We start from the raw sequence: 905,849 nt of genomic DNA on the forward strand, positions 1-905,849 counted from the left end.
GGAATGACGCTCGGCTGCCTGAATCGCCACCCCGCCTGGGCGGGTGCTGTGGTCATGTCGTCCTGAATATCGACTGCTTACTGGGGCTTGTAGATCTGGTCGAATATACCACCATCGCCGAAATGATAAGGCTGTGCTTTTTTCCAGCCACCAAACTGTGGATCGTCGATGGTTACAAGTTTGATCGGCGGCAGCTTGGCGAGGTCCTCGGCCGGCACCAGATCGGGCTTGGCAGGACGATAATGGTTCTTGGCGATGATCGTCTGCGCTTCCTTGGAGTAGAGCCAGCTCAGATAGGCTTCGGCGATCTTGCGCGTGCCCTTGGCATCGACATTGGCGTCGACCACTGCCACCGGCGGTTCTGCCAGGATGGAGGTCGGCGGGTAGACGATGTCGAAATTGTCGGCACCGAACTCGTCGAGCGCCAGATAGGCCTCGTTTTCCCAGGCGATAAGCACATCGCCGAGACCCTTTTGCGCGAAGGTCACGGTCGAGCCGCGCGCGCCGGTGTCGAGCACCGGGGCATTGGCGTAGAGCTTGCCGACGAACTCCTTGGTCTTGGTCTCGTCGCCGCCGTCATTGGCGTTGGCGTAGGCCCATGCGGCGAGATAGTTCCAGCGCGCGCCGCCGGACGTCTTGGGATTGGGCGTGATCACCTGGACACCGTCCTTGACGAGGTCGCTCCAGTCGTGAATGCCCTTGGGATTGCCCTTGCGCACGAGGAAGATGATGGTCGAGGTGTAGGGCGCCGAATTGTTTTCGAATTTGGTGCGCCAGTCCGGATTGATCTTCTTCGACTTCGAGACGATGGCATTGATGTCGCCTTCGAGTGCCAGCGTCACCACATCGGCGTCGAGGCCGTCGATCACGGCGCGGGCCTGGGCGCCCGATCCGCCATGCGACTGCTGGACGGTGACCGTCTCTCCGGTCTCGGCCTTCCAATGGGCGACGAAAGCTTCGTCATAGGCCTTGTAGAGCTCGCGTGTCGGATCGTAGGAGACGTTGAGAATGGTGGTATCGGCAAACGCGAAACCGAGCGTGCCGAACTGGACAGATGTGGCGACCAGTGCGCCGAGCAGTTTCCTGAAATGAGGTTTGGTCATTTCTGCCTCCGTTGAACCCGCGCCAAATCTACCGAATTGGTAGAAATTAGATGCATTCAATGTTGCCTTTTTTGCCCCTCTTGAGAAAATGTTCGGCGCCATTTCGTCCTTTGGAGAAATATTTTCCTCTTGCGGCCAAAGGAAGAATCCATGGCCCTGCCACTCAGCCTATCTAGCAATGGGTAGTGCCGAGGCAAGGTGTGGAATTTGATCCGGTGCCTCAATCGGCGGTGATGGGAAAGTCGAAACGCTGTTTGGCGAACGGTTCGCTTTTCAGCGTGAAGTGCCACCATTCCCTTGCATAGTTCTTGAAGCCGCCCGCGCGCATGGCTTCGACAAGCATCTTGCGATTTGCCGCCGCTTCACTGGCAGGGCCGCGATATGCGGTTTCGCTCATTGAATCAAAGCAGTCGAAACCGGTACCGAAATCGAGCGTGTCGGCATCCCCGGTGCCGCAGGCCGGGTTCGGGCTGGACCTGCGGTCCATCCGGGCGACGGCGACGTCGACGGTCGAGCCACGTGAATGAGTCGACAACTCTCCGACATAGCCCTTGGCGATCAGGTCGCTGCGCCTGACCTCCGGATACCATTGCGGATCGGGCGGCCCGCCCTGTTTTGTCCATTCGCCCATGTCGGCGACGGCGCGGGCAGGGCGGTAGCAATCGAACACCACCAGGGTCAGGCGTTTGGCCGCGATCGCTTTCTGGACAGCGGAGAGTGCCTTCGCCGCATCCTCGGTGAGGATGCAGACCGGGGCGCCATAGCCGTTCACCTTGCGGTGCAGAAAATTATCCGATCCGGCGTAGCGGATGTCCTGGCGGATCGAGGGGTCGACATCGGCGAGCCGGACAAAGCCGGCGGGGAGTGGGTCAGCGAGAGCAGGGAGGGTGATTGCCGTGACAAGGATTGTTGCTGCCAGTGCTGAGGCTGCCGACAGGAAAGGATCGCGCGAGGCACCCCCCTCTGCCTTGCCAGGTATCTCCCCCGCAAGGGGGGAGATTGGCAGCTTTGGCGTCCTGCTCCACCATTGATAACTGGCGAAAGCGGCAAGGACATCCGATCGCCCTCCTTGCGGGGGAGATCGCCGGCCGGCCAGAGGGGGGTGCCTCGGAACAGGCATGGGTGAAGTATCCCGCTATCCGCTGAGCCTGTGGAAAGCCAATTCCACGAATCGCTTGCAGCCGTCTATTCGACAAACACCTTCACGCTCGCCGCGCGTCCCGCGGCGTCGATGACGGTCAGCGTCGAATAGCCGGCGCCGTCGGGCTGCCAGGTCGCGGTGCGGCGACGGTCGATGCCCACCAGCGGCTTGCCGTTGGCCAGCCAGCGGAATGGCGCACGGCCGCCTTGCAGTTTCAGCACCAGCGGCGAGGCGTCGACCGAATTGGTGCCGAGATCGACGCGGGCGCCGTCGGGCGGGAAGATGATGGTCGGTGCGGGTTCGGTCACTGTCGCCTGCACCAGGCCGTCCGCTCCGGCGCCGAAGCGGGCGAGCGTCACCGGCAGGTCCTCGCGCCTGGGGCTGAACAGTCCGGGCGGCTTGCCCGGCAAGGGGACGGCGACCAGGCCCGAGCGGACAAAACCGTCGAACAGGATGGGAGCGGCCGAGACATAACCGGACAGTCCGGGCACCGCGCCGGCGTCGGGACGGCCGACCCAGACACCGAGCACATAGCGGCCGTCGAAGCCGACCGACCACGCGTCGCGGTACCCGTAGGACGTGCCGGTCTTGTAGGCAATGCCGCGCTGCAGGGCACCCTCGGGCGGCTTGACGCCCGACAGTATGTCGATGATCTGCCAGTTGGCCTGACCGTCGAGGATGGTGGCGCTGGTGCGCTCGGCATTGGCCGGCTCGGTGCCGTCATGCAGCGTGTGCGTCTTGCCGCCATTGGCGAGCCCTGTGTAGAGCTGGACGAGGTCGCGCAGCGTGACGCCTACGCCGCCAAGGCCGATGGCCAGGCCCGGCGCCTCGTTGACCGGCAGTATGGGGCTGACGCCGGCCTGGCGGAAGCGCGCCATCAGCCGCGTTGGCCCGACCGCGTCGAGCACGCGGATCGCCGGCACGTTGAGCGACAGTTGCAGGGCTTGCCGGATGCTGACATCGCCCTGGTAGCCCATGTCGAAATTCTTCGGCCGGTAGCCGGAGAAATCGACAGGGCTGTCATCGATCAGCGTCTCCTGCGCCACCAGGCCCTGTTCGAAGGCAAGACCGTAGATGAACGGCTTCAGCGTCGAGCCGGGCGAGCGGACGATCTTTGTCATGTCGATCCAGCCGGAGCGGCTGGCGTCGAAGAAATTGGCCGAGCCGACTTCGCCGAGAATGTCGCCGGTGCGGGAATCGGCCAGCATCATGGCGACCGATAGGCGAGGGCCGAGCTTGGTGGCGGCGTCCCTCGCCACCTGTTCCAACCCTTCCTGGACGCTCTTGCGGATCGTCAGTTGCAAGGGCTGGCCGGGGACGGCCTTGGGCAGCATCGCATAGGCTGCATGCGCAGCGAGGGCCGGCAGGGTACGGCGCAGGCCCGAGACATCGTCGAGGGCGGCACGCGCGGCCTCGCGCTCGCCGAGCAGTCCGGAGGAGACCATGCGGGTCAGCACCCGGTCGCGGGCGGCGTGGGCGATCTTCAAATTGCGGTCGGGCCGCCGCTTTTCCGGCAGCTGCGGCAGGGCGACGAGCAGGGCGGATTCGGAAACGGTGAGCCGTTTCGGCTCCTTGCCGAAATAGGCCAGCGAGGCGGCGCGCACGCCTTCCAGATTGCCGCCATAGGGCGCCAGCGTCAGGTAGCGTTCGAGGATTTCGCGTTTCGACAGCCGCCGTTCGATCTGGATGGCGCGCAGCATCTGCTTGATCTTGGAGCCGAGGCTGCGGCTTTCGCGCGGCTCGATCAGCCGGGCAAGCTGCATCGAAAGCGTCGAGCCGCCGGAAACGATGTGGCCGCTGGTGGCGAACTGGCCGGCGGCGCGCGCCAGCGCCAGCACGTCGACGCCCTCATGGTCCCAGAAACGTTTGTCTTCATAGGTGACCAGCATGTCGACGAATTGCTTGTCGACCTGGTCGAGCCGGGTTTCGAGCCGCCAGTAGCCGTCCGGCGTGGCGAAGGCGCGCAACAACTGGCCGTCGCGGTCCTGGACTTCGGTGGAGACCGTGAGTTCGGCTGGAAGCGGGGGCGGGAAGGCGCGGTCGAGTTCCCAGAGGGACGCGGCGGAAAGGGCGAGGATGCCGGCGCACCCTGCCGCTCCAACAGCGAATTTGCGAAGCATCTTCATGGCAGTAAAGATGCCCCCTCATCCGGCCGCTTCGCGGCCGCCTTCTCTCCGGTGGGGAGAAGAGACTGGCGCCAGCGCTGGCCGTCTCCTCTCCCCTCGGGGAGAGGTCGACCAAGCGAAGCGGAGGGCGGGTGAGGGGGCACTTTGCTCATCGCGTCCATCGCCATCAGCGCCTTACGGCGCCTTGATCTCCATCATGCCGGTGGCGGTGCGGGCCGAGTATTGCGGCCGATACATGTCTTCCACCGTTGCCGCGGGGTGCGCATAGGTACCCGGCGTCACGGCGCGCACGACATAGGCGAGGGTCAGATTGTGGTCGTGGTCGCCGTCGGCCGGGTTGAATGCCGCGACGAAACGGTCGTCGCGGAATTCGAGATGGGCCGCATCGGTCTGCGCCAGCCACGAGAAGTTCGTCAACTGGGCGCTGGAGACCAGGCCGGGATTGTCGATCTCGAAGCCGGCCGGCAACAGGTCGGTGACCAGCAGGCGCGACGGCCATGTGTTCTGCTCGTTGACCTTGAGCACGACGACATAGCGTTCGTTCTGCGTCGCCTCGGTGACATTGGCTTCGGTGCCGTCGAGCTTGTAGTAAGTGCGGCTGATTGTGAAGCCGTCGCCGCCGGCCGGCAGCGGCTGGACCGGCGACGCCACCGTGGTGACGACGGCCTGCAGCGGGGTCTTGCCGGTGTTGGCGATGGTCAGCGGGCTGTCGACAAGGTCAGAGCCTTCGACCTGGTTGGAGTAGCCGCCGGAATGCGCCGCGCCATTGACGGTCAGCGTGATCGTATCATTGCCTTCTTTCAGCGCGCGGGCCGCCAGCAGCATCCAGGATTCGTCCTGGGTGCTGGTCCAGCGGGCTTCGGCGCGTTCCCTGGTCACCAGCTTGATCAGCTCCGGCACGATTGTCGGTACCGGCTTGGATTCCGCCGCCAACGCCAGCATCGCCGCGCCATCACGCAGCCGCGAACCGTAGTCGGAGCGGTAGTAGTCGTAGTCGGTGGTCGATTTGGCCAACTGCAGGGCAGTCTTGAACGTCGATTCCGCACGCGGTGTATCGCCGTAGAGCGCCAGGCTTGCCGCCAGCTGGGCAACGGCCATCGGGCTGGAAAAAGCTTCGAGTTGCGTGTCCGCATAGTAGCGCAGGTCGCCGATCGAGGCCTTCTTGTTGCGGGCCAGAACGTAGAGGGCGTAGGCGATCTCGCTGCCCCGGTCCTGGACGCTCTGGTCGTAGCCGAGTGAGTTCTGCAGGTTGCTGAGCGCCTGGTTCATGGCCAGGCTCGGCACGTCGTATTTCTGCTCGCGTGCCCTGGTCAGGAAGTCGGTGACATAGGCATCGAGCCACAGATCGCCGGAGCCCGGGCCCCACAGGCCGAAGCTGCCGCCCGAGGCCTGGTAGCTCAGAACCTTGTAGATGGCGTCCTGGATGCGGCCATGGATATCGGGATCGCTGGCCATGCCGATGCCGGACGCCAATTCATTGACGTAGAGAAGCGGCATGGCGCGGCTGGTGGTCTGCTCGGCGCACCCATAGGGGTAGCGGTCGAGCGTCATCAGCAGCGAAGGCACGTCGAATGCGGCAGCCTGCGAAACGCCGACGCTGACAGAGGCGCCGTCGAGCAGGCTTGCCGCGAGCAGCTCCTTGTCGACGCGAAGCGCGCCGCCATCGCCCTTGAGGTCGACCACCAGGCGGGTGGTGACCGGTAATTGCGCCGGGCGCACCGGCACATAGAGCGTCTGCTCGACCTTGGTGCCGTCGGCATGGGCAAGCTTGATGGTGAGCGAGGCATTGCCGGCCGTCTGAGCGATCAGCGGCACGGTCAGCGTCTGGCGCTTGCCCTGGGCGAGCGTCAGCTTCTGGGGCAGGGGCTTGTCGCCCGTCGACAGGTCGCCCGTCGTTTCGATCGAGAACGCATAGTCGCCGGCCGGACCATCGGTGTCGGCGACGTCGAGGCGCATAACGGCGGCGTCACCAGGCGCCAGGAAGCGCGGCAGGCCGGCGGTGATGACCACGGGATCGCGCACGATCACGTCGGACTGGGCGTGGCCGACCGCGTCCTTGGTCCAGGCGACGGCCATGACGCGCACGGTGCCGTTGAACTGCGGGATGTCGAAGTCGACCCGCGCCTTGCCGTCGGCGTCAAGCTCGACGACGCCGGAGAAGAAGGCGACCAGCTTTTCGGTCGGCGGGCTGCCTTGCGCCTGCATGTTGGCGCCGTCGCCGCCGGTCCTGAGCTTGCCGGCGTTGCCCAGAGAACCGTCGATCAGGCGACCGTAGATGTCGCGGATTTCCATACCCAGCATGCGCTGGCCGAAGAACCAGTTCTCCGGATCCGGCGCCTTGTAGCTGGTCAGGTTGAGGATGCCGACATCGACGGCGGCAACCATGACATAGGCATTGCTGCCCGGCTGCACGCCGGCGACCGAAACCGGGATCGACAGCTGCTGGCGCGGCATGGTCTTGTCCGGTGGCGTCAAGGTGATGGCGAGCTTCTTCGAACCCGGATCGACCTTCAGCCATTTCACGCCGATGGCGCGGGCCGGCATGCGCGTCTCCTGCGCATCGCCCGGCCGGAACAGGGTTGCAGTGACATAGGCGCCGGCGCCCCAGTCGTCGCCGACCGGAATGTCGACGGTGCTGCCGCCGGCCGGCACTGACGCCGTGATGGTCTTCAACAGCTTGTCGGAGCCGATGTTGATCAAGAGTTCGCCGGCAAAATGCGGCGAGATTTTCAGCTTGGCCACTTCGCCGGCGGCATAATTGTCCTTGTCGAGGGCGATTTCGAGGCCGTCAGGCGTTTCGGTGGTGGTCGAGGAGACATACCAGCCGGCGTCGAACTCGTAGCTGGTCGCCGGTCCTTCGGGATCGGCGGTTTCAACCTCGAGCCTGTACTGACCCCAATCGACCGGCACGGAGACCGTTGCGTCGCCGTCGGCGTTGAGGTCGACCTGGCCGTTGGCGATCGACTTGGTGAAGGTCACCGGCTCGTAATTCCACGAATTGTTGGAGCGGTACCACTGGTAATTGCGTTCGACCTTGACCAGCGTCCATTGCGCGCCTTTCAGCGCCTCACGCTTGCCGTCGGGATCGACGGCGATCAGGCTGAACTTGGCCGTGCCGCCCTGCGGCACTTCATTGTCGGCGAAATCCGGACGAATGCCGATCATATGGCCCTGCGGGCGGATGCCGATGTTGAGCGAGCGCTCGATGGCGCGGCCGCCGGTTTCACGCATCCTGACCGTCACCTTGGCGTCGACCAGCTTGGTGGTCGAGGGCAGTTGGTCGACAGAGACCGGGAAGGTCACCTTGCCGTCATCGCCGACCACCGGCAGATCGGCGAGGGGGGTGACCGTGGGTTCGGCCGACTGCTCGTCGGCGAGACCGAAGGAAAAGCCCTGGAAGCGGTCCCAGTCGCGCGACGTTGACAGCGTCAGCTCGCCTTCCAGCGCCAAGCCTGCTGCCGGCGCGCCATAGAGGAAGCGGCCGTCAATGTCGATGTTGGCGGTTTCGCCCTGGGCGATTTCCTGCTTGTCGGCCTTCATGTCGAATTCGATGCGATCCGGCACGAAATCCTCGACCAGGAACATCTGGCTGGCCACCGCGGGCTGCTTGGGATCGGTGTAGATCGACACCGACCAGGTGCCGCGCATGGCGTTGGGGGCGAGCGGCAGGTCGACGGCATGGCCGCCGGCCGATGCGCCGTCGCTGACGATACGGCGGTCCTCGACGCCGTCGGGGCGCGAGAAGATGAAGGTCAACGGCAGGTTTTCGACCGCCTTGGCGGCACCGTCGCGAGCAAGTGCGGCGACATGAACATCCTCGCCGGCGCGGTAGATACCGCGTTCGGTCCAGGCATAGACGTCGAGCGCACCTGGCGCCGCGCGCCCGGTGACGCCGCGGTCGGACAGGTCGAAGCCGGCCCGGCCCATGTCGAGGAAGACGAAGTCATTGTCGCCCTGCTTGGCCATCAGCACGGCCGGCACCATGCCGCCGTCGCCGCGCGTCAGGCCGGGGTTGAAGACGGCATGGCCGTCGGCATCCGACGTCGCCGTGCCCAGAACCTCATTGTTCCTGGCGACCAGCGTCAGTTCGGCGCCGGCGATCGGCTTGGCGCTGCCAAGCGAACGGGCAAAGACATTGAGCCCGTCCTGACCGGTATAGGTCGACAGGCCGATGTCGGAGACGACGAACCATTGCGTGGCCATCGAGTTGTAGTCGTCGCTCTTGTTGTTGACGGCCTGGGCGGTCAGCACGTAGACGCCGGGCTTGCGCTGCGGCACCGCCTCGTCGACCGGGAAGGAGGTGGTGACCTCCTTGTTGAGGTCATTGGCGATGTCGAGCTGGCCTTGCCAGACCGGCGCGCCCATCTGCTCGGAAATGTTGGAGATGTCATAGCCGTCCAGCTGGTGCAGGAACTGGTAGCCCGACAGAAGCTGTGCCAGCGAACGATCGCCGATGCGATAGAGCTTCATCTCGGCGGCGTTCATGTTGACGGTAACGATCGGAATACCGCGGCGCGCGCCGGCCGGCAGCACGAAGCTATCACCGGTGAAGCGGGCGGACGGTGCGCGGTCCTGGACATAGATCGACAGCACCACGGGTGCCGCGGTCACTTCGCCGATTGCCGCCGGCAGGCCGGCGCGGAAGGTGACGTCGTAGTGCTGGCCATGCTCCAGCCCTTCGACGCAGATCTGCTTGTCCTTGGCCTCGACGCCCTTGGGCGGTGCATTGTCGACGGTGACGAATTGCGCGTAATCGACGCCGGTCTTGACCAGATCCTCGGAGAATTGCGCGCAGATGCGCGGCGCGCTGGTGTCGGCGTCGATGGTGTGGTCGATAACGCGGAAACCCTTGCGCGCCTTCAGATCGGCATAGTCGGCCTGGACCGCCGGCGACGGGTTCAGGGCAAGGCTCGCCTCATAGGCCTGTAGCGCCGGCCGGTAGAGATCGCGCTTGTCGAGGCCGTTGCCGAGCAGCGCCAGCACTTCGGCGCGCGTCTTGGTGGTGCGCAGTAGTTTATAGGCGTTGAATGCGGCCGAAGTGCCGTTCGTCGGCAAAGTGGAAGCTTCGGATGTGCTGGCGGCGGGCTGCACGGCCAGCGTTTCACGCGCCAGGTTGAGCCAGAGCTGGCCATCATCGGGCAGTACCGAGACAGCGGCCTCGTATTTCAGCATGGCGGAGCGGTGGTCGCCGGTCAGCACGGCCTGTTCGGCGGCACTCAGCAAGGCAGCCATGCCTTCTGTCGGCTTGTCATAGGCCGGGCCGAGCAGCTTGTTGCGGTATTGCTGGGCCTGGTCGGCCATCCAGTTGGGGAAGAAGGCGAGTTCCGGCGGCGCGCCGATATCAGGATCGCCATCGATGTTGACGACCTTGCCGGCGACCGCGCCATTGAAGGTTTTCAACTGGTTGTAGTCGGATTTGAGGAAGCACCATTTGGCTTTTTTATTGTAGGTGAAGGCACGGCAGGCCGGGTCTCCCAGGCATGTCGTCTTGCACTGGTCGATTGTCACATTCTGGTCGGACCTGAGATCAAAACCGAAATAATCGGAATTGTCCGTTGTCGCGATACGCCGGGCCTCGGCCGCTTGCGCGACGCTGCTCCAGGCCAGGACATTGGCCCAGGCAAAAAACAGGAGAATCAGAATCGAAAGACCACGAGCCGCGCGCATTGCCATAACACCCCTCCAGACACAGCTGACGTCCGGGCATGATCAAGCTTCAGTCAGGCTTGTCAACACAAGGACGCGGCAGGGGTCCGCCTGCCAACGGTTTCCTTTCCGGTCGATGACCGGTAGTACCTCCATAGGACAGGGGATCACGCTTTCTTGCGGCGACGCAAAAGGTGTGAATTCCAAGCCCGTCCTATTTCAGACAATTGGATTGTGGCCCCTTTACGAGCGCTTCAGAACTTCATTCCAATTTTAGTTTTGTAACCTAGGTTGTCTTAATGCCGGCGCATGAAGAGCAGATGTCAGGAGGTCGCGCGCCAGGGCGTGCGCTTCTGCGCGCCCTGCTGCTGGCCATGATGTGCTCGACCGTGCTCGTCGCCGAATCGCCCCCGGCGGCCGCTTTCGAGCTTTTCGGCTTCAAGCTGTGGGGATCGTCCAGCGACGAGGATGCCGACATCGTCGATCCGCTGCGCTACGCCGTGACCATCAATGCCCCCGACGCCGACAAGGACCTGGTCAAGAAGCTCGAAAATGCCTCGGCGCTGAAGAGCGACGAGGAGCGTCCGGTTTCAGGCTCGCTCGGGCTGATGGCCAAGGCGCGCAGCGACCGCGAACAGCTTGTCGCCGCGCTCTATGCCGATGCCCGCTACGAAGGCGTCGTCACCGTCACCATCGACGGCAAGCCGCTCGACGATTTGCCGCCGGATGCCGAATTCAAGGGTCCGCAGCCGGTTCCCGTGGCGATCGACATTGCTACCGGGCCGAAATTCACCTTGGGCAATATCAGGCTGCAAGGCGACGCGGCAGGACTGATGAGCGCCGATTATGGCCTGATATCAGGCGGCGACGCCGGATCCGGCGCAGTGCTCAAGGCCGAGGCGCTGATCGTGCGGACGCTGAAGGAGCAAGGCAGGCCGCTGGCAGAGGTGACGGACCGCCAGATCGTCGCCGACCATGCCACCTCGACGCTCGACGTGACGCTGACGGTCGCCGCCGGACCGGTCGCCGGCTATGGCCCGACCACCGTGGAAGGCACCGAGAAGGTCGACCGCGACTTCACCGAATACATGACCGGCCTCAAGCGCGGCCGGCAATACTCGCCGCAAGAGATCGACGATGCGCGCGACCGGTTGCTGGCGCTCGAGGTCTTCAACAGCGTGACGTTCAAGGAAGCCGACACGCTCGATGCCGACGGCAACATTCCGATCGGCGTCCAGGTCAGCGAGCGCAAGCCACGCTATTTCGGCGTTGGCGGCACTTTTTCCAACACCGAGGGGCTGGGCCTTGAGGGCTATTGGGGCCACCGCAATTTGTTCGGCCGGGCCGAGAAGCTGCGCATCGATGGCAAGATCAGCGGCATTGGCAGCAACGATCTCGGCGAACTCAACTACAATGCCGGCATCATGTTCGAGAAACCCGGTGTGATCGGACCGGCATCGAAGTTCTTCGCCGGCGTCAAGACGGTGCTCGAACATCCTGATGCCTATGACCATTTCTCGGTCAAGGGCAGCGCCGGCCTGTCCTACGAACTGACCAAGAAGCAGACGGTTTCCGCCGAGGTGGCGCTCGACTATTCCCGCATCCACGACGCTTTCGGCAAGCACAAATACCTGATCGCCAGCATTCCGCTGCAATATGTCTACGACAACAGGGACAACCGCCTGAACCCGACCAGCGGCTTCCGGGTGCTGGCCTATGCCGAGCCGAGCTACGACATTTTGAATGGTGCGGCCTTCCTGAAGCTCAAGGGCGAGGGATCGGCCTATCAGTCGCTGGATTCGGCTTCCAAGTTCGTGCTGGCCGAACGTGTCGCCATCGGGTCGATCGTCGGCACCGGGCTTCAGAATGTGCCGGCCGACCGGCGCTTCTATTCCGGCGGCGGCGGTTCGGTGCGCGGCTACGCCTATCAGGGCATCGGTCCGAAGGATTTCACCGGCCAGCCGATCGGCGGCCTGTCTTTCTTCGAAACCGCGGTCGAGATGCGCATCGCCATCACCGACACGATCGGCATCGTGCCGTTCGTCGATGCCGGCACCGTGTCGACCAAATCGGTTCCCGATTTCTCCGATGTCAAGGTCGGCGCCGGCGTCGGCCTGCGCTATGTCACGCCGTTCGGGCCGCTGCGCATCGACGCGGCCGTGCCGCTCAACCGCGATCCGGGCGATCCGCATTTCGGCATCTATGCCGGCATCGGACAGGCATTCTGAGCGATGAAAACAGTCTGGCGCATCCTCCGCATTGTTCTCTACACCCTGCTGATCGTGATTGCGGGAGCGATCGGCGCGCTGGTGGTGCTAACCAAGACCGAGCGCGGCCGCGACAATCTCGCCGGCATCATTTCGCGGCTGGCATCGACCGACGACCGCAAGATCACGGTCAGCGGCATAGATGGCATCTGGTCCGGGGCGCTCAGCGTCGACCATGTCGTGCTGGAGGACCGCGAGGGCGCCTGGCTGGTGGCGCGCAAGGTGGCCGTCGACTGGTCGCCGCTGGCGCTGCTGTCGAAAAACTTCAGCGCCGACCGCATCGCTGCCGAGCGTATTGAACTGGCGCGATTGCCGGTGGCCAGCACCCAGCCGGCGCCGAGCGGCGGCACGACGACGCTGCCGGTTTCCATCGACATCAAGCAGATCGACCTGCCCGAGATCGCGCTTGGCCAGCAACTGGCCGGCAGCGGCATCGCCGAACTTGCCGCCAGGGGCATGCTCAAGGCCGACGCCGCGCCGCTGGCGGTCGAGACGGTGCTCAACGTCACCCGCCATGACGGCAAGCAAGGCAATGTCGATGCCAAGATCCACTTTGCGCCGGCGGACAACAGGCTCGATCTTGACCTCAAGGCCTCGGAGCCGGCAGGCGGCATCATCGCCAATCTGCTCAAGCTGCCCGATACGCCGCCGGTCGACATAATTGTCTCGGGCACCGGGCCGCTCGCCAATTGGAACGGCATCGGCACGTTCTCGGTCGACGGCAAGATCGTCACCCAGCTGACAGGCCGGCACCAACTGACCGACAAGGGTAATCATGTTGAGGCCAAGGGCGACGGCGATTTCGCTCGCTTCCTGCCTGAGAATCTCAAGCCGCTGTTTGCCGGCAAGACCAGCTTCGATGTCGCCGGCACCGCCACATCGGCCGGTGGCGTCAGTGTCGACCGCGCCAACATCGACAGCGATGCGGTGCACGGCACCGCGACCGGCATTGTCGATCCTGCCGGCGCCAGCGACCTCTCGATCGAACTCGCCGCCAAGGGTCCGCCCGTGGTGATCAGCGTCGGCAGCAAGGCGCAACCGATCACGCTGGCGATCAGCAATGCCACCGCCCGCGCCTTCGGCGACGGCAAGGCGCCGATCATCGACATCGGCGCCTCCTTCGTCTCCATCGTCGCCGGCGGCACGCGGCTGGATGATCTGGCGGCGCAGATCCATTCCGACGGCTTTGACATCCAGAACCGCGGCGGGCCGGTCACCGTCAAGCTGCAGGCGGGTGGCCTCAACACCGACGTGGCGACGCTGGCGCCGCTGATCACCGGCAAGATCGATGTCGATCTGGCCGGGTCGGTCAGCAAGGATGCCATTGCCATCGACCAGGGCACGCTGCGCTCCGATGCGCTCAACGCCTCTCTGACGGCGACGGTGGCGCTTGCCGACCTGTCGATGCAGCTGAAGATGAACGCGGATGCCGTGGCGACGGCCTTTCCGCCGCAGATCGCCTCGGTGCTCGGCGCCCGGGTGAAATTCTCGGCCACCGCGGCCCGCGATCCGCAGGGATCCTTCGCCGCCAACTCGATCGAATTCACGTCCGGCACGCTCAGCGCCGCCGGCACGGCCAGCATGCAGGGCACCGACATCCAGGCCGACATCAAGGGCAAATTGGGCGACGTTTCCGTGCTGTCGCCGACAGTCGGCGTGCCGGTTGCCGGTGGCGTCGATTTCGCGCTGTCGGCAAGCGGCGCGATGACGGCGCCGGATTTCACCGTTACCGCCGATAGCGACAGCCTGACGGCATCGGGCCGCACGGTGAAGAGCATCAAGCTGACGGCGAGCGGCAAGGCCGATATCACCAGTCCCGCCGCCAACGTATCGCTGACCGGCTCCGTCAACGACCAGCCGCTCGATATCAAGGCAGCACTGGTGACAAGCGAGGGCAAGCGTTCGATCAACGGATTCCTGGTCTCGCTGGGCGACAACAAGGTCTCGGGCGATCTCGCGCTGGACGACAAGTACATGCCGCTCGGTACGCTGACGCTCGACGCGCCCGCTATCGACCAGTTGGCCGCACTGGCCGGCCAGGCGGTGACGGGCGACATCGACGGCACCATCGGCTTTGCCAAGGAGGGCGACGCGCCCTCCGTCACGATCGATGCGAAGAGCACTTCGATCGCGCGTGGCGACGTGACGGCCAAGGCCATCACCGTCAATGCGCTGATCGCCAATTATCTCAAGGCGCCGGCGATCGCCGGTTCGATAAAGGCTGACAGCGTCACTTCCGGAACCACCGAAATCAGCGGCATCGGCGTCGACCTGAAGCGCGACGGCGATTGGACCAATTTCACCGGCGGCGCCACCATAGCGGGCATTCCGGCGACCGCTGCCGGCCGGGTGAAGATCGCCGACGGCAAGACGAGCGTCGAGATTACCTCGGGCGAGGCGACGGTTCGCGGCATCAAGGCCGCAATCGCTCAGGCGTCGACACTGAGCATCGCCAACGGCACGGCCAGCATCGAGAAACTGGCGCTCGATGTCGGCGGCGGTTCGGTGACGCTGTCGGGCACTGCCGGTCAGACGCTCGACCTCGCGGCGCAATTTTCGGCACTGCCCGCGGCGCTCGCCAATGAATTTTCGCCCGGCCTCGACGCTGTCGGCACGCTCAGCGGCACGGTTGGAGTGACCGGACCGCCGGCCGCTCCCGATGTCCGCTTCAATGCGCAACTGGCCGGTGTCGAAACCAGCCAGACCCGGCAGGCCGGGCTCGGGCCGCTCGCCGTCGATGCGGCCGGCAGCTACACCTTGGCCGGCGGCGTGATGCTCGATCAGGCGACGCTGACCGGCGACAAGATTTCCGGCAAGGCGACCGGCACCCTCAATCCGAACGGCGCCAGCGATTTTGCGCTCGATCTCATCTCATCCGGCCCCAGTCTGCCCCTGATTCTCGGCAGCGCCGAGAGCCCGGCCAAGATCGAGATCCGGTCCTTGTCGGCAAAGGTGGCGGGCGAGAGCACGCGGGCCCGCCTGGATGTCTCCGCGATCCTGCCCTCGATCGTCACCAGTCCAGCGAAGGTGGACGGGCTTGCCCTGGCGTTGCACTCGGATGCGTTCGATCTCAAGAACCGTGCAGGGTCGGTTTCCGGCACAGTGTCGGTGGACAAGGTCGGTCTCGACAATCCGGTGATTGCGCCGCTGATCGCCGGCAAGGTCACGGCGGCGCTCAGCGGTCGCCTGACAGCCGATGCGGTTGCCATAGACAGCGGCTCGCTCAAGAGCGATGCGCTGAACAGCCAGGTTGCCGGCCAGGTATCGCTGCGTGACGGTGCCATCGACCTCAATCTGAAGGCGGATGCCCCATCGTCGGCCTTGCCGGCGGCGGCACGCGGCATGCTTGGCGAACGCGCTGAGATCAGCGCCACGCTGAAGCGCGACCCCAACGGCAGTATCGCTATAGGCGGATTGAAGCTGACCTCGGGCGCGCTGACCGCAGACGGGCAAGCCAGCCTTGCCGACAACAAGGTGGCCGCCGACATCAAGGGTGCGCTGAGCGACATCTCGCTGCTGTCGAAAGACGCCAAGGGCGCCATCGCTTTTGCGTTGAACGCGCAGGGCCCGGCCGCGGCGCCGGACCTGTCGTTGACCATCGACAGCGACCGCCTTCTCGTGGCGGCGCGAGAGATCACCGGGCTGAAGCTGACCGCCACCGGCAAGGCCGATGCCGCCAATCCGGCGGCGAATGTGCAACTGACCGGCAATGTCGCCGGCCAGGCGCTGCAAGGCAGTGCGGTGCTGGCGACAGCGGACGGCAAGAGCGCCATCAATGGCCTGCTGCTGTCGCTCGGCAAGAACAGGATTTCCGGCGATCTGGCGCTGGACGAGAAGTTCGTGCCAGTCGGCACCATCGCGCTCGACCTGCCCGATATCGGCCCGCTGGCGGCACTTGCCCTGGAGAAGGCCGAAGGCGATGTGCGCGGCACGATCGCCTTTTCGAAGAACGGCAATGCGCCACAGGTCGCAATCAAGGCGGCGACAGCATCGATTACGCGCGGCGACCTGCAGGCGAAAGCCGTCTCGATCGATGCGCTGGTCGCCAACTATCTGGCGGCGCCCGTGATCTCCGGAAATATCCGCGCCGACACCGTCACGTCGGGCGGCACCGTGATCAGCGGCATCGATGTCGACTTGAAGCGCGACGGCGACTGGACGGGCTTCTCCGGCGGCGCAACCGTCAAGGGCATTCCGGCACAGGCCGCCGGCCGGGTGAAAGTGGCCAACGGCACGACGACCATCGAGCTTGCCTCCGGCCAGGCGACCGTACAAGGCATCAAGGCGGCCATTGCCCAGGCCTCGACCGTCAGCATCGTCAACGGCATGACGACGCTGGACCGGCTCGTGCTCAACCTTGGCGGTGGTACGGCGACGGTGACCGGCAAGGTCGGCACGGCGCTCGACATCAATGCGACGCTGGCGCGGGTGCCGATGTCGCTCGCCAACAGTTTCTCGCCGGGGCTCGACGCCGCCGGTTCGATCTCAGGCACGGTCAAGGTGACGGGTGCGCCGGCGAACCCCGCCATTGCCTTCAACCTCGACGCGGCCGGCGTGCAGACCTCGCAGACGCGCGGTGCCGGTGTCGGTGCGGTGAGTGTCTCCTCGTCGGGCACCTTCGGCGGCAACAAGCTGACCTTCAATGCCAATGTCGGCGATGGCGCCGGCCTTGGCCTCAAGGGCGGCGGCACCGTGACGACGGCCGGCACGCCGTCACTGGTGCTCGACTTCAATGGCGTCGTGCCGTTCGGCCTGCTCAGCCAGAAGCTGGCCGCGCAGGGCCTGTCTTTGTCTGGAACCGCCAATGTCAACGTGCAGGTGCGCGGTCCCGCGACATCGCCCGTCATCGGCGGCAGCATCAGCACCTCGGGTGCGCGCCTTGTCGATGCGCGCTCCGGCCTCGCCGTCAACGATCTCGCCGCCGATGTCTCGATTGCCGGCGGCGTCGCCAGGATCAACCGGCTGACCGGAACGCTGTCGACGCGCGGCAGCCTGTCGGCCAGCGGCACGGTCGGCATCAACCCGGCGCAGGGTTTCCCGGCCGACCTGTCGATCAAGCTGGTCGACGGCCGCTATACGGACGGCAGGGTGGTGACCGCCAATCTCGGCGGCGACCTGACGATCAAGGGACCGCTGACCTCCGCACCGGTCATCGCCGGCACCGTCAATCTCGCCAAGACGGTGATCACCGTTCCCGACAAATTGCCGGGCTCGCTGGCGGCGCTCGACGTCAAGCACAAGAACGCGCCGGGCGCGGTCAAGGCGCAGGACAAGGCGCTGCGGCCGCCGACGACCAGCGGCAAGGGCGGCGGTAGCGGCCTTGCGCTCGATGTCACGGTCAACGCGCCGAATCAGATCTTCATCCAGGGCAGGGGCGTTGATGCCGAACTTGGCGGCTCGCTGAAGCTGACCGGCCCGGCCTCGTCGCCGCAAGCGGTCGGCACCTTCACCTTGCAGCGCGGACGACTGTCGATCCTCGGCAAGCGGCTGACCTTCACCGAAGGCACGGTCGGGTTTTCCGGCTCGCTGGTGCCCTATCTCAATTTGACGGCGACCACGACGACGACCAGCGCCACCGTCACCATCGTGGTGTCGGGCGAAGCGACCAATCCGAAGTTCACCTTCTCCTCGGTGCCGGCGCTGCCCGAGGATGAGGTGCTGGCGCAATTGATCTTCGGCCGCTCGATGTCGAACCTGTCGCCGTTGCAGATCGCCCAGCTCGCCGAAGCGGCGGGGCAGCTGGCCGGCGTCGGCGGCTCGACGTCGCTGCTGGAAAACCTGCGCAGCGCCATTGGCGTCGACGATCTCGACGTCACCACCGACGATCAGGGCGGCACGGCGGTTTCGGCCGGCAAATACCTCAACGACCGCACCTATGTCACCATCCAGAAGGGCGACAAGCCGGGCTCGGGCAAGGCGACGATCGACCTCAATGTCGGGCGCGGCGTCAAGCTGCGCGGCGAGGCCAACGATGCCGGCGAAGCCAAGGGCGGCATCTTCTACGAGAAGGAATACTGACAGTCCGGCGGGGCTTTTGGCCTCATGGTGGATCGATTCTGGTGCTGTGCGGGCCAGAGTAAATGTCTCAGTTTAATCGACTATCGCGATTCCAGAAGAATCCGTCGGGCAGTAGCAAATTTGCGCCAAGACTGTCGTTATCACGCGAACCGCTCCCCTTTCAAAGTTGCACATTCCCTAACATGTTCTCAATCCACGCCGTCTTTGACATCATGGCCTGGATGCGGAATGTTAAAAGGCGGAAAGCCAACAATGGGAGTTAAGTCATGACAATTTATAAGAGTAATGGCGATCGCGTTCCGGATCACATCCTGGCCATGGCCGAAGAAGCCAAGGCAGGCAAGGTGGACCGCCGCGAATTCCTGGCCATGGCCAGCGTCTTCGGCGCATCGACGGCAATGGCTTACGGCTTGCTCGGCCTCGCCGATCCGACGCCGGCGAAGGCCGAAGAGGTAAAGGGCAAGAAGGGCGGCACGCTGAAGATCGCCCAGTGGATCAAAGATCCCAAGGACCCGCGCAAGGCCGACTGGTCGGAAATCGCCAATGCCGAGCGCCAGGCGCTCGAGCCGCTGGTCAAGTACACCTCCGAATACACGTTTCGCCCCTATCTGCTGGAAAGCTGGGACGTCAACGACGACGCCACGCAGTACACGCTGCATGTGCGCAAGGGCGTCACCTGGTCGAATGGCGATGCCTTCACCGCCGATGACGTCATCTTCAACCTGAAGCGCTGGGCTGACAAGAAAGCCGAAGGCAATTCCATGCCCGGCCGTCTCGGCTCGCTGGTCAAGGACGACAAGCTCGACGAAAGCGCCGTAACCAAGCCGGACGACCACACGGTCGTGCTTAAGCTCAGCAAGCCGGACATCGCGCTGATTCCGAACATGTGCGACTATCCCGGGCTGATCGTCCACAAGACCTTCGATGAGAAGGGCGGCGACTTCAAGGCCTGCCCGATCGGCACCGGTCCGTTCGAACTCGTCTCCTACGATGTCGGTCAGAAGGTGGTCTACAAGCGCCGCACCGATGACAAGTGGTGGGACGGCGAAGTGTTCCTCGATGGCCTGGAATTCATCGACTACGGCACCGATCCGGCAGCCATGGTCAGCGCTTTCGAGGCCGGCGAAGTGCACACCAACTTCGAGACTTCGGCCGACTATGTGTCGATCCTCGACGGCATGGACCTGGTGAAGTCGGAAATCGTCACCGCGTCGACCATCGTCTGCCGCACCAACGTCAACAACAAGCCCTATGGCGACCAGAAGGTGCGCAACGCGCTGCAGCTTGCGGTCGACAACAATGTCGTCTTGCAGCTCGGCTACGGCAATGCCGGCTCGGTCGCCGAAAACCACCATGTCTGCTCGATCCATCCGGAATATTACGAGCTGCCCAAGGTTGCCCGTGATCCGGCCAAGGCGAAGGCGCTGATGGCGGAAGCCGGCCAAGCCGACTTCGAACACGAGCTGATCACCGTCGACGAAGACTGGCACAAGAACACCGGCGATGCGATCGCCGCCCAGCTGCGCGACGCCGGCATCAAGGTGAAGCGCACCGTTCTGCCTGGTTCGACGTTCTGGAACGACTGGACGAAGTATCCGCTGTCGATGACCAACTGGAACATGCGTCCGCTCGGCGTCCAGGTTCTGGCCATCGCCTATCGCACCGGCGAGGCCTGGAACGAGGCCGGCTGGTCGAATCCGGACTGGGATGCCAAGCTCAATGCGGCGCTCGCCGTTGCCGACGCCGCCAAGCGCAAGGACATGATGAAGGACATCGAGCAGATCCTGCAGGATTCCGGCATCATGATCCAGCCGTACTGGCGCAAGCTCTACAGCCACTCGGTGAAGGCGGTGCAGAACTACAAGATGCACCCGACCTTCGAGCGTGACTACGGCAAGGTCTGGCTCGACCAGGCTTGATATCGCATCGACATGGAGGGAAGGGGCTCGCTCCCTTCCCTCGCTCTTTGCATTGTCCGTCCCTGCTGGTCCGCACATTCTCAAAAAAGTTGCGGACTCGCGGGCAAGGCCATGCAACAAAAACAGGGTTGATCGCATCCGAAGGCCTGTTTGACAGCCAGCCCCGCCGGTCACGGCAGGGTTGGCTTTCATAGCCGGCTCAAACCCCAACCCATCGGCAGGGGGCCGCCATGCTTTCCTTCGTTATCAGGCGTCTTGGCACCATGGCATTGACGATGCTGTGCCTGACCATGGTCGTCTTCTTCCTGATCAACCTCGAACCCAATCTGAAGAAGCTGGCGATCAGCCAGACCGAAATGCATACGTCGGCCGAGCAGCTCGAGAGCTGGCTGGTCAACCATGGCTACCGGCAGAACTTCTTCGTCCGCTACGGCCAGTGGCTTGGTGTCTTGCCCAAGCAGCCGGTAACCGACCCGGCGACCGGTAAGCCGGCGCAGCGTTTCTCCTTCTGCAACGATCCGCTCGTGCCGACCTTTGCCGGCGTTTTCCAGGGCGATTTCGGCTGCTCGACCAAGTTCAAGGCGACCGTCGCCTCAAAACTGTTTCCGGCACTCGGCGCTACGGGCATCCTGATGTTCTGGGTGCTGGCGGTGATGGTGCCGATCTCGCTGCTGATTGGCATTCTGGCCGGCATGCGTGAGGGGTCGCGAACCGACCGGGTGCTGTCCGTGGCGTCGATCGCCTCGACGGCGACGCCTGAATATGTGTCGGGCGTCATCTTCACCGTCATCTTCGCCTCATGGCTAGGCTGGCTGAACGGCTCGGCGGCTTCGGCCAGCCAGGGCATCACCTTCTACAATTTCACACTGCCGGTGATGACGCTGGCGATCTACGGCATCGGCTATATCGCCCGCATGACGCGAGCTTCGATGGTCGAAGTGATGACGCAGCAATATATCCGTACTGCGCGGTTGAAGGGTCTCTCCTTCGGCAGCGTGGTGGTCAAACATGCCTTGCGCAACGCGCTGATCGCACCGTTCACCGTCATCATGCTGCAATTCCCTTGGCTGCTCACCGGCGTCGTCATCGTCGAGGTGATGTTCCGCTACCAGGGCTTCGGCTACACGCTGGTCGAGGCGGCCGGCAACAACGATATCGACCTTTTGCTCGGCTGCTCGCTGGTCTCGGTGTTCATCGTCTTGATCACGCAGCTCATTTCCGATGTCGGCTACGCATTTCTCAATCCGCGTATCAGAGTTCAGTAGGGAGCGAAGCCGATGCCGGTTCAATACATCAGTGGCTTCACCGTCGTTTTCGAAGTGCTGTCGCGCTTCTGGCCGGTCTGGATCGCGCTTGTCATCGTCATGGGCGCGAGCTTCGCCTACAAGAAGAAGCTGGCGCTCTACGGCCAGCTGTTCGACAGCGGTGTCGGCATCGTCGGCGTCGGCATCTGCCTGTTCTGGCTGTTCACGGCGATCTTCGCCGCGACCATATCGCCCTTCGATCCGCTGGCCCAGATTCCGATCATGAAGGACGTGCTGCCGGGCGCCGTCGAACCGCAGTCGGGACTGACCTATCTGTTCGGCGGCGACAAGCTGGCGCGCGACGTGTTTTCGCGCATGGTCTATGGCAGCCAGATCGTGCTGATCATCGCGCCTGCCGCGACCGGCTTCGCGCTGATGGTCGGCATCACGCTCGGCCTGCCCGCCGGCTATTACGGCGGCAAGATCGACACCGTGCTTTCGTTCCTGGCCAACCTTGTGCTCGCCTTCCCGGTGATCCTGCTGTTCTACCTCTTGGTGACGCCGGGCATCATGGACACGCCGATCCCCTATGGCATGGCCGGCGTCTTCTTCCTGTTTCCGATCATCTTCTTCAGCGTGCTGTTCTGGACCCGCTACAAGAACCGGCCCGACCGGCTCTACATCCTGCTCGGCATCACCCTGATCCTCGGTGGCTGGATCTATCTCGGCCTTGTGTTCGATAAGGACCCGCTGCACATCGTCCATATCGATCCAAACCAGCTCAACATCTTCGTGGCGGTGGTGTTCGCCTCCAGCCCCGGCGTGTTCCGCATCGTGCGTGGCCTGGTGATGGACATCAAGACGCGCGACTATGTGGCGGCGGCGCAGACGCGCGGTGAATCGCCCTGGTACATCATGCTGTGGGAGATCCTGCCCAATGCGCGCGGGCCATTGATCGTCGATGCCTGCCTGCGCATCGGCTACACCACGATCCTGCTCGGCACACTCGGTTATTTCGGCCTTGGCCTGGCGCCGGAAAGTCCGGACTGGGGCACCGCGATCAAGGACGCCAGCCGCCTGCTGCGCTCCTTCATCCATCCGGCGCTGCCGCCGACCATCGCACTGATGTCGTTCGTGCTGGGCTTGAACCTGCTCGCCGACTCGCTGCGCGAACAATCGATGAAAGACTGATGTCGCGGGTTTCGACCCGATGGGCCTGAGAGAAACAGGCCTGGAAGAACCAGGATTGGAGCGACCCATGAACGAGGCAGTTCGAAATCCCGCCAAGCCGACCCCCGGGCCAACCAAAGGGCCGATCATCGAGATCGAGAACCTGTCGATCTCCTTCTTCACCCGCAAGGGCGAGATACCGGCGGTCATGGATTTTTCCTGCACCGTCATGCCGGGCGAGGCGATGGGCATCGTCGGCGAATCCGGCTGCGGCAAGTCGACCGTGTCGCTCGGCATCATGCGCGACCTCTCCAACATCGGGAAGATCGTCGGCGGCAAGATCAAGTTCCAGGGCAAGGACATGGGCGAACTCTCCGACGAGGAGTTGCGTTCCATCCGCGGCAACAAGATCGCCATGATCTACCAGGAGCCGATGGCGAGCCTGAACCCGGCGATGAAGGTCGGCCAGCAGCTGATGGAAGTGCCGCTGATCCACGACAAGGTGTCGAAGGAAGAGGCCTATAAACGCGCCCTCGATATGGTGCGCTCGGTCAAATTGCCCGATCCCGAGCGTATGATGCGCTCCTATCCGCACCAGCTCTCCGGCGGCCAGCAGCAGCGCATCGTCATTGCCATGGCGCTGCTGTCGAAGCCGGCGCTGCTTTTGCTCGACGAGCCGACGACGGCGCTCGACGTGACGGTGGAGGCGGGCATCGTCGATCTGGTCAAGGGGCTGGGCGAAAAGTTCGGCACGTCGATGATCTTCGTGTCGCATAATCTCGGCCTGATCCTGGAAACCTGCGATCGCATCACCGTGATGTATTCGGGCGAAGCGGTGGAGACCGGCAAGATCAAGGACGTGTTCGACCGGATGCGCCACCCCTATACGCAAGGGCTGTTCCGCTCGATCCCGCTGCCGGGCGCCGACAAGAACTCACGGCCGCTGATCTCCATCCCCGGACAGCTGCCGCTGCCGCACGAGCGGCCCAAGGGCTGCAATTTCGGCCCGCGCTGCCACCATTTCGTCGAGGGTGTCTGCAACGCCGCCGAAATCCCGATGATCGAGGTCGCTGGTCACGAAGGCCATTTCTCGCGCTGCGTGCGCTTCAACGAGATCGACTGGGAGGCGCTGCCACCCGGTGCCAAGAAGGTCAATGAGCGCGTCGTGCCCGGCGCGCCGGTGCTCAAGATCGAGGACCTCAGAAAATATTACAGGGTCGGCGGCAGCGAGGTGTTCGGCTCGAGCGAGGGCCGCGTCGTCAAGGCCAACGAGACGATCTCGTTCATGGCGCGCGAATCCGAGACGGTCGCCATCGTCGGCGAATCCGGCTGCGGAAAGTCGACGCTGGCCAAGGTGCTGCTCGGGCTGGAGACGGCAAGTGCCGGCACTGTGACGCTGGGCAACACGGAAATCCAGTCGACGGGGATCGACAAACGGAGCGTCGACACGGTGTCGTCGATCCAGATGGTGTTCCAGAATCCGTTCGACACGCTCAATCCCAGCCATTCGGTCGGTTCGCAGATCATCCGCACGCTGGAGAAGTTCAATGTCGGCAAGACGGTTGCCGATCGCCGCAAGCGGATGCTGGAGCTGCTCGACCTGGTGAAGCTGCCGCGGGCATTCGAAACCCGCAAGCCGCGTCAGCTTTCGGGCGGCCAGAAGCAGCGCATCGGCGTGGCGCGAGCCTTTGCCGGTGACGCCAAGGTGGTGGTGGCCGACGAGCCGGTCTCGGCATTGGACGTGTCGGTGCAGGCGGCGGTGACCGAACTGCTGATGGACATCCAGCGCAAGAACAAGACGACGATGCTGTTTATCAGCCACGATCTGTCCGTCGTTCGCTACATCGCCGACCGCGTCGTCGTCATGTATCTCGGCTACATCGTCGAGCAAGGCACGACCGACCAGATCTTCGCACCGCCCTATCATCCCTACACCGAGGCGCTGCTGTCGGCGATCCCGATCGCCGACACGAGTGTCGTGAAGAAGCACATCGTGCTGGAAGGCGACATCCCGTCGGCGATGAACCCGCCATCCGGCTGTCCGTTCCAGACCCGTTGCGGCTACAAGAAGCTGGTGCCGGACAATCTCTGCGAGACCAAGGTGCCGCCGGTCAAGCATCTCGGCGACGGTCATATGAGCCTGTGCTGGCTCTCCGACGACGTGCTGGCCAAGATGGAGCCCGTGATCAAGTTCGACAAGGAACACGCCGCGCACGAAGGTATGCCGGACGACGCGCCGCATGGCGATGGCCCCGGTTTTGCTGGCACGCCACCAAAGCGTCCGCGCGGCAAAAGGCCGAGCTGACAGTCCGAAGATCGAGATCAACGATGCGGCAAGCTCAGTTCCCGCACTCGCTCAACTGCTGGGCATAGTCCCGCGCCATCTTGTCGGTGGCCCGGGCATAGCCCTGCACACCGGCATCGCCCCTGTTGCCGCGGCCATAGGCGGTCCAGCCGAGATAGTAGGCAAGGTAGAGATTGTAGGTGTCGTTGCGGGCGACGCCGTAGGTGTCAGATGTCTTGGAATGATACCAGCCGACGAAATCGACCGCATCGGCGAATTTCGTCCGCCGCGCCGCCCAGTTGCCGGTCTCGCGCTGATATTGCGACCAGGTGCCGTCCAGCGCCTGCGAGAAGCCGGTGGCCGTGGAGACGTGCTTCCACGGAATGAAGCCGAGCAGCTTGGTACGCGGCGGCCTTGCATTGCTCTTGAAGCCCGATTCCTTGCGCACCGTCGCCATCAGTACGGGAACGGGAATGCCATATTTCTGTTGGGTGCGCTCGGCGGCAGACTGCCAGTTGTCGAACCAGCCGTCATTCTGGTCGAAGACGGCGCAAACATTGTTGATGTGGCTGGGCGGCGTGGCGCAGGCCGAAAGCGCCAGCAGCACGCAAACCGCACCAATTTTACTAAAACTCGAACTACGCATCGGCAGAGCAATAGGCCGAAATCATAAAGGGAATCTTGCCGCGTCCATTAACGCTTCGCCCGAGCGGTCGTTCGAGGAAATCCAATATCAACAATCCGACATATTTCGTCGTATTCTTTGAATGAATACTGCAGAAATGCCGCCGTGTCTAAAATCACGCCCGCAAACGGCGTATTTATGACAGCTTGCCTGGTTTGCCGGGGCTTTGATGCCAGGCATGAACGAACCAAGACGCAAACGCGGCGCCGAGCGCACCAGCAATCGGGGGCCATCGGCCATTCCGCAACTGCCGCTCAGGCGGGTGACCAATCCCTATCCGCCAATGGCCATGCTGTCGCCCGATCAGATCGAGCAGATCCATCAGGCGTCGATGCACATATTGGAGAATTTCGGCATCGAGGTGATGAGTCCGCGCGCGCTGTCGCTGTTCGAGAAGGCCGGCGCCAGGGTCGATCATGCCTCAGCGAATGTCCGCATCGATCGCGGCCTGATCGAAGACGTGCTGAAGACCACGCAGCCCGGCTATGTGTTGACGCCGCGCAACCCGGCCAACGCGGTTCATCTGGGCGGCAACACCATCAATTTCACCCTCGTTGCCGGGCCGCCCAATGTCCATGACATGGAGCGCGGCCGCCGCGCCGGCAATTTGCGCGACTATTCGGATCTCACACGGCTGGCGCAGCATTTCAACTGCATCCACATGCTGGGCAACCAGGTCTGCGCGCCGGTGGAGCTGCCGGCAAACTCCCGCCATCTCGACACTTATTTCACCAATCTGACGCTGACCGACAAGAGTTTCCATGTCTCGGCGATCGGCCGGGGCAGGGCATTGGACGGCATCGAGATGATGGCGATTTCGCGTGGGCTGACGCTCGACCAGATGCGCGACGATCCCGGCATCACCACGATCATCTCGGTCAACTCCCCGCGCCGCTTCGACGAGATGATGGCCGAAGGCCTGATGACCATGGCCGAGTTCGGCCAGTCGGTGGCGGTGACGCCGTTCACGCTGATGGGGGCGATGAGCCCGGTGACGCTGGCCGGGGCGCTGGCGCAGCAGAATGCCGAGGCGCTGTTCGGCGTAGTGCTGACGCAGCTTGTCCGTCCGGGCGCGCCGGTCATGTATGGCGCCTTCACCTCCAATGTCGACATGAAGTCGGGCGCACCGGCCTTCGGCACGCCTGAGAACACCAAGGCCAACATTGCGTCAGGGCAACTGGCGCGGCGCTACGGGCTGCCCTACCGCACGACGCCGGGCTCGGCTTCCAATGCCGCCGACGCGCAGGGCGCCTATGAGACGCTGATGGCACTGTGGGGCGCGGTGCTCGGCCACGGCAACCTCGTTTACCACGCCGCCGGCTGGCAGGAGGGCGGGCTGACGGCGTCGTTCGAAAAACTCATCATCGATGTCGAGATGATCCAGCATATGATGGAGTTCTTGCGCCCGATCGAAGTCAATGAGGCGGAACTCGCCGTCGAGGCTTTGGGTGCGGTGCCAACCGGTGGGCATTTCTTCGGCGAGCCGCACACGCTGGAGCGCTACGCCACTGCCTTCTACCAGCCGATGCTGTCCAACTGGCAGAATTACGAAGCCTGGCAGGAAGCCGGCGGCCTCGACGCCACGGCACGCGCGACGCGGCTGTGGAAGAAAGCGCTGGAGGACTATGTCGAGCCGGTGATGGATATCGCCGTGCGCGAGGCGCTAGAGGCTTACATGGCCAGGCGCAAGGAAGCGATCGGGCAGGGCGAGCCGTGATCGTTCCCAGCTTGAATCCATTCACCCATTCAACTCACTGATATCAGAGAAAAAATCCATGAAATCGCATGCAAAGGTCGTGGTCATTGGCGGTGGCGTCGTCGGATGCTCCGTGTTGTTCCATCTCGCCCGCCACGGCTGGACCGACGTTGTCCTGCTCGAGCGCGACGAGCTGACCTCAGGCTCGACCTGGCACGCGGCCGGGGGCATGCACACCATCAATGGCGACCCCAACGTCGCCAAGCTGCAGAAATACACGATCAATCTCTACAAGGAGATCGAGGAGCTTTCCGGCCAGGCGACCGGCGTGCATCTGACCGGTGGCGTGCTTCTGGCAGCGACCGAGGCGCGGCTCGACTGGCTGCGCGGCGTCGTCGCCAAGGGCCGCTATCTCGGCATCGAGCTCGAGGAGATCTCGCCCAACGAAGCGGCCGAACTGATGCCGCTGCTCGATCCCAAGCAGTTCGTCGGCGCGGTCAGGAACAAAGAGGACGGCCATCTCGATCCCTCCGGCGTCACCCACGCCTATGCCAAGGCCGCGCGGAAACTTGGGGCGGAAGTGGAGCGTTTCACCAAGGTCGAGGACATCGTGCGGCGCCCTGACGGGCTGTGGCGGGTCATCACCAACAAGGGCGAGGTGGTGGCCGAGCATGTCGTCAACGCCGGCGGCCTGTGGGCGCGCGAGGTCGGCCGCATGGTCGGCCTCGAACTGCCGGTGCTGGCCATGGAGCACATGTACCTGATCACCGAGGACATGCCGGAGGTCGCCGCCTGGAACGCCAAGACCGGCACCGAGATCATCCACGCGGTCGACTTCGATGGCGAGCTTTACCTGCGCCAGGAGCGCGGCGGCATGCTGATGGGCACTTACGAAAAGGCCAACAAGCCATGGTCCGAATACCAGACGCCATGGAATTTCGGCCATGAATTGCTGGAGCCCGACATCGACCGCATCGCGCCGTCGCTTGAGGTCGGCTTCCGCCATTTCCCGGCCTTCCAGAACACGGGCATCAAGCAGATCATCAACGGGCCTTTCACCTTCGCGCCCGACGGCAACCCATTGGTCGGGCCGGTGCGCGGGCTGCCGGGCTTCTGGGTCGCCTGCGGTGTCATGGCCGGGTTTTCGCAAGGCGGCGGCGTCGGCCTCGCTTTGTCGAACTGGATGATCGAGGGCGATCCCGGCGCCGACATCTGGGCGATGGATGTCGCGCGCTACGGCGACTGGGCGACGATGGCCTATACCAACGCCAAGGTGCGCGAGAATTATTCCAGGCGCTTTTCGATCCGCTTCCCCAATGAGGAGCTGCCCGCCGGGCGGCCGCTGAAGACGACGCCGGTCTACGACCTGCTGTCGGCCAAGGGTGCGCAATGGGGCGTTGCCTATGGGCTGGAAGTGCCGCTGTGGTACGCGCCGGAAGGCGTCAAGGACGAATTCTCCTGGCGCCGCTCGAGCGATTTCACGCAGGTCGCCAAGGAGGTCGCCACAGTTCGCGACGGTGTCGGCCTGTCGGAGATTTCGAGCTTCGCCAAATACAAGGTGACGGGTGAGGGAGCGGCCGCCTGGCTCGACCGGATGCTTGCCTGCAAACTGCCCAAGCCCGGCCGCATGACGCTGGCGCCGATGCTGAAGGAAGACGGCAGACTGATCGGCGATTTCACCCTCGCCAATCTCGGAAGCGAGGGCTGGTTTCTCGCCGGCTCCGGCATCGCCGAGCAATACCACATGCGCTGGTTCGAAAAGCACCTGCCTGACGATGGATCGGTCCGCATCGAGGCGCTGGGCGCGAAGCTCACCGGTCTGTCGATCGCCGGCCCGAAGGCGCGGGATGTGCTGGCAAAGGCGACGCGCTCGGATGTCTCCAATGCGGCCTTTTCCTTCATGGCCATTGGCCGGATGGATATCGGCATGGCGCCGTGCCTGGTCGGCCGTGTGAGCTATACCGGCGATCTCGGCTACGAGATCTGGGTGGCGCCGGAATACCAGCGCGCCGCCTATCAAGCGCTGATGGCGGCGGGCGGGGAATTCGGCATCGGCCTGTTCGGCTCGCGCGCCCTCAATGCGCTGCGGCTGGACAAGAATTACGGCTCATGGGGGCGCGAGTACCGGCCGATCTACGGGCCGCTGGAAGCGGGGCTCGACCGCTTCGTTGCTTACGGCAAGGACGCCGATTTCATAGGCAAGGCCGCGGCGCTGGCCGAGCGCAGGCAGGGCGGCAAATTGCGCCTGCGCGCTTTTATCGTCGATGCCGATGATGCCGATGTCATTGGCGATGAGCCGATCTGGTTCGATGGTGCGGTGCGCGGCTGGGTGACGTCGGGTGGCTATGCGCATCATTCGAAGAAATCCGTCGCCGTCGGCTATGTGCCGAAGGAGATCGCTGATGAGAGCGACGGCTTCGAGATCGAGCTGCTGGGCAAGCGCCATGCGGCGCGCATTCAGGCGGTGCCGCTGTTCGACGCCAATTTCGAACGGATGCGTGCTTGAAGCGCTTCGGCTTCGCCGATGCGCTTCAGATTCCTGTTTTGTGGATGTCGTTGTCCCAAGACCGCCGGGCACTTTTGGGCGACATGCACCAGGCCCGCATCCTCTTTCTGGCGTCAGGCGCTGCGGCGGCTGTCCAGCGCGAAAGCGCCGGCGCCGGCAAACACCAGATAGAGGAAGATGAAGCAGAACGAGATCGCCGAATCGCCGCCATTGTTGACCGGGAAGAAGTCGCGCGGCATGTGCGCCATGAAATAGGCGATCGCCATTTCGCCGGCCAGAAGGAATGCCACCGGTCGCGTGAACAGGCCCAGCGCGAGCAGGATGCCGCCGGCGAATTCGAGGATGGCGGCAGTCGTGGTCAGCCCGGAAAGGGCGTGGGGATCGACGCTGACGGGGAAGTTGAACAGTTTCTGGCTGCCATGCTCGATGAACTGCAGCGCGGTCATGATGCGCAACACGCCGAGCGCCTGCGGCTGGTATCTGGAGAGGCTTTCGAAAAGCTTCATGATGACTCCATTTTCAATCCGTCCGGCCATAGATTATCGCCCAGGAATGGACCATTCACTTCCCATGGCCTGGCGTCAACAATCGGTGATTGAAAATGTCCCCAGCTTGACCCTTCATATTTTTCCCGCAAAGGTTGCATTTCTATCGTTGCGGTTGTATTAGTGCGGCCACTCTAGAAATGTGGGTTCCCTTTGCCATGAAAAAAGTCGCCATCAGCCTCTTCGCAATTCTTGCAGGCACCAGCTTTGTCATGGCCGAGGACGCCGGCTGTGAGGCCTTCAAGTGGCCCGTGACGCGGGAGCAGACCCTGTTTGCCGCGGCACCGGCAACGCCGTCCGGAGCGGCACTGGCGGTTGGTGCGGCTGCGGACCTGGCGCTGGTGCCGGTAGAGAAAGCCGGTTTTGCGGTAGCGCCCGAACGTGCGCCGGCATCAGACAGTTTCGGGGCCGTCGCCAGCGTGGAGGTGCCATCCGAGGGAGCCATCCAGATAAGTCTCTCGGGGGAGGCTTGGATCGATGTCATCCAGGATGGCCAGGCCATCAAGTCGGCGGGCTACAGTGGCGTGAAAACATGCCCTGGCATCCGCAAGAGCGTGCGCTTCAAGCTTGCGCCCGGCCCGGCCACCGTCCAGTTCAGCGGCGCGAAAAAAGCTGAGTTGAAGGTTGCGGTGCTGGCGCCGGAATGAGGCGGCGCCAGGCAGGGGGAGAGGCCTTCATCGGTGGTCCGATGAAAGCCCGCACTTTGTGTCAGCGGTGTTCGATCGCCGTCAGCGGACTGGCGCCATCAAGGCGAAGTGCGCGCCTTGCGGGTCCTGGCACTGCACGATCCAACTGCCGCCGGGGACCTCCATCGGCCCCATCAGGATCTTGCCGCCATTGTCGGTGACCCGTTTGGCCGCCGCGTCGATGGCCGCAACGTTGAAGTAGAATTGCCAGACCGGGACCGGGATCTGCGCGGGCTTGTTCATGATGCCGCCGCCGGATTCGGGGCCGGCCGTAAAAGTCTGGTACGTGCCCATCGGGCCCATGTCGAAATCGCCGGCGTCGATCCAGCCGAACTGGTCGGAATAGAAATCGAACGCGGCTTTCCAGTCCGACGTGTAAAGCTCGTGCCAGCCGATGTGGCCCGGCGTGCTGGCCGGCACGACAGGCTGGTCGGGACCGTTCGGCTGCAGGAACATGAAGGTCGCGCCTTGCGGATCGGCGACGACGGCAAAGCGGCCGACGCCCGGAATGTCGTCGGGCTGGCGGTGAACGGTGCCGCCGGCTTTCTCCAGCGATGCAGTTGCGGCATCGACATCCCTGGTGTGGATATAGCCGAGCCAGGCAGGCGGCATGCCCATCTTGGCGGCATCCTCGGGCAAGGTCATCAGGCCGCCGACGCCACGTTCGCCGACATTCATGACGATGTAGCGCGGCATGCCGGGTGCCTTATCGAAGGGCTGCGCCGTCCAGCCGACCACTTGGGTGTAGAACGCCTCGGCGGCGTCGAGATCTGATGTCATCAATTCGTACCAGAAGAAGGGCATCGGGGTTTTTGGCATTTTCGGTCTCCTCACCTTTCATGGATCGATCGTCGTCCATCATAGGACGATCCTCACGACGGAAATCCGACACCGCCCGGACAACAATGGGTGTGTGTGCCAAGCGTTCCCTGATTGCGCATCCAGCGGTTTTCGATTTCTCATGCGGTGATGAGGGGTTGTCGTCCATGCGCTTGATGTCGCTCACGCCCGAGCTTGTCGCACTGTGCCATCGGGAAGAGGCCGATCCCGGTCCGGACCCGAGCTGGACAGACATGAACGACGAGGACTTTCGAACCCTCGCCTTGCGACTGTCCAATGAAGCCGATGAGGGACCGTTATGGGTGTTCGCCTATGGGTCGCTGATCTGGAAGCCGGAATTCGAGTCGGTCGAGCAACAGCTCGCCACGGCCTTCGGCTGGCACCGCTCCTTCTGCCTCGACATGGTGCGCTGGCGCGGCAGCGCCGAGCAGCCTGGGTTGATGATGGCGCTCGAGCGGGGCGGGCGCTGCAACGGCGTGATCTATCGCTTGCCGGAGGGTGAGAAGCCGGCGCAGATCGAAAGGCTGTTGCGGCGCGAGATCAGCGACCATGAAAGCATCGAGACGGTTCGCTGGCTGCCGGTGCATACGCCGCAGGGTAAGCTGCGCGCGCTCGGCTTCTGGGTCGGCGTGAAGGGCAGGGGAACGTCGCTGAACCAGCCGCTGGACAGAGTGGCGAGCGTGCTGGCCAGAGCCTGCGGGCATATCGGATCCGGCGCCGAATATCTCTACAACACGGTCAGCCATCTCGAAGCATTCGGCATCCGCGACCGCAATCTGTGGCGATTGCAGGAATTGGTGGCGCAGGAGGTCAGGGCCATCCATGGCCGCAAGCTTGAGCCTGGCCTTTCGCTCGCACTGCAAGCCCGACCGCAGTCGCAATAATATGAGTAAAAAAATCATGTTATTGCCGAGCCTTTTCAGTGGCTTGCGTCGAAAATTGACCAATTGATAAAAAAATAAAACGTGCTAGCCTTCTCCAAAAGAAAACATGGGGAACTGACGATGCCAGAAGGCCAATTCAGGGAAGGCATTGCGGGCGGCAGGCTCTCGGCCGACCAGTATGCGGATAATTTTTCCGACCTGCATCCGCCGCTCGATCACCACGAGGCGCTGGTCGAATCCGACCGCTGCTATTTCTGCTACGACGCACCGTGCATGAATGCATGCCCGACTTCGATCGACATTCCGCTGTTCATCCGCCAGATCTCGACCGGCAATCCGATCGGTTCGGCCAAGACCATCTTCGATCAGAACATATTGGGCGGCATGTGCGCCCGCGTCTGCCCGACCGAGACGCTGTGCGAGGAAGTCTGCGTGCGCGAGGTGGCGGAAGGCAAGCCGGTGCAGATCGGCCGCCTGCAGCGCTACGCCACCGACGTCGCCATGGGCGAGAACAAGCAGTTTTATCCGCGCGCCGAGCCGACCGGCAAGACGGTCGCCGTGGTCGGCGCCGGGCCGGCCGGCCTTGCCGCCGCGCACCGGCTCGCCCGCCACGGCCATGACGTGACCATCCTGGAGGCGCGCGCGAAGGCCGGCGGCCTCAACGAATACGGCATCGCCGCCTACAAGAGCGTCGACGATTTCGCCCAGGCCGAAGTCGACTACGTGACCGCGATCGGCGGTATCGACATCCAGAACGGCAAGGCGCTCGGCCGCGACTATCAGCTGTCGGATCTGATCCGCAATTACGACGCGGTGTTTCTCGGCATGGGCCTTGGCGGTGTCAATGCGCTGCGTGCCGATGGCGAGGACGCTGACGGCGTCATCAACGCGGTCGAGTTCATTGCCGAGCTGCGCCAGGCCAGCGACCTTTCCGGCCTGCCGGTTGGTCGCCGCGTCGTCGTCATCGGTGGCGGCATGACGGCCATCGACGCCGCGGTACAGTCGAAGCTGCTCGGCGCCGAAGAGGTGACGATCTGCTACCGGCGCGGCCAGGAGCACATGAATGCGTCTGAGTTCGAGCAGGATCTGGCCGCTGCCAATGGCGTCAGCATCCGTCACTGGCTGCAGCCGAAGCGGGTGATCGCCGAGAGCGGCAAGGTCACTGCCGTCGAACTCGAATACACCGCCCTCAACGGCGACAGGCTTGCCGGCACCGGCGAGACGCTGACGCTCGTTGCCGACCAGGTGTTCAAGGCGATTGGACAGAGCTTTGTCCCGGCCGCCCTCAATGGCAGCGGTGCATCGATCGAGCTCGAAGCCGGCCGCATCAAGGTGGATTCGGAAGGTCGCACGTCGCTTGCCAAGGTCTGGGCCGGTGGCGACTGCATCTTCGGTGGCGACGACCTCACCGTCTCGGCGGTCGCGCAGGGACGCGACGCTGCGGAGAGCATCAATCGGGCACTGACCTCGAACGGGAGGGCATGAGCATGGCGGATATCAGAAACAATTTCGTCGGCATCAAGTCGCCCAATCCGTTCTGGCTGGCCTCGGCGCCGCCGACCGACAAGGCCTACAACGTCATCCGCGCCTTCAAGGCCGGCTGGGGCGGCGTGGTGTGGAAGACGCTGGGCGAGGAGGGCCCACCGGTGGTCAACGTCAACGGTCCGCGCTACGGCGCGATCTGGGGCGCCGACCGCCGCCTGCTCGGCCTCAACAACATCGAACTGATCACCGACCGCGACCTGCAGGTCAATTTGCGCGAGATCAAGCAGGTCAAGAAGGACTGGCCCGACCGCGCCATCGTCGTCTCGCTGATGGTGCCTTGCGTCGAGGAGGCCTGGAAGGCGATCCTGCCGGTGGTCGAGGAGACGGAGGCCGACGGCATCGAGCTCAATTTCGGCTGCCCGCACGGCATGTCGGAACGCGGCATGGGCGCCGCCGTCGGCCAGGTGCCGGAATATATCGAAATGGTGGTGCGCTGGTGCAAGCAGAACACCCGTATGCCCGTCATCACCAAGCTGACGCCCAACATCACCGATGTGCGCAAGCCCGCGCGCGCAGCACATGCCGGCGGCACCGACGCGGTGTCGCTGATCAACACCATCAATTCGATCACTGGTGTCGATCTCGACAGCTTCGCGCCGCAGCCGACCATCGACGGCAAGGGCTCGCATGGCGGCTATTGCGGGCCGGCGGTGAAGCCGATCGCCATGAACATGGTGGCCGAGATCGCGCGCGATCCGGAAACGCAGGGCCTGCCGATCTCCGGCATCGGCGGCATCACCACCTGGCGTGACGCGGCCGAATTCATGGCGCTCGGCGCCGGCAATGTGCAGGTCTGCACGGCGGCGATGACCTACGGCTTCAAGATCGTGCAGGAGATGATCGCGGGCCTGGAAAACTGGATGGACGAGAAGGGGCACGCCTCGCTCGACGACATCGTCGGCCGCGCCACGCCCAATGTCACCGATTGGCAGTATCTCAACCTGAACTACGTCGCCAAGGCGCATATCGACCAGGATGCCTGCATCAAATGCGGCCGCTGCCACATCGCCTGCGAGGACACTTCGCACCAGGCGATCACCAGCATGGTCGACGGCGTCAGGCACTTCGAGGTCATCGAGGCCGAGTGTGTCGGCTGCAATCTCTGCGTCAATGTCTGCCCGGTGGAGAACTGCATTACCATGGAGCCGCTGGCAGCCGGTGTGATGGACCAGCGCACCGGCAGGCCGGTATCGCCGGTCTACGCCAACTGGACCACGCACCCGAACAACCCGATGGCCAAGGTGGCTGCGGAGTAGGAACTACCCCAAGAGAAAAGCGGCGCTTTCGAGCGCCGTTTTTCATTTTCCTATTGCGGATAGGAATTATCCACGATAGTATGTATCCATGAATAAGGAACCTGTTCGATGAAGCTGGGCGAGGGTGTTGAAGCAGCCATCCATTGCGCCGCCACGCTGGCCAGTGTGGAAGGCAATAGCACCATGCCGGGCGCCGCTCTCGCCGAGGCCTTTGGCCTTTCGCCGAGCTATCTGCTCAAGCATCTCAACATGCTGAGCGCGGCGCGCATCCTGGAATCGGTGCCCGGGCCTGCCGGTGGCTATCGGCTGGCGCGGTCAGCCGAGCGCATCACGCTGCTCGACATCGTGCTGGCCGTCGAGGGCCGCGAGCCGGCCTTCCGCTGCGGCGAGATCCGCCAGCGCGGTCCGGTGAAGCTCGATGCGTCGGCCTATGTGAAACCCTGCGGCATCAACGCCGCGATGCTGAAGGCCGAACGCGCCTATCGCGCCGCGCTCGCCGAGACCAAGCTGTCCGATATCGTGGCCACCTACGCGGCAGAAGGCGATCCCAGGTCGCTTGCTGCGAGCTGCGCCTTTGTCGAGCGCCACCAGCGGCCGCAGAAATCCAGTTAACCCCAAAACCTCAAAACCCAAGCAGACGTGAAAGGACAAGACGATGAAACAGAGGCTGCAATTTTTCGCCAAAGCGCCAGAGATCATGAAGGCGGTGTCGGCGCTCAACAAGGCGGTGGACGAATGCGGGCTCGAGGTGAGCCTGCTGCACCTGATCAAACTCAGGGCTTCGCAGATCAATGGCTGCTCGTTCTGCGTCGAGATGCACAGCCGCGAGGCCAGGCGCGACGGCGAGACCGAGCAGCGGCTCTATCTGGTTTCAGCCTGGAAGGAATCGCCGCTGTTCTCGGAGCGTGAACGCGCGGCTTTGGCCTGGACCGAAGCCGTCACCCTGATCGCCAGCAATGGCGTGCCGGACGAACTTTATGCACGTACGCTGGAGCATTTCTCAGAAGAGGAGCTGGTCAAGCTGTCCGTTGCGCTCGGCATGATCAACACCTGGAACCGGCTGTGCATCCCGTTCCAGGCCATACATCCGATGCCGGCGGCCAAGGCTGCCTGATTGTCCAATCATGTTGGGAGCGCCGTAGAGAGCGCGCTCCCACTGCCTTGAACCTTTAAAGGGGAGAGTTTGATGCCTGCGGATTTGCCTTCGACCTTGTTGTTTCTCGCTCGCCTGCTGCTCGGCGGCGCCTTCGTTTTCGCCGGCCTGCGCAACATCCAGAACGCGGCCTTCCTGACCCAGCTGATGGCCGCGCGCGGTGTGCCGCAGGCGCGGTTGGCACTGTGGACTGGTATCGTGCTTCAGGTCGCCGCCGGTGTGCTGGTCATCGCAGGATTGTGGACGGCACTCGCGGCCACGGTGCTGCTGCTGTTCCTCATCGTCGCCACGCCGATGTTCCACAATTTCTGGGACCATCAGGGTCCGGACCGTGCGTCCCGCATCAATGGCTTCGTCGGGAATGTTGCCCTGAGCGGTGGCTTTCTGACCCTGATCGCGCAATCCGTTTGACGCACAGTTCCATGCCGGCTGCGGCCTCTGGTGCCGACGGCTCAACCATAAAATCGGAACCAATCGAGCCGTTGACGCATTTCACACCTGCATGCCCAGCATCCAGGATGAAATATGAAAATCGCCCATGTCGCGCCGCTTTATGAATCGGTGCCGCCAAGGCTCTATGGCGGCACCGAGCGCATCGTCTCGTATCTGACCGAAGCGCTGGTCGATCTGGGTCATGAGGTGACGCTGTTTGCCAGTGGCGACAGCCAGACCTCCGCGAAGCTGGTACCCAGCCGGGAACGCGCGTTGCGCCTCGATCCGCGTCCGCTCAAATCCGAGATCGCGGCGCATCTTTCGATGCTTGCGCAGGTGAGGGAACGGGCGTCGGAGTTCGACGTCATCCACTTCCACCTCAGCCACTTCCTGCACTTTTCCTTCTTTGAGGATATTGCGGAGCGGACGGTGACGACGCCGCATGGCAGGCTGGATTATGTCGACCTGGCGCCGGCCTATGAAAGGTTCCCGCGCTTTCCCCTGATTTCCATTTCGCACAGCCAGAAGGCGGGCCTTGCCAACGCCAACTGGTTGGCGACGATCCATCACGGATTGCCGACTGCTCTCTACGAGCCGACGTTCGAGACGGCCGCCGAAGAACCCTACCTTGCCTTCCTCGGCCGGTTCTCACGCGACAAGCGCCCGGATCGCGCCATCGAGATCGCCTTGCGTTCGGGGCTCAAGCTCAAGCTCGCGGCAAAGATCGGCGACGACGATCGCGCCTATTTCCGTGAGGTGGTCGAGCCTTTGATCGATGGCGATCGCGTTGTCTATGTCGGTGAGATCGAGGAAAACCAGAAGGCGGAATTTCTCGGCAAGGCGGCCGGCCTGCTGTTCCCGATCGACTGGCCGGAGCCGTTCGGCCTTGCCGCCATCGAGGCAATGGCCTGCGGCACACCGGTCATCGGCTGGAGTTGCGGTGCGCTGCCGGAGATCATCGATCAAGGCGTCACCGGTTTTATCGCTGACACAATGGATAGCGCGGTCGCTGCGGTGCCGGACTTGCTGCAACTCGACAGGCGAAAGGTGAGGGCCGTTTTCGAAAAGCGGTTCTCCGCCAGGAGAATGGCCGGCGACTATCTGGCCGCCTATGCGGGCCTGATCGGCGTCCCGAGCACGGCGAAGGCGTCTTGAGCGGCGACGTGCTCGAGCCACGGCAACGAAACAACAGGGATCTGTGACGAATGGCCCAACTCGATGAGCGCCAGCTCGATCCTGCGGTTGCGCTTGCATCGCTCGACGCCACCGCCCCTCGCGAGCCGCATCGGTTGTTTGCGCTCAAGCAGGGCGATTGCTTCGCCGTTGCCGACGCCTATGGCGACATACGTGGCGCCGGCGACGGTTTCTTTCGCGACGACACGCGGGTCCTTTCCGAGTTCCGGCTGACCGTCGGCGGCAGGCAGACATCTCTGCTCGGCGCCTCGCTCAGCCAGGACAATGTGCTGTTCACCACCAATTTGACCAATCTGCCGATACAGAGCGCCGGTGGACGCGACATCCCGCAGGGAGCCATTCACATCGAACGCGTCAGACTGCTTTGGCAGGACAGGCTGTTTGAACGCATCACCCTTTCCAATTACAGCCGGGAACACTCGACGATCAGCGTTTCCCTGCACTACTCCGCCGATTTCCGCGACATGTTTGAAGTGCGTGGCTCGACACGGCTGAAGCGCGGGCTGGCCCATGCCGCCGAAACAAACGCGACGTCGGTCCTGCTGCGCTATGATGGGCTCGATGGCCTGGCCCGCCTCTCGGCGATATCGTTCTCGCAGGCGCCGGACCAACTGAGTGCCAACCGTGCCGATTTCCTGATCGCCGTGACCAAGCGTAGCAGGAAGGTGCTTTATGTCGAGGTCGGTCCCGAGGTAGCCGACAAGCCCGACCGCGACCGGTTCCGCGCCGCTGCCGCCCGCGCCCGCTTTGGCATGCGGGCCAAACGTCGCCATGGCGCGACGGTGCGCAGCTCGGGCCGTGTCTTCAACGACTGGGTCGAGCGCGCCCGCGCCGATGTCGCGCTGCTGACCACCGAGCTGGCGACCGGCCCCTATCCCTATGCCGGCATCCCCTGGTTCTCGACGGCGTTCGGCCGCGACGGTGTCATCTCGGCACTGCAGATGCTGTGGCTCAATCCGGGATTGGCGCGGGGCGTGTTGGCCTTTCTGGCCCAGCATCAGGCGACCGAGACATCGCCGTTCAGCGATTCGCAGCCGGGCAAGATCATGCACGAGACCCGCAAGGGCGAAATGGTGGCGCTGCGGGAGCTTCCCTTTGGCCGCTACTACGGTGGCGTCGATACGACACCGCTCTACATCTATCTTGCCTGTGCCTACGCCGATCGTACCGGTGACATGGCGTTCATCGACGGCCTGTGGCCGTCGCTGTGCGCCGCGGCCGAATGGACGGAGGAGGCGGGCCGGGAGACCGGATTCGTGACTTACCAGCGAGCGGCGGAGTCCGGCCTCGCCAACCAGGGATGGAAGGACAGTTTCGATTCGGTCTTCCATGCCGATGGCCGCATTCCCAAGGGCCCGATCGCCCTTGTCGAAGTGCAGGGCTACGTCTTTGCCGCCTTCCGGGGGCTGGCGGCACTTGCCCGTCGCCGGGGCGAGAACGACAGGGCCGACCACTGGGATGATCGCGCCGAAGCGATGCGGGTTGCCGTGGAACGGGATTTCTGGCTTGACGATCTCGGCTTCTATGCGCTGGCAATCGACGGTGCCGGCGAGCCCTGCAAGGTGCGGACCTCGAATGCGGGGCATCTGCTCTTTGTCGGATTGCCTGAGCCTGCGCGGGCCCAGATGGTGGCTGACCAGCTGCTTTCCGCCTCCTTCCATTCGGGCTGGGGACTGCGGACGCTCGCCGACGATGCCGTGTTCTTCAATCCGATGTCGTACCACAATGGCTCGATCTGGCCGCACGATACCGCCCTTTGCGGTGCCGGGCTGGCGCGCTATGGCGAGCGCGAAAGCGTGGTTCGCCTGATGAGCGGCACGTTCGAATCCGCGGTCCATTTCAACATGCGGCTGCCCGAACTGTTCTGCGGTTTTACACGTGCGCCGGGCGAAGCACCCATCGCCTATCCCGTCGCCTGCCTGCCGCAAGCGTGGTCGGCGGGCTCCGCTTTCATGTTGATGCAGGCCTGTCTTGGCCTGGAGATCGACGGCTGGGAGGGTGAGATTCGCGTTGGCCGCCCCAGGCTGCCGATCGGCATCGACACGCTGACACTGCGGCACCTGGGCGTCGGCGACCGGGTCGTCGATCTCACCTTCCAGCGCGTCGGCGACCGGGTCGTCGCTTTCCTGGCCGACCGCCATGAAGGGCTGGTGCCGCTCATAGTAAGAACATGATCCGAACAAAATTGGCGGAACCGATCCAGGCCTTGTGCGTTGCAAAAACACTGGTCCGAACGCCGACCACGTGGCCGGCGGACCGTTTCAAACGGGAAACACGAACAAACGGTCGCCGACGGCCGGGGTGAGTTGACGTTCAATGACAAACTACGGTGCGGACCTGCTCTGGGTTCTGATTTTCGCGAGCCTCGGTTTTTCCGCTCTTGCCGTATTCCTCTCCATATCGCGGCACCGTCGCCGTCATCCTCCTGCCGTCCCACATACGGCAGGCGAAGATGTGGCGGCGGAGGCCGCGCGCAAGGTGATACGGGAGTTCGAAAAGAACGGCCAATCGGCCGATGCCGCGCTGGTGACCTGGTCGCCCGAAACATTGCGCAAGATCCTGGCCGACGATCTGCCCGATGCGCAGGTTATCGTGGTGTCCAATCGCGAGCCGTACATCCACAATGTGAAGGACGACGGCGTCGAGTTGCTCGTCCCGGCCAGCGGGCTGGTGTCGGCGCTCGAGCCCATTACCCGCGCCTGTGCGGGCACCTGGATCGCCTATGGCGGCGGAACGGCGGACCGCCTCACCGTCGACGACCACGATCGCGTGCAGGTGCCGCCTGGCAATCCGTCCTACACGTTGCGCCGGGTCTGGCTGACGGAGGAAGAGCATCAGGGTTATTATCTCGGTTTCGCCAATGAGGGCCTTTGGCCGCTTTGCCATATCGCCTTCACCCGGCCGATTTTTCGCGCCTCCGACTGGGCTGCCTATGAAGCCGTCAACCGGAAGTTTGCCGATACGGTGGTTGCCGAGGCGCGCAACGAGCGGCCGATCGTGCTGGTTCAGGATTACCATTTCGCGCTGCTGCCGCGCATGATCCGCGAGCGCCTGCCGGAGGCGATCGTCATCACTTTCTGGCACATCCCGTGGCCAAATTCGGAAGTGTACAGCATCTGCCCATGGCGTGAACGCATCCTCGAAGGCCTGCTCGGCAGCTCGATCATCGGCTTCCACACCCAGTTCCATGCCAACAATTTCACCGAAAGCGTCGATCGCTTCCTAGAAAGCCGCATCGAGCGGGCCGATGCGGCCATCTCCTACGGCGGACGGACCACATTGGTGCACGCCTATCCCATCTCGATAGAATGGCCGGCGGACCTGCTGGCGAAACTTCCCGCTGTCGACGATTGCCGCGCTCGCATGCGCGAGAGGTTCGGCCTTAAAGCGGATGTGAAGCTGGCCGTCGGGGTCGAGCGCCTCGATTATACCAAGGGCATTCTCGATCGGTTTCACGCTTTGAACGAATTGTTCAAGCGACAGCCTGAGTGGATCGGAAAACTGGTCTTCCTGCAGATCGCGGCACCCAGCCGCGGCACGCTGCCTGCCTACAAGCTGCTCCATGACGAGTGCCACCGTTATGCCGAAGAGCTCAACCGGCGTTATGGCAGCGAGGGCTACAGGCCGGTGATCATGGTGGCCGAACATCACTCGCAAGAACAGGTCTACGAAATCTATCGGGCCGCCGACATATGCATGGTCACCAGCCTGCATGACGGCATGAACCTCGTCGCAAAGGAATTCGTCGCCGCGCGCGACGACGAGCAGGGCGTTTTGATGCTCAGCACATTCGCCGGCGCCTCGCGTGAATTGCTGGAGGCGCTGATCGTCAACCCTTACGATGCCGCCATGATGAGCGGAGCGCTGTTGCAGGCACTGACCATGTCGCCCGAAGAACAGCGCGAGCGCATGCGCCCCATGCGCGAGACAATCCGCAACAACAATGTCTATCGCTGGGCCGGCAGCATGCTTCTGGATGCGGCGCGTTTGCGCAAGCGCGGGGACCTCGATCGGGTGACCGGTGCCGTCAGCGACCCGCCGCCCAGCGTCGACAATGTCGTCTCCATTTTTGAGCGCAGACGGGTGGCGATGTCATGAGCGATGCGCTGCAAAATATTGTTGGCGAGACCCCGCACAAGCCGCAGGCCGTCATGGAGAAACCGCACACTGTGCTGACCGGCGAATGGGCGTTGTTCCTCGACATCGACGGCACCCTGCTGGAACATGCCGAACACCCGGACGCCGTCTCGGTCAGCGACGAGCTCCGCTCCTTGCTGCAAGGCCTGGATCGCAAGCTGAACGGGGCATTGGCCTTCGTAACAGGCCGTTCCGTCGCGGCTGTCGATCATCTGTTCCAGCCTTTGAAGCTGCGCGCCGCCGGGCTCTATGGCCTGGAACATCGGCTCCTGCCGAACGTCGACGTCGAAGTCGCGGATGAGCCGGCGGATATTTCTGCGCTTGCCGACGAGATCGAGGCCGAGCTCGGTCGTGGCGCCTATATCGAGCGCAAAGGACGGGTGCTGGCCATCCACACGCGCGCCGCCCCGCATCTGCTTCCGCGCGCGACGCAGCTTGTCGAGCAGGCGCTGGCCACGCTGCCAAAGGGCTACCGGGTGGTTCCCGGCAATGCCGGTGTGGAACTGCTGCCGCTCGAGGCCGCCAAGGGCGCCGCGATCCGGCGTTTCATGGAAATTGCGCCATTCACGGGCCGTCGCCCGGTCTTCCTGGGCGACGACACGTCGGATGAAAACGGTTTTGAGGCCGTCAATGATGCCGGCGGCATATCGATCCGCGTCAAACCACCAGCGCACACCGCAGCGCGGTACGGGCTTGCCGACGTTGTAGAGACGCTGGGCTGGCTGAGAGGTCAACTTTAGATCCAGCCGACGCAATCGCGATCGCGCCTCCTGGAAAGGGCAAGGAAAGGAACGGTTTCGATGGGACGCTTTGCACAATTGGTCCGAGAGATCACCCCGAACTGGCTGCACTCTCGCTCCTCCCGCCATGACATTGCCGACGTTTCACCGTCCGACGCGGATTTCAGCTGGCAAGAGGCGATCGATAACAAGATGTATGGGGCTGATACGCCTGATTATTCCTATGTTCCGGAAAAGACCGCTTCAGATGCGGTGAGACCGGGCGGTGACAGCCCCGGCGAAAAGAGCGTGCGGGGCGGTCCAAAAAGAGCCAATTGAGGGTGAAAAGCCTGTCGGCGCCCGAGGAACGCTACGCCGCAAATCGCAGTCCGCCGTCGCAGGTCAGCACCTGACCGGTCATGAAGCCGTTGGAAACGAGGAAAGCTATTGCCGCGGCAACGTCTTCGGCGCGACCGATGCGGCCGACCGGGGTCCTGCCGGCATAGTCGGCAAACAGCGCCTGCCTCTGCTCCTCGGCCAGAAAGTCCCACCAGGGCGTGTCGATGACGCCTGGCGCCACGACATTGACGCGCAGCGGTTTCAACTCCATCGCCAGGATCGGCACCACGGTCAACAGCATGCCGTTGATGGCGGCGATACCGGCGACGCCCGGCGCTGCGAGCTGCGCCGACACCGCCGAGATGAAGGTGACCGATCCGGCCTTGTTGAGTGTCGGCAAGGCGGCCTGCAGGCAGGACAGCTGCGGGCGGACCTTTTCCTCCACGCCACTGCCGATGTCACTCAGGTCAAGCGTCGGGAAGGGGCCGAGGCCCTTGCCGCCGCTGGCCGCCAGCACCAGATGGTCGAATGGACCAAGGCGCTCGAAGAACCGGGTGACTTCATCCGGCTTCGAGGCGTCGAATGCAGCCTTCCCGGCAGCGCCGCCAAGGCTCTTCCAAGCGCTCTTCAGTTTCTCCTCGTTGCGCCCGGTGATGGTCACCTTCATGTCCGGGCCAAACAGTTTGCGCGCCGTCGCCAGCCCGATGCCGGACGAGCCGCCGATGATGACGGTGTGTTGGATTGCCTTGGTCATCAAAGCTGTTCCTTCGATGTGGGGGAGGCCGGGCCGATGAGGTCGAGGCTCAAGCTTCTCAGCTGTTGCCTTGCCTTGGCGTCGTAGGCCTGAGCATCGGCGCGGGATTCCCGCAGGCCGTCGAAATAGAGGCCGCTTTTCCCGTTGAGCGTGGGTGAGGTGGCGAGATTGAGGATGGCATCGGCGCCGGTCTCGACCGAGCTCCACGGCGTCACCCCGGCCTGCCGGACCATGGTTGTGTTCATGTAGCTCGCCGGATGCAATGCGTTGACGGTGACGCCGGTGCCTTTCAACTGTTCGGCCAAATCGACGGTGAACAGGATCTGCGCCAGCTTGCTCTGGCAATAAGCGCGCACCCCGTCATAGGAGCGGGTCAGCATGACATCGCTGAAGTCGATCGCCTGCTGCCCCGCAGAGGCGACATTGACGATGCGCGCCGGCGCACTGGCCTTCAGCAATGGCAGGAGCTCCGATGTCAGCAGGAAACCGGCGAGATAGTTGACCGCGAAGCGCAGTTCATAGCCGTCGGCACTCACCTGCCTTTTGGCACCTTGGCCCGCTGTGCCGATGCCGGCATTGTTGATGAGGATGTCCAGCCGGTTCGTCCGGGCGCGCACCGCCTGGGCGAGGTGGCGCACCTCGGCCAGCGAAGAGAGGTCGGCGACCAGAAGCTCGGCCTTGCCGCCGGCGGCTTCGATCTCGGTGACAACAGCCTTGCCGCGCGTTGCATCGCGGCCGTGCACCAGCACACGGGCGCCCGCGGCGCCGAGCCGTTGCGCGACAACGCGGCCGACGCCGTCTGTCGAGCCGGTGATGAGGATCGTCTTGTCTTTGAGTTCCATGTTCAGAGCCTCCGTTCTGTTGCTCTGAACGGAAGATGGGGCAGTTGGCGCTGGCCAAACAGTTCAAACTTTATCCTGGTATCAATACTGCTATAATACGCGCATGGAGTCCCAACCTCACGCGGCCCCCACACGTTCGGCTGAAGACAGCCGCCGGCGCGAACTCGGCGCCTTCCTGCGCTCGCGCCGCGAAAGGCTGACGCCCTCCGCCACAGGCATCGCCATCGGTCTCAGGCGACGTACGCCGGGCTTGCGCCGCGAGGAGGTGGCGATGATCGCCGGCGTCGGCACGACCTGGTACACATGGCTGGAGCAGGGGCGGGAGGTCAGGCCCTCGGTCGAGGTGCTGACGGCACTTGCCGAAGCACTGTGCCTCGACGCCGCCGAAAAACAGCATCTTTTCATCCTCGCCGACCGCCAGCAGCCGGAGCGCCGTGCCGTAGCGCCGGAAAAGGTCGATGGCCCGTTGCTGCACATGCTGCAGAGCCTGGTGCTGCAGCCGGCCTATGTCGTCGGGCGGCGCTGGGACGTGCTGGCCTGGAACCCGGCGGCGGTGGCGGTGTTCGGCGATTATGGTCTGCTGGAGGGTGACGCCCGCAACATCGTCCACATGGTGTTCACGAGCCCGCATCACCGGCACCTGCTGGTTGACTGGGAGCAACTGGCGCGCACCGTGCTGGCCTCGTTCCGGGCCGCGAGCGCCCGCTATGTCGGCGATCCGGATTTCGAGCGGCTGATCGAGTTGATGACCCGTTCGAGCCCCGAATTTCGTGCCTGGTGGCCGCAGCGCGATGTCGCGCATCGGTTGTCGGGGGTGAAACATGTCCGGCACCCGAGCGCGGGCGCCATGACCTTCGAGCATATGAGCCTGTCGATCGGCGACGGCTCGGACATGAAGCTGATCGTCTACACGCCGTTAGCCGAGCAGAATTCGATCGCCAAGCTGCAGGCATTGCTGGACGCGCTGCCGGCCGAGCGGCGCAGCGCCTGAGGTTGGCTGGCGTCCCCCTCGGCTTCGTCATCCACGGGCGAAGCGGACGCGGAGACCCGAGGATCCATGCCGGGACGTTTGCCGAAGAGTACTACGGAGCAGAATTTGGACCTTGCGGCGCGTTGAAGTCGCGGCATGGATTGTAGGGTCTGCGCCGCGTCGCTTCGCTCCTTGCTTCGCCCTAGAATGACGAAACCATTTAGCCCTTCGGCTTCAGCCCATCGAGGAACAACTGCTCGAGAAATCTTGCCGCATCCTCGAAGCGGCCGTCGCCGCCGCGGTTCGGTCCGAGCACGGCGCGGACTTGGACGTCGAAATCGGCATAATGCTGCGTCGTCGCCCAGATCGAGAAGATCAGGTGCCACGGGTCGGTCTTGGCGATCTTGCCGGCGCGCATCCAGCCCTTGATGACGGCGGCCTTCTCGTCGACCAGCGTTTTCAGTTCGCCCGCCAGCAGCGGCATGATGCGTGGCGCGCCTTGCAGGATCTCGTTGGCGAACAGCCGGCTCTCGCGCGGAAAATCGCGCGCCATCTCCAGCTTGCGCCTGATGTAGCTGCGCAGTTCGGTTAGGGGATCGCCAATGTCGTCGAGTTCGCGCAGTGGCGCCAGCCAGGTGTCGAGCAGGCGCTGCATCAGCGTTTCGTGGATGTCTTCCTTGCGCCGGAAATAATAGAGCAGGTTCGGCTTCGACATGCCGGCAGCTTCGGCGATCTGGTCGATGGTCGAGCCGCGAAAGCCGTTGGTGGAGAAGACCTCAAGCGCCGCCTCCAGGATGAGTTCGCGCTTTTCCTGCTGGATGCGGGTGCGGCGAGGGGCATCCGTGCCGATGGTCACCGTTGCAAGCCCTCGTGTTGAGGCTCATCTGGACCAATTCTCTGGACCAGTTTTTCCCTAGCCTGTGGAACGCACTTCAGGTGCCGCATTTCCGCTAGTAATCCTTGACCGCCTACAGGGCGGTGCTAACGTTTGTCCAATCGGTCAAAAATTTGCGTAGCATGAAAACGCGGCAAAGACCAAGCGTTGGGCGCAGCGAAACAGTTTACAAGGGGAAGTCCTGGTCATGTCCAACCGGCTGAAAGTCACGCCGAACGATCTCAGTGCATTCTGGATGCCGTTCACGGCAAACCGGCAGTTCAAGCAGGCGCCGCGCATGATGGTGTCGGCCAAGGACATGCATTACACAACCAGCGACGGCCGCAAGGTGCTCGACGGCACCGCCGGCCTGTGGTGCGTCAATGCCGGCCACTGCCGTCCGAAGATCACCGAGGCGATCCAGCACCAGGCTGCCGAACTCGATTATGCGCCAGCCTTCCAGATGGGCCATCCGATCGTGTTCGAACTGGCCAACCGCCTGGTCGACCTGGCGCCCAAGGGCATGGACCATGTCTTCTTCACCAATTCCGGCTCGGAATCGGTCGAGACTGCGCTCAAAATGGCGATCGCCTATCACCGTGTGAAGGGCGAGGGCTCGCGCACCCGGTTGATCGGCCGCGAGCGCGGCTATCACGGCGTCAATTTCGGCGGCATTTCGGTCGGCGGCATCGTCACCAACCGCAAGATGTTCGGCACGCTGCTCGGCGGCGTCGACCATATGCCGCACACGCATCTGCCGGAAAAGAACGCCTTCACCAAGGGTGTGCCGGAGTATGGCGCGGAACTCGCCAACGAGCTGGAGCGTATCGTCGCCCTGCACGACGCTTCGACCATCGCCGCCGTCATCGTCGAGCCGGTCGCCGGCTCCACCGGCGTCATCCTGCCGCCGAAGGGTTATCTGGAGAAGCTGCGCGAGATCTGCACCAAGCACGGCATCCTGTTGATCTTCGATGAGGTCATCACCGGTTTCGGCCGTCTCGGCACACCGTTCGCCGCCGACTATTTCGGTGTCACGCCCGACATCATGACCACCGCCAAGGGCGTCTCCAACGGCGTCATCCCGATGGGCGCGGTGTTTGTGAAGAAGGAGATCCACGACGCCTTCATGACCGGCCCCGAGCACATGATCGAGTTCTTCCACGGCTACACCTATTCGGGCAACCCGATCGCCTGCGCGGCCGCACTCGGCACGCTTGACACCTACAAGGAAGAGGGCTTGCTGACCCGTGGCGAGGAGCTGGCGCCGTACTGGGAAGACGCGCTGCATTCGCTGAAGGGCGAGCCGAACGTCATCGATATCAGGAACATCGGCCTGATCGGTGCGATCGAGTTGGCGCCGATCGCCGGCCAGCCGACCAAGCGGGCCTTCTCGGCCTTCGTCAAGGCGTTCGAGCGCGGCGCGCTGATCCGCACCACCGGCGACATCATCGCGCTGTCGCCGCCGCTGATCATCACCAAGGGCCAGATCAACGAATTGATCGACCATGTTCGCGATGTGCTGAGGTCAATCGATTGACGGACTGACGCGGTCGGTTCAGGTCGGCGCGGCAGCGCGCCGACCTGACCTTTTGCTTGCAACGAACCATTACAGTCAGGCGGGCAACGCACCGATCCCGGTCAGGATCACCCGCTTGATATTTTCCTTGGCTTCCCGCCATTGCCGGTCGGACAGAGGTTTTCCGCCATTGAGTGTCTCGATCTGATGGCCGAAATCGGCGTAGTGCTGGGTCGTAGCCCAAAGCATATAGAGCAGATGGCGCGGATCCACCGGGTCCATCTTGGCTTCCTCGATCCAGCGCCTGATGATCTCGACGCGGCCGTCGGTCCATTCGCGCAGCGTCGATTCCATATAGTCCTGAAGCACCGGCGCCCCGTGCATCACTTCGGAGGCCCAGACCTTCGAGCCGTCCGGATGGCGGCGTGATATTTCCATCTTGGCGTCGATATAGGCACTGATGCCGTCTATGGGCCCGCGCGCCGCGTCGAAGCAATTGGCCGCCTGTAGCCAGATTTCAAAGATGTTTTGAACGACCGACCGGTAAAGCTCTTCCTTGGTGGCGAAATAGTAGTGGAGATTTGCCTTTGGCAGTCCGGCCAGATCCGCAATCAACTGCATCGTGGCGCCGCCAAACCCTGCCTCCGCAAACACCTTCTCTGCAGCGACGAGAATGGTTTTTTCATTCTCTCGGCGGATCTCCTGTCGCCGCATGGGGCGGGTGGGTTCTGCCATGTCTACCCCAAGATTCTAGTTGACCGCTTGGTCAGGTTGTGTAGTTTAAAAGCTGACCATACGGTCAAGCTGTAAATCACTCAAGGGGCGACAAGACCCCTGGTGTAGATGGGAACTCGAGATGGCCGCACCCGGCGAGAATCTGCGAATCAATTCAGACCGTTTGTGGGATTCCATCATGGAGATGGCGAAGATTGGCCCCGGCATTGCCGGCGGCAACAATCGCCAGACCGTGACCGACGAAGACGGCGAAGGGCGGCATCTGTTCAAGCGCTGGTGCGATGCGGCCGGGCTCGAAATGGGCGTCGATGAAATGGGCACGATGTTTGCCCGCCGCGAAGGCACCGATCCCAGCCTGCCGCCGGTCTATGTCGGCAGCCATCTCGATACGCAGCCGACCGGCGGCAAGTATGACGGCGTGCTCGGTGTACTGGGCGGGCTTGAAGTGGTGCGCTCGCTCAACGATCTCGGCATCAAGACCAAACATCCGATCGTCGTCACCAACTGGACGAACGAGGAGGGCTCGCGCTTCGCGCCGGCTATGATGGCGTCCGGCGTGTTCGCCGGCGTGCTCGACCAGGCCGATGTGTACGGGCATGTCGACAAGCAGGGCAAGAAATTCGGCGAGGAACTGGAGCGCATCGGCTGGAAAGGCCCCGAGAAGGTCGGCGACCGCAAGATCCATGCCTTCTTCGAACTGCATATCGAACAGGGTCCGATCCTCGAGGACGAAGATATCGACATCGGTGTCGTCACCCATGGCCAGGGCCTTAAATGGCTGCAGGTGACGCTGACCGGCAAGGAAGCCCATACCGGCTCGACGCCGATGCCCAAGCGCCGCAATGCCGGGCTCGGCATGGCGCGGGTGATCGAACTGGTGCACGAGATCGCCATGGACTACCAGCCCGATGCCGTCGGCGCGGTCGGCCACATGGAGGTCTATCCCAATTCGCGCAACATCATCGCCGGGCGCACCGTCTTCACCGTCGATATCCGCTCGCCGGAAAAGGAAGTGCTGGACGCGATGGATGGCCGCATCCGCGAAGGCATCGACACGATCTGCGATGCACTCGACATCCGCTGCGAGATCGAACAGGTCGGCGCTTTCGATCCGGTGACTTTCGATGCCGGCTGCGTCAAGGCGATCCGCGATGCCGCCGACCGCCTTGGCTATTCCCATCGCAACATCGTTTCCGGTGCCGGCCACGACGCCTGCTGGATCAACCGCGTCGCGCCCACCGCCATGGTGATGTGCCCTTGCGTCGATGGCCTCAGCCACAACGAGGCCGAAGAGATCACCAAGGAATGGGCTTCGGCGGGTGCCGATGTCTTGTTCCACGCGGTGGTGGAGACGGCTGTCATCGTGGAGTGAGCTTAGAATCCACCTTCCAAACGACGCTCGTAAAGAAGCGCGAAGAGAACAAGGGAACAGTCAATGACCAAAGTCATCCGAAACGGCACCATCGTCACCGCCGACCGCACCTGGAAGGCCGATGTGCTGATGCAGCACGGCAAGATCGTCGCCATCGGTTCGGGCCTGCATGGCGACCATGAGTTCGACGCCACCGGCTGCTACGTCATGCCGGGCGGCATCGACCCGCACACCCATCTCGAAATGCCGTTCATGGGCACCTATTCGGCCGATGATTTCGAATCCGGCACGCGCGCGGCGCTCTCCGGCGGCACGACGATGGTGGTCGATTTCTGCCTGCCGGCGCCTCAGCAGTCGCTGCTCGAAGCCTTGCAGATGTGGGACAACAAGACCTCGAAGGCGTCGTGCGATTACTCCTTCCACATGGCGATCACCTGGTGGGGCAAGCAGGTGTTCGACGAGATGGCCACGGTCGTCGACAAGGGCATCACCTCGTTCAAGCATTTCATGGCCTACAAGGGCGCGCTGATGGTCGACGACGACGAGATGTATGCGTCGTTCCAGCGCTGCGCCGATCTCGGCGCGCTTCCGCTCGTTCATGCCGAGAATGGCGACGTGGTGGCGGCACTGTCGCAGAAACTGCTGGCTGCCGGCAACAACGGCCCCGAGGGCCACGCCTATTCGCGGCCGCCCGAAGTGGAAGGCGAGGCGACCAACCGCGCCATCATGATCGCCGACATGGCCGGCGTGCCGCTCTATGTCGTGCATGTCTCCTGCGAGCAGAGCCATGAAGCGATCCGCCGGGCGCGCCAGAAGGGCATGCGGGTGTTCGGCGAGCCGCTGATCCAGCATTTGACGCTGGACGAGAGCGAGTATTTCGACAAGGACTGGGACCATGCGGCGCGCCGCGTGATGAGCCCGCCCTTCCGCAACAAATCGCACCAGGACTCGCTGTGGGCCGGCCTGCAGGCGGGTTCGCTGCAGGTGGTGGCGACCGATCATTGCGCTTTCACCACCAAACAGAAGCGCAACGGCGTCGGCGATTTCACCAAGATCCCGAACGGCACCGGCGGGCTTGAAGACCGCATGCCGGTGCTGTGGACCACAGGCGTCAACACCGGCCGGCTGACGATGAACGAGTTCGTCGCGGTGACCTCGACCAACATCGCCAAGATCCTCAACATGTATCCGAAGAAGGGCGCCATCGTAGAGGGTGCCGACGCCGACATCGTCGTCTGGGATCCCAAGCGCAAGAAGACAATTTCGTCCAAGAAGCAGCAATCGGTGATCGACTACAATGTCTTCGAGGGTTTCGAGGTGACCGGCCTGCCGCGGTTCGTGTTCTCGCGTGGCGAACTGTCGATCCAGGAGTCCGAGGTCAAGACCAAGCCCGGCCATGGTGAATTCGTCGGCCGCGAGCCGAATGCGGCCGTTAACCGGGCGCTGTCGACGTGGAAGGAAATCTCCGCGCCGCGCAAGGTGGAACGCACCGGCATCCCGGCGACCGGGGTTTGAGGTGCGGCGCGGGGGACTTCTTTTCGCGGCAGTTTTGGTTCTGGTGGCCAGCCAAGTGTCGGCGGCCAGCATCGACCTGGCCAAACCTTATGGCAACAAGTCCGGCTGCATCAACAAGAACGGCCAGGAAGTCTACGCCGAGGACATGCTGCTTCTAACCAATACCGACTTCATCACGGCGACGAGCGCTTGCACCTTCACCGGCAAGAGGGTCCAGGCCGACGGCTCGCTTGTGGTGAAGGCGGAGTGCGAGGCCGAAGGCGAAGAGGGCAAGTCGCCCGCCACCTTCATCATCAAGCACAGCACCAAGAACGCCAAGAAACTGGTGATCGCGGATACGGACGGCACCGTCTATGGGGAAGTGTCTCGGTGCCGATGATTGCCGAAGCTGGCGGGCGCAAACCTCTAGCAATTGGCCGACGGGCGCCTAGCCCGGCGAAGTCAGCTTCCGGCGACCAGCGCATCCAGTTCCGGCAGCAGGACGACGCTCTCCTGTTCGTTGGGATCGGTGCGCGCAATGACGGCAGAGGACGGGGCGCCGCTCAGGTTGGCCGGCAGATGCGGCACGCCGGCGGGGATGTAGAAGAGATCACCGGCCTTGACGACGATATGATGCTCGAGCCGGTCGCCATACCAGGTGTGAACTTCGCCGGAGAGCACATAGATCGCCGTCTCGTGGCTCTCGTGCATATGCGCCTTGGCGCGGGCGCCGGGCGGCATGGTGAGCATGTGCATGCAGATGCCGGAGGCACCGACGGTCTCGGCGGCAATGCCGGCGAAATAGGTCAGCCCCTGCTTGCCTTCATAAGTGCTTTCAGGGCGGATAAGATGACAAGTGGGTTTGGGCGACATCGGGGAAACTCCGGGCGTCGATCGCGTGGGACAAGGTCAGAGGGACAGGGCCAAATGGGACAGGGCAAGTGGAAAACAACATCGCGATAAAAGCAATCGGATTCCAGCCGCCGCGGGAACGGAAACAGGCAGGCGGCAACCGATGACGGGGAATTCGCCAGCCGTCGTCGCGGCAAGCAAACTCGGGCTGACTTTCCAGACCAATGACGGGCCGGTGCAGGCGCTGTCCAATGTCGATCTCACCATCGGCAAGGGCGAGTTCGTCTCCTTCATCGGGCCTTCGGGCTGCGGCAAGACCACGCTGCTGCGCGTCATCGCCGATCTGGAGAAGCCGACCTCGGGGGCGATTTCCGTCAATGGCATGACAGCAGAGCAGGCGCGCGAGAAACGCGCCTATGGCTATGTCTTTCAGGCGGCGGCGCTGTTTCCGTGGCGGACCATCGAGCGCAATGTGGGGCTGCCGCTGGAGATCATGGGCCTATCCAGGGCGGAGCAAGGCGAGCGGATCAAGCGCACGCTCGGCCTCGTCAACCTCTCTGGATTCGAGAAGAAATATCCCTGGCAGCTCTCGGGCGGCATGCAGCAGCGCGCCTCGATTGCCCGTGCGCTGGCCTTCGACGCCGACCTGCTGCTGATGGACGAGCCGTTCGGCGCGCTGGACGAGATCGTGCGCGACCATCTCAACGAGCAGCTGCTGGAATTGTGGGGACGCACCAACAAGACCATCTGCTTCGTCACCCACTCCATTCCGGAGGCCGTCTATCTGTCGACGCGCATCGTCGTCATGTCGCCGCGCCCGGGCCGTGTCAGCGACATCATCGAATCGACGCTGCCGAGAGAGCGGCCGCTCGACATCCGCGAGACGCCGGAGTTTCTGGCGATCGCAGCGCGGGTGCGGGACGGGCTGCGCGCGGGGCACAGCTATGACGATTGAGGGAGCAAACGACGGGCTCCCTCCTCTCCCCAACGGGGAGAGGGTGGCCGGAGCGAAGCGGAGGTCGGGTGAGGGGGCGGCGCCGACGGATCCGACCAAGAGAAAGGTCGGGGCAACCGCTCGCGCCCGAAAGCTGCGGGTTGACGAGACCGAGGCTGAATACAGGCTTTGGGGGGAACTGAGAGGCCGTCATCTCAATGGCTACAAATTTGTGAGGCAAGTGCCGCTTGGACCGTTCATCGCGGATTTTGTTTGTCGCGAGGTAAGCCTGATTGTCGAACTTGATGGTAGTCAGCACGCAGATTCTCCAACCGACCCTTCCAGGACAGCTTGGCTGAACGGACAAGGTTATTCGGTTCCCCGGTTCTGGAATCATGAGGTTTTGGCCGAACGTCGAGCGGTCCTGGATACGATCTTGGCTTGCCTTGACGGAAAGATTTCCACCCCCTCACCCGACCTCCGCTTCGCTCCGGCCATCCTCTCCCCGTTGGGGAGAGGAGGGCGCCAGTCGGCTGAGGCCCGCTAGATGGACACCTTCCGCGACAAGCTCGTTCCCGTCACCTCCATCCTCGTTGGCGTGATCGCGCTCTGGTATGTCTTCGCCGTCATCCTCAACACGCCGTTCCAGCGCGATCTCGATCGTCGCGCCGGTGAAACATCCACGTTCAGCGAACTCATCGGCAAGACGCTGTCGCAGCCGAAGCCGACATTGCCGGCGCCGCACCAGGTGGCGGTGAATTTCTTCGAGAACACCTTCCTGCGGCCCATCACCTCCAACCGCAGCCTGGTCTACAATGCCTGGGTGACGCTTTCGTCGACGCTGCTCGGCTTCGCTTTCGGCACGGCGCTCGGCATCATCATCGCCGTCGGCATTGTCCATGTGGCGACGCTCGACCGCAGCCTGATGCCGTGGATCATCGCCTCGCAGACCATTCCCATCCTGGCTGTGGCGCCGATGATCATCGTCGTGCTGGGGGCGATCGGCATCAGCGGGCTCGTCCCGAAGGCGATGATTTCGACCTATCTGTCGTTCTTCCCGGTGACTGTCGGCATGGTGAAGGGGCTGCGCTCGCCCGAGATCATGCATCTCGACCTGATGCACACCTACAATGCCAGTCGCGCGCAGACCTTCTGGAAGTTGCGCGTGCCTGCTTCGGTGCCGTTCCTGTTCACCTCGATGAAAGTGGCGGTGGCGGCAAGCCTGGTCGGCGCCATCGTCGGCGAACTGCCGACTGGCGCTGTCGCCGGCATCGGCGCCAAGCTGCTCGCCGGCGCCTATTACAGCCAGTCCATCGACATCTGGTCGGCGCTGGTTGCTGGCTCAGTGGTGGCCGCCCTTCTGGTCATGGTGGTCGGCATTGCCGGGCGCCTCGTCGACCGCGCCATGGGCGGGAGGCCGGCATGAACTGGCTGAAACCCTCCTGGCAGGCAGTGCTGGCGATCGTGCTGTGCCTGATCGAAGTGGCGCTCGGCCCGATCGCCGCGCCGAAAGTCGATCCACTGGCGCAGCCTGCAGGGACGTTGATATATCCCTATGTGGCGACGACCTGGCTGATCTTCGGCGTTCTGCTTGTCGCTGCTTTGATCTCGATGGCCAGAATACCGTCCATCGTCGAAGCCGTTGTGCTTTTCATCGGCGCGCATTTGCTCGCGTGGCTGCTGATTGGAGGCATCACCGGTTTCGAAGGCCTGGCGCGGACGCCGTTCTTCCTGTTGCTCACCGCCGCATGGCTGCTTGGCTGGCGCTGCGTGGCGGTGCTGTCATCATTGCGTCCCTTCGCCAAATGGGCTCGCACCGCGCTGCGCCTGATCATCCCGGCCATCTTCGGCGCCTGGATCCTGATCATCTGGGAAGCGGTGACGCGTGGGGCCGGCATACCCTTCATCCTGCTGCCGCCGCCAAGTGCCATCGGCGCGCGCATCGCCGGTTCGCTGCCGGTGCTCGGCGCCGATGTCCGCCAGACCATCTTCAAGGCGGTCATCTTCGGCTATGTCGTGGGCAGCGGCGCCGGCTTCATCACCGCGGTGCTCGCAGACCGTGTGCCGTTCCTGCGACGCGGCCTGTTGCCGATCGGCAACATGGTCTCGGCGCTGCCGATCATCGGCGTCGCGCCGATCATGGTGATGTGGTTCGGCTTCGACTGGCAGTCCAAGGCGGCGGTGGTCATCATCATGACCTTCTTCCCGATGCTGGTGAACACGGTCGCCGGTCTGGCCGCCTCCGGCCATATGGAGCGCGACCTGATGCGCACCTACGCGTCGGGCTACTGGCCGACGCTCTTGAAGCTTCGGCTGCCGGCAGCAGCTCCCTTCATCTTCAACGCGCTGAAGATCAACTCGACGCTGGCGCTGATCGGCGCCATCGTTGCCGAGTTCTTCGGCACGCCTGTCGTCGGCATGGGCTTCCGCATCTCGACCGAGGTCGGGCGGATGAACATCGACATGGTCTGGGCCGAAATCGCAGTTGCAGCACTTGCGGGTTCGGTCTTTTATGGCGTGGTCGCTCTTGTCGAAAGAGCCGTCACGTTTTGGCATCCCTCTGTCCGTGGTGGATAGGGGCGGTGGGTTTAGGGCACTAACTTCAGAGGGTAACAAAATGAAAAGACTGATTATTCCCGTTCTGGCTGGCGCGATGTCGCTTGCCGCTTTCCAGGCAATGGCCGCCGACAAGGTGACGTTGCAGCTGAAATGGGTCACGCAGGCCCAGTTTGCCGGCTACTATGTCGCCAAGGCCAAGGGTTTCTATGAGGCCGAGGGTCTCGACGTCGACATCAAGCCGGGCGGTCCCGATATCGCGCCCGAGCAGGTGATCGCCGGCGGTGGTGCCGACGTTATCGTCGACTGGATGGGCGGTGCGCTGGCTGCCCGCGAAAAGGGCGTGCCGCTGGTCAACATCGCCCAGCCGTTCAAGAAGGCCGGCATGGAACTGGTCTGCCCGAAGGACGGCCCGATCAAGACCGAAGCCGACTTCAAAGGTCACACGCTCGGCGTCTGGTTCTTCGGCAACGAGTATCCGTTCTACGCCTGGATGAACAAGCTCGGCCTGAAGACCGAGGGCGGCCCGGACGGCGTCACGGTGCTCAAGCAGAGTTTTGACGTGCAGCCGCTGATCCAGAAGCAGGCGGACTGCATCTCGGTCATGACCTACAACGAGTACTGGCAACTGATCGACGCCGGCTACAAGCCGGAACAGCTGACCGTGTTCAACTACTCGGCCATGGGCAACGACCTGCTCGAGGACGGGCTCTATGCGTCCGAAGACAAGCTCAAGGATCCGGCCTTCGAAGACAAGATGGTGCGTTTCGTGCGCGCCTCGATGAAGGGCTGGAAATACGCCATCGACAACAATGACGAAGCCGCAGGCATCGTCATGGACGGCGGCGGCCAGGACGAAAACCACCAGAAGCGCATGATGAGCGAAGTCGCCAAGCTGATCGACAATGCCGACGGCAAGCTTGACCCGGCGACCTACGAGCGCACCGCCAAGGCGCTGCTCGACCAGAAGATCATCACCAAGGAGCCGACCGGCGCCTACACCACCGCCATCACCGACAAAGCGGTCAAGTAAGCCTAGCCGGCAACATATCTATCCAGAAAGCGGCGCCTCCGGCAGAAATGTCAGAGGCGCCGTTCCTTTATGGTGTTCATGACGAAGCTGGTCTCGATCGAGGCGACGCATTGCAGCCGCGCGATCTTTTCCTTGATGAAGCGCTCGTATTGTTCGAGGCTTCCCGTCACCACTTTTAGCACATAGTCGCGCGAACCGGTGACGAGGTGGCATTCCAGCACCTCTTCCCAGCCGCGGATCGCGTCCTCGAACATCACGATCTCGTCTTCGTTCTGGCGGCTGAGCCGGATGGTGGCGATGGCGACCATGCTCCAGCCGAAGGCTGAGGGATCGACCAGCGTGGTGTAGCCTCTGATGACCCCGGTCTCCTCCAGCCGCCGCACACGCCTCAGGCAGGGCGACGGCGACAGGCCGATGCGCTCGGCAAGCTCGTTGTTGGTGATGCGGGCGTCGGCCCGCAGCTCACGCAGGATTTTCAGGTCGAAATCGTCGGCTATCTTCTGCTGCACTTTCGGTCTCTCCAGGCAATTTGTTGCGGGGATGCAGCCATGTGAGCCCAAAAATAGCAAGGACTGGCGGAACGAGATCGCATAAATTGCCGTTCACTATTTCACTCGAACAGGCAGGAAAAGCCATGACCGCGCCACGCCCGTCGAAAACCCATATCGGCAACCACAAGCTCCATCCGGAGACGCTGATGCTGAGCTATGGCTTCGATCCGCAGCTGTCGGAGGGCGCCGTCAAGCCGCCGGTGTTCCTGACCTCGACCTTCGTGTTCAAGTCGGCGGAGGAGGGACGCGACTTCTTCGACTACACATCCGGCAGGAAGGAGCCGCCGAGCGGCACCGCCTCCGGCCTGGTCTATTCGCGCTTCAATCATCCCAACAGCGAGATCGTCGAGGACCGGCTGGCGATTTATGAGGGGACGGATGCCTGTATCCTGTTTTCATCGGGCATGTCGGCGATCGCCACGACACTGCTCGCCTATGCCCGTCCGGGCGACGTCATCCTGCATTCGCAGCCACTCTACGGCGGCACGGAGACGCTTTTGACGCGCACGCTCTCCGGTTTTGGCATCGGTGCTGTCGGTTTCGCGGATGGCGTGGATGAGTCGGCGGTGCGCACGGCCGCCGACGCGGCCGTCGCGAAAGGCCGCGTGTCGGTCATCCTGATCGAGACGCCGTCAAACCCGACCAACAGCCTGGTCGACCTCGCGCTGATGCGCAAGATCGCCGACGAGATCGGCGCGAGCCAAGGGTCAACGCCGATCATCGTGTGCGACAACACATTGCTGGGTCCGGTGTTCCAGCGGCCGATCGAACATGGTGCCGACGTGTCGGTTTATTCGCTGACCAAATATGTCGGCGGCCATTCCGACCTGATCGCAGGTGCCGCCATGGGCAGCAAGGCTATCACCAAGCCGATCAAGGCGCTGCGCGGCGCGATCGGCACGCAGCTCGACCCGCATTCCTGCTGGATGCTCGGCCGCTCGCTGGAGACGCTGTCGATCCGCATGGAGCGGGCCAACGACAATGCTCGTCTGGTCGCCGAATTCCTGCGCGACCACGCCAAGGTCGACAAGGTGCACTACCTGCCGTTTCTGGGCGAGAATACGCCGGCCGGCCGCGCCTACAGGGCGCAATGCAGCGGCGCCGGATCAACTTTCTCCTTCGACATCAAGGGCGGGGAGAAGGCGGCTTTCGCCTTCCTCAACGGATTGCAGATCTTCAAGCTGGCGGTGAGCCTCGGCGGAACGGAATCGCTGGCCAGTCACCCCGCGGCCATGACCCATTCGGGCATTCCCTTCGAGGTGCGCCAGCGCATCGGCGTGCTGGAGACCACGGTCAGGCTGTCGATCGGCGTCGAGCATCCGGACGATCTGATCGCCGACCTGACGCAGGCGCTGGCGGCGGTCTGACCGCTATCGCTAAAGCCGGACAGGACGGCCCCTAGGATCTCTATACGTCATCACAAAAACGTGTGGTTGGATACATTGTGCCGCCAGGCCGTTCCGTTGGCGCATGCGCGCGCCGGGGAGCCGCGACGCGTGCACAGTCAATCGGAGGTTCTTCATGCGCACCCAATCCTTCTTACCGGCGCTGTCGGCGCTGGCCATTTCGACCGCTTTCCTGTTCGCATCGCCGGCCCTGGCAGCCATGGAAAAGTTCAAGGCGACACTAGACGGCAGCCAGCAGAGCCCGCCCGTCACCACGAAGGGTAAGGGCACGGCCACTTTCACCTTCGACACGACCAAGAAGAAGCTCAACTGGAACGTCAAATATTCCGGCCTCAGCGGACCGGCGACGGCCGCGCATATCCATGGCCCTGCGGCGATGGGTGAAAACGCCGACCCTGTCATCCCGTTCAAAAAACTCAAGAGCCCGATCAAGGGGTCGGAGACGCTCACTGATGCCCAGGCGGCTGACCTTGAGGCCGGCAAGTATTACGTCAACGTCCACACCAAAGCGAACCCGAATGGGGAGGTCCGCGGCCAGATCGAGAAGGCGAAGTAGCTGACCGTTGAAGGTTGGCGGGACAGCGCCCCCTCTGTCCTGCCGGACATCTCCCCCTCCAGGGGGAGATCGAATGTACTTCGGGTTTCGCCAATCGCCAGTGTTGGAAGAAGGGCGAGACGACGAAACTGCCAATCTCCCCCCTTGAGGGGGAGATGCCCGGCAGGGCAGAGGGGACGTGAAGAAACTCGACTTGCCCCGGTCGGCTCTCAAACCTTGTCGCGGATCTGGGTCATCGTCCGGGTCGGGGTGATCGCTTCGGGGTCGAGCCGGATCTCGACGATCGCCGGCTTGCCGCTGGCGCGGGCGCGTTCGAAGGCCGGGGCGAAGTCCGCCGTCTTCTCGACCGTTTCGCCATGGCCGCCATAGGCGCGGGCGAGAGCCGCGAAATCGGGGTTCTTGAGGTCGGTGGCCACCACGCGGCCGGGATATTCGCGCTCCTGATGCATGCGGATGGTGCCGTAGATGCCGTTGTTGACGACGACGACGACGATCGGCAGGTCGTATTGCACGGCAGTGGCGAATTCCTGCCCGTTCATCAGGAAGCAGCCGTCGCCGGCGAAAGCGACCACGGTGCGCTCTGGAAACAGCTCTTTGGCGGCGACTGCCGCAGGCGTGCCATAGCCCATCGAGCCTGACGTCGGCGCACCTTGAGTGGCGAAGCGGCGGAAGCGATGGAAGCGATGCACCCAGGTGGCGTAATTGCCTGCGCCGTTGGTGAGAATGGCGTCGTCGGGCAACATCTTTTCGAGATAGTTCATGATCGGGCCCATCTGGACCGGGCCGGGGCCGCTTTCGGGTGGTGTCGACCAGTCGAGATAGGCGGCATGCAGCTTTGGCGTCTCGGCTGCCCAGACGAGTGCGGAGGCCGGCTTGCGTTTGGCGAAAGCGTCGACGAAGGCGGACGGCGAGGCGTTGATCGCCAATGCCGGCCTGTAAACGCGGCCGAGCTCGCCGGAATCGGCATGGACATGGACCAGTGTCTGGGCCGGGTAGGGGCTTTTCAGCAGCGTGTAGTCCGAGGAGGGCATTTCGCCCATGCGGCCGCCGATCAGCAGCACGAGGTCGGCCTGCTTGATCGCTGTGGCCAGCTTCGGGTTGATGCCTATGCCGACATCGCCGGCATAGTTCGGATGCAGATGATCGAACAGCATCTGGCGGCGGAAGGAACAGCCGACCGGCAGCGACCAGGCCTCGGCGATCGCGCGCATTTGTGCAACCGCCTCGGCGTCCCAGCGCGTGCCGCCAAGGATGACGAAAGGCCGCTTGGACTTGGCCAGCAATTTCTCAAGCGCATCGAGTTCGGCTTCCCCGGGCCGCGTTTCGACCGGTGTGTGCGGCAAGGCGACGGGCGCTTCAACGACACTGGTCAGCATGTCTTCGGGCAGCGAGATCACCACTGGGCCGGGACGGCCCGATGTCGCCACGGCGAAGGCGCGGGTGACGAATTCTGGGATGCGCGAGGCGTCGTCGATCTCGACTACCCATTTGGCGATGTCGCCGAAGAACCTCTTGTAATCCACCTCCTGGAAAGCCTCGCGCTCTTTGGCGTGGCCGGCGACCTGGCCGATGAACAGGATGACGGGTATCGAATCCTGCATGGCGATGTGGATGCCGGCCGAGGCATTGGTGGCGCCGGGGCCGCGGGTGACGAAGCAGATGCCGGGCTTGCCGGTCAGGCGGCCGTGGCAATCGGCCATCATGGCGGCACCGCCTTCCTGGCGGCAGACGATGGTGCGGATCGCTGAATCGTGCAGCGCGTCGAGCACCGCCAGATAGGATTCACCGGGCACGCAGTAGATGCGGTCGGTGCCGTTGGCTTCGAGAGCGTCGACGATGAGTTGTCCGCCGGTCTTCATTGTCCAGACTTCTCCAGTTCGGCAAGGATTTCTTGCGTGTGCTCGCCCAGGCGCGGCGAGGGGCGCTCATAGACCAGCGGCGTGCCCGACATCACCATCGGCGCGCGCACCGAAGGCAGAAGATTGCCATGGCCGTCGTCCAGGTCGAGCCGCATGCCGCGCGCGATCGTCTGCGGGTCGGCGAACATCTGGCCGATCGTGTTGATCGGGCTCGCCGGCACGCTGGCCGCTTCGAGCTTTGCCAGCAGCGGATCGCGATCAAAAACCTTCAGCGCCTCGACCATGCGTTCGCGCAACTTGGCCCGGTTGGCGACCCGGGCGGGATTGGTGGCGAAGTCGGGATTGGTCGGCAGATCGTCCAGCCCGACGGCAGCGCAGAATTTGGCGAACTGGCCGTCATTGCCCACCGCAAGGATGATGTGCCCATCCCGGACCGGCACCACCTCGTAGGGGGCGATGTTCATATGCGCATTGCCCATCTGCACCGGCGATTTGCCGGAGACGAGATAGTTCAAATTCTGGTTGCCGAGCGCCGAGATCTGGGTGTCGAAAAGCGCCATGTCGACATGCTGGCCGTCGCCGGTCTGCTCGGCATGGCGCAGTGCTGCCTGGATGGCGATGACCGAATAAAGGCCGGTGAAGATGTCGGAGATGGCGACGCCGGCTTTTTGCGGCTCGCGGCCGACCTCGCCGGTGATCGACATCATGCCGGCCATGGCCTGGATGATAAAGTCGTAGCCGGCGCGCGGTGCGTACGGACCGTCCTGGCCGAAGCCGGTGATCGAGCAGTAGACGAGGCGCGGGTTGATCTTGCGCAGGCTGTCATAGTCGAGGCCGTATTTCTTCAGGCCGCCGAGCTTGAAGTTCTCGATCAGCACGTCCGAAGTGGCGACCAGCCGGCGCACCGTCTCGGCGCCTTCCGGGGTCGAGAAATCGATGGCGATGGAGCGCTTGCCGCGATTGCAGGAATGGTAATAGGCGGCCGACAGGTTCTCGCCGTCCTTGCCCATGACGAAGGGCGGGCCCCATTTGCGGGTGTCGTCGCCGCCATCGGGGCTCTCGACCTTGATGACATCGGCGCCGAGATCGGCAAGCAACTGCCCGGCCCATGGCCCGGCAAGGATGCGGGCGAGTTCGACGACGCGGACGCCTTTCAGCGGGGGCTCAGCCATGGATCACCGTGGTTGCCGCAATCACTGCGATTGCTGCGAAAGCAGAGCCTCTATCAAGCCCTGCAACGGCTGTCACGGCTCTTGCAATGGGCCAATCCGTCACGCTTTGAGGACTTCGTCGGCCCAGGCGGCGAAATCATCCATGATAATGTCGCGATTCACCTCCTTCAGGCTTTCGTGGCGGGTGTCGGCGTAAACCTTTGAAACCAGATTCGAAAAGCCCATCTTGCGCATGCGATTGGCAAGATGGGTGATCCCTTTGCCATAGTCGGAAGCCGGATCCTTCTCGCCGCCGACGATGCTGACGGGCAGGTCGCGCCGGATACCGGCAAAGCCGGCATCCTTGCCACCGTTCAGCGCCATACCGACGACGTCGCGCCACATCGACACCGAAGCGTCCCAACCGCACAAGGGATCGGCAATGTATTTCGCCACTTCCGCTTCGTCGCGCGACAGCCAGTCGAACACTGTGCGGTGATTGGGCACCGCCTTGCCCCAGGCCTGGAAGGTGAGTTTCGGCAGCAGGCGCGATGGCACGTCGGAGCCGAGCCGCATCCGTTCCCAGGCAAGGATGCCGAGCGCAAGCTGCCCAAGCGGGCCTTGGGAGAAATTGCCGTTCCAGATTGCTGCCGCGTGAACGCGTGGCGAGTGGCGCAACAGGTAGTTCAGCGCCACCGACGCACCCATCGAATGGCCAAACAGGATGACCGGTCTGTTCGGCCGTTCGCGGGCGATGAGATCATGGATGACGTCGACGTCGGCGATCACCTTGGCGGCACCGTCCCTGTCGGCGAACCTGCCGAGCGGAGCGTCGGACGCCTTGGTCGCGCCGTGGCCGCGATGATCGTGGACATAGACGTCGAAACCGCGCGAGCCAAGAAAATCGGCAAAGCGGGCATAGCGCGCTGCGTGCTCGGCTAGCCCGTGATTGATCTGGACGACGGCGCGTGCCCGGCCATCGGCCTGCCTGACGAAAAGATTGAGCTCGGCACCGGTCGGCGAGGCAACCACGCGCTGCTGGCTGAATGACATGCCGCCTGGTCCCGCCCTTGCTTTTGTCGTCGTTGGCTTTGTTTGCGCCGGCCCACATTATGCGTCAATCCGGCAAACCCGCTTTTCGCGACGATGTTTCTTGCGTTCGGTCAGCAAAATATCGCAATTCTGACATGGAGACAGCTTCAGTCTGTCGCCCACTTCTTCAGCCGGGGATTCTCCATGCGCATCGGTGTCGTTTTCGGATTGGCCATGTTGGCGGCGTCGCTGGCCGGGGCCGCGCATGCCGATGTGAAGATGAGCGGCAGCTTCGTCGCCGACGCCGCCTGTCCGGCGACGCAAGCGATCAAGAACGGCAAGAACCCCGGCAATGTCTCGACCGATGCCGGGCAGAGCTATCAATTGCTTGCCGGCAACAAGGATACGCCGACGCATTATCTCATCCTGGTGCCGGGCGCCGATCCGGAGCGCCGCTGGGTGAAGGTCAGCTGCGGCCATGTTTCCGGCAGCAGCGCGGCGACCGTGCCGGCCGCGCCTGACGGGCAAGGCAAGCCGGCGGCATCGGGGAAGCCCGAATACGTCTTCGCGCTGAGCTGGCAGCCGGCGTTTTGCGAGACAAAGTCGAACAAGACCGAATGCAGGGCACAAAGTGCCGGCGATTTCGACGCCACGCATTTCACCTTGCACGGCCTGTGGCCGCAGCCGAATGGCAATTTCTATTGCCAGGCGACGGCGAGCGACAAGGCCAACGACAATCCGGCCCACTGGAAAGACCTGCCGCCGGTCAATCTTGACGCCAACACCCGCACGGAACTCGATCAGGTGATGCCTGGAACGGCCTCCCATCTCGAACGGCATGAATGGATCAAGCACGGCACCTGCTACGGCAAGAGCCAGCAGGACTATTTCTCCGACGCGCTGAATTTGATGCGCGCGGTGAACAGTTCGCCGGTGCGCGATCTCTTTGCCAAGAACATCGGCGGCAAGCTGACGGCCGACCAGATCCGCGGCGCTTTCGATACTGCCTTCGGGGCGGGAGCAGGGGACCGCGTGCGCGTTTCCTGCGTCATCGATCCGTCGAGCGGCAGGCGGCTGATCGGCGAACTGACCCTCGGCCTCGCCGGCCCGATCGGCCCGAACAGCGCGCTCAAGGACCTGCTGCTGGCTTCGGTGCCGACCAACAAGGCAGGCTGCCCGACCGGCACCGTCGACGCTATCGGGTTCCAGTAAGGGCTGCTGAACAGCCCCCAGACTGCACGAGCAGCGGTCCACACTTGTCCGTGTGATTGGCCTGATCTGGCAAAAGCGATTGCCGTTCGCCGCCGCATCGCCTACATAGCGGCCAACCTCCATTCAATTCGACAAATCCAGTCGGTTTTTCAGGGAAGCGCGCGTGGCACGCCAGTTCATCTATCACATGGCCGGCCTCAACAAGGCCTATGGCACCAAGAAGGTGCTCGAGAATGTCCATCTCTCCTTCTATCCGGACGCCAAGATCGGCATCCTCGGCCCCAACGGTTCGGGCAAGTCGACGATCCTCAAGATCATGGCCGGGCTCGACAAGGAGTGGAACGGCGAAGCGTGGCTCGCCGAAGGCGCCACTGTCGGCTACCTGGCGCAGGAGCCGGCGCTCGATCCGGACAAGACCGTGTTCGAAAACATCATGGAAGGCGTCGCCGCCAAGACCGCCATCATCGAGCGCTACAACGAATTGATGATGAACTATTCCGACGAGACGGCCGACGAGTCGGCCAAGCTCCAGGACGAGATGGATCGGCTGAACCTGTGGGACCTCGAACAGCAGGTCGAGATGGCGATGGAAGCGCTGGGCTGCCCGCCCAAGGATTCGGAAGTCACCAAGCTTTCGGGCGGCGAGCGCCGCCGCGTCGCGCTCTGCCAGTTGCTGCTGCGCCAGCCCGACCTTCTGCTGCTCGACGAACCGACCAACCATCTCGACGCCGAAACCACGGCGTGGCTGGAAAAGCATCTGCGCGCCTATCCGGGCGCCGTGATGATCATCACCCACGATCGCTACTTCCTCGACAATGTCACCGGCTGGATCCTCGAACTCGATCGCGGCCGCGGCATTCCCTATGAGGGCAACTACACCAAGTACCTCGAAGCCAAGGCCAAGCGCCTCAAGCAGGAAGGCCGCGAGGACGATGCACGCCAGCGCGCCATCGGCCGCGAGCGCGAGTGGATCCAGTCGAGCCCGAAGGCCCGCCAGACCAAATCCAAGGCGCGTATCCAGGCCTTCCAGGATCTTTTGGATGCAGCCGACAAGCGGCGTCCGAGCGACACGCAGATCGTCATTCCGCATGGCGAGCGGCTCGGCAATGTGGTCATCGAGGCGGAAGGCCTGTCGAAGGGCTTTGGCGATACGCTGCTCATCGACGGCTTGGAATTCAAGCTGCCGCCGGGCGGCATCGTCGGCGTCATCGGCCCGAACGGCGCCGGCAAGACGACGCTGTTTCGCATGATCACCGGCCAGGAAAAGCCGGATGCGGGTTCTGTGCGCGTCGGCGAAACGGTGAAGCTCGGCTATGTCGACCAGAGCCGCGATGCTCTCGATCCGTCGAAGACGGTGTGGGAAGAGATTTCCGGCGGCGCAGAAGTGGTCAAGCTCGGCAAGTTCGAGGCCAACACGCGCGCCTATTGCGCGTCGTTCAACTTCCGTGGCGGCGACCAGCAGCAGAAGGTCGGCAACCTCTCCGGCGGCCAGCGCAACCGCGTGCATTTGGCCAAGATGTTGAAGACCGGCGGCAATGTGCTGCTGCTCGACGAACCGACCAACGATCTCGACACCGAAACGCTGGCCGCGCTCGAAGACGCGCTGGAAAATTTCGGTGGCTGCGCGGTCATCATCTCCCACGATCGCATGTTCCTCGACCGCCTGGCGACGCACATCCTCGCCTTCGAGGGCGACAGCCATGTCGAATGGTTCGAGGGCAATTTCGAGGATTACGAGCAGGACAAGATCCGCCGCCTCGGGCCGGATGCCGTCAACCCGCACCGCATGACCTACAAGAGGCTGACGCGGTAGGGGGGGTTCCGGGCGGCGATCTCAACCGGCATGAGGAGCTCAAATGGCTGATTGGTCCGCCGCCCAATATCTGAAATTTGAAGACGAGCGCACGCGGCCCGCGCGGGATCTTGTGGCGCAGGTGCCCGTCGACTTTCCACGCCGGGTCGTCGACATCGGCTGCGGGCCTGGCAACTCGACCGAACTGCTTGTCGGGCGCTGGCCGGATGCCGGGGTGAGCGGCTTCGACACTTCGCCCGACATGATCGAGAAGGCGCGGGCTCGCTTGCCCGAGGTCACCTTTGATCTGGCCGATGCCTCCAAATGGCAGCCGGCGGAGTCGGTCGACGTGATTTTTGCCAATGCGGTGTTCCAGTGGCTGCCCGAGCATCCCGCAGTCTTCCAGCGGCTGATGGGTTTCCTCGCGCCAGGCGGCGCGCTGGCCGTCCAGATGCCCGACAATATGGGCGAAGACTCGCACCGCCTGATGCGCGAGACCGCCGCCGAAATGCCGTTTGCCGAAAAGTTCAAGGGCGCGGCACGCGGGCCGTTGCCGCCGGTGTCGTCCTACTATGACCTCCTGTCGCCGCACAGTGATCGGCTGGATATCTGGCATACCATCTACAACCACCCGCTTGCCGATGCGCAGGCGATCGTCGAATGGGTGAAGTCGACGGGCCTGAAGCCGTTCCTCGATCCGCTGGATTCCGACGAACGGGCGATGTTCCTCGAAAGCTACACGGCCAAGATCGCCAAGGCCTATCCGAAAACGGCTAGCGGTAAGGTGCTTTTGCGCTTTCCACGCATCTTCATCGTTGCCAAGCGGGCCTGATTATCCATGTTGCACGAGGACCAGTCCGGCCTAAACCTTTGGTTTAAGCCGGCGTAAACCGACGCGGTGAGAAAACTGTTGCGCCGGAGCGTTCCGGCGCCCACATGAAGCCCGCAACGCCTGCGGATGGGACGGACTGGATATATGCATCGCGTCATCATCAGCGGCATCGGCGTTGAAATTCCCGAACCCACAATCACCAATGAAGAGCTGGTGGCCAGCTTCAATGCCTGGGTCGACGCGGAGAATGCGCGCCGCCTGGGCACCGACGAGCCGCCGCTGGCGAAATCGGATAGCGACTTCATCGTCCACGCTTCGGGTGTGCGCACCCGTCATGTGATCGAGCGCGAAGGCATTCTCGATCCGACCCGCATGTCGCCGCGCATTCCGGCTCGGCCCGACGATGCGCTGTCGCTCGAAGCCGAGTTCGGCATCGCCTCGGCGAAGAAGGCTCTCGAGCATGCGGGGCTACAGCCGTCGGATATAGACCTGGTGATCTGCTCGGCCTCGCATCACCAGCGGCCCTATCCGGCGATCGCCATCGAAATGCAGGAGGCGCTGGGCACCAAGGGCGCAGGCTTCGACATGGGGCTCGGCTGTTCTTCGGCGGCGGCGGCCTTGCACATCGCCGTCAATTTGGTGCGGTCCGGCGCGCACAAGCGCATTCTGGTGACGACGCCCGAGATCATCACCGGCCATCTCAATTTCCGCGACCGGCAGACGCATTTCATTTTCGGCGACGCTTCGGTGTCGATGGTGGTCGAAGGCCTGGCCAAGGGCGACAAGCGGCCGGGGCGCTTCGAGGTGCTCGACACGCGCATCTGGACGCAGATGTCGAACAACATCCGCACCAATCTGGGCTACCATACCCGCACCGCCCAGGATGATCCTTACATGATCAATCTGGAAGGCAATCTGATCAAGCAGGTCGGCAACAAGGTGTTCAAGGAAGTCACCGTCGCCGGGCAGAAATTCATCGTCGAATTCCTCGCCGAGCACGGGCTGACGCCGCAGGCGATCAGGCGCTTCTGGCTGCATCAGGCCAATGCGCGGATGAATGCGATGATCCTGAAGCTGTCGTTCGGCCACGAGGTCGATCACGACCGCGCGCCAATGGTGCTGGAGCGGCTGGGCAACACGGCGGGCGCCGGGGCCATCGTCGCGCTGTCGGAGAACCACGCCGATATGAAGCCGGGCGATTTCGGTCTGATCTGCGCCTTCGGCGCGGGCTATTCGATCGGCGGCGCGCTGCTGAGAATGCTTTGAGGCTGCCGCGTCATGCTGGTGCGAACGGCACCAGCATCGGAACGCGCGCGGCATAGTCGTCATAGGCGCTGCCCAGTTCCCCGCGCAGGAAATTTTCTTCCAGCCTGGCTTTCGTCACGATGCCGATGATGAGCAGCGCGGTTCCGGCTATGCCCCAGACGGTGCCCTTGGCCGCCATGGTGGCGAGGATCGCCAGCAGCAATCCGGTGTAGATCGGATGCCGGACAAGGCCATACGGGCCGGTGTTGACGACACGGTGCCCGGCCTTGGCGGTGATGGTGCCCGACCACAGCCTGCCGAGATGCAGGCGCGCCCACCAGGCAAAGGCGATGCCGATGGCGATCAGGGCGACACAGATCCAGGCTTCGGGGAGATCAGGCATCCACAGCCTGAGCCGGCCTTCATAGCCGTGCGCCGGAATGAACAGCAGCACCGCGCCGGCTACCCAGAGACCCCGATAGCGGGCCTCCGCCTTGAACCCGGCGCGCTTCTGGGCAGGGTCGGACCACAAAGCGGCGACGGCCCAGCTTCCTGCCCAGATCAACCAAAGCAACGTGATTGCCGTCACAGGTCGCATTGATCAGCCTCCGCAAACCGTCTGGACGTCACTATGAAACCGGCACCGCGCGCCGGCAATGCGGTGCGAGATCGATGACAGGTAAGAAAAGCGTGATCGCGATCCTATCGGTGCTGTTGATCGGACGATCAGCACTTTCGACTGGACGCCGCGAAGCGCGCCCGGCTAATTCGCTGGATGACGAATAGAAAGAACGCCATGCCGGATCTCTTCCCCGAGGCTGAAAAGCCGGTTGAAATCATCGCCGCGCGAAAGCTTGCCGCCAGGGCGGCAGCGCTTTACGTGGCGTCGGCGGATCATTTTCAGACGCGCCCGGTGGACGAATTGCGGCTGGGTTTCGACGGCATATCAGGCGATTTCCATGCTGGACCGACGCGGCGCTCGGGCGGGCGCGAGCCCTGGTATCCGCGCGGCACTGAAATGCGCAACGAGCGGCAATTGTCCATCGTGGCAGCGGACGAGCTGGCGGTTGTCGCCGAGCGCATGGGCCTGGCCGAGATCAAGCCGGAATGGATCGGCGCCAATCTGGTGATGGAAGGGGTGCCGAACCTCTCCATGCTGCCGTCCGGCACGCTGCTGTTCTTCAAGGGCGGCGTGACAGTCAAGGTCGACGCGCAGAATGGCCCGTGCCGCATCGCCGGCCGGTCGATCGCCGAAAACGCCGGAATGGCCGACGTCGAAGCCGGCGCGCTGCTGTTCCCGAAAGCGGCGAAGCGGCTGCGCGGCATTGTCGCCTGGGTAGAGAAGCCAGGCACGGTTAGGGCAGGCGAAGAGATATCGCTGCGCGTGCCGGAGCAGTGGATTTATCAAGCCTGAGGGCCGGCTACGCCGCCCATGGAGCGGCGCAGCAAAAGCGCTGGACTTCAGCCCTTGCGGTTCTTCTTCACGCCTTGCGCCATGATGGAAACGTCGTCCCACTTCTCCCAGGTGGCAATGCGGTTGGCGTATTCCTGCTTGATCATCGGCAGGCCGCCATCGCCGAAGAATACCCGCAGCGGCGGCTCGGCGGCGTCGACAATGGCCAGCATGGCCGGCCCGGTGGCGTCTGGATCGCCGGCGACCGAATTGGCGCGGCGCTCGGCCATCTTGGCACGGGCGGGCGCATAGGCCTCGATCGGCTGGGACACCTTGGCCGACGGCCCGGCCCAGTCGGTGGAGAAACCGCCCGGCTCGACCAGCGTCACATGGATGCCGAATTCCGCGACCTCGATGCTGAGCGACTGGCTGAAGGCCTCCAGCGCCCATTTCGAGGCGTGGTAGAGGCCGAGCGAGGCAAAGGCATTGACGCCGCCGATCGACGAGATCTGGATGATGTGGCCGGAACGCTGTGCCCGCATGATCGGCAGTGCGGCCTGAGTGACCCACAGAGCGCCGAAGACATTGGTTTCGATCTGGTCGCGAGCTTCCTGTTCGCTGACCTCCTCGATGGCGCCGAAATGGCCGTAGCCGGCATTGTTGATGACGACGTCGAGCCGGCCAAAACGCTTGTGCGCCTCGGCGACAGCGGCATCGACGGCTTTCTTGTCGGTGACGTCGAGCTTTATCGCGGCAACCCTGTCGCCGTATTTCTCGACGAGATCGGCGAGCGTGCCGGCATCGCGGGCGGTGGCCGCGACGCTGTCGCCACGCGCGAGTGCGGCCTCGGCCCAGACGCGGCCAAAGCCTTTCGACGATCCGGTGATGAACCAAACCTTGTTTGTCATGATCTTGGAGTCCTTGCCCCTGCGGGCGTGATTTTGGATGAAAGCGGAGGCTTCTCCGCTTTCGGGCATATACGGTCGATCCTCTGATTTTCCAGAGGCGACGGGAATCTTTTGACGCCTGAATTATCGGGGATAATTCACCTGAGACGACCAGGCCGGGTCATCGTGCTTTTGCCAGTAGCGCGCCATCAGCCGGCTGGTGATCGGTCCGACCTTGCCATTGGCGATCGCCGCGCCGTCGATCTCCGTCACCGGCATGATGCCGCCCGCAGTGGAGGTGATGAACACCTCGTCGGCCTCGCGCAATGCGGTGACGCTGACATCGGTCGCCGTGGCGGCAAGGCCTTCTTCTGCACAGAGATCGAAGACGGTGCGGCGGGTGACGCCGGGCAGCACGCCGGTGGCCGGCGTCGACAGTTTGCCGTCCTTGACGCAGAAGACGTTGAAGCCCGGGCCTTCGGCGACATTGCCGTTGAAGTCGAGGAGCAACGCGGTCTCTGCACCGCGGTCATAGGCATCGTAGAGGCCGCGCACCAGATCGAGCCAGTGGTAATTCTTGATCGCCGGGTCGATCGAGGCCGGCGGAATACGCATCTTGTCGCTGATGGCGACGCGCAGGCCGCGCTGCAGCTGCTCGGCGTTGGCGACCGAGCCGAACGGCACGGCGAAGGCCATGAAGCGGTTGACCGCCTGGCGCGGGTCGCGGCTGAAGGTCGGAGAGGCGCCGCGCGTGCACAGCATTTCGACATAGGCGGCGCGATGACCGGACAGCGCCACGCAATTGTGCAGGATTTCGGTCACGCCGTCGCGGTCGAAGGGAATGGTCATGCGCAGCTTTTCCAGCCCGCCGAGGAAGCGGTCGAGATGCAGATCGAGGCGGAAGAAGCGGCCGTTCCAGACATGCACGGTGTCGTAGGTGGCGTCGGAATGCAGAAAACCCCAGTCCAGCACCGAGATCTTGGCCTGCGACATCGGCAGGTATTGGCCGTCGAGAAAGGCGATGCCGTCGGGGTGGAAATGCGGGTCGACATGGTGGTCGCCAACCACGGGCAGTTGCTTCTCGTCCTGTGTCGTCGCCGTGTGGCTCATTGGGGTCTCCTGTCACGCAAGGCGAGATCAGTAGGCTATCGGCGCTGGGCAGAAGGCATAGAGCCACCCGCCCGGTGCTGTTCGGCCTCGATGACGATCTCGCCGATACATTGGATCGGAATTGCCTTAGATTGCGCGCTCTGAACGGGAGGGGGAAGATGGGCAGGCTTGGGGCCGTCATAGCAGCCATGACGATGTTCGCCGCCACGGGCGAAGCCAGCGCCCAGTGCGCGCGCGAAGGCGAGGAATTGTGCCAGGGCGGGCAGACCTATCGCTGCGAGAAAACCGGCAGCGAATTGACACCGATCTTCCAGAACCTGCCTTGTGCGGTGAACGTGCCGTCGCTGAGCGGCACCTGGGTCGGCAGCGGCCATCAAAGCCCGGCGGGTGACGCCGGGGCCGACTGGCCGATCGCCATGACCATCAACGATGGCAGCGCGTCGATCGACTATCCGTCACTCGGTTGCGGCGGATCGCTGTCACAGACGTCCAGTGACGGCATTTCGGCGGAATACCACGAGAGCATCACCTACGGTCAGGACAAATGCGTCGACGGCGGCAACATCACCGTCAGGTTTTTCAAGGGAAATCTGTCCTGGACCTGGATCGGCCAGGCCGATGGTCAGCCCTATAATGCGGTCGCAGTGCTTAAGCGGAAGTAGCCGTGGTCATTCCTCCTCGTCATCCGCGTCGAGCAGGCGCGTCGCGCGCCAGCGAGTGAGCACGACGTTGGTCTGCTCGATGACGAAGAAACGCGCCGAGTCGCGGTCGTAACCTTCGCTCAGCAGTTTCTCGTAATCTGTGTGCATGTGGCGGATATGGGCAATCGTCGCCAGCCATACGGCGATGCCTGGTGGCAAGGTCTTCATGTGGACCGCGCCGGCGTCGCCGCGGATCTTCTCCATGTCGGCATAGGGTGCCAGCGGCAGAAGTGCTGTCAGCGCCTTGGCGATGGCGCGGCGGCGACCGGTGGGCGCCGTCATCGCCGAACCCCGTTGGGCTCGTCGCGCCCTTCGATGGTCGCCTCGGCAATGGCGTCGGTCGAGGCGAAATAAGGTTTGATGTCGATGACCGGAGTGCCGTCGAGCACGTCGATGGCGTCGAGATCGATGCGGCCGGTGTTTTGGTCGAGCCCGACGAGCCTGGCCACATGCAGCCCGATTGGGTTGGGGCGGGCAGGGGAGCGCAGCGAAAATACGCCTTTTGCTTCGGCCGCATGGCGTGGTTTCTGCACAATCAGGTCCCGCGGCGCGTGATGCAGCCAGGACAGGATGATGACGTGGCTGGCGCGCTCCAGCCCCCGTAAGCCATTTCGGTAGGGCGCGTCGATGGTCAGCACTGCCTTCTGTCCGGTCTCGCGCGCGGCGCGCATGTTCTTCGGGCAGGTTTCGCGCGTCGTCCACGGCGAGGCGATGCGGCCGATGAAGACGATGCCGTCATCCGGCGGCATCAGGGCGGGATCATTTTCCAGCCTCTGCTCGCCTTCGCGCGCCTCGAACATCTCACGCGGTCCAGTCATGGCCCATGTCTCTTAAAACGCCACACAAGCGGCATTTTCTTGTCCGGAAGCGACATAGCGCTTGCAAGGTTTCGAAAACTGACATAAACATATGTTTATATCTTTTCAAAGAGAATACGCTGATGCATGTCTCGCTCGACACTATGGTGGATACGTTGAAGGCGGCGGCCGAATCCAGCCGATTGCGCATACTGGCACTTCTGTCGCGCGGTGACCTCACCGTTTCCGATCTTACCGAAATTCTCGGCCAGTCGCAGCCGCGCGTTTCGCGGCACCTGAAGCTGCTTCTGGAGGCAGGGCTGATCGGCCGCTACCAGGAAGGGTCCTGGGCCTTCTTCCGCCTGTCGGATGCGGATTCCGCGCGTGACTTCGTCATGGGCCTGGTTTCCGGCATTCGCGGCGCCGATCCGCAGGTCGAGCGCGATCTTGAGCGCCTGGCCTCGGTCAAGCGCAAGCGGCAGGACCGGGCGGTCGAGTATTTTTCCGTGAATGCGGCAAGCTGGGACCATATCCGCTCGCTTCATGTGCCGGACCGCGCCGTCGAAGCCGCAATGCTGAAACTGGTCGGCAAGCGGCCGTTCCAGTCGATGCTCGATCTCGGCACCGGCACCGGGCGGCTGCTCGAAATCTTCTCGCCGCTCTATCGGCGCGGTGTCGGCATCGACATGTCGCGCGAGATGCTGACCGTGGCGCGCGCCAATCTCGACAAGGCCGGCGTTTCGAACGCGCAGGTTCGGCAGGGCGACATCTTCGCGCCGCCGGTCGAGCGCGATGCCTTCGATCTCGTCACCATCCATCAGGTGCTGCACTATCTCGACGATCCCGCCCGCGCCATCCACGAGGCGGCTCGGCTTTTGCGTCCGGCAGGACGCCTGGTCATCGTCGATTTCGCGCCGCATGCGCTGGAATTCCTGCGCGAGGAGCATGCGCATATGCGGCTCGGCTTTTCCGACCGGCAGATCGCCGACTGGTTTTCGGAAGCCGGCCTCGATCTCGAAGATGCCCAGGAGTTCGAGCCGCGCGGTGGCAATGAGGCGAGGCTCACCGTGAAACTCTGGCTCGGCCGCGATCGGCGCCTGCTGATTGCCGATCCTTCCAACGACACAAGGCAGGCCAAAGCGAACTCGATGGGGGAAATCGCATGAACCAGTTCCGCTTTTCCCGCCGCCCCGACATCGGCGACAAGGTCAGGGTTTCCTTCGAATTCTTCCCGCCGAAGACGGACGAGATGGAAGCGAGGCTGTGGGAGACGGTCACAAGGCTGGAGCCGCTGAAGCCGAAATTCGTCTCGGTGACTTACGGCGCCGGCGGCTCGACACGGGAGCGCACCGCGCGCACTGTAAAGCGCATCTTGACGGAAACCGGTATTCCTGCAGCGGCGCATCTGACCTGCGTCGGGGCAACGCGCGACGAGGTCGATGCGGTCATCCGGGATTACAAATCGATCGGCATCAACCGGTTCGTGGCGCTGCGCGGCGACCCGGCCTCCGGAGTCGGCGAGCCCTACCGGCCGCATCCCGGTGGCTACGAGAATGGCGCGGAACTGGTCGCCGGGCTCAAGACGATCGCGGATTTCGACATCTCCGTCGCGGCTTACCCGGAAAAGCATCCGCAAAGCCCCGATTTCGCCACCGACATCGAGATGCTGAAGCGCAAGGTCGACAATGGCGCGACGCGGGCGATCACCCAGTTCTTCTTCGACAACGATCTCTACGAGCGCTATGTCGAGCGCGTCCGCCGCGCCGGCATCTACATCCCGATCGTGCCGGGCATCCAGCCGGTTCACAGTTTCAAGCAGGTCGCGAACTTTTCCGCGAGGGCGGGCGCGCATGTGCCCGGCTGGCTGGCGGAGCGTTTCGAAGGCCTCGACAAGGACCCGCAGACGCATGCGCTGGTGGCATCGGCGGTGGCAGCCGAACAGGTCATGGACTTGGTCGAGCGCGGTGTCGGCGATTTCCACTTCTACACCATGAACCGCGCCGATCTGGTCTTTGCCATCTGCCATATGATCGGTATTCGCTCGCACGAGGCGGCGGCCGCCGGATCAGCCGCGGCATGAGGTCGGGCTCAACAACAAAAGGCCGGGAAAAACCCGGCCTTTTGAATTGGTTGGACTATTTGGGTGCTGGTCTTCCCCGCTTTGGCGGTCAGGGAAGGAAGCCCATAATGAGGGCTCCGATAAAGGCGAACGCAGCACAGATCATCAATGCGTTGATAGGCCTCGTAAGTCCCATGACATAGCCTCCTCTTAAAGAGCTATGTCATGGAGTCTAGGTTCATTTGTGCCACAGGCAAGCGGAAAATGTGCTGCATTGCGACGTGATTGTGAAATCCGCGACATGTCTTTTGCCGTTAGGCTTTGAAACTCCTAGGCAAATACCGACTTCAGACCTGTGAATAAAATGTGGCCGGCTCGTGTCGCTGCCGTGTCATGGCAGCGCTACCGCCGCGAAAGGCGAATTCGACTTTCGCGGCGATGTGGGGGTTCAAAGGACGCGCTAACGTCTTCCAAGGACGCGCCCGTCGATGGTGATGAGGCCGAGCGCGATCAGCACCACCCCGCCGATTTCGAACAGCTCCAGCCGCTCGCCTAGGAACAGGAAGCCGAGCAGCATGGCGCTGGCCGGCACGACAAGCGTGACCAGCGAGGCGTTGGTAGCGCCCGCCGAGGCGACGAGGTTGAAATAGAGGATGTAGGCGACGGCTGTGGACAGAAGTGCCAACGCCAGCACCGCCGCCCAGACCGGCGGCGAGGCCGAGAACAGGCCGGATGGGCCGTAGGTGAAGAGCACGATCGGGATCATGATGATGGTCGAAGCGGTCAACTGCCCGGTGGCGACGACCGGCGAGGGCACGCCCTTGAAGCGGCGGGCGACCATCAGCGCAATGCCATAGGACAGCGAAGCGCCGATCAGCGCGAATTTGGCCCAGACGGGGCCGCCGAGCCCGGCAAGCAGGCCGGGGCCGATCATGACGGCCGTACCGGCGATGCCGAGCGCAATGCCGGCGAGCTTGTTCCAGGAGAGCTTTTCGTCCGATGTCAGCGCATTGGCGAGGATCAGCGTCCAGAACGGCGTCGTGGCGTTGAGCACCGAGGCGACGCCGGCGCCAAGCTCCGTCTGGCCGGCGAAGATCAGCGAAAAGGGCACGACGTTGTTGGTGAGCGCCAGCAGGAAGAACAGGCCGGCATGGGGAAGGGCGAGGCGGAAGGACGGGCCACGCAGACCGAGATAGATCTGCAGCGCGATCGCCGCGATGGCGACGCGAAACAGCACCAGCACCAGCGGATGAAGTTCCGCCACCGCGATGCGGGCAAAAAAGAACGAGCCGCCCCAGATCGCGCCGAGCAGCAGGAGCTGCCCCCAGTCCTTGAGCACCATCGGCCCGCGCGGTGCTGATGTCGCGGCTATTGCCATGTGAGTCGCCCTCCCAGACGGCCTGAATGCCAGTCAGTCAGGCAGAAGCCTATCGGGTTCTGCCACAAGGGCCACCCGAAACCTGATCGGTGGCAAACGTTCCTGCCAAGACCCAGCGCCCCAGCGTCAGCCGCACGAGACACAGAATTGTTTTCATTAGCCGCTAGCTTGGATTAATTGTGCGCAGCCGAAGTGAGGATTCGTCCATGCAGCGATTCGAGAATGCCCGCGAGGCGGCACTGGCGCTTCGTCCGGACGATCCGGTCTATTGCTTCCGCCCGCAAGTGCTGATGGCGGATGCCAGGCAGTTCATGGGCATGTTCCCCGGCAAGACCGCCTATGCGGTCAAAACCAATGGCGAGCAGATCGTGCTGAAGACGCTGGTCGAAGCCGGCGTCAAGGCTTTCGACGTCGCTTCGCCGGGCGAGTTCGCCGCCGTGCGTGCCGTTTCCCCCGATGCCGAGATGCTCTACATGCACCCGGTCAAGGCGCAGTCGGACATCAAGCTGGCGCTGGAGAAATACGCCATCCGCGTCATTTCGCTCGATCATGAGGACGAGATCACCAAGCTGACGCGCGTGGTGCGGGCTCTCGATATCGATCCGGGCTCGATCAGCGTGTTCGTGCGGGTGCAGACCAAGGGGCATGCCGCCTACGAACTGTCGAAGAAGTTCGGCGCCGGGCCGGCCTATGCCGTCGAGCTCGCGGAGCGGCTGAACCGTACCGGCTACAAGGTCGGCCTGTGCTTCCATGTCGGCAGCCAGATCGAGGATCCCGACACCTATGAGCGGGCGCTGGCTTCCGCCGACTGGGTGCGCAACCGGCTGACCTTCGATATTGCCGGGCTCGATGTCGGCGGCGGTTTCCCCGCCGAATACGGCCACGATCCTAACCGCAAGCAGATCGAGATGCCGTCGCTTGGCCAGATCATGTCGCGGCTGTCGGGCGATCTGAAGGAGTATCAGTTCGACCAGATGCCGCTGGTGGCTGAGCCCGGCCGGGTGATCGTGGCGCGCTGCCTGTCGTTGATCGTGCGGGTGTTGCTGCGCAAGGGCAAGCGGCTCTACATCAATGACGGCATCTGGGCATCGCTGTCGGATTCATGGACCGGCAAGATCACGCTGCCGGCGCGCTTCATTCCCGACCCGGCGATCCGCTCGCGCAATGGCGAGGAGAAGAACATCGTGCCGTTCAAGGTCTGCGGCGCGACCTGCGATTCCGTCGACATCCTGTCGCGGCCGTTCTGGCTGCCGGAAACGGTCGATACCGGCGACTGGATCGAGATCGGCCATATCGGCGCCTACTCGCTGTCGCTTAGGACCCGCTTCAACGGCTTCTATCCCGACACCTTCGTCGAGGTGACGACGCCGTTCGACGAGGGCGACGCGCCACAGGGGTTTGCCAGTTTGGAGACGATGGCGGATTGAGGGGAATAAGGCAGTAGGGGAATAGGGGAATAGGGGAATAGGGGAATAGGGGTGGCGGCAGTCACGGCTTCGGGCTAATTTGCCCTACTGCCCTATAATTTTCCCAGAAGCTCCGGCGTCGGCCAGCCATCCACCGGCAAACCTAGCCGCGTCTGCTCCTTGCGGATCGCCTCGCGGGTGTTGGTACCCAAAATGCCGTCGACGGTGCCGACATCGTAGCCCTTGGCTTCCAGCTTGGTCTGCAACGCCTTCATCTGCTCATTGTTGAGACCGGTCTCGGGATTGCGCGGGTCCAGCGGCGGCGCGCCTGCCAGCCGTGCGGCAAGGTTGGCTGCCGTCAGCGCATAGGTGAAGGACTGGTTCCATTCGAGATAAACGTCGAAATTGTCGTAGGTGAGGAAGGCTGGCCCCTTGCGGCCCATCGGCAGCGCGAGGCCTGCTTTCAGGCCGTTATCGACCAGCGGCGCGCCGCTGGGGTAGGTGACGCCCCATTGCGCCCACTGCGACAGCGGCAGCTTGTTGGTGCGACCGGTCTGATCCCACGGCATGTCTTCGGGCACGCGGACTTCCTGGATCCAGGGCTGGTCGCGTTTCCAGCCGCGCGACAGCACCTTGTTGGCAGTGGTCATGATCACATCAGGCACGCTGCCGCGCAGGTCGATCTTGCCGTCGCCGTCGCCGTCGACGCCGCGTGCCAGATAGTCGGAGGGCAGGATCTGCGTCTGGCCGATCTCGCCGGCCCAGGCGCCCCTGACATCGACCGGCAGCACGCCGCGATCGATCAGTTCCAGAAGCGGCACTAGCTGTTGCCGGAAGAGCTGCGGCCGGCGGCAATCATGGGAAAGCGTCACCAGGGCGCTCAGCGTGTGGAAGTCGCCCTGCACGGCGCCGAAATCGGTCTCCAGTGCCCAGAAGGCGGCGATGATCGGCGCCTGGACGCCGAACTGCTGGTCGGCTCGGGCGAAGACATCCGCGTATTTCTTTATGTTCGCCGCACCTTGCTTCAGGCGATAGGCCGAGATCATCCGGTTGGAAAACTCGACAAAGGTTTGGGTGAAGACGCCCTGGGCGCGGTCGCGCGCCAACACCTTGTCATCTAAGGTTGCCGCTTCAAGGGCGTCGAGACCCACTGTACCTACGCCGGCCGCCTTGGCTTCCGCGGCGACGCCCTGCTTCCAGGATTCGAAGTCGCCGCCGCATTCCTGCGCCATCGCCGGCAAGGCCGTGGCGCACAGGGTCAGCGCAGCCGCGAGGACTTTGGAACGCAGTCGCATCAGCTTCCTTTCGAAACGAACAGGGGGTCATTTGTTGCGCTCCCCCCCGGGAAGCCCAACGCCCTGAATTACCGGCGGTTGCACTCTTTACCGCTGGCTGTGTCGAAAAGCAGGCGGCAGGCCCGGTGTCAACGGTGTTCTGCGGCAGCTTCTCTGCTGGAGTGATTTGATCCAGGGCGGTGCTGCCGTTGAACCTGACGTCAACGGGTGTTCTGCCGCAGCCATTTGTTCCAGGCGGCTTCGCTGCCGTTGAAGACGTTGATGTCGGACTTGCCGGTCATGCCGGGAACGATGCCGGTTCCGGTGTACTGCCAGAAGGTGAAGGGGTGGCTGCCGTATTTCTCACGCGGATGGCCGGCGACGGAACGCAGCCAGTAGGGATAGCCGCGGAACCCCGACAGCCCGTTGTCGTCGAAGAAGTCGACGGAAGTGTAGATGATCGGCTTCTTGCCGTAATGGCGTTCGACGATTTCGAGGAAGGTGGTCATCTCCGCGCGCACCGTGGCGGCGTCGGGACGCAGCCTGCAGGTCGGCGATTGCGGGTTCCATTCCATGTCGAGGACCGGCGGCATCGCCGAGCGATCGACGGGGACGTTGCGGATGAACCAGCGCGCCTGAACGGCAGCCGGGGTGCAGAAATAATAGAAATGATAGGCGGCTCGCGGAATCCCGTTGGCCTTCGTGCGCGCCCAATGCTCGCTGAAATACTCGTCGAAACGGTCGCCGCCCTCGGTCGCCTTGATGAAGGCGAAGGAGATGCCGCTGGCCCTGGCAGCCGGCCAGTCGACCGAGGTCTGGTATTTGGAAACATCGGTGCCGTGGACGGCATAGTTCCACGGCGCGCCGCTCTCCCATTCATGCGGCTTGGAGTCGGCAAAGCGCGGCGCGCGCACGGCAACCGTCGGGCTGCTCGAAGCGGATGGCGACAGCGGCGAGAGATCGTCGACGGTCGAGCAAGCACCAAGCAGCGCTAGCATGATCAGGCCCGCAAGACGGCGCATCGCAATTCCCGAGCCGGATTCAGCCGGTCGCTGATGGGTCTCTACACTGATGGCCTGCTTTGTGATCGGGCCCCCTCCGAACGATCGCCCCACAGCATCGCTCAGCATATCCTGTGATCGCCGATCATGGTTGATAATCCGTTGATGGCGCTCGACAAGCATTGTGATTTGCGGAAGCAATGGCGGCAAATCGATGACATAAGGGTCGCGCAGGGCCCGGAGGAAATAAATGCGGATCGTGGTCAAGATCGTCAAATGGCTGCTTGGCCTGATCGTCCTGGCGGTCGCAGCACTTTTTGCCTGGCTTTATATCGCGCCACCGGAGTTGATCAGGGTCGGCTCGGGCTACTCGGCCAAGATCGTCTGTTCGAACGTTTTTATCGCCGGCCGCGATCCCAATGAGGTGCTGGCCGTCGACGTGCAGGCACCCGGGCATCCCCTGCTGCGGTTAATGCGGGTTTCGGTGGACAAGAACAGGGGAACGGTGTCTGCCGGCCTGTTCGGTTTCCTCGGCAAGAGCGTCGCCGTAGCCCGCGACGGGCTTGGCTGCGCTTCGGTTCCGGACGGCGACGTAGGAAAGGTGCGGCGGACCGCGATCCAAGCGGAGCCGTCCGCAGTCACCATGGGCGACCTGTGGCCGGAAGGCGAACGGGTCGAGGCATCACAGGATCCGGTTGTTGCCAAGCTGCTGGACGATGCGGCGCTGATCGGCACCGGCATGCGCGCGGTGGTGGTGGTCAAGAATGGCCGTGTCGTCGCCGAGCGCTACGGCGATGGCTTTTCCGCCAGGACGCCGCTGCTCGGCTGGTCGATGACCAAAACGGTGAATGCCGCCATCGTCGGTACGTTGGTCAAGGACGGCAAGATGGCTTTCGACAACAAAAACCTGTTCGCGCCGTGGAAGGCGGACGGCCGCGCCGCGATCAGCCTTGCCGACATGATGGCGATGTCGAGCGGGCTGGAGTTCAACGAGGATTATGGCGACGTCGCCGACGTCACGCGCATGCTCTATCTCGAACCTGACATGGCGGGCTTTGCCGAATCCAAGCCGCTGGCTGCAGAGGTCGGCAAACAGTTTTCCTATTCGAGCGGCACGGCGGTGATGCTGTCGCGCCTCTGGCAGGACGCGGTCGGCGACAAGGCCAGGGCGCTGACGTGGCCGCGCACGGCGCTATTCGAGCCGCTCGGCATGCACAGCGCGGTGCTTGAAACGGACGAGCAGGGCACCTTCGTCGGCTCGTCCTATCTTTACGCGACCGCGCATGACTGGGCGCGCTTCAGCCAGTTCCTGCTGCAAGGCGGGGTGTGGAACGGCAACCAGATCCTGCCGGCCGGTTTCGTCGACTGGATGCGAGAGCCGGCATCCGCCTCGAAGGTCTACGGCAAGGGCCAATTGTGGATCGAGGCCCCGGGCGATGAGGAAAACCCCGGCGCCGGCGTCGCGGCAGGCCTGCCCAAGGACACGTACTGGATGGAAGGCCATGACGGGCAGACGGTTGCCATCATTCCCCCGGAGCAGTTGGTGGTGGTGCGGCTGGGGCTGACGCCTGCCAAGCTTGGCTATCGGCCGCAGACGATGGTGGGGGCGTTGGTGAAGGCACTCCATTAAGGTGCATTGACATTCAGGTGAGGTCGGCCTGCAAATGGCGGTTTCACCTTGGCTAGCCGCGCGGCCCGATAACCGCCAGCCAGGCATAGCCGCGATAAAGCGTGCGGAAACGGAAGCTTGCGCCGGTTCGCCGAGATTCCGATTCCAGCACCTCGCGCAGCGATTCACGCGGCGCGACGTGGAATTTTTTCAGCCAGCCGCGCAGCAGTGTGCGAAACCAGCGCGGCAGGCCTTCCTGCTGGCCGAAATCGACGATGTGCAGCGAACCGTTCGGCGACAGGGCGGCAAGTGCCGCCGATACTGTTTTTTCCCAGCCGGGGATCATCGACAGCGAATACGACACGAAGACACGGTCGAAGCGTTCGACATCGAAGAGTGCACGGGCATCGAAATCGGTGGCATCGCCCCTAGCCAATATGACGCGACCGGACAGGCCCTCGCGGTCGATCGCCTTTCCGGCCGTCTCCAGCATTTCGGCCGAAATATCGAGGCCGAAAAAGCGCGCGTCGGGATAGTGACGGGCGGCGAGGATGACGTTGCGGCCGGTGCCGCAGCCGAGTTCCAGCACGGTGCCACCGACAGGCACGTCGAGCCCCGAGATCATTGGGTCGCGGCCGAGCAGGTAGTATTTGCGGGTCAGGTCGTAGATGTGGCGCTGCCAGCGGTAGACGCCGTCCATCAGTTCGGCATGGCTGGCCTTGAATTCGGGGCTGGCCGGCAGCTCGCTGGTGCTCATGCCGCGCGCTTCACGTAGAGGTGGAAGCCGCCATAGATGGCCGAGCGGTCGCGGGCCGAAAATTCGCGCGAAGCCTGGTCCTGATAGTCCCATTGGTCGAGCAGCGAGCTGGAGACGCGACCCGGCAGCAGGCTGGGCTCGGCGGCGGTGCGGAAGATGACGCGGGCGCCGGCCGAAGCCGTGCGGGTGATTTCCGCCCACAGCGCGTTGAGCTGGTCGTCGGTCATCCAGTCCTGTGCGTCGAGCAGGACGAAGCGGTCGACCGCGCCTGCATCCTTGCCGGCGAGAAACTCGATCAGATTGGCATGGTGGATGGCGACGCGGTCGACATTGCCGCGGATGGTCTCGTAATTCTGCTTTTCGAGATAGGCGGGCAGGGCGGCCTCGCCGGGGTTCGGATAGCGGCGGGCAAAGGCCTGCCAGGCGAAGTAGTTATTCTCCAGCGGAAAATCGCAAGCGAGTTTTTCCAGCCGGGCTTTCAGCACGCTGGCCATGGTGCCGTCGCCAGAAGTGATCAGCGAATCGTACTGCGCCGGTGGAATGCCGAGGCCGAACAGCGAAGCCTTGCGCGACGTCGCCCATCTCAAAAGCTTGTTGTCGAAGACCGGCGCCAACTCCTCGTTGAAGAAGCGGCGCTGCTCGCCGATGTTCCTGGCCTGCATGATGCCGGCTGGGTCGACGCCGAAGAATTTTCCCGTGCGATGGCCCATGGCGATGAACAGGCCGAGCAGGCCGGTCTGGTAGAAATTGCGGTCGAACACAGTGATCCTACGGCGGCCGCGCCAGTTGCGGCGCTCCCAGTAGTGACGGCTGACAGGATCGAGATGCGGCGCGATGAAACGGTCATACGCTCTCGAATTGTGGCTGGTGTCGGCGGCGCCGAAGAAGCGGAACAGGTCGCCCTGCGATGGCAAATGGCGCACCGCCTCCAGCTTCATGCGGTTCAGCGCGATGTGCGCGGTGTTGAGGTCGACGGCGTCGACCCGGGCCGGCGAGCGCGTGAGGTAGGCCAGGATGTTGCAGCCGCCGGAGGCGATGGTGACGACACGGTGGCCCTGGCCAAGCTGCATCGCCTCCATGTCGACATCGGGGTCTTCCCAGATCTGCGGATAGACGAGGCCGGAGAACAGGAAGGCGAACAGCCGCTCCGAAATGCCGGCCTTCGACAGCGGGCGGTTCTGATAGACGGCCTTTCCAACTTCCTTGCCGCGGCGAAAAACCAGATCTGCGGAAACGTCCGTCATGGCAAAGTGATTCCCCATTTGCTTTGCCGCAAGCGGGTAGCGCTCGGCGATGACAGATGGATGACAGCAGCCGGCTAGCAGCCCGGGGGCGAGGTCATCGCCGGCCAAATCCCCCCGGCGTCGGCGTCGTCAGGATGACGGCGTCTCCTGCCTGCAGCACGGTCTGGTCGCAGGCTTTCAGCAGGTCGATCGTGCCGTCCTTGCGGCGGATCTTGGTCGAGCCGACCTCGCCGTCGCCGCCTCCGTCCAGCCCTTGCGGCGGCCGGTTGCGGTGCGAGGACAGGATCGCGCATTCCATCTTTTCGAGGAAGCGGATGGTGCGTTTGGTGCCGTCGCCGGCGCTCCATCTGCCCTTGCCGCCGGAATCTTTCCGGATGTGGAAATCCTCGAGCAGAACGGGAAAGCGCAGCTCCAGCACTTCGGGATCGGTGAGGCGCGAATTGGTCATGTGGGTGTGGACGCCGGAGGTGCCGGCAAAGCCGCGGCCCGAGTTCATCTGGCCGGCCGGCGAGCCGGAGCAGATCGTCTCGTAATATTGATACGTCTTGTTGCCGAAGGTCAGGTTGTTCATCGTGCCTTGGGCGTTGGCCATGGCGCCCATGGCGCCGAACAGCGCGTTGGTGACATGCTGCGAGGTCTCGACATTGCCGGCGACCACGGCGGCGGGGTAGGCGGGTTTCAGCATGCAGCCATCGGGAATGATGATGTTGATGGGCCGCAGGCACCCGGCATTCATCGGGATCATATCCTCGACCATGACGCGGAAGGCGTAGAGCACGGCGGCGCGGGCCACCGGCTCGGGCGCGTTGAAATTGTTCTTCATCACCGGCGAGGTGCCGGTGAAGTCTACCGTCGCCTCGCGCTTTTGCCGGTCGACCGTGATCTTCACCTTGATGATCTGGCCGGTGTCGGTCGGGTATTCGTACTCAGAACTATCCGGCAGCCGCTCCAGCACGCGGCGCACGCTTTCGGCGGCATTGTCCTGGACATGGCCCATATAGGCCTCGACGACATCGAGGCCGAAATGGGTGACCATCTTGCGCAGTTCGGCTACGCCCTTCTCGTTGGCGGCGATCTGCGCCTTGAGGTCGGCGATGTTCTGGTGCGGATTGCGGGCCGGGTAGCGGTGATCGGTGAGCAGCGTTTCCAGCTCCTTCTCGCGGAAGCGGCCACGGTCGACGATGCGGAAATTGTCGAACAGCACGCCTTCCTCGTCGACCGTGGTGGCGAGCGGCGTCATCGAGCCGGGTGCCGTGCCACCGATATCGGCATGATGGCCGCGCGAGGCGGCCCAGAACAGGATTCTTTCCTTGGCATCATCGAAGACCGGCGTCACGACAGTGATGTCCGGCAGATGCGTGCCGCCATTGTAGGGTGCGTTGAGGGCAAAGACGTCGCCGGGGTGGATGTCGCCGGAATTCAGCCGGATGATGGTTTCGACCGAGCGGTCCATCGAGCCGAGATGTACCGGCATGTGCGGCGCATTGGCGACCAGCGCGCCGGTCCGGTCGAAGACGGCGCAGGAAAAATCCAGCCGTTCCTTGATGTTGACGGAATAGGCGGTGTTCTGCAGCGTGACGCCCATCTGCTCGGCGATCGACATGAAGAGGTTGTTGAAGACCTCCAGCATGACCGGATCGGCCTCGGTGCCGAGCGCTGCCTGCCGGCGCTTTTTCTCGACGCGGCGCAGGAGCACATGGTTCCTGGCGGTGATTTCGGCCAGCCAGCCCGGCTCGATGACGATTGTCTGGTTCGGCTCGATAATCAAGGCAGGTCCCGCAACCCTGTTTCCCGGCTTCAGCGCCTCGCGGCGGAAGATGGGTGAAGTGCGCCACTCTCCCTCGGTGAAGATTTCGCGGGTCTGTGAAGGGCTTACGGCAAGGTCTTCGGTTCGCGATTCAGTTTCGTCGCGCCCAGTGCCGCCGGTGTCGGTGCCTTCGACGCCGACGGTCTCGACGATCATCGGCTTGTCGTCATAGACGAAACCGAACTGCGCCTTGTGGGCGATTTCAAAATCGCGCCTGGCCTGGAAAATCGAATCCGCCTCGAAATTCACCGGCAGTGTCGTGTCGGTGCCATCGTAGCGAATGTGCAGCACCGGCTTCGTGGCGACCGTATCCTCGCCGATGCCTTGCGCCGCGAGTTCTGCGACAACGGCTTTTCTCAAGATGGCAATGAGGTTGCCGATCTCCGTTCTGGACTCTTCGGCAAGCGGCTTCAGCAGCGCCTGCTGGCGCGAGGCAAAGACCGAGGACAGGCCGATGCCATAGGCCGACAGAAGACCTGAGAAGGGATGGATCAGCACCGCTTCCATGCCGAGCGCATCGGCGACCAGGCAAGCGTGCTGGCCGCCGGCGCCGCCAAAACAGTTCAAGAGATATTCGGTGACGTCGTAGCCGCGCTGCACGGAGATCTTCTTGATGGCATTGGCCATGTTTTCGACGGCGATAGTGACGAAGCCCTCGGCGACAGTCTCGGGCGACCGGCCGTCGCCGATTTCGGCGGCGAGTGCGGCGAATTTTGCCCGTACCGTCTCGACGTCGAGCGTCTGGTCCTGGCCGGGTCCTAAAATGGCCGGGAAGAAATCGGGCTGCAGCTTGCCCAGCATCACATTGGCGTCGGTGACGGCGAGCGGGCCGCCGCGCCGGTAGGCTGCCGGGCCGGGATTGGCGCCTGCGGAATCCGGCCCGGCCCGGAAGCGGCCGGCCTCGTAGTGCAGGATCGAGCCGCCGCCGGCGGCGACGGTATGGATGCGCATCATCGGCGCGCGGATGCGCACGCCGGCGACCTCGGTGTCGAAGGCGCGCTCATATTCGCCGTCATAGTGAGCGACGTCGGTCGAGGTGCCGCCCATGTCGAAACCGATGACCTTGTCGAAGCCGGCGAGCCTGGCCGTCTCGACCATGCCGACGACGCCGCCGGCTGGTCCTGACAGCAGTGCATCCTTGCCCTGGAACATGTCGGCGGCGGTGAGACCGCCCGACGACATCATGAACATCAGGCGGGGGAATCGATCGCTCTCCCCCACAAGAGGGGAGCTTGGCGCCGCACCCAACTCTCCCGCCACCCTTTGCACATAGCGCGACAGGATCGGCGACAAATAGGCGTCGACCACCGCGGTGTCGCCGCGGCCGACCAGCTTGATCAGCGGCGAGACCTCATGGCTGACCGAGACCTGGCTGAAACCGAGTTTGCGGCAGACTTTCGCCACGGCCTTCTCGTGGTCGGGGTATTTCCAGGCGTGCATGAAGACGATGGCGACCGCATCGATGCCATCGGCCCTGGCCTGTTCGATCGCCGGCCGGCAGGCGGCGATATCGAGCAATTGTTCAACGCAGCCATCGGCGCGCACACGCTCGTTGATTTCGATGACGCGCTCGTAGAGCTGTTCGGGAAGGATGATCTCCTTGGCGAAGATGTCCGGGCGCGCCTGGTAGGCGATCTTCAGCGCATCGCGGAAGCCCTTGGTGATGAGCAAAAGCACGCGGTCGCCCTTGCGCTCCAGCAGCGCATTTGTGGCGACCGTGGTGCCCATCTTGATGTCGCCGATCAGGCCGCTCGGGATCGTGTCGCCGGCCGACAAGCCAAGAAGGTCGCGAATGCCCTGGATGGCGGCATCGTTATAGGCTTCGGGATTTTCGGAGAGAAGCTTGCGCGGGTGCAGCCCGTCTTCCGGATCTCGGCCGATGATATCGGTGAATGTGCCGCCGCGGTCGATCCAGAAATCCCATTTTTCGGTCATGACAGCCCCTGGCGCTCTTCTGTTCGATCGGTGTTTCGGCACATGCTGTTAGTTCGCTACGGCCTGAGCGGCAATCGCAAATGAACCAGACGATGTTACATGCGGAAACGCAACGTTACGAAACTCATGGCCGGCTGACGCATTTGTCCTTCGACCGCTCACGGCAACGTGAGCGTGTGTTGAAGGAGAGACAAATGAAAAAGCTCATTCTCGCGTCCGTTTCCGGTTTGGCCTTGCTTGGCGTCGCCGCCTGCAGTGACAGCGGTACGGACAACACCACCACCCAGAGCACCAACCCGCCGGCCGCCGAGGAACCGATGAAGCCGGCCACCCCGGAAGCCACGCCGCCGGCCGCGACGCCTCCGGCAACGGATAATTCGACCACGAAGAGCATCACACCCGAGAAGCCCGCCGAGCCGGCTCCGGCAACACCAGCTCCTGCGCCCGCGCAGTAGTGAGCAAGCAGTACTTCTTGTGATGAATGAGGAAGGCCGGCTCGCGCCGGCCTTTCTCATGTCGTCCGGGCGCCGTGGGCCAATCCCTCTCGCGCGCCGGATCGATTTGTCGCGCAAAGCCTGCGGCACTGTCCCGGCTTGATAGGAGGGAGCGGTGGCTCTAAGAAGCAGGCCATGTCGATTTGGGATCGCCTCGGCGAGTTCATCACCCGCGTTTCATCCTCAACCTCGTCGGGTGTCGCCGACGTTGTCGAGGCTGTGCGCACGGTTTTCTCCGGCGATGCGGATTTACGCCGGCGTGTCGCCTTTTCGGTGGCGATGATCGCGCTGTCGGCCAAGATGGCCAAGGCCGATGGCATCGTCACCCAGGACGAGGTGCGCGCCTTCCAGGAGATATTCGAAGTGCCGCCGAAGGAGACGCGCAATGTGGCGCGGCTGTTCGATCTCGCCCAGCGCGACGTGGCCGGTTTCGAAACCTATGCCGAGCGGATGGCCCAGATGTGCGGTTCGGGGCATTCCAACTGCGTGATGCTTGAAGACATACTCGACGGTCTGTTCCACATTGCCAAGGCCGACGGGCTGGTGCACGAGCGCGAAGGCCATTTCCTGCACCGCATCGCCGAGATTTTCCGCATCGACGAAGCGCATTACGAAGCCATCATGGCCCGGCACGTCAATCTCGGCGCCGGGGATCCCTATGTCGTGCTGGGCATCGAGCGCGGCAAGCCATTCGAAGAGGTCAGGAAACGCTATCGCAAGCTGGTTTCCGACAATCATCCGGATCGGCTGATCGCGCGCGGCCTGCCTCAGGAATTCATCAAGATCGCGACCACCAGGGTGGCGGCGATCAATGCCGCCTACGAGATGATCGAGCGGGGCCTGCGCCACGCATGAGCGGCTTTCTGCCCGACGAGCCACGTGCCGAAGTCAGGGTATCGCCGAATTTCGGCCCGCGGCGCGAGACACCCAGGCCCGACATGATCGTGCTGCACTACACAGGCATGGCGACCGGCGCCGGGGCCGAGGCCTGGCTTTGCGATCCGGCCAGCGAGGTCTCGTCGCATTATCTGGTCCACGAGAATGGCCATATCGTGCAGATGGTCAGGGAAAGCGACCGCGCCTGGCACGCCGGCAAGAGTTCGTGGTTCGGATGCGCCGACATCAATTCCTGTTCCGTCGGCATCGAGATCGTCAATCCGGGGCATTCGCTGGGCTATCCCGGTTTTCCCCGGCGGCAGATCGATGCCGTGATCGGGCTGTGCCGGGGGATCGCCGGTCGGCATTCGATCGCCGCCGAGCGGGTACTGGCGCATTCCGATGTTGCGCCGGGGCGCAAAATCGATCCCGGCGAGAAGTTTCCGTGGCGGACGCTATTCGAGGCCGGTGTAGGCCATCTCGTTACGGCCGCCCCCGTCAGGCGAGGCGCTACTCTGACAACCGGCGACACCGGCGGCGATATCGAAGCGTTGCAGTCGATGCTGGCGCTCTACGGCTATGGCGTTGAAATATCCGGCGTTTTCGACCGGCAGACGGAGGCGGTGGTCGAAGCCTTCCAACGGCATTTCCGGCCGCGCAAGGTGGACGGCGTTGCCGACGGCTCGACGCTGCGGACGCTGCAAAGGCTGCTTGCTTCCGTGAAGCGCTAATCCCCGGGAGACCTCTCCCAAGCAATTCTTTCCAATCCTTAAGTTACAGGCTGTCACTCAAAGTGACTTGCCTGGCCTTGTTTGACACCAATTCGGGCGTCAAACGGCTGACGTGTAGATGTCGGACCCCAAGCCCCCCGGGTTGTTCCGACGTTGGTTAGGCGTTGCTGCGTGAACATCTTCGCGCGGTTCAGACAGAACAGGATCACATGCAGAAATTTACCGTTTTAACGGCAGCTCTTGCTGCCGGCGTAATGACTTTTGCCTTCAGTGCGGCGCATGCAGCGTCATTCAGCCCGCGGGCCGATCAAGGGTTTCCCGTGGTATCCGCAAAAAGCGGCAAGGCAGGCCACGACGCCAAGGCAACAAAGCAGGCATCCGCCAAAGCGGAGACGAAGCGGGCTTCCGCCAAAGCGGAAAAGGCAAGCTGGTCCAAACCGAAGAAGTCCATTGCCAAAAGGCAGACGAAGCGCGGCCGCAAGACCGTCGACATGACGAGAACGGCATCGATCGGCCTCAGGAACGCGGCGGAGTCGACGGCCGCGGTGGCGAGCAGCGGCCAGTATTCCGCAATCGTTGCCCGCTATGCGGCGATCGAAGGCGTGCCCGTGTCGCTCGCCTCGGCGGTCATCAAGATCGAGAGCAACTACCGGCCCAACATCGTCGGCAGCGCCGGCGAGATCGGCCTGATGCAGATCAAGCCGGCCACGGCTCGGATGATGGGCTATAGCGGCTCCGCCAAGGGCCTGTTCGATCCCGACACCAACATCAAATACGGCATGAAATACCTTGCCATGGCACGGAGCCTCGGTGGCGGCACGACCTGCGGCACCATTCTGAAATACAATGCCGGGCACGCCGCAACGCGGATGAACCCCGTGTCGGCAGCCTATTGCGGCAAGGTCAAGGTGCAGATGGCTGCGCTTGGATCGCCCGCATAAGTCAGCTTTTTCGTTTGCGTTTTCGGGCGTGAACCCCTTTATACGCTCTGCCAGCTGGCTGGGCGGCCGCACCCGCAAACGCCGAAAGGTCGTGGGTGAGGAAAGTCCGGGCTCCATGGAAACACGGTGCCGGTTAATGGCCGGCGGGGGCGACCCCAGGGAAAGTGCCACAGAAAGCAAACCGCCACGATCCGGCTTGCCGGATTCGGGGCAAGGGTGAAAGGGTGGGGTAAGAGCCCACCGCGCGACTGGCAACAGGAGCGGCACGGTAAACCCCACCGGGAGCAAGACCGAATAGGGACGGTGCGAGGGGAAACCCTCGAGGGCTGTTTCCGGCTCACCGTCCGGGTAGGTTGCGTGAGGCGCATGGCAACATGCGCCCAAGATGAATGGCCGCCACGTTCTCGCCTCGCAAGGGACGAGGGCCATACAGAACCCGGCTTACAGGCCAGCTGGCAATTTCTCTCCCCCGATATCAAGAGAAATCTCTTGAAATCAGCAGGTTGCGCCCTCGGGCGCGCCTGTTGATTCAAGCCTGTCCGGCCGTTCATCCGAGCCGGGAGCCGCTGATCCCGTCCAGCGACGTCTCGATCGCTTTCCAGAGCTCTTCCACCGGCTCGCAGCCGACCGAGAGGCGGACGAAACCGGCGGAGACCGCATCGCCTCGCTTCAGGCGCCGCTCGGCGGAGGTGTGGACGCCGCCGAAGGATGTCGCGGCCTGCATCAGGGCACAATTGTTGATGAAGTCCTCGGCTTTGTCTTCCGAGGCGAGTTCGAAAGAGATGAGAAAGCCGAAGCGCTCCATCTGGGCGCGGGCTAGGTTGTGCGACGGGTCGCCTTCCAGCCCGGGATAACGCAGGCCGCTGATTGCCTTGTGGCCCTGCAGTCGCCGCGCGATGACTTCCGCCGAGGAACACATGCGATCGAAGCGCACATCCAGTGTCTCCAGGCCGCGGTGCACCAGCCAGGCTTCGAACGGACCGGGAATGCTGCCGGAAACTTCGCGCCAGCCGGTCACGGCGGCGATGATATCGGCATTGCGACTGGCGACATGGCCGAACAGCACGTCGGAATGGCCATTGGGTGCCTTGGTGTCGGCGGCAACGACGATATCGGCGCCGTGGTCGAGCGGTCGTTGGCCGAAAGGGGTCATGGTCGTGTTGTCGACCACAAGAATCGCGCCGGTTTTGTGGACAGCACCGGCAACGGCGGCGATATCGCAGATATCCAGCCCCGGATTGGCAGGGGTTTCGACAAATGCCAGCCGATAGCCATCGAAGCCGCCATCGAGGAAGGTCGAAGTCGGCCTGACATCATAGGTGATGCCGAGCGGCTTGAGGAAGCGCTCGGCCAGCGCTCGTGTCGTGTGATAGCCGTCCGATGGCAGCAGGATACGGTCGCCGGCCTTGAGCACGGCAAAAAACGCCGCCGAGATTGCCGCCATTCCGGAAGGGAACGCGACGCAGGGCGCGTCCTCCAGATGGGCCAGCATATGCTCGACCGCGTCCCAGGTCGGGTTGCTGAATCGCCCGTACTGGTTGAAGCCGGTGGCGTCGCCGGGCGCATGAAAGATGGCGGCCATGGTCAGCGGCAGGGGAATGGAATCGCCCATGGCAAGCCCGCTGCGACGCAGGTGAGGAAGCGCTGCAGCGCGTGACTTTGCTGTTTCAGACATCAAATTTCAGACCCTGTTGGTGACCGGCTGGATGTGGCGAGACGCTATGCCCGGCAGCGGCTCGCGGCAAGGCGCGTCCGGTTGGGCCAGGCGGCTCTAAACGCTTCGTTAGGCTTAATAGACCATAAAGACGAGACGTGTCGTCACGGCTGCTCTCTTTGGTCGGGCGCGCGTGTTTGTGAAGCCTATTCCCGTTGACGCCCATAGTGCCCCATGATATCCCATCCAGACATCAAAGCCTTCGTTCCGTGTCAGGGTAAAGCGTACGCCAATCGGGCAGCCGCGGCGGCTGCGCGTTTGCTGGTTTTTGGCTGTGCGGACGAGGTTGATACGGGGCAGGGAACGCGCTGCGGCGGCGCGTGCGACAAGATGCAGAGGGGTGCGGCGGCGCAAGCGGCTGTAGCGTTTAATGGACCGGTTTCTGTCAAACACGGTGAGCAGGATCGATGCGAAGGGGCGGGTGTCCGTTCCCGCGCATTTCCGTGCCGTCGTGCAGAAGCGCGGCTATTCGGAACTCTATGCGCTGCGCTGCCTGGACCTGCCGGCGATGGACGTCGGCGGGCTCGACCTGCTCGACCGCTACGAGCAGCGCATAGCGCTCGAGGATCCCTTCCTGCAGACGGCGGACGATATGTCGTTCTTCTGCCATGGCGACGGAACCTTCTTGAAACTCGACCAGGACGGCCGCATCACGATGAGCGATTTCCTTCGCGAACACACCGGCATCTCGGCGGAAGTGGCCTTTGTCGGGCGCGGCAATTTCTTTCAGATCTGGGAGCCGGGACGGCTTGCCGCCTATGGGGCGCAGGCGCGGGCACGGCTTTTGCAGCTTCGGCAGGGGACGAAGCCTGGGGAGCGACCGGAATGACGGCAGGCCACGGCGATGACCTTCCTCGCGCCGTAGATGGGCACGCCGTTGGCGGATCGGCCCGCCACATTCCGGTCCTCCTTGCCGAAGTGCTCGAAGCACTGGCGCCGGCGCAGGGCGACCTCATCATCGACGGCACGTTCGGCGCCGGCGGCTACACCAGGGCCATTCTGGCGACAGGCGCCTCCGTGGTGGCGATCGACCGCGATCCGGATGCCATTGCGGCCGGGCGCGATCTTGAAGTGCAGTCGGGTGGTCGGCTGCGGCTGGTGCAGGCGCCGTTCTCGACGCTGGACGAACATGTCGAGAGCGCCGACGGGATCGTGCTCGACATCGGCGTGTCCTCGATGCAGCTCGACCAGGCGGAGCGAGGGTTTTCGTTCCGCGCCGACGGGCCGCTCGACATGCGCATGGCGCAATCGGGCCTCAGCGCCGCCGACGTCGTCAATTCCTTCAAGCCGGGCGATCTTGCCCGCATCTTCGGCTTCCTCGGCGAGGAGCGCCATGCCGGACGCATTGCCCGCATGATCGAGGCGCGCCGCGAAAAGCGCCCGTTCGAGCGCACGTTGGAACTCGCCGACGCCATCGAGACGCATATCGGCCGGGCGCCGAAGGACAAGATCCATCCGGCGACGCGCGTCTTCCAGGCGCTGCGCATTTTTGTCAATGACGAGCTTGGCGAACTGGCCAAGGCCCTGTTTGCGGCCGAACGCGCTCTGAAGCCGGGCGGACGGCTCGCCGTGGTCACCTTCCATTCTCTGGAAGACCGCATCGTCAAGCGTTTCATCGCCGACCGGGCCGATGTCGCGACCGGCTCGCGTCACCTGCCCGAGGCGCATGCGCGCACCGCGACGTTCCGCAAGGCGGGCGGCGGCGTGACGGCCGGCGACGCCGAGGTGGCGGCCAATCCGCGCGCCCGTTCGGCCAGGCTGCGCGCGGCGGTCCGCACCCAGGCGCCGGCGCGCGGCAGCGACTTTTCGATTTTCGGCCTTCCAAAGCTTCCCGGTATCGACCGGCCGGGGGAGAGGTAGCTAAGTGTTTCGTACCAGCGACATTGTCCTGATCGCCGTCATGGTTGCGGTCGCGGCCCTTACCTACAAGGCCAAGCGCGAGGCCGAGGAACAATTGGCCGCCGTGCAGAAGATCCATGCGCAGATACGCTATGAGGAGGACACGATCGACCTGCTCAAGGCCGACTGGAGCCTGCTTACCCAGCCGTCGCGGCTGCAGAAGCTCGCCGAACTCTACAAGTCGCAGCTCGAACTCGAGCCGGTCAGCGCCCGCCAGATCGGCGGTGTCGGCGACCTGCCGGCCAAATCCCTTGACATCCAGGACATCTTGTCGGGACGCCAGGGCGGCATGGCTGATAGTTCGGGCGGCAAGGCGCCGTCGGACGGCAGGGATCCCGTGGTGACCGGAGGCATCGCCCAATGATCGGTAAACTGCTGAAACGTCGCGCCAGGACGAGTGAAGATGGATCGATCGTGGTCGAGGGCGCCCGCAAGGCGACCGGCGGCAAGGGCAGGACGCGCATCGTCATGACGATGGCGGTGTTCTTCGGCATCTTCTCGACCATATCAGGGCGGCTGGTCTATCTCGGCTTCCAGACCCCCGATATGTCGGGCGGTCCGCAGAGCCGGGTGACGGCATCGCGGCCCGACATCGTCGACCGCAACGGCGAAGTGTTGGCCACGGACATCAAGACGGCGTCGCTGTTTGCAGAACCACGCCGGATTGTCGACGCCGACGAGGCGATCGAGAAGCTGTCGACGGTGCTTCCCGACATCGACTATGAGCAGACCTACCATAAGCTGAAGAGCGGCGCCGGTTTCGTCTGGCTGCAGCGGCAGCTGACGCCCAAGCAACAGTCCGACATCATGCAGCTCGGCATTCCCGGTTTCGGCTTCCGCACCGAAAAGCGCCGCTTCTATCCGAGCGGCGAGACCTCGTCCTACATTGTCGGGCTCACCAACATCGACAACCAGGGCATCTCCGGCATGGAGAAATATGTCGACGAGCAGGGGCTGAGCGACCTGCAGGCGTCGGGCCTTGCCATTGCCAAGGATCTCAAGCCGGTAAAGCTTTCGATCGATCTGCGCGTGCAGCATGTCGTGCGCGACGAGATCGCCGCCGGCCTGGAGCGCTATCGTGCCATGGGCACCGGCGCCGTTGTGCTCAACGTCAAGACCGGCGAAGTGGTGGCCATGGCCTCGGTGCCGGATTTTGATCCGAACAATCCCTACAACGCACAAGACAAGGACCGGCTGAATCGCATGTCGGCGGGCCTCTACGAGATGGGTTCGACCTTCAAGAGCTTCACCTCAGCCATGGCGCTCGATTCCGGCAAAGCGACGATGGCGAGCCGCTTCGATGCTTCGCATCCAATCCGGGTCGGCCATCAGGCCATTCACGATTTCCACGGCAAGAACCGTGTGCTGTCGTTGCCGGAGGTGTTCCTCTACTCGTCCAACATCGGGTCGGCCAGGGAAGCCGAGATGGTCGGCATCGAGGGGCATCGCGAATTCCTGCATCGCCTTGGCATTCTGGACAGGATGCAGACCGAATTGCCGGAGACTGCCCGTCCGACTGAACCGAAGGTCTGGAAACAGGTCAATTCATTCACCATCGCCTTCGGCCATGGCGTGTCGACGACGCCGCTGCAAGCGGCTGTGGGCTGCGCGGCGTTGATGAATGGCGGCTTCCTGATGAACCCCACCTTTCTGGTGCGGACGCAGGCGGAAGCGATGGCCACCGCCAAGAGAGTGGTGAGCGAAAAGACCGTCGAAGGCATGCGCTACCTCTATTCGCTCAATGCCGAAAAGGGCTCTGCCAGAAACGCCAGAGTCCCCGGCTACCGCGTTGGCGGCAAGACCGGAACCGCCGAGAAGGTCATCAATGGCCGCTACTCGAAGGACTTGAATTTCAACACCTTCGTCGCCGCCTTCCCGATGGACGATCCGCAGTATCTGGTGTTTACCATTGCCGATGCCCCGCACCCGGAAAAGCCCGGCATGACGGATGTCGCGGCTGCGAATGCTGGGGTTATGGCCGGCAATATCATCAGGCGTTCAGCTGCCATGCTTGGCGTGAAGCCAGATTTCAGCCATGAAAATGGTGCAACGCTGGTTTCCTATCAGTGATTCTTAGGGCGCGCCGGCAACAGCGCGCTATTTTGTTGCGGTGAACGGGACTCGATGAAGCTCAGAGATCTAGCCGGTATCCTGCCCGTCGAGGGAATAGCTTCCGTCGATCTGGAGGTTACAGGGATTTCTTCGGATTCCCGCCAGGTAAAAGCGGGCGTTGTCTTTTTTGCGCTCGCCGGAACCAAGGCCGACGGTGCCGTTTATGCCGCAGATGCCGCCGCGCGCGGTGCGGCCGCGATCGTGGCGGGCAAGGGCAGCACCATTGCCGGGCTCCCGGTTCCGGTGCTGGCGGTCGACGATCCGCGCCTGGCGCTGGCGCAGAGTGCGGCACGCTATTTCGGCAAGCAGCCTGAGATCATGGTCGCGGTGACCGGCACCAGCGGCAAGACCTCGGTCGCAGCCTTCACCAGGCAGATCTGGGAGCAAGCCGGTTATGCCGCCGCTTCGATCGGCACCACCGGCGTGGTGGCGCCTGGGCGCAACGACTATGGTTCGCTGACGACACCCGATCCGGTCGCCCTGCATCAATTGCTGCAGGAATTGGCCGATGCCGGCGTCACCCACGCCTCGATGGAAGCCTCCAGCCATGGGCTCGACCAGCGCCGCCTCGACGGCGTGAAGCTGGCCGCCGGCGGCTTCACCAATCTCGGCCGCGACCATATGGATTATCATCCGACCATCGAGGATTATCACCGCGCCAAATTGCGCCTGTTCGACACGTTGCTGCCGAAGGGCGCGCCGGCCGTGATCTTCGCCGACGATCCATGGTCGGCGCCGACGACCGTGGCCGCAAAGGCTGCCGGGCTCAATGTGCTGACGGTCGGCCGCCATGGCGACTTCCTCAGGCTGAAACGGGTCGAGCACGAACGCCACCGCCAGCGGGCCGAAGTCGAGGCCGACGGCGTGCTCTACGAGATCGACCTGCCGCTGGCCGGTGATTTCCAGATTTCGAATGCGCTGGTTTCGGCGGGTCTTGCCATTTCCACGGGAACACCTGTCGCCAAGGCCTTAATGGCGTTGGAGAAACTGAAGGGCGCGCCGGGCCGGCTCGACCTCGTCGGCACCACCGGCAATGGCGCGCCGGTCTATGTCGACTATGCCCACAAGCCGGACGCGCTGGAAAACGTGCTGGCTTCGGTGCGGCCGTTCACCACCGGCCGCGTCATCGTCGTGTTCGGCTGCGGCGGCGACCGCGACCGGGGAAAAAGGCCGATCATGGGCGAAATCGCGACGCGGCTTGCCGATGTCGTCATCGTCACCGACGACAATCCGCGCTCCGAAGTGCCGGAAACGATCCGTGCCGCTATTTTGGCCGCTGCTCCAGGTGCCATCGAGATCGGCGACCGGCGCCAGGCGATCCACGAAGCGGTCGCCATGCTGCATGCCGGCGACACGCTGATCGTGGCCGGTAAGGGCCACGAGGAAGGCCAGACGATCGGCTCCGAGACCTTGCATTTCTCCGATCATGAGGAAGTCCGCGCGGCACTCACGGAGCGCGCAGCATGAGCTTGCTGTGGACCTCCGAAGCGCTGGTTGCCGCCATGGACGGGCGGCCGCTCGGGCCGATGCCGGATGGCATTTCAGGCATTTCGATCGACAGCCGCAGCCTGCAGCCGGGCGACGCCTTCTTCGCCATCAAGGGCGAGGCGATGGACGGCCATGACTTCGCAACCGCCGCCATCAAGGCTGGCGCTGGCGTGCTGGTGGTGGCCGAAGGCAAGCTGCCGTCGCTCGGCCGGCTGACAGCGCCGATCATCGTCGTCGAGGACGTGCTGGTCGCGCTGGAAAAGCTTGGAGTTGCATCGCGCGCCCGCTCGAGCGCGAAAATCATCGCTGTGACCGGTTCGGCCGGCAAGACCACCACCAAGGAAGCGCTGCGCCATGTGCTGCAAGCCGTAGGCAAGGTGCATGCCTCGGCGCAGTCCTTCAACAATCACTGGGGCGTGCCGCTGACCTTGGCGCGGATGCCTGATGATTGCGACTATGCCGTGTTTGAAATCGGCATGAACCATCCCGACGAGATCCGTCCGCTGGTCAAGATGGTGAGGCCGCATGTCGCCATCGTCACCATGATCGCGGCGGCGCATCTCGGCTTTTTCCGCAATCTGGACGAGATCGCCAAGGCCAAGGCCGAGATTTTCGAGGGGCTGGAGCCCGAGGGGGCCGCCGTCCTCAACCGCGACGATGCCCGCTTCAAGCTGCTCGACAAGATGGCCCATGCCGCCGGTGTCGAGCACGTCTACGGCTTCGGCGAGAATGCGCGCTCGACCTTCAAGCTCACCAAATGCGAACTGCATGCCGATCATTCCGACATCACCGCCAGGATCGGCGGCCACGAAGTGACGGCGCGGATCGGCGCGCCCGGCCGCCATATGGTGCAGAACGTGCTGGCGGTGCTGGGTGCGGCGCATCTGGTCGGCGCCGATCTCGACAAGGTTGCTTCAGCACTGGCCGATCTCTCCGCCGAGCGCGGGCGCGGCAAGCGCCATGTGCTGCGCCATCCCGGTGGCTCGACTTCGAGCCACCCCGGTGGACTGATCACGCTGATCGACGAAAGCTACAACGCCAATCCGGCATCGATGGCTGCAGCCATGGCGTTGCTCAACGCGACGCCGGTGACGGGCGAGGGCCGCCGCATCGCCGTGCTCGGCGACATGCTCGAACTCGGCGACCATTCGACCAAGCTGCATGCGGCCCTTGCCGATCTCATCGTCGGCACGGGCACGCAGACCGTTTTTCTTGGCGGCCCGGAAATGCGGGCGCTGGCCGAAGCGCTGCCGGCTGACATCAAGACGGAATACCGCGCCGGTGTCGAGGAGCTGAAGCCGGTGCTGCTTGCCGCGCTCAAGCCGGGTGACGTGGTGATGATCAAATCGTCGAAGGGCATCGGTTTTGCAAAACTGGTCGATGCGCTGCTGGGCAAATTCCCGGCTGAATCGACAACCAGAAAACAGACCTAGGTCGGGGGACGAAAGCGCATGTTCACACTGCTCGTCGATTTTGCGGACAAGGTCTCGGTCTTCAATGTCTTCCGCTACATCACCTTCCGCACCGGTGGCGCGCTGATCACGTCGGCGCTGATCGTCTTCATCTTTGGACCGACCATCATCAATTCGCTGCGGCTGCGGCAAGGCAAGGGCCAGCCGATCCGCGCCGACGGGCCGCAGACACATTTCAAGAAGGCCGGCACGCCGACCATGGGCGGGCTGATGATCCTGTCGGGCATCATCGGCTCGTCGCTTTTGTGGGCGAACCTGTCGAGCATCTATGTCTGGGTGGTGCTGCTGGTGACGCTGGGCTTCGGCTCGATCGGCTTTTACGACGACTATCTGAAGGTCACCAAGCAGTCGCATCTCGGCTTTTCCGGCAAGGCACGGCTGGCGCTGGAATTCGTCATCGCCGGCATCGCCGCCTGGGTGATCATGCACAATGGCCAGGCGCCGTTCTCGTCGTCGCTGACTTTTCCCTTCGCCAAGGAATTCATCGTCAATCTCGGCTGGTTTTTCATTCCGTTCTCCTGCTTCGTCATCGTCGGCGCCGGAAATGCGGTGAACCTGACCGACGGCCTTGACGGCCTGGCGATCGTGCCGATCATGATCGCGGCTGCCTCCTTCGGCGTCATCGCCTATCTCTCCGGCAACGCCGTGTTCGCCGAATATCTGCAGATCCATTTCGTGCCCGGCACCGGTGAACTCGCGGTCGTGCTCGGTGCGGTCATCGGCGCTGGCCTCGGTTTCCTCTGGTTCAACGCGCCGCCGGCGGCTATCTTCATGGGCGACACCGGATCGCTGGCCATGGGCGGCCTGATCGGCACGGTCGCCGTCGCCACCAAGCACGAGATCGTGCTGGTCATCGTGGGCGGATTGTTCGTCGTCGAAATCCTGTCGGTCATCATTCAGGTCGGCTATTTCAAGATGACCGGCAAGCGGGTGTTCCTGATGGCGCCGATCCACCATCATTTCGAAAAGCTCGGCTGGACCGAAAGCCAGGTGGTGATCCGCTTCTGGATCATCGCCGTCATCCTGGCGCTGGTCGGCCTGTCGACCCTCAAGCTGAGATAGGAAGCCCTTTGATCCCCGCCGCATCCTTTTCAGGCAAGCGCGTTTCGCTCTTCGGGCTCGGTGGCTCGGGGATCGCGACGGCGCGCGCGCTGATCGAGGGCGGCGCGGACGTGCTGGCCTGGGACGACAATCCCGACAGTGTGGCCAAGGCCGCCATTGCCGGTATCGCGACCGCTGATTTGCGCGGCGCCGACTGGGCGAAATTCTCCGCCTTCGTGCTGTCGCCTGGTGTGCCGCTGACGCATCCCAAGCCGCATTGGACGGTGGAACTGGCGCGCGGCTCAGGCGTCGAGATCATCGGCGACATCGAGCTTTTCTGCCGCGAGCGGGTGCTGAGCGCGCCGACAGCGCCTTTCATCGCCATCACCGGCACCAACGGCAAGTCGACGACGACCGCGCTGACCGCGCACATCCTGAAAGCCGCGGGACGCGACACCCAGATGGGCGGCAATATCGGCCGCGCGGTGATGACGCTCGATCCGCCCGAGCCCGATCGGCACTATGTCGTCGAGTGTTCGTCCTACCAGATCGACCTCGCGCCCTCGATCAATCCGACGGCCGGCATCCTGCTCAACCTGACGCCCGATCATCTCGACCGCCACGGCACCATGCAGCACTACGCCGCGATCAAGGAGCGGCTGGTGGCCGGCAGCGAGACGGCGATCGTCGGCATCGACGATTCCTGGTGCGCGCAGATTGCCGAGCGGCTGGAGCGGGCGGGGCGGTATGTCATCCGCATTTCCAAGCGCCTGCCGCTGACCGACGGCTATTTCGCCGATGGCAGCAATTTGATGGAAGCTGTGCACGGCCGTTACAGCCGTGTCGCCTTCCTCGAAGGCATCGGCTCCTTGCGTGGCCAGCACAATGCCCAGAACGCTCTGGCTGCGGTCGCCGCTTGCCTCAAGGTCGGGCTGGAGCTTGGCGAGATCCAGTCGGGGCTGGAAAGCTTTCCCGGCCTCGCGCACCGCATGGAGCAGGTGGGCCGCAAGGACCATGTGCTGTTCATCAACGATTCCAAGGCGACCAATGCCGATGCTGCGGCGCCGGCGCTGTCGAGCTTTCCACGCATCTACTGGATCGCCGGCGGCCTGCCCAAGGAAGGCGGCATCGAACCCTTGCGCGGTTTCTTCCCGCGCATCGCCAAGGCCTATCTGATCGGCGAGGCGGCGCCGGCGTTTTCGGCGACGCTGGGCGAGGCCGTGCCCTACGAGATTTCAGGCACGCTGGCCGCGGCGGTCGAGCACGCCGCGCATGATGCGGCTAAGGACGACAGCGGCGAGGCGGTGGTGCTGCTGTCGCCGGCCTGCGCCAGCTTCGACCAGTTCAAGAATTTCGAAGTTCGCGGCGAAGCCTTCAGGCAAGCTGCGAATGCTATCGAGGGTGTGAAACCCATCGGAGGGGCACGATAATGCAGAGCCGTCTCGACAAAAGTCCGGTTGCGACCTGGTGGTGGACGATCGATCGCTGGTTCCTGGCGGCGTTCCTGTCGCTGATGGGCCTCGGTATCGTGCTGTCCTTCGCGGCGAGCCCGGCGGTCGCCGAACGCATCGGCCTCGACAGTTTCCACTTCGCCACCAGGCAGATCATCTTCACCGTACCGGCGCTCGGCGTGATGCTGGCTGTATCGTTCCTCGATTCCAGGCAGATCCGGCGCATGGCGCTGATCATGCTGTGCCTGATGCTGGTGCTGATGGTGGCGGTGCTCTACATCGGCGTCGAGGTGAAGGGCGCACGCCGCTGGGTGTCGCTTGCCGGCCTGTCGATCCAGCCGTCGGAATTTTTGAAACCAGCCTTCGTCATCATGTGCGCCTGGCTTTTCGCTGAGCACAAGCGCCAGCCCGACATTCCCGGCAATCTGTTCGCCATGTTGCTGCTAGTACTGGTCGTGTCGCTGCTGGTGGCGCAACCGGATCTCGGCCAGACCATGCTGACGACCGGCACCTGGGGCATCATGTTTTTCATGGCCGGACTGCCCTGGCTGTGGATCGTTGCGCTGGGTGCCGCCGGCGTCGGCGGCGTTTTCGCCGCCTATACGGTGTTCCCGCACGTTGCCTTGCGCATCGACAAGTTTCTTACCGGCGAAGGCGACACATTCCAGGTCGATATGGGACGCGACGCGCTGATCAATGGCGGCTGGTTTGGCGTCGGACCAGGTGAGGGCACAGTCAAGCGCGTTATTCCCGACAGCCATGCCGACTTCGTCTTCTCGGTCGCAGGCGAAGAGTTCGGACTGATCATGTGCTTCTTCATCATGTCGATATTCGCCTTCATCGTGCTGCGCGGCCTCAACACGGCGCTGAAGGAGCATGACGATTTCACCCGCTACGCGGTCGGCGGCCTCGTCACCGTCTTCGGCTTGCAGGCGGTCATCAACATGTGCGTCAACCTCCAGCTTGTGCCGGCCAAGGGCATGACGCTGCCGTTCATCTCCTATGGCGGCTCCTCGCAGATCGCCATCGCCATCTCGATGGGGATGGTGCTGGCGCTGACACGCAAGCGGCCGGAAAAGCGCAAGCAGATGGGCTTTGGCCTGTCGCAACGCGCCGTGCCGGCGGAGTGATATGGCCAGAGGCGTCATCCTTCTCGCGGCAGGCGGCACCGGCGGGCATCTTTTCCCGGCCGAGGCGCTGGCGCATGAGCTGAACGAGCGCGGCTGGTCGGTGCACCTGGCAACCGACGACCGTGCCGAGCGTTTCGCCGGCCATTTTCCGGCCGCTGCCGTCCACCCGATCCAGTCGGCGACGATGGGCTCGAAAAACCCTTTTGCCCTGCTTGGTGCCTTCTGGAAAATCTGGCGCGGCGTGCGCCAGGTTTCTGCCGTCATCGCCAGGATCAAGCCGGATGCCGTCGTCGGCTTCGGCGGCTATCCGACCTTGCCGCCGCTCTACGCGGCGACACGGCGCAAGGTACCGACCCTGATCCATGAGCAGAACGCGGTGATGGGGCGCGCCAACCGGGCGCTGGCCGGCCGTGTCGACGCGATCGCCGGCGGCTTCCTGCCGCAGGACAGCAGTGCAGCCGGGGTCAAGACGGTGACGACAGGCAATCCGGTCCGGCCTGCGGTGCTGGAAGCGGCCAAGACTGCCTATGCGGCATCTGCCGGGGATCAACCGTTCCGCCTGCTGGTTTTTGGCGGCAGCCAGGGCGCCCAATTCTTTTCCGATGCCGTGCCGGGAGCCATTGCGCTGCTTTCCGACGCCCAGCGCAAACGGCTGGTCATTACCCAACAAGCGCGCGCCGATGACGTGGCGCGGGTCAAGGCGGCCTATGCCACCCTTGGCGTCGCCGTCGAGGTCTCGCCCTTCTTCACCGATATGGCGGCACGCATGGCGGCCGCTCATCTGGTGATCTCGCGTTCCGGCGCCTCGACCGTCTCGGAGATCGCCGTCATCGGCCGGCCAGCGCTGCTGGTGCCTTACCCCCATGCGCTCGATCACGATCAGGCGGCGAACGCGGCGGCCCTTGCCGCTGCCGGCGGCGGCGAAGTGCATCCGCAATCCTCGCTCTCGTCCGAACGCATCGCAGCGCTTGTCGGCGGGCTGATGGACGACCCCGATCGGCTGACGGCAATGGCGGCGGGTGCGAAATCGGCCGGCAGGCCGGACGCGGCACGGTTGCTCGCCGATCTTACAGAGGCTATTGCGTCCAAAAAAACCGTTTCGGATTTCAGGAAGGGGACGCAAGCATGAAGATGCCGCAGACCATCGGCCTTGTGCATTTCATCGGCATTGGCGGCATCGGCATGAGCGGCATTGCCGAAGTGCTGCACAATCTCGGCTACAAGGTGCAAGGGTCCGACCAGGCCGAAAGCGCCAATGTGCAGCGGCTGCGCGACAAGGGCATTGAATGCTTCGTCGGCCATAGGGCCGAGAATCTCGGCGATGCCGAGGTGGTGGTCGTCTCGACGGCGATCAAGAAATCCAACCCTGAGCTGAAGGCCGCGCGCGAAAAGCTGCTGCCGATCGTGCGCCGGGCCGAGATGCTGGCCGAACTGATGCGCTTTCGCCAGGCGGTGGCGATCGGCGGCACGCATGGCAAGACGACGACGACCTCGATGGTGGCGACCTTGCTCGATGCGGGCGGGCTCGATCCGACCGTGATCAATGGCGGCATCATCAATGCCTACGGCACCAACGCCCGCATGGGCGACGGCGAATGGATGGTGGTCGAGGCCGACGAGAGCGACGGCACCTTCCTGAAACTGCCGGCCGAGATCGCGGTCGTCACCAACATCGACCCCGAGCATCTTGACCACTATGGCAGCTTCGACAAGGTGCGCGAGGCGTTCCGCCAGTTTGTCGAGAACGTTCCGTTCTACGGTTTTGGCGTGATGTGCACCGATCACCCCGAAGTGCAGGCGCTGGTCAGCCGCATCGAGGACCGCCGGGTCATCACCTATGGCGAGAATGCGCAGGCCGACGTGCGCTTTACCAATCACCGCATGTCAGGTGCCATTTCGGAATTCGACGTGGTGATCCGCGACCGCAAGACCGGCGGCCAGACTGTCATAGCAGGCCTGCGCCTGCCGATGCCCGGCCGTCACAACGTCTCCAACGCGACGGCAGCAATCGCGGTCGCGCACGAACTCGGCCTGTCGGCCGAGGCGATCAAGAAGGGCCTGTCGTCCTTCGCCGGCGTCAAGCGCCGCTTCACCCATACCGGTTCGTGGGACGGCGTCGAAATATTCGACGATTACGGCCACCATCCGGTCGAGATCTCGGCGGTGTTGAAGGCGGCGCGCAGCGCCACCCAGGGTCGTGTCATCGCCATTGCCCAGCCGCATCGCTTCACCCGGCTGCATGATCTGTTCAACGAGTTTTCCACCTGCTTCAACGACGCCGACACAGTAATGGTGGCGCCGGTCTACGCGGCCGGCGAAGAGCCGATCGACGGCGTCAGCTCGGACGCGCTGGTGTCGCGCATCCGCGCCGGCGGTCATCGCGACGCGCGCTACATCGAGGGCCCGGCGGCGATTGCGCCCATCGTCCGTGATCTGGCCAAGCCGGGCGATTTCGTCGTCTTCCTTGGAGCCGGCAACATCACCCAATGGGCCTATGCGTTGCCCAAGGAGCTTGGCGGGACCGTCTCATGATGCACGGCCAGGCCCTGATCGACAGACTTGGCGACCGGCTTGCCGGCCTGCGTGGCCGCCTGACGCCGAACGCCGAGATGGACAAGATCACCTGGTTCCGTGCCGGGGGGCTGGCTGAAGCGTTGTTCCAGCCGGCCGACGAGGAGGACCTTGCCGCGTTCCTGAAAGCCGTTCCCGAAGAGATACCGCTGACGGTCGTCGGCGTCGGCTCCAACCTTCTGGTCCGCGATGGCGGCATCGAGGGCTTTGTCATTCGGCTTTCGGCCAAGGGCTTCGGCGATGCCGAGGTGATTTCGCCAATCAGGATCAAGGCGGGAGCTGCGACCCCCGACAAGCGCGTCGCAGCGGTGGCGCTCGAGGCCGGCATTGGCGGCTTTCATTTCTACCACGGCATTCCGGGTGCAATCGGCGGTGCGCTGCGAATGAATGCCGGCGCCAATGGCGTCGAGACGCGCGAGCGCGTCACCGAAGTGCGAGCACTCGATCGCAAGGGCAATGTGCAGACGCTGAGCAATGCCGATATGGGATACGCCTATCGCCATTCGGCGGCTCCTTCCGGGCTGATCTTCACCTCCGCCGTGTTCGAAGGCTTTGCCGAGGACAGGGCGACCATCAAGGCTGCGATGGAGGCCGTGCAGAACCATCGTGAGACCGTGCAGCCGATCCGCGAGAAGACCGGCGGCTCGACCTTCAAGAATCCCGACGGCACATCGGCCTGGAAGGAGATCGACAAAGCGGGCTGCCGCGGCCTGATGATCGGCGGCGCGCAGATGTCGCCGATGCATTGCAACTTCATGATCAACACCGGAACCGCGACCGGCTACGACCTTGAATATCTCGGCGAGACGGTGCGCACGCGGGTGCTGGAGAATTCCGGTATCCGGCTGCAATGGGAAATCAAGCGCATCGGCAATTTCCGGCCAGGGCATGCCGTTCAGGAGTTTCTCGGGCAGCTCCTTTAAGGTGCGCTGATATTCAGGTGATGCCGGCCTGCAAATGACGGCTTTCTGCGCTTCCCCCCTGCGTCGCAGTAGAACTGAGCTCACGGACCCGAATGTCCGCTCCGCTCCGGTTCTCGAAAGCCATCGTTTTCGACTCGGCCTGACCTGAATCTCGACACACCTAGCGCGTGTTGAAGTTCATGTGATGCATGAACTTCAACGAGGCGAAAAACGGTCCGCGACCGTTGCCGCAAAGACTCAACGACACGCTTTTCGCATCCATTTTCTCAGAAAGTGAATCTCTCGGAATCGTAAGCACTTGCCAGTGAATCAACTCTCTGATTCTCTGCTCGAAAGCGTTTCCTGATTTGAGTCGTTCGACGCGTTTTCAGCGTTTTCCGTCTGGGGGGCAACCTGCCGGGAGACTCTGACTCAATGTTGCGGAAAATCTGGTTTTGGTCCGCCGTGAGAGAGGGGATGCCGGGGAATGAAAAACAAGCATGTGGCCGTCCTGCTGGGTGGTTTTTCGTCCGAGCGGCCCGTGTCCCTGTCCTCCGGAAAGGCTTGCGCCGATGAGCTTGAGAAGGAAGGTTACCAGGTCACCCGCGTCGATGTCGGGCGCGATGTCGGCTCCGTGCTTGCCGAGCTCAAGCCCGATGTCGCCTTCAATGCGCTGCACGGCCCTTTTGGTGAGGATGGCACCATCCAGGGCATCCTCGAATATCTCGGCATTCCCTACACCCATTCCGGCGTGCTCGCCTCGGCTCTGGCCATGAACAAGGAGCAGGCCAAACGGGTTGCCAAGTCGGTCGGCATTGTGGTCGCCGAATCGAAGGTCGCCAGCCGCTTCGCCATCCAGAACAAGCATCCGATGAAGCCGCCCTATGTGGTCAAGCCGGTCAATGAGGGTTCGAGCTTTGGTGTCGTCATCGTGCATGAAGGCCAGTCGCATCCGCCGCAGGTTCTTGGCTCGTCGGAATGGAAATATGGCGATACCGTCATGGTCGAGCGCTACATTCACGGCAGGGAGCTGACCTGCGCGGTGATGGGCGATGTGGCGCTGGGGGTCTGCGAGATCATCCCGACCGGCCATTCCTTCTACGACTATGATTCAAAATATGTCGCCGGGGGATCAAAGCACGAATGCCCCGCAAAAGTTTCACCGAATATTTACCAAAAAATACAAACACTGGCGCTCAAGGCTCACCAAGCGATCGGCTGTCGGGGCGTTTCCCGGTCGGACTTCCGTTATGACGATCGGCATTCCGAAAACGGCGAGATTGTCTGGCTCGAGGTCAACACCCAGCCGGGTATGACGCCGACGTCCTTGGTGCCTGAAATCGCCGCCCATGCCGGGCACTCGTTTGGCGATTTGTTGAGTTGGATGGTGGAGGACGCTTCGTGTCTGCGTTGAAATGGGGACAGGGTAGGGAGAGGGGCGCGGCCGGTCCGGCGCTGTTCGGCCTGTCGTTGTCGTTGGACCATTTCGTGCTGCCGCGGATGCTGCGCCGCCCGGTGCGCATTATGGCGCGCCTCGGTGTCGGGGAATTCCAGGCGCCGCGCTTTTCCGCGGCCATGATGTCGGCCGTGCTGATTTTCTCGAGCAGTGCCTATGGCGCCTATCTCGGCGGTCATGTCGACGGTATCGTGCAGAGCATCACCGCCCGTACCGGATTTGCCGTCGATCAGGTCAAGGTGGTGGGCAATCGCCAGACCTCGGAAATCGATATACTCGACAGGCTTGAACTCGACGGCTGGACGTCGCTGATCGGCTTTAATGCCGAGGCCGCGCGGGAACGAATTGCGACCTTGCCGTGGATCGAGGTCGCGGCGGTGCGCAAGGTCTATCCGCATACGCTGGAAGTGCGTGTCGAGGAGCGTGAGGCTTTCGCGCTCTGGCAGCAGGGTGACGAGCTTTCGGTCATCGAGAGGAATGGCGCCATGATCGCGCCGTTCTCGGGCGGCAAGCAGGTGCTTCTGCCGCTGCTGATCGGCACCGGCGCGCCGGCGAGCGCGCCCGATTTCCTGGCCAAGGTCGAAAAATATCCCGAGCTCGCGAACCGGATCAAAGGTTATATCCGTGTCGGCGAACGGCGCTGGGACCTGAAGCTGGACAATGGCATCACCATCAAGCTTCCCGAGGACGACGAGGATCAGGCGCTCGCCGAACTCGTGAAGATGGATCATGACAACGGTTTGCTGTCGCGCGACATCGCCGCCGTCGACATGCGCCTGACGGACCGGCTGGTCGTCCAGTTGACGGCGGAAGCGGCGACGCAGCGCGAAGCCGCCCTCAACGAAAAACCCAAGAGCCTGAAGCGCAAGCCGGAGACGAAGATATGAGCTGGCTTGGCAGTCCTGGCGATGCCGCGTCGCGCCGGTCTGGCACCCTGACGGTGCTGGATGTCGGTTCGAGCAAGGTCTGCTGCATGGTGGCCAAGCTCAAGCCGTGCGATGACGGCAAGCTGCTGCGCGGCCGTTCGCACCGGATCCAGGTGATCGGCATCGGCCATCAGAAGTCGCAAGGCGTGAAGTCGGGTGTCGTGGTCGATCTCGACAGGGCGGAGCATGCCATCCGCCTTTCCGTCGACGCAGCCGAGCGCATGGCCGGGCTGACGGTCGATTCGTTGATCGTCAACATGACGGCCGGCCGGCTGAAGAGCGAAGCCTTCTCCGCCACCATCAATCTTGGCGGCCACGAGGCCGACGAGGCCGACATCAAGCGCGTTCTCGGTGCTGGCGCCAAGCAGGCGCTGAAGGCCGAGCGCGAAGTGATCCATTCGCTTCCCGTCGGCTTCTCGCTGGATGCCGAACGCGGCGTGCGCGATCCGCGCGGCATGGTCGGCGACGCACTCGGCGTCGACATGCATGTGCTGACCGGCGACGCCGCGCCGATGCGCAATCTGGAGCTGTCCATCAACCGTTCGCATCTGTCGGTCGAGCGCATGGTGGCGACGCCCTATGCCAGCGGGCTGGCGGCGCTGGTCGACGACGAGCTGGAAATGGGTGCGGCCTGCATCGACATGGGCGGCGGCACGACGACGATCTCGGTGTTTTCGGAAGGCAAGTTCGTCCATGGCGACGCCATCGCCATCGGCGGCAACCATGTCACGCTGGACATGGCCAAGGGGCTGTCGACCTCGCTTGATGCCGCCGAACGGCTGAAGGTGATGCATGGTTCGGCGCTGCCCGGCAGCGCCGACGATCGCGACCTGGTCTCGATCCAGCCGATCGGTGACGATGGCGACGTGCCCTTGCAGATCCCGCGCTCGGTGATGACGCGCATCGTGCGCGCCCGCATCGACGAGACGCTCGAACTGCTGCGCGACCGGCTGAACAAGTCCGGCTATGGCAATGCAGTGGGCAAGCGTGTGGTTCTTACCGGCGGCGCCAGCCAGCTTGCCGGCCTGCCGGAGGCGGCGCGCCGCATCCTGGGACGAAATGTGCGCATCGGCCGCCCGCTCGGCGTGGCCGGCCTGCCGGAAGCGGCGAAGGGGCCGGCCTTCTCGGCCGCGGTGGGGCTTCTGATCTACCCGCAGATGGCGAGCTTCGAGAGCCATCCGGCGAAAGGAATTTCCGGTCTCAAAATGACCGGAACGGGCGGAAAACTGCATCGCATGAGTCAGTGGTTGAGAGACAGTTTCTAAAATTGACGGGGACAGCCCCATAGGCGGCCGCGGCGGCGAAGCGGCGTGAAAGGCAAAGGACGGAGACAATGACCATCAATCTGCAAAAGCCGGACATCACCGAGCTTAAGCCGCGCATCACCGTGTTCGGTGTCGGCGGCGGCGGCGGCAATGCCGTCAACAACATGATCACCGCCGGTTTGCGCGGCGTCGAGTTCGTGGTGGCCAACACCGACGCGCAGGCGCTGACCATGTCGAAGGCAGGCCGCCTGATCCAGCTCGGCGCTCACGTCACCGAGGGGCTCGGTGCGGGATCGCAGCCGGAAGTCGGCCGTGCGGCGGCGGAAGAGTGCATCGATGAAATCCTCGATCACCTGACCAACACCCATATGTGCTTCGTGACAGCCGGCATGGGCGGCGGCACCGGCACCGGTGCTGCTCCCGTCGTTGCCCGCGCAGCGCGCGAAAAGGGCATCCTCACCGTCGGCGTCGTCACCAAGCCGTTCCACTTCGAAGGCCAGCGCCGCATGAAGACCGCGGACTTCGGCATCGAGGAATTGCAGAAATGCGTCGATACGCTGATCGTCATCCCCAACCAGAACCTGTTCCGGCTGGCCAATGACAAGACCACCTTCGCCGATGCCTTCGCCATGGCCGACCAGGTGCTCTATTCCGGTGTCGCCTGCATCACCGACCTGATGGTCAAGGAAGGCCTGATCAATCTCGACTTCGCCGACGTCCGTTCCGTCATGCGCGAGATGGGCAAGGCGATGATGGGCACCGGCGAAGCTTCGGGCGAGGGCCGCGCGATGGCCGCCGCCGAAGCGGCGATCGCCAACCCGCTGCTCGACGAGACCTCGATGAAGGGCGCCAAGGGCCTGCTGATCTCGATCACCGGCGGCCGCGACCTGACGCTGTTCGAAGTCGACGAAGCGGCGACCCGTATCCGCGAGGAAGTCGACCAGGACGCCAACATCATCCTGGGCGCCACTTTCGACGAGGAACTCGAAGGCGTCATCCGCGTCTCGGTGGTTGCCACCGGCATCGACAAATCGGCGGCTGAAATCGCCGCTGCGCCGATCTCGATCCGCACGGCGCCTCCGAAGCCGGTCAGCCGCCCGGTGGCTCAGATCGCGGAGGCTCGCCCGGCGCCTGTTCAGCAGGCGGCCTACGAGCCACGCGCTGTCGACCCTGTCGCCGAAGCCATCCAACTGGCCGAAGCCAATGCCGCGGCGATGGCGCAGGCGCGCCCGGCTCCTGTCGCTCACGCAGAAGATTTCCGCCCGCAGAGCAAGATCTTCCAGGCGCCGCCAGCACAGCCGATGCCGCAGCCGGTGGTCCAGCAGATGCAGCCGGCCCCGCAGCCGCGCGAGATGCTGCGCGAAGCCCCGCAGCCTGTTGCCATGGCACCTCAGCGTATGCCTCGCGTCGAGGACTTCCCGCCCGTCGTCAAGGCCGAGGTGGATGCCAAGAGCCGCCCGGTGGACCACGAGAACAACAGCGGACCGATGGGCCTGCTGAAGCGCCTGACCAACGGACTGACCCGCCGCGAGGAAGAACCCGCAAGGCTGCAGCCGGCGCAGCCGCGCGAGCCCAAGCTGCGCCAGGCCGCGCCCGAAGTGCGCCGCCTCGCCAGCCAGGATGCGCAGCTCTATGCGCCGCGCCGTGGCCAACTCGACGATCAGGGCCGCCTGACGCCGCAGGTGAGGACGACTCAGGAAGACGATCAGCTGGAGATTCCGGCGTTCCTGCGCCGCCAGGCCAACTGATTGGTAAACGGACTGTAACATTTGTTAACAGGCAAGCGAGGAATCGCTTGCCTGTTAACGTTTTAAATGATGTGATTTCAACAACTTACAAAGTCGCACCCATTCCAGTTCGCGGTTACACAGAGTAAGAAACCGTGATTTGGAGTCTCCCTGACGGGACATTATCTTCGCTGCCTACCATCATCGGTTTGCCGGGATTTCGGGGGAAGTCGCCCTGCCAGCCGATTCACACAAGAGCCGCGCCCTCGGGCTGGAGAAGCGGACCTAGGCATTACGGGCTTATGGGGATTGTCTTGCACGACTATCAGACGACATTGAAGACGCGCGCGTCGCTTACCGGCACCGGCGTCCACAGCGGCAAGGAAGTGTCCATCAGCTTCATGCCGGCGGATGCCGACACCGGCATCGTTTTCCAGCTTTTCAACGGTGCCGAGCAGGGCCGCGAGTTTCGTGCCCTGGTCTCGGAAGTCGGCGCCACCGACCTGTGCACCATGCTTGGTGATCCCGCCGGCGAGCATATCGCCACGGTCGAGCACATCATGGCGGCGCTGTTTGGGCTCGGCATCGACAATGTCGCTGTCGAGATCGACGGTTCCGAGGTTCCGATCTTCGATGGCAGCGCCATGGCGTTCGTCGAAGCCATCGACCAGGCGGGCATCGAGACGCTTTCGGTCAAGCGCCGCTATATCAGGGTCATCAAGCCGGTCCGCATCGAGAACGGCGCCTCGTGGGCGGAGTTTCGGCCCTATGACGGAACCCGTTTCGAGATCGAGATCGACTTCGAAAGCCCGGCGATCGGCCGTCAGCTGTTTGCCTCCGACCTCAATGCCGATATTTTCCGTCGCGACATCGCGCGTGCCCGCACCTTCGGCTTCATGAAGGATGTCGAGCGGCTGTGGGCTGCAGGCTATGCGCTCGGCTCCTCGCTGGAGAATTCGCTGGTGATCGGCGACGACAACCGCGTCATCAATATGGGCGGCCTGCGCTATCCCAACGAATTCGTGCGCCATAAAACGCTGGACGCCATGGGCGACCTGGCGCTGGCCGGTGCCCGCTTCATCGGCTGCTTCCGCTCCTATCGCGGCGGCCACAGGATGAATGCCGCGGCCCTGCGCCGCCTGCTGTCGGATCGCACGGCGTTCGAGATCGTCGAGACGACGCGCCGGGAGCGTGGCCGCAGCGCCGAGATGAACGCCGTCAACGCGCCGCTCTACGCGCCCTGGATGATCTGATTTTCCCAGGTTTTTCGGGTTCCATGGGGGATTGCGTGTGTTGCAGGAATGCACCACCCGCCAGTGAAATTGCCTTGATGTCCAAGCTGTGTCCGGCCGCCACAAAAATGTGCGATTGGCCGGAGATAGCGTTGCCGGGCAAGGCGGTTATGGTTTATGGCTGCTGCCGTCGATTAGTGCATGTCGTTCAAAAGTGGGGACCAGTTTTGAAACAATGGCATGCAACTGGCATTGAAATAGCGCCGAAAGGGCGAGATCCAATCATGTTCTTCAAGCGAGTTGGTCAATTGAAAGCACCGCAGAGGGCCGTTTTCCTGGCGCTTTCAGTAGTTGTTCCATCGCTCTTCCTGTCGGCCTGCATGTCGTCGGAGAAAGATATCGACCTGTCGACCTATGTCGACCAGACCGAGCCGGCCGATGTTCTCTACAACCAGGGCCTTGCCAATCTCAATGCCGGGCGCCTGCAGGAGGCGAGCCGCAAGTTCGACGCCGTCGACCGCCAGCATCCCTATTCGGAATGGGCCCGCAAATCGATGGTGATGGGCGCTTTCGCCGACTATCGCCAGGGCAATTACGACGAGGCGATCGGCTCGGCCAAGCGTTATCTCACGCTTTACCCGTCGACCGATGACGCTGCTTATGCGCAGTACATCATCGGCTTGAGCTACTACCGCCAGATCAAGGACGTGACGCAGGACCAGAAGGAAGCGCGTCAGACCGTCCAGACGATGCAGGATCTGGTGACGCGCTGGCCGACATCGGAATATGTCGACGACGCCAAGGAAAAGATCCGCTTCGCCAACGATCAGTTGGCCGGCAAGGAGATGCAGATCGGCCGCTACTATCTCGAGCGGCGTGAATACATCGCCGCCGTCAAGCGCTTCCGCACCGTGGTCGAGAACTATTCCAACACGCGCCATGTCGAGGAGGCGCTCGCGCGTCTGACCGAAAGCTATTACGCGATGGGTCTGACTTCGGAGGCGCAGACGGCCGCCGCCGTGCTCGGCACCAACTACCCTGACAGCCCGTGGTACAAGGATTCCTACAAGCTCTTGCAGAGCAATGGGCTTGCACCGCGCGAAAATGCAGGGTCGTGGATATCCAAGGCCGGAAAGATGATCACCGGCGCCTGACGTATGAGCATCGACTGAAGCGTTCACAGCGCTTTTCGGATTGATCCGGTGCTCAAACAAAAAGATAGTGCGGCGCTGCGACTGCAAATGGTCGCGTGCCGTTCTAGATTCGGGTTCTGATGCTTTCCAGACTGTCGATCCGCGATATCGTCCTGATCGAGAAGCTGGATATCGACTTCCAGCCGGGTCTTTCGGTGCTGACCGGCGAAACCGGTGCCGGCAAATCCATCCTGCTCGATGCCCTGTCGCTGGCGCTCGGTGCGCGTGGCGACGCGTCGCTGGTGCGTCATGGCGCGGCGCAAGGCCAGGTCATCGCCGTCTTCGACGTGCCGCGCAATCATCCGGCGCGTGCGCTGCTTGCCGACAATGCGATCGAGGATGACGGCGACATCATCCTGCGCCGCCTGCAGACGGCGGATGGCCGCACCCGCGTCTTCGTCAACGATCAGCCTTCGAGCGTCACGCTGATGCGCGATGTCGGGCGCGCGCTGGTCGAGATCCACGGCCAGCACGATGAACGCGCGCTGGTCGATCCCGGCGCGCATCGCGAGGTGCTCGATGCTTTCGGTGGCCATCTCGGCGCCGTCCGCTCGACCGGCGAGGCATGGCGGCACTGGCGCGCCTGCGAGCAGGAGTTGTCGCGCCACCGCGCCAAGGTGGCGGCGGCCGCGCGCGAGGCCGACTATCTGCGCGCGGCGGTGGCGGAATTGAGCAAGCTCGATCCGCAGCCGGGTGAGGAGACGGATCTCGCCGAACTGCGGGCGTCGATGATGCGGGCCGAGAAGATCGCTTCCGAAATCCATGATGCGCAGGATGTGCTGTCCGGCCCGTCCTCGCCCTTGCCGCAACTGGCCAGCCTGCTGCGACGACTGCAGCGCAAGGTGACGGAGGCGCCCGGCCTGCTCGACGACGTGGTCAAGTCGCTCGACGAGGCGATGCTGTCGCTCGATGCGGCGCAATCGGGCGTCGAGGCCGCACTGCGCGCCACCGAATATGATCCGCAGCGGCTGGAGAAGGCCGAGGAGCGGCTGTTCTCGTTGCGCGCGGCCTCACGCAAGCACAGCGTCGCCGTCGACGATCTGGCGCAGCTTCGCGACACGATGTCGGCCGATCTTGCCGATCTCGATGCCGGCGAGGAGCGCCTGCACGGGCTGGAAAAGCAGGCCGCCGCGGCACGCGAGACCTACGACATTGCCGCCGCGCAGCTGTCTTCGCTTCGCCACGCGGCGGCGGTCGGCCTGACCAAGGCGGTGATGGCGGAATTGCCGGCGCTGAAGCTCGAACGCGCCGCCTTTATCGTGGAAATGAAGAGCGAGGCCGAGAGCCGCATGGAAGAGGGCATCGACCAGATCGAATTCTGGGTGCGCACCAATCCAGGCACGCGGCCCGGGCCGATGATGAAAGTAGCGTCCGGCGGCGAGCTTTCGCGCTTCCTTCTGGCGCTGAAGGTGGCGCTGGCCGACCGTGGCTCGGCGCCGACGCTGGTTTTCGATGAAATCGACACCGGCGTGGGCGGCGCTGTCGCCGACGCCATCGGCCAAAGGCTGGCGCGGCTGTCGAAGCGCGTGCAGGTGCTGTCGGTGACGCACGCGCCACAGGTGGCGGCGCGCGCGGCGACGCATTTCCTGATCTCCAAATCCGGCACCACCGACCGTGTCGCGACCGGCATTGCCGAGATGGACCGGCCGGCGCGGCAAGAGGAGATCGCGCGCATGCTGGCCGGCGCCACCATCACCGACGAGGCCCGCGCCGCCGCCGAGCGACTGCTGCGCGAGAACATCGCGGCGTCCTGATGGCGCATGGTTCGGCAGTGGATCGAAGCAAAGGAAGCCGAGAAGCCAACGGTTCGCGGGCCGTATAAGAAACACTCAGCGGCTTAGGAGAATCCGATGGATTTGGAAGAGGAAACTGTCGAATTGACAAAACTTCTCTCAGGAAAAACGGTGATCCACGTTTGGCGGTTTCGTGCGGCAGAAGTACTGATTGAATTCACAGATGGAACCCGACTGTTCGTCGATGCACGGTCCGACGCGATTGAGTGCTCAGTGACCGATGGGATTTCAGACTGACCCACCACCTACGGTTCGCCGACCAGTGAAAATCCGGGCTTTGCAACAGAGTCAGCATATGGCTCCATCCCGCTGTTTCGGCGTGGTTTTGTCAGAATTCAGCTCCCTTCCATCCGAATCCTGATCTATTGTCCCGGGCCAACAGCAGCCAGGTGCAAAACCATGTCCGAAAAACCAGTCGATGCCCTGACCGAAAGCGAGGCCGAAGCTGAGCTGAAGCGCCTTGCGGAAGAGATCGCCGAGCATGATCGGCGCTATCATACCGAAGACGCGCCTGTTATCAGCGACGCGGAATATGATGCGCTGGCGCGGCGCAACCTTGCCATCGAGGAGCGCTTTCCAGCGCTGGTGCGCGAGGATTCGCCATCGCTCAGGGTCGGAGCAGCGCCCGCGGAAGGCTTTACCAAGGTGCGCCATGCCGTGCCGATGCTCAGCCTTGCCAAGGCCTATACAGACGATGACGTCACGGATTTCATCGAACGCGGGCGGCGGTTCTTCGATCGCGACAAGGAACTCGACATTGCGTTCACGGCCGAACCGAAGATCGACGGGCTATCGGCTTCGCTGCGTTACGAAAACGGTGTGTTCGTGCAGGGCGCAACGCGTGGCAACGGCGCCGTCGGCGAAGACATCACCGCCAATTTGAAGACCATCGCCGACATCCCTGCAAAGCTGAAAGGCTCGGGCTGGCCCGAAACCATCGAGATCCGCGGCGAGGTCTACATGACCTATGCGGAATTCGAGGCGCTGAAGCAGCGCTCGGCCGCCGTCGGCGGCCAGGACTACGTCAATCCGCGCAACACGGCGGCCGGGTCGCTGCGCCAGAAGGATCCATCCGTCACCGCCAGCCGCAACCTCAAATTCTTCGCCTATGCCTGGGGTTACACGACAGCGGATCCGGCTCCGACCCAGTATGATTCGGTGCAGAAATTCGCCGAGTGGGGATTCAAGATCAGTCCGCTGATGGTGCGGGCGAAATCGGCCGAGGAGTTGATCGCGCATTATCATCGGATCGAGGAGCAGCGCTCGGCGCTCGGCTACGATATCGACGGCGTCGTCTACAAGGTCGACCAGCTGGAGTTGCAGCGCCGCTGGGGCTTCGTCACCGGCGAACCGCGCTGGGCGATCGCGCATAAATTTCCGGCCGAACAGGCGATGACGACCGTGCAGAAGATCGACATCCAGGTCGGCCGTACCGGTACGCTGGCGCCGGTCGCGCGGCTGGCGCCGGTCACGGTCGGCGGCGTCGTGGTCGAGAACGTCACGCTGCACAATGAGGATTACATCAAGGGCCTGGACTCGACCGGCCAGCCGATCCGCGACGGCATCGACGTGCGCATCGGCGATACGGTCGTGATCCAGCGGGCAGGCGATGTCATTCCGCAGATCGTCAGCGTCGTCATCGACAAGCGGCCGGCCGATGCCGTGCCGTACGAATTCCCGCACACCTGTCCGATCTGCGGCTCGCCGGCGACGCGCGAGATCAACGAGAAGACCGGCAAGGAAGATTCCCGCCGCCGCTGCACCGGCGAGCTGATCTGCCCGGCGCAGGCGGTGGAAGGATTGCGCCACTTCGTGTCGCGCGGTGCCCTGGACATCGAAGGCCTTGGTGCCGAGAACATAGATACCTTCTTCAATGCGGGATTGATCAGGACCGCCGCCGATATTTTCACGCTCAGAGATCGCCGTCCGGCTGTCACCAGGGCGCTGGCGGAACGGCGCGAGGAACAGGCGAGGCAGCGCGAGGCCGCATCGGGCAAGACGCGCAAGAACGTGCGCAGCGTCGAGGACCGCAATTATGAGGGCCTCGACAAGCTGTTCGCGGCCATCGACTCACGCCGCGAGCCGGAACTCGACCGTTTCATCTTCGCGCTCGGCATCCGCCATATCGGCGAAACGACAGCCGCCGTGCTTGCCCGCACCTTCTCGACCATCGAGGAACTGATCCGCGTCGGCAAGGAGACAGCGGCAGCGGAGGATCCGCATAGTGTCTTCCCGTCGGTCAACGGCATTGGCGACACGGTGATCGATGCGCTTCGCGACTTCTTCGGCAATGAGCGCAATGACGACGTGCTTGATGCGTTGCTCCGCCAAGTCAAGCCGAAGCCGTATATCGTCAACGTCTCGGCCGATAGCGAGGTCGCGGGCAAGACTGTCGTCTTCACCGGCTCGCTGGAAAAGATGACACGCTCCGAGGCCAAGGCGATGGCGGAGCGCCTCGGCGCCAAGGTCGCGGGCTCGGTTTCGGCGAAGACGGATCTGGTGGTCGCCGGGCCGGGTGCCGGCTCCAAGCTCAAGCTCGCCAGCGAACTCGGCATCGAGGTCATCGACGAAGATGCCTGGCTGGCGCGGATCGGCAAGGCCTGATGGACGGCGCATTCAAAGGGTTCGGCCCAAAAGCCATTCCGTTCCTCAAGGCGCTGGATTTCCACCAGAGCCGAGAGTGGTTTTTGGAGAACCGTGACCTGTTCGAACAGGAATTGCGCGATCCGCTCAGTGATCTCGTCGACGCGCTGACCGAGCGCTTCGCAAAGGCGGGTCTCGGCCTGCGCGGCGACCGCAAGAAGTCGCTGTTCCGAATCAACCGCGACGTGCGCTTCGCCAAGGACAAGCGGCCTTACAACAGGCATTTGTCTGCCATCCTGTCGCCCGACGGCACCAAGATGGAGCAGGGCGTGTTCTACGTCCATGTCGGGCTTGAGCGCTGCTTTGCCGACATTGCCTGGTGGCAGCCGGAGCCGGCGCTGCTGCTGGCGATGCGCAAAGCCATCGCGACGAAGCCGGACAGGTTTCGCGCCCTGGTGGCGGCGTTGAAGAAGAACCGGCTTGAACTCGAGACCGAAGGCCGTATGAAGCGTACGCCACGCGGCTTCGAGGAAATCAGCGATGCCGACCTTGTCGCCGGCATCCGCAACCGGCATTTTGTCGTCCAGCATGTTATCGATCCCGCGGGAATCCATACGGCTGATCTGGTCGACGAGCTCGTCGATTTCACCTTGCGCGCCAAGCCGCTGCTCGACTGGGGCAGGGCGATCGAGGGCAAGATCCTGAAGGAATAAGCGTCTAACTCAGCCGATCTAGCGATCATTTCCGCTGATCGTTTGGCTCAAGCGAATTCGTGTGACACGGCAAGCCGCGCCACCTACATACCGCGCTTCCCTTGTTGTTGTGCATGTCGTTATCCCCCTTTTGGGCGACATGCATCAGGAGTGGTTGATGGCGACGGACGTAATTTCCGAGAGCGGCGACAGAAGCGATTTCTGGCAAGGCGTGCGGCTGTCGATGCCTGTGGTGGTGGCCTCGGCGCCCTTTGCGGTGCTGTTCGGCGCGCTCGCCGTGGACAATGGCTTCTCGGTCCTGGAAGCCTTTCTGATGAGTGCGCTGGTCTATGGCGGCGCCAGCCAGATGGTCGGCATCCAGCTGTTCGGCCAGCATGTGGCGCCGTGGCTGATCGTGCTGTCGATCTTCGCCGTCAATTTCCGCCACGTGCTCTATTCCGCCGGCATCGGCCGGCGCATCGCGCACTGGCCCCTCATCCAGCAGGCGCTTGGTTATTTCATCCTGACCGATCCGCAATTCGCCGTGGCCGAAGCGCGGGCGCAATCGGGCCGGACGGTCGGCTTTGCCTGGTATCTGGGACTTGGCTTGCCTGTCTATCTGTTCTGGATCCTCGAAAGCGCGCTTGGCGCGCTGTTCGGCAAGCTGATCCCCGACACGCACGCGCTGGGCATCGATTTCCTGCTGCCGATCTATTTCCTCGGTCTCGTGCTGGGCTTCCGCAAGCGGCCTCTGTGGCTGCCGGTGGTCATTGCCAGCGCTGCCGCCTCCATCATCGCCTACAAGACCGTGGGCTCGCCCTGGCATGTCTCGATTGGCGCTGTTGCCGGTGTGCTGCTGGCGGTCATCCTGCCTCCCCACCATAGCGGCGTAAAGGCACGGCCATGAGCACGACCTTCTGGATCATTATCGCCGGCGCAATCGCGACCTATCTGACGCGCATCGGCGGGCACCTGGTGATATCGCGCTTCGATACCATCCATCCCCGCGTCGAGGCCGGCCTCAATGCCGTGCCGGCGGCGGTGCTGACGACGCTGGTGGCGCCCGAGCTGTTGAACGCCGGCCCGGCGGAATGGGCCGCACTGGTGGTCACCGCCGTGGTTTCGCTGCGCGGTGGGTTGATGGCGATGTTTTTGGCGGGCGCGGCGGTATTGATCGTGGCGCGGCAGTTCGTCGGGTAGGGCGTATCGATATTCAGGTGATGACGGCCTGCAAACGGCGGCTTCCTGCGCTTCCCCGTTCTACCGCGTCGCGGTAGAACTGAGCTCACGTACCCAAAAGTACGCTCCGCTCCGGTTCACGGAACCCATCGTTTTCGGCTCGTCCTGACCTGAATTCCGCCACGCCCTCGGCGCCTCAGAAAATCAGATCTTCGCGTCGTGCGGCAGCGGCGCGGTGGCCTTCTCCAGCCAGGCCAGCGTTTCGCCGTCGAGCATCGGGCCGATTTCGGCCAGCACGCGCGCGTGGTACGAGTCCAGCCAATGCAGCTCGTCACGCGTCAGAAGGTCCGACTGCACCAGCCTGGTATCGATCGGCGCCAGCGTCAGCGTCTCGAAGCCGTGCATGGCGATGTCGCCGCCCTCGATCTCTTGCGCCGGCGTCACCAGGATCAGGTTCTCGATGCGGATGCCGTAGGAGCCTTCCTTGTAGTAGCCGGGCTCGTTGGACAGCATCATGCCTTCGAGCAGCTTTTCGGTGCCGGTGCGGGCGATACGCTGCGGGCCTTCATGCACGGCCAGATACGAGCCGACGCCATGGCCGGTGCCGTGGGCGAAGTCGCAGCCGTGCTTCCACAGCGCCATGCGCGCGACGGCATCGATCTCGGAGCCGCGCGTGCCGGCGGGAAAGCGCAAGGTGGAAATGCCGATCATGCCTTTCAGCACCAGGGTGAAGCGTTCGCGCATCTCCTGCGTCGGCTGGCCGATCGGCACGGTGCGGGTGATGTCGGTGGTGCCGTCCTGATACTGCGCGCCGGAATCGAGCAGGAACAGCTCGCCGGCCTGCAGCTTGCGGCTGGTGGCGCGCGACACGCGGTAATGCATGATGGCGCCGTTCGGGCCGGCGCCCGAAATGGTGTCGAAGGAGACGTCGCGCAGCGGCATCTGGGTTTCCTCGCCGGTCCGCCGGCGCTGTTCCTCCAGCCTGGTGACGACAGCGATCTCGTCGAGCGAGCCGGGTTTTTGCCGCTCCAGCCAGCACAGCAATTTCGCCACGGCCGCACCGTCACGGCGATGCGCGGCGCGCGAGCCGTTGATCTCGGCCTGGTTCTTGGTGGCGCGCGGGATTCGGGCAGGATCTGCTGCTGCAATGACGGCGCCGCCATTGTCCTCGACCAGCATGCGCAGCCGGTCAGCCGCCAGCACCGGGTCGAGCGCGATTTTCGCGCCACTCTTGGCAAGCGCTGTGATCGCGGCTTCGAATTCGCCGGGCTCATGCGGCTCGGCGAGCTGGGTGAGGTAGGCGGCGACCTGGCGCGAGAATTTGCGCTTATCCATGAAAAGCTGGTGCGACCCATCGGCGGCGAGGATGGCGAAGCCGAGCGCCAGCGGCGTGTGCGGCACGTCGCCGCCACGGATGTTGAAGGCCCAGGCGATGGAGGAGGGGTCGGTCAGCACCGCATGGGTGGCGTCGTCCTTGGCGATCGCCGCCGCCAGCCGCGCCAGCTTGTCCTTGGCGAGCTCGCCGGCAAAGCCGATCGGGTGGAGCTCGACCGGGGCCACCGGCGCGTCGGGCTGATCCTTCCAGATGATGTCGATCGGGTTTTTGTCGAGCGGCACCAGTACGGCGCCGTTCTTGTCGACTGAGGCCTGCAGCGCCTTGACCTCGCTGATCGTGTGCAGCCATGGATCGAAGCCGAGCCGTGCGCCCTTGCCAAGATTGTCTTTCAGCCAGACAGCCGGGGGATTGTCGACCAGGCTTTCGATTGAAAAGACGTCGAGATCGACCTCGCTGCGCACCTGCAGCGTGTAGCGCCCGTCGACAAAGACGAAGGCGCGGTCGCGCAGGACGATGGCGACGCCGGCCGAGCCGCTGAAGCCGGTCAGCCATTTCAGCCGCGCCGAACGATCGGCGACATATTCGCCCTGATGCTCGTCGGCACGCGGGACGATGAAGCCGTCCAGCCCGTTGGCTTCAAGCCATTGGCGCAGCAGCGCCACGCGCGGTTCGCCGACGGCCGGGTCGCCCGCGGAATCGAAGGTCTGGAACATGGTGGGCCTCCTGCATGTCCGCGCAACCGTAGCGTACGGTCGCGGAAATCGGAATCGATTTCCGGCTGCGCGCAACCTGCTACAGCATCGCCGGACTGACAACTGGGGGAATTTGGTCCAGGCTCGGTCGGTGCCGGTCTAATGCTTCAGGTGGATCGTCACCCAGCCCTCGCGGTGCAAGGTTCTGACATGGCGGAAATTCTGGCCGACATAGGCCGAGATGACCGCGTCCCGCTGGCGCTCGAGGATGCCCGACAGCACGATCGAGCCGCCAAGTGCGATATGATGGGCCATTTGCGGCGCCAGCCGCATCAGCGGCCGCGCCAATATGTTGGCGACGATCAGATCGAAGGGTGCGCGCTTGCCGAAGATCGGATGGTGAAAGCCGGGCGCGGTTGCTGTTTCCACCAGTGCCTTGACGTGGTTGAGCCGCGCATTGGCGGCAGCCACCCGCACCGCCACCGGATCGATGTCGGTGGCCAGCACCGGAATGTGCGCCAGCTTGGCGACGGCGATCGCCAGTACCGCGCTGCCGGTGCCGAGGTCGAGCGCATTGCGCGGGTGTTCGCGCCGGACCACTCTTTCCAGCATTTCCAGGCAGCCGGCGGTGGTGCCGTGATGGCCGGTGCCGAAGGCAAGGCCGGCTTCGATTTCGATGGCGAGTTCGCCGCTGTGGCGTTTCCTGCGGTCATGTGCGCCGTGGACGAAGAAACGTCCGGCACGCACCGGCTTCAGCTCTTCCAGCGAATGCGCCACCCAGTCGATGTCGGGCAGGGGCTCGCGCTCGATCGGCTTCGACAGGGAAAGGCCGGCAAGGATGTCCTTCAAGCGGGTCTCGACCGCATCGATGTCGCCATCGGCATAGAGCGATACTTCGTGGATGTCCTTGTCCTCGTCGACCTCCAGCACGGCGATCGGCAGCCCCTCTTCCTCGAAGGCCGCCTCAAGCGCCGCGAAAATGCTGACGGACTCGATCTTTCCGGTGGTGAAGTAAAGGCGCGTCTGGGTCATGAAATGGTAATCAGCCTTTCGCCGCCAGCCGCTTCAGCTTGGCGATGGCCGTATCGGCGCTTTCGCCGTAGGCGATTGTGCCGGCAAAATCGCCCTTGGCGTTGAGCAGCAGCACCGATGCGGTATGATCCATCGTGTAGTCGCCGTCGCCGGTGTCGACCTTCTTCCAATAGATGCCGAACGACTTGGCCATGGCATGGACCTTGTCCGGAGCGCCCGTGATGCCGACGATACGGTCGGAGAAATTGCTGACATAGGCGTTCATCACCTCAGGCGTGTCGCGCTCCGGATCGACCGATACGAAATAGGCGTGCAGGTTCTTGCCGTCGTCGCCGAGCGTCTTCAGCCAGCCGGCCAGTTCGAACAGTGTGGTCGGGCAGACCTCGGGGCAATGGGTGAAGCCGAAGAAGACGACGCTGGGCTGGCCCCGGAAGGCGGCTTCGGTGATCGGCGCGCCTTTCTGGTCGACCAGAGTAAAGGCGGCCCCGAATGGCTCGCCGCCATAGTGGCCGCGATACCAGTCGAAGGTCAGCCAGCCGATGCCGGCCGCCATCAGGACGAGAATACCGACCAGGATAGAACGCATCATCAGAAAAGTCCGTCTGCAGAAATCGTCGCGCCGGCTCAATGCCGCGCCTGTGTGACAGTCTTAGCGGTTTGGCCCCGCACAGGCAAAGTGCCGCGTTGCCGCAACCGCTGCGGTGTCGACCTATCTGCTTGCAAAGCCGGGCCGCTCGCCCCACCTGTGACCGGCAACTCGAACCGCAGGAGGGTCCCTTGCAACGACTGATTGGGCACGGACTGATTGGGCGAAGACTGATCGGCGGTGCCTTGGCCGCGTGCGTTGTCCTAGGTGCCGGGGCCGCCGTGGCCGATGAAGTCGGCAAGGTCGGCGTCGACTGGCTCGGCAACGACATCATCGTCGAGGCGATCAAGGACCCCAAGGTGGAGGGCGTGACATGTCACGTCTCCTATTTCGATCGCGGCATCATCGATCGCCTGCACAAGGGCAACTGGTTCGAGGATCCGTCCGATTCCTCGATCTCCTGCCGCCAGACCGGCCCGATCACCATCGGCGACATCGACATGAGCGAGGGCGGCGAGGAAGTGTTCAAGCAAGGCATCAGCCTGATCTGGAAGAAGCAGGTGGTGAACCGCATCTACGACAAGGCCAACGAGACGCTGATCTATCTCTCGCATTCGCGCCAGGTGCAGAACGGCTCGGCCAAAATGTCGGTCACCACCGTGCCGCTCTACGGCCAGAACGTGGTGTGGAGCAAAGGCAAGCCGCAATAGGCGATTCAGTTCCTTGCCGGGCGCAGGATTGGCCCCGCTTGCGGGACCAATCGCCTAGGGGTAAAGCCGCCGGCATGGACCGTTCCGAAGATCTCGTCCCGAAAGACCCCGAGCCACGCATCCATCCGACCGCGGAGTTGAAGGCGTGCAAGCTTGGGCGTTATGCCTCGATCGGCGAGCGGGTGGTGCTTCGCGAGGTCACCGTCGGCGACTTCTCCTATTTCGAACGCCATTCGGAAGCGATCTACACGACGATCGGCAAATTCTGCTCGATCGCCGCCAACAGCCGCATCAATGCGCTGGAGCATCCCATAGAGCGGCTGACCCAGCACAAGCTCAGCTACCGGCCGAACGAGTATTTTCGCTGGCTGGGCGTCGATGCCGCCTTCCGCGAACGGCGGCAGGCGAAAGCCGTGACCATCGGCCATGATGTCTGGATCGGCCACGGCGCGGTGATCATGCCCGGGGTCACCATCGGCAATGGCGCGGTGGTTGGCGCCAACGCAGTGGTGACGCGTGATGTGCCGCCCTACGCGATCGTCGCGGGCGTGCCGGCGAAGGCTCTCCGGCCACGCTTCGCTCCGGATATCGCGGCGCGGATCGAAGCTCTCGCCTGGTGGAACTGGCCGGTCGAAAAGCTCGCCAGAGCGGTTCCCGACATGCAGGCAATGCCGATCGAAGCATTCCTCGATCGTTGGGAAAACGACGCCGTCTGACCAGCTCAAGACGTCGACGGTAACCAATTTTCTTAACGTAAAATATTAAAGTTAAGAAATGGAAAACGGATTGTATCCGTGAAATTAAACACTCCAAGGTTGCAAGACTTTCGGCAAAATGCACTACTCGTTTCGGGGGTAAGTCGTAAGAAGTCGAAGAAAACACTACTAGCAACAATGGAGAGAAGTCATGAAGAAGTTCGCATTTGTACTCACTGCTGCTATGGTTTCGTTCTCGACTGTCGGCGCCTATGCCGGCGGCTGGGGAGGTAGCTCGGGTAGCCTGATCAATGTGTCGCCGTCCATCGGTGTCGGCCAGGTGACCGCGCTCAATGGCATCCTGAGTGGCAACAACATCCTGAGCGGCAATGTCGTCCAGGGCATTCTGAACGGCAACAAGACCAACGTCCTTACCGGCGTTCTCAGCGGTATCGGCGTCAATGTCCTTGGCGGCAACAGCTACAAGCTGGGCGGCCGTCACTGAGCAGGAAAGTCACGGGCATCCTTATGTCACGTGTCGTGGGCAGGAGGGTCTTCAACACCCTCCTGCCTCCGCTTGTGGGCCTACCCAGTCAAGCGCGGGAATGAGCTAGATCTTCGCCCGCAGGCCCACAAATGCATCGACCGTGTGTTCGCGCTCGTCGATCACGGTCTTGAAGGTCTCGGAAACGTCGACGCGAACGACAATGGCCATCGATTTGGTCGCGTTGTACGTCGCTTCGGCATAGACGCCCTTGCGGCGCTCCTGGTTCTCGTAGAGCAAATTGTCCTTGAGCTCATAGAAGATGCCGGAAGCGATGCCGAGGTTTTCGCGCACCTTCATGCCCAGTTCCAATTCCGCGCGCTGCAGCCACGAAGCCAGGGGGTCGTCGGTTTCGGACGTTTCGTAGCGACCGAAATAGGTGCCGCGCAGCTCGAAGCCGTGCGGCAGAGGCTTGCCGAACGTGACTTGCCAGGTCGGACGCCAGCGCTGGTAGATGTTATCGGCGCCACGCAGGAACTGCGCACCCAGCGCCACGCCGAGCGTCGAACCATCGGTGGCCTTGTAGGCCGCCTCGGCGCGCAGCGTATAGGCGTTGAACGACAGGAACAGCGGCGGGTAACCGATTTCCTCGACGCTGGCGAAGAGCGCAGACGCGGACGCGCCGAAGGCAAGCTGGCCAACTGTCCGGGTGACCCGAGCCGCCAACTGGAAGAGATTGCGGTCGGCATGCAGCTTCGCCGGCAAGATGAGATCTTCCTGGAAATGCGTCGCGCCGAGCTTTTCGTAGCTGTCGGCGGCCTCGAGGATCAGCGATGTGGCGTTGCCGAGGTCGATGCCGAGTTGTGTCTGGGCGCCGAAGACCTGCTTGAACTCGCGCGTACCCAGCGTCAGCGGGCCGATATCCAGATTGTCGCCGGTGCTGGAGACGCGATAGCTCAGCGATCCCCTCAGTTCGAGACCCGGGCCGAGCCGGCGGAAGGCCTCGGCCGACAGCGACAATCCGCGGTCGTCCTCGATCGACGTTTTGTCGTAATGCGTTACCTGGAAGTCCGCGCTGAATTTCGCGTTGGCGTCGTTGTCGCCCCATTGCTGCTGCAGCGAACCGCGCAACAGTGTGTACCAGTCCTTGACCGCATGGTCGCTGTCCAGCGCGTTGTTGGTCCAATGCCTTTCCAGACTGCCGGTGATTGTCGGATCGGTCGCTATTTCGGCAGCCGGTGCTGTTGATGGTTCTGCCCTGGCGGTCACGGCCGCGCAGGCCATCAGCAGGCCTAGGCCGGCGCTGCCAAGCAATCTGCGGGAAAGTGGAGCGACCGTCTGTCCTTCTGCCGGTCGGCGCTTTCGGGAAACCATGCTCCGCGCTCTCCGGACTGAAACCCCTTCCGCCATGCGGGGGTGGCGCAGCGGAAGGGGCTGGAGGTAAACCGCTGTGAAGCGGAAGGAACAGGCACTCTTGCCTGCAGGAGTACTGTGGCATTGAACCCATAAGGTGTGTTTTCCAGACTATTCTCCCTATGCGTGTAGGCAATTGTACCTGAGGTATTTGTTCGCATCGGGAACCTGAAGCGGTCGCTGATTGTTTCTCATCGCGCCGCAGCGTCGAGGATTTCGATAGATGGAAAAGCATTTCACCAAGGTTGCCAACTGGGTCGCCCGCATAGCCGGCCTGCCGCCGACATTCGCCGTCTGTTGCCTCATCATCATCGCCTGGGGGGTGAGCGGTCCGTTCTTCGGCTTTTCGGACACTTGGCAACTTGTCATCAACACGGGCACGACCATCATCACCTTCCTGATGGTCTTCCTGATCCAGAACACTCAGAACCGCGACGGCGCGGCGATCCAGGCCAAGCTCGACGAACTGATCCGGGTCGGCAAGGGCCACAACCACTTCATCGGCATCGAGCATCTGACCGAATCCGAAGTCGAGGAAATCCGCGCCAAATGCGAGCGTGCGGCAAAGCGGCATGACGAACAGATCGCCGACATCGCGGCGAAGAAGGCCGTGGCACAGAAGCGCGGGTCGAAAAAGCAAGCGGCCTGAAAATCAGCCTTTCATGAAGGCTGCGAAACTGCCTTTGTGGTCCGGATGCCAGCGCGACAAAGCGGGGCGGTTCTCGATGATGTCGCCGATCGCCCAGGCCATGCGCTTTTCATCCAGCGGCCGGGCCGCCTCATTGTCCGGGCACAGGATGTAGAAATCTCCCCTGGTCAGGGATTCCAGCATGAAATCCACAACCTGTTCGCCGGTCCAGGCGCCGGCCGGTTTTTCCGTTGCACCCTCGGTCAGACCGGTAAAGGTGAAGCCGGGGATCAGCAGATGGGCAGCGACATGGGCGCCGGGTTCGTTGCGCAACGCGTGCGCCAGGCCTTCCGTGAAGGCTTTCACTCCTGCCTTGGAGACATTGTAGGCAAGATTGCCGGGCGGCGTGGTGATGCCTTGCTTGGAGCCGGTGTTGACGATCAGACCCGGCCTGGCCGAGGCCAGCATGCGCGGCGCGAAGGCCTCCACGCCATGCACAACGCCCCAGAAATTGATGTCCAGCAGCCGTTTCCAGGCATCGCGGTTTTCCCACGGCTTTCCGGGGTTGTCGCCCACGCCGGCATTGTTCATCAGCAGCGACACGCCGCCGAAGGCGCCGAACGCCCTCTCGGCGAGACGGTCCACCTCATCCGCCTTCGAAACGTCGGCGGCGACGGCAAGCACGGCACCGTCGCCGGCAATCGCGGAAACGGCGCGCGAGGCGTCGTCAAGCCGCGCGCCGCCAATGTCGGCCAGCACGATCTTCATGCCTAGCAATGCAAGCCGCTTGGCGGCCGCCAGACCGATGCCGCTGGCAGCGCCGGTGATCACGGCGGCATTGCCTGGAGCAAGCGCGGGCAGGGCGGTCTGGATCTCGGCGTCGGTGATCATGGGCAATGGATTCCTTGTTCGATGGCGCCGAACTTAGCGCCGGAATGGGCCGGTGCAAGCCTCTGCTCGTCTTGTCGGTTGACCAGTCCGGCCGAGGCTGCGCATGTTGCCCCTTGTCCCCGCAAAAGAGATTTAGGCCTGGGGACAAACGGAGGTTCCTGATTGACGGACTGGGTTGCAATTCTGAAGGAGCAGACCGCCATTGGCGACCAGATGGGCCGCGAGGTGCCGCAGATGCTGGCCAATCCCGACATCAGCGAAGCGCAGGTGAAGACACTCTTTTCCGCGCTGGAGAAACAAGCCGAGTTCGTCGAGAAACTGCGCATGGCGCTGGAAAAATTCGGCCATGATTTCTCGATCATCAAGGCCGCGGAACGGCTGGAGGAGCTCTATGCCGACCTCGCTGCATCGGTGGCGGAAAAACTGAAAGCGATGCGCAAGTAGGGCAATTTGGGAAAGCCGTGCAGCGCTCTACCTTGAAAATGTGTGAAGACAGCTACTTTTCGATCACCCGCGCAAAGCGCCTATCCGGTACGAGCCATATCATCGCGACCAGCACATAGAGCGCGACGCCGATCCACTGGCTGACGAAGGTCAGCACGACGGCCACGATATAGACAGCCAGCGAGAGCTTCCCCTTGCGGTCATTACCCAGCGCCTTGGCAAAGGCGGTATCATTGCCGTGCAGGCGATGCAGCGCGGCGGCGAGTATGGTGTAGGCGATGGCGCATAGCGCGAGGTCGGTGCCATAGACTGCTACCGGCACCGGCGCAAAGTGGTTCTCGCCCATGAAGGCTGTGGTCACCGGCATCAGCGACAGCCAGAACAGCAGATTGAGGTTCGCCCACAGCACGCGCCCGTCGACCCGCTGAACGGTGTGGAACATGTTGTGCAGATTGTTCCAGTAGATGCCGACATTGATGAAGGACAGCACGTAGCAGAAGAAGATCGGCCACAACGGCACCAAGGCGGAGAAATCCTCGCCATGCGGCACTTTCAACTCAAGCACCATGATGGTGATGATGATAGCCACGACGCCATCGGTGAATGCCTCGACCCTGCCTTTGCCCATGGATCCCACCTTTGCCCGCGATGAATTGTCGAAAGAGAGTAACGCTAGCGGATGTTGAGGAGCCAATAAATGGCAACCGCGAAATTCCTCAACCATGTCCAAGGAAAATCCGGCATCAGTCCCGCTGGCCAGGACGGTTACGGCCGCCCACCTGTTGACTTTTCTTGGCTTGGCCGCTCCTCTTGCAGGGCAGTCTTGGCCGAAGCAGGTGAACGGCCGGGATTCGAATGGAGGGGACTGATGAGATTTCGTTTTTTGCTTGTGGCCGCGACCATCCTGGCCGCGGTGTTCGGGACGTCCGCCGCGGCCTTCGCCTACAGCGCTCACACCTCGACCAACCTCAACGTCCGCAGCGGGCCGGGAGCGGGATACGCCAAAGTGGGAACGCTGCCCGCCGGCTTCAGAGTCAATGTCACCGGCTGCCAGCCGGGCTGGTGTAGAATCCATGGCGGCGGCGTGAGCGGCTGGGCCAGCGCCGGTTATCTTGAACGCACCCAGATCGTTCGCCCGCCAATCATCATCGTGCGTCCGCCGCATCGGCCGCCACACTGGCACAAGCCGCACCGTCCTCCGCACCATCGGCCGCCGCACAGGCCGCGTCCCGGCAAGTGCAAGATCGCGCCCGGCTTTGCTTGCAGGTAACGCCGACCGATTGAACGATAGATGACGGATCGGAGCCGCTGGCCCCGATCCGAGCCTGTTCAGCCGGCGGACATCCCGCTCAAGCAATGTCCACCGTGCTGTCAGGAGCCTGCCTGCCGGCTGGAACGTCGTGGATGAAACCGCGTTAGACCCTCGATCCCCGAAAGTGGTGACGAGGTTGGCCATGGCCATTCGCGATTTTGCGCATACGCACGAAGGGGCAGGTGGCGATGCTCTCGCAATCCCCACCGTCGCCGCGATGATTGCGGTGCTGTTTGCCGGCAGCACGGTGCTGACGCCGCTCTACATCGTCTACAAGCAGCAATTCGGCTTTTCACAAATCACCCTGACGCTGATCTACGCCGTGTATGTCGTCGGCAATCTGGCGGCACTTCTGATGTTGGGCAGCGTCTCCGATATTGTCGGACGCCGGCCCGCGAGCCTGGCGGCCATGCTCGTCGCCATCGTCAGTGCGCTTGTCTTCCTGTTTGCCGTAAACGTCGTCTCGCTCGACGTCGCCCGCATCCTGAGCGGGCTTGGCATCGGCGTCGGCGCGGGGACCGGAACCGCGTGGATTGCCGAGCTTCTTCCCGGCGCGGACAAGTCGCGCGCCAGTGTGATTGCCACCAGCACCAATTTCCTCGGCCTCGGCCTCGGCGCACTGATTTCGGGATTTCTGGCTGAATACGAGCCATGGCCGTTGCGGCTGATCTTCATCGTCTATCTGGCAGCACTTGTGGTGGTGACGATCCTGGTCTGGCGCATTCGCGAAACGGTGGCGAAGCCGGACGGCCTCGGGCGGATCTCCTTGCGGCCGCGACTTTCCGTCCCGGAGGAAATCCGTGCGCGCTTCGTCGCGCCGGCGGTGACCGGCTTCGGCGCGATGGCGCTGGTCGGGTTCTACGCCGCGTTGGCGCCGAGCATCCTGGCGCAGCAGCTGCATGAGACCAACCATGCCGTCGCCGGCGCGCTGTTCTTCGAGCTGGCGATCGTCACCGCGATCAGCATTGTCGTTCTGATGCACATGAAGAGCAACAAGGCGATGCTGGCTGCGCTGGCATTGATGATCCCAAGCGTCTCGTTGGTGATGGCGGCGCAGATATTGGCCTCGATGGCACTGATGGTTGCTGCGACGGCCTGTTGCGGCGTTGCGGCGGCGCTTGGTTACCGTGGCGGCCTGCAAGTGGTGAACGAGATCGCGCCCAAGGATCGTCGCGCCGAAGTGGTGTCCAGCTTCTTCATCTGCTGCTTTGTCGGCAACGCCTTGCCCGTCATCGGCATCGGCATCGTTTCGACCTATGCCAGTCCCGTCGCTGCCAGCCTGGCGTTCGCCGGCATGATCGTGGTGTTTGCGTTGGTGGCGCTGGCTTTTGGGCTGAAACAACAACGGCGTTGAGGGCCTGGAGCGGTCCAGCGGAACCGGGTTGGCTTCAGCCGTTCTGTGTTTCAGGCGAAAGATGCGCGCGTCCGCGCGGCACGCCAAGACCGGTGTCCGGCGGCTCGCCGGCGGCCGGCCTGTCCTCGATCATGTGCGTGGTGCGCCAGCGGCCGAAACGATAGTAGGCCGCCGCCAGTACAAGCGAGCTGATCGAACCCGCCGGGAAGCTCCACCACAGCGCTTCCTCGCCGATCACGCCACGCATGAAATAGGCAAAGCCGGTGCGCACGACCAGCACCGAAATGACCAGGATGATCAGCGGCGGCATCACGGCACCCGTGGCTCGTACGGTGGCAAACAGCACGATGGTTATGCCAAACAGGATGAACGACCACGAGGCGACATTGTTGATGTGGACGGCGATGTCGATCGCCGCGCTGTCGCTGCTCAGGAACAGGCTCAGCACCGAACGATCGAAAACCGACAGCACGGCAACCAGTGCGCCGGTCAGGACGAGGTTGAAGCCGACGCCTGAGGCGGCGATGCGGCCGATCCGGTCCCAGCGCCCGGCGCCGACATTCTGTGCCGCCATCGAGGACACCGCGGCGCCGATGGCGAGCGCCGGCATCTGGATGTAGGTCCACAGCTGGGCGGCGATGCCGTAGGCGGCGGCGACCTGTGAGCCGTAGGAATTGACGATGCCCATCACCGTCAGTGCCGCCGCCGAAATGACGATCATCTGCAGGCCCATCGGCACGCCCTTGAAGACGACGATGCGCAGCAAGGTGGGATCGGGCCGCAGCAGAGCGAGGTTGGCGCCGGCCAGCCGCAGCGGATGCTTGCGCACATAGAGCACGATCAGGATGGCGATCACGCTAACCGTCTGGCCGATCAGCGTGGACGTGGCGGAGCCCGCGATGCCGAGTTCGGGAAACGGTCCGATGCCGGCGATGAGCAATGGGTTGAGCACGATGTCGAGGACGACGGCCAGCGCCATGAAGAAGAAGGGGGTGCGTGAATCGCCGGCACCGCGCAGCACGGTCATGACGAAGGACAGAAGGTTCATCATCGGCACGGCGACGAAGATGATGCGCAGATAGGAGCGCGCCAGCGGCAAGGCGTCGGCCGGTGTGCCGAGCGTGTTGAGAATGGCGTCAACCCAGATCCAGCCGCAGACCGCGAAGACAACCGAGACGAGGAAGAAGAACGTCGCGCTGGTGCCGACAATGCGGCGCGCCTCGGGCAGGTCGCGGGCACCGACCGACTGGGCCACCAGGATGGTGGCCGCCATGCCGATGCCGAACACAGTGCCGAGGATCAGGAACAGGACGAGGTTGGCGTTAGAGGTGGCGGTCAGCGCCGATTCGCCGAGAAAACGGCCGACCCAGACGGCGTTGATCGAGCCGTTGAGCGACTGCAGCACGTTGGAGCCGAGCACCGGCAGGGCGAACAGCAGAAGCGTGCGCGGGATCGGGCCGCTGGTCAGGTCGCCGGTGCGCCGGCGCGCGGGCATTTTTTCGTCCATGGCGGGCAACTCGGCGGATGGTGATTTGGATCCAACCCACGATGATATCGCAGGCGGGACCGAGATGCACCCTTGCGAACGCGCGGCTGAAAGGCCGCTGCCCCGTTCATGCCTGCCGCGAGCCCAGCGGACGCGCCAAGCGCGCCCGCCCGTGCAGTGGCCGTTACTTCCCGGCGAGACCCGGCAGCGTGACCTGATAGACCAGGAACATGGTGTCGACATCGGCGCCGTCTTCCGCCTTGTAGGGTGCGCCGACCTGAAAACCGTCCTGGGCGAGGAAGTCGTTGTCGTTGGCGACGAACAGGAAGTAGTCGTCGGGCAGCTTCGGATCGAGAACGCTGACCACCGACATCGCCTCCCACTTCTCCGACAGGTTGTTCTTGTCGTTCGGCGCGCCATTGTGCAGGCCGAAGCGGCCGAGTTCGCCCTTGTCGTTGATGTCGATGAACGGCGTCAGCTTGGCCGGCATCACCGACGGGTCGAGCACGCCCTTGGGCGCCAGCGGCTTGTCGGCGGCATCGAAGGCGCCGCCGGCGATGTCGGTCGCGGCCGAGACGTCGACGACGAAGATCTGGCGCACCAGCGAGGTGTCGCCCTTCAGCCCCTGGCCGTTGCCGCTGTCGCGCGCCAGCATCAGGAAGGTCTTGTCGGAGAGCGCCACGATCTCGCTCTGCGCGGCGATCTTGGTCTTGCCCTTGGCATCCTTGAACACCGGCAACGGCACGACATACTCATGCGCCAGTTTGAGGTGGGCGAGGTCGGACGCGTCATAGACCAGCGCACGCGTGTTCTGGCGCGTCGCGGGCGAATCGCCGCCATCCTGCCGGGGCGCCGATTGCAGCACCGCGATCAGGAACTTGCCGTCCGGCGTCATCGCCATTCCCTCCAGGCCCTGGTTGTTCTGGCGGCCGGTCTCGGGGTCCTTCGGATCGGGCTCGGCGGCACCGGGTCCCGGATTGTCCGAGGCGAAGTTCGGCGTGCCGTGGCGCATCGGCACGAAGGCGGCCGGTGGCTGGGTTGCCGACAGCAGATGCCCGTCGGCGGAAAACCGATAGATGTTCGGGCCGTATTCGTCGGAGATGAACATCGAACCATCGGGCAGCCGCACGATCGCCTCGTTGTCGAGCGCCAGCTTGCCATTGTCGGCTTGCGGCAGGATCGGCATGTCGCCGCTTGCCGCGCGCACGCCGTTGAGTGGGTCGAGGCCTGTGGCATCAGCCCCCTTGTCGTCGGTGAGAAGCATGGTGTCGGCGAGCGTTGCCTTGACGCCCGTCTGCTCCTGGCCGGCAGCAGGTGCCGCGCCCGGTGCGACCGGAGCAAATTCGATGGCGATCGTGTTGAGGCGCGGCCGGTAGTCGGTGGTGCCGACGACATTGTAGCCACGGTCCGGCAACAGCCAGAGCGAACCCCTGTAGCCGGCGGTGTCATGCGTCCAGCCTGATGCGTCGATCGCCATGCCGGAACCCGAGCCGAAGGTCTCGCCGAACTTGTCGCGCTGAGCGGCCGGGATGCGGCCGACGCCGACCAGCCCCTTGTTGACGAGGCCGCCGACGGTCGCGGTGCTGTCGGCGAGCGCCGGCGCCAAGGCGGTGAACAAGGCCAGCGCGACGCCAAGCGACGCGGGTCGATACAGGTGCTTCATGGATAATCCTCTTTGTGACGGATGTGCCGGAGCGGCCGCGGGACGAAAAACTGAAAGAGGTGCGACATCGATGATGCTGCGCAAGCCTCCCCGAAATGCGGTCTACGGCGCGAACATGATGCTTGCGTGACAGCGCGCAGTGCATGCCGGCGGTCGACGAAAAACGATGCGCGCGCCGGCACTGGACACTTATGTCCAGTGGATATATGCTCCAGTCTTCGGACCAACCGTGGAGGGGAAGCCTTGAAGTCGCACTACCGCGCAGTCGTCATCGGAGGTGGCGTGGTCGGAGCCTCGGTGCTCTATCACCTGACGCGGTTCGGCTGGAGCGATGTGGCGCTGATCGAGCGCGCAGAACTGACGGCCGGTTCGACCTGGCACGCGGCGGCAGGCTTCCATGCGCTCAACGCCGATCCCAACGTGGCGGCGCTGCAGGACTACACCATCAATCTCTACCGGGAGATCGAGGCCGAATCCGGCTGGGATATCGGCCTGCACATGACGGGCGGCGTCAACATCGCCAGCGATCCCGCGCGCTGGGAGTGGTTGAAATCAGCCTGGGCCGTGTTCCAGTCGGTCGGCATCGAGACCGCGCGCCTGGTCACGCCCGACGAGATCAAGGCGATCTGCCCGATCGTTGACGTCAACGGTGTTCTTGGCGGCCTGCATGATTCCAACGAAGGCCATCTCGACCCGTACGGTACCACGCATGCCTATGCGGGTGCTGCGAAGAAGCGCGGCGCCGACATCATCTTGCGCAACCGGGTCGTCGAGCTGAAAGCACGTGCCGACGGGCGCTGGGACGTCATCACCGAGCAGGGTACCATCATCGCCGAGCATGTCGTCAATGCCGGCGGGCTGTGGGCGAAGCAGCTCGGCCGCATGGCCGGCGTCGACCTGCCGGTGACGCCGATGGAGCACCACTATTTCATCACCGATGACATTCCGGAGATCGCAGCACTTGACAGGGAAATCGGCATCGCCGTCGATCTCGACGGCTTTTCATACCTGCGGCAGGAGCGCAAGGGTGTGCTGCTTGGCGTCTATGAGCAGAACCCAAAGCATTGGAACATGGACGGAGCGCCGTGGGACTACGGCATAGAGCTGATCCCGGAAGACATCGACCGCATCAGCCCGGAACTCGCCAAGGCGCATGAGCGCTTCCCTTGCCTGGCGACGGCCGGTATCCGCAAATGGGTCAACGGCGCCTTCACCTTCACGCCGGACGGCAATCCGATTGTCGGGCCGGTGCGCGGCCTGAAGAACTACTGGGTCGCCTGCGGCGTCATGGCCGGTTTCAGCCAGGGCGGCGGCGTCGGCAAGTCGCTGGCCGAATGGATGATTTTCGGCGAGCCGCAGGCCGACATCTTCGGCATGGATATCGCTCGCTACGGCGCCTTCGCCGCCAACCGCGAATATCTCAGGCAGACGACGCGCCAGTTCTATTCGCGCCGGTTCGTCATGACCTTTCCCAATGAACGGCTGCCCGCCGGCCGGCCGCTGAAACGCCCCGGCGCCTATGACGGCATGAGCGCGGCGGGATGCGAATGGACGGCTTCCTGGGGGCTGGAAATCCCGGCCTATTTCGCGCCGATGGGATTTGCCGAGAGCACGACGCTGCGGCGCTCCAACGCCTTCGACATCGTCGGCGAGGAGGCGCTGCAGGTGCGGCGCGCCGCCGGCCTCGTCGATATCTCGGCCTATGCGCGCTATGCGGTGTCGGGGCTGGGTGCGGAGGCGTGGCTCGACCGGCTGCTCGCCTGCCGATTGCCGAAGCCGGGGCGGGCCGGCCTGGCGCCGATGCTCGGCCATGACGGACGGCTGAAGGGCGACCTCACCGTCTTCAACTGGGGCGGCGGCTCTTATTGGCTGATGGGCTCCTACTATCTCCGGGAATTCCATATGCGCTGGTTCGAGAGCCATGCGGCGGAGGGCGTCACCATCGCCGACCTCTCCGACACGATGAGCGGCTTCCTGCTCACGGGGCCGAATGCGCGGGAGATTCTGGAGCGCACGACGCATCAGGATGTTTCCGGCGCAGCATTGCCGTTCATGGCCTGTGGCGCATTCGACATCGGTATGGTGCAGGCACGTGTGGCGCGGCTGTCGATCGCGGGCGAACTCGGCTTCGAAATCAGTTGCCCCGTGACCATGCACGCCACTCTGCGCGACACGCTGCTGGCTGCGGGCGAGGATCTGGGCCTTGCTGAAATCGGCTACTATGCGCTCAATGCGCTGCGGCTGGAGAAGAGCTTTGGCATCTGGTCGCGTGAATTCACGCAAGGCTATACGCCGGGCCAGACCGGCCTCGACCGCTTCATCGCTTTCGGCAAGAGCGACTTCATCGGCCGCGAAGCAGCGTTGAAACAGCGGGAGGCCGGCAGCGGCCAATGCCTGGTGACGCTGGAAATCGATGCGCTCGACGCCGATGCCAGCGGTTTTGAGCCTGTCTGGCATCAGGGCCGACGCGTCGGCTTCGTCACCTCGGGCGGCTATGGCTATACGGTCGGCAAGAGCCTGGCGCTGGCTCTGATCGACCGCGATTTCGCAGGCGAGGGCACCGCGCTCTCCGTGCATGTCGTAGGTGAGGAACGGCCGGCGCATGTCGTCGCGGCCTCGCCCCACGATCCCCTGGGCAAGGCAATGCGGCAATGAGGAGGATTTCCGATGGTCGATGACGCGGCACGGGACGGCAGGCGCGAGCGCCGGCGTGGACGCACGGGCGAGGCCGGCAGCGAAAGCAGCCGCCGTCCCAATTACCATTCGCTGAAGAACCCGTTCCTGCCGCAGCCGATCTTTTCGGACGACCAGGTGGCTTCGATCCACGACACGGCGCTGCGGGTGCTGGAAGAGCTCGGCATCAAGGTGCTGCTGCCGCAAGCGCGTGAGCATTTTGCCAATGCCGGCGCCCTGGTCGATCCAGACACCGACATGGTGCGCATCGGCCGTGACATGGTGACGGCGGCACTCGCCTCGGCGCCGAAGTCGATCCACGCTTACGCCGGTTCGCGCGCCCGCGATCTGACGCTGGAGCTCGGCTCGATGACCTTCCTGGCCGGGTGCGGGGCGCCGAACGTCACCGATCTCGAGCGCGGCCGGCGGCCGGGAACACTGGCGGATTTCGAGGATCTGATGCGGCTGGTGCAGCATTTCGATGTGCTGCATATGCTGGGGCCCTGCATCGAACCGCAGGATGTCGACAACCGCTTTCGGCACTATGCCGTCAACCGCGCGCAGTTGACGCTGTCGGACAAGCTCCCGTTCGTCTTCGCGCGCGGCACGCCGCAAGTCGAGGACGGGTTCGAGATGCTGCGGCTGGCGCGCGGCTTGTCGGAAGAGGAGTTTTTGGCAAGCGCGCATTGCTACACCGTCATCAACACCAACTCGCCGCGTCAGCTCGACATTCCGATGGCGCAAGGCATCATCGATTTCGCTCGCGCGGGGCAGGTCTCCGTCATCACGCCGTTCTGCCTGGCGGGCGCCATGGCGCCGATAACGGTCGCCGGCGCGCTGACGCTGCAGCATGCCGAAGCGCTGGCCGGGCTGACGCTGGCGCAGATCGTGAGGCCGGGTGCGCCGGTCGTCTACGGCTCGTTCTCCTCCAATGTCGACATGAAATCCGGCGCGCCCGCCTTCGGCACGCCCGAGCACGTCAAGGCGACGCTGGGCGCCGGCCAACTGGCGCGCTTCACCGGGCTGCCTTGGCGGTCCGGCGGCGGCAGTGCGGCCAACATCTCCGACGCGCAGGCCGCGCACGAGACGCAGTTCGCGCTGTGGGGCTCGGTGCTGGCCGGGGCGACGATGTGCATCCATGCTGCCGGCTGGCTGGAGGGCGGCCTCAGTGTCTCCTTCGAGAAACTGATCACCGACATCGAGGCGCTGCAGACGGTGGCTGAACTTTGTGCTGCGACGCCCGGCGACACCGACACGATTGGTTTCGAAGCTATCGCCGAGGTGCAGCCGGGCGGGCATTTCTTCTCGGCCAGCCACACCATGGCCCGCTACCGCACCGCTTTCTACGAGCCGCTGGTGGCGGACTGGTCGAATTTCGGCAACTGGACGCAAAGCGGCTCGAAGACGGCGAGCGAGCGCGCCACCGGTGTCTGGAGGCGGGTGCTTGCCGATTTCGCGCCGCCGACCTCGGCCGTCGCCACATCAGGCGTGCTGGACGAGTTCATCGCGCGGCGCACGGCAGAGGGCGGAGCGGCGCCGGTGTCTTGAGGCTGGCTCCCGCTGATCGCCCTGGTTGTGGCGTGATCCGGAACCTATAGCGCCTCCCGCGCATTCAAGGCTGCGGCCGGTGCACTGCGCACCGGTGTGCTGTTTGAGGGGAGGACGACATGGGTTTCGACCAGTATCACGAACCGCCTGAAGAACTGTCGCAGGAGGTGCGGACCTTTGCCCGCATGATCACCTCGCTGATCGAGGAGGCGGAAGCGATCAGCTGGTACGAACAGCGCATGTCGGTGGAGAAGGACCCGCAGGCGCGCGCCATCATGAAGAACGCGCAGGGCGAGGAGTTCAAGCATTTCGGCATGGATCTCGAATTCCTGCTGCGCCAGAAGAAGGACTGGCGCGCGGAACTGAAGGAAATCCTGTTCACCACGGGCGACATCGTCAAGGCCGGGGAGCGAGGCGAGAAGAAGGTGGACTAGGGTATGTCGATATTCAGGTGAGGCCGGCCTGCAAACGACGGCTTTCTGCGCTTCCGGTGCTCACGGACCCGAATGTCCGCTCCGCTCCGGTTCTCAAAAGCCATCATTTTCGGCTCGGCCTGACCTGAATCTCAACACACCCTGGCTCAGCGTTTGACAAATTCGCCAGGTCCTGCTGCTGCGATTAATCGCTGTCGCGCGCGACCAGTACCAGCGGCCAGACCTCGCGGATGATCCGCGGACCCTCCGGGCCGGCGAAGGCGGGAAGCGACGCCAGCAGCATTTCCGCGAGCCGTTGTCCCATCGGCTCGAGCGCCGGGCGGAAGGCGGTCAGGGCTGGCGAGAAATAGCGGCAGAGCGGCGTGTCGACGATGACGGTCACCGCCATGTTGTGGCCCGGCCTGATACCCATCTCTGCCAGCGCCTTGCAGCCGCCCAGCGCCATCGCGTCATTGTTGAAGATGATGGCGGTCGGCGGGGCGTTGGAGCGCATCACCTGCGGCGTCACCTCGTAGCCGCCGGCCTCGTTGATGAAGCCGGACGCGATCAGCTCGGGGTCGACCTCGATGCTGTGCCGCCGCAAGGCCTTGCGATAGCCGGCCAAAAACAGATAGCCGAAATTAAGGTCGAGCGACGGGCGGACGGCGGCGATGCGGCGGTGGCCGCGCGCCACGAGGCGGTCGACCGCGTCGGCGCCGGCCTTCTCGAAATCGAGGTCGAGGGAAGGGTAGGACTTGGTTCCGGAGCGGCTGCGGCCGAGCGTGGCGAAGGGAAAGCCGGCCTGGGTGAGATAGTCGATGCGTTCATCCTCGCGCCGCGTCCAGGCCAGCAGCACCGCATCGGCGCGGCGCGTCTCGACGACGCGGCGCAGGCGCTCCTGCTGGTAGTCGCCCGGCGCGCCCATGACCACGGTCAGGTCGAGCCCGCTTTCCGCAAGCCTGGCCTGCAGCCCGATCAGGAACGGAATGAAGAACGGCTCGCCATATTGCTGGTCGCCCGGATGCGGCTGCAGCATGAAGGCGATCGAATGGGTGGCGCCTTGCCGCAGACTGCGGCCGGACTGGTTCGGCGAATAGTTGAGCGTCCTGGCCGCCTCGAGCACGCGCTGGCGCGTGTCGGCATTGACGTCGGCGCGGCCGTTCAGCGCCCGCGACACCGTGCCGATCGAAATGTTCAGGTGACGGGCAAGGTCATGAATGCTGGATGCCAAGTGACTGTACTCCCCTTGCTTGGCTAGCACCGGTAGCCGCTCAGGCCAAGGCGACAGGACGATTTTCACGAGCGGCCAATTGACATTCTACGCCTTCGGGTGTGTTCTCGTAAACGTTTACGGAAAAACGTTTACGGTCATGCCGTGGATGCCGTGACGATCGGTCTGGAGGGACCGAGCGGAGGAGGAGCGCCGGATGATCAATGCCGTCCTGGTCGGCTGCGGAGCGATGAGCAAGGCGTGGCTCGATGCCGCGCAGCAAGTCGACGGGCTCGCCATTGTCGGCCTTGTGGATCTCGATGCCGACAGGGCACGGGCGCGGGCGCACGAATACGGCCTCACCAATGCCGTCATCGGCAGCAGCCTCGATACCGTCCTCGATCAGATCAAACCGCAAGCGGTGTTCGATGTCGTGGTTCCCGCCGCCCGGCGCGCGGTCGCGCTGTCCGCCTTTGCGCACAATTGCCATCTGCTGACGGAAAAGCCGCTCGCCGACAGTCCGGAAAATGCGCGCGCCATCGTCGAGGCCGCGCGTCGCGCCGGGCGCATCCATGCGGTCGTGCAGAACCGCCGCTATGTCGCCAATGTCAGGCGCATCCGGAGGTTCCTGGACTCCGGCGCCATCGGTGCGCCGACCAGCATCCACGCCGACTTCTTCGTCGCGCCGCATTTCGGCGGTTTTCGCGAGGAGATGGCCCATGTGCTGCTGCTCGACATGGCGATCCACACCTTCGACGCCGCTCGCTACATGGTGAATGGCGAGCCGGCCGGCGTCTATTGCCAGGAATGGGAGCCGGCCAGTTCCTGGTACAGGCAGGGATCTTCGGCCAGCGCCGTCTTCGATCTCGGCGACGGCAAGGTCTTCACCTACGCCGGCAGCTGGTGCGCGGCCGGCTTCCGCACCAGTTGGGAAAGTGCATGGCGCATCGTTGCCGAGCGCGGCAGCCTCATCTGGGACGGTCATGACGATTTGAGGGCAGAAGCAGTGATGCCGGGCCGCGAGGGAATGTTCGACAAAACCCAGCCGATCGAGGTGCCGCCGCTCGATGCGTCCGATCGCGTCGGCGGCCATCTCGGCATTCTCCAGGATTTCATGCACGCCATCGAGACCGGCACCGAGCCGGAAACGCGCGGCGGCGACAACATCAAGAGCCTGGCCATGGTTTTTGGCGCCATCGAAAGCGCCGAGACCGGCCGCCGCGTGACAATCGCAGAGGAAGCACAATGACGCCGAACCCGCTTCTCGACATCCGGATCGGCACCATGGTGCGGGCCAATCTCGATGACCCGGCGGCTTACATCAAGCAGATCCTGCCGCTCGGCTTCGAGAGCATCCAGCCCTTCTTCTGGCAGACGCTGGGCGGCAAGGATTTGCCGCGGCTGGCCGGCCAGATCCGCGAGGCGATCGGCGATGCCGACGTCACCGTGTCCTCGCTCGGCGTGTTCGGCAATCCGCTGGAAGACGGCGAGGTCGATCGCGGCGTGCTCAAGGCCTGGGAGACGGTCATCGACAATGCGCATCTGTTCGGCACCTCGATGGTCAGCGGCTTCACCGGCCGCCTGCGCGGCAAGAAGCTGACCGACAGCCTGCCGCGCTTCAAGGAGGTCTGGGGACCACTGGCCAGACGCGCCGCCGACAAGGGCGTGCGCATCGCCTTCGAGAACTGCGCGATGGACGGCAACTGGGCCGCCGGCGACTGGAACATCGCCCACAATCCGGACGCCTGGGAGCTGATGTTCAACGAAGTGCCGGACGACAATCTCGGGCTGGAATGGGAGCCCTGCCACCAGCTCGTCTATCTGATCGATCCGATGCCGCAGATCCGCAAATGGGCGCCGCGCATCTTCCACGTCCACGGCAAGGACGCGACGGTGCGCTGGGATGTCATCCGCGAGCATGGCGTGTTCGGCCGGCTGCCCTTCGTGCAGATGCGAACGCCGGGCTTCGGCGACAGCGACTGGACGCGGGTGATCAGCGAATTGCGGCTGGCCGGATACAAGGGCGCCATCGATATCGAAGGTTGGCACGACCCGGTCTATCGCGGCGACCTCGAGATCACCGGCCAGGTGCGGGCGCTGGAATATCTCAAACAATGCCGGGGAGGGGCCAGCTACCTGCCGAACCCGATGTGAGGATCGGCCGGCGGGAGGAGCCGGCCGGGATGTCTGCAACGCACATTGCCGAAGCGAATGTCGAAACCCCTCGCTTGCGAGGACAAAAAGGGAGGATAAGTGCATGAGCATGACGATGAGAAGGACAGTTCTGCGCTCGACCGTCGTGGCCGCCGCCACGGTGCTTGCCGCTGCGATCTCCACCTTGCCCGCGCAGGCGCTCGACGCCAAATGGTGCAAGGACGTCCACATCCGTTTCTTCGTCGGCGGCGCCGAGGGCGATGCTTTCGGCACCATCGTCTACAATGGCGCCAAGCAGGCAGAGGCCGATCTGGGGCCGAAGGTCGACTACATCTTCTCCCAGTGGGACATCGAAAAGATGGTTCAGCAACTGCGCGAGGCCGTCGCGGTCAAGCCCAACGGCATCGCCATGATGGGCCATCCGGGCGACGCATCGATCATGCCGCTCGCCGAACAGGCGCACAAGGATGGCATCAAGATGATGTACCAGAACGTGCCTGTGCCGAAGGTGGTGGAAGCGTTCGGCGGCGGCTATGTCGGCGCCCAGCAGGAACAGCAGGGCCGCGCGCTCGGCGCCGAGGCGTTCAAACTGGGCAAGCTGAAGGCCGGCGACAAGGCGATCATGATCGGTCCGTTCGAAAACGAAAGTCGCGGCGCGCGCGAACGTGGCACGGTGGCGGCGCTCAAGGAAGCCGGCGTCGAGGTCATCCAGTTGTCCTCACCGCCGAGCGGCGAATGGGCGTCCGATCCCAATCTGGCCATTCCGGTGATCACCGCGGCGCTGCTCAACAATCCCGACGTCAAGGCGGTCGGCTATCCCGGCGGGCAGATGCTCGGCAATGTCTCGACCTATATGCAGGCGGCCGGACGCAAGGCGGGCGAGATCTTCAATTTCGGCTTCGACACCAGCCCGCAGATCGTCGAGGGCTTCAAGGGTGGCTGGGTGCAATTGACCGCCGACCAGCAGCCGTTCCTGCAGGGCTATCTGCCGATCCTCAGCCTCTGCCAGCAGGTTGTGCTGGGGCTGGCGCCGATGAATGTCGACACCGGCGCCGGCTTCGTCACGCCCGAAAATTACGAGATCGTCGCCGAGCTCGCCAAGCAGGCGCTGCGCTGACCTCCCAAGCCGCCGGCCGGGATCTCAGGCCCCGGCCGGCGGGACCGCTGGCGACGACGCCGGCACGAGACAATGAAAGCGAGCATCCGATGGCCGAACGCCTCATCGAACTGCGCGACATCAGCAAGTCCTATGGCCAGGTCTATGCGCTGGGCGGGGTCAATCTCAGCGTCGACCGCGGCGAGGTCGTCGGCCTGCTCGGTGACAATGGCGCCGGCAAGTCGACGCTGATCAAGATTCTCTCGGGCGTGGTCAAGCCGACCAGCGGCGAAATCCTCGTGCGTGGTAAGCCGGTGACCGGGTGGAGCGCGGCGCGTTCGCGCGAGGCCGGCATCGAGACGGTGTTCCAGGACCGGGCGCTGGCCGTGCAGCAGACCATCGTTCGCAACATCTTCATGGGCCGCGAGCTGACCGGCTTCATGGGCTTTCTCAGGGTCAACAAGGAGATCGAGGAGGCAAGCCGGCTGATGCGCGAGATCGGCTTCACCTCGAAAGTGTTCACGCCGCAGTCGATCGTCGGCCAGCTTTCGGGCGGCGAACGCCAGGGCGTGGCGATCGCCCGCGCCATCTACAAGCAGGCCGAGCTGATCGTCCTCGACGAACCGACGACGGCGCTGTCGCTGACCGAGACCGCCAAGGTATTCCATTTCGTGCGCCAGGTGCGGGCGAGCGGCCGCTCGATCCTGTTCATCGGCCACAACATCCATCATGTCTTCGACATCGCCGACCGCTTCGTGGTGCTGGACCGCGGCAAGGTTGCACTGACGACCGACCGCAGCGAGGTCAAGTCGGCCGAAGATCTCATCAACTTCATGGAAGAGGTCGCGCATCCCGGCGGATTGGCCGGGCTGCACGATGCCGGCGACGCGGAGCAGAGAGCACGATGAGCAAGACCATGGAGCCCGACCTGCACGAGCCGTCCTCCGGCATTCCCCGTCCCAGTTCTCAGAAAGAATGGAGGCACCCATCCGATCACTGGATGCGCGGCTTCATCCTCGACAACCGTGCCGCGCTCGGCACGCTCGCCGTGTTCATCGTCATGATGACGGTGTTCCTGATCGCCAACCCGACCGTTTTCACCACCTGGTATCTCTACCGTTCGGTGCTGACGACGCTCCCCGTTGCGCTGTTCGTGGTGGTGCCGCTGGTCTTCGTCGTCACCTGCGGCGAGATCGACCTGTCGTTTCCGGCAACGATGGGCTTCGCCTCATGGGTCTTCGCGCTGGTCGTGCAGGCCGGCTACGATCCGTTTCTCGGCATCGCCGCGGCACTCGTCACCGGCATGCTGCTCGGCTTCCTCGTAGGCTCGCTGGTCGTCTATGGCGGGCTGTCGTCGTTGATCGCCACGCTGGGCATGAATTTCCTGCTGCGCGGCCTGATCCAGATCATCAACGAGGGCAAGTCGATGGCGCTGACCAGCCTCAGCGACAGCTGGGCCTACACGATCTTCTCCAGCCAGCTCCTGGGCATTCCGGTGCAGATCTTCTGGGCCATCGGCTTCGTCGTGCTGTCGGCGATGCTCTATAACCGCCATCGTTTTGGCGCGCAGGTGAGGGTGGTGGGTGACAATCCCGACAGCGCCCAGCAGATGGGCATCGACGTCAAGCGCGTGCGGGTGAAAGTGTTCGTCTTCGTCGGCATCGGTGCGGCGATCGCCGGCACCTTCTCGGTGATGATCAACTTCACCTGGTGGCCGACCGCCGGTGACGGCTATCTCCTGCCGGTGCTGGCCTCGGTGTTCGTCGGCGGCACGCCGACCTGGGGCGGCATCGGCACCGTCGTCGGCGGCGCCATCGGCGCGGTTACCGTGTCCTTCATCCAGACCGGCGTCGTGGCGGCGGGATTGAGCGGTTTCTATGTGCAGTTCTTCAACGGGCTGATCATCATCCTGTCGCTGCTGGGGCACAAATGGAATCAGGCGCGGTATCGGTGAGGGGCTGTTTCGTTGGCGGACCGCATGCCTTGACGATTGGCGTAGACATCAATCACTTCGTCATCCTCGGGTCTGCGCCGCGACGCTACGCTCCTTGCTTCGCCCGTGGATGACGAAGGTGAGGCTTCCGCGGGGAAAACGCCATCTTCACACCGCAGCCACAAACCCATCCAGCACGCGTTTCTGGCCGGCTTTGTCGAAGTCGATGGTCAGCTTGTTGCCTTCGATGGCCGAGATGTTGCCGTTGCCGAATTTCTGGTGGAAGACACGGTCGCCGACGTTGAAGGCGGACGGCTTGTCGGAGACGGATTTGGCGACCAGCTCGCCGTCGATGGTGCGGCCCTTGACCGAGGTGCGGCCGGCGCCGTAGCCGCTGTCCGTCTCGCCGTAGCCGATGCGCTCGACCTGGTGGCCCGAGCGCGAGCCCCAGTTGCGGTCGGTCGCCTCGGTGCGGTTGGCCTGCGCGCGCTGCCAGCCCGGCGTCGCATAGGTGTTGGAGAAGGCGCCGGATTTTTCGCTGTCGGCGCCGACATTGTCGAAGCGCGAGGCGCCATAGGGGTTCTGCCGTCCTGCGCCCTGGCCGCCGCGGCCGGAGGCAAAGGAACCGCCGCCATAGGAATTGCCGTAGCCGCCGTAGGAGTTGCCGCTTTCAGCGACCTCGACATGGGCGTTCGGCAATTCCTCGAGGAAACGCGACGGGATCGTCGACTGCCATAGGCCATGGATCTGGCGGTTGGAGACAAACCAGATATGCAGGTTCTTCTTGGCCCGCGTCAGGCCGACATAGGCGAGGCGGCGCTCTTCCTCCAGCCCGGAGCGGCCGCCTTCGTCGAGCGCGCGCTGATGCGGGAACAGGCCTTCCTCCCAGCCGGGCAAGAAGACGGTCTCGAATTCGAGGCCCTTGGCCGAATGCAGCGTCATGATCGAGACGGCGTCGAGCCCGGCATTCTGTTCGGCGTCCATGACCAGCGCGACGTGCTCGAGGAAGGAGCGCAGCGATTCGTACTCCTCCATCGAGCGGATCAGCTCTTTCAGGTTCTCCAGCCGGCCGGGGGCTTCGACCGAGCGGTCGTTCTTCCACATGTCCGTGTAGCCGCTCTCTTCGAGAATGGTCTCGGCGAGTTCGGTGTGCGGCGTGGTTTCCAGCGCCTTCTGCCAGCGCTCGAAATTGGCCGCCACTTCGCGCAAGGCAGCGCGCGGCTTCGGCTTCAACTCGTCGCTTTCGGCGAGCTTGGCGGCGGCCTCCAGCATAGGGATGCGCAGCGCACGGGCGGTGTCGTGGATCTGGCGGATGGTGGCTTCGCCCAAGCCGCGCTTGGGCACATTGACGATGCGTTCGAAAGCGAGGTCGTCGGCGCCTTGCGCGACGACACGGAAGAAAGCCATGGCGTCGCGGATTTCCAGGCGCTCGTAGAAGCGCGGGCCACCGATGACGCGGTAGTTGAGGCCGAGTGTGATGAAGCGATCCTCGAAGGCCCGCATCTGGAAGGATGCACGGACAAGAATAGCCATGTCGTTGAGATTGTGCTTCTGGCGCTGATAGGCCTCGATGGTCTCACCGATGGCGCGGGCTTCTTCTTCGGAATCCCAGGCGGCGTGGACATTGACCTTGCCATCCTCGGGATCGTTGCGATCCGTGAACAGCGTCTTGCCGAAGCGGCCCTCATTGTGAGCGATGAGGTGGGAGGCGGCACCAAGGATGTGCGCGGTCGAGCGGTAGTTGCGCTCCAGCCGGATGATGGTGGCGCCGGGGAAATCCTTGTCGAAACGCAGGATGTTGTCGACCTCGGCGCCGCGCCAGCCATAGATGGATTGGTCGTCATCGCCGACGCAGCAGATGTTTACGGTGGCGCGGGTTTCGGCCGAAGAGCGCCCAATCTCCCCCTCAAGGGGGGAGATCGGCTTGCCTTGAGGCCTTTGCGCCAACAGCCGCAGCCACATGTACTGGGCGGTGTTGGTGTCCTGGTACTCGTCGACGAGGATGTACTTGAAGCGCTTATGGTATTCCTTCAGCACGTCCGGATTGGCGCGGAAGATGCGGATCGGGTGGCACAGAAGGTCGCCGAAATCGCAGGCGTTCAGCGTCTTCAGTCGCTCCTGATAGGCCTTGTAGAGTTCGCGGCCCTTGCCGTTGGCGAAGGCGCGCGCGTCGCCCTCGGCAATGTCGGCGGGGCCTTGCCCCTTGTTCTTCCAGCCGTCGATCATCTGGGCGAACTGCTTGGCCGGCCAGCGCTTGTCGTCCAGCCCCTCGGCCTGGATCAACTGCTTGATCAGCCGCACGACGTCGTCGGTGTCGAGGATGGTGAAGTCGGAGCGCAAACCGGCGAGTTCGGCATGTCTGCGAAGCAGCTTCACTCCAATCGAGTGGAAGGTGCCGAGCCATGGCATGCCCTCTACATTGCCTTCGCCGATCAGCACGCCGATGCGGATTTTCATCTCGCGCGCGGCCTTGTTGGTGAAGGTCACCGCGAGGATCTGCGACGGAAACGCCTTGCCGGTGGCGAGGATGTGGGCGATGCGGGTGGTGAGCACGCGGGTCTTGCCGGTGCCGGCGCCGGCCAGCACCAGAACCGGACCCTCCGTTGTTTCAACAGCTAGCCGCTGCTCCGGGTTGAGGCCCTTCAGATAGTCGGGTGCGTTGTTGTGTCCGCTGCGGGCAGCCATGGCGCGCGCGGCGATACCCGACGGGGCCGAGGGCCGCGCATTGGGTTCGTCGAAAAAGGGCATGTCTTCGGAAAAGCCGGACATCGCCCCCGAATGTAGTGATTCGGTGGGGAAAGACCAGAACTGTCTACGTTTTGTTCCGCTAAAGTGCTGGCGGCAAGGATGTACGGGCTGTTCAGGCCTTGCGGTAGCCGAGAGCGACGAAAAATCGCTGCCCTAACGAACGCGCCTCATCGGTCATCACGGCGCCGAGTGCCGTCTGCATCCGGTCGTAGTAATGGCTGCCCGCAGGGGACGCGAGAAATGCCGCGTAAAGCCTGAGATCGTCGAGCGACAAGTCACGATAGGCGAAAGCATTTCCTTCCATGATCCCCTTTTCGGCTTTTTCACGAAGGTTGCCGGCCTGCTTGTGCACCAGCACCATTATCTGCTGATCCGATAAAGGCTGCCCGGCTGCCGCGAGCATTCCCGAAACCATCGCATAGCCCATGTTCAATGCGATCGCTTCAGCCATGTCCACGGCGCTGGTATCGTCGACGATTTTCCGGTACAACGCGAGCCGTGTCGGATCTCCCGCCTGAAGTCCTCCAAGGATTTTTGGACCTTCGATCTTCTTGCGCCCCACGGCTTGCGGATCGGACGCTTGGATCTCCAGGGCTGTGACCCGCCTGCCCAATGGTGAATCGAAGAAAGCAGCCAGATCGGTGAGATCGACGGGCTGCAACCGGCCCGTCATCCGCGCCTCTACGGCTTTCTCCATCCTGTCAGCGTCAAAAGCGCCTTCAGCGGCGGCGGACAAGGCTTCCTTGACTTTTTCCGGCCCCGGCACGGATTTGATGCCGGCGACTATGCTTGGGCCGAGGCCGGCCAGCATCTCGTGGAAGCCGCTTGCCTTGTTGATCTCCTCGAGCGTTTGTGCCGACGCCGGTTGACTGCCAGCCATAAGCACGACGAAGCCGAACAGCGCGCCGGCAATGCGCATCCATGGCGGAAAGACGAAGGGCATGACTCGGTCTACTCCACGGTGATGCTGCGACGGAGACTGCTCGATAACCCGACCGCAGGCAAGATGAATTGCCACCTTGGCGTGTGGGCCAGCTTGACAGGCGGGGCGGGCAGGAGAAAGCTGTGCGCAGGGCAGGAACGGGACATCGGGCTGTCCTTGGCGTGGCAAAGCGCAACAGTCGAAGGAGTATCATCTTGGCTGTCACCATCACCTCCCTCATTCTTTTCCTCATCGGCCTGGCACTCGGCGGCGGCGGCATCCGCCTGGCGATGCTGGGCGGCAGCTGGTACTATGTCGTTGCTGGCCTTGCCTTCCTGATCGCCGCCTGGCTGCTCTACCGGCGCCGGTCCACCGCACTGTGGCTCTACGCGGCGATCGTGCTCGGCACGCTGGCCTGGGCGGTCTGGGAAACCGGCTTCGACTGGTGGGAACTCGGGCCTCGCGGCGGCGTCATCGTGCTTCTCGCTTTGTGGCTGCTGACGCCGTGGGCGAGACGGGGTCTTGTCGGCCCTGACGCACGCGCGCCGCTGATCCTTGCCGTGCTGGCATCACTGGCCGTCGCCGGTTATTCGATGACTTCGGATCCGAAGGACATTGCCGGCGAACTCGGCACCGACAAGGTGGTCGCCAACGCCAATCTCGGCAATGACGTGCCGGCCGGCGAGTGGCACTATTACGGCCGCACGCAGTTCGGCCAGCGCTATTCGCCGCTCGACCAGATCACACCGGACAATGTCGCCAAGCTGCAGCCTGCCTGGACCTACCAGACCGGCGACGTGAAGGGACCGGACGATGTCGGCGAGACCACCTATCAGGTGACGCCGCTGAAGATCGGCGACACGCTCTACATCTGCACGCCGCATAATTTCGCCATCGCCATCGATGCCGCGAGCGGCAAGGAGAAATGGCGCTTCGATCCCAAGGTCAAGCTCGACAAGGACCGCCAGCACCAGACCTGCCGCGGCGTGGCCTATTACGCCGATGCCGCCGGCGCCGCCGGGCAGCCCTGTGCGACCCGCGTCTACCTGCCGACCTCGGACGCGCGGCTGATCGCGCTCGACGCCGCCAACGGGCAGATCTGCCCGGCTTTCGCCGAGGGCGGCACGCTGAACCTTCTGACCAACATGCCCTATCCGAAGTCGGGCTATTATTACTCGACCTCGGCACCGCTGATCTCAGGCGGCAAGATCATTGTCGGCGGCGCGGTCAACGACAATTATTCGACGCAGGAGCCGTCCGGCGTCATCCGCGCCTACGACGCTGCCACCGGCGCGCTGGTGTGGAACTGGGATTCCGGCAATCCGGACCAGACGACGCCGCTGCCGGCCGGCCAGACATATACCGCCAACTCGCCCAACATGTGGTCGACGCCGAGCGCCGACGAGAAGCTCGGCCTGCTCTACGTGCCGCTCGGCAACCAGACGCCGGATCAGCTCGGCGCCGGGCGCAGTGCCAATGTCGAGAAGTTCTCGTCGTCGATCACCGCGCTCGACCTCAACACCGGACAGGTGCGATGGGTGCGGCAGACCGTGCACCACGATCTCTGGGACATGGACGTACCGGCGCAGCCGAGCCTGATCGACATCACCAAACCCGACGGCACGGTGGTGCCGGCGCTGGTCGGACCGACCAAGCAGGGCGATCTGTATGTGCTCGACCGCCGCACCGGTGAGCCGGTCATCGCGGTCAACGAAGTGCCGGCGCCCGGCGGCGCGATCGAAGGCGACCACACATCGCCGACGCAGCCGGTCTCCGATCTCACCTTCATGCCGAAGCCGCTGACCGGCGCCGACATGTGGGGCCTCACCATGTTCGACCAGTTGGCCTGCCGGATCGAATTCCAGGGCCTGCGCTATGAGGGTCGCTATACGCCGCCTTCCGTCCAGGGCTCGCTGATCTACCCCGGCAATTTCGGCACCTTCAACTGGGGTGGCGTCGCCGTCGACCCGGTCCGGCAGGTGCTGTTCGGCATGCCGACCTATCTGGCGTTCAAGTCGCAGTTGATCCCGCGCGATCAGGTGCCGCCGCCGGACGAAGGGCGGGGCAGCGAACAGGGGCTGAACCGCAACGAGGGCGCGCCCTATGCGGTGGTGATGGGACCGTTCCTGTCGCCGCTCGGCATTCCTTGCCAGGCGCCGCCCTGGGGCTATGTCGCCGGTGCCGATCTCAGGACCGGCAAGATCGCCTACAAGCACCGCAACGGCACCGTCTACGATATGACGCCGCTGCCGCTGCCGCTGAAGGTCGGCGTGCCCGGCATCGGCGGGCCGATGATCACCGCCGGCGGCGTCGCCTTCCTGGGGGCCGCAGTCGACGACTACCTGCGCGCCTACGACCTGACATCGGGCAAGCAGCTGTGGCAGGCGCGGCTGCCGGCCGGCGGGCAATCGACGCCGATGACCTATACGGTCGCCGACGGCCGCCAGTTCGTGGTCATCGTCGCCGGCGGCCACGGTTCGGTCGGCACCAAGCCGGGTGACTATGTGATGGCCTACGCGCTGCCGAAGTAGGGGCGACAGGGTGACGCGATCTTTCAGAGGTCGCGCCGCCCCTCATCTGTGCCGGTGTCCTTTCCCCGCATAGTGACGGGGAAAAGTGCCCGACTGGGCGATGAGGGGCGGGAATCTTCCGATCGGCCCGTTGTCGATCAGCCAATCCCCAAATGACCCTTCAGGCTGGGCACCGAGCCGAGCACCTTGTTGGTCAGGTCGGGGCCGGCGGCGGCTTCGGCCTGCTGGATCAGCGTCGCGCCGGCCTTCTGGATCTGCGCCATGTCGAGCCCGGATGCCTTGAGCGCGGCGATGCCGTTGATCAGCGCGCCGGCCTTCTCGCCGAGAACGCCGCCAAGCGCGCCCTGCAACGACGACAGAAAACCGCCACCGCCGGCCGGAGCGGCGGCCATGACGTCATATTGATGGGCGAGGTCGTCGGCGCCGGGGATTTTGGCGAAGAACGCCGAGGCGCTGGTGCCTTCCGCCTCGTGTTCGAGCACCGAGAAAATGGTGCCGACGACTTTCTCCGTCGTCGCCTGGTCGAGGCCCGCCTTCTGCGAAACGGTGTTGACGATGTCCTGGACGTTCATGGCGTCACCTCAACCCTGGGTTTTCGTGTTGCGGTTCCGCTCAGTGCGGACCCTGATCAACGATAGTCTGCCTGCATTCACAACCATCGAGCGTAGGGCCAAAGCGGCGGCCCCCGCAAGGACGACCGCGCTGGCGAGGATCGGGGAAGGCATGGTCATGGTCTCGCTTCCTTCTGGGTCTGAGGCACGCGGTCAAGATACCGTCGATAGCCACCTTCCTTCACGATTGTGGCAGCGCCAGCAGGATTTATCGCCAATGACTAAAAAGTGATGACACGGCCGCGCATGGGCACCGGCTTTGCTGCCCGGACGCGGCCGGCGGCATACGCCTGAGGCAATCGACGGCAGCGATGAGTGCTCGACTGGATGATGCCGGCTTGGTCCCTATGTAGCTGGGAATTGAAGCCCGAAGCAGAGGAGCCCATCCATGACGAGACCCGACGCCAAGCCCACCATCACCCAGGCGATGATCGACGCCTATGACGAGTACACGCATCTGACGCTCGATCGCCGCCGGTTCATGGAGCAGTTGACCCGGCTTGCCGGATCAGGTGCGGCGGCGGCGGCGATCGCGCCTCTTCTGGCGGCAAATTCGGCGCAAGCAGGAATCGTCGCCGACAACGATCCGCGCGTGAAGGGCGAGGACATCAGCTACCGCGGCGGCAGCGGCGAGATGAAGGGCTATCTGGTCAAGCCGGCGAACCAGACGGGCAAGCTCGGTACCGTCATCGTCGTGCATGAGAACAGGGGGCTCAACCCGCATATCCGCGATGTGGCGCGGCGCGTGGCGCTGGAAGGCTTCGTGGCGCTGGCGCCGGATTTTCTGTCGCCGCTCGGCGGCACGCCGACCGACGAAGACAGGGCGCGCGACATGTTCGGCAAGCTCGATCCGGCGCAGACCATCGCTGACGGTGTTGCGACCGTCGCTTTCCTCAAGAGCGACAAAGACGGCAACGGCAAGGTCGGCGCTATCGGCTTCTGCTGGGGCGGTGGCACGGTCAACATGCTGGCCGTCAACGCGCCCGATCTCAGTGCCGGCGTTGCCTATTACGGCATGCAGCCGAAGGCCGCCGATGTATCCAAGATCAAGGCGGCCTTGCTGCTGCACTATGGCGGACTCGACGAGCGCATCAATGCCGGCATCGACGCCTTCAAGAAGGAACTCGACGCGGCGCATGTCGACTACACGGTCTATGTTTATGAAGGCGCCAACCACGCCTTCAACAACGATACGTCGGCGGCGCGCTACGACAAGAAGGCGGCTGACCTCGCCTGGGGCAGAACGATCGCCTTCCTTCGGGAAAAACTGAAATGACTTCAGCTGTCATGCCGCCGGCGCCCAGGCGGTTTCGAAGGCCGGCGACAGGGTGAAGCCGGCCGGCCGCGCCGAAACGGGGGGCGGGCGGCGCACGCCTTCCTGCAGGTACCGCAACGCCGACGTCAGCCCGTTCATCGTGTAAGGCTTGGCTATGACGCCGATCGCGCCGGCGAAATGATCGGGGATGCGCTTCGGATTGGCGGTCATGAACACCACCGTCGAACTCTTCCTTTCGCCTATGTACTTGGCCACGTCGATGCCGGACGGCCCGTCACTCAGATGGATGTCGACGAAGGCGATATCGGCTTCGGTCGCATCCGCCATGGCCATGGCTTCCGCCGAGAGGTCGCCCAGCCGACGACGCTGTGGCCGGCGTCCTCGACAAGGCTCTCCAGCTCCATTGCCAGCAGCGCTTCGTCCTCGATGATCAGGACCTTGAGCGGCTCAATCATGACACATTCCCTTTTTCCTGAGGTTCGTTCGGGATCGAGATAACGACCTTCGTGCCGGGGCCGGTGTCGCGCCATTCGATCTCGGCATGCAACTGGCGGGCGAGCGATTTGATCAGCCGCATGCCGAACGAGGCATCGCCGTTGGCGTCGGCCATGCCGACGCCGTCGTCCGACACCTCGATATTCAAGTGGCCGTCGGGCTGGCTCATTTTGATGCCCAGGCGGCCGGCCGACATTCCGTCGGGCTTGGACTTGAAGGCATGCTTGAGAGCATTGGTGACGAGTTCGTTGACCATCAGAGCGACGGGCGTTGCCTTTTCCGCGGAAATGACGATCGGTTCCAGGTCGAGAGCCGGACTGATCTCAGAGCGCCCCGACGCCGTCAGCAGGTCTGTCACCAGATCCTTGGCGAAATCCGCCACATCGAACTTGCTGACGTCCTTCGACTGATAAAGCCGCCGATGCACGGTGCTCAGGGCTTCGATGCGCTCCAGCATGGTGGTCAACGAACGCCTGATCGCTTCGTCCCGTATGGTCCGCCGCTGCATAATGATGAGGGAAGAGATCATCTGCAGGTTGTTTTTCACCCGGTGATCCACCTCATGCAGCAAGGTGGTCTGCGCCTCGAGGGCGGCTTCCAGTTCCGCGGTGCGTTCCTTCACCGCCTTTTCGAAGCGGTCCTTGTCCGCGTTGATGCGACTCTCCGATTGTTTGCGATCCGAGACGTCGAGCTGCGATGCGAAAAAGAACTGCAAATCGCCTTTGTCGTTCGAAACGGGGCTGATGTAGAGCGCGTTCCAGAAGGTCGAGCCGTCCCTGCGGTAGTTCAGGATATCGACGCTGACATCGGTTTCATCCTCGATCGCCGCGCGTATCTGTTCGACAGCGGCCTTGTCGGTCTTCGGTCCCTGCAGGAAGCGGCAGTTCCTGCCCAGAACCTCATGACGCTCATATCCGGTCAGTCGCAGGAAAGCGTCATTGGCGAACACGATAGGATTGTCCTGCTGTCGGGGATCGGTAATGATCATCGACATGCGGGTGGCGCGGATAGCCGCCGCGAACGGATCGCCCTTGCCGTGCTCGACATGCAGATCGTCCGTCATGTGCCATGCGTCGGCAGGCTCCCTGGTCCGTTTCCATTCCATTCTGTCACTCCAAGCCATTTTCGCGGGTGACAACGGATCAGACGCCGATTTGGTTCAATCTTGAGCCTTCCTGTCGCAGTTCGTACCGAGAATCAGGCCTCCGGAGTTAGCCGGCCGATGCCGGCTTGTGGAAGGCGACGCCGGCGACCACCAGCGCAATGCCGAGGCAATCGATAAAACTCGGAATCTGGCGCAGCACGACGACGCCGATCAGCGTCGCGGTGACCGGCAGCAGCGACAGCATCAGCGCGAAGCTCGCGCGTGGCAGCCGCGACATGGCGAGCTGGTCGCAGATGTAAGGAATGACCGACGAGCAGATGCCGACGCCGATGGCGGCGAGCAGCAGCGGCAGTGAGAAAAAGGCCGGCAGCGCATCGGTGAAGCCGATCGGCAGCACGACGATGAAGGCGATCGCCATGGCAGCACCCAGGCCGGCGATGCCGCTGCCGGCGCCTGAAGCGGCGACGCGATGGCCGAGTACGATGTAACCGACAAACAGCGCCCCGTTGAGGATGGCCCAGAACAGCCCGATGGGATCGTCGGACCATCTGACATCGATGAGCAGCAAGGTGCCGGCGACGGCGATGGCAAGGGCGGCGAGATTGCGCGTGCTCCTGAGGCCGATCGCCGCGACGCCGATGATGCCGACGAATTCGATCGCCGCCACCAGCGAGATCGGCAGTCGGTCGAGCGCCAGGTAGAACGAACAGTTCATCACCGCCAGACAGGCGCCGAAGGCCAGCAACAGCAGCCGCGTCGTGCGATCGGCGCGTGCGAAGCTTCGCCATGGACGGGTCAGGGGTGCGAAGATGAGTGCTGCCGTGGCGATGCGCAGCCACGCCATGCCGAGCACGCCGACATGCGGGAAAAGCAGCACGGCGAAGGCCGGCCCGAGATAGTGGAAGACGGCGCTGACGCCGAACCAGACATGCGGCGGCAGTTTTTCCGTCAGCTTGCCCAGGGTGAAGTTGCCCGGGGCAGGGGTCGCCGCGAGAGCTTGCGTTTGATCATCCACCGGATCAGTATCGCAGGCAGATTTGCCTATTTATATAGATGATGATTAGCTCTTTCGGCTATCTTTCTCCCGGAATAAAGGAGTTTTCCATGAAGCGCCTTCGAACTGAAAGCGCCGATCTCGATGCCGCCGACATGAAGATCCTGCGCCTGCTGGAAAAGGACGCGCGCACCAGCACGGCGGAGCTGGCACGCTCGGTGGGCCTGTCGGCACCGAGTGTGGCCGAGCGCATCAAGCGGCTGCAGGAAAGCGGCGTCATCGAGGCCTATTCGGTTAGGATCAACCCGACGGCACTCGGCCTGCCGCTGTCGGCATGGCTGCGCATCCGGCCAGTGCCGGGGCAGTTGGCCGTCGTGGCCGAGATCATCCGCGAACTGCCGGAGATCGTGCAATGCGACCGCGTAACCGGAGAGGATTGTTTCATCGCGCTGGCGCATGTCGGGTCGGTGGTCGACCTCGAGCGGGTGATCGACCGCATCATTCCCTACGCGATGACCAACACGGCGATCATCCAGTCCTCGCCGGTGGTGGCGCGTTCGGCCCTGGCGGCGTTGAGGCGCCAGGCTTGACCTGCGGGGATTGTTCCGTTCGAGGACCTTATGCGTGGCCGCGCTTCATGCGCGCCTGTTTCAGGATGGCGCGCCAGCGGATCATGTCGAACGGGATCGGCTCGTTGTTGTTGGCGATGTGGAAGATCTCATTGTTGACGTTCTTGAGCGAGCGCCAGAAATCGTAGTCGGTGATGCGCGGATCGGCAGCCAACCTGTCCACCTCGACCTTGATGTCGGTTTTCATGCACTTTCCTCGAACCGGCGCCGCGCCGCCCGTGTCGCTACCTCGATGCAGATCGTTTTCGACCGGCCCGCTGAGTCGCGCAATGGCTCAAATGGCTTGTTCCCGTTAAAACCTTGGTAAGGTTAACGAGGGCGCCGCGCCGCTTCAAGCGCCGCCGCCGGTCGATGGCAAGGTTCTGCGATTTTAGATCGCCGGTGTGGCTTTGAAGCCGGAAACGAGACGTGTCGGCATCGCCCTATTTGCGTTTGATGCCGATCGAGCGGCCGGCCCGTTCCGGCATCGGCAGGGCCGAATGGGCGGCGCGCATGTCTTCGACCCTGGCCAGCACATCGGCGGGGAAGGGCGCCACCTTCGGCCCGGACATGTCGACATGCAGCGACAGCGATTCGGAAGTCGCGGCCAGCCAGCCGTCGACATGGCGGATTTCCTGATAGGCCCGCAGCCGCTTGTCGTCATGGTCGATGAGCTGGAAGGAGACCGTGACCTTGTGCTCGAGATGCAGCTCCTGCACGTAGCAGACATGGACTTCGGCGGTGTAGATGGTGAGGCGGCGATCCCTGGCATAGTTCGGTCCCATGCCCATTGCCTCGAAGGCGTCGTCCGAGCAGCGGTCGAACAGCACGTTGTAATAGGCCATGTTGAGATGGCCGTTGTAGTCGATCCAGTCCTTCTCGATGTCCATGGGTTTCGAGACGAAGGGAGTGGGGATGGGCATCGAAACTTCCTTGTTCTGGTGCTGGACAGAGCGTGGCTCCGGAGACTCTATTTGTTCTGACGCAATTTCGGACGGAAAACCGCTTCACACTTTTCCTGGAATTGCTTTACGCATCCATAGACGCATAACAAGCATGGACGCTGGTCCATTCGCGGAGGAATTCATGGCTCTGAGCGACCTCAACCCGGTCGAACGCAACGAGGAAGGCATCGCTGCGGTGCTCGGGATCCTCAAGCAGCAGCTCGGCGAGCGATTCCAGACCGGCCAGGCGATCCGCTCGCAGCATGCACATACCACCACCTACATTCCGACGCAGGCACCGGATGGCGTTGCGTTCCCCGAGACGACGGCCGAGGTGCAGGAGATCGTGCGCGCCTGTGCGGCGCACCGCGTGCCGGTGATCGCCTTCGGCGTCGGCTCCTCGCTGGAGGGTCACACCAACGCACCGGGCGGCGGCATATCGGTCGACACATCGCGCATGAACCGTATCCTGGCGGTCAATCCGCAGGATCTCGACTGCACGGTCGAACCCGGCGTCACCCGTGAGGATTTGAACCGGCATCTGCGCGACACCGGCCTGTTCTTTCCGATCGATCCCGGCGCCAATGCCTCGCTGGGCGGCATGGCCGCAACGCGGGCCTCCGGCACCAACGCGGTGCGCTACGGAACGATGCGCGAGAACGTGCTGTCGCTGACCGCCGTCATGGCCGACGGCGAAACGGTGACAACCGGCAAGCGGGCGAAAAAGAGCTCGGCCGGCTATGATCTGACGCGGCTGCTGGTCGGCTCGGAAGGCACGCTCGGCATCATCACGTCGCTGACCTTGAAGCTGCAAGGCATCCCGCAGGCGATCTCCGGCGGCGTCTGCCCGTTTCCGAGCGTCGAGGCGGCCTGCAACGCGGTCATCGCGACGATCCAGATGGGCATCCCGGTGGCGCGCATCGAACTGGTCAACGCCTTGCAGATGCGGGCGATGAAGAATTATTCCAAGCTCGACTATCCCGAGAGCCCGTGCCTGTTCGTCGAGTTTCATGGTAGCGATGCCGGCGTTGCCGAACAGGCCGAAACCTTCGGCATGATCGCGGAGGAAAATGGCGGCGGGCCGTTCCTGTGGACCAGCGTCGCCGAGGAGCGCACCAAATTGTGGAAGGCGAGGCACGACGCCTACTGGTCGTCGCTGACCCTGCGGCCGGGAGCCAAGGGGCTGTCGACCGATGTCTGCGTGCCGATCTCGCGCTTTGCCGAATGCGTCATGGAAACCGAGGCCGATATCGCCGAGATGGGCCTGATCGCGCCGATCGTCGGCCATGCCGGCGACGGCAATTTCCACGTGCTTGTGCTGATGGATGTGAACGATCCCAAGGAGATCGCGCTGTCGGAAAAATTCGTCGCGCGGCTCAACATGCGGGCCATCGCCATGGACGGCACCTGCACCGGCGAGCACGGCATCGGCCAGGGCAAGATCGGCTTCCTGCGCCACGAGCTCGGCCACGGCGTCGACATCATGCGCACCATCAAGCAGGCGCTCGATCCGCTTGATATCATGAACCCGGGCAAGATCTTGCCGGGAAACTAACCGATTTTCCGACGCAAGGTTCGTAGGCGGCCAGTCTTGACCGCGCCACCATTCGGGCCGAGGCTTGGCCGGTAGCAGGGCCTGAAGCCAACAGGCGTGCCAGCGGAGGAGGATGCCATGGCGATTTCACGCAAGGAAGAAGCGCGCGCGCTGAGTGCCGACGAACACGATCTGGTGGAGAAGTCTCACCATCCGGCGGTGCAGGAGCTCTCCGACGCCGATCTTGCCGGCCTGGTCAAGCTGTTGCGGGAGCGGCGCGACAAGGCGCAGACCGAAGCACACCGCCGCCGGCGTGAGATCCGGGGCAAGGGCGCGGCGAAGGGCGCTACGCCTTCGAAGGCTGATGGCGGGTCGCAGCTCAAGCTTGCGGTGCTGGCCATGGCCATGCGGCGCCTGAATGGCGAGGCCGAGCGGCGCCGGCAACTGGCCGCCAGCGTTTCGCTGATCGAGAATGCGCGCAAGGCATTGGTGATGAAGCAAGGGGCGGCATCGGACGGCCCCGCCTTCAACTCGCGCACCGCGCGCAGGGGTATGCGGCCGGTGGCGAACCAGAGGGCGCCGGATCTGGTCCGGCCAATGGAACTCGGCCGGCAGCGCAGGGCGGCCAAGGTGGCACAGGCAAAGCGCGACGCACGCTGAATTCGCGGTGATCGCGGGCTGAAATCGTTGAGGACGCCTGCCTACCGTGCGGCAGGCTTCGCCTGTCCGCCCTCGACAAGCGTCTGCAGCATGGGGCGGGTTGGCGCGAAGAATGTCGTGCCGGTGTGCGGTGTGGAGAAATCGAGCAGGCGGTCGTAGGCGCCCGGCGGCTCGCCGATATACATGCGCTGCAGCATTTTTTCGGTGACCCAAAGATATCTGGAATAGCCGATGAAGTAGGTGCCGAACTCGTTCTGCCCCGGCCTGCCAAACGGCATGTTGTCGCGCAAAATATCGTACTCGTTGCCGGCGGCATCCTCGATGGTGGCCAGCGACTTGTGCGATTTGCGCGGCGCATCGTCATCGTCGATTTCGATGTTGTCGATCTTGGTGCGGCCGATGATCGCTTCCTGCTCGGGCGTCGGAATGCGCGCCCAGGCCTGCATGTCGTGGAGATATTTCTGGACGACGACATAGCTGCCGCCGGCGAAGTCGGCGTCTTCATCGCCGATGAGCGCAGAGGCGGGCAAGTCGAGGCCGGTCGGGTTGGCGGTCCCGTCGACGAAGCCGAGCAGGTCGCGCGCATCGAAATAGCGAAAGCCGGAAACCTCATCGATGACGCTTACGCCGTCACCGAGATTGTCGAGCAGGATGCGCTCGAACTCGAAGCACATATCGGGTCGCTCGGAGCGGATGTGGAAGAGGAGATCGCCGGCGGTCGAAGGCGCCGAATGAACGGCACCCTTGATCGGTGCGAACGGTTTCAGTTCCAGCGGCCGCCGGTCTGGAGAAAGACGATCCCAGAGATCGCGGCCGATGCCGGCGATGCACGACAGCCGCCCGGAAAGGTCGCGGAATCCGACATTTTTGACCAGGTCGTCGAGTTTGCCGAGCACCGACGCAACCCTAGCGAGCGCGCTCTGCCCACTGGCGACGGTGACGACAAGAAAGACCGCCGAAAGCGACAGCGGAGCGTCGACACTTTGCGCATCGATCGGCACGCGATCCCAGTTCTTGCCCGACATCCGATTTCTCCGCTTCGCCGGGATTTGTTTCAGATCACCGGAGATCGCGCAACTGGATGAATTGCCTCTTTATCGACACGCGGATGCGGGTAGAGTGCGGCAGAATTTCATTCAACCCATTCGGAGCTGATGCTCGCACGCCTGTTCGTGATCTTTGGTGGCCTGTTCGTGCTGGTGCTGTGTGCGGCGCTGGTGGTGCCGTATTTTATCGACTGGACCGGCTACCGCACCGACTTCGAGCGCGAGGCGAGCGCCATTCTCGGCCGTAAGGTGACCGTGCAGGGCGACGCCACCGCAAGGCTGTTGCCGTTTCCCTCGGTGACCTTCTCGAATGTCGCCGTCGCCGGCGGCCCCAACGGCCAGCCGGCCATGACGGTCGAGACGTTTTCAATGGACGCGGAACTGGCGCCCTTCCTGCGCGGTGAAGTGCTGATCTTCGACATGCGGCTGGTGCGGCCGAAAGCGACCATCGATATCGCCAATGACGGCACTGTCGACTGGGCGATACGGCCGTCCTCGCCCTTCGACCCCAGCCAGATCTCGATCGAGAAGCTGACGGTGACGGAGGGTCAGATCGAAGTTCGCCATGCCGCCGGCGGGCGCAGCCATCTGTTTTCCGAGATCAATTCGACCGTCTCGGCCAAGTCGCTGGCCGGCCCATGGCGCATGGACGGCACGCTGCGGCTGGACGGGTTGCGCACCGCGGTCACCGCGTCCACCGGCAAGGCCGAAGGCTCAGGACAGATGCGGTTTCGGCTGAAGGCCGATCCGGACGCCTATCCGCTGGTCATCGAGACCGACGGCAATGCCGGCATCGTCAATGGGGCTGCCGTCTACTCCGGCCAGTTCAAGATCTCCGGTGCCGACAAGAACAGCGCCGAGCTGCGCGGCACCGATGGCGAGACGGTGAAAGTCTCGGCCGGTAAGCCCGATCCGGGCTTTCGGCTGAACGGCAAATTTTCGCTCGACCACCAGAAACTCGGGGTCGACGAATTCCGCTTCGAGACCGGGCCGCTCGACAACCCCTACACCGCCGATGGCAAGGCTTCTGTCGATCTCGGGCTGAAACCGAGTTTCGCCATCGAGGCCAATGGCGCGCAGGTGCAGTTCGACGAGGCGGTGGGCGCCGAAGCCGGCGCCGGCCTGACGCTGGACCAGCGCATCGCGGCGTTCGAGCAAGCGCTGCTCGATATGCCGAAGCCGACCATCCCCGGCACGGTCGAGGTCAAGCTGCCGGCGGTGGTGGTCGGCGACACCACGGTGCGCGACGTGCATCTTTCCGCCGAGCCGGTCGATGGCGGCTGGTCGGTGAAATCGCTTGCCGCGACCTTGCCCGGCCGCACCACGCTGGAAGCGGATGGCATGCTGGTGCTCAATTTGGAGGGTCATTTCGGCTTCAACGGCTCGCTGCTGCTGGCCGTGGCCCAACCTTCCGGCTTTGCCGCCTGGCTGTCGAAGGATGTCGACGAGGCGATCCGCCGCCTGCCGGCCGCCGGCTTCAAGGCCAAGGTCGACCTCTCGCAGAAGCGCCAGGCCTTCAGCGATCTCGAACTGATCCTGGGCAAGGCGAAGTTTTCCGGCCGCATCGATTCCAGCCAGCCCGACGATGCCAAGCCCTCGGTGCTGATGCGGCTTGAAGGCGGTGATCTCGATGTCGACGGGCTGGCGGCCTTCGCCTCGATCTTCGTCAGCGACAAGGGCGCCAATCGCTTTGCCGACCGCGACCTCGATTTCCAGATCAAGGCCGGGCCGGTCAACGCCGGTGGGTTGACCGCCGACACGGTCGACACGGCGCTCAGGCTGCGCGACGGGCTGCTCGAAATCGACCGGCTTTCGGTGGGCGGGCTGGCCGGCGCCTCGATCAGCGCCACCGGCCGGATCAAGGATTTCCCCGCGAGCCCGACCGGCAAGCTCGATGCGTCGGTGGTTGCCGTCGATCTGAAGCCGCTGATCGATGTCGCCGCCCAGCACTATCCCGACAGCGCCGTGCTCAGGGGACTGTCGGGCCGTGCTGCTGCCTATCCCGAGCTGTTCCAGGATGCGCGCATCGACCTGGTGGCGAGTGCAGCCGACAATGGCGACGGCACCACGGGCCTGGCGGTAAGCGGGCAAGGCAAGGCGGGCGGCTCGGCCTTTTCGGCGTCGCTGTCGGGGAAGGGGGCGGTGGACAAGCTTCTCGAAGCGCCGGTGGCGCTGACCTTCAACGCCAAGAATCCTGATGCCACCGCGCTGCTGGCGCTCTATGGCCTGCCGGCGCTGCCGCTCGGCATGCTGGGCGAGGCAAACACCGATATTCAGGCCAAGGGCACGTTTGGCGGCGGCCTGGCGACGAATTTCAGCCTTGCCGGCAATGACTTCAAGGCCGGTTTCGAGGGAACGATCGCCGACACGCCGCAAGGCCTCGCCGCCAAGGGCAAGCTCAACCTCGATGCCGCCGACATCGAGCCATGGCTGATGACGTCGGGCATCGGCCTGCCAGGCATGGGGGCGGGCATGTCGACGTCGCTCGCCGCGCAGGGCGACTACGGCAACGGCCTCCTGGTGCTGGACGAACTCAGCGGCGCCATCAACGAAGCGGCGGTGTCCGGCGACGTCAATATCGATGTAAAGGACGGCGTGCCACATCTGGCCGGGGCGCTGGCGCTCGACGAACTCGACCTCGATCCCCTGGCGGTGGCGCTGTTCGGCGACTCCGCCTTTCTTGCCGACAAGGAGGGCGCAGCCAAAGACGGGGCAGGCAAGGGTGGCGTGTGGCCGGCGACGCCGTTCAGCCAGAAATCCAGCCTGCCATTCACCGCCGACCTCGACCTGACGACGGCAGCACTGGCCGCCGGCCGGTTCGCCACCGCCTATGACGCCGCCTTTTCGCTCAAGCTCGACCAGGAAGGCATCCGCGTTTCGGATCTCAAGGCGAAGTTGCTGGGCGGGGCGCTGACCGGCCTGTTCGAGTTGAAGAACAACAACGGCACCGGGCTGTTCTCTGGCCAGATGAAACTGGCGGGCGCCGATCTGGCGACCGTGCTGCCGGATGCCGGCATCAGCGGCATCGGCGATTTCTCGACGGCGCTGTCAAGCAGCGGCAAATCGGTCGAAGGGATGGTGGCTGCCTTGTCAGGCTCCGGAACTGCGGCGTTGAAGGGCGTGAAAGTTGCTGGCCTCAATCCAGATGCGTTCAGTGCGTTCCTCGCCAAGGCGGATGCGATCGGGCGCGACATCGATGCGGCCAAGACCGCCGGCTTCGCGCCCGAGATCGCCGCTGATGGCAGCTTTGCCGCTGGCGATACCGACATAGCCTTCACGGTTGCCGGCGGCACGCTGCGGGCGCCGCCGGTCAGCCTGGAAAATCCAGCGGCGACCTTGTCCGCCGACATCACGGCGGATCTCAACGCGGCCACGGTGTCGGCCAAGGGTGCGATCACTTATCAGCCTGGCGACGAGGCGCTGGTCGGCTCCGAGCCGGTTGTGAATTTCACCGCCGAAGGGCCGTTCGGCGCGGTCAAACGAGCATTCGACAGTGAGCCGCTGGCGCAGTTCCTGACCCAGCGCGCGCTGGAGAAGGAGCAGCAGCGCGTCGAGGCGATGCAGGCCGCGCTGCTCGAGAAGCAGCGGCTGCGGCGCGAAGTGCGCTATTACGCTGCGCTGCAGGATGCTCGCGACAAGGCGGCCGAGGAATTGCGCCGGCAGGAGGAAGCAGCGCGGCTCAAAGCCGAAGCTGACGCCAAGGCCAAGGCCGAAGCGGATGCACAGGCTCAGGCTGAGGCGGACGCAAAGGCTCAGGCCGATGCGGAGGCGAAAGCCAAGGCGGACGCAGATGCCAAAGCCAAGGCCGATGCGAAGGCGGCTGCCGAAAAGCAGGCCGCCGACGAGGCCGCCAAGGCGCAGACCGAGCAGGAGCGGCAGAAGGCGGAAGAGGCGATGCGTATTGCCTCGCAGGAAAAGGCAAGGCTCGAAGCCGAACGCAAGGCCGCGCAGCCTCCGAAGGTGGAGCGTGCCCCGCTGCCGCAGGCCAACGACAATCCGCCGCCGGCCAAGCCGAAGGCCAATCCGTTCACGATCGACAATCTGCTGAAGTCGCTGCAGTAGTAGTCGACTACCCACGGTCTCGATCGAGCAGCCGCCGCAGCATCGGTTCGATGCGTGACAGTTCGTCGAGATGCGCCGCCGACAGCTCGGCCAGGCAATCGTCGGCGCGCTCGGTCAGTTGCAGCAGCACGCGGCGATGGTCGTCCTTGTCCTGATCCCTTGTGACCAGCCCTGCCTCGCCGAGACGGTTGACCAGTTCGACGGCGCTGTGGTGGCGAATGCGCAGGCGTTCCGCGAGATCGCCAACCGTCACCGGGCCGCCGCCGGGGAATCCCTTGATCGCCAGCAGCGCCTGATGCTGGCGCGGGGTCAGGCCGGCGTCTTCCGCCTGGACCTGGCTGAATTCGAGGAACCGGCGGATCAGGTAGCGAAACTCCGACAGCCGCTGGTAATCGGCCTGGCTGATGGCGGGGCGTGGTTCTCGTGGCTGCGACATATCAGACATGTGTTCGTTTTCCGGCGAAAGCTCAAACGGATTTCGGGCGAAACCGGCTTGAATATTTATATCGTGTTACGATACATAGCCACCGACAAACCCGGCTGGCCGCTTCGACCGTGCCGCATCCCAGACATACGGCCGCCGCCAGGAAGCAACTGCCATGAAGACCCATCATTCGAACCCGGAGCACCTGCGCGATTTCACCACGGATCCCAGGGTGCTGCTCGTCGCCGCCATTGCCGTGGTGGTGGCGACAGCCGGGCTGTTTGCCGGCATCGCGCTTTTGAAGCTGATCCGGCTTGCCACCAACATTGCCTATTTCGGCCAGTTCTCGCTTGCCGACCTGAAGCTCGAGAACACGCCGCTTGGGCTTGCCGCCGTCCTCGTTCCGGTGATCGGTGCGCTGATCATCGGCCTGATGGCGCGCTATGGCAGCGAGAAGATCCGCGGCCACGGCATTCCCGAAGCCATCGAGGCGATCCTGCTCGGGCGCTCGAAACTCGACGCCAAGGTGGCGATCCTGAAGCCGCTGTCGTCGGCGATCTCGATCGGTTCCGGCGGACCGTTCGGCGCGGAAGGACCGATCATCATGACAGGCGGCGCGATCGGCTCGCTGATCGCGCAGATGCTGCCGGTCAGCGACAACGAGCGCAAGACCCTGCTGGTGGCTGGTGCGGCAGCGGGCATGACCACGGTGTTCGGAACACCGATCGCCGCCATCATGCTGGCGGTCGAACTGCTGCTATTCGAATGGACCCCGCGCAGCTTCATTCCGGTGGCGGTCGCGGCTGTTATCGCCGAGGTCGAGCGCACCATGCTGCATCTGCCCGGGCCGATCTTTCCGTTTCAGGGCGGCATGGAGGTGTCTTTTGTCGGCCTTGCCGGCTGGGTGGCGATCGGCGTTTGTGCAGGACTTCTGTCGGGACTGCTGACGCAGATGGTCTATGCCTGCGAGGACGGTTTTCAGAAGCTGCCGATCCACTGGATGTGGTGGCCGATGCTTGGCGGCCTGGTGGTCGGCATAGGCGGGCTGATCGAACCGCACGCGCTCGGTGTCGGCTATGACAACATCACCGACATGCTGGATGGCCGCACCGTCGCGACGGCGGCACTCCTGCTGCTGGTGGTCAAGGCGATCATCTGGTCGGTAGCGCTCGGCTCGGGAACGTCGGGAGGTGTGCTGGCGCCGCTGTTGATCATGGGCGGGGCTATGGGCGCTGTGCTCGCCGGCGTTCTGCCTGCCGCGGATCCGGGTTTCTGGGCGCTGCTGGCAATGGCCGCCACCATGGGCGGCACGATGCGCGCGCCGCTGACCGCCACGTTCTTCGCCGTCGAACTGACCGGCAACACACATATGCTGGTGCCGCTGATTGCCGCCTGCGCCGCGGCGCATGCCGTGACCGTGCTTCTGATGAAGCGTTCGATCCTGACCGAAAAGATCGCCAGAAGGGGACACCATCTGGTTCGCGAATACCGTGTCGACCCTTTCGCCCTGACCAGGGTGCGCGAGGTGATGACGTCGCAGGTCGAAAGCGTGCCGGCGACGATGACGCTGCATGGCGCAGCAGCCTTCCTGACGGCGCCGGAAACACGGCATCCGAGTTTCCCGGTGGTCGACGAGAACGGTCAGGTGCTGGGCCTCATCGATCCGCCGGCGATCTTGCGCTGGAGACGCGCCGGCACGCACCGCACCACCACGCTTGGCGCGTTGCTGGCCGGCAGCAAGGTGACGCTGGCCTATCCGGACGAATATCTCGAAGGCCTTTCCGACAAGCTGCTGATGGCCAACGTCTCCCATCTGCCCGTCGTCACTCGCGAAGGCTCGTTGCTGGTCGGCTATGTCGGCTGGAAGGATCTGATGCGCGTGCGGTCCAGGAAACAGGCCGAGGAGCGCGAGCGTTCGACCTTGCTTGGCTTTGGCACCAGACGCAGGAAAAAGGACGACGCGGTCGAAAGCCTTTAGATACTCTCTCCTCGCTTCGCCCACTCCAGCACATGGAGCCTCAACGCCGAGGACAGGTTGGTGTCGCGGGGCCGCGTCTCGTCGACTTCGGCGACAAGAGCAGCGAGCGTCAGCTCCCTGGTCGCCGCGATCGCGACGAGGTCGTCATAGAAGGGCTTTTCAAGCGAGTAGCTGGTGCGGTGGCCGCGAATGGTCACCGAACGCTTTTCGACCGGGCTCATTGACGGCCGGGGTCGCCGGGCTTTTCACGACGATGCCCGGCAACGAATTTTTCGCTCTTGTCGGCGGCGACGCGATCGCGTTCCTTTTCGACCTTGGAGCGGCCGTGCAGCGCGCGGTTCTGTTCGGCGGCGCGCAGCTTTTCGTCCCGCGCCTTTTGCTTGCGGGCCTGGCGGAGATTGACGATTTCGGCCACGGCGTAAGTCGCCGGCCTATTTCTTGCGGAAGGCGTCGAGCGAGACCACTTCGGCGCCCTTGGTGGCGGCGTCCGCGGCCGCGGGCTTCTTCTCCGCCTCCGCGGCGGCCTTCTTCTCGGCCTTCGGCTTTTTCTCGGAGACGATGGTCAACGGCTCCGGAGTTGGCGCAGCCGGTTCATCGGCTGCCGCACCATCCGTCTTGACGTCGAATTCGAGTTCGAAATTGACCGAGGGATCATAGAAGCCGCGCACGGACGAGAACGGGATTTCGAGTTTTTCCGGCACATCGGAGAAGGACAGGCCAACCTCGAAGCCGGTATCGGTCACCTTCAGGTCCCAATACTGGAACTGAATGACGATGGTCATCTGCTCGGGATAGCGCTCGCGCAGCCGCGAAGACACGCGTACGCCCGGCGCGCCGGTCAGGAAGGTGATGAAGAAGTGGTGGTTGCCGGGGAGGCCGGTGCGCGCGACCTCGGCCAGGACCTTGCGCATGACGCCGCGCAACGCCTCCTGGGCCAGAATGTCGTAGCGGATGTGGTCGTCGGCCATGTGGCGGTCGGGTTCCGTTGAATCGTCCGCATAGCTGTAATCAAGCTTGAGCGCGGCGTAAACCGCATATAGATCACCCTCGCGCGGAAGCGAAGACTATTGCCAGCGATTTGATCGCTCAGGCGCTGGCGAGCGCGCTTTGCTTTTCGGACGATGCCGCGGAGCGGCGCTTGCCGAAGGCGCGCAGGAAGGTGCGCACGCCATTGGTCGCGGATCGCAGCACCTCGTCCTCGCGCGGCGAGCCGCCAAGCATGAAGGTGGTCTGCAGTTCGGCATTGACGAGGCCAAGGAACTGGCGTGCCGCCACGTCCGGGTCCTCGATCGTGAGATAGCCGCCATAGGCGAGGCGGGCGAAGCGGGCGGCGATTGCCGGCCATGTCCTGCCCGGTCCCTGTTCGCGCCATTCGGCAAACAGTTCGGGATAGCGCTCGCCTTCGGTCTGGATCAGCTTGCGCAGGAATTTTCCATCGCGGTTGCAGATGCAATTCTGATTCAAGCGCACCGCAAAGCCGATCAGGTCGGCTTCGAGATCCCCCGGCTGATCGGGGAAGGTGGCAATGGTGGCGAAGATGCCGGCATTGCAACGTTCGGTCAGATCACGGACCACAGCGACGAACAGTTTTTCCTTGTCGCCGTGATGGTTGTAGATGGTCTGGCGCGAGACGCCGGCTTCGGCGGCGATCAGGTCGATGTTGGCGCCGGCGAAACCTTCGCGGCAAAACACGGTGGCGGCGGAGTCGACGATCGACAGGCGCTTGGCCTCATGACCGCGTGGCGGGAAAATGTCAGGAGAAACGTGCAGCTTCATAAAAAACTATATAGAGGTGATTGACGATTTAGACAAGAGTGTCTAAATTTGTGGACACAAGATAAAGAGATTTCGCGTGAGAGAGACGAATGGAATTCGCTCTCGAGGTGTCGGAATCTGACGGGATGGAACGTCCTAGGTTAGACGCCGCCTGGCGGCGGCAACCAGATTTGAAAGAAGCCTCTATCATGAGTCCCAAATTCCTCCGCATCGCGGTCGTGCTCGGCTTGTTGTCCGCCATCGGCCCGTTCGCCATCGACATGTATCTGCCCGCGCTGCCGTCGATCGGCGCCGATCTGCATGCCGGCACCGCTGCCGTGCAGATGAGCCTGTTGATCTTCTTCCTGTCGATGGGCTTTGGCCAGATCGTCGTCGGGCCGATCTCCGACATGGTCGGCCGCAAGCTGCCGCTCTACGGCGGCCTTGCGCTGTTCATGGTCGGCGGCATCGGTTCGGCAATGGCGCCGACCATCGAATGGCTGATCGCTTTCCGCTTCCTGCAGGGGCTTGGCGCCAGCGCCGGCATGGCCGTTCCGCGCGCCATCGTGCGCGACCTGCATACCGGCAATGAGGCTGCCAAGCTGATGTCCTTGCTGATGCTGGTATTTTCGGTGTCGCCGATCCTGGCGCCGCTGACCGGCAGCGTGATCATCGAGAATTTCGGCTGGCGTGCCGTGTTCTGGACGGTGACGGGCGCGGCTTTGCTGGCCACCATCCTTCTGGCGACCTCGCTCAAGGAGACGCGGCCGGTGGAAGATCGCGCCGGGTCCTCCTTCGGTACCGCGCTGTCGGCCTACCGCTTCCTGATGGGCGACCGTAACTTCCTCGGCCTGACGGCGATTGCCGGCTTCGGCATTGCCAGCTTCTTCGTCTATCTGTCGAGCTCGTCGTTCATCCTGATCGACCATTACGGCCTGTCGCCTTCGGTCTACAGCGTGTTCTTCTCGATCAACGCGGTCGCCTTCATCGGCATGTCGCAGATGACGGGGCTGCTGGCCGAGCGCTTCGGCCTGCGACGCGTGGTGCGCGTCGCGGTGACCGGCTATGCCACGACGATGGTGGTGCTGTTCGCGGTGATGGCGACGGGCATCGACCGGCTCGACGTGATGGCGGCGCTGCTGTTCGTCGGCTACGGCTTCCTTGGTCTGGTCATTCCGACCACGTCGGTGCTGGCCATGGAAGAGCATGGCGAGATTGCCGGCACGGCGTCAGCGCTGATGGGCACGCTGCATTTCGCCATCGGCGCACTGGCCATGGGTGTTGCCGGCGTGTTCTTCGACGGTACGCCGCTGCCGATGGTGGCCGGCATCACGCTCTGCGCGGTGATTTCCTTCACGCTGGCCAAGGTCACGCTCGGCCGCTCTCGCGAGGCCGTCGAGGCGCCGGCCGAGTAGTAGACTTTCGATGAGAACGAAGGGGCCGGCTCATGCCGGCCTCTTTGCCATTGGGCGCGGACAGTTCCGTCCGAAAGGCGTTGACGACGCCCGGTTTCGGCTGTAGCAGCGATGGTCATGATGATCGCAACGGCTCTCGTGGTGGTAGGAAAGCGCATGGGCAGGATGGTGTAACCATCCGGCGATAGCCACCCATGCGCGGTAAACAGGCTCCTGACGGGGCCTTTTTTTATGCCCGAAATCCGGGCGATGCCCCGTCAATCATCCTCATCACGCAATACACCACGGATCAGAACCATGACGGGCGAGAACCCTATTCAAACCGCGAGCAAGCGCATGACAGGCGCGGAGATCGTTCTCCATGCACTCAGAGACAATGGCGTAGAGCATGTCTTCGGCTATCCTGGCGCCGCCTTGCTGCCGATCTACGACGAGATATTCCAACAGGATGACATCAAGCATATCCTCGTGCGCCATGAGCAAGGTGCGGGCCATGCCGCCGAAGGCTATGCACGGTCTACGGGCAAGGTCGGCGTCATGCTCGTCACATCCGGTCCAGGCACGACAAATGCGGTAACGCCACTGCAGGATGCGCTTATGGATTCGGTGCCGATCGTCTGCCTGACAGGACAGGTGCCGACAACGCTGATCGGCTCCGATGCCTTTCAGGAATGCGACACGGTCGGCATTACGCGGCCCTGCACCAAGCACAATTCGTTGGTCAAGGACGTCAACGAACTGGCGTCAACGATCCACAGGGCTTTTCACATCGCCAAGTCCGGACGACCGGGACCTGTCCTCGTCGACATGCCAAAGGACGTCCTGTTTGCCACCGGCGTGTACACGCCGCCCTCGGATGCTGCTGCACTGAAGAGCTGTCGGCCGACGGTGGAGAGCGACATCAACGAGATCGGCAAGGCGATAGAGTTGATGGCCAATGCCCGTCGTCCAGTCATTTATACCGGCGGTGGCATCGTCAATTCCGGCATGGAGGCATCGAGACTGCTGCGGGAGCTTGTCGAACTGACTGATTTGCCCCGATCACTTCGACCCTCATGGGGCTTGGCGCATATCCGGCATCCGGCAAGAACTGGCTGAAAATGGTCGGCCTGCACGGATCGTACGAGGCGAACATGGCCATGCATGAGTGCGACGTTATGCTCTGCATCGGCGCCCGCTTTGACGATCGCGTGACTTCGCGCGTGGAGGCTTTTTCACCGAGCTCAAGGAAGATCCATGTCGATATCGATCCCTCCTCGATCAACAAGACCGTCCGTGCCGACGTCGGCATCCAGGGCGATGCCGGCAAGGTGGTGGACAGCCTGGTTCGCTCATGGCGTGCGCTGCCGCAAAACCCTGACAGAAGACGCCTCGACGAATGGTGGAAACAGATCGCGCGCTGGCGCGGGCGCAACTCCTTCTCTTACGAAATGAGCAACGAGGTGATCATGCCGCAATACGCGGTCGAGCGTCTCTACGCGCTGACGAAGGATCGCGACACCTACATTACGACCGAAGTTGGCCAGCATCAGATGTGGGCGGCCCAGTTCTACGGTCTCGAAAAGCCGCGTCGCTGGATGACGTCGGGCGGCCTTGGTACGATGGGCTATGGCTTGCCGGCGGCATTGGGCGTGCAGATCGCGCACCCGGAAAGCCTTGTCATCGATATTGCCGGCGACGCATCTGTCCAGATGACAATGAAAGAGATGTCGGCGGCGGTTCAGTACAATGCGCCTATCAAGATATTCATCTTGAACAACTCTTACATGGGCATGGTTCGCCAGTGGCAGCAAATGCTTCACGGAAACCGCCTGGCGCATTCCTATTCCGAAACTTTGCCCGATTTCGTCAAACTGGCTGAAGCGTTCGGTGCGGTCGGCATACGTTGTGAGAAGCCGGCCGACCTCGATGATGCGATTCAGGAAATGATCGATGTAAACCGGCCGGTGCTCTTCGACTGCCGTGTTGCCGAACTCGCCAATTGCCTTCCGATGATCCGGACGGGCAGAGCCCATAATGAGATGCTCTTGCCCGGCGAGACCTTCGCCAGTGCAACCGATGAGATCGGCCAGGGACTGGTATAGACCCCAGAGCGGGATGCATTCGAATTGAATCGTGCATCCCGCTCGATTGCGTCCGACTTCAAGGCTACAGCCCGGTTTGCGCCAGCACGAAGCGCAGCCGCGCCTCGACGGGGGCCAGCGGCAACGGAACCATCTCGTAGCCCAGTTCCGTATAGACGCCGACCAGCGCATGGTGGGTGCGCTCGGCCTCGTCGAGCGTCTGCCTGCGCTCTTTGTCCTGGGCGAAGATCTCCGGCCAAAGCGGGGCGACGAAGACGCGCCGATGATAGCGGAAGCGCTCTGCGGCAGCGTGGGCGTGTTCGGGTATCGGCAGGCCGCTCAGGCTGAGATAGCCGAGCGTGTCCGGAACGCCTCGATCGAAAAAAACAGGACGCCCGGTCTGTTCTAGCGCAATTTGATACGAGCGCATCTCCCATGACAGCATCAACTCGGCAAACAGGGCGCGATCGTGCCAGGGCAAAGCGGGTCCGCCAATGGCGGACTGGTCGCGGATGATGCCGCGGCCGGCTTCCACCGAGGCGGCAAAGCCTGCGTGGCGCAGGGCTTCGATCAAGGTGGTCTTGCCGGAGCCGGGACCGCCGGTCAGCACAAAAAAGCGATCGGAATCGTTTTGCATGTTTTGTCCATGGAGAGGGAGCACGCGGCAGGGCGCGTTCGCGGCGGAACTGCCGTCGCGCATGCTGGATATCGGAGGAGGGGAGAAGTGGAGGTTTCTGTTGCCAGGTACCTCCGAACCCCGCCTAGAAGTGCGAACCTCTAGGGCTTGATTTGAAGCTATCGCACCGCTTACGCGGCGAGACGTGCTTCCGCATAGTTGTCATTTGCAACTACAGGTTTAGCCCGATGACGGTGGTACCATGCCGGGCAAAAGTACGATCTTTACACCTTCGTCGATCCTATTTCGCCCCCAGCAAAAACCGCTCTGTCGTCAACAGCGGCTTTTGGTGGAGGCGCCGGGTACCGCCCCCGGGTCCGAACGGCTTATTTCATCGCCCATTTATCGCCATAGTCGGTCAAGCCGACAAACCGAATATAGGGGGCGATCGCAGGAAATGAAAGGCCGCAATGGCACTTTGTCCCCGTGTCAAAACCGCAAGTCCGAAGGGTTGACTTGAGCGCGGTCTCAACCGAAGCTTTGCCCCGGTGAGGAGTTACCGACATAGCGCACAAGTTGCAGCAGCGCGCCACAGCCCTCATCGATCGGATCCGTGGCGCCGACGAGGGGAATTTTGATGGCCGACTATCTTGCAGACGTGAAGAAATACGATGCCTCGGCGAGTGCCGACGTGGTCGACAAAATCGTGAAGCATCTTGGCATTGCGCTTCGGAACCGCGATTCCTCGCTGGTGTCTTGCACCGATCCGAAGGAACTGGAGCGCGTCAAGGCTGGCTGGGTTGCCAAGAAGCTCGGCATATCGGACGACAGCAAGGCCGACGCTTCGATCGAGAAGGTCTGCAAGGCGATGGCCGCCGACAACACCAAGAACCGGGTTACCTTCTACTACCTGGTTGCCAAGGACCTGGGTAAACTCGGCTCCCTCTGACGGCCGCGCTTCAATTCGCCGGGCTGGCGCGGTCCATGCGCCAGCCGGTGATGTTGTTGGGGACTGACTGGCTTCGGGCATGGCTTGCGCGCTGCTTTGTGGTGTTCGATCGCCCGTCTGTCAGTTATGATGGCTGGACAACCGAATCGAGCCGGAACCGATGCGCCAGTATCTCGACCTCCTGCAGCACGTGCTGGACAACGGCGCCGACCGCGGCGACCGCACCGGCACCGGAACGCGCTCCGTCTTCGGCTACCAGATGCGTTTCGACCTGGCGCGCGGCTTTCCCGTCACCACAACCAAGAAGCTGCATCTCAAGTCGATAATCCATGAGCTTCTGTGGTTCCTGGCCGGCGACACCAACATCAAATATCTCACCGACCATGGCGTCTCGATCTGGGACGAATGGGCCGACGAGAATGGCGATCTCGGCCCGGTCTACGGCAAGCAGTGGCGTTCCTGGCCGGACGGCCATGGCGGCTCGATCGACCAGATCGCGAATCTTCTCAAGGAGATACGCAGAAATCCTCAATCGCGGCGGCTGATTGTTTCGGCATGGAACCCAGCCGAGGTGGAAGCGATGGCGCTGCCGCCCTGCCACTGCCTGTTCCAGTTCTATGTTTCGCAAGGGCGGCTTTCCTGCCAACTCTACCAGCGTTCCGCCGATATCTTCCTTGGCGTGCCGTTCAACATCGCGTCCTATGCCCTGCTGACCTTGATGGTGGCGCAGGTGACAGGGCTGAAACCCGGCGATTTCGTCCACACACTTGGCGATGCGCACCTCTACTCGAACCATTTCGAGCAAGCACGCGAACAGCTGCGGCGCACGCCGAGGACGCTGCCGACGATGTGGATCAATCCGGAGGTGAAGGACCTCTTCGCCTTCCGCTTCGAGGATTTCCGGCTGGAAAACTACGTCGCCGACGCGTCGATCAAGGCGCCGATCGCGGTCTAAGGCCGCAAATTTCAGTCCATGCCGACCATCACGTCCGAGGCTTTGATCACGGCATAGGCCTGCTTGCCCTTTTCGAGCTTGAGATCGGCGACGGCCTCGTTGGTGATCGAGGCGGTGACGATGGCGCCGCCGCCAATGTCGATCCTGACATGCGAGGTGGTGGCTCCCTTGACGATCTCGGCGATCGTTCCCTTGAGGACGTTGCGGGCGCTGATCTTCATCGGAGTTTCCTTTCCAAGGTTTCTTTTCCCGGTCTTACCCAGAACAATTGGTGTCGTACAGACGCTTTCATGAGGCGCCGGGTCTTCCCTTGTTATATTCATACGGATATATCGGTCAGCAGGCTTCGAGCCGGCCGGATTTCAAACCAGGGAGAGTTTTCCATGACGCGCAAAGGTTTTGGATCTAGGGCGATCGCCATTGGCGGTTTGGCTGCGGCGCTGATGGCAGTCGTGCCGGCAGCGCATGCGGAAGACAAGGTGGTGGTGTTTGCCGCAGCCAGCCTCAAGGACGCGCTCGACGCGGTGAACAAGGCCTGCGAGGCCGATGTCGGCGAGGCGGCGACTGTCTCCTATGCCGCGAGCTCGGCGCTGGCCAAGCAGATCGAGGGCGGGGCGCCTGCCGACGTCTTCATCTCGGCCGATCTCGACTGGATGAAATATCTCTCCGACAAGAAGCTGACCAAGCCGGACACCGAAGTGAAGCTGCTCGGCAATCAGATCGTGCTGGTGGCGCCGAAGGACTCGGCGGTCGACACCAGGATCGAGAAGGGTTTCGACCTCGCCAAGCTGATCGGCGACGGCAAGCTCGCCATGGGAGATTTCAAGGCGGTGCCGGCCGGCAAATACGGCAAGGCCGCGCTTGAATCGCTCGGCGTCTGGTCCTCGGTCGAGGGCAAGGTGGCGCAGGCCGAAAACGTGCGCGCGGCGCTGAAACTGGTTTCGACGGGCGAAGCCGCCCTTGGCATGGTCTATGCCACCGACGCGCATGCCGAAAAGGGCGTCAAGGTGATCGGCACCTTCCCGGAGGATTCGCATCCGCCGATCATCTATCCGGTTGCCCAGACCGCCGATTCGAAGGACAAGGATACGCCGGCTTTCCTGAAATGCCTGCAGTCGGCCAAGGCGGCCGCGCTGTTCAAGGATCAGGGATTTACCGTGCTCGCGCCGAGCAACTGAGTTCCAAGGGGCACTATGAACTGGCTGCTGGACCTCACTCCCGACGAATGGAATGCGGTCCGGCTGTCCATCAAGGTGGCAACGGTGGCGATGCTCGCCAGCCTGCCGCCGGGCATCTTGATCGCGCTTCTGCTTGCCCGGGGACAGTTCTGGGGCAAGACGGTTCTCAACGGGCTGGTGCATCTGCCGCTGATCCTGCCGCCGGTGGTGACCGGCTATCTGCTGCTGCTCACCTTCGGCCGGCGCGGTCCGGCCGGTGCCTTCCTGGCCGAGCATTTCGGCATCGTCTTCTCCTTCCGCTGGACAGGTGCGGCGCTGGCTTGCGGCGTCATGGGCTTTCCCCTGATGGTGCGGGCGATCCGGCTGTCGATCGAGGCGGTGGACCGTAGGATGGAAGCGGCGGCGGGAACGCTCGGCGCCAATCCGCTCTGGGTGTTTGCCACCATCACGCTGCCGTTGATCCTGCCCGGGCTGATCGCCGGCGCCATCCTGGCCTTCGCCAAGGCGATGGGCGAGTTCGGCGCCACCATCACCTTCGTTTCCAACATTCCCAATGAGACGCAGACATTGCCGTCGGCGATCTACACCTTCACGCAGGTGCCGGGTGGCGATGAAGGGGCGCTCCGCCTGACGCTGATTTCCATTGTCATCTCCATGGCCGCCCTGGTGGCTTCGGAGGTGCTGGCGCGGCGCGTCGGCCGGCGACTGGACATCGAATGAGCGTTCTCGTCGACATCAGTCATCGGCTGGGCGGTTTCGCCATCGACGCCCGCTTCGAAAGCGCCGGGCGGCTGACGGCGCTGTTCGGAGCGTCTGGGTCGGGCAAGACGACGCTGATCGACATGATTGCCGGGCTGATCCGGCCCGACAAGGGACGCATCGAAGTCGATGGCCGTGTGCTGGTCGATACCGGTGCCGGCATTTTCGTGCCGAAGCACAAGCGCCGCATCGGCATGGTGTTCCAGGACGCAAGGCTGTTTCCGCATATGAGCGTTGCCGGCAATCTGCGCTACGGCCGCTGGTTCACGCCGCCGGCGGAGCGCTACGCCGATATCGATGCCGTCGTCGACCTGCTCGGCATCGGGCCGCTCATGAACAGGCGGCCGGCAAAGCTCTCGGGCGGCGAGAAACAGCGCGTGGCGATCGGCCGGGCATTGCTTGCCAGCCCCAGACTGCTGCTCATGGACGAACCGCTGGCCTCGCTCGACGAAGCACGCAAGGCCGAAATCCTGCCCTATGTCGAAAGGCTGCGCGACGAGACGAAAATCCCGATCGTCTATGTCAGTCATTCGGTCGCCGAAGTGGCGAGGCTGGCCAGCGACGTGGTGATGCTGGCGCAGGGCAATGTCATTGCCAGCGGGCCGACCGGGGCGGTGATGCAAAGGCTCGACCTGTTGCCGGCGGAGGAGCGCGGCGAAGGCGGCGCCGTGCTGGACACAAGGGTGCTGCATCACGACGAGAGTTTCGGCATGACCGTGCTCGGCTCGGCTGCGGGCGAGCTCCGGGTGCCACAGCTGGCGATGAAGACAGGTACGCCGGTGCGCATCCGTATCCGCGCCCGCGATGTGATGATCGCCACCGAAAAGCCGAGGGGTCTCAGCGCGCTCAACATCCTGCCGGGAACCATTACCGCGATGAGCCCCGGCGAGGGACCGGCGGTCGAGGTCGGTATCGACTGCAATGGCGCAACCGTGCTTGCCCGCATCACCGAACAGTCGCGGCAGGCGCTGAAGCTTCATCTTGGCGGCAAGGTTTTCGCGGTGATCAAGACGGTGAGCTTCGATCGGGCGAACACCGGCGCCGGCCTGCCCGCCGAGACGGATGGATGATCCCGCTATGTCTTTTTGGAATAGCGGTTTCGCCAGGGAGCTTCTAGTATGATGTTGGGATGTGACCGCGGAGAGCAAAGATGCCGTCGCTGAGCTTGCGGATAAATCTCGATCCCGACGGGCGCGTCGGGCCGGGCAAGATCGAACTCCTGGAACAGATCGCCGCCTTCGGCTCCATCTCGGCCGCCGCGCGCGGCATGGAGATGTCCTATAAGCACGCCTGGGACCTGGTCGAGGACATGAACCGGGTATTCGGCAAGCCGCTGGTGGCGGCACAGACCGGCGGCCGCAAGGGCGGCGGCGCACAGTTGACGGCGGTCGGCCTGGCAGTGGTCAGCCGCTTCCGCGCCATCGAGCGCGCGGCGGCGGCCGCGGCAGCGACGCATATGGAGGCGTTGCAGGCGGAGATTGAGGCTGGGTGAGGGAGTAGGGCAGTAGGGCAGTAGGGCAGTAGGGCAGTAGGGCAGTAGGGCGGCATTCGCGTGCTGTCTTCCAACACAAAACGTCATTCACCTACTGCCCTATTGCCTTACTCCCCTATTGCCTTCCTATTCGGGCTTGCGCAGCAAATAGCTGTCCATGATCCAGCCCTTCCGCCGACGGGCTTCCTCTCGAACTTTTTCGATCGTTGCGCCGATGTCACCGATTCTGCCGGAGAGAGTGATCTCGTCTTCCGTTCCGAGATAGGCGCCCCAATGGATGACGACATCCTTGTCGGCCAGCGTGTTGAAGGCGCATTTGCCGTCCAGCAGGACGACCGCGCTGCCGGCATTGTCCGGCATGCCTTCTTCGGTCAGGCGGCGGCCGGTGGTAATGAGGACGGAATCGCCGATGCGGTTCAGCGCCATCTTGTGGCTGGCGGCAAGTGCCTGGACGGCGGTGATGCCGGGGATGACCTCAAGCTCGAACGCCACATCGCCTCGCAGGCGCACGCGCTCAAGGATGCGCAACGCGCTGTCATAGAGCGAAGGGTCGCCCCAGATCAGGAAGGCGCCGCAGCCGTCGCCTGCAATCTCGTCGCGGATCAGGCCTTCGTAAATGGCGGCGATGGCTTCATGCCAGTCATCGACGGTCGAGCGGTAGGAGGGCGCCGGACCATCTTCTACCGGGAGGTCTCGCACCGGCACGTCGAATTCGACGCGCCGCGACTTCGGATTGGTGACGAAGCGGTCGCAGATCTGACGGCGCAGTTCGGCCAATTCATTTTTTTTCGCGCCCTTGTCGGGAATGAACAGCACATCCGCCTGGTTCAGGCCTGATATGGCCTGAACGGTCATGTGGTCGGGATTGCCGGCGCCGATGCCGATGACGAGAAGCTTGCGCATGGGCGAACTCCTGCCCGATCGGAACCCGTTAGTCCAGACCGCACAGGCGCGTGTCCAGACCGCGCAGGCGCGTGTCCAGACCGCGCAGGCGCGTGTCCAGACCGCAGTCCAGCTCCCTTTGGTGCGTCCGCGGATACGGAAGGGCTTTGAACGCCACATTGAAACGGCTAGGGTCCTGCAAGCATTCCAGCCGAGGGGGCTTCCATGTTGCGATATGTTCTGACCGCCGTGCTGGCCTTGTCGTCCGCACCCGCTTTCGCCAATGATTCGGTTGCCGAACTTGGCACCGGCGGCCTGATCCTGTCGCGCAGCGATGCCGTGGCGATGCAAAGCGAGGACCTTTTCATCTCGCCGGAAAAGGTCACGGTCGACTATGTCTTCCACAACAACACCGATCAGGATGTCCAGGCCATCGTCGCCTTCCCGATGCCCGACATATCGGGCAATCCCGAAGAAATCCCGGCGATTCCTGAAAATCAGAGCGATAATTTCCTCGGTTTCGAGGTGACGATCGACGGTGTCGCCGCAAAGCCGCAGCTCGAGCAGAAGGTGTTGGCGCTCGGCATCGACATCAGCGCTGAGCTGAAGGCGCAAAACGTGCCGTTCTATCCTTTCGGCGATGCGGCGAAGGCGGGGCTGGCGAAGCTGCCGCAAGCGGTTGTCGATGACTGGGTCAACCGCGGCATCATCATCGAGGACACCGGCAGCGACGGCACCGAGACGAGCAAGGTCTACACCCCGTTCTGGCAATTGCGTTCGACCTACTGGTGGCGCTCGACCTTTCCGGCCAACAAGGACGTCCATGTTTCCCACCACTACAGGCCGAGCGTCGGCGGCACGTCTTCGGTCAGCTTCTTCTACGACGGCAAATTCCAGGGTCAGTATGCGGCCTACAAGACCCGGTATTGCATGGACGGCACATTCGAAAATGCGGTGCGCAAGGCGGCCAAGGACGACCCTGACGGCTACCCCAAATATTTCGAGAGCCGCATCGCCTATATCCTGACCACCGGCGGCAACTGGGCTACGGGCACGATCGGCAAGTTCAAGCTGACGATCGACAAGGGCAATCCGAAAGCCCTGGTCTCGTTCTGCGGCGACAATGTCAAAAAGACCGGACCGACGACATTCGAGATGACGGCGGATGATTTCTACCCCGAGCGCGACATCGACATCCTGATCCTCGAGCCGACGGGCGAAAATTGATGCATGTCGCAATCTACGTTGCCATCGCCGAGAACGGCGTGATCGGGCGTGACGGCGGGCTCCCGTGGCGGCTCTCCACCGATCTCAAGCGCTTCAAGGCCGATACGATGGGCAAGCCAATCATCATGGGCCGCAAGACCTATGAGGGCATCGGTCGGCCGCTGCCGGGCAGGTTGAACATCGTCGTGACCCGCGACGAGACCTGGCGCGCCGAGGGCGTCGAGGTGGCACATTCGCTCGAAGCCGCGATCCAGCTGGCGACGGTGCGCGGGCGCGGCATGGCCGATGTCGACGAGGTGTGCGTCATCGGCGGCGGCGAAATCTATGCCCAGGCCATGCTGCTGGCCGACCGGCTGCACGTCACCCATGTGCTGGCAGCGGTCGACGGCGACGCGCATTTCCCGCCGATCGATCCCGATTCCTGGCGCATTGTCAGCTCGCAGGACGTCCCAGCCGGGGAAAAGGACAGCCACCCGACGCGCTATTCGGTTTACGAGCGGCGTCGCGAGAGACATTGAACGAAAAAAGAGCCATTGAAGGAAGACAAAGGGTCGCGACTGGACCAAATCGGACGAAGTCGGAAGCGCATCGCGTTGAAAGCGCCCCGTGGCGTGCCTATAGAAGAACAATACTGGATTTTGCGCCGTAATGCCGGCGCTTGAGGGAATTCCAAGCGAAAGGACATTCATGCCCTGGAACGACAAAAGCGGCGGTGGCGGCGGCCCATGGGGTGGCGGCGGCAACAATCAGGGACCCTGGGGGCAGGGTCCAAAAGGACCGAGCGGGCCGCAGGGCTCGCCTCCCGATCTAGAAGACATCATCCGCCGCGGCCAGGACCGGCTGCGGCGCGCTCTTCCGGGCGGCGGCGGCGCGAGCCCGGCTATCTTCGCGCTGATCGCGGCTGCACTTGTGGTGCTGTGGGCGTTCAAGGCGGTTTACACCGTGCAGCCCGATGAGGTCGCGGTCGAACTGCGCTTCGGCAAGCCGAAGACCGAACTGTCGCAGCCTGGCCTGCATTTCCATTGGTGGCCGCTCGAAACCGTCGAGACGGCCAAGATTTCCGAGCAGCTCGTCGATATCGGCGGTGGCGGCGCGACAAGTGGCAATACGTCCGGGCTGATGCTTACCGGCGACCAGAACATCGTCAACGTCCAGTTCTCCGTGGCCTATCAGGTCTCCGACCCGCGCGCGTATCTGTTCGATGTGTCCGATCCCGACGGCATGCTGCGGCAGGTTGCCGAAAGCGCCATGCGTGAAGCCGTCGGCCGCCGGCCGGCGCAGGACATCTTCCGCGACGACCGCCAGGGCATTGCCGCCTCGGTGCGTGAGATCATCCAGACGACGCTGGACGGCTACAAGGCCGGTCTCAACGTCAACGCCGTCTCGATCGAGGATGCGGCACCGCCACGCGAAGTGGCCGATGCGTTCGACGAGGTGCAGCGCGCCGAGCAGGACGAGGACAAGTTCGTCGAGCAGGCCAACCAGTACTCCAATCAGAAGCTCGGGCAGGCGCGCGGCGAGGCCGCACAGATCCGCGAAGACGCGGCCGCCTACAAGAACCGGGTCGTGCAGGAAGCCGAGGGTGAGGCGCAGCGCTTCATCTCGGTCTATGACGAATATGCCAAGGCGCCCGATGTAACGCGCAAGCGCCTCTACCTGGAAACCATGGAGAAGGTTCTGAAGGATTCGAGCAAGGTCATCGTCGAGCAGGGCAACGGGCAAGGGGTCGTTCCCTATCTGCCGCTGCCGGCATTGCAGCCGAAAGCGCCGGCACCGGCCGCCCCCGTTACGGGAGGTAACCAGTGATGGCCAACCGTCTTCCCATCATCGTCGTCGCAGCAGCGGTTATCCTGTTCCTGCTCTATTCGTCGGTCTTCGTGGTCAATGCGCGCCAGCAGGCGCTGGTGCTCAGGTTCGGTGAGATCGTCGACGTCAAGAGCGAACCCGGCATCTACTTCAAGGCGCCGTTCTCGTTCTTCGACGCCGACACCGTGCAGCTGATCGAGAACCGGGTGCTGCGCTTCGATCTCGACAACATTCGCGTCCAGGTCTCGGGCGGCAAGTTCTATGAGGTCGATGCCTTCATCGCCTATCGCATCTCGGATCCGCGGGTCTTCCGCGCCGCGGTGTCCGGTCAGATCGAATTGGCCGAGGCCCGGCTCAGGACGCGTCTCGACGCTGCCTTGCGCCGTGTCTATGGTCTGCGTGATTTCGAGGCAGCACTCTCCGAAGAGCGCGGCGTGATGATGCGCGAAGTCCGCGACCAGCTCAGGCCCGATGCCACATCGCTCGGCCTGCAGATCGAGGATGTCCGCATTCGCCGCACCGATCTCACGGCCGAAGTCTCGCAGCAGACCTTCGACCGCATGAAGGCGGAACGCCTGGCGGAAGCTGCCCGGCTGAGGGCGCGCGGCAATGAGGCGGCACAGCGCATCACCGCCCGCGCCGATCGCGAAGTGGTCGAGATCGTCGCCGAAGCCCAAAAAGAGTCGGAAATCCTGCGCGGCGAGGGCGAGGCCCAGCGCAGCGCCACCTTCGCGGGAGCCTATCAGCGCGATCCGGCTTTCTTCGACTTCTACCGGTCGATGAATGCCTATGGCACGGCGCTGGACAACACCGGAACGACGATGGTGCTGTCGCCGAACTCGGAGTTCTTCCGCTTCTTCCGCAATCCCGACGGCAGCGAGGGACCGGCAAAGCCGGCTTCGCCTGCGCCAAACGCTCCGGCGACGGCACCCGCCGCGCCGGCGGCACAGCCCAGCACCGGCCAGTAGCGGCCGGTGCAGGATTTTCTTGCCGCCATGGGCCTCGTCCTCGTCATAGAGGGTCTGGTCTATGGCGGCTTTCCCGGCCTGGCCAGGAAGCTTGCCACCGAAGTGCTGTCGCTGCCCGAGAACGCGCTGCGGATTGCCGGGCTGGCGGCGATCGCGATCGGCGTCGGCATCGTCTGGCTGGTACGAGGCGCATGAGGGCGGCGATGATTTATCCTCTGCCGATAGTCATAGCCGCAAACGTGCCGTATTTTTTGCCAACATGGCGTGACGCGGCGTTTTCGTCGAAGCGCTTTTCTTTTCAAGAATACCGGGAGGCTTCTCGATGACATCCAATACAATTTTGCGCGCGGCGCGGCGGACATTCATCGCCGGCGCGGCGGCCCTTCTTGTCAGCGCCGTCGCTGTCCCGTCCTTCACGGCGCCGACATTTGCCGCCGATGGGCCCGCTTCGGTCGCCGATCTGGCGCAAGGCCTGCTCGGCGCGGTGGTCAACATATCGACCTCGCAGACGGTCAAGGGTACCGAAGGCCCGGGCGCGGTGCCGATGCCGCAATTGCCCGAGGGTTCGCCCTTCCAGGATTTCTTCGACGATTTCTTCAAGAACCGTGGCGGTGACAAGGACAACGGCTCGCAGAAGGTGCAGTCGCTGGGCTCCGGCTTCGTCATCGATGCCGAGCAAGGCATCGTCGTCACCAACAACCATGTCATTGCCGATGCCGACGACATCGAGGTCAATTTCTCCGATGGCGTCACCTTGAAGGCGACGCTGGTCGGCACCGACACCAAGACCGATGTCGCCGTGCTCAAGGTCGATCCGAAAGGCCACAAGCTGACGGCGGTGAAGTTCGGCGATTCCACCAAGATGCGCGTCGGCGACTGGGTGATGGCGATCGGCAATCCGTTCGGCCTCGGCGGCACGGTGACGGTCGGCATCGTCTCGGCCCGCAACCGCGACATCAATTCCGGCCCCTATGACGACTTCATCCAGACCGATGCCGCGATCAACCGCGGCAATTCCGGCGGACCGCTGTTCAACAGCGCGGGGGAAGTCATCGGCATCAACACGGCGATCATCTCGCCATCCGGCGGCTCGATCGGCATCGGCTTCTCCATCCCGTCGCAGCTCGCGTCCGGTGTCGTCGACCAGTTGCGCCAGTTCGGCGAGACGCGGCGCGGCTGGCTCGGCGTGCGCATCCAGCCGGTGACCGACGACATCGCCGAAAGCCTCGGCATGGCGACCGCAAAGGGTGCGCTGGTTGCCGGCGTGATCAAGGGCGGCCCGGTCGACAATGGCACGATCCAGGCCGGCGACGTCATCATCAAGTTCGACGGCAAGGATATCCATGAGATGCGCGACCTGCCACGTGTCGTCGCCGAAAGCCCTGTCGGCAAGGCGGTCGACGTGCTGATCGTGCGCAAGGGTGTTGAACAGACGGTGAAAGTGACCCTCGGCCGGCTCGAGGATGGCGAGAAGGCCGCCAACGCCGAGGAGGGCAACACCGACCAGGACAAGGGCGACAAGGCTCCGGCCGTTTCCACTGCCTCGGTGCTCGGCATGACGGTCGGCGAACTGAACGACGAGACACGCAAGAAGTTCAGCATTGCGGCCGATGTTTCGGGCGTCGTCATCACCGACGTCACCAAGGACTCGGCCGCCGCCGAACGCGGCATCCAGCCCGGCGAGGTGATCACCGAGATCGCACAGGAATCGGTTGCTACCCCCAAGGACGTCATGGACCGCATCGGCGCCTTGAAGGAACAGGGGCGCAAGAATGCGTTGCTGATGCTGGCCTCGAAGACCGGCGAGCTCAGGTTCGTGACGATCAGGATGGACTGAGGTCCGGAAGATCGACAACACGACAACACTGAAAAAAGGGCGGCTAGCGAGCTGCCCTTTTTCTTGCCTGCCAGTCCTGGCGCGACAGTCTGTAGAGGACATGCCGTTTGAGATGCGGATGGCTGTCGGGAATGCTGGGGTGGTCGAAATCGCCGGACGGATCCGCGCTCATGCCGAGGCGTTGCATGACGGCGGTGGAGCGGCGGTTGGCCGCGACGGCGAATGACACGATTTCATCGAGGCCAAGTGTCTCGAAGCCGTAGGCCAGCCACGCTTCGGCTGCCTCGGTGACATAGCCTTTGCCCCAGAACTCAGGTGCCAGCCGCCAGCCGATCTCGATGGTGCCGGCTGGCAGGGATGGCACATGATCGGTGTCGAGGAGACCGATGAAGCCGATGCATTCACCGGTGGCGGTGATCTCGGCGGCAGCAAAACCGTATCCGTCCTTCGTGGTCCAGGCCCGGAGCTCGTCCATCTTGGCATCCGCCTGGGCGCGGTCGCGGCGGAATGGAAAGAACTCCATCACCCGGTCGTCGGAGTTGATGCGGTGGAACAGGTCGCGGTCGCGATCCTCCCAGTTGCGCAGGATCAGGCGCTCGGTACGCATTGGTTTCATTGCACAAAGTCCTCCTGCCTGTAGCCCTGCATATAGAGCAGCGCGGTCAGGTCGCCATGATCGATGCGGACCTTGGCCTGTGCCGCCACCGTCGGCTTGGCGTGAAGCGCGACACCGGTACCGGCAAGGCGGATCATGTCGAGATCATTGGCGCCGTCACCGACGGCAATGGCGTCGGCGGGCGTCAGGCCGAGGCGCGCTGAAATTTCGATCAGCGCGTCGGCCTTGGCGGCGCGGCCGAGGATCGGTTCGCCGACCAGGCCGGTGAAGCGGCCGTCCTGTTCGAGCAGGCGATTGGCGCGGTTCTCCTGGAAGCCGAGCATTGCGGCGATGCGCGTCGTGAACACCTCGAACCCGCCAGACACGAGTGCCGTCCAGGCACCGTTGGCGCGCATGGTCCGGACCAGAACACGGCCGCCCGAGGCCAGCGTCAGGCGATTGGCGACGATGCGATCGACCACGGTGGCGTCGAGGCCCTTCAGCAACGCCACCCGCTCGCGCAAAGCCGGTTCGAAGGCGATCTCGCCATTCATGGATCGCGCGGTAATCGTGGCAACATGATCCTTTACGCCGATCTCGTCGGCCAGCTCGTCGATGCATTCCTGGTCGATCATGGTCGAATCCATGTCGGCGATCAGGATTTTCTTGCGGCGGGTTTCTGCTTCTTGGACGATCACGTCGACCGACTCGCTGGCGAGTGCCGTGCGCAAGACGGCACTCGCAGCGGCGGCGTCGGCTGCCTCAGGCAGGACGAGATCGCAGGCGATACCTTCAGCCAGCCAGACAACAGCGCTTGCGCCGACCGACCGTGAGGCCATATTCGCAAGCGACAGCGACAAAGCGCGCTCAGTGGGACGGGAAACAAGCGTGGCGATGAGCGGCATGGAACATTCCGGCGGGCAGGCGGGCAAGGGCCGCGTGAAGAACGCGATCCTGATAGCCGGGCCGACCGCCAGCGGCAAGTCGGCGCTTGCGCTCGATCTGGCCGAGCGCAGGGGTGGCGTGATCGTCAATACGGATTCCATGCAGGGCTATTCGGTGCTCGACGTGCTGACCGCCCGGCCGGAGGCGGCCGACCTCGCCCGCGCACCGCATTTCCTCTACGGCCATGTCCATCCGGCGACACCCTATTCCACCGGCGCCTGGCTGCGCGACGTGATGAAACTGATCGACGACGGCACATTCTCCGAACGGACAGCGATTTTTGTCGGCGGCACCGGGCTCTATTTTCGCGCATTAGCCGAGGGCATTTCGGAAATGCCCGACATTCCGCAACGGGTCCGCGACCGTTGGCGCTACGAATTGAAGGAGCAGGGCGCCGTCAAGCTGCACAGCCTGCTGCTGCGCGAGGATTCGGCGGCCGCCATGATGCTCAAGCCAACCGACAGCCAGCGCATCGTGCGGGCATTGGAGGTTCTCGATGCGTCTGGCCGTTCGATCCTGGAATGGCAGGCAGAGCGCGGCCAGCCGCTCATCGACAGGCAAAGCGCGCATTTCCTGGTGATCGAGCCGGATCGGGCGGCGTTGGTCGGACGCATCGACAAACGCTTCGACCAAATGCTGGACAAGGGCGCGCTGGACGAGGTCAAGCGGCTTGCGGCACTTGGCCTCGATCCCGAATTGCCGGCGATGAAAGCGATCGGCGTTCGCGAACTGCAGGCGGCGATGGCCGGAGGGATTGGCTTTCCCGAGGCAATCGAACGCGCCAAGATCGCGACCAGGCAATATTCCAAGCGGCAAACCACCTGGTTCAGGCATCAATTGGGGCCGGAATGGCTGAGGTTGCACCCCGGTGATGATCCGGAAACCACGATCTCAGCGCTTGCTTCCGATGCAACCTGAAAAGTTTACCTGCAAGGAAAGGTTCCCGTTGTGGTTGTCCAAATTAACCCTCCGTAAGTCCGCCCATGCCATAAGGTCGATGGGCACTTTTCCAACGGGGAGCAGATGCGTTTTCACAAGGCGGAATCAGCATTTTTCGTCTTTATATTCGTGATCCTGGCCGCCGGCCTGGTGACGCTGCATGCTTATGGACTTCTGCAGTCCTTCGCCGACGAGTTGCATACGGCTTCGGGTCTGGACAAGGTCATCTATCTCAACAAGCTCTTGTTCGCGACCGGCGTGCTCCTGGCCACCGCGCTGTTCTTCGGCATTTTCTTCATCTATCCGCTGATTCGAAAACAGGCGACGGAGGAGGGCAAGCTGCGCGCCATGACGGTCTCGCTCAGCGCGCGGTCGGAAACACTCGAGCATGCGGCGCTGACCGACGGCCTGACCGGCATGCAGAACCGGCGCTATTTCGATGATGCGCTGAAGGAGTATCTCGAGGAGTTCCGGCGCATCGAAAAGCCCGTCGGGCTGATGATCCTCGATCTCGACCATTTCAAGCAGGTCAACGACACCCATGGCCATGACGTCGGCGACGAGGTGCTCAAGGCGGTCGCGAGCTGTCTGAAGGATATGACGCGCTACCACGATGTGGTGGCGCGATTGGGCGGCGAGGAGTTCGCCGTGGTCACGCCCAACATGGACGCCGAGCTTCTGGGCAAGTTTGCCGAGCGCATCCGCAAGGCGATCGCCAACATGTCGGTGCTGTCGGGCAATGTCCGCCTCAAGATCACCACCAGCGTCGGGCTAGCCGTCTGGGACCGCAAGGAAACAGCGGAAGAGTTCTATCGCCGCGCCGACCGCCAGCTTTACGAGGCGAAGAGGCAAGGCCGCAACCGCGTCTGCGCCTAAAATCCCGTCCCTGAATTCGTGAGGCTGGCCGTCTGGCGCCGTTTTCTGTGCTTCCGATCCTCACGGACTCAAATGTCCGCTCCGCTTCGGTTCTCGAAAACAGCACCACCCGACTCAGCCTGACGAATTCCCTGACGGGATTTACCCAAGCGGTCCAGGCAGGGCGCGAGCTTAGCGCGGCTTCTCAATCGGCCGGCAGAACAGCCGGGTCGCAAGCTCAATCGTTTTGCGGGCGCAGGCCGAAGGTTGCGGGCTTGAGGCCGTAGCGCATGTCGAAATCGTCGTCCGATGGCGGGCGTGCGGCGGGTGGCTTGCGGTAGTCGGGGTCGCCGGCCTGGCGGCCTGAATCCACGACCTCGGCGAAGGCCATCGCCTGCTGCGTCGATTTCGGCACGTTGCGCAATCGTTCCACGATCGCCACCAGATCGACATCGTCGCCCGGCTTCGACGTGGCCTCTTCGCGTTTGGCGGTGCCGGGAAGCAGGTGGCTCGGCAGTTTTTCGAACTTCAGCCGCATGGTCGTCGCCACGCCTTCGCCGAAGGCGATGGCTTCGCGCTGGCCCATCGAGGACAGAAAGGCAAGCGTCGAGGCGGAAGAGTCGGCAATCGCCGAGCGGATGATCGCCTGGTCCTGCTCATTGGCAAGCCGCATGGCGAAGAAGGTCGAGCATTGCGACAGGATGGTCGGGTCGAGTTCGCCGGGGCGCTGGGTGACGACGCCGAGATAGCAGCCATATTTGCGGCCTTCCTTGGCAATGCGCGACAGCGCATGCCTGGTCGGCGCGAATCCGAGACGCGGGTCGGCCGGCATATAGCGGTGCGCCTCTTCGCACAAAAACAGAAGCTGCAGCTTGCCTTCGCTCCACAGAGCGAGATCGAAGGCCAGGCGCGCCAGCACCGAACAGACGGAATTGACCACTTCGGACGGCATGCCGGCCATCTCGAAGCAGGTCACGGGGCGGCCATGATGCGGCACGCGGAAGATGTTGCCGATCGTCTCGTGGATGGTGTCCTCGATCAGGCGCGAGTTGAACATGAAGCGATAACGTGGATCGGCCGCCGCCGATTCGATGCGCGTCTTCAGCGATTTGAGCGTCGGGCGATCGGTCTTGCTTTCGAGCATGCCCATGCGCTCATCGATCTGCTTGAGCAGGTCGGCGATGCGGTAAGGCACTGGCGTATCGGCGGTCAGCGCATCGCTGCCGCGCCTGATATAGGAGCCCGAATTCGGGTTGCGGTAGAGATTCTTGGCGGCCGGGATCAGGTCGCGCAAGGCATCGATTTCTTCCGGCTCGGTCTCGCGGCCCCGGAACAGCACCTCGGCGAATTCCTCCAGCGTGAACATCCAGAACGGAAGATCCAAGGTTTTGGAATCGACCCTGACGCAGTATTCGGGCAGCGATGCCGCGAACTCGTTGTGCGGGTCGAGGATCAGGATGCGCAGATCCGGCCGTGCCGCGATCGACTTGCGCAGCAGCAGCGAAACGGCGGTGGATTTGCCGACGCCGGTCGTGCCGACAATGGCGAAGTGACGCGCCAGCGTATCGTCGATAGCGATGTTGGCGGCGATCGTCTCGTCCTGCGCGAGCGTGCCGATCGTGATCGAATGACGCCCGGCAAGGTCATAGACCGCCTGCAGGTCGCGGGTGCGGATGCGATGCGCAACGGCGCCGATATGCGGATAGGTGGTGATGCCGCGGTCGAAGACCGGTCTGGCGCCGGGCTCCGCACCGTCACGGACTTCGCCGATCAGTTCGATGCTGACCTCGATGGCGTTCTGGCCCTCATTGCTCCAGGCGCGGTCCGACTTGCCGATCGCGTAGACAAGGCCGACGGTTCGCGTCGATCCGAGATTGATGGAAATCATCTTCCCGACTGTCCACAGGCCGGTCACCGCGCCGTCGGCATCGTCCGCATAGGCGCTGATGGTGGCGCGAGCGCCGTCGCATTGCACGACATTGCCGAGGATGCGCTTGTCGTTCTGCTCGGTCTGGCGGCGCTCCTGCGAGGTCGGTTCCCCCACGGAGGCTTCGCGTTCGACATACATGGACAGGCCAATCCCCATTTCCCTGGAGAGTCGATCCTACCCGAATGGGGTTAAGGCCCGATGAGGTCGGATGGTGTAGAGAGCATTAAGGGGCCTGTGAAAATTGTCGCAAGGCGGCTCTTCTCCGGCGTCAATATTTCGCTATAATAGACATATGGATGATATAGCGAACGAAATTTCCTCGACGATAGGCCGCAGGATACACGCCGAAAGGGTCATGCGTGACTGGTCCCTGGCTGAACTGGCGGAGCGTTCCGGCGTCTCGAAGGCGATGCTCAGCACGATCGAACGAGGCAAGACCAGCCCGACGGCGGCGCTTCTGGTGCGCATCGCGTCGGCCTTCGGCATGACGCTGTCGACCTTGATCGCGCGCGCCGAGCTGCAGGGCGGCGGGCTGCTGCGCGAGGCCGACCAGCCGGTATGGCGCGATCCCGATACCGGCTATGTCAGGCGGCATCTTTCGCCGGCTGGCGATATGCCGCTGGAACTGATCAAGGTGCATCTGCCGGCGGGCGCCAGGGTCAGTTTTCCGGCTGCTTCATACGCCTTCATCAAGCAGCAGATATGGCTGATTTCCGGGCGGCTCGAATTCATCGAAGGCGATATGGCGCACAAGCTCGAGCCCGGCGACTGCCTGGCGCTTGGGGCGCCGTCGGACTGCACCTTCCATGCCCTGGAGCCCGGCGCCGACTATCTGGTCGCCCTGGTCAGAGGCTGACACAATGGCAAAGAGACCAAAGCGCTCCCACAATGGGGGGCCGCCTCTCGATGAGTACAAGGGCCCGCCATGGGGCACGGGCGATCCCTATATCTTCCTGGCCTGGCAGGCAGCGCACGCCAAGGCGTGGAAGGCGCCGAGCCACGAGGTCATGCTGTTGCGCATGGACAGAGCCGAGCGGCTTGGCCTGACCTACGAGGAGTACACGCTCGAGATTCTCGAGCGCGGGCGGCACCTCGGGCACGAAGATGCCGACCGCATCAGCGCCATCAAGGCGGCGCGAAAGCGTCGCCGCGCGCGCCATCTGGAGTGACGGCAATGCGCCCGCTTCTATCGCAATCACAGGATATCCCGCACATGAACTCGATCGAGATCGCAACCCTGACCCCGGCTGCCGAGACGCAGGACGGGCTGGCCGAATTGCTGGTCGCAACGGTGGCGGCAGGCGGTTCGGTCAGCTTCATGCATCCGTTGGCGCCGCAGGCGGCGAGGGGTTTCTGGGAGAAATCGCTGGCCGCGGCGGCAAGGGGCGAAAGAGCGGTGCTTGGCGCCTGGGACGGCAAAAACCTGGTCGGCACCGTGACCTTGCTGCTCGACTGTCCGCCCAACCAGCCGCACCGGGCCGAGATCGCCAAGCTGATGACACGCACCGACTACCGGGGCAGGGGCGTGGGAACGCGCCTGATGCGGGCCGCCGAGAGGCTTGCGGTGGAGAAGGGCCGCACGCTGCTGGTTCTGGACACGGCAACCGAGGAGGGCGCCTCAGGCCTCTATGAGCGGTTGGGCTTCACGCTGGCCGGTGAGATACCGGACTATGCCCTGAAGCCGCATGGCGGGCTGACCGGCACGCTGATCTACTGGAAGCGAATCGGGCAAATCTCGTAACCGGTCAAGCCGGCGCGGAGAGGCGCGACAGCAACCACTGGCGGAAATCCTGCTCGGCGCCGGTCAGGCGCGCTGTCGACGCCTTGGTCAGAAAATGGCCCGATGTGCTGGAGAGTTCGAAGTCGGAAAGCCTGACCAGCGTCTTGCTGTCGAGCGCCGCATCGACCAGCGGCCGCGAGCCCAAAAGCACGCCGGCGCCGGCCTTGGCCGCTTCCATGGCGGCAACGAAGCTGTCGAAGCGGTGCGATCGCCTGGGATGGCCGGCCAGCCTGGCGGCAGCGAACCATTCCGCCCACATCTCGCGCGCGCCGGCAACCAGAAGCAGCGGCAAGGAGGTCCAGTCTGCGTCGCCGACCAGACCCGGAGCCGCCACCGGCACAAGCCGCTCGGCGGTCAGCCTGTCGGCTTCGCGGCCGGGGAAGGATCCGTTGCCGAAACGGATATCGAGCACCGAGCCCGGCAGGTCGTAATCGGTAGGGCGATGGATCGTCACCAGGTCGAGCTGGATGCGCGGCAGTGCCTTCGCGAGATCGGGCAGCGCCGGAACCAGCATCAGCAAGGCAAAGGAAATCGGCGCCCGGATGGTCACGGTCTGGACGGCGCGCGGCTCGAACAGTTCCGCGGTGCTGTTGCCGATGGTGGCGAAGGCCGACTGGATGTGGGGGAGGTAGGCTGCCCCCTCCGGCGACAGGGCGACGCCGCGCGCCAGCCGCGAAAACAAACGTGTCTTTAGCCGCTCCTCGAGAAAGCGGATGTGTTGGCTGACGGCCGCCTGGGTGAGGCCAAGCTCGGCTGCCGCCGCGGTGAAATTCGACAGCCGCGCCGCAGCCTCGAAACTGCGCAGCCAGTCGAGCGGCGGCAGGGGTGTGGTTCGAGACATTAGTATATCGTGGTCATTGGCCAAAAAAGGATAATTTGAATTATGCCTCTCGCGCGATCAACATGCAATCGAAACCCTGCGGATCAGCTGCGGGGGACGCAATGGACAGGAACGGATCTCCATGCTCACCCACGCGCTGATCGGCGACGAAGGCAGAACAATCGAACTTGGCTGGAAGGACGGGTCGCGCAGCCGCTTTCACGCCATGTGGCTGCGCGACAATGCGCTGGACGACAAGACGCGCAGCGCCGGCAATGGCCAACGGCTGATCACCATCCTCGACATTCCCGCCGACATCAGGATCGGCGCGGCATCGGTCAAGGGCGGTGCCTTGGAAGTCAGCTTCGTGCCGGAGCAGAAAACAGTGAGTTTCCCGGCGGCATGGCTGAGCGCCAATGCCTATGATCGTGACGCGGCCCGCCAGCCCGGCTGGACGGACGAGGCCACCGTGCGATGGACCAAGGCCTCGATGCAGAATTCGGTGCCGCGCGCCGGTTATTCTGCTGCCAGTGGCGACCAAGCCGTCTTGCGGCAATGGCTGTCGGCGGTGAAAGCCTATGGCTTCGCGGTGATGGACGATCTGCCGACCGAATCCGGAGCGCTGTGCAAGGTGTCCGATCTGTTCGGCTATATCAGGGAGACCAATTACGGGCGCTGGTTCGAAGTGCGCGCCGAGGTCAATCCGAGCAATCTCGCCTACACCAATCTCGGGCTCCAGGCGCATACCGACAATCCCTATCGCGACCCCGTGCCGACGCTGCAGATCCTGTCCTGCATCGAGAATACGGTTGAGGGCGGCGAATCCAGCGTCGTCGACGGGTTTGCCGTCGCGGCTGCGCTGCAGGCTGAGAACCCGGAAGGCTTCCGGCTGCTGAGCTCATGCCCGGCGCGCTTCGAATATGCCGGCTCTTCCGGTGTGCGGCTGCAGGCGAAGCGGCCGATGATCGAGCTCGGGCCCGATGGCGAGCTGATCTGCATCCGCTTCAACAACCGCTCGCTGGCGCCGACGGTCGACGTGCCCTTCGCCGACATGGAAGCGTACTACGCGGCCTACCGCCGGTTCGCCGAACTGATCGAGGATCCATCCTTCGAAGTGACGTTCAAGCTCGAAGCGGGGCAGGCTTTCATCGTCGACAACACGCGCGTCATGCACGCCCGCAAGGCGTTTTCCGGAACCGGCAAGCGCTGGCTGCAGGGCTGTTACGCCGACAAGGATGGCCTGCTGTCGACGCTCGCGTCGATAGAACACGGGTTCAAGGAGGCGGCGGAATGAGCGGCCAGGATTTGAACGCGGACAATATCGTCGAATTCATCGCCGACATCTTCGAGCGCCGGGGTGCGGAATCCTATCTCGGCGAACCCGTCACCATGTCGGAGCACATGCTGCAGGGCGCCTGGTTCGCCGAAAAGGACGGCGCGCCGGACGAGCTGGTGGCGGCGGCGCTGCTGCACGACATTGGCCACTACACCAGCGAGTTCGGCACCTATTCGCCCGAGGATGTCGAGGACAAGCATCATGACGAAGCCGGCGGCGAAGTGCTGGCGCCGTTCTTTCCACCTGTCATCGTCGAATGCGTCAGGCTGCATGTCGCCGCCAAGCGCTATCTCTGCGCCACCGACCCGACCTATTTCGGCAGGCTTTCTCAGGCCTCGGTGCACACGCTGTCGCTGCAGGGCGGGCCGATGAATGCCGAGGAGGTGGCCGAGTTCCGCAAGAACCCGTTCCATGAGGAAGCGGTCCGGGTCCGCATCTGGGACGAGAGCGGCAAGATTGCCAACATGAAGACGCGGACGTTTCGCGATTACGTGCCGCTGTTGCAGCGGGTGGTGACGCAGTTCGCGGCGGGTAAGCCGGCGTAATTCCCTCAAAGGAAGGAGGCAGGGTGCAAGCCCTGCCTCCTTTCTTCCGGCTTCGCCGGAATCGCGCTCGCCTACCCCTTGTGATGCACCTGCTGCAGCCCGTAGACCGGCGTCGCCAAGCCGGCCTGCCTGGCCTTCAGCTGCAGCGCCAGGAATTGTGAATAGTGGCGTGACTGGTGCAGGTTGCCGCCGTGAAACCACAGCGCTTCCTGCTGTGTAGGCTTCCACATGTTGCGCAACTCGCCTTCCCAGGGGCCGGGATCCTTGGTGGTGTTCGAGCCGAGGCCCCAGCATTTGCCGACTTGTCGGCGGTTTCGCGCGATATCAGATCGGCGGCCCAGCCGTTCATCGAGCCGTAGCCGGTGGCGTAGACGATGAGGTCCGCAGGCAGTTCCGACCCGTCGCTGAGCAGGACCGAGTGCTGCTTGATCTCTTCGACGTCGACGCCGCTCTTCAGCTTGATCGAACCATCGATGACCAACTGCGATGCGCCAACATCGATGTAATAGCCAGAGCCGCGCCTGAGGTACTTCATGAACAGGCCGGACTCGTCGTCGCCCCAGTCGAGCATGAAACCGGCCTTTTCCAGTCCCTTGTAGAATGCCGCATCGCGTTTCTTCATCTCGGCATAGGCCGGGATCTGGAACTCGTGCAGGATCTTGTAGGGCAGCGAAGCGAAGATGAGATCGGCCTTGGCGGTGGTGATGCCATTCTGCAGCGCCTGCTCCGAATAGAGCGAACCCAGTCCGATTTCCATCAACGTGTCGGACCTGGAGATATGGGTACTCGAGCGCTGCACCATGGTCACGTCGGCGCCGGCTTCCCAAAGTGCGGCAGCGATGTCATGGGCGGAATTGTTGGATCCGATGACAACGGCCTTTTTGTCGGCATAGGCGTCGGGACCCGGATGCTTCGACGAGTGGTGCTGATCGCCCTCGAAGGTCTCCATGCCCTTGAATTTCGGCAGATTGGCTTTGCCGGACTGTCCGGTCGCCAGCACCAGCTGCTTCGGCTTCAGCGTGATGTCCTTGCCGTCACGGTGGACGACAACGGTCCATTCCTTCGTCTTGTCGTCATAGGAAGCGCTTTTGGCCTCGGTCGAGGACCAGTAATTCAGCTCCATTACCTTGGTGTACATTTCCAGCCAGTCGCCGATCTTGTCCTTGGGCGAGAAGACCGGCCAGTTCTTGGGGAAATCGATATAGGGCAGATGGTCGTACCAGACCGGGTCATGCAGGCAGAGCGACTTGTAGCGCTTGCGCCAGCTGTCGCCGGCACGCTCGTTCTTCTCGATGATGATGGTCGGCACGCCAAGCTGCCGCAGCCGCGCGCCGAGCGCGATACCGCCCTGGCCGCCACCGATGATCACCGTATAGGGCTGCGTCTTGAAGCCGAGCTCGGCGGCTTCCCTCTCGCGCTCTTCCTTCCATGTCGGACGGTTCTTGCCCGAGCCGTGCCTGGCGCCCATCGGCCGCGCGAAGCCTGCCGGCTCCTCGTGGCCTTTCAGTTCGGCCATGGTGGTCAGCAGCGTCCAGATCTTGCCGTTCTTCAGCCTGATATGGCCGAAGCCGCGTGCCGCCTCCGTCTCGAAGCTGATCCAGCCCTCGATCAGTTCGCCGCTCTCGGTCGCGTCCTCGCCCTTGGCGATGGCGAAGTGCGATGGCCTGGTGTTCGACAACTGGCTTTTCAGCATGTCGCGGACCTGGTCGCGGCCTTCCATGGTCTTGATGTTCCAGGTGAAGGTAACGAGGTCGCGCCAGTAGCAATCTTCTTGAAAGCAATCGACCGCCTTCTCGATGTCATTGGCAGCAAGCGCGGCGCCGAACTGGTCGAGTACGTCAGACAGTTTCTTGCTAGAGGGCTTGTCGAGCATCAGGTTTCCTCCCGTGAAATCCAGATCGTCATGGTGATGGCTCCGACGGGCTTGCCGCCGGACGATCAAGTATCGTCAGAGATGGCGGCCCTCGTCACGCCCCACCATAGTTTCCAGCGGTTTCAATGGTTTATTCGCAAAATGGGATCACCCGGCGGTTTCGCAATCGCCCGGGCGCCGGAAACGAACGTCCCATTTGTGAATGCCGCGCCGGTCGCGCAAAGTTGATGGTCAAATGCCGCAATGCGGTCACCGGGGCCGATAACAACCGATCGGTGAGAAGCCGGGAAGCGGTGGCGGGCAGCAGGGCGGTTCCCGGGATTTTCTGGATGCGGAACTCTGGAGCCCGTTATGATTATCATATCCTTTTTCCAAGCGTCTTCACGCCACTCTCTCGGCCGGCGTGGACGTGCTGCAGCAATGGCCGCGGTCATGGCCTTGAGTGCGACGGTGACCGGCCCGCTGGTGCTGCCCGGAACACAGGCGCATGCGGCGGAAATTTCCGTCACCGTCCGCGAAAGGCTTTCGAACTATGGCGGATGGCGAACCTCCAGCCGCTTCGGCGATGTCTGGGTTCCCTCGGTGCGTACCCAATGGCGGCCCTACACCGAAGGCAGGTGGGTCTGGACCGACGATGGCTGGTACTGGCAGTCCACCGAGCCATTCGGCGATGTCGTCTATCACTATGGCCGCTGGGCGTATGATCCCGATTTCGGCTGGGTGTGGATCGCCGGCGATCAATGGGCGCCAGCCTGGGTGGTCTGGCGTCAGGGCGGCAATGATGTCGGCTGGGCTCCGGCGCCGCCCGACGTCGGTGCCGCCTTCGACGACGCCTGGTGGTGTTTCGTGCCGGTGGCGGCGATCGGCGCGGTGGATCTGGTCAGGGTGGTGCGGCCGGTTCAGGAGAACGTCGTCATCGTGCGCAACACGACATTCATCAACCAGACGGTCGTGGTCAACAATGCGCCACGCGTGCGGCTTGGCAACCAGGTGGTTGCAATCAATGCCGGACCCCGGCTGCAGCAACTCCCGAAGCCAGTCATCGACTCGATCAAGGCGGCAAGACTGGTTCCTCCGCCCAAAGGCGTGTTTGCCAGTGCACGTCTCGATGCTTCCAGGGGCGCCGAAATCAAGAAGCTTGCCGGCAATGCAATGGGGAACGGGCAAATCGTGGCGGGCCCCAAGACTGCGATCGGCGGCAAGGCCATTTCCCCGGGCGCGGTGGCTGCCAGCAATCCAGCCGTCGTGAGGCCTGGCAACACTGTGCGCAAGCGGATGGTCGCCGGCAACGGCGCGAAGGCCGATGCGCTCAAGCTGCATGCCGACAGGACCGCGGGCGATGGACGTATCGTTGTCAAATCGTCGGCCAAACCGGGGTCGGCCAAGCCGGTCTCGGGGCAGCGTCCTGCACGCGGTGCCGGGCAACAGAAGCCGCATCAGCAGGCGATGGCAATGCACATGCCCCAGCACCATGGCCCGGCAAAGGTGGGACCTCACCATTCGCCAGCGAAGATGCAGGCGACGAAGGTGTCCAGATGCGATCCGCGCGTTTCCCGCTGCAAGGCGCCGGGCTGATCGCCTCAATCGCGCCGGCACGCTGTGCGCGCCGGCGCGATTTTTCCCGTTGACAGGTCGCCTTGCCCGCCCTTAGTGTCCGCCACCATGAAAACAGCACTCATTCTCGTAGGAAAGCGCGTGGGCAAGGCGGTGTAACCGCCGGGCGAAAACCCCCCATGCGCAAGACACAGGCTCCCTCGGGGGCCTTTTTTATTGCCTGAAACACGACTAAACGACCAGCAAACGCCCAATGGCGACAGTACGGGACCAGACCGATGAGCAACGGACAGAACGAGCGGCGCGAGATGACGGGCGCCGAAATGGTGGTGCAGGCGCTGAAGGACAATGGCGTCAAGCATGTCTTCGGCTATCCCGGCGGCGCTGTCCTTCCGATCTATGACGAGATTTTTCAGCAAGACGAGGTCGAGCACATACTGGTGCGCCATGAGCAGGGCGCCGGCCATGCGGCGGAAGGCTATGCGCGCTCGACCGGTAAGGCCGGCGTGATGCTGGTGACCTCCGGCCCGGGCGCCACCAATGCGGTGACGCCGCTGCAGGACGCGTTGATGGATTCGATCCCGCTGGTCTGCCTGACCGGGCAGGTGCCGACCTCGCTGATCGGCTCGGACGCTTTTCAGGAATGCGATACGGTCGGCATCACGCGCCCCTGCACCAAGCACAACTGGCTGGTGAAGGACGTCAACGAGCTCGCCGCCACCATCCACGAGGCCTTTCATGTCGCGACCACCGGCCGTCCCGGTCCGGTCGTCGTCGACATCCCGAAGGATGTGCAGTTCGCCAAGGGATTCTATGTCCCGCCGCAGATCGCGCCACGCACCAGCTACCAGCCAAAGGTCCAGGGCGACCTGGAGAAGATCAAGGCGGCGGTCGAGTTGATGGCGGGCGCCAAGAAGCCGATCATCTACAGCGGCGGCGGCGTCATCAACTCCGGCCCGGAAGCGAGCCATCTGTTGCGCGAACTGGTCGATCTCACCGGTTTCCCGATCACCTCGACGCTGATGGGCCTCGGCGCCTATCCGGCATCGGGCAAGAACTGGATGGGCATGCTCGGCATGCACGGCACCTATGAAGCCAACATGGCCATGCATGATTGCGATGTGATGATCTGCATCGGCGCGCGCTTCGACGACCGCATCACCGGCCGGCTGACCGCCTTCTCGCCGAACTCGAAGAAGATCCACATCGACATCGATCCGTCGTCGATCAACAAGAACGTCCACACCGAGGTGCCGATCATCGGCGATGTCGGCCGGGTGCTGGAGGATATGGTGCGGCTGTGGCGGGCGAGCGCCAAGGCCGACAAGAAGGCGCTCTACCCCTGGTGGGAGCAGATCGCCAAATGGCGTGCGCGCGACTCGCTCGCCTACAAGATGAACAACGACGTGATCATGCCGCAATACGCCATCGAGCGGCTCTACGAACTGACCAAGGGCATGGACACCTACATCACCACCGAGGTCGGCCAGCACCAGATGTGGGCGGCGCAGCACTATCGTTTCGAGAAGCCGAACCGCTGGATGACGTCGGGCGGGCTGGGCACGATGGGTTATGGCCTGCCGGCAGCACTCGGCGTGCAGATCGCGCATCCCGACGCTTTGGTCATCGACATTGCCGGCGACGCTTCGGTGCAGATGACGATGCAGGAGATGAGCGCGGCGGTGCAGCACAATGCGCCGATCAAGATCTTCATCCTCAACAACCAGTATATGGGCATGGTGCGGCAGTGGCAGCAGTTGCTGCACGGCAACCGGCTGTCGCATTCCTATACCGAGGCGATGCCGGACTTCGTCAAGCTGGCCGAGGCCTATGGCGGCCACGGCATTCGCTGCGAAAAGCCGGACGAGCTGGACGACGCGATCAAGGAGATGATCTCGGTCAGGAAGCCGGTGCTGTTCGATTGCCGCGTGGCGACGCTCGCCAACTGCTTCCCGATGATCCCGTCGGGCAAGGCGCATAACGAGATGCTGTTGCCCGACGAGGCGACCGACGAGGCGGTGGCCAATGCCATCGACGCCAAGGGCAGGGAACTGGTGTAGCCGGCAGAACCAAGGCAGGGCTGTCGCGAGAAAGCCCTGCGCAAACAACGAATTAGCTCAAGAGCTTGAAATCGAGATTCATGTCATGAACGCACAGCTACAACCGACCGGTTCGGCCTATTTTATCGCCAAGGAAACGGAAAAGCCGGAAAACCACACGCTTTCCGTGCTGGTCGACAATGAGCCGGGCGTGCTTGCCCGGGTCATCGGCCTATTTTCCGGGCGCGGCTACAACATCGAGAGCCTGACCGTCTCCGAGACCGAGCATGAAAAACACCTGTCGCGCATCACCATCGTGACGCGCGGCACGCCGCATGTGCTGGAGCAGATCAAGCACCAGCTGGAGCGCATCGTGCCGGTGCACCGCGTCGTCGACCTGACCGTGCGCTCGCATGAATCCGGCCAGGAGCGGCCGCTGGAGCGCGAACTGGCGCTGGTCAAGGTCGCCGGCATCGGCGAGGCCCGGGTCGAGGCGCTGCGGCTGGCCGATGCGTTCCGCGCCAGCGTCATCGACGCCAACACCGAGCATTTCATCTTCGAGATCACCGGCAAGGGCTCCAAGATCGATCAGTTCATCGCCATCATGAAGCCGCTCGGCCTGGTCGAAATCTGCCGCACCGGCGTGGCGGCGTTGAACCGCGGCCCGCAGGCGATGTAGGCCTTCGGTGCTGGCGCCGGGCGCGCCAGCCAGCTTCCACAGTGAGGCTTCTGGCCCCGCTGTGGGCCGTCCGTGGGCCTTTGCGGGTTGCCTAGAAAAGACAACGATCCTGACTTGTCGGGGAGGATATCCATGTCGCTTGACGCTTTCCTTGCCCTGCTTGTCTACGCCTTGGTGACTTCGATCACGCCGGGGCCGAACAATCTCATGCTTCTGGCATCGGGCGTGAATTTCGGCATCGTCAGAACCGTTCCGCACATGCTTGGCATCAGCATGGGTTTCCTCGTGCTGCTGCTTGCCGTCGGTCTTGGCCTTGGCGCTGTGTTGACGGCGTTTCCGGCGCTGCATACCGCGCTCAAGATCGCCGGCGGCGCCTATCTTCTGTACCTCGCCTGGAAGATCGCCATGTCGCGCACGCTGACCGGCAAGGGCGAGACGAAGGCGCGGCCGATGCGCTTCATCGAGGCGGCTGCATTCCAGTGGGTCAATCCCAAGGCGTGGGTGATGGCGATCACCGCCATGGCCGTCTATGCCAATGCCGAGCACCCGTTCCTGTCGGTGGTGTTGATCGCTGTGGCCTTCACCATCGTCAATTTGCCGAGCGTCTCGGTGTGGGCTGGGTTCGGCACCGCGCTGCGCGGTTTCCTGTCGGACCCGGTACGGCTGAAATGGTTCAACATCGCCATGGGCGTGCTGCTGGCGGCGACGCTTTGGCCGATGCTCAAATAGGTCGAGACGCGCACATTCTGGTCGTCTCAGGCCGGAAGGCGATGGCTCGCAAGCCGTCGGATGGGGATTCAGCCCGTGTTGCACATCCATTGTGCAGTGCACATTAAATCTTCGTAATGCCGTGTTTTGGCCCTTTTCCGACAAAGGCGCGTCCTATCTATTCGGCGAAATCGCGGCAACGGGCCGTGATTTGCGCTAGAGTAGAACCATCGGACCACGACGTGTCGGGTGGGGAGGGCCTTTGACCATGCGTGGAAAAGTCGTTCTTTCGTTGCTTGCCGTCGCCTGTGCGGGCGCGGCCTGGCTCTATGTGTCTCCGGACGCGCTGAGCAAGGCTCAGCAGCTCATCGGCGCAAAGCAGGTCGCTGCCGCGGACAAATCGGCAACCGGCAAGCCGGCAGCGGGCGACAAGGCGGCAGGTGGCGGCGGTGCCGCCCGCTCGGCTTCCATCCTCTCGGCCGTCGCCTCGACAGCCGATTTCCCGATCCGGCGTTATGCGATCGGCTTCGTCTCGTCTCCCGCCGTCGTCAACATCAACGCGCGGGTGTCCAGCCAGATCGTCTCGATCGACGTCAAGGATGGGCAGATGGTCAGGGTCGGCGACGTTCTGTTCTCGCTCGATGACCGGGCGCTGAAGGCGCAGTTGGCAAAGGATCAAGCGGCGCTCGCCAAGGACCAGGCGCTGCTTGCCAGTTCGAATTCCGATCTCCAGCGCGCCAAGGATCTGGTTGCCAAGCAGGCCGGCACGCAGCAGACCTACGACCAGGCCGTCGCCGCGCAGAAGGCTGCCGCTGCGACCGTTGACGCCGACAAGGCGACAATCGACGCCGACAATGTCCAGCTTGGCTTCGCCACGATCACGGCGCCGATTTCCGGCAGGCTGGGTGCGGTCAGCGTCGCCGTCGGCGATCTCGTCACCGTCAGCAATGGCAACAGCAGCACGGCGACCCCGCTGGTGACCATCACCCAGATGGACCCGCTGCAGGTCAACTTCAATCTGCCGGAAAGCAATCTCGCCCTGCTGCACAAGGCGCTTGCCAATCCGCAGCAGGGCGCGGTGACACTGACCAAGGATGGTGACCCGACGCCGATCGGCAAGGGCACGCTCGATTTCGTCGACTCCAGCGTCGACACCGCGTCGGGCACTATCGCGACGCGGGCAAGTATTCCCAATGCCGACCTTTCGCTATGGCCCGGCCAGTATGTGAATGTCGTGCTCGACGCCGGCATCATGCCGCAGATGACATCGGTTCCTACCGTCGCCGTGCAGCCAAGCCAGAAGGGCCCGTTCGTCTATGTGGTCAAGCCGGACAACACGGTCGAGATGCGGCCGGTGCAGGTGGCGCTGACCGAAGGCGACAACAGCGCCATCAGCCAGGGGCTGAAAAGCGGTGAGAAGGTTGTCACCGAGGGCCAGACACGGCTGAAGGACGGCGCCGCGGTGCATGAAGGCAAGACCACGGCGGGTGCCGCCGCGCCCAAGGTGGCCGAGGCGACCAGCGCCGGCGAGGCCGCCCAATGATTTCCGAATTCTGCATACGCCGGCCCGTCGCCACCCTTCTGATGTCGTTCGCCCTCGTGCTGGGCGGGCTGTTCGCCTACAAGTTCCTGCCGGTGGCCGCACTGCCCAGCGCCGAATTCCCGGTGGTCAACGTCTCGGCCTCGCTGCCCGGCGCCTCGCCGGAAACCATGGCGACATCGGTGGCGACGCCGCTGATCAAGCAGTTCGCCACCATCGCCGGCATCGATTCGATCTCGACCACCAACTCGCTTGGCCAGACCTCGATCGCCATCCAGTTCGTGCTCAACCGCGACATCGACGCGGCGGCGGCCGACGTGCAGGCGGCGATCGCGCGCACGCAGAAATCATTGCCGCCGCAGATGACGGCGCCGCCGAGCTATCGCAAGGTCAATCCGGCCGACGCGCCGATCCTTTTGATGTCGCTGGTCAGCGACACGGTTCCGCTGACCGACCTCGATGCGTTCGCGGAAAACGTCATCTCGCCGTCGCTGTCGACCATCGACGGCGTGGCGCAGGTCTCGATCTTCGGCCAGCAGAAATACGCGGTGCGCATCCAGATCGACCCGACCGCGCTTGCCGCACGCGGCATCTCGATCGATCAGCTGCAGGCGGCGGTTGCCTCGGCCAACAGCAACACGCCGCTCGGCGTGCTCCAGAACGACAAGCAGCAGCTCACCATCACCGCCAACACGCAGCTGACCGACGCCGCCGGTTTCTCCAACATCATCATCGCCACCAAAAACGGTCACCCGGTACGGCTGGGCGAGGTGACCCGCGTGGTCGATTCGGTGCAGACGACCACGACGGCGAGTTGGTACGATGGCACCCGCGCGATCATCATGGCCGTGCAGCGCCAGCCCGACGCCAACACTGTCGACGTCGTCGACAAGGTCAAGGCGATGCTGCCGTCCTTCAAGGACCAGATGCCGGCCGCCGCCGACATCAAGCTGCTTAACGACCGCTCCAGTTCGATCCGGCAGGCGGTCAGCGACGTGCAGTTCACGCTGCTGCTCACCATTGCCCTGGTCATCATGGTGATCTTCGTGTTCCTGCGCCGGGTGACGGCGACAATCATCCCGGCCGTGGCGGTGCCGATCTCGCTGATCGCCACGCTCGGCGCGATGTTCCTGTTCGGCTTTTCCATCGACAACATCTCGCTGATGGGCCTGACGCTGGCGGTCGGCCTCGTCGTAGACGACGCCATCGTGATGCTTGAAAACATCTTCCGCCACATGGAGGAGGACGGGCTGTCGGCCTTCGACGCCTCGCTGAAGGGCGCGCGCGAAATCGGCTTCACCATCATCTCGATCTCGATCTCGCTGGTGGCGGTTTTCATCCCCGTGCTGCTGATGGGCGGCGTCATCGGGCGCATCTTCAACGAGTTCGCCGTGGTGGTGACGGTCGCCATCCTGGCGTCGATGTTCGTGTCGCTGACGCTGACGCCGATGCTGTGCTCGCGGCTGCTGTCGGTGACCAAAGCCGACCGCGACAAGCATGGCCCCGGTCACAAGCAGGACCTCGTCACGCGCGGCTACGACAGGGTCTTGAGCTTCTGCCTGCGGCACACCTTCCTGGTGTTCCTCGTCTTCGTCGGCACCGCGGCAGCGTCGGTGTGGCTGATCCAGACTTCGCCGAAGGGTTTCTTCCCGCAGGAGGACATCGGCCAGATATCGGTGACCACCATCGCACGTCAGGACATCTCTTTCGACGCCATGTCCAGGCTGCAAGGACAGGTCGCCAGCGTCTTCTCGCATTCGCCCTATGTCGACCATGTGGCGTGGTCGGCGGGCAGCGGCAACAATGCGCTCAACCAGGGGCAGCTCTTCGTCCAGCTCAAGGGCAAGGACCAGCGCCCCGATATCGAGAAGGTGCTTTCGGATCTGCGCAAGCAACTGGCCGGCGTTGCTGGCATCGAGACCTATATGCAGCCGGTGCAGAATTTGAGGCTGGGCTCGCGGTCGTCCGCAAGCGCCTACCAGCTCGTGGTTCAGGGCCTTGATACCGGCCTCACCGATATTTGGGCGCAGAAACTGAACGACGCGATGGCGGCCGACCATGCGAACTTCACCGACGTCACCAGCGACCTGCAGAACAATGCGCTGCAGGCGACGCTGGTGGTGGATCGCGACAAGGCCGCCCAGCTCGGTATCGATACCGACACGTTGCGCTCCGCCCTCTATGGCGGGTTCGGCACCGACCAGGTTTCGACCATCTTCGGTTCGGCCGACAGCTATGAGGTCATCACCGAGCTCGATCCCAAGATCGAGTGGTCGCCCGAGCGGATGCTGGCCATCCAGATGAGGACGGCGAGCGGCAGTCTTGTTCCGCTCGGCGCCTTCGCCCGCGTCGATCGCACGGCCGGCGCCCTGACCGTCAACCAGCTCGGCCAGCTTCCAGCCGTGACCATCTCCTACAATCTGCCGCAGGGCGTGGCGCTGGGCGACAGCGTGACGCGCATCAATGCGCTGAAAGAGCAGATCGGCATGCCGACGGTGATCTCGACGACCTTTGCCGGCACGGCCAAGACCTTCCAGGATTCGCTGGCCAACCAGGGTTTTCTGGTCGGCGGCGCAATCCTGACCATCTACATCGTGCTCGGCATCCTCTACGAAAGCTTCATCCACCCGCTGACCATCCTCACCGGCCTGCCGTCGGCCGTGCTGGGAGCGGTCGTTGCGCTGCGCTTCGCCGGCATGGATCTGTCGGTCATCGCGGTGATCGGCATCCTGATGCTGATCGGCATCGTCAAGAAGAACGGCATCATGATGGTCGATGTCGCGCTTGAGTTGCGACGAGAAGGCATGTCGGCGACCGAGTCGATCCACAAGGCCTGCCTGATGCGCTTCAGGCCGATCATGATGACGACGCTGGCGGCACTCATGGGCACGTTCCCGATTGCACTCGGCACCGGCGCCAGCGCCGAACTGCGCCAACCGCTGGGCGTTGCCGTTGTCGGCGGCCTGCTTGCCTCGCAGGCACTGACCCTGTTCGTGACGCCGGTCATCTATGTCTACATGGAGAATTTCTCGGGCTGGCTGGTCGGGCTTTGGTCGAAGCGCAAGGGCGAGCCGGGCTCGGTCGAAGCGGGGGATCAGCCCTCGCTGTTCAAGCCCAGGGAAGACATGCTGCCCGAGCCGCAGCGGGCGGCCGCCGAATAGGGGGTAGAGCTGGCGCCATGGTTCCGTTGGCCCAAGCCGTCGCGCTTGCGGCGGCATCACTGCAAACGTAGTTTGTAGCCATGTCACACGATCATGACCACGACAACGAACTCGATCCGTTTGCCGCCCGCGTGCGCGCGCTGGAGACGATCCTCGCCCAGAAGGGGCTGATCGATCCGGCGGCGATCGACGTCATCGTCGATACTTACGAGACGAAGATCGGTCCGCGCAACGGGGCCAGGGTGGTGGCGAAAGCCTGGAGCGATCCAGCCTATGCCGACTGGCTGAAGCGCGATGCGACGGCGGCGATCGGTTCGCTTGGCTACACAGGCCGCCAGGGCGAGCACATGCAGGCGGTGTTCAACACGCAGGACACCCATAATCTCGTCGTCTGCACGCTGTGCTCCTGCTATCCATGGTCGGTGCTTGGCCTGCCGCCGGTCTGGTACAAGGCGCCGCCCTATCGTTCGCGCGCGGTGATCGATCCGCGCGGCGTGCTGGAAGAGTTCGGGCTGACGCTGCCGGCGGACAAGAAAATCCGCGTCTGGGATTCCACTGCCGAGCTGCGCTATCTCGTCGTGCCGATGCGGCCCGAGGGTACCGAGGGCTGGAGCGAGGAGCGGCTGGCGGAGCTGGTCAGCCGTGACGCGATGATCGGCACCGGCCTGGCCCAAAGACCTGGAATAGAGGGGCAGCCGGCATGAACGGGCCGCAAGATCTCGGCGGACAGATGGGGTTCGGCCCGGTCGCGCCGGAAAAGGACGAACCTTACTTCCATGCCGCCTGGGAAAGGCGGGCGCTCGGCGTGACGCTGACTGCCGGCGCCATGGGCGCCTGGAACATCGACGAGAGCCGGCATGCACGGGAATCGCTGCATCCGGCTGTCTACTATTCATCGAGCTACTACGAGATATGGATCAAGGCGCTGGAGGTGCTGTTGAAGCGCCATGGCTTCGTCAGCCAGCGCGATCTCGAAGCGGGCAAGGCAGTCGATCCAGCAGCGACTCCCAAGAGGGTGCTGAAGGCGGAAAACGTGCCCGCAGTGCTGGCCAAGGGCAGCCCTTGCGACCGGCCGGTGGCGCAAGCGGCGCGGTTCAAGGCCGGAGACCCCGTGCGGACCAAAAACTTCAACCCGACCGGCCACACGCGGCTGCCGCGCTACGCACGCGGCAAGCACGGCGTGATCGAGGCGGTGCACGACGGTTTTGTTTTTCCCGACAGCAACGCGCATGGACACGGCGAAAACCCGCAATGGGTCTACACCGTGGTTTTCGAAGGATCGGAGATCTGGGGCGAGGGCGCCGACCCGACGCTTGTTGTGTCGATCGACGCCTGGGAGAGCTATCTTGAGCCGGCGTGATGGCCCCGCCGATTTGCCGCCGGGCGCCGATGCGCCTGTTTTCGCCGAGCCATGGCAAGCCGAAGCCTTCGCCATGACGGTTGCGCTGCACGACAAGGGCCTGTTTTCGTGGAGCGAGTGGGCGCAGGCACTGTCGGCAGAAGTGAAGAGACCGGGCGCCGCAGCGGACGGCCATGATTATTACGAACATTGGCTGGCTGCGTTGGAAAAGCTGCTTGCCTCAAAAGGTCTGGCCGCCAAGTCCGATGTCGATGCGATGGCAGAGGCATGGGAACGCGCCGCGCATGCCACCCCGCACGGCAAGCCGATCCTGCTGGAGAACGATCCTGGACCCTGACAGCAGGCTGCGAGCAGCCAGGCCAAAAAGATCAGTTTAGTCTTCCGTTATCTCAGTCCGGATTTCGCTCCTGCACTCAGTTGCAAATATTGGGGCCACCAGCGACCATATCCCCATGATGGAAAAGCCTGCCGCGCCCTGGCCTTTGCTGCAAATCGCGATCGAGCCGAAATCGAAGGCCGATCAGGAGCGGCTGCGTATCGCCTTGGCGAAGCTGGCGGACGAGGATGCTTTCTTCCGCGCCATGCAAGACGAGGAATCGGGCCAGACCATTATCGCCTTCATGGACGAACTCCACCTCGACATCATCATTGACCACCTGCGTCGCGAGTCCCAGGTCGATGTGAATATTGGTTCTCCACAAGTGGCCTATCGCGAGACGATCACCCGTACGCACAAGCAGGACTTCACGCACAAGAGGCAGTCCGGCGGCACCGGTCAGTTCGCCCGCGTCAAGATCATGTTCGAGCCGAACGCGGACAGCGCGGACTCCGTGTTCGAGTCCAGGATCGTCGGTGGTGCGCTTCATGGCGAATACATTGCGGGCGTCGAAAAGGGGCTGCGCAGCATATTGTCCTCAGGTCCATTTGCGGGCTTCCCGATGATCGGCGTCAAGGCGGTGCTGATGGATGGCGCTTTTCACGATACCGATTCCTCGGCTCTGGCTTTCGAGATCGCCGGCCGCGCCTGCTTTCGCGAAGCCGCGCCACGCCTCGGCGTGCAGTTGCTCGAGCCGATCATGAAGGTCGAAGTAATGACTTCAGCAACCCATGTCGGCAACGTCATCGCCGAACTGCAAAGCCGCCGTGGCCAGATCCTGAGTCGGGAAATCCGCGGCGTGGTCGTCGTCGTCAACGCGACAGTGCCGCTTAGAAATATGTCCAAGCTGGAGGATGCACTCCGGTCCTGTTCGAACGGGCAGGCACGGTTGAGCGTCAGCTATGCCGGATACGCTCCCGTTCCGCTACCACCCGACGACCGCGACCCGCGGGCCGCCATGGCCATTGCCTGAATTTCGCTTCCAGCCGACGTGGTCGGTTGTTCCCTTTACGTTCTTGTCCGCGCCTGATAGCCTGACCCGTCGGCGGCACTGAAGCGTCCCCGATGCTTCGATGATGATGGCGGCTGTCTTGTCTTTCCCTTGCGAATCCGGTCTCTCGCGCTGATGGAATTCTCTCCCCAACAGGATGAGGCGCTGCAAGCGGTCGCCCGCTGGCTCAAGACCGGCCAGCCGCAGCTGTTCCGTCTGTTCGGCTATGCCGGCACCGGCAAGACCACGCTGGCGCGCTATTTCGCCGAACATGTCGACGGCCAGGTGCAGTTCGCCGCCTTCACCGGCAAGGCGGCGCAGGTGCTGCGCTCCAAGGGCGCGGTCAACGCCCGCACCATCCATTCGCTGATCTATAGGCCGAAAGGCGAGGAATCGGTGTCGGACGAAATCACCGGCAAGACGTCGATGTCGCCGACTTTTTCGCTCAACCGGCAGAGCCCGATCTCGCGCGCCAAACTGGTCGTCATCGACGAATGTTCGATGGTCGACGAACAACTTGGCCGCGACCTGATGAGTTTCGGCACGCCGATCCTGGTGCTCGGCGACCCCGGCCAGCTGCCGCCGATCTCGGGCGGCGGCTTCTTCACCGACCATGAGCCGGATTTCCTGCTCACCGAAATCCACCGGCAGGCGCGCGACAATCCGATCCTGCGGCTGGCGCTCGATGTGCGCGAGGGCCGCGAGTTCATGCGTGGCGACTATGGCACGGCGCAGGTGATCGGCAAGGAAGACGTTACCCAGGAACTGGTGCTGAAGGCGGACCAGGTGCTGGTCGGCACCAATCGCACGCGGCGCCGCTACAATCAGCGGCTGCGCGAGCTCAAGGGTTTCAACGCCGACTATCCGCAGGCCGGCGACAAGCTCGTCTGCCTGCGCAACGATCCGGCAAAGGGCCTGCTCAACGGCTCGCTGTGGAAGGTGATGACATCGTCGCGCGAGACGGTGAAGCCCGGCATCAACCTTCTGGTGTCGCCGGAAGAGGACGATCCGGATCGCGGCGTCGCCAAGATCAAGCTGCTCAAGGCGGCGTTCGAGGATCCGGACGCCGATATCCCCTGGCAGCAGAAGAAGCGCTTCGACGATTTCGACTATGGCTACGCGCTGACCGTGCACAAGGCGCAGGGCTCGCAGTGGAACGAGATCGTGCTGTTCGATGAAAGCTGGGCCTTCAAGGAAACCCGCCAGCGCTGGCTCTACACCGCCATCACGCGGGCGGCCGAGCGGTTGACGATCGTCAGGTAGGGGCGTCGGATGCTGTTGCCCCGATAGGCTGTGCGGCAAGCCATTGCCAGGCGGCAGCCTCGTCCTCCGCCCTGAAATGCCTGATTTCGATGGGCGGTGAGGACGGCAGAAAGCGTTGTGCGTCCGCTATCCAGTCCGGTTCGCCGATCGTCGCGCAACGGTCGACATGTTCCAATGCATGGATGGCGCCCTGCTTCAGTGTCTCGTCCGCGATGTCGGCCCAGTCGACGCCGTCGTGGTCGACGAGGCGCACCAGCACATCGACGCGCGGATGCAGGGCGTAGGCTGCCTCCAGCAATCCGAAAAGATTTTCACCATCGGCCGCGGAAACGTGCCCGACGACATCGATGGCGAAAAGGTCGTCACGGCTGGTCTCGATACGGCGGATTGCCGGCACCTCATCAAGAAAATTCATCGGCGCTACCTTTCCCGGCTGGTTCATCAGGCTTGGAACACCCGAAACCCCCAGTCTGTTCCCACCAAAGGCATTACTGTTCCCGCCAAAGCCATTATAGGTGGCGCATCGAATGATTTTTGAGGCCACCCGCATGCCTGCAAAGCTCTCCGTCAATCTCAATGCCATCGCCATGCTGCGCAACCGGCGCGACCTGCCGTGGCCAAGCGTCACCGGCCTCGGCCGCATTGCGCTGGCGGCCGGAGCGCACGGGCTGACAGTGCATCCACGCCCCGACGAGCGGCACACAAGACTCTCCGATGTGCCTGAGATCCGGTCGCTGATCGACGACGAGTTTCCGGGCGCGGAATTCAACATCGAGGGCTATCCGACCGAGGATTTCCTGCTGCTTGTGGAAAAGCATCAGCCTGAACAGGTGACCTTGGTGCCGGACGATCCGGCCCAGGCGACATCGGACCATGGCTGGAACTTCGCAACCCAGGCCGCGTTCCTCACACCAATCGTCAAGCGCCTGAAGAAGGGGGGCTTTCGCGTGTCGCTGTTTTCCGATCCGGATCCCGATTGGGTGGCGGCCGCGCGCGACACCGGCGCCGACCGCATCGAGCTCTATACAGGTCCATATGGCAGCTATCACACAGATTCCGCCAAAGCCGCCAAAGAGCTGGAAAGGCTGGGAAAAACCGCTGACGCCGCGCTTGCCGCCGGGCTGCAGGTCAATGCCGGGCACGATCTGGTGGTCGGCAACCTACCGGCGCTGGTCAAGCGCATTCCGGCATTGGCCGAAGTGTCGATCGGACATGGGTTGACAGCCGACGCGTTGGAGTATGGCATGGCCGGTACGGTGGGTCGGTTCCTCAAGGCCTGCGGATGGTAGCGATGGGCAGCCTCGCATGGCAGGCATGGCAGCCATTACGCGACGGCACTTGATATTGCATCGCAGCAAGCGTAGAGCACCGCGCGCTTATCGGAGTGTCGTCCATGGCCCTTACCAATACTGGTAGTGAGGCAGAACCCGTCGAACAATCGAGCCATTCGGAAGTCGAACAGCACAGCACCAAGGTTCTGATGCTGGGCGCGCTCGGTGTCGTCTATGGGGATATCGGCACCAGTCCGATCTACGCCTTTCGCGAGGCGCTGGTGGCATCTTCCGGCGGAGAAGTGGCCGACCGCGGTGACATCCTGGGCGTTTTGTCGCTGATCATCTGGTCGCTGACCATCATCGTCACCATCAAATACATCATGTTCGTGCTGCGGGCGAACAACCGCGGCGAGGGCGGCGTGCTGTCGCTGATGGCGCTGGCGCGCGGCAGTTTCCCCAAGCGCTCGGCGCTGATGCTCGGCATCGGCATCGTCGGGGCGTCGCTTTTCTTCGGCGACGCCGTCATCACGCCGGCGATTTCGGTGCTGTCGGCGGTCGAAGGCATGAACGTCGTCACGCCGACCTTCCAGCCTTATGTCGTGCCGCTGACACTGGTCATTCTCGCCATGGTGTTCGCGGTGCAACGTTTCGGCACGGGCGGCGTGGGATTGGTGTTCGGTCCCGTGACGGCGGTGTGGTTCCTGGCGATCGGCCTTTCCGGCCTCAACCACATCATCGCCGATCCGGAAATCCTGTGGGCGATCAGCCCGCACTACATCGTCGCCTTCCTGATCAATTCGCCCGATGTCGCTTTCGTCACCATCGGCGCCATCTTCCTCGCCGTGACCGGCGCGGAAGCGCTCTATGCCGATCTCGGCCATTTCGGCCGCAAGCCGATCGTGCTCGCCTGGCTGTGGGTCGTGTTTCCGTGCCTGCTGCTCAATTATGCCGGGCAGGGCGCTTTCGTGCTGGCCAAGAACGGCGTCGTCGGCCATCCGTTCTTCGAAATGAATGAAGGCTGGACGCTGATCCCGATGGTCGTGCTGGCGACCGCCGCCACGGTCATCGCCAGCCAGGCGGTGATCTCGGGCGCCTTCTCGTTGACCAGGCAGGCGGTGCAGCTCAACATGCTGCCGCGCCTGGAAATTCTACATACGTCGGAGAAACAGTCCGGCCAGATCTACATGCCGCGCGTCAACCTGCTGCTGGCGCTGGTGGTGATGATGCTGGTGGTGGGCTTCGGCGAGTCCAGCAGGCTGGCATCGGCCTACGGCATCTCGGTGACCGGCAACATGCTGGTGACCACGGTGCTGTTGTTTGTGGTCATGACGCGGATCTGGAAATGGAAGCTGTGGCTGGCGGTCTCGCTGACGGCGCTGTTCGGCTTCATCGACGTCGGTTTCTTTGCCTCCAACATCGTCAAGGTGTTTGAGGGCGGCTGGGCATCGCTGGCCGTTGCCTTCACCATCGTGCTGGCCATGTGGACCTGGGTGCGCGGCAGCCGCTATCTGTTCGACAAGACCCGCCGCAACGAGATCCCGCTCGATTTCCTGGCCGGCAATCTGTTGAAGAAGAAGCCGCAGCTGGTGTCAGGCACCGCCGTGTTCCTGACCAGCGATCCGCTCAGCGCGCCAACCGCACTGATGCACAGCCTGAAGCACTACAAGGTGCTGCATGAGCAGAACGTCATCCTTTCGGTGGTGACCGCGCCGCAGCCGGTGGTGCCCGACAGCGACCGGGTCAAAATGGAGACGGTCAACGAGCTGTTCATGCGGGTAACGCTGACCTTCGGCTACATGGAGCAGCCCAACATCCCGCGCGCGCTGGCGATCTGCCGCAAGCAGGGCTGGAAATTCGACATCATGACGACTTCGTTCTTCCTGTCGCGGCGTTCGCTCAAGGCCTCGCCCAATTCCGGCATGCCGGTGTGGCAGGACCGGCTGTTCATCGGCCTGGCGCGCACGGCGGCCGACGCGACGGAGTATTTCCAAATCCCGACCGGGCGCGTGGTGGAGATCGGCACTCAGGTGGCCATCTAGGACATGCCGATATTCAGGTGAGGCCGGCCTGCGAACGGCAGGTTCCTGCGCTTCCGGTAGTCACGGACCAAGTGTCCGCTCCGTTCCGGTTCTCGGAACCCACATTCTCGGTCCAGCCTGACCTGAATCTCGACATGTCCTGGCGAATGGGCTGTGTCTTGCGGCACAGCCCATGTCACTCCGCTTCAACCGGCCAGGCCGGCCTTGTTCGCCTCGAGGAACTGCTTCAGGGTCTTCGACTTGCGGCCGGAAAGCATCTCGACCGAGTCCGTCACCATGGCGATGCGGCCGGAGCGCGTGTTGGCGTCGAAGGACACGATGACTTCAGCAAAATCCTCGGGAACGCCTGATGCCTTTACCCCTTCGGTGAGCGCTTCATCCGGAACCTGCACGACCTCGAGCGACTTGCCGGTGACCTCGCTTACCAGGGCGGCAATCTCTGCCGTGGTGTAGGCGTGCGGACCGGTCAAGGTGTAGGTCTTGCTTTCGTTTGAAGCGCCAGCGAGGCTGGCGGCGATCGCCGCTGCCATGTCGTCGCGCGCACCGTGGGCAATGCGCCCGTCGCCGGCCGACGTGTACCATTTTCCCGAGGCGATCGCGTGCGGCAGGGCCATGAACAGGTTCTCCTGGTACCAGCCGTTGCGGAAGATCGTGTAGGGGATGCCGCTCGCCTTGATCGCCTGCTCGGTGCTGTAGTGGTCATCGGCAAACAGGACCGGCGATACCGGCTCCGGATTGGGCATCGAGGTGTAGAGCAGATGCGAAATGCCGGCATTTTTGGCCGCGGCGACGGCATTTTCGTGCTGCTTCAGGCGCCTGCCGCTTTTGAGATCGAGATCGCCGGTCGAAATAATCAGCACCTTGTCGGCGCCTTTGAATGCGGTTTCCAGCGACGCCGCGTCGTTGAAGTCGGCGGCCCTGACAACGACGCCGCGCAGCGCCAGATCGGCCACGCTTTCCGGATTGCGTGTGGCGGCGATGATGTTTGCCGGTGGAACTTTGTGCTTGTCCAGGAGATATTGGATGACGCCGTGGCCGAGCTGGCCGGAAGCGCCGGTGACGAGAAGGGTTTCGCTCATGGAAGGTCCTGACATTGCGCCGCTAAGGCGGTTCGAGTGGCAGTCTCAAAAAGAGACCAGCACTAAAATAGGAATTGACCTGGTGCCGTAAAGAAGGCAGTTTTTCGGGAGGTAGGCACACGCAGGGAACCAGCCATGGACGGCAAGGTCATCAATCTGAAATCGAAGTTGGAGGTCTATAAGGCCATCTCAGGCGGCGGCAATATTGCCAATTGTCCGGTTCGCGAGGTCATTCAAGGGGTGAGCGGCAAATGGAGATCGCTGCTGATGATGGCGCTGGCTGAAAAACCCTATCGCTTCGGTGAGTTGCGGCGCCTTGTGCCCGACATTTCGCAACGCATGCTGACCCAGACGCTGTACGATCTTCAGCGCGATGGCTATGTGCATCGTGAGGTGTTCCCGACCAAACCACCAAGCGTCGAATACAGCCTGACCGATCTCGGGCGCTCTATGTTCGGCGCCTTTCATCAATTGATTCTGTGGGCCGAACTCAACCATGATGCGGTGCGCGCAGCGCGCGCCGATTTTGATGCGTCCCAGGCTTGAACGGCCGCCAAGGCCCAGGCTTGAACGACCGCTAAAGCCCCACGGTGCGGCTTGATTTCGCCGGGCTGCTGAAGGATTGTCCCGGCCAGTTCGGCTTTGGGGGCATTGGCATTTCCTACGACATCGCAATAGCAGGCGCCGGGCCGGCGGGACTGGCCATGGCGCTCTATCTCAAGCGCGCCGGGCATCGGGTCACGGTCTTTGAACCCTTCGATGAGCCGAAGCCGGTCGGCTCCGGGCTGATCCTGCAGCCGACAGGGCTGACGGTGCTGGCCGATCTTGGCCTGCTCGACGACATGCTGGCGCTGGGCAGCCGCATCGACCGCCTGCATGGCGCCGATGCCACCACAGGCCGTACCGTGCTCGATGTCCGCTACGATGCGCAGCGCGGTGGCCGCTTCGGGCTGGCGGTGCACCGGGCGGCCTTGTTCGGCGTGCTCTTCCGCGCCGCCCAACGCGAAGCGATCGCCATCGAAACCGGCGTCGAGATCGAGGCCTTGGAGACGGGCGAACGGACGACGCTGATCTGCGGCAACGGACGAAGGGCGGGGCCGTTCGACCTCGTCATCGACGCCAGCGGTTCGCGCTCGAAACTGCGCGGCGCAAGCGCTGCAGGCGAGCCACGACCGCTCACCTATGGCGCGTTCTGGGCCTCGCTTGGCTGGCGCGGCGACGGTTTCGATGAGCGCGCGCTGCTGCAACGCTACGACAGAGCGAGCGTGATGATCGGCGTGCTGCCGATCGGCCGGCCGCAGCCGGGCGCTGAAAAGATGGCGGCCTTCTTCTGGAGCCTGAAGCCGTCGGACGCCGATGAGGTGCGCGTCCGGGGCCTGGATGCCTGGAAGGAGAGGGTGATCCGGCTGTGGCCGCAGAGCGAGGCGTATGTCAGCCAGATCGACAGTTTCGACCAGCTCTCGCTGGCGCGCTATGGCCACCACACGATGAAGCGGCCGGTTGGGCGGCGGCTGGCCATCATCGGCGACGCGGCGCACTCGACCAGCCCGCAGCTCGGGCAAGGGGCCAATATGGCGCTGCTCGACGCCGCGGCGCTCAGCCATGCGCTGGCGCGGACGGACAGTGTCGAAGCGGCACTTGAAGCCTATGCGAGGGCGCGGCGCTGGCATGTCCGCATCTTCCAGGCGCTGTCGCTGGCGTTCACGCCGTTCTACCAGTCGGATTCGGTGGCGCTGCCCTTCATCCGCGACAGGCTGGTGGCGACGGTGGCAAAAATCCCGCCGGCGCCGCAGTTTCTCGCCTCGATGGTGGCCGGCACCGTAATCGACCCGTTCAAGCGGATAGGACTGGTCGAAGCGCGGTGGCCGGATCGTTTTGGCCAATGAGGCTCGAAAGGTACGATCCCTTTGCCCGCAGGAAGGCATGCAGGCGCTGCGGGTAGTCCGGCGCCACGGCTTGCCTGATCGACGGGCGTTCACTCAACGCCCGGCGCCATGCGCGGACGAGGGGCTTTCGGTCAAGAATGCCGAAATCACCGATCCGGTCGAAGACATCGAGATAGCGGAAGACCGGACCGTAAACGGCGTCGACCAGCGAGAAGTGCTTGCTGGCGAACCAGGGGCCGCCAGGCTCGTCCGCCAGCTCGGCTTCGAGACGGTCGAACATGGCGGACAGCGCGCTGGATTCGTCAAGGAAGCCGGCCTCGGTCGATGTTGAATAGAACCGGCCGATGGCATTGAGGGTTGCCGAACCGAACTCGATCCAGGCGCGATGCCGGGCGCGGGCATAGGGATCGGCAGGGTGGAGGGGATTGGCCTGCGTCTCTTCGAGGAATTCGAGGATGACGGCCGATTCGAAGATCACCGTTTCCTCGCCATTTCGCTGCACGCGCAGCAGCGGCACCTTGCCGAGCGGCGAGATCGCCTTGAACCAGTCCGGCTTGTTGGCGAGGTCGATATCGACGCGTTCGAACGGCACGCCCTTTTCGGTGAGCGAAATCGCGGCGCGCTGCACATAGGGGCAGAGGTGATGGCTGACGAGAATGAGCTTGTCGGCGCGTTTGCAGATTTCGTGTTTCATCGGATTGGCTTTCCCTGATTAATGCAATTGCATCTATGTAGATGCATATGCATTGATCGTCAAGCTTGATGCAATTGCATCTATCGTCTAAGGTGCGCCATGACCGAGAAAGCCGCGCCTTCGCCCGAAGCCATCAAGGCCTGGGCTCGCCTGATGCGCGTATCGCGCCAGTTGATGGAGAGCGCCGAAGAGGCGTTGAAGGCCGCCGGTCTGCCCCCACTTGCCTGGTACGACGTGCTGCATGAACTCGCCGAGGCGGGCGAGGGCGGGCTGCGGCCGTTCCAGCTCATCGAGCACACGCTGTTCGCGCAATACAACATTTCGCGCCTGCTGACCCGGCTCGAGGCCGATGGGCTCGTCGAGAAACTGCCGGTGGCCGATGACGGCCGTGGCCAGACCATCCGCATCGCGGCCAAGGGGCGAGAGACACGCCGCCAGATGTGGGCTGTCTACGGACGCTCGATCGCCGAACTGGTTGGCGCCAAACTGTCGGCGGATGAGCTGACCATGGTCTCGGCACTGCTTGGACGGTTGCGCCATCCGCCAGCCAGCGATTAAGCGAGCCTGTCGCGCCAGCGCCTGTCCATTTTGCAGATATTTTGCTCTCGTCCTCTTGCGCACGGCCTCGGATCGCGCAATATGCAGAACCGTAACGTACGGTACGGCTTATCGGGAATGCCGACCTTTCGAGAGAAGAGCGTGTTGCACATCGTGCCTGACATCGACACCAGCGAAGCGCTGACAGAGCGGCAGAAGGCCGTGCTCGACGCGGCGTTGCGGCTGCTGGTCGAAGAGGGCGACCAGCTGACCATGACCGCCGTGGCGCGCCGCGCCAGCTGTTCCAAGGAAACGCTCTACAAATGGTTCGGCGACCGCGACGGGCTGCTGACGGCGACGGTGCAATGGCAGGCCTCTAAAGTGCGGGTGGCACCGGTCGACCGCAAGGGGCTCGATCTTGCCTCGCTGACCGCGAGCCTCGAGCGCTTCGCCTCGGATTGGCTCAAGGTGATTTCCAGCGACACGTCGATCGCGCTCAATCGGGTGGCGGTCAGCCATGCGGGCTCCGGCAAGGACAATCTCGGCGCCGTGGTGCTGGAGAACGGCCGCTTCGCGCTGGCCAAACGGCTGAAGCCGGTGCTCGAGGCCGGCCGACGGACCGGGCTTTTGGATTTCGCGGATGCCGAGACGGCGTTCCGCACCTTTTTCGGGCTGGTCGCCCGCGATGTGCAGATCCGTCTGCTGCTCGGCGACCGGCTGGAATTGACTGAGGCGGCGATCGGCGGCGATGCCGCGCGGGCGACGCAGCAGTTTCTCGCTCTTCATGGAGCAACAACCGGCCGCAAGGCCCTAGAGCCGGATGATTTCAGGTCAAGTCGACCTGAAATCTGAATTCGTCTCTAAATCAAGAAGATAGAGCATGATGTCGTCCGAAAACCGCTTCACACTTTTCGGCATCATGCTCTGATTTATAAACGGGAAGGAAGACAAAATGCGCGTCTATTACGATCGTGATGCCGATCTCAATCTGATCAAGGGCAAGAAGGTCGCCATCATCGGCTATGGCAGCCAGGGCAGGGCGCATGCGCTCAACCTCAAGGATTCCGGCGCCAAGGAGATCGCAATCGGCCTCAAGGCCGGCTCGGCAACCGCCAAGAAGGTCGAGGCCGACGGTCTCAAGGTGATGAGCGTGGCGGACGCGGCCAAATGGGCCGACCTGATGATGATGGCAACGCCGGACGAACTGCAGGCCGACATCTACAAGAACGAGATCGCCCCGAACATCCGCGATGGTGCCGCGATCGCCTTCGCGCACGGCCTCAACGTGCATTTCGGCCTGATCGAGCCGAAGTCGACGGTCGACGTCGTCATGATCGCGCCGAAGGGTCCCGGCCACACGGTGCGCGGCGAATACCAGAAGGGCGGCGGCGTGCCGTGCCTGGTCGCCGTCAACCAGGACGCCTCGGGCAATGCGCTCGACCTGGCACTGTCCTACGCCTGCGGCGTCGGCGGCGGCCGTTCGGGCATCATCGAGACCAATTTCCGCGAGGAATGCGAGACCGATCTGTTCGGCGAGCAGGTCGTGCTGTGCGGCGGCCTGGTCGAGCTGATCCGGGCCGGTTTCGAGACGCTGGTGGAAGCCGGCTACGCGCCTGAGATGGCCTATTTCGAGTGCCTGCACGAGGTCAAGCTGATCGTCGACCTGATCTATGAAGGCGGCATCGCCAACATGAACTACTCGATTTCGAACACCGCCGAATGGGGCGAATATGTCTCGGGTCCGCGCATCATCACCGCCGAGACCAAGGCCGAGATGAAGCGCGTGCTGAAGGACATCCAGACCGGCAAATTCACCTCGGAGTGGATGCAGGAATACCGCGCCGGCATGTCCCGCTTCAAGGGCATCCGCCGCAACAATGACAGCCACCAGATCGAGGAAGTCGGCGCCAAGCTGCGCGCGATGATGCCGTGGATTTCCAAGAACAAGCTGGTCGACAAGGCGAAGAACTGAGCGAAATCCACAAGCGCTCGAAAATAGCAGCTTCCATGAACAAGAAACGGCGCCACGTGGCGCCGTTTTTTCATTCTGTCGGTCAGCTCAGCTACAGGGCCAGCCCATCAATAGGGTGAGTAGCACTGCTGGCGCGGGCCGTTGTAGGGCTGGAACGTGTTGTCGTAGGCCCGGTACGACCGGTAGCGGTTGTAGCACCATTGGACATGGGCGCTCGAAAGCCGTCCCGCGCGGTAGTAGCGGCGCGGCGCCGGCCGGTCATAGTAGTCGTAGTTGTTGTACATGCTGCCGAGGCCAAGCCCCAGGCCAAGGCCCAGGATCGCGGCACTCGCGCCATCATCGTAGTAACGGCCGCCGCGATAGTGATGGCGACCATGGCGCCAACGCCAGTTGTCTCCACCATTCCAGTGACCGCCGCCGCCGTGCCAGTGCCGACGGCCGCCGTCCCAATTGCCCGACCGGCGCCATCTCCAATTGTCGTTGTTGAACTGACGGTTGTTGTTGCCGCCCGCCCAGCTGTCGCGGACCGGCGTGACATTCGGCGCCGCGGTGCTGGTGGGAATCGACAGGTCCGGTTGCATGATCGGGCCGGCGGCGGACGGTGCCGTGACGCCGGAGAGGATACCCAGGGCTAGCAGCCCCGATTTGACCGTGGAAGAAAAGAGCGAATTCATTGCACTCTCCAAGAGTTACAGGCCCCACGCCCACCCGAGGAATGGGGCAACAATGGATGTTTGCATCTGAACGGCGGATGAACGGAAAGGTTCCGTCAACCATGACGCGAACGCACCCAGGACCAATCGATCTCAGATGGTGGTCCTGCGCGCTTGTTTTCCGAAGCACTTGCGGGCAAAGGTCATGGCATGTCGCTGCGCCTTGCCACCTTCAATGTCGAGAACCTGATGAACAGGTTCGATTATTCCGGCTATCGCAACCAGCTCAACGAGGATCGAACGCTGGCGCTGTTCGATATCCAGAGCGAGGCGGAATACAGGATGCTGGAGCAGGCCCGCGCCATCGCCCAATCCGACGACACGCGCCAGCTGACGGCGCTGGCAATCGCTGCCACCCGGGCCGACATCATCTGCATGCAGGAGGTCGACAACATCGAGGCGCTGAAGGCCTTCGAATATGGCTATCTGTTCAAGATGGTGGGGCAGGGCTACCGGCAGAAATACACCACATCGGGCAATGATTCACGCGGCATCGACGTTGCCGTGATGATGCGCAATGAGACCGCCCAGGGCCAGCCGATCGAATTCGTGCGCATGACCAGCCACGCCTATGTCACCTACGAGCAGTTCGGGCTGCACACGCCGGAACTCGAGGCACTGGGCAATCAGGCCAATGAGCGCATTTTCCGGCGCGACTGCCTGGAGATCGACGTCACCGTGGGCGGCGTGCCGCTGACGCTCTATCTCGTGCATTTCAAGTCGATGGGTTCGCCGCGCAACGGGCTCGACGGGCGCGAGGCGACGATGCCGGTGCGCATCGCGGAGGCGCAGGCCGTGCGGCGCATCATCGAGGAGCGCTTCGGCAAGGACTATGCCGCCGACAAACGCTGGGCAATCTGCGGCGATATGAACGATTACCGCCAGCGTGTGAAGGTGGCCGGCGATGCGATCGACGGCTATCGCTTCGAGGTCGTCGACGAAGCCCTGTCCTGCATCAACGTGCTGACGGCCGGCGGCTTCTGCGAAAACGTCGTCGAGCGGCGGCCGGAGATGAACCGCTGGAGTTTCTACCACACGCGCGGACCGGAAGAACGGCATCTGTGCCAGCTCGACTACATCCTGCTGTCGAAGGGGCTCGCCGCCAGCAACGCGACGGCTGTTCCCGACATCATCCGCAACGGCCAGCCCTGGCGCACCATTTTTCCGCCGGGGCAGGAGGTCGACCGCTTTCCGCGTGCCGGCTGGGACCGGCCGAAGGCGTCGGACCATTGCCCGGTGGCGATCACGCTGGACATGACCTGACGCATGAGTTTCGACCTGCCACGCAACGTCATCCTGCCGGTCGACGCCATCGACGTCCGGCTCGATCCCGGTCCGCACCCGTTCGCAAGGGACAATGCAGAGGCGATCGCCGAGAACTGGCAGCACGAAATCGCTGCCAATCCGGCGCTGTTCGACGGCATGGTGGTGCTGCTGTCGCAGCTTGCCTACCGCGACAACCGTCTCGCCGGCCGCTGCCATGCGGTCAACTATTCGACTTTCATGCTGTGGCGGAAGCGGCGCGAGAATTCGGGCGCCGAGCATGCCTATGCCCATGCCATGCTGGTGGCAGCCGACAATGCGCTGGTGGCGATCCGCATGGGTCCGCACACGGTCAACGCCGGCCGCGTCTATTTTGCCGCCGGCTCATTCGAGCCGGTCGATTTTCGCGATGGCCTGGTCGATGTCGATTTCAACATGATCCGCGAAGTGCGCGAGGAAACCGGCCTCGACCTGTCAGGGGCTCATCGCGGCAAGCGCTACCACGCCATGTCGACCAACAGCGGCACGGTGATCTTCCGCCGCTACCACGCGGCGGCGCCCGCAGACGAGATCGCCCAGCGCATCTCAGCCTTCGTCGCCACCGAAACCGAGCCGGAGATCGACGGGCCAGTGATCATCCGCCATGCCGCCGACCTGCCGGTCGGCCTGTCACCGCACATGAAGCCGCTGATCGAGTGGCATTTCGCAAACGGGAGTTAAGGGCGCGTCTTGTTCTGTGCCGCGTTGCGATCGTTGCGGGCGGCGACGAGGAACAGGATGAAGCCGATGCCCAGCAAACCGCCCATCGCCATTCCCATGGTCTGGCCGACGACTGCCTGAAAATCGGCTGTGACGCGATCGGGATTGGCCATGCCGAAGCGGGCGAGATACCACCAGATGCCTGCAAGGAAGGCCTCGATGACGACCATCGTCAGGATCAGTCGTGCCTTCTTGCTCATTGGCTATTCCTCCACCCAAGCGTGAATTGCCCTAGCATCATGAACGGCGCGGCGACAGTGGCGGGTAGGGTGGAAACGTCTAAGGCTGTGCAAAACCGGTCTGAGCGCTGGCCGCGTTTCGGCCGGTTGCCCTACTCGTGCCTTAGCGCGTCGATCGGATCGAGCCTGGCGCCGCGCAGCGCAGGGAAGAAGCCGAACACCATGCCGATCAGGGCGGAAAAGCCGACGGCGAGCAGGATCACCGCCGGGCTCGGCGCAAACGGGATGGTCAGCGTCACCGCGGCGAGGCCGGCCAGCGCCAGCCCGATCAGGATGCCGATAATGCCGCCGAGCAGCGACAGCACCGTCGCCTCGACCAGGAACTGGATGAGGATGTGCTTTTCATGCGCGCCGATGGCGAGCCTGATGCCGATCTCGCGGGTGCGTTCGGTGACCGACACCAGCATGATGTTCATGATGCCGATGCCGCCGACCAGCAGGCTGACGCCGGCGACGGCGCCCAGCATGCCGGTCATGGTGGTGGTGGCGCTGGCCATGGCGTCGGCGATCTGGGTCATGTCGCGGATGGCGAAATCGCTTTCACGATCGGGCGTGATGCGTCTGGCGTCGCGCAGAATGTCCTCGACGCGCGGCTGCAGCTCGCTGGTCGGCGTGCGGCCATCGGCGGCGATGTAGATGTTGTCGATGTCGCGGTTGCCGGCGATGCGGCGCTGGTAAGCGTGCAGCGGCATCAGCACGACATTGTCCTGATCCTGACCGAAGCCGGTATAGCCCTTGGGCTCGAGCAGGCCGATGATCTTGCAGGAGGTGCGGTTGACGCGGATGATCTCGCCCTCGGGATCGCCAGCGCCGAAGAATTGTTGGCGCACCGTCTCGCCGATCAGGCAGACGCCGGTGCCCGAGCGGGTTTCGGAATCGCTGAACGGGCGGCCCGACACCAGTTTCCAGTCGCGCGCATCGAGATAGGCGCTGTCGGTGCCGGTGACGCCCGAGGTCAGGCTCTCGGTGCCGAAGATGACCCGGACCTGCTTTTGCGAAGCCGGCGAAATGGCGCGGGCGCCAGTCAGATGCGCAACCAGCGCCGCCAGCTCCTTTTCGGCCAGCGGACGCACCACCTGGTCGAGCCCGCCCGGGCCACCGGGACCGGCCGGGCGACCGGAGCGGACGACCAGCAGATTGCTGCCGAGCTTGGAGATGTCGGCCTTGACCTTCTGCGTGGTGCCCGAGCCGATGGTGAGCATGGCAATGACGGCGGCAACGCCGATGACGATGCCGAGCAAGGTCAGGAACGAGCGCAGCACGTTGCGGCGGATCGAGCGCAGCGACAGGCGGACGGTTTCCCAGATCATGGTTGTGCGATCTCCAGCTTCCTGGAATCGGAGGCGACGTGGCCGTCGAGGAAGCGGATGGTGCGTTCGGCATAGTCGGCGACGTCGGCCTCGTGGGTGACCATGGCGATGGTCAGGCCAAGCTCCTTGTTGAGCCGCGTCAGCAACTCCATGATCTCGTGCGTGCGGGCGGTGTCGAGGTTGCCGGTCGGCTCGTCGGCGACGAGCAGCGTCGGGCGCGTGACGATGGCGCGCGCGATCGCCACGCGCTGCTGCTGGCCGCCGGACAGTTCGGCCGGCGTGTGGTGCTCGCGGCCGACAAGGCCGACCTCCGCCAGGGCCTGCATGGCAAGGTCGCGGCGCTCGCGGGCGGCCACGCCGCGATAGATCAGCGGCAGTTCGACATTTTCGGCCGCCGTGGTGCGGGCCAGCAGATTGTAACCCTGGAAGACGAAGCCGACATAGAGGTTGCGCAGCATGGCGCGGCGGTTGCGGTCGAGGCGGCCGGCGTCGATGCCCATGAAGGAATAGGTTCCGGCCGTCGGCGTGTCGAGGCAGCCGATGATGTTCATCGCCGTCGACTTGCCGGAACCGGACGGCCCCATGATGGCGACGAATTCGCCACGCCGGATGGCAAGATCGACGCCGGCCAGCGCATGCACCTTGGCCTCGCCCTGGCCATAGCTCTTCCAGACCTTGTCGAAGGTGATGAGGGCAGCACCGGCAGCCACGGTATCAGCTCCGCTGCTGCGACGCGGTGATGACCTGTGCGCCTTCGTCGAGGCCAGAAATGATCTCGGTCAGTTCGCCGTCGGTCGAGCCGATCTTGACGTTGACCGGGTGCGGACGCCCGTTCTCCAGCACATAGAGCGTGCGCGAGCCGTCGGTGGGCACTGTGGCGGCCTGGCGCTGGCGGTTGCCGCCGGGGCGGCCCATGCGGCCGGTGAACAGGTCGCTGAGGCTCCAGCCGCGTGCGGCCTGCTGGACCGGGCGAAAGCGGAAGGCGGTGGCCGGCACGGTGAGCACGTCCTTGGCCTGCTTGGTGACGACCGAAACGGTGGCGGTCATGCCGGGCCGCAGCAGCAGCTCGTTGTTGTCGACCTCGAGCCGCGCATTGTAGGTGACGACGCCGTCGGTGGTGACCGAGGCATAGGAGATGTCGCGGATCTCGGCATCGAACGGCCGCTCGGGGAAGGCATCGACGGTGAAGCGGGCATGCTGGCCGGATTTGACCGCACCGATGTCGGCCTCGTCGACCGCCGCCACCAGTTCCATGTTCCTGAGATCGGCGGCGATGATGAACAGCACCGGCGCCTGCAGCGAGGAGGCGACCGTCTGGCCGGGATCGACCGAGCGCGTCAAAACGATGCCGTCGATCGGCGCATAGATGGTGCTCTTGGCAAGGTCGGTCTGCTGCGCCTTGAGGTCGGCCTGGGCGATGGCGAGGTTGGCCTGCGCACTGTCGAGAGCTGCCTTGGAACGGTCGCGCGTGGCGGTTGCCGCTTCAAGCGACTGGTCGGTCGCCATGCCGCGCCTGGTCAGTTCGGCGGCGCGCACCAGCGCCTTCTCGTTTTCCGCCAGCGTAACCGTGGCGTCCTCGACATTGGCGGCGGCGGCCTTGGCCGAAGCTTCGGCACGCTCGATCTGGACTTCGAGTTTCACCGTGTCGAGTGTCGCCAGCACGTCACCCTTCTTGACCTGCTGGTTCTCCTCGGCCGAGACCGAGCGGATGATGCCGGACAGTTCGCTTGAAATATCGACCTGGGTGAGTGGCTGCAGCGTGCCGGTCGCCGACACCGCGACGGTGAGGTCGGCCTTGGCGGCAGGCACTGTGGTGTAGTCAATCCTGGCCGGCGAGCCCGCATACCATTGATAGAGGCCAAGCGCGGCGGCGAGCACGATCAGCGCCAGCAACGCATAGAGCCACCCACGACGGCGCGATCTGCGCCGGCCTGTCTGGTCGAGCCCAAGCGCCGTCTCGATGGCGGAATCCGATTCCGTCTTTGGCAGATTGACAATCTGGTCCACGCTGGACCCCTATAATGCGCAATGTCCCTATCTGTGCACAGATCAGGCTTACTGGTTCAAATATCAAATTAAATTTCGCCCATGTTGGGATTGAGGCAGGAATGAAAACCCGGAATTACTTGCTTTACGATGTGTTTACGACCGAGCGACTGGCCGGCAATCCTTTGGCCGTCGTGCTCGATAGCAAGGGATTGGACACGGCCGCGATGCAGGCCATCGCGCGCGAATTCAACCTGTCCGAATCGGTGTTCGTCCTGCCGCCGGACAATCCCAAGCACAAAAACCGCATCCGCATCTTCACGCCCGACTATGAAATGCCGTTCGCCGGCCATCCGACGGTCGGCGCCGCGATCGCGCTGGCCGAACTGGCGGAAGAGGGCGGCGCCGGCATCTTCGTGCTGGAGGAAAACATCGGTCCGGTGCGGTGCGCCGTCAGCAAGCATGACGGCAACACTTTTGCCGAGTTCGACCTGGCCAAGCTGCCGGAGCCGCTGAAGCTCGATGCCGATCCGGAGGCGATCGGTGCCGCGCTTGGGTTGACGCCGCATGAGATCGGCTTCGAGAATCACCGCGTCGCATTCTGGTCGGCGGGCGTGCCCTATGTCACCATCCCGGTTGCCAATCTCGAGGCGGCGGGTCGCATCCGGCTGGACAACCAGGCCTGGTCGGAACTGGCGCCGCGCAAGAGCGAATGGGCCTTCGCCAGCCCCTATGTCTACTGCCGCGAGACGGTGAACCACGAAAGCGCCTTCCATGTGCGCATGATCGTGCCTGGCACGCCTTCCTATGAGGATCCGGCGACCGGCTCGGCGGCAGCCGCCTTTGCCGGCGCCATCATGCATTTCGACGCGCCGACCGATGGCATTTCACAGCTGTGGATCGAGCAGGGGCTGGAGATGGGCCGGCCATCGCGCATCCGCCTCGAACTGACCGTGCAAGGCGGAAAACTGGCCTCGGCGCGCATCGGCGGCAACGCAATCAAGGTGGCGGAGGGCAAGCTGTTCGTCTGATCGAACGCATGCTCGGTCGATTTGTCGGGAAATGATTCCGGCAGGGCTGGACAGGACCGATGGTGGCGGCTATATGCCCGCCAACGCCGGTTTTTGCCGGCCGAGTGGGTGCGTAGCTCAGTTGGTAGAGCAGCTGACTCTTAATCAGCGGGTCCACAGTTCAATCCTGTGCGCACCCACCAAATTCCTAGAAGAGTTGGTGGAAAGACCCTGAAAGCGAGACGCGTTTGGCGCGTCTCGGGCAGGCTGTCTGACTGTGATTCTTTAACCGCGCTATCCGGATATTGTGGCGATTCAGCCGCGTTGGAAAATGCGGCTCAGAACCGGCCGAATCGAAAAGCAAGGCTCTTTTCCCCGGCTGCAGCATCGCTGGCGCCAATTCCGTCTTTTCCCCCGGAGAAATCGCTGATGGGCCACCAGAAGAAGACCAGGAAGACAACGAAAATCCCGGTGTCGATCGGGCCATGACTTGAATAGCTGCTGTGACGGAACACAACAGCGACCGCCCCGGCGATAACACCGCAGCTGCGGCAGGATGAAATTTCTTCATCCCACAAAAATCTATTTGAGAATCGCCGTTACCGTAAGATGCCTCCTTTGTCGTGACAACGGCATCTTTGTCGGCCGATACGGGGAATGAATAACTACTTCTCCGAAACGCCAGCCTCTGCAAAACTCGCCATGCGGGCATGGCACTCCAGCGCCGAGCGGACGATGTTGACGGCGAGGCAGGCGCCGGAGCCTTCGCCGAGCCGCATGCCGAGATCGAGCAGCGGCGGCAGGCCGAGCGCTTCGAGCAGGCCGCGATGGCCTGACTCAGCGGAGACATGGGCTGCGATGGTGTGGGCGAGGCCGGTCGGATGCAGCTTCGCCAGCGGGGCTGCGGCGGCGGTGCAGACGAAACCGTCGAGCAGCACGGGTATGCCGAGATGGCGGGCAGCCAGCGTGGCGCCGAAGATGGCGGCCAGTTCGCGTCCGCCGAGCACGGCAGCGATAGCAAGCGGATCGGCGAGGGCTGCGGCATGGCGCTTCAGGCCGGCTTCGATGGCGACCACCTTGCGCTTCAAGCCGGCGTCATCGACGCCGGTGCCGCGCCCTGTCCACTTTTCCGCGCCGCCGCCGAACAGGGCTGCTGAAACGGCCGCTGCCGGCGTCGTGTTGCCGATACCCATTTCGCCGAAGCAGATAAGGTCCAGATCCTTCGTCACCGCATCATAGCCGGCCGAGACCGCCGCCAGAAAGGGCGCTTCGTCCATTGCCGGACCTTGGGTGAAGTCGCCGGTCGGATGGTCGAGATCGAGCGGGATGACGTCGAGTTCGGCGCCGGCTATGCGGGCAAGCTGGTTGATGGCGGCACCGCCGCCAGCGAAATTCGCCACCATCTGCACGGTGACTTCCGAGGGATAGGCCGACACACCTTGCGCGGTGACGCCGTGGTTGCCGGCGAAGACGAAAACCTTGACGCGGTCGAGTTTCGGCATGTCGCGGCCCTGCCAGCGGGCCAGCCACGCGGCGATGGTCTCGAGCCGGCCGAGGCTGCCTTGCGGCTTGGTCAGCGTGTCCTGGCGGCGTGCGACCGCATTGGCCGCGGCATCGCTGCCAGCCGGCAGGTCGAGGCAGGCGGCGCGCAATTCACTAAGGGATTTGAAGGGCATGGGGGCAAAGTCTCCGAAAAGGAATCAGGCCGCGAGAATCAGGCCAAAGGGATCAGGAAAGCGCTACGGAAGCGACGAGCAGCACCGCGATCTCGCTTGCCTGCTGCAAGGCGCCGATCGTGTCGCCGGTCTGGCCATCGATCTGGTTGAGGCAAAGGGCGCGGAATGCGGCAAACAGCAGGCCAAGCAGGATCAGCGCGAAGACGGCGCCGCCCAGCCCGAGCAAGAGAAGCGGGATCGCGCCGAGCAAGGCGCCGGCTATGGCGGTTTCCTGCGAGACGGTGCCGGCGTCGACCGAGAGGCCGTCGACGCGCGCTGGAGGCAAGAGATGCATGAAGGCGCCAAGCAGGCCGCGCGAGGCCGCGTGTGCGGCCAGGAGGGCAAACAGGGCCTGTGTGGGATCGACGAACTCCGACAGCGCGCTCCAGCGGACCAGCAGCGACAGAGCCAGCGCCGCCGCACCATAGGCGCCGATGCGGCTGTCGCGCATGATCTCAAGTTTGCGGCCGCGCGATTTGCCGCCGCCAAAACCGTCGGCGACGTCGGACAGGCCGTCCTCATGCAGGCAGCCGGTGGTGAGCAGGGTTGCCACAAGGGCAAGTGCGGCCGCCGGCCCCATGGCAAGGCCGAACCGTTCCGCCGTGGCAAAAACGATGGCGCCGATCAGGCCGACGACGAGACCGGCGATGGGGGCGGCCCAGATCGCCGCGGCAAGGCTGCGGCCGCGAAAATCGAAGACGGGCAGCGGCAGCCTGGTGAAGAAGACCAGGCAGAGCGCGATGTCGTCGACGACCTGTCGTGGTGAGAGGGCCAGATTCCCGAATTTCATGCTCTAGCCCCTCGCAATCGCATGGAAGAAGGTGCCGCTGACATGACCGCGCCGGTAGCCCGAGGCGCCGATCGGATTGCCCTGGCCGTCCGCAAGGTCGGCCAGCGGCTCGTCATTGCCGGTGGCCGTCATCTGCGCATAGTGGAATTCGTGGCCCCGGATCAGCGCGCCCTGTGCACCCAGCGGACAATCGGCACGCAGCCGCGCCTCGCGGTAGCCGAGGTTCATCTTGCGCCTGGCGAAGCTGGTGGCATGGCCGAGCAGGCCGAGCATCGCATGCGTTTCGCCCGACGCGTCCTCCAGAGCTTCGCCGAGCACCATGAAGCCACCGCACTCGCCATGGATGGGCTTCGTCGCGGCGAAACGCGCCATGCCGGCGCGGAAAGTCGCGGCGGCGGCGAGCTTGCCGGCGTGAAGCTCGGGATAGCCGCCCGGCAACCAGCAAACGTCGCAGGTCCCGTCGGGCGCTTCGTCGACGAGCGGCGAGAACGGGACGATTTCCGCACCCGCCTTGCGCCAGTAGGCGGCGACATGCGGATAGAGGAAGGTGAAGGCGGCATCCTCGGCCAGCGCGATGCGTTGGCCGGGCGGCGCCAGCGCGTCGTCGAAACCGCCGGGCGCCGGGGTGAGGGGCGTCGCCAGGGCCATGATCGCATCGAGATCGAGCGACTTTTCCGCCATGTCGGCCAGCCGGTCGAGATGCGCCATCAGGTCGTCATATTCGCCAGCCTGGACAAGGCCGAGATGCCGCTCGGGCAGGTTCAGCGTGGGATCGCGCAGGATGGCGCCGACGACCGGCAGGCCGATCGCCTCGATGGCCTCGCTGCACAGCTTGCGGTGCCGCTCGCTGCCCAGCCGATTGAGCGCGACACCGGCCATGCGCACGTCAGGATCATAGGTGGCAAAACCCTTGGCGACAGCCGCCGCCGTGGTCGACTGGCCGGAGACGTCGAGCACCAGCAGCACCGGCAGGCCATAGAGCCGCGCCAGGTCGGCCGCCGAGCCGGTTCGGCCGGGAGCCGCGGGTATCCCGTCGAACAGGCCCATGGCGCTTTCCAGGATGACGAAATCGGTGTCATCGGCGGCTTGCGCGGCAAGCCCGTTGAGCAGCGATGGCGGCATCGCCCAGCTGTCCAGGTTGACGCCGGACAGCCCCGTGGCGGCGGTGTGGAAGCCGGGGTCGATATAGTCGGGGCCGGATTTGGCGCCGCGCACTTTCAAGCCGCGCCGGGTCAGCGCGCGCAGGATGCCGATGGTGACGCTGGTCTTGCCGGAGCCGGAGCGCGGCGCGCCGATGATGATGGCGCGGGCCGTCATGCTTGCCCCGCCAGGGCCGCGCGCATGGCAACGATGCCGCCAACAACGATCAGCGCCGGCGAGGCGAGACCGGCGGCCGCAGCTTCCTCGGCAATGGTGGCGAGCGTGGCGACGACGGTCCGCTCCTGCGGCGTCGTCGCGGCGACGATCACAGCCGCCGGTGTCGACGGCGCCAGCCCGCCATCGAGAAGGGCGGCTGATATCAAGGGCAGATTGGCCATGCCCATATAGACGACGACAGGCTGGCCGGTGCGGGCGATCGCCGCCCAGTCGAGATCGTCATCGGTGCCGGCGGCGTGGCCGGTCGCCAGGATCACCGCCTTGTTGATGCCGCGCATGGTGGCGGGGATGCCGGTCGCGGCCAGCGCACTGAGGCCCGAGGTCAGGCCGGGCAGTACGCGGAACGGGATACTTTCCCGCGCCAGCGCCAGAGCTTCTTCGCCGCCACGGCCGAAAATATAGGGATCGCCGCCCTTCAGCCTGACGACGCGGCGGCCTTCGCGTGCGAGCCGGACCAGCAGGGCGGTGATGTCGTCCTGTTTCATCGACGGTTTGCCGCCGCGCTTGCCGGCAAAGAAAAGCTCGGCTTTTTCGGCAACTGCGACAATGTCAGGGGACACCAGTGCGTCGTAGACCAGCGCATCCGCCTCGGCCAAAGCCGCCAGCACTTCCAGGGTCAGGCAGCCGGGGTCGCCGGGGCCGGCGCCGGCAAGCCAGACATGGCCCGGCTCCAGTTGGCGCGGCTTGAAGTTCAGCCGGGACAAGGCTTTTTCGAGCGTGGCGTTTTCGCCGGTGTTTTTGGTGCTGCCGCTCACAATCCGTCCCGTCCGCGAAAACGCCGCTGATAATGGGCGTCGTATAATGAACTCTCGCCAAAACCTCGCGCCGCCAGCGAGCGGCCGACGAAGATGATCGCCGTGCGCTCCATCGGATCGGCGGCGAGCTGTGCCTCGATGGTCGCCAGCGTGCCGGTCAGCACGCGCTCGTCCGGCCAGGAAGCGCGGAAGACGACCGCCACCGGGCAATCGCCGCCATAATGCGGCGTCAGTTCGGCGACGACGCGATCGATGGCGTGGATGGCAAGATGAATAGCGAGCGTGGCGCCGGTGCGGCCGAAGCCTGCCAGCGTCTCGCCGGGCGGCATTTTTGACGCGCGGCCGGAAATGCGGGTCAGCACAAGGCTTTGCGCCACTTCGGGAATGGTCAGCTCGCGGCGCAATGCTGCGGCGGCAGCGGCGAAGGAGGGGACGCCCGGCGTCAGCGTATAAGGGATGCCGTGCTTTTCCAGCCGGCGGATCTGCTCGGCGACCGCGCTCCATACCGACAGGTCACCGGAATGCAGCCGGGCGACATCCTGGCCTGATTTGTGCGCCTCGAGATAGGCGGCCTCGATCTCGTCGAGCGACATCGGCGCGGTGTCGACCAGCTTTGTCCCCGGCGCGCAGTGCTGCAGCAATTCGGGCGCGACGATCGAGCCGGCATGCAGGCAAACCGGGCAGTTTGCCAAAAGCCTTGCGCCGCGCAGCGTGATGAGGTCGGCCGCACCTGGACCGGCGCCGATGAAATGAACGGTCATGACGCATCTCCGCTGATGGCGATGGCGCAGGTGACCGGGCCGAGCACGGTGCGGGGGCCAAGCAGTTTTGCGCCTGTGCCGGCCACGGCGAGGGCGGACGCCTCGGAGACCGATGGTGTGCCGGCAACATCCTGCGAGAGATCGGAATGGCTGAGCGTATCCGACGAGGCAGCTTGAAGTGCTGAGTCGTCGACGACGATGACGGGAAGACTCAGCGTGCGGCCAGCGGCGGCGATCGCTTCTTCATCCTTCTTGAACGCGGCAGTCGCCAGTGCCGACAGCGCCGTCATCGCCAACCCATGCGCCTCCAGCGCCGTTTCGATCGCCGCAAGCACCTCTTCGACGCCCGCGCCCTTTCGGCAGCCTATGCCTGCGACCATCATGGCTTCATCCAGCTCCATTGCGTCACTGGCATAGCCGGCCGCCAGGCCTGCATCGAGCCGACCGGCGAGGCCCGGGAGATGTTTATACGCGTGAGATCGCCGCCGAGCTTCGTATGCTGGGCAAGAAGCAGGGCTTCCATCTCCAGCGTCACCGCGTTGGCGACGAGACGGCCGCCAGTGTGCAGGGCCTTGATGGCAGCGTTCAAGACACCGGCATCGCTGCCGCCACCGCCGATGAAGATCGCGTCTGGCGTGTCCAGTCTGGCAAGCGCCTTCGGCGCGCTGCCTTCGACCACGACAAGGCCGGGAACGCCACAGGCAGCGGCGTTGCGACCAATACGGGCAGCGCGCACCGGATCGGCCTCGATGGCAAAAGTGCGCATGGAAGGGTGGGCCAGCATCCATTCTATGCCGATGGAACCGGAGCCGGCGCCGATGTCCCACAGCAACTCGCCGCGCCGCGGCGCCAGCGCCGACAGGGTGATCGCGCGGATTTCGCGCTTGGTGATCTGGCCGTCATGGTCGAACAGGTGATCGGCAAGGCCTGATGTGAGCGGCAGCACGCGCGCGTCCGGACCGGATTCAACTTCGACCGCCAGCACGTTGAGCGGATTGAGGTTTTCGAGGTCGAAGGCATCGGCGCGGACCGAGCGCTGGGTCTCGCTTGGCCCACCCAACGCCTCCAGGATCGTCAGCCGCGATGCGCCGAAGTCGAGTTCCGCGAGCAGGCGGGCAATCGCCGCGGGGGCTTCTGCATCCGAGGTCAGCGCCAGGATGCGCGCGCCTGGCTGCAGCAGCGGCCGGATCAGGTCGAGCGGCCGGCCGTGCAGCGAGACGGTTTCGATATCCTGCAGCGCCCAGCCGAGCCGGGCGGCCGCCAGTGAAACGGCTGAAGGCGCGGGGATAACGTGCATCTCCTGCGCCTTGACCTTGCGGGCGAGCGTGGCGCCGACGCCGTGGAAGAAGGGATCGCCGGACGCGAGCACACAGACGTTCCTGCCGGCAAGCGCCAGGACGTCAGCCATCTCGGCATCGAAGGGAACCGGCCATGGGCGCGGCTCGCCCTTGGCGAAGGAAGCGACAAGGGCGAGGTGCCGCTTGCCGCCGAAGATGATCTCAGCCTGGGCAATCCGCTGCTTGGCCTCGTCGCCGAGACCCGCTAAACCGTCCTCGCCGATGCCGACGACTGTCAGCCAGGCGGCTCGCGATTGACGCTCAGCAGGCATGATGACCCACCGTATCCTGATCCTCGGCGGCACCACCGAAGCGCGGCAACTGGCCGGAAAACTGGCGGCGCGTGCCTCGGTCACGCTGTCGCTGGCCGGCCGCACCGAAAGCCCGGTCGCGCAAGGCGTGCCGGTGCGAAGCGGAGGCTTTGGCGGCGCCGACGGGCTGGCCGCTTACCTCACGGAAACGGCCACCGATCTGCTGATCGACGCCACGCATCCCTATGCGGCGCAAATCTCCGCCAATGCCGCACAAGCCGCGCGCATGGCCGGCGTGCCGATCCTTGCCCTGCGGCGTCCCGGCTGGGAGCCTGTCGAAGGCGACCGCTGGACGTTGGTCGGTACGGTCGGCGATGCCGCGCAAGCGCTTGGACCGGCGCCGCGCCGCGTTTTTCTGGCACTGGGCCGGCAAGAGGTTGCGGCTTTCGAAGCAGCGCCCCAGCACCACTATCTCATTCGCAGTGTCGATCCGGTCGAGCCGAAGCTGGCCGTGCCCGACGCCGAATATCTGTTGGCCCGTGGCCCGTTTCGCGACGCGGAGGAACGCGCGCTGCTCGAAAGGCACCGCATCGATGTCGTGGTGTCCAAGAACAGCGGCGGCGAGGCGACCTTTGGCAAGATCGCCTCGGCGCGGGCGCTTGGCATCGAGGTGGTCATGATCCGCAGGCCTGATCTGCCGGACGTGCCCTCGGCTGAAACCGTCGAAGCGCTGGCCGCCATTGTCGATCGATTCGGGATCGATCATTTTGTCCGTCCCGTGGACGAGCGCGGCGTGTAGACCAGCGCCGGCTTCTCCGTGCGCTTGATAATCCTGGTTTCCGGCGAGCCGATGATGATGCAGGTCGCCATGTCCGCCTTTTCAGCCTCGACATCGGCCAGCAGGTAGACCTCGATACGCTCGTCCGGGCGACCGGCGGCGCGGCCGAAGATTACCGGCGTGGTGCCCGGCAGGATGGCGGTCAGGCACTCGAAGGCGCGGCCGAGTTGCCAGGGGCGGGCCTTGCTGATCGGGTTGTAAAGCGCGATGACGAAGCCGGCACCGGCCGCCGCCAGCAGGCGCAGTTCGATCAACTCCCATGGCTTTAGATTGTCGGAGAGCGAGATGGCGCAGAAATCATGGCCGAGCGGCGCCCCGATGCGGGCGGCAACCGCAAGCATGGCGGTGATGCCGGGCACCACGGCGACATCGACCGCGCGCCATTCGACCGGACCGGCCTCGATCGCCTCGCAGACGGCCGCCGCCATGGCGAACACGCCGGGATCGCCGCCGGAGACCACGGCGACGTCATGGCCCTCTGCAGCCTTGCTCAATGCGTCCTTGGAGCGGGCGAGTTCCTCGCGGTTGTCGGAAGCGACGCGGGTCTGGTCCGGGCGCAGGTCCAGCCGGTCGAGATAGGGTTTGTAGCCGTAAAAGAATTTCGCCTCGGCGACAGCGCGGCTGGCCTCCGGGGTGACCTGATCGGCATTGCCGGGGCCAAGGCCGATGACGATGAGACGGCCACTCATACCTGCGCTCCCACGGCGCCGGGGCGGCCGGACCAGCCGGCGACCAGCACGATGGCGAAGTAGGGCGCCTCGTCGTCCTTTTTGTCGGCAAGCTTCATCGAGACGCTGCCGGCCATGGTGCCGCGCTCGACATAGACGGCGCGCGACAGCTTGGCCGTAGCCTCCAGCGCCCGCCTGATCTTGGGCAGGTTGCGGCCGACCTTCATTATGACGGCGGCATCGGTGTCGGCCAGCCGGCGGGTCAGTTCGAACTCGCTCATCGTGCCCGGCAGCACGGTGAGCACGTCGTCGCCCTGGACGATCGGAATACCGGTCTGCGACCAGCAGCCGGACATGGCGGTGACGCCGGGGATGACTTCGGTCGGAAAACGATGGGCGAGGCGCACATGCAGATGCATGTAAGAGCCGTAGAACAGCGGGTCGCCCTCCGACAGCACCGCAACCATTCTGCCGGCTTCGAGGTGCTCGGCGACCTTCTCGGCCGACTCCTCGTAGAAAGCCGTGATCTGCGAGCGGTAGTCGTCGTGATCCCTGGCGATTTCGGTTGTGACGGGATAGAGCAGCGGCAATTCCGTCATTTCGGGCCGGAACTGCGCTTCGACGATGGCACGGGCGTTGCTGTTGTTGCCGCGCTTGGCGAAATAGGCCACGACATCGGCCTCGGCCAGGATGCGGGCGGCTTTTAGGGTCAGCAGTTCGGGGTCGCCAGGACCGGTGCCGACGCCAACGAGGCGGCCTTTGAGAAAGGCGTTCACAGGCCAGGCCTCGCCAATGAATTGAGCGCGGCGGCGGTCATGGCACTGCCGCCAAGCCGGCCACGCACGATGGCGTAGGGAACGCCGTAGGAATTCTCGGCCAGCGCATCCTTGGATTCGGCCGCACCGACGAAGCCGACCGGCATGCCGATGATGGCCGCCGGCTTCGGTGCGCCATCGCGCAGTTTTTCCAGGAGATAGAATAGCGCGGTCGGCGCATTGCCGATGGCAACCACAGAGCCGGCCATGCGCTCGCCCCAGAGGTCGATGGCGGCCGCCGAACGGGTGTTGCCGATTTGCCTGGCAATTTCGTGCGTACGCGGGTCGCGCAAGGTGCAGATCACCTCGTTGCCCGCCGGCAGCCTGGCGCGGGTGACGCCATGCGAGACCATTTCCGCGTCGCAGAAGATCGGCGCGCCGGCCGCCAAAGCGGTGCGGGCGGCGGCAACGAAATCGGTGGAGAACACAAAATGACTTGAAGCTTCGACCTGGCCGCAGGCATGGATCATGCGAATGGCGACATCGGCCTCGGCTTCGGAGAAGCGCGACAGATCGGCCTCGGCGCGGATGATGGCGAAGGAGCGCTCGTAGATCGCCGTGCCGTCATGGATGTAGTCGTAGGCGGCCATGCTCATTTCCGTTTTTCAGTTTGGGCCTGTCGGTAGGCCTCGGCGATACCGGCCGGCCCGAGCCTTGTCAGGCAAGCGGCGGCGGTTTCACCTTGATATCGTGTGCTGCGGATCATCGCCGCGACGCGGCCGATGCCGCGCGCGGCGTCATAGCCCGGCCTGTAGCCGGCAGGAAGGGCCTTTGCCGTCGCGTTCACGACAAGTCCGGCTCCATTTTCGCCGCCGACGATCGTCAGCGCTGCCGGACCGGGGTGGGCGCAGCCTTTGGCACAGCCGGAAATGTGAAGGGTGAAGTCGAGGATGTCGGCTGTTTCAGCGGCTATCGTCTCGGCGATGTCGCGTGTGGCGATGCGGCCGGAGGCGCAGGCCGGCATGCCCGGGCAAGCGGCAATGCGCGTGCGCGGGTCGGTGGGGGCGATGACGAAGCCGAGGGTGGCGGCGGTGTGCTGGAGGGGGTGGTTGGCGGCGATTGGTTGACCGAGGAAGAGCAGGGCGCGACCGGGGGCGAGGCGGATTTCTGACGTGCCGAGGGTGAGGGCGTGTTGGGCGAGGGCGATGATGTTGTCCGCCGGCATGCTGCCGTAGGGCAGGGCGATGCCGAGGGCGGTGGCGTGGCCGGCTAAGGGGAAAAGGCCGATAGGTTTGCGCGAGGCGCCCCCCTCTGTCCTGCCGGACATCTCCCCCTCTAGGGGGGAGATTACGCCGTCACCGATGGTTTCGCCAATCTCCGGTGTTGTTAAGGAAAAGCCGGCGTCGAAGCTGCCAATCTCCCCCCCTGAGGGGGAGATATCCGGCAGGACAGAGGGGGGCGCCTCGCGCAAACTCGTCAAGCATAGCCAACCCGCCAGAGACACTAATTGCCTCTCCGATAAATCCCTTGCGTGAGCCTCGCGGCCTTTCTCTGCAACCATCCTTAGAGCTGCAACGGCAATATCGCGCGCCGCACCTTGATCGGCAAACGCCAGCGGCCTCGCATTCTGCCCGTCACCCGCGACAGACACCCGCCACCGAACTCCCGCATCGGTGCGCGTCGCAGCAAGCCGCACGTCGGCCGTGACCGCATCCATGGTGAGTTGCCCGCAGCCGTCCACAACGACCGACACCTTCGGCCCTAGGCGTTGTACGAGCCCAGCTTCTTCGATCGCAGCCCTGATACGTTCAGCCAGCGGCCGGGGATCGGCAATCTCTTGCGGATCAATGCCGGTCAGCGGCCCGGTCTCGACCGGCACGCCGGTGCGAACCGCGATATCAAGCGCATCGACCTCCGCCGCCAGCAGCGCAGCACTTTGCGCCGTCAGGCCGCGTATCTGCAGGCTGCCGCGCGCGGTGACTTCCATGATGCCATTGCCGTGCCGCAAAGCGGATTCGGCTAGTCCGATCAACGACTCTGGCGACATCCCCCCAGCGACCGGGTTGAGCCGCACCAGCAGGCCGTCGCCGGTTTGCATCGGCGCCGACAAAGCCGGACAGGCGCCGCGGCGCGAGAAGGCGTTCATGCCGCCACCCCAAGCGCTTCTGCCTCGGCGATCAGGGCTGCGAGATCGTCGTCGATGGAATTGCGCAGGGGATGCCACAGGCCGCGCCGGCGCGCCGACAGGAAGCGCTCGGCGATGATTTTTGCGGCGGCTGGGTTTTCGCGCAGGATGAAGGCGCGGACCATGGGATCGCCTAGATAGGCATCATGAACCGCCTCGATCAGCGTTCCCGAAATGGCGTGCGTGGTTTCGGCGAAGCCGACCAGCCGGTCGACGGTTTCGGCGAATTCGGAGGCACCGCGCGGGCCGTGCCGCATCTGGCCAGCGATGAAACGGGCATTAACGGCGCGAGCACGCACGACACGCGCTACGGCCTCACTGATCGAGCGTGGCTTCGGCTTTTGCGGGTCCGTGGTGTCGAGCACGATGACGTCGGCATTCCTGCCGAGCGCCGCAACTGCTGCGGAAAAGCCGCCGATGAAGGCGACATCGGCGGAGCCCTCGAGGATGTCGCGGCCGGGGTCGTCGCCGGTGTGGACGAGAAGATCGGCTTCGGCGATGCGGCCCTCGAAGGCGCCGGGCGCGGAGATGCCTTCGCCCCCGGCGCCGCCATAGGCGTGCGATGTAGCGTCGAGATAGGCGCGGCCGATTTCGTCGCGCGCGCTCCAGTCGCCGGAGGACATGAGATCCTCGACGCCGGTGCCATAGGTGCCCGGCGAGGTGCCGAAGATGCGCGGGCTGATCTTGCCGTCGGCGCGGGTTTTGGCCGCGAGCGGGTTTTCCGAATCGTCCTCGTCGCGCGCGGCAACCGCGTTGGCTGCGGCATCGATCAGCGCGATTTGGGTCGGGAACATGTCGCGGAACAGGCCTGATATGCGCCATGTGACATCGACGCGTGACCTTCCGAGCGTGGCCGGCGGCAGCACTTCGATGCCGGTGATGCGGCCGGTGGCCAAATCCCATTGCGGCCGGCAGCCCATCAGCGCCAGGCCTTGAGCGATCTCCTCGCCGCCGGTGCGCAGCGATGCCGAGCCCCAGAGATCGATGACCAGCGAGCGTGGCCAGTCGCCATGCGACTGCATGTAGCCGCGCACGACTTCCTCCGCCGCTGCCCTGCCCAGATCATAGGCGGTCGGCGTCGGCATGGTGCGCGGGTCCGAGGTGAACAGATTGCGGCCGGTGGGCAAGACGTCCGAGCGGCCGCGCGTAGGCGCGCCGGCCGGACCGGCCTTGACGTGGCCGCCATCGAGCGCGGCAAGCAGCGCCGCCTTCTCGGCTTCAGCGCTCTGGCGGCGCATGGCGTCGGGCTCATCCTCCGGAGCGCGGCCATAGATATGCAGCCCGTCCTTGATGGCGAAATCCTTGAGATCGCAAAGCCAGGCGTCGATGCGGCGCAGCGCCTCGTCCGGCGCGTCGGTCGTGGCGACGCCGGCTTCGGAGGCGAGACCGGTTTTTTGCGCGGTGTCGACGATCAGTTTCGCCAGTCGGTCACGGCGGCGACGGTCGAGCCCGTCGGCCTGCGCATATTCGTCGACCAGCCGCTCGAGCTTGTGCTGGTTTTCGTCCAGCCCGGCGCCGGTCAGCGGTGGCGGCAAATGGCCAAGGGTGACGGCGGCAATGCGCCGCTTGGCCTGCGCCGCTTCGCCCGGGTTGGAGACGATGAAGGGATAGATGACGGGCAGGGGACCGGTGACGATCTCCGGAAAGCAGTTTTCCGACAGAGCAACGGTTTTGCCCGGCAGCCATTCAAGCGTGCCATGGGCGCCGACATGGACCAGCGCGTGGACGCCGAGCGACTTGCGCAGCCAGAGGCCGAAGGCGATCAGCGCATGGCGCGGGGGCAGCGTCGGGTCGTGGTAGTCGGCGCGGCGGTCGACGGAGCGGCCGCGGTCGGGGGCGAGGGCGATGGTGACGTTGCCGAAGGTGGCGGCGCGGAAGGGGAAGCTTCCGCGCAAACCTGTTTCGCCTTCCGCTTTGCCCCAAGCGGCTTCGACCGCAGTAATTGCCGCAGTCGGCAACTCCGTCGAGAAGGCAATGTAGTTATCTAAGGCCAATCCAGTATCGCTGGCTTCCAGCAAATCCAGCAACCCACGCGGCGTCTGCGGAATCCCCTCAATCACATAGCCCTGCTCCTTCAGGTCATGCAGCATGGCGAGCACGCTGGACGGCACGTCGAGGCCGACGGCATAGCCGGTTCGACCAGGAGCGCTAGGGTAATCCGGGATCAGGATCGCCAGCTTGCGCCCGGCGCGGGGTGTCTCCTGCAACTTGATGAAGGCCGCGACGCGGTCAGCGACCTGCGCCACGCGATCCGGTTCCGGCCGGTTGGCGAAGGCGCGGTGGCCGAGTGCGGGATCGGTCTCGGTCTCGCCCTTGAAGGAAATGGCGCCGGCGAGGACGCGGCCGTCGAGTTCGGGCAGCACGACATGCATGGCGAGGTCGGCGGGTGCCAGGCCACGCTGGTTGTTTTGCCAGATGTCGCGGCGGGTGGTGGCGACGATGACCTGGAAGACAGGCACGCCGGCGCGGTCGAATAGCGTTTCGATGCCGGGTTCGGCGCCTGAGGCGAAAGCGGTCGCGGTGATGATGGCGGCGGGCTTCAGCGCCGTCAGTGCTGTTTCCACGAAGGCGAGGGAGGTTGGGTCCTTGAGGCTGGAGACGAAGATCGGGACTGGGTCGATGCCGCGCTGCCGCAGCGCTTCAACAAGCGCATCGATGGGCGCGACATCGGCGGCCAGCAGCATCGAGCGATAGAACAGGATGGGGATGATAGGAGCGTTGACGTTGTAAGCGCCAGCATTCGATAAGTCCCGCTTCTCCACAACTCCACATCCGGGCACGTAAGAACCAGCTTTCGGCACCACCACCGGGCCGATAACTTCCGCATCCTGTCCCGCCAACCCCGCCAATTTCCGCACCAGTGCGCTCATATTCGCCGGGCCGCCCTCGCGGAAATAGTCGAGCAGGCCGTCCAACTCCTCGCGCGGCAGCGTCGAGGCTTCGATCAGGCGCAGATCCTCGTCGCGGCATTCGCCGGGCAGCAGCGCCAGTTTTATGCCGCGTTCGCGGGCGGTCGAGGCAAGCTGGTCGCAGCCGTAGCGCCACCAGTCGTAGCCGCCGAGGATGCGCACGAGGATGATCTTGGCATGGCGGGCGACGCTGTCGACCCAGAGGTCGACGGACATGGGATGGCGCAGGTCGCGCAGTGCGGCCAGCCGCATCGAGGGCAGGCGGTCGGCATCGGTCCTCCACGCCGCCGCCAGTCCGGCGAGGTCGCTGTCGGTGAAGGACAGGGCCACGATATCCGCCGGCGTCTGCCGCAGATCGACCGGCTCGGCGAGGTCGTCGAGCGAGGCGGATGTCGTGGTTAGGATGTGCATCGCAATCCGTGTCCGAAATCAGCCGGCGAGTATACGCTCGATCGCCGGGCGGTTCAGCCCCTTCAGGCCGATGACGACGAGGCGCGAACGGCGGTCGTCCTGCGCGGTCCAGGCGCGGTCATAGTAATGATTGACGCGCGGCCCGACGGCCTGCAGCAAGAGCCGCATCGGCTTGCCGCCGACCTCGACGAAGCCTTTTACGCGCAGCACGTTCTCTTCTTCGGCGACCGTGGCGACACGCTTTGCCAGCTCGTCCGGATTGGCGATCGAGGCAATGTCGACGATGAACGTGTCGAAGTCGTCATGCTCGTGGTCGAATGCGCCGTCATGATGGGACTTGCGGTTTTCGATGTCGTCCTCGACGGCGAGACCGAGCCCGAGCAGCACCGAGGGATCGACCTTGCCATGCGAGGTCGGCACAATCTTCACCGCGCGGGCGGAGTGTTCGCCAATGATGGCATTGGCGCGGGCGGTGCCGGCGGCGTCCATCAGGTCGCTCTTCGACAGGATGATCAGGTCGGCGCAGGCGATCTGGTCCTCGAACAGTTCTTCCACCGGATCGTCGTGGTCGAGCGTCTCGTCCCCGGCGCGCTGCGCCTGGAGGGCCTCCATGTCGTTGGCGACGCGGCCTTCGGCCAATGCCGGTCCGTCGACCACGGCGATGACGCCATCGACGGTCACCCGGCTTTTCACGCTCGGCCACTGAAAGGCCTGGACCAGCGGCTTGGGCAGTGCCAGGCCCGAGGTTTCGATCAGGATATGGTCGACCTTCGGCGTCAGCGACAGGATTTGGTCGAGCGCCGGGACGAAATCATCGGCGACAGTGCAGCAGATACAGCCATTGGCCAGTTCTACGATGTTTTCCTCGGGGCAGGTGTCGATACCGCATCCCTTGAGGATCTCGCCATCGATGCCGATGTCGCCGAATTCGTTGACGATGATGGCGATGCGCTTGCCGCCGGCGTTTTCCAGGAGATGGCGGACCAGCGTCGTCTTGCCGGCGCCGAGGAAGCCGGTGACGACGGTGCAGGGAACGCGGGATACGGAAGTGGTCATGGTCAATCCTTCAGCATGTCGATGGGTGGAATGCGGGCCACGAGGCCGCGCTTGAGGCTATCGGGGCGGCCACGCCACGGGATCAGGCCATCTTTCGAGGTGGCGAAGAGCTTTGCGCCTGTCACGAGGTCGGCGCCGCTGGTCGCGGTCAGGTCGCCGAAGACATAGCTCCAGCAGCCGTCGCGCAGGATCGCGGCGCTGAGGCGCCGCTTGCAATTGCCAAGGCATTCGACGCTGCGGATGCGGATATCGTCGCCAGCGGCGGCGCGGCGCGTGTCGTCCGTCAGCAACTCGCCGGCGCGGGGATGAGCGTCGGAGCCGGTCTCATTGCGGCAGGAGCCGCAGACGATGATGGTGACGCCGGCCAAGGCATCATCATGGCCGGAAATATCCGCTGTGCCAGCCGAAAAACTGCTGTCGTGGTCCAAAGATCGGGCTCCTTGCCCGGAAACCCGCCGGGCGATCGGATTCTACAGTCGCAGACGGCAGGTCTCCTGGCTCGCGAGTCATCGCCTTGGGTAGCCGCCTTCCCGGGAATTCCCAGTGGTTTTCGGCCTTGGCTCTTCGCTTACAGTTGCGGGGACAGCCGCGGATTTGGGATTTTGCCCCGCACCGCATTCCCTCTTAGCCCTTGCCGTTGCGGGCAAGGGACCATCTGGAACCGGATTTAGGCTTTTGCGGGCGGCGGTGTCAACGCGAGCTTACGACACGGCTATGTCGGCCAGCGCCGGACCCAAATCCCCGGCAGGCGTCACTTCGATGCGTTCGAGCCCGAGCCAGCCCTGCATCTGCTTCAGTTCCTCGAACAGCTCCGCAGCGGTTTCAGGCGGCGCACCGGGCTCGGCATAGGCCGCATGGACCCGCAGTATGCTGGCCGGACGGTCGGCCTTGAGGTCGACGCGTGCCACGATCCTGTCGCCGAGCAGGAACGGCAGGACATAATAGCCGTATTGCCGCTTGTCGGCCGGCGTGTAGATCTCGATGCGGTAGTGGAAGTCGAACAGCCGCTCTGTGCGCGAGCGTTCGAAGACGACAGGATCGAACGGCGCCAGCAGGGCGCGGGCCTCGATCTTGCGCGGCAGACGCGCGTCTTTATGAAGATAGGCGGGCTTGTCCCAGCCTTCGACGCGCACCGGCAGCAACTCGCCCGTTTCAACCAGTTCCTCCAGCCGGCCTTTCATATCGGCCGGCGACAGGCGGAAATAATCGCGCAAATCGCCTGAAGTCGCCACGCCGTGGGCGCGGGCGGAAATGCGCAGCAATTCGCGGTGCGCGTCCTCAGGCGTCGGCACCGGCAGATCGAGGATCGCCTGCGGCAGCACGCGCTCGGGCAGGTCATAGAAGCGCTCGAAACCGCGGCGGTGCGCCGTGGTGATGCGGCCGGCCCAGAACAGCCATTCGAAGGCGTGTTTGGCATGGCTCCAGCCCCACCAGCCGCCCGAACCTTTCTGGCCCTCCAGCGCGGAAGCGGCGATCGGGCCGCGCTCGGCGACCTCGCGGTAGATCTCTTCGATGTAGGCGGCGTGCTCGCGGCCCCATTTGGCGAGACCTAGATACATTTCCTCGCCCCGCTCGGCGCGCTGCATGCGCCAGCGCATCAGCGGGTATGTCTCGACCGGCAGGAAGGAGGCCTCGTGCGCCCAATATTCGAAAACCATGCGCTTGCGCGTCACGGCCGCGTTGTCGAGCAGAGCGAGCGGGTAAGGGCCAAGGCGCGAATAGAGCGGCATATAATGAGCGCGCACCACCGCGCTGACGGAATCGATCTGCAACAGGCCGGTGCGGGAGAGCGTGCGGGCAAAATGCCGGCGGTCGGGCGTGCCGGTCGGGCGAGGATCGAGGAACCCCTGGGCGGCAAGGGCGATGCGCCGGGCCATCGGGAGCGAGATCTTTTCCTTCATGCAGGTATCACTTTGACGTGTTTTGACCGAGGGTCGAATGGCTGATTCCAACCCATGCTAGCAGGGTTTTGGCGGCATCCATGTCAGGAGAGAAAAGTGGAGTAAAAAGCGAAGGAAATCAAACAGGAGCGGATCGGACCAGTTTGCCGCGATATGCCGTCCAGGTCGATGTTTTGAACAAGGTTTGACTTGCTTCGCTGGAAGTGCTGCGCTAACCCTCGCCGCGTTGCAGCATAGGCCCTTAAAACGGTTCAGCGGTTAAACTGTCACGCTTCCGCATTAGGGTCCGGTGCTGTAATCAACGTGGATTGGCGCCAACGGAAAGCCGAGCATGAACGCACTCTTGAGCTCATACCTGCCCATCGTCCTGTTCATAGGCGTGGCGCTGGTTGTCGGCCTGGCGCTGCTGGCCGCGCCCTTCCTGGTGGCCTACCGCAATCCCGATCCCGAAAAGCTTTCCGCCTACGAGTGCGGTTTCAACTCGTTCGACGACGCCCGCATGAAGTTCGACATCCGTTTCTACCTGGTGTCGATCCTGTTCATCATCTTCGACCTGGAAGTAGCCTTCCTGTTTCCGTGGGCGGTGTCGTTTTCGAAGATCGGCATGCTCGGTTTCTGGTCGATGATGGTTTTTTTGGCGGTGCTGACCATCGGCTTTGCCTATGAATGGAAAAAAGGAGCGCTGGAATGGGATTGAACGACAGTTCAGGCACCCTCGTCGCGCCGAAGCCCAAGGGCATCATCGATCCCAACACCGGCAGGCCGGTGGGGGAGGACGATCCCTTCTTCCTCGAGATCAACAACGAGTTGGCCGACAAGGGCTTTCTAGTCACTTCGACCGAGGCGCTCATCACCTGGGCGCGCAGCGGGTCGCTGATGTTCATGACGTTCGGCCTCGCCTGCTGCGCGGTCGAGATGATCCACACCTCGATGCCGCGCTATGATTCGGAGCGGTTCGGCGTCGCGCCGCGTGCGTCTCCGCGCCAGTCCGACATCATGATCGTCGCCGGCACGCTGACCAACAAGATGGCGCCGGCGCTGCGCAAGGTCTACGACCAGATGCCGGAGCCGCGCTACGTCATCTCGATGGGCTCCTGCGCCAATGGCGGCGGCTATTACCACTATTCCTATTCGGTGGTGCGCGGCTGCGACCGCATCGTGCCGGTCGACATCTATGTGCCCGGCTGCCCGCCGAGCGCCGAAGCGCTGCTCTATGGCATTCTTCTCTTGCAGAAGAAGATCCGCCGCACCGGCACGATCGAACGGTAGTCGTCATGGGTAAAGAGCAGATTATTTATGGCAACCCTGAGCCTTGGCTGGGGTTAACGTTCAAAACCTTGGATCAACGATTTGACGTATACGAATCGGGGAAGCGGTTTTATTCTTCCGAGTTCTTAACTGATACAAAATTTGGGGATGCTGGTCTCGGTATCGACATCTTATTGAATGACTGGGAGGCCAAGCTCACAGGCGACCCTCGATCTGTTTTTTATTATGGTGACGTGAGACTGCGGTCGCTCGGTGATCGAACTAAAAATCTGGTTGCAGAAATGTCGGCCAAGGTTTCCTGCGAGGGCTCGTCCGCCAACGGCGCGGCAAGCGAAAAATTGTTTGTGGAGTGCGTTGCGCTGAATGGCGACCCGGCAAATCTTGAAGCCCGGCCGCTTGTCGGAAAGTTGTTTTTTGGGGAGCCAGGCGACGACAATGAATGTCAGGTTTTTTTGGCCCTTGACACTGCCAGAGAGTGCGCTTGGTTCGGTGAGAAAGATCCAGTGTACTCGCGCAATGTTATAGGCTGGTTGGCGAGGTTGTCATGACCGCATCCCTGAGCGAACTGTCGACCTATCTCGGCGAGAAGCTGCCTGGCCGCTTCAGTGAAGCGGTGCTTGCCTATGGCGAACTCACCATCCATGTCGAGCCGCGCGATCTGGTCGAGGTGATGACCTTCCTGCGCGACGATGCGCGCTGCCAGTTCATCTCGATCATCGATGTCTGCGGCGCCGACTATCCGTCGCGGGCCAAGCGTTTCGACGTCGTCTATCACCTGTTGTCGCCGAAGCAGAATGTGCGCGTCCGCGTCAAGGTGCAGGCCGACGAGGAAACCATGGTGCCGTCGATCACCGGCGTCTATCCCGGCGCCGACTGGTTCGAACGCGAGACTTACGATCTCTACGGCGTTTTGTTCTCGGGCCACCCCGACCTGCGCCGCCTGCTGACCGACTATGGCTTCGAAGGCCATCCCTTGCGCAAGGATTTCCCGCTGACCGGCTTCGTCGAGGTGCGCTACGACGACGAGGCCAAGCGCGTTATCTATGAGCCGGTCGAGCTCAAGCAGGAATTTCGCAATTTCGATTTTCTGTCCCCGTGGGAAGGTACGGATTACGTGCTGCCGGGTGACGAGAAGGCAAAGCAGTAAATGGCTGAAACCTCCGTCCGCAACTTCAACATCAATTTCGGCCCGCAACACCCCGCGGCGCACGGCGTTTTGCGCCTTGTGCTGGAGCTGGACGGCGAAGTCGTCGATCGCGTCGATCCGCATATCGGACTGCTGCATCGCGGTACCGAAAAGCTGATCGAAGCCAAAACCTATCTGCAGGCGGTGCCCTATCTCGACCGGCTCGACTATTGCGCGCCGATGAACCAGGAACATGCCTTTGCGCTGGCCGCCGAGCGTCTGCTCGGCATCGAGGTGCCGAAGCGTGGCCAGGTGATCCGCGTTCTCTACAGCGAGATCGGTCGCATCATGTCGCACATCCTCAATGTGACGACGCAGGCGATGGACGTCGGTGCGCTGACGCCGCCGCTGTGGGGCTTCGTCGAACGCGAAAAGCTGATGGTGTTCTATGAGCGCGCCTCCGGTTCGCGCATGCATGCCGCTTATTTTCGGCCCGGCGGCGTCCATCAGGACCTGCCGCGTCAACTGGTCGAGGACATCGGCAAGTGGATCGACCCGTTCCTGAAGTCGATCGACGACCTCGACCGGCTGCTGACCGGCAACCGCATCTTCAAGCAGCGCAATGTCGATATCGGCATTGTCTCGCTGGCGGATGCCTGGGCCTGGGGTTTTTCGGGCGTGATGGTGCGTGGCTCGGGTGCAGCCTGGGATCTGCGCAAGTCGCAACCCTATGAATGCTATTCGGAGATGGATTTCGACATTCCGATCGGCAAGAACGGCGACTGCTTCGACCGCTACCTCGTACGCATGGAAGAAATGCGCCAGTCGGCGAAGATCATGCGCCAGTGCGTCGACCTTTTGCTCGGCAAGGAGAGCACCGGCCCGGTGTCGAACCTCGATGGCAAGGTGGTGCCGCCCAAGCGCCAGGCGATGAAGCGCTCGATGGAAGCGCTGATCCATCACTTCAAGCTCTACACCGAGGGTTATCGCGTGCCGGCCGGCGAGGTTTACGCCGCGGTCGAGGCGCCGAAGGGCGAATTCGGCGTCTATCTGGTCTCCGACGGCTCCAACAAGCCCTACCGCTGCAAGCTGCGCGCGCCGGGTTTCGCGCATCTGCAGGCGATGGATTTCCTCTGCCGCGGCCACATGCTGGCCGACGTCACCGCCGTTCTCGGCTCCCTCGACATCGTGTTTGGTGAGGTCGATCGCTAAATGTCAGTCCGCCGTCTCGCAGAAGCCAGCGTCCAGCCAGCATCCTTCGCCTTCAACCGGGCGAATGCCGCGGCTGCGAAGCAATGGATCAAGAAGTACCCGAAGGGCCGTGAACAGTCGGCCATCATCCCGCTTCTGATGATAGCACAGGAGCAGGAAGGTTGGGTGACGAAGGCGGCGATCGAGACGATCTCCGACATGCTCGGCATGCCGCGCATCCGCGGGCTGGAAGTCGCGACCTTCTACACGCAGTACCAGTTGAATCCGGTCGGCACGCGTGCGCACATCCAGGTCTGCGGCACCACGCCCTGCATGCTGCGCGGTTCGGAAGCGCTGATGGATGTCTGCCGCTCCAAAATCCATCACGACCAGTTCCACACCAACGACAAGGGAACCTTGTCCTGGGAAGAGGTGGAATGCCTCGGTGCCTGCGTCAACGCGCCGATGGTGATGATCTTCAAGGACACGTTCGAGGATCTGACGCCGGAACGCCTGGCTGAAATCATCGATCTCTATGACGCCGGCAAGGGTGCTGCGGTGGAACCGGGGCCGCAGAATGGCCGCACCGGCTCGGAGCCGGCCTCCGGCCTCACCACGCTGAAAAGCGAAAAGGCGATCCTCAAGTCGACCCGCGACAGGGAAGCCAGGGAGGCGGCCAAGGCCGCCAGGGCGGCACCCGACGCGATCGTCGCAGCGCCGGTGCCGGCGCCGGCCCCTGTCGCACCGTCCAACACCAGCAAGCCGAAGACCGACGCCCCTGAAACCAGCCCGGCGTTGAAGACGCCTTCAAAAACCAAGGTCGCGCCGGCGGTTGAAAAGGCGGCGAGTGTTGCCGCTCCACTGCATTCGGCCGCCAATGCCAACAAGGCAGACTCCAAAGTCGAGCAGGTTTCCAAGCAGCGCAGTGGCCCCATCACCAAGGCCGAGCCGGCCTCCGCCTTCAAGGCGCCAGAGGTCAAGGTACCGGCCGCCAAGCCGGCCAAACCGTCGCTCGGGGACAAGAACCGCCCGGCCGGCATCGACAGGCCGGCACAGGTCGATGACCTCAAACTGATCTCCGGCGTCGGCCCCAAGATCGAGGGCATCCTGCATACGCTGGGCATCTTTACCTTCGCGCAGGTCGCGTCGTGGAAGAAGGCCGAACGCGAGTGGGTGGATGGCTATCTCTCTTTCCAGGGCCGCATCGATCGCGACGACTGGGTCAAGCAGGCCAAGGCGCTCGCCAAGGGTGGCGTCGCCGAATACATCCGCGTCTTCGGCAAGAAGCCGGTCTGAGGGACGAAAAATGCTCGGGGATAAAGACCGCATCTTCACCAATATCTACGGCCTGTTCGACAAGTCCTTGGCCGGCGCGATGGCGCGCGGCGCCTGGGATAACACGCCCGGCATCGTCGCCAAGGGCCGCGAGTGGATCGTCAACGAGATGAAGGCGTCGGGCCTGCGCGGCCGTGGCGGCGCCGGCTTCCCGACCGGCCTCAAATGGTCGTTCATGCCCAAGCAGAGCGATGGCCGGCCGAGCTATCTCGTGATCAACGCCGACGAATCCGAGCCCGGCACCTGCAAGGACCGCGACATCCTGCGCAACGACCCGCACACGCTGGTCGAGGGCGCGCTGCTTGCCGGTTTCGCCATGGGTGCGGTTGCCGCCTACATCTATGTGCGCGGCGAGTTCATCCGCGAGCGCGAGGCGCTGCAGCGCGCGATCGAGGAGGCCTATGAGGCCAAGCTGATCGGCAAGAACAACACCTCCGGCTACGATTTCGACATCTACATGCACCACGGCGCCGGCGCCTATATCTGCGGCGAGGAGACAGCACTTCTCGAAAGCCTCGAAGGCAAGAAGGGCCAGCCGCGGCTGAAGCCGCCATTCCCGGCCAATGTCGGCCTCTATGGCTGCCCGACCACGGTCAACAATGTCGAATCGATCGCGGTTGCGCCGACCATCCTGCGCCGCGGTGCGGCCTGGTTCTCGTCCTTCGGCCGGCCGAACAATGTCGGCACCAAGCTGTTTTGCATCTCCGGCCACGTCAACAATCCGTGCACGGTCGAAGAGGCGATGTCGATCCCGTTCCGCGAACTCATCGAGACGCATTGCGGCGGCATTCGCGGCGGCTGGGACAATCTTTTGGCGGTCATACCGGGGGGCGCTTCGGTGCCGCTGGTGCCGGCCGAACAGATCATCGACGCGCCGATGGATTTCGACGCGCTGCGCGATCTCAAATCCGGCCTCGGAACCGCGGCTGTCATCGTCATGGACAAGTCGACCGATGTCGTGAAGGCGATCGCGCGGCTTTCCTACTTCTACAAGCACGAGAGCTGCGGCCAGTGCACGCCATGCCGCGAAGGCACCGGCTGGATGTGGCGGGTGATGGAACGGCTGGTGCGCGGCGAGGCGCAGAAGCGCGAGATCGATATGCTGCTCGACGTCACCAAGCAGATCGAAGGCCATACGATCTGCGCGCTGGGCGACGCGGCGGCATGGCCGATCCAGGGCCTGATGCGGCATTTCCGCGGCGAAGTGGAGCGGCGCATCGACGAGTTTTCGCGCAATGCGCACCGGGCCGAGCCTGTGATGGTGGCGGCGGAATAGAAGAACGTTTACGCGGACGAAAGTCCGCAGCGAAGGGCGGGGCGAACGACGAAACGACCAGGAGAACTCTATGGCGCCGTATTCGAACCCGCTGATGCCCAATTTGGACCAGATCGAGCAGATGAACCAGGACTTGACCAGGATGATGCCGAAGGAGATGGCCAGTGCCGTCAACCTTTTCGTGCATCCTGTGGCGGGTGCGGCGGCGATGTCGGCGCTTGGCCTTGGGCTTGCCAATCATGCTTTCGGCGTCTGGCTGGGCGCGTTTTCAGGTGCGGCACAAGCCTCGCAACGGCTGCTGCAGCCGATCGTCGATGATTTCGAGGCGCGCGTCGCGCAGTTCGATGAACCGAGTCCTTCCTCCACCAAGGCGCGGGCGACGGCGAAAACCATGATCGCCGAGGCGCAGTCCTTCGCCAGGGAGGTCACCGATATTGCTCGCCAAGGAAGCCGCAACTGCCGTGCCGGCCGCAAACGCCGCTCCAGCAACAAGCGGCGTCGGCGATGCGCTGTTGCCCGAGGATTTCAGGCAGCCCAAGGCCGTGGAGAAGCCGGCGAAACCGGCGGATCTCAAGGCGATATCGGGCATCGGGCCCAAGCTGGAAAAGGTTCTCAACGGCCTCGGCATCTGGACGTATGCCCAGATCGCGGCATGGACGCCGCAAGAGGTTGCCTGGGTCGAGGACTATCTGTCGCTCGGCGGCCGCATCGGCCGCGACGATTGGACAGCTCAAGCGGCGGCGCTCGCCGTCAAGAAGTGAATGAAGTGCTCGACGTGGTCTCGACCGCGTCCGGAAAAAGAGATTGCGGGAACTCCGCAGGGGTTTGAGGCGAATGGCAAAGCTCAAGGTCGACGGGAAAGAGATCACTGTACCCGACCACTACACGCTGCTGCAGGCGGCGGAAGACGCTGGCGCGGAAGTGCCGCGCTTCTGCTTCCATGAGCGGCTGTCGATCGCCGGCAATTGCCGCATGTGCCTGATCGAGGTGAAGGGCGGGCCGCCCAAGCCGCAGGCCTCCTGCGCCATGAACGTGCGCGACCTGCGTCCCGGCCCGAATGGCGAGGCGCCGGAAATCTTCACCAACACGCCGATGGTCAAGAAGGCCAGGGAAGGCGTGATGGAGTTCCTGCTGATCAACCATCCCCTGGATTGCCCGATCTGCGACCAGGGCGGCGAATGCGACCTGCAGGACCAGGCAATGGCCTTCGGCGTCGATTCCTCGCGCTATCATGAGAACAAGCGCGCGGTCGAAGACAAATACATCGGACCGCTGGTGAAGACGGTGATGAACCGCTGCATCCACTGCACGCGCTGCGTCCGCTTCACCACCGAAGTCGCCGGCATTTCCGAACTGGGCCTGATCGGCCGTGGCGAGGATGCCGAGATCACCACCTATCTCGAACAGGCGATGACCTCGGAGCTGCAGGGCAATGTTATCGACCTTTGCCCGGTCGGCGCGCTGACCTCGAAGCCATTCGCCTTCCAGGCGCGGCCGTGGGAGCTGACCAAGACCGAATCCATCGACGTGATGGATGCCGTCGGCTCGGCGATCCGCGTCGATAGCCGGGGCCGCGAAGTGATGCGCATCCTGCCGCGCGTCAACGAGGCGGTGAACGAGGAGTGGATCTCCGACAAGACCCGCTTCATCTGGGACGGCCTGCGCACGCAGCGCCTTGACCGCCCCTATGTGCGCAAGGACGGCAGGCTGGTTGCTGCCAGCTGGGCCGAGGCCTTCGCCGCGATCAAGGACGCGGTGTCGAAGACGGCGCCCGAAAAGATCGGCGCTATCGCGGGCGATCTCGCCGCCGTCGAAGAAACCTATGCGCTCAAGCTGCTGATGGCTTCGCTCGGCTCGAAGAATACCGATTGCCGCCAGGATGGCGCCGCACTCGATCCGGCGCTCGGCCGCGCGAGCTACATCTTCAACCCGACCATCGAAGGCATCGAGCAGGCCGATGCGGTGCTGATCATCGGCGCCAACCCACGCTATGAAGCCTCGGTGCTCAATGCCCGTATCCGCAAGCGCTGGCGGACCGGCAATCTGCCGGTCGGCGTCATCGGCGATGTCGGCGATACCCGCTACGACTACGAACAGCTGGGCGCCGGGCCGGATTCGCTGAAGGATTTGGCTGACGGAAACGGCAAGTTCTTCCAGACGCTGAAGAAGGCGACACACCCGCTGATCATCGTGGGACAGGGCGCGCTGGCGCGTGCCGACGGCACAGCCGTGCTCGGCCAGGCGGCCAAGCTCGCGGCCGCCGTCAACGCTGCCCGCGCAGACTGGAACGGCTTTGCCGTGCTGCACAATGCGGCCGGGCGCGTCGGCGGTCTCGATCTCGGCTTCGTGCCGGGCGAGGGCGGCAGAAACGTTGCCGGCATGCTGGGCGAAATGGAGCTCTTGTTCCTGCTCGGCGCCGACGAGATCGACATGGCCAAGACCGGCGGCGCCTTCGTCGTCTATATCGGCACGCATGGCGACCAGGGCGCGCACCGCGCCAATGTCATCCTGCCGGCGGCCGCCTACACGGAAAAATCGGCCACCTATGTCAACACCGAAGGGCGTGTGCAGCAGACCAACCGCGCCGGCTTCGCGCCGGGCGAGGCGCGCGAGGACTGGGCGATCCTAAGGGCGCTGTCGGATGTGCTGGGCAAGAAACTGCCGTTCGATTCGCTGCCGCAGCTGCGCGCCAAGCTTTATGGCGAATACCCGCATCTGGCCCGTATCGACCAGGTCGCGGCCGGCAATGCCGAGGATATCGCCGAGGTGGCGAAGCTCGGCGGACGGCTGAATAAGGGCACCTTCACCTCGCCGGTGAAGGATTTCTATCTGACCAACCCGATCGCGCGGGCATCGGCCGTGATGGCGGAATGCTCGGCACTGGCCAAGAGCGGCTTCAAGCAGGCGGCGGAATAAGCATGGACACTTTCTTCTCCTTCTACGTGCTGCCGGCGCTGCTGATCCTGTTGAAGTCAGTCGTGCTGATCGTCGTTCTTTTGATCTTCGTCGCCTACATCCTCTACGCCGACCGCAAGATCTGGGCGGCGGTGCAATTGCGCCGTGGCCCGAACGTCGTCGGCCCCTGGGGCACGCTGCAGGCTTTCGCCGATCTGTTGAAGTTCGTCTTCAAGGAGCCGGTCATCCCGTCCGGCGCCAACAAGGGCGTGTTTCTTTTGGCGCCGCTGGTGTCGGCCGTGCTGGCGATCTCGGCCTGGGCGGTCATCCCGGTCAGCCACGGCTGGGCAATCGCCAACGTCAATGTCGGCATCCTCTATGTCTTCGCCATCTCCTCGCTCGAGGTCTACGGCGTGATCATGGGCGGCTGGGCGTCGAACTCGAAATATCCGTTCCTCGGCGCGCTGCGCTCGGCCGCGCAGATGGTGTCCTACGAAGTTTCGATCGGCTTCGTCATCGTCACCGTTCTGCTCACCGCCGGCTCGCTCAACCTCACCGATATCGTGCTGTCCCAGCATGATGGAATTGGTACGCGGCTTGGCCTGCCCAACACCTTCCTCGACTGGAACTGGCTGGCGCTGTTCCCGATGTTCATCATCTTCTTCATCTCGGCGCTGGCCGAGACGAACCGCCCGCCTTTCGATCTGGTGGAAGCCGAATCGGAACTGGTCGCCGGCCACATGGTCGAATATTCGTCGACGCCGTTCCTTTTGTTCTTCCTCGGCGAGTATGTCGCCATCGTGCTGATGTGCGCGCTGGCCACCATCCTGTTCCTCGGCGGCTGGCTGCCTCCGTTCGACTTCGCGCCGTTCACCTGGGTGCCGGGCGTCATCTGGTTCGTGCTGAAAGTCTGCTTCGTGTTCTTCGGCATCTCCATGGTGAAGGCCTTCGTGCCGCGCTACCGCTACGACCAATTGATGCGGCTTGGCTGGAAAGTGTTCCTGCCGATCTCGCTGTTCATGGTGGTCGCCACCGCGGCCTTCCTCAAGATCACGGGGTTTGCGTGATGTCCGCTCTTTCCCAAGCCGCCAAATCGCTGCTGCTGCAGGATTTCGTCAGCGCCTTCTTCCTGTCGATGCGCCAGTTCTTCGCGCCGAAGGAGACGATCAACTATCCGCACGAGAAGGGGCCAACCAGCCCGCGCTTCCGCGGCGAGCATGCGTTGCGCCGTTACCCGAACGGCGAGGAACGCTGCATCGCCTGCAAATTGTGCGAGGCGATCTGCCCGGCGCAGGCCATCACCATCGAGGCCGGCCCGCGCCGCAATGACGGCACCCGCCGCACGGTGCGTTACGACATCGACATGGTGAAGTGCATCTATTGCGGCTTCTGCCAGGAAGCCTGCCCGGTCGACGCCATTGTCGAGGGGCCGAATTTCGAGTTCGCGACGGAGACGCGCGAGGAACTCTACTACGACAAGGACAGGCTGTTGGCGAATGGCGACCGGTGGGAGCGCGAGCTGGCGCGCAACATCTCGCTGGACTCGCCCTACCGCTGATATTTGACGCATGGACGGGGCGAGGGGCCTCGTCTAAGGACACAACGAAACTTGCAGCCTGAGGCGGCAAACATCGAAACAGGACGGTTGTCCTGTTTGTACAGGAACCCGGGGGATCCCCAATGTTGAGTGGACTAGAGGCGGCCTTTTTCTACCTCTTCGCCTTTGTCGCGGTGGCATCGGCGTTCATGGTCATTTCGTCGCGCAACCCCGTGCATTCGGTGCTGTTCCTGATCCTGACCTTCTTCAACGCCGCCGGCCTGTTCATGCTGACCGGCGCCGAGTTCCTGGCGATGATCCTGCTCGTCGTCTATGTCGGCGCGGTGATGGTTCTGTTCCTGTTCGTCGTCATGATGCTCGACGTCGATTTCGCCGAACTGAAGAGCGGCGCCCTGCAATATGCGCCGATCGGCGCGCTGGTCGGGCTGATCCTGGCGGCGGAGCTGATCGTGGTTCTCGGCGGCTACACCTTCGCGCCGCAGCTCGCTTCGACGGTCTCCAAGCCCATTCCGGATCTTGCCACGCGGACCAATACCGCCGCGCTCGGCGACATCCTCTATACGGACTACCTCTACTACTTCCAGATTTCGGGCCTCGTGCTGCTGGTCGCCATGATCGGCGCCATCGTGCTGACGCTGCGCCACAAGCCAGGCGTCAAGCGGCAGTCGATCGCAGCCCAGGTCGGCCGCACACCGGCGACCGGCATGGAAATCCGCAAGGTCAAGACAGGCGAGGGACTCTGAAATGGTTGTCGGCATCGCACATTATCTGACCGTATCGGCTGTTCTGTTCACGCTCGGCGTGTTCGGCATCTTCCTGAACCGCAAGAACGTCATCGTCATCCTGATGTCGGTCGAGCTGATCCTGCTGGCGGTCAACATCAACTTCGTCGCCTTTTCGGCAGCACTCGGCGATCTGGTCGGCCAGGTGTTCGCGCTGTTCGTGCTGACGGTCGCGGCGGCCGAAGCCGCCATCGGACTTGCCATTCTCGTCGTCTTCTTCCGCAACCGCGGCTCGATCGCGGTCGAAGACGTGAACATGATGAAGGGTTGACGGAACCACCATGTATCAGGCCATCGTCTTCCTTCCCCTGCTCGGCTTCCTGATCGTCGGCCTGTTCGGCACGTCGCTCGGCGCCAAGGCGTCCGAATACATCACCTCGGGTTTCCTGGTGATCGCGGCCGTGCTGTCGTGGGTCGCGTTCTTCACCGTCGGTTTCGGCCATGGCGAGGTGTTCACCGTGCCCGTGCTGCGCTGGATACAGTCGGGTGGGCTGGAAGCGTCCTGGGCGCTGCGGATCGACACGCTGACGGTGGTCATGCTGGTGGTGGTCAACACCGTGTCGGCGCTGGTCCACATCTATTCGATCGGCTACATGCACCACGATCCGAACCGGCCGCGCTTCTTCGCCTATCTGTCGCTGTTCACCTTCGCCATGCTGATGCTGGTGACGGCGGACAACCTCGTGCAGATGTTTTTCGGCTGGGAAGGGGTGGGGCTGGCGTCCTATCTGCTGATCGGCTTCTGGTACAAGAAGCCGTCGGCCAATGCCGCGGCAATCAAGGCCTTTGTCGTCAACCGCGTCGGCGATTTCGGCTTCGCACTCGGCATCTTCGGCGTGTTCGTGCTGTTCGGCTCGGTCAATCTCGGCACTATTTTCGCCAATGCGGCGACGTTCATCCCGGCCGAAGGTGCACCGCAGGGTGCCGCGGTGCTGACTTTCCTTGGCCATGCGCTGGACAAGCAGGCGGCCATGACGATCGTCTGCCTGCTCCTGTTCATGGGCGCCATGGGCAAGTCGGCGCAAGTGCCGCTGCACACCTGGCTGCCGGACGCCATGGAAGGCCCGACGCCGGTTTCGGCCCTGATCCATGCCGCCACCATGGTGACGGCGGGCGTGTTCATGCTGGCGCGGTTGTCGCCGCTGTTCGAACTGTCGCATTCGGCGCTGACGGTCGTGACCTTCATCGGTGCCTTCACGGCCTTCTTCGCGGCCACCGTCGGTCTCGTCCAGAACGACATCAAGCGCGTCATCGCCTATTCGACCTGCTCGCAGCTCGGCTACATGTTCGTGGCGCTCGGCGTCGGCGCCTATGGCGCGGCGATCTTCCACCTGTTCACGCATGCCTTCTTCAAGGCGCTGCTGTTCCTCGGCTCGGGCTCGGTCATCCACGCCGTGTCCGACGAGCAGGACATGCGCAATATGGGCGGCCTCAGGAAACTGATCCCGACCACCTACTGGATGATGGTGATCGGCACGCTGGCGCTGACCGGCGTCGGCATTCCGGTGACGGTCATCGGCACCGCCGGCTTCTTTTCCAAGGACGCCATCATCGAGAGCGCCTTTGCCGGCCACAATTTGGTTGCCGGCATGGCCTTCGTGCTTTTGGTCATCGCCGCCTGCTTCACCTCCTTCTACTCCTGGCGGCTGATCTTCATGACCTTCCACGGCAAGCCGCGGGCGAGCCATGAGGTGATGCACCATGTCCATGAATCGCCGCCGGTGATGCTGGTGCCGCTGTTCATCCTGGCCGCGGGCGCGCTGTTTGCCGGCGTCATCTTCCACAACGTCTTCATCGGCGAGGGCTATGCCGAGTTCTGGAAGGCATCGCTGTTCACATTGCCTGACAATCACATCCTGCACGACATCCACGAATTGCCGCTGTGGGTCGAACTGTCGCCCTTTATCGCCATGCTGATCGGCTTCGCGCTGGCCTGGAAATTCTACATCCGCTCGCCGGAAATGCCGGTCAACCTGGCCGCGCAGCATCGCGGGCTCTACGCCTTCCTGCTCAACAAGTGGTATTTCGACGAGCTCTACGACTTCCTGTTCGTGCGGCCCGCCAAGCGCCTCGGCCACTTCCTGTGGAAGACCGGCGACGGCACCGTCATCGACGGCCTCGGCCCCGACGGTATTTCGGCGCGCGTCGTCGATGTCACCAACCGCGTCGTCAAGCTGCAGACCGGCTATCTCTACCACTACGCCTTCGCCATGCTGATCGGCGTTGCCGCACTCGTCACCTGGATGATGCTCTGATGACCGCCTGGCCAATCCTCTCGCTGGTCACCTTCCTGCCGCTGGTTGGTGTGCTGCTTATCCTGTTCATCAATGACGACAGCGAAAATGCACGCCGCAACATCCGCGCCATCGCGCTGTTGACGACGACTTTCACGTTCATCATCTCGCTGTTCATCTGGACCGGATTCGACAATTCGCAGTCCGGCTTCCAGTTCGTCGAGAAGGTCGCCTGGCTCGATTCCGGCATTTCCTACCATATGGGCGTCGACGGCATCTCGATGCTGTTCGTCATCCTGACGACCTTCCTGATGCCGCTCTGCATCCTGGCCTCGTGGGAATCGATCGAGAAGCGCGTCAAGGCCTACATGATTGCCTTCCTGCTGCTCGAAACGCTGATGATCGGCGTGTTCTGCGCGCTGGACATCGTGCTGTTCTACGTCTTCTTCGAAGCCGGCCTGATCCCGATGTTCATCATCATCGGCGTCTGGGGCGGCAAGCGGCGCGTCTACGCCTCGTTCAAGTTCTTCCTCTACACGCTCGCCGGTTCGGTGCTGATGCTGCTCGCCATCATGGCGATGTTCTTCCAGTCCGGCACAACCGACATCCCGACGCTGCTGACCCACAATTTCCCGGCCAACATGCAGACCTGGCTATGGCTTGCCTTCTTCGCCTCCTTCGCGGTGAAGATGCCGATGTGGCCGGTGCACACCTGGCTGCCCGACGCGCACGTCGAGGCGCCGACGGCGGGCTCCGTCATCCTGGCCGGCATCCTGTTGAAAATGGGCGGGTACGGCTTCCTGCGCTTCTCCTTGCCGATGTTCCCGCTGGCGTCGGAAATGTTCGCGCCGCTGGTCTTCGCGCTGTCCGTCGTCGCCATCATCTACACCTCGCTGGTGGCGCTGATGCAGGAGGACATGAAGAAGCTGATCGCCTATTCGTCGGTTGCCCATATGGGCTTCGTCACCATGGGCATCTTTGCCATGAACCAGGAAGGCGTGCAGGGCGCGATCTTCCAGATGCTCAGCCACGGCCTCGTCTCCGGCGCGCTGTTCCTGTGTGTCGGCGTCATCTACGACCGCATGCACACACGTGAGATCGCGGCCTATGGCGGGCTGGTCAACAACATGCCGAAATACGCCACGGTGTTCCTGATCTTCACCATGGCCAATGTCGGCCTGCCCGGTACCAGCGGCTTCGTCGGCGAGTTCCTGACCATGCTCGGCGTTTTCCGGGTCAACACATGGGTGGCGTTCTTCGCCGCCACCGGCGTCATCCTGTCGGCCGCCTACGCGCTCTGGCTCTACCGCCGGGTGATCTTCGGCGCACTGACCAAGGAGAGCCTTAAGGGCCTGCTCGACCTGTCGCCGCGCGAGAAGGTGATCATCTACCCGCTGGTCGTGCTGGTCATCTTCTTCGGCGTCTATCCCGCCCCGGTCTTCGACGCGACGGCCCAATCGGTCAAGTCGCTCGTCACCAATGTCACTGCATCCATCGGCGCCGCGCAGACCGCGGCGGCGAACTGACCAGAGGTTTTGCGAACCATGACGCCGGACCTTCTCTCCAGCCTGTCGCTCTCGACGCCAGAGCTGATCCTTGCCGTCGGAGCGCTGGCGCTGCTGATGGTCGGAGCCTATTCGCGCGCCAACACGGCCAACACGGTAACCGGCCTCGCGGTTGCCGTGCTGGCGATCGCGGGCGCCTGGCTGATCTTCCGAACCGGGCAGGGCAGCGCTTATGGCAATGCCTTCATCCAGGATTCCTTCGGCCGCTTCATGAAGGTGCTGGCACTGGTCGGCTCGGCGGTGACGCTGGTGATGTCGATGCGCTTCGCCAAGGCTGAACGCTTCGACAAGTTCGAATATCCGGTGCTGATCCTGCTGTGCACGCTCGGCATGATGCTGATGATCTCGGCCAACAGCATGATCGGCCTCTATCTCGGCCTCGAGCTGCAGTCGCTGGCGATCTATGTGCTGTGCGCGATCAACCGCGACAATCTGCGCTCGACCGAAGCGGGCCTCAAATATTTCGTTCTCGGTGCGCTGTCATCGGGCATGCTGCTCTATGGCATCAGCCTGGTCTACGGCTACACCGGCAACACCGGCTTCCAGGAAATCGCCACGGCACTCGGCAGCGGCGAGCGCCAGCTTGGCCTCGTTTTCGGCCTCGTCTTCGTGCTGGCCGGCCTTGCCTTCAAGATTTCCGCGGTGCCGTTCCACATGTGGACGCCTGACGTCTATGAGGGCGCGCCGACTCCGGTGACGGCCTTCCTGGCGGCGGCGCCGAAAATGGCGGCGATGGCACTGATCGTGCGCGTCACCATGGGCGCGTTCAAGCCGATCGCCGCCGACTGGCAGCAGATCATCGTCTTCATCTCGATCGCCTCGATGGCACTCGGCTCCTTCGCCGCAATCGGGCAGACCAACATCAAGCGCCTGATGGCCTATTCCTCGATTGGCCATATGGGTTACGCGCTGGTCGGCCTTGCCGCCAACAGCCAGGCCGGCGTGCGCGGCGTTGCCATCTACATGCTGATCTATCTGGTGATGACGCTCGGCACCTTCGCCTTCATCCTCGCCATGCGGCGCAAGGAAGGCAATGTCGAGCAGATCAGCGACCTGGCCGGCCTGTCGTCGACCAATCCGGTCATGGCGACGATCCTGACCATCCTGATGTTCTCACTCGCCGGCATTCCACCGCTCGCCGGCTTCTGGGGGAAATGGTACGTCTTCCTCGCCGCCATCAACGCCAATCTCTACGCGCTGGCGATCATCGGCGTGCTGGCCTCGGTGGTGGGCGCCTATTACTATTTGCGCATCATCAAGATCATGTGGTTCGACGAACCGGTCGGCGGCTTCGTGCCGATGGCGACGGAATTGCGTGTCGTGCTCGGCGTCTCCGGCGCCTTCGTGCTGTTCTACGTGTTGATCGGTGGGCCGATCGGCACCTATGCCGAAGCCGCCGCCAAGACGTTTTTCTAGACGGCATGGCATTTCGGCTGGCTCCAACCTCGGCGTCGGAAGGGTTCCGGCTCGAGGCGCATGAGAGCGTCGGCTCCACCAATGCGCTGGCACTGGACCACGCAAGGGCAGGCGACTCCGGCAAATTGTGGGTCGTTTCCAAGAAGCAGGAAAGCGGGCGTGGCCGGCGCGGCCGCGTCTGGGCGACCCCGGAAGGCAATCTGGCGGCGACGCTGCTCGTCATCACCAAGGCAGAGCTTCGCCTTGCCGCGACATTGGGCTTCGTCGCAGGACTGGCACTGGCCGATGCACTCGATGCCGTGGTGCCGAAGGGCCGGATCGCCATTGGCCTCGACGGTGGCAGCGAAGGAAAAAACCGTTTCGAGCTGAAATGGCCGAACGACGTGCTTGCCTCCGGCGCCAAGCTGGCCGGCATCCTGCTGGAATCGGCAATCCTCGAGGGCGGCCGTTTCGGAGTGGCGGTCGGCATCGGCGTCAATGTGGTGGCATACCCTGAGGATTTGCCGTATCCCGCAACTTCCTTGCGCGCGCTGGGCGCGGCATGCGATGCGGAAACACTGTTCCTGGCGCTGTCGGATGCCTGGAGCGAGAATGCCCGATTGTGGGATGAGGGGCGCGGACTTGCCGCCGTCAGGCGACGGTGGCTTGATCGTGCCGCGGGGCTCGGCGGCGAGGTTGCCGTCAGAATTGACGGTAATGTGGTGCGCGGGGTGTTTGAGACCATTGACGAGGACTGCCGTTTCGTGATCCGCGACGATGAAGGTTCGGTTCGGACGATCGCCGCCGGCGATGTGCATTTCGGCGCGGTCGCTTCGGCCAGGGCATAGGGCCGTTCATGAACGGTTCTAACTGTTTGTTTTTGCGCAACTCCGGTGGGAAAACCGTTACACACTTTTCCCGGAATTGCTTTTGAGCTTGGCCTGAGGGCCAGGAAGGGAAAAATCATGGCGAAAGCGGAAAACGCCGAACTCGTCTTCGTGCCGCTCGGCGGCGTCGGCGAGATCGGCATGAACTTCGCTCTTTACGGCTACGGGCCGCCCAGCGCGCGCGAATGGATCGTCATCGATGTCGGAGTGACCTTCCCCGATGCCAGCCTGCCGGGCGTCGACCTGGTGCTGCCCGACACACGCTTCATCGAGGAGAACCTCGCCAATCTGCGCGGCATCATCATCACGCATGCGCATGAAGACCATTACGGCGCGCTGCTCGACACATGGCCGAAGCTGAAGGCGCCGGTCTGGATGACGCCGTTCAGCGCCGGCCTGCTGGAAGCCAAGCGGCAAGGCGAGCAGGGCGCACCGAAAATACCGGTCACGATCTACCGGGCGGGCGAGAAATTCACCGTCGGCCCCTTCGAGATCGAAGCCATTCCGGTCGCGCACTCGATTCCCGAGCCGATGTCGCTGGCGATCACCTCGCCGGCAGGCACCGTCATCCATACCGGTGACTGGAAGATCGATCCGGAGCCGACGATCGGGCCGAAGACCGACGAGGCGCGTTTCCGCGCCTATGGCGACAAGGGCGTTCTGGCGCTGATCTGCGATTCGACCAATGCGCTGCGCGAAGGCGAGTCGCCTTCGGAAGTGGCTGTGGGCGAGGGCCTCAAGGGCGTCATCCAGGCTGCCAAGGGCCGTGTCGCCGTCACCACGTTCTCCTCCAATGTCGGACGCATCGTCTCGATCGCCAAAGCGGCGCGCGATGCCGGACGCCAGTGCCTGGTGCTTGGCCGTTCGCTGAAGCGGGTCATCGATGTGGCCGGCGAACTCGGCTACATGGACGGTCTGCCGGAGTTCATCGCCGAGGAGGATTTTGGTTTCATCCCGCGCGAAAACCTGGTCATCATCTGCACGGGTAGCCAGGGCGAGCCGCTGGCCGCACTGGCCAAGCTGTCGCGCGAAGAGATGAAGTCGGTGTCGCTGACGGCAGGCGACACGGTGGTGTTTTCCTCGCGTACGATTCCCGGCAACGAGAAGGCGATCCTCGAGATCAAGAACCGTCTCATCGACCTCGGCGTCAAGATCATCGAGGATGGCGATGCGCTGGTGCATGTCTCCGGCCATCCGCGGCGCAGCGAATTGCGCAAGATGTATGAATGGGTGCGCCCGCAGATCGGCGTTCCCGTGCATGGCGAGGCGGCACATCTGGTGGCGCAGGGCTCGCTGATGTCGACATCGGGCATCGGCCAGGTGGCGCAGGTGCGCGACGGCGACATGCTCAGGCTTGCTCCCGGTCCAGCCACCATCATGGATCAGGTGCCGTTCGGCCGTATCTACAAGGATGGCAGACTGATCGGCACCGATCAGGCAATGGGCATCCGCGACCGGCGCAAATTGTCCTTTGCCGGCCACGTGGCGGTCAATGTCGTGTTGGACGACAAATATGAGCTTGCCGGCGACCCCGATTTGGTCGCCATCGGCGTCGCCGAGGCCGATGGCCGTGGCGAGTCGCTGGAAGATCTGATGATCGATGCGGCAATCGGCGCGGTGGACTCGATCCCCCGTCAGCGCCGAAAAGACCTCGACCTGGTGCAGGAAGCAGTGCGGCGCGCCGTGCGCGGCGCCGCCAACGAAGCCTGGGGCAAGAAGCCGCTGGTGACGGTGTTCGTTACTCGCTGAGGGGAGTGGGGCAGTAAGGGAGTAGGGCAGTAGGGATTTCGATACGAGGCAGGTCAGCTTTTCCCCTATTGCCATACTGCCCTATTGCCTTACTGCCCTGGGGAAAACCTATGCTCGGACGTCTGAACCATGTCGCGCTTGCCGTGCCGGATTTGGCTGCTGCCGTAGCGGCCTACCGCAACACGCTCGGCGCGGAGGTGACGGCGCCGCAGGCGCTGCCGGAGCACGGGGTGACGGTGGTGTTCGTCAATGTCGGCAACACCAAGGTCGAACTTCTGGAGCCTTTGGGCGAGGGATCGCCGATCGCCGCCTTCCTGGAGAAGAATCCCTCCGGCGGCATGCATCACCTTTGCTATGAGGTCGACGACATCCTGGTCGCGCGCGATCAGCTCAAGGCCGCCGGCGCCCGCGTGCTGGGCGACGGCAATCCGAAGATCGGCGCGCACGGCAAGCCGGTGCTGTTCCTGCATCCGAAGGATTTCTTCGGCACGCTGATCGAACTGGAGCAATCATGAGCTGGGTTTCGTTCACCGCCCTGTTTTTCGCGACCTGGTGGGTGGTGCTGTTCGCCGTGCTGCCGTTCAGCGTGAGGACGCAGGACGACGATCACGACGTGACGCTCGGCACGGTTCCGAGCGCGCCGCGTGGGCCTCACATGCTGCGCGCCGTGATCCGCACCACCATCGCCACCGCGATCCTGATGGGCATTTTCTATGGCCTGACGCATGGGCTGGGATACAGCCTCAACGACATCCCGCACATCGTGCCGGAATTCAGCCAGACGCCGGCTAAATAGACTGTCCAGCGACGGCGTTTTCATATGTCGGAACCGGGCGGGTTTCGGCGGGGAATGTCGTGCCGTTTTGCGGCCTGACGAGCGCTGACGCTGGGTAAGGTGGTTTGGCAATGCGTTGCGCTAAGCAGATGATTGCACAAAAAAAATGCAAGGCACGAGGCCTTGCAATTTAAACGCGTCCGATCTGTTTCCGGTTTCCGGCGGCAGCGAGTAACCGCGCCTAGATCGCATCCTCCCAAGACTTTGACCGCGTAGGAGAGCAGATTTTTTTCTGCCCTCTCGGTTATCGAGGTACATTAGCCTAAGGCGAATGAAAATGTCACGAAGAATTTTGCCTTGAAACGGGCATTCTCGTGCTGCACTGCACAATAGTGTGGCAGGCGTTGCTTGGCGAACGATCACCAAGACGCGCACAATGACCGGGAGGCCTTGCAGCGCCATGGGTCTTCTGGACGGGCGAACGGCGGTGCGACGCTTCTGATCCCGGCTACCCATGTTTTTTGGAAATCGATTCCGCTTTTCGGGCCGAAGCGTCCGGGTTCCCATTCCGCCTTGAAATGGCTATGAAGCCGGGTCAAGCAAGCCAAAGTCGCGCCGATTCTGACGCGGCCCTCCTCACTCACGGACCTGCCCATGCGTTTGTCGCGCTATTTCCTGCCGATCCTCAAAGAAAATCCGCGCGAGGCCGAGATCGTCTCGCACCGGCTGATGCTGCGCGCCGGCATGATCCGCCAGCAGGGGCAGGGCAGTTTCTCGTGGCTGCCGCTCGGCAAGCGGGTGCTGGACAAGGTATGCCGCATCATCCGCGAGGAGCAGGATCGCGCCGGTGCGCTGGAAATTCTGATGCCGACCATCCAGTCGGCCGATCTGTGGCGCGAAAGCGGCCGCTATGACGACTACGGCAAGGAGATGCTGCGCATCAAGGACCGGCAGGACCGCGACATGCTCTACGGCCCGACCAATGAGGAAGTGGTCACCGAGATCGTCCGCGCCTATGTGAAGTCCTACAAGGACCTGCCGCTCAATCTCTACCACATCCAGTGGAAGTTCCGCGACGAAGTGCGGCCGCGCTTCGGCGTCATGCGGTCGCGCGAGTTCCTGATGAAGGACGCCTATTCCTTCGATCTCGACTTCGAAGGCGCCAGGGCGGCCTACAACAGGATGTTCGTGTCCTATCTCCGGACTTTTACGCGCATGGGGCTGCAGGCAATACCGATGCGGGCCGACACCGGGCCGATCGGCGGCGATCTCAGCCATGAATTCATCATCCTGGCCGACACCGGCGAGAGCCAGGTCTACTGCCACCGCGACTATCTTGCGCTCGATGTGCCCGGTGCCAACACCGATTTTGCCAACGACGCCGAGATCGCCGACATCGTCAAAACATGGACGACGCCCTACGCCGCCACCGACGAGATGCATGACGAGGCGGCGTGGGAGAAGATCGGCGAGAGCGACAAGGTTTCGGCGCGCGGCATCGAGGTCGGCCACATCTTCCATTTCGGCGACAAATATTCCAAGCCCATGGGCGCCAAGGTGACCGGACCCGACGGCAAGGATCATTTCGTCTCCGGCGGCTCCTACGGCATCGGTCCGTCGCGGCTGGTCGCGGCGATCATCGAAGCCAGCCATGACGACAACGGCATCATCTGGCCGGAGGCGGTGGCGCCGTTCGACATCGGGCTGATCAACATGAAGGCGGGCGACGCCGAGTGCGACGGCGTCTGCGACGAACTGCATGCCGCTTTCGTCGCCGCCGGCAAGGACGTGCTCTACGACGACACCGACCAGCGGCCCGGCGGCAAGTTCGCCACCGCCGACCTGATAGGCCTTCCCTGGCAAGTGATCGTCGGACCGCGCGGTGTCGCCGCCGGCGAGATCGAGATCAAGAACCGCAAGACCGGCGAGCGCGAGACGCTGCCGATCGCGGATGCGAAGAAGCGCTTCGGTGTCGCCGCATGAGCGAGGCGGTGGCGGCAAGATCGGTCGGCGCCGGACCCTTTTCCATCTTCGAGCGCATGGTCGCCTGGCGCTATCTGCGCTCGCGGCGCAAGGAGACGGTGATCTCGGTGATCGCCTCGATCTCGTTCCTCGGCATCATGCTGGGCGTCGCCACGCTGATCGTGGTCATGGCGGTGATGAACGGTTTCAGGGCGGAGCTTTTGACGCGCATCCTCGGCGTCAACGGTCACCTGATCGTGCAGCCGCTCGATTCGCCGCTGGAGGACTATGCGCAGGTCGCCAGCCGCATCAACGGTGTAGCAGGCGTTAAATACGCCATCCCGCTGATCGATGGCCAGGTGCTTGCGCAAGGCAATGTCGGCGGCGGAACCGGAGCGCTGGTTCGCGGCATACGCGGCGAGGATCTGAGCAAGATCGCCATCGTTGCCAGCAACATCAAGCAGGGCTCGATCGCCGATTTCGACTCTGGCGAGGGCGTTGCCATCGGCAAGCGCATGGCTGAGAATCTCGGCCTGACGCTTGGCGATACCATCACCTTGATTTCGCCCGACGGCGACGTGACGCCGATCGGCACCACGCCGCGCATGAAGGGCTACAAGATCGCGGCGATCTTCGAAGTCGGCATGTCCGAATATGACACGTCCATCGTCTACATGCCGTTTTCCGAAGCGCAGCTTTATTTCAACATGGACGGGCGGGCGCAAACGATCGAGATCTATGTCGACAATCCAGACGATGTCGATGCGCTGAAACCGAAAGTGGAGGCGGCGGCGCAGCGGCCGATCGACATGGTCGATTGGCGCCAGCGCAACGAGACCTTCTTCTCCGCGCTGCAGGTCGAACGCAACGTCATGTTCATGATCCTGACGCTGATCGTGCTGGTGGCGGCGCTGAACATCATCTCCGGCCTGATCATGCTGGTGAAGGACAAGGGCCACGACATCGCCATCCTGCGCACTATGGGGGCGTCGCGCGGCGCCATCCTGCGCATCTTCCTGATGACGGGTGCGGCGATCGGCGTGACCGGCACGCTTGCCGGTGTGCTGCTCGGCGTACTGATCTGCACCAACATCGAATCGATCCGCCAGTTCTTCTCGTGGATGACCGGTAAGGTGCTGTTCAATCCTGAACTCTATTTCCTCAGCCAGTTGCCGGCGAAGATGGATCCGCGCGAGACGACCTATGTCGTCCTGATGGCGCTCGGCCTGTCCTTCCTGGCAACGGTGTTTCCGGCATGGCGCGCCGCGCGTCTCGATCCGGTCGAAGCCTTGAGGTACGAATAGTGGCCGAGGTCATTATCGAGCTGAAGAGCGTCGAGCGGCACTACGTCCAGGGACCGCGAAAGCTCACCATTCTCAATGGTGCGGACTTCTCGCTGAAGCGCGGCGAGATGGTGGCGCTGGTGGCGCCGTCTGGCACCGGCAAGTCGACGCTGCTGCACACCGCCGGCCTGCTGGAGCGTCCCGACGCCGGCGACGTCATCCTGGCCGGCCGCGCCTGCGGGCGGCTGTCCGACGACGAGCGCACGGCGATCCGCCGCAACGATGTCGGCTTCGTCTACCAGTTCCATCATCTGCTGCCGGAATTCTCGGCGCTGGAAAACATAATGATGCCGCAGCTCATCAAGGGGCTCAGCCGCAAGGACGCGGCCGAGCGCGCGGCGCAGCTGCTCGATTACATGCAGATCGGCAAACGCGCGGCGCACCGGCCGTCCGAGCTCTCCGGCGGCGAACAGCAGCGCGTCGCCATTGCGCGTGCGGTCGCCAATGCGCCGCTGGTACTGCTGGCGGACGAGCCGACCGGCAATCTCGACCCGGTCACCGCGTCCTATGTGTTCGAGGCGCTGGCGGCGCTGGTCAAACAATCGGGCCTCGCGGCGCTGATCGCCACCCACAATCACGAGCTGGCATCGCGCATGGACCGGCGCGTCACGTTGGCCGACGGTAAAGTGGTGCCGCTCTAGGGCACCGCGATACTGGGGGGAGGCCGGCCTGCGAAAGGCGGCTTCCTGCGCTTCCCGTTCTACCCCGTCGCGGTAGAACGGTGCTCACGTACCCAAAAGTACGCTCCGCTCCGGTTCTCGAAATCCACCATTCTCGGCTCGACCTGACCCCAGTCTCGTCGTGCCCTGGTCGGCGCCGGGCAACCGTCGTTCGCCCGTCAACCTTTTCTTAACCCTGCCGATTTGATCGCCCGGAAATTCGGACACGGCCGGATTGTGTCCGTTGACTTTGAAACAAAATTAGAACAAAATACGAACATATCAACAACAGGAGAGAGTTATGACCGATCTGGTTCAGGATGTCATCTCACTGGTTTGCATGAGCACCTTTCTCGTCTCCATGGCGATCTGGATTGGAGCCATGTGATTCGGCGGCGTTCGCCGCCGCTGTTCCTACGCCGTCGAAGACGGTTCCGCCGTTAAGCCTTTCTTGCCCGTCGCAACGTTAGGGTGACCTGACAAGACAGGGAGCAACGTCCAGGTGTCGCCCATCGTCACGGCCATTCTGGTGGCCAGCAATCTCGGGCTGATCTTTCTGTTGATGACGGTGCCGCTTGGTTTGCGCACGGTCCGGCTGACCCGTCTGGTGGCGATGGATCGGCAGCGCCTCTGGCAGGCGCTGTGGCCGCTCGGCAGCGATGCCGGCTGGTCCGGTGAGATCCTGTCCGCCGAGGCCCCGGACGGCGAGGGCGTGGCCCGCATCACGCTGTCCTGGGAAGGTCGCGACGGCAAGCCGATCGAACGCAAGTCGCGGTTTGAAGACGTCGTCGAAGGCAGCCGCTTCTCGATGCGTGTCATCGAGGATACGGCACTCGACGCTTCGTTCTGGAAGGATTTTCGCGAAACCGCCGAACTCGTTTCGGAAGGCAACAGCACGCGGGTGACGCTCAGCCAGACCGATCGCTATCGTGGCGTTGCCTTCCTGGTGTTCCGCTATTTCGCCCTGCGCCGCGAACTCTCCAAGCTGCAGCGCTGGGCGCGGACCGGAAAGTATCGCAAGGGCGGCTGGTTCGAGCATCCGCTCAGTCAGGTCGGCTTTGCCGGGCTTTCGGCGCTGATCCTGTGGCCATTCTTCGGCCTTCACTTCGGCGGTTTGGCACTGGCCGCGATCCTCACATCGGTGGTCGCCCTGCATGAGCTTGGCCATATGGCGGCGTTCCGGCTGATGGGCCACAACCGGGCGCGGATGATCTTCATTCCGCTGCTCGGCGGCATCGCCATTGGCGGGCGGCCCTATGACAGCCGTTTCGAAGTGGCTTTCGTGGCGTTGATGGGCGCCGGCTTCTCGGCCTTCCTGGTGCCGATCGCCATCGCCGCAAGCACCTTTGCCGGCGCGGAAGGTCACCGGCTGGCGGCGGCCCTGCTGGCGACGCTGGCGGGCTTCGCCGCACTGTTCAACATCGCCAATCTGGTGCCGGTGTGGAAGTTCGACGGCGGCCAGGTGCTGCGCCAGATCTGTCCGGGACCGGTCGCGCTGGCGCTGGCTTCCTTCTTCCTGCTCTCGGCTTTCCTGGCCGTGGGTTGGCAGGCCGGCTTTTCCGCCACCTTCCTGCTCGCGACGGGAGCGGTGTTTTCGCTCCTCAGCCTGCTGACGATGAGCAGCGGGGTGAAGCCGCGTCACGAGCTGAAGCCGATCCGCACCATCGACCGGCTGGCCATGGCGGCGGCGTTGCTGGCGGTGTTCGCCATCCATGGCTATGGCGTGTTGTGGGCCTCTGCCCAACTGATTTGAGCCGTACCGGATCCGGAAGATCAGCCGGCTTTGCGCTCGGCTTCGACAGGCAATGCCGTGGCGGGACCGAACACATCCTCGAAGGCGGATTTCAACGCCAGATCAAGATCGGCCATGGTCAGGGGAAGGCCTAGGTCGACGAGGCTGGTGACGCCGTGGTCCTGCACGCCGCAAGGCACGATGCCGCTGAAATGGTCGAGATCGGGCTCGACATTGATGGCGATGCCGTGAAAACTCACCCAGCGCCGCAGCCGGATGCCTATGGCCGCGATCTTGTCCTCCGCCGGCGAGCCGTCCGGCAGAGCAGGGCGATCCGGCCGCACGACCCAGACGCCGACCCGGTCCTCGCGGCGCTCGCCCCGCACATTGAAAGCGGCAAGCGTGCCGATGATCCACTGTTCGAGCGCCGCGACGAAGGCGCGGACATCCTCGCGCCGCCGCTTCAGGTCGAGCATGACGTAAGCGACCCGCTGGCCCGGCCCATGATAGGTGTATTCGCCGCCGCGTCCGGCCGCGAAGACCGGGAAGCGGCTGGCGTCGATCAGATCCTCGCCACGGGCGCTGGTGCCGGCCGTGTAGAGCGGCGGGTGTTCGACCAACCAGACCATTTCGCCGGCAGCGCCGCTGCGGATCGCCTCGGCGCGCGCCTCCATGAAGGCAAGTGCCTCGGGATAGGCGGTAAGGCCGGGCTCGATCAGCCATTCGACCGGTGCCGAGCCGGGAAGCGGCAGGAACGACGTGGCGATCTGGCTGCGTTCGGTCATGGCGTATCGTCTTTTCGTTTGTCCATGGCGCGCCCAAAAACGCCTCGCACCTTTGGGCGACATCAACTTGCCTTCCATATGGCGATGTCAGGCGCAAACGTCCAGTTCCGGCGCTGCGTTCGGGCCCTGTGGAGCATTATGCCAATCGCCTGACATTATTGCTTGCCGTGCACTTGTTTCACCGGAAACGATTTGCTACACGCCGCGAGCCGGTCGGTTCCGGCTCTACCACGTGCGGTCGTGGCGGAATTGGTAGACGCGCAGCGTTGAGGTCGCTGTGGGGCAACCCGTGGAAGTTCGAGTCTTCTCGACCGCACCATTTGGCTTTATAGCCTTCATAACGTATTGATTAACCTAGCATTTTTTCAGGGTGCGGGCCGGCGGAAACAAGGTGCGGGCGCTGAGCGTTCTCGATCTTTTCCGAAGCCTGCCGTGCTAAACGCTTTCTCTCGGCCTTCTGGGTGTAGAGCTTCGACATCATTCCGCCCTCCCAACCGAACAGCGCATCAAGCTCTTTATCGGTGGCGCCGGCCTCTGCAGCCCTGGTTGCGCCAATTTTCCGCACGCCATGCGCCGACCGATTCTTGAGCCCGGCCTCGTTGCATGCGACGCGGAAATAGTTCCCAAAGCTTTCCTTCGTCAGCGGCTTGCGATTGCCCCCGACTATCAGGGCCAGATCCCCGGTCGGACCTTCGGCGAGGGTAGCCCCCAGAACCGGCAGAATCGGAATGCTGACTTCCATTTTGAATTTTGACTTCTCCGTCTTGATGGTGGCGACACCATCGCGGATGTGCTGCTTGCCGAGCCGCACGGCATCACCTCGGCGAAGGCCGGTGTAGAGCAGGACGTGAAGCCAGACGCGTTCCTTAGTGCCTGCAGGCCAACGCGCCTCAAATGCGGTCACATCGTCCTCTGACCACGCAATGAAGCCGTCGCTCGGCTGGCGCTTCGGATTTTTTACGCTTTCGGTCGGATCGGCCTTGACCAATTCGGCATCGAGTGCCCAGCGGAATAGACCGCGCATTGCGTCGAGATAGTTCCTCGCCTGCGCTGGCGTCGAAGCGCGCGCTTCACGACCATTGATGATCGACTTGCGAGAGATCGACTTGAAGGGATGATGACCGGCCTTGGCGGAAACGCCCTTAAGGATGTTGTCCCGCTGCCGCTTGGTGGCCGCAGAGAGGGCGGCGAAGGCGCCGCTGTCCTTGTAACGGATGATCAGCCAAGCGAGGCTCCCGGCGCCAGCCTTGGCCTGTTTCTGTGGCTCTGTGGCGGCAAGTGCAGTCAGATACCGCTCATCGAAATTCGGAGCGTTCAAATCGGGCAGCCGCGTTCGCTTGCCTTTGTCCTTACGGAAATAGAAAACAATCCTGCCGTGGCGCGAGCGCTCAACGGTTACGAACGGCGGCAGCTTCTTGGGCATAACCTCCATCAAAGCTCTATATCCGCCCCCGGGTCAATTGGCCGTGTTGGCTGTTCATCGTCGCTCTTGGGGATAAGGCGGACAATGACGTCGCCTATTTTGACTTCGGCAAAATGGCCTGCTTTCGCCGCGCCACGGCAAAGGACGGTGATTTGTCGCTCGGTCAGTGCGAGGCGGCTGGTCATGCGGCGCTCCCTCCCGGCCTTGAGCTCGGTCGCTGCTTTGCGATCTCAGCGCGGACGGCATTCCAAAATTCCTCCGACAGGCGTTTCCTCTCGTCGGGAAGAATCCCCAGTAGGCTGAAGCGGTCCTGTATCTCATCGTCGACTTGGATGGCGTATGCATCGGCCTGTTGCGAACTACGATGGCCCAGCCATTTTGCAGCCACTTGGCGAATTATTCCGACCTGCTTTCCAGGCGGAAATGTGATCAGCCGGCAAGCGGGGGTCCACTCGAAGAGAGGCAGGTTTTTGTACCGGTCTATCATCCAACAACCCTCCTTTTTTCGATCGCAAAATCATCGGTCTCAAGATTGCTACTGTCCAAGGGCGGCTTTCGACCGGAGGGAGAAAGTTCTTTGGCCTCGCAGAGGCCTCCGCCCGTAGCGCCGACGGTAGCGACAAGCGAAGCGACGTCGCTCCTCTCTTCCTCCTCTACTCCTCTAGACTCTGAACTCTGGTATGCATTTGCATCAAACGATGGTTGATTTTGCTCGCTTTTTCCCCAACGTTGTTCTGCATTTTTGCGACGCTCACCGCTCACATTTTTGCGGTGATCGATTTCGGATTGAACGAGGTCTGACCAAAGGCCGCCGTCATCGCTCCGGATGATCCGACCGTCATTTAGGAAGATGCCAATCGTGCGCGCGAAGGTGCCCGCGCTGCATCCGCAAAGGCGCGCCAGGCGCGAATGATCTTCTGCGATTGGCTCGCCGCGTTGGTGCATGTGAGCAATGAGATTGATCAGGATGCCCGATTCCGTAGCCTTCAGATCGCGCGTCCATGCGATCCAATCGGCCACGAAAAAACGCAACCAAGGTGCAGACCGTCGCGCGCTCATACAGTGCGCACCATCCGCGCATGCGCGTTGAGCAGCCGTTCGGCCGTCTCTGCCATCTCGCGGGCCCGGTCGATCTCTTCAGGCTTGGGCGAGAGCCCCCGTCCTTCCTGTGCGGCTTCGCGCTGGCTCAGAAGAGCGTCAAGTCGGCTTCTGGCTCCCTCGGCTTGGACAAGCAACCGTATGAGCTCGTAGTCGGTGTTGGTCATGCGACGGTCGTCGGATCTGTGACGCCCTTTTCAATGAATTCGGCCAAATCGCTTTCGCGATAGAAGATCCGGCCGCCCCTATTGATGTATCGAGGTCCTCGGCCTTTGGTTCGCCAAAACTGTAAGGTTGTAGGCGCGACTGGATGACCCTCAGGACCTAGATAAATCCCTGCATCCACCGGCAACAGTAGTTTGTTCAATGTAAGCTCCATCGTTGGCATTGCGCACGATGGATTTGGGTCTCTGTCTACTAGAAAACAACGGCTATTCGCGAAGGTTCTTGTTAACACTATTTTTAGTACAGATCGAGACCTCAATGTTTTCCAAGCATTCTCGGCATTCTCGCCAGATATGAAAAAAGCCGCCCCGGTGAAGGGACGGCTTGGCCATCGCCACCATTGGCGGCCGAAAAGAATCAGGCCGGCTCGAGGCGGGCCACAAACCCGAAATTGAACTCAGCGTCATCGGTGAGGCTGTACCAGATCGGCTTGAGCCCCTTGGCGCCAACGTACTCCTCCAAGGCGGCCTGATAAGCTTGGGCGGACGCCGCCATGCGCTCCATCAAAGCGAGGCGATGCTTTTTCATCTGATTTGTGGTATTGAACTGGTTGGACATCTGAAGCTTCCTTTCAGCTTTGAGTGTCAAGCGCATCGATCGGGGCTGCAACTCCCGGTCGATGTGCGATCATCATTCAAGTTACGAACAAAAACAATATGTGAGACTCGAGAAATACAGTTATTTTTTTGTGTCTTACTTCGACAAATATGGATTTCACATTTTTAATTGTTCGTAGAGCGCCGGTATTGTCGCTGAAGGCATGGATTACAGAGACTTATATTTAATTTGCGATATGCATTTCGCATCCGCCGGCTCGGGAAAAAAGACCTGTAGGAACGCTGAGCGCACCCTCCCGCGAATCGCTGGCGGATGCGATAGTTCCCGATTGATCGAGATTCGGGAGGTTGCGACGTGACCGACTACAAAAACGTTTGGGAAAAGGCAAAGGCTGATAGGGCCGCTGAGGACGCCAGAATTCTGGCCAAACGCGAAGAACTGCAGGCCCGGCGTGTGCAAAGTCAAAATGATGCCACCGCCTGGCTTACAGACAGCATCTTGCCGGAACTCAAAGCAGCAAAAGAGGCACTGGCAGGCCAATTGGTCGTAGAGTTCGGCGAAATCATAAGGCATGAGGTGCACAACAGCGTCTACACGTCGGTCACCTTTTCCCTAAACGCGCAACGCCCGGCCTACAGCAGTCCTAACTTCATGATCGAGGTAGGCGGACCTCTGGGTGACGGTCGTCTAGTGACCGTCCAAGAGAAACGCAAGGGAGGTCCTGATATAGATACGGGCATCAGGGGAACGATCGGCGAGCAAACTGGACGCCATTTCGTCGAGTTTTTGAAGCAACAGATCACCAAGGCCGCTAGTCGCAAAAGCTCGGAGCCGACTATTGATGTTTAGCGCTTGCGTTGGTGGTCTGGCGCAAGCCTGAGAATATCATTAGGTCGGACATAAGTCTTCGAAAGAGTTTCTTTCACAGCAACGGGACCCCTTTCCCATGATCCTCGACCGCGATCTTCAATTAAAGATGCTGAATCACATGGCTGCTTCCTATCCTCAGCGGGTTAAAGCCACGCCATTCGAAGGCGGCGATAGCTACACCTACTTCGCGAACCTCCAATACCTTTGCGAACATGGTTTGGCCGAAGCGTTGTGGTCGAACGAACTCTCTGGCCGGCTTTACGCTGCCAACGCGCGCATCACTGCGGCTGGGATGGATTTCCTCGCCGACGACGGAGGCCTTTCCGCAATTCTTGGAGTAGTCACGATCCGGTTTCACGAAGATACCGTGAAAGCGCTCCTGATCGATCGGGTCGAGAAATCGGATGTGCCGGCCACCGTGCGCTCGAAACTCGTCGACCAAATCAAAGCGCTGCCAGCGGAGGCAACGAAGGCTTTAACGCTGGAGGCCATCAAGGCTGGCCTCGCCAATGTTCCTGAGTTCCTGACCTGGCTCCAAACGACTTTGCGCTTGTAGAACTCTCATCGCCCGTCTTTGGCCCTGCCGTAGGCGTTCGGACTGGTGTCGGGCGTGTAGATCACGCCGACGCTCCTGCCGCCGCACTTGGCGCATTTCAGCTTTGGAATGAGATCGTCCGCCATGGCCGGCGTGTCCGCGCCAAATCGATCGCGAAGCTTAGCCAGGTCAAGCGCTTGGCGGTGGTGACATGGCGCCGTCTGGCAATGCGCCGTGACCGCCATCTTCGCGTCGATCAGTGATTGGAACGTCCAGCCCTTTGCCATCAGAGCGCTTTTATCACGTCAGAACGAACAGGGAACAAAAACCTTGTGGGTAAAGGCACCCACAGCAGGCGGGCGATTGGGATTGCTTGTAGATTAGGCGGCACTGGCTAGGGTTTGCGGTGTCCCCTGACAAGAGACGTGTACCGCAAACCCTTGCGTTCCAGTAGGCGCACCCGCCGGCGGGAGATGGCTAGCACCGTCTCCCGTTGGGGCTGCACAGCAACATTGGCGTGAATTTCACTTTCGCGCAACGTGATCCGACCGCAAATGTTGTGGGCAACAAAGGAGTTTTCACCATGCGAGACTGGGAAGACGACTACATTGAGGCATGGAACGTTGGCGGGGCAGATGCCGTCAACAAGCTGATCAAAGACAGGTTTCCCAACGCGGAAGATCAAGTTCGCGAGGCACTTCGATTGGACGACACCGGCCGCTGGGATGTGTTGCCTCACGAGTCCACCAGGGGGCCTCAGAAAAAAATCGATCGAGCAGTAATCATGCAGTACCTCGGCTAGAAGCTAGATTTCCCAACAGGCGCGCCAGTCGTAGCGTTGCCCCGGCGTCTTCGGATGGCTGGTGAAGGTCGTGAGCCATGAGAACGAAATAAGAACATATTCCTGTCTCCGGTCAAGGCACCAGTTCGCCGTAAAGGTAGCTGACCTGTTGCCAATTCATCCATGCGTCAGAAAGCTTATAATCCTCGTCCCATCGTTCATTGGGGTAAAGTTCGTGTGTCTTACCGTTGACCAGACACATGAGCATAGTGGGGCCGTAGTCGTTTTCATCCGATGGGTCCTGTGGGTCGTCCATCGACTCGTAAAGGGCATAGTCAGGCCACCGTGGATCGCTATTGAGTATTAGCCTGACCTCATGCACCCTGAAACGCATCTTGCTCCAAACGCTGAAAACGTAGCCGATTGGGTCGTCAAGCTGGCTGACTCGCGTTGCCAAAGTTGAGTTGGGTGGCAACAGCCGATTTTTCTTTTTACTGCCCATAACTACAGTTCATAGCAGCGAGCCAGCAAGTCGTCACTGGCGCATGGGAATCCTGATCACTACCTACAATCATGGATGAATTTCCAGCGAGGGACCGAATGAGCAATCTGATCCACAACGAGCAGGTTAAATTGAGTGCCACGTTTTTTAATAGCTTGGGTGTCGTCTGCTTCGCGACTGGCGTTATCATCCCGACGATCACGGTGATTTTCTCTCCGACAAAACCCGTCTTTTTGACCTATCTCTATGCCATGAGCTTTGCCTTCTTATTAGCGGCTATTTCTCACGGAGCCGCCCGGTGGATTATGGGTCTGCTCAAGGAGTAGGGTCGCCCTCACTGAAATCTGAAATCAGCTCAGCCTCAGCCTTAACAGGCCTTGGAGACATCATTCCGTGAGCCAGCTTACGAGCCTTTGGCACTACGTTAATTCCAGCCCCAATTTTGTCCCGTCCGTGGTCGGCATTGCTGCGGCGTTTGCTGGTTCGTGGGGCGCGCAGATCGCAATTTTACGGCGAGAGCGGCGACGGGAAATCACAGCAAACTTGAACAGCTTGAACGAGAGCATAGCCCTATGTTTCACCATCGCTAACAGCTTCATGGCTCTAAAAAAGCAGCATCTGATTGGGATGGTGGAGAGATTTCGGGCGACTGAAGCCAGGTTCGAATTCTTTAGCAATGAGCAGCAGGCCCGTAATGAGTACAATGAGGTGGTCAATGTCTTCGAGTTTCAGGCAGAATTGCACACATTGCCGCTCATGAAAGTTCAGATCGACCGGTTGGAGAAAAACGTTTTTGAAAAGCTAGGGCTCGGCATGAAAAGTCTGGCACTAACGGTAGAACTCGCCAAGGCGATCGAATTGCTCAATGCGTCGATAGGGGAACGGAACAATCTCATTGCGAAATGGTACGAAGGACCGAGGGTGTCCAACGACGCAATGTTATTCCGCTACTTGGGGGTTAAGGTGCGAGACGGTGCGGATGAGAAATACAAGCAGACGCTGTTCGCCATCGAAACCTATTGCAATGATTGTATTTTTTTCTCGATGCATCTGGCGCAATATCTAAATGAGCAAGCCAACAGAGTTAGAAGGAAACATCGACATCACGTTTTTTGGAGATTGCCCAAAGTTGCCGAAGCTGACTTTTCAGGCGCTGAGGCGCAGTCACTCATCCCTGATGTCCAAGACTACCAATCGTGGCTCAGCGCATTTCGGCGCCATCCTACCGTAGGACAGAAAATCCGCGAGTTTTTCAGCCGCAGAAAGAAACCCGTCATTCCTCTCGGAAGTCCTGAAGCGTAGCGTGACCCAGTTTGTCTTCGCCGCGAAGGTGTTTGACCTGCGCTCTGTGATACCTGGCTTCACCGTGGGTAACTCACTGGGGCACGGCCTGCGCCAAACTCTGGACTCCCTACTGCAACGGACGCATTCTCTCTTCGGGGAGATAGGGGCGTGGGCAAAGTCCAGCGTGATCAAGGTGCCAATCAGGCCGAACACTCGCGCAAGCGCGCGAGGCGGGGGAGTTTTTTGCGACCCCAATATTTGGCTCCGCTCGTGATGGTGCCGCTTGCCGCTTTTCTCACCGTGAGCCCAAGCAGTCTCGATACCGTCGCGAAGTTCATACCCACCGAATGGCTTGGCAGCATAAGCGTTCCGGACCCGTCGTCCCTGCTTGCCGGCGGCGACTGCAATATCAAGGGCAATATCTCGATCAACACCGGAGAGCACATTTACCACGTGCCCGGTCAAGAGCATTATTGGGAGACTAAGATCAGCCCCCAATATGGCGAGCGCTGGTTCTGCTCGGAGGACGAGGCTCGCGCCGCCGGATGGCGAAAAGCGAGGCGATAAAGCACCCGCTTGCGGGGGCGATCGCCGGCTAAGCACGATCCTCTTGACTGCAGAAATAGGTCAGATACCTTTGCAGCGTGCCTTGAGAGAAGCGGCCCTTGGCGCCTTTGAATAAGCCGCGTGACAACCGACGAACCTACGTCGAAGAGAAGAGAAGCAGCACGACTGCCCGACATACTCCTAACAACAACAATCGGCTTACCGCGCCTCTAGGGGCGTTACGGCCACTAAAAAGCAATGGAGAAAAGTCATGCCAAAATTGGTTGAGTATCAAGACGGTGATGTGGAGGTGACCTCACGCAAGCCGCTGAGAGGCACGCTTGAGTTAGTCACCGACGATGATGACACCGTCGACATGTTGCTCGATCGAGAAAATGCCGAATGGCTGATGAGCGCGCTTGTCGAATTCCTCATGCATGGCGAAGGCAACGACATGCCCAAGATATCAATTGGCCAGCAGTCGAGGGATGGGAACGCAGCGGCAAAGAAGGACCGCGCCGCGACGCTCACTGCCTTGTTTGAAGGCATTCTGTCGGCCTTCCATGCCACGGCACACGAAGGCAACGAACCCTTCGAAAACTGTCAGATATTCGCCGAAGTCGCTTTGGCTTCACTAGAATCTTCAGGCTTCAAAGTGGTTCGCGACAAAGGGCCTACGGCCCGAAGCTGATCGCTCCGCCAACGAAGGTCTTGGAAGCCGGCCTCTCTGCGAAATGGTGCTGGCGCGAGAAAACTCCAATTGAAATATTTTTCGACGCAAGGAGGTACCACCGGTCTAGATCCGTGCAGTAAAAGTGCAGACCACCCCCCCCCTTGATGCATCGGAATAACTTCGATGCGCCAACCAATAGGGCGGGGATAGACTGTGAGAACGGATAGAGACGCCTTGCGTTGCTTTGTTTTGCTGTTGACTGACGCTTGTATTCGGGATTAGTGTCTGGAAACTCAGAGCGATTAGGGTTACTCAAATGATCGAGTGGGGCCTTCTGATCTTCATAGCCATCATCGCCGGAGCTTTAGCGCTCAGCATGATTCCGGATGGACAGGACGACGCGTTGACCAGGTTCCGGCTGGAATGCCGTCAGCGAGGGATGAGCTTCGAAGAGACCCAAGCCGCTGTCAGCCTTCGAGTTGGCCTTGTCCAGCTTAGGCGCATCGCATCCGATCAGTGCGTTGCGAAGAGCGGCAACATGGATCGGAAGGCGATCAACCAGCTTGCCGGCAACATTGCGATAGGCATTGCCGCCGCTCATGGAACGCAAGCCGCCAAGAGCTTCGTCGCTTGGGTCGACTCCTGCGCCGATGAGGAAATCCTCTACGATGACGCCCGCGCCGCGCGCCACAGGATGCACGTCACCTACTTGCGGTCCAACGGCCTGTATCCGCCTAAGCGGGCGCCGATGTCCCGTGACCTGAGAGACGCTTTCAAAACAGTCTAGGGGCCGGCTGCCCCTGCACCCGGAAAAGTCGGCCCGTTGCAGGAAGGGTGCGCCCGCTTCGAAACGCTGAATCACATCTGGCTTCGATCGAATAGCGTAATTGGACACGCAGGCACTTGTTCGGTATCTGCGATGACGCCAGTGCATCAGTTATTGGAAAGCCTAATCATGCCAATAGTGTCTGAGGACGATATCCGGTCCCAATTGGCCGAAGGGCGCATTACTGCTCTCAGCATCGACACCAACATCTTTGACGAAAAAGGGCTTCGCCTGAGTTCTCCGCCTCTGCTGGCGGTTTCCGGTCTGAAAGACCGGCATTTCTCATTCATTCTTCCAGGTACCGTCGCTAAAGAAGTAATCGACCATCTTGAAAGAGAAGCCGACGCAGCGCTGCGCTCTGCCAAAAAAGGCATCGGCGAGGCCCTCTATGCCTTTGAGACGACGAACCCTACCCGCGACGAGCTATTGGCGTCGATATCGGGTAATCGAACACCGTCCGAAGCTGCCGATCAGCGATTCACGAAATATGTTCACGATACGGGTTGCACGATATTGGACGACGTGAAGCTTGTTGACACAGCGACGATCTTTGACAGTTACTTTTCTGGAACCCCTCCTTTCGGGTCCGGGAAAAAGAAAGATGAGTTTCCCGATGCTCTGGCGCTGAATGCGCTGGAAGCTACAGCCCTCGAGCAAGACACTCGAATTCTCGTTGTGTCCAAGGATGGGGACTGGCATGCTTTCTGCGAAAGCTCCGAACGCCTTTTCCTACTGCCAGACATTGAACGTGCGCTCGCGATCTTGAATGACGCCCCGCTCGGCCTGCGCAAGACTTTCCTCGCTTGGCTCGGTGCCGAGGACGATGGTCGGGCCGAGGTGGTGTCCAGGTTAGAGAACATCGTCGAACACCTTGACGTTGACGTGACTGCTCAGGCAACACATGGAGAGCTCGAAGCCTATCCGAGTGCAGGAATTCTCCGTGAGGTAGGTTGGCCAAACGACTCTGATGTCGACATCATCGAATCGGAAACGTCTGCGGACGGCAACACAATCACTGCTTTCGTTAGTTTGCCGCTTTTGCTCGCTGTGCGATTTCCGGTCGAACTCAGCTTCTCAATTTGGGATAGCGTGGATCGCGAATCTGTCGGCATGGGAGGGCGAATAATTGAAGTTGACGAGTCGCTTGACGTTCGCGCGACGATTGTCGTCAACGTTGTCGATCTCGGCAGCGCTGACGAGCAAATCGAATTCGTCTCCTGCGAAATAGACATCCAAAGCTTTGAAATCGATCTGGGCGAAGTGGATGTGTTCGAGCCTGAAGATTACTGGGATGGTGAAGATTGAGGTACCCCAACGCTTCGTCCTCGGCGCATCGCGACCCGGCGCCGCGCTCTGGCCGCGCGATCAGGCGCCCCCGAGAAACATGAGCTTGCCGTCACCACGGCCGGTGATTTGCTCCAGCGTCAACGGTCCGGTCGATTCACCGACTGAGGCGCGGCCAACAGCCATTGCGGCGGCAACCGCTCCGTCAATGCGGTCCCGGCTCTTGCCCTTGTGCATCGACTTGTTGCCGGCTTTATCGACCTCGACAGAGACATTCTCAAAGCACCAGCGAAGGACGGGATTGCCGCCGTGGCGAAAGCGGCGGGCGATGACAGCGCGCTCAAGCTCTTTGATAGCCGGCGCCATCGTGACCCAGCCCTGACGCATGGTGACGACGGGAAAGCCGTCCTCCAGCAATGGCGACATCACGGCTTGCGCGTAGGCCGGATCGAATGCGATCTCCTGCACGTTGAACATTTCGCGCAGCACGCGAAGGTGAGCTTCTATCGCTCGGTAGTCGGTCACGTTCCCCGGCGTCGGCACGATGTGCCCTTGCTCAGCCCACAGCTGATAGGGAACCTTATCTTTCTCGGATTTGTCGCGAAGGCCGTCTTCTGCGCAAAAGAACAGTGCGGCGACGTCGTATCCTTCGTCATCATCGGGCCAGGCCACAACAACGGCGGCAAGATCGTGGATCAGGCCAAGGTCGACCGCGACCCAACAAGGCTTCTCTTTCAGAGCCTCCAGATTGACGGGCGCCGCGCCTTCGTCATACACGCCCATGTCGACAAACGGCGACAGTGAGCGGTCAAGCCAGAAGTTCATGTTGTATTGCTTGAAGTCGTCTTGCTCTGTTGGCTTCTCCTGCGCCTCGAGCGCGGCCTGGCGAAGCTCCTCGAGCACGGGGAAGCCTTCGGACAGTCCCGGGTTGACGCGATGCCACAGCGCCTCATCTTGCCAGTCTGCGCCGTCTTCCGGCTCGAATATGATCGGGAGGTAACCGGGGTTGACGATCTCTCCCAAGGCGATCCGGCGGGCGTAGGAGTATTCCTCCCAAGCGAGACCGGATTGCCCGCGCCCGGCCGTGGTTGTTATGCAGAGAAGCGCGCCCGGTGATTTCACCATGCCGGTTTTCAGCGCCCGCCAAAGCTTCCTGTTTTTCAGGATATGCAATTCATCGAGGAACACAGCCGCCGGCGTAGTGCCGTGGGCAAGATCGCCCTCACCAGACAGCACGCGAAGGTGAGACTTTGCGACCGGATGTTCCAGGTAGTCGCCGCGCACTTTCACAAGGTCATTAAGCGCCGGCGTGGCCCGAACCATTCCGGTTGCCTCTGCAAATGCGAGATCCGCTTGGTCCTGTGATCCGGCACCAAGGAACACTTGGCCCGACGGCACTTTCTCGTGACCCACCGAATGAAGCAGCCCGAGCCCGCCGCCAATTGTTGTAGTCTTGCGAGCGCCGCGCGGGATCATGCAAAAGACGGTACGCACGATGCGCCGACCGTCCGGATGCCGAGGGCCATAGATGCGCCTGATTATGCGTTCCCAGAACTTCGGAAGCACAAACCGGCGATCGGGCGCGGTCGATTGCGGATGACGCAAGGCGCCGAAGAAACGCACGGCCCTGTCACCATAGCCAAGCGGATCATCGATCGGGGAGTCATCAAAGACCCAAGTCGGCAGCGTCGTTACCACGACTCTCCTCCTTGCCTGAAAGGCCTTTGCGGGAGCGTGACGACGGGGTTATGCCGAGCTCGATTGCGTACCGGCGTGCGATCTCCAGATATTGAGTCTGCATTCGGACGGCGGGATTGGACTTCGGTCCGGCCGGCGTGTCGATCAACAACCCGTGCTTTGCGATCGACTTGTCAGCTTCGCGCGCCTGAGCGCTTGCCATGCAGTAATGCGCCAATGTCGTAAGGGCTGTATCATTGAGGATCTGGCGCTTCACCAGGTCCGGCGCCACTCGGTTCCATTCTTCGGCCGCCGGTTCCGACAGATGGTCAGGTGCGCGGGGCACGCCGGACAAGCCGCCTTCGATCGGTCTCAGTTCTGGTTTTCTGCCCTTCACAGCGTGCAAGCCCTCGCAAGGGATGCCGACGCAACGGCCATCGGACCGGAGGCATTCTCAGGCCGAACAAATGACGTGTGGGCATGTCGGATCGGGTCGGACGAGGCATGACTGCAGCACGCCGCCACGGCCCGCCGTCCCATCTCGGAAGCTTCGTCCAGTGTCCGACCCCAACACAGGACATTGACCAGCGTTTCGCGGCGCCCTTCGATAAATCGGAGTTGCGGGCGTCCGATAGTGAGGAAGGGCCAGCGTGCGGGATCGGGAATGTTTTCCTCAAACCAGATCCGAACGCCCGCCATCTCGCGAAGCGCTGGATTGTCTTCTAGGAGGGTGAGCATCAAATTCCGGGTGCTGTCGCCAAGGGAGCTCACGAGCCAAACCCCCAAAGCCGATAGGGCGCGATCAGATCGTCAAACCCGTATGGCGTCACCTCAACAGACAATGCGGTCCGCTCATCAACGATCGTGGTCTCTCTGTTTTCGAACAGGTGACCGACATGGAGCAGGATCGCCGCGCGCAACGGCTCAGGAACGCTGTCTTCGTCATCCCCATATCCGGCGGTGAAAGACACAGTGACAGACTCGGGAAAATCCCTCGTGGCCGGCCACGTCTTCCCATAGGCCGGAACGATACGGGCCCGCTTCGATCCTGCGATGCCAAGAACAGCGTAGTTGTTGGTTGCCAGGGTTTGCTCTTCGCCGGCGGCATCGAGGTACGTGATCTCCTCAACCGACTGCAAAGGAGGCAGCGGAACGACGATTTCAGCGGGGAAGTAATCCAGCGTCATCGTCCATTCTTGGGTGACCAGGGCTCGGCCAAGCATCCCGCTTTCGCCGTCCAGTTTCGCCGTCACGGCCGCTATAAGGCGGTTGATCATCGCGTCGTGCACGGTGGTGACTTTGATGCCGAGTTGCGCCTTTGCCTCAGCGAGTGAGACCGGGAGTCCCTCCGGTGGGGTGACAAGCGTCAGCATTGGTCCGCCCTCATTTGCCGGCGCTCTTCGGATTGAATGGTTGAATTGTGGTGATGATCACAGGCCGACTCCCAGTTGGACCGGGACCAAAACAGGCGCATGTCGCCCCTGTGCGGAGTGCGGTGGTTGACGACCGTCGCCTTGACCCGTCGACCGGCCGCCAGACAGCGCTCACACATCGGATGCCTACCAAGATGCTCCAGCCGTGCAGCCTGCCATTTGCCGCCGTACCCGCGCTCGGCTGCGCTTGGCCGTTTTGCGTCATACTTGGCCTTGCGCTCTGCGTCGGACTTGGCTCTGCAAGCGCAGCGGACTCCGGACGGGACCGGGCGGCCGCATTGGCATATCGACGGAGCACGCGTCGGCATCAGTCTTCCAACGTGTACACGGTCGACGTCGTGCCAGTGGCCATGACGCGCCGAACCTGGAACGGCACGAGGAAACCCGCGTGGACAGCAACGAATGGAACAGGCGCATTATTGGCGTTCTGGACTGGAACAACGCTGATGTTGCCTGCGGTGGTGCACACCACAGTCTTTGCAACGACGGGAAGGTCTTCGCTATCCGATGGACTGACAAGACGTGAGGTACGGCCAAACGACAGTGGGCCTGGAATGTTGTCTTCATACGGGTCTTGCATGATCTAGCCTTTCTGGAATTGGCGGACAGCCACGCGCCGTGACCGTCCGCCTAAAGTTTGCGACCTTGCGGACCTTGACCCCTACAATGCACGCACAAGGACTAGGCCCCGGGGAGGTCTGCTGCCGTTTGCGGCCCGATCGCGGGGCCTCTGAGGAGTGAGGCCTCGTCCTATTCGGTTGGCCGCTTGCTTGCGTGGCCAAGAATGACGTCAATGCCGATGAAGGCGCCCGTCCCAGGTGAACCTGTCACGGTGGACTTCGGGCGGACGTACTGGCGATCGCCGATGTAGCCGATCAGAACGTTTTCGTTCACGAAGGTCGGGCCGCTTGGCGAGTCGCCGTTGTCTTGGATGACGGGCGCCGTGCCAACGAGGTCACCAGCGGCAACCGCGTCGAAGTTCGAGTTGTCGTCGCTGTCCTCGAAAGAGACCGTGTGAACGCCATCGGTCCAAGCGCCAACATGAATGGCGAAGGTCAGCGACTCGAAGCCAGCGCGGTCGATCGCCGCCCCGGTTGCCGTTACGGTTCGCAATGCCGGTGCCAGCGATTGCCGGGAGGCGAGAGAGTTTTTCAGTTCACGCATTTTCGTTGTTCCTTGTTCCTTGGCGCCGCTTACGACGTGGCCATCTTGAGCTTGCGGAAGCGAGCGGCCTGGGTCACAGCACCGCCGACGCGGCGACGGGCATGGAAGCGGACGAGGCCGCTCTTTGCCTGTGTGAACGGGTCGCGAAGCACGCTGAGACCGACGCGGTCATAGATCCGATACCCGCCGGCAAAGTCGCCGTAGAGGATCGGGAACGCGTTGGCGGCGATGTCGGGCATGTCGACCGCTTCGACCACAGGGCGGCCAAGAATGGTCTCCGGTTCACCCGCCTGAAACGAAGGTTGCCAAAGGTAGTTGTTTTGGCCGTCCTTCAGCTTGCGGATCGTCGCCAGCGTTGTGCCGTTCATCATCCAGGCGCCGCGCGATCGGTACGCTTTCGGCAAAGCGTAAAGCAGGGTGATCAGGGGATCGGCGGCGAGGATCGTTGCATGCCCGTTCGCCGTATAGGCGATATCCGCATTCTGCATGACGCCTTCAGGCTGCTTCACTCCGGTGCCATTGACGAAAGAGATGCCTTCCTTTTGGCCAAAGTCTTCGGAGAAGGCCATGTTTAGTTCGGACTCGATATTGACCGCCGAATCCTCGAGCAACTTGTTGCTGACATCGGTGAAGGTTCTCATTTCGTGAACGAAGATCTCCTGTTGACCGAACGCCGGCTCAGACTCTTCCGAGTCCTCCGTTTCGCCTTCCCACAAGGCGGTTGTGATCGCTGTGCGCTTCGGGAAAATGACTGAGCCGCGGGCAGTTGTGCCGACGCGTGCCGCCTCACGAATTGGCGAGTATTGAACAAGCTCGCGTTGCATTTCGGTCTGGAATTCCGGGGGGGCTAGGAAGCCGCCGGCCGTGTCGTCGCCGACGCGAAGTGCGCGGATCTCGTCGGCGCTCAGCGCCTCGCGGCCGCTGCGAACGTAGCCCACGAACGCGCGCCGTTCGACCGTCGGCTCTTCGGTCCGTTCCTGAGTGCCAGGCCGCGCCGCTCGTGTCTCGATCTCGTCCAGACGTGCCGTCAGTTCGTCAATGCCGGTCATGCGGTCATCGAACGCCGTGCGCATTTCCGCGACTGCCTGTGTCGCCGCTTCGATCGGATCCGGATCGGCGCGCGTTTCCAGCGGCACGGCGGACCGGATTTCAATTCGGGAATGTTTCATGTTTATTTTCCTTCTGCGAAAGCGCGGGTGGCCGCATGCACTGCGGTGATAAATGCGGCCGCCGCGCTGTCTCGGCCGTGTCGGATTGAAGTCACTCGCGCGCCCGGAATACTCGGCAGCGCAACCAGACTGATTTCATGCAAAATGGCTTGGGTTATGTGGCGGACTCCGCCGGCCTTCCTCTCGTCTTTGATCGTCTCAAAGCCGATGGAGATTCCTGAAACGTCGCCTGCGATAAGCATGCTGCGGATTTCGCGGGCGCGCCCGACTTCCATATTCAGGCGGCCGATCGTTCGCAGCCCGGTGTCATCGGTGGCGAAGTCAGTCCATTGCCCGATTACTTCGTCCTGTCGGTGTGACCACAGCATTGGGATCTTGCGACCGGCCAGGCCAGTGAAGGCGCGGCGATCGAAGCTCGTGCCGTAGCTGTCCAATTGATTGAAAGGGACGGCTATGCCCTCAAGCGTTCCGTCATCGGCCGGCTTGCTGAGTCTCAGTTCGAGGACGTCGAGATTCTCACGCATTTGTTGCGGGCTCCTCAGTTATGGTTGCCGGAGCGGGCGCACCTTGGGGGAGATTGAGTTTGTCGCCGCCGTCTGTAGCCGCCAGGTTTTCAGCGGCGCGGGCTTCGTTCGGGAGCAAGAAGGGGCCGCCGACGGCGCGGGCATACGCTTCGAAGCGAGCCTTTAGATCGGCCTTAACCAGCGCCTTTGTTTCGAATTCAACGTAGTGGTCACGGCGCTCTTGTTCGGTGAGCATCGATCGGCTGATTGCACCCTTCCAAGCCGTGATCCACGGATTGAGGACGAAGGCGAGAAACTGACTGCCGAGCGTTTCCGAGTTGGTGAATGTGGCACCCTCAAGCATGCCAAGCAGCGTCGGCGGAACGCCGAAGAACCGGCCAATCTCGGTCGCCTGATACTTTCTGTTTTCAAGGTATTGCGAGTCGGTCGACTTAAAATCGATCGGCGTATAGGTGACGTCGTGACCGAGAGGGACGACGCCGCCTCGCTTGCCGCCGTCGGTCTCTTCATTCCAGGCGTCGGCGATTTCTTTCGCGACACCGGGACCGAGTGAGGTCTTGAAGCTCAAGATGCCCGACGGCCGTCCGCCATTTTTGAAGAACCGGGCGCCATGGCTTTCCAGAATGAGGGAAAGAGCGATTGCCTCTCGTGCCAGTTTCGCCGGCGCTTCGCCGCCAAGTGCAGCTACGTCGAGGACGTCGCGCCAAGATAGAATGTCGGTGCCGCCGCCCTTTCTTGGAGTTTGGTAATGCGGCTCCCCGGTTGCCTCATCGGGCTTGATGGTTGCGCCGCAAAGCGGCTGCAGTTCGCGAATTTCCTTGCGGACGCGAATGATCTTGGCCAGGCCGCGACCCTCTAGGAGGGCGGCCAACGTCACTTCGCGGCGGAACTGAGGGCCCGGAGTCCAAGGGTTTGCAAAACTGCCCAAAAGAGTTTCGATCGGATGATCGCGGACACGATCACGGGAATCATCTTTGCCCCGACGGTAAACGTGAATGGGCAGTTCACCCGCGAGTTCACAAATCAACCGGATGGAAGCGAAGGAGGGAGAGCACTTCAGCGGCGTTCGCGTTCCGACTTGGATACCCGCTGCCGTTGGCTGGGCTCCGAAGAGCGCAAGCAGTTCATCGGATGGATGGGAGAGTGACCGGGCGCCTTCCGGGCCGATAATAAAAACGTGCGTCTCGGGCTCGATCGCCCGAACGTCTTCCGCCTTTGATTTTCCAAACCATCGCATGCCCGAGATTTGGGAAAACGCGCCTGATTTGGATAGCAGGCTGGAGGGGGCTCAAAAGGGCTGAAAGGTGCTATCGAGGGGTGGCGTCGGAAAGCCAGGCCACAAGATCAGACTTCAGAGCGCAGATACGACCGGCCTTCCGGCGCACTGGCGCCGATCGATCTTCGCAAAGCGTTTCGACAAAATCGGGAGAGCAATCCAGAAATCGAGCAATGCTCTTCGCTCCCCAAAGGACATCGCCCTTCAGGGTCTCGGGGATTGCATTGACGGCCGCCACGGCTGCGCCCCTCATTGGTGGAACGCCCGCGCAAAGGCGCGGACCGTCGCGAGGTCAATCGACCTCTCGCTGACAATCGCCGTCATCCTCAGAGACTTCGGCTGTATCGCCTCGATAGCGGCTAGGTCGCTGAGGTAGTCGCCGTCGTCTTCGTACTCTGGCGAGCGAGCAAACCGCCCCTCAAATGCGGCCCAAGGTTTTCGGTCTTTGTCAGCTTGCCACCAGTTTGCCGCAAGGCCGATGCGAACCGTTGGAAGCGGAACGCTAAGGCGGATCTCGCAATTCCCTAGACCTTGATCCTTGTCGGCCCGGCCGGCCATGAAGTCCGCTACCAGCGCGGCGAACCAGTCCAGCAAGGTACCGGAGGCAAGCGCACGGCATTCGGTCCAATGGGAGGGAACGCCATCCATTCTGCCCGGCATGTCGTGAATCGCGCTCGTCACAGCCACCGCTTCGTCAAGGTAGTCAGCCGACAGTCTGGCGAGGAGAAACGCCGCGATCTCCCGGGGCTCGAGTTGGTCGTAGGACCGGCCAGGCCGCTTCCGAGAAACCAGTCCGATAGCGGCCAAGCGTGTGTAGAGCTTTTGGTCGAACTGAGCGACATTCGGGAACAGCCGAGCGGCTTCCTCTTTTAGAATTTTGATGCTCATTCGCGTCGACCCATTTAAATCCGTCGAAGATTTATATAGGTCTCGCGGATTCGACCGTCAAGCGCAGACACAAGGAGTTGCGATCGACGGCCCTTCGCGGCACAAGATCAGGTGCGGGCGCGGCTACGGGTTTCTGCAATAGAATCAACGGACGATGTGCGGGCTATTTCTCTGCTAAGTCCTTTGCCCGCCTCAAAGTGCGACAATTCTCGACCGCACCATTCTCTTCCCATAATCCGATTTGTGCCGGTCTCGCCCGCTGCGGGCCGGACGCATTTCGTTGATATTCCCGCACTTTACGCCACTTTCTTTTTGAGCGTCGGATTCTCCAAAACCGGTTTCCCCTTTTGGGTCCGATGCTCTAGACCTGATTTGCACCTTTTCCGGGATTCTTGTGGCGGGAGGCGCTGGTGGAAGGCGAGCACGAACGGACGACCGGCGCCGGGGCCGCCGAGGACAACCACGCCGACATCTATGGCGAGGACGGCGCCGTGCTTTCGTCCTTCCTGGCGCGGATCGGCGCGGCGATCGCCGACCGCGACACGCTGACCCTCAAGCATGAAGTCGACGACCTGCACCAGTCGGAGCTCGGCGATCTGCTCGAGGCGCTGCATCCCGAACAGCGCCGCGCGCTGGTCGAACTCCTGGGCGCCGATTTCGACTTTTCCTCGCTGACGGAGGTCGACGAGGCGATCCGTATGGAGATCGTCGACAATCTGCCCAATGCGCAGATCGCGCAGGCGGTGCAGGAGCTCGATTCCGACGACGCCGTCTACATTCTCGAGGATCTCGACCAGGAAGACCAGGACGAGATCCTGTCGCAACTGCCGTTCACCGAGCGGATCAGGCTGCGCCGCTCGCTCGATTATCCCGAAGAGACGGCCGGCCGCCGCATGCAGACCGAGTTCGTCGCGGTTCCGCCGTTCTGGACGATCGGCCAGACCATCGACTACATGCGCGAGGACAACAATCTTCCCGAGCGCTTCAGCCAGATCTTCGTCATCGATCCGAGCTTCAAGCTGCTCGGCGCCATCGACCTCGACCAGATCCTGCGCACCAAGCGTTCGGTCAAGGTCGAGGAGGTGATGCACGAGACGCGGCACGCCATTCCGGCCACCATGGACCAGGAAGAGGCGGCGCGGGAATTCGAGCAGTACGATCTTTTGTCGGCCGCGGTCGTCGACGAGAACGAACGTCTGGTTGGCGTTCTGACCATCGACGATGTCGTCGACGTCATCCAGCAGGAGGCCGAGGAAGATCTGATGCGCATGGGCGGCGTCGGCGACGAAGAGCTTTCCGACAGCATCTTTTCGACCTCGCGCTCACGCGTTCCGTGGCTGCTGATCAACCTTCTGACCGCGTTCCTGGCGGCGTCGGTGATCAGCCTGTTCGACCGCACGATCGAACACATCGTGGCACTGGCGGTGCTGATGCCGATCGTCGCGGGCATGGGCGGCAATGCCGGCTCGCAAACCATGACCGTCACCGTGCGGGCGTTGGCGACCAGGGATCTCGACATCTACAATGCCGGCCGCATCATTCGCCGCGAGATGGGTGTCGGCTTCATCAACGGCATCGTCTTCGCCATCCTGATCGGCATCGTCGCGGCAGCCTGGTTCCGTGATCCCAATCTGGGCGGGATCATCGCGGCGGCGATGATCATCAACATGTTCGTGGCCGCCCTGGCCGGCATCCTGATCCCGCTGCTGCTCGATCGTTTCAAGGTCGATCCGGCGGTCGCTTCGGCGGTCTTCGTCACCACGGTTACCGACGTCGTCGGTTTCTTTGCATTTCTCGGCATTGCCACGTGGTGGTTCGGCGTGCCCTGAAGGCATGCCTTTTGGCTCAATTGACTTTTACGTAAATGCCGTGCGAGGCTCGCGCGGGGCGCCATGTCGATTCCGGCATGGCATGGGTTTTGGTTCGGGACAGAAGGGTGACGCCGCCATGGCGATCGCCCCGGTGTTTCGGCGTGTGGGAGTGGCAATGCGAGAATATTATTCGATCACCGAGTTGACCCGCGAGTTCGACGTGTCGACGCGGACGCTGCGCTTTTACGAGGACGAAGGGCTGGTGCAGCCGGTGCGGCGCGGCCGCACGCGGCTGTTTCGCCCCTCCGACCGGCAGCTCATTCGCCAGATCATGCGCGGCAAAAGGCTTGGCTTCTCGATCAACGAGATTCGCGAAATCATCCAGATGTACAAGGAGCCGCCCGGCGAAGTCGGCCAGCTCAACCTGATGATCAAGCGCATCGAGGAAAAGCGCGAGGATCTCCGGCAGAAACGCCGCGACCTCGAGGAGACGCTGGCTGAACTCGACCAGGCCGAGGAGTCTTGTGTGGAGCGGCTGGTGGAGCTTGGCGTGAATACGTAGGCAGAGAGTTTGAGGGACAGCGCCCCCCTCTCTCCTGCCGGACATCTCCCCCACGAGGGGGGGAGATTGGCCGCTTGAAAGCCAGCTCAAATCCAGCGGCGCACGCGTTTGGCGTAGTCGCGGTATTTCTTGCCGAATTTTGCTGCCAGCACCTTTTCCTCGCCTTCGATCGCCACCTTCTGCGTGGCATAGGCGGCGATGAACGCCAGTGGCAGGAACCACACGATGCCCGAGACAAAGGCGACGCCGATCAACAGCAGCGTGTTGGCCAGATACATCGGATTGCGGGTGACGCCGAAGGGACCCGTGGTGACCAGGTGATCGGGTACAGCGTTGGGGTTGAGCGTGGTCTTGGCCCGGATCATGGTGCGGATCGCGGTGAACCAGAGTGCGGCGACGGCAAACAGCGCCACCCAGCCGGCCGCGAACAGGATATCGCCCAGCAGGTCGCCGATCCAGGGCAGGGGATAGAGCAGGCCCAGTGCGATGCTGACGGCGATGGCGGCGATGTAGATCAGCGGCGGCCACGGTATGAGCCCCGGCTTCGGTTGGTTCTCGGTCATTCGGCCCCTCCCTCCATCAACTTGCTGTCGGTCTTGGCGGTGCACATGCCGGCGAGATCGGACAAATGCGCTTTCCACTCCGCAGTCTGATCGTTGTTGTAGAGCCTATCAAGCGTGGACTCGCCCTCGAGCGTATCGAGCATGCAGACACAGTAGCTCGTACAGAACTCGGTGTCGCGCGACTGCTCGCAGGACAGCTGGCAGGTTTTGAGGAAATTCACCTGCGGGGTTTCGACCTGCGCCGGCATGATCTGCGAGAACAGCCAGACGCAGCCGATCAGCAGCGGCTGGTGGATCAAATAGAAAGCCAGGCTGTGCCGGCCGATGAAGACCAGCGGGTTGGCCAAGCGACCGGGCGCCAGATTGGCAAGCCTGGCAAGCAGGCCGGCACCTGCCGCGAGTTTCGTCACCGCGATGCCCGCAAGTACGGCGCCGAACCACGGAAACAGCGGAACGTAGTCGTTGGAGCGCGGATTGGTCGCCGACAGGCCGACCCACCACAGCCATGGGTGATCGAAGGCCTCGAAGCGCAGATAGACGGGGGCGGCGATAACGAGCGCGGCGACGACAAGCGTCAGCAGCGCCGGCAGGCGCAGGAAGGCGAGACCGAGCAGGCTGGCCAGCGCGATCTCGTGCAAGATGCCGAAGAAGATGAAGCCGTCCGGAGTGGCTATGCGGGTGACGACCGAAATCGCGATCGCGGCTCCGGCGACCATGGCGAACCGCTTCCAGAAGCCGTTCCAGCGGATTTGTCGGCCGTGGGCGAGATACAGGCTGACGCCGACCAGGAACAGGAAGGTCGAGGCGATGCAGCGCGCGTAAATCTTCCACCAGCCGAAGGCGGTCAGGCCGGGATCGGTGTAGCCGAAGAACTCCAGATCCCAGGTGAAATGGTAGCTTGCCATGGCGATCAGCGCGATGCCGCGCACGATGTCGATGGCGACGATGCGCTTTGGTCGATCCTGAACGGGCGCGGTCGGCGTTTGGATGCTCATGGTCTCGCATTCTGATTCAGCCCCGCTGGAGGACTATCACGGTTGCCCAGGACAAAAGAAGACCGGCAACCCTGCCGATAACGCCGGATCAGCCGCGGCATTGGGCCAGTGCCGGAAAGCCTTTGGCCGGCTTCGCTTTTGCCGGATGCACGTCGGTTTTCTCTTATTGGCGCTGAGGTCGCCACGGCAGATTTGACCCGGTGAATCTGCTTCGGGGAAGCAATGTCCACCCATGTGCGCCATCCGATCTGGCTACCGGCCCTCAAGGCCGCGGACGCGCGCACCTTCGCTTCGCTCTATGCGGTCGAATCCTTCGCCCGCGCCACGGTGTCGAGCGTCATCCCGATCCAGGCTTACGAGATCCTGCACAACGAGCAGATCGTCTCGATCCTCTACACCGTCGTGGCGATGCTCGGCCTGTCGGTGACATTGTTCATGCCGATGCTGATCCGCCGTTTCGCCCGGCGCTGGGTCTACACGGCGGGCGCCTGCCTGCTGGCCATCGGCTCGCTGTTCTTCGTCACCGACACGCTTGCCGGGCAACTGGCCGGCATGCTGTGCCGGGTGATGGGAGCCAGCGCGCTGTCGATCACGCTCAACCTCTACATCATGGACCACATCCGCAAGACCGACTTCATGCAGGCCGAATCGCTGCGCATGGCGTGGTCGATGCTGGCCTGGACCGGTGGGCCGACGCTCGGCATCTTCCTCTACACGCGCTTCGGCGTCTATGCCGCGCATGGCGCGGTGGCCGTGTTCGCGTTAGCGCTGCTGGCATTGTTCTGGACCTACCGGCTCGGCGACAACCCGTCGATCCGTCCCGGCAAGACGCGACCAGCCAATCCGCTCGCCAATATCGGCCGCTTCATCGCCCAGCCCAGGCTCAGGCTGGCCTGGCTGATCGCGTTTGGGCGCTCCTGTTTCTGGACGACGTTCTTCGTCTATGGGCCGCTGTTCATGGTCATTACGGGTGAGGGCAAGCTGGCCGGCGGCCTGCTGGTTTCGGCCGGCAACGCGCTTTTGTTCATGGCGATTTTCTGGGGCAAGGCGGGAAAGCGCTTTGGCGGCCGCAGGACCATGACATTTGCCTATTTCGCCATGTCGGTCGCGCTTCTGGAGGCGGGCTTCGTCGGCGAAACCGTGCCGCTGCTCACCGGCGCCTTCTTGCTCTGCGGCGCCTTCTTCACCATTGCGCTCGATGCGCTCGGCTCGACCGCCTTCATGCGCTCGGTGCGCTCCTATGAAAGATCGCAGATGGCGGCGGTCTATCGCACCTATCTCGACTTTTCCGAGCTGACGCCGCCGCTGGTCTATTCGGTGGTGCTGGCCTTCTTCGGCCTGGGCTCGGTGTTCGTCACGCTTGGCCTGCTGGCGGCGGTCTGCGGCTTCGTGACGTGGCGCTATCTGCCGAAATCGCTTTGACCTTCATGGCGCATTCGCAACGGTCGCCGGCGGAATTTGGTTTGCCGGACGCGAGGATTCTGCCTATAGTCGCCGGTGTCGCCGGTTCCATTTTGGAGCCAAGAGGGAATGCGGTAAGGGCGGATTTCGCCCAATGCCGTGGCTGCCCCCGCAACTGTGTGCGGTAGTCCTCTCCATATGCCACTGAAGATTTTTCTTCGGGAAGGTGGGGAAGGACGCTGATCCGTGAGCCAGGAGACCTGCCGGCGACAGGAAACTGACTTCGATGCCCTCGGGTGGAGGGCGAAAGGACAAGACATGACTACCGCTTCCGTCTCCCTCGGCGCTTCCGTCTCCTCGCAGTCGCGCTTCATGCAGCTCGCGCTTGCCGCGCTGCTCGGCATTTTCGTGATGGGCTTTGTCGGCTTCTCGCATATCGATGCGGTCCACAATGCGGCTCACGACTATCGCCATTCGATGGCATTTCCCTGCCACTGACGAGGGGCTGACATCATGAACCTGTTTCGCAACGTCGTGTTCATCGCGGCGATCGCAGGGCTCGTGGCCGGCGTCGTTCTTGCCTGCATGCAGGCCTATGCGACCGTGCCGCTGATCCTGAAGGCGGAAGTCTACGAACAGGCGGGCGGCGGGCATCACCATGACCATGCCGCTCCGGCAGCAGCGAATAGCAATGCCATGAGCGCAGCCGCTCCGGCCCCTGCCGAAGCGACTGCTGCGGCGGAAGACGAGGGCTGGGCGCCGGCAGACGGTTTCGAGCGTTTCGCCTTCAGCGTGCTTGCCAACATCGTCACCGGCATCGGCTTCGGGTTGATCCTGGTCGCGGTTTCCGAATTCGCCGGCGGCATCGGTGGTTGGCGCCAGGGCGTGTTCTGGGGCCTGGCCGGCTTTGCCGTGTTCACGCTGGCACCGGGCCTCGGCCTGCCGCCGGAACTGCCGGCCATGCCGGCCGCCGATCTCACCCAGCGCCAGATCTGGTGGTGGGCAACGGTGGCGGCAACCGCTGCCGGTCTCGGCCTGATCGCGTTCCGCAAGTCGCTGCCGCTGGCGATCCTTGCCGTCCTTTTGATCGTCGCACCGCATGTTGTCGGGGCACCGCAGCCCGACAGTTACGAGACGGCGATTCCGGAAGGGCTGCATCACCAGTTCGTGGTGGCGGTGACCGTGACCAATCTGGTGTTCTGGCTGGTGCTCGGCGCGGTTGTCGGCGTGGTGCGCGGCCGCTTCACCGGCACCGCGACCAGCCTGCGCGACAGCTTTGCCTGATCGCAAGACACTGACCTTCCTCATCGGCGGTGCGCGCTCCGGCAAGAGCGCGCACGCCGAAATTTTGGCGACCGCCTTGCCGCCGCCCTGGACCTATATCGCCACGGCGCAAGCCTATGATGACGAGATGCGTGAGCGCATCGCGTTGCACCGGTCGCGGCGCGGCGAAGGCTGGACGACCATCGACGCACCGCTCGATCTCGCGGGCGCGCTTGCCGCCTTGCCGGACGATCGGCCGGTGCTTGTCGACTGCCTGACGCTGTGGCTGACCAACCATATGCTGGCCGAACACGATCTGGACCTTGAATGCCGGCGATTGGCGGAGGTGTTGTCGCGGCCGCGCGGCCCCTGGTTCGTGGTGTCCAATGAAGTCGGACAAGGCATCGTGCCGGACAATGCACTGGCGCGCCGGTTTCGCGATGCCGCCGGCCGGCTCAACCAGCAGGTCGCGGCGATTGCCGATACGGTGCTGCTGATGGTGGCGGGGCTGCCGCTCAAGGTGAAATGATATGACCGATATCGACAATAAGGATGAAGAGCGCCACCGCGCCAAGATGGCCAAGCGCAAGGCGGTGCAGGATGCCGAGGTGGCGAGCAAGACGGTCGAGAAGGGATTGCTGATCGTCAACACCGGCCCGGGCAAAGGCAAGACCACGGCCGCCTTCGGGCTGGCGCTGCGGATGCTCGGCTACGGCAAGCGCGTCGGTGTCGTCCAGTTCATCAAGGGCAAGTGGCACACCGGCGAGAAGGACGCCTTCGCCGCCTTCGGCGACCGTGTCGTGTGGCACGCGATGGGCGAGGGGTTCACCTGGGAAACCCAGGATCTGAAGCGCGACATCGCTGCCGCCGAAGCCGCCTGGGCCAAGGTGCTCGAACTGATGGCCGATCCGTCGATCAGCCTGCTGGTGCTCGACGAATTGAACATTGCGCTGCGCTACGACTATCTCGATCTCGACAGAGTGGTTGGCGCGCTAAAAGCGCGGCGCGAGGGCCTGCATGTCGTTGTCACCGGCCGCAACGCCAAGCCGGCGCTGGTCGAGGCCGCAGACCTCGTCACCGAAATGGGCGTGACCAAGCATCATTTTTCCGCCGGCGTGAAAGCGCAGCAGGGGATCGAGTTCTGAGTGTTCCTCAACCTCCCCAGACGGGGGAGGGTGAGGTTAGGTCACAACGATGACAACGACCGAAACCAACCCGAACAGAGCGATCAGCAGATAGTCGGCGACGCGATAGAGTTTCAGCGCCTGCCTGATGTCGAGGCTGTCGGCTTCACGCCGCCCACCTTCGCCCATGAAGACGTCGTCGACCAGCACGCCGCCATAGAAGCGCGGGCCGGCGAGCGCCAGGCCGAGCGCACCGGCCATCGCCGCTTCCGGCCAGCCGGCATTGGGCGAGCGGTGTTTTTTCGCGTCGCGCCGCACCGCATGCCAGGCTTTTTTCGCATCAGCGCCTTTGACGAAGAACGCCGCCAGCACGATCAGAAGCGCCGTCAGCCGCGACGCCGGCAGGTTGATCCAGTCGTCGAACCGCGCCGCCGCCCAGCCGAACGCCTCGTGGCGCGGGGTGCGGTGGCCGATCATCGAATCGGCGGTGTTGGCGGCCTTGTAGGCGGCGCCGCCGGCCAGGCCGCCGACGCCGGTCCAGAAGGCAGGGGCGACGATGCCGTCGGAAAAATTCTCGGCCAGGCTCTCGATCGCCGCGCGGCAGACACCGGCCCGGTCGAGCGTTTCAGGGTCGCGACCGACGATCCGCGAAACGGCAAGGCGGGCCAAGGCGAGGCCGCCGGTGTCGAGGGCGTCAGCCACCGCCTCGACATGCTCATAGAGGCTCTTCTGCGACAGCAGCGACGTTGCCAGAAGGGCCGTGATGACCAAGCCCATGGGAACGAACCAGAACAGGATCTGTACGCCCAGGCCGACTATCGCCGGCACCAGCACGATGACCAGCAGCGCCTGGACACCGCGCTTGCGACGCAGCGCGTCGGGATCAGTGGCGCGGTTGAGCCTGCGGTCGAGAAAGGATATCAGCCTGCCGAACCACGTCACCGGATGGCCGATGGCGCGAAACAGCCAGTCGGGGTAACCGAGGGCGAATTCGACGACCAATGACAGGAAAGCGATCAGGACTGACATGAAGCTTCTTAATGGGGCGGTTGTGGACCATGGTGGAAGTCTTGGCCGCGCGAGGGTGCTTTTCCCCAACGCCCTGCTGCCTTTCGTCGACCTCTCGACCGGTATCAATCCGCACTCCTACCCGCTTTTCGACCTGCCCGCCACCTCGCTGTCGCGGTTGCCGGAAGCCGCGCGCACACGCGACCTGACAGAGATCGCGGCCAGCACCTACGGCGCGCCGTCGCCAGCCAACGTCGTGGGGGCGCCGGGCACGCAGATCCTGTTGCCGCGCGTTGCGTCGCTCATTTCGCCCGGCAAGGCGCTGGTGCTGGGTCCGACCTACGCCGAACATGCCCGCGCTGCCGCGATCGCCGGGCATCAGGTGACCGAGGTCGATAATTTCGAAGCGTTGGCGGACGCCGACCTCGTCATCATCGTCAATCCGAACAATCCGGATGGACGTGTCATAGAGCGCGACCGGTTGCTGGCTCTGGCCGCCGGATTGCGCGCCAAGGGCGGACTGCTGGTCGTCGACGAGGCGTTCATGGATGTCGGCCCGCGTCAGCACAGCCTCGCGGGCGATGTCGGTCAGGGCGGCCTCGTCGTGCTGCGCTCGTTCGGCAAGTTCTTTGGCCTGGCCGGGCTGCGGCTCGGCTTTGCACTTTCCGATACTGCGACGGTCGACCGGCTGGATACGCAGTTCGGACCATGGGCCGTCGCCGGCCCGGCGCTGGAATATGGCGTCCGCGCGCTTGCCGACATCGGGTGGCAGGACGTGATGCGGGCGTCGTTGGCCGGTGAATCGGCGCGTCTCGATGCGCTTTTCGGCCGCTTCGGCGTTCCTGTTGCGGGCGGAACCACACTGTATCGTTTCCTCAGTCTGACCAATGCCGCCGATTTGTTTGCAGCGCTCGGCGAGCGCGGCATCCTGCTTCGCCATTTTGCCGACCGGCCTGACGTTCTGCGCACCGGCCTGCCGGGCAGTGAGGAGGAATGGCAGCGGCTCGAATCCGCACTTGCCGAATGGGCGTCGCGGCGCAAGCATCAATCGAAGGGTTCCAAACAATGATCCATGTCTGCTCGCTGGCAAAGATCGAGGAAACGGTGGCCAGGACCGGCGCCGACCGCATGCTTTCGCTGCTCGCCGCCGGAACGGAGGTGGTGCGGCCGGCCTCGATCTCGAGGGAAAACCACCTGCATCTGGTCATGCACGACATCGCGGTGGCGCAGGACGGCATGACCATGCCGGGCGAAGATCATGTCCGCAATCTGCTCGATTTCGCGCGCCGGTGGGACCGGGCAAGGCCGATGCTCGTGCATTGCTATGCCGGCATCAGCCGCTCGACGGCTTCGGCCTATATCATCGCGGCAGCACTGGCGCCGAAGCGTGACGAGGCCGAATTGGCGCGGACGCTGCGGGCGCTGTCGCCTTCGGCAACGCCCAATCCGCGACTGATCGCCGTGGCCGATGCGTTGCTTGAGCGCAACGGCCGCATGGTCGAGGCGATCGAATCGATCGGGCGCGGCACGGACGCCTTTGAAGGCACGCCCTTTGCGCTGAGGATCGACAGCTAGCTTTGCCCCCATATCGTTGTTCGTCTGATCCGCCTCCTCCATCGCCTCGTTTGTTCAAGAGGATCTGGAATAGCGATGACAGCGCTTGCCACTGGTTTGGAGGCTACGTCAACCACTCCGCGAGCTTCGCCTTGCGCACATCTTGCAGCAGGCTGATGAAGCCGTCGGCCTGATATTCTGCCGTCAGCCGGCCCTTCTCCGCCGTCGCGATGCTGGCGTCGCCGACGACGCCGTTCGGGTTGAGATCGCTGGCGATCCAGGCGAAGGCGTGGGTGCCGGTGTGGCGCAGCAGCGAAAATTCCTTTTCGGCCTTGGCGACATTGGAAACGAAATTGTCTGATTTGCCCATGTCCACGAGGTCCGGCCGGAAATGCAGCATCAGCGAGGTCTCGACATCGCCGCCATGGATGCCGTGACGGTCCTCCAGTTCGGTATACATGCCGGCCGGACGGCCAAAACGCTGCCAGCTGGTCTTCACCGCCAGCATCTTTTCGCGCACGCGCAATTCGCGCGTGACGATGCCCATGATCTCCTCGTTGCCGCCATGCGAATTGACCACGATCAGCTTGCGCACACCGGCGCGCGCGATCGACAGGCCAAGCTCGGTCCAGGCTTCGATCAGCGTGGTTGCCGGCAGAGTGAGGGTGCCGGGCGCATGCAGGTGTTCGTTGGACTTGCCCACGGCCTGCACCGGCAGGATGCGGATGTCGAGATCGTCGGGCAGGCGCGAAATGACCGTGTCGAGCATGCCGTTCATGATCGACATGTCGGTCGAAACAGGCAGATGCGGCCCATGCTGCTCGATCGCCGCCACTGGCAGCACGGCGATGGTCGCCTCGGGATCGATCGAGGCGTATTCGGTGGTCCGGTAGTCGCCCCACCACACGCGTCTTTTGGGTACGGTCATGTCATGCCTCTTCAATGGTCAGGCAGACCTAGCGCGGGACGGGCGGCCTGTCGATCACCCCGCCGCGATGGCCTCGATTTCGACCTTGAATTCGGGCCGGGCAAAGCCGGAAACGATCATCAATGTCGACGCTGGCGCGGGGCTCGAAAACAGCCGGTCGCGGACGTCCATATAGGGCCGCAGATGCGCGCGGTCGGTGACATAGGCGTTGATGCGCACGATATCCCTGAGACCCAGGCCGGCTTCGCTGAGAATCGCCGCGATGTTTTGAAAGCAGAGTTCGGCCTGCGCTCCGGCGTCTTCGGGAATCAGGTCGTCGGCGGTGATGGCGACCTGGCCCGAGCACAGCACAAGCCGCTTGCCGGCCGGCACCTCGACGCCGTGACTATAGCGGGCAAAGGGCGGCTTGATGGACTTCGGGGTGAGGAATTTGAACATGGCAATCTCCTGGATGCCGCCACCTAAAGCCGGACTCATTACACCTTCAAGATGGCGGTGCATGTTGCCCGGGCGATTGTGGACAGCCGTTCAAAAAATAGGCACGATGCCTTCCGTACAGCATGACCCGTTCGCGCTTGGCATGGCAACGTCTTTCAAGCGGGCGGTCCCGGCGCCAGACGCCGGTGGCATGTGTCTTGCTTCTTGAATCTTTGGTGTCGAGCCTGGCGCGTGGCGCGCCGGAGCAAACAGAGGGTGGTGTCGATGTACGGAAAACAGAAGATCTCGGTGGCGGTTGTGGCCCTGCTTACAGCCAGCACGCTGGGTGCGGCTGCGAATGAGAAAGTCACCTTCGGCACCAACTGGTTGGCCGAGCCGGAACATGGCGGATATTACCAGTCCGTGGCGGACGGCACCTACGCCGCCTGCGGCCTCGACGTCACCATCATGCAGGGCGGTCCGCAAGTCAGCGGCCGGCCGATGCTGCTGGCCGGCAAGATCGATTTCTACATGGGCGGCAATCTGCTGTCGGCCTTCGATGCGGTCCAGCAAGGCATACCGATGCGCGTGGTGGCGGCGGATTTCCAGAAGGACCCGCAGGTCATCATGTCCCACCCCGGCGAGGGGCTCGACAAATGGGAGGACCTGAAGAACGCCGACCAGTACATATTGGGCGACGAGGGCGTGCAGACCTTCTTCCAGTGGATGGTCATCGAACTCGGCTTCGACGCCTCCAAACGCGCGCCCTACACCTACAACACCGCTCCCTTCCTCGCCAACAAGAAGTCGATCCAGCAGGGCTATGTCACCTCAGAGCCGTTCGCGGTCCAGAAGGAAGGCGGCTTCGTGCCGAACCAGTTCCTGCTCGCCGACTATGGCTGGGACACTTATTCGACGACGATCGAGGTGATGCAGGACACGATCGACAAGAAGCCGGAGGTGGTCCAGTGCTTCGTCGATGGCTCGGCCAAGGGCTGGTACAAATATCTCTACGGCGACAACAAAGCCGCCAACGACATGATCAAGAAAGACAATCCCGACATGAGCGACGAGCAGATCGCGTTCTCGATCGAGCAGATGAAGAAGTTCGGCCTGGCCGATTCCGGCGACACCGAAAAGCTCGGCATCGGCGCCATGACCGACGCGCGGATCAAGAGTTTCTACGACAAGATGGTCAAGGCCAAGGTCACGCCAGCCGGCATCGACATCAAGAAGGCCTACACGCTGACCTTCATCAACAAAGGCGTCGGGCTCGAGCTGAAGAAATAGGCCGCCCCGGAATGATAAGGGAAAAAGTGGCGCAAGCGCCGGCTGCGTCGGGTGCGGCCCCGACGCTCCTGGCGCTGAAGGGCGTCGGCAAGGTGTTCTCCAACGGCGTGACGGCGCTCAGCGACGTCGACCTGACCATCCGGGAAGGCGATTTCGTCAGCCTGCTCGGGCCGTCGGGTTGCGGCAAGTCGACGGCGCTGCGGCTGATCGCCGGCCTGTCGACGCCAACTTCCGGCGTGCTCGATTGGCGCGGTGGCGGCTCGCTCGACCGCTCGAACATCGGCTTCGTCTTCCAGGAGCCGACGCTGCTGCCCTGGGCCAATGTTTTCGACAATGTCTGGCTACCGCTTCGGCTGAAAGGCATTTCGCGCGCCAAGGCGACAGCGGCGATAACGGAGATGTTGGCGCGGGTTCACCTGACCGGCTTCGAAAACGCGGTGCCGCGCGAACTGTCAGGCGGCATGAAGATGCGCGTATCCATAGCGCGCGCCATGGTGACAAAACCGCGCGTACTGCTGATGGACGAACCGTTCGCGGCACTCGACGAGATCACCCGCTTCAAGCTCAACAACGATCTCCTGGAACTGTGGCAGGACGAACGGTTCACCGTCGTCTTCGTCACCCACAGTGTCTTCGAAAGCGTGTTCCTGTCCAACCGCGTCGTCGTCATGGCGGCGCGGCCGGGCAGGGTGTTCGACGAACTCGCCATCGAGGCCTCCTATCCGCGCGACGAGGCGTTTCGCACCTCGCCAGACTATGCGGCACTGTGCCGTCAGGCCTCCGACGTGCTGGTCAAGGCCATCAACTCAACAGCAGGCGCGCATTATGACGGCCATTGACGAGCGGATGCTCCAACTCGATCCCGAGGAAGCACGCCGCGTGCGCCAGGCGCGGTTCGAACGGATCGGCCGCTGGGTGCTGCCGCTGGCGATCATGATCCTGGCGATCTGGCTGTGGGATCGCATCTGCGTGTGGAACGAGATCCCGCAATACATCCTGCCGCGTCCCGGCGTGGTGCTGTGGACGCTCTACAACGATGCCGGCCTGCTGTTTTCCTCGCTGCTGGTCACCTTGCGCATCACCTTTCTCAGCTTGGCTCTGGCGGTCATAGGCGGGGTCGGGCTGGCGGTGCTGTTCGCGCAGTCGAAATGGGTCGAGATGTCGTTCTTCCCCTTCGCCATCGTGCTGCAGGTGACGCCGATCGTGGCGATCTTTCCGCTGATCAACATCTATGTGAACGACCAGACGACCAAGCTTCTGCTGTGCGCCTGGATCGTCGCCTTCTTTCCGATCCTGTCCAACACCACGCTCGGCCTCAACTCCGTCGACCGCAATCTGCGCGACATGTTCAAGCTCAACGGCGCGACGCGATGGCAGCAATTGCGCTATCTCAGGCTGCCGGCGGCGATGCCCTATTTCCTCGGCGGGTTGAAGATCGCCGGCGGCCTGTCGCTGATCGGCGCCGTGGTGGCCGAGTTCGTTGCCGGTACCACCGGCCAGTCGTCCGGCCTTGCCTCGCGCATCATCGAGGCCGGCTACCGGCTCAACGCGCCGCGGCTGTTCGCGGCGCTGTTCCTGATCTCGCTGACCGGCATTTTGATCTTCCTCGTGCTGTCGCTGATATCGCATCTCATCTTGCGGCGCTGGCATGAAAGCGCGCTGAAGCAGGAGCGCTAGGGTGTGTGACGTGATTGATATGTTGGTGCGAGGCGCCCCCCTCTGTCCTGCCGGACATCTCCCCCTCAAGTGGGGAGATTGGCCGCTGTCACGATCTTCGCCGATCTCCAACATTGAAAAAAATGAGCCGGCACCAACGCTGCCAATCTCCCCCCTTGAGCGGGAGATGCCCGGCAGGGCAGAGGGGGGCAACGCTTGATACCAACCTCCGGCTCTTACCATCTCGCCAATGTTCGCCTTCATCGCTCACTGACGCCACGCCTTTCCGCGCCCTTCGATGCTGACGGCTTCGGGCTTGCCGACATCGCTGTGGCCGACGGGAAGATTTCCAGCATCACCGCGCATGGCCGATCCGCTGATGCGGTCGACCTGGGCGGCCGTATAATCCTGCCGTGCTTCGTCGACTGCCACACGCATATCGACAAGGGCCATATCTGGCCGCGAAAGCCCAATCCCGACGGCACGTTCATGGGCGCGCTGAATGCCGCCGGTGCCGATCGTGTGGCACGCTGGAGCGCCGAGGATTTGGCGCGGCGGATGGATTTCTCGCTGCGCTGCGCCTACGCCCATGGCACAAGGGCGCTGCGCACCCACATCGACAGCGTCGCGCCGCAGGAGGAAATCTCCTGGCCGGTGTTCGAGGCGATGCGCGAGGAATGGCGCGGCCGCATCGAGTTGCAGGGCGCCTGCCTGCTCGGCATCGAAGGCGTGCGCGACAAAAAGTGGTTCGACAGGCTGGCAAAGAGGGTTGCCGCGGCAAAGGGCGTGCTCGGTGTCGTCACCTATATGGCGCCGGACCTCGAAGAGCTGCTCGACCACGTCTTCGCGCAGGCCATCAAGCATGGCCTCGATCTCGATTTCCATGCCGACGAGACCAACGACATTTCCGCCATATCGCTGAAGAAGATCGCCGAGGCCGTTCTGTGGAACGGTTTCGAAGGAAAGATCCTCGTCGGCCATTGCTGCTCGCTGGCGCGCCAGCCGGATCTCGACGTGCTCGACACGCTGGACAAGGTGGCGAAAGCGGGGCTCGCCGTCGTCTCGCTGCCGATGTGCAATCTCTATCTGCAGGACCGGCGCGCCGACGGCACCACGCCACGCTGGCGTGGCGTGACGCTGCTGCACGAGATGAAGGCGAGGGGCATTCCGGTGGCGGTTGCTTCCGACAACACGCGTGATCCCTTCTATGCCTATGGCGATCTCGACATGCTGGAGGTCTACCGCATGGCGACGCGCATCCTGCATTTCGATCATCCGGTCGCCGACTGGCCGCAAGCGGTCACCGCGACGCCGGCCAAGGTGATGCGGCTCGACGGCTTCGGCACGCTGGCTGCCGGCGGTGATGCTGATTTCATCGTGTTCAAAGGCCGAAGCTGGACGGAATTGCTGTCGCGGTCCGAATCGGATCGCATCGTGGTGCGCGGCGGCAAGGCGATCGACCGCCAATTGCCAGATTATGCCGAACTCGACGAACTGATGGTGGAATGATGGATGTTTCGGCGCTCAAACGCGATCTCGAAGGCCTGAAGGTCGACGACAATCCGGCCATCGTCCAGCAGAAGAGCCGTGACTTCTACTGGTACAGCCCGGTGCTGAAGCAGCAGCTCGACCATGTCACCGGCGACCTGATCGTGACGCCGAAGAACGAGGCCGAACTGATCCGCGTGCTTGCCGCCTGTCATCGTCATGGCGTGCCGGTGACACCGCGCGGCAGCGGCACCGGTAATTACGGCCAGGCGATGCCGCTCTCCGGCGGCGTCGTGCTCAACCTTGCCGAGATGAACGAGATCAAGTCGATCGCTCCGGGTCGCGTCGTGACCGGGCCGGGGGCGATCCTGGCCGATATCGACAAGGCAACGCGGGCGCATTCCGGGCAGGAACTGCGGCTATCGCCCTCCACCTACAACACAGCCTCGATTGGCGGCTTCATCGCCGGCGGTTCGGGCGGCGTCGGCTCGATCAATTTCGGCGGGTTGCGCGATTTCGGCAACGTGCTTCGGCTGCGCGTGGTGACCATGGAGGCCGAGCCGAAAGCGCTCGAGCTCACCGGCGCGGATCTGCACAAGGTGACCCATGCCTACGGCACCAACGGCATCATATCGGAAGTCGAGATGCCGCTGACCGCGGCTTATGACTGGATCGACGTCATTGTCGGCTTCGACGCTTTCATGGATGCGGCCCGCTATGGCAATGCGCTGGCGTGTCAGGACGGCATCCTGACCAAGCTGATCACACCGATCGCCGCACCCGTGCCGCAGCTCTATTTCAAGCGGCACCAGAAATTCCTGAGCGACGGGCAGAGCATTTGCCTCGTCATGGTGGCGCAGCATGGGCTGGACGCTTTTCTTGCCTTCACCCGGCGTGCCGGCGGCGAGGTGATCTACAATGCGGCCACGGCGACGCCGGATGAGAAAAAAGGCCTGCCGCCGGCCTATGAATTGGCTTGGAACCACACCACGCTGAGGGCGCTGCGCGTCGACCCTTCGATCACCTATCTGCAGTCGCTCTATCCCTTTCCCAACCAGCTGGCGCTTGTCGAGAAGATGGATGCGATGTTTCCGGGCGAGGTTTTCTCGCATCTGGAATTCGTGCGGCTGGACGGCAACATTACCTGCTTCGGCCTGCCGCTGGTCAAGTTCACGACCGAGGCGCGGCTCGACGAGATCGTGCGCCTGCATGAAGCGAACGGTTGCCCGATCTTCAACCCGCATCGCTACACGCTGGAAGAGGGCGGCATGAAGCAGACCGACGCGGTGCAACTCGCCTTCAAGCGCGAGACCGATCCGCAAGGGCTCCTCAACCCCGGCAAGATGATCGCCTGGGAAAACCCGGACTACGACTACCGTTCCGGGCGGACTTTTTTGTTCAAGGGGCTGCAGAAGGTAGGATGATGAACATCCTCGTCCTCTACGCCCATCCGGTCGAGACCAGCTTCAATGCCGGCCTGCACCGGATGATCGTCGAGCGCCTGACGGCGGCGGGCCATACGGTCGACGACTGCGATCTCTATGCCGAGGGTTTCGATCCGCGACTGACGCGCCAGGAGCGGCTGGACTACCACAACCCACGTGGCCCCGCCGACGCTGTCGCGCCTTATGTCGAGCGCCTGCTGCGCGCCGATGCGCTGGTGCTTTCCTATCCCGTCTGGAACTATGGCTTTCCAGCGATCCTGAAAGGCTTTTTCGATCGCGTGTTCTTGCCCGGCGTGTCGTTCAAATTGGTCGACGGCAAGGCGCAGCCGTCGCTGCACAACATTCGCAAGGTTGCGGCGGTGACCACCTATGGCGGCAGCCGGTTCCGCGCCCTGCTGATGGGCGATCCGCCGCGCAGGCTGATCAAGCGGATGCTGCGCGCCACCGTCAAACCGGGCGCGCCGGTGACCTACCTCGCGCACTACGCGATGAACCTGTCTACCGACGGCTCGCGCAAGGCTTTCACGACCAAGGTCGCGGCCAGCATGGATGCCTTCTGATGCGCGCGCTGGTGGTCTACTGCCATCCGGTACCCGAGAGCTTTTGCGCCGCCATCCGCGACACTGCCATCGACGTGCTGATGCGACGAGGCTGGGAGGTGCGGCTGCTCGACCTCTATGCGGAGAAATTCGACCCGGTGATGGGCTGCGACGAGCGGCGCTCCTACAATGACCAGGCGCCGCAGGACCCGGCACTGAAGCCGCATTTCGAACTGCTCAACTGGGCCGAAGCGATCCTGTTCGTCTATCCGACCTGGTGGTACGGACTGCCGGCGATGCTGAAGGGCTGGCTCGACCGGGTGTGGGCGACGGACGTCGCCTTCAAGCTGCCGGCCGGCAAGGGACGGATCAAGTCGCTGATGACGCATGTAACCAAGGTCGGCGTCATCACCACCTGCGGCGCGCCGACCTGGTGGAGCGTCGTCGTCGGCCAGCCGGGACGCAAGACCCTGCTGCGCGGCATGCGGGCGCTGTGCGCGACGCGCTGCCGGACGTTTTTCCTGGCGCACTATTTGATGGATGCCTCGACGCCGGCGACAAGGGCGGCGTTTCTGGCGAAGGTGCGAGGGAAGCTGGAAAGGTTTTGAGAGGGCGACTTTCCCTTCCTTCCCCCACAAAGGGGGAGGCGAGAAGGCACTACATCCTCGTCCGCTCCGATTTCGGATCGTACATCGGCTTCAGCGAGGCTTCCGCCGCAAAACGCTCGCCGGCGATTTCGATCTCATAGGACGACGCCAGCACATCCGCCTCGCTCTCGCCCTCGCAAGGCACATAGCCCAGCCCGACGGCGCCGCCGAGGTGATGGCCGTAATTGCCAGACGTTATCGGACCAACGATCTTACCGTCGCGCAGGATCGCCTCGTTGTGGAAGAGCAGGGGTTCCGGATCCTTCAGCCGGAACTGTACGAGCCGGCGTGACAGGCCGGCTTCCTTCTTGCGCAGCACCGCGTCACGGCCGATGAAGTCGCCCTTGGCGGTCTTCACCGCGAAGCCGAGGCCGGCTTCCAGCACATTGTCCTCGTCCGTGATGTCATGGCCGAAATGCCGGAACGCTTTTTCGATGCGGCAGGAATCCAGCGTGTGCAGGCCGCAGAGTTTCAGGCCGACATCCACACCTGCCTCCTCGACCACCTCGAAGACATGGGCCGCCTGGTCGGTCGAGACATAGAGCTCCCAGCCGAGTTCGCCGACATAGGTGACGCGGTGGGCGCGGGCCAGGCCCATGCCGATTTCGATTTCCTGGAACGTGCCGAACGGATTTTTCTCATTGGAGAAATCGTTCGGGCTGACCTTCTGGATCAGCTTTCTCGCGTCCGGGCCCATCAGGCAGAGCACGCTTTCGGCCGCCGTTACGTCGGTGACGACGACGAACTCGTCGGCGACGTGCTTGCGCAGCCAAGCCAGATCGCGCTGCAGCGTGGCGCCTGGGACGACGAGAAAGAACGCCGTCTCGGACAACCGCGAGACCGTCAGGTCACTCTCGATGCCGCCGCGCTGGTTGAGCATCTGGGTGTAGACGATCTTGCCCGGCGCGACATCCATGTCGTTGGCGCATAGTCTTTGCAGGAAAGCACAGGCGTCGCGGCCCTCGACACGGATCTTGCCGAACGAGGTCATGTCGAACAGGCCGACGCCATTCCTGACCGCAAGGTGTTCCTCGCGCTGGTTGTCGAACCAGTTCTGGCGCTTCCAGGAATAGCGGTATTCGCGCTCCTGGCCCTCGCGGGCGAACCAGTTGGCGCGCTCCCAGCCGGCGACTTCGCCGAAGACAGCGCCGCGCGCCTTCAGATGCTCGTGCAGCGGCGAGCGCCTGACATTGCGCGACGTCGCCATCTGACGATAGGGGAAATGGTCGGCATAGAGCAGGCCAAGCGTTTCGGAGACGCGCTCCTTGAGGTAGCGGCGGTTCTTCTGGAACGGCTGGGCGCGGCGGATGTCTACTTCCCACAGGTCGAAGGGGGCTTCGCCGTCATTGATCCACTGCGCCAGCGCCATGCCGGCGCCACCGGAGGAGACGATGCCGATCGAATTGTAGCCGGTCGCCATCCAGTAGCCGGACAGTTCCGGCGCCTCGCCGAGATAGTAGCGGTCGTCAGGCGTAAAACTCTCGGGACCATTGAAGAAGGTGTGGATGCCGGCGGTCGCCAGCATCGGCATGCGGTTGACGCCCATTTCGAGGATCGGCTCGAAATGCTCCATATCCTCCGGCAGTTGGTCGAAGCAGAAATCTTCACGGATGCCGTCCATGCCCCAGGGCTTTGCCACCGGCTCGAAGGCGCCCAGCATCATCTTGCCGGCGTCCTCCTTGTAGTAGGCACACTCGTCGGGCACACGCAGCACCGGCAGGCGGGTGAGGCCGGGGATCGGCTCGGTGACGAGGTAAAAATGCTCGCAGGCGTGCAGCGGGATGGCGACGCCGTTCTGCGCTCCCAGTTCGCGCGCCCACATGCCGGCGCAGTTGACGACGATGTCGGCCTCGATCGTGCCTTGCTCTTCGCCTTGTGTCCAGGACACGCCCGTGACGCGGCCGGCCTTGCTGTGGACCTTGGTGACCTTGACGTTCTCGACGATGGTCGCACCGCGCTGGCGCGCGCCCTTGGCCAGTGCCATGGCGATGTTGGCGGGGTCGCACTGGCCGTCGAGCGGCAGATGCACGGCGCCGACGACATCGGAAACATTGAGATGCGGGTACATCTCGCTGACTTCCCTTGGCGAAATCTCGCGCACGTCGACATCGAAGGCACGCGCCAGCGACGCTTGCCTGTAGATCTCGTGCTTGCGCTCCTCGGTCAGCGCCACGGTGATCGAACCGACCTGGCGCATGCCGGTGCCGACCTCGGTCTCTGCTTCCAGCTTGACGTAGAGGTCGGCGGAATATTTCGCCAGCCGCGTCATGTTCTGCGAACCGCGCAGCTGGCCGATCAGGCCGGCAGCATGCCATGTCGTGCCCGACGTCAGCTGCTTGCGTTCGAGAAGCACGATGTCGGTCCAGCCAAGCTTGGCCAGGTGATAGGCGACCGAACAGCCGGAAACGCCGCCGCCGATGATGACCGCTCTTGCTTTGGCGGGAACTGCCTTGACGGTCATGCTGCCTCGCGACGGTAGCTGGAAGCAAAGCGGCGCAGACGAAGTGCAGCTTCCTGCAGCACCGGTTCGGGTTGGCAGAGGCTGATGCGAATGTGGCCGGCGGCCGCCTCGCCGAAGCTGGAGCCGGGCATCACGCCAACCTTTTCCTTGTCGAGCAGGGCCCAGGCGAATTTCTCGTCGTCCGGCTCGACGGCCGAGATGTCGAGCATGACATACATGCCGCCCTCCGAACCGCGCACGGTGACATCGTTCATGCCCCGCACGGCGTCGAGCAAGACGGTGCGGCGTGCCGCGTAGCGTTCGGCGATCTCCTTGACGCCGTAACGGTTCTCCAGCGCCTCGGAACAAGCGATCGAGATGAAGGCCGGCAGGCCGTAGGTCGTCACCAGATTGAGATTGATCATGAGCGTGATCATCTGCTCCGGTCCCGTCAGCCAGCCCATGCGCCAGCCGGTCATGCCGTGGCTCTTGGACATCGAATTGATGACCAGCGTGCGCTCGGCCATTCCTGGCAGCGAGCGCGGCGAGACGTGCTCGCCGCCGCCGAGCGTCCAGTAGACTTCGTCCGACAGCAGCCAGAGGTCGTGCTCCCGGCAGACTTCTGCCAATTGTTCCAGCCGCTCGCGCGAATAGACCGCACCGGTCGGATTGTTCGGCGTGTTGATCAGGATGGCGCGCGTGTTCGGCCGGATTGCCGCGCGGATCATGTCGGCTCGCGGCTGGAAGCCATCCTCGGCCGGTGTCTCGACGACGGTGAAATCAGCGCCAGCGGCGCTGAACGTGTTGGGATAGGTGGCATAATAGGGCGCCACGACGATGGCGTGATCGCCTTGGTCGAGCACGCCCTGCACGGCCGCGTAGAGTGCGGCCTGGCCGCCCGGCGTGGCGATCACCTGATCCGGCGATGTCTCGACGCCGGTGCAGGCGCTCGAGGCCGCGGCCATCGCCTTGCGCAGGCGCGGCAAGCCGGGAAGCGGGGTGTAATGATGATTGCTGCCGCGAACCGCGGTCACACAGGCTTCGATGGTCTGCGAAGGCGTGTCGAAATCATGGTCGCCAACCGACAGCATGATGATGTCTTCGCCGGCCTCCTTGCGCGTCCAGGCGGCGAAATGGACTTCCCAGCCGTCCTTGCCCGAAGGCACGATGCCGGAAATGCGCGATGATGGTCTAGGCATGCAAAACTCCCGAAATTTCGTAGCCGGCCTGTTCGAGCCGGTCGCGCAGGGCGGCGATGTGCGGTGGTCCGACTTCGCAGCAGCCGCCAACGATGCTTGCGCCAGCCTCCACCCAGCCGATCGCCTGGTCGGCATAGGCATCCGGGCCAAGGTCGTGACGAGCGTGCAGTACATCGACGGTGCCGCCGTGCTTAAGTGCTTCGGTTGACGTGAAGCCATTGGCATATGCGCCGACCGGGCCGCCGAGGTCGATCAGTTCAGGCAAAGCCGCGGCGATTGCTTCCGGCCGGCAGCAATTGACCAGCCGCGCTGCGACTGCCAGGCCGTCGAGCGCGCTTGCCGCGGTGGCAATGGCTTCGCCGCTGCGCAGGCGCGGCTTGCCGTGGTCAGCCAGCGTCCACGATACCCATACCGGCTTGCCGCTTTCCGATGCAGCGGTGACCGCTGCGCGGGCTTCGTCCGCCGACGCCATGGTTTCACACAGGAACAGGTCGACGCCATCGGCCTGCTCGGCAACGATGCGGCGGTAAATATCGAGCGTCTCCTCGAAGGAAATGGTCAGTGCCGGTGCATAGCTGCCGAAAAGCGGCGACAGGCAACCGGCGATGGATGCATCGCCGGCCTCGTCGCGGGCCTGCCTGGCCAATTCGATGCCGCGCTTCTGCAATGGCTTGAAGAGGTCTTCCGCACCTTCGCGCGCCAGGCGTTCGGGTGTCGCAGAATAGGTGTTGATGGTGATGACACGTGCGCCGGCACGGATGAATTCCGTGTGCAGGTCGCGCACCAGATCCGGTTCGTCGATCAGCACCCTGGCCGACCATAGCGGCGTCGGCTCGGATTGGCTGCGGCGGACCAGTTCCTGGCCCATGCCGCCATCGGTGAGGATGATTTTCTTCATGCGCGCAGCCTTTCGTTCTTCGGATCCCACAGCGGTTCATCCTTCTGCACGATTGCCTGAAAGCGGTCACCGAAGATTTCGACCTCGACTGATGTACCTGGTTCGGCCAGGTCGGCGCGCAGCATGCCGAGCGCGATCGACTTGTCGATGCGATGGCCCCAGCCGCCGGACGTCGTCTCGCCGACGATCTTGCCGTCATGCCAGAGTGTAGAAACTGACGGAGCGTCGCAATCGCCGGGGTTTTCCACCACCAGCGTAACGAAGCGCTTCTTCACGCCTTGCTGCTTTTCGTTCAGCAGTGCCGCCTTGCCACGGAAGTCGGGCTTGTCCCATTTGACGAAGCGTTCGAGCCCGCCCTGCAGGATCGAATAGTCGGTCGACAGATCGCCTTTCCAGGTGCGGTAGCCTTTCTCAAGCCGGAGCGAATCCAGCGCGTACATGCCGAAAGGCTTCAGCCCGTGCTGCTGGCCTGCGGCGCAGACGGCATCGAAGATGGCGGCGGTGTCGTCGATCCTGGTGTGGATTTCCCAGCCGAGTTCGCCGGCGAAGGAGACGCGCACGAGTTTGGCCCAGCGGCCGGCGATCTTCGTCTCCTGATGCGTCAGCCATGGCAGAGTGAGGTCGGCTTCGCAGACATCGGCGAGGATTTTTCGCGAGTTCGGGCCTGCCAGGATCTGGGTCGAGAATTCCTCGGTCCGGTCGATCAGCTTGAACGGTGCGTCCTTGGGCATGCGCGACTTCAGCCATTCGAAATCATGCCACTGCGCGACCGCCGCGGTGATCAGCGTCATCAGGTTCTCGTCGTGACGCACGACGGACATTTCAGTGACGATGCGGCCCTTGTCGTCGGCGAAATAGACGAGACCGATGCGGCCTGGCTTCGGCACCAGTCCGGTGACCTGCAGGCTCAGCCATTCGGCGGCACCTGGACCATCGAGATTGAAGCGCGAGAACCCAGGCAGGTCCAAAATGCCGGCAGCGTCACGCACGGCCAGGCATTCTTCGCGCACACGATGCTGCCATGGCCCGTCGCGGCGGAAGGTCAGCGTGGCTTCCTCGGAAATGTCATCGCCGTCCTGCGCGTACCAGGTGGCGCGCTCCCAGCCATTATAGGCATCGAAGCGGCCACCGAGCGCCTTGATGCGATCGTGGATCGGCGACAGCTTGCGGTCGCGGCCTTCCGGCCAGGCATGGCGCGGGAACTGGATGGCGTATTCGTTGCCGTAGATCTCCATGCCCTTGGCGACGCAATAGTCCGGCGCCGCGGCATAGGAAGTGAAGCGGCGCGGGTCGCACGACCACATGTCCCATTCGGTCCGGCCCTCGGTCACCCATTCGGCCAGCACCTTGCCGGCGCCGCCACCCTGGGCGATGCCGAAGGTGAAGACGCAGGCCTCGAAGGCATTGGGAACGCCAGGCATCGGGCCGATCAGCGGATTGCCGTCCGGCGTGTAGGGGATCGGCCCGTTGATCACCTTGGACAGGCCGGCCGTGCCAAGGATCGGCACGCGGGCGACGGCGTCGGCCAGATAATGTTCCAGCCGGTCGAGATCGTCGGGGAACAGCTGGAAGGAAAAGTCCTCCGGCATCGGGTCATTGTGGCTGGCCCAATGCGCGCGGCAATTGCGCTCATAGGGGCCGAGATTCATGCCGTTCTTCTCCTGGCGCAGGTAGTAGGAGGTGTCGACGTCGCGCAGCAGCGGCAGCTTCTTGCCTTGTTCCTTCGACCATGCCGCGAGTTCGGGGATCTCCTCGAACAGGATGTACTGATGGCTCATCACCATCATCGGCACGTCGCGGCCGAACATCCGGCCGACTTCGGCGGCGCGGTAGCCGGCGGCATTGACGACGATCTCGCAGCGGATCTCGCCCTGTGCCGTCTCGACCACCCACTCGTCGTTCTCGCGGCGCACGCCTGTGACCGGGCAGAAGCGGATGATCTTCGCGCCCATGTCGCGCGCACCCTTGGCCAGCGCCTGGGTGAGTTGCGCCGGATCGATGTCGCCGTCGCTCGGGTCGTAGAGCGCGCCTTTCAGCTCATGCGTCTCGATGAAGGGATAGCGACGCTGGATCTCGTCGACACCGACAATGTCTATGTCCATACCCTGGTAGAGGCCCATGCCCTTGGCGCGCTGGAATTCCTGCATGCGCTCGAGCGAGTGGGCAAGGCGAAGCGAGCCGGTGACGTGATAGTTCATGGGGTAGTCGACCGCGTCGGCCAGCCCGCGATAAAGCTCGGTCGAATAGCGCTGCATGTTCATCAGCGACCAGGACGAGGAGAAGGTCGGCACGTTGCCGGCGGCATGCCAGGTCGAGCCGGAGGTCAGCTCGTTCTTCTCGAGCAGCACGCAGTCGGTCCAGCCCGCCTTGGCGAGATGATAGAGCGCGGAGGTGCCGACGGCGCCGCCTCCGATGATCACCACGCGCGCCGTGCTCGGCAAACCCGCCATGTTCTTCTCCAAACTTGAACTCAATAGACGGGTGGTGAAACCACCCAGATGACAATTGCCGGCTCGGCACCCGGATTGCGCCAGCGGTAGGGCTTGCCTTCGAAGCGAAAGGAGTCGCCCTCGCCAAGCCGATGCCAGACACCTCCGATCTCGATGTCGAACAGTCCGGACGCGACGTATCCGGCTTCCTCGGTCGGCCGCTGCGCCTCGGCCTTCAGTTCCGCGCCCGGCGCGAAGACCGAACGCACCATCTCGAAGCTACCGCCGAGATCGGGCGACAGAAGCTCCTCCACCAGGCCGGATTCGCTTGTGCCAAGCGTGCGGCGCCTGCCGGCGCGCACGACCACGCCGCGCTCGCTTTCGACAGGTACGTCATGGCTGAAGAACAGGCTGATCGGCACGCCGAACAGTTCGGCGAAGGCTCTGAGGTCACCGAGCGACGGCGTCGACAGGCCACGCTCGACCTGGCTGACCCAGCCGACCGAACGGCCTAGCTTCAGGCCGATCTCGGCGAGCGTCAGCCCGCGCGCCTTGCGCAGGGCCCTGATGTCGCCGGCCAGCACGCGTTCGTCAGGTCCCTGCAATGTTCTTGCGGTAGTCGAAGGCAAAACGCTCTCTTTATGAAAAATCACCGGCAAATTTCATGAGAAATCAAACTCATGAAAAAATCAAGCAGATTTTCACGGATGCACAAGATTTGCTTGCGCGATTTTGACGGTTCATGCAAAGGCTCCGCCGAGAGCGGCGAGTGGGGACGTCCGATCGAGACAAAGGGTAAGGGACGGCCCATGCTGGAAAATAACCCCCGAATCGAGGGCGATGCCGAGATTGTCGACGAGGCGATCCTGTCGCGCCGTTCGGTGCGCGCATTCCTGCCCGACATGGTCGAAGACGACACCATCCGCGCCATTCTGGCGGTTGCGGCGCGCGCCCCATCCGGCACCAACATGCAGCCATGGAAGGTCTATGTCACCAAGGGCGAGAGCAAGCAGCGGATATCGGACGCCATTCTCAATTCCGGCATTCGCGCCGAAAAAGCCGATTGGGACGAGTACCGGTATTATCCCACGCAGTTCTTCGAGCCGTACCTGACGCGACGTCGCGCCAACGGTTTCGGCCTCTATGGCGCGCTCGGCATCGGTCGCCGCGAGGTCGACAAGATGCGCGCCCAGCACGACCGCAACTTCGTCTTCTTCGACGCGCCGGTCGGCATGATCTTCACCATCGATCGCCGCCTCAACCAGGGCTCATGGATCGACTACGGCATGTTCCTGCAGAACATCATGGTGGCGGCGCGGGGCAGGGGTTTGCATACCTGCCCGCAAGCGGCGTTCGCGCCCTATCACCGGCAGATCAGGCCGGTGCTCGACATTCCCGACGAAGAGATCGTCGTCTGCGGCATGGCGCTTGGTTATGAAGATACGTCAAAACCTGAAAACGCCTTCCGCACCGACCGCGTGCCGCTGCAAGAGTGGGTGACGTTCAGCGAATAAGCCAGCCAGCCTCATTCCGTGTTCATCTGGGCACCGTGGCCGCTGACATGGGCGCCGTCTTGCGGCGTCAGCTTGAGATAGGCGAGCAGCGCGCAGAGCGTGATGACGCCCTCGATCACGAACAGGATGCGGAAATCGTCGGCGACGGCGGGGCCGCCGCCCGCCAGAAACGACAATGCCGCGGCGGCGAGGCCGACGCTGATCGCCACCGCCAGCTGCCATAATATGTAATAGAGCGCGCTGAAACGGGCGAGCTGCTCGGGCGCGATGTCGGAATAGGCGAGGTTGCCGGTCGAGGCCCATTGCGCGGAGCGGAAGACGCCGAAGACGAAGATGTAAGTGAGCACGATCCACACCGGCGTCGTCGCCTGCATCAGCGCGAAGCCGGCAACCAGGGCGGCGACGATGGGCGTGTTGTAGACCAGCACGCGGCGAAAGCCGAAACGGTTGAGGACACGCGGCATGAAGAACCGCATGGCCACCGAGCCGACCGCGGCGACGAAGGTCAGCGATCCCGCCTGCACCGCGCTCATGCCGAAGCCGAGCTGGAACATCAGCGGCAGCAGGAAGACGACCGAGCTAAGGCCGATCGTGTCCAGCCCGCCGCCGGTGAGGAACGAAATGCGGAAGGTACGGATGCGCAACAGCTTGAGATCGAGCAGCGGATTGCGCACGCGCAGGCAGTAGAACGAGGCGATGGTCAGGATGACGAGCGCCAGCGCCAGTTCGCCGGCGATGATGCCGCCCGCGGCGTCCTTGGCGGCAAGCGAATCCATGCCGAAGACCAGCAGGACCATGCCGCTGCCGACCAGCAGGAAGCCCGGAAAATCGAACGGCGTGCGCACGGGCTTGGTCATCGTCGGAAACAGCGAGGCGGCAAGAATTGCCGCCGCCAGCGCGAACGGCACGTTGATGAAGAAGATCCAGCGCCAGGAAATGTAGGTGGTCAGCGCACCGCCGACGAGCGGACCGACCAGCGGGCCGGACTGGCCGGCCAGCGAGATGTACATGTTGATCTTGAGCGTTCGGCTGCGCGGAAAAGTCGACAGGATGACGACCTGGCCGAGTGTGCCCATCAAGGCGCCGCCGAAGCCTTGCAACGCACGCGCACCAACCAGCGTCCAGATGTTGTCGGACAGCCCGCAAAGCGCCGACGAGGCGGCGAACACCAGCAAGGCAAAGCAGTAGACGTTGCGCAGGCCGAAGCGGTCGGCAGCCCAGCCGCCAAGCGGCATCGAGATGATCAGGCTGGCGACATAGACGGTGATCAGCAGGCCGAGCTGGCTGGGCGGACGGCCGAGGCTTTCGCTGATGCCCGGCAGCGCGGTCACCACGACATTCTGGTCGAGGCTGGTCATGAACACGCCGCAGGCGACCGTCAGCGGCAGCAGGAGCAAGGCTCTGGCCGGCACATCGGCGCGGTCCGTGGCGCCGGCGGATAGTTCTGCGGTCATGGAGATGTTCGAACCAAACGAATGTGCCGACTCTTGAAGAAGGGATTTCATATCCCTGGGCGGGTTGGGCGGCCGCGTTTTCGCACCATGGGCGCCTGCGGCCTGATTCTCTAGCGGCAGAAACGGCTGGCGTTGATGCCAGAAGCAGGAGCGATGCGACCGTTCGGCGCCGCCTATTGCACCTCGTAGCCGACTTCCTCGCTGGCGTGGCAGAGCGCCTTCCAGAACGAGCGTGCAAACGAGCGGAAGACATAGATGTCGAACTGGTCGGCGCCGGTGCGCTGGATCTGGGCGAAGACGTCGTGATGAGCGGTCGAGCGGCCGGCACCATTGGGAAAGGCCGGCAGCGAAAAGTCGATGGCGAAGAATTTCGCCAGCACCCATTCGGCCTTCGGCCCGGCAATGCGGATGGCGGTGCGGCCGTGCGAGAGATCGGTCGCCGTGCCGATGGCCGAGGTCACCACCTTGGCAAAGGCAGCGGCCAGCCCTTCGGCCTCGTCGGCAACGGTGAACTTCCCCGGCGCGAAGCCGAACACTGACTTGACCCCGTCGCTCACTCCGCCGCCGGCGCCATCGGGAAGCGCCAGCCCGGTGACGGTGCGGATGGCTGCGATCAGCCTCTTCTCCTCGCCGGGCCAGGCGGCGAGTTGCACGATCGAGCCCGGCCTCGTCTCGGTCAGGATGATCTCGACGCCATGCTCGAAATTGCCGTGCGAGCCGACGTGAAATTCCGGCTCAAGCGGGGATTGGTGCTCAACCATGCATGCGGCTCCCGTCCGGATCGAAGAAGTGGTTGGAGACGATCTCGACCGGTCCGAACCGGTTGCGCAAGGGATCGGAGACGTGGGCGCGCGTGCCGTGCCGTGCCTTGCCGCCCTCGATCAGCGCCAGCGCGATATGTCTGCCGAGCGCCGGCGAATAGCAGCAGGCGGTGATATGGCCGATGGAGTCGTGCGGATTGGCTTCGTCAACCTCCTCGACGATGTGGGCGCCACCGTTGAGCGGCCGGTTATCGAGGGCGATCAGGCCGACCAGTTCGAGGCGGTCCGATGCGATCAAGCCTTCGCGGTCCATCATCGCCGAGCCGATGAACGGCTTCTTCTTCGACAGCATCCAGTCGAGATGCAGGTCGCGCGCCGTGGTGCGGCCGTCGATCTCGGCGCCGGTGACATGGCCCTTTTCGATGCGCATGGTGCCCAATGCCTCAAGACCGTAGGTGACCAGCCCGAACGGCTTGCCGGCTTCGATAAGCGCTTCCCAGACATGGGTGCCATGGCCGGCGCCGGAATAGACCTCGAAGGCCATTTCACCGGAGAAGGACAGCCGGCAGATCATCACCGGCACGCCTGATATTTCGCCGCGCACGATGCCCATGAAGGGCAAGGTGGCGTTGTCGACCGACGTGCCGGTGACACAGGCGGCGAGGATCTGCCTGGCCTTCGGGCCGCCGATCGCGGCACCTGCCCATTCGTCTGTCACCGAGGTGACGTGGACTTTCAGCTCCGGCCAGATCACGTCGAGGAAATATTCCAGATGCTGCATCACCTTGCCGGCGTTGGCCGTGGTGGTGGTCATCAGAAAATCCTGCTCGCCGAGCCGCCAGGTGGTGCCATCATCGAAGGCGAGGCCGTCCTCGCGCAGCATCAGCCCGTAGCGGGCCTTGCCGACGGCCAGCGTCGAAAACATGTTGGTGTAGACGCGGTCGAGGAATGCGGCGGCATCAGGGCCTTGCACCGCGATCTTACCCAGTGTCGAGACATCGACGATGCCGGCGCTTTCGCGCGTCGCCTTGGCTTCGCGCACATAGGCCTGCTCGACCGTTTCGCCTGAAAGCCCATAGATCATCGGCCGGTACCAGAGGCCGGCGGAATACATCGTCGCGCCATTGGCCAGATGCCAGTCATGCATCGGCGTCAATCGTTCTGGCTTCAGGTCGCCAAAACGCTCGGCAGCCAGCGAGCCGATCGACACCGGAGCAAAGGGCGGCCGGAAGCGTGTCGTGCCGACCTCGGGGATCGGCTTGCCCAGCGCCTCGGCCATGATGGCAAGGCCAGGCACGTTGGAGCTCTTGCCCTGGTCGGTCGCCATGCCGAGCGTGGTGTAGCGCTTGAGATGCTCGACCGAGACAAAGCCTTCCCGGTGAGCCAGCCGCACGTCCTCGGCCGTGACGTCGTGCTGGAAATCGACAAAGCTCTTGCCCTTGGCCCTGATCTCGAACACCGGGGCGGGGTCGGGATCGCCAGGCACTGCTTCGACGGTCGGCAGCATGGACGGTGTGCTCTGCCCGCCTGCGGCGGCGAGGCCGGCGGCGCGGCCTTCGGCGATGGCTTCGGCCGTCGAGAAGCTTCCGGTGAAGGCGCCTGCGCCGATCCAGCTCTGTGTCGGCTTTGGCGGCAGGAAAGCCTGCCGCGCGGCGTTCCATTCTGCCTTGGCGCCGGCCTGGCTGGCCAGATGGATGGTCGGCGACCAGCCGCCGGACATCAGCAGGCAATCGGCATGGATACTGCGTGCATCACCGATGAGTGCCCCATTGGCCATGTCGAAGCGCTGCAGCTTGAGGCCGGACAGCGCCTTGCCGCCTTCGGTGGCGACGACGGCATGGCCGGCAAAGATCTCTGCCTCGGCTTCCGCGGCCAGCTTGCGCATCTCCGGCGAAAGTTCCGGCCTGACATCGGCGATGGCGACGACCGCGGCGCCGGCCTTCTTCAAGGCGACAGCCGCCCGATAGGCGCTGTCATTGTTGGTGAACAACGCGATCCGCTCGCCCGGCAGCACGCCGAATTCGTTGGCATAGCGCTCGGCGGCATGCGCCAGCATCACGCCTGGCCGGTCATTGCCGGGGAAGATGAGCGGCCGCTCGAACGCACCAGTGGCCAGGACCACGGATTTGGCGCGGATCGCCCAATAGCGATGGCGCGGCTCGCCCTTGCTGGGGTGCTCCTTGTGGTCGCTGACCCGTTCGAGCGCCGCAAGCGTGTTGTTGTCGTAGTAACCCCACACCGTGGTGCGCGGCAGAAGCCGGACATTGTCGCGGCCTGCGAGCTGGGCGACGGTGCGCCGCGCCCAATCGGCGGCAGGCGCGCCATCGATCGTTTCCTCGGACCAGTTGGCCGAACCGCCGAAATGCGGCTCGAGATCGGCCAGCATGACGCGCGCACCCTGATCGGCGGCGGCCTTGGTGGCCATCAGGCCGGCAGGGCCGGAGCCGACGACCAGCACGTCGCAAAAGGCGTTCATGCGTTCGTAGCGGGCCGGGTCTTTCGCCGATCCGGCACTGCCGAGACCGGCTGCGCGGCGGATGAAGTGTTCGCAGAACATCCAGAAACGCGTGCCCTTGAGCGGGCCGAACACCGGTCCCATGAAGGTCTTGTAGTAGAACCCGGCCGACAGGATCTTGCCGCCGAGCTGGTTGACGGCGTTGATGTCCCAGGCAAGCGAGGGAAAGCGGTTCTGGCTGATGGCAACCAGCCCGTCATGGATCTCAACCATGGTCGCTGGAATGTTGGGCTCGCGAACCTCGCCCTTCAGCACCGTCACCAGCGCGTTGGGTTCCTCGACGCCTGCGGTGAGCAGGCCGCGTGGGCGATGGTATTTGAACGAACGCCCGTACAACGTGACGCCCTTGGCCAGCAGGGCTGACGCCAGCGTGTCGCCGGCATGGCCGGTGTAGGCCGTGCCATCGAAGGTGAAGCGGATGGTTTTCAGCCGGTCGATGCGGCCGCCGGTGTCGGCACGGCGCGGGCTCATGCCTTGTCCTCCGCCTTGCGGCGCGCGGCCGGCCCATGATCGCCCCGCGCAAAGGCAACGCTGGAAATCTCATGCGTCAGCGTGTTGCGCACGACCTTGAGATGCGCGCGGCAGCCGCCGGAATGTTGCCAGATCTCATTGTGGTCGCCGGCCGGATTCAGCCGGTCATAGACATAGGCGTTCCACGCCTCGAAATTCTGCGAGGCGGGGTCGGGACGCTCACGATTGCCGTCACCCTGATAGGTGAACTCGATGACGTCGCGCGGGCCGCAATAGGGGCAAGTGATCAACATTGGACTCTACCTATTGCCTAATGCAGCCGCGGGTTTGCACCCTGGCCCTTGTCGTCGATCACCAGCCCGCGGTGGAAGCGGTCGAGCGTGAAGGGCGCGTTGAGGTCGTGCGGCTGGTCCTTGGCGATGGTCCAGGCGAAGCACCAGCCGGAAGCCGGCGTCGCCTTGAAGCCGCCATAGCACCAGCCGCAGTTGAGATACATGCCGGGCAGGGGGCCGGCGGTGATGATCGGCGAGCCGTCCATCGACATATCGCAAACACCGCCCCAGGAGCGCAGCATGCGCACGCGCGCGAGTCCCGGAAACAACGCCAGCATTTCACTCATCACCTCGTCGACGACAGGCAGATTGCCGCGCTGGGCGTAGCTGTTGTAGCCGTCGATGTCGCCGCCATAGATGAGGCCGCCCTTGTCCGACTGCGACATGTAGAAATGGCCCATGCCGAAGGTGACGACCGTGTCGATGAAGGGCTTCAGCGATTCCGTGACGAAGGCCTGCAGCACATGGCTCTCGATCGGCATCGTCTCGATGCCGGCCATCTGCATGACGCGTCCTGTGCGGCCGGCGACCGCCACGGCCACCTTCCTAGCGCGGATGTCGCCGCGCGAAGTGGTGACGCCTGATATGCGGTCGCCGTCGCGCAGGAAACCGGTGACCTCGCAATTTTCGATGATGTCGACGCCGCGCCTGTCGGCGCCGCGCGCATAGCCCCAGGCCACCGCATCGTGGCGGGCGGTGCCGGCGCGGCGTTGCATCAGGCCGCCGACCACCGGGAAACGCGCGTTGTCGGAGATATCGAGCGCCGGAATCAGGCGTTTGATCTCAGTCTTCGTCATCAGTTCGGCATCGACGCCGAGATGGCGCATGGCGTTGCCGCGCCTTGCATAGTCGTCGAATTGGGCCGGCGTGTGCGCCAGGTTCAGGCAGCCGCGCTGCGAGAACATGACATTGTAGTTGAGCTCGTGCGACAGGTTCTCCCACAGCTTCATCGAGTGTTCGTAGAAGCGGGTGTTGGCAGGCAGCAGATAATTCGAGCGCACGGCCGTGGTGTTGCGGCCGACATTGCCGGAACCGAGCCAGCCCTTTTCCACAACGGCGACATTGGTGATGCCGTGTTCCTTGGCAAGATAATAGGCGGTCGCCAGCCCATGACCGCCGCCACCGATGATGATGACGTCATAGGACGCCTTCGGGTCAGGCTTGCGCCATGCCGGCTTCCAATCCTTGTTTCCCTTGAGCGCGTTCGCGAGCAGCGAAAAGGCCGAGTACTCTGCCATTGATGTCATCCGGTTCGGGCGATGCGGCAGACTATAGAGCAGGCCGCATCCGCAAAGCCAATATTGCGCCATCGCCTTTCGACTGGCCGACGCCCGGGATGGGATCACTCGGCGTGAGTGATCGGTTGGGGCCAATGATCGGATGGGCTCGCGATACGACGGCTTGCCCCATGATAGGGCCGTCTTTATCAAGGACAGGCTTTCAAATTGCCTTTGCCGCCGATGAGTCGCCAACAAATCATGCTTTTCCGATTGCTTCGTCTCATCCTGGTACTCACGCTGGTCGTTTCGGCGCCGCTTTCGTTTGAGGCGATGGCGCAAGCGCTCGGCCAGGGCTCGGCCGGTTTGGTCACCGATCAGCAAAAGGTCATCCAGGATCTAACGGCCAAGACGGACGATCTCGAGAAGAAGATACAGCAGGACGGTGAGGACGATGCCTCACTCGTGGAGATCCGTCTGCAGCTGGAGGACCTGTCGCGGGCGGCACTCACCAGTGCGCTGGTATTCCGCTCGCGGCTCACCGAGATCAACAATCGCATCGAGGTGCTGGGTCCTCCACCGGCGGCGGGCCAGCCGCAGGAGCCCGACATCGTGACGGGCGAGCGTCAGGCGCTTGCATCGGAAAAGGCCGAGATCAACGCGGTCGTTGCCAGCGCACAGAACCTGTCGATCCGCATCAGCGGGCTGATCGACAAGATCGGCAATATGCGCAGCGAGCTGTTCCGCAATCTTTTGACCAAGCGCTACGTGCTGTCGGATGCGCTGAGCCCGCAGGTGTTTTCCGACGCCCGCGACGAGTTCGGCAATCTCTACAAGGCGGTGTCGTCCTGGTTGAGCTTTGCCTTCAAGTTCAAGTTCCAGGCGATCCTGGCGGCAACCTTCGTGGCGCTCGGGCTGGCGCTGGTGCTGCTGGTCGGCGGCAGGCGCCTGTTCGGGCGGGTGTTCGAAGCCGACCCCACCAATGAGGACCCATCCTATCTCAGCCGCCTTTCGGTGGCCTTCTGGTCGACCTTGCTGCCGACGCTGGCGGTTGCCGCCTTTCTTGGATCGACGATTTTCTTTTTCAATTATTACAATGTGTTGCGCGGCGACATTGGGCTCTTCCTCAACGCGCTGGCGACCGTCATCGGCGTGGTGTTCTGCGTCAACCGGCTGACCAATGCGGCGCTGGAACCGCGGCTGCCGAACTGGCGCCTGATCCCGGTCGAAACCGGGCCGGCGCGCTGGCTGGTGCGCCTGGCCACCGCCATGGCCGTGGTCATCAGCGTCAACACCTTCCTATCGGTGATCAACGACAAGATGGGTTCGCCGCTGTCGCTGACCATCGCCCGCAGTTTTGTCGCCACCATCATCGTCGGCATCATCCTGATCCTGATGGCGATGCTGAGGCCGTTCAAGGCGCGCGACGGAAGCTGGCGGCCCTGGCCGGCATGGCTGCGCTACCTGTCGCTGGGCCTTGGCCTATTCACCATCATCGCCGCCTTGCTCGGCTATATCGGCCTTGCGCTGTTCGTTTCGCTGCAGGTCGTCGTCACTGGCACAGCCTTGATCACCGCCTATATCGGCTTCCTGTCAGCGCAGGCGATCGGCGAGGAGGGTGCTTTCGCCAACACCTCCGTCGGGCGCTGGCTGTCGGCCAATTCCAGCTACGAGGATACGGCCCTCGACCAGCTCGGGCTTGTCGTCAGCGTTGCCATCAATGTGATGATCGTGCTGGTGTTCCTGCCGCTGATCCTGCTGATGTGGGGTTTCCAGCCCGGCGATATCCAGGCTTGGGCCTACAAGCTCGCAACCGGGATCAACATCGGCTCGGTGACGATCTCGGTCACCGGCATCCTCTCCGGCATCGTCGTCTTCGTCATAGGCTATTTCCTGACGCGGTGGTTCCAGGGCTGGCTCGACGGCTCGGTCATGGCGCGTGGCAAGGTCGATACCGGCGTGCGCAACTCGATCAGGCTGGCGGTCGGCTATGCCGGCGTCGCGCTGGCGGCACTGGTCGGCATCTCGGCGGCGGGCATCGACCTGTCCAGCCTGGCACTGGTCGCCGGCGCTCTTTCCCTCGGTATCGGCTTTGGCCTGCAGAACGTGGTGTCCAATTTCGTTTCCGGCCTGATCCTTCTGGCCGAGCGGCCGTTCAAGGTGGGCGACTGGATCGTTGCCGGCGACGTCAGCGGCACGGTCAAGAAGATCAGCGTGCGCGCCACCGAGATCGAAACCTTCCAGCGGCAATCGGTGATCCTGCCCAATTCGAACCTGATCAACAACGCCGTCGGCAACTGGACGCACCGCAACAAGCTCGGCCGCGTCGACATCAAGGTCGGCGTCGCCTATGGCAGCGACGTCAAGCAGGTTCATGCCGTCCTGCTGGAGATCGCCCGCAGCCACCCGATGGTGCTGAAGAACCCCGAACCCTTCGTGCTGTTTTCCAATTTCGGCCCTGCCGCCCTGGAATTCGAAATCCGCGTGTTCCTGGCCGACGTGATGAACGGCAACATCGCGCAGAACGATATCCGTTTTGCCGTCCTCGAAAAATTCAGCAGCGAACACATCGAGATCCCCTCGACGCCGCGCGCCGTGGTCGAGGCCCACAAGCCCAAGGCCTGGCCGACGGACGACGACAAGATCGAGGCCGACTTCGCCGAACAGGAGCAGATAAGGGCCGAAGCCGAGGCGGAGAAGAAGCGACTGGTCAAGTCTCGCAAAACCAAGAAGCCGGATCCGGACTAGGCTCGGACTCCGTCGACCTCAATCCTGCCCGGAATCGATTGCGGCATGAATGGGGCATTCAGTTGCGGTTCAGCTTCCATCTCATATAAGCTCCATGCAAAGGCGAAAATGCCTTGCCAAATGCAACAGAGGCGGTGGGAACACCGATATTGCACCATGTGGAAGTCTCTCGTCGCTGCAGTCGCCCTGGTCGCCGCCATCGGCTCGGTCCATGCCGCGAGCGCGGTCAACAAGGACGCCGAGACCCGCACGCTGGTCGTAACGGAGGGCGGCAGCAAGACCGACCTTGCGCTGGCCGGTGGCGAAACGGTTGAGTTCTGCCCGAACGGCTGCTTCGTCACCTTGCCCAATGGCGATCTCGAAGCCCTGACCGGTTCGGAAACCGTCGAGATCTCGGGCGGTGTCGCCCGCATCAAGTAATCTTGGCGTCACGATTGTAGAGGCCGGGCATTTGCCCGGCCTTTTATCGTTTCCGGTAGCGGTTGTTTAACAATGACACCGGAAATACCGCCATGGCAGCCGTCTGCAACCGTGCGTTTTAACGTTCGCTACGCCATCGCCCGCTATACCAGCCTCAAGACGCCGAAAAGCGGCGCGCAACTCTACGCGGGCAGGGCAGGACGGACATGGATGCGCGATCGGACAGGAACGCAATACCGCTTGCGGTCGATCTCGACGGCACGCTGATCGCAACCGACCTGTTGTGGGAAGGGATGTTCATCCTTCTCAAGAAGAACCCGCTCTATATCTTCCTCGTACCGTTCTGGATCGCCGGCGGGCCGGCGCGGCTGAAGCAGGCGATCGCGCAGCGCATCGACATCGATCCGGCATCGCTGCCCTATCGCGAGGTGCTGCTTTGCCGCCTCCGGACCGAGCACGCCGAGGGCCGCAAGATCGTGCTGGCGACCGGTACGCCGCGCAAGTTCGCCGACGCTATCGCGGCCCATCTCGGCATTTTCGACCAGGTGCTGGCCACCGATGGTCTCGCCAATCTCACCTCGGGCAGGAAGCGCGCCTCGCTGATCGCAGCCTATGGCGATGGCGGTTTCGACTACGCCGGCAACAGCCGCCATGACCTCCAGGTCTTCGATGCCGCACGCAACGCGATCGTCGTCGCGCCCGACCGCCATGCCGCGCGCTGGCAGGCGGCACATGGCGCCGAGACGGTGCCGGCGCCGAAGCCGACTTTGCGGACCATCGTCAAGATGCTGCGCGTGCATCAGTGGCTGAAGAATTCGCTGATCGCCGTGCCGATGGTGCTCTCGCATGAATATTTCAACACCGACATGATCTGGGAATGCCTGCTGGCATTCGTCTCGTTCAGCGCGGTGGCATCGGCCATCTACATCCTCAATGATTTCTTCGACCTCGCGCTCGACCGCAAACACCTCACCAAGCGCAACAGGCCGTTCGCCAGCGGTGCGCTGTCGATCCCGTTCGGACTTGGCGCGATCGCAGTGCTTCTGGCGATCGGCATCGGCACCGGGCTGTTCCTGTCGCCCGAATTCATGGCTGTGCTCGGCGGCTACATGGTCGTCACCACCGCCTATTCGCTGTCGTTCAAACGCATGCTGCTGGTCGATGTGCTGACGCTCGCCGGCCTCTACACGATCCGCGTCCTGGCCGGTGCGGCGGCGACCGGCGTCGACGTCTCGTTCTGGCTGCTGGCCTTCTCCATCTTCTTCTTCCTGTCGCTGGCGCTGGTGAAGCGCTTCGTCGAACTGCGCACCACCGCCATTCCGCCCGGCGAGCGCATTGCCGGTCGCGGCTATCGCACCGAAGACCAGGAGATCGTCGCCCAGGCCGGCATGGCCTCGGCCTTCTCCTCGGCGCTGGTGCTGGCGCTCTACATGGACAGTGTCGCGGTGCGGGAACTCTATCCGCATCCATGGCTGATCTGGCCGCTGGCGCCGATCGTGCTCTATCTTACCATGCGCGTCTGGATCCTGGCGCGCCGCAACGAGATGCATGACGATCCGGTCGTCTTCATCATCCGCGACTGGCGCAGCCAGATCGTGGTGCTGATCGGTGCGGTGATGCTGGTCATCGGGGGCTGGTAGGCATGGCCGCCGGACGTTTCCCAAGCTTTGGCCTTGCCACGCCGCCGGCGCCGCGCGCCATCGGTGCCGACGAGGCGATCGCGCTGCTGAAGGGCGGTCAGGCCAAGCCGGCGTCGCTGCTTGCCTATGGCAATGGCCGCTCCTACGGCGATTCCTGCCAGAACGGGGCCGGAGCGGTCGTCGATATGCGATCGCTGAACCGGATCCACGCCTTCAACGCCGAAACCGGTGTTCTCAAGGCGGATGCCGGCGTGCTGTTGTCCGACATCATCGCCCACGCTGCCCCCTACGGCTTCTTCCCCGCCGTTGTGCCAGGCACGCAATTCGTCACGCTCGGCGGGGCCATCGCCAATGACGTGCATGGCAAGAACCATCACCGGCGCGGCACCTTCGGCTGCCATGTCGAGAGCTTCACGCTGCTCAGGTCCGATGGAAGGACCCATCGCTGCTCGGCGACAGACAATGCGCGGCTGTTTGCGGCGACGATCGGCGGCATGGGGCTGACCGGCCTCATTCTGTCGGCCTCGATCCGGCTGATGCGGGTGCATTCCCTCGACATCGTCGAAAGGGCGACGCCGTTTCGTGACCTCTGCGAATTCTTCGACCTTGCCGCGGCGGCCGATCAGGCCAACGAATATGCGGTCGCCTGGATCGACCAGCTTGCCGGCGGTCGCAACAGCGGTCGCGGCCTGCTGCTCACTGGCACTCACGCCGAGCACGGCTCGCATGCCGCTTCGCGCGCCGGCGGCAATTTCTCGGTGCCGGTCCAGCCGCCGTTCAACGTGCTCAACCGGCCGTTCCTGACCGCCTTCAACGCTGCCTACAGGTGGAGGAAGAGCCGGGCAACGGTGCCGCGCCAGGCCGGCTACCAGGGCTTCTTCTTCCCGCTCGACGGCGTGCGCGATTGGAACCGGCTTTATGGGCCGAAAGGGCTGTTCCAGCACCAGAGCGTGGTGCCGGAACAGCCGGCGCGCGAGGCCGTGCCGGCATTGCTGGCGGCTGCAAGGCAAGCCGGGCAGGGCTCGTTCCTCACGGTGCTGAAACGCTTCGGCTCCATCCGCTCGCCGGCGCTGCTGTCGTTTCCGCGTCCCGGCTACACGCTGACACTGGATTTCCCCAACAGGGGCGCCGCGACGCTGACACTGCTGCGGGAGCTCGACCGCATCACGGTCGAGGCCGGCGGCGCGGTCAATCCGTACAAGGACGCCCGCATGGGGGCCGAAATCTTCGCTTCGTCCTTTCCCGAATGGCAGCGGCTGGAAGCGCTCCGCGACCACGCCTTCATGTCCGACTTCTGGGCGCGCACCGCGAAGAGATTGGATACGCGGCGAGGCTCGGTCGAGGCTGCCGAATAGATAAAATCCGAATAATTATTGGTTAACAGATGGTTGATAGCGCGATTCACTCAAAACAAGGTTGGGACTTCACCAAATGTTTGCGGGTTTGTAGTAGGAAGTGTGAAGGGGTGGCTTGGAACTCATGAAATACATCGTCTTCATTCTCTTTACAGTCATGACCAATGCCGCCGCGCAGCTGATGCTGAAGCAAGGCATGATGTCGCTCGGACCAATCTCGTTCGAGGGCGTCAATCCGCTCGTCAAGCTGCTGCAGATCGTCTTCAGCCCCTGGGTGTTCCTTGGCCTGTGTACCTTCGTCATCTCGATGGCCTCGCACCTCTATGTGCTGTCCAAGGTCGAGCTCTCCTTCGCTTATCCGTTCCTCAGCCTCGCCTATGTTGCCGTCGCCATCTTCGCTTATTTCGTCTTCCGCGAGGACCTCAATGGCTGGCGGATCGCCGGCATCGCCTTCATCTGCGTCGGCACGGTGCTGATCGCGCAAAGTGGCCGGGATTTGGGTGGGCAAGGGCATGAGGACCAGGCCGCTTCCATCACGCCCGACAAGATCCAAGCAAACGAGATCCTTCGATGAGACATATGATTTTCGGCGGTGACGGTTTCGTCGGCCGCCATCTTGCCCCGAAGCTTGTGGCCGATGGTGAAGAGGTTGTCGTCGCCGACATCGTCAAGAGCGACCTGCCGCATTACCGCAGCGTCCGCTTTATCCAATGCGACGTCACCGATCCGGCCTCGGTCGCCGCGATTGGGCTGAAGGCCGACGACATGGTCTACAATTTGTCGGCCAAGATGCTGTCGCCGATCCAGGTGCGCGCCAAGCGGCATGACTTCTTCTTCCCTGTAAATTTCCATGGCACCGAGCACATCATGCAGGCCATGGACGGAGCCGGTGCGTCAAAACTCGTCCACTACACGACCGACATGATCTACGGCCACACGGTCACGCAGCCTATGACCGAGGAGCACCCGGTGGCGCCGCTGGGCGAATATGGCTGGTCGAAGCAGAAGACCGAGGAGCTGGCGGCCGAGTGGCGCAAGCGCGGCATGTCGATCTCGCTGTTTCGCCCGCGTCTGATCATCGGTCCCGGCCGGCTCGGCATTCTCGAAAAACTGTTCAAGCTGATCGACTGGAATTTTCCGGTGCCGATGATCGGTTCGGGCAGGAACCCTTATCAGTTCATCTCGGTGTTCGACTGCGCCGAGGCCGCCCGCGCGGCCTGGAAGGCCGGCGTGCCAAACGAGGCCTATAATCTGGGTTCGCTCAATCCACCGCCCGTCAAGAAGCTGCTCGGCGATCTGATCAGGCATGCCGGCTCGAAATCGATCCTGATCCCGACACCGGGTTGGGCGGTCAAGCGCACGCTGGACCTGCTCGACCTGATGAACATGCCGATCATGGACCCGGAACAGTATCTGATCGCCGACGAGGAATGCGTGCTCGACGTGTCCAAGGCCGGGCGTCAGCTCGGCTGGGCGCCGCAATATCGCGACGAGGACATGCTGATCGCCGCCTATAGCGAGTACCGCGCCAAGAAAGCCGGGCACGCGGTCGCCACCACACATGTGCCCGCCGAATAGCGGCTCGCAAAACAGCTTTCGTTGCGCACGATTGCGGTCGTGCGTGCAGACAGGAGATTGAAATGACCGTCATGGCCAAGCCCGAACAGACGAATGCGCGCACCATGGTCAGTGCGCCGGCGCTGTCGCCCGCCACCATCGCCAAGCCCAACCTGATCAGCGTCGAGCAGGCCAAGGCGATGGACGTCGCGGCAATGACCGACCTGTTCAAGGCGCATCTCAACCCCGGCCAGCTGCATTTCATGAAGCTGCTCGGCTTCCACAAGATCAAGATCGAGCGCGCCGAAGGCATGTTCTACATCGACCAGAACGGCCGCAAGATCCTCGACTTCTTCGGCGGCTTCGGTTCGCTGGCCTTTGGCCACAACCATCCGCGCATCCTGGAAGCACGCAAGAAATTCCAGGAGGAGAAGCGCCAGGAAATCGCTATCGCCTTCATGTCGCAATATGCGGCGGCACTTGCGCACAACATCGCCAAATGCTCGCCCGGCGATCTCGACATGGTGTTTCTGGGTTCGTCCGGCTCGGAAGCGATGGAAGCGGCGGTTAAGCTCGCCGAGCGCGCCGCCGGTCCGAAGCGGCCGAAGGTCGTCTATGCCGAGAATTCCTTCCATGGCAAGACCAAGGGCGTGCTCGGCATCACCGACGGCCAGCTCTACCGCGCCGACTTCAAGGTGGCCGAAAACACGGTCCGCATCCCGTTTGCCGACATCGAGGCGGTCGAGCGCCTGTTCCGTTCCGACCCGGAGGTCGGCGTCATCGTGCTGGAAACCATCCAGGGCGGCGGCGGCATCATCCAGGCGCCCGCCGAGTACTGGCAGAAGCTGCGCGCGTTGTGCGACCAGTATGGCGTGCTGTGGGTCGCCGACGAAGTTCAGTGCGGCTACGGCCGTTCGGGCCGCTTCTACGCCTTCGAACATTACGGCGTCGTTCCCGATGTGACGGCGCTGGCCAAGTCGCTCGGCGCCGGCAAGGCGGCGGTCGGCGCGATGATTGCGCGGCGCGAGGTCTACATGAAGGCCTATGGCACGCCGAAAACGGCGATGATCCATGCCATGGCGACCTTCGGCGGAATGGGCGAGGCCTGCGTCACCTCGATCGAAGGGCTCAACGTGCTCTACGACGAGGGGCTGATCGACAATGCCGCCGTCACCGGCGACTATTTGCTGCAGCGCCTGCAGGCGCTCAGGGAAAAGTACCCGAAGATCATCAAGGATGTGCGCGGCAAGGGGTTTATGGTCGGCCTGGAGTTCCACGACTTCTCGCAGACCTTGCCGATGGTGCTGCGGCCGATCGTCAGCGTGCTCGACGACAAGCTGAAGGGCTCGCTGTCGGGCTTCGTCGGCGCGCTGCTGCTGCGCGACTACGATGTGCTGGTCGCCTTCACCGAGTACAACCGCAACGTCATCCGGCTGGAGCCGCCGTTGATCTGCCAGCGCGAGCATGTCGATCGCTTCGTCGATGCCTTCGACAGCCTGCTGTCGCGCGGCATCGCGTCGATCGTGAAGGATTTCGTCAAAAGCCAGGTTCGTTAAGCGAGTTCGCTGGGTACAACGATGCTGACCAAGTCGCCCGCTCCACAAAACCCACTCGACCGGCTCACCGGAGCCGGCCTGGCGTGGGGCGAGGGGACTTATGCGCGGCTGGCGGCACCGATCGGCGCTGCGGCCTTCGCGCTCTACATCCTTTTTACAGCGTTCACGGCATGGGTGATGCCCGACGCCAATTGGGACATGCTGCCCTATCTCGCTATATCGGAGGAGGGCACCTATCCCGATGCACAAGCCCTGCACGACTATGCCTACAACACTGTCAAATCGGGCGTGTCCGCAGGCGACTACAAGGCGCTAACCGACGATGGTGGCGGCTTCCGCAGCCACATGGCGGAGAATGCCGCCGATTTCCATTCGCTGCTCGGCATGTACAGGATCAAGTTCCTCTACGCCGAGGTCCTGTCGACGATGAGCGCGGTGATGTCGCCGGTCGAGGCGATGCGCCTGGTCTCAGTGGTCTCGGTTCTGCTGTTCGGCGCGATCGCCCTGATGTGGCTGCGCTCCGAGGGGGCACTGGCCTTGGCGCCTGTGGTCGGCGCGGTGCTGATCATGGCCGATTTCGGCGATGCGGCGCGCGCTTCGACGCCGGATCTGCTCACGTCAGCGCTGCTGCTCGGCGGGCTCTATGCCTATGTCCGCGGGCGCGAGATGGCGACCGCGATCCTGCTCTTCCTCGCCTTCATGGTGCGCCCGGACAACATCGTTTTCCTTGCTGTTTTTACCGTGCTGCTGGTCGCCTTCCGGCAGAAATCGTGGGGCGCGCTGGCCGGCTTTGCCGCTTCCTTCGTTGCCTATTTTGCCATCTCGCACTGGGCGCATCATCCCGGCTGGTGGCCGCATCTGTGGTTCTCCAGCATAGAGCAGCATTACAATATGGACGGGTTCGAGCCGCCATTCTCCATCGTTGCCTATCTCAGGGCATTTGCCACCTCGCTGCTGCGTGCCGTCAGCCTGAACAGCTGGGTCGGGGTGTCGGTGCTGGCACTGGCCGGCTGGTTTGCCGCCGCCCGCGCCGGCTTCCGCCTCGACCGCCGCGCCGGCATCCTGTTTGCGGCACTGGTGCTCGGCGCGCTGGCGAAGTTCACCGTCTTCCCGATCCACGACACGCGCATCTATTTCCCGCATCTGATCCCGCCATTCCTGCTGCTGGCGACGCCGCTCATGGCGTTGTGGGCGGCCGCGGCTCGCGGTCAGAATCGAGCTGCCATGCAAATCATTCCTGGAGACAAGTCATGAGTTCGCTATCCAGCCTGGCGCGCGTTGCCCTGTCGCTCGGTCTTCCCAGTGGCGTTCTCGACCGCGGACCATCGCTGCGCGGCACGAAGTTCCTGGCCAAGGCGGCGCTGAAGGCGCGGTTCGGTGGGGCAGGGCGGCCGTTCCAGATGGTCAATGTCGGCGCCTGCGACGGCGCGCTGTTCGACGATGTGACGCCGTGGCTGCACCGCATAGCTGGCGCACGCGCGATGCTGGTCGAGCCGATCCCGTACAATCAGAAACGGCTGCGCGCCAATTATCCCGACACCGGCCGGTTCATCATCGAGCCGGTGGCGGTGACAAAGGCCAAGGGGACGATCACCGTCCACACCTTCGATGCAGCCGCGCTCGAGTCCGGCACGCTGCCCATCGAATTCATCGGCTGTTCGTCGGTCACCGACACCAATCTGATGTCGGGCAAGAATGCCTGGGGCGAGGCCGACGCCAACTTCAACAAGTTCGCGCCGCATCTCAGGGACATCGAGGTGCCATCCGAGACTTTGCAGACGCTGCTCGACCGCAACGGCATCATCCATATCGATGCCTTCCTCATCGATTGCGAGGGCGCCGACTGGATCGTCTTCGAACAGCTCGACCTCAAGCGCTACCGCCCCGGCATGATCAAGGTCGAGGTTGGCGCGCTGCCGGCCGCCGAGATCGGCCAGGTCGTGGTCAAGCTGAAGACATCAGGCTATCAGGTCGGCTTCCAGGCCGAAGACATCTGGGCCTTCGCCTGAGTTAGCCACCGAAAAGCGAACCGCCCCAGGCGCCCGATGTGAAGCATTCTGCCGTCTGGTCGCTCGGCTTTTTGCCAATGTCGCAAACAGGCTTCAATCGCCCTGCCGCTCCGCCCTATAGTCCGCCCGCTTTATCACTTTGGAGTCGCGGGCAATGGCAGAGTTTCCGAAAAAGGCGAGGGTCGTCATCGTCGGCCTGGGCGGTATTGTCGGCGCATCGATCGCCCATCACCTGATCGAACGCGGCTGGGATGACATTGTCGGCATCGACAAATCAGGCATCCCGACCGATATCGGCTCGACGGCGCACGCCTCCGACTTCTGCTACACCACCAGCCACGATTTCCTGTCGTGCTGGACGACGCTCTACTCCATCGATTTCTACGAGAAGATGGGTCATTATGCGCGTATCGGCGGCCTCGAGGTCGCGCGTGTCGGCGACGACAGCCGAATGGAAGAAATCAAGCGCAAGATCGCCTCCGCCAAGGCGTTTGGCACGCGCGCCCGCCTGATCGAGCCGGCCGAGATCAAGGAAAAATTTCCGCTCATCGAAGAAGCGATTGTCCAAGGTGGTCTTTGGGATCCCGATGCCGGTCTGGTCATCCCGCGTTCGCAGACGGTCGCCGGCAAGCTGGTCGACCAGGCGGAAGCGTCGGGCAAGCTCAAATCCTTCGCCAACACATCGGCCCGGTCGCTGGTCGTCAAGGACGGCCGCATATCAGGCGTGGTGACGGACCGCGGCACCATCGAGGCCGACTATGTCGTCGTCTGCGCCGGGATTTGGGGCCGGCTGATAGCGGAAATGGTCGGCGAAGACCTGCCGGTCATGCCGATCGACCATCCGCTGACCTTCTTCGGCCCCTACAACGAGTTCGCCGGCACCGGCAAGGAGATCGGCTGGCCGCTGCTGCGCGACCAGGGCAACTCGGCCTATATGCGCGACACCGGTGATCCCAAGACCGCCGAGGGCGGGCAGATCGAATGGGGTTATTACGAAGAGACCAATCCGCGCCTTTGCCACCCGCGCGACCTGCTGGAGAAGGACCAGGCGCGGCTTTCGCCGTCGCAACGCGATCTCGACATGGAACAGATCCTGGCGCCGCTCGAACGCGCCATGGAACTGACGCCGATCCTCGGCGAACTCGGCTATAATGAGAGCCATTCGTTCAATGGACTTCTCCAGGTAACCGCGGACGGCGGCCCGTCGATGGGCGAAAGCCAGAAGGTGCGGGGTCTGTGGTATGCCGTTGCCATCTGGGTCAAGGATGGTCCAGGCATGGGCAAGCTGATCGCCGACTGGATGACCGACGGCCGCACCGCAATCGATCACCATGCGATCGACTATGCACGGTTCTATCCGCACCAGACCAAGGAGCAGTTCATCTGGGACCGCTGCACCGAGACGGCGATGAAGGTCTACAATCCGGCGGTGCATCCGCGCGAGCCGTTCTCCAAGGCCCGCAATATCCGGCGCTCGCCGTTCTGGGAGCGCGAGAAGGAACTCGGCGGTTATTTCATGGAACTCGGCGGCTGGGAGCGCGCCCACGGCTATGCCGCCAACGAGCATCTCCTGGAGAAATACGGCAACCGGGTGCCGGTGCGTGAGAACGAATGGGACAACCGCCATTTCTGGCGCGTCTCCAATGCCGAACATCTCGCCATGAGCGAGGATTGCGGCATCGTCAACCTGTCGCATTTCGCCATGTACGACATCGAAGGTCCAGACCATGTCGCGCTGCTGGAATGGTTGTGCGCAGCCAAGATTGGCGGCGACAACAACATCGGCAAGGGCATCTACACCCACTTCCTCGACGAGGAAGGCATGGTGCGGGCCGACTTTACCGTCATTCGCATGGCCGACCGCTGTCGTTTGATCGACGGCGCGGACGCTGGCCCGCGCGACTTCCAGTACATGCGCCGCACGGCACAGGACAAAGGTTTCGACGTCACCATCACCGACGTGACCGAGAACTATGTGACCATCGGCATCTGGGGGCCGAACGCCCGGGCGACCTTGCAGAAGGTGGTCGAAAACCCGGACGGGCTCTCTGTTGAGAACTTCCCATTCGCGGCGATCAAGCCGGTCCGGATCGGCGGCAAGGACGTCACCGCTTTCCGCATCTCCTATGTCGGCGAGCAGGGCTGGGAACTGCATATGCGCTACGAGGACGGTCTCGCTGTGTGGGACGCGCTGCGCTCGACCGGCGTGATGCCTTTCGGCGTCGAGACCTATGCCAACACGCGCCGCATGGAAAAGAGCCTGCGCCTGCAGAACGCCGACCTTCTGACCGAGTACAATCTGCTCGAAGCGGATCTCGCTCGTCCAAAGGTCAAGGAGAACGATTTCTGCGGCAAGGCGAAGCACGTCGAATACCGCGCCCGCGAGCACCAACCGGCCATGCTGTGCACGCTGGTGATGACCGAGAATGTCGATTCCAAAGGCGTTGCCCGCTATCCCGTCGGCACCATGCCGGTGATGGATCCGAAGACCGGCGAGACGCTGGTCGACGAACTCGGCCGGCGGTCCTTCACCACCTCGATGGCCTATGGCCCGACCATCGGCAAGAATATCGGTCTTGCCTATCTGCCGTGGGCGTACGCCCAGGAAGGCCGCAAGCTCACGATCGAGTATTTCGGTGAGACATATCCGGTCGAAGTGGCGGCTGTCGGCTACAAGCCGCTCTACGATCCGGAGAATTTGAAGCCGCGCAGCTGATTGCTAGCCGGCGCAAAGGGCATGAAGGCAAAAGCCTGGCCATCGGCCGGGCTTTTCTCTTTTTAAGCCGACGGTTTTCGCTTACCTTCGCGGCATGTCTGCTTTTGCCTGCGCAAGACATTTCCTTTCAGGCTGCGCCGCGTTCGCACTGACGCTCTGGTTGACGCCCGCGGCCCAAGCTGACGAGCCCGTCGATGTCGAGCTGGTGCTGGCCGTCGATGTCTCGCTGTCGATGTCTCCGGACGAACTCGAGATCCAGCGTCACGGCTACGCCGCGGCACTGACGCACGACAATGTGCTGCAGGCCATTGCCGATGGCGCTTATGGCAAGATCGCCGTCACCTATGTCGAATGGGCCGGCACCAACTGGCAGCGCGTCATCGTGCCGTGGACGGTGATCGCCAGCCGCACCGACGCCGAGCGGGTGGTTGCGCAACTATCCGCTCAGCCGCCCAACAGCGCGCGGCGCACCTCGATCTCCGGAGCGCTGGAGTTCGGCAATGACCTGTTCGCCGAAAGCGGCTACCAGGGCACGAAGCGGGTCATCGACATTTCGGGCGATGGCCCCAACAATCAAGGCGCGCCGGTCAACCTGACCCGCGACGATCTGATCAAGCAAGGCATCGTCATCAACGGCCTGCCGCTGATGACGCGAGGCGGTTTTTCCGGCGCCTACGACGTCAGCAATCTCGATCGCTACTACAGCGACTGCGTCATCGGCGGACCCGGAGCCTTCATGATTCCGGTCAACGACTGGACGCAGTTTCCCGAAGCCATCCGTCGCAAGCTGGTGCTGGAACTCGCCGGCCCGGCCTCGCCGCAATGGGCGGCAGAAGAAGCCACGCATCCGCCGATGGTATTGGCGCAGGACAAGCCCGCCACCGACTGCCTGGTCGGCGAGAAAATGTGGCGCAACCGCAGCTGGATGTTTGACAGCCGCTAGGCGACCGAAGCATTGGCAAATTGGCCGGACCGCGCTATCCAGTCGGAGGGGCCGCGGCAAAAACCGAGGAAACATCAGATGAAACGTCTAGCCATCCTGACTGCTGTCGCGTCCGTGCTTTTTGCCGACGCCGCCAGCGCCCAATACAATGATGAGCCCGCCTGCATGATGTTCGAGCACGCGAATTTTCGCGGTCGGTCCATCGGTATGGGCCCCGACGATTCCGTGAACTTTCGCGGCGGCCAGTTCTGGAACGACCGTGTGTCGTCGGTGATCGTGCGCCGGGGTTGCACACTCATTGCCTATGAGGACTCCCGGATGGGTGGCCGCTCGATCGAGACCCGGCGCCGGATCCGCGATTTCGGCGGCAGCGACTGGAATGACCGTATATCGTCGGCGGAGTGCACCTGCGACGATTATTGAGGCCATTTTGGATTAGCCACGATGGATTTCTGGCGGTGGTAGCCATTGGCCGACAGCAGAGCCGGGGCCTGCCGGTTGCCTCACCAAGCTGTTCATTGACAAGCCGATTGGCGTCTGTGAGACAATTCCCCAGCAAAACAAAAGGGGAACCGACATGAACAGGATCGCCGTTCTTACCGCAACTCTGACACTTGCCGCCGGCCTGTCCGCACCGGCGATGGCTGCCACCTCGGTCACTATCGGCATCAGCGGCTGGACAGGCTTCGCGCCGCTGACGCTTGCGAAGCAGGCGGGCATCTTCGAGAAACACGGACTCGACGTGACCCTGAAAAAGGTGCCGCAAGCGAGCCGGCCGCTCGCCATCGCCAGCGGCGACCTGCAATGCGCGGCCACCACGGTGGAGACCTGGCTGGTGTGGAACGCCAGCGGCGTCACCACCAAGCAGATCTTCCAGCTCGACAAATCCTACGGCGCCGACGGCATCGTCGCCCGCAACAACATCAAGACCGTCGCCGATCTCAAGGGCAAGAACGTCGCGTCATCGGCGCCGGGCACGTCGCCCTATTTCATGCTCGCCTGGGTGCTGAACAAGAACGGCATGTCGACGAAGGACGTCACCGTCGTCAATCTGGAGCCTGATGCGGCGGCGCAAGCTTTCCTCGCCGGGCAGAACGACGCCGCCGTCACCTACGAGCCGTTCATCTCGGCGGTGCGCGACAAGTCGGACCAGGGCCATATCCTGGCGACGACGCTCGACTACCCGATGGTGCTCGACACGGTGGGCTGCACACCCGAATTCCTGAAAACCAATCCGGATGCCGCCAAGGCGCTGGCCGACAGCTATTTTGATGCACTCGACCTGATCAAGAGCGATCCGCAGAAATCCTACGAGACCATGGGTGCCGACGTGAAACAGTCGGCCAAGGAATTCGAGGATTCGGCGAAATACCTGAAATGGGCCGACCGGGCGGAGAACAAACAGTTCTTCACCAAGGAATTCCAGGACTTTTCCAAGACCGCCGGCGAACTGCTGCTGCAGATGGGACTGATCAAGGAAGCGCCCGACGTCACCACATTGGCTGACACCAGCGCGGTTTCGAACTGATCGTTCGGCCTTTGACCATCAAGCGGCGGCGCCTGGCGCTGCCGCCTTCTCTTGGACAAAGCGCGATTTGAGCATGGGGACCATTTCAAAATGGCGACGATTTGACGATGCGCCCCTTGCATCCAGTCTCGCCGGGCATCCGAACCGTGCTCGGCATTTCCTTCTTCGTGCTTTTCGTGGCCTTCTGGGCTTGGATCACGCTAGGCGGCCACGTCAACCGCATCTTCCTCGCCGATCCGCTGTCGATGCTGCGGGATGGCTGGCGGCTTTTGGTCGAAGACCGTTTCTGGCTCGACGTTCTGATCACCATCTGGCGCGTCTTCGGCGGCTTCCTGCTTGCCTCGGTCGTCGCGGTGCCGCTTGGCATCGCGATGGGCGCCTGGAAGCCGGTGGAGGCGTTTCTGGAGCCTTTTGTCTCCTTCGCCCGCTACTTGCCTGCGTCGGCATTCATCCCACTGCTCATCTTGTGGGCCGGCATCGGCGAGCTGGAAAAACTGCTGGTCATCTTCGTCGGCTCGGTGTTCCAGATCGTCCTCATCATCGCGGTCAAAGTTGGCGGCACACGACGCGATCTGGTCGAGGCCGCCTACACGCTGGGTTCCACCAACAGCGGCATCGTCAACCGGGTGATCATGCCGGCCAATGCGCCGGAGATCGCCGAGACGCTGCGGCTGGTGCTCGGCTGGGCCTGGACCTATGTCATCGTCGCGGAACTGATCGGCTCGTCATCCGGCATCGGCTACATGATCATCAACAGTCAGTCGCGGCTGGCGACGGGTCAGATCATCTTCGGCATCATCGTCATCGGGCTGATCGGGCTGTTGTCCGACTTCGCCTTCAAAGCCTTCAACCGCTGGCTCTTTCCGTGGAGCCTGGCGTGAACAAGCTTCTCATCGAGGGCGTTTCGCGCACCTTTGCCGGCGTGCGCGGCGGTCAGCCGGTCAAGGCGCTGATGCCGATCGACCTGGCGGTCGCCGCCAACGACTTCATCACTATTCTGGGGCCGTCCGGCTGCGGGAAGTCGACACTGCTCAGGATTGTCGCGGGCCTGGAAGCACCGAGCGAGGGCCGTGTGCTGCTCGACGGCAAGGCGGTGACCCGGCCGGGGCCGGATCGCGGCATGGTCTTTCAGTCCTACACGCTGTTTCCCTGGCTGACTGTGGCGCAGAACATCGCTTTCGGCTTGCGCGAACGCGGAATGCCCGAAAAGGAGCGGGACGGGGTCGTCGCTTCCTACGTCAATCTCGTCGGCCTGAAAGGGTTCGAGAACCATTGGCCGAAGCAGCTCTCCGGCGGCATGCAACAGCGCACGGCGATCGCCCGGGCGCTGGCTAACGATCCGGAGATCCTGTTGCTGGATGAGCCGTTCGGCGCGCTCGACAACCAGACGCGCGGTCTGATGCAGGAACTGCTGCTCGGCATCTGGGAACGGCGCCAAAAGACGGTGCTGTTCGTCACCCATGACATCGAGGAGGCGATCTTCATGGCCTCGCGCGTCATCGTGATGACGGCGCGGCCCGGCCGCATCAAGTCGGATGTCGCCATCGACCTGCCGCATCCGCGCCATTACACGCTGAAGACCAGCCCGGAATTCTCGGCGCTGAAAGCGCGGCTGACCGAGGATATTCGGGTCGAGGCGATGCGCACGGCGCAGGCGTAGTCAGACCGACACAGCCTGATCATCTGGAAAGATACTTGGCTCGCTCAACAGACGCTTGAGGCGAGGAAGATCACGTTTCGGGGCGTCCAGAGCCGCCTTGAACGCTACCCATTTTTCGACATCGAGAGGAAAGATGCGCCGGTCGGCCAGCCTTTCGGGTCGAGTCGTTCTCGTACTCACGTGACACCTCTGCTCAGGCGGCCAGCAGCTGCTTGCGGTCGACGCGCTCCTGCTGCGGCGAGCGGGCGTAGAGTTCGCGGTAGCATTTGGAGAAATGCGAGGCCGAGACGAAGCCGCAGGCGACCGCCACCTCGACCACTGGCATCGACGACTGGATCAGCAGGTGCCGAGCGCGGTCGAGCCGGATTTCGAGATAATAGCGGGCGGGGGAGCGCCCCATCTCGGTGCGGAACAGCCGCTCGATCTGGCGGCGCGACAGGTCGACGTGATCGGCGATCTCGATCAGTGACAGCGGCTCCGACAGATTGCCTTCCATCAACTCGATGATGGTCAGCACTTTCGAGTTCTGGACGCCGAGGCGGGCGCGCAGCGGCAGGCGCTGGCGGTCGGTGGGGCTGCGCACGCGGTCGGTCAGCACCTGCTCGCAGACGCGGTTGACGAGGTTCTCGTCAAAGTCGTCGCCGATCAGCTTCAGCATCATGTCGAGTGCGGCAGTGCCACCGGCGCAGGTGTAGATGTTCTGGTCGATCTCGAAGAGGTCGGCAAAGACATTGGCCTTCGGGAACGCCTCGGAAAAGCCCGGCAGGTTCTCCCAGTGGATGGCACAGCGCTTGTTGGACAACAGGCCGGCGGCGGCGAGGATATGCGCGCCGGTGCACAGGCCACCAACGGCGACGCCGCGATTGTATTCCTCGCGCAGCCAGGCGAAGGCGGACTTGTTTTGGTAGCGCTCGACATTGATGCCGCTGCAGACGATGGCCATGTTCGGCCGATCGGGGCCTGCCATCTTCTTGCGTTCATCCTCGAGCGACGTGTTGACCGCGCATTCGACTCCGTTCGAGGCGCGCACCGGCTTGCCGTCGATGCTGGCGAGGCGCCAGCGATAGGCCTCGTAGCCGAGCATGCGATTGGCCGAGCGCAGCGGGTCGAGCGCGGTCGCAAAGGCGATCATGGTGAAATCGGGAATAAGGAAGAATACAAACGACCGCTTGATCGGATGCTTTACGGCGTTCAAGGGAACCTCACACAGCCATGGCGCGAACAGGATGTCGCGAATAGCATAGCGACATCAGGAAAAACCATGTCTGTCAATCGGCTACGCCGCTACGACAAGATTAAATTTGCGACATGGGTCGCAAATGGGCAATCGGCGTGCAGCGGGGCCCGGAAGTGGCACGAACTGTTCAAGGGACAGGCAGCGTACAGCCTGTGCGCAGAACAAAAACGCCGCTCTGGCTGGAGCCAGGCGGCGTTGCAGTTTTAAAGCAGCGGCAGGGATGCGCTGCCTGGAAAATCTTCAGGCGACGAAGCCGAGGCGCGCCGCATTCATGGCGCCAGTCTGGCCGGGCATGGTGTTGGCGAGACGCTGACGCTCGAGAGCGGTGGTCAGGTTCATTTCGCGGCGGGCAAAGAGGCGGGCAAAAAGCTTCATAATCATCTCCATTCGGTTGCTCAGACGGGTCGCCTTCGCTTGATGGAGTGGGGCAGCTCGTTTGCTGGCGCTGATATAGGCTTGTGTAAGCAGAAACTAAATCGCAAAAGCGAACCGCTTGATATGAAATGCGACATCGATTGCGACAGATTTGGGCAAGGTGCCCAAAATTTACGATCATTTACAAGGCATTAAGTGAAAACAGGAGCTGCTATGCGGCTTTCTCATATGCGTCATGCGTTGGCGACATGGCTCCAAAACTCATTTGTATACAATTAAAATAAAGAAGGCCTGCCGGGCGGTTCGCGCGGCAGGCCTTCAGCACATAGTACACACGATCTACTTTGCTCCAGCCCAGGATCCGATGCCATTGCGAGTACCGGTCTTGGTGTCGGAAGCCTCAGGCCAGCCGATATCCTTCTGCAGTTCGATCGGCAAGGAACGGATGGCGCGCTCGGTCTGGTAGCGGGCGCGTGCCGCGCTGAATTCGGTCGCGATGCGACCAAGAGACGACAGAATAGACATTTCTTTCTCCTTTGGTGGCTGGCGGGTGCCAGACAGCGCGTTGGTTACGTCGGGTTTGTTTCAACTTCATTTCGTGTCGAATGCAGGTCTGTGTCGGGGTCGTTTCATGGCTGCTTGTGGCAGCTGCCTCATTCGATGGAGTTGACTATCCTCCCAATCTGATGTTCAATCAAACGAAATGGAATGATGTTTTGTATCAGAAAAATTGAAGGTCGGTTGCCATGAACGCCCCGCTCAATCATCCGCTGCCACTGCTCGATCTCGACGTTTTGCGCACTTTCGTGGCGATTGCCGAGACCGGCAGCTTCACCACCGCCGCCAATGCCGTCTTTCGCACGCCGTCGGCCGTCTCCATGCAGATCAAGAAGCTGGAGGACATTCTCGGCCGCTCCGTGTTCGCGCGCGACGCCCGCTCGGTGTCGCTGACCACGGACGGCGAGATGCTGCTCGGCTATGCCCGCCGGCTGCTGTCGATCAACCGGGAGGTGGTGTCGAAGTTCATCATTCCCGAGATTGTCGGTGTCGTGCGGCTTGGTTCGCCGGACGATTACGGCGAGCGCGTGCTGCCGCATGTGCTGAAGCGTTTCGCGCAGTCGCATCCGTCGATCGCCGTCGACGTCACCATCGACCAGAGTAGCAATCTGCGCCGGCGCATGGACGACCGGGCGCTCGACATCACGCTGCTGACCAATTCCTACAAGACCAGCGCGCTCGGCGCCGAGGTGCTGCTGACCGAGCCGATTGTCTGGGCCGGCGCCAAGGGTGGCTGCGCGCATCTGCGCGAGCCCTTGCCGGTGTCGCTTTGGGAAGAGGGCTGCGCCTGGCGCGCCGGAGCGCTCGATGCGCTTGGCCGCGAGGGCCGCAACTACCGCATCGCCTATATGAGCGCGCACACGGCCGGCCAACGCGCCGCGATCATGTCCGATCTCGCCGTGGCGCCGCTGCCGAAGTCGTTTCTCGGCAACGACATGGTCGAACTCTGCCCGAAGGACGGCATGCCCGACATCGGCACCTACAATCTGGCGATGGTGGTGGCGCCGGACGCCAGCGCGCCGGTCAAGGCCGTCGCCGACCACATCCGCGCGACCTTCGAAGTGTTCCGGGAAACCGGCAAGTTCTGACCGGCTGGTAAGGACGACAATATAGAGCTACTCCGCCGCTTCGGCGGGGCGCTGTTCAGGCCTTACTCTCGTGTCTTGCACGATCCGGCTCTCCCCGAGAAATTCGACGATGCGCTCGCGGGCGCGCCGGGCCTCCGGCATGTCGATCAGCGGCCAGACGTGGAACATGCCTTCCTCATAGACAAGATCGATTTCAACGCCGGCGGCGCGGGCTTTTTCCGCGAAGATCAGATTGTCGGGCGTCAAAAGATCGCGCGAGCCAGTCAAAAGCAGTGTTCTTGGCAGCACTGACAGATCTCCATAGACCGGGCTGATATGCCAGTCGCTGGGATCGATGCCGGCACTGTACAGACGAATCGCCTCTCGTCCGCCAGCTATGCCCAGCCAAGGGTCGTTGCGTTCCGCCTCGAACACTGCGGGATTGGTGAGCGACACGTCGAGACCCGGCGAAATGAGCACATGTCGTGACGGCAGGGACAGTCCTTCTTCGGCGGCCATCATGGTCAGCACCACAGCCATGTTGCCGCCGGCGGAATCGCCCATGAAGACGATGTCCTCGGCCTCCGTCTCGGCGAGCATCTGCCGGTAAACATCGCCAACCATTCCGAACATGGCGTGGAAATCATGTTCGGGGGCGATTGGATAGATTGGCACCGTGATTGCGTAGCCCAACCGATCCGCCATGTCGGCAATCAGGTGCCAATGATAGGGCGTGATTTCAAAGACATAGGCGCCGCCGTGCAAGTAGAGAATCCGCTTCTGTTCGCCGGACTTGGGTGGGATTTCGTATACGGGGAAGCCATCGACCGTATGCATCTCGATGTCGAGACGCTGGTGTAGCGAGGCGGGCGGCCGGTGGTTCTCGGTCTTGCGCGCGGCCGCGATCCAGCGCTGCAGATTTTCCGGACTGGCAAATGCCTGCTTACGGCTGTGCCGCAAGACAAAAGACACGACATGGCTTTTCAAACTTGGCATGCGAATACACGAACTTCGGCCAAAGCCGACTAGGAGAACCCCCTAAATCGAAAGATTGTGCCGTGGCTGAAAATGTCAAGATTTGCGCCCGCGTCTACACGGCGGTTTGATCCGCGCCGCAGTGGTCAGCGACGCGGTAAAAGTGCGGCTCGCAGCCGGTTGCTGGTGGTCGCCGGGGACATGCGAGGTCCCCGGCGCATGCCGAGCAATTTGCATTTGTCGGCGAAGGTCATCAGCGCGCGGCGCTCCAGATAGCGTTGCTGAGGGATGCCCTTTCACTGGATCGCGGCGACACCGGCCAGCCGATGTCCTTCTGGATTTCGGGCGGCAGGCTGTTCAGCAGGCGCCGCGCCTTGCTGCGGTCATGGGCTTGTCTGATGGCGGTGCCATAGCGGCTCAGGCTTTCGAGCATTGACATCGTTGTCTCCCCTGGAGCGTTGCAGCGGCTGAAAGATATTTCCTGCCTGCCGTTCGATGCCGGTTGAATGCGCCTGCCATGTATCTGGCGAATTTCACGAAAACAGCGTTTTGGTTTCCGGATCAGACGATCCGGAAACATTTGCATGCAAATGAGTTTCGAAAGGTGTTGGCGGGGGCGGGCCGCTTATTCCCTTCCACGCCTCCGCCCCTCGTGGCCTTCGCGCGAACGCCGGCGCGGAGCGGCGTCGCCGGCAACGCCATCCTCGCTGACCGTCTTGCGCGGCGGCAGTTTCACCGCTGCCGACAGTTTCGGGAACGGATCGACCTTGTTGGGCAGCGCCATGGCGTAGACGAAATGCTCCTGGAATTTCGGTTCCAGCGCCGTCTCGATCTTCTCGATCTTGCTGACCGTGTCCTCGATCTCGCGGCGGTAGCCGCGATTGAGCAGCGCCATGCGCGCGCCGGCACCGGCGGCGTTGCCGACCGCCGAGACCTTGTCGAGGTCGCAATCCGGGATCAGGCCCAGCACCATGGCGTATTTCGGATCGATGAAGGAGCCGAAGGCGCCGGCGAAATGAATGCGGTCGACATGCTCGGTGTTCTGCTTTTCCATCAACAGCTTGGTGCCGGCATAAAGCGCTGCCTTGGCAAGCTGGATGGCGCGCACATCGGTCTGGGTGATGGTGATCTTCGGCCCATCTTCCGTCAATGCGGCGGAGCCGTCCTTCAGCACATAGGAGAAGGTGCGGCCGTTGGCCGTAACGCGTGGCGAGCGCGCCGAAAGCCCGCCGTCGATGACGCCGTCCTCGGAAATGATGCCGGCGAGATACATCTCCGCCACCACTTCGATGATGCCGGAGCCGCAGATGCCGGTGACGCCGGTCGCCTGGACGCTTTCCAGGAAGCCCGGCTCGTCGGACCACAGTTCAGAGCCGATGACGCGGTATTTTGGTTCAAGCGTATCGGGATCGATGCGCACGCGCTCGATGGCGCCGGGCGCTGCTCGCTGGCCGCCGGAGATTTCGGCGCCCTCGAAGGCAGGGCCGGTGGGCGAGGAGGCCGCAACCACCCGCTGGCGATTGCCGAGCACGATCTCGGCATTGGTGCCGACATCGACGATCAGCATCATCTCGTCCTGGCGATGCGGGCCTTCCGACAGCGTCACCGCCGCCGCATCCGCACCGACATGGCCGGCGATGCAAGGCAGCATATAGAGCCTGGCGCCCTGGTTGAGCTTGAGGCCGATGTCTGATGCCTTGATGTGCACCGCGCCCGAAACGGCGAGCGCGAAGGGGGCACCGCCAAGCTCGGTCGGATCGATGCCGAGGAACAGATGGTGCATGATCGGATTGCCGACGAAGACGCTGTCCAGGATGTCGTTGCGCTGGACATTGCCTTCGGCGCAGACCTTGTCGACGAGACCCGAGATGGCCTCACGCACGGCGACCGTCATGCCCTCGCGGCCGTCCGGGTTCATCATCACATAGGAGACGCGGCTCATCAGATCCTCGCCGAAGCGGATCTGCGGGTTCGAGGTGCCCGACGAGGCGGCGACGCGGCCCGACAGCAGCGACACGAGATGCATGGCGATGGTGGTCGAGCCGATATCGCAGGCCAGCCCATAGGCTTCGTTCTTGAGGCCGGGCCAAAGTGCTACGACGCGCGCTGTCTCAGAGTCGGCATCCTTGTAGATGGCGGCGGTCGCGGTCCAGTTGCCCTTGCGCAGGATGCCTTGCACCTGCGGCAGCAGATAAAAATCGAAATCGAGGCTTTTCAAACCCCAATCGTGCATCAGCGCGATCTTCAGCCGGTCGAGATCACCAAGCGGCTTGTGCATGTCGGGTTCTTCGATCTCGACATAGCACATGCGGATCGCCGCATCGCGGGCGATGACCCTGGTGTCGGCATCCTTGCGGATGGTCTGCGCGTTGATGACCGTATCCTGCGGCACGTCGATGACGAGGTCGCCGAGGATTTGTGCCGAGCAGGAGAGGCGACGCCGTTCGGGTAGGCCGCGGACGCGCTCATAGCGCTCTTCCTTGGCGCCCTTGGGCGTGATGTGGTCGTTGGAGGAGGTGATCTTGTGCTTGGCGAAATTGCCTTCCTGCACTTCGATCTGGCAACGCCCGCAAGTGGCGCGTCCGCCGCACACACTTTCGACATAGACGCCGAGCTGGCGCGCGGCATCGAGCACCGGGGTGCCGACAGGAAACCGCCCGCGCTTGCCCGACGGCATGAACAGCACGAGCGGGTCGGTGATGTTTGCAGGTGAATTCACGATTGCGCGCTTATCCTCGGCCCATCCGGGCCTCACGACCGCCACGGCGGCGGCCGCCATTGCCGGCGCCGTCGCCCGGCGCATTGACCTGAGTCGGGGCGGCGACCGCCTGGCCGCCTTCGGCCGGCTTGTAATCCTTGTAGGTGCGGATCCAGTTGGTGCAGTTCTCGTCGGTGCCGTTCAGCACATTGGCGCCGCGCACGGCTTCCATTTCCTGCGGCCGCACCGGGTTCATGATGGCCGAGGTCATGCCGGCGCCGATCACCATCGGGATGAAGGCGGCGTTGATGCCGTGGCGATGCGGCAGGCCGAAAGAGATGTTGGACAGGCCGCAGGTGGTGTTGACCTTGAGTTCTTCACGCAGACGACGCAGCAGCGCGAAGACCTGGCGGCCGGCATCGCCCAGCGCGCCGATCGGCATCACCAGCGGGTCGACGACGACGTCATGCGCCGGAATGCCGAAATCGGCGCAGCGCTCGACGATCTTCTTGGCGACGGCGAAACGCACGTCCGGGTCCATCGAAATGCCGGTTTCGTCGTTGGAGATGGCGACGACCGGCACGTTGTACTTCTTGACCAGCGGCAGGATGGCTTCGAGCTTTTCTTCCTCGCCGGTGACGGAGTTGACCAGCGGGCGGCCCTTGGCAACCTTGAGTGCGGCTTCGATCGCGGCGGTGACGGAACTGTCGATCGACAGCGGCAGGTCGACCAGCCCTTGCACGATCTCCAGCGTCTGCACCAAGAGGCCGGGTTCGGTCTCGTTCGGATTGACCGAGGTGACGCCGGCGTTGACGTCGAGCATGGTGGCGCCACAGGCTGCCTGCTCCAATGCGTCCCTGATGACGGTCTCGAAATTGCCCGCGATCATCTCGGCGGCCAGCTTCTTGCGGCCGGTCGGGTTGATGCGTTCGCCGATCACGCAGAACGGCTGGTCGAAGCCGATGATGATTTCTCGTGTCGCCGAAGCGACGATGGTACGGGTCATAAATTCTCTCCGCCGTGATATAAAGATTTCTTTATATCGTTGTCTGGTTTCGTTCAAGCGAATGGGTGACCGTCCGCGCCGTCAGTGCGCGGTCTTCACCATGTCCACCTGCGTTTCGGTAATGTCGTCGTGCAAGATGCTGTCGAGCCGGTCGGCGACAAGCTGATCGTCGCGGCGGATCTCACGTTTCCATGGCTGGCGGCCCTTCAGCACGCCCGATTCATCGACGATCTCGGCAACATATTCTTCCTGTCGGTAGGCCATCACGTGAACGCCGGAAACACCTGATATTTCCTTCACCTCGTTGATGATGTCGATGCAGAGCTGCTTGCCCTCCTTCTTCTGGTCCTGGGCGCCTTCCAGTCGCTTGATGACAGAATCGGGAATATGGATGCCCGGCACGTTCGAGCGGATCCACTTGGCCGTCTTGGCCGAGGCGAGCGGCCCGACGCCAACCAGGATGAAGCATTTTTCGGTATAGCCGAGGTCGCGCACCTTTTGCATGTAGGTGCGGAACATGGGCACGTCGAAGCAATACTGGCTCTGTACGAATTGCGCGCCGGCGGCGATCTTCTTGCCCAGCCGGTGCGGGCGGAAGTCGATCGGCGGCGCGAACGGATTGATCGCAGCACCCAGGAAAAGCTGCGGCGGCGTCGTCAGCTTGCGGCCGGACAGGAACTTGCCGTTGTCGCGCATGATGCGGCAGGTTTCCAGGAGCGACATGCAGTCGAGATCGAACACCGGCTTGGCGCCGGGCTGGTCTCCGGCCTGCACGCCGTCACCTGTCAGGCACAGCATGTTGGCGACGCCCATCGCAGCCCCGCCCAGTACGTCGCCCTGGATGGCGATGCGGTTCTTGTCGCGGCAGGCGATCTGCATGATCGGCGCATAGCCCATGCGGGTCAAAAGTGCGCAGATGCCGACCGAGGACATGTGGCAGTTGGCGCCCGATGCATCGACGGCGTTGATGGCGTCGACCCAGCCGTCGAAGATTTTCGCCCTGTTGTAGACGTCTTCCGGATCGGCGCTGTCGGGCGGGTTGAGCTCCGTCGTCACAGCGAACTCGCCGCGCCGCAGTACGCGCTCCAGCCGACCGCGCGAAGTGTGGCCGGGCAGGGGTTCGAGCGGCAGGTGGATGCCGGCCGGGTTTTCGTCGCGCTGGCGGCCGATCATGCCGACGCCCCGGTGCTGGCCGCCTCATTCTTGGCGGCAGCGGCGGCTTCGCGCGCGGTGGCCGCCTGAGCGGTCACCCGCAGCCAGGCCGAGGTTTCACGCAGCGACTGGTCGACCGGCTTCTGCACGGTCAGGATCCTGTCGCTGTGCACCATGTTCTGCGAGCCTTCCCAGGCCTTGACCCAGACGCAGGGCATATCGGGCTCGACCTCGCAATTGCCGTTGGCGCGGACACCGCCGCAAGGGCCGTTGCGCAATTGCTTGGGGCAGTTCATCGGGCAAGACATGCCTGTCGAGGACAAGATGCACTGGCCGCACATGCGGCAGTCGAACATGAAGCCCTTGACGCGCTTCTCGACAAATTTGATCGGCCCTTCGACACGGCCATAGCCTATGCCTTTCCATAAGGGATGGAGGAGCAGGAACATGTCGGCGAATTTGGCGTAGAACCATTCGAGTAATCGCGAGTGCCGCACCGACCATAATCTGACCGCGAAGGAACGCTGCACGCGCCGCTGCGGCGATACGTCGGCCGGCTTGTAGTCGGATTTCGGCGCTGCCTTCTTGACCAGAGTGGCCTGGGTAACAGCCGGCCTCTCCTTGGCAGGAATGGTTTCAGACATTTTCTTTGCCGCCCGCCTTGACCAGAGCGACCAGCCGCTCGCGGTCATATCTCGTGTCGATGTCGTTGAATGCCTTCTCGACTTCGGCTTCGAGGTCGTCGCCGACCGGAATGGGATCGGCTTTGCGCCATTCGGCCAGATAGTCGTCTGTACCGCCGGCGCCGGTGCGCATGGCGCACATGTCGATCGCCTCGGTAAAGCGCAGCGGCAGTTCGCGCTTGGCGTTCTGCCGGCCCTTCTTGACGATCACCTGGGCAGGGATGTCGCGCCAGTAGACGACGATCAGATCGGCCATGAATTCTCACTCCTCGAACTATCGAGCATTGCCGCAAGCGCAGTGGTGCCGCTTGTTATGGGACGACGCGCGCGCATTCAAAAGCGACGCATATCGATGTCGTAAAATGAAAGGTGGGTTTATTCGTTTGCGGCGTGTGCCGGCGCCCGGTCCAGCGCGTCGGAAACGCTGGCGCGCAGTATGCCGTCCAGGACGAAAAACGTGCTACCAGATGCCAGTTCTGAGGCCCGTCCAGACGTAGAACCAGATCGTCGGATGATACCAGAGTTTCGAAGGCAGGCCGGGATCGATCGTCGTGAGTTTTCCAGCCAGTGCATCGCTGACAGCCTCGACGCAGATGTCGCGCGAGAACGCCGTCTGGCGTAGCGCGTGACTTGAGATGGTGTCGCCTTTTTTCGATCTGCCGCGCGCCTGCTTCAGCACGCCACCAGTGTCGACGCCAGCGTCGACGAGGTGGACAGTCGTGCCGAAATTCTCCGCATCGCCTGATACCAGAGCCCAATAGCCGCCATTCATGCCGCGATATTTCGGCGTGATGCCCGCATGGTAGTTGAGCACCGGGCAGGGCATTTTGCTCAGCATCTCAGCCGAGATTAGTCGGCAACCGTTGAGCAGCACAACGCCTGGCCGGATCTTCTGGATCGCCTGCAGGCACTCAAGCCCATTGGCCGAGGCTACCTGGATGATCTCCTGGCCTGGTCGCGGCTCAACCTCCAGCTTCTCCTCGGCAATCAGTCGCGCGCTATGGCCGGCCAGGAATCGCTTGCCCAACCTACTCAGTATCATCGTACCAAGCTGGCCGATGGCGGAAATCCAGCCTTGGCGGCGAGCCCGGCCACGCAGCAATTGCTTTTTGGATTCAGGCGTTTCGAGGACGACGCTGACAGGACCTACGCGGTCGGCGATCGCATTGATCATAGCCCAGACATGCTGGCCGCCTCCGGTGACGACCACGATCGGACGCGTATTGGATTCTGATGCTGCCAAGGATCTTGCCCCCTCCAAGCAACCGTTCTCGACAATAGACGGGATGCTAGGGTGTCCGGGTTAATCCTTGGTGATCAGCTGTTCGATACACGGTCAGCGCTTGAATTCGATGATATCGAGCTTCGATTCATAGTAGGGCGCCGGAAATTCGATGCGCCATTCCTTGGCGCTGTTGCGGAAGGCGTAGCCGACCTGGTCGGTTTGCGGACCGCTGCCATAGGGCTTTGCCGGATCGCTGTTGACATAGAAGGAGCCGAGATAGATCGCGCGTTTCTCGCCATCGTCGAAGAAACGGCCCCTGGTGCGCTGCGAGCCGCTGATCTTCTCCAGCCGCCAGCCGGAACCGTCATCGGTCACCTTGCACTTGAACCAGCCATAGATGACGAGCGGCAAAGGTCCGCCGGCCTTGATGGTGCGGCACTGCCAGTTGCCGGTCAGGTCCTTGTCGGAAAAGGCCACCAGCGGCTTTGCCAACAGGGCATCGAGTTGCTTGACCTCGGCCGGGTTGCCTGTCTTCGCCTCGGCAAGGGCTGCCTTGCGGGTCTCGCCATATTTGTCGAGCCGCGTCTTGTCGGCCGGGGTGATGAGTTTCTGTATCTCGCCGTCGGCATGGGCGGGCAGGGCCAAACAGAGGAGGCCGAGTGCAGCTATCAAGAGGCGAGGGGTCATCAGTGCGTTTCCATGGCTGGCAGTCTGTTTGCTTGTGGCGCACACCTTACCCGTCCACGGCGGCCTGTCATCTAGCCTTGAGTCATCGCGGGGCAAGAATTGCTTCAGGCGCCTGCAGCCGCCTGCGCCATCCCGGCCGTCAGGTCGCCATAACCGGTGGCGCGGCGTTCATAGACGAGACCGAGCATTCTGGCGGCTTTTTCGGCGACCTTGTCGAGTTCCGGATCGTTGGTCTGGGCGAGGTAGATCAGCTTCTCGTAATTGCCGAAATAGTCCTTGATCAACTCCGGGTGCTTGTCGAGGCCGAGCGGTTTCATGAAGAAAGCGTCGAACTGCCGGCAGAGGAAGTCGGTCATGTAGAACGACATCATGTCGTCGTCTGCGACTTTCGCATAGGCCTCCATGCCCTGGTAGAAGGCGAAGCAATGCGGGCCGGCCATGCGCTCGACGCCATGCTTCTCGCAGATGCGGTCGAGCAGGCCGCCGGTGCCGCAATCGGCATAGCCGACGAAGATGTTGCTGTAGCCTTCCGTCTTGGCTTTTTCGATCGCCTTGTCCATGGCCGGTGCGATGCGGTCCGGGTAGAAATGGAATTCCGCCGGCAGGCAGGTCAGGTCGAGGTGATCCAGCCCGAGCTGTTCCTTGACGGCCAGAACTTCGCGCGCAATCATCCCGCAGGCGATGACGAGCAGCCTGTCGTCTTGATTCGGTTTCGTTTTTTGCGTCTTGGCCATGGAACCAGTCGAGCGGCCTTCGTTGTTGTGGCGCTAATTTATCTGTTGAGGGAGACACCGTCCATGAAACTGCTGCGCATCACGCCGATTGCCATCCTGGCCTGCGCCTTGGCCCTTGCGGCCTGCGCGAACACCGTCCGTGGCGTCGGCAGGGATGTGAAATCGACGGCCAAGGCGGTCGAGGACACCGTCACCAAGCCCTGATCCGCACGCGGCCACCTCATCATCTGGTAACAAAAAAGCCGCGCTGCAAGGGCGCGGCTTCTCCTGTCGTCCAGGCCGAATTGGCCAATCAGGCCGAAGCGCGCACATTGTGCTTGCGCTTCATGAAGTCCTTGGCGGTCTCGACCGCCACCGCCGCGTCGCGGCAATAGGCATCGGCGCCGACGGCCTTGCCGAATTCCTCGTTCAGCGGTGCGCCGCCGACCAGCACGACATAATCGTCGCGGATGCCTTTTTCCTTCATCGTATCGATGACGACCTTCATGTAGGGCATGGTCGTGGTCAGCAGGGCCGACATGCCGATGATGTCGGGCTGGTGCTGTTCGATCGCATCGAGATATTTCTCGACCGCATTGTTGATGCCGAGATCGATGACGTCGAAGCCAGCGCCCTCCATCATCATGCCGACAAGGTTCTTGCCGATATCGTGGATGTCGCCCTTGACGGTGCCGATGACCATCTTGCCTTGCTTGGGCGCGCCGGTGGCGGCGAGCAGCGGGCGCAGGATGAACATGCCCGCCTTCATCGCATTGGCGGAAAGCAGCACTTCCGGCACGAACAGGATGCCGTCGCGAAAATCCTCGCCGACGATGCGCATGCCTTCGACCAGCGCCTCGGTCAGCACCTTGTAAGGCGCCCAGCCGCGCTCGAGCAGGATGTTGGTGCCTTCTTCGATCTCTTCCTTCAGCCCGTCATAGAGATCGTCGTGCATCTGCTGCACCAACTCGTCGTCGGAAAGTTCGGAAAGGATGATCTCGTCGTCGGACATTTGTATCGAGCTCCTGCCGGCATCGCGACCATGTCGCAAGGCACATATCTTCGCGTTCATACCTAACCCGCTGAGGGCATGTATCCATAGCTGATTTGCGACTTCCCGCAAAAGGAAAGCGACCGTAACTCTCTTGGAATTCTTGTCGATTTTGCGACAGGCGTTGGCGCTGGCGGGCCGTTTCGAATAGGGTGCATGGCTACGATCTGGCAAGAAGCGGCGAGAGGCAGCCGCTATGGATTCCAGACAAGAACAGATTCAGGGAAGAACACCATGAGCGAACACGCGGCAGTCGATCAGGAAGCGTCAAACGCGCGACGTGGGCGCGGCGCCAGCGGCGGGGCTGCTGCCCGGCGGGCCGCGCGTTCGGGCGGAGGCCCGGGCACGCAGCTCACCTACATCAAGCGCAAGATCAACGTTTACGAGGTGCTGGACGAGGAAGGCCTGGCGCTGATCGAGAAGAACACCGACACGGTTCTCGAGGAGATCGGCATCATCTTTCGCGACGATGCAGAAGCGCTGCAACTGTGGAAAGAGGCCGGCGCCGACGTCAAGGGCGAGCGCGTGCATTTCCCGAAGGGGCTGTGCCGTTCGCTGCTCAAGACCGCACCGTCCGTCTACACCCAGCACGCCCGCAATTCCGAGCGTTCGGTGCAGATCGGTGGCAATGCCACCGTGTTCGCGCCGGTCTATGGCCCGCCCTTCGTGCGTGACCTCGACGGTGTCAGGCGCTACGCGACGATCGAGGATTTCCAGAATTTCGTTAAGCTCGCCTATATGGCGCCGTCGATCCACCATTCGGGCGGCACGGTATGCGAGCCGGTCGATGTGCCGGTCAACAAGCGCCACCTCGACATGATCTACAGCCACATCAAATATTCCGATAAGCCGTTTATGGGCTCGGTGACCGCGCCGGAACGCGCCGAGGACACCGTCGCCATGGCCAAGATCGTGTTCGGCGACGATTTCGTCGAGAACAACACGGTGCTGACCAGCCTGATCAACGCCAACTCGCCGATGGTGTTCGACGAGACCATGCTCGGTGCGCTGAAGGTCTATGCGCGCCACAACCAGGCCTGCATCGTCACGCCGTTCATCCTCGCCGGCGCGATGAGCCCGGTGACGGTTGCCGGCACGCTGACGCAGGTTCTGGCCGAAGTGCTGGCCGGCGCGTCGTTCACGCAGCTCATCCGTCCCGGCGCGCCGGTGCTGTTCGGTACCTTCGCCTCGTCGATTTCGATGCAGTCGGGGGCGCCGACCTTCGGCACGCCGGAGCCGTCGCTGGTGTCTTATGGCGCCGCACAACTGGCGCGCCGTCTCGGCCTGCCGTTCCGCACCGGCGGCTCGCTCTGCGCGTCCAAGGTTCCGGATGCACAAGCGGCTTATGAAAGCGCCAACACGCTGAACTCGACCATCCTGGCCGGCACCAATTTCGTGCTGCACTCGGCCGGCTGGCTCGAGGGCGGGCTGGCCTCCTGCTACGAAAAGTTCATGATGGACATCGACCAGCTCGGCATGACGCAGAAATTCTCCGAAGGCGTCGACCTGTCGGAAAACGGCCAGGCGATGGACGCCATCCGCCAGGTCGGGCCGGGCAGCCATTATCTCGGCTGCGACCACACCCAGGCCAATTTCCAGACCGCCTTCTACCGCTCCAACATCGCCGACAACAATTCCTACGAGCAGTGGCTGGCCGAAGGCGAGAAGACAGCGCCGCAGCGCGCCAACGAACTCGCCCGCCGCTGGCTGGAAAGCTATGAGGCGCCGCATCTCGATCCGAGCATCGACGAAGCGTTGAAGGACTTCATCGCCAAGAAGAAGGGGTCGATGCCCGACGCCTTCACTTGAAAGGAGCCCGAGTCAGGCGGGGCTAAAGTCGCCAACATCATCCACAAGGAAGTCTGGCGGAGCGCGTTCTCCGATCCGGACAAGAAGGGATGATTACGCCCGCCGGCAGCGTTGACCGCATTGCTGCGGCGCTTCTCGCCAACGGTCTTGTTCTTCGCGGCGGCTTCAATTTTACGCTAAGCGATGCGCCGCCAACGGGATCATCGGGTGCGCCGGCAGCGGCCGTCCTGCTGGTGGGGCAGGCGGGCGCGGCACCCTGGCCGCATTTCCTGCGTTGGTGGGAGCAACAGCCACAGGCAATCGCCAATCCGCTCGACACATGGTCGCGCGAAGTGATCGGCGCCGTGGCGCAGGATTTTGGCGCACGGGCGATTTCTCCGTCGGACAAGCCCTATCTGCCGTTCCAGCAATGGGCGATGCGGGCGGAGGGGCTGAAACCGTCGCCGCTCGGCATCCTCATGCATCCGCGCTACGGGCTATGGCATGCCTACCGCGGTGCGCTGCTGTTCGAGGACGAAATTCCAGTTCAAGTTGCCGAGGCAGCGCCCCACCTTTGCGATAGCTGCGTCGAGAAACCCTGCCTGAAATCCTGCCCGGTCGACGCCTATTCCGCGCAAGGATTCGCTTATCAATCCTGCCTGGCGCATGTGGGGGGAGCGCATGGCGAACCCTGCCGCAGCGGCGGTTGCCTCGATCGCAATGCGTGCCCCTATGGCGCGGGGTACCGCTATCCGCCGGAGGTCCAGGCCTTTCACATGGCGAGCTTCGCACGGGCCACCAGCTGATCCGTTCCCATTGCATGGTGCTCGTTGGCTTCGATGAGCATCTTGACGGCAGCTAGAAGCAGGCCTATTCATCAAGTCATCTGATGACTTATGAATAGGCCTATGCAACCCGCCACCAGAACCAATCTCACCGACAGCGCCACCAGCAGCCTGCGTGCGGAGATCGTCAGCGGCCGCTGGGGCGTCGGCGAGCGCATTCCCAATGAGGCAGCCCTGACCGACCTTCTGTCGGTCAGCCGCGGCACGGTGCGCGAGGCGGTGCGGGTGCTGGTCTCGCAAGGATTGCTGGATACGCGCCAGGGCTCGGGCACATATGTGCGCTCTACCGTCGATGCCTCTGCCGCGCTCGACCGGGTCAAGCGCACCGGCCTGCGCGATCAGTGGGAGGCGCGGGCGGCGCTCGACCTGGAGGCGGCACGGCTCGCCGCCATGCGCCACACGCCAGCCGATCTTGAGACGATGCGGCAACTGCTTGCCGAACGCGGCACCGTCGCGGGCGGCGGAAGCGATGCCTTCATCCGGCGCGATCTCGCTTTCCACAAATCGGTTGTCGCGGCGTCCGGCAACAAAGCGATGATGGAGCTCTACGACTTCTTCACCGCCGCCATCACCGAGACCATCCATGCCACCATCGACGGCGATCTGCCCGAACCGGACCACCAGGCGCATGCGGCTATCGTCGACGCCATTGCCGCGAGCAATCCCGAGCGCGCCGTTGCCGCCGTTCGCGCCTTCATGGCGCCGGTGCTTGCCCAACTTGAAAGACTGCTTTCGCAATGAACCAGAGTTTTCGTCAGCCTGACCCGACGGCGCAATCCGCCGCCATCGAGGGTCTGGAACTCATCGATGCCGAGGCCGACAGCCTGCCCGTGCCGCAGCCGCCTGAACTGCGCAGCCGTGCGGCGCGCATCGTGCTTGGCGCGAGCCTTGTGCTGATCGCCTTCAGCTTGAGGCCGCTGTTTTCGAGCCTGTCGGTGCTGTTGCCCGAGGTGATGCAGGCAACCGGGCTGTCGACGACGGGCGCCAGCCTGCTGACGACGCTGCCCGTCCTGTGCCTCGGCCTGTTCGCGCCCTTCGCGCCAAGGCTTGCGCAGCGCTATGGAGCCGAGCGCACCTTGCTCGGGGCGCTCGCCTTGCTGGTGCTGGGAACCGGCCTGCGCTGGTTCGGTACGGTTCCCCTGCTGTTTGTCGCCACCTTCCTGGCCGGCGGCGCCATTGCCATCGGCAATGTGCTGCTGCCAGGCCTGGTGAAGCGCGATTTCGCCGACAGGGCCGCCGTCATGACCGGGCTCTACACCATGGCGCTCTGTGCCGGCTCGGCGGCCGCCGCCGGCTTCACACTGCCGATCGAGCATTTTGTCACCGGTTCATGGTCCGGGGCACTTGCTGCCTGGGCGGTGCCTACACTGGTCGTGCTTTTGATCTGGATTCCGCAGGCGCTGGGCAGCCGTCGGCAGGTCAGTCATCGGGGCTTTCGCGTCGTTGGTCTCTGGCGCGATCGCCTGGCTTGGCAGGTGACGCTGTTCATGGGCCTGCAGTCGGCACTTGCCTATTGCATCTTCGGTTGGCTGGCGCCGATCTTGCGCGAGCGTGGCTTCGATGCGGCCACCGCCGGCGCCATGGTTTCGGTCTCTGTCATGGCGCAGGTCATCACCTGCCTCGCCGTGCCGTCCTTCGCGATGCGGCTGAAAGACCAGCGCGGCATCAATGTGGCGCTCGTTGCCACGGCGGTGATCGCGCTGCTCGGCATTCTGTTCGCACCGACCTCGACCGTGCTGTTCTGGGCGATCCTGCAAGGCATCGGGCAGGGCGGCCTGATCGCGGCTGCCATGAGCCTGATCGTGCTGCGTTCGCCGGATTCGCATGTCGCCGCGCATCTTTCAGGCATGGCGCAAGGCGTCGGCTATGTGCTGGCGGCATTCGGCCCGCTGCTGGTGGGCCTGATCCGCGACTGGACCGGCAGTTTTTCGGGAACGGCGTTCCTGTTCGTCGCGCTCGGGCTTGGCGTAGCCATTATGGGGCTCGGTGCCGGCCGCGCGCTGCATGTCGGTGCGCGGACGGTGCGAGAAGGCTAGCAATAGCGTCACGCAATCCCGCACGAAATTTTGACTGCCATGCTCAGGGAGCGCCTTGCCGTATAGGCTTGCGCGGATATGTATCGCGCATCTGTCGAACGGAGCGAGCGATGACGAAACACGACCTTCAGATCAAGACCAGGGATGGTGTTGCCAATGCCGGGCTTTTCCGCTCGGCAAACGCATCTCCTGCCAAGGCCGGCGTCATTCTCTATCAGGACGCCTTTGGTCCGCGGCCGGCGCTCGACAGTATGGCCGAGCGACTGGCGAATGAAGGCTATGCGGTGCTGGTGCCCGACCTGTTCTACCGCAATGCACCCTACGGGCCGTTCGACGCCAAGACCGCCTTCGCCGAGGAAAAGACCAAAATCCCGCTGATGGCGCTGGTCACCGGCACGACGCAGGACATGACCATCAGCGACAGCGGTGCGTTCCTCGATGCGCTTGCTGCCGAGGGCATTACCGGGCCGATCGGCACCATCGGCTATTGCATGGGCGGCGGTCGATCATTGAATGCGGCTGCAACCTATCCCAAACGGATAAAAGCGGCCGCAAGCTTCCATGGCGGCAATCTGGCCGGCGACGCCGCCGACAGCCCGCATCGCAAGGCAGCCTCGATCAAGGCGCGTGTCTATGTCGGCACATCCGGCGTCGACAGGAGTTTCCCGCCGGAACAGTCGGCGCGGCTGGCCGAGGCGCTCAGGGTTGCGGAAGTAGATCATGTCATCGAGAACTATGCCGGCATGGCGCATGGCTGGTGCGTGCCCGATCACAGCGTTTTCAATGCCGCGGGCGCCGAACGCCACTGGAAGCGCTTGACGACGTTGTTCGCAGAGACGCTGATCTGAGCCTTTGCCTGGCTGTTCTTGCCTGTTGGCTGTCCGCCCCGTTCGCGGTATCAGGCAGCACAAATGCGCTGCGCCGGATGAGTGGGCCGAGCGGGAACGAACAGCCTGATGCAATCCTATGATGTCGTGATCATCGGCGCGGGTGCCGCCGGAATGATGTGCGCCGTGGAGGCGGCCAAGCGCGGCCGTTCTGTGCTGATCCTCGATCATGCGGCGGCGCCTGGCGAGAAGATCCGCATCTCCGGCGGGGGCCGGTGCAATTTCACCAACATCCATGCCAGCCCGAAGAATTTTCTGTCGGGCAATCCGCATTTCTGCATTTCGGCGCTCAGCCGCTATACGCAACGCGATTTCATCGCCCTCGTCGAACGCCACCGCATCGCCTATCACGAAAAGACGCTTGGGCAGTTGTTCTGCGACGGCTCCGCACGCCAGATCATCGACATGCTGGTCTCGGAAATGCAGGACAAGGGCGCCGAACTGGTGCTGTCGACCAGCGTTGAGGATGTCCGCAAAATCGTGGAGGGGTTTGTGCTCACTCTCTCCACGGGCACGATTAGCTGCCAGTCTCTGGTCGTGGCCTGCGGCGGCAAGTCGATCCCCAAGATGGGGGCGACCGGTTTCGGCTACGAGCTTGCCGAACGGTTTGGGCTTGCCATCGTCGAAACGCGGCCGGCGCTGGTGCCGCTGACCTTTGACGCAAACACGCTCGAAGGGCTCGCGCCGCTGGCCGGCAACGCCGTCGACGCGGAAGTCGCCTGCGGCAAGACGCAGTTCTCCGAAGCGATGCTGTTCACGCATCGCGGCGTCAGCGGACCATCCATCCTGCAAATCTCGTCCTATTGGCGCGAGGGCGACGAAATCCGCATCGCCATGCTGCCGGGAGTTGATGTGGCGGACCTCATTCGTAGTGCCAAGCGCGGTAATGGGCGGCAGGCGGTGCAGACCGTGCTGGCAAATCACCTGCCGAAGCGGCTGGCGCAGTCGATCGCCGAACGAACCGGCATCGACGGCAACCTCGCCGATCTTGCGGACGCCCAGATCAAAACCATAGCTGCCGCAGTCAATGACTGGCGCATCAAGCCTGCCGGTTCTGAGGGCTACCGCACCGCCGAAGTGACACTGGGCGGGGTCGACACCAACGGGCTGGACCAGAAGACGATGCAGGCGAAATCCGTGCCGGGCCTGTTTTTCATCGGCGAAGTCGTCGATGTCACGGGTTGGCTGGGCGGTTATAATTTCCAGTGGGCATGGTCGTCGGGCTGGGTGGCAGGCCAGGCAGCATAGACTTACTTCCGTGGCTTCGCCCCAGTAGCTGCCGGCGCCTTTTTCTTCTTTTTGGCCTTGTTGTAATCGATGGCGGCACGGACGAGCTCTTTCAAAGCGCTCTCATTGAGCGTGTCGCCCTTGAACACATCGATAGCCCGCCACACCTTGCCGCCAAAACCATTGTTGAACAGCCTGTCGGGATCCGGCAGGCTGGCGCCATGGGAAAAGGTCAGCTTCACCTTGTCCTTGTGGGCGTTGCCGACCACGATGTTGCCGTCGAGGCACCATACCGGGCTGCCCATCCACTTCCACTCCTCGATGATGTCCGGGTCGGCTGCAAGGATGGTCTTGCGGATGTCGGCGAGCGTCTCGCCGCGCCAGTCCGAGAGACCGGCGATCAGCTGGTCGATCTGTTGCGAGGGGGTCATTTGGTGTCTCCTGTGCGTCCACGCGTTCAACCGCTGCCTGTCACCAGCGCGCCAGTTGGGTAATCTGAACGAGGTTGCCGCAGCTGTCGTTCAGCTGGGCGATGGTTGAACCGGTCACCTCGGTCGGCGGCATGGTGAACGCGCCACCCTTCGCCTTGATGCGCTCGTAGTCGCCCTTGACGTCGTCGGTGAAAAACATGACCGCAGGCTGACCCTGCTGGAAGATGGCTTCCTGATAGGCTTTGGCGGCCGGGTTGTCGTTGAGCGCGAGCTGCAGTTCGGTTCCATCAGGCTCTTCAGCCGAGGTCACTGTCAGCCAGCGATAGGGCCCGTTGCTGAAATCGGCCTTCTTGGTGAAGCCCAGCACGTCGGTGTAGAAGCGCAATGCGTTTTCCTGGTTGTCCACATACACGCTGGTCAGCTTGATCTTCATCGCTCTTTCTCCTCTGTCGTATTCTTGCGTCTGTGGCCGCTACGGGGTCCAGCCGGGCAGGGCGGCGGCCTGCTTGATCCATTCCGCCATTTGCGCCTCGTCGAACCGGTCTTCGCGGATGTCGATCCAGCGCACATCCTTGCTCTTGGCCGTGCCGCCTGGTGGGATCGGTTGCAATGAGATGCCACTGAAAAAGGTCATCTTCACATAGTGGGTGAATACATGGAAACTCGCGAACCAGCCCTGGCCTTCGATGCCGTAGAAGGGTGAGTTCCATCGCACGGCCTTGCGGACGTCAGGCACGTTGCCCACGATGAGCGCGTCGAGGCGCTCGCCCAGGCCGCGCTTCCAGTCCGGCATCGCAGCGATATAGGCCTGCACCGGGGCGTCGCCGTCGCCCTTGGCGATTTGCGGGTTGCCGCCGGAGAGCAGCACTGGCGCAGCCTTGGCTTCGGTCGATTGTCCCTGCGTCCTGGCCACTCTGCCCCACTCCTACCCGCCGGCACGCTGCACGCCGCGTCCCTTGGCGGCATAGGGCAGCACGAACATGTACAGGCCGCTGAGCAACAGCAGGAGGAGCGGCAGGAGCGGCGAGTAGACCACCCAGGCGGGAGGCTGCCTGAATGCCATGGTGGCGAAGTTGGCGATGACGGTCAGCGCAAAGATGATCGACAGCCAGCGATGCATTTGCCGAACCCACTTGTTCCAGTCCAATAGTTCCTCCTGTCAAAATAGCCGGTGCGGACCACCGATCCGCACCTGCGAGTTTCAATCTATCCTCGCCAGGACCTGACTCAGATTTGCAAAGTACTGCCGCCACCCGCTCGTCGCGCCCCGATACGCCTGCTCCTGATCCGGCCGGAAGCCGGACTGTTCCATACGCAACCGGGTGCCTGTGCTGGTCGGCACGAGGGTCCAGGTGACGACACTCTCAAGGCCATAGGCCTGCCAGGTGTAGGACAGTGTCTTGTTCAACTCGACGGCTGTTACCTGACAGTCCACAACGATGCTTACGTCAGGTTGCGGTTCCTTCCGCAGCTTGAAACGGTGGTCCACGACTGGCTTGAAGTCGTTCTTCATCAGCCATTCCTCGATCAGATGCGGTTGGGTCAGCGCGCGCCAGATTTTTTCCGGCGGATAGGGGATCTCACGTTCGACGATGACAGAGCGCGTTTCGGTCGCAATGTTGGTCATTGGTCCATTCTTTTGAGCAAATTTTCGAGATCGTCGAACCGGCTCTGCCAGAACGCGTTCATCTGGTTCGTCCAGTCGGTCAGTGGGGAAAGTGCTGCCAGTTGGGCGCTGTAATGGGTCTGCCGTCCTTGATGGCGATCGCGCACCAGCCCGGCCTGCTTGAGCACGCCGAGATGCTTCGACACTGCAGGTTGAGAGACCCCCGACTGAGCCGTCAGGGCGCCGACCGTCTGCTCGCCTTGCCGGCACAGGCGCTCGAAGATCGCGCGACGCGTCGGATCGGAGAGCGTTCTGAAGAGGACATCGTGAGCGTTCGTCATCCGGGATCGATAACCTTGTGGCTATTGATTTACGTATAACTGTCGAGATATGGATATGTCAAGCGGGGGTGTTGGCGGTCCCGATCCGGCGGTTTCCAAAAAAATCTTTCCATTGCCCCAAGGATTAGCCATTAGCCTTCGTCCAACAGGCAAATGATGGCGATGATGCTGGATGAGAGCGAAGCCTCCGACGCCGAACTGATCGGGCGGGCGAAGGGCGGAGACAGGAGGGCCTTCAGCACATTGCTGGAAAGGCACTATGACTTCGTCTATCGCGCCGCCTATCGCTGGTGCGGCAGGAAGGCCGATGCCGAAGACATCGCCCAGGAAGTCTGCGTCAGGCTGGGCAAAGCGATCCGCGACTATCGCGGCGGCGGCGCCTTCACCACATGGCTCTATTCCGTGACGATGAACGCCGCGCGCGACGTGATGCGAAAGTCCGCCCGCGAGACCGTCAAGACCGAGGCCTATGGCGTCCATGCACTGATCTCGAGCGAGGCGTCGGTCGAACCGGAAGACCCTGCCGAAGCGTTATGGGCGGCCGTCCGGCGATTGCCGGACAAGCAGCGCGACGCAGTTTTGCTGGTCTATGGCGAAGGGTTGAGCCATGCGGCCGCGGCCGAGGCGATGACAATCTCGGAGACGACGGTTTCCTGGCACATCCATGAAGCGAAGAAACGGCTGAAGACGCTGATGCGCGCGGCCGGGGAAGTGTGACCATGGTTGACGACAACGAACTCAACAGACTGCGCGATATAGCAGCGCCGGCGCCCGCCAAGGATGCCAAGGCACGTGCTTTCGAAGCCGCCCTGCGCGCATACGATCAGGAAAATATTTCTGCCGTTACCCAAGGATCGGTTGGCGGGCTTCGTCTCACAGAGCGAGCACAAAAGCTCTGGAGCGAGATCATGCAAAAGAAACTCATTGCCACGCCGGTTCTTGCCGGGCTCGTCGCCCTGCCGATCGCCGGATACGCCACCTTCCATATGCTGAGGGAACAGCCGCCGAAATTCGGCGGCGACGAGAAAATCACCGAGACGCTGGCCGACAAGCCGGCGACCGTGAAGCCGACGACCGCCGAGCCGAAGCCGGCTCCGACCGGGCTGGAGACGGACAAGAAAGCCGACGCCGATGTGGAAAGCCGCGACGCGACCGATGCGCTTGTGGCGCCGGCCTCGCCGCAGAAATCCGAATCGACCGTTGCTTCCGGCGCGGCACAACAGAATGCACTGGAGCGCGGTGTGCTGGCCGAGCCTGCGCCACCGGCACCGACAGGCGAATTCGCATTGGATGGCGCCGTAAGTGCGCCCAGTACGTCGCGGGCCCGCATGCCGGCCGAGTCCAAGCTGATGGCGCCGCAGCAGCCGTCGACCTTGCCGGCCGACCAGATGCAGCCGCAACCGGAAAACCGCGACCGCATCGAGGATTTCAAGACCAATCCGGTGCATGCGGCACTCGAGGATCCGGTCTCGACCTTCTCGATCGACGTCGACACAGCCTCCTATTCCTTCGTGCGCAGCTCGCTGAAGCAGGGCACCCTGCCGCAGGTCGATACTGTTCGCGTCGAGGAGATGATCAACTACTTCCCCTATGACTGGAAGGGTCCGGAGTCGGCCTCGACACCATTCAACTCGACCGTCAGCGTCATGCCGACGCCGTGGAACACGCATACCAGGCTGATGCATGTCGCCATCAAGGGTTTTGACGTCAAGCCGACCGAGCAGCCGAAGGCCAATCTGGTCTTCCTGATCGATGTCTCGGGCTCGATGGACGAGCCGGACAAGCTGCCGCTGCTCAAATCGGCTTTTCGGCTGCTGGTCAGCAAGCTGAAGGCCGACGACACGATCTCGATCGTAACCTATGCGGGTGACGCCGGCACGGTCCTGGAGCCGACCAAGGCGTCCCAAAAGGACAAGATCCTCAGTGCCATCGACAATCTGACGCCCGGCGGCAGCACGGCCGGCGAGGCGGGCATCAAGGAAGCCTACAGGCTGGCGCAGAAATCCTTCGTCAAGGACGGCGTCAACCGGGTGATGCTCGCCACCGACGGCGACTTCAATGTCGGCCAGAGCGACGACGACGATCTGAAGCGGCTGATCGAAAAAGAGCGCAAGACCGGTGTCTTCCTGTCGGTGTTCGGCTTCGGCCGCGGCAATCTGAACGACCAGATGATGCAGACCATCGCCCAGAACGGCAACGGCACCGCCGCCTATATCGACACGCTGGCCGAAGCCGAGAAGGTGCTGGTCGAAGATGCATCGTCGACGCTGTTCACCATCGCCAAGGACGTCAAGATCCAGGTCGAGTTCAATCCGAACAAGGTCTCGGAATATCGCCTGATCGGCTACGAGACCCGCGCCTTGAACCGCGAGGATTTCAACAATGACCGCGTCGATGCCGGCGATGTCGGCTCGGGCCATTCCGTCACCGCGATCTATGAAATCACGCCAAAGGGCAGCGGCGGCGAACAGATCGACGCGCTGCGTTATGGCCAGGCGTCGGTGGACAATGGCGGCGTTGCCAATGCGGACGAATATGCCTTCGTCAAGATCCGCTACAAGCTGCCGAATGAAGACGTCTCGAAGCTGATCGCCACGCCTGTGACCTCGGCCAACGAGATCTCGTCTTTCGACCAGGCCAGCACCGACCAGCGCTTCTCCGTCGCGGTCGCCGCCTTCGGCCAGAAGCTGCGCGACGAGGATGCGACCGCGAAGTTCGGTTACGACAAGATCATGGAGATCGCCACTGCCGCTCGAGGAGCCGACCCGTTTGGGTACAGGTCCGAGTTCCTCTCGCTTGTGCGCCTTGCCTCGGCGCTGGGCGGTAATCGGTAGTGGTGATGACGGCCGGTTTCTTTCAGATGGGATCGTTCTGACAGGGGAAACCGACCGCGGGCGGTGAGGCATGCCGGCGAGGGGGTTCATTCCCTTGCCGGCCTTTTTTCGGAGAATCTCCAGGTCGTTAAATTGCGCGGCATTTCCGGTAGCGGATCGCAACCCCTGCTTGTTACGCAGGACAGGTGTACCGGGCTTGAGGGAGCCGAAATTGCAGATCAGGACTATCGCCAACTCGACACCGCCGGCACGAGATGCTTCGGCGGTTTCATCGGCCCCATCATCGGAATCCAGGCGTATCAGTGACGATGTCGCGCAGGCGCGCCACACCGCCATGTCGGCGCTGACCAATGACCGCTTCCGCATCATGCTGGAGCAGATAACCGATCCGGTTTCATCCGGCGCGCTGATGACGATGCACAGCGACAATGTGGTCGACTTCAAGTCGGCGCAGTCGAGCTACGCCGACAACAGCGAATAATCGAAACCGATAAGCTCAGGCCCGGCTGCGGCGGCGCTCGCGGCGGGCTTCGCTGGTCTCGGCGGTATTTTCCGTCGCCACCTTGTTGCGCATCGGGCCGATGCGCTCGACGATCGCGGCAACCGTCGGACGATCCGCCTTGGTGTGCGCGTCGAGCGCCTTGCGCATGGCGGCAAGGTGCTGGAACGAGGTGCCGCAGCAGCCGCCGATTATTTTGGCGCCGCCATCGACGGCGAGCCTGACATAGTCGGCCATCAGTTCGGGTGTGCCGGAATAATGGATTTCGGTGCCGCGGAATTCGGGAATGCCGCAATTGCCCTTGACGATCACCGTTGCCTCCGGCTTCGCCTCGGTCATGTCGAGCAGCGAGGCCAGGATGTCAGACGCGCCGACGCCGCAATTGGCGCCAACGCCAAGCGGCGCCTGCGACAGCCCGTCGGTGACGCCGTGGATATCCCTGGGTAGCAGGCCCATCATGGTGCGGCCGGCGGTGTCGAAGGAACCGGTATAGGTGTAGGGCAGGCCGACGCGGATGGCAGCCTCGGCGGCGGCGCGGATCTCGTCGGGAGCAGACATCGTCTCGATCCAGGCGACTTCGGCGCCGCCTTCCTTGAGACCCTCGATCTGCTCGGCGAAGGCGTCGACCGCCTCGTCATAGGTCATGGCGCCGAGCGGCACCAGCAATTCGCCGGTCGGGCCGACCGAACCGGCGACGATGACCTTGCGGCCGGCCTTGTCGGCGACGGCGCGCGCGAGCTCGGCGGCGCGCTTGTTCAGCGCATGCACACGGTCCTGCGCATGATGCAGCTTCAAGCGGTGACGGGTGCCGCCGAACGAGTTGGTGAGGATGATGTCGGCCCCGGCATCGACGAAATTCTGATGCAGGCTGGTGATGGTGTCGGGCGCCGTCTCGTTGAGCAGCTCTGGCGCCTCGCCGGCTTCCAGCCCCATGGCGAACAGGTTTGTGCCGGTGGCGCCATCGGCCAGCAGCACGCCCTTTTCGGCCAGCAGAGCATCGATCGGGTTGGTGGTCGTCATCGGATTGGCTTTCATGTTTCGAAGTCGAATAAGGATATAAAGAAGTCTTTATGTGTAGTCAATGGAATGGCGGCAACGCGGCCACCAATGCGGAGGCCGGTTTCCGTCCAAAGGATCATTGTTGCCGAAGATCAGGCAGTGCCTGTTGAGAATGACATACCGGCCAGTCTGTGCGCGAAGCCGGACGCCTCGTGCGCATTGATGTCGGCGGCCCGGATCAGATTGTCGAAGTGCTGGATCAGCGTCTGGATCGGCTGGGTGGCGTTGAGCACCAGATACATGTCGCCGACATAGATGGCGGCGCGATAGGGTCCGAAGATGGTGTAGGGGATCGAATAGCGCATCCGCCCGTCATAGAGAAATAGCCGGAAGGTCGGGTAGAGGTCGTCGAGCAGCGTCGCCATGTGCAGCAGCTGGGCGCGCCGGTCGGCTTCGGGGAAACGGTCCCAGACACCCAGCCCGCGGGCAAATATCTCCAGCGTGTGGCGCGGCATGCAGACTTCCATGTCGGTCTCAGGCCGCCTGTTGTAGTCGATGCGGTATTGCGTTTCGCCGGCCTGCGCCAGGCGGCTCTTGTTGGCGATGCCGGCTTCGTAGTCGACCAGCGCTTCGGTGCGCAGAAGATCGGGAATGCCGGCAGGCACGTAGCGGATCTTGGTGCCTGCCGCCTCGGCATGCCATTTGGCCAACAGCGTGCGGTCGAAACCATCCGGTGCCTCTTCGATCTCCAGGCTTTCGCGGATTTCGCCGGTGAGACCTTCGTCCTGGCTGAGGCCGAGGAGCCAATCGAGCGACACCTTGAACTCGGCGGCGATGTTGAGCAGTGTTTCGGCGCGGGGCAGGCGCGTCGAGGCGCCCGACAGCAGTTGCGACAGCGCCGAGCGGTCGATGCCGACCGCGGTTGCGAAGGCCGACTGGTTCAGGTCGGAGCGTGTCAAGAGCATTTTCAGTCGCTCGCGGAAGATCGTCGACAGGTCGCGCTTGTCCATGTCCGTGCTCCACCTGGATTGAGGAAAAATTTGCGCCGGAACCGCTCCGAGGGTGGCGTTAGGCGTAAATGAATCCCTAAGTCTGTTTACAATGTATAACATGTGCGGTCAAAAATGCGCAATCGCAACAGTTTGTGCACTTTGTCTCGTTGAGTGGAATCATTTCTCCTGACACAATGCTGTCAGGAATCAATTGGGATTCCGGCGACTGAGGGGCAGTGGTCGATAGCATGACGAGCAAGAGCATCAGGCGACACAGCGTACGGGCCATTGAGTGGCCAACCGTGGTACTCGCCTTCTTCTGCTACGCGACATGGCTCGCCACCGGTTTCCTGCTCTGGCCTTCCTATCCCGTCCTGGCGCTCGCCGTCCTCGCCTTCACCGCCGCATTGCAGTCGTCGATCATGCACGAAGTGCTGCACGGGCATCCGACGCGCAACGCGCGGGTCAACGAAGCCTTCGTGTTTCTGCCGATCGGTCTGGTCTGGCCGTTCCGCCGCTTCAAGACCATTCATCTGCGTCACCACGCCGACGAGCGGCTGACCGACCCGCTCGATGACCCGGAAAGCTATTATCAGGCGCTCTGGCAGCATGACGAGCTGCCGCCGACGATGAAATTCCTGCTCAAGATCAACAACACCATGGCAGGCCGCTTCGTGCTCGGCCCGTGGCTGTCCTGCGTCGGCTTCTTCATCGACGATGCCAAGCAGGTGATCGCTGGCGACAAGCCGATCCGCAAGGCCTGGCTGCTGCATGCGATCGGCCTGGCCGTCGTGCTGCCGATCGTTCAGTTCGGCTTCGGCATCCCGCTGTGGCTTTACATTCTGGTGCCGGTCTGGCTCGGCCAGTCGCTGATCTCGATCCGTACGTTCGCCGAGCATCAATGGTCGGAACATCCGGAAGGCCGTACGGTGATCGTCGAGCGCTCGCCGCTGTCGTTCCTGTTCCTCAACAACAATCTGCATTTCGTCCATCACAAGACCCCGACCGTGGCCTGGTACAAGCTGCCCAAGCTGTTTCGCGACCGCCGTGAGGAATGGCTGCGGATGAACAATGGCTATGCCTATCCGAATTATTTCGCGCTGGTCAAAGCCTATGCGTTCAAGGCGAAAGAGCCGATCGTGCACCCGGTGCTGCGGCGTGCGCCTGAGCCGGGCAGGGCCTTCAAGCCGCGCATCAGGGCGCGCAGCATCAGCGGGCTCGGCAGTGCGCCGGTTCCCGCCGAGCCGCCCAAGGAATAATTCCGGCCTACCCGGAATCCGTGTCGGCCAACTCTGATTGGACGCCGCGTTTTCGCGATCCTTTTTCCAGACATGATGATTTGATATCGGCATGAGTGAATTGGTTGCGGCGTTGCCGATGTATGATTGGCCCGAAGTGCGCGATGAGGTCGACGCGCAATGGGTGCTGCTGCGCGATGCGTTTCGGCAAAAGGGGATCGACGCGCCGGAAGCCATCGTGCGGCGCAATGGGGACCTGCCGCCGGTGCCGGGCGGAATTCGCGATGCTGCCGGTGCATTGATCGCACCCGATCCCGCGACATTGCCGCCGGATGAACTCGATTTCCATAGATTGTGGCTGCATCCGTTGCTGCTGTTCGCGCAGACCTGCTGGGGGCCGATGGAACTTGGCCTGTCCAGGCATGTGCAGGTGGTCGGCCAGCCGAGCTATGACGCCTATGAAGGCGGGCAGGGCGAGCTCTATTCGAGCGCTCTGGTGATGCGGATAGGCGAGGGACCGGAAGTTCGATCGCCTGCGGATGGCAGCGCTCTCATCCCGCTCGATCTGATCCGCGGCAAGCGCTTCACCTTCAACAGCCTCGATTCCATGTCGGGCATCATTGCGCTGACGCGCGACCTGCGAGCGGCCGACGAGGGCTTGGACATCTTTTCGTCGCGTAGCGAGAGCGGCGGTCACCGCGCTTCAATCGTCGCCATTGCCGAGGGCTGGGCCGATGTTGCAGCGATCGACTGCGAAAGCTGGGCGCTGGCGCAGCGCTTCGAGCCAGCAGCGCGGAAAGTCGCGATCGTCGGCTGGACCGGACGGCGCAAAGGCCTGCCGTTCATCACGGCGAGGGCAACGCCGGAAAAGACAGTCAGGGCAATGCGAGAAGCGCTTGCCGGACTATCCGAGCAGCCTCGTATCCAGCGGGTAGGTTGAGAGCTGTTCGTTGCCGGCCTCGGTGATCAGGATCTGCTCTTCGAGCTTGACGCCTTCGCGCCCGCCAAGCCGGCCGATATAGCTTTCCACGCACAGCACCATGCCAGGTTCCAGCACGCCGTCCGGCGTGTCCGATGTCCAGTCGCTGGCATGCGGCAAGGTCGGGTATTCATCGGCCAGACCGACGCCGTGATAGAGCACGCCGTAGCGCGTCGGGAAGCAGTCACCCGGCGGCACCGCCGAGGCTTCGACGAGGTCGCGAAACGAGATGCCTGGCTGCATCAGAGCCGTGTTGTGTTCGATCTGGTCGGCGGCGATGCGGAACAGGGCGCGCTGTTCATTCGACGGGTTTGCATCGCCGCACAGCCAGGTGCGCGACAGGTCGGCGCAGAAGCCGTAGGGGCCGATCAGGTCGGTGTCGAAGGCGACGAGATCGCCAGCCTCGATCTTTCGCGAAGAGCATTCCTGGAACCACGGATTGGTGCGCGGGCCTGACGTCAGCAGTCGCGTCTCGATCCACTCGCCGCCGCGCGCGATGTTGCCACGATGCAATTCCGCCCATAGCTCGTTCTCGGAAATGCCCGGCTTCAGCGCCTGTTCCATCTCGCCCATCGCCGCTTCGCAAGCGACAATCGCCCGGCGCATGGCGAGGATTTCGTCCGGCGATTTGATCAGCCGCGCGTTCTCCATCACGGCTTCGCCATTGCCGATGGAAATGCCGAGGCGAGCCAGCTCCTCGACGCCTTCGGGATTGATGTGGTCGACGGCGATGCGGCTGTTGCCGCTACCATATTCCCTGACCAAATCGGCTATTCCGGCGGCCCAACGGCGGACCTTTTGCTCGGTCAGCTCACCGCCATAGAGATACATCCACGACACCGCCGGCCGCACCTCGTTGACGACGCCGGAATGGTCGGACAGGTGCTCGCAGGAAAAATAATCGAACAGCACCACCGGGCCTTCAGTGGCGACAAAGCAATGCCGCGTCGGATTGTGCGCCACCCAAAGCTGCATGTTGGTGCTGTCGGTGGCGTAGCGGATGTTGACGGGGTCGTAGAGCAGGGCGCCGGCATAGCCGCGCCGCTTCAGCTCGGCGCGGATACGCTCCAGCCGGTATTTTCGCATCGCCGCCAGGTCGGGCGCGGCAATGCCTGCCGCCGCCCACTCAGCCTCGGCCTGCGGGCCATAGCCCAGCACATGCTGGTTGAGCGAACCCGCCTTCTGACGGGAGGCGTCGCGCAAAGCTTCGATCGAGCCCGGCTCGAACGGCATGATCTTGCGGTGGCGGCCAAAGCTGCCCTTCGGCCCCGCGCTGTCCATCGTCGAACCTCAGGTCCGCATCTTCTCGCCGCTCGGATCGAAGGGCGCTTCGACATTGATGCGGGCCGGGCGCCGTTGACCGAGGATCTCGATCTCGAACAGCCCGGCACTTTCGTCCTCGGCAAGCGCTGCGGGGATATAGCCCTGCGCCATCGACTTCTGCACATAATGCGCATAGCCGCCCGACGTGACCCAGCCGACCACGCGCCAGTCGCCGTCGACGATGCCGCGCACGGCGGATGCGCCTTCGGCAGCCTTGGAGCCACGTATTTCCTTGCCGCCCTTGTCGAAGCGCGGCGCGCCATAGCCATGCGGCTTTTCCACCGTGCCGTAGTCCTTGCTGACCTTGGCCCAGATCGGCTCGTCACCCATGACATCGGCGTCGGTGGCATCGACGATGAAGGAGACGCGGCGCAGCTTTGGCCCCTCGGCCTGTTCCTTGGCGGCGGCCTCGCGGCCGATGAAGTCATTCTTCTCGAGCTTGATGAAGCGGTCCATCGCGCCTTCGAACGGTCCATAGATCGGCCGCAACTCGCGGAACCAGGTCGGAAAGTTCTTTTCGAGGCGCATGGAGAGCAGAGCGCGCATGCCGAAATCGACAAGGCCGAATTCCTCGCCGGCGTCCTTGATCGCTTTGTAAACCAGGCGTTCGTAGGCCGGCGCCATCCAGATTTCATAGCCGAGGTCACCGGTGTAGGTGATGCGGTTGACCATGCAAGGCGCCCCGCCAACAGCCATCTCGCGGAAATCCATGAAACGGAAGGCTTTTGTCGAGACGTCGACATCGACCAGTTTCTGCAGCAGGTCCCGTGATTTCGGCCCGGCGATCGACAGGCCGACCAGCGTCTGGTCGAAGCGGTGGATGCGCACCGTTCCGTCCTTCGGCAGGTGCTTCTCGAACCAGCGCATGTGGTATTTCTGCGCCGCCGAAGAGCCCCAGATCATGAAGCGGTCTTCTGCCGCCTTGGCGATGGTGAAGTCGCCGATCAGCTTGCCGAACTCGTTGAGCATCGGCGTCAGCACGATGCGGCGGGTCTTCGGCATGCGGTTGGTCATCAGCCGGTTGAGGAAATCCTCGGCCGCGGGTCCCGAGACTTCGTATTTGGCAAAATTGGCGATCTCGGTGACGCCGACGCGCTCACGCGTGGCGCGCACTTCCTCGCCGATCGGCCCAAAATCGTTGGAGCGATGGAAGGAGACGATATCCCTGGGTTCCTTGCCTTCAGGTGCGAACCAGAGCGGGGTTTCGAGGCCCCAGCTGTCGCCCATGACCGCGTTGTTGGCCAGCATCGTGTCGTAGAGCGGCGTCGTCTGCGCCGGACGTGCCGCCGGCAGTTCCTCATTGGGGAAGCGGATGGAGAAGCGGCGCGAATAGTTTTCCCGCACCTTGGCGTTGGTGTAGCGCAGGCCGGCCCATTCACCGAAGCGTGTAACATCCATGCCCCAGACATCGAAGCCAGGATCGCCATGCACCATCCAGTTCGACAGTGCCAGACCGACGCCGCCGCCTTGGCTGAAGCCGGCCATCACGGCGCAGGCGCACCAGAAATTGGTCAGGCCCTGCACCGGGCCGACCAGCGGGTTGCCGTCCAGCGCGAAGGTGAAGGGGCCGTTGATGATCTGCTTGATGCCGGCCTTTTCGATGCCGGGGAAATGCTTGAAGCCGATTTCCAGCGACGGCGCGATGCGGTCGAGGTCCGGCGGCAGCAATTCGTGGCCGAAATCCCATGGCGTGTTGACCGGCGACCACGGCTTGCAGGCCTTCTCGTAGGTGCCGAGCAGGATGCCGTTGCGCTCCTGGCGGGTGTAGATCTCGCCCTTGAAGTCGAGCACGCCGATCATTTCGCGGCCGGTCGATTTGTTGAATTCCTCGACCTCCGGCATCGGCTCGGTGAGCAGATACATATGTTCCATGGCCAGAACCGGCAGTTCGACGCCGACCATGCGGCCGATCTCGCGCGCCCACAGGCCGCCGCAATTGACGACATGCTCGGCCTTCACCGTGCCCTGTTCGGTGACGACATTCCAGGTGCCGTCGACCTCCTGCGTCAATTCCACGACGCGGTTGCGCAGCACGATCTCGGCGCCGAGTTTTTTCGCCGCCTTTGAATAGGCGATGGTGGTGCCGGACGGGTCGAGATGGCCTTCGACCGGATCCCACATGGCGCCGACGAAATTGGTCTCGTCCATCAGCGGGAACATCGCCTTGGCTTCGGAAGGGGTGATCAGCTCTGTGTCCATGCCGAGATAGCGGCCCTTGGCGTGGGCAAGGCGCAGGAAGTCCATGCGCTCGGGCGTATCGGCCATCATCACGCCGCCGGTCAAATGCAGCGAGCAGGACTGGCCGGATATCTCCTCGATCTCCTTGTAGAGCTGCACCGTATAGGCCTGCAGCTTGGCGACGTTGGGGTCGCCGTTCAGCGTGTGGAAGCCGCCCGCCGCGTGCCAGGACGAGCCGGATGTGAGTTCAGAGCGCTCGATCAGCATGATGTCGGTCCAGCCGGCTTTGGCCAGGTGGTAGAGAACCGAGCAGCCGACGACGCCGCCGCCGATGACAACCGCTTTTACGTGTGATTTCATCTGGATAGGTCCGTGTTTGAAGAGATTGAATCGGGTGAGCGGGGTGTGAAAACAAAGCGGAGATCGGATGCGGCCGTGTTCTCGGCCAGGCTGCCATCAAGCGCGGCGAGGATGGTTTCACAGGCCGGAGTACGATGTTTCAGGACGTCATGGTTCCAAACACGCAGGATCGAATAGCCCTGGGCACGCATGAAATCGTCGCGGCGGCGGTCATATGAGCTGCCGGCGTGTTGGTGTCCGTCGACTTCCACGACAAGCCAATTTTTGCGGCAAGCGAAGTCCGCGTAGTATGGTCCGATAGAGAACTGTCGCGTGAACTTGTAGCCGCCAAGCTTGCGGGCCTTTAACTCAAGCCAAAGCAGCGCTTCGGCCTGGTTGTCACCTTGCCTGAGTTTTCTGGCTCGCTGGGTAGTGCCCGTTTTGCGACGGCTACGGGTTTCATGAGCGCCTTCCCCCACTCCGTCGCCGCTTCGCGACGCCACCTCTCCCCCCTCCGGAGGGAGAGGAAGGGTGCCAGCGTGCATAAGCTCGCGCCTTTCCTCTCCCCCGTCGATCGGGGGAGAGGTGTCGAGCGCAGCTCGACGGAGTGGGGGTCGACCGTTCATCAACAATACTGCCGATCAAAAATCGGTCGGCGCGCCGCCTTCGGACCGGCGCTTGGCGACGAAGGCGTTGAGTTCCTCGCGGATGGCCGGGTCCATGTAGGGCTCCTCATAGGACGCCAGCCGCTCCTTCCAGACCTTGTTGGCCTTTTCGAGCGCCGTCGGCGAGCCGGCTTCCGCCCAGGTCTCGTAATTGCGCCAGTCGGAGAGGATCGGCGAGTAGAAGGCGGTCTTGTAGCGGTCCTGCGTGTGCTGGGTGCCGAAGAAATGGCCCCCGGGGCCGACCGACTGGATGGCGTCGAAGCCGAGTGCCTCTTCGGAAAGGTCGAGCGGGGTCAGGAATTCGGCCACCATTTGCAGCAGGTCGATGTCCAGGATGGTCTTCTCGTAGGAGCAGCGCAGGCCGCCTTCGAGCCAGCCGGCGGCATGCATCATCAGGTTGCCGCCGCCCTGGATGGCGCCCCACAGCGAGAACACGCTTTCATAAGCCGCCTGCGCGTCGACCGTGTTGGCGGCGCAGGTGTTGGAGGTGCGGTAGGGGATGTTGTAGCGGCGGGCAAGCTGGCCGCCGACGAGCTGCGCCTTCATGTATTCCGGCGTGCCGAACGCCGGTGAACCGGACTTCATGTCGACATTGGAGGTGAAGCCGCCATATCCGACGGGGGCGCCCTTGCGCACCATCTGGGCGAAGGCAATGCCGGCAAGCGCCTCCGCGTTCTGCTGCACCAGTGCGCCGGCGATGGTGACAGGCGCCATCGCACCCGACAGGGTGAACGGCGTCACGACGACGACCTGGCCCTTGCTCGACATCTGGATGATGCCTTCCATCATCGGCACATCGAGTTTCAGCGGCGAATTCGTGTTGATGATGGTGAAGACGGACGGCTCTTCGAGCATCTGCTCGTGGCTGATGCCGCGCGCGATCCTGGCGATCTCGATGCCGTCGACATTGCGTTCCTTGCCGAGCGAATAGATGTGGAACACCTTGTCGGTGAGCACACTGAGATCGCGGATGCATTCGAGATGGCGGACGGATGGATGGATATCGGTCGGCTCGACCGGGTAGCCGCCCGTGCAGTTCAGAATGTTGTGCATCTGCGCGAGCTTGAGGAAGTTGCGGTAGTCCTGCTGGTTGCCGGGCCGGCGGCCGCGATCGATGTCGGAGCAATTGGGCGCCGACGCCATCATCGAGACGATCACATTGTTGCCGCCGAAGCGCACATTGTGCGCAGGATTGCGGGCATGGATGGTGAATTCCGACGGGCAGTGCGACACCAGGTCGAGGATCATGTCGCTGTCGAAGCGCACCCGCTCTGAGCCGTCACGCACGTCGGCGCCATGCGCCTTCATGATGCTGCGGGCCTGGTCATGCAGCACGTCGACGCCGATTTCCCGCAGCACGCGCAGGGAAGCGAGGTGAATCGATTCCAGCTCGTCGTCGGAGACCAGCCTGGTTGGCGCCAGAGGGTTCTTCAACTGGCCAAAAGCCGGCTGCTCGAACGCGGCCGAGCCGCCGGCGCGCTTTCCAGCGCGGCCGCCGCGACGGGCGCGGTCGGTGGCCAATGCCGGTTCTGAGGGTTGTAGGGCGGCGGTCATGATGGTCCTCGTAGGATGCGATAGCGGGCGGCATAATGGACCGGCGGCTGTCCGGCCATTGCGGAGGCGACGACCACTAGGGCGAGGGAAGCGACATGCCGGAACGGCAGGTGCCCGGCCGCGACATCGGCTTGATCAGGTTGCCGCGTTGGAGCAAGCGGATTTCGGTGGCCGGCCCTTTCCTTCCGGGGATCGAACCGATAGCTACTTGGCTTGCCGGCCTGATGGCCAGCAGTTCATCTGGATGGCAGCATGGTCGCGACCGGCTCGAGCGAAGGCGAAGCAGGAACGCAATGGGCAGCGCTTGCCGGCGTCACCGCGGCACTTGCCATGTTTGGCGCCGCGCAAGGGCTGAGCTCGCCGCTGTTCACATTGCTGATGCAGAAGCAAGGCATGTCGCCGGCGCTGATCGGCCTGTCGGCGGCGATGATGCCGCTCGGGCTGATCCTGTCGGCTTCCTTCGTGCCGGCGGCGGTGCGGCTGGTCGGCGGGCGCAACCTGGCGGTCGGCTGCTCGCTGATCGGCGCGCTCTGCTTCCTGGGCATCGGCTATCTGCAGGACTGGGTGGCGTGGTTCGTCATCCGCTTCATCATCGGCGTGGTCATCAATCCGCTTTATATCCTTGGCGAGGTGTGGGCGCTGTCGCTGGCACCGCCGTCGCGGCGCGGCCGGGTGATGGGCGTGTTCAACACGCTGATGGGCGCCGGTTATGCCGCCGGACCATTCGCGCTGACCCTGCTCGGTACGTCGGGCTGGGCGCCTTTCATGGTCGGCGTCGCCGGCTTCGCGCTCTGCGCGGTGATCCTGCACGCCGTCTCGTCAAAGCTCACCGGCTTCGAGGATGACGGCCAGCCTGCCAGCGGCCTTGTCGGGTTTGCCAAAATGGCGCCGGCGCTGCTGCTTGCCGTGCTTGTCTCGGCGGCGGTCCAGCAGAGCACCTATGCGCTGGTCCCGGTCTTCGGCGCCAGCTATGGCCTGGCGGAAGCCGTTCTGGCCTCGCTGGTGATGGCGCTTTCCCTCGGCAACATCCTGCTGCAGATACCACTCGGCCTTCTGGCGGAGCGTTTTGGCGGCCGCGCCATGATCATCGTCTGCGCACTGGCAACAACCGTTTGCGCGCTTTTGCTGCCTCTGCTGATCACAACGCCGTTGATCTGGGTGGTGCTGCTGGTGATGGGCGCGGTCGGTTACGGCGTCTACACCATGGCATTGGTCGAACTCGGCAGCCGGTTCAAGGGCTCTGTGCTGGTCGCCGGCAACGCTGCCTTTGCGCTGATGTGGGGCGTTGGTGGCATCGTCGGCCCACCCGGTGCGGGCCTGCTCATGCAAGGCATCGGCCCACTTGGGCTGCCGGTGGTTATTGCCGCTCTCGACGCGGTGCTGGTGATGTTCGCGCTGTACCGCTCATCCATGCGCCGAGCTTCCTGATAAGCCCAACCTCCTGACAGGCCCAACCTCCTGACAGGCCCAGCCTCCTGACAGGCACTGTCTGGAGCAAGCAGTTTTCGCCCGCCAGGGGCTTACCTCTGCGCAACTCAATCGCTAATCCTGCAGCCCGACAGCGGTGCGTACATGAATTTGGTTGAATCGAACAAGGACGAGACGATGCAATGGGCGGCGATCACCGGTGTGATCGCGACCGTCTCGGTGTTCGCCATCGCGCAAGGGTTGTCCTATCCGCTGCTGAGTTTCATCCTGCAGCGCCAGGGCGTTTCGCCAGCGATGATCGGCTTGTCGGCGGCCATGACGCCGATTGGCTTCATTCTGTTATCGCCGTTGATCCCGGCGCTGGCCCGCCGATTCGGGGCAGGGCGCACCGCGCTCACCTGTGCGGCCCTTTCGGCTGTCGTGCTGGCGCTGATCGGCTGGACGCAAAATGTCTATTTGTGGTTTCCCCTGCGCTTCCTGATCGGCGTCGTGACCAATCCGCTCTATGTGCTGAGCGAGATCTGGGTGATCGCGCTGGCACCGCCGGCCCGACGCGGCCGCGTCATGGGTGTCTATTCGACGATCATCTCGGCCGGTTTCGCGACCGGGCCACTGTGCCTGCTTGCAGTCGGCACTGAGGGCTGGCCGCCCTTCCTCGTCGGCATTTTCGCCTTCGTGCTGTGTGGCATTTGCCTGGCCTCGGTGCTGCCGCGTTTGCCCAAGGTCGACGAGGCCGGGCACCAGGTTTCCGTCCTGGGTTTCGTGCCGCTGGCGTGGCTGCTTTTGTTCGCCGTCATAGTCGCCGCCGGCTTCGAACAGGGTGCGCTGGCGTTGCTGCCGGTCTATGGCACCCATCACGGCATCACCGAAACCCGCATGTCGGCGCTGCTGTCGGTGATGATCGCCGGCAACATCGCCATGCAGGTGCCGCTCGGCCTTTTGGCGGAAAGGCTTTCCGCGCGCCTGGTGCGGCTTGCCTGCGTCGCGATCACGGTGCTCGGCTGCGTCCTGCTTCCGCTTCTCATCGAGTCGCCGCTGATCTGGCCAATGATCTTTGTCTGGGGCGCGGTTTCCTACGGCATCTACACAATGTCGATCATCGAGCTCGGCGAACGCTTCACCGGCTCCGCACTGGTCGCCGGCAATGCGGCCTTTTCCTTGATGTGGGGGGTCGGCGGCATCGCCGTGCCGCCGCTGGCGGGGGGCGCCATGGATGTTATGGGCGCCGGCGGACTGCCGATCACGCTTGGGCTGCTGTGCCTGGCGCTGGCCATTGCGAGCCTCGCTGGTCGGCGGAAAGCCTCAATTGTGCGCTGAACATGGTGAATATCGACGGCCTGTCGGCGTTGGCTTTTTCAAAGCAACGCGTTTATCGGAGACCTCATGACCAAGCCTGCTACCCAGACGCCGAATTCTGCCCCCACGACCGACGATCCCTTTCTCTGGCTGGAGGACAGGACGGCCAAGCAGTCATTGGACTGGGTACATCGCCAGAACGAGATCACGGTTGGTGAATTGCAGGGCGATCCGTCCTATCAGGCGTCGTTCCAGACCGCGCTCGACCTGATGACGGCCGAGGACAACATCGCTGTCGGCGCGGCAAAAGCCGGCCATGTCTACAATTTCTGGCAGGACAAGACCAATGTGCTCGGCCTCTGGCGCCGCACGTCGATCGCTTCCTACAAGACCGAGAAGCCCGACTGGGAAACGATCATCGACTTCGACCAGCTTGCGGCGAAGGAGGGGATAAAATGGGTTTTTGGCGGCGCAAGCCGACTCTATCCGGACTTCAACCGTTGCCTGGTGAGTATGTCGCCGGATGGCGGAGACGCCAGCGAGATGCGCGAATTCGACATCGCGACCAAGTCGTTTGTCGAGGGTGGGTTTCGTGCACCCGCTTCCAAGTCGGGTTTCAGCTGGCTGGATAAGAACACCGTGATTGTTTCCGCCGCTTTCGACGAGGCCGACAAGACCGAGTCCGGCTATCCGCGAATCATAAAGCTGTGGAAGCGCGATACCAAGCTGGAAGACGCGACGCCGATCTTCGAGGCGCAGAAAGAGGATCTCGCCGTTGGTGCCGCTGTCGAGTACGACGGTGACAGACGCTATCTGGTCCTGGCTCGAACGCTGAATTTCTTCGCTTCGCACATCTTCCTTCGGCTGCCTTCCGGCGAAAACAAACAGCTGCCGCTACCGGACGACATGACCGATACGGCAATATTCAGGGATCAGCTCGTGTTCGGCGTGCGCAGTGCATGGACGGCGCCCGGCGGCACGGTTTGCAAGCCCGACGGCCTCTATTCGCTGGACCTGGCTCGCTGGGTCGAGACCGGCGCGATCGGGCCTGTCGAAACCTTGTTCGAGCCGGCCTATCGCGTTTCCATAGCCGGCATTGCCCGCACGCGGGACCGGCTGTTCATCAGCCTGATGGACAATGTGCGCGGCAAAGTCGTCGTCTGCGAGCGCATGGATGGCAACTGGTCGCTGAAACCGGTGGCGCTGCCCGAAAATGGCAATGTCGGCATCAGTCATGCCGAGCAGTTCGGCTCGAGTGTCTCCTTCTCCTTCACCGATTTCCTGACCCCGAGTTCGATCATCTGGTCCGACGACAATGGCGAGACGCTCGCCACCGTGAAGTCGCAGCCGGCGCGTTTCGATGCCTCGCCGCTGATCTCGGAACAGTTCGAGGCGCGCTCCAAGGACGGCACGATGATCCCCTATTTCGTCGTCAGGCGGCGCGACCAGAAAGGTCCGGTGCCGACGCTGCTTTACGGCTATGGCGGCTTCGAAGTGCCGCTGCTGCCCGGCTATGCCGGCGTGCGTGGTAAGCTGTGGCTGGAGAAAGGCAATGCCTATGTGCAGGCATGCATCCGTGGCGGCGGCGAGTTCGGCCCAGCTTGGCATCAGGCGGCGCTCAAGGGCAATCGCCAGAACGGATTCGACGATTTCGCAGCGGTCGCGCAGGACGTCGTCAAGCGCGGCATCGCGACAGCAAGCTCGCTCGGCATCCAGGGTGGTTCGAATGGCGGCTTGCTGACCGGCGTTTCCTTGACGCAGCATCCCGAGCTTTTCGGCGCCGTCATCATCGAGGTGCCGCTGCTCGACATGCTGCGTTACGCCGAATTGCCGCCTGGCGCCTCGTGGATGGCCGAATATGGCGATCCGTCGAAACCCGAAGACGCGAAGTGGCTTTCAGCCTACTCGCCCTACCAGCATGTCGACGCCGCTGCCGCCTATCCGCCTGTGCTGCTGACCACATCGACCGCTGACGATCGGGTCCATCCCGGCCATGCGCGCAAGATGGCCGCCCGCCTGCAGGAAGCCGGCCATGCCAGGACGCTGTTCTTCGAGGAGACCGAGGGCGGCCATGGCGGGCGTGGCGACCGCCGGCCGCAGGCGGCGCAGACGGCGATGAAATATGTCTTCTTGCAGAGGGCGCTGACAGCCAAGGCCTAGAGTCATTCAGTTATGGGCCAAGCAAAGGGTGGTTCTCCTCGAGCAGCCTTTGCTCTAAGGTGGCTTCCATGGCTCTCGTCAGGATGTTGATTGACGCATTCGAGGCTCGCGCATTGCGGGTCGCGGTGACGCCGTCACCGCGCACGCTGCGCGCCGAGCTTTTGCGGCTGTGCGCCCGCATCGGCTATTCGCCACCTCTCTTCCTCTGAAGCATTCGCCCCGGCTTGGCCGGATAGAATCCAGAGGGAAGATCAGACATGACCTATCAGAATTATTCGCTGAAGCAGCTTCAGCAGATCGACGCCGCGCATCATCTGCATCCGTTCACCGACCACAAGGAAATGCGCGGGGCCGGGTCGCGCATCATCACCCATGCCAACGGCCCTTTCATCTACGATTCCGAGGGGGCTGAAATCCTCGACGGCATGGCCGGGCTGTGGTGCGTCAACATCGGCTATGGCCGTGACGAGCTGGCCGAGGCCGCCTATGCCCAGATGAAGGAACTGCCTTACTACAACTCCTTCTTCAAATGCTCGACGCCGACGCCAGTGCTGCTGTCCAAGAAGCTGGCGGAGATCGCGCCGAAACACGTCAACCAGGTATTCTACGGCTCTTCCGGGTCGGAAGCCAACGACACCGCGCTGCGCCTCGTGCGCCACTATTGGGTGCTGGAGGGCAAGCCGGAGAAGAACCGCATCATCTCGCGCAAGATGGCCTATCACGGCTCGACCGTTGCCGGCACCTCGCTCGGCGGCATGGATGGTATGCACAAGCAGCTCAACGGTGCGGTGCCCAACATCGTCCATGTGATGATGCCCTATGCCTATGAGCTAGCGCTGCCTGGCGAGAGCGATCATGATTTCGGTCTGCGCGCGGCCGGGGCTGTCGAGGAGGCGATCCTCGAAGCCGGCGCCGACAAGGTTGCCGCGTTTATCGGCGAGCCGATCATGGGAGCCGGCGGCGTGAAGATACCGCCGGCGAGCTATTGGCCGGAAGTGCAGCGCATCTGCCGTGAATACGATGTCCTGCTGATGCTGGACGAAGTCATCACCGGTTATGGACGCACCGGCGAATGGTTTGCCGCACAGACACTCGGCATCGAGCCAGACACGATCACCACGGCCAAGGCGCTGACCTCGGGCTATCAGCCGCTGTCGGCATTGCTGGTTGGCGACCGCATCGCCTCGACGCTGGTCGAGAAGGGCGGCGAGTTCAACCATGGCTACACCTATTCCGGGCACCCGGTGGCCTGCGCCGTGGCGCTGAAGAACCTCGAGATCATCGAGCGCGAAGGGCTGGTCGACCGCGTCCGGAACGACACCGGCCCTTACTTCGCCAAGGCGTTGCAGGAGCGCATTGCCGGACATGATCTGGTCGGCGAGGTCCGTTCGATCGGACTGATGGGCGCGATCGAGATCGTCAAGGACAAGGCGACCAAGGAGCGGTTCCTGCCGGCTGGAAGTGCGGCGGTAACCGTGCGGGATCACGCCATCACGAATGGCATGATGCTGCGCGCCACCGGCGACACGATGATCCTGTCGCCGCCGCTGATCTGGACCCGCGATACGATCGATATGGCCTGCGACCGCATCTCGAAGGCGCTGGATCTGGCGCAAGCCGATCTTCGCAAGCGGTAGAACTCGACCCCTCGGCTGGGCGCTCTTCGGCGGGCGCGCCCAGCCTTGAGACCATGCCGAAGCGGCGAGGGAACGAATTCCATCACAAGCGCGTAGTGTGTGGGGCAGCGGCTGATTCGGCCGCCACAAGGGGTTTGTTTCCATGAGAAAAACCGGCAAGAGCCGACGGACGCGAGAAGCGGCCAGCATCAGCGGCGACCTGATGCTGGCGCCGCTGGTGGCGATGATGCGGCTACCGTTGATGGCCATGGATGGCGGGAGCCGCCAGCCATGGAGTACGGAGACGGCGCGTGCGGTCAACGAGAAGACCGCCGCTATGGCCGAAGGCGCGTTTGCGGCACAAATGTCTTTCCTGCAATCGGCATCGCGGTTCTGGCCGGAAGTCTTTTCCGGCCGCACGCCGTCGCTGTTCAACGGGGTTGCGGCGGAGCGCTCGATCAGCGCCGCGCTGAAGCCGGCAAGCCGTGCCGTGAAAGCGAATTTTCGCCGGCTGTCCAACAAGACCTGACCGGGGTTGCAAAACTTTGATTTTGCGCATCGAGGAGCGCATGCGCTAGAATCAGTCCGTACGTTACCGATTGGGGACATGATGGCCGGACAACCGCTCAACCAGCCCGCTGAAATTCCAGCCGAACTCGACCGCTGGAACTGGGGCGCCTTCTTCCTCAACTGGATCTGGGGCATCGGCAACAGCACCTTCATTGCGTTGCTGGCGCTGATCCCTGTCGTCAACATCATCATGATCATCGTGCTGGGCGCACGCGGCAGCCGCTGGGCCTGGCAGAACCGCGCCTGGCGCGACCCGGAGCAGTTTCGCAAGACGCAGCGCAACTGGGCAATCGCCGGCCTTGCCGTCTGGGTGGTCGGGATTGGCGGCTGCGCGACGATGGTCGGCAGCATTCCCTACGTCCTGAAAGGCAGCGATGCCTATCTCATGACGATGGACAGGCTTCGCGCCGACGACCGCGTCAAGGCGGCGTTGGGTGATGATTTGACCGACAGTTTCTGGGTCGGCGGCCATCTCAACGTCGATGCGAATGGGGCTGGTGACGCCCAGTTCGGCATTCCGGTCCACGGCGCCAGGGGCAAGGGCACGGCCTATTCGACGGCTGTCCGGACAGCCGGCACGTGGAGCCTGCGCCTGCTGGTCGTCAGGGTCGAGGGAGCCGATGCGCCGATCGTGCTGATCAACGAAGATCATGTCCCGATCCCGAATGCTGCAATCGGAATATAGCTAGGCAAAACGCAAAAAAGCGGCCTGAATACGGGCGCGACAGCTGACAGTTCGGCCGGCTTCGTGGCCCAACAGTCGGGTGACCGCTGCTGTGTTCCAGACAAGGAAATATGCTGAAAAGCCGGATGCTGTCTGACAGTATGCGCATGCGTTCATGTGGACCGGTGGCAATTTCTGACAAGGGCACGAGCATATGGTGAGTTCCTTTCGTGCGGTCGTGGTCGGTGGCGGCTGTGTGGGTGCCGGCATTCTCTACGGCCTGGCAAAGCGCGGCTGGACCGATGTGGCATTGCTGGAGCGAACACAGCTTACGGCCGGCTCGACATGGCATGCCGCGGGGCTCATCCCCTCTTACGCGCGCAGCCGCAATGTCGGCCGCATGATCGCCAGATCGATCGCGATCTATGAAGGCCTGGAGGCGGAGACGGGCCAGAACGTCGGCTGGCACAAATGCGGCCAACTGCGCATTGCCAACACGCGCGACAGGCTGGACGAGTACAGAAGCTACATGGACGTTGCCGAGGTCCAGGGAGTGCGGGCCCGGATCGTATCGCCCGTGGAGGCGCGAGAGATCTGGCCGCTGCTCGACAACAACACCATGCTGGGTGCCCTCTACCATCCCGATGACGGCCACATTGCACCCGCCGATGTCACCCAGGCCATGGCCAAGGGTGCACGCGACCTCGGCGCGAAGATCCATCTTGATACCGAGGTCGTGGGTTTCGAGCGGATGCCGAGCGGCGAGTGGAGGGTCAAAACCTCACGCGGCGAGATCGTCTGTGAACATGTCATCCTTGCAACAGGCAATTACGCACGCCAGACAGGCGCCATGCTGGGCCTGGACATTCCCGCGATCCCGATCCTGCACCAGTACTGGATCACCGAGGCGGTTCCCGAAATCGTGGAACGCAAACGGCTTGGTCTTCCGGAGATGCCGATCCTCAGGGACGAGGGTTACGAGGGCTATGTGCGCGAAGAGGGAGACGGGCTGATGTTCGGTCCCTATGAGCGTACCGAGCAGCTCAAGCTGTTCGCCGAAAACGGTGTCCCGGAATGGTTCGGCGCCGATCTGCTCGATGAAGATTTCGATGCCGTTTCCTGGAACTGGGAGCGCGCCACCGAACTGGTTCCCGCGCTCGGGCGCGCCGGCATCAAGCGCAATGTGCGAGGACCTTTCCAGATGACGGCCGATGAGCTGCCGCTGATGGGGCAGGCGTGGGGTTTGGAGAATGTCTGGCTCGCCGAAGGGGTGCCGGGGGGCATCCTTTGGGGTGGTGCGATTGGCTACTACCTCTCCGAACGGATCGTGGAGGGTGGCAACAGCATCGACACGGCGGAGCTGGATCCCCGCAGATTCGGCCGATATGCCAACAAGAACTGGACCCGGGCCAAGGTCCGGGAAGCCTGGGGCACCCACGCCGTACAGCACTATCCGGGCCAGGACATGCCGGCGGCGCGACCGCAGAAAACGGCCCCGTCCTATGACCGCCTAAGTCAGCTTGGCGCGGTATGGGACGTGTTGAACGGCTGGGAGATGCCGAGCTGGTTTGCGCCCGCGGGTGTCGAGGCGCGCAATGTCTACAGCTGGCGCTGGACCCCCAAGGGGAACCACGTCGCCGCAGAGGTCCAGGCTGTCCGCCAGGCCGCCGGTCTGGTCGAGATGACACCAATGACCAAGTTCGAGGTCGGCGGGCCGGGCGCCGAGGGCTGGCTCGACGGAATCCTGGCCAACAGACTGCCGCGTCCCGGTCGTGTCGCTCTTGCCCATCACCTGACGCCGACCGGCGGCGTGCAGGCCGAGTATGTGGTGGCGCGGCTGCAGAGCGACCTGTTCTATCTCATATCGACGCCGCGCGCCGAACGCTGGAACCTTGACGATCTCGGCCGGCTGTTGCCGAAGGACGGCAGCGTGCATCTGCGCAACGTCACGGAGGATCGCGGCAGCTTCACGGTGGTTGGGCCGAAGGCGCGCGACATACTGCAGCCGCTGACGGAGATCGACCTCTCCAACGAGGCCTTCCCATGGTTCAGCGTACAGTCCGGCACCGTCGGCATGGCCAGCGACGTACGGCTGCTGCGTGTCAACTATTCGGGTGAGCTGGGATGGGAACTCTATCATCCACTCTGCTACCAGCGGCATTTGCTGGATGCGCTTCTGGCATCGGGAGAGGCACACGGGCTGAGGCTGGTCGGACTTCAAGCGCTGGAATCGCTTCGTCTCGATAAATCGTACCGGGCCATGTACCGCGATATGAACCCCGAATTGTCCGCCTGGGAAAGCGGCCTCGAGCGCTTCATCAGCCTCGACAAGAGGGACTTCATCAGCCGGGCGGCACTGGTCGCGAAACAGCAGCAGGTTACACGCCGGATCGCCACACTGTCGATCGACACGGACGGTGCGAGCGCATTCGCCTTCGAGGGCGTTTACCGCGAAGGCGAGCTCGTCGGCCACATCACCTCGGCGGGCTACTCCTACACTTTTGGTCACGACATCGCACTTGCGCTGCTGCCCCTGGAACTTGTGTCGCCCGGTACCGAGCTCGAGGTTTCGATCCTCGGCGAGCGCCGCGCGGCAAAGGTGATCGCCGACTCGCCCTATGATCCGGAAGGCGACCGCGGGCGCATGTGAGGTATCCCGGAGTACAGTTTCCGGTTCATCGATGTCTCAACCGTGCTGCAGGGTAAAACGCAAAAACCGCGCTCCATCGGGAACGCGGTTTTGCCAGATACGCATGGCGCTTCGCTACGCAAACACTTTGCGAAACTTATGGCACTTGTCGAAATTTACGGGCTCCGGTACGCGAGACCTGATCCGGAGCGCCGGACGGATGAGATGTCCGCCTCGCAATCCGTTTTATAGGGACATCGTTACCGCGGAGTTATCGAGAGCTTAAGCAAATCTAAATTTTCATTTTTTCCACCGAAGGAAACCGGAAAAATCCGCCAAATCCGTGGGTTACGCCGGGTTACCCCTGAGAAAATTAATTATGCCGGAGAAATCGACGCCGCCATGTCCCTGGGCGTTGAACAAGGCATAAAGCTGAGCCGCTTCGGCACCAAGCGGCGTTACAGCACCCGCACCTTGGGCGGCTTCCTGGGACAATTTCAGGTCTTTCAGCATCAAGGCGGCTGCAAATCCTGGGTTGTAGTCCTTGTTTGCGGGCGAAGTCGGCACCGGGCCGGGCACCGGGCAGTAGGTAGTCAAGGACCAGCACTGGCCGGAGGAGGTCGAGGCGACGTCGAACAGCGCCTGATGCGACAGGCCGAGTTTTTCGGCCAGAACGAAGGCTTCGGCGACACCGATCATCGAAATGCCGAGGATCATGTTGTTGCAGATCTTTGCTGCCTGGCCGGCGCCGTCGCCGCCGCAATGGACGATGCGGCCGGCCATCGGCTTCAGGATCGGCTCGGCGGCAGCGACGGCATCATCGGAGCCTCCCGCCATGAAGGTCAGCGTGCCGGCCGCAGCCCCGCCGGTGCCGCCCGAGACCGGTGCATCGATCGACGACAGCGCGTGCTTCCTGGCGACGGCGTGGGCTTTGCGGGCTGACTCGACGTCGATGGTCGAGGAATCGATAAAGAGTGCGCCTTGCCTGGCCTTGGGCGCGATGTCTTCGTAGACGGAGAGGACATGCTTGCCTGCAGGCAGCATGGTGATCACCACGTCGGCATCCTTCACCGCGGCCAAGGCATTCGCCATAATCGTCACGCCATGTTCCTTGGCGACGGTGAGGTTTTCCGGAACGAGGTCGAAACCGTTCACCGCATGCCCGGCCTTGACCAGATTGGCGGCCATTGGATTGCCCATATTGCCGAGGCCGATGAAGCCGATCGTCGTCATTGTCTGTCTCCCAGAGTTGCTGGCTTCAACGGCCAATCAGCGCGCGAGCGATGATGACGCGCATGATCTCGTTGGTGCCTTCGAGGATCTGGTGCACGCGCAGGTCCCGCACCAGTTTCTCGATGCCGTAGTCGTGCAGGTAGCCGTAGCCGCCGAGCAGCTGCAGTGCGTCATTGGCGACATTGAAGCCGGTGTCGGTGACGAAGCGCTTGGCCATCGCCGACCATTTGCCAGCATCCGGCGCCTTGCGGTCGAGCTTCGAGGCGGCGGCATAAAGGAAGATACGCGCCGCCTGCAGCTCGGTCTCCATGTCGGCCAGCCTGAATTGCAGCGCCTGGAATTGATTGATCTTCGAGCCGAAAGCCTTGCGCTCGGCGGTGTAGGACAGCGCCTTGTCGAGCGCCGACTGCGCGCCGCCCAGCGAACAGGCGGCGATGTTCAGCCGGCCGCCGTCGAGCCCGGCCATGGCGATGCCGAAGCCAGCGCCTTCGTCGGACAGAAGGTTCTCCGCCGGCACCTTGCAATCCTCGAAGATGACCTGGCGGGTCGACTGCATGTGCCAGCCCATCTTGTGCTCGTTTGCCCCAAAGGAGAGGCCCGGCGCATCTCTGGGCACGACGATGGTGGAAATGCCTTTCGGCCCGTCCGCGCCGGTGCGCACCATGACGGCATAGACATCGCTGTCGCCGGCGCCGGAGATGAACTGTTTGGTGCCGTTGAGCACATAGTCGCCGCCGCTCTTCACCGCACGGGTCTTGAGCGCCGCGGCATCGGAGCCGGAGCCTGGCTCGGTCAGGCAGTAGCTGGCCAGCCATTCCATCGAAGTGAGCTTGGGCAGGAAGCGCTGGCGCTGTTCGTCATTGCCGAAACGGTCGATCATCGAGGCCACCATGTTGTGGATCGAGATGAAGGACGAAAAGGCCGGATCGGCGTGCGACAGCGCCTCGAAGATCAGCACGGCGTCGAGCCGGCCAAGTGCCGAGCCACCGACATCGTCCCTGATATAGATGCCGCCGAGCCCGAGCGGGCCGGTCTCGCGGATCACGTCGGCCGGGAAATGCTTGTTGCGGTCCCAATCGAGCGCATTCGGTGCGACACGGTCGGCGGCGAAGGCCTGCGCCATCTCCTGGATGGCGCGCTGCTCCTCGTTGAGTTCGAATTGGCTGGTGCTCGCATCGACCGCGGCGTCCATGGCGTGCTCCCTGTGTGCTGGCCAGCTAGCTCGCTGGCCTGTTGTTTTTGGCTTTGCGCGCGCACCAATCTAGACCAATGATGCCGCCGCGCAACCCGATCCCCTGCGGAGCGGCTGTGCATCAATGCATGTCCGGAGCAAGATGTGACGACAAAATTCGATGAACTGCTGGGCCGGTTCCACGCATACCTTGCGACCGTGGATCACGTCCTGATGCGCGATGCCGTGGCCCGGATCGGCTGGGACATGCCGGCTCGCACGCTGGAGCCGCGTCCGCTTGCCTGCCTGCGCCATCTCGATCGCGCCGCCGAACTGGCGCCTCCGGATGCCAAGCCGCTGGTGCAACTGCTTGCCGAACGTCGGAATGATTTCCGCTGGGGGCAGACTTATGGCGAGGCGGACTTCGGGAAAGAGTTCATCGACAATTACGGCTGGCTGGAAGTGTTCGGCACACGTGGCCACTTTGCCAATGACGCGGCCGCCGCCGGCCTGCTGATCCTTGGACCAGATATCGTCTATCCCGACCACCATCACGTCGCCGAGGAAATCTACATTCCGCTGACCGGCGGCACCGAATGGCGCATGGGCGAGAGCGGCTTTTGCATGCGTACGGCCGGCGAGGTCGTCCATCACGCGTCCAACGTCAATCACGCCATGCGCACCGGCAAGGAGCCATTGCTGGCACTGTACATCTGGCGCGGCGGGCCGCTGGCGCAGAAATCCGACATCACCGGAACCGTGGCGCAGGGCAGGGACTGATGGCCAAAGCGATCATGCTGCAAGGCACGGGTTCCGACGTGGGCAAGACCGTGCTGGTCGCCGGCCTCTGCCGCGCGGCAAAAAAGCGTGGGTTGAAGGTGCGGCCGTTCAAGCCGCAGAACATGTCGAACAATGCCGCCGTCGCCGACATCCCCGGGGAAAAAGCCGGCGGCGGCGAGATCGGCCGCGCGCAATGGCTCCAAGCGATCGCTTGCGGTGTCGCACCATCGGTCCACATGAACCCGGTGCTGCTGAAGCCGCAGACCGATGTCGGCGCGCAGGTCATCGTGCAGGGCAAAGTGTTCGGGGAAGCGCGGGCGCGCGACTACCAGGCGATGAAGGGCCGGCTGATGGACGCCGTTCTGGACTCCTGGGGCAAGGTCGGCGAGGGCGCCGATCTTGTCATCGTCGAGGGCGCCGGCTCGCCGGCCGAGATCAACCTGCGCAGCCGCGACATCGCCAATATGGGCTTTGCCACGCGCGCCGATGTGCCCGTGGTGCTGGTCGGCGACATCGACCGCGGCGGCGTCATCGCTTCGGTGGCCGGCACGCATCTGATCCTGCCGGAGGAGGACCGGCGCATGATCGCCGGCTATCTCATCAACAAGTTCCGCGGCGACGTTTCGCTGTTTGACGACGGCCTGAAGTCGATCGAGACATTCACGGGCTGGCGCTGTTTCGGTGTCGTTCCGTGGCTGAAGGCGGCGGCACGCTTGCCTTCGGAAGATTCGGTGGTGCTGGAGCGGCTGGCGTCCGGCGAAGCGCGCGCGCTGAAGGTGGCGGTGCCGATGCTTGGCCGCATCGCTAATTTCGACGATCTCGACCCGCTCAAGGCTGAGCCGCAGGTCGAGGTGGTGTTCGTGCCGCCGGGAAAGCCGCTGCCCGCCGATGCCGGTCTGGTGGTCATTCCAGGCTCGAAGTCGACAATCGGCGATCTCTTGAAATTCCGCGAGAACGGTTGGGATCGCGACCTTCTTGCGCATCGCAAGCGCGGCGGCCATGTCGTCGGTATCTGCGGCGGCTTCCAGATGCTCGGCCGTATGGTGCGCGATCCCGACGGCATCGAAGGCAGCGTCACCGAAGCCGAAGGGCTCGGCCTGCTCGACATCGAAACGGTGATGGAGCCGGAAAAGACGGTGCGCAACGTCAGGGCCCGTTCGGTGCCGTTCGACCTGCCGCTCGAAGGCTATGAAATCCATCTCGGCCGCACCACCGGGCCGGATACGCTGAGGCCGTCTGCAGTCATCAATGGCATCGATGACGGGGCAGTGTCGGCCGATGGCAAGGTGATCGGCACCTATATGCACGGTCTGTTTGGCGCCGACGGCTTTCGCGGAAGATTCCTCGAAAGCCTCGGCATCAAGGGCGGCGGCATCGACTACCGAGCCGAGGTCGAGCGGGCGCTGGACGAGGTCGCAGCCGAGCTGGAGACCCATCTCGACTGCGACGCGATCTTTGCACTGGCGCGGTAATTCGCGGTTGGCTCAGCCCTTGTCGCCTGCCTTCGGCCAGTAGGTACCGAAGGACCAGACGTTGCCTTCTGGGTCGCGGCAGATGAACTCGCGGCTGCCATAGTCGCGGTTGGTCAATTCCTGGATGATCGTGGCGCCAGCCTTCCTGGCCTTGGCATAGGCGGCATCGGCATCATCGACGGCGATGTAGATCGACTTGCCGCCGCCTGAGCCGGGTTCGCCGACCATCTTGCCGTAGTCGTCGTCGCGCACGGTGCCCAGCATGATCATCGAAGAGCCGAAAACCAGTTCGGCATGGTGCACGACGTCGCCTTCGCCATAGCGGGCCCGGACGCTGAAGCCGAAGGCTTCGCCCAGCCAGTCGATCATCTTTGCCGCGTTCCTGTAGCGCAAGGCGGGGTAGAGGCGGGGCGCTTCGGTGGTGGTGGTCATGTCGATCTCCTTCAGCGGGGTTGGTCGATGCCCCACTGTGGGTAAAGGCCACTCCAGCGTCTTGAAGAAATGTTACCTGGCCGAGATTCCGGTTGGTGTCTCGCCGGCGAGGTCGCGGAATTCGCGTACCAGATGCGCCTGGTCGGCCTAGCCGCAATCGGCTGCGATATCGGCCCAGTCGACGGCCTGCTGCCTCGACAGGCCGAGCGCGCGGTTGAAGCGGACGATGCGCGACAGTGTCTTGGGGCCCATGCCGATGGCGTTGGAAAAACTGCCGGCGAGATGTTTGCGGCTCCAGCCCAGCCTTTCGGCGACCGATGCAATGCGGGTCCGGCCGCCGGATGTGATGATGCGGTCATAGGCCCAGGCGATTTCAAGTGGCGTCTCGGCGGCATTCTCGAGACGGGCGGTGACGAAGGCTTCGGCCATGTCGAAACGCGTCGTCCAATCCGGCGCATTGCCCAGCCGTTCACGCAGCGCCAAGCCCTGAGCGCCAAGCACGTCGTCGAGGACGACCATGCTGTCTGTCAGTTCGCTCATCGGCAGGCGGAAGAAACGGCGTGCGCCAAGCGGCGTGAAGTTGACCTGGACGCAGCAGGCGCCGCCGAAGGATTCGATCACCACCGGTCCGGCAAAGAGGCCGGCGGCGAAACTGGCGAAGCGGTCATTGTCGCCGGGCGCCTTGCCGAGGCCGATGGCGAAGGGTTCGGCGAAGCTGATGACCAGCGGTACGGTGAGCGACGCATATTCGACGTTGCGCATATGGCCGGGCGCCATTTCGCGATAGCCGCAAATGTCCGACACAATGCCCTGAAGTCGAGGATCGGGCAGGCGCCGGCGCATCTCAAACCGCCCGGCGACGGACCGGTTCTGCTCTTGCTGGGGTTGCATCTTGACTGGCATCGGCCATCCTCGCGCCAGTCAAATCTAACAGACCAAGGGCCGGAATCAAAAGCGCCCGGCTTTTGGCCGGGCGCTCCTCGTCCCCACTTCAAGGGAAATGGTCAGGCGCCGCGCATCAAGCAGCCGCCGGCAAGCACGATGAAAGCAATAAGCACGATCCACACCGATGCGAGTGGAATGAATGAGAGAACGCCAAGCGCGGCGAGAACGCCGATGATGGCGATAACAACGGAGATGATAAAAACGATCTGGGTAGGTGCGCTAAGATTCATGTCTGCCTCTCCAACATGATTCGAACAGCGGCATTCTATCAGGCGCGGGATCACACACCAATCAAGGCCCGCAGCGGGTTCGCCGGGTCAGCCAGCAGCTTCACAGCAAGCGCCAGGCATACGATCACCAGCAGCGGCTTGATCAGTCTTGCGCCGATGCGCATGGCCAGGCTGGCGCCGACGCGAGCGCCGAGGAACTGGGCGACGCCCATCATCAGGCCGATCTTCCAGTAGACGACGCCGAAGGCCGCGAAGACGATGAAGCCGCCGATGTTGGAGGCGAAGTTGAGCAATTTGGTATGCGCCGTCGCCTTGAGCACGCCGTAGCCGGCAAGTGCCACGAAGGCCAGCATGTAAAAGGAGCCGGCGCCCGGTCCGAACAGGCCATCGTAGAAGCCGATGGCGGGCACCAGGGTCAATCCAAACAGGAACGGCGACAGGCGCTCGGCGCGGTCGACATCGTTCATGTTGGGCTTGAACGCGAAGTAGAGCGCGATGGCGATCAGCACGATGGGCAGGGCAGCCCGCAGTATGTCGCCCGGCACGATCGTCGCCAGCAAGGCGCCGATGGTGCTTCCGACAAGGGCCAGAAGCGCCGACGGCAATTGCCGGCGCAGGTCGACATGACCCTTCGATGCGTAGTGGATGGTCGCCGAGCCCGAGCCGAACATGCCTTGCAGTTTGTTGGTGGCGAGCGCCTGGACCGGCGTGAAGCCGGCAAGCAGCAGCGCCGGCACTGTGATCAGCCCGCCGCCGCCAGCGATCGAATCGACAAAGCCCGCGGCAAAAGCGGCGAAAGCGAGCATGGCGACGGTCTGGATGCTAAGGTCGATCATCTGATGTATGGGGGTGTCCGGCTGGCTGAAATATCGGGCGTTCGACCACGGCCGCCCTGTTTGCGCAAGATCGATTCCGCGCTACCTCTATCCTAGCGCATCGCGCCTGGATTGTGTTTGTGTAGTTAACCCGGAAAGAGGCTCCTGATGGCATTCGCATTGCTGGACCAGATACGTCAGATATTCGACGGCGACCCCGGCGTGCGCAAGGTGGCGGACGATCCGGTCCTATCGGCGGAACTGCTGATGCTGTTTCGCATGATCCTGGCCGACGGGTCGGTCAGCGAGAGCGAAATGGTTGCCTTCCGGCGCATCTGCAAGGATGCCTTCGGCATTCCGGAAAGCAGCATCGACAGCGTCATCGAATATCTCAACGAGTTCGGCTACGAGACCAATGGCTCGCAGGCGATTGCACTGTTTCGCGATCTCGACGTCGAGCGGCGCCGGCAATTGGCCAAACATATGGCGGAGATCGCCAAGGCGGATTCGCAACTGGCCGAGAGCGAGATCCGCCTGCTGCGCCGCACGCTCGACCTGCTCGATATCAATCCGGTCGATGTGGTCAAGACGCAGGAGTGATCGGGCCGCCTTCTCTCCTGATCAGCCTTGCTCCCGCAGCCGCTCCGCGATCGCCCGGTGCAAGTCAGGGGCGGCGGTGACAAGCGCCTTGGCAGCCTCGGACTGCGGGTGGTCGAGCACTTCGCTCGTCTTGCCGCGCTCGACGATCTTGCCGTCATGCATGACCAGCACCTCGTCCGTGATGGCGCGGGCCACGGTCAGGTCGTGGGTGATGAAGAGGTAGGCGATGCCGAGCTTCTGGTTGAGCTCTGCGAACAGATCGAGGATCTGGGCGCGGATCGAGACATCGAGCGCCGAGACCGGCTCGTCGGCAACGACCAGCTTGGGGCGGGTGATGATGGCGCGGGCGATCGACAGGCGCTGGCGCTGGCCGCCGGAAAATTCATGGGGGTATTTGTCCATGTCGCTGATGCCGAGGCCGACTTCGTGCAGGGCATGCGCCACCATCTCGCGGCACTCGGCGCGCGTCGGCTTTTTCTCCAGCACATGCAGGGGTTCGGCAACCAGCTTTTCCACCTTCTGGCGCGGGTCGAAGGAGCCATAGGGATCTTGAAAAACGACCTGCATATCGCGTCGCGCCGGCTTTAACTCGGCTTCGCTCTTGCCGGTTATGGTCCCGCCGCGGAACGAGATTGAGCCCGATGTCGGCCGATCCAGCGCCAGGATCATGCGGGCGAGCGTCGACTTGCCGCAGCCGGAGCGACCAACCAGTGCCACTGACTGACTCGGCGCCATCGACAGCGAGACGTCGTCGACGGCGCGGATACCAGGCGCGCGCTTAAACAGCCAGGTGCGCCGGCCGGGATAGTCGCGGGTCACGCCCTCGACCTGAAGCAAAGGGCGGCCCGTCTCGATGCCATGCGGCCTGACGCGCGCCGGCACATGCATCGAGGCCTGCGCCAACTGGCGCGTGTAGGGGTGGAGCTGTTCGGATAGCGTGCGTGCGGTGTCGCCGGCTTCCATCACCTCGCCGCGGCGCAGGATGGTGATGCGGTCAGCCATCTCGGTCACCACGGCGAGGTCATGCGAGATCAGGAGCAGGCCCATGCGGCTCTCCGCGACGAGGTCGCGCAAAAGGTCGAGGATTTGTGCCTGCAGCACCACGTCGAGCGCCGTCGTCGGTTCGTCGGCGATCAGCAGCTTCGGCTTCAGCGCGCAGGCGATGGCGATGACGACGCGCTGGCGCTGGCCGCCCGACAGTTCGTGCGGATAGCGCGACAGCGGGAATTTCGCTTCGGGCAAGCCGACACGGTCGAGCATTTTTCGCGCCCGGTCTTCGGCCTCGGCGCGGCTGGCCCTGGTGTGCCAGCGTATGCCTTCGGCAACCTGTTCGCCGATGGTCTTGACCGGATTGAGCGCCGTCATCGGCTCCTGGAACACCATGCCGATGTCGTCGCCGCGCAGCGCACACATCTGGTCCTCGGTTGCTGCCAGGATGTCGATGCCGTCGAATGTGACACATCCGCTGGCGCGCGCGGCATGGGGCAGAAGCTGCATCACCGTCAGCGCGGTCATCGATTTGCCGGAACCGGATTCGCCGACCAGCCCCATCACCTCACCGGGCGCGACGGAAAGCGCCACACCCTTGAGGATCTGCGTGTCGCCGATGGTCAGCGACAGGTTCTCGATGTCGAGCAGGCTCATCGCTGCCGCCGCGATTTCGGATCGAGGATGTCGGCGATGCCGTCGCCCAGGAGGTTCAGCCCCAGCACGGCGACAAGGATCGCCATGCCCGGAAAGATCGCCATCCATGGCGCCACCACCATGCGGGTCTGCGCGTCGAACAGCATGCGGCCCCAGCTCGGCATTGGCGGTTGCGCACCCAGGCCCAGATAGGAAAGCCCGGCCTCGGCCAGGATGCCCAGCGCGAACTGGATGGTGCCTTGCACCAGAAGCAGCGTGGCGATGTTGGGCAGCACATGTTCGATTGTGATCTGCGTGCTGCTCTTGCCGGCGGCGCGTGCGGCGAGAATGAACTCGCGCGGCCAGATCGCCAGCGCGCCGGCCCGGGCGACGCGCGCAAAGACCGGGATGTTGAAGATGCCGATGGCGATGATGGCGTTGACGGCGCCCGGTCCGAAGATGGCGGTGATCATGATCGCCGACAGCAAAGCCGGGAAGGCGAAGACGAGGTCGTTCAGCCGCATCAGCGCCTCGTCGACGAGGCCGCCGCGTGCCGCGGCAAAGGCGCCGAGCGGCACGCCGACCCCCATGCCGATGCCGACCGCGACCAGCGCCACGGCAATCGAATTGCGGGCGCCGACCATGACCATAGACAGGATGTCGCGGCCGAAATGGTCGGTGCCGAACCAGTGCGCCAGCGAGGGCGCTTGCGTCTTATCCGATATCACCAGTTTCGTGACGTCATAGGGCGTCCAGGCATAGGAGACGACAGCCATTGCCAGGATCAGCAGGGTGATGACGAAACCGGCAACGAAGGCGGTATTCCCGAACGCCTTGCCCAGGATGCTGCCGAACGTCTCTTCTGATATGTCGATGTGCAATGTCATTGCCGGCTTCTCAGGCGCGGATCGACGACCGCATAGGAAAGGTCGACCAGCAGATTGACGGCGATGACGGCGGCGACCAGCAGCATGACGACGCTTTCGACGACGATCAGGTCGCGCTGGGTGATCGCCTGGAACACCAGCCTGCCGAGGCCGGGCAGATAGAAAACATTCTCGATGATGATGGTGCCGGCAAGCAGGAAGGCGAACTGCAGGCCCAGAATGGTCAGCACCGGAATCATGGCGTTGCGCAGCGCGTGCCGCCACAGCACAGCTCGGTAGGGCAGACCCTTGGCGCGGGCGGTACGAATATAGTCCTCGTTCAGCACCTCGATCAGCGCCGAGCGGGTGACGCGCGCCAGAATCGCGGCTTGCGGCAAGGCAAGCGCCAACGCCGGCAGCAGCAGCGACTTCAAGGCTGGCCAGACGCCGGCACTCCAGCCGGGAAAGCCGCCAGCAGGAACCAGCCGCAGCCAGACGGCGAAGACATAGATCAGCATCAGCGCGAACCAGAAATTGGGCACGGCGACGCCAAGCTGTGCGGCGCCCATGGAAATCGTATCACCGGCCCGTCCACGCCGGCTGGCGGAAAACAGGCCGACGGGAATCGCGATGAGGGTGGAGAGCGCAAGCGCAATCAGCGCCAGCGGCAGCGAGACGGCCAGCCGCTCGCGAACCAGACCGATGACCGGCACCGAATAGGTGTAGGAGCGGCCGAAATCGAGGCTGAGCAGGCCGCCCGCCCAGTGCAGATAGCGCCAAGCTAGCGGCGCGTTGAGGCCCATCTGGTTGCGCAGCAACTCGACCTGGTCGGCGCTGGCATTCATGCCCAGCATTAGCCGCGCCGGATCGCCGGGCAGGATCTCCAGGACGGCGAACACCACCATGGAAGCCAGCACCAGCGTGGCGATGGCGATGGCGAGGCGTTTTAGGAGGTAGGCGGTCATGGAAGGTGGGGGATCACTCGCTCCACTTCACCTTGGTCAAATCATTGGCCTGGATCGGGGCGTTTTCCCACAGCCCTTGCAGCTTGGCGTCCCAGACGCCGATCTTCGGCAATTCATAGAGGAAGCCGACCACCGCATCGTCGGCCAGGATCTTCTGCGCTTGCCCCAGCAATTCCTTGCGCTTGGCTTCGTCGGAGGTGACGCCGAGATCGGCAATCACGTTGTCGAAGGCCGGGTTGTCGTAGTTGAAGTAATAATCCTTGCGCGAATAGATATCGATGTCGTTGGGCTCGGTGTGGGAGACGATCGTCAGGTCGTAATCCTTCTTGGTGAACACCTGGTCCAGCCACTGTGCCCATTCGACCGGAATGATTTCCAGATCGATGCCAACGTCGCGAAGCTGCGAGGCGATGATTTCGCCACCGAGACGGGCATAGGTGGGCGGCGGCAGTTTCAGCGTCGCCTTGAAGCCGTTCTCGAGGCCTGCCTCTTTCAGCAATTCCTTGGCCTTGGCGACATCATGCGGGTAGCGGCCGGTGAGGTCGACATAGTCCTTGTTGGCCGGCGACATATGCGAGCCGATCGGCTGGCCGAGGCCGGCCGAGGCGCCGTCGATGATGGCCTTGCGGTCGAGCGCGTAAGAGATCGCCTGCCTCACCTGCAGCTTGTCGAAAGGCGGCTTCTTGTTGTTGATCGACAGGATGGTCTCACCCTCGGTCGCGCCGATCACCACCTTGAAGCGTGGGTCGTCCTTGACCTGGGCGACGCTGTCGGCATCGAAGAACGGGAAAGCCTGGATGTCGCCCGAGAGCAGCGCCGGCACATAGGCCGCGGCATCCGGCACGATGCGAAACTCGGCCTTGTCGAGCGACGCCGGCGTGCCCCAGTAATTGTCCGATTTGACCAGCGTGATCGACGATCCCTTGGCCCAGCTCTGGAACTTGAACGGGCCGGTGCCGATCGGTTTTTCCTTGTTGGTGTCGGCAGATTCCGGCGCCACGATCACCGCGTCGCCCCAGCCCATATTGTAGAGGAACGAGCCCTGCGGGTTCTTCAGCGTGACCTTGACGGTTGCCGGATCGACGACGTCGACCTTGTCGATGGCGGCGAACAGGCCCTTTTGTGCGTTGACGGAGTTGTCGGCTCGCGCCCGGTCGAGCGAGAATTTCACGTCGGCGGCATCGAAGTCGGTGCCGTCATGGAATTTCACGCCGGTGTGCAGCTTGAAGGTGTAGACCTTGCCGTCATCGGAAATGGTCCAGCTTTCGGCCAGATCCGGCAGCACCTCGCCATTCGGCCCGATGCGCGTCAGGCCTTCGAACACATTGGCATAGAGAACCTCGTCGATCGCTGCGGCGGCACCGGCGGTCGGATCGAGATGCGGGGGTTCGAGCGGAATGCCGATGACCAGGTCGGTTCGCGCGGCGAACGCAGAGCTGCCGGCGGCCAGCGACAGCACCGCGGCCGCCAGAATGGTTTTCCACAATTTCATCGTGCAACTCCCCATGCGTTCAGACACGTGCTCGAACCCGAGTGATAGAAGCGTGATTTCGCCACGGAGTAAATTGCGTTTCGTTCTGCCCCTTGGCGTGGCCGGGAATGTTTTTGTCCTGGCGACCGCATCGGCAGTCGAAGCTTGTCGCGGTGCACACCTTATCCCGTGGCTGTGCCGCGCAGCAGCACGTTGAGCCCTATCGCCATCACCTTGGCCGATTCCACCATGTCCGATATCCCGACCCATTCGTCCGGCCGATGGGCGAGGTCGAGAATGCCAGGCCCATAAGCGATGCAATCATAGATATGGCCGATGCGAGCTATATGCTTCTGGTCATAGGTGCCGGGCGAAATGACATAATCGGGTTCGCGGTCGAAGATCGCCATGATGCCTTGCGCAACCGCCTTGACCACCGGCGCGTCGCGCTCGGTCATCAGCGGCAGCACTTCCATCAGGTCGCGGATTTCATAGTCGAATTTTGTCCGCTCGCGTTTCAACCGGTCGAGAATGCCGGTCACTTCACCTTTGACGGTGTCGAGATCCTCCTCGAGCAGGAAACGGCGGTCGATGGTCATCCGGCAGGAGTCGGGCACGTTGGGCGACGGCAGGCCGGGCCGGAAATCCTCGGTCTGGCCGCCATGGATCGAATTGATGTTCATGGTCGAGCGTTTTGCTCCTTCGGGCACGACCGGCATGCGCGTCATCTTGCGGTCGAGCGCGGGAAACAGTTCGTCCTCGAAAGCCCGCAGCACGGCGCCCATGTGGCGCACCGCATTGTCGCCGAGAAACGGCATCGAGCCGTGCGCGATCTCGCCCTTGGTCTCGATCTCCGCCCACCAGACGCCACGATGGCCGAGGCAGATGCGGTCCTTGTTCAGCGGCTCGGGAATGATGACATGGTCGACCCTGGGTTTTGAGAAATAGCCGAGCCTGGCCAGATGCGCGACGCCGCCGAAGCCGCCGGATTCCTCGTCGACGGTGCCGGATATTTCGATGGCGCCGGGAAAATCAGGGAAGACTTCCAGGAAGGCCTCGGCTGCGATGATAGAGGCGGCAAGGCCGCCCTTCATGTCGCAGGCGCCGCGGCCATAGACCCTGCCGTCCCTGACGATGCCGGCGAAGGGATCGACGGTCCAGCCATCACCGGCTTCGACCACGTCGATATGCGAGTTGAAGTGGACGCAGGCGCCCGGCGACCTGCCTTCGGAACGGGCAACGACATTGACGCGCGGGTAGCGGTCGGTGTCGCCGGGCGTGCCTTCGGCGCGGATGAACTCGGTCTCGAAACCGCTCTTCTTCAGCCGCGCGCCGAGATATTCGGCGCATGGCCGGTAGGCCTCGCCGGGTGGATTGATGGTCGGAAAACGGATCAGCTCGGCGGTCAGCGCGACGACGTCGTCGCGCCTGTCATCGATTGCCTGGAGGAGTCGCTGGTTCATGCGCAGAGTTGAGCAGCGATCCCAGCGATTTTGCAAGCCCGCCGGCGATCAAGCCGGTGCGGCGTGTCGTTGCGGCAACTATTGCGGGAAATCGTTCAAATTCGCTGCTTTGGATTGGCGAATTGGTCAAGGTGTGTGTGTTAGCCCGTGCATCTGCCATTAAAAAGATGAAAAACAATCAGGCAGGCAGGTTAGGGGCAATCAAAGGGGTTTGATCGCATGAAAAAGACAGTTCTCATGGCAACCATGTTTGTTGCAATGCTGTTCGGTGCTTCGGGGCAGGGCTGGGCAGCCAGCCTCGTTGCAAATATAGACGTGTCGTCGCAGACGATGACCGTCAGATATGGCGCGTCGGTTTACCGGTGGAGTGTCTCCACCGCCCGCACCGGCTATTTCACGCCGCGCGGCACCTATCGGCCGCAGCGCACGGCCAGGATGTGGTATTCGCGCAAATACCATATGTCGCCGATGCCCTATTCGGTGTTCTTCCATGGCGGCTATGCCATCCATGGAACCGGCGCCGTCAGGCAGCTCGGCCGCCCGGCGTCGCATGGCTGCGTGAGGCTGCACACGGCCAATGCCGCCACGTTCTATTCGATGGTGCGGGAAGTGGGTTTCGGCAACACGCGCATTGTCGTCACCAACTAAGGCGGTTCAGGTTCGCTGTTGTCTGCTGGCGCTGGGCTAACCCCACGCCAGCAGCTCTGCCTAAGCGTTTGGGACCGCCTTTGCCTGCGGTCGCTTTCGACGCCCGCCGCTGATCTCCCACCTTTTGTGGAACCACATCCACTGGCCGGGATCTTCTCGCACCCAGCGCTCGACGACGTCGTTGAGACGCTGGGTGGTGGCACGGACATCGACGCTGCCGTCAGCGGTGCGCGGCAAGGTCAACTTGTCCTCGATTTCGAGCCGGAAGCGGTTGCCTGGCAGCCTGACGCAGCGCGCCGGATAGACGTCGCAATCGTAGTGGCGGGCAAGGGTGGCCAGCACGCGATTGCTCTGGCAGGGACGGCCGAAGAATGTCGTCTCCAGTCCATTGGAGAATTTCTGGTCGACAAGGATGCCGATGTTGCCGCCGTTCTCCAGAACCCCGGCCAGGGCGAATGACGCGCCCGCCATGGATGGCAGCAACGAGCCCATGGTCGAGCGGCGCGTCGAGAGGATGTAGTCGGCGAGATAGGGATTGTTAGGCGGGCGAAACAGCGCAGTGATGTTCATGCCGAAAGTCGCGGCCGCCACCGGCAGCAATTCGAAATTGCCGAGATGACCGGTGAAGACGATGTGCGGCTTCTCTTCGCTGGCTATTTCGACGAAGTGGTCAGCTCCCTTGACCTCGACGCGGCCGGGCTCGCTGGCCGCGGGGTCGTAGTCGAAGAGGGCGTCGAGAAAGATGTATTCGGCGGCCAAGCGGGCCATGTTGCCCCACATGTCGGAGGCGATCGCTTGGATCTCGGCTTCGCTCTTTTCCGGATAGGCCTTGCGCAGATTGTCGACGGCGACCTGATGGCGTCCCACCCGGGGGCCGACCAGGCGTGCGACACGGTCGGCGAAATTCAGCGCACTGTCGGCCGGCAGCAGGCGCAGGACCGAGATGATCATCATCGCTGCCCGCGCCACCAGCCAGTAATTGAGCTGGCGCAGTTGCCTGCCGCAACGAAATTTGAGGTCCCGGCGGAACTTCTTGAATACAGAGGTCAAGGCTCTAGCCGACGCGCAGGATGATCTTGCCGAAAACGTCGCGGCCTTCCATGCGCTTCAGCGCGGCGTCGATACCGTCGAAGCCGACTTCGGTGTCGATGACGGGTGCGACCTGTCCCGCCGCCATTTTCTGCATGGCGTTGGCCATGTTTTCCATGCGGCAGCCAAAGGAGCCAAGCAGTTTCAATTGCTGCTGGAACAGCTGCATCAAATTGATCTGCGTCGACACGCCGGAGGTCGAACCGCAGGTTACCAGGCGGCCGCCACGCTTCAGGCACAGCATCGAGGCGGCGAATGTGTCGGCGCCGACATGTTCAAAGACGACGTCGACGCCCTTCTTCTTGGTCAGCTTGCGCACGACGCCCTCGAAACGGTCGTCGCGGTAGTTGATGACATGGTCGGCGCCGAGCGCCTTGGCCTTGTCGATCTTGTCGTTGGAGCCGACCGTAGTGATGATCGTGCAGCCCATCCGCTTGGCCAGCTGGATGGCCGCCGAGCCGATGCCGGATCCGCCGGCATGGATAAGGATGGTTTCGCCGGGTTGAAGCCTGGCGTTGTCGAACAGCATGTGCTCGACGGTGCCGAAGGTGACGGGCGCCACCGCCGCGCCGATGTCGGTCACGCCGGGCGGGGCAGGGACCAGCAGGCGGGCCGGCAGGTTGATCTTCTCCTGCGCGAAGCCGTCGAGATGGAAGCCGTGAACGCCCGAAACATGTTCGCAAAGGTTGTCGCGGCCTTCGCGGCAGGCTCGGCAGAGGCCGCAGGTGCGCGCGCCATAGATCGACACCAATTGTCCGGGCAGCAGGCTGGAAACGCCGGGGCCAACCGCCTCGACCTCGCCGGATGCCTCCGCGCCGACGACCAGCGGCAGCTTGCGCTTGGCGAAGGCCATGCCGCGCCAGCCCCAGACGTCGATATGGTTCAGCGCTACTGCCTTGATGCGCAGCGTGACTTCGCCGAGTGCCGGCGGTGGAGGAGGCGGCAGGTCCACCGTCTCAAGACGGCGGTCCTCTATAAGTTGCAATGCGCGCATGGGGCCTGTCGGTTCAGTCTGGCTGAAAAAGGTCGCTTAGACCGGTTCCCGCGCCATGACAAGGCAAGTGTTCTGGCCGCCGAAGCCGAAGGAGCTCGACAGAACGGTGCGGACCTCGGCGTTGCGCTTCTTGTTCGGCACCACGTCGAGCACGATCGCGGGGTCGGGATTGTCATAGTTGATGGTCGGCGGAATGACGCTTTCGCGCATCGTCATCAGCGAGAAAGCCGCCTCGACAGCGCCCGCCGCCGACAGCGTGTGACCGATCATCGATTTGTTCGACGAGACCGGCATAGAGCCGATCCGCTCGCCGAACACCGTCGACAGCGCCAGATGCTCCATCTTGTCGTTTTCGGGCGTCGAGGTGCCGTGGGCATTGACGTAGTCGATCTCGTCTTCACCCAGTCCGGCATCGACGAGGGCGGCGCGGACCGCGGCGATGGCCGGTGAAGCGTCCGGTTTGGAGCGGGTGCGGTGGAAGTCGTCGGCCTTCTCGCCGCAACCGCCCAGGACGCCGAGAATAGTCGCGCCGCGAGCCAATGCCGTCTCAAGCGATTCCAACACCAGCGCCCCCGATCCCTCGGCCAACACGAAGCCGTCGCGATCCCTGGAGAAGGGTTTCGACGCCTTTTCGGGGATGTCGTTGTGCGTGGAGAGCGCCGAAAGCAATGAGAAACGGATCAATGCCTCGGCGGTCGCGGAACCGTCCGCGCCGATCGACAGCGCACGGTCGCATTCGCCGCGTCGGATCGCCTCGACACCGAGCTGAATCGCGGTGGCGCCTGAAGCGCAAGCCGTCGACAGCGTGATCGGCAGACCACGCGTGCCAAGGCGATCGGCAAGGCGGCCGGCGATCGAACCGAACTGGGTGGTCTCGAAAATATCCAGCTCTTTCAAGCTACGCGCGACCCGAAGCAGTCTTTCGGCGGCAGTGTCATCCTTGTCCTTGTCAGAATTGTAGAGCGAGAAGCGCTCGGCCCAGTCGAGTTCGACTGGCGGCGATGCGAGGAAGAGCGGTCCGCCGAAATCGCTGGAATCAAGACCGGCTTCGCTCACCGCTTCTAAGCCCGCAAGCTCGGCTAGCTCATAGGTGAGTGGGCTGGCGCCTTTCGAACTCGACGGCAGGAAATCGACCATGCCGGAGATGCGGGTGTTCAATTGATCGATGGGAAAGCGGGTGATCGGGTGAATGCCCGACTTGCCGGAGGTCAGTGCCGCCCAATTGTCTGATTTGCCGACGCCAAGCGAGGTCACCACGCCGATGCCGGTGACGGCGACGATCGGCCTGCCCATGTGATCTCTGAGATTGGCCATCCGGGAGCCCTCTTATCGTTGCAGCATGGATCGTGGAGCCGCGTTACGCGGCATTGACCAGCGCCATGCCCTCGAATTGGTGATAGCCGATCGCCGTTGCAAGGACGGATTGGGGAACGCCTTCGAACGGCGTCTCGGCTGCGGCATCAAAAACAGGATAGGCGGCCTTGCGGTCGACAGCGAGTGCCGCCAGTGCCACAGCGAAAGGAAACTGTGCTTCCTTCATGTGCCCGGTCAGCGTCGAGAAGCCACGCGCGGCGATCGCCGGATTGGCATCGAGCGCTGCCTTCTCGGCTGTTGTCGCCGCATGCGCCCCCGATGCGCCCGACAGGGTCAGCAATTTGCCGTTCGGCAATGCAGCCTGCTTGAGCAGTGCGGCGATCTCGGCGTCGAGTTCTCCCCGTGGCCGCCGGGCGCGGCCGGAGACGACCGGTCCAAGTTCTGCATAGATCTTGCGGCCGCGGCTCATCGCGTGTTCGCGCTGCTCCAGCACCAGGAAGGCGCCGCCGGAGCCGGTCACGACGCCACCGCCCTCAGTGCCCTGTCTTTGCCAAACCGGCTTCCATGGGCCGCGATGCAGATAGCTGGCGAGTTCATAGCCGAGCAGCATATCGGAATGTTCGGTCTGGAAGGCACCGCCGACCAGGATATGCGTCGACTGACCCGAGCGGATGCGTGCGGCGGCCGTTTCAACCGCGGCGACACCGGCACCTTCCTCGCCCATGAAGGTTCTGGACGAACCGGTGACCTTGTGGACGATGGAGATGTTGCCGGCGAGCAGGTTGGACAATTGGGCCAGAAACAGTGTCGGGCGCAATTCGGTGGTCAATTTCTCGTTGAGCAGTACATCGCGGTCATTGCGGCTTTCCGAAGCGGCGAGAATGGCGGCATCGACCGCCTCGTCGCGCTCGCCACCGCCCGCCGCCACAACCATGTCCATGGTCGCGCAGAGTTCGTCATTGCCCTTGATGCCGGCGTCGTCCAGTGCAAGGCCGGCAGCATAGGTGCCGAGCCTCTGCCAGGTTTCCATCTGGCGCTGATCGCCACGCTTGGCGATCTGCAGGTTCCAGTCGATCTCAGGCAGCGGATGGACAGTATAGGGTGCAAAGCGCGTCGCTTCGAGCACCGGCTGCGGGCCCGGTTGCGCGAGCTTCTGCCAGTGGGCGTCAGGACCTTCCCCCAGCGAGGAGACAAGGCCGATACCTGATATGACGACGTCGCGGGGGCTGCTCATGTGCGGCTTTGTGGGTCAGGCGGCAGAGCGCGTCAAGATCGTGGGATCAACTGACGTCAGGCGGTCTTGGCGGCGACCAGCGCGTCGATCTTGGCGCACAGGTTCTTCATGACGAAGTAATCGTCGGTCGAAGCCTTGCCGTCATTGACCTCCTGGGTCCACTTTTCCAGCGGCACCTTGATGCCGAATTCCTTGTCGATGGCAAAGACGATGTCGAGAAAATCGAGGCTGTCTATGCCGAGATCGTCAATCGTGTGGCTCTCGGGCGTGATGGTGTCGATATCGATCTCGCTGGTGTCGGCAATGATCTTGGCGACTTTGTCGAACGTGGTGGACAAGGGCTTTTCCTTCGGTTGCGGGCGGAATCTGTCCGCATCTTGTTTGGGCGCTGTCTAATCGGTTTTTTCCGGCAGGAAAAGGCCTGATACGCCGGGCGCAGATGGGTAGGTTTCCTTCGAAACGCAAGAAGGGCCGCCGGTTTACCCGGCGGCCCTTCTGTTGACGCAACGTCAGCCTTATTTCGATGCGTGTCGTTTTTCCAAAAGCGGAACACTTTTGGCGACATGCATCAGCTGTCGCGAAGCTTGACCAGATCGTTCAGCAGCCCGCCCGTTCCGTTGTGGACGGTCAGCCGCTCGACCTTGCCGGCGATGGTTTCCAGCGCCTCGAGCTCCTTCAGCCGCAGCATCACCGGGTTTTCCGCCATCACCCTGGCCGTGTTGAGGAGGGAACGGGTCGCGTTCGTCTCCTCGCGGCGACGGATGATGTTGGCCTCGGCCTGCTTTTCGGCCGACACCACCTGGTTGAGGATCTCGCGCATCTCGCCCGGCAGGATGACATCCTTGAGCGCGATATCGCTGACCTCCACGCCGATTTCGGCCATGTCGGCGCGGACCTTGGCTGCCGCTTCCTCATCGATCGTCACCTTCTTTTCGAGGATCTGATCGAGTGTCAGCGCGCCAAGCGTCTTGCGGAAGGCATATTGCAGGGCGCGGTAGAGGGCTTCGGAGAAGTCCTTCACCATGCTGACCGCCTTGACCGGATCGACGACCCGGTATTCGGCTGCGATGTTGACGCGGATCGTCACGCGATCCTTGGTCAGCACTTCCTGCCCGGCAACGTCGAGCGACTGGCGCTTGAGGTCGACGACCTTGATCTGCACCATGCGTCCGACGTTCCAGAAGCCATGCACGCCCGCCGTCAGCGTCCTGACCAGGACACCGTCGATGAACAGCAGTCCGGCCTGACCATCGACGACCGGATGGACGGACATCAATTCCGCCTTCCGGGCCTGGCCGAGCCGGCGCATGATCGCCGCATCGATGGCGAGATCGACTGACGTGTCGATCAGCGTCACCTTCCACGGGCCGGCATCCGTCCACAGCACGAGCTTGCGGTCCGGTGCCAGCACGGCGTGCAGATTGCCGTCACGCTCGATGACGGCGACATCCGTGCGCCCGGTGCGAACGACGGTGAAATGACGCGCGGCCACATCCGGAAGCTTGTCGAACAACGCCTTCTCGTATGCCGAAACGAATTCCGGGTTCTTCAGATCGTGCCGAGACACTTCGAGGCTGCCGCGCCGGTTGGCGAGCCAGTGCTCGCCCGGCAGCAGGACAGCCTTGATCTCCCCCTTGTGGAGGGCGAGGGCGCGTTCGTTTTCCCTTACGAGGACGCGCTCGCGCCCAAGAACCTTGTCGAGAATGGTCATTGTCTTACTCCTGTCGGGCATGGCCCCATGCGAGGCGTCACGTCATGCGTCGATCTTCCCTTCGTTTCTCGTTTCACGTCGTCTCTTGCGTCGTAGCCCGGGCACGAATGATCCGGGGACTGGTGGCATCGAGCCGTGGCGGGCCTTCGGGAGCGGATCGCGGGGCAGCGAAGCGGGCGCAGGAGGCCTTAGCCTCCCTTGCCGGCGACACCGCGCCTTGATCGTCACCGCGGGCCTGGCCGCGAGCCGATGGCGAAAGACGCTTGGGATGATCCGCGCCCGAAGGCTTGGGTCACCCGTCCAGTCTTTCGCATTCCAGTCCCCGGACCGTTTTTCGGATGGCTTTTCAAGGCCAATGGAGAAGGAATCGAACCTTCGACAGTCAGATTAACAATCTGATGCTCTAACCAAACTGAGCTATCCGTGGTGCAGATGAAGGGACTCGAACCCACAACCTCCGGATTATGTCCGGCGCTCTCCCAGTTGAGCTACATCCGCGATCCCAATCCCCAAAGCGGCGCCGTATACAGGGCGGCAATGCCGCCTGCACGGGCGGAGACGAAAGCTCCAACCGTTGTGCTCGCTTCGGTTCTCGTGACCGGGAGCGCGCCTATAGCCCCTGCGACGGGTTGTCGCAAGCGGCATTGTCACGGCGAATTTGCGGCTTCTTTCAACGGTGGCATTTCAGCAACACCGCTTTCGGCGTCAGCGATCGCGCAGCACGCTCAGAAGGTGACGCGGCCGAGCACGCGCAGGCCATCGCCTTGCGGCTCGACGACGACGGCCTCACCTTCGCGCGGTGAGATGCCGGTCAGTGCCACGATGTCTTCCAGATGGGTGACCATGACCAGATTGTCGGAGCCGGAATAGGCGCGGATTTCCTTCAGGATCGCAGCGATCTGCGCGGCCTTCTGCGTCTCGTCGCCTTTCAGGAGATCGAGCGGTGCAAAGAGTTCCGGGTCGGCCTCGAAGGCGATGCGGGCGGTGTCGAGGCAGCGGCAATAGCGGCTGGACAGCACGCGCTCGATCGGTGCCGCCCGAGCGGCAAACAGAGCGCCGATCTTGCTCGCCTGCTGCTTGCCGCGCGCCGACAGGTTCATCTGGGTGGCGCAGCTGTCGATGTCGAAATTGGCCGGATCGGTGGTGCCGGTGACCATGGCATGGCGCAGCAGCACGACGTGTCCGCCATCGCGCAGCAGCGCCCAGCCTGCATCCGTGGCGTGCGCCACGCCGGGAACAACAAGCAGGAACAACGCCAAGGCAAATCGAATCATCCGCTATCCTTCTGCGGTTCCCGGCAAGGGGTTCCGGTGGCAGGACATATAGGGACGGTAAAGCCGGCCGAAAGACAAGGCGCGGTGGGCGAGAAGCGTAGACGGTGAGAGGGATGGCATGGTGTAGCCGGCTTCGGTAAAACCCTGCTTGGCGTTCTCGAAGAATCCGATCGCCTTTTGATATTCGGCCTTGCCGCCGCCATAGCTGGCCCGATTCCAACTGACATCCCCGAGATTGTTCTGCGCGAAGGCCATTGCATCGGAAGGCTTCCCTGGTGAATACCTTCAGCGTCGCCGTGAATGCGGCCTCGATCGGTGACGCTGCGCGCGTCGCTTTTCGTCTCGGCAACTGCAAGCGCGGTCGCGGCAAGACAAAGCAGTGCGGCGACGAAAGCCGTCAGCCATGCCCGCTGCAAAAGACTGAGGTTCGAGAGTCGGACAAAGGCCATTTGTCGTTCGTGTCCGCCCTGATGATCCAAGCCCTCTATAACGCTGCCAGCCGACGATGATCAAATTCAGGCGCGATTGCGTCGCGGTCCTGGCTCGCCTATCACGGGGAACCCGCCCCTCACGGTAAAAATGTCTCCGCTCACCGAAACCGTTCTTTTCGTCTTCAGCCTTGTCGCGCTCGGCTACCTCGCCGGGCTCACCGGCTATCTGAAGCCGGCGAGCGGCGAGGGGATTTCGGAATTTGCCATCAACGTGGCGATGCCGCTGCTGCTGTTCCAGACGATGGTGAAGTCCGACTTCCATGGCGTGGCGCCTTGGCCGCTGTGGGGCGCTTACTTCACGGCGGTTGCAATGACATGGGCTGCCGGCCATCTGGTGACGACGCGGATCTTCGGGCGGGACGCACGCGCAGGCATCGTCGGTGGAGTGTCGTCGTCCTTCTCGAATGTGGTGCTGCTGGGCATTCCCTTCGTTCTCGGCGTATTCGGGTCCAGGGGATTCGAAGTGCTGTCGCTGCTCGTTTCCGTGCATCTGCCGACCATGATGATGGCTTCGATCATCATGTTCGAGATATTTGGCCGCGGTGGCAGTGAGCCCGTACACCCGCTGCGCATCGTCCAGAGCTTTCTGAGAAGACTGTTCACCAATCCCCTGATCATCGGTATCCTGGCCGGGCTGGCCTGGCGCCTAACCGGCGCGCCGCTGCCGAACCTTGCCACGCGGCTGGTCGATACGCTGGCTGACACTGCCGGGCCAGTGGCGCTGTTCGCCATGGGGCTCAGCCTGCGCCGTTTCGGCATATCGGGCAATGTCCGGCCGGCGTTGGCGCTTTCGGTGCTGAAGCTGTTCCTGATGCCGGCGCTGGTGCTGGTCTTCGTCTGGTTGCTCGGCATGCCGCCCTTGACGGCCAAGGTGGCGGTGATGGTGGCCGCGATGCCATCCGGCGTCAATTCCTATCTGATCGCGGTGCAGTTCAACACCGGCCAGGCGTTGGCGTCGAACCAGATGACCCTCGCCACGGCCTGCGCCGCCGTCACCACCGCGTTCTGGCTGACTGTTGTCTTGTACGTTTTCGGGTAAGGCATCGGTGTAAGCACGTCAGCCTGCTCTCGTCTCGCTCTGGCCCAAGCCCTATATGCCATCTTGCGATTGCTTGCGTGCCTTGCCCTCGGTAAAGAGCAGTGGCTCCGGCGTGCCGGCCTCAGTCCATGGCGCACGCGCACCGAAGATTTCACAGACCCGCCCGTCAGGGCGCCGAACGGAGGATAGCATGCTTCAGAAAACCAGCCATTTCATGCGGCAGGCCAATCTCATCAATGGCGAATGGGTGCAGGCCGACAGCGGCCAGACGGTCGACGTCAACAACCCGGCCACCGGTCTCAAGATCGGCACCGTGCCGAAGTCGGGCAAGGCCGAGACCCGCCGCGCCATCGAAGCCGCCGCGGAAGCTTTCAAGACCTGGCGCAAGACGACCGCGCTCGAGCGCTCGAAGCTGCTGCGCAAGCTGCACGACGCGATGATGGACAATCAGGACGTACTGGCCGAACTGCTGACTATCGAGCAGGGCAAGTCGCTGTTCGAATCGAAGGGCGAGATCGGCTCGGCCGCGTCCTACATATTGTGGTTCGCCGAGGAAGGTCGCCGCACCTATGGCGACGTCGTGCCCTCGCCATGGGCGGACCGCCGCATCCTGGTGACCAAGGAGCCGGTTGGCGTCATCGCCGCCATCACGCCGTGGAATTTTCCGTCCTCGATGCTGGCCCGCAAGCTCGGCCCGGCGCTCGCCGCCGGCTGCACCGCCGTGGTCAAGCCTGCGTCGCAGACGCCGTATTCGGGTCTCGCCTGGGGCGCGCTTGCAGAGGAAGTCGGGTTCCCCAAGGGCGTCGTCAACATCCTGACCGGTTCGGCCAGCGAGATCGGCGACGAGATCTGCGCCAATCCGCTGGTGTCGAAGATCACTTTCACCGGCTCGACCGAGGTCGGCAAGCTTCTCATCCAGAAGTCGTCGGTCACCGTCAAGAAGGTGTCGATGGAACTCGGCGGCAACGCGCCGTTCATCGTTTTCGACGACGCCGACCTCGAGCGTGCCGTCGCCGGCGCCATCACCGCCAAGTACCGCAATTCCGGCCAGACCTGCGTTTGCACCAACCGCTTCCTTGTCCAGGCAGGTGTCTATGACAAGTTCGTCGAGAAGCTCGCTGCCGCCAGCAACGCGCTGAAGGTCGGCTCCGGCCTCGAGGACGGCGTGCAGCAGGGGCCGCTGATCGACGAGAAGGCGGTCGAGAAGGTCGAGGAACTGATCGCCGACGCCACATCAAAGGGCGGCAAGATCGTTGCCGGCGGCAAGCGCCATGCGCTCGGCGGTTCGTTCTTCCAGCCGACGGTCATCGCCAACGCGACACCCAAGATGCGCTTCATGAAGGAAGAGATCTTTGGCCCGGTCGCACCGGTGTTCAAGTTCGAGACCGAAGAGGAAGCCGTCGCCCTCGCCAACGACACCGAATTCGGCCTTGCCTGCTACTTCTACACCGGTGACCTCGGCCGCGCCTTCCGAGTGATGGAAGGGCTGAAATACGGCATGGTCGGGGTCAATGAAGGCCTCATCACCACGCCGGAAGCGCCGTTCGGCGGCGTCAAGGAATCCGGCCTCGGCAAGGAAGGCGGGCATCAGGGCATCGAGGATTATCTCGACACCAAATATGTCTGCATCGGCGGCCTCGGCCTCTGATAGGCTATCCCTGAGATGGGGAGGCCGATGGCCTGCCCATCTCTCATGGAAAAACCAGCCGAAGTCTTCTGGATCAACTGGCATTTACGGGCATGGCGATGAAGGACGGCGAGGTTTTCGGCACGACGCAGGCTGGCGAGCAGGTGCGTCGCTTCACGATCAGGGGCGGCGGCATCACAGCCAATATCATCGGTCTGGGCGCGATCATCCAGGATTTGCGCCTGACCGGGCACGATGCTCCGCTGGTGCTCGGCTATGACAGTCTGGAAGGCTACGAGACGGATACGGCCTTCTTCGGTGCGGTCGTCGGCCGCTATGCCAACCGCATCCGCGACGGCCGCTTCACCATTGGCGGCAGCCGCTACCAGACCGAGCAAAACTTCCTCGACAAGCATACGCTGCATGGCGGCTCGCAAGGTTACTCCCACCGGCCGTGGACGGTTTCCTTGCATGGCAGAGATTTCGTCACGCTGACGCTGCACGATCCCGACGGCACGATGGGTTTTCCCGGCGCGCTCGACGTCACCTGCACCTACCGGCTGAAGATCCCCGGCACGCTCAGCGTCGAGCTGACCGCCACCTGCGAGGAGCCGACGCTGTGCAATCTCACCCAGCATTCCTATTTCAACCTGGATGATGGCGGCGCAGGCGACATTCTCGACCACAGGATGATGCTGAATGCCGGCGCCTACCTGCCGGTCGATGGCGACATGATCCCCACAGGCGTGGTCAAGCCGGTTGACGGCACGCCATTCGATTTCCGCCAGGCGCGGCCGCTGCGCATGGAAACCGAGGGTGATCAACTGCCCTACGACCAGAATTTCTGCCTTGCTTCGGCACGCGGGCCGCTCAAGCAGGCGGCATGGACGCAAGGCGCCAGTTCCGGTGTCGAGATGGAGGTCTGGACCACCGAGCCCGGCGTCCAGCTCTATACCGGCCAGTATGTGACGCCGCGCACCGGGCTGGAAGCGCGGAACTACAAGGCCTTTTGCGGCTTCTGCCTGGAGCCGCAGATTTGGCCGGACGCGCCGAACCGGCCTTATTTCCCGCAAGCAACGCTGTGGCCGGGCGCGATCTACCACCACGTCACGGAATACAGGTTCCGCCTGCCCTAGTTTTCCGACCTTAGCCTTCGAAAGCCGCCCGCAGCGTCTCGAACGGCGCCAGCGCGCCGCGCACTTGCACCACGGCGGCGGCGACACGATGCGCACGGCGCGCGGCTTCCTGCGGGTCGTGGCCGGCAAGACGAGCCGCAAGATAGCCGCCGTTGAACGAATCGCCGGCGCCGGTCGTATCGGCGGGGGCAACGACATGGATCGCCGGGACTTCGCGTAGTGTTTCTCCTTGGGCAATCAGGGCGGGCTGCTCGCCGTTCTTGACGACGACCTCGCTAACCAGTTGCCCGAGTCGCTTTGCGGTCGCTTGCGGTGTTGCATCGCCAAACAGCATCTGCTCGTCGGGGAAAGTCGGCAATGCGATGTCGGTGGCGGCAAGGGCTTCGACGATCGCTGCCTGTGCATTCTCGCGATTGCGCCAAAGCCGCGGCCGGTAGTTGGGATCGAAGGCGACAAGTGAACCGGCCGAGCGCGCCTTGGCGACGGCCGCCAGCAATACGGCGCGCGCGGCCTCATCCAGAATTGCCAAAGTGATTCCGGAAAAATAGACAAGCGCCTGATTTACCAGGTTTTTCGACAATGCAACCGGGTCTGAGGCGAGCTGCCGCGCGGCGGCGTCGCCGCGCCAGTAGGTGAAGGAACGCTCGGCCCCGGTCAGCGTGATGGCATAGAGGCCAGGCCGTGCGCCCGCTATGATCGGGCTGGAGCCGATGCCGATGCCGTTCTGGCCTAAGAAATCGATCTGGGCTTGCGAGAACGGATCGTCGCCGAAGGCCGAGACATAGGTTGCCGGCCGCTCAGTGCTCAGCGCGTGCAGCGCCCACAGCGTGTTGAACGTGTCGCCGGCAAAGCCCATGCGCCAGTTCGGTCCGGTCTGGCCCGACAGTTCGAGCATGCATTCGCCGATCGAGGCGACGCCGGTTCCCGCCATCTACAATCCTCCAGTGCTTCCCGGTGCTGTAGCTTTTTGCCATCGGCAGCGCCATGCTTGGCAAGCAGGGTTTTTTCCGCCACAGCGTTTTCCCACAGGCTGGCGGGATGCGATCCGTTCGGCAGAGCGTTGTCTGCAGAAGAGGAACCGGTTTGGCATCGATATGGCGTTATCTTCTGGCGGGTCTTGGTCTGGCTGCCTTGCTGGTCGGCATTCTCGCGGTCGTCTTCCTGACGGCGCCGCGTTCGTCGCTGCCAGCCGGCCCGGATGTCGCGCGGACGAAGAAAACCGACAACGGGCTGTACGTGGCGAGTTTCGTGCCGGAACGGGGCGTGGTGCGGCAGGGCGAACTGGAATCCTGGCTGCTGACCCTGAAGACAAAGACAGGGGCTTCGGTGGAGCGCGCCGCGATCGCCATCTCCGGCGGCATGCCGCAACACAATCACGGCCTGCCGACCAGCCCGCAGGTCACCGATTACCTGGGCGAAGGCCGTTACCGCATCGAAGGGCTGAAATTCACCATGAGCGGCTGGTGGCAACTTCGTTTCGCCATCTCATCCGGCGCCGGCTCCGATACCGTACTGTTCAACGTGGTGCTGTGAGCGATCGATGAAGCGCCTTTTCCGCTTTCTGGCGCTGATGGTCGCCGTCGTCCTCGTGGGCTGCGGCAAGCCTGATTTTTCCGACGCAGAAAAGAAGACTATCGCTTCGCTGGCGCTGTCGTCGCTGCCGGCGCTCAAGGCCGACACCACCAATCGTTTTGCCGACGTGCCGGCGGCCGCCGCACTCGGCTCGACGCTGTTCTTCGATCAGGGCATGAGCGGTGACGGGTCGGTATCCTGTTCGACCTGCCACAAGATCGACCGCCAGTTCCAGGACGACCTGCCGCAGGCGGTCGGCGTCGGCCACACCAACCGGCGCACCATGCCGCTGGCCGGCGTGGCGCACGATCCCTGGTTCTTCTGGGATGGCCGTCGCGACAGCCTGTGGGCGCAAGCGTTGACGCCGCTCGAAAATCCGCTGGAGCAGGCGGGAAACCGCGCTGCCTACGCGCATTACATCAAGGCGCGCTTCGGCGAGCGCTATGAGCGCATTTTTGGGCCGCTGCCCGATTTTTCCGGCATGCCGTTGAATGCCAGCCCACTTGGAAACGATGCCGAGAAAGCAGCCTGGAATGCCATGAGCAGCGCGCAGCGCGACGCCATCAACGGTGTCTTCGTCAATATCGGCAAGGCGATTGCCGCCTTCGAACGCTCGATAGCGCCCACGCCCGCGCGCTTCGACCGCTTTGCGCTGGACCTCGCCACCGGTGCCGAGCCGAAGGGCGACGCAGTCTTTTCCAAACAAGAAGTCCTTGGGCTTAAACTGTTCATCGGCAAGGCCAATTGCGTGACCTGTCACAACGGCCCGCGCTTCACCGACAACAGCTTTCACAACACCGGCGTGCCGCCTGTTGCGGGCCTGCCGCCGGATCGCGGCCGCATCGATGCCGTGCACCAAGTCGAGGCCGACCCGTTCAACTGCCTTGGCGCCTATCGGGACGGCGACGTTGCCGCCTGCGGCGAACTGCGCTTCATGGTCAAGAATGCGCCACAACTCATCCGCGCCTACAAGACGCCGTCTCTGCGCGGAGCGGCAACGCGACCGCCCTATATGCATGCCGGGCAGTTTTCGTCGCTCGACGAGGTCGTGGCGCATTATGCGAAGGCCGCGCCCAGCGTCGAAGGGGTATCAGAGGTTCACCCGTTGGAGCTTTCAGACCGAGAACGCGCTGCTCTGGTGGCGTTCTTGAAGACGCTTTCGGAGTGATCTACCGATCCTTCACGGTCTCCATCGCCACAAAGGTCGAGGTCTGGGCGACATGGGGCAGGGCCGAGATGCGCTCGCCGAGGACGCGGCGGTAGGCGGCGATGTCCCTGGTGCGGACTTTCAGCAGATAATCGAAGCTCGATGCCATCATGTGGCACTGTTCGATCTCCGGCACAGCCTGTACGGACCGGTTGAAGGCGTCGAGCGCGGCGGATCTGGTGTCGGACAATTTCACCTGGACGAATGCGACATGGCCTTCGCCCATGCGCTCGCGGTCGACGATCGCCTGGTAGCCTCTGATATAGCCGTCCTTCTCAAGCCGCTTCACCCGCGCCTGCACCGGCGTCTTCGACAGGCCGACCTTTGCGGCCAGTTCTGACATGGAAAGCCGGCCATCGCTTGCAAGTGCGGCCAGGATATTCCGATCTATGCGGTCCAATTGGTCTTCTGTCATCGAAATCGCAGTCCAAATGTCAATTATATGCCGCTATAATAGATCGAGTGACCTGCAATGTCGATTTCTTTGGACCGGCCGAAATTTTGCACTTGTGCTAGCTTGCGCCATTCGGTCCGGTGACCGCCGGCACGATCCCCTTTGCTCGATCCACGGGACCGCCATGCCAGCGCTCGATGCCATCCGCCAGCAGATCCGCGCCAACTACCTGCCCGACGAAGACGAGGCCGTGAAGCGGCTTGCCGAGGCGACGGGGCTCTCCGGGAAAGACCGCAAGGCGATCTCGGCTCGCGCCGCCGATCTGGTGCGCGCGGTGCGCGGCTCGTCGGATCCAAGGCTGATGGAAGTCTTCCTCTCCGCGTACGGTCTCTCCACCAAGGAAGGCGTGGCGCTGATGTGCCTGGCCGAGGCACTGCTGCGCGTGCCCGATACCGAGACGATGGACGACCTCATCGCCGACAAGATCGCGCCGCACGACTGGTCGGCGCATTCGGGCGGTTCGAGTTCCATCTTCGTCAACGCCTCGACCTGGGCGCTGATGCTGACCGGCCGCGTCCTCGACGAAGGCGAGGGCGGCATCGAGGGCACGCTGCGTTCTATGGTGCGGCGGCTGGGCGAGCCGGTCATCCGCAAGGCGGTGGCCGCCGCCATGCGCGAGATGGGCGAGCAGTTCGTGCTCGGCCGCACCATCACTGAAGCCGTCAAGCGCGGCCGGCCGATGACCCAGAAGGGTTATCTCTATTCCTTCGACATGCTGGGCGAGGCGGCCCGCACCGAGGCCGACGCCTTGCGCTATCACAAGGCCTATGCCGACGCGATTTCGTCGCTCGATTCCGGCTCCAACGGTCCTGATATCAGGCAGAACCACGGCATCTCGGTCAAGCTTTCGGCACTGCATCCGCGCTACGAGGTGGCGCAGAAGGAAGAGATGCTGCCTGTGATGGCCGAGCGGCTTTTGTCGCTGGCGCTGGCCGCGCGCCACTCGCGCATGGGTCTCAACATCGATGCCGAGGAGGCCGACCGCCTCGATCTATCGCTCGATGTCATCGAGCGGGTGCTGGCCGAGCCGGAACTTGCCGGCTGGAACGGGTTTGGCGTGGTGGTGCAGGCGTATGGGCCACGCGCGGCCTTCGCCATCGACTGGCTCTATGCGCTGGCCAAAAAATACGACCGCAACATCATGGTTCGGCTGGTCAAGGGCGCCTATTGGGACACCGAGATCAAGCGGGGGCAGACGTTGGGACTCACCGGCTATCCCGTCTTCACCCGCAAGGCCAACACCGACGTCTCCTACATGGCTTGCGCCAAGAAGCTGCTTGGCATGACCGACCGCATCTATCCGCAGTTCGCCACCCACAACGCCCATACCGTCGCCGCCATTCTGTCGATTGCTGACAATCGCGACGCCTTCGAGTTCCAGCGCCTGCACGGCATGGGCGAGGCGCTGCACGAGACGGTGCGACGGTCCGAAGGCACGCGCTGCCGTATCTATGCACCGGTCGGTGCGCATTCCGATCTGCTGGCCTATCTGGTGCGCCGGCTGCTGGAGAACGGCGCCAACTCCTCCTTCGTGCACCAGCTGACCGATGAGGATGTCGAGCCGGAGGACATTGCGCGCGATCCGCTCGAGACGGTCGAAAGCCAGGGTCCGGCAGCCAATCCGGCGATTGCCCGGCCTTCCCAGATTTTTGGAGCCGGGCGTCGCAATTCGAAAGGATTCGACATCACCGACACGGTGACGCTGGCGGCGATCGACAAGGCCAGGGCGGCCTTCGCCGGGCCGGATCGCTGGCATGCCAAGCCGATTACGCGGGCCGCCGGCTATGGCAAGCAGCGTCCGATCGTCAACCCGGCAAAGCCTTCCGAAGTGGTCGGCACGGTCAGCGAAGCAGCTGCCAAGCAAGTCGCGACCGCCGTGCGCTTCGCGGTGGAAGCGCAACCGGCCTGGGCGAAGCGTCCCGTCGCCGAGCGCGCCGCCATCCTCAACCGTGCCGCCGATCTCTATGAGGCGAATGCCGTCGAGTTCTTTGCACTCGCCACGCGCGAGGCCGGCAAATCGCTGGCCGACGGCGTCGCCGAGGTGCGCGAGGCGGTCGACTTCCTGCGCTACTACGCCACCGAGGCGGCCAATGCCGAGGTGGGCACGCAGGCGCGCGGCGCCATCGTCTGCATTTCGCCGTGGAATTTCCCGCTCGCCATCTTCACCGGCCAGATCGCGGCAGCGCTTGTTACCGGCAATTCGGTGATCGCCAAGCCGGCCGAGCAGACGCCGCTGATCGCCTTCCGCGCCGTCGAACTGCTGCGCGAGGCCGGCGTGCCGGAAGACGTCATCCAGTTGCTCCCTGGCGACGGCCCATCGGTCGGCGGGCCGCTCACCGCCGATCCGCGCATCGCTGGCGTCTGCTTCACAGGTTCGACCGAGGTTGCCAAGCTGATCGAGAAGCAGCTGGCCGAGACGGCCGCGCCCGACGCCATGCTGATCGCCGAGACCGGCGGCCTCAACGCCATGATCGTCGATTCCACCGCGCTGCCCGAACAGGCGGTGCGCGATATCCTCGCCTCCGCCTTCCAGAGTGCCGGCCAGCGCTGCTCGGCGCTGCGCGTACTCTACGTGCAGAAGGACGTCGAGAAGAAGATGCTGGAGATGTTGGAGGGCGCCATGGAGGCGCTCAACGTCGGCGATCCCTGGCGGATTTCGACCGATGTCGGCCCGGTTATCGACGACGAGGCGCAAAGCTCGATCCGCGAGTATTGCACGAAGATGGGCCTGCAGGGCAGGCTGATCGCCAAGCTCGAGGCGCCCAGGGAAGGTCGCTTCGTCGCGCCGCATGTCTTCCGGGTCAAGGGTATCGAGGACATGGAGCGCGAGGTGTTCGGGCCGGTGCTGCATGTCGCCAGTTTCGACGCCGACCAGATCGACGCCGTCATCGCCGCCATCAACCGCAAGGGTTATGGCCTGACCTTCGGCCTGCACACCCGCATCGAGGGCCGCGTGCAGCATTTCGTCGATGGCATCCATGCCGGCAACATCTATGTCAACCGCAACCAGATCGGCGCCGTCGTCGGTTCGCAGCCGTTTGGCGGCGAGGGGCTTTCCGGCACCGGGCCGAAGGCCGGCGGTCCGCACTATCTCCGCCGCTTCCGCAAGGGGCCGGAGGCCGGCACCCATGTGCAGGATGGCCACAAGGTCACGGCGACCGAGCTTGCCGACAATCTGCCTGATCCCACACTTGGCGGCTGGTCGACGCGTCCGGACCGGATCGCCATTCTGAGGAAGCATCTGCGCGGCAAGGGTGCTGCGGCCATTGGTGCGGCCGCCGGCATCGATTTCGGCCAGGTCGACCTGCCCGGGCCGACCGGCGAAGCCAACACGCTCTCGCTGTCGCCACGTGGACGGGTGCTGTGCCTTGGTCCCGATGGTGATACGCTGCTGGCGCAGACGATCCAGGCGCTCGCCGCCGGCAACGCCGTGCTGGCCGTTGCACCGGGTGCACCGGCGGCCCTTTCCGCTCTGACCGGCAAGGGCCTCCCACTGGCCGTCATCGACGGGCGGCCTGATCCGGTCGAGGCACGCTCGCTGCGCGTCGATATCGTTGCTTTTTCCGGCACACCAGAGGCCGCGCGCATCGTGCGCAGGGTTATCGCTGATCGTTCAGGCCCGATCGTGCCGCTGGTCAGCGAAGTGTTGAACCCGGCGGCTTATGCACATGAGCGGGCCGTCTGCGTCGACACCACCGCCGCGGGCGGCAATGCGAGCTTGCTGGCCGGAGCCTGACTCCGGCCGGTCGTTAGAGCCATTCACCGTTTCGTGGAACGGTGAATGTCTCTATCTCTTTTGTTTTATGCATGTCGTTGTCCCAAAACCGGGACCACTTTTGGGCGACATGCATTACGCGCCTTCGACGACCGAAAAGCCCTCGAACTGGGGGTGGCCGAGATAGTGGACCTTCGTCGTGCCGACATTTCTGTGGGCGACGCGGAAATTCTCGGACTTGGTCCAGGCGATGAAATCATCGTGGCTCGCCCACACGGTGTGCGATGCAAACAGCGTGTAGCCTTCGGTCTCGTTGACCGGGCCTCGCAGCAGGTGGAATTCGCGGAACCCCTTCATCTCCGCAAGGCTGGAATCGCGGTTCTTCCACACGGCTTCGAAATCGTTCTCCGAGCCGGTCTGCACCTTGAAGCGGTTCATGGCGATGTACATTGGGTTCCTTTCAATGTTGGCGAACTACGATGATTGCGGATGGTTTGAACGGCGCGACAGAGGCCCTCAGAACGGACCGATTGCGCCGGTGAAGACAAGACTGTCGCCGACCTTTGGTGGAATGGGTGGGAAGGGTGCCGCCTTGCGCACGATGCCGAGCACGACCTGATCGAAGTTTGGCGATCCGGAGCTTTGCAGAATGCGCAGCTCGTCAATGCCGCCACGCCTGCCGATAACGAACGTCACAACGGCATTGTTGCGAGCGGTCAATTGCACCGAAGGCGGGACGCCGCGATTGACGCGGCTGAGCTTTCTGATGACGTCGCTGCGGTAGCTGTCTTCCGCTGCACTGCCAGCCTCTTTTTGTTTTTTACCCTTGCTGGCTGCCTGCGCCAGCAGGTCCTGGCCATCCGCCGTGCCGCGCTTTTCATCCGCCGTCTTTGAAGGGGCAGCTGGCGGACTGGGCCTCGCGCTGGGGATCGGCAGCTGTTCTGGAATGGCGACAGGCGTCTCGGTGCTCCTGGGCTGAACGGTCGGCTGCGCCGGCGCTTCGGTCTTGGGAGCCACGCTCTGATCATCGGGGCGAGGGGCGCCGGCCACCAGTATGTCCGGGGTGACCGCCTGCGGTTTGACAGGTTCCGGCAAAGACTTGAGCGGCGGCTTTGCCGCTTCCTCGGCAGGTTGGGAGGCCTCCGTTGGCTGCGACGGCTTGGGCGGTGTTGCCGGCTGTGGTTTGGCCGGTTGCGGGCTGGGCACCAGTGCAACGTTTATTGCCGTCGGGTCCTTGTCCAGCGCGCTGCCGACCACGTTGGTGCCCGACTGATCACTGCCTTCCGGCTGCTCGGCATTCTGGGAACTTGAAATCCCCGAAGGCGAGATCAGAAAAGCCGCCGCCACGGCGGCGTGGAGCGCGCAGGAGACGACGATCGCCGCCGTCCATTTGCGGTTCCAGGCCGACGGCCGCGGCAGCGCGAGCGGCTCGGTTGGCTCTATCGCCAGCTCGGCGCCGGCTTCGGGGAGGGGGCTGATATCCTGCATGTCTCGCCGCGAGACCTGCAGCGACAAGAGCAGAATTGTCAAATCAAGATCGTTCGCTCGCAGCGGCAGTCGGCAGTGGCCGGCATCTGGCCACGCCGCTTTGTTTTGCAGGAATGCGGGATGCAGTCCCACCTCAGACGCCGAAGGCGATACCGGTCTTGGTGTCTGTCTTCAGCTTTCGCATGCAGGCGTTCGGTTCGACGCCGGTACCGGTGCATTCGGTCGCGCTGTTGATCAGCACGCGGCTGACTTTCGAGCACTCGGTGCCGGCCAGATCGAAACGCGTCACCTTGGTCTTGCCGGCCGGCAATTCCTTGAAATCGAGCACGGTCAGCCGGTCGACGACGCCTGCCTCGTTGAACAAGGCGATCTCGAAGGCAGCCTTGGACAGGTCGGCGCCGAGATTGTTGTTGACCACGAACGTCAGGCGGCAACCCTTGTCGGAAGGTTGCGCACCATTGAGTTCCAGGGTGAGCGCGGGGACCGGCGCGGACTCTTGCGCCCACGCCGGAACCATCATCGCAAGCGACATCGCCAGCATCGAGGTCAGCAGACGAAGGGGTGTCGTCAAGCTCGTCATGGCAATCAGCCTCCAAACCGCATCGTTGCCGCCAGCTTCAGCGTTATGCCGGGCTCGTAGGCCGCGAAAACCGGCTGCGGCGGCTGGCCGGCCGTGGTCAGGTTGAGCGGGTTGGCGTATTTGACATCGAACAGATTGTCGGCGCGGAAATCAATCTTCAAATTGTCCGTCGCCTGGTAGCTGGCAAAGGCATTGACCAGCGTGTAGTCCTCGGCGATCGGATTGCCCTTGGGCTTGCCATTGTATTGCACTTCGCCGCCGACGGTCAGCTTGTCCTCGAGGAAGCGCAAGCCGAGCTGCGCGGTGACCTGGGATGATGGGATCGTGGCGAGATCCGCTTCCACACCCTTGTAGGAAATGGTGTGACCATTGGTGATTGAAGCCGAGAGCCCGGCATAGCCCCATCCGGCATCATAGACGCCCTCCAGTTCGAAGCCGTCGATCTTGGCCTTGGCAAAATTCTGGTACTGGAAGCATATCGGGATACCGGGTCCGCTCGGGCAACCGGCTGTCGGGTCAAACCGCGACAGGGTAACGCCATCGATGTAATCTTCGACATCATTGTTGAAATACGCTGCCTTGATGCGCAGCGCATCGCCGGCTTCGAGGATGTCGTTCTGCTTGTAGTTGACGCCGAATTCGGTCGTCTTGCCGGTTTCCGGCCGCAGATTGGGATTGGGCAGGAACGGAAAGCTGACGCCTGCCGGATGGCGACCGCTGATCAGTGTTTCCGACAGGGAGGGTGACCGGTATCCTTCAGCATAGGTGCCGTAGAATTGCAGGCCGGCAAGGCTGGCGCTGTCGAAAGGCGAGACGCCGACGGTGATGCGCGGCGACAACCGGTCCCCCGACGTTTCGTGTGTGTCATCCTTGAGGCTGTAATTGTCGTAACGCACCCCGGCAATGACTTCGAGCCACTGCCAGGTGAGCTTGTCCTGGACATAGGCGCCGGAGACGTTGCGCTTTCCGGAAGGCGTGTAGAAGCTGTCGCCGCCTGCGGTGCCGCCTGTCTTGACATTGTCGCCGGCCCAGTCGCCGCCATATGTCAGCTCGTGCGCGATTCCCGCGGTTTCGAATCTGGATGTGTTCCAGAGGTCGATGCTGGTCGTGCCGATGTCGAATGTCGACGTCGAGCCAGCCGGCAAGACAACGGGAAGGCCGGTGACCGGATCAAAGCGGTTTTGCGGGACAAGGCTGGTCAGATCGAGGTTGGTCTTGTTGTAGGAGGTGTTGATGTGGAGATCGAGCCAGCTCTTGTCCTCATCCGTGATGTTGTAGCGCGCCGTGAAGGTGTTCGACTTCAGGTCGGCGTCATTGACCGGCGCACCGCCGCTGATCTCGTTCCAGCCATCGCTTGAGCCGACCCAGCCGAGCTTCAGTTCGCTGTTGTCGGTCGGGCGTATGCTGGTCTTGAGCAGTCCGCTCAGCACGTCGAAGCCGGTGCCCTTGACGGTGTCGCCGCCGCCATCCTTGTAGTCGTCATAGTCGCGGTAGACGATGTTGCCCAGCACGTCCCAATTCTCGTTAATGCGGTAGGCACCGGATGCACTTGTGGTCCAGCCCTTGCCGTTGCTCTCATAGCGTCCCGTGACGGAACCGGCCCATGTCTCGTCAGGCTTGAGGAAATCCTCGGCATCCTTGGTGTCGAAGAAGACGACGCCGCCGATGGCACCCGAGCCGTAGGTGTTGGCTACAGGACCACGGATAACATCCACGGATTTGACGAGTTCGGGGTCGATGTAGAAGGTCGACTGCGTGCCGTGGTCGGAGCGCTGGAAATTCTGTCGTGCGCCGTCGACGATGACTGCGACGCGACCGAAATCCTGCAGGCCGCGGATGTTGATGCTGGTGCTGACGCGCCTGGCGTCGGCCTGCGCCGCGACACCGGGCACGCCGAGCAGCATCTCATTGGGCGTCGTCGCCATGCGGCGGTCGAGCTGTTCCTGGCCGACATGGCTGGCCGATGCCAGCGATTCGATCGCCGTCTCGCCGGTGCGGCTGATGACGAGGATCTTGTCGAGCAGCGTTGCTCCCGCTGGTGCTGCCTTTTCCTCTTCAGCCTTCTTCGTTTGATCTGTCGGCTGCGCCGCCTGCTGGGCGTTGGCCAGTTGCGCCGATAAGGCAATCGCCGCCACACTTGCCAGCAATGCCGCCGCGCCGTTCGCCGCCGACCGGCCGCGCCATTCCCAAGTCACAAACCCCATGCCCCAACTCCAAAGTCCAGGTTTGATGCTGGCTGGCCCGGGGCTGGCTGGCATTTTTGATCGTCGCCGGCGTCTTAAATGTTGACTCATTTAATCCGGTATTGCACTGACTAGTAAACATGATTATTCAAGTCAAGAAATGAATCGGATTACGCAACGCCTAGCCAGACGCCCGGCACAGGAAAGGGATCCATCCAGATGAACACCCACAATCCCAACGATTTTCGCTATCGCGTCCGCCGTTCCGACGATGCCGCCCCCCGTTTCGACCGGGTTCCGCTGGCGGTACGAACCCTTTCCAGCAACACCCTGTTCCAGGGCGAGCACGAGATAGGCATCGAGCATCACGGTGCACTCTACCGGCTGAAGATCACCCGCCAGGGCAAGCTCATTCTCAACAAGTAAGACAAGGCAACAGGGACCGAGACATGGATCAGCGCGTAAAATCCGCCCCGCATGAAATCCGGCGGGCACGGACAGACAATCCGAAGACGCGCGAGCGTGATCTGGCTGCCCATCTCGGCATTTCGGAAGCCGAACTGGTCGCGGCGCATTGCGGCGACGGCGTCGTCCGCATCGAGCCGCGCGTCAACGATCTTCTGACCGGCCTCGAGGCCGTCGGCGAGGTCATGGCGCTGACCCGCAATGAAAGCGCGGTGCACGAGAAGATCGGCGTCTATGACAAGGTCGTCACCGGCACCCACAATGCCATGGTGCTTGGCGAAAACATCGACTTGCGCATCTTCCCGAAGGTCTGGGCACACGGCTTTGCCGTCGAGAAGCGCGACGGCGACGAAATCCGCCGCAGCCTCCAGTTCTTCGATGCGGCAGGCGAGGCCGTGCACAAGGTGCATCTGCGGCCGGCCTCCAGCCTCTATGCCTATCAGAAGCTGGTCGCCGCGCTCGAATCGTCCAACCAGGAACCGACGGTCGACATCTCGGGGCCACTCCCCGATGACGAGATCCATGGCGACGGAGCGGCCGCCAATCTCGACGATCTGCGTGACCGCTGGAGCCGGCTGACCGACGTGCACCAGTTCTTTGGTATGCTGAAGACGCTGAAACTAAGCCGCCGGCAGGCGGTGCGCCTGGTTGGGCAGGACTATGCCTGGCAGCTCGACAATGAGGCGGTCCGGGCCATGTTTCATCATGCCGCGGAGGGCGAGATGCCGATCATGTGCTTTGTGGGAAACCGCGGCTGCATCCAGATCCATTCCGGTCCGATCAAGTCGATCAAGCCGATGGGACCATGGATCAACGTGCTGGACGAAACCTTCCACCTGCATCTGCGCACCGACCACATCCACGAGGTCTGGGCCGTGCGCAAGCCGACCAAGGACGGTCATGTCACCTCGCTCGAGGTCTATGACGCCGACGGCAAGATGATCATCCAGTTCTTCGGCAAGCGTCATGAAGGCGAAAGCGAGCGAGACGACTGGCGCTTCCTGGCGGAAAACCTGCCGCGCATCCCAAGCCCGACTGCAGCCTGAGAAAAAATGCTATGAGTGTTTTCCCAAGATTGTCGGCTGTGCGCGGATCTATTTTGGGGCCGGTGATCGGTCTCTCCATGGCTGTTATCGCACTGCAACCCGCCAGCGCCGCGGAAGGCACGGCCGTGTTTGCCGATCCTTCAAAGATCGTGGCCATTGGCGGCTCGATCACCGAGATCGTCTATGCTCTCGGCCAGGAAAAGCATCTGGTGGCACGCGATTCCACCAGCCGGTTCCCAAAGGCGGCGCTTGAGCTGCCCGATGTCGGCTATATGCGCGCGCTGTCGCCGGAGGGTGTGCTGTCGGTCGACCCGACCGGCATCCTGGCGCTGCATGGCAGCGGCCCCAAGGAAGCAGTCGATGTCTTGAAGAAGACGAGCGTGCCGTTCATCGAGGTGCCCGAGCACTACAGCCACGAAGGCATTCTCGAGAAGGTCCGCATCGTCGGCAAGGCGCTCGGCGTCGACGTCAAGGCCGAGGTGCTGGCCAAGGAGCTCGATGCCAAGCTCACGGCCGCCGAGAAGCAGACGGCTTCGATCAAGGAGCGCAAGCGCATCCTGTTCGTGCTGTCGATACAGGGTGGCAAGATTCTGGCGGCCGGCAGCGAGACCGCCGCCGACGGCATGGTCAAGCTGGCCGGCGGCGTCAACGCGGTCGAGGGCTTTTCCGGCTACAAGCAGATGTCCGACGAGGCGATCATAACCGCCAGGCCTGACGTGATCCTGATGATGAGCAATGCCGGGCCTCCGGTTTCGGACGACGAACTGTTCGTCAATCCGTCGATCGCCTCCACGCCGGCCGGAACGGCGCACAAGCTGATCCGCATCGACGGCGCCTATCTGCTCGGCTTCGGGCCGCGCACGGCTGATGCCATCCACGACCTCGCTGTCTCGCTTTATGGCGGGCAGGTCACGGACTGAGCAGGCAGATCATGGTCGATCAATCGATCGCCGGCCCGGTGATGGCAAGCGTATCCGAAGGCGACCGGTCGGGCCGCGCCCGCATCGTCATCCTTCTGCTGTGCCTGGGGCTCGCGGCTGCCGTTTTTCTGTCGCTGACATCGGGGGCTTCGGACGCATCGGCCGCCAACGTCATCGGGGGCTGGCTGTTCGGCGCAGTGCCTGACGACGCCGCGTTGAGCGCCCGCGACAGCCTGATCGTCTATGACATCCGCCTGCCGCGCGTCATCCTCGGCATGCTGGTCGGCGCGGCGCTCGCCGTCTCCGGCGCGGTCATGCAGGGGCTGTTCCGCAATCCGCTGGCGGACCCCGGCCTGATCGGCGTCTCGGCCGGCTCCAGCCTCGGCGCGGTTGCCGTCATCGTGCTCGGCGCGACGATATTGGCTCCGGTGACAGTCTTGCTCGGCACGCTTGCCCTGCCGCTGGCGGCCTTCTGTGGCGGGCTCGCCACCACGCTGATGCTCTATCAGGTCGCGACGCGGCGGGGGCAAACCTCGGTTGCCACAATGCTGCTCGCGGGCATCGCGCTGGCGGCGCTCGCCATGGCGCTGACCGGCATCCTTATCTTCATGGCCGACGATCGCCAGTTGCGCGACCTGACCTTCTGGCAACTCGGATCGCTCGGTGGTGCGACCTGGGCGAAGATCGCGTCGGTAGGGCCGATCATCGTCCTGGCGCTGGCGGCGATGCCGTTCCTGGCACGCGGCCTCAACGCGCTGGCGCTTGGCGAGGCGACCGCCGGCCATCTCGGCATTCCGGTGCAGCGGCTGAAATACACGGCCATCGTCGGCGTCTCCGCCGCGGTCGGCGCATCCGTCGCCGTCAGCGGCGGCATCGGCTTCGTCGGCATCGTGGTGCCGCATCTGCTGCGCCTGCTGATTGGTCCGGACAATCGCTATCTGCTGCCGGCGTCGGCGCTGCTCGGCGCCTCGCTGCTGCTTCTGGCCGATGCGGTCGCACGCACCATCGTTGCGCCGGCCGAACTGCCGATAGGCATCGTCACCGCGGTAGCGGGCGCGCCGTTCTTCCTTTGGATCCTGCTGCGCAAGCGCGGTGTGGTTGATTTGTGAGGCTTGATGATCTCGGCAAAGGATGTTTCGGTTGATATCGCCGGCAAGCCTATCGTCAGTGGTGTCGATTTCCACGCGCGGCCCGGCGAGATCGCCGCCATCGTCGGCCCCAATGGTTCGGGCAAGACGACCTTCCTCAAAGCGCTCTCCGGCGAGCTCGCCTATACCGGCCGCGTTGCCCTCAACGGCCGAGATCTCTCGACGATGAAGCCGGCCGAGGCAGCCGTCCATCGCGCGGTGCTGCCGCAGGCGACGACGCTGTCGTTCCCGTTCACCGTGCGGGAAGTGGTCAAGCTTGGTCTTGTCGGCGGCCGTTCGGGCGCCTTGCCGGGCGAGGATGCGCGGCTGCCGGAACGGGCGCTGGCGCGTGTCGATCTCGACGGCTTTGCCGGCCGTTTCTACCAGGAGCTTTCCGGCGGGGAGCAACAGCGCGTTCAGTTGGCGCGCGTGCTGTGCCAGGTCTGGGCGCCGGTGCTCGACGGCAAGCCGCGCTTTCTGTTCCTCGACGAGCCAGTGTCCAGCCTCGACATCAAGCACCAGCTGATCATCATGAACATTGCCCGCGACTTCGCCAGAAGGGGCGGTGGCGTGGTCGCCATCCTGCATGACCTCAATCTGACGGCCATGTATGCGGAGCGGATCTCCGTCATGCATCGCGGCCGGCTGGCCGCCGCCGGATCGCCGCGGGACGTGCTGAGCGATGATCTGATCGAGAAAGTGTTCGACTGCCGGCTCAGGGTCGGCGTGCTGCCGGCGGGCAATATGCCGTTCGTGCTGCCGCAGTCGGCGGTCTATTGATATTCAGGTGAGGCCGGGCCTACGAATGGCGGTTTCCCGCCAATTGTCGAAGTCGGCGCCGCCCCTCATTGCCCTGCCGGGCATTTCTCTCCGTAGAACGGGGAGAAATACGCTAGGCAGCCGGGGCGCGGCGCTCCATCAGCATGTCGATGCCGAGCAGGTTGCGTACATTCGGCCGCGCCGCTACCAGATCGGCGATCGTATAGCGGGCGAGCACTGCGAAAAACGCATTCAGGGCCTCGCGCAGCGCCGAGTTCAGCGCGCAGCTGTCGACGAGCGGGCATTCGGCGGCATCGTTCTCGAAGCATTCGGCCATGGCGAAGCTCTCTTCCGTCACGCGCACGACATCGAACAGGCTGATGGCTTCAGCCGCCCGGCCAAGTTTGACGCCGCCATTCCTGCCACGCACAGTCTGGACGAGGCCGTGCTCGACCAGCGGCTGCAGGATCTTGAACAGGAAAAGCTCCGACACCGAATAGGCGGCCGCGATCTCGGGAATACGGCTCAATCGGTCGTCATTTGCCGCGCAATACATCAAGATGCGCATGGCATAGTTGGTCTGGCGCGTAAGCCGCATATTGTCCTCACAAGGCACTGGGGCGGTGCAACCCACGCCAGATCTGGAAATTTTGCTGATGCGGCTTTGACCCGAAATTCCGGATTCGCCACATTGGCCCAGGCGGAATATGGCCTATACCTTGGAATAATTCCAGACTAGCTTGGCGCGATAGATGAATTTTCTCCTCAACTTTGTGTGCGCAGCCGGGCAAGATGCCGGGCGAACCGGCTGTCGCGGGTATTTCGGCCGTCGGAACACTAGATAGGCTGAGATCGACGAGGAGCGGCTCACCCATGTCACAATCGGCTTCGCCCTTGACGCCGGTCCGTTTCGATGCCGAAGCGGATGCCAAGCTTTCCGCGTTGCGGCGGACGAAATTCCTCGCGGCGGCCGCGCTGGCGCTTTGCGTACTGGTGTTTGCGCTCGCCAAATCGTTCGAGCACATCCATGCGTGGCTCGGCTTCGTCGCTGCCTTTGCCGAGGCGGCGACCATCGGCGGCCTCGCCGACTGGTACGCGGTGGTGGCGCTGTTTCGAAGGCCGCTGGGGCTGCCGATCCCGCACACCGCCATTATCCCCGAGAACCAGAACCGCATCGCCGACAATCTCGGCCGCTTCATCGAGGTCAACTTTCTGGCGCCCGAACCGGTGCGTGAAAAGCTTGCCGAGGTCGATTTTTCGGCGCTGGTCGCCGATTGGCTGGCCGATACGGAGCGCGCCGCCGGCCTGTCGCGCTTCATCGTGCGGCTGGTGCCGCAGACGCTTGCGGCGATAGAGCAATCCGGCCTGCGCGGCTTCGTCACCAGCCGCATGCTCGAACAGATCGAAAAGGTGCCGCTGGCGCCGCTGGCCGCCGAACTGCTCTCGGCGCTTACCGATGATCGCCGCCATCAGAAATTGTTCGACGAATTCACCAAGGTGATCGGGCGGTTCCTCAATGACGAAAAAGCGCTGGCAACGATGCGCGAAAAAATCCGCGAGGAACTGCCGTCGCTGTTCAACCTGTTCCGCGCCGACGCCTATCTCCTGAAGAAGATCGTCGCCTCGGCGGGCTCGCTGCTCGACGAAGTGAGGGCCGATCCCGACCACCCGATGCGCGCCGAATTCGACAGCTTCGCCCAAGGCTTCATCGATAAGCTGAGGACATCGAAACAATACGCCAAACGGGCCGAAAAGCTGAAGCGCGACTTCCTGGCCCGGCCGGAGGTCAAGGGATTGGCCGGCGACATGTGGGCAAGCCTCAGCCAGTTCATCGAGCAGGATGCCTCGGTCATCCGTGCGCACCTCGCCAACATGTTCGTCGAGGTCGGCCGGCATCTTGCCGGCGATGCGCAGATCCGGGCCGACATGAACCAGGGGTTCGTGGTGGCGCTGGCGTCGTTCGTGGAGAGCCAGAAGGCCGGCGTGTCGACATTCATCGCCGACCAGGTCAAACGCTGGGACCTCGCGCAACTGACGCGGCTGATCGAGATGAACATCGGCCGGGACCTGCAGTACATCCGCTTCAACGGCATGATCATCGGCGGCCTCGCCGGTGTCGTGCTCTATGTGGCCGAGCGGCTGTTCCTCGTGAATTGATGCGCGGCCAGACTGGCGCTCATTCCTCCGCGTCCGAATGGACTCACGGCACGCGAGTGTTATTCTCCATCCGAGGGTGCCCGCATCCGCGGCAAAGGGGAGCAAACAAGCATGGCAAAACAACCGGAATCCGATTCCTTCATGGACATGTTCGGCAGGTTCGGCCGCGACCTGAAGGTGCCGAATGTCGATGTCGAGGCGATCCTCGCCCATCATCGCAAGAACCTCGAAGCGCTGGAGAAATCGGCACGAGCCGGTGCCGCCGGCGCCACCTCGCTGTTGTCCCGGCAGCGCGAGATGCTGCAGGATACGCTGCGCGAGGTCACCGATATGGCGCAAAGCTACAGGGCGCCGGGCAATCCGCAGGAACTGATGGCCAAACAGACGGAGTTTGCCAGAAAGTCCTTCGAGGCCGCGTTGAAAAATGCCGGCGAAGTGGCTGAACTGGTCAAGAAATCCGGTGCCGAATCGGTCGACATCCTGCGCACCCGCATCAAGGAGGCGATGGAGGAAATCCGCGCCGGCTACGAGAAGAAGTAGCGGATGTGGCCGGGACCGTTTCATGGCTGCCGGCCGCCCTGAAGCCCGGAAAGCCCGAGTTGGCCTGCGACTGCGCCGGCGGCGTGGCACGATTGCGGCCGAGATCGACGGAACGGATTCGCGTAGAGCGAATTGACAGAGGCCGTCAGTTCGTGGTCCGGAGGCTCTGGAAGCGATCGGGAAACCAGGAATGAACGAAATACGGCCTAAAACGCCGCCTACCTACGAGCAGTTGAGGACGATGGCCGGGCTGGAACTCGGCGTGTCGGAGTGGACGACGGTCGACCAGAACCGCATCGATCAGTTCGCTGAATGCACCGGCGACCATCAATGGATTCATGTCGACCCTGAAAGGGCGCGGCGGCAAAGCCCGTTCCGCACGACGATCGCGCATGGCTATCTGACGCTGTCGATCATCGGCGCGCTGGCGCTCGGCATGGGCATCGTGCCCGAGAATACGCAGGCCGCCTTCAATTATGGCTTCGACAAAGTACGCTTCCTGGCGCCGGTCAGGGTCGGCGCCCGCATCAGACTGCGCATCACGCTGCTGTCCATGGAGGACAGGGGCCCGGGCCAGTATCTGATGAAGGCGGCCAACACGGTCGAGATCGAAGGCGAGGAAAAGCCTGCCTTGACGGCGGAAACGCTGGTCATGCTCTATGAACGCCGCAAGCGGGCAGGTGCCTGAGCCTGTTTGGAAATTCTACTCTCTGAGCGGTGTGCGCGTCACGAAGCCCTGGATTCTGCGCGGCCTGTGGCGCGGGCCGAGAGCAGTGCGAGGAACAGCGCAGCCAGCGCCAGCACCGTCGCCGTCTGAAAGGTGACCTGCATTCCCCGGGCGGCGGCCTCGGAACTCAGAAGACCAATGCCTTCGTGCCCTTCGGCCGATGCGACGGCGAATATGGCGCCCATCAACGAGGCGCCGGTGATGAGCCCGAGATTGCGCGAAAGGTTGAGCAGACCGGAGACGACGCCGCGCTGACCCGCGTCAACGCCGGTCATGACGGCTGCATTGTTCGACGTCTGGAACAGCGCGTAGCCGATGCAGGTGACGGTGATCGCAACGACATAGCCGGCAATGCCGAATCTGGTCACGGCGAGCGACAGCAGGAACGTGCCTGTCGTGAGGCTGAGCAGGCCTGCGACCATCATCCTATGAGCGCCGAAGCGGTCGGTCAGGCGTCCGGCCACCAACGCCGACAAGGTCGAGACGAGCGGGCCGGTCGACAGCACCACACCCACCATTGCAGCATCCAGCCCGAGCCCGCGCGACAGGTAGAACGGAGCCACCACCAGCGTCGCCATCATCACCGTGGCGACGACGAGGCTCATGGCGAGACTGGCACTCAGCTGAAGATCGCGGAAGCTGGCAAGCCGGATCAAGGGGTTTTTCACTCTCGCCTGCGCGGCGAAAAGAAAAACGCCGGTGCCGGCGGCGATCAGCAGGCCGATGTTGAGCGTGCCGAAATTGCCTCTGCCCAGCGTCATCGCCAGCGCATAGGCGGCCAACGTCAGGGCCAGCAGGGCGGTGCCCACGACATCGAACGTGCCTCGGTCGAGCCGCGCGGTTTTATTGCGTGCCGGCAGGGCACGCCAGGCAAGAACGAAGGTGAGCACTCCCAGCGGGACATTGACGAGGAAGATTGCCCGCCAGCCGAAGCCGGTGATCAAAAGGCCGCCGAGCGAGGGGCCAAGTGTCGTGCCGATCGCGGACATGGCGCCGAGCAGGCCCATGGCGCCGCCGATTCTGTCTTTGGTCACGGTTTCGGCGACGAAGGCCAGCGTCAGCGCCATCATCAGCGCTGCGCCAAGTCCCTGCACGGCGCGTGCGGCAATCAGCAGCCAGAGTGTCGGCGCCAGGCCGCAGAGCACCGATGCAGACGTGAACAGCGCGATGCCCCCAAGCAGCAACGGTCGGCGCCCGAACATGTCGGCCAGCCGGCCGGCGCTGACGATCAGTGTGGTGATGGCGAGGAGATAGGCCAGAACAACCCATTGCACGGCCTGGAACGTCGCGCCGAAATTCTGCATCAGCGATGGCAGCCCGACGCTGGCAATGCTGGTTCCCAGCGACGACAGCAGTGTGGCGAGCGACAGGCTTGCCAACGCCCAGCCGGCGGATTGCATCCGTGGTGGCGCCGATGTCAGCGTGTCCGGATTTTGCTCAGCGATTGCCACGGCGATCTCCTTCCATCAGTCCCACAACCGGAACTGCTGGAGATCTAGTTCCTTGGCCAATGTGGCGGAAGGCGCAGCATTTGCATCTTATTCGTGCGTTTGGCGCCATATCATGTCATGATCTGCCGATGACATCACCCGATCTCAACTTACTGTTCGCTCTCGACGTCCTGCTGACCGAAGGCAGCGTGGCGCGCGCCGCCAGCCGCCTACGCCTCAGCCCTTCGGCGATGAGCCGCACGCTGGCGCGACTGCGCCAGGCGACGGGCGATCCGCTGCTGGTTCGCGCCGGTCGAGGCCTTGTGGCGACGCCGCGTGCGGAAGAACTGCGACAGCAGGTAGGCCGTGTCGTCCAGGATGCGGAGGCGATCCTGCGCCCTGCCACCTTGCTCGATCTCCCGAACCTGGACAAGGTCTTCACGCTGCGCACCAATGAGAGCTTCGTCGAAGAGTTCGCACCTCGTCTCGTTGCCCGTATCCAGGCCGATGCGCCCGGCGTGCGGCTGCGCTTTGCACCGAAGTCCGACCGGGACGTCATGTCGCTGCGCGACGCGGCGATCGATCTGGACATAGGCGTCGCTGGCGAGACCGGCCCGGAGGTGCGCATCCAGGCGCTGCTTCGCGACCGCTTCATCGGCGCTGTGCGAACGGGCCATCCCTTGACCGAGGGCGCGGTGACGCCTGAGCGCTATGCCGCAGGCCGACACATCAGCGTTTCACGGCGTGGCCGCGAGAAAGGGCCGATCGACGAGGCTTTGAACCGGCTCGGGCTGCGGCGGACCGTCGTGTGCATGGTTTCCGGTTTCTCGGCAGCCCTTGCCATGGCCCGCACATCAGACCTGATCGCCAGCGTTCCGGAGCGGCATACCGAGGGCGCACGCGCCGGCATGCGCAGTTTTCCCCTGCCGGTTGCCACCGCGGAAGTCACTATCTCCATGCTCTGGCATCCGCGCCTCGATGCCGATCCGGCGCAACGCTGGTTGCGCGACTGTGTGCGGGAGGTGTGTGCGGCGTCGCGCTGACAACGATGAGAAGCCTGAGCCAACCGCCCAGGCTTCTCATCTGTCCAGTCTATTCGGTTTGGCGTTTCTGCAAATGCCTCAGTGCGCTTAGTGTGAGCGTCGCCATGACCGAACAGTAGGCGACCAGCGGCCACGCCGTGTCTCCGCCGAGCAGGACGACGAACAACGTGCCGAGGATGCCGACGACAAGGCTCTGGATGCAGAAGTAGAGTGCGACTGCGGTTCCCGCGACATCGCCAAACGCCTCGAGTGCACCGTTTGCGGTGACTGAGACAGTGAAGACGATACCCACGGCAACGACCCACATCGGCAAGATAAATGTCGCGAAGGACGGCTGTGCGAACAGTTGCCCCACTGCCAATAGCGCCGCGCCGAACAGCAGCATCGCCATGCCCCTGATGGCACTGCCGGCGATGCCCCAGCTTGCAATGAACCTTCTGGCGAAGCGGGTGGTGACGATCATCACCAGCGCCGCGGTGGCGAAGGCTAGACTGAAGCCGAACTGTGAAAAGCCGGCCCGATCCATGAGCACCCGTGGCGCAGTCGAAAAGAACACGAAGAAGGCGCCCATGGCGGCACTGAATGCAAGCGTGTAGGTCCAAAAGGCAAGACTGGAGAGAATGGGTCGAAGCGCCATTCGCCTGGTATCGCCATTCGAGGGGCGGGTTTCGTGCCATTTCGGCCATGCATTGAGGGTAGCTGCCGTGGCCAGGACTCCGAGCGTCAGGAAGATCGCCCGCCAGCCGAAATTGTCGGCAATCAACGCACCGGCAACCGGCCCCAACGCCGGCACGAAAGCCAACATCGAGCTGAACAGGCCGTAAATGACGGCACTTTCGGGTCTTTGCGCATAGACGTCGCGAACCGTTGCGAAGGTTGCAACGAGAATGGCGGACGCACCAATGGCCTGCACGACGCGCAGGACGACGAAGACAGCGGCCAGCGAGGTGCTGGCGAGCAGAAAGGAAGCGCCTGAAAACAAAAGCGCGCCACCGATCAGCACCGGGCGCCTGCCGATCCTGTCGGAAACCGGGCCGAAGACGACTTGGCCGAGCCCAAGACAGATCATGTAGAGGCTCAGCGTCAGCTGGATGACATCAGGCGATGTCTCGAGGATCCCTGGCATCGCCGGGACAATCGGGAGGTAGATGTCCATGGCCAGCGAGGCCAGGATGTCGAAGGGCGCCATCAGCACCATGGCTGCTGGCAGGGAAGTGGTCCATGTCGGGTTTTTTGGAAAAGGCATGATTGAACATCCGCTCAAATGGCTACATTTGGCGGCGATCTGCCGTTCTCAATGAAGATGGGAAATGACGGGCCGCCGCAACAACGAAGTGCTGTTGCGGCCTACTTGTCTGCTGACTTGCTGGTTCCCATAAACGCTATCCCGGAAAATGACGGCGCAGACATTCTCTCGAGTGCGCTCGCGTTTCCCTAGCAGCCGAAGGTTGCCCAGGCAACAGGATCAGCTTGATGCGCGTCAACGCGCCATCGCCGCCTCGAGCACCCTGAAATTCCGCTCGTCCGCGCATTGGGCAACGTTGAAGCGCAGGAAACGGCCAGCCGTTCCGGACAGGCTGAATGCGTTGCCGGGCGCCAGCACGATGTTGTCGGCCAGAGAGCGGCGGGCGACTTCGGCCGCATCGACGCCGTCCGGCAGACTGCACCACAGGAAGAGGCCAGCCGGCTGGTCGATCCACGGCGTGATGCCGATCGCTTTCAGGTGGGCGGCCGTCTCGCCCATGGCGCGCGCAAGCTTCGCGCGCAGCAAATCCATGTGCTTGCGGTAGCTGCCGTCCTTCAGCAACGTCAGCACCAGTTCGGCCGCGAGCCGCCCGCCGCCGAAGGTCGTGGCGATCTTGAGGTCGGTCAGGGGCTCGATCCAGTCGCGCGGTGCGGCGATGAAGCCGCAGCGAACCGATGCCGACAGCGTCTTGGAGAAGCTGCCTATATGGACAACGCGGTTGAGACCATCGAACGCCGCCAGCCTGGGGGCGGGCGCATGTTCGAAATCGGCGAAGATGTCGTCCTCGACGATGGTCAATTGCGATTGATCGGCGAGTTTCAGCAGCCGGTGCGCGGTGACTGGCGACAGCACCGCGCCGGTCGGATTGTGGATGGCGGAATTGGTGATGTAGAGGCGTGGCCGATGCTCGGCCAACGCCTGCGCGAACAGATCGATATCCGGCCCCGACGGCGTGTAGGGAACGCTGACGACCTTGGCCCGGTGAGCGCGCAACAGGGCGTGGAAGTTGAAGTAGCAGGGGTCGTCGACCAGCACGGTGTCGCCGGGCTCGATCAGGAACCGGCACAGGAGGTCGATGGCCTGCGTGCCTGATTCCGTCAGCATGATCTGCTCGGGCGAGGCCTCGATGCCATGCCCGGCCATGCGCCGCGCCAGCAATTGCCGCAGCGGTGGCAGGCCGAGCGGCGTGCCGTAATCGGCCAGTGCGACATCGTCGGCACGCGCCACCGTGCGCAGCGCCCGGCGCAGCCCTGCCTGTGGCATCCATGAAGCGGGCAGCCAGCCACAGCCGGGCTTCAGCATGTCATCGCCGGCCTCCAGGGACTGTCGCGAGATCCAGAGCGGATCGACGGCGCGGTCGAGGCGGGGGCCGATTTCGGCCAGCGACAGCGGCGCCAGCGATCCGGCGGCATAGAAGCCGGAGCCCGGCCGCGAGCGGATCGCGCCTTCGGCGGCGAGCCGCTCATAGGCTTCGACCACGGTGGATTTGGACACTCGCATGGATTTGGCAAAGGCGCGGATCGAAGGCAATTGCGCTCCCGGCGTCAGGCTGCGCGCCGCGATCCGCTGGCGGATCGTCGCCATGACGCCTTCGACCAGCGTACCGCCGCTCTCGCTTCCTGTAGTCTGCTTGTCCATCCGTACTGCTCTGCTGACCATGACAGTTTTGCATAATTGTACCGCATTGTCTCTGGCGATACTACCGGCTCCGCCTGATACGGAGCCGACAAACGGAGCATACGATGGACAAGACCGCGAGTGGCTGGATGAATGGATTCATCGGTGTGTTGATCTTCAGCGGCTCGCTGCCGGCGACGCGGGTGGCGGTCAGGGAATTCGATCCGACATTCCTGACCTCGGCCCGAGCGGCGATTGCCGGACTGCTTGGCCTTGCGCTGCTGCTCCTGTTTCGGCAGAAACGCCCGGAGCGCGGCGATCTGCTGTCGCTGGTGATCGTGGCACTTGGCGTGGTTGTCGGCTTTCCCTTGCTGACCGCGCTGGCGCTCAAGCACGTCACCACGGCCCATTCCATTATCTTCGTCGGCCTGCTGCCGCTGGCCACTGCGATATTCGGGGTGCTGCGCGGCGGCGATCGGCCGCGCCCGGCGTTCTGGTTGTTTTCATGCATCGGCAGCGCGCTGGTCGCGGGCTTTGCGCTGACGCAGGGCGTGACGGCCTCGCCGGTCGGCGACGGTCTGATGCTGGCTGCCATCATCGCCTGCGGCCTCGGCTATGCCGAGGGCGCCGCGCTGTCGCGCAGGCTCGGCGGCTGGCAAGTGATCTGCTGGGCGCTGGTGCTGTCGCTGCCGGTCATGCTGGTGCTGACGCTGATGACCATGCCGCCGTCGTTCGACGGCGTCGGCGTCAGTGCGTGGATGGGGCTTGCCTATGTCTCGCTGTTCAGCATGCTGATCGGCTTCGTGTTCTGGTATCGCGGCCTGGCGCAAGGCGGCATCGCCGCGGTCGGACAGTTGCAGCTGCTGCAGCCATTTTTCGGGCTGGCACTGGCAGCGACGCTGCTGCACGAGCAGGTCAGCCCGCTGATGGTGGTCGTTACGCTTGGCGTCGTGCTTTGCGTCGTAGGCGCCAAGCGATTCGCGAAGCAGGAATTGCCACGACGCGCGATTGCCTGACGACGGTGCCGTCCTCGCCTAAAACTTCGTCACCACCCCAATGCCGATGCCCTCGAAGCCGCCCATCGCCATCAAGGCTGCGGGCGCCTCGTCGAGGCTGATCCTCTTGCCGACGAGCAGTTCCGGCTTGAGCTTGCCGTGGCGGATCATCTCCATCATCGCGGGGTAGCGATAGGCCTGCATGCCGTGGCTGCCGAGGATTTCGAGCTCGAAGGCGATCACCTTGTCCATCGGCACCTGCGGCCGGGCATGCTCGCCCAGCATCAGACCGACCTGCACATGGCGGCCGCGCCGGCGCAGATTGGATATCGAATTGAACGAGGTGGTGGGGTGGCCGAGCGCGTCCATCGACATATGCGCGCCGCCATTGGTGATCTGCTTGACCGCCTTGACCACGTTCGGCGTCGTAGATGCATTGATGGTGGCGACGGCGCCGATCTTTTTGGCGAAATCCAGTTTCTCGTCGGTGAGATCGATGGCGATGACATTGGCGCCCATGGCGCTGGCAATCATAATCGCCGACAGGCCGACGCCGCCGCAGCCATGCACCGCGACCCATTCGCCCGGCTTCACCCGGCCCTGGTCGACAATGGCTCGAAACGAAGTGACGAAGCGGCAGCCGAGGCTGGCGGCGGTGGCGAATTCCATCTCGTCGGGCAGGCGCACAAGATTGGTGTCGGCATGTTCGATGGCGACATATTCGGCAAACGAGCCCCAGCCGGTGAAGCCAGGCTGTGTCTGGTGCTCGCAGACCTGGTGATTGCCCGAATTACACTCGAAGCAGCGGCCGCAGCCGACGGCGAACGGCACTGTGACGCGCTCGCCGGCCTTCCAGCGCGTGACCTGCTTGCCCGCGGCGACGACGATGCCGGCAAGTTCGTGGCCCGGCACGTGCGGCAGCGTGATGCCATCGTCATGACCCATCCAGCCATGCCAGTCGCTGCGGCACAGACCGGTCGCCTCGACCTTGATGACGACGCCATCGGCTGCCGGCTTCGGATCAGGAACGGTCTGGATCCTCGGCGCTTCGCCGAATTTCTCGAAGACGACGGCTCTCATCGATAACTCCAAATAATTTCACGGACCACGCGCATCGAAGCGCGAAGATAGCCGATTCCTTGGCGCGGCGAGTCCGAAATTGATGCCGTCGATCAGGCCTGGGACGCGGGAGCCGTGTCGAGCAGCGGCTGCCAGGCTCGGAACCAGTCGTCGGCCTCGGCGTCCCATGGCCAGATGCCTTCAGTCGTCGGAAAAATCAGCTGCAAGACACGGAAATCCGGGCCGTCGTAGAACCAGAGATCCAGCCGAAATGCTCGGGGTAGTGCTCGATATGAACAGCGCCGAACTGGCAGTCGAAGTCTTTGACGAAGCCCGACGTTCGCTGTCCTGGTTCGAAAACCTCGCCTGAGTGGACCCGTCTCCAATACTCGTTGATGATGGACTGCGAGATTTCAGGCTTCAGACCTATCACGACCAATTCTGGAGCCCCGAAATTGTGCTCGATACCGACTGAATAGGCGAAGGGCGCCAGGTCGCCTTCCTCCAGCACGTACAGGATATGGCAGCCATAGGCCTCGATGTCGGCAAGCGCCTTTACTTCCTCTGGATCGGTGGCTTCTCTATTCGGCATCGATCTGGTTCTGGGGCGCCGCTTTCTGGAAGGCCGGCAGCGCCATGCAGGCGGCGTTGATGCGCGCGATCGTCGGGTAGGGCGTCAGATCGACGCCAAAGCGGGCATTGCTGGCAAGCTGTGCGGCGAGGCAGATGTCAGCCAGACCCGGCGCGTCGCCATGGCAGAATGTTCCGGTCTCCGCCGACAAGGCCAGGATTTTTTCAAGCGGCTGAAAGCCCTCGTTCACCCAGTGGCGGAACCAGTTGGTGATGTCTTCGTCACCCGCGCCGAACAGCGTGCGCAGCGAGGTCAGCACGCGCAGATTGTTCACCGGGTGGATGTCGCAGGCGATCATCTGCGCCAGCATTCTGACCCGTGCCCGACCGGCCGCATCCCTCGGCAGCAGCGGTGGTTCCGGTTTGGTCTCGTCGAGGAACTCGATGATCGCCAGCGATTGCGTCAGCAGCGTGCCGTCGCCGAGGATCAGCGCCGGCACCAGCCCTTGCGGATTGACCGCGAGATAGGCTGGTTCCAGATGCTCGCCATGGCGCAAATGATGCGGGACGTAGTCGTAGCTCAGCCCCTTCATCTCCAGCGCGATCCGCACCCGATACGAGGTGGAGGAGCGGTAGTAGTTGTGCAGGACGAGTTCGCTCATGGCCTCACTTCGGCTGGCCGATGGTCACTTCGATGGTCCCGATGCCGTCGACGCCGCCGGTCATCGTGTCGCCGGGGCCAACCGCGCCGACGCCTGCTGGCGTACCGGTGAAGATCAGGTCGCCGGGCTCGAGCTCCATCGCCTCGCTGCAGATCGACACGATATCCGGTATCGGCCAGATCAGTTCGGCGAGGTCGGCATCCTGCCTGACCTTGCCGTTGACGGCGAGCCAGATGCGGCCCTTCTGTGGGTGGCCGGATTCGTGCGCTTGCACCAACGGGCTGCAAGGGGCGGAGCGGTCGAAGGCCTTCGACCAGTCCCAGGGCCGGGCGGCCTTCTTGGCCTCGTCCTGCAGGTCGCGGCGGGTGAGGTCGATGCCGACACCATAGCCCCAGACATGGTCCAGCGCCTTGTCGCGGGGAATGCGGAAGCCGGCTTTGCCGATCGCGGCCACCAGTTCGATCTCGTGGTGCAGATTGGCCGTCAGCGGCGGGTAGGGGATAGCGGTGCCGGAATCGACCACCGCGTCGGCCGGCTTGGTGAAGAAGAAGGGCGGATCACGCTCGTCATTGCCGAATTCGCGGGCATGCGCCGCGTAGTTGCGGCCGACGCAGTAGATACGGCGCACCGCAAAACGATCGGACGAGCCGGCAACGGCCACCGATGCGGTTGCGGGCAGGGGAAGGACGAATTCTGTCATCAAGGGTCTCTGCTTGGTTGCCGGAACATTCGACCGATTTGGGGGCCTGGACAAGGCGATTTGGTCGAGAAAGTGCCGGCGGCACTTTCCGCCGGAGATGGCGATATACTATTTGGCAATAATCTGGCCATGGTGGAGAGGTTATTCTAATCGCTCACGAACTGAAATGAACCCCATGACCGCAACCCACGATCGCGCCCGGTTCCTGATCATCGACGACCATCCGCTGTTTCGTGAGGCGCTGCACAGCGCCGTGCAGATGGCCTATCCGGAAGTCGACACGGTGGAGGCGCGCTCGATCACCGAGGCGCTCGATCTTCTGGCCGATGCCAAGCCGTTCGACCTCGCGCTTCTCGACCTCTCGATGCCCGACGTGCACGGTTTTGACGGCCTGCTGCAACTCCGGACCCGCTATCCGCGCCTGCCCGTGGTGATCGTCTCTGGTTACGAGGAGCCGAAGATCATTTCCGAAGCGCTGTCCTATGGCGCTGCCGGCTTCATCCCGAAATCGGCGCGCAAGAGCGACCTCGCCGTAGCCATCCGCTCGGTGATGGAAGGCGCGATCTATGTGCCGGAGACCTATGAAGGCCGGCCGCCGGATGCCGACAGCGCCGACCGCGCCGACATGGTGCAACGCCTGTCGACGCTGACGCCGCAGCAACTGCGCGTGCTGCAGATGCTGCGCCAGGGCCTGCTCAACAAGCAGATCGCCTACGAGCTGCAGGTGGGAGAGACCACGGTGAAAGCGCATGTGTCGGAAATCCTGCGCAAGCTCAATGTGTACAGCCGCACGCAAGCGGTGATCGAGGTGTCGAAGCTGGACAATGCGGAGTTGTTTCGCGATCAGGCTGGGTTTTGAGCTTTTACCCTGCCGTTCAAGGGGAGGGTATGAAGCTAAGCCAGCAAATGCGCCAGCAGCGCCCTTAGTTGGGCCGGCTTCAGCGGCTTGCGCATCAGTTCGATGCCGCCGGAGCGGGCGGCTTTGGCGACCGCTTCCGAACTATCGGCGGTGACGATCAGCGCCGGCACGGCGCGGCCGAGATAGTCGCGGACTTCGGCGATGGTCGTGGTGCCGAGATCGCCGCCGTCGAGATGCTGGTCGGCAATGACGATGTCGGGCACCCAGTCGGTGTCGCCAAGCATGTCGAGCGCATCGTCGGTCGAGGTCGCGGCCCGCACCAGGCATTGCCAGCGTTCGAGCAGGAAGGTCATGGCTTGCAGCACTTCGATATCGTTCTCGACCAGCAGCACCTTGGTGCCGAACAGGCCATAGCCGCGCGGCCGTTCCATGTCGGCAACGCTGGCGATGGCATCGGCTGGCGCACCGATGCCGACGGGTACATCGATGTGGAAGATCGTGCCGCGTCCGACCTTCGACGAGAATGTCACGGGATGGCCGAGCGCGCTGGCCATGCGGCGCACGATGGCGAGCCCGAGCCCGAGACCGCCACCGTCCAGTTCGGCATTGGCCGGCGAGGTGCCGCGGTGGAACTCCTCGAACACCGCCTCGCGCTGGTCGTCGGGAATGCCGCAGCCCGTGTCGGCGACGTCGATGCGGATGGTGTCGCCGCGATGCCTGGTGCCGACAAGCACGCCGCCCGAGCGTGTATAGCCCAGCGCGTTGGAGAGAATGTTCTGCAGGATACGGCGCAGCAGCGTGCGGTCGGAGCGGACCACGGCATGGACCGGCCGGAATTTCAGCGACAGGCCTTTCATCTCCGCCACCGGCAGGAAATCCGAGCGGAGCGACGAGAACAGCGCCTCCAGGCTGACGTCGCTTATGTCGGGCTGCACCACGCCGGCATCGAGCTTGGAGATGTCGAGCAGGGTTCGCAGCAGGTCCTCCATCGTCTCCAGCGAGCGCTCGACCTGCCGCACCAGTTTCTTGCCCTCGTCGCTGGTCTGAACTTCGGCGAGCGCCGAAACCGAAAGGTGGGCGGCATTCAGCGGCTGCAGCACGTCGTGACTGGCAGCGGCGAGGAAACGGGTTTTTGACAGGTTCGCCAGTTCGGCGTTTTCCTTGGCGGCACTGAGGTCAATGTTCGACTGCTCCAGCCGCCGCAAGGTCGAGTGAAGTTCCTCGGTACGTGTACGCACCCGGTTTTCCAGCGAGATCGTGGTCTGGAACAGCGAAAAGGCGTTGCCTTGCTGGTCCATCGAGCGCTCGACGCGGCTGACCAGTGCCGCGTTGATCTTCTTCAGCTTTTCAAGATCGTTTATGTCCCTCAGCGGCATCTCGTTGCGCCGTCCTATTCCGCCGCCTGGCGCTCGCCGAAGGCGATGCCGGTGAAAGTCTGGTTCAGATGCATCGACCGGTACTGTTCGCCATAGGTGCCGAAGCCGATGACATTGTTGACCCGGTAGAGTTCCGAGATTTCGCGAAACACCTGCCGATTGCGTGCGTCCAGCCGGCGCAGCACGCAGTCGAAGCCGAGGATCATGTCGATACCGCCAAGCCTCTCCTCGACGTCGCGCAGGGCGGCGCGCGTCGATTCGACCATGTCCTTGGGCTGAGCGATCGACAGCACGACGCCATCGTCTATGGCGCAGAAGAACGACAGCGAGCCGTCGGCATGCATCTTCTGGATCGACCGGCAATAATATTGTCCGCCCACCTTCACCACCACGGGATGCGAGGCGAAGCTCAGTGGCGTCAGCATCTGCGCGACGATACCGACGGACGCGGCATATTCCTGCGCCGCATTGGTGGCGTTGAACTCGCGCACGATGCGGTGATCTGGATCGGAAGCCGTCACCACCAGTTTCTCATCGGTGGGAACGAAATTGTCGGTCTTGAAGACATGGAAGGGAATTTCGGTCGATATCAGCACGATGATGGCGCTGTCGGAGGTGACCTTGCCGTTCGAGATCAGGCGCGTCGTCTCGAATTTCAGATCGTCGCCGGCGGAGCCGCCAAGCAGCGGAATGTCATCGAGACCCCAGTGGATGGCTGAACTCACCGCTTCTTCGGCATAGGAGAGCCCGTCGATGAAGCAGAGCGCGAAAGTGCCTTTGGTCCGATCGCAACCGAGGCGTGCGCGCAGCGATCGCCGCAGGGTCTCGACCTCGCCGGTGATCCTGTCCATACCCGACGAGGACAGATTTTCGACCATCACGCTGACGGCGGTAAACGCGGGGGACGGAAGCAGCATGGCCAGCACATGACCATCCTCGAGACCTTGCGGCGTGATCTCGCCGGCAGTCGAGCAGCCGGCGTGGTGGAGCGCCGGCGCGTGGGTCATGAGCGCCTGGGAAAGGGCGCTGGCTTCGACCAGGCTCTGGGAAAAGAACAGCAGGGCAAAGCCCGCGTCGATGGCGGCTGCTTCCAGTGCGATCGCCTTGGCGAACGCCTCCATGTCGGGCTCGTCCGTGGTGAGCGCCGACAGGCCGCATGCATAGCGCGTCTGTGAATTGGCCAGCGATGTTCTCCGCATTTCCTCCGACGCTTTTTTGTGCGCGGCTGTTTTAAATGCTTCTGGCGCGCGGGCGTCGACCGACATTGTTGCCTTCAATCGGCGGTTTGGCAATGGGGCCACCGGCACCGCATGTTTGGGCGCGGCCATGACCGAAAGTACAATGTGCCGCGTTTGCGACGTGCTGTTTTTTGTCCGATGTGCGGTGTACCAATAACGCATGGCCGATGCGCCAACGCCGCGTTGGCAACGTGATGACCAAGGTTGATACCCAGGGAGGGACCATGTCGGACGTTTCGTTGATGGTGAACGGAAAGCGGGTCAGCGGTGCTGCCGAGGACCGAACACTTCTGGTTCACTTCCTGCGGGAAAATCTCGGCCTTACCGGCACGCATGTCGGTTGCGACACCTCGCAATGCGGTGCCTGCGTCGTCCACGTCGACGGCAAGGCGGTCAAATCCTGTACGATGCTCGCGGTGCAGGCCTCCGGCTCGACCGTGTTGACGATCGAGGGCCTGGCAAATGGCGCCGACCTGCATCCGGTGCAGGCCGCCTTCAAGGAACATCACGGGCTGCAGTGCGGCTTCTGCACGCCGGGCATGATCATGACGGCGACCGACATGATCGGCCGCCACCCCGAAGGGCTCGACGAGGCGACGGTGCGTGCCGAGCTCGACGGCAACATCTGCCGCTGCACCGGCTACCACAACATCGTCAAGGCGATCCTCGCCGCATCGACGACGATGAAGGGGTCGAAGGGTAAGGCGAAACAAGCGGCTTGAACGAGGCAGTAGGGCAATAAGGCAGTAGGGCAGTAGGGAATCGGAGCCAATTTTTCCCTACTGCCGTACTGCCCTACTCACCTACTCCCCTACAATCTCGGGAGGAATTTCTGATGGGCATTGAAGGTGTTGGCGCTCGGGTCGCGCGCAAGGAAGACAAACGATTCATCACGGGCGCCGGCCGCTATGTCGACGACATGGTGGTTCCCGGCATGAAGCACGCCGCCTTCGTGCGCAGTCCGCACGCGCATGCGCAGATCAAGAAGATCGATGTGAAGAAGGCCCAAGGCATGCCCGGCGTCATCGGCGTGCTGACCGGCAAGGAACTCAAGGCCGATGGCATCGGCAATCTCATCTGCGGCTGGATGATCCACTCCAAGGACGGCTCGCCGATGAAGATGGGGGCATGGTCGCCACTCGCCTTCGACCGGGTCCGTTATGTCGGTGACGCCGTCGTCATTGTCGTCGCCGAGACCAAGGGGCAAGCGCGTGACGCCGCCGAGGCGGTCGAGATCACCTACAAGGAGTTGAAGGCCGTCGTCGACGCCTCCAAGGCGATGGACAAGGGTGCGCCGCAGATCCACCCCGAAGCGGACAACAATCTGATCTTCGACTGGGACATCGGCAATGCCGACGACACGGAAGCGGCCTTCGGGAAGGCAGCCCATGTGGTCAAGATGGACATCATCAACAACCGGCTGGTGCCTAACGCCATGGAGCCGCGCGCCGCACTTGGCCATTACGACAAGGCCGAGGATCACTACACCTGCTGGACGACCTCGCAGAACCCGCATGTGGCGCGGCTGGTGATGAGCGCCTTCTACAATGTCGCGCCGGAAAACAAGCTGCGCGTGATTGCGCCCGATGTCGGCGGCGGTTTCGGCTCGAAGATCTACATCTATCCCGAAGAGATCGTCTGCCTGTGGGCGTCGAAGAAGACCGGGGTGCCGGTCAAATGGGTGGCTGACCGGACCGAGAGTTTTCTGACCGACGCGCATGGCCGCGACCATCACACCCATGCTGAAATGGCCTTCGACAAGGACCACAGGATCCTCGGCCTGAAGGTCGAAACCCAGGCCAATCTCGGCGCCTATATGTCGCTGTTTTCGTCGGCGACGCCTACCTACCTCTATGCGACGCTGCTGTCGGGCCAGTACAATATCCCGGCCATCCACGCCAATGTGAAGGCGATCTATACCAACACCGCGCCCGTCGATGCGTATCGCGGGGCAGGGCGGCCGGAAGCGACCTTCGTCATGGAGCGCATGATGGAGACGGCGGCCCGCCAGTTCGGCGTCTCGCCGGCCGAGCTGCGGCGCAAGAACTTCGTCACAGCGTTTCCGCATCAGACGCCGGTCATCATGTGCTATGATGCCGGCGACTATGCCGCTTCGCTCGATGCGGCAATGAAGGCGTCGGATTATGCCGGCTTTGCCAAGCGCAAGGCCGCCGCCGCCAAGAAGGGGCTGCTGCGCGGCATTGGCATGAGTTGCTACATCGAAGCCTGCGGCATCGCGCCGTCTGCTGCCGTCGGCTCGCTCGGCGCCGGTGTCGGCCTTTGGGAATCGGCGGAAGTGCGCGTCAACGCGGTCGGCACGATCGAGGTGCTGACTGGCTCGCACAGCCACGGCCAGGGCCATGAGACGACCTTCGCGCAACTGGTCAACGAGCGCTTCGGCGTACCGCTCGATTCGGTCTCGATCGTGCATGGCGATACCGACAAGGTGCAGATGGGCATGGGCACCTATGGCTCGCGCTCGGGTGCAGTCGGCATGTCGGCCATCGTCAAGGCGCTCGACAAGGTCGAGGCCAAGGCCAAGAAGATCGCGGCACACCTGCTCGAGGCCGACGAAGGCGATATCGTCATCGAGAATGGCGCGCTGAAGGTCGCCGGCACCGACAAGAACGTGCCGTGGTTCCAGATGGCGCTGGCCGCCTACACTGCCCACAATCTGCCGGGCGGCATGGAGCCCGGGCTGAAGGAGACGGCGTTCTACGATCCGTCGAATTTCACCTTCCCGGCGGGCTGCTATATCTGCGAGGTCGAGGTCGACCCGGAAACCGGCGTCACCGAGATCGTCCAGTTCGTCGCTGCCGACGATTTCGGCAACATCATCAACCCGATGATCGTCGAGGGTCAGGTGCATGGGGGGCTGGCGCAAGGCATCGGCCAGGCGCTGCTCGAAGGCGCCCATTATGACAATAGCGGCCAGCTTTTGACCGCGAGCTACATGGACTACACCATGCCGCGCGCCGGCGATCTGCCGTCGTTCAAGGTCTCGACCTCGAACACGCCATGCCCGGGCAATCCGTTGGGGATCAAGGGCTGCGGCGAGGCCGGCGCCATCGGCTCGCCGCCGGCGGTGATCAACGCCCTCACCGACGCCATCGGCAGCAACGATCTTGCCATGCCGGCTTCGCCGTCCACCGTCTGGGCCGCGATCCGCGCGACGAAACACTGAAAGCGAATAGCGAATAGGGAGTAGCGAATAGGGAAGAGAAGGCGGTGCGACTGGATAGATCCTATTCGCTATTCGCTACTCCCTATTCGCCCATTCACCCAAGGGAGAATTCCATGTACGCAGTCAACTATCACCGCGCCGCCTCGGTCGCCGATGCTGCCAAGCTGGTCAAGACAGGCGACGCCAAGCTGCTTTCGGGCGGTATGACGCTGATCCCGGCGATGAAGACGCGGCTTGCCGCGCCGTCCGACCTTGTCGACCTGTCGCGGATCGCGGAGCTGCAGGGCGTCAAGGTGTCGGGCAAGACCGTCACCATCGGCGCCGCCACCACGCATCACGCCGTTGCCAATGACGAGAAGCTGAAGAAGGCCTGTCCGGCGATTGCCCATCTGGCGTCACTGATCGGCGATCCGGCGGTGCGCCACAAGGGGACGATCGGCGGCTCGATCGCCAACAACGACCCGGCGGCCGATTATCCGGCGGCGCTGCTGGCGCTGGGCGCCACCATTATCACCAACAAGCGCGAGATCGCTGCCGACAAATTCTTCAAGGGTCTGTTCGAGACCTCGTTGAAGGAAGGCGAGATCGTCACCGCGGTCACCTTCACCGCGCCGGCCAAGGCGGCCTATGAAAAGTTCCGCAATCCGGCATCGCGCTACGCCATCGTCGGCGTGTTCGTTGCCAAGGGCAAGGATGGCGTCAGCGTCGCCGTCACTGGAGCCGGCGATGACGGCGTCTTCCGCTCGAAGGAGATCGAGGCAGCATTGGCCAAGAATTTCGCGGCCTCGGCACTGGAAGGTGTGAAAGTGCCGGCGAAGAATCTGATGACCGACATCCATGCCTCGGCCGATTATCGCGCCAATCTGATCGCGGTGATGGCCAAGCGCGCGGTTGCGGCAGCCAACGCCTGAGAAACTGTTTGGAAACTCTACTCCGGCGGCCATCTGATGGCGTTTTCTGTGCTTCCGGTGCTCACGTACCAAAAGTACGCTCCGCTCCGGTTCTCGAAACCACCACCATATGACTCGCCAGGGCGAGTTTCGATCAGTCGCAGACAAGGAAAGGGGGCCTCCGTGGCCCCTTTTTTGTCGTGCGGCGGCCTGCATCCGTTCAGTTGCTGCTGGCATGGCCGCCGCACTGCTTGAAGCAATTCCGGCCGATACATCGCCCGGACCTGATCCGGCAGCAATCTCGCACTTGCACAAATTCATATTGCACTGCAATATGGACTGGGCGGGAATGCGAGCTGGGTTCGAAATGTACCGTCGTACCCTTCGCATACCTATTGCGAGAGGATCGGCATGACCGACATTTCCGCGACGCATGTCGTTCCGTCCCGATCCGCCGCCGACAGATCAACCAGAACAAGACTGGCCTATCTCGACGGCTGGCGCGGGCTTCGATCGCGCTGGTTCTGATCGGCCATTTCTTTCCGGTTCCGGGAATCAATCTTGGCGTGCTGGGCGTCGAATTCTTCTTCGTGCTCAGCGGCCGGTTGATGGGCGAGATCCTGTTCATCGAACGCTACCCGCTGAAAAAATTCTTCAAACGCCGCTTCTCCCGCATCTATCCGGCTCTTCTGGTCTTCGTAGTCGTCGCGATGATCGCGCTCTCCGGCACGTTCCTCGCCTTCAAATGGAAGGCCGCGCTGACGGCGCTGACATTCACCTACAATTATGCCGGCATTCTCGTGGCTCGGGCAGGGGCGCTCGACCATATCTGGTCGCTCTGCATCGAGGAGCACGCCTACATCATCCTGGCGCTGATCAGCGTCATCGTCTCAAGTCGCTCTCGCGTGGTCGTGCTGCTCCTGGCGCTGGCCTTGCTGGCCATGGCCAATGGCGCGGTTTCGTACTGGGTCTTGGGGATGGACTACGAAACCACTTATTGGCGCACGGATGTGCACATCGCGTCGATCCTGCTGTCGGCTTCGATCTGCCTGCTCAAGGCCGACGGCAGGCTGCCGGCGTTTTTGAGAGGCAAGCATGTGGCCCTGGTGGCGACGGTCTGTGCCGTTGTCCTGTTCCTGGATCGGGTGCCGACGCCGATGCACTATCTCTTCGCGGTGCCGCTGCTGGCTCTGGCCGTCAACGCACTCGATTTCAGCCCACGGTATTTTTCCGGATTGCTGTCGTCCTGGCCGATGGCGACGCTGGGGCTGTGGTCGTACTCGCTCTATTTATGGCAGCAGCCGTTCTACAAATTCGTCTATGAGCAAGGCAGCGCGCCGATACCGATGCTGGCCGCGGTCTTCGCTTGCGCGGCCTGCAGCTACTACCTCATAGAGCGCCCGGCGCGCGAATGGCTCAACCGCAACTGGTGAATGCCGTCGTGCCCGGCCAGATGATCGTGAGTGCAGGTGGAGGGATCGCGCTTCGTAAGCAGACAGTCAATTAATTGTTTCTAATCTAACTTTCGGGAAAGCAATGACCTGCTTTCCGATATGGACCAGTCTCATTAGACATTGGTCGTATGGCAGGCATTCCTTATTGCCTCGCCGGCTTACCCGCCTAGTTTGTTCGCAGGACACATCTGAGAAGATGGTTCGAAGACGCATCTGGGAGGATGGAATGGATACGACCGGGGAAAGGGCGGGCGGCTGGCTCGACCGCTCACGCACCGTCGCCGAGCCTGGCTTCAGCAGGTGGATGGTGCCGCCGGCGGCGCTCTGCATCCACCTTTGCATCGGCCAGGCCTATGCGTTCAGCGTTTTCAACTTGCCGATGTCTAAGCTGATCGGCATCACCGACTCGGCGCCCGACGACTGGAAATTGACCGGCCTCGGCTGGATTTTCTCGATCGCGATCCTGTTCCTGGGCATTGCGGCGGCGTTCGGCGGTGGCTGGCTGGATCGCGTCGGTCCGCGCAAAGCCATGGTCGCTTCTGCCTGCTGTTTCGGCGGCGGCTTCATTGTCTCGGCGCTCGGCGTCTATCTGCACCAGTTGTGGATCATCTATCTCGGCTACGGCGTGCTGGGCGGCATCGGTCTCGGCCTCGGCTATATCTCGCCGGTCAAGACGCTGATCACCTGGTTTCCGGACCGGCCGGGCATGGCAACCGGCATGGCGATCATGGGCTTCGGCGGCGGCGCCTTCATCGCCTCGCCGCTGTCGGTTTATCTGATGAAGCTGTTTTCGACGCCTGAGCACATCGGCGTCGCCGAAACCTTCCTGGTGCTGGGCATCGTCTATTTCGTCTTCATGCTGATCGGCGCCGTTATCGTCAGGGTGCAGCCGGAGGGCTGGAGGCCTGCCGGATGGACGCCGCCGGCGGCACAGAATGCGATGGTGACGACGTCCAATGTCCATCTCGACGATGCGTTGAAGACGCCGCAGTTCTGGCTGCTGTGGGGCGTGCTGTGCCTTAATGTGACGGCAGGGATCGGCGTGCTCGGCCAGGCCTCGGCGATGAGCCAGGAGATGTTTCCGGGACGCATCACGCCTGCCGCTGCCGCCGGCTTCGTCGGCCTGCTGTCGATCTTCAACATGCTCGGCCGCTTCTTCTGGGCCTCGACCAGCGATTATATCGGCCGCAAGACAACTTATGCCATCTTCTTCGCGCTGGGCGTCGTCCTCTATGCGGCGGTGCCGTGGACCGGCCAGACCGGCAGCGTTTTCCTGTTCGTGCTGTTCTACGGGATCATCCTCAGCATGTATGGCGGCGGCTTCGCCACCATTCCCGCTTACCTGCGCGACGTCTTCGGCGTGCGTTACGTCGGCGCCATCCACGGCCGATTGCTGACCGCGTGGTCGGTGGCGGGCGTGCTTGGCCCGGTGCTGGTGAATTATATCCGGCAGTACCAGATCGACAGCGGCGTTGCGAAGGCCGACGCCTACACGGTCACCATGTACATCATGGCCGGCCTGCTGGTTGTCGGCCTCCTGCTCAACCTGATGATGCGGCCCGTCAATGCGCGCTTCCACATGAAGACCGAACCAGCGGTGGCTTAGAGTCAGTTCCATCCCGATAGAATCGGGATGGGCTCTATCTTATTGTTTGAGCATGATCTTTTCCGAAAACCGGAGTCCACTTTTCGGGATCAGCTCTGAGGAGACCGACCATGGCGCAAGACAACGAGAATTCGATCAAACTCACGCTGGCCTGGCTGCTGGTCGGCATCCCGTTGGTCTGGGGGTTCTGGATGACGCTGGTGAGTGCGACAGCCCTGTTCCAGTAGTCCTCGTCTTCGTGCGCGGATCTGCCTGGTCTGTCAGGCGCTGATCTGCCTGACGTAATAGCGCACCGCTTTCTTGCCGCCATGGATGACGGCGTCGCCGGCCTCGACGAAGCCGAGCGCGGCGTGAAAGGCATCCGAGGCGGGGTTCGGCGGGGCGGTGTTGACTTCGCAGGTGACCAGCGTGTGGCCGGCGCGCTCAACATGGCCGAACAGGTCCTGATAGAGCCGGCGGGCGTGGCCGCGGCCGCGTGCGTGCGCCGCCACGACGACCCGGTCGACATAGACGAAGCGCTCATAGCGTTCGCGGAACCACAGGAAATTCGGGCTGTCGTAGCGGGCGTCCTGGTCGAAGGTCATGATGAAGGCTTCGAGATCGCCGATGCGCCTGGTGTAAAATGCTTCGCCAAGCAGGAAGGACAGCCGCTCAGCCTCCAGCCACGACAGTTCGGCGGCATGCTCGTTGTTGAGCGCCAGGATCGCCGCTTCGTCTTGGGCCGATACACGGGCTATCGGGGCAGGGCTCGAGGTCATGCCTTGGCTGCCGCGATCGTTGCCGCTACCAGCGCTGTGTCGGTCAGCGTGTTGCGGTACTCGCGATCGAAATCGGAACCACCCATGCCGACATGGGGATTGCGGTAGTCCATGGCACTCGGCACATCCTTTAGGGCGGCAAAATGCATTTCGGACAGGCCGGTTCTGCTGCGCACTTCGGCAATGTTGTGCACATCCAGTCCGCCGCAGCCGAGGATGACGATGCGGTCGCCGGCCTGCCGCACCAGATCCGCCAACAGCGGCAAGCCTTCGATGGCAGTGTCACGCTGGCCGCTGGTCAGCACGCGTCCGACCTTGCTGCGGATCAGCGATTCGAGCGCCTCGGCCGGCTCGCGCGTCATGTCGAAGGCGCGATGGCAGGTGACGTTCAAGGGGCCGGCGGCCTGCGTCAGTTCGCTCATGCGCGCCTCGTCCATGGTGCCATCGGCGTTCAGGCAGCCAAACACCACGCCGGGCACGCCGAGTTCGCGCAGTGCCGAGACATCTGCCAGCATCGAGGCATATTCGGTCTCACTGTAGAGAAAATCGCCGCCGCGCGGCCGCACCATGACATGAAACGGCACGTTTGCCTGCTCGATGGCGGCGCGGATCGTGCCGAGGCTTGGCGTAATCCCGCCTTCGACGAGGCTGGCGCACAGTTCGACCCGGTCGGCGCCGGCGGCTTGCGCCGCGAGAAGGCCGTCAATGCCTTCGACACAGATTTCGATCAGCGGCAGGCGGAGAGCTTTGGTCAAGGGGCGATCCATTCCATGATTTCCCGGCCAGCCCTACCACCGCGCCGGTTGCTGCGAAAGCGCGAACAGACTTTCGCGCCGGGCACGGACTTCGCGGTTATTGGCGCAATTCCGTGTTCTTGGCGCCTTGCTCGACCTGATCGATCACCAGAAGCTTCACCTCGATATCACCGATATTGGTGGCCTGATGCCACTGGCCGATCATTTCGATGATGAAATCGCCGGCCTTGTAGGTGTTGCTGTCGCCGGTCTCGACATTGGTGACCTTCAGCGTGCCGGCCTGGACATAGGCATAGCGCGGGAAAGGGTGCCTGTGGACCGGCAAGGTCGCGCCCGGCGCGATGTCGTAGGTCGAGACCAGCACCTGCACGTTCTTCTGCGGCAGCGTGATCGGTTGGCCGGACGCGGTCGTCGTGCGCGACGCAAGAGGGGTCACGACGACAGGCGTGCCGCTGCTGTCCAGCGCGTGGGCCGGGTTCGCGGAAAAGGCTGCCGCGAGCAGCAGTCCTGACATCAAAATTTTTCGCATGATTCGCATCCACCCCTGGCGTCAACATCGCGCAGTGGCCACCAGCACGCAAGGCAGCGCCTTGGGCACCTGCCTGCCGGCCAAAAATATTTTTGTCGCCCCTCTTGAAGGAAAAAAACACGATTACCAGATCGTTTTCCGTCGAGGCTTCGGCTCGACATACTGGCGTCGCAGCGACGCTGCGACAGCCTCGTAATCCATGTTGCTTCACGGAGGATATGGCTATGAGAAGCTCTGATTATACCCCTCTTTACCGCACAACGGTCGGCTTCGACCGTCTCTTCGATATGCTCGAAAAAAGCGTACGCTCCGACTGGCCTCCCTACAATATCGAGAAGACCGGCGAGAACGACTATCGCATTACGATGGCTATCGCCGGTTTCGCTCTCGATGAGGTCGAACTCATGCAGAACGGCCCCGAATTGTCTGTCGTCGGCCAAAGGAAACCCGACCAGGAAAATCGGGAGGTCCTTCATCGCGGCTTGGCGACGGGCAACTTCAAGCAGGTGTTCAAACTTGCCGACCACGTAAAGGTCAAGGCGGCCAACCTCGAGAATGGCTTGCTGTCAGTGGACCTGGTCCGCGAAGTGCCCGAGGAACTCAAGCCTCGGCGCATTGAGATAGGGTCCGAAGCCAAAGCGGTTTCGCTCGAGCAACCCGGCAAGAAGCAGTTGATCGACTCGGATGCGGAGCCTCAACGCGAGGTCGCCTGATTCCCTGGACCTAAATCTACGGTCCGCCTCCCGGTTCGGCCGGGAGGCACAGATCGCGGAGAATGGAGATGAGAACCGACACTTACAGTTTTCACCAACCTGAACCGAAAAATCTTGCCGCGGAATCCGCCGGATTGCGGACGCCAGATGATGTGCTGAACGAGGAGACGATGACGATCGGTGCAAAGCGGTCTTTGCTCGCTTTCTGGGCTTCCGACGTTCATGCGGTTCCTGACAATCCCGCGTTGCGGCAATTGGACAACGGCGCCATCGTGGAAGTCAGCGACATACTTCGCGCACTCCGCCTTCTGGACGAAACCGGGCGGGAACCGCGTGTTTCAAAGGAGTCGGGAACCGTCAGCCTGTCTTTCGACCGACGCCGCAAGAAGAGCCGGCTCGGTTGGATGCGGCGCCCCTGGCGAGATGACGATGATGATCCGCCGCCAATCCCGGCCTTTGCGACGGTGCCGCCCGGGCGTGGAGGCGGCGGCATGTTGGCCGAGCCGGAGCATGCAATCGCATGATGACCCAAGCCAGCAACAACCCACGTGCGGAATGGAGGATCACATGAGTTACAGGACGTTCGACCGACCGGTCCTGGTCAAGAATGGCGAGTTCATTCAAGAAATAGGGTGCCTCGACGATGCGTTCGACTTCTTTGAGGAGTGGCCAAGGGAACGGCGAGGTCCGATTTTCGAAACGGCCTTTCGAGCTTGCCAGCGTGCTCACGACGGCCAGGTTCCGCTGACGGTGGCGCGCGATGCCGTCGCCGGCTTCGCAAGATCCGTCAAAATCTTGCAGGACCCGCTTGCCCAATTCCCTTGGATGGACGGCACAAGGTCAGGTCGTGGTGGGGTAACCGCTTAGCCTTGATAAGGGGCGGCGCCATCAGGATGGTCCGGCTGCATGGTCGTCGTTTCCGCATCGCTACAAGGTGAGCTGCCCTGCCAGCTCACCTTTGGCGGGCGGTTGTTGTTCGAGCCGTTAGTACGGTTTTTTGGCGGGCGCGTCCGCGTCGCCATCAGCGGCATGCGACACTCTCGCAGATTATGCCACGGCCCTCAGCGGAGGCTCCGCCATTGTGCCCAGGCCGTCGCATTCCGTGCAGGCACCCGTCTTTCCGGGGCAGCCACCCCGATGGGTTCCCTGCGGGCAGCAGTGCCCGTTTGACGCATACCACTTGGAGCAGTCGAAAATCCTGCCGCTGCCATGACAGCGCAGGCATTCCATATTCGATGAAATCATACCAATTCTTGCCCAACCCAAACGCACTCGCCCCATGCCGCAAGTAACAGGAATCATTGCGCTTTCAAGCACATTGCCCTGACTTAAATTGGGGGGATCGACGGATGGCCGGCATCGATGGCGAACTATCGTTGCGCCGTAATTGCGTTGCTCGTGAAAACCTTGCTCGTCGCAAGCCGGGTTGGGCATTGGTCGGCACCAGCAGGCTGCGCTCCCTTGTCCGGTTCCTTGTCGGCAGTGACAGCGACTGCGTCGCCGGGCTGCGCGTTGGCGGCCTGTGTGGCCGTGGACGCGAAGAGGACCGTCTGAGTGATGAGAGCCGAAACCGCGGCAACCTGGACCAGCACGGCGGCAAGGGCGATCTTCTTGAGCATGCGAGAAAACGCTTTTTGGCGCTCCCGGTTCCCCCATTCAGGTTTTCGGCTTGTTGCGGGAACAAGGGACCGGCAGTGCGGTTAACTCGATTATGCCGAGCAAGATCAAAGAACCACCATCGAAGCCCGAACCGGAGAAGCTACCTGTCCGACGTCGGGACAAAGAAGCCCCGCCAGAGCTTGAACATGTCGACCCGCCACCACGAGATGTGCGAGAGGCACCGGCACCCAACCCGAACGGCGACAAGAGATGAAATCCCGATGAGATCGCCGTGATCGAAACGCACTGCATAGCGGCGCTGGGTCAAATTGAGAATCAACCTGCTGACTGCGGTTAGCCCGCTCCTCACGGTGGCGAGTCAACAGATCCTAGAACGTTGTACAATTGACGGTGTTGCCGAACCGATTGCATGTCGTGCTCCTTGGCCGATTTGCAGCCGCCTGAGCTGCCATCTCGGCGTTAGACTGGGCAATCTCAGCATTGACGGATGCGGATCGTATAGCTGCGGCCTGTCGTGTAGAGCCAGATTCATTCTGGATGCACTGCGCTATTTCGGGCGTGCCTGGCTTGAAACCGTAAGCTTGGCATCGTTTGGAAAAATATTGGACTTGGGTGTTCACCGAGGCAGTCGCGAACCACGCGGGAGAACCGGGCCTGCCGAGATATCTCTCCCCATCTGCGCCGGTACAACCAATGAGAAGTATCAAAGGGAGCAAGATTGCTTTTTTGGACATCATCAGTGTTCTCCTAGAAAGTTGCAACGGGTCGCGTGCGGGGCTGCCCAAAGGCTAAGCGCCAATAGCGCACTCGTCGAGATAATAGCCCGCGACATTGATCTCCCCCAAGATCTCTGAATTATTTTAGCACATTGCCAAGCAGCTAGCGTGTCGCCCGGACTTGGCCGATAGTCGCAGGAACTGGACCGAAAGCAAGGCGCAGGCAGAACCCGCTGCCTCACGATGACGGGCTTTTCCATGCCATTTCTACGATAGGGGTTCCGGCTCCGACCTCAGCCTCCGTTCGCCATATGCGCCATTCGGGAAGAAAGCTCCGTTAGCAAGCGCTTCCGAAGTAGCAGCCTGACCGGTGAGACTTATCGCCCAATCGAATGATTCCCGGGAGGGACTTTCATTATGATCTGGATGTCATCGTTATATACCGCCAGTGTGCCTGGGATTCGGCGTCCCGCGCCGGGTGGCAGTTCGGTCCCCAAAACTGGCTCAAGTACCCAATTGACGCCAAATGACAGGCATCGACGAACCGCGCTAGGGCTAAGCAAATAGGATCCTTGAAAACCAGATTCCTCTGACTTCAGGACCACGATAGCCGGCATATTCCCAAAAATGGTTCGCACCCCATACAATCGCCCGCGTCCTAAATCGTGAACGATCAAGGCGAAGAACGGCAGGGCTACCGCATAATAGATGACAATAACTACCGCGTAGGAGAGTAGGGCCTCAGTGTGAGACTGGGTGCGGCCGCTCAGAAACTGCGTGCGGACATACAGGATGAGAAGCCCCGGGACGAGCAGGGCGAGGCCATTGGCGACCTTGGACAGGTCTTCCATTACCTCGAACCCCATTTTGTCGAATCACTCCAGTTTGCTGGGCGCAGGATTTTCGCGCGCAAAACTTCAGGAGTTCAATGAGCCCATCGTAATTAGTCACAGGGTAGATGTTGCCCCTGGCGTTGCCCCAAGTCAGGAGGGAGTCAGATTAAAGCGATCGGAACTTCGCTAAGCCTTTGAAGAATTTGGCTCCCCGGGCCGGATTCGAACCAGCGACCAACCGGTTAACAGCCGGTTGCTCTACCACTGAGCTACCGGGGAACGGAGGCTCTTATGTGAGTGGCGCAGCCTATAGCTGCCCTTTTCGGCTTTGCAAAGAAGCTTTTCACATTTTTCCGAGGCTTTTTCGCATAGGCCTTTCTCGCAATCGTCGAAGGATGCCCTCATATTAGCCGTCCTGGCAGGGATATGGAACCGAAAGCGCGGCGGCGGCTTTGGTTTGAGCATGCTTGCGAACGATCGAAACGGGTCAATCTTTCGAGACGATGACAGCACAAGACAACCAGATGCCGGCGCGCAAAATCTCCGTTTTCGGGCGCGAGTTCAAAATGCCGCGCTCGCGCGGGCTCAGAATCACGATCGGCATCCTGCTGACCATCGGTGGCATCCTCGGTTTCCTGCCGATCCTCGGCTTCTGGATGGTTCCGCTCGGATTGCTGGTGCTGTCCTATGAATTCGCCATGGTTCGCCGTCACCGGCGTCGCTTTGTCGTCTGGTGGGAACGGCGTCGCCGGCCCGATTGACCGCCGATAGCGCAAGGTGGTGTTTCAGTGGGCGGCCTGCTCTTCCAGTGCCTCACGGATCTGCTTGAGAACAGCCGCGGCCGAGGCAAGCCTTGCCCTGTCACGCGGCGACAGGATGCGTTTCTTCTCCCATCAGGCTATGCTTAACTGTCCGCTAATAAAGCGGTCCGATGATTTGCCGGACGCCGTCCGGACTGACGCGAGGAAACCGTTCGGAATGCAAGGTGGCCGCTTGACGGCATTTTCGCCGCAACCTATTGGAACCGGGTGGAACGCCGGGAGCAATGAGGCCTCGTGGCGGAGTGGTTACGCAGAGGACTGCAAATCCTTGCACCCCGGTTCGATTCCGGGCGAGGCCTCCAATGCCCGGGCCCCCGCGCGGCAGCGCAGGGGCCTGAAGTTCCTGACACAATGGACCGCGGTTCTGGCGCGGCAAGCGGACTGGTTGGGACATGAGCGCTGATTTCTCCGAACTACGCGTCAAGATGGTCGACGGCCAGGTCCGCACCACAGATGTGACCAGCGCGCCGCTACTCGATGCAATGCTTGTCGTCCCAAGAGAGATGTTTGTCGGCGCCGCCCAGCGCGATCTCGCCTATATCGACGAGGACATCCGCATTGCAGCCGGCGCGGACGGTTCGCGCTACCTGATGGAAGCGTCGCCGTTGGCCAAGCTTATCCAGCTGGCCGAGATCAACCCGACCGATTCGGTGCTCGATGTCGGTTGCGGAACGGGCTACGCCTCGGCCATCCTGTCGCGGCTGGCCGGGTCCGTAGTGGCGCTCGAAAACGATTCGGCGCTGGCGGAAACCGCCAGATCGACGCTTTCGTCGCTTGGCTGCGGCAATGTGACCGTCGTCCAGGGCGCGTTGCCGCAGGGGCATGCCGCCAAGGCGCCTTATGATGTTATCTTTATCGGTGGCAGTGTCGCGGAAGTGCCGGCCCCGTTGCTCGACCAGCTTGCCGAAGGCGGCCGACTCGTCGCCGTCGAAGGGCAGGGCAATTCCGGCGTGGCCCGTCTCTTTTTCAAGGCCGGGGGGGTTGTAACCGGAAGACGTGCATTTAATGCGGCAATTAAGCCACTACCGGGGTTTGAACGCATTCGTGCTTTCGAATTCTGAATGATTTGGCCTTGCAGCAGAGGCTTTGTCATGGTCGCTTGCATTTGAACGATCGCTGCTGATGCCAAACTGGGGGCACTTTGGGGGTGAGCAGCAGGGAACACGAACACGCGGCGCCGGCTGATCTATGAGAGAAGCAGGCGCGGCGCGGTTCCCATGGAAAACGAATGAGGGTTTAACCGTGCCGTCTTTACGCAAGTCACTTTTCACCGCCGTCCTCGTTTCGGCGACCATGCTGTCCCCACTGGCCGCTTCAGCCGAAACCATCTCCGGCGCGCTTGCAAAGGCCTACCAGTACAATTCTTCACTGAATTCGGCCCGTGCCGGCGTTCGCGTCACCGATGAGGGTGTCGCCATCGCCAAGTCGGGCTACCGCCCGGTTGTCACCGGCTCGGCGGATATCGATTATTCGAGCAGCCATCTCAACGGCACCAATTCAAGCGTGCGGCTGACCACCGGCAATTTTGGCGTCCAGATCGACCAGACGCTGTTCGACGGCTTTCAGACCAGGAACAATGTTGCTGCCGCCGAAGCACAGGTCCGGGCCTCGGTCGAAAGCCTGCGCAACACCGAAGAGGGCATCCTGTTCAGCGCGGCGCAAGCGTATATGAACGTGATTCGCGACCGGCAGGTCGCTGTGCTGACCGAGCAGAACCTGCAGTTCCTGACCGAGACGGCGCGCGCGGCGCGTTCGCGTTTCGAAGTTGGTGAAGGCACACGCACCGATGTCGCCCAGGCCGACGCCTCACGCGCCGCCGCCGTGGCATCGCTGAGTGCTGCCCGGGCGCAGGCGCTGGCAAGTGCGGCGCTCTATCGCCAGATCGTCGGCGACGAGCCGGGCAAGCTCAAGGGCGCTTCGCCGGTGGCAAAGCTGTTGCCGTCGAGCCTCGCCGCCGCCGTCGGGGTGGCCTCGAACGAGCATCCGGCCATCCTTGCCACGCAGCATCTGGTCGACGCCGCCGCGTTTTCGGTGAAGTCGGCCGAAGGCGCGCTGTTGCCGCAGCTGTCGGCTTCCGCCGGCGTTTCGAGCGCCTATCGCAATACCTCGCCTTTGCCAGGCGTCGGTTCGCAGGATGGCACGACCAATTCGGCCAGTGTCGGGGCAACGCTGACCATCCCGATCTATTCAGGTGGCCGCACCTCGGCGATCGTGCGCCAGAACAAGGAATCACTCAGCCAGGCCCGCATCCAGGTCGACGTCAGCCGCGACCAGGTGCGCCAGGCCGTCACCGCCGCCTGGACCGAGTACACCGCCGCGCAGCAGCAGCTGACGGCCAACAGGCAAGTGATCGAAGCCGCGAAGCTGGCACTGAACGGTGTCATCGAAGAGCGCAATGTCGGCCAGCGCACCACGCTCGACGTCCTCAATGCGCAGGCGACGGTCATCACCGCCCAGATCAACCAGGCCGGTTACGAACACGATGTGGTGGTGGCGAGCTACGCCATCCTGCAGGCGACCGGCCGTCTGTCCGTCGACCGCCTTGGCTTGCAGGTAGCGAAATACAAGCCTGAAGAGCACTACAACGCGGTCAAGGACAAGTGGTACGGACTGCGCACGCCGGACGGCCGCTGAGGCGTTCGGCCTGAACTGGCCGTGTTCCCTGCTTGAGCAGGATCTTTCGCGCTGCGGCTCTCGGGTTCAGATGGCGCTAATCTGTTGAAATCCCACAAGTCCCCAGATTGGGGATTCTCGTGCGGCGATCCGTCGGTTACGCTGTGGCCATGATTCGATCCGGCTCTGCCGGAGCGGAAAACCCAACAGGGGTCACAAGGGCGGCGGATGTGACGATGGCAACGGCAAGCAGCGCACAGCGCGAACCTTCCATGGAAGAGATACTGGCTTCCATCAGGCGGATCATCGAGGACAGCGACGGCGGCCGCAAGCAGCCGGGCGACGCCGATGAGCTGAGCCAGGATCTGGAGCGCGCGTCGAGCGCCTATGCAGCCCCCGACGTGGAAGCATTTCGTGCCGACCTGCATGCCGCCCCCGAGGGCAGGAAGCCTGTCACGCTGGCGGAAGTCCAGTCACAGCTGCCGCCGGCCGAGCCGGTGGTGGCGCGCATGGAAACGCCGGTGCGCCCCGATCCCAGCCCGGCAAGGCCATCGATGACACTCGCCGAGGTCAGCGCCCGCGTTGCAGCGGAGCCAATCACGGCTGAAGCGCCAATATCGCGTCCTGTCGCCGACGCTTCCATCGCCGATTGGCGTCGCGAGATCGCCGCGGTTGGCGAGCAGGCGAGGGCGGCGGTGCCAGACCGGAGCGAAGCCCGCAAGACGGCTGCCCAGCCGTCGATGGAGGCTCCAGGGGATGAACCGACCGCGAAACCGGCTACCGAGCCGTCTCGCCCGGATGCAAGCGTGGTGCGGCCGGTGGCGGCCAGCGACGCGCCGCGTCCGGCGATCGTTTCCGAGCACACCGGCCGTCAGGTCGCGGCTGCCTTTGGCGAGCTTTCCGACGCGTTTGCCAGCCGCAGCAAGAAGACATTCGACGAGATGGCCGAAGAGATGCTGCGGCCGATGCTGCAGGATTGGCTCGATAACAATCTGCCGACACTGGTCGAAAGGCTGGTGCGCGAGGAGATCGAGCGCGTGGCGCGCGGGGCGCAGTAGTTCCCCATACCGATTGCCCAGAGGAAACGGCGCCTTCGTGGCGCCGTTTCTTTTGGCGAAGTCGTTGTCGGCAGGACGACGGATCGCTTTCCGTTGAAATGACCAAGGCCGCGCCTATCTGGTTGTGAGGGTCCGAGACAGCCCTTGCGGTTGACTTGGCCAAAACCTTCCGATTTACACCGGACCAGCAAAACTCCCGACAGCGCGGACCATTTTCCCATGCTTGAAAAGACCTACGACGCCAAAACCGTCGAGCCGAAGATCGCCAAAGTCTGGGAAGAGGCCGACGCGTTTCGCGCCGGTGCCGGGGCCGAGGAGGGGGCGGAGGCCTTCACCATCGTCATCCCGCCGCCGAACGTCACCGGCTCGCTGCATATGGGACACGCGCTCAACAACACGCTGCAGGATATATTGGTGCGCTTCGAGCGCATGCGCGGCAAGAACGTCCTGTGGCAGCCGGGCATGGACCATGCCGGCATTGCCACGCAGATGGTGGTCGAGCGGCAGCTGATGGAAAAGCAGATCCATCGCCGCGACCTGACCCGCGAACAGTTCATCGAGAAAGTGTGGGAGTGGAAGGCCGAATCCGGCGGTGCCATCTTCAACCAGTTGAAGCGGCTCGGCGCCTCGGCCGACTGGTCACGCGAACGCTTCACCATGGACGAAGGCCTGTCCAAGGCGGTGCTCGAAGTGTTCGTCACGCTCTACAAGGAAGGGCTGATCTACAAGGACAAGCGTCTTGTGAACTGGGACCCCAAGCTGCTCACCGCGATCTCCGATCTCGAGGTCGAGCAGCAGGAGGTCAATGGCAATCTCTGGCACTTCCGCTACCCCGTCGAAGGCAAGGTCTTCGACCCGGAAAACCCGAAAACCTTCATCACCGTGGCGACGACGCGCCCGGAGACGATGCTGGGCGATACGGCCGTCGCGGTGCATCCCGACGACGAGCGCTTCCGGCATCTGGTCGGCAAGAACATCGTCCTGCCGATCGTTGGCCGCAGGATTCCCGTGGTGGCGGATGAGTATTCCGATCCGGAAAAAGGTTCGGGCGCGGTCAAGATCACGCCGGCGCACGACTTCAACGATTTCGAGGTCGGCAGGCGCCACAAGCTGCCGGCGATCAATATCCTGACCACGGAGGCGGCGGTAAGCCTCAGGGACAATGAAGATTTTCTCGCCGGCCTCGAGGTGACGCCGGAGCGCCAGGCGGTCTGGGACGAACTCGACGGCCTCGATCGCTTCGTCGCGCGTAAGAAGATCGTCGAGCTGATGGAAGAGGGCGGCTTCCTCGAAAAGGTCGAGCCGCATCGCCACGCGGTGCCGCATGGCGATCGCGGCGGGGTGCCGATCGAGCCATTCCTGACCGAGCAATGGTATGCCAATGCGGCGGAACTGGCCAAACCGGCGATCGCTTCAGTGCGCGAAGGTCGCACGAACTTCGTGCCGAAGAACTGGGAAAAGACCTATTTCGACTGGATGGAGAACATCCAGCCCTGGTGCATCTCGCGCCAGCTCTGGTGGGGTCATCAGATTCCGGCCTGGTACGGGCCCGACGGGCGCGTCTTCGTCGAGAAGACCGAGGAAGAGGCGCTGAGCGCCGCGATCGAATTCTATCTGGCGCTGGAAGGACCGTGGAAGGCCTGGGTCGAGGACAAGCTGGAGAACTTCAAGCCGGGCGAGATCCTGACCCGCGACGAGGACGTGCTGGACACCTGGTTCTCGTCGGCGCTGTGGCCGTTCTCGACGCTGGGTTGGCCCGATGAGACTCCCGAGCTGAAGACCTACTACCAGACCGACGTGCTGGTGACAGGCTTCGACATCATCTTCTTCTGGGTCGCCCGCATGATGATGATGGGCCTGCACTTCATGGACGAGGAGCCGTTCCACACCGTCTATGTCCATGCGCTGGTGCGCGACAAGAACGGCGCCAAGATGTCGAAGTCGAAAGGCAACGTCATCGATCCGCTCGACCTGATCGACGAATACGGCGCCGATGCGCTGCGCTTCACGCTGACGGTGATGGCGGCGCAGGGCCGCGACGTGAAGCTCGATCCGGCGCGCATCGCCGGCTATCGCAATTTCGGCACCAAGCTGTGGAACGCGACGCGTTTTGCCGAGATGAACGAGGTCGCGCGCAATGACGATTTCTGGCTCAACGACGCCAAGCTGGCGGTCAACCGCTGGATCCTCACCGAGCTGACGCGGGCGGCGCGCGAGATCACCGACGGCATCACCTCATACCGCTTCAACGAGGCGGCGGGCGCCGCCTACCGCTTCGTCTGGAACCTGTTCTGCGACTGGTACCTGGAACTGCTGAAGCCGGTGTTCATGGGCACCGACGAGGCGGCCAAAGCCGAAAGCCGAGCCTGCGTCGCCTTCGTGCTCGACGAGATCTACAAGCTGCTGCATCCGATGATGCCGTTCATGACCGAGGAACTGTGGGCGCAGACCGCTGGCGAAGGCAAGCAACGCCCCTCGCTGCTGTGCCATGCCACGTGGCCGTCACCGGACTTCGAAGACGCCGAGGCTGCAGCCGACATCAATTGGCTGGTCGACCTCGTCTCCGGCATCCGCTCCGTGCGTTCGGAGATGAACGTGCCGCCGGCAGCCATCGCACCGCTCGTCGTGGTCGGCGCCAACGATGTGACACGCGAGCGCCTCGTTCGCGAGGAGTCGGCGATCAAGCGGCTGGCGCGGGTCGGCGACATCTCGCTTGCCGATATCGCGCCCAAGGGTTCGGCGCAGATCGTGCTCAACGAGGCGACGATCTGCCTGCCGCTTGGCAGCCTGATCGACCTCGCCGCCGAGGCTGCACGGTTGCAGAAGGAACTGGCCAAGGTGACCGAGGAGATCGCGCGCCTGCACAAGAAACTGTCGAACGAGAGGTTCGTGGCCAGCGCGCCGGCCGAGATCGTCGATGCCGAGCGTGAAAAGCTCGCCGAATACCGCGATGCACAGGACAAGCTGTCGGTCGCGTTGGCCAGGGTTCGCGACGCCGGTTGAGGATAGATTCGCGAGACTTTAGACCCCTCTAAAATGCTGGTTTTCCGCCTCGAAAATCAGCATTCCGTTGCGTTAATATTGACGTAAACGGAAGTTTTAGCCCCATTGTTGCCATAATGTAACAATGGGGCTCCCGGACCCCAAAAAAGGCCTGTTTTCGAGCCTTTTTGGATGGTTCTCCCTGTTTTTTGAGAGCCGCTCAGCTTTCACAGACCATTTTCGGCCTTGCCGCACCCGGTTGCATTTCCTCGAAAATGCGGCTGGCCAGTGTGTACATGTACGCCCGCGAATTCGTTGTTGCACCGTTAACCTGAATTGGTTCTAGCTTGGTGCACTCGAATTCGGGGGAGGACATTTCATGACTATTCTGCGACTGAAGGCGCTGCTGGGGGCGGGCTGCTTTTCGCTGGCTTTGATCGGGACGGCGATGAATCCGGCACATGCCGGCGGCCTGGAGCGTGGCGGCTACGATATCGATCTGCTGTTCGATCCGGCTCCGTTCGCGACCGAAGCGGAAGCGACCTATGTGATGCCGGACCGCAAGTACGAGAATGCGCGCGGTCCAGGCGGAGCCGATCTCGGCTTGGGCACCTCGGCCGACGGAGCCGAGGGCTATTGGGTTCCGCGCGTGGGAATGAAGGTCCAGGTCGTGCAAGGCGTGGATTGTATGGTCGATTATTCGCAGCCCTGGGGCGCGCATACCGCACCTGGCATGTGGAATGGTGCGCTTTCCAATACGGAAACCGATATCAAGAGCAACAACTACGCTGGTACATGCTCTTATAAATTTGATGCGGGCAAGGGCCAACTTCGTTTTATCGGCGGGCTGTTTTACCAAGACATCTCGGGATTCAAAGAAAGCTTGGTAAACGTCCTCCCAGCATTGACAGGCCGTGTCGATCTCGAGGCCAGTGGCTGGGGTTGGCGCGCAGGCGTCGCTTATGAAATCCCCGACATCGCGTTGCGCGCGAGCCTTGTCTACAATTCGAAAGTCAAGCTCGACAATATCTCGGGTGCGCTCGACCTCACCAGTATTGGCAGAGGCGTTACCGATATTTACGGATCAACACAGTACATGCCTGATTCCGTGGAGCTGAAGTTGCAGTCGGGTATCGCTCCCGGCTGGCTTGCCTTCGGTTCGATCAAGTGGGTGAACTGGAGTTTGCTGCAGAGCGTTCCCATCTGCCCGGTGGGGGCTCCGTCCTCACTTTGTTTCACCAACGGCCCGGCAGAGGCAACCTCCCTTGACCTGATGTATCGTGATGGCTGGACCGTATCAGGTGGTATCGGCCACAAGTTCAACGATCAGTGGAGTGGAGCCGGTCAGTTGACTTGGGATCGCGGCACCTCGCATGGCTTCGGCGCGCAGACCGACACCTGGACGCTGGGTGGCGGCGTCGCTTATACGCCGAAGCCCAACATTGAGGTTCGCCTGGCCGGTGCAGTCGGTGTGCTCACCAGTGGTCATTCCGGCATAGTGATTGGCGAGAACGGAAAAATTATTGGTGACGATGCCACCTACGATTTTGGCAACGATCTGGTCACGGCATTTTCCGGCGGTATCAAGATCAAGTTCTAACCTGTTGAGAATTTTACAAAAAGGCCGGGCAATACCCGGCCTTTTTCATTTGGGCGGCTCTTGCCCGTGCGCCATTCATATAGGCCGCGTGCACATAAGCCGCGCTGTTGCCGCCCTCCTGCTATTGTGGCGTTTTGGCAACACTTTCTGAACAACCCCTGCGCTGGAAGCCGGGCTGAGGAAATTGCCCATTTCCCGCCATAAACCCGGCGCACCTCGATCTTGTCTCGGGACACGCGCCAAAAGGCTCGGCGAGGGGGCAGGCCGCTCCGCCCCATTTGCAGGGAAGATGGGGCAAGGAAGAGTATGGACGCCAAAGTCATCTCCAAGGCTAAGCTCCCTAGCCGCTATGTGACCGTCGGTCCGGCGCGTGCGCCGCATCGTTCCTATCTCTATGCCATGGGTTTGTCGGCGGCCGAGATTGCGCAGCCGCTGGTCGGGGTCGCCTCCTGCTGGAACGAGGCGGCGCCCTGCAACATTTCGCTGATGCGCCAGGCGCAGGTGGTCAAGAAGGGCGTCGCGGCCGCCAGCGGCACGCCGCGCGAATTCTGCACCATCACCGTCACCGATGGCATCGCCATGGGTCACCAGGGCATGAAGTCGTCGCTGGTGTCGCGCGAGGTCATCGCCGATTCGGTCGAGCTCACCATGCGCGGCCATTGCTACGACGCGCTGGTTGGGCTCGCCGGCTGCGACAAGTCGCTGCCCGGCATGATGATGGCCATGGTGCGGCTCAACGTGCCGTCGATCTTCATCTATGGCGGTTCGATCCTGCCCGGCAGCTATCGCGGCCGCCAGATCACCGTGCAGGATGTTTTCGAGGCGGTCGGCCAGCACTCAGTCGGCACGATCAGCGATGACGAACTGCTTGAGATCGAGCAGGTCGCGTGTCCCTCGGCCGGTTCCTGCGGCGCCCAGTTCACTGCCAACACCATGGCGACCGTCGCCGAGGCGATCGGCCTGGCACTGCCCTATTCCTGCGGCGCGCCGGCGCCCTATGAAATGCGCGACCGGTTCAATTTCGCCTCGGGCGAAAAGATCATGGAGCTGATCGCCAGAAATATCCGGCCGCGCGACATCGTCACGCTGAAGGCGCTGGAGAATGCGGCGACCGTGGTCTCGGCCACCGGCGGTTCGACCAACGCGGCACTGCATCTGCCGGCGATCGCGCACGAGGCCGGCATCAAGTTCGACCTGTTCGACGTGGCCAAGATCTTCGAGAAGACGCCTTACATCGCCGACCTCAAGCCGGGCGGCAAATATGTCGCCAAGGACATGTTCGAGGCCGGCGGCATTCCGCTGCTGATGAAGACCCTGCTCGACCACGGCTATCTGCATGGCGATTGCATGACGGTGACTGGCCGCACTTTGGCCGAAAACATGCAGCACGTTGTCTGGAATGAGCATCAGGATGTGGTCCGCCCGGCCAACAGACCCATTACCCAAACCGGCGGTGTCGTGGGCTTGAAGGGAAACCTGGCCCCCGAAGGCGCGATCGTGAAGGTCGCCGGCATGGCGGAGTTGAAATTCTCCGGTCCGGCCCGCTGCTTCGATTCGGAAGAGGAATGTTTCGAGGCGGTGACGCATCGTAACTACAGGGAAGGCGAGGTTCTCGTCATTCGCTACGAAGGACCGCGCGGCGGCCCCGGCATGCGCGAAATGTTGTCGACGACGGCAGCACTTTACGGCCAGGGCATGGGCGGCAAGGTGGCGCTGATCACCGACGGGCGCTTCTCGGGCGCGACGCGCGGTTTCTGCATCGGCCATGTCGGCCCCGAAGCAGCCGTGGGTGGCCCGATCGGACTGCTCAGGGATGGTGACGTGATCTCGATCGACGCGGTGAACGGCACGATCGATGTGGCGTTGTCCGATAGCGAACTGGCGGCGAGGGCAAAGACATGGAAGGCGCGCGCGACCGATTATCAGTCGGGCGCGATATGGAAATATGCACAGACGGTAGGGCCGGCGCGCGATGGCGCGGTGACCCATCCGGGCGGTGCGAAAGAAACACACTGTTATGCGGACATCTGAGTTGTTGAGGTCATCTGTCTTTTCGGCACTGGTCGTGGCCGCCACGTTTGGCGCGACCTTTGGCGCCGTCGGCCAGGCCATGGCCTTCGACGACAAGGTGTTCGACGACAAGACCGGGGTGAAGCCGCAATCGAGCCCCTGGGCGGTCTTCCAGTTCGGCTTCTCCGCCTACAAGAATGGCCACAAGGAGCAGGCTGCCGAGGCCTACAAATACGCCGCCGAAAACGGCCAGATCGGCGCCACCTGGAAGCTTGCCCGCATGTATGCCGAGGGCGACGGCGTGGCGCGCGACGACTATGAGGCGTTCAAGTTCTTCTCCGAGATCGTCGACCAGGATGTCGAGCCCGGCTCGCCTGAGGAAAGCTATGTCTCCGATGCGCTGGTGGCGCTTGGCGACTATTTGCGCACGGGCATTCCCGGCAGCCCGGTCACCGAGAACGAGGTGGCGGCCCAGGAATACTACATGCGCGCGGCTGCCAACTACCGTAACCCGAACGCACAGTTCGAGATGGGGCAGATGTTCCTGAAGGGCGAGGGCGGGGTGAAGGCCAGTGTCAAGCAGGCCGGGCGCTGGTTCCAACTCGCCGCCGAGAAAGGCCATGCCGGCGCCCAGGCGACGCTGGGCCATCTGTTGTTCCAGAGCGGCAAGATCGTTCGCGGCCTGGCGATGATGACGGCAGCGCTCGAACGCGCTTCGCCGGCTGACCAGCCCTGGATCCGCGGCATGCAGGAAGAGGCATTTGCCACCGCCGGCGAGGCCGACCGTCGCACCGCCATCTCGCTGGCCGATGATATCCTCACCAAGGGCAACAACGCGGACCAGTAGTTTTGCTGGCGGCTGAACTGCCGATCTCCCCCACGAAGCGGGAGATTGGCTCAGTTCGCGATCGGCTCCGTCGGCACCATGCTGGGCGCCGGCGTCGAGATCGGCGTGACATGGGGGTGTGGCGCCAGCGTGTTTTCCGGGCAGCTATCCCCGATCTTCGTCCACGAGGTGTTGTTGAGCACCATATCGCAGCGGGCCAGATGGCTCTGCTCGGCCACCGTCAGGCAGGCGACCTGACCGATCTGGTAGGATTTTCCATTGGCCAGGCATTCCTGGTCGGCAAATGCCGTACCAGGAACGGCCATGGCAAATGCCAGGCCAATGGGACAAAGATGAAATCGTGTGCTCATGGAACCCCAGCCGCCATGCTGGTCTGCAATGAACGGCGCGAAATGTGGCGATATGAGGGTTCAGCGCAGACGGGCCCGGCGAGGGTTCTCTCAAGCCGGCTGAAGCGCGAGATCGATCGCCACCGGGACATGGTCGGACGGTTTTTCCCAAGCGCGCACATGCTTTTCGATAGAGGCCGATGAGAATCGGTTGGCGGCTTCCGGCGACAAAAGCAGGTGGTCGATACGGATGCCGTTGTTCTTCTGCCAAGCGCCGGCCTGATAGTCCCAGAACGTATAGGTGTCGCGCGCGTCGGTGACCGCGCGCACCGCCTCGGTGAAACCAAGATTGAGCAGCCGACGGAAGGCCTGTCGCGTCTGCGGCTGGAACAGGGCGTCGCCCAGCCAGTTCTCCGGAAACCGCGCGTCGATCGGCTCGGGAATGACGTTGTAGTCGCCGGCGAGCACCAGAGCCTCCTCAAGTCTCAGCCGTTCTTCGGCCCAGCGCTCAAGCCGCGCCATCCAGGACAGCTTGTAAGGAAACTTCTTCTCGTCATCGATCGGATTGCCGTTCGGCAGATAGAGCGAGGCGACACGCAAGGCGCCCTTGTCGGTTGAGAACACGCCTTCGATGAAACGCGCCTGTTCATCGGCATCGTCGCCGGGCAGGCCCCTGATTACCTCGTCGAAGCGCAGCTTCGACAACAGCGCGACGCCGTTGAAACCCTTTTGGCCATGGGTTTCGACATTGTAGCCAAGCGCCTCGATCTCGGCGCGCGGGAACTGCTCGTCGACCGTCTTGATCTCCTGCAGGCAGACGATGTCGGGTGCGCTCTCGGTCAGCCAATGGGTCAGGTTGCCGATGCGGGCGCGGACACCGTTGATGTTCCAGGTGACGATTTTCATGGCGGTCTCGATGCTGTTCAGTTGGGCTCTTGCGGCGGATGGCGTTCGACGAGGCCGATCGTATTGCCAGCCGGGTCCTTTAGGAAGGCCATCCATTCGCTTTCCCCCGCTGGACCGAACTGGCCGTCCGTATCGCGATGGACAAGCGTTGGCGGCGCGGTGAAGGGCACGCCGGCGGCAGCAGCCGAGGCATGGAACTGATCAAGGCCCGATATGTCGAGATAGACGGTTCCGGCCGGTACGCCGTCGGTGAACAGCAGCCTGATTTCTCCGGCCATGATGAAGGCGATGCCCGGCGGATCGAAGCGTGCATGGACGGCCATGCCGAGCACGTCGCGCCAGAAAGCCAGCGTCACGTCGAGGTCACGGCCAGCCGACAGCGCGATCTGACGGACCGCACCGATGGCAGGCATTCTATATGGAGAAACTCGTGCCGCAGCCGCAGGAGGCGACGGCGTTCGGATTGCGGATCTGGAACGACTGGCCCATCAGATCGTCGACGAAATCGATCACAGAGCCGCCCATATAGACCAGCGACAAATCGTCGATCAGCACGGTGGCGCCGTCCTTCTCGATGGCTACGTCGTCGTCGTTGCGCGTATCGACCAGATCGAACTTGTAGGAAAAGCCCGAGCAGCCGCCGCCTTCGACCGAAACGCGCAGCGCCGTCTTGCCGGCTTCGTTCGAGACAATCCTGGCGATCCGCTTGGCGGCGGCCTCGGTCATATCGACTTTCATGGCAGTCTTGGCATCAGCGCCCATGGGCGTCACCTTGCTTTCGGTTTCACATGATAGGTATGAAGCGCGAGGGGCCAAGTCAACCTGGCTAAGTCAAACGCGGCAGCATCAGCCATGACCAGTGAGTTGGGCGACATCGGATTCGGCTATCGGCCACGCGCCGCCTATGCCTGCGATCCGGCAAACTCGCGCGGACGGCTGTTCGACGAGGTGGAGAGCCCGACCCGCACGCCATTCCAGCGGGACCGTGACCGTATCATCCATTCGACGGCCTTCCGGCGGCTGAAGCACAAGACGCAGGTCTTCATCGCCCATGAAGGCGACCACTATCGCACCCGGCTGACCCATTCGATCGAAGTGGCGCAGATAGCGCGCGCCCTGGCACGGGCGCTGCGCGGCGACGAGGATCTGGCCGAGGCGGTGGCGCTGGTGCATGATTTCGGCCACACGCCCTTCGGCCACACCGGCGAGGATGCGCTCAACGAGAAGATGGCCGCCTGGGGCGGCTTCGACCACAACGCGCAATCGCTGCGCATCGTGACAAGGCTGGAGGCGCGCTACGCCGAGTTCGACGGGCTCAACCTGACCTGGGAAACGCTGGAAGGCCTGGTCAAGCACAATGGGCCGCTGACGGATGCCAACGGCAAGGGTCTGAAAGGGCCGGTGCCACAGGCGATCCGTGATTATTCGCAACTGCACGATCTCGAACTCGACCGGTTCGCCGGCATCGAGGCGCAATGCGCGGCGATCGCCGACGATATCGCCTACAACACGCATGACATCGACGACGGGTTGAGGGCAGGGCTCTTGACGCTGGACATGCTGGAGACGGTTTCGCTGCCGGGAACGATCCTGAAAGGCGTGCGCGAACGCTATCCCTCCCTCGATGCCGTGCGCACCGGCCACGAACTGATGCGGCGGCAGATAACGGCCATGGTCGAAGACGTGATCAGGTCGACGACCGCCAATCTCGATCGCATCAGGCCGCCGAGCGCCGATGCAGTGAGGGCAGCTGGCGAGACGATGGTGGTTTTCTCGGCCGAAATGGCTGCCCTGGAGAAGGAACTGAAGGCCTTTCTGTACAAGCACCTCTACCGGCACGCGGAGGTTATGCGGGTGCGCGCGGATGCCGAGCAGATCGTCAAGGATCTGTTCGACGCCTATTTCGCCGATCCGCGCGCCATGCCGGATGGCTGGCGCGAGGGGCTGGATCGGGCCGATGATCGCATCAAGGCGCGCAGCGTCGCCGACTTCCTGGCGGGTATGACCGACACCTACGCGCTCAAGGAACACCGGCGTTTGTTTGACCATACGCCTGAATTGGGCTAGGGCGGGCTCGATTTTGCCGGCCAACGAGCCGGATTCGCTGCAAAGCCGCCAGAGCCAGACCCCAGAGTCACACAAATGAACATCTTCGCCGATTTCACCGCGCGAATCATAAAAGCCGTCGAAGCGCTTGATCTGAAAGACAAAGACGGCATTTCGCCTGACCTGTCGCGCATTGCCGTTGAGCCGCCGCGCGACGCCAGCCATGGCGACCTGGCGACCAATGCGGCAATGGTGCTGGCCAAGCCGACCGGCCAGAACCCGCGCGCGCTGGCCGAAAGACTGGCGCAGGCGCTGCGCGACGACAAGGATGTCGCGGCAACAGAGGTGGCCGGCCCCGGTTTCGTCAATCTCAGGCTGAAGGACGGCTTCTGGCAGACACATCTGACCGCACTGCTCGGCGAGGGCCGCAACTATGGCCGCTCGACGGTTGGCGGCGGCAGGAAGACCAATGTCGAATATGTCTCGGCCAATCCGACCGGACCGATGCATGTCGGCCATTGCCGGGGTGCTGTCGTCGGCGACGCACTTGCCAATCTGATGGCCTTCGCCGGTTACGACGTGACCAAGGAATACGTCATCAACGACGCCGGCTCGCAGATCGACGTGCTCGGCCGTTCCGCATTCCTGCGTTACCGCGAAGCGCTGGGTGACGACATCGGCGAGATTCCGGCCGGGCTTTATCCGGGCGACTACCTGGTGCCTGTCGGCCAGGCGCTGGTCGCGGAATTCGGCCGCTCGCTGCTGCAGATGCCCGATGACGAGGCGCTCGCCATCGTCAAGGATCGCACCATCGATGCGATGATGGCGATGATCCGCGAGGACCTGGCGATGCTCAACGTGCATCACGACGTGTTCTTCTCCGAGCGCACGCTGCACGCCGACAATGCCAGGAAGATCCGCTCCGCGATCAACGATCTGACGCTGAAGGGCCATATCTACAAGGGCAAGCTGCCGCCGCCCAAGGGCGAGAAACCCGACGATTGGGAGGACCGCGAGCAGACGCTGTTCCGCTCGACCGCGGTCGGCGACGACATGGACCGGGCGCTGGTCAAGTCGGACGGCTCATTCACCTATTTCGCCGCCGACGTTGCCTATCTCAAGGACAAGGTCGATCGCGGCTTCGTCGACCTGATCTATGTGCTCGGCGCCGACCATGGCGGCTACGTCAAGCGGCTGGAAGCCCTGGCGCGGGCGATTGCCGGCGAAGAGGTCAAGCTCACCGTGCTGCTGTGCAATCTGGTCAAGCTGTTTCGCGAGGGCGAACCGGTGCGCATGTCGAAGCGGTCGGGCGATTTCGTGACGCTGCGCGAAGTGGTGGAGGAGGTGGGCCGCGACGCGATCCGCTTCATGATGCTCTATCGCAAGAACGATGCGCCGCTGGATTTCGATTTCGCCAAGGTGACCGAGCAGTCCAAGGACAATCCGGTGTTCTATGTCCAGTACGCCTCGGCGCGCTGTCATTCGGTGTTCCGGCAGGCGAGCGAGCAACTGGGCGAAGCCAATTTCGACCGCAACAGCCTGGCGTCGGCCGCGGCATTGCTGACCGACGAGGGCGAGATCGGCCTGATCCGCAAGCTTGCCGAATACCCGCGGCTGATCGAGTCCGCCGCCCTTGCGCTCGAGCCGCATCGGCTGGCATTTTACCTCTATGATCTGGCTTCCAGCTTCCACGGGCACTGGAACCGTGGCACGGATAATCCGGACTTACGTTTTGTTAAGGTTAACGACCGACAATTGACGCATGCCAGACTAGGGCTGGTGCAGGCTGTTTCGGACGTTTTGACGTCCGGCCTGACGTTGATCGGGGCCGCCGCGCCCACTGAAATGCGTTAGGTTTGACTAAATAACCTGTCACCTTTTGCCCACATTGCGCTGGTAAGGGCCAACCCTACGCGACGTCCATGGCGTCCGAATGAGTGCGAGTTCGGGAACAATAATGGCAGACAGAACCCAGCTGAGAGTAGCCGACAACAACGACATCGCTGAGGATGATCCGTTCGCGGAACTGACCAGGATCATGGGATTCGACCCGCGCCAGCCGGTCAGGCCGCAATCGCCCGCCCAGCCGCAGGCCCCAGCCGCCGATCACGGGCTCGAAGAGGGCGATTTCGATATCGATCTCGAGAAAGAAATGATGGGCGAGTTCGGCGCTGACGACAGCGACGCCGCTCCGGTTGTTCAGGCTCATGAGCCGACTTTCGTGCATGAGCCGGCATTCGAAGCGGCTGACGCCAGCGCGATGGACGACGAGCTTTCGGTGTCGCTCGACGACGATTTCGAACTGGACATGGCTGAGATCGACGACCACGTCGCCGGCGCCAGCCATGCGGTCGCCGCTGAAGCCGTGCCGTCCGTCGAGCCCGCTTTCGCGTCCGACATTGGCGATGCCGTCGCCGGTTCGCTCGAGGACGTGTCCCCATTCGAGGACGATCAGTCGATGGCGGACGAGCTTGCCGCCTCGCTCGACCAGGACCTTCGGATCGATGAGGAAGCCGAAGAGGCCCTGTACAGCGTTGCCGATACGCCCGCTTCTGTCGAGCCGGTTGCCTCCGATGACGAATTCGACGATGCGGTGGCAATGTCGCTTGAAGACGAGCTGATGCTCGACGACCATTCGGCGGCGGAACAGTCATTCATGGCCGCAGATCCCCTCGAGCATGCCATGCCGGAGCAGGCGGCGGCGCTTGACGGCCAGGCAATCTCCGACGAGAGCTTTGCTGGCCTCGACGATGCCATGGCCGATGTCGACATGGATTTCGACGTTCGCGCGGATGAGCCGATCGCCTTCGACGAGCCGGAAGCGCATGAAGTGCTTGCCGATGCTGCGGACTCAACAAGCGAGATTTCCAACCCTGAAGGCCTGTCGGACGATGCCTTCGACCTGAACTTTGACGATTCGTTCGCCGAAACGGTCGAAGAGCCGGTCGCCGAAGTTGCTGCCGCTACGGTCCAGCCGGCGGCGCCAGAAGCCAATGTCGCGCCGGCGGTGCACGCCCCGATTGCGGACGAACGGAGCCTGGAAGACGAGTTGAATGCGCTGCTGGGCGCCATGACTTCCCGCACGGCGCCGGTGGCCAGCGAGTCGGTCACGGCTCAGCCCGCTGTCGCTGCCCCGCCGCCTGTTGCCCAGCCTGCCGAGGAACCGGCCGACCTTGTCGGCGACCTCGACTGGGATCTTGACGAAACCACGCCTGAGCAGAATCGACATGTTGGCACGGCCCAAGCGGCCGACGCGGATATTGACGATCTTATGCTTGATGAACTCCAGGATCCGAACTCGGACACCATTGGCGATGTCGATTTCGACGATGATGCGTTGGACGCGGCTTTGGCCCAGGGCCTTGATCCGCGTGACGAAGCCGCTCCCCGGGACAATTCGGCGGATTCTTTCGATTGGCTTGCGGAGCGTTCCCAACCGACAGAGCCGACGCGTTCGTGGAGCCGCGTGACGCCGGTTCCGCAGCAGCCGTCATTCATCACGCAGCCTACGTTTAGCGCTCAGCCGGCCGCTTCGGTGGCATCATCCATGGCCGCAGCGCCGGCAGTCGCCGCCACGACGTCCTATGGTTCGTCCGAGCCGGTCGAAACCTTGGCTCCCGCTGCCCCAGTATCGGCGCCGCAATCGCGCCAGCCGGCGCGTTACGAAGACATGCCCGATGTCGAGACGGTCGATGTGCCCGAGCGTGTCGTGGCGCTGGCGGACGATCTCGATATCCCCGAACTGCACTTCGAGGAAGACCAGCCGGCGTCGCCTGGCTATGACGATCTCGATGCCGAGTTCTCCAGCCTTCTCTCCGAGATGAACGCGGTGGAGGTCGCTGCCGCTCCCACAGGCAACGCGGCCGGCGCATCTTACGATGATGGCTCCTATGCCGCGGGCTTCAAGCCGGGCTATGACAGCCTCAAGCCGGGCTATGACGGGGTCAAGCCGGGCTATGACGGGGTCAAGTCGGGCTATGAGCCGGAAGCGCGAACCTATGCGGCGCGGCCGATGGAAATGTCTGCCCGCGCGGCGCCGCCCACGGGTTATGCCGACGCCTCGGGCTACGACCTCGACAACCTGCCGGGGAGCCAGCCGGCTTCCCAAGCCGATGATTTCACCGTCGATGAACTCGACTACGATCCCGAACTCGACGAGGAGATGGCTGTTCCGGGTCTCGGCGAGCGTGAGGCCGCAAGGCCGTCGCGCGGACGCGGCCTGTTCATCGCCGCGATTGTCGGCGCGGTCGCGGTCGCGGGCGGTCTCGGTGCCTTTGCGCTGTCCTTTGGCGGCAAGGGCGGCAGCGAAGCGCCCGTCATCGTCAAGGCCGACAACGCGCCGATCAAGGTCAAGCCGGAGAATCCGGGCGGCGCCGTGGTGCCCAACCAGGACAACAAGGTCTACGACGCGGTCAGGGGCGCCAAGCCCGCCGAGCCGGTCCAGGAAAAGCTGGTCACCAACACCGAAGAGCCGGTGGACGTGCAGGCGAAGGACCCGGCCCGCGCTATCGATCTTTCGCCGGACCAGAATGCAGCCGGCGCTGGAACCGATGTCGGCAATGCCGCGCCGATGGCCGGCGCTGCTTTGGCCGACAATACGGCGCCAGCTCCCAAGTCCGAGGACCGCATCGCGCAGGTGCTGCAGGATGCAGACAAGGGTACAAATGCCGATGTCGTCGCCATTGCACCGCGCAAGGTGAGGACTATGGTGGTCAAGTCGGACGGTTCGCTGGTGCCGCGTGAAGATCCGGCGGCGCCCGCCGCTCCGCAAGTGGCCGCTACCGAGCCGGTCGATCCGGCGCCGCAGCATGTCGCCCCGGCGGCGCAAGCCGATGCCGACCAGACCGGTACCGTGGCGCCTGCCGCCGCCCAGGCGGACGACGAGCCGGCCCTCAAGCCGGTGGCCAAGCCGAAGGCCGAGGCCAAGGCCCAATCGGCCAACACGCCGGCAAAGGTTCCGCTCGCGCCGCAGCGTCCGTCCGACCAGCCGGTCGATGTCGTCGGCGAGGTCAAGCCCGATCAGGTTGCGTCCATCGATCCGGCATCGACCGCGGCCGGCGGTGGCTCGTGGTCGATGCAGATCGCCTCGCAGCCGACCGTCGAAAGCGCCCAGTCCAGCTATCAGGATCTGCAGCGCCGCTATGGCAGCGTGCTTGCCGGGCGTACCGCCAACATCGTCAAGGCCGAGATCGCCGGCAAAGGCACGTTCTACCGCGTGCGCGTTCCGGCCCAGTCACGCAATGACGCGATCAATTTGTGCACCAGCTACAAGGCAGCCGGCGGCAACTGCTTCGTCTCGCGCTAAAGCCGGAGTCAACCGATTGAAAGCCGGCGCGGTCCACCGCGCCGGCTTTTTTCATGGGGAAAGCAGATCCGGCGTTGCCCTGGATGAATCCCTGGCGATTCCCTTTGATCGCACAAAGCCCTAAACTGCCGACATGACCGAATCAAAATCCATGATCCTCGGCTGCGCCGGGAAATCGCTCACCCGCGAAGAAATCAATTTCTATCGCAATGAATGCCCGTGGGCCTTCATCCTGTTTGCACGCAACATCGGCGAGACTGAACAGATCCGCGATCTGGTCGCCGAGATGCGAGACTGCATAGGGCGTCCGGACGCGCTGGTGTTCATCGATCAGGAAGGCGGCCGTGTGCAGCGCTTGCGGCCGCCGCTGGCGCCGAATTATCCCGCCGGCGGCGCGCTGGGCGCGCTGTGGCGCGACGATCATGATGCCGGCGCCCGCGCGGCCTGGCTGATGGCGCGGCTGCATGCTTTCGACCTGTTACGCTACGGCATCACAGCCGATTGCCTGCCGGTGCTCGACGTGCCGATCGAAGGCGCCAGCGATGTCATCGGCGCGCGTGCCTACGGCAAGGACCCGCGACCCGTGATCGAGCTCGGCCGCGCAGCCGCGGAAGGGCTGATATCGGGCGGCGTGCTGCCGGTCATGAAGCATATTCCGGGCCATGGACGTGCCTTTGCCGACACGCATTTTGAACTGCCAGTGGTCAATGCCTCGCTCAGTGATCTGCAGCGGCATGATTTCGCCCCGTTCAAGGAGCTTAGCCATCTGCCGATGGCGATGACTGCGCATGTCGTCTACAGCGCGATCGACCCTAACAATCCGGCGACCACCTCCGGCAAGGTCATCGACGAGATCATCCGGCGCGAAATCGGCTTCGACGGACTGCTGATGAGCGACGACACATCGATGAAGGCACTTTCTGGGGATTTCCCGACAAAGGCGGCCTCGATCCTTGCGGCGGGCTGCGATCTGGTCCTTCACTGCAACGGCGTTTTCGAGGAGATGGCCGGCATCGCATCGCGCACCACTGGGCTTGAGGGCACGTCGCTGGAGCGCGCCAAGCGGGCGCTGACCTATATAAAGGACCGTGACACGGTCGAAGAAACCGAAATACGCGCCGAATTCGCCACCTACTTCGATGCGGTGGCATAGCAAGGGAAAGTGACAGGCAGTGGCGGAGACATTGGAAAGCAAGGCCGCGAAGGCCGCACCGATGGACCGTCTGTGGGCCGAAAATGACGATTCACGCGTCACCGGCGACCCGTCGCTGGTCGTCGACGTGGCCGGCTTCGAAGGTCCGCTCGATCTTCTGCTGCATCTTGCCCGCACCCAGAAAGTCGATCTGGCGCGTATTTCGATCCTGGCGCTGGTCGAGCAATATCTGACCTTTGTCGAGACGGCGAGGGCGCTCAGGCTGGAGCTTGCCGCCGACTATCTGGTGATGGCGGCATGGCTGGCCTTCCTCAAGTCCAAGCTCCTGATCCCCAAGCAGCCAGGCGACGAGGGCGAAAGCGGCGAGGAACTGGCGGCGGTGCTGCAGTTCCGACTGAAGCGGCTGGAAGCCATGCGCGACGCCTCGGCGCGTCTGGTCAACCGCAACCGGCTCGGCCGCGACGTGTTCGCGCGCGGCATGCCGGAAATGGTCATCATCGAAAAGCGCAACGCCTATTCTGCCTCGCTCTACGATCTCTTGACCGCCTATGCCCAGCAGCGCCAGAAGCAGGCGATCAACAATGTGACCATCGCCAGGCGCGGTGTCTGGTCGCTCAAGGACGCGCGCGACATCCTGACCCGCCTTGTGGGAGCCGTGAGCGACTGGACGACGATGGAAAGTTTTCTGATCGCGTACATGACCAGTCCCGAGGAGCGGCGCACGGCGATCGCGAGCTCGTTCGCTGCCACGCTGGAACTGGTGCGCGAAGGCAAGATGGATGTGCGGCAGGATCAGACGTTCGCGCCGATCTACCTGCGCGGCCGAACGCAGACAATCAAGGCAGTCGAGGTGGCATCATGAGCGAACGCGCCAACGCTTCGGTTGTCCCGTTCAAGATCGGCGATGAACCCGACGAGGGCCCGCTTTCCCAGGATCCGGCCGAGCAGCAGCTACAAAACCCGGCCGAGCGACTGCATCTGGCCGAGGCTGTGCGCATGGCCGAGGCGATCGTGTTCGCCAGCGCCGAACCCGTCAGCGAAAAGCAGCTTGCGGCACGCCTGCCGGACGGCATCAACATCGCCCTGGCCATGGCCGAACTGCAGCAGATCTATGCGCGGCGCGGCGTCAATCTGGTGCGTGTCGGCGATGCCTGGGCGTTCCGCACCGCCGGCGACCTGGCTTTCCTGATGAGCAGGGATACCGTCCAGCAAAGGAAGCTCTCCCGCGCGGCTCTCGAAGTGCTGGCGATCATTGCCTATCACCAGCCGGTGACGCGTGCCGAGATCGAGGACATCCGCGGCGTCGAAACCTCGAAGGGCACGCTCGACACGCTGCTGGAAACGGAATGGGTGCGCATGCGCGGCCGGCGAAAGACACCCGGACGCCCGGTTACCTACGGCACCACGGAGACCTTCCTCGATCATTTCGCGCTGGAAGAGATCCGCGATCTTCCCGGCATGGAGGAACTGAAGGGGGCCGGCCTGCTTTCGGGCCGCATGCCGTCGAATTTCTCCATTCCGCAGCCGCCGGCCGATCCCGATGCATTGACCGACGACGAGGATGCGCTCACCGATATCGATCTCGAGGAACTCGGCCTGCTGACGCCGCGCGTCACGGAAGATTGACTGGCATTGGCGGCCGATCTGTCGAGGATGCGCGGATTCGTAGCGGGGCCGCCGCGTCGAAAATGCGTGACATCCGCCACCCTTTCATAAACTCTGTCGCAGTTGTGTTTGAATCCCAACGCGAAAACGCATAGATCATCGCCAGGGAAAACATTCGAGAGAGATTTGCTATGGGTTCATTTTCGATTTGGCACTGGATGATCGTGCTGGTGATCGTGCTTTTGGTGTTCGGCCGCGGCAAGATTCCCGAGCTGATGGGCGACATGGCCAAGGGCATCAAGAGCTTCAAGAAGGGCATGGCCGACGACGACGTTGCCGAAGACAAGCGCACCGTCGAACATCGTGCCGACGAGACCGTTGCGGCCGCGAAGGAAAAGGCCAGCAAGAGCTGAGCCCAAAGGTTCTAGTCGGAACAGAGTGTCATGTTTGAAGTCGGCTGGACCGAAATGCTGGTCATCGCGATCGTCATGATCGTGGTCGTCGGGCCCAAGGATTTGCCCAATATGCTGCGCACCTTCGGCCGCACGACGGCGAAGCTGCGCGCCATGGCATCCGATTTCCAGAAACAGTTCAACGAGGCGCTGAAGGAAGCCGAGCTCGACGACGTCAAGAAGTCCGTCGACGAGCTCAGGGGCATGAGCCCGATGGCCGAGATCAGGAAGCAGCTCAATCCGTTCGAACAGGCCGCGGCCGACGTTCGCTCCGGCGTCGACGCGGCGATGAAGCCGAAGCCGGCAGCCGATCCGGCAACGCCAGCCGCTTCGACCCCGCAGGCGGCCGAGCCGCTGAAGAACGGTGCAACGACCATGCCCGGCGTCAACGGACCGGAAGCAGCGCCGGCAGCGCCGATTTTCCCGGCGATGACCGACGAATCGGTGGTGACGTCATCAGTGCCGACGACACCCGTCGTGGCGCCGAAGGCGTCCACGGCGAAGAAGGCAGCCAAGCCTGCACCGTCAAGGGCGACGCCGGCTATAAAGGCTTCGGCAAATGGCGCTAAAGCTCCTGCAAAAACGGTCACCGCTAAGGCCACGCCTGCGCCCAAGGTGCCAGCGAAGCCGGTGACGGCGGCAATGCCTGAAACGCCCAGGGCCAAGACGCCCGCTGCGGCCAAGGTGACCGCGTCCAAGACCGTAGCGACCAAGACGGGGGCGAAAATCGAACCGAAACCTGCTGCGGCCAAGAAGCCGGCGGCCAAGAAGACGGCTGGAGCCGCCAAGTGAGCGTTTCGGACACCGAAAAGGACGAGATCGAGAAATCGTCGGCGCCGCTGATGGAGCATCTGATCGAGCTGCGCCGGCGGCTGATCTGGTCGCTGGGCGGTTTCTTCGTTGCCTTCCTGGTCTGTTTCTTCTTCGCCAAGAAGCTGTTCAACCTTCTGGTCGTCCCGTTCAAATGGGCGACGCAGTGGGCGGGCCTCGATCCGCACAAGGTCGAGCTGATCTACACGGCGCCGCAGGAATTCTTCTTCACGCAGGTCAAGCTCGCCATGTTCGGCGGCATGGTGATCGCCTTTCCGCTGATCGCCACGCAGATCTACAAATTCATCGCGCCCGGCCTCTACAAGAACGAGCGCAACGCCTTCCTGCCGTTCCTGATCGCGTCGCCAATCCTGTTCCTGATGGGTGCGTCGCTGGTCTATTTCTTCTTCACGCCGATGGTGATGTGGTTCTTCCTCGCCATGCAGCAGGCCGGCACCGACGATCAGGTGCAGATTTCGCTGCTGCCAAAGGTGTCGGAATATCTCAGCCTGATCATGACGCTGATCTTCTCCTTCGGCCTGGTGTTCCAACTGCCGGTGGTGACCAGCCTGATGACACGCGTCGGCATGCTGTCGTCCAAGGGGCTGGCCGAGAAGCGCAAATGGGCGATCGTCATCGCCTTCGTCGTCGCGGCGGTGCTGACGCCGCCCGATCCGATGAGCCAGATCGGCCTCGCCATTCCGACCATCCTTCTGTACGAGGTCTCCATCTGGGCTGCCCGGCTGATCGAGCGCGATCAGGAAAAGCAGCGCGTGGCACGCGAGAAGCAGGACGCGGCGGAAGAGGTCGCCGAGAAGAAGCCGGCGGACGCGTCCTCCACCTGAACGGCGCCGCCGCGTCTGGCCAGCCTCGATAGGAATTTTTTCTTGACCTGGTGAGGGCAGCTATGCTATCATTCTCGGTATGGTGCCGACTTGCGCCAGCGACCCGCCGTAGAGGCGGGTTTTTCATTTCAGGCTCTCCTCCGCCCTCAGCCGAAAGCGCGTCAAAGCGTGATCGCATGCTTGCGTTCCCCATGCCCCATCTTGCATCGATCGAGGATGCGGTTTACGCCCTCTGGCTGAAAACGCATCGCACTGAAAGCGATGCGTTTCAGTTTTGTTTGAAGGATGTCGTTGTCCCAAACCGCTGCGCACTTTGGGCGACATGCTACCCCGGAGCGTTCAAACCATGCTTGACATCAAATGGATTCGCGACAACCCGAAGGCCCTTGTCGAGGCGCTGGTGAAGCGCTCGTGGTCGGCTGACGAGGCGCAGTCCACGGTCGGCGGGCTGATCGCCTCGGACGAGGCGCGGCGCGAACACGTTACCGAGCTACAGACCAAGCAGGAGCGCCGCAATGCCGCGTCGAAAGAGATCGGCAACGCCATGCGTTCGGGCGATGCTGCCCTGGCCGAGACGCTGAAAGCCGAAGTCGGCGAGATCAAGGTCTTCATCCAGAACGGCGAGGCGCGCGAACGCGAGCTCGACAAGGCGCTGAACGATGCGCTGGCGGTGCTGCCCAACGTACCGTTCGACGACGTGCCTGTCGGCAAGGACGAGCACGACAATGTCGTCAAGCACATCGTCGGCAAGGTACCGACGCGGCCGAACTGGGTGAAGGAGCACTTCGAGATCGGCGAAGCGCTCGGCATGATGGATTTCGAGCGCGCGGCAAAGCTGTCGGGCTCGCGCTTTACGGTGCTGAAAAACGGACTGGCGCGGATGGAACGCGCTCTCGGCCAGTTCATGCTGGACCTGCATACGACCGAACACGGCTACGAAGAAGTGATCCCGCCGTTGATGGTCAAGGACGATGTTTTGTTCGGCACCAACCAATTGCCGAAGTTCGAGGAAGATCTGTTCTTCACGCCGCACGGGGAGGGCAGGCTTGGCCTGATTCCCACCGCCGAGGTCCCACTCACCAACCTTGTGCGTGAGGAAATCACCGCGCATGAAAAACTGCCGCTGCGCTACACCGCGCTGACACCGTGCTTCCGTTCGGAAGCGGGCTCGGCCGGGCGCGACACGCGCGGCATGCTGCGCCAGCATCAGTTCTACAAGGTCGAGCTGGTGTCGATCACCGATCAGGAATCGTCACTTGCCGAGCATGAGCGGATGACGCAATGCGCCGAGGAAGTGCTGAAGCGGCTCGGCCTGCCGTTCCGCACCATGACGCTGTGCACCGGCGACATGGGTTTTGGCGCACGCAAGACCTATGACATCGAGGTCTGGCTGCCCGGCCAGAACGCCTATCGCGAGATCTCGTCCTGCTCGGTGTGCGGCGATTTCCAGGCACGCCGCATGGACGCCCGCTACAAGGACAGGGACGGCAAGGGCAACCGCTTCGTCCACACGCTCAACGGCTCGGGCACAGCCGTTGGCCGCGCGCTCATCGCCGTCATCGAAAACTACCAGAATGAGGATGGCAGCGTAACCATTCCTGAAGTGCTGCGGCCTTACATGGGCGGTCTGGAAAAGATCGAAGCGAAATAATGCGTATCCTCCTGACCAATGACGACGGCATTCATGCCGAGGGCCTGGCGTCGCTCGAACGCGTCGCACGTACGCTGTCCGACGATGTCTGGGTGGTGGCGCCCGAGCAGGACCAGTCCGGCTATGCGCATTCGCTGTCGATCTCGGAGCCGCTGCGGCTGCGCAAGATTGGCGAGAAGCATTTTGCCGTGCGCGGCACGCCGACCGATTGCGTCATCATGGGCGTCAAGAAGATCCTGCCTGGCGCACCCGACCTGATCCTGTCCGGCATCAATTCGGGCGCCAACATCGCCGACGATGTCACCTATTCCGGCACCGTCGCCGGCGCCATGGAGGGCGCGCTGCTCGGCATTCGCTCGATCGCGCTCAGCCAGGGGTACAGCTATGTCGGCGAAGATCGCGTCGTGCCCTACGAGACGACGGAGGCGCTGGCGCCGGCGCTGCTGAAGAAACTTATCGCGACGCCATTGCCGGACGGCGTGCTGCTCAACGTCAATTTTCCCAACTGCACGCCCGAGGAAGTCGCAGGCACGGTGGTCACCTCGCAGGGCAAGCTCGTGCACTCCCTGTGGGTCGACGAGCGCCGTGACGGGCGCGGCCTGCCTTACTACTGGCTGCGTTTCGGCCGCGAGCCGGTCGAAGGCAAGCAAGGCACCGACCTCTACGCCTTGCGCAACCGGCTGGTGTCGGTGACGCCGCTGCAGCTCGACCTTACCGCCCATGAAATCCGTGACCAACTGAGCAAGGCGCTCGCATGAACCAGGGCCTCCCGATCGACGACCGCGAAGGTTTTGCCGCCTTTCTGCTGCGTCTGCGCGGCCGGGGGACTGTGCCGAAGGCGCTGATCGCGGCCTTCGAGGCGACGCCGCGGCGCGGCTTCCTGGCGGCCCAGTTCCATCAGATCGCCTGGTCGGACCGCATGCTGCCGATCGAATGCGGCGAGGCGATCGAAGGCGCCGACATGCAGGCGGCGGTGATCGCCGCACTCACCATCGAGCAGGGCAACCGCGTGCTCGAGATCGGCACCGGCTCGGGCTACACCTCGGCGGTGATGTCGCGGCTGGCCGCTCGGGTCATCACCACCGATCGCTACAAGACGCTCGCCGAGCAGGCGCGGCAGCGCTTCGAGGCGCTCGGCATCGGCAATGTGATCGTGCGCCACGCCGATGGTTCCGGCGGGCTGCCGAATGAAGGGCCATTTGACCGCATCGTCGCCTGGGCCGCCTTCGACAGCCTGCCGCGTTTCCTGCTCGACCAGTTGTCGAGCGGCGGTATCGTCATCGCTCCGATCGGCCCCGAAGAGGGCGAACAGGTGCTGGCCAAGCTGACCAAGGTCGGCAGCCGCTTCGAGCGCGAAGACATCGGGCTCGTTCGCCTGCAGCCGATCCTGCGCGGTGTCGCCGCTGTTATCTAGCGCGGATGTCGATGTTCGGCCGCGTCGTGCGCCCGTCTTCGACCCCGGCTGGCCTGACCCGAAATCTCCGCACGGCTCGCTGTCTAATATTTTAAGAAAAATTGCGTCGGATTCCATGAGGTTAACCGTCGAGTAACATTAACGCGCTTTAATCATGCCTAGTTTGTACCGGGTATGTGCGGGTTAGTGCGATGCAACTCAGTGTTTTGAAGACAAACGGTCGCAATCTGGCGCGAGGCTGCGCCATTCTGATGGTCGCGGGTGCTGCTGCGGGGTGCAGTTCCCAGGTTTCGCGGTTCAATGGCGTCGACGACGTCTTTACATCCTCGACCAACAATCAGCGCGCCATCATCAACAAGCAGGATGCCGTACAGCAGCCCTATCCGGGCGATGTCGCCGCCGCTCCGATCGATGGCAGCCATACACAATCGGTCAGCCGCTCCAGCCTCGAGCCGGTCTCGACGCGGCCGCTGCCGCCGCCCGTTGCCCAAGCGCAGCAGGCGCCGGCATCGAAGCCGGTGCGCACCGCATTGGCCCCGGCACCGCATGTCGACAGGACCACGACCGGCACCGTCGCTCCGGCGGCGTCGCCTTTCAAGGTTTCGCAACCTGACGAACCCCGCGTGGCTGCTTCCGGCACTCCGCATGCAACCGAGATCGTCGTCAGGGACGGCGAAACGATCGGCGGCCTGGCGCAGCGCTACAAGGTGCCGTCCGACGTGATCATGAAGGTCAACGGGCTGAGCGCGACCAAGGGGCTGAAGACCGGCCAGAAGCTGGTCATCCCGGCCTATGCCTATTCCAGCAAGAGCGAGGCGAAGGTCGCGGATGCCAAGCCGGCGAAAGACGGCAAGCACAACCTGCCGGCCACTGCGCCGGACAAGGTCGCCGTTCTGCCGCAGCAGCCGAAGCCTAAGGAAGGCAAGTCCGCCGCTCAGGTCGACGCGTCGGCCGCAGCAAACCAGCCCAAGGAGCCCAAGCCGCAGGTTGCCAAGACGACCGGCGCTGCTGGGACCTACACGGTCCAGTCGGGCGACACGATGTCTTCGATTGCCAGGAAGACCGGCGTCGGCGTCGTTGCTCTAAAGCAGGCCAACGGGATGAAGGACGGACTGCTCAAGATCGGCCAGACCCTGAAGGTGCCGGCCGGCGGAACCGCGACCGTCGCCGCTGCCAAGCCGGCCAAGGTCGATCCGGTGACGACGGCCACCACGCAGCCCGCGGCAAAGACCACGCCGTCTGAAACGCTGGCGTCCTACACGCCGCCGAAAAAGGATTCGAAGGTCATCCAGCAGGCCGAGGCCGACGATGCCGTCGCGCCAGACGCCACCGGCATCGGCAAGATGCGCTGGCCGGTGCGCGGCCGCGTGATTTCCGGTTTCGGCTCGGGCAAGGACGGCGTAGATATCGCCGTGCCGACGGGCACACCGGTCAAGGCGGCCGAGAACGGTGTCGTCATCTATGCCGGCGATGGCCTCAAGGAATTCGGCAACACGGTGCTGGTGCGTCACGAGAACGGCCTGGTCACCGTCTACGGCCACGCCAGCTCGATCGAGGTGCAGCGCGGCCAGAAGGTCAAGCGCGGCCAGGAGATCGCGCTGTCGGGCATGAGCGGCACGACGGACTCGCCGAAGCTGCACTTCGAAGTGCGCAAGAACTCGGCGCCTGTCGATCCCTCCGGCTATCTCGAATAGTCGGGGCTGTTTCGAATAGAAGAAAAAAAGCAATTTGCGGGCCGTCTGACCTCCAGTCCGGCCCGCCGGCTCAGCCCGTTCCGAAAGGAGCGGGCTTTTTCAGTTCCGGTGCGCCGCGCCAGTCTTCAAGCAAGATGGTCGCGCAGAGTGTCGGCGATCATGACGCCAAGGCTGCTGGCCTTGACGCCGAGAAGCGTCTCCGCGTCGGAGGAATCGACCAGCAAGGGTTTGTCGAAGAGGTAGCTCATCTCGATAAGCTCATGCATGCCCAATGCTTCCATTTCGGAGATGGAATAGGAGCGTGTTCCTGGAATTTCACGGTGAAGCATTGCCGCGGTCGCCCGGATGAGTTCCCGGGATGGGGCGTGTTGCGATGGAACATGGAACGCCCGTCCCCATTCGCCCGTGTAGCGCGAGGCAGCGACCAGTGTCCTGGCCACGTCCTTCGTGAAGGACCAGGCGTGAGTTGCGTCGAGGTCGCCAATGAAAGCCGTCGGTTTCCCCTCGAGTATGGAGGGCAGCGCGACCAGTGAGAAAGAGCTGATCGCGCCATGTCCAAGATAATCGCTGGACCGCACTTCGACGGCCGGCACGTCCGCACGGACGGCCCGCTGCCACATGATCGTCCGCGCGGTTCCTTTCTTCGAAGTCGGATCCAGAGACAGGTCGGAGTGAAGCGGGCTTTCGGCATCTTTGCCATAGCCATAGAGGTTTCCGAGCACCACAAGCTTCGCGCCGACCGCTTCGGCAGCCCGCACGGTGCCGTCGATGATTGGGAAAAAGTCGGTCGGCCAGAGGTGATAGGCGGCCATGGCGCACATGAAGATCGCGTCGGCGTTTCGGCTGATACGCGCCAGTTCCGCGGCATTGGTGGCGTTGGACTGCACGGTCCGGACGTTTTGCAGCGCGTTCGAACCGACACTCCGGCTCGTCAAGACAACATCATGGCCTTCTTCGCCCAGAAGCCGCGCGGTCTCGCGACCAACCGGGCCTGCTCCGACAACAACATAGAAACTCATGGCATAACCTCTCATCCAAGTTTTATGGAGAGGCGTAGGTACATAGCCACGGCATTGAAAATCGCGCGGGAATTGCCAAGTCTTGAACAGGTTTTGCCATGAATCGAGAAAGCATGCTCTCGCAAGTCGCCCCGGCCCGATCCCCGTCCGACGTAACATTGGCCTCCCGGCATGTCGAAGCCGGGGTCCATCGTCTGCTCCGGGCGCCACACCATCGCATCATGGTGCATGCAAGTGCCGCGACGCGCTCCTACTGCCATGAGGTTCGACGATATTTCGTCAGGCGCGCCGGCGATATCGACCTGGTGCCCGCCGGTCAGGAGGGTGGGTTCGAGGCTGAGACCCCGTTCGACACGATCGAGATCGCGTTACAACCGGCCTTGATGGAAAGGGTGGCAGCCGAACTTGGCGGCAAGGCGCGCGCATTGCCGCTCGGCACACGTCACCTGCTTCGTGACCAGCGCATCGAACACCTCGCGCGAGCACTGGAGAGCGATCTCAATGCGAGTTCGCCGAGTGGGTCGTTGTTTGTCGACAGCATCGGCGCCGCGCTCGCTGTGAGGCTGCTTGGCCTCGGTGAACCTGATATCGATCGCGCGAGCCGATTGTCGGATACTCAGCTCAAGCGCGTGCTGGAGCATATCGAGGTTGCGCTGCACGAACCCCTGTCGATCCATCGACTGAGCCGGGTTGCCGGCGCCAGCAGTTCGCACTTGCGGACATGGTTCAAGGCCGCGACGGGCTTCACCCTGCACCGCTACGTGCTACGGCGTCGCGTCGAACGCGCACGCGTCCTGCTGCAGCAAGGCGATCTCAGCACAAGCGAAGTGGCGGAATTGACGGGCTTCGCGCACCAGTCACATCTGGCGCATTGGATGCGGCGTGAGATCGGCCAAACGCCGCGTGATTTGCGGCGGTCGCAGCCGCCCAAATGATCTTGTCATCGGATGGCGTTGGCGACGCTATCCAACGCATCAGTCCTTCAGCGGTTTGCCGAGCCGGCCAGCCAGATCCTGGGTGAACTGCCAGGCGACGCGGCCCGAGCGGCTGCCGCGCGTCGTCGCCCATTCCAATGCTTCGGCGCGCAGCGTGTCGGGATCGATTGTCAGCCCGTGATGGCGGACATAGCCGTCGATCATGTCGAGATACTCGTCCTGCGAACATTTGTGGAAGCCGAGCCACAGCCCGAAGCGGTCGGACAGCGACACCTTTTCCTCGACCGCTTCGGACGGGTTGATCGCGGTCGAGCGTTCATTGTCGATCATGTCGCGGGGCAACAGATGGCGGCGGTTCGAGGTGGCGTAGAAGATGACATTGGCTGGGCGGCCCTCGACGCCGCCTTCGAGCGCTGCCTTGAGCGACTTGTAGGAGGTGTCATCGTGATCGAAGGAGAGGTCGTCGCAAAACAGGATGAAGCGGAAGGGCGCCGCCTTCAGCAGACCCATCAGCTTCGGCAGCGTGTCGATGTCCTCGCGGTGGATCTCGATCAGCTTCAACGGCAGGTCGGACCTGGCCTTGGCGTTGATTTCCGCATGCACGGCCTTGACCAGCGACGATTTGCCCATGCCGCGCGCGCCCCACAACAACACATTGTTGGCCGGGTAGCCGGCAGCGAAGCGTTCGGTGTTGTCGACAAGGATGTCGCGGACACGGTCGACGCCACGGATCAGTCCGATGTCGACGCGGTTAACCCTGTGCACCGGTTCCAGATAGCCCGGATCGGCCTGCCAAACGAAGCAATCGGCCTCGCGGAGGTCGGTTTGGGGCACCGGCGGCGGGGCAAGGCGGCTCACCGCTTCGATCAGCCGGTCGAGTTTCTGGTTCAGGGCCTCAATGCTGCTGTCGGTCATGTCTGTCTTTTGTTTTCGCGTTTTTGATGTCTTGGGGCGTGAAGCTGCCCGATTTCGCCTGATACAAAACCGGTTGCAACCTTTTGTTCGAGCATAATTTTTTGCGGAAACCGGCTCGCGCTTTTTGCGATCCTGCTCTAACACGGCTCAACAGGCCGGAAAAGCAGCCGATTTGGCCGGCCGCGCAGTTGCATTGACAACTTTACCGACTATATTCCGGCCAAATTTCAAGGGGCCGCCAGATTGGCGGCTGTTTTCAAAATTCAGGAGTACCTCGATGTTCGTGACACCGGCATACGCCCAAGGCGTCGGCGCTTCTCCCGACATGTTCATCAGCATTTTGCCGTTTGTCCTGATTTTCGTGATCATGTATTTTCTGATCATCCGGCCGCAGCGCACGCAGCTGAAGAAGCGCGGCGAGATGCTGGCCGCGGTCCGTCGCGGCGACACGGTCGTCACCGGCGGCGGCTTCGTCGGCAAGGTGACCAAGGTGATCGACGACAACGAGCTCGAGGTCGACCTCGGCAATGGCTTGAAGGTGACGGCGCTGCGCTCGACGATCGCCGATGTGCGCGTCAAGGGCGAGCCGGTGGCCAACCAGAACGCCAAGAAATAATCCAATTTTAGGCGGAGCGATCCGCGGACACGCTCTGACGGACGACGCCATATGTTGTATTTCTCGCGCTTCAAGATGATCCTGATCTGGGTGGCCGTGGCCATCACGGTGATCCTCGCCGCGCCCAACCTGTTCTCCGCCAGCACGCTGGCGCAGCTGCCCAACTGGGTGCCGAAGCGGCAGATGACGCTCGGCCTCGACCTGCAGGGTGGTTCGCACATCTTGCTGGAAATGAACCAGAACGATCTGATCAAGGACCGGCTGGAGACGACGCGCGACGAAATCCGCACGCTGCTGCGCGACGCCAAGATTGGCTATACCGGCCTTGCCGGCACCGGGCGGACCCTGCAGGTTCGCATTACCGATCCCGCCCAGATCGATGCCGCCAAGACGGCGCTGAAGACGCTGACCGATCCGGTCGCCGCCGGCCTGTTCACCGGCGGTTCCGTGCAGGAAATGACGCTCGACGATTCCGAGCCCGGCCTGCTCAAGTTCAACGTCACCGATGCCGGCATCAAATACCGCACGTCGACCGCGCTGACGCAGTCGATCGAGGTGGTCGAACGCCGCGTCAACGAACTCGGCACGACCGAACCCATCGTGCAGCGGCAGGGCGACGACCGTATCCTCGTCCAGGTGCCGGGTCTTCAGGACCCGCAAAGGCTGAAGGAAATCCTCGGCCAGACCGCCAAGCTGACCTTCCAGATGGTCGACCAGTCGATGCCGGTGCAGGACGCGCTCAACGGCCGTCCGCCTGCCGGCTCGTCGGTGCTGTATTCGCAGGACGATCCGCCGGTTCCGTATCTGATCGAGAACCGTGTCATCGTCTCGGGCGAAAACCTCGTTGACGCACAGGCGACATACAATTCGCAGAACAACGAGCCGGTGGTGTCGTTCCGCTTCGATTCGAAAGGGGCGGCGCGCTTCGGCCAGGCCACGGCGCAAAATGTCGGCAAGCTGTTCGCCATCATCCTCGACAACCAGGTGATTTCGGCGCCGCAGATCCGCGAGCCGATCCTCGGCGGCACCGGCCAGATCTCCGGCAATTTCACCGCCCAGAGCGCCAACGATCTCGCCGTGCTGCTGCGCGCCGGCGCGCTGCCGGCGACGCTAACCGTCATCGAGGAGCGTACCGTTGGTCCGGGCCTTGGCCAGGATTCGATCCATGCCGGCAAGGTTGCTGGCATCATCGGTTCTATCCTCGTCGTTGCCTTCATGTTCGTCGCCTACGGCTTCCTCGGCTTCCTCGCCAACATCGCGCTGGCGGTGCACGTGGCGATGATCGTCGGCGTGCTTTCGCTGCTTGGCGCGACGCTGACCTTGCCTGGCATCGCCGGTATCGTGCTGACCATCGGCATGGCGGTCGATTCCAACGTGCTGATCTACGAGCGCATCCGCGAGGAGCGGCGCGCCGGCCGCTCGGTCATCCAGGCGATCGATACCGGTTTCACCAAGGCGCTGGCGACCATCGTCGATTCCAACATCACCTCGCTGATCGCCACCGTGGTCCTGTTCTATCTCGGTACCGGTCCGGTGAAGGGCTTTGCCATCACCTATGCCATCGGCATCCTGACGACCGTCTTCACCGCCTTCACCTTCACCCGTCTGCTGGTCTCGATCTGGCTGCGCCGGGCCCGCCCGAAGGAATTGCCTAAGGCGCCGGTGACCTTCGTTCCGCCCGGCACCAAGATCCCCTTCATGGGCATCCGTCGCTGGACGTTCACGCTGTCCAGCGCACTTTCGATCCTGTCGGTGGTGCTGTTCATGACCGTCGGCATCAACTACGGCATCGATTTCAAGGGCGGTTCGCTGATCGAAGTGCAGGCCAAGAGCGGCAATGCCGATCTCGCCGACCTCCGCGCGCGGCTGACCGAACTCAACATCGGCGAAGTCCAGGTGCAGCAGTTCGGTACGCCGAACGACGTGCTGATCCGCGTCGGCACGCAGGATGGTGGCGAAAATGCCGAGCAGACCGTCATCGACAAGGTGCGCGGCGAGCTGCAGGATAATTACGATTTCCGCCGCGTCGAAGTGGTGGGACCGACCGTCTCTGGAGAACTCGCCAAGCAAGGCACGATCGCCATGCTGATCGCGTTGCTCGGCATCCTGATTTATGTCTGGTTCCGCTTCGAATGGCAGTTCGCGGTCGGCGCCATCGTGGCGACGGTGCACGATGTGGTCATGACGCTCGGCTTCTTCGTCATCTCCGGGCTGGAGTTCAACCAGTCGTCACTGGCGGCGATCCTGACGATCATCGGCTATTCGCTGAACGATACGATCGTGGTCTATGACCGTGTCCGAGAGGATCTGCGAAAATACAAGCGCATGCCGCTGCCGCAACTCCTGAACAACGCCATCAACGAGACGCTGTCGAGAACGACGCTGACCTCGGTGACGACGATCCTGGCGCTGCTGGCGCTGGTTCTGTTCGGTGGCGAGGTGATCCGCTCGTTCACCATGGCCATGCTGTTCGGCGTGATCTTCGGCACCTATTCGTCGATCTTCATCGCCGCACCGCTGCTGATCCTGTTCAAGCTGCGGCCGCAGGCTTCAGCCGACGAGGAGAAGCCGGTCAATGGCGGCAAGGCGGTCGCGACCTGACGCGCCCCCCCGAAGAGGTTTAACGGTGACCAGCAAAGGCATCGTCATCCGCGAGGCGCATTTCCCGGGCCGCGCGCCGATCGAAGCCTACGGCAATGGCGGATTCCGCTTTGCCGACATGTCGCATCGCGGTTCGCTGCTCTGTCTGCCATCCGGCATCCATGGCTGGGAGCCGGTGGATTCCTTGGCGCTGACGGTGGCGGATTTTGACAGGCTGCTGTCCGAGGCCGACAAGATCGAGATCCTGCTGGTCGGCATGGGCAGGGATCTTCGGCCGTTGCCCGCTGCATTGCGGGCCGCGCTGAAGGCCGCCGGCATTGCATCCGACCCGATGTCGACGGGTGCCGCGGTGCGGACCTACAATGTCCTTCTGGCGGAAGAGCGCGCCGTGGCTGCCGCGCTCATTGCCGTCGATTGATATGCCTCGAAGCGCTGAAATCGTCATGGACGCGGTGCGTGCCGCCGACCATGATCGCTATCTGACCGCGCTCTACGCGCCGGACGGCAAGCGCTACGCGCTGTTTTCGCTCTACGCCTTCAACGCGGAGATATCAGGTATTCGCGATCGCATCCATGAGGCGCTACCGGGCGAGGTGCGGCTGCAATGGTGGCGCGATGTCATTGCCGCCGGCGGCGAGGCCGGCGCCGGCCATCCCACTGCCGAAGCCGTGAACGCTACGATAGCGACATTCGGCCTGCCGAAGCCGGCCTTCGAGAACATGCTCGATGCGCGCATCTTCGACCTCTACGACGACCCGATGCCGTCGCGCACCGATCTGGAAGGCTATTGCGGCGAGACGGCCGCAGCACTCATCCAGCTTGCGGCGATGGTGCTCGACCCCGGCGAGGCGCCGCGCTTTGCCGAACTGGCGGGCAGGGCAGGCTGCGCACAGGCGATGACCGGCCTGCTGCTGCTGTTGCCGCTGCACCGCCAGCGCGGACAATGTTTTGTCCCGGCCGACATTCTGGCGGCAGCGGGATCGTCGCCGGAAGAATTCGTCACCGGCGACGGCGGACCCGGCGCCAAACGCGCGGTGGCGGCGATGATGGCGCTGGCACGGGAACATCTTTCCGCCTTCGAGCAAGGCGCACCGGCTCTCCCGGTCTCGCTGCGCCCGGCATTCCTGCCACTTGCCCTGTCACGCGCCTATCTCGGCAAGATGGAGAATGGCTCGCCGCTCGAAGGCGTGGCGCGGCTGTCGGCCTTGCGCCGGCATTGGCTGCTGCTGCGTCGTGCGAGCAGGGGCTGGCCTGCTCTTTGACGTAAACGTCAATCATGTTAAGACGTCCCCGCGCCAAACTGTTGCCGAAGACAACAGACCGGCTCGGAGGAGATGAATGAGCTTACCCATATTGGTGGCGATCGTTACCTTCGGCATCGCACTGTCGGTTGCGGCGGTGCATTTCACCGGCGGCAGCAAGACGGCGACGCTCAGTGGCACCGATCAGGCAGTGAGCCGATTCGCCGAGGATTTTCCCGACGAGATCGTGGCGGCGGTCCGCCTGACAGCAGATGCCGGGACCGCGTTCCTGGATATCGGGCGAGGGCGCTTCGGGATCGTTCACAGCGTAGGCGACTGCTTCTTGACCCGCATCGTCACGCCTCAAGATGTCACGATTTTGGACGCTGGAGACGGGAATACGGTCTCGCTGCGGCTCGCCGATTTCACCTGGAAGGGCGGCCGCTTCCGCTTTGCCAGCGCAACGGATGCGCAAGGCTTGCTGAAGGCGCTTGAGCCGCAGAGTTTCGGCGGAGAGGCGGCATGATGGACGACTACAATTTTCCGCAGGTCACTCAACTGGCCATCCCGTTCTTCGTTGTCGCGATCCTGATCGAGCTTTGGTTGGTGCGCACCGGCCGTGCCAAGGGTTCGTTCGAAACGCGCGACACATTGACCAGCCTGATGATGGGTACCGGCAATGTCGTTGCCGGGCTGCTGCTTGGCGTCGTGTCCTACTGGGCGTTGCTGTGGCTCTGGCAGTTCCGCGTCTTCAATCTCGGCCTGTCGATCTGGATCTTTCTGGTGGCCTTCCTGCTCGATGATCTGCGCTACTATTTCTATCACCGCATCGCGCACCGGGTGCGCTGGGTTTGGGCCGAACACGTCAACCACCATTCCAGCCAGCACTACAATCTGTCGACAGCGCTGCGGCAGAGCTGGACGGGCCTGTTCACCTTCATGTTCATGCTGCAGGCGCCGCTGGTGCTGCTCGGCTTCCACCCGGCGGTGATTGCCTTCACCTTCGGCTTCAATTTGGTCTGGCAATTCTGGATCCACACCGAGACCATCGGCAAGATGTGGGGCTGGTTCGAGTTCGTCTTCAACACGCCCTCACACCACCGCGTCCACCACGCCACCAATCCGCGCTATCTCGACGCCAACTATGCCGGCACGCTGATCATCTGGGACCGGATGTTCGGCACGTTCGTCGGGGAACTGGAGGAGGACAGGCCGCGCTACGGCATCGTCAGGAATCTCGGCACCTTCAATCCGCTGAAGGTGGCTTTTCACGAGTGGATCGGCATGTTCCGGGATGCCTTTGCGCCGGGTCTTTCGCTCAGCGATCGCCTGAACTATCTGATCAAGCCGCCCGGCTGGAGCCATGACGGCTCGCGCGAAACCTCGGAGAGTTTGAAGGCGGCCTATGTCAGGCGAAATCCGGGTGAGGCGGGAAAGCCGGGATTGCCGATGGCTGGTGTCGAGCCGGCTGAATAATATCGCCTCAGGATGGTTCGTTCGACCCGCCGTCGCGCATCAGCGTCTCATAGTCGCGACCGCCATAGAAGATGTTGACGATGCGGATGACATCGTTCTCGGTCAGGTGGTGATGACGGCGGAATGCTCGGAATGGGACGGGTCGTAATCCCCGAACGATATCGTCGCGCGAGCGACCGCCACGAGGCGCATTGCCGATACTCTGACAGCGCTCTTCTATCCGATCCACGAAACCGTTGGCGATGTTTTCGCTGCCGCTGCTCTCAAGGATGTAGGCGCCAATTGCTTCAAGATCGGAGATCGCGCTTTCGCTAAGAACGACGGCGGGACGCTGGATCATCGCTCTCCCTCGTCAGTTGCGAAATCCGGCTCTTTACCCGGTCGATCGCCTCATCGAGCGGAACAGCGGGTCTTTTGTCTTCGATCGACGCCTTCACCCGCGCCCTGATGGACGCCATGCGTTCAGCGTGCTCTTCCTCCTCGCGCTGGAAGGCAGGGCGGCGCGGATGACTTCACTGGCCGAACCGAAGGAGCCGTCTTCGACTTTGTCCCGGATCATGGGGTCCAATCAGAACGCGAAGCTGTTTATTCCGCCGCTTCGGCCGTTTCCGGTTGCGCCGGAAGTCCCAGCCAGTGCCGGCAATCGGCGCGTGCGCGCGATGTGATGGCGTGCCGCTTGGCAACGGTCTTGTCCTTGCCGCGCATGCGTTTGCCCTCGGCCTTCGGAGCTTCGACGGGTGGGAACAGGCCGAAATTGACATTCATCGGCTGGAATGAGCGCTTTCCCGGCTCGTCATCGGAGACAATATGACCGCCGGTGATGTGGTTGAGCAGAGCGCCGAAGGCCGTGGTCAGCGGCGGCAGGGACGGAGCAAGGCCGAGCCGCTCCGCTGCGGCGAAGCGGCCGGCGAGCAGGCCGATGGCCGCACTTTCGACATAGCCTTCGCAGCCGGTGATCTGGCCGGCGAAACGCAGGCCGGGCCGCGACTTCAGTTGCAGCGAAGCGTCGAGCAAGGTCGGCGAGTTGATATAGGTGTTGCGGTGCAGGCCGCCGAGACGGGCGAAATCGGCGTTTTCGAGACCCGGTATGGTGCGGAAGATGCGCACCTGCTCGGCATGCTTCAACTTGGTCTGGAAACCGACCATGTTGTAGAGCGTGCCCAGCGCATTGTCCTGCCGCAACTGGACGACGGCATAGGCCTTTACCGTCGGATTGTGGGCATTGGTCAGCCCCATCGGCTTCATAGGCCCGTAGCGTAGCGTCTCGACACCGCGCTCGGCCATGACTTCGATCGGCAGGCAGCCGTCGAAATAGGGCGTGCCTTCCCATTGCTTGAATTCGGTTTTCTGGCCGTCGACCAGCGCTTGCACGAAGGCAAGGTACTGGTCCTTGTCCATCGGACAATTGATGTAGTCCTTGCCGGTGCCGCCTGGCCCGACCTTGTCGTAGCGCGACTGGAACCAGCAGGTATTCATGTCGATCGTGTCGAAATGGATGATCGGCGCAATGGCGTCGAAGAAGGCGAGCGCATCGGCGCCGGTCGCTTCCGCGATCGACTGGGCAAGCCCGGGGGCGGTCAACGGACCCGTGGCAACGATCGCCTGGTCCCAATCCGTCGGCGGCAGACCTGGCACTTCCTCGCGCCGGATGGTGATCAGCGGGTGTGCTTCGAGTTTTTTCGTCACGGCATCGGCGAATCCGTCGCGATCGACGGCCAGCGCGCCGCCGGCCGGAACCTGGTTGGCGTCGCCGGCGCTCATGATCAACGAGCCGGCCAGCCGCATTTCGGCGTGCAACAGGCCGACCGCGTTGTTGTCGGCGTCGTCGGAGCGGAAGGAATTGGAACAGACGAGCTCGGCCAGGCTATCGGTCTTGTGCGCATCGGTGCCACGAACGGGCCGCATTTCATGCAGGATGACGGGCACGCCGGCTTGCGCTGCCTGCCAGGCGGCTTCGGAACCGGCGAGGCCGCCGCCGATGATGTGGATTGGGTTTTTGCTCATGAGCGCCGGAATAATCGCTTGGTGCGGCGATTGCAATTGCCGTGCGCGGTGCGGGGCAAACAGCTGCTGATGGGTGCGCCTCGTGAAAACAACAACACCCGCCGGGGGAGGAGGTCCGGCGGGTGTCGTTTTTCGGGTCGACCTTCGGGAGGAGGTGAAGGCCGGCCATATTCGTCATCGCCGGGGAGGAGGTCGGCTTTGACGAAATTCCTTTCGCCATTTTTAGAAGGGGCGAAACCTCTGGAGCAAAATTCGTCTTGCCCCTGGGAAACAGCGCCCGCCGCGGGAGGAGGTGCGGCGGGCGCCGTTTTTGTGGCCAACCCTCGGGAGGAGGTGAAGGTCGGGCCGATTCGTCATCGCCGGGGAGGAGGTCGGCTTTGACGAAAACTCTTTCGCTGTTTGAAAAGGAGCGAAACCTTTGGGGCAAAATTCGATTTGCCGGGAAACAACGCCCGCCGCGGGAGGAGGTGCGGCGGGCGCCGTTTTGGTGGTCAACCCTTGGGAGGAGGTAAGGGGTGACCGTATTCGTCAAGGTCGGGGAGGAGGTCGACCCTGGCGAAATTCTGTCTAGATCGCCTGGCGGGCGATGATCTTGATTTCGTCGCGGACGATACCGAGATCATGCAGCTGGCGGTTCGAAAGGCGACCCAGCTCGGTAACCGTCTCGCGATAAACGCGCCAGTTACGATAGTTGCGGATCAGGTTCATTGTCGTTCTCTTTTTCAAAACTGGTTCGGACCATTCGCGGTCCGAAGAATTAGACCGCCTTGCGAGCGACGTAAGGAATGTCGCTGCGGCTGATGCCGAGGTCGGTCAGTTCACGGTTGCTCAGGCGGCTCAGCTCGGACACGGTGTCCCTGTAGCGGCGCCAGTTGCGGTAGTTGCGGATCAGGTTCATGGTAGTTCTCGTTTCGTCTTTCTTGCGGATCATTCCGTTTGTGTACGAACTATAAATAGGCGGACCCATATCGATTTAAAAGCGCTATGGCTGCATGGCAGCAATGCAAATTGTGCAATGCAGCATTAACGCGCGTTCACGGACCTGACACAAAGAAACCCGAATCGGAAAATGCCTTAGCGCCAACGGCTTGACCGGATCGGCTGCAAAAAAGACCAAACTTGGGGGGAGAAGCAGCATGGCGAGCTATTCGTCGCGGGTCAGGGCGGATATCGCGCGCTGGCAGCAGGCCGGCATGATCGACGCCGCGACGGCCGATTCGCTGGCGCGCGATGTCGAGGCCAACGAGCGCAAGTCGCTGAGCTTCGGCTCGATCCTGGCTATGATGGCCGCCTTGCTGTTCGGCGCCGCCATCCTGATTTTCGTCGCCGCCAATTGGGACGCGATCCCGAGGCTGGCGCGCGTGGCGGCGCTGTTTGCCGTCATCCTTGGCGGCTATGTCGGCGGCGCGGTGCTGAAGGCCCGCGACCATGCGGCAATCGGGGAAGCGCTGTGGATCGTGGCGGCCGCGGCTTTCGGCGGCTCGATCGCGCTGATCGGCCAGATGTATCATCTCTCGGGCGACGAGGCCTCGGCTCTGGTGACCTGGGGCGCCGGCACGGCGCTGGCGGCGGTTGCGCTGCGATCGAACCCGCTGACGGTGGCTTCGGTCGGCATCGCCGATGCCTGGCTGTTCCTCAAAGGCTTCGACTATTACAGCCGCAGCGATTTTCCGCACGGCTTCGTCATGATGGCGATCGTGCTGTTTGCCGTCTCGTTCTGGACCCGCAGCCAGGCGGCGCGCCACCTGATTATCCTGTCGGTGCTGTTCTATCTCATGCTGCTGGTCACCAACCACGACACGCTGCAGGTGGCGATCCCGCTGGTCGTCGCCTCGGCGCTGCTGTTCGCGGCCTCGGTCTTCGCGCCTGGCCCGGTCGACCGGGTCGTGCAACTCGGCGGCCGCTTGCCCTTGCACGCGCTGCTCGGCTTCCTCACCGGCCTCGCAATGATCCAGTTCGAACTCGCCGACGAGAGCACCTACAACAGCGGTTTTGCCCTCGCTTCGGCGATCGCGCTGGCCGGTGTTGTCGCCGCGATCGTGCTGGCAGGACGGGGGAGCCGTGGGCTACGCTGGCTTGCCTATCTCGGCTTCGCCTTCGAACTCGCCATCATCTATGTCGTGACCCTGCAATCGATGCTCGATACGGCCGGTTTCTTCCTGGCCGCCGCGGTGCTGCTCGGCATCCTCGCGGTCGTCATCATCCGCGTGGAAAAACGCATGAAGGGCCCAGACGCCAAGGGAGCCACGGCATGATCACCGGGAAAAGGCTTGTCATCTCGGCGCTGGTGCTGGCGCTCGTCCAGATAGGCTTCCTGAGCTGGATCATCGCCGGCCGGGCGGCGATCCTGCGCAACGGCAAGGAAGTGCTGCTGAAGATCGAACCCGTCGATCCGCGCGACCTCCTGCGCGGCGACTATATTATCCTGGGCTACGAGATTTCGCGCATACCGGTGAAAATGATCGCCAACATTCCGCCCGACAAATTTTCAAGCGACGATACGTCGATTGTGGTGCGCCTGAAGAAGGGCGCCGACGGCTATTGGCAGCCGACGGCCGCCTGGTTCGGCCAGGCGCCAACGATGGCAACCGCCGACGAGGCCGATATTCTAGGCCACATCGCCGAAGGCTGGGACCTTCGCGGCGAAGAGGCGACCATCGCGCCGGACTATGGCATCGAGCGCTTCTATCTGCCGGAAGGCGAGGGGATGGCGATCCAGAACGACATGCGGGTGCGGCCATTCGGCATCCGTCTTGCGCTTGCCGGCGACGGCACCGCGCAGATCAAGGCGCTGGTCGACGGCGACAAGACGCTGTTCGAGGAACCACTCTACTAGGTCCCTTATTTCCGATGGTGTGAAGCATGCCAGTTAGCCTGTCGACGCGTGACGACATCAACCTCGACACTGTCTTCCGCGTCGCCTGGAAGAAGGACACGGTGGAGATCAGCGAGAAGGCCTTGCAGCGCATCGCCGAATGCCGCGCCTCGTTTCTGAAGCTGATTGAATCCGATCCGCCACCGGTCATCTATGGCGTCACAACCGCCATGGGGGAATTGGCAAGCCGAAAGCTCGAACCTGACGAGCGTGATCGCCATGCGCGCATCAAGGCGTTTGCCGCCGCCACCTCGTTCGGCGATCCCTTGCCGGATCGCGTGGTCAGGGCGATCGTGCTTGCCCGTCTGACAAACTTCATCGAGGGCAACGCCGCCACCACGCCGCGCATCGCGCTTGCCGTGGCCGCGATGCTCGACGGTGGGCCGATGCCTGTCGTGCCGGCCTCCGGCCAGGGCGGCGCCGGTGAGATCCTGGCGCTCTATCCCTTGTTTGCAGAACTTTCGACGCGCTTCGACCTCGAGGTCAAGGAACGCGGCTCGCTCATCAACGGCTCGCCCTGCGCCGCCGCTTTGGTGGCCGACGCAGCGCTCGCGGGGCGCCGCCGCATCCGCATGGCGCAAAAAGTTTTCGCGCTGTCGATCGAAGCGTTTCGCGCGCCGCTCGAGCACTATGACGCGGCGCTCGACACGCTCTGGGGCGATGAGCATGAAACGGCTGCCCTGCAGGGATTGCGGGAGTTTCTGGTTGGCGCCCGCGATGGGCGACGCAACTATCAGGCGCCGGTCAGCTACCGCATCGTGCCGCGCGTCCTCGGCCAGGCGCATCGTGCGCTGGCGACGGCCGAGCGGGCGGCCAATGTGTCGCTGGCCTCGGTATCGGACAATCCCGTCTACATCCCGCCCGACGATGCACATCGGCTCGGCCGCTGCATCTCGACTGGCGGCTATCACAATGCGATGGCAACGCCGGCGCTGGACGATCTGGCGGCGATATGGGCCGACATCTGCCTGCTCTGCGACCGCCACGCCTCGAAGCTTCTGAACGGCAAGGTGTCGCTGCTGCCGGATCTGCTGATGACCGGACGTAACTCAGCCGACAGCGATGGCCATGGCAATGTCGGCTATGTGCCGATGGCGATCACCGGCTATCTCGAGCAGGCCAAGCTGGCCGCACAGCGCACCTTCATTCCGGGCACGGAATCGGCTGGCGCGGGGCAGGATGACGTCGCCACGACGGCGTTCTTCGCATGGACCAAGGAAGCGACCGCCGGCCGCTGCGTCGATGCCGCCATGGCGATGCTGGCAATGATCGCCTCGCAGGCGCTGCACGTCACCGAACGGACGCCGCCGCCGGCACTGCGTTCCTTCGTCGATCAAATCAGAGCTATCGTGCCGCCTGTCGGCGCCGATCGCGTGCTGGGACCGGAGCTTGCCAGGTTGGCGGAATGGTTCACTGAGAAAGTGTTCGAGGCGTAGAGATGCCAACAAAGCGGTAGCCGGTGAATTGGTGCGCCTGAACGGATGAAATTCGAACCTGCCGAGCTTCAGGTGGCCTGCCACCCGAAGCTCGAAGGGTGGTGCGGACGACGGGAATCGAACCCGTACGATCAGAGATCGAGGGATTTTAAGTCCCTTGCGCGATTGCTTGGTTTGTTGCTGGCCAAGGGTTCTGAGCGTCTAGCCCTCCCACATCGTCCCTCGAAGTGTGGGAGTTTCCCACTCAATTCCCACTGGGTTACCGTATGTGGGAAATGCCTTTTTCGCTTTCCAAATAAGTCGGCGCCGCCTAAGTCTGCGGCGTACGCGGGCGTGGTGAAATTGGTATACACACCGGACTTAAAATCCGGAGGCTTCGGCCATGCGGGTTCAAGTCCCGCCGCCCGCACCATGCTTCCCAAAGGATCGAACGCATCACGGAACAGAGGCAATTTAAGCATGGCTAGGCGACCAACGAAAAAACCAGCGAAAAAGATGTCGGCCGGACCGCACAGCTTGGCGCTGCGATTGGATGTCATGGGGGTAACCGCATACATGACCAAAGCTGCAATTGACGAGCTCATCAAAGAGCTAGTCAGGATTAGCAGGTCTGATCCGGAGGAACTCCATGATGTGCATGTTGCGATGCACTTCGGCGGCTGGACGCCCTCAGGCGAATACATCGCGCCGAGTTTCGGCCATCACCATGGGCTTGGATCAATCTTGACTAAACTGCGCAACGAGCAACTGAAGGACGGCATGACGAAGGCGGAAATCGAAAGCGGCATCACGCCAGATGAGGCGTATCGGACTTTCGATATTACCATCATGCATGTGTCTCCCGAGGTAGTTCTGCGCGCGGCCATCGAAAACGAAGCGGCCGAAGAACAGCAGAACTGACGAGCCGCAGGTATGCGCGAGAGAAGTGTTTTAAGTCCCTTGCGTCTACCAATTCCGCCACGTCCGCAGGCCAGCCCTTTTCAGACGCCAGACACAGGCCGTCAAGTCGTGTTGTTGAGCGTTCGCCGAACGTGCAAACAGACCGGGCGGCTTGATGATACTGGCGCGATCACGGAATTATCGGCGCGGCGGGTAGTGGTAGGATGCCTTGTGGTGGATTTGATCCGCCAAGGCCGGCGCCTCTCAGGCCCAACCCATTCCCCCCGCCCACTGGGAGCGTCGGCCACCCTTCCATGAAGAGAGCCCCTCAAGTGGTCGCCTGGGCCGGCAGCGTCGCGATTGTGGGCCTGGTCAGAACTTGTAGCTCAAATTGATCCCGACCGTATTCAGCTTCACGTTCTGATCGCGATCGTTAAAGGGTTCTGCCACCTCGTAGTGCTCGGAGCCGAAATCATAGTAGCGATACTGCGCGCCGACGACGAACTTGTCGGTCAGCGCGTAGTCGACGCCGGCACCCACGGTCCAGCCGACATTCGTGCGCGTGCTGTCGAACGCCGGACCCGCGACTTGCGATGTTTCGATGCCGGCAAAGGCGACGCCGCCAATGCCGTAGACCAGCAGGCGGTCCATGGCGTAACCCGCCTTGGCGTTGACCGACCCGAACCACTTGATGTCGGTGCCGAATGTGCTTCCCAGCGCCGATACCGTCGTGCCGCCGACCGAGGAATAGTTGAGGTCCGCCTCGGCGCCGAGCACCGCCTGGTCGAATTGCCACAGGCCGGCGACGTGGCCGCCGACAAAACCGCCGTCAATGTCGGGCGCGATGGAAAACGGCGCACCTTCTGTCACCGATACATCGGATTGGCCCCAGCCATAGCCGGCCTGCAGACCAGCGTAATAGCCCGTCCAGTCGAATCCGGGCGCGGTCATCGGCACGTCGACCGCCGGGTCGGCTGCAAAAGCCGGCACGGCCAGAACGGCAAGGAAACCGGCACTAGCGACCATCAATCGACGCATCGAACTCCCCGAAATGACGGTTCAGAAAGATCCTCGTCAGAAGGATAACCGCATTCGCCGCAATCGCAATCCCCCTGTCGCCGTACAGAATCCTCTATTTGGCATCGATGAAGTCCAGCACAGCCCGGCTATATTCATCCGGCGCTTGCAGCATGGCGAAATGACTGGCGTTGGGCAGGATGATCAGCTTCGCACCTGGGATGGCGGAGGCGATATATTCGGTGTGTTCGCGCTTGATCGCCTCATCGTGGTCGCCGGCAACGATCGCCGTCGGCGTGGTTATCTCGGCAAGCTGTTCCTTGCTCCACGCCGGCTCGCTCTCCCACATGTGGCTCATCTGCGCCACGAAGGCGTCATACTGGTCCGGTGTTTTCGACATCTTCTTGTAGTCGCGGCCGGAGCGGTCGATGTAGGCGGCAAAGGTCTTGTTGGTCATCACGCCCGGATCAAGGCCGTCGGTGGTTACGTTGGCGGCTTGCGCGAACAGCCTTGTCAGCCGCTCCGGATGATGCAGTGCGATGTCGATACCGATGATGCCGCCATCGCTCCAGCCGACAAGCGCGGTCTTGTCGATCTTCAGGTGGTCGAGCAGCGCCAGATAGTCCGACGCCATCAAGTCGTAGCCATAGGGCTGCTCGGTGCGGGTGGAGCGGCCGTGGCCACGGCTGTCGGCGACGATCACCTTGTGCGTCTTGGAAAGCGTGGCCACCTGGCTGGCCCAGATGTCGCCGTGGCCGAGGCCGCCATGGATGAGCAGCACCGGATCGCCCGCGCCGAAAACGGCGTAGTACATCTGGATGCCGTTCACCGGCGCGTATCCGCTCTGATCGGGTTTGGGCATGGCCGCTGGTTCCGGCAAGGTCTGCCAACGCTCCTCGGCCACGGCAGAAGTGGTCGACGCTGCGAACAGGATAACGATGGCGAACGCTTTCCAAAAACGGGTCATGTCTTCCCTCATATGGTTCGGTTCGCGGTCAGCATCGCCTTCCAGCCGGATTAGTCAACAAGCTCGCCCTGACGCGGTATGTCGGACCGACGGCTCTGGCGGCGCCCGCCGACATTTGCGAGACTGGCGGCAACCGAGGAATCGCCAATGACGAAAGCAACGCCCGCAAAACCCAGACCGTGGACCGAGATGGCGACACATCTGGTCGATGTCGCCGTGGGGCGCAAACCCGCTGACCTGGTCGTGCGCAACGGCCGCTGGGTGAATGTCCATTCGGGCGAGATCATCGCCGGCACCGACATCGCCATTGCCGGCGGGCGCTTTGCCTATTGCGGGCCCAATGCCAGCCATGCAATCGGCCAGGGCACCAAGGTGGTCGATGCCGGCGGGCGTTATCTGGTGCCCGGCCTCTGCGACGCGCATATGCATGTCGAGAGCGGCATGGTGACGGTGACCGAGTTCTGCCGGGCCGTCATTCCGCACGGCACCACCTCGATGTTCATCGACCCGCACGAGATCGCCAATGTTCTGGGTCTGCCCGGCGTGCGGCTGATGCATGACGAAGCGGTCGCCATGCCCATCAACGTGCATGTCCAGATGCCGTCCTGCGTGCCTTCGGCGCCGGGGCTGGAACATGCCGGCGCCGAGCTGACGGTCGCCGATGTCGCGGAAGCGATGACCTGGGAGAACATTATCGGCCTGGGCGAAGTGATGAATTTCCCCGGCGTCGTCGCCAATGATCCGGTCATGTCGGGCGAGATCGCGGCGACGGTCAAGGCGGGCAAGACGGTCGGCGGCCACTATGCCTCGCGCGATCTCGGCCTGCCGTTCCACGGCTACGTCGCCGGCGGCCCCGAGGACGACCATGAGGGCACGCGCGCCGAGGACGCTATCGCCCGCGTGCGCCAGGGCATGAAGGCGATGCTGCGGCTGGGCTCGGCCTGGTACGACGTCGCCTCGCAGATCAAGGCGGTGACGGAGGGCGGAATCGACCCGCGCAACTTCATCCTGTGCACCGACGACAGCCATTCCGGCACGCTGGTCCAAGAGGGCCATATGGACCGCGTGGTGCGCCACGCCATCCAACAGGGATTGAAGCCGGTGACGGCGATCCAGATGGCGACGCTCAACACCGCCCAGCATTTCAAACTGGAGCGCGAGATCGGCTCGATCGCGCCGGGCCGGCTGGCCGACCTGCTGATCGTCTCGGATCTCGCCGCAATGACCATCGACGAGGTCTATGCACGCGGCGTCAGGGTGGCCAAGGGCGGCAAGCTCGAAATCGACATTCCGGCCTATGATTACCCCCGGACGGCGAAGAACACCGTCAAGCTCGGCAAGAAGTTGAAGGGCGACGACTTCGATATCGCCGCCCCCAAGGGCGCCACGAGGTTCGGGTGCGTGTCATCGGCGTCATCGAGAACCAGGCGCCGACGCGCGCGCTGGAGGCCGATCTGCCGGTCGAGGACGGGCTGGTCGCAATGGACCGCCGCAACGACATCTGCCAGATCGCGCTGGTCGAGCGTCACAGGGGCACGGGCGGCGTCACCAACGCCTTCGTTTCGGGCTTCGGCTATATGGGCGACTGCGCCATGGCGTCCAGCGTGGCGCATGACGCCCACCACATCATCTGCGTCGGCACCAACAAGCAGGACATGGCGCTGGCGGTAAACCGTCTGGGCGCGGTCGGTGGCGGCGTCGTGCTGTTCTCCAAGGGCAAGGAACTGGCGCTGGTCGAAATGCCGATCGCAGGCCTGATGTCGGACGAACGGGCGGAAATCGTCGCGGCCAAGGCCGAGAAGCTCACCGAGGCGATGCGCAAGATGGGCTGTTCGCTGAACAACGCCTACATGCAGCACTCGCTGCTGGCGCTGGTCGTCATTCCGGAGCTCAGGATCTCCGACGTCGGCCTGATCGATGTGACGACATTCCAGAAGGTCGATCTGTTCGTCTAGGATTGTTGATATTCAGGCCATGCCGGCCTGCAAGTAGCGATTTTCTGCGCTTCCGGTGCTCACGTACTTAAGTACGCTCCGCTCCGGTTCTCGAAAACCACCACTTTCGGCTCGGCCTGACCCGAATCTCAACAATCCTAGGGCCAATGCCGCCCGCTGGCTCACCCGCCGGTGGCGATGGTCAGCACCTTGAACGGCGTGGTGATGACGATCTCTGCGACCGAGCCGACGGCCTTGCCGAGGCCCTGGCCGAGATTGTTGAGCTGTGTCGGGTCGGGTTCGTCCGAGGCGAGGCCCGCCGGCGCCCGCAGCCGGTCGCCGAGCAGTTGCACCAGCATCGGGTTGTCGGCGAATTTGGCGTGGTTGAGGCGGTCGCCGCCCTTGGCCTGGGAAAGATCGACCACCGACACGCCATAGCTGGCGAGGTCTGCAGCGTTGCCGTAGTCGCCGACGCGCGGCTTGTCGCCCGAGATCAGGGACGAGAGCTTGAGAGCCCGGTCATCCGCAGAGAGCAGGATGGCGAACGGCTTGTCGGGTTTGCCGTAGCGGATCATCTGCTTCTTGAAGACGTCGACATCGATGTCGGGCGAGGCCAGGATGACATAGCCGAGCTTGCCGCCGAGATCCCGGTCGCCGGTGATGGCAAGCTGGCGCAGCGCCTCCATGGTCACCCAGGTTCCCATCGAATGGGCGATGATGTCGATGCTCTTGACCTTGGTCTTGGCCAGCATCCTGAGCGTCGCCTCGAGGTCGTCGCGCGCTGCGTTGGCGCTTTCCTTGTCGTAGATGTAACCCGTGGTCTTGCCGCTCGAAGCCCATGAGAACAGCACCGGAGTGCCGGGATATTTGGTGTCGTGGGCGATCTGCGTCAGCCGGTAGATGCCGTCGTCAAAACCGTTGTTGAAGCCGTGCACGAAAACCAGCGCACGGTCGCCGCGCATGGAAATGTCGGCGCCGACCGCTTTGGCGAACTGGGGCGCGCCCTCATAGAAAGTGACGTCCTTGGCGGTAAAATCCTTGGCAGGATTGCTGTTTGCCGATCCCTTGGCCCGCTCGATGGCGCCGACCTGATGGCTTTTGGGAACGGTGACGTCGACACGGGCAAAGCTGGTGGTCAGCGAGCGATCGCCGTCGTAAACCTGTCGCGGCTCTTTTGTTGCCCTCTGGCGGGTGGTGGCGACGAAGATTTCATGCGTGGCCGCGATGTCGGATGCGGGCACCGAGACCGTCGTCCTGTTGAGCAGGTCGTGCGTTTTCCCGCCAGCGCAGCCGGTGACAGCGAGCGCCAATGCAACGACGAGGTAGCTCTTCGAACGCACGGTCACACGCAGGCTCCCGCAAAAGGGGACGTCAAACGCGTGACGTCGCTGGCTATTCCGATAAGGCCAGAGACCGGCGCGGTCCAGTTCAAAGTGAATCCATACGCCCGCGATGCCGGGCAGGCACGGCGAAAGCCGCTGGACCGCACCTATTGACCAAGCAGGCTGATGCGGTCGGTGACATCACGGTCGCTGGCAAAGCCGTCATCCTCGCGCAGCCGCTGGCCGATCATCTTCACCAGCGTCGGATTGTCGGCGAATTTCGTATGATTGAAGCTGTCCGATCCCTTGACCTTGGACAGGTCGACGACCGTCACGCCATAGGAGGCAAGATCGGCGGCATCCTTGTAGTCGCCGACACGCGGCCGTGAACCGGCGATCAGGCCGGAGAGCCGCAGCGCACGGTCGTCGTCCGATAACAGCAGGATGAACGGCTTGTCGGGCTTGCCATAGCGCCGCATCTGGCTCTTGAACACGTCGACATCGATGTCGGGCGAGGCCAGCACCACGTCGCCGAGCTTGCCGCCGAGATCGCGATCGCCGGTGATGGCCATCTGGCGCAGCGTTTCCATGGTGACCCAGGTTCCGAGCGAATGTGCAACGATGTCGATGCGCCGCGCGCCGGACTGCTCCAGCATCCTGAGCGTCACTTCCAGTTGGTCGCGGGCAGCGCTGGCGCTTTCCTTGTCATAGACATAGTCGGTGGTCCTGGCGCCGGATGCCCAGGAAAACAGCACTGGCGTGCCGGGATAGCCGGAATCATGGACGATCTGGGTCAGGCGATAGACGGCGGCATCGAAGCCGGTGTTGTAGCCATGCACGAAGACCATGACGCGGCCGCCGCGCGCTGCGATGTCGGCGTTGAGCGCGCTGGAGAATTTCGGCTGCGTGTCGTAGCCGACGACCTCGGAGGCCATGAAATATTTGGCCGGGTCGTCCGACTTGCCGCGCGAGCGGCGCTCGATCTGGCCGGTCTTGTGAAGCCCCGGAACGGTGACGTTGACGCGGGCGTAGTTCAGGGTCGCCGACCGTTCGCCGTCGAAAACCTTGTTGGGATCGTCGGATTTCTTGCGCGTCGTGGCGATGAAGATCGAGTGGTTGCCGGCGATCTCCGTCACCGGCGCGGACACCATGGCGCTGCCAAGCAATTCCTGTGTTTGCTGGCCGGCGCAGCCGGCGACGAACAAGGCCAGGACAATGGTAAAAATCTTCTTCAAAGGCACGCCTGAATTTCCAACTCCGGCCGAAAGGCCTGTCTATCCTCACGATACCTCCCGGACAGGCAGAGTGCGGCAGAACTAAGTCCTGTCGAGTCGAAATGTGATCGGCGCCCCGCTGCGGCCATCGCAGTGTTGCGCGAAAGCCAAAATGGCGGGAAACGGCTGCGTGATGTGCGCAATGAGCGGCGTCGCCGCCGGCCCTCCAATCCCCGCAGAGATAGCGATTTCATACCGCCCGATGCGAGGGGGCATGAGAATGCACCCGCAAGTAGCTGAAAATATTTCGCAAAATCCGCCCGGAAGGACGTAAATGATGGACGATGGCGCTGCGGAGCCGGATATGTGATAGGCGGGCTCGCGCCGCACCTGGTCATGGCGCTCAACAACCGAACGTTCGCGACCCGATTAATGATAGAGATCCGCGGACAGCATGCAACGCAAGGTGATTTTCCCCAGGGGTGGTTTCCGATGAACAGTTTCTCTTCCCGCGTTGCTGCCGCTGCCGCCGCGATCCGCCAGATCTTCCCTGAAACGCCGCTACAGGAAAACGACTATCTGTCGAAAAAGACCGGTGCGCGGGTGCTGTTGAAGCGCGAGGATCTGTCGCCGGTCCGCTCCTACAAGATCCGCGGCGCCTTCAATTTCTTCCGCAAGACGCTCGCTGCGGGCAACGAGGCCGAACTGTTCGTCTGCGCGTCCGCCGGCAACCACGCGCAGGGCTTTGCTTTCGTCTGCCGCCATTTCGGCAGGCGAGGCGTCGTGTTCATGCCGGTGACGACGCCGCAGCAGAAGATCGACAAGACCAGGCTGTTCGGCGGCGATTTCATCGAGATCAGACTGGTCGGCGATTTCTTCGACGATTGCTATCGCGCTGCCCTGGAATTCACCGACAGTTCCGGCGCCCATATGGTGCCGCCTTTCGATCACAAGGACATCATCGAGGGCCAGGCAACCGTCGCCTACGAGATCGCGGACCAGATGCCGGGCGCCCGCATGCCCGATATCGTCATGCTGCCGGTCGGCGGTGGCGGACTTGCCGCGGGCGTCACCCACTATTTCGCCGATCAGGGCAGGGAAGCACGCTTCGTCTTCTGCGAACCGGCAGGCGCGCCGAGCCTGCGCGAGAGCCTCGCGGCGGGGAAACGGCTCAAGCTCGCCAAGGTCGACAATTTCGTCGATGGCGCCGCGGTGGCCGAGATCGGCCGCGAGCCGTTGCGTCATCTCAAGGATTTTCCGGCCGACACGGTGCGGCTGATCCCGGAAAACCGGCTCTGCGCCACCATGATCGAGATGCTCAATGTCGAAGGCGTCGTGCTGGAGCCGGCTGGCGCGCTGGCGATCGATGCGCTCAAGGATTTTTCCAAGAAGGAGATCAGGGGCAAGACGATCGTTGCCGTGGTTTCGGGCGGCAATTTCGATTTCGAGCGGCTGCCGGACGTCAAGGAACGGGCGTTGCGCTTCGAGGGTCTGAAGAAATACTTCATCATCCGTTTTCCGCAGCGGCCGGGCGCGCTGCGCGATTTCCTCGAACTGCTCGGACCCGACGACGACATCGCCCGTTTCGAATATCTGAAGAAATCGGCGCGCAATTTTGGTTCGGTGCTGATCGGCATCGAAACCAGGGACAGTCGCAATTTCGATCTGCTCAAGGCGAAGTTCGAGGCCGAGGGCGTTCAGTATCAGGACATCACCGACAACGAGACACTGGCCGGGTTCATCATATGAGCGATCGAATGGTTGATCCGGGAAAAATCTTCGTCGCGCTGTTTTCCGGCATCAATGTCGGCGGCAACCGCATCGTCAAGATGGCGGAGCTGCGGTCGTTCTTCGAGGGCCTCGGCTTTTCCGACGTCGCCACCTACGTGCAGAGCGGCAATGCCGTGTTCCGGGCGAAGAAAGGCGACGCGGCGGCACTGGCGAACCTGCTCGAAGCAGCCTTCGAGAAGAAATGGGGGTTCCGTTCGCGCATCATGGTGCGCGATCTCTCCTGGTTCGAGAAGCTGGTGCGCGAAAATCCCTATCCGGAAATTGCCGCGGACCACACGAAGCTGCACGCCTATGTGCTGGAACGCGAGCCGACCGCCGATGAGGTGGCGCGGCTGACCGAAAAGTGCACCGGCCCCGAACGCTTCGAGATCAAGGGCGATGTGCTCTACCTCAGCGCACCGAATGGGCTGGGCAAATCGGTGTTTGCCGGGCTGATCCCGCGCACGCTGAAAGTGCCGGGCACCGCGCGCAATTGGCGCTCGGTGCAGGCGCTGCTGGAGATGGCCGCACACGCCGGTGAGAAGTAGTTCGCCGGCTAGGCGGAAGTTGGTTTCCAGTCGAAGGTCAGTTCTTCGCGGAAAGCAAAGCGCTTGATGTGATCGGCGACAACGCTTTCCAGGCGCTCGATCGATCCTGCTTCGTCAGTCGACACCGTGACATGCAGCGCTGCGGCATCGGCAGCCATGACGGTACGGCCCATTGAGAGATCGATGGTGCCATGGGTGGGATCGAACTCGACCGGGAATTTGTGTGCCCAGTGCTTGCACAACTGCTGCAGGTAGCGGCTGGCATGTTCGGTGGCGACGTCGGCATGGCTGGTCGGCATGAATTCTCCTGGGCAAGCGCCCTTTTGCATGGCCGGGCGCCGGCCCAAGCCTGGCGCCTCAGCCAGACAGATAGGCGCCGCCCCTGAAAAACCAAACGGTAGCGGGGCCGTCAGCCTGGCATTGTCCGCTCAAGACAGCGTGATCGGCTACCAGCTTCCGGTGTTCGCCATCGAAGCCCAAGGCTCAGCCTTGGCCTTGGCCGGGCCTTTCTGCAAAAGCTCGATCGAGATGCCGTCCGGCGACTTGACGAAAGCCATGTTGCCGTCGCGCGGCGGCCGGTTGATGGTGACGCCATTGTCCATCAGATGCTGGCAGGTGGCGTAGATGTCGTCGACCTCATAAGCGAGGTGGCCGAAATTGCGCCCGCCCTTGTAGTCTTCGGGATCCCAATTGTAGGTCAGTTCGACCAGCGGTGCCTTTTCATTGATGCCGCTCTCCTCGTCTTCCGGTGCGGCGAGGAAGATCAGCGTGAAGCGGCCCTGCTCGTTTTCGTAGCGGCGCACTTCCTTGAGGCCGAGCTTATTGCAGTAGAAGTCGAGCGAGGCATCGACGTCGGCGACGCGGATCATGGTGTGCAGATAGCGCATGTGATTTCCTCGATAAATTGCGTTGCGGCGCAACATAGGGTCGGCCCTGTCAAAGGGCAATCGTGCGGCGGTGCGCAATGCCGGCAAAGAACAAATCCGGTATTGCCCCAATGAACCGTGAAAAAAGGCACGGCAGGTCTTGCACACACCGGAAGCCGCAGTGTTAATCTGTTGGCAAGAATCAGTTGCGGTGTTCTTGAAAAGAGGGGGCATTCTTATGGGGGAAAAGGCCTCTTTCATGGGGCGGGACGGAACCCTTGGCGACGCCTTGCAGCGTGACGAAGGCGGCGACGCTTCTGATCTGCTCGAAGTAGCCGGCGCTATCAAGTGGTTCGATGTGGCCAAGGGTTATGGTTTCATCCTCCCGGATGACGGCATTTCGGGCGACATCCTCCTTCATGTGACATGTCTTCGAAGAGACGGCTTTCAGACGGCGCTGGAAGGCGCACGCGTGGTCTGCCTCGTCAAGCATGGCGAGCGCGGATTGCAGGCCTTCCGTGTGCTCTCCATGGATGTCACCACCGCGGTCCACCCGGCCGAGATGCAGGAGCAGCGCACCCATGTCGCTGTGACGCCGGAGAGCGGTCTCGAACGCGCCTTGGTGAAATGGTTCAACCGCACCAAGGGGTTTGGTTTTCTCACCCGCGGCGAGGGTACCGAGGACATCTTCGTCCATATGGAGACCTTGCGCCGTTACGGTGTCACCGAGCTTCGGCCCGGACAGGTCGTGCTGGTTCGTTTCGGGCGCGGCGACAAAGGCCTTATGGCCGCCGAAATTCACCCCGATATGGGGACCTTGCCGGTCTCGCACTAGGGCGTTTCCGGCCGAGGATCTCGAATGGCTTACAGGAACTGGCTGACCGCGGGCGCGATGTGCGCGATTGCCTTCATCGCCGCCGCCGGTGGTTACTTCTATTCCGAAAAGCCGACCTCGGCGGACAGCCGGGCGATGATCCTTCCGGCCGATCCGGCGCCATTGGTCGTGGTGACGAAAGGCGGTGACCGCTCTTTCTCCATCGAAGTCGCCGACACCGCCGCGGAGCGCGAGGCTGGCTTGATGTATCGCCAGGACATGGCGGACAACCACGGCATGCTGTTCGTCTTCGAGGTCCAGCAGCAGGTTGGCTTCTGGATGCACAACACCCCGATGCCGCTTGATCTGATTTTTGTCGGCCAGGATGGCAAGATCCGGGCGGTCAAGCACGGCGAGCCGCAATCAGACGCCGTCATTTCGCCTGGTGTACCGGTGCGTTTCGTGCTTGAGCTCAAGGCAGGCACTGCCGCCAGGAGCGGCATCGAGTATGGCGACCTTTTGCGCCATCCGGCTGTGGGCACGGTGTCCGGCCCCGGCATGCCACCAGCCGACAATGGCGATGCGCCAAATGGCGGTGGCGGTTGAGCACACAGGCGGGATCGCAGATGCAGTCTTTCACCCATGACGGCTTCGACCTTGCCTTCCTCGACCGCCAGCCAGCATCGGGGGAGGGCGATCCGGTGCTGATGATCCATGGCTTCGCTTCGAGCCACTATGTCAACTGGGTGTCGCCCGGCTGGTTCAAGACGCTGAACGATGCCGGTTACCGCGCCATCGCCTTTGACAATCGCGGCCACGGCGCGTCGTCCAAGAGCTATGATGAGGCCGACTATACGCCGGTCAAGATGGCCTCCGATGCCACTGCCTTGCTCGACCATCTCGGCATCGAGCGCGCCCACGTCATGGGTTATTCCATGGGCGCGCGCATCGCGGCGTTCATGGCGCTGTCCGATCCGGACAAGGTGGCGACGCTGGTCTTCGGCGGCCTCGGCATCGGCATGATCGACGGTGTCGGCGATTGGGACCCGATTGCCGACGCGCTGCTTGCCGAAGATCCGGCCGCGACCAGCCATCCGCGCGGCCGGTCGTTTCGCGCCTTCGCCGACCAGACCCGCAGCGATCGCCGTGCCTTGGCGGCTTGCATCGCCAAATCGCGCGAATTGCTGAGCGAGCAGGATGTTGCCCGCATCGCCCAGCCGACGCTGGTCGCAGTCGGCACGACCGACGACATAGGCGGCTCGCCCGATGAGCTTGCAGCGTTGATGCCGAACGCCAGGGCCTTCCACATCGAGGGCCGCGATCATATGCTTGCCGTCGGGGACAAGACCTTCAAGCAGCGCGTGCTGGAGTTCTATGCCGAAAATCCGCTCTGAGCGGAGGGCCAGGGCAGCGAGAAGCAGTGCCGTAGTCGGGGACGAGGCTGCTTGGCATCGTGATAGGCGCCTATCCTGATTGTCCTTAGCCGTTTGCAAGGGCCGCGAGCGATCGCGCAATGTTTTCCCGGGCCTGCGGTTCGAAGCGCTGGCGAAACTCTTGCGTGTGGAAGATATGCGGGCGGGCGAGGAAACTCTTCAAGACCGCACTGCGTCCGGCTCGCCACATCGGCTCCTCCACCCAGTGGTACTCGCGCCGCACGGCGCGCTCATAGGCGTCGAAGGCGTCCGGTGCGGCACCCAGGATCGACAGGTCCATATCCAGGAAAAGACTTGCGTCCCGTGTGGCCGTCGCGGCGTCGAACGGCGGCACCTGGTGCGTGGCGGTGGCGACGATCATTGCCGAGATGCGGTTGATACGTGAAGGATCTGCGCGGCCCGCCAGCTTTTTCTCGGCAAGGGCGGCACTTTGCGCCTCATTGTCCTTGGCCTTGCTGTCATAGACGGCATCGTGGAACCAGATCGCCGCTTCGATCGCCTCGGGATCGGCCAGCAACCTTCGATAGTCGCCAGCCAGCGCCAGCATCGCCTCGATATGGGCAAGGTTGTGGTAGTGGCGGCCCTGTGCCCGGTAGAGCCCTGAGAGCTCGCTTTTCAGCGCGTCGTCGATCAAGGGTTCGTTTTCCATGGCTGCTTGAATTCCCGCGAACCAAATCCATTTGACAAAGCACTAAGGAAAATTGAGTTCAATCGTGCTATGATCTGGCTTATATGTGCGGCCGGGCAGCAGGCAAGCACAACAGGCAAGCCAGGCAGGACGCAGGACGAGACGGCGATGAACAGCATCAGCATTTCCCGACACAGCGCATTGAAGCCGGTCGATCCGATCTGGCGTTCGATCCGCGACGAGGCCATGGAGGCTGTCAACCGCGACCCGCTGCTCGCTGCATTTCTCTATTCGACCATCCTCAACCAGGACAGCCTGGAAGAAGCAGTCATTCATCGGCTGGCCGAGCGGCTGGCGCACCAGGACATCGGCTCCGATCTCATCCGCCAGACCTTCAAGTCCATGCTGGCCGACGACAAGGAGTGGCCGACGACGGTGCGTGTCGACATCCAGGCCTATTACGATCGCGATCCGGCTTGCGACCGCTTCATCATGCCGGTGCTCTATTTCAAGGGGTTCCACGCCATCCAGACGCATCGGCTGGCGCATTGGCTGTGGAACCAGGGGCGCAAGGATTTCGCGCTCTATCTGCAGAGCCGCTCGTCCTCGGTCTTCCAGACCGACATCAACCCGGCCGCCCGCATTGGCAAGGGCATCTTCATCGACCACGCAACCGGCCTCGTGGTCGGCGAGACGGCGGTGATCGAGGATGACGTGTCGATCCTGCATGGCGTGACGCTGGGCGGCACCGGCAAGGCCGGCGGCGACCGCCACCCCAAGATCCGCTACGGCGTGCTGATCGGCGCCGGCGCCAAGATACTCGGCAACATCGAAATCGGCCATTGCTCGAAGATAGCGGCCGGCTCGGTGGTGCTGTCGCCTGTGCCGCACAACAAGACGGTTGCCGGCGTGCCGGCCCGCGTCGTCGGCGAGACCGGCTGCGATCAGCCGTCGCGCCAGATGGACCAGCTTTTGCCGTCGCAGACGATGGATCAGGTCGTCAGTTTCGACATCTGATTGTCATATGTCCGCTGCCTGAGGCCGTGGGCAGACATGGGCGATTGTTCTCGCCCAAGGTCTTTTGAGATTCAGGTCAGGCCGAGCCGAAAATGGTGGGTTCCGAGAACCGGAGCGGAGCGTACGTTTGGGTACGTGAGCACAGTTCTACCGCGACGCGGTAGAACGGGGAAGCGCAGGAAACCGCCATTTGCAGGCCGGCCTCACGTGAATATCAACAGACCTTAATCAGGCCGCTTGCCTTTACATCGCCATTGTCGACGTGCCAGAAGCGCGTTCGAACGAGCAAGCCCGATGATCGGAGAAGACTGTTGAAGCCGGACGAAATCAGAAAGCTGGACGCCTATTTCAAGCGCGTCTTCCAAAACCCCAAGCTTGAGGTCAAGGCGCGGCCGCGCAAGGACGATTCGGCCGAGGTCTATGTCGGCGACGAATTCCTCGGCATCGTCTTCAAGGACGAGGACGACGGCGACTACAATTTTTCGATGGCGATTCTCGACATCGATCTGGCCTGAGCCAGCAAATCTTGCGGTCGGCCGGCTCATGCGGCCGGCCAGCCGGTTCCCTTGAAGCGTTCTTAACGTCCCGCCTTCAGAACGCGCCCGGCTTCGGTTGCGATTGCCGCATCGAGCGCCTGCCAATCGCCCAGAAACTCCCTTGGGAAGCGATAGGTGAGGCTGAGTTCGTCGCCGACCTGGATGTCGCGCTCGCAAGGCGCCAGCGATTGGTCGGCACTCGGCCCGCTCAGGCAACGGGCCACGAACGGCTCCTTGCCGGGGCGATTGCCGACAACCAGCACCTCGTTCAGATAGCCTGATTTCTCGTTGAAACCATAAATCATCGTGCCGCCAGGCCCGGCAGTGCCGGGTCGGGTGATCAGCGCGCTGTAGATCGGCGCGAAGCGGCCGCTCATGTCACGCGACATCATCTGCTGTTCGAAGGACAGGAAGACGATGCTTTTGGCTGTCCCCGTATGGTTGAAATCATCTCGCGCGGCCTCGCTGTAGCCGTCCATCTGGGGATAGCGCAGATAGAGGTCGAGCCGCGAGGCGATGCCGTCGCGCCGGGCCTGGGCGAAACGGATGGCATTGGCCGGGACCGTGATGACATTGTTGCCGATCACCACCTGGTGGGCCGTTGCGTCGTCGGTGTATCCGGCCATGGCGATCGAATGGCCGAACCATTTGCCGGCAAGGCTGATCGCCACCGACAACAGGGCGAGCGCCGCGAACCCGTAGAGCACCCGCTTCATCAGCGTGGAATCGACCACGGTGAGTTCGTTGGCGAGCGCTGCCTGCTTCATCTCAGTCCTCGGATCTCGGGCCGCCCGTCCGCCTCCAGTGTCCCCGGGCGGCACACATCGCACGGCATGGCTCTTGCAGCCTGCATGGAACGACTGTGCAATTTCATGGTAAACGGAAAGTTAAGATGGGACCGCTGGAACTCACACTCTTTGCTTTTGCCGTCGGGTTGACGGCCTGCGGGCTGGCCGGATCGGCCATGGAACTGGTGTCGGGCCGCAAGGTCGCCTTCACCGAACCCTATGTGTCGCCGTCACATGTCTTGCGCTCGCTGCTCGCCACGGCCTGTGCGGGACCGTTCATGCTGGTCAACGACGCCATCGATGCCCGGCGTCAGCGCCGCATTTCAACGTTGGCGCTGATGTCCTGCGGCTGCACGGCAATTGCGTGGACCTGGGCGCTGGGCGTCGTCGTGCTTGCCATTGCCTCATGGTCGGTCCGTCTCCTAGGGTCCGAGCTGCCAGCTTGAGACGATTCGGAGACCAGAAATGCCGCTTTATGCGATCGATGGAACAGAGCCCAGCTTCGCCGATGCGGACTCGAACTGGATCGCGCCCGATGCGACGCTGATCGGCGACGTCAGGGTCGGACGCAATGCCGGCTTCTGGTTCGGCGCCGTCATCCGCGGCGACAATGAGCCCATCGTCATCGGTGCCGACACCAACGTGCAGGAACATACGGTCATGCACACCGATCCCGGTTTTCCGCTGACGATCGGCGAAGGCTGCACGATCGGCCACCGCGCCTTGCTGCATGGCTGCACGATCGGCGACAACAGCCTGATCGGCATGGGCGCCATCGTGCTGAACGGCGCGAAAATCGGGAGGAATTGCCTGGTCGGCGCCGGTGCGCTGGTTACCGAGGGCAAGGAATTCCCGGACAATTCGCTGATCGTCGGCTCGCCCGCCAAGGCGATCAGGGTGCTGGACGACGCGGCCGTGGCAAGGTTGCGCGGCTCGGCGGCGCATTATGTCGCCAACGGCAAGCGCTTCAAGGCGGGGTTGAAGAAGGTTTTCGAACGGCCATAGCCAGAAATGGCGGAGCCGGCCCGGGGACGGGGCCGGCTCCTTTCACCCGGTCGTTGGGGACGGGGAGGGTGGGGACTCGACCGGGTTTCTCCTGAAGCGCCTCGCATTCACGCGGCGCGCTTGATCTCTGTTAAATCAGCGGACGCTGGCGACCGCGTCGGAGCGGCCGTCATTGATCGTCACCCAAACGCCGGAATTCTGGTCCGACTGGCGCTTGAGATAGGTGTAGTCGGTGTCCGTCCAGGACAGGACCTTGGTCTCAAGATTGTCGAGGATGAATTCTCCGAGGCTGGTGCGCACGGTCAGCACCGCGTGGCCGTCGCCATTCGGCTGGCGCGCCACCGTCATCAGCAGATTGCCGGCGGGGACGCCCGCATCCATCAACTCGCGGCGCTTTTCCAGCGCGTAATCCTCGCAATCGCCATAGCCATTGGCCGGATAGGCCCAATATTCCTCGACACCGTAGTTTTCCATGTCGGTGCGCGGCTTGATGCGGGTGTTGACCGAATTGTTGATGTTGACGATCGTCGCCCACAGCTTGCGGGTCAGTTCGACCGGCGCACCCCTGCGGGTCCGTTCGCTGCATTCGCCGGGAATGCGCTGGCAGAACTCATAGTGACCAACAGGCTGGGTGGTGCGTCCGCCGGTGTGCATATAGGCCGGTCCCGCGGCATATGCTGATCCCCAAGCGGAAAGCTGCATCGCCATTGCCGCCAGCAACAGCTTGCCCCTCGTTTTCTTCATTGTTGTGGTCTCCCCGTTCGAAGGAGACATTGCCACATGTGGATTTATTTGACGCAAAAGCGCGAAGTAGATATTGAGTAAAAGTCCAATAGAATAAACGTAAAATTTGAATCATTTGAGTATTAATTCGTTTGGATCTGAAGGCTCCCACCTCGGGCGCGGAGCGCTCCCAGAAACAAGCTCCCAGAAACAAAAAACCGGCCGCAAGGGCCGGTTCCTGGAATGTTGCTGTCGGGCCTGCTCAGGCGCGTGGCGTGTTGAATTCGGAATCAAGCGTTTCGGGACGCTGGATCACAGCGAATTCGATGGCGACGCCATCCTCGAAATGACGCACGACCTGCCCGCGCATGGTGCCAAGCATGACCTGGATGCCGATCGCCGGTTTGACGTCGATTTCGACAGCGGCGCCGGAGAGCGAAAGGTCGATGATGCGGCACTGGTACTGGCGGCCGTCGGTGAGCTGCAGCACGCTTGTCGGATTGCGCGGTGCGACGCGCTCGTGGCGGCGATCTTCCGGCAGGTCGAGTTCATGCTTGTTGGCCAGCCAGGTCAATTGCGCGGCCAGCTTGTCCTTCTTGCGATCCGACGCAATGACGGTCATCGCGAAACCGTCCTGCAGGGTGCGTGTGACGACGCCTTCGATGCGGCCGATATGATCGATGTAGGCGATGATTTTTTCGCCGGGCATGCCGATGCGGTCGGTGCGAAACGCGACATTGCCCGGTGACATGTCGACGACCTGGCAGGGATGTTCGGTGCGGTCTTCCAGCATGAAGCGTCCGTAAATTTTAACCCGGACGCGCTGAAAGTTTCGCCTTTCAGCTTGGGACGGCGCATAGTCGACCGCCGCTGACCTCATGACTGCCTACACCCCGTTTGGCATCCCGCGCGCCGATGCGAGGAACTTCATCACAGAAGTACAACAAAGCGGGTTAACAAAGGGGAAAAGCGGGCGCTCCAGCGTTTTCCTTTTTGCTGGCCGTGGTGCCAAAACCGCCGCGCAGTTTTGGGCGACGTGCATCAGGTCTCAAAAAACAGCGGACTATTCCTCGCGCCCGCCATCGAAGACGACGAGATGACGGATGCGACGCACCCGGCCGAGCGCCGAGATCGTCTCGGGTGCCCCAAGTTCATAGGGAACAAGCGAGGGAACATCGATCGCCGGGCGATTGTTCAGAAGCTCCTTCTCCGGATCTATGACGCGGATTGAATCGATCAACGCATCGGTGATCGGATCGGCACCCAGCCAGAAGGGTTTCTCCACGGCGCTGATGACGCCCAGGCAGCGCGGATTTTCGACGCCGCCGTCCAGCGGCAGGGCAAGCAGTTCGAACTTATTGGAGCGCCCGTTGCGGCTGAAGCCCTCATAGCTGATGAGCACGACCGATTTCTGCTCGAACACGCCATGGATCAGGCGCGAGACGAGCCGCTGGTCCTTCTCGCGCCACAGCGATGGAAAGGAAAACCCCTTGAGCTCGCGGCCGTAGCAGGCGCAAAGCCTTGTGCCGGCCAGCCGGAATACGGCCTGTCCGCGCGTGTCACGTTCCAGGATAAAGGTGTCGGCCAGCAGCGACTTGATGTCGGCCGGTTCGACCTCCGAACGCTTCGGGGCGGGGCGTCCATCACGCAGGCGGTTCCAATATTGGAACAGCGTGATCGATCCATTCTGGTTCATGCTATGCTGCTCCGCGCAATCTGTCGTCTGATGTCCCATCGGTGAACAGAAGGGCGCCCTCCGAGGACCTACATGCGTTGCGGAGCAGGAAGCGTGCCAGCGTCGTTAACACTTGTTCACGGGTCGGGGCCGTTAAGGTTAACAAGTGGTTTACGTTGCGTCTGAGCGAGCCCCGTGGCACACAAAAACCACTCCAGAAGCGGTCGTTTCGCGACGATCGGCAGCACTTCAGTCAGAGTTTTAGGGGAGCAGGGGGCTCGACCGGCCGTTCAAGGGAAACCTTGAACGGCTTCTTTTTTGATTCGCGCCAGATGATTCGCGGTTTGCTGTTCGGTCCGCGTTAATCTAGATGCTCGAACCTGGAATCCCGCAGTGAGTGCAATTTCAAATGAGTGAACCGGTAATTCCCTCGGAAGCCGACCCGGTCGAGGGCGCGCCCGAGCCGCGGCGCGAGCCGGTGTTCAACCTGCCGCCCGTCGTGCTGGCGGTGATCGGCATCTGCGTCGTCGTCTATCTGTTGCAGCAATATGTGTTGAGCGAATCCCAGCAGATGACATTGCTGTATGACGGGGCCTTCATCCCCGTTCTCTACACCGGGCAATACGGCTTCGACTGGTTCCTGTTTTCGCGGCCCTTCACCTACGCGTTCATGCATGGCGGCTTTGCCCATATCGCCATCAACATGGTGTGGCTCGCCGCGTTTGGTTCACCATTGGCAAACCGTCTGGGAACGCTGTGGTTCGCGCTGTTCTTTGCCGCAACCGGGCTGGCTTCGGTCGCGCTTTTCTGGGCACTGCATCCTTACGGTGAGGCGCCGCTGGTCGGGGCTTCCGGTGCGATATCAGGCATGATGGGGGCTGCGGCGCGTTTTGGCTTCCGCACCGATCGTTCGGCCGGCAAGGCCGCCTTCGCCGGCCCGGTGCTGCCGATCGCATTCGTGTTGCGCTTGCGCGGTGTCGTGATTTTCCTTGCCATGTGGATGGTCATCAATCTCGCCACCGGCCTGCTCGGTTTTGCCCCGGGGGTAGACGGCCAGATCGCCTGGGAGGCCCATATTGGCGGCTTTGTCGCCGGCTTCTTCGGCCTGCGCTGGTTCGACAGGAGATGGCAGGCGCCCGAATGGGAGACGGCCGACCACCACACTTGAAATGCAACCGATCACGGCGCACGATGTTCACTCTTACGTGAAGGCCGGTCAGGGCAGGAACCGGCAGGCAAAGCAGAGGAGGACGCCATGACGGTTAAGGCAATTCTCGAGAGAAAAGGCCATGACGTGTTGACGCTCGGGCCGAACGAAAAGCTTAGCGAAGCCATCCGTATCCTGGCAGAGCACAAGATCGGGGCGCTGGTCATCACCAATGGCGATCGCAAGATCGTCGGCATCCTATCAGAGCGCGACATCGTCCGGGTTGTCGCCCGCGAAGGTGGAGCCGCGCTCGATATCCCCGTGCGTTCGGCGATGACGCCGAAAGTGAAGATCTGCAACGAAAACCACACCGTCAACGAGGTGATGGAGATCATGACCCGAGGCCGCTTCCGCCATCTACCGGTGGAAAAGGACGGCATGCTCGATGGCATCGTGTCCATTGGCGACGTGGTCAAGCGCCGCATCGAGGATGTCGAGCGCGAGGCCGACGAGATCAGAGCCTACATCGCCACCGCCTGAGCGGTGAGGCGAACCGCCGGCCGGAGAACCGACCGGCGGAGCCGTGGTTACCTGTTGTCGAGTTCGGAGCGGACGAGTGCGAGCCCGCGCCGGGTGATGCGGTAGGGTCCACCGTCAGACGAAGAAACAGCCTTCTTCCGCTTCAGTTTTCGAAACAGCTCGAGATCGACGCCCGGATAATGCCAGCCGTCGCGGGTCAGGCATTTGACGGAGGCGATCCGTTTCTTCTCGTTCTTTTCGATTTCAATGCGTCCGCCCTGCGCGAGCAGGTGCAGGATGCGCTGTTTCCACAGCGCCGCGCGTCCTCTTGGACGCGCAAAGGACGCTGTGGCACTTATGATTTGGCGCATGATCCTTTCCGAAAATCGATACCGATTTCCGGGGTCATGCGCTGCGCGAAATATCCATGTGAGAGTTTTCCGGGAAAACAAAAAATGCCGCCGCCGCGAAGCTTCGCGGCACGGGGTTTCAGGTTTTCTGCCCTGCCTCGCCAAGAGGTCAGGGCCTTACCGGGACTGAGCGTAAGTGGACATCCACTCTCCATTGGAATGGACCTCCTATAGGCGAACGCGGCTGAAAAGGCCAGTCCGCGGCTTTGCGCTTGTGTTTTTTGGGCGCTTGTCTCTTTTGGCGGTTTGCACTAGCGAAGTTGCACACCAAAGTGTGCGAAACGCATTATCCGCAGTTCCAATACGCAGGCCACCATGTCCCTCATCGACACCCGCACGCCCGACGCCAAGCGCCTTGTTTCCGGTGCCACCGGCGACTGGGAGATCATCATCGGCCTCGAGGTCCATGCCCAGATTACATCGGAAGCAAAGCTGTTTTCCGGCGCCTCGACCGCTTTCGGCGCGGCGCCCAACGCCAATGTCAGCCTGGTCGATGCGGCGATGCCCGGCATGCTGCCGGTCATCAACGAGGAATGCGTCAAGCAGGCGATCCGCACCGGCCTTGGGCTGAAAGCGCAGATCAACCACAAGTCGGTCTTCGATCGGAAGAACTACTTCTATCCAGACCTGCCGCAGGGCTACCAGATCTCGCAGTTCAAGCAGCCGATCGTCGGCGAGGGCACGGTGATCGTTTCCGTTGGCCCCGATCGTCAGGGCGAATTCGAGGACATCGAGGTCGGCATCGAGCGGCTGCATCTGGAGCAGGATGCCGGAAAGTCGATGCACGACCAGCATGTGACCATGTCCTATGTCGATCTCAACCGCTCCGGCGTGGCGCTGATGGAGATCGTCTCCAAGCCCGACATGCGCTCGGCCGACGAAGCCAAGGCTTATGTCACCAAGCTGCGTACCATCGTGCGCTATCTCGGCACCTGCGACGGCAACATGGACGAAGGTTCGATGCGCGCCGACGTCAACGTTTCGGTGCGCAAGCCGGGCGGCGAGTTCGGCACGCGCTGCGAGATCAAGAACGTCAACTCGATCCGCTTCATCGGCCAGGCCATCGACTACGAGGCGCGCCGGCAGATCGCCATTCTCGAGGATGGCGGCAAGATCGAGCAGGAGACGCGGCTGTTCGACGCCGCCAAGGGCGAGACGCGTTCGATGCGCTCCAAGGAAGAGGCGCATGATTACCGCTACTTCCCCGATCCGGACCTCTTGCCGCTGGAATTCGACCAGGCCTATGTCGATGCGCTGGCCAAGGAATTGCCGGAACTGCCAGACGACAAGAAGGCGCGCCTGATCGCGTCGCTCGGCCTGTCGGCCTATGACGCCTCGATCCTGGTTTCGGAAAAGCCGATCGCCGACTATTTCGAGAAGGTGGCCGCCGGCCGCGACGGCAAGCTCGCCGCCAACTGGGTCATCAACGATCTGCTCGGGCAATTGAACAAGGCCGGAAAAGACATTGAAAACGCTCCGGTTTCTCCCGAGCAGCTTGGCGCGGTCATCGATCTGATCAAGGACGGCACCATTTCCGGCAAGATCGCCAAGGACCTGTTCGAGATCGTCTGGAATGAGGGCGGCGATCCGCGCCAGCTGGTGGAGAGCCGTGGCATGAAGCAGGTCACCGACACCGGCGCCATCGAGAAGGCCGTAGACGAGGTGATCGCAGCCAACCCCGACAAGGTCGAACAGGCGCGCGCCAAGCCGAGCATGGCCGGTTGGTTCGTTGGCCAGGTGATGAAGGTGACCGGCGGCAAGGCCAATCCACAAGCGGTCAACGACCTCGTCAAGACCAAGCTGGGCATCGAGTAGCGCGGTGTTTGTCCGCACCGCAGGTGAACGTGATCTGACGGCCATCCGGGCGCTGCTGGTCGAAACCTGGCACACGACCTATGACGCGGTCTATGGCCCTGATCGGATCGACCGGGTCATCGAGGATTGGTGTTCGCCGGCGAAATTGAGAGCTAGCCTTGAGCGGCCGAATGCCGAATTCCTGGTCGCCGACGACGGCAAGCGCATCGGCGGCGTCGCCTATGCCGAAAGCGTCGAAGGCGGCACCGTGGTCGACCTGCAACAGCTCCATGTCGCACCCGACCTGCAAGGCCGGGGCATCGGCGGGATGTTGCTCGATGAGGTGATCGAGAATTTTCCGGAAGCCCGCTCTCTACGCATCGAGGTCGTGGAGCAGAACAAGCGTGCGGTCGCCTTCTATCTGGCCAACGGCTTTGCCGAGATTGGCCGGGCCGACAATTATGGGCCGGCGCAGTCCGGTATTGCTGCGTTGATTCTTGAGCGGATGCTGACCGCCTGAGCGCTCGATGATCGCGCGATTGCATCACGTTGTTGCGAGTGGACCCTCGAGCGCACGGCTTTCATTTGACGGCGCAAATATCGAGCGCAAAGCTGTGGCCGCTGACCCCAGCCATGATCGGTGTTTGACCGGTGGCATGCGAGGCAGCTTGGGGAATCGTCATGCCAAGCTTGCCGGAACTGATGCCGACACAGGTGTCGGACGAGACCTTTGGCAGCGTCACCTATCATATAGCGGGCGAGCTGGTGCCGGTGCTTTCGGTCGATGTCACGCGCATGCCGGTCTATTTCGAGCACCACATCCTTTTGTGGAAGAATTCCACCATCACCATCGGCCTGAAATCGCTGAAGGGCGCCCTGAAGCGCATGATGGCCGGCATCCAGATCTTCGTCACCGAGGCGTCGGGGGCGGGCATCATTGCCTTCAGCCGCGATGGGCCGGGCCACATCGTGCCGATCCATCTCAGGCACGGCGAAGAGATCCAGGTGCGCGAGCACCAGTTTCGCGCCGCCACCGGCAATGTCGACTACACCTTCGAACGGGTGCGCGGCCTGGCGACGATGCTGTTCGGCCAGAGCGGCTTTTTCATCGACCGCTTTCGCGGTGATTCCGGCGATGGCATCGTCTGGCTGCACGGCTATGGCAACGTCTTCGAAAAGACGCTCGCCGCCGGCGAAACCATCGACATCGAACCGGGCGGCTGGCTGTTCAAGGATGCCTCGGTCAGGATGGAGACCAAGATCGATCGCCTGTCGAGCGGCTTCTTTGGCGCCAACATGAATTTCATCGTGAACCGATTCACCGGACCGGGCCGTGTCGGCATCCAGTCGATGTATCTGCATATGCCGACCGAGGAATAGTTCGGCGAAGGCCACTGGCGGGCAGCAATGGCGGCCACGATCCGGCCATGCGTCATCGCGGCGTTTGCCGTGCCGGCTCACCACGGATATGCAAGGGCCATGACCAAATTGTTCCGCACTGCGGCGCTGGCGCTGCTCGCCATCATCATTTTCGCGACCTTGTCGCCGATCCAGATGCGGCCGCACCTCGCTGAAGCAAATGTCGAGCGTGCCTTGGCTTATGTCCTGCTGGGCTTCGCCCTGGCGGTCGGCTTCCCCAACCGACTGTATCAAGTGGTGATTTTCGTGGCTGTGATCGCCGGCATGCTGGAACTGCTTCAGCTCATTGATCCCGGTCGCCATGCACGCCTCATCGATGCATTGGTGAAAGCCTTTGCCGGGGTGGTTGGGATCGTCGCGGGACACCTGATCGTCAGGGCCGGCCGGCAAAAGAGCGAGAGCTAGGCGCGGCAGCAATCCGCCGCGGAGGATCGAGCCTTCGCTAGGCAGCGGGAACCCCCACATTGTCGATTAGCCTGGTCTTGCCGAGCCATGCTGCTGCGAGAAGACGCCCTTCGCGGTTTCGACGCCATGGCGCAAGCGTCAGGCTTTCGCGTGCCTCGACATAGTCGACCTTCTGGAAGCCGACGGCGATGAGGGCGCGGCTGGCCTCTTCGGTTGCGTCGCTCTGGTCGGCGCCGCCCGCCAGAGCCACTGCCGTTTTGCGCAATATCACGTTGAGTTGGCGGGCGACCTTCAGTTCGGCCTCATCGAGATAGGCGTTGCGTGACGACATGGCGAGACCATGCGCGTCGCGTATCGTCGGGGCGCCGACGATCTCGACGGGCAGGTCGAGATCGCCGCAGAGCTGTCTCACCACGCAAAGCTGCTGGTAGTCCTTCTCGCCGAAGACCGCAAAGTCGGGCGTTGCCTGCAGGAGGAGCTTTGCCACCACGGTGGCGACGCCGTCGAAAAAGGTCGGCCGAAAGTCCGATTCGAGCCCGGCGGAGGGGCCGCCGACCGAGATTTTCGTGGCGAAGCCGGCGGGATACATCTCGCCAACCGTCGGTGTGAAAGCAAGGTCGGCCTTTGCCGCGCCGAGCCGGTCGAGATCGCGGGCGAGTTGGCGCGGGTACTTGTCGAGGTCTTCGCTCGGCGCGAACTGTGTCGGGTTGACGAAGATCGACACGACGCAGCGCTCGGCTCTTTCGAGCGCGATCCTGACCAGCGAGATGTGCCCGTCGTGCAAAGCGCCCATAGTCGGCACCATGGCGACACGAAGGCCGTCACGGCGCCAGTCATGGATTTGCGTGCGAAGTGCGGCAACGCTGTCGACGACGACGGGTTGGCTCATGCGTCATCCCTGCTGTTTGTCGCCGAAAAGACATGGCCGGGGCCCGGGAAGGTCCGGTTTCGCACTTCTGCTGCATAGCTCTTTGCGGCATGCGAGATCGCGCTGCGCAGGTCGGCGTATTCCTTGACGAATTTCGGCACGCGATCGACGGTCAGCCCGACCATGTCGTCGATGACCAGGATCTGGCCGTCGCAGTCGCCGCTGGCGCCGATGCCGATGGTTGGAATGGCGAGGCGGCGGCTGATATCGGCGGCGACCCTCTCGACCGTGCCTTCGATGACCACCGAGAAAGCCCCGGCGTTCTCGACGGCGAGCGCATCGCGAAGCAATGCCGCAACAGCCTCCTCGGTGCGGCCTTTGATCTTGTAGCCGCCGTCCTTCTCGACCGATTGCGGCTGCAGGCCGATATGCCCCATGACCGGAATGCCGGCGGCGACGATGGCCGCGATCTGGCTAACCATTTCGACGCCGCCTTCGAGCTTCACCGCCTGGCAGCCGGTTTCGTCGACGACCCGCCGCGCCGAGGCGACGGCAAGTTCTGCCGTGACCTCATAGCTGCCAGCCGGCAGGTCGACGACGACGCAGGCACTGGCCGAGCCGCGCATCACGGCTTGCCCATGTGCGATCATCATCTCCAGCGAGGCACCCAGTGTCGTCTTGTGGCCATGGAGGACCATGGCGACACTGTCACCGACCAGAAGCAGATCGACATGGTGATCAAGCAGACGGGCTATGGGATAGGTATAGGCGGTCAGGCAAACGATCGGCGCGCCGCCCTTGCGGTGGCGAATCGCCTCGGCGCTGATGCGCATGTCGGTGGTCGGCAATTCCGTGGCCAATCGTCACCTCCTTTGGCCTCAAGCCGGGCTGGATACAAGCATGGGCGCGCAGAGCTTTAGAAACACCGCAAAGGCTTGGCAAGCGTGCATGCAGCCACCGGCAGGATCACAGGCTTGTGTCGGGTTTCGGGAAAGCCATTTGCGCACACGCCGTGGCAAAACCCTTGCCTTCGGCAAGGCCTGACGCCATAAGCAGGAAACGGGCGCTGCCGGCGCGAGGGTTTTGAAATGAAGACTTTCCTTACGCAGTTTTTCACCTGGTGGAACAGCCAGACGATAGGAACCCGCCTGCACACGTGGCGGTATGGCAAGAAGGTTGGCCAGGACGAGACCGGCAATTTTTACTACGAAGGCGGCATCGATTCGGAAGGCCGCACGCGCCGCTGGGTCATCTACCGCAATTATTCGGAAGCTTCGGCGATACCGCCCGGCTGGCACGGCTGGATGCACCACCGTGTCGACGTCGCGCCGTCCAGCGAGGACTACAAGCCACGCGACTGGCAGAAGCCGCATCAGCCCAATCTGACCGGCAGCCCGGCGGCCTATCGCCCGAAGGGCTCGGTGCTCACCAATCAGCATCGCCCGCAGGTCACCGGCGACTACGATGCCTGGACACCCGGGTCGTAGCGACAGGGTGCAAGCCGGTCCTTTATCGCCACAATTGGTGTTTAGCTGCTTGCTGATCAGAAAACGGCGACTAGCCTTGGCGATCGACAGAATCACCCGGGCGCGAACCACCGGTATCTTTGCATGAGCTTTTCTTACTCAATATCGGCCAGTCTGGCGCTAGCCGCCGGTCTTGCCGTCAGCACCGTGGCCTTCGCCGCTTCGCCTGAGCCCGCGGCACCCGCGCCGGCGCCGCCCGCGGGAGCGGACCGGGTTACCAATGCCGTTGCCGAGTTTGCCGGTATCGACAAGATCACCGGCCGGATCATCACCTTCGATGTCTATATCGACGAGACGGTGCAGTTCGGCGCTTTGCAGGTGACGCCGCGCGTCTGCTATTCGCGGCCGCAGGCGGAGGCGCCGAAGACCGATTCCTTCGTCGAGGTCGACGAGATCACGCTCGACCGCAAGATCCGCCGCATCTTCACCGGCTGGATGTTTGCCGAAAGCCCCGGCCTCAACGCCGTCGAGCATGCCGTCTACGACGTCTGGCTGAAGGCCTGCAAGCAGAAGTCGGATGTGCCGGCGCCCGACGGAGCCAAGGCTGACGCAACCAAAGCGGAGGCTCCCAAGCCCGCCGCAGCCAAACCGGAAGCCGCGACCACTCCGGACGTCACAACGCCTGATGTGACGGAGCCGGACGCTTCGGAACCCGATACTACCGACACCAACTGATCCCCCGGAACCGTCCTGGCCACAATGCGTTGGGCCACGGACGAGCGCACATTCATGCGTAAGGAGGATCTTCCGATGTCAGACAGCAAACGGATCACGGCTAGCAAGGCCGAATTGCTGGAACTCGAAAAGGGGTTCTGGACGGGCGACTCCGCCTACTACGCGGCCAACGCCGACACCGAATGCCTGGTGGCATTTCCGCAGATGGCACAGGCGATGGACAATGCGGATCTGGCCAAGACCGCGGCCAAGCCCAACCGCTGGCGCAACCTGCGAATGGATCTCAAGGGCATTATCGAGCCGGGCAGCGACATCATCATGCTGACTTACGAGGCGCGTGCGACACGGGAAAATGGCGAGGCTTATGCCGCGCTGGTCAGCACCGGCTACGTCCATCGCGCCAACGGCTGGAAGATGATGTTCCATTCGCAGACGCCATTGGAAGCCGCTACCGGGAAGTAGGCTCAATCCTCAGGGATAGAATATTGCCTCGCCCTTCAACGCATCGGCGAGCATCTTCTCATACTTGCCGCGCGGCACGTCGACCGCGCCGAACCGCTTGAGGTGCTCGGTGGTGAACTGCGTATCAAGCAGAGCAAAGCCCCGCGCCTTCAAGCGCTCGACGAGGTAGAAGAGGCAGGTCTTGGAAGCGTCCGTCTCTCTGGCGAACATGCTCTCGCCAAAAAACACCCGGCCGAGCGACACGCCATAGAGGCCGCCGACCAGCCGGTCCTCACGCCACGCTTCGACCGAATGACAATGGCCTATCCGATGCAACTCGATATAGGCTTCGCGGATCGGCGCATTGATCCAGGTCGAGCGCCGCTCCGCGCGCTTTTCGGCGCAGCCGTCGATGGTCGCCTCGAAATCGAAATCGAAACGGATGTCGAAGGGATGTTTCTTGATCGTTTTCCAGAGACTTTTCGGCGTGTGAAAGCCGTCAAGCGGGATGATGCCACGTGTCTCCGGCCGCACCCAGAACACCTCCGGGTCGCCGGCACTTTCTGCCATTGGGAAGACGCCCGAGGCGTAGGCCTTGAGCAGCAGGTCGGTGGGGATGCGATAGCCGGGCGCGTAGGGGCGGGTCATCGCGTCTCCGCGCTACTCTTCCTTGGCCAGGTATTTTTCCAGCCAGTGGATGTCATAATCGCCATTGGCGATGTCGGCATTGCCGACGAGATCGCGAAACAGCGGCAGCGTCGTCTTGATACCGTCGACGACGAACTCGTCCAGGGCGCGGCGCAGGCGCATCATGCACTCGACGCGGTTACGCCCATGTACAATCAGCTTGCCGATCAGGCTATCGTAATAGGGCGGGATCTTGTAGCCGGAATAGACGCCGGAATCGACGCGGATGCCCAGACCACCCGGTGTGTGGAAATGGGTGATCGTACCGGGCGAGGGGGTGAAGGTGCGTGGGTCCTCGGCGTTGATGCGGCATTCGATGGCGTGGCCGTTGAACTTGATGTCCTCCTGCTTCACCGAGAGGCCGCCGCCGGAAGCGACGCGGATCTGCTCATGCACGAGATCGATGCCGGTGATCGCTTCCGTCACCGGATGCTCGACCTGCAGGCGCGTGTTCATCTCGATGAAATAGAACTCGCCATTTTCGTAGAGGAACTCGATCGTGCCGGCGCCGGAATAGCCGAGGTCGGCAATCGCCTTGGCGCAGATGCCGCCGATACGGGCGCGCTCTTCGGCATTGAGGGCCGGCGAGGGCGCCTCTTCCCAGACTTTCTGGTGGCGGCGCTGCAAGGAACAGTCGCGCTCGCCGAAATGCACGCCGCGGCCAAAGCCGTCGCCGAACACCTGCACCTCGATATGGCGCGGCTTTTCCAGGTATTTCTCGATGTAGACCGCATCGTCGCCGAAGGCCGCACCGGCTTCCGTGCTCGCCGTCTGCAAGGCGACCTCAAGGTCGGCCTCTGTAAGCGCTACCTTCATACCGCGCCCGCCACCACCGGCCGATGCCTTGATGATCACGGGATAGCCGATCTCGGCGGCAATGCGCCTGGCTTCCTTTTGGTCGGTGACGGCGCCGTCCGAACCGGGCACGACCGGAATGCCGAGGCGCTTGGCGGTTCGCTTGGCCTCGATCTTGTCGCCCATGATGCGGATATGGTCGCCGGACGGACCGATGAAGGTGATGTTGTGCGCGGCCAGTATGTCGGCGAACTTGGCGTTCTCCGACAGGAAGCCGTAGCCCGGATGCACGGCGTCGGCGCCGGTGATTTCGCAGGCCGCAACGATCTGATGGATGTTGAGATAGCTGTCGCGCGATGGCGGCGGACCGATGCAGACGCTCTCGTCCGCGAGCCGCACATGCATGGCGTCGGCATCGGCGGTCGAATGTACCACCACCGTCTGGATGCCGAGTTCCTTGCAGGCGCGCAGCACCCGGAGGGCGATTTCGCCGCGATTGGCGATGAGGATCTTCTGAAACATCAGGCCCGCTCTACTCGATCACGACGAGCGGCATGCCATATTCGACCGGCTGCGAATCCTCGAAAAGGATCGCGGTCACCGTGCCGGTGCGTGGCGAGGGGATCTGGTTCATCGTCTTCATTGCTTCGATGATCAGCAGCGTCTGGCCTTCCTTGACCTTCTGGCCGACTTCGATGAATGCCTTGGCGTCCGGCGACGGCGCCAAATAGGCCGTGCCGACCATCGGTGAGGTGACCGCATTCTTGGAAAGGTCCGCCACCACAGGCACGGCAACGGCGGCAGCCTGCGCTGCTGCCGGCGCATAGGCCGGTTGCGGCGCCGCGATTGCATGAACGGCCGGCGCCTGCCGCGAGACGCGCACCTTCAGGTCGCCCAGTTCAACCTCGATCTCGGTGAGGTTGGTGTCGTTCAGTATGCCCGCCAGATCGCGGATCAGTTGCTGGTCAACACCGGTCTTCTTTATCGACATTTTCGAGCCTTCTGTTTGTTGGCCGGTCATAGGCGTGCGGCCAGCGCCTGTAGCGCCAGCGTATAGCCGAGCGGCCCAAAGCCACAGATCATGCCGACGGCGACCGGCGCGACCATGGAGACGTGGCGGAATGGTTCCCGCGCATGGATGTTGGAAAGATGAACTTCGGCCACCGGCAATGGTGCGACGGCGCGGATGGCGTCGTGGATGGCAATCGAGGTGTGGCTGTAGGCGCCCGGATTGATGACGATGCCGACGGCCTTGTCGCCGGCTTCCTGAATCCAGTCGACAAGGTCGCCCTCATGGTTCGACTGGCGGAAATCGATCTCGAACCCCAGCGCCGTGCCTGCCTGCTTGCAGTCGTCGGCGATCGCGGCAAGCGTCTTGCCGCCATAGATGCCCGGCTCGCGCTTGCCGAGCGCGTTGAGATTGGGACCGTTCAGGACGAAAACCGTTTTCAAAAAAGCCGACCTTTCCCGGCGCCGTCATCAAGCCGGCGCGCTGGGCCCTCTATAATGGGCATAGCCGCCCGCGGAAAGAGCGCAAGTGCGTTCTTTCACTGTCCACAACAGGCGGAAATGTGCCAGTGAGAGATAGCTGGCGAGCAAGATCAGAGCGCGGCTTTCGCCGCCTCGATCTTTTCAGCCAGCACTTCCTGCCCGAGCGCCCCGAACACCACCTCGTTGCCGACGACATAGGACGGCGTTCCGGTGATCGCCAGCTTGTTGGCAAGATCGTAGGTCTTGGCGAGGGCCTCGTTGATTGTCGGGTCCTTCATCTTCTCGCGCAGCGCCGCTTCGTCGGCGCCGAGCGACAGCGCGACCTTCATGGCCGCCGCCTCGGTGGCGCGTCCCTGACCGCCGAGCAACGCATTGTGGAACTCGCCGTACTTTTCCGGGTGCATCAGGTGGAAGGCCATCGAGACCACGCTCGCCTTCTGCGAATCCGGTCCGAGGATGGGGAATTCCTTGAGCACGAAACGCAGGTCCGGATCGGTCTTGGTCAGCGCCTTCATGTCGTCGATGGCACGTTTGCAGAAGCCGCAATTATAGTCGTAGAACTCGACGATGGTGACCTTGCCGGTCGGATTGCCGACGACGCCGTCGAAGGCGGAGTTGAAGATCTGGTCCTTGGCATCCTTGATCACGCCGAGATGAGCGATGCGCTGCTCCTCCTTCTGCTTGGCCTCAAGCGCATCCTGGACTTCCAGGAGGACTTCCGGGTTTTTCAACAAATAGTCGCGGATGATGCCTTCGACCTCGGTGCGGTCGATCTTGGTATCGGCCGCCGCCGTCTCGACCGGCTGTGCGGTCCCGGCCTTGGCGATCTGCGGGTTTCCGGCAACGAATCCGAAAGCCAGCATGGCCAGAGCGACCGCAACCCCCGTGGTGCCCAGCAGCAGTGCCTTTTTCATCGTTCCTGTTCCTTCTGCCTGTTTTCCGGTCTGGCTATGTCGTGGCGCGGGGCCGGAAGGTTCACTTGATTTTGGTTGATGGCTTGTAGTTTATGATATCCTGGGCGCGAAGCCAGCGCGGCTCGCCGCGTTTCATCTGCTGCTGCGCCCGCATGGCGAAAATCTTCGCATCCTTGTAGTTGCCGGAATAGAAATGGCTTTCAGCGGTGGCAAGTTCAGCGCCAGGTATGTCGCCCAACTCGCCATAGGCCTGCGCCAGATAGCGATATCCGGCTGAATTTTCCTTGTCGCGACCGAGGCCATTGTTGATCTGCACGACGGCTTTTTTGAGGGAGTCGGGCGTGCCGACGGCCATCAGCGCCTGGCCCACGGACACTGGCAGCAGACCGGACCGAGCCGAATCGAGGCTGACCGCCTTGGCATAGGCGTCCGCGGCTTCCTTGGGTTTGTTGGCTTTCATCAGGATGTCGCCGCGCAGTTCCTGGAAGTAGGCATTCTTCGGTTGCGCTTTGATCAGTGCATTGGTCTTGGCGAGGGCGGCGGCGATGTTGCCGAACAGGTAGGTCGACTGGGCGTCGCCGTACTGGGCGGCGAGGGTTCCTTGCATCTTTCGCATCAGCCGGGACGCGGCCGCCTGGCCTTCCATGTAAACGGCGATCTTCACCCGCATCATGTCATGGCGCTGCTGCAGCGCGGGCGGGTCCGGCCTGTCGACATTGGGGTCCTGTTTCACCAGCACTTCGAGATTGGCGATGCGGTCCTGCGGCATCGGATGGCTGATCCGATACGGATCGACCTGGGCGCCCGAAAGCGAAAGTGCGGTCTGGAAGCGGCGGAATGTCTTCAGCATGCCCATGCCGGACTGGCCGGTGGCGTTGAGATAGGTGATCGCCGAGCGGTCGGCCGTCATCTCCTCGGTGCGCTGATAGGCGAGGATGCTGCGCTGTGCCATTTCGCCGCCGCCGGCAGCCACGCCCATGCCGGCGCCGGCGAGACCGCGGCTGCTGGTTGTGGCACCGGCGACAATGGCGCCGGCGCCAAGCAATGTCGCGATGACGGCCATCGTCTTGGCTCGTTCGAGCTGGTCGCGCAGCTTCTGCTGGTGGCCGCCGGCAATATGACCGGCTTCGTGCGCGATGACGCCGATGATCTCGTTGGGCGTTTCAGCCGTCATCAGCGCGCCGGTGTTGATGAACAGCCGACGCCCGGTGACGAAGGCGTTGAAACTCTGGTCGTTGACCAGGACGATGTCGATGCCGTCATTCGCCAGGCCGGCCGCCCTGAAGATCGGCCGCGCGTAATCGCGCACCAGCGCCTCGATCTCGGCGTCGCGCACCACCGGCACGTTCTGGGCGAAGGCGCTGACCGAGCTCGACATTGCAACGGCAAGGCCAAGCGAAAGCGTCGCGAAGACGCGCGCTGCCTGGGCAATCGTCGATCTGGGTCGGCTCAACATGATGTGTCCACTGGTAGACGAGCGGGCGAAAGATGAAAAGTCGGCGCCGGAAACTTCCTCAACTTGTGATCCTCACATCAATCGGGCATTTGTGCGGCACATGCGCCAGTGCCTGGCGCCGTCAGTCATCGGGAATACTGGTTAAATGGTCGTTTCGCTCTCACGCCGTGGCAATGTCGAGCCCTTCCATGCGATGGACATTCTGGCAGAGGCAAACCGGCTGAAGTCCCAGGGCGTGCCGGTTGTTTCGATGGCCGTCGGCCAACCCTCCGATCCCGCACCGGTTCTGGTTCGCGCCGCAGCAGCCAAGGCGCTGCAGGATGGGCGCATCGGCTACACCGACGCGCTCGGACTGGCAGGTTTGCGCAAGGCGATAGCCGGACACTACGCCGATCACTCTGGGCTTGATATCGAGCCCGGCCGGATCGCGGTGACCACCGGATCGTCGGCCGCCTTCAATCTTGCCTTCCTGGCGATGTTCGATCGGGGTGACCGCGTCGCTATCGCGGCACCCGGTTACCCTGCCTACCGCAACATCATGGCCGCACTCGGCATCGAGGTGGTCGAGATCGAGCTCGGCGACGCCGCCTACCTGCATGCCGGCCATTTGGAAGCCGCGCATCGTGAAAAGCCGCTGAAAGGCGTTCTCTTCGCCAGTCCCGCCAATCCAACCGGCGCGGTCATACCAGCCGATGAACTGGCGGCCCTGGTAAGGACGGCACAGGACCTCGGCATCGCCGTCATCTCCGACGAAATCTATCACCGGCTGGCCTATGCCGCCCCCGACACCACGGCACTTGCCTATGGCGGCGATGTGACGGTGATCAATTCCTTCTCCAAATATTACTGCATGACCGGCTGGCGAATCGGCTGGATGGTGCTGCCGCAGGAACTGGTGCGGCCGGTCGAGCGCGTCGCCCAGAGCCTCTACATCTCGCCGCCGGAGCTATCGCAGATTGCCGCGATCGAAGCGTTCAGGGCGACCGAGGAACTGGAGGCGGTAAAAGGCCGCTACGCCTGGAATCGCGAGCTCTTGATGAAACGCCTGCCGGAACTCGGCTTTCCGCTGGCGGCGCCCATGGACGGCGCCTTTTATGCGTTCTGTGACGTCACCAGGCATACCAATGACAGCATGGCCTTCGCGCGAAAGATGCTGGCCGAGGCGCATGTTGCAGCAACGCCCGGCCGCGACTTCGACACTCAGGCTGGGCACCGGACCATGCGTTTCTCCTATGCCGGCAGTCACGACGACATGGTCGAGGCAATGGTGCGCATCGAACGCTGGTTGAGGTAGCACCATGCCGGAACTTGAACAGGCCCCCAAACTTGATCGGGCATTGGCCGAAGTCGCCGCCGAAATGGCCGAGCGCACCGATCGCGGCGACGTCGCTTCCTACATTCCGCAGCTGGGCAAGGTCGATCCGAAGAAGTTCGGCATCGCGGCGGTCACCAATGACGGCCGCGTGCTGATGGCCGGCGATGCCGACCAGGCATTTTCCATCCAGAGCATCTCGAAAGTGTTCACGCTGACACTGGCGCTCGGCAATGTCGGTGACGCGCTTTGGCAGCGGGTAGGCCGCGAACCGTCAGGCAATCCATTCAACTCGATCGTGCAGCTCGAGCATGAGAACGGCATTCCGCGCAACCCGTTCATCAATGCCGGCGCCATTGTCATTTCCGACATCCTGCTTGCCGGCCACCAGCCGCGCGAGGCGATCGGCGAAATCCTGCGCTTCATCCAGTTCCTCGCCGACGACGAAACGATCATCATCGATCGTGAGGTCGCGGCGTCCGAACGGGCCACCGGCTATCGCAACTTCGCGCTTGCCAACTACATGAAATCCTTTGGCAATCTCCACCATGCGCCGGAGCTTGCGCTGGGCGTCTACTTCCACCATTGCGCCATCGCAATGAGTTGCCGGCAACTGGCGCTCGCCGGCCGCTTTCTCGCCAATGGCGGCAAGAACCCGGCGACCGGGCATTCCGTGGTGTCGGCCGAACGGGCACGCCGCATCGGCGCGATGATGCTGACCTGCGGTCACTATGATGGCTCCGGCGATTTCGCCTTCCGCGTCGGCATCCCCGGCAAGAGCGGCGTCGGCGGCGGCATATTGGGCATCGTGCCGGGCGTGGCGTCGCTTGCCGTCTGGTCGCCCGGCCTCAATGCCAACGGCAACTCCAAGCTGGGGTCGATCGCGCTGGAAAAGCTGGCCAGGATGATGAACTGGTCGATCTTCGCGCCGTGATGCATGTCGCCCAAAAGTGCGCAGCGGTTTTGGGACAACGACATGCATAAAAATCAAAGAAGCGTTTTAGCCTTTCGCGATCCGGAATAGCGCCAGATAAGAAAATCCCGCACCGTCTTCGAGACGGCGCGGGATTTTTGTCAACAAACTAGCTCAGGTGGCTGAAAGGCTTAGAAAAAGCCCTTCCGCTGCCACCATCCGCCGCGTTTCGGCTTGTCGTCGGTCTTGTCGTCGGTCTTGTCCTCGGCCTTGGCCGCGGGTTCTTCCGCTACGGTCGAAGACACCACCGGCTCGACCGGCGCATTCACCGCCGCCGGCTTGCGCCGCGACGGGCGGGCCTTCGGTGCCTTCTCGACAGCCGCTGCTTCGTCGGACGCCGTGGCCGGCGTCTCGACCGGTGCTTCCGCCTCGGCAGCCGGCTCTTCGGCGACGATTTCGGCTGCGGCCTTCTTCGGCTTGGCGGCACGGCGTGGCTTCTTCGGCTTCTCCGTGCTCGGCGCGTCGTCATTGGCCGGAGCAAGCACCACCGGCTCTTCGGCCGCTGCGGTAACCACCGGCTCGCTAGCGATCACCTCGGTTGCCGAGACTTCGCCTTCGGACGCGTCGGCTGCTTCGCCAGCACTTGCCTCAGCCTCGCCTTCACCGTCTTCGCGGCGGTTGCGCTTGCCGCCGCGCTTGCCGCGCCGGCGCTTCTTGCCCTGGCCTTCGTCCGAAGCTTCAGCTGTGGCAGGAGTTTCGGAAACACCAACAGGGGCATTGTCGTCCGCTTCCGCGTCGCCATCTCCGGCTGCCGAGTCCGAGTCCGAAAACTCGCCGGCCGGAGCCGAGACGGAAGCACCGTCCGCAGGGGCGCCATGTTCGCGATCGCGATCCTTGCCGCCACGCCGACGCCGACGCTTGCGGCGCTTGCGGTCGCGGCCTTCGCCTTCCTCACCACCGGCAGCGGGCCGCGGCTGCTGTTGCTGCGGCTGCTGGCGTGGCTGTTCTGCCTGGATCGGCGCCTCGTCGTCTTCCTCGATGACGGCAATCTCATCCTCGGGCTCGTCCGGCTCGACATAGGCCGGGAAGCTGCGCGCCTCGACAAAGCCTTCCGGCTTCTCAGCCAACGCGCCGCGGAAGATCGCATAGTGCTGCGAACCCACCGAATCGTCGGCCTCGACGGTGATCGTCAGCCCGAAGCGGCTTTCGAGTTCCACCAGCGTGCCGCGCTTGTGGTTGAGCACGTAGAGTGCTGTCGCCGCCGGCGTCCGCACCGTGATGTGGCTGCGCGAATCCTTGAGCAGGAATTCCTCGATCGCCCGCACCACCATCAGCGCGACCGACGAATCGGAGCGCACATGGCCGGTGCCGCCGCAATGCGGGCAAGGCTTCATGGTCGATTCCAGCACGCTGGCGCGGATGCGCTGGCGTGACATCTCCATCAGGCCGAAATGCGAGATACGGCCGACCTGGATGCGCGCACGATCGTTCTTGAGGTGATCCTTCAGCCGCTTCTCGACGGAGCGGTTGTTGCGGTTCTCCTCCATGTCGATGAAGTCGATGACGATCAGGCCGGCAAGATCGCGCAGCCTGAGCTGACGCGCGACTTCCTCGGCCGCTTCCAGATTGGTGTGGAGCGCGGTGTCCTCGATCGAGTGCTCCTTGGTGGAACGGCCCGAATTCACGTCGATGGCAACCAGCGCTTCGGTCTGGTTGATGATGATGTAGCCGCCGCTCTTCAGCGTCACTTGCGGCTGCAGCATGCGGTCGAGCTGTGCCTCGATGCCGTTGCGCACGAAGATCGGCGTCGTGTCGCGGAACGGCTGAACCACCTTGGCGTGGCTCGGCATCAGCATGCGCATGAAGTCCTTGGCCTCGCGGTAGCCTTCCTCGCCGGAGACAAGAATCTCGTCGATATCCTTGTTGTAGAGGTCGCGCACCGAGCGCTTGATCAGGCTGCCTTCCTCGTAGACCAGGGCAGGGGCCGTGGACTGCAAGGTGAGATTGCGGACATTTTCCCAAAGCCGCATCAGATATTCGTAGTCGCGCTTGATCTCTGCCTTGGTGCGGCTCTCGCCGGCGGTGCGCAGGATGACGCCCATGCCCTGCGGCACTTCGAGATCGGCGACGACCTCCTTGAGCCGCTTGCGGTCGACCGCGCTGGTGATCTTGCGCGAAATGCCGCCGCCACGCGCCGTGTTCGGCATCAGCACCGAATAGCGGCCGGCCAGCGACAGATAGGTGGTCAGCGCCGCGCCCTTGTTGCCGCGCTCTTCCTTGACGACCTGCACCAGGAGGATCTGCCGGCGCTTGATCACTTCCTGGATCTTGTACTGGCGGCGCACCGGCTTGCGGCGGTTGCGCACTTCTTCCAGCGCATCCTCGGCGCCGACCGATTCGACCTCGTGATCGTCCGGATGCGAGGACTGCACTTCTTCCAGCATGCCGCGATCATTGTCGCCGGAGGTCGCTTCGCTGCCTTGTTCGGCCAGCGGGACGGCTTCGGAAATCACATCGGCCTCGACCGAGGCGGCGATCGACGTCGGGCCGCCTTCGCGGATTTCGCCTTCGTCCTGCTCGGCCGAATCCTCACCATGCTCGGACGCATCAGCATGTTCGGACGAATCAGCCGCATGTTCGATGATCTCGGACGTGTGCGAGATGTCCTCGACACCAGCGTCGGCACCTTCTTCTGCCTCGTCGGCAGCGTCGCTCGCCTCGCCGGAATCGGCTGCATCGCGCTTGTGCTCGCCCCGGTCGCGGGGCTTGCCGCCGCGCCTGCGGCCGCGCCGTCCGCGATCGCGGCTCTGGCGATCATCGCCGTCGCCGTCCTCGTTCTCCTCGTCCTCAGCCTCCTGCGCTTCCGCGCGCAGCAGTGCCTGACGATCGGCGACCGGAATCTGGTAGTAATCGGGGTGGATTTCACTGAAGGCGAGAAAACCGTGACGGTTGCCGCCATATTCGACAAAGGCTGCCTGAAGGGAGGGCTCTACGCGCGTTACGCGGGCTAGGTAGATGTTTCCTTTGAGCTGCTTCTTGTCCTGGGATTCAAAGTCGAATTCTTCAATACGGTTACCGCGTATGACGACAACGCGTGTTTCCTCCGGGTGGGAGGCGTCTATCAGCATTTTGTTGGGCATTATTTCGTTTCCCCCCGGCAGCCGTCAGCCGCAGCTTGCGAGGCAAAGCCTGCTGCTGCGTGTCTGGAATGTGGGTGCCGGATATTTGAACGTCCGTCGGCCGCCGCTTGAGCGCCATGGCGGTGCCGCCCGCAGCCATAATGGCGCGGTTTGATGCGGACCTTTCCATGATTGCGCTTGAAGCCATCGTCACCAACAGAACCTTTTGAACCAAAGCCCGGACGAACCGGACCAGCTTGTTTGCTCATACAGAGCCGGCACGGGAACAAACCCGGCCGTTTTCCTCACGCAGGCGATTCCCCCGCCACGGGAGCACGCCTGCGAAATTCGTCGCGATCACCTGAACCCTTTTCGCCTGAAGCGAAAGGAGCCGCCTTTACGTCTGACCCTGTAGCAAGAAGCTGCGGAGGAGGGCGGTTCCAGGATTGCAGTGATCCACCATCGCTTTTATGATTTGGCGGGGTGGAAGGCAACCCCGATTTCCGATGCCGGCAAAAAGCCGTTCCGTAGCGTAAAGCCAGGCTTGCGGCCCTGCATGAAAAGGCTTGGTTAACCTTCTCTGGATACCAATCGTTAATCGAGTTCGCGGCCTAACCGGCATTTCGACGAAACGACCGGGCGCCGGGCGCCAAACCGGGAGCGACTGCAAGAGAGATGGGATTGGCGGACTTCACAGACAAGGGATGTCGTGTCGGCGGCCGGATCCTGGCCGCTTTCTGCCTCTTGCTGCTGCTGGCGGCCTCATCCGTCTTGTCTGCAAATGCCAGTGCCGCCGACGCTCCGCTCGTGGCAAAAGGCTACAAGATGGCCGGCGATGCCACCAAGATGCGCATCGTCATGGATTTCGACCGCGAACCCGATATCAAATGGTTCCTGCTGCGTGGTCCCAACCGTCTTGTCATCGATCTCGCGAATACGAGGTTCGCCGTGGATGCCAAGGATTTGAAGGCGCGGGGCCTGGTCAAGGGCGTGCGCCTGGGCGAACTCGGCGAGGGCGTTTCGCGTCTGATCCTCACCGGCAAGGGACCCTTTGCCGTCGACAAGCTCGACGTGCTCAAAAACGAGGACGGAACCGGCTACCGCATTGCCATCGATATGTCGGCGGCATCCGAACGCGAGTTCGATGCCGCACTTGCCAATCAGGCGCTGACCACCGGATCGACCGTTTCGACCGACAAGGGAGGGCGGGTCGGCACCGGGCCGGTCTCCAATCCGGGTCATCGGTTCACCGTGGTTATCGACCCCGGCCATGGCGGCATCGACGGCGGTGCCGAGGGCCTGAACGGCACCATCGAAAAAAACGTCACGCTGGCCTTCGCCACGGAGCTGCGCGACAAACTCGCGGCCGTCGGCAATTATGATGTGTTCATGACGCGCGACACAGACGAATTCCTGCGTCTGGACGACCGCGTGCGCATTGCCCGTCAGCATGAGGCCGACCTGCTTATTTCGATCCATGCCGACACGATCAGCGTCAAGGGCATTCGCGGCGCCACCGTCTATACCGTCTCCGACAAGGCTTCGGACCCCGAGGCGCAGGCGCTTGCCGACCGTGAGAACCTCTCCGACCAGTTCGCCGGCATGGAAATCAAGAACGACAACAAGGAAGTCACCGACATCCTGATCGACCTGATCCGCCGCGAAACACACAATTTCTCGATGAGTTTCGCCCACACGCTGGTTGGCCAGTTGTCGACCAGCGTCGGTCTTATCAACAATCCGCAGCGCTCCGCGGGTTTCAAGGTGCTCAAGGCACCCGATGTGCCGTCGGTGCTGGTCGAACTCGGTTATCTCTCGAACGCCAAGGACGAGGCGCAGTTGCTCAACGCCGACTGGCGCGGCAAGGCGGCCCAGAGCATAACCAACGCCGTCGCGCTGTTCGCGTCGGCCAAGGCCGGATCGGGAACCGGAGGTTGACATGACCGGCGACGCCTGCAACCAGAGGCGGCGTTGCGCGACGACAACACCCAGTGCTTTTATTTCCGGCCAGCAGCCGTGAAATCAGGCATTGCCGTATTTTGTCCACATGGCGGCGACAAGGGTTTTCGATTACGGATTGGGACCGGCTCGAAAGCTTGCGTGAAAGGCGGCTTCGTTTAGGAAATTCCCGAACCAAGGACTGGAGCGGGTATGATTCGTCTCATTGGCTATTTTTTCGGCATCGGCACGACGCTGGCCCTTCTGGTCGCGGCGGGCGTTGCGATCTACATCGGCCATTTGTCGAAGGATCTGCCCGACTACGAGGTGCTGGCCAAATACGAGCCGCCGGTGACCACCCGCATCCATGCGTCCGACGGCGCGCTGATGGCCGAATATGCGCGCGAACGGCGCCTGTATCTGCCGATCCAGGCCATTCCGGACCGCGTCAAGGCGGCCTTCCTGTCGGCGGAAGACAAGAATTTCTACAATCACCCGGGCATCGATGTGACCGGCCTCGGCCGCGCCATCATCGTCAACCTGCAGAATTTCGGCTCGGGCCGGCGCCAGGTCGGCGCTTCGACGATCACCCAGCAGGTGGCGAAGAACTTCCTGTTGTCCTCGGACCAGACCTACGAGCGCAAGATCAAGGAGATGATCCTCGCCTTCCGCATCGAGCAGGCCTATCCCAAGGATCGCATTCTCGAGCTCTACCTCAACGAAATCTTCTTCGGCTTCGGCGCCTATGGCGTCGCCGGTGCGGCGCTGACCTATTTCGACAAGTCGGTCAACGAACTGTCCGTGGCCGAGGCCGCCTACCTGGCCTCCCTGCCCAAAGGGCCGAACAACTATCACCCTTTCAAGCATGCCGATCGCGCGATCGAGCGCCGCAACTGGGTCATCGATCAGATGGTCGAGAACGGCTATGTCACGCGTGAGGAAGGCAACAAGGCCAAGGCCGAGCCGCTGGGCGTGACGCCGCGGCGCAGCGGCACCTATCTGTTCGCCGGCGAGTACTTCACCGAAGAGGTGCGCCGCCAGATCATCGCCCGCTACGGCGAGAATGCGCTCTACGAAGGCGGCCTCTCCGTCCGCACCACGCTCGATCCGAAGATCCAGCTCATTGCCCGCAAATCGATGCAGAACGGGTTGATGAAATACGACACGCTGCGCGGCTATCGCGGGCCGGTGACATCGATCGATGTCTCGGGCGACTGGGGCGTGCCGCTTGGCGCCGTCAAGGGACTGGAGGATGTTCCCGAATGGTCGCTCGCCGTCGTGCTCGACAGTTCGGCGACCGGCCTGTCGATCGGCCTGCAGCCCGCACGGCAGGCGTCGGGCGAGATCGTCAAGGAGCGCGTCGAAGGCACCATCAGCAAGGAGGACATGGGTTTTGCCATGCGCCATGTGGTCGCCGGCAAGACCGTCAAGGCCAAGTCGCCGGCGGAGGTGCTGAAGCCGGGCGACGTCATCTTCGTGCAGAAAAACGATGGTGCCGAGGGCACCTACAGCCTGCGCCAGGTGCCCGAAGTGGAAGGCGGCCTGATCGCCATGGACCCGCACACCGGCCGCGTGCTGGCCATGGTCGGCGGCTTCTCCTATGCGCAGTCCGAATTCAACCGCGCCACGCAAGCCATGCGCCAGCCGGGCTCCTCGTTCAAGCCGATCGTCTATTCGGCAGCGCTCGACAATGGCTATACGCCGGCCTCGGTCATCATGGACGGGCCGATCACGATCCAGAGCGGCAACACGAGCTGGACGCCGAAGAACTATGACGGCACCGTCGCCGGTCCGGCGACCCTGCGCTCCGGCATCGAGAAGTCGCGCAACCTGATGACGGTGCGGCTTGCCAATGACATGGGTATGAAGCTGGTGGTCGAATATGCCGAGCGCTTCGGTGTCTACGACCATCTGGCACCGTATCTGCCAATGGCGCTGGGTTCCGGCGAAACTACCGTGATGCGCATGGTGTCGGCCTATTCGATCATGGCCAATGGCGGCAAGTCGATCAAACCGTCGCTCATCGACCGCATCCAGGACCGCTACGGCAAGACGGTGTTCAAGCAGGACGAACGTGGCTGCCAGGGTTGCAATGCGCAGGAATGGCAGAACCAGCCGGAGCCGGAGCTGGTCGACAATTCCGAGCAGGTGCTCGACCCGATGACCGCCTACCAGATCACCTCGATGATGGAAGGGGTCGTGCAGCGCGGCACCGGCGCCACCATCGGCGAACTCGGCCGTCACATCGCCGGCAAGACCGGAACGACCAACGATGAAAAGGACGCCTGGTTCATCGGTTACACGCCCAACCTCGTCGTCGGCCTCTACATGGGCTATGACACGCCGCGCGGCCTCGGCCATGGCGCCACCGGTGGCGGCCTCGCAGCCCCGATCTTCAAGGACTTCATGCGAGTGGCGCTGGACGGCACGCCCAATGTCGACTTCAAGGTGCCCGAAGGCATGAACCTGGTCGCCATCAATCGCAAGACCGGCATGCGTGCCGCATCGGGCGATCCCGGCACCATCATCGAAGCCTTCAAGCCGGGCACCGGTCCCGCCGACAGCTATTGGGTGATCGGCATGGGCGCCGATGGTTCCAATGCCACCGGTGGCGCACTGTCGCCGCAAGCCAATCAAGCTATCCAGTCCGGCGGCGGCGGCCTCTACTGACGATTTTCAGGGGCGGATGGGCTGGCCTTGGGCCGGCCCATTTTGCTTTACAGCCGGCGGCGGCGTGCCTATGTATCGCGCCGACCGATTTCAGCAAACAGGACAGAACAGCCAGCCATGCGCGCGGAAACGCAGAATATTGTCGACGAGATCAGGCAGGCGATAACCCTGCTGAGGAGGCATCTTTGACTGGGATCAAGCCATAAAGCGGCTTGAATACCTCAATGTGCGCGCCGAGGACGCCAGCCTCTGGAACGAGCCGCTGGAAGCGCAGAAGCTGATGCGCGAACGCCAGAGCCTCGAAGAAGGCATCGCCTCGGTGAAAGGTCTGACGCAGGCGCTGGAAGACAATATCGGCCTGATCGAACTCGGCGAGGAAGAGCGCGATGAGGGCGTGATCGCCGAGGCGGAAGCCGCGATCCGCTCGATGCAAGGCGAAGCGAAGGCCCGCCAGGTCGAGACGCTGCTGTCGGGTGAAGCAGACTCCAACGACACCTATCTCGAAATCCATGCCGGTGCCGGCGGCACCGAAAGCCAGGACTGGGCCTCGATGCTGCTGCGCATGTACACGCGCTGGGCCGAGCGGCGCCGTTTCAAAGTCGAAGTGCTGGAAATGCATGACGGCGAAGAGGCCGGCATCAAGTCCGCCACGTTGATGATCAAAGGCCACAACGCCTATGGCTGGATGAAGACGGAATCGGGCGTTCATCGCCTGGTGCGTATTTCGCCCTATGACAGCAATGCGCGCCGGCATACGTCCTTCGCCAGCGTCTGGGTCTATCCGGTCATCGACGACACGATCGAGATCGACGTCTCCGAATCCGACGTCCGCATCGATACTTATCGCTCGTCCGGCTCGGGCGGCCAGCACGTCAACACCACCGATTCGGCGGTGCGCATCACGCATCTGGCCACCGGCATCGCCGTCGCCTGCCAGGCCGAACGTTCGCAGCACAAGAACAAGGCCAAGGCCTGGGAGATGCTGCGCTCGCGCCTTTACGAGGAAGAGCTGAAGAAGCGCGAGGCGGTTGCAAACGCCACCGAAGCATCGAAGAGCGATATCGGCTGGGGCCACCAGATCCGCTCCTATGTGCTGCAGCCCTATCAGTTGGTGAAGGATCTCCGCACCGGCGTCGAGAGCACCAGCCCGTCGAGCGTGCTCGATGGCGACCTCGACGATTTCATGGAAGCCTCGTTGTCGCAGCGCATCGAAGGCGGTGCCGGCGAAGCCGTGGCGGACCTGGACTAGGATATGCCCATATTCAGGTGAGGCTGGCCTGGCCTCATCTGAACATACCCCTGCGCACCACAGCAATGGAGGAGAGAGTGCCGAGCAAGCTCACCGGAAAATGCTTTTGCGGCGCGGTTCACTACGAGGTGGCCGACGAATTCCTCTATGCCGCGAATTGCCATTGTTCGGACTGCCGGCGCACCACCGGTTCGGCATTCAAGCCTTTCGCCGGTATCGAGCGTGAAAAGTTTGTCCTCACCGAAGGCGAGGACAAACTCCTGATCTTCGGCGACCAAAGCGGCCACAACGCGCATTGCTGCCGGTGCGGCTCCTTGCTTTATTCGCTCGTGCGCGACGGCGCCTACGTCCATGTCGCCATGGGAACGCTCGTCGACGACCCATCCATTCGTCCAACCGAGCACATCTTCGTCGGTTCGAAGGCGGGCTGGTTCACCATCACCGATGACCTGCCGCAGTATCAAGAGCACGTGATTGCCGGCTCCGACCAGCAATAGGCTGGAACCACAGCGGGCCAATCCCGTTTATTCGACGCCCGTTTGCCGGGAATTGACCTTGGCCTCATCTCGTCGGCGGTAGCGGATGCCTGACGTCTGTAGAACGATGTCGGGAATGCATGTTCTTGCGCCGACCAAGGAATCAGCCCAGCATCCAAGGGCTGGGAGAGAAAAAGCATTTATGGCCGGACGCGGCATATCTGCGACCCGACGATCCGGCCACTGGGAAGATACGTTCCGGGAACGGGCAAGCGAAACGCTTGATGCTCGTTTGAAAGGAACGTTTCCATGTCTGCTGCCACACTCAGATCGGCCAATGCCGTTCAACCGGCTGGCCGACTTTTGTTTTCCCTGTTCGCGATCGGCGCGATGGCAATGCTGACGGCACCTGCCTTCGCGCATGACGCCACGCCCACGGCGGCAAAGCCACAAGGCTGGAGTTATCCGTTCGCATGCTGCGCCAATTATGATTGTCGCACGACCCATACGGGCGAAGTGCTGGAGAAACCCGAGGGCTATGTCATCGCCGGAACGGGTGAGGTCGTTCCAATGACCGACAAGCGTGTCAAGGACAGCCCGGACGGCGAGTTCCATTGGTGCGCGCACCAGGGGGGCCTCGACGCCGGCAGGACAATCTGCCTGTTCGTGCCGCCGCGCTCGTATTGACGATAGGAACGCATTCCGAAGTCCGCCTGAGCGCGTGTGACGGGACGGGCTTGCTGAGACGCGCCTGTCGCGGTAGCGCCGGGTGATGCTTGCTGACAGACAGTTGTCAGGAGCACCTCTTTATGCTGCCTTTGCCGCACAGGGTGGCGGCGACAGGAGGAGTTCGTTGATGACCATCAAGGCAAGCTGTCATTGCAAGGCGACGACGTTCGAGGTTTCGCAAGCACCGCAGACGGTGACGCAATGCACCTGTTCTTTCTGCTCGAAACGCGGCTCGCTCTGGGCCTATTACGTGCCTTCGCAATTCAAGCTCACCAGCCCGATGGAGAACGTCTCTTTCTATCGTTGGGGGTTGAAGACCGTAAAGCACGGTTTTTGCGCCACCTGCGGCTGCGGCACCTTTACCGAAACGCCGGACTGGTCGACAGGCGAGCCGGATTTCGACAATCCCAAGATCAGCGTCAACTCGCGGCTGTTCGATAATTTCGATCTCGACAAGGTCGAAGTGGTTGTCATAGACGGCAAGAACCTCTGGTAGCTTATCCAAACCATTCCGGCACGGCGATGCGGCGCCACCACCGGGTATTGGTCCCTCGGGAAAAGCCGTGAACGGCGCTTTTGCCGTTCCGCTTTTCGCCGCAATTCATGGTACAAGTCGCGGGAAGGGCTGATTTGGCGCCACCGCAAGGCGTGACTTGGAGAGGGACCATCCTATGAAAAAGACTGTGCTCGTCGTCGTGGCGACGGCTGTGCTCGTGAGCGCCTGCACCACCACCGATCCGTATACAGGCGACCAGAAGATTTCCAACACGGCAGCCGGTGCCGGCCTTGGCGCCCTGGCGGGTGCCAGCCTTGGCCTGCTTGCCGGTGGCAACGACCGCCGCAACGCACTGATCGGCGCCGGCATCGGCGCGCTGGCCGGCGGCGCCATCGGCGCCACGATGGACCAGAACGAGGCCGAACTGCGCCGGCAGCTCGAGGGCACCGGTGTCAGCGTCACCCGCAGCGGCGACCAGATCATCCTCAACATGCCGTCCGACATCACTTTCAACTCGGATCAGGATGCGGTGAAGCCCGGCTTCTATCAGGTCCTGAACTCCGTCGCGCTGGTGCTGAAGAAGTTCAAGCAGACCACGGTCGACGTGTTCGGCCACACCGATTCGACCGGTGGCGACCAGCACAATTTCGATTTGTCGCAGCGTCGTGCTTTGGCGGTGGCGAACTATCTGTCCGGTCAGGGCGTGGATCAGCGGCGCTTCGCCGTCACAGGCTTCGGCAAGACACGTCCGGTCGCATCCAATGCCACAGCCGAAGGTCGGGCCCAGAACCGCCGCGTCGAGATCCAGCTGTCGCCGCTCACCTGATCCGTCCGGCAAGCGGATGCGAAACGGCCCTCATGCGGGGCCGTTTTTGTTTGAGCTGACATCGGCGCTCTGGATGGGTACGGTATAGATTTAGTTATTGCTAAAATATAGCTTTCCGGCGGCCATGGAAAGGAATAGCATCATGGCAGTCCAGCGGGGATGAGGCGGTGTAACCGGCCGCGCAATCAGCATTTTTCCGCCTCGGTCTTGCACGGCCAGATCAGAAATCTGGGAGGAATGCATGACAAGAACAGCCAGCCTTGGGCGCTGTGGCGTCCTCGTTTTAACAGGTTTGGTGGGCGCGTGGCTGAACGTTGCTTCGGCTCGGGCCGAGGACGCCAACAAGGCCGACATTGAAGCCTTGAAAAAGTCGCTCGCCAAATATGAGGATTACACCGCTGCCGTCCGCGACCTCTATCTGTCGACGGTCGGCTGCGTCTACTACAGCGGAGAAAAGATAGCGGGCGCGATGGATTACCCGAAGGGCGCCATGGGTATTCACTTCGTCAATGTCCCGAGTGTCGGCCAGAAGCTCGACCCGATGCACCCCAACGTGCTGATCTATGAACCGACCAAGAAGGGTTTGCGGCTGGTGGGCGCGGAATGGCTGGTGCCTCTGACGCCGGACATAAAGGAGCCTCCGAAGCTGTTTGGCCAAACCTTCATGGGGCCGATGGAGGGGCACTACCCTCTCATCCCGAAGGAGTTCGTCCACTATGACCTTCATGCCTGGCTCGGGGACAATCCGAACGGCATGTTCAGTCCGACGAACCCGAACGTGAAATGCTCGAAGGCCGAGTTTCCGATGCTGGAAAAACCGACCAAGATGATGCCTGGGCCGATGTAACGGGCGAACCAGGCTGGAGCTCTACCGAGAAGGCAAGCCGGATGGCTGGCTTGCCTTCGAAGCGGTCGGGATCAGACCTTGGCGACGATCCGCATGAAGGCCGGCATGTCATCGCCGAAGCCAACGGTGGAATCGTTGTCTTCCTGGTGACGTTGGCGGGCAGGGCGGCTGTTGTCTCGCTGCGGCCGGGTATCGCCGCGTTCCGGTGCGCGCTGTTCGTTGCGATCGGACGATTTGCGCTCGGTGTTTTCCGAACGGATCGCTTCCTTGCGCGAGCGCCGTTCGCCGACGTCGGCGGCTGCCGCTGCGACCTCGGCCACCGGCTGGTCCTCGCGGATTGTTTCCGGTGCCGTGTCTTCGCTGCGCTTGGCGTGGCGTTCGCGCGGTTTGCGCTCGCCGCCCTTTTCCCTGCTGCGGTCGTCGTCCTTGCGGCCGGCGCGGCGCGGTGCGCCCTTGCCACGGCGCGGAGCATCGTCCTCGCCGCCTTCGCTGGCAACCACCGTCGACAAGTCGCCATCATGCCATTCGATCTTATTGCCGATCAGCCGCTCGATGGCGTCGATGTATTTGGTGTCCGACTTGGTCGCGATGGTGAAGGATTTTCCGGAGCGTCCGGCGCGGCCGGTACGGCCGATACGGTGGACATAATCCTCGGCATGGATCGGCACGTCATAGTTGAAGACATGGCTGACGTCGGGGATGTCCAAGCCGCGCGCGGCGACGTCGGAAGCGACGAGGTAGCGCAGCTTGCCGTCGCGGAAATTGGCCAGCATCTGCATGCGCGCGCGCTGGTCCATGTCGCCATGCAGCGCACCGGCGTCGAAATCATACTTCAGCAGCGAGCGGAACAGTTCCGACACTTCGATCTTGCGGTTGCAGAAGATGATGGCGTTCTTCAGTTCGGCATCTTCGGCCTTGATCAGGTTGCGCAGCGTCTCGCGCTTGTCCCACGGCTTGGAGCCTGATTTGACCAGCCGTTGGGTGATGTTGGTGGCGGCGGACGCGGCCTTCGAGACCTCGACGCGCACCGGCGCATGCAGGAATTTCTCGGTCAGCTTGGTGATTTCCGGCGGCATCGTCGCCGAGAAGAACAGCGTCTGCCTGGTGAACGGGATCATCTCGCAGATGCGCTCGATGTCGGGAATGAAGCCCATGTCGAGCATGCGGTCGGCTTCGTCGATGACGAGGATCTCGACGCCATTGAGCAACAGCTTGCCGCGCTCGCGGTGATCGAGCAGGCGGCCGGGCGTCGCGATCAGCACGTCGACGCCGCGCTCCAGCTTCTTGTTCTGTTCGTCGAATGAGACACCGCCGATCAGGAGCGCGATGTTGAGCTTGTGGTTCTTGCCATATCGGATGAAATTCTCTTCGACCTGCGCGGCGAGTTCGCGCGTCGGTTCCAGGATCAGCGTGCGCGGCATACGGGCGCGGGCCCGGCCGTTTTCGAGGCGGGTCAGCATCGGCAGCACGAAGGAAGCCGTCTTGCCAGTGCCGGTCTGGGCGATGCCCAAAATATCCTTGCCGAGCAAGGCGTGCGGGATCGCACCAGCCTGGATCGGCGTCGGCTGGGTGTAGCCGGCGTCGGTGACTGCGGAAAGGACCTTCGGCGACAGGCCGAGGTCTGCGAAGGTCAACGCTTCTTGAGCGGTCGTGGTGTCTGAGGACAAGTGTTGTTGTCTTTGGCTGGTTCGGGGAAGCGCAACGGCGTCTAATGGCGTCGCGGCAAGCGCCACGCGCCTGCAAGATCGGTATTGCAATTAGGAGCAAGCCCTCGATTTGTCAACAGAAACGGGCAGCAATGGCACGATTGTGAAGTTGTAACCTTAATCGGGATGCTTAATCGACCTGTCGGTCGCAGCGCCGGCTCAATAGCGGAACTGTTCGGCGAGAATACGCTCGTTCCAGGAATGATTGGGATCGAACAGCAACGTTGCTGTCGCCGTTGGTGATTCTCGCACCGTCACCGAGGTCACCGCCTTGACCTCGGTATGGTCGGCGGCGGCGTTCACCGGCCGCTTTTCCGGCTCGCGGATGTCGAAGCGCACCGTCGCTTTGTTGGAGAGCAGCGCGCCGCGCCAGCGGCGCGGGCGAAACGGGCTGACCGGGGTCAGCGCCAGCAGCGGCGCGTCGAGCGGCAGGATCGGCCCGTGCGCCGAAAGATTGTAGGCGGTGGACCCGGCCGGGGTTGCGATCATGACGCCGTCGCAGTTCAGTTCCTCAAGCCGGACCTGTTCGTCGACGGTGATGCGGATCTTGGCCGTCTGGTACGATTGACGCCACAGCGCCACCTCGTTGATAGCCAGTGCCGAAATCGTTTCGCCTTCCGAGGTCACGGCCAGCATCTCCAGCGGGCGGATGGTTTCGGCGACGGCGGCTTCGAGACGCTCGGTCAGGCCACCGGAACGATACTCGTTCATCAGGAAGCCGATGGTGCCACGGTTCATGCCGTAGACCTTCTTGCCGGTCCCCATCGTGTCGCGCAGGGTCTGCAGCAGGAAGCCGTCACCCCCAAGGGCAACGACGATCTCGGCCTCCTCGACGGAAGACTGGCCATAGCGCGCCGACAGGCTTTCCAGCGCCGTCTTGGCGTCAGCGGTGTCGGACGAGACGAAGGCGATGTGGCTGGCGGCTTTGCTCATGGCTCCCCGATGACGACCGGATGGCAGCGGCAGGGCCGCCGATTTCGGGGTAGCATGGGCGGGGTAGGTCTGCAAAGGGAGCCGCCATCCCGGATGGCAACGCCATTCCGGGATGGCGAGGCGACCGCGGGACGGCGGATGCGGACATGCGTTCGCGTATCATGTCAAAGGCTACGCGAATGTGATGGTTAAGACCGGCCTTAAAGTCTCGTAAAGCCGGATCGGTCATGTTAGCCGGCAGTGGATGGGTGGCGTGGGGGCTAGCCAGTCGAGGCCGACATATTGCCGGTAACACGCCTGATCATTGTCTTTCTGATGCTGGGAAGCTTCGCGCTGCTCTTTGCCGAACTGGTGCGCCAGTCCGAAGAGACGAGCTTCCGACCGCAGCCCACGGCGTCGCGCTGTGGTGACGCAGCCGGAGCGCCATGCCCGCAAAGGGCGCTGTAGCGCTGTAACCTGATCATCCTTTCGGATGACCGGCGGCATTGGCGGCCGCTTCGGTGCGTGACATCGCGCGGCAGTTTCTCTCCTTAAAAGCAGAGGCCGGTCGGCTGCCGCACGTTCCACTCGTGAAAGCTTGCTGTTTGCACTCGCGGCGCTTGGCGGTGTAGATGGGTGCACCGATTGGCGGAAAGGTTTTTGGGTAGCCTCGTATCCGCCGTTGTTGGGAAACAAGCCCTGCGGCTCGTTGACTGGCCGGGTGTCTGGAGCAGGGGGGCCATGTCGCGCAGCGTGTTGATTTCTGGTGGCTGCGGCTTCCTCGGCTCACATCTGGTCGACCGTCTGTTGCGGCGAAGCGATCTGGAAAAGCTGATCGTCGTCGACAATCTTTGGACCGGGACGCGAGACAACGTCGCACATATCGCCGATCCGCGTTTCGATCTGCAGATTGCCGATGCCGAAAGCTTTTCATCCCTTCAACGCTTCGATGAGATCATTCATCTCGCGTCGCCGGCTTCGCCGCTTTGGTACATGCGCGAGCCGGTACGCACGATCAAGGCCAACATCGGCGGCGCGCTCAATCTTCTGACGCTGCTCAAGCCCGGCGGCCGTTTCTGCTTCGCCTCGACCTCGGAAGTCTATGGCGACCCCCTGGTTTCACCCCAACCCGAGAGTTACAGGGGATCGGTGGACTGCACCGGTCCCAGGGCCTCTTATGATGAAAGCAAACGCTGCACCGAGGCATTGCTGTTCGAACAGCAGCGGGTTGTCGGGCTCGACATTCGCGTCGTCAGGATTTTCAACACATATGGGCCGCGAACCCGCATCGACGACGGACGCGCCGTTTCGAACTTTGCCATCCAGGCTCTGACAACCGGGGTGCTGACGGTCTATGGCGACGGGTCCCAATCGCGCAGTTGGGGTTATGTCGACGACATCGTCGAGGGGCTGGAACGTTACTTCTGGCGCGACGGCATCTCGCATCGCGGCCCTCTGAACATCGGCAACGATCACGAGGTTTCCGTCCTGCGCATCGCGGAATTCGTCAGGTCGCTTGTCCCCGGCAGCCGCATCGAGCACCACCCTCCGGCTCCCCAGGATCCGACAAATCGGCGTCCGGACCTGACGTCGGCGAGGCATGTCCTTCCTGGCTGGGAAGCCAGGACGGGCTATCAGGAAGGCATCGGGCGCACCTTCGATTGGTTCCGTCAGCGAATTGCGGCCGGAACCGTTGCGGCCCCAACGGCCTGACGCGCCCGACGTCGCGGCCAAAGCTCTTTCCTGGCTGCCCACTTGGTCACCACCGCATCGGGCGCATCGATCGGCGAGCCATGGCCGTATCCGCATAAAGATATTGACTGCATGTTTAGTCATAGTTACTCCTGAGGTCGCGAATTGAGTTGGACAGCCGGCGCCAGCCGGTGAATGGCCACCGTGAAGAGGGGAATATCTCGACTGCGATGCGGCTTGCCGTTGCCGGTGCGCCGCATGCCGCAAATGCGATGCCGACGGCCGTTCTCGTGCCGTCGATCGGCATTGTCGCGGCCATCTTTTCGTCAGCAGGAAACGGACCTGAGGCCGTAACGCCGCCGGTCCCAACAATGGGAGCATACAGCATGAACTGGAAACTGACCGCGACGGCCATCGGCCTGTCGCTGCTGACTGTCACGGGCGTTGCCCATGCCGAGGGCGAACTCAACATCTACAATTGGGGCAACTACACCAGTCCCGAGCTGATCAAGAAGTTCGAGGAGACCTACAAGGTCAAGGTCACCGTCACCGACTATGATTCCAACGATACCGCCCTGGCCAAGGTCCGGCAGGGCGCCTCCGGCTATGACATCGTCGTGCCCTCGGCGAGCGTCGTGCCGGTCTGGATCAGCGAAGGTCTGCTCTTGGAGACCGATCCCAACAAGATGGAGAACTTCAAGAACGTCGATCCCAGGTGGGTCGATGTTCCATTCGATCCAGGCCGCAAATATACCGTTCCATGGCAGTGGGGCACGACCGGCATTTCGTTGAACAAGTCGGTTTATGCCGGCGACCCCAACACATCGGCGATCTTCCTCGACCCACCCCCCCAACTCGTCGGCAAGATCAATGTCGTACCCGAAATGGGTGACATCATGTTCCTCGCCATCGCTTACGAGGGTGGCAAATATTGCAGCAGCGACATGCAAATGCTGAAGAAAGTGCATGACAAGCTGGTGGAGGCCAAGGCGAAATGGCTTTCGCTCGACTATGCGGCCGTCGATGGCCTGGGCAGGGGCGACATCGCCGCGGGCGTCAACTGGAACGGCATATCGCTGCGCGAGCGGCTTGAGAACGACAAGATCGTCTATGGCTATCCCAAGGAAGGCTATCCGATCTGGATGGACAATGTCGCTGTCCTCAAGGACGCCAAAAACGTCGACAACGCCAAGCTGTTCCAGAATTTCATCATGGATCCGCAGAATGCGGCGCTGATCTCAGCCTTTGCGCGTTATTCGAACGGCATCAAGGGCTCGGAAGCCTTCATGCCCGACGACATGAAGACCGCGCCGGAAGTCAACATTCCCGCCGATTTCGCCGCCAAGGGCCAGTTCATGCAGGCATGCCCGCCCGACGTGCAGGCGCTCTACACGAAGATCTGGACCGATCTGCAGAAATGACCTGACCAGGCTTTCCCGCGCCGCAGCACGCGGCGCGGTCATCTCCGTCCATGCAACGCGATGCGCAGATCGCAGGAGACTTCCCATGACCGATCTCGACCTTTGCTACATGCCGGCCAGCGAGGCGCTGCGGCTGTTCAAGGCAAAGAAGCTTTCGCCCGTCGAACTGATGCAGGCCACCATCCGCCGCGCCGAAGCCACCAAGCCGACGATCAACTGCCTCACCTTCACGCATTTCGACGAGGCGATGGATCTGGCCAGGAAAGCCGAGGCGAAATACGCCAGGGGGGCCCGTACCGGGGCGCTCGAGGGGCTGCCGATCGGCATCAAGGACGAGAGCTACATCAAGGACAAGCGGACCTCGCACGGCTCGCTGCTGTCCCGGGATGCCATCGGTGGCCATACGTCGACGATGAACGAGCGCATCATCAAGGCCGGAGGCATTGTCCATGCCCGCACGGCGACGCCTGAATTCAGCTGCGCCGGCTACACCTGGTCGAAACGCTGGGGCGTGACGCGCAATCCGTGGAACCCGGATTTCACGCCCGGCGGTTCGTCCGGCGGTGCCGCGGCGACGCTGGCGTCCGGCACGTCGTCGATCGCCACCGGCTCGGACATTGCCGGGTCGATCCGAATTCCCGCGTCGGCCTGCGGTCTTGTCGGCTTCAAGCCGCCTTACGGGCGCAATCCGGACGAGCCGCCGTTCAACCTCGATTTCTACTGCCACACCGGACCTTTGGCGCGAAACGTCGGGGATGCGATCCTGCTGCAGAACGTGATGGCCGGACCGAGCCCGCTCGACATCGCCACGCTCCGCCCCAAACTGCGCCTGCCCAGCGACTACAAGCCGATCAAGGGCTGGAAGATTGCTTTCTCGATGGACCTCGGTTCTTTCGAAGTGGACCCCGATGTGCGCAAGAACACGCTTGCCGCCTGCGATGTGTTTCGCTCGCTTGGCGCCACGGTCGAGGAAGTCGATCTGGGCTGGGGCGACGACGTGCTCAAGGCGGGCATGGCCTATCTCGAACATCTGTTCGGCGCCTCGCTGTCGCAACTGCTCAAGGAGCACGGCAAGGACATGACGAGCTATGCCAGGCAGTTCGCCGAGGACGGGCAAAGGTCGAAGGCGACGGACTTTGTCGGAACACTGGAAGTGGCGGCCAGGATGTACCAGACTCTGGGGCCGCTGCTGGAGACCTACGATGTGCTGATATGCCCGACCAACGCGCTTCCCGCCGTGCCGGCGGAGTTCGATCAGACAACGGGCACGGTCGAGATCAACGGCAAGCAGGTGAACCCGTCGCTTGGCTGGGTGATGACGACGCCGTTCAACATGATGAGCCGCTGTCCGGTTCTATCCGTGCCGTCGGGCCGGGCGGCAAGCGGCGTGCCGACAGGCATCCAGATCGTCGGCCGCACCTATTGCGATGCCGATGTCTTCCGGGCGGCCATGGCCTATGAGACGGCCAAGGGGCAGTGGTACACAAACGCCGAAACGCGCCCGTCGCTATAACAGGGCGATGCGGCCCTTGCCGCGATCGTGGTTGATCTGCGGTTTCGGTTGTGGTGAGCCGACGCCGGACACCTCGAATAGACGGATCCGTGGCGGCGGCGTCGGTGATCGCCGGCAGAAGGTCCGAAAGGAGCTGGACGAAGATGGCGCAACAAAAAGCTGCGGCGGCAAAACGCAAAGGCGCAACGGCGAAGAATGGACGTGCCGCAAACGATGCCGCGCCGCCCAAGGACCGTCGGCGCGAACGCGGCGAAGCCAGCGTGCAGCGGATCATCGACGCCACCATCGAGCTCATCGCGGAGGAGGGGCTGGCAAGCGTCACCATGCAGCGCATCGCCGAACATGTCGGCTCGTCCAATGCCCTGGTCGTCTTCCATTTCCGCAGCAAGGAGAACCTGTTTCGCGCCGTCCTGCAGTATCTCAGCGATCGATATGATGAGCTGTGGGTGACGCTGGTGCGAGCGCCCGGCCTGTCGCCGGTTGAGCGGGCCCTGGGCGCGGTCGATTGCGCGCAACGTTTCGCCCGCCAGCACCCGAAATGGGTTTCGGTCTTTGTCGTGTTCTCCAGCGACCGCAAGAGCATGCAGATCTACAATGAGATCGGCCTGCCGAGCGATCTTGCCTACACCGCCGAAGCGCGCGAGCTGCTGATCGAGATTTCGCGCAGCGGCGGTTATACCGGCGTCGACATAGACACCCTATCGGAGAGCCTGAATTATCTGGTCCACGGCGCCTGGTATTGGGATCATCTCAATCCGTCCAGCCGCGACACCAACGTGCTGCGCAAGACCATGCTGCTCCTGCTGCATCAAGCGTTTCCGCGGCATTTCGAATTGATGCGCTAGAGCAATTCCAGGAAAAGTGTGAAACGGTTTTCCGTCCGGAATTGCGCCAAGCAAGGAGTTGGAGTGGTTCGCCGTTTTCGTGAAACGGTGAACCGCTCTGACCGCTTTCAGGGCTGCCGCAGATGGCAGCCGGCTCGCCGCTTTTGTTCCAGATACTCGTCGACGAGCTGGCGGTAGCGCACCTTGCCGAAACTCGGGAAATGGCCGCCATGCACGACCGAGACATCGAGGTCGCGCAGGCGCAGCAGTGTCGCCATGTAGTCTGATATGTCCGAGTGGTAGACGTCGTCGATCAGCGGGCCGTCATAGATGATGTCGCCTGATAACAGGATGCCCGTCCTGTTTTCATAGAGCGCGATGCCGCCGGGCGAATGGCCGGGCGTGTGGATCACCTCGAAGGCACGATCGCCGAGATCGACGACGTCCCCATGCTTGAGCAAACGGCCTGCCGGTGCGGGCGGAATACGGTAGCGCGCCGTGTTCCAGCCTTGCGGCTGGCAATCGAACATTTCGTCGGTCGCATAGGTGCCGGCTGCCGTCCACTCGTTACGCGGATCGGCGAGGATCCCGGCCTCGGCGGCGTGCACGCAGCGCTCGGGAAATTCGTGGTGGCAGCCTATATGATCGAAATGCGTGTGGCTGGCGACGCAAATCAGCTTGCGCTCGCTGACCAACGGCACGTGACGCCTGAGGCTGAAATGGCCAAGCCCGGTGTCGAACAGAAGGTCACGATCGCGGCCGCGCACATGCCACATATTGCAGCGGAAGAACGGTTTTATCCAAGGCTCGTGGATCAAGGTCACGCCATCGCTCATGCGGATGGTCTCGTACCAGTCTGGTGCCTCGATGACCGCAAGCGTTGCCATGTTTCAATCCGTCAGAAAGTTCAGTCCGTCAGCAGGATGATCTGGTCGGTATCGCAGGAAATCGCGACCCTGTCGCCCGGCTGGACGGTCGCCGTCGCGGGCAATTTGGCGATGAAGTGGAGCGAAGGGTCCTCGACGGAAACGGCGAGCACCCGCTTGAAGCTGCCCTGGAAGACCACGTCGCTCACCTCGGCCGTGCCAAGCCTGACACCGCCGCGCGCCTCGCCGAGGACAAGATGCTCCGGGCGTATGGCCAGCGCAACGGCAAAGCCGACCGGCAAGGCGCCGGGCAGCGAGACCGGCCCGACCGGCGTCGCGACGGTGCTTGTCCTATCCTTCGCCTCCGTGACCGTGCCGGCGAGGATCGTGCTTTCGCCCATGAAGGTCGCCGAAAAACGCGTCGCCGGCCGTGCGTAGACGCGCTCTGGCGGACCTTCGTCCTCGATGCGCCCGTCATTCATCACCACGCAATGGTCGGCCAGCGCCATCGCCTCTTCCTGGTCGTGCGTGACATGGATAAAGGCGGTGCCGACGCGCTTCTGGATCGCCTTCAATTCATCCTGCATCTGCCGGCGAAGTTTGAGGTCGAGGGCGCCGAGCGGCTCGTCGAGCAAAAGCACCGCCGGCTCGATCACCAGCGCGCGCGCCAGCGCCACGCGCTGCCGTTGGCCGCCGGAGAGCTGATGCGGCTTCTTGTCGAAGGCAGAGGCGAGACCGACCAGCGCCAGCGCCTCGCGCGCCTTTGCGGCGCGTGTCGCGCCGTCGACGCCCTGCATGCGCAGGCCGAAGCCGACATTGCTGCCGACGCTCATATGCGGAAACAGCGCATAGTCCTGGAACACCGTCGTCGTTGGGCGCTTGGCCGGCGGCACCGACGTGCAGTCCTGGCCACGGATGAACACCTTGCCTTCGCTGGGCGTGACGAAGCCGCCCAGAATGGACAAGAGCGTCGTCTTGCCGGAGCCGGACGGCCCGAGCAGGATCGTGTAGCTGCCGGGCTCGATCTGCAGCGAGACATCCTTCAGCACGGTGTGCTGGCCGAAGCGATGCGAGACACTGCTGATGTCGACGAGGGGCGCGCTCATGCCGGCTTTCTCCGAAGCAATGTCAGTTCAAAAAACACCACCAGCACGATGGAGACGGCGAAGACCAGCGAGCCGACCGCATTGGTCTTGGGATTGAGGCCGGAACGCAGCAGGTTCCAGATCTCGACCGGCAGCGTGGTGTCGAAGCGGGTGAGCAGGAAGGAGATCACGAATTCGTCCCAGGAGAAGGTCATCGACAGGAAGAAGCCGGCGAAGATGGCCGGCGCCATGACCGGCACGGTGATCAACAGCAGCACCTTCCATTCCGGCGCGCCGAGGTCGCGCGCGGCGCGCTCGATGTTGATCTGGTGGTCGCCCATCTGGCTGTAGATGATGGCAAAGCACAGCGGCAGATTGATCACGACATGGCCGATGCCGGCGGCAAGCAAGGATTTCGGTACGCCGGCCCAGTTGAACAGCACCAGCAGCCCCATGCCGATGATGAGATAGCTGACCGTCAGCGGCAGGGTGATCAGCCCGCGCAGCAGGCCGGAGCCGGGCAGGACGAAGCGGGCAAAGCCCCAGGCGGAAAGGAAGCCGAGCGTCACGGCGGCGAGCGACGAGATGGACGCGACCAGCAGCGAATTGACCAACGCCGAAGTCAGCCGTGGGTCCGAGAGCACTGCGTCGTACCAGCGCAGCGACGGGCCGGTGAAGGGCGGGATCGGGAACGACGTCGCCTGCAGCGAAAACAGCACCAGCACGATCACGGGCAGGAAGATGAAGCCGTAGACGGCAAGCGCGTAGAGCCAGGAGGCGATGCGGACAATCCTGCGCATCTCAGGCCCGCTCGATCTTCAGCCAGCGGGCGCAGGCGAGATAGGCGATGGTGACCACCGCCATCAGGATGATCGACAGCGCCGAGGCCAGCGGAAAGTCGCCGCGCCGGCCGATCTGCATCATCACCAGCTGCGGCATCAGCAGCTCGTTGTTGCCGCCCAGGATCTGCGGCGTGATGTAGTCGCCGATGCACAGCACGAAAGTGAGGAAGGCGCCGACCATGATGCCGGGCAAGGTCAGCGGCAGCACGACATGCAGGAAGGTTCGCACCGGCCCGGCGCCGAGATCGGCGGCCGCCTTGCGGTAGCTCGGGCTGAGCTGCTTGAGATTGGCGAAGATCGTCAGCGTCAACAACATGACGAAGAAGTGCACGAAGCCGGTGATGGTGGCGAAACGCGTGTTGGCGAGATGCACAGGCTCGCTGATGAGGCCGGAGCCGGTCAGCGCCCGGTTTACGACGCCGTTCTGCGCCAGCACCAGCAGCCAGGAATAGGAGCGCACGACATAGGAGGTCCAGAACGGCAGCACCGCCAGCATCAGCGCCAGCCGCTGCCAGCGCTCCGGCACCTGTTCGGCGAGGATCCAGGCGAAGGGATAGGCGAGCAGCACCGAGACCACGGTGACGATCGCGGTCACCTCAAGCGAGTTCACCATCGCCTGCCAGTAGGAAGGGTTGGTGAAGAACTGGCTGTAGTTGGACAGCGTGAAGCCGCCGCCCTCATGCGCCGTCAGGCTGGAAAACCCCATGGCAATGAACGGCAGCACGAAGAACAGCAGCGTCCAGCCGAGCGCCGGCGTGACCAGCGCCCAGGGCAGAGCAGAGCTCGCCCGGGGCAGAGCAGAGCTCGCCCGGGGCAGGGTACGGCCCGCCCGGGGCAAGGGGTTGTTTCCAGCCGAGCTCATGAGCGCTATTGGCTCATTTCGCCTGCAGCATTTCGGTCCACATGTCCTGCATCTTCTTGTCGAGATCGGCGTTCGGCGCCGGATAGGCCTGGGCACGCGTCAGGAAGCCCGGCTGTTCGTCGAAGCGCAGCACCTTCTTCTGGTCGTCGGTCAGTGCTGCCTTGGTGTTGGCCGGCATGCCCCAGTAGCAGGAGGAGGTGGCAAGCCGCGCCTGGCCCTCCGGGCTCATAATGTACTGGATGAACTTCAGCGCCATGTCCTTGTTCTTGGAATCCTTGAACATGGCCAGCGACTGCGACCACAGAACCGCACCTTCTTTCGGGATGGAGAAGTCCAGCGCCGGGTTTTCCTTGGCCAGGCCCGCCGTCACCCATTCGCCGCCGCCGACCAGTATGTCGACCTCGCCCGTCGCCAGCGCCGTCTGGCTGGCGGTCACTTCGCCGACCAGCTTGGCATTGGCTTTCATCTTCAAGAGCTCGTCCTTGAGGGCGGGCAGGTCGGCTTCGGTGAGATCGGCCGTCTTCTTGCCGATCGCCAGTGCGGCCATGCCGATGACCGGCAGGTAGTAGTCGTAGATGGCGACCTTGCCCTTGTACTTGTCGCCGGTCAGGGCCGCCATCGACTGCATGTCGGCCGGATCGACCTTGGTCTTGTTGTAGCCGATCGTGTTGTAGCCGAACTTTTCGGGGATGCCGTAGCGCTTGCCGCCGACCATGGTGGAGCCGTCCATCTTCACCTGCGCAAACAGGTCGGCCAGCGGCAGCTTGTCTTCCGGCAGCGGCTCGAACAGGCCTTTTTCGACGCCGCGCGGCACGTCGATCGAATCGATCACCATCACGTCCCAGTCGCCCGGCTGCGACTGTTCGACGATGGCAAGGCCAGCGCCGGTGCCCTCGAATTCCTTGACGTTGACCTTGACGCCATTGGCCTCCTCGAAGGGCTGCAGCAGTGCTGGATCGGCATGATCGCACCAGATCAGCGCGTTGAGGTCGGCGGCCTGGACAGCGCTGCCGGCTGCGAGCAACAGCGCCGCGGCCGCGCACGCAGCATGCAGATGGCTCTTCAACATGGAAAGCGAATTCATGGTCTTGGAATGTGCGGACATCGAGTGTTCTCCCTTGCCTTTGTGGCTTCTTGCAAAAAATTGAACCAATTCTAAAATTGAGTCAATTCTGTTTTTGTGGCAAGAGGCTGGAATGAGCGGATTGCGGGCAAGGCAAAAGGCGGACCGGCACAGGCGCATCATCGAAGCGGCGGCGGAACTGTTTCGAGAGGCCGGCTATGAGGGCGCCAAGATAGAGGCGATCGCCACGCAGGCCGAGGTCTCGGTCGGCACCATCTACAACTACTATGAGAACAAGGGCGACATCCTCGGCGCCATCGTCTCGCTGGAGGTCAATGAGGTGCTGAATGCCGGGCAGGGCGTCGTCGCCAGGCCGCCGGCCAATGTCGGCGATGCGCTGGATACGCTGATCGGCATCTACATCGAGCACTCGCTGCACTATCTCAGCAAGGAGATGTGGCGGCAGGCAATGGCGATCTCGACGCAACTGCCCGACAGCCCGTTCGGCCAGGCCTACACCGCGCTCGACCGCGCGCTGACCGAACAGATCCGCGCCCTGATCGCCCGCCTGCAGGCGCTCGGCCTGGTGCGGCAGGACATCGACGGAGCAGCGCTCGGCGAACTGATCTTCAACAACATGAACATGATGTTCATCGAATTCGTGAAGCGCGACGCGGCGAAAATACCGGAGCTGCGCGCGGCGATCCGAAGGCAGAACCGGATTTTGGTGGCGGCGATCGGGGTGTGAAGGAGTCAGGAGCAGACAGGAGAAATCGTCGGTTCGACATAACTTCATTCACACGAGGGCTCGCCTCTTGAGTTGAATCTAAAACCTTGTACAACTTAAAGGGGCATAAAAAGGAGAGGGGTAAATGGGGGCGTTTTCCATCTGGCATTGGGCGATCATGCTGCTGTTGATCGGCGTGCCTGTTTTCTTTGCTGTTCGATCGGCCGCGAAGCCGTCGCAGAATCCTGAGACTCTTGTGGGCTTCGGCGGCTGGCTGATGCTGCTGGCTATCGGTCAGGCATTGTCACCGCTGCGCACACTCGCCGAATTGGGGGCCTCCAGCGATGGCTACAACCAGCTCATGCTGGTGCCGAATGGACCCATGGTGGTCTATGGCGAGGTTGCCCTGCTGCTGGCATTTATGGTGTTTCAGCTTGTGGTGCTCGTTGCCATGCTGAGGCGGAGCCTTCGGTTCAAGCAGTTGTTTCTCATCCAATGGCTCGCAATCCCGGTGGCGGTCATACTGGACGCGATCTGGGTCTCCACCGCGATCGGGGTTTCGGTTCGGAAAGTGGTCACTGGCGAGGCGCTTGCGACGTACATAGTCTCGTTTGTGCTGATAGGGCTCTGGGTCGCCTACGTCTACAAGTCCGTCAGGGTGCGGAACACCTTCACCAGGGTTGGGGCATCCACCCAGGTTGCTGGCGCGTCGTAGAAGAAGGCACAACTTGGAATGTTGGAACTGCGCGCGGCGATCCGCGGGCAGAACCGAATTCTTGTGGCGGCGATTGGGGTGTGACCTCGTGCACCACTATGTCGCCATCGAACCTGGAACGGCCAGATCCTGAGCCGACCGACCTCGACCATCATCCGTGACGGCTGCGACCTTTTGGAAGGTCTTTATTTCGGCCTCATTTATACGTGCTGCCCGCGCTCTCGCCTGGAGATCAACCAGGCGCGCCACGAGCGCTTGCGACGTCTCGACTTCAGGGTTCATCATTTTCATTTGTCCGATTGAGTGGCGATCTGACGAGCGCAACCCGCCGGCATCCCTGCCGGCGGGCCTGGCCGGTTCGAAGTTTCAGTCGTAGACTTTCACAATCTTGCGTGTGCTCGGGTCCACCAAAACCGTTCGGTTGTCGACCACCGTATAGCGGTATTTGACGTTGGGAACCTCGTGGAGTTCGACCGTGTCTGGCAGAGCCGTGCCGACATTCAACTCCACCCCCGGAAGCTTCACAGAAGCCAAGGGTTGCTTCTTCACGTATTCGCGGACGACGGTGTCCTGTTCCGGTGTGATAACCACATCCTGTGCCGCAACCGCGCCGACGCTGGCCAACAGCAAGAGCGCCGCAGCGGCGCTGCTTAGGTGCATCCTCATTTGTTTTTCTCCTCTTGTAACCTGGCGGCAGCACGATCGGCTGGGCGCCAGCCACCCGAACACGTCGCCAGGCCAAACGTTCCTCATACGGGCCTCTGTCTGAATCCGCGCAGGACCAAAGTCTGGTTGGAAAACGCAATGGTCTTACCCGTTGGGAGTAGGCGGAACGGCTTAGGCCTAAAGGTTGTTGTCTCTCCAATTCGGAGAGAAACAGTGGAAAAAAGTGTCGGCCAGGCGCGATGGTTGCTCGCACCGATTTTCGCAACAGCCATCACCTTCTTGGTGATGGGGGTCGTTCTTGGCTGACATGGCGTGGATCGGCGCAGCTACGTCCCTTCCTGCGCTGATAGGACCCGTGAGCTGCTTCGACGGCGGGCGGGTCCTGTATTTCACCGTGCGCCCATGCATGCTCATTCGGCAGGCGTGGGCGCATTTCTAGCACATGTACCTTGGGAGGTTTATTATGGATCGGCGATCCTTCTTGACTGCAATGTTTGGCGTTGCCGGGGCAGCGGCCCTTGCAAGCGCTGTCCGCCCAACTGACGCAATGGCGGGTGTTCCAGGGGCCGGACACGGCATCCTCGATGAACTTGAGACGCCACAAACAGAGACCTTTGAAGAAGACGCACAGGCAGAAGTGCAGCAAGTCTACCATCGGGACTGGCACTACCGTCCCCACCGCCGCCGGCGGGGCTGGAGACGGGTTTGCCGCAGTTATTGGCGGCATGGTCGCCGTCGCGTCCGGTGCTACCGCCGACGTGGTCCTTCGGTCGTCCTTCGATTTTAACTGATTTCCCGCCTCGGCCCGTTCCGGCTCACGCGCCGAGAACGGGCCGGTTTAGATTCTTTTCGGTGAACGATCACAATGACATTGGTCCAGAGATCGAATGAGAGTGGCAGCGCGAACCAACCGGGAAATGGCAACGATGATCGTGCGCCCGGGTTTGTGGCCTCCGTCGCTTTGCCGGACAAAGAAAACATTGCCGACCTTGTCAGGCGAACAGAGCGCATGGCCATCTTGGTGGTTCTTGGACTGAGCGGCTGGTTGATGCTCGTCCCCGCTATTTATCTTGTGCTGACGCACGGGATATGAAGCTTGCGGGACATCCGTGCGCGCCCAGGGTTGGATTGCAATCGCATCGGATCGCGGCTTCCGCAGCCGTTTCGTGTCACCGGCAATGTGGGCGGGACGGGCTGTATTGCTGGCGCGAGGCGCAGGTGCTTGGATCACCGCGGCCTACGTCCGGCATGCTTGGAGCGCTATAATCCAACTAGCCGAACGTAATCGGCTTCTGGCTTGCCGTAGGTGCCGTTTGCGCAGGCCGCAAGTCCGCTGCGGTCCCTGATGTGCACTTCGCCACGTCGAGAATAGATGAAACCACGTCCTTCCAGAACTTGCAGCCCAACGGTAACGCCTGGGCGTCTTGCTCCAAGCATGACGGCGAGAAACTCATGGGTGATCGCAAGGCGCTCGCCGTGGACCCGATCGTCACACATTAGAAGCCAGCGCGCCAACCGCTCTTCAAGGTTTGATTTTGCGTTGATCAGGGCCGTATAGCTGGTCTGGATGTGGAAGTAGTGGACATAGCGCAACAGGAAAAGGCGCAACGTTGGGCTGTTCGCAAGAGCCTCCTTGAAGGGCTCGGTTCCCATCCTGAAAGCGCTGCCGGCCGACTGAACGTAGCATTGATGCGCTGCATAGTCAGCGCCCATCACGAGCGCGGCACCGGTCATTCCCTCAAAGCCGACAAGGCCCACCTCGGCTTCCTTACCTGAAGCCGTCGCGACCACAGAAGCGATGCCGTCCTCCAGGAAGTACACCGTCTCGATCTCCGAATCGGCTTTCTCTAAGGTCATTTTCGGCTCGAGGTCACACGGTTCAAGGTGTGGCTGCAAAAGCCCCAGGTCACCAGGGTCAAGCCTGCGCAACAATTGGTTTCTGTAGGAATCGTTCTCTGGATTGGTCATAGCTCAATCCCGCTTGGGGCAAGAGCTTTCCAATCTCCCTGCCGTCTGCGCCCGTAGACACGTGCAGACGATTTAAAAAATATACGCCCTCTGGCGCGCGATTGACAGTGAAATGCAACCTGATGCACGGCGTCCCCTCAGCCGCCGAATTACAAAACAGGGGTGTACAAAGTTACAGGGTTGGAATCGTACAGAACTCTGCTTCGTACGAATCCGACAATTTGTGATCGCAGCCAACGAGCCGGCATGATGTACATGGTTATCAATGTCGAGGCAGAGCGACGAGAGGGCGACCGACCGACTGGCAAGGCGACGGCTGTGCCCCATAACGGGTCAAAAGTTTGGCATCTAAATTGCTTTCACAGGTATGGGGTGGGCGAGAGCCCGTCGCTTCGCAAATGGAGCGGCGGGTCTACCCTACCAGTGACTGTCGAATGGCCACGGCAGCAGAATGTACCGCCTTTCAGCAGAAACTAACGGAACATCCGTACTCGCCCAAAGTTGGATTGCAGGAAGCATCGCATGCGGGCTTCCGCAGCCCGTTTCGTGTCACCGGCAATGTGGGCGGGGCGGGCTGTTTTGCGTTGGTACGCAATTTATACCGCTGACTACTTGTGGGTAATCCAGTCCAACAAGCCAACGTTAACCTGCTCGCACCCGACATATTCGCGGACCAGGCTTTCAGCCAGGTGGCGCCATTCACACTCGGGAACGCCTGTTTCCCTGACCAGGTTTCGAAACGCCGAGCGGAGAATGTCGGCATCGAAGGCCGAGACGGCAACAGGACCTGGCTCCGGATCTCCCTCCCGGGCCATGTCATCGCGATGACGTTGGCGAAGGCGCTTGAGCAGTTCGCGCGAGGCCTCGATTGCGCGTCGGGAGTGGTCCATATCACGGCGAAATGAGGCAGTTCCGGCCAGGGAATGGTGCCGCGACCGAAAGCTGGTTTCTATAACCGCGCGTGCGACTTCTATATGCGTTTCTGCCATCGCGGCCTCCCTTCCTGCGAAAGGATTTATTTACTCTCTTGTCACGCGTGACCCAAGAAGGATTCAACGTACGGTTTGGTACGAAGGGATGGCGCGCAGATGGGCATGGTCCCGAACGAACGAAGGGCCTGAACGGCAAACTATTTGCGATCCAGGCCCCTAGCCGTCGGGTTCGCGGCGACATTGCGCCCGCGGAATGCCATTCACAAGCTGGACCTTGGTCTTGCCATTCCCGCGGAGGGCGTCAAGGTCGGAGACGCGCTGAACAGTTAGAACTTCATCGCGATGCCGACGCGGAAATCGTGCGTCTGAAGCGTGTGTTCCAGCGTGCATCCGCCGCCACAATATTCAAGCGACTTCTTGCCGAAGAAGGAGAAGTCGTATTCGCCGCGCAAGAACACGTTGTGTGTGAGCGCGACGTCGATGCCTGCTCCAACAATACCACCGACCAAGGTGGCATCCCGCTCAGCGTTTCCACCTGGGTAGAATGTCTTCAGCTTTGCAGCGGTTACACCAGCCGTGACGAACGGCATGTAGGCTCCCATGTCCATGCCAACGCGACCCTTTACGGATCCGAACAAACCTGTGGAGGCGTCAAGGACGCCTGGGCCTGGAATATCGTCGAAGGTGTTCTTCTTGAAGCGGTAGCCAAGCTCGCCTTCGACGCCATAGACAATCTTGCCGGATTGGAGGTTATAGCCTGCAAAGCCGCCGACCGTTGCCGAGCCGACATTATGCGTTGCGCCAGCCTGGGCGCCCGGTCCATAGATCTTGTAGTGTTCCAACGTTCCGGCACCGAACACGCCGGCGTATGGCCCTTGCCAGGTCCATTCAGGGGTATCGACAGGAGCGATCGTCATATCGGCAGCCATGGCCGGAGCCGCGGAAAGCGCAACGAATGAAGCGAGCAAAAAAGCTTTCATGAAATCCCCATCAAAATCGCCAATCGCCTTATATCGATGAGCCTGCAACTTTGTATATAGCTAGGAAGTCACACCCGTAGGCTAAGTTGCTGCGCCTGAATTCGGCGAAATAGGTATCGGGATGGCCGGTGCAAGCAGGCATCCCTCGAAGAGCTCAATACTTCCGCGTCAGGCTTCGATGCGGGCATTATCGAGAAATTCAAGTGCGGAGCGTGGAAGGGTGCCGTTCTGATCTTCAATGAAGCCGCTGCCGCACGGATCAGGCTTGCAGCTGTGTTCGTGAAGAATGCCGATGGGTATACCGGACGGCTCAATCCGCAGCAATCAGGAAGGATGCCGTCGACGCCATAGTTAGGCGGCGGCGCGCAGGGCGGTGACTCGCCCAATGTCCGGGTCCCTTCTCAGCCATCTATCGGTAAAGTCCCGGGTATTTGGCCTTCTCAGCCTGGCAATTTCCCGCTCTCTGGACCGCCATGGCGTAAGCTCTTTCATAGGTGCGAATGGCCTTCCGGAACTTAGGCGGATTAGGCGTCAGGTGTTTTTCTATCCCCTCGTACAAAAGCACAGGGACAGCAATGATAGCTTTTCCATCTTCTGTAGGCATCAGCCGGCACCTTTGCATAACGCCGTTGAGGTTACCTGCCATTTTAGCGGCCAAATTTAACTTGGCATCGGGCATCCCGACCAGGAAGTGGATATTGTCCTGTCCTGCCGAAGCCGCCGAAGACGCGAAGCAAATTGCGGCGGCGAGTGCGACCAAAATGCGGATCAAAGTGACGTCCCCCCAATATTCCCAAATCTGAGCCAGGCTGAATATTTGGCAACCTAGCACCAAGCACACTATCCACAAATATGACACCTTCAAAACGCTCTCGCTCGATGCGCCAATGGGGGGACTGACCTTAGGCGAATCGATTTGCTGGTGGCGCCGGAACCTTACGAGCCGGAGGAGGACGAAGAGGATGATCCGGATACGGTGATGCTCTGGGGCGGATACTCGCGTTGGCAAATGAAAAATTCCAGGTGGATAAGCGGTGGATCGAACCCGAACCTTGTTTTCTAAGCTTTTGAAAATGTTATGGTTTTTGCATTGTGCTGGTGCCCCCGGACGGAATCGAACCGCCGACCTTCGGTTTACAAAACCGCTGCTCTACCAGCTGAGCTACAAGGGCACGGCGCTCCGGTTAGCATATTTGTTGCGCCAGTAAAGACAAAACTCCGTTTTTCCCGGCATGCCGCATGGGCCGTCGGCGAGGGCATCCTGAAAACCGCCGGATTGCTTCCTACATCTAGGGAAGGGTGCAATCGCTTCGAGCAGGGGTGTCGCATGATCAGATTTGTCATCATTCTCCCGATCATCTTCGTGGCCTGGATGCTGCTGGTGAAGATCATCAGCGACGTGAAGAAGGCCAACGTCGACTGGACCGGCGTCACCACCATCATCGGCTTCATCGCGCTGGCGTTCTGGCTGCGCCATGTCACGGGGATGGGGTGAGTGAGGGAATAGGGGAATAGGGGAATAGGGGAATAGGGGAATAGGGGAATAGGGGAATAGGGGAATAGGGGAATAGGGGAATAGGGGAATAGGGGGCGACGGGTCATTGGTGTCCTTGCCGTCGCCGCGCTGGCTTCAGCGGCACCCCACAAAAAATCTCCTCCACCTATCGAACCTTTTGCTGCGCCGCGCCGACTGATGGTCAGAGGCGAATGGGTCGCCTCGATCAAAAGATCCAGGAGATCATCATGTTCAAGCGCACTCTTACCTCGGGCCTCGTCGCCATCTTCGTCGCCACCGGCGCGCTCGCCGGCACTGTCGGCACGTCGTCAGCCCACGGCATGCATGGCCATCATCATCACCACCACAACCACAACCACAACCATCACAAGAAGCACTTCAAGAAGTTCTGGTGGAAGCACTACAACCACCACCACAACCATCACCACAGGCACGGCAGGGTGATCATTTTCCTTTGATGGAGGGACCCAATTCCCCAAGAGGGCGGCTTCGGCCGCCCTTTTTGCGTTCGGCGATCACCTTGTGAAGTCGGGCGGCAAAGCTGCTGATCCCCGCAAGCTACGGCATGCACACATTTCCAAGCAACTGGTCTTTGGCGATAGAGTGCATGGCAGCTTGGCGCATGCATTGCCTATGCGGCGCTGGTCCCGCTCCGTCTCGGCTTCGCCGAGCCAACGCTCGCCCACCAACGCTCCTTTCCTTTCCCTCCGGAGGGGGGAAGGTGGCGCTGCGAAGCAGCGACGGATTGGGGGACCCACCCGGCAATCGGGCCTCGGGCCGATCAGTCACCCCAGTCATAGCAGATATGTGCATGGCATAGCCCCCAGCAAGTGGGGGAGATTGGCCGCATCAACGTCCTCGCCAACCCTTTCCAGTCGCCGTCAGCGTGGACCTCGGTCCATCCGATTTCCCAGCTCCAGAAAAATCAAAAAAGTTCGAACCTTTTTCCTGGCTGTGACGACAGATGATCAAGAGGCGGATGGATCGCCTCGGTCAACGAAGCAAGGAGATCGTCATGTTCAAGAACACACTCGTTTCCGGCCTTATCGCCACCGCCGTCGCCGCCGCCACGCTGGCCGGCACCGTGCAGCCTTCGGCCGCCCACAGCCATCACCACAACCGCGAAATCGGCATCGGCATTGCTGCCGGCGTCGGCGGCTTCGTCCTCGGCAGCCTGCTCGCCCAGCCGCGCACCGTCTATGTCGACGAAGGCGGTGGCTCGTGGCATGTCCGCCGCTGCTACGATCGCTATGCCAGCTACGACGCGGACTCCGATACCTATCTCGGCCACGACGGATACCGCCACTATTGCCGTCTCTGAGGGGAGGACCCGTTCAGCAACAGAGGGGCCCATGCGAGCCCCTCTTCTGTTGTCTGGATGGTAGCGGTGCGTGCTCCATCGGCCGCTTCAGCGCAGAACTGAAGGGATTGGTCCGGCGACAGATCGGACAGTGTACAGAGATTTTCCGAGCGTCTATCCTGGACCGCGAAACGCGGGGAGAGACCCTTGGACGAGCAGGACCCCAGGGAAGACCTGGTCGAAACGGTTTTCCGCAACGGCACCGTCACCACCGTCGGCATCCTGCTGGCGTTTTCGCTGGGCTTCATCACCCATTGGGCCGCCAACCCGATCCCGTGGCAGACCTACCATCTTGTCGCCGTCCTGCCGATCTTGGCCGGCATTGCCTTGCAGATGCGGGCGCTCTCGCTGCTGCTCGACACGAAATGCCTGCAGCGGCGCATCTATGAACGCGCCAACCGCATCTTCATGGCCGGCCTGATATTCACCGCCTGCGGCGTCGGCATGGCCATCCTTCTCGATTTCTTCGATATCGCGACCAGGAGCGCGCTGCCCGGGGCGGGCTGATCAGCCGGCTCGCACGCCGCCGATCATCCTGGTCACCTCGGCTGCCGCATCGCGCACCAGCGGGCCGATCTCGGCCAGCCGCTCCGGCGTCACCCGCACCGTCGGTCCCGACACGGAAACGCCGCCGATCGGCTCGCCGAATTCGTTGAAGATGGCGGCTGCCACGCAACGCATGCCGGGGTGCCGCTCCTCGTCGTCGACCGACCAGCCGCGCTGCTTGATCCGCGCCAGATCGTGGGCAAGCGCCGAAATGTCGGACAGCGTCCTGTCGGTGAAGCGCTGCAGGCCTGCCTTGCGCAGCATGGTTCCGACGCGCTCCGGCTCGAGATGCGCCAGCACCGCCTTGCCGATGCCGGACGCATGGAAGGGGCTGCGCGTGCCCGGCCGGAAGAAGGCGCGGATCGCCTGATGCGTCTCGACCTGGCTGACGAAGACCACGCAATCGTCCTCGGCGACGCCGAGATTGGCGGTCTCGCCGGTTCTCTCCATCAGCTCCTGCATGACGACACGCGCGCGGTCGACCAGCTTGCGGCGGCGCAGGAAGGCCGCGCCCATACGGTAGGTCTCGACGCCGATCGACCACAGCTGGTTTGATGTGTCGAATTCGACCATTCCGTGGTTTTGCAGCGTCGTCAGCATGCGGTAGGCGGTGGAGGCGGCAAGCCCGCTCTGCGCCGATATCTCGCTCAGCGACAGGCCGCTGCCTTCCGCGACAATGGCCAGGATTCTCAGCGCCCGATCGAGCGACTGCACCGAACTGGCCTCCGAGGGCCCATTGAAAGCGCGCGGCCGGCCGCGCTGGCGTTTTTCCGTGGTTTCCATGGCGCCATTCTCGACCGATCTCGCCAAATGCACAATGAAAAAGTTTTTCACTAAAATCGCAGGCCGGATTCCTAGAAAACGGAAAATCCAATAAAATCAGCATATAGCCGTTGTTTTCTCTAAATGAAAAAATATTCTGAAAAAATTGAAAAATAGCCGGCGTGCTGGCATCCTCAGCCAATCCAACAATGACAAACCCGTGGAGGGCTGGAAAATGGCCAGGATGCGCGCTGTCGATGCCGCGGTTCTCGTTCTCGAAAAGGAAGGCATTTCCTGCGCTTTCGGCGTGCCGGGCGCGGCGATCAATCCGTTCTATTCGGCGCTGAAGGCGAGGGGAACGATCCGCCACGTGCTTGCCCGTCACGTCGAGGGCGCCTCGCACATGGCGGAAGGCTTTACCCGGGCCAAGGCAGGCAATATCGGCCTGTGCATCGGCACTTCGGGTCCGGCCGGCACCGACATGATCACCGGGCTCTATTCGGCCGCTGCGGATTCCATTCCGATCCTGTGCATCACCGGCCAGGCGCCGCGGGCGCGGCTGAACAAGGAGGATTTCCAGGCCGTCGACATATCAGCCATTGCCGCGCCGGTCGCCAAATGGGCGGTCACGGTCATGGAGCCCTATCTCGTCCCCATGGCGCTGCAGAAGGCCTTTCACCTGATGCGCTCGTCGCGGCCGGGTCCGGTGCTGATCGACCTGCCGGTCGACGTCCAGCTGGCCGAGATCGAATTCGACATCGATGCCTATGAGCCGTTGACGCCGTTCAAGCCGGCCATGACGCGCGCCCAGGCCGAAAAGGCGTTGACGATGCTCAACGCCGCCGAAAAGCCGCTGATCGTCGCCGGCGGCGGCATCATAAACGCCGATGCGTCGGACCTGCTGATCGAATTCGCGGAAATTTCAGGCGTGCCGGTCATCCCGACCTTGATGGGCTGGGGCGCGATCCCCGACGACCACCGGCTGATGGCCGGCATGTGCGGGCTGCAGACCTCGCACCGCTATGGCAATGCGACGATGCTGGAAGCCGATTTCGTCTTCGGCATCGGCAACCGCTGGGCCAACCGTCACACCGGCTCCGTCGATGTCTATACCAAGGGCAAAAAATTCATCCATGTCGACATCGAGCCGACGCAGATCGGCCGTGTCTTCGCGCCGGATCTCGGCGTCGTTTCGGATGCTGGTGCTGCGCTGAAGATGCTGCTCGACGTCGCCACCGAGTGGAAGACGGCAGGCAGACTGCGCGACTGGTCCGGCTGGGCGAAGGAATGCCAAGCTCGCAAGAAGACGATGAAGCGCAAGACGCATTTCGACCAGGTGCCGCTGAAGCCGCAGCGTGTCTATGAGGAGATGAACAAGGCGTTCGGCCGCGACGTCACCTACGTCACCACGATCGGCCTGTCGCAGATCGCCGGCGCGCAGTTCCTGCATGTCTACAAGCCGCGCAACTGGATCAATTGCGGCCAGGCCGGCCCGCTCGGCTGGACCTTGCCGGCTGCCCTTGGCGTGCGCGCCGCCGATCCCGACCGGACCATCGTGGCGCTGTCGGGCGACTATGATTTCCAGTTCATGATCGAGGAACTGGCGGTCGGCGCCCAGCACAAGCTGCCCTATCTCCATGTCGTGGTGAACAACGCCTATCTCGGCCTGATCCGCCAGGCGCAGCGGGGTTTCTCGATGGACTTTGAGGTCGACCTTGCCTTCGAGAACATCAACCGGGCAGGCGATCCCGAGGCCGGCTACGGCGTCGACCATGTTGCCGTCGCCGAGGCCATGGGCTGCAAGGCGGTCAGGGTGCGCAAGCCGGAAGAGTTCGCCGGTGCCTTCAAGGAGGCGCAGCGGTTGATGAAAGAACACCGGGTTCCGGTTGTCCTCGAATTCATCCTCGAACGCGTCACCAACATCTCGATGGGCACCGAGATCGACAAGATCACCGAATTCGAGGACCTTGCCGAGAGCCACGAAGATGCGCCGACGTCGATCGTCATGCTGGATTAGGCTTGGCGGAGAAAAGGAGAAAAAGAATGCCGCGTTTTTCAGCCAATCTTTCGATGCTCTTTGGCGAGCATGAGTTCCTCGACCGTTTCGATGCCGCCGCCCGCGCGGGGTTCAAGGGTGTCGAATATATCGGCCCCTATGACCATGCGCCCGATGCCGTCGCCGCCCGGCTGAAGAAGAACGGCCTGACCCAGGTGCTGTTCAACCTGCCGGCCGGCGACTGGGGCAAGGGCGAACGCGGCATTGCCGTGCTGCCGGACCGCGTGCCGGAATTCCGCCAGGGCATCGCCAAGGCGATCACCTACGCGCAGGCGCTCGGCTGCCAGCAGGTCAATTGCCTGGCCGGCATCGCGCCCGCCGGCGCCGACCGCAAGGTGCTGGAGGACGTCTTTGCCGAAAACCTCGCCTTCGCGGCGGAAAAGCTGGAGCAGGCCGGCATCAGGCTGCTGATCGAGCCGATCAACACGCGCGATATCCCGGGCTTCTTTCTCAACTATTCCGATCAGGCGCTGGCGCTTATCGACCGTGTCGGGTCGAAGAACCTGTTCCTGCAATACGACATCTATCACATGCAGATCATGGAGGGGGATCTCGCCCGTACCATCGAGGTAAACCTCGACCGCATCGCGCATATCCAGCTTGCGGACAATCCAGGCCGTCACGAGCCGGGGACGGGCGAGATCAATTTTCCCTTCCTGTACGAGCACATCGACCGCATCGGCTATTCGGGGTGGATCGGGGCGGAATACAAGCCGAAGGCCGGGACGGAGGCTGGGCTGGGGTGGTTTCAAGCATTAGCCGGGCAGGGAAGTGCTGCGGCCTAGCCAACGCCGCGCCCCCTCATCCGGCCCTTCGGGCCACCTTCTCCCGAGGGGAGAAGAGACAGGCACCAACGTCGGCTTCTCTTCTCCCCTCGGGGGAAGATGGCCGCGCTAGCGGCCGGATGAGGGGGCGTTTCACACAAGCAACTGGAGAACCAAAATGGAAACCATCGGCTTCATCGGCCTCGGCATCATGGGCGCACCGATGGCGGGGCACCTGTTGGACGCGGGCTACAGGGTCATAGCCAGCGACCATCGATCGAAATTCTCAGCCGATCTCGTCGCCAAGGGCCTAACGTCAGTCACCGGCCATGCTGCCGTGGCGAAGGCCGCCGACATCATCATTCTGATGGTGCCCGACACACCGCAGGTCGCCGATGTGCTGTTTAACGAGAACGGCGTCGCGTCCGGTCTGACCAAAGGCAAGCTGGTCATCGACATGAGCTCGATCTCACCGATCGAGACCAAGATTTTTGCCAGGAAAATCAACGATCTAGGCTGCGACTATCTCGACGCGCCGGTCTCGGGCGGCGAGGTTGGCGCCAAGGCGGCGTCGCTCACCATCATGGTCGGCGGCGAGGAGAAACCCTTCGAGCGCGCCAAGCCCGTGTTCGAGAAGATGGGCAAGAACATCACCCTGGTCGGGCCCAACGGCGTTGGCCAGACCACCAAGGTGGCCAACCAGATCGTCGTTGCGCTGACCATTGAAGCCGTCGCCGAAGCGCTTGTTTTTGCTTCGAAAGCCGGCGCGGATCCGGCCAAGGTCAGGCAGGCGCTGATGGGCGGGCTGGCGGCTTCGCGCATTCTGGAAGTGCATGGCGAGCGTATGGTCAAGCGCACCTTCGCCCCGGGTTTTCGGATCGAACTGCACCAGAAGGATCTGAACCTCGCGCTGGAGGGCGCGAAAGCGCTCGGCGTGTCGCTGCCCAACACGTCGACCACGCAGCAACTGTTCAACGCCTGCGCGGCCAATGGCGGCGCCAAGGAGGATCATTCGGCACTGGTCAGGGCGCTCGAGAGGATGGCCGATTTCGAGGTCGGCAGCGAGGCAGCCGGCACCCGGGGCAAAGCGGCATAGGTCAGGAGAGGGCGGCGCAACGTTCCCAAGCCGCCAACTCCTGGCCCATCGAAGAACGGGTTCCGACGTCTGTCGGGACCCGTTTCTCGTCGAGATGTTTTTTGGCTTAGCCGCGCTTCAAAAATGCCCGTGCCACGTAAAGGCTGATCGCCGCGGCATTCGATACGTTGAGCGAATGGATGGCGCCGGGCATGTCGAGCCGCGCCAGCGTGGTCACCGTCTCGCGGGTCTTCTGGCGCAGGCCTTTGCCTTCGGCGCCCAGCACCAGGGCGATCTTTTCTCCGGCAAAGCTCTTTTCGAGTTCGGCCGGCGCGTCCGAATCAAGTCCGATGGTGCGAAAGCCGGCCTCGTGCAGCTGGCCGAGCGCTTCGGCGAGGTTCTTCACCTCGATCTGGTCGATGTGCTCCAGCGCGCCGGAGGCGGATTTCGCCAGCACGCCCGATTCCTGCGGGCTGTGGCGGGCGGTGGTGATCAGCGCGCCGGCGCCGAAGGCGACCGCCGAGCGCAGGATGGCGCCGACATTGTGCGGGTCGGTGATCTGGTCGAGCACCAGCACCAGCTTCGCGTCACCAAGCGCATCGAGCCGCTTGGCTTTAAGCGGCTCGGCCTCGATCAGCACACCCTGATGCACGGCATCCGACCCTGTGATCTTGTCGATATCCCTGGGTTCGACCAGTTCCGTCTTGAAGGGCAGGGCGGCGAGATCGGCGATTTCGAGGCGCTCGGCCGCATTGCGCGTCACCAGCATCTTCCTGATCTTGCGGCGCGGATTGTCGAGTGCGGCGCGAACCGTGTGCAGGCCGTAGAGCCGCACCAGTCCGTCCGCGGCATTTTCGCCCGGCGGAACCGGCTGTCGAGGCCGGAACGCCGGCGCGCCGCCGCTTTTCTCGTCGCGATAGGCGCGGCGCAGCTTGGCGTAATGGGTGTCTTTGGGGGTGTTGGTTTTATCGCTCATGGCTGGCTTCTATAGCGGTGTCCTCCGGCCAAGGATATGGCCCGCCGTCACAGCCGGCGAACAACATCGAAAAACGCTGGCTGCGCGGTTGACACCCAATGGCCTTGCCGCCATAAGGCGCTGCGCTGGTTTCGGAGAACACATAACTCGGGTCCGGATCGGCGCGAATGCCTCGTTGCATGGCTCCGGCGGCAGACTGGAGAGGTGCCCGAGTGGTTAAAGGGGACGGACTGTAAATCCGTTAGCTTAGCTTACGTTGGTTCGAATCCAACCCTCTCCACCACTGCCGGCCCGGAAGCCCTGAAACGCGACAAGAATCGGACCGAAAAGTGCATGGCGCTTTTCGGATGAATCCGGTACTTCAGGTAAGGCGCGGGTATAGCTCAGTGGTAGAGCAGCAGCCTTCCAAGCTGAATATGCGGGTTCGATTCCCGCTACCCGCTCCAGACACTCATCCCATCACCGGCAAGCCGAAGCACTGCGCACGAAGCGCAGCGCTCCAATTGTCGTGGCTGCGCCGCGTCAGCTGTTGAACGCGGATGCGACCTGGTGCTGCTGCGGCACCTGGCCGTTCGGCGTCAGCTTGTCGACGATGCCGGGCAGGGCGGTGGACAGTTGCTTGAGCAGTTCCTGCTCGTCCAGTCCGGTCCGTTGCGCGATCTCGCGGATGATCTGCGGTCCGATCGCGGCGCCAAGATCGTTGGCGTTGATCGACTGGTTCTGGCCGGTTCCGACCCAGGAGTCCGCGGTGTTGCCGTGACCGGCGTCCCGGAGCTTTTCGAGCAGTCCGCCCAGGCCGCCCAGCAGGCCACCGTCGGCGGATGTGGTTTCCGTCGGGACGGGGGCGGTCGGAGCGGGCGCGGGAGACTGTTCCGGTTCTTCGGCACTTCTGCCGCTCAGCATCTTGCCGACCAGCAATGCGCCGAGTGCGATCATCAGAGGTTTGGTGATGTTGCCGCCGGGAACGGCGTTGTCAAAAAGTCCCATCGTGGATCCTCCATAGCGACCAAGGCCCGACCCCTCCTCAACAATGAAGCATTCGGGCGGAATTTCAAGCTGGCTTGAGGTTTTGACAATCATATGAAAATGTTCGGCTGGCGAGGGGATGGAGAGGAAAAAATGGGTATCATCAGCTGGATCATTCTCGGCGTGGTCGCCGGCTTCATAGGCAGCAAGATCGTCAACAAGACCGGCCAGGGTGTTATAATGGATATCGTGCTGGGCATCGTCGGCGCCATTGTCGGCGGGCTGATCTTCAGTGCCTTCGGCGCATCTGGCGTCACCGGTCTCAACATCTACAGCCTGATCGTTGCCGTCATCGGGGCGGTGGTTGTTCTGTGGGCCTACCATCAGTTCAGCGCAAGGCGGACGCTTTAGGCGCCTGCGGATCGTCTGAGGTTTCGAGTTTCTGAAGGCAAGGCCGGCTTCAGGCCGGTGTGCCCGGCTGTGGCTTGCCTATGGCATCGGGGCGGCGAAAACAAAGATCGGCGTTCCCGCAATGAAACGAGGCTAGGCGACGACGGCCAACCGGCGCTGGCGCTGATCCAGCGACACGATGGTCAGCCCGCTGCCGACGACCAGCAGGATGCCACAGATCGCCAGTGTGTTGGGGAATTGCCCGAACACCAGCAGGCCCGAAATGACCGCCCAGACGGTGAAGCAATAGTAGAACGGCGCCACGGCGCTGGTCGGTCCGACGCGATAGGCCATGAAGATGAAGAAGTGGCCGAAGATCAGGAAAAATCCAGCACCTGCCATCAGCAGCAGGTGATGCGCCCCGGGCATGACCCAGCGTTCGGAAACAAGATGCGCGGCGCCGGCGCCGATCAGCACCACCACGACGGCGGAAATCGCCACGATCATTCCCGGCACCTCGGCCGAGACCCGCCGGCCGGCTAGGTCGCGCGCCGCTGCAAGGGCTGCGTTGCCGAGCGCCAGCAGGGCATAGACCGAAATGCCTTGCATGGTCGGCTGCGCCACCATCAGCGCGCCGACGAAGCCGAGCCCGATCAGCGCCATGCGCCGGCCGCCGATCCGCTCGCCAAACAGGATCGAGGAGCCAACCAGCATCAAGAGCGGCGTGATCTGGCCGAGCGCGGTGGAATCGGCGATCTGCATGTTGGCGAGCGCGACCACATAGCAAAGGATCGCCGCCAGCTCGAGCACGTTCCGGCTCAGGACGCGCTTGTCGAAGATCAGCGGGATCTGCTTGCCGTAGCCCAGCGCGAACAGCAGCGGGAAGCCCCAGAGGGCCGCCGCGGCACCCCGCAGAAACAGCACCTCATAAGACGGCAGGCCCGCCGTCGCGAGCTTCATCATTGTATCGTTGACGAGATACGACCCCGTCGAGACGATCATAAACAGCGGGCCGCGGATAGAGGCAGGGATGAAATGCATCCGGCCACAAGATCAGAGGCGGATGGCGGCGGCAATGGTCCATGGCCTGGCCATGATTCAGACAGGGCCGGGCAAGCAAGCCGGCGCTTTCGCGGCCTCGATCGATCGGCCCGCTACCCCTTCATTTTGCCCGGAGCCTTCCTATATCAGCGCCACATCCCCGCAATCGGATCGATGGTTCGGACTGAGTGAGACGGCACCCGGCCAAAAGACGCTTGTGTTTTTTGGCCTTTGTCGCTAATCGCCCCGCATTCGACTGAACTGAAGGTCTTCGACCGAACTGAAGATCCGGGCCGTCCAAGGAAAGAGACAATGGCAAAAGGTAAATTCGAGCGTAACAAGCCTCACGTGAACATCGGCACGATTGGCCACGTCGACCATGGCAAGACGTCGCTGACGGCGGCGATCACCAAGTATTTTGGCGAATACAAGCGCTACGACCAGATCGACGCTGCCCCTGAAGAAAAGGCGCGCGGCATCACGATCTCGACAGCTCACGTCGAATACGAGACGGCCAACCGCCACTACGCTCACGTCGACTGCCCCGGCCACGCCGACTATGTGAAGAACATGATCACCGGCGCCGCGCAGATGGACGGCGCGATCCTGGTTGTGTCGGCTGCCGACGGCCCGATGCCGCAGACCCGCGAGCACATCCTGCTGGCCCGTCAGGTCGGCGTGCCGTCGATCGTGGTGTTCCTGAACAAGGTCGACCAGGTCGACGACGCCGAGCTGCTCGAACTGGTCGAGCTCGAGGTTCGCGAGCTTCTGACCAAGAACGAATTCCCCGGCGACGACATTCCGATCGTCAAGGGTTCGGCTCTGGCTGCTCTCGAAGACTCGGACAAGAAGATCGGTGAAGACGCGATCCGCGAGCTGATGGCTGCGGTCGATGCCTACATCCCGACGCCGGTCCGTCCGCTCGACAAGCCGTTCCTGATGCCGATCGAGGACGTGTTCTCGATCTCGGGCCGCGGCACGGTCGTGACCGGCCGCGTCGAGCGCGGCGTGGTCAAGGTCGGCGAGGAACTCGAGATCATCGGCATCCGTCCGACGACCAAGACGACCTGCACGGGCGTGGAAATGTTCCGCAAGCTGCTCGATCAGGGCCAGGCTGGCGACAACATCGGCGCGCTGCTGCGCGGCGTTGATCGTGAAGGTGTCGAGCGCGGCCAGGTTCTGGCCAAGCCGGGCACGGTGAAGCCGCACAAGAAGTTCGTGGCCGAAGCCTACATCCTGACCAAGGACGAAGGTGGCCGTCACACGCCGTTCTTCACCAACTACCGTCCGCAGTTCTACTTCCGCACGACCGACGTGACCGGCATCGTGTCGCTGCCGGAAGGCACCGAGATGGTGATGCCGGGCGACAACATCACGGTCGATGTCGAGCTGATCGTGCCGATCGCCATGGAAGAGAAGCTGCGCTTCGCTATCCGTGAAGGCGGCCGCACCGTCGGTGCCGGCATCGTCGTCACCATCAAGGAATAACCGAGCCCGGCATTCGCCGGATCGACAAGAAAGGGCGGTCTTCGGGCCGCCCTTTTTGTTTGCCGGGCTATCGGCTGCCGCCCCGTCGGCCGAAGCCTGTTGCAAGGCTCTGGACCTCGTCTAGTATAGGTTGCATCAAGGGGCTTTTTCCAAATGGTTCCAAGGCGGTATTTTCATCGTCGGGCATTGTGGCCGCTGGCTCTGACCTGGCTGATTGCGTTGCTTGCCACAGGCCCGGCAGCCTTCGCGGCGGATGCGGCGCCGGATCTTGGGCCGACGATGCGGTTCGGCATTGTCCGCAGCAACGCAGCGGGGTGCGAGCCGATCTGTCCGGAATGGATATCGGCCGAGGGCTCCATAGAAGCCGGAACTCCGGCGCTCTTCAAACGCATGCTGAAGACGCTTGGCGGGCGGAAACTGCCTGTTGTCGTGGATTCTCCCGGCGGCAATGTCGAGGCGGCGCTGACGCTTGGCCGGCTGATCCGCAAGAACAAGCTCGATATCGCCATCGGCAAGACGGTGTTTTCCAGCTGCCATCCCGACGCGAAGGGGTGCCAGGACCGTGACGCCCGCTACTTCGGCGATGTCATCGACTATGGCGCCATGTGCAATTCCGCCTGTCCTCTGATGTTTGCCGGCGGCATCAGGCGAGTGGCCGGCGAATGGGCCTATCTCGGGGTCCATCAGATCACCACGACCTACATCCGCACGAAATTGCAATACCGGACCACCTACCGGATCGTCGGGGGCAAGAAGAAGATCCTCAACACGAAGATCGTCAGCCGCAAGAACGCCGGCAGCTACAAGACCTACGAAATGAGCAAGTCGGTGGAGAAAAAGCTGGCGGCCTACCTGGATCAGATGGGCATCGAACAAAGCATGCTCGAAACGATGAAGGGCACCCCGGCCAGCGAAATCCACCAGATCGCCCTCGATGACATGCTGGCGATGAAGCTGGTCACCAGCACGGACGCCGTGGGCCTGTTGACCGCGGCGAGCCTGTGCGAACCCGGCCGCCTGGCCACGAATTGCCGGGAGGTGCCGGGGAACAAGCCTGATGGCCTGATGGCGACCGCGGCCAGGCCTACTCCGCCAGCGATCGAACCCGAGGCGGCGCGGCGCGATGAAGACATGCGCTTCGTTGTCGTTCGCGGCACCAATCCGCTCTGCAATCCAGACTGCCCGGAATGGATCTCGGCGGAAGGCGCGATCACCCCCCAGACCCCGCAGAAGCTGCGCCAGCTGCTCGCCACGCTCGGCAAACGGCAACTGCCTGTCGTGATCAGCTCGAAGGGAGGCGACCTGTTCAGTGCCCTGGCGGCGGGACGGCTTATCCATGAAAAGAAGCTCGACGTCGCCGTTGGCCGCACCGATTTTGTCGGCTGTGACCCAGGAGCGTGGAATTGCCTGGCCAAGGAGGGCGCCTATGCCGGGCTGAGCATCGATGCGGGCGTGAAGTGCGATTCGGCCTGCGCGTTCATGCTTGCCGGCGGCATCAGGCGGCTTGTCGGTCCCCAGGCGCGACTTAGCCTCTACCCGATGGGGCAAAAGCTGATGGTCAAGGCCTACCTGGAGGAGATGGCGATCAGTTCCGCCCTGTTCGCGGCGATCGAGCGGCGCTCGGTCGAGCGCCGGCTGGAACCCGACATGATGCTGAAGGTTGGCCTGACGACGAGCCTGCAATCGGTCGACGCGCTGACCGGCGCCACCATTTGCGAGGCGGTGCCAAGACCCGAGAATTGCCGGATCCGGCCTTCCGCCAATGCCGAGGCTGACGCGCCGGCCAAATTGTAGTGGGCGACGGAGCCCGAAACTGGCCATCGAGGCAGGTTGAGCCGCTTTCGATTTTTCCGCTATCGTCGCTGCTGGCGGCTTCAGGCAAGCGGAGGATCGAGAATGGGCCAGGATATCCCGACACTCTACGAATGGGCCGGCGGCAGCGAGGCCTTGAACCGGCTCACCCAGACCTTCTATGACAAGGTGGCGCAGGACCCGATCGTCGGGCCGGTGTTCAAGACCATGTCGCCGGATCACCCCGCCCATGTCGCGGCCTTCATCGGCGAGGTTTTCGGCGGACCGAAGACCTACAGCGAGCAGTTCGGCGGCCACCGCAAGATGGTCATGCACCATCTGGGCAAGCATCTGAGCGAAGAGCAGCGCCGCCGCTGGATCAGCCTCCTGGCCGATGCCGCCGACGCGGTCGGCCTGCCTGACGATCCGGAATTCCGTTCGGCCTTCATGGGCTATGTCGAATGGGGATCGCGCCTGGCCAAGATGAACTCCAATCTCGGCGAAACCTGCGATCCGCAGACGGAACCGATGCCGGCCTGGGGCTGGGGTGTGCCGGGCGGCCCCTATCAGCCACCGGGTACAAACTAGCGTCCAGTCGCCATGGAGGTGTTGGGCTGATGCCGGAAGATGTGAAGATCATACGTTGGCGCGAGTGGGACGGACCGGGTCTCGAACATTTGGTGCTGCAGGAGCGGGCAGGGGAGGTCTCGGCCGACTCTGTCGCAGTCTGCTCCGGGCAAACGCCTTTTGCCGTCCGTTACCGCATCGTTTGCGATGTCGGCTGGCACGCCAGGCGTGTCGTTGTCGATATGATCGGTAGCGGCCGCATGCTTGTTCTTTCCGCCGATGGCGATGGTCGCTGGACCAGGGACGGCCTGCCGATGCCGGAGCTCGACGGCATTTTCGATCCCGACCTGACCATCACGCCGTTCACCAACACGCTGCCGATCCGGCGATTGCAACTTTCCGCCGGGCAGAGTGCCGAGATAACCACTGCCTTCATCGACTTCCCCGCCCTCACGGTCGTCGCCAACCCGCAGCGCTACACATGCCTCGAAGAGGGCAGGCGATATCTCTATGAATCGCGCGCCAGCGACTTCAGGCGGGAACTTGAAATCGACCGCAACGCGCTGGTTGTCGACTATCCCGATTTCTGGCGCAGAGGTTAAGGCGTGTTTGCTTGCAAACCGCTCTTTACAGAGCGTGCGGAAGCTTTTAGGAAGCGCCTGCTGCGCCGACATGCGCACGTACGGGCATAGCTCAGTTGGTAGAGCGGCGGTCTCCAAAACCGCAGGTCGTAGGTTCGAGCCCTGCTGCCCGTGCCATTCCCTGAATGGCATTCAACCCAAAGTCTCGCCGTTTCGGAATGGCGTTCAAAACGATATTTCCATGGTCCGGCCTTTGAAAATCGGCGACCCGCTTGCCATATAGGGTCGATTGGGGCATAAGAGCGCCATAGCCGGGACGGAACGACTGGATGGTTCCGAGGCGGTGTTTGGTCATAAAGCGGAGACTTGCCACTTGCGTGGATCAAGAATCGGTTTTATGTAGACGAAACAGACACGCGACGCGTGGAGCTGGGAAACCGGCTTTACGCGTCTGATTTGCATGGGCGAAATGATTGCGCTGATTCGGCGCGAAATTCGCTCAGGCGGCACGTCCCGGCCAGCGGGATCATCCAGGAGACCCGGCCAACGGGTCTTGAAGACAGAGCGGCATATGGCTTCGAAAACCACAAATCCTTTCGTCTTTCTCCAGCAGGTTCGTGCGGAGACCGCCAAGGTGACTTGGCCGTCGCGGCGCGAAACGATGATCTCGACGGTGATGGTTCTGGCCTTCGCAGTGATCGCGATGATCTTTTTCTTCACCGCTGATCAGCTCATGGGCCTCGCGGTCGAACAGATTCTGGGCATCGGACGCTAAGTCCGGCGATTACGGAGAAGTCTTGAAATGACCGCGCGCTGGTACATCGTCCACGCCTATTCGAACTTTGAAAAGAAGGTCGCCGAGGATATCGAGAACAAGGCCAAGCAGAAGGGCCTGTCTGCCGACATCCACCAGATCGTGGTTCCGACCGAGAAGGTCGTCGAAGTTCGCCGCGGCCGCAAGGTCGATGCCGAGCGCAAGTTCTTCCCGGGCTATGTGCTGCTGAAGGCCAATCTGACCGACGCCGTGTTCTCGCTGGTCAAGAACACGCCGAAGGTCACCGGTTTCCTGGGTGACTCCAAGCCGGTGCCGATCACCGAGGCGGAAGCGCAGCGCATCCTGAACCAGGTGCAGGAAGGCGTCGAGCGGCCCAAGCCCTCGGTCACGTTCGAGATCGGCGAAGCGATCCGCGTTTCGGATGGTCCCTTCGCGTCGTTCAACGGTTTCGTCCAGGAAGTGGACGAGGAGCGGGCGCGGCTCAAGGTGGAAGTTTCGATCTTCGGGCGCGCCGTGCCTGTCGATCTGGAATTCGGGCAGGTCGAAAAGGGCTGATCCGAAATCCCTGAAGCCGGTTTGGCGATCAGGGGAGGCGGCGCGGAAGCGCGGCCTGAGAACGGTGGGAGACGAATGCGGCTTTAGCCGGCCGCATGGATCGCACCACCAGACTGCAACCGCCGGCATGACCGGCATAGACAAAGGCAGGAAAAGAGATGGCTAAGAAAATTGCAGGCCAGCTCAAGCTCCAGGTGAAAGCGGGATCGGCTACGCCGTCTCCCCCGATCGGCCCGGCGCTTGGTCAGCGTGGCATCAACATCATGGAGTTCTGCAAGGCGTTCAACGCGCAGACCCAGGAAATGGAAAAGGGATCGCCGGTTCCGGTTGTCATCACCTACTATCAGGACAAGTCCTTCACCTTCGTCATGAAGACGGCGCCGGTGAGCTACTTCCTGAAGAAGGCGGCGAACCTGACCTCTGGTTCCAAGGAGCCGGGCAAGGTCAAGGCCGGTACGGTTTCGCGTGACAAGGTCCGCGAGATTGCCACCGCGAAGATGAAAGACCTGAACGCAAACGACGTCGAAGCGGCCATGCGCATGGTCGAGGGCTCCGCCCGCTCGATGGGTCTGGAAGTGGTGGGCTAAGATCATGGCAAAGATTGCAAAGCGTGTATCGAAGACCCGCGAAGGCATCGATCCCAACAAGGCTTATGCCCTGGGTGATGCGCTGAAGCTGCTCAAGGACCGTTCCTCGGTGAAGTTCGATGAGACCATCGAAGTCGCCATGAACCTCGGCGTCGACCCGCGCCATGCCGACCAGATGGTCCGCGGCGTGGTCAACCTGCCGAACGGCACCGGCCGCTCGGTACGTGTCGCCGTGTTCGCCCGTGGCGACAAGGCCGACGAAGCGCGCGCCGCCGGCGCCGACATCGTTGGTGCCGAGGATCTGGTCGACATCGTCCAGAAGGGCACGATCGATTTCGATCGCTGCATCGCCACGCCGGACATGATGCCGCTGGTCGGCCGTCTGGGCAAGGTGCTCGGCCCGCGCGGCATGATGCCGAACCCGAAGGTCGGAACCGTCACCACCGACGTTGCCGCCGCCGTCAAGGCGTCCAAGGGCGGCGCCGTCGAGTTCCGTGTCGAGAAGGCTGGCATCGTCCATGCCGGTGTCGGCAAGGTCTCGTTCGACGTCAAGGCCCTGGAAGAGAACATCCGCGCCTTCGCCGATGCGGTGACCAAGGCAAAGCCGACTGGCGCCAAGGGCAACTACGTCAAGAAGGTGTCGGTCACCTCGACGATGGGCCCGGGCCTCAAGCTCGACGTCGCGACGCTTAACGCGTCCTGATACGAACATTTGGATCGGCCGCCAAGCGGCTGATCCGCAAGTGAATTCCGGACCTCCGACTTGTCGGCGGCCCGGTACCGGAAGCCGAAAGGTTTCCGGACATCCTGTCCGAGATTGCAGGCGGCCCAGAAGCCTTAATTCGATTTGGGCCTGCATGAGACGGGTGAAGACCGGACAACGGAGCGATTGCTCCAATGAAAGGTTCGAACCGTGTTTGCCTTTTGTCTGCGCATCGCCGGCTTGACTGTCGATGTGGCGAAAGGGGGCAGGATCCTCGAGCGTCGTTCGGGAGATCCGTTACTGGATGGCCCGGCCGACAAAAGGCAACCCGACGCCTGTCCTCGTCAATGGGATGTTCCCGTTAACAGGATTGGGGTCAACTGGAGATAGGCAGTGGACAGAGCGGAAAAACGCGAACTCGTCACGGGCCTGAACGGTGCGTTCTCGAACGCAGGTTCAGTGGTCGTGGCCCACTACGCCGGTATCACCGTCGCGCAAATGAACGACCTTCGGTCGAAAATGCGCGCTGCCGGTGGCACCGTCAAAGTCGCGAAGAACCGTCTCGCCAAAATCGCTCTTCAGGGCACGGACTCCGCATCGATCATCGAGCTGTTCAAGGGACAGACGCTGATTGCTTATTCGGAGGATCCGATTGCGGCGCCGAAGGTCGCGTCCGATTTCGCCAAGGGAAATGACAAGCTCGTCATTCTCGGCGGCGCAATGGGCACCACCTCGCTCAATGCCGACGGTGTGAAGGCACTCGCCACACTTCCGTCGCTCGATGAGCTGCGCGCCAGGCTGGTTGGTATGATCGCCACGCCGGCAACCCGGATCGCCCAGATCGTCAATGCGCCAGCGGCCTCGGTCGCGCGCGTCATTGGCGCTTACGCCCGGAAGGACGAGGCGGCATGAGGCCGTTCCTCGCTATCACAAACACACGTTCGAACCTTATGAAGGAACACAACAATGGCTGATCTCGCAAAGATCGTAGACGACCTTTCGAAGCTGACCGTCCTCGAGGCGGCCGAGCTGTCGAAGCTTCTGGAAGAAAAGTGGGGCGTTTCCGCCGCTGCTCCGGTGGCGGTTGCCGCTGCTGGCGGCGCTGCGGCCGCTGCTGCTCCGGCCGAGGAAAAGACGGAATTCGACGTCGTCCTCACCGACGCAGGCGCTCAGAAGATCAACGTCATCAAGGAAGTCCGCGCCATCACCGGTCTTGGCCTCAAGGAAGCCAAGGATCTGGTTGAAGCGGCTCCGAAGCCGGTCAAGGAAGCCGTTTCCAAGGCCGACGCTGACAAGTTCAAGGCCCAGCTGGAAGCAGCCGGCGCCAAGGTCGAACTGAAGTAAGCGTAAAAGCGGCGGGCGGCCTCGCGCCGTCCGCCACTCCCTTCGCCCGAAGGGAGAGCGCGTAACGCGAGATCTGCGAGAACCTCTTTCCTGAGGGCCGAAAACCGGCCTTCAGGAAACGGGTTTTCTCCCGTTCTAGCCGGCCGCCGACAGGCGCCGGGAAAACAGACAGAGGGTTGCCGCCAAGGTGGCCCAGTATGCAAGGCGAGCCGCGGCGAGGCTCGTCCCGAGTTTAGAGCTAAGGAGCGACGATGGCCCAGACCCAGACTTTCAATGGCCGCAGACGCGTACGCAAGTTCTTCGGAAAGATTCCGGAAGTTGCGGAGATGCCGAACCTGATCGAGGTTCAGAAGGCATCCTATGACCAGTTCCTGATGGTGGCGGAGCCCAAGGGTGGGCGTCCGGACGAGGGGCTGCAGGCCGTTTTCAAGTCGGTCTTCCCGATCTCCGATTTTTCCGGCTCCTCCATGCTGGAGTTCGTGAAGTACGAGTTCGAAGGACCGAAATTCGACGTTGACGAATGCCGTCAGCGCGACCTCACCTATGCCGCGCCGCTCAAGGTGACGCTGCGCCTCATCGTGTTCGATATCGACGAGGACACCGGCGCCAAGTCCATCAAGGACATCAAGGAGCAGGACGTCTACATGGGCGACATGCCGCTCATGACCTTGAACGGCACCTTTATCGTCAACGGCACCGAGCGCGTCATCGTTTCGCAGATGCACCGTTCGCCGGGCGTCTTCTTCGACCATGACAAGGGCAAGTCGCACTCGTCGGGCAAGCTTCTGTTTGCCGCGCGCGTCATCCCGTATCGCGGTTCGTGGCTCGACATCGAGTTCGATTCCAAGGACGTCGTGCACGCCCGCATCGATCGCCGCCGCAAGATTCCGGTGACGTCGCTGCTGATGGCGCTCGGCATGGACGGCGAAGAGATCCTGTCGACCTTCTACAACAAGATCACCTACAAGCGTGCCGGCGACCATTGGCGCATTCCGTTCAACGTCGAGCGTTTCCGCGGCCTCAAGGCTGTCGGCGACCTGGTCGATGCCGATACCGGCGAAGTCGTCGTCGAGGCTGGCAAGAAGATCACCGCACGCCAGGCACGGGCGCTTGGCGAAAAGGGTCTGAAGGCGATCAAGGCGACCGACGAGGACCTGCTCGGCAACTATCTGGCCGAGGACATCGTCAACTACGCCACCGGCGAGATCTTCCTCGAGGCCGGTGACGAGATCGACGAGAAGACGCTGAAGGTGCTGCTCGGCACCGGCGAAGAGGAGATCAAGGTTCTCGACATCGACCACGTCAATGTCGGCGCCTATATCCGCAACACGCTCAACGTCGACAAGAACGAGAGCCGCCAGGACGCGCTGTTCGACATCTATCGTGTCATGCGCCCCGGCGAGCCGCCGACGCTCGAAACCGCCGAAGCCATGTTCAACTCGCTGTTCTTCGATAGCGAGCGTTACGATCTGTCGGCCGTCGGCCGCGTCAAGATGAACATGCGCCTCGAGCTCAAGGCCGAGGACACCGTGCGCGTGCTGCGCAAGGACGACATCCTGGCCGTGGTCAGGACGCTGGTTGAACTGCGCGACGGCAAGGGCGAGATCGACGACATCGACAATCTCGGCAACCGCCGCGTGCGTTCGGTCGGCGAGCTGATGGAAAACCAGTACCGCGTCGGCCTGCTGCGCATGGAGCGCGCGATCAAGGAGCGTATGTCCTCGATCGAGATCGACACGGTGATGCCGCAGGACCTGATCAACGCCAAGCCGGCGGCTGCCGCCGTGCGCGAGTTCTTCGGTTCCTCGCAGCTGTCGCAGTTCATGGACCAGACCAACCCGCTGTCGGAGATCACCCACAAGCGCCGCCTCTCGGCGCTTGGACCGGGCGGTCTGACCCGCGAGCGCGCCGGCTTCGAAGTGCGCGACGTGCACCCGACGCATTACGGCCGCATCTGCCCGATCGAGACGCCGGAAGGCCCGAATATCGGTCTGATCAACTCGCTGGCCACCTTCGCACGCGTCAACAAGTACGGCTTCATCGAGAGCCCGTACCGCAAGATCGTCGACGGCAAGCTGACCAATGACGTCGTCTATCTCTCGGCGATGGAAGAGGCCAAGCACCACGTCGCGCAGGCCAACGCCGAACTCGACAAGAACGGTGGTTTCGTCGACGAATTCGTCATTTGCCGCAGCGCCGGCGAAGTGATGATGGCGCCGCGCGAAAACGTCGATCTGATGGACGTGTCGCCCAAGCAAATGGTGTCGGTGGCCGCGGCCCTGATCCCGTTCCTGGAAAACGACGACGCCAACCGCGCTCTGATGGGTTCGAACATGCAGCGTCAGGCCGTGCCGCTGGTGCGCGCCGAGGCGCCGTTCGTCGGCACCGGCATGGAGCCGATCGTCGCCCGTGACTCGGGCGCCGCCATCGGCGCCCGCCGCGGCGGCATCGTCGACCAGGTGGACGCGACGCGTATCGTTATCCGCGCCACCGAAGATCTCGATCCGGGCAAGTCCGGCGTCGACATCTACCGGTTGATGAAGTTCCAGCGTTCGAACCAGAACACCTGCATCAACCAGCGCCCGCTGGTTCGCATGGGCGACCGGGTCAACAAGGGCGACATCATCGCCGACGGTCCGTCGACCGAGCTCGGTGATCTGGCGCTCGGCCGCAACGTGCTGGTCGCGTTCATGCCGTGGAACGGCTACAACTACGAGGACTCGATCCTCCTGTCCGAACGCATCGTCGCCGACGACGTCTTCACCTCGATCCATATCGAGGAGTTCGAGGTCATGGCGCGCGATACCAAGCTTGGACCGGAGGAAATCACGCGCGATATCCCGAACGTCTCGGAAGAAGCGCTGAAGAACCTCGACGAAGCCGGCATCGTCTACATCGGTGCGGAAGTTCAGCCGGGCGACATCCTGGTCGGCAAGATCACGCCGAAGGGCGAAAGCCCGATGACGCCGGAAGAGAAGCTTTTGCGCGCCATCTTCGGCGAAAAGGCATCCGATGTGCGCGACACCTCGATGCGCATGCCTCCTGGCACTTTCGGCACCGTCGTCGAGGTGCGCGTCTTCAATCGCCACGGTGTGGAGAAGGACGAGCGCGCCATGGCGATCGAGCGCGAGGAGATCGAACGCCTCGCCAAGGACCGCGACGACGAGCAGGCCATTCTGGACCGTAATGTCTACGCGCGTCTTTCCGACGTGCTCGTCGGCAAGGAAGCGATCGCTGGACCGAAGGGCTTCAAGAAGGGCTCGACGCTGTCCAAGGATACGCTCGACGAGTATCCGCGTTCGCAGTGGTGGCAGTTTGCCGTGGAGAACGAAAAGCTCCAGAGCGAGCTGGAAGCGCTGCGTGGCCAGTATGACGATTCCAAGAAGGCGCTTGAACAGCGTTTCATGGACAAGGTCGAGAAGGTCCAGCGCGGCGACGAAATGCCTCCGGGCGTCATGAAGATGGTCAAGGTCTTCGTGGCCGTGAAGCGCAAGATGCAGCCCGGCGACAAGATGGCCGGCCGTCACGGCAACAAGGGTGTCGTGTCGCGGATCGTTCCGGTCGAGGACATGCCTTTCCTCGAGGACGGCACGCATGCCGATATCGTGCTCAACCCGCTGGGTGTGCCGAGCCGCATGAATGTCGGCCAGATCCTGGAAACGCATCTGGGCTGGGCTTGCGCTGGCATGGGCAGGAAGATCGGCGAGCTGATCGACACGTATAAGGCAGCCGGCGACATCAAGCCGCTGCGCAAGACGCTCGAGAGCTTCATCCCGGCCAACGACCGCAACGAGCCGGTTCGCGAATATGACGACGAGAGCATTGTTCGCCTCAGCGAGCAGATGCGCCGCGGCGTCTCGATCGCGACCCCGGTGTTCGACGGCGCGCATGAGGCTGATATCAACATCATGCTGGAGCAGGCGGGCCTGCACACCAGCGGTCAGTCGCAGCTCTATGACGGACGCACGGGCGAGCCGTTCGATCGCAAGGTGACGATGGGCTACATCTACATGCTCAAGCTTCACCATCTCGTGGACGACAAGATCCACGCGCGTTCGATCGGTCCGTACTCGCTCGTCACCCAGCAGCCGCTGGGCGGCAAGGCGCAGTTCGGTGGCCAGCGCTTCGGCGAGATGGAGGTCTGGGCGCTGGAAGCGTACGGCGCCGCCTACACGCTGCAGGAAATGCTGACGGTGAAGTCCGACGACGTCGCCGGCCGTACCAAGGTCTACGAGGCGATCGTGCGTGGCGACGACACCTTCGAGGCCGGCATCCCGGAGAGCTTCAACGTTCTCGTCAAGGAAATGCGGTCTCTCGGCCTCAACGTCGAGCTGGAGAACACCAAGCTCGACGACAACCCTGTCCGGCTGCCCGACGCGGCCGAGTAAGGCAATGGCGCGCCACGGCTGTCCGCGGCGCGCCTCGAGCATGATCCCGAAAAGTGGCTACCGGTTTTCGGACAGGATCATGCTCAACCAGGAAGAATTCGACGGCCAGTGGCCGACAAAGACGGCGGGCGTTTGGCTCGCGACTAGATGCAAGGGATCTTCGAGGATCCCGAAAAGGAGAACGGCATGAACCAAGAGGTCATGAATCTCTTCAATCCGCAGGCGCCTGCGCAGGTGTTCGATTCCATCCGGATATCGCTTGCCAGCCCTGAGAAGATTCTGTCCTGGTCTTTCGGCGAGATCAAGAAGCCGGAGACCATCAACTACCGCACCTTCAAGCCGGAGCGTGACGGTCTGTTCTGCGCGCGCATTTTTGGCCCGATCAAGGACTATGAGTGCCTGTGCGGCAAGTACAAGCGCATGAAGTACAAGGGCGTCATCTGCGAGAAGTGCGGCGTCGAAGTCACGCTGTCGCGCGTTCGCCGCGAGCGCATGGGCCATATCGAGCTGGCGGCACCGGTCGCCCATATCTGGTTCCTGAAGTCGCTGCCGTCGCGCATCGGCACGCTGCTCGACATGACCCTGAAGGACATCGAGCGCGTCCTCTACTTCGAGAACTACATCGTCACCGAACCTGGCCTCACCGCGCTGAAGGAGCACCAGCTGCTCAGCGAGGAAGAGTACATGATCGCCGTCGACGAGTATGGCGAGGATTCGTTCACCGCCATGATCGGCGCCGAGGCCATTCATGACCTCCTGGCCGGCATGGACCTGGAGAAGATCGCCGGCGACCTGCGTTCGGAACTGGCGTCGACCACCTCCGAGCTGAAGCAGAAGAAGTATCTGAAGCGGCTCAAGGTCGTCGAGAACTTCATGGAATCCGGCAATCGTCCGGAATGGATGATCATGAAGGTGGTTCCGGTGATCCCGCCGGACCTGCGTCCGCTCGTCCCGCTGGACGGCGGCCGTTTCGCCACGTCGGATCTGAACGATCTCTATCGCCGCGTCATCAACCGCAACAACCGCCTGAAGCGGCTGATCGAGCTGCGCGCCCCCGGCATCATCGTGCGCAATGAAAAGCGCATGCTGCAGGAAGCCGTCGATGCGCTGTTCGACAACGGCCGCCGCGGCCGCGTCATCACCGGCGCCAACAAGCGCCCGCTGAAGTCGCTGTCCGACATGCTCAAGGGCAAGCAGGGCCGGTTCCGTCAGAACCTGCTCGGCAAGCGCGTCGACTATTCCGGCCGCTCGGTCATCGTGACCGGTCCGGAGCTCAAGCTGCACCAGTGCGGCCTGCCCAAGAAGATGGCGCTCGAACTGTTCAAGCCCTTCATCTACGCCCGTCTCGACGCCAAGGGTTACTCCTCGACCGTCAAGCAGGCGAAGAAGCTGGTCGAAAAGGAGCGTCCGGAAGTCTGGGATATCCTCGACGAGGTCATCCGCGAGCATCCGGTGCTGCTGAACCGTGCGCCGACGCTGCACCGTCTCGGCATCCAGGCGTTCGAGCCGATCCTGATCGAAGGCAAGGCGATCCAGCTGCACCCGCTGGTCTGCACGGCCTTCAACGCCGACTTCGACGGCGACCAGATGGCCGTTCACGTGCCGCTGTCGCTGGAAGCGCAGCTTGAAGCCCGCGTGCTGATGATGTCGACCAACAACATCCTGCACCCGGCTTCCGGCGCGCCGATCATCGTGCCGTCGCAGGACATGGTTCTGGGTCTCTACTATCTCTCGATCGTCAACCAGAACGAGCCGGGCGAGGGCATGGTGTTTGCCGACATGGGCGAACTCCAGCACGCGCTCGAGACCAAGGCGGTGACGCTGCACTCCAAGATCAAGGGTCGTTTCCGCACGGTCGACGCCGAAGGCAAGGTCGTGTCGAAGATCCATGACACCACGCCTGGCCGCATGATCATCGGCGAGCTTCTGCCGAAGAACGTCAACGTGCCTTACGAGACCGCCAACCAGGAGATGACCAAGAAGAACATCTCCAAGATGATCGACACCGTCTACCGCCATTGCGGTCAGAAGGAGACGGTCATTTTCTGCGATCGCATCATGGCGCTCGGCTTCAGCCATGCCTGCCGTGCCGGCATTTCGTTCGGCAAGGACGACATGCTGATCCCGGATGCCAAGATCAAGCTGGTCTCCGACACCGAGGCTTTGGCCAAGGAATACGAGCAGCAGTACAATGACGGTCTGATCACGCAGGGCGAGAAGTACAACAAGGTCGTCGACGCCTGGGCCAAGTGCTCGGAAAAGGTCGCCGACGAGATGATGGCCCGCATCAAGGCGGTCGAGTTCGAGGACAATGGCCGTCAGAAGCCGATGAATTCGATCTACATGATGTCGCACTCCGGTGCGCGTGGCTCGCCCACCCAGATGCGTCAGCTTGCCGGCATGCGCGGCCTTATGGCCAAGCCGTCGGGTGAAATCATCGAGACGCCGATCATCTCGAACTTCAAGGAAGGCCTCACCGTGCTCGAGTACTTCAACTCGACCCACGGCGCCCGCAAGGGTCTGGCCGACACCGCCTTGAAGACGGCGAACTCGGGTTACCTCACCCGTCGTCTAGTCGACGTGGCGCAGGACTGCATCGTCAACTCCGTCGACTGCGGCACCGACAAGGGCCTCACCATGCAGCCGATCGTCGATGCCGGTCAGGTCGTTGCTTCGGTCGGCCAGCGCGTGCTGGGCCGTACGTCGCTCGACGACATCACCCATCCGGTGTCGGGCGAGATCCTGGTCAAGGCCGGAACGCTGATGGACGAGCGTGACGTGGAACAGATCGAAAAGGCCGGCGTCCAGTCGGTCCGCATCCGCTCGGCACTGACTTGCGAAGTCAGGGTTGGCGTCTGCGCGGTCTGCTACGGTCGCGATCTGGCCCGCGGCACCCCGGTCAACCAGGGCGAAGCCGTCGGCGTCATCGCGGCGCAGTCGATCGGCGAGCCGGGCACCCAGCTCACCATGCGTACCTTCCACATGGGCGGTACCGCGCAGGTGGTGGACAGCTCGTTCCTTGAAGCCTCGTATGAGGGCAAGGTCGAGATCCGCAACCGCAACGTGGTGCGCAACTCCGACGGCCAGCAGATGGTCATGGGCCGCAACATGGCGGTGCTGATCCTCGACGAAGCCGGCAAGGAGCGCGCCTCGCACCGTCTCACCTATGGTTCGCGCATCTTCGTGGACGATGGTGACAAGGTGAAGCGCGGCCAGCGTATCGCCGAGTGGGATCCCTACACGCGTCCGGTCCTCACCGAAATCGAGGGCAGGGTGTCGTACGAGGATCTGGTCGACGGCATTTCCGTTCAGGAAACGGCCGACGAGTCGACCGGCATCACCAAGCGTGAGGTCATCGACTGGCGCTCGACGCCACGTGGCAACGACCTGAAGCCGGCGATTGCGATCCAGGACGCCAAGGGCAAGGTCGGCAAGCTGTCCAAGGGCGGCGACGCCCGCTTCCTGCTCTCGGTCGAGGCCATTCTTTCGGTCGAGCCGGGTTCGCAGGTTCGCCCCGGCGACGTTTTGGCGCGTATTCCGATGGAAAGCGCCAAGACCAAGGACATCACCGGCGGTCTGCCGCGTGTTGCCGAGCTGTTCGAGGCACGTCGTCCGAAGGATCACGCCATCATCGCCGAGATCGACGGCACGATCCGCTTCGGCCGCGACTACAAGAACAAGCGTCGCATCATCATCGAGCCGCATGACTCGACGCTTGAGCCGGTCGAATACCTGATCCCGAAGGGCAAGCCGTTCCATCTCCAGGACGGCGATGTCATCGAGAAGGGCGACTACATCCTCGACGGCAACCCGGCGCCGCACGACATCCTGGCGATCAAGGGCGTGGAGGCACTTGCTTCCTACCTCGTCAACGAGATCCAGGAAGTCTACCGTCTGCAGGGCGTGTCGATCAACGACAAGCACATCGAGGTGATCGTTCGCCAGATGCTGCAGAAGGTCGAGATCACGGTGCAGGGCGACTCGACCTACATCCCGGGCGATCATGTCGACGTGATCGAACTGGAAGAGGTCAACGAGCGTCTGGTCGAGGACGGCAAGAAGCCAGCCGAAGGCCTGCCGGTGCTGCTCGGCATCACCAAGGCATCGCTGCAGACGCCGTCCTTCATCTCGGCCGCCTCCTTCCAGGAGACGACGCGAGTGCTGACGGAAGCTGCCGTTGCCGGCAAGACCGACATGCTGCAGGGCTTGAAGGAAAACGTCATCGTCGGCCGGTTGATCCCGGCCGGTACCGGCGGCACGATGAGCCAGATCCGGCGCATCGCCACCTCGCGCGACGAACTGATCATCGACGAGCGCCGCAAGGCCTCGGGTGCGGAAGTCGCCGAGCCGATGCTGGCCGACATGACCACCGCCGCGCAGTAAGCGCGGACGGCAACGATCTCAGGCAATAAGGCCGTCGGGGCAACCCGGCGGCCTATTTCTTTGTGCTATTCGGACACCCTCTCGAAGCGAAGCAGATCGCCCGGCTGACAGTCGAGATAGTCGCAGATGCGCTCCAGCGTGTCGAACCGGATACCCTTGACCTTTCCCTGCTTCAAAAGAGAAAGATTGGCCTCGGTGATGCCGACATATTCGGCCAGGTCCTTTGACTTCACGTTTCGTACGGCGAGGACGACATTGAGCCTGACCCTTATGGGCATGAGCTGATCCTCATCAGATGAATTGCGCGTTTTCTTCGGCGAGTGCCGATGCCTCGGCCATGACCCAGGTGATGACAGCGACGATGCAAGCTGCCAGCAAGGTCAGCATCGTGTCGCTGTCGAGACCGAGCGTCAGCCGGTGCTGGCCGGCAGGCGCGTCCCAGCTGAGCAGAACGGACAATGCCGCCGCCGAAACCGGTTTCAGCAAGGCGGATGCCAGCAGGCCGAGGCCAAAGTATCGCAAATTGCTGATGGCGCCCTGTCCGAAGAAGTTGCCGGACGCGAAAGCGCCGAAGCAGCGCCTTGCGGCCATGAGCGCGAAGACGAGGCAGGCAAGCGGCACGAACGAGATCGCGAACCCGACCAGTCTTCGACCGAGGCCAAGCTCGCTCAGCCATTCCTGTGGGATTTGCGCATCGGCCGCGATCGAACTGGCGGAGACGCTGAGCCAGTAGAACAGCAGACCGATGGTCAGCAATATGGCGAGGACGACAAAACACCTCGCCAGCACTAGGCTGAAAAGTCGGATGCGTCTCAATCTAAGCTGGCGGGCAGGATCGGCGGGGACAGCCGTGATGACAGGTTCAATCATCGCCGTTATCATTCCATAATAATGAATTATTGTTTTACAATAATTTATTTATGCGCAATGATGATTCTTGTCAATTCCTCATCACAGGAGAAACCTATGCCTTCGTTCAAACGCCGGATTGCCGTGGCAGCCATCGCGATTGTCGCCGCGTCCATAACGCCTTTTGCTGCCATCGCCCTCCCGTCGACAGCGACAGGCCGGATATCGGTGGGGCAGGTGATGGAAATGCTCGACAAGGCCGACACGAGCCCGGTCGCCAGGCAAACGCTGGTCGCCTATGTCGCCGGGGTTGGCGAAGCCGCCGGCGTGATCGCCGACACGATCGGCAATGGCGGCCTCGTTTCCTGCAAGAGATCTTTCAGCCTGGATACACGAGCGGTGCGCGCCGCCCTTGAAGCGGGCGCCCCTCGTCAGGGTAACTGGTCTCAGACACCGGCGACGCCACTGATCATTGCCGACATGGTCAAGCGTGCCGGTTGCAGGACCAGGAATTGAGCCTGGCGATCCGCTGGTTCTCAGTCGCGCGACAATCCTGTCGCGCGACTATTCCCAACCTGCGACCCCCGCGCGCGATCAGCGAGTGCGGTTCCAGAGCTCAATCGAAAAACGCCTCGACTACGTTGCGCTTGCCGAGCATGAAGGCGTCAGCGACATGCTGGAGCGGGGCCAGATCGACATCGGAAACGCCGGCGCGCACGATCTCGGCGAAGCGCTTGTAGAGCATCGGATATTCCGCTTCCGGCTCTTCGTGAATGACCTTGCCGTCGATGGCGAGCTTCGAGCCGCCGCCCGACAGCACCATGGCGCCCTTGTCGGTGTCGGCCAGGATGTCCCAGCTTTGCGGGCCTGTCTGCAGCCAGTCGAGGTCCATCGTCACCGGCAGGCCATTCGAGGTGCGGAAGGTGACGCGCGCGGCAACCGGGGAGGCGCGGTTTTCGGGAAAGTCGAGCACCGCCGAGGTGATGAACATGGCCGGCAGGATATAGGTGGCAATCGACAGCGCGTTGATGCCGGGATCGAAGACGCCGAAACCGCCGGGAGCCCAGATCCATTCCTGGTTCGGGTGCCAGCGGCGCACATCCTCTTTCCAGTTGATGGCGGCCGAGCGGATGCGGGCTGAACTTAGAAAAGCACGTGCGGCCTCGACGGCCGGCGCATAGCGCGAGTGCCAGCTGGCAAACAGCGAGACGCCGTTGTGCGCAGCCAATGTCTTGAGGTCTTCGACCTCGCTGACAGTAGCGCCCGGCGGCTTCTCCAGGAAGACATGCTTCTTTGCCGTCAGCGCCGTCCGCGCCGCGTCGTAGCGGAATTGCGGCGGCATGCAGAGCGAGACGGCCTCGAGCTCGGCTACGGCGTCGAGCATGGCTTCGATGGTGGGGAAATTCGGGATGTCATCCACCTTGCCGTGACGGCTGGCGGCCGCGACGAGGCGATAGTCCTGGTCTTTCGCCAGGGCCGGCAGGTGCTGGTCGCGGACGATCTTGCCGACGCCGACGATGCCTATCTTGATGGGCTGGGACACGGCCGCTCCGTCTGTTTGATGATGGTGATGGCTTCTTATCAGAACACTTGCCTCGGGCAAGCCGAAGCCGAGCAGCCAAGCTCAGCCTTCCCTTAGCGGCAGCACATTTGTCGGCTGGGAAGGCCTCGTCGCCGATTCGGTTCGGCAGTCGATTCGAAAGCTGGACCGGGGTCAGATCGGCACGTCGAAGGTAACGATCGACACTTCGCCTTCGAGCGCGCCCTGGAAGGCGGAAATATGCGGCTCTTCGTCGGGGATGCCGTCCATGTCGCCGATCTGGTCGAGCTCGGCCTCGGCGTAACCTTCGGCGGCAAGCGATTCGAGCGCCCGGCGCACCGCCGAATCGTCGTCGGGCGCAACCAGCATGACGTGGACGCCTTCCGGTTTGCCGCCTTTTTTCTTCCACACCCGGCCGGTGATGATGGTGACCGGGCGTTCTTCGTTGTCGTTCACGGGCCGATTCCTCTTGGCAGCGGGTGGGCGGGCGAGGGGGTTTTGACTGCTCATGCGGCCTTTTCGCATGAAGCAAGGCCGCGCAACAGCGCAAACCCATTCACTTTGCCTGAAGGCTTGTCACTTTCTTCCTCGCTCTTGCAAAAATGCGAAAGAAAATTACATGCGGTTTTCGTATGGCTGCCAAGCCTTGGTCGGCGCGCAATATTTGGTGCTCCGGGCTTGACGGTCCGCGGTCTTACGGGTAGAAGCCGCCCAGTCAGAACCGATGTGAGGCTCTCCCTTCCGAAGCGACACGCTTTGGAGTTTGCCTCAAACAGGGTTCGTTTTACGAGCGAAAAGACATTTCCGGCGTGCACGAAGCGGCTTCCGCTTCCTCTGCCTTTTGTTCGGGCAAGACCGCGAGGCGCGGTTTATGGCCCGAATTTGCGTATGGAAATGACGCTTTGAGCGGCCCTGACCGGGCGAGACACGGAATTGAGAGACAAGAGGGTTTAATGCCTACCGTCAACCAGCTGATCCGCAAGCCGCGCATTGCGCCGGTGAAGCGCAACAAGGTCCCGGCCATGCAGCAGAACCCGCAGAAGCGGGGCGTCTGCACGCGCGTCTATACAACGACGCCGAAGAAGCCGAACTCGGCGCTGCGCAAGGTGGCCAAGATCCGCCTGACCAATGGTTTTGAAGTGATCGGGTACATCCCCGGCGAAGGCCACAACCTTCAGGAGCACTCCGTGGTGATGATCCGCGGCGGCCGCGTCAAGGATCTTCCGGGCGTTCGCTACCACATCATCCGCGGCGTGCTCGACACGCAGGGTGTGAAGAACCGCAAGCAGCGCCGTTCGAAGTACGGCGCCAAGCGCCCGAAGTAAGGGGCGTCCGAAATAAGATTTTCCGGCCTTGGCGCTCCTTGAGTGCGTCGGGCTATGAGATTGAGAGACAAAAGCCATGTCGCGTCGTCACAGTGCAGAAAAGCGTGAGATCAATCCGGACCCGAAGTTCGGCGATCTGATCGTCACCAAGTTCATGAACGCCGTCATGTATGACGGTAAGAAGTCGGTCGCCGAGACCATCGTCTACGGCGCGCTCGACCAGGTTCAGTCGAAGACCAAGCAGGAGCCGGTCACCGTCTTCCATCAGGCGCTCGACAATGTCGCGCCGCATGTGGAAGTGCGTTCGCGCCGTGTCGGCGGCGCCACCTACCAGGTTCCGGTCGACGTGCGCCCCGAGCGCCGCCAGGCATTGGCCATTCGCTGGCTGATTGCTGCGGCCCGCAACCGCAACGAGACCACGATGGTCGACCGCCTCTCCGGCGAGCTGATGGACGCGGCCAACAACCGCGGCACCGCTGTCAAGAAGCGTGAAGACACCCACAAGATGGCTGAAGCCAACCGCGCTTTCGCGCACTACCGCTGGTAAAGCGCGAACGAGACTGAGAGGCAGCTACGATGGCCCGCGAATACAAAATCGAAGACTACCGCAATTTCGGTATCATGGCGCATATTGACGCCGGTAAGACGACGACCACCGAGCGCGTCCTCTACTACACGGGCAAGTCGCACAAGATCGGCGAAGTCCACGACGGCGCTGCCACCATGGATTGGATGGAGCAGGAGCAGGAGCGCGGCATCACCATCACGTCCGCCGCGACCACGACCTTCTGGAAGGCTCGTGACGGCAAGATGCACCGCTTCAACATCATCGACACCCCCGGCCACGTCGACTTCACCATCGAAGTCGAGCGTTCGCTGCGCGTGCTCGACGGCGCCATCGCACTGCTCGATGCCAATGCCGGTGTTGAGCCGCAGACCGAGACCGTCTGGCGCCAGGCCGACAAGTATCGCGTTCCGCGCATGATCTTCTGCAACAAGATGGACAAGATCGGCGCCGACTTCTATCGCTCGGTCGAGATGATCGGCTCGCGCCTCGGTGCGCATGCTGTTGTCATGCAGCTGCCGATTGGTGCCGAGACCGAGTTCAAGGGCGTTGTCGACCTCGTCGAGATGAACGCGCTGGTCTGGCGCGACGAGACGCTGGGCGCTGCCTGGGATATCGTCGAGATCCCGGACGACCTCAAGGCTCGTGCCGAAGAATACCGCGAGAAGATGATCGAGGCTGCCGTCGAAATGGACGAGACGGCGCTTGAGAATTACCTCGAAGGCAAGATGCCGTCGAATGACGAGATTCGCGCGCTGATCCGCAAGGGCACCATCGCGGTCAAGTTCTACCCGATGTTCTGTGGCTCGGCCTTCAAGAACAAGGGCGTGCAGCCGCTGCTCGACGCCGTCGTCGAATATCTGCCGTCGCCGGCCGATGTTCCCGCCATCAAGGGCGTCGATGCCAAGACCGACGCCGAGATCGAGCGTCATGCCGACGACAACGAGCCGCTGTCGATGCTCGCCTTCAAGATCATGAACGACCCGTTCGTCGGTTCGCTGACCTTTGCGCGCATCTATTCGGGCAGGCTCACCAAGGGCATCTCGGTCGACAACACCGTGAAGGGCAAGAAAGAGCGCATCGGCCGCATGCTGCAGATGCATGCGAACTCGCGCGCCGACGTCGAAGAGGCATTTGCCGGCGACATCGTTGCTCTTGCCGGTCTCAAGGATACGACCACCGGCGACACGCTGAGCGATCCGCTGCATCCGGTCATTCTCGAGCGCATGGAATTCCCCGATCCGGTCATCCAGATCGCCATCGAGCCGAAGACCAAGAACGACCAGGAAAAGATGGGCCTCGCCCTTCACCGCCTGGCCGCCGAGGATCCGTCCTTCCGCGTCAAGACCGACGAGGAAAGTGGCCAGACCATCATTTCCGGCATGGGCGAACTCCACCTCGACATCATCGTCGACCGCATGCGTCGCGAGTTCAAGGTTGAGGCCAATGTCGGCGCACCGCAGGTGGCCTATCGCGAGACGATCACCCGCAAGCACGAGCAGGACTACACGCACAAGAAGCAGACTGGCGGTACCGGTCAGTTCGCTCGCGTCAAGATCCTCTTCGAGCCGAACCCGGACAGCAGCGAGTTCGAGTTCGATACCAAGATCGTCGGCGGCGCCGTGCCGAAGGAATACATCCCTGGTGTCGAAAAGGGCATCAACAGCGTCATGACCTCGGGTCCGTTCGCGGGCTTCCCGATGATCGGCGTCAAGGCGACCCTCATCGACGGCGCTTACCACGATGTCGACTCCAGCGTTCTGGCCTTCGAAATCGCCGGCCGCGCCTGCTTCCGTGAAGCAGCACCCAAGCTTGGCGTGCAGCTGCTCGAGCCGATCATGAAGGTCGAAGTCGTGACGCCGGAAGACTACGTCGGCAGCGTCATCGGCGATCTGAACGGTCGTCGTGGCCAGATCCAGGGTCAGGAAGCACGTGGTGTCGCCGTGGTCATCAACGCGATGGTGCCGCTCGCCAACATGTTCAAGTATGTCGACAACCTGCGCTCGATGAGCCAGGGCCGTGCGGCCTACACGATGCAGTTCGATCACTACGAGCCGGTTCCGACCGCAGTGGCCCAGGAAGTCCAGAAGAAATACGCGTAAGGGTTCCTTAGCCACCGACGTCGCGTCCCTTGCGCGGTGCCGGATCTGAAGAGCGAATAACAATTTCCCCCAAGCGGGTAGAATAGACGGAGAACGATTATGGCCAAAGGTAAATTCGAGCGTAACAAGCCTCACGTGAACATCGGCACGATTGGCCACGTCGACCATGGCAAGACGTCGCTGACGGCGGCGATCACCAAGTATTTTGGCGAATACAAGCGCTACGACCAGATCGACGCTGCCCCTGAAGAAAAGGCGCGCGGCATCACGATCTCGACGGCTCACGTCGAATACGAGACGGCCAACCGCCACTACGCTCACGTCGACTGCCCCGGCCACGCCGATTATGTGAAGAACATGATCACCGGCGCCGCGCAGATGGACGGCGCGATCCTGGTCGTGTCGGCTGCCGACGGCCCGATGCCGCAGACCCGCGAGCACATCCTGCTGGCCCGTCAGGTCGGCGTGCCGTCGATCGTGGTGTTCCTGAACAAGGTCGACCAGGTCGACGACGCCGAGCTGCTCGAACTGGTCGAGCTCGAGGTTCGCGAGCTTCTGACCAAGAACGAATTCCCCGGCGACGACATTCCGATCGTCAAGGGTTCGGCTCTGGCTGCTCTCGAAGACTCGGACAAGAAGATCGGTGAAGACGCGATCCGCGAGCTGATGGCTGCGGTCGATGCCTACATCCCGACGCCGGTCCGTCCGCTCGACAAGCCGTTCCTGATGCCGATCGAAGACGTGTTCTCGATCTCGGGCCGCGGCACGGTGGTGACCGGCCGCGTCGAGCGCGGCGTGGTCAAGGTCGGCGAGGAACTCGAGATCATCGGCATCCGTCCGACGACCAAGACGACCTGCACGGGCGTGGAAATGTTCCGCAAGCTGCTCGATCAGGGCCAGGCTGGCGACAACATCGGCGCGCTGCTGCGCGGCGTTGATCGTGAAGGTGTCGAGCGCGGCCAGGTTCTGGCCAAGCCGGGCACGGTGAAGCCGCACAAGAAGTTCGTGGCCGAAGCCTACATCCTGACCAAGGACGAAGGTGGCCGTCACACGCCGTTCTTCACCAACTACCGTCCGCAGTTCTACTTCCGCACGACCGACGTGACCGGCATCGTGTCGCTGCCGGAAGGCACCGAGATGGTGATGCCGGGCGACAACATCACGGTCGATGTCGAGCTGATCGTGCCGATCGCCATGGAAGAGAAGCTGCGCTTCGCTATCCGTGAAGGCGGCCGCACCGTCGGTGCCGGCATCGTCGTCACCATCAAAGAGTAATTTGGACTTAAACCGATCTGTCGCGGGCGCGGGAGTTGCCCGCGCCGCGCCAGAACAAGGAAGTGACGCATGAACGGACAGAATATCCGCATCCGCCTTAAGGCGTTTGACCACCGCGTGCTCGACGCCTCGACGAAGGAAATCGTGTCGACGGCCAAGCGTACCGGTGCAAACGTCCGCGGCCCCATTCCGCTGCCGACGCGGATCGAAAAGTTCACGGTCAACCGGTCGCCTCACGTCGACAAGAAGAGCCGCGAGCAGTTCGAGATGCGCACGCACAAGCGTCTGCTCGACATCGTCGATCCGACCCCGCAAACGGTCGATGCTTTGATGAAGCTCGATCTGGCCGCCGGCGTCGACGTCGAGATCAAGCTCTAAGGGAATGAGAGCGCGGTAAGGGGCGGTGCCCCTGGCCCGGAACTCTAAAGGAATTGAACCGATGCGTTCAGGTGTGATTGCAAAGAAGGTGGGAATGACCCGCATCTATAACGATGCCGGGGAACATGTTCCCGTCACCGTTCTCCTGATGGAGAACTGCCAGGTCGTGGCCCAGCGCACGCAAGAGAAGAATGGCTACACCGCCGTTCAGCTCGGCGTTGGCCTTGCCAAGGTGAAGAACACGTCGAAGGCGATGCGCGGCCATTTCGCGACCGCTTCCGTCGAGCCGAAGGCGAAGGTCGCCGAGTTCCGCGTCTCCGCCGACAACATGATCGATGTCGGCGCCGAGATCACCGTCGAGCACTTCGTCGCCGGCCAGAAGGTCGATGTGACGGGCACGACGATCGGCAAGGGCTTTCAGGGCGTCATCAAGCGCCACCACATGGGCGGTGGCCGTGCAACGCACGGTAACTCGGTTTCGCACCGTACGCACGGTTCGACCGGCCAGCGCCAGGACCCGGGCAAGGTGTTCAAGGGCAAGCATATGGCTGGCCACATGGGCGACACCCGCGTCACCACGCAGAATGTCGAGATCGTATCGACCGACGCCGACCGCGGCCTGATCCTGATCCGCGGTGCGGTTCCCGGATCGAAGGGCGCCTGGATCCTGGTCCGCGATGCGGCCAAGGTGGCACTGCCGGCCAATGCGCCGAAGCCTGCCGCGATCCGCGCCGTTGCTGCCGAAAGTGGCGCCAAGAACGAGGCTCCGGCCACAGAGGGAGCGGAATAATGGATCTCAAGATCACAACGCTGGGCGGCAAGGACGCCGGCAAGGTGGAACTCTCCGACGAGATTTTCGGCCTTGATCCGCGCGAAGACATCCTGCAGCGCGTCGTGCGCTGGCAGCTTGCCAAGAAGCAGCAGGGCACGCACAAGACCAAGGGTCGCGCCGAGATCGCGCGCACCGGCGCCAAGATGTACAAGCAGAAGGGTACGGGCCGCGCCCGTCACCATTCGGCACGCGCTCCGCAGTTCCGCGGCGGCGGCAAGGCCCACGGCCCGGTCGTTCGCAGCCACGAGCACGAACTGCCGAAGAAGGTTCGCGCTCTCGGCCTCAAGCATGCTCTCTCGGCCAAGGCCAAGAGCGCGTCGATCATCATCATCGACGAGCTGAAGCTGACCGAGGCCAAGACGAAGGCGCTGATCGCGAATTTCGCGACGCTGGGCCTGACCAATGCTTTGCTGATCGGCGGCGCCGAGCTTGACAAGAACTTCAAGCTGGCGGCGACGAACATCCCCAACATCGACGTGCTGCCCATCCAGGGCATCAACGTCTACGACATTCTGCGCCGCGGCACGCTGGTCCTTTCGAAGGCCGCCGTCGAGGCTCTCGAGGAGCGTTTTAAATGACCGACCTTCGTCATTACGACGTGATCGTCTCGCCGGCGATCACCGAAAAGTCGACCATGGCCTCCGAGCAGAACAAGGTCGTCTTCAACGTCGCCAAGAAGGCGTCGAAGCCGGAAATCAAGGCCGCCGTCGAAGCGCTGTTCGGCGTCAAGGTGATGGCCGTGAACACGCTTGTCCGCAAGGGCAAGATCAAGCGCTTCCGTGGCACGGTTGGCCGCCAGAGCGACGTCAAGAAGGCGGTTGTGACGCTGGCCGATGGCCAGTCGATCGACGTCGCGACGGGTCTCTGAGCAAGGCCGCGAGGACAGAACAATGGCACTGAAAAAATTCAACCCGGTAACGCCCAGCACCCGTCAGCTGGTCATCGTCGACCGCTCGGGCCTCTACAAGGGCAAGCCCGTCAAGGGTCTGACCGAAGGCCTGACCAAGTCGGGCGGCCGCAACAATCACGGTCGCATCACCGCCCGCTTCATCGGCGGTGGTCACAAGCGTTCGTACCGCATCATCGACTTCAAGCGCCGCAAGTTCGACGTCGTCGGCACGGTCGAGCGCATTGAGTACGATCCGAACCGCACCGCCTTCATCGCGCTGATCAAGTATGACGATGGCGAGCTGTCCTACATCATCGCTCCGCAGCGTCTGGCTCCCGGCGACAAGATCGTGTCCGGTGAATCGGTCGACGTGAAGCCGGGCAATGCGATGCCGCTGGCTTCGATGCCGGTCGGCACCATCGTCCACAACATCGAGCTGAAGCCGGGCAAGGGCGCTCAGGTCGCCCGTTCGGCAGGTGGTTACGGTCAGTTGGTCGGTCGTGACCAGGGCATGGCGATCCTGCGCCTCAATTCGGGCGAGCAGCGTGTCGTTCACGGCTCCTGCATGGCCACTGTTGGCGCCGTGTCCAATCCGGACCACGGCAACATCAATGACGGCAAGGCCGGTCGCACGGTCTGGCGTGGCAAGCGCCCGCACAATCGCGGCGTGACCATGAACCCGGTCGACCATCCGCACGGCGGCGGCGAAGGCCGCACATCGGGTGGCCGCCATCCGGTTTCGCCCTGGGGCAAGCCGACCAAGGGCAAGAAGACGCGGTCCAACAAGGCGACCGACAAGTTCATCCTGCGCTCGCGCCATCAGCGCAAGAGCTAAGAAGAGGTAACGCCAAGTGACTCGTTCGATTTGGAAAGGCCCCTTCATTGACGGCTACCTTCTCAAGAAGGTGGACAAGGTTCGTGAAGGTGGTCGCAATGAGGTGATCAAGATGTGGAGCCGTCGCTCCACCATCCTGCCGCAGTTCGTCGGCTTCACCTTCGGTGTCTACAACGGCCAGAAGCATGTTCCCGTCTCGGTGAACGAGGACATGGTCGGTCACAAGTTCGGTGAATTCGCTCCGACCCGGACCTATTACGGTCACGGCGCGGATAAGAAGGCGAAGAGGAAATAATCATGGGCAAGGCCAAAGCTCCGCGCAGGCTTGCTGATAACGAAGCGCGCGCCGTATTGCGCACGATCCGTATCAGCCCGCAGAAGCTGAACCTCGTTGCCGCGCTGATCCGCGGCAAGAAGGTCGCGACAGCGCTTTCCGATCTCGAATTCTCGGCCAAGCGGATTTCCGGCACGGTCAAGAAGACGCTGGAATCGGCAATCGCCAACGCGGAAAACAACCACGACCTGGATGTCGATGCACTGATCGTGGCGGAAGCCTATGTCGGCAAGTCGATCGTCATGAAGCGGTTCCATGCCCGTGGCCGCGGTCGCGCCAGCCGTATCGAGAAGCCGTTCTCGCACCTCACGATCGTCGTTCGTGAAGTCGAAGAAAAAGGGGAGGCCGCATAATGGGCCAGAAAGTCAATCCGATCGGTCTTCGCCTCGGCATCAACCGCACCTGGGATTCGCGCTGGTTCGCGAACACCGGCGAGTACGGCAAGCTGCTGCATGAGGACATCAAGATCCGCAAGTATCTCGAGAAGGAGCTCAAGCAGGCTGCCATCTCGAAGGTCGTGATCGAGCGTCCGCACAAGAAGTGCCGCGTCACCATCCATGCCGCGCGCCCGGGTCTGATCATCGGCAAGAAGGGCGCCGACATCGAGAAGCTTCGCAAGAAGCTGATGGAGATGACGAAGTCCGAGACGCACCTCAACATCGTTGAAGTGCGCAAGCCGGAGATCGACGCGACCCTGGTCGCCCAGTCGATCGCCCAGCAGCTCGAGCGTCGTATCGCGTTCCGCCGCGCCATGAAGCGTGCCGTTCAGTCGGCGATGCGCCTCGGTGCCGAGGGCATCCGCATCAACTGCGCCGGCCGCCTCGGCGGCGCCGAGATCGCGCGCATGGAATGGTATCGCGAAGGCCGCGTGCCGCTGCATACGCTGCGTGCGGACGTCGACTACGGTACGGCCGAAGCGCACACGGCTTATGGCATCTGCGGCGTCAAGGTCTGGGTGTTCAAGGGCGAGATCCTTGAGCATGACCCGATGGCTTCGGAGCGTCGGGCCAGCGAAAGCGATGCAGCGCATGGCGGTGGTGGTGATCGCGAACGCGGTCGTCGTCGCGAAAACGCCTGAGACATTTAGGAATTTGGAGTTAGAACGATGCTGCAGCCAAAGCGCACAAAGTTCCGCAAGCAGTTCAAGGGCCGTATCCATGGTACCGCAAAGGGCGGCACCAACCTGGATTTCGGTGGTTTCGGGCTGAAGGCGCTTGAGCCGAACCGCGTCACCGCACGTGAGATCGAGGCGGCCCGCCGCGCGATCACCCGTGAAATGAAGCGCGCTGGTCGCGTCTGGATCCGTATTTTCCCGGACGTGCCGGTCACTTCGAAGCCGACCGAAGTCCGCATGGGTAAGGGCAAGGGCGCGGTCGATTATTGGGCGGCGCGCGTCAAGCCAGGCCGCATCATGTTCGAGATCGACGGCGTCAATGAAGAAACCGCCCGTGAGGCACTGCGTCTCGGCGCGGCCAAGCTCTCGGTCAAGACGCGCTTCGTGCAGCGCATCGCAGAATAAGGACGGGCTGATCATGAAAGCCGAAGACATCCGGACCAAGACCCAGGACCAGCTGACCGACGACCTGGCCAGCCTGAAGAAGGAGCAGTTCAACCTGCGCTTCCAGAAGGCCACCGGCCAGCTCGAGAAGACCGCGCGCGTGAGACAGGTTCGTAAGGACATTGCGCGTATCAAGACCATCGCTGCGGAAAAGTCCGCGGCTAAGAAGGCTTAAGGACGAAAACCATGCCAAAGCGCATTCTGCAGGGCACCGTCGTCAGCGACAAGAACGAGAAGACGGTTGTCGTCAAGGTCGAACGGCGCTTCACGCATCCCGTGATGAAGAAGACCGTGCGCATGACCAAGAAGTACAAGGCGCACGACGAGAACAACGCCCACAAGGTTGGCGATCAGGTGTTCATCCAGGAATCGAAGCCGATTTCCAAGGACAAGCGCTGGATCGTCGTGTCTTCGGACCAAGCCTGACCTCGGGCGTAAACAACGAATTTTGGACAGACCGGGGAGGGGCTTTGAGCCCATCCCGTTAGAAGAGAAGAAGGCGGCCAGTCATGATTCAGATGCAAACAAACCTCGACGTCGCGGATAATTCCGGCGCCCGTCGTGTCATGTGCATCAAGGTGCTGGGCGGCTCGAAGCGGAAATACGCTTCCGTGGGCGACATCATCGTGGTGTCGATCAAGGAAGCCATTCCGCGCGGCCGCGTGAAGAAGGGCGATGTGATGAAGGCGGTCGTGGTTCGCACGGCCAAGGACATCCGCCGCCCGGACGGCAGCGTGATCCGTTTCGACAAGAACGCGGCCGTTCTCGTCGACAACAAGAAAGAGCCGATCGGCACGCGTATCTTCGGACCGGTTCCGCGCGAACTCCGCGCCAAGAACCACATGAAGATCATCTCGCTCGCGCCTGAAGTGCTGTAAGGAGCCGGACCAATGCAAAAGATTAGAAAAGGCGACAAGGTCGTCGTGCTGGCCGGCAAGGACAAGGGCCGTTCGGGCGAAGTCCTCTCGGTACAGCCGAAGGAAGACACCGCGCTGGTGCGCGGCGTCAACATGATCCGCCGTCACCAGAAGCAGTCCCAGTCCCAAGAGGGCGGGATCATCACCAAGGAAGCGCCGATCCAGCTGTCGAACATCGCGCTGGCCGACCCCAAGGATGGCAAGCCGACCCGCGTCGGCTTCATCTTCCAGAAGGACGGCAAGAAGGTGCGCGTCGCCAAGCGCTCGGGAGAAGTCATCAATGGCTAAGGCTCAAACCACGAAGCCCAAGGCTGAAAGCAAACAGTCCAAGGCTCAGAACACGCCGCGCCTCAAGCAGGTCTACAACGAGACCATCCGCAAGGCGCTGCAGGAACAGTTCGGCTACGACAACGAGATGCAGGTTCCGCGCATCGACAAGATCGTGCTGAACATGGGCGTCGGCGAAGCGACCGCCGATTCGAAGAAGCCTTCGATCGCGGCCGAAGACCTGGCGATGATTGCCGGCCAGAAGGCCGTCGTCACCCGCGCCCGCAACTCGATCGCCGGCTTCAAGGTCCGCGAGAAGATGCCGATCGGCGCCAAGGTCACGTTGCGCAAGGAACGCATGTATGAGTTCCTTGACCGTCTCGTGAACATCGCACTGCCGCGCGTCCGCGACTTTCGCGGACTGAATCCGAAGAGCTTCGATGGCCGTGGCAACTACGCCATGGGCATCAAGGAACACATCGTGTTCCCGGAGATCAACTACGACAAGGTTGATCAGATCTGGGGCATGGACGTCATCGTTTGTACGACTGCGAAGACGGACGACGAAGCCAGGGCATTGCTCAAGGCCTTCAACTTCCCCTTCCGCCAGTAACGGCAGCGAGAAAAGGAAAAATCTGAAATGGCAAAGACCAGCTCAGTCGAGAAGAACAACAGGCGCCGCAAGCTTGCCGACCAGTACGGTCCCAAGCGGGCTGCGCTCAAGGCGATCATCATGGATCAGTCCAAGCCGATGGAAGAGCGTTTCCGCGCTCAGCTCAAGCTTGCCGCCATGCCGCGCAACTCGGCCAAGATCCGCATCCGCAACCGCTGCGAAGTCACCGGCCGTCCGCGCGCCTACTATCGCAAGCTCAAAGTATCGCGCATCGCGCTTCGTGATCTCGGCAATAACGGCCAGATCCCGGGCCTGGTCAAGTCGAGCTGGTAAGGAGGACATAACATGTCATTGAGCGATCCTCTCGGCGATATGCTGACCCGCATCCGCAACGCGTATGGCCGCAAGAAGTCGAGCGTTTCGACGCCGGCTTCGCGTCTGCGCACCCGCGTCCTCGACGTGCTGAAGGCTGAAGGCTATATCCGCGATTACAGCCAGACCGACTTCGACAACGGCAAGTCCGAAATCGAGATCGAGCTGAAGTATTTCGACGGCGCGCCGGTCGTGCGCGAAATCGCCCGCGTTTCGAAGCCAGGCCGCCGCGTCTATGTTTCGGCCAAGTCGATTCCGCAGGTCGCAAACGGCCTCGGCATCGCCATCCTTTCGACACCGAAGGGCGTGATGGCCGACCATGAAGCACGTGAACAGAACGTCGGCGGTGAGATCCTCTGCCAGATCTTCTGATCTGGCAGTTGACCGCAAAGTGGAATCCGGTCTTCGGATCGTTCCCGAAGACAGAGACCTGAAACAAGAGAAGTGACGAGGACAACAAAATGTCTCGTATTGGAAAGAAACCCGTTTCGCTGCCGCAGGGCGTGACCGCGACCGTCAACGGCCAGACCGTGACGGCGAAGGGCCCCAAGGGTGAGCTGAAGTTCGTGGTGAACGACGAAGTGCTGGTCAAGATGGAAGGCAGCGAGATCGCTGTCCAGCCGCGCGACCAGACCAAGACCGCCCGCTCCAAGTGGGGCATGTCGCGCACGCAGATCGTCAACATCCTGCAGGGCGTCAAGGACGGTTTCGAGAAGAAGCTCGAGATCACCGGCGTCGGCTATCGCGCGGCACTTCAGGGCAAGAACCTGCAGCTGGCGCTTGGCTTCAGCCATGACGTCGTCTATGAGACGCCGCAGGGCATCACCATCACCGTGCCGAAGCCGACTGAAATCACTGTGGCCGGCATCGACAAGCAGCAGGTCGGCCAGGTTGCGGCCGAGATCCGCGAGTATCGTGGTCCCGAGCCTTACAAGGGCAAGGGCGTCCGCTACGCCGGCGAGAAGATCGTCCGCAAGGAAGGCAAGAAGAAGTAGTAGGCCTGGCCTCGAGAAGTTGAAGACTTTTCGGAAAGGGCCAAGCCAAGAGTGTAACGCCGCGGGGAGCGGTCGCGGGAGGCGCTTTCGCCTACCGCATATGGCGGCCCCCGTTTTTTGAAGGCAAGGAAGACCATCATGGGTACCAAGGAATCCACGCAGCGCCGCGCGCAGCGCGTCCGTCGTCAGATCAAGAAGGTCGCCGGCGAGCGTCCGCGTCTGTCGGTCCACCGCACGTCGAAGAACATCTATGTGCAGGTCATCGACGACGCCAAGGGCCACACCATCGCCGCCGCTTCGACGCTCGAGAAGGACTTCAAGGGTTCGCTCAAGACCGGCGCCGACACCGCTGCCGCCACCGCGATCGGCAAGCTGATCGCCGAGCGCGCCACCAAGGCCGGCGTCAAGGAAGTCGTCTTCGACCGCGGCGCCTACATCTATCACGGCCGCGTCAAGGCGCTCGCCGAGGCTGCCCGCGAAGGTGGCTTGAGCTTCTAAGCATAGTCCCGAAAAGTTGCAGACTTTTCGGATAAAGATTATGCGAAGGAAATGATTTCGCCCCCGGTGACCGTTTCCCGATTTATTCGGGGCGAGGCACCGGATCTTATCAGCAACCGTGCTTCCGGAAAAAAACAAGGAACAGGATATGGCACAGGAACGTAGGGATGGCGGCCGCGGCCGCGATCGTGAAGAACGCGATGACGGCATGGTGGACAAGCTCGTCCACATCAACCGCGTCGCCAAGGTCGTCAAGGGCGGCCGTCGCTTCGGTTTTGCCGCACTCGTCGTCGTCGGCGACCAGAAGGGCCGCGTCGGCTTTGGTCACGGCAAGGCGCGCGAAGTGCCGGAAGCTATCCGCAAGGCAACTGAATCGGCTAAGCGCGACATGATTTTCGTGCCGCTGCGCTCGGGCCGTACGCTGCATCACGACGTCGAAGGACGCTGGGGTGCTGGACGCGTGCTGCTGCGCGCCGCCAAGCAAGGTACCGGCATCATCGCCGGTGGCCCGATGCGCGCTGTCTTCGAGACGCTCGGCATGCATGACGTGGTCGCCAAGTCGATGGGTTCGTCGAACCCCTACAACATGGTTCGCGCCACCTTCGACGCGCTGAAGAGCCAGATGCATCCCAAGGATGTGGCTGCTGCTCGCGGCATCAAGTATTCGACCCTTCAGGCCCGCCGCGGCACCGCCGTTGCGGCTGAAGAATAGTCGATCTGACCAGGGATTTTGACCATGGCCAAGAAAGCAACCAAGACCATCACCGTTGAGCAGATCGGTTCGCCGATCCGCCGTCCGAAGGAACAGCGCGCGACGCTGGTCGGCCTCGGCCTCAACAAGATGCACAAGCAGCGCACGCTGGAAGATACGCCCTCCGTGCGCGGCATGATCGCTGCCGTCCAGCATCTCGTCCGCGTCGTGGACGAGGGCTGAGCCAGAGCGCAGGAGAAGTCAGATGAAACTCAACGATCTGCGTGACAAGGACGGCGCGACGCACTCCAAGAAGCGTCTCGGCCGTGGTATCGGCTCCGGCTCCGGCAAGACCGGCGGTCGCGGCGTCAAGGGCCAGAAGGCGCGCTCCGGCGTCGCCATCAACGGCTTCGAGGGTGGCCAGATGCCGCTCTACCGGCGCCTGCCGAAGCGTGGCTTCAACAACATCTTCGCCAAGAGCTTCACCGTCGTGTCGCTGGCCCGCATCCAGGTGGCCATCGACGCCAAGAAGCTCGACGCCAAGGCAACCGTGACGGCTGAATCGCTGGTTGCCGCCGGCGTCATCCGCCGCGTCAAGGACGGTGTGCGCATCCTCTCGGATGGCGAGATCAAGGCGAAGCTCGCCTTTGACGTCGCCGGCGCCTCCAAGGCCGCGATCGAGAAGATCGAAAAGGCCGGCGGTTCGGTCAAGCTGCCGCAGGAAAAGGCAGCTGCCGAGTAACGGCAATTTGAAGCGCGATCGGCAGGAGTGGGATCCGTTTTTGCTCACGATTTCGCTTTGATCTGCTCAACGAGGCGGCCGCGTCAACGCGGCCGCTTGCATGTTTAGAGCCCGGAGCTTATCTCGTGAGCTTCGGTGAAACGCGCCGCCTGACCTCAGGGCCATCAAGCGTTACCAAGCGGAGAATCAGGCATGGCTTCGGCTGCTGAACAATTAGCCTCGAATCTGAATTTCTCGGCCTTCGCCAAGGCGGAGGATTTGAAGAAGCGCATCTGGTTCACGATCGGCGCGCTGCTGGTTTATCGCCTCGGCACCTACATCCCGCTTCCCGGTATCAATCCCGACGCCTTCGCCCAGGCCTTCTCTTCGCAGAGCAAGGGCGTGCTCGGCATGTTCAACATGTTCGCCGGCGGCGCCGTGCAGCGCATGGCGATCTTTGCGCTCGGCATCATGCCTTACATCTCCGCCTCCATCATCATGCAGCTGATGACCTCGGTCATCCCGTCATTGGAAGCGCTGAAGAAGGAAGGCGAACAGGGCCGCAAGGTCATCAACCAGTACACGCGCTACGGCACCGTGCTGCTTGCGCTGGTCCAGGCCTATGGCATTTCTGTCGGGCTGGAAGGCGGCAACGGCATCGTCAGTGACCCCGGCATGTTCTTCCGCATCTCGACCGTCGTCACGCTGGTCGGCGGCACCATGTTCCTGATGTGGCTGGGCGAGCAGATCACCGCCCGCGGCATCGGCAACGGTATTTCGCTGATCATCTTCTCCGGCATCGTCGCCGGCCTGCCGCACGCCATCTCCGGCACGCTGGAGCTTGGCCGCACCGGCGCGCTGTCGACCGGCCTGATCCTGGCGATCATCGTGCTGGCTATCGTCGTCATTGCGCTCATCGTGTTCTTCGAGCGCGCCCAGCGCCGTTTGCTGATCCAGTATCCGAAGCGCCAGGTCGGCAACCGGATGTTCCAGGGCGATACCTCGCACCTGCCGCTGAAGCTCAACACGTCGGGCGTCATTCCGCCGATCTTTGCCTCGTCGCTGCTTTTGCTGCCGGCCACCGTCGCCGGCTTCTCGCAGACGACGAACCTGCCGGCGTGGGCAAGCACCGTGCTCGCCTCGCTCGGCCACGGCCAGCCGCTCTACATGCTGTTTTATGCGGCGATGATCGTGTTCTTCGCCTTCTTCTACACCGCGATTGTCTTCAACCCGAAGGACACCGCCGACCAGCTCAAGAAGCATTCGGGCTTCATCCCGGGCTATCGTCCGGGCGAGCGCACCGCCGATTATATCGATTACGTTCTCACCCGCATCACCGTCGTCGGCGCCATCTATCTGGTGCTGGTGTGCCTGCTGCCGGAGTTCCTGATCTCGGCGACTGGCGTACCATTCTACCTTGGTGGCACATCGCTTCTGATCGTGGTCAGTGTCACGCTCGATACGGTTGCGCAGATTCAGGGTCACCTGATCGCGCACCAGTATGAAGGCCTGATCAAGAAGTCGAAGCTGCGCGGGGGGAAGAAAGCCAGATGAGGTTGATATTGCTTGGGCCGCCAGGAGCGGGCAAGGGGACGCAAGCACAAAGACTGGTAGAAAAACACGGCATACCCCAGCTCTCGACGGGCGACATGCTGCGTGCTGCCGTCCAGGCAGGCACCGAGGTTGGCAAGCGCGCCAAGGCGGTGATGGATGCCGGTGAACTGGTGTCCGACGCGATCGTCAACGCGATCGTCGCTGAGCGTATCGATCAGCCCGACTGCGCCAAGGGGTTCATCCTCGACGGCTATCCGCGGACCCTGGTGCAGGCGGATGCGGTCGAGCAGATGCTGTCGGATCGCTCCCAGGGGCTCGACGCCGTCATTGAACTCGTGGTCGACGACAAGGCCCTGGTTGGCCGGATCGTCAAACGCGCCGACGAGGCGCAGGCCGCCGGCCTTCCCGTTCGCAAGGACGACAATCCGACCGTGTTCGAAGAGCGCTTGAGGGAATACTACAAGAAGACGTCGCCGCTGATTGGCTACTACTATGCCAAGGGCAAGCTCCGCAGTGTCGACGGCATGGCCGATATCGACGCCGTGACGGAACAGATCGAAGCGGTGCTCAAGGACGCGGTGCGGGGAAATTAACGATTGCACTTGACGGAGGCGGTTCGCTGCGGTATGGCGGCCCGTCTTCCTATCAGGCATGAGCTTTGCTTGTCCGCAAGGGCAAGGCAGCCGCATTGAACTGGAAACTCCCGCATGGGCCGGCCTCCACCGGACGCGGGGCAACTTAAGACAGCGCCGAGCCTACCTTGTTTTTGAGGATTGGCCGGCCCACATGGAGAAGGGAAGAACATGGCTCGTATAGCCGGCGTCAACATTCCGACCAACAAGCGCGTTGTCATTGCGCTTCAGTACATTCACGGCATTGGCAAGCGGTTCGCCCAGGAGATCGTCGACAAGGTCGGCATCCCGGCCGAGCGCCGCGTCAACCAGCTGACCGACGCGGAAGTGCTGCAGATCCGCGAGACCATCGACCGCGATTACCAGGTTGAAGGCGACCTGCGCCGCGAAGTCTCGATGAACATCAAGCGGCTCATGGACCTCGGCTGCTACCGCGGCCTGCGTCACCGCCGCTCGCTGCCGGTCCGCGGCCAGCGCACGCATACCAATGCGCGCACCCGCAAGGGCCCGGCCAAGTCGATCGCCGGCAAGAAGAAGTAATTTTTTTAGGGGAATAAGGGAGTAGGGGAGTAAGGCAGTAGGGAATGCCCGCCAGTCGGGTCGCATTTTTCCCTACTCCCTTACTGCCCTATTCCCCTACTCCCTTACGAAGGTGGAGCCGCTGGCATTACGGCGGTGTAGAGATCAACTGAAAGGACTATCATGGCCAAGGAAGCCGCTCGTGTTCGCCGTCGCGAACGCAAGAATATCTCGTCGGGCGTTGCCCACGTCAATTCGACCTTCAACAACACGATGATCACCATCACCGATGCACAGGGCAATTCGATTGCCTGGTCGTCGGCCGGTGCCCAGGGCTTCAAGGGTTCGCGCAAGTCGACCCCGTTCGCTGCCCAGATGGCTGCCGAGGATGTTGCCAAGAAGGCCCAGGAACACGGCATGCGCATGCTCGAAGTCGAGGTCTGCGGACCCGGCTCCGGTCGTGAATCGGCACTGCGCGCCCTGCAGGCGGCCGGCTTCACCATCACCTCGATCCGTGATGTGACGCCGATCCCGCACAATGGCTGCCGCCCGCGCAAGAAGCGTCGCGTCTAAGCATTTACCGAACGCCGCGCGAGCGCCCTTGGGCGCTCCTCCGTGGCATTCCAGGTCGCCCGCCACGATTGGATGGTGGCGGGTCAACGGAAGGAAAGCATCATGATCCAGAAAAATTGGCAGGAACTGATCAAGCCGAACAAGATCGAGTTCTCGTCGAAGAAGAAGACGCTGACCACGCTGGTCGCCGAGCCTCTCGAGCGTGGCTTTGGCCTGACGCTGGGCAACGCGCTGCGCCGCGTGCTTCTGTCTTCGCTGCGCGGTGCGGCTGTTACCGCCGTGCAGATCGACGGCGTTCTACATGAATTCTCGTCCATCGCCGGTGTGCGCGAGGACGTGACCGACATCGTCTTGAATATCAAGGAAATCGCCATCCGCATGGAAGGCGATGGTCCCAAGCGCATGGTCGTTCGCAAGCAGGGACCGGGTGCGGTTCTTGCCGGCGACATCCAGACGGTTGGCGACGTCGAGATCCTCAACCCCGACCACGTCATCTGCACGCTGGACGAAGGCGCTGAAATCCGCATGGAATTCACCGTCGACACCGGCAAGGGTTACGTGCCGGCCGACCGCAACCGCGCCGAAGACGCGCCGATCGGCCTCATCCCGGTCGACAGCCTTTATTCGCCGGTCAAGAAGGTCTCCTACAAGGTCGAGAACACCCGCGAGGGCCAGGTTCTCGACTATGACAAGCTGACCATGACGATCGAGACCGACGGTTCGATCACCGGCGAGGACGCAGTGGCTTTCGCCGCCCGCATCCTGCAGGACCAGCTCGGCCTGTTCGTCAACTTCGACGAGCCGCAGAAGGAAGTCGCCGCCGAGGCCGTCACCGAGCTCGCCTTCAACCCGGCGCTGCTCAAGAAGGTCGACGAACTCGAGCTTTCGGTGCGTTCGGCCAACTGCCTGAAGAACGACAACATCGTCTATATCGGCGACCTGATCCAGAAGACCGAGGCCGAGATGCTGCGCACCCCGAACTTCGGCCGCAAGTCGCTGAACGAGATCAAGGAAGTCCTGGCGGCGATGGGCCTGCACCTCGGCATGGAAGTGCCGGACTGGCCGCCGGAAAACATCGAAGACCTCGCTAAGCGTTACGAAGACCAATATTGAGCATGAATTCCAAGGATCGGCGGCGTGGGCCGCTCGATCCGACGGTCATGCGGAAAACCATCAGAGGCCGCGGCCTCTTGAACAACTGAAGAAGGAAAAGAGCCATGCGCCACGGTTTCAAAGGCCGCCGCTTCGCCCGAAGCATTAGCCATCGCAAGTCGATGTTCGCCAACCTCGCCGTGTCGCTGCTCGAGCACGAGCAGATCGTCACAACCTTGCCGAAGGCGAAGGACCTGCGTCCGATCGTCGAGAAGCTGGTGACGCTCGGCAAGCGTGGCGACCTGCACGCCCGCCGCCAGGTCATTGCCCAGATCGGCAATGAAGGCGTCGTCAAGCGTCTGTTCGACACCATCGCGCCGCGCTACGCCAACCGCAATGGCGGCTATCTGCGCATCATGAAGGCGGGCTTCCGTCACGGTGACAACGCCGCCATGGCTGTCATCGAGTTCGTCGATCGCGACGTCTCGGCCAAGGGCGCCGGCGACCGCGCTCGCATCGAGGCCGAAAGCGCTGACGCGGACGCCGCAGCCGCATAAGGCTCGGTTTTCCCAAATGAGTTCAAAGGGGCCTGCGGGCCCCTTTTTGTTTTCTGAAAGCAGCAAACCGCGCCGGAATCCGATTTCCGGGCATGCCCCTGGGGTTTTGGCCCAAAATAGTCGGATTTCAGCGGCTTAGCCTTTCATTTTGCACAATCGTCGGGACAATGCCCCCGAACTTGCCTTGGAGGATTCGCGAATGCGCGCCAGAAGACTGCCCTTTGTTCTGCTTTTCGCCATCATGGCGTTTGCGGCCGCACCGGTGGTCAGGCAGGCATTGGCCGAGGAGACCAAGACCGATCCCGGCCTGTCAGATGTGCTGACCGACCTGCTGCATGGCGTCGAGGGCGAGAACGCGACGTCCGGTCCCGACAAGCGCGTGCCGTTCGGTCGCGAGGAGGTGCAGCTGTCGTTTGCGCCGCTGGTCAAGCAGACGGCGCCGGCGGTGGTCAATGTCTATGCCTCGCAGACCGCCAAGGTGACATCGCCTTTCGACGGCGATCCGTTCTTCGAGGAATTCTTCGGCCGCTCGCAGCCGCGTGCGCAGTCTTCGCTGGGCTCCGGCGTGCTGGTCGATCCGACTGGCGTCGTGGTCACCAATTACCACGTCATCAAGGATGCCGACCGGGTCAAGGTGGCGACCGCTGATGGGCGTGAGTTCGACAGCAAGGTGCTGCTCAAGGACGAGACTCTCGACCTTGCCGTGCTCAAGATCACCTCGGACAAGCCGTTTCCGGTCATTGCCATCGGCGATTCCGACGCGCTCGAGGTCGGCGACCTGCTGCTGGCCATAGGCAACCCCTTCGGCGTCGGCCAGACCACCACCAGCGGTATCGTCTCGGCACTGGCCCGCAGCCATATCGGCGTCTCCGATTCCAGCTTCTTCATCCAGACCGACGCCGCCATCAATCCCGGCAATTCCGGCGGCGCGCTGATCAACATGGGCGGCCAGCTGGTCGGCATCAACACGGCCATCTACAGCCGCAGCGGTGGTTCGATCGGCATCGGCTTCGCCATTCCCTCGAACATGGTTCGCGCCTTTGCCGACGCGGCCAAGGCCGGGCTCGACTTCTTCGAACGGCCCTATATCGGCGCCGAGTTCGAAGCGGTGACGCCGCAGATCGCAGAATCGCTCGGCATGGAGAAGCCGACCGGTGCGCTGGTCTCGTCGGTCGAGGCGACCGGACCGGCCGCCAAGGCAGGGCTCAAGCCTGGCGACGTGGTGCTGCAGCTCAACGGCAAGCCGGTCGAGAGCATCGAAGCGCTGGACTACCGGATGGCGACGCTGTCGATCGGCACCACCGCCAATTTCGCGGTTCTGACCAAGGGCCAGCAGGCGGCGATGGATATCGCGCTGGAGCGTGCTCCGGAAGGCATGAAGGCTGCCGAGGTGACGCTGCATGGCCGCAGCCCCTTTTCGGGCGCCAAGGTCGCGGAGCTGTCGCCCCGGCTCGCGCAGCGGCTTGGCCTGCGCACGGACATCAAGGGCGTCACCGTGGTCGACATCAACCGCGATTCACCGGCCGCCGATTTCGGCTTCCAGCCGGGCGACATCGTGCGCGAGGTGAACGGCACCACCATCGATACCGCAGCGACCCTGGAGCTGGCGGCCAAGACGGATACGCGCTGGTGGCGCTTTACGGTCGAGCGCGGCGGGCAGATACTGCGTCAGGTGTTGCGTTATTAGGGCTGGGTTCCGTGCATTCGGGCTCATGCTCCAACGAAAAAGAAGTGCATGGCCGATCTGTTCAGCGTCGATGAACCGGAAAAGAAGCCGCCTGGGCGGCCGCTGGCCGACAGGTTGCGGCCGAGGAACCTTGGCGAGGTCGTCGGCCAGGAGCATCTGACCGGGCCTGACGGCGCGCTGACCCGGTTGATCGGTTCCGGCTCGCTCGGCTCGATGATTTTCTGGGGGCCGCCCGGCACCGGCAAGACCACCGTGGCGCGGTTGCTCGCCGGTGAAACGAGTCTCGCCTTCGAGCAGATATCGGCTGTCTTTTCCGGCGTCGCCGACCTGAAAAAGGTGTTCGAATCAGCCAAATTGCGCCGTGCCAATGGCCGCCAGACCTTGTTGTTCGTCGACGAGATCCATCGCTTCAACCGTGCGCAGCAGGACAGTTTCCTCCCGGTCATGGAGGACGGGACAGTCGTGCTGGTTGGCGCTACGACCGAAAACCCGTCCTTCGAACTGAATGCCGCTTTGTTGTCACGCGCGCGCGTTCTGGTCTTCCATTCGCTTGGCGAGGAGAGCATCTCCAAGCTGATGGCGCGGGCGGAGGAGACCGAGGGCAGGGCGCTGCCGCTCGACGACGAGGCGCGGGCCATGCTCATCCGCATGAGCGATGGCGACGGCCGCGCCTCTCTTACCCTGGCGGAGGAAGTCTGGCGAGCAGCCAAGCCCGGCGAGGTCTTCGATCCCGAGGGTCTGCAGCGCATCGTCCAGCGCCGCGCGCCGATCTACGACAAGGGCCAGGACGGCCATTACAATCTGATCTCGGCGCTGCACAAATCGGTACGCGGTTCAGATCCTGACGCGGCTCTCTACTATCTCGCACGCATGTTCGATGCCGGCGAGGATCCGCTCTATCTAGGCCGCCGGCTGGTGCGCATGGCCATGGAAGACATCGGCCTTGCCGACCCGCAGGCGCTTGTCGTCGCCAATGCCGCCAAGGATGCCTACGACTATCTCGGCTCGCCCGAAGGCGAACTCGCCTTTGCCGAGGCCACCGTCTATCTCGCCACCGCGCCCAAATCCAACGCCGTCTACAACGCTTTCAAGGCCGCCACGCGGGCCGCCAAGGAACACGGCTCGCTGCTGCCGCCCAAGCACATCCTCAACGCGCCGACCAAGCTGATGAAAGAGGAGGATTACGGCGCGGGCTACCGCTACGACCATGACGAGCCGGATGCCTTTTCGGGGCAGGATTATTTTCCGGAGAAGATGGGTCGCCAGACCTTCTATGATCCGCCCGAGCGCGGCTTCGAGCGCGATATCAGGAAGCGGCTCGATTATTGGGCAAAGCTGCGCAAAGAGCGGGAATAGCCGGGTTGCGTGAGGCTATTGACCAGATCCAGCAGGCAGCCAGCCGGCCGCGGTAGCAGGGCCGTTGTGTGGTAACCCAAAAAACCTTATCAAGGCGCACGACCGGGCGGTGGCCATTGCCTTGATTTGGGCACCTCATTCGCAACAGGATCGCGCTTGGCGCGTGGAAAAATGACAAAAAATCTTCGCAAATCCCTTCGCAAATTCGCCATTGCCATCCCGCTTCTCGCCCTTGGCTTCTATTTCATCCCCATCCTGACGACGATCTTCATCGTCTGCGGCCTGATCGACGTGCTGCGCAACGACCGCAAGGATCTGTCGCTGTTCTCAGGCTATTTTCTCGGCAACGGCCTGTTCACCTGGCTGCTTTCGCCGTTCAACCTGCTGGTCGACCTCCTGTGCTACAGAAATCCTGGCGTGTGGAAGCTGGATCAGTTTCCCGCCGACTATCAGCGCGAGGTCAACGAGGTCCTGGATATCTTCAAGGCGCGCAAGGATGAGATTATCGCCGATATCGATGCCAATTTCGGCGCCGGCCGGCGCGGCATGTATGTCTACCAGTGGTACGGCAAGCACAGGATCGACAACGTCGCCGAGTTCAACAAGGATTTCAAATACATCAAGACCATCGCCGTTTCCGTCTTCAGCAAGCGCGAATCGACGTCCTGGCATTTCGGCCCGCTGCGGCTCAGCTTGCGCATTCTCTACAATCTGATCCCGGTGAAGTCGGAGATTTTCGTCGAGTGCGGCAACGTCAAGAATTACTGGTACGACAATCCGCTGTTCATCTTCGACGACACGCTACTGCATCGCTCGGTCAACGAGTATGACGGCCGCCGCTACTGCGTGTTCATGGACATTATCAGGCCATCCCCGGTTCCCCGCCTCATCGCGGGTATGCTGGCCATCGTCTCGGTGAGCGTCGAGCGCATCAATTCCATGTTCTACAAGAACTGGAAAATGATCGGTTCGACCAAGCCGAAGAATGCCGGGACGACCTGAGCTTTGGAAAATCGGCGCTGCCGGCCCTGCCGGCAGCGTTTGGGTGCTCTGCATGTGAGACTTGGCCAATCCTTGTCGGCCGCTCATGCGCCGGATCCTGGCTGCATTAAACGGTAGTCCGGGCTGGCTTTGATAGTTCTGCCTCTTCTCCTTCTGGCGGCCGCAAGTGACGATGAACAAATCTCTCGGATTTTGGGCAACGACATATGTGTGTACCGCTCTGCTGGGAGTTGCTCTTGCTCTCATCTATGTAGGGCTTGAACAGCCTGTCTATTACTGGGACTTCGCTGCCTATTTCGACACGTTTAGCCGGCAGGGCACGCTCTTGGTTCAGAGCCCTCTCGAGTGGCTCAGCCATTTGAGGACCTCGATCGCCACCGATGACTACAGTGCGGCGATCCTGGTGCCGCTGATGCCGTTTCACATCATTTTTGGCGATTCGAGGTTTTCCTACATCGCCGGAATAGTCGCTGTTTACCTGGTTCCGACCGCTCTTCTCATCGGCAGAACAAGCTATCTGGAGGCGGCGACCGGGACGCCTTCATGCCGAAGCTGGCTCACCGTATGGATTGCGGCCTTTCTCTACACGCCCTTCTGGGCGGCGACGCTTCGTGGGTTGCCGGACATTGCCGGCTGCCTCGCGCTTTGCGCGGCAACCTATTTTCTCTGGAAATCGAGGTTCCTGACCCATGAACCGGTGATCAGCGGAATGCGTGTCGGCGTATGCCTGTGGTTGGCATTCGTGCTGCGCCGCTGGTATGCCTATCCCGTCATCGGGGTCGGAACTTCCGCGGCCTTCTTCTGTTTTCTGCAGGTCGCGAAAGACCGCGACGTCCCGGCACTCCGCAATGCCGCCGTCGGGGGCCTGTGTGTGATCCTCGTGGTTGTCGGAGCCGCGCTGACCTTCCAGCAACCTCTGATCCTCAAGATACTGGGAACCAGCTATGGCGACCTTTACAGCGGATACAAGACAAGCTTCGTTTCACAGGTTGACCAGGCAGGATCGCGGCTCAGCTATGTGAACTGGCTGTTGATCGTATTCGGCCTTTGCATCTCCATCATACGCCAAAATAGATTTTCCCTGTTCTGTGCCGTTGCTTCGGTACTTACCTTCTTCCTCTTCACCCGCATGCAAGACCCGGATCGCCACCATTCGGTGCCAATGTTTCTTTGGCTTTTTCCTGCCTACGCCCAAGCAATCGTCGCGATCGTTTCGATGCCGGCGCTGAGATCGCGATGGTCGACCGCCGCGATAGCCGTTGCCGCCGTGCTGGCGTTTTTCGGTACTTTTTTCCCGATTGGCCGCCAGGTGCTGTCACCGATCAGCTACGTCTTTGCCAGGGAAGCCACGCTCCCGCTGCAACTCGACAATCTTCCAGAATACAGGCGCCTTATCGATGACCTTCTTGGAAAGATGGGACCTGGGGACCGGTTGTCGGCATTTGCATCCAGCGGGATCATGAGCGACTCACTGCTCTATGAAATGGACAAGGACCTTTACCCTCGCATCGAGTGGGCTTGTCAGGTCGATAGTCGCGATCGGTTCAGACCGGCGGCGTTGAAGTCCAAATACGTTGTCGTGACCGATCCGCCCGTTACCCATCTGCAGCCGGGTGCGCAGCTCTGTGTCTCGATACCGGACCAATACATTGTCGAGGGCAAAGGCATCGGCGCTGCATACAGGCGCATCGCGGCGTACCAGCTGTCCGGCGACGTCAAGGGCTACCTCTACGAACAGGTGCGCCCTATCGGAAAAACGGAGATCGATGACCTCTATAACGAGTTCAGGAAAAAATATCCGGGATGGGCAACGCCTGAGTGGTGACGAGCTCGGCTGGTCCGTGCGGTTGCGCCCACAACGAGGGATTGACCGGGCAGCCCTGCGGGGGCAGTAAACGGTCATGTTCAATCTGTTTCTCGTCTTCCTCGGTGGCGGCATCGGTGCCGGGATTCGTCACCTTACCAACATCGGCGCGCTGCGTTTTGTCGGCCCCAACTATCCCTGGGGCACGATGGCCATCAACGTCATCGGCTCCTTCGCCATGGGGCTGTTCATCGCCTCCATGATGCGCCGTGGCGGATCGAACGAGGTCAGGCTGTTCGTTGCCACCGGCATTCTTGGCGGCTTCACCACCTTCTCAGCCTTTTCGCTCGATTTCGCGACGCTGTGGGAGCGGGGAGCCACGCTGCCTGCGCTGGGTTATGCCCTTGCCAGCGTCATTGGCGCCATTATCGCCCTGTTTCTGGGACTTTGGCTCGCAAGAAGCCTGCCTTAGTGCTATTGCCGCGCCAAGAACAGGCCGAGCTTCGCTCGGGAAACGGATAAGCGACAAAAAACATGGCAGGCGTTGAACAGATCACGGTGGAAGCCGGCGAGGCGGGCATGCGGCTCGACCGCTGGTTCAAGACCCATTTCCCGGGCCTTGGTTTCGGCCATTTGCAGAAGCTTCTGCGCTCCGGCCAGATCCGTGTCGACGGCGGCCGGGTCAAGGCCGACACCCGTGTCGAGCCCGGCCAGATGGTTCGCGTCCCACCGCTCGAGGTTGACAAGAAGGGCGAGAGTGCGCTGACCGGCCACTCGATCCGCAACCAGGGCGATGCCGATGTCCTGTCGAAAATGCTGATCCATGAAGACCCTAAGGTTTTCGTCTTCAACAAGCCGGCGGGCCTTGCGGTGCAGGGCGGCTCGGGCGTCACCCGCAATGTCGACGACATGCTGGAGGCCTGGCGCAACCAGAAGGGCGAGAAGCCCAGACTGGTTCACAGGCTCGACCGCGACACTTCGGGCGTGCTGGTCGTCGCCCGCACCCGACTGGCCGCCATGAAGCTCTCGGAAGCGTTTCGCGCCCGCGAGACCAAGAAGACCTATTGGGCGCTGGTCAAGGGCGTGCCGCCCAAACGCGAGGACAAGATCTCGACCTGGCTGATCAAGGAGCCGACGCCGGACGGTGACCGCGTGCGGGTCGCCGCGCATGGCGAAAAGGGCGCCGACCACGCTGTGTCCTACTACCGCGTCATCGAGCAGGCGGCGCAGACGATGACCTGGCTTGAAATGGAGCCCTATACGGGCCGCACCCACCAGCTTCGCGTCCATGCCGCCTACATCGGCTGCCCGATCCTGGGCGATCCGAAATATTTCGAGGCCGACACCAACTGGGACTTTCCCGGGGGCATTCAAAACCGCCTGCATCTGCACGCCCGCCGCATCATCATTCCGCATCCCGACAAGGGCGTCATCGATGTCACGGCGCCAATGCCACCGCATATGCGCCAGAGCTGGAACCTGATCGGCTTCGACGACGCCAGCGCGGAGGACTGATCGTGAGCGGCGCCACCGACGCGCTCGACCGGCGCGACACGGTCGACCTGGCCGCCGCCGCGATCATGGTCGGGCTGACCTTTTCCTGGGGGCTGAATTACGTCGCCGCCAAGATCTCCTACGCTGGCTATGATCCGGTTTTCCTGTCGATCGCGCGCTCGATCATCGGCGGCATGTGTGTCTTTGCCTGGTGCCGGTGGCGCGGCATCGCGCTTTTCACGCGCGACGGGACCTTGCTCGCCGGCATCGTGGTTGGCGCGCTTTTCGGCATCGAGTTCCTTTGCCTCTATGTCGGCCTGGAGCATACGACCGTTGCCCGCAACACGCTGCTGGTCAACACCATGCCGTTCTGGATGCTGCTCGGCGGCCATTTCCTGCTCGGCGAGCAGATCACGTTGAGAAAATTCCTTGGCCTGCTGCTGGCCTTTGCCGGTCTTGCCGCGGTGTTTTCCGACAAGCTTGGCGGCGGCGGAGACATGCTGTTCGGCGATCTGCTGAGCCTTGGCTCCGGATTCTTCTGGGCTTTGACCAACATCCTCATCAAGCGGTCGAAGCTGGTCGAGGCGAGCGCCGAGAAGCTTCTGCTTTACCAACTCGCCGGGGCAGCGATCGTAGGCGTATTGGTGCTGCCTCTCGCCGGCCCGCCCGTTCGCGACCCGACCGTGCTGCCGACCTTGGCGCTGCTTTTCCAGGCGGTCTACATCGTCGCCTTCACCTATGTGCTGTGGTTCTGGCTGCTGCGGCGCTATCCGGCGTCAGGCTTGTCCAGTTTCACCTTCCTGTCGCCGGTTTTCGGCGTCCTGTGCGGAGCCATGTTCTTGAATGAGCCGCTGACCATGCGCATTTTCCTGGCACTTGGCCTGATTGCCGCCGGCCTGATCATCGTCAACCGGCCGGCGCGCAAGCTGACGCCGGTGTAAGAGAGACCTTCATGCGTGACATCCTCAACGACCTCGAAGCGGGCAAGTATCTCTCCGACCCGGATCCTGTGCGCCGCGCCCAGATCCAGATGAAGACGCCTCTGCCCAAACGCTTCTACAAGGCCGCCTCTGTGGCACCTGTCGACAATGGCTTTGCCGTGCATCTCGACGGCAAGCCGGTGCGGACGCCGGGCAAGGCGCTGCTGGTGCTGCCGACCGAGGCAGCAGCCGCGCTCGTCGCCGACGAGTTCGCCGCCCAAAGCGAGACCATCGATCCGGTGAAGATGCCGGTGATGCGCCTCGTCAACACGGCCATCGATGGCGTCGCCAGCGACCCGCAGGCGGTGCTGGAGGATATCCTGCGCTTTGCCTCATCCGATCTCACCTGCTATCGCGCCGACGCGCCGCAAGGGCTGGTGGAGCGGCAGAACCAGCATTGGGATCCGGTGATCGACTGGGCGAGGACGCTCGGAGCCCGCTTCAATCTGGCCGAGGGCATCATCCATGTCGAACAGCCGCGCGAGACCATCGCCGTGCTGGGCAGCCATCTTGCCCAGCGCGCCGAGCCGCTGCGGCTCGCCGCCATCCATGTGATGACGTCGCTGACCGGTTCGGCGCTGCTGGCGCTGGCTGTCGATTTCGGCGAGATCGACGCTGAGGCTGCCTGGGCCGCTGCTCATGTCGACGAGGACTGGCAGATCGAGCATTGGGGGCAGGATGCGGAGGCCGTTGCCCGCCGCGCGGCTCGCAAGCGCGACATGATGGCTGCCGCCGGCCTGCTGCAAGCGCTCAAGGGCTAGGGGTTTCCCAACTCGCCCGGTTTCATCCCGCAGCGCACCTAATACCAAAGTCATAATCCCAAAGACGCGCTGCCTTTGGCGGGCGCTTTCTGTCATTTTTCCCCGATGGCTGTCGTTGAGTCCGTGCTCGGAGGAGAACGCGGACAGTGTCACGCAGCATTGAGAACGGGTCTCACGGGAGGATAACGCAATGGCAATAGCATCGACCGCCGGCGGAACAAGCCGCGGCATGACGCGGGAAGAGAAGAAAGTCATCTTCGCTTCCTCGCTCGGCACCGTTTTCGAATGGTATGATTTCTATCTCTATGGCTCGCTGGCAGTGTTCATCGGTTCGACCTTTTTCAGCCCAGCCATTCCGGAAGCGACCCGCAACATTTTCGCGCTGTTGGCTTTCGCCGCGGGCTTCCTTGTGCGCCCGTTCGGCGCACTGCTGTTCGGCCGCATCGGTGACCTTGTCGGCCGTAAATATACTTTTCTTGTCACCATGACGATCATGGGCCTGTCGACCTTCCTGGTCGGCTTGCTGCCCGGCTATGCCACTTTGGGCATCGCCGCTCCCGTGATCCTGATCATCCTGCGCATGCTGCAGGGCCTGGCTCTGGGTGGCGAATATGGCGGCGCGGCCACTTACGTCGCCGAACATGCGCCGGACAACCGGCGCGGCTACTACACCTCGTGGATCCAGACCACCGCGACGCTCGGCCTGTTCCTATCGCTGGTTGTGATCCTGATCGTACAGGCTTCATTGAGCAAGGAAAACTATGCTGCCTGGGGCTGGCGTATTCCGTTCATCGTGTCTTTCCTGCTGCTCGGCATCTCGATCTGGATCCGGCTTTCGCTTTCCGAATCCCCGACCTTCCAGCGCATGAAGGATGAGGGCAAGGGCTCCAAGGCGCCGCTGACGGAAGCCTTCGGCCAATGGAAGAACGCCAAGATTGCACTGCTGGCGCTGCTCGGCCTCACAGCCGGTCAGGCCGTGGTCTGGTACAATGGCCAGTTCTACGCGCTGTTCTTCTTGACCAACGTGCTCAAGGTCGACGCGCAGTCGGTCAACATCATGATCGCGGTCGCCCTGGCGGTCGGTTCGATCTTCTTCGTCGTCTTCGGCTGGCTCTCCGACAAGATCGGCCGCAAGCCGATCATCATGGCGGGCCTTGCGCTGGCGATTGTCTGCACCTTCCCGCTGTTCAAGGCACTGACATGGGCTGCCAATCCGGCACTCGCCACGGCGCAGCAGAACACCAGGGCGACGGTGACCGCGGCGCCGGGCGACTGCAAGTTCCAGTTCAATCCGGTTGGCACGGCGAAGTTCACGACATCCTGCGATATCGCGACTTCTTTCCTGACCAAGAACTCGGTTCCCTATGACGTGGTGTCGACGGCTGCCGCCGGCACACCCGCATCTGTCAAAATCGGCAACGAGACGGTCGAGTCCTATGACGCCATCGCCGCCGGTGATCAGGCCAAGACCAAGGAAGCGGCCTTCATCAAGGCCGTCAATATGTCGCTGCAGGACGGCGGCTATCCGCTGAAGCGCGCGGCAGCCAAGGTTGCGGACCAGAAGCTCGATGCGTTTGTTGCCGCCAACCCGGAACTGAAGCTGGACGCCGCTGCCATCCGTGCCGGTGAAAAGGCGACGGTGCCGATCGACCAGGCGGTCAAGGACAAGCTGCTGACCACCGATGAGGCAGCGGGCGCACCCGAAGTCACCGTCTACAACATTCCAGGCGGCGGCGCGTTCGCCATGTTCGCCGATCCTGCAGCAGTGAACTGGCCCATGACGATCGGCATCCTGTTCATCCTGGTGCTGTTCGTGACCATGGTCTACGGGCCGATCGCGGCGATCCTGGTCGAGATGTTCCCGACCCGCATTCGCTACACCGGCATGTCGCTGCCCTATCACATCGGCAATGGCTGGTTCGGTGGACTGCTGCCGGCAACCGTGTTCGCGCTCAGCGCCTACAAAGGCGACATCTACTATGGCCTTTGGTACCCGGTGGTGATCGCGGCTATAACGCTGGTCATCGGCATGATCTTCGTCAAGGATACGCTCGGCACCGACCTGCACGCCAAGGAGTAGGCAGCCCCAGCGTTCAAAAGAAAGCCCGGCGCGAACGATCGCGCCGGGCTTTTTCTTTTCAGGCCAATTCGTTGGCGAGGGCTGCTGCCCTTTGTGTCAGCTCTTGCGGCCCCGGGCCTCTTCCTCGATGGCTGCCTCATGGTACCAGCCGTCGCCGAAATCCGCGCGGGCACCACGCAGCGAGGCAAGCTCTGCCGCAAACTTAGCCTTTCCGCTCAAATTTGAGGCAGAGAGGCGTGCTGCCGCCGGGAACATCAAAATTTTGGCCGACGGTCGTGTGGAAATGACTTCCATTGCCGGGTTCCTTTCTTCCGCCGAACCTTTTCGATTCAACTTGGCCCGAAGATAGGGTCTGCAATCAAGTTAGGCAATATGCCTATGAAAAGATCAGCATTTGCACACTATTTGTGCAAATAAGGACCGTGATGGATCCGGGCGCATTGCTTAGGCGGCTCACCGACTTCCGGTGGATGCCGCGTCAATTTTGTCGCACCCTCCGGACCAAGAATGGCACACGAATTGCATTTTAAGTGTGCGGCAGGCCAGCTGCTGACGGCAGACGCATGTCGACGCCGTTCAGTGTTCGGTGATCAAGCAACGAGAGGCTAGAATGACGAAATACAAGCTCGAGTATATCTGGCTCGATGGATATACCCCGGTCCCCAACCTTCGCGGCAAGACGCAGATCAAGGAATTCGCCGAATTCCCTGAACTCGAGCAGCTGCCGCTGTGGGGCTTCGATGGTTCCTCGACCCAGCAGGCCGAAGGGCACAGCTCCGATTGCGTGCTGAAGCCGGTTGCGGTCTATCCGGATCCCGCCCGCACCAACGGCGTGCTGGTCATGTGCGAAGTCATGATGCCCGATGGTGTCACGCCGCATGCCTCAAACAAGCGCGCCACCATCCTCGATGACGAGGGCGCCTGGTTCGGCTTCGAGCAGGAATATTTCTTCTACAAGGACGGTCGCCCGCTCGGCTTCCCCGAGAGCGGCTATCCCGCACCCCAGGGCCCGTACTACACCGGCGTCGGCTATTCCAATGTCGGCTCCGTCGCGCGTCAGATCGTCGAGGAGCATCTCGACCTCTGCCTCGCCGCCGGCATCAACCACGAAGGCATCAACGCCGAAGTGGCCAAAGGCCAATGGGAATTCCAGATTTTCGGCAAGGGCTCCAAGAAGGCCGCCGACCAGATGTGGATGGCCCGCTACCTCCTGCAGCGCCTGACCGAGAAATACGGCATCGACATCGAATACCACTGCAAGCCGCTCGGAGACACCGACTGGAACGGCTCTGGCATGCACGCCAACTTCTCGACCGCCTATATGCGCGAAGTCGGCGGCAAAGCCTATTTCGAAGCGCTGATGGCGGCTTTCGACAAGAACCTGATGGATCACATCGCCGTCTACGGCCCGGACAACGACAAGCGTTTGACCGGCAAGCACGAGACCGCGCCGTGGAACCGGTTCAGCTATGGCATTGCCGACCGTGGCGCCTCGATCCGCGTGCCGCATTCCTTCATCAAGAGCGACTATAAGGGTTATCTGGAAGACCGCCGTCCGAACTCGCAGGGCGACCCCTACCAGATCGCCTCGCAAATCCTGAAGACGATCGCCTCGGTTCCGGCAAGCGCTCAGGTTTCAGCCGCCGCGTAAGTGTTTCGGACTGTATGACAAGAGGACCCCGGCGTCTCGCGCCGGGGTTCTTTTTTGGCCGTTACCCGGCGGACTGCATTCCCGGTAAAACATACCCAGAAAAAGTCAGGCAGTTCCGGCGGTCGCTAATCGCCCGTGAGTTCCGGCCGCAGCCGTGCGAGTCTGCGGCGATCACTCGCCAGAAAGCCCGGAAAACCGCCTTTTCCAGCCCTTGTCCGGGGCGATGGATCTTCCATAAGCATCTGTTCATACAACGGAATCGGTCATTCGCCACCCGGCTGGTGGCGTTGACAGATCACGCTACGGCATGCGTATTCGCGGGCCTTGGGGTTACGTCACGCAATGCTGTTCGGACGGGCGGGGTTTTCTTGAACGGCGGCATTGGCGTGGGCGCCGGACGAGCGGTCACTGTAGCCTGAGACAGTGCTCCGCTCGCTCCTGGCTCCGACGTTGGCGGCCGAACCGCCTCCCTTGATCATTTACTGAACACCGCCGAGTTGTGATTGAAGCGACGCGCTCAAAAGCCGGCCGCTCCGATGGACCGTAGGTCCAAGAATCCGGGCATCCTATGATCGTCGAAGACGAAAGGCGGATACGGCTGTCCATGCGCGGCTGCCGTGCAGGCGAGGCATGCCGGTCGGCTGGCAATCCTATTGGAGCGCAGCAAAAAGCCCTTGAAAGAGGGACGTCTTTCAAGGGCTTGAGCATTATACCTAATCTTGGACCGAGATTGAATCTCAGACGGAGTAGTACATGTCGTACTCGACCGGATGCGGGGTCATTTCGAAGCGCATCACTTCGGCCATCTTCAGCTCGATGTAGCTGTCGATCTGGTCGTCGTCGAAGACGCCGCCGGCTTTCAGGAAGCCGCGGTCCTTGTCGAGGCTCTGCAGGGCTTCACGCAGCGAGCCGCAGACGGTCGGGATCTTCTTCAGCTCCTTCGGCGGCAGGTCGTAGAGATCCTTGTCCATCGGCTGGCCGGGATGGATCTTGTTCTTGATGCCGTCGAGGCCGGCCATCAGCAGCGCGGAGAAGGCGAGGTAGGGGTTCGCGCCCGGATCGGGGAAGCGGACCTCGACGCGCTTGGCCTTCGGCGACGAGCCGAACGGGATACGGCAGGACGCCGAGCGGTTGCGCGCCGAATAGGCGAGCAGAACCGGCGCTTCGTAACCCGGCACCAGGCGCTTGTAGGAATTGGTCAGCGGGTTGGTGAAGGCGTTGATCGCCTTGGCATGCTTGATGACGCCGCCGATGAAGAACAGGCAGCTTTCCGACAGACCGGCGTATTCATTGCCGGCGAAGGTCGGCTTGCCGTTCTTCCAGATCGACATGTGGACGTGCATGCCCGAGCCGTTGTCGCCGAAGATCGGCTTCGGCATGAAGGTTGCCGTCTTGCCGTAGGCGTTGGCGACCTGGTGGACGACATACTTGTAGATCAGCATCTTGTCGGCGTTGCGCACCAGCGCGTCGAACTTGATGCCGAGTTCGTGCTGAGCCGCCGCCACCTCATGGTGATGCTTTTCGACGCGCACGCCCATCTCGGCGAGCACGGTCAGCATTTCCGAGCGCATGTCCTGCGCGCTGTCGATCGGCGGCACCGGGAAGTAGCCGCCCTTGATGCGCGGACGGTGGCCGAGATTGCCGGTCTCATAATCGGTGTCGTCGTTCGACGGCAATTCCGTGGAGTCGAGCTTGAATCCGGTGTTGTAGGGATCCGCCTTGTACTTCACATCGTCGAACACGAAGAATTCGGCTTCCGGGCCGACAAAGATGGTGTCGCCGATGCCTTCGGCCTTCATGTAGGCCTCGGCCTTCTTGGCCGTACCGCGCGGATCGCGGTTGTAGGATTCACCCGAAACCGGATCGAGGATGTCGCACAGGATGACCATGGTCGACTGCGCGAAAAACGGGTCCATGTGGACCGTTTCCGGATCGGGCATCAGCACCATGTCGGACTCGTTGATGGCCTTCCAGCCGGCAATCGACGAGCCGTCGAACATCACGCCATCGGCGAACATGTCTTCCTCGACCTCGATGACATCCATCGTCACGTGCTGCAGCTTGCCCTTCGGGTCCGTGAAGCGCAGGTCGACGAATTTCACGTCGTTGTCCTTGATCTGCTTCATGATGTCTTTGGCTGTCGTCATGTCATGTATCCCTGTGTGATGACTTTTTTTGATGATGACGTTTTTCGGGAGGATGGCGCGGTCGGTCAGACCGCGTCCATGCCCGTTTCGCCGGTGCGTATACGCACGACTTCCTCGATATTGGAAACGAAGATCTTGCCGTCGCCGATACGACCGGTCTGGGCCGCCTTGCGGATGGCCTCGATCGCACCTTCGACCGCGTCGTCGCCAAGCACGACCTCGATCTTCACCTTGGGCAGGAAATCGACGACATATTCGGCGCCGCGGTAGAGTTCGGTGTGACCCTTCTGACGACCGAAGCCTTTTGCTTCGGTGACGGTGATGCCTTGCAGTCCGGCCTCCTGAAGCGCTTCCTTCACTTCGTCGAGCTTGAATGGCTTGATGATCGCTTCGATCTTTTTCATGTAAAAAGTGGCCTCCACTGCCAAAAAAACGGGTTGTGACCCCCCGCTTGCGCCTCCATCAAGCACGAACTGTGCCAATTCAGCGGATTCTAAGCGGTCTCATAAGATTTCAAAGCCGCGCCGCACCGGGATGCAAATTCGCGTCATTCGCTGCACCGGAAGCGGCATGGACTGCCAGAGCCTACACAGCGCCAGCACCCACGTCCGCACAAAAATCGGGCATATTGCCTATCCCCCAGGCAATTTTCTGCCCGCGATGCTTTCGTGCCAACGTTATGGCTGCAGATCTCGGCAACTCCCCCTTGTTTGCTTAGGATCGAAATCGGACAATGCTTGATCGCATGCGGATCGGCAATCCATGAGCAACGAACTTCTTTCCCCGGCCGAAATGAGCGAGGCCGATCGGCTGACGATTGCCGCCGGCCCAGCCGACGGCATCGGCCTGATGCGGCGCGCTGGTGGAGCGGTCGCGGCCGAGGTTCTCAAGCGCTACCCCTCGGCAAAGCACATCCATGTGCTGTGCGGGCCCGGCAACAATGGCGGCGATGGCTATGTCGTTGCCCGCATCCTGGCCGGCAGCGGCGTCGGCACATCGGTCTGGGCATCCGGCGCGCCGAGGCCGAAAAGCGATGCGGCGCTCGCCGCCGCGGAATGCCCGATCAAGCCCCGGCCGCTGTCTGACTTTGAGGCCAAGCCTGGCTCGATCGTGATCGACGCGCTCTATGGGGCGGGGCTGTCGAAGCCGCTGTCCGGCGACGCCGTGAAAGCCGTCGATACAGTGACAGCCCTGAGCCTGCCCGTGGTCGCGGTCGACCTGCCGTCCGGCGTCTCTGGAAGGAGCGGTGACATATTGGGCAGGGCGTTTCGTGCCGAGGTCACCATCACCTTCGCGCGGAAAAAGCCTGGCCACCTGCTGCTGCCGGGGCGCGGGCAATGCGGTGAGATCGTGCTCGCCGATATCGGCATCGGCGACGGCATCATCGCCCACCTCGCCGTCTCGACCTTCGAGAATGTGCCGGACCTGTGGTTGCAGGAATTTCCCGTGCCGGCGGTGGATGCGCACAAATACAAGCGCGGCCATGTCGGCGTCTTTTCCGGCGGCCCAAGTGCTACGGGCGCGGCGCGGCTGTCGGCGCTGGCCGCCGCCAGAAGCGGGGCAGGGGCGGTCACCGTGCTGTCGCCTGGCAATGCCATGCAGGTGAACGCGATGCACCTGACCTCGATCATGCTGCGCGAGGCGGGCTCGCTCGAGGAGGTGCAGGAATTTCTAATGGCGCGCCATCCCGGAGCGCTGGTGTTCGGACCGGGGCTTGGGCCAAAGCCCAAGGTCGGCGATTTCGCCCTGCAGCTGATCAAAGCTTTGGAGGAGGAAGCACGCGACGAGGCGACCGCGAACCACGCCAGTGCGATGGTTCTTGATGCCGACGCCATCACGTCGCTGGCCCATCAGCCTCAGGCGCTGTTCGAAGCTGCCCGTCAGCCGAATGCGCCTGCCTTGATAGTCACGCCGCATGAGGGCGAATTCGGCCGCCTGTTCCCTGATATCGCCGGGGACAAAACCATGTCGAAATTGGACAAGGCGCGAACGGCCGCCGCGCGGGCCAACGCCGTCATCGTCTACAAGGGCGCCGACACGGTCATAGCAGCGCCCGATGGCAAAGCGGCGATCAACTCCAACGGTGCACCGTGGCTGGCCACAGCCGGGTCAGGCGACGTGCTGTCGGGCATCATTGCCGGTTTGCTGGCGCAAGGCATGCCGCCCTTCGAGGGCACCTGCGCGGCGGTGTGGTTGCATGCTGAGGCCGGCAGCCGGTTCGGACCCGGTCTGATCGCCGAGGATCTGCCGCTGGCGCTGGTGCCGGTGTTGCGCGAACTCTTCGACGCGCGCACGGCTGCTCGATGAGCCGCGCCCTGATTCTTTTGCTCGCCACTCTTTTTGGCGCCTTCATGGCGTCGACGGCGCGTGCCGAAGGCCCTTTGACCGTCGTCGACGATCCGTCGGTGCTCGCCGCACTCGATGCCAAGGGTTTCGGTTTCGCCGATGTTTTGGGAGTCGACGGCGAGGACGGTCTGAAGACGCTCTACGACGAGGCGCCGGCCTATCACGCCATCGTCGACATCGTTGCCTCCGATGTTGCGGCGCTGCGGACCGAGATGAAGGCCGGCGGGCGGCCGCTCTACGAGGTCACCGACGGCAATGTCGGCCGCATCATGGACATGCGCTGGCTGAAGACCGACGCCGCGCGCTTCCGGCTGGTCGGCGTCATCAACCGGCTCGATCGTCGCGACTTCGCGGTGCTGCAAGGCGACAGGAGCTGCGGCGAGGTGCGCTTCATCTACCGCCTGGCCTACAGCTTTCGCAAAAACGGCAAGCTGCTGGCGTCGCGCCTGCCATTCAATTTCAATGCCGTCTACAGCGCCGCCCCCGACGCCGATGGCGGCTGCGTCGGTGTTGCCGGGCGCTGGACGCCCCAGCTTGACGAGAGCGTCGATGCCGGCTGGCTGACCGGCGGGCCGCTGGAGAGAGCTGGGCTCACCTTCAAGCAGCTGGAGCTCAACGCACAGGTGGTGCGCTTCCCCTCCGGCCAGGAAACCGAGTTCGGTGGCCAAGCGGCCTATCTCATGCGGATATTCGGCATCGATGGCGCCGATATCAGCGAAAAACCGCTGGACAACACGCCCGACACCGCACGGCTTTCGCAGGATGCGGCGCTGAAGGCACGGCTCGCCGTCTATGTCGGCGCCAATTTGCCGGCGGTTGACGAAGGCGTCTATGAGATTCCCGACGAGTTCCTGGCCAGAAAGATCATCTCATGGTCGACCTTCGGCAGCGCGCGGCAGGCCAATCATCCGTTTACGCAATTGTTCCAGCCCAAGGAATTCGCACCGCTCGATTATTCCACGCTGAAACTGGTGCGCACGCCGGAAGCGCTGGTCGAGCGGCTGGACAATGGCGCCTGCCAAGGTTGCCATCAGGCCGGCTCTACTGCCGGCTTCCATTTCATCGGCCTTGACGACGAGACGACATCGCCGTTGAACCGCATCGAGGTCGGGATTTCGCCGCATCTTCATGCCGAGATCCCGCGCCGCCAGGCCTGGCTGCGCGCTACAGCTGAGGGCAGGGAGCCGAACCGCTTCCGTCCGCTCTCCTTTGCGCCGCCGGCAGCCTGGACGGACGCCGCGGTCGACTACGCGCCGGCCGAGATGGCCATGCCGTGCCTGATGCCGGAAGATGCCGCGCGGTTCGGCGCGACCTGGCAATGCGGCGGCGGCACCGTCTGCACGCCGCTGGCCACCGCTTCGGGCGTGCACACGAAACTGGCCCAATGCCTGCTGCCCAAAGACAGCGAAAAACTGTTTTCCGGTCATCCCTGCCTGACCGGCTCGATCGCCAGCAATGCGGCGCAGCCTTTCAACGACCGCTACAGCAAATCGGGCCAGTTCGCGGCCTTCGCCTCGGACATTTCCCGTACCGCCTACACCTGCCGACCGCCGAAGATCGGCGTGCCTGGCGGCATCGCCTATCGCGGCTGCGACGACAAGGACCGCTCCTTCGCGGCCTTCAAAGCCGGCAAGCCGATGCCGAACGAGATTTGCGGGCTGGTCGGCGGCAAGAAATTCGACATCTGCGTGGCCACCAACAATTTCGACCAATGCCTTGGCGGCGCCGTCAATCGCGGCAACCGGCCGGCCTGTTCGGCCGATCATTTCTGCCGCGAGGACTATATGTGCCAATCGCTGCCGCCGGACACGCCGGGCATCGGCAAGGTCAGAGGCATCGGCTTCTGCTCGCCGACCTATTTCATCTTCCAGATGCGCATCGACAATCACGCAACGCCATGGGTCAGTCCCGTCCGCGCCACCATGGGGGCGGGGTTCGGCGCGGCGGAAGAGGAGTGAGTTGCCCGACGGTTACCTCGGATAGATGTCCAGCCACGCCTCACAGCGGGATGTTGTCGTGCTTCTTCCAGGGGTTCTGCATGTCCTTGTTGCGCAGCATGCGCAGCGCCCGGGCGATGCGGCGGCGGGTCGAATGCGGCATGATCACCTCATCGACATAGCCGCGCTCCGCGGCGACGAAGGGTGACAGGAAGCGATCCTCGTAAGCCTTTGTATGATCTGCGATCTTTTCGGCGTCACCGATGTCCTTGCGGTAGATGATCTCGACCGCGCCTCTGGCGCCCATCACCGCGATCTGCGCCGTTGGCCAGGCATAATTCATGTCGCCGCGCAGATGTTTTGAGGCCATCACGTCATAGGCGCCGCCATAGGCTTTGCGGGTGATGACGGTGATCTTCGGCACGGTCGCCTCGGCATAGGCGAACAGCAGCTTCGCGCCATGCTTGATCAGGCCGCCATATTCCTGCGCCGTGCCGGGCAGGAAGCCGGGGACATCGACGAAGGTGACGATCGGGATCGAAAAACAGTCGCAGAAGCGCACGAAGCGCGCCGCCTTGCGGCTGGCATCGGAATCGAGCACGCCGGCCAGCACCATCGGCTGGTTGGCGACGAAGCCCACCGTGCGGCCCTCGACGCGTCCAAAGCCGGTGACGATGTTCTTGGCAAAACTCTGCTGGATCTCGAAGAAATCGCCTTCGTCGGCGACCTTCAGGATCAGCTCCTTGATGTCGTAGGGCTTGTTGGCGTTATCGGGAATCAGCCGGTCGAGCGACAAATCATGGTCGGTGACCGACTGGTAGCATTCGATCTCGGGAAGCTCCGATGTGTTGGAAGCCGGCAGCAGGTCGACCAGCCGGCGCATCTGCAGCAGCGCCTCGACGTCATTGTCATAGGCTCCGTCGGCGATCGACGATTTCGTTGTGTGGACGGAGGCGCCGCCGAGACTCTCGGCGGTCACCGTCTCGTTGGTCACGGTCTTCACCACATCCGGCCCGGTGACGAACATGTAGGAGGTGTCGCGCACCATGAAGATGAAATCGGTCATGGCAGGCGAATAGACGTCGCCGCCGGCGCACGGTCCCATGATGACGGAAATCTGCGGGATGACGCCTGAGGCCAGCACGTTGCGCTGAAAGATCTCGGCATAGCCGCCGAGTGCTGCCACGCCTTCCTGGATGCGCGCGCCGCCGGCATCGTAGAGGCCGATGATCGGCGCCCGGTTGCGCAGCGCCATCTCCTGCACCTTGATGACCTTCTCGGCATGCGCTTCCGACAGCGAGCCGCCGAACACGGTGAAATCCTTGGCGAAGAGGTAGACCGGGCGGCCGTTGACGGTGCCCCAGCCGGTGACGACGCCGTCGCCCGCGATCTTGGTCTTTTCCATGCCGAAATCGGTCGAGCGGTGCTCGACATACATGTCGAACTCCTCGAACGAGCCCTCGTCGAGAAACACCTCGATGCGTTCGCGCGCGGTGAGCTTGCCCTTCTTGTGCTGGGCGTCGATGCGCGCTTGGCCGCCGCCCATGCGGGCGATCTCGCGGCGGCGCTCGAGTTCCTTCAGCACGTCCTTCATCGATTACCTCCCAAGCCAGCGGCATTTCGTGGTAATCGTGCCGGCAAGCGAGCGCAAGCGCCGCTTGCTCCGTGGATTTTGCTGCGCTGCAGCATGACGCCCCTTGCATTTGGTGGCGAACTGGGCCATATGCGGCGGCATAGGCGCTTGGGCCGGGACTTATCCGGCCTTCTCGACGAATGAGACTGGTTGCGTCTGTTTTCCCTCTTCCGGTATATCGGCCCTTTTTCCGGTAAATCACAAAGCGGCGAAAAAGCCCCGTGGCATGATGCCTGCGGGCACGACAGCGCAGCCGAGTGGACGAACCCGTCCGCCCGCCTTGTCGTTTCATGAAAATTTGTTCGACGGCAGGTTGCGCCCTGCCGCCATCGATGTTTGCGGCCAGAAGCCGCGTGAAAGAAGATTATTTTGACCAACGAAAACACTTTGCCCGGTAGCAACACTGCGGAACTCACCGGTTTCGCGGCACTGGGTATTACGGGCGCGCTGCTCAAGGCCACCCACAACGCCGGCTTCACCGAGCCGAAGCCTATCCAGGCGCAGGCTATCCCGCCGCAGATGGAAGGCCGTGACATTTTCGGCATCGCCCAGACCGGCTCCGGCAAGACCGCGGCCTTCGCTCTGCCGATCCTGTCGAAGATCATCGCACTCGGCACCAAGCGCCGGCCGAAGACGGCGCGTGCGCTTATCCTGGCGCCGACGCGCGAACTCGCCGTGCAGATCGAGGACACGATCAAGATCCTCGCCAAGGGCGCGCATGTCTCGACCGCGCTCGTGCTTGGCGGCGTCTCGCGCTTCAGCCAGGTGAAGAAGGTTGCGCCCGGCGTCGATATCCTGATCGCAACGCCCGGCCGGTTGACCGACCTGGTGCGTGAGGGCGACCTCATGCTTGCCGACACCAAATGGCTGGTGCTCGACGAGGGCGACCGCATGCTCGACATGGGCTTCATCAACGACGTCAAGCGCATCGCCAAGGCGACCGCGCCCGATCGTCAGACGGTGCTGTTCTCGGCGACCATGCCCAATGAAATCGCCGAACTGGCCAAGGGCCTGCTGAAGAACCCGATCCGCGTCGAAGTCGCGCCGCAAAGCACGGCAGCGGCCGAGATCGTGCAAGGCGTCGTCTTTGCCCGCACCAAGCAGAAGCGCCAGGTGCTGTCGACGATGCTCGCCGATGAGGCGATGAAGTCCGTCATCATCTTCTCGCGCACCAAGCATGGTGCCGACAGGGTGACCAAGGACCTCGAGCGCGATGGCTTCAAGGCCGCCGTCATTCACGGCAACAAGTCGCAGAACGCCCGCCAGAAAGCGCTGAACGATTTCCGCGACGGCTCGGTGCGCATTCTGGTGGCGACCGACATCGCGGCGCGTGGCATCGACGTGCCCGGCATCAGCCATGTCGTGAATTTCGACCTGCCGGATGAAGCCGAGAGCTACGTCCACCGCATCGGCCGTACCGGCCGCAACGGCATGGACGGCATCGCGATCACGCTTTGCGATCCTTCCGAGAACAGCAAGCTGCGCCAGGTCGAGCGCATCATCCGCACCAAGCTGCCGATCGTTGCCGACCATCTCGGCAGCCCCGATCCGCTGCGCAATCCGGCTGAAAAGAACGAGCGTTTCGAGCCGGCCAATGACCGCAACGACCGCAATGGCCGTCGCGACGGCAGGCGGCCCGGTGGCGAGAACAAGGGCAACGGCTTTGGCAAGAAGCGCTTCGGCGACAAGCCGGCCTTCGCCGGCGAGCGCAAGCCGGACGGCGCCAAGCCGGCCTTCAAGGGCAACAACAAGCGCCGCTTCGGCGGTAAGCGTCCGGCTGCGCGGGCCGCGTAAGCCAGACCGCGCTGCAGTCAGTCAAGCTTCGGCTGGCTGATTGCCGAGACGAAACAAGAAAAGGGCGGCCGAAGCGATGCTTCGGTCGCCCTTTTTCGTCGCCTACTTCACCACCGCTTCGATCCAGACGGCGATCCTTTGCGCCAGAAACGCCGTGGTCGATGGCGACAGCGCGTCGCCGGCAATGACGTGATTGTCCGGGTCGCCAGTGTCGTCGACCGGAACCAGTTCATGCGGCGCGCCCCAGCGCCCGGCAATCTCGCGGCTGCGGTCGGCCCGCACCACTTTGTCCGAATCAGAAAAGATGAACAAAGCAGGGACGGTCGCCTTCTCCACCGGCGCGCCATAGGCAAGCTCGGTCAGCGCCTGCATCGGCAAGGTTGCTTCGATCGGATAGCGGGTGGTCCAGAATTTTTCATTCAGCGCGTTGCGCGGCACGAAGCTATGTTCCTTGCCGGCGACCAGCCTGGCGATTTGTTTGCCCCACGGCATGGTCAGGATCCCGGCGCCCGAAGCCTTGACGCCGAAGTTCGGGGAGATGAACGCAATCGCCGCCACCCCGTCCGACGCACCGGGCTGCGTTGCCGCCCAGACCGCCAGCGAGCCGCCGGTCGAAGTCGAGATGACGATCACCTTGTCGCCGATCGCCCGGCCGATGGCGAGCGCCTCCTCATAGTCGTTGATCCAGGCATTGATGCTGCCTTGCGTCATCGCCGCGCCATCCTGCCCATGACCGGTAAGCCGTGTGTAGAAGAGATTGGCGTCAAGCTGTTCCGCCACTTCGTCAGGCAGCGGGCGGACCTCGCCCTTCGATGCGGAAAAGCCGTGGATGTAGACGATCGATAGCGGGGTCCTGGCATGCACCAACGGATCGGCCCAGACGATCTCCTTCTCCAGCCCGTCTCGGATTCCGGGGATGGCGGCTTCCGCCTTTGCCACATAGGCCTGCGGATCGTCGCCGATGAGCGAGGGATCGAAACGGATCGTGGTGTCGACGCGAACGCGCGGGCCGAACACGAAGGCCAGTGCGAGAACGGCAATAAGGCCCAGCACAGCAAGCACGATCCGTCGCCCCATCGCAGACTCCACGCAGCACTTGTCTCAACCATGGCGACGGCGGCCCGAAACGAGGAGCCCGCCAATTTCTCAGGCGTCCTATTCGATCGGCGGCTTGCGGTCGTAATGCAGAGGCCGCGCCTTCCAACTGGTCATCAGGCTGATAAACCCTCTGCACAGCGGCCTCGGCAGCAGGGCGAGCAGTTTCAGCGGCCAGCTTGTCCGGCGCGGGAAATGGACTTCGAAACCGCCCGACTTGATGCCTCGCGCCATGCGGCGCGATGCGCGGCTGACCGGCATCAGTCCCGGCATCGGCAGCATGTTCTTCTCGGTCAGCGGGGTGTCGATGAAGCCTGGGTTGAACACCTGGATACGCACGTTCATCTTGTCGAAATCATACTTCAGCGACTCGGCCAGGATGTTGATGGCCGCCTTGGTGCCGCCATAGGCGGCCGTTGTCGGCCAGCCGAAATAGGACGTCACGGAGCCGACCAGCACGACATGGCCGCGCGCCCGCACACGCATGCGTTCGACCGCAGGCACGAGGCCGTTGATGATGCCGAAATAATTGACCTCGAAGGACCGGCGAAAGTCGTTGACGACAAGATTCTCCCCCGGCGTCGAAATGTAATTCCCAGCATTGAAGATGGCGAGCACGATGGGACCGAGCTCCTTCTCGATGGCAGCGACGGTCCTTGCCATGCGCGGCTCGTCGGTGACGTCGCAGGGAAAGGCCATGACGCTGCCCGGCATCTGCGCGGTCTCGACGACAAGCGTGTCGATCGGATCGTCGTCGAGCGCCGTCACCGCGACGGCATAGCCCTGGGAAGCAAGATCCCTGGCCAGCGCACGGCCGATGCCGCTCGATCCGCCCGTGATCCAGGCGACGCCGTGCTTCGGGTTGGCCCGGTAGAGTGTCATGCTGCGCCCTGTCGACTTGTTGGTGCTTTGCTCTAGCGATGAAGAAATCGAATGAAAAGCTGCTTTTCGACGTCAGCCGGAAAATGAGCTGTGGCGCAAGAGGTCGGTTTCGGGAAGCGCTGACGCAACTACAGTACCGCAAATGCGACTGGACCAGACAAATTCTTGCCTTGAAACTGCAGCTTCGGGTTTCTAGGGTTTCGGCGCACCTACACAAGGAATCCTGAATGCCCCGTTCTGTGATCGACGCAATCGGCAACACGCCTTTGATCCGCCTCAACAAAGCTTCGGAACAAACCGGTTGCGAGATCCTGGGCAAGGCCGAATTCATGAATCCGGGCCAGTCGGTCAAGGATCGCGCCGGCCTGTTCATCATCCGCGACGCCGAGCAGCGTGGGCTGCTGAGGCCCGGCGGCGTCGTCGTCGAGGGAACGGCGGGCAACACTGGCATCGGGCTGACGCTGGTCGCCAAGGCGCTCGGCTATCGCACCGTCATCGTCATTCCCGACACACAGAGCCAGGAGAAGAAGGACACGATCAAGCTGCTCGGTGCCGAACTGATCGAAGTGCCTGCCGTGCCCTATAAGAACCCCAACAATTATGTGAAACTGTCGGGGCGGCTGGCCGAGCAACTGGCGCGGACCGAGCCGAACGGCGCCATCTGGGCCAACCAGTTCGACAATGTTGCCAACCGTGACGGCCATATCCGCACCACAGCGGAGGAAATCTGGAGCCAGACCGGGAGCAAGGTCGATGGCTTTGTCTCGGCGGTCGGTTCCGGCGGCACGCTGGCCGGCGTCGCCTTTGGGCTGAAGGCGAAAAGCAAGGATGTGAAGATCGCGCTGGCCGACCCTCTGGGGGCCGCGCTCTACTCCTTCTACACCAGCGGCGAGCTGAAGTCCGAAGGCAGCTCGATCACCGAAGGCATCGGGCAGGGGCGCATCACCGCCAATCTCGAAGGGTTCACGCCGGACTTTTCCTTCCAGATCCCCGATGAGGATGCGCTGCCGATCGTCTTCGACCTGATCCAGGAAGAGGGGCTTTGCGTCGGTGGCTCGACCGGCATCAACATTGCCGGCGCGATCCGCCTGGCCAGGGAATTGGGTCCCGGCCACACCATCGTGACCATTCTTTGTGACTACGGCACGCGCTATCAGTCAAAACTGTTCAACCCGGAATTCCTGCGCGAGAAGCAACTGCCGGTGCCAGGCTGGATGGAGCTGAAGAGCACAATTTCGGTGCCGTTCGAAAAGGTCGCGTGATGGCAAACAGGACGGATGCCCTGTTTCGCGACGACGCCTATCTGCGGACGGCAGATGCGACAGTCGTTGCCGTCAACGACCGCGGCGGCATCATCCTCGACCGGACGATCTTCTACGCCACTTCGGGCGGCCAACCGGGCGATACCGGTTATCTCGAACGCGCGGACGGCAGCCGCATCGCCATTGCCGCTACCCTCACCGGCGAGACCAAGGACGAGATCATCCATGTGCCGGCGCCTGAGCAAGCAGTGCCACAGGTCGGCGAGACGGTGAGGCTGGCCATCGACTGGGAACGCCGGCATCTCCTGATGCGCATGCATGCGGCTTGCCATTTGCTCACCGTCGTCTGTCCGTTTCCAATCACCGGTGCCGCCGTTTCCGAGGACGACAGCCGTGTCGACTTCGACGCTCCGGATGCCGGCTTCACCAAGGAGGACATCACCGCCGGGCTGATGGAGCTGGTGCGGGCCGATCATCCGATCTTTGTCAGGCTGATCAGTGACGAGGAACTGGCCGCCAATCCCGGCCTGGTGAAATCCAAGAACGTTCGGCCGCCGGCCGGCACCGGCAAGATCCGCCTGGTCTGTATCGGCGACAACGCCTCGGTGGACAGCCAGCCCTGCGGCGGCACCCATGTGAAGAGCACTGGCGAAGTCGGCGAAATCCACATCGGCAAGATCGAGAAGAAGGGCCGTGAAAACCGGCGCTTCCGCATCCGCTTTGGGCCGATGCCGGCAAACTGAACAGACAGTGATCGCCAAAAGGCGAGCAGGAGCACAAAATGGCCGAGGACAGCCCCTTCACCGTCGACGCAGACTGGCTGCAGCAACGTCTCGGCGAGCCGGGCCTGACGATCATCGACGCATCCTGGTATCTCCCGGCGCAGAAGCGCGATGCGCGCGGCGAGTATGATTTGGCCCACATCCCGGGCGCACGATTTCTGGATCAGGATGCGGTTTCGGATCCGGATTCGCCCTTGCCGCATACGCTGCCGTCACCGCAGCATTTTGCCCAGTATGTCGGCGCCATGGGCGTTTCGGCCGATGACACCATCGTCGTCTACGATGGTCCGGGTTTCTTCTCGGCGCCCCGGGCGTGGTGGATGTTCAGGGTGATGGGCGTCTTCCAGACCTATATTCTGGATGGCGGCTTCGATGGCTGGAAAGCCGCCGGCAGACCGGTGACGGCTGAGCCGACGAAGATCGCGCCAAGCGTGTTTCATGCCGATTTCGACTCCGGGCGCGTCGCCAGCCTCGCCGACATGCGCCGGATCGTCGACACCAGGGCAAGCCAGATCGCCGACGCCCGGGGACCGGGCCGCTTTACCGGCGCCGAGCCTGAGCCGCGCGCGGGTATCCGCTCCGGCCATATGCCTGGCGCGCGCAATCTGCCCTATTCGGCGCTGTCGGAAAATGGCGAGCTGCTGTCGAAGGACCGCCTGCGCAAGGCGATCGAGGAGGCCGGCATCGATCTGTCGAAACCTGTCGTCACCTCATGCGGCTCCGGCATTACCGCAGCGGTGGTGACGCTGGCGCTGGAAACACTTGGCCATACCAACAACAGGCTTTACGACGGCTCCTGGACGGAGTGGGGCGGGCTTTCCGACACGCCTGTCGTGACCGGCCCCGTTGTGATCGGCAAGGAATGAAGACGATGGAAAACGGCGCGCTGGAAGATATTGACGTCACGGTGACGTTTCTCGAGATGCATGTGCCGCCGGCCTATTCGCCGCCGGTGCCCTACAACCGTCAGATCGCGCTGCTGAAGACCAAGGACATTCCGCTGCATTTCTACCGCTATCTGATGGACCGGGTGGGGCGCAAATGGCACTGGGTCAATGTGCTGAGGCTGGATGACGACGAGCTTGCCGCCGGCATTCATCGCGAGGATCGCGACATCAGGGTCCTTTATCTCGACGGCGCACCCGCCGGCTTCTTCGATCTCAAGCCGCATCTGCCGGAAGAAGTCGAGCTCGCCTATTTCGGCATGATGGAACATGCGACGGGACAAGGCATCGGCCGCTGGTTCCTGGGTTCCGCGATCGCAGCCGCCTGGTCGCATGGTCCGAAGCGCGTGACGGTGCAGACCTGCACGCTCGATCATCCGGCGGCTCTGCCGCTTTACCAGAAGCTCGGCTTTGCACCGGTGGCGCAAAAGAAGGAAATCGTGCATCCGCTGCCTTTCGCCGAGCGCGCGGCCAGCGTCATGCGGCCCTAGCCGGAAGCTGACACCAGCTCGAATCTGAACCTGTCGTTCATCGGCCCTTCAGGCTGCTTTTGGCATGTTGCCCGCACCATCAATGCGGCCAAGGCCGAAGGAGACGAAGACATGCTGACCCGCCGTACACTTGCCGCCGCGCTGATCGCGGCGATTGCCATGCCAAGCCTGGCCGCAGCCCAGGCGACAACGCCTTCGGCCGCGACGATCGAGCGGAAGCTCGAGGCGGCACCGCGTGTGAAATTGCGGCCGAACGAGCGCGTCACCATCCGGGAATTCAAGCGGCGCCCGGATTTGCGCCGCATGGCCCGCTCGATCGATATCCAGTCGATCAACTTCGCCTTCGGTTCGGCGGCTATTGCCAACTCGCAATACGACAAGATCGAGACTATTGCCGACGCGCTGCGGCGAATCCTGCGCCGCGATCCCGGCGCCCGCGTGCTGATCGAGGGCCATACCGACGCCGTCGGCTCCTTCCAGTCGAACCAGGCCCTGTCCGAACAACGCGCCGCTTCGCTCAAGCGCACATTGGTGCGCGAATTTAGGGTGCCCGGCCATGCACTGGAAACCGTTGGTTACGGTGAGGAGTTTTTGCTGGTGCAGACGCAGAACGAAAACTGGCAGAATCGCCGGGTGACGCTGCGCCGCTTCGACGATTTCATCCGTTGAGTCGCAGCTCCGAATTTTAATTAGCCGGCGCCTTTGACAGGAATCTGATGAGAGCCGATCGCCGAGGGGCGATCGGCTTTTCGACATTTGGCAGGAATCGGGTGGGCGGCGAGGGTTCAAGGACATAATTTCCAATCACGACACCGGAGATTTTTCCATGACCATCCAGTTCAAAGCTTTGCCGACCGAAGCTGTCAGGACGCTGCAGCGTGGTGGCGTCGATGCTTATGGCCAAACGCCCGAGCGAAAGGTCTCAGATGGTGACGGCATGCCTTGCCGGCATTGTTTGAAGAACATAGGAGCCGGCGATGCCTATCTTGTTCTGGCATACAGGCCATTCCCGCAGCTTCAGCCCTATGCCGAAACCGGGCCGATCTTCCTGCATGCCGAGGAATGCGACGGCGCTGCCGAGGGCGAGGCGCTGCCCGAGATTCTCGACAGCCCCGACTACATCGTGCGCGGCTATGGCAGGGATGACCGTATCGTCTATGGCAGCGGCGGCGTGGTCCCGACCGGAGACATCACCGGGCGGGCCAAGACCTTGTTGGAACGCGACGAGATCGCCTACGTCCATGTCCGCTCGGCGCGCAACAATTGCTACCAGTGCCGCATCGAGCGCGCTTGAGGCTGAGATTAGCCGCTGGAAACAGCTGTCGTACTCCCGTCGCATAGTCGCGATAGAAAGCCATTGTCGATCGATTTGCCGACCGCGGATGAACCGGCGGCAAATCTCGTCATCGAGGAAGCGGGGCTTTGGCTCCGCTTTTTTGTTGCCTGCGTTTGGAGCAGACGTATTCCACGCAAGAAAAAAGCCCGCCGGCATGGCCGACGGGCTGCAACTGTTTGGCTGGAGGGCCTTTTAGTTGAACTTGTACTTCGCGCCGAGGCGCACGGTCTGGAAAGACGGGGTGTCCTCGAGAATGCCGCCCGAGCCGAAGTCTTCCTTCTGATACTGCGAATAACGGTATTCCAAACCGACGGTCATATTGCTGGAAACGGCAGTTTCCAGGCCGCCACCGATCGAGAAGCCGCTTGAGCCCCAATCATAGATGTCAGCGCTACCACCACCGGGCGCTTCCGCATGCAGATCGAAGTGCTGCCAGCTGTAACCGCCGAGCACATAGGCCAGCGTTGATTCGTTGACCTTGGCACCGATTCGAGCGAGAGCATCGAAGCCGTAGTCGGCATCGCCCTTGATGGAAACGGGGGCGAGATCGAGCTTGGTCTGGATGCCGGAATAACGGGCATCCAACTGAACGCCAGCGACCCAGCTGCCGAAATCATGATCATAGCCGACGCTCGCCTCGCCGAACACGCCTTCGCCGCCAATGCCGTTGAGCTCGCCGCTAGCACCCAACCCAAGATTGAGGTTTAGATCATGCACCATCGTGCCGGCACCGAGCGCACCACCGGCATAGAAGCCGGTCCAATCGTAAGCCGGGGCGGCAAAGGACGTGCCGCCACCATTTTGCGCGCCGAAGCGATAGTTTGCCGCGATATGGAAGGTGTGGGTGGAAGGCTCGATATCGAGAGAGGCATCGCCAAAATCGAGTACCGACTTGTCACCGTAGTCCGCGTAGCGATATTCGGTCTTCAATGTCCAGTTGCCACGCAGCACGGTTTCCATGCCAACGCCGAGCACATAGCCGCTGCGGTTCTGCGAAAATTCCAAGCCGTCCGCGGCGCCCGATCCGTCAAGTTTGAAATGCTGCCAGGTGTACCCGCCGAGTACATAGCCCAACGTATTCGGATTGAGCAGGTAACCGGCACGCAGGCCAACATCGAAGCCATAAGAGTTTGTCAGATCGACATCGCCGCCTGCAATGCTCAATGAGGGACCAATGTTGCTCAGATTTGCGTCAATGAAACCACCGAGCAGGAAACGCTCCGAAACCATGTAATCGTAGCCTGCCGTCAATTCACCAAAGACGCCATTTCCACCAAGGCCATTGAAGTCTAGGCCAGGTACGCTGAATTTGTGTACGCTGGCGCCAAAGCCGCCGCCGATGCCGACATAAGCACCGCTCCAGTTAAAGCCGGCAGCTTCTTCTACCGGCTGCACGACGTCTGCTGCGTGAGCAGCAGATATCAAAGCCACAGCAGAAACAGCACCAAGAAGAAAAGATTTCGCGGATGTGCGAATGAACATATGCCCGTACCCCATGAGTAAACCCAGAATGTCTCTAGCAGGGAACCGGCCGGCACGGGAATGACAAATATGCAACAATGATGAGCAAAGTGCCGTTGCGTCACATCTTTCGACGCCATGCTTTGCCTGAAAAACAGGCTCGCAAGAAAAAACCCGCCGGCATAGAACCGGCGGGCTGGATTGAAAGGAGCTGTTTTCGCGAAAATCAGGCGGCGAGTACCGCTTTCGGCTCGACCAGTTCGTAGCCGAGCGCCTCGGCAACTGCGCGGTTGGTGATCTTGCCCTTGTGGACATTGAGGCCGTTGCGCAGGTGGTGATCGTCGACCAGCGCCTTCAGGCCCTTGTCGGCGAGCTGCAGGCCGTAGTGAAGCGTCGCGTTGTTGAGCGCGTGGGCCGACGTGACGGGCACGGCACCCGGCATGTTGGCGACGCAATAGTGGATGACGCCGTCGACCTCATAGGTCGGGTCGGCATGGGTGGTCGCGTGCGAGGTCTCGAAGCAGCCGCCCTGGTCGATGGCGACATCGACCAGCACCGAGCCTTTCTTCATGCCCGACAGCATTTCGCGCGAAACCAGTTTTGGCGCCGCGGCACCCGGGATCAGCACTGCGCCGACGACGATGTCGGCTGAAAAACACTCTTCTTCCAGCGCCTCGACAGTCGAGTAACGAGTGTGGACGCGGCCGGCGAAGAGATCGTCGAGCTGGCGCAGGCGCGGGATCGAGCGGTCGATGATGGTGACGTCGGCGCCAAGGCCCGCCGCCATCCTGGCCGCGTGCAGGCCGACGACGCCACCGCCGAGAACGGTGACCTTGCCGGGCAGCACGCCGGGCACGCCGCCGAGCAGCACGCCGCGGCCGCCATTGGCCTTCTGCAGCGCCGTGGCGCCGGCCTGGATCGACAGGCGTCCAGCAACTTCCGACATCGGCGCCAGCAGCGGCAGGCCGCCACGGTCGTCGGTCACGGTCTCGTAGGCGATTGCCGTCACGCCGGACGCAAGCAGGCCCTTGGTCTGCTCCGGATCCGGAGCAAGGTGGAGGTAGGTATACAGGATCTGGCCTTCGCGAAGCTGCGCCCATTCGCTGGGCTGCGGCTCCTTGACCTTGACGATCATGTCCGACCTGGCGAACACCTCGGCGGCCGTCTTGGCAATCGTGGCGCCGGCGGCGCGATAGGCGTTGTCATCGGCGCCGATGCCCGCACCGGCCCCGGTCTCGACCAGCACTTCGTGGCCATGGGCGACATATTCGCGGACCGAGCCGGGGGTGAGGCCGACGCGGTATTCGTGGTTCTTGATTTCCTTGGGGCAGCCGACGCGCATTTTCTTCTCCTGATCCGGCCCTTTTGGGCTCGTTCCCTGTATGGCTGGAGTGAACCACGAATCGTTGCGCAGGTGTTTGCGAATGCGCTTGCGCCCACCGGCCGGTTTCGATAATCGTTGCGCGAAACAGCAAGATATTCGCAGGATTCACGAATAATGCCGCTCGACAGGATCGATATCGCCATTCTCGAAGCTTTGCAGAAGGATGGCAGGATACCCAATGCGGCGCTGGCCGAGAAGGTCGGCCTGTCGCAGTCGGCCTGTTCGCGCCGGCTCGACAATCTGGAGAAATCCGGAACCATTCGCGGCTACCACGCCCGGCTTTCCAATGCGGCACTTGGCCACCAGATGACGGCGATCGTGCACATATCGCTGTCGGGGCAGTTCGAGAAGACGCTGTCGGATTTCGAGGCGGCGATCAAGCGCTGCCCGAACGTGCTGTCCTGTCACCTGATGTCGGGCGAATACGACTACATCCTGCGGATCGCGGCGAAGGATCTCGTCGACTATGAGCGCATCCACAAGGAATGGCTGTCGGCGATGCCGCATGTGACCAAGATCAATTCGTCCTTTGCGCTGCGCGAAATCGTCGACAGGACCGCCATGGGCATGAAGCCGGAAATGGCCTAGGCCTCCGTTACCACCCGATCCATCGGAATGTCGTGCGGCTGCGGGTAGATGGTCGCGATGCGCTGCAGCTCGTAGCCGACGCCGATGACCAGTGGCTTGAACGGCATCGCTGCCAGCGTACGGTCGAAGAAACCGCCGCCATAACCCAGGCGGTAGTTCAGGGGATCGATGCCGACGATCGGCGAGATGACGATGTCCGGCAGCACCGGATCGCCCTCGGCCGGGATCGGGATATTCCAGACACCTTTCTCCAGCCGGTCGCCTGCTTTGTAGGCGCGGAAGATCAGCGGCTGCCCCTTCTCGATGACGATGGGCAGGGCGGTGCGGCCGCCGCGTTCGTTTATGGACGCCATCCAAGGCCGCAAATCCGGCTCGCCGCGAAACGGCCAGTAGAGACTGACCATGCGGCCGGCGATCTCGCCGATTACCGCGTCGAGGCCATCGGCGATGCGTTGCGACATTACCGTTCGCGCGTCGGCCGAAACAGCAAGACGCGCGGCGATCAGGCGTTCGCGCTCAGCCTTGCGCCAGCGTCTCACATCGGTCCAGTCGCTCGAAGGCGCACGGAATTCCGGATCGAGTTCGTGCATGAAACAGGGCGGCGAAGAATACTGCGCCGGAGCATCGTCGTCACGATCGTTGGCCATGCCTCACCTCATCGCGTGTTCGATGACGCTATACCTCGCGATACGATACAACATGTGCATTCACGACATGCAACGACGAGTCTCGGGCACTGGCCATCTGTTGTTGCATTGCACAAAAATACCTACATGCAGGACAGGCAATCTTGCTATCAAGGTGAACGGAATGAACGAAGCCAGGCATCATGTCGTCGTTGTCGGCGCGGGTTTCGGCGGCCTTGAGTTCACCCGTGCGCTTGCCGGCGCTCCCGTGCGCATCACCATGATCGACAAGCGCAACCATCACCTCTTCCAGCCGCTGCTCTACCAGGTGGCGACGACGGCGCTGGCCACCTCCGAGGTTGCCTGGCCGATCCGCCACCTCCTGCGCAAGCGCAAGGATGTGACGACGCTGCTCGCCAATGTCACCGGTGTCGACCGCGCCGGCAAGCGCGTGCTGCTCGACGACGGCAGCGCGGTCGCCTACGACACGCTGCTGCTCGCCACCGGTGCCCGCCACGCCTATTTCGGCCATGACGAATGGGAGCCGTTCGCGCCTGGCCTGAAGACGCTGGAGGACGCCACCACCATTCGGCGGCGAATTCTCCTGGCCTTCGAACAGGCCGAGCGGGAGGCTGATCCCGCCAAGCGCCAGGCGCTGCTGACAATTGCGATCGTCGGTGGCGGGCCGACCGGCGTCGAGCTTGCCGGCACCATCGTCGAGTTGGCGCATGACACGCTGCGCGGCGAGTTCCGCAACATCGACACGCGGCAGACGCGCGTGGTGCTGATCGAGGCCGGCGACCGCATTCTGGCCAATTTCGCACCGAAACTTTCCGACTACGCCAACAAAGCGCTCGAGCGGCTCGGCGTGACGGTCGAGCTCGGGCGGGCCGTCACGCGCTGCGACGCCGAAGGTGTCGTGTTTGGCGATAAGCAACTGGCCGCCCGAACGATCCTGTGGGCAGCCGGCGTTGCCGCTTCGCCAGCCGCTGAATGGCTGGGAGCGAAGGCGGACCGCGCGGGCAGGGTGCTGGTCGAGCCCGATCTAAGTGTGCCTGGCAGCCCGGAGATCTTCGTCATCGGCGACGCCGCTCATGTGCTGCGGCCAGACGGGCGGCCGGTTCCCGGCGTGGCGCCTTCCGCCAAGCAGGAGGGCCGACATGTTGCGGCTACCATCAAGGCCAGGCTCGGCGGCGACACGACCGCGCGTCCTTTCCACTACAGGCATGCCGGCGATCTGGCGACGATCGGCAAACGCGCCGCCGCCATCGATTTCGGCTGGATCAAGCTCACCGGCTGGCTCGCCTGGTGGCTGTGGGGAGTGGCCCACATCTATTTCCTGATCGGCTTTCGCAACCGGCTTGCTGTTTCGCTGAGCTGGCTATGGATCTACGCGACGGGGCAACGCAGCGCGCGGCTGATCACCCAGGGCGACGACGACAAGGGCTGATTTCTTCACCGGCATCGTTCATCCGCACGTCATCTGTTGCTGGTCGACTGACCTTCCGATGCACGCAACTTCTTGAATGGACTTGAGCCGATTTCGGCGCGAAGTTCGCTTCGGGGCAGGGCGTGTCACGTTGTCGATGAGGAGAAAACATGTCGCAACTGCTCCATCCCGTCTCCCGCCGCGATTTCCTCGCTGGCACCGCAGCTACAGGGGCGCTGATCGTGCTTCATCCCTTCTCCGCTCGCGCACAGGCCAACCAGGCGCATCTCCGGATCATGGAGACCACCGACATCCATGTGAACGTGCTGCCTTACGATTATTACGCCGACAAAGCGAACGACACGCTGGGCTTGTCGCGCACGGCCTCCCTGATCGACGCCGTGCGCAAGGAAGCCGTGAATTCGATGCTGATCGACAATGGCGACCTGCTGCAGGGCAACCCGATGGGCGACTACATCGCCTATGAGAAGGGCCTGAAGGACGGCGACCTGCATCCGATCATGAAGGGTATGAACCTGCTCGGCTACGAGTGCTCGACGCTGGGCAACCACGAGTTCAACTATGGCCTGTCGTTCCTGGACAAGGTGCTGGCCGGCGCCAATTTTCCCTTCGTCTGCGCCAATCTGATCCGCGGCACCGAGCTTGCCGCGAACCCGCGCGACGACAAGCTCTATCTCAAGCCCTATGTCATCCTCGACAAGAAGATCAAGGACGGTTCGGGCGCCGAGCAGCCGATCAGGATCGGCATCATCGGCTTCGTGCCGCCGCAGATCATGGTCTGGGATCTCAAGAACCTCGAAGGCAACGTCAAGACGCGCGACATCGTCGAGGCGGCCAAGGCCTGGGTGCCGCAGATGAAGGAGGCGGGCGCCGACATCGTCATTGCGCTGTCGCATTCCGGCATCGACGTGAAGCACGGCGACATGATGGAGAACGCTTCGTTCTTCGTCGCCGGCGTCGACGGCATCGACGCGGTGTTCACCGGGCACCAGCATCTGGTGTTCCCCGGCAAGAAGGATTTCCAATCGCTCGATGGTGTCGACACGCAAAAGGGCACGCTGCAGGGCAAACCCGCCGTCATGGGCGGTTTCTGGGGCTCGCATATGGGGCTGATCGACCTGATGCTGGAACGCGATGGGTCAAAATGGAAGGTCGTTTCCGCCACCTCCGAGGCGCGGCCGATCTTCGAACGCGTCGACAATAAGAACAAACCGACTGTCCCGGACGACAAGCGCATCATCGCGGCCCTTGAGCAGGACCACCAGGCAACGCTGGCCTATGTGCGCCGCCCCGTTGGCAAGACCTCCGCGCCGCTCTATTCCTATTTCGCGCTGGTCGCCGACGATCCGTCGGTGCAGGTCGTCAGTCAGGCGCAGACCTGGTACCTCAGGGATATTCTGAAGAACACGCAATGGAAGGATGTGCCGCTGCTGTCGGCGGCCGCTCCGTTCAAGGCCGGCGGACGCAACGGCGCCGACTACTATACCGACGTGCCCGCCGGCGATATCGCCGTCAAGAACGTCGCCGACCTCTATCTCTATCCCAACACCGTGCGTGCGGTCGAAATCACCGGTGGGCAGGTCAAGGAATGGCTGGAAATGTCGGCCGGGATCTTCAACCGGATCGAGCCAGGGAAGGCCGACCAGGCCCTCATCAACACCGATTTTCCGTCCTACAATTTCGACGTCATCGACGGCGTCACCTATAAAGTAGACCTGTCGCAGCCGCCGAAATACGATGCCAAGGGCGGGCTGGCGAACGCCGGCGCCAATCGCATCGTCGACCTGAGTTTCGATGGAAAACCGATTGATCCCAAACAGAAATTCGTCGTCGCGACCAACAACTACCGGGCCGGTGGCGGCGGCAATTTCCCTGATATCAATGCCTCGAAGATCATTTACGAAGCGCCGGACACCAATCGCGACGTCATCGTCCGCTACATCGTCAGCGAAGGTACAATCAACCCGTCCGCGGACGACAACTGGTCGTTCGCGCCGCTGCCTGGAACCAGCGCCGTGTTCGAAACCGGCGCCAAGGCGAAGGATTTCATTGCGCAGCTGAAATCGCTGAAGATCGAGCCGGCAGGCGAGGGCGAGGCAGGTTTCGCGAAATACCGCATCCTGCTTTGAAGGTGGTTCGGGTCGGCTCGAGTCCCGGCCTTATGGCGTGGATTGAGCCGGCTGGGTGAAACGTTCCTTGATGTCAGGCATGACGAGATCCAGCGCATCGGTGGAAATGCCGCCGGAATAACCGTTCGGCAGCTGCTTGATCAGTTCGGGATCGTCCAGCCCTTGCGAAAAGTCGCCGCCGGTGTACGGGCCGAGCAGATAGACGCGGCTGTCGACGCCTTGCATGCGATCGAGAAACCGGTTCGGCCAACCCCACATCCATTTCGCGATGTTGACGGGAATGAGCAAGGTACCTTTTCGGCAGGCATCTGAAACATAGCCGCTCCAGCCAAGCGCGGCATAGCGCAGAATGCATTGCGTCAGCGACGCGCGGCTCAGCGTATGCATGTCCGGCAGTGCTGCCTTGACTGCGGCAATCGGCTTGTCGCCGCCATAGACCGAGAGATAGAAGCGCTCGTTCGGCGATAGCATGGCAAGCCGTGCGGCCAGCTTTTCGCCTTCGCCCGGATCGTTGCTCTTGACGTTGATGTTGAAGCGGCGGGCCGGGAAGTGCGCCAGAACCTCATCCAGCGACGGCATCATGCCGAGACCCTTGCCGCGAAACGGAAAGGTCTTGCCGCCATCCGCCGTATAGCCATAGCCGACATCGAGGGTCTTCAACTCGGCCATGGAATGGTTGCGTGTTTCTCCCTTGCCTTCCGTGCGGCAATCCAGCGTCCAGTCGTGGAAGACGGCGAAATTGCCGTCTGTCGTCGGGTGAACATCCAGTTCGAGCGCGTCAGCGTCCAGCGCGAAGGCTGCTTCCATCGAGGGGATCGTGTTTTCGAGGTAGGCATGGCGCGGCGGCAACATGCGACTGGCCGTGCACGTCTCACCCGTCATGCCTTCCCGTGCGTAGTCCTGGGGCAAGGCCGCGATGGGCAAGCACTTCCGGCTTGCCGGCGGGGCGGCTCGACAACAGCGAGGTGTTGTTGAGCCAGATGCCCGCCGCGGCGACAACGATGATGCCGAAGAAGATCGTCCGTTTGCGCATCAAGTGATTTCCGATTCGTCCGTCCTGCGCGGCATCCTGCTTTGCGATCGGACTTTTTGACGGCGACCGGGCGGCGATATCGAGATCATCCTCGATATCGCCTGGTCGGCGGCAATGAAATCGAAGAACGTGTCGACTTACGCCTTGTAGACCACCTGGCGCACGTCGATGTAGCTGGCGCGGAATCCGGCCTCGCAATAGTGCAGGTAGAACTCCCAGAGCTTCTTGAAGCGGTCGTCGAAGCCGAGCGGGACGATCTTTTCCCATGACGCCCAGAACCGGTGGCGCCATTCGGCAAGCGTGCGCGCATAGTCATCCGGAAACACGCGCTCGCGCAGATGGGCAAGGCCATGATCCTTGCCCAGTGTCTTCAGGATCGACGGTGTCGGCAGCATGCCACCCGGGAAAACATAGCGCTGGATGAAATCCGGCCTTGCGCGATATGTGTCGTAGGCGGCTTCGTTGATGGTGATGATCTGCAGGCCGGCGGTGCCGCCGGGTCTCAGGCAAGCCTTCATCTTGCCGAAAAACACCGGCCAGTATTTCTCGCCGACCGCCTCGAACATCTCGATCGAGGCGATGCGGTCATAGGTGCCGGTTTCGTCGCGATAGTCCTGCAGCTTGATGTCGACCTTGTCGGCAAGGCCGGCCTTGGCGATGCGAGCCGTTGCAAAATCGTGCTGCTCGCGGCTGATCGTCAGCCCGGTGACGCGGCAGCCGATCTCGCGTGCGGCGAATTCGGCGAAGCCACCCCAGCCACAGCCGATTTCCAGCACATGGTCCTTCGGGCCGATCCCTGTGTCTTTCGCCAGCGCGCGATATTTGGCGGCCTGGGCGCTTTCCAGGTCGTTGGCTCCGGTCGTGTAGAGCGCCGAGGAATAGGTCATGCTCGGATCGAGCCATTGCTTGTAAAAGGCGTTGCCGAGGTCGTAATGCGCCGAGATATTGCGCTTCGAACCGGTGCGGGTGTTCTGGTTGAACCAGTGGCGGATGCGCTGGACGGTGTTGATCAGCCAACTGGTGCCGCCCGCGATACGCTCGCCAATGACCGAATTGACCACGAACAGCTCCAGGAAGCTGGTCACATCAGGGCTTTCCCAATCGCCGTCCATGTAGGATTCGGCTACGCCGATCGTGCCGCCGGAAAAGGCGCGGCCGGGCAAGCGCCAATTCTTCAGCACCAGTTCGGCATCTGGGCCAGGTCCCTTGCCGCCGACGAGGACGGCGCGGCCGTCCGGCAGCCTCACCTTGAGTGAACCGCGCGGCAGGTTCATCGCCGCCGACAGCACCATGCGCGCTTTCGCCGGCAGACCTTTGACGATCTCGGCGAAATTGAACTCATCGAGCCTGACCGCGTCGCTCAATGCTGCGCCAAATAGTTCCTTTTGTGCCATCTCGTGCCCCCTGGATTTCCGCGGTGTCGGGGCAGATTGCCGAGCCACGGTTCTCTTGGATCATTCGCCAGCTTCGAACGCCGTTGCCGGTCCCGGGCGCTGACCGGCTCAGTGACGGGCGGGCTCGAATGAAACACGCGCTCTTTTACCAGAGCTTTAGCGCTTCCCAGTGAATCCCTGCGGCGATCTTCCACGTCATGCGGCGAAACTTCAAGAGGCAGGCCGCAAGCGGGGCTGTGCCACGCGGAATGCTTGCGCCAGCGAGAATCCGCTTTTTTGCACAGCAAAGGCCGAGCGCGCAAAAAAACGCCTATGGTCGCAGAATTGCTCGTGCGATAGATCTAGCCATGCGTTATGTAATCGCCATTGCCGCCATCGCGTTTTTCCTGATCTGGGATGGCATGTACAATCAGGGCCGCTATCTCGACACAACAGTGAGAGAGCTTAGCCATGTTGTGCGATATGTTACCGGCAGAGCTTAACTCCAGTGGCGGCAGCCGCGACATCCTAGTCGATTGACGCCAACGTCCTGCCGTCACAAAAGACCCCAGCATTTTGATCGAGGAGGCGGGGTTGATCCGGCATATCGTTTTCTTCAGCGCACGGCGAAAAGAGGATGTCGAGGCTGTGCGCACCGGCTTGCTGGCGCTCGGCAACATTCCTCATTCCAGCCTGTTCGAGGTCACGCTCAACACCAAGGTGGATCCGCTGTCGGACGAGGTCGACGTGGTCGTCTATGCGGAATTCGCCGATGACGCCGCGCTGGCCGCCTACAAGGCGCACCCGCTCTATGCGCAGACCACCAGCAAGGTCAAACCGATGCGCGAACTGCGCTATTCCGCCGATGTCGTTGCCGGAAGCTGATCGAGGCTTTGTCCCAACTGGTGCCTTTTTCGACGTCCGGTGAACTGGCGGGGGCGAAATGGCCGGGATTGCGATCAAGTCTTGAACCGATTTGCGGAATGATGCACATCGCGGCTGCATGACCCGAACCACCACTGGCACTCATCCGCTCGATCACCTGGTGCTGCCAACGCAGAGCCTTGAGGTGGCGCGAGCCCGGCTCGCCGCGCTTGGCTTCGTCGTGGCCCCGACCGGCACCCATCCCTTCGGAACGGAAAATTGCTGTGTTTTCCTGGCCGACGGCACGTATCTCGAACCGCTGGCGGTCGGCGACGAGCAGGTGGCGGCAAAGGCTATCGCGGACGGCAATGTCTTCGTCACGCGTGATCGCGCCTATCGCGACAGCAACGGCGACGAGGGGTTTTCCGCCTTTGTCCTAGGTACGGGCAATGCCGATGCCGACCATGCACGCTATGTCGATGCCGGCATCTCGGCGGGAGACACGCTGGGTTTTTCGCGCGCTTTCACCGACCCGGCCGGCAAGAGCGACATCGCATCGTTCAAGCTCGCTTTCGCGGCCGGAGCCAAAGCCACGGACGCCTTCCTGTTTGCCTGCGAGCGGGTCAACGCGCCTGATGTCGACCGCGCGGCTTTGCAGGCCCACGCCAACGGCGCGACCGGAATTGTCGAGATCTTGGCGGTCAGCGATGCGCCTGGAAAGCAGCATGAGTTGATTTCTATCACGGTGGATAATCCGGCCGCCGAAAGGCAGGGCGGCATGTTTTCCCTGCCGAATGCAGATTTGAGCATGCTTGACCGCGCGGCTTTCACCGCGCGCTTTGGCCTGCCGGCCGGCGCGCCGACAGATCTACGCTTCGCAGCGGTGGTCTTTTCGGTTCGGAACGCCGATGTGACATCGAGGCTGCTTGCGGCCAATTCCATCCAACACGATATAGCGGGCAATGATATTGTCGTGCAGCCTGCACCCGGACAGGGCGCGGCTTTCATCTTCCGGGAGACCAAATGAACAAGCCCGTCGCGCCCAATTCAGCGGTAATTGTCGGCAATGTCGTCTTCGACAACAAGGCGGCTCTGTCGCTGATCGCCGGCCCGTGCCAGTTCGAGTCGCGTCAGCACGCTTTCGACATGGCCGGCGCGCTGAAGGAACTGACCGGCAGGCTCGGAATAGGCCTCGTCTACAAGACCAGCTACGACAAGGCCAACCGCACCTCGCTGTCGGCGACGCGCGGCGCCGGCATGGACGCGGCACTTCCCGTCTTCGACGAACTGCGCAAGGAATTTTCGCTCCCGGTGCTGACCGATGTCCACACCGAGGAGCAGTGCGCCATCGTGGCGCCGCATGTCGATGTCCTGCAGATTCCGGCTTTCCTGTCGCGCCAGACCGACATGCTGGTCGCCGCGGCGAAAACCGGCAAGGTCATCAACGTGAAGAAGGGACAGTTCCTTGCCCCCTGGGACATGAAGAACGTCGTCGCCAAGATCACCGGATCCGGCAATGCCAATGTGCTGACCACCGAGCGCGGTGCTTCTTTCGGCTACAACACGCTGGTCTCCGACATGCGCGCTTTGCCTGTCATGGCAGAGATCGGCGCGCCGGTGATCTTCGATGCGACCCATTCGGTGCAGCAGCCGGGCGGGCAGGGCGGTTCCTCGGGCGGTGAACGTCGTTTTGTCGAGACGCTGGCGCGCGCGGCCGTCGCTGTCGGCGTTGCCGGCGTCTTCATCGAGACCCATCAGGATCCTGACAACTCGACCTCTTCCGACGGCCCCAACATGCTGCCGTTGAAGGACATGCCCGCTCTACTCGAGCGGCTGATGGCATTCGACCGCATCGCCAAGGGTCTCTAGGCCGGACATATCCTCTGTCGACCGCCGATGCTTGTGGACGGCGCAAGCCGCCTGTACGCTCTACCGGCAAATGAGCGTTTTGGCAGGAGGAAGCCATGTCTGTCGCCCGCGTCACCGAAATCACATCGTCGTCGAAGAAGAGCTTTCAGGACGCCATCGAACAGGGAATTGCGCGCGCATCCAAAACGCTGAAGAACGTCGAGGGCGCCTGGATCCAGGACCAGAAGATCGTCGTCCAGGACGGCAAGATCGTTGCTTATCGCGTCAACATGAAGGTTACCTTCATCCTCGCGGAGTGATCGGTCGACGCCGAAAAAGTCGGGAACCTTCGCCCGCGCCCCTCATTGTCCAATTATGGTTCGAAACCACAATGAGGAGCACAATCATGGCAACCCAGACTGGCCACACCCAAGCCATCGCCGCTTCGCGGGTCATCGGCACATCGATCTACAACACCGAAGGCACAAGCATCGGCAGTATAGAGGATGTGATGCTCGACAAGATGACGAACGGGATCATGTTCGCGGTCATCGGTTTTGGCGGCTTCCTTGGCATCGGCGAGAAATATCACGCCATTCCGTGGGCAAGCCTCGACTATGATGAGGACAAGGGCGGTTATGTCGTACCGTTTTCCAAGGAACAACTCATGGCGGCACCGGCCTATTCGATCAACGAACTGACCGGTGCCGATGGCGAGGCGGCGCGCGACGAATCCTACAATTATTACAAGGTCACGCCTTACTGGCATTAACAACAACGACAAAGCGGCCCCGTCGGGAGAGACGGGGCCGCTTTGGATTCCGGCTTATTCACTGACGTGTAAGGGGGTCATCGCCTTCGGCGGCGACTGCTGATTGTCGCATGACGTCAGGAATGCCGCCGCGATTAGAAACAGACTCACGATACCGCTCAACTGAGACATGGCGAAACTCCTCCTGTTTCGCCCCGCGCGCTGCACCTTAACCGGAAGTCAGCCGACCGTACATGACTTATGATGACGGCGATTTGCGCTTCGTGAATCGTTCGGAGGCCGATGCCGCGGCAATAATTGCCAGCGGGCCGATTGCCTTTTGCAGCACTTTGGCTAAGACGTGCGGCATTCTTCAGATCAATCGAGGACATCGCAAATGACCGCCATCGTCGACATTGTCGGGCGTGAAATCCTGGACAGCCGTGGAAATCCGACCGTCGAGGTCGATGTCATTCTCGAAGACGGCTCGATGGGCCGCGCGGCGGTGCCGTCGGGTGCTTCGACCGGTGCCCACGAGGCCGTCGAACTGCGCGACGGCGGCGCCCGCTATCTCGGCAAAGGCGTGCTCAAAGCCGTCGAGGCGGTGAACGGCGAGCTGTTCGAGGCCATCGGCGGCATGGAAGCCGAAAACCAGATTCATATCGACCAGACCATGATCGAGCTCGACGGCACGCCCAACAAGAGCCGGCTTGGCGCCAACGCCATTCTCGGCGTTTCGCTGGCGGTGGCCAAGGCGGCCGCTGATGCCGCCGGCCTACCGCTCTACCGTTATGTCGGAGGCACCAAGGCGCATCTCCTGCCGGTGCCGATGATGAACATCATCAATGGCGGCGCGCATGCCGACAACCCGATCGATTTCCAGGAATTCATGATCCTGCCGATCGGCGCGCCGACGCTGCGCGAAGGTGTCCGCTGGGGTTCGGAAATCTTCCATACGCTGCGCAAGAAACTGAAGGATGCCGGCCACAACACCAATGTCGGCGACGAGGGCGGCTTTGCCCCGAACCTGAAAAGCGCTCCGGTGGCGCTCGATTTCATCATGGAATCGATCGAGCAGGCCGGCTTCAAGCCGGGCGACGAGATCGCGCTCGGCCTCGATTGCGCCGCGACCGAGTTCTTCAAGGACGGCAACTACGTCTATGAAGGCGAGAAAAAGACGCGCGATCCCAAGGCCCAGGCCAAATACCTGGCCAAGCTTGCCACCGACTATCCGATCATCTCGATCGAGGACGGTCTTGCCGAGGACGATTGGGAAGGCTGGAAGTACCTGACCGACCTGATCGGCAAGAAGACGCAGCTGGTTGGCGACGATTTGTTCGTCACCAACACGGCGCGGCTGCGCGACGGCATCCGCATGGGGGTTGCCAACTCGATCCTGGTTAAGGTCAACCAGATCGGCTCGCTTACGGAAACGCTCGACGCCGTCGAGACCGCGCACAAGGCCGGCTACACCGCCGTGATGTCGCACCGCTCGGGCGAAACCGAGGATTCGACCATTGCCGATCTCGCCGTCGCCACCAATTGCGGACAGATCAAGACCGGCTCGCTGTCGCGCTCGGACCGCATGGCCAAGTACAATCAGCTGATCCGCATCGAGGAAGAGCTCGGCAAGCAGGCAAGCTACGCCGGCAAGTCGGTGGTCAAGGGCTGATCCGGAAACACCGGCTCATCGATACCGGACAAAAGGGCGGGAGCATTCCCGCCCTTTTTCGTTTCGGCGCCCCCAAACAGGTCACCCGTAACCGTCCGTTAAGCACAATCGGGCGAGAAAGATCGTGAGCCGCCTGAGTTCGCGGGCTAGAGCCGGATGATCTCAGGTCTGTTCGACCTGAAATCTGAATCCGACTCTAAATCAAAGAGATAGAGCATGATGTCGTCCGAAAACCGCTTCACACTTTTCGGCATCATGCTCTAGAGGAATCGGGCGATGTGGACGCGTCAGCACAAGCAGAGAAACACCGGCCGGCTGATCATTCCCTCGCTTTGCGTGGCGTTCCTGGCCTATTTCGGCTTTCATGCCTATCACGGCGAATTCGGTATCTACTCGAAATATCAGCTGGAAGCCCAGACGGTTGCGCTGCAGGGCCAGCTCGATGCGATCAAGGCGCGCCGCATGGAGCTCGAGCGCCGCGTTCGGCTGATGCATGAAGGCACGCTCGAGAAGGACATGCTCGATGAGCAGGCGCGCAAGGCGCTCAATCTGTCCCAAGCTGACGAAATCACCATTATGTTGCCGGCCTCGGCGAAATAACTGATTTCAAGTTAATCACCAATATTTTCAATGATTTTAATCGCTTAGGCGCATGCCAGCTATGCAAATTCGGCATGGCGCAACGCTTTGACGCGTGTTAGCCTCCCTAAAATCGGTGGGGAGGAGCTGATCTCCCCAGAGCAGATTTCATCCTGCTCTAATGTCCACGAAGAGACGCCAACAGGGAGTGATGCATGGCCACCGCCGCCAGAAAAGCGCCTGCCAAATCCAAATCCGACGGCAAATCGGGGCTTTCGGCCCCTAAACCTGTCGAATTCACCAAGGACGAAGAGCTTGCCGCTTACCGGCACATGCTGCTCATCCGTCGTTTCGAGGAAAAGGCCGGCCAGCTCTACGGCATGGGTTTCATCGGCGGCTTCTGCCACCTCTATATCGGCCAGGAAGCGGTCGTCACCGGCATGAAGATGGCGCTGATCGACGGCGATCAGATGATCACCGCCTATCGCGACCACGGCCACATGCTGGCGATGGAGCTGTCGCCGCGCGGCGTCATGGCCGAGCTGACCGGGCGTCGCGGCGGCCTGTCACGGGGCAAGGGTGGCTCCATGCACATGTTCTCCAAGGAAAAGCACTTTTATGGCGGCCACGGCATCGTCGGCGCGCAGGTGTCGCTCGGCACGGGCTTGGCCTTCGCCAACCGCTACCGCGACAACAACAATGTCTCGCTGACCTATTTCGGCGACGGTGCGGCCAACCAGGGCCAGGTCTATGAAAGCTTCAACATGGCCTCGCTGTGGAAGCTGCCGGTGATCTACATCATCGAGAACAACCGGTATGCCATGGGCACCTCGGTGTCGCGCTCTTCGGCGGAAACCAATTTTTCGCACCGTGGCGCTTCGTTCAAGATTCCCGGCATCCAGGTCGACGGCATGGACGTGCGCGCTGTCAAGGCCGCCGGCGACCAGGCGACCGAATGGTGCCGCGCCGGCAACGGGCCGATCATTCTCGAAATGCAGACCTACCGCTACCGGGGGCACTCGATGTCCGATCCGGCGAAATACCGCTCGAAGGAAGAAGTGCAGAAGATGCGCTCCGACCATGACCCGATCGAACAGGTCAAGGCGCGGCTCATCGAGAAGAAGTGGGCAACCGAGGACGAGCTTAAGACCATCGACAAGGAGGTCCGCGACATCGTCGCTGACGCCGCCGAATTTGCCCAGAACGATGCAGAGCCGGATCCGTCCGAGCTCTGGACCGATATCGTATTGTAACGGGAGGGCAAGGACATGCCGATCGAAATTCTCATGCCCGCTCTCTCGCCGACCATGGAAGAGGGCAATCTTTCCAAGTGGTTGAAGAATGAGGGCGACAAGGTCGTCGCCGGCGACGTCATCGCCGAGATCGAAACCGACAAGGCGACGATGGAAGTCGAGGCCGTCGACGAAGGCACGCTTGGCAAGATCCTGATCGCCGCCGGCACCGAAGGCGTCAAGGTCAACACACCGATTGCCGTTTTGCTGCAGGACGGCGAAAGTGCCGGCGATATCGGCAAGTCCTCGGCTCCCGCCAAGGCGGAAGCACCGGCAAAGGCAGAGGCTCCAGCCGCGGCGGAGGACAAGGCGGAGGCCGCAAAACCGGCTGCCGCACCGGTGGCTGCTGCGCCGAAGACGGAAATCGCCGCCGATCCGGACATTCCGGCCGGCACGGAGATGGTCTCGACCACGGTGCGCGAAGCGCTGCGCGATGCGATGGCCGAGGAAATGCGCCGCGACGGCGATGTCTTCGTCATGGGCGAGGAGGTCGCCGAATACCAGGGCGCCTACAAGATCACGCAAGGGCTGCTGCAGGAATTCGGGCCGCGGCGCGTCGTCGACACGCCGATCACCGAGCATGGCTTTGCCGGCGTCGGCGTCGGCGCGGCGATGGCCGGCCTGAAGCCGATCGTCGAGTTCATGACCTTCAACTTCGCCATGCAGGCGATCGACCAGATCATCAACTCCGCCGCCAAGACGCTCTACATGTCGGGCGGCCAGATGGGTGCGCCGATCGTTTTCCGTGGACCGAACGGCGCTGCCGCACGCGTCGCCGCGCAGCACTCGCAGTGCTACGCCGCCTGGTATAGCCACATTCCGGGCCTGAAAGTGGTGATGCCCTACACCGCCGCCGACGCCAAGGGCTTGCTGAAGGCGGCGATCCGCGATCCCAATCCGATCATCTTCCTCGAGAATGAGATCCTCTATGGCCAGTCCTTCGACGTGCCGAAGCTGGATGATTTCGTGCTGCCGATCGGCAAGGCGCGCATCCACAAGACCGGCAAGGACGTCACCATCGTCTCTTTCGGCATCGGCATGACCTATGCGGTCAAGGCGGAAGCCGAGCTGCGCGGCTTGGGCATCGATGCCGAGATCATCGACTTGCGCACGATCCGGCCGCTCGATCTCGACACCATCATCGCCTCGGTCAAGAAGACCAACCGGCTGATCGTTGTCGAAGAGGGATATCCGCAGAACTCGGTCGGCGACCATATCGCCAACCAGGTGTCGCAGCGCGCCTTCGATTTCCTCGACGCGCCGGTCATCACCATCGCCGGCAAGGATGTGCCGATGCCCTATGCCGCCAACCTCGAGAAACTGGCTTTGCCGAACGTCGGCGAAGTCATCGAGGCGGTCAAAGCCGTCACATATCGCTGAACCGGGCGGGAGGACAAAATGCCAATCAACATCACCATGCCGGCCCTGTCGCCCACGATGGAAGAGGGCAATCTGTCCAAGTGGCTCGTCAAGGAAGGCGACAAGGTTTCGCCGGGCGATGTCATTGCCGAGATCGAGACCGACAAGGCGACGATGGAAGTCGAGGCTGTCGATGAGGGCACGGTCGCAAAGCTCGTCGTTCCCGCCGGCACCGAAGGCGTCAAGGTCAACGCTCTGATCGCCGTGCTCGCTGCCGAAGGTGAGGATGCAGGCGCTGCCGCGAAAAGCGGGGGCGATGCTGCTCCAGCGAAAGCCGAGGCCAAGCAGGACAAGGCGCCAATCTCCCCACCCGTGGGGGAGATGTCGACGAAGTCGACAGAGGGGGGCGCTGTCCCGCCGTCCTCTCAGCGCGAGACGCCCCCCTCTGGCCTGCCGGCCATCTCTCCCACAAAGGGGGAGATCAGCCAGTCGCCGGAAGGACGCACCTTCGCGTCGCCGCTCGCACGTCGCATAGCCAAGGAAGCCGGTGTCGATGTGTCTGCCGTGACCGGCACCGGTCCGCATGGCCGGGTGGTGAGGGCCGATGTCGACGCGGCCATTGCCGGTGGCGGTGCCCAGGCGGCGCCTGCCGCCAAGGCTCCGGCTGGCGTGCCGGCTGCTGCTCCTGCCGCGCCGGTAAAGGCGATGTCGGACGATCAGGTGCTGAAACTGTTCGAACAGGGCTCCTACGACCTCGTCCCGCATGACAATATGCGCAAGACCATTGCGCGCCGCCTGGTCGAGGCCAAGACCACCATTCCGCATTTCTACCTGACGCTCGACTGCGAGCTCGATGCGCTGCTGGCGCTGCGCACGCAGATCAATGCGGCAGCCCCGGTGAAGAAGACCGACAAGGGCGAGGCTCCGGCCTACAAGCTGTCGGTCAACGATATGGTCATCAAGGCGATGGCGATGGCGCTGAAGGCGGTGCCCGATGCCAATGCCTCGTGGACCGAAAGCGCCATGGTCAAGCACAGGCACGCCGATGTCGGCGTTGCCGTGTCGATCCCCGGCGGGCTGATCACACCGATCATCCGCAAAGCCGACGAAAAGACGCTGTCCACCATCTCCAACGAGATGAAGGACCTCGCCAGTCGCGCCCGCAGCCGCAAGCTGAAGCCGGAAGAGTATCAGGGCGGCACCACGGCGGTGTCCAATCTCGGCATGTTCGGCATCAAGGATTTTGCCGCGGTCATCAACCCGCCGCACGCGACCATCCTGGCTGTCGGCGCCGGCGAGGAGCGGGCGGTGGTCAAGAATGGCGAGATCAGAATAGCCACCGTGATGTCGGTGACGCTGTCGACCGACCATCGCGCCGTGGACGGTGCGCTGGGTGCCGAACTGCTGGTCGCCTTCAAGCGGCTGATCGAAAACCCGATGGGCATGCTGGTCTAGGGAAGCGAGGGGGCGGTGCGGATAGTCTTCCCCAGCCCCTTCATTTTCGTCATTTCCGGATTCGCCACCGGACTGGTTGCTCGGAAACGGGCGGTCACAAGCCATGGATGGCGGGTGAAGCGTGGGTTGATCGACGCACAGGTGGGCGCATGAGGACGGTTCTTTGTTACGGCGACTCGCTGACCCGGGGCTACAATGCCGAAGGTGGCCGCCATGCACTGGAAGACCGCTGGCCAAGCGTGCTGCAGACCGGGCTTGGCAGTGGCGTCGAAGTTATCGCCGAAGGCCTCAATGGCCGTACCACCGCCTTCGACGACCACCTGGCCGGTGCTGATCGCAACGGCGCCAGGCTGCTGCCAACGGTGCTGACGACGCATGCGCCGATCGACCTGATTGTCATCATGCTCGGCGCCAACGACATGAAGCCGTGGATCCACGGCAATCCCGTCGCGGCCAAGCAGGGCATCCAGCGGTTGATCGACATCGTGCGCGGTCACGATTATCCGTTCGACTGGCCGGCGCCGCAGATCCTCATCGTTTCGCCGCCTGTCGTCAGTCGCACCGAAAATGCCGAATTCAAGGAAATGTTTGCCGGCGGCGACGACGCCTCGAAGTTTTTGGCACCGCAATATGCCGCGCTCGCCGATGAGGCCGGCTGCGGCTTCTTCGACGCCGGCAGCGTGGCGCAAACCACACCTCTCGACGGTGTTCATCTTGACGCCGAAAATACGCGAAACATCGGCGAGGCGCTAACACCAGTCGTGCGCGTCATGCTGGAATTGTGAAGGAGAAAACCCGTGGCTGAGAACTACGACGTCATCATCATCGGCTCCGGTCCCGGCGGCTATGTCACCGCGGTGCGTTCCGCGCAGCTCGGCTTCAAGACGGCGATCGTCGAGCGCGAGCATCTCGGCGGCATTTGCCTTAACTGGGGCTGCATCCCGACCAAGGCGCTGCTGCGCTCGGCCGAGATCATGCACTATTCGGATCACCTGAAGGATTACGGGCTGAAGCTCGACGGCAAGGTCAGCGTGGACACATCGGCCGTCGTTGACCGCTCGCGCAAGGTGTCGCTGCGGCTCAATGGCGGCGTTGCCTTCCTGATGAAGAAGAACAAGGTCGACGTCATCTGGGGCGAGGCCAAGCTTTCGAAGGCGGGCGAGATCGTCGTGTCCAAGACGGCCAAGAAGCCGATGGAGCCACAGCCGCCGGTGCCGAAAGGCGTCAAGGGCGAGGGCACCTATGCCGCCAAGCACATCATCCTGGCGACCGGCGCCCGGCCACGCGCGCTGCCCGGCATCGAGCCGGACGGAAAGCTGATCTGGACCTATTTCGAGGCCATGGTGCCGAAGGAGATGCCGAAGTCGTTGCTCGTCATGGGATCGGGCGCCATCGGCATCGAATTCGCCTCCTTCTACCGCACAATGGGCGCCGAGGTGACGGTGGTCGAATTGCTGCCGGCGGTGATGCCGGTCGAGGACGCCGAAGTCTCGAAGTTCGCGCAGAAGCAGTTCGAGAAGCAAGGCATGAAGATCATCCTCGAAGCCAAGGTGACCAAGGTCGAGAAGGGCACGAACTCGGTCACGGCGCATGTCGAGATGAAGGACGGCAAGGTCGAGAAGATCACCGCCGACCGGATGATCTCGGCCGTCGGCGTGCAAGGCAACATCGAGGGCCTCGGGCTTGAGGCGCTCGGCGTGAAGACCGAACGCGGCTGCGTCGTCATCGATGGTTACGGCAAGACCAATGTGCCGGGCATCTATGCCATCGGCGATGTCGCCGGCCCGCCGATGCTCGCCCACAAGGCCGAACATGAGGGTGTCGTGTGCATCGAGAAGATCGCTGATTTTCCTGGCGTACATGCCACCGACAAGCTGAAGATTCCGGGCTGCACCTACTGCAATCCGCAGGTCGCCTCGGTTGGCCTGACCGAAGCCAAGGCCAAGGCAGAGGGCTGGGATATCCGGGTCGGGCGCTTCCAGTTCGCCGCCAATGGCAAGGCGATCGCGCTCGGTGAGGATCAGGGCTTCATCAAGACCATCTTCGACAAGAAGACCGGTCAATTGCTCGGCGCCCACATGGTCGGCGCCGAAGTGACCGAACTGATCCAGGGCTTCGTCGTGGCGATGAACCTGGAGACGACCGAGGAAGAGCTGATGCACACCATCTTCCCGCACCCGACGCTGTCGGAGATGATGAAGGAAAGCGTGCTCGACGCCTATGGCCGCGCGCTCAACGCGTGATAGATTGAAAGCGCTGCTACAGATGGAACCCGGCGGCAAGGTACATCGTTTGCTGATGCACTTTCATCCATCACACAAGGAGAAGGCATATGCACCTGAATGGCGTCGGCTGGATAGCAGCCATCATCATCGGCGGCCTGGCAGGCTGGTTCGCCGAAATGTTCATGAAGAGCAACACCGGCATCTTCATGAACATCGTTATGGGCATCGTCGGCGCGATCGTACTGAACGCCATTCTGCAGGCTCTCAATTTTGGCCCGTTCGGCGTCGGCTGGATTGCCTATCTGATCACCGGCTTTATCGGTGCCTGCCTGCTGATCTGGGCGGGACGCCTGGTGCGCCGCTGACATCCCTGAAGAGCTGCCATGCGAAAAAGGCTGTTGCGGCATGCGCCGCAGCGGCCTTTTTCTTTGCGCCGAAAAGTCCTAGATGACGTTATGACAACGAACGCCTGACTGGCGCTCGCCAATGAACCAGGTTTCCCGATGGTCACTGTCCTCGATACGATCGCCAACGCACCGCGCCTGCGGCATCCGGAAAAGGCGCACAAGCCTGATCAGGATGTCCTGCGCAAGCCCGACTGGATACGCGTCAAGGCGCCGATGTCGAAGGGCTATGCCGAAACGCGCGAAATCGTGAAGTCGCACAAGCTGGTGACGGTCTGCGAAGAGGCCGGCTGCCCCAACATCGGCGAGTGCTGGGAAAAGAAGCACGCCACCTTCATGATCATGGGCGAGATCTGCACCCGCGCCTGCGCTTTCTGCAACGTCGCCACGGGCATTCCAACTGCTCTTGACCCGGATGAACCGGCCCGCGTCGCGCATGCGGTCAAGCAGATGGGCCTTACCCATGTCGTCATCACCTCGGTCGACCGCGACGACCTCGCCGATGGCGGTGCGCAGCATTTCGCCGAGGTCATCCGCGCCATCCGGGCGGCGACGCCGCTGACGACGATCGAAATCCTGACGCCCGACTTCCTGCGCAAGGACGGCGCGCTGGAGATCGTCGTGGCGGCCAAACCCGACGTCTTCAACCACAATCTCGAAACCGTTCCGTCGAACTATCTGACGGTTCGTCCGGGCGCCCGCTATTTCCATTCGATCCGGCTGTTGCAGCGGGTCAAGGAGCTTGATCCGTCGATCTTCACCAAGTCCGGCATCATGGTGGGGCTGGGCGAAGAACGGAATGAAATCCTGCAGTTGATGGACGATCTGCGTTCGGCCAATGTCGACTTCATGACCATAGGCCAGTATCTGCAGCCGTCGAAGAAGCACCACCCGGTGATCCGCTTTGTTACGCCGGAGGAGTTCAGATCCTTTGAGACGATCGGCCGGACCAAGGGTTTCCTGCTGGTGGCGTCCAGCCCGCTGACGCGTTCATCGCATCACGCCGGCGACGATTTCGCCAAGCTGCGTGCGGCACGGGAAGCGATTCTCAAGAAATCAGCTTAATCAGCCGGTTTCATGCCAAAATTCGAAGCTACCCGACGCGTATCCCATACACCCGAGCAGATGTTCGCTTTGGTCGCCGATGTTGAATCCTATCCGCAATTCCTGCCGCTTTGCGAAGCGCTGACGGTTCGCTCGCGCAAGGAGCGTGACGGGCGTACCGTTCTCCTTGCCGACATGAGCATCGGCTACAAGGCGATCCGCGAAACCTTCACGACGCAGGTACTGCTGAAGCCCGACGAGAACACCATCGACGTGAAGTACATCGACGGGCCGTTTAAATATTTGAGCAATGTCTGGCGTTTCGAACCCGACGGCGCCGGTTGCGCCGTCCGCTTCTTCATCGACTACGAGTTCAAGAGCCGCATTCTGGGCGCGGTCATGGGAACCATGTTCGATCGTGCCTTCCGCATGTTCGCCGAAGCCTTTGAGAAGCGCGCCGACGTCATCTACGGTACAAAACCGTCTTGAGGCTTGCGCATGCTTTTCTGGATAGCAAGCACCGTTGGACTGGCGATCGCCTATCTCTTCGGTTCAATGCCCACGGGTTATCTGGCGGGGAAGCTGCTCAAGGGCATCGATATCCGGGAGCATGGCTCCAAATCCACCGGGGCAACGAACGTCTTGCGGGTCTTGGGAAAATGGCCGGCGTTGGTGGTGTTGCTGGTGGATGTGCTGAAAGGTGCTGGGGCGATCGTCTTTGCCCGCTGGTTCTATCCCTGGTTCATCACGTTGCCGTTGGTTACGCTATCGACCCCGCTTGACCTGCAAGCCTGGGTGCCTTGGGCTGTTTGCCTGGCCGGAATTGCCGTGTTGTTGGGACATGGCCGTTCGATCTGGTTGAATTTCACAGGTGGCAAATCCGCTGCGACGGGGCTTGGCGTGTTGCTGGCTCTGTCTTGGCCGGTAGGTGTGGGGGCTGCGGCGGCTTTTGGTGCTGTGCTGGCTACGTCTCGGATAGTTTCCCTGAGTTCGATGGTAGCGGCGTTGACCGCGATCGCCCTCATCTGTGGCCTGGAGCAACCGTTGGCCTATCGGTTGTTGGTGATTGCGGGCAGCATCTACGTGGTTATGCGCCATCGTGCCAACATTCAGCGGCTGCTGGCTGGGACAGAGCCACACTTGGGGCAAAGCAGCCCGGAATCGAAAACGTAGCCGCAAATCCGGCTTTCGGGTCCGCCCGCCCAACGTTTTATAATCCTATCCGAGTGCTTGCAGGCCCAGTTCCAGCGCTTGCCGGACCGTTTCGCGACGGATGAAATCGCGGCCTTTGTCTGCAAAGTGTTGGTGCTCGGCGACAATCGGTCGGCCGTCCAGCGCAACCCCGAACCAGACCAGGCCGACCGGTTTTTCCGCCGAACCGCCGCCTGGCCCGGCGATCCCGGTAACCGCCAGGGTGAGCCCGGCGCGCGAACGGGTAAGCGCGCCTGTCGCCATCTCGATCGCAGTCTCGCGCGAAACCGCGCCATGCGCATCGAGCGTGGCGGCGGAAACGCCGAGCATGTCCATCTTGGCTTCGTTGGAATAGGTGATGAAGCCGCGATCGACCACGGCGGACGAGCCGGCGATGTCGGTGAGTGCCGCGATGATCATGCCGCCGGTGCAGCTTTCCGCCGTTGCCAGCATGATGCCGCGTTTCTGGCAGGCTTGCAGCAAGGCATTTGCCAGGTCGCTGTTGGTCATTCCGGCACCTCGCCGGGAAACACCACGCTGGCAGTGGCGATCGCCGCAATGCCTTCCTCGCGCCCGACGAAGCCGAGCTTCTCGTTGGTTGTCGCCTTGATCGAGATGCGATCCGCGGAAATTGCCAGCATCTGCGACAGGGCTGCCGTCATCGCCTCGCGGTGCGGGCCGACGCGCGGCGCTTCGCAGATCAACGTGATATCGGCATTGGCGATGCGGCCGCCGCGCTCGCGCACCAGCCCTGCCGCATGCTCGACGAAGATCCGCGACGCAGCGCCTTTCCACTGCGGGTCGGACGGCGGAAAATGCGTACCGATGTCGCCGGCGCCGCAGGTCGCCAGCAACGCATCGGTCAGAGCATGCAGACCGACATCGGCGTCGGAATGGCCGGACAGTTTCTTGTCGTGTGCAATGGCGACTCCACACAGTGTAACATGGTCGCCGGGCTCGAAAGCATGGACGTCGTAGCCATTGCCGGTCCGGATGTCGGGAAAGCGCACACGTTCGCCGGAAAGCCGCTGGTCCGCCATGGCAATATCCCGTGCCCAGGTGAGTTTGACATTATCCGGCGAGCCCGGAACGATCTTGACCGGAATATGCGCCCATTCGGCGATCGCGGCATCGTCGGTAAAATCCATTTTTCCCAGATGATGGGCTTTCTCGTGCGCGGCAAGGATGGGCCAGAACGGAAAGCCCTGCGGCGTTTGCGCCGCGTGAAGACCGCTGCGCGAAACGGTTTCGCCAACCACGCCGGAGGCCGACTCGCGCTTCAGCGTGTCGGCGACGGGCAAAGCGGGCAATGCGCCCTCGCGCTCGCCGATGGCGGCGATGGTGCGATCTATCAGGTCCGCATCGACAAACGGACGCACGGCATCGTGGATCAGAACCTGCCCCGGCGCGTGGTCTCTAAGGGCAAGCAGGCCGAGCCGGACGGATTCCTGCCTGGTCGCCCCGCCGATAACGGCGCTAACGCGCTCGGCGTTGGTGCCCGCCGCCTGCCGGAACAGTTCATGGTCGTCGGCATGAATGGCGACGACGATCTCGCTGGTCCGCGGGTGGGCCAGAAAAATGTCCAGCGTGCGTGCGATGACGGCAAAGCCGCCAATGTGTTGATATTGCTTCGGTCCGTTGGCCTGTCCGGCGCGCGCACCACGGCCGGCCGCGACGATTACCACCGCGACCTTGCCATCCGCACTCGAAACGTGATTTTCACTTGCGTCAGTCATTGCAGATTGGCTTAGCGCACGATCCCGAAAAGTGTAATCGGTTTTCGGCAAAGATCGTGCGTCAAATATGAATCCCAAAGCGTCCTTTGCGCGTCCCACGGGGCGCGCGGCGCTTTGGCCACACCCAATCCCGAAGGCCAGCATTTTCCCAATTGCGCCTTAATGTGGCGTCATTCCGCGTTGCACATTGCGGCCGATATGGCTAGAGAATGTGCAACGAATGAAGATGCTTGGTTTTTGTGCATGGTTAATTTGACCAAATTGGCCGCGCCGCTTAACGTCGGCGGCGTGAGACTCCGCAATCGCGTGTTCCTCGCGCCGATGTCGGGCATTACGGACGAGCCGTTCCGGCAGCGTGCCCACGCGCATGGAGCGGGCCTGGTCGTGTCCGAAATGGTTGCCAGCGGCGAGCTCGCCAAGGGCAGGGCCGGTTTCAACCTGCGCATACGCCACTCCGGCCTGCCCGTCCATATGGTTCAGCTGGCCGGCCGTGAGGCGATGCACATGGCCGAAGGTGCCAGAATCGCCGCCGGCGAGGGCGCCGACATTATCGACATCAACATGGGATGCCCGGCCAAGAAGGTCACCGGCGGTTATGCCGGCTCGGCATTGATGCTGGATCTCGACCACGCACTGTCGCTGATCGACGCCGTTGTCGGCGCGGTCGAGGTGCCAGTGACGGTCAAGATGCGGCTTGGCTGGAACGAAGGCGCGCTCAACGCGCCGATGCTGGCGCGCCGCGCCGAGCAGGCCGGTGTCAGCATGGTGACCGTGCACGGCCGAACGCGCTGCCAGTTCTATCAGGGCAAGGCCGACTGGCGCGCCATCGCCCGCGTCAAGGAAGCCGTGTCCATCCCGGTCGTCGCCAATGGTGACGTCTCTTCGCCGGCGGAAGCGGCCGACATTCTCGATCAATCGGGTGCCGACGCCGTGATGATCGGCCGTGCCCATTATGGCGCGCCCTGGATCGCAGGTGGCATTGCGGCCGCAGCGACAGGCGAAGCGACGCCAAATATTCCACAGAACCCGACGGCGCTCGCCGATTACATCGTGGCCCATTATGAGGACATGCTGGCGCTCTACGGCGCCGAAAGCGGCCTGCGCCAGGCGCGCAAGCATCTCGGCTGGTATCTTGATCGGCATGCAGGCGGCGTCGCCGACGACAGCCGAAAGGCCGTACTGACCGCATTCGAGCCCGCGCGCGTCATTGCCTTGCTGCGCGATGTGTTTTCGCGCGATCCGCAACCTTTGACCCTGCGGAGTGCCGCATGAACGCCCCCGCCGGCCAAGGCGCTGAAATGGCGGATGCCGCCCAGATCGTGCTCAACACCATCCGCCGCCCGGTGATCATGATCAGCGAGGAAGGCTTCATTACCTTCGCCAACGCCGACGCGGAGGACTTCTTTCGTTCAAGCGCGACCATGCTCGCCCGCAACACGCTGTCAAAACTCATTCCCTTCGGCAGCCCGCTGCTGACGCTGGTCGACCAGGTGCGCGAGCGCCTGGCACCGGTCAACGAGTATCGCGTCGACGTGTCGTCGCCGCGTCTCGGCATCGAGAAGGTCGTCGATCTCTATGTGGCGCCGGTACCGGAATTTCCGGGCTCGGTGGTGGTTATGTTCCAGGAACGGTCGATGGCCGACAAGATCGACCGGCAGATGACGCATCGGGGCGCAGCGCGCTCGGTCACCGGCCTGGCGGCGATGCTTGCCCATGAGATCAAGAACCCCCTCTCCGGCATCCGCGGCGCTGCCCAGTTGCTGGAACTGTCGGCTTCCGACGAAGACCGTGCGCTGACGCGGCTGATCACCGACGAGACCGACCGCATCGTGTCGCTGGTCGATCGCATGGAGGTGTTTTCCGATGAGCGGCCGATCGACCGCTACCCCGTCAACATCCATGTCGTGCTCGACCATGTGAAGGCCATTGCCAAGAACGGTTTTGCCAAGAGAATCAAGATATTGGAGGACTATGATCCTTCGTTGCCTCCGGTGTTTGCCAACCGCGACCAGTTGATCCAGGTGTTCCTCAACCTGGTCAAGAACGCCGCCGAGGCGATCGGCAGTGACCCGCAGGGCGAGATCGTGCTGTCGACCGCCTTCCGGCCAGGCATCCGTGTTTCCGTTCCGGGCACGCAGGACCGCGTGTCGCTGCCGCTGGAGTTTTGCGTGCGTGACAATGGTTCCGGCGTCTCGGAAGATATCCTGCCGATCCTGTTCGACCCGTTCATCACCACCAAGCCGAACGGCTCGGGGCTGGGGCTGGCGCTGGTCGCCAAAATCGTCGGCGAACATGGCGGCATCATCGAATGCGAATCGACGCCGCGCGGGACCACATTCCGCATCCTGATGCCGGCCTGGAAAGAAGCGCCATACGGCGCCGATGAAGACGGTGAAGGAGACCGCAAATGACCGTTCGCGGCAATATTCTCGTCGCCGACGACGATGCGGCGATCCGCACTGTCCTCAACCAGGCGCTTTCGCGCGTCGGCCACGAGGTGCGCGTCACCTCCAATGCTTCGACTTTGTGGCGCTGGGTGGCGGCGGGCGAGGGCGATCTGGTCATCACCGATGTGGTGATGCCGGACGAGAACGCCTTCGACATGCTGCCGCGCATCAAGAAGGCGAGGCCGGAACTGCCGGTCATCGTCATGAGCGCCCAGAACACCTTCATGACGGCGATCCGCGCGTCTGAAACCGGCGCCTATGAGTATCTGCCCAAGCCGTTCGACCTGACCGAACTGCTCAACATCGTCAACCGGGCGCTTTCCGAGCCGCGACGGCCGAAGATCGATGCGCGGCCGGAAGAGCAGCCTGATGCAATGCCGCTGGTCGGCCGTTCGGCCGCCATGCAGGACATCTACCGCATGCTGGCGCGCATGATGCAGACCGACCTGACGGTGATGATCTCGGGCGAATCCGGCACCGGCAAGGAACTGGTGGCGCGCGCACTGCATGAATATGGCCGCCGCCGTGGCGGCCCGTTCGTCGCCATCAACATGGCGGCGATCCCGCGCGACCTGATCGAATCGGAACTGTTCGGTCACGAGAAGGGCGCCTTCACCGGCGCGCAGAACCGCTCGACCGGGCGCTTCGAGCAAGCTGAAGGTGGCACGCTGTTCCTCGATGAAATCGGCGACATGCCGATGGAAGCGCAGACGCGGCTGCTGCGCGTGCTCCAACAGGGCGAATACACGACGGTTGGCGGACGCACGCCGATCAAGACCGACGTGCGCATCGTCGCCGCCACCAACAAGGATCTGCGCACCCTGATCAACCAGGGGCTTTTTCGCGAGGATCTGTTCTATCGCCTCAACGTGGTGCCGCTCCGGCTGCCCGCGCTGCGTGAGCGCTCCGAGGATGTGCCCGACCTTGTCCGCCACTTCTTCAAGCTCGGCGAAATGGAAGGCCTGCAGACCAAGCGCATCTCTTCCGGCGGCATCGAGTTGATGAAGCGCTATCCCTGGCCGGGCAATGTGCGCGAACTGGAAAACCTGGTTCGCAGGCTCGCCGCGCTCTATTCGCAGGACGAGATTTCCGCCGAGATCATCGAGGCCGAGCTCAAGACCGGCGAACGTCCCGTGGTGCCGGGTGGCGGCAATCTCATTCCCGACGATTTGTCGATCGGCCAGGCGGTCGAGCACTTCCTGCAACGCTATTTCGCCTCGTTTGCCGGCGATTTGCCACCTGCCGGGCTTTATCAACGCATCCTGTCCGAGGTCGAGTTTCCACTCGTCCTGGCCTCGATGACGGCAACCCGCGGCAACCAGATCAAGGCCGCGGAACTGCTTGGCTTGAACCGCAACACGCTGCGCAAGAAGATTCGCGAACTCGGCGTCAACGTCTACAAATCGTCGCGGCAGGGCTGAGCCCTGATCTGAGCCCGCGCTCTTTTCAGGGGATCGGCTCGCGAAAGATTTCCGTCTCGGTCACACTTGTTGCATAATCGCCACAATGCGTTGCATACATCCGACGCAATCATGGCACTAGACGGCGACATGGCCCCGCAGGCACCGACAACAAACCAACCGCTTTTCAGCGAACCCGGCGCTCGTGACGGGCGCCGGCTGCTTGCGCTGCCAGGCGTGATCGCGGTCGTCGGCGCGCTGATGACGGCGGCGATCTCGTTCACCATCCTCGTTGGCGCCACGCCGATCACACCGAACGAGTCGACGACGCTGGCGTTGATTGCCCTCAACGCGGCTTTCGTCCTGATTCTTATCGCGCTGGTCGGGCGTGAGGTGCACCGCATCCTGATGGCGCGCCGGCATGGCAAGGCCGCTTCGCGGCTGCATGTGCGCATTGTCGCCATGTTCGCCCTGGTTGCCGCCATTCCGGCCATCATGGTGGCCATCATCGCGTCGATCACGCTCGACATCGGCCTCGACCGCTGGTTCGAGATCCGCACCAAGACGATCGTCAATTCGTCGCTGTCGATCGCCGACGCCTATGTTCAGGAAAATGCCCGCAACCTGCAGGGTACGACACTGTCCATGGCCTATGATCTCGATGCGTCGCGCACACTCTACGGCCTTGATCGTACCGGCTTTCTCGACCTGATGAACAAGGAAGCCGTGGGCCGTTCGCTGGCCCATGCGGCGCTGATCAAACCTGACGGCTCTTTCGTCATGAGCGCCAAGACCGACACGGATTTTGCCATGCCTGAGCCGCCGGAAGGCGCCGTGGCCAGCGCTGCCGACGGCAAACCGGTGCTGATCGAACCGAAAACGCGCAACATCATGGGCGCCATCGTCAAGCTGCGCGAGATCGAAGGGCTCTATCTCTATACCATTCGCCTCGTCGACCCCGAGGTCATCAAGGCGCGGCAGATCGTCAGGTCCAACACCGACGAATATCGGGGGCTGGAAGACAACCGCCGTACCTCGCAGGTGGCGTTCGCGCTGCCCTATCTTTCGCTGACGCTCATCATCATCCTGTCCGCGATCTGGACCGGCATTGCGGTCGCCGACCGTCTGGTGCGGCCCATTCGCCAGCTCATCGGCGCCGCCGACGAAGTGGCGACCGGCAATCTCGACGTCGCGGTTCCGGTCAGGCCTTCGGATGGCGATGTCGCCTCGCTCGGCGATACGTTCAACAAGATGCTTCTCGAACTGAAATCGCAGCGCAACGAGATCCTGTCGGCCAAGGACCTGATCGACGAGAGGCGACGCTTCTCCGAGGCCGTGCTTGCCGGCGTTACTGCCGGCGTCATCGGCGTCGATCCCTACGGCATCGTCACCATCGTCAACCGCTCGGCCGAAGCGATGCTGGCCATATCCGCCAGCGCAGCCCTTGGGCAGAACCTTTCCGCCGTGCTGCCGCATGTCGGCCGCGTCTTCGAAATCGGCCGCAAGTCCGGCAAACCCGTCTATCGCGAGCAGGTGACCTTCTACCGCGCCGGCGCCGAGCGGACCTTCAACGTTCAGATCACCATCGAGGCCGGCGATGACGGCTCGGAGGAAAAGTCCTATGTCGTGACGGTTGACGACATCACCGACCTGGTCCAGGCGCAGCGCTCGTCGGCTTGGGCGGATGTGGCGCGGCGTATCGCCCACGAGATCAAGAACCCGCTGACGCCGATCCAGCTCTCGGCCGAACGCATCAAGCGCCGCTATGGCAAGGTGATTACCGAGGACCGCGAGGTTTTCGACCAGTGCACCGACACCATCATTCGTCAGGTTGAGGATATCGGCCGTATGGTCGACGAATTCTCGGCGTTCGCGCGCATGCCGAAGCCCGAGATGAAGGCCATAGATCTGCGCGAATCGCTGCGCGAGGCCTCGTTCCTGGTCGAGGTCAGCCGCGCCGACATCACTTTCGAGCGGATCTTCGGCAGCGAGCCGCTGAAGGGCACGTTCGACAGCCGGCTGATGGCGCAGGCTTTCGGCAATGTGATCAAGAACGCCGCCGAGGCAATCGACGGATTGGAACAGAAGGATGGTTCGCACGGCATAATCCGGATTCAGGCCGGGCGCCAGAATGGTGTGATTCGAATCGACGTCATCGACAATGGCAAAGGCCTGCCGCGCGAGAATCGCCAACGGCTGCTCGAGCCCTACATGACCACACGCGAGAAGGGCACCGGACTTGGCCTCGCTATCGTCAAGAAGATCGTGGAGGACCATGGTGGCAGGCTGGAACTACACGATGCTCCTGCGGACTTCCACGATGGGCGCGGCGCGATGATCAGCATCATCCTGCCGCCTGCGGCCGCAACGGCTCCGCGCGGCGAAAGCAGGGCGGAAAACGAAAGAGAAACTGAAAAGGTCGGTAATGGCGTCTGATATTCTCATCGTCGATGACGAGGAAGACATCCGTGAACTCGTCGCGGGCATACTGAGCGACGAAGGTCACGAAACCCGCACGGCATTCGATGCCGACAGCGCGCTCGCTGCTATAGCTGATCGCGCGCCGCGGCTGATTTTCCTCGACATCTGGCTGCAGGGCTCGCGTCTCGACGGGCTGGCGCTGCTCGACGAGATCAAGACGATGCATCCGACCTTGCCGGTGGTGATGATTTCCGGCCACGGCAACATCGAAACGGCGGTCTCCGCCATCCGTCGCGGCGCCTATGACTTCATCGAAAAACCGTTCAAGGCCGACAGGCTGATCCTTATTGCCGAACGTGCGCTCGAGACCTCGAAATTGCGGCGCGAGGTTTCCGACCTCAAGCTGCGCAGCGGTGAAACCTTCGATCTGATCGGCATGTCGTCGGCGATGAGCCAGTTGCGTCAGACCATCGAACGCGTCGCGCCGACCAACAGCCGCGTGATGATCATCGGCCCGTCTGGCTCGGGCAAGGAACTGGCCGCGCGCGCCATCCACACGCTGTCGGCGCGCAAGGGCGCGCCTTTCGTGACGCTGAGCGCCGCCAACATCACGCCCGAGCGTATGGAGATCGAACTGTTCGGCACCGAATCGAATGGCGTCGAGCGCAAGGTCGGCGCGCTCGAGGAGGCCCATCGCGGCATCCTCTACATCGACGAGGTGGCCGACATGCCGCGCGAGACGCAGAACAAGATCCTGCGCGTGCTGGTCGAGCAGCAGTTCGAGCGGGTAGGGGGAACCAAGCGGGTCAAGGTCGATGTCCGCATCATCTCCTCCACGTCGCAGAACCTCGAAGCGATGATCGCCGACGGGCGTTTCCGCGAGGATCTTTACCATCGCCTCGCGGTGGTTCCGGTCATCGTGCCGGGATTGGCCGAGCGGCGCGAGGATATTCCCTACCTCGTCGACAATTTCATGAAGCAGATCGCCCGCCAGGCCGGCATCAAGCCGCGCCGCATCGGCGACGACGCGCTGGCCGTGCTGCAGGCGCACAACTGGCCGGGCAACGTTCGCCAGCTGCGCAATAATGTCGAGCGCCTGATGATCCTGGCGCGCGGCGACGACGTCGATGCGCCGATCACCGCTGATCTGTTGCCGGCCGAGATCGGCGATGTCATGCCGCGCACCCCGAATCAATCCGACCAACACATCATGGCGCTGCCGCTCCGCGAAGCGCGTGAGCAGTTCGAGAAGGATTACCTGATCGCCCAGATCAACCGGTTCGGCGGCAACATCTCGAAAACCGCCGAGTTCATCGGCATGGAGCGCTCCGCTCTGCATCGCAAGCTGAAGTCCCTGGGCGTCTAAGCGCGACGTCCGACCAGCCGCGCGTGGTCCAACCATTTGCCGGTTACGCCCGCGGTGGAATCGCATAAGAAAGCCCGAGAATTTCTGAGGGGTCGCCAATGCCGCGCATTGCCTATGTCAACGGGCGCTATGTCACGCACGCCGACGCTGCCGTGCATATCGAGGATCGCGGCTATCAGTTTGCCGACGGTGTCTATGAGGTCTGCGAAGTGGCGCGTGGCTTCATCGTCGACATGCCGCGCCACCTGGCCCGGCTGAACCGTTCGCTGACCGAATTGTCGATCGCCTGGCCGGTCACCTCTCACGTGCTGCCGCTCATTCTGCGTGAGGTGGTCAATCGCAACCACGTCGCCAATGGCCTGGTCTACGTGCAGGTGACGCGCGGCGTGGCCAGCCGCGACTTCGTCTTCCCTTCCGCCGACACCAAGCCTTCGCTGGTGGTAACCGCCAGGAAGGCCGATCCTGCCGCTGGTGCAAAGCGAGCCGAGACAGGCATCGCGGTCATTACCGTGCCGGAGAACCGCTGGGACAGGGTCGACATCAAGACTGTCGGGCTGCTGCCCAATGTCTTGGCCAAGCAGAAGGCAAAGGAAGCCGGTGCGCAGGAAGCCTGGTTCGTCGACACCGAAGGTAACGTCAAGGAAGGCGGCTCGTCCAACGCCTGGATCGTCACCAGGGACGGCGTTCTGGTCACCAGGCCGGCCGAGCATGGCATCCTGCGCGGCATCACCCGCACGACCATGTTCGAAGTGGCGGCCAAGCTTGGCCTGAAGATCGAGGAGCGCGGCTTTTCCGTCGCCGAGGCCAAGGCGGCACGCGAGGCGTTCATCAGCTCCGCAACGACACTCGCCATGCCGGTGGTGGCTATCGACGGCGATACGGTCGCCAATGGGCACCCCGGCTCAATAACACTTTCCTTGCGGCAGGCCTTTTTTGACATTGCGGAAAAAAGTCCAGCCTGATAACCGCACAGGTGGAATGAACATCAATATATCTCGTTCTGCTTGTCGTTACTGACGACAAGACGGTGTTTGCGAGCTTGACATGCGCCCGTTAATTTGGCGCATTGGCTTGCAAACCGAAGGGGATCGGCGAAAGACAAGAACAATGGCGGAACGATCGCAAAACCTTCAGGACCTGTTCCTGAATTCAGTTCGCAAGAGCAAGAACCCGCTCACCATCTTCCTTATCAACGGCGTCAAGCTGACCGGCGTGGTCACTTCGTTCGACAATTTCTGTGTCCTGCTGCGCCGTGACGGTCACTCCCAGCTCGTCTACAAGCACGCCATTTCCACGATCATGCCGAGCCAGCCGGTTCAGATGTTCGATGGCGAGGAAAGCCAGGGCGCCTGATTGGCACGTGAGAAAGACGCGGACGCCACCGTTCGCGGAAAACCAACGCATCATCCCGGGACGGAAGCCAAGGGCCCGACCCGGGCCGTGGTCATTGTGCCCGTCCTTACCCGCCACCAGCGCAACGACGACGAGACCAACCGCCCGCGGCTGATGCGTTCGGCTGATGCGCGTCACGACGAGGCCGTTGGCCTTGCCCGCGCCATCAACCTTGATCTGATTCACACCGCGGTGGTGACCGTCAACGATCCGCGCCCGGCGACGCTGCTCGGCAGCGGCAAGGTCGCCGAGTTCGCGGAAATCGTCAAAGAGGGACATGCGGAAGTGGTCGTCGTCGACCATCCGCTGACCCCTGTGCAGCAACGCAATCTCGAGAAAGAGCTGAACGCCAAGGTGCTGGACCGCACCGGGCTGATCCTCGAGATATTCGGCGAGCGTGCACGCACCAAGGAAGGCACGCTGCAGGTCGAGCTCGCCCATCTCAACTACCAGAAGGGCCGCCTCGTGCGTAGCTGGACCCATTTGGAGCGCCAGCGCGGCGGCGCCGGATTCCTTGGGGGCCCCGGCGAAACACAGATCGAATCCGACCGGCGGCAGTTGCAGGAAAAGATCATCAAGCTGAAGCAGGAGCTGGAAACGGTGCGGCGCACGCGCGACCTGCACCGCGCCAAGCGCAGGAAGGTGCCGTTCCCGGTGGTGGCGATCGTCGGCTACACCAATGCCGGGAAGTCGACGCTGTTCAACCGGCTGACCGGGGCGGATGTGCTGGCACAGGACATGCTGTTCGCCACGCTCGACCCGACGCTGCGCCGCGTGCGCCTGCCACATGGCACGCCGATCATCCTCTCCGACACGGTCGGCTTCATTTCGGACCTGCCGACACATCTGATCGCGGCTTTCCGCGCCACCCTGGAAGAGGTGGTCGAGGCCGACCTCGTGCTTCATCTGCGCGACATTTCCGATCCGGACACGACCGCCCAGGCCGAGGATGTCGAGCGTATCCTTGCAGATCTTGGCGTTGACGCTGGTGATGCCAAGCGGGTGATCGAAGTGTGGAACAAGATCGACCGGCTCGACGAAGGCAACCGGACCCGGCTGCTTGCAGACGGCGCCGATGCCAACAAGGCGCCGCCGATTGCGGTGTCGGCGGTGACCGGCGAGGGCATCGATGCGCTGAAGGCGATCATCGAAACGCGGATGGCGGGCGAACTCGAAGACCTCACCGTGACGATCGAGCCGGCACAGTTCGGCCTTGTCGACTGGCTTTACCGCAATGGCGATGTGGTTTCGCGAAGCGACAATGACGACGGCAGCGCCACCATCTCGCTGAAGGCCACGCAAAGCGCGCGCGAAGAGATCGAAAACAGATTGCGTCGTAAAAACAACGGATAATCCGGAGCAGTTCCAGGAAAAGTGTATAGCGGTTTCCGTCGGGAGTTGCCCGAAAAGAGAGACTACTTCGCGGTCTTTGCTTCCTGCCAGAGCGCTTCCATCTCGGCCAGATCAGCCTTGTCCAGCGTGTTGCCGGCTTTCTCCAAAGCCTGCTCGACATAATGGAAACGTGAGCGGAATTTCTCGTTGGTGCCGCTCAGCGCTGCTTCCGAATCGAGCTTAAGATGGCGACCGAGATTGACGACGGCAAACAGCATGTCGCCGAACTCGTCCTTGATCGAGGCGGTGTCGCCCTTGGCCAGCGCCTCGCGCAATTCGCCGATCTCTTCCTCGATCTTGTCGAGGATGGGTGCTGCCTCGCTCCAGTCGAAGCCGACGCGGGCGGCCTTCTCCTGAAGTTTCAGCGCCCGGGTCAGCGCGGGCAGGGCGACCGGCACGCTGTCCAGAAACCCCTTGCCATTGTCTTCGGGATCGAGACCGCGCGCGAGGCGGGCGCTTCGTTTCTCTGCCTTCTCTTCTGCCTTGATCTTTTCCCACATGCCCTTGGCCATGCCGGCGCTGCGGGCCTTTTCGTCGCCGAAGACATGCGGATGGCGTCGGATCATTTTCGTCGTGATGGCTTGCACCACATCGGGGAAGGCAAACTCGCCGGCCTCCTCGGCCATTTGCGCGTGGTAGACGACCTGCAGCAGCAGATCGCCGAGTTCGTCGCGCAGATCGTCGAGGTCGCCGCGCGCGATGGCATCCGCGACCTCATAGGCCTCTTCGATCGTGTAGGGCGCGATGGTCGAGAAATCCTGTTCGATATCCCAGGGACAGCCGGTCTTCGGCGCCCGCAGCGCCGCCATGATCTCGATCAGGCGCGAAATGTCTTTCGATGGCGTCATAGGGCTGATGCTATCGCGCGGCCGGCCGCGCGGCCAACGCTGTCAGCCGGCGAGAGTGCCTTGTCCACAGGCGAGCCACGTCAGTCGAGCACAGAAACGATCGCCTTGGCGAGCTCGTCCATGCCGTCCTCGGGCAGGCCGGCGACATTGATGCGGCTGTCGCCGACCATGTAGACGCCGTGCTCGGCGCGCAGCCGTTCGACTTGCGCTTCGGTGAGGCCAAGGCGGGAGAACATGCCGCGATGGCTGGCGACGAAATCGAAGCGGTCGGAATTGGATTGCCGGCGCAGGGCTTCGGCGAACTGGACACGGAGTCTCAGCATGCGCAGCCGCATCTCTTCAAGCTCGGCTTCCCAGTCTGCACGCAAGGCGGCGTCCTCCAGCACGATGCGTACGGCTGCTGCCCCGTGGTCCGGCGGCATCGAATACATGGCGCGCGCCGCCGACAGCATCTGGCTCATCGCCACATCTGCCTGTGCGCCGTCCTTGGCCAGGATCATTGCTGCGCCGACGCGGTCGCGGTAGACGGCGAAATTCTTCGAACAGCTCGACGCGACGACCATTTCCGGAACTTTCGCCGCCAGCAGGCGCAAGCCGAGGGCGTCGGCCTCAAGGCCATCGCCAAAGCCCTGATAAGCGATGTCGACGAACGGCAGCAGCGCGCGCTCGACGACCAGATCGGTAACGGCTGCCCACTGTGCCGCATCCAGATTGGCGCCGGTTGGGTTGTGGCAGCAGCCATGCAGCAGCACGACGTCGCCGCTCTTTGCGGTCCGCAGGGCCGCCAGCATGTCGTCGAAGCGAACAGCACCCGACGCGGCGTCGAAATACGGGTATTCACGGATCTGCAGGCCGGCGGCGCGCATCACCGGCATGTGGTTCGGCCAGGTCGGGTCCGACAGCCAGATGGTTGCGTCCGAACGCGTCCGCTTCAGCAATTCCGCCACCAGCCGCAGCGCGCCGGAGCCGCCAGGCGCCTGTGCGGCGCGGATGCGCGTCATGTCGGCGCCCGGACCGAAGGCGAGCTTGGCCATCACCGTGTTGAAGCCGGTATCGCCGGCAAGGCCGAGATAGGTCTTGGTGTCCTGGGCCTGCAGCAGGCGCTTTTCCGCCTCGCGCACGGCGCGCATAACCGGCGTCTTGCCGTCGCGATCCTTGTAGACGCCGACGCCGAGGTCGACTTTGTCGGGACGCGGGTCGGCGCGATAAAGGCCGATCAGGGCGAGGATCTTGTCGGCGGGGGCGGGCTGCAGGGTCTCAAACATCGATAGGGCTCCAATGGCGGCGGAGTGATACGCAAATCGGTCGCGTTTCGCCAGCGGTTTTAGCTAGGTGCTCCAGCCCGAGACGGCTGGGAAGCCTGCCCTGCGCGCTCATGGATAAGGGTTGAGGGGAAACCCATTGATGCGCGTCGGAAATGACCAGCCGGCACGAGCAGAGCGATCACGCCATCCTCTGCGCCGGCATGAGCGCTTCCGTGTGTAATTTCGGCTTTGCCTCGGCCAGCGGTCAGCCCCCGCCGGGCCTGTCTTTCACAGCCTGCCGCAACAGACAGGCGACCGCGCCCAGCACCATCAAGGCCAGCCCGAACCATGTCAGGGCATAGACCAGATGGTTGTTGTGGAACGAAACGACCGTCAGGCCGCCGACCGGCCACCCTCCCGGATTGGGCGTGGCATCGGCATCGATGAAATAAGGAGCGACCTGCCCGACGCCTTGCTTGGCGGCGATCGCCTGTACATCGCGCGAATACCAGCGGTTGGCAGCCGGATCGTTGGTGCGCAGGAAGCCGCCTTTCGGTTCGCTGATGCGCAACAGGCCGTGAATTCCGGTGTGATCGCCCGAGGGCTTGCCTGCGAAGCGGGTTGCCGGATCGCGCTTGTCCGTCGGCACGAAGCCCCTGTTCACCAGAATCGTGAAGCCATCATCCGCTCGGAACGGCGCCATTACCCAGAAGCCACCGCCGAGATCGGTGACCGCCTGGACCAGGGTCTCGCGATCACCGAGAAACCGGCCCGTGACGACGAGGCGGCGATACTCGTCATCCCTGGCGTTGATCGCTGGCCAGGCCGAAGGCGCCGGGGCGGCCACCGGTACTGCCTTGAGACGCTGATCGACACGCTCGATCAGGTCGAGCTTCCAGACGCGGCGCTCCAGCTGCCAGATACCGAGCGCCGAGAACCCTGCGATGCCGATGGCTCCGCAAAGGCAAAGCATCAATAGCGTCCATCTCGAACGCGTAACCCTTTGGCCGTCGCCTGTAGTCGGATGCGGTGTCGTCCGCGCCTGTTCGTCCAAAGCCAGGTCCCGCTCTCAGGGTATCTGACTCATGTCATGGCCGGGCATCATGTTGACGTTCAGATGGTACATGACCCAGAGCGAGCCCGTCAGCGCGATCATCACCAGGATGAGGGTGAAGATCAGCGCCATCATGGTCCAGCCGCTCTCCGACCTGGTGTTCATATGCAGGAAGAACACTATGTGGACGATGATTTGCACGACGGCGAAGGCCATGATGGCAATCGCCGACGCCATCTGATTGCCGAGCGCGTTGGTCATGACCAGCCAGAAGGGAACGGCGGTCAGCACGACGCACAGGCCGAAGCCTGTCAGATAGCCGGCCAGCGAGCCGTGATTGACGCCGTGATGCGCGTGGCTGTGGTTGCTGGTGTCTGTTTGGTGCCCGGCGCTCATCGCAACATTCCCATCAGATAAACGAAGGTGAAGACGCCGATCCAGATGACGTCGAGGAAGTGCCAGAACATGCTCAGGCACATCAGGCGCCGCTGGTTCGCGGCGATCAGCCCATGCCTGGAGACCTGCACCATCAGCACCACCAGCCAGACCAGGCCGAAGGTGACGTGCAGGCCATGTGTTCCGACCAGCGTGAAGAACGACGAAAGAAAGCCGCTGCGCTGCGGCGTCGCCCCCTCGTGGATGAAATGGGCGAATTCGTAGAGTTCGATGCCGAGAAAGGCGAGGCCGAACAGGCCGGTGATCACCAGCCACACCTGCATCGGCCTCACTCGCCCTTTCGCCATCTCCAGCATCGCGAAGCCGTAGGTGATGGAGGACAGGAGCAGCATGGTGGTGTTGAGCGCGACCAGCGGAAGATCGAACAGGTCCTTCGGCGCGGGCCCGGCGGCGTAGTTGCCACCGAGCACGCCGTAAACTGCAAACAGCATCGCAAAGATGAGGCAGTCGCTCATCAGGTAGATCCAGAAGCCGAGCATGGTGCTGCTGCCGCTCTCGGCATGGCCGTGGTCGTCTTCCAGGTGGAAGATCGTGTCGTCGATCACCGTGTCGGCGTGTGCCATGGTGCTCATCCCGCCTGGCTGGTGGCTGCGAGCAGGCGTGTCCGCTCGTCCTCGACGCGGGTGACGTCGCTGGACGGAATGTGGAAGTCCCGGTCGTAATTGAAGGTATGCGCGATGGCGTAGCCGATCAGAGCAACGAAGCTGACGATCGCCAGCCACCAGATGTACCAGATGAGCGCCACGGCAAGCACCACGCTCAACCCAGCCAGAATGACGCCGGCTCCGGTGTTGCGCGGCATGTGGATGTCGTGGAAGCCCGTCAACGGACGCTGGTAACCGCGATTCTTCATGTCCGCCCAGGTGTCGAGATCGTGGACGACCGGCGTAAAGGCGAAATTGTAGGCCGGGGGCGGCGACGAGGTTGCCCATTCGAGTGTACGCCCGTCCCACGGATCACCGGTGTCGTCGCGAAGCTGCTCGCGCCGGCGCACGCTGACGAAGATCTGGATGAGGAAGGACAGGATACCAAGCAGGATCAGGAAGGCGCCAAAAGCGGCGATGATGAACCAGATCTGCAGCGAGGGATCCTCGAAGGTGCGTAGCCGGCGCGTTACGCCCATCAGGCCGAGGATGTACAGCGGCATGAAGGCGAACCAGAAGCCGACCACCCAGAACCAGAAGGACATCTTTCCCCAGAACGGATCGAGCCGGAAGCCGAATGCCTTGGGGAACCAGTAGCTGATGCCGGCAAACAGGCCGAACAGCACGCCGCCGATGATGACGTTGTGGAAATGCGCGACCAGGAACAGGCTGTTGTGGAGCACGAAGTCGGCCGGCGGAACCGCGAGCAGCACGCCGGTCATGCCGCCGACAGTGAAGGTCAGCATGAAGGCGACTGTCCACATCATCGGCAGTTCGAAGCGGATGCGGCCGCGGTACATGGTGAACAGCCAGTTGAATATCTTGGCGCCTGTCGGGATCGAAATGATCATCGTGGTGATGCCGAAGAACGAGTTGACGCTCGCTCCCGACCCCATGGTGAAAAAGTGATGCAGCCAGACGAGATAGGACAGGATGGTGATGACGATGGTTGCGTAGACCATCGAGGTATAGCCAAAGAGCCGCTTGCCGCAGAAGGCCGAGGTCACTTCGGAAAATATGCCGAAGGCCGGCAGGATCAGGATGTAGACCTCGGGGTGGCCCCAGATCCAGATCAGGTTCACGTACATCATCGGATTGCCGCCGAAGTCGTTCGTGAAGAAGTTGGTGCCGACATAGCGGTCGAGAGCCAGCAGGGCCAGCACCGCCGTCAGCACCGGGAAGGCGGCGACGATGAGCACATTTGTGCAGAGCGCGGTCCAGGTGAAGATCGGCATTCTCATCATGGTCATGCCAGGCGCGCGCATCTTGACGATGGTGCAGACCAGGTTCACGCCCGACAGCAGCGTGCCGACGCCCGCCACTTGCAGCGCCCAGATATAATAATCGACACCGACATCGGGACTGTAGCCGATACCCGACAGCGGCGGGTAGGCGAGCCAGCCGGTGCGCGCGAATTCGCCGACGAACAGCGACATCATGACGATGACCGCGCCGCCGACCGTCATCCAGAAGCTGAAATTGTTGAGGAACGGAAACGACACGTCGCGCGCGCCGATCTGCAGCGGGACGACGAAATTCATCAGGCCCGTCACCAGCGGCATCGCCACGAAGAAGATCATGATGACGCCGTGCGCGGTGAAGATCTGGTCATAATGATGCGAATTGAGATAGCCTTCCGAACCGCCGAAGGCCATCGCCTGCTGGAGCCGCATCATGATGGCGTCGCTGAAGCCGCGCAGCAGCATGACGATGCCGAGCACCATGTACATCACACCGATGCGCTTGTGGTCGACGCTGGTGAACCATTCGCGCCACAGATAGCCCCAGAGCTTGAAATAGGTCAGCGCGCCGACGAGGGCGATGCCGCCCAGCGCGACGACTATGAAGGTCGCGACCACGATGGGCTCGTGCAGCGGCAGCGACTCGAGCGTAAGCCGGCCGAAGATCGCCTTGAGAAGAGCAGGATTGTCGAACATGTCTTGCGTGGCGCCTCAGGAGTTGAAGGGCGACCGAAGCGTGCCGGTTGCGGAAGGTGACGGCAGTCGGATCGACAGGGGCAGTGGCCGTTGCAGACCAGCGCCGACTATCGGCGTCGAGGTCATCGGCGTGGCGGATTGATCAGCCTTCGAAGCGGCCAGTGCTTCTTCGGTCGTGCATATGCTGGCGACATAGGATGGGGCAGGGCCGAATATCGTGCCGCGCCGGGCGAACTTGTCATACAGCAGCGGAAGCGTGTTGCGGATGCCGGCCATTCCCAGACCGCCCTTGGCATCGATCTGCGACATCTCGCTCATGCACATCTTGCCGGGCTCGACGCACATATTGAGGATCGCCTTGTAGAGATCGCTATCCACCGCCGCATAGTGGCGCACGGGTTGGTTCTCGCTGGGCTGTTCGAGCTCCAGATAGCCGTTTCGGTCGAGCTTGCCGCCGCTGTCCTTTGCCTTCGCGATCCATGCCTGGAAACCGGCATCGTCGAGGCCGTGGAACGCGAAGCGCATTCCCGAGAAGCCGGCGCCGCTGTAATTGGCAGAGAACCCTTCATAGTCGCCGGACTTGTTGATGACGGCATGCAGCCTGGTTTCCATACCCGGCATCGCATAGATCTGGCCGGCCAGTGCTGGAATGTAGAAGGAGTTCATCACCGATGCGGAGGTGATGCGAAAGCTGATCGGCCGGTCGACCGGCGCAGCCAGTTCGTTGACCACGGCGACGCCGTATTCCGGATAGATGAACAGCCATTTCCAGTCGAGCGCGACGACTTCGACCTCAAGCGGGCGCACGTCCGGCGGCAGCGGCTTGCCGGCCGCTACACGTCCGATCGGACGATAGGGGTCGAGCAGATGGGTGCCCATCCAGGTCACCGCGCCCAGGCAGATGATGATCAGAAGCGGCACAGCCCAAATGACGAGTTCGAGATGGGTCGAGTGGTCCCAATCCGGCTCGTAGCGCGCCTCGCGGTTGGACTGGCGGTATCGCCAGGCAAAGAATATGGTGAGAGCCATCACCGGTATGATGACGATCAGCATCAGTGCCGTGGACACCATCAGCAGGTCGCGCTGCTGCTCGGCGACGTCGCCGGCAGGGTTCAGGACGACCATGCTGCAGGAGCCGAGCGATGCCAGCAGGGGCAGCAGGAAAAGGGTACGAAGACGGCTCAATGTATGACCTGTCGGTTGTTCCCCCCAGTGCTAACCGTACCGCGGCGATGAAGGCATTGGACAATTTGTCCAATGCCGCAATGACGCGGCAGGCGTCATCAAAGCATCTGGCCCGCGCACATGGCAAGCGATCGTATGAGACCGCGGCGGGGCGACGGAGAATGCTGTGAGCCCAACTTCGAAGATCGAAGCCGACGCAAGACGGATCAATGCGCGGCATCATGAGGTGAAGCCCGGCGAAATCGCCGTTGGCGTCATCATCGGCAGGACGTCGGAATTCTTCGACTTCTTCGTCTACGCGATCGCTTCCGTCATCGTTTTCCCCAAGCTCGTATTTCCTTATGCCGACCCGTTGACCGGCACGCTCTACTCCTTCGCCATCTTCGCGCTTGCCTTCATCGCGCGGCCGATCGGGACGGCGATCTTCACCGCGCTCGACCGCGCCTACGGACGCAGCGCCAAGCTCACCATCGCGCTGTTCCTGCTGGGGACCTCGACCGTGTCGATCGCCTTCGTGCCCGGTTACGACCAGATCGGCCCGGCTTCGGCCTGGCTGCTGGCCATGTTCCGGATCGGTCAGGGACTGGCGCTGGGCGGGACATGGGACGGACTTGCCTCGCTGCTGGCGTTGAATGCCCCCGAAAAGCGTCGCGGCTGGTATGCGATGATCCCGCAGCTGGGCGCGCCACTCGGGCTCATCGTCGCCAGTGCCCTGTTTGCATATTTCGTCGGCAACCTGTCGGCTGAAGACTTCTTCAGCTGGGGTTGGCGCTACCCGTTCTTCGTCGCCTTCGCCATCAACGTCGTCGCCCTGTTCGCGCGGCTGCGCATCGTGGTGACGCCGGAATACACCAAACTGTTCGAAGGCCAGGAACTGGAGCCGACTTCCGTCCGCGAGACGTTGCGCGCCGAAGGGCGCACTGTCGTGCTCGGCGCTTTCGCGCCGCTGGCGAGCTTCGCCCTGTTCCACATGGTGACGGTGTTTCCTCTGTCCTGGATATTCCTGTTCACGCGCGAGGGACCGGCACGGTTCCTGGTCATCGAGACGATCGGAGCCTTCTTCGGCCTGGCGGCAATCGCGATCTCGGGCGTCGTTGCCGACCGGGTCGGGCGCTGGCCCTTGCTTGGAGGCTCGGCGGTGGCCATTGCCGTGTTCAGCGGTTTCGCGCCACAGCTGCTCGATGGCGGCTTCGTCGGAGAGTCCGTCTTCATGGTGTTGGGCTTCGTCCTGCTCGGCCTGTCGTTCGGCCAGTCTTCGGGAGCACTCGCCTCGAACTTTTCAAAGAACTACCGCTATACAGGTGCTGCGCTGACCTCGGATCTCGCCTGGCTGTTCGGCGCCGGCTTCGCCCCCATTGTCGCCCTGTTCCTGTCCGCCCATTTCGGGCTGATCTCGTCAGGCGCCTATCTGCTGTCGGGAGCGCTATGCACGCTGCTGGCGCTGCGGCTCAACCAGCGCCTGGATCGGACTCCCGCTTGAGTGACCTGCTTGGCCAGGGCTGGGGACCTCCCGGCCCAATGACGCTGCACGACAAGACCAACAAGCAGAATTTCCTGCTTCTGATCCAACTGCGCTGGATCGCCGTCGGCGGTCAGATCGTGACGATCCTGTTCGTCCGCTACGCGCTTGGCATCGGACTGCCGCTGGTGCCGATGGCAGTGGTGATCCTGCTGCTGATCGCTCTCAACGTCGCCAGCCTGCGCCGGCACAGCAGCCAGGACGCGATCACCAACACCGAGCTGTTTCTTGGACTGCTGCTCGACGTCACCGCGTTGACGGTCCAGCTTTACCTGAGCGGCGGCGCGTCCAATCCCTTCATTTCGCTTTACCTGCTCCAGGTCATCCTGGGCGCGGTACTGCTGGAGACATGGTCGGTCTGGGCGCTTGTCCTCATTGCAAGCACGTGCTTCATCGCGCTGACCACCTTCTACCGTGAGATCAGCCTGCCCGCCGCACACGGTGCCGGGCTGTTCAGCCTGCACATTCAGGGCATGTTCATCTGTTTCGTCCTGGCGGCAACGCTTCTGGTGCTGTTCATCACCAGGGTCCAGAACAACATTCGCACCCGCGACGCTCATCTTGCGGATTTGCGCCAGCAATCGGCGGAGGAGGCTCACATCGTCAGGATGGGCCTGCTCGCCTCTGGCGCCGCGCATGAGCTCGGCACGCCGCTGGCTACGCTTTCCGTCATCCTCAACGACTGGCAGCGCATGCCGGTTCTCGAGGCCGATCCGGATCTGGCGCAGGAAATCCGGGAGATGCAGGGCCAGTTGGACCGTTGTAAGAAGATCGTTTCGGGAATCCTGATGTCGTCGGGCGAATTGCGCGGCGAAGGCACGGTTCGCACCTCCGTCGATGCCTTTCTGGCGGAGCTGGTGGCCGAATGGAAGTCGACACGGCTGCCGCAAGGTTTCGAATACACCAGGCGTTTCGGCGCCAACCAGGAGATCGTCTCCGATCCCGCGCTCAAACAGGTGATGTTCAATGTACTGGACAACGCACTTGAAGCGTCGCCTCTATGGGTCGGTTTGATCGTCAGCCGCCACGCGGACGATCTCATCATCGAAGTTGTCGACGCGGGACCGGGATTTGAAGAAACCATGCTTGCTGAATTCGGCAAGCCCTACACGTCGACCAAGAACCGGCCAGGTAGCGGGCTCGGCCTGTTTCTGGTCGTCAATGTCATCCGCAAGCTGGGGGGTAGCGTCACCGTAAGAAACAGAACCGAAGGGGGAGCTTCGGTTACGTTGCATCTGCCGCTGGCTGCTCTGTCTCCGCGAGGGCACAATGCCGACTAAACGCACGCTGCTGATCGTCGAGGACGACATCGCCTTTGCCAACGCACTGCGCCGGTCTTTCGAACGGCGTGATTACGAAACGCATAGCTGCCGGAGCGTCGACGGCGTGCAGGCGCTGATCGGCACCGTTGCCTTCCAATATGCCGTCGTCGATCTCAAGCTTGCCAGCGGCTCGGGCCTTGAGTGCGTCAGGGCGCTGCACGAACACGATCCTGAAATGCGGATCGTCGTGTTGACCGGCTTTGCCAGCATCGCCACCGCTGTCGAGGCGATCAAGCTCGGCGCCTGCCAGTATCTCGCCAAGCCCGCCAATACAGACGACATTGAAGCGGCTTTCGGCCAGGTCGAGGGCAATGCTTCGGTACCGCTCGCCGAGCGGCCAACCTCGATAAAGAACCTCGAATGGGAGCGCATCCACGAGACGCTGGTGGAAGCCGACTTCAACATTTCCGAGACGGCACGACGGCTCGGCATGCACCGCCGGACACTGGCGCGGAAGCTGGAGAAGAGGCGTGTGAAGTAGGCACGATCCACCGGGCATGGCACATTGTGGCGATGCCGATGATAAGATTGATGCCGGCAACAATCGTTGCATTCGAACGATGTCCTCCAAAGGAAAAAATTGGCAGGGCAGGGATTAAAATCCCCACATGCTCCGTAAACAGGACATGAAGCCGCCAATGCCACGCTTTGACATCATAGGACAGCTCGGTTCGCTGCGCCGCTATGCGCGCTCGCTGACGCGCGACAGCACCGACGCCGAGGACCTTGTCCATGACGCGCTGGTGCGCGCTTATGAGCGGCGCAGCACCTTCCGCTCCGGCGGAAACCTGCGCGCGTGGCTGCTGTCGATCGTCCACAACACCTTCATCGACAGGATGCGGTCCCGCAAGTCCGAGGCGTCGCGCGTCGAACAGGCTGGATACCTGGCCGACGGCAGCACGCCGGCACCACAGGAACATTCGGTGCGCCTGGCGCAGGTGCGCCAGGCTTTTTTCAGCCTGCCGGAAGAACAGCGTTCAGCGCTGCACCTCGTCGCTATCGAAGGCCTCTCCTACCAGCAGGCCGCCGATGCCAGCGGCGTGCCGCTCGGCACGCTGATGTCGCGCATCGGCAGGGCGCGCGCCGCACTGCGCGAGATGGAGGAGCCGGCGAAGGCAAAAAACCACCTTAGGATCGTTGGAGGCCCTTCATGACCGCAACTGTCGATCCCGTGACGGATATCGACCTCGACGCCTATGTCGACGACCAGATCGACGTCACCCGCCGCATCGAGGTGGAGGCATTCTTGTCCGCTCGCCCGGAGGCGGCGGCGCGCGTGATGTCGGATCTCAGAACCCGCGATGAACTGCGCGTGGCGCTTGCCGGCTCCAAAGGCATGGCACGGCCCGCGACCGCCGATGCCGCGCGGCGGCTGGAGAGGGGGCTTGCCCGCGGCCGCATCTTCGGTGTGCTGCAGCGCGCCGCGGTGGTTGCTGTCTTCGTCGCCGCCGGGTGGCTGGCGAACGGTATCATCGGGCCGATGTCGGTGACCAAGGTCGTCGCCTCGCCGCAGCCGCCCGCCTATGTTGACGACGCAGTGCGGGCCCACAGGACCACGCTGGTGCGCGAGAGCATGCCGTCGCAGCCCGAGGCGCCCAATTACAACGCCGGCGAGATTCGCGCCGCGACCGCCATCGTCATGCCGTCGCTGCCCAAGGACTGGAAGGTCCGCGACGTGCAGATCTATCCGTCCCGCTTTGGTCCGAGCGTCGAGATGGCGGTCGAGACGAAAGACATGGGGCTGGTGTCGCTGTTTGCGATCCGGCCTGGAACCTTCGACGTCGTCAAGCCGACGATCGCGCCCTCGGGCGACATCTCATCGGCCTATTTCCAGATCGGCGATGTGGCTTATGCGGTGGTCGGACGAAGCGAGGTCCACGACCTCGACCGCGCCGCAGAGACGCTCGCCAAGACGCTCTACTGATCGATCCACAAAGGAGAACGCAAATGAACACCCCCAATCTGGGATATCGCGTCGGAGCCGGCGCCCAAACCGGAGCCATCTTCGACGAGGGCCTGCGCCAGCATATGCTGCGCGTCTACAACTACATGGGTGTCGGCCTGGTGGTCACCGGCCTCGTCGCCTTCATGATCTCATCGACGCCGGCGCTCTACGTGCCGATCTTCTCCAGCCCGCTGAAATGGGTGGTGATGCTGGCACCGCTCGCCTTCGTCATGCTGTTCTCGTTCAAGATGCAGACCATGTCCGCGGCGAGTGCCCAGGCGATGTTCTGGGCCTTCTGCGCGGTCATGGGCCTCTCGCTCGCCTCCGTGTTCCTGGTGTTCACCGGAACCAGCATCGCGCGCACCTTCTTCATCGCAGCCACCATGTTCGGCGCCACCAGCCTGTACGGCTACACGACAAAGCGCGACCTGACGCAGTTCTCGTCGTTCCTGATCATGGGCCTGATCGGCGTGGTGATCGCCAGCATCGTCAACATCTTCCTCGGCTCGACCGCGCTGCAGTTCGCCATCTCGGTGATCGGCATCGCCGTGTTCATCGGCCTGACCGCCTGGGACACGCAGACGATCAAGGAACAGTATGCCGAGAATTTCGACGCGGAATCGCGCCAGAAACTTGCCGTCTTCGGCGCCTTCTCGCTCTATCTGAACTTCATCAACATCTTCCAGCTGCTGCTGAATTTCACCGGCGAACGCGAATAACGACTATCCGCTGTGGGCAAGAGCGAGGGTTATTGCTCTTGATGCGGAGAGGTGGCCGGAGGGAGATCCTCCGGCCACAATTCGTTCCTGCAGAACCAGGCTGCACCTTGAGTCCCGAAGCGCTTTTGCTAGTCTGCCCACCGCGCCGGCCTTCAACAACGACCCGCGAGGAAATGTGGCACAGGACAGCCAAACGCTTCATGGCGACGGTATCTCGGCGACCATCGTCGCGCAGGGCGCCGAACTGATTTCGCTGCAAGATGCGCACGGATTCGAATTCCTGTGGCAGGCGGGGCCGGAATGGCGGCGTCACTCGCCGGTGCTGTTCCCGATCGTAGGGCGGCTGGCGGGCGATCATCTGCGCCATCGCGGCCGGACCTATCCAATGACGCAGCACGGGTTCGCGCGCGACAAGCCGTTTGCCTGGGCGCGGAAGGGGCCGCGATCCTGCACGCTGGTGCTCACCGACGATGTCGACACCCGGGCGCGCTATCCGTTCGCCTTTCGGCTTGAAGTGACCTACACGCTGGTCCGCCAGCAGCTTGATGTGACTTTCGACATCACCAACACTGGTGATGAGCTCCTGCCGGCATCGATCGGGGCGCACCCGGCATTCAATTGGCCCTTGCAGCCGGATCAGGCCAAGACGGACTACCGGCTGATCTTTGCCGATGATGAGCCGGCGCCGATCCGCCGCCTTAAGGACGGACTGCTGCTGAAAACGCCACAGCCGACGCCTGTCGAAGGCAACATACTCCCGCTCTCCGAGCGGTTGTTCGACGAGGACGCGGTGATCATGGACCAGCCCGCAAGCTCCAGCGTGCGTTATGCCGCCGAGCGTGGCCCGGCTCTGGAAATATCCTGGCAAGGGGTTCGGGAGTTGGGCGTCTGGTCAAAGCCGGGCGGCGCGCCGTTCCTTTGCATCGAACCCTGGCACGGCCTTGCAAGCCCGGTGGATTTCGATGGTGATTTTGTCGACAAACCAGGCCTGATGCTGATCGCGCCGGGTGCAAGTCGCGTGATGAGCTATCAGGTACGGCTGCTGCCAATAGCCAATTGGAGTGCGCTCAGTGAATTCTGAAACGATCGAGATCTACCATCCACGTGGTGTTTCAAATTTGGGCCAATGGGACATTGGTGGTCTCAAGCTCAAAGTCTATGGTCTCGTCGCAGACAACAAAAAGATCGACGAACCCATGGCGACTCTGGCGCAGTCATTCGTGCGACAGGAGGTTCTGCCGCGTGTGGCGGACGAGGGTGACGAGAATGGCATGGGCTTTGTGATCATTCATCCTGGTGAGCTCGGTGTGTCCATCTTAGCTCACTGGTGGATACAGGGTTCGGTGCTTTGTCAGCACATCTATCGGAAGCTGTATTCCGCAACCGAACCGATGGACACGGTTAAGAGACCTGTTATTGCCTGTGTTTGGGAATTGGTTCTGATGAATGCCGAGCAGGAAGCTTGGCGAAAAACGATGATGAAAGGCGAGCCCAATCCATTGGGATACATGGGCGCTTGGGCTGACTTCGAAGCTGCATAGAGGCTGCTCATGATCGACTATTGCGTGGTCGCCCAGATCGTCGGTGCCCAATGAAGCTGTACTTCAGCCGCAATCCCAATCCTCGATTGGCGGTCGCGGTCGCACGCTATCTCGAAACGAAACTGGACTTCGAATTCGCCTCGCCATTCGCTGCCGGGCAAATGGAGAAATTTCGCCGGTTAAATCCCAACCTCTCACTGCCCATCCTTGTGGATGATGAGGGAAAGAGCCTCTGGGAGGCAGACGCCATAGCCTGCAGGCTGTCGCGCCACGCGCATTCGGATTTCTGGCGCACCGGCGATGACGAACCCGAGATGATCCGGTGGCTCAGCTGGGGCAAGGAGCACTTCGCACTCGCTTGCGACACGGTGCATTTCGAACGTGGGACGAAACAGCGGTACGGCATCGGCCCGATCGATCAGAAGCGGGTGGAGGAGGGCCTGAACCAATTCCATACGGCTGCGGCAATACTCGACGCCGTGCTTGCCGAGCGGCAGTGGCTGGTCGGCAATTCGGTTTCCTATGCCGATTTTCGAATGGCGACCTTCCTACCGTTCAACGACGCCGCCAGACTGCCGCTCGACGATTATCCCTCTGTCAGCCGCTGGTACCGTCGACTTGAAGACATCGACGCCTGGCGTGACCCTTTCAAAGGGATGAATGCACCCGAATTGCCGCCGGTGCCGCAAATGGCCGTCGCGGACCAGCGGTGAGAACGCGCGCGAAGAGCAGCGCAGCAGGCCGAACCTACCAAGGCGATGATGTGCGGGGGACCGGATGAACATCTATGTCCTGAGCGTGATCGAAGGACAGGAATGGGTCCTTCCTCGGCAGGCGGACGACTACCAGCTGTTTTCGACGCTCTGCGGCCGGAAGCAGACACAATGGCATCCGCCCAGGATGGAGATCCTGCGCGAACACGACGACGGTACGCTCCGGCAATATTCAGATTTTCCATGGCTTGGCGAGCATGTGCTCATCCTGCGGGCGAGGGCGTCGAAATTGCTTCGGCCAACCCTCGAACCGTACGGTGAATTCCTGCCGCTTCCTGCTGACGAGCCAATATCGCTCTTCAATGTCACCACCGTGATCGATGCGCTGGACGAGGAACGTTCAAAGATCGTTCGCTTTGACGATGGCGGCGTCATGGTGATCGAAAGCCTCGTCCTTCGAGCGGACGCAATCGGCGGTACCGAGATATTCAAGCTGCCCGAGCGTGCCGACGGGGTGCGAATATCCGATATTTATCTGCAGGAGACGATCGTACGCCGGATCGGGGAGCTTGGGCTCAAGGGCATTGCTTTCAACCTGGTCTGGAGCGACGAGCCGGTCGGACGAGGCAGGATCGAATACCCAGGTATCAAAAAGGGCATTTCAGCCGCAAGCTCGCTCACGCGCTTTTGGGCCGCTCTGCGGCGAAGAGCGGGATTTTGACATCAAACCTGCCGGACGACGGTGCCGACCACATTGACGAGAAGGCGCGCGGCGGTCAGCGCTGACAGGCCGTCAATATCGGCCGGAGGATAGAACTCGACAAGGTCGAACCCTGCGATCCTGGCCCGCCTGCCGAGGCCGGCGATCAGGTCGATTACCTGCGTGTAGGTGAGACCGCCGGGTGTACGCGCCGCCACGCCCGGCATGATGCTTGGATCAAGGCTGTCGCAGTCGAGGGTGACGACGACCCGCGCGCCTTCCGGAATATGCCGGAGCGCGGCTTCGACGCCCTGGGCATGAACCTCGCGGGCGGTCACGAAGCGGCTGCCATAGCGCCGGGCTGCTTCGATTTCGGCGATGCGCGCGCTGCCGACGCTGCGCAGACCGACCTGCACCATGCCGGCGACATGCGGCATCTCGCTTGCCCTGCGCATCGGGCTCGAATAGCCGTGGCGTTCGCCATGAACCTCGTCGCGCCAGTCTATATGGGCGTCGACCTGCAGGACCCAGACCGGCCCGTGCTCTGCAAAGCCGGCGAGGAAGGGAATGGTCATGGAACAGTCGCCGCCGATCAGGATCGGCACAGCCGGCAACGTCAGGATCTCGCGCGTTTTTGCCTCGATCCTCGCCCGGTTGCCGGCATTGTCATGCATGGTGGTCAAGATATCGCCGGCGTCGATGCAAGAGGCCGGCTTGCCGTCGAACAGCGGGCCGCCAAGATCGAAATCCCAGTGCTCGACGAATGCGGCATCGTCCTGGCTGGCAGCACGGATGGCGTTGGCGGCCAAGGCATAGCCGCTGCTGTCCTTGCCGGGATAGGTGCTGCCGTGACCGGCCCCGAAGAACACCGCACGAGGCACGCGGCTATCTGCCAGACGGTCGGGAAAGCCGAGAAAGGGAGGCGAGGGGGTCATGCCTTGATGGTCCTGATAGTGGCTTGGCGCACGCCGATCGGCTGCGGTTAGATCAAGCGCCTCGGCTTCAGCTTTGTGTGCCCGATTGGGTAAGCCCAATAAACTCTAAAACGATCGAGATCGAGCACCCACGGGGTGTTTCAAATTTGGGCCAATGGGACATTGGCGGCGGCATGGGCCGATTCCGAGGCGACATAGAGACTTGCGCGCCGGCGATGACGTTGGGCCGGGCTTGGATCGGCAGGCGCGATCCCGAAATTCCAGTACGTGACGAGAATGAACCTTTGGCTGGCCGCCCGGTAGCGGAACCAGGCGGGGTTCACGTTGTTACCACAGCGGGCGACTGCCGGTTGCCGGATTCGGAGTCATCGTTTCATGACCAATGGCCCATTGCCTGAAAACGTTCTGGTCTCGCTTCCCATGATTGACGCAAAGGCGGCGCCGACGCTCAAAAATGCCGAGGCGGAGGTATTTTATACCGAAGCAATCCGCGAGCTTGCCGCCACCGACATTCCCTTTCTGGTCGCCGGGACCTACGCGGTAAGCGCCTATACGGGTGTCACCCGCCAGACCAAGGACCTCGATATCTTCTGCAAGGCAGGCGACTACGCGCGGATCCTCGCCCATTTCAAGCAGCTTGGATATGCCGTCGAAATCGAGGACGACCGGTGGCTCGGCAAGGTGTTCAAGGGCACGCATTTCTTCGACGTCATCTTCGGCTCGGCCAACGGCACGGTGCCTGTTGGCGACCTGTGGCTGGAACACGCCCGCCAAACCGAGCTGTTGGGCAGCAGGGTGCGGATCATCGGCCCGACCGAACTCATCTGGTCCAAATGCTTTATCCAGGACAGAGGGCGACACGACGGCGCCGATATCGCTCATACGATTCTCAAGGCGGGCGATCAGATCGATTGGCACCGGCTGCTTTCTTATCTGGAGGTTCATTGGGAGGTTCTGTTGATGCAGCTTATCAATTTCAGATGGATCTATCCGAGCGAGCGGGATCATATCCCGGCGTGGTTGCTCGATGAATTGCTCGACCGCCTCGCCAAGCAACGGCAATTGCCGTCTCCAAGGATGAAGATCTGCCGTGGGCGGCTGCTTTCGCAAACCGACTACGAGATCGACGTCAAGGAATGGGGCTTCGCCGGCGTCGGTGGTGTGGGAGAATTCCGTGATGGCTGATCCCGTCAAGAGCAGCGCGCCCAAGGACGGCGCACGCGCGCTCAAAGTTGCCGCGGTCGGGGATCTCCATGTGCGGGAAGATGCGCAAAACTCGTATCGAGACCTCTTCGGCGAGATATCGAGCGAAGCGGACATTCTCGTTCTCACGGGAGATCTGACCAATCTCGGGAAGCCTCGTGAAGCGGAGATGCTGGCCGAGGATCTGCGCAACTGCTCGATCCCGGTTGTGGCGGTGCTCGGCAACCATGACTACGAGTCTGGTGCGGTGGAAGACGTCACGAAGATCCTGCGGCAGGCGCATGTTCACCTCCTCGACGGGCAGGCAGTCGAAATCGAGGAGGTCGGTTTTGTCGGCGTGAAGGGATTCATAGGCGGCTTCGGGTCACGCATGCTCGGCTCATTCGGGGAACCGGCGATCAAGACGATGGTCGCGGAAAGCGTGAACGAGGCAATGCGACTTGAAAATGCGATGCGCCAGGTGCGGGCCAAGCGCACGCTCGTGATCCTCCACTACGCGCCGATTGCCGACACCGTCGCGGGAGAACCGCTGGAAATATTTCCGTTTCTGGGCTCTTCACGTCTGGCCGAAACGATCGATCGATTCCAGGTCAGTGCTGTCGTGCATGGTCATGCACATCGCGGTTCTTACGAAGGCCAAACGCCTGGCGGAGCCAAGGTCTACAACGTCGCCATGCATGTGGCCAAGCCTGGCGGCCGCCCCTACGCCTTGCTGGAAATCTGATGCCAACGGCTTGCGCCGTCGATGCCCATTGGCCTGGACTCAGTTGGTGGCGTTGATCGACCTCGCCAACTCTTCCAGCTTGCGGGGATCATTGCCGTGACGGCGCACCAGTTCGCGTGCCTGCCTGGACGGCAAATCGGTCGTGGCGGCCAGCTGTCGCACCTGCTGATCGTCGATGGCGACCTGCGGCAGTGTATGGTCGATATCTCCTGACTTGTCCTTCATCACACTTCTCCTTGGTCGATTTCGACGACAACGGCTCGAAAATCCGACCGGTTCCGAACGATCTGCAACTTTTGCGCCGGCATCCGTGGGCGGACCAACGTGCGCCTGCCTTGAGGGCGCAACGATCTCGATGGCTGGATTCTGCCAGGAACCATGCCACGGCGGACGAGTTGTTCCGACTGAACGGAGATAGCTAGATGCCACAGCCAAGACAGCCAGACCCAAATCGCGATATGCCCGTGCCGCCTCCAACATGGAAGCCGGAGCCGATCGAGGAACCCGAACCGGAAACGCTTCCGGACGAGACTCCGCTGCCCAACCCCGACGAGAATGAAGAGCCTCCCGTCCACGCATGAGACGGGAGTTTCTGCATCGCGGGGCAAGCGCGCAACCTCCCGAGGACTAACGATCTATCTCGCCAAACACGATGTCGAGCGACCCGATGATCGCGGCAACGTCGGCGATCATGTGCCCTCGAGACAGGAAATCCATCGCCTGCAGATGGGCGAAAGATGGCGCACGTATTTTGCACCGGTAAGGGACGTTGCCCCCGTCAGAAACCAGATAAACGCCGAATTCTCCCTTTGGCGCTTCAACCGCGGCGTAGACTTCTCCCGCCGGCACGCGATGCCCCTCGGTATAAAGTTTGAAATGCTGGATGGTCGCTTCCATAGAGCGTTTCATCGTGGCGCGCCGCGGCGGCGTGATCTTCTGGTTCGGAATCGCGACCGGCCCCTGGCCTTCGGGTGACCGCAGTTTTTCCAGGCATTGCTTCATGATCCGCACCGACTGGCGCATCTCCTCCATACGGACGAGATAACGGTCATAGCAGTCTCCGTTCTTGCCGACGGGGATGTCGAAATCCATGTCAGGGTAACATTCGTATGGCTGTGCCTTGCGCAAATCCCATGCCGCGCCCGATCCGCGTACCATCACGCCGGAAAACCCCCAGCGCCAGGCATCATCCAGCCCGATCACACCAACATCGACATTGCGCTGCTTGAAGATGCGGCTGCCGGTGAGCAGATCGTCGAGGTTGTCACAGACTTTGAGGAACGGATCGCAGAAAGCCCAGATGTCGTCGAGAAGCTTCGCAGGCAAATCCTGGTGCACGCCGCCGATTCTGAAGTAATTCGCATGCATGCGAGCGCCGGAGGCGCGCTCGTAAAAGACCATCAGCTTCTCGCGCTCCGCAAATCCCCAAAGCGGCGGCGTCAGGGCGCCGATATCCATGGCCTGGGTCGTGACATTGAGGAGATGCGACAGAAGCCGGCCAATTTCGCAAAAAAGAACACGGACAAGCTGCCCACGCTTTGGAACTGTTATGTCGAGCAGTTTTTCGGCGGCGAGGCAGAACGCATGCTCCTGGTTCATCGGCGCGACGTAGTCGAGCCGATCGAAATAGGGCAGCGCTTGCAAATAGTTCTTGTGCTCTATGAGTTTTTCGGTGCCTCGATGGAGCAAGCCAATATGCGGATCGGCACGCTCGACGATCTCGCCGTCCAGTTCGAGCACCAACCGAAGAACACCATGGGCGGAGGGATGCTGTGGCCCGAAATTGATGGTGAAGTTGCGAACGGCGGCTTCGACCATTGCTGCTCTCCGCGACTGCATTTCGTCGATTCAGTGATGCGTATGGTTCGATGCCTCAAGTCGTCGTCTGAATGATCAGCGTCAGCGTGCCATCGCCATCTATGTTTGCAGCGACAACCTGCGAGGAATTGAGCCCATTCGCTCTCAAAGCCGACGTCGCCTGAGGTGAGGCATCGACGGAGCTTTGCAGGCGAAGCAAATCTTCGGCGCTGGTCTGGTTAATCACGGCATCGGCCTGCGCCTTGATTTCGTCCGGCAAATCCTCGACGGCGACAATGGCGACGCCGGTGAAATTCAAACCGGCAGAGCCTGGATCGGGCGGCGCCAGCTCCGGCTGCGCTTCGCCCTGCGGTGGCGTCACCTGGGGAAGCTGCGGTCCGATAGTTTGGGCGTAGACGGGCTGAATGGTGACCGCCCCGGAAAGCGCGACAGCTATCGTCAACATGCGCATGGTCGCTCCTTGCATTCTTCGAGGGAGATTTTGAAGAAACCCCCATGCTGAGCGATGGTTCCGCAAGGCCGGTCCCACCGGGCGATTTCGCCCCAACTCACCCCAGAGAGACGCCGAAAACCCTGGCCAAGGCGTTCGTCACACGGCTGTCTCCAACCGGTCGGGCAGCTCCGTACGGAATCGTACCATCGATTGATCTGCACCTTGGACAGGATCAAAATGAAGCTGAGGTGACCATGGGAGGGAGCCGCATGAGCATCGCCAGATGGGCAATAAGACCTGTCGGTACCGCCAAGGCGTTTCTGGCAGAAGAGCTTCGAAGTGCGCGATACGGCGACATCGTTTCGGTCAAAGCGGCGATAGAGGCCGCTCGCAGGGACGCGCCTTATTTGCAGGATACAGATGATGAATTGATGGAGACGATCATCGAGCTGGCACGGGAACTGGGTCTGGCCGTCCTTTTTGACTCTCGCGATTGACCGATGAGCCATGGTCGATGCGATTTGGTACGAAATCGACAATTGGCTCATGGTCGAAAATGCGCAATCATTGGGAAATGGGACGACGGCTGGACGACAAACTCGATTGCAAGGCTTGTGGGACCATCCAAATGGACATTCCCGACGACGCCAACGAGTCGACGCCAATTCATTGCAGCAATTGCGGCGCCTTTCTCGGCGAATGGGGTGAATTGCAGGATGATTTCTACCGCCAGGCTCGCGGTACCGAAGCTTTCGACTTGCGCAACGGAACCATTATCAAGAAGTAGCGCGCAACAACGCGCCCCCCGATGACACAGGTAAATCCACAGGGGGGTGGCAGATCTAACCGACGTCGATCACGACCATCAGCCCGCCGCCGCCCTTTTCCTCGACATTGTTGTTCGTCGTGTGATGCGGGATGTGGCAATGGATGAGCCACTTGCCGGGACGCCGTGCCTTCCAGACGACGTCATAGCGCTGTCCTGGCCCGACATTGATCGTATCGGCCAGAAAGCGCGCCGAGGGAGGAAGCGTCTCACCGTCACGAGCGACGACCTCGAAGGGTCCGCCATGGATATGCATGGGATGGACGAAGCCATTATTGGTGCCGATGAAACGCACCTTCAGCGTCTCGCCCACCTTCATGGGGATGGCGTCGGTTGCGGGATAGGCCTTGCCGTTGATGGTGAAGAAGTTCGGCATACCGCCTTCCATCGGCATCGAAGGATAGGTCAGTCCATCGCGCACCAGCCATTCCTGAAGTTCGATCACATAGTCGTGGTCAGCCTGAATCTCGTCGGCGGGATTGGCAGGGTCGATGATCAGCGCCCCATAGAGCCCCAGCGCCTGGGTACGGTCCGGCTTGGCATGCGGATGATAGAAATAGGTCCCGTGCTGGGTCGCGGTGAATTCGTAGGAATAGGATTGCCCAGGCTCGATCGGCGGCTGGGTGATCTCGGCGGGCCCATCCATCCGGTTCGGCAGGATCATGCCGTGCCAATGCACCGTGGTCTCCTCAGGCAGGTCGTTGGTGACGTCGATGCGAACCTTATCGCCCTGGCGAATGTGGATGCGCGGACCGGGGATCTGGCCGTTGTAGGCATAGGCGTCGACCGCGACATTGGGCAGGATCTGCCAGCGGACCACTGAGGGCCTGAGGTCGAACACCTTGACGCCGTTCTCCAGGCGGAATGGCAGTTCCTGGTCGCCTTTGGCGGCAAGGCCATAGGATGCCGTGACGCGATGCGGATCGGTTGCAGCCATGTCACGCATGGCTTCCGCCGGCGTGTCGCGGCCCATGATCATGCCTTCCGGCATGATCGCCCCGCCGACGTCACGTGCCGAAAGCGTCAGGTTCAGCCAGTTCGCCGGTGCGGCCATGCCAATCGCCAGCGCCAGCACCGAGACCATGCCGAGGGCTGCTATCTGCGGCGTCGTGGCGTCCGTCTCCATCTGATGGCCGTTGCGTTTGGATTTGTGGGATGTGTTGGCGTGGCCTTGTCGTCGATCATCGCCGGCGCGGGCATGATGCGTAGCGTGCTGTTGCTGGGCGGTCGGCTCTCGACTGCTCATTTCGGCCGCCTGCGGGCGCTGCGTCATCAACCCGTGCTTCAGTCCGCGGGCGACCAGCCAGACATTGGAGGGATAGGCAAGTGTGAAGCCGGCAATGACGCCGATCGACATCACGCCCCAGAACAAGAGCTCGGTCGGCTCCATCGCGCGCATGTCGCGCCCCATCATCAGGAAGCTCATGACGGGCGCCATGCCGGCCATCATGAAATTCATCGAGATGAACTCGGGCAGGAAGCTCTTGCGCACATTCTCCCAGTAGGTGCCGCCCATCATCGATTTCATGAACAGCGACTGGAAGATGAACAGGCCGAAGGCGAAACCCGCCAGATATTCGACGATGAGGTCGAGCCACATCGGCAGGCCAAGCGTTGCCGTGATGACCGCCGCGAGAATGATGCCGGTTGCATCGCCGGCAACGCAGTGGATGGTCGAACCGACGCCCTGCTTCCATAGCGGCCTGGTGAAGTCTTCATGCTCGCCCGGTCGTGGCTCCTTGTCTGCAAGCACATAAAGCAGCAGCCCCAATGGACCCATATAGAGGGTCACCAGGATGAAACCCCATTTCATCACCAGCGGTTCGGGATTGTTGCGGTATTGATCGAAGCCGACATAGAGCGTCGAGGCGGCGGCAAGAGCGAACCAGACAGCAAGGAAATAGTCGATTGGCTGGATGAACATGGATGCATCCCGTCGCGGATCAGCGGTTTGTCACAAGCAGCCCCCGCCGATGAACGCAGCACGTGTGTTTATGATCCCGCCGGCCCAATCCGGTTGTGTCGAATTCTCCAGCCTGGCGCTCTTGTCGAAGCATTACGGCGCGGTAATTCCCTTGAAGGCGTGGGCGCTTCGCTGCCTCAACAGGAGCTGGCCATGAAACATCAAACACTCGACCAACTGCATGCCGTCGCCAAGATTGAATCGTCGGCTGCATATTCCGCAATGACACGAAATCAGCGCATAGAGCGCTGGGCTGAACTGCTGGAGCGTAATCCCGAGCGATGCCTTGGCGCGTTTGCAGGCACCGAACATCTGCACCCCGAAGCACGTGCAATGATGCGGGGCGAGGGAACCGCAATTTCGGTTGCTTTCGAAGATCCAGTGCTGCGCGCATCGGGTTTGAAAGACGATACCTACGGCGAGGCAAAGCGCTTTTTCGAGCTGAACGACTGGCAGTTGCACGACATCGTCTGCGATTGCCACGTCGGCTCAACCATGAAAGCGCGCTGGGCTGCGACGCGAGTCCGCTCAGCCGTCAGCGGCAGGTTCTTTGCGTGGTTGCGGCAAAGGATAATGCGCTGACCCAGTTGGGGATCGTCGTCGCCCGCTGCGGCTTACGATCCCCTGTCTTGCCGATTGGATGTCTTGCCGATTGGATGTCTTCCGATCGGATATCTTGCGATGCGGATCAACGCTTGTCCTGGTATAGCCGGTCGGTCGCCCGGTCGCTTTCCCTTCGTTCAGCGGGCCCACGCCGGCGGCGTGCGATAACTGCATAGGCCAACAGCACGATCAGCAACAATGGGCCGCCGGCAACGACGACCAACCACATGATATCTCCAAACATGGCGGCATCTCCTTTCCCAGACAACCGGCAAGGAGGAGAACCGTTCCGCGCAGCAGCAGGGTAATGCCACCTCGGTCATCAACTTACGGATTGCGTTCGTAGGTTCCGATGAGTTCTGCCTGCTCGAGCGAGTGTTTCTGCGCCTCCCGCCAGATGCGCTCGACGCCTGCGCTGGCCGGAATGGCAAGGCTCGGCGTGTCGAGCGCGGCCAGCCGGAAATGGTAATGGTGGACGCCATGTCCGACCGGGGGTTCAGGGCCGTCGTAATAGGCGTTGCCAAAATCATTTGTTGCTTGCCTAAGGGCACCGGGACCTGGCTTGCCGCTTTCCGCCTCGGGAAGTTCCCTTGTCTCCGCGGAGATGTTGAATACCGCCCAATGACCAAACGTTCCGCTCGGCGCATCAGGATCCTGAACGACGAGAACGAGGCTTTTGGCGTCGTCCGGTACTCCAGACCATTTCAGCGGCGGCGATACGTTTTTGCCGTCTCGTGTATATCTTTCGGGAATTGGTCCGCCTTCGGCAAAGGCGGCGCTGCTGAGGGCAAGTGGCATGGTTCACTCCTTCCGGGGAAGTTGATCGCAGCGATGCCAACGGCATGCTATTTGTTGGTCCGCATCTTTTGTCTTGGATCGATCCCGCCAGCAGCGGTCGTGTCGTTCTCGACATCGCCTTCGACCGTGTTCTCGCCTTCAAGCTCGAACTCTTCGCCTTCCTTGATCGTTCCCTTGGAAGTCCCGATACCAGGATTGTTCGCCAAGTCGGCATCGCTGGGTTTTTTCCATTTCGGATGTTTGGTTTCGGTCATGAGAAAACTCCTTCGACGGGATTTCAGTTTAAAAATGCAAGCCAGATAACCGTTCCGGTTCCAGGGCTCTGCTTCATCGGCTCGCCGCGCGCGCCGGTTAGAGCCCGAATGGATAGGTGTCGGGAACGCCGGTTCTTGCATGCTCCGGGCCAAGCGGCGTCACTGCCGCGGTTTTGTCGAACCATAGGAACGCGTCGAACTGCTGGGGCAGGGAAGCGTCCGCATAGTGGCTGCCCAGCTCGGTTTCCGGCCGGTAGATTACCCCGATGAATCGCTCCAGCCTGCGTTCCAGCAGCCGCTCACGCAGCGTCTTGTCGCGCCCGAGGTCGAGCAGGAACCGCGACACAAGAGAATCGTGGCAAAGCCGTTCGTAGCTGTCGGCGTGCGACGCGCGAACCTGCTTCACCTCCATTTCGCCATCCCAGTCGCTTGCGGCCGCTACAGTGCCGGAATGCGTGCCCATGCCGATTAGCGCTGCCTCATCGCCGAAACGCTGCCGGCAGAGCTGACCGATGTTCAGTTCGTCCCTGACGACACCCATCTCGGTGAAGCGGGCATCGCCGATATGGGAATTGTGCGCCCACACCACCGCCTTGGAGTTGGGGCCGCCGGCGTCCAACAAATGTTCCAAGGTCTCGAACATGTGGGTGTCGCGCAGGTTCCAGGACTCCGCACCGCCATAGTACATGATCCGGTAGTAGTGTTCGGCGGACGCGATCAGCCGGGCATTCTGACTGGCGTCGAGAAAGTCGGTTCCGTCCTGTTTTGCATAATCGAGTTGTCTGGCGAGCAAGTCCCGGCATTGTTCCAGCACGGCTTTCTCGCATTTTTTATAGCCGGCGGTGAGCACCGCACGGCCGTAGGTAGACGGTTCGTGTTGCCAGGGCGTCAGGCAACCATACCGTTCGCGTGCAATCTTGGCTGCCTGGGGATCGACCCGGTCGAGATAGTCGAGGACCGCGCCTATGGACCCGCTCATATTGTAGATGTCCAGGCCGTAGAACCCTGCTTGCTCCGAAGGTTCTAGCTTCTCGTTGCGACGGCGCATCCAGTCGGAGAAGGCCGCGACATCGGTGTTGCGCCACATCCACGTCGGAAACCGCTGGAATGGCGCACCGGCGCCTGTTCGCGGCCGACGATGGCGAACGTAGCGATCGATCGCCGCCGCATCGGGCCAGTCCGCCTCGACCGCGACGATGGTGAAGCCGTGCCGTTCGATAAGCCTGCGGGTGATCGCCGCGCGCGCCCTGTAGAACTCGGACGTGCCATGGCTTGCCTCGCCAAGCAGAACGACGCGCCGGTCGGCGAACCGATCGAACAATGCGCCGAAGGCCGGATCGTCGAAATCGGGCAGCGGTTCAGCCGCGGCCGCGATCATATCGGGCAGGCTGATCGGATGCGGATGTCGAAGTGGACGACCGACCTTGGTGACGGTGCCGTTTTCCGACCAACCCTGCTCGCCGATGAGAGGGACGAAGCGCACGCCGCCGAAATCCTCCTCGCTGTAGGTTGCGGCACCTGTCCGGGTGACTTTGAGCAGGCGTTGCAAATCGGGGTCGTCGCCGACCGGAATGACGAGCCTGCCGCCGACATCGAGTTGCTCCTGAAGGGCGAGCGGTGCGCCGGGACCGCTGGCTGTCACCACGATGGCATCGAACGGCGCCGCCTGCGGCCAGCCCTTGGTGCCATCGCCTGTCCGGACCTCGATGTTTCGATAGCCGAGTTTTTCAAACCGCCGTTTCGCCGTTTCTGCCAAACCGGGATGACGCTCTATGGTGTAGACCTGTTCGACGATCCGGCTCATCACCGCGGCGGCGTAACCCGAGCCGGTGCCGATTTCGAGCACGTGGTCACCCGGTTTGACGTCCGCCATTTCGATCATGAATGCGACGATGTAGGGTTGCGATATGGTCTGGCCGTCGGCGATCGGCAGCGGCGTGTCTTCATAAGCAAATTCCTCGAAACCGGGTTCTACGAAGGCCTCGCGTGGAACTTCGCGCATCGCCTGCAGAATTTCACGGTCATGGATGCCACGCCGGCCGACGTGGATATTGACCATTCGATCACGGGCACGAGGAAGATCGAGCATTTTTTAGCTCCCTTTGGTGCAACGCTTCGAGGTTGTCCTTCGCGGTAGCTGCCTTGAACCTGGCCTTCGCGATTCCAGTTTCTAACCGCTGGAGGACTTCAAGGTTCCCGCCTATTTGCGGACAGAGCCGCTCGCTCCAGCGGGATAGCGACCGGTCTCTTGGCCGCTCGGGTCGCGACACTGTCCCGGACGGCGGCAGTCGGGGGTTGCTCAAGCGCAAAGATGCCCCAGTTATCACCAGCGAACCGAAAGCTGGAGATGTCGATGAACGACAAGGCTGCCGCGACGCCGCAGGCTATCGGCCACGAACGGATCGACCTCATGGACCGTTACTGGCGCGCCGCGAATTACATCTCGGTCGGCCAGATCTATCTGCTCGACAATCCGCTGTTGCGCGAACCGTTGAAGGCCGAGCACGTCAAGCCTCGGTTGCTTGGCCATTGGGGCACGACGCCGGGCCTGAATTTTCTCTACCTGCATCTGAACCGCGTTATCCGCGAACGCGACCTCGATGTTCTGTTTATCTGCGGCCCGGGCCATGGCGGTCCCGCAATGGTCGCCAACACATGGCTCGAGGGCACCTATAGCGAGATCTATCCCGATATCGGGCAGGGCGAAGACGGCCTCAGGAAACTGTTCCGGCAGTTTTCCTTTCCCGGTGGCGTGCCAAGCCATGCCGCGCCCGAGACGCCAGGCTCCATCCATGAGGGCGGCGAATTGGGATATGCATTGGTTCATGCCTTCGGTGCGGCCTTCGACAATCCGGGTCTGGTGGTTGCCTGCGTCGTTGGTGACGGCGAAGCCGAGACCGGTCCGCTGGCGGCGGCATGGCATTCCAACAAGTTCCTGAACCCAGCGTCGGACGGCGCCGTCCTGCCGATCCTGCATCTAAACGGCTACAAGATCGCCAATCCGACGATCCTCGGCCGCATGGACGATCAGGAATTGCGAGACCTTTTCGCCGGCTATGGCTACGAACCGTTCTTCGTCGAAGGCCACGAGCCGCTTGCCATGCACCGGTCCATGGCCGCGACGCTCGACACGGTGCTCGATCGCATCCGTTCCATTCAGGAGCAGGCACGGGCTCCGGGATGGCATGGTCAACGCCCGAAATGGCCGATGATCGTGCTGCGCAGCCCCAAGGGATGGACCGGGCCGAAGGAGGTCGATGGCGAAAAAGTCGAGGGTTTCTGGCGCTCGCATCAAGTGCCGGTATCGAACGCTCGAGGGAATGAGGAGCACCGCAAGATCCTCGAAAACTGGATGCGAAGCTACGAACCGGGAGAGCTGTTCGACGAAAGCGGGCACCTGTTGCCGGAGCTTGCGGCACTTGCCCCGACAGGGACAAGGCGCATGGGCGCAAGCCCGTACGCAAATGGCGGCCTGCTGAAGCGCGATCTGATGCTTCCAGATTGGAAAAGCCTGGCGCTGGAAGTGCCGCGTCCAGGTGGCGTCATTGCCGAGGCGACGCGGATTTGCGGAAGCTATCTTCGCGAGGTGTTCCGCCTCAATGCCGAGGCGCGAAACTTCCGCCTGATGGGGCCGGACGAGACATCCTCCAACCGCCTCGACGACGTGTTCGAGGTCACCGATCGGATCTGGATGGAGCGCATCGAGCCCTATGACGTCCATCTTTCCCGTGATGGTCGCGTCATGGAAGTGCTGAGCGAGCATCTCTGCCAGGGCTGGCTTGAAGGCTATCTGCTCACCGGCCGCCATGGCCTGTTTTCATGCTATGAGGCCTTCATTCATATCGTCGATTCGATGGTCAACCAGCATGCCAAATGGCTGAAGACCTCCGGCGAGCTCGCTTGGCGCAAGCCGATCGCCTCGCTCAATTACCTTTTGACCTCGCATGTCTGGCGGCAGGATCACAATGGTTTCAGCCATCAGGATCCGGGCTTTGCCGATCTGGTCGCCAACAAGAAGGCCGACACGGTAAGGCTCTATTTCCCGCCGGACGCCAACACCCTGTTGTGGATCACCGATCATTGCCTGAGAACCTATAACCGCATCAATGTCATCACCGCCGGCAAGCAGCCGGGACCGCAATGGCTGTCCATTGAAGAAGCCGGAGCGCATTGCAAAGCTGGAGCGGGCATCTGGGAATGGGCCGGCACGGTTGCTCAGCACGAGGAGCCCGATGTGGTCATGGCCTGCGCCGGCGATGTGCCGACCCTGGAAACACTGGCCGCGACAGACATTCTGCGCTCCGCGATCCCCGACCTGAAAATCCGCGTCGTCAATGTTGTCGACCTGATGACATTGCAGTCGAACACGGAGCATCCGCACGGCCTGCCCGACGGGGACTTCGACGCGTTGTTCACGAAAACACGGCCCGTCATCTTCGCCTATCACGGCTATCCCTATCTCATTCATCGCCTGACATACCGCCGCGCCAACCATGACAACATGCATGTGCATGGCTTCCGCGAGGAGGGCACCACGACGACGCCATTCGACATGGTGGTGCTCAATGAACTCGACCGCTACCATCTCGCGCTCGCCGCCATCGAACGCGTGCCGGGACTGGCCGAAAGGGCCGAAGGGCTTGCCGGCGAACTCCACGGCAGGTTGGCGAAGCACAAGGCCTATGTGCGCGAGCACGGCGAAGACATGCCCGAAATCCAGAAATGGAGCTGGCCCGACAAAGCCGCGACAAAGGGGCGCCAATGATGCGTCGGTCGATCCTGGCGCTGAATGCCGGCTCGTCCAGCATCAAGTTCGCGCTTTACGATCTTGTCTCATCACGGGATATGCAACTCGTTTCACGCGGCACGCTGGACCTGGGCGACAAACCCACACTGCGCGCAAAAGCGGCCGACGGAACGGTGCAGTGCGATCGGCCGCTCACCGCCGACAAGCGGCGTGACGCGGCCATAGGCGAGATGCTGAATTGGGTGCAGGGCGAAATTGGGGAAAGAAACCTGATCTGCGCCGGCCATCGCATCGTGCATGGCGGAAGCGAGTTCATCGAACCTGTCCGTCTGACCCCAGACATCATCGACGCCATCGACAAACTTACGCCGCTTGCTCCGCTGCATCAGCCTCGCAGTCTCGCGCCCGTCCGTGCAATAGCCGCCTTGCAACCGGACCTGCCACAGGTTGGCTGTTTCGACACCGCTTTCCACCAGACGATCGATCCGCTCGTGCGGCGCTTTGCCCTTCCGCGCCAGTATGAAGAGCAAGGCTTGCGCCGCTACGGGTTCCACGGTCTCTCCTATGAATACATCGCCGGGCGGCTCAGCGAGATATCGCCAATTTTCGCGGCGAAACACACGATCGTCGCCCATCTCGGCAATGGGGCAAGTCTTTGCGCCCTGCACGGGGGCAAAAGCATCGATACCACGATGGGTTTTTCGGCCCTGGATGGCCTCGTCATGGGCACGCGGTGCGGCGCCATCGATCCCGGCGTGCTGTTGTATTTCCTGCTGGAAAGAGGCATCGCGGCGGAAGAACTGCAGGCGATGCTCTACGAGAAGTCGGGCCTGCTCGGCGTATCCGGTATTTCCGGCGACATGAGGACGCTCGAAGCGAGCAATGATCCTCGCGCGCAAGAGGCGATGGCGCTTTTCGCCTTTCGCGCCGCGAGAGAGGCCGCGGCGCTTGCAAACACGATGGGTGGCCTTGAATGCCTGGTGTTCACCGCCGGCATCGGCGAACGGTCCGCGACCATCCGCAAGGCCATATGCGAAAAATTGACCTGGCTTGGCGTGGTGCTTGAAGATCGCGCCAACAACACCCACGCCGAGATCCTCAGTCGTCCCGAGAGCAAGGTGGAAGTACGCGTGATTGCGACCGATGAGGAAAGTGTCGTTGCACGTCACAGCCGCATGGTGATGCAAGCCTGAACGCTCGCCTCGGCATCGGAAAATCGGCTGTCGGTTCGGCCCGATGAAAGCCCGGGTATTCCCTGTACGAAAATTACCAAGCAAGCGGTCGGGGGAACCAACTGCCCATAGAAATATTGTGCGAGCAATCCCGGCTAACCCCGAGATCGTCGGCCGATGATCAGGCCGACAGCCTTACTTCAGGCATTGGCTGAGGAATCCATGTTTGCGGACGACGTTGCGGTGAGGCGCCTGAAAATCCTGGTCGAGCAATATGTCGAGACACGCAAGAAACGCCACGATGTGATCTCTACCGCCAAGGCCGGGACCGCAATTCGAGAGGTGATGCCAAGTTGCCCGCTTTCCGGAAAGGCCTTCGATGATCTGATAGCGGCCTGCGCCATCGAGCATGGCCTCGCTGTGCTCTTCGACAATCCGGGGACATCAGGCACTGAAGTCTGAGGCTGGCGCTTCCGATGCCACCATCGCGATGAGCAGGAGTTCAGTCGACATGTCCAGGTACTTTTTCGACCTTCGAGATGAGAGCGGAAGCTTGCAGGAGGATCCCGAGGGCCAGGAATTTTCTGATCTCGCGAGCGCTGAGGAAAACGCGATGGCGTCGGCGAAGGAAATCCTTGCCGAAGAGCTGCTGCATGGCAGGCCGCTGCGTACCGGATTGACCTTCGAGATTTTTGACGAGAACCGCAACCTGGTGCTGCGCTTTCCTTTTGCGCTCGCGGCCGAAAAGGCCGGGGCACCCCCTTAATCCCGAATTGCCTGGCCGATCACCTGCAGGGGCCATACAGGTCGCCTCATGCGGATCCTATCCTTCCGCCTTGAAGTTTCTGGCTTCCTTCTCGACCTTGGGGTTGTCCTTGCCATGCTTTTGCATGAGCTCCTTGGCCTGCTTGGGTGAGACGTCGGTGGTCTCTGCCAAGCGCAATGCCTTCTTGTCCTTGCTTTCGGTCTTCTGCTTCTTGGCCGTCATGGCTCTTGAACTCCCTTGAAGCCTTTTCCGATCGATCTTTGCCGGTGCGAACACCTGAGCATGTCCAGATGAACACTGTCGTTGCCTGGCTTGCTTCGACGACGAGACGTCAACGAGACGATGCCGGTCAGGTTCCGTGCATCGCCTGCTCATGTCCAAACTTGTCACGCCACGCGGCGGTACCGATGGCGGTCGCGGATGAACTCATTGAAGAAGCGGCCTTTTGAGGAAGCTTTGGTGAAAGCGGCATAAGTTGCCGGTGCAACATCCTCATATTCGTAGCGTCTGCCGCTCGGCACAAACCAGACCGACAGGATCCTGGTGGCGGGATCGTATTGCGCATTTCGGATCACGGTCGATGGCATGGTCGCACCCGACAGGTCTGCCCGAATAACCCGTTAGCGATCGTCAGGTTCCGCCGATATCCTGGCGTCACGCACCGCGACTACCGGTCGCGCGGGTTGCCGAACTTCGGGTCGCGCTTCCTTGAATATCGGTCGATGCGTGGCAGGCTGTCATCAAACTCGATCCACGGCAGCCTCAGGTCCCAATAGGCATGGGCTTGCGGCCGAAACCCTTCAGGGTTGTCAAAGAAGCCGATCGTCACATAGAACTCGTCCGGCAGGCCTTCGTCGCTATAGCCTATCGAGCTTCCACAGTCTGGGCAGAACGTGCGGGTGACGCCTGGCGTTTGGGAAAAGGCCTTCGGCGTCCCTCTAAGGAGCTGAAATTGCTTCGGCCGGTAACCAACCCAGATCGTCAGCGGACTTCCGATGGCCCGGCGGCAATCGTCGTCGTGATCGTAGCATATCCAGAAAGGCTCTCCGTCCAGGGCTGCGGCGATCCCTCCGCAGAAGCAGGCTCCGGTTTCGCGCCGCATCGTCTGTCCACCCTGTTGCGCCTAAGAGAGAGCGGCCGAGTGGCCGCTCCCGTTCAAGGTGAAGTCCTTGAAATCATGCATCGTGATGCTCGGGCATGCTCTTGAGCTGATCCTTGGTCCAGTTCGTCACCGCGTGAACGTCGCCGTCTTCATCGCGCATGAATTCCAACTGGCTTGCGGGAACGGCCACCGGCTTGGCGCCAATGCCGAGAAAGCCGCCGACATCGATGACGACCTGACTGGCGGCTCCTGAGCCGTGCACATGGGAAACGCTGCCGACTTTGTTGTCGTCTGCGTCGTAAATCGTGGCGTCTTCGAGAATGTCTGGTGTCAGTTCGGTGCTTGTGAGGCGTACGTGGTTGGTGTGATCCATCTTTCGAGACTCCTGTTGGGTGGAATATTTGAACCTCTCAGCCGAGCAATCGTTCCGAACAATTCCGGGGGCGACGGACGGACGACGCAAGGACGCTAGAAGCCTCAACTCAGCCTCCGTCCGAATTGACTCGCAAAGCTCCGTACGGAAGCGTACAAAAGGAAATCGTCAGCAGCACAGTTGGGGCGCTGACGCTTGGGAGTGACCATCGCTCTTGCCCATCACGAGGCATGGTGTTGCACGGCGAAGGAGCCCGAGCACCCCGGTCTGCCAGTGGGCGCGATGACCGCGCTGGCGCGGGATACAGGCGCCACTGAACAACAGATACGCGAAATCATATCGCTCCTCGGGTTCGATCGCGCCTCTATCCTGCGGGAGGCTCGTTTGCTGGCGAAAGATAGTCAGCCAACAAGGCCTTCGAGTCTTCAGCAGTAACTGTCGGTTTCATACCAACGCGCCCGCCCGTCTAGTGCTGCGCGAGACGAAGTCTATGGTTCGTTACCGTCCGCTCGTTCGACGGGCGCGGCCGGCTAAGAGATCCCAGTGCTCTTGCCCAAGGGAAAAGAGTCTCGTGGATTACCAGACACTGCAAGCCAAGAGCGAATTGCTTCGCCGGATGAGCGCGGACGATTTCGCGCGGCTACGTCCGCATCTGGCGAGTGTTTTTCTTGAGTTGCGCGCGCCGCTGGAGACCGCGGGGCAGAAGATCGAAGCCGTCTATTTTCTGGAAAGCGGGCTGGCCTCGGTAGTGGCGAGGACTTCGCCTGCGACCGAAGCCGAAGTCGGAATCATCGGGTTCGAAGGAATGACCGGTTCGGCCCTGGTCATGGGGGACGACCAGGCCAACTTTGATTGTTACGTCCAGTCGACATGCGAGGCTCTCCGGATAGAGGCTGCCCCCTTCGTCGAAGCCCTGGAGGACAGCCCTACATTGCGGTCGTTCCTGTTGCGCTATGTCCAATATTTCCATGTTCAGACAAGCTATACGGCATCGATCAACGCGCGGCAGAGCCTGGAAGTTCGACTGGCAAGATGGCTTTTGATGTGCAGCGACCGCACTGTCGGCGACAGGCTTATGATAACCCATGAATTTCTGTCCATCATGCTTGGTGTGAGGCGTCCGGGGGTTACCGTCGGCCTCCAGATGATCGAAAGTTATGGTTATATCCGAGCGCGCCGCGGAGAGATTACGATCCGCGATCGAGACGGTCTCATGACGTTGGCGCGAGATTCTTACGGTCCACCCGAAACCCAGTACCGCCGGCTGGTCGGAGATTTGGGCTCGAAGCATCCCGCGAGGCAGGAGCGGCCTCTCGTTTGAGCGCCGGGCCAACGGAGGCTTCTCCGCCACTGAGCCGACAACAGGACATTTCGAGTGGCCGGCGCGATGATGCCGGTGAGACACCGTTGCCTAAACCCGCGCCGGCCACTGCGGCATGTTTTGGGGATGCCGCGTTGCCAATCTAGTTGCCGACAAGCAACTGGCAACGAAGGCTCACGGTTTGGTAAGAACCGTACGTACATGCACGCAACTCCCTCGGTCGCGTTCAACGCATGCTCGCGAAATCCTGAGTTGAATACAGTCCCTCGATAAAGTCCGGATTGGCAGGCCCTGTCCGTCGTTGGGGTGACGTCCGCAGGGTGGGTGCAGATTGGCTGGCCAGGTTCCGATATTGCCAGGCGGGCTGGCCTTCACCATCTTAGCTGGGATGGCGACACCCAAATCGACACTCGACTCCGGCTCATCCGGGCTTCAGCACGATCTCTTTGGTGCTGCCGACGACCTACCGGAAGGTTTCTTCTATCAGCCCGAGTTGATCACGGCGCAAGAAGAAACGGAACTCGCCCGGCATCTGGAAGGCCTGCCGTTCGAGGCGTTCGATTTCCATGGCCATCTGGCAAACCGGCGCGTCGTCGGTTTTGGCCTGCGTTACGACTACGACAGACGCCAGGTCGTCGAGGCGCCGCCGATCCCTGACTTCCTGCTGTCCCTGCGCGACAAGATCGCAGCGTTGGCAGGCCGGCCCGCCAACGCCTTCGCGCAAGTGTTGATCAACGAATACCGACCCGGCGCCGGCATCGGCTGGCATCGAGACAAGCCTCATTTCGAAGACGTTGCGGGTGTTTCGTTGCTGGCGCCTTGCAGCTTCCGGCTCCGGCGGAAGAATGGCACCAAATGGGACCGCCGGACCATCGTCGTCGAACCAAGGTCGGCGTATCTCATGACCGGACCATCGCGCATGGAATGGGAGCACAGCATTCCGGCGGTTGACCTGCACCGCTACTCGATCACCTTGAGGACTCCGCATGAGCATCGCGCGCCGAGCCGTTCTGTGCCATTGCCAGCGCCATCACGAGTTCTTGAACGCAAAACGGTTCCGGGAACCTCCCAACCACAAGTTGGTTTGGAGGACAGGTACAGCTTCAAAGGTGGAGAATGTCCATGGCCCGTGCCCGATCCGTGTTGGTGGCAGCCAGGCGTCCGTTCCATAAAACGCCGATGGCGGTCGCAAACGCATGTTTCGTCGGCACATTGCTGACCGACGTTGCCTATTGGCGAAGCGCTGAAATGATGTGGGCAGATTTTTCCGCCTGGCTGCTCCTTGCCGGCCTGGTTGTAGGCGTGCTCGCGGTCCTTGCAGCACTTGTCGATTTGTCTACCGGCCGACTTGCCCGTCAAGCCGGGCCTGCATGGCCATATCTCCTTGGCAGCCTCGTCGTGCTCGTCATATCGCTCTTCAACGCACTGGTGCACAGCCGTGATGCCTGGACCTCGGTCGTGCCGACGGGGCTCATCCTGTCCGCCGTCGCCGTGATCGTTATCCTCTTGCTGGGACTGCTGGGATGGAGTTCCGGCCACACTCAAGTGGAGGTGGTCGAATGAATGTCTCCGCCAGACATATCCGGCGTATCGCGAGCCTCGGTCTGCTGTTCGGATCGATTTTGGCGCTGCCCGCATGCAGCGATAACGAACCGGATCCCACCGATCAGGTCGGAGCAAACCCGACGCTGCCTGAACCTATTCAGTATCTGGTGCCGCCCATGCATGTCGCGTCGGTCGTCGGTTGGAAACAAGACGAGAAGCCGACCGTCGCCAAGGGTTTGCAAATCCAGGCCTTTGCCAAGGGCTTGAGGCATCCGCGCTCGCTTTACACATTGCCGAATGGTGACGTTCTGGTGGTCGAATCCGTGGCGCCGCCCGGTGCCGCGATCAAGCGGCCGAAAGACCTGATCATGGGCTGGATCGAGTCGATGGCGACCTCGGGCGGCGGCACCGAAGGAAGCAACCGTATCACCCTGCTGCGGGATACGAACGGCGATGGTCTGCCCGATGTCCAGGAGGTCTTCCTCGATCATCTCAATTCGCCCTTTGGCGTGGCCCTGGTCGGCAACGATCTCTACGTCGCCAACACCGACGCCATCGTGCGTTATCCCTACACGTCGGGCGACACCAAGATCACCGCGCCGGGCGCCGTGCTGACGCCATTGCCCGGCGGACCTATCGATCACCACTGGACAAAGTCTCTCGTGGCCAGCCCCGACGGGTCTCGGCTGTATGTCGGCATCGGATCCAACAGCAACATCACCGAGAACGGCATCCAGGCGGAAAAGGACCGGGCCGCCATCTGGGAAGTCGACAGGGCCACTGGCCGCTATCGTATTTTCGCGAGCGGCCTGCGCAATCCCAACGGGCTGAGTTGGGAGCCGCAGAGCGGCGCGCTGTGGGCTGTGATCAACGAGCGCGACGAGCTCGGTCCTAACCTGGTTCCCGACTACATGACCTCGGTCAAGGACGGCGCGTTCTATGGTTGGCCGTACAGCTACTATGGTCAGCATGTCGACCCGCGCGTGATGCCGCAGCGGCCGGACCTCGTCGCCAAGGCGATCCCTCCCGACTATGCCTTGAGTTCCCACGTCGCACCTCTGGGCTTGACGTTCTACACTGGAACCAACCTGCCGGAGCTCTATCGCAACGGCGCCTTTGTTGGCGAGCATGGTAGCTGGAACCGCAAGAGCTTCAACGGCTACAAGGTCGTTTTCGTGCCGTTCAAAGACGGTCATCCAGATGGCAAGCCGCAGGACGTCGTCACCGGTTTCCTCGGCAAGGATAACAAGGCGCACGGGCGGCCCGTCGGCGTTGCCGTCGACAAATCCGGCGCGCTGCTGATCGCCGACGATGTCGGGAACACGGTCTGGCGCGTAACTTCCACGAGCCAGTAGGCACCTGCATAACGCGGATCGCTTCACTATCTCGGTGCGAATTCCACTAGCGCCTTGACGAATTCTGCCGGTGCCTCGATCGGCAGGAATTCGCCGCAGTTGGCGATCATGTGACCTTGCAGGTTCTTTGCGCCAGACATCCTCAGACCTTCGAGGTAATCGTCGATCGATCCAAAATCCGCGTCGCCGCGGATATAAAGGATCGGAACTTCGATGCGCGCCGGGGCATTGGCCTCGGCATCCTGCTTGAACGCGCGATACCAATCAAAGCCGGCCTTAAGTGCCTCCGGCCTCGCATAGGCCTGCGTCAACGTCTCCCGCATTTCATTGGTCAATGCTTCGGGACGGCCGGCGAGCAGATCGAAGAAAAAATCGAAGTAGGCGCGTTGATGGCCCGTCACCAGCAACTCCGGCAACTCAGGCACCGCATGAAACGCAAAGTGCCAGATGCCCGGGTTTGCGACTACCTTCGTCCATGGATGAAGGCCGGGGATAACCGTATTCATCGGCACCGCGCCGACGATGCGACCGCCATGATGGCGAGCAGCAGCGAAGGCAATCATGCCGCCCACATCGAAGCCTGCAACGACGATGGATTTGGCCCCAAGCGCCTCGGCGGCTGAAATCACAATATCGGCAAGAACCTTCTTTTCCGCCGACGGCGGAGTGCCACGCGATTCACCGATCTCCGGAAGATCGAAAGCCAGCGTAAAGTATCGCGTGCCGAGTTCATCGAGCACACCATCATAGATTTTCCGGGAATGGGGCCAGCCGTGCAGAAGGATCAAGGCCGGTCGGCGCGGATCGCCGGCCGTGGATACCGCCAGCTGCATATCGCCTGCTTCGAGGGTCTGGACGAGCATCGTCTATCCATTTTCGGGAACTCAGAAGAAAACGAAGAGCGAACGAATAGGTTGCCCCACCAGTTCAGTCTGCGTCGCTCGCCGCTGTCCGTTCTCCAACGTCTGTGCTCAAGGACCCAGCCCGCTTTCTGAGCCGGCTCGACCGTCACCAAGTGGGAGGAGGGGGCCATCCACCGGCCCTGTTGGTCCGCCTGCGGAACAAGCATTTAACCCTGGCGTTAGAATGCCGGGCGATCCCGCAACGGGCGAATGGGCAGTCGCGAAGTCGTCGCGGCGGTTTGCAATTAGGACAATGCAGGGAGATTCACATGCCGCTTACGGCCTTCGCACTCAATTGCTCGCTCAAAGCTTCGAACGACAGGGAAAAATCCTCCACCGATCGGTTGCTCGCCGATGTCCTGGCGGCGTTGATGCAATACGATGTGAAGGGCGAGATCGTGCGTGCGCTCAGCCACGATATCAAGCCCGGCGTGCTCTCCGATATGGGCGAGGGCGACGATTGGCCGAAACTCAGAAAGAAGATACTGGCGGCCGACATCTTCGTGCTCGGGCTTCCGATCTGGCTTGGCCAGCCCTCGAGTGTGGCCAAGCGCGTCCTGGAGCGGATGGATGCCTTTCTCGAGGAGACGGATGACAGAGGGCGAATGCCGGCAGCAGGAAAGGTGGCCCTGGTGGCCATCGTCGGTAATGAGGACGGTGCGCATCACTGCCACGCGGAATGCTTTCAGGCATTGAACGATGTCGGCTTCACCATCCCGGCCAATGGCGGGGTCTACTGGGTTGGCGAGGCGATGGAGGACGTCAACTATGTCGACCTGCCGGCAACTCCGGAAAAAGTCTCGGGTGCGATCGAAATGGCAGCCTCAAACGCCGCCCATCTCGCTGGATTGCTGAAAGACCGGGGCTATTCGGGCGTCTCGGGATGACCTTTGTTCGCCTAAACAACTTTGAGCGGCCAGACCTTGCAGCGTCGATGAGGTCTCAATCGGGAACAGGAAGGCTTGTAGCGAGTTCATATTCTCATCAGCCGGCGACCGCCGCTCCGTCTACACGGCGCGAAGCCGCAAACAGGAGAGCAAGTCATGGGTCTCGGCACAATTCTTATCATCATTCTGATTATCGCATTGCTTGGCGGCTTTAGTGGACTTGGCGGCGGGCCATTCTACGGCACCGGCTATTACGGGGGCGGCGGCCTCGGTCTTCTGCTGCTTATAGTCATAATCCTGGTCGTGCTCGGGCGTCTCTAGCCGAGTCCGCCATGCGGTGGCAGATTGTATCACCTGCCGCTTGCGGTTCTCTTCGGAGTTGCTTTGAATCCATAGCAGTCCGGCAATGACGGTCCGCCCTCTGGAGGGCGGACCACCCGTCGGACATATCAGGTCAAAATCAGCACGATCTTGAACGTATCCGGATCAACGATGACGATCCGACCGTCCGCAAGCACGAAATACTCGTAGCTTTCGTAAGCGGGAACGATCTTGACGATACGAGCCGGCAGCCGATGCAGCCTGACCTTGTGCCGCGGAACTTCGACGCCGACGCTGATGTCAAAATTGACATTGGACACAGGCTCGACCTTCGTCTCCCGGATGATCTGAGTGACTTGGGTTTTCTGCTCCACCGTCACGTTGTTGATGGAACCGGTCGACGTCGTATCCTGTGTCGAGGCCTTGCCCTGGGCCTGCTGGTCGGTGGTGGTGCCGGCCTTGCCCTGAGCCTGCTCGTCGGTCTGCATCTTGGTCTTGCCCTGGGCCTGCTGGTCGGTGGTGGTGCCGGTCTTGCCCTGAGCCTGCTCGTCGGTCTGCATCTTGGTCTTGCCCTGGGCCTGCTGGTCGGTGGTGGTGCCGGCCTTGCCCTGAGCCTGCTCGTCAGTCTTCAGCTTGGCTTTGCCCTGGGCCTGCTGGTCGGTGGTGCTGGCCTTGCCCTGAGCCTGCTCATCGGTCTTCAGCTTGGCCTTGCCCTGGGCCTGCTGGTCGGTGGTGGTGCCGGCCTTGCCCTGAGCCTGCTCGTCGGTCTTCAGCTTGGCTTTGCCCTGGGCCTGCTCGCCCATCTTGGAGCCGTTCTGGCAGTCAGCCTGCCCGGAAGCGCAGTTGGCGTCTGCGCCAGATTGGCTTTCGGTCTGTTGTGTCTGAGCCACCGCCGTTCCACAGCCGAGCCCGATGGCCAGCATGCTGGTAATGAGAACACGTTTCATGGGAAATCTCCCTGGGTAAAGGTTCGTCCCTTCACTGGGTAGAACCAGCACCCAAAAAAAATGTTCCGAGATAGATGCGTGAGTGCTAAAAAACGACCCCGCTTGAGATCATACGATCGCGGGCGGAAGCCGCCGTTAAAGCGACCTTTTCAACCTTGGCGATTGCCCTAGCTGTCTCCGGAGAGGAGACCGACATGGCAATCTATAGTCTGAGAGTGGTCAGCTTCATTTTCGTTGCCCTGGCTTTCGCTCCGGCCGCCGCGCATTTCTTCGCTATGTTCAACAAGATGAAGCTCGACGGGCCAAACTATCTGGCTGCGCAGCGCGCCTATGATGGATGGAGCCTGTTCGGCATCGTGGTGCTGGGAGCATTGCTCTCCACGGCCGCCCTGGCGATCCTGCTCTATCGAGCGAGCGCATCTTTCGGCTTGGTTGTTGTCGCCTTTCTAAGCATCGGCGCCACGCAGTTTGCCTTCTGGACGCTGACCTATCCAATCAATCAGGCGACCCGGAACTGGACTGTCCTCCCTGAAAACTGGGAGCTGCTGCGGCGCCAATGGGAGTATTCGCATGCCATCGCCGCAGGCCTCAACGCCTTGGCGTTGCTGGTGCTTTTCATATCGGCGCTTCGCCCTGCGGTGCGTTGAACGACCACGTCGTCACCAGCACGGCCAGCGGGCAGGAACCACCATGAAGCGGAATCATTGAAACGCCAGATGTTCCAGCGCGGCAGGAAAAATGAAACGGTACTATTTTGATCTTCAAAACGGTGACGGCGCGGTACCCGACGATGACGGGCAGCTGTTCGAATCCCGGGAACAAGCCAGAGCGGAAGCAATTCGTATTTTGCAGGATGTCGCCCAAGACGAAATGCCCGACTGCGATTTCGTCAAGATAACCGTCAAGGTACGCGATGAGATCGGTGCGCAGATGTTTGAGGCGTCGCTTGTTCTGACCTCCGGATGGAGCGTTTGATGTCGCAGTGCTAGCGGCGATACCGCACCGGGATTTGCACGACATTCTCCGATCCAGGCAGATCAAAGGCCATGGCCAGCTGACGTACGGAGGCCATCTCCACGATCAGTTCTTCAATCGAAAGGTCTGGCAGGCCGGTCTTCACCCTCTGCCTCACCCTGGCCGCAAGTTCATGAACCCGCACCGGGACGAAAAGCGGGCTGTCGTCCAGCAGCTTGCTGATTTCGATGACCACATCGGCGTCGATGTCCTTCGGCAATTCCCGCATGAGCGTCACCTCCAATCGAAGCAACAGCCCGCCATGTCGATGCGACGGGCGATCCGGCTTTGAGCGCCGGGCAGTGGGATCGGAGAGGGACGTGCTCGGCGCTGGCCGATAGCCTGATTCATAAAACTGCGAGCATAGGTGTGTCACGAAAAAATATCGGTACGAAATTTACCAAGCCGGTCATCCCATGCAATCCACAAGGGCCTTCCCGAAATCCGGCAGCGGCTGTTGCCGACAGAGGAGGAACAAAAAATATGGCCCGGAATTGAGACTGACGAATTGGAGGATCTACCATGGACAGCAGGGAAGAAAAGATCAAACGACGGGCCCATGAAATCTGGGAACAAGAGGGCCGGCCGGTAGGCCGCGAGCAGGAGCACTGGGATCGGGCCGTGCAGGAGATCGAAGCTGAGGGTTCGGAGACTGAACGTGGCCCGGTTCTGCCTGACCCGACAATTGCGGCCGATTCCAATAGCTCGAAGCGTTGATCGGCAATCCCATGGCGTCTTGAGGACCCCGGTCGGGCAACCAAATTGGCGGAACCTCGTTTGCCGGACATCAACCAGAGGAGGTTTCGATGAAGAGGTTCTTTTCATTCCTGGTCTTGGCCGCTGCCCTTGCGCTCGGCGCCTGCGACAACAACACCGAGCCGATGAAAGCCACCAGCAACAAGAACCCACAGGTTGATCAGGCCGCCAGACCAGGCCCCACGACTGGCGGCGACCAGCCAGCTACGGTGCCTCAGAGCAAATGAACTCCGTCTCACATTGCGACACACCTCTGCTGCGCGTCGCCTATCTCGATGGTGGACCGCAGGACGGCGCCCCGGTTGTCCTGCTGCATGGCTGGCCCGACGACGCGACGACATACGCTCGTATTTCGCCGGTCCTTCATGAAGCTGGCTTCCGGACGTTTTCCCCTTGGTTGCGAGGCTTTGGGCCGACATCGTTCCTGTCGAAAGAAACCATGCGCTCGGGCGAGATTGCCGCGATGGCGCAGGATGTGCTGGATTTTGCAGATGCGCTTGGCATCAGCCGCTTTGCAGTTGTCGGACATGATTGGGGCGCTCGGATATCCTATCTGCTCGCGTCGGTTTTTCCGGACCGCATCAAGTGCTGCGCTGCGCTGTCCCTCGGCTGGCAACCAGGCAAACCAGCAACGCCGACGCCCGAACAGGCGAAAGCATTTTGGTATCAATGGTTCATGGCGACCGCACGGGGCGCCGAGTTCGTACGAAAGAACGGCAAGGAATTCGCCAGGTATCAGTGGGACAGCTGGGGTCCATTAGGCTGGTTCGACGACGCCATTTTCGATGGCGTTGCGAGCTCGTTCGAAAATCCTGACTGGGCGGATGTGACGTTGCATTCCTATCGGGTCCGGTGGGAAGAGGCCGAGCCCGATCCGCGTTATGCCGAACTCGCCCGCCGGCAAGCAACGGTCAAGATCATCACGGTGCCGATCCTGACGCTTCACGGTGGTGACGACCGCGTTGTGTTTGCCCAGTCTTCAGAGGGGCTCGAAGAGCATTTCACCGCGTTCTACAGGCGGGTGGTGCTGGATGGCATCGGACACTTCCCGACGCGTGAGGCTTCTGATCAGGTTTCGCGAATGTTGGCTGCGTTTCTCGATAGCCATGGCAAGCGCTGAAGGAGGGGCGCCATCGACCCCATAGTAAAGACCGGAACCTGACGCATCGCCGCGCATTTCGTCTCCATGCATGACGAACCGAAATGCGGTCTCGCAATCAATCGGCAGCCAGGGAGAATTTGGATGCAAGCTTCAGGCGCAATCTCAAGACACCATGCTGGCCAGTTGGCCATAGAACCGTTTGCGGGCACGGTGACGGTACGATTTTCCGACGCCATAGTCGCTGCCACGGAACGGGCGAAAGTGCTTCAGGAAGAAGGACATGAGCCCGTGTTCTATATTCCTTTCGAAGACATCTATTTTGACCTTTTCGAAAAAACGAACACCACCAGCCGCTCCCCTTTGAAAGGTACCGCGAGCTACTGGCGCGTCCATGCCGTGGGCAGCTCGGCTGACGATTTCATGTGGGCATACGAGACGCCTGAAACCGCGGCGCGGGCCATTGCACGTCATGGTGCATTCGATCCGGAAAAGGCGCGCATCGATGTCGAGCCCGCGGAGGACAGAAGGCATACTCCCCACGTCACGGAGTAGATTGCCCGTTCTCATCGGCGCGAGCTGAAATTCAAGGCTGGTGCTAACCGCGTGGAAACTCTTCATCAAGGATGCGTAGTGCCTCCTCGTATCTGACGGTTGATGCCCCGGCCTGTCGTGCCTGCCAGATATTGTCCGCCAGATCCGCGCGCTTCACCGGCAGCGCCAATGGATTCGATGCCGCTCGTCGCACGAACGCGAAGTAATCCTCGCCGTCCCTGCGCGACATGGCGTCGACGGCCGACGCGATCGTCGGGCCAAAACCGGCCTCTTCCAACCTGGTCCGGTCCCAGCCTTCGCCCTTTTCCAGGACGTCATGGAGATAGGCGACGACCTTCTGATCCTTGGTTTCGACCGCGTCAACGACACGGCGACAGTGCTCGATATAAGGTCGCCCGGTCTTGTCGCGCTGTGCCTGGTGGACCTCTTCGGCAATCTTGGCCGCCCGGTAAAACATGCTCATCAGGCTTCCCCTTCAGACATGGTTTCACCATCGCTCCTCGGTGTCGTGGTGCGGCAGGTCCATTCCGCAGCAAACCCAGCCAAGTCGCTGCCTCGATCCATAATTGTAGCGCGGCTCCAGGCGAGCCGGATCGTCGAACGTTCCGACATGAAGCGCGATCTCTCCCGGCGATGCGTCATAGGCGAGGCTGAGCGGCGATCCGCAGGCGGAGCAAAACCCCCTGCAGGCAATCGGCGAAGACCTGCGATAGGTCGGCGTCGCATCGGTCCAGGTCACGCTTTGGGAAGGCACCCAGGCCAGAACCGCGAACGCACTGCCGGTCGCTCGCCGGCACATATCACAATGGCAGTAATGCACTCTCGGTTCGCTTCCAACGCGGAAGCGGATCGTGCCGCAGAGACATCCTCCGCTCAGTTCCATTTTGGCGCCCCGGTTGACTTGCGGCTCCAACGCCTCTCGCGCGGTCTCATGCGAGCACCTCCATTCATCACAGCGAAAACGCCGGTCATTTGCGTCGGTTCCTGTTGGCTATCTCAGGAACCAGTGCTTGCGCGCGGCGTTGCGTGTCTTTGCTGGCAAAATGAGGAGTCAGGGAATGCTTGGCCGGTCGGAGACGCACTGATGTCGATGCCGGGGCTGGCATACGGTCCCCTGGGCGATCGATGCATGCATGTCTGCGTGGATATGCAGCGGCTGTTTGCCGAGCCGTCTCAATGGGCAACACCCTGGATCACCCGGGTTCTCCCGCAGATCGAGACGCTGGTCGAAAGACGCGCGCCGCAGACGGTCTTTACACGCTTCATGCCAGCCAAGAAGCCGGGGCAGGGCGTCGGCACATGGAAGCGCTATTATGAGCGCTGGGCTTCACAGACGATCGAGACGATCGGGCCTGAAATGACCGAACTGTTGCCGTCTTTAGCCGGCTACTGCCCGCCAGCGGCGATCATCGACAAGCACATCTACTCGCCCTGGTTCGAAGGGCGCCTCAGAGCCTTCCTGGTGGAGCGCGGCATCGATACGCTCGTCATCACCGGTGGCGAAACGGATGTTTGCGTTCTGGCCACGGTGCTCGGAGCCATCGATTTCGGCTATCGCGTGGTTCTCGTCACGGACGCGCTATGCAGTTCTTCCGATGCAACCCACGACGCACTGCTGACCGTTTACCACCAACGTTTCGCGCAGCAGGTCGAGACGGTTGAGATGGAAACGGTTCTCTCGAACTGGACTTGACGTTCGCTAACTCGGCTCGGCGGAAAGTGTCCATGCTTCCTTGCGCGGTTTGGCTGCCTATCTGTTAAGAGAATAACGGACACCAGAACGGGTAGCAGACGTGACGCAACGATCGGGAAGTGCTGATCTTCCACTCCATGGCGGGCGCGTGCCAAAATGGCTCGGCGACCGCATGACGCGTCTTGGCGCCGTGATGTGCGAAGCGATCATTCATCACTATGGTCGAGACGAACTGCTGCGGCGGCTGGCACATCCGTTCTGGTTTCAGTCCTTTGGTGCTGTCATGGGCATGGATTGGCACTCGTCGGGGATCACGACCAGCGTCGTGGGCGCTTTGAAGCGTGGCCTCACGCCGCTTTCCGGCGAGCTCGGCATTCATGTCTGCGGTGGTCGCGGCGCGCATTCGCGAAAAACCCCGCATGAACTCGAAGCCATCGGCCAACGCGTCGGCTTTGACGGAGCGGGCCTGGCCACCGTCAGCCGTCTTGTCGCCAAGGTCGACAGCGCCGCAGTCCAGGACGGTTTCGATCTTTACCTGCATGGTTTCATCGTCGCCGATGACGGTCGCTGGGTCGTGGTGCAGCAAGGCATGAACGGTGACAGCAAGGTGGCGCGCCGCTACCATTGGCTCTCCGAGGGGCTCAAGAGTTTTGTCGACCAGCCGCATGCCGCCATCGAGGGCATCAATCAAGGCGAGATCGTCAACCTGACCGACAGGCGCGCCGACGCGTCGCGCCAAGGGCAACTGAACCTTTTGCAGGAGCTCGGACCCGATCGCATCTTGGGCGAGCTTGCGGCATTGGAGCGTTGCGCGGAGCCGAGGCGCCGGCAGGAACCGGAGCAGCCGCTGCTGCCGCATTTGGTCATGCCGGCCCATCATGACGTTCGCGAAAGCGATGTCGTCATGCATCGTCTTCACGGCAATATCGCCGCCGCCGCGGACCGCGGTCCCACCGATTTCGCCGAGCTCCTTCTGGTCCCCGGCGTCGGCGCGCGCACGGTGCGCGCGCTGGCCCTCGTTGCCGAGGTGGTGCATGGCGCGCCTTGCCGCTTTTCCGATCCCGGCCGCTTCTCGCTAGCGCATGGCGGCAAGGACAGGCACCCGTTCCCTGTGCCGCTTAAGGTCTATGACGAGACGATCGGCGTGCTGAAGTCGGCCGTGCAAAAGGCAAAGCTCGGTCGCGATGAAGAAATCGGCGCCTTGAGGCGGCTCGACGATCAGTCGCGGCAAGTCGAACGATACGCAACCGGCCCCAGCCTGAAGGAAATTGTCGCGGGAGAATTCGACCAGTCGCATCTGCTTGGCGGGCGCAGCGTGTTCGGGTGGGAAGCGGCGCCGGACACAGCACCTGCTGAGCGGAGCAAGAAGGCCTGAGAACGAGCCAGAGCGGCTGGAGATCAATCGTCCAGATCGATGAGCGCGACACCGAGATCCGGGCGCTTGCTGCGGCGCAGATGGCCGGGCGCTTCCACCAGGGTGATTTCGAGCGTTGGCCGAACGATGCCGTCAAGCAGATGTCCACCCCGGGTGGTGCCATCGCTCAATCCCAGCACCGCATGGACGTGCAGGCTGGGCTTATCGTTATCGCCCAGTGCGACATCGCCGATCGCGCTCAGAACCTCGCACTGTTCGTCGATAGGGATTTTGCGGTAGGTCTTCGCGTCCGGATCAAACCAGCCCACGGTGGCTTTTTCGAAAGCCCCTATGGCGGTCAGGGACGCGCTGCCGATCTTCTGGTCGACCGCGAAGGCGGTCAGTGCCGCGAACGCTTCTTCGCCTGGGTCGAGCACCAGGACAAACGTCCTTTGTCCGCCGATCTCATTGACGAGCTGCGATTTCATCCCTGTCCTTCCATCGTTCGGCCCCATTGAGCGCCGCCGTCAGATCAATGGGCGCGGTGTTCCGCATTGCGCTTGCGGGTCGCTGCAGCTTTCTTTGCCGATTCCGATCGGCTTGCGGCAGACCGTGATGCCGATGCCTTGCCGCCGCTTTTGCCGCCTTTGTGCGCCGCCGGATGGCCCATGTGTTTGCCGCGGCCCGAACCGCCTTCCTTCTTGCCACCGCCATCGTCCTTGTTGACGGTTGCCCATGCGCGCCGCTCTGCCTCCTTGTCGGAAACCCCGCGCTTCTCATAACCTTCGGCAATGTGGTCGGCTTTACGCTCCTGCTTGTCAGTGTACTTCGATTTGTCGCCTCGTGGCATGGCCAGCTCCTCCTGTTGAACAAGGGCTGAACGTCGACTCGACGCGGTGGTTCCAACAGAAGTTCGCGAAGCCGAGGCCGCATGGCAGGGCAGCGCCATACACCGCCGCGGCGCGAGCTAACGCTTTTCGGGCCGGGGAGAGCGCAGCAGCAAGGCGAGGGGAACGAGCAGTGCGGTCGCTACCGCGCAATACCGAAAGACATCGATATAGGCGAGCAATGAGGCCTGCCGCGCTATCAACTGTCCTATCCAGCCGAGCGCCTGCTGTTTTGCGTCGATCATCGGCGAGCCTTGAGCCACGAAGTGCTCGGTCGCCTGACGCAGAACCTGCTGGTAGGCCGGTGACGACTGTGCCGTGTGGCCGACGAGGTTTGCCTGATGGATTTGCGCGTTCTGGGCTATCACCGTGTTGGACAGCGACACACCGATGCTTCCGCCGATGTTACGGGCAACGTTGATGAGTGCCGACGCCTGGTTCGTCTGCTGCGGAGCAAGACCGACGTAAGCCGCCGTCGAGATGGGGATGAACAGGAACGGCAAACCGATCATCAGGAAGATGCGCGCGAAGGCAAAGAAGCCGAAACTGACGTCCGGGGTGAGCGATGTCATATGCCAGAGCGCGACAGCGACGACGGACATGCCTGCCATGATCAGGTATTTGGGCTGGACGATGGCGCCGGCAAATCCGGAAACCGGCATAAGCATCAACATTGCGATGCCACCCGGCATCATCGACAGGCCCGACAGGGTCGCCGTATAGTTGAAGGCGGTCTGCTGCAGTTGCGGCATCAACTGGGTGGTGCTGAACAGCACGGCGCCCACTGCCATCATCACCAGGAACGATGTGCCGAACTGGCGGCTGAACAGCAGGCGGACGTCGACGATCGGATCGCGGTGACTGAACTCCCACGGGATCAGCAGCAGGAATGAGACCGCCGAAATCGCCGCGAAGGTCACGATGAAACCTGATGCGAACCAGTCGTTGCGCTGGCCTTCATCGAGAAATATCTCCAGGCAGCCGAGTGCCGTGGCGACCAGGATGAAACCGACCCAGTCTATTCTGAGGCCGCCCTTCAACCGTTCCTGCCGTTCGCGCTCGAGCACATCAGGCTCGACCACCAGCCACTGCACCAAGGCAAGCGACATGATGCCGAACGGGACATTGATGAAGAATATCCAGTGCCAGGAGAAATGGTCGGTCAGCCAACCGCCGATGGTCGGCCCGACTGTCGGTGCGACGATGACGGCAATGCCGTAAAGAGCAAATGCCTGGGAGCGTTTTTCGGGTGGAAAGGTGTCGGCGAGAATGGATTGTTCGCTGGGTGCCATGCCGCCGCCCCCGAGGCCTTGCAGGATCCTGAAGACGATGAGCATTTCCAGATTGGGCGCCAGGCCGCACAGCAGCGACGCTATGGTGAAGATCGCCACGCAAAGCATGTAGTAACGCTTGCGGCCGATGACGCTGGCCAACCAGCCGCTAACCGGGATGATCACGGAATTGGCGACCAGATAGGTGGTGATCACCCAGGTGCTTTCGTCCATCCCGGCCGCGAGGCTGCCGGCGATGTTGCGCAGCGCCACGTTGGCGATCGAGGTGTCGAGCACCAGCATGAAGGTGGCGATCGAGACGACGACGGCGATCAGCCACGGATTGCGCCCGCCGGCGGCGGACCGGCTTTCGCTCCGTTCACCAGCCATTTCGACGGCGCTCATCTCACCTTGACTGTCGGCACCACCGACAGGCCTGGACCCAGCAGCACGCCCGGCGGTCGGTCGAAGACGATCTTCACGGGCACGCGCTGCACCACCTTGACGAAGTTGCCGGTGGCATTCTCGGCCGGCAGCAGGCTGAAGGCGGTGCCACTGCCCGCCTGGATGCTGTCGACGCGGCCGTGGAAGTTCTTTTCGGGATAGGCGTCGTTATCGATGTCGACGGGCTGTCCCGGCCGCATCAGATCAAGCTGGGTCTCCTTGAAATTAGCCTTCACCCAGACCTCGTCGGGAACGAACATCATCAGCACCTGACCAGGCTGGGCGTAGGTGCCCTTGGCGGCCGTGATACTGGTGGCGAGACCGGCGACAGGCGCGGTTATGATGGTGCGCGACAGCATGGTGCGGGCCTGCTCCTGGCTGGCCTCGGCTTGATTGAGCTTTGCTTGCGCGCTCTTGGTCTGTGCCTGCAGAACAGTGACCTGGCTTTTCGCGGCTGCCACGTTTGCTCCGGCGCTGTCGAGGGCGGCCTGGTCCTGGCGCAGGGTAGAAGCGGCCTGTTCCGCCTGCTGTTGAGTGGAGGTTCCCTTGGCCAGCAGCTCACGGTTGCGCTTGTCCTCCGCTTTGGCAAACTCGAGCGAGGCCTGGGCCTGCGCCACCTGCTTCTGTGCCGCATCGATCTTGGCGTTTTGTGCTTCGATCTGTGCACCGACATCGACGATCTCGGCCTGCGCCGAGGCCACACCGGCGTCGGCTTCCGCCAGGCTTGCCTGATAGTCGCTGTCGTCGATGCGCAAGAGCACGTCGCCGGCTTTCACAGACTGGTTGTCGGTGACCGCGACATCGGTGATACGACCCGATATCTCGGCACCGATCGTCACCGTGCGGGCGTCGATGAAAGCATCGTCGGTCGATTCATACTGACGCGCGTCCAGCCACCACAAGACCAGCCCTACGGCAATCAACAGCACTGCGAGCAGGATGGCGATGGATATGTAAGGGTGCCGCCGAGGGAAGCTCAGCAGGCTGGGCTTTGGTTCTCCGGCCTGCTTGTCCTGCTTGTGCTCCTGACCGTCGGCCTGACCGGCGTCTTTCCGGTGTTTTGGCGACGCGTCCGAGGTGGCCCTGCGTGGCGCGGCGTGCGTGTCGCCGGTTTCAGGTTCTTCGGTTTGGGTTTTCGCGTCCACGGGAGAACTCCCAGGAGTTTTGACCGTGGCCAGTCAACGACAACTGGTCGTAAAAGGTTCCTGGCGACCGGGCACGGTTTCGCGCCTGGCGGAATTGGTTCAGCCGATTGCCAATCTGACCGCGATGGCCAGGATCACGATACCGACCAAGCCTGCTATGAAGATAACCCGACGCGTGCGCGTTCGCAGGATGATCTCGCCCTGTCTCGCCTGCTGCGCAGAGAACACAGGTCCATTGTCACCGTCCTTGTCATGCCGACCATCGCTCATGATCGCCTCCTTCCGGCCCTTGGCACACACCGGCTCTTGGCACACAACCATCGCTCGACAGGTGAGGTTCCGGTTACATCGATCCCGCCCGCAGAAAAAAGGATCACAGGCTCGTGAGGAGGGAACTTTGTCCTCCGCGACTGGTTTGGGCCGCTTGAGACCCAGCCAGCCCGGAGCCAGCCATGTCCGATGCCAAGATGTCCAGTGGCCTGAGCAGACGCATGTTCATGACGGCCTCTGTTTCGGCGGCGGCGGCGATGCCGCTTGTGAATTCCCCGACGAGAGCTGCCCAGCCAGCGTCCGAAAAGCCAGCCGAACCGCGCGACTTGTCGGCGGTTTCAATGCGTATCAACAAACAGACCTACAATCTCGCGCTCGACAATCGAACCAGCCTGCTTGACGCTCTGCGCGACCACGTCGGCCTGACCGGCACCAAGAAAGGTTGCGATCACGGTCAGTGCGGCGCCTGCACGGTTCTCATCGATGGAAAGCGGGTACTGTCCTGCTTGAGCTTTGCCGTCATGAACCAGGGGCGGGAGATCACAACGGTGGAAGGCCTGGCCTCGACGGACGGGGAACTGCATCCGGTCCAGCAGGCCTTCGTCGACCACGATGCCTTTCAATGCGGCTATTGCACACCGGGTCAGATCATGTCCGCCATCGGTTGCATCAACGAAGGCCATGCGGGGTCGGAAGATGACATTCGCGAATATATGAGCGGCAATCTGTGTCGCTGTGCGGCCTATCCCAACATCGTTGCGGCGATCGTCCAGGCGCGCGACGAGATCAGGAGGGCCTAGGATGCGCCCCTTCGTTTATGAAAGACCAACCAGCGTCTCCGCTGCAATCGCCATGGCATCCCGTGTCGATGCCGTGCGCGTTCCGCCAACCGGCGCCGACACGCAATTCATCGCCGGCGGCACCAATCTGGCCGACTACATGAAGCTCGGTGTCGCGCGGCCGGACCGACTGCTTGACCTCAACACTCTTGCCGAGCCGGCCTTGCGGCAGATCAGGATAAACGATGACACGATCCGGTTTGGTGCACTGGTCCGCATGGGTGAAGCAGCCGACAACGTTGACGTCCGGCGGCGTTGCCCGGCCCTTGCCGACAGCCTGAAATTCGCCGCCAGCGGTCAGCTTCGCAACATGGCGAGCCTGGGCGGCAATGTGCTGCAACGTACGCGCTGCGAGTATTTTCGAGAGATTTCCTGGCCGTGCAACAAGCGCGAACCCGGCTCCGGCTGCGCTGCGATGGAAGGGTCCAATCGCCAGCACGCCGTGCTGGGTACGAGCAATGCCTGCATCGCCACTTATCACGGCGATTTCGCGCAGGCACTGGTTGCGCTCGATGCCACCGTCGAGATAGAAGGTCCGCGGGGAAGGCGCACGCTTGCATTTGCCAAGCTGCACAAACGGCCGGGCGACACGCCCGACATCGAGACGGATCTCGCCGCCGACGAGCTCATAACCGCCATCGAAGTGCGGCTCGAACGGTGGAGCAGCCGGTCGCGCTATCTGAAGATTCGCGATCGCGAATCCTACGCGTTTGCGTTGGCGTCCGCGGCTGTTGCGCTCGACATGGATGGCGAGACGGTAAGGAGTGCGCGCATTGCGCTTGGCGGTGTGGCGACGGTGCCGTGGCGGGCGCGCGAAGCAGAGGACGCGCTACAGGGCAAAGTGCTTGACGAAGCCGCGGCGCAAGAGGCTGCCGAGGCTGCCTTCGCCGATGCCAGACCGCGCGAGCATAACGCATTCAAGATACCGCTCGGCAAGCGCACGCTGGTGCGGGCGCTGCTCGAAACCCGGGATATGAAGGGCTGAGCCATGAACCAAGCTGCACCCGCCCCCAGGGAAAACCAGGGCGATCCGGTTGTCCGCATTGACGCCCGGCTAAAAGTTACCGGACAGGCCGGCTATCCCGCCGACATCGTCACGGCCAACGTCGCCTACGGTGCCCTTGCCACCAGCAGCATTGCCCGGGGCAAGGTTTCGGGACTTCACACGAAAGACGCCCGGGCCGTACCCGGTGTGCTGGACATCGTCACCTATGACGATATGGACAAGACCGACACGCCGAAATTCGGCAACACCGGCGCAAGTTCGATCGGGCCTTTGCACGACAAGACGGTTTTTCACGACGGTCAGATCATCGCTCTGGTGGTTGCCGAGACCTTCGAGGCGGCGGAGGAAGCCGCAATGTTGATCCGCGCCGACTATGAGGACGAACGGCCCGCCGCCAGCTTTGATTCCAAGGGCGTGAAGATGGAGCCGGCTGCCGGCAAAAACCCTATGTTCAAGGAGGATGCGAAGGCCGGTGATTTCGATGCCGCCTGGGCGGATGCGACGGTAAAGATCGACGAAAAATATTCGACGCCGACCCAGCATCACAATCCGATCGAACTGTTTTCGACCACCGCAATATGGCAAGGCGACCAGTTGACCATACACGAGCCCAGCCAGAACGTTACCGGCTGGAAGGTGGAACTGGCACGCCAGCTGAAGCTCGATCCGGCCAATGTGCGGATCGTCAGTCCCTATATCGGCGGCGCCTTCGGCTCCAAGGGGCCGATGACGGCACGCACCGCTATCGTTGCCGTCGCGGCGCGACGCATTGGCCGCCCGGTTCGCTGCGTCGTCAATCGCATGCAAGCCTTCGGTACGCAGACCTATCGCGCCGAAACGCGGCATCGGATCCGCATGGGCGCCGGCAAGGACGGCCGCATCACGGCGTTCGGACATGAGGCCTGGGAGGTGACGTCACGCCCTGACCCTTATGTCGTCGGCGGCACGTCCGCCACCGCGCGCATGTACAATTACGGCGCCGTTCTGACGCATGTTTCGCTGGTTCATGCCGACCGCAACACGCCTGGCTACATGCGATCGCCGCCGGAGACGCCTTATGTCTACGCGCTGGAAAACGCCATGGACGAAATGGCCGTGGCCCTCGGCATGGATCCTGTCGAGTTTCGTCGCATCAATGAACCGGAGAAGGAGCCCATCGGAGGCAAGCCATTTTCCAGCCGCTCACTCATCAAGTGCTACGACCAGGCGTCGGAGGCCTTTGGCTGGTCGAAGCGCGATCCCAAGGTCGGCTCGATGCGCGACGGCGACTGGCTGGTCGGGATGGGCTGTGCGACGGCGATCTATCCGACTGCCGCCGCGCCCTGCGCGGCCCGGGTTCGTCTCACCGCCGACGGCGAGGTTCGGGTCCAGTGCGGCTCGCATGAAATCGGCACCGGCGTTCGCACCATCGCCGGCCAGATGGCGGCCGAAAGACTGGGCATCGGCATGGACAAGATCAGCGTCGAGATGGGCGACAGTGCCTTGCCGCCGGCTCCCGTGTCGGGCGGATCGATCTCGACCGCCAGTGTCTGCTCGGCGGTCATGAAAGCCTGCGACGCGATACGCGGAAAGCTGTTCGCCGCCGCTGCGGGCAGGGGGGCTCCGCTGGCCGGTTCGGGCAATGCGAAGCTGGACTTGAAGGACGAAGAGGTCGTCACCGAGACCGGCAAATCCGCAAAGCTGGCTGATGTCTTCAAGGCTATGCAAGTCGGCGCCATCGAGGAATATGCCGAGTTTGCGCCGAAGGGTTCTTCGCCTGAAGCCCTCAGCAAACTCTATGCCGGACAGTCGGAATTTCATGGTGGAGAGAACGACGAAGATTCGGTCAAATATGCCTTTGGCGCCGAGTTCGTCGAAGTGCGCATCAACAGCTATACACGCGAAATCCGGGTCCCGCGCATCGTCGGGGCCTTCGCCGCCGGGCGCATCATGAACACGCGCACCGCGCGCAGCCAGCTGATGGGTGGCATGATCTGGGGTATCGGCCAGGCGTTGCACGAGGCGACGGAAATCGATCAGCGACACGCGCGCTACGTCAACCGCGACCTGCAGGACTATCTCGTGCCGGTCAACGCCGACATCAAACAGGTCGACGTTATCCTGGTCCCCGAAATCGACCATCAGGTCAACCCTGCCGGCGTCAAGGGTTTGGGCGAACTCGGCAATGTCGGAACGGCTGCTGCCGTGGCGAGCGCCGTCTATCATGCCACCGGCAAGCGCATTCGCGATCTGCCGATCAGAATAGACGATTTGATAGGCTGACGATCAAGAGTTCTGGACGAAGCATGGAACTCGTAACCCATAAGAAATTCAAAAACGGAAGGTTGATGCCGTGGGGAAAAGGCACGGTCGTCTCCGGAGCAAGGGGATTTGTCTACCTTTGCGGAAATACGGCAACCGCCGAAAATTATGATCCGACCGGAAAGAGAGGAGGGGGATTCACTGGCGATGCGGCGGCACAGTGGCGTGCAATTCTGGCGAACATCAAATCAGATCTGGAAGAACTCGGCAGCGCGCTCGACTATCTCATCCGGCTGACCTTCTTCATCAAGGGGCCATTTCCCGATGGCGGCGTTCTGAGTTCACCCAATTTTCGTCTCGACGTACTGGACGAGTTCTTTGCCGAGCATTGCCCGAAGCACTGCAGCTATAACAACCCGCCGCCTTCGGAGGTGATCGGAGTTGCAGCGCTTGCGCAAGCCGACATCGTCGTTGAAATTGTTGCGGTGGCGGCGTTGCCTGACTGAAGAATTTCGCATGCAGCGCTGGCTTGATTGACTTGGCTCTCGCGTGTCACTCCGGGGCTGTGGCGGGAGCCGTGTAACGGCGGCGCACGGCATCAAGCACCCGCTTGCGGCTCTCCTCCGCCGACAGGGTCTTGTCCTCTTCCGCCTGGGCGGTTTCGCGCGCCAGGTCCTTGTCCCTGATCTGATGTCGAAACCATTTGGAATAGTCGCCGGTGCGCAAATGAAACTCCCAGGTCTTGTCATCTATGCCCTCGGCGATCTGAGCGAAGATCATCAGATTGTGAGCCCTGAGATTCATCGCATTCTCAGGGCCATGGAAATAGAAGCTGCCGGCTTCGTCGAGCTGGCCTTCGGCATATTTCCGGCTGTGCCGCTTGAGTGACTGACGTGGTTCGACCACTTTGACCGTCTTGACTTTTTTGCCTGCCTGCGGCCGCCAGAACAGCACGCGCGCACCTTTCGGGCTGGGGATGACTTTCGGCGGCTCAATGCCGGTTTCACGGCAGAAGACCTTCACGACGTCCTTTGCCTTGGGGCCAAGCGCAATGATGGCTGTCACCAGGCGCAAGGCGTCTGTCGAGATCGCCTCGGGGTGAACGGTGATCAGGATTGTGCCAGGCAATTCCAATGACAGAACCGCCCGCGTATCGTCGCGCCGCTTGGGCAGAAGATGATGCGCTTCATCGATCACGAGCCAGTGCGGTCTCGCGGTGCGCCGGCGGAAACTGCTGAGGCCAGGCAGCAGGTCGGCAAAGAAATCCGGCCTCTCGTCGACCCGCAGGGCCAGTCCATTGACGACTATATTGCTGTCGGCCTTGGCGATCAGATCCAGCACTTGCGCCTTTGTCGGCGCGCTTGAGCCGTCTCCCAGGCGAACGGCGCCTTCGAGGCCATCATAGTCGCCTTCGGGATCGAAGACACAAAACTGAAAGCCGCTTTCGACGAAGCGCTCGGTCAGCGCGGTGGCCAAGGTGGATTTACCGATACCGGAACTCCCGGCAATGAGGATCGTGTCGCTCGGCGACAGGTAGGTATCGTCGCCGCCAGATGATCCAAGAACGATGCCGTCATGGCGCTTCGGCACTATCGCGTGATCACGCTTTATCAGCTTTGCGATCAGTTGCTCCACGCCTTTGCCTCGGGCGCCACGCATGACCAGGTTGGCTGTATCCTTGACCGCCGGAATTGCATTGTCGACGGCGACGCTGCAGCCACAGGCTTGCAGGAACGCATGATCGTTCTCGGCGTCGCCGACGCCGACGACGTTGTGCGGCGAAAGTCGAAGGTCCTGAAGGGCCGCGGCGAGCCCGGTGGCTTTGTTGATGCCGCTCGGCAGGATCATCACCGCGCCCTTGTTGAAGATGATTTCCAGTTCGAGCCCCATCTTCTTGATGACCTCAAGCACGGTCGCTTGATGCGGTTCCCAGGTCGCGACGATCGATCGTCCGACCGAAAGCGGCTTGACGCCCTGCCTCTTCAACCTGGCGACGAATTTGGGCTCGGGCGGCGGGGCGATCACCCGCTCTTCCTCGCTGGCCGGCGTGTAGATCATCGCGCCATTCTCAGCGACGACCTTGTCGAAGAGGCTAAGCTCGGGAAAGACGCCCTTGAGATCGGGCAGTTCACGCCCGGTGACGAGAACCAGCTTGCGGCCGCTTTTCTTGAACCGCTCAAGCGCAGTGAGCGTTTTCTTGGCGACGACCCCATCATGAGCCAGCGTGCCGTCATAGTCAGTCGCCAATGCAATGAAATACATTCCGCCAACCCTTCTCGGTTCCGATTGCTCTGCGACTAGAACGTGTGATCGAGACAAAGGCTCCCCACCGACCGGATCGCAGGTCTTGGAGAAGGGGGAACGGGTCCGCCCTCGGAAATCAGGAACTCCTTCGGTGCCGGCACGTTGACCAGACAAGCCGGGAACCGTCCCGGTCTTTGTTGGCGGCGCAAACCCCGTCGCCGAAATCCACACCAAGCGCAATGAAAGGTAAGGCCATGGGCTTCTTTTCGAAGGACATCAAGACACTCGACGATCTCTTCGTGCACACGCTGCGCGACATCTATTACGCCGAAAAGCAGATCGAGAAAGCGCTGCCGAAGATGATCGACAAGGCAACCGACCCGCAATTGAAAGCCGGATTTGAAAAACACCTCGATCAGACGAGAGGCCATGTCGAGCGCGTCGAACAGGTGTTTGAGTTGCATGGCGTCAAGGCCAAGGAGGTCAACTGTCCGGCAATCGACGGCATTCTCGAGGAGGCCGACGACGTGAGCGGTGACGTCGATGACAAGGAGGTTCTCGACGCGGCGCTGATTGCTTCGGCGCAGGCCGTCGAACACTACGAGATGACGCGCTACGGCACGCTCATCGCCTGGGCCAAGCAGCTTGGCCGCACCGACTGCGCCAATGTGCTGGCCAAGAATCTCAAGGAAGAACAGGCGACAGATCGCAAGCTAACCGAAATGGCGGAAAGCAAGATCAACCTGCAGGCAGCCGAATAAGGCTGCAATCCGGCCGGCTGGTAACTCGGCCGGCCGGATTGCCGGTAGGTTCCATCCCGTCAGCGAGACGGGTCGACGCCCAGTGCCGCTGATTGCTTGCGCAGCGCCTCACCGTCATCCTGCGGCACATGCCGAGCAGACCCTGCGGTTTCCGTGTAGATGCGATACGCTACACAAGCGAACGCCACCATGAAAAGCAGACGGCCCATCCATCCTACTCCTTCGTTGCGGACTTCGTTTCGGCCATCCTCAGTACCCTCCGACGACGGGCAAGATCTCGCCGGTGATGTAGCTCGAGCAATGCGGCGAAGCGAGGAACACATAGGCCGGCGCGAGCTCTTCCGGTTGCGCTGGTCGTTTCATTGGCGTGTCCGCGCCGAATTTCGAGACGTCGTCAGCTTCCTTGTCCGACGGATTGAGCGGCGTCCACACCGGACCCGGTGCTACCGCATTCACCCTTATGCCCCTGCCGATGAGATTGCCCGACAGGGCCCGCGTGAAAGCATGGATGCCGCCCTTGGTCATCGAATAGTCGACCAGCTGTTTTGAACCGTCGATACCGGTTACCGAACCGGTGTTGATGATCGCCGAACCGGGTTTCATGTGCGGCACCGCTTCCTGCGCCATATGAAAATAGCCGTAAAGATTGGTCTTCAACGTCGTGTCGAAATGTTCTTCGGTGAGCTCGCCGAAGTCGCTGGAATGGATCTGGAACGCAGCATTGTTGACCAGCACGTCGATGCGGCCGAATTTTTCAACGGTCTCCATGACCGCCTTGTGGCAGTGGCTGCGTTCGCTGACATCGGCCTTGACCAGGAGGCAGCGTCGTCCCTCCTTTTCCACCGCGGATTTGGTCTCTTCAGCGTCCTTGTCCTCGGCCAGATAGACGATCGCGACGTCGGCGCCCTCGCGGGCGAACAACACCGCCACCGAGCGGCCGATGCCCGAATCGCCGCCCGTGATGAGCGCTACCTTTTGGTTGAGTTTTTTCGATCCGAGATAGTAAGGCGCATCGTACAGAGGCGCCGGTTCTATGGCCCATTCATGTCCCGGTTTGGGCTGATGTTGCTCAGGGAAGGGGGGCTCGGGATATTCGCGGGCGCCAGCCTGCATGGCGCCTTGCAGCTTCCCATCGCCTTTCGATTTGTCCTTGGCATCGATGCCACGTTGGATATGGCGCTGCTTGGCCGCTTCACCGGCTATTTCCGACTTCATCTGCATGATCGTCTCCTTGGCTTGGAGAGAAAACAACGCATGTCGGCCAAAAAGGTTTGCGCAAAAGATCGACTGCAGAGAGGATTCCGACCAGCGGTTGGCAATGCGTGGCGACGACATCGCCAACTGCAACAATTCAGCTGCAATGCAGCCGCACCAGCCACCGCCGCGACGGGATCGAGCACCCGGGGCTTGCCCGCTGCCTACGCCGCCTTGGCGGCGAGCCAAACGTGATGATGTGGACTGGGAAGCTCTTGCGTCAAACTGGCGTGCGCAAAGCAGCGCCATCCGGTCTGCTCCGGGCGGAGCGCCGGAATTCTATCTTGGCGAGAGGCCGTCGAGCAGGAAGTCGAGGCCTCTTCGGAAGGCGCCATCCCAATCGTTGTCCAACAGCAGACGAGAGCGTTCGATTGTCGGGTAGTGTTCGCTGAGATGTGTAAGACGCTGCTGTGCGGCTGCCCTGTCTTCTTCCGAGAAGTCGAAGCTTGCCCGGGTGAGGGTGGCGCCCATCACATAGTTCCAGAGCGACCATATCGCGGCGTTCAGATCCGCGTCCGCAACACCGGCTCTGGACAAGGTCTTGCTCAGCATTTCCAGGCGACCGAGAATGTTCCGGCCGAGCGCCCGGCGCGGCAACAGCGATGCCGACCAAGGATGACGCAACATTCTGGCGCGCCAGTCTTCGAGCATATGAACGACGTCTCCGCGCCAGTCCGGAGACTCACCTGTTTCAGGCGATCCGCGATGTTCGAGCACCGAATCGACTGCTAGATCAAAGACATCCTCCTTGTTGTCGACGTGCCAATATAGACTCATCACACCCGAGCCGAGGCGATCGGCCAGCCGACGCATTGTCAATCCGTCTATGCCCTGGGCGTCCAGCAGTTCCACCGCGGTCGCCACGATACGCTCTCGAGACAGCGGCGGCTCGCTGCTCGCTTGCTGCACGGGCTGGAGCGACACGCTTATCCGTTGATCCCCTTTGCTCCGGGCGCCGCTGCGTTTGGCTATCATCCGTCGTCCTCGCTTTTTCAGAACATCGATTTTGACCGGCAACGCGACAAATGTCGATCTTGAACGATTGACTCGTACGACGTACCATACGATGACTCGTACATCGCACGATTCACGTAGCGATTAGGTTAAAGTTCAATCTGCAGGCGCCAGGGTAGGTTGCTCGCAGGCTGCGGAGCCAAGCGAAAAACCATGTCACGCGCAATCAAGCATCTGCTTATCGGAGGGCTAATCATCATGACCATTGCAGTCCCCACTGCGTCGCCGGCGAACGAGTTCAAGCTGACTATTGTCAATCCACAAGCGCTCTATGACCCGTCGCCGAATGGCTACAGCACCGCCGTAATCGCACCGCTCGGAGCTCGGATCGCCTACATCTCCGGGCAGGGCGGCCAAGACAGCACAGGAACCTTGTCACCGGATTTCGCCGTCCAGGTGAAGCAGGCCTACGCAAATTTGCATGCTGCGCTTGAGGGCATCGGCGCCAGGCCGGATCAGGTGGCGAAGCTCACGGTCTTCGTGGTCGACCACGACATGTCCAAGCTCGAGGTGTTGACCAGGAACGTCAAGGACATGTTCGGCGAGGCGCCGCCGGCGCAGACTCTGGTTCCCGTTCCCAAGCTTGCAATCGATCCCATGCTTTTCGAGGTGGAGGCCACCGTTATTCTGGAATAGTCGCTCCGATTGACCCGATCGTTCGAACAAAGAGTCGAGCGCGCTGCCGACGGCTGCGCGCTCACAATATCGAGCGGATGTTTCCAAGCCTCACGTGTTTCCAGGCTGAAGCCTCCAAGGGAACTGGAAAGTGAAGTCGGGGACCGCCGCATCCATGCCGCTCGCCGTATCCAAAAGTCGCATAAGATAGATTATGGAACTAATGCATGGGCCAAGAACTGTAAATTGCCGCTGATTCTCATAGGCTTGAGCCGATTGTGGCGTATTGCCTTGAGCGGATCGCCAACGCTAGGCTGTCGAAATGAAGATGGCAAACAGCGAGATCGAAGCGGCAATCGAAGTGTTCGTGCATGGCTTCAGCGCTGATAGGAGCCGCACCTTTCCTTACGAGGCCAGCCGGGTTGGACCATTGTGGTTGATGCGCGATGCCGAACGCAAGAATCCTCGCGATTACCGCGGCGAAGAATGGGTCGTCCATGACGTCGCCGCTCAAGAGACCGATGCCGTCGTGCGGCAGCATGCACGGCCGGGCTTTGCCATTTCCGTTGTGATCGCGAACGACGATCCGGACGGGCCGACACGAACCGCCTACAAAGCTCTCGGCTACCGGCTGCTGCGGACCGAAGGCTTTTTCGTCCACCGATTGCACCGGATTCCGAACCCGCCATCGATTGCTTCGGTCGAACGCGTGCAGACGGCCGAACGGGCGGCACAGTTGGGAAAGATCATCCGCAGGCAGCCGATCCCAGACGATTTGCTCGGCGACACCGCGCCGTTCCGCCAGTATGTGGCAATCGACGGCGCCGACATCGTTGGGCGCGTTCGCAGCCTGGATGCCGTGGGAGCCACCTGGTGTTCGAGCATGTATGTCGAGCCGTCGCACCGGCGTCGCGGCATTGGTCAGGCTTTGATATCGAAAATGTTGCACGACGATCGCGCGCGCGGGTCAAGGTACTCGGTGCTGGCAGCAACCCATGCCGGGGCGCTGCTTTATCCTCGGATGGGCTACGAGCGGATCGGAACGCTGCTGATATTTGCACCAAGGAGCCGAAAGCCCTCATGAAGCTCTATTCGCATCGTACTGATTCATAAGGGATTTCTATAACCATGCCGTCATAGGCGGGTTCGACATTGGCTGGTGTCTCGGCCATCACCGAGACGTAGTCGAGCGGCACGTGCATATGTGTCAGCACCGCATGTATCGGCGCCAGCCGCTGGATCCATTCAAGCGCTTCGCCAAGTGACAGATGACTTGGATGCGTCCGGTACTGCAGCGCGTCGATGATCAGCACGTCGAGGTCGCCCAGCCGTTCGGCGGTGGGTTCCGGAAAGTCGCTGATGTCGGGGCAATAGGCGAGACCGCCAATGCGGAAACCGAGCGATACGATGTCGCCGTGGATCTGCGGCAGCGGCTCGAGGGTGAGGGTACCCCCCTCTCCTTCAACGACCACCGGCCTGGTGTGGTCGATGAGATGCGGCCTGACGATCGGCGGATAGGAGCTGCCTTGCGGCGTCTCGAAACAGTATCCGAACGCTTCCCGCAGCCGAAGCATCGTCGCCTTGTCGGCATGGACGTCGATGAGCTGGCGCTGATCGAGGACGAAACCGCGCAGATCGTCGATGCCATGGATATGGTCGGCATGCGGGTGGGTATAGACGACCGCATCGACACGTTTAACGCCGGCCAGCAGCATCTGCTGCCGAAAATCCGGCCCCGTGTCGATGACGACAGTCGTTCGGCTGCCGTTCGCCGCGATCCGCTCGACGAGCGCGGCGGCACGGGTGCGCCGGTTCCTGGGGTTGTCGGGGTCGCAATTGCCCCAATCGCCGGTGATGCGCGGCGTACCTGGGGACGAGCCGCAGCCGAGAATGGTGAGGCGCAGCCGGTCAGTCATCGTTCAGGCACTTTGCTCTGCAGGCCGCGGCATCTTGCCGAACAGCCGGAAGAAATTATCCGTGGTCAGATCGGCGATTTCAGCTTCGCTTACCCCGATCGTTTCGGCCAGCACCTTGGCGGTATGGGCGACATAGGCGGGCTCGTTGCGTTTGCCCCTAAACGGCACGGGCGCCAGATAGGGCGCATCGGTTTCGACCAGCAATCGGGCATGCGGGACATCGGCGGCAATGGCACGCAACTCAGCTGAATTCTTGAAGGTCAGGATGCCCGAGAACGACACGTAGCCACCGAGAGCGACGCCCACCTCGGCAAGCCGGCGCCCGGAAGAAAAGCAATGCAGGATGAAGGGGAAGGCGCCCTTCCCTGTTTCGTCCTCGAGAATATCAGCCATGTCGGCATCGGCATCGCGCGAATGGATGACCAGCGGCAGCCCCGTTTCACGGGCGGCGGCGATGTGATTGCGAAAGCCTTGCGCCTGTGCATCGCGTGGCGCCTTGTCGTAAAAATAGTCGAGACCGGCCTCGCCGATGGCCACTACTTTCGGGTGCGCGGATAGCCGCACAAGCTCCTCGACCGTGATATCCAGTTCTTCGGCCGCATTGTGCGGATGAGTGCCGACAGAGCAATAGACTTCGTCGAAAGTTTCAGCGATCTCAAGTACTTGCGGAAAACGCTTCACGCGTGTCGAGATCGTCACCATACGGCCAATTCCGGCGGCTGAAGCGCGGGCGACGATGGCCGCCCGCTCCTCGGCGAAATCTGGAAAATCCAGATGGCAGTGGCTGTCGACGAGCATCAGATGTTCGCGTCCGGCTGTTCGACATAACGCGGAAACACGCCTTCCGGTACGGGCAACGCAGTACCCGGCACCAGCGCATGGTCCGCGTGGACATGCGCGAAATCGCGGCTCTCCGCCGGCACCGCCAGCAGGTCGAGCAGTTTCGCGGCCGAGCCCGGAGTGAAGGGCTGACACAGCACCGCCACGCGGCGCACGACTTCGGCGGTCGTCCACAGCACCGTTTCCATGCGCGCCGGGTTGGTCTTCTTCAGCGCCCATGGTGCCTCGCCGGCGAAGTAGCGATCGGCTTCCGCCACCACGCCGAAGATCGCTGCCAGCGCCAGATGGATGCCCTGCTCGGCGACCGCCTTGCGCGCGGTGTCGAGCGCGGCGGCGGCCTGATCCAGGATCGCTCTGTCTGCATCCGTCAGCTCGCCGCGCTGCGGCACCACGCCGCCGCAGTTCTTGGCGATCATCGACAGCGAGCGCTGCGCCAGGTTGCCGAGGCCGTTGGCAAGATCGGCATTGGTGCGGTTGACGATCGCGTCATGGCTGTAGCTGCCATCGTTACCGAACGGCACCTCGCGCAGGAAGAAGTAGCGCACCTGGTCGAGACCGTAGTGCTCGACCATCGCGAATGGATCGACGACGTTGCCAACAGATTTCGACATCTTCTCGCCGCGGTTGAACAGGAAGCCATGCGCGAAGACGCGCTTTGGCAACTCGATGCCCGCCGACATCAGAAATGCCGGCCAATAGACCGCATGGAAGCGGACAATGTCCTTGCCGATGATGTGCGTGGCCGGCCAATAGTGCCATTGCTCGGCCTTTGTGTCGGGATAGCCGGCGGCGGTGATGTAGTTGGTCAAGGCGTCGACCCAGACATACATCACATGCCTGTCGTCGCCTGGCACCGGCACGCCCCATTTGAAGGTCGTGCGCGAGATCGACAGATCCTTCAGCCCCGACTTGACGAAGCTGAGCACCTCGTTGCGGCGCTCGGTCGGACCGACAAAGTCGGGCTGGCTCTCATAAAGCGCCAGCAATTTGTCCTGATAGGCGGAAAGCCGGAAGAAATAGCTTTCTTCCTCGTTCCATTCGACCGGCGACCCAAGCGGTTCGCGGCGCACGCCGTCGTCGCCGAGCGTCGTCTCGCTCTCGTCGAAATAGGCTTCCTGGCGCACCGAATACCAGCCGCTATAGCGGTCGAGATAGATGTCGCCATTGGCGGCCATCGCTTTCCAGATCGCCTGACAGGATTCGTAGTGGCGCGGTTCGGTCGTGCGAATGTATTGGTCATTCGAGCCGCCCATCGCCTCGGTCATTGCGCGGAAAATCGCCGAATTGCGGTCGGCCAGCGCCAGTGGCGTTATGCCTTCCTTCTCGGCCGTTTGCTGCATCTTCAGGCCATGCTCGTCGGTGCCGGTCAGGAAGAAGACGTCCTTGCCGTCCAGGCGCTGGAAGCGTGCCAGGGCGTCGGTTGCAATGACCGTATAGGCGTGGCCGATATGCGGCTTGCCGTTCGGATAAAAGATCGGGGTGGTGATGTAGAATTTGTCGCGTGACATGAATGAACCGTCATGAATGTCTGAATGGAAAGGCGTGGCGGTGGATATCGTATCGAGGCAGCATTTGCCATCCCGATCCAGGAAACCCAGTCACATTCGCATTGCAGAATTCAGGCGGTCGATCATGATCAAGGCGTGCTGCTTCTTATCGAGATTGTAAGTATCGGTCTCAGATATAGCGTCCAGCGCCTCATGCCAAGTGTCCGACAGCGTTTTGGCTCGTGCGAGATCGCCAGCCAGTGCTGCCTGACTTGCCGCGTCCGACAACAGGTCTAGCGCCCGGCGGTTGAAGATATCGAACTGGATCGCCTGATCGCGGCCGGCCACGGCTTCGGCGAGGCGGAACGCGCCGCCGACATCGCTCTTTCTCCCGGTGACCAGAGCGTCGAGCGTCGAAGCGATCTCCAGCCCGCCATACTGCGTCAAGAGGATCGCGTTGCGGGCGCTGCCCCCTGCCCGCTCGGCCAGTGCCGCGCGCGCCGCCGGATCCTCAGGCGGCGCCGGCTCGGTCGTTTCCAGCACCGTCATCAGGTCGTCGGCGTCGAGCGGGGTCAATCGCACCACCTGACAGCGCGACCGGATCGTCGGCAGCAGGCTGCCCGGCGCGTGGACAATCAGGATGAACAGCGTCCGTGCCGGCGGCTCTTCAAGATTTTTCAGCAAGGCATTGGCGGCATTGGCGTTCATGTCGTCGGCGGGGTCGACGATGACGACCCGGTAGCTGCCGTCATGCGAGGTCAGCGACAGGAAGCGGCTGACCTTGCGGATCTCATCGACGGTGACGACCGTCTTGAAACTCTTGGTCTTGTCGTTCAGCGGCCGGGTCAGGTGCAGCACGGAAGGATGCGCCCCGGTGGCGATCTGGCGAAACAGCGACGACGCCGGATCGGGAGCGGCAAGGCTTTCCGGCGCCTGCGCGAAATCCGGGTGCTTCAGCAGATGATGCGCAAGGTGGAAGGCGAGCGTCGCCTTGCCGATGCCGACTGGCCCGGAAAAGATCAGCGCATGCGGCAGCTTGCCGGCGCGATAGGCGGCGGTGAGCACGCCTGCAGCCTGGCCGTGCCCGACCAGAAGGGGCGTTTCGGAGGGCTCCGGCACGCCGTCGAGCGTGTCATGCTGCTCGGGTGCGATGCGCTCGAAGATCATGCCGGCGTCGCCTGCCTGTCGCGTGCCGGCGTTCTCGCCGCCAGTGCCGCGAACACTGCCGCGGTGACGACGTTCTCAACCGCGTCGGGCTCGGCGGCTGCGTCGACGACGATGCAGCGCTCCGGCTCGGCCTTGGCGATCGCCAGAAACGCCTCGCGGCGGGCCTGGTGGATCGCCAGCGTCTCCTTTTCGAAACGGTCGGCGACTGCCTCGGCGCCGCGCCGCAGCGTTGCGCGCCTCAGGCCTTCCGCTGGGTCGATGTCGAAGATCAGCGTCATGTCCGGCATCATGCCGTTGATGGCGACCTGTTCCAGCGCATCCATGAACGCCGGATCGATGCCGCCGGTGACGCCCTGATAGACGCGTGAGGAATCGAGGAAGCGGTCGCAAAGCACGATGGAGCCACGCTCGACCGCCGGCCGGATCACCTGCTCGACATGATCGGACCGCGCGGCGGCGAAAAGCAGCGCTTCCATCTTCGGTCCGAACGGTTCGGCCGCGCCTGAAAGCAGCACATGCCTGACGGCTTCGGCGCCCGGCGAGCCGCCCGGTTCACGGGTAAGCAGGACATCGTATTTCTTGGCGCGCATCTTCCTGGCCAGCCGCTCGATCTGCGTCGACTTGCCTGCCCCCTCGCCGCCTTCGAAGGTGATGAAAAAACCGCGTGCCAACCGAGAGGCCTTCTTGTCCATGGCTGAATGGGATTGTAGCGCTCTAGATAGTCCGCGTTGGGTCAAACGTCCATGCCGTCAATTTTTTGCCCTTATGCATGCCGTTCCCCAAAACCATGGCTGGTTTTGAGCGACATGCGTTAGCGCAGCCAGCCGATCGCCAGTTCCTTGACGGCATCGAGCGCGCGCTGCGGCAGCGTGCCGACGCCGATCGATTCGGCAGCGAAAAGCGGCGTCTCCTGGCTCAGCGTATCGCCGATCCAGACGCGCAGCGCACCCACCGGCTGCCCCTCCTCCACCGGTGCTGCAACCGGGCCGTCATAGACGATCCTGGCCGTCAGCTTGTCGCGGTTGGTGATCGGCAGGAAGATGTCGATCGGTCCCTTTGCCTTCAGCGTCACCCCGGATTTGGCGCCGCCGAAAACCTGGGCTTCTCCAACCACCTCGTCCCTGGCGAAAATTTCAGTCTTCTCGAAGGAGCGGACACCCCAGTCGAGCAGCTTTCGCGCTTCCTCGGCGCGCTCCTTGTCCGAGGCCAGCCCGCTCATCGCCGCGATCACGCGGGTGCCATTGTGGCTGAGCGAACCGACGATGCCGAAACCGGCTGCCTCGCTCGCCCCGACTGCCAGGCCGTCGGCGCCGATGTCCATCGCCAGCAGCGGATTGCGGTTCCTCTGTGAGATCTTGTTCCAGGTGAAATCCTTTTGGGCATAATAGCGATAGAAATCCGGATAATCGCGCCACAGGTGCAGGGCGAGCTGCGCCAGCTCGCGCACGGTCGTCTGCTGGCCATCCGCCGGCAGGCCGGTCGAATTGACGAAAGTCGACGTCTTGAGGCCGATCTGGCGGGCGCGTTCGGTCATCTGCGCGGCAAAATTGTCTTCGGATCCCGACATGCCTTCGGCGATGACGATGCAGCCGTCATTGGCCGCCTGCACGGTCACGCCCTGAATCAGGTCTTCGAGCCGGATCGACGACTTGAGCTTGGCGAACATCGTCGATGTTCCCGAAGGCGCGCCACCCTTGCGCCAGGCGTTCTCGCTGACCACGAACGTATCGTCGAGCTTTAGGCGGCCGGATTTGATGGCGTTGAAAACCACTTCCATGGTCATCAGCTTGGCCATCGAGGCCGGCGGTATCGGCTTGTCGGCCTCCTTGGAAAACAGCACCGTCCCGGTCTCGGCATCGATCATGAAGGCCTGCGCGGCCTTGGTCTCGAACAGCTGTGCACCGGCCGGAGCCTGGAAAAACAGCAGCAAGCCAAAAACCAGAAGCCCGGCGAGAGGCGGGAGCAAGCGAAATTGCATGATGTTCGACCCGTTGGCCGGCACCGCCGGCAAGCCCGCGAAAAGTATCAGGCTTTTTGCGCGGCGGATCAACCGCGCAGCGGAAATCCCACCAGGCTTGCGCTCAGTTGCGCACAGCCAGTGCATCGGGCGCGCCATGCGACCAGGCAGCCTGCAGCAAATCATCGAGATTGCGGTGGCCATCGGGATAGAGATTGACCGAATACCAATCCTCGCCATCGAGTTCCGAACGCTGGATCTCGATCTTTCCGTATGCGGCAAGCTGAGCGGCAACACGCTTGGCCTCCGCTGCATCCTCGAACGAACCAGCCGCGACGTAGTCAGTGGACGGACCGGCCGTTGGCGGCTGCCGTTTCCATGATTGGAGCACATCGGCCGGCGACATGCCGTCGCCACCCATCGCGGCGAAGGCATTTGAGGCGCGTTCGACCCGCTCGTCGGCATAGGACAGCGAGGCCACGGCAAACGGCGATTGCGGCGGCAGATTGATCTGCGGACGCTCCGGCACGATCGGGCCGAAATCCGGAAGCGCCAGATCGCCATAGGCCGACGACTGCGTCGACATGATCGGCTGGACAGAACCGGAATCGGTCAACTGGCCCGGAAACGGCACGGCAGCAGTGCCGGCAGGCAGGCTTGGCGACGGCCCGTTCATGGCGACCATGACGCCGGTCGGCAGTCCATCCGACGGGTCTGGCGCCCTGTTGCCGGGATGATAGGAGGCCATCAGATACTGGTCGTCATCGCCGTCGAGCGGCGCGCGGCCGACATATTCGACCTTTACCTGAGCGGTGCCGGTGTTGGCATAGTCAAGCATCTGGGCAGCGCGCTCCGATACGTCGATGATGCGGCCTTCGTGATATGGGCCGCGATCGTTGACGCGAACGATGACCGAACTGCCGGTCTTGAGATTGGTGACGCGGGCATAGCTTGGCAGCGGCATGGTCGGGTGCGCCGCCGTCAGATGGGTCATGTCATAGACTTCGCCATTGGCGGTAAGCCGGCCATGGAAGGCGTCGCCATACCAGGAGGCGAGGCCGACCTTGGCGTAACGCTTGTCTTCCTTCGGGTAATACCACTTGCCGCGGACCTGATAGGGTTTGCCAAGCTGATCCCTGCCGCCGCCACGTTGGATGCGCCCGTTCCGGGAGATCACACGCGGGCTTGCCTTCACGCCATATTCGGATTCGGCGAAATATTCCTTGGAGCGGGTCTTCTTGTTGACCATCGCTTTCGGCTCAGGCTGCGACGCGCAGGCAGCCAGCAAGGCGGCCGACACGGCGAACAACGCGACGGTAGCAGCGCGACGAAGACGCGGTGGCGTCACAGCCTGCATTTTCCTGATGTCCCCTTCAGTCTCAACTCAAGGCGTCACGTTCAACCACCAGAGGAGCCAAAACACTCACCCGACAATACCAACGACGCTTAAAACCCCGATCCTTTGTGCGCAGGAATTGCTTATCACGGTATTAACCGATTGTGGCCGCAACCGGGCAAGATTGTGGCGTCTCCACCGTAAGAGCTCTCTGAAAAGTAACGGTTTTCGTGCTTCCACGCGAGAGATGTGATGCCCTCTGCCACAGAAAGCCTGGCTTCGCTCCTGCCCGCCGTGTCTGCCGGTTGACCGGGCTTTGTCGGGCAGCGGACCGACCGCCGGAACAAAGAAATGCGCCGCTAGTTTCATCCGCAGGGCACTCGAACAGAAGGACGAGCATGATGAAAATGACTTCATTGATGGTCGCGATCGCGATGTCGCTTTCTGCCGGGTCTGCGATCGCCGCATGTCCGGACAAGTCAGCTTCGAACACCGGGACCGATGCCGGACAGACCGCCGGTATTTCGAAAGATGGAACCCACGCGCCTTTAGAGACTCCGAAGGCCATGGGCAACGCGAACAAGCCAGCCGCCAAGGATGGCACCACGATGCCATTGGCGGGCGCTGAAGGCGGCGGCGACAAAAACCTTGCAACCTCGCAGCAGGACATCGAGGCGCAGCAGCACGGTGATAAGGCCGCGGCGGCAAAGGCGGACGAAAATTGCAAAGACTGAGGACCGTACAGGCCGGAGCCGATTTGCAGCTTCGGCCTTCCTCACCAGTAGCTGTTCCCTTGGCGAAAGTTAAATTCTGCGGGATACCGCAGCTGTCCCAAGAGGCTGACCCGTAGGGATTCCCTCCGCCCAATTCCGAGGATGGCTTGGTCGGTAGGTCGCGCCCTCGGTTGGGCCTGCACGAAAGCCCTCCAGCGTCAGGCTTTTTGTGTTCGCGCGCAAACCTGTACATCGCCAGTCGGCGGGCTCCTTCTTCATCATGCACCAATGGGATAGCGAGTTCCGGTGCTCGATTCCGACAAACTCAGAGCCTGCCAGGACGGCAGGAACCGACACAGTGGTGGTTGACGCAGCCCTCAATGCCGCTTTACAGGAATGAGGCGTGAACCAGCCGGGAGCGCCTTCGGTGCCAATCCGGTGCCACAGGCCAAACGAGTTGGCCCCGCGCTGCCCAAATGGTTGAAAAACCACGATGGAGGAATGGCCGAGCGGTTTAAGGCACCGGTCTTGAAAACCGGCGTGGGTGCAAGCTCACCGTGGGTTCGAATCCCACTTCCTCCGCCATTCGATCGAGAAGGGCATACAGAGCATACAGAACTGAGTACGCCGATTTCCGCCTCCGTGGACGTAAGGGCGAAGCGTCAAACATCATGTCTGTTTTCTCCTGACCTTGGGCGTCAGCACTGGTAACCCCCCTGCTCATTCGACGTTCTATCCCTTGCATCGACCGCAATCAGAGGTATGCTAACACTTCATTCTGGTTGTATATTTCGCAAGGCTTATGGGATATTCGATCTCTCACGAGCGCCTGTCGGTAGTGATCGGTCGCATATATGAGGCCGCCTACGATCAATCGATTTGGCTTGACGTGGTCCTTCAGTTGCAAGCCATGTTTCATGGCTCCAGAGCCTGTTTCTCGGGCATCGACTGGGCCAATGTCGAGGATAGCTTTTGCGTCTCACCGAGCCGCGACCCCTATTGGGACAGGATTTTCCTTGACCATTTCGCGACCAACGAACTCTTTGCGCCGCGTGTGGCCGCGCCGCTTGGCCGGGTTTTTAGCGACACCCAGTTGATTGGGCGGCACCGTATTGAACGCACCTCCGTGTGGAACGAATGGATGATGCCGCAGGACATGTATGACGGCATGTTCTGCAATCTGCGCGCGTCGGAAAAGAACTACTGGTTTTTCGACGTGCAGCGAGGCCGAGGGCAGCCGGCGTTCGACGCCGATGATCGCGCGATGCTCGCCCTGATCACGCCTCATCTGCAGCGCGCTGCGGGTTTGGGCCGACATTTCGAGGCGCGACCTGTGCTCCAATCGCTGCTCGGCCACCTGCCCTTCGCCGGCTTTGTCGTCGATCCGCGCCTGCGCATCCTTGACATGAATGACGCCGCGCAAAGACTTTTGGTACAGCCGATCACTCTGCTGACGGCGAACGGTGGCCATCTGGCCACCTCCGATTCCACGCAAACCCAAATACTGCAACGTGCGGTCGCACGAGTCTGCCGGGTGGACGAGAGCGAGTTTCCCATTTCGGCTGCCGATTTGATCTTGCGGTCGGAGCGCGGCGACCAACTGGTATTGTCGATTGGATTGTTGCCCGACGGCGAGACGTTCGGCCTGTCGGCTGGACCTTGCGCGGTGGTGCTGGCGCGCGAATCACGTTTGGCCCTGTCGACGAGCTTAGCCGATCAACTGCGAAAAACCTTTGGGCTGACAGGGAAAGAAGCTTCCGTCGCGCTCGCGCTCGCAAGCGGATTGTCCTTGAAGGAAATAGCGATCAGGGAAAACATGGCCTACGGCACCGCACGCGTTCATCTGGACAAGATTTTTCGCAAGACAGATACGCAGAGGCAGAGTCAGCTCATTGCGCTGCTGAATGCATTTCGTCTTCTGCCCTAACAAGCTGCAATAGCACATTAAGGTTCTTCGAGTGCAGGGCGTTGCGACTGTGGCGAGCCAGCGACAGTGCGCCACTCTTTGGCCGGTCTATGGCATTTGATATATATATCGCCCACCCATCATCCGTTATTGCGAATCTGAAGCACTGATTTGCTCGAAGCATTGCTTTGCTTGGGCTGTTCTGATGACGGCAGATTGCATTTATTGGACGATGGGGCAGGCCTATCATGAGACTCTACGGTTTTTCGGCAGACAAAGCCTACCCACTCGTTTCCTTGCGCGCGCAACTCCTCTCGCAGGCCAGCCGGTCAGCACTGAGTTTCGCAATCGGCATGGCCGGTTTCGCCGGCTCGGCTGTTTTCTTTTCCCCGCAGGCGCAGGCGGCATGTACGGTCACTCTGGGAACTGATGTGCAGTGCGGCACCACCTCCACGACCAATACGACCCATCCGACCTCTCCGCCCAGCGACCGGAGCTATTCATTTGCTTCACCGTTTACGGCCCACCTCGCGATCGATGCCGGGGCGACGGTCAGCGGATTTGGCCTCGCGATCGAGAATACCGGCAATGGCGCCGTCATGGTCGTCAACAACGGCACGATCAGTGTCGATGCGGGCAACACGCCAACAGCCGGCGGGACCGCGGCACTCAATATCGATGCCGCCTCCAACCTGATCACGTACACAGGCAGCGGCGCGATCACCAATAACGGCAGTGGCGATGCCTTCGCAATAAAGCAGAATGGCCTGGGCTCGATCGATGTCGATGCCACCGGCGATATCACGGCGGCTGCCGGCTCAGGCATTGTGGTGCGTAACACGGCGGCGAGTGGCTCCATCGATGTCACCACGGGCGCGGTGACGGCGCTGGCTGCTGGCATGTTCGGTATCGACGTCCAGTCGTCTTCGACGGCAGGCAATCTCACGATCGTGGCGAATGGCGACATGAAGGCGGGCAATACCGGTATCTTGGGTCGAGTTTCCTCCACAGGAACTGGCAACATCGATATCACGGCGAACGGCGCCATCGACGCAGGCAACGGCATTATCGCGCAGAACTTGGGCAACGGCTCGACGACGGTGAAGGCGATGGGACCGGTCGCCGCGACAATGGCGTCGGGCCTTGGCGTCTTCGCTCAGGGCCGGGGCGATGTCTCGATAACAACGGGTGCGGTGACCTCGACGGGCGGTCAGGCGGTCTATGCAATAGGGACCGGCACAGGCACAGGCACAATCGATGTGACGACCAACGGCAATGTCTCGGGCACTGGAGGCATCCTCGCAGGTAACTCCGGCACGGGCATGATCAGCGTGATCGCCAATGGTGAGGTGACCGGCACATCCTTTGACGGCATCGTCGCGAACGGTGGTGGCGCGGTGGACGTGCAGGTCGCCGGCACGGTGATGGGCGCGCGTTCCGGCCTAACCTTGATTGGTGGTGGCGGCGGCACGGGCAACATCTCGGTGACCGGCACCGGCGGCTTCGTCGGCGGCAGCGGCGATGCGGCGAACATTCAGAACAATGGTTCGGGCACGGTCACGGTCGATATCTCGGGCGCCAGCAACTCGACGGCGGGCTCAGGCATCGTGGTGGGCGACACAGCAACAGGCGGCAACATCGCCGTCACGACGGGCGCGGTGACGGCGCTGGCTGCCGGCAGGATCGGCATCGACGTTGAGACGCTGTCGGCGACGGCCAATGTGACGATCGTGGCGAATGGCGACGTGAAGGCGGGCAATACCGGTATCTTGGGTCGAGTTTCCTCCACAGGAACTGGCAACATCGGTATCACGGCGAACGGCGCCATCGACGCAGGCAACGGCATTATCGCGCAGAACTTGGGCAACGGCTCGACGACGGTGAAGGCGATGGGACCGGTCACCGCGACAATGGCGTCGGGCCTTGGCGTCTTCGCTCAGGGCCGGGGCGATGTCTCGATAACAACGGGTGCGGTGACCTCGACGGGCGGTCAGGCGGTCTATGCAATAGGGACCGGCACAGGCACAGGCACAATCGATGTGACGACCAACGGCAATGTCTCGGGCACTGGAGGCATCCTCGCAGGTAACTCCGGCACGGGCATGATCAGCGTGATCGCCAATGGTGAGGTGACCGGCACATCCTTTGACGGCATCGTCGCGAACGGTGGTGGCGCGGTGGACGTGCAGGTCGCCGGCACGGTGATGGGCGCGCGTTCCGGCCTGACCTTGATTGGTGGCGGCGGCGGCACGGGTAATCTCTCGGTGACGGGCGCGGGCGGCTTCGTCGGCGGCAGCGACGATGCGGTGAACATTCAGAACAATGGTTCGGGCACGGTCACGGTCGATATATCCGGCGCCAGCAGCTCGACGAGTGGCGGCGGCATCGTGGTGCGCGACACGGCGACGGGCGGCAACATCGGCGTCACGACGGGCGCGGTGACGGCGCTGGCTGCCGGCAGGATCGGCATCGACGTTGAGACGCTGTCGGCGACGGCCAATGTGACGATCGTGGCGAACGGCGACGTGAAGGCGGGCGGCGCCGGTATCTTCGCTGGCCTTTCCTCGGGAAACGGCAACGTCGATGTCACGGCGAACGGCGCGATCGACGCGAGCAGCGGGATTGTCGCAGGGACTGTCGGTACAGGTTCGGTGACCGTGAAGGCGGTTGGTCCGATCACCGCGACGACTGGTCGAGGTATCGACGCTGAAAGCTCGGCCGGCAATGTCGCGGTGATAACGGGTGCTGTGAACGCAACTGCGGCTACGGCGATCTTCGCGCTCCAGGACAATCCGGTGGGCGCTGGCACGATCAATGTGACGACGAATGGCAATGTCTCGGGTACGACAGGTATCCAGGCAACCAATCTTGGCACGGGCGCGATCACGGTGATCGCCAATGGCGCGGTGACCGGAACGTCGGCCGAGGGCATCGTCGCGACGGGCAACGGCGTAGTGGATGTGCAAGTCGCCGGCACGGTGACGGGCGCGACGCGTGGCCTGACTTTGACTGGTGGGACGGGCGCCATCAACGTCGCCTCGTCGGGCGCGATCCGTAGTCTTTCCGGATTGTCCAGCGATGCGGCGATCGAGACCAATGCCGCGACGATGGCGCTCACAAACGCCGGTTCGATCGTCGGTACAGCGCAGTTTGCCGGCGGCGCGACACTGTTCGCCAACGACGGGAACTGGAACGGCGCCGGTGGAACCAGTGATTTCGGCGGTGGCGCCAGCAGGCTGGTCAACGACGGGACCGCCGTCGGTGGAAACTCCGCCGGCGTCGCGGAGACGACGCAATGGACCAATCTGTTTCAGTTCACCAATCAAGGCACCTTGACAATGGCCGACGCTGGCGCCGGCGATGTGATCCGGCAAACCGGCGGCAATGCCGCTTTCGCGACTGGCAGCATCATGGCGATCGATATCAACACGGCCGGCCAGGCCGACAGGTTCAGCACCTCCGGCACCGCGACGATCACTGGCGCGACGCTGACCGTGAACGCCGCGGGCGGCATTGCGGTGCCGGGCACCCGCTATACGGTGTTGACCGCCGATGCCGGGCTGACCGGGCAGTTCGCTGCCTTGACTGGAGTTGTCAACACCGCCTTCCTCAGGCTTGTCGATACCTATGACACCAACAACGCCTATCTCGACATCCTGAAATACCGCAACTTCACCGACGCAGCCTTGACCCGCAATCAGATCGCAACCGCTGGGGGGCTCGAGAGCCTGCCGACATCCGGATCCCTGTACAACGTCATCCTCAACCTCGCGACCGACGTGCAGGCACGTGATGCCTTCGACCAGCTCTCGGGCGAGGTGTATCCCTCGGCGCAGACTTCCCTCATCGAAGATAGCCGTCTTCTGCGCGACGCGGCGACGAACCGCATCCGGGCCGCTTTCGGTATCGTCGGTGCATCGGCCGCTCCGGTCATGGCCTACGCCGATCAGACCTATGGCGGTGCTGCGGGCGCCTATGTCTCGCTCGATCCCAATACGACCGCTGCAGTGGCGTCGGACACCGATCGCTTCGCCCTCTGGAGTCAGGGCTTTGGTTCATGGGGCCATACTGGCAGCGACGGCAATGCTGCCCGCGTTGACCGCTCGACTGGCGGTTTCCTGGCTGGCGGTGACGCCGCCATTTTCGACACCTGGCGATTGGGTATCATGGCGGGATACAGCCGCACCAACCTCGATGTGAAAGACCGCGCCTCGTCGGGCTCGAGCGACAACTATCATCTCGGCCTCTATGGCGGCACCACTTGGGATGTTGGGGGCGGCACGCTCGGCTTGCGCACCGGTACATCCTATACTTGGCACGACATCGCGACGAGCCGCTCCGTCACTTTCCCCGGTTTCAATGACAGCCTCAAGGCAGATTATCGCGCCGGAACGGCGCAGGTGTTCGGCGAACTGGGCTATGGTATCCATGCTGGAAATTTAGGCTTTGAGCCCTTCGCCAATCTCGCCTATGTGAACCTCCGGACTGACGGCTTCACCGAGACAGGCGGCGCGGCGACGCTGACAAGCGCTTCGGCAATCACCGATGCGACCTTCACCACGCTCGGCCTACATGCCTCAGGCGAGTTCACCGTCGGCGAGATGGCGGCGACGGTTCGCGGCACGCTCGGCTGGCGCCATGCCTTCGGCGAGACCGTACCGCTGTCGCGCTTCGCATTCGCCGGCGGCGCATCATTCACCGTCGCGGGCGTGCCGATCGCCAAGGACGGGCTGATACTCGATGTCGGGTTCGACATCGCCATCGCACACAATGCCACGCTCGGCCTCACCTATGGGGGACAATTCGGCAGTCGCGCCGCAGACCAGAGCGTGAAAGCCAATCTCGCGGTCAGGTTCTAGTTGGGGGATGGGCCACACGCCGCAGGACGAGCCCGCATTCGCGTCTCCTCGTCCGCCCGCGTTCCATTCACAATCCGCGTTTGCCGCCGCCACTTGCGCAAAAGGTAGAGCCTTTAGCCTTTGGAAAGGGAGATGTGGTTCCTCTCAGAGGCGCGGACTGCGCGCTGAGGCGAATCGATGGATATCTTTGGCATCAAGGCACTTCTGATCTGCGCCCTGATCTTCATTCCGTTTGAACATCTGTTTGCCGAGCGGCCGCAGAAGATCTTTCGCAAGGGCTTCGCTGTCGATCTGATTTATCTGCTGTTCAACGGCTTCATCATAAAGCTGGCCATCGTCATGATGGCGGCAGGCGCGCTCGGTGCCGCTGCACTCCTGGTCCCGCAAGCGATAACGCATGCCGTCAGCGGCCAGCCCGTCTGGCTGCAGGTTGCCGAAATCATCGTGATCACCGATGTCGGCGTCTACTGGACACATCGGGCCTTTCACAAAATCCCGGCGCTTTGGAAGTTCCATGCCGTTCACCACGGCATTGAAGAACTCGACTGGCTCGGGGCCTTCCACAATCATCCCGTCGACGCCATCGTCACAAAGGCAATATCGCTGACGCCGATCTTTTTCCTCGGCTTCTCGGAAGCGTCGATCGCCGTCTTTTCGACTCTCTACCTTGGACATACGCTGCTTGTGCATTCAAACGTGCGGACTCCGTTCGGCCCCTTGAAGTGGCTGATCGCCAGCCCGCAGTTCCATCGCTGGCACCATGCCAACCAGCGCGAAGCCTATGACAAGAACTTCGCCGGGCAGTTGCCTTTCCTCGACGTGCTGTTCGGCACCTACAATCCCACCGGTGACAAGGTGCCGGAGAAGTACGGCGTCGACGATCCGATCCCTTCCACCTATTTCGGCCAGATCGGCTATCCGCTCCTGCGCCGCAGGAAGCTGCCGAACCGGGCGGTGCCGAACGCCGAAGCCTGACGGCTGGCCCGGCGTTGCGGTATCCACACCGGTCCCCTTTCGAGCCGCAGGACGCCGAACCACCGGAAGGCTTTTCGCCTCGAATCGGCTAAACCTTGCGCCATGAACGAGACCTCACTCTATGCGCCGGTGAAGCGGTTCCTCGAAAGCCTCGACTTTGTCGTCAAAGGCGAGATCGACGGCTGCGATGTTGTTGCGTTGCGCGAGGGGGAGCCGCCGGTTGTCGTCATCTGCGAGTTGAAGCTGCAGTTCAATCTCGAACTGGTGCTGCAAGGTGTCGATCGTGCGGCGGCCTGCGACGAGGTGTGGCTGGCCGCGCGCATGTCGGCTCGCGGCAAGGGACGCGAAAGCGATGCCAGGTTCCGCAATCTCTGCCGCCGGCTTGGCTTCGGCTTGCTTGGCGTGACCGCGACGGACCGGGTCGAGGTGCTTCTCAGCCCGATCGCGCTGGCGCCGCGCAAAAATGCCCGCCGGCGCTCCCGCCTGGTCGATGAGCACCAGCGCCGTCGCGGCGATCCCGTTGCCGGAGGAGGATCGCGCAATCCGATCATGACCGCCTATCGCCAAAGCGCCCTCGCCTGCGCTGCCGCCATGGTGGATGGCCCCAGGCGGCCGCGAGATCTGAAGGCGGTGACGCCGATCGCGCCCAAGATCCTGCAGCACAATGTCTATGGCTGGTTCGCGCGCGTCGACCGCGGCCTGTACGATCTTACCGATGCCGGCCGTGCCTCTTTGGTCCGTTGGCCGCAGGCATCGCACGACGAATCCCGACACGCAATTTTGAACGCAGCAGCCATATGATTGAAGATTCCCGCAGCGTCCGAGGCGGTCCGCTCGGTTGATTTCTCCGACAAAATATGTTGCTTGTCCCGCCCATGAAGAAGCTCTGCATGACCGCCTTGGCGTCAGTGACACTGAGTTTTCCAGCCAGCGCAATGGACAATGCATTGCGCGCCGGACTGATGAAACTCGATCCCCAAACTCGCCTTGAACAGCGTTGCGACGCCGAAGTGCTCGACCGCATCACCCATGACGATCGCAAGTTCAAAGCCGATCGCGTCGTCGCCTACGCCTTTGCCACGCCCGAGATGGGCGCGGATGCCATCAAGAGCCCGGGTGCTGCGTTTCGCAGCAAGGGGCAGTGGTATAGGCTGAAATTCAAGTGCCAGACCGGGCCGGACCATATGGAAGTCTTGCAACTCCGCTACCGGATCGGCGACGAGATTCCGGAAGCCGACTGGGCAAAGTATAATCTCTACGATTGATTTGCGATCGGCCATGGTTTTGCCTGGCTGTCGGCGAGTGCCGCGAGCATTGGATCTGGCTTGACGTAACGATGCTTCGGTGATGGCGCCACGCGTGATCCCTTGACGCCAAGGGACCACCAAGTTAGGGCCTCTGGGTAATCGACGAACACTCGGCAAAATCAGCAAGGGCTTCCGGTCGATGGACATTTTTTTCAGCGCTGCCAGCCTGACCGCCCTGCTCCAGGTCATCGCCATCGACCTCGTGCTGGCCGGCGACAATGCGATCGTCATCGGCCTTGCCGCTGCCGGCCTGCCGGCTGACCAACGCAAGAAGGCGATCCTCATCGGCGTGATTGCGGCAACGGTGCTGCGCATCGGTTTTGCCGCAATTACCGTCAAGCTGCTGGCGATCGTCGGCCTGCTGCTGGCCGGCGGCATCCTGCTGCTGTGGGTCTGCTGGAAAATGTACCGCGAGCTGCGCACGTCACATGCCGATGAGCTGGAAGCGACCGAGGCGCTGTCGAATTCGGACCTCAACAGTGACCAGGCAGTCGCCGGCAAGTCGAAGCGCAAGACCCTTGGCCAGGCTGCCTTGCAGATTGTCGTCGCCGATGTGTCGATGTCGCTCGACAACGTGCTGGCGGTGGCTGGAGCGGCGCGTGATCATTTTCCGGTGCTGGTCATCGGCCTTGTGCTGTCGATCGCGCTCATGGGGCTGGCTGCGACCTTCATTGCCAAGCTGCTGCATCGCCACCGCTGGATCGCCTATGTCGGCCTGCTGATCATACTCTATGTCGCGCTGGATATGGTCTATCGTGGCGCGGTGGAGGTCTGGCCACATGTGAACAACGTGGTCGGCTGAAGCTGGCGGACATCCGCGTCTTCACTCCGTCGAAGCAAGACCGCCGTGCGTTTTGCCGCATCGCGGGCCTGCCCATACCAATGCCGCAATAAGTGTGGTACTGCGCCGGCAATCCTGAAAAGCCCGGAAACCCTCTATGTCCGCTCCCCGCGTGAGTTTTGTCAGTCTTGGATGCCCGAAGGCCCTCGTGGATTCGGAGCGCATCATCACGCGCCTGCGCGCCGAAGGTTACGAAATCGCACGCAAGCATGACGGCGCCGACCTCGTCGTCGTCAACACCTGCGGTTTTCTCGATTCCGCCCGCGACGAGTCGCTCAACGCCATCGGTTCCGCGCTTTCGGAAAACGGCCGAGTGATCGTCACCGGTTGTCTGGGCGCCGAGCCGGACGTCATTCGCGAAAAGCACCCCAATGTGCTGGCGATCACCGGGCCGCAGGCCTATGAGAGCGTGATGGCCGCGGTGCATGAGGCCGCACCGCCGTCGCACGATCCCTATATCGATCTCCTGCCGCCGCAGGGTGTCAAGCTGACGCCGCGTCACTACGCCTATCTCAAGATTTCCGAAGGCTGCAACAACCGCTGCACCTTCTGCATCATTCCCGCACTGCGTGGCGACCTCGTCTCGCGGCCGGCGGCAGATGTGCTGCGTGAGGCTGAGAAACTGGCCAAGGCTGGCGTCAAGGAACTTCTGGTCATCTCGCAGGACACCAGCGCCTACGGCATCGACATCAAGTACCAGACGTCGACGTTCGGCGACCGTGAAGTGCGCGCAAAATTCCTCGATCTTTCGGAGGAACTGGGCAAGCTCGGCATCTGGGTGCGCATGCACTATGTCTACCCCTACCCGCATGTCGCCGACGTCATCCCGCTGATGGCGGAGGGCAAGATCCTCCCCTACCTGGATATCCCGTTCCAGCATGCCTCGCCGCGGGTGCTGAAAAACATGCGCCGGCCCGCGCATGGCGAAAAGACGCTCGAGCGCATTCGCGGCTGGCGCGAGGTCTGTCCGGATCTGGCCATCCGCTCGACCTTCATCGTCGGCTTCCCCGGCGAGACGGATGACGATTTCGAGATGCTGCTCGACTGGCTCGATGAAGCCAAGATCGACCGCGCCGGCTGCTTCAAATACGAGCCGGTCCGCGGCGCCCGCTCCAACGATCTCGGTCTCGAACAGGTCCCGCAGGAAATCAAGGAGGCGCGCTGGCACCGCTTCATGCAGCGTCAGCAGAAGATTTCGGCGACACAGCTGGCCAGAAAAGTCGGCAAGCGCCTCCCGGTGCTGATCGACGAGGCGCATGGCACATCGGCAAAGGGCCGCACCAAATACGACGCGCCCGAGATCGATGGCTCGGTGCACATCCAGTCGCGTCGTCCGCTGCGCCAAGGCGATATCGTCACCGTCAAGATCGACCGTGCCGACGCCTATGACCTCTATGGTTCGGCGGTCTGACGCCTCGTTCCGCGTAAATTTACTACATCTGGCGATAATCTAGGCCTCTTAACCCGCTCAGCTGCGATCCGCTCTATGGTTTGCCGACCGTAGATGCGGGAAATGCGGATGAACACCAGACCTGCGGAACAAAATTACATTGCGACGCTGGACCTGCTCAGGCTGGTCGCGGCGATGGCTGTCGTGTTCTTCCACTATTTCTTTCGCGGCGCGGCTGCCGAGGGCATTCTGGCTGAGGGTTATCCGCTTGCGGCACCGTTCGCCCTCTACGGCTATCTCGGCGTCAATCTGTTCTTCCTGATCAGCGGTTTCGTCATTGCCTGGTCGGCGGAAAACCGCAGTTGGGACCAGTTTGCGGTCGCGCGGTTCGTTCGCCTCTATCCGGGCTTCCTGCTCTGCATGACGATCACCTTCGCGATTGTCTTCCTTGCCGGGTCGCCGCTGCTTTCGGCCTCTTTCGTTCAGTATGCCGCCAATCTGTCGATGTTCGCGCCGGCGTTCGGCCAGCCCTTCATGGACGGCGTCTACTGGTCGATCGTTCTTGAGCTGGTGTTCTACGGCTGGGTGACGCTGGCGCTGCTCACCGGGCTGTTTCAGAGACGCAAGCTGGAGCTGATCTTGATCTGGCTGGCGATCTCGGCCTTGAACGAGTTCTTCATCGGCAGCGGCGCCGCCAGGCTGCTGTTCATCACCGAGTTTGGACCGTTCTTCGCCGCCGGCGTGCTGGTCCACCACCTGCATGCGCATGGCCGTTCACTGCCTGCAATGCTGCTGCTTGCCGCCGCGTTCCTGATCTCCTGCGGCACGCTGTCGGTGACGCAGCACTGGATGCTTGGCCACTACGGCATTGCCGTTTCGTCGGCCAATCTCGTCATCGCCAACGTCGTCATGCACGCGGCCTTGATCGGTGCGGTGCTGCTGCGCGGCCGTATCAGGGCATCGGGGCTCACCCTGGCGCTGGGCGGGCTGACCTATCCGCTCTATTTGCTGCACCAGGACATCGGCTATCTCGTCATCAATGCGGCAACGCCCCTTATCGGCAAATGGTTTGCCGCCTTTGGCTGCGGCGCACTTATGCTTTTCGTTTCGTGGGCAATCTGGCGCGCCTGCGAACGACCCGCACAGCGGTTGCTGAGGATTTGGCTCGGCCGCGCGGTCGATGCTGGCCTGGCACGGTTTCGTCGCGTCTCAGCCGGAGCGCAGCCCGCCGAATGAAAAAGGGCGCCTCGCGGCGCCCTCCTCATTTCGATCTCTTGTGCTGCCTACTGCGGCAGCTTGTCGTCGACACCCTTCACATAAAAATTCATGCCGAGCAGCGTGCCGTCATCGGCGACTTCGCCATCCTTCAGCCACGGCGTGCCGTCCTGCTTGGCGATCGGCCCGGTGAAGGGGTTCCAGCCGCCGGCGATCTTCTTCTCGGTGGCCTCCGCCATCGCCTTCACGTCGTCGGGCATGTTGGTGTAGGGGGCGAGCTTGACCGCGCCGTCCTTGATGCCAAGCCAGACATTGTCCGGCTTCCAGGTGCCGTCGAGGGCTGCCTGGACCCGGCTGATGTAATAGGGACCCCATTCGTCGGTAAGCGAGGTCAGCTGCGCGTTCGGCGCGAACTTGATCATGTCGGAGGACTGGCCGAAGCCGTGCAGCTTGCGCTCCTCGGCCACCTGCAGGGCAGCGGTCGAATCGGTGTGCTGGACGATAATGTCGGCACCCTGGTCGAACAGCGCCTTGGCGGCGTCGGCTTCCTTGCCCGGATCGAACCAGGAATTCACCCAGACGATCTTGGCCTTGAAGTTCGGGTTGATCGACTGCGCGCCGAGCATGAAGGAGTTGATGCCCATCACCACTTCCGGGATCGGGAAGGAAACGATGTAGCCGGCAACGCCTGCCTTCGATTCCTTGGCGGCGATCTGGCCGAGCACATAACGGCCTTCATAGAAACGCGCATTGTAGATGCCGAGATTGTCAGATGTCTTGTAGCCGGTGGCGTGCTCGAACATCACCTTCGGGAATTTCTTGGCGACCTTCACTTCCGGGTCCATGAAGCCGAAGGAGGTGCCGAAAATGATCTTGCAGCCTTCGCGTGCCAGGCGCTCGAAAGCGCGGTCGGCGTCGGGGCCTTCCGAGACGTTTTCAAGATAGGCGGTTTCGACCTTGTCGCCGAGCGCCTTCTCCACTTCGAGACGGCCCTGGTCGTGCTGGTAGGAATAGCCAAAATCGCCGATCGGGCCGGTGTAGACCCAGCAGGCCTTCAGCTTGTCCGCGGCCTCGGCCGTCGCTGCCAGCGACATGGCGGCGGTCGTGGTCATCAGGGCAATAAGCAGTTTTTTCATCGTGTTACCTCTCTGAGTTAGCCTTGGAGCTTCCCGTTTGTTTTTGTTGTCAACGATCCGGAACGAATGGCTGCCCCAAGGAAGCCGGCGTGTTCATCATCGTCAGACGCTTGTTGCGCGAGATTAGAACGAGAACCACGACGGTTGCCAGATAGGGCAGCGAAGAAAGGAACTGTGAGGGCACTGGAATGCCAAAAGCCTGTGCATGAAGCTGGCCGATCCACACCGCGCCGAAGATGTAGGCGCCGGCCAGCACCCGCCATGGCCGCCAGGAGGCGAACACCACCAGCGCCAGCGCGATCCAGCCGCGGCCGGCGCTCATGTTCTCCACCCATTGCGGCGTGTAGACCAGCGAGAGATGGCCGCCGGCGAGACCGGCACAGGCGCCGCCGAAGATGACCGCGAGGTATCGGTAGCGGATGACCTTGATGCCAAGCGCATGCGCCGAGGTGTGGCTGTCGCCGATCGAACGCAGCGTCAGCCCGGTGCGGGTCTTGAACAGGAACCACATGACGGCGGCGGTCAGCGCGATCGAAATGTAGAAGATCGGATCCTGGCCAAACAGCAGCCTGCCGACCACAGGGATTTCCGTCAAGCCGGGAATGTCGAGGTTGGGCAGCCTTTCGCCGGGCTGGCCGACGAAGCTGGTGCCCATCATGCCGGACAGGCCAAGGCCGAGCAGCGTCAGCGACAGGCCGGTCGCCACCTGATTGGTGGCCAGCGACAGCGTCATGACGGCAAACAGCAGCGAGAACACCGCGCCCATGGCAATGGCCGCCAAAAGGCCGATCCAGGGCGATCCGGTGAGATAGGTTGCGCCGAAGCCGCCGACCGCGCCCATGATCATCATGCCTTCGACGCCGAGATTGAGTACGCCGGAGCGCTCGACCACCAGCTCACCGATTGCCGCGATCAGCAGCGGCGTTGCCGCGGTGGCGATGGTCAGAAGGATGTTTACGGTGATGTCCATCAACGGGCTTCCTTCAGCTTCGGTGCGGCTTCGAGTTTGGCCACGCCTTCCGGTTTGGTCAGCGCCAGGCCGACCAGGCGTATGCGGTAGTGGATGAGCGTGTCGCAGCCGAGCACGAAGAACAAAAGCATACCCTGGAACACCCGCGCCACCTTGTCGGAGATGCCGAGCGCGCTCTGCACTGCTTCGCCGCCGAGATAGGTCAGTGCCAGCACCAGTCCGGCGGCAACGATGCCAAGCGGGTTGAGACGGCCGAGGAACGCCACGATGATGGCGGTGAAGCCGTAGCCGGGCGAAATGACGGGCTGCAGCTGGCCGATGGCGCCCGAGACCTCCGAGATCCCGGCAAGTCCCGCCAGCGCGCCCGACAGCAGGAAGGCAAAGAACACCATCCGGTTGAGGCCGAAGCCGGCGAAGCGTCCTGCCCGCGGGCTCGAGCCCAGCACGCGCACCTCGAAACCTTTCAGCATGCGGCTCATCAGGATCCAGACCAGCACCGCGGCGACCAGCGCGAAGACAAAACCCCAGTTTGCCCGTCCGGCATCCGGCATCAGTTCCGGCAACACGGCCGAATCGTTGAACTGGATGGTCTGCGGGAAGCCATGGCCCTGCGGATCGCGCCACGGTCCGCGCACAAGCCAGTCAAGGAAAAGTTGCGCGACATAGACCAGCATCAGGCTGGTCAGGATCTCGTTGGTGCCGAAGCGCGTCTTGAGCAGAGCCGGGATCGCCGCATAGGCCGCACCTCCGACCATGCCGAGCAACAGCATCAACGGCAGCACCAGCGGGCCTTCGAACTGCGGAAACAGTACTGGAAGCATCGAGCCAACGATGCCGCCGAGGATGAACTGGCCTTCGGCGCCGATGTTCCAGATGTTGGCCTTGTAGCAAACCGACAGGCCGACGGCGATCAGGATGAGCGGCGCGGCCTTGATCGCCAGCTCATGCAACTGCCAGATTTGGCTGATCGGCTCGATGAAATAGATGTTGAACGCAGTCAGCGGATTGACGCCGAGCAGCGCGAACATGACGGCCCCGGCAATGATGGTCAGCGCGAAGGCGATGAACGGCGACAGGGCCGAAAACAGCATGGAACGCTGCGGACGTTTGACGAGTTCGAGGCGCATCATGCCGTCTCCAACGTGTGTTCGGCGTGACCGGGTTCGGCGCCACCCATCAGCAAGCCGACCTTCTCGAAGGTCGCCTCGGCGATCGGCATCGGCTTCGACAACTCGCCATTGTGCATGACGGCGATCGCATCCGAGATCTCGAACAGCTCGTCGAGATCCTGGCTGATCACCAGCACCGCCGATCCGCTGCGCGACAACTCGATCAAGGCCTGGCGGATGTGGGCGGCAGCGCCCGCATCGACGCCCCAGGTCGGCTGGTTCACCACCATGACGCTTGGCCGACGGTCGAGTTCGCGGCCGACGATGAATTTCTGCAGATTGCCGCCCGAAAGAGCCGCGGCCTCCGGATCCGGCGCGCTCTTGCGCACGTCCATCGCCTCGATGATGCGTTGGGACGCGGCCTGGATGGCGGCGCTCTTGACCATTCCGCCGGAACCGACGAACGCCTTGCCGTCGGTGGCATGGCGCGACAGCAGCAGGTTTTCGGAAAGCTTCATGCGCGGTGCGGCACCGTGGCCGAGGCGCTCCTCCGGCACGAAGGCAGCGCCCAGCAGGCGCCGTCCGGTGATGGTGAGGCTTCCCGAATCCTTGCCGCGAATGCGCACCGAGGCGGCATCCTGCTGCAGCACTTCGCCCGAAACGGATTCGAAGAACTCGCCCTGACCATTGCCGGCGACGCCGGCGATGCCGATCACCTCCCCGGCGCGGACGTTCAGGTTGATGCCCTTGAGCGGGATCGAGAACGGCGTTGCCGGTTTGCGGCTGAGGTTGCGGATTTCGAGCAGCGGCTGCGCCTTGTCGATGCCCTCGACCGGCGCGCGCACCACGGCCTGCACCTCGTTGCCGACCATCATTCGCGCCAGCGAAGAGGCTGTTTCCTCACGCGGATTGCAATGGCCGACCACCTTGCCGTGGCGCAGCACGGTGGCGCGGTCGCAGATGCGTTTGACCTCTTCGAGCCGGTGCGAGATGTAGAGGATGGATTTGCCTTCCGAGCGCAGGCGCTCCAGCGTCTCGAACAGCTTGTCGGCTTCCTGCGGCGTCAACACCGAGGTCGGTTCGTCCAGGATGATGAGCTGCGGCGTCTGCAGCAGGCAGCGGATGATTTCGATGCGCTGGCGCTCGCCCACCGACAGGTCGCCGACCAGCGATTCAGGGTCGAGCGGCAGGCCATAGCTGAAGGAAAGCGCCCTCGCCTTCGCAGCGATGCTGCTGATCGGTGAGCCGTCGTCCAGCGACAGCGCGATGTTTTCGGCCGCGGTCAGCGCCTCGAACAGCGAAAAATGCTGGAACACCATGCCGATGCCGAGCTTTTTCGCGACGCCCGGGCTGGAAATCCTGACGGCCTGACCGTTCCAGAAGATCTCGCCGGCATTGGGCTCCAGCGAGCCGAAAAGCATCTTGACCAGCGTCGACTTGCCGGCGCCGTTTTCGCCGAGTAAGGCGTGGATCTCACCCCTGGCGATGTCGAGATCGATATGATCGCACGCCGTCAGCGTGCCGAATATCTTGGTGAGGCCACGCACCTCAAGCAGGTTCGTGCCGTCCTGATTTGCACTCACAGTGCCTCCCATCTGGTTAGCCAGACATGTTCTGTGTTCCCGCAGGCATGGTAGGCGCGGCCGGCTCTCATCGGAAAGCGGCACACGTCTTGAAAGAGCTTCAAGAATTTCAGCGGAAATTCAAGGGATAGCAAGGCAGAACGAACTAAGGGATGAGAATGGTCGTCCCTGTGGTCCTGCGGCCCTCGAGGTCGGAATGCGCCTTGCCGGCGTCCTTCAGCGCGTAGCGCTGGTTGATCTTGATCTCGACCGCGCCACTGAGCACGACCTCGAACAGGGCGGCAGCAGAAGCGTCGAGGTCCTCGCGTTTTGCGTTGTAGACGAACAGTGTCGGCCTTGTTGCGAACAACGAGCCCTTCTGTGCCAGCAACGACATGCTGAACGGCGGTATAGGTCCCGAGGACTGGCCAAAGCTGACGAACATGCCAAGCGGCCGCAGGCAGTCGAGCGAAGCCGGAAACGTGTCGTTGCCGACCGAATCGTAGACGACATCGCATTTCTTGCCGCCGGTGATGGCGGCGACGCCGGCGACGAAATCCTGTTCCTTGTAGTTGATGACGTGATCGAAACCATGCGCCCTGGCGAGCTCGATCTTGTCGGACGAGCTGGCGGTGCCGATGACGGTGGCGCCGAGATGTTTTGCCCATTGGCCGAGGATCAGGCCGACGCCGCCTGCCGCGGCATGGAACAGGATCGTGTCGCCGGCTTTCACCTTGAACGTCCGCCGCAGCAGATATTCCGCGGTCATGCCCTTCAGCATCATCGCTGCGGCCTGTTCGTCGCTGATGCCATCCGGAACCTTGACCACGCGGCTGGCATCGATGACGCGTTCTTGCGCGTAAGCCCCCGTCGTCACGGCATAGGCGATGCGATCGCCCGGATTCAGCCAGTCGACGCCATGGCCGACCTCCAGCACCACGCCGGCGGCTTCGCTGCCTGGCACGAGCGGGAAGCCGCCGGGTGGCGGATAGAGACCGGAGCGATGGTAGACATCGATGAAATTAAGGCCGATCGCGGTGTGCCGGACCAGGATCTGCCCGGATCCAGGCTGGCCGGGATCAGCGTCCTCATAGGTCAGAACTTCCGGGCCGCCATTGGCATGAATGCGGATCGCTTTGGACATTGCTAGGCTTCCTGTGGGCTAGGCTTGTGGGGCCAGGCTCCCTGTGGGAGTGGCCGATCAGGCCTTTTTGGCACCGAGATTGGGAAAGAACTGCATGATGCCACCGATGCAGGCAAGATAAAGCCCGGTGATGGTGATGCCGATCTTGGTGAAGGTGCTGACCTGCTCGCCCAGCACGCCGATCTGATCGTAGAAGGCGGCGAGTGCCGCTTGGGCCAGGGCAAGCGCGCCGAAAGCGCACCACAACAGGGTCATCCCAAGGTTGATGCGCCGCAGCCGCACCACCCGCACCGGGTGGATGAAGTTGATCGGCACGAAAGTCAGGACGCCGGCCACCACCACCACCGCGAACGAAACCCATTGTCCGGGCTCGATGACGAACAGGGTGAACACCACCATGTTCCAGACCACCGGGAATCCCTTGAAGAAATTCTCCTTCGTCTTCATGCCGGTGTCGGCATAGTAGATGGCGCTGGAAACGACGATGATCGCCGCCGACAGGAATGACAGGCCCTCGCCCATGAAGCCGCGCTGATAGAGCGCGAAGGCCGGGATCAGCACGTAGGTCACGTAGTCGATGATGTTGTCGAGCAGTTCGCCCGACCATGTCGGCAGGATCTCCTTGACCTCGAGTTTTCTGGCGATCGGCCCATCGATGCCGTCGACGAACAGGGCCAGCCCGAGCCACCAGAACATTGCGGTCCAGCGCTCTTCACTTGCCGCCACGAGCGACAGGAAGGCCAGGAACGACCCCGAGGCGGTCAAAAGGTGGACGGAGAACGCCCTCGCCTGCGGCCAGGTGACCTTCTTCTTCGGGCGCGGAATCCGGTCCGTGATCTTTTTGGCGGCTTTTCGTGCTGCCAAATTCCTGGCCGTTGTGTTCTTGCTCACGGGCCCCGCCAATCCAGCTTGCAGATTTCGGCCGAACGGCCGGCGAAATTCCAATTGCGGCCAAAAGCCCGCATCTTGCTCTTGTCGGACCTGGCCACGATGATCTCGGGCGCGATCCAGTATTCCGAATTGCTGATCACCGTATCCTTGTCACGGTCCTTGCCTTGGATGGGTGTGACCGCTCCGTCGATAATCCTGGGTATCTGGAAGATACGCGTTTTGTCACGCGTCTCATAGGTGATCGGCACCTGCTCGACACCGAGGAATTTGCCGACGAGGATTGAGAGCAGCGATGTGGTTCCACCTGCCTTGCCCGTGAAGATCTTTGTCAGCGCCTTGACCGCATAGACAGAGGCGCGGCTGTCGATGAACAGGCCCGCGGTCCAGTTGCCGCGGCTCATATAGCCTGGGATTTCCATGATCAGCCCAAGATTGAGCCCGGACAGATCGACCTCACCGAAATGGCCGGCATCGATGCGAAACCCGGCCCATGTCTGGCAATAGCCTTCGGTCGGCGGATGATTGCCAAGCGAGAGCACGCAAGGGCAAAAAACCGTGCAATTGCAGGAGAGTACGAGCTCTCCCTTCATCGCCCAGCTCTGGTCTGCCATCGATTTTCCCCCACTCACAGCGAGACTACTAGCAGCGCGGCTGCCCAGACAAGCAGTATCGCACCGGCCAGCCGGGTTGGAACCCTGCTGGCCGTTTGTTTTTCGATCAGGGTGAACAGGCTGATCAACGCCATCCAGAAAACGTTCATGACGCCAACGGCGAACATCACCAGCATCAAGGCCCAGCAGCAGCCCAGACACCACAGACCTTGCGCGACACCGAGCCGAAAGATGTTAAGGGGCCTTGCGCTCCAGCTCGCGAAAAGGATCGAGAACGGGTTCTTGCATTTCTTAAGGCAAGCTTCCTTCAGGCCGCTGAACTGGTAGAGGCCGGCAATCAGCAGAGCGAGCGCACCGGCAATGCCGATGACCGGATCGAGCATCCCGGCTGACGAAGCGAATGCATGGACGGCCAAGGTCAGCGCCGCGAACGCAATTGAAGCGGCGAGCCAGACGCTGAGATAGCCGGCGACCAGCAGCAGCGGGTGAACGACCGGTTCGCCCTTGATGCGTGCCGTGTCAGCGATCTCGCAATAGGTGCGTATCATCGGCGCCGCCGAAGGCAGCATCGTCGCGATCGCCATCAGGAACCACATCGAAACGAGCGCGCCGGCCCGCAAGCCGAGACCTGCGTCCAAAGGCACCGGTGAGAGGCACAGCACAAAGAACCGTTCCAGGAAATAGGGCAGCGGCAGTTGCGGCAGGCTGCGAAGGATCGTGTCGCCAGGGGCGCCGACGCCCGCAATCCCTGTTTCAGCCCCGCGGATTGCCATCGCCGCAAGAGACAGCCATGCAAGCAGGATGCAAGCGCCGACAACGACGTTTACCGTGACCCGGGGATTGCGCGCGATGCCGGCCATGGCGCGGCCGGCGCGGTCGAGATGGCTGAAGTCGTCCTGCTGGCCGGTCATGACATCCGAATGGGCCGAATCGCCGCGTTGATCAAGCGGCATGATCTGACCTATATGCTGATCGAACGGCAGGTCGGGTGGACCGCCTCGCATTGCAAGCCGGAAGCCGATCTTGGAGCATCAGCAAACTGCGCGGATACTGGTTGCCGGCACGGGGCCGGCAGGGCTGATCGCGGCACTGGGTTTTGCCGCCGAAGGTTTCCTGGTGACACTGGTCGGGCCGGAGGCCACCGCCCCCGATGGTCGCACAACGGCCCTGATGAACCCTGCCTTGAAAGTGCTCGACCGGCTCGGCGTGCTCGAAGCCGTCATATCCAAGGCGGCGCCTTTGAAGGTGATGCGCATCGTCGACGCCACCAGCCGGCTGATCCGCAGCCCGGTCGTCACCTTCCGCGCCAGCGAGATCGACGAGGATGAATTCGGGCTGAACCTTCCCAACAGCGTCCTCACCCCGGCACTCGCCAGCGCCGTTGCCGCGCACGCCGGCATCGACTGGCTGAGGTCGATGGTGGCGAACTGGCATCTCGATGCCGAGCATGTTCGTGCCGGCCTCGCCGACGGCAGCTCGGTTGACGCATCGCTGGCGGTCGCCGCTGACGGACGCTTGTCACCGGCGCGCCAGGCGGCCGGCATCTCGACCTCGGCCCGGTCCTACCCGCAGGCAGCTCTCGTCCTCAATTTCGGCCATAGCGGCGACCACGCCTTCACCTCGACGGAATTCCACACCGAGACCGGTCCGTTCACGCAGGTCCCGCTGCCCGGCAATCGCTCCAGCCTGGTCTGGGTGGTCAAGCCCGAGACCGCGACCGAGCTCGCCGCGCTGGACGATGCGACACTTTCTCAGCGGGTCGAACAGCAGATGCAGTCGATGCTGGGCCGGGTGGCTGTCGAGCCGGGCCGGCAGATCTACCCGCTATCGGCGGTGACGCCGCTGCGTTTCGCAAGGGATCGGGTGGCGCTGGTCGGCGAAGCCGCCCATGTGTTTCCGCCGATCGGTGCGCAAGGCCTCAACCTCGGCATCAGAGACGTCGACGATCTAATTGGAATCGCTTGTGAAAATCGATCCGATCCGGGCGCAGCCAAGGCGCTTGCAGCCTACGATTTCAAGCGCCGCCCCGACATTCTGGCGCGCAGCAGCGCGGTCAACCTGCTCAACATGTCGCTGCTTTCCGACATGCTGCCGGCGCAGATGGCCCGCGTTGCCGGGCTCGGCGTGCTCGGAGGCTTCGCGCCGCTTCGGGCTTTTTTCATGCGCGAGGGGCTTCGTCCCGGCAGCGGTTTTGCCGCGCTTGCCGGCGGGTTAGGGAAACAGGTCCGGCGCTAGGATATTGTGCCGGATCAGGTAGAGCAGCCCGGTAACGGTCACGACCGACAGGCAGGTTGTGATCAGCACACTGGCCGACGCTCGCTGTACCCAGACGCCATACTGCTGGGCGATGACGAAGACGTTCGTGGCGGTCGGCAATGCGGCCAGAAGCACCGCCGAGAAGACCCATGTCTCAGAGAAATTGCCGATCCAGCTCAGCACGACATAACAGAGCAACGGGTGCAGGATCAACTTCAGCGCCGCGATCGGAACCATCTCATGCGGGACGCGATTGAGTGGCCTGAGCGCCAGCGTGACGCCCATGGCAAACAGCGCGCAAGGTGCGGCCGCACGGGAAAGATATTCTAGAAATCGCTCCACCGGCACGGGCGGTCGAAAGCCGATATAGGCGGCGCCGACACCCAGGGCGGTTGCGATGATGAACGGGTGCAGCACGATCTTGCGCACCACACCCAGCGCAAGCCGGAGAGGAGTGGTCTTCTCGTCGCCCGACAGCGCCATCATCATGGGCGCGATGGCGAAATGCATGATGTTCTCGAAACAGAAGATCAAGGCGACCGGCACAGCCGCCTCCTCGCCGAAGGCCAGCAATGCCAGGCCCGGTCCCATATAGCCGATATTGCCATAGGCGGCCGCGAGCGCCTTGATTGTCGATTGCGCTATCTCGCCGCGCGAGGTCAGGACCGACCCCATGAACATCAAGGAAAATATCATGAAGGTCGAGACGACCGAGCCGAAGATGAAGCGCCATTCCGTCAGGTCTTCGAACGGCGTCTTGGCAAGCAGTTGGAAGAAAAGTGCCGGCAGCGCGACATAGACGATGAACGTGTTCATCCAGCCGAGCGCCTCCAGCGGCTGCCTGGTGATGCGCGCCACCAGAAACCCGACAAAAATCAAGCCGAAGAACGGAAGAACAAGACCGATGACGTCAGACATTTTTATGCTGGTCCGAAACCCTGGCGCCGGGCTAGCCCGTTGCTTAATAGGGCGTCAAGCGCCTCGGGATTGAATTGATGCGCGGTCTGCGCCAAATAAGCTCAAGGAATTCAGTGGTGAGTACGATGAAAACAGCCAAATTCGCAATCGGACAGGTGGTTCGCCACCGGCTGTTTCCATTCAGGGGCATCATTTTCGATGTCGATCCGCAATTCGCCAACACCGACGAATGGTACGAAGCCATCCCCGCCGACGTGCGGCCGCGCAAGGATCAGCCTTTCTATCATCTGCTCGCCGAGAATTCGGAGACCGAATACATCGCCTACGTCTCCGAGCAGAATCTGCTTGAGGATCAGTCGGGTGAGCCGGTCCGGCATCCGCAGATCAAAGAGATGTTCGACAAGAGGCCGGACGGCGGCTACCAGCCGAAACGGCAGTCCACGCATTAGCCTACTGGAAGACAATCACAAAAAAAGCGGGGCATGAACCCCGCTTTTTTGTTGGCTCGGCGATATCGGCCGATCAGTTGGCGGTCTTCGCCTTGTCCTGCTCTTCCTTGAGCTTCTTGGCGAAATCCTGGTTGTTCTTGGCGACGAAGTCCTGAAGCTTCTTCTGCCTGTCCTCGATGTCCGACTGCTGCAGCGCCGGGCCGTCATAGGCGCCGCTGAAGCCCTGCAGGGCGATCTTGATCGGATTGGGCTGGTTCTGGAAATTGACGGAAGTCAGCGTGATCGCCTGGCCTTTCTTGAATGCCGCGACGAGCTGATCGGTCAGCGGCACTTCGGCCACGCAACGATCCGGGAAGCAGATCACATAGTCGAGCTTCTGCGCCTTGCCGGTGTCGATCTGCAGGCCGATGCCGGGAGGCACCAGACGGCCGGTCGGAACCGTCACCTGGAACACCTTGCGGTTCACCTTGCCCTTGAGCTCGATCAGGCTGACGCCGGTGACCAGCTGGCCATTGCCGGCAGTGGTGATGTTCTGGACGTTGCAGATGTCGACGTCTTCCTGCTTGGTGCAGGCCTTGAACCAGCCTTGCGGAATCTGCTGCTGCTGCTGTGCGGAAGCGGCGGGAAGCCCTGCGCCGAGAAAGCCGACCACGCCAGCGGCCATGACCGACAGGCGGTACGCGTTGCTGTTCAGGCTCGTCATGTCGTGCACTTCCTCTCAAATGATCCCGGGACCGGCTTCTTCGTGCCGTGTGGTCCAGCTACCTGTTGCCGAAATGAGGCAACAGAATGACTTCGGAGGGCGTGTTACACTGCAAGCGAGGCCGAATCCAGCCCGGCGCCTGCGATTCTTGGCCGTGCGATTTGGGCCGTGCGATTTGGGCTGATGTATCTGGCCGGAGCGCGGTGGCGCCATGCTAGGGTGCAGTCCGAATCATCAAGCCGCCCAGTAAGGAGACGGTCATGGGCCGCGTTCTTGTTTGGCTGATCACCGCGATATCGTTTCTCGCCCTTTCGCATCAGCCGGCCGCCTCGGAGCCGAAGCACGCCATCGCCATGCAGGGCGAGCCGGCGCTGCCGCCCGACTATACGCATTTCAACTACGTCAATCCCGACGCGCCGAAGGGTGGCTCGATCACCTATTGCGTCGTCGGCAGCTTCGACAATCTCAACCCTTTCATCCTCAAGAGCCTGCGCACCACGGCGCGCGGCATGATGGATACGATCTTCGGCAATCTGGTCTTCGAGCCGTTGATGCAGCGCAATGCCGACGAGGCTTTCACGCTCTACGGTTTGTTGGCCGACAGCGCCGACATGGATCCGGAGCGCAAGAGCATCGAGTTCCATCTCAATCCGAGGGCCAAATGGTCGGACGGTCAGCCGGTGATGCCGGAGGACGTGCTGTTCAGTTATGATGTCTACACCGACAAAGGCCGCCCGCCTTACAGCGACCGCATGGCCAGGGTCGCCAAGCTCGAAAAGACCGGCGACCACAGCGTGCGCTTCACCTTCAACGACAAGGCCGATCGCGAATTCCCGCTGATCATCGCGCTGACCCCGATCATCCCGAAGCACGCCTTCGACAAGGAGACTTTCGACAGGACGACGCTCAAGCCGGTGATCGGCAGCGGTCCGTATACGATCGCGCAGGTGCAGCCAGGCCAGCGCATCGTCTTCAAGCGCAACCCGGACTATTGGGGCAAGGATGTCCCCGCCAAGCGCGGTTTCGACAATTACGACCAGATCACCATCGAGTATTTCCTCAACGCCAACGCCAAGCTCGAAGCGTTCAAGAAAGGCCTCTGCGCCATCGATGACGACAGCGATCCGGTGAAGCGCGAGCGCGATCTCGATTTTCCGGCCTTCCACAAGGGCGACGTGATCGCCGAAACCTTCGACACCGGCATTCCGCCGGTGGTGACCGGTTTCCTGTTCAACACGCGGTTGCCGAAATTCGCCAACCCGGTCGTGCGGCGCGCGCTCGGCATGCTCTACGACTTCGAATGGGCCAACAAGAACCTGTTCGGCGGCAAATACACGCGCACGATGAGTTACTGGCAGAATTCCGAGCTTTCCGCGCTCGGCCATCCGGCCGACGACAGGGAGAAAGCGCTTCTGGCGCCCTACCCCGGCCGCGTGCCGGCCGATGTCATGGACGGCACATGGCGGCCGCCGGTGACCGACGGATCGGGCCAGGATCGGCGCGTCTTGAAGGCAGCTTTCGATCTTTTGAAAAGTGTCGGCTACCACGTGCAGAATGGAACGATGCTCGATCCCGAAGGCAAACCCTTCGGCTTTGAGATCCTGACCGCTTCGCAGGACGAGGAGCGCCTTGCCGGCATCTATCAGCGCACGCTGGAGAAGATCGGCATCAATCTCACCATTCGCAGCCTCGACGGCGATCAGATCCAGTCGCGCAAGCAGCGCTTCGATTTCGAGGTCTTGGTCGGATCGAGCGGCTTCAACAATTCGTTGTCACCCGGCATCGAGCAGAGCGGGCGCTGGAGTTCGACTGCCGCCCGGACGGAAGGCTCGTTCAATCTCGCCGGCGTCGCCGACCCGGCTGTGGACGCGGCAATCGAGGCGATGCTGCGCGCCCGTTCCAAGGAGGATTATGTTGCCGCCGTTCGCGTTCTCGACCGGCTGCTGATCTCCGGCAACTACATGGTGCCGATGCAGTACAACACGCAGCAATGGATCGCCTACTGGAACTACCTGGAACATCCGCAAAAGACGCCCATATTCGGGTATCAACTGCCAACATGGTGGCGCAAACCCAACTGAGGGATCAGGAGATCGAGATGAGCGAATTGAACGCCATCACCGTCGATGTGGTGTCCGATGTCGTCTGCCCCTGGTGCTTCATCGGCCAGAAGCGGCTCGACAGGGCAATCGCCGCCGTCGGCGATGTCGACGTGCATGTCCGCTGGCGGCCGTTCCAGCTCGATCCGACCATTCCGCCTGAAGGCAAGGACCGGCGCGAATACATGCTGGCAAAATTCGGCAGCGACGAGCGTATCCGCGAGATTCACGACCGCATCGAGCCGCTGGGCGAAGCGGAAGACATTTCCTTTGCCTTCGACGCCATCAAAGTGGCGCCGAATACGCTGGATGCGCACCGGCTGATCCGCTGGGCAGGGGCCGCCGGCGAAGCCATTCAGAACAGGCTTGTACGGCGGCTGTTCCAGCTGAATTTCGAGGAAGGCGCCAACATTGGCGATCATGCCGTGCTGGTCGAGGCGGCGCGCGAGGCCGGCATGGATGCGTCCGTGGTCGCCTCGCTTTTGCCGACCGAGGCCGATGTCGAGGCGGTGCGCACCGAGATCGCCACCGCGTCGCGCATGGGCATTTCTGGCGTGCCGTGCTTCCTGCTCGAGGACAAATACGCCGTCATGGGCGCGCAGGATGCCGATACGCTGGCCGATGCCATTCGCCAGGTGGCGGCCGCCAAGGCGCGCGGCGAACTGGACAAGGCCGGCTGAGGCCGGCCGGCCTCTCCTCTCCGCGACAGCGGCAGACGTTACTTCGCCGTCGCCTTGGCCTTGCTGATGAAAAATCCATGGCCGTTCGTGGCCGTGCAGGTCAGTCCCTTGGTTGACGACTGGCACGAGAACGGCCCGGCGCTCCAGCTGTTGCCGTAGCCAAGCTTATCGACATCGCTGCAGCAGCCCTGCTCGCCTGGGTTCTTGATCAGCGTTGCTGGCCCCTTCGGACCCAGGATAATCGTAAGGTAGCTCGGCTCGACGCGCGAGCAGCTCAGTTCCGGGCCGCCATCCCTCGGCTCATAGGTGCCGGTGCCGCCTTTGGGCGTGTAGATGCAGCCGATGTTGCCGGACGGCGTGTTGAACTCGATCTGGCCCTCGGCGCTGGCCGGAATGCTTTGCTCGCCGGCATGCGCCAAAGGTACAAAGGCAAAGAGGGACAGGATTGCGGCCGCGCGTGCAAGCATTGGGAGCTTCCTTGTTGAAGAACCGGACATGCATGAGTGTCGCCGATGCCGGGCAAGGTTCAATTCCAAGCGGATGAATTGTCAAACGCAGTCGCTTGTCTGACCCGACAAGACGGAACGCGCCGCTCGATCGATTCTCCCGTCAATTCCTGCCCCCGGCAGGGACGACCACGGCAATCCTGGCGTGTCACGAGCCGCAGATTTTCGAGCTCTTTGAGCCGTCCACAGTAAGAAAACCGGTCGCTCGATACGGTTTCGAGTTCACGAAACCGTGTGAAAGCCTTCCCTAGGGGAAGCCGCGCCAACGCCACGCCTCGATATATCAAGCACATGAAATTAAAAGCAATATCCGGATTTTTGTCGACCGTTGTCGCTATATTTCAGCATGTAATCTGTTGCCTCACGGCAACGGCTGTCGGGGCAATCCGGTCGGCCCGGTTTTAAATTAATGGAAAATGATCAATTGGTGTTACCATCCGTAACAAAAGAAAAAAGGTTTGGGCGGGATAGTGATTCGGGTCGGTAGACCATCGCAAGAGTCAGTACCGGAAAAAACACCTCGCGATGCCGCAGGGCGATCGCTTCTGACGCCGGTGTCGTCGATGCGCAGCTTCTGGGGCCTGATGCGGGCCTACTGGGTTTCCGACCGCTGGAAGGAAGCCTGGACGCTGACGCTGGTGATCGCGCTGCTCACGGCGTTGTCCAGCAAGGCCGGTGTCTGGTTCGCTGAAGCCTCGGGCGAACTGGTCAATTCCATCGCCTTCTTCCATGACGCCGCCAACACCACGCCGCTTCGCTCGCTTTTGGTCAATGCCGGCGTCCTCGTGCTGCTGGTCGTACTCAAGGACGCTGGCTTCACCGGCATCCGCAACCTTGTCTCGGCGACGTTGCACCGCAAATGGCGCGGTTGGCTGGACAGCCGCTTCAATGAAGCGCTGCTGGACGGCAATCATACGCATTTCCATGCCCAGCACGCGTCGACCGGCAGCGGCGCACCGGCCCCCGACAACATCGACCAGCGCGTCCAGGAATCCATCAAGGACATGACCGGTGGCGCCATCGGGCTCGCCATGGGCGTGCTTGGCGTTGCCACATCGCTCTATTTCGTCGGGCAGAAGCTGCTCGAAAACTCCGTCGAGGTGAAGGGGCTGGAATTCCTCGGCAGCTATGGCAGCGCCATCCTCGCCTTCCTGGCCGTCGCCACCTACGTGCCGCTGAACACTTGGATCGCGGTCAAGCTCGGCGGCCTGCTCGAGCGCCTCAACGTCAGGATGCAGCAGGCCGAGGGCAGCTATCGCGGCGAGCTGACGACATTCCTGCGCCGCTCCTTCCATGTCGCGGCGTCTCAGGGCGAAGGCGTGCAAAGGACCATGCATGGCCGGCTTTATGTCGACATCGACGGCACCTGGACGCGGCTGAACATCGTTAACACCGTCTACATGTCGTTCGAGCTGATCTACAATTTCATCGGTGCCCGCATTGTCGCCTACGGACCGGGCCTGGTGCCGTTCATCCACAACGGTCTCGACCTCAAGGGCTACATAACCGGCTCCGAACTGGTCAATTCGCTGATCGGCCAGTGTTCGTGGTTCATCCACGTCATGCCCGCCATCGCCACGTTGCGCGCCAACAGCCAGCGTGTCACCGAGCTGGCCAATGCGATCGAGAATGTCCAGCATCCGCAGGAATTCTACAGCCAGACCGGCCGCTCCGACTTCCACTATGCCAGCCAGAACCCGGTTTTCGGCCTGACCATCCAGAAGCTCGAACTGGCGCATCAGGGCGAGGACGCGACGCCCTTTCTCAGCGCCGCCAATCTGCGCTTCCGGCGCGGCGAATGGACTTTCCTGAAAGGCGAGTCCGGTTGCGGCAAGACCTCGCTGATCAAGGCGATCAACGGCCTGTGGCCCTATGGCCGCGGCACCATCGTCTTCCCAGAGGGCGTCAAGAGTTTCTATGCCGCCCAGGAGGTCAAGCTGCAGCCTGTGTCGCTGAAGCAACTGGTCTGCCTGCCCGGCTCCGAGCACGACCATGGCGATGCGCAGGTGGCGTCGGCGCTGCACAAGGCGGGGCTCGGCGACTTCATCGAGCACATGGCCGACGAAAGCCGCGAAGGCAAAAGCTGGGACCAGGTTCTGTCGGGCGGCCAGAAACAGAAGCTGGTGGTGGCTCGCATCGTGCTGCAGCAGCCGGGATTGCTGTTCCTCGACGAGGCGACCGGCGCGCTCGACCCCGATGGCAAGGTCGCCTTCCACCAGGCCATCAAGGACAACTGCCCCGATGTCACGGTGATCTCCGTCATGCACGAGGCGGTGGCGCCGAGATCGATGACGGGCAGCGAATTCTATCACAGCATCGTCGCGATCGCCGACGGCGTCGCCACCAAGAAGCCGCTGGTTCCGACCCTGCCCGCCGAACTCACCACCATTCTCGTGCAGCAAAGGCCGGTCCCAAGGCCGGTCGAAGACAAGTGGCTGCGCTTCTCGCGCCGGCTGAAGCAGAAATAACGGTTATTCCACCCCGGTCTGCCTGGTCGAACGGCGGCCGGTGATCACAGTCTCGCGATCTCGGCCGCTCGTCGGCATTTTCCCTCCTCACCGCGATTGACACGGCAAGGCGCGCTCCTATGTTGCGCCCGCTTGCAGATAGTAAAAATGCGAACCCGCAAGCGGAAAGGTCACCGCGCCATGCCTGGCGACAGTCACAGTCGAACGCAACAGCCGTCCGCCCTGACGTGACCTCACATGGTTCATGTCCTGCCGGACGGCAAGGAGTGAGCCATGAACGAATTTATCACGGTGGCAAGCGACGAGGCCGTCGCGATTGCCCGTATCCTAGCCAACGATCACGTCGCCGACATTGTCGAGGCCCTGAACAGGGAGCCTCGAGAGACCGCGACGGAACTGCTCTGTGAAGTGACGTTCGAACGTCTGGTCGAGATCTTCGATCAGCCGGAACTCGACGGCGCGTCGGAACTCATGGAGGCGCTGCCGCGCGCCAAGGCGGGCAAGCTGCTCACCGCCATGTCGGTCGACCGTGCCGCCGACATTTTGCGCGAGCTCGACGAGCCGGCGCGTTCCGAGCTGCTCGGCGGACTTGCGCCGCCGCTGCGCGCAACGCTGCTCTCCATCCTCGGCTATCCCGAAGGCAGTGCCGCATCGATCATGACGACGGAGTTCGTCAGCGTGCCCTCGGACTGGAGCGTCGGGCAAACGCTCGACTACATCCGCAAGGTGGAGCGGACGCGCGAGACCGTCTATGCGATCTATATCGTCGATCCGCAAACGCACCTGCTTGTGCGCTCGACGGGCCTGCGCCGGCTGATCACCGGTGAGCCGGACGATTCGATCATGACGGTGGCGCCGGATCATCTTCCGGTGACGGTCGGCCCGCTGACCGATCGCGAAACGCTGGCGCAGACGATCTCCAAATACGATCTGCTCGCCGTTCCGGTCGTCGACCATGGCAAGATCCTCGGCATCGTCACCATCGACGACATCATCGACACGATGATCGCGGAGACGACCGAGGACGTGCACCGTTTCGGCGGCATGGAGGCGCTGGACGAGCCGTACATGAAGATGAGCTTCCTCGCCATGATCAGGAAACGCGGCGGCTGGCTGTGCGCGCTGTTCATCTCGGAGATGCTGACGGCTAACGCCATGCAGAGCTATGAGGGCGAGCTGGAGAAGGCGATCGTGCTGACGCTGTTCATCCCGCTGATCATGAGCTCCGGCGGCAATTCCGGCTCGCAGGCGACCTCGCTGGTCATCCGCGCGCTGGCGCTGCGCGAGATCGGCCTTGGCGATTGGTGGCGGGTGGCGCTGCGCGAGCTGCCCACCGGCCTGGTGCTGGGCGCCATGCTCGGTGTGGTCGGCGTCTGCCGCATCGCGCTCTGGCAGTATATGGGCTTCTACGACTATGGCCCGCACTGGCCGCTGATCGCCACCACGGTGGGTGCTGCACTGGTCGGCATCGTCACCTTCGGTTCGCTGTCGGGGTCGATGCTGCCGTTCGCCTTGAAGCGCATCGGCTTCGACCCGGCCAGCGCATCGGCGCCGTTCGTTGCCACGCTGGTCGATGTCACCGGGCTGGTGATCTATTTCTCGGTGGCGCTGGTGATCCTGCGCGGCACGCTTCTGTAGCAACCATCTCCGCCGTGGCATGACCTTGCCGCGGCGGAGTTCCTCAACCAGGATTTGCCGTCAATCGACCCGCTCGCCGTCCTTCACGCGATAGGTCGGCTTGTACATGGTGACCAGTTCTTCCGCCGCTGTCGGATGCACGGCCATCGTACGGTCGAAATCGTCCTTGGTCAGGCCGGCCTTCAGCGGGATGCCGAGAAGCTGCGCCATCTCGCCGGCGGCCGGCCCCAATATGTGGGCGCCAAGCACTTTCTTCGACGCGCCATCGACCACCAGCTTTATCAGCATCTTCTCGTCGCGCCCGGACAGGGTGTGCCGCATCGGCCGGAATGTGGCGCGGTAGATCTCGATGTCGGAAAAGCGTTTGACGGCGTCGTCCTCCGACAGGCCGACAGTGCCGATCTCGGGCTGTGAAAAGACGGCGGTCGCGATCGTCTCGTGATCGGGAGCGGTCGGATTTCCCTTGAAGGCGGTTTCGATGAAGCACATCGCCTCATGGATTGCCACCGGCGTCAACTGCACGCGGTTGGTGACGTCGCCGATTGCCCAGATGTTGTCGACATTGGTGCGGGAATATTGGTCGACGGCGATGGCGCCGGTCTTGGTCATCTCCAGTCCGATGCCTTCCAGGCCCATATTCTCGGTGTTGGGAATGCGGCCGATGGCCAGCATCACCTGGTCGACGGTCAGCACCTCGCCACCGCTGACCAGCGCATCGAGCCGGCCGTCCGGCCGCTTGCGGATCCATTCGGACACGGAATGGCAGAGGATCCTTATCCCCTTCTTTTCCATCGTTTCGTGCAGCATGCGCCGCAGGTCCATGTCGAACCGGCTGAGGATCTCCTTGCCGCGATAGACCAGCGTGGTGTCGACGCCGAGACCGTGAAAAATGTTGGCGAACTCGACGGCGATGTAACCGCCGCCCTCGATCATGATCGCCCTGGGCAATTCCTTGAGGTCGAAAGCCTCGTTGGAAAAGATGCAATGTTCGTGGCCGGGCAGCGCCGGATGCGCCGCCGGGCGGCCGCCGGTGGCAATCAGAATCTGGTCTGCTGTGACGGTGCGATCCTCACCCAGGAGATGCACGACATGCGGATCGACGATCATGGCGCGCGAGTGGAAGGTCTCGCCGCCGGCGCCCTCGACGTTCCTGACGTAGATCGCCTCCAGCCGGCTGATCTCGCGATCCTTGTTGGCGACCAGCGTCTGCCAGTCGAAACTGGCTTCCGGCACCGTCCAGCCATAGCCGGCGGCGTCGGCGAAGTGCTCGGGAAATTGCGAGGCATAGACGTAGAGCTTTTTCGGTACGCAGCCGCGGATGACGCAGGTGCCGCCATAGCGGTATTCCTCGGCGATGCCGACACGCTTGCCGAGTGCCGCGGCGACGCGCGCCGCCCTCACCCCGCCCGAGCCGCCGCCGATGACGAAAAGATCGTAGTCGTAACCGGCCATGACGCGGCTCCCGGGCTTCAGAAATGTGTCAGACAGGTAGGCCGCAAAACGGCAAAAGAAAAGCCCGGACAGGCCGGGCTTTCGCAGTAGGCCGCAAGGCCATTTGAAAATGCGGGTCAGTTGTTGTCCGCGGGGGCCGCGCCGTCGGCGGGCGCTGCGCCATCGGCCGGAGCTGCGGCTCCGTCGGCGGGCGCGGCAGGTGCTGCCTGCGCCTTTGCCTTGGCGGCTGCGGCCAACGTTTCGCCGACCTGCTGGGCGAGATCGCGGCCGAGGCCGTTCTGCCAGATGTCGGCTGCCTTGACCAATTCGCGGGTCACCGTCGGGCCGCTATCGAGCAGCTTCTTGCCCGAATCGGAATTGTAGAAGGCGGCGATGTCGGTCAGTTCCTTTTCGGAGAACACTTTCGCGTAGGCGAGTGCTGCTTCCTTCTCGAGGTCGGCGCGGCGCGAGGCCAGCGCCAGAGCCTTCTCGTTGATCGTCTTGCCGATCAGTTCCTGCATGTCCGGGTTCTTCTGGATCAGCTGCGATTCGAGCGCCGCGGCTGCCTGCGGCAGGATGTTGTCGAACGGGTCGGTCGCGTGGATCGCAGCGACCGCCGCGCGGGCGGCCTTCAGGTGCGCTTCCGTGACATCCTGCGAAAACGCCGGCGACGAGAAGGCGAAAACGGCCGAGGCCGCCAGAAGGACGGAAAGGCTGCGAACCCGGTTATGCAACGTCATGATCGGTAGAACTCCCTGGTTTTCGGGCGGCATGGACGGTTTGGATACCGTCGCCGCCGGCGATGATGGCCGCTGAAGCCAGCCCGATGAAAAGACCATGCTCGACCACGCCCGGAATGGCGTGGAGAGCATTCGAAAGCGCTCTTGTATCCGGAATGCGGCCAAAAGATGCATCGAGGATAAAATGGCCGCCGTCTGTAACAAAAGCCTGCCCGCCCGTCATCCTCAATGTGACCGGTCCGGAAAGACCGAGCTTTTCAGCCGCTGCGGCAACCGCGATTTCAGTGGCGCGCAGGCCGAACGGATTGACTTCGATCGGCAGGGGAAAACGGCCGAGCGTCTCGACCATCTTGGAGCGGTCGGCGATGACGATCATGCGCTGGGACGCCGCGGCGACGATCTTCTCGCGCAGCAGCGCGCCGCCGCCGCCCTTGACCAGGGTCAGTTCCGGGTCGACTTCGTCGGCGCCGTCGACGGTGAGATCCAGCTCTGGCGTTTCCTCCAGCGTCGACAGCGGCACGCCAAGCTCGCGGCAGAGCAACGCGGTGCGCTCCGAAGTCGGTACGCCGATGACGGTCATGCCGGTTGCAACCTTTTCGGCAAGCAGCCGCACGAACTCCTCGGCCGTGGTGCCGGTGCCGATGCCAAGCCGCATGCCGTCGCTTACATGGGCGAGTGCTGCCCGCGCGGCTTCGACCTTCAACTGCCTTGCATCCATGTCGGTTATTGCCCCGGAAATTCGCTGCCGGGCTCGTAGCATTTTTGCCGGTCCGGTCAAAGCCCTGGACGGCGCTTCTCCAGGTGATGCTCAGTATAGGAATTATTTCCTTGACGGGTGAGTGCAGCTATGCTACATTTTTGCCTATGGTGCTGATTTGCGCCAACAACCCGCCGTCGAAGCGGGTTTTTTCATATCGGACGGGCCCGCTGCGAATGCCCGGCCTGATAAGCAGGCCCCGCCTGAACGAGCCGGCCCAGCGCTTGCCTCGACGCGCCGCAGCCGCTATCGCCTGCCCATTGCACACCTGCCCAGGACAGACCATGACCCAACCGATCATCGTGTTCGACCTCGACGGTACGCTGATCGACACAGCGCCGGACCTGCTCGACAGCCTGAACCACAGCCTGGCCGCCAGCGAGATCGCGGCGGTCGACGAAGCCGGCTTCAGGCGTTTTGTCGGTCACGGCGGCCGGGTGATGATCGAGCGGGCGCACGCCGCCCATCAGCGATCGCTTGCCGTCGAGGAGCACGACCGGCTGCTGAAACTTTTCCTCGACCACTACACGCTCAACATCCCCGGCAAGTCGCGCCCCTACCCCGGTGTCGTCGAGGCGATCGCGCGCTTCGAGGAGGCCGGCTATATCCTCGCCATCTGCACCAACAAATACGAAGCCAACTCGCTGGCGCTGATCGAGGCGCTCGGCCTGACCAAACATTTCGCGGCGATCGCCGGCCAGGACACGTTCGCCTTCCGCAAACCCGACCCGCGCCATTTGATCGAGACCATAAAGCTGGCCGGCGGCGACCCTCACCGCGCCCTGATGGTCGGCGATTCGCAAACCGACATCGACACGGCGAAAGCCGCCGGCATTCCGGTGGTGGCGGTCGATTTCGGCTACACCGACCGCCATGTGCGGGAGTTCGAGCCTTCTGCGGTGATTTCGCATTTCGACGCCCTGACGCTCGATCTGGCGCAAAAGCTGATTGCTGCCGCCGGAAACTGACTGGAAGGCGGCCGGAGACAGGGCGCAAAGCACAGCAAAACCGATCCGTGTCAGAACGCCGGACAGCGCCTTGACTTCCCGCACCCGCCTCCCTTATATCGCGGCTCGCTTGGCCTTCGGGCAACGAGCGGGCGATTAGCTCAGCGGGAGAGCACACCCTTCACACGGGTGGGGTCGCAGGTTCAATCCCTGCATCGCCCACCATCGGCCTTCCTGAACGCCGCACCCCAAAATGCCTAGCAACTACACCCCGCCCCTTGCCCGCCAAAATTCTTCTGGGCGAATTCCACGCGCTGCTGTAGCTCGCATATCTCTGGAACGGGCAGACGTCGGAGCCGTTTCGGACCTTCATCTGTTCGCGATCCCAAAACGACACCCTCGATGCGGTCGTCGGCGCAAAAGACCGTATAGCGTTGTTCCGGCTCAGCGCTCGGGCTTGCTCCATGGGCCGGGCTTCATCGAGCGCCACTTGCCCGACAGGTCGCTGACCGCTTCGTCCGTTAGCCAAAGATGCGTAGTCGCAGCAATGGAAGGCGGCGAGATAGTCGCCGCGCATGAACTCCTGTCGATGGGGCCAAACTCTGCCCTACGCCGGTCGAGCCGCGATCAGCGCTTCATCGCGTGCAGGATGGCCTGCATGTGCTCTTCCAGGTCGAGTTCGCCCCGAGCCTCGGCGGTCAACAGGTAATCGGCCTTGGCCCGGCGGTCGCCTCGGCTGATCGCAGGATAGGAGCAGATGGCAAGCAATGCTTCCTGTTCAATCCGGTCTGCCCTCTTGCGATCGTGGCTGCTGCTGCCCGCTTGATGAACAACCCTGTGAAGCCCGACATAGCTGGCTTCATGGGCTCCGATCAGCGCCCGCAATTCGGGTGAGGCCCCTTCCGCTTCGGCAAACGTCGGTTCAACAACCGAGGCCACGGCGGTGAACGCAAGAAGTGTACGGCGTGTGATTTCGGGCATGCCTCATATCCCTGCTGTCTGATCATGCAGGCACACCATAGCACCGGCGCAACGGTTCGAAGAGATGCTCCGGGACGCGACCGCACTGTCTGCTGACAAAATGTACTCGCTCCCGTAGCTCGCCCGCCCAGCAGCCAGTGTGGCCTTAAGTCGCAAGGATTGGCTTGCGAAAGCGGGGTTTCGGCCTTCATTGACGCTGCGATCGACACCATATGGTGATCCACAGCCCTCCAAACGAGAGAAGCTCGCTTGACGCGGTCGCATAGCGGCCGTCAGCCGGCAATGGCTATGAACCAGGAACCTGAAAAACCATGCCTGAAAATGTCAGACCAATTTCGAAAGACGTCCCCCTCATTCAGCTAGGCGTCTATCAGTGCCGCTTCCCGGTAAGCGAAGACCGGTCGGTACCCGGCGGTTATCGTTTTTGTGCCGGGCCGACTTCGGCGGATCGCGTCTATTGCGATCACCACCACAGCATCGTGACCGCCGTCGACCCTCGCCGAACCCGTTCAGGTCTCCACCCCGCTCAACGACGCGCCGCGTAAGTCAAGCGGGCAGCGGCCCCTCGTTCGGGCAGCTGCAAACCGGTGGACTGAATCGGCACGCATTCCACCCGCGGAACAAACCGGTACGCCAGCGAGTTTCTCCCCGACGAAACTTGAGGGAAAGCCATGTCCAGATTTCTGCTGGCGACCAGCGTCGCCGTTCTTTTCGCCGTCGCGCCGGCCTTGGCCGCGGACGACAAGCCGCTGCCGCCGCCCAATGCCAAGAAGCTGTCGGAGATCATCGCCAAGGTCGAGCAGCGCGACGGCTTTCGCTATGTGGACGAGGTCGACTGGGACAGCGGCGCCTACACCGTCACCTATTACACGGCGGACAAGGCGAAGGTCGAAATCACCTACGATCCCGTGACGGCGGAGCCGAAATAGGGACGTTCCGACGCGAATTCGTTCTCGGCTGCGTCACGGGCTCCCGGCGCCAACTTCGGCGAATGCCCTGGCGCGGGCACCTCCCCTTGCGTCAGTCGTGCTTTGATGGCTGACTGTCATTTCCTGGAATAGCTCCGGGCGCCGCATTGGGGGATGGGGATGGGGATGGCGACGGCAAAGCACGTGATGAAGCGCATATTGATGATGTTGGCCGGCTACTTCGTATCGGTGCTGGTCGGCCTGATCGCCGTGGCGGTGATCTATGGCGTGCTCAGTTCCTTGCCCAATGCGCCCAACTATTTCGACGTCATGGGCGTTTCGCCGATCGCGGTGCTGCTGGTGCCGCCGCTCGGCATGTTCGTCTATTTCCTGACGATCGTGGTGACCGCGTTGCAGACGCTGATCTTCGCGCTGATCGCCGAGTTCTTCTCGTTGCGCAATGTCCTGCTGCACATGGTTTTCGGCGCTGGCGCCGCAGTCGGCGGCTTCGCCCTGATCTGGCCGAGCGCACCGGAGGACATGGACCCGGAGCGTTGGGTCGACATCGGCATCATTGCCGCTGCCGGCCTTGTCGCCGGGTTGCTCTATTGGCTGATCGCTGGGCGCGACGCCGGCTTCCGACGGCCACTGTTCGAGCGCTAAATCAACTCGAAGGCGAGCGAACCGCCTCCGTGGCATCCAGGGCCTGCTTCAGCCGCGAGTCGCGGTCGTAGACGTCGCCGAAATATTCGACCTTGCCGGACAGATCGGGCCAGGCGGTGAAATAGGCGACATAGACCGGGATCGTGCGGGTCACGTTCTCGGTCGCGTGGCCGTGCTTCAGCTTCTCGGCGATATAGTCCACGGAGGTGCCAAGCACCGCCGCCGCCATGCCGCGCGGGTCCTGCAGCCGCACGCAGCCATGGCTGAGCGCGCGCATATCGCGCTGGAAGAACGATTTCTGCGGCGTGTCGTGCATGTAGATCGCATGCTTGTTGGGGAACAGGATCTTCAACTCGCCCAGCGCGTTGGCCTCGCTCGGCTGCTGGCGCACGCTGTAGGGGATGTTCGAGCCATAGGCGCCCCAGTTGACCGCCGACGAAGGAATGCGCTTGCCGCGCGAATCCGTCACCTCATAGCCGGACCGGTCGAGATAGCCCGGATCGTTGCGCAATCTCGGCAGCATCTCGTTGACGATGATCGACTGGGGCACGCCCCAATAGGGATGGAAATCGACCTGCTTGATCTGGTCGTAGAAGAAGGAGGTCTGGTTGGTGGTCCGGCCAACGACGACACGCGTCTTGAGCTTTTCCTCGCCATTGTCGATGTAGCTCGCGGTGAAGGCCGGCTGGTTGATGAAGACGCGCGGGCTGCCGAGATCGGAGGGCAGCCAGCGCAGTTCCTCCAGCGCCACTTCCACCTTCAGCAGCTTGTCGGCCTTGGATGTCCCGGCCAGCGACGCGACGGTGCGCGGGCCGATGACGCCGTCGCCCTTCATGCCTGCCTTCTGCTGCACGGCCTTGATGACCGGGACCAGTTCCGGATCATAGACGTCGCTGGTGGCCAGCCTGGACAGGACCTCGCCATAGGCGCCGCCCATCTCGTCATCGAGATTGCGCGCGATCAGGGTCAGCAGCTTCGGCAGTTCGGGGCTGGTTTCGCCCGGCTTCAGCAGCAGTTTGGGGTCGACGACGATTTCGTTTTCCGCACTGGCCTGCAGCGCTTCCAGTTCGACGCGCAGCGCCTGGTATTCCGCATTCTGCGGGTGCCGCGATTCGAGATAGGTGCGCACCTGCTGGGTATGAGCCAGCGTTTTCAGCACGCCTTGCAGATCGAGCGGCTTGGCCGGGAAATCATAATAGCCGGTCATGCGGTTGGGATCGACGCGGCCGTTCTGGGCGTCGTGGGCATAGCGCAGCACACGCGCCGAAAGCGCCATCTCGAAACGGACGAGTTCTTTCAGTTGCGCATTGGCATCGGTCGTCGATGCGCCGGCAGCGGGCACTTCGACCGTATAGTCGGCGGGCGTGAGGCCATAGCTTGAAGCCTCGCCAAGCACCCGCACCGCATCCTGCGCACGGCTGTTGAGGCTGGTTCCGCTTATCCAGATGAAATCCGGATTGGCCGAGTAGTACGCGATCAGCGCCTTGGCGATGTCGGGCTCGGCTAAGAGTTCGTAGTCGCCCAAGCTGGCAACCGCATCACGAAACGCGGCACCCGTAGCCGACGGGACGAAGGCGGCGTCCTGCGGTGTCGCCGGCGCCGGCGTCGCGGCCAATGCCGAGAAGTCGACGCGAACCAGCCGGTCGGCCTTGTAGGTGTAGTAGGACGGGCTGCTGATCTTCACATTGCCGCCGCCGCCACCGGACACTTTCGGCTTTGGCTTGTTCTTCGGTGGCGGGGGCGGAAACTCGCCTTTCGGCGCATGCCTGACGCCGCCGCCGAAAAGCATGTCGAAGAGCCCCTGCGCGCCTGCCTGGGGTACACCGAAAGCCAGCGTCGCCGTGATTGCCATCAGCGGCATCACGGTTGCTTTGTTTCCGAGGAATTTCATGAATCACCCGCTCCGGCCGCAACCGGTTCCCGTTCCGCACGCTCGATCGTCCCGCTCACCGCATGGCGGATGTAAGGCGCGACTATACTGATTCATACCGATTTCGTTAAGCTTTCATAAATTTTGGAAAGCCTGTTGCAGAACGGTTTCACAAGATCGTGACGGCTGGAGCGGAGGGTGGTTCCGCCCCAGCCGGAAATCCCCGCGGGATCAGGCGTTGGCGCCGCCATCGATGGTCAGGGCAGCGCCGGTGACGAAGCGGCCTTCCGGGCCTGCGAGCCAGGCGACCATGCCGGCAATGTCGTCGGCCTTGCCGAAGCGCGGCGTTGCCATCTTCCGGCGCTGATGCTCGGCATGCGGGCCGTCGGCCGGGTTCATGTCGGTGTCGGTCGAACCGGGGTGGACGACATTGGCGGTGATGCCGCGCGGGCCGAGGTCACGCGCCAGCGCCTTGGTCAGGCCGACCAGCGCCGCCTTGCTGGCTGAATAGGCCGTGAGGCTGCCGTCGGTCGCCCGCTCGGCAAGGTTGCTGCCGATCGAGATGATGCTGCCGCCCTCACCCATATGGGCGGCCGCGGCCTTGGAAGCGATGAACGGGGCCCGGAGATTGACCTCCATGGTCTCGTCGAAATCGGCGAGCGACAGCGTGTCGATTGGGGCGGCGCGCCAGATGCCGGCGCTGTTGACCAGGATGTCGAGCCGGCCAAAGGCGGTTACGGCGTCATCGACTGCCTTGTCTAGGGCGACCGCATCGCGGTTGTCGGCCTTGATCGCGATGGCGCGGCCGCCCTTGGCCTCGATCTCGGCGACGACAGCGCGGGCCTGTTCCTCGCCATGCACATAGGTCAGCGCGACGCTGGCGCCATCGGCCGCCAGCCTCCGCGCAATCGCCGCGCCGATGCCGCGACTGCCGCCGGTGACGAGCGCGGCCTTGCCGTTCAATCTGCTGGAAGACATCGAATTCTCCTTTTATGTAATGATCGATACATAAATATCTGTCAGCCTTGCCCGCTGGCGTCAACTGAATTATGTATCGATCAACACAGAAAGAGCGTCATGTCGGAACGAGGCCGTCCCCGCACCTTCGATCGAACCGCGGCCCTGCGTTGCGCGATGCAGGTGTTTTGGGCGCGTGGTTACGAAGGTGCATCGATGAGCGAGCTGACCGCCGCCATGGGCATCAACTCGCCCAGCCTCTACGCTGCCTTCGGCAGCAAGGAGGCGCTGTTCCTGGAGGCGACGGATTTTTACTCGCACACCGAGGGTGCCGACATCTGGCTGGCATTGGACGAGGCTCCGACCGCGCGGCAGGCGATCGAACAATTCCTGTGCCTGACGGCGAAAGCCTATGCGCAGAGCGATCGCCCGCAGGGCTGCCTGATCACGCTGGGCGCACTGCATCAGGATTCGAGCCGCGGCGCCATCTGCGACGATCTGCGCCGCCGTCGTGCCGAAAACCACACCGCCCTGCAAAAACGTCTGGAGCGCGGTATTGCTGAAGGCGAATTGCCGGCGGATTTCGATTCGAATGCCGCTGCGACCTTTTTCGCCACGGTCCAGCACGGCATGTCGATCCAGGCACGCGACGGCGCCTCACACGATGCCCTGCTGGCGACGGTTGCCGGGGCCATGGCTGCCTGGCAGACGTTGGCCGGCGGCAACGCGGCGTGACAAACGCCGGCTGGTGTGCTCGAAATCCGCCAGCAAGGCCGGGAGGGACGAGAGCGTGAAAAAGGGTTATCGCGAGCTGCTGGACGAGGCGAACGCCGTGATCGAGGTGGTTTCGCCGGAGGAAGCGGCCGGGCTGCTCGACGATGAAGACACCATCTTCGTCGATCTGCGCGATCCACGCGAAGTGGAACGCGACGGCCGGATTCCGGGCGCCAAGCATGTCACGCGCGGCATGCTGGAATTCTGGATCGACCCCGAAAGCCCTTACCACAAGCCGTTCTTTGCCTCGGGAAAGAGCTTCGTGTTCTTCTGCGCCGGCGGTTGGCGCTCTGCCCTGGCCACAAAGACGGCGCAGGATATGGGGCTTTCGCCGGTCAAGCACATCCTTGGCGGCTACACTGCCTGGAAGGCCGCCGGACTGCCGGTCGAACCCGGCGAGAAGAAGAAATAATCTCGACCGCCGCTCAATGCAGCAGCAATGGCTCGCGATGCGTCACGAAGCCGACCGCGCGTTCGACCACGCCCTTGTCGGCAAGAATGCGGCGATGGCCAAGCCCGTCGGCCCAGTAGAGCCGCACATGGCCGCCGGCACCGGCATAGCGCCTTGCGTGATCGGCCGAGACTTCGCGGTCGTCCGGCGCGTGGATGACCAGGGTCGGCACCGGTGCCTGGGCGAGCTGGCGGTCGCCGGTGAATTCGTGCAGCGGCCGGCCGGAAAGATGCTCGACCCGGTCCGCCATGGCGGCTTGCGAGCGCGGGCCGACATTCAACATATGACTGAAGTCGGCAAAGATCGCCGGCAGGGAACTTGGCGCCGCGATCAGCACCAGGCGTCCCGCCGCCAGCGGCGGGATGTTCTTGACCGAACCGGCGATGGCATTGGCGGCGACGGCGCCGCCGAAGGAATGGCCAACCGCCGCCACGAACGGGCCGAACCATTCGCCGGCAACCCGCACCGCATCCACCGCATTGACCATGTTCAGGCGCCGGCCCTGCGACTGGCCGTGGCCAGGCAGGTCGAGCGAAACGACCCTGTAGCCGGCGGCGCGATAGCCTTCGATCAAGGCGCGCATATATTCGGTGCGCGAGCGCCAGCCATGGACGACGAGCACCGTGCCGACGGCCGCCCTGCCCGGCTCGGGCCGGAACTCGTGCACCATGACGCAGCCGGTCGCGGTCTTCAGCCGGTGATGACGCGCCTCGGTCATGAACCCCGTCGCACGCTCGACAGCGCGGCGCTCGCCATCGCTGAGCGCCTTGACATTCGGGGTGCGGCAGAACAATTCGAACGCCGCGCGTCCGCTGAGCCGTGGCGCGACACGCTCTGCCGCACCGAACACGCCCCGGATGACCTTCAGCCCGAATGATGCCATAGTGAGAATCCATCCATACGTTCAAGCATGAACATAATAGTTCAAAGATGAACAATAAACAAGAGCTGCCTTGGGACAACCCGCGTTTCCGCAACTGGGTCGCGGTGGCGCGCGCCTGCCATGTGCTGGAGCGCACGCTGGCGGTGAAACTTGCGCCGCTCGATTTGAAGCCGGCGCAGCTCGACGTGCTGATGAACCTCTATCGCCACCCCGGAATGTCGCAGCACGATCTTGCCCGCAAGCTGCTCGTCGGCCGCTCCAACATCACCATGCTGTTGCCGCAGCTGGAAGCGCGTGGCCTGCTGCGCCGCGAAGGCGACGAGAAGGACAAGCGCATCCTGCGGCTCGCGCTCACCGAGGCCGGCGAGGCGCTGCTGATGCAGGCGCTGAAAGTGCATATGGCGCTGATCGAGAAGGCGATGAGCCAGTCGACGCCGGAGCAATGCGACATGATCGGCGAGCAGATGCGCAAGATCTATGATGTGCTGAATGAGGCTTGAGCGCCCTTCAGCCCAACCCTACCACATCGTCTTCTTCGCCCGTTCCGGCCATTCCTTGTCGTAGGTTTCGCCGTCGATGTTCTTGCGGCTGGTGATTTCCAGGATCTGTCCGGGCGTCGGCAGCGACTTCGGCTCGACATGCCTTGCCGGGTTCCAGAGCTCGGAGCGGACGATGGCCCGGGCGCATTGGAAATAGACCGCATCGATGTCGACGACGGTTACCGATCGCGCCGCCTTGCCGTCCACCGCAAATGACGCGCACAGCGCTGTATCCGTTGTGATGTGGGCGCGGCCATTGACGCGCAGCGTCGTGCCGGAGCCCGGCACCAGGAACAGCAGGCCGACGCGTGGGTCGCGAATGATGTTTTTCAGCGAATCGGCGCGGTTGTTGCCGCGTCGGTCCGGCATCATCAGCGTTTTCGGATCATGGATGCGCACGAAGCCGGCGAGATCGCCGCGCGGCGAGCAATCAAGCCCCTCCGGTCCGCTGGTCGCCAGTGCGACAAAGGGCGAGGCTTCGATGAAGGCAGCATATTCGGGAATGATGTGGTCGAGTTCCTTGACCAGCGAGGCCTCGCCTGGAATACCATAGAGTGCCTCGAGCTGCTCGACCGTGGTGATGACGGACATGTTTTCGCCTCCAAACCTTTGCCGGCGCTACCCCAGATCGATGACATCTTCACGACAGCGATGCCCTAGCGGTCCCGGCTCAATCCCTTTTCCGCAAGCTCCGCGAGATAGGCTTCCCAGCGCGCATCCTTCTCGTGGCCGAGCGTATGCAGGTAATTCCAGGTGAAGATGCCGGTGTCGTGGAAATCGTCGAAGGTGATGCGGACGGCGTAGTTGCCGACCGGTTCGATCTTCAGGATCGCCACATTGCGCTTGCCGGGAACCGTCACCCGCTGATCCGGTGAATGGCCCTGCACTTCGGCCGATGGCGAGGCGACGCGCAGCAGTTCCGCCGGCAGTTCGAACGGATGGTGGTCGGGAAAGGTGACGGACAGAAGTTTGCGGTCCTTGGAAACCCTGAGTTCTTTCGGTGCGGTCATGCTGTTCGATCCCGTGTCATCCGCCCTTCCCTACGCCGCTTCGCCAAACGGGAAAAGGTCTGATGAGACCGACCGACATGCGATGTCGGCTGAGAGATGTTACCAAAGATCGAGAGGCGCTATCTTGAACGGCAGGCCGGATCGTATCACATAGCGGTATATAACGAAGCCGTTCACGGCCACGGGAAGCGCTTGAAGCATGGACATGATTGATCCTTTCGGCCGCACGATCAGCTATCTCCGCGTGTCGGTTACCGACCGCTGCGATTTCCGCTGCACCTATTGCATGGCCGAGGACATGGCCTTCCTGCCTAAGAAGGACCTGCTGTCGCTGGAAGAGCTCGACCGGCTGTGCACGGTTTTCATCGAAAAGGGCGTCAGGCGATTGCGGCTGACCGGCGGTGAGCCGCTGGTGCGCAAGAACATCATGCATCTGGTGCGCCAGCTGTCGCGGCATCTCGAAAGCGGCGCGCTGGAAGAACTGACGCTGACCACCAACGGCTCGCAGCTGTCGCGCTTTGCCGCCGAACTCGCCGATTGCGGCGTCAGGCGCATCAACGTCTCGCTCGATACGCTCGATGCCGACAAATTCCACAAGATCACCCGCTGGGGCCATCTCGACAAGGTCATGCAAGGCATCGATGCCGCGCAGGCGGCCGGGCTCAAGGTCAAGCTCAACGCAGTGGCGTTGAAGGATTTCAACGACGCCGAGCTGCCCGAGATGATGCGCTGGGCGCATGGCCGCGGCATGGACCTGACGGTCATCGAAACCATGCCAATGGGCGAGATCGATGCCGACCGCACCGACCAGTATTTGCCGCTGTCGCTGCTGCGCGCGTCGCTCGAACGCCAGTTCACGCTGACCGACATTCCCTTCAAGACCGGCGGCCCGGCGCGCTACGTCCAGGTCGCCGAGACCGGCGGACGGCTCGGCTTCATCACGCCGATGACGCATAATTTCTGTGAGAGCTGCAACCGCGTCCGGCTGACCTGCACCGGCACCCTCTATATGTGTCTCGGCCAGGAAGATGCCGCCGATCTGCGCGCGCCCTTGCGCGCCTCGGAAGGCAACGAGCTGGTCGCCGAAGCAATAGACGAAGCCATCGGCCGCAAGCCCAAGGGCCATGACTTCATCATCGACCGCCGCACCAGCCGCCCATCGGTGTCGCGCCACATGAGCGTCACTGGCGGCTGATCTTTCCGTGAAATTCATGCAATATCGCTTCGGGATCATGACTTCGAGGCGAGCATGCGGCTGCACTCTTCATTCCTGGTCATTGCGACAATGGCAGCAACCAGTGCGGTTGCCGCGCCGTTCACCTATGTGAACGATCGCTTCGGCACTGTCTGCACCTTTCCCGACGACGTCTTCACCGATCGCCAGCCGGAGCCCGACAATGGCGACGGACAGCAATGGCTGAGCGCCGATGGCGCCAGCCTGATCTGCTCGGGCATCCTCAACGTCGACGACGACACGCCGAAAGGCTTTGTCGCGGCGGAGAAGGCGAGCAAGGAGCCGGGCGACAAGATCACCTACAGCAAGGCCGGAAAGGACTGGGCCGTGCTGTCGGGCCTGAGGGATGGAAAGATATTCTACGAGCGACGTCTGTTTGGGAAAGACGGTATCATCCGTACGGTCTGGGTCGACTACCCGCCGGCGCTGAAGTCGAAATACGATCCGCTGGTCGGCGCCATCGCCGGCAGTCTCAAGGGGCCATGACGGTTTCGGACCACACCCCAGAAAAAGTCTTGTTCGCGAACCGCAGCCGGATTTACGGCCAGTCTGTTCCAGCCTAGCCTTCCCCTGGAAGCTGCTCTTCGCTCACAGGGGGATACACCATGCGCAAACTCGTTCTTTCTCTGGCACTGCTTGGCCTCGCGGCCGTGCCCGCGGCGGCGCAGTCGATCGGCGGCACCTATACGGTCGCCGGCACCAACTTCGACGGCTCGGCCTATGGCGGCGAAGCCACCATCACGCTGACCAGCGGGACGACCTGCGCGATCCATTGGGAAACTGGTGGCTCATCTTCCGACGGCATCTGCATGCGCAACGATGATGCCTTCTCCGCCGGCTATGTCATGGGCAAGGACATTGGCCTGGTCGTCTACAAGGTGGCGGCGGACGGTTCGCTGCACGGTCTTTGGACGATCGCCGGCAAGGAAGGCAATGGCACCGAGGTGCTTACGCCGAAGAAGTAAGTTCGCCATCGCAGGCGATATTCAGGGCCACAAACAAGGCTGTGGCCCAGTCCTTTGCTGTTGCTGTTTCATGCCCGACTGTTACAGGCTTGCTGCCTAAAGCGCGTCGCGTTTGAACGGATTCAGCCACGCGCTTCAGGTCTTTGTTCCTTATGCATGTCGTTTCTCCAAACTGAGGTCACTTTTGGGCGATATGTATTAGCACAACCGGTAGCCGTCTTGCCCCTGTCTCCAAATCTTCGCGGCGCGTTGTTCATGATGGTGGCGATGGCCGGCTTCACCCTCAACGACGCCATCACCAAATACTCGTCGCAATCGATGAACATGGCGCAGGTCATGTTGATCCGTGGGGCTTTCGCTTCGCTTTTCGTCGGCCTGCTGGCCTGGCAGCGCGGCGCTCTCGCCCGCCCGGGCTCGATGCTGCAGCCTCTGGTCGCCTTGCGCGTGATCAGCGAGGCCGGCGCAACGGTGAGTTTCCTCGTCGCCCTCGCCCATCTGCCGATCGCCAATGTTTCGGCGGTGCTGCAGGCGCTGCCGCTGGCGGTGACGATGGGAGCGGCACTTGTCTTTGGCGAGACTGTCGGCTGGCGGCGTTGGCTGGCCATCGCCATCGGATTTGCCGGCGTGCTGATCATCGTGCGGCCGGGCTTCGAAGGGTTCAGCGTCTACTCGCTGTCGGCGCTGGCCAGCGTCGCCTGCTGCGCGGTGCGCGATCTCGCCACCAAGCGGATCCCCAAGGCCATTCCGACATTGCTGGTGTCGACCGCGACCGCGCTTGCCATGACCATCGTCGGCGCGGCGCTGTTGCCGGCAATGGGCGGCTGGACGCCGATGACGGGCAACAGCACGGCCCGGCTGGCCCTGGCTGCTGTGCTGGTGATTATCGGCTACCAGTTCATCATCATGGCGATGCGGGCGGGCGACATCTCCTTCATCGCGCCGTTCCGCTACACGGCCCTGATCTGGTCGATCCTGCTTGGCCTGTTCATCTTCGCGGACATTCCCGATCTGCCGATGATCGTCGGCGCCACCATCATCATCGGCTCCGGCCTCTATGCGCTCTACCGCGAGCGGGTCGTCGGCCGGCGCAAGATCGTCGCCGAAAGCACGGGGCCAAGCATGGTTCCGGACGGAATCTAGCCAGATCATTCTTGTGATTTCCGACGGCTGGCGTACAGGCTTCGTGGCATGAAGCGAGACATTGCGGGGATTGTTCTGGCCGGTGGCCAGTCGAGGCGGATGGGCGGCGGCGACAAGAGCCTGTTGCCGCTTGGCGATGGCTGCCTGCTTGACCAGGTCGTGTCGCGCTTCGCCCCGCAAATAGAATCGATGGCGCTCAGCGCCAATGGCGACCCTGCACGATTCCTGCGCTTTGGACTGCCGGTGCTTGCCGACAGCGTGCCCGGCTTTGCCGGTCCGCTCGCCGGAATCCTGACCGGCCTCGAATGGGCCGCGGCCAACAGGTCTTGCAAGGCGATCGTCAGCGCTGCCGGCGACACGCCTTTCCTGCCGTTGGACCTTGTCGAGCGTCTGGCAGGGGCCGCCGATCAAAGCCCCGGTTCTATTGCCGTTGCCCGCTCGGCCGGCAAGCGGCATCCGACCTTCGCGCTTTGGCCGATCGGCTGCCGCGATGCCTTGCGGCACTTTCTGGTCGATGAAGATATCAGGCGGGTTTCGGCTTTCATCGACCGGCACGGTTTTGTCGAGGTGGAGTTCCCGGTTCCGCCATCGGCGGGGATCGACCCTTTCTTCAACATCAATGAACCGGACGATCTTGTGTCTGCCGAGCGTCTGTTGCAGAGCATCAAGCCATGAACAGACGCGTCTTCGGCATCACCGGCTGGAAGAATTCCGGCAAGACGACTTTGACCGAGAGGTTGGTCAGCGAATTGGTCCGGCGCGGCTGGAAGGTGTCGACGGTGAAACATGCCCACCATGACTTCGACATCGACAAACCTGGCGCGGACAGCTTTCGCCACCGGCAGGCCGGCGCCACCGAAGTCGCGATCGTCTCCGGCGTTCGCTGGGCACTGATGCACGAGCTGCGCGGCGAGGATGAGCCGACATTGGAGACTGTCCTGTCGCGGCTTGCCCCTTGCGACCTCGTGCTGGTCGAGGGCTACAAGCGCGAAGCCCACAGCAAGATCGAAACCCGCCGGCTGGATGCGAAGGACCGCACGCCGCTTTCGGCGGAGGATCCCAACATCGTCGCTGTCGCCGCCGATTTTGCCATTGAAGGCGAGCTGCTGCCGGTATTCGATCTCGACGATGCAAAATCGATAGCCGACTTCATCGAGCGCACCACCGGGCTCGTTGCTTGAGCGCTGACGCAACGGCAGAATAGCCTTGCCCATTTTTATGGTTTTGCAGTTGCTTTTTTCTTGGAAAGAGTGGGAGTATCGCGCCAGCGGGCGGTCAAAAGCACCGCCCCACAGAGCCGTTCGGAACGACGGCCGGGACCATAAAGAGAGGACCATCATGCGTATTTCACTGCGTATCGCGCTTGCCGCATCGGCCGCGCTGCTGACGCTCGGCGTCGCCCAGGCCCAGGAAAAGACCCTGAGGATCGGCACCGAAGGCGCCTACCCGCCCTTCAACAACCTTACCGCCGATGGCCAGCTCGTGGGCTTCGATATCGACATCGCCAAGGCGCTTTGTGATGAGATGAAGGTCAAGTGCACCTTCGTCGCCCAGGATTGGGACGGCATCATTCCAGCCCTCCAGGCCGGTAAATTCGACGCCATCGTCGCCTCGATGTCGATCACGCCGGAGCGCAAGGAGAAGGTCGACTTCTCGAACAAATACTACAACACGCCCTCGGCGATCGCCGTGCCGAAGGACAGCACGCTGAAAGGCGTGACCAAGGAAGATCTCGCCGGCAAGACCATCGGCGTCGCCACCACCACCACGCATTTCAACTATGCCTCGAAGACCTACACCGACAGCACCGTGAAGGGCTATCCGAGCAGCCCCGAGGAGCAGGCCGATCTTGCCAATGGTCGTCTCGACGCCATCGAGGACGATATCGTCGTGCTGCAGCAGTTTCTGGACTCGCCTGACGGCGCCTGCTGCAAGATCCTCGGCCAACCTTCGCCGCAGCCGGTCGAGATTTTCGGGCCTGGTGCCGGCATTGCCGTACGCAAGGGCGAAACTGACCTGGTCAACAAGCTCAATTCGGCCATCGCCGCCATTCGCGCCAATGGAAAATACAAGGAAATCAACGACAAGTATTTCAAGTTCGACGTCTACGGCGCAGAGTCCTGATAAGCCAGTTCAAGACGGCGGGGAATTTCCCCGCCGTCTTTCTATTCGTCTTGGGAATGCCGTGGGGATAAGACCGGTCGATGCCAGCCCAGAGCATATGGACACTTCTCAGTTGGGGACCTGAAGGCTGGCTTGACGATATTGCCTATGGCGCACTGATCACCATTGCGTTGGCGCTTGCCACGCTGCCCATCGGATTGACGATCGGCTTTTTCATTGCACTCGCCAAGCAGTCCGAAGAACCGTCGCTGCGCCTTGCCGCCAACATCTACACCACCGTCTTTCGCGGCCTGCCGGAACTGGTGACGCTCTTCCTGTTCTTTTTCGGCATGCCGATCCTGCTGCAGCATCTCGTCAGGTATTTCCGGCCTGACGTCACCATCGACGTCAACAGCTTTGTCGCCGGCATGATCGTGCTTGCACTGATCTTCTCCTCCTATGCCAGTGAGGTTTTCCTTTCCGCCTTCCGCGCCATTCCCAAAGGCCAGTATGAGGGCGGCTACGCCATCGGTCTTTCGAACTGGCTGACCATGCGCAAGGTGATCGTGCCGCAGCTGTTGCGCATCGCGTTCCTGGACTGGAGAACTGCTGGCTCAGCCTGCTCAAGGACACGTCGCTGGTGTCGGTCGTCGGCCTGGCCGAGACGCTGCGCAATGCCAGCATTGCGGCCCGCGTCACCAAGCACGCTTTCCTGTTCTTCGGCGTCGCCTCGCTGGTCTTTCTTGGCCTTGCCGTCCTGTCGTCCTTCGCCACCAACGCGATCCTGCGCTCGCTTGGCCGGCGGGAGGCGCAGCGATGAGCGCCACGGCCACCATGGTCGAACGTCCGCCGCCACGGGCGCGCGGCTGGCCGCGCAGGCGTATCGCCGGTTACGCGCTGGTGGGCCTATGGATTTTGTTCGGTATCGGCATCGTCAGCTATCTCTTCCTTGCCTGGAATCCCGATTTCTTTGCCAAATATGCGCCGGCTTATCTGAGCGGGCTTGGGGTCACGCTGGCGCTGGTTTCCATATCGATGGTACTCGGCGCGATCCTGTCGGTGCCCGTCGCTTACGGGCGCATGTCCAGCAACCGGATCCTGTCCGGCCTCGCCTATTGCTACGTCTATTTCTTCCGCGGCACGCCGCTGCTGGTCCAGACCTATCTGGTCTACTACGGATTGGGTTCGTTCCGCGTCGAACTCCAGTCGGTCGGCCTCTGGGATTTTTTCAAGGACGCGTTCAATTGCGGCGTCTTTGCCTTTGCGCTCAACACGGCCGCCTACCAGGCGGAGATTCTGCGCGGCGCCATAGAGAGCGTGCCAAGAGGGCAATGGGAAGGGGCGGCCTCGCTTGGCCTGCATAAGCTGCAGACGTTGCGCAAGATCATCCTGCCGCAAGCCTTGATCGTCGCCTTGCGGCCCTATGGCAACGAACTGATCCTGATGGTCAAGGCGTCCGCGATCGTCGCCATCATCACGGTCTACGATCTGATGGGCAATGCCAAGCTCGCCTTCGCCAACTCGTTCGACATCCAGGCCTATATCTGGGTCGCCCTCGTCTATCTGGTGATGGTCGAGATATTGCGGCATGGCGTCGAATGGATCGAGCGCCGGATCACCGTTCACCTGAAACGCTGACGATTTTCAATTCGGCTGCACCAGTCGATCAGGCTATACGCGTCTTGACGAATTGAGCGCAGAGCCTAGAGCTTTCGCAGCAAATTCCGTTTCCATTCTGAAGGGCAAGCTCATGGCATCTGTGGCATTTCTCGGTCTTGGCGTGATGGGCTATCCGATGGCCGGACACTTGAAGAACAAGGGCGGCCATGACGTCACCGTCTACAACCGCACCAAGGCCAAGGCCGAGCAATGGGTTGGCCAGCATGGCGGTAGCCTGGCGGCGACCCCTGCGCAGGCCGCCGAGGGCAAGGATTTTGTGTTCTCCTGTGTCGGCAATGACGACGATCTGCGTTCGGTGACGACTGGTCCGGAAGGCGCCTTCAAATCGATGAAGAAGGGTTCGGTCTTCATCGACAATACCACCGCCTCGGCCGAGGTCGCTCGCGAGCTGGCGGCGGCGGCGCTAGCCGGCGGGTTTTCGTTTCTCGATGCGCCGGTCTCGGGCGGCCAGGCCGGCGCCGAGAACGGCGTGCTGACCGTGATGGTCGGCGGCGAGCAGGACGCTTTCGACAAAGCGAAGCCCGTCATCGACGCTTTTGCCCGCATGGTCGGCTTGATGGGGTCGGCCGGTGCCGGCCAGCTCACCAAAATGATCAACCAGATCACCATAGCCGGTCTCGTCCAGGGCTTGGCCGAAGGCATCCATTTCGGCAAGAAGGCCGGGCTCGACATCGAGAAGGTGATCGAGGTGATTTCCAAGGGCGCCGCGGGCTCCTGGCAGATGGAGAACCGCCACAAGACGATGAACGCCGGCAAATATGATTTCGGCTTCGCCGTCGACTGGATGCGCAAGGATCTCGGCATCTGCCTGGCCGAGGCCGACCGCAATGGCGCCAGACTGCCGGTCACCGCACTCGTCGACCAGTTCTACAAGGATGTGCAGGCGATGGGCGGCAAGCGCTGGGACACGTCCTCGCTGCTCGCCCGTCTCGAAAAATAGGTCTCTGCCGTGGCAGAGCTCTCGCCTCAATCCAGTGCCGCGGAAATCGTCGCCCATCTTCGCGCCATCGGATCCGAGCAGAACCGCCTCGGGATGTTGCACTACGGCATCAAGATCGACCGTGCACTTGGCATCTCGCACGGCATGCAGCGGCAGATCGCGCGGACGATCAAACGCAACCACGAGCGCGCCTTCGAGCTATGGGACAGCGGCATCATGGAGGCGCAGTTCATTGCCTCCGTCACGGCTGACCCGAAACGGTTTTCTGCTGAAGATGCAAGGCGATGGGCGGCTAGTTTCGACTCCTGGGACATCGTCGACGGCGTCTCGGATCTCTTTGTCGATACGGACGCCTGGAAAGAACTGATCGCCGAGTTTGCGGCCGACGAGCGGGAGTTCGTTCGGCGCACGGCCTTCGCCATGATGGCCTGGTCTGTCGTCCACCGGAAGCAGGAGCCAGGGGCGACCTTCCTCTCCTTCCTGCCGATCATCGAAACGCACGCGAACGACAGCCGCAATTTCGTGAAGAAAGCCGTGAACTGGGCGCTTCGGTCGATCGGTAAGCGATCGATGAACATGCACGGTGCCGCCCTGGCTGTCGCCGAACGACTGGCGCAGTCGGCAGACAAGACGGCGCGCTGGATCGGCAAGGACGCCGTAAGGGAGCTGACCAATGCCGAGACGCTCGCGCGGATCGCCGCCAGGAAAGGCTGACGGCGCGCGTTCCGCCATGTCAGGATCTCGCCGACATGTGAAGTGGCTGCCGACATGTGATGCGCCTCGAGCGTTGACGTCTTTGGCAGCGGCGTCTTTACTTGAGGCTCAAAGGAAGCGGCCGATGAGCAATCCTCTAAAATCAACCCTGGCGCTCGCTGCCGCTTTGTTTGTGTCCGCTGCCGCCGATGCCTCGGCCGAGACTGCGCACATATTCTGGAAGGATCTGCGTCCGGCTACGCAATCCGCCGCCGAAAACGTCGGGCTGCCGATGATCGCGGCAAAATTGCCCGACCATGGCGAAACGCTGTCCGTCAATCTTCAGGACAAAAGCATTCAGCTAGCCGGCTACGCATTGCCGGTCGATCGCGACGGTGATCTTGTCTACCAGTTCCTGCTGGTACCCTGGACGGGTGCCTGCAGTCACATGCCGACGCCGCCGCCCAACCAGATTGTCTTGGTTACGCCGGCCCGTCCCTACAAGATGTCTGAGGCCTATCAGCCTGTAGCGGTCACCGGCGCGCTGAAGCCGGACATGGAGAAGAGCCAGCTGTTCATCCTCGACGGCGTCAGCATCATCCGGTCTGGCTACAGCGTGCGCAAGGCAGATGTGGTGAGCGTCGAGACCGTGCCGGATACGATCACGCTGCCGGTGAACTCACCCTGGAGTTTCCTCAACAAAAAGAAGAACTAAGCGAGATGACTTTATGTGACGTTCAGCTCAGGCAGCGTTGGCACCCGATTCCTTGTCCAGAACCATGTAGTCGAGCGGGATTTCGGTCGTGTACTTGATCTGCTCCATGGCGAAGGACGACGACACGTCACGAATTTCGATCTTGGCAATCAGCCGCTTGTAGAAGGCGTCATAGGCGGCGATGTCGGGCACCACGACGCGCAGGAGATAATCGACGTCGCCGCTCATGCGGTAGAACTCGACCACCTCGGGAAACTCCTGGATGACTTCCGAGAAACGCCGCAGCCATTCATGGCTATGCGAATTGGTGCGGATCGACACGAAGACGGTGACGCGCACATTGACCTTTTCATGGTCGAGAATGGCAACGCGCCGCTTGATGACGCCCTCTTCCTCGAGCTTCTGGATGCGTCTCCAGCAAGGCGTCGTCGACAGCCCGACTTTCTTGGCGACATCGGCGACCGCGAGTGTCGCGTCCTCCTGCAAGAGGCGGAGAATTTTTCTATCGAGGCGATCCATATCGTGCTCCCAAGGGAATAGAATGCCTATACTCTGCCTTATCCAGGCCTTTCACAAGAAAGAAATTCTGCTGATCGGTCAAAAAGCGAGTGATTTCTTGCTGAAAGGTCAGCCGAGGCGATAGCGGATTTCCGAACGCAGAAAAGGCAGCAAATCCATTTCAAACCACGGATTCTTCTTCAGCCAGCCCGTGTTGCGCCACGAGGGATGCGGCAGCGGCAGCACTTTCGGACCGATGGAATTCTCCCAGATGGAGCGCCAGTCCATGACCGTTTCCGTCAGTGAGGGCCGGCGCGCCGCACCCATGTGCCAGGACTGCGCGTAGATACCGATCGTCAGCACCAGATCGATCCGTGGCATAGAGGCCATCAAAGGTGCGCGCCAGGCCGCCGCGCATTCGCGCCTCGGCGGCAGATCTCCCCCCTTGGCATCCTGGCCGGGAAAGCAGAAGCCCATCGGGACGATTGCGAATTTTTCGATGTCGTAGAATTCGTCGCTCGTCACGCCAAGCCAGCTGCGCAGGCGGTCGCCGGAAGCGTCGGTGAACGGCATGCCCGACAGATGCACCTTGGTGCCGGGCGCCTGGCTGGCGATCAGGATCCGGGCGGTGGATGATGGGCGCAGCACTGGTCGCGGCTCATGCGGCAACGGCTTGCCGGCCGGATTTTCCACGCAGATGCGGCAGGCGCGGACCCTGGCGACGAGGTTTTCGAGTTCGGCAGTCATTCTCAGGCTGATGCGCTCGGCCGGCTGGAAACGGCTTGATGCCAGCGCAACACATTCGCGCACTCATCCGGTACCTTGATGCGTGCCGGCTTCATGAAGTCGACAGCGATCAGGCCGGTGATGTCGGCGATCGAATAGCTGTCACCGGCGATGAACTCCCGGCTGCCCAGTTCGCCGTCCAGCAGCCTGAGGAACGCCACGGCCTTCGGCTTGTTGGCCTCACCCCAATCAGGGACCTGCGGGATTTCCCATTCCTTCATGGCAGGATGGATGTGCCGGAAGGCCTGCGTGACGCAGCTGAGTAAATTGAATTCCATCCGCCTCTGCCACATCTCGACCTGCGCCTTGCCGAGTGCGCCACGCCCGAACAAAGCGGGCTCCGGATGCAGTTCCTCGAAATAGCGGCAGATGGCGACGGATTCGGTGATGACGGTGCCGTCGTCGAGTTCCAGCACCGGCAGACGCTGCAAGGGGTTGCGCGAGCTGACCGCCTGTTGCCTGTGTTCCAACGCGCCCATATCGATGGGCACCTGCGCAACCTCGATGCCTTTCTCGGCCAGGAAAACGCGGACCCGCCTTGGATTGGGCGCCCGGCCACCGTCGAAGAGCTTCATTCCATCCTCCTGTTCGTCCTCGGTTCCAGTTCCAGGATGCGCATCACCAGAAGCGAAAAATCTCGCGCACGGCATCGCCGATCGACGCCAGTGTGCCGTGCTTCTTCTCGACGACTTCGCCGTGATGGCTGTCTCGCCAATTCTGCGGCTGATCGAACGTTCCCGCCCAGATGCCGGCCTTTGCCGCGCGGGCGATGGCTTCCTCGCTCTCGAAGTCGCCATAGGCAACCGCCCAGCTCGCCTCGACCTGCGCGCGGTTGAGATCCTTGCCGCCGGCGGTGCAGTCGCCGAGCAGCCGGCCATAACGATCACGCTGCCAGCCGGTACAAGAGACGGGCTTGCCGGCGATCAGGCGAACGAGCGACTGACGCGCAAGCGTGCCGCAGGAATAGTCCGCGCCGTTCTTGCGGCAGGTCTGCGTATATTCCGGAGCATCGATGCCGCGCATGCGGATACGCTCGGTGCCAAGCGTGATCGAATCGCCGTCGTTGATGATTGCCACGCCTTGCGTCTTGCGTGTCTCCACCCGGTCGAGGCGGGCCGCCAGCAGGATCAGCAGTCCGAGGATGATGACGGCAAGCCCGTAATCCACCAGCCGGCGCCACAGGCTTCTGGGGCGCGCAACGTATCGCCGGCGCGGCCTCGGCGACCATGAACGGCTCATATGGCAAACGGTTGGTTAATCATTCGAACGTAGCTTAACACTTGGAAACCGCTGCTCGCATAAATTGAAGTTTTGATGCCCTTGCAACGCTCGAACACAGCGGACAAGTTCATTGTGGACCGCAGGAAACGCCATCGCAACAGCGATGTCGCGCGCGCGGTGCGCAAGACGCGTGACCGTCTTTCGCAGCAGGCCGGCAATCCCGATTTCGATCGCGAACTGCTGAAGCTGCATGCCCGAGCGATGACAAGCGGCGCCATCGCCATCCCGCTTCTCGTGCTGGCGATTGCCGCGGGTGGCCGGCTGGCCGGAATCGGCAATGAGATCGGGCTTTGGGCGCTGTTCACGCTAACCTGCTACACTATCGTTGCCTTCATGGCGCGGCGCATCGAGCGCACTGAAGCTTCCGAGCTCAACCCTTTGCAAGCACGGCGGGAATTCCTGATCGGCCATTTCCTGTGCGGTCTCGGCTGGGCTTGGTTCGTGTGGCTTGGCTGCAGCGTCTGCGAGGTCGATCCGTTCCACATCGTCAAGGCCGTGGTGCTGTTGTTCGCCATGGCGGCGACCGCGGTGATGACCTCGTCTCTGCGGGGCGCGCTGCTGGCGACCTTTGCCGTTCCCGTGGCGCTCTACGCCTATGCCGGCGCCAAGCTATGGATGCCGGTCGAGGCGATCATGGCCGCGCTGCTGGTCGTGTCGCTGCCGTTTTTCGCCTATGTGGCCCGTCATCTGAACCACTCGTCCTTGATGATGCTGTCGTTCCGCTCCGAAAAGGATGCGCTGATCGCCGAACTGGAGACGGCGAAATCGATGTCGGACGAAGCGCGGCGGCGGGCCGAGGACGCCAATCTGGCGAAATCGCGGTTCCTCGCCTCGATGAGCCACGAATTGCGCACGCCGCTCAACGCCATTCTCGGTTTTTCCGAGGTGATGTCGAACGAGGTGCTGGGACCGATGAGCAATCCCACCTATCGTGACTACGCTCATGACGTGCACGAATCCGGCCAGCATCTGCTCGACCTGATCAACGAGATTCTCGACCTGTCACGCATCGAGGCCGGCCGCTACCAGCTCAATGAAGAACCGGTGATGCTGCTTGGTATCGTCGAGGACTGCTGTCACATGATGGAGTTGAGGGCGCGCAACAAGGATATCCGTGTCGTCCAGGATTTCGAGCACGAGCTGCCTCGGCTGTTCGCCGATGAACGGGCCGTGCGGCAGATCACGCTCAACCTTCTGTCGAACGCGATAAAATTCACCGCCACCGGCGGCGAAATCCGCGTCCGTGTCGGTTGGACGGCGGGCGGCGGACAATACATTTCGATCAAGGACAATGGCCCGGGCATACCGGAAGATGAGATCCCGATCGTGCTTTCCGCCTTCGGCCAGGGCTCCATCGCCATCAAGAGCGCCGAGCAAGGCACCGGGCTTGGCCTGCCGATCGTGCAAGGGCTGCTCGCAATGCATGGCGGCGAGTTCGAACTTCATTCCAAGCTGCGCGAAGGCACCGAGGCGATCGCCATCTTCCCGCTGAGCCGGGTGATGGAGGAATTGCCAGCATTGCCGACCGCGGCGGTGGCGGCTCGACGGCGGTAGGCGTCGCGGCGGACTGTGTCGATGGCCAGCAAGAAGGACGGCACCCCACGATGGCAGAAGGTGACTGGCATGGTCGGTGGCATAGACATCAACTCGGACCGCCTTCGCTTGAGGCTGTTTACAGCCGACGACGCTGAAGACCTCTTTGTCGCCATCACTCCCGCCATCACCCGTTTCATGCAGTGGGAGCCACCTCGATCACTGGCGGCCTTTGCCGAAGTATGGCGATCCTGGCTGGCGCCAATCCAGGACGGATCGGATTTGCACTTTGTTGTGCGTGCCTTGGCGGACGCTCGCTGTCTGGGGCTTGTCGGCCTTCATGCAGCGAAGACCGTGTGTCCCGAACTCGGGATCTGGATCAGAGAGGACGCTCAAGGAAACGGCATTGGCCAAGAGGCAATTGCTGCTGTCGCGGAGTGGGCCTCGGAGGCGCTCGAACCGGACTGCTTCGAATATCCGGTTGCCGAAAGGAACGTGGCCAGCAGAAGAATAGCGGAACGCCTTGGAGGCGTAATAGTCGGCAGCCGCTCCAACCCAAAATACAACGCCGTCGTCTATCGTATTCCCAATCTCCGGCGCTAGCAGGTCAAGACGCTAACCGCGTACCGCCGCAGCCATGCCCGAACTGGTCAGCGCGGCGGCCTTGACCAGACCCGCGGCAAGGGCGGCCCCTGCCCCTTCGCCATGGCTGATGCCCAGATCAAGCAACGGGCGCAGCCCGAGCCGTTGGGCGGCGCGTGCATGCGCGGGTTCCGGCGACAGGCTGGCCAGCAGGCAATGGTCGAGCGCGGCGGGATTGACGCCATGCAGTACCGCTGCGGCTGCCGTTGCCGCCAATCCGTCGAGCAGCACCGGGATATTCTGCATCCGCGCGGCCAGGATGGCGCCGGCGATCGCTGCGAATTCCCGGCCGCCGACCCGGCGCAGCGCCTCGAGCGGGTCGCCGAGATGGCCGTCATGAAAAGCCAGCGCCGCATCGACCACGTCGGCCTTGCGTGCCTGCATCGCCGCATCGGCGCCTGACCCCGGGCCGACCCAATCGGCGCCCCTGCCCCCGAACAACGCCGCAAACAGGGTGGCGGCGACGGTGGAGTTGCCGACGCCGAGATCGCCGAGACACAAAAGGTCGGTGCCGCCGGCGATCGCTTCCATGCCGAAGGCCATGGTGGCGGCACAGCCACGCTCGTCCAGCGCGGCGTCCTCGGTGAGGTCGGCGGTCGGGATGTGCAGGGCAAGATCGAAAACCTTCAGCCCGAGATCGTAGGCAATGCAGATCTGGTTGATCGCGGCACCTCCGGCGGCGCAAAGTTCGACCGCGGCGGCGGTCGCCGCCACCGGCAGTGGCGAAATGCCGTGGCGCGTGACGCCGTGATTGCCGGCAAAGACCGCCATCAGCGGTCTTGTCACCGCGGGCGGAGCCCGCCCGCTCCAGGTGGCCAGCCAGGCGGCGATGTCTTCGATGCGGCCAAGCGAATTGCCTGGTTTGTCGGCCTTGGCAAACAGCGTGCGCACGCGGGTCTCGGCTGCCGTGTCGGCCGCCGGCAGATTGGCCAACAGGTTGCGAAAATCGTCGAAAGGCAGTGCGCTGGTCATCTTGTTATCGATCATTCCCTGGATTTGGTAAGCGGCATAGCCGCCTTGCGGGGTTGGCACAACCTCTGGGATGATGGGCCTGCATTTGCCGCAAAGCCGGCCCCGAAGGGCGCAATCGCGAGGGCTTGCATTGGCTTTGCCGTTGCACCATGTGGAGGTGGAACAAGGGATTGCGGATGGAAGCCCAAGAGAAAGTCATGACGGCCATCGAATCCCCGTGCATCCTGGTCTGTTCGATCGACATGAAAACCGGCTTCTGTTTCGGGTGCGGTCGCACGCGCGAGGAAATCGGCGCCTGGATCGGGATGACGCCGGAAACGCGCCGCAGCGTCATGGCTGAATTGCCGGCCCGGCTGGAAACGGTCGAGCGCCGGCCGCGCCGGGAAACGCGCCGCACCCGCATGGCGCGCGAACGCGACGCGCTGTCGTGAGGTGCGGATGAGCCGGTTGTTCTGGATATTGATGGCCGCGATCGGGGTGGGAGCAGTCCTGCTCATGCTCAACGATTCCGCCGGCAGCACCCTCGGCGTGGAGAACAACGATTTCAGCCGGCTGATCTGGCTCGGCGCCTTTGGCGCCCTTATCGGCGCCGGCCTGCTTCGCTCGGGCCGACCCCTGGGCGCCATGGCCCGCAACTTAGGCGCCTGGGCGGCCATCGCGCTCGCGCTGATCGCCGGCTATCAGTACCGCTATGAGCTGCAGGATGTCGCCAGCCGGGTGACCGCGGGCCTTGTTCCCGGCAGTCCGCTGGCCCTGGGTATCGAAGACGGTCACGCCACCGTAACGCTCGACAAGGCGGACAACGGCCATTTCGAAGCGCGCATCCTGGTCAACGGCAACCCGGTCCGGGCCGTGGTGGATACCGGCGCGACCAGCACCGTGCTGACGTCCGAAGACGCACAAGCCGCCGGATTCAATCCAGCGGCGCTCAACTACACCATACCGGTTTCGACCGCCAACGGCATGGCACGCGCCGCGGCCGTGAAAACCGATCAGATTGCGATCGGCGGCATCACGCGCAGGGATATGTCGGTGATGATCGCCGCACCCGGCATGCTCAGCCAGAGCCTGCTCGGCATGAACTTCATCGGTTCATTGTCGGGTTTTGACGTGCGCGGCGACCGCATGATCCTCAGGGACTGATCCCGGAATCTCAAGCCGCTTCGGCTGCCGCTCCGCCGAGTTCGACGGCCGCGAAAGCCGCCTTCAGCACGTCCGGGCCGGCGCCGGGTTTTGTCGCGTCGGTGGACAGGATCTGCCGGTAGCGGCGCGCGCCGGGCAAGCCATGGAACAGTCCGACCATGTGGCGGGTGACATGTCCAAGCCGCCCACCCAGCTCGATATGACGTGCCGCATAGTCCGCCATCGTATCGATCAGCGCGGCGAAATCGAAGGGCTCGGACTGGACGCCGTAGAAAGCGGCATCGACGCCAGCCAGAATGCCGGGCGTGTGGTAGGCGGCGCGGCCAAGCATGGCGCCGTCGACATGGCCGAGATGCGCCAACGCCTCTTCGATCGTCTGAATGCCGCCATTGATGCCAATGAATTCGTTAGGTTTTCTAGCCTTCAGCCGATAGACCCTGTTGTAGTCGAGCGGCGGGATGTCACGGTTTTCCTTGGGGCTCAGCCCTTCCAGCCACGCCTTGCGTGCATGCACCCACAATGCGTCGGCGCCGGCGTCGAAAACTCCATCCGCCAACGCATCGAGGGCCGGCTCCGGATCCTGCTCGTCGACGCCGATGCGGCATTTGACGGTCACGGGAATTGTCACCGCCGCCTTCATCGCCGCGACACAGCCGGCAACGAGGTCCGGCACCTTCATCAGGCAGGCGCCGAACGTGCCCGACTGGACGCGGTCTGACGGACAGCCGACATTGAGGTTGATCTCGTCATAGCCAAAGGCCTCGCCGATGCGCGCCGCCTCGGCAAGTTTTTCGCGATCCGAGCCGCCGAGCTGCAGCGCGACCGGATGTTCTGACGCATCGAAGCCGAGCAGCCGCTCGCGTGCGCCATGGATGACGGCGTCGGCCACCACCATCTCGGTGTAAAGCAGCGCATGGCTCGACAGCTGGCGGTGGAAGAACCGGCAATGCCGGTCCGTCCAGTCCATCATAGGCGCAACGGAAATCCTATGAGCTTGATTTATCACGCTTTTTCTCGTATTTTCAGGGCCTTAAAACGTGCACACGTTCGCCGTTTGTACGACACGATATCCGTTAGTTTTCGCATTTTGTACTCCTCCCTGTGCACACAGCGTGCACGAAAAAGAGACCACCCATGGCATCCATCAACAAGTTGGCTTCCGGCAAGTGGCGTGTGCAGGTTCGCTGCAAGGGTCACCACCTCAGCACCAGCTTCTCGCTCCGCAAGGACGCCGAGATGTGGGCGCGCCGAATTGAGCGAGAAATCGACCTGGGTCAGAAACCTGCTCCCAAGCACAAGGACGGGATCAAAACGGTCTCCGACCTAATCGACCTGCATATCGCCGATATGGCGGAAGTTGGCAAGGCGGCCGGGCGTTCGAAGGCATTCAGCCTGGACCTGCTACGAGCCAGGCTCGGAAGGCTCAACATCGCGGATCTCAATCGCGAACAGGTCATAAAGTTCGGCAAGGAACGAGCCGAGGAAGGCGCCGGACCTGTCACCGTTGGAATAGACATCGGATACATCCGGACATTGCTGGTGCACGGCGCGGCTGTGCATGGACTGCCTTATTCAGCGGAGCCGGTGGAACTTGGTCGTGTCGCCCTCACCCGCTTGGGTCTCGTTGGCAAGGGTAACGAGCGCGATCGGCGACCGACGCTTGACGAGATAGAGGCCCTGATCCGATACTTCAGAGGAAACAACTTCCAGATTATCCCCGTCGACAAGATCATCCGCTTTGCGATCGCAACCGCCATGCGGCTCGGGGAAATCTGCAACGCTACGTGGGAGGACCTCAACGACCGCAACAACACCCTGCTGATACGAGATCGCAAGGACCCACGCCACAAGAAGGGCAATCACATGCGTATCCCGCTCCTCGACGTGAGTGGTTACGACGCCCGCGCGATCCTCGAAGAGCAGCGTTTTTCCACTGAGGGAAAGGGACGCATCTTCCCCTACAATGGGAAATCGGCCGGAACTGCCTTCCGACGTGCCTGTCATGAACTTGAGATCGAGGATCTGCACTTCCACGACCTGCGTCACGAAGGCACAAGTCGCCTGTTCGAAGCTGGCTTCACCATCGAGCAGGTCGCGATGGTCACCGGGCACAAGGATTGGAAGATGCTACGCCGCTATACCCATTTGAGGCCGGAGCAACTTCATCTGATCGCGGCGAGGCTTCAACAGACATCGCTCGAGTGCCGAGCTGCAACTGGTTGACGAACGCATCGTCGGACCGGCCCCGGCGTCGCTGTCGGCGGGTGCCGCTGCGGCTCTACCGCTGACGGCGCTCACGGCCTGGGAGATGCTGTTCGATCGCTTCGACGTATTGGCGGCTCATCGACGTCGCCGGCAGCTTCTTGCGCAACCTGTGGCTCGGAAGTGGCCGCCATGGTCGAACAGGCCGTCGCCCACGATCGGCGTCAGCAACCCTGGCGCGCAGCCGGCGGGAAGCACTACGAGTTCTTGGAGGTATCACTTGAGGCCGTTGCCGCGTTTCAGTCTGCGTTTGCTAACGGCCGCTATTTCAACAATCACATCCGCAATCACGTCCCCTCGCCGCTCCAAGGCCGCGGCACTCGCTATGCTCCAAAGACATCTCGGCATTGCAACATCGCGGCTCTTGATCGCGAACGGCTCAGATGTCCTTATCGAGCGTAGCGTCCTTCAAGGCCATGAGACAGCGGCCGCTCCGCACCAATTGCCCAGGCCGAAATAATCCCATGGAGAGGATATCCCCGTGACACACGACGACGCCATGCAACTGTGCAAGACCATCGCCCATAACATGGGGCGCCTGTCCGGCATTGCCGAGCAACTTTATCGGCATGCCACCGAGGGCATGGAAACTGACGTAACGGTGCTGCGAAGGAATTCCGTGGAGGTGGTGCGCGACATGACCGGTGCCCTGGACGCGCTTCTCGACTTGGCCGAGGTGTCACCGGAGCCGAGGAAGCCGCATTGATCGACAAGAGACTTTGCCTTCTCAGCGCTACTTTTTGATGATGTTGCCATGGTTCAGGTCGAAAGCTTGCGCATCGCCGGCTTGCCTGTGGAAGTCGTCCTGCAGTTCCCCCCAGTCGCCGAGGTAGCGGCCGCAGTTGCTGCAATGGATGGGCGTATTGTCAGTGGCGTTATCGGGGATGTCCAACTGGACTGTCCCGCACGCCTTACAGTCGAGCTTATGGTCGAGCCTCTTGGGGTCCATTGGGCCAAGCCTCCTGTCAGCTCGCTTTAGCGCCCGTAACGCCAAGGGTCTAGTAAATTCACGGAGGACGCTACGGCAAGTGAACCGGCTATTGCGCGAGGCGCTCCGGCTGGACGCTCAGCGTGACGATCAAGCCCTGTTTTGACCAATCGTAGTCGATCGAACCACGCAGGTGTCCTGTGACGCTGCGCTCAACCAGCCTGCTGCCGTAGCCGGGCGCAGCCGAAGGTGTCTCGACGAGCGGGCCCCCACTTTCTGTCCAAACGATGGTCACCTTTTCGTCCTGCGCCGAGCAGGAAACATCCAGCGTCCCCGTCTCGGCCGACAGGGCACCATATTTGAGAGAATTGGTGGCAAGTTCATGGATGATAAGCGCAAGGATGGTTGCCGAGGATTCACCGACGCTCATCCGCGGCACCGACACCCGGATGCGCCCGCTAAATGCCCCCAGGTCGTCATATGGGGCCAGTAGGACCGTGAGCAGGTCGCCTAGCAGCGCTGAGGCGGCCTTGGTCTGGCCGGGCACCGGCCGTACCAGATCATGGGCGCGCCCCAAGGCCGTCAGCCGCTGGGTGAGCTCGCGCGCCATGTCGTTGGTCGTCGTCGTGGAACGGGACGTGATGGCCGTAAGACCGGAGGCGATGGTGAGCAGGTTCTTGACGCGGTGGCTCATCTCGCCGGCGAGAAGCTCACGGCCCTCCTCGGCCTGCTTACGGCCGGTCACATCAATGAAAATGCCGAACATCAGCCGCTGGACCATTCCTTCGTCGTCGCCCTGGCCCCGGGCGGAGATCCACTTGAGCTCGTCGCCGATCATGATCCTGAAATCAATCTCATAGGGGCCGACGATCGACCGGGTGGCGTTGAAGGCGGCACGCACCCGATCGCGGTCGGCCGGATGGATGTGTGCGGACAGGTCCTCGAACTTGACGTCTTTGGTGCGCGGAATGCCCCACAGGTCATAAGCCCGGTCATCCATCGCCAGCGCATCGGTGTCGACATTCCACGACCAGAGGGTCACGCCTGCGGCCTCGACAGCCCGGATGAGGTTCTTGGGTTCCCAAAGAAGCGGCTTTAGATGTTCAGCGGTGGTTGTCATTGCAACTCGCAAGAATCTCGGAAGAGCAGGACGGGTTCGATGGTTGAAACACGGTCCTTACTTACCGCAGGTCAATGAAGGTCGATGAAAAAGTCGCAGATCAGGTCCGCTACTTTGACCGCTTCGAAATCCGTCATATGCGCGGCTGTTTCCACCGCCGTCCGTTCCAGGTCGTCCTGATCGACGGCCAAAAGATCGAGGATCCGGGCGAACCTGATCTTGAGTTCCCGGTCCTTTTCGAAGTCGTTGATGGTGACCTGCAGGATGCTCTCTGTGGCGTTGATCAGGCGGGTCTGGATGCTGTCAGACGACGCCGCGAGGGTGCGTATCGCCGCGAAAAAATGCTCTCGCGCGTTGGCTTTGGTTTCGTCCATGTGAATACCTTCTTCGCTTTCAGGGCACGCCTTGGACGGGTGGCGTGAGAAGCGATTGATGAGCGCAGGAAATAGGATCGTGTTCTGCGACGCACTCACTTGGCGGCGCATGCACGGTCTCGGACCTCCCGGATGGGGAGGCAAGCGGTCCGTAGCACAGTTTTGTGCAATTACCCACCTGCGTTTGGGGGTGCACGTAACTAGACCTCCCGGCTTCGTGAGGTTTAGCCCTCCCCAAAGTCGAGGTCCATTACGCGGGGTGCGCAGGGCCCTTTTCCACAACCGGAGGTCGGTAAGTATCGCTGGAACGAATTGCGCGGCGCGCCGTTGCGTCTGCAGCTTGAAGCCAGGGAACGGGGATAATCCATGGGCGAAGACGAAGACGACGCCCGCAGGGCGGAGCGTGATCGGCTGGCAATCAGTCTGGCCAAGGAAACCGGAATCTCCGAGGCCCAGGCACGTGACCTCATCAACATGCTTGGGACTGACCGCAATTCGCTGCTGCGCGAAGCACGCCTGATATATGGCCAGCGCCTGCGCTAGACGCCCGCGCGAGATCAGTCGACCGTCGAATCGATAACCCCATAATCCACGGATTTTGCGGAGCGGTCTCTGCCGTGGCCAGAAGCATTTTGACCAAGTCGAAGCAACTCCCGCACCGCGTCGGAACGGCTCGACATTCTTCTATCGAAGCGCCACGCGTCGATAACCGCGAGTTCTTCGGAATTCAGCATGATGTGGAGACGATAAGTCCGCTTTGGAATTGTCATCCGCTCTCCCGGTGCCGTTTTAGCGATCTCATTCGGTGACCTCTGCCCTCTTCGGCGCGGCAGCGGATCGGCTGCCCCGCCTGGGGCAGCCGCATGAATGAGTATGCGGAAACTTAGGCACAGGCGAGGTCGACGTTGGCCATTGCGCCCACTCCACCTGGCGCCCGCGGACGCGGCGCGGCTGATGCCGGGCACGGAGGCGGGTCGTTATCGTCATCGGGACCGAAGAATCGGTCGCGCCGTCGCCAAGGCGCGCCACGACGTGAAGAGAACCGCCACGGCAGGACGCGGGCCGAAAATCCTTCCCCCGTTGCGGGCGTCTCATCCAAAGCCTTCAAAGCGCTCAGAATGCGCTCGACAGGAATAAGCATCCCATTGTCCAGCCGGCGTAGCGTCGGCTGATTTTCCACCGCATATGCATCGGATGCCCATGAGGCGAGCAGAGCCCGCTTCTCAGCACGGCTGAGACGTGGATGGCGGATGACCTGCTCAGGATCGTTGAGCGGGTACAAAACCGCTTCCATTTGTGGGAAGCGTTGTAAAGTATTCATCGAAATCTGGTTCTGGGTGTTCATCTCCGTTCCCCGCAATCTAGGCCTCCCGGCCGAAACCGGGAGGCGGACCGCAGTTTGATGATGTTACGATGATCAGGCGGCTTTGCGCGCGCGTTCCGTGTCCTGCGAGATCTGCTTGCTGACCTTAGTGTCGCCGGTTCCGATGCTAATGCGGCGCGGCTTCAGCTCCTCCGGAATCTCTCGGACGATGTCGATGGCGAGCAGACCATTCTCAAGGGTTGCCCCCCTGATCTTCATGTGGTCGGCCAGTCTGAACGTCTGCCTGAAGCTGCGGTAGGCGATCCCCTGGTGGAGCAACTGACGTCCGCTCTGGTCATCGGCCTTTTGGCCCACGACAACCAGCTCCGGGCCATGCTGGGTAAGTTCAACCTCGTCCGGGCTGAACCCCGCAATCGCCATGGCGATGCGATAGTCGTTCTCGCCGACCTTCTCGATGTTGTAGGGCGGCCAGTCGGTCCGGGTGCCGCTGTCGAGCATGTCAAACAGACGGTCGAAACCAACGGTGGTGCGATACAGAGAGTCAAAGGTTCTCATAGCCACATTCTCCTTGAAGCAACATGGGTACAAGGGGCGGCCGCACCATGCGGCGCCGCCAATCTTGCCGAGCCGTACGGCCTCGACGGCAAATGAGTTAGGGGCGGCTCAAAATGGGTTCAAGAGTCCGCTGAAAATTTTTGGGAGGCATTGTAAGCTCTCACACATGGCACCGCCAAGGAGATAAAACGCCGCTTCTTCGAGTGATTGAATACGGCCGTAGATGCCTTTGAATTGCTTCCAATTTCCGGCTTCAGGCGATAGATCCTCTCATAGCCGAGCGGCGGGATGTCACGGTTTTCCTTGGGCGCTTCCTGAGAAATTCCTATCAACCCATCGCAGGTGGCTCCGTGGAAAAGGCAGCGATGATCGCTTCGCGCGACACATTTAGTACGTTGGAAAAGGTCCTGCCCTTCTGCCAAATCGCAACGTAGTGATAGAGCGCCGACGGCTCCACTGGCTTTATTCCCAGGTGAAACGCCGCGTATTCACGCGCAATGATCTCATTGGTTATCGAAATACCAAGGCCAGCCGAAACGTATCCGGCTTCGTGACCGTTGCAATCGAACTCCACCAGTATGTCCGGCTCAACGCCGGCGAAGCGCAACGCATTGAAGTTCATTTGGTGGGCGGCGAATTGGGGATCGATATCGACGATCGTTTCGCCTGCCAGGTCGTCAGCCTCGATACAGGTCAGTGCTGAAAAACGGTGGTCGGGATGAAAGATGCATACGTTTCGTGCCGACCCAAGCGGCGCCCAGTCAAACAGACTTGGATCCAGGGGCAACCTCGAGATTCCGAGTTCCGCACGCCCTGCCAGGATGTGCTCGCCGATCTGCTCGTAGCTCCCCGAAATCGACCGGACGTTCGAAGCGGTCTTTGCGTGGATAATCGCCACGGCCTTGGGCAAGGTCACGAAACCGAAAACAGAAGGCGCGGCAATCGCGATCCGCTGCTTTTCCTCGTTCTTCATCGCGAAGATCGACGCTTCCAGCCGATCCAGGGACGTCAGGGCAAGTTCCACGTTTCGCAGGAGTTCCCAGGCTTCCTGCAAGGGGACGATGCGGTTGGCCGATCTCTTGAAGAGTGTAATGCCGAGCGTGGCCTCGAGTTGCTTCACATGTTGACTGACGGCCGGCTGGCTTATTCCGAGCGCAACCGCTGCTCGCCTTGTCGAACCGGCGCGCAAAATTTCTCGGAACACCTTCAACTGACGGAGCTTGAGGTCGCTCTGCAGCAACTCCATCCCGTGCGCTCCTTTTCCTGATACGCCCCCGGGAGGCGGATAACGCCGACCTTCGGGCAACGAGCCGTCTCAGTATATAACGGCACGTTATAGATAAAAGAATAAAAATTATAGATTGAGTGTTTAATTTCAAGCATTAGAATTGGGCATCATTTCAAATTAACCCCGAATTACGAATATAACAATTCGCAACCTTGGGTTATACGACTTGGTATGCGTTAAAAGGGTCGTCATACGTCGCGGTATTGCGAGTCGAGGAAAGTGCCCCATGGGTGGTTTTACTACTCAGTTTGTTGTCGCACTCACCGTGACCATAAGTCTGGCTCTTGTCAGCGGCTGCCTGGGCACGGCATTCGGGCTGTTTCTGGCCATTTCGAAGGGCACGGCACAGCCGCGCCTCAACAGCGTCGTGACCGCCTACACGACGGTTGTCCGTGGCGTACCAGAACTTCTCATTATCCTGCTCATCTACTTCGGCGGAACCACGCTCGCCAGCAAGATCGCCGGCCGGTACGTGGAAGTGAACGCGTTCACCGCAGGGGTTATCGCGCTCTCGGTCGTCTTCAGCGGTTATGCGACCGAAGTGTTTCGCGGCGCGATTGCTGCAGTGCCAGCGGGTCAAACCGAAGCGGCAAAGTCGCTTGGGCTGAACGCCTGGCAGCGCTGGATGTTCGTCATCGGACCGCAGATGCTGCGGCTGGCGCTGCCTGCCTATGGCAATCTCTGGATTTCGCTCTTCAAGGACACTGCGCTCGTCTCGATCGTTGGCCTGACCGACATCATGCGCGTCGCCTATCTGGGAGCCGGATCGTTGCGCGCACCATTGACCTTCTATCTTGCGGCCGCCGCTCTCTACCTCTCACTGACCACCGTCACGCTGCTGTCGATCCAGCTGGCTGAGCGACGCTACCCGGCCCTCGGCCGGTAGGAGGCAGCGACCATGAACCTCGGCTTGATGTTTGACGCAATGGTTGTCCTGCCTTCGGGTGTTGGTCTCACATTGACCCTCACGGTCCTGTCGCTGACGGCCGGATTTCTTCTGTCCGTGCCGCTGGCCTTCATCCGCGCGTTCGGACGTCCCGGCCTCTCGCTCGCGGTGCTCGCATACACCTATGTCATTCGCGGCACCCCGATGCTTGTTCAGCTCTTCCTGCTCTACTACGGCCTCGCTCAGATCGAGGCGGTGCGAGCCAGCATCTTCTGGGTGGTCTTGCGCGACCCTTTCTGGTGCGCCCTCCTTACATTTTCGCTGAACAGCGCGGCACACACCACCGAGATCCTGTGCCGCGGTCTCCAGTCCGTGCCTAAGGGTGTCACCGAGGCGGCCACGTCTCTCGGCTTGAAACGCCTCCAGATCGCTCGCCTGGTCACCTTCCCGATCGCTTTCAGGATATCGCTCCCGGCCTACGGCAACGAGGTCGTGGGAATGATCAAGGGCTCGTCGCTGGCAAGCACGGTAACGCTGCTCGAGATCACCGGCATGGCGAGACAGATGGTGTCGACCACGTTCGCACCCTACGAGATCTTCATCGTCGCCGGAGCGATCTATCTATCGCTGACGTCGATTGCCGTAAAAGCGATCCAGTTGCTGGAGCGATGGCTTTCGACCGACGGCAATCGAGTGCATCGACGCAAAGCCCGATTGCGTCCGCCCTTGCCTGACCCCGAGATCACGACGCCCCTGCCCTGACCGCGGGCTTTTCGGCTCCCCTATCCATCCAAACCAACGAAGAGGTGCATCATGCGCATACCCCTAGCTATTGCTGTTTCTATCGCATCCCTGATTTCGGCATTCCCGGCCGGCGCGCGAAGCGAGCGCGTCATTTCGATCGCCTCCGAAGGTGCTTCGCCGCCCTGGGACAGCACCGACGCGAACGGTCAACTCTACGGTTACGATATCGATGTTGGACAGGAGCTGTGTCGTCGCGTCGAGATCAAATGTACTTTTGTCCCGCAGGATTGGGACGGGATCATCCCGGCACTGCTTGTCGGCAAGTTCGACGTCATCATGTCTGGCATGGCGATCACGGAAAAGCGCAAGCAGAAGATCGCGTTCTCCATTCCCTACGCCGCCGGCTTCAACCAGTTCGTTGTGCGTAAGGACCTGGGTCTCGATCCTGGCGACATCAAGCAGAAGGTCAACCTCTCGACCATCGGGGACAAGGAGAAGGCGACCATTGAACGCCTCAGATCGACACTCGCCGGCAAGGCGATCGGGGCCCTGCGCTCGTCAAATTCGGAAGCGGTCGTGAAGGAAATGCTGGGCGATGTCGTGACGATCCGCAGTTATGACAGCCAGGACAACATGAAGCTCGATCTTGCCGCGGGTCGCATCGACGGCGGCCTCGCCGATTATTTCACCTGGCGGGATTTTCTGGAGACGCCTGCCGGCTCGGATGTGGTGTTTTTCGGGCCGGAACTGAAGGGCGGGCTCTGGGGGCCGGGCGTCGGCGCCGGCATGCGCAAGGACGATGCCGAGTTGCTCACCAAGTTCAACGCGGCAATCGACGCCGCCACCAAGGATGGGACGATCAAGGCGCTGAGCCTGAAATGGTTCAAGAGCGATATCTCGCCGGCCATCTCGCAATAAGCGGCAGCCGACTTCGACATTGACGTGGCGCTGGCCCGAACGCCGGCGCCCTCCCCTCCTTCAAGGCGAGTTCCATGAAAGACCAGTTCTGCGCGGTCGTTACCGGCCAATCCCTGATCAGGCACGACATCCGTGACGTCAAAGACGAGCGCTTCATCGCGGTTACGGACTTCCTGCGCCAAGGCGACGTCGTCTTCACCAACTTCGAGTCGACGATCCTCGGCAAGCACGGCGGGTGGCCGACCAAGGGCAAATACTTCGGATATTCCAGGGCTGAAGTGCTCGACGCGTTGCAGGCCATTGGTTTCAACGCGCTTGCGCTGGCAAACAACCATGCCTTCGATCTTGGAGGTGGCGGTATCCTCTCGACACTGGAGGAGGTGGAAGCCCGGGGTTTCCTGCATGCCGGCATCGGAGCCGACGAGACGGAGGCCAGAAAACCGGGCCGCCGCCGGCTGGGCGCGCGCGAGGTCGCGCTTCTTGCGATGGATGCAGGCCCCGGCCCTACCAACATGTATGCCGAAGACCGCACGGCCTTCCGGCCGCCTCGGCCCGGCGTCAATCGCCTGAACACCGTTCGCAAGATGGGGGTGCCAGACGGACATTTCAGCAGACTGGCAAGGCTGGGCGCTCATTTGCAAAGCTCCCCCTTTGAACTGGCCAACTATGCGCAACCGGAAGACCCGGTAGAGGTGTCGGCCGACACTGAGATCAATTTCTACGGGACCGTGTTCACGCAAGCTGCCGATTTCGGCCGTCTGATCGAAGTCGATCAGCAGAGCGCAGCCATCCATCTGTGCGCCATCCGGCATGCCGCGGCCCAAGGCGATTTCGTAATAGCCTATCTGCACCACCATCATTGGGAACCAGGTTGGCAGGACGTGCCGCGCTGGGTGCAGACCTTTGCCCGGATGTGCATCGACGCCGGCGCGAACCTGTTCGTCAGCCACGGCGCTCCTGTGCTGCAGGCCGTGGAAATCTACAATGGCTCGCCGATCTTCTACGGCCTCGGAAACTTCCTCTTCCACGTGCACCCCGACGAAACCGAATGGGATCCACCAGAAGTCTGGCAAAGCATTGTCGCTGCATGCCGCTATGATGCCGGCGGAAACCTAGCGGGGATAGACCTTCTGCCCGTAGCGATCGGCGCGGCCCCTCAGTCCCTCGGATCAGCAACGGGCAGATCGTCCGCCGGGAGCTTGTCGATGACGGTGAGGCGTGTCGGAAAGGTCGTGCCATGCTTGGCGTAGGCCGAGCCGTCGATGGCGGCGGAGAAGACGACGCGCCCACGTTCCTGCAGGCGCGTGAAGGCGGCGGTCCAGGCCGGATGGTTGGGCGCGAAGTTCGCACCGGTGATCGTCACCAGCCGCCCGCCAGGCGCAAGGCGCGCCAGCGCCGAGGCGATGTGCCGCCAGGCCGCGTCGGCCATGCGGCCCTCGACATTGGTCATGGCCGAAAAGGGCGGGTTCATCAGCACCACGCTCGGCACGGCGCCGGGATCGAGATGGTCGTCGATCTGGGCGGCGTCGAAGCGGCTGGCGAAGACGGCCGGAAGGAGAGAAGTGCCGCGCGATCCTGAAAAGCACCCGGCACTCGTCCGAATCCGGGCCACGATGGTGGAAGGATCGACGCTTTGGGTGTGCGGTGTGACGCCGCGCGAGTCAGGCCGCCGCCCGCCCTTCGACCACATCGGCGCCGACCTCGTCGGCGGTGATGTCTTCAAGACGCGCATTGCGGTATCCGGTCTTGGCCGTCCAGAGTTCGGCCGCATCGCGGCTCTCGGCGAGGTGCAGCAACTCGTCGTGGTCGGCGATCTGATGCAGGACCCGGACCATGCCGACCGCGGGCCGCTCGACGATCTCGAAGCTGAGCGCGCTATCGAGCGAGTGGATGCACATAGTGGTCACGAGCATGATGCCGCCGGAGGAAAAATTCCCTTCGTTGAGCGTAATTGAGGCAGGAGCGCTGTAGGTCGGATGGTCGCGCGGGGGTGACTTGCGGACCAGCCGGCCGAGACCGTTGCGGCGCTCCCAGTCCGCGAGCTTGCGGGTGAAGCGCGCTGGCGGCTTCGGCGCACCGTCCGAATAGCGGATGAGCGAACCGAGCGGGGCGTTGTCGTAGATTATGTGGGCTGACATGGACATATCTCCTGAAACGAAAATGGCCCGGCTGGGAGCCGGGCCGTGAGGTGAAGGGGAACGTCGCGACCGGAGCCGCGCTGTCGATAGGTGCTATTCGGCTGCGACCGCGTGAGCGGTGACCTCATCGGCTGCCACCGAGTCGTCTTCATCATCGCCGCCGAGGAATTCGGGCAAGTCACCCTCCTCGCCCACGTCCGGCTGCATGGCCGGTGCGTCCTGAGTGGTCAGACGGAGTGGTTCAGGCAGCCAGCCACTATCGGCCAGGAGGCGTTCGGCCTCCTTGGCCATGTCACCCTTCTTGAGATGATCGATGAGCTGGGCCGCCTGCTCGCCAGCGCCCTCACGCACGGCTTCGAGGATCCGGGACTTGGTGACCCGGCCGAGATAGTTTGCGACCGTTGGGCGCCAACCCGCAGCCACCATGTCGAGCCCCGTGGCAAGAGAAAGCCGATCGGCCTCGCGCAGCCGCTGATCCAGCCCGTGCTGGGAGACGCCGCTGCCATAGGGGTTGGGCCGTTCGAACAGGGCGTTGATGCCATAGCTGACGCAGTGCGCTAGCAGCGCCTGCCGACTGGCTTCATCGAGACTGTCAAGCCAGACCCACAGAGTCTGGTCGTCACTAAGCGGGATGTCGCCCTTCCATGCCGCATGGCGCTCATCGACCGCCTTGGCCGCCGGGCTGTCTTTGAGGTCGGCGTCCTGCGCAGGCAGGTGGATATGCCGGACAAACGCCTCGACGCAGCCGGTCGCGGAACGCTGATCGAATGTGTCGAGGACGAGCCGATGCAAGAGTGCTGTGATGGCCACATGCTGGTTCTCGGCCACGGCATTGCGCAGCGCCAAGGTGCGATGAGCGGTGAGTTCGGTCACCAGGCGCTCGGGCAGTGGCTTAATGGTGTCGCCCTCATCCTCCTCGGGCTCGGAAGCCTGAGTACCGATGGTGATGGTTGCGCGGCGAGCCGAAAGTTCGTCGCTGCTATCCTCGCTCCCGGTGGTGCCGCCGGACTCGGCGGAGTCGCCGCCGACCGTCTGTATGGCTTCATCCTCGGGGCGCACATGGCCCCGATCAATGACGAGATCGCCATTATGATCGATGCTGATGAACACGCCGGCGCGAGCGATCTCGGTCGCATCGTAGTTCATCGGCCGGCTCTCGAAGGCCTCGAGCGCGGACTCGATCTCGCCGAGGCGCTGATCGACATCGTCGGGGAGTTCGTCGGCTTCGCAATACTCGGCTTCCAGCCGATCGTATTCCTTGCGCAGCGCTTCACGTTGTGCCCACTCCGCTTCGGTCAGATCGGTGGGCGTGCCGGCGAGCGCCCTCAGGCCGTGATTGTGGCCATAGGGCAGATCGATATCGACCACGATCCACTTCCAGCCTTCGGCGGCGATCTCATCTGCGACCGATTTCAGCTTGTCGCGAACCAGGCGGTCGAGCAGCACAGGGTCCTGCAGCCAGCCGCCATTGTCGGCCTCGAACAGGTCACGCAGCACTATCCCGCCGGCTGCGACATAGGCCTCTACACCGACGAACAGCGCTCGACGATCGCTTGCCCGAACCGTGGTTTCGGTCAGCATGCGCCGGATTTGATGCGGCTCCTTCGACCACGAATGTTCGAGCGCCTCCCAGACCTGTTCCTGACGGGCGTGATCGTCGGCCACGGTGAAGGCCATGAGCTGATCGAGCTTCATCCCGTCCTGCCCGTAGATATCGTGCAGCTTGGGCGAGACCTTCGCGAGCCGCAGGCGTTGCTGGACAAAGGTCGCGGACACGAAGAAGCGTGCCGCAATCTCCTCGTGGCTCGCGCCCTGATCGTGCAGGGTCTGGAAGGCACGGAACATGTCGAGAGGATGGAGACCCTCACGCTGGAAGTTCTCGGCCAGCGAATCCTCCTCGATCGGCACCTCGCTATCGGCGTTGGTGACGACGCAAGGCACAGGCTCGGTTTTGACCATGCGCTTCCGCTTGATCAGCAGCTCAAGGGCGCGATAGCGGCGGCCACCAGCCGGCACCTCAAACATGCCGGTCTCGTTGCCCTCACCATCCAACACTGGCCGGACGTTGAGACTCTGGAGCAGGCCGCGCCGTCCAATCGAGGCGGCGAGGTCCTCGATCGTTTCCCCGCGCTTGATGCGCCGGACGTTGGACTGGCTCAGCATCAGCTTGTTGAACGGGATGTCGCGCGAAGCGTTGAGGGTGATCTTCTGCTTGACGGTAGCCATCTTGATTATCTCCGCGACGGGCGGCCGAGACTCTCTCGACCTCCAAACCCGTCACAAAGACCGGCACAGCCCTCTCACTCTACGGACCGCGCCGCACACGGAAGATCCGAGGCACGTGAGGAGGATCACGCCGCCCTCCTGTCGATATCGGTCTCATCGACCTCGCCTGGGCCCGTCCTGGATGTCCCGTCAGGTTGCGGCAGGAAGGAGAGCAGCCAGTCAGCCGCCCTGCTGGCCTGGGAGGCGGCACGCACGATGGCGCGGTTGTCTTCGCGAAGAACCTGAAGCCAGGAGGCCAGGTAGTCGGCGTGGCGCACGGTCGGCACGATGCCAAGCGAGGCGCAGCAAAAGGCTGCGTTCATCTCGGCGACCAGTTCCTCGAAAGCATATTTCTTGGTGCCCAAGGCGCCGCTGAGGTCACGGCCGACGCGGGAGGCATGGCCGGTAGCATGCCCGAGCTCGTGCAGGGCGGTGCGGTGCCAGTCGATGGTCTCGAAATAGGCCTGCGGCGGCGGCACCCGAACATAGTCATGCGCCGGAGCATAATAGGCGCGATCGCCACCGATGCGGAAATCGATCCCGGTTGCCTTGATCAGCGCGTCGACGGCCGGCTCGATCAGTCCAGGCTCTGGTGCAGGCGGAGCCACGGCCAGATCGTCAGGCAGATTTTCACATTGCGCCACGTTGAACACGATGAAGCGCTTCAGGAAAGGTATGGCATGTGCCGCCTCGCCGGTTTCCCGCGCGCGATTCTTCTCGTCGTCAGGGATGAAGCGATCGGCATAGACGAGAGTGGTCCCGTGTTCGCCCTTGCGGACATGGCCGCCCAGCGATAGCGCCTGGCGAAAGGTTAGCCAGCTCTGGACGGGAAAGCCATGCTCGATGACCGCACCCCACAGGATTAGCACATTGATCCCGGAATAGGCGCGGCCGGTCGCGGCGTTGGCCGGCATAGCGAGAGGAGCTTTCGTCGCCGTTGTGCCCCAAGGCTGCACCCAGGGAAAGCGCCCACCCTCCAGCTCGGCGATGATCTTGTTGGTGATATCGTCATAGAGGCTTGCCCGGTCGGCGCCGGCGCGAGCGTAATGTCTGGACATCGCGGTTCTCCGCGACGGGCGCCGGAGGCCCTCCTCCAGCTCTCAACCCGTCTCGGCAACCGGTCCGTACTCTCACTCTAGACGGCTTTGCGAGGGCCTCCCGCAAAGGGAGGACGCTCTCGAATTTGGGCACAGGCGGTCCGCGCCAAATCGGCAAATGTCGGCGACCCCCTGGTATGGTTATTGTTCCCGGACTGCGTGTCGGATGCGGTCGGTAAGCGTTTGTTCGACGTCGAAATAGCCCTCCCAGGCTTCGGGCAACTGAGCCCGCGCGGCGGCGGCGAAAACATCGAAACCGTTGGCGCTTTCGCAGGTGGGCAACTCCTCCCAACTGACGGGCACCGCGCACGACGCCCCCGCGCGTGCCCGAGTCGACCAGGGACAGATTGCAGTGGAGCCCTGGCCGTTGCGCAGGTAATCGAGAAACATTCGGCCCTTGCGCTTCGCCTTGCTCATGTTGGCGACGAAGCGTGACGGATCTGTACGGGCCAATAGTTCGGCGAAGTCTTGGCAGAAGCTCTTGACCTCGTCCCAGTCTGCCTCCGGGACGAGCGGCACGACCACATGAACGCCCTTGCCGCCGGACAGCAACGGCCACGACTGCAGTCCAAGCGCTTCCAGAATGCCCCGAATGTCGAGGGCTGCCTGCTTGACGGCAGTGAAGCCCAAGTCCTCGTCGGGGTCGATGTCGAAGATCATGCGGTGCGGCAGATCCGGCTGCTGGCGCAGGCTTCCCCAGATGTGGAATTCGAGCACGTTCATCTGGACGCCTGCGATCAGCCCAGCTAGGTCATCGACCCACAAGATGCGGCTTTCCTTACCGGACATCTTCGCCAACTGGCCGTCATGGATGGCCTTGGGCATGCCTGGCAGTCTGTGCTTCTGAAAAAAGGTCTGTTGTAGGTCGCCGTCGGTATCGCGCACCAGCGACAGCGGCCGATCCAGTATGTGCGGCAGCATCTTCTCGGCGACCACGGCGTAGTAGGCGGCGAGCGTGGCCTTGGTCACCTTGGTCCCGGGATACATAACCTTGTTCGGATGCGTCAGCTGGACGCCGACAGCAGCGGCGATCTCCTTGCCGATTCCCGGATCGAGATTGGCGGAGCCAAGAGTTGCCGGCGTCTGCGGCATTTCCATCACGACCTGGTCGGCTGGCTTGTCTTCGCGCATGCCCTCAAAGCTTGGATGTCGCAAGCTGCCGTCCGGTGTCACTTCGGCATAGGTGACTTCGGCGACAAGCTCGGGCCTCACCCACCGAGCACGGCGGGCAATGTCCCTCGGAACAGAAGCGAAAGCCGGTTTCTCAATATGGCGCTTCTCGAGCTTCGCCAGGATGTCCTTGCGCATCGCCGCGGAGAACCCCGTGCCGACACGGCCGCGATAGATGAGTTTGCCATTGTCGTAAGTGCCGAGGATAAGCGAGGCCATGCCATGTCCTGTGTCACTCGGGCGATAGCCGCCGACAACGAATTCCTGTCGCTTCGTGCACTTGATCTTGAGCCAACTCCTGGTGCGATCGCCGACGTAGGAGCTGTCGGCGCGTTTGGCGATGATACCTTCGTGGCCGCCCTCGCACATGGCGTCGAACACCCTTTTGCCCTGGTCGACGATGTGGCTGGAGAATTGCAGGCAGTCCTCTGGCAGGCGAGTGCCCAGCAGGGACTCCAGCCGCTCCTTGCGCGCGAGGAGCGGCTGGTTCGACAGATCTTGGCCATCCAATTCAAGCAGGTCGAAGGCGTAGAATTTGAGCGGCAGACCCGCGGCAATGCCGGTTTTCAGCATGGAGAAGTTCGTGCGGCCCTGGCTGTCGATGGAGACGATTTCACCATCGATCAGTACCGAGCCCTTGGTCAGTCTCTGAAGTGGCGGCAGGATCACCTTGAACTGCCGGGTCCAGTCGTGGCCATTGCGGGTATAGACGACGACATTCGAGCCGGAGATGGCGGCCTGGGCACGATAGCCGTCGAACTTCATCTCGAAGAGCCAATCCCCGCCCACCGGTATGTGGTCTGTCAATGTGCAGAGCTGGAATGGCCGAAACCCCGGCAGCGGATATGCAGGAACAGATTCTGAGTCTCTGCGCCGTGTGCGCCTTTTGCCGATGCTTAGGGTGCCATCTACAGGCGACATGCGGAACTGAGATACATGGTTCGATTCAACACCCTGCTTGGGATTCAGTTCCATGCTCAACCATCCACGCGCCGGCGACCGTCGGCGCTCTAAGGAAGAACGGCGTATAAGCCGCAGTCCTGCGCGCGTCGGCAACAGCGGACATTGTCGCGCGCAGGACGGAGGAAATTCGCCCCCGCTGCGGGCGGTGAACGGGACAGCCGTAGGAGCGTCAGCATAGCGCCGGCCGCAGGACGGGACGCGGGACCGACTGTCCCCGTCCGCGGCGGTCCGCATGGTTTGCATTCAGGATGGAAGCGGCCGGCATCGTTCGCGCGCATTTCCTCGTCTCGACGGTCTCGCCGCTAATTGGCACGATAGGATCGGCCGATACGGGGCGAGTTTGCCTGAAAGAATTGGTCAGGTCTTGCCTTCGGCTCTGCTCAATTACGTGGGAGCTTGTGAATTTCGAGCCGGACAGGCCCGCCTCTGTTACAGCTCGTGCAGAAAAGCGCTCGCTCGACCGAACTGAACAGAGCGTCCTTTCCATAGCGCTTGATGAGCCCGGCAGGCTTTACCGTTGCATGGTGCGAACAGGATCTGCACCATGCCCGCAACACATGCCATTCGCGAAGATCGCCGAGCGCCACATCGAGGCCGGCATGGACACTGCCATCAATGATGGTCTGCGGCGGGATCTTTGTAGTGGATCAGCAACATGCCTGGCCGGCGCCGGATAGCGGCTTGCCAGGCTGCCTGACTCACCGCTGAATCGGGAGAACGCGAAATGGTTTCCGCCAAAGCCTGCTCTTCGCGATCCCAGACCTCGATCCGAAAATTGTCTTCCGCTGTCTTTGCCATAGCTTCGCCGGCCAGCGCGATTGACGCCGAGCCTTGGTCCCCTTGCTGCTCCAGATCACGCTGAAATAAGGAACATATTCCTCTCCCGTCAAGAGCATACTCGACGCGTCGTTCTCTTTTTGTTTACATGGCGAAGATAAGCCATAGGAGGGCTACCGAGGTCGGCTATAAGATTCATTCCTGCAAGTCGCGACTCCAACGGCTGGAACGCTGTATTTCCGCCTTGTGATCAACCAGTGCGGAGCAACCGCACCGCCGCCGGCGGGGTTGGAGAGGGGTTTGCCGTAGTTGCTGGCGCCATGGTCGACGTCGCGTCCGCTGCTATCGCCGACGTGGTCCTTCGGTCGTCTTGCGATTTTAGCTAGTTACCGTTTGTCCCTGGCCCGTTCCGGCTCAAGCGCCGAGAGCAGGCCATTAATTTGGTGGGAAAAGGCAATGACATTGGCCAGGAACATCGGCATCACCACCACCGTCCAAGCCGATACTAGGTACATTAGCGTGTACTCACACTCTGCTTTGGGTTAGATTGCAGGTCAATTTGTATGGTCGAGACGAGCAGCCTCAGGGAGGATGCAATGGTTAAGCCCGGACGCAAATGGATGCTATGGGGTTCGTGTGCCCTTTGGCTTCTGGCCCTGCCCGCGCAAGCGAGCAGATTGGGTGATCTAGTCAAGAATGGCGACTTGCCAGCGGTCACTGCCGCCTTGGACAAGGGCCTCGATGTCAACGAAATCGACGGCGTGACGGCACTTTACATCGCCTCAGAAGCCGGGAATGTCGAGTTGGCAGCGCTGCTGATCAGGCATGGGGCAGACGTCAACCTACCTGTCAGCTGGCAGCGAACGCCGCTCTACGCCGCCAACAAGGGCGGCCATGCTGACATCGTCAAGCTGCTGCTAGACAACGGGGCCGACCCAAATCGGGTGACGAAAGCGCAGACGCCGCTGCACGTTGCTGCCGAAAATGGCTGCCTCCCATGCGTCGTCCATCTTGTAGAAGTCGGAGCAGATGTTAACGCGCTGACATCGAATGGAAGTCCCCCGCTACATCTGGCCAAGGTCGCAGGGCACGAGGACGTCGCAGCCTATTTGCGCAGTCATGGCGCCGCAAAACCGGCCATCGCGCCGATTTCACCACGGCTTGCCTCAGCAAACGCTCAATCGGGCAAAGTAATATACGACAGCACCTGCGTGGCCTGTCATCTTTCGCCGGGCGTCAGGGTACCCAAAAAGGTCAGTCTGTGGAGCATCGTTGGGCGCCAGAAGGGTTCACAAGCGGATGTCCAGTATTCATCTGCTATGAAGGACGCTGGTGGTAATTGGAGCTTTGAGGAACTCAATCTCTTCATCTCGAATCCCGCGCTCGCGTTGCCCGGCACGGAGATGTCTTTCCCGGGATTGAAGGACGAGAACAAGCGGGCCGACCTCATTGCCTACCTTCGGACTTTGAGTGATGCACCGCTGCCGCTTCCTTGAGCGCTGTTGTTGGTGGGTAACTTTGGTGCCGAATTGACCTGCAGCGAGCACGCCGAGGCAAGATTTCTATCTCACGGCTTCGTTTCTCGCACCAGCGTATCCCCCTCAGCCAGCTCATCCCGAACCCCGACCAGCCGCGCAAGCATTTCGACCCGGTGAAGCTTCGCGAGCTGGCGGAATCGATCCGCGAGCGCGGCCTTATCCAGACCATCACGGTTCGCCCGGTCGACGGCAAATTCATGATCGTTGGTGGTGAGCGCCGCTGGCGCGCTCACCAGATGATCGAGGCGGCCGACATTCTCTGCGAGGTTCGTCAAGATCGACGACAATGAAATGGCGCTGCAGGCGATCGTGGAAAACTTCGCCCGCGGCGACACGGTGATCATGGACCGTGTCAAAGTCGGCTTCTCCGTTCCGATCGACCCCGATGATTTCTCATGATCTCTGATCAAGGGCGCTGTTTGGCTTAAGAAGATTTGTGCTTTGCTGACGGCGCCGAACCGGTCTGGAGACCCTTCTCTCATTGGTGTAGTCAAGGACTGGATAGCCGAAAGCCGTTGACTATCTGACGCGAACCGCTAGCCGCCCGTTGTCGGCGGCTCCGTGATGGAACTGAACGTTCGCGTGCGATTTTGCACGAGGCATCTCACAACTTGCCGATTTCCTTAGGTATCTGCCCCGTCACGCCGCTGCAATTCTTCCAAAAGCCGGCAGCGGCTGATTCTCTTCGATACGCTACGGTCCGCTCTGGCCCTTTCTGCGGGGCGCCGAGTTCTATGCGTTTTTTTACCCTTTCCTTGGAACACTCGGCCTACTGTGACGAGATATGGAGAGGTGCGATCCAGACCATTCCGGAACGACAGCAAGAGGCCGGCCGACCGCTTGGCCTGTCCAAAACCCGATCATGATTTCCGTCCTCTCCCGCTGCTCCGGAAGGGGACCGCATTGGCGTCGCACGGTCTTCGAACTATGGGTGCAGCCAACCTCACGCGCTCAGACGTTTCGGGTTAGCGAGCCTCTGTTTGCCGCGGCGCTTGGATATTTCCTGCTGGCGGTGGGATCACGACTGGCTTCGGGTTTCCAAGAGACGGCTCGCTCAGCGATATTGATCGGGACCGAGCAGTGTCGGTTGAGGTAGCGGCCTTTCCGAAGCCACATCATGGCCTCCGCCGCGGCCTCAGCGCCACGGCTAGGATGCCACCTAGAAGTAGCCGAGGATGGATTTGACCTCGAGATATTCCAGCATGCCCTCAAGACCATATTCTCGTCCGTTTCCGGACTGCTTGAAACCGCCAAACGGGGCATGCGGATCCCAGGCCGGGTAGTTGAGATGAATCTGACCGGACCGAATGCGCGACGCGACGTCCCTGACGACCTCCAAGTCCTCGCCTTGCACATGGGCCCCCAAGCCGTACACCGTGTCGTTGGCGATGGTGACGGCCTCTTCGACTGTGTCATAGGGGATAATGCAGAGGACCGGCCCAAAAACTTCTTCCTGGGCAACGCGCATATGGGTGCGCACGTCCGAAAAGATCGTCGGCTTCACGTAGAGGCCGACGTTCAGATCGTGTGCACGACCCGGTCCGCCGATGATGAGCCTGGCGCCTTCCGAAATGCCCACGTCGATCATGGTTTGTATTCGGTCGAATTGGGTACGATTGGCGATCGCACCGTGAGTGGTGGCTTCCGAAAGAGGATCGCCGACGACGATCTGGGCCGCGACCCTCTTGGCGATTGCCTCGATCTCGGACAGCCGCTCGCGTGGCACGATCATGCGCGTCGGAGCGCTGCATGACTGGCCGAGATTGCGAAAGGCGGCGGCTATGCCCAGGGAAACGGCGCGGTCGAGATCGGCGTCCGGCAGGATCACGTTCGGGGACTTGCCACCGAGTTCCTGGGCGACACGCTTGATGGTCGGCGCTGCCGCCTGGGCCACCGCAATGCCCGCGCGGGTGGACCCGGTAATGGAGATCATATCGACATTCGGATGGGATGCCAGACTAGCACCCACGCATGCGCCATCCCCTTGCACCAGATTGAACACTCCGGCAGGGAAGCCGGCTTCCTCGATCGCCTCGGCGAACAGCAGAGCGTTCAGGGGAGAAAGCTCGCTCGGCTTCAACACGACCGTGCAGCCTGCCGCGAGCGCCGGCGAAACCTTGGCGGTGATCTGGTAAAGCGGCCAGTTCCACGGCGTAATCAGTGCGCAGACACCGATCGGTTCGTGGGTGATGGCGGTTTGCCCCCGCTGCTTGACGAAGGGAAAGGCTGTCAGCACATCACGCGCAGCCTTAACATGCGCGATCGCCAGCGGCACCTGAGCGCTGCGCGCATAGCCGATCGCCGCGCCCATTTCGAGGGTAAGGCATTGAGCCATCAGTTCGCCCCGCGCCTCGAGCATCACCTGCAGGCGATCGAGCAGACCGGCACGATATTCCGGCGTGGTCCGGCTCCAGGCGGCGAATGCATGGCGGGCCGCAGCAACGGCCACATCCACGTCAAGGCTGTTTCCGAGCGGAAACCGAGCCACAACCTCTTCGGTGGAGGGGTTCACCACGACGCCCTTGGCGGTGCCGCTCGGCTCGACCCATTGACCGTCGATGAAAAACTTGTCCAGGTGGCCGTTGCGCGACAGATGTTCGAGGGGTGTCATCACGCGACAAGACCCTTCATGCGGTCATAGCCACCCAGAACCGGCAGGAACCAGAGGCGCCCGAAATAGCCGGGGATCGCCTGCCAGTTGAAATCCTTCCAGGGGTTCAAGTCAGGGCGCCCATCCATGACATCAGTCGTGGTGCTGCCCATCAGCGTCGACATATCCAGCCCGTAAGAGGTAGACTTCATTTTCTTGACCACCAATGCTGATTTGAGTGGGCGGCATCCAAGGCATAGTTGCGCGCCTACCAGCCGCGCATCCGCTCCCAACGCGCTTCAATCCCGGGGCTGTCCCCGTTAACGACACTGTAGAAATCATGCTGCGCGGCCATCGCACACGCATGGTTGGGCAGGATCCGGACCCGAGACCCGAGCGGCAGTTCGGGCATGGATCTCCCAGAACCGGCACGCATTGCAAGAATACCGTGTTCCTGGCTGGCCTGGGCCACGATCACATCTTCCAGAACCCGCCCCTTCTCGTCGCAGACCACACCGTAACCCTGGTCGATCTGCTGGTTTGCGGTTCCTCTGTCGCGCGAAAGTGCCATCCACCCGGCATCAACCAGCACCCATCCCTTTTCCGGCTTGGAGCCGATCACAGTGGCCAATACGGAAATCGCGATATCGTCGCGGTCGCAGACGCCAACCCCGTGCTGAACGAGATCGAAGAACATGTAGACCCCAGCGCGCAATTCCGTGACACCCTCGAGATCCTGGGCGAAATGCGCGGTTGGCGTCGAGCCGACGCTGACGATCGGACAGGCATGGCCATGGGCGCGTAAGATTTCAGCAGCGCGCACGGTGGCCGAACGCTCGTTCTCCGCTGCCCTGACCAGCGCATCGGGCGTGTTCAAGCCATAGGTTTCGCCTGCATGAGCGAGAGCCCCGACGAGCTTGGCACCGGCAGCGACGACCCTGCTGGCCACGTCGGGCAATCTCGGGTCGTCCGGCTTCAATCCGCCGCGATGGTCATCGCAGTCCAATTCTATGAAGACCGATGGCGTCATGCCGGTGACTTGGCGCGCGTCGGCCAAGACATCGGCCTGCTCCACAGTATCGAGCAACAGCTTCACATCAGCGCCGGTACGGCGACAAAGCTCCATGGCGCGCCTGGCCGAAGCCGGCGAGATGCCAACCGCATAGGTGATGTCGTGAAAGCCGTGGTCCGCGAAATATTCCGCCTCGGCGATGGTCGAGACCGTGATCGGACCGGGCTCGCGAGGGAACGCGTATCGGGCGACGTCGATGCTTTTGGCCGTCTTCATATGCGGGCGCAGCACCACGCCAAGCTCCTTGGCGCGCTCAGCCAGCCGTTGAATATTGCGCTCGAGCCGTCCGCGATCCAAAAGCAGCGATGGGGTAATCAAGGCGTCGATCGTCTCAGTCGTCTCGCTCGCTGCCAGGTTTGCCGCCATCTTGTTCATCATCTCGTTTCCTAGGTGAACGACTGGTTTGCCAGCGCGTACATATGGGCTGAGCCCTCGGAGACAGGCCGCTGCCCCTTGACCATGGCGGTCGCCGAGCTGACCTGCTGGAGGCCGAGGCTCTCGAGCCAATCGCCCAAACCATCTTCGGCATAGATATCGATGCGAACGAATTGATCATGAAGCTTGGAAAGCTGCGCCAAGATCAAAAGCCGCGCATCCTGGTCACTCTCCGCCGCACAGGGGCCGATGACATAGCCACGGCCGAACCTCCTGCTGATGGCGTAGCCGGCAATCCGCCCGTCGCGTTCGACTACGACGACCTTGCCCACATCGGCGAGTGCCGCGACCATCGATGGTCGCGGCATGCCCGTGGCCCGTTCATCCAATGCCTGGATAGCGGCGAGGTCGGAGATCGTCGCCTGACGCACACCGTCACCGCCCTCCCGCGTCACCGCAGTGGTCAGCAGGCCTTGGTGCTGGAGCACCGTGCCCCAGGCAGTGAAGCCGCGACGCTTGTAAAGCGCGAGCCCTTCTTCGGTGGACGTGAGCAGCACGTTGCGACCCTGCGCCGCCTCAAGCAATCCATCAAACAGCCGCGAACCGTTGCCCCCGCCTTGCGCAGGGCCAGTGACGATGATCATGCCGAGGGCGGCAAAAGCCTTGCCGTAAATCCACGACATGGCGGTGCCAATCACCTGCCCTGCCTGCTCGAGAACCAGCCCCCTGCCGACAGTGGCGGCGAATTCCCAATCCTCAAGGCGATAGGGCCATCCCATCTCCTGCGACAGCTTCAGCGCGCCCGGCAAATGACGGGTTTCCAATTTCATCAGCTCCATCGGGTTGCTGACGGTGTCTGTGTCATGCTCAATGGCCATAAGTGTAACGCTGTCATTTTATCCAGAATTGAAGTCGCACCTTAGAGTCGCGTCTGGCGGACAGATTTCGATGCTGTTTTGCCCTTTCAATTCAGCGGGATTGTTCGTTTTAAGCAGTTCCTCGGCATCTCAAATTGCGCAAATCAGGCGAGGACTATCTAGCACCTGGAATCGCTAGCTCGTGGTTGCCCCGCGATCGGCCGACATCCGCACCGTTCGCAATGGGTGTGATCACGCTCTGCAATGACATAGCCGCAATGCTTCCCAGCGATGGAAGCCTGATGCTCATGAGGTTTTGGATGATCTACATCAGCGAAGAAGAGTCAGCCGCCCTTGTCACGCATGAACTTGCCTTCGAGGCGGCGCGGGAGGCTCTCGTGGCAGCAGCATCGAGGCAGAGCTGGGTCTTTCCTGCTGTGATCGGGCGCACAAAGGAGGCGAGCAATACCTTCTCTATCAAATCCGGGTCATCGAACGACCTGACCGGAGTGAAAATCGGCTCCTTCTGGTCGGGCAACCCCGCACGTGGCCTTCCCCGCCACAACTCCACCATCGTGCTGCTCGATCACAATACAGGACGGCTCCGCGCCGTAATCGAGGCCGGAAAGGTGAACGCCTACAGGACGGCCGCAGCCGACGCGGTTGCAGCTGATCTTCTTGCGCGCAAGCAGGCCAAGGTTCTGGCGATATTCGGCGCCGGCAACCAGGCGGGCTTCGAAGTGAAGGCGCTGGCACGCATTCGCGCAATCGAAAGCGTGTTCGTGGTGGCCCCGCCTTCGCTGCGGCGCGACGCTTTTGTCGATCAGATAGGCGAATGGGGCCTGCAGGCGCGTGCTGCCTTGCCCGAAGAAGCCGTGCGTGCGGCCGACATCGTGGTCACGGCGACACCCTCACGCGAACCGCTATTCGATGCCGCTTGGGTGGGACCCGGAACCCATATCGTCAGCATGGGGTCGGATGCTCCAGGCAAGCGCGAATTGCCGAGCGAACTATTTCCCAACGCACATCTGTTTTGTGATCTGCTTTCCCAGTCCGTTCAGATCGGCGAGTTCCAACACGTGCGCGACGAGATCGACGCCGGCGTGCTTGCAGTAACACCAATCGGCGACGTCATTGCCAAGCGTGTGTCCGGGCGCCTCTCCGATACCGAAATCACTGTCTTCGACAGCTCCGGTATCTCCCTCCAGGACCTCTACATGGCTGACGTGCTGATCCGCGCCAAGACGCCCGACCGCTGATCAGCTTCGCACCGAGAAGTCCCCGCCTCGATGGTGCGGCTGCACTGGAACAAAGAGCCATACGACAGAGCTCCGCGGCCCCGTACGAGCGCAACCACACACGGCAGCCCTGAGTGGGAAATCCTCAGGAATCGGAAACGCGTGGCCCCGGAAGTTCATGCCGTAGATCGCGCCTCTCGAGACTAGTCCCGACCGCCGCCTACCAGTCCATCACCACCTTGCCCGAACTGCCACTGCGCATCGCATCAAACCCCGTCTGAAAATCATCGATCCCAATGCGGTGCGTGATCAGGCCGCTGACATCCAGCGGGCCTTGCACCAGCGCGATCATCTTGTACCAGGTCTCGAACATCTCGCGGCCATAGATGCCCTTGAGATGCAGCATCTTGAAGATGACCTTGTTCCAGTCGATCTCGAATCCGGTCGGGGCGATGCCCAGAATGGCGATCTTGCCGCCGTTGTTCATGGTGTCGATCATGTCGCGGAAGGCGGGGGCTGCGCCCGACATTTCGAGGCCGACATCAAAACCCTCGGTCATGCCGAGTGCCGGCATGACATCGCGCAGCTTTTCCTTGGACGCGTCGACGACATGCTGGACGCCGAGCTTTTTCGCAAGCGCCAGCCGCACCGGATTGATGTCGGTGATGACCACTTTTCGCGCGCCGACGCATTGGGCGACGAGCGCGCCCATGATGCCGATCGGCCCGGCGCCGGTGACCAGCACGTCCTCGCCGACCAGATCGAAGGAGAGTGCCGTGTGCACGGCATTGCCCAACGGATCGAAGATGGCGGCGATCTCGTCCGGCACATCATCGGGGATCGGCACGACATTGTGCTGTGGGATAGCCAGATACTCACCGAAGGCGCCCGGACGATTGACGCCGACGCCGAGCGTGTTGCGGCACAGATGCCCTCGCCCGGCGCGACAGTTGCGGCAATGACCGCAGACGATGTGGCCCTCGCCCGACACGCGCTGGCCGACCTTGTATTCGGTGACCGCTGCGCCGAAATCGGCGACCGTGCCGACGAATTCATGGCCGGTCACCATCGGCACTGGCACCGTCTTTTGCGCCCACTGGTCCCAATTGTAGATATGCACGTCGGTGCCGCAGATCGCCGTCTTCTTGATCTTGATCAGCACGTCGTTAGGGCCGATCTCCGGCACCGGCACCTCTTTCATCCAGATGCCTGGCTCGGCGCGAGTTTTGACGAGTGCGCGCATCATGTTGGACATCAGCCAATCACTCCGAGTTCGCGGCCGACCTCACCGAACGCTGCAATTGCCCGGTCGATATCGGCTGTCGAATGGGCGGCGGACATCTGCGTCCTGATCCGCGCTTGACCTTTCGGCACCACCGGGAAGGAAAAGCCGATCACATAGATGCCGCGCTCAAGCAGCATGTCGGCCATCTGCGAAGCCAGCGCAGCATCGCCGATCATCACCGGAATGATCGGGTGGTCTGCTCCGGCCAATGTGAAGCCGAGCTTTTCCATCCCGGAGCGGAAGCGCTGCGCGTTCTCGTAGAGACGTTCACGCAGCCCGTCGCCCCTCTCGATGATGTCGAACACCTTGAGGGACGCTGCCGCGATCGCTGGCATCAGTGTGTTGGAGAAGAGGTAAGGCCGTGAGCGCTGGCGCAGCCAGTCAACCACCGGCCTGCTCGCCACCGTATAGCCACCCGAGGCACCCCCCAGCGCCTTGCCTAGCGTACCCGTGATGATGTCCACCTTGCCCTCGACGCCGCAATATTCCGGCGTGCCACGACCATGCTCACCGACGAAGCCGACAGCGTGGCTGTCGTCCACCATCACCATTGCATCATATTTTTCCGCGAGGTCGCAGACGCCTGCCAAATTCGCGATGATGCCGTCCATCGAGAAGACGCCGTCAGTGGCGATGAGCTTGAAGCGGCTGCCTTCAGCCTTTTTCAGTTCTTCCTCGAGGCTCTCCATGTTTTTGTTGGTGTAGCGGAAGCGTTTCGCTTTGGAGAGCCGCACGCCGTCGATGATCGAGGCATGGTTGAGCGCGTCGGAGATGATCGCATCCTCTTCCGAAAGCAGCGTCTCGAACAGGCCGCCATTGGCGTCGAAGCAGGAACCATAGAGGATCGTGTCTTCCATGCCGAGGAAGCTCGATATCTTTGCCTCGAGCTGCTTGTGTTCCTCTTGTGTGCCGCAGATGAATCGCACCGACGCCATGCCATAGCCGTATCGGTCGAGCGCGGCCTTCGCCGCCTCACGCAGCTCTTCGCTGTCGGCGAGGCCGAGATAGTTGTTGGCACAGAAATTGAGCAGCTTGCGGCCGCCAACCTCGATCTCGGACGACTGGGACGAGGTGATGACGCGCTCGCGTTTGTACAGGCCCTCCGTCTCGATCTGCGAAAGCAGCTCGCGAACGTGGTCGTTGAGAGACGGTGCCATCCTGCCTTCGCTTCCACTGATGATCTTCGCAGCCTTGCTCATACGATTTCTCCCCTGTGCACGCATAACATACGCTCGAAGTAGCTTGGATCGTGCGCTTTGAGGATTGCAGCCTCCCGAGGCTGGTACAGATCCCACAGACGCGATAGCCAAAAGCGAAATGCTCCAGCGCGTTGCATCGCGGGAAGCAATATGCGTTCGGCTGGTGTAAGCGCTCGAACGGACCCATAAGCGCCTAAGAAAGCGGCTGCTCGCTCACTGTCTTGGCGGCCGGTGCAGTCATCGACACACCAGTCGTTGAGGCACACAGCAATATCGAAAAGGAAGGCGTCGCATCCGGCGAAGTAGAAATCAAAGACGCCGGTCAGATGACTGCCGGCAAACAACACATTGTCACGAAAGAGATCGGCGTGCACCGGCCCCCTGGGGAGTTGTTCGTAGGTGGGAGACACAGCAATTTGGTTCTGAAAGGTCAGCTCGCTGGTGAGCCGCGACCGTTGTCCATCGGACACGTATTGGCCGACCACCGGCACCACCTCGTTCCACCACTCGAGACCTCGCGGATTGACCTGGTGTCGTGGGTAATCGGTCCCGGCCACGTGTATTCGCGCCAGGATCTCCCCGATAGAGCGACAATGTGACACTGTCGGTGCTGTCACGCTTTCGCCAGGAAGCCTGTTGACGACCACAGCAGGCCGGCCTTTCAGCGAGTGAAGGATTTCGGCACTCGCGTTGGCAACCGGATTCGGGACCGGCATTCGCCGCGCCGCAAGGTGTTTTATGAGATGAAGGTAGAAAGGCAATTGTTCGAATGTGAGGCGCTCAAACAAGGTGAGCACATACTCTCCGGTTTCGGTATCTACGAAGTAGTTCGTGTTCTCAATTCCGGTCGTAATGCCCCGAACAGAACGCGGCCAGCCCAGACCCAGCGCCCCAAAGAGCGCTGCGACTTCGTCGACTGATAGCTCCGTATATACAGCCATGGCGGAAATAGCGGTCTCCGATTGTTCAAACAGTTCTTCAGCGGGCCGCAGCCTGCAAAATTTCGGCGACGTGGGTCTTTACGGTCTGTGTATCGGCGGGAAGGACCTTAAATCGTCTCGGCAAGTCTTCTATTCCATCGAACCGTTTTGGACGACTTGGCTCGTGGCCCAAAGCCTCCCTGATGGTCTCCGCGAATTTGACCGGCAGGGCCGTCTCGAGCACGATCATCGGCATCTCCGGAACGGAGTGCCTGCGTGCGACCGTGATGCCGTCAGCTGTGTGTGGGTCGACCAGCGTGTTGAAGCGGCGCCAAGTGTCACGGATCGTTTCCAACCGGTCGGCGTGCGTGCTCTTGCCGCTGCAGAAGCCAAAACGAGCGGCCACCTGCGCGAAGGCGGAATCGCCACTGAGATCGAACGATCCTCGTCGCCTGAGTTGGTCGTCGAACATTGATTTCGTCCGGCCCGCATCGCGACCGAGCAGTTCAAAGACGAAACGCTCGAGATTGGAGGCCTTGGAAATGTCCATCGATGGGCTTGATGTTTCATACGTGTCCGCGCGGCCCCGCAAGCGATACACGCCGGTGCGGAAAAACTCATCGAGCACATCGTTCTCGTTGGTTGCAACGACGAGACGGGATATGGGAAGCCCCATCATGCGCGCAACGTGACCAGCGCAGATGTTTCCGAAGTTCCCCGAAGGAACGGTGAAGTCGACCTCGGATGTGTTCCCCGCGGTGACCTGGAAGTAGGCGGAGAAGTAGTAGACGACCTGAGCCACCAGCCTGGCCCAGTTGATCGAATTGACGGCGCCTATCCGGTGGCGCCTCTTGAAGTCAACATCGCCGGACACGGCTTTCACGATGTCCTGGCAATCGTCAAAGACCCCTTCGATGGCGATGTTATGGATATTCTCGTCCTGCAGGCTGAACATCTGAGCTTGCTGAAAGGTGCTCATGCGTCCGTGCGGCGACATCATGAAGACCCGCACCCCCTTCTTGCCGCGCATGGCATATTCCGCCGCGCTGCCCGTGTCGCCACTGGTCGCCCCGAGGATGTTCAGTTCCTCACCCCGCCGCGCCAGTTCATACTCTAGGAGATTGCCAAGCAACTGCATCGCCATGTCCTTGAACGCCAGCGTGGGGCCGTTGGACAGTTCCGCCACGTGGAGACACGTTTCAAGCGCGCGCACCGGCACGATCCTGGTCGTCCCGAAAACCTCGGGCGTATAGGTCTTCGCGCAGATGGTCTTAAGATCGGCGGGCGGAATATCGTCGATGTAGAGCGACAGGATCTCGAAGGCGAGGTCCGGATAGGACAGCCTCCGCCACCGATCCAGCATGGCGTCATCCACGAGCGGGTACGTCTCGGGCACATAGAGCCCGCCATCCGGCGCCAGACCTTCAAGCAGTATCTCGCAAAACTTCCTGCGTTGGGGGTGGCCTCGCGTCGAGATGTAGTGCATGTGATGCTCCTCCTTGTCGGCGCGCTCGTTCAGCCGGGGCCGCAGCGCTGCATGGTCAATGGGCCGCCCAGCTTCAGCCGTCAGCGTCTGGCCTGCCACCATGCGATCTTGTCCTGCAGGCCATAGCGGCGATTGTTGGTGGGCGTCAGGCCTGACTTCCGGCTGATCTTCAGATAGCGGCGATGTCCAGCTTCGAGCCGTCGACCAGACGCGACAGGCGGAGCGGTGTAGGATCGACGCAAGGCGTGTCGTTTACGACAAGCTGTGCGGCCAGATAACCAAGCCCCGGGCCCAAACCGAAGCCGTGGCCCGAGCAGCCCGCCGCGAGGACGAGGCCTTTTACCCCGTCCACCTGCGACACCACGGGCACTGCGTCCGGCGTGCAATCGACGAAGCCGCCCCAGGCACTATCGATCTCTATATCGCCGAGTTGGGGGAAGGTCTTCCGGACACTCTCCACCACTTGGCTTACCAGCCATTTTAAGGGTGGAGGGTCCAGCACCCGATTCTGTTCGAAGATCCGATCGTCGTTGGTCAGCAGCGCCGGCATTGAATCCGGCCCCGAAAGGAACGATTGGCCGATGCCGAGCCTGACGTTCTTTAGGCGACGCAAGAATTGCGGCATGAATTCCCGGCTATACCGGATAGCCTGGGGCGTGATTTCGAGGTTCGCCTTGCCACTGATCGCAAGCGTATAGCTGCCGTCCAGTCGGCGCGTGATCGTGCAGTAGGGTGTGGAGATCGCCTCGCCTATGTTGATTGTGGGGGTGGAACGCAGCGCGGTCTGCCGGATGCTCGCTTGGGGGAAACTGATCCCGAGCGGCCTAAGGAAGCGCGAGGACCAGGCGCCAGCGGCGCACAGCACCGCGCTGGTTCTGATGTAGCCCTTCTCCGTGTGCACGCCCGCAATCTTGCCATTGGCCAAGTCGAGCGCCCGCGCGGCGCATTCTTGGTGGATGGTGGCGCCCAGAGCTCTGGCCCCCTCGGCGATAGCCGGTGCGGCAAGCGCAGGTTCGGCCTTGCCATCCCGGCCCGAATAGGTCCCGCCGACCCATTTGTCGCGCGCTTCGGGGACGCGCTCGGCCACCTCCGCCCGGCTCAGCATGCGGGTGTCGACCTCGTACTCCCTGGCGACCTCGCGCCACCTTTCCCAACCGGCGAGCACAGCCTCGTCGTGAGTCGCAGAGACCAGACCGCAGCGTCGAAATCCAAGATCGCGATTGATATCCCGCGTCAGCTCGTCCCATAGTCGCATGGAGATCACCGAGAGCGCCAGTTCGCGCCGATCGCGGTTCTGCTGGCGGCACCAACCCCAGTTTCGGCTCGATTGTTCACAGGCGACGTGGCCCTTCTCGAGCAGAGCCACAGAGAGGCCACGCTTCGCCAGGAAATAGGCGGCCGTAGAGCCGAGGATGCCGCCGCCGACGATGACGACGTCGACTACGGCCGGGAGACGCTCATCGCTGTGAATACGTTCGACTCGGGGCGACATGTTCCAACCAACCTCGGCTGCCAAGAATGCGGAAGCAAAGTTCCGATCAGCCCTTCATCGCATCGTGCGCTCGAAAGAATGTGCCGAAATGATCTAGGACTTCGCCAGATGTGCGGGTTTTTGATCCCTTGGTCGATACGAACTGCTCAAGCCCGACCGAGTTCCAGTTCGGCGCAGGGCGGCGTATGGAAAGTAACCGATCGGATCGCTCCTGAACTTCTTCTCGCCGGCCGGTCGCCTTCGACATTGTCCAAGCGGCTGACGCAGTGACGTTGCAGGCAGCGGTGCAATGACGAGGTCTCAGATGCGAGATCGTCGGCTGCAACGCATAGAGGCAGTCACCCAGCGGCAGTAGCGTATAGCGTCGAAAAGCGACGATGACGGCCTCTTCCTCGACCGTGAGCACGTCGACCGAACCTCCGTCGGCCCAGTCGGTAGATCGAGAACACAGATCCGACTCTGCAACTTCGCGACGGTCTTCTGGTTGATCCCATAGCGCTTCGCCAGCGCCCCTCAAGCTCCGCGGTGCCTCCATCTGGGCCGCAGCGACGAATGGTCAAAAGGCCGTCACCGTCGGCGATCAGCGGCTGGCGCGCCAGAAGGCGATACGGTCCTGCAACCGATAGCCCTGGATAATCGCCGGCATGAACCACGGATTGCCGCGATAGAGCGGGATGGCGGAAGGCGGTCGAAAGTCGAACGCCGTGCGCGACTGCTCGCCATGCCCCATCAGCTTGTGGGCCGCACGCATACCGATCCACGGCGCCCAGACCACGCCCGAGCCGCAGAAGCCGGTGGCATAGACCATACCATCCTTCTCGAAGACGCGGGGCAGCATGTCGCGGTTCATCGCTACGTTGCCAAACCAGCAATGCGAAAGGCGCACGTTCTCCAACTCCGGGAAGAGGTTCACCAGGCCCTTGCGCAGGAGAAGTTTCGGGGCAATCGGATCGCCGACACGAGAACTGTCGCGCCCCCCCAGCAGAATGCGTTTTCCGTCAGGCGAGGGACGATAATAGAAACCGAGTTGCCGGCTCTCGGTGATCGTCATCAGCTTCGGCATCAGTCGTGCCATGACATCGGGCGCTAATTCCTCGGTCACGATGATCCGGCTGCGGACCGGAACCAGCCGGCGGCGCAAGAAGGGTGCGGCGCCGTCGGTATAACCGTTGGTACAGACCAGAACCTGCCGCGCATCCACCGTCCCAGCGGAAGTCACCACGCGAAAGCCCGAACCATTCCTCTCGATCGACTTGACCGCCGTGTGCGAATGAACCGTCAATCCGGATGCGAGCGCCACCCGCAGGAGTTCAGCGTGGAACTTTGCGGGGTGCAGCCCGCCAATGTCCGTCCGAACGGTTCCGCCGCGGTAGAAATCGGTGCCGATATAGTTCCGCTGCTCGGCATGCGGAACGGCGTAAGACTCGATCCCCAGTTTCTTCGCCAGCCTCTCGGCGCCGCGCGCCATCTTCTCATACTGTTCATAGCCGAAAGCGCCTTTGAACTGGCCGACCAGGCGGAAGTCGCAGTCGAGCCCTTCGGTCTTGATGAAGTCGTAGAGGAATTCGCGCGCGATCTTGCCCTCGGCCTCGATCGCCATGGCCTTCTCTTCACCGAAACGCCTGCTGATTGTGGCAGCATCCGGCCGGATGCTCCCGCTCGTAATCCCGCCATTGCGCGTGGAAGCACCCTCACCCGGATGCATCGCATCGAAAGCGGCAACCGAGCGCCCCTCGCGCGCCAGCGCAAGCCCGGCCGAAAGCCCGGCATAGCCGGCGCCGACAATCACCGCGTCGAGCTTCTTTGCCAGCGGCTGCCGCGGCAGCGGCATGACGGGCGCCGCTTCCCACCAGTAGGGCGTGTTCTTTTCGGCGATTTCGGGCTCTTGCACGTGACTGACTTCTCTTGGTGTTCCGGGGTTTAGGAATGTATCGCTCGCGGCACTTCAAATATGGTCATCTCGCACGTCCAGCGCGTCACGCAGTCCGTCGCCGATGAAATTGAAACTGGTCACCGCGATGGTGATGGCAGCTCCGGGAATGATTGCCAGCCATGGTGCGCTGCCCAGATATTGCTGGGCGCCATTGAGCATGTTGCCCCAGCTCGGTAGTGGCGGCTGGATCCCGTAGCCGAGGAAGCTGATATAGGCCTCCATGAGAATGGCGCGCGCAACCGTCAAGGTCGAAGCAACGATAATTGGACCGATGGCGTTGGGAAGGATCTCCCGAAACATGATATGTGTGCCGCTCAGCCCCAGCATTCGCCCGGCCTGGACGAATTCGCGCTCGCGAAGAGAGCGGACCTCGGCCTCCACAATTCGGGCTACTTCCATCCAGCTGGTCGCAGCGATGACGACGGTAATCATTATCGGGCTGGGTTTCAGGGCTGCGGCAAGGGCCAGCACAAGGAAGATAGACGGGAAGGCCAGAAAGCCATCTACCATGCGCATCAGCGAGGCTCCTATCCAGCCGCCGCGGTATCCAGCAATTACCCCGACGAGCGTGCCTACTAGCGTCGACAACAGCATGGCGAAGAAGCCCACCAGCAACGAGATTCGTCCCGCCATCAAGAGCCTTGCCGCCAGGTCGCGGCCGAGCGGATCAGTGCCCAGAAAGTGGTGGCCCGTAAGCGGAGGAGCAAAGCGGGCCCGCAGATCGATATACAGTGAGTCATAAGGCAGGAGATGGGGGCCGACGACGCAAGCGAGACACAGAAAGACGATCATCGCCAAGCCGAGCAGCGCCAGGCGATGCCGCATGAAACGAAGCGCCGCGCGGTTGTTTGTCCAGCGGCTTGGAGCTGCATTTGTATTTGCCGTGAGGGCGGTCATATCGGCTGTCTCCTGTCGGGAAAATTGCGCGCTCAAGCCAGACGAATGCGCGGGTCGACAATAGCGACGACAATGTCGGCGATCAGGTTTCCAAGCAGAACGAGGATAGCCGAGAACATCAGCAGCCCCATAACAACCGGATAGTCGCTGTAACCAAGGCTATCGAGGAACAAACGTCCCATTCCTGGCCAGGTAAAGACAGTTTCGGTCACCAGCGCACCGGTCAGGACGCTGGGAAGCTGCATCCCCGCCAGGGTAATCATCGGCAAAAGGGCGTTGCCGACGACATGCTTCATCAAAATCCGGCGTTCACTCAACCCCTTGGCCCGAGCCGTCTTGACGAAGTCCTGGCTGATGGCGTCGAGAGTAGCCGTCCGCATGTAGCGGCTCCAGATAGCGACATGGACCAGCGACAGCACGATACTTGGCAGGATCAAATGATGGAGATAGCCCAGGATCGAACTATCGCCGATCTCGGACATATTGCCCGCGGGCAGCCAGCCTAACTTCAAGGTAAAAATGTAGATGCCGACGAGGCCGAACCAGAAGGTAGGTACCGACAATGCAACCATGGCACCGACAGTTGCGAGATAGTCGAATAACGAGTAGCGGCGCGTGGCGCCCCGAATTCCAATCCAGGCGCCAAGAGAGATCGCAATCGCGGTTGAGGATCCCATCAGCAGCAGCGTCGCCAAGAGATGGCTGCCAATGATCTGCAATACCGGCGCTCCGTCGCGGAAGGAGTGACCCCAGTCGCCCTGCACCAGCCGCCAAGCCCAGTCCAGATATTGGATCCATATGGGTCGATCGAGGCCCAGCAGCCCCTTGAGGCGCTCGATATCCTGCTGGGTCATTCCGGGATCGAGTCCGAATTGCGCCAGCGGGCCGCCAGGAAGGAGGTTCAGAATCCCGAAGCCGATGATCGAAACGATCACAAGCAGTATCAGGCTCTGCGAAAGGCGATTGAGCAGGAAGCCGCGCATTCGAGTCCTCCGTTGTGGGTTGGCGACTTAGTCTGTTGCCGCCGCCGCAGTGCAATCCGGCGGCGGCAATAGGATGGATCAGGCCTTCCAGCGCCAATCTGCGGCATGCCACGACGCGGTGCGCGTGTTGGCATTGGGCTTGAAACCGTCCAACCCTGCCTTGCGTCCGAGCACGTTTGTGATCGCTAACAGCGGCAGGAAGGGCAGATCATGGCGCACCACTTCCTGTACGTGATTATAGATCCCGCGCCGCTCTTCCTGATCGAAGCTGCGAGCACCCTTTTCAAGCAGGGCATCGACTTCGGGGTTGGAATATTGTCCGGTGTTCGAACCGTGTCCGCCTTGAGCGGCGATTGCCTTCGTATGGAGGCGGTTTGTGGCGTCGGGGTCCGCGGCAATCAGATAGGTGACGCCCACCATGGCGGTATCGAACTGCGACTTCAGCCAGAATTCGCCCCACATGACCGCAGCCGGCAAGTTCGAGATCGTCATCTCGACGCCGATCTCGGCAAACGTCTGCTGCAAGAACTGCTGCGTCTGCTCGCGCAGGTTGTTGCCTGATGTTGTCGAATTCGCAAAGGACAGTCGCACTCCATCCTTGGCGCGGATTCCATCTGGGCCTGGCGCCCAGCCGGCCTCATCCAGAATCTGGCGCGCGCGGTCCAGATTGAATTCCTGCGCGGGCAGGTTCGGATTGTAGTAATAGGACTCCTTCGGCATGAACGTCTCGGTGGGAGTGCCCACGCCGTAGTAAATCGTGTCGACGATCGCTTTCCTGTCCATGGCGGCGTAGAGCGCCTGGCGCACTGCCAGATCCTTGAACTGCGGGCGCCCCAGATTGAGGTATATCGACTCCACGGATGCGCCGGTCTCCAGTGTCACCACGCGGTCTGGCAATGCGCGGGCTTCAGCATAATGGTCGGCCGTAATGTACGATTGATCGACCAGGTCGACGTCACCGCTCTTGAACTGCGTATAGAGCACCGTCATATCGGGAATGTATTTGAAGATGAGCTGCTCGATATACGGACCCTCGCCGGTATACTCCGGGTTGGCGACGAGCTCGATATGGTCGCCCGCTACCCGCTGGCTCCACTTGAACGCGCCGGTGCCGATCGGCGCCTGGTTGAAAGCCGCTGTATTAGGATCGACATCTTTCCCCAGAATGTGCTTGGGCACCATGAAGGTTTCGGCCAGGAACGACAGATAGGGCGCAAAAGCCTCCTTCATCCGCCAAGTGATCTCGGTGGGCGAAACCACCGTGATGTCCTGAACGAGCGAATGGCCGCTTGTACGCCAGGCGCGAAACTTCGGGTTCGTGATGAGCTCCAGGGTGAATTTCACGTCCTCGGCCGTGAAGGGCTCACCGTCGTGCCAGCGGACATTGTCACGCAACTGGATGCGCCAGTTGAGGCCGTCCTCCGAAATGCCGCCGTTTTTCTGGCTTGGCACCTCGGCTGCGAGATTCGGCTGGAGGACGCCTTCAGCATCCATCCTGACCAACGCATCGAAAACCGAGAAATGGACCGCGTCATCGACTTCGATATGCGCCATCAACGGATTGAAGACCGTTGGCTCTTGTGAAAGACCGACGACGACGCGACCGGCCGGACCCGCGGCAGGGGTCTTGGCGAAAGCCGACTTGCCCAGCAGATTGGGCGCGATCAAGCCTGCAGCTCCACCTAGCGCCATCAGTCGCAGCGCCTGGCGCCTCGAATAGTTGGATGTAGTCGTTGAATTTTTGGTCATCGTAGTTCCTCTCTTGTTATTTTTCATGCGTTTGCTGCAATTGGACGGGCATTGCCCGGCCTCTCTCCTGGAATTGCCGCCACGAGTTGGCGCGTGTAGGCCGCTTGCGGGTTCAGGAATATCTGCGAGGGCGGTCCGCGCTCGACGATCCGGCCTTTCTGCATCACAGCGATTTCGTCGCAGATCTGGCTGGCGACACGCAAATCGTGCGTGATGAAGACCATCGACACGCCGGTCTCTCGCTGGATCTGGTCCAGAAGCTGCAGGATCTGCGCCTGGATCGACACGTCGAGCGCGGAGACCGCCTCGTCAGCAATCAACAGCTTCGGCTTGAACATCAAAGCCCGAGCGATCCCGATTCGCTGGCGTTGCCCACCAGAAAACTCGTGCGGATAGCGGTCGAAGGCGCCGGCATCGAGACCGACATGGGCCAGAAGCGTACGCGCTTCTTCGCGCGCCTGGGCAAAAGGCGTCCCGTGTGCCACCGGGCCTACCGTGATGATGTGGCCGACCGTTGAGCGTGGGTTCAGGGACGCAAAGGGATCCTGAAAGATCATCTGGATCCGTGGTCTGAGCGGGCGGAACTTCGCTTCGGAAAGCTTGGCTATATCGGACCCCTCGAACAAAATCTCGCCGCCGTCGCTGTCCAGCAATTTGATGAGAAGCCGGCCCAGCGAGGATTTTCCTGAACCGCTCTCGCCTACGACCCCAAGCGTTCGGCCTGGCGCCAGTTCGAACGAAACCTCGTTCACCGCTTTCACTATCCGCTGGGCGCCAAACAGCGCGCCGCCGCCACGATAGGTTTTAACCAGACCCTCGACCTTCAGGATCGGCTGCTTGCTGTCGGACTCCGCACGAGAGCGATCTTCACCGGTCAGATGCGGTACGGCCGCGATCAGGCGTTGGGTATAAGGATGCTTGGGCGACTTCAGCACCTGCTCGGCGCTGCCCTGTTCGACGATGTGCCCCTTTTCCATCACCACGACGCTGTCGGCGATCTCCGCCACCACGCCGAAATCGTGGGTGATAAACATTACGCTCATCCCCTTGCGGCGCTGAATGTCGCGGATCAGCTCCAGGATCTGTGCCTGGGTGGTCACGTCGAGCGCAGTGGTTGGCTCATCGGCGATCAGCACCGTCGGCTCGAGCGCCAGGGCCATGGCAATCATGACGCGCTGCCGCTGCCCGCCCGAAAGCCGGAAAGGGTACTGGTGATACATGAGTTCGGGATCTGGGAGGCCCACTTCGGTGAGCAACTCGATGGCGCGGTCGCGGCAGGTTTTTGGCGTACCGTATCCATGCGCGGCCATGACCTCGTCAATCTGTGCGCCCACGGTCATCAAGGGATTGAGCGCCGAGAGCGGATCCTGGAAGATCATCGACACGACCCGCCCACGCAGGTTGCGCAGCTTGTCGGGCGACATGCCGATGATGTTCATCCCCTCCAACTGTATTGAACCCGATGAGACGCGGATCACCTTGGGCAGGAGCCCCATGATCGCGTTCGCCGTGACCGACTTGCCTGATCCGGACTCGCCTATGATGCAGAGGATCTGGCCGCGTTTCAGATCGAAGGAAATGTTCTCGACCGCATAGGTTCGTTCCATGCCTTTCGGCAAATTCACCGTGAGGTCGCGCACCGAAAGCGCCACATCGTGAGCGGCTACAGCCTGGATGCTTGCGACCATCTGGATCACCTCCCATTCCATCGAAGCGGATCCACCCTGTTGCCGACCGCAACATCGCCCCTTGAGCAGCAACGCGTCACCGTAGCAGCCGTAGCCTTGCCATTTAGGCGCTTCGCGCTCTGAGGCTGCGAGAGACGGATTCTACTCATCCTGGCGGCTCCCTTATGTAGTCCGATCCCCGTACCGGACATTGTTCCCTTTTCCTGGAGAACGCTCCAAACGGGCAACTCTGCCTGTCGGAGGTCCTCTGGAGCTTGCCTGCCGTAAGGAAGGGTGCCCCGTTCTTGCAGCCAGTTTGACTGTTCTTTTTCCGCAGAGTCTTCGAAATTTGGCACTCCGGCGGCAGGAACTTCTGAAAAGAACGCCCCAGTTGGCATTTCACTCTGTTTGGCCTGATGATGATAGCGCAAGCCCCTCAATCTGCGCGGCATGGCCGAGAGTCTAATGTCCAAGGCGAGCACGGCATTTTGGGCGGCCTATCAAAGACTCGACTGAGAAGAGCTTCCGCGAGGCATTGCCCCAGGAAATTTGAAGGATCCGCCGCGGCGGAAGTTTCCTCATTTGAAGTAGACTGCCGCCCGCCCAGGCATTGACAGTGCGTAGGTAATAACCGGCGTCCGGTGCACGAAGCTCATAGGATGCATACAAAAGCAGTGTGGAACCAAGCACGGCAAAGAGGGCCGCTTATCGAGGTCTCTACCCTGCCCATCAGTGCTGCTTTTTCGACGCCGGGGTCGGGCCCGCTCAACTGGGCGAAGCTCCCAGAGCGCTCCTTTCAAAGGCGATTTGGTCCCAGGCGGCTGAACTGCGCATGAAGCCACTCTGCGAGTTCAAACTCCATACCTTCCAGTTCACTCGAGCCCAACCATATCAACCCATATTGACTGCCGTCAGGGTCAAAGCCAGCAGGGGCCGCCAGGCTTCCTCGTTCCACGTCGTCAATCGCAAGTACGAGCGGACTGAGGGCTACGCCAAGGCCTGCAGACGCAGCCTCGACGATCAGCGCGTGATTGTCGAAGTACCGGATTTCTGTGGGTCGACGCGCCGACGGATGGGTCTTCAGCCATTGCGCCCAGGCGTCAGGTCGGGTCTTCGACCCGAGAGCGAGATAGTCGCCATGTTCGAACTCTGCCACAAGTTCCGGCCTCATGACAGGCCCAACCTTTTCGGAAAAAAGGGGCCGGACGTTCCACGTCTCAGGCACAGCGAAGTCCAGCCGTCGAATAGCGAGATCGACCTGTTTCTTACGAAAGTCCACCAGCCCTCCACCTACCGAGAGGTGGAGGGCCATGTTCGGATGCGCCACTTGAAGCGCCCCCAGCCGCGGAATGAGCCAACGCATGGCAATTGAAGGCTCGCAGGAGAGCACCAGGGCACTCTTCCCGGCATTGGCAGCACGCAGGCTTTGAACTGTGGCGGCCAACTCACCGAAGAACCTGCCGAGGGTGAGGTTGAGTGTCTCGCCGGCAGGGGTGAGCCGCAGCCCTCGCCCATTCTTCTCAAACAACCTGACCCCGTTGTCATTGGCGAGTTTGGTGATACGGCGACTGACGGCGCCGTGCGTGAGCGCAAGCGAGTCTGCTGCAAGCCGGACCGAGCCCAGCCGCGCTGTTGCTTCGAACGCTCTCAGGTCGTCGAGCGAGGGTATGTCTGAGCGATCCATCAGTGATAATCTATCACCGATTTCGTCAGAAACTATCGCTATTCATCCTTAGTGAGGTTTTGTTAGTTGATGCATGCGCACCAATCATCAACCCAGTATAGCGGTCCTCGCCGATGACCTCACCAGCGCGGCAGATGGTGCAGCACCTTTCGTCGCCCGTGGCTTGACTGCGTGACGCGCGCCGTCGCGCGGATACGGGGAGCCACCCAATGAAGAACATTCTCCCACTTGCTCTCACGATGGGCGACGCCTCCGGCATTGGGCCGGAGATCGTGGCGAAGGTGCTTGCGAAGGGCGGCGAACGCGTCGTCGTGTTCGGTAGCTATGTTGTCATGCAAGACACCGTGCGGCGGCTCGGGCTGAACGTCGAGGTGCGACGCATCAACGCTGCCAATGCGGTCCAATTCGAGCCGCGCCGAATTGAAGTCATCGAAACCTCGCGGATTACCGAGCCTCCTCCAATCGGCCGTATCAGCACGATCTCCGGGCAGGCGGCCTTCGACGCCATCGTTGCGGCGATAGCCGCAGCGAAGTCCGGAGATGTGAGCGGCATCGTCACGGCGCCGATCAATAAAGAGGCGATGGCCAGCGCGGGAATCCGCTACCCCGGCCATACCGAAATTCTGGCCGACTACGGCGGCGCCAAGCGCGTGGCGATGATGCTTGCCAACGATGACATCCGCACGGTGCTCGTCACCATCCACACGTCGCTGAGCAAGGCGATCGAACAGGGCGATTTCGACGCTCAGCTATCCGCCATCCGGCTTGCCCATGAGGGTGGAAAAGCTCTCGGCTTCGCGACCCCGCGTGTCGCCGTAGCGGGTCTCAATCCGCACGCAGGTGAAGGTGGCCTCTTCGGGGACGAGGAAATCCGGATCATACGACCGGCAATCGACGCGGCCCGAGCCGAGGGCATCGATGCCACTGGCCCTTATCCTGGCGACACTGTCTTCATGCAAGCTCGTCAAGGTCGATTCGATGTTGTGGTGGCACAATACCACGATCAGGGTCTGATCCCTGTGAAGTATCTCGGGTTGGAAAAAGGCGTGAACATCACGTTTGGCCTGCCGTTCGTCCGCACCAGCCCAGATCACGGCACGGCGTTCGACATCGCGGGCCGTGGAATTGCAGACCACGCCAGCTTGGAAACAGCACTTGCCTACGCCAAGCGCCTCGTGGCGGCACAAACCAAGACGAACTAGAGAAAGGAACCACACCAATGGGGTTACGCTTCATCTTCATGCTCACGCGCAACGACCGAACGGTTTCGGACGCGGCCCAGCAACTTCAAACCGCGCTCAGCCTCGGCGTGCGGCACATCGGGTTCAAGGATATCGGCTTGCCGATCGAGCAGCTGAAAGACCTCAATGCGGCCATCAGGACGGGCGGTGCAACCTCCTACCTGGAAGTCGTGTCACTGGACCGCGAAAGCGAAATTGCTTCGGCAAAGGCAGCTGCCGAAATCGGCGTCGATGTTCTTCTTGGTGGCACGCGGGTAGACGACGTGCTGCCTATCATCAAGGACACCGGCATCCAGTACTTCCCGTTTCCGGGTCGGATCGCCGGTCATCCGAGCGTGCTTGAAGGCGCCATCGACGAAATTGTCGAAAGTGCCAAAGCGATTGCAGGGCACGATGGAGTGCATGGCCTGGACCTGCTGGCATACCGATCGGCGGAGAACGTCCCCGAGTTGATGAAGGCCGTCTGCGCTGCAGTCGCCAAGCCTGTCTATGTTGCGGGTTCGATCGACACCCCAGAACGAATTGCAGTCGTCCAAGGCGCCGGCGCAGCTGGGTTTACGATTGGGACCGCAGCTTTGGATGGCAGATACCCGGCCAATGGGAATGACCTACCAAGCCAACTCACCGCAATCATTCGCGATGTGGCTGCCCTGAACAAGCACCTTTCGCCAATTCACAAGAAGAATTTGTCAATTGAGTTTGCCGGGCTGCGCGCGCCTTGGAAGCCTAAAGTCGAGGGGCGTGTCAACGCCATGCAAATCAAGGTCGCCATGTTCAATGACGCCTCCAGTTGGTCATTTCGACAGCACGACGATCAGCTGTTCTTCGTTCACCGGGGACGGCTGCTCATGCAATTTCGTGACCGTGAAGAAATTATCGAACCCGGAGAGTTCATCGTCGTCCCATATGGCGTTGAGCACAGTGCGGTGGCCTTGGGCGAGGAAGGATGTGAAGTGTTGGTGGCAACGTCAACCGCCCTACCCTGCTACCCACCCCCGGTAACTGATCTCGCTCATTCTGATCGATCCCAGTTGACTGCTTAGCAGGACGGTACCGACTGCTAGGTTTTCAGACGCGCAGGAGCAATCATGACCGTGGCTATTGTGCTGCATCGCGCCGACGGCGCACCCGTTGCAACCCCTTTCCGCAGGACAGCGTCCGGCTCGGATGATCCCTTTGTGGGCATCGCGAAATCGCCTGGGAAGGGCCGGACTCGATATCGTGGGCCGAACCAGCTTTGTTGGCGAGCTCGAAGTCGCAAGCTTCCCCCACATCGAAACCATCGTCGTGGTGGAAGGAGAGCTGATCCTGACGGTGGTCGGCGCGGCCCCGCTGGTGCTCGGTCCGCAAGCGGGTGCTGTCATCGGATGCGGCACCACGCTTCGCATCCAGACTGAATCAGGCGTGCGGTTTTCGTTCTGCGCGGCCGCTTGCGACAAACCGACGAAGCCCGGCCTTGTCCAGTTGCGCGCCGACGCCGACTTCAAGCCGTCTGCTTCGCTACCGGCCGAGGCTTTGCTTGGCCCGGCCCCGCAATGCCGCAGCGACAACGTCTTCTCCAGCGACGGCGCGGATTACCGTGCGGGCACGTGGGATTCGACCCCATACCACCGGGTTGTTCGCCCGCATCGCCACAACGAGTTCATGCATCTGCTAGCCGCGAGTGTACGATTCGCCGCGCCCGATGGCAGCGTGCTGTCGGCGGGCACCGAGATGCGCTTTTCGTGCCCCAGGGCGCATCGATCGGATGGGAAAGTAAAAATCGCGTGGTGAAGTTTTTCGTCGTCCAAGCCGTCCAGGCCTGACGTAGAGCGAGATCCATCATGTCCCCTGGCAAGGTCGCTGAGTTTTAGGCCGCATCCGCAATCGACGCTCCTCCACACGAGATGGCTTTAGGCTTCAGCTACCTTCCCTCTGAGAGGTGGGCGCCAGCGAGCTTTTCACGCAACAATTGCATGTCCTTAGGGCCGCTAACGGCAGGATATTCCGTCCAGGCACACAACTCCGCAGCCTGTCTATTCTCGGCGCGGGCTAGAATGCTTCAAAGTTACCGGAGTTCCGCAGATGCCCGCGCCGCTCATGCACATCGAGTGCAGCCCTTCCCTCCCCCGCGAGGCAGACGTCGTCGTCATCGGCGCCGGCGTGGTGGGCGTGTTCACGGCGTATTATCTCGCGCGCCGCGGCGTCAGCGTCGCCCTGGTAGAGAAAGGACGCGTGGCCGCCGAGCAGTCAAGCCGAAACTGGGGCTGGTGCCGCCAGCAGAACCGAGATGCGCGCGAGTTGCCTATGGCAACCAAGAGCCTCGATCTCTGGGAGAAGGTGGCACAGGAGACTGGCGGGGATACTGGATTTCGCCGCTGCGGGCTTCTGTATCTCTCACAGGACGAAAATGAGCTGGCGGGCTGGGCAAGGTGGCGCGATTTTGCGAAAACGGTCGGAGTCACCACGCACGTGCTGAGCGCAGAGGAAGCCACCGAGAAGGGCAAGACGACCGGACGCAAATGGAAGGGCGGGGTTTTCTCACCGACTGACGGAACGGCGGATCCCTCCACGGCAGTGCCGGTTGCCGCGCGTGGCATCATGGCGGCGGGCGGTACCTTGCATCAGCATTGCGCAGCGCGTGGACTGGAGTTGAGCGCCGGCAAGGTCAGCGGGGTCGTGACGGAAGCGGGAACCATCCGTACGAAGATCGCGGTCATGGCCGGAGGCGCATGGGCTTCTTCCTTCTGCAACCAGCTTGGCATGCGCTTCCCGCAAGCTGCCGTGCGTCAGTCCATTCTAGCCGTAGCGCCAGGCGCAATCGGCCTGCCCGATGCCCTGCATACCACGAGCGTCTCGCTGACGCGGCGCAGCAACGGTGGATACGCGCTGGCGATCAGCGGACGAGCTCGCGTCGACCCAACGCCGCAGCAGTTCAGGTTCAGCCGCGAGTTTCTACCGATGTTCGCCCGCCGCTGGCGCAATCTCGCCCCGGGGGCCTTCGAGGGCTGGCGTCAAGGACATGAAAGCCTGCGCAAATGGGGCCTTGACGACATTACGCCGATGGAACGGAACCGGATTCTCGACCCGAAGCCCGACATGGGACAAATTCAGCTGACATATCGAAGAGCCTGCGAATTGATCCCCGAACTCCAACGCGTGGCGATCTCCGATGTCTGGGCGGGTTATATCGACAGTACACCCGACGGCATTCCCGCGATCGGCGAAGTGGAGGGGATTCCGGGCTTTATCCTGGCGGCGGGATTCAGTGGTCACGGGTTCGGGATTGGCCCCGGCGCGGGGCATATGATCGCCGACATCATCACAGGCAGCGAGCCTGTTGTCGATCCGCGTCCTTATAGGCCCGAACGCCTGAAGACCGCTGCATGGGGCAAGGTCGCTGAATTCTGAGAAGATGGCTTGCCAACGTACTGTCGATCGCACACGAGATTGATGCCGCGACTGCTCAAACAGGGAAGTAACGATGCGCGAATACGAGATTGCCGCCATTCCTGCCGACGGGATCGGCCCAGAGGTGATCGCCGCCGGTCTCCAGGCGCTTGAGGCGCTGCAGCAGCGCTGCGGCGACTTCAAGCTACGCGTCCAGCACTTCGACTGGGGATCGGACTACTACAGGGCCAATGGCCGGATGATGCCTGAAGATGGAGTGGCGCAACTGAAGCGCTTCGATGCCATCTTCTTCGGTGCTGTCGGCGCTCCCGATGTGCCCGACGACATCACGCTCTGGGGTCTCCGGCTGCCGATCTGCCAAGGCTTTGATCAATACGCGAACGTGCGGCCGACCAGGATTTTGCCCGGCATCGTTTCGCCGCTGGCGGGCGTTGGGCCCGGCGATCTGGATTGGGTGATCGTGAGGGAGAATTCGGAGGGCGAGTATTCCGGCCACGGCGGCCGCGCCCACCGCGGTCTCCCCGAGGAGGTCGGAACCGAAGTCGCGATCTTCACGCGCGTCGGCGTCGCCCGCATCATGCGCTATGCATTCCGGCTGGCGGGGTCACGGCCGCGAAAGCTCCTGACTGTTGTCACGAAATCCAACGCGCAGCGTCACGGCATGGTAATGTGGGATGAAATCGCAGCCGAGGTGGCGCAAGAGTTCCCTGACGTCGCGTGGGACAAGATGCTGGTTGATGCTATGACGGTGCGCATGACACTCAAACCTCGCAGCCTCGACACGATCGTCGCCACCAATCTTCACGCCGACATTTTGTCGGACCTTGCAGGCGCGCTGGCGGGCAGTCTCGGCGTTGCACCAACCGCCAACATTGATCCCGAGCGGCGCTATCCCTCGATGTTCGAGCCAATTCACGGCTCGGCTTTCGACATTGCCGGCAAGGGTATCGCCAACCCCGTCGCCACGTTCTGGACCGCTGCCCAGATGCTCGAACATCTGGGCGAAAGCGCAGCCTCCGTCCGGTTGATGAGCTCTGTGGAAACAGTGACGAGTGAAGGCGTGCTGACGCCGGACGTTGGTGGGACAGCGACCACGCAGGACGTGACGGACGCCGTCTGCCGGACGATCCGCGGTTCGAACGTGTGACAGGTTTGCGATGAAACTCGACAAGATCGACATCAAGATCTTATCCCAACTGCAAAAGAACGGGCGGGTCACCAACGTCGAGCTTGCCGACCTGGTCAACCTTTCGCCGAGCCCTTGCCTGATGCGGGTGAAGAAGCTTCAGGCGGAAGGCTTCATTACCGGCTATTCCGCCCAGATCGACGTGTCCAAGCTCGGACAGACTCTAACGATCTTCACCGAGGTTACGCTCAAGCACCATCAACAAAACGACTTCGCGAGATTTCTCACCGCCATTCAGAAAGTTGATTCCGTCATCGAATGCCATCTGATTTCGGGCGGATACGATTACCTTGTGAAGTTCGTGACGGCGGGCATCAGCGAGTATCAGACTATCATGGAGCGCATGCTCGAATTGGATATCGGGATCGACAAATATTTCAGCTTCGTCGTGTTGAAGTCACCGATCGTGAAATCCCACTTGCCTCTCGACGTCATTTTCGACAGATAAAAAGGCCACCCCTGCAGTCTGGGACTGGCAAGCGGGCGCCATCGTTCGCTTCCGCTGCCCGTGTGCTACGGCGGAAGTCCGCCTAACTGCAACTTTCTTGGCACTTGACGGAATGCGGCAAGACCTGAGGATTTCCTTCAGGCCCCGCTCGCATGGATCGGGTGGCTTCACCCATGAAGACGATCATCCCTTCATCGCTTCCCGCACATCCTTGTCTTCGAGGGTTTGATCCAGCGTCATCCTGGTGCGTTCGAGGATTCCATCGATGTCGTCGTCCGTGCAGCAGAGCGGTGGCGCGAAGCCGAGTATGCCGCTGTTGAAGGCGCGAATGACAAGGCCGTTCCCCCACGCCCGGTCGAAGATGCGGCGCCCCGGATCGGCCGCCGCCGGCAGCGGTGTTTTGCGCTCCTTGTCCGTGACCAGCTCGATCGCAGCCAGCATGCCGCGACCGCGAATATCGCCAACCAGCGGGTGGTCTGCGAGCGAGCGGAGGCCCCTCATCAGTCGCTTCCCGGCCTTCCGACCGTTCTCGAGCAAGCCCTCTTCATAGAGACGCAGGCATTCCAGCCCGACCGCTGCGCTCACCGGATGGGCTGAGTAGGTATAGCCGTGGCCGACAGCCGCTTTGCCGGCTCCGTCCGCGATCGTATTGTAGACATGGTCGGTCATGAAGACGGCGCCCATCGGCACGTAGCCCGACGTCAGTCCTTTCGCTGTGGTCATCAGATCCGGCACGACCTCGTCCTCCTCACAGGCGAAAAGGGGACCGGTGCGGCCAAAAGCGGTGATGACCTCGTCGGCAACGAACAAGATGTCGTGTTCCTTGCATAGGGCATGCAGGGCCTTTAGCCAGCCAGCCGGCGGAACCAGGACACCGCCCGAACCCTGGATAGGTTCAGCGTAGAAGGCCGCGATGCGATCCGCGCCGAGCTCAGCGATTTTGGCCCGCAGCGCCGCGACCGATGCATCGATAATCGCCTGCGGGTTGGAACCGACCGGATTGCGATAGGCGTAGTGCGAGGGAATCTTGTGCTGCCAGTCATAAGGAACGCCGAAGCCCGCATGGAAAGCCGGCAGCGCGGTCAGACCTGCGCCAACCGTAGAGGATCCATGGTAGCCATGCCCGACCGAGATAAATTGGTCTTTTCGCGGCGTCCCCTTGGCGTGATAAAAATAGCGAATGAAACGGATGGTGCTGTCTATCGCGTCGGACCCGCCCAGCGTGAAATAGACATGGTTCAGATCGCCAGGCGCCAATTCGGCAAGCCGGGCGGCAAGACGAATGGCCGGCTCAGACCCCAGCCCGAAATATCCCGTCGCATAAGGAAGCTCTCTTAGCTGCTTGGCCGCTGCCTCGACGACGCTTTCCTGCCCGTATCCGATGTTTACACACCAGAGACCCGCGAACCCGTCCAGCAAGGTTTTCCCGCTTGCCTCGGTCACTGTAGCGCCCTTGGCGGATTTGAGCACGCGCACACCCGTCTCTTCGTGGCTCCGATAGCATGAAAACGGGTGAACCAGGTGCGCACGGTCGAGTTCGATCAGGGAGTTTGCAAGCATTTCTTCCTCCGGTTCAGCCTAGCGCCTGACTAACGAGCGCATAAGTTTGGTGTGACCTGATTTCGACTTTCGGCTCGTCTGCGATTCGTCGCATCGTTACGCCACCGCCGACGTGGGCCAGGCCGCGACGGATGAGCCACTCGCCGAGAGCCGTGGATTCGTTGGTGTCGATGCGGACAAACTCGCCCGCACTGTCGGCCAGCAGGAAGTCGATCAGGCATCTCGCTTCGTGCAGCGTCCTCGCCACCACCGGCCCAATGACCAGCCCTCGACCAAAACGACGAATTGCGGCAAACGCCTGGACATCGCCTGCATCGCGAATGACGGCGAACTTCGCCCGCTCGCACAACGAGTTCATGAGTGCCGACCGGTCGTGACCAAACGCGGCGCAATCCAGAGCGACAAGGCGCGCGTGGTCGCCGTCCTCGCCCCATGACACATGTGCCGGTGCATCTGCAGACGGCGCCATGCCCTGGTGCTGCACGATCTTGCCGGTCACGACAAATCCCAGCTTCTCGTAGAGTGGGAGCCCTTCCTGCGTAGCCACCAAATAGCAAGTGCGCTCGCCTGCCTTGGTAAGCGCCTCCTCCATCAGCTTGCGCCCGAGCCCGCGACCGCGCATTGCGGCATCGACGATGACCATGTTGACGCTGGCGGCATCGTCGCCATAGGGCGTCATCAGAATCGTCCCCACCACGCGTCCTTCCTCCTGGACAACGAGACCTTGGCTGAGCGACTGCATCAGCTCCCAGTCTTCACGACGGTGCGGCCATCCAACATGACGTGACAATTCGACAGCATCGTTCAAATGCTCGGTTGTCATCGTTTTGAACGTGACTCGCCCTGGGGTCATGGGTCGTTTCCCGGCCTGAATTCTTCAATGCAAAGTTAGGCTGCGGCCGACAGCAGTTCCTCCCGACGCGTACCGGTGAGCTAGGTGTTTTGACTTTCCTTTGCCGCCGGCGCCGCATCTTATGCCGACGAGCCGGCGGGCGAGGGAAGCGCCTGGCAAGCTCGGAACCACGTCGTGCGCAACTCTCTGCCAAAGCCCTGCCACGATACAAAACAATCTGCTTCAAGCGGCAGAGAATGCGGCGACTAGTCCTTTTCGCTGCTCGTTATGATCCTTGTCGTTAAAGGCACGCGGTGCCGCCAGGATTGGAAGGATAGACGCCAATGACCCGTTTCAGACCGAAATACATCACCTTCGATTGCTACGGTACGCTGACCAACTTCGACATGGCCGGCGCGGCAAGACGAGTTTACGGTGCGGAACTCTCCCCAGCCGTAATGACGCAGTTCATCAAGGATTTCTCGGCCTATCGCCTCGATGAGGTTCTTGGCGCTTGGAAGCCCTATAGCGAGGTCGTGCACAATTCCGTGGAGCGCGCCTGCAAGCGCAACAATGTGACGTTCCGGCCTGAGGATGCCCAGCGCATTTATTCGGAAATACCGACATGGGGTCCGCACCCGGATGTCCCGGCGGGACTGGCCAAGGTCGCCAAGGAAATCCCACTGGTGATCCTGTCGAATTCCATGAAGAGCCTGATCATGTCGAACGTTGAGAAGCTCGGCGTACCCTTCCACATGGTCATCACGGCCGAGGAGACCGGCACCTACAAGCCGCATATGAAGGGCTTCGAGTACATGTTCGACAAGCTCGGCTGCGGCCCGGAAGACATTACGCATGTGTCGTCCTCATTCCGCTACGATCTCATGACCGCCTATGATCTTGGCATCAAGAGCAAGGTCTGGGTGAATCGCGGCCACGAACCCGCGAACCCATACTACGAGTACAGTGAAATCAAGGATATCGGCGGGCTGGCCGGCGCCGTCGGGCTGGAGCCCGTTCGCGAATTCGCCTGAGCGTCTGTTGCTGGTGCAGTCGCGCCAGGGTGAGGCACTCCCACCACGTTAATGATCACTGGTCGCAATACAGAGAAAGGGGCGGTTTTCACCGCCCCTTTCTTGTTGTTCCACGCTTTGGAAGGTGTTTCCACCTGCTTGCAACAGAACTAGTTAAGCCCGCCAACATGAAGCGTCTTGACCTCGAGATATTCCTCGATGCCGAGCTGCGATCCTTCGCGCCCCACCCCTGACTGCTTGACACCGCCGAAAGGCGCTACTTCGGTCGAGATCATGCCCGTGTTGAGCCCAACCATACCGAACTCCAGGGCCTCGGCAACACGCCATGACCGCTTGAGATTTTCGGTGTAGAAGTAGGCGGCAAGGCCGAAGGGCGTACCGTTCGCGATCGCAATGGCCTCGTCCTCCGTTTCGAAGCGAAAAAGCGGCGCCACCGGGCCGAACGTCTCTTCCGATGCCAGCAGCATCTCGGTAGTAGCCTCTCCCAGCACGATGGGCCGTGCATATTGCTTGCCGTCCGGCACCGTCTCGCTCTGGGCGATGATCCGCGCGCCTTTCGCCTGTGCATCCGCGATGTGACGCTCGATCTTGTCGATGGCGGCCGCATTGATCATCGGGCCAATCTCCGTTCCGTCGTCGGTCCCCGCGCCAACCTTCATTCGGTTGACGCGCTGGCTCAGCTTTTCTGCGAAAGCATCGTAAACGCCCGCCTGCACGAGAATCCGGTTCGCACAGACGCAGGTTTGACCGCCATTGCGGAACTTGGATGCGATCACCCCCTCGACTGCATTGCCCAGATCGGCGTCATCAAAGACGATAAAGGGCGCGTTGCCGCCGAGCTCGAGGCTGAGCCGCTTGATGCTATCGGCCGCGCCACGCATGAGCAGCGCTCCGACGCGGGTCGAGCCGGTGAACGAGATCTTGCGCACCGTCTCGTTGGCCATCAGTTCGTTGCCGATTTCAATGGGCATGCCGGTCACAATGTTGATCACGCCGGCAGGAATACCCGCCCGTTCCGCCAGTACGCCGAGCGCCAGCGCCGAAAATGGCGTGAATTCCGACGGCTTGATGACAACCGTGCAACCCGCGGCCAGCGCCGGCGCCACCTTGCGCGTAATCATCGCGTTAGGGAAATTCCATGGCGTGATGATTGCGCAGACGCCAACGGCCTCCTTCAGCACCAGAATGCGGCGATCGGGCGTGGGAGACGGAATGGTCGAGCCACCGATCCGGCGTGCTTCTTCGGCGAACCATTTCACGAAGGAGGCGCCATAGCGGATTTCACCGCGTGCTTCTGCCAGAGGCTTGCCCTGTTCCAGCGTCAGCAGCAACGCCAGGTCCTCTTCATTTTCCAGTATCAGGCTGTGCCAGCGCTCCAGAAGCGCTCCGCGTTCGGCATGGGTCCTGGCCTTCCAGTCCTTGAACGCCGCCTGCGCTGCATCTATTGCAGCCCTTGTCTCATCCCGGCCCATGTCGGGCACGGTTCCAAGCACTTCCAGACTGGCCGGATCGATCACATCGACAGTCGCGTTGCTGTGCGCATGCTGCCAGACGTCGCCAATGAGGCCACGCTGGCGAAACAGGTCCGCACCCTTCAGGAAACCAATCTTCGTTATTGCGTTCATGGTTCTTTTCCTCTGCTCTTTCAGCTTAATCCTGCCAGCACGGCCTGCGTGATTGCTTCAGTCGTGTCCTTGCCTGCAATCGTGCCTATCCCGCGTGCGGTTGCGGACTCGATCGCCGACATCACTTCGGCCGCGGCCTGCCCCTCGCCCAGATGACCGAGCATCATCGCACCGGACCAGATCGCGGCGATCGGATTGGCGATGCCGAGATGCGCGATGTCAGGCGCCGAACCGTGGACCGGCTCGAACATCGAAGGCGCGCTGCGATCGGGATTGATATTGGCGGAGGCGGCGTAACCCAGCCCGCCCTGAATGGCCGCTCCAATATCCGTGAGGATGTCGCCAAAAAGATTCGAGGCGACGATCACGTCGAGGCTTTCAGGCGCCAGGACCATGCGGGCGGCAATGGCGTCGACGTGGTAGTGCGAGACCTCCACATCGGCATAGTCTTTCGCCACCTCACGCGTGACCTCATCCCAAAAAACCATGGAATGTTTCTGCGCGTTGGATTTGGTGACGGATGCGAGCTTCTTGCGGCGCGTCCGCGCCTGTTCGAAACCGAAACGGAGGATTCTTTCGACACCCTCACGTGTGAAGATTGCCGTCTCGATCGCGACCTCATTGGCCGTTCCGGAATGAATGCGCCCACCAGCGCCGCAGTATTCGCCTTCCGTGTTCTCCCGGATGCACAGTATATCGAAACCATCACGGCGAAGAGGTCCCTGAACGCCTGGCAACAGCCTGTGCGGCCGTATGTTGGCATACTGCGTGAACCCTTTGCGGATCGGCAGGAGCAGTCCGTGAAGCGATACGGAGTCGGCCACCTTTGCTGGCCATCCCACAGCGCCGAGGTAGATTGCATCGAACTTCCGCAGCATCTCGACGCCGTCAGGGGGCATCATCGCACCGGTTTCCAGATAGTAGGCGCACGACCATGGGAACCTTGTATCCTCAAGGGCGAAGCCGCCTCGCTTTGCTGCAGCCTGCAGCACCTCCCATCCAGCCTCGGTCACCTCCTTGCCGATGCCGTCGCCTGGGATGTGCCCTATCGTGTAAGCCTTCATTGATATCCTCCTGGAGACCGATGGGTACCGAAAGTCGCAGCTTGCTCAACACGGCAGCGACATGCGGCGTCTCGCACCTGGTTTTGGAACAGTAGTCGACAGCGCGCCGTATTTTCCGCCGAGGATGAGCCGCCCGACGGCGTCGAATCGCGTCGGGCGGGACTTGGAGAGTGGATTGTTCTGGAACCGGCGCGCGCGCTATTCGGCCAGACCTTGAGCGTTGAGCTCAGTCATAGACGCTGACGTAGATCTTGCGCACGGTTTCGATCGTGCGCCAGACGCCGACAAAGCCGGGCTTCATCACAAAACTGTCGCCGCTGCGGTAAGTCTTGGTCTCACCGCCCGTCTCCTCGATCTCGACGAGGCCCGAAACGATGTGGCAGAACTCGCAGGTCGTGCCCTTGATAGAATGCGTCTCGCCAGGCGTCGCCTCCCAGACGCCGGTCAGAACCTTCTCGCCTTTCGAAGCATCCTGCGCCCAAGTCTTGAAGGATGGATTGCCGGAGATGAGCCGCTCTGGAGCCGGCAATGCCTGCTTCGGCGCGAAGGCTGGATCTGTGTCGATCGTGATCAGAAGTGACATTTTATGTTTTCCTGGTTAGTAGCCGCGTGTCCGATCGACGAGGCCGATCAGTTCTTCTCCGGCGCGGTGGCGCCGGATGTTGTCCACGACGGATTGCGCCGCGGAATCTGCTTGCGTTACGGAAGCGATGTGCGGCGTGATCGCCACCTTCGGGTGCCGCCAGAGCGGATGGCCGTCCGGCAGTGGCTCGGGATCGGTGACATCGAGCATTGCGGCGGTGAGGTGCCCGCTATCGAGAGCCTGGACAAGGGCGGTTTGGTCTAGCTGCGGCCCGCGGCCGACATGCAACAATCTCGCCCCAGCCGGCAGGAGGGAAAAGAGTTCCGCATCGAGGATGCCACGCGTTTCTTTCGTCAGCGGCAGCAGGCAGACGAGAATATCCGTGCGCGCGAGGAAACCGGCAAGCTGGTCCGCGCCATAAAAGCAGGTCACCCCTTCGATCTCCTTCCTGCTTCGGCTCCAGGCGGCAAGGGGAAAGCGAAACGGCAGCAATCGCTCGATAGCTGCCTGCGCCAGCATGCCGAGGCCAAGAAACCCAACCCGGCGTTCGGTCGCTTGCGGAGCGGCAAGACCCCGCCACGCTTGGCGCTTCTGCTGTTCACGATACGCCACCATATCCCGGTGGAGGCTCAGCACGCCAAGAACGACATATTCCTGCATCATGCGAATGATGCCGTCCTCGACCATGCGCACCAGCTTCACCTGCCGAGGCAGGCTTTCACGGTTGAACTGGTCGACGCCGGCGCCGAGCGAAAACAGCAATTCGAGATTGCGATAGCGCGCGAGATCATCTGGCGCCGTCCAGGTCAGGAGGTAGCGCACCTCCTCCGGGTCGAAACATTCGCTGCTGTGGAACAATTCGACGTCCGGTAGTTCGCGTGCGAAAGCCTTGCGGAAGACCGCTGCGCGCACCGGGTCGGAATTGAAAAGAAAAGCCATGAACCGCCCTTTCCTGCTATCCGGCAAGGCGCGTGGCGAGACGCTCGATCATGCTCTGGCAGGCAGCAAGTTCGCCGGTCTCGATATATTCATTGGCACGGTGAGCCCGGATGATGTCGCCGGGGCCGCAGATGATCGCGTCGATGCCGGCCTGCTGATAAAGGCCAGCTTCCGTTCCGTAGCTCACCGCAGACAGGGGCTGACGCCCCGTCAACTCGGCCAGAAGGGCCGCCAAACCACTCTCCTGCGGGAGCGAAAGCCCCGGATACGCACTCAGCTCATGCCAAGCCACTTCAAAGCCGCTGTCGCGTAGAGCCGTCAGTTGGGTCTTTACCGGCTCGAGCAGGGATCTCGGCGAAACACCTGGCACGGCACGGACCTCGATATCGGCGGTGCAGCGATCGGGGATGATGTTGACGGATTGGCCGCCGGCGATGACACCAACCTGCAATGACGAGTATGGAGGCGCGAAATCCGTGTCGAATGGCCCGATCGCAAGGGTCTGGCCATAGGCCACGATCTGCGTGACGAGACCAGCCATTGCATGCACGGCATTCAGTCCCAGCTCGGGCCGTGAAGAATGGCCGGACCGTCCGATCACTTCGAGCCGCACGGCCGCCTTGCCTTTGTGTGCCCGCACGGCTTCCATCCGGCTCGGCTCACCGATAATCGCGCCAAGCGGCTTCTCGCACAGGCTTGGCAGCGCGGCGATGAGATGCGGCACGCCACGGGCACCTGCCTCCTCGTCATAGGAGAATGCGAGATGAATTGGCCGTGGCAAGTTCATCGCCGCGAGCCGCGGCACCGCGGCCAGCACGCAGGCGAGAAACCCCTTCATGTCGGAGGTGCCCCGACCGTGAAGCCTGGCGCCGTCTTGGCGCAGGACAAACGGATCCGAGTGCCATTCCAGTTCACCGGCCGGCACGACATCCATGTGGCCCGACAAGATGTAGCCGCGGGCATGCCGAGCTCCGATTGTGACAAACAGGTTGGACCGGTCGCCTTCCGGGCCGCGAAGGACCGTCACCTCAGCTCCGGCCGCCTCGCAATATTCACGCACCCAATCGACGATCGCGCCATTGGGCGCGCCCACGACCGAGGGGAACGCGATCAGCCTCGCAAGAATTTCTTCGACATTCACAGGGCGCCGCTCCACTCGCAGTTCGCTGGATGCAACAAGTGTGGCAGCAGGCGAGAGCATTCCGTGCCGAATGAAGGTATGCTTTGGCCGAAGATTTCGAATATTGGCCCGGAACCAGCGAAACCTGCTGGCTTTCGGGTGCAATCATGGGGCAAAAGACGGCTGCGGCACGTCAGCGAGGACGGGTCGCGACCGTGGGACTTGGAAAAAGGGAGCAGGTCGACTGAAATGCAGAGATCAGTGCGCCTGAAGTCTTTCGAACTGGTCGCGCGGGACATCGACGAAGTCGATGTCAATCTGCTCCACGCGCTCTCGATCTCGGTTCGCTGGCCGCATCGGCCGAAGGACTGGGACACTCTGCGCCGCGCGGGCCGCGGCATCGTTGCCGTAGACGGCATCGGGCGCGTTTTCGGCAGCGCGATGTGGTTTCCGCAAGGGGACGATTTCGCCACCATCGGCGTAGTGATCACAACGCCCCGCACACAAGCGCAAGGCGGCGGTCGATGGCTCATGGACCAGGTGCTCGAGCAGTGTGGCGATCGCAATTTGGCGCTCAACGCCACCCATGCCGCCTATCCCCTCTATGTCTCACTCGGTTTCACGACCGAAGGAATCGTATTCATGCACCAAGGAGAGATTCCGCCTGCACTCCCTGCCCTGCCAGCCTTGGACGGGGAATTGCAGGCGCTGCCGAGCGACAGGCTGAAGGAGATCATGGGGCTCGACAGACGAGCGTTTGGGACAGACCGCGCCAGCCTGCTCGCATTGCTTTCAGCGAATGCCTCTATTTGCACTTTGAGCCGTGGCGGCGAGATCGTCGGCTATTCCATGTGTCGCGAATTCGGACGTGGCTACGTGATCGGCCCGATGATCGCGCGCAGCGATCTGGACGCGGTCCATCTTACAGCCATCCATCTGAGAAATCTTGCAGGACGCTTCGTCCGAGTCGATACGCGGGAGAAAGAAGGCATGTTTGCCGCGTTTCTCGACCAGTGCGGCCTTGGCATTGCCGAGACCGTTACGACCATGTCCAAAGGGCGCCGATTCCTGAACCGGGAAGAAAACGGGCCGTGGGTTTATGGATTGGCTGGCCACGCATTGAGTTGACTGCGGCACCACAATGCGACCGAAAGGCGCCAACCGCGTGGCCGTGCGCGCAGGCGAGCGAGTGTAGGAGACCAGCGCCCGCCGAATAGGCGGCGTTCTGGTCGCTGGCGTTAAAGACGCAATTGGCCACCGGATTGGGCGGAGGAGAGATAGCCGAGTTCATCGAACACGACGAAGTCGAGCCGGGTCAGTTGATCGGCAATTTTGCCTTGGCGGCCGTCGCGGGTCTCGGATGACGACATTGAAGAAGCGGCCGCGAGCGTTAGGAAGGTGGCTAATGCCGCCTAACGCTCGCTTAGGAACGCCAACCATCCCGGCCGAAGTGACCGGAACTACGGAGCTTCGCTAGCAGGATGCTGGCTGTTCCGCGGTGATCAACCTTTGCTTGCTCACTCAGCGGAAACGCATTCCAGTCAGCCAATTCTGCCACCAAAGTAGCGGTGTCCCCGTTACCGATGCGCATCTAAGTTGTCCGTTCATCCCATCACGATTATAGCTGTGCCGACTACGCCATGGCAGCTATCTACTGAACGTAGGTATCGCCGTCGACGCGAAAATCGAACAGAACCGACCCATCGGTTTTTTCCGCGGCGTCAGCCACACGATCATAGAACGGTCGATTGAGGCCCTCGATGTTGCCGAGTGACTGTTCAAACAAGGCCGATCTACATGCTCCGCCACCATAGCTGTGAGAGTGCGCGCCGGCTGGCCCAATGGGCAAGCCGCCACGGCTGATTATCCACACCAGCCATCCCTGGTCCTTTTCATAAGCGACAAGACGACCGTTAACAGAGGGGGGTCTGTCAGGCCGAAATCCCGATAGCGATCACGCCCGGATCCAATGCGGTGTTGCAAAAGGCAGCAAGCAGGCCCCCTCCCCTCCGGATCGAAGCCGTCTAGGGGCTCCGTGACAACATCAGGCATCCTTGGGAAGCACCTGAAGGACCCGTGCGATGAAAATATGGAACTCGGCCATGTAGTTGAGCAAGAATTCCTGCGTGGATTCGACTGTGACTTCGCCGCCGTCCGTGATCAGGCCCGGCGTGAACTGAATGTAGGCTTCCGGAGCGTTCATCTGCGGGGAGTTGCAGAAGCTAAGCACGCTTCGCAGGCTTTGCTGGGCCACGGCGGTCCCTATGGTTCCGGGCGAGGTCCCAATGACAGCTGAGGGCTTGCGGGCGAACGAGTTCTTGCCATAAGGGCGGCTGGCCCAGTCGATTGCGTTCTTCAACCCACCTGGGATCGAGCGGTTATACTCGGGCGTTATGAAAAGGACTGCCTCCACCGCGGCGATAGAGTCTTTGAAAGCGCGCGCGACAGGTGGAAAGTCAGCATCGTAGTCGTAGCTGTAGAGCGGCAAATCCTTGAAGGAAATCTCCGACATTTCAAGCTCTGGTGGAGCAAGCTGCACTAGTGCTTTTGCCAGCTTGCGATTGATCGATGCCGTGGCGAGGCTACCAATCAGATAGCCGACTTTGTGCGTGGTCATCAGGCACTCCCATATTGCCGCCCCCAAACAGTATCTGCTCAGTCAAAGTCGGACACCAGCACATTTAGGCAAGCGGCTGGATTCACTGCTGCAGGTTCACGACGCGATGAAGCGAACATCGGAAGAGCGGGTACCTGCGCTGTTGGTTCGTAGCGACAGGTTGCGGACTTTAGGTGACGTCAACGGAATGTGCCACACCGCAGCTCACAGTCTCATTTGAGCTGCCGACCACCAAGCGGCTGAGTGGATCCGCACAACGAAATCAATGATATCCGACATCTGTACGGACCTTGCCGCGAAACACCCAATAAGACCAGCCAGTGTACATCAGGATCACCGGCAGCAACACAAGCGTGCCAACAAGCAGGAAGGCTTGTGTGCGCTCGGACGAAGCCGATTCCCAAAGCGTGAAATGATAAGGAACAATCATCGGAAAGAGGCTGATCGCGATACCGACGTAAGAGAGCATGAAAAGGCCGATGGCGCCGATGAAGGGCTTTATCTCACTTGCGCTGTCCAGCACCCGCCACGTGAAGAATGCCACCGCCGCGGTCGCTACGGGCACCGGGGCCAAATATAGAACATTGGGCCAGGCAAACCAGCGCGAGGCGATGGCCTCGCTCATGAATGGGGTCCAGATGCTGACCAAGCCGATACCGATGAGGACGCCAACAAGGCACACGCGGCCGTGCCGACGCGCTGTTTCCTGTACCGCTCCGTTTGTCTTTAAGATCAGCCAGCCGGCGCCCAAAAGCCCATAGCCGAACAGAAGGGCAAAGCCGGTCAAAAGCGAGAACGGCGTCAGAAAGTCGAAAGACCCTCCGGAGAACTGCCTGCCAGTGACCTCGAAACCCTGAATGAAGGCGCCGAGCACGACCCCTTGAGCAAAGGTGGCCACGGCCGAGCCATAGCAGAAACCGTGGTCCCAGAAGGTCTTGTGCTCGGCATCGCGGAAGCGGAACTCGAACGCCACGCCACGGAACACCAGCGCCAGCAGCATGACGAGGATGGGAAAATACACCGCGGGAATGATGATGGCGAAGGCAAGCGGAAACGCCGCAAGAAGCCCCAGGCCGCCCAGCACCAGCCAGGTCTCGTTGCCGTCCCAGATCGGAGCGATCGAATTCATGATCGTGTTGCGGGACGCCGTGTCGGGCGCGAAGCCGTAAAGCATGCCGACGCCAAGGTCGAAGCCGTCCAGAAGCACGTAGAAGAACACCGCCATGCCGAGGATCAGCGTCCATATCGGTACGAAATCGAGAACCTGGCTCATCGCACTTCCCCCTCTCGAAGTTCGACCGCTCCGGCTCGGACCGGCGCCTCTGGCCTGCCCCCTTCGATCTCAGCGCCCTCATCGGCGACGATGGATGGGCCTTTGCGCACGATGCGCAGCATCAGGAAGAGGCCCGCAGGATAGATGATGAGATAGACGGCGATGTAGCCAAGCAGCGAGATCACAACATCGGACCTCGTCAGCGACGGTGTCACCGATTCCGCCGTACGCAGAAGGCCGTAGACCGTCCAGGGCTGGCGTCCGACCTCGGTGGTGATCCAACCTGCGATAACTGCCACGAAGCCGATGGGCGCCGCGATCTGAGTGAGCGTGAGAAAAGCCCGCGAAGTGTCCAGCCGGCCGCGCCAGCGAAGCCATCCGCCAAAGAGGACGAGGCCGAGCATCAGCAGGCCGCAGCCGACCATGATGCGGAAGGCGAAGAATGGGATCGCGACGGGCGGACGCTGATCGGCCGGAAAGTCCTTAAGGCCCTTGATCTCGCCGTCAAGCTGGTGGGTTAGGATGAGGCTCCCAAGCCATGGAAGGTCGATGGCAAATCGGTTGCGCTCGCCCTTGTCGTCGGGAATAGCGAACAGGGTCAGTGGCACCTGCCGCGCGGTTTCCCAACGCGCTTCGATTGCAGCCAGCTTTGCCGGCTGGTGCTCAAGCGTGTTCAGACCATGTTGGTCGCCGATGAAAATCTGGAGTGGGACCAGCACTGTAAGCAGCCAGAGCGTCATCGACAGCATCGTTCGCCCTTCCGCGGCCGACCTCCCCCGACGCATCAGATAGGCGCCGACGCCCATGACGACGAAGCCGGTCGTGACGAAGAAGGCGACGACGGTGTGCGCCAACCGGTAGGGAAAGGAAGGATTGAAGACCACCTTGAACCAGTCGGTCGGGAAGAACCGGCCGTCGATGATCTCGTAGCCAGCCGGCGTCTGCATCCAGCTATTTGCCGACAGGATCCAGAAGGAAGAAAGCAAAGTTCCCAGTGCCACCATCAGTGCCGCGACAAAATGCGCCCAGCGTGGCACCAACTGCCGTCCGAACAGAAGGACGCCAAGGAAGGCCGCCTCCAGGAAGAACGCCGTCAGGCCCTCATAGGCGAAAAGCGGTGAAAGGACATTGGCGGTCGCGTCGGAAAAGCGGCTCCAGTTCGTGCCGAACTGGAAAGGCATGACAACGCCTGTGACGACGCCCATGCCGAAAGCAATCGAGAATATTTTGATCCAGAACGTCGAGATGCGGAGATAGATGTCCCTTCCGGTGAAGAAATTGAGGCCTTCCAGCATCGCGATGAACGCGGCCAATCCTACAGTAATAGCCGGCAGCAGGATGTGCCAGCCGATCACCCAGGCAAATTGCAGTCGCGACAGGAATACAGGATCAAAATCCATTACTCGTCTCTCCCGATGCCAAGCTGGTGAGAATCACTTCATATGCCGCAGCAGCCGCCACAGAGATCACGCCTCGATTCAAAGCCGTGATCAAGCTATAGAAATTGGCGTCGGTGTCGATACAAGGATTGGAAACCGCTCTTCTGTCTGGCCGTCAACCTCGAACCAGACCACCAAATATACCCTGGTAAGCCTTTCGACGGAGACAGCCAAAGGAGTTGTCCAGCGGCTGCTGCGTCGAAATGTGACAGTCGGGGCGCCTCCCGTTCGCGACTGCAAAGAATTGATCGCAAGGCCGACTGTCGAAGCCGGCAACTTGGAGCGGATTTGCTGGGATTCAGTCCTGCAACTGCACTATGCGAGATATGGCCGAAGTTCCGTCCAGCCTTGCGGAAACCGTTCCTTAGCCTGTACGTCGGTGAGCGAGATGATGATCGGCTGACCCGGCGGCCCCTGTTCACCGAGGCTGTACAGGCAAGGCTGCGACCGACCCCCGGTGCACGACCCGGTTGCTTAGTGACCCGGCAACTGTGCTGCTAATACGGGCATGGTGCTGATTTGCGCCCGCGACCCGCCGCCAAGGTGGGTTTTTCATTTCGGCGCCATACTCACACACCCTGGTTTCACGCAAGGGTGATGCCGGTTGATGAAACTTCCCCCGAGGAAGCGCGTTGCGTGGGTTCAGCCAATCCGAGGCCCGTCCCATGTATTGGTCTTCCAAGCCACTGTCTGTCGCCACCGCCATAAGCGGCGACATCCGAAACCTTATGAACACTCGGCAAGCTTTTGACCTGCTCAACGGTCATTGGCGCAGTGAAAGAAGCGACAAGCACCGATCTGTGAAACCGGCGTGCCGACAGGCCTTGAACGGCAGTGTTCCCGCCGACGTCGCAAGAAATGCGTTCATCGACGCAGCGCGGGAAGCGCACATGTTGGTCGATTGTGCGAACCAATAGACAATGCCGGGATGGACCATTTCCCGCCACTAGCGAGGTCACAATGAACGCAACAACCCGATTGCACGAACTCGGCCAGAGCCTTTGGTTGGACAACATCACCCGCGATCTGTTGAGCAGTGGCACCCTTCAGCGCTATTGCACCGAATTTTCGGTGACCGGATTGACATCGAACCCCACAATTTTCGATGAAGCCATTCGTAACAGTGCCGCTTACGACGAGGCCCTACGTCGAAAAGCCAGAGAAGGCAAAGCGGGCGAGCAGCTATTCTTCGAATTGGCGCTGGAAGATTTGAAGCAAGCCGCAGCACTTTTTGGTCCGGTCCACGAAGCGACGGGCGGCATCGATGGCTGGGTTTCCCTGGAAGTGTCGCCTTTGTTGGCTAACGATGCCGGCGCCACTGTCGAAGCCGCCAAGCGGTTGCATGGGCAGGCGGAGTCTTCCAACCTGTTCATCAAGATTCCCGGCACGCCCGCAGGTGTCGAGGCCATAGAGGAATCGATCTTCGCCGGCGTCCCCGTGAATGTCACCCTGCTGTTTTCGTGCGAGCAGTATGAGGCGGCGGCCGACGCGTATTGCCGAGGCATTCAGCGACGGATTGACGCCGGGCTCGACCCGAAGATCGCCTCTGTCGCCTCGATCTTCGTCAGCCGCTGGGACAAGGCGGTGATGGACAAGGTTCCCGGTGCACTGCGGAACCGTCTCGGTATCGCCATATCCGGGCAAGTCTATAAAGCCTACCGGGAGCGGCTTGCCTCTACCGGATGGCGCACGCTGGCCGATGCGGGCGCACTTTCCCAGCGTCTGCTATGGGCGAGCACCGGCACCAAGGATCCGCAGCTTCCGCAATCCTATTATATCGAAGCGCTCGCCGCGCCTGCTACCATCAACACCATTCCAGAGAAGACACTCCATGCGTTTTCGAAAGAGGGTGTGTTGCGCGGCATCATGCGGGAGGATGGCGGCGACAGCGAAACCGTGCTTGGCGATTTCGCAAAAGCCGGCGTCGACATTCAGGCGCTTGCCGCGCAGCTCCAGTTGGAAGGCGCGCAATCCTTCACCAAATCATGGGCCGATCTGATGGCGGTGATTGCCTTGAAGAGCGAGCAGTTACATCGCCACGGTTCGGCCGGCAGATGATGAGCGCGCTTCTTGCGGCCAGGACATTGCCGCTCACGGAGCTTTCAGCATGGCAGGCGTTGCTGGCGCATTGTCAGGAAGTGCGCCCTTTGCATCTGCGACAGCTCTTCGCGGATGATCCCCGACGTGGCACGCAGTTCACCGTCGACGCCTGCGGACTTTATCTCGACTATTCGAAAAACCGCATCACGCCTGAGACGGTCCAGCTTCTCATTGAACTTGCCGAGGCCTCCGGGTTGCGTGAGCGCATCGAAGCGATGTTCAGCGGTCAGAAGATCAATGTGACCGAGCAGCGTGCTGTGCTTCACACGGCGCTGCGCGCGCCAATTGGCGAGCGAATTTTAGTTGACGGTATCGACGTCGTGCCGGAAGTGCACGCGGTGCTCGGCAAGATGGCTGATTTCACGAACAAGATCCACAGCGGCGCATGGCGCGGCCATTCAGGCCTGCCGATCCGCAACGTCATCAATATCGGCATCGGCGGCTCTGACCTCGGGCCGGTCATGGCCTATGAAGCGCTGCGCCACTACAGCCGGCGCGACATGATTTTCCGCTTCATCTCGAACATCGACGGTACCGATTTCGCGGAAGCGACGCGAGATCTGAATCCTGAAGAAACGCTGTTCATCATCTGCTCCAAGACGTTCAAAACGTTGGAAACGCTGACCAACGCCCATACGGCCCGTCAATGGGTGCTGCGCAAGCTGGGCGACGAGCGGGCGGTGGCCCGGCATTTCGTCGCCGTCACGACCAATACCGAAGGGGTCGCCAAATTCGGCATCGACACCGAACAGATGTTCGGCATGTGGGATTGGGACGGCGGCCGCTATTCAATGGATTCGGCGATAGGCCTATCCACCATGCTCGCCGTCGGGGCGGAAAATTTCCAGGCGATGCTGTCGGGCTTCCATGACATGGACCAGCATTTTCGCACTGCACGGTTCGATCAGAACCTGCCGGCTCTAATGGGTCTGCTCGCGGTCTGGTACAACAATTTCTTCGAAGCGCAGACGGTCGCGGTGCTTCCCTACGAGCAATATCTGAAGCGTTTTCCCGCCTATCTCCAGCAACTGACGATGGAGAGCAATGGCAAGCACGTCACGCTTGGCGGCACGAAAGTCGACTACCAAACAGGGCCGATCTATTGGGGCGAACCTGGCACCAACGGGCAGCACTCTTTCTACCAACTCATTCATCAAGGCACCAAGCTCGTTCCGTGCGACTTCATCGGGTTTTGCCAGGCATTGAATCCGCTGGGACGCCACCACGATCTCCTGATGGCAAATCTCTTCGCACAGACCGAGGCGCTGGCTTTCGGCATAACGGAAGGGGAAGTCCGAGCGGAAGGGACGCCGGATTGGCTGGTTCCGCACCGCACCTTCGAAGGCAACCGCCCTACCAATACGTTGCTTGCCGAGCGCCTGACGCCAAAGATACTAGGCAGCCTGGTGGCGCTCTACGAGCACAGCGTCTTCACGCAAGGCGTCATCTGGAGCATCGACTCGTTTGACCAATGGGGCGTTGAGCTGGGCAAGGCGCTGGCCGAGAAAACAATCCCTGAACTGGAAGTTTCCGCGACCCCAAATCTTCAACATGAACAGCTCGACCAATGCTTTGATCGAGCGCTATCGCCGGATCAAGAAGCACTGAATCGACAGCCGGACCGCAAGACTCCGATCGGAAAAAATATGGTACAGGCGCAACTCGACCAGCTTTGCATCAACACGCTGCGGATGCTTTCCATCGACGCGGTCCAGAAGGCAAATTCCGGCCATCCCGGAACGCCGCTGGATGCCGCGCCAGTCGCCTACTGCCTGTGGCAACACTTCCTGCGCTATGATGCAGCCGATCCCGACTGGCCGAACCGCGACCGTTTCGTGCTGTCGGCCGGTCAGGCCTGCGCTCTGCTCTACAGCCTGCTTCATGTGTGCGGCGTCAAGGCAAAAGGGCCGGCCTATCCATCGAGCGACCGGCTGGCCGTGACGTTGGACGATCTCAAGTCGTTCCGCCAGGCAGGCAGCCATTGCACTGGACATCCCGAATTTGGCTGGACCTCGGGCGTGGAAACGACCACGGGGCCACTCGGACAAGGTGCCGCCACAAGCGTCGGCATGGCAATTGCTGAACGGTGGCTGGCGGCCACCTACAATCGACCCGATTATGATCTGTTCTCGCACACTGTCTATGCGCTGTGCAGCGACGGCGACATGATGGAGGGGCTCAGCAACGAGGCGGCATCGCTGGCTGGACACCTCAAATTGTCGAACCTCTGCTGGATTTATGACGACAATCACATCACCATCGAGGGGCCGACTGGCCTTACCTTCACCGAAGACGTGGCAACCCGCTTCCTTGCGTACGGATGGCATGTCGAGCGGGTAAGCGATGCAAACGATCTGGTGTTGCTGGGCAAGGCGTATCAGATGTTCATCGATACGCATGACCGCCCCACGCTGATCATCGTTCAAAGTCATATCGGTTATGGCGCGCCGCACAAGCATGACACCAGCAAAGCGCATGGCGAGCCCCTGGGCGCCGAAGAAGTTCGGCTGACGAAGGAATTCTACGGCTGGGATCCGGACGCCGATTTCAAGGTTCCGGACGGGGTCGTGGCGCATTTCCGCTCACATATGGGCAAGCGTGGGGACGCCGCTCATGCCGCCTGGCGAAAATTGTTCGCTGCCTATCGCAAACAATATCCTGACCTGGCCGAACAGATCGATCAGATGCAGCGACGTGAAGTTGCTCCCGGGTGGGACGCCACGTTGCCCGCCTTCTCAGCCGACGCGAAAGGCCTCGCGACACGTGAATCGTCCGGCCAGGTGTTGAACGCTATTGCGGAACATTTGCCATGGCTGCTGGGTGGCGCGGCAGACCTGTCGCCGTCAACCAAGACGAACCTCGAATTCGATTTCGCCGGCAACTTTCAGGCGCCCGAGGGTGACCAGGCCGTCAGCTACCGCGGGCGGAATTTCCACTTTGGCCTGCGCGAACATGCCATGTGCGCCATCGGCAACGGCATGAGCCTGTCGAAGCTGCGGCCGTTCGTCTCCAGCTTCCTGATCTTCACCGACTATTGCCGCGCGGCGCTGCGGCTGAGCTCGATGATGGAACTCCCGCTCATCTCCATCTGGACCCACGATTCCATCAGTCTCGGCGAGGACGGGCCAACCCACCAGCCCATCGAGCAGCTTGCCTCGTTCCGCGCCATGCCCGGCATGATCGTGCTGCGCCCGGCGGATGCGAATGAGGTCATGGAGGCATGGAAGGTCATCATTCATCTCAAGGACAGGCCCGTCTGCCTCGTACTGACGCGACAGCGGGTGCCGACGCTCGATCGCTCGACCTACGCAAACGCAGGCGGCGTGGCACGGGGCGCTTATGTACTGGCCGATGCTCCCGACGCCCGACCCGACGTCCTGCTGCTGGCGACCGGCAGCGAAGTCGCGCTGTGCGTGACGGGCTATGAACAGTTGAAGGCCGAGGGCATCAAGGCACGCGTCGTCAGCATGCCGTCATGGGAATTGTTTGAAAGCCAACCAAAGGAGTATCGCGACACCGTCCTGCCGCCAACGATAACCGCCCGCGTGGCAGTGGAGGAAGCATCCGGTTTCGGATGGGAACGGTATACCGGCTTCGACGGCGCCATCCTGGCTCTGCATAGCTTCGGCCTGTCCGCTCCATCAAAGGTCGTCGCAAAACACTTCGGATTCGAGCCCGCACACGTCGTTGCGGCTGCCAAGGCGCAAATTGCGGGCATTCAAGCTCCAGGCAGTGCGGCTTTCACCAAATGAGGCAATCAGCACGATCATGAACATCAGTCCATTGGCCGGAAAGCCGCCCCCGCCCGACCTGCTGGTCAATGTCCCCAGGCTTGTCACGGCCTACTATAGCCAAGCGCCGGACCTTGCCGACCCGTTGCAGCGCGTGGCATTCGGGACGTCCGGGCACCGCGGGTCTGCAGTCGAAAGAACGTTCAACGAAGCACATGTTCTGGCAATCAGCCAAGCCATCTGTCTGTACCGCAAGCTACGGGGCATCGACGGCCCGATCTTCATCGGCATCGATACACATGCGCTGTCGGAACCGGCGTTTGCGAGCGCACTGGAAGTGCTGGCCGCGAACGGGGCGGAGGTGATGATGGCGGCCGGTGGCGAGTATACGCCCACCCCTGCCGTCTCTCACGCAATCCTCATCTACAACAAAGGCCGCAAGACCGGGCTTGCCGATGGCATCGTCATCACGCCGTCGCACAACCCACCCGGCGACGGAGGTTTCAAGTACAACCCGCCCAATGGCGGGCCGGCGGATACCGATGTCACCGGCTGGATCGAACAACAGGCCAATGAGCTGCTTGGCAACGGCCTGAAAGGCGTGCGGCGGATGCCGTTCGAGAAGGCCCTCCATGCGCCTACAGTCCATGCCCACGATTTCCTGAACGCTTACGTGAACGATCTCGGCAATGGCATCGACATGGACGCCATTCGGGGAGCGCATGTTCGCATGGGCGTCGACCCGCTCGGCGGCGCGGGAGTCCACTACTGGCCCGCCATAGCCGACCGCTATAAACTCGACCTGACCATCGTCAATCGCCACGTCGATCCCACTTTTCGTTTCATGACGGTTGATTGGGATGGCCAGATCCGCATGGACCCGTCTTCAGCTTATGCCATGCAAGGTCTTATCAGCCTGAAGGATCAATTCGACATCGCTTTCGCATGCGACACCGATCACGACCGGCACGGCATCGTCACGCGCAGTGCCGGGCTGCTGCCGGCCAATCCTTACTTGTCGGTGGCGATTGATTACCTGTTCCAGCATCGCCCTGAATGGCGCAAGGACACCGCTGTTGGAAAAACGGTGGTGAGCAGCCAGATGATTGATCGCGTCAGCGCCAGGCTGAAGCGCAGACTGTATGAAGTGCCGGTCGGGTTCAAATGGTTCGCCGAGGGCCTTCAGGACGGCTCGATGGGCTTTTGCGGCGAGGAAAGCGCTGGTGCGACGTTCATGCGCCGCAATGGCGCCGTCTGGACGACCGACAAGGATGGCATCGTGCCGGCGTTGCTGTCGGCCGAGATCATGGCAAGGATGGGTCGCGATCCCGGCGAGGTCTATCGCGACCTGACGAAGGCATTGGGCGAACCGGTCGCCGACCGGCTCCAGGCAACGGCAACCCCAGCACAAAAAGAGAAACTGTCGAAGCTCTCGCCGCATGAGATCACGTCGAAGATCTTGGCTGGCGAACCGATCCGGTCGGTGCTCAGCCGGGCACCGGGCAACAATGCCGAAATCGGCGGCGTCAAGGTGGCCACGGAAAACGGTTGGTTCGCCGCGCGCCCGTCAGGTACCGAGGATATCTACAAGATCTACGCTGAGAGTTTTCGCGGACAGGACCACCTGCGCGCCATCCTGGCCGAGGCGCAGACGACCGTCGACCATGCGCTCGGGGCAACCGAAGGAAGCTGAACCGGCTGCACGGCTTGTGATGACCCATGCTTACGTCCCGAGGAGATGCTCCCCGGGGTAAACGATCGTTCCATCATCGCGCACGACAGCGCCTGGCGTCAGGCTGGCCTCCTCGACATGACCGACCCCAAGGATGTGCATGACCCGTTCGCCTTCTCCGAGCAGGTAGTCGGAAATGATGCGGCGGTGGCAGCGCCACCAGACGGCTTCCGCGCACATGATTGCGCAGCGATGCCGGCTGCCGAGCTCTCGCAGTTGCGCCAAGCCTTTGGCGAACGGCTCGGTCAGCGCATAGTCCGCGTAGTTGCGAAAACCACGTACGCGCCAATAGCTATTGGGGGAAGGTTCCGCCCCCCGCGCCTTGCCCCGCAAGCCGCCAAGCGCAGCGACATGCTTATAGCCGATCTGCCACGGCGCCAACGCTCCCGGAAGGCTGTCTTCGTTAAACTGCGGATTGGTGCGCGAGCGCGGCATCGACCTCACATCGACAACGAAATCGACACGAGACTCCCTAAGCAGTTCGGCGAACTCGACGATCGTACGCGTGGAATGGCCTATGGTGAAGAAGCTGTTCGTTTCGATTCCAATCTGACGGCGCACGGCGACCTTGGCCACCTCGACGCGGATTGTAGCCTGTTTATCGCGCAGATCAAAAAAGACCCCTGCATCGGGAAGCGATCGCTGGAACCGAATTCGCGTGCAAAGGTTGAGTGGTGGATCATCGCCATTCGATTGCGCCATCCAGGTGCAGAATGGCGTCTCGCGCGAGAATCCCTGTCACCCTTGGTCGAGCCACATGGCTCGAGTCAGCGTTACGTGAGCTGGAATTCGGAAGCCAGGGGGGGCAGCGGCACGATCGTTCGTGTGCACAGACTGACGCCGATGACCGGCGTGCCGAACGCAACCCAGCGTAGTGCACAGGTGCCGGAGACGGAGGACTGCCGCCGCTGGCAGCAGGGACTCGTCATTTCGTCCGTGCGGCATCGCGATTCCGCCGCCGATGTATGTCGGCCCGCGGCGCTCCCGCCGCAGCAGGGCAGCCAACACGGCTTCCCGGCTTGCCCGCCCCTTTCGGCGAGCAGACCCGAGAGGCCAGAGCGCCTCGCGCTTCGTAGCGGGATGGATAGAGGATGATGTCCGGGCGACCTCCCCAAGCGCCCACGTTCCCCGCTCCGCCGAAGTGGCGGCGTTTCGGGCGGGATCGATCAGGGTCGGCGGGACCGGCATCGCATTGGCCGGTCTCACTGCAGCACCTGGGCCCGGCTTGCTCGTCCGCCGGGCCTCGTCCCCGACGCGCAGTGATCCGCAATCGCGGCAGGAGTGACGGTCGACGAGATGCACCAGGGGCAGCGGACTGCGGCGCGGGGCAAGAGGCTATTGCAGGAGAGGCACACCTGCCTCGTTCGGACGGTTCTCATGACACGCTCCATCGATGCGGCGCTCGGCGCCAAACCGCTTTGCCTGGAATGCTCCGGAGCAGGTTAGGTGCGGGATTCAGGGTCAAAGAGTTTGCTCCGGGAAAGGACGCGACCTTCCCGGCAAGCCTCGAAATCCTGATGAACGTCTCCATGCACATGCTGTCCTGCCTACTTCATGCCGACTTCAACTGCGGGAATGCGCCACCGATGCCCCTCAGAGCATCGCGAACGCGGTCACCATCAGGACGAGAAGACCTACGGCTATGATGGTCTTTGTGATCGTGTCCATGTCAGGCCCTCCGGGGAATATAGGATTCCGCCACGATTACCGGGCTCTCGCCCAGGTAGTCCGCCATTGGGAGAGGTTTGGCTCCTTCTGGACTGAAAAGACCCTCAACCACCCGCGGGATGTGGTTGCGCGAAATGCCAATGTCCTCGAGTTGCCTGTTGTCCAGTCGCGAGAGTTCGTTGATCGCGCGGCTCCGCTGCCATTGGCGGATGGCACGAAGGAACAGCTGCCGCACTGTGGTTCTGGACTTGCGTTCGGACCCGCGTTCTGATGCCGATGGATAAGTGCGGTCGATTTTGGACATGTTGGTCTCTCCGCCGAAGTAGCCCGCGGCCGCACATGGCGGAACCTCATGCGAGCTTGGTCATGGACATGCCGACAAGCCGGCCGCTGAACGACCGGATACGATGTCGGACTGGGTGGGATTTGTTCCCGAGACGGCGGGCGGGCGCGCCCTTGCCGCTCGGGCTAGGAACGCGTCAGGAGGAACGCCGAAACGACCAGAAACTTCTTGTGACGACCTGCGATTACCATGCATCGTAGATGGGGCTCCTACACGGAAATTCAATCGAAGCGCGCCGCGTGCGGCCTTTGGACGCGAAACGGCCGGTATCGGCCAGCCATCTTGGACTTCTGCATCCGACGTTCCCATAATGAGGTCATGAACACACCTCCTCCAAGCTCCCTAACGTTCCGAAAGCGGCGCAAAACGCGCCGGTAACCCTGGCCGCGCGGGGAGTATCCGCCTGGCCAGGGGATCCTGCAGCTTCATCGTTTTCGCACGAAGCGCGCTGCCGGCCGTCGACCGGGGGCCGCACAGTGCTTGCCAGCAAGGAGACAAGGAATGGCAAAGAGGAAGGGCAACCGCGAAACCCGCAAACCGAAGCAGGACAAGGAGGTCAAGGGTCAGGCGGCGACTTCGGTGTCGGCGATCGGTGCGGGCCCAAATTTGGCCGGTCGTCGCCGCTGACGCTCGTAATGACTGCGGCGGCATCACTTATCCGGTGCCGCCGCAGCGTGTTCGACGCATGTCCGCAAGCCTGCCTCACCTCTGACCTCGAAGGGATGCCCGTCTTCCCTGCGGTCCTGTCACGGAAACGTGCTGCCCGGGCAATGAGCATCAGGTGACCGTGACGAAGGCGGCGACCAGCAGTTCGCGGGCTCCGACGCGGGAACCGAGCGCCGACAAGAAGACGATTGAGCAAGCGCGGTCGCGCCCGTTCCCCAGCCGAGGCCAAGTGTAGGTAGGTGGATTCGCTAGCAAAAGCTGCCGAATCGCAGTGTTGCGATGGCTCCGGCAAGGGTAAGCACCACTCCGATCAGAAGCAGGGGGGTCGGCAGGCAGCCCACGGCGGCAGGTCGGCGGCTTGGAGCATTCGATCACCTCCCCGCGCATGAGGACTTGGCGAGCGCTTGCTCGACATGGATCCTAGGACGCCCTTCGAAATACACCTCGCTTCCAGTGCGGGTGCCGGCAGTGAGCGCAAGGAGCATCGCGCAGACCTACATCGCGCCGAGGCAGAGCACCCGGTCCTGCGTGCGCGGGCCCGGACCACTCGGTAGACGTAGCAGCCGATGGCGAAACGAGCATGAGCTGCTAGTCCATGATGGCCGCAAAGGATAGCGGCCGTCATTCGAAGATCTCCCTCAGCAGCGCCTCGAAGCGGTTCTTGATAAAGGCGACCCATTTACGGCTCTGAGCGCTAGTCAAAGACCATGCCGTCGGTGCCAGTGTGCTTCGGCGTGATCAGGCGGGACCGATCGACACTGTCCTTCCGCTACAGCCAGATATCGCCAGTCCTTCGATTGGACTGTCGCTTCTTTCGTGCTTGCTTCGTTGATGCTGGCGTATCAGAAGGGGTCGGCATGGCCTTGAACGTTACCCTCCCATACGCGAGACCGCTTCATCTGGTTCACTTTCCATGTCAACGGAAAGACGTCGCGCCGGCCCAATCCACGCCAGATAGTCTCGATCCGGGTTTCCTTCCATCGTGAGATCGCCAGCATAGTAGGCCTCGTTCAGTGCGCCAACTCTCGAACCGACAACCATATACGCTGCAATTGCCGCGGCGCGCGAGCGAGCGCAGAATGCCAACCTGAGTGGCGCCGAATCTGTCGCCGCCCGCAAAGACAAAGCGGTCTTTGCCTGCGTAACCTCCTTGGGCACGACGCCCCCCCGAATTGTTGGGATCGCGACGCCTGCCGCGATCCCACGCTCCAGCTATGGCGCCACCGTGATGCGGCCCTTCATGTTGGGGTGGAAGCGGCAGAAATAGTTGACCGCTCCCGCGGCCTTCAATCTCAGGCTTCCGGACTTCTTCGGCGGGATCATCACATCCCAGCCACCCTTCACGGTGGCTGTGTGGGCAAACACGTCCTTGTTTACCCACTCGATCGTGTCGCCAACCTTCGCCTCGACGGTCACTGGCGAGAACACCAGCTTGTCGATGGTGACCTGGATGGTTTCGGCCTTCACCGGCGCGGCGACGATTGTTAGCGCCAGTGCAATCCACAGTTGCCGTTTCGGCATCATCAGCGCTGTTCTCATTTCAGCATGCCGGCGACATGTTCGGCATGTTGTTCATGGCCTTGGAATATCTTCAGGCCGGTCTCCAGCAGATCCTTGAGCTCGGCGTTGCTCGCAGAGGGAATCAGGAGCGTTTGGAGAGCGTCGTCGACCTGCTTGTGATAGGCTACCTCGTTGTCGACATAGGCCTTGTCGAAGGTCGCTCCCTTGAGCTTGGCGAGCTTGGCCCGCTCCTCCGCGGCGGCTTTGGTCAGCGCCTTGCTGGTGGCGTTGTCTTCCGGCGTCACCTTGAGTTTCTTGACCAGGTCGAGCGCTTGGACATTCACCGCCTCATGGTCGCGGACCATGTCCTTGGCGAAGGCGAGCACCTCCTTGTTCTTCGACTTCTTGAGCGCTTGCTTGGCCGCCTCGACATCGATCACGCCGGCTGTATAGGCGATGTGGGCGATCTGCGGGTCGGTTGGTTTGTCGGCGGCTTGCGCAAGCGGGGCAGTGCCAAGCAGCAGCAAGGCGGCCAGAGCGGCGGTGTGACGAATAAGCATGACATCTCCTTCGCCCGGATGCGGGGATCGCCTCGGGCTTCGTTTCCGGTTGACGCATCATTGGATGCAGCGCGGCGGCAAACGTTCCCGCGAAAATCCGCCAAATCAGAAAATGGGTCAGCCTTCCAGGCCGAGCCGCTTCATCACGGCAGTGGTCAACCGTTCGCAGCGCCGGCCAGCGAAGGGGAAGGCGTCGAGCAGCACCGGCCCGATCTGGTCATCCAGCGCCTTGCGCAGCAGGGCGCGAGCGCGATGCAGGCGGGTCTTGACGGTTTCGGGCCGCACGCCGAGTAGTTCTGAAGTCTCTTCAATGCTCAGGCCCTCGATCACCCGCGCCACGAACACCATCCTGTAGAGATCTGGAAGGCTGTCGGTCGCCCGTTCGACAAGGGCCAGGATTTGCCGTTGCGCCATTGTCCGCTCCGGATCATCGCTGGGGTTGAGGGGAAACTGGATAATCTCGGCCTGCGGGTTCTCGGGCATCGCCACCGATCGCCGTCTTTTACGCAACCGGCCGAGCGCTTCGTTGATGACGATGCGCGACAGCCACGTGCCGAGCGAGGCATCGCCGCGAAAACTGCCGAGATGGGCAAAGGCCCTGACATAGGCCTCCTGGACGATGTCCTCGGCCTCGCTGTCATTGCGCACCACGCCGCGCGCGATGCGGTAAAGCCGCTGGTTATGCGTCTTGATGATGGTGCGAAAGGCAGCGCCGTCGCGCGCCAGGGCTCGCTGCGTCAATTCCAGGTCGCCAGAGGCAGCGATGATTTCGGTCGCGTCTCGCCGAACGTACGACATGAGCAGTCTCCTTGCCCTTCAATAGATTGGTCTCGACAACAAGGTTCCTGAAAATTCGTCACACCGGAATCGACGACAGGAATTCGCGCCTCAGATCGATGTTCGTCTCGAAAACGCCGAGCATGCGTTTGGTGACCATGCGGGTGCCGTGCGCGTGGACGCCGCGCGATGTCATGCAGCCATGCTCGGCCACAAGCACGACGGCCACTCCACCCGGCTGCAGGGCATCCTCGATCGCGCAAGCGATATCATCCGTGAGCCGCTCCTGTATCTGCAAGCGGCGAGCGCAAGCCTCGACGACCCTTGCCAATTTGGAGATGCCCACCACGCGGTTGAGGGGCATGTAGGCGATGTACGCCTTGCCGTGGATTGCGGCCATGTGGTGCTCGCAGAAAGAATGAAACGCTATGTCGTGCAGTTCGACCGCCTGGTTATAGCCGCCGATTTCATCGAACGTCCGTTCGAGCAGTCTCACAGGATCTTGCCGATAGCCGGCAAACCACTCTTCATAGGCACGAACGACACGCGCAGGAGTATCGATAAGACCGGGTCGGGCCGGATCGTCGCCGGCCCAAGAGATCAGCGTCCTGACCGCGGCCTCAGCATCGAAGCGCGTCGGCCGGACGCGGCCGACTGCTCTGGGTTGGCCGTCTCCCACTGAATTTCCTTCGGCGGAGGCCGACACGCCATCTTCGGTGTCGTTCAGAATTTGCGAATGCAGGTCCATCGGTCTCTCCAGTTCCACGCTCGAAACCATTGGATGCGGCTGGCGAGGATTGGTTCCCGACTGGCACGACACCCAGGAGGAAGGTTCCCATCCGTGGCGAACCACGGGAACTTTTCGAACAGCGCTGCATCCAATTTCATGTCTGGCGCATGGTCGACGTACGCCGTCAGGATCGTGAAGGAGAACCAAGATGGCATCGAAACAGCCCGCGGAAACCGACCCTGACCTCGCTGTTGGTGTGTTCATCGTGGCAATCGCGATAATGCCGATGCCGCCGGTCAGCTGGTGGTCCTGGTACGCGTCGGCGACCATTTGCTGGCGGTCGACGGCACATGCACCCACTGCAAAGTCCCGCTGGCGTGCGGAGTATTCATTTGCACCAGGGCCTATATCGGTCTTCAGATCGGCGAAGGGCTCCAGCCTGCGCAACGTTCCGGCTGTGGTCACAGGGCGGCCCCTATCCGGGTCAGGACGCGATCCGCGGCCGCCCGGTGGCTGTCGCGACGACGATGGCTTCGACGAAACTGCGCTCGCCCTCGATTGTGGCAACCCTTATGTCCCGTGAGATCTCGATCCGAGCCTGATCGGTCCCGGCGCGCTCGGCGAGACCTGCCGCCAGAGCGCGAATGTGGGCTTCGGCGGCGGCCATTGCTTCGTCCTCGGTGTCAAAATCGTCCAGCCGCAGGCCGGAATTGAGACGGAAAAGCCCGATCTCCGGCTGGCTGACGCGGGCTTCCGCTGACATCCGTACCTGCCCGACGACGGCACCCAACGCATTTGCAACGTCGGCGTGTTCGGCGATCTTGCACGCATTGCCGATGATCGGCGGCAGCCCCGCGTAGTGAAGCGATGCCGAAGCGCCGAGGCCGATCACCGGCCGGTCGAGTGCGATCGACAGCTGCGCCATGCCGCCTCGTCGGCCAACGGCACGCTGAACCAGCGGATTGGCAACAGAGACGCCGCCATCCAGCCCGTCCTCGGCAAAGACTGTTTCAAGAATGGCTTCTGCAGAACGCCGGGTGACGGCGATGAGGACCATCTCGGAAAATGCTTCCGCTCCTTTGGCGACACGATGCCCTTGGCCGTCGCGCTTGCGTGCGAACAATTCGGCGCCCAGTCGAGCCGCGACAGGATCCCAATTCCCTTGCCGGCCGAGCACATGGGCCGCATCGGATGGCGTGAAGCCCGCAATATGCACCAGACCACGCGCGACCAGGCGATTGAGTGTTGCGACCTGCGATGTCGATACGAGCAGCCGATCGAGCGCGGCGGGAATTGCCGAAATGTGGGCATAGAGCCGCGCCTCGGTAACGGTCAGGCCCGCAGCCAGACGCTCGGGGACACCTGTGCACAACGCGAAGCGGCCGTCCAGCCGGCTGGTGTTGGGGCTGAGCAATTGCCGCTTGAGGCCATTATGGATGGCATCGCCGTGCTTCACCGCGGCGAGCGCCAGTGGCACGAGTCGACGGGGGCCGAGCACGATCGTCGAAGTCAGCGACCGCTCATGGAGCGAGACTTCCGAATCTCCCCCGAGGCCAAAGGTGCGCATGGCGACGGCTTCCACCATGGTTCGCATTCCGCCGACGGTAGCGCCTTCCGGGTCGAGCCGCAGGCGACCGCCGTCCAGAACGGCGATGTCGGTGGTGGTGCCGCCGATGTCGGACACCACTGCGTCATCGATTCCGGTCATGTACCGGGCTCCCACCAGGCTTGCCGCTGGTCCTGACAGGATCGTCTCGATCGGCCGGGCGCGGGCGAATTCAGCGGTGACAAGCGCGCCGTCGCCGCGCACGACCATGAGCGGAGCGACGATCCCGCGTCTTTTCAGAAAGCCCTCGGTGGCGTCGACAAGGCGATCGATCATCGAGATCAACCGGGCGTTGAGAAGCGTGGTCAGCGCCCGACGCGGGCCGCCGAGTTTCGATGACAGTTCATGCGAACAGGTCACCGGAAGCCCGGTACGCTCGCGAATGACGTCACGTACCGCGACCTCATGTTCGGGATTGCGAACCGCAAAATAGGAGGCCACGGCGATGCCTGAGACCGTGTCGACGAGAGACGGCAGCGCAGCCATGAGAGCGTCCAGCACCAGCTGACGCGGATCGCCATGGACGTCATGTCCGCCCGGACAAAAGATCACGGGATCGGAGCCGAGAGCCTTTGACAATCCGTTCCGGTCAAGATCGGCTTCGGCGAAACCGATCATCACCAGCGCGACCCGTCCGCCCTGCCCTTCGACGAGGGCGTTGGTTGCGAGCGTGGTCGACATGGAGACGAGCTTGATCGCGCCGGGTTTGATGGCAGCCTCGGATAAAACAGCGTCGACGGCACCGGCGATGCCCTCGGCAAGATCGTGCCGTGTGGTCAGCGATTTGGCCTTGGCCACGATGCCTGTAGATTCTGACCACAGCACGGCATCGGTATACGTGCCGCCGGTGTCGACGCCCAGATACAGGGGCGACGGCTGGTGGGTATATGCGTTCATCTTGATCAGTCGCCTGGCCCGGCTTCGGGTGAAAAATATTTCGCGAGCTTGTTTGCTTCACCGTCGAACGCCTTGGCGTCGGCGGGTGGATCACGCTTGACCGCAATATTGGGCCACGCAGACGCATACTCGGCGTTCAGCGCGAGCCAATCGTCGAGACCAGGCACGGTATCGGGAAAAATGGCTTTCGCCGGGCATTCTGGCTCGCAGACGCCGCAGTCGATGCATTCATCGGGATGGATGACGAGCATGTTCTCGCCTTCATAGAAACAGTCCACGGGACAGACTTCCACGCAGTCCATGTATTTGCATCTGATGCAATTGTCGGTGACCACGAACGTCATGAGGCGTTTCTCAGCCATGGCCGGTCAGGGCGACAGAACAATAACAGCTTCAGACTTTCGGCGACATGGGCGGCCTTCAGCCAACACAGTCCCGCAGTCTCCCTGTCCAGCAATTCGTCGCAACTTTCGCCAAACAAGGCGAGGCACCGGCCGAGCAGACCGATCTCCAACCCACCCATGTGCTTGCGGACCGCGACGAGACTTCCCTTGTAGAATCCGCTGGTCAGGATTACCGAGGACCAAAATTCGTACATCTTCGCCAGATGCGTTTCGCAATCACCGGCAACGACGCGCTCGAAAATCGGCCTGAGATCCGCGTCGGCGCGGATCTTGTCGTAGAAGGAGTCGACGAGTTGTCGAATCTGCTCGTCGGAAATCGGGGCTGTCTGTGTCAAGGGCATGCTCTGGTCCAGCGCTTATCCGGCCCTTCAGACCACACCGTAGGTCATATCGAGGGGAATGCGGTGATCATCGATAGCCCGCACGCCAGCGGTGTTTTCAGCCAGGATGAGCGTGGCTTTGCGCTCCTGCTCGGACAGGTAAGCTCCCGAGAACGTAACTACGCCGTTGGTCACGGTCACGTCCGACCTTCCGGTCGAGGGCCATGATTCGGATCGCAAGGCTTCAATAATCTCCAGCCTGATGCTGCTGTCGTCCTGCGACACCGGAGCGCGCCAACGTTTCCTGGCGACGACCAGCGCCCGCACCAGATCGGCACGACTGACGACCCCCACAATCTGTCCGTCGCGCAGCACCGGAACACGCTTGATCCGATTGTGTTCAAGCAGGGTTGCGATCTCGACGACTGGCGTGCTCTCGACCACAGTCGCAACGTCCTTTGTCATGACGTCGGTCACATGCTCGGAATGAGACTTGACATAGCCTTCCGCAAGGGCGGCGTTATTGGCGAAAAGCCGAAGCCACCAGGAACGATGTTGCGGGGCTGTACCGATCTCTGCCCGGCGGATCAGGTCTCCTTCACTGACGATGCCCAGCAGCGCACCTCGATCAATCACCGGCACGGCGCTGATCCCGTACGACAGGAGAATATCGCCGACCTCATCCACCGTACTGTCAGGCCCTACCGCAATAACAGGTGACGTCATGACGTCCTTGGCGGTCAGCATTTCGTTCTCCTTGACCTGTCTGCGGGCGGCAGAACCGGCGGCAAGGTCGTTCCAGAGACTTGCCCGTTGCCAGCATGGAGGTGGATCGCGCGATAGAACTCCCTCGCATGGAAAGCATAGGCTTCCAGATTGGTCGGATCGCCAGCGAACAGCCCCATATCCTCGGCTTTCCGGAAGAACCAGTGAGCGGGCAAACCGGGTTCGAGCGCCTTCACGGCAACAGCCGCAAGCAATGGCAGGCCTTCGTCCGCATCGTCGTCCATCAGTTGTTCGAGCACATCCCGAATCACCCCTGTTGCGTCTGAACCGACTATGCTCTCGGCCAGTCTCGCATAGGTGATCGGCAGCCGGGTCTGTGCTTGCAGGAGCAGTTCCTCTCGGAGCCGTCTTTTGAGAGCACTGCCATCTACGAGAGCAATTGGAATGCGGCCATCTACATCGAGGCTGGCAGATACCATTTGCCCTACTACATGAGCCTGGATGTCCCTGCCGGAAAGTATTCTGCCGAAATCGTGTTCAAGCCTGTCCATTATTGTCATCGCCGAGCCCAAGGTGCCCCTCGCGCGACAACGCCAAGAACTCCCGTGGCGTTTAGACCTGCTGGCTGGCACCGAATGTGTCAATTTCGTTACGCGCGAGCTTCACTCGTCCTCATCTACAAGACAAACGAAATTTATTGCCGCTTTAGCACAATTATTTTGCATCAGAATTCGATTGCAGCGCGTGGCACAGCCCTTCCCTTTTCGGAATCGATATGCATCTCTGATGGGCCGAAGCCATCGCGCCCTCGATTGTCCCGGCTCTTAGCAAGCGGTGATTTCGGCCCCGAAAGCGGTAACAGGAGATTATGATGATCACTGGTGCTCAATGCCGTGCCGGTCGCGCGCTGGTCGAATGGACCCGTGACAAGCTCTCAAGCAATTCAGGTGTGGATGCGTTGGTCATCGAGGAATTCGAGCGCCGGATCAACCTTCCCGACCAGGATATCTGCGACACGCTGCAAACCGCGCTTGAAAACGCCGGCGCCGTTTTCATCGCGGAAAACGGCGGCGGTGTCGGCGTTCGCCTGAAACTCAACCGCTCGGAAGTCAGACGAATTGGCGTCCTGGAAAATGAAGGCGGCATCGTCGGAACGGACGCCGTTCCATAGGTCTTCTGAGCCGATGGTTCCACGTTCAGTCCGCTGCTGGGCAGTTCAGATCCCGCTTGGCTGCGCAGGCGCGAGGAAGGAAGCCCTTCATGACGGTTATCTGGGACGATCTCACCGAGGACGAGCAAACGGCGCTCAAACGAATGAACCGCGGACCCTACCCTTCTTTATCGAAAGCCTTGGCCGAACGCCTTGTCTTCCTCGGACTGGCGGAAGAAAGACGGGGCGGGACCGGGATAAACAGGGCCGGACGAGAACTGGTGATAGCCACCTTGCTTGGCGCCCGCCACGACTAGGCGTGCGTCAAACGGATTGGATAGCAACTGACGGCAGGGGCCGCTGACGGCATGCCGGAAGCAGCCGAACGCCACCTTTTTTGAGAGTCCGCACCGAGCGCTCCCATCCACATGGCGCTCGGATCCTTGATCGATGTCAGCGACCTCGCAAACTGCTTCTGCCTCCAACTGATTGGTCATCGCGCGGCGCGGACAGGTGTTCTGGGAACCCGCCAATCAATGCCTTGCCCAATGTCACCGGAGAACCATAATGGGCGGAGCCAGGCAGTGGTTGTCTCCGAAGACTTTGGGCTCCAATAGATGACAGACGACACAGCGCTGATACTGATGATCGTCCTGCCTTTCGTAGGCAGCCTTGCCGCTCTCATGCTCCCGACAAAGGCTCGCAACGCCGCAGCTGTCCTCGCCGCCGCCGCGTCGTTTACCTGTCTGGGTTTGGCGGTCATGTTTTATCCCTCGGTACTCGGTCGAGGTGTGGTGCGTAGCGATATCGAATGGCTTCCGACGCTTGGCCTTGATTTCACTTTGCGAATGGATGGATTTGCCTGGCTGTTCGCCATGCTCATAAGCGGCATCGGCTTCCTCGTCGTCATTTATGCGCGCTACTACATGGCCCCGGAAGACCCGGTTCCGCGGTTCTTTTCGTTCTTTCTCGCGTTCATGGGATCGATGCTCGGGGTCGTCATTTCCGGAAACTTGATCCTGCTGGTCGTATTCTGGGAACTGACCAGCATCTTTTCCTTCCTGCTGATTGGCTATTGGCACCACAACGCCAGTGCCCGCGACGGCGCCCGCATGGCGCTGACGATTACCGGCATCGGCGGCATCGGTCTGTTGGCCGGCTTCCTGCTGATTGGCCATGCCGTTGGCAGCTACGACCTCGATCGTGTTTTGGCGTCGGGCGACCTTATCCGCTCCCACGATCTCTATGTGCCCATCCTGGTTCTTGTGCTGCTCGGGGGGTTCACCAAGAGCGCGCAGTTTCCGTTTCACTTCTGGCTGCCCAACGCCATGGCCGCACCGACCCCGGTCTCGGCCTACCTGCACTCAGCGACCATGGTGAAGGCCGGCGTGTTCCTGTTGGCGCGCCTGTGGCCGGTGCTTGCGGGGACATACGAATGGTTTTGGATCGTCGGCTTCGCCGGCATGATGTCTTTCGTTTTGGGAGCTTATTTTGCGATCTTCCAGCGGGACATTAAGGGTTTGCTCGCCTACTCGACCATCAGCCATCTCGGTCTG

Annotated in this window: 876 protein-coding genes, 13 tRNA genes, 2 other RNA genes, 17 pseudogenes and 2 riboswitches (2 of these 910 cut by a window edge); of the genes and pseudogenes, 534 read left to right on the forward strand and 374 right to left on the reverse strand. The window is 62.4% G+C overall.

The genetic code is table 11. The features are described from left to right. The 5 genes from cysT to RPF88_RS03500 all read right to left on the reverse strand — a co-directional run. Positions 1–56, reverse strand: the start of a protein-coding gene (gene cysT / locus RPF88_RS03480) for a sulfate ABC transporter permease subunit CysT (protein ID WP_013530875.1). 796 nt of this gene lie to the left of the window's left edge; 56 of the gene's 852 nt are visible here — the first part of the coding sequence; its start codon is at positions 54–56; its stop codon lies beyond the left edge, outside the window. Between the two features lie 21 nt (positions 57–77). Next, on the reverse strand, positions 78–1,103 hold the full coding sequence (locus RPF88_RS03485) for a sulfate ABC transporter substrate-binding protein (protein WP_013530876.1): 1,026 nt from the start codon (positions 1,101–1,103) through the stop codon (positions 78–80). 220 nt (positions 1,104–1,323) lie between these two features. Further along, positions 1,324–2,223: a M15 family metallopeptidase gene (locus tag RPF88_RS03490; RefSeq protein ID WP_337121702.1), complete on the reverse strand. Its 900-nt coding sequence runs from the start codon at positions 2,221–2,223 to the stop codon at positions 1,324–1,326. A gap of 65 nt (positions 2,224–2,288) precedes the next feature. Beyond that, complete coding sequence (gene pbpC / locus RPF88_RS03495; RefSeq protein WP_337121703.1) at positions 2,289–4,370, reverse strand: penicillin-binding protein 1C; 2,082 nt, start codon at positions 4,368–4,370, stop codon at positions 2,289–2,291. A gap of 174 nt (positions 4,371–4,544) precedes the next feature. Beyond that, positions 4,545–10,043 (reverse strand): alpha-2-macroglobulin family protein, encoded by a 5,499-nt coding sequence (locus RPF88_RS03500; protein WP_127371851.1) that lies wholly within the window; start codon positions 10,041–10,043, stop codon positions 4,545–4,547. 272 nt (positions 10,044–10,315) lie between these two features. Between RPF88_RS03500 and RPF88_RS03505 the strand changes: the two genes are divergently transcribed. The 6 genes from RPF88_RS03505 to RPF88_RS03530 all read left to right on the forward strand — a co-directional run bounded on the left by RPF88_RS03505 (position 10,316) and on the right by RPF88_RS03530 (position 24,939). Further along, complete coding sequence (locus RPF88_RS03505) at positions 10,316–12,244, forward strand: autotransporter assembly complex protein TamA (RefSeq protein ID WP_337121704.1); 1,929 nt, start codon at positions 10,316–10,318, stop codon at positions 12,242–12,244. A gap of 3 nt (positions 12,245–12,247) precedes the next feature. Next, positions 12,248–18,301 (forward strand): translocation/assembly module TamB domain-containing protein, encoded by a 6,054-nt coding sequence (locus tag RPF88_RS03510; protein ID WP_337121705.1) that lies wholly within the window; start codon positions 12,248–12,250, stop codon positions 18,299–18,301. Positions 18,302–18,567: 266 nt separating this feature from the next. Beyond that, positions 18,568–20,220: an ABC transporter substrate-binding protein gene (locus tag RPF88_RS03515; protein WP_013530882.1), complete on the forward strand. Its 1,653-nt coding sequence runs from the start codon at positions 18,568–18,570 to the stop codon at positions 20,218–20,220. Positions 20,221–20,450: 230 nt separating this feature from the next. Further along, positions 20,451–21,485 (forward strand): ABC transporter permease, encoded by a 1,035-nt coding sequence (locus RPF88_RS03520; protein WP_013530883.1) that lies wholly within the window; start codon positions 20,451–20,453, stop codon positions 21,483–21,485. A 12-nt stretch (positions 21,486–21,497) separates the two neighbouring features. Then, the gene (locus RPF88_RS03525; RefSeq protein ID WP_013530884.1) at positions 21,498–22,655 is read left to right on the forward strand and encodes an ABC transporter permease; all 1,158 of its coding nucleotides are present in this window, start codon (positions 21,498–21,500) and stop codon (positions 22,653–22,655) included. A 67-nt stretch (positions 22,656–22,722) separates the two neighbouring features. After that, on the forward strand, positions 22,723–24,939 hold the full coding sequence (locus RPF88_RS03530; protein WP_024501517.1) for a dipeptide ABC transporter ATP-binding protein: 2,217 nt from the start codon (positions 22,723–22,725) through the stop codon (positions 24,937–24,939). Between the two features lie 34 nt (positions 24,940–24,973). Here RPF88_RS03530 and RPF88_RS03535 read toward each other — a convergent pair whose 3' ends face one another. Next, positions 24,974–25,564 carry a transglycosylase SLT domain-containing protein gene (locus RPF88_RS03535; protein WP_024501516.1) on the reverse strand — a complete coding sequence of 197 codons (591 nt, stop codon included), beginning with the start codon at positions 25,562–25,564 and terminating at the stop codon, positions 24,974–24,976. A 217-nt stretch (positions 25,565–25,781) separates the two neighbouring features. Between RPF88_RS03535 and RPF88_RS03540 the strand changes: the two genes are divergently transcribed. After that, positions 25,782–27,320 (forward strand): trimethylamine methyltransferase family protein, encoded by a 1,539-nt coding sequence (locus RPF88_RS03540; RefSeq protein ID WP_337121706.1) that lies wholly within the window; start codon positions 25,782–25,784, stop codon positions 27,318–27,320. A gap of 58 nt (positions 27,321–27,378) precedes the next feature. Next, the gene (locus RPF88_RS03545) at positions 27,379–29,805 is read left to right on the forward strand and encodes a GcvT family protein (protein ID WP_337121707.1); all 2,427 of its coding nucleotides are present in this window, start codon (positions 27,379–27,381) and stop codon (positions 29,803–29,805) included. Positions 29,806–29,918: 113 nt separating this feature from the next. On the opposite strand, the gene RPF88_RS03550 is transcribed toward RPF88_RS03545, so the two are convergent. Further along, positions 29,919–30,311 (reverse strand): DoxX family protein, encoded by a 393-nt coding sequence (locus RPF88_RS03550; protein ID WP_013530889.1) that lies wholly within the window; start codon positions 30,309–30,311, stop codon positions 29,919–29,921. 197 nt (positions 30,312–30,508) lie between these two features. On the opposite strand from RPF88_RS03550, the gene RPF88_RS03555 reads away from it, so the two are divergent. Beyond that, positions 30,509–30,997, forward strand: a complete 489-nt coding sequence (locus RPF88_RS03555; protein WP_337121708.1) for a hypothetical protein — start codon at positions 30,509–30,511, stop codon at positions 30,995–30,997. A gap of 81 nt (positions 30,998–31,078) precedes the next feature. Here the strand turns inward: RPF88_RS03555 and RPF88_RS03560 are convergent, their stop codons facing one another. Then, positions 31,079–31,855 carry a VOC family protein gene (locus RPF88_RS03560; protein ID WP_337121709.1) on the reverse strand — a complete coding sequence of 259 codons (777 nt, stop codon included), beginning with the start codon at positions 31,853–31,855 and terminating at the stop codon, positions 31,079–31,081. Positions 31,856–32,022: 167 nt separating this feature from the next. Between RPF88_RS03560 and RPF88_RS03565 the strand changes: the two genes are divergently transcribed. The 11 genes from RPF88_RS03565 to RPF88_RS03615 all read left to right on the forward strand — a co-directional run bounded on the left by RPF88_RS03565 (position 32,023) and on the right by RPF88_RS03615 (position 43,535). Beyond that, positions 32,023–32,760, forward strand: a complete 738-nt coding sequence (locus RPF88_RS03565) for a gamma-glutamylcyclotransferase (protein WP_024501513.1) — start codon at positions 32,023–32,025, stop codon at positions 32,758–32,760. Between the two features lie 120 nt (positions 32,761–32,880). After that, positions 32,881–34,245, forward strand: a complete 1,365-nt coding sequence (locus RPF88_RS03570) for an NAD(P)-dependent oxidoreductase (protein WP_024501512.1) — start codon at positions 32,881–32,883, stop codon at positions 34,243–34,245. Between the two features lie 2 nt (positions 34,246–34,247). Then, positions 34,248–35,561, forward strand: a complete 1,314-nt coding sequence (gene preA / locus RPF88_RS03575; RefSeq protein ID WP_013530894.1) for an NAD-dependent dihydropyrimidine dehydrogenase subunit PreA — start codon at positions 34,248–34,250, stop codon at positions 35,559–35,561. Positions 35,562–35,669: 108 nt separating this feature from the next. Continuing rightward, positions 35,670–36,173, forward strand: a complete 504-nt coding sequence (locus RPF88_RS03580; RefSeq protein ID WP_063172517.1) for an RrF2 family transcriptional regulator — start codon at positions 35,670–35,672, stop codon at positions 36,171–36,173. A 43-nt stretch (positions 36,174–36,216) separates the two neighbouring features. Continuing rightward, positions 36,217–36,675: a carboxymuconolactone decarboxylase family protein gene (locus RPF88_RS03585; RefSeq protein WP_027160675.1), complete on the forward strand. Its 459-nt coding sequence runs from the start codon at positions 36,217–36,219 to the stop codon at positions 36,673–36,675. Positions 36,676–36,747: 72 nt separating this feature from the next. Then, on the forward strand, positions 36,748–37,125 hold the full coding sequence (locus tag RPF88_RS03590; RefSeq protein WP_013530897.1) for a DoxX family protein: 378 nt from the start codon (positions 36,748–36,750) through the stop codon (positions 37,123–37,125). 114 nt (positions 37,126–37,239) lie between these two features. Then, positions 37,240–38,301: a glycosyltransferase family 4 protein gene (locus tag RPF88_RS03595; RefSeq protein ID WP_013530898.1), complete on the forward strand. Its 1,062-nt coding sequence runs from the start codon at positions 37,240–37,242 to the stop codon at positions 38,299–38,301. A gap of 50 nt (positions 38,302–38,351) precedes the next feature. Beyond that, positions 38,352–40,514 carry an amylo-alpha-1,6-glucosidase gene (locus RPF88_RS03600; RefSeq protein WP_024501509.1) on the forward strand — a complete coding sequence of 721 codons (2,163 nt, stop codon included), beginning with the start codon at positions 38,352–38,354 and terminating at the stop codon, positions 40,512–40,514. A gap of 142 nt (positions 40,515–40,656) precedes the next feature. Further along, complete coding sequence (locus tag RPF88_RS03605; RefSeq protein ID WP_013530900.1) at positions 40,657–42,438, forward strand: alpha,alpha-trehalose-phosphate synthase (UDP-forming); 1,782 nt, start codon at positions 40,657–40,659, stop codon at positions 42,436–42,438. 53 nt (positions 42,439–42,491) lie between these two features. Further along, complete coding sequence (gene otsB / locus RPF88_RS03610; RefSeq protein ID WP_337123848.1) at positions 42,492–43,217, forward strand: trehalose-phosphatase; 726 nt, start codon at positions 42,492–42,494, stop codon at positions 43,215–43,217. A 60-nt stretch (positions 43,218–43,277) separates the two neighbouring features. Beyond that, positions 43,278–43,535 (forward strand): hypothetical protein, encoded by a 258-nt coding sequence (locus tag RPF88_RS03615; RefSeq protein WP_024501507.1) that lies wholly within the window; start codon positions 43,278–43,280, stop codon positions 43,533–43,535. A 31-nt stretch (positions 43,536–43,566) separates the two neighbouring features. Here RPF88_RS03615 and RPF88_RS03620 read toward each other — a convergent pair whose 3' ends face one another. Further along, entirely contained in the window at positions 43,567–44,289 is a 723-nt protein-coding gene (locus RPF88_RS03620) for an SDR family oxidoreductase (protein WP_337121710.1), read from the reverse strand. Then, positions 44,289–45,131 carry an SDR family oxidoreductase gene (locus tag RPF88_RS03625; RefSeq protein ID WP_337121711.1) on the reverse strand — a complete coding sequence of 281 codons (843 nt, stop codon included), beginning with the start codon at positions 45,129–45,131 and terminating at the stop codon, positions 44,289–44,291. The genes RPF88_RS03620 and RPF88_RS03625 overlap by 1 nt, the downstream gene beginning before the upstream one ends. Positions 45,132–45,234: 103 nt before the next feature. Here RPF88_RS03625 and RPF88_RS03630 point away from each other — a divergent pair, with 103 nt between their 5' ends. Then, positions 45,235–46,122 (forward strand): helix-turn-helix transcriptional regulator, encoded by an 888-nt coding sequence (locus RPF88_RS03630; RefSeq protein ID WP_337121712.1) that lies wholly within the window; start codon positions 45,235–45,237, stop codon positions 46,120–46,122. Between the two features lie 199 nt (positions 46,123–46,321). On the opposite strand, the gene RPF88_RS03635 is transcribed toward RPF88_RS03630, so the two are convergent. After that, positions 46,322–46,957 (reverse strand): TetR family transcriptional regulator C-terminal domain-containing protein, encoded by a 636-nt coding sequence (locus tag RPF88_RS03635; RefSeq protein WP_013530906.1) that lies wholly within the window; start codon positions 46,955–46,957, stop codon positions 46,322–46,324. Positions 46,958–47,183: 226 nt separating this feature from the next. Between RPF88_RS03635 and RPF88_RS03640 the strand changes: the two genes are divergently transcribed. Continuing rightward, a complete protein-coding gene (locus RPF88_RS03640) occupies positions 47,184–48,512 on the forward strand; it encodes an aspartate aminotransferase family protein (protein WP_013530907.1) in 1,329 nt (442 codons plus the stop codon). 75 nt (positions 48,513–48,587) lie between these two features. On the opposite strand, the gene RPF88_RS03645 is transcribed toward RPF88_RS03640, so the two are convergent. Then, positions 48,588–49,226, reverse strand: coding sequence for a TetR/AcrR family transcriptional regulator (locus tag RPF88_RS03645; protein WP_013530908.1), 639 nt, complete (start codon positions 49,224–49,226; stop codon positions 48,588–48,590). A 121-nt stretch (positions 49,227–49,347) separates the two neighbouring features. On the opposite strand from RPF88_RS03645, the gene RPF88_RS03650 reads away from it, so the two are divergent. From RPF88_RS03650 to RPF88_RS03660, 3 genes are all read left to right on the forward strand, one after another. Then, positions 49,348–50,598: a Zn-dependent hydrolase gene (locus tag RPF88_RS03650; protein ID WP_337121713.1), complete on the forward strand. Its 1,251-nt coding sequence runs from the start codon at positions 49,348–49,350 to the stop codon at positions 50,596–50,598. Positions 50,599–50,661: 63 nt separating this feature from the next. Beyond that, positions 50,662–52,113 (forward strand): dihydropyrimidinase, encoded by a 1,452-nt coding sequence (gene hydA, locus RPF88_RS03655; protein ID WP_013530910.1) that lies wholly within the window; start codon positions 50,662–50,664, stop codon positions 52,111–52,113. Between the two features lie 43 nt (positions 52,114–52,156). After that, entirely contained in the window at positions 52,157–52,492 is a 336-nt protein-coding gene (locus tag RPF88_RS03660) for a hypothetical protein (RefSeq protein ID WP_337121714.1), read from the forward strand. A gap of 62 nt (positions 52,493–52,554) precedes the next feature. Here the strand turns inward: RPF88_RS03660 and RPF88_RS03665 are convergent, their stop codons facing one another. Next, positions 52,555–52,965, reverse strand: coding sequence for a cupin domain-containing protein (locus tag RPF88_RS03665; protein ID WP_013530912.1), 411 nt, complete (start codon positions 52,963–52,965; stop codon positions 52,555–52,557). 142 nt (positions 52,966–53,107) lie between these two features. On the opposite strand from RPF88_RS03665, the gene RPF88_RS03670 reads away from it, so the two are divergent. From RPF88_RS03670 to RPF88_RS03690, 5 genes are read left to right on the forward strand one after another with little or no spacing between them, the layout of a single operon-like run. Beyond that, positions 53,108–53,899, forward strand: a complete 792-nt coding sequence (locus RPF88_RS03670) for an ABC transporter ATP-binding protein (protein ID WP_013530913.1) — start codon at positions 53,108–53,110, stop codon at positions 53,897–53,899. Next, positions 53,889–54,425, forward strand: coding sequence for an endonuclease domain-containing protein (locus RPF88_RS03675; protein WP_024501501.1), 537 nt, complete (start codon positions 53,889–53,891; stop codon positions 54,423–54,425). The genes RPF88_RS03670 and RPF88_RS03675 overlap by 11 nt, the downstream gene beginning before the upstream one ends. Further along, positions 54,426–55,304 carry an ABC transporter permease gene (locus RPF88_RS03680; protein ID WP_013530914.1) on the forward strand — a complete coding sequence of 293 codons (879 nt, stop codon included), beginning with the start codon at positions 54,426–54,428 and terminating at the stop codon, positions 55,302–55,304. It begins immediately after the preceding gene. Beyond that, positions 55,301–56,455: an ABC transporter permease gene (locus tag RPF88_RS03685; RefSeq protein WP_337121715.1), complete on the forward strand. Its 1,155-nt coding sequence runs from the start codon at positions 55,301–55,303 to the stop codon at positions 56,453–56,455. Before RPF88_RS03680 ends, RPF88_RS03685 begins: the two co-directional genes overlap by 4 nt. A 40-nt stretch (positions 56,456–56,495) precedes the next feature. After that, positions 56,496–57,467, forward strand: coding sequence for an ABC transporter substrate-binding protein (locus tag RPF88_RS03690; RefSeq protein ID WP_013530916.1), 972 nt, complete (start codon positions 56,496–56,498; stop codon positions 57,465–57,467). Positions 57,468–57,517: 50 nt separating this feature from the next. On the opposite strand, the gene RPF88_RS03695 is transcribed toward RPF88_RS03690, so the two are convergent. Then, positions 57,518–57,976: an Lrp/AsnC family transcriptional regulator gene (locus RPF88_RS03695; protein WP_063172506.1), complete on the reverse strand. Its 459-nt coding sequence runs from the start codon at positions 57,974–57,976 to the stop codon at positions 57,518–57,520. A 125-nt stretch (positions 57,977–58,101) separates the two neighbouring features. Here RPF88_RS03695 and RPF88_RS03700 point away from each other — a divergent pair, with 125 nt between their 5' ends. Both RPF88_RS03700 and RPF88_RS03705 read left to right on the forward strand, forming a co-directional pair. Then, positions 58,102–59,385, forward strand: coding sequence for a cystathionine gamma-synthase family protein (locus RPF88_RS03700; protein WP_337121716.1), 1,284 nt, complete (start codon positions 58,102–58,104; stop codon positions 59,383–59,385). A gap of 154 nt (positions 59,386–59,539) precedes the next feature. Then, complete coding sequence (locus tag RPF88_RS03705) at positions 59,540–59,980, forward strand: CHRD domain-containing protein (RefSeq protein ID WP_013530918.1); 441 nt, start codon at positions 59,540–59,542, stop codon at positions 59,978–59,980. Between the two features lie 209 nt (positions 59,981–60,189). On the opposite strand, the gene RPF88_RS03710 is transcribed toward RPF88_RS03705, so the two are convergent. The 3 genes from RPF88_RS03710 to RPF88_RS03720 form a co-directional block, all read right to left on the reverse strand. Beyond that, positions 60,190–61,839: a thiamine pyrophosphate-binding protein gene (locus RPF88_RS03710; protein ID WP_337121717.1), complete on the reverse strand. Its 1,650-nt coding sequence runs from the start codon at positions 61,837–61,839 to the stop codon at positions 60,190–60,192. After that, a complete protein-coding gene (locus RPF88_RS03715; protein WP_337121718.1) occupies positions 61,836–63,011 on the reverse strand; it encodes a CaiB/BaiF CoA transferase family protein in 1,176 nt (391 codons plus the stop codon). The genes RPF88_RS03710 and RPF88_RS03715 overlap by 4 nt, the downstream gene beginning before the upstream one ends. Positions 63,012–63,110: 99 nt before the next feature. Then, positions 63,111–64,043 carry an alpha/beta hydrolase gene (locus RPF88_RS03720; protein WP_337121719.1) on the reverse strand — a complete coding sequence of 311 codons (933 nt, stop codon included), beginning with the start codon at positions 64,041–64,043 and terminating at the stop codon, positions 63,111–63,113. Between the two features lie 183 nt (positions 64,044–64,226). Here RPF88_RS03720 and RPF88_RS03725 point away from each other — a divergent pair, with 183 nt between their 5' ends. The 4 genes from RPF88_RS03725 to RPF88_RS03740 all read left to right on the forward strand — a co-directional run bounded on the left by RPF88_RS03725 (position 64,227) and on the right by RPF88_RS03740 (position 69,124). After that, a complete protein-coding gene (locus RPF88_RS03725; protein WP_013530922.1) occupies positions 64,227–65,234 on the forward strand; it encodes a ribonuclease T(2) in 1,008 nt (335 codons plus the stop codon). A gap of 163 nt (positions 65,235–65,397) precedes the next feature. Further along, positions 65,398–67,047, forward strand: coding sequence for an energy-dependent translational throttle protein EttA (gene ettA / locus RPF88_RS03730; protein ID WP_013530923.1), 1,650 nt, complete (start codon positions 65,398–65,400; stop codon positions 67,045–67,047). A gap of 43 nt (positions 67,048–67,090) precedes the next feature. After that, positions 67,091–67,858: a trans-aconitate 2-methyltransferase gene (gene tam, locus RPF88_RS03735; protein WP_337121720.1), complete on the forward strand. Its 768-nt coding sequence runs from the start codon at positions 67,091–67,093 to the stop codon at positions 67,856–67,858. A gap of 144 nt (positions 67,859–68,002) precedes the next feature. Continuing rightward, positions 68,003–69,124, forward strand: a complete 1,122-nt coding sequence (locus RPF88_RS03740; protein WP_013530925.1) for a beta-ketoacyl-ACP synthase III — start codon at positions 68,003–68,005, stop codon at positions 69,122–69,124. A gap of 10 nt (positions 69,125–69,134) precedes the next feature. Here the strand turns inward: RPF88_RS03740 and RPF88_RS03745 are convergent, their stop codons facing one another. Next, the gene (locus RPF88_RS03745) at positions 69,135–69,701 is read right to left on the reverse strand and encodes a methyltransferase family protein (RefSeq protein WP_064993838.1); all 567 of its coding nucleotides are present in this window, start codon (positions 69,699–69,701) and stop codon (positions 69,135–69,137) included. A 198-nt stretch (positions 69,702–69,899) separates the two neighbouring features. On the opposite strand from RPF88_RS03745, the gene RPF88_RS03750 reads away from it, so the two are divergent. Further along, positions 69,900–70,517 carry an MOSC domain-containing protein gene (locus tag RPF88_RS03750; protein WP_013530927.1) on the forward strand — a complete coding sequence of 206 codons (618 nt, stop codon included), beginning with the start codon at positions 69,900–69,902 and terminating at the stop codon, positions 70,515–70,517. A 47-nt stretch (positions 70,518–70,564) separates the two neighbouring features. Here RPF88_RS03750 and RPF88_RS03755 read toward each other — a convergent pair whose 3' ends face one another. Both RPF88_RS03755 and RPF88_RS03760 read right to left on the reverse strand, forming a co-directional pair. After that, positions 70,565–71,404: an SDR family oxidoreductase gene (locus tag RPF88_RS03755; RefSeq protein WP_013530928.1), complete on the reverse strand. Its 840-nt coding sequence runs from the start codon at positions 71,402–71,404 to the stop codon at positions 70,565–70,567. A 123-nt stretch (positions 71,405–71,527) separates the two neighbouring features. Then, positions 71,528–72,493 carry a D-amino acid aminotransferase gene (locus tag RPF88_RS03760; RefSeq protein WP_337121721.1) on the reverse strand — a complete coding sequence of 322 codons (966 nt, stop codon included), beginning with the start codon at positions 72,491–72,493 and terminating at the stop codon, positions 71,528–71,530. A 158-nt stretch (positions 72,494–72,651) separates the two neighbouring features. Between RPF88_RS03760 and RPF88_RS03765 the strand changes: the two genes are divergently transcribed. Beyond that, positions 72,652–73,155, forward strand: coding sequence for a hypothetical protein (locus tag RPF88_RS03765; protein ID WP_337121722.1), 504 nt, complete (start codon positions 72,652–72,654; stop codon positions 73,153–73,155). A gap of 6 nt (positions 73,156–73,161) precedes the next feature. Here the strand turns inward: RPF88_RS03765 and RPF88_RS03770 are convergent, their stop codons facing one another. After that, on the reverse strand, positions 73,162–73,476 hold the full coding sequence (locus RPF88_RS03770; protein ID WP_013530931.1) for a DUF2293 domain-containing protein: 315 nt from the start codon (positions 73,474–73,476) through the stop codon (positions 73,162–73,164). Next, on the reverse strand, positions 73,473–74,012 hold the full coding sequence (gene tsaA, locus RPF88_RS03775; protein ID WP_063168491.1) for a tRNA (N6-threonylcarbamoyladenosine(37)-N6)-methyltransferase TrmO: 540 nt from the start codon (positions 74,010–74,012) through the stop codon (positions 73,473–73,475). Before tsaA ends, RPF88_RS03770 begins: the two co-directional genes overlap by 4 nt. A 122-nt stretch (positions 74,013–74,134) precedes the next feature. On the opposite strand from tsaA, the gene RPF88_RS03780 reads away from it, so the two are divergent. Together RPF88_RS03780 and metF are read left to right on the forward strand one after the other, a co-directional pair. Further along, the gene (locus tag RPF88_RS03780) at positions 74,135–75,157 is read left to right on the forward strand and encodes an ArsR/SmtB family transcription factor (RefSeq protein WP_013530933.1); all 1,023 of its coding nucleotides are present in this window, start codon (positions 74,135–74,137) and stop codon (positions 75,155–75,157) included. Next, positions 75,154–76,071, forward strand: a complete 918-nt coding sequence (gene metF / locus RPF88_RS03785) for a methylenetetrahydrofolate reductase [NAD(P)H] (protein WP_024501484.1) — start codon at positions 75,154–75,156, stop codon at positions 76,069–76,071. Before RPF88_RS03780 ends, metF begins: the two co-directional genes overlap by 4 nt. A 439-nt stretch (positions 76,072–76,510) precedes the next feature. On the opposite strand, the gene RPF88_RS03790 is transcribed toward metF, so the two are convergent. Then, positions 76,511–77,428 carry a DMT family transporter gene (locus tag RPF88_RS03790; protein ID WP_127367776.1) on the reverse strand — a complete coding sequence of 306 codons (918 nt, stop codon included), beginning with the start codon at positions 77,426–77,428 and terminating at the stop codon, positions 76,511–76,513. Between the two features lie 206 nt (positions 77,429–77,634). Between RPF88_RS03790 and RPF88_RS03795 the strand changes: the two genes are divergently transcribed. Beyond that, on the forward strand, positions 77,635–78,855 hold the full coding sequence (locus RPF88_RS03795) for an alanine racemase (protein ID WP_013530936.1): 1,221 nt from the start codon (positions 77,635–77,637) through the stop codon (positions 78,853–78,855). Between the two features lie 92 nt (positions 78,856–78,947). Here RPF88_RS03795 and RPF88_RS03800 read toward each other — a convergent pair whose 3' ends face one another. Both RPF88_RS03800 and RPF88_RS03805 read right to left on the reverse strand, forming a co-directional pair. Further along, a complete protein-coding gene (locus RPF88_RS03800) occupies positions 78,948–80,129 on the reverse strand; it encodes a lytic murein transglycosylase (protein ID WP_337121723.1) in 1,182 nt (393 codons plus the stop codon). Between the two features lie 200 nt (positions 80,130–80,329). Continuing rightward, a complete protein-coding gene (locus RPF88_RS03805) occupies positions 80,330–81,130 on the reverse strand; it encodes a glycoside hydrolase family 25 protein (protein WP_013530938.1) in 801 nt (266 codons plus the stop codon). Between the two features lie 229 nt (positions 81,131–81,359). Here RPF88_RS03805 and RPF88_RS03810 point away from each other — a divergent pair, with 229 nt between their 5' ends. Then, positions 81,360–82,739 carry a serine hydrolase domain-containing protein gene (locus RPF88_RS03810; RefSeq protein ID WP_337121724.1) on the forward strand — a complete coding sequence of 460 codons (1,380 nt, stop codon included), beginning with the start codon at positions 81,360–81,362 and terminating at the stop codon, positions 82,737–82,739. Positions 82,740–82,791: 52 nt separating this feature from the next. On the opposite strand, the gene RPF88_RS03815 is transcribed toward RPF88_RS03810, so the two are convergent. The 3 genes from RPF88_RS03815 to RPF88_RS03825 form a co-directional block, all read right to left on the reverse strand. After that, on the reverse strand, positions 82,792–83,475 hold the full coding sequence (locus RPF88_RS03815) for a class I SAM-dependent methyltransferase (RefSeq protein WP_027160644.1): 684 nt from the start codon (positions 83,473–83,475) through the stop codon (positions 82,792–82,794). Next, positions 83,472–84,719, reverse strand: coding sequence for a DUF3419 family protein (locus RPF88_RS03820; protein ID WP_337121725.1), 1,248 nt, complete (start codon positions 84,717–84,719; stop codon positions 83,472–83,474). Before RPF88_RS03820 ends, RPF88_RS03815 begins: the two co-directional genes overlap by 4 nt. A 94-nt stretch (positions 84,720–84,813) precedes the next feature. After that, positions 84,814–88,461, reverse strand: a complete 3,648-nt coding sequence (locus tag RPF88_RS03825) for a hydantoinase B/oxoprolinase family protein (protein ID WP_337121726.1) — start codon at positions 88,459–88,461, stop codon at positions 84,814–84,816. 194 nt (positions 88,462–88,655) lie between these two features. On the opposite strand from RPF88_RS03825, the gene RPF88_RS03830 reads away from it, so the two are divergent. The 5 genes from RPF88_RS03830 (at position 88,656) to rnpB (ending at position 91,963) form a co-directional block, all read left to right on the forward strand. Further along, positions 88,656–88,916 carry a hypothetical protein gene (locus RPF88_RS03830; RefSeq protein ID WP_013530943.1) on the forward strand — a complete coding sequence of 87 codons (261 nt, stop codon included), beginning with the start codon at positions 88,656–88,658 and terminating at the stop codon, positions 88,914–88,916. Positions 88,917–89,090: 174 nt separating this feature from the next. Beyond that, positions 89,091–89,810 carry a J domain-containing protein gene (locus RPF88_RS03835; protein WP_063172494.1) on the forward strand — a complete coding sequence of 240 codons (720 nt, stop codon included), beginning with the start codon at positions 89,091–89,093 and terminating at the stop codon, positions 89,808–89,810. Next, complete coding sequence (locus RPF88_RS03840; protein WP_337121727.1) at positions 89,807–90,562, forward strand: N-acetylmuramoyl-L-alanine amidase; 756 nt, start codon at positions 89,807–89,809, stop codon at positions 90,560–90,562. Before RPF88_RS03835 ends, RPF88_RS03840 begins: the two co-directional genes overlap by 4 nt. Before the next feature lie 209 nt (positions 90,563–90,771). Then, entirely contained in the window at positions 90,772–91,503 is a 732-nt protein-coding gene (locus tag RPF88_RS03845) for a lytic transglycosylase domain-containing protein (RefSeq protein WP_013530946.1), read from the forward strand. A 50-nt stretch (positions 91,504–91,553) separates the two neighbouring features. Next, positions 91,554–91,963, forward strand: an RNA gene (rnpB, locus tag RPF88_RS03850) — RNase P RNA component class A. Between the two features lie 87 nt (positions 91,964–92,050). Here the strand turns inward: rnpB and RPF88_RS03855 are convergent. Continuing rightward, the gene (locus RPF88_RS03855; RefSeq protein ID WP_337121728.1) at positions 92,051–93,178 is read right to left on the reverse strand and encodes a cystathionine gamma-lyase; all 1,128 of its coding nucleotides are present in this window, start codon (positions 93,176–93,178) and stop codon (positions 92,051–92,053) included. Between the two features lie 409 nt (positions 93,179–93,587). Here RPF88_RS03855 and mraZ point away from each other — a divergent pair, with 409 nt between their 5' ends. The 24 genes from mraZ (at position 93,588) to RPF88_RS03975 (ending at position 121,350) form a co-directional block, all read left to right on the forward strand. Further along, positions 93,588–94,046 (forward strand): division/cell wall cluster transcriptional repressor MraZ, encoded by a 459-nt coding sequence (mraZ, locus tag RPF88_RS03860; protein ID WP_013530948.1) that lies wholly within the window; start codon positions 93,588–93,590, stop codon positions 94,044–94,046. Continuing rightward, a complete protein-coding gene (gene rsmH, locus RPF88_RS03865; RefSeq protein WP_027160638.1) occupies positions 94,043–95,077 on the forward strand; it encodes a 16S rRNA (cytosine(1402)-N(4))-methyltransferase RsmH in 1,035 nt (344 codons plus the stop codon). The genes mraZ and rsmH overlap by 4 nt, the downstream gene beginning before the upstream one ends. A gap of 4 nt (positions 95,078–95,081) precedes the next feature. Beyond that, a complete protein-coding gene (gene ftsL, locus RPF88_RS03870; protein WP_013530950.1) occupies positions 95,082–95,480 on the forward strand; it encodes a cell division protein FtsL in 399 nt (132 codons plus the stop codon). Continuing rightward, on the forward strand, positions 95,477–97,186 hold the full coding sequence (locus RPF88_RS03875; RefSeq protein WP_013530951.1) for a peptidoglycan D,D-transpeptidase FtsI family protein: 1,710 nt from the start codon (positions 95,477–95,479) through the stop codon (positions 97,184–97,186). Before ftsL ends, RPF88_RS03875 begins: the two co-directional genes overlap by 4 nt. A gap of 54 nt (positions 97,187–97,240) precedes the next feature. Then, entirely contained in the window at positions 97,241–98,695 is a 1,455-nt protein-coding gene (locus RPF88_RS03880) for a UDP-N-acetylmuramoyl-L-alanyl-D-glutamate--2,6-diaminopimelate ligase (protein WP_127366319.1), read from the forward strand. Further along, positions 98,692–100,149, forward strand: a complete 1,458-nt coding sequence (locus tag RPF88_RS03885) for a UDP-N-acetylmuramoylalanyl-D-glutamyl-2,6-diaminopimelate--D-alanyl-D-alanine ligase (protein ID WP_337121729.1) — start codon at positions 98,692–98,694, stop codon at positions 100,147–100,149. The genes RPF88_RS03880 and RPF88_RS03885 overlap by 4 nt, the downstream gene beginning before the upstream one ends. A gap of 18 nt (positions 100,150–100,167) precedes the next feature. Then, positions 100,168–101,250: a phospho-N-acetylmuramoyl-pentapeptide-transferase gene (gene mraY, locus RPF88_RS03890; RefSeq protein WP_013530954.1), complete on the forward strand. Its 1,083-nt coding sequence runs from the start codon at positions 100,168–100,170 to the stop codon at positions 101,248–101,250. Between the two features lie 8 nt (positions 101,251–101,258). Continuing rightward, positions 101,259–102,659, forward strand: coding sequence for a UDP-N-acetylmuramoyl-L-alanine--D-glutamate ligase (murD, locus tag RPF88_RS03895; RefSeq protein WP_337121730.1), 1,401 nt, complete (start codon positions 101,259–101,261; stop codon positions 102,657–102,659). Continuing rightward, positions 102,659–103,810, forward strand: coding sequence for a putative lipid II flippase FtsW (gene ftsW / locus RPF88_RS03900; RefSeq protein ID WP_013530956.1), 1,152 nt, complete (start codon positions 102,659–102,661; stop codon positions 103,808–103,810). Before murD ends, ftsW begins: the two co-directional genes overlap by 1 nt. A 1-nt stretch (position 103,811) precedes the next feature. Next, on the forward strand, positions 103,812–104,939 hold the full coding sequence (gene murG / locus RPF88_RS03905) for an undecaprenyldiphospho-muramoylpentapeptide beta-N-acetylglucosaminyltransferase (RefSeq protein ID WP_337121731.1): 1,128 nt from the start codon (positions 103,812–103,814) through the stop codon (positions 104,937–104,939). After that, the gene (murC, locus tag RPF88_RS03910; protein ID WP_013530958.1) at positions 104,936–106,342 is read left to right on the forward strand and encodes a UDP-N-acetylmuramate--L-alanine ligase; all 1,407 of its coding nucleotides are present in this window, start codon (positions 104,936–104,938) and stop codon (positions 106,340–106,342) included. The genes murG and murC overlap by 4 nt, the downstream gene beginning before the upstream one ends. Continuing rightward, the gene (gene murB / locus RPF88_RS03915) at positions 106,339–107,304 is read left to right on the forward strand and encodes a UDP-N-acetylmuramate dehydrogenase (protein WP_337121732.1); all 966 of its coding nucleotides are present in this window, start codon (positions 106,339–106,341) and stop codon (positions 107,302–107,304) included. The genes murC and murB overlap by 4 nt, the downstream gene beginning before the upstream one ends. A gap of 466 nt (positions 107,305–107,770) precedes the next feature. Then, positions 107,771–108,697 (forward strand): D-alanine--D-alanine ligase, encoded by a 927-nt coding sequence (locus tag RPF88_RS03920; RefSeq protein ID WP_013530960.1) that lies wholly within the window; start codon positions 107,771–107,773, stop codon positions 108,695–108,697. Continuing rightward, the gene (locus RPF88_RS03925; RefSeq protein WP_024501462.1) at positions 108,685–109,626 is read left to right on the forward strand and encodes a cell division protein FtsQ/DivIB; all 942 of its coding nucleotides are present in this window, start codon (positions 108,685–108,687) and stop codon (positions 109,624–109,626) included. The genes RPF88_RS03920 and RPF88_RS03925 overlap by 13 nt, the downstream gene beginning before the upstream one ends. Further along, the gene (gene ftsA, locus RPF88_RS03930) at positions 109,623–110,930 is read left to right on the forward strand and encodes a cell division protein FtsA (RefSeq protein WP_013530962.1); all 1,308 of its coding nucleotides are present in this window, start codon (positions 109,623–109,625) and stop codon (positions 110,928–110,930) included. The genes RPF88_RS03925 and ftsA overlap by 4 nt, the downstream gene beginning before the upstream one ends. A 68-nt stretch (positions 110,931–110,998) precedes the next feature. Beyond that, positions 110,999–112,678, forward strand: coding sequence for a cell division protein FtsZ (gene ftsZ / locus RPF88_RS03935; protein WP_027160634.1), 1,680 nt, complete (start codon positions 110,999–111,001; stop codon positions 112,676–112,678). A 281-nt stretch (positions 112,679–112,959) separates the two neighbouring features. Continuing rightward, the gene (lpxC, locus tag RPF88_RS03940) at positions 112,960–113,910 is read left to right on the forward strand and encodes a UDP-3-O-acyl-N-acetylglucosamine deacetylase (RefSeq protein ID WP_013530964.1); all 951 of its coding nucleotides are present in this window, start codon (positions 112,960–112,962) and stop codon (positions 113,908–113,910) included. Between the two features lie 263 nt (positions 113,911–114,173). Further along, a complete protein-coding gene (locus RPF88_RS03945) occupies positions 114,174–115,043 on the forward strand; it encodes an outer membrane protein assembly factor BamD (protein WP_024501459.1) in 870 nt (289 codons plus the stop codon). A 119-nt stretch (positions 115,044–115,162) separates the two neighbouring features. After that, positions 115,163–116,836, forward strand: a complete 1,674-nt coding sequence (gene recN / locus RPF88_RS03950) for a DNA repair protein RecN (protein ID WP_337121733.1) — start codon at positions 115,163–115,165, stop codon at positions 116,834–116,836. A gap of 96 nt (positions 116,837–116,932) precedes the next feature. Next, on the forward strand, positions 116,933–117,112 hold the full coding sequence (locus RPF88_RS03955) for a hypothetical protein (RefSeq protein ID WP_337121734.1): 180 nt from the start codon (positions 116,933–116,935) through the stop codon (positions 117,110–117,112). 162 nt (positions 117,113–117,274) lie between these two features. After that, positions 117,275–119,479: an NAD-dependent DNA ligase LigA gene (ligA, locus tag RPF88_RS03960; RefSeq protein WP_337121735.1), complete on the forward strand. Its 2,205-nt coding sequence runs from the start codon at positions 117,275–117,277 to the stop codon at positions 119,477–119,479. Then, positions 119,479–120,171: a DUF2461 domain-containing protein gene (locus RPF88_RS03965; RefSeq protein ID WP_337121736.1), complete on the forward strand. Its 693-nt coding sequence runs from the start codon at positions 119,479–119,481 to the stop codon at positions 120,169–120,171. The genes ligA and RPF88_RS03965 overlap by 1 nt, the downstream gene beginning before the upstream one ends. 157 nt (positions 120,172–120,328) lie before the next feature. Next, on the forward strand, positions 120,329–121,057 hold the full coding sequence (locus tag RPF88_RS03970; protein WP_063168301.1) for an AzlC family ABC transporter permease: 729 nt from the start codon (positions 120,329–120,331) through the stop codon (positions 121,055–121,057). Next, entirely contained in the window at positions 121,054–121,350 is a 297-nt protein-coding gene (locus tag RPF88_RS03975) for an AzlD family protein (protein ID WP_013530970.1), read from the forward strand. The genes RPF88_RS03970 and RPF88_RS03975 overlap by 4 nt, the downstream gene beginning before the upstream one ends. 183 nt (positions 121,351–121,533) lie before the next feature. Here RPF88_RS03975 and RPF88_RS03980 read toward each other — a convergent pair whose 3' ends face one another. The 3 genes from RPF88_RS03980 to RPF88_RS03990 all read right to left on the reverse strand — a co-directional run bounded on the left by RPF88_RS03980 (position 121,534) and on the right by RPF88_RS03990 (position 124,978). Continuing rightward, entirely contained in the window at positions 121,534–123,378 is a 1,845-nt protein-coding gene (locus RPF88_RS03980; RefSeq protein ID WP_337121737.1) for an aminopeptidase P family protein, read from the reverse strand. 138 nt (positions 123,379–123,516) lie between these two features. Beyond that, positions 123,517–124,389 carry a 50S ribosomal protein L11 methyltransferase gene (locus RPF88_RS03985; RefSeq protein ID WP_024501453.1) on the reverse strand — a complete coding sequence of 291 codons (873 nt, stop codon included), beginning with the start codon at positions 124,387–124,389 and terminating at the stop codon, positions 123,517–123,519. A gap of 10 nt (positions 124,390–124,399) precedes the next feature. Continuing rightward, the gene (locus tag RPF88_RS03990; protein ID WP_013530973.1) at positions 124,400–124,978 is read right to left on the reverse strand and encodes an SCO family protein; all 579 of its coding nucleotides are present in this window, start codon (positions 124,976–124,978) and stop codon (positions 124,400–124,402) included. A gap of 188 nt (positions 124,979–125,166) precedes the next feature. Here RPF88_RS03990 and RPF88_RS03995 point away from each other — a divergent pair, with 188 nt between their 5' ends. The 3 genes from RPF88_RS03995 to RPF88_RS04005 all read left to right on the forward strand — a co-directional run bounded on the left by RPF88_RS03995 (position 125,167) and on the right by RPF88_RS04005 (position 126,885). Next, the gene (locus RPF88_RS03995; protein ID WP_024501452.1) at positions 125,167–125,685 is read left to right on the forward strand and encodes a CreA family protein; all 519 of its coding nucleotides are present in this window, start codon (positions 125,167–125,169) and stop codon (positions 125,683–125,685) included. Positions 125,686–125,759: 74 nt separating this feature from the next. Beyond that, entirely contained in the window at positions 125,760–126,401 is a 642-nt protein-coding gene (locus RPF88_RS04000) for a transferase hexapeptide repeat family protein (RefSeq protein WP_063168299.1), read from the forward strand. Between the two features lie 190 nt (positions 126,402–126,591). Beyond that, a complete protein-coding gene (locus RPF88_RS04005; RefSeq protein WP_013530976.1) occupies positions 126,592–126,885 on the forward strand; it encodes a hypothetical protein in 294 nt (97 codons plus the stop codon). Positions 126,886–126,990: 105 nt separating this feature from the next. Here the strand turns inward: RPF88_RS04005 and RPF88_RS04010 are convergent, their stop codons facing one another. Next, positions 126,991–128,238: a hypothetical protein gene (locus RPF88_RS04010; RefSeq protein WP_013530977.1), complete on the reverse strand. Its 1,248-nt coding sequence runs from the start codon at positions 128,236–128,238 to the stop codon at positions 126,991–126,993. Positions 128,239–128,500: 262 nt separating this feature from the next. On the opposite strand from RPF88_RS04010, the gene RPF88_RS04015 reads away from it, so the two are divergent. After that, entirely contained in the window at positions 128,501–128,926 is a 426-nt protein-coding gene (locus RPF88_RS04015; protein WP_013530978.1) for a low affinity iron permease family protein, read from the forward strand. Positions 128,927–128,929: 3 nt separating this feature from the next. Here the strand turns inward: RPF88_RS04015 and RPF88_RS04020 are convergent, their stop codons facing one another. Further along, positions 128,930–129,796, reverse strand: a complete 867-nt coding sequence (locus RPF88_RS04020; protein WP_127385041.1) for an SDR family NAD(P)-dependent oxidoreductase — start codon at positions 129,794–129,796, stop codon at positions 128,930–128,932. A gap of 162 nt (positions 129,797–129,958) precedes the next feature. Between RPF88_RS04020 and RPF88_RS04025 the strand changes: the two genes are divergently transcribed. Next, positions 129,959–130,240: a hypothetical protein gene (locus RPF88_RS04025; RefSeq protein ID WP_027160626.1), complete on the forward strand. Its 282-nt coding sequence runs from the start codon at positions 129,959–129,961 to the stop codon at positions 130,238–130,240. Between the two features lie 52 nt (positions 130,241–130,292). Here the strand turns inward: RPF88_RS04025 and RPF88_RS04030 are convergent, their stop codons facing one another. Then, on the reverse strand, positions 130,293–130,868 hold the full coding sequence (locus tag RPF88_RS04030; RefSeq protein ID WP_013530981.1) for a TMEM175 family protein: 576 nt from the start codon (positions 130,866–130,868) through the stop codon (positions 130,293–130,295). A gap of 240 nt (positions 130,869–131,108) precedes the next feature. Between RPF88_RS04030 and RPF88_RS04035 the strand changes: the two genes are divergently transcribed. After that, positions 131,109–131,510, forward strand: coding sequence for an SH3 domain-containing protein (locus RPF88_RS04035; RefSeq protein ID WP_337121738.1), 402 nt, complete (start codon positions 131,109–131,111; stop codon positions 131,508–131,510). A gap of 184 nt (positions 131,511–131,694) precedes the next feature. Then, the gene (locus RPF88_RS04040) at positions 131,695–132,906 is read left to right on the forward strand and encodes an MFS transporter (RefSeq protein ID WP_337121739.1); all 1,212 of its coding nucleotides are present in this window, start codon (positions 131,695–131,697) and stop codon (positions 132,904–132,906) included. A gap of 34 nt (positions 132,907–132,940) precedes the next feature. Here RPF88_RS04040 and RPF88_RS04045 read toward each other — a convergent pair whose 3' ends face one another. After that, positions 132,941–134,401, reverse strand: coding sequence for an MATE family efflux transporter (locus RPF88_RS04045; RefSeq protein WP_337121740.1), 1,461 nt, complete (start codon positions 134,399–134,401; stop codon positions 132,941–132,943). A gap of 175 nt (positions 134,402–134,576) precedes the next feature. Then, the gene (locus RPF88_RS04050; RefSeq protein WP_013530985.1) at positions 134,577–136,055 is read right to left on the reverse strand and encodes an esterase-like activity of phytase family protein; all 1,479 of its coding nucleotides are present in this window, start codon (positions 136,053–136,055) and stop codon (positions 134,577–134,579) included. A gap of 243 nt (positions 136,056–136,298) precedes the next feature. On the opposite strand from RPF88_RS04050, the gene RPF88_RS04055 reads away from it, so the two are divergent. The 3 genes from RPF88_RS04055 to RPF88_RS04065 all read left to right on the forward strand — a co-directional run bounded on the left by RPF88_RS04055 (position 136,299) and on the right by RPF88_RS04065 (position 140,710). Next, positions 136,299–138,710 carry a GcvT family protein gene (locus RPF88_RS04055; RefSeq protein WP_337121741.1) on the forward strand — a complete coding sequence of 804 codons (2,412 nt, stop codon included), beginning with the start codon at positions 136,299–136,301 and terminating at the stop codon, positions 138,708–138,710. A gap of 12 nt (positions 138,711–138,722) precedes the next feature. Further along, a complete protein-coding gene (locus RPF88_RS04060) occupies positions 138,723–140,276 on the forward strand; it encodes a trimethylamine methyltransferase family protein (RefSeq protein WP_027160622.1) in 1,554 nt (517 codons plus the stop codon). Positions 140,277–140,395: 119 nt separating this feature from the next. Next, positions 140,396–140,710: a ferritin family protein gene (locus RPF88_RS04065; protein ID WP_013530988.1), complete on the forward strand. Its 315-nt coding sequence runs from the start codon at positions 140,396–140,398 to the stop codon at positions 140,708–140,710. 184 nt (positions 140,711–140,894) lie between these two features. Here the strand turns inward: RPF88_RS04065 and RPF88_RS04070 are convergent, their stop codons facing one another. Then, positions 140,895–141,920, reverse strand: a complete 1,026-nt coding sequence (locus RPF88_RS04070; RefSeq protein ID WP_337121742.1) for a LacI family DNA-binding transcriptional regulator — start codon at positions 141,918–141,920, stop codon at positions 140,895–140,897. Between the two features lie 196 nt (positions 141,921–142,116). Here RPF88_RS04070 and RPF88_RS04075 point away from each other — a divergent pair, with 196 nt between their 5' ends. The 5 genes from RPF88_RS04075 to RPF88_RS04095 all read left to right on the forward strand — a co-directional run bounded on the left by RPF88_RS04075 (position 142,117) and on the right by RPF88_RS04095 (position 147,103). After that, entirely contained in the window at positions 142,117–143,148 is a 1,032-nt protein-coding gene (locus RPF88_RS04075; RefSeq protein WP_027160620.1) for a Gfo/Idh/MocA family protein, read from the forward strand. Beyond that, positions 143,145–144,053: a sugar phosphate isomerase/epimerase family protein gene (locus RPF88_RS04080; RefSeq protein WP_013530991.1), complete on the forward strand. Its 909-nt coding sequence runs from the start codon at positions 143,145–143,147 to the stop codon at positions 144,051–144,053. The genes RPF88_RS04075 and RPF88_RS04080 overlap by 4 nt, the downstream gene beginning before the upstream one ends. A gap of 103 nt (positions 144,054–144,156) precedes the next feature. Next, positions 144,157–145,170, forward strand: coding sequence for a substrate-binding domain-containing protein (locus tag RPF88_RS04085; protein WP_013530992.1), 1,014 nt, complete (start codon positions 144,157–144,159; stop codon positions 145,168–145,170). Positions 145,171–145,259: 89 nt separating this feature from the next. Continuing rightward, positions 145,260–146,057 carry an ATP-binding cassette domain-containing protein gene (locus tag RPF88_RS04090; protein ID WP_013530993.1) on the forward strand — a complete coding sequence of 266 codons (798 nt, stop codon included), beginning with the start codon at positions 145,260–145,262 and terminating at the stop codon, positions 146,055–146,057. Continuing rightward, complete coding sequence (locus tag RPF88_RS04095) at positions 146,054–147,103, forward strand: ABC transporter permease (RefSeq protein WP_027160618.1); 1,050 nt, start codon at positions 146,054–146,056, stop codon at positions 147,101–147,103. The genes RPF88_RS04090 and RPF88_RS04095 overlap by 4 nt, the downstream gene beginning before the upstream one ends. 147 nt (positions 147,104–147,250) lie before the next feature. Here RPF88_RS04095 and RPF88_RS04100 read toward each other — a convergent pair whose 3' ends face one another. Then, entirely contained in the window at positions 147,251–149,851 is a 2,601-nt protein-coding gene (locus RPF88_RS04100; protein WP_024501437.1) for an ATP-dependent helicase, read from the reverse strand. Positions 149,852–149,942: 91 nt separating this feature from the next. Beyond that, on the reverse strand, positions 149,943–150,773 hold the full coding sequence (locus RPF88_RS04105) for a DUF2059 domain-containing protein (protein WP_127366017.1): 831 nt from the start codon (positions 150,771–150,773) through the stop codon (positions 149,943–149,945). 194 nt (positions 150,774–150,967) lie between these two features. On the opposite strand from RPF88_RS04105, the gene RPF88_RS04110 reads away from it, so the two are divergent. Continuing rightward, entirely contained in the window at positions 150,968–153,283 is a 2,316-nt protein-coding gene (locus RPF88_RS04110; RefSeq protein WP_063168289.1) for a glucose/quinate/shikimate family membrane-bound PQQ-dependent dehydrogenase, read from the forward strand. A gap of 137 nt (positions 153,284–153,420) precedes the next feature. Here the strand turns inward: RPF88_RS04110 and RPF88_RS04115 are convergent, their stop codons facing one another. Next, the gene (locus RPF88_RS04115; protein WP_013530999.1) at positions 153,421–153,855 is read right to left on the reverse strand and encodes a hypothetical protein; all 435 of its coding nucleotides are present in this window, start codon (positions 153,853–153,855) and stop codon (positions 153,421–153,423) included. 427 nt (positions 153,856–154,282) lie between these two features. On the opposite strand from RPF88_RS04115, the gene RPF88_RS04120 reads away from it, so the two are divergent. Further along, on the forward strand, positions 154,283–155,170 hold the full coding sequence (locus RPF88_RS04120) for a dienelactone hydrolase family protein (RefSeq protein WP_063168288.1): 888 nt from the start codon (positions 154,283–154,285) through the stop codon (positions 155,168–155,170). 9 nt (positions 155,171–155,179) lie between these two features. Here RPF88_RS04120 and RPF88_RS04125 read toward each other — a convergent pair. The 3 genes and pseudogenes from RPF88_RS04125 to RPF88_RS04135 form a co-directional block, all read right to left on the reverse strand. After that, positions 155,180–155,625, reverse strand: a pseudogene (locus RPF88_RS04125) (response regulator). Next, positions 155,622–156,770 carry a histidine kinase dimerization/phosphoacceptor domain -containing protein gene (locus tag RPF88_RS04130; protein WP_027160613.1) on the reverse strand — a complete coding sequence of 383 codons (1,149 nt, stop codon included), beginning with the start codon at positions 156,768–156,770 and terminating at the stop codon, positions 155,622–155,624. The pseudogene RPF88_RS04125 and the gene RPF88_RS04130 overlap by 4 nt, the downstream one beginning before the upstream one ends. Before the next feature lie 106 nt (positions 156,771–156,876). Further along, positions 156,877–157,785 carry an EamA family transporter gene (locus RPF88_RS04135; RefSeq protein ID WP_024501431.1) on the reverse strand — a complete coding sequence of 303 codons (909 nt, stop codon included), beginning with the start codon at positions 157,783–157,785 and terminating at the stop codon, positions 156,877–156,879. Between the two features lie 89 nt (positions 157,786–157,874). Here RPF88_RS04135 and RPF88_RS04140 point away from each other — a divergent pair, with 89 nt between their 5' ends. Beyond that, complete coding sequence (locus tag RPF88_RS04140) at positions 157,875–158,354, forward strand: Lrp/AsnC family transcriptional regulator (protein ID WP_013531005.1); 480 nt, start codon at positions 157,875–157,877, stop codon at positions 158,352–158,354. A gap of 28 nt (positions 158,355–158,382) precedes the next feature. Here RPF88_RS04140 and RPF88_RS04145 read toward each other — a convergent pair whose 3' ends face one another. Next, positions 158,383–158,580, reverse strand: coding sequence for a hypothetical protein (locus tag RPF88_RS04145; RefSeq protein WP_013531006.1), 198 nt, complete (start codon positions 158,578–158,580; stop codon positions 158,383–158,385). Positions 158,581–158,815: 235 nt separating this feature from the next. Then, positions 158,816–159,295, reverse strand: a complete 480-nt coding sequence (locus RPF88_RS04150; protein ID WP_013531007.1) for a thioesterase family protein — start codon at positions 159,293–159,295, stop codon at positions 158,816–158,818. A 163-nt stretch (positions 159,296–159,458) separates the two neighbouring features. Between RPF88_RS04150 and RPF88_RS04155 the strand changes: the two genes are divergently transcribed. Both RPF88_RS04155 and RPF88_RS04160 read left to right on the forward strand, forming a co-directional pair. Beyond that, positions 159,459–160,871: an FAD-binding oxidoreductase gene (locus RPF88_RS04155; protein WP_013531008.1), complete on the forward strand. Its 1,413-nt coding sequence runs from the start codon at positions 159,459–159,461 to the stop codon at positions 160,869–160,871. Between the two features lie 117 nt (positions 160,872–160,988). After that, entirely contained in the window at positions 160,989–161,510 is a 522-nt protein-coding gene (locus RPF88_RS04160; RefSeq protein WP_013531009.1) for a hypothetical protein, read from the forward strand. A gap of 41 nt (positions 161,511–161,551) precedes the next feature. On the opposite strand, the gene RPF88_RS04165 is transcribed toward RPF88_RS04160, so the two are convergent. Beyond that, entirely contained in the window at positions 161,552–162,535 is a 984-nt protein-coding gene (locus RPF88_RS04165; protein WP_337121743.1) for a Dyp-type peroxidase, read from the reverse strand. 129 nt (positions 162,536–162,664) lie between these two features. On the opposite strand from RPF88_RS04165, the gene RPF88_RS04170 reads away from it, so the two are divergent. Then, positions 162,665–166,618, forward strand: a complete 3,954-nt coding sequence (locus RPF88_RS04170) for an AsmA family protein (protein ID WP_337121744.1) — start codon at positions 162,665–162,667, stop codon at positions 166,616–166,618. 7 nt (positions 166,619–166,625) lie between these two features. Here the strand turns inward: RPF88_RS04170 and RPF88_RS04175 are convergent, their stop codons facing one another. After that, a complete protein-coding gene (locus RPF88_RS04175) occupies positions 166,626–167,063 on the reverse strand; it encodes a MarR family winged helix-turn-helix transcriptional regulator (protein ID WP_127367770.1) in 438 nt (145 codons plus the stop codon). A 154-nt stretch (positions 167,064–167,217) separates the two neighbouring features. Here RPF88_RS04175 and RPF88_RS04180 point away from each other — a divergent pair, with 154 nt between their 5' ends. Next, positions 167,218–169,020 (forward strand): chloride channel protein, encoded by a 1,803-nt coding sequence (locus RPF88_RS04180; protein WP_013531013.1) that lies wholly within the window; start codon positions 167,218–167,220, stop codon positions 169,018–169,020. On the opposite strand, the gene RPF88_RS04185 is transcribed toward RPF88_RS04180, so the two are convergent. From RPF88_RS04185 to RPF88_RS04200, 4 genes are all read right to left on the reverse strand, one after another. Then, on the reverse strand, positions 169,017–169,241 hold the full coding sequence (locus RPF88_RS04185) for a ribbon-helix-helix domain-containing protein (RefSeq protein ID WP_013531014.1): 225 nt from the start codon (positions 169,239–169,241) through the stop codon (positions 169,017–169,019). The two genes, RPF88_RS04180 and RPF88_RS04185, sit on opposite strands and share 4 nt — an antisense overlap. After that, positions 169,238–169,435: a DUF4169 family protein gene (locus tag RPF88_RS04190; protein WP_013531015.1), complete on the reverse strand. Its 198-nt coding sequence runs from the start codon at positions 169,433–169,435 to the stop codon at positions 169,238–169,240. Before RPF88_RS04190 ends, RPF88_RS04185 begins: the two co-directional genes overlap by 4 nt. Before the next feature lie 16 nt (positions 169,436–169,451). Beyond that, positions 169,452–169,988 (reverse strand): SspB family protein, encoded by a 537-nt coding sequence (locus RPF88_RS04195; RefSeq protein WP_337121745.1) that lies wholly within the window; start codon positions 169,986–169,988, stop codon positions 169,452–169,454. A 118-nt stretch (positions 169,989–170,106) separates the two neighbouring features. Further along, positions 170,107–170,796 (reverse strand): TetR/AcrR family transcriptional regulator, encoded by a 690-nt coding sequence (locus RPF88_RS04200; protein ID WP_127385649.1) that lies wholly within the window; start codon positions 170,794–170,796, stop codon positions 170,107–170,109. Between the two features lie 188 nt (positions 170,797–170,984). Between RPF88_RS04200 and RPF88_RS04205 the strand changes: the two genes are divergently transcribed. Together RPF88_RS04205 and RPF88_RS04210 are read left to right on the forward strand one after the other, a co-directional pair. Next, a complete protein-coding gene (locus tag RPF88_RS04205) occupies positions 170,985–172,190 on the forward strand; it encodes a multidrug effflux MFS transporter (RefSeq protein WP_013531018.1) in 1,206 nt (401 codons plus the stop codon). A gap of 297 nt (positions 172,191–172,487) precedes the next feature. Continuing rightward, a pseudogene (locus RPF88_RS04210) lies at positions 172,488–174,274 on the forward strand (acetolactate synthase 3 large subunit). 64 nt (positions 174,275–174,338) lie between these two features. Here RPF88_RS04210 and RPF88_RS04215 read toward each other — a convergent pair. After that, positions 174,339–174,890, reverse strand: coding sequence for an AAA family ATPase (locus RPF88_RS04215; protein ID WP_337123849.1), 552 nt, complete (start codon positions 174,888–174,890; stop codon positions 174,339–174,341). Between the two features lie 86 nt (positions 174,891–174,976). After that, positions 174,977–175,336, reverse strand: a transfer-messenger RNA (tmRNA) gene (gene ssrA, locus RPF88_RS04220). 170 nt (positions 175,337–175,506) lie between these two features. Between ssrA and RPF88_RS04225 the strand changes: the two genes are divergently transcribed. Next, positions 175,507–175,818: a DUF2853 family protein gene (locus RPF88_RS04225; protein ID WP_013531020.1), complete on the forward strand. Its 312-nt coding sequence runs from the start codon at positions 175,507–175,509 to the stop codon at positions 175,816–175,818. A gap of 160 nt (positions 175,819–175,978) precedes the next feature. Then, positions 175,979–176,773, forward strand: a complete 795-nt coding sequence (locus tag RPF88_RS04230) for a thymidylate synthase (RefSeq protein WP_013531021.1) — start codon at positions 175,979–175,981, stop codon at positions 176,771–176,773. 11 nt (positions 176,774–176,784) lie between these two features. On the opposite strand, the gene RPF88_RS04235 is transcribed toward RPF88_RS04230, so the two are convergent. Further along, a complete protein-coding gene (locus RPF88_RS04235) occupies positions 176,785–176,994 on the reverse strand; it encodes a TOBE domain-containing protein (protein WP_337121746.1) in 210 nt (69 codons plus the stop codon). Positions 176,995–177,156: 162 nt separating this feature from the next. Here RPF88_RS04235 and modA point away from each other — a divergent pair, with 162 nt between their 5' ends. The 4 genes from modA to RPF88_RS04255 all read left to right on the forward strand — a co-directional run bounded on the left by modA (position 177,157) and on the right by RPF88_RS04255 (position 180,202). After that, complete coding sequence (gene modA, locus RPF88_RS04240; protein WP_013531023.1) at positions 177,157–177,951, forward strand: molybdate ABC transporter substrate-binding protein; 795 nt, start codon at positions 177,157–177,159, stop codon at positions 177,949–177,951. Between the two features lie 15 nt (positions 177,952–177,966). Further along, the gene (gene modB / locus RPF88_RS04245; protein WP_063168280.1) at positions 177,967–178,671 is read left to right on the forward strand and encodes a molybdate ABC transporter permease subunit; all 705 of its coding nucleotides are present in this window, start codon (positions 177,967–177,969) and stop codon (positions 178,669–178,671) included. After that, positions 178,668–179,780, forward strand: coding sequence for a molybdenum ABC transporter ATP-binding protein (gene modC / locus RPF88_RS04250; protein ID WP_337121747.1), 1,113 nt, complete (start codon positions 178,668–178,670; stop codon positions 179,778–179,780). Before modB ends, modC begins: the two co-directional genes overlap by 4 nt. An 80-nt stretch (positions 179,781–179,860) precedes the next feature. Then, positions 179,861–180,202: a winged helix-turn-helix domain-containing protein gene (locus RPF88_RS04255; protein WP_013531026.1), complete on the forward strand. Its 342-nt coding sequence runs from the start codon at positions 179,861–179,863 to the stop codon at positions 180,200–180,202. Positions 180,203–180,328: 126 nt separating this feature from the next. On the opposite strand, the gene cobF is transcribed toward RPF88_RS04255, so the two are convergent. After that, positions 180,329–181,105, reverse strand: coding sequence for a precorrin-6A synthase (deacetylating) (cobF, locus tag RPF88_RS04260; protein ID WP_337121748.1), 777 nt, complete (start codon positions 181,103–181,105; stop codon positions 180,329–180,331). Positions 181,106–181,309: 204 nt separating this feature from the next. Between cobF and RPF88_RS04265 the strand changes: the two genes are divergently transcribed. From RPF88_RS04265 to RPF88_RS04290, 6 genes are all read left to right on the forward strand, one after another. Beyond that, on the forward strand, positions 181,310–182,311 hold the full coding sequence (locus RPF88_RS04265) for a DUF4424 domain-containing protein (protein WP_337121749.1): 1,002 nt from the start codon (positions 181,310–181,312) through the stop codon (positions 182,309–182,311). Continuing rightward, positions 182,311–182,829, forward strand: coding sequence for a dihydrofolate reductase (locus tag RPF88_RS04270; protein WP_013531029.1), 519 nt, complete (start codon positions 182,311–182,313; stop codon positions 182,827–182,829). The genes RPF88_RS04265 and RPF88_RS04270 overlap by 1 nt, the downstream gene beginning before the upstream one ends. 169 nt (positions 182,830–182,998) lie before the next feature. Next, complete coding sequence (hflK, locus tag RPF88_RS04275) at positions 182,999–184,117, forward strand: FtsH protease activity modulator HflK (RefSeq protein WP_013531030.1); 1,119 nt, start codon at positions 182,999–183,001, stop codon at positions 184,115–184,117. After that, on the forward strand, positions 184,117–185,085 hold the full coding sequence (gene hflC / locus RPF88_RS04280) for a protease modulator HflC (protein ID WP_013531031.1): 969 nt from the start codon (positions 184,117–184,119) through the stop codon (positions 185,083–185,085). Before hflK ends, hflC begins: the two co-directional genes overlap by 1 nt. Before the next feature lie 6 nt (positions 185,086–185,091). Beyond that, the gene (locus tag RPF88_RS04285; protein ID WP_013531032.1) at positions 185,092–185,280 is read left to right on the forward strand and encodes a DUF2065 domain-containing protein; all 189 of its coding nucleotides are present in this window, start codon (positions 185,092–185,094) and stop codon (positions 185,278–185,280) included. A 127-nt stretch (positions 185,281–185,407) separates the two neighbouring features. Then, the gene (locus RPF88_RS04290) at positions 185,408–186,922 is read left to right on the forward strand and encodes a DegQ family serine endoprotease (protein ID WP_013531033.1); all 1,515 of its coding nucleotides are present in this window, start codon (positions 185,408–185,410) and stop codon (positions 186,920–186,922) included. A gap of 43 nt (positions 186,923–186,965) precedes the next feature. On the opposite strand, the gene RPF88_RS04295 is transcribed toward RPF88_RS04290, so the two are convergent. After that, positions 186,966–187,538: a GNAT family N-acetyltransferase gene (locus RPF88_RS04295; protein ID WP_013531034.1), complete on the reverse strand. Its 573-nt coding sequence runs from the start codon at positions 187,536–187,538 to the stop codon at positions 186,966–186,968. Further along, positions 187,535–188,422, reverse strand: coding sequence for a phosphoserine phosphatase SerB (gene serB / locus RPF88_RS04300; protein WP_127370536.1), 888 nt, complete (start codon positions 188,420–188,422; stop codon positions 187,535–187,537). Before serB ends, RPF88_RS04295 begins: the two co-directional genes overlap by 4 nt. Between serB and miaA the strand changes: the two genes are divergently transcribed. Continuing rightward, positions 188,412–189,380 (forward strand): tRNA (adenosine(37)-N6)-dimethylallyltransferase MiaA, encoded by a 969-nt coding sequence (miaA, locus tag RPF88_RS04305; RefSeq protein ID WP_337121750.1) that lies wholly within the window; start codon positions 188,412–188,414, stop codon positions 189,378–189,380. The two genes, serB and miaA, sit on opposite strands and share 11 nt — an antisense overlap. A 105-nt stretch (positions 189,381–189,485) precedes the next feature. Next, on the forward strand, positions 189,486–190,277 hold the full coding sequence (locus tag RPF88_RS04310; RefSeq protein ID WP_013531037.1) for a GGDEF domain-containing protein: 792 nt from the start codon (positions 189,486–189,488) through the stop codon (positions 190,275–190,277). A 217-nt stretch (positions 190,278–190,494) separates the two neighbouring features. Here the strand turns inward: RPF88_RS04310 and RPF88_RS04315 are convergent, their stop codons facing one another. Next, positions 190,495–192,324: an ATP-binding protein gene (locus tag RPF88_RS04315; protein ID WP_024501408.1), complete on the reverse strand. Its 1,830-nt coding sequence runs from the start codon at positions 192,322–192,324 to the stop codon at positions 190,495–190,497. Between the two features lie 154 nt (positions 192,325–192,478). Here RPF88_RS04315 and RPF88_RS04320 point away from each other — a divergent pair, with 154 nt between their 5' ends. From RPF88_RS04320 to RPF88_RS04330, 3 genes are read left to right on the forward strand one after another with little or no spacing between them, the layout of a single operon-like run. Further along, complete coding sequence (locus RPF88_RS04320; RefSeq protein WP_224674879.1) at positions 192,479–193,042, forward strand: XRE family transcriptional regulator; 564 nt, start codon at positions 192,479–192,481, stop codon at positions 193,040–193,042. Positions 193,043–193,046: 4 nt separating this feature from the next. After that, positions 193,047–193,355, forward strand: a complete 309-nt coding sequence (locus RPF88_RS04325; RefSeq protein ID WP_013531040.1) for a hypothetical protein — start codon at positions 193,047–193,049, stop codon at positions 193,353–193,355. Positions 193,356–193,399: 44 nt separating this feature from the next. After that, the gene (locus RPF88_RS04330; RefSeq protein WP_224674915.1) at positions 193,400–193,927 is read left to right on the forward strand and encodes a GNAT family N-acetyltransferase; all 528 of its coding nucleotides are present in this window, start codon (positions 193,400–193,402) and stop codon (positions 193,925–193,927) included. Between the two features lie 4 nt (positions 193,928–193,931). On the opposite strand, the gene RPF88_RS04335 is transcribed toward RPF88_RS04330, so the two are convergent. Beyond that, positions 193,932–194,807 (reverse strand): LysR family transcriptional regulator, encoded by an 876-nt coding sequence (locus RPF88_RS04335; protein ID WP_024501405.1) that lies wholly within the window; start codon positions 194,805–194,807, stop codon positions 193,932–193,934. A gap of 121 nt (positions 194,808–194,928) precedes the next feature. On the opposite strand from RPF88_RS04335, the gene tmpA reads away from it, so the two are divergent. Continuing rightward, positions 194,929–196,080, forward strand: a complete 1,152-nt coding sequence (tmpA, locus tag RPF88_RS04340; RefSeq protein WP_337121751.1) for a 2-trimethylaminoethylphosphonate dioxygenase — start codon at positions 194,929–194,931, stop codon at positions 196,078–196,080. Beyond that, positions 196,077–196,667, forward strand: coding sequence for a (R)-1-hydroxy-2-trimethylaminoethylphosphonate oxygenase (gene tmpB / locus RPF88_RS04345; RefSeq protein WP_224621272.1), 591 nt, complete (start codon positions 196,077–196,079; stop codon positions 196,665–196,667). Before tmpA ends, tmpB begins: the two co-directional genes overlap by 4 nt. Positions 196,668–196,738: 71 nt before the next feature. On the opposite strand, the pseudogene RPF88_RS04350 reads toward tmpB, so the two are convergent. Further along, a pseudogene (locus tag RPF88_RS04350) lies at positions 196,739–198,540 on the reverse strand (NAD(P)-binding domain-containing protein). Between the two features lie 420 nt (positions 198,541–198,960). Here RPF88_RS04350 and RPF88_RS04355 point away from each other — a divergent pair. The 11 genes and pseudogenes from RPF88_RS04355 (at position 198,961) to RPF88_RS04405 (ending at position 212,211) form a co-directional block, all read left to right on the forward strand. Next, positions 198,961–200,115, forward strand: coding sequence for a DUF6600 domain-containing protein (locus tag RPF88_RS04355; protein ID WP_337121752.1), 1,155 nt, complete (start codon positions 198,961–198,963; stop codon positions 200,113–200,115). A 257-nt stretch (positions 200,116–200,372) separates the two neighbouring features. Then, positions 200,373–202,154 carry an acetolactate synthase 3 large subunit gene (locus tag RPF88_RS04360; protein ID WP_082826477.1) on the forward strand — a complete coding sequence of 594 codons (1,782 nt, stop codon included), beginning with the start codon at positions 200,373–200,375 and terminating at the stop codon, positions 202,152–202,154. Positions 202,155–202,239: 85 nt separating this feature from the next. Then, positions 202,240–202,812 (forward strand): acetolactate synthase small subunit, encoded by a 573-nt coding sequence (ilvN, locus tag RPF88_RS04365; RefSeq protein WP_013531048.1) that lies wholly within the window; start codon positions 202,240–202,242, stop codon positions 202,810–202,812. Between the two features lie 132 nt (positions 202,813–202,944). Continuing rightward, entirely contained in the window at positions 202,945–203,541 is a 597-nt protein-coding gene (locus RPF88_RS04370) for a LysE family translocator (protein ID WP_024501399.1), read from the forward strand. Positions 203,542–203,788: 247 nt separating this feature from the next. Continuing rightward, positions 203,789–205,063, forward strand: a complete 1,275-nt coding sequence (locus tag RPF88_RS04375; RefSeq protein WP_337121753.1) for an efflux RND transporter periplasmic adaptor subunit — start codon at positions 203,789–203,791, stop codon at positions 205,061–205,063. Further along, complete coding sequence (locus RPF88_RS04380) at positions 205,060–208,221, forward strand: efflux RND transporter permease subunit (protein ID WP_224674876.1); 3,162 nt, start codon at positions 205,060–205,062, stop codon at positions 208,219–208,221. Before RPF88_RS04375 ends, RPF88_RS04380 begins: the two co-directional genes overlap by 4 nt. 80 nt (positions 208,222–208,301) lie before the next feature. Further along, positions 208,302–208,925 (forward strand): nitrile hydratase subunit alpha, encoded by a 624-nt coding sequence (nthA, locus tag RPF88_RS04385; protein WP_063172438.1) that lies wholly within the window; start codon positions 208,302–208,304, stop codon positions 208,923–208,925. Continuing rightward, positions 208,922–209,581: a nitrile hydratase subunit beta gene (nthB, locus tag RPF88_RS04390; RefSeq protein WP_337121754.1), complete on the forward strand. Its 660-nt coding sequence runs from the start codon at positions 208,922–208,924 to the stop codon at positions 209,579–209,581. Before nthA ends, nthB begins: the two co-directional genes overlap by 4 nt. Then, positions 209,568–209,918, forward strand: a complete 351-nt coding sequence (locus tag RPF88_RS04395; RefSeq protein WP_027160577.1) for a nitrile hydratase accessory protein — start codon at positions 209,568–209,570, stop codon at positions 209,916–209,918. The genes nthB and RPF88_RS04395 overlap by 14 nt, the downstream gene beginning before the upstream one ends. Positions 209,919–210,033: 115 nt before the next feature. Continuing rightward, positions 210,034–210,930 (forward strand): annotated as a pseudogene (gene fusA, locus RPF88_RS04400) (elongation factor G); the annotation flags it as partial. A gap of 153 nt (positions 210,931–211,083) precedes the next feature. Continuing rightward, complete coding sequence (locus RPF88_RS04405; RefSeq protein WP_337121755.1) at positions 211,084–212,211, forward strand: ATP-dependent DNA helicase; 1,128 nt, start codon at positions 211,084–211,086, stop codon at positions 212,209–212,211. Here the strand turns inward: RPF88_RS04405 and RPF88_RS04410 are convergent. Then, positions 212,204–212,626 (reverse strand): STAS/SEC14 domain-containing protein, encoded by a 423-nt coding sequence (locus RPF88_RS04410; protein WP_337121756.1) that lies wholly within the window; start codon positions 212,624–212,626, stop codon positions 212,204–212,206. The two genes, RPF88_RS04405 and RPF88_RS04410, sit on opposite strands and share 8 nt — an antisense overlap. A gap of 133 nt (positions 212,627–212,759) precedes the next feature. Between RPF88_RS04410 and RPF88_RS04415 the strand changes: the two genes are divergently transcribed. Together RPF88_RS04415 and RPF88_RS04420 are read left to right on the forward strand one after the other, a co-directional pair. Next, entirely contained in the window at positions 212,760–213,500 is a 741-nt protein-coding gene (locus tag RPF88_RS04415) for a pyridoxine 5'-phosphate synthase (RefSeq protein WP_063168262.1), read from the forward strand. 104 nt (positions 213,501–213,604) lie between these two features. Next, positions 213,605–215,524, forward strand: coding sequence for a potassium transporter Kup (locus tag RPF88_RS04420; RefSeq protein WP_337121757.1), 1,920 nt, complete (start codon positions 213,605–213,607; stop codon positions 215,522–215,524). 185 nt (positions 215,525–215,709) lie between these two features. Here RPF88_RS04420 and RPF88_RS04425 read toward each other — a convergent pair whose 3' ends face one another. Further along, positions 215,710–216,603: an SDR family oxidoreductase gene (locus tag RPF88_RS04425; protein ID WP_337121758.1), complete on the reverse strand. Its 894-nt coding sequence runs from the start codon at positions 216,601–216,603 to the stop codon at positions 215,710–215,712. A gap of 135 nt (positions 216,604–216,738) precedes the next feature. On the opposite strand from RPF88_RS04425, the gene RPF88_RS04430 reads away from it, so the two are divergent. Next, positions 216,739–217,149 (forward strand): winged helix-turn-helix transcriptional regulator, encoded by a 411-nt coding sequence (locus RPF88_RS04430; protein WP_013531060.1) that lies wholly within the window; start codon positions 216,739–216,741, stop codon positions 217,147–217,149. Between the two features lie 44 nt (positions 217,150–217,193). Further along, positions 217,194–218,489, forward strand: a complete 1,296-nt coding sequence (locus RPF88_RS04435; protein ID WP_337121759.1) for an FAD-dependent oxidoreductase — start codon at positions 217,194–217,196, stop codon at positions 218,487–218,489. On the opposite strand, the gene RPF88_RS04440 is transcribed toward RPF88_RS04435, so the two are convergent. After that, positions 218,437–219,183: a glutathione S-transferase family protein gene (locus tag RPF88_RS04440; RefSeq protein ID WP_064993770.1), complete on the reverse strand. Its 747-nt coding sequence runs from the start codon at positions 219,181–219,183 to the stop codon at positions 218,437–218,439. The genes RPF88_RS04435 and RPF88_RS04440 overlap by 53 nt on opposite strands. A 99-nt stretch (positions 219,184–219,282) precedes the next feature. Here RPF88_RS04440 and RPF88_RS04445 point away from each other — a divergent pair, with 99 nt between their 5' ends. From RPF88_RS04445 to ilvC, 3 genes are all read left to right on the forward strand, one after another. Further along, positions 219,283–219,741 (forward strand): MarR family winged helix-turn-helix transcriptional regulator, encoded by a 459-nt coding sequence (locus RPF88_RS04445; RefSeq protein WP_064993769.1) that lies wholly within the window; start codon positions 219,283–219,285, stop codon positions 219,739–219,741. 117 nt (positions 219,742–219,858) lie between these two features. Next, the gene (locus tag RPF88_RS04450; protein ID WP_244514306.1) at positions 219,859–220,572 is read left to right on the forward strand and encodes a TetR/AcrR family transcriptional regulator; all 714 of its coding nucleotides are present in this window, start codon (positions 219,859–219,861) and stop codon (positions 220,570–220,572) included. Between the two features lie 100 nt (positions 220,573–220,672). Next, positions 220,673–221,692 carry a ketol-acid reductoisomerase gene (gene ilvC, locus RPF88_RS04455; RefSeq protein WP_013531065.1) on the forward strand — a complete coding sequence of 340 codons (1,020 nt, stop codon included), beginning with the start codon at positions 220,673–220,675 and terminating at the stop codon, positions 221,690–221,692. 107 nt (positions 221,693–221,799) lie between these two features. Here the strand turns inward: ilvC and RPF88_RS04460 are convergent, their stop codons facing one another. Next, positions 221,800–222,366 (reverse strand): BA14K family protein, encoded by a 567-nt coding sequence (locus RPF88_RS04460; protein ID WP_013531066.1) that lies wholly within the window; start codon positions 222,364–222,366, stop codon positions 221,800–221,802. A 189-nt stretch (positions 222,367–222,555) separates the two neighbouring features. On the opposite strand from RPF88_RS04460, the gene RPF88_RS04465 reads away from it, so the two are divergent. Both RPF88_RS04465 and RPF88_RS04470 read left to right on the forward strand, forming a co-directional pair. Then, positions 222,556–223,668, forward strand: a complete 1,113-nt coding sequence (locus RPF88_RS04465) for an endonuclease/exonuclease/phosphatase family protein (protein ID WP_013531067.1) — start codon at positions 222,556–222,558, stop codon at positions 223,666–223,668. A 3-nt stretch (positions 223,669–223,671) separates the two neighbouring features. Continuing rightward, positions 223,672–224,388, forward strand: a complete 717-nt coding sequence (locus RPF88_RS04470; protein ID WP_013531068.1) for a hypothetical protein — start codon at positions 223,672–223,674, stop codon at positions 224,386–224,388. Here the strand turns inward: RPF88_RS04470 and RPF88_RS04475 are convergent. From RPF88_RS04475 to RPF88_RS04490, 4 genes are all read right to left on the reverse strand, one after another. Then, positions 224,385–224,627: a hypothetical protein gene (locus RPF88_RS04475; RefSeq protein ID WP_013531069.1), complete on the reverse strand. Its 243-nt coding sequence runs from the start codon at positions 224,625–224,627 to the stop codon at positions 224,385–224,387. The two genes, RPF88_RS04470 and RPF88_RS04475, sit on opposite strands and share 4 nt — an antisense overlap. A 131-nt stretch (positions 224,628–224,758) precedes the next feature. After that, on the reverse strand, positions 224,759–225,976 hold the full coding sequence (locus tag RPF88_RS04480; RefSeq protein ID WP_337121762.1) for an ABC transporter permease: 1,218 nt from the start codon (positions 225,974–225,976) through the stop codon (positions 224,759–224,761). Next, complete coding sequence (locus RPF88_RS04485) at positions 225,973–226,686, reverse strand: ABC transporter ATP-binding protein (protein ID WP_013531071.1); 714 nt, start codon at positions 226,684–226,686, stop codon at positions 225,973–225,975. Before RPF88_RS04485 ends, RPF88_RS04480 begins: the two co-directional genes overlap by 4 nt. Before the next feature lie 4 nt (positions 226,687–226,690). Then, complete coding sequence (locus RPF88_RS04490) at positions 226,691–227,983, reverse strand: efflux RND transporter periplasmic adaptor subunit (RefSeq protein WP_063168253.1); 1,293 nt, start codon at positions 227,981–227,983, stop codon at positions 226,691–226,693. Positions 227,984–228,084: 101 nt separating this feature from the next. Between RPF88_RS04490 and RPF88_RS04495 the strand changes: the two genes are divergently transcribed. Together RPF88_RS04495 and RPF88_RS04500 are read left to right on the forward strand one after the other, a co-directional pair. After that, positions 228,085–228,993, forward strand: a complete 909-nt coding sequence (locus RPF88_RS04495; protein ID WP_027160563.1) for a PhzF family phenazine biosynthesis protein — start codon at positions 228,085–228,087, stop codon at positions 228,991–228,993. Between the two features lie 106 nt (positions 228,994–229,099). Further along, a tRNA-Lys gene (locus RPF88_RS04500) sits at positions 229,100–229,175 on the forward strand. Positions 229,176–229,310: 135 nt separating this feature from the next. On the opposite strand, the gene RPF88_RS04505 is transcribed toward RPF88_RS04500, so the two are convergent. From RPF88_RS04505 to RPF88_RS04540, 8 genes are all read right to left on the reverse strand, one after another. After that, positions 229,311–229,550 carry a hypothetical protein gene (locus tag RPF88_RS04505; protein ID WP_337121764.1) on the reverse strand — a complete coding sequence of 80 codons (240 nt, stop codon included), beginning with the start codon at positions 229,548–229,550 and terminating at the stop codon, positions 229,311–229,313. 87 nt (positions 229,551–229,637) lie between these two features. Beyond that, complete coding sequence (cobT, locus tag RPF88_RS04510) at positions 229,638–230,648, reverse strand: nicotinate-nucleotide--dimethylbenzimidazole phosphoribosyltransferase (protein WP_275952779.1); 1,011 nt, start codon at positions 230,646–230,648, stop codon at positions 229,638–229,640. A gap of 52 nt (positions 230,649–230,700) precedes the next feature. Further along, positions 230,701–231,477 (reverse strand): adenosylcobinamide-GDP ribazoletransferase, encoded by a 777-nt coding sequence (gene cobS / locus RPF88_RS04515; RefSeq protein WP_337121765.1) that lies wholly within the window; start codon positions 231,475–231,477, stop codon positions 230,701–230,703. Positions 231,478–231,480: 3 nt separating this feature from the next. After that, positions 231,481–232,794 (reverse strand): cobyrinate a,c-diamide synthase, encoded by a 1,314-nt coding sequence (locus RPF88_RS04520; RefSeq protein WP_064993762.1) that lies wholly within the window; start codon positions 232,792–232,794, stop codon positions 231,481–231,483. Then, entirely contained in the window at positions 232,791–233,609 is an 819-nt protein-coding gene (gene cobA / locus RPF88_RS04525; RefSeq protein WP_337121766.1) for a uroporphyrinogen-III C-methyltransferase, read from the reverse strand. The genes RPF88_RS04520 and cobA overlap by 4 nt, the downstream gene beginning before the upstream one ends. Beyond that, positions 233,606–234,370, reverse strand: a complete 765-nt coding sequence (cobM, locus tag RPF88_RS04530; protein WP_024501374.1) for a precorrin-4 C(11)-methyltransferase — start codon at positions 234,368–234,370, stop codon at positions 233,606–233,608. The genes cobA and cobM overlap by 4 nt, the downstream gene beginning before the upstream one ends. After that, entirely contained in the window at positions 234,367–234,753 is a 387-nt protein-coding gene (locus RPF88_RS04535) for a cobalamin biosynthesis protein (RefSeq protein WP_337121769.1), read from the reverse strand. The genes cobM and RPF88_RS04535 overlap by 4 nt, the downstream gene beginning before the upstream one ends. Further along, on the reverse strand, positions 234,750–235,979 hold the full coding sequence (locus RPF88_RS04540; protein WP_027160557.1) for a bifunctional cobalt-precorrin-7 (C(5))-methyltransferase/cobalt-precorrin-6B (C(15))-methyltransferase: 1,230 nt from the start codon (positions 235,977–235,979) through the stop codon (positions 234,750–234,752). Before RPF88_RS04540 ends, RPF88_RS04535 begins: the two co-directional genes overlap by 4 nt. Position 235,980: 1 nt before the next feature. On the opposite strand from RPF88_RS04540, the gene RPF88_RS04545 reads away from it, so the two are divergent. Continuing rightward, positions 235,981–236,757: a cobalt-precorrin-6A reductase gene (locus RPF88_RS04545; RefSeq protein WP_337121770.1), complete on the forward strand. Its 777-nt coding sequence runs from the start codon at positions 235,981–235,983 to the stop codon at positions 236,755–236,757. Here RPF88_RS04545 and RPF88_RS04550 read toward each other — a convergent pair. The 8 genes from RPF88_RS04550 to RPF88_RS04585 form a co-directional block, all read right to left on the reverse strand. Continuing rightward, complete coding sequence (locus RPF88_RS04550; RefSeq protein WP_063168244.1) at positions 236,721–237,485, reverse strand: precorrin-3B C(17)-methyltransferase; 765 nt, start codon at positions 237,483–237,485, stop codon at positions 236,721–236,723. The genes RPF88_RS04545 and RPF88_RS04550 overlap by 37 nt on opposite strands. Continuing rightward, on the reverse strand, positions 237,482–238,240 hold the full coding sequence (locus RPF88_RS04555) for a precorrin-2 C(20)-methyltransferase (RefSeq protein WP_337121772.1): 759 nt from the start codon (positions 238,238–238,240) through the stop codon (positions 237,482–237,484). Before RPF88_RS04555 ends, RPF88_RS04550 begins: the two co-directional genes overlap by 4 nt. Continuing rightward, entirely contained in the window at positions 238,237–238,869 is a 633-nt protein-coding gene (locus RPF88_RS04560; protein ID WP_337121773.1) for a precorrin-8X methylmutase, read from the reverse strand. The genes RPF88_RS04555 and RPF88_RS04560 overlap by 4 nt, the downstream gene beginning before the upstream one ends. Before the next feature lie 2 nt (positions 238,870–238,871). After that, positions 238,872–240,365, reverse strand: coding sequence for a precorrin-3B synthase (gene cobG / locus RPF88_RS04565; RefSeq protein ID WP_337121774.1), 1,494 nt, complete (start codon positions 240,363–240,365; stop codon positions 238,872–238,874). Continuing rightward, complete coding sequence (cobN, locus tag RPF88_RS04570) at positions 240,362–243,724, reverse strand: cobaltochelatase subunit CobN (RefSeq protein WP_337121776.1); 3,363 nt, start codon at positions 243,722–243,724, stop codon at positions 240,362–240,364. Before cobN ends, cobG begins: the two co-directional genes overlap by 4 nt. An 18-nt stretch (positions 243,725–243,742) precedes the next feature. Then, a complete protein-coding gene (gene cobW, locus RPF88_RS04575; protein ID WP_013531087.1) occupies positions 243,743–244,780 on the reverse strand; it encodes a cobalamin biosynthesis protein CobW in 1,038 nt (345 codons plus the stop codon). A gap of 2 nt (positions 244,781–244,782) precedes the next feature. Beyond that, the gene (locus RPF88_RS04580; RefSeq protein WP_337121777.1) at positions 244,783–245,208 is read right to left on the reverse strand and encodes a DUF1636 family protein; all 426 of its coding nucleotides are present in this window, start codon (positions 245,206–245,208) and stop codon (positions 244,783–244,785) included. Positions 245,209–245,247: 39 nt separating this feature from the next. Further along, positions 245,248–245,451: riboswitch (cobalamin riboswitch) on the reverse strand. Between the two features lie 30 nt (positions 245,452–245,481). Beyond that, the gene (locus tag RPF88_RS04585) at positions 245,482–246,681 is read right to left on the reverse strand and encodes a winged helix-turn-helix domain-containing protein (protein ID WP_337121779.1); all 1,200 of its coding nucleotides are present in this window, start codon (positions 246,679–246,681) and stop codon (positions 245,482–245,484) included. 331 nt (positions 246,682–247,012) lie between these two features. On the opposite strand from RPF88_RS04585, the gene RPF88_RS04590 reads away from it, so the two are divergent. From RPF88_RS04590 to RPF88_RS04705, 24 genes and pseudogenes are all read left to right on the forward strand, one after another. Further along, complete coding sequence (locus tag RPF88_RS04590) at positions 247,013–247,378, forward strand: NADH-quinone oxidoreductase subunit A (RefSeq protein WP_010910112.1); 366 nt, start codon at positions 247,013–247,015, stop codon at positions 247,376–247,378. Next, positions 247,369–247,950 (forward strand): NuoB/complex I 20 kDa subunit family protein, encoded by a 582-nt coding sequence (locus RPF88_RS04595; protein WP_013531090.1) that lies wholly within the window; start codon positions 247,369–247,371, stop codon positions 247,948–247,950. Before RPF88_RS04590 ends, RPF88_RS04595 begins: the two co-directional genes overlap by 10 nt. A gap of 5 nt (positions 247,951–247,955) precedes the next feature. Next, positions 247,956–248,498, forward strand: coding sequence for a hypothetical protein (locus RPF88_RS04600; RefSeq protein ID WP_063172422.1), 543 nt, complete (start codon positions 247,956–247,958; stop codon positions 248,496–248,498). After that, complete coding sequence (locus tag RPF88_RS04605) at positions 248,495–249,097, forward strand: NADH-quinone oxidoreductase subunit C (protein ID WP_337121781.1); 603 nt, start codon at positions 248,495–248,497, stop codon at positions 249,095–249,097. The genes RPF88_RS04600 and RPF88_RS04605 overlap by 4 nt, the downstream gene beginning before the upstream one ends. After that, the gene (locus RPF88_RS04610) at positions 249,098–250,288 is read left to right on the forward strand and encodes an NADH-quinone oxidoreductase subunit D (RefSeq protein WP_024501361.1); all 1,191 of its coding nucleotides are present in this window, start codon (positions 249,098–249,100) and stop codon (positions 250,286–250,288) included. It abuts the gene before it with no gap. Next, positions 250,289–251,563, forward strand: coding sequence for an NADH-quinone oxidoreductase subunit E (locus RPF88_RS04615; protein ID WP_337121782.1), 1,275 nt, complete (start codon positions 250,289–250,291; stop codon positions 251,561–251,563). 10 nt (positions 251,564–251,573) lie between these two features. Next, positions 251,574–252,878, forward strand: a complete 1,305-nt coding sequence (nuoF, locus tag RPF88_RS04620) for an NADH-quinone oxidoreductase subunit NuoF (protein WP_013531094.1) — start codon at positions 251,574–251,576, stop codon at positions 252,876–252,878. A 70-nt stretch (positions 252,879–252,948) separates the two neighbouring features. Next, positions 252,949–253,639: pseudogene (locus RPF88_RS04625) on the forward strand (NADH-ubiquinone dehydrogenase). Positions 253,640–253,712: 73 nt separating this feature from the next. Continuing rightward, positions 253,713–255,794, forward strand: coding sequence for an NADH-quinone oxidoreductase subunit NuoG (gene nuoG, locus RPF88_RS04630; RefSeq protein ID WP_337121784.1), 2,082 nt, complete (start codon positions 253,713–253,715; stop codon positions 255,792–255,794). Positions 255,795–255,796: 2 nt separating this feature from the next. Then, entirely contained in the window at positions 255,797–256,840 is a 1,044-nt protein-coding gene (gene nuoH / locus RPF88_RS04635; protein ID WP_013531097.1) for an NADH-quinone oxidoreductase subunit NuoH, read from the forward strand. Next, positions 256,840–257,331 carry an NADH-quinone oxidoreductase subunit NuoI gene (gene nuoI / locus RPF88_RS04640; protein WP_013531098.1) on the forward strand — a complete coding sequence of 164 codons (492 nt, stop codon included), beginning with the start codon at positions 256,840–256,842 and terminating at the stop codon, positions 257,329–257,331. The genes nuoH and nuoI overlap by 1 nt, the downstream gene beginning before the upstream one ends. Before the next feature lie 122 nt (positions 257,332–257,453). Next, entirely contained in the window at positions 257,454–258,074 is a 621-nt protein-coding gene (locus RPF88_RS04645; protein ID WP_013531099.1) for an NADH-quinone oxidoreductase subunit J, read from the forward strand. A 1-nt stretch (position 258,075) separates the two neighbouring features. Next, on the forward strand, positions 258,076–258,384 hold the full coding sequence (nuoK, locus tag RPF88_RS04650; protein ID WP_010910101.1) for an NADH-quinone oxidoreductase subunit NuoK: 309 nt from the start codon (positions 258,076–258,078) through the stop codon (positions 258,382–258,384). A 10-nt stretch (positions 258,385–258,394) separates the two neighbouring features. Further along, positions 258,395–260,368, forward strand: coding sequence for an NADH-quinone oxidoreductase subunit L (gene nuoL, locus RPF88_RS04655; protein ID WP_337121786.1), 1,974 nt, complete (start codon positions 258,395–258,397; stop codon positions 260,366–260,368). Beyond that, on the forward strand, positions 260,368–261,873 hold the full coding sequence (locus RPF88_RS04660) for an NADH-quinone oxidoreductase subunit M (protein WP_024501357.1): 1,506 nt from the start codon (positions 260,368–260,370) through the stop codon (positions 261,871–261,873). The genes nuoL and RPF88_RS04660 overlap by 1 nt, the downstream gene beginning before the upstream one ends. 18 nt (positions 261,874–261,891) lie before the next feature. Continuing rightward, positions 261,892–263,328 (forward strand): NADH-quinone oxidoreductase subunit NuoN, encoded by a 1,437-nt coding sequence (gene nuoN, locus RPF88_RS04665; protein WP_013531102.1) that lies wholly within the window; start codon positions 261,892–261,894, stop codon positions 263,326–263,328. A 5-nt stretch (positions 263,329–263,333) separates the two neighbouring features. Next, entirely contained in the window at positions 263,334–264,155 is an 822-nt protein-coding gene (locus RPF88_RS04670; RefSeq protein ID WP_024501356.1) for a biotin--[acetyl-CoA-carboxylase] ligase, read from the forward strand. A gap of 117 nt (positions 264,156–264,272) precedes the next feature. Then, the gene (locus RPF88_RS04675) at positions 264,273–265,943 is read left to right on the forward strand and encodes a ribonuclease J (RefSeq protein WP_013531104.1); all 1,671 of its coding nucleotides are present in this window, start codon (positions 264,273–264,275) and stop codon (positions 265,941–265,943) included. Positions 265,944–266,053: 110 nt separating this feature from the next. Then, positions 266,054–266,458 (forward strand): methylmalonyl-CoA epimerase, encoded by a 405-nt coding sequence (gene mce / locus RPF88_RS04680; RefSeq protein ID WP_027160545.1) that lies wholly within the window; start codon positions 266,054–266,056, stop codon positions 266,456–266,458. Beyond that, entirely contained in the window at positions 266,455–266,739 is a 285-nt protein-coding gene (locus tag RPF88_RS04685; protein WP_013531106.1) for a DUF1467 family protein, read from the forward strand. The genes mce and RPF88_RS04685 overlap by 4 nt, the downstream gene beginning before the upstream one ends. Before the next feature lie 633 nt (positions 266,740–267,372). Continuing rightward, on the forward strand, positions 267,373–268,701 hold the full coding sequence (gene proS / locus RPF88_RS04690) for a proline--tRNA ligase (protein WP_013531107.1): 1,329 nt from the start codon (positions 267,373–267,375) through the stop codon (positions 268,699–268,701). Next, positions 268,698–269,984, forward strand: a complete 1,287-nt coding sequence (locus RPF88_RS04695) for a lipoprotein-releasing ABC transporter permease subunit (protein ID WP_013531108.1) — start codon at positions 268,698–268,700, stop codon at positions 269,982–269,984. The genes proS and RPF88_RS04695 overlap by 4 nt, the downstream gene beginning before the upstream one ends. Then, a complete protein-coding gene (locus RPF88_RS04700; protein WP_027160544.1) occupies positions 269,981–270,664 on the forward strand; it encodes an ABC transporter ATP-binding protein in 684 nt (227 codons plus the stop codon). Before RPF88_RS04695 ends, RPF88_RS04700 begins: the two co-directional genes overlap by 4 nt. A gap of 520 nt (positions 270,665–271,184) precedes the next feature. Further along, on the forward strand, positions 271,185–272,435 hold the full coding sequence (locus tag RPF88_RS04705; protein WP_024501354.1) for a peptidase M50: 1,251 nt from the start codon (positions 271,185–271,187) through the stop codon (positions 272,433–272,435). A 20-nt stretch (positions 272,436–272,455) separates the two neighbouring features. On the opposite strand, the gene lipB is transcribed toward RPF88_RS04705, so the two are convergent. Continuing rightward, entirely contained in the window at positions 272,456–273,199 is a 744-nt protein-coding gene (gene lipB, locus RPF88_RS04710; protein ID WP_027160542.1) for a lipoyl(octanoyl) transferase LipB, read from the reverse strand. 234 nt (positions 273,200–273,433) lie between these two features. Here lipB and RPF88_RS04715 point away from each other — a divergent pair. Beyond that, a tRNA-Leu gene (locus tag RPF88_RS04715) sits at positions 273,434–273,518 on the forward strand. Positions 273,519–273,548: 30 nt separating this feature from the next. Here the strand turns inward: RPF88_RS04715 and RPF88_RS04720 are convergent. From RPF88_RS04720 to RPF88_RS04740, 7 genes are all read right to left on the reverse strand, one after another. After that, positions 273,549–274,622: a tyrosine-type recombinase/integrase gene (locus RPF88_RS04720; RefSeq protein ID WP_337121789.1), complete on the reverse strand. Its 1,074-nt coding sequence runs from the start codon at positions 274,620–274,622 to the stop codon at positions 273,549–273,551. 8 nt (positions 274,623–274,630) lie between these two features. Then, entirely contained in the window at positions 274,631–274,807 is a 177-nt protein-coding gene (locus RPF88_RS04725) for a hypothetical protein (RefSeq protein WP_337121790.1), read from the reverse strand. Next, positions 274,804–275,109 carry a DUF6074 family protein gene (locus RPF88_RS33280; RefSeq protein WP_442921260.1) on the reverse strand — a complete coding sequence of 102 codons (306 nt, stop codon included), beginning with the start codon at positions 275,107–275,109 and terminating at the stop codon, positions 274,804–274,806. The genes RPF88_RS04725 and RPF88_RS33280 overlap by 4 nt, the downstream gene beginning before the upstream one ends. Then, positions 275,106–275,681, reverse strand: coding sequence for a DUF1376 domain-containing protein (locus RPF88_RS04730; protein ID WP_337121792.1), 576 nt, complete (start codon positions 275,679–275,681; stop codon positions 275,106–275,108). The genes RPF88_RS33280 and RPF88_RS04730 overlap by 4 nt, the downstream gene beginning before the upstream one ends. Then, positions 275,678–275,887: a hypothetical protein gene (locus tag RPF88_RS04735; RefSeq protein ID WP_337121793.1), complete on the reverse strand. Its 210-nt coding sequence runs from the start codon at positions 275,885–275,887 to the stop codon at positions 275,678–275,680. Before RPF88_RS04735 ends, RPF88_RS04730 begins: the two co-directional genes overlap by 4 nt. Beyond that, positions 275,884–276,108, reverse strand: coding sequence for a helix-turn-helix domain-containing protein (locus RPF88_RS33285; protein WP_442921261.1), 225 nt, complete (start codon positions 276,106–276,108; stop codon positions 275,884–275,886). The genes RPF88_RS04735 and RPF88_RS33285 overlap by 4 nt, the downstream gene beginning before the upstream one ends. Positions 276,109–276,302: 194 nt before the next feature. Next, the gene (locus RPF88_RS04740; protein ID WP_337121794.1) at positions 276,303–276,503 is read right to left on the reverse strand and encodes a hypothetical protein; all 201 of its coding nucleotides are present in this window, start codon (positions 276,501–276,503) and stop codon (positions 276,303–276,305) included. A gap of 354 nt (positions 276,504–276,857) precedes the next feature. Here RPF88_RS04740 and RPF88_RS04745 point away from each other — a divergent pair, with 354 nt between their 5' ends. The 3 genes from RPF88_RS04745 (at position 276,858) to RPF88_RS04755 (ending at position 278,710) form a co-directional block, all read left to right on the forward strand. Then, positions 276,858–277,352: a hypothetical protein gene (locus RPF88_RS04745; RefSeq protein ID WP_337121795.1), complete on the forward strand. Its 495-nt coding sequence runs from the start codon at positions 276,858–276,860 to the stop codon at positions 277,350–277,352. A gap of 97 nt (positions 277,353–277,449) precedes the next feature. Continuing rightward, positions 277,450–277,929 carry a hypothetical protein gene (locus tag RPF88_RS04750; protein WP_337121796.1) on the forward strand — a complete coding sequence of 160 codons (480 nt, stop codon included), beginning with the start codon at positions 277,450–277,452 and terminating at the stop codon, positions 277,927–277,929. A gap of 496 nt (positions 277,930–278,425) precedes the next feature. Beyond that, complete coding sequence (locus tag RPF88_RS04755) at positions 278,426–278,710, forward strand: hypothetical protein (protein ID WP_337121797.1); 285 nt, start codon at positions 278,426–278,428, stop codon at positions 278,708–278,710. A gap of 112 nt (positions 278,711–278,822) precedes the next feature. Here RPF88_RS04755 and RPF88_RS04760 read toward each other — a convergent pair whose 3' ends face one another. Then, positions 278,823–279,191, reverse strand: a complete 369-nt coding sequence (locus RPF88_RS04760) for a hypothetical protein (protein ID WP_337121798.1) — start codon at positions 279,189–279,191, stop codon at positions 278,823–278,825. 98 nt (positions 279,192–279,289) lie between these two features. On the opposite strand from RPF88_RS04760, the gene RPF88_RS04765 reads away from it, so the two are divergent. The 6 genes from RPF88_RS04765 (at position 279,290) to RPF88_RS04790 (ending at position 283,825) form a co-directional block, all read left to right on the forward strand. Beyond that, positions 279,290–279,517, forward strand: coding sequence for a hypothetical protein (locus RPF88_RS04765; RefSeq protein ID WP_337121799.1), 228 nt, complete (start codon positions 279,290–279,292; stop codon positions 279,515–279,517). Positions 279,518–279,584: 67 nt separating this feature from the next. Continuing rightward, on the forward strand, positions 279,585–280,493 hold the full coding sequence (locus RPF88_RS04770) for a hypothetical protein (RefSeq protein WP_337121800.1): 909 nt from the start codon (positions 279,585–279,587) through the stop codon (positions 280,491–280,493). A 150-nt stretch (positions 280,494–280,643) separates the two neighbouring features. Then, a complete protein-coding gene (locus tag RPF88_RS04775; RefSeq protein WP_337121801.1) occupies positions 280,644–281,042 on the forward strand; it encodes a sunset domain-containing protein in 399 nt (132 codons plus the stop codon). A gap of 250 nt (positions 281,043–281,292) precedes the next feature. After that, positions 281,293–281,712 (forward strand): hypothetical protein, encoded by a 420-nt coding sequence (locus tag RPF88_RS04780; RefSeq protein WP_337121803.1) that lies wholly within the window; start codon positions 281,293–281,295, stop codon positions 281,710–281,712. A 298-nt stretch (positions 281,713–282,010) separates the two neighbouring features. Beyond that, the gene (locus RPF88_RS04785) at positions 282,011–282,481 is read left to right on the forward strand and encodes a hypothetical protein (RefSeq protein WP_337121805.1); all 471 of its coding nucleotides are present in this window, start codon (positions 282,011–282,013) and stop codon (positions 282,479–282,481) included. A gap of 168 nt (positions 282,482–282,649) precedes the next feature. After that, positions 282,650–283,825 (forward strand): PIN domain-containing protein, encoded by a 1,176-nt coding sequence (locus RPF88_RS04790; RefSeq protein ID WP_337121807.1) that lies wholly within the window; start codon positions 282,650–282,652, stop codon positions 283,823–283,825. Between the two features lie 60 nt (positions 283,826–283,885). On the opposite strand, the gene RPF88_RS04795 is transcribed toward RPF88_RS04790, so the two are convergent. From RPF88_RS04795 to RPF88_RS04830, 9 genes are all read right to left on the reverse strand, one after another. Beyond that, the gene (locus RPF88_RS04795; RefSeq protein ID WP_337121809.1) at positions 283,886–285,502 is read right to left on the reverse strand and encodes a terminase large subunit; all 1,617 of its coding nucleotides are present in this window, start codon (positions 285,500–285,502) and stop codon (positions 283,886–283,888) included. Continuing rightward, on the reverse strand, positions 285,471–285,878 hold the full coding sequence (locus RPF88_RS04800; RefSeq protein ID WP_337121810.1) for a phage terminase small subunit P27 family: 408 nt from the start codon (positions 285,876–285,878) through the stop codon (positions 285,471–285,473). The genes RPF88_RS04795 and RPF88_RS04800 overlap by 32 nt, the downstream gene beginning before the upstream one ends. 370 nt (positions 285,879–286,248) lie before the next feature. Further along, entirely contained in the window at positions 286,249–286,854 is a 606-nt protein-coding gene (locus RPF88_RS04805; RefSeq protein WP_337121811.1) for a head-tail connector protein, read from the reverse strand. Positions 286,855–287,221: 367 nt separating this feature from the next. Then, on the reverse strand, positions 287,222–287,494 hold the full coding sequence (locus RPF88_RS33290) for a spike base protein, RCAP_Rcc01079 family (RefSeq protein ID WP_442921262.1): 273 nt from the start codon (positions 287,492–287,494) through the stop codon (positions 287,222–287,224). 170 nt (positions 287,495–287,664) lie between these two features. Further along, complete coding sequence (locus tag RPF88_RS04810) at positions 287,665–288,078, reverse strand: hypothetical protein (RefSeq protein WP_337121812.1); 414 nt, start codon at positions 288,076–288,078, stop codon at positions 287,665–287,667. Between the two features lie 29 nt (positions 288,079–288,107). Next, entirely contained in the window at positions 288,108–289,247 is a 1,140-nt protein-coding gene (locus RPF88_RS04815) for a phage major capsid protein (protein WP_337121813.1), read from the reverse strand. 2 nt (positions 289,248–289,249) lie between these two features. Continuing rightward, positions 289,250–289,771, reverse strand: coding sequence for an HK97 family phage prohead protease (locus RPF88_RS04820; RefSeq protein ID WP_337121815.1), 522 nt, complete (start codon positions 289,769–289,771; stop codon positions 289,250–289,252). Then, on the reverse strand, positions 289,764–291,008 hold the full coding sequence (locus RPF88_RS04825; protein WP_337121816.1) for a phage portal protein: 1,245 nt from the start codon (positions 291,006–291,008) through the stop codon (positions 289,764–289,766). The genes RPF88_RS04820 and RPF88_RS04825 overlap by 8 nt, the downstream gene beginning before the upstream one ends. A 288-nt stretch (positions 291,009–291,296) precedes the next feature. Then, a complete protein-coding gene (locus tag RPF88_RS04830) occupies positions 291,297–291,935 on the reverse strand; it encodes a hypothetical protein (RefSeq protein ID WP_337121817.1) in 639 nt (212 codons plus the stop codon). 410 nt (positions 291,936–292,345) lie between these two features. Here RPF88_RS04830 and mgtE (RPF88_RS04835) point away from each other — a divergent pair, with 410 nt between their 5' ends. Continuing rightward, positions 292,346–293,764 carry a magnesium transporter gene (gene mgtE / locus RPF88_RS04835; protein WP_013531112.1) on the forward strand — a complete coding sequence of 473 codons (1,419 nt, stop codon included), beginning with the start codon at positions 292,346–292,348 and terminating at the stop codon, positions 293,762–293,764. Between the two features lie 157 nt (positions 293,765–293,921). Further along, positions 293,922–294,308, forward strand: a complete 387-nt coding sequence (locus RPF88_RS04840) for a MerR family transcriptional regulator (RefSeq protein ID WP_013531113.1) — start codon at positions 293,922–293,924, stop codon at positions 294,306–294,308. Positions 294,309–294,394: 86 nt separating this feature from the next. On the opposite strand, the gene RPF88_RS04845 is transcribed toward RPF88_RS04840, so the two are convergent. Next, positions 294,395–294,871: a methyltransferase family protein gene (locus RPF88_RS04845; RefSeq protein WP_024501351.1), complete on the reverse strand. Its 477-nt coding sequence runs from the start codon at positions 294,869–294,871 to the stop codon at positions 294,395–294,397. Continuing rightward, positions 294,868–295,866: a heparan-alpha-glucosaminide N-acetyltransferase gene (locus RPF88_RS04850; RefSeq protein ID WP_063168230.1), complete on the reverse strand. Its 999-nt coding sequence runs from the start codon at positions 295,864–295,866 to the stop codon at positions 294,868–294,870. The genes RPF88_RS04845 and RPF88_RS04850 overlap by 4 nt, the downstream gene beginning before the upstream one ends. A gap of 222 nt (positions 295,867–296,088) precedes the next feature. On the opposite strand from RPF88_RS04850, the gene RPF88_RS04855 reads away from it, so the two are divergent. The 5 genes from RPF88_RS04855 to cobO all read left to right on the forward strand — a co-directional run bounded on the left by RPF88_RS04855 (position 296,089) and on the right by cobO (position 299,675). Beyond that, a complete protein-coding gene (locus RPF88_RS04855; protein WP_337121818.1) occupies positions 296,089–297,288 on the forward strand; it encodes an MFS transporter in 1,200 nt (399 codons plus the stop codon). Positions 297,289–297,344: 56 nt separating this feature from the next. Continuing rightward, a riboswitch (cobalamin riboswitch) is annotated at positions 297,345–297,549 on the forward strand. A 36-nt stretch (positions 297,550–297,585) separates the two neighbouring features. Then, a complete protein-coding gene (locus RPF88_RS04860) occupies positions 297,586–297,765 on the forward strand; it encodes a CbtB domain-containing protein (protein ID WP_013531117.1) in 180 nt (59 codons plus the stop codon). A 15-nt stretch (positions 297,766–297,780) separates the two neighbouring features. Further along, positions 297,781–298,551 carry a CbtA family protein gene (locus tag RPF88_RS04865; protein WP_024501349.1) on the forward strand — a complete coding sequence of 257 codons (771 nt, stop codon included), beginning with the start codon at positions 297,781–297,783 and terminating at the stop codon, positions 298,549–298,551. Continuing rightward, a complete protein-coding gene (gene cobU / locus RPF88_RS04870; RefSeq protein ID WP_337121820.1) occupies positions 298,544–299,059 on the forward strand; it encodes a bifunctional adenosylcobinamide kinase/adenosylcobinamide-phosphate guanylyltransferase in 516 nt (171 codons plus the stop codon). The genes RPF88_RS04865 and cobU overlap by 8 nt, the downstream gene beginning before the upstream one ends. A 1-nt stretch (position 299,060) precedes the next feature. Next, positions 299,061–299,675: a cob(I)yrinic acid a,c-diamide adenosyltransferase gene (gene cobO, locus RPF88_RS04875; protein WP_063172410.1), complete on the forward strand. Its 615-nt coding sequence runs from the start codon at positions 299,061–299,063 to the stop codon at positions 299,673–299,675. Positions 299,676–299,711: 36 nt separating this feature from the next. Here cobO and cbiB read toward each other — a convergent pair whose 3' ends face one another. After that, positions 299,712–300,683 (reverse strand): adenosylcobinamide-phosphate synthase CbiB, encoded by a 972-nt coding sequence (cbiB, locus tag RPF88_RS04880; RefSeq protein ID WP_063172409.1) that lies wholly within the window; start codon positions 300,681–300,683, stop codon positions 299,712–299,714. On the opposite strand from cbiB, the gene cobD reads away from it, so the two are divergent. Both cobD and RPF88_RS04890 read left to right on the forward strand, forming a co-directional pair. After that, the gene (gene cobD, locus RPF88_RS04885; RefSeq protein WP_337121821.1) at positions 300,682–301,731 is read left to right on the forward strand and encodes a threonine-phosphate decarboxylase CobD; all 1,050 of its coding nucleotides are present in this window, start codon (positions 300,682–300,684) and stop codon (positions 301,729–301,731) included. The two genes, cbiB and cobD, sit on opposite strands and share 2 nt — an antisense overlap. Further along, the gene (locus RPF88_RS04890; RefSeq protein WP_337121822.1) at positions 301,728–302,237 is read left to right on the forward strand and encodes a tyrosine phosphatase family protein; all 510 of its coding nucleotides are present in this window, start codon (positions 301,728–301,730) and stop codon (positions 302,235–302,237) included. Before cobD ends, RPF88_RS04890 begins: the two co-directional genes overlap by 4 nt. 103 nt (positions 302,238–302,340) lie before the next feature. Here the strand turns inward: RPF88_RS04890 and RPF88_RS04895 are convergent, their stop codons facing one another. Continuing rightward, complete coding sequence (locus RPF88_RS04895; protein WP_337121824.1) at positions 302,341–303,144, reverse strand: creatininase family protein; 804 nt, start codon at positions 303,142–303,144, stop codon at positions 302,341–302,343. 54 nt (positions 303,145–303,198) lie between these two features. After that, entirely contained in the window at positions 303,199–303,582 is a 384-nt protein-coding gene (locus tag RPF88_RS04900; protein ID WP_337121825.1) for a RidA family protein, read from the reverse strand. Positions 303,583–303,846: 264 nt separating this feature from the next. Between RPF88_RS04900 and RPF88_RS04905 the strand changes: the two genes are divergently transcribed. From RPF88_RS04905 to RPF88_RS04935, 7 genes are all read left to right on the forward strand, one after another. After that, the gene (locus RPF88_RS04905; RefSeq protein WP_063172407.1) at positions 303,847–304,851 is read left to right on the forward strand and encodes an ABC transporter substrate-binding protein; all 1,005 of its coding nucleotides are present in this window, start codon (positions 303,847–303,849) and stop codon (positions 304,849–304,851) included. An 11-nt stretch (positions 304,852–304,862) separates the two neighbouring features. Continuing rightward, the gene (locus RPF88_RS04910) at positions 304,863–305,690 is read left to right on the forward strand and encodes an ABC transporter ATP-binding protein (RefSeq protein ID WP_337121827.1); all 828 of its coding nucleotides are present in this window, start codon (positions 304,863–304,865) and stop codon (positions 305,688–305,690) included. Then, positions 305,677–306,528, forward strand: coding sequence for an ABC transporter permease (locus tag RPF88_RS04915; RefSeq protein WP_013531128.1), 852 nt, complete (start codon positions 305,677–305,679; stop codon positions 306,526–306,528). Before RPF88_RS04910 ends, RPF88_RS04915 begins: the two co-directional genes overlap by 14 nt. 195 nt (positions 306,529–306,723) lie before the next feature. Beyond that, on the forward strand, positions 306,724–308,016 hold the full coding sequence (locus tag RPF88_RS04920; protein ID WP_337121829.1) for a cytosine deaminase: 1,293 nt from the start codon (positions 306,724–306,726) through the stop codon (positions 308,014–308,016). Next, positions 308,016–309,419, forward strand: a complete 1,404-nt coding sequence (locus tag RPF88_RS04925; protein ID WP_127369199.1) for an FAD-binding oxidoreductase — start codon at positions 308,016–308,018, stop codon at positions 309,417–309,419. The genes RPF88_RS04920 and RPF88_RS04925 overlap by 1 nt, the downstream gene beginning before the upstream one ends. Further along, complete coding sequence (locus RPF88_RS04930) at positions 309,419–310,000, forward strand: NAD(P)H-dependent oxidoreductase (RefSeq protein WP_224621741.1); 582 nt, start codon at positions 309,419–309,421, stop codon at positions 309,998–310,000. The genes RPF88_RS04925 and RPF88_RS04930 overlap by 1 nt, the downstream gene beginning before the upstream one ends. Beyond that, on the forward strand, positions 310,000–310,587 hold the full coding sequence (locus tag RPF88_RS04935) for an NAD(P)H-dependent oxidoreductase (protein WP_024501339.1): 588 nt from the start codon (positions 310,000–310,002) through the stop codon (positions 310,585–310,587). The genes RPF88_RS04930 and RPF88_RS04935 overlap by 1 nt, the downstream gene beginning before the upstream one ends. A gap of 49 nt (positions 310,588–310,636) precedes the next feature. Here RPF88_RS04935 and RPF88_RS04940 read toward each other — a convergent pair whose 3' ends face one another. The 5 genes from RPF88_RS04940 to RPF88_RS04960 are packed head-to-tail and all read right to left on the reverse strand — an operon-like array spanning position 310,637 to position 318,221. Then, the gene (locus tag RPF88_RS04940) at positions 310,637–313,087 is read right to left on the reverse strand and encodes a GcvT family protein (RefSeq protein WP_337121831.1); all 2,451 of its coding nucleotides are present in this window, start codon (positions 313,085–313,087) and stop codon (positions 310,637–310,639) included. Continuing rightward, positions 313,084–314,265, reverse strand: coding sequence for a pyridoxal phosphate-dependent aminotransferase (locus tag RPF88_RS04945; protein WP_063172401.1), 1,182 nt, complete (start codon positions 314,263–314,265; stop codon positions 313,084–313,086). Before RPF88_RS04945 ends, RPF88_RS04940 begins: the two co-directional genes overlap by 4 nt. After that, entirely contained in the window at positions 314,258–315,163 is a 906-nt protein-coding gene (locus tag RPF88_RS04950) for a homocysteine S-methyltransferase family protein (protein WP_337121832.1), read from the reverse strand. The genes RPF88_RS04945 and RPF88_RS04950 overlap by 8 nt, the downstream gene beginning before the upstream one ends. Continuing rightward, a complete protein-coding gene (locus RPF88_RS04955) occupies positions 315,160–317,613 on the reverse strand; it encodes a GcvT family protein (RefSeq protein WP_337121833.1) in 2,454 nt (817 codons plus the stop codon). Before RPF88_RS04955 ends, RPF88_RS04950 begins: the two co-directional genes overlap by 4 nt. A 20-nt stretch (positions 317,614–317,633) precedes the next feature. After that, positions 317,634–318,221, reverse strand: coding sequence for a helix-turn-helix domain-containing protein (locus RPF88_RS04960; protein WP_263485021.1), 588 nt, complete (start codon positions 318,219–318,221; stop codon positions 317,634–317,636). Between the two features lie 180 nt (positions 318,222–318,401). Here RPF88_RS04960 and RPF88_RS04965 point away from each other — a divergent pair, with 180 nt between their 5' ends. Next, positions 318,402–319,106, forward strand: a complete 705-nt coding sequence (locus tag RPF88_RS04965; RefSeq protein ID WP_063170259.1) for a nitroreductase — start codon at positions 318,402–318,404, stop codon at positions 319,104–319,106. Positions 319,107–319,117: 11 nt separating this feature from the next. Here the strand turns inward: RPF88_RS04965 and RPF88_RS04970 are convergent, their stop codons facing one another. From RPF88_RS04970 to RPF88_RS04990, 5 genes are all read right to left on the reverse strand, one after another. Continuing rightward, the gene (locus RPF88_RS04970) at positions 319,118–320,560 is read right to left on the reverse strand and encodes an MFS transporter (RefSeq protein WP_027160524.1); all 1,443 of its coding nucleotides are present in this window, start codon (positions 320,558–320,560) and stop codon (positions 319,118–319,120) included. Between the two features lie 173 nt (positions 320,561–320,733). After that, positions 320,734–321,321: a sarcosine oxidase subunit gamma gene (locus RPF88_RS04975; RefSeq protein ID WP_337121835.1), complete on the reverse strand. Its 588-nt coding sequence runs from the start codon at positions 321,319–321,321 to the stop codon at positions 320,734–320,736. Next, the gene (locus tag RPF88_RS04980; protein WP_337121837.1) at positions 321,314–324,307 is read right to left on the reverse strand and encodes a sarcosine oxidase subunit alpha; all 2,994 of its coding nucleotides are present in this window, start codon (positions 324,305–324,307) and stop codon (positions 321,314–321,316) included. The genes RPF88_RS04975 and RPF88_RS04980 overlap by 8 nt, the downstream gene beginning before the upstream one ends. Further along, positions 324,304–324,600 (reverse strand): sarcosine oxidase subunit delta, encoded by a 297-nt coding sequence (locus RPF88_RS04985; protein ID WP_027160522.1) that lies wholly within the window; start codon positions 324,598–324,600, stop codon positions 324,304–324,306. The genes RPF88_RS04980 and RPF88_RS04985 overlap by 4 nt, the downstream gene beginning before the upstream one ends. Positions 324,601–324,617: 17 nt before the next feature. Then, entirely contained in the window at positions 324,618–325,877 is a 1,260-nt protein-coding gene (locus RPF88_RS04990; protein WP_337121838.1) for a sarcosine oxidase subunit beta, read from the reverse strand. A 240-nt stretch (positions 325,878–326,117) separates the two neighbouring features. On the opposite strand from RPF88_RS04990, the gene RPF88_RS04995 reads away from it, so the two are divergent. The 15 genes from RPF88_RS04995 (at position 326,118) to RPF88_RS05065 (ending at position 343,988) form a co-directional block, all read left to right on the forward strand. Further along, entirely contained in the window at positions 326,118–328,604 is a 2,487-nt protein-coding gene (locus tag RPF88_RS04995) for a mechanosensitive ion channel family protein (RefSeq protein ID WP_027160520.1), read from the forward strand. 156 nt (positions 328,605–328,760) lie between these two features. Further along, the gene (locus RPF88_RS05000) at positions 328,761–329,024 is read left to right on the forward strand and encodes a hypothetical protein (protein ID WP_023812335.1); all 264 of its coding nucleotides are present in this window, start codon (positions 328,761–328,763) and stop codon (positions 329,022–329,024) included. Positions 329,025–329,230: 206 nt separating this feature from the next. Next, positions 329,231–330,664: a UbiA family prenyltransferase gene (locus RPF88_RS05005; RefSeq protein WP_337121840.1), complete on the forward strand. Its 1,434-nt coding sequence runs from the start codon at positions 329,231–329,233 to the stop codon at positions 330,662–330,664. Positions 330,665–330,666: 2 nt separating this feature from the next. After that, a complete protein-coding gene (locus RPF88_RS05010) occupies positions 330,667–332,019 on the forward strand; it encodes an FAD-binding oxidoreductase (protein WP_337121841.1) in 1,353 nt (450 codons plus the stop codon). A gap of 124 nt (positions 332,020–332,143) precedes the next feature. Continuing rightward, positions 332,144–332,593, forward strand: a complete 450-nt coding sequence (locus RPF88_RS05015) for an EamA family transporter (RefSeq protein ID WP_127369135.1) — start codon at positions 332,144–332,146, stop codon at positions 332,591–332,593. Beyond that, the gene (locus tag RPF88_RS05020; protein ID WP_013531149.1) at positions 332,590–333,597 is read left to right on the forward strand and encodes an NAD-dependent epimerase/dehydratase family protein; all 1,008 of its coding nucleotides are present in this window, start codon (positions 332,590–332,592) and stop codon (positions 333,595–333,597) included. Before RPF88_RS05015 ends, RPF88_RS05020 begins: the two co-directional genes overlap by 4 nt. A gap of 104 nt (positions 333,598–333,701) precedes the next feature. Continuing rightward, entirely contained in the window at positions 333,702–335,132 is a 1,431-nt protein-coding gene (locus tag RPF88_RS05025; protein ID WP_337123850.1) for an aspartate aminotransferase family protein, read from the forward strand. 21 nt (positions 335,133–335,153) lie between these two features. Further along, entirely contained in the window at positions 335,154–336,386 is a 1,233-nt protein-coding gene (locus RPF88_RS05030; protein WP_337121842.1) for a hypothetical protein, read from the forward strand. After that, positions 336,383–337,141: an FkbM family methyltransferase gene (locus RPF88_RS05035; protein ID WP_027160515.1), complete on the forward strand. Its 759-nt coding sequence runs from the start codon at positions 336,383–336,385 to the stop codon at positions 337,139–337,141. Before RPF88_RS05030 ends, RPF88_RS05035 begins: the two co-directional genes overlap by 4 nt. Before the next feature lie 154 nt (positions 337,142–337,295). After that, a complete protein-coding gene (locus RPF88_RS05040; protein ID WP_013531153.1) occupies positions 337,296–339,857 on the forward strand; it encodes a GcvT family protein in 2,562 nt (853 codons plus the stop codon). A gap of 94 nt (positions 339,858–339,951) precedes the next feature. Further along, positions 339,952–340,800 carry a DUF1194 domain-containing protein gene (locus RPF88_RS05045; protein ID WP_024501321.1) on the forward strand — a complete coding sequence of 283 codons (849 nt, stop codon included), beginning with the start codon at positions 339,952–339,954 and terminating at the stop codon, positions 340,798–340,800. Positions 340,801–340,878: 78 nt separating this feature from the next. After that, positions 340,879–341,223: a peptidase inhibitor family I36 protein gene (locus RPF88_RS05050; protein WP_337121844.1), complete on the forward strand. Its 345-nt coding sequence runs from the start codon at positions 340,879–340,881 to the stop codon at positions 341,221–341,223. Positions 341,224–341,377: 154 nt separating this feature from the next. Continuing rightward, on the forward strand, positions 341,378–342,328 hold the full coding sequence (locus RPF88_RS05055) for an ABC transporter substrate-binding protein (protein ID WP_024501319.1): 951 nt from the start codon (positions 341,378–341,380) through the stop codon (positions 342,326–342,328). A 107-nt stretch (positions 342,329–342,435) separates the two neighbouring features. Further along, positions 342,436–343,209, forward strand: a complete 774-nt coding sequence (locus RPF88_RS05060) for an ABC transporter permease (protein WP_013531157.1) — start codon at positions 342,436–342,438, stop codon at positions 343,207–343,209. Continuing rightward, positions 343,206–343,988, forward strand: a complete 783-nt coding sequence (locus RPF88_RS05065; protein ID WP_337121845.1) for an ABC transporter ATP-binding protein — start codon at positions 343,206–343,208, stop codon at positions 343,986–343,988. Before RPF88_RS05060 ends, RPF88_RS05065 begins: the two co-directional genes overlap by 4 nt. Here RPF88_RS05065 and RPF88_RS05070 read toward each other — a convergent pair whose 3' ends face one another. The 4 genes from RPF88_RS05070 to RPF88_RS05085 form a co-directional block, all read right to left on the reverse strand. Continuing rightward, positions 343,989–344,168, reverse strand: a complete 180-nt coding sequence (locus RPF88_RS05070) for a type II toxin -antitoxin system TacA 1-like antitoxin (protein WP_224674842.1) — start codon at positions 344,166–344,168, stop codon at positions 343,989–343,991. A gap of 13 nt (positions 344,169–344,181) precedes the next feature. Further along, positions 344,182–345,120: a GlxA family transcriptional regulator gene (locus RPF88_RS05075; RefSeq protein ID WP_348625597.1), complete on the reverse strand. Its 939-nt coding sequence runs from the start codon at positions 345,118–345,120 to the stop codon at positions 344,182–344,184. Positions 345,121–345,465: 345 nt separating this feature from the next. Then, entirely contained in the window at positions 345,466–345,600 is a 135-nt protein-coding gene (locus tag RPF88_RS05080; RefSeq protein ID WP_013531161.1) for a hypothetical protein, read from the reverse strand. A gap of 339 nt (positions 345,601–345,939) precedes the next feature. Continuing rightward, positions 345,940–346,125: a hypothetical protein gene (locus tag RPF88_RS05085; protein WP_013531162.1), complete on the reverse strand. Its 186-nt coding sequence runs from the start codon at positions 346,123–346,125 to the stop codon at positions 345,940–345,942. A gap of 221 nt (positions 346,126–346,346) precedes the next feature. On the opposite strand from RPF88_RS05085, the gene RPF88_RS05090 reads away from it, so the two are divergent. Continuing rightward, positions 346,347–347,246 (forward strand): LysR substrate-binding domain-containing protein, encoded by a 900-nt coding sequence (locus RPF88_RS05090; RefSeq protein WP_013531163.1) that lies wholly within the window; start codon positions 346,347–346,349, stop codon positions 347,244–347,246. Positions 347,247–347,273: 27 nt separating this feature from the next. Here the strand turns inward: RPF88_RS05090 and RPF88_RS05095 are convergent, their stop codons facing one another. From RPF88_RS05095 to RPF88_RS05140, 10 genes are all read right to left on the reverse strand, one after another. Further along, positions 347,274–348,221 carry an alpha/beta hydrolase gene (locus tag RPF88_RS05095; RefSeq protein ID WP_127370350.1) on the reverse strand — a complete coding sequence of 316 codons (948 nt, stop codon included), beginning with the start codon at positions 348,219–348,221 and terminating at the stop codon, positions 347,274–347,276. Positions 348,222–348,453: 232 nt separating this feature from the next. After that, a complete protein-coding gene (locus tag RPF88_RS05100) occupies positions 348,454–348,639 on the reverse strand; it encodes a hypothetical protein (RefSeq protein ID WP_027160508.1) in 186 nt (61 codons plus the stop codon). Positions 348,640–348,825: 186 nt separating this feature from the next. Continuing rightward, positions 348,826–350,979 (reverse strand): ASKHA domain-containing protein, encoded by a 2,154-nt coding sequence (locus tag RPF88_RS05105; protein ID WP_224674841.1) that lies wholly within the window; start codon positions 350,977–350,979, stop codon positions 348,826–348,828. Next, positions 350,930–351,904, reverse strand: coding sequence for a methyltetrahydrofolate cobalamin methyltransferase (locus RPF88_RS05110; protein WP_013531167.1), 975 nt, complete (start codon positions 351,902–351,904; stop codon positions 350,930–350,932). The genes RPF88_RS05105 and RPF88_RS05110 overlap by 50 nt, the downstream gene beginning before the upstream one ends. A gap of 81 nt (positions 351,905–351,985) precedes the next feature. Further along, positions 351,986–353,077 (reverse strand): methylenetetrahydrofolate reductase, encoded by a 1,092-nt coding sequence (locus RPF88_RS05115; protein WP_013531168.1) that lies wholly within the window; start codon positions 353,075–353,077, stop codon positions 351,986–351,988. Next, entirely contained in the window at positions 353,074–353,700 is a 627-nt protein-coding gene (locus RPF88_RS05120) for a methylenetetrahydrofolate reductase C-terminal domain-containing protein (protein ID WP_013531169.1), read from the reverse strand. The genes RPF88_RS05115 and RPF88_RS05120 overlap by 4 nt, the downstream gene beginning before the upstream one ends. Beyond that, entirely contained in the window at positions 353,693–353,995 is a 303-nt protein-coding gene (locus tag RPF88_RS05125) for a virulence factor (RefSeq protein WP_013531170.1), read from the reverse strand. Before RPF88_RS05125 ends, RPF88_RS05120 begins: the two co-directional genes overlap by 8 nt. Positions 353,996–354,199: 204 nt before the next feature. Further along, positions 354,200–354,982: a formyl transferase gene (locus RPF88_RS05130; protein WP_337121851.1), complete on the reverse strand. Its 783-nt coding sequence runs from the start codon at positions 354,980–354,982 to the stop codon at positions 354,200–354,202. Positions 354,983–355,075: 93 nt separating this feature from the next. Further along, complete coding sequence (locus RPF88_RS05135; RefSeq protein WP_013531172.1) at positions 355,076–355,651, reverse strand: DUF4893 domain-containing protein; 576 nt, start codon at positions 355,649–355,651, stop codon at positions 355,076–355,078. 104 nt (positions 355,652–355,755) lie between these two features. After that, positions 355,756–356,385, reverse strand: coding sequence for a DUF1638 domain-containing protein (locus tag RPF88_RS05140; protein ID WP_013531173.1), 630 nt, complete (start codon positions 356,383–356,385; stop codon positions 355,756–355,758). A gap of 63 nt (positions 356,386–356,448) precedes the next feature. Here RPF88_RS05140 and RPF88_RS33295 point away from each other — a divergent pair, with 63 nt between their 5' ends. Beyond that, positions 356,449–356,589, forward strand: coding sequence for an entericidin A/B family lipoprotein (locus tag RPF88_RS33295; protein ID WP_013531174.1), 141 nt, complete (start codon positions 356,449–356,451; stop codon positions 356,587–356,589). Between the two features lie 88 nt (positions 356,590–356,677). Here RPF88_RS33295 and RPF88_RS05150 read toward each other — a convergent pair whose 3' ends face one another. After that, positions 356,678–357,376, reverse strand: a complete 699-nt coding sequence (locus RPF88_RS05150) for a corrinoid protein (RefSeq protein WP_013531175.1) — start codon at positions 357,374–357,376, stop codon at positions 356,678–356,680. A 273-nt stretch (positions 357,377–357,649) separates the two neighbouring features. On the opposite strand from RPF88_RS05150, the gene RPF88_RS05155 reads away from it, so the two are divergent. From RPF88_RS05155 to RPF88_RS05180, 6 genes are all read left to right on the forward strand, one after another. Further along, complete coding sequence (locus RPF88_RS05155; RefSeq protein ID WP_024501311.1) at positions 357,650–359,224, forward strand: trimethylamine methyltransferase family protein; 1,575 nt, start codon at positions 357,650–357,652, stop codon at positions 359,222–359,224. Between the two features lie 89 nt (positions 359,225–359,313). Next, positions 359,314–360,009, forward strand: a complete 696-nt coding sequence (locus RPF88_RS05160; RefSeq protein ID WP_337121854.1) for a 4Fe-4S dicluster domain-containing protein — start codon at positions 359,314–359,316, stop codon at positions 360,007–360,009. Positions 360,010–360,111: 102 nt separating this feature from the next. After that, positions 360,112–360,789, forward strand: a complete 678-nt coding sequence (locus RPF88_RS05165) for a FadR/GntR family transcriptional regulator (RefSeq protein WP_013531178.1) — start codon at positions 360,112–360,114, stop codon at positions 360,787–360,789. Further along, positions 360,786–362,084 carry a CynX/NimT family MFS transporter gene (locus RPF88_RS05170; protein WP_027160500.1) on the forward strand — a complete coding sequence of 433 codons (1,299 nt, stop codon included), beginning with the start codon at positions 360,786–360,788 and terminating at the stop codon, positions 362,082–362,084. Before RPF88_RS05165 ends, RPF88_RS05170 begins: the two co-directional genes overlap by 4 nt. 110 nt (positions 362,085–362,194) lie before the next feature. Beyond that, positions 362,195–362,932 (forward strand): dienelactone hydrolase family protein, encoded by a 738-nt coding sequence (locus RPF88_RS05175; protein ID WP_337121855.1) that lies wholly within the window; start codon positions 362,195–362,197, stop codon positions 362,930–362,932. Positions 362,933–363,040: 108 nt separating this feature from the next. After that, positions 363,041–364,219 carry an NAD(P)/FAD-dependent oxidoreductase gene (locus tag RPF88_RS05180; protein ID WP_337121856.1) on the forward strand — a complete coding sequence of 393 codons (1,179 nt, stop codon included), beginning with the start codon at positions 363,041–363,043 and terminating at the stop codon, positions 364,217–364,219. A gap of 2 nt (positions 364,220–364,221) precedes the next feature. Here the strand turns inward: RPF88_RS05180 and RPF88_RS05185 are convergent, their stop codons facing one another. Genes RPF88_RS05185 through RPF88_RS05210 form a run of 6 tightly spaced genes read right to left on the reverse strand, consistent with a single transcriptional unit; the run spans position 364,222 to position 366,576 of the window. After that, the gene (locus tag RPF88_RS05185) at positions 364,222–364,629 is read right to left on the reverse strand and encodes a DUF1801 domain-containing protein (RefSeq protein WP_024501305.1); all 408 of its coding nucleotides are present in this window, start codon (positions 364,627–364,629) and stop codon (positions 364,222–364,224) included. A gap of 40 nt (positions 364,630–364,669) precedes the next feature. Then, positions 364,670–365,062 (reverse strand): VOC family protein, encoded by a 393-nt coding sequence (locus RPF88_RS05190; protein WP_013531183.1) that lies wholly within the window; start codon positions 365,060–365,062, stop codon positions 364,670–364,672. 39 nt (positions 365,063–365,101) lie between these two features. Further along, positions 365,102–365,542, reverse strand: a complete 441-nt coding sequence (locus RPF88_RS05195; protein ID WP_064993719.1) for a DUF1801 domain-containing protein — start codon at positions 365,540–365,542, stop codon at positions 365,102–365,104. Positions 365,543–365,554: 12 nt separating this feature from the next. Next, the gene (locus RPF88_RS05200) at positions 365,555–365,776 is read right to left on the reverse strand and encodes a hypothetical protein (protein WP_013531185.1); all 222 of its coding nucleotides are present in this window, start codon (positions 365,774–365,776) and stop codon (positions 365,555–365,557) included. Between the two features lie 54 nt (positions 365,777–365,830). Next, positions 365,831–366,256 (reverse strand): SRPBCC family protein, encoded by a 426-nt coding sequence (locus tag RPF88_RS05205; RefSeq protein ID WP_013531186.1) that lies wholly within the window; start codon positions 366,254–366,256, stop codon positions 365,831–365,833. After that, a complete protein-coding gene (locus tag RPF88_RS05210; protein WP_013531187.1) occupies positions 366,253–366,576 on the reverse strand; it encodes an ArsR/SmtB family transcription factor in 324 nt (107 codons plus the stop codon). The genes RPF88_RS05205 and RPF88_RS05210 overlap by 4 nt, the downstream gene beginning before the upstream one ends. A 156-nt stretch (positions 366,577–366,732) precedes the next feature. On the opposite strand from RPF88_RS05210, the gene RPF88_RS05215 reads away from it, so the two are divergent. From RPF88_RS05215 to RPF88_RS05225, 3 genes are all read left to right on the forward strand, one after another. Continuing rightward, positions 366,733–367,293, forward strand: a complete 561-nt coding sequence (locus RPF88_RS05215) for an RNA polymerase sigma factor (RefSeq protein ID WP_027160496.1) — start codon at positions 366,733–366,735, stop codon at positions 367,291–367,293. A gap of 2 nt (positions 367,294–367,295) precedes the next feature. After that, positions 367,296–369,410, forward strand: a complete 2,115-nt coding sequence (locus tag RPF88_RS05220) for a YfbK domain-containing protein (protein ID WP_337121858.1) — start codon at positions 367,296–367,298, stop codon at positions 369,408–369,410. A gap of 211 nt (positions 369,411–369,621) precedes the next feature. Continuing rightward, positions 369,622–369,891 (forward strand): hypothetical protein, encoded by a 270-nt coding sequence (locus RPF88_RS05225; RefSeq protein ID WP_024501300.1) that lies wholly within the window; start codon positions 369,622–369,624, stop codon positions 369,889–369,891. Positions 369,892–369,906: 15 nt separating this feature from the next. On the opposite strand, the gene bmt is transcribed toward RPF88_RS05225, so the two are convergent. Beyond that, on the reverse strand, positions 369,907–370,929 hold the full coding sequence (gene bmt, locus RPF88_RS05230) for a betaine--homocysteine S-methyltransferase (protein WP_275953160.1): 1,023 nt from the start codon (positions 370,927–370,929) through the stop codon (positions 369,907–369,909). 131 nt (positions 370,930–371,060) lie between these two features. Further along, positions 371,061–371,918 carry a helix-turn-helix domain-containing protein gene (locus RPF88_RS05235; RefSeq protein WP_024501298.1) on the reverse strand — a complete coding sequence of 286 codons (858 nt, stop codon included), beginning with the start codon at positions 371,916–371,918 and terminating at the stop codon, positions 371,061–371,063. A 230-nt stretch (positions 371,919–372,148) separates the two neighbouring features. Here RPF88_RS05235 and RPF88_RS05240 point away from each other — a divergent pair, with 230 nt between their 5' ends. Both RPF88_RS05240 and RPF88_RS05245 read left to right on the forward strand, forming a co-directional pair. Next, a complete protein-coding gene (locus tag RPF88_RS05240; protein WP_024501297.1) occupies positions 372,149–373,159 on the forward strand; it encodes a fatty acid desaturase in 1,011 nt (336 codons plus the stop codon). 91 nt (positions 373,160–373,250) lie between these two features. Then, the gene (locus RPF88_RS05245; RefSeq protein WP_337121859.1) at positions 373,251–374,078 is read left to right on the forward strand and encodes a phosphate/phosphite/phosphonate ABC transporter substrate-binding protein; all 828 of its coding nucleotides are present in this window, start codon (positions 373,251–373,253) and stop codon (positions 374,076–374,078) included. Here RPF88_RS05245 and RPF88_RS05250 read toward each other — a convergent pair. From RPF88_RS05250 to RPF88_RS05265, 4 genes are all read right to left on the reverse strand, one after another. Continuing rightward, the gene (locus tag RPF88_RS05250; protein WP_063168192.1) at positions 374,043–375,398 is read right to left on the reverse strand and encodes a M24 family metallopeptidase; all 1,356 of its coding nucleotides are present in this window, start codon (positions 375,396–375,398) and stop codon (positions 374,043–374,045) included. The two genes, RPF88_RS05245 and RPF88_RS05250, sit on opposite strands and share 36 nt — an antisense overlap. Positions 375,399–375,407: 9 nt before the next feature. Next, complete coding sequence (locus tag RPF88_RS05255; protein ID WP_027160490.1) at positions 375,408–377,978, reverse strand: GcvT family protein; 2,571 nt, start codon at positions 377,976–377,978, stop codon at positions 375,408–375,410. Further along, positions 377,975–378,460 carry an endonuclease domain-containing protein gene (locus tag RPF88_RS05260; protein ID WP_127224122.1) on the reverse strand — a complete coding sequence of 162 codons (486 nt, stop codon included), beginning with the start codon at positions 378,458–378,460 and terminating at the stop codon, positions 377,975–377,977. Before RPF88_RS05260 ends, RPF88_RS05255 begins: the two co-directional genes overlap by 4 nt. Positions 378,461–378,598: 138 nt before the next feature. Beyond that, on the reverse strand, positions 378,599–380,176 hold the full coding sequence (locus RPF88_RS05265; protein WP_337121860.1) for a trimethylamine methyltransferase family protein: 1,578 nt from the start codon (positions 380,174–380,176) through the stop codon (positions 378,599–378,601). Positions 380,177–380,428: 252 nt separating this feature from the next. Here RPF88_RS05265 and RPF88_RS05270 point away from each other — a divergent pair, with 252 nt between their 5' ends. The 8 genes from RPF88_RS05270 (at position 380,429) to RPF88_RS05305 (ending at position 390,560) form a co-directional block, all read left to right on the forward strand. Then, a complete protein-coding gene (locus RPF88_RS05270) occupies positions 380,429–381,604 on the forward strand; it encodes an MFS transporter (RefSeq protein ID WP_027160489.1) in 1,176 nt (391 codons plus the stop codon). 144 nt (positions 381,605–381,748) lie between these two features. Next, complete coding sequence (locus RPF88_RS05275) at positions 381,749–382,921, forward strand: MFS transporter (protein ID WP_063168191.1); 1,173 nt, start codon at positions 381,749–381,751, stop codon at positions 382,919–382,921. 66 nt (positions 382,922–382,987) lie between these two features. Next, positions 382,988–385,060, forward strand: coding sequence for a prolyl oligopeptidase family serine peptidase (locus tag RPF88_RS05280; protein ID WP_337121861.1), 2,073 nt, complete (start codon positions 382,988–382,990; stop codon positions 385,058–385,060). Between the two features lie 68 nt (positions 385,061–385,128). Then, positions 385,129–385,269, forward strand: coding sequence for a hypothetical protein (locus RPF88_RS05285; RefSeq protein ID WP_063172368.1), 141 nt, complete (start codon positions 385,129–385,131; stop codon positions 385,267–385,269). Between the two features lie 48 nt (positions 385,270–385,317). Beyond that, on the forward strand, positions 385,318–386,697 hold the full coding sequence (locus RPF88_RS05290) for an aspartate aminotransferase family protein (protein WP_337121862.1): 1,380 nt from the start codon (positions 385,318–385,320) through the stop codon (positions 386,695–386,697). Positions 386,698–386,839: 142 nt separating this feature from the next. Then, on the forward strand, positions 386,840–387,205 hold the full coding sequence (locus tag RPF88_RS05295; RefSeq protein WP_013531203.1) for a hypothetical protein: 366 nt from the start codon (positions 386,840–386,842) through the stop codon (positions 387,203–387,205). A gap of 81 nt (positions 387,206–387,286) precedes the next feature. Then, on the forward strand, positions 387,287–387,931 hold the full coding sequence (locus RPF88_RS05300) for a cytochrome c oxidase assembly factor Coa1 family protein (RefSeq protein ID WP_024501290.1): 645 nt from the start codon (positions 387,287–387,289) through the stop codon (positions 387,929–387,931). A 193-nt stretch (positions 387,932–388,124) separates the two neighbouring features. Beyond that, positions 388,125–390,560: a GcvT family protein gene (locus RPF88_RS05305; RefSeq protein ID WP_337121864.1), complete on the forward strand. Its 2,436-nt coding sequence runs from the start codon at positions 388,125–388,127 to the stop codon at positions 390,558–390,560. Between the two features lie 327 nt (positions 390,561–390,887). Here RPF88_RS05305 and mmsB read toward each other — a convergent pair whose 3' ends face one another. Together mmsB and RPF88_RS05315 are read right to left on the reverse strand one after the other, a co-directional pair. After that, positions 390,888–391,772 carry a 3-hydroxyisobutyrate dehydrogenase gene (gene mmsB / locus RPF88_RS05310; RefSeq protein WP_337121865.1) on the reverse strand — a complete coding sequence of 295 codons (885 nt, stop codon included), beginning with the start codon at positions 391,770–391,772 and terminating at the stop codon, positions 390,888–390,890. A gap of 25 nt (positions 391,773–391,797) precedes the next feature. Beyond that, positions 391,798–392,964: an isobutyryl-CoA dehydrogenase gene (locus RPF88_RS05315; RefSeq protein WP_013531207.1), complete on the reverse strand. Its 1,167-nt coding sequence runs from the start codon at positions 392,962–392,964 to the stop codon at positions 391,798–391,800. A gap of 144 nt (positions 392,965–393,108) precedes the next feature. On the opposite strand from RPF88_RS05315, the gene RPF88_RS05320 reads away from it, so the two are divergent. Both RPF88_RS05320 and RPF88_RS05325 read left to right on the forward strand, forming a co-directional pair. Continuing rightward, positions 393,109–393,723 (forward strand): dimethylsulfonioproprionate lyase family protein, encoded by a 615-nt coding sequence (locus RPF88_RS05320; RefSeq protein ID WP_337121867.1) that lies wholly within the window; start codon positions 393,109–393,111, stop codon positions 393,721–393,723. After that, positions 393,723–395,195 (forward strand): cobyric acid synthase, encoded by a 1,473-nt coding sequence (locus RPF88_RS05325; RefSeq protein WP_337121868.1) that lies wholly within the window; start codon positions 393,723–393,725, stop codon positions 395,193–395,195. The genes RPF88_RS05320 and RPF88_RS05325 overlap by 1 nt, the downstream gene beginning before the upstream one ends. Before the next feature lie 12 nt (positions 395,196–395,207). On the opposite strand, the gene RPF88_RS05330 is transcribed toward RPF88_RS05325, so the two are convergent. From RPF88_RS05330 to RPF88_RS05345, 4 genes and pseudogenes are all read right to left on the reverse strand, one after another. Further along, the gene (locus tag RPF88_RS05330; protein ID WP_224675405.1) at positions 395,208–395,627 is read right to left on the reverse strand and encodes a VOC family protein; all 420 of its coding nucleotides are present in this window, start codon (positions 395,625–395,627) and stop codon (positions 395,208–395,210) included. Positions 395,628–395,699: 72 nt separating this feature from the next. After that, a pseudogene (locus RPF88_RS05335) lies at positions 395,700–396,530 on the reverse strand (helix-turn-helix domain-containing protein). Positions 396,531–396,631: 101 nt separating this feature from the next. Further along, complete coding sequence (locus RPF88_RS05340; protein WP_013531212.1) at positions 396,632–396,802, reverse strand: hypothetical protein; 171 nt, start codon at positions 396,800–396,802, stop codon at positions 396,632–396,634. 50 nt (positions 396,803–396,852) lie between these two features. After that, positions 396,853–397,638 carry a TSUP family transporter gene (locus tag RPF88_RS05345; protein WP_337121869.1) on the reverse strand — a complete coding sequence of 262 codons (786 nt, stop codon included), beginning with the start codon at positions 397,636–397,638 and terminating at the stop codon, positions 396,853–396,855. Positions 397,639–397,785: 147 nt separating this feature from the next. Between RPF88_RS05345 and RPF88_RS05350 the strand changes: the two genes are divergently transcribed. Continuing rightward, entirely contained in the window at positions 397,786–398,217 is a 432-nt protein-coding gene (locus RPF88_RS05350; RefSeq protein ID WP_064993702.1) for a TerB family tellurite resistance protein, read from the forward strand. A 21-nt stretch (positions 398,218–398,238) separates the two neighbouring features. Here RPF88_RS05350 and RPF88_RS05355 read toward each other — a convergent pair whose 3' ends face one another. From RPF88_RS05355 to RPF88_RS05375, 5 genes are all read right to left on the reverse strand, one after another. Further along, complete coding sequence (locus RPF88_RS05355) at positions 398,239–399,861, reverse strand: ABC transporter ATP-binding protein (protein WP_337121870.1); 1,623 nt, start codon at positions 399,859–399,861, stop codon at positions 398,239–398,241. Then, a complete protein-coding gene (locus RPF88_RS05360; protein ID WP_337121872.1) occupies positions 399,858–400,727 on the reverse strand; it encodes an ABC transporter permease in 870 nt (289 codons plus the stop codon). Before RPF88_RS05360 ends, RPF88_RS05355 begins: the two co-directional genes overlap by 4 nt. After that, positions 400,724–401,671: an ABC transporter permease gene (locus tag RPF88_RS05365; RefSeq protein ID WP_063172358.1), complete on the reverse strand. Its 948-nt coding sequence runs from the start codon at positions 401,669–401,671 to the stop codon at positions 400,724–400,726. The genes RPF88_RS05360 and RPF88_RS05365 overlap by 4 nt, the downstream gene beginning before the upstream one ends. A gap of 13 nt (positions 401,672–401,684) precedes the next feature. Next, positions 401,685–403,163, reverse strand: a complete 1,479-nt coding sequence (locus RPF88_RS05370; protein ID WP_337121875.1) for an ABC transporter substrate-binding protein — start codon at positions 403,161–403,163, stop codon at positions 401,685–401,687. A 161-nt stretch (positions 403,164–403,324) separates the two neighbouring features. After that, positions 403,325–404,605, reverse strand: coding sequence for an acetylornithine deacetylase/succinyl-diaminopimelate desuccinylase family protein (locus tag RPF88_RS05375; RefSeq protein ID WP_063168179.1), 1,281 nt, complete (start codon positions 404,603–404,605; stop codon positions 403,325–403,327). A gap of 8 nt (positions 404,606–404,613) precedes the next feature. Here RPF88_RS05375 and RPF88_RS05380 point away from each other — a divergent pair, with 8 nt between their 5' ends. Both RPF88_RS05380 and RPF88_RS05385 read left to right on the forward strand, forming a co-directional pair. Continuing rightward, a complete protein-coding gene (locus RPF88_RS05380; protein ID WP_127384794.1) occupies positions 404,614–404,820 on the forward strand; it encodes a hypothetical protein in 207 nt (68 codons plus the stop codon). Between the two features lie 4 nt (positions 404,821–404,824). Next, positions 404,825–405,253 (forward strand): L,D-transpeptidase, encoded by a 429-nt coding sequence (locus tag RPF88_RS05385; protein WP_013531220.1) that lies wholly within the window; start codon positions 404,825–404,827, stop codon positions 405,251–405,253. 60 nt (positions 405,254–405,313) lie between these two features. Here RPF88_RS05385 and RPF88_RS05390 read toward each other — a convergent pair whose 3' ends face one another. The 10 genes from RPF88_RS05390 to RPF88_RS05435 form a co-directional block, all read right to left on the reverse strand. Beyond that, positions 405,314–406,303 (reverse strand): lipid A biosynthesis lauroyl acyltransferase, encoded by a 990-nt coding sequence (locus RPF88_RS05390; RefSeq protein ID WP_337121876.1) that lies wholly within the window; start codon positions 406,301–406,303, stop codon positions 405,314–405,316. 4 nt (positions 406,304–406,307) lie between these two features. After that, on the reverse strand, positions 406,308–407,336 hold the full coding sequence (locus RPF88_RS05395) for a zinc-binding dehydrogenase (RefSeq protein ID WP_013531222.1): 1,029 nt from the start codon (positions 407,334–407,336) through the stop codon (positions 406,308–406,310). Between the two features lie 36 nt (positions 407,337–407,372). Next, the gene (locus tag RPF88_RS05400; protein ID WP_013531223.1) at positions 407,373–408,650 is read right to left on the reverse strand and encodes a beta-ketoacyl-ACP synthase; all 1,278 of its coding nucleotides are present in this window, start codon (positions 408,648–408,650) and stop codon (positions 407,373–407,375) included. A 43-nt stretch (positions 408,651–408,693) separates the two neighbouring features. Beyond that, entirely contained in the window at positions 408,694–409,884 is a 1,191-nt protein-coding gene (locus RPF88_RS05405) for a beta-ketoacyl-ACP synthase (protein WP_027160472.1), read from the reverse strand. A gap of 56 nt (positions 409,885–409,940) precedes the next feature. Beyond that, positions 409,941–410,222 (reverse strand): acyl carrier protein, encoded by a 282-nt coding sequence (locus RPF88_RS05410; RefSeq protein ID WP_010909964.1) that lies wholly within the window; start codon positions 410,220–410,222, stop codon positions 409,941–409,943. 230 nt (positions 410,223–410,452) lie between these two features. Then, positions 410,453–411,595 (reverse strand): slipin family protein, encoded by a 1,143-nt coding sequence (locus RPF88_RS05415; RefSeq protein WP_027160471.1) that lies wholly within the window; start codon positions 411,593–411,595, stop codon positions 410,453–410,455. 352 nt (positions 411,596–411,947) lie between these two features. Next, positions 411,948–412,017: transfer RNA gene (locus RPF88_RS05420), tRNA-Asn, on the reverse strand. A gap of 2 nt (positions 412,018–412,019) precedes the next feature. Next, positions 412,020–412,093, reverse strand: a tRNA-Tyr gene (locus tag RPF88_RS05425). A 227-nt stretch (positions 412,094–412,320) separates the two neighbouring features. Further along, positions 412,321–412,869 (reverse strand): histidine phosphatase family protein, encoded by a 549-nt coding sequence (locus tag RPF88_RS05430; protein WP_064993694.1) that lies wholly within the window; start codon positions 412,867–412,869, stop codon positions 412,321–412,323. Between the two features lie 3 nt (positions 412,870–412,872). Continuing rightward, positions 412,873–413,124: a hypothetical protein gene (locus RPF88_RS05435; protein WP_024501274.1), complete on the reverse strand. Its 252-nt coding sequence runs from the start codon at positions 413,122–413,124 to the stop codon at positions 412,873–412,875. Between the two features lie 20 nt (positions 413,125–413,144). Here RPF88_RS05435 and RPF88_RS05440 point away from each other — a divergent pair, with 20 nt between their 5' ends. From RPF88_RS05440 to RPF88_RS05455, 4 genes are all read left to right on the forward strand, one after another. Beyond that, positions 413,145–413,378: a hypothetical protein gene (locus RPF88_RS05440; RefSeq protein ID WP_032898557.1), complete on the forward strand. Its 234-nt coding sequence runs from the start codon at positions 413,145–413,147 to the stop codon at positions 413,376–413,378. Between the two features lie 70 nt (positions 413,379–413,448). Next, positions 413,449–414,399: an AEC family transporter gene (locus RPF88_RS05445; RefSeq protein ID WP_127369760.1), complete on the forward strand. Its 951-nt coding sequence runs from the start codon at positions 413,449–413,451 to the stop codon at positions 414,397–414,399. Between the two features lie 190 nt (positions 414,400–414,589). Then, the gene (locus RPF88_RS05450) at positions 414,590–416,047 is read left to right on the forward strand and encodes an NAD-dependent succinate-semialdehyde dehydrogenase (protein WP_013531228.1); all 1,458 of its coding nucleotides are present in this window, start codon (positions 414,590–414,592) and stop codon (positions 416,045–416,047) included. A 92-nt stretch (positions 416,048–416,139) separates the two neighbouring features. Further along, positions 416,140–417,162, forward strand: coding sequence for an aldose epimerase family protein (locus tag RPF88_RS05455; protein WP_337121882.1), 1,023 nt, complete (start codon positions 416,140–416,142; stop codon positions 417,160–417,162). Between the two features lie 10 nt (positions 417,163–417,172). Here the strand turns inward: RPF88_RS05455 and RPF88_RS05460 are convergent, their stop codons facing one another. Next, entirely contained in the window at positions 417,173–418,093 is a 921-nt protein-coding gene (locus tag RPF88_RS05460) for a sugar kinase (protein WP_337121883.1), read from the reverse strand. A 152-nt stretch (positions 418,094–418,245) separates the two neighbouring features. Between RPF88_RS05460 and RPF88_RS05465 the strand changes: the two genes are divergently transcribed. Together RPF88_RS05465 and RPF88_RS05470 are read left to right on the forward strand one after the other, a co-directional pair. Continuing rightward, entirely contained in the window at positions 418,246–418,695 is a 450-nt protein-coding gene (locus RPF88_RS05465) for a FixH family protein (RefSeq protein WP_024503807.1), read from the forward strand. Between the two features lie 7 nt (positions 418,696–418,702). Next, a complete protein-coding gene (locus RPF88_RS05470; protein ID WP_337121884.1) occupies positions 418,703–419,902 on the forward strand; it encodes a cytochrome-c peroxidase in 1,200 nt (399 codons plus the stop codon). Position 419,903: 1 nt separating this feature from the next. Here the strand turns inward: RPF88_RS05470 and RPF88_RS05475 are convergent, their stop codons facing one another. After that, entirely contained in the window at positions 419,904–420,356 is a 453-nt protein-coding gene (locus tag RPF88_RS05475) for an Lrp/AsnC family transcriptional regulator (RefSeq protein WP_013531233.1), read from the reverse strand. 163 nt (positions 420,357–420,519) lie between these two features. Between RPF88_RS05475 and putA the strand changes: the two genes are divergently transcribed. Continuing rightward, positions 420,520–424,131, forward strand: coding sequence for a bifunctional proline dehydrogenase/L-glutamate gamma-semialdehyde dehydrogenase PutA (putA, locus tag RPF88_RS05480; protein ID WP_337121885.1), 3,612 nt, complete (start codon positions 420,520–420,522; stop codon positions 424,129–424,131). Between the two features lie 114 nt (positions 424,132–424,245). Here putA and RPF88_RS05485 read toward each other — a convergent pair whose 3' ends face one another. The 4 genes from RPF88_RS05485 to RPF88_RS05500 all read right to left on the reverse strand — a co-directional run bounded on the left by RPF88_RS05485 (position 424,246) and on the right by RPF88_RS05500 (position 428,382). Beyond that, positions 424,246–424,560, reverse strand: a complete 315-nt coding sequence (locus RPF88_RS05485) for an antibiotic biosynthesis monooxygenase family protein (protein WP_063172346.1) — start codon at positions 424,558–424,560, stop codon at positions 424,246–424,248. A gap of 66 nt (positions 424,561–424,626) precedes the next feature. Further along, on the reverse strand, positions 424,627–425,640 hold the full coding sequence (locus RPF88_RS05490; RefSeq protein WP_337121887.1) for an energy transducer TonB family protein: 1,014 nt from the start codon (positions 425,638–425,640) through the stop codon (positions 424,627–424,629). Between the two features lie 91 nt (positions 425,641–425,731). Further along, on the reverse strand, positions 425,732–426,178 hold the full coding sequence (locus RPF88_RS05495; protein WP_337121888.1) for a hypothetical protein: 447 nt from the start codon (positions 426,176–426,178) through the stop codon (positions 425,732–425,734). A gap of 5 nt (positions 426,179–426,183) precedes the next feature. Continuing rightward, on the reverse strand, positions 426,184–428,382 hold the full coding sequence (locus tag RPF88_RS05500) for a TonB-dependent hemoglobin/transferrin/lactoferrin family receptor (RefSeq protein ID WP_337121889.1): 2,199 nt from the start codon (positions 428,380–428,382) through the stop codon (positions 426,184–426,186). A gap of 198 nt (positions 428,383–428,580) precedes the next feature. Here RPF88_RS05500 and hemP point away from each other — a divergent pair, with 198 nt between their 5' ends. Genes hemP through RPF88_RS05525 form a run of 5 tightly spaced genes read left to right on the forward strand, consistent with a single transcriptional unit; the run spans position 428,581 to position 432,699 of the window. Beyond that, complete coding sequence (gene hemP / locus RPF88_RS05505; RefSeq protein WP_337121890.1) at positions 428,581–428,787, forward strand: hemin uptake protein HemP; 207 nt, start codon at positions 428,581–428,583, stop codon at positions 428,785–428,787. Between the two features lie 23 nt (positions 428,788–428,810). Then, positions 428,811–429,872, forward strand: a complete 1,062-nt coding sequence (locus RPF88_RS05510; RefSeq protein WP_127370105.1) for a hemin-degrading factor — start codon at positions 428,811–428,813, stop codon at positions 429,870–429,872. An 11-nt stretch (positions 429,873–429,883) separates the two neighbouring features. Beyond that, entirely contained in the window at positions 429,884–430,792 is a 909-nt protein-coding gene (locus RPF88_RS05515) for a heme/hemin ABC transporter substrate-binding protein (RefSeq protein WP_337121891.1), read from the forward strand. Between the two features lie 11 nt (positions 430,793–430,803). After that, complete coding sequence (locus RPF88_RS05520; protein ID WP_337121893.1) at positions 430,804–431,901, forward strand: FecCD family ABC transporter permease; 1,098 nt, start codon at positions 430,804–430,806, stop codon at positions 431,899–431,901. Between the two features lie 6 nt (positions 431,902–431,907). Beyond that, complete coding sequence (locus tag RPF88_RS05525) at positions 431,908–432,699, forward strand: heme ABC transporter ATP-binding protein (protein ID WP_337121894.1); 792 nt, start codon at positions 431,908–431,910, stop codon at positions 432,697–432,699. A 112-nt stretch (positions 432,700–432,811) separates the two neighbouring features. On the opposite strand, the gene rirA is transcribed toward RPF88_RS05525, so the two are convergent. Beyond that, the gene (gene rirA, locus RPF88_RS05530; protein ID WP_013531245.1) at positions 432,812–433,276 is read right to left on the reverse strand and encodes an iron-responsive transcriptional regulator RirA; all 465 of its coding nucleotides are present in this window, start codon (positions 433,274–433,276) and stop codon (positions 432,812–432,814) included. 275 nt (positions 433,277–433,551) lie between these two features. On the opposite strand from rirA, the gene RPF88_RS05535 reads away from it, so the two are divergent. The 3 genes from RPF88_RS05535 to RPF88_RS05545 all read left to right on the forward strand — a co-directional run bounded on the left by RPF88_RS05535 (position 433,552) and on the right by RPF88_RS05545 (position 436,063). Then, positions 433,552–434,835: a DUF445 domain-containing protein gene (locus RPF88_RS05535; RefSeq protein WP_337121896.1), complete on the forward strand. Its 1,284-nt coding sequence runs from the start codon at positions 433,552–433,554 to the stop codon at positions 434,833–434,835. A gap of 111 nt (positions 434,836–434,946) precedes the next feature. After that, positions 434,947–435,375, forward strand: a complete 429-nt coding sequence (locus RPF88_RS05540) for a phasin family protein (RefSeq protein ID WP_024503818.1) — start codon at positions 434,947–434,949, stop codon at positions 435,373–435,375. Between the two features lie 190 nt (positions 435,376–435,565). Beyond that, complete coding sequence (locus RPF88_RS05545) at positions 435,566–436,063, forward strand: MaoC family dehydratase (protein WP_013531248.1); 498 nt, start codon at positions 435,566–435,568, stop codon at positions 436,061–436,063. A 38-nt stretch (positions 436,064–436,101) separates the two neighbouring features. On the opposite strand, the gene RPF88_RS05550 is transcribed toward RPF88_RS05545, so the two are convergent. Next, a complete protein-coding gene (locus tag RPF88_RS05550; protein ID WP_337121899.1) occupies positions 436,102–437,553 on the reverse strand; it encodes an MFS transporter in 1,452 nt (483 codons plus the stop codon). 128 nt (positions 437,554–437,681) lie between these two features. On the opposite strand from RPF88_RS05550, the gene RPF88_RS05555 reads away from it, so the two are divergent. Next, positions 437,682–438,575, forward strand: coding sequence for a LysR family transcriptional regulator (locus RPF88_RS05555; RefSeq protein ID WP_337121900.1), 894 nt, complete (start codon positions 437,682–437,684; stop codon positions 438,573–438,575). A 49-nt stretch (positions 438,576–438,624) separates the two neighbouring features. Here the strand turns inward: RPF88_RS05555 and cml are convergent, their stop codons facing one another. Next, positions 438,625–439,821 (reverse strand): CmlA/FloR family chloramphenicol efflux MFS transporter, encoded by a 1,197-nt coding sequence (gene cml / locus RPF88_RS05560; RefSeq protein WP_337121902.1) that lies wholly within the window; start codon positions 439,819–439,821, stop codon positions 438,625–438,627. A 234-nt stretch (positions 439,822–440,055) separates the two neighbouring features. After that, positions 440,056–441,459 carry an aminotransferase-like domain-containing protein gene (locus tag RPF88_RS05565; RefSeq protein WP_337121903.1) on the reverse strand — a complete coding sequence of 468 codons (1,404 nt, stop codon included), beginning with the start codon at positions 441,457–441,459 and terminating at the stop codon, positions 440,056–440,058. Between the two features lie 104 nt (positions 441,460–441,563). Here RPF88_RS05565 and RPF88_RS05570 point away from each other — a divergent pair, with 104 nt between their 5' ends. Then, a complete protein-coding gene (locus tag RPF88_RS05570) occupies positions 441,564–442,454 on the forward strand; it encodes a DMT family transporter (protein ID WP_027160452.1) in 891 nt (296 codons plus the stop codon). Positions 442,455–442,472: 18 nt separating this feature from the next. Here RPF88_RS05570 and RPF88_RS05575 read toward each other — a convergent pair whose 3' ends face one another. The 4 genes and pseudogenes from RPF88_RS05575 to RPF88_RS05590 form a co-directional block, all read right to left on the reverse strand. Further along, on the reverse strand, positions 442,473–443,513 hold the full coding sequence (locus RPF88_RS05575) for a zinc-dependent alcohol dehydrogenase family protein (RefSeq protein WP_337121904.1): 1,041 nt from the start codon (positions 443,511–443,513) through the stop codon (positions 442,473–442,475). A gap of 92 nt (positions 443,514–443,605) precedes the next feature. Beyond that, a pseudogene (locus RPF88_RS05580) lies at positions 443,606–444,084 on the reverse strand (DUF4262 domain-containing protein). After that, complete coding sequence (gene maiA / locus RPF88_RS05585) at positions 444,074–444,724, reverse strand: maleylacetoacetate isomerase (RefSeq protein WP_337121906.1); 651 nt, start codon at positions 444,722–444,724, stop codon at positions 444,074–444,076. The pseudogene RPF88_RS05580 and the gene maiA overlap by 11 nt, the downstream one beginning before the upstream one ends. Positions 444,725–444,728: 4 nt before the next feature. Then, positions 444,729–445,424 carry a fumarylacetoacetate hydrolase family protein gene (locus RPF88_RS05590; RefSeq protein WP_064994030.1) on the reverse strand — a complete coding sequence of 232 codons (696 nt, stop codon included), beginning with the start codon at positions 445,422–445,424 and terminating at the stop codon, positions 444,729–444,731. A 175-nt stretch (positions 445,425–445,599) separates the two neighbouring features. On the opposite strand from RPF88_RS05590, the gene RPF88_RS05595 reads away from it, so the two are divergent. Then, positions 445,600–446,283, forward strand: coding sequence for a response regulator transcription factor (locus tag RPF88_RS05595; RefSeq protein ID WP_337121907.1), 684 nt, complete (start codon positions 445,600–445,602; stop codon positions 446,281–446,283). 35 nt (positions 446,284–446,318) lie between these two features. Here RPF88_RS05595 and RPF88_RS05600 read toward each other — a convergent pair whose 3' ends face one another. Next, positions 446,319–447,659, reverse strand: a complete 1,341-nt coding sequence (locus RPF88_RS05600; protein ID WP_013531263.1) for a hybrid sensor histidine kinase/response regulator — start codon at positions 447,657–447,659, stop codon at positions 446,319–446,321. A 14-nt stretch (positions 447,660–447,673) separates the two neighbouring features. Beyond that, the gene (locus RPF88_RS05605; protein ID WP_050580471.1) at positions 447,674–448,858 is read right to left on the reverse strand and encodes an FIST signal transduction protein; all 1,185 of its coding nucleotides are present in this window, start codon (positions 448,856–448,858) and stop codon (positions 447,674–447,676) included. 263 nt (positions 448,859–449,121) lie between these two features. Here RPF88_RS05605 and RPF88_RS05610 point away from each other — a divergent pair, with 263 nt between their 5' ends. The 6 genes from RPF88_RS05610 (at position 449,122) to RPF88_RS33300 (ending at position 456,258) form a co-directional block, all read left to right on the forward strand. Beyond that, entirely contained in the window at positions 449,122–449,619 is a 498-nt protein-coding gene (locus RPF88_RS05610; RefSeq protein ID WP_013531265.1) for a (2Fe-2S)-binding protein, read from the forward strand. Between the two features lie 113 nt (positions 449,620–449,732). Beyond that, positions 449,733–452,081 carry a xanthine dehydrogenase family protein molybdopterin-binding subunit gene (locus RPF88_RS05615; RefSeq protein WP_013531266.1) on the forward strand — a complete coding sequence of 783 codons (2,349 nt, stop codon included), beginning with the start codon at positions 449,733–449,735 and terminating at the stop codon, positions 452,079–452,081. Positions 452,082–452,194: 113 nt separating this feature from the next. Beyond that, the gene (locus RPF88_RS05620; RefSeq protein WP_027160445.1) at positions 452,195–452,992 is read left to right on the forward strand and encodes an FAD binding domain-containing protein; all 798 of its coding nucleotides are present in this window, start codon (positions 452,195–452,197) and stop codon (positions 452,990–452,992) included. A 545-nt stretch (positions 452,993–453,537) separates the two neighbouring features. Further along, a complete protein-coding gene (locus RPF88_RS05625) occupies positions 453,538–454,404 on the forward strand; it encodes an acyltransferase family protein (protein ID WP_337121908.1) in 867 nt (288 codons plus the stop codon). 247 nt (positions 454,405–454,651) lie between these two features. After that, positions 454,652–456,031: an L-lactate MFS transporter gene (locus tag RPF88_RS05630; protein ID WP_024503830.1), complete on the forward strand. Its 1,380-nt coding sequence runs from the start codon at positions 454,652–454,654 to the stop codon at positions 456,029–456,031. Positions 456,032–456,141: 110 nt separating this feature from the next. After that, positions 456,142–456,258 carry an MFS transporter small subunit gene (locus RPF88_RS33300; RefSeq protein ID WP_013531270.1) on the forward strand — a complete coding sequence of 39 codons (117 nt, stop codon included), beginning with the start codon at positions 456,142–456,144 and terminating at the stop codon, positions 456,256–456,258. 33 nt (positions 456,259–456,291) lie between these two features. Here the strand turns inward: RPF88_RS33300 and RPF88_RS05635 are convergent, their stop codons facing one another. From RPF88_RS05635 to RPF88_RS05645, 3 genes are all read right to left on the reverse strand, one after another. After that, positions 456,292–456,789 (reverse strand): GNAT family N-acetyltransferase, encoded by a 498-nt coding sequence (locus RPF88_RS05635; protein ID WP_063168154.1) that lies wholly within the window; start codon positions 456,787–456,789, stop codon positions 456,292–456,294. Further along, positions 456,786–457,544, reverse strand: coding sequence for a copper homeostasis protein CutC (locus RPF88_RS05640; RefSeq protein WP_442921263.1), 759 nt, complete (start codon positions 457,542–457,544; stop codon positions 456,786–456,788). The genes RPF88_RS05635 and RPF88_RS05640 overlap by 4 nt, the downstream gene beginning before the upstream one ends. A 97-nt stretch (positions 457,545–457,641) precedes the next feature. Continuing rightward, positions 457,642–458,073, reverse strand: a complete 432-nt coding sequence (locus RPF88_RS05645; protein ID WP_024503833.1) for a cupin domain-containing protein — start codon at positions 458,071–458,073, stop codon at positions 457,642–457,644. Between RPF88_RS05645 and RPF88_RS05650 the strand changes: the two genes are divergently transcribed. The 4 genes from RPF88_RS05650 to RPF88_RS05665 all read left to right on the forward strand — a co-directional run bounded on the left by RPF88_RS05650 (position 458,072) and on the right by RPF88_RS05665 (position 459,653). Next, on the forward strand, positions 458,072–458,269 hold the full coding sequence (locus RPF88_RS05650) for a hypothetical protein (protein WP_027160441.1): 198 nt from the start codon (positions 458,072–458,074) through the stop codon (positions 458,267–458,269). The two genes, RPF88_RS05645 and RPF88_RS05650, sit on opposite strands and share 2 nt — an antisense overlap. Positions 458,270–458,297: 28 nt before the next feature. Then, positions 458,298–458,786, forward strand: coding sequence for an Hsp20 family protein (locus RPF88_RS05655; RefSeq protein WP_013531273.1), 489 nt, complete (start codon positions 458,298–458,300; stop codon positions 458,784–458,786). A gap of 152 nt (positions 458,787–458,938) precedes the next feature. Continuing rightward, a complete protein-coding gene (locus tag RPF88_RS05660) occupies positions 458,939–459,310 on the forward strand; it encodes a hypothetical protein (protein WP_337121912.1) in 372 nt (123 codons plus the stop codon). 43 nt (positions 459,311–459,353) lie between these two features. Continuing rightward, the gene (locus tag RPF88_RS05665; RefSeq protein WP_337123851.1) at positions 459,354–459,653 is read left to right on the forward strand and encodes a DUF982 domain-containing protein; all 300 of its coding nucleotides are present in this window, start codon (positions 459,354–459,356) and stop codon (positions 459,651–459,653) included. A 503-nt stretch (positions 459,654–460,156) separates the two neighbouring features. Here RPF88_RS05665 and RPF88_RS05670 read toward each other — a convergent pair. Both RPF88_RS05670 and RPF88_RS05675 read right to left on the reverse strand, forming a co-directional pair. After that, positions 460,157–460,405 carry a hypothetical protein gene (locus RPF88_RS05670; RefSeq protein ID WP_337121913.1) on the reverse strand — a complete coding sequence of 83 codons (249 nt, stop codon included), beginning with the start codon at positions 460,403–460,405 and terminating at the stop codon, positions 460,157–460,159. 1,754 nt (positions 460,406–462,159) lie between these two features. Continuing rightward, positions 462,160–462,234: transfer RNA gene (locus RPF88_RS05675), tRNA-Asn, on the reverse strand. A gap of 224 nt (positions 462,235–462,458) precedes the next feature. On the opposite strand from RPF88_RS05675, the gene RPF88_RS05680 reads away from it, so the two are divergent. The 9 genes from RPF88_RS05680 (at position 462,459) to RPF88_RS05720 (ending at position 473,886) form a co-directional block, all read left to right on the forward strand. Beyond that, the gene (locus tag RPF88_RS05680) at positions 462,459–462,716 is read left to right on the forward strand and encodes a hypothetical protein (protein WP_024503836.1); all 258 of its coding nucleotides are present in this window, start codon (positions 462,459–462,461) and stop codon (positions 462,714–462,716) included. A 288-nt stretch (positions 462,717–463,004) separates the two neighbouring features. Then, positions 463,005–463,078, forward strand: a tRNA-Cys gene (locus RPF88_RS05685). 90 nt (positions 463,079–463,168) lie between these two features. After that, positions 463,169–463,837, forward strand: a complete 669-nt coding sequence (locus tag RPF88_RS05690; RefSeq protein ID WP_024503837.1) for a protein-L-isoaspartate O-methyltransferase family protein — start codon at positions 463,169–463,171, stop codon at positions 463,835–463,837. Between the two features lie 181 nt (positions 463,838–464,018). Continuing rightward, positions 464,019–465,410: a TolC family outer membrane protein gene (locus RPF88_RS05695; RefSeq protein ID WP_013531279.1), complete on the forward strand. Its 1,392-nt coding sequence runs from the start codon at positions 464,019–464,021 to the stop codon at positions 465,408–465,410. Between the two features lie 215 nt (positions 465,411–465,625). Continuing rightward, positions 465,626–466,447 carry a PopZ family protein gene (locus RPF88_RS05700; RefSeq protein ID WP_224621611.1) on the forward strand — a complete coding sequence of 274 codons (822 nt, stop codon included), beginning with the start codon at positions 465,626–465,628 and terminating at the stop codon, positions 466,445–466,447. A 219-nt stretch (positions 466,448–466,666) separates the two neighbouring features. Then, positions 466,667–469,450, forward strand: coding sequence for a valine--tRNA ligase (locus RPF88_RS05705; RefSeq protein WP_127385213.1), 2,784 nt, complete (start codon positions 466,667–466,669; stop codon positions 469,448–469,450). 358 nt (positions 469,451–469,808) lie between these two features. Further along, complete coding sequence (locus RPF88_RS05710) at positions 469,809–471,029, forward strand: OmpP1/FadL family transporter (protein ID WP_013531282.1); 1,221 nt, start codon at positions 469,809–469,811, stop codon at positions 471,027–471,029. 306 nt (positions 471,030–471,335) lie between these two features. Then, positions 471,336–473,060 (forward strand): dihydroxy-acid dehydratase, encoded by a 1,725-nt coding sequence (gene ilvD, locus RPF88_RS05715; protein ID WP_024503842.1) that lies wholly within the window; start codon positions 471,336–471,338, stop codon positions 473,058–473,060. After that, positions 473,047–473,886, forward strand: coding sequence for a tetratricopeptide repeat protein (locus RPF88_RS05720; protein ID WP_013531284.1), 840 nt, complete (start codon positions 473,047–473,049; stop codon positions 473,884–473,886). Before ilvD ends, RPF88_RS05720 begins: the two co-directional genes overlap by 14 nt. Before the next feature lie 50 nt (positions 473,887–473,936). Here RPF88_RS05720 and RPF88_RS05725 read toward each other — a convergent pair whose 3' ends face one another. The 4 genes from RPF88_RS05725 to erpA all read right to left on the reverse strand — a co-directional run bounded on the left by RPF88_RS05725 (position 473,937) and on the right by erpA (position 475,883). After that, on the reverse strand, positions 473,937–474,191 hold the full coding sequence (locus RPF88_RS05725) for a hypothetical protein (protein ID WP_244506831.1): 255 nt from the start codon (positions 474,189–474,191) through the stop codon (positions 473,937–473,939). Positions 474,192–474,326: 135 nt separating this feature from the next. Then, positions 474,327–475,121: an exodeoxyribonuclease III gene (gene xth / locus RPF88_RS05730; RefSeq protein ID WP_013531286.1), complete on the reverse strand. Its 795-nt coding sequence runs from the start codon at positions 475,119–475,121 to the stop codon at positions 474,327–474,329. Between the two features lie 17 nt (positions 475,122–475,138). Next, positions 475,139–475,534 (reverse strand): VOC family protein, encoded by a 396-nt coding sequence (locus RPF88_RS05735; protein ID WP_013531287.1) that lies wholly within the window; start codon positions 475,532–475,534, stop codon positions 475,139–475,141. 1 nt (position 475,535) lies between these two features. Then, positions 475,536–475,883, reverse strand: coding sequence for an iron-sulfur cluster insertion protein ErpA (gene erpA, locus RPF88_RS05740; protein ID WP_013531288.1), 348 nt, complete (start codon positions 475,881–475,883; stop codon positions 475,536–475,538). Between the two features lie 90 nt (positions 475,884–475,973). Here erpA and RPF88_RS05745 point away from each other — a divergent pair, with 90 nt between their 5' ends. The 13 genes from RPF88_RS05745 to RPF88_RS05805 all read left to right on the forward strand — a co-directional run bounded on the left by RPF88_RS05745 (position 475,974) and on the right by RPF88_RS05805 (position 492,096). Then, positions 475,974–477,188 (forward strand): deoxyguanosinetriphosphate triphosphohydrolase, encoded by a 1,215-nt coding sequence (locus RPF88_RS05745; protein WP_013531289.1) that lies wholly within the window; start codon positions 475,974–475,976, stop codon positions 477,186–477,188. 75 nt (positions 477,189–477,263) lie between these two features. After that, positions 477,264–479,021: an arginine--tRNA ligase gene (gene argS / locus RPF88_RS05750; RefSeq protein WP_013531290.1), complete on the forward strand. Its 1,758-nt coding sequence runs from the start codon at positions 477,264–477,266 to the stop codon at positions 479,019–479,021. 103 nt (positions 479,022–479,124) lie between these two features. Next, positions 479,125–482,472, forward strand: coding sequence for an SPOR domain-containing protein (locus RPF88_RS05755; protein WP_337121919.1), 3,348 nt, complete (start codon positions 479,125–479,127; stop codon positions 482,470–482,472). 133 nt (positions 482,473–482,605) lie between these two features. Continuing rightward, entirely contained in the window at positions 482,606–483,625 is a 1,020-nt protein-coding gene (gene nagZ / locus RPF88_RS05760) for a beta-N-acetylhexosaminidase (protein ID WP_013531292.1), read from the forward strand. A 61-nt stretch (positions 483,626–483,686) separates the two neighbouring features. Beyond that, a complete protein-coding gene (locus RPF88_RS05765; RefSeq protein WP_013531293.1) occupies positions 483,687–484,487 on the forward strand; it encodes a segregation and condensation protein A in 801 nt (266 codons plus the stop codon). Further along, on the forward strand, positions 484,484–485,251 hold the full coding sequence (gene scpB / locus RPF88_RS05770) for an SMC-Scp complex subunit ScpB (protein ID WP_027160430.1): 768 nt from the start codon (positions 484,484–484,486) through the stop codon (positions 485,249–485,251). Before RPF88_RS05765 ends, scpB begins: the two co-directional genes overlap by 4 nt. Positions 485,252–485,421: 170 nt before the next feature. Beyond that, on the forward strand, positions 485,422–485,643 hold the full coding sequence (locus tag RPF88_RS05775) for a twin-arginine translocase TatA/TatE family subunit (RefSeq protein ID WP_013531295.1): 222 nt from the start codon (positions 485,422–485,424) through the stop codon (positions 485,641–485,643). A gap of 30 nt (positions 485,644–485,673) precedes the next feature. Then, positions 485,674–486,474 (forward strand): Sec-independent protein translocase protein TatB, encoded by an 801-nt coding sequence (tatB, locus tag RPF88_RS05780; protein WP_337121923.1) that lies wholly within the window; start codon positions 485,674–485,676, stop codon positions 486,472–486,474. Then, a complete protein-coding gene (tatC, locus tag RPF88_RS05785) occupies positions 486,471–487,337 on the forward strand; it encodes a twin-arginine translocase subunit TatC (RefSeq protein ID WP_013531297.1) in 867 nt (288 codons plus the stop codon). The genes tatB and tatC overlap by 4 nt, the downstream gene beginning before the upstream one ends. Before the next feature lie 346 nt (positions 487,338–487,683). Then, complete coding sequence (serS, locus tag RPF88_RS05790; RefSeq protein ID WP_224675328.1) at positions 487,684–488,988, forward strand: serine--tRNA ligase; 1,305 nt, start codon at positions 487,684–487,686, stop codon at positions 488,986–488,988. Continuing rightward, positions 488,988–489,746: a 5'/3'-nucleotidase SurE gene (gene surE, locus RPF88_RS05795; protein WP_063172319.1), complete on the forward strand. Its 759-nt coding sequence runs from the start codon at positions 488,988–488,990 to the stop codon at positions 489,744–489,746. Before serS ends, surE begins: the two co-directional genes overlap by 1 nt. Beyond that, complete coding sequence (locus tag RPF88_RS05800; RefSeq protein WP_013531300.1) at positions 489,743–490,402, forward strand: protein-L-isoaspartate(D-aspartate) O-methyltransferase; 660 nt, start codon at positions 489,743–489,745, stop codon at positions 490,400–490,402. The genes surE and RPF88_RS05800 overlap by 4 nt, the downstream gene beginning before the upstream one ends. 191 nt (positions 490,403–490,593) lie before the next feature. After that, entirely contained in the window at positions 490,594–492,096 is a 1,503-nt protein-coding gene (locus tag RPF88_RS05805; protein WP_127367304.1) for a peptidoglycan DD-metalloendopeptidase family protein, read from the forward strand. Positions 492,097–492,221: 125 nt separating this feature from the next. On the opposite strand, the gene RPF88_RS05810 is transcribed toward RPF88_RS05805, so the two are convergent. Then, on the reverse strand, positions 492,222–493,115 hold the full coding sequence (locus RPF88_RS05810) for an NAD-dependent epimerase/dehydratase family protein (RefSeq protein ID WP_337123852.1): 894 nt from the start codon (positions 493,113–493,115) through the stop codon (positions 492,222–492,224). Between the two features lie 113 nt (positions 493,116–493,228). On the opposite strand from RPF88_RS05810, the gene RPF88_RS05815 reads away from it, so the two are divergent. Continuing rightward, positions 493,229–494,050 (forward strand): AraC family transcriptional regulator, encoded by an 822-nt coding sequence (locus tag RPF88_RS05815; RefSeq protein WP_337121928.1) that lies wholly within the window; start codon positions 493,229–493,231, stop codon positions 494,048–494,050. Between the two features lie 39 nt (positions 494,051–494,089). On the opposite strand, the gene RPF88_RS05820 is transcribed toward RPF88_RS05815, so the two are convergent. Continuing rightward, positions 494,090–494,965: an ATP-binding protein gene (locus tag RPF88_RS05820; protein ID WP_024503854.1), complete on the reverse strand. Its 876-nt coding sequence runs from the start codon at positions 494,963–494,965 to the stop codon at positions 494,090–494,092. 277 nt (positions 494,966–495,242) lie between these two features. Between RPF88_RS05820 and yajC the strand changes: the two genes are divergently transcribed. The 6 genes from yajC to RPF88_RS05850 all read left to right on the forward strand — a co-directional run bounded on the left by yajC (position 495,243) and on the right by RPF88_RS05850 (position 500,899). Then, the gene (yajC, locus tag RPF88_RS05825) at positions 495,243–495,581 is read left to right on the forward strand and encodes a preprotein translocase subunit YajC (protein WP_013531305.1); all 339 of its coding nucleotides are present in this window, start codon (positions 495,243–495,245) and stop codon (positions 495,579–495,581) included. 51 nt (positions 495,582–495,632) lie between these two features. Further along, positions 495,633–498,182 carry a protein translocase subunit SecDF gene (gene secDF, locus RPF88_RS05830; protein ID WP_063172318.1) on the forward strand — a complete coding sequence of 850 codons (2,550 nt, stop codon included), beginning with the start codon at positions 495,633–495,635 and terminating at the stop codon, positions 498,180–498,182. Then, on the forward strand, positions 498,157–498,600 hold the full coding sequence (locus RPF88_RS05835) for an Mth938-like domain-containing protein (RefSeq protein ID WP_337121931.1): 444 nt from the start codon (positions 498,157–498,159) through the stop codon (positions 498,598–498,600). Before secDF ends, RPF88_RS05835 begins: the two co-directional genes overlap by 26 nt. A 1-nt stretch (position 498,601) precedes the next feature. Next, on the forward strand, positions 498,602–499,444 hold the full coding sequence (locus RPF88_RS05840; protein WP_164753889.1) for a phytoene/squalene synthase family protein: 843 nt from the start codon (positions 498,602–498,604) through the stop codon (positions 499,442–499,444). Between the two features lie 94 nt (positions 499,445–499,538). After that, positions 499,539–499,949 carry a hypothetical protein gene (locus RPF88_RS05845; protein WP_337123853.1) on the forward strand — a complete coding sequence of 137 codons (411 nt, stop codon included), beginning with the start codon at positions 499,539–499,541 and terminating at the stop codon, positions 499,947–499,949. Beyond that, on the forward strand, positions 499,946–500,899 hold the full coding sequence (locus tag RPF88_RS05850) for a sterol desaturase family protein (RefSeq protein ID WP_337121933.1): 954 nt from the start codon (positions 499,946–499,948) through the stop codon (positions 500,897–500,899). The genes RPF88_RS05845 and RPF88_RS05850 overlap by 4 nt, the downstream gene beginning before the upstream one ends. A 7-nt stretch (positions 500,900–500,906) precedes the next feature. Here the strand turns inward: RPF88_RS05850 and RPF88_RS05855 are convergent, their stop codons facing one another. The 5 genes from RPF88_RS05855 to RPF88_RS05875 all read right to left on the reverse strand — a co-directional run bounded on the left by RPF88_RS05855 (position 500,907) and on the right by RPF88_RS05875 (position 503,801). Further along, positions 500,907–501,239 (reverse strand): type II toxin-antitoxin system RelE/ParE family toxin, encoded by a 333-nt coding sequence (locus RPF88_RS05855; protein WP_127368530.1) that lies wholly within the window; start codon positions 501,237–501,239, stop codon positions 500,907–500,909. Between the two features lie 93 nt (positions 501,240–501,332). Next, complete coding sequence (locus RPF88_RS05860) at positions 501,333–501,458, reverse strand: type II toxin-antitoxin system ParD family antitoxin (RefSeq protein WP_224675324.1); 126 nt, start codon at positions 501,456–501,458, stop codon at positions 501,333–501,335. A 26-nt stretch (positions 501,459–501,484) separates the two neighbouring features. Continuing rightward, positions 501,485–502,903: a methylenetetrahydrofolate--tRNA-(uracil(54)-C(5))-methyltransferase (FADH(2)-oxidizing) TrmFO gene (gene trmFO / locus RPF88_RS05865; RefSeq protein ID WP_224621597.1), complete on the reverse strand. Its 1,419-nt coding sequence runs from the start codon at positions 502,901–502,903 to the stop codon at positions 501,485–501,487. 567 nt (positions 502,904–503,470) lie between these two features. Then, positions 503,471–503,611, reverse strand: a complete 141-nt coding sequence (locus RPF88_RS05870) for a DUF1127 domain-containing protein (RefSeq protein WP_013531314.1) — start codon at positions 503,609–503,611, stop codon at positions 503,471–503,473. A 49-nt stretch (positions 503,612–503,660) separates the two neighbouring features. After that, complete coding sequence (locus RPF88_RS05875; RefSeq protein WP_013531315.1) at positions 503,661–503,801, reverse strand: DUF1127 domain-containing protein; 141 nt, start codon at positions 503,799–503,801, stop codon at positions 503,661–503,663. 238 nt (positions 503,802–504,039) lie between these two features. On the opposite strand from RPF88_RS05875, the gene RPF88_RS05880 reads away from it, so the two are divergent. The 5 genes from RPF88_RS05880 to RPF88_RS05900 all read left to right on the forward strand — a co-directional run bounded on the left by RPF88_RS05880 (position 504,040) and on the right by RPF88_RS05900 (position 508,114). After that, entirely contained in the window at positions 504,040–505,158 is a 1,119-nt protein-coding gene (locus tag RPF88_RS05880) for a DUF2157 domain-containing protein (RefSeq protein ID WP_337121936.1), read from the forward strand. Beyond that, entirely contained in the window at positions 505,155–505,739 is a 585-nt protein-coding gene (locus RPF88_RS05885) for a GDYXXLXY domain-containing protein (RefSeq protein ID WP_224621595.1), read from the forward strand. The genes RPF88_RS05880 and RPF88_RS05885 overlap by 4 nt, the downstream gene beginning before the upstream one ends. A gap of 26 nt (positions 505,740–505,765) precedes the next feature. Beyond that, entirely contained in the window at positions 505,766–507,214 is a 1,449-nt protein-coding gene (locus RPF88_RS05890; protein ID WP_337121938.1) for an aromatic amino acid lyase, read from the forward strand. A 327-nt stretch (positions 507,215–507,541) separates the two neighbouring features. Next, positions 507,542–507,626 (forward strand) — tRNA-Leu (locus tag RPF88_RS05895). Between the two features lie 143 nt (positions 507,627–507,769). Then, entirely contained in the window at positions 507,770–508,114 is a 345-nt protein-coding gene (locus tag RPF88_RS05900) for a hypothetical protein (RefSeq protein WP_337121939.1), read from the forward strand. A gap of 351 nt (positions 508,115–508,465) precedes the next feature. Here the strand turns inward: RPF88_RS05900 and RPF88_RS05905 are convergent, their stop codons facing one another. Both RPF88_RS05905 and RPF88_RS05910 read right to left on the reverse strand, forming a co-directional pair. Then, a complete protein-coding gene (locus RPF88_RS05905) occupies positions 508,466–509,131 on the reverse strand; it encodes an outer membrane protein (RefSeq protein ID WP_027160415.1) in 666 nt (221 codons plus the stop codon). A gap of 94 nt (positions 509,132–509,225) precedes the next feature. Further along, positions 509,226–510,077, reverse strand: coding sequence for an alpha/beta fold hydrolase (locus RPF88_RS05910; protein WP_337121941.1), 852 nt, complete (start codon positions 510,075–510,077; stop codon positions 509,226–509,228). A 147-nt stretch (positions 510,078–510,224) separates the two neighbouring features. Here RPF88_RS05910 and ade point away from each other — a divergent pair. After that, positions 510,225–512,032 (forward strand): annotated as a pseudogene (ade, locus tag RPF88_RS05915) (adenine deaminase). A 161-nt stretch (positions 512,033–512,193) separates the two neighbouring features. On the opposite strand, the gene RPF88_RS05920 reads toward ade, so the two are convergent. Both RPF88_RS05920 and RPF88_RS05925 read right to left on the reverse strand, forming a co-directional pair. Then, positions 512,194–513,357, reverse strand: coding sequence for an alpha/beta hydrolase (locus tag RPF88_RS05920; protein WP_024503865.1), 1,164 nt, complete (start codon positions 513,355–513,357; stop codon positions 512,194–512,196). A gap of 143 nt (positions 513,358–513,500) precedes the next feature. Next, complete coding sequence (locus tag RPF88_RS05925) at positions 513,501–514,574, reverse strand: alpha/beta hydrolase (RefSeq protein ID WP_337121942.1); 1,074 nt, start codon at positions 514,572–514,574, stop codon at positions 513,501–513,503. A 465-nt stretch (positions 514,575–515,039) separates the two neighbouring features. On the opposite strand from RPF88_RS05925, the gene ilvA reads away from it, so the two are divergent. Together ilvA and RPF88_RS05935 are read left to right on the forward strand one after the other, a co-directional pair. Further along, positions 515,040–516,296, forward strand: coding sequence for a threonine ammonia-lyase IlvA (ilvA, locus tag RPF88_RS05930; RefSeq protein ID WP_337121943.1), 1,257 nt, complete (start codon positions 515,040–515,042; stop codon positions 516,294–516,296). 8 nt (positions 516,297–516,304) lie between these two features. Beyond that, on the forward strand, positions 516,305–516,865 hold the full coding sequence (locus tag RPF88_RS05935) for a DUF1697 domain-containing protein (protein WP_337123854.1): 561 nt from the start codon (positions 516,305–516,307) through the stop codon (positions 516,863–516,865). Between the two features lie 8 nt (positions 516,866–516,873). On the opposite strand, the gene RPF88_RS05940 is transcribed toward RPF88_RS05935, so the two are convergent. Continuing rightward, the gene (locus RPF88_RS05940) at positions 516,874–517,164 is read right to left on the reverse strand and encodes a DUF2218 domain-containing protein (RefSeq protein WP_027160411.1); all 291 of its coding nucleotides are present in this window, start codon (positions 517,162–517,164) and stop codon (positions 516,874–516,876) included. A gap of 147 nt (positions 517,165–517,311) precedes the next feature. After that, positions 517,312–517,752 carry a lactoylglutathione lyase gene (gene gloA, locus RPF88_RS05945; protein ID WP_063172309.1) on the reverse strand — a complete coding sequence of 147 codons (441 nt, stop codon included), beginning with the start codon at positions 517,750–517,752 and terminating at the stop codon, positions 517,312–517,314. A gap of 217 nt (positions 517,753–517,969) precedes the next feature. Here gloA and RPF88_RS05950 point away from each other — a divergent pair, with 217 nt between their 5' ends. The 3 genes from RPF88_RS05950 to RPF88_RS05960 are packed head-to-tail and all read left to right on the forward strand — an operon-like array spanning position 517,970 to position 519,939. Next, on the forward strand, positions 517,970–518,566 hold the full coding sequence (locus RPF88_RS05950) for a cold-shock protein (protein WP_013531329.1): 597 nt from the start codon (positions 517,970–517,972) through the stop codon (positions 518,564–518,566). A 24-nt stretch (positions 518,567–518,590) separates the two neighbouring features. Continuing rightward, positions 518,591–519,151, forward strand: coding sequence for a DUF192 domain-containing protein (locus RPF88_RS05955; RefSeq protein ID WP_337121944.1), 561 nt, complete (start codon positions 518,591–518,593; stop codon positions 519,149–519,151). A gap of 20 nt (positions 519,152–519,171) precedes the next feature. Beyond that, complete coding sequence (locus RPF88_RS05960) at positions 519,172–519,939, forward strand: alpha/beta fold hydrolase (protein ID WP_337121945.1); 768 nt, start codon at positions 519,172–519,174, stop codon at positions 519,937–519,939. Positions 519,940–520,024: 85 nt separating this feature from the next. Here the strand turns inward: RPF88_RS05960 and RPF88_RS05965 are convergent, their stop codons facing one another. Then, a complete protein-coding gene (locus RPF88_RS05965; RefSeq protein ID WP_337121947.1) occupies positions 520,025–520,627 on the reverse strand; it encodes an HD domain-containing protein in 603 nt (200 codons plus the stop codon). Between the two features lie 147 nt (positions 520,628–520,774). On the opposite strand from RPF88_RS05965, the gene cysE reads away from it, so the two are divergent. Next, complete coding sequence (gene cysE / locus RPF88_RS05970; RefSeq protein WP_013531333.1) at positions 520,775–521,623, forward strand: serine O-acetyltransferase; 849 nt, start codon at positions 520,775–520,777, stop codon at positions 521,621–521,623. 311 nt (positions 521,624–521,934) lie between these two features. Continuing rightward, positions 521,935–522,138, forward strand: coding sequence for a DUF3126 family protein (locus RPF88_RS05975; protein WP_013531334.1), 204 nt, complete (start codon positions 521,935–521,937; stop codon positions 522,136–522,138). A gap of 62 nt (positions 522,139–522,200) precedes the next feature. On the opposite strand, the gene RPF88_RS05980 is transcribed toward RPF88_RS05975, so the two are convergent. Then, on the reverse strand, positions 522,201–522,926 hold the full coding sequence (locus tag RPF88_RS05980) for a hypothetical protein (protein ID WP_024503873.1): 726 nt from the start codon (positions 522,924–522,926) through the stop codon (positions 522,201–522,203). A 125-nt stretch (positions 522,927–523,051) separates the two neighbouring features. Here RPF88_RS05980 and RPF88_RS05985 point away from each other — a divergent pair, with 125 nt between their 5' ends. Together RPF88_RS05985 and RPF88_RS05990 are read left to right on the forward strand one after the other, a co-directional pair. Then, positions 523,052–523,393 (forward strand): DUF6949 family protein, encoded by a 342-nt coding sequence (locus RPF88_RS05985; protein WP_337121959.1) that lies wholly within the window; start codon positions 523,052–523,054, stop codon positions 523,391–523,393. 19 nt (positions 523,394–523,412) lie between these two features. Then, positions 523,413–523,952, forward strand: a complete 540-nt coding sequence (locus tag RPF88_RS05990) for a gamma carbonic anhydrase family protein (protein ID WP_024503875.1) — start codon at positions 523,413–523,415, stop codon at positions 523,950–523,952. A 135-nt stretch (positions 523,953–524,087) separates the two neighbouring features. On the opposite strand, the gene RPF88_RS05995 is transcribed toward RPF88_RS05990, so the two are convergent. The 3 genes from RPF88_RS05995 to RPF88_RS06005 all read right to left on the reverse strand — a co-directional run bounded on the left by RPF88_RS05995 (position 524,088) and on the right by RPF88_RS06005 (position 526,371). Next, complete coding sequence (locus RPF88_RS05995) at positions 524,088–524,696, reverse strand: transglutaminase-like cysteine peptidase (protein WP_013531340.1); 609 nt, start codon at positions 524,694–524,696, stop codon at positions 524,088–524,090. 241 nt (positions 524,697–524,937) lie between these two features. Continuing rightward, complete coding sequence (locus RPF88_RS06000; protein ID WP_013531341.1) at positions 524,938–525,555, reverse strand: PilZ domain-containing protein; 618 nt, start codon at positions 525,553–525,555, stop codon at positions 524,938–524,940. 183 nt (positions 525,556–525,738) lie between these two features. Beyond that, entirely contained in the window at positions 525,739–526,371 is a 633-nt protein-coding gene (locus tag RPF88_RS06005) for a PAS domain-containing protein (RefSeq protein ID WP_013531342.1), read from the reverse strand. 388 nt (positions 526,372–526,759) lie between these two features. Between RPF88_RS06005 and RPF88_RS06010 the strand changes: the two genes are divergently transcribed. Together RPF88_RS06010 and RPF88_RS06015 are read left to right on the forward strand one after the other, a co-directional pair. After that, positions 526,760–527,518 (forward strand): rhomboid family intramembrane serine protease, encoded by a 759-nt coding sequence (locus RPF88_RS06010; protein ID WP_013531343.1) that lies wholly within the window; start codon positions 526,760–526,762, stop codon positions 527,516–527,518. 87 nt (positions 527,519–527,605) lie between these two features. Continuing rightward, positions 527,606–528,037: a CBS domain-containing protein gene (locus RPF88_RS06015; protein ID WP_013531344.1), complete on the forward strand. Its 432-nt coding sequence runs from the start codon at positions 527,606–527,608 to the stop codon at positions 528,035–528,037. Positions 528,038–528,084: 47 nt separating this feature from the next. On the opposite strand, the gene RPF88_RS06020 is transcribed toward RPF88_RS06015, so the two are convergent. After that, positions 528,085–528,387: a YjhX family toxin gene (locus RPF88_RS06020; protein WP_013531345.1), complete on the reverse strand. Its 303-nt coding sequence runs from the start codon at positions 528,385–528,387 to the stop codon at positions 528,085–528,087. Between the two features lie 354 nt (positions 528,388–528,741). Here RPF88_RS06020 and gatB point away from each other — a divergent pair, with 354 nt between their 5' ends. The 4 genes from gatB to RPF88_RS06040 all read left to right on the forward strand — a co-directional run bounded on the left by gatB (position 528,742) and on the right by RPF88_RS06040 (position 532,044). Continuing rightward, positions 528,742–530,241 carry an Asp-tRNA(Asn)/Glu-tRNA(Gln) amidotransferase subunit GatB gene (gatB, locus tag RPF88_RS06025; RefSeq protein ID WP_063172302.1) on the forward strand — a complete coding sequence of 500 codons (1,500 nt, stop codon included), beginning with the start codon at positions 528,742–528,744 and terminating at the stop codon, positions 530,239–530,241. A 4-nt stretch (positions 530,242–530,245) separates the two neighbouring features. Then, positions 530,246–530,740 carry a GNAT family N-acetyltransferase gene (locus RPF88_RS06030; protein ID WP_013531348.1) on the forward strand — a complete coding sequence of 165 codons (495 nt, stop codon included), beginning with the start codon at positions 530,246–530,248 and terminating at the stop codon, positions 530,738–530,740. Between the two features lie 161 nt (positions 530,741–530,901). Further along, complete coding sequence (locus RPF88_RS06035; protein ID WP_013531349.1) at positions 530,902–531,600, forward strand: AIM24 family protein; 699 nt, start codon at positions 530,902–530,904, stop codon at positions 531,598–531,600. Positions 531,601–531,627: 27 nt separating this feature from the next. Further along, on the forward strand, positions 531,628–532,044 hold the full coding sequence (locus tag RPF88_RS06040) for a hypothetical protein (protein WP_013531350.1): 417 nt from the start codon (positions 531,628–531,630) through the stop codon (positions 532,042–532,044). 37 nt (positions 532,045–532,081) lie between these two features. Here the strand turns inward: RPF88_RS06040 and panC are convergent, their stop codons facing one another. Further along, entirely contained in the window at positions 532,082–532,933 is an 852-nt protein-coding gene (panC, locus tag RPF88_RS06045) for a pantoate--beta-alanine ligase (RefSeq protein WP_337121963.1), read from the reverse strand. Next, positions 532,930–533,745: a 3-methyl-2-oxobutanoate hydroxymethyltransferase gene (gene panB, locus RPF88_RS06050; protein ID WP_337123855.1), complete on the reverse strand. Its 816-nt coding sequence runs from the start codon at positions 533,743–533,745 to the stop codon at positions 532,930–532,932. The genes panC and panB overlap by 4 nt, the downstream gene beginning before the upstream one ends. Before the next feature lie 255 nt (positions 533,746–534,000). Between panB and RPF88_RS06055 the strand changes: the two genes are divergently transcribed. The 3 genes from RPF88_RS06055 to RPF88_RS06065 all read left to right on the forward strand — a co-directional run bounded on the left by RPF88_RS06055 (position 534,001) and on the right by RPF88_RS06065 (position 535,575). Beyond that, positions 534,001–534,399, forward strand: coding sequence for an NADH:ubiquinone oxidoreductase subunit NDUFA12 (locus RPF88_RS06055; protein WP_013531353.1), 399 nt, complete (start codon positions 534,001–534,003; stop codon positions 534,397–534,399). A gap of 123 nt (positions 534,400–534,522) precedes the next feature. Then, positions 534,523–535,113 carry a DUF2155 domain-containing protein gene (locus RPF88_RS06060; protein ID WP_013531354.1) on the forward strand — a complete coding sequence of 197 codons (591 nt, stop codon included), beginning with the start codon at positions 534,523–534,525 and terminating at the stop codon, positions 535,111–535,113. 75 nt (positions 535,114–535,188) lie between these two features. Then, entirely contained in the window at positions 535,189–535,575 is a 387-nt protein-coding gene (locus RPF88_RS06065; protein WP_013531355.1) for a hypothetical protein, read from the forward strand. A 9-nt stretch (positions 535,576–535,584) separates the two neighbouring features. Here RPF88_RS06065 and aat read toward each other — a convergent pair whose 3' ends face one another. The 6 genes from aat to RPF88_RS06095 all read right to left on the reverse strand — a co-directional run bounded on the left by aat (position 535,585) and on the right by RPF88_RS06095 (position 540,897). Then, positions 535,585–536,202 carry a leucyl/phenylalanyl-tRNA--protein transferase gene (aat, locus tag RPF88_RS06070; RefSeq protein ID WP_024503883.1) on the reverse strand — a complete coding sequence of 206 codons (618 nt, stop codon included), beginning with the start codon at positions 536,200–536,202 and terminating at the stop codon, positions 535,585–535,587. A gap of 12 nt (positions 536,203–536,214) precedes the next feature. After that, positions 536,215–537,558, reverse strand: a complete 1,344-nt coding sequence (gene accC, locus RPF88_RS06075) for an acetyl-CoA carboxylase biotin carboxylase subunit (protein WP_013531357.1) — start codon at positions 537,556–537,558, stop codon at positions 536,215–536,217. A 10-nt stretch (positions 537,559–537,568) separates the two neighbouring features. Next, positions 537,569–538,027: an acetyl-CoA carboxylase biotin carboxyl carrier protein gene (gene accB, locus RPF88_RS06080; RefSeq protein WP_056584659.1), complete on the reverse strand. Its 459-nt coding sequence runs from the start codon at positions 538,025–538,027 to the stop codon at positions 537,569–537,571. A gap of 26 nt (positions 538,028–538,053) precedes the next feature. After that, the gene (gene aroQ / locus RPF88_RS06085; protein ID WP_013531359.1) at positions 538,054–538,488 is read right to left on the reverse strand and encodes a type II 3-dehydroquinate dehydratase; all 435 of its coding nucleotides are present in this window, start codon (positions 538,486–538,488) and stop codon (positions 538,054–538,056) included. A gap of 149 nt (positions 538,489–538,637) precedes the next feature. Beyond that, entirely contained in the window at positions 538,638–539,441 is an 804-nt protein-coding gene (locus tag RPF88_RS06090) for a DsbA family protein (RefSeq protein ID WP_013531360.1), read from the reverse strand. Between the two features lie 61 nt (positions 539,442–539,502). Continuing rightward, positions 539,503–540,897, reverse strand: coding sequence for a M48 family metalloprotease (locus RPF88_RS06095; RefSeq protein WP_224675719.1), 1,395 nt, complete (start codon positions 540,895–540,897; stop codon positions 539,503–539,505). A gap of 145 nt (positions 540,898–541,042) precedes the next feature. Between RPF88_RS06095 and RPF88_RS06100 the strand changes: the two genes are divergently transcribed. Both RPF88_RS06100 and RPF88_RS06105 read left to right on the forward strand, forming a co-directional pair. Further along, positions 541,043–542,191: a pyridoxal phosphate-dependent aminotransferase gene (locus tag RPF88_RS06100; protein ID WP_337121966.1), complete on the forward strand. Its 1,149-nt coding sequence runs from the start codon at positions 541,043–541,045 to the stop codon at positions 542,189–542,191. 4 nt (positions 542,192–542,195) lie between these two features. Continuing rightward, complete coding sequence (locus RPF88_RS06105) at positions 542,196–543,143, forward strand: glutaminase (protein WP_013531363.1); 948 nt, start codon at positions 542,196–542,198, stop codon at positions 543,141–543,143. A 170-nt stretch (positions 543,144–543,313) separates the two neighbouring features. Here RPF88_RS06105 and RPF88_RS06110 read toward each other — a convergent pair whose 3' ends face one another. After that, positions 543,314–546,262: an Rne/Rng family ribonuclease gene (locus tag RPF88_RS06110; protein WP_013531364.1), complete on the reverse strand. Its 2,949-nt coding sequence runs from the start codon at positions 546,260–546,262 to the stop codon at positions 543,314–543,316. 654 nt (positions 546,263–546,916) lie between these two features. On the opposite strand from RPF88_RS06110, the gene RPF88_RS06115 reads away from it, so the two are divergent. The 8 genes from RPF88_RS06115 (at position 546,917) to RPF88_RS06150 (ending at position 555,472) form a co-directional block, all read left to right on the forward strand. Next, positions 546,917–548,179 (forward strand): N-acetylmuramoyl-L-alanine amidase, encoded by a 1,263-nt coding sequence (locus RPF88_RS06115; protein WP_337121967.1) that lies wholly within the window; start codon positions 546,917–546,919, stop codon positions 548,177–548,179. A 213-nt stretch (positions 548,180–548,392) separates the two neighbouring features. After that, complete coding sequence (locus RPF88_RS06120) at positions 548,393–550,849, forward strand: penicillin-binding protein 1A (RefSeq protein WP_013531366.1); 2,457 nt, start codon at positions 548,393–548,395, stop codon at positions 550,847–550,849. Positions 550,850–550,966: 117 nt separating this feature from the next. After that, a protein-coding gene (gene prfB / locus RPF88_RS06125) for a peptide chain release factor 2 (RefSeq protein WP_013531367.1) occupies positions 550,967–552,098 on the forward strand; the annotation gives its coding sequence in 2 pieces (ribosomal slippage) (positions 550,967–551,032 and positions 551,034–552,098; 1,131 coding nt in all). Between the two features lie 65 nt (positions 552,099–552,163). Continuing rightward, the gene (locus tag RPF88_RS06130) at positions 552,164–552,595 is read left to right on the forward strand and encodes a GFA family protein (protein ID WP_063172296.1); all 432 of its coding nucleotides are present in this window, start codon (positions 552,164–552,166) and stop codon (positions 552,593–552,595) included. A 288-nt stretch (positions 552,596–552,883) separates the two neighbouring features. Further along, entirely contained in the window at positions 552,884–553,261 is a 378-nt protein-coding gene (locus tag RPF88_RS06135) for a hypothetical protein (protein WP_013531369.1), read from the forward strand. 169 nt (positions 553,262–553,430) lie between these two features. Continuing rightward, the gene (locus RPF88_RS06140) at positions 553,431–553,799 is read left to right on the forward strand and encodes a GFA family protein (RefSeq protein ID WP_337121969.1); all 369 of its coding nucleotides are present in this window, start codon (positions 553,431–553,433) and stop codon (positions 553,797–553,799) included. A 175-nt stretch (positions 553,800–553,974) separates the two neighbouring features. Beyond that, complete coding sequence (locus RPF88_RS06145; protein ID WP_013531371.1) at positions 553,975–554,625, forward strand: OmpA family protein; 651 nt, start codon at positions 553,975–553,977, stop codon at positions 554,623–554,625. Positions 554,626–554,866: 241 nt separating this feature from the next. Further along, positions 554,867–555,472, forward strand: a complete 606-nt coding sequence (locus RPF88_RS06150; RefSeq protein WP_013531372.1) for a hypothetical protein — start codon at positions 554,867–554,869, stop codon at positions 555,470–555,472. A gap of 71 nt (positions 555,473–555,543) precedes the next feature. Here RPF88_RS06150 and RPF88_RS06155 read toward each other — a convergent pair whose 3' ends face one another. Continuing rightward, the gene (locus RPF88_RS06155; protein ID WP_337121970.1) at positions 555,544–557,139 is read right to left on the reverse strand and encodes a DEAD/DEAH box helicase; all 1,596 of its coding nucleotides are present in this window, start codon (positions 557,137–557,139) and stop codon (positions 555,544–555,546) included. A gap of 198 nt (positions 557,140–557,337) precedes the next feature. Next, complete coding sequence (locus tag RPF88_RS06160; protein WP_013531374.1) at positions 557,338–558,111, reverse strand: NAD kinase; 774 nt, start codon at positions 558,109–558,111, stop codon at positions 557,338–557,340. Positions 558,112–558,831: 720 nt separating this feature from the next. Here RPF88_RS06160 and RPF88_RS06165 point away from each other — a divergent pair. Further along, positions 558,832–559,803: an NAD-dependent epimerase/dehydratase family protein gene (locus RPF88_RS06165; RefSeq protein WP_063168088.1), complete on the forward strand. Its 972-nt coding sequence runs from the start codon at positions 558,832–558,834 to the stop codon at positions 559,801–559,803. A 115-nt stretch (positions 559,804–559,918) separates the two neighbouring features. Here the strand turns inward: RPF88_RS06165 and RPF88_RS06170 are convergent, their stop codons facing one another. Further along, positions 559,919–560,197 carry a hypothetical protein gene (locus RPF88_RS06170; protein ID WP_127224493.1) on the reverse strand — a complete coding sequence of 93 codons (279 nt, stop codon included), beginning with the start codon at positions 560,195–560,197 and terminating at the stop codon, positions 559,919–559,921. Here RPF88_RS06170 and RPF88_RS06175 point away from each other — a divergent pair. From RPF88_RS06175 to RPF88_RS06185, 3 genes are all read left to right on the forward strand, one after another. Continuing rightward, positions 560,169–561,203 carry an extracellular solute-binding protein gene (locus RPF88_RS06175; protein ID WP_337121972.1) on the forward strand — a complete coding sequence of 345 codons (1,035 nt, stop codon included), beginning with the start codon at positions 560,169–560,171 and terminating at the stop codon, positions 561,201–561,203. The two genes, RPF88_RS06170 and RPF88_RS06175, sit on opposite strands and share 29 nt — an antisense overlap. Before the next feature lie 85 nt (positions 561,204–561,288). Beyond that, entirely contained in the window at positions 561,289–562,716 is a 1,428-nt protein-coding gene (locus RPF88_RS06180) for an amidase (protein ID WP_337121973.1), read from the forward strand. 143 nt (positions 562,717–562,859) lie between these two features. Next, positions 562,860–563,561, forward strand: coding sequence for a TetR/AcrR family transcriptional regulator (locus RPF88_RS06185; RefSeq protein WP_013531378.1), 702 nt, complete (start codon positions 562,860–562,862; stop codon positions 563,559–563,561). Positions 563,562–563,668: 107 nt separating this feature from the next. On the opposite strand, the gene RPF88_RS06190 is transcribed toward RPF88_RS06185, so the two are convergent. The 5 genes from RPF88_RS06190 to RPF88_RS06210 are packed head-to-tail and all read right to left on the reverse strand — an operon-like array spanning position 563,669 to position 568,300. Further along, positions 563,669–564,427, reverse strand: coding sequence for an MBL fold metallo-hydrolase (locus tag RPF88_RS06190; RefSeq protein ID WP_337121975.1), 759 nt, complete (start codon positions 564,425–564,427; stop codon positions 563,669–563,671). A gap of 20 nt (positions 564,428–564,447) precedes the next feature. Continuing rightward, a complete protein-coding gene (locus RPF88_RS06195; protein ID WP_275952948.1) occupies positions 564,448–565,512 on the reverse strand; it encodes an ABC transporter ATP-binding protein in 1,065 nt (354 codons plus the stop codon). Continuing rightward, positions 565,509–566,291, reverse strand: coding sequence for an ABC transporter permease (locus tag RPF88_RS06200; RefSeq protein WP_013531381.1), 783 nt, complete (start codon positions 566,289–566,291; stop codon positions 565,509–565,511). The genes RPF88_RS06195 and RPF88_RS06200 overlap by 4 nt, the downstream gene beginning before the upstream one ends. Before the next feature lies 1 nt (position 566,292). Beyond that, a complete protein-coding gene (locus tag RPF88_RS06205) occupies positions 566,293–567,195 on the reverse strand; it encodes an ABC transporter permease (protein ID WP_337121976.1) in 903 nt (300 codons plus the stop codon). Between the two features lie 13 nt (positions 567,196–567,208). Next, the gene (locus tag RPF88_RS06210) at positions 567,209–568,300 is read right to left on the reverse strand and encodes a polyamine ABC transporter substrate-binding protein (protein WP_337121978.1); all 1,092 of its coding nucleotides are present in this window, start codon (positions 568,298–568,300) and stop codon (positions 567,209–567,211) included. A 91-nt stretch (positions 568,301–568,391) separates the two neighbouring features. Here RPF88_RS06210 and RPF88_RS06215 point away from each other — a divergent pair, with 91 nt between their 5' ends. Together RPF88_RS06215 and RPF88_RS06220 are read left to right on the forward strand one after the other, a co-directional pair. Next, positions 568,392–569,006 carry a TetR/AcrR family transcriptional regulator gene (locus RPF88_RS06215; protein WP_013531384.1) on the forward strand — a complete coding sequence of 205 codons (615 nt, stop codon included), beginning with the start codon at positions 568,392–568,394 and terminating at the stop codon, positions 569,004–569,006. A gap of 124 nt (positions 569,007–569,130) precedes the next feature. Further along, a complete protein-coding gene (locus RPF88_RS06220) occupies positions 569,131–569,700 on the forward strand; it encodes a DUF2569 family protein (protein WP_127366391.1) in 570 nt (189 codons plus the stop codon). 366 nt (positions 569,701–570,066) lie between these two features. Here the strand turns inward: RPF88_RS06220 and RPF88_RS06225 are convergent, their stop codons facing one another. From RPF88_RS06225 to RPF88_RS06250, 6 genes are all read right to left on the reverse strand, one after another. Beyond that, positions 570,067–570,366, reverse strand: a complete 300-nt coding sequence (locus RPF88_RS06225) for a DUF1236 domain-containing protein (protein ID WP_013531386.1) — start codon at positions 570,364–570,366, stop codon at positions 570,067–570,069. A 1,260-nt stretch (positions 570,367–571,626) separates the two neighbouring features. Further along, positions 571,627–572,334, reverse strand: coding sequence for a Crp/Fnr family transcriptional regulator (locus RPF88_RS06230; protein WP_337121979.1), 708 nt, complete (start codon positions 572,332–572,334; stop codon positions 571,627–571,629). Between the two features lie 608 nt (positions 572,335–572,942). Beyond that, on the reverse strand, positions 572,943–573,323 hold the full coding sequence (locus RPF88_RS06235; protein WP_337121981.1) for a hypothetical protein: 381 nt from the start codon (positions 573,321–573,323) through the stop codon (positions 572,943–572,945). A 269-nt stretch (positions 573,324–573,592) separates the two neighbouring features. Then, a complete protein-coding gene (locus RPF88_RS06240; protein ID WP_063172287.1) occupies positions 573,593–574,246 on the reverse strand; it encodes an outer membrane protein in 654 nt (217 codons plus the stop codon). 409 nt (positions 574,247–574,655) lie between these two features. After that, positions 574,656–575,018 carry a hypothetical protein gene (locus RPF88_RS06245; protein WP_337121982.1) on the reverse strand — a complete coding sequence of 121 codons (363 nt, stop codon included), beginning with the start codon at positions 575,016–575,018 and terminating at the stop codon, positions 574,656–574,658. Positions 575,019–575,342: 324 nt separating this feature from the next. Continuing rightward, positions 575,343–575,418, reverse strand: a tRNA-Thr gene (locus RPF88_RS06250). A 155-nt stretch (positions 575,419–575,573) separates the two neighbouring features. Here RPF88_RS06250 and RPF88_RS06255 point away from each other — a divergent pair. The 4 genes from RPF88_RS06255 to RPF88_RS06270 all read left to right on the forward strand — a co-directional run bounded on the left by RPF88_RS06255 (position 575,574) and on the right by RPF88_RS06270 (position 577,629). Continuing rightward, positions 575,574–575,741: a hypothetical protein gene (locus tag RPF88_RS06255; RefSeq protein ID WP_013531392.1), complete on the forward strand. Its 168-nt coding sequence runs from the start codon at positions 575,574–575,576 to the stop codon at positions 575,739–575,741. A gap of 248 nt (positions 575,742–575,989) precedes the next feature. Beyond that, the gene (locus RPF88_RS06260; RefSeq protein WP_337121983.1) at positions 575,990–576,220 is read left to right on the forward strand and encodes a hypothetical protein; all 231 of its coding nucleotides are present in this window, start codon (positions 575,990–575,992) and stop codon (positions 576,218–576,220) included. Positions 576,221–576,777: 557 nt separating this feature from the next. Next, a complete protein-coding gene (locus tag RPF88_RS06265) occupies positions 576,778–577,083 on the forward strand; it encodes a BA14K family protein (protein ID WP_013531394.1) in 306 nt (101 codons plus the stop codon). A 186-nt stretch (positions 577,084–577,269) separates the two neighbouring features. Continuing rightward, positions 577,270–577,629 (forward strand): hypothetical protein, encoded by a 360-nt coding sequence (locus RPF88_RS06270; protein WP_013531395.1) that lies wholly within the window; start codon positions 577,270–577,272, stop codon positions 577,627–577,629. Here RPF88_RS06270 and bhcR read toward each other — a convergent pair whose 3' ends face one another. Next, entirely contained in the window at positions 577,630–578,451 is an 822-nt protein-coding gene (bhcR, locus tag RPF88_RS06275) for an HTH-type transcriptional regulator BhcR (RefSeq protein ID WP_337121985.1), read from the reverse strand. 214 nt (positions 578,452–578,665) lie between these two features. On the opposite strand from bhcR, the gene gcl reads away from it, so the two are divergent. The 3 genes from gcl (at position 578,666) to RPF88_RS06290 (ending at position 582,346) form a co-directional block, all read left to right on the forward strand. Further along, entirely contained in the window at positions 578,666–580,447 is a 1,782-nt protein-coding gene (gcl, locus tag RPF88_RS06280; protein WP_127367506.1) for a glyoxylate carboligase, read from the forward strand. A gap of 26 nt (positions 580,448–580,473) precedes the next feature. Beyond that, complete coding sequence (gene otnI, locus RPF88_RS06285; protein ID WP_127367507.1) at positions 580,474–581,271, forward strand: hydroxypyruvate isomerase; 798 nt, start codon at positions 580,474–580,476, stop codon at positions 581,269–581,271. A gap of 157 nt (positions 581,272–581,428) precedes the next feature. Next, entirely contained in the window at positions 581,429–582,346 is a 918-nt protein-coding gene (locus RPF88_RS06290; protein WP_127388540.1) for a 2-hydroxy-3-oxopropionate reductase, read from the forward strand. 106 nt (positions 582,347–582,452) lie between these two features. Here the strand turns inward: RPF88_RS06290 and rlmB are convergent, their stop codons facing one another. Next, positions 582,453–583,301: a 23S rRNA (guanosine(2251)-2'-O)-methyltransferase RlmB gene (rlmB, locus tag RPF88_RS06295; RefSeq protein WP_027163677.1), complete on the reverse strand. Its 849-nt coding sequence runs from the start codon at positions 583,299–583,301 to the stop codon at positions 582,453–582,455. A gap of 198 nt (positions 583,302–583,499) precedes the next feature. Between rlmB and RPF88_RS06300 the strand changes: the two genes are divergently transcribed. Together RPF88_RS06300 and RPF88_RS06305 are read left to right on the forward strand one after the other, a co-directional pair. Continuing rightward, positions 583,500–583,584: transfer RNA gene (locus tag RPF88_RS06300), tRNA-Tyr, on the forward strand. An 89-nt stretch (positions 583,585–583,673) separates the two neighbouring features. Continuing rightward, a tRNA-Gly gene (locus tag RPF88_RS06305) sits at positions 583,674–583,747 on the forward strand. Positions 583,748–583,823: 76 nt separating this feature from the next. On the opposite strand, the gene RPF88_RS06310 is transcribed toward RPF88_RS06305, so the two are convergent. After that, positions 583,824–584,288: a YidB family protein gene (locus RPF88_RS06310; RefSeq protein WP_013531401.1), complete on the reverse strand. Its 465-nt coding sequence runs from the start codon at positions 584,286–584,288 to the stop codon at positions 583,824–583,826. 132 nt (positions 584,289–584,420) lie between these two features. Here RPF88_RS06310 and RPF88_RS06315 point away from each other — a divergent pair, with 132 nt between their 5' ends. Next, positions 584,421–584,678, forward strand: a complete 258-nt coding sequence (locus RPF88_RS06315) for a GlsB/YeaQ/YmgE family stress response membrane protein (RefSeq protein WP_013531402.1) — start codon at positions 584,421–584,423, stop codon at positions 584,676–584,678. 132 nt (positions 584,679–584,810) lie between these two features. On the opposite strand, the gene RPF88_RS06320 is transcribed toward RPF88_RS06315, so the two are convergent. Next, entirely contained in the window at positions 584,811–585,698 is an 888-nt protein-coding gene (locus RPF88_RS06320) for a DMT family transporter (protein WP_224621949.1), read from the reverse strand. Between the two features lie 312 nt (positions 585,699–586,010). Between RPF88_RS06320 and tuf (RPF88_RS06325) the strand changes: the two genes are divergently transcribed. The 13 genes from tuf (RPF88_RS06325) to rpoC all read left to right on the forward strand — a co-directional run bounded on the left by tuf (RPF88_RS06325) (position 586,011) and on the right by rpoC (position 602,860). Continuing rightward, positions 586,011–587,186 carry an elongation factor Tu gene (gene tuf, locus RPF88_RS06325; protein WP_013531404.1) on the forward strand — a complete coding sequence of 392 codons (1,176 nt, stop codon included), beginning with the start codon at positions 586,011–586,013 and terminating at the stop codon, positions 587,184–587,186. A gap of 153 nt (positions 587,187–587,339) precedes the next feature. Beyond that, positions 587,340–588,980 (forward strand): hypothetical protein, encoded by a 1,641-nt coding sequence (locus RPF88_RS06330; RefSeq protein ID WP_337121987.1) that lies wholly within the window; start codon positions 587,340–587,342, stop codon positions 588,978–588,980. 102 nt (positions 588,981–589,082) lie between these two features. Next, complete coding sequence (locus RPF88_RS06335) at positions 589,083–589,565, forward strand: group II truncated hemoglobin (RefSeq protein ID WP_275952955.1); 483 nt, start codon at positions 589,083–589,085, stop codon at positions 589,563–589,565. A gap of 29 nt (positions 589,566–589,594) precedes the next feature. Next, positions 589,595–590,146 (forward strand): putative glycolipid-binding domain-containing protein, encoded by a 552-nt coding sequence (locus RPF88_RS06340; RefSeq protein ID WP_337121988.1) that lies wholly within the window; start codon positions 589,595–589,597, stop codon positions 590,144–590,146. Positions 590,147–590,226: 80 nt separating this feature from the next. Then, positions 590,227–590,302 (forward strand) — tRNA-Trp (locus RPF88_RS06345). 394 nt (positions 590,303–590,696) lie between these two features. Then, the gene (gene secE / locus RPF88_RS06350) at positions 590,697–590,900 is read left to right on the forward strand and encodes a preprotein translocase subunit SecE (protein WP_013531408.1); all 204 of its coding nucleotides are present in this window, start codon (positions 590,697–590,699) and stop codon (positions 590,898–590,900) included. Positions 590,901–590,927: 27 nt separating this feature from the next. Then, positions 590,928–591,455 carry a transcription termination/antitermination protein NusG gene (gene nusG, locus RPF88_RS06355; protein ID WP_013531409.1) on the forward strand — a complete coding sequence of 176 codons (528 nt, stop codon included), beginning with the start codon at positions 590,928–590,930 and terminating at the stop codon, positions 591,453–591,455. A 158-nt stretch (positions 591,456–591,613) separates the two neighbouring features. Further along, the gene (rplK, locus tag RPF88_RS06360) at positions 591,614–592,042 is read left to right on the forward strand and encodes a 50S ribosomal protein L11 (RefSeq protein WP_013531410.1); all 429 of its coding nucleotides are present in this window, start codon (positions 591,614–591,616) and stop codon (positions 592,040–592,042) included. 4 nt (positions 592,043–592,046) lie between these two features. Beyond that, a complete protein-coding gene (rplA, locus tag RPF88_RS06365) occupies positions 592,047–592,745 on the forward strand; it encodes a 50S ribosomal protein L1 (protein ID WP_013531411.1) in 699 nt (232 codons plus the stop codon). 393 nt (positions 592,746–593,138) lie between these two features. Continuing rightward, positions 593,139–593,657 carry a 50S ribosomal protein L10 gene (gene rplJ / locus RPF88_RS06370; protein WP_013531412.1) on the forward strand — a complete coding sequence of 173 codons (519 nt, stop codon included), beginning with the start codon at positions 593,139–593,141 and terminating at the stop codon, positions 593,655–593,657. A 54-nt stretch (positions 593,658–593,711) separates the two neighbouring features. Beyond that, the gene (gene rplL / locus RPF88_RS06375; RefSeq protein WP_013531413.1) at positions 593,712–594,089 is read left to right on the forward strand and encodes a 50S ribosomal protein L7/L12; all 378 of its coding nucleotides are present in this window, start codon (positions 593,712–593,714) and stop codon (positions 594,087–594,089) included. Positions 594,090–594,340: 251 nt separating this feature from the next. Then, positions 594,341–598,477 carry a DNA-directed RNA polymerase subunit beta gene (gene rpoB / locus RPF88_RS06380; RefSeq protein WP_337121989.1) on the forward strand — a complete coding sequence of 1,379 codons (4,137 nt, stop codon included), beginning with the start codon at positions 594,341–594,343 and terminating at the stop codon, positions 598,475–598,477. A 186-nt stretch (positions 598,478–598,663) separates the two neighbouring features. Further along, complete coding sequence (gene rpoC / locus RPF88_RS06385; protein WP_013531415.1) at positions 598,664–602,860, forward strand: DNA-directed RNA polymerase subunit beta'; 4,197 nt, start codon at positions 598,664–598,666, stop codon at positions 602,858–602,860. Between the two features lie 65 nt (positions 602,861–602,925). On the opposite strand, the gene RPF88_RS06390 is transcribed toward rpoC, so the two are convergent. Further along, positions 602,926–603,138: a helix-turn-helix domain-containing protein gene (locus RPF88_RS06390; protein WP_337121990.1), complete on the reverse strand. Its 213-nt coding sequence runs from the start codon at positions 603,136–603,138 to the stop codon at positions 602,926–602,928. Between the two features lie 13 nt (positions 603,139–603,151). Then, complete coding sequence (locus tag RPF88_RS06395; RefSeq protein WP_063168071.1) at positions 603,152–603,730, reverse strand: DUF2975 domain-containing protein; 579 nt, start codon at positions 603,728–603,730, stop codon at positions 603,152–603,154. A gap of 96 nt (positions 603,731–603,826) precedes the next feature. Here RPF88_RS06395 and RPF88_RS06400 point away from each other — a divergent pair, with 96 nt between their 5' ends. After that, positions 603,827–604,225 carry a chlorophyllide reductase gene (locus tag RPF88_RS06400; RefSeq protein WP_337121992.1) on the forward strand — a complete coding sequence of 133 codons (399 nt, stop codon included), beginning with the start codon at positions 603,827–603,829 and terminating at the stop codon, positions 604,223–604,225. A 100-nt stretch (positions 604,226–604,325) separates the two neighbouring features. Here the strand turns inward: RPF88_RS06400 and RPF88_RS06405 are convergent, their stop codons facing one another. After that, positions 604,326–605,252 (reverse strand): Gfo/Idh/MocA family protein, encoded by a 927-nt coding sequence (locus tag RPF88_RS06405; RefSeq protein ID WP_337121993.1) that lies wholly within the window; start codon positions 605,250–605,252, stop codon positions 604,326–604,328. A 171-nt stretch (positions 605,253–605,423) separates the two neighbouring features. Further along, positions 605,424–605,705: a transcriptional regulator gene (locus RPF88_RS06410; protein ID WP_013531420.1), complete on the reverse strand. Its 282-nt coding sequence runs from the start codon at positions 605,703–605,705 to the stop codon at positions 605,424–605,426. A gap of 497 nt (positions 605,706–606,202) precedes the next feature. On the opposite strand from RPF88_RS06410, the gene rpsL reads away from it, so the two are divergent. The 40 genes from rpsL to RPF88_RS06610 all read left to right on the forward strand — a co-directional run bounded on the left by rpsL (position 606,203) and on the right by RPF88_RS06610 (position 636,507). Continuing rightward, positions 606,203–606,574, forward strand: coding sequence for a 30S ribosomal protein S12 (gene rpsL / locus RPF88_RS06415; protein ID WP_006333356.1), 372 nt, complete (start codon positions 606,203–606,205; stop codon positions 606,572–606,574). A gap of 76 nt (positions 606,575–606,650) precedes the next feature. Next, positions 606,651–607,121 (forward strand): 30S ribosomal protein S7, encoded by a 471-nt coding sequence (rpsG, locus tag RPF88_RS06420; protein WP_008875664.1) that lies wholly within the window; start codon positions 606,651–606,653, stop codon positions 607,119–607,121. Positions 607,122–607,150: 29 nt separating this feature from the next. Next, entirely contained in the window at positions 607,151–609,241 is a 2,091-nt protein-coding gene (gene fusA / locus RPF88_RS06425) for an elongation factor G (RefSeq protein ID WP_013531421.1), read from the forward strand. Between the two features lie 99 nt (positions 609,242–609,340). Beyond that, positions 609,341–610,516 carry an elongation factor Tu gene (gene tuf / locus RPF88_RS06430; RefSeq protein ID WP_013531404.1) on the forward strand — a complete coding sequence of 392 codons (1,176 nt, stop codon included), beginning with the start codon at positions 609,341–609,343 and terminating at the stop codon, positions 610,514–610,516. A 69-nt stretch (positions 610,517–610,585) separates the two neighbouring features. Further along, the gene (gene rpsJ / locus RPF88_RS06435; RefSeq protein WP_010909272.1) at positions 610,586–610,894 is read left to right on the forward strand and encodes a 30S ribosomal protein S10; all 309 of its coding nucleotides are present in this window, start codon (positions 610,586–610,588) and stop codon (positions 610,892–610,894) included. Between the two features lie 61 nt (positions 610,895–610,955). Beyond that, positions 610,956–611,684, forward strand: coding sequence for a 50S ribosomal protein L3 (gene rplC / locus RPF88_RS06440; RefSeq protein WP_013531422.1), 729 nt, complete (start codon positions 610,956–610,958; stop codon positions 611,682–611,684). After that, positions 611,684–612,304: a 50S ribosomal protein L4 gene (rplD, locus tag RPF88_RS06445; RefSeq protein ID WP_013531423.1), complete on the forward strand. Its 621-nt coding sequence runs from the start codon at positions 611,684–611,686 to the stop codon at positions 612,302–612,304. Before rplC ends, rplD begins: the two co-directional genes overlap by 1 nt. Then, positions 612,301–612,594 carry a 50S ribosomal protein L23 gene (locus tag RPF88_RS06450; RefSeq protein ID WP_013531424.1) on the forward strand — a complete coding sequence of 98 codons (294 nt, stop codon included), beginning with the start codon at positions 612,301–612,303 and terminating at the stop codon, positions 612,592–612,594. Before rplD ends, RPF88_RS06450 begins: the two co-directional genes overlap by 4 nt. A 22-nt stretch (positions 612,595–612,616) precedes the next feature. Continuing rightward, positions 612,617–613,450, forward strand: coding sequence for a 50S ribosomal protein L2 (gene rplB, locus RPF88_RS06455; RefSeq protein WP_024505067.1), 834 nt, complete (start codon positions 612,617–612,619; stop codon positions 613,448–613,450). A gap of 16 nt (positions 613,451–613,466) precedes the next feature. Further along, on the forward strand, positions 613,467–613,745 hold the full coding sequence (rpsS, locus tag RPF88_RS06460; protein ID WP_006205463.1) for a 30S ribosomal protein S19: 279 nt from the start codon (positions 613,467–613,469) through the stop codon (positions 613,743–613,745). 2 nt (positions 613,746–613,747) lie between these two features. Beyond that, positions 613,748–614,137, forward strand: coding sequence for a 50S ribosomal protein L22 (rplV, locus tag RPF88_RS06465; RefSeq protein ID WP_006205462.1), 390 nt, complete (start codon positions 613,748–613,750; stop codon positions 614,135–614,137). Further along, positions 614,137–614,862, forward strand: coding sequence for a 30S ribosomal protein S3 (gene rpsC, locus RPF88_RS06470; protein WP_013531426.1), 726 nt, complete (start codon positions 614,137–614,139; stop codon positions 614,860–614,862). Before rplV ends, rpsC begins: the two co-directional genes overlap by 1 nt. A 27-nt stretch (positions 614,863–614,889) precedes the next feature. Then, complete coding sequence (gene rplP / locus RPF88_RS06475; RefSeq protein ID WP_013531427.1) at positions 614,890–615,303, forward strand: 50S ribosomal protein L16; 414 nt, start codon at positions 614,890–614,892, stop codon at positions 615,301–615,303. 13 nt (positions 615,304–615,316) lie between these two features. After that, positions 615,317–615,517 (forward strand): 50S ribosomal protein L29, encoded by a 201-nt coding sequence (rpmC, locus tag RPF88_RS06480; RefSeq protein WP_006205459.1) that lies wholly within the window; start codon positions 615,317–615,319, stop codon positions 615,515–615,517. 11 nt (positions 615,518–615,528) lie between these two features. Continuing rightward, positions 615,529–615,768, forward strand: a complete 240-nt coding sequence (gene rpsQ, locus RPF88_RS06485; protein WP_010909280.1) for a 30S ribosomal protein S17 — start codon at positions 615,529–615,531, stop codon at positions 615,766–615,768. An 83-nt stretch (positions 615,769–615,851) separates the two neighbouring features. After that, a complete protein-coding gene (rplN, locus tag RPF88_RS06490) occupies positions 615,852–616,220 on the forward strand; it encodes a 50S ribosomal protein L14 (RefSeq protein WP_006205457.1) in 369 nt (122 codons plus the stop codon). Positions 616,221–616,232: 12 nt separating this feature from the next. Beyond that, on the forward strand, positions 616,233–616,547 hold the full coding sequence (gene rplX / locus RPF88_RS06495) for a 50S ribosomal protein L24 (protein ID WP_013531428.1): 315 nt from the start codon (positions 616,233–616,235) through the stop codon (positions 616,545–616,547). Next, positions 616,540–617,139 carry a 50S ribosomal protein L5 gene (gene rplE / locus RPF88_RS06500; protein WP_013531429.1) on the forward strand — a complete coding sequence of 200 codons (600 nt, stop codon included), beginning with the start codon at positions 616,540–616,542 and terminating at the stop codon, positions 617,137–617,139. Before rplX ends, rplE begins: the two co-directional genes overlap by 8 nt. Before the next feature lie 27 nt (positions 617,140–617,166). After that, positions 617,167–617,472, forward strand: coding sequence for a 30S ribosomal protein S14 (gene rpsN, locus RPF88_RS06505; RefSeq protein WP_013895695.1), 306 nt, complete (start codon positions 617,167–617,169; stop codon positions 617,470–617,472). 12 nt (positions 617,473–617,484) lie between these two features. Beyond that, complete coding sequence (rpsH, locus tag RPF88_RS06510; protein ID WP_013531431.1) at positions 617,485–617,883, forward strand: 30S ribosomal protein S8; 399 nt, start codon at positions 617,485–617,487, stop codon at positions 617,881–617,883. A gap of 89 nt (positions 617,884–617,972) precedes the next feature. Continuing rightward, positions 617,973–618,506, forward strand: a complete 534-nt coding sequence (gene rplF / locus RPF88_RS06515; protein ID WP_013531432.1) for a 50S ribosomal protein L6 — start codon at positions 617,973–617,975, stop codon at positions 618,504–618,506. 138 nt (positions 618,507–618,644) lie between these two features. After that, positions 618,645–619,004, forward strand: a complete 360-nt coding sequence (gene rplR, locus RPF88_RS06520) for a 50S ribosomal protein L18 (protein WP_013531433.1) — start codon at positions 618,645–618,647, stop codon at positions 619,002–619,004. A 148-nt stretch (positions 619,005–619,152) separates the two neighbouring features. Then, entirely contained in the window at positions 619,153–619,716 is a 564-nt protein-coding gene (gene rpsE, locus RPF88_RS06525) for a 30S ribosomal protein S5 (protein WP_006333394.1), read from the forward strand. A gap of 24 nt (positions 619,717–619,740) precedes the next feature. Next, positions 619,741–619,938: a 50S ribosomal protein L30 gene (gene rpmD, locus RPF88_RS06530; RefSeq protein WP_006205449.1), complete on the forward strand. Its 198-nt coding sequence runs from the start codon at positions 619,741–619,743 to the stop codon at positions 619,936–619,938. 22 nt (positions 619,939–619,960) lie between these two features. Next, entirely contained in the window at positions 619,961–620,437 is a 477-nt protein-coding gene (gene rplO / locus RPF88_RS06535) for a 50S ribosomal protein L15 (RefSeq protein ID WP_013531434.1), read from the forward strand. A gap of 192 nt (positions 620,438–620,629) precedes the next feature. Then, positions 620,630–621,970: a preprotein translocase subunit SecY gene (secY, locus tag RPF88_RS06540; RefSeq protein WP_013531435.1), complete on the forward strand. Its 1,341-nt coding sequence runs from the start codon at positions 620,630–620,632 to the stop codon at positions 621,968–621,970. Then, positions 621,967–622,563, forward strand: a complete 597-nt coding sequence (locus tag RPF88_RS06545) for an adenylate kinase (RefSeq protein ID WP_013531436.1) — start codon at positions 621,967–621,969, stop codon at positions 622,561–622,563. The genes secY and RPF88_RS06545 overlap by 4 nt, the downstream gene beginning before the upstream one ends. A gap of 210 nt (positions 622,564–622,773) precedes the next feature. Next, positions 622,774–623,142, forward strand: a complete 369-nt coding sequence (gene rpsM, locus RPF88_RS06550; protein WP_013531437.1) for a 30S ribosomal protein S13 — start codon at positions 622,774–622,776, stop codon at positions 623,140–623,142. A gap of 162 nt (positions 623,143–623,304) precedes the next feature. After that, on the forward strand, positions 623,305–623,694 hold the full coding sequence (gene rpsK, locus RPF88_RS06555; protein WP_006205444.1) for a 30S ribosomal protein S11: 390 nt from the start codon (positions 623,305–623,307) through the stop codon (positions 623,692–623,694). A 102-nt stretch (positions 623,695–623,796) separates the two neighbouring features. Continuing rightward, on the forward strand, positions 623,797–624,807 hold the full coding sequence (locus RPF88_RS06560) for a DNA-directed RNA polymerase subunit alpha (RefSeq protein WP_013531438.1): 1,011 nt from the start codon (positions 623,797–623,799) through the stop codon (positions 624,805–624,807). Positions 624,808–624,911: 104 nt separating this feature from the next. Then, positions 624,912–625,343 (forward strand): 50S ribosomal protein L17, encoded by a 432-nt coding sequence (gene rplQ / locus RPF88_RS06565; RefSeq protein ID WP_013531439.1) that lies wholly within the window; start codon positions 624,912–624,914, stop codon positions 625,341–625,343. 199 nt (positions 625,344–625,542) lie between these two features. Continuing rightward, entirely contained in the window at positions 625,543–627,030 is a 1,488-nt protein-coding gene (locus RPF88_RS06570) for a DegQ family serine endoprotease (protein WP_013531440.1), read from the forward strand. Between the two features lie 48 nt (positions 627,031–627,078). Beyond that, on the forward strand, positions 627,079–628,386 hold the full coding sequence (locus tag RPF88_RS06575; protein ID WP_013531441.1) for a replication-associated recombination protein A: 1,308 nt from the start codon (positions 627,079–627,081) through the stop codon (positions 628,384–628,386). Positions 628,387–628,557: 171 nt separating this feature from the next. Further along, positions 628,558–629,388: an aspartyl/asparaginyl beta-hydroxylase domain-containing protein gene (locus RPF88_RS06580; RefSeq protein ID WP_164753799.1), complete on the forward strand. Its 831-nt coding sequence runs from the start codon at positions 628,558–628,560 to the stop codon at positions 629,386–629,388. Between the two features lie 172 nt (positions 629,389–629,560). Further along, on the forward strand, positions 629,561–631,213 hold the full coding sequence (locus RPF88_RS06585; RefSeq protein WP_337121996.1) for a hypothetical protein: 1,653 nt from the start codon (positions 629,561–629,563) through the stop codon (positions 631,211–631,213). 76 nt (positions 631,214–631,289) lie between these two features. Further along, a complete protein-coding gene (gene crcB / locus RPF88_RS06590) occupies positions 631,290–631,664 on the forward strand; it encodes a fluoride efflux transporter CrcB (RefSeq protein ID WP_063168066.1) in 375 nt (124 codons plus the stop codon). A 62-nt stretch (positions 631,665–631,726) separates the two neighbouring features. Continuing rightward, positions 631,727–632,707 (forward strand): RluA family pseudouridine synthase, encoded by a 981-nt coding sequence (locus tag RPF88_RS06595; RefSeq protein ID WP_027163357.1) that lies wholly within the window; start codon positions 631,727–631,729, stop codon positions 632,705–632,707. A 2-nt stretch (positions 632,708–632,709) separates the two neighbouring features. Further along, positions 632,710–633,627, forward strand: a complete 918-nt coding sequence (locus tag RPF88_RS06600) for a DMT family transporter (RefSeq protein ID WP_024505073.1) — start codon at positions 632,710–632,712, stop codon at positions 633,625–633,627. Positions 633,628–633,638: 11 nt separating this feature from the next. After that, a complete protein-coding gene (locus RPF88_RS06605; protein WP_027163359.1) occupies positions 633,639–634,427 on the forward strand; it encodes an ATP12 family chaperone protein in 789 nt (262 codons plus the stop codon). Between the two features lie 190 nt (positions 634,428–634,617). Then, on the forward strand, positions 634,618–636,507 hold the full coding sequence (locus RPF88_RS06610; RefSeq protein WP_224674179.1) for an MFS transporter: 1,890 nt from the start codon (positions 634,618–634,620) through the stop codon (positions 636,505–636,507). A gap of 96 nt (positions 636,508–636,603) precedes the next feature. Here the strand turns inward: RPF88_RS06610 and RPF88_RS06615 are convergent, their stop codons facing one another. Next, the gene (locus tag RPF88_RS06615; protein ID WP_063168063.1) at positions 636,604–636,801 is read right to left on the reverse strand and encodes a DUF2735 domain-containing protein; all 198 of its coding nucleotides are present in this window, start codon (positions 636,799–636,801) and stop codon (positions 636,604–636,606) included. Between the two features lie 316 nt (positions 636,802–637,117). On the opposite strand from RPF88_RS06615, the gene RPF88_RS06620 reads away from it, so the two are divergent. Further along, entirely contained in the window at positions 637,118–638,158 is a 1,041-nt protein-coding gene (locus tag RPF88_RS06620; protein WP_013531450.1) for a glutamine synthetase beta-grasp domain-containing protein, read from the forward strand. A gap of 737 nt (positions 638,159–638,895) precedes the next feature. Here the strand turns inward: RPF88_RS06620 and glnA are convergent. After that, on the reverse strand, positions 638,896–640,305 hold the full coding sequence (glnA, locus tag RPF88_RS06625; protein ID WP_013531452.1) for a type I glutamate--ammonia ligase: 1,410 nt from the start codon (positions 640,303–640,305) through the stop codon (positions 638,896–638,898). 65 nt (positions 640,306–640,370) lie between these two features. Beyond that, entirely contained in the window at positions 640,371–640,709 is a 339-nt protein-coding gene (locus RPF88_RS06630) for a P-II family nitrogen regulator (RefSeq protein ID WP_006205430.1), read from the reverse strand. A 358-nt stretch (positions 640,710–641,067) separates the two neighbouring features. On the opposite strand from RPF88_RS06630, the gene RPF88_RS06635 reads away from it, so the two are divergent. Both RPF88_RS06635 and RPF88_RS06640 read left to right on the forward strand, forming a co-directional pair. Further along, on the forward strand, positions 641,068–642,612 hold the full coding sequence (locus RPF88_RS06635) for an NAD(P)H-hydrate dehydratase (protein WP_337122002.1): 1,545 nt from the start codon (positions 641,068–641,070) through the stop codon (positions 642,610–642,612). Beyond that, on the forward strand, positions 642,609–644,609 hold the full coding sequence (locus RPF88_RS06640) for a hypothetical protein (RefSeq protein WP_337122004.1): 2,001 nt from the start codon (positions 642,609–642,611) through the stop codon (positions 644,607–644,609). The genes RPF88_RS06635 and RPF88_RS06640 overlap by 4 nt, the downstream gene beginning before the upstream one ends. 40 nt (positions 644,610–644,649) lie before the next feature. Here RPF88_RS06640 and RPF88_RS06645 read toward each other — a convergent pair whose 3' ends face one another. Next, positions 644,650–646,182: an acyl-CoA carboxylase subunit beta gene (locus RPF88_RS06645; protein ID WP_337122005.1), complete on the reverse strand. Its 1,533-nt coding sequence runs from the start codon at positions 646,180–646,182 to the stop codon at positions 644,650–644,652. Between the two features lie 408 nt (positions 646,183–646,590). Between RPF88_RS06645 and RPF88_RS06650 the strand changes: the two genes are divergently transcribed. After that, positions 646,591–648,015, forward strand: coding sequence for a DEAD/DEAH box helicase (locus tag RPF88_RS06650; protein ID WP_024505079.1), 1,425 nt, complete (start codon positions 646,591–646,593; stop codon positions 648,013–648,015). Positions 648,016–648,117: 102 nt separating this feature from the next. On the opposite strand, the gene RPF88_RS06655 is transcribed toward RPF88_RS06650, so the two are convergent. Continuing rightward, positions 648,118–649,092 (reverse strand): alpha/beta hydrolase, encoded by a 975-nt coding sequence (locus RPF88_RS06655; RefSeq protein WP_013531457.1) that lies wholly within the window; start codon positions 649,090–649,092, stop codon positions 648,118–648,120. 78 nt (positions 649,093–649,170) lie between these two features. Beyond that, entirely contained in the window at positions 649,171–649,992 is an 822-nt protein-coding gene (locus RPF88_RS06660) for an SDR family oxidoreductase (RefSeq protein ID WP_224674183.1), read from the reverse strand. A 227-nt stretch (positions 649,993–650,219) separates the two neighbouring features. On the opposite strand from RPF88_RS06660, the gene RPF88_RS06665 reads away from it, so the two are divergent. From RPF88_RS06665 to RPF88_RS06690, 6 genes are all read left to right on the forward strand, one after another. Beyond that, positions 650,220–651,254 (forward strand): cysteine synthase A, encoded by a 1,035-nt coding sequence (locus RPF88_RS06665; RefSeq protein ID WP_337122006.1) that lies wholly within the window; start codon positions 650,220–650,222, stop codon positions 651,252–651,254. After that, entirely contained in the window at positions 651,254–651,997 is a 744-nt protein-coding gene (locus RPF88_RS06670) for an alanyl-tRNA editing protein (protein WP_127366844.1), read from the forward strand. The genes RPF88_RS06665 and RPF88_RS06670 overlap by 1 nt, the downstream gene beginning before the upstream one ends. A 38-nt stretch (positions 651,998–652,035) precedes the next feature. After that, on the forward strand, positions 652,036–652,902 hold the full coding sequence (gene sseA, locus RPF88_RS06675) for a 3-mercaptopyruvate sulfurtransferase (protein ID WP_337122008.1): 867 nt from the start codon (positions 652,036–652,038) through the stop codon (positions 652,900–652,902). 5 nt (positions 652,903–652,907) lie between these two features. Next, positions 652,908–653,471: a GNAT family N-acetyltransferase gene (locus tag RPF88_RS06680; protein WP_013531462.1), complete on the forward strand. Its 564-nt coding sequence runs from the start codon at positions 652,908–652,910 to the stop codon at positions 653,469–653,471. A gap of 111 nt (positions 653,472–653,582) precedes the next feature. After that, a complete protein-coding gene (locus tag RPF88_RS06685) occupies positions 653,583–654,140 on the forward strand; it encodes an OmpA family protein (protein ID WP_013531463.1) in 558 nt (185 codons plus the stop codon). A 157-nt stretch (positions 654,141–654,297) separates the two neighbouring features. After that, a complete protein-coding gene (locus RPF88_RS06690; RefSeq protein ID WP_013531464.1) occupies positions 654,298–654,765 on the forward strand; it encodes a DUF1203 domain-containing protein in 468 nt (155 codons plus the stop codon). A 234-nt stretch (positions 654,766–654,999) separates the two neighbouring features. Here the strand turns inward: RPF88_RS06690 and RPF88_RS06695 are convergent, their stop codons facing one another. Then, positions 655,000–656,289, reverse strand: coding sequence for an outer membrane protein (locus RPF88_RS06695; protein ID WP_337122009.1), 1,290 nt, complete (start codon positions 656,287–656,289; stop codon positions 655,000–655,002). 205 nt (positions 656,290–656,494) lie between these two features. Next, a complete protein-coding gene (gene ald / locus RPF88_RS06700) occupies positions 656,495–657,610 on the reverse strand; it encodes an alanine dehydrogenase (protein WP_063172194.1) in 1,116 nt (371 codons plus the stop codon). 156 nt (positions 657,611–657,766) lie between these two features. Between ald and RPF88_RS06705 the strand changes: the two genes are divergently transcribed. Further along, entirely contained in the window at positions 657,767–658,240 is a 474-nt protein-coding gene (locus RPF88_RS06705) for an Lrp/AsnC family transcriptional regulator (protein ID WP_013531467.1), read from the forward strand. Here the strand turns inward: RPF88_RS06705 and RPF88_RS06710 are convergent. Then, complete coding sequence (locus RPF88_RS06710; RefSeq protein WP_013531468.1) at positions 658,237–658,887, reverse strand: 5-formyltetrahydrofolate cyclo-ligase; 651 nt, start codon at positions 658,885–658,887, stop codon at positions 658,237–658,239. The two genes, RPF88_RS06705 and RPF88_RS06710, sit on opposite strands and share 4 nt — an antisense overlap. A 163-nt stretch (positions 658,888–659,050) precedes the next feature. Here RPF88_RS06710 and RPF88_RS06715 point away from each other — a divergent pair, with 163 nt between their 5' ends. Next, positions 659,051–660,316 carry an NAD(P)/FAD-dependent oxidoreductase gene (locus RPF88_RS06715; RefSeq protein ID WP_013531469.1) on the forward strand — a complete coding sequence of 422 codons (1,266 nt, stop codon included), beginning with the start codon at positions 659,051–659,053 and terminating at the stop codon, positions 660,314–660,316. Between the two features lie 149 nt (positions 660,317–660,465). Then, the gene (locus tag RPF88_RS06720; RefSeq protein WP_337122012.1) at positions 660,466–662,445 is read left to right on the forward strand and encodes a bifunctional 2',3'-cyclic-nucleotide 2'-phosphodiesterase/3'-nucleotidase; all 1,980 of its coding nucleotides are present in this window, start codon (positions 660,466–660,468) and stop codon (positions 662,443–662,445) included. A gap of 30 nt (positions 662,446–662,475) precedes the next feature. Here the strand turns inward: RPF88_RS06720 and RPF88_RS06725 are convergent. Together RPF88_RS06725 and RPF88_RS06730 are read right to left on the reverse strand one after the other, a co-directional pair. Then, positions 662,476–663,478: pseudogene (locus tag RPF88_RS06725) on the reverse strand (glycerophosphodiester phosphodiesterase family protein). 137 nt (positions 663,479–663,615) lie between these two features. Then, entirely contained in the window at positions 663,616–664,872 is a 1,257-nt protein-coding gene (locus tag RPF88_RS06730; protein WP_013531472.1) for an SAM-dependent methyltransferase, read from the reverse strand. Positions 664,873–665,445: 573 nt separating this feature from the next. Between RPF88_RS06730 and RPF88_RS06735 the strand changes: the two genes are divergently transcribed. The 16 genes from RPF88_RS06735 (at position 665,446) to plsY (ending at position 679,517) form a co-directional block, all read left to right on the forward strand. Beyond that, positions 665,446–665,736 carry a Dabb family protein gene (locus RPF88_RS06735; RefSeq protein WP_013531473.1) on the forward strand — a complete coding sequence of 97 codons (291 nt, stop codon included), beginning with the start codon at positions 665,446–665,448 and terminating at the stop codon, positions 665,734–665,736. A gap of 118 nt (positions 665,737–665,854) precedes the next feature. Beyond that, complete coding sequence (locus RPF88_RS06740; RefSeq protein WP_337122013.1) at positions 665,855–666,742, forward strand: VOC family protein; 888 nt, start codon at positions 665,855–665,857, stop codon at positions 666,740–666,742. Then, entirely contained in the window at positions 666,739–667,584 is an 846-nt protein-coding gene (gene kdsA / locus RPF88_RS06745; protein WP_013531475.1) for a 3-deoxy-8-phosphooctulonate synthase, read from the forward strand. The genes RPF88_RS06740 and kdsA overlap by 4 nt, the downstream gene beginning before the upstream one ends. A gap of 95 nt (positions 667,585–667,679) precedes the next feature. After that, entirely contained in the window at positions 667,680–667,883 is a 204-nt protein-coding gene (locus RPF88_RS06750; protein ID WP_013531476.1) for a dodecin family protein, read from the forward strand. 86 nt (positions 667,884–667,969) lie between these two features. Then, positions 667,970–668,335, forward strand: a complete 366-nt coding sequence (locus RPF88_RS06755) for a PRC-barrel domain-containing protein (protein ID WP_337122014.1) — start codon at positions 667,970–667,972, stop codon at positions 668,333–668,335. A gap of 376 nt (positions 668,336–668,711) precedes the next feature. Next, positions 668,712–669,986, forward strand: a complete 1,275-nt coding sequence (gene eno, locus RPF88_RS06760; RefSeq protein WP_064994168.1) for a phosphopyruvate hydratase — start codon at positions 668,712–668,714, stop codon at positions 669,984–669,986. A gap of 276 nt (positions 669,987–670,262) precedes the next feature. Next, the gene (locus RPF88_RS06765; RefSeq protein ID WP_013531480.1) at positions 670,263–670,586 is read left to right on the forward strand and encodes an FtsB family cell division protein; all 324 of its coding nucleotides are present in this window, start codon (positions 670,263–670,265) and stop codon (positions 670,584–670,586) included. Between the two features lie 194 nt (positions 670,587–670,780). Next, the gene (gene pdhA / locus RPF88_RS06770) at positions 670,781–671,818 is read left to right on the forward strand and encodes a pyruvate dehydrogenase (acetyl-transferring) E1 component subunit alpha (RefSeq protein WP_013531481.1); all 1,038 of its coding nucleotides are present in this window, start codon (positions 670,781–670,783) and stop codon (positions 671,816–671,818) included. 15 nt (positions 671,819–671,833) lie between these two features. Beyond that, on the forward strand, positions 671,834–673,237 hold the full coding sequence (locus tag RPF88_RS06775; RefSeq protein WP_013531482.1) for a pyruvate dehydrogenase complex E1 component subunit beta: 1,404 nt from the start codon (positions 671,834–671,836) through the stop codon (positions 673,235–673,237). A gap of 18 nt (positions 673,238–673,255) precedes the next feature. Continuing rightward, positions 673,256–674,671 carry a pyruvate dehydrogenase complex dihydrolipoamide acetyltransferase gene (locus tag RPF88_RS06780; protein WP_337122015.1) on the forward strand — a complete coding sequence of 472 codons (1,416 nt, stop codon included), beginning with the start codon at positions 673,256–673,258 and terminating at the stop codon, positions 674,669–674,671. A 149-nt stretch (positions 674,672–674,820) separates the two neighbouring features. Beyond that, positions 674,821–675,456, forward strand: coding sequence for an SGNH/GDSL hydrolase family protein (locus RPF88_RS06785; RefSeq protein WP_337122016.1), 636 nt, complete (start codon positions 674,821–674,823; stop codon positions 675,454–675,456). 12 nt (positions 675,457–675,468) lie between these two features. Further along, entirely contained in the window at positions 675,469–676,914 is a 1,446-nt protein-coding gene (gene lpdA / locus RPF88_RS06790) for a dihydrolipoyl dehydrogenase (protein ID WP_337122017.1), read from the forward strand. An 89-nt stretch (positions 676,915–677,003) separates the two neighbouring features. Further along, positions 677,004–677,261 (forward strand): GlsB/YeaQ/YmgE family stress response membrane protein, encoded by a 258-nt coding sequence (locus RPF88_RS06795; protein ID WP_013531486.1) that lies wholly within the window; start codon positions 677,004–677,006, stop codon positions 677,259–677,261. A 138-nt stretch (positions 677,262–677,399) separates the two neighbouring features. Beyond that, on the forward strand, positions 677,400–678,365 hold the full coding sequence (lipA, locus tag RPF88_RS06800; protein ID WP_337122018.1) for a lipoyl synthase: 966 nt from the start codon (positions 677,400–677,402) through the stop codon (positions 678,363–678,365). A gap of 12 nt (positions 678,366–678,377) precedes the next feature. Beyond that, complete coding sequence (locus RPF88_RS06805; protein WP_013531488.1) at positions 678,378–678,833, forward strand: type II toxin-antitoxin system RatA family toxin; 456 nt, start codon at positions 678,378–678,380, stop codon at positions 678,831–678,833. Positions 678,834–678,842: 9 nt separating this feature from the next. Next, positions 678,843–679,517: a glycerol-3-phosphate 1-O-acyltransferase PlsY gene (gene plsY / locus RPF88_RS06810; protein WP_337122019.1), complete on the forward strand. Its 675-nt coding sequence runs from the start codon at positions 678,843–678,845 to the stop codon at positions 679,515–679,517. A 45-nt stretch (positions 679,518–679,562) separates the two neighbouring features. Here the strand turns inward: plsY and RPF88_RS06815 are convergent, their stop codons facing one another. Next, on the reverse strand, positions 679,563–680,045 hold the full coding sequence (locus tag RPF88_RS06815; protein WP_337122020.1) for a CinA family protein: 483 nt from the start codon (positions 680,043–680,045) through the stop codon (positions 679,563–679,565). Further along, complete coding sequence (locus RPF88_RS06820; RefSeq protein WP_337122022.1) at positions 680,042–681,271, reverse strand: bifunctional 2-C-methyl-D-erythritol 4-phosphate cytidylyltransferase/2-C-methyl-D-erythritol 2,4-cyclodiphosphate synthase; 1,230 nt, start codon at positions 681,269–681,271, stop codon at positions 680,042–680,044. Before RPF88_RS06820 ends, RPF88_RS06815 begins: the two co-directional genes overlap by 4 nt. A gap of 243 nt (positions 681,272–681,514) precedes the next feature. Here RPF88_RS06820 and dusB point away from each other — a divergent pair, with 243 nt between their 5' ends. From dusB to hflX, 8 genes are all read left to right on the forward strand, one after another. Beyond that, on the forward strand, positions 681,515–682,543 hold the full coding sequence (dusB, locus tag RPF88_RS06825) for a tRNA dihydrouridine synthase DusB (protein ID WP_337122024.1): 1,029 nt from the start codon (positions 681,515–681,517) through the stop codon (positions 682,541–682,543). Beyond that, a complete protein-coding gene (locus tag RPF88_RS06830; protein WP_337122026.1) occupies positions 682,540–683,682 on the forward strand; it encodes a two-component system sensor histidine kinase NtrB in 1,143 nt (380 codons plus the stop codon). Before dusB ends, RPF88_RS06830 begins: the two co-directional genes overlap by 4 nt. Continuing rightward, the gene (ntrC, locus tag RPF88_RS06835) at positions 683,679–685,139 is read left to right on the forward strand and encodes a nitrogen regulation protein NR(I) (RefSeq protein ID WP_024505195.1); all 1,461 of its coding nucleotides are present in this window, start codon (positions 683,679–683,681) and stop codon (positions 685,137–685,139) included. Before RPF88_RS06830 ends, ntrC begins: the two co-directional genes overlap by 4 nt. A 129-nt stretch (positions 685,140–685,268) precedes the next feature. After that, positions 685,269–687,554: a sensor histidine kinase NtrY-like gene (locus RPF88_RS06840; RefSeq protein ID WP_024505196.1), complete on the forward strand. Its 2,286-nt coding sequence runs from the start codon at positions 685,269–685,271 to the stop codon at positions 687,552–687,554. After that, complete coding sequence (gene ntrX / locus RPF88_RS06845) at positions 687,544–688,905, forward strand: nitrogen assimilation response regulator NtrX (protein ID WP_013531496.1); 1,362 nt, start codon at positions 687,544–687,546, stop codon at positions 688,903–688,905. The genes RPF88_RS06840 and ntrX overlap by 11 nt, the downstream gene beginning before the upstream one ends. Positions 688,906–689,003: 98 nt before the next feature. Beyond that, on the forward strand, positions 689,004–689,867 hold the full coding sequence (locus RPF88_RS06850; RefSeq protein WP_337122029.1) for a D-amino-acid transaminase: 864 nt from the start codon (positions 689,004–689,006) through the stop codon (positions 689,865–689,867). 145 nt (positions 689,868–690,012) lie between these two features. Beyond that, the gene (gene hfq, locus RPF88_RS06855; RefSeq protein WP_006202172.1) at positions 690,013–690,258 is read left to right on the forward strand and encodes an RNA chaperone Hfq; all 246 of its coding nucleotides are present in this window, start codon (positions 690,013–690,015) and stop codon (positions 690,256–690,258) included. Further along, positions 690,259–691,650, forward strand: coding sequence for a GTPase HflX (hflX, locus tag RPF88_RS06860; RefSeq protein WP_337122031.1), 1,392 nt, complete (start codon positions 690,259–690,261; stop codon positions 691,648–691,650). 62 nt (positions 691,651–691,712) lie between these two features. Here the strand turns inward: hflX and mazG are convergent, their stop codons facing one another. The 7 genes from mazG to cyoA form a co-directional block, all read right to left on the reverse strand. Then, a complete protein-coding gene (mazG, locus tag RPF88_RS06865) occupies positions 691,713–692,537 on the reverse strand; it encodes a nucleoside triphosphate pyrophosphohydrolase (RefSeq protein WP_013531500.1) in 825 nt (274 codons plus the stop codon). Between the two features lie 80 nt (positions 692,538–692,617). Then, positions 692,618–693,802: an amino acid aminotransferase gene (locus tag RPF88_RS06870; protein ID WP_024505198.1), complete on the reverse strand. Its 1,185-nt coding sequence runs from the start codon at positions 693,800–693,802 to the stop codon at positions 692,618–692,620. A 244-nt stretch (positions 693,803–694,046) separates the two neighbouring features. Next, positions 694,047–694,754 carry an SURF1 family protein gene (locus tag RPF88_RS06875; RefSeq protein ID WP_032899651.1) on the reverse strand — a complete coding sequence of 236 codons (708 nt, stop codon included), beginning with the start codon at positions 694,752–694,754 and terminating at the stop codon, positions 694,047–694,049. Positions 694,755–694,850: 96 nt separating this feature from the next. Beyond that, positions 694,851–695,231 carry a cytochrome o ubiquinol oxidase subunit IV gene (gene cyoD / locus RPF88_RS06880; RefSeq protein WP_337122036.1) on the reverse strand — a complete coding sequence of 127 codons (381 nt, stop codon included), beginning with the start codon at positions 695,229–695,231 and terminating at the stop codon, positions 694,851–694,853. Continuing rightward, positions 695,228–695,854, reverse strand: a complete 627-nt coding sequence (gene cyoC, locus RPF88_RS06885) for a cytochrome o ubiquinol oxidase subunit III (protein ID WP_013531504.1) — start codon at positions 695,852–695,854, stop codon at positions 695,228–695,230. The genes cyoD and cyoC overlap by 4 nt, the downstream gene beginning before the upstream one ends. A gap of 5 nt (positions 695,855–695,859) precedes the next feature. Next, the gene (gene cyoB, locus RPF88_RS06890; RefSeq protein ID WP_024505201.1) at positions 695,860–697,872 is read right to left on the reverse strand and encodes a cytochrome o ubiquinol oxidase subunit I; all 2,013 of its coding nucleotides are present in this window, start codon (positions 697,870–697,872) and stop codon (positions 695,860–695,862) included. Between the two features lie 15 nt (positions 697,873–697,887). Beyond that, the gene (gene cyoA / locus RPF88_RS06895) at positions 697,888–699,057 is read right to left on the reverse strand and encodes a ubiquinol oxidase subunit II (RefSeq protein ID WP_027163479.1); all 1,170 of its coding nucleotides are present in this window, start codon (positions 699,055–699,057) and stop codon (positions 697,888–697,890) included. Positions 699,058–699,223: 166 nt separating this feature from the next. On the opposite strand from cyoA, the gene RPF88_RS06900 reads away from it, so the two are divergent. The 10 genes from RPF88_RS06900 (at position 699,224) to RPF88_RS06945 (ending at position 707,537) form a co-directional block, all read left to right on the forward strand. Next, positions 699,224–700,537 (forward strand): MFS transporter, encoded by a 1,314-nt coding sequence (locus tag RPF88_RS06900; RefSeq protein WP_024505203.1) that lies wholly within the window; start codon positions 699,224–699,226, stop codon positions 700,535–700,537. Between the two features lie 38 nt (positions 700,538–700,575). Beyond that, complete coding sequence (locus RPF88_RS06905) at positions 700,576–701,856, forward strand: ATP-binding protein (protein ID WP_337123856.1); 1,281 nt, start codon at positions 700,576–700,578, stop codon at positions 701,854–701,856. Then, positions 701,846–702,379 carry a response regulator transcription factor gene (locus tag RPF88_RS06910; RefSeq protein ID WP_024505205.1) on the forward strand — a complete coding sequence of 178 codons (534 nt, stop codon included), beginning with the start codon at positions 701,846–701,848 and terminating at the stop codon, positions 702,377–702,379. The genes RPF88_RS06905 and RPF88_RS06910 overlap by 11 nt, the downstream gene beginning before the upstream one ends. A 157-nt stretch (positions 702,380–702,536) precedes the next feature. Beyond that, positions 702,537–703,052: a sigma-70 family RNA polymerase sigma factor gene (locus tag RPF88_RS06915; protein ID WP_224674198.1), complete on the forward strand. Its 516-nt coding sequence runs from the start codon at positions 702,537–702,539 to the stop codon at positions 703,050–703,052. Continuing rightward, positions 703,049–703,822: an anti-sigma factor family protein gene (locus tag RPF88_RS06920; RefSeq protein ID WP_013531511.1), complete on the forward strand. Its 774-nt coding sequence runs from the start codon at positions 703,049–703,051 to the stop codon at positions 703,820–703,822. The genes RPF88_RS06915 and RPF88_RS06920 overlap by 4 nt, the downstream gene beginning before the upstream one ends. A gap of 23 nt (positions 703,823–703,845) precedes the next feature. Beyond that, complete coding sequence (locus tag RPF88_RS06925; protein ID WP_023812012.1) at positions 703,846–704,562, forward strand: Bax inhibitor-1/YccA family protein; 717 nt, start codon at positions 703,846–703,848, stop codon at positions 704,560–704,562. Positions 704,563–704,737: 175 nt separating this feature from the next. After that, positions 704,738–705,643, forward strand: a complete 906-nt coding sequence (locus RPF88_RS06930) for an aldose 1-epimerase family protein (RefSeq protein ID WP_337122044.1) — start codon at positions 704,738–704,740, stop codon at positions 705,641–705,643. Next, on the forward strand, positions 705,633–706,103 hold the full coding sequence (locus tag RPF88_RS06935; protein ID WP_337122045.1) for a hypothetical protein: 471 nt from the start codon (positions 705,633–705,635) through the stop codon (positions 706,101–706,103). The genes RPF88_RS06930 and RPF88_RS06935 overlap by 11 nt, the downstream gene beginning before the upstream one ends. Before the next feature lie 50 nt (positions 706,104–706,153). After that, complete coding sequence (locus RPF88_RS06940) at positions 706,154–706,816, forward strand: glutathione S-transferase family protein (RefSeq protein WP_337122046.1); 663 nt, start codon at positions 706,154–706,156, stop codon at positions 706,814–706,816. A gap of 64 nt (positions 706,817–706,880) precedes the next feature. Further along, positions 706,881–707,537 carry an imm11 family protein gene (locus RPF88_RS06945; protein WP_337122047.1) on the forward strand — a complete coding sequence of 219 codons (657 nt, stop codon included), beginning with the start codon at positions 706,881–706,883 and terminating at the stop codon, positions 707,535–707,537. A 2-nt stretch (positions 707,538–707,539) separates the two neighbouring features. Here the strand turns inward: RPF88_RS06945 and RPF88_RS06950 are convergent, their stop codons facing one another. Continuing rightward, positions 707,540–708,451: an agmatinase gene (locus RPF88_RS06950; protein WP_337122048.1), complete on the reverse strand. Its 912-nt coding sequence runs from the start codon at positions 708,449–708,451 to the stop codon at positions 707,540–707,542. Positions 708,452–708,826: 375 nt separating this feature from the next. On the opposite strand from RPF88_RS06950, the gene RPF88_RS06955 reads away from it, so the two are divergent. Both RPF88_RS06955 and RPF88_RS06960 read left to right on the forward strand, forming a co-directional pair. Then, positions 708,827–709,636, forward strand: a complete 810-nt coding sequence (locus RPF88_RS06955; RefSeq protein ID WP_063168036.1) for a nucleotidyltransferase family protein — start codon at positions 708,827–708,829, stop codon at positions 709,634–709,636. Continuing rightward, positions 709,629–710,378 (forward strand): metallophosphoesterase family protein, encoded by a 750-nt coding sequence (locus tag RPF88_RS06960; RefSeq protein WP_337122049.1) that lies wholly within the window; start codon positions 709,629–709,631, stop codon positions 710,376–710,378. The genes RPF88_RS06955 and RPF88_RS06960 overlap by 8 nt, the downstream gene beginning before the upstream one ends. 39 nt (positions 710,379–710,417) lie before the next feature. Here the strand turns inward: RPF88_RS06960 and RPF88_RS06965 are convergent, their stop codons facing one another. The 3 genes from RPF88_RS06965 to RPF88_RS06975 form a co-directional block, all read right to left on the reverse strand. Next, positions 710,418–710,603, reverse strand: coding sequence for a hypothetical protein (locus tag RPF88_RS06965; protein ID WP_013531520.1), 186 nt, complete (start codon positions 710,601–710,603; stop codon positions 710,418–710,420). Between the two features lie 402 nt (positions 710,604–711,005). After that, complete coding sequence (locus RPF88_RS06970; RefSeq protein ID WP_013531522.1) at positions 711,006–712,196, reverse strand: NADH-quinone oxidoreductase subunit D; 1,191 nt, start codon at positions 712,194–712,196, stop codon at positions 711,006–711,008. A gap of 55 nt (positions 712,197–712,251) precedes the next feature. Next, positions 712,252–712,713 carry a hypothetical protein gene (locus tag RPF88_RS06975; RefSeq protein WP_244514301.1) on the reverse strand — a complete coding sequence of 154 codons (462 nt, stop codon included), beginning with the start codon at positions 712,711–712,713 and terminating at the stop codon, positions 712,252–712,254. Between the two features lie 185 nt (positions 712,714–712,898). Here RPF88_RS06975 and RPF88_RS06980 point away from each other — a divergent pair, with 185 nt between their 5' ends. Then, positions 712,899–713,126, forward strand: a complete 228-nt coding sequence (locus tag RPF88_RS06980; protein ID WP_013531524.1) for a hypothetical protein — start codon at positions 712,899–712,901, stop codon at positions 713,124–713,126. Positions 713,127–713,257: 131 nt separating this feature from the next. Then, entirely contained in the window at positions 713,258–713,416 is a 159-nt protein-coding gene (locus RPF88_RS06985) for a hypothetical protein (protein WP_013531525.1), read from the forward strand. A gap of 55 nt (positions 713,417–713,471) precedes the next feature. On the opposite strand, the gene RPF88_RS06990 is transcribed toward RPF88_RS06985, so the two are convergent. Further along, positions 713,472–715,379, reverse strand: coding sequence for a DUF4396 domain-containing protein (locus tag RPF88_RS06990; RefSeq protein ID WP_337122050.1), 1,908 nt, complete (start codon positions 715,377–715,379; stop codon positions 713,472–713,474). Positions 715,380–715,571: 192 nt separating this feature from the next. Here RPF88_RS06990 and RPF88_RS06995 point away from each other — a divergent pair, with 192 nt between their 5' ends. Continuing rightward, positions 715,572–716,000: a hypothetical protein gene (locus tag RPF88_RS06995; RefSeq protein WP_013531527.1), complete on the forward strand. Its 429-nt coding sequence runs from the start codon at positions 715,572–715,574 to the stop codon at positions 715,998–716,000. Positions 716,001–716,348: 348 nt separating this feature from the next. Here RPF88_RS06995 and RPF88_RS07000 read toward each other — a convergent pair whose 3' ends face one another. The 3 genes from RPF88_RS07000 to RPF88_RS07010 all read right to left on the reverse strand — a co-directional run bounded on the left by RPF88_RS07000 (position 716,349) and on the right by RPF88_RS07010 (position 719,162). After that, positions 716,349–716,819, reverse strand: a complete 471-nt coding sequence (locus tag RPF88_RS07000) for a YbhB/YbcL family Raf kinase inhibitor-like protein (protein WP_013531529.1) — start codon at positions 716,817–716,819, stop codon at positions 716,349–716,351. Between the two features lie 47 nt (positions 716,820–716,866). Then, positions 716,867–717,073, reverse strand: a complete 207-nt coding sequence (locus RPF88_RS07005) for a hypothetical protein (RefSeq protein WP_337122051.1) — start codon at positions 717,071–717,073, stop codon at positions 716,867–716,869. Positions 717,074–717,170: 97 nt separating this feature from the next. Further along, complete coding sequence (locus RPF88_RS07010) at positions 717,171–719,162, reverse strand: protein-L-isoaspartate(D-aspartate) O-methyltransferase (RefSeq protein WP_337122052.1); 1,992 nt, start codon at positions 719,160–719,162, stop codon at positions 717,171–717,173. 264 nt (positions 719,163–719,426) lie between these two features. On the opposite strand from RPF88_RS07010, the gene RPF88_RS07015 reads away from it, so the two are divergent. From RPF88_RS07015 to RPF88_RS07030, 4 genes are all read left to right on the forward strand, one after another. After that, the gene (locus tag RPF88_RS07015; RefSeq protein ID WP_024505216.1) at positions 719,427–721,838 is read left to right on the forward strand and encodes a phosphoketolase family protein; all 2,412 of its coding nucleotides are present in this window, start codon (positions 719,427–719,429) and stop codon (positions 721,836–721,838) included. Beyond that, positions 721,835–723,013, forward strand: a complete 1,179-nt coding sequence (locus RPF88_RS07020) for an acetate/propionate family kinase (protein WP_013531533.1) — start codon at positions 721,835–721,837, stop codon at positions 723,011–723,013. The genes RPF88_RS07015 and RPF88_RS07020 overlap by 4 nt, the downstream gene beginning before the upstream one ends. Before the next feature lie 201 nt (positions 723,014–723,214). Beyond that, the gene (locus tag RPF88_RS07025; protein ID WP_337122053.1) at positions 723,215–723,454 is read left to right on the forward strand and encodes a hypothetical protein; all 240 of its coding nucleotides are present in this window, start codon (positions 723,215–723,217) and stop codon (positions 723,452–723,454) included. Between the two features lie 49 nt (positions 723,455–723,503). Further along, entirely contained in the window at positions 723,504–723,758 is a 255-nt protein-coding gene (locus RPF88_RS07030; protein WP_013531535.1) for a DUF6894 family protein, read from the forward strand. Between the two features lie 57 nt (positions 723,759–723,815). Here the strand turns inward: RPF88_RS07030 and RPF88_RS07035 are convergent, their stop codons facing one another. The 4 genes from RPF88_RS07035 to RPF88_RS07050 form a co-directional block, all read right to left on the reverse strand. Then, on the reverse strand, positions 723,816–723,980 hold the full coding sequence (locus tag RPF88_RS07035; protein ID WP_013531536.1) for a hypothetical protein: 165 nt from the start codon (positions 723,978–723,980) through the stop codon (positions 723,816–723,818). A 164-nt stretch (positions 723,981–724,144) separates the two neighbouring features. Further along, positions 724,145–724,345, reverse strand: a complete 201-nt coding sequence (locus RPF88_RS07040; protein ID WP_013531537.1) for a KTSC domain-containing protein — start codon at positions 724,343–724,345, stop codon at positions 724,145–724,147. A gap of 80 nt (positions 724,346–724,425) precedes the next feature. Then, positions 724,426–724,860 (reverse strand): GFA family protein, encoded by a 435-nt coding sequence (locus RPF88_RS07045; RefSeq protein WP_013531538.1) that lies wholly within the window; start codon positions 724,858–724,860, stop codon positions 724,426–724,428. A gap of 73 nt (positions 724,861–724,933) precedes the next feature. Further along, entirely contained in the window at positions 724,934–725,233 is a 300-nt protein-coding gene (locus RPF88_RS07050) for a PRC-barrel domain-containing protein (RefSeq protein WP_013531539.1), read from the reverse strand. Positions 725,234–725,804: 571 nt separating this feature from the next. Here RPF88_RS07050 and RPF88_RS07055 point away from each other — a divergent pair. From RPF88_RS07055 to RPF88_RS07070, 4 genes and pseudogenes are all read left to right on the forward strand, one after another. Further along, the gene (locus RPF88_RS07055; RefSeq protein ID WP_013531540.1) at positions 725,805–726,554 is read left to right on the forward strand and encodes a Crp/Fnr family transcriptional regulator; all 750 of its coding nucleotides are present in this window, start codon (positions 725,805–725,807) and stop codon (positions 726,552–726,554) included. Positions 726,555–726,942: 388 nt separating this feature from the next. After that, positions 726,943–727,536: pseudogene (locus RPF88_RS07060) on the forward strand (alpha-ketoglutarate-dependent dioxygenase AlkB); the annotation flags it as partial. Positions 727,537–727,676: 140 nt separating this feature from the next. Next, the gene (locus tag RPF88_RS07065; RefSeq protein ID WP_050580528.1) at positions 727,677–728,117 is read left to right on the forward strand and encodes a DUF2231 domain-containing protein; all 441 of its coding nucleotides are present in this window, start codon (positions 727,677–727,679) and stop codon (positions 728,115–728,117) included. Then, a complete protein-coding gene (locus tag RPF88_RS07070) occupies positions 728,114–729,454 on the forward strand; it encodes a PQQ-dependent sugar dehydrogenase (protein WP_013531543.1) in 1,341 nt (446 codons plus the stop codon). Before RPF88_RS07065 ends, RPF88_RS07070 begins: the two co-directional genes overlap by 4 nt. A gap of 26 nt (positions 729,455–729,480) precedes the next feature. Here the strand turns inward: RPF88_RS07070 and RPF88_RS07075 are convergent, their stop codons facing one another. After that, positions 729,481–730,317, reverse strand: a complete 837-nt coding sequence (locus RPF88_RS07075; protein WP_063168027.1) for an alpha/beta fold hydrolase — start codon at positions 730,315–730,317, stop codon at positions 729,481–729,483. A 308-nt stretch (positions 730,318–730,625) separates the two neighbouring features. Here RPF88_RS07075 and RPF88_RS07080 point away from each other — a divergent pair, with 308 nt between their 5' ends. Continuing rightward, positions 730,626–731,243 carry a flavodoxin family protein gene (locus tag RPF88_RS07080; RefSeq protein ID WP_024505224.1) on the forward strand — a complete coding sequence of 206 codons (618 nt, stop codon included), beginning with the start codon at positions 730,626–730,628 and terminating at the stop codon, positions 731,241–731,243. A gap of 156 nt (positions 731,244–731,399) precedes the next feature. Next, positions 731,400–731,564, forward strand: a complete 165-nt coding sequence (locus RPF88_RS07085) for a DUF3309 family protein (protein WP_013531546.1) — start codon at positions 731,400–731,402, stop codon at positions 731,562–731,564. Positions 731,565–731,692: 128 nt separating this feature from the next. Here RPF88_RS07085 and RPF88_RS07090 read toward each other — a convergent pair whose 3' ends face one another. Further along, the gene (locus RPF88_RS07090) at positions 731,693–732,511 is read right to left on the reverse strand and encodes a DUF1236 domain-containing protein (protein ID WP_337123857.1); all 819 of its coding nucleotides are present in this window, start codon (positions 732,509–732,511) and stop codon (positions 731,693–731,695) included. A 194-nt stretch (positions 732,512–732,705) separates the two neighbouring features. On the opposite strand from RPF88_RS07090, the gene RPF88_RS07095 reads away from it, so the two are divergent. Then, positions 732,706–733,158 carry a membrane protein gene (locus tag RPF88_RS07095; RefSeq protein ID WP_013531548.1) on the forward strand — a complete coding sequence of 151 codons (453 nt, stop codon included), beginning with the start codon at positions 732,706–732,708 and terminating at the stop codon, positions 733,156–733,158. A 91-nt stretch (positions 733,159–733,249) separates the two neighbouring features. Then, positions 733,250–733,486: a DUF6894 family protein gene (locus RPF88_RS07100; RefSeq protein ID WP_027161660.1), complete on the forward strand. Its 237-nt coding sequence runs from the start codon at positions 733,250–733,252 to the stop codon at positions 733,484–733,486. 10 nt (positions 733,487–733,496) lie between these two features. On the opposite strand, the gene RPF88_RS07105 is transcribed toward RPF88_RS07100, so the two are convergent. Further along, positions 733,497–733,763 carry a hypothetical protein gene (locus RPF88_RS07105; RefSeq protein ID WP_337123858.1) on the reverse strand — a complete coding sequence of 89 codons (267 nt, stop codon included), beginning with the start codon at positions 733,761–733,763 and terminating at the stop codon, positions 733,497–733,499. A 284-nt stretch (positions 733,764–734,047) separates the two neighbouring features. Here RPF88_RS07105 and RPF88_RS07110 point away from each other — a divergent pair, with 284 nt between their 5' ends. The 4 genes from RPF88_RS07110 (at position 734,048) to RPF88_RS07125 (ending at position 735,935) form a co-directional block, all read left to right on the forward strand. Beyond that, positions 734,048–734,242 (forward strand): DUF2934 domain-containing protein, encoded by a 195-nt coding sequence (locus RPF88_RS07110; protein ID WP_337122055.1) that lies wholly within the window; start codon positions 734,048–734,050, stop codon positions 734,240–734,242. An 89-nt stretch (positions 734,243–734,331) separates the two neighbouring features. Continuing rightward, positions 734,332–734,508, forward strand: coding sequence for a hypothetical protein (locus RPF88_RS07115; RefSeq protein WP_013531552.1), 177 nt, complete (start codon positions 734,332–734,334; stop codon positions 734,506–734,508). Further along, on the forward strand, positions 734,505–735,401 hold the full coding sequence (locus RPF88_RS07120) for an alpha/beta fold hydrolase (RefSeq protein WP_064993222.1): 897 nt from the start codon (positions 734,505–734,507) through the stop codon (positions 735,399–735,401). Before RPF88_RS07115 ends, RPF88_RS07120 begins: the two co-directional genes overlap by 4 nt. 123 nt (positions 735,402–735,524) lie before the next feature. Further along, a complete protein-coding gene (locus RPF88_RS07125; protein ID WP_013531554.1) occupies positions 735,525–735,935 on the forward strand; it encodes a DUF427 domain-containing protein in 411 nt (136 codons plus the stop codon). A 43-nt stretch (positions 735,936–735,978) separates the two neighbouring features. Here the strand turns inward: RPF88_RS07125 and RPF88_RS07130 are convergent, their stop codons facing one another. Next, positions 735,979–736,398: an HD domain-containing protein gene (locus RPF88_RS07130; protein ID WP_027161658.1), complete on the reverse strand. Its 420-nt coding sequence runs from the start codon at positions 736,396–736,398 to the stop codon at positions 735,979–735,981. Between the two features lie 24 nt (positions 736,399–736,422). After that, positions 736,423–736,818, reverse strand: a complete 396-nt coding sequence (locus RPF88_RS07135; RefSeq protein WP_027161657.1) for a GFA family protein — start codon at positions 736,816–736,818, stop codon at positions 736,423–736,425. 201 nt (positions 736,819–737,019) lie between these two features. Between RPF88_RS07135 and RPF88_RS07140 the strand changes: the two genes are divergently transcribed. Both RPF88_RS07140 and RPF88_RS07145 read left to right on the forward strand, forming a co-directional pair. Then, on the forward strand, positions 737,020–737,628 hold the full coding sequence (locus tag RPF88_RS07140) for a cysteine hydrolase family protein (RefSeq protein ID WP_024505530.1): 609 nt from the start codon (positions 737,020–737,022) through the stop codon (positions 737,626–737,628). Between the two features lie 100 nt (positions 737,629–737,728). Then, on the forward strand, positions 737,729–739,003 hold the full coding sequence (locus tag RPF88_RS07145) for a DUF763 domain-containing protein (RefSeq protein WP_337122056.1): 1,275 nt from the start codon (positions 737,729–737,731) through the stop codon (positions 739,001–739,003). A 23-nt stretch (positions 739,004–739,026) separates the two neighbouring features. Here the strand turns inward: RPF88_RS07145 and RPF88_RS07150 are convergent, their stop codons facing one another. The 5 genes from RPF88_RS07150 to RPF88_RS07170 all read right to left on the reverse strand — a co-directional run bounded on the left by RPF88_RS07150 (position 739,027) and on the right by RPF88_RS07170 (position 742,999). Then, on the reverse strand, positions 739,027–739,470 hold the full coding sequence (locus tag RPF88_RS07150) for a PPC domain-containing DNA-binding protein (RefSeq protein ID WP_337122057.1): 444 nt from the start codon (positions 739,468–739,470) through the stop codon (positions 739,027–739,029). A 44-nt stretch (positions 739,471–739,514) separates the two neighbouring features. Then, positions 739,515–739,832, reverse strand: a complete 318-nt coding sequence (locus tag RPF88_RS07155) for a plasmid stabilization protein (protein ID WP_337123859.1) — start codon at positions 739,830–739,832, stop codon at positions 739,515–739,517. A 117-nt stretch (positions 739,833–739,949) separates the two neighbouring features. Next, a complete protein-coding gene (locus RPF88_RS07160) occupies positions 739,950–741,545 on the reverse strand; it encodes a DHA2 family efflux MFS transporter permease subunit (RefSeq protein ID WP_442921264.1) in 1,596 nt (531 codons plus the stop codon). Continuing rightward, positions 741,542–742,729 carry an HlyD family secretion protein gene (locus RPF88_RS07165; protein WP_337122058.1) on the reverse strand — a complete coding sequence of 396 codons (1,188 nt, stop codon included), beginning with the start codon at positions 742,727–742,729 and terminating at the stop codon, positions 741,542–741,544. Before RPF88_RS07165 ends, RPF88_RS07160 begins: the two co-directional genes overlap by 4 nt. Positions 742,730–742,828: 99 nt before the next feature. After that, positions 742,829–742,999, reverse strand: a complete 171-nt coding sequence (locus tag RPF88_RS07170; RefSeq protein WP_337122059.1) for a hypothetical protein — start codon at positions 742,997–742,999, stop codon at positions 742,829–742,831. A 182-nt stretch (positions 743,000–743,181) separates the two neighbouring features. Between RPF88_RS07170 and RPF88_RS07175 the strand changes: the two genes are divergently transcribed. Genes RPF88_RS07175 through RPF88_RS07190 form a run of 4 tightly spaced genes read left to right on the forward strand, consistent with a single transcriptional unit; the run spans position 743,182 to position 747,591 of the window. Continuing rightward, positions 743,182–743,799 (forward strand): (2Fe-2S)-binding protein, encoded by a 618-nt coding sequence (locus tag RPF88_RS07175; RefSeq protein ID WP_024505525.1) that lies wholly within the window; start codon positions 743,182–743,184, stop codon positions 743,797–743,799. A 1-nt stretch (position 743,800) separates the two neighbouring features. Beyond that, complete coding sequence (locus RPF88_RS07180; protein ID WP_337122060.1) at positions 743,801–744,823, forward strand: FAD binding domain-containing protein; 1,023 nt, start codon at positions 743,801–743,803, stop codon at positions 744,821–744,823. Between the two features lie 3 nt (positions 744,824–744,826). Continuing rightward, complete coding sequence (locus RPF88_RS07185) at positions 744,827–747,106, forward strand: xanthine dehydrogenase family protein molybdopterin-binding subunit (RefSeq protein WP_013531564.1); 2,280 nt, start codon at positions 744,827–744,829, stop codon at positions 747,104–747,106. Between the two features lie 23 nt (positions 747,107–747,129). After that, the gene (locus tag RPF88_RS07190; RefSeq protein ID WP_013531565.1) at positions 747,130–747,591 is read left to right on the forward strand and encodes a RidA family protein; all 462 of its coding nucleotides are present in this window, start codon (positions 747,130–747,132) and stop codon (positions 747,589–747,591) included. A gap of 46 nt (positions 747,592–747,637) precedes the next feature. Here the strand turns inward: RPF88_RS07190 and RPF88_RS07195 are convergent, their stop codons facing one another. Next, positions 747,638–749,347, reverse strand: a complete 1,710-nt coding sequence (locus RPF88_RS07195) for an HAD family hydrolase (RefSeq protein ID WP_013531566.1) — start codon at positions 749,345–749,347, stop codon at positions 747,638–747,640. A gap of 236 nt (positions 749,348–749,583) precedes the next feature. Here RPF88_RS07195 and RPF88_RS07200 point away from each other — a divergent pair, with 236 nt between their 5' ends. After that, positions 749,584–750,090 (forward strand): YciE/YciF ferroxidase family protein, encoded by a 507-nt coding sequence (locus RPF88_RS07200; protein WP_013531567.1) that lies wholly within the window; start codon positions 749,584–749,586, stop codon positions 750,088–750,090. A gap of 59 nt (positions 750,091–750,149) precedes the next feature. Here RPF88_RS07200 and RPF88_RS07205 read toward each other — a convergent pair whose 3' ends face one another. From RPF88_RS07205 to RPF88_RS07215, 3 genes are all read right to left on the reverse strand, one after another. Next, positions 750,150–750,299: a hypothetical protein gene (locus tag RPF88_RS07205; RefSeq protein ID WP_013531568.1), complete on the reverse strand. Its 150-nt coding sequence runs from the start codon at positions 750,297–750,299 to the stop codon at positions 750,150–750,152. A gap of 40 nt (positions 750,300–750,339) precedes the next feature. Beyond that, positions 750,340–751,311 (reverse strand): SDR family oxidoreductase, encoded by a 972-nt coding sequence (locus RPF88_RS07210; RefSeq protein WP_013531569.1) that lies wholly within the window; start codon positions 751,309–751,311, stop codon positions 750,340–750,342. A 312-nt stretch (positions 751,312–751,623) separates the two neighbouring features. After that, complete coding sequence (locus tag RPF88_RS07215) at positions 751,624–752,319, reverse strand: TetR/AcrR family transcriptional regulator C-terminal domain-containing protein (protein WP_337122061.1); 696 nt, start codon at positions 752,317–752,319, stop codon at positions 751,624–751,626. A 192-nt stretch (positions 752,320–752,511) separates the two neighbouring features. Between RPF88_RS07215 and RPF88_RS07220 the strand changes: the two genes are divergently transcribed. Both RPF88_RS07220 and RPF88_RS07225 read left to right on the forward strand, forming a co-directional pair. Then, positions 752,512–752,994, forward strand: a complete 483-nt coding sequence (locus tag RPF88_RS07220) for a RidA family protein (protein ID WP_337123861.1) — start codon at positions 752,512–752,514, stop codon at positions 752,992–752,994. A 418-nt stretch (positions 752,995–753,412) separates the two neighbouring features. Beyond that, on the forward strand, positions 753,413–754,057 hold the full coding sequence (locus RPF88_RS07225) for a GNAT family N-acetyltransferase (protein WP_245267558.1): 645 nt from the start codon (positions 753,413–753,415) through the stop codon (positions 754,055–754,057). A gap of 4 nt (positions 754,058–754,061) precedes the next feature. Here RPF88_RS07225 and RPF88_RS07230 read toward each other — a convergent pair whose 3' ends face one another. The 7 genes from RPF88_RS07230 to RPF88_RS07260 form a co-directional block, all read right to left on the reverse strand. After that, the gene (locus tag RPF88_RS07230) at positions 754,062–754,889 is read right to left on the reverse strand and encodes an MBL fold metallo-hydrolase (protein WP_337122062.1); all 828 of its coding nucleotides are present in this window, start codon (positions 754,887–754,889) and stop codon (positions 754,062–754,064) included. A gap of 3 nt (positions 754,890–754,892) precedes the next feature. Continuing rightward, complete coding sequence (locus tag RPF88_RS07235) at positions 754,893–755,687, reverse strand: TatD family hydrolase (protein ID WP_013531574.1); 795 nt, start codon at positions 755,685–755,687, stop codon at positions 754,893–754,895. Beyond that, positions 755,687–757,237: a methionine--tRNA ligase gene (gene metG, locus RPF88_RS07240; RefSeq protein ID WP_337122063.1), complete on the reverse strand. Its 1,551-nt coding sequence runs from the start codon at positions 757,235–757,237 to the stop codon at positions 755,687–755,689. The genes RPF88_RS07235 and metG overlap by 1 nt, the downstream gene beginning before the upstream one ends. A 90-nt stretch (positions 757,238–757,327) precedes the next feature. Then, positions 757,328–758,383 carry a DNA polymerase III subunit delta' gene (locus tag RPF88_RS07245; RefSeq protein WP_337122064.1) on the reverse strand — a complete coding sequence of 352 codons (1,056 nt, stop codon included), beginning with the start codon at positions 758,381–758,383 and terminating at the stop codon, positions 757,328–757,330. Beyond that, positions 758,380–759,054: a dTMP kinase gene (tmk, locus tag RPF88_RS07250; RefSeq protein WP_027161641.1), complete on the reverse strand. Its 675-nt coding sequence runs from the start codon at positions 759,052–759,054 to the stop codon at positions 758,380–758,382. Before tmk ends, RPF88_RS07245 begins: the two co-directional genes overlap by 4 nt. Before the next feature lie 140 nt (positions 759,055–759,194). Then, on the reverse strand, positions 759,195–760,361 hold the full coding sequence (locus tag RPF88_RS07255; protein WP_063173681.1) for a D-alanyl-D-alanine carboxypeptidase family protein: 1,167 nt from the start codon (positions 760,359–760,361) through the stop codon (positions 759,195–759,197). A gap of 103 nt (positions 760,362–760,464) precedes the next feature. After that, positions 760,465–761,697: a septal ring lytic transglycosylase RlpA family protein gene (locus RPF88_RS07260; RefSeq protein ID WP_337122065.1), complete on the reverse strand. Its 1,233-nt coding sequence runs from the start codon at positions 761,695–761,697 to the stop codon at positions 760,465–760,467. A gap of 377 nt (positions 761,698–762,074) precedes the next feature. Here RPF88_RS07260 and RPF88_RS07265 point away from each other — a divergent pair, with 377 nt between their 5' ends. The 10 genes from RPF88_RS07265 (at position 762,075) to RPF88_RS07310 (ending at position 774,903) form a co-directional block, all read left to right on the forward strand. Further along, entirely contained in the window at positions 762,075–762,410 is a 336-nt protein-coding gene (locus tag RPF88_RS07265; RefSeq protein ID WP_013531580.1) for a hypothetical protein, read from the forward strand. A 474-nt stretch (positions 762,411–762,884) separates the two neighbouring features. Next, positions 762,885–762,974, forward strand: a tRNA-Ser gene (locus RPF88_RS07270). Between the two features lie 217 nt (positions 762,975–763,191). Further along, a complete protein-coding gene (locus tag RPF88_RS07275; protein ID WP_337122066.1) occupies positions 763,192–764,316 on the forward strand; it encodes a helix-turn-helix transcriptional regulator in 1,125 nt (374 codons plus the stop codon). Positions 764,317–764,543: 227 nt separating this feature from the next. Continuing rightward, positions 764,544–769,154 carry an autotransporter domain-containing protein gene (locus RPF88_RS07280; RefSeq protein ID WP_337122067.1) on the forward strand — a complete coding sequence of 1,537 codons (4,611 nt, stop codon included), beginning with the start codon at positions 764,544–764,546 and terminating at the stop codon, positions 769,152–769,154. Positions 769,155–769,331: 177 nt separating this feature from the next. Then, a complete protein-coding gene (locus RPF88_RS07285; RefSeq protein WP_337122068.1) occupies positions 769,332–770,129 on the forward strand; it encodes a sterol desaturase family protein in 798 nt (265 codons plus the stop codon). A gap of 102 nt (positions 770,130–770,231) precedes the next feature. Beyond that, positions 770,232–770,930, forward strand: coding sequence for a DUF2161 domain-containing phosphodiesterase (locus tag RPF88_RS07290; protein ID WP_024503270.1), 699 nt, complete (start codon positions 770,232–770,234; stop codon positions 770,928–770,930). A gap of 56 nt (positions 770,931–770,986) precedes the next feature. Further along, positions 770,987–771,394, forward strand: coding sequence for a DUF930 domain-containing protein (locus tag RPF88_RS07295; RefSeq protein WP_032808257.1), 408 nt, complete (start codon positions 770,987–770,989; stop codon positions 771,392–771,394). 181 nt (positions 771,395–771,575) lie between these two features. Beyond that, positions 771,576–772,238, forward strand: coding sequence for a TerC family protein (locus tag RPF88_RS07300; RefSeq protein ID WP_013531644.1), 663 nt, complete (start codon positions 771,576–771,578; stop codon positions 772,236–772,238). A 136-nt stretch (positions 772,239–772,374) separates the two neighbouring features. Beyond that, on the forward strand, positions 772,375–773,688 hold the full coding sequence (rimO, locus tag RPF88_RS07305) for a 30S ribosomal protein S12 methylthiotransferase RimO (RefSeq protein ID WP_224620919.1): 1,314 nt from the start codon (positions 772,375–772,377) through the stop codon (positions 773,686–773,688). Between the two features lie 108 nt (positions 773,689–773,796). After that, a complete protein-coding gene (locus RPF88_RS07310; RefSeq protein ID WP_224620920.1) occupies positions 773,797–774,903 on the forward strand; it encodes an acyltransferase family protein in 1,107 nt (368 codons plus the stop codon). Positions 774,904–774,950: 47 nt separating this feature from the next. Here the strand turns inward: RPF88_RS07310 and RPF88_RS07315 are convergent, their stop codons facing one another. From RPF88_RS07315 to RPF88_RS07350, 8 genes are all read right to left on the reverse strand, one after another. Continuing rightward, positions 774,951–776,018 (reverse strand): BMP family ABC transporter substrate-binding protein, encoded by a 1,068-nt coding sequence (locus RPF88_RS07315; protein WP_013531647.1) that lies wholly within the window; start codon positions 776,016–776,018, stop codon positions 774,951–774,953. Between the two features lie 49 nt (positions 776,019–776,067). Then, positions 776,068–776,988, reverse strand: a complete 921-nt coding sequence (locus RPF88_RS07320) for an ABC transporter permease (protein WP_024503273.1) — start codon at positions 776,986–776,988, stop codon at positions 776,068–776,070. Continuing rightward, positions 776,988–778,118, reverse strand: a complete 1,131-nt coding sequence (locus tag RPF88_RS07325; RefSeq protein ID WP_013531649.1) for an ABC transporter permease — start codon at positions 778,116–778,118, stop codon at positions 776,988–776,990. The genes RPF88_RS07320 and RPF88_RS07325 overlap by 1 nt, the downstream gene beginning before the upstream one ends. After that, positions 778,115–779,692, reverse strand: coding sequence for an ABC transporter ATP-binding protein (locus RPF88_RS07330; protein ID WP_337122069.1), 1,578 nt, complete (start codon positions 779,690–779,692; stop codon positions 778,115–778,117). Before RPF88_RS07330 ends, RPF88_RS07325 begins: the two co-directional genes overlap by 4 nt. Before the next feature lie 133 nt (positions 779,693–779,825). Next, positions 779,826–780,803, reverse strand: a complete 978-nt coding sequence (locus RPF88_RS07335; RefSeq protein ID WP_337122070.1) for a quinone oxidoreductase family protein — start codon at positions 780,801–780,803, stop codon at positions 779,826–779,828. 57 nt (positions 780,804–780,860) lie between these two features. Next, the gene (gene pcsA, locus RPF88_RS07340; RefSeq protein ID WP_024503276.1) at positions 780,861–781,667 is read right to left on the reverse strand and encodes a phosphatidylcholine synthase; all 807 of its coding nucleotides are present in this window, start codon (positions 781,665–781,667) and stop codon (positions 780,861–780,863) included. Positions 781,668–781,690: 23 nt separating this feature from the next. Beyond that, a complete protein-coding gene (locus RPF88_RS07345; protein WP_013531653.1) occupies positions 781,691–782,305 on the reverse strand; it encodes a DUF1326 domain-containing protein in 615 nt (204 codons plus the stop codon). A 14-nt stretch (positions 782,306–782,319) separates the two neighbouring features. Continuing rightward, the gene (locus tag RPF88_RS07350; protein WP_013531654.1) at positions 782,320–783,258 is read right to left on the reverse strand and encodes a DUF2182 domain-containing protein; all 939 of its coding nucleotides are present in this window, start codon (positions 783,256–783,258) and stop codon (positions 782,320–782,322) included. A 70-nt stretch (positions 783,259–783,328) separates the two neighbouring features. Here RPF88_RS07350 and RPF88_RS07355 point away from each other — a divergent pair, with 70 nt between their 5' ends. Then, positions 783,329–784,540: a UbiH/UbiF family hydroxylase gene (locus RPF88_RS07355; protein ID WP_013531655.1), complete on the forward strand. Its 1,212-nt coding sequence runs from the start codon at positions 783,329–783,331 to the stop codon at positions 784,538–784,540. On the opposite strand, the gene RPF88_RS07360 is transcribed toward RPF88_RS07355, so the two are convergent. Beyond that, positions 784,517–785,479 (reverse strand): AEC family transporter, encoded by a 963-nt coding sequence (locus RPF88_RS07360; RefSeq protein WP_013531656.1) that lies wholly within the window; start codon positions 785,477–785,479, stop codon positions 784,517–784,519. The genes RPF88_RS07355 and RPF88_RS07360 overlap by 24 nt on opposite strands. Positions 785,480–785,604: 125 nt before the next feature. On the opposite strand from RPF88_RS07360, the gene hspQ reads away from it, so the two are divergent. Then, the gene (gene hspQ, locus RPF88_RS07365) at positions 785,605–785,928 is read left to right on the forward strand and encodes a heat shock protein HspQ (protein WP_027161605.1); all 324 of its coding nucleotides are present in this window, start codon (positions 785,605–785,607) and stop codon (positions 785,926–785,928) included. A 73-nt stretch (positions 785,929–786,001) separates the two neighbouring features. On the opposite strand, the gene RPF88_RS07370 is transcribed toward hspQ, so the two are convergent. Then, a complete protein-coding gene (locus RPF88_RS07370) occupies positions 786,002–786,631 on the reverse strand; it encodes an invasion associated locus B family protein (protein ID WP_013531658.1) in 630 nt (209 codons plus the stop codon). Positions 786,632–786,891: 260 nt separating this feature from the next. Between RPF88_RS07370 and RPF88_RS07375 the strand changes: the two genes are divergently transcribed. Beyond that, a complete protein-coding gene (locus tag RPF88_RS07375) occupies positions 786,892–788,712 on the forward strand; it encodes an extracellular solute-binding protein (protein WP_013531659.1) in 1,821 nt (606 codons plus the stop codon). 17 nt (positions 788,713–788,729) lie between these two features. Beyond that, a complete protein-coding gene (locus RPF88_RS07380; protein ID WP_013531660.1) occupies positions 788,730–789,410 on the forward strand; it encodes a DsbA family oxidoreductase in 681 nt (226 codons plus the stop codon). Positions 789,411–789,448: 38 nt separating this feature from the next. On the opposite strand, the gene RPF88_RS07385 is transcribed toward RPF88_RS07380, so the two are convergent. Next, entirely contained in the window at positions 789,449–789,877 is a 429-nt protein-coding gene (locus RPF88_RS07385) for a hypothetical protein (protein ID WP_024503284.1), read from the reverse strand. Between the two features lie 602 nt (positions 789,878–790,479). On the opposite strand from RPF88_RS07385, the gene RPF88_RS07390 reads away from it, so the two are divergent. Beyond that, positions 790,480–792,384 (forward strand): ABC transporter ATP-binding protein/permease, encoded by a 1,905-nt coding sequence (locus RPF88_RS07390; RefSeq protein ID WP_337122071.1) that lies wholly within the window; start codon positions 790,480–790,482, stop codon positions 792,382–792,384. A 273-nt stretch (positions 792,385–792,657) separates the two neighbouring features. Beyond that, positions 792,658–794,022: a magnesium transporter gene (gene mgtE / locus RPF88_RS07395; protein ID WP_337122072.1), complete on the forward strand. Its 1,365-nt coding sequence runs from the start codon at positions 792,658–792,660 to the stop codon at positions 794,020–794,022. A 60-nt stretch (positions 794,023–794,082) separates the two neighbouring features. On the opposite strand, the gene gor is transcribed toward mgtE (RPF88_RS07395), so the two are convergent. The 3 genes from gor to rpiA form a co-directional block, all read right to left on the reverse strand. Then, the gene (gor, locus tag RPF88_RS07400; RefSeq protein ID WP_337122073.1) at positions 794,083–795,474 is read right to left on the reverse strand and encodes a glutathione-disulfide reductase; all 1,392 of its coding nucleotides are present in this window, start codon (positions 795,472–795,474) and stop codon (positions 794,083–794,085) included. 116 nt (positions 795,475–795,590) lie between these two features. Beyond that, positions 795,591–796,193 carry a DUF2059 domain-containing protein gene (locus tag RPF88_RS07405; protein WP_013531665.1) on the reverse strand — a complete coding sequence of 201 codons (603 nt, stop codon included), beginning with the start codon at positions 796,191–796,193 and terminating at the stop codon, positions 795,591–795,593. After that, on the reverse strand, positions 796,180–796,911 hold the full coding sequence (gene rpiA / locus RPF88_RS07410; RefSeq protein WP_027036598.1) for a ribose-5-phosphate isomerase RpiA: 732 nt from the start codon (positions 796,909–796,911) through the stop codon (positions 796,180–796,182). Before rpiA ends, RPF88_RS07405 begins: the two co-directional genes overlap by 14 nt. A gap of 323 nt (positions 796,912–797,234) precedes the next feature. On the opposite strand from rpiA, the gene RPF88_RS07415 reads away from it, so the two are divergent. Together RPF88_RS07415 and RPF88_RS07420 are read left to right on the forward strand one after the other, a co-directional pair. Next, positions 797,235–797,918 carry a phosphoglycolate phosphatase gene (locus tag RPF88_RS07415; protein ID WP_337122074.1) on the forward strand — a complete coding sequence of 228 codons (684 nt, stop codon included), beginning with the start codon at positions 797,235–797,237 and terminating at the stop codon, positions 797,916–797,918. Between the two features lie 129 nt (positions 797,919–798,047). Then, positions 798,048–798,122: transfer RNA gene (locus RPF88_RS07420), tRNA-Val, on the forward strand. A gap of 402 nt (positions 798,123–798,524) precedes the next feature. Here the strand turns inward: RPF88_RS07420 and RPF88_RS07425 are convergent. Beyond that, positions 798,525–798,878 carry a hypothetical protein gene (locus RPF88_RS07425; RefSeq protein ID WP_013531688.1) on the reverse strand — a complete coding sequence of 118 codons (354 nt, stop codon included), beginning with the start codon at positions 798,876–798,878 and terminating at the stop codon, positions 798,525–798,527. 311 nt (positions 798,879–799,189) lie between these two features. On the opposite strand from RPF88_RS07425, the gene RPF88_RS33305 reads away from it, so the two are divergent. From RPF88_RS33305 to RPF88_RS07435, 3 genes are all read left to right on the forward strand, one after another. Continuing rightward, positions 799,190–799,423, forward strand: coding sequence for a GcrA family cell cycle regulator (locus tag RPF88_RS33305; RefSeq protein ID WP_127224137.1), 234 nt, complete (start codon positions 799,190–799,192; stop codon positions 799,421–799,423). Positions 799,424–799,549: 126 nt separating this feature from the next. After that, entirely contained in the window at positions 799,550–799,807 is a 258-nt protein-coding gene (locus RPF88_RS07430) for a PepSY domain-containing protein (protein WP_013531689.1), read from the forward strand. A gap of 159 nt (positions 799,808–799,966) precedes the next feature. Continuing rightward, on the forward strand, positions 799,967–800,449 hold the full coding sequence (locus tag RPF88_RS07435; RefSeq protein WP_063167997.1) for a hypothetical protein: 483 nt from the start codon (positions 799,967–799,969) through the stop codon (positions 800,447–800,449). A 1-nt stretch (position 800,450) separates the two neighbouring features. Here RPF88_RS07435 and RPF88_RS07440 read toward each other — a convergent pair whose 3' ends face one another. Together RPF88_RS07440 and RPF88_RS07445 are read right to left on the reverse strand one after the other, a co-directional pair. Continuing rightward, positions 800,451–802,340, reverse strand: a complete 1,890-nt coding sequence (locus tag RPF88_RS07440) for a L,D-transpeptidase family protein (protein ID WP_337122075.1) — start codon at positions 802,338–802,340, stop codon at positions 800,451–800,453. Positions 802,341–802,550: 210 nt separating this feature from the next. Beyond that, positions 802,551–803,297, reverse strand: coding sequence for a 3-oxoacyl-ACP reductase family protein (locus RPF88_RS07445; RefSeq protein ID WP_013531692.1), 747 nt, complete (start codon positions 803,295–803,297; stop codon positions 802,551–802,553). A 99-nt stretch (positions 803,298–803,396) separates the two neighbouring features. On the opposite strand from RPF88_RS07445, the gene RPF88_RS07450 reads away from it, so the two are divergent. Next, positions 803,397–804,011, forward strand: a complete 615-nt coding sequence (locus RPF88_RS07450; protein WP_337122076.1) for a TetR/AcrR family transcriptional regulator — start codon at positions 803,397–803,399, stop codon at positions 804,009–804,011. Between the two features lie 55 nt (positions 804,012–804,066). Further along, the gene (locus tag RPF88_RS07455; protein ID WP_013531694.1) at positions 804,067–804,462 is read left to right on the forward strand and encodes a rhodanese-like domain-containing protein; all 396 of its coding nucleotides are present in this window, start codon (positions 804,067–804,069) and stop codon (positions 804,460–804,462) included. Positions 804,463–804,475: 13 nt separating this feature from the next. Here RPF88_RS07455 and RPF88_RS07460 read toward each other — a convergent pair whose 3' ends face one another. Continuing rightward, positions 804,476–805,384 carry an alpha/beta hydrolase gene (locus RPF88_RS07460; RefSeq protein ID WP_337122077.1) on the reverse strand — a complete coding sequence of 303 codons (909 nt, stop codon included), beginning with the start codon at positions 805,382–805,384 and terminating at the stop codon, positions 804,476–804,478. A 47-nt stretch (positions 805,385–805,431) separates the two neighbouring features. Here RPF88_RS07460 and RPF88_RS07465 point away from each other — a divergent pair, with 47 nt between their 5' ends. Next, the gene (locus tag RPF88_RS07465; protein WP_013531696.1) at positions 805,432–805,884 is read left to right on the forward strand and encodes a MarR family winged helix-turn-helix transcriptional regulator; all 453 of its coding nucleotides are present in this window, start codon (positions 805,432–805,434) and stop codon (positions 805,882–805,884) included. Between the two features lie 18 nt (positions 805,885–805,902). Here the strand turns inward: RPF88_RS07465 and RPF88_RS07470 are convergent, their stop codons facing one another. Continuing rightward, positions 805,903–806,514: a pyridoxamine 5'-phosphate oxidase family protein gene (locus tag RPF88_RS07470; RefSeq protein WP_024503300.1), complete on the reverse strand. Its 612-nt coding sequence runs from the start codon at positions 806,512–806,514 to the stop codon at positions 805,903–805,905. A gap of 65 nt (positions 806,515–806,579) precedes the next feature. Next, on the reverse strand, positions 806,580–806,933 hold the full coding sequence (locus RPF88_RS07475; protein ID WP_013531698.1) for a gamma-butyrobetaine hydroxylase-like domain-containing protein: 354 nt from the start codon (positions 806,931–806,933) through the stop codon (positions 806,580–806,582). A gap of 199 nt (positions 806,934–807,132) precedes the next feature. On the opposite strand from RPF88_RS07475, the gene moaA reads away from it, so the two are divergent. The 12 genes and pseudogenes from moaA to RPF88_RS07535 all read left to right on the forward strand — a co-directional run bounded on the left by moaA (position 807,133) and on the right by RPF88_RS07535 (position 816,403). Continuing rightward, entirely contained in the window at positions 807,133–808,128 is a 996-nt protein-coding gene (gene moaA, locus RPF88_RS07480) for a GTP 3',8-cyclase MoaA (RefSeq protein ID WP_013531699.1), read from the forward strand. A gap of 54 nt (positions 808,129–808,182) precedes the next feature. After that, positions 808,183–808,653, forward strand: a complete 471-nt coding sequence (locus RPF88_RS07485; protein ID WP_337122078.1) for a hypothetical protein — start codon at positions 808,183–808,185, stop codon at positions 808,651–808,653. A gap of 119 nt (positions 808,654–808,772) precedes the next feature. Then, positions 808,773–809,132 carry a hypothetical protein gene (locus RPF88_RS07490; RefSeq protein WP_337122079.1) on the forward strand — a complete coding sequence of 120 codons (360 nt, stop codon included), beginning with the start codon at positions 808,773–808,775 and terminating at the stop codon, positions 809,130–809,132. A gap of 219 nt (positions 809,133–809,351) precedes the next feature. Beyond that, positions 809,352–810,272 carry a DMT family transporter gene (locus tag RPF88_RS07495; protein WP_337122080.1) on the forward strand — a complete coding sequence of 307 codons (921 nt, stop codon included), beginning with the start codon at positions 809,352–809,354 and terminating at the stop codon, positions 810,270–810,272. A gap of 48 nt (positions 810,273–810,320) precedes the next feature. Beyond that, the gene (gene mobA, locus RPF88_RS07500) at positions 810,321–810,947 is read left to right on the forward strand and encodes a molybdenum cofactor guanylyltransferase MobA (RefSeq protein WP_013531703.1); all 627 of its coding nucleotides are present in this window, start codon (positions 810,321–810,323) and stop codon (positions 810,945–810,947) included. Further along, a complete protein-coding gene (gene mobB, locus RPF88_RS07505) occupies positions 810,944–811,453 on the forward strand; it encodes a molybdopterin-guanine dinucleotide biosynthesis protein B (RefSeq protein ID WP_024503305.1) in 510 nt (169 codons plus the stop codon). The genes mobA and mobB overlap by 4 nt, the downstream gene beginning before the upstream one ends. Before the next feature lie 157 nt (positions 811,454–811,610). Beyond that, positions 811,611–812,396 carry an ABC transporter substrate-binding protein gene (locus tag RPF88_RS07510; protein ID WP_013531705.1) on the forward strand — a complete coding sequence of 262 codons (786 nt, stop codon included), beginning with the start codon at positions 811,611–811,613 and terminating at the stop codon, positions 812,394–812,396. An 80-nt stretch (positions 812,397–812,476) separates the two neighbouring features. Then, a pseudogene (locus RPF88_RS07515) lies at positions 812,477–813,195 on the forward strand (ABC transporter permease). Next, the gene (locus tag RPF88_RS07520; RefSeq protein WP_024503307.1) at positions 813,192–814,013 is read left to right on the forward strand and encodes an ABC transporter permease; all 822 of its coding nucleotides are present in this window, start codon (positions 813,192–813,194) and stop codon (positions 814,011–814,013) included. The pseudogene RPF88_RS07515 and the gene RPF88_RS07520 overlap by 4 nt, the downstream one beginning before the upstream one ends. Before the next feature lie 112 nt (positions 814,014–814,125). Next, positions 814,126–814,995 (forward strand): NAD(P)-dependent oxidoreductase, encoded by an 870-nt coding sequence (locus RPF88_RS07525; RefSeq protein WP_024503308.1) that lies wholly within the window; start codon positions 814,126–814,128, stop codon positions 814,993–814,995. A gap of 9 nt (positions 814,996–815,004) precedes the next feature. Then, on the forward strand, positions 815,005–815,709 hold the full coding sequence (locus tag RPF88_RS07530) for a DNA alkylation repair protein (protein ID WP_337122081.1): 705 nt from the start codon (positions 815,005–815,007) through the stop codon (positions 815,707–815,709). A 124-nt stretch (positions 815,710–815,833) separates the two neighbouring features. Beyond that, on the forward strand, positions 815,834–816,403 hold the full coding sequence (locus RPF88_RS07535) for a DUF3299 domain-containing protein (protein ID WP_337122082.1): 570 nt from the start codon (positions 815,834–815,836) through the stop codon (positions 816,401–816,403). A 27-nt stretch (positions 816,404–816,430) separates the two neighbouring features. On the opposite strand, the gene RPF88_RS07540 is transcribed toward RPF88_RS07535, so the two are convergent. From RPF88_RS07540 to RPF88_RS07555, 4 genes are all read right to left on the reverse strand, one after another. After that, positions 816,431–816,922, reverse strand: coding sequence for an Lrp/AsnC family transcriptional regulator (locus tag RPF88_RS07540; protein ID WP_006205209.1), 492 nt, complete (start codon positions 816,920–816,922; stop codon positions 816,431–816,433). 108 nt (positions 816,923–817,030) lie between these two features. Next, positions 817,031–817,711 carry a uracil-DNA glycosylase family protein gene (locus RPF88_RS07545; RefSeq protein ID WP_013531711.1) on the reverse strand — a complete coding sequence of 227 codons (681 nt, stop codon included), beginning with the start codon at positions 817,709–817,711 and terminating at the stop codon, positions 817,031–817,033. Continuing rightward, positions 817,651–818,262, reverse strand: a complete 612-nt coding sequence (locus RPF88_RS07550) for a glutathione S-transferase (RefSeq protein ID WP_013531712.1) — start codon at positions 818,260–818,262, stop codon at positions 817,651–817,653. The genes RPF88_RS07545 and RPF88_RS07550 overlap by 61 nt, the downstream gene beginning before the upstream one ends. A gap of 43 nt (positions 818,263–818,305) precedes the next feature. After that, positions 818,306–818,926: a thermonuclease family protein gene (locus RPF88_RS07555; RefSeq protein ID WP_337122083.1), complete on the reverse strand. Its 621-nt coding sequence runs from the start codon at positions 818,924–818,926 to the stop codon at positions 818,306–818,308. A gap of 75 nt (positions 818,927–819,001) precedes the next feature. Between RPF88_RS07555 and RPF88_RS07560 the strand changes: the two genes are divergently transcribed. Beyond that, complete coding sequence (locus RPF88_RS07560) at positions 819,002–820,522, forward strand: sensor histidine kinase (protein ID WP_024503313.1); 1,521 nt, start codon at positions 819,002–819,004, stop codon at positions 820,520–820,522. 21 nt (positions 820,523–820,543) lie between these two features. Then, positions 820,544–821,104 carry a GNAT family N-acetyltransferase gene (locus RPF88_RS07565; RefSeq protein ID WP_245321841.1) on the forward strand — a complete coding sequence of 187 codons (561 nt, stop codon included), beginning with the start codon at positions 820,544–820,546 and terminating at the stop codon, positions 821,102–821,104. Positions 821,105–821,116: 12 nt separating this feature from the next. On the opposite strand, the gene RPF88_RS07570 is transcribed toward RPF88_RS07565, so the two are convergent. Then, positions 821,117–822,115 (reverse strand): nicotinate-nucleotide--dimethylbenzimidazole phosphoribosyltransferase, encoded by a 999-nt coding sequence (locus tag RPF88_RS07570; protein ID WP_337122084.1) that lies wholly within the window; start codon positions 822,113–822,115, stop codon positions 821,117–821,119. 197 nt (positions 822,116–822,312) lie between these two features. Between RPF88_RS07570 and RPF88_RS07575 the strand changes: the two genes are divergently transcribed. Both RPF88_RS07575 and RPF88_RS07580 read left to right on the forward strand, forming a co-directional pair. Further along, positions 822,313–822,546, forward strand: a complete 234-nt coding sequence (locus RPF88_RS07575; RefSeq protein ID WP_024503316.1) for a DUF1289 domain-containing protein — start codon at positions 822,313–822,315, stop codon at positions 822,544–822,546. A 7-nt stretch (positions 822,547–822,553) separates the two neighbouring features. Further along, complete coding sequence (locus RPF88_RS07580; protein WP_013531717.1) at positions 822,554–823,258, forward strand: TIGR02281 family clan AA aspartic protease; 705 nt, start codon at positions 822,554–822,556, stop codon at positions 823,256–823,258. A 10-nt stretch (positions 823,259–823,268) separates the two neighbouring features. On the opposite strand, the gene dusA is transcribed toward RPF88_RS07580, so the two are convergent. Then, positions 823,269–824,264, reverse strand: a complete 996-nt coding sequence (gene dusA, locus RPF88_RS07585; RefSeq protein WP_337122085.1) for a tRNA dihydrouridine(20/20a) synthase DusA — start codon at positions 824,262–824,264, stop codon at positions 823,269–823,271. 128 nt (positions 824,265–824,392) lie between these two features. Here dusA and RPF88_RS07590 point away from each other — a divergent pair, with 128 nt between their 5' ends. From RPF88_RS07590 to RPF88_RS07600, 3 genes and pseudogenes are all read left to right on the forward strand, one after another. Further along, a complete protein-coding gene (locus tag RPF88_RS07590; protein WP_337122086.1) occupies positions 824,393–825,481 on the forward strand; it encodes a site-specific integrase in 1,089 nt (362 codons plus the stop codon). Further along, a pseudogene (locus RPF88_RS07595) lies at positions 825,462–825,590 on the forward strand (zinc-binding alcohol dehydrogenase family protein); the annotation flags it as partial. The gene RPF88_RS07590 and the pseudogene RPF88_RS07595, both read left to right, overlap by 20 nt. Before the next feature lie 411 nt (positions 825,591–826,001). Further along, entirely contained in the window at positions 826,002–826,226 is a 225-nt protein-coding gene (locus RPF88_RS07600; protein ID WP_337122087.1) for a hypothetical protein, read from the forward strand. Positions 826,227–826,253: 27 nt separating this feature from the next. Here the strand turns inward: RPF88_RS07600 and RPF88_RS07605 are convergent, their stop codons facing one another. The 3 genes from RPF88_RS07605 to RPF88_RS07615 form a co-directional block, all read right to left on the reverse strand. Beyond that, complete coding sequence (locus RPF88_RS07605) at positions 826,254–826,469, reverse strand: hypothetical protein (protein WP_337122088.1); 216 nt, start codon at positions 826,467–826,469, stop codon at positions 826,254–826,256. An 88-nt stretch (positions 826,470–826,557) separates the two neighbouring features. After that, positions 826,558–827,568 (reverse strand): sensor histidine kinase, encoded by a 1,011-nt coding sequence (locus RPF88_RS07610; RefSeq protein WP_337122089.1) that lies wholly within the window; start codon positions 827,566–827,568, stop codon positions 826,558–826,560. A gap of 71 nt (positions 827,569–827,639) precedes the next feature. Next, positions 827,640–828,053: a hypothetical protein gene (locus RPF88_RS07615; RefSeq protein WP_337122090.1), complete on the reverse strand. Its 414-nt coding sequence runs from the start codon at positions 828,051–828,053 to the stop codon at positions 827,640–827,642. Positions 828,054–828,308: 255 nt separating this feature from the next. Between RPF88_RS07615 and RPF88_RS07620 the strand changes: the two genes are divergently transcribed. Next, complete coding sequence (locus tag RPF88_RS07620; RefSeq protein WP_337122091.1) at positions 828,309–828,485, forward strand: hypothetical protein; 177 nt, start codon at positions 828,309–828,311, stop codon at positions 828,483–828,485. A gap of 14 nt (positions 828,486–828,499) precedes the next feature. Here RPF88_RS07620 and RPF88_RS07625 read toward each other — a convergent pair whose 3' ends face one another. The 5 genes and pseudogenes from RPF88_RS07625 to RPF88_RS07645 all read right to left on the reverse strand — a co-directional run bounded on the left by RPF88_RS07625 (position 828,500) and on the right by RPF88_RS07645 (position 831,067). Continuing rightward, complete coding sequence (locus tag RPF88_RS07625) at positions 828,500–828,712, reverse strand: hypothetical protein (RefSeq protein WP_337122092.1); 213 nt, start codon at positions 828,710–828,712, stop codon at positions 828,500–828,502. A 113-nt stretch (positions 828,713–828,825) separates the two neighbouring features. After that, positions 828,826–829,287 (reverse strand): hypothetical protein, encoded by a 462-nt coding sequence (locus tag RPF88_RS07630; RefSeq protein WP_337122093.1) that lies wholly within the window; start codon positions 829,285–829,287, stop codon positions 828,826–828,828. Between the two features lie 72 nt (positions 829,288–829,359). Further along, a complete protein-coding gene (locus RPF88_RS07635; protein WP_337122094.1) occupies positions 829,360–829,821 on the reverse strand; it encodes an Hsp20 family protein in 462 nt (153 codons plus the stop codon). 180 nt (positions 829,822–830,001) lie between these two features. Continuing rightward, positions 830,002–830,132 (reverse strand): annotated as a pseudogene (locus RPF88_RS07640) (tRNA dihydrouridine(20/20a) synthase DusA); the annotation flags it as partial. Positions 830,133–830,149: 17 nt separating this feature from the next. Next, positions 830,150–831,067, reverse strand: a complete 918-nt coding sequence (locus tag RPF88_RS07645; RefSeq protein ID WP_337122095.1) for a LysR family transcriptional regulator — start codon at positions 831,065–831,067, stop codon at positions 830,150–830,152. A 268-nt stretch (positions 831,068–831,335) separates the two neighbouring features. Between RPF88_RS07645 and RPF88_RS07650 the strand changes: the two genes are divergently transcribed. The 4 genes from RPF88_RS07650 (at position 831,336) to RPF88_RS07665 (ending at position 834,907) form a co-directional block, all read left to right on the forward strand. Further along, positions 831,336–831,995 (forward strand): ABC transporter permease subunit, encoded by a 660-nt coding sequence (locus RPF88_RS07650; RefSeq protein ID WP_337122096.1) that lies wholly within the window; start codon positions 831,336–831,338, stop codon positions 831,993–831,995. 12 nt (positions 831,996–832,007) lie between these two features. Beyond that, on the forward strand, positions 832,008–832,757 hold the full coding sequence (locus tag RPF88_RS07655) for an ABC transporter permease (RefSeq protein WP_337122097.1): 750 nt from the start codon (positions 832,008–832,010) through the stop codon (positions 832,755–832,757). A gap of 51 nt (positions 832,758–832,808) precedes the next feature. Continuing rightward, positions 832,809–833,657 (forward strand): transporter substrate-binding domain-containing protein, encoded by an 849-nt coding sequence (locus tag RPF88_RS07660; protein ID WP_337122098.1) that lies wholly within the window; start codon positions 832,809–832,811, stop codon positions 833,655–833,657. A 74-nt stretch (positions 833,658–833,731) separates the two neighbouring features. Further along, positions 833,732–834,907: a CapA family protein gene (locus tag RPF88_RS07665; RefSeq protein WP_337122099.1), complete on the forward strand. Its 1,176-nt coding sequence runs from the start codon at positions 833,732–833,734 to the stop codon at positions 834,905–834,907. Here RPF88_RS07665 and RPF88_RS07670 read toward each other — a convergent pair. From RPF88_RS07670 to RPF88_RS07695, 6 genes and pseudogenes are all read right to left on the reverse strand, one after another. Next, a pseudogene (locus tag RPF88_RS07670) lies at positions 834,841–835,200 on the reverse strand (SAM-dependent methyltransferase); the annotation flags it as partial. The gene RPF88_RS07665 and the pseudogene RPF88_RS07670 sit on opposite strands and share 67 nt — an antisense overlap. Positions 835,201–835,318: 118 nt before the next feature. Beyond that, complete coding sequence (locus RPF88_RS07675) at positions 835,319–835,795, reverse strand: hypothetical protein (RefSeq protein ID WP_337122100.1); 477 nt, start codon at positions 835,793–835,795, stop codon at positions 835,319–835,321. A gap of 93 nt (positions 835,796–835,888) precedes the next feature. Further along, positions 835,889–838,021 carry a ParB/RepB/Spo0J family partition protein gene (locus RPF88_RS07680; RefSeq protein WP_337122101.1) on the reverse strand — a complete coding sequence of 711 codons (2,133 nt, stop codon included), beginning with the start codon at positions 838,019–838,021 and terminating at the stop codon, positions 835,889–835,891. 125 nt (positions 838,022–838,146) lie between these two features. Next, positions 838,147–839,118 (reverse strand): ArdC family protein, encoded by a 972-nt coding sequence (locus tag RPF88_RS07685; protein ID WP_337122102.1) that lies wholly within the window; start codon positions 839,116–839,118, stop codon positions 838,147–838,149. 180 nt (positions 839,119–839,298) lie between these two features. Then, the gene (ligD, locus tag RPF88_RS07690) at positions 839,299–841,302 is read right to left on the reverse strand and encodes a DNA ligase D (protein ID WP_224674290.1); all 2,004 of its coding nucleotides are present in this window, start codon (positions 841,300–841,302) and stop codon (positions 839,299–839,301) included. Between the two features lie 600 nt (positions 841,303–841,902). Further along, positions 841,903–842,088: a hypothetical protein gene (locus RPF88_RS07695; RefSeq protein ID WP_337122103.1), complete on the reverse strand. Its 186-nt coding sequence runs from the start codon at positions 842,086–842,088 to the stop codon at positions 841,903–841,905. A 542-nt stretch (positions 842,089–842,630) separates the two neighbouring features. On the opposite strand from RPF88_RS07695, the gene RPF88_RS07700 reads away from it, so the two are divergent. Then, positions 842,631–843,563 (forward strand): ankyrin repeat domain-containing protein, encoded by a 933-nt coding sequence (locus RPF88_RS07700; protein ID WP_337122104.1) that lies wholly within the window; start codon positions 842,631–842,633, stop codon positions 843,561–843,563. A 116-nt stretch (positions 843,564–843,679) separates the two neighbouring features. Beyond that, on the forward strand, positions 843,680–843,895 hold the full coding sequence (locus RPF88_RS33310; RefSeq protein ID WP_127365571.1) for a ParB N-terminal domain-containing protein: 216 nt from the start codon (positions 843,680–843,682) through the stop codon (positions 843,893–843,895). Between the two features lie 869 nt (positions 843,896–844,764). Here the strand turns inward: RPF88_RS33310 and RPF88_RS07710 are convergent. The 4 genes from RPF88_RS07710 to RPF88_RS07725 are packed head-to-tail and all read right to left on the reverse strand — an operon-like array spanning position 844,765 to position 848,520. Continuing rightward, the gene (locus RPF88_RS07710) at positions 844,765–846,219 is read right to left on the reverse strand and encodes an aldehyde dehydrogenase family protein (RefSeq protein ID WP_337122105.1); all 1,455 of its coding nucleotides are present in this window, start codon (positions 846,217–846,219) and stop codon (positions 844,765–844,767) included. Further along, on the reverse strand, positions 846,216–846,407 hold the full coding sequence (locus RPF88_RS07715) for a hypothetical protein (protein WP_245321848.1): 192 nt from the start codon (positions 846,405–846,407) through the stop codon (positions 846,216–846,218). The genes RPF88_RS07710 and RPF88_RS07715 overlap by 4 nt, the downstream gene beginning before the upstream one ends. 56 nt (positions 846,408–846,463) lie before the next feature. Continuing rightward, a complete protein-coding gene (locus RPF88_RS07720) occupies positions 846,464–847,642 on the reverse strand; it encodes an alanine racemase (RefSeq protein WP_337123862.1) in 1,179 nt (392 codons plus the stop codon). A gap of 11 nt (positions 847,643–847,653) precedes the next feature. Next, on the reverse strand, positions 847,654–848,520 hold the full coding sequence (locus tag RPF88_RS07725; protein WP_064993167.1) for a GNAT family N-acetyltransferase: 867 nt from the start codon (positions 848,518–848,520) through the stop codon (positions 847,654–847,656). A 299-nt stretch (positions 848,521–848,819) separates the two neighbouring features. Here RPF88_RS07725 and RPF88_RS07730 point away from each other — a divergent pair, with 299 nt between their 5' ends. After that, complete coding sequence (locus RPF88_RS07730; RefSeq protein WP_337122106.1) at positions 848,820–849,758, forward strand: ornithine cyclodeaminase family protein; 939 nt, start codon at positions 848,820–848,822, stop codon at positions 849,756–849,758. Positions 849,759–849,957: 199 nt separating this feature from the next. On the opposite strand, the gene tdh is transcribed toward RPF88_RS07730, so the two are convergent. The 12 genes and pseudogenes from tdh to RPF88_RS07790 all read right to left on the reverse strand — a co-directional run bounded on the left by tdh (position 849,958) and on the right by RPF88_RS07790 (position 865,032). After that, positions 849,958–850,992, reverse strand: a complete 1,035-nt coding sequence (gene tdh / locus RPF88_RS07735; RefSeq protein WP_337122107.1) for an L-threonine 3-dehydrogenase — start codon at positions 850,990–850,992, stop codon at positions 849,958–849,960. Next, on the reverse strand, positions 850,992–852,179 hold the full coding sequence (locus RPF88_RS07740) for a glycine C-acetyltransferase (protein ID WP_337123863.1): 1,188 nt from the start codon (positions 852,177–852,179) through the stop codon (positions 850,992–850,994). The genes tdh and RPF88_RS07740 overlap by 1 nt, the downstream gene beginning before the upstream one ends. Positions 852,180–852,217: 38 nt before the next feature. After that, a complete protein-coding gene (locus RPF88_RS07745; RefSeq protein WP_127368619.1) occupies positions 852,218–853,162 on the reverse strand; it encodes a homoserine kinase in 945 nt (314 codons plus the stop codon). 37 nt (positions 853,163–853,199) lie between these two features. Continuing rightward, positions 853,200–854,729, reverse strand: coding sequence for a threonine synthase (thrC, locus tag RPF88_RS07750; protein ID WP_337122108.1), 1,530 nt, complete (start codon positions 854,727–854,729; stop codon positions 853,200–853,202). 67 nt (positions 854,730–854,796) lie between these two features. Then, positions 854,797–856,119, reverse strand: coding sequence for an NAD(P)/FAD-dependent oxidoreductase (locus RPF88_RS07755; RefSeq protein ID WP_337122109.1), 1,323 nt, complete (start codon positions 856,117–856,119; stop codon positions 854,797–854,799). A 189-nt stretch (positions 856,120–856,308) separates the two neighbouring features. Beyond that, positions 856,309–856,626, reverse strand: a pseudogene (locus RPF88_RS07760) (IS481 family transposase); the annotation flags it as partial. A gap of 73 nt (positions 856,627–856,699) precedes the next feature. Further along, entirely contained in the window at positions 856,700–857,950 is a 1,251-nt protein-coding gene (locus RPF88_RS07765) for an NAD(P)/FAD-dependent oxidoreductase (RefSeq protein WP_442921289.1), read from the reverse strand. A 114-nt stretch (positions 857,951–858,064) separates the two neighbouring features. Then, positions 858,065–858,949 carry an ABC transporter permease gene (locus RPF88_RS07770; protein WP_064994339.1) on the reverse strand — a complete coding sequence of 295 codons (885 nt, stop codon included), beginning with the start codon at positions 858,947–858,949 and terminating at the stop codon, positions 858,065–858,067. A gap of 32 nt (positions 858,950–858,981) precedes the next feature. Then, on the reverse strand, positions 858,982–859,932 hold the full coding sequence (locus RPF88_RS07775; protein WP_127366272.1) for an ABC transporter permease: 951 nt from the start codon (positions 859,930–859,932) through the stop codon (positions 858,982–858,984). Between the two features lie 78 nt (positions 859,933–860,010). Continuing rightward, on the reverse strand, positions 860,011–861,681 hold the full coding sequence (locus RPF88_RS07780) for a peptide ABC transporter substrate-binding protein (RefSeq protein ID WP_337123864.1): 1,671 nt from the start codon (positions 861,679–861,681) through the stop codon (positions 860,011–860,013). A gap of 23 nt (positions 861,682–861,704) precedes the next feature. Continuing rightward, entirely contained in the window at positions 861,705–863,369 is a 1,665-nt protein-coding gene (locus RPF88_RS07785; protein ID WP_224674382.1) for an ABC transporter ATP-binding protein, read from the reverse strand. A 775-nt stretch (positions 863,370–864,144) separates the two neighbouring features. Next, positions 864,145–865,032 (reverse strand): LysR family transcriptional regulator, encoded by an 888-nt coding sequence (locus tag RPF88_RS07790; protein WP_337122110.1) that lies wholly within the window; start codon positions 865,030–865,032, stop codon positions 864,145–864,147. A 209-nt stretch (positions 865,033–865,241) separates the two neighbouring features. On the opposite strand from RPF88_RS07790, the gene pdxA reads away from it, so the two are divergent. The 6 genes from pdxA to RPF88_RS07820 all read left to right on the forward strand — a co-directional run bounded on the left by pdxA (position 865,242) and on the right by RPF88_RS07820 (position 871,297). Next, positions 865,242–866,234, forward strand: coding sequence for a 4-hydroxythreonine-4-phosphate dehydrogenase PdxA (gene pdxA, locus RPF88_RS07795; RefSeq protein ID WP_337122111.1), 993 nt, complete (start codon positions 865,242–865,244; stop codon positions 866,232–866,234). A gap of 17 nt (positions 866,235–866,251) precedes the next feature. Continuing rightward, the gene (locus tag RPF88_RS07800; protein WP_337122112.1) at positions 866,252–867,316 is read left to right on the forward strand and encodes a cupin domain-containing protein; all 1,065 of its coding nucleotides are present in this window, start codon (positions 866,252–866,254) and stop codon (positions 867,314–867,316) included. A 178-nt stretch (positions 867,317–867,494) separates the two neighbouring features. Continuing rightward, positions 867,495–868,046, forward strand: coding sequence for a cupin domain-containing protein (locus RPF88_RS07805; RefSeq protein ID WP_198327511.1), 552 nt, complete (start codon positions 867,495–867,497; stop codon positions 868,044–868,046). A gap of 291 nt (positions 868,047–868,337) precedes the next feature. Then, the gene (locus RPF88_RS07810) at positions 868,338–869,663 is read left to right on the forward strand and encodes an NAD(P)/FAD-dependent oxidoreductase (protein ID WP_337122113.1); all 1,326 of its coding nucleotides are present in this window, start codon (positions 868,338–868,340) and stop codon (positions 869,661–869,663) included. Positions 869,664–869,736: 73 nt separating this feature from the next. Further along, on the forward strand, positions 869,737–870,810 hold the full coding sequence (locus tag RPF88_RS07815; RefSeq protein ID WP_337122114.1) for a tartrate dehydrogenase: 1,074 nt from the start codon (positions 869,737–869,739) through the stop codon (positions 870,808–870,810). A gap of 10 nt (positions 870,811–870,820) precedes the next feature. Beyond that, positions 870,821–871,297 carry an Lrp/AsnC family transcriptional regulator gene (locus RPF88_RS07820; RefSeq protein ID WP_064994330.1) on the forward strand — a complete coding sequence of 159 codons (477 nt, stop codon included), beginning with the start codon at positions 870,821–870,823 and terminating at the stop codon, positions 871,295–871,297. Between the two features lie 183 nt (positions 871,298–871,480). Here RPF88_RS07820 and RPF88_RS07825 read toward each other — a convergent pair whose 3' ends face one another. Both RPF88_RS07825 and RPF88_RS07830 read right to left on the reverse strand, forming a co-directional pair. Beyond that, positions 871,481–872,857, reverse strand: coding sequence for an aspartate aminotransferase family protein (locus RPF88_RS07825; RefSeq protein ID WP_224674304.1), 1,377 nt, complete (start codon positions 872,855–872,857; stop codon positions 871,481–871,483). 13 nt (positions 872,858–872,870) lie between these two features. Next, a complete protein-coding gene (locus RPF88_RS07830) occupies positions 872,871–873,710 on the reverse strand; it encodes a GNAT family N-acetyltransferase (protein ID WP_337122115.1) in 840 nt (279 codons plus the stop codon). Between the two features lie 323 nt (positions 873,711–874,033). Here RPF88_RS07830 and RPF88_RS07835 point away from each other — a divergent pair, with 323 nt between their 5' ends. Next, positions 874,034–874,723 carry a haloacid dehalogenase type II gene (locus tag RPF88_RS07835; RefSeq protein ID WP_064994327.1) on the forward strand — a complete coding sequence of 230 codons (690 nt, stop codon included), beginning with the start codon at positions 874,034–874,036 and terminating at the stop codon, positions 874,721–874,723. 149 nt (positions 874,724–874,872) lie between these two features. Here the strand turns inward: RPF88_RS07835 and RPF88_RS07840 are convergent, their stop codons facing one another. From RPF88_RS07840 to argE, 5 genes are all read right to left on the reverse strand, one after another. Next, complete coding sequence (locus tag RPF88_RS07840) at positions 874,873–876,348, reverse strand: NAD-dependent succinate-semialdehyde dehydrogenase (protein ID WP_064994326.1); 1,476 nt, start codon at positions 876,346–876,348, stop codon at positions 874,873–874,875. A gap of 20 nt (positions 876,349–876,368) precedes the next feature. Then, positions 876,369–877,412, reverse strand: a complete 1,044-nt coding sequence (locus tag RPF88_RS07845) for a tartrate dehydrogenase (RefSeq protein WP_127366092.1) — start codon at positions 877,410–877,412, stop codon at positions 876,369–876,371. Positions 877,413–877,638: 226 nt separating this feature from the next. Then, a complete protein-coding gene (locus tag RPF88_RS07850; RefSeq protein ID WP_064994324.1) occupies positions 877,639–877,995 on the reverse strand; it encodes a cupin domain-containing protein in 357 nt (118 codons plus the stop codon). 15 nt (positions 877,996–878,010) lie between these two features. Further along, the gene (locus RPF88_RS07855) at positions 878,011–878,934 is read right to left on the reverse strand and encodes a 2-hydroxyacid dehydrogenase (protein ID WP_064994323.1); all 924 of its coding nucleotides are present in this window, start codon (positions 878,932–878,934) and stop codon (positions 878,011–878,013) included. A 16-nt stretch (positions 878,935–878,950) separates the two neighbouring features. Continuing rightward, a complete protein-coding gene (argE, locus tag RPF88_RS07860; protein WP_337122116.1) occupies positions 878,951–880,075 on the reverse strand; it encodes an acetylornithine deacetylase in 1,125 nt (374 codons plus the stop codon). A gap of 228 nt (positions 880,076–880,303) precedes the next feature. Here argE and RPF88_RS07865 point away from each other — a divergent pair, with 228 nt between their 5' ends. After that, entirely contained in the window at positions 880,304–881,182 is an 879-nt protein-coding gene (locus RPF88_RS07865; protein WP_337122117.1) for a GNAT family N-acetyltransferase, read from the forward strand. Between the two features lie 119 nt (positions 881,183–881,301). Here RPF88_RS07865 and RPF88_RS07870 read toward each other — a convergent pair. The 5 genes and pseudogenes from RPF88_RS07870 to RPF88_RS07890 form a co-directional block, all read right to left on the reverse strand. Then, positions 881,302–881,415 (reverse strand): annotated as a pseudogene (locus RPF88_RS07870) (IS21-like element helper ATPase IstB); the annotation flags it as partial. A 62-nt stretch (positions 881,416–881,477) separates the two neighbouring features. After that, positions 881,478–881,866, reverse strand: a pseudogene (locus RPF88_RS33315) (hypothetical protein). Between the two features lie 232 nt (positions 881,867–882,098). Then, positions 882,099–882,671 (reverse strand): NADPH-dependent FMN reductase, encoded by a 573-nt coding sequence (locus tag RPF88_RS07880; RefSeq protein ID WP_337122118.1) that lies wholly within the window; start codon positions 882,669–882,671, stop codon positions 882,099–882,101. Positions 882,672–882,933: 262 nt separating this feature from the next. Further along, on the reverse strand, positions 882,934–883,944 hold the full coding sequence (cydB, locus tag RPF88_RS07885; protein WP_127366896.1) for a cytochrome d ubiquinol oxidase subunit II: 1,011 nt from the start codon (positions 883,942–883,944) through the stop codon (positions 882,934–882,936). Next, positions 883,941–885,344, reverse strand: coding sequence for a cytochrome ubiquinol oxidase subunit I (locus RPF88_RS07890; protein WP_127370996.1), 1,404 nt, complete (start codon positions 885,342–885,344; stop codon positions 883,941–883,943). The genes cydB and RPF88_RS07890 overlap by 4 nt, the downstream gene beginning before the upstream one ends. A gap of 704 nt (positions 885,345–886,048) precedes the next feature. On the opposite strand from RPF88_RS07890, the gene RPF88_RS07895 reads away from it, so the two are divergent. The 4 genes from RPF88_RS07895 to pgm are packed head-to-tail and all read left to right on the forward strand — an operon-like array spanning position 886,049 to position 892,907. After that, complete coding sequence (locus RPF88_RS07895; protein WP_337122119.1) at positions 886,049–886,300, forward strand: DUF982 domain-containing protein; 252 nt, start codon at positions 886,049–886,051, stop codon at positions 886,298–886,300. A 43-nt stretch (positions 886,301–886,343) separates the two neighbouring features. After that, positions 886,344–887,441: a transaldolase gene (tal, locus tag RPF88_RS07900; protein ID WP_337122120.1), complete on the forward strand. Its 1,098-nt coding sequence runs from the start codon at positions 886,344–886,346 to the stop codon at positions 887,439–887,441. Further along, a complete protein-coding gene (gene pgi, locus RPF88_RS07905; RefSeq protein ID WP_337122121.1) occupies positions 887,441–891,235 on the forward strand; it encodes a glucose-6-phosphate isomerase in 3,795 nt (1,264 codons plus the stop codon). Before tal ends, pgi begins: the two co-directional genes overlap by 1 nt. Positions 891,236–891,251: 16 nt before the next feature. Then, positions 891,252–892,907, forward strand: a complete 1,656-nt coding sequence (pgm, locus tag RPF88_RS07910) for a phosphoglucomutase (alpha-D-glucose-1,6-bisphosphate-dependent) (RefSeq protein WP_442921290.1) — start codon at positions 891,252–891,254, stop codon at positions 892,905–892,907. 30 nt (positions 892,908–892,937) lie between these two features. On the opposite strand, the gene RPF88_RS07915 is transcribed toward pgm, so the two are convergent. From RPF88_RS07915 to RPF88_RS07920, 3 genes are all read right to left on the reverse strand, one after another. Beyond that, positions 892,938–893,507: a DUF488 domain-containing protein gene (locus tag RPF88_RS07915; RefSeq protein WP_084015942.1), complete on the reverse strand. Its 570-nt coding sequence runs from the start codon at positions 893,505–893,507 to the stop codon at positions 892,938–892,940. A 177-nt stretch (positions 893,508–893,684) separates the two neighbouring features. Beyond that, on the reverse strand, positions 893,685–894,134 hold the full coding sequence (locus RPF88_RS33320) for a PTS sugar transporter subunit IIA (RefSeq protein ID WP_442921265.1): 450 nt from the start codon (positions 894,132–894,134) through the stop codon (positions 893,685–893,687). 481 nt (positions 894,135–894,615) lie between these two features. Next, positions 894,616–894,918 carry a DUF1127 domain-containing protein gene (locus tag RPF88_RS07920; RefSeq protein WP_084015936.1) on the reverse strand — a complete coding sequence of 101 codons (303 nt, stop codon included), beginning with the start codon at positions 894,916–894,918 and terminating at the stop codon, positions 894,616–894,618. Positions 894,919–895,458: 540 nt separating this feature from the next. On the opposite strand from RPF88_RS07920, the gene RPF88_RS07925 reads away from it, so the two are divergent. Continuing rightward, positions 895,459–895,584, forward strand: a complete 126-nt coding sequence (locus RPF88_RS07925; protein ID WP_281061029.1) for a hypothetical protein — start codon at positions 895,459–895,461, stop codon at positions 895,582–895,584. Between the two features lie 1,251 nt (positions 895,585–896,835). On the opposite strand, the gene RPF88_RS07930 is transcribed toward RPF88_RS07925, so the two are convergent. From RPF88_RS07930 to RPF88_RS07970, 9 genes are all read right to left on the reverse strand, one after another. Continuing rightward, complete coding sequence (locus RPF88_RS07930) at positions 896,836–897,144, reverse strand: cupredoxin domain-containing protein (RefSeq protein ID WP_127366894.1); 309 nt, start codon at positions 897,142–897,144, stop codon at positions 896,836–896,838. A gap of 14 nt (positions 897,145–897,158) precedes the next feature. Beyond that, positions 897,159–897,683: a DUF4142 domain-containing protein gene (locus RPF88_RS07935; protein WP_337122122.1), complete on the reverse strand. Its 525-nt coding sequence runs from the start codon at positions 897,681–897,683 to the stop codon at positions 897,159–897,161. Between the two features lie 117 nt (positions 897,684–897,800). Continuing rightward, positions 897,801–898,481 carry an RNA polymerase sigma factor gene (locus RPF88_RS07940; protein ID WP_337122123.1) on the reverse strand — a complete coding sequence of 227 codons (681 nt, stop codon included), beginning with the start codon at positions 898,479–898,481 and terminating at the stop codon, positions 897,801–897,803. Positions 898,482–898,539: 58 nt separating this feature from the next. Next, positions 898,540–899,208 carry a GTP cyclohydrolase I FolE gene (folE, locus tag RPF88_RS07945; protein ID WP_127385162.1) on the reverse strand — a complete coding sequence of 223 codons (669 nt, stop codon included), beginning with the start codon at positions 899,206–899,208 and terminating at the stop codon, positions 898,540–898,542. A gap of 466 nt (positions 899,209–899,674) precedes the next feature. Beyond that, positions 899,675–901,693 carry a hydantoinase/oxoprolinase family protein gene (locus RPF88_RS07950; RefSeq protein ID WP_337122124.1) on the reverse strand — a complete coding sequence of 673 codons (2,019 nt, stop codon included), beginning with the start codon at positions 901,691–901,693 and terminating at the stop codon, positions 899,675–899,677. Between the two features lie 5 nt (positions 901,694–901,698). After that, positions 901,699–902,037 (reverse strand): ferredoxin FdxA, encoded by a 339-nt coding sequence (gene fdxA, locus RPF88_RS07955; RefSeq protein ID WP_064994311.1) that lies wholly within the window; start codon positions 902,035–902,037, stop codon positions 901,699–901,701. After that, the gene (locus RPF88_RS07960; protein WP_245321852.1) at positions 902,034–902,432 is read right to left on the reverse strand and encodes a group III truncated hemoglobin; all 399 of its coding nucleotides are present in this window, start codon (positions 902,430–902,432) and stop codon (positions 902,034–902,036) included. Before RPF88_RS07960 ends, fdxA begins: the two co-directional genes overlap by 4 nt. Positions 902,433–902,465: 33 nt before the next feature. Further along, positions 902,466–903,164 (reverse strand): CBS domain-containing protein, encoded by a 699-nt coding sequence (locus RPF88_RS07965; RefSeq protein WP_127385164.1) that lies wholly within the window; start codon positions 903,162–903,164, stop codon positions 902,466–902,468. Further along, a complete protein-coding gene (locus RPF88_RS07970) occupies positions 903,158–903,694 on the reverse strand; it encodes a hypothetical protein (protein ID WP_127385165.1) in 537 nt (178 codons plus the stop codon). Before RPF88_RS07970 ends, RPF88_RS07965 begins: the two co-directional genes overlap by 7 nt. Before the next feature lie 320 nt (positions 903,695–904,014). Here RPF88_RS07970 and RPF88_RS07975 point away from each other — a divergent pair, with 320 nt between their 5' ends. The 3 genes from RPF88_RS07975 to RPF88_RS07985 all read left to right on the forward strand — a co-directional run. Beyond that, entirely contained in the window at positions 904,015–904,314 is a 300-nt protein-coding gene (locus tag RPF88_RS07975) for an XRE family transcriptional regulator (protein WP_198327649.1), read from the forward strand. 89 nt (positions 904,315–904,403) lie between these two features. Next, a complete protein-coding gene (locus tag RPF88_RS07980) occupies positions 904,404–904,610 on the forward strand; it encodes a hypothetical protein (RefSeq protein ID WP_064994307.1) in 207 nt (68 codons plus the stop codon). Positions 904,611–904,910: 300 nt separating this feature from the next. Next, positions 904,911–905,849: the 5' portion of a monovalent cation/H+ antiporter subunit A gene (locus RPF88_RS07985; protein ID WP_127370786.1), read on the forward strand. Its footprint extends 1,980 nt past the window's final position; only the first 939 of its 2,919 coding nucleotides appear in the window; the start codon lies at positions 904,911–904,913; the stop codon falls past the right edge of the window.

It is taken from the genome of Mesorhizobium sp. ISC11 (assembly GCF_037162595.1).
Taxonomy (GTDB): Bacteria; Pseudomonadota; Alphaproteobacteria; order Rhizobiales; family Rhizobiaceae; genus Mesorhizobium; species Mesorhizobium ciceri.

Bases quoted from the DNA above. Each gene is read 5' to 3' on its own strand.
- nuoN (WP_013531102.1), top strand. From the start codon at position 261,892: ATGACGCCGGACCTTCTCTCCAGCCTGTCGCTCTCGACGCCAGAGCTG.
- RPF88_RS05370 (WP_337121875.1), bottom strand. From the start codon at position 403,163: ATGAAATTGTGGAAAACCATTCTGGCGGCCGCGGTGCTGTCGCTGGCC.
- RPF88_RS06705 (WP_013531467.1), top strand. From the start codon at position 657,767: ATGCCGCTCGACAGGATCGATATCGCCATTCTCGAAGCTTTGCAGAAG.
- mobA (WP_013531703.1), top strand. From the start codon at position 810,321: ATGAAGCGAGACATTGCGGGGATTGTTCTGGCCGGTGGCCAGTCGAGG.
- RPF88_RS05620 (WP_027160445.1), top strand. From the start codon at position 452,195: ATGTACGCAGTCAACTATCACCGCGCCGCCTCGGTCGCCGATGCTGCC.
- cobG (WP_337121774.1), bottom strand. From the start codon at position 240,365: ATGAACGCCTTCTCGCGCCGCGGCGCCTGTCCGGCTTTGTCGGCGCCG.
- RPF88_RS05990 (WP_024503875.1), top strand. From the start codon at position 523,413: ATGCCGCTTTATGCGATCGATGGAACAGAGCCCAGCTTCGCCGATGCG.
- RPF88_RS05980 (WP_024503873.1), bottom strand. From the start codon at position 522,926: ATGAAGCAGGCAGCGCTCGCCAACGAACTCACCGTGGTCGATTCCACG.
- RPF88_RS04950 (WP_337121832.1), bottom strand. From the start codon at position 315,163: ATGAAGAAAATCATCCTCACCGATGGCGGCATGGGCCAGGAACTGGTC.
- RPF88_RS07140 (WP_024505530.1), top strand. From the start codon at position 737,020: ATGTCGATGCCGGGGCTGGCATACGGTCCCCTGGGCGATCGATGCATG.
- RPF88_RS05890 (WP_337121938.1), top strand. From the start codon at position 505,766: ATGCCAGTTAGCCTGTCGACGCGTGACGACATCAACCTCGACACTGTC.
- RPF88_RS05630 (WP_024503830.1), top strand. From the start codon at position 454,652: ATGGATACGACCGGGGAAAGGGCGGGCGGCTGGCTCGACCGCTCACGC.
- RPF88_RS05610 (WP_013531265.1), top strand. From the start codon at position 449,122: ATGTCGGACGTTTCGTTGATGGTGAACGGAAAGCGGGTCAGCGGTGCT.
- RPF88_RS07390 (WP_337122071.1), top strand. From the start codon at position 790,480: ATGCGCAGCTTCTGGGGCCTGATGCGGGCCTACTGGGTTTCCGACCGC.
- RPF88_RS06015 (WP_013531344.1), top strand. From the start codon at position 527,606: ATGACGGTTAAGGCAATTCTCGAGAGAAAAGGCCATGACGTGTTGACG.
- RPF88_RS07265 (WP_013531580.1), top strand. From the start codon at position 762,075: ATGATGAAAATGACTTCATTGATGGTCGCGATCGCGATGTCGCTTTCT.
- RPF88_RS06265 (WP_013531394.1), top strand. From the start codon at position 576,778: ATGTTCAAGAACACACTCGTTTCCGGCCTTATCGCCACCGCCGTCGCC.
- RPF88_RS07630 (WP_337122093.1), bottom strand. From the start codon at position 829,287: ATGAACACCCAGAACCAGATTTCGATGAATACTTTACAACGCTTCCCA.
- RPF88_RS05285 (WP_063172368.1), top strand. From the start codon at position 385,129: ATGGCTCTCGTCAGGATGTTGATTGACGCATTCGAGGCTCGCGCATTG.
- RPF88_RS03840 (WP_337121727.1), top strand. From the start codon at position 89,807: ATGAGCGGCTTTCTGCCCGACGAGCCACGTGCCGAAGTCAGGGTATCG.
- RPF88_RS06020 (WP_013531345.1), bottom strand. From the start codon at position 528,387: ATGCGCCAAATCATAAGTGCCACAGCGTCCTTTGCGCGTCCAAGAGGA.
- mmsB (WP_337121865.1), bottom strand. From the start codon at position 391,772: ATGACGACGATCGGCTTCATCGGCCTCGGCAATATGGGCAATCCAATG.
- RPF88_RS05435 (WP_024501274.1), bottom strand. From the start codon at position 413,124: ATGGCCTTCGCGCAGAACAATCTCGGGGATGTCAGTTGGAATCGGGCC.
- RPF88_RS07385 (WP_024503284.1), bottom strand. From the start codon at position 789,877: ATGCTTGCACGCGCGGCCGCAATCCTGTCCCTCTTTGCCTTTGTACCT.
- RPF88_RS07010 (WP_337122052.1), bottom strand. From the start codon at position 719,162: ATGCTCGATCTTCCTCGTGCCCGTGATCGAATGGTCAATATCCACGTC.
- RPF88_RS05295 (WP_013531203.1), top strand. From the start codon at position 386,840: ATGAGAAAAACCGGCAAGAGCCGACGGACGCGAGAAGCGGCCAGCATC.
- rplL (WP_013531413.1), top strand. From the start codon at position 593,712: ATGGCTGATCTCGCAAAGATCGTAGACGACCTTTCGAAGCTGACCGTC.
- RPF88_RS07115 (WP_013531552.1), top strand. From the start codon at position 734,332: ATGAAGAGGTTCTTTTCATTCCTGGTCTTGGCCGCTGCCCTTGCGCTC.
- RPF88_RS05190 (WP_013531183.1), bottom strand. From the start codon at position 365,062: ATGAAGATCAAGCTGACCAGCGTGTATGTGGACAACCAGGAAAACGCA.
- RPF88_RS07415 (WP_337122074.1), top strand. From the start codon at position 797,235: ATGACCCAACCGATCATCGTGTTCGACCTCGACGGTACGCTGATCGAC.
- RPF88_RS04415 (WP_063168262.1), top strand. From the start codon at position 212,760: ATGCCTGCAAAGCTCTCCGTCAATCTCAATGCCATCGCCATGCTGCGC.
- RPF88_RS05745 (WP_013531289.1), top strand. From the start codon at position 475,974: ATGACCAGTGAGTTGGGCGACATCGGATTCGGCTATCGGCCACGCGCC.
- RPF88_RS06090 (WP_013531360.1), bottom strand. From the start codon at position 539,441: ATGAAAAAGGCACTGCTGCTGGGCACCACGGGGGTTGCGGTCGCTCTG.
- RPF88_RS06730 (WP_013531472.1), bottom strand. From the start codon at position 664,872: ATGGCACAAAAGGAACTATTTGGCGCAGCATTGAGCGACGCGGTCAGG.
- RPF88_RS03835 (WP_063172494.1), top strand. From the start codon at position 89,091: ATGTCGATTTGGGATCGCCTCGGCGAGTTCATCACCCGCGTTTCATCC.
- RPF88_RS05340 (WP_013531212.1), bottom strand. From the start codon at position 396,802: ATGAATCTTAGCGCACCTACCCAGATCGTTTTTATCATCTCCGTTGTT.
- RPF88_RS06560 (WP_013531438.1), top strand. From the start codon at position 623,797: ATGATCCAGAAAAATTGGCAGGAACTGATCAAGCCGAACAAGATCGAG.
- RPF88_RS07610 (WP_337122089.1), bottom strand. From the start codon at position 827,568: ATGACAACCACCGCTGAACATCTAAAGCCGCTTCTTTGGGAACCCAAG.
- RPF88_RS04060 (WP_027160622.1), top strand. From the start codon at position 138,723: ATGGTCGATGACGCGGCACGGGACGGCAGGCGCGAGCGCCGGCGTGGA.
- RPF88_RS04480 (WP_337121762.1), bottom strand. From the start codon at position 225,976: ATGATCTGGGAAACCGTCCGCCTGTCGCTGCGCTCGATCCGCCGCAAC.
- RPF88_RS03755 (WP_013530928.1), bottom strand. From the start codon at position 71,404: ATGACAAACAAGGTTTGGTTCATCACCGGATCGTCGAAAGGCTTTGGC.
- RPF88_RS06960 (WP_337122049.1), top strand. From the start codon at position 709,629: ATGGCTGATCCCGTCAAGAGCAGCGCGCCCAAGGACGGCGCACGCGCG.
- RPF88_RS03535 (WP_024501516.1), bottom strand. From the start codon at position 25,564: ATGCGTAGTTCGAGTTTTAGTAAAATTGGTGCGGTTTGCGTGCTGCTG.
- RPF88_RS05910 (WP_337121941.1), bottom strand. From the start codon at position 510,077: ATGACCCGTTTTTGGAAAGCGTTCGCCATCGTTATCCTGTTCGCAGCG.
- RPF88_RS04915 (WP_013531128.1), top strand. From the start codon at position 305,677: ATGACGGCCATTGACGAGCGGATGCTCCAACTCGATCCCGAGGAAGCA.
- pgm (WP_442921290.1), top strand. From the start codon at position 891,252: ATGAACATCAGTCCATTGGCCGGAAAGCCGCCCCCGCCCGACCTGCTG.
- RPF88_RS06640 (WP_337122004.1), top strand. From the start codon at position 642,609: ATGAGCCGCGCCCTGATTCTTTTGCTCGCCACTCTTTTTGGCGCCTTC.
- RPF88_RS03550 (WP_013530889.1), bottom strand. From the start codon at position 30,311: ATGAAGCTTTTCGAAAGCCTCTCCAGATACCAGCCGCAGGCGCTCGGC.
- RPF88_RS06710 (WP_013531468.1), bottom strand. From the start codon at position 658,887: ATGGCCAACGATCGTGACGACGATGCTCCGGCGCAGTATTCTTCGCCG.
- RPF88_RS07225 (WP_245267558.1), top strand. From the start codon at position 753,413: ATGCGCGATGCCGAACGCAAGAATCCTCGCGATTACCGCGGCGAAGAA.
- RPF88_RS07575 (WP_024503316.1), top strand. From the start codon at position 822,313: ATGACGGCCATCGAATCCCCGTGCATCCTGGTCTGTTCGATCGACATG.
- RPF88_RS05710 (WP_013531282.1), top strand. From the start codon at position 469,809: ATGACTATTCTGCGACTGAAGGCGCTGCTGGGGGCGGGCTGCTTTTCG.
- RPF88_RS05175 (WP_337121855.1), top strand. From the start codon at position 362,195: ATGACGAAACACGACCTTCAGATCAAGACCAGGGATGGTGTTGCCAAT.
- RPF88_RS07540 (WP_006205209.1), bottom strand. From the start codon at position 816,922: ATGGATCGCCTCGATAGAAAAATTCTCCGCCTCTTGCAGGAGGACGCG.
- RPF88_RS07440 (WP_337122075.1), bottom strand. From the start codon at position 802,340: ATGAAATTCCTCGGAAACAAAGCAACCGTGATGCCGCTGATGGCAATC.
- RPF88_RS07675 (WP_337122100.1), bottom strand. From the start codon at position 835,795: ATGTCAGCCCACATAATCTACGACAACGCCCCGCTCGGTTCGCTCATC.
- RPF88_RS04295 (WP_013531034.1), bottom strand. From the start codon at position 187,538: ATGAAACCAATGCGTACCGAGCGCCTGATCCTGCGCAACTGGGAGGAT.
- RPF88_RS06065 (WP_013531355.1), top strand. From the start codon at position 535,189: ATGTCAGACAGCAAACGGATCACGGCTAGCAAGGCCGAATTGCTGGAA.
- RPF88_RS06055 (WP_013531353.1), top strand. From the start codon at position 534,001: ATGAAGACTTTCCTTACGCAGTTTTTCACCTGGTGGAACAGCCAGACG.
- RPF88_RS07725 (WP_064993167.1), bottom strand. From the start codon at position 848,520: ATGGCCATTGAGCATGACACAGACACCGTCAGCAACCCGATGGAGCTG.
- RPF88_RS06110 (WP_013531364.1), bottom strand. From the start codon at position 546,262: ATGCCCAACAAAATGCTGATAGACGCCTCCCACCCGGAGGAAACACGC.
- rpsE (WP_006333394.1), top strand. From the start codon at position 619,153: ATGGCACAGGAACGTAGGGATGGCGGCCGCGGCCGCGATCGTGAAGAA.
- RPF88_RS04225 (WP_013531020.1), top strand. From the start codon at position 175,507: ATGGCCGACTATCTTGCAGACGTGAAGAAATACGATGCCTCGGCGAGT.
- rpsL (WP_006333356.1), top strand. From the start codon at position 606,203: ATGCCTACCGTCAACCAGCTGATCCGCAAGCCGCGCATTGCGCCGGTG.
- RPF88_RS04585 (WP_337121779.1), bottom strand. From the start codon at position 246,681: ATGAAGGAAAAGATCTCGCTCCCGATGGCCCGGCGCATCGCCCTTGCC.
- RPF88_RS04360 (WP_082826477.1), top strand. From the start codon at position 200,373: ATGAGCAACGGACAGAACGAGCGGCGCGAGATGACGGGCGCCGAAATG.
- RPF88_RS04970 (WP_027160524.1), bottom strand. From the start codon at position 320,560: ATGACCGCAGAACTATCCGCCGGCGCCACGGACCGCGCCGATGTGCCG.
- RPF88_RS07190 (WP_013531565.1), top strand. From the start codon at position 747,130: ATGGAACTCGTAACCCATAAGAAATTCAAAAACGGAAGGTTGATGCCG.
- RPF88_RS04845 (WP_024501351.1), bottom strand. From the start codon at position 294,871: ATGACCGAGAACCAACCGAAGCCGGGGCTCATACCGTGGCCGCCGCTG.
- RPF88_RS04600 (WP_063172422.1), top strand. From the start codon at position 247,956: ATGGGTAAAGAGCAGATTATTTATGGCAACCCTGAGCCTTGGCTGGGG.
- RPF88_RS03565 (WP_024501513.1), top strand. From the start codon at position 32,023: ATGCGCTTGATGTCGCTCACGCCCGAGCTTGTCGCACTGTGCCATCGG.
- ftsW (WP_013530956.1), top strand. From the start codon at position 102,659: ATGCAGAGCCGTCTCGACAAAAGTCCGGTTGCGACCTGGTGGTGGACG.
- tmpA (WP_337121751.1), top strand. From the start codon at position 194,929: ATGCTCACCCACGCGCTGATCGGCGACGAAGGCAGAACAATCGAACTT.
- ntrC (WP_024505195.1), top strand. From the start codon at position 683,679: ATGACCGTTCGCGGCAATATTCTCGTCGCCGACGACGATGCGGCGATC.
- RPF88_RS03715 (WP_337121718.1), bottom strand. From the start codon at position 63,011: ATGGCTGAGCCCCCGCTGAAAGGCGTCCGCGTCGTCGAACTCGCCCGC.
- mobB (WP_024503305.1), top strand. From the start codon at position 810,944: ATGAACAGACGCGTCTTCGGCATCACCGGCTGGAAGAATTCCGGCAAG.
- RPF88_RS05615 (WP_013531266.1), top strand. From the start codon at position 449,733: ATGGGCATTGAAGGTGTTGGCGCTCGGGTCGCGCGCAAGGAAGACAAA.
- RPF88_RS07570 (WP_337122084.1), bottom strand. From the start codon at position 822,115: ATGACCAGCGCACTGCCTTTCGACGATTTTCGCAACCTGTTGGCCAAT.
- RPF88_RS07315 (WP_013531647.1), bottom strand. From the start codon at position 776,018: ATGAAAAAACTGCTTATTGCCCTGATGACCACGACCGCCGCCATGTCG.
- RPF88_RS07720 (WP_337123862.1), bottom strand. From the start codon at position 847,642: ATGAACAAGATGGCGGCAAACCTGGCAGCGAGCGAGACGACTGAGACG.
- RPF88_RS04995 (WP_027160520.1), top strand. From the start codon at position 326,118: ATGCTTTTCCGATTGCTTCGTCTCATCCTGGTACTCACGCTGGTCGTT.
- RPF88_RS06175 (WP_337121972.1), top strand. From the start codon at position 560,169: ATGAACTGGAAACTGACCGCGACGGCCATCGGCCTGTCGCTGCTGACT.
- RPF88_RS05700 (WP_224621611.1), top strand. From the start codon at position 465,626: ATGGCAACGGCAAGCAGCGCACAGCGCGAACCTTCCATGGAAGAGATA.
- RPF88_RS05900 (WP_337121939.1), top strand. From the start codon at position 507,770: ATGACCAAAGCTGCAATTGACGAGCTCATCAAAGAGCTAGTCAGGATT.
- mazG (WP_013531500.1), bottom strand. From the start codon at position 692,537: ATGACGCCATCGAAAGACATTTCGCGCCTGATCGAGATCATGGCGGCG.
- RPF88_RS05525 (WP_337121894.1), top strand. From the start codon at position 431,908: ATGATCTCGGCAAAGGATGTTTCGGTTGATATCGCCGGCAAGCCTATC.
- RPF88_RS07325 (WP_013531649.1), bottom strand. From the start codon at position 778,118: ATGATGCGCCTCGAACTCGTCAAACGTCCGCAGCGTTCCATGCTGTTT.
- RPF88_RS07205 (WP_013531568.1), bottom strand. From the start codon at position 750,299: ATGGGCCGTCTGCTTTTCATGGTGGCGTTCGCTTGTGTAGCGTATCGC.
- RPF88_RS03690 (WP_013530916.1), top strand. From the start codon at position 56,496: ATGAAAAGACTGATTATTCCCGTTCTGGCTGGCGCGATGTCGCTTGCC.
- RPF88_RS07280 (WP_337122067.1), top strand. From the start codon at position 764,544: ATGAGACTCTACGGTTTTTCGGCAGACAAAGCCTACCCACTCGTTTCC.
- RPF88_RS06100 (WP_337121966.1), top strand. From the start codon at position 541,043: ATGGTCGTTTCGCTCTCACGCCGTGGCAATGTCGAGCCCTTCCATGCG.
- ligA (WP_337121735.1), top strand. From the start codon at position 117,275: ATGTCCGAAAAACCAGTCGATGCCCTGACCGAAAGCGAGGCCGAAGCT.
- RPF88_RS07925 (WP_281061029.1), top strand. From the start codon at position 895,459: ATGGCAAAGAGGAAGGGCAACCGCGAAACCCGCAAACCGAAGCAGGAC.
- RPF88_RS05775 (WP_013531295.1), top strand. From the start codon at position 485,422: ATGGGTTCATTTTCGATTTGGCACTGGATGATCGTGCTGGTGATCGTG.
- RPF88_RS05385 (WP_013531220.1), top strand. From the start codon at position 404,825: ATGAAAAAGACAGTTCTCATGGCAACCATGTTTGTTGCAATGCTGTTC.
- hspQ (WP_027161605.1), top strand. From the start codon at position 785,605: ATGAAAACAGCCAAATTCGCAATCGGACAGGTGGTTCGCCACCGGCTG.
- RPF88_RS07510 (WP_013531705.1), top strand. From the start codon at position 811,611: ATGCGTATTTCACTGCGTATCGCGCTTGCCGCATCGGCCGCGCTGCTG.
- RPF88_RS03990 (WP_013530973.1), bottom strand. From the start codon at position 124,978: ATGATGCGTTCTATCCTGGTCGGTATTCTCGTCCTGATGGCGGCCGGC.
- RPF88_RS03975 (WP_013530970.1), top strand. From the start codon at position 121,054: ATGAGCACGACCTTCTGGATCATTATCGCCGGCGCAATCGCGACCTAT.
- tatB (WP_337121923.1), top strand. From the start codon at position 485,674: ATGTTTGAAGTCGGCTGGACCGAAATGCTGGTCATCGCGATCGTCATG.
- RPF88_RS05180 (WP_337121856.1), top strand. From the start codon at position 363,041: ATGCAATCCTATGATGTCGTGATCATCGGCGCGGGTGCCGCCGGAATG.
- RPF88_RS04375 (WP_337121753.1), top strand. From the start codon at position 203,789: ATGCGTGGAAAAGTCGTTCTTTCGTTGCTTGCCGTCGCCTGTGCGGGC.
- cobD (WP_337121821.1), top strand. From the start codon at position 300,682: ATGAAGCTTCTTAATGGGGCGGTTGTGGACCATGGTGGAAGTCTTGGC.
- RPF88_RS04720 (WP_337121789.1), bottom strand. From the start codon at position 274,622: ATGCCCAAGAAGCTGCCGCCGTTCGTAACCGTTGAGCGCTCGCGCCAC.
- RPF88_RS07360 (WP_013531656.1), bottom strand. From the start codon at position 785,479: ATGTCTGACGTCATCGGTCTTGTTCTTCCGTTCTTCGGCTTGATTTTT.
- RPF88_RS04955 (WP_337121833.1), bottom strand. From the start codon at position 317,613: ATGGCGGGTTTGCCGAGCACGGCGCGCGTGGTGATCATCGGAGGCGGC.
- RPF88_RS04590 (WP_010910112.1), top strand. From the start codon at position 247,013: ATGAACGCACTCTTGAGCTCATACCTGCCCATCGTCCTGTTCATAGGC.
- RPF88_RS07235 (WP_013531574.1), bottom strand. From the start codon at position 755,687: ATGCTCGTCGACAGCCACTGCCATCTGGATTTTCCAGATTTCGCCGAG.
- RPF88_RS05455 (WP_337121882.1), top strand. From the start codon at position 416,140: ATGGCGATGAAGGACGGCGAGGTTTTCGGCACGACGCAGGCTGGCGAG.
- RPF88_RS03670 (WP_013530913.1), top strand. From the start codon at position 53,108: ATGACGGGGAATTCGCCAGCCGTCGTCGCGGCAAGCAAACTCGGGCTG.
- RPF88_RS07950 (WP_337122124.1), bottom strand. From the start codon at position 901,693: ATGAACGCATATACCCACCAGCCGTCGCCCCTGTATCTGGGCGTCGAC.
- hydA (WP_013530910.1), top strand. From the start codon at position 50,662: ATGACCAAAGTCATCCGAAACGGCACCATCGTCACCGCCGACCGCACC.
- RPF88_RS07655 (WP_337122097.1), top strand. From the start codon at position 832,008: ATGAACCTCGGCTTGATGTTTGACGCAATGGTTGTCCTGCCTTCGGGT.
- RPF88_RS05565 (WP_337121903.1), bottom strand. From the start codon at position 441,459: ATGGACAAGCAGACTACAGGAAGCGAGAGCGGCGGTACGCTGGTCGAA.
- RPF88_RS06160 (WP_013531374.1), bottom strand. From the start codon at position 558,111: ATGAGCAAAGCCGCCAGCCACATCGCCTTCGTCTCGTCCGACACCGCT.
- rplX (WP_013531428.1), top strand. From the start codon at position 616,233: ATGCAAAAGATTAGAAAAGGCGACAAGGTCGTCGTGCTGGCCGGCAAG.
- rpsQ (WP_010909280.1), top strand. From the start codon at position 615,529: ATGCCAAAGCGCATTCTGCAGGGCACCGTCGTCAGCGACAAGAACGAG.
- RPF88_RS03780 (WP_013530933.1), top strand. From the start codon at position 74,135: ATGCATGTCTCGCTCGACACTATGGTGGATACGTTGAAGGCGGCGGCC.
- RPF88_RS06190 (WP_337121975.1), bottom strand. From the start codon at position 564,427: ATGGCAACGCTTGCGGTCATCGAGGCACCAGACTGGTACGAGACCATC.
- RPF88_RS07475 (WP_013531698.1), bottom strand. From the start codon at position 806,933: ATGACCGCACCGAAAGAACTCAGGGTTTCCAAGGACCGCAAACTTCTG.
- RPF88_RS07565 (WP_245321841.1), top strand. From the start codon at position 820,544: ATGGCCAGCAAGAAGGACGGCACCCCACGATGGCAGAAGGTGACTGGC.
- RPF88_RS03700 (WP_337121716.1), top strand. From the start codon at position 58,102: ATGACCGCGCCACGCCCGTCGAAAACCCATATCGGCAACCACAAGCTC.
- RPF88_RS06115 (WP_337121967.1), top strand. From the start codon at position 546,917: ATGGGATTGGCGGACTTCACAGACAAGGGATGTCGTGTCGGCGGCCGG.
- RPF88_RS05885 (WP_224621595.1), top strand. From the start codon at position 505,155: ATGATCACCGGGAAAAGGCTTGTCATCTCGGCGCTGGTGCTGGCGCTC.
- RPF88_RS06035 (WP_013531349.1), top strand. From the start codon at position 530,902: ATGCCAAGCTTGCCGGAACTGATGCCGACACAGGTGTCGGACGAGACC.
- RPF88_RS07550 (WP_013531712.1), bottom strand. From the start codon at position 818,262: ATGAAGCTCTTCGACGGTGGCCGGGCGCCCAATCCAAGGCGGGTCCGC.
- RPF88_RS04840 (WP_013531113.1), top strand. From the start codon at position 293,922: ATGCGAGAATATTATTCGATCACCGAGTTGACCCGCGAGTTCGACGTG.
- RPF88_RS06610 (WP_224674179.1), top strand. From the start codon at position 634,618: ATGGCAATAGCATCGACCGCCGGCGGAACAAGCCGCGGCATGACGCGG.
- RPF88_RS05350 (WP_064993702.1), top strand. From the start codon at position 397,786: ATGGCATTCGCATTGCTGGACCAGATACGTCAGATATTCGACGGCGAC.
- RPF88_RS03920 (WP_013530960.1), top strand. From the start codon at position 107,771: ATGAAAAACAAGCATGTGGCCGTCCTGCTGGGTGGTTTTTCGTCCGAG.
- RPF88_RS07330 (WP_337122069.1), bottom strand. From the start codon at position 779,692: ATGGGAGGCACTGTGAGTGCAAATCAGGACGGCACGAACCTGCTTGAG.
- RPF88_RS04185 (WP_013531014.1), bottom strand. From the start codon at position 169,241: ATGAGCCCGGTCGAAAAGCGTTCGGTGACCATTCGCGGCCACCGCACC.
- ftsZ (WP_027160634.1), top strand. From the start codon at position 110,999: ATGACCATCAATCTGCAAAAGCCGGACATCACCGAGCTTAAGCCGCGC.
- RPF88_RS05445 (WP_127369760.1), top strand. From the start codon at position 413,449: ATGTCTCCGCTCACCGAAACCGTTCTTTTCGTCTTCAGCCTTGTCGCG.
- RPF88_RS05360 (WP_337121872.1), bottom strand. From the start codon at position 400,727: ATGACATTGCACATCGACATATCAGAAGAGACGTTCGGCAGCATCCTG.
- RPF88_RS07740 (WP_337123863.1), bottom strand. From the start codon at position 852,179: ATGGCACCGTCTCTCAACGACCACGTTCGCGAGCTGCTTTCGCAGATC.
- RPF88_RS07375 (WP_013531659.1), top strand. From the start codon at position 786,892: ATGGGCCGCGTTCTTGTTTGGCTGATCACCGCGATATCGTTTCTCGCC.
- RPF88_RS04460 (WP_013531066.1), bottom strand. From the start codon at position 222,366: ATGAATTCGCTCTTTTCTTCCACGGTCAAATCGGGGCTGCTAGCCCTG.
- RPF88_RS04740 (WP_337121794.1), bottom strand. From the start codon at position 276,503: ATGTCCAACCAGTTCAATACCACAAATCAGATGAAAAAGCATCGCCTC.
- RPF88_RS03720 (WP_337121719.1), bottom strand. From the start codon at position 64,043: ATGTCATTCAGCCAGCAGCGCGTGGTTGCCTCGCCGACCGGTGCCGAG.
- miaA (WP_337121750.1), top strand. From the start codon at position 188,412: ATGAGCGGCATGGAACATTCCGGCGGGCAGGCGGGCAAGGGCCGCGTG.
- RPF88_RS04270 (WP_013531029.1), top strand. From the start codon at position 182,311: ATGCATGTCGCAATCTACGTTGCCATCGCCGAGAACGGCGTGATCGGG.
- RPF88_RS33300 (WP_013531270.1), top strand. From the start codon at position 456,142: ATGGCGCAAGACAACGAGAATTCGATCAAACTCACGCTGGCCTGGCTG.
- eno (WP_064994168.1), top strand. From the start codon at position 668,712: ATGACCGCCATCGTCGACATTGTCGGGCGTGAAATCCTGGACAGCCGT.
- RPF88_RS05645 (WP_024503833.1), bottom strand. From the start codon at position 458,073: ATGCGAAAAATTTTGATGTCAGGACTGCTGCTCGCGGCAGCCTTTTCC.
- RPF88_RS04325 (WP_013531040.1), top strand. From the start codon at position 193,047: ATGGCAAAGAGACCAAAGCGCTCCCACAATGGGGGGCCGCCTCTCGAT.
- RPF88_RS04425 (WP_337121758.1), bottom strand. From the start codon at position 216,603: ATGAGCGAAACCCTTCTCGTCACCGGCGCTTCCGGCCAGCTCGGCCAC.
- RPF88_RS07080 (WP_024505224.1), top strand. From the start codon at position 730,626: ATGCCGCTTACGGCCTTCGCACTCAATTGCTCGCTCAAAGCTTCGAAC.
- RPF88_RS06225 (WP_013531386.1), bottom strand. From the start codon at position 570,366: ATGAGGATGCACCTAAGCAGCGCCGCTGCGGCGCTCTTGCTGTTGGCC.
- RPF88_RS04815 (WP_337121813.1), bottom strand. From the start codon at position 289,247: ATGAAACATTCCCGAATTGAAATCCGGTCCGCCGTGCCGCTGGAAACG.
- RPF88_RS06130 (WP_063172296.1), top strand. From the start codon at position 552,164: ATGGAGGAGAGAGTGCCGAGCAAGCTCACCGGAAAATGCTTTTGCGGC.
- RPF88_RS07525 (WP_024503308.1), top strand. From the start codon at position 814,126: ATGGCATCTGTGGCATTTCTCGGTCTTGGCGTGATGGGCTATCCGATG.
- RPF88_RS05735 (WP_013531287.1), bottom strand. From the start codon at position 475,534: ATGCCTGCCATCGGTGCGGTCCGTCAGATCGCGCTGTCGGCTGGCCGT.
- RPF88_RS06785 (WP_337122016.1), top strand. From the start codon at position 674,821: ATGAGGACGGTTCTTTGTTACGGCGACTCGCTGACCCGGGGCTACAAT.
- rpsJ (WP_010909272.1), top strand. From the start codon at position 610,586: ATGAACGGACAGAATATCCGCATCCGCCTTAAGGCGTTTGACCACCGC.
- RPF88_RS07930 (WP_127366894.1), bottom strand. From the start codon at position 897,144: ATGCCGAAACGGCAACTGTGGATTGCACTGGCGCTAACAATCGTCGCC.
- RPF88_RS03530 (WP_024501517.1), top strand. From the start codon at position 22,723: ATGAACGAGGCAGTTCGAAATCCCGCCAAGCCGACCCCCGGGCCAACC.
- RPF88_RS03710 (WP_337121717.1), bottom strand. From the start codon at position 61,839: ATGAAGACCGGCGGACAACTCATCGTCGACGCTCTCGAAGCCAACGGC.
- RPF88_RS03875 (WP_013530951.1), top strand. From the start codon at position 95,477: ATGATCGGTAAACTGCTGAAACGTCGCGCCAGGACGAGTGAAGATGGA.
- RPF88_RS04145 (WP_013531006.1), bottom strand. From the start codon at position 158,580: ATGAAAACCGACATCAAGGTCGAGGTGGACAGGTTGGCTGCCGATCCG.
- RPF88_RS07435 (WP_063167997.1), top strand. From the start codon at position 799,967: ATGGGGATGGCGACGGCAAAGCACGTGATGAAGCGCATATTGATGATG.
- rpiA (WP_027036598.1), bottom strand. From the start codon at position 796,911: ATGGATGCAAGGCAGTTGAAGGTCGAAGCCGCGCGGGCAGCACTCGCC.
- RPF88_RS04975 (WP_337121835.1), bottom strand. From the start codon at position 321,321: ATGGTTGAGCACCAATCCCCGCTTGAGCCGGAATTTCACGTCGGCTCG.
- RPF88_RS04520 (WP_064993762.1), bottom strand. From the start codon at position 232,794: ATGACGGCCCGCGCCATCATCATCGGCGCGCCGCGCTCCGGCTCCGGC.
- RPF88_RS07785 (WP_224674382.1), bottom strand. From the start codon at position 863,369: ATGGTCGCAAGCATCCAGGCTGTAGCCGCTCACGATGTGGCGCTTTCG.
- RPF88_RS03605 (WP_013530900.1), top strand. From the start codon at position 40,657: ATGACAAACTACGGTGCGGACCTGCTCTGGGTTCTGATTTTCGCGAGC.
- RPF88_RS07335 (WP_337122070.1), bottom strand. From the start codon at position 780,803: ATGTCCAAAGCGATCCGCATTCATGCCAATGGCGGCCCGGAAGTTCTG.
- RPF88_RS03665 (WP_013530912.1), bottom strand. From the start codon at position 52,965: ATGTCGCCCAAACCCACTTGTCATCTTATCCGCCCTGAAAGCACTTAT.
- RPF88_RS04090 (WP_013530993.1), top strand. From the start codon at position 145,260: ATGGCCGAACGCCTCATCGAACTGCGCGACATCAGCAAGTCCTATGGC.
- scpB (WP_027160430.1), top strand. From the start codon at position 484,484: ATGAGCGAACGCGCCAACGCTTCGGTTGTCCCGTTCAAGATCGGCGAT.
- fdxA (WP_064994311.1), bottom strand. From the start codon at position 902,037: ATGACGTTCGTGGTCACCGACAATTGCATCAGATGCAAATACATGGAC.
- otnI (WP_127367507.1), top strand. From the start codon at position 580,474: ATGCCGCGTTTTTCAGCCAATCTTTCGATGCTCTTTGGCGAGCATGAG.
- RPF88_RS04030 (WP_013530981.1), bottom strand. From the start codon at position 130,868: ATGGGCAAAGGCAGGGTCGAGGCATTCACCGATGGCGTCGTGGCTATC.
- pbpC (WP_337121703.1), bottom strand. From the start codon at position 4,370: ATGAAGATGCTTCGCAAATTCGCTGTTGGAGCGGCAGGGTGCGCCGGC.
- RPF88_RS03750 (WP_013530927.1), top strand. From the start codon at position 69,900: ATGCCGGATCTCTTCCCCGAGGCTGAAAAGCCGGTTGAAATCATCGCC.
- RPF88_RS04495 (WP_027160563.1), top strand. From the start codon at position 228,085: ATGAAAACCCGGAATTACTTGCTTTACGATGTGTTTACGACCGAGCGA.
- RPF88_RS07295 (WP_032808257.1), top strand. From the start codon at position 770,987: ATGTTGCTTGTCCCGCCCATGAAGAAGCTCTGCATGACCGCCTTGGCG.
- lipA (WP_337122018.1), top strand. From the start codon at position 677,400: ATGGTCACTGTCCTCGATACGATCGCCAACGCACCGCGCCTGCGGCAT.
- RPF88_RS04000 (WP_063168299.1), top strand. From the start codon at position 125,760: ATGGACCGTTCCGAAGATCTCGTCCCGAAAGACCCCGAGCCACGCATC.
- RPF88_RS07490 (WP_337122079.1), top strand. From the start codon at position 808,773: ATGCGCAAACTCGTTCTTTCTCTGGCACTGCTTGGCCTCGCGGCCGTG.
- RPF88_RS06005 (WP_013531342.1), bottom strand. From the start codon at position 526,371: ATGAACCAGAATGGATCGATCACGCTGTTCCAATATTGGAACCGCCTG.
- RPF88_RS04130 (WP_027160613.1), bottom strand. From the start codon at position 156,770: ATGGAATGGAAACGGACCAGGGAGCCTGCCGACGCATGGCACATGACG.
- RPF88_RS04605 (WP_337121781.1), top strand. From the start codon at position 248,495: ATGACCGCATCCCTGAGCGAACTGTCGACCTATCTCGGCGAGAAGCTG.
- RPF88_RS05045 (WP_024501321.1), top strand. From the start codon at position 339,952: ATGTCTGCTTTTGCCTGCGCAAGACATTTCCTTTCAGGCTGCGCCGCG.
- RPF88_RS05450 (WP_013531228.1), top strand. From the start codon at position 414,590: ATGCTTCAGAAAACCAGCCATTTCATGCGGCAGGCCAATCTCATCAAT.
- RPF88_RS03490 (WP_337121702.1), bottom strand. From the start codon at position 2,223: ATGCCTGTTCCGAGGCACCCCCCTCTGGCCGGCCGGCGATCTCCCCCG.
- RPF88_RS04895 (WP_337121824.1), bottom strand. From the start codon at position 303,144: ATGACCGTACCCAAAAGACGCGTGTGGTGGGGCGACTACCGGACCACC.
- RPF88_RS03805 (WP_013530938.1), bottom strand. From the start codon at position 81,130: ATGCGCCGTCTTGCGGGCCTGATCATGCTAGCGCTGCTTGGTGCTTGC.
- RPF88_RS05860 (WP_224675324.1), bottom strand. From the start codon at position 501,458: ATGATCCGGGACAAAGTCGAAGACGGCTCCTTCGGTTCGGCCAGTGAA.
- modB (WP_063168280.1), top strand. From the start codon at position 177,967: ATGAACTGGCTGCTGGACCTCACTCCCGACGAATGGAATGCGGTCCGG.
- RPF88_RS04020 (WP_127385041.1), bottom strand. From the start codon at position 129,796: ATGATCACCGACGCCGAGATCCAGACCGCCCTGCCCGCGCTTGCTCCA.
- RPF88_RS05060 (WP_013531157.1), top strand. From the start codon at position 342,436: ATGCGCCCCTTGCATCCAGTCTCGCCGGGCATCCGAACCGTGCTCGGC.
- RPF88_RS05810 (WP_337123852.1), bottom strand. From the start codon at position 493,115: ATGAGTTTCTATGTTGTTGTCGGAGCAGGCCCGGTTGGTCGCGAGACC.
- RPF88_RS03845 (WP_013530946.1), top strand. From the start codon at position 90,772: ATGCAGAAATTTACCGTTTTAACGGCAGCTCTTGCTGCCGGCGTAATG.
- RPF88_RS07840 (WP_064994326.1), bottom strand. From the start codon at position 876,348: ATGAACGCAATAACGAAGATTGGTTTCCTGAAGGGTGCGGACCTGTTT.
- RPF88_RS04405 (WP_337121755.1), top strand. From the start codon at position 211,084: ATGGAATTCTCTCCCCAACAGGATGAGGCGCTGCAAGCGGTCGCCCGC.
- RPF88_RS05635 (WP_063168154.1), bottom strand. From the start codon at position 456,789: ATGACCTCGAGCCCTGCCCCGATAGCCCGTGTATCGGCCCAAGACGAA.
- serS (WP_224675328.1), top strand. From the start codon at position 487,684: ATGCTTGACATCAAATGGATTCGCGACAACCCGAAGGCCCTTGTCGAG.
- RPF88_RS07890 (WP_127370996.1), bottom strand. From the start codon at position 885,344: ATGGATTTTGATCCTGTATTCCTGTCGCGACTGCAATTTGCCTGGGTG.
- nagZ (WP_013531292.1), top strand. From the start codon at position 482,606: ATGACCGAATCAAAATCCATGATCCTCGGCTGCGCCGGGAAATCGCTC.
- RPF88_RS07020 (WP_013531533.1), top strand. From the start codon at position 721,835: ATGATGCGTCGGTCGATCCTGGCGCTGAATGCCGGCTCGTCCAGCATC.
- RPF88_RS07855 (WP_064994323.1), bottom strand. From the start codon at position 878,934: ATGGCTTTTCTTTTCAATTCCGACCCGGTGCGCGCAGCGGTCTTCCGC.
- RPF88_RS05140 (WP_013531173.1), bottom strand. From the start codon at position 356,385: ATGGCCAAGACGCAAAAAACGAAACCGAATCAAGACGACAGGCTGCTC.
- RPF88_RS04850 (WP_063168230.1), bottom strand. From the start codon at position 295,866: ATGAGCATCCAAACGCCGACCGCGCCCGTTCAGGATCGACCAAAGCGC.
- RPF88_RS05805 (WP_127367304.1), top strand. From the start codon at position 490,594: ATGCAACTCAGTGTTTTGAAGACAAACGGTCGCAATCTGGCGCGAGGC.
- bhcR (WP_337121985.1), bottom strand. From the start codon at position 578,451: ATGGAAACCACGGAAAAACGCCAGCGCGGCCGGCCGCGCGCTTTCAAT.
- RPF88_RS03810 (WP_337121724.1), top strand. From the start codon at position 81,360: ATGCGGATCGTGGTCAAGATCGTCAAATGGCTGCTTGGCCTGATCGTC.
- RPF88_RS05535 (WP_337121896.1), top strand. From the start codon at position 433,552: ATGTCACAATCGGCTTCGCCCTTGACGCCGGTCCGTTTCGATGCCGAA.
- RPF88_RS04910 (WP_337121827.1), top strand. From the start codon at position 304,863: ATGATAAGGGAAAAAGTGGCGCAAGCGCCGGCTGCGTCGGGTGCGGCC.
- RPF88_RS07625 (WP_337122092.1), bottom strand. From the start codon at position 828,712: ATGACAATTCCAAAGCGGACTTATCGTCTCCACATCATGCTGAATTCC.
- rpmD (WP_006205449.1), top strand. From the start codon at position 619,741: ATGGCCAAGAAAGCAACCAAGACCATCACCGTTGAGCAGATCGGTTCG.
- RPF88_RS06340 (WP_337121988.1), top strand. From the start codon at position 589,595: ATGCCGGAAGATGTGAAGATCATACGTTGGCGCGAGTGGGACGGACCG.
- RPF88_RS07000 (WP_013531529.1), bottom strand. From the start codon at position 716,819: ATGCCACTTGCCCTCAGCAGCGCCGCCTTTGCCGAAGGCGGACCAATT.
- RPF88_RS07775 (WP_127366272.1), bottom strand. From the start codon at position 859,932: ATGCGCGGCTTCCTGCTCAATCGCCTTTCGCAGAGCCTGATACTGCTT.
- putA (WP_337121885.1), top strand. From the start codon at position 420,520: ATGCCAGCGCTCGATGCCATCCGCCAGCAGATCCGCGCCAACTACCTG.
- xth (WP_013531286.1), bottom strand. From the start codon at position 475,121: ATGAAAATCGTCACCTGGAACATCAACGGTGTCCGCGCCCGCATCGGC.
- RPF88_RS07025 (WP_337122053.1), top strand. From the start codon at position 723,215: ATGTTTGCGGACGACGTTGCGGTGAGGCGCCTGAAAATCCTGGTCGAG.
- RPF88_RS07170 (WP_337122059.1), bottom strand. From the start codon at position 742,999: ATGAGCGATGGTCGGCATGACAAGGACGGTGACAATGGACCTGTGTTC.
- nuoL (WP_337121786.1), top strand. From the start codon at position 258,395: ATGTATCAGGCCATCGTCTTCCTTCCCCTGCTCGGCTTCCTGATCGTC.
- rpmC (WP_006205459.1), top strand. From the start codon at position 615,317: ATGAAAGCCGAAGACATCCGGACCAAGACCCAGGACCAGCTGACCGAC.
- RPF88_RS07485 (WP_337122078.1), top strand. From the start codon at position 808,183: ATGCGGCTGCACTCTTCATTCCTGGTCATTGCGACAATGGCAGCAACC.
- RPF88_RS05000 (WP_023812335.1), top strand. From the start codon at position 328,761: ATGTGGAAGTCTCTCGTCGCTGCAGTCGCCCTGGTCGCCGCCATCGGC.
- RPF88_RS07880 (WP_337122118.1), bottom strand. From the start codon at position 882,671: ATGACCACGCACAAAGTCGGCTATCTGATTGGTAGCCTCGCCACGGCA.
- RPF88_RS07350 (WP_013531654.1), bottom strand. From the start codon at position 783,258: ATGCCGCTTGATCAACGCGGCGATTCGGCCCATTCGGATGTCATGACC.
- RPF88_RS04080 (WP_013530991.1), top strand. From the start codon at position 143,145: ATGACGCCGAACCCGCTTCTCGACATCCGGATCGGCACCATGGTGCGG.
- cydB (WP_127366896.1), bottom strand. From the start codon at position 883,944: ATGAGCCAGGTTCTCGATTTCGTACCGATATGGACGCTGATCCTCGGC.
- RPF88_RS05035 (WP_027160515.1), top strand. From the start codon at position 336,383: ATGAGTTCGCTATCCAGCCTGGCGCGCGTTGCCCTGTCGCTCGGTCTT.
- RPF88_RS05755 (WP_337121919.1), top strand. From the start codon at position 479,125: ATGGCAGACAGAACCCAGCTGAGAGTAGCCGACAACAACGACATCGCT.
- RPF88_RS07865 (WP_337122117.1), top strand. From the start codon at position 880,304: ATGCAGAGATCAGTGCGCCTGAAGTCTTTCGAACTGGTCGCGCGGGAC.
- RPF88_RS03560 (WP_337121709.1), bottom strand. From the start codon at position 31,855: ATGCCAAAAACCCCGATGCCCTTCTTCTGGTACGAATTGATGACATCA.
- RPF88_RS06665 (WP_337122006.1), top strand. From the start codon at position 650,220: ATGCCCCGTTCTGTGATCGACGCAATCGGCAACACGCCTTTGATCCGC.
- RPF88_RS06120 (WP_013531366.1), top strand. From the start codon at position 548,393: ATGATTCGTCTCATTGGCTATTTTTTCGGCATCGGCACGACGCTGGCC.
- RPF88_RS05460 (WP_337121883.1), bottom strand. From the start codon at position 418,093: ATGGCGGGAACCGGCGTCGCCTCGATCGGCGAATGCATGCTCGAACTG.
- cyoD (WP_337122036.1), bottom strand. From the start codon at position 695,231: ATGAGCGCCGGGCACCAAACAGACACCAGCAACCACAGCCACGCGCAT.
- RPF88_RS05365 (WP_063172358.1), bottom strand. From the start codon at position 401,671: ATGACCGCCTACCTCCTAAAACGCCTCGCCATCGCCATCGCCACGCTG.
- RPF88_RS07110 (WP_337122055.1), top strand. From the start codon at position 734,048: ATGGACAGCAGGGAAGAAAAGATCAAACGACGGGCCCATGAAATCTGG.
- RPF88_RS03855 (WP_337121728.1), bottom strand. From the start codon at position 93,178: ATGTCTGAAACAGCAAAGTCACGCGCTGCAGCGCTTCCTCACCTGCGT.
- RPF88_RS06635 (WP_337122002.1), top strand. From the start codon at position 641,068: ATGAGCAACGAACTTCTTTCCCCGGCCGAAATGAGCGAGGCCGATCGG.
- RPF88_RS07685 (WP_337122102.1), bottom strand. From the start codon at position 839,118: ATGTCCAGACATTACGCTCGCGCCGGCGCCGACCGGGCAAGCCTCTAT.
- RPF88_RS05110 (WP_013531167.1), bottom strand. From the start codon at position 351,904: ATGACCCGTACCATCGTCGCTTCGGCGACACGAGAAATCATCATCGGC.
- RPF88_RS05100 (WP_027160508.1), bottom strand. From the start codon at position 348,639: ATGTCAATGCTCGAAAGCCTGAGCCGCTATGGCACCGCCATCAGACAA.
- RPF88_RS07755 (WP_337122109.1), bottom strand. From the start codon at position 856,119: ATGTCGCCCCGAGTCGAACGTATTCACAGCGATGAGCGTCTCCCGGCC.
- RPF88_RS07175 (WP_024505525.1), top strand. From the start codon at position 743,182: ATGTCCGATGCCAAGATGTCCAGTGGCCTGAGCAGACGCATGTTCATG.
- RPF88_RS05835 (WP_337121931.1), top strand. From the start codon at position 498,157: ATGGCGGCAAGGCGGTCGCGACCTGACGCGCCCCCCCGAAGAGGTTTA.
- RPF88_RS06060 (WP_013531354.1), top strand. From the start codon at position 534,523: ATGAGCTTTTCTTACTCAATATCGGCCAGTCTGGCGCTAGCCGCCGGT.
- RPF88_RS06575 (WP_013531441.1), top strand. From the start codon at position 627,079: ATGGCCGATCTGTTCAGCGTCGATGAACCGGAAAAGAAGCCGCCTGGG.
- murB (WP_337121732.1), top strand. From the start codon at position 106,339: ATGATGCACGGCCAGGCCCTGATCGACAGACTTGGCGACCGGCTTGCC.
- RPF88_RS05080 (WP_013531161.1), bottom strand. From the start codon at position 345,600: ATGAAGCTTTTTGCCCGCCTCTTTGCCCGCCGCGAAATGAACCTGACC.
- nuoG (WP_337121784.1), top strand. From the start codon at position 253,713: ATGGCAAAGCTCAAGGTCGACGGGAAAGAGATCACTGTACCCGACCAC.
- RPF88_RS04980 (WP_337121837.1), bottom strand. From the start codon at position 324,307: ATGAGCCCGCGCCGTGCCGACACCGGCGGCCGCATCGACCGGCTGAAA.
- RPF88_RS07275 (WP_337122066.1), top strand. From the start codon at position 763,192: ATGGGATATTCGATCTCTCACGAGCGCCTGTCGGTAGTGATCGGTCGC.
- RPF88_RS03545 (WP_337121707.1), top strand. From the start codon at position 27,379: ATGAAATCGCATGCAAAGGTCGTGGTCATTGGCGGTGGCGTCGTCGGA.
- RPF88_RS05055 (WP_024501319.1), top strand. From the start codon at position 341,378: ATGAACAGGATCGCCGTTCTTACCGCAACTCTGACACTTGCCGCCGGC.
- RPF88_RS04765 (WP_337121799.1), top strand. From the start codon at position 279,290: ATGAGCAATCTGATCCACAACGAGCAGGTTAAATTGAGTGCCACGTTT.
- trmFO (WP_224621597.1), bottom strand. From the start codon at position 502,903: ATGAGCAAAAACCCAATCCACATCATCGGCGGCGGCCTCGCCGGTTCC.
- RPF88_RS04860 (WP_013531117.1), top strand. From the start codon at position 297,586: ATGACTACCGCTTCCGTCTCCCTCGGCGCTTCCGTCTCCTCGCAGTCG.
- RPF88_RS06230 (WP_337121979.1), bottom strand. From the start codon at position 572,334: ATGACCAATCCAGAGAACGATTCCTACAGAAACCAATTGTTGCGCAGG.
- RPF88_RS07820 (WP_064994330.1), top strand. From the start codon at position 870,821: ATGAAACTCGACAAGATCGACATCAAGATCTTATCCCAACTGCAAAAG.
- RPF88_RS05570 (WP_027160452.1), top strand. From the start codon at position 441,564: ATGGACAAGACCGCGAGTGGCTGGATGAATGGATTCATCGGTGTGTTG.
- RPF88_RS05595 (WP_337121907.1), top strand. From the start codon at position 445,600: ATGACCGCAACCCACGATCGCGCCCGGTTCCTGATCATCGACGACCAT.
- RPF88_RS05245 (WP_337121859.1), top strand. From the start codon at position 373,251: ATGAGTGAATTGGTTGCGGCGTTGCCGATGTATGATTGGCCCGAAGTG.
- RPF88_RS07825 (WP_224674304.1), bottom strand. From the start codon at position 872,857: ATGCTTGCAAACTCCCTGATCGAACTCGACCGTGCGCACCTGGTTCAC.
- RPF88_RS05905 (WP_027160415.1), bottom strand. From the start codon at position 509,131: ATGCGTCGATTGATGGTCGCTAGTGCCGGTTTCCTTGCCGTTCTGGCC.
- RPF88_RS06000 (WP_013531341.1), bottom strand. From the start codon at position 525,555: ATGAGGTCAGCGGCGGTCGACTATGCGCCGTCCCAAGCTGAAAGGCGA.
- cobF (WP_337121748.1), bottom strand. From the start codon at position 181,105: ATGCGCAAGCTTCTCGTCATCGGCATCGGCGCCGGCAATCCCGACCAC.
- RPF88_RS04925 (WP_127369199.1), top strand. From the start codon at position 308,016: ATGGATGTTTCGGCGCTCAAACGCGATCTCGAAGGCCTGAAGGTCGAC.
- otsB (WP_337123848.1), top strand. From the start codon at position 42,492: ATGGAGAAACCGCACACTGTGCTGACCGGCGAATGGGCGTTGTTCCTC.
- RPF88_RS07965 (WP_127385164.1), bottom strand. From the start codon at position 903,164: ATGCTGACCGCCAAGGACGTCATGACGTCACCTGTTATTGCGGTAGGG.
- RPF88_RS06820 (WP_337122022.1), bottom strand. From the start codon at position 681,271: ATGACTGACGCAAGTGAAAATCACGTTTCGAGTGCGGATGGCAAGGTC.
- RPF88_RS05250 (WP_063168192.1), bottom strand. From the start codon at position 375,398: ATGGACAGCGCGGGGCCGAAGGGCAGCTTTGGCCGCCACCGCAAGATC.
- RPF88_RS07695 (WP_337122103.1), bottom strand. From the start codon at position 842,088: ATGGCAAAGACAGCGGAAGACAATTTTCGGATCGAGGTCTGGGATCGC.
- rplP (WP_013531427.1), top strand. From the start codon at position 614,890: ATGCTGCAGCCAAAGCGCACAAAGTTCCGCAAGCAGTTCAAGGGCCGT.
- RPF88_RS07185 (WP_013531564.1), top strand. From the start codon at position 744,827: ATGAACCAAGCTGCACCCGCCCCCAGGGAAAACCAGGGCGATCCGGTT.
- RPF88_RS07380 (WP_013531660.1), top strand. From the start codon at position 788,730: ATGAGCGAATTGAACGCCATCACCGTCGATGTGGTGTCCGATGTCGTC.
- RPF88_RS04735 (WP_337121793.1), bottom strand. From the start codon at position 275,887: ATGACCAACACCGACTACGAGCTCATACGGTTGCTTGTCCAAGCCGAG.
- folE (WP_127385162.1), bottom strand. From the start codon at position 899,208: ATGGACCTGCATTCGCAAATTCTGAACGACACCGAAGATGGCGTGTCG.
- cyoB (WP_024505201.1), bottom strand. From the start codon at position 697,872: ATGTTCGACAATCCTGCTCTTCTCAAGGCGATCTTCGGCCGGCTTACG.
- RPF88_RS03965 (WP_337121736.1), top strand. From the start codon at position 119,479: ATGGACGGCGCATTCAAAGGGTTCGGCCCAAAAGCCATTCCGTTCCTC.
- RPF88_RS04985 (WP_027160522.1), bottom strand. From the start codon at position 324,600: ATGTTGATCACTTGCCCCTATTGCGGCCCGCGCGACGTCATCGAGTTC.
- RPF88_RS06840 (WP_024505196.1), top strand. From the start codon at position 685,269: ATGGCCCCGCAGGCACCGACAACAAACCAACCGCTTTTCAGCGAACCC.
- RPF88_RS07290 (WP_024503270.1), top strand. From the start codon at position 770,232: ATGAACGAGACCTCACTCTATGCGCCGGTGAAGCGGTTCCTCGAAAGC.
- RPF88_RS06695 (WP_337122009.1), bottom strand. From the start codon at position 656,289: ATGTTCATTCGCACATCCGCGAAATCTTTTCTTCTTGGTGCTGTTTCT.
- rplE (WP_013531429.1), top strand. From the start codon at position 616,540: ATGGCTAAGGCTCAAACCACGAAGCCCAAGGCTGAAAGCAAACAGTCC.
- RPF88_RS03985 (WP_024501453.1), bottom strand. From the start codon at position 124,389: ATGACCCAGACGCGCCTTTACTTCACCACCGGAAAGATCGAGTCCGTC.
- RPF88_RS05955 (WP_337121944.1), top strand. From the start codon at position 518,591: ATGGCTTACAGGAACTGGCTGACCGCGGGCGCGATGTGCGCGATTGCC.
- RPF88_RS07680 (WP_337122101.1), bottom strand. From the start codon at position 838,021: ATGGCTACCGTCAAGCAGAAGATCACCCTCAACGCTTCGCGCGACATC.
- RPF88_RS05545 (WP_013531248.1), top strand. From the start codon at position 435,566: ATGAACGAAATACGGCCTAAAACGCCGCCTACCTACGAGCAGTTGAGG.
- rimO (WP_224620919.1), top strand. From the start codon at position 772,375: ATGTCCGCTCCCCGCGTGAGTTTTGTCAGTCTTGGATGCCCGAAGGCC.
- RPF88_RS04315 (WP_024501408.1), bottom strand. From the start codon at position 192,324: ATGTATGTCGAACGCGAAGCCTCCGTGGGGGAACCGACCTCGCAGGAG.
- RPF88_RS03680 (WP_013530914.1), top strand. From the start codon at position 54,426: ATGGACACCTTCCGCGACAAGCTCGTTCCCGTCACCTCCATCCTCGTT.
- RPF88_RS06795 (WP_013531486.1), top strand. From the start codon at position 677,004: ATGCACCTGAATGGCGTCGGCTGGATAGCAGCCATCATCATCGGCGGC.
- RPF88_RS05395 (WP_013531222.1), bottom strand. From the start codon at position 407,336: ATGCGCGCATTGCAACTTATAGAGGACCGCCGTCTTGAGACGGTGGAC.
- RPF88_RS07135 (WP_027161657.1), bottom strand. From the start codon at position 736,818: ATGGAACTGAGCGGAGGATGTCTCTGCGGCACGATCCGCTTCCGCGTT.
- RPF88_RS04150 (WP_013531007.1), bottom strand. From the start codon at position 159,295: ATGCCCATCCCCACTCCCTTCGTCTCGAAACCCATGGACATCGAGAAG.
- secY (WP_013531435.1), top strand. From the start codon at position 620,630: ATGGCTTCGGCTGCTGAACAATTAGCCTCGAATCTGAATTTCTCGGCC.
- gcl (WP_127367506.1), top strand. From the start codon at position 578,666: ATGGCCAGGATGCGCGCTGTCGATGCCGCGGTTCTCGTTCTCGAAAAG.
- rpsN (WP_013895695.1), top strand. From the start codon at position 617,167: ATGGCAAAGACCAGCTCAGTCGAGAAGAACAACAGGCGCCGCAAGCTT.
- RPF88_RS06240 (WP_063172287.1), bottom strand. From the start codon at position 574,246: ATGAAAGCTTTTTTGCTCGCTTCATTCGTTGCGCTTTCCGCGGCTCCG.
- RPF88_RS03590 (WP_013530897.1), top strand. From the start codon at position 36,748: ATGCCTGCGGATTTGCCTTCGACCTTGTTGTTTCTCGCTCGCCTGCTG.
- RPF88_RS05950 (WP_013531329.1), top strand. From the start codon at position 517,970: ATGGGGGAAAAGGCCTCTTTCATGGGGCGGGACGGAACCCTTGGCGAC.
- RPF88_RS07460 (WP_337122077.1), bottom strand. From the start codon at position 805,384: ATGGCATCATTCGGGCTGAAGGTCATCCGGGGCGTGTTCGGTGCGGCA.
- RPF88_RS04320 (WP_224674879.1), top strand. From the start codon at position 192,479: ATGGATGATATAGCGAACGAAATTTCCTCGACGATAGGCCGCAGGATA.
- RPF88_RS04050 (WP_013530985.1), bottom strand. From the start codon at position 136,055: ATGAAGCACCTGTATCGACCCGCGTCGCTTGGCGTCGCGCTGGCCTTG.
- RPF88_RS04535 (WP_337121769.1), bottom strand. From the start codon at position 234,753: ATGATGGTCGCAGGCATAGGCTGCCGAAAGGGCGCGGGCGTCGAAGAG.
- RPF88_RS05705 (WP_127385213.1), top strand. From the start codon at position 466,667: ATGCTTGAAAAGACCTACGACGCCAAAACCGTCGAGCCGAAGATCGCC.
- RPF88_RS07015 (WP_024505216.1), top strand. From the start codon at position 719,427: ATGAACGACAAGGCTGCCGCGACGCCGCAGGCTATCGGCCACGAACGG.
- ilvA (WP_337121943.1), top strand. From the start codon at position 515,040: ATGAACAGTTTCTCTTCCCGCGTTGCTGCCGCTGCCGCCGCGATCCGC.
- RPF88_RS04265 (WP_337121749.1), top strand. From the start codon at position 181,310: ATGTTGCGATATGTTCTGACCGCCGTGCTGGCCTTGTCGTCCGCACCC.
- RPF88_RS06150 (WP_013531372.1), top strand. From the start codon at position 554,867: ATGACAAGAACAGCCAGCCTTGGGCGCTGTGGCGTCCTCGTTTTAACA.
- RPF88_RS04670 (WP_024501356.1), top strand. From the start codon at position 263,334: ATGGCATTTCGGCTGGCTCCAACCTCGGCGTCGGAAGGGTTCCGGCTC.
- cobW (WP_013531087.1), bottom strand. From the start codon at position 244,780: ATGACCACTTCCGTATCCCGCGTTCCCTGCACCGTCGTCACCGGCTTC.
- RPF88_RS03580 (WP_063172517.1), top strand. From the start codon at position 35,670: ATGAAGCTGGGCGAGGGTGTTGAAGCAGCCATCCATTGCGCCGCCACG.
- RPF88_RS05400 (WP_013531223.1), bottom strand. From the start codon at position 408,650: ATGGCCAATCTCAGAGATCACATGGGCAGGCCGATCGTCGCCGTCACC.
- RPF88_RS07700 (WP_337122104.1), top strand. From the start codon at position 842,631: ATGGTCGAGACGAGCAGCCTCAGGGAGGATGCAATGGTTAAGCCCGGA.
- RPF88_RS05985 (WP_337121959.1), top strand. From the start codon at position 523,052: ATGGGACCGCTGGAACTCACACTCTTTGCTTTTGCCGTCGGGTTGACG.
- RPF88_RS05025 (WP_337123850.1), top strand. From the start codon at position 333,702: ATGGTCAGTGCGCCGGCGCTGTCGCCCGCCACCATCGCCAAGCCCAAC.
- RPF88_RS33290 (WP_442921262.1), bottom strand. From the start codon at position 287,494: ATGCAAGACCCGTATGAAGACAACATTCCAGGCCCACTGTCGTTTGGC.
- RPF88_RS07520 (WP_024503307.1), top strand. From the start codon at position 813,192: ATGAGCGCCACGGCCACCATGGTCGAACGTCCGCCGCCACGGGCGCGC.
- pdxA (WP_337122111.1), top strand. From the start codon at position 865,242: ATGAAGAACATTCTCCCACTTGCTCTCACGATGGGCGACGCCTCCGGC.
- RPF88_RS05185 (WP_024501305.1), bottom strand. From the start codon at position 364,629: ATGACCCCCTCGCAACAGATCGACCAGCTGATCGCCGGTCTCTCGGAC.
- tal (WP_337122120.1), top strand. From the start codon at position 886,344: ATGAACGCAACAACCCGATTGCACGAACTCGGCCAGAGCCTTTGGTTG.
- RPF88_RS07745 (WP_127368619.1), bottom strand. From the start codon at position 853,162: ATGGCTGTATATACGGAGCTATCAGTCGACGAAGTCGCAGCGCTCTTT.
- RPF88_RS04725 (WP_337121790.1), bottom strand. From the start codon at position 274,807: ATGACCAGCCGCCTCGCACTGACCGAGCGACAAATCACCGTCCTTTGC.
- RPF88_RS05330 (WP_224675405.1), bottom strand. From the start codon at position 395,627: ATGACCACCACCACCGAAGCGCCCCGCCTCTACCCCGCCTTGCGCTAC.
- RPF88_RS05010 (WP_337121841.1), top strand. From the start codon at position 330,667: ATGGCCGCCGGACGTTTCCCAAGCTTTGGCCTTGCCACGCCGCCGGCG.
- cobN (WP_337121776.1), bottom strand. From the start codon at position 243,724: ATGCACATCCTAACCACGACATCCGCCTCGCTCGACGACCTCGCCGAG.
- RPF88_RS06140 (WP_337121969.1), top strand. From the start codon at position 553,431: ATGACCATCAAGGCAAGCTGTCATTGCAAGGCGACGACGTTCGAGGTT.
- rplC (WP_013531422.1), top strand. From the start codon at position 610,956: ATGCGTTCAGGTGTGATTGCAAAGAAGGTGGGAATGACCCGCATCTAT.
- preA (WP_013530894.1), top strand. From the start codon at position 34,248: ATGGCGGATATCAGAAACAATTTCGTCGGCATCAAGTCGCCCAATCCG.
- RPF88_RS07560 (WP_024503313.1), top strand. From the start codon at position 819,002: ATGCCCTTGCAACGCTCGAACACAGCGGACAAGTTCATTGTGGACCGC.
- RPF88_RS06985 (WP_013531525.1), top strand. From the start codon at position 713,258: ATGGACATTCCCGACGACGCCAACGAGTCGACGCCAATTCATTGCAGC.
- RPF88_RS06585 (WP_337121996.1), top strand. From the start codon at position 629,561: ATGAACAAATCTCTCGGATTTTGGGCAACGACATATGTGTGTACCGCT.
- RPF88_RS04355 (WP_337121752.1), top strand. From the start codon at position 198,961: ATGGCCGCGGTCATGGCCTTGAGTGCGACGGTGACCGGCCCGCTGGTG.
- RPF88_RS05815 (WP_337121928.1), top strand. From the start codon at position 493,229: ATGCTCTCGCAAGTCGCCCCGGCCCGATCCCCGTCCGACGTAACATTG.
- RPF88_RS06260 (WP_337121983.1), top strand. From the start codon at position 575,990: ATGTTCAAGCGCACTCTTACCTCGGGCCTCGTCGCCATCTTCGTCGCC.
- RPF88_RS05155 (WP_024501311.1), top strand. From the start codon at position 357,650: ATGAGCGAACACGCGGCAGTCGATCAGGAAGCGTCAAACGCGCGACGT.
- rpsH (WP_013531431.1), top strand. From the start codon at position 617,485: ATGTCATTGAGCGATCCTCTCGGCGATATGCTGACCCGCATCCGCAAC.
- secE (WP_013531408.1), top strand. From the start codon at position 590,697: ATGGCTTCGAAAACCACAAATCCTTTCGTCTTTCTCCAGCAGGTTCGT.
- RPF88_RS06235 (WP_337121981.1), bottom strand. From the start codon at position 573,323: ATGGCAGAAACGCATATAGAAGTCGCACGCGCGGTTATAGAAACCAGC.
- cbiB (WP_063172409.1), bottom strand. From the start codon at position 300,683: ATGTCAGTCCTGATCGCTTTCCTGTCATTGGTCGTCGAATTCGCCCTC.
- RPF88_RS04170 (WP_337121744.1), top strand. From the start codon at position 162,665: ATGCTCGCACGCCTGTTCGTGATCTTTGGTGGCCTGTTCGTGCTGGTG.
- RPF88_RS04120 (WP_063168288.1), top strand. From the start codon at position 154,283: ATGACGAGACCCGACGCCAAGCCCACCATCACCCAGGCGATGATCGAC.
- RPF88_RS03880 (WP_127366319.1), top strand. From the start codon at position 97,241: ATGAAGCTCAGAGATCTAGCCGGTATCCTGCCCGTCGAGGGAATAGCT.
- secDF (WP_063172318.1), top strand. From the start codon at position 495,633: ATGTTGTATTTCTCGCGCTTCAAGATGATCCTGATCTGGGTGGCCGTG.
- cobS (WP_337121765.1), bottom strand. From the start codon at position 231,477: ATGAAATTCGGGAATCTGGCCCTCTCACCACGACAGGTCGTCGACGAC.
- RPF88_RS06805 (WP_013531488.1), top strand. From the start codon at position 678,378: ATGCCAAAATTCGAAGCTACCCGACGCGTATCCCATACACCCGAGCAG.
- cysE (WP_013531333.1), top strand. From the start codon at position 520,775: ATGAACAGCATCAGCATTTCCCGACACAGCGCATTGAAGCCGGTCGAT.
- RPF88_RS07260 (WP_337122065.1), bottom strand. From the start codon at position 761,697: ATGCAGGCTGTGACGCCACCGCGTCTTCGTCGCGCTGCTACCGTCGCG.
- RPF88_RS06875 (WP_032899651.1), bottom strand. From the start codon at position 694,754: ATGCTTTGCCTTTGCGGAGCCATCGGCATCGCAGGGTTCTCGGCGCTC.
- RPF88_RS05840 (WP_164753889.1), top strand. From the start codon at position 498,602: ATGCCTCGAAGCGCTGAAATCGTCATGGACGCGGTGCGTGCCGCCGAC.
- RPF88_RS05020 (WP_013531149.1), top strand. From the start codon at position 332,590: ATGAGACATATGATTTTCGGCGGTGACGGTTTCGTCGGCCGCCATCTT.
- RPF88_RS07935 (WP_337122122.1), bottom strand. From the start codon at position 897,683: ATGCTTATTCGTCACACCGCCGCTCTGGCCGCCTTGCTGCTGCTTGGC.
- RPF88_RS04865 (WP_024501349.1), top strand. From the start codon at position 297,781: ATGAACCTGTTTCGCAACGTCGTGTTCATCGCGGCGATCGCAGGGCTC.
- RPF88_RS04610 (WP_024501361.1), top strand. From the start codon at position 249,098: ATGGCTGAAACCTCCGTCCGCAACTTCAACATCAATTTCGGCCCGCAA.
- rplQ (WP_013531439.1), top strand. From the start codon at position 624,912: ATGCGCCACGGTTTCAAAGGCCGCCGCTTCGCCCGAAGCATTAGCCAT.
- RPF88_RS04440 (WP_064993770.1), bottom strand. From the start codon at position 219,183: ATGAAACACGAAATCTGCAAACGCGCCGACAAGCTCATTCTCGTCAGC.
- RPF88_RS07125 (WP_013531554.1), top strand. From the start codon at position 735,525: ATGCAAGCTTCAGGCGCAATCTCAAGACACCATGCTGGCCAGTTGGCC.
- RPF88_RS06145 (WP_013531371.1), top strand. From the start codon at position 553,975: ATGAAAAAGACTGTGCTCGTCGTCGTGGCGACGGCTGTGCTCGTGAGC.
- RPF88_RS05680 (WP_024503836.1), top strand. From the start codon at position 462,459: ATGACAGCACAAGACAACCAGATGCCGGCGCGCAAAATCTCCGTTTTC.
- RPF88_RS06920 (WP_013531511.1), top strand. From the start codon at position 703,049: ATGACCGCAACTGTCGATCCCGTGACGGATATCGACCTCGACGCCTAT.
- RPF88_RS03570 (WP_024501512.1), top strand. From the start codon at position 32,881: ATGCCAGAAGGCCAATTCAGGGAAGGCATTGCGGGCGGCAGGCTCTCG.
- hflC (WP_013531031.1), top strand. From the start codon at position 184,117: ATGGCCAACCGTCTTCCCATCATCGTCGTCGCAGCAGCGGTTATCCTG.
- RPF88_RS04760 (WP_337121798.1), bottom strand. From the start codon at position 279,191: ATGGGCAGTAAAAAGAAAAATCGGCTGTTGCCACCCAACTCAACTTTG.
- RPF88_RS05960 (WP_337121945.1), top strand. From the start codon at position 519,172: ATGCAGTCTTTCACCCATGACGGCTTCGACCTTGCCTTCCTCGACCGC.
- RPF88_RS05690 (WP_024503837.1), top strand. From the start codon at position 463,169: ATGAGCGCTGATTTCTCCGAACTACGCGTCAAGATGGTCGACGGCCAG.
- RPF88_RS05935 (WP_337123854.1), top strand. From the start codon at position 516,305: ATGGTTGATCCGGGAAAAATCTTCGTCGCGCTGTTTTCCGGCATCAAT.
- RPF88_RS05240 (WP_024501297.1), top strand. From the start codon at position 372,149: ATGACGAGCAAGAGCATCAGGCGACACAGCGTACGGGCCATTGAGTGG.
- RPF88_RS07215 (WP_337122061.1), bottom strand. From the start codon at position 752,319: ATGATAGCCAAACGCAGCGGCGCCCGGAGCAAAGGGGATCAACGGATA.
- RPF88_RS06135 (WP_013531369.1), top strand. From the start codon at position 552,884: ATGTCTGCTGCCACACTCAGATCGGCCAATGCCGTTCAACCGGCTGGC.
- RPF88_RS06165 (WP_063168088.1), top strand. From the start codon at position 558,832: ATGTCGCGCAGCGTGTTGATTTCTGGTGGCTGCGGCTTCCTCGGCTCA.
- RPF88_RS06605 (WP_027163359.1), top strand. From the start codon at position 633,639: ATGCGTGACATCCTCAACGACCTCGAAGCGGGCAAGTATCTCTCCGAC.
- RPF88_RS04900 (WP_337121825.1), bottom strand. From the start codon at position 303,582: ATGTTCAAATTCCTCACCCCGAAGTCCATCAAGCCGCCCTTTGCCCGC.
- RPF88_RS04165 (WP_337121743.1), bottom strand. From the start codon at position 162,535: ATGTCGGGCAAGAACTGGGATCGCGTGCCGATCGATGCGCAAAGTGTC.
- RPF88_RS06545 (WP_013531436.1), top strand. From the start codon at position 621,967: ATGAGGTTGATATTGCTTGGGCCGCCAGGAGCGGGCAAGGGGACGCAA.
- yajC (WP_013531305.1), top strand. From the start codon at position 495,243: ATGTTCGTGACACCGGCATACGCCCAAGGCGTCGGCGCTTCTCCCGAC.
- RPF88_RS05855 (WP_127368530.1), bottom strand. From the start codon at position 501,239: ATGATCCAGCGTCCCGCCGTCGTTCTTAGCGAAAGCGCGATCTCCGAT.
- RPF88_RS05255 (WP_027160490.1), bottom strand. From the start codon at position 377,978: ATGAAATCACACGTAAAAGCGGTTGTCATCGGCGGCGGCGTCGTCGGC.
- bmt (WP_275953160.1), bottom strand. From the start codon at position 370,929: ATGACGACCACCAACCCGATCGATGCTCTGCTGGCCGAAAAGGGCGTG.
- RPF88_RS07730 (WP_337122106.1), top strand. From the start codon at position 848,820: ATGATCTACATCAGCGAAGAAGAGTCAGCCGCCCTTGTCACGCATGAA.
- RPF88_RS04015 (WP_013530978.1), top strand. From the start codon at position 128,501: ATGGAAAAGCATTTCACCAAGGTTGCCAACTGGGTCGCCCGCATAGCC.
- RPF88_RS04540 (WP_027160557.1), bottom strand. From the start codon at position 235,979: ATGCCTGCTGAGCGTCAATCGCGAGCCGCCTGGCTGACAGTCGTCGGC.
- RPF88_RS06780 (WP_337122015.1), top strand. From the start codon at position 673,256: ATGCCAATCAACATCACCATGCCGGCCCTGTCGCCCACGATGGAAGAG.
- sseA (WP_337122008.1), top strand. From the start codon at position 652,036: ATGGCCGAGGACAGCCCCTTCACCGTCGACGCAGACTGGCTGCAGCAA.
- RPF88_RS03685 (WP_337121715.1), top strand. From the start codon at position 55,301: ATGAACTGGCTGAAACCCTCCTGGCAGGCAGTGCTGGCGATCGTGCTG.
- murG (WP_337121731.1), top strand. From the start codon at position 103,812: ATGGCCAGAGGCGTCATCCTTCTCGCGGCAGGCGGCACCGGCGGGCAT.
- RPF88_RS05355 (WP_337121870.1), bottom strand. From the start codon at position 399,861: ATGAGCCTGCTCGACATCGAGAACCTGTCGCTGACCATCGGCGACACG.
- nthA (WP_063172438.1), top strand. From the start codon at position 208,302: ATGTCACACGATCATGACCACGACAACGAACTCGATCCGTTTGCCGCC.
- RPF88_RS06720 (WP_337122012.1), top strand. From the start codon at position 660,466: ATGTCGCAACTGCTCCATCCCGTCTCCCGCCGCGATTTCCTCGCTGGC.
- RPF88_RS04945 (WP_063172401.1), bottom strand. From the start codon at position 314,265: ATGCCTAGACCATCATCGCGCATTTCCGGCATCGTGCCTTCGGGCAAG.
- rplV (WP_006205462.1), top strand. From the start codon at position 613,748: ATGGGCAAGGCCAAAGCTCCGCGCAGGCTTGCTGATAACGAAGCGCGC.
- tdh (WP_337122107.1), bottom strand. From the start codon at position 850,992: ATGTCCAACATGATGCGCGCACTCGTCAAAACTCGCGCCGAGCCAGGC.
- cobT (WP_275952779.1), bottom strand. From the start codon at position 230,648: ATGCCCTTCAAATCCCTTAGTGAATTGCGCGCCGCCTGCCTCGACCTG.
- RPF88_RS03885 (WP_337121729.1), top strand. From the start codon at position 98,692: ATGAGCTTGCTGTGGACCTCCGAAGCGCTGGTTGCCGCCATGGACGGG.
- RPF88_RS06170 (WP_127224493.1), bottom strand. From the start codon at position 560,197: ATGGCCGTCGCGGTCAGTTTCCAGTTCATGCTGTATGCTCCCATTGTT.
- RPF88_RS07300 (WP_013531644.1), top strand. From the start codon at position 771,576: ATGGACATTTTTTTCAGCGCTGCCAGCCTGACCGCCCTGCTCCAGGTC.
- RPF88_RS04475 (WP_013531069.1), bottom strand. From the start codon at position 224,627: ATGAGCAAGAAGGCACGACTGATCCTGACGATGGTCGTCATCGAGGCC.
- rsmH (WP_027160638.1), top strand. From the start codon at position 94,043: ATGACGGCAGGCCACGGCGATGACCTTCCTCGCGCCGTAGATGGGCAC.
- RPF88_RS05090 (WP_013531163.1), top strand. From the start codon at position 346,347: ATGAACGCCCCGCTCAATCATCCGCTGCCACTGCTCGATCTCGACGTT.
- RPF88_RS04935 (WP_024501339.1), top strand. From the start codon at position 310,000: ATGCGCGCGCTGGTGGTCTACTGCCATCCGGTACCCGAGAGCTTTTGC.
- RPF88_RS04430 (WP_013531060.1), top strand. From the start codon at position 216,739: ATGGACGGCAAGGTCATCAATCTGAAATCGAAGTTGGAGGTCTATAAG.
- RPF88_RS04550 (WP_063168244.1), bottom strand. From the start codon at position 237,485: ATGAGTGGCCGTCTCATCGTCATCGGCCTTGGCCCCGGCAATGCCGAT.
- erpA (WP_013531288.1), bottom strand. From the start codon at position 475,883: ATGGGCGCTGATGCCAAGACTGCCATGAAAGTCGATATGACCGAGGCC.
- RPF88_RS05300 (WP_024501290.1), top strand. From the start codon at position 387,287: ATGGCCGGACAACCGCTCAACCAGCCCGCTGAAATTCCAGCCGAACTC.
- RPF88_RS33280 (WP_442921260.1), bottom strand. From the start codon at position 275,109: ATGATAGACCGGTACAAAAACCTGCCTCTCTTCGAGTGGACCCCCGCT.
- RPF88_RS06955 (WP_063168036.1), top strand. From the start codon at position 708,827: ATGACCAATGGCCCATTGCCTGAAAACGTTCTGGTCTCGCTTCCCATG.
- RPF88_RS04255 (WP_013531026.1), top strand. From the start codon at position 179,861: ATGCCGTCGCTGAGCTTGCGGATAAATCTCGATCCCGACGGGCGCGTC.
- RPF88_RS04595 (WP_013531090.1), top strand. From the start codon at position 247,369: ATGGGATTGAACGACAGTTCAGGCACCCTCGTCGCGCCGAAGCCCAAG.
- RPF88_RS06185 (WP_013531378.1), top strand. From the start codon at position 562,860: ATGGCGCAACAAAAAGCTGCGGCGGCAAAACGCAAAGGCGCAACGGCG.
- RPF88_RS05430 (WP_064993694.1), bottom strand. From the start codon at position 412,869: ATGATTCGATTTGCCTTGGCGTTGTTCCTGCTTGTTGTTCCCGGCGTG.
- RPF88_RS04045 (WP_337121740.1), bottom strand. From the start codon at position 134,401: ATGCCCGCGCGCCGGCGCACCGGCGACCTGACCAGCGGCCCGATCCCG.
- RPF88_RS05590 (WP_064994030.1), bottom strand. From the start codon at position 445,424: ATGACAGAATTCGTCCTTCCCCTGCCCGCAACCGCATCGGTGGCCGTT.
- RPF88_RS05650 (WP_027160441.1), top strand. From the start codon at position 458,072: ATGATTCGCATCCACCCCTGGCGTCAACATCGCGCAGTGGCCACCAGC.
- RPF88_RS07040 (WP_013531537.1), bottom strand. From the start codon at position 724,345: ATGCCATCGACCGTGATCCGAAATGCGCAATACGATCCCGCCACCAGG.
- hflK (WP_013531030.1), top strand. From the start codon at position 182,999: ATGCCCTGGAACGACAAAAGCGGCGGTGGCGGCGGCCCATGGGGTGGC.
- RPF88_RS03630 (WP_337121712.1), top strand. From the start codon at position 45,235: ATGGAGTCCCAACCTCACGCGGCCCCCACACGTTCGGCTGAAGACAGC.
- RPF88_RS06105 (WP_013531363.1), top strand. From the start codon at position 542,196: ATGCCGGAACTTGAACAGGCCCCCAAACTTGATCGGGCATTGGCCGAA.
- RPF88_RS07620 (WP_337122091.1), top strand. From the start codon at position 828,309: ATGGGCGAAGACGAAGACGACGCCCGCAGGGCGGAGCGTGATCGGCTG.
- RPF88_RS06645 (WP_337122005.1), bottom strand. From the start codon at position 646,182: ATGAAGGACGTGCTGAAGGAACTCGAGCGCCGCCGCGAGATCGCCCGC.
- RPF88_RS06400 (WP_337121992.1), top strand. From the start codon at position 603,827: ATGCCTTCGTTCAAACGCCGGATTGCCGTGGCAGCCATCGCGATTGTC.
- RPF88_RS06815 (WP_337122020.1), bottom strand. From the start codon at position 680,045: ATGACCAACAGCGACCTGGCAAATGCCTTGCTGCAAGCCTGCCAGAAA.
- RPF88_RS05575 (WP_337121904.1), bottom strand. From the start codon at position 443,513: ATGAGAGCCGTCGTCTTCGAGAAATTCGGCGAAGCGCCGAGGATCCAG.
- RPF88_RS06320 (WP_224621949.1), bottom strand. From the start codon at position 585,698: ATGCATTTCATCCCTGCCTCTATCCGCGGCCCGCTGTTTATGATCGTC.
- RPF88_RS06910 (WP_024505205.1), top strand. From the start codon at position 701,846: ATGCCGACTAAACGCACGCTGCTGATCGTCGAGGACGACATCGCCTTT.
- RPF88_RS04095 (WP_027160618.1), top strand. From the start codon at position 146,054: ATGAGCAAGACCATGGAGCCCGACCTGCACGAGCCGTCCTCCGGCATT.
- RPF88_RS07615 (WP_337122090.1), bottom strand. From the start codon at position 828,053: ATGCGCCGCCAAGTGAGTGCGTCGCAGAACACGATCCTATTTCCTGCG.
- RPF88_RS06765 (WP_013531480.1), top strand. From the start codon at position 670,263: ATGTGGACGCGTCAGCACAAGCAGAGAAACACCGGCCGGCTGATCATT.
- RPF88_RS05655 (WP_013531273.1), top strand. From the start codon at position 458,298: ATGAGAAGCTCTGATTATACCCCTCTTTACCGCACAACGGTCGGCTTC.
- RPF88_RS05170 (WP_027160500.1), top strand. From the start codon at position 360,786: ATGAACCAGAGTTTTCGTCAGCCTGACCCGACGGCGCAATCCGCCGCC.
- RPF88_RS05475 (WP_013531233.1), bottom strand. From the start codon at position 420,356: ATGACAGAAGACCAATTGGACCGCATAGATCGGAATATCCTGGCCGCA.
- RPF88_RS06940 (WP_337122046.1), top strand. From the start codon at position 706,154: ATGAAGCTGTACTTCAGCCGCAATCCCAATCCTCGATTGGCGGTCGCG.
- gor (WP_337122073.1), bottom strand. From the start codon at position 795,474: ATGGCCGGTTACGACTACGATCTTTTCGTCATCGGCGGCGGCTCGGGC.
- dusB (WP_337122024.1), top strand. From the start codon at position 681,515: ATGGTTAATTTGACCAAATTGGCCGCGCCGCTTAACGTCGGCGGCGTG.
- panB (WP_337123855.1), bottom strand. From the start codon at position 533,745: ATGCGCATCAGCGCCGAGGCGATTCGCCACCGCAAGGGCGGCGCGCCG.
- RPF88_RS06690 (WP_013531464.1), top strand. From the start codon at position 654,298: ATGACCATCCAGTTCAAAGCTTTGCCGACCGAAGCTGTCAGGACGCTG.
- glnA (WP_013531452.1), bottom strand. From the start codon at position 640,305: ATGACGACAGCCAAAGACATCATGAAGCAGATCAAGGACAACGACGTG.
- RPF88_RS07765 (WP_442921289.1), bottom strand. From the start codon at position 857,950: ATGCCGCTGCCGCGGCAGCCGCTGGCAAAGAAGCTCGACGCGGTGATT.
- hemP (WP_337121890.1), top strand. From the start codon at position 428,581: ATGAACACCCACAATCCCAACGATTTTCGCTATCGCGTCCGCCGTTCC.
- panC (WP_337121963.1), bottom strand. From the start codon at position 532,933: ATGAGCCAACCCGTCGTCGTCGACAGCGTTGCCGCACTTCGCACGCAA.
- proS (WP_013531107.1), top strand. From the start codon at position 267,373: ATGCGTTTGTCGCGCTATTTCCTGCCGATCCTCAAAGAAAATCCGCGC.
- RPF88_RS05220 (WP_337121858.1), top strand. From the start codon at position 367,296: ATGGTTGACGACAACGAACTCAACAGACTGCGCGATATAGCAGCGCCG.
- mraZ (WP_013530948.1), top strand. From the start codon at position 93,588: ATGGACCGGTTTCTGTCAAACACGGTGAGCAGGATCGATGCGAAGGGG.
- rpsG (WP_008875664.1), top strand. From the start codon at position 606,651: ATGTCGCGTCGTCACAGTGCAGAAAAGCGTGAGATCAATCCGGACCCG.
- RPF88_RS04065 (WP_013530988.1), top strand. From the start codon at position 140,396: ATGGGTTTCGACCAGTATCACGAACCGCCTGAAGAACTGTCGCAGGAG.
- RPF88_RS07200 (WP_013531567.1), top strand. From the start codon at position 749,584: ATGGGCTTCTTTTCGAAGGACATCAAGACACTCGACGATCTCTTCGTG.
- RPF88_RS04855 (WP_337121818.1), top strand. From the start codon at position 296,089: ATGTCCACCCATGTGCGCCATCCGATCTGGCTACCGGCCCTCAAGGCC.
- tam (WP_337121720.1), top strand. From the start codon at position 67,091: ATGGCTGATTGGTCCGCCGCCCAATATCTGAAATTTGAAGACGAGCGC.
- RPF88_RS07065 (WP_050580528.1), top strand. From the start codon at position 727,677: ATGGCCCGTGCCCGATCCGTGTTGGTGGCAGCCAGGCGTCCGTTCCAT.
- RPF88_RS05875 (WP_013531315.1), bottom strand. From the start codon at position 503,801: ATGAACCTGATCCGCAACTACCGCAACTGGCGCCGCTACAGGGACACC.
- RPF88_RS04820 (WP_337121815.1), bottom strand. From the start codon at position 289,771: ATGCGTGAGAATCTCGACGTCCTCGAACTGAGACTCAGCAAGCCGGCC.
- crcB (WP_063168066.1), top strand. From the start codon at position 631,290: ATGTTCAATCTGTTTCTCGTCTTCCTCGGTGGCGGCATCGGTGCCGGG.
- RPF88_RS06915 (WP_224674198.1), top strand. From the start codon at position 702,537: ATGCCACGCTTTGACATCATAGGACAGCTCGGTTCGCTGCGCCGCTAT.
- RPF88_RS05325 (WP_337121868.1), top strand. From the start codon at position 393,723: ATGGCCAAAGCGATCATGCTGCAAGGCACGGGTTCCGACGTGGGCAAG.
- RPF88_RS07650 (WP_337122096.1), top strand. From the start codon at position 831,336: ATGGGTGGTTTTACTACTCAGTTTGTTGTCGCACTCACCGTGACCATA.
- RPF88_RS05375 (WP_063168179.1), bottom strand. From the start codon at position 404,605: ATGAACCAGCGACTCCTCCAGGCAATCGATGACAGGCGCGACGACGTC.
- RPF88_RS06980 (WP_013531524.1), top strand. From the start codon at position 712,899: ATGAGCATCGCCAGATGGGCAATAAGACCTGTCGGTACCGCCAAGGCG.
- pdhA (WP_013531481.1), top strand. From the start codon at position 670,781: ATGGCCACCGCCGCCAGAAAAGCGCCTGCCAAATCCAAATCCGACGGC.
- RPF88_RS06965 (WP_013531520.1), bottom strand. From the start codon at position 710,603: ATGAAGGACAAGTCAGGAGATATCGACCATACACTGCCGCAGGTCGCC.
- rplO (WP_013531434.1), top strand. From the start codon at position 619,961: ATGAAACTCAACGATCTGCGTGACAAGGACGGCGCGACGCACTCCAAG.
- rplB (WP_024505067.1), top strand. From the start codon at position 612,617: ATGGCACTGAAAAAATTCAACCCGGTAACGCCCAGCACCCGTCAGCTG.
- RPF88_RS07635 (WP_337122094.1), bottom strand. From the start codon at position 829,821: ATGAGAACCTTTGACTCTCTGTATCGCACCACCGTTGGTTTCGACCGT.
- RPF88_RS05160 (WP_337121854.1), top strand. From the start codon at position 359,314: ATGATTACGCCCGCCGGCAGCGTTGACCGCATTGCTGCGGCGCTTCTC.
- RPF88_RS03615 (WP_024501507.1), top strand. From the start codon at position 43,278: ATGGGACGCTTTGCACAATTGGTCCGAGAGATCACCCCGAACTGGCTG.
- mgtE (WP_337122072.1), top strand. From the start codon at position 792,658: ATGAACGAATTTATCACGGTGGCAAGCGACGAGGCCGTCGCGATTGCC.
- RPF88_RS04010 (WP_013530977.1), bottom strand. From the start codon at position 128,238: ATGGTTTCCCGAAAGCGCCGACCGGCAGAAGGACAGACGGTCGCTCCA.
- RPF88_RS03740 (WP_013530925.1), top strand. From the start codon at position 68,003: ATGCATCGCGTCATCATCAGCGGCATCGGCGTTGAAATTCCCGAACCC.
- RPF88_RS07045 (WP_013531538.1), bottom strand. From the start codon at position 724,860: ATGCGGCGCGAAACCGGAGCCTGCTTCTGCGGAGGGATCGCCGCAGCC.
- RPF88_RS04685 (WP_013531106.1), top strand. From the start codon at position 266,455: ATGAGCTGGGTTTCGTTCACCGCCCTGTTTTTCGCGACCTGGTGGGTG.
- RPF88_RS05670 (WP_337121913.1), bottom strand. From the start codon at position 460,405: ATGCTCAAGAAGATCGCCCTTGCCGCCGTGCTGGTCCAGGTTGCCGCG.
- RPF88_RS07850 (WP_064994324.1), bottom strand. From the start codon at position 877,995: ATGTCACTTCTGATCACGATCGACACAGATCCAGCCTTCGCGCCGAAG.
- RPF88_RS04115 (WP_013530999.1), bottom strand. From the start codon at position 153,855: ATGAACGTCCAGGACATCGTCAACACCGTTTCGCAGAAGGCGGGCCTC.
- accB (WP_056584659.1), bottom strand. From the start codon at position 538,027: ATGTCGATAAAGAAGACCGGTGTTGACCAGCAACTGATCCGCGATCTG.
- RPF88_RS05345 (WP_337121869.1), bottom strand. From the start codon at position 397,638: ATGATCGACCTTAGCATCCAGACCGTCGCCATGCTCGCTTTCGCCGCT.
- RPF88_RS07810 (WP_337122113.1), top strand. From the start codon at position 868,338: ATGCCCGCGCCGCTCATGCACATCGAGTGCAGCCCTTCCCTCCCCCGC.
- RPF88_RS03540 (WP_337121706.1), top strand. From the start codon at position 25,782: ATGAACGAACCAAGACGCAAACGCGGCGCCGAGCGCACCAGCAATCGG.
- RPF88_RS07070 (WP_013531543.1), top strand. From the start codon at position 728,114: ATGAATGTCTCCGCCAGACATATCCGGCGTATCGCGAGCCTCGGTCTG.
- RPF88_RS04040 (WP_337121739.1), top strand. From the start codon at position 131,695: ATGGCCATTCGCGATTTTGCGCATACGCACGAAGGGGCAGGTGGCGAT.
- ilvN (WP_013531048.1), top strand. From the start codon at position 202,240: ATGAACGCACAGCTACAACCGACCGGTTCGGCCTATTTTATCGCCAAG.
- kdsA (WP_013531475.1), top strand. From the start codon at position 666,739: ATGAACAAGCCCGTCGCGCCCAATTCAGCGGTAATTGTCGGCAATGTC.
- RPF88_RS03745 (WP_064993838.1), bottom strand. From the start codon at position 69,701: ATGCGACCTGTGACGGCAATCACGTTGCTTTGGTTGATCTGGGCAGGA.
- RPF88_RS06740 (WP_337122013.1), top strand. From the start codon at position 665,855: ATGACCCGAACCACCACTGGCACTCATCCGCTCGATCACCTGGTGCTG.
- RPF88_RS04335 (WP_024501405.1), bottom strand. From the start codon at position 194,807: ATGTCTCGAACCACACCCCTGCCGCCGCTCGACTGGCTGCGCAGTTTC.
- RPF88_RS04450 (WP_244514306.1), top strand. From the start codon at position 219,859: ATGCCGACCTTTCGAGAGAAGAGCGTGTTGCACATCGTGCCTGACATC.
- tuf (WP_013531404.1), top strand. From the start codon at position 586,011: ATGGCAAAAGGTAAATTCGAGCGTAACAAGCCTCACGTGAACATCGGC.
- RPF88_RS03675 (WP_024501501.1), top strand. From the start codon at position 53,889: ATGACGATTGAGGGAGCAAACGACGGGCTCCCTCCTCTCCCCAACGGG.
- RPF88_RS04085 (WP_013530992.1), top strand. From the start codon at position 144,157: ATGAGCATGACGATGAGAAGGACAGTTCTGCGCTCGACCGTCGTGGCC.
- aat (WP_024503883.1), bottom strand. From the start codon at position 536,202: ATGACCCGCCCCTACGCGCCCGGCTATCGCATCCCCACCGACCTGCTG.
- RPF88_RS06040 (WP_013531350.1), top strand. From the start codon at position 531,628: ATGGCGGCCACGATCCGGCCATGCGTCATCGCGGCGTTTGCCGTGCCG.
- rplK (WP_013531410.1), top strand. From the start codon at position 591,614: ATGGCTAAGAAAATTGCAGGCCAGCTCAAGCTCCAGGTGAAAGCGGGA.
- RPF88_RS05280 (WP_337121861.1), top strand. From the start codon at position 382,988: ATGACCAAGCCTGCTACCCAGACGCCGAATTCTGCCCCCACGACCGAC.
- RPF88_RS07555 (WP_337122083.1), bottom strand. From the start codon at position 818,926: ATGAGCCGTTCATGGTCGCCGAGGCCGCGCCGGCGATACGTTGCGCGC.
- accC (WP_013531357.1), bottom strand. From the start codon at position 537,558: ATGTTTCAGAAGATCCTCATCGCCAATCGCGGCGAAATCGCCCTCCGG.
- RPF88_RS33295 (WP_013531174.1), top strand. From the start codon at position 356,449: ATGAAACTGCTGCGCATCACGCCGATTGCCATCCTGGCCTGCGCCTTG.
- nthB (WP_337121754.1), top strand. From the start codon at position 208,922: ATGAACGGGCCGCAAGATCTCGGCGGACAGATGGGGTTCGGCCCGGTC.
- nuoI (WP_013531098.1), top strand. From the start codon at position 256,840: ATGTCCGCTCTTTCCCAAGCCGCCAAATCGCTGCTGCTGCAGGATTTC.
- RPF88_RS07830 (WP_337122115.1), bottom strand. From the start codon at position 873,710: ATGACCCCAGGGCGAGTCACGTTCAAAACGATGACAACCGAGCATTTG.
- RPF88_RS07035 (WP_013531536.1), bottom strand. From the start codon at position 723,980: ATGACGGCCAAGAAGCAGAAGACCGAAAGCAAGGACAAGAAGGCATTG.
- lpxC (WP_013530964.1), top strand. From the start codon at position 112,960: ATGGGGATTGTCTTGCACGACTATCAGACGACATTGAAGACGCGCGCG.
- tmpB (WP_224621272.1), top strand. From the start codon at position 196,077: ATGAGCGGCCAGGATTTGAACGCGGACAATATCGTCGAATTCATCGCC.
- RPF88_RS04410 (WP_337121756.1), bottom strand. From the start codon at position 212,626: ATGAATTTTCTTGATGAGGTGCCGGCAATCCGCCGTATCGAGACCAGC.
- recN (WP_337121733.1), top strand. From the start codon at position 115,163: ATGCTTTCCAGACTGTCGATCCGCGATATCGTCCTGATCGAGAAGCTG.
- RPF88_RS05600 (WP_013531263.1), bottom strand. From the start codon at position 447,659: ATGCCGCTGAGGGACATAAACGATCTTGAAAAGCTGAAGAAGATCAAC.
- RPF88_RS07195 (WP_013531566.1), bottom strand. From the start codon at position 749,347: ATGTATTTCATTGCATTGGCGACTGACTATGACGGCACGCTGGCTCAT.
- rplD (WP_013531423.1), top strand. From the start codon at position 611,684: ATGGATCTCAAGATCACAACGCTGGGCGGCAAGGACGCCGGCAAGGTG.
- RPF88_RS05270 (WP_027160489.1), top strand. From the start codon at position 380,429: ATGGTCGCGACCGGCTCGAGCGAAGGCGAAGCAGGAACGCAATGGGCA.
- RPF88_RS04205 (WP_013531018.1), top strand. From the start codon at position 170,985: ATGAGTCCCAAATTCCTCCGCATCGCGGTCGTGCTCGGCTTGTTGTCC.
- RPF88_RS05820 (WP_024503854.1), bottom strand. From the start codon at position 494,965: ATGACCGACAGCAGCATTGAGGCCCTGAACCAGAAACTCGACCGGCTG.
- RPF88_RS04645 (WP_013531099.1), top strand. From the start codon at position 257,454: ATGTTGAGTGGACTAGAGGCGGCCTTTTTCTACCTCTTCGCCTTTGTC.
- rplR (WP_013531433.1), top strand. From the start codon at position 618,645: ATGGGTACCAAGGAATCCACGCAGCGCCGCGCGCAGCGCGTCCGTCGT.
- RPF88_RS05050 (WP_337121844.1), top strand. From the start codon at position 340,879: ATGAAACGTCTAGCCATCCTGACTGCTGTCGCGTCCGTGCTTTTTGCC.
- RPF88_RS04160 (WP_013531009.1), top strand. From the start codon at position 160,989: ATGGCGATTTCACGCAAGGAAGAAGCGCGCGCGCTGAGTGCCGACGAA.
- RPF88_RS06310 (WP_013531401.1), bottom strand. From the start codon at position 584,288: ATGGGACTTTTTGACAACGCCGTTCCCGGCGGCAACATCACCAAACCT.
- RPF88_RS06850 (WP_337122029.1), top strand. From the start codon at position 689,004: ATGCCGCGCATTGCCTATGTCAACGGGCGCTATGTCACGCACGCCGAC.
- RPF88_RS03765 (WP_337121722.1), top strand. From the start codon at position 72,652: ATGGGCAGGCTTGGGGCCGTCATAGCAGCCATGACGATGTTCGCCGCC.
- metG (WP_337122063.1), bottom strand. From the start codon at position 757,237: ATGTCACGCGACAAATTCTACATCACCACCCCGATCTTTTATCCGAAC.
- tsaA (WP_063168491.1), bottom strand. From the start codon at position 74,012: ATGACTGGACCGCGTGAGATGTTCGAGGCGCGCGAAGGCGAGCAGAGG.
- RPF88_RS06680 (WP_013531462.1), top strand. From the start codon at position 652,908: ATGGAAAACGGCGCGCTGGAAGATATTGACGTCACGGTGACGTTTCTC.
- RPF88_RS06620 (WP_013531450.1), top strand. From the start codon at position 637,118: ATGACGAAATACAAGCTCGAGTATATCTGGCTCGATGGATATACCCCG.
- RPF88_RS04660 (WP_024501357.1), top strand. From the start codon at position 260,368: ATGACCGCCTGGCCAATCCTCTCGCTGGTCACCTTCCTGCCGCTGGTT.
- RPF88_RS07665 (WP_337122099.1), top strand. From the start codon at position 833,732: ATGAAAGACCAGTTCTGCGCGGTCGTTACCGGCCAATCCCTGATCAGG.
- RPF88_RS04830 (WP_337121817.1), bottom strand. From the start codon at position 291,935: ATGAGCATCAAAATTCTAAAAGAGGAAGCCGCTCGGCTGTTCCCGAAT.
- serB (WP_127370536.1), bottom strand. From the start codon at position 188,422: ATGCCGCTCATCGCCACGCTTGTTTCCCGTCCCACTGAGCGCGCTTTG.
- murC (WP_013530958.1), top strand. From the start codon at position 104,936: ATGAAGATGCCGCAGACCATCGGCCTTGTGCATTTCATCGGCATTGGC.
- RPF88_RS07450 (WP_337122076.1), top strand. From the start codon at position 803,397: ATGTCGGAACGAGGCCGTCCCCGCACCTTCGATCGAACCGCGGCCCTG.
- ligD (WP_224674290.1), bottom strand. From the start codon at position 841,302: ATGGAACTGAATCCCAAGCAGGGTGTTGAATCGAACCATGTATCTCAG.
- RPF88_RS04330 (WP_224674915.1), top strand. From the start codon at position 193,400: ATGAACTCGATCGAGATCGCAACCCTGACCCCGGCTGCCGAGACGCAG.
- argS (WP_013531290.1), top strand. From the start codon at position 477,264: ATGAACATCTTCGCCGATTTCACCGCGCGAATCATAAAAGCCGTCGAA.
- RPF88_RS07445 (WP_013531692.1), bottom strand. From the start codon at position 803,297: ATGTCTTCCAGCAGATTGAACGGCAAGGCCGCGCTCGTCACCGGCGGC.
- RPF88_RS07970 (WP_127385165.1), bottom strand. From the start codon at position 903,694: ATGGACAGGCTTGAACACGATTTCGGCAGAATACTTTCCGGCAGGGAC.
- RPF88_RS05125 (WP_013531170.1), bottom strand. From the start codon at position 353,995: ATGGCCGATCTGATCGTCGTCTACTGGCGCGACATCCCTGCCCAGGTG.
- RPF88_RS05995 (WP_013531340.1), bottom strand. From the start codon at position 524,696: ATGAAGAAAACGAGGGGCAAGCTGTTGCTGGCGGCAATGGCGATGCAG.
- RPF88_RS04180 (WP_013531013.1), top strand. From the start codon at position 167,218: ATGAAGACCCATCATTCGAACCCGGAGCACCTGCGCGATTTCACCACG.
- RPF88_RS05165 (WP_013531178.1), top strand. From the start codon at position 360,112: ATGCAACCCGCCACCAGAACCAATCTCACCGACAGCGCCACCAGCAGC.
- RPF88_RS05515 (WP_337121891.1), top strand. From the start codon at position 429,884: ATGAGTGTTTTCCCAAGATTGTCGGCTGTGCGCGGATCTATTTTGGGG.
- RPF88_RS05095 (WP_127370350.1), bottom strand. From the start codon at position 348,221: ATGCCAAGTTTGAAAAGCCATGTCGTGTCTTTTGTCTTGCGGCACAGC.
- RPF88_RS04175 (WP_127367770.1), bottom strand. From the start codon at position 167,063: ATGTCTGATATGTCGCAGCCACGAGAACCACGCCCCGCCATCAGCCAG.
- nuoF (WP_013531094.1), top strand. From the start codon at position 251,574: ATGCTCGGGGATAAAGACCGCATCTTCACCAATATCTACGGCCTGTTC.
- RPF88_RS03760 (WP_337121721.1), bottom strand. From the start codon at position 72,493: ATGAGCCACACGGCGACGACACAGGACGAGAAGCAACTGCCCGTGGTT.
- RPF88_RS06580 (WP_164753799.1), top strand. From the start codon at position 628,558: ATGACAAAAAATCTTCGCAAATCCCTTCGCAAATTCGCCATTGCCATC.
- rplA (WP_013531411.1), top strand. From the start codon at position 592,047: ATGGCAAAGATTGCAAAGCGTGTATCGAAGACCCGCGAAGGCATCGAT.
- RPF88_RS06870 (WP_024505198.1), bottom strand. From the start codon at position 693,802: ATGTTTGAGACCCTGCAGCCCGCCCCCGCCGACAAGATCCTCGCCCTG.
- RPF88_RS05135 (WP_013531172.1), bottom strand. From the start codon at position 355,651: ATGACCCCTCGCCTCTTGATAGCTGCACTCGGCCTCCTCTGTTTGGCC.
- rpsM (WP_013531437.1), top strand. From the start codon at position 622,774: ATGGCTCGTATAGCCGGCGTCAACATTCCGACCAACAAGCGCGTTGTC.
- RPF88_RS03830 (WP_013530943.1), top strand. From the start codon at position 88,656: ATGAAAAAGCTCATTCTCGCGTCCGTTTCCGGTTTGGCCTTGCTTGGC.
- RPF88_RS06215 (WP_013531384.1), top strand. From the start codon at position 568,392: ATGAGCGGATTGCGGGCAAGGCAAAAGGCGGACCGGCACAGGCGCATC.
- RPF88_RS04730 (WP_337121792.1), bottom strand. From the start codon at position 275,681: ATGAGCGCGCGACGGTCTGCACCTTGGTTGCGTTTTTTCGTGGCCGAT.
- RPF88_RS04075 (WP_027160620.1), top strand. From the start codon at position 142,117: ATGATCAATGCCGTCCTGGTCGGCTGCGGAGCGATGAGCAAGGCGTGG.
- mraY (WP_013530954.1), top strand. From the start codon at position 100,168: ATGTTCACACTGCTCGTCGATTTTGCGGACAAGGTCTCGGTCTTCAAT.
- RPF88_RS07780 (WP_337123864.1), bottom strand. From the start codon at position 861,681: ATGACCAAAAATTCAACGACTACATCCAACTATTCGAGGCGCCAGGCG.
- RPF88_RS07980 (WP_064994307.1), top strand. From the start codon at position 904,404: ATGACGGTTATCTGGGACGATCTCACCGAGGACGAGCAAACGGCGCTC.
- RPF88_RS03625 (WP_337121711.1), bottom strand. From the start codon at position 45,131: ATGGAACTCAAAGACAAGACGATCCTCATCACCGGCTCGACAGACGGC.
- RPF88_RS04380 (WP_224674876.1), top strand. From the start codon at position 205,060: ATGATTTCCGAATTCTGCATACGCCGGCCCGTCGCCACCCTTCTGATG.
- RPF88_RS04155 (WP_013531008.1), top strand. From the start codon at position 159,459: ATGGCTCTGAGCGACCTCAACCCGGTCGAACGCAACGAGGAAGGCATC.
- lipB (WP_027160542.1), bottom strand. From the start codon at position 273,199: ATGACCGAACGCAGCCAGATCGCCACGTCGTTCCTGCCGCTTCCCGGC.
- RPF88_RS05265 (WP_337121860.1), bottom strand. From the start codon at position 380,176: ATGACCGCCGCCCTACAACCCTCAGAACCGGCATTGGCCACCGACCGC.
- RPF88_RS06200 (WP_013531381.1), bottom strand. From the start codon at position 566,291: ATGCGCAGGATTGTCCGCATCGCCTCCTGGCTCTACGCGCTTGCCGTC.
- RPF88_RS03520 (WP_013530883.1), top strand. From the start codon at position 20,451: ATGCTTTCCTTCGTTATCAGGCGTCTTGGCACCATGGCATTGACGATG.
- RPF88_RS05510 (WP_127370105.1), top strand. From the start codon at position 428,811: ATGGATCAGCGCGTAAAATCCGCCCCGCATGAAATCCGGCGGGCACGG.
- RPF88_RS04005 (WP_013530976.1), top strand. From the start codon at position 126,592: ATGAAGAAGTTCGCATTTGTACTCACTGCTGCTATGGTTTCGTTCTCG.
- rpsK (WP_006205444.1), top strand. From the start codon at position 623,305: ATGGCCAAGGAAGCCGCTCGTGTTCGCCGTCGCGAACGCAAGAATATC.
- RPF88_RS06335 (WP_275952955.1), top strand. From the start codon at position 589,083: ATGGGCCAGGATATCCCGACACTCTACGAATGGGCCGGCGGCAGCGAG.
- rirA (WP_013531245.1), bottom strand. From the start codon at position 433,276: ATGCGGCTTACGCGCCAGACCAACTATGCCATGCGCATCTTGATGTAT.
- RPF88_RS06210 (WP_337121978.1), bottom strand. From the start codon at position 568,300: ATGTCCGCACATTCCAAGACCATGAATTCGCTTTCCATGTTGAAGAGC.
- RPF88_RS07255 (WP_063173681.1), bottom strand. From the start codon at position 760,361: ATGCAATTTCGCTTGCTCCCGCCTCTCGCCGGGCTTCTGGTTTTTGGC.
- RPF88_RS04810 (WP_337121812.1), bottom strand. From the start codon at position 288,078: ATGCGTGAACTGAAAAACTCTCTCGCCTCCCGGCAATCGCTGGCACCG.
- RPF88_RS05520 (WP_337121893.1), top strand. From the start codon at position 430,804: ATGGTCGATCAATCGATCGCCGGCCCGGTGATGGCAAGCGTATCCGAA.
- RPF88_RS04420 (WP_337121757.1), top strand. From the start codon at position 213,605: ATGGCCCTTACCAATACTGGTAGTGAGGCAGAACCCGTCGAACAATCG.
- RPF88_RS07645 (WP_337122095.1), bottom strand. From the start codon at position 831,067: ATGGAGTTGCTGCAGAGCGACCTCAAGCTCCGTCAGTTGAAGGTGTTC.
- RPF88_RS07180 (WP_337122060.1), top strand. From the start codon at position 743,801: ATGCGCCCCTTCGTTTATGAAAGACCAACCAGCGTCTCCGCTGCAATC.
- RPF88_RS05115 (WP_013531168.1), bottom strand. From the start codon at position 353,077: ATGATCGGCCGCCAGCGCGACGAAAACCCGGCCGGCATCCACCTGCCG.
- modC (WP_337121747.1), top strand. From the start codon at position 178,668: ATGAGCGTTCTCGTCGACATCAGTCATCGGCTGGGCGGTTTCGCCATC.
- RPF88_RS04195 (WP_337121745.1), bottom strand. From the start codon at position 169,988: ATGGCCGACGACCACATCCGCTACGACATTCTGGCCCAGGAGGCGTTG.
- RPF88_RS05765 (WP_013531293.1), top strand. From the start codon at position 483,687: ATGGACCGTCTGTGGGCCGAAAATGACGATTCACGCGTCACCGGCGAC.
- RPF88_RS04825 (WP_337121816.1), bottom strand. From the start codon at position 291,008: ATGCGATGGTTTGGAAAATCAAAGGCGGAAGACGTTCGGGCGATCGAG.
- hfq (WP_006202172.1), top strand. From the start codon at position 690,013: ATGGCGGAACGATCGCAAAACCTTCAGGACCTGTTCCTGAATTCAGTT.
- RPF88_RS07835 (WP_064994327.1), top strand. From the start codon at position 874,034: ATGACCCGTTTCAGACCGAAATACATCACCTTCGATTGCTACGGTACG.
- RPF88_RS05495 (WP_337121888.1), bottom strand. From the start codon at position 426,178: ATGACGAGCTTGACGACACCCCTTCGTCTGCTGACCTCGATGCTGGCG.
- cobM (WP_024501374.1), bottom strand. From the start codon at position 234,370: ATGACCGTTCATTTCATCGGCGCCGGTCCAGGTGCGGCCGACCTCATC.
- RPF88_RS03510 (WP_337121705.1), top strand. From the start codon at position 12,248: ATGAAAACAGTCTGGCGCATCCTCCGCATTGTTCTCTACACCCTGCTG.
- RPF88_RS07155 (WP_337123859.1), bottom strand. From the start codon at position 739,832: ATGCCACGAGGCGACAAATCGAAGTACACTGACAAGCAGGAGCGTAAA.
- RPF88_RS07100 (WP_027161660.1), top strand. From the start codon at position 733,250: ATGAAACGGTACTATTTTGATCTTCAAAACGGTGACGGCGCGGTACCC.
- gloA (WP_063172309.1), bottom strand. From the start codon at position 517,752: ATGCGCTATCTGCACACCATGATCCGCGTCGCCGACGTCGATGCCTCG.
- RPF88_RS06255 (WP_013531392.1), top strand. From the start codon at position 575,574: ATGATCAGATTTGTCATCATTCTCCCGATCATCTTCGTGGCCTGGATG.
- RPF88_RS05965 (WP_337121947.1), bottom strand. From the start codon at position 520,627: ATGGAAAACGAACCCTTGATCGACGACGCGCTGAAAAGCGAGCTCTCA.
- RPF88_RS07285 (WP_337122068.1), top strand. From the start codon at position 769,332: ATGGATATCTTTGGCATCAAGGCACTTCTGATCTGCGCCCTGATCTTC.
- RPF88_RS05120 (WP_013531169.1), bottom strand. From the start codon at position 353,700: ATGTCTGAAACCATTCCTGCCAAGGAGAGGCCGGCTGTTACCCAGGCC.
- RPF88_RS05215 (WP_027160496.1), top strand. From the start codon at position 366,733: ATGGCGATGATGCTGGATGAGAGCGAAGCCTCCGACGCCGAACTGATC.
- RPF88_RS05405 (WP_027160472.1), bottom strand. From the start codon at position 409,884: ATGAGCAGCCCCCGCGACGTCGTCATATCAGGTATCGGCCTTGTCTCC.
- rpsC (WP_013531426.1), top strand. From the start codon at position 614,137: ATGGGCCAGAAAGTCAATCCGATCGGTCTTCGCCTCGGCATCAACCGC.
- RPF88_RS04105 (WP_127366017.1), bottom strand. From the start codon at position 150,773: ATGCCCTTCGTCTTTCCGCCATGGATGCGCATTGCCGGCGCGCTGTTC.
- RPF88_RS07005 (WP_337122051.1), bottom strand. From the start codon at position 717,073: ATGACCGAAACCAAACATCCGAAATGGAAAAAACCCAGCGATGCCGAC.
- RPF88_RS03945 (WP_024501459.1), top strand. From the start codon at position 114,174: ATGTTCTTCAAGCGAGTTGGTCAATTGAAAGCACCGCAGAGGGCCGTT.
- RPF88_RS03955 (WP_337121734.1), top strand. From the start codon at position 116,933: ATGGATTTGGAAGAGGAAACTGTCGAATTGACAAAACTTCTCTCAGGA.
- RPF88_RS04990 (WP_337121838.1), bottom strand. From the start codon at position 325,877: ATGGCAGAGTACTCGGCCTTTTCGCTGCTCGCGAACGCGCTCAAGGGA.
- RPF88_RS05880 (WP_337121936.1), top strand. From the start codon at position 504,040: ATGGCGAGCTATTCGTCGCGGGTCAGGGCGGATATCGCGCGCTGGCAG.
- thrC (WP_337122108.1), bottom strand. From the start codon at position 854,729: ATGGTGGCAGGCCAGACGCTGACGGCTGAAGCTGGGCGGCCCATTGAC.
- RPF88_RS07345 (WP_013531653.1), bottom strand. From the start codon at position 782,305: ATGGCAGACCAGAGCTGGGCGATGAAGGGAGAGCTCGTACTCTCCTGC.
- rplF (WP_013531432.1), top strand. From the start codon at position 617,973: ATGTCTCGTATTGGAAAGAAACCCGTTTCGCTGCCGCAGGGCGTGACC.
- RPF88_RS07920 (WP_084015936.1), bottom strand. From the start codon at position 894,918: ATGTCCAAAATCGACCGCACTTATCCATCGGCATCAGAACGCGGGTCC.
- RPF88_RS06630 (WP_006205430.1), bottom strand. From the start codon at position 640,709: ATGAAAAAGATCGAAGCGATCATCAAGCCATTCAAGCTCGACGAAGTG.
- RPF88_RS07425 (WP_013531688.1), bottom strand. From the start codon at position 798,878: ATGCCCGAAATCACACGCCGTACACTTCTTGCGTTCACCGCCGTGGCC.
- RPF88_RS05030 (WP_337121842.1), top strand. From the start codon at position 335,154: ATGCTGACCAAGTCGCCCGCTCCACAAAACCCACTCGACCGGCTCACC.
- RPF88_RS05210 (WP_013531187.1), bottom strand. From the start codon at position 366,576: ATGACGAACGCTCACGATGTCCTCTTCAGAACGCTCTCCGATCCGACG.
- RPF88_RS03585 (WP_027160675.1), top strand. From the start codon at position 36,217: ATGAAACAGAGGCTGCAATTTTTCGCCAAAGCGCCAGAGATCATGAAG.
- RPF88_RS07895 (WP_337122119.1), top strand. From the start codon at position 886,049: ATGTATTGGTCTTCCAAGCCACTGTCTGTCGCCACCGCCATAAGCGGC.
- RPF88_RS04615 (WP_337121782.1), top strand. From the start codon at position 250,289: ATGTCAGTCCGCCGTCTCGCAGAAGCCAGCGTCCAGCCAGCATCCTTC.
- RPF88_RS05150 (WP_013531175.1), bottom strand. From the start codon at position 357,376: ATGTCCGACGACGAGATCATCCTTTCCGAACTTTCCGACGACGAGTTG.
- RPF88_RS06180 (WP_337121973.1), top strand. From the start codon at position 561,289: ATGACCGATCTCGACCTTTGCTACATGCCGGCCAGCGAGGCGCTGCGG.
- moaA (WP_013531699.1), top strand. From the start codon at position 807,133: ATGGACATGATTGATCCTTTCGGCCGCACGATCAGCTATCTCCGCGTG.
- RPF88_RS05940 (WP_027160411.1), bottom strand. From the start codon at position 517,164: ATGCCGACCAGCCATGCCGACGTCGCCACCGAACATGCCAGCCGCTAC.
- cobO (WP_063172410.1), top strand. From the start codon at position 299,061: ATGACCGATATCGACAATAAGGATGAAGAGCGCCACCGCGCCAAGATG.
- RPF88_RS07210 (WP_013531569.1), bottom strand. From the start codon at position 751,311: ATGCAGATGAAGTCGGAAATAGCCGGTGAAGCGGCCAAGCAGCGCCAT.
- RPF88_RS06670 (WP_127366844.1), top strand. From the start codon at position 651,254: ATGGCAAACAGGACGGATGCCCTGTTTCGCGACGACGCCTATCTGCGG.
- RPF88_RS05720 (WP_013531284.1), top strand. From the start codon at position 473,047: ATGCGGACATCTGAGTTGTTGAGGTCATCTGTCTTTTCGGCACTGGTC.
- RPF88_RS07660 (WP_337122098.1), top strand. From the start codon at position 832,809: ATGCGCATACCCCTAGCTATTGCTGTTTCTATCGCATCCCTGATTTCG.
- RPF88_RS03825 (WP_337121726.1), bottom strand. From the start codon at position 88,461: ATGACCGAAAAATGGGATTTCTGGATCGACCGCGGCGGCACATTCACC.
- ald (WP_063172194.1), bottom strand. From the start codon at position 657,610: ATGCGCGTCGGCTGCCCCAAGGAAATCAAGAACCACGAATACCGCGTC.
- RPF88_RS05415 (WP_027160471.1), bottom strand. From the start codon at position 411,595: ATGACCATTCTCGACAAGGTTCTTGGGCGCGAGCGCGTCCTCGTAAGG.
- RPF88_RS06990 (WP_337122050.1), bottom strand. From the start codon at position 715,379: ATGTTCATCCAGCCAATCGACTATTTCCTTGCTGTCTGGTTCGCTCTT.
- RPF88_RS07590 (WP_337122086.1), top strand. From the start codon at position 824,393: ATGGCATCCATCAACAAGTTGGCTTCCGGCAAGTGGCGTGTGCAGGTT.
- rpoC (WP_013531415.1), top strand. From the start codon at position 598,664: ATGAACCAAGAGGTCATGAATCTCTTCAATCCGCAGGCGCCTGCGCAG.
- RPF88_RS07120 (WP_064993222.1), top strand. From the start codon at position 734,505: ATGAACTCCGTCTCACATTGCGACACACCTCTGCTGCGCGTCGCCTAT.
- RPF88_RS05290 (WP_337121862.1), top strand. From the start codon at position 385,318: ATGACCTATCAGAATTATTCGCTGAAGCAGCTTCAGCAGATCGACGCC.
- RPF88_RS04310 (WP_013531037.1), top strand. From the start codon at position 189,486: ATGCGTTTTCACAAGGCGGAATCAGCATTTTTCGTCTTTATATTCGTG.
- ftsA (WP_013530962.1), top strand. From the start codon at position 109,623: ATGAGCTGGCTTGGCAGTCCTGGCGATGCCGCGTCGCGCCGGTCTGGC.
- RPF88_RS07095 (WP_013531548.1), top strand. From the start codon at position 732,706: ATGGCAATCTATAGTCTGAGAGTGGTCAGCTTCATTTTCGTTGCCCTG.
- RPF88_RS07230 (WP_337122062.1), bottom strand. From the start codon at position 754,889: ATGACTGACCGGCTGCGCCTCACCATTCTCGGCTGCGGCTCGTCCCCA.
- RPF88_RS06995 (WP_013531527.1), top strand. From the start codon at position 715,572: ATGAAACATCAAACACTCGACCAACTGCATGCCGTCGCCAAGATTGAA.
- RPF88_RS03525 (WP_013530884.1), top strand. From the start codon at position 21,498: ATGCCGGTTCAATACATCAGTGGCTTCACCGTCGTTTTCGAAGTGCTG.
- RPF88_RS06925 (WP_023812012.1), top strand. From the start codon at position 703,846: ATGAACACCCCCAATCTGGGATATCGCGTCGGAGCCGGCGCCCAAACC.
- RPF88_RS03795 (WP_013530936.1), top strand. From the start codon at position 77,635: ATGCAGCGATTCGAGAATGCCCGCGAGGCGGCACTGGCGCTTCGTCCG.
- RPF88_RS05725 (WP_244506831.1), bottom strand. From the start codon at position 474,191: ATGGCCGTTCCTGGTACGGCATTTGCCGACCAGGAATGCCTGGCCAAT.
- RPF88_RS06945 (WP_337122047.1), top strand. From the start codon at position 706,881: ATGAACATCTATGTCCTGAGCGTGATCGAAGGACAGGAATGGGTCCTT.
- mce (WP_027160545.1), top strand. From the start codon at position 266,054: ATGCTCGGACGTCTGAACCATGTCGCGCTTGCCGTGCCGGATTTGGCT.
- RPF88_RS07220 (WP_337123861.1), top strand. From the start codon at position 752,512: ATGTCACGCGCAATCAAGCATCTGCTTATCGGAGGGCTAATCATCATG.
- RPF88_RS03770 (WP_013530931.1), bottom strand. From the start codon at position 73,476: ATGACGGCGCCCACCGGTCGCCGCCGCGCCATCGCCAAGGCGCTGACA.
- modA (WP_013531023.1), top strand. From the start codon at position 177,157: ATGACGCGCAAAGGTTTTGGATCTAGGGCGATCGCCATTGGCGGTTTG.
- RPF88_RS04785 (WP_337121805.1), top strand. From the start codon at position 282,011: ATGATCGAGTGGGGCCTTCTGATCTTCATAGCCATCATCGCCGGAGCT.
- RPF88_RS06570 (WP_013531440.1), top strand. From the start codon at position 625,543: ATGCGCGCCAGAAGACTGCCCTTTGTTCTGCTTTTCGCCATCATGGCG.
- RPF88_RS06315 (WP_013531402.1), top strand. From the start codon at position 584,421: ATGGGTATCATCAGCTGGATCATTCTCGGCGTGGTCGCCGGCTTCATA.
- ntrX (WP_013531496.1), top strand. From the start codon at position 687,544: ATGGCGTCTGATATTCTCATCGTCGATGACGAGGAAGACATCCGTGAA.
- pgi (WP_337122121.1), top strand. From the start codon at position 887,441: ATGAGCGCGCTTCTTGCGGCCAGGACATTGCCGCTCACGGAGCTTTCA.
- tuf (WP_013531404.1), top strand. From the start codon at position 609,341: ATGGCCAAAGGTAAATTCGAGCGTAACAAGCCTCACGTGAACATCGGC.
- RPF88_RS07130 (WP_027161658.1), bottom strand. From the start codon at position 736,398: ATGAGCATGTTTTACCGGGCGGCCAAGATTGCCGAAGAGGTCCACCAG.
- RPF88_RS05105 (WP_224674841.1), bottom strand. From the start codon at position 350,979: ATGGCGGCCGCCGCCGTGGCGGTCGTGAGGCCCGGATGGGCCGAGGAT.
- RPF88_RS05665 (WP_337123851.1), top strand. From the start codon at position 459,354: ATGAGTTACAGGACGTTCGACCGACCGGTCCTGGTCAAGAATGGCGAG.
- RPF88_RS05800 (WP_013531300.1), top strand. From the start codon at position 489,743: ATGAACCAGGGCCTCCCGATCGACGACCGCGAAGGTTTTGCCGCCTTT.
- RPF88_RS06330 (WP_337121987.1), top strand. From the start codon at position 587,340: ATGGTTCCAAGGCGGTATTTTCATCGTCGGGCATTGTGGCCGCTGGCT.
- RPF88_RS05485 (WP_063172346.1), bottom strand. From the start codon at position 424,560: ATGTACATCGCCATGAACCGCTTCAAGGTGCAGACCGGCTCGGAGAAC.
- RPF88_RS07160 (WP_442921264.1), bottom strand. From the start codon at position 741,545: ATGAGCGCCGTCGAAATGGCTGGTGAACGGAGCGAAAGCCGGTCCGCC.
- RPF88_RS33285 (WP_442921261.1), bottom strand. From the start codon at position 276,108: ATGCCAACGATGGAGCTTACATTGAACAAACTACTGTTGCCGGTGGAT.
- RPF88_RS06205 (WP_337121976.1), bottom strand. From the start codon at position 567,195: ATGAGCTCGGCTGGAAACAACCCCTTGCCCCGGGCGGGCCGTACCCTG.
- RPF88_RS04370 (WP_024501399.1), top strand. From the start codon at position 202,945: ATGTCGCTTGACGCTTTCCTTGCCCTGCTTGTCTACGCCTTGGTGACT.
- RPF88_RS04905 (WP_063172407.1), top strand. From the start codon at position 303,847: ATGTACGGAAAACAGAAGATCTCGGTGGCGGTTGTGGCCCTGCTTACA.
- RPF88_RS06830 (WP_337122026.1), top strand. From the start codon at position 682,540: ATGAACGCCCCCGCCGGCCAAGGCGCTGAAATGGCGGATGCCGCCCAG.
- RPF88_RS05075 (WP_348625597.1), bottom strand. From the start codon at position 345,120: ATGATCGCCTTTGCGACCGCGCTCGACCCGCTGCGCTCGGCCAATCGC.
- RPF88_RS05605 (WP_050580471.1), bottom strand. From the start codon at position 448,858: ATGCGGAGAACATCGCTGGCCAATTCACAGACGCGCTATGCATGCGGC.
- RPF88_RS07310 (WP_224620920.1), top strand. From the start codon at position 773,797: ATGAACACCAGACCTGCGGAACAAAATTACATTGCGACGCTGGACCTG.
- RPF88_RS06290 (WP_127388540.1), top strand. From the start codon at position 581,429: ATGGAAACCATCGGCTTCATCGGCCTCGGCATCATGGGCGCACCGATG.
- RPF88_RS04750 (WP_337121796.1), top strand. From the start codon at position 277,450: ATGATCCTCGACCGCGATCTTCAATTAAAGATGCTGAATCACATGGCT.
- RPF88_RS07085 (WP_013531546.1), top strand. From the start codon at position 731,400: ATGGGTCTCGGCACAATTCTTATCATCATTCTGATTATCGCATTGCTT.
- RPF88_RS06715 (WP_013531469.1), top strand. From the start codon at position 659,051: ATGAACGAAGCCAGGCATCATGTCGTCGTTGTCGGCGCGGGTTTCGGC.
- rpoB (WP_337121989.1), top strand. From the start codon at position 594,341: ATGGCCCAGACCCAGACTTTCAATGGCCGCAGACGCGTACGCAAGTTC.
- RPF88_RS07815 (WP_337122114.1), top strand. From the start codon at position 869,737: ATGCGCGAATACGAGATTGCCGCCATTCCTGCCGACGGGATCGGCCCA.
- RPF88_RS07030 (WP_013531535.1), top strand. From the start codon at position 723,504: ATGTCCAGGTACTTTTTCGACCTTCGAGATGAGAGCGGAAGCTTGCAG.
- RPF88_RS03725 (WP_013530922.1), top strand. From the start codon at position 64,227: ATGCGCATCGGTGTCGTTTTCGGATTGGCCATGTTGGCGGCGTCGCTG.
- RPF88_RS06660 (WP_224674183.1), bottom strand. From the start codon at position 649,992: ATGACACTCTACCGGGCCAACCCGAAGCACGGCGTCGCCTGGATCACG.
- RPF88_RS07715 (WP_245321848.1), bottom strand. From the start codon at position 846,407: ATGAAGTCTACCTCTTACGGGCTGGATATGTCGACGCTGATGGGCAGC.
- RPF88_RS03970 (WP_063168301.1), top strand. From the start codon at position 120,329: ATGGCGACGGACGTAATTTCCGAGAGCGGCGACAGAAGCGATTTCTGG.
- RPF88_RS06095 (WP_224675719.1), bottom strand. From the start codon at position 540,897: ATGTTGAGCCGACCCAGATCGACGATTGCCCAGGCAGCGCGCGTCTTC.
- ilvC (WP_013531065.1), top strand. From the start codon at position 220,673: ATGCGCGTCTATTACGATCGTGATGCCGATCTCAATCTGATCAAGGGC.
- RPF88_RS05235 (WP_024501298.1), bottom strand. From the start codon at position 371,918: ATGGACAAGCGCGACCTGTCGACGATCTTCCGCGAGCGACTGAAAATG.
- RPF88_RS04675 (WP_013531104.1), top strand. From the start codon at position 264,273: ATGGCGAAAGCGGAAAACGCCGAACTCGTCTTCGTGCCGCTCGGCGGC.
- RPF88_RS03505 (WP_337121704.1), top strand. From the start codon at position 10,316: ATGCCGGCGCATGAAGAGCAGATGTCAGGAGGTCGCGCGCCAGGGCGT.
- RPF88_RS06595 (WP_027163357.1), top strand. From the start codon at position 631,727: ATGGCAGGCGTTGAACAGATCACGGTGGAAGCCGGCGAGGCGGGCATG.
- metF (WP_024501484.1), top strand. From the start codon at position 75,154: ATGAACCAGTTCCGCTTTTCCCGCCGCCCCGACATCGGCGACAAGGTC.
- RPF88_RS04200 (WP_127385649.1), bottom strand. From the start codon at position 170,796: ATGAAGCTGCACGTTTCTCCTGACATTTTCCCGCCACGCGGTCATGAG.
- RPF88_RS07605 (WP_337122088.1), bottom strand. From the start codon at position 826,469: ATGGACCCCAAGAGGCTCGACCATAAGCTCGACTGTAAGGCGTGCGGG.
- RPF88_RS04890 (WP_337121822.1), top strand. From the start codon at position 301,728: ATGATCCATGTCTGCTCGCTGGCAAAGATCGAGGAAACGGTGGCCAGG.
- RPF88_RS07405 (WP_013531665.1), bottom strand. From the start codon at position 796,193: ATGACGTTGCATAACCGGGTTCGCAGCCTTTCCGTCCTTCTGGCGGCC.
- fusA (WP_013531421.1), top strand. From the start codon at position 607,151: ATGGCCCGCGAATACAAAATCGAAGACTACCGCAATTTCGGTATCATG.
- RPF88_RS05040 (WP_013531153.1), top strand. From the start codon at position 337,296: ATGGCAGAGTTTCCGAAAAAGGCGAGGGTCGTCATCGTCGGCCTGGGC.
- RPF88_RS05015 (WP_127369135.1), top strand. From the start codon at position 332,144: ATGAAATACATCGTCTTCATTCTCTTTACAGTCATGACCAATGCCGCC.
- nusG (WP_013531409.1), top strand. From the start codon at position 590,928: ATGACCGCGCGCTGGTACATCGTCCACGCCTATTCGAACTTTGAAAAG.
- RPF88_RS04100 (WP_024501437.1), bottom strand. From the start codon at position 149,851: ATGTCCGGCTTTTCCGAAGACATGCCCTTTTTCGACGAACCCAATGCG.
- RPF88_RS03500 (WP_127371851.1), bottom strand. From the start codon at position 10,043: ATGGCAATGCGCGCGGCTCGTGGTCTTTCGATTCTGATTCTCCTGTTT.
- RPF88_RS04140 (WP_013531005.1), top strand. From the start codon at position 157,875: ATGAAGCGCCTTCGAACTGAAAGCGCCGATCTCGATGCCGCCGACATG.
- RPF88_RS03820 (WP_337121725.1), bottom strand. From the start codon at position 84,719: ATGACGGACGTTTCCGCAGATCTGGTTTTTCGCCGCGGCAAGGAAGTT.
- RPF88_RS07150 (WP_337122057.1), bottom strand. From the start codon at position 739,470: ATGAAATCGCAGCTCGTCAATGAGATCGGCGGACAAAGGACGTTTGTC.
- RPF88_RS04695 (WP_013531108.1), top strand. From the start codon at position 268,698: ATGAGCGAGGCGGTGGCGGCAAGATCGGTCGGCGCCGGACCCTTTTCC.
- RPF88_RS07470 (WP_024503300.1), bottom strand. From the start codon at position 806,514: ATGTCCGTCATCACCACGGTCGAGCAGCTCGAGGCACTCTATGGTATT.
- RPF88_RS03620 (WP_337121710.1), bottom strand. From the start codon at position 44,289: ATGACCAAGGCAATCCAACACACCGTCATCATCGGCGGCTCGTCCGGC.
- RPF88_RS04470 (WP_013531068.1), top strand. From the start codon at position 223,672: ATGAGTTTCGACCTGCCACGCAACGTCATCCTGCCGGTCGACGCCATC.
- RPF88_RS07770 (WP_064994339.1), bottom strand. From the start codon at position 858,949: ATGACCGCCCTCACGGCAAATACAAATGCAGCTCCAAGCCGCTGGACA.
- RPF88_RS06195 (WP_275952948.1), bottom strand. From the start codon at position 565,512: ATGAGCGCGCCCCTCGTCGACATCAGCAGTGTCTCGCATCGCTTCGGC.
- RPF88_RS33305 (WP_127224137.1), top strand. From the start codon at position 799,190: ATGCCTGAAAATGTCAGACCAATTTCGAAAGACGTCCCCCTCATTCAG.
- RPF88_RS03645 (WP_013530908.1), bottom strand. From the start codon at position 49,226: ATGGCAGAACCCACCCGCCCCATGCGGCGACAGGAGATCCGCCGAGAG.
- RPF88_RS06755 (WP_337122014.1), top strand. From the start codon at position 667,970: ATGGCAACCCAGACTGGCCACACCCAAGCCATCGCCGCTTCGCGGGTC.
- RPF88_RS05870 (WP_013531314.1), bottom strand. From the start codon at position 503,611: ATGAACCTGATCCGCAACTATCGTAACTGGCGCGTTTATCGCGAGACG.
- RPF88_RS03800 (WP_337121723.1), bottom strand. From the start codon at position 80,129: ATGCGACTGCGTTCCAAAGTCCTCGCGGCTGCGCTGACCCTGTGCGCC.
- RPF88_RS05085 (WP_013531162.1), bottom strand. From the start codon at position 346,125: ATGTCTATTCTGTCGTCTCTTGGTCGCATCGCGACCGAATTCAGCGCG.
- RPF88_RS03600 (WP_024501509.1), top strand. From the start codon at position 38,352: ATGGCCCAACTCGATGAGCGCCAGCTCGATCCTGCGGTTGCGCTTGCA.
- RPF88_RS07370 (WP_013531658.1), bottom strand. From the start codon at position 786,631: ATGACGAGCCTGAACAGCAACGCGTACCGCCTGTCGGTCATGGCCGCT.
- RPF88_RS05555 (WP_337121900.1), top strand. From the start codon at position 437,682: ATGACATCACCCGATCTCAACTTACTGTTCGCTCTCGACGTCCTGCTG.
- RPF88_RS03555 (WP_337121708.1), top strand. From the start codon at position 30,509: ATGAAAAAAGTCGCCATCAGCCTCTTCGCAATTCTTGCAGGCACCAGC.
- rlmB (WP_027163677.1), bottom strand. From the start codon at position 583,301: ATGAGCGATAAAACCAACACCCCCAAAGACACCCATTACGCCAAGCTG.
- RPF88_RS07580 (WP_013531717.1), top strand. From the start codon at position 822,554: ATGAGCCGGTTGTTCTGGATATTGATGGCCGCGATCGGGGTGGGAGCA.
- RPF88_RS03485 (WP_013530876.1), bottom strand. From the start codon at position 1,103: ATGACCAAACCTCATTTCAGGAAACTGCTCGGCGCACTGGTCGCCACA.
- RPF88_RS04215 (WP_337123849.1), bottom strand. From the start codon at position 174,890: ATGCAAAACGATTCCGATCGCTTTTTTGTGCTGACCGGCGGTCCCGGC.
- plsY (WP_337122019.1), top strand. From the start codon at position 678,843: ATGCTTTTCTGGATAGCAAGCACCGTTGGACTGGCGATCGCCTATCTC.
- RPF88_RS06390 (WP_337121990.1), bottom strand. From the start codon at position 603,138: ATGCCCATAAGGGTCAGGCTCAATGTCGTCCTCGCCGTACGAAACGTG.
- RPF88_RS05500 (WP_337121889.1), bottom strand. From the start codon at position 428,382: ATGGGGTTTGTGACTTGGGAATGGCGCGGCCGGTCGGCGGCGAACGGC.
- RPF88_RS05315 (WP_013531207.1), bottom strand. From the start codon at position 392,964: ATGGACGCCGCGGTCGATGCGAGCACCAGCCAATTCGAACTCAACGAG.
- RPF88_RS06655 (WP_013531457.1), bottom strand. From the start codon at position 649,092: ATGGGGCGACGGATCGTGCTTGCTGTGCTGGGCCTTATTGCCGTTCTC.
- RPF88_RS33320 (WP_442921265.1), bottom strand. From the start codon at position 894,134: ATGCCGGTCCCGCCGACCCTGATCGATCCCGCCCGAAACGCCGCCACT.
- nuoK (WP_010910101.1), top strand. From the start codon at position 258,076: ATGGTTGTCGGCATCGCACATTATCTGACCGTATCGGCTGTTCTGTTC.
- RPF88_RS04035 (WP_337121738.1), top strand. From the start codon at position 131,109: ATGAGATTTCGTTTTTTGCTTGTGGCCGCGACCATCCTGGCCGCGGTG.
- RPF88_RS03790 (WP_127367776.1), bottom strand. From the start codon at position 77,428: ATGGCAATAGCCGCGACATCAGCACCGCGCGGGCCGATGGTGCTCAAG.
- RPF88_RS03515 (WP_013530882.1), top strand. From the start codon at position 18,568: ATGACAATTTATAAGAGTAATGGCGATCGCGTTCCGGATCACATCCTG.
- RPF88_RS06010 (WP_013531343.1), top strand. From the start codon at position 526,760: ATGAGTGAACCGGTAATTCCCTCGGAAGCCGACCCGGTCGAGGGCGCG.
- RPF88_RS06750 (WP_013531476.1), top strand. From the start codon at position 667,680: ATGTCTGTCGCCCGCGTCACCGAAATCACATCGTCGTCGAAGAAGAGC.
- cml (WP_337121902.1), bottom strand. From the start codon at position 439,821: ATGCCTTTTCCAAAAAACCCGACATGGACCACTTCCCTGCCAGCAGCC.
- RPF88_RS03980 (WP_337121737.1), bottom strand. From the start codon at position 123,378: ATGTTCCAGACCTTCGATTCCGCGGGCGACCCGGCCGTCGGCGAACCG.
- RPF88_RS05540 (WP_024503818.1), top strand. From the start codon at position 434,947: ATGGCAAAACAACCGGAATCCGATTCCTTCATGGACATGTTCGGCAGG.
- RPF88_RS04465 (WP_013531067.1), top strand. From the start codon at position 222,556: ATGTCGCTGCGCCTTGCCACCTTCAATGTCGAGAACCTGATGAACAGG.
- RPF88_RS05005 (WP_337121840.1), top strand. From the start codon at position 329,231: ATGGATGCGCGATCGGACAGGAACGCAATACCGCTTGCGGTCGATCTC.
- RPF88_RS07940 (WP_337122123.1), bottom strand. From the start codon at position 898,481: ATGTCGTACGTTCGGCGAGACGCGACCGAAATCATCGCTGCCTCTGGC.
- RPF88_RS07790 (WP_337122110.1), bottom strand. From the start codon at position 865,032: ATGGATCGCTCAGACATACCCTCGCTCGACGACCTGAGAGCGTTCGAA.
- gatB (WP_063172302.1), top strand. From the start codon at position 528,742: ATGTCCCTCATCGACACCCGCACGCCCGACGCCAAGCGCCTTGTTTCC.
- RPF88_RS07465 (WP_013531696.1), top strand. From the start codon at position 805,432: ATGAACAATAAACAAGAGCTGCCTTGGGACAACCCGCGTTTCCGCAAC.
- RPF88_RS06220 (WP_127366391.1), top strand. From the start codon at position 569,131: ATGGGGGCGTTTTCCATCTGGCATTGGGCGATCATGCTGCTGTTGATC.
- RPF88_RS07430 (WP_013531689.1), top strand. From the start codon at position 799,550: ATGTCCAGATTTCTGCTGGCGACCAGCGTCGCCGTTCTTTTCGCCGTC.
- RPF88_RS07845 (WP_127366092.1), bottom strand. From the start codon at position 877,412: ATGAAGGCTTACACGATAGGGCACATCCCAGGCGACGGCATCGGCAAG.
- cyoC (WP_013531504.1), bottom strand. From the start codon at position 695,854: ATGGCACACGCCGACACGGTGATCGACGACACGATCTTCCACCTGGAA.
- RPF88_RS04965 (WP_063170259.1), top strand. From the start codon at position 318,402: ATGCTGGAAAATAACCCCCGAATCGAGGGCGATGCCGAGATTGTCGAC.
- RPF88_RS05205 (WP_013531186.1), bottom strand. From the start codon at position 366,256: ATGACCAACATTGCGACCGAAACGCGCTCTGTCATCGTCGAACGTGAG.
- RPF88_RS07800 (WP_337122112.1), top strand. From the start codon at position 866,252: ATGGGGTTACGCTTCATCTTCATGCTCACGCGCAACGACCGAACGGTT.
- RPF88_RS06450 (WP_013531424.1), top strand. From the start codon at position 612,301: ATGACCGACCTTCGTCATTACGACGTGATCGTCTCGCCGGCGATCACC.
- RPF88_RS06905 (WP_337123856.1), top strand. From the start codon at position 700,576: ATGACGCTGCACGACAAGACCAACAAGCAGAATTTCCTGCTTCTGATC.
- RPF88_RS04790 (WP_337121807.1), top strand. From the start codon at position 282,650: ATGCCAATAGTGTCTGAGGACGATATCCGGTCCCAATTGGCCGAAGGG.
- RPF88_RS07050 (WP_013531539.1), bottom strand. From the start codon at position 725,233: ATGGATCACACCAACCACGTACGCCTCACAAGCACCGAACTGACACCA.
- RPF88_RS07090 (WP_337123857.1), bottom strand. From the start codon at position 732,511: ATGAAACGTGTTCTCATTACCAGCATGCTGGCCATCGGGCTCGGCTGT.
- RPF88_RS03815 (WP_027160644.1), bottom strand. From the start codon at position 83,475: ATGAGCACCAGCGAGCTGCCGGCCAGCCCCGAATTCAAGGCCAGCCAT.
- RPF88_RS03595 (WP_013530898.1), top strand. From the start codon at position 37,240: ATGAAAATCGCCCATGTCGCGCCGCTTTATGAATCGGTGCCGCCAAGG.
- RPF88_RS06685 (WP_013531463.1), top strand. From the start codon at position 653,583: ATGCTGACCCGCCGTACACTTGCCGCCGCGCTGATCGCGGCGATTGCC.
- RPF88_RS05275 (WP_063168191.1), top strand. From the start codon at position 381,749: ATGAATTTGGTTGAATCGAACAAGGACGAGACGATGCAATGGGCGGCG.
- surE (WP_063172319.1), top strand. From the start codon at position 488,988: ATGCGTATCCTCCTGACCAATGACGACGGCATTCATGCCGAGGGCCTG.
- RPF88_RS04780 (WP_337121803.1), top strand. From the start codon at position 281,293: ATGCCAAAATTGGTTGAGTATCAAGACGGTGATGTGGAGGTGACCTCA.
- ilvD (WP_024503842.1), top strand. From the start codon at position 471,336: ATGGACGCCAAAGTCATCTCCAAGGCTAAGCTCCCTAGCCGCTATGTG.
- RPF88_RS03650 (WP_337121713.1), top strand. From the start codon at position 49,348: ATGGCCGCACCCGGCGAGAATCTGCGAATCAATTCAGACCGTTTGTGG.
- rplN (WP_006205457.1), top strand. From the start codon at position 615,852: ATGATTCAGATGCAAACAAACCTCGACGTCGCGGATAATTCCGGCGCC.
- nuoH (WP_013531097.1), top strand. From the start codon at position 255,797: ATGGACACTTTCTTCTCCTTCTACGTGCTGCCGGCGCTGCTGATCCTG.
- RPF88_RS07535 (WP_337122082.1), top strand. From the start codon at position 815,834: ATGAGCAATCCTCTAAAATCAACCCTGGCGCTCGCTGCCGCTTTGTTT.
- RPF88_RS06615 (WP_063168063.1), bottom strand. From the start codon at position 636,801: ATGGAAGTCATTTCCACACGACCGTCGGCCAAAATTTTGATGTTCCCG.
- RPF88_RS04230 (WP_013531021.1), top strand. From the start codon at position 175,979: ATGCGCCAGTATCTCGACCTCCTGCAGCACGTGCTGGACAACGGCGCC.
- RPF88_RS07975 (WP_198327649.1), top strand. From the start codon at position 904,015: ATGATCACTGGTGCTCAATGCCGTGCCGGTCGCGCGCTGGTCGAATGG.
- RPF88_RS03705 (WP_013530918.1), top strand. From the start codon at position 59,540: ATGCGCACCCAATCCTTCTTACCGGCGCTGTCGGCGCTGGCCATTTCG.
- RPF88_RS04940 (WP_337121831.1), bottom strand. From the start codon at position 313,087: ATGACCGTCAAGGCAGTTCCCGCCAAAGCAAGAGCGGTCATCATCGGC.
- RPF88_RS04235 (WP_337121746.1), bottom strand. From the start codon at position 176,994: ATGAAGATCAGCGCCCGCAACGTCCTCAAGGGAACGATCGCCGAGATC.
- RPF88_RS04445 (WP_064993769.1), top strand. From the start codon at position 219,283: ATGACCGAGAAAGCCGCGCCTTCGCCCGAAGCCATCAAGGCCTGGGCT.
- RPF88_RS07245 (WP_337122064.1), bottom strand. From the start codon at position 758,383: ATGATCTTCGAGCGCATCGCACCCGAGCAGCATGACACGCTCGACGGC.
- RPF88_RS06395 (WP_063168071.1), bottom strand. From the start codon at position 603,730: ATGATTGAACCTGTCATCACGGCTGTCCCCGCCGATCCTGCCCGCCAG.
- RPF88_RS06950 (WP_337122048.1), bottom strand. From the start codon at position 708,451: ATGACCCCCTCGCCTCCCTTTCTCGGCTTTCCCGACCGTCTGGCAGAT.
- RPF88_RS04290 (WP_013531033.1), top strand. From the start codon at position 185,408: ATGACATCCAATACAATTTTGCGCGCGGCGCGGCGGACATTCATCGCC.
- RPF88_RS04805 (WP_337121811.1), bottom strand. From the start codon at position 286,854: ATGCTGACGCTTGTCACCCCACCGGAGGGACTCCCGGTCTCACTCGCT.
- RPF88_RS07075 (WP_063168027.1), bottom strand. From the start codon at position 730,317: ATGCTCGTCCAGACCCTCGAAGCAGGCGATATGCAGCTGGCGGTATCC.
- RPF88_RS05850 (WP_337121933.1), top strand. From the start codon at position 499,946: ATGATGGACGACTACAATTTTCCGCAGGTCACTCAACTGGCCATCCCG.
- RPF88_RS05470 (WP_337121884.1), top strand. From the start codon at position 418,703: ATGAAGCGCCTTTTCCGCTTTCTGGCGCTGATGGTCGCCGTCGTCCTC.
- RPF88_RS05305 (WP_337121864.1), top strand. From the start codon at position 388,125: ATGGTGAGTTCCTTTCGTGCGGTCGTGGTCGGTGGCGGCTGTGTGGGT.
- RPF88_RS03640 (WP_013530907.1), top strand. From the start codon at position 47,184: ATGTCCAACCGGCTGAAAGTCACGCCGAACGATCTCAGTGCATTCTGG.
- RPF88_RS06970 (WP_013531522.1), bottom strand. From the start codon at position 712,196: ATGGTCGAAGCCGCCGTTCGCAACTTCACCATCAATTTCGGGCCACAG.
- RPF88_RS04545 (WP_337121770.1), top strand. From the start codon at position 235,981: ATGACCCACCGTATCCTGATCCTCGGCGGCACCACCGAAGCGCGGCAA.
- RPF88_RS06775 (WP_013531482.1), top strand. From the start codon at position 671,834: ATGCCGATCGAAATTCTCATGCCCGCTCTCTCGCCGACCATGGAAGAG.
- RPF88_RS04930 (WP_224621741.1), top strand. From the start codon at position 309,419: ATGAACATCCTCGTCCTCTACGCCCATCCGGTCGAGACCAGCTTCAAT.
- RPF88_RS04560 (WP_337121773.1), bottom strand. From the start codon at position 238,869: ATGGCCGCCTACGACTACATCCATGACGGCACGGCGATCTACGAGCGC.
- RPF88_RS07320 (WP_024503273.1), bottom strand. From the start codon at position 776,988: ATGGACATCACCGTAAACATCCTTCTGACCATCGCCACCGCGGCAACG.
- maiA (WP_337121906.1), bottom strand. From the start codon at position 444,724: ATGAGCGAACTCGTCCTGCACAACTACTACCGCTCCTCCACCTCGTAT.